This is a genomic window from Burkholderia ubonensis subsp. mesacidophila (genome assembly GCF_002097715.1).
Classification (GTDB): Bacteria; Pseudomonadota; Gammaproteobacteria; order Burkholderiales; family Burkholderiaceae; genus Burkholderia; species Burkholderia mesacidophila.
This window is the reverse complement of the sequence record NZ_CP020738.1, coordinates 1,374,343-2,289,432: the sequence shown is the minus strand read 5'-3', so window position 1 is coordinate 2,289,432 and position 915,090 is coordinate 1,374,343. Positions and strand designations below refer to the sequence as shown.

785 protein-coding genes, 1 tRNA gene and 18 pseudogenes (2 of these 804 cut by a window edge) are annotated in these 915,090 nt (G+C 67.1%); 454 read left to right on the top strand and 350 right to left on the bottom strand.

Going from position 1 to position 915,090, the window contains the following annotated elements; translation table 11 throughout:
• The 9 genes from B7P44_RS27665 to B7P44_RS27625 all read right to left on the bottom strand — a co-directional run.
• Positions 1-105: the 5' portion of a hypothetical protein gene (locus B7P44_RS27665; RefSeq protein WP_084909075.1), read on the bottom strand. Its footprint begins 276 nt before the window's first position; only the first 105 of its 381 coding nucleotides appear in the window; the start codon lies at positions 103-105; its stop codon lies off the left edge, out of view.
• Positions 102-905: a PRTRC system protein A gene (locus B7P44_RS27660; RefSeq protein WP_088511542.1), complete on the bottom strand. Its 804-nt coding sequence runs from the start codon at positions 903-905 to the stop codon at positions 102-104. Before B7P44_RS27660 ends, B7P44_RS27665 begins: the two co-directional genes overlap by 4 nt.
• Positions 906-909: 4 nt before the next feature.
• Positions 910-1,620 (bottom strand): PRTRC system protein B, encoded by a 711-nt coding sequence (locus tag B7P44_RS27655; RefSeq protein WP_084909074.1) that lies wholly within the window; start codon positions 1,618-1,620, stop codon positions 910-912.
• Positions 1,617-2,696, bottom strand: coding sequence for a PRTRC system protein F (locus tag B7P44_RS27650; RefSeq protein ID WP_157721109.1), 1,080 nt, complete (start codon positions 2,694-2,696; stop codon positions 1,617-1,619). The genes B7P44_RS27655 and B7P44_RS27650 overlap by 4 nt, the downstream gene beginning before the upstream one ends.
• A gap of 178 nt (positions 2,697-2,874) precedes the next feature.
• A complete protein-coding gene (locus B7P44_RS27645; protein ID WP_084909072.1) occupies positions 2,875-3,357 on the bottom strand; it encodes a PRTRC system protein C in 483 nt (160 codons plus the stop codon).
• Between the two features lie 18 nt (positions 3,358-3,375).
• Positions 3,376-3,930 carry a PRTRC system protein E gene (locus B7P44_RS27640; protein WP_084909071.1) on the bottom strand — a complete coding sequence of 185 codons (555 nt, stop codon included), beginning with the start codon at positions 3,928-3,930 and terminating at the stop codon, positions 3,376-3,378.
• Positions 3,931-4,245: 315 nt separating this feature from the next.
• Positions 4,246-4,452, bottom strand: a complete 207-nt coding sequence (locus B7P44_RS27630) for a hypothetical protein (RefSeq protein WP_084909070.1) — start codon at positions 4,450-4,452, stop codon at positions 4,246-4,248.
• Positions 4,453-4,605: 153 nt separating this feature from the next.
• On the bottom strand, positions 4,606-4,746 hold the full coding sequence (locus B7P44_RS36765) for a hypothetical protein (RefSeq protein WP_157721108.1): 141 nt from the start codon (positions 4,744-4,746) through the stop codon (positions 4,606-4,608).
• A gap of 386 nt (positions 4,747-5,132) precedes the next feature.
• Positions 5,133-5,597 carry a helix-turn-helix domain-containing protein gene (locus B7P44_RS27625; RefSeq protein ID WP_060063693.1) on the bottom strand — a complete coding sequence of 155 codons (465 nt, stop codon included), beginning with the start codon at positions 5,595-5,597 and terminating at the stop codon, positions 5,133-5,135.
• Positions 5,598-6,133: 536 nt separating this feature from the next.
• Between B7P44_RS27625 and B7P44_RS27615 the strand changes: the two genes are divergently transcribed.
• The 32 genes from B7P44_RS27615 to B7P44_RS27465 all read left to right on the top strand — a co-directional run bounded on the left by B7P44_RS27615 (position 6,134) and on the right by B7P44_RS27465 (position 32,924).
• On the top strand, positions 6,134-6,685 hold the full coding sequence (locus tag B7P44_RS27615) for a phage regulatory CII family protein (protein ID WP_084910058.1): 552 nt from the start codon (positions 6,134-6,136) through the stop codon (positions 6,683-6,685).
• Between the two features lie 26 nt (positions 6,686-6,711).
• Positions 6,712-8,082, top strand: coding sequence for a replicative DNA helicase (gene dnaB / locus B7P44_RS27610; protein ID WP_060025250.1), 1,371 nt, complete (start codon positions 6,712-6,714; stop codon positions 8,080-8,082).
• A 38-nt stretch (positions 8,083-8,120) separates the two neighbouring features.
• Complete coding sequence (locus B7P44_RS27605; RefSeq protein WP_084909068.1) at positions 8,121-9,131, top strand: phage replication protein O; 1,011 nt, start codon at positions 8,121-8,123, stop codon at positions 9,129-9,131.
• 12 nt (positions 9,132-9,143) lie between these two features.
• Positions 9,144-9,551 (top strand): hypothetical protein, encoded by a 408-nt coding sequence (locus B7P44_RS27600; RefSeq protein ID WP_084909067.1) that lies wholly within the window; start codon positions 9,144-9,146, stop codon positions 9,549-9,551.
• Positions 9,552-9,714: 163 nt separating this feature from the next.
• Positions 9,715-9,906 (top strand): hypothetical protein, encoded by a 192-nt coding sequence (locus tag B7P44_RS27595; RefSeq protein ID WP_157721107.1) that lies wholly within the window; start codon positions 9,715-9,717, stop codon positions 9,904-9,906.
• Positions 9,907-10,272 carry an HNH endonuclease gene (locus tag B7P44_RS27590; protein WP_084909065.1) on the top strand — a complete coding sequence of 122 codons (366 nt, stop codon included), beginning with the start codon at positions 9,907-9,909 and terminating at the stop codon, positions 10,270-10,272.
• Between the two features lie 250 nt (positions 10,273-10,522).
• Entirely contained in the window at positions 10,523-11,026 is a 504-nt protein-coding gene (locus tag B7P44_RS37630; protein ID WP_231716726.1) for a P27 family phage terminase small subunit, read from the top strand.
• 44 nt (positions 11,027-11,070) lie between these two features.
• Positions 11,071-12,714 (top strand): terminase large subunit, encoded by a 1,644-nt coding sequence (locus B7P44_RS27580; protein ID WP_060363949.1) that lies wholly within the window; start codon positions 11,071-11,073, stop codon positions 12,712-12,714.
• Positions 12,711-13,985, top strand: coding sequence for a phage portal protein (locus B7P44_RS27575; RefSeq protein ID WP_084909064.1), 1,275 nt, complete (start codon positions 12,711-12,713; stop codon positions 13,983-13,985). Before B7P44_RS27580 ends, B7P44_RS27575 begins: the two co-directional genes overlap by 4 nt.
• Positions 13,954-14,730: a head maturation protease, ClpP-related gene (locus B7P44_RS27570; protein WP_084909063.1), complete on the top strand. Its 777-nt coding sequence runs from the start codon at positions 13,954-13,956 to the stop codon at positions 14,728-14,730. The genes B7P44_RS27575 and B7P44_RS27570 overlap by 32 nt, the downstream gene beginning before the upstream one ends.
• A gap of 66 nt (positions 14,731-14,796) precedes the next feature.
• The gene (locus tag B7P44_RS27565; RefSeq protein WP_084909062.1) at positions 14,797-16,077 is read left to right on the top strand and encodes a phage major capsid protein; all 1,281 of its coding nucleotides are present in this window, start codon (positions 14,797-14,799) and stop codon (positions 16,075-16,077) included.
• Between the two features lie 59 nt (positions 16,078-16,136).
• On the top strand, positions 16,137-16,505 hold the full coding sequence (locus tag B7P44_RS27560) for a hypothetical protein (protein ID WP_133117930.1): 369 nt from the start codon (positions 16,137-16,139) through the stop codon (positions 16,503-16,505).
• 12 nt (positions 16,506-16,517) lie between these two features.
• Positions 16,518-17,057 carry a head-tail connector protein gene (locus B7P44_RS27555; RefSeq protein WP_084909060.1) on the top strand — a complete coding sequence of 180 codons (540 nt, stop codon included), beginning with the start codon at positions 16,518-16,520 and terminating at the stop codon, positions 17,055-17,057.
• Between the two features lie 2 nt (positions 17,058-17,059).
• On the top strand, positions 17,060-17,413 hold the full coding sequence (locus B7P44_RS27550) for a phage head closure protein (RefSeq protein ID WP_084909059.1): 354 nt from the start codon (positions 17,060-17,062) through the stop codon (positions 17,411-17,413).
• A complete protein-coding gene (locus B7P44_RS27545) occupies positions 17,406-17,756 on the top strand; it encodes a DUF3168 domain-containing protein (RefSeq protein WP_231716725.1) in 351 nt (116 codons plus the stop codon). The genes B7P44_RS27550 and B7P44_RS27545 overlap by 8 nt, the downstream gene beginning before the upstream one ends.
• A 5-nt stretch (positions 17,757-17,761) precedes the next feature.
• On the top strand, positions 17,762-18,202 hold the full coding sequence (locus B7P44_RS27540; protein ID WP_084909058.1) for a phage tail tube protein: 441 nt from the start codon (positions 17,762-17,764) through the stop codon (positions 18,200-18,202).
• 77 nt (positions 18,203-18,279) lie between these two features.
• Complete coding sequence (locus B7P44_RS27535; RefSeq protein ID WP_063894703.1) at positions 18,280-18,669, top strand: hypothetical protein; 390 nt, start codon at positions 18,280-18,282, stop codon at positions 18,667-18,669.
• Positions 18,666-18,980: a phage tail assembly protein T gene (locus B7P44_RS27530; RefSeq protein WP_084909057.1), complete on the top strand. Its 315-nt coding sequence runs from the start codon at positions 18,666-18,668 to the stop codon at positions 18,978-18,980. The genes B7P44_RS27535 and B7P44_RS27530 overlap by 4 nt, the downstream gene beginning before the upstream one ends.
• Positions 18,952-19,389 (top strand): HK97-gp10 family putative phage morphogenesis protein, encoded by a 438-nt coding sequence (locus B7P44_RS27525; RefSeq protein WP_231716724.1) that lies wholly within the window; start codon positions 18,952-18,954, stop codon positions 19,387-19,389. The genes B7P44_RS27530 and B7P44_RS27525 overlap by 29 nt, the downstream gene beginning before the upstream one ends.
• A gap of 23 nt (positions 19,390-19,412) precedes the next feature.
• Positions 19,413-22,937, top strand: coding sequence for a phage tail tape measure protein (locus B7P44_RS27520; RefSeq protein WP_084909056.1), 3,525 nt, complete (start codon positions 19,413-19,415; stop codon positions 22,935-22,937).
• Entirely contained in the window at positions 22,937-23,275 is a 339-nt protein-coding gene (locus tag B7P44_RS27515; RefSeq protein WP_084909055.1) for a phage tail protein, read from the top strand. The genes B7P44_RS27520 and B7P44_RS27515 overlap by 1 nt, the downstream gene beginning before the upstream one ends.
• A 9-nt stretch (positions 23,276-23,284) precedes the next feature.
• Positions 23,285-24,424, top strand: coding sequence for a hypothetical protein (locus tag B7P44_RS36760; RefSeq protein ID WP_133117931.1), 1,140 nt, complete (start codon positions 23,285-23,287; stop codon positions 24,422-24,424).
• Complete coding sequence (locus B7P44_RS27510) at positions 24,421-25,104, top strand: phage minor tail protein L (protein WP_084909054.1); 684 nt, start codon at positions 24,421-24,423, stop codon at positions 25,102-25,104. The genes B7P44_RS36760 and B7P44_RS27510 overlap by 4 nt, the downstream gene beginning before the upstream one ends.
• 48 nt (positions 25,105-25,152) lie before the next feature.
• Positions 25,153-25,899 carry a C40 family peptidase gene (locus tag B7P44_RS27505; protein WP_084909053.1) on the top strand — a complete coding sequence of 249 codons (747 nt, stop codon included), beginning with the start codon at positions 25,153-25,155 and terminating at the stop codon, positions 25,897-25,899.
• A gap of 2 nt (positions 25,900-25,901) precedes the next feature.
• Entirely contained in the window at positions 25,902-26,483 is a 582-nt protein-coding gene (locus tag B7P44_RS27500; protein ID WP_084910056.1) for a tail assembly protein, read from the top strand.
• On the top strand, positions 26,480-29,791 hold the full coding sequence (locus B7P44_RS27495) for a TipJ family phage tail tip protein (protein ID WP_084909052.1): 3,312 nt from the start codon (positions 26,480-26,482) through the stop codon (positions 29,789-29,791). Before B7P44_RS27500 ends, B7P44_RS27495 begins: the two co-directional genes overlap by 4 nt.
• Complete coding sequence (locus tag B7P44_RS27490) at positions 29,788-30,096, top strand: hypothetical protein (RefSeq protein WP_084909051.1); 309 nt, start codon at positions 29,788-29,790, stop codon at positions 30,094-30,096. The genes B7P44_RS27495 and B7P44_RS27490 overlap by 4 nt, the downstream gene beginning before the upstream one ends.
• Positions 30,096-30,815, top strand: a complete 720-nt coding sequence (locus B7P44_RS27485; RefSeq protein ID WP_084909050.1) for a hypothetical protein — start codon at positions 30,096-30,098, stop codon at positions 30,813-30,815. Before B7P44_RS27490 ends, B7P44_RS27485 begins: the two co-directional genes overlap by 1 nt.
• A 54-nt stretch (positions 30,816-30,869) precedes the next feature.
• Positions 30,870-31,154 (top strand): phage holin family protein, encoded by a 285-nt coding sequence (locus B7P44_RS27480; RefSeq protein ID WP_059616700.1) that lies wholly within the window; start codon positions 30,870-30,872, stop codon positions 31,152-31,154.
• A gap of 2 nt (positions 31,155-31,156) precedes the next feature.
• Positions 31,157-31,576, top strand: a complete 420-nt coding sequence (locus B7P44_RS27475; protein ID WP_084909049.1) for a lysozyme family protein — start codon at positions 31,157-31,159, stop codon at positions 31,574-31,576.
• On the top strand, positions 31,573-32,064 hold the full coding sequence (locus B7P44_RS27470) for a DUF2514 family protein (protein WP_084909048.1): 492 nt from the start codon (positions 31,573-31,575) through the stop codon (positions 32,062-32,064). Before B7P44_RS27475 ends, B7P44_RS27470 begins: the two co-directional genes overlap by 4 nt.
• A 56-nt stretch (positions 32,065-32,120) precedes the next feature.
• Positions 32,121-32,924, top strand: a complete 804-nt coding sequence (locus B7P44_RS27465) for a hypothetical protein (RefSeq protein WP_084909047.1) — start codon at positions 32,121-32,123, stop codon at positions 32,922-32,924.
• Positions 32,925-32,961: 37 nt separating this feature from the next.
• Here B7P44_RS27465 and B7P44_RS27460 read toward each other — a convergent pair whose 3' ends face one another.
• Positions 32,962-33,429 (bottom strand): hypothetical protein, encoded by a 468-nt coding sequence (locus B7P44_RS27460; protein ID WP_321970412.1) that lies wholly within the window; start codon positions 33,427-33,429, stop codon positions 32,962-32,964.
• 77 nt (positions 33,430-33,506) lie between these two features.
• On the opposite strand from B7P44_RS27460, the gene B7P44_RS27455 reads away from it, so the two are divergent.
• The gene (locus B7P44_RS27455) at positions 33,507-34,178 is read left to right on the top strand and encodes an SOS response-associated peptidase family protein (protein ID WP_084909045.1); all 672 of its coding nucleotides are present in this window, start codon (positions 33,507-33,509) and stop codon (positions 34,176-34,178) included.
• A 213-nt stretch (positions 34,179-34,391) separates the two neighbouring features.
• On the opposite strand, the gene B7P44_RS36755 is transcribed toward B7P44_RS27455, so the two are convergent.
• Both B7P44_RS36755 and B7P44_RS27450 read right to left on the bottom strand, forming a co-directional pair.
• Positions 34,392-34,988: a hypothetical protein gene (locus B7P44_RS36755; protein WP_133117932.1), complete on the bottom strand. Its 597-nt coding sequence runs from the start codon at positions 34,986-34,988 to the stop codon at positions 34,392-34,394.
• Positions 34,989-35,221: 233 nt separating this feature from the next.
• The gene (locus B7P44_RS27450; RefSeq protein WP_133117933.1) at positions 35,222-35,647 is read right to left on the bottom strand and encodes a hypothetical protein; all 426 of its coding nucleotides are present in this window, start codon (positions 35,645-35,647) and stop codon (positions 35,222-35,224) included.
• Between the two features lie 390 nt (positions 35,648-36,037).
• On the opposite strand from B7P44_RS27450, the gene B7P44_RS27445 reads away from it, so the two are divergent.
• Positions 36,038-36,622, top strand: a complete 585-nt coding sequence (locus B7P44_RS27445; protein WP_407924044.1) for a GNAT family N-acetyltransferase — start codon at positions 36,038-36,040, stop codon at positions 36,620-36,622.
• A 25-nt stretch (positions 36,623-36,647) separates the two neighbouring features.
• Here the strand turns inward: B7P44_RS27445 and B7P44_RS27440 are convergent, their stop codons facing one another.
• A complete protein-coding gene (locus B7P44_RS27440) occupies positions 36,648-37,037 on the bottom strand; it encodes a VOC family protein (RefSeq protein ID WP_084909042.1) in 390 nt (129 codons plus the stop codon).
• 106 nt (positions 37,038-37,143) lie between these two features.
• Positions 37,144-39,180, bottom strand: a complete 2,037-nt coding sequence (shc, locus tag B7P44_RS27435; protein WP_088511541.1) for a squalene--hopene cyclase — start codon at positions 39,178-39,180, stop codon at positions 37,144-37,146.
• A 64-nt stretch (positions 39,181-39,244) separates the two neighbouring features.
• Between shc and B7P44_RS27430 the strand changes: the two genes are divergently transcribed.
• Both B7P44_RS27430 and B7P44_RS27425 read left to right on the top strand, forming a co-directional pair.
• On the top strand, positions 39,245-39,940 hold the full coding sequence (locus B7P44_RS27430; RefSeq protein ID WP_084909041.1) for a TetR/AcrR family transcriptional regulator: 696 nt from the start codon (positions 39,245-39,247) through the stop codon (positions 39,938-39,940).
• 144 nt (positions 39,941-40,084) lie between these two features.
• A complete protein-coding gene (locus B7P44_RS27425) occupies positions 40,085-40,315 on the top strand; it encodes a hypothetical protein (RefSeq protein WP_231716723.1) in 231 nt (76 codons plus the stop codon).
• A 145-nt stretch (positions 40,316-40,460) separates the two neighbouring features.
• On the opposite strand, the gene B7P44_RS27420 is transcribed toward B7P44_RS27425, so the two are convergent.
• The 3 genes from B7P44_RS27420 to B7P44_RS27410 form a co-directional block, all read right to left on the bottom strand.
• On the bottom strand, positions 40,461-41,258 hold the full coding sequence (locus B7P44_RS27420) for a hypothetical protein (protein ID WP_084909039.1): 798 nt from the start codon (positions 41,256-41,258) through the stop codon (positions 40,461-40,463).
• Between the two features lie 47 nt (positions 41,259-41,305).
• Positions 41,306-41,914 carry an acyl-homoserine-lactone synthase gene (locus B7P44_RS27415; protein ID WP_084909038.1) on the bottom strand — a complete coding sequence of 203 codons (609 nt, stop codon included), beginning with the start codon at positions 41,912-41,914 and terminating at the stop codon, positions 41,306-41,308.
• A gap of 209 nt (positions 41,915-42,123) precedes the next feature.
• Positions 42,124-42,567, bottom strand: coding sequence for a DUF4902 domain-containing protein (locus B7P44_RS27410; RefSeq protein WP_084909037.1), 444 nt, complete (start codon positions 42,565-42,567; stop codon positions 42,124-42,126).
• A 71-nt stretch (positions 42,568-42,638) separates the two neighbouring features.
• Here B7P44_RS27410 and B7P44_RS27405 point away from each other — a divergent pair, with 71 nt between their 5' ends.
• The gene (locus tag B7P44_RS27405; protein WP_084909036.1) at positions 42,639-43,358 is read left to right on the top strand and encodes an autoinducer binding domain-containing protein; all 720 of its coding nucleotides are present in this window, start codon (positions 42,639-42,641) and stop codon (positions 43,356-43,358) included.
• Positions 43,359-43,445: 87 nt separating this feature from the next.
• Here the strand turns inward: B7P44_RS27405 and B7P44_RS27400 are convergent, their stop codons facing one another.
• The 6 genes and pseudogenes from B7P44_RS27400 to B7P44_RS27370 all read right to left on the bottom strand — a co-directional run.
• On the bottom strand, positions 43,446-44,153 hold the full coding sequence (locus B7P44_RS27400) for an MgtC/SapB family protein (protein ID WP_084909035.1): 708 nt from the start codon (positions 44,151-44,153) through the stop codon (positions 43,446-43,448).
• A gap of 345 nt (positions 44,154-44,498) precedes the next feature.
• Entirely contained in the window at positions 44,499-46,046 is a 1,548-nt protein-coding gene (locus tag B7P44_RS27390) for a TolC family protein (protein ID WP_084909034.1), read from the bottom strand.
• The gene (locus B7P44_RS27385; protein ID WP_084909033.1) at positions 46,033-48,105 is read right to left on the bottom strand and encodes an FUSC family protein; all 2,073 of its coding nucleotides are present in this window, start codon (positions 48,103-48,105) and stop codon (positions 46,033-46,035) included. The genes B7P44_RS27390 and B7P44_RS27385 overlap by 14 nt, the downstream gene beginning before the upstream one ends.
• Positions 48,086-49,135: a multidrug transporter subunit MdtN gene (gene mdtN, locus B7P44_RS27380; protein WP_084909032.1), complete on the bottom strand. Its 1,050-nt coding sequence runs from the start codon at positions 49,133-49,135 to the stop codon at positions 48,086-48,088. The genes B7P44_RS27385 and mdtN overlap by 20 nt, the downstream gene beginning before the upstream one ends.
• Positions 49,132-49,422 carry a hypothetical protein gene (locus B7P44_RS27375; RefSeq protein WP_084909031.1) on the bottom strand — a complete coding sequence of 97 codons (291 nt, stop codon included), beginning with the start codon at positions 49,420-49,422 and terminating at the stop codon, positions 49,132-49,134. Before B7P44_RS27375 ends, mdtN begins: the two co-directional genes overlap by 4 nt.
• A 316-nt stretch (positions 49,423-49,738) precedes the next feature.
• Positions 49,739-50,107 (bottom strand): annotated as a pseudogene (locus B7P44_RS27370) (LysR family transcriptional regulator); the annotation flags it as partial.
• 213 nt (positions 50,108-50,320) lie between these two features.
• Between B7P44_RS27370 and B7P44_RS27360 the strand changes: the two are divergent.
• On the top strand, positions 50,321-51,469 hold the full coding sequence (locus tag B7P44_RS27360; protein ID WP_084910054.1) for a metallophosphoesterase: 1,149 nt from the start codon (positions 50,321-50,323) through the stop codon (positions 51,467-51,469).
• Between the two features lie 65 nt (positions 51,470-51,534).
• Here B7P44_RS27360 and B7P44_RS27355 read toward each other — a convergent pair whose 3' ends face one another.
• Entirely contained in the window at positions 51,535-52,119 is a 585-nt protein-coding gene (locus B7P44_RS27355; RefSeq protein WP_084909028.1) for a malonic semialdehyde reductase, read from the bottom strand.
• Positions 52,120-52,406: 287 nt separating this feature from the next.
• Here B7P44_RS27355 and B7P44_RS27350 point away from each other — a divergent pair, with 287 nt between their 5' ends.
• The 8 genes from B7P44_RS27350 to B7P44_RS27315 all read left to right on the top strand — a co-directional run bounded on the left by B7P44_RS27350 (position 52,407) and on the right by B7P44_RS27315 (position 74,732).
• Entirely contained in the window at positions 52,407-53,015 is a 609-nt protein-coding gene (locus tag B7P44_RS27350; RefSeq protein WP_084910053.1) for an alpha-ketoglutarate-dependent dioxygenase AlkB family protein, read from the top strand.
• A gap of 210 nt (positions 53,016-53,225) precedes the next feature.
• Positions 53,226-53,432, top strand: a complete 207-nt coding sequence (locus B7P44_RS27345; protein WP_084910052.1) for a hypothetical protein — start codon at positions 53,226-53,228, stop codon at positions 53,430-53,432.
• 257 nt (positions 53,433-53,689) lie between these two features.
• Positions 53,690-54,124, top strand: coding sequence for a type II secretion system minor pseudopilin GspI (gene gspI / locus B7P44_RS27340; RefSeq protein ID WP_193834317.1), 435 nt, complete (start codon positions 53,690-53,692; stop codon positions 54,122-54,124).
• A complete protein-coding gene (locus tag B7P44_RS27335; protein ID WP_084909026.1) occupies positions 54,108-54,770 on the top strand; it encodes a PulJ/GspJ family protein in 663 nt (220 codons plus the stop codon). The genes gspI and B7P44_RS27335 overlap by 17 nt, the downstream gene beginning before the upstream one ends.
• Positions 54,771-54,972: 202 nt before the next feature.
• On the top strand, positions 54,973-57,195 hold the full coding sequence (locus B7P44_RS27330; protein WP_084909025.1) for a tetratricopeptide repeat protein: 2,223 nt from the start codon (positions 54,973-54,975) through the stop codon (positions 57,193-57,195).
• A 34-nt stretch (positions 57,196-57,229) separates the two neighbouring features.
• Positions 57,230-59,482 (top strand): tetratricopeptide repeat protein, encoded by a 2,253-nt coding sequence (locus B7P44_RS27325; protein WP_084909024.1) that lies wholly within the window; start codon positions 57,230-57,232, stop codon positions 59,480-59,482.
• Complete coding sequence (locus B7P44_RS27320) at positions 59,479-61,767, top strand: tetratricopeptide repeat protein (protein WP_231716722.1); 2,289 nt, start codon at positions 59,479-59,481, stop codon at positions 61,765-61,767. Before B7P44_RS27325 ends, B7P44_RS27320 begins: the two co-directional genes overlap by 4 nt.
• Before the next feature lie 308 nt (positions 61,768-62,075).
• Positions 62,076-74,732, top strand: a complete 12,657-nt coding sequence (locus B7P44_RS27315) for a filamentous hemagglutinin family protein (RefSeq protein WP_231716721.1) — start codon at positions 62,076-62,078, stop codon at positions 74,730-74,732.
• Positions 74,733-75,190: 458 nt separating this feature from the next.
• Here the strand turns inward: B7P44_RS27315 and B7P44_RS27310 are convergent, their stop codons facing one another.
• Positions 75,191-76,495, bottom strand: a complete 1,305-nt coding sequence (locus B7P44_RS27310) for a substrate-binding domain-containing protein (protein ID WP_084909021.1) — start codon at positions 76,493-76,495, stop codon at positions 75,191-75,193.
• A 730-nt stretch (positions 76,496-77,225) separates the two neighbouring features.
• Here B7P44_RS27310 and gspF point away from each other — a divergent pair.
• Positions 77,226-78,443: a type II secretion system inner membrane protein GspF gene (gene gspF, locus B7P44_RS27300; RefSeq protein ID WP_084909019.1), complete on the top strand. Its 1,218-nt coding sequence runs from the start codon at positions 77,226-77,228 to the stop codon at positions 78,441-78,443.
• An 8-nt stretch (positions 78,444-78,451) separates the two neighbouring features.
• Here the strand turns inward: gspF and B7P44_RS27295 are convergent, their stop codons facing one another.
• Positions 78,452-78,901, bottom strand: coding sequence for a general secretion pathway protein GspC (locus B7P44_RS27295; protein WP_084909018.1), 450 nt, complete (start codon positions 78,899-78,901; stop codon positions 78,452-78,454).
• Between the two features lie 87 nt (positions 78,902-78,988).
• Between B7P44_RS27295 and gspG the strand changes: the two genes are divergently transcribed.
• The 6 genes from gspG (at position 78,989) to B7P44_RS27265 (ending at position 83,060) form a co-directional block, all read left to right on the top strand.
• Positions 78,989-79,468 carry a type II secretion system major pseudopilin GspG gene (gene gspG, locus B7P44_RS27290; protein WP_084910051.1) on the top strand — a complete coding sequence of 160 codons (480 nt, stop codon included), beginning with the start codon at positions 78,989-78,991 and terminating at the stop codon, positions 79,466-79,468.
• Positions 79,443-79,946: a GspH/FimT family pseudopilin gene (locus tag B7P44_RS27285; RefSeq protein WP_084909017.1), complete on the top strand. Its 504-nt coding sequence runs from the start codon at positions 79,443-79,445 to the stop codon at positions 79,944-79,946. Before gspG ends, B7P44_RS27285 begins: the two co-directional genes overlap by 26 nt.
• Positions 79,947-80,285: 339 nt before the next feature.
• On the top strand, positions 80,286-81,026 hold the full coding sequence (locus B7P44_RS27280) for a secretin and TonB N-terminal domain-containing protein (protein WP_084909016.1): 741 nt from the start codon (positions 80,286-80,288) through the stop codon (positions 81,024-81,026).
• Between the two features lie 6 nt (positions 81,027-81,032).
• Complete coding sequence (locus B7P44_RS27275) at positions 81,033-81,581, top strand: RNA polymerase sigma factor (protein ID WP_042588213.1); 549 nt, start codon at positions 81,033-81,035, stop codon at positions 81,579-81,581.
• Positions 81,582-81,592: 11 nt separating this feature from the next.
• Entirely contained in the window at positions 81,593-82,585 is a 993-nt protein-coding gene (locus tag B7P44_RS27270) for a FecR family protein (RefSeq protein ID WP_084909015.1), read from the top strand.
• Positions 82,586-82,808: 223 nt separating this feature from the next.
• A complete protein-coding gene (locus B7P44_RS27265) occupies positions 82,809-83,060 on the top strand; it encodes a FecR/PupR family sigma factor regulator (protein WP_084909014.1) in 252 nt (83 codons plus the stop codon).
• Between the two features lie 17 nt (positions 83,061-83,077).
• Here the strand turns inward: B7P44_RS27265 and B7P44_RS27260 are convergent, their stop codons facing one another.
• Positions 83,078-83,344 carry a hypothetical protein gene (locus tag B7P44_RS27260; protein ID WP_231716720.1) on the bottom strand — a complete coding sequence of 89 codons (267 nt, stop codon included), beginning with the start codon at positions 83,342-83,344 and terminating at the stop codon, positions 83,078-83,080.
• 379 nt (positions 83,345-83,723) lie between these two features.
• Entirely contained in the window at positions 83,724-84,551 is an 828-nt protein-coding gene (locus B7P44_RS27255) for a hypothetical protein (protein WP_084909012.1), read from the bottom strand.
• Positions 84,552-84,715: 164 nt separating this feature from the next.
• Between B7P44_RS27255 and B7P44_RS27250 the strand changes: the two genes are divergently transcribed.
• A complete protein-coding gene (locus tag B7P44_RS27250; protein WP_088511539.1) occupies positions 84,716-86,416 on the top strand; it encodes a type II toxin-antitoxin system Phd/YefM family antitoxin in 1,701 nt (566 codons plus the stop codon).
• Here the strand turns inward: B7P44_RS27250 and gspK are convergent.
• A complete protein-coding gene (gspK, locus tag B7P44_RS27245) occupies positions 86,406-87,398 on the bottom strand; it encodes a type II secretion system minor pseudopilin GspK (RefSeq protein ID WP_084909010.1) in 993 nt (330 codons plus the stop codon). The genes B7P44_RS27250 and gspK overlap by 11 nt on opposite strands.
• A 43-nt stretch (positions 87,399-87,441) precedes the next feature.
• Complete coding sequence (locus B7P44_RS27240; protein ID WP_084909009.1) at positions 87,442-88,008, bottom strand: hypothetical protein; 567 nt, start codon at positions 88,006-88,008, stop codon at positions 87,442-87,444.
• Between the two features lie 523 nt (positions 88,009-88,531).
• Between B7P44_RS27240 and B7P44_RS27235 the strand changes: the two genes are divergently transcribed.
• The 22 genes from B7P44_RS27235 to B7P44_RS27130 all read left to right on the top strand — a co-directional run bounded on the left by B7P44_RS27235 (position 88,532) and on the right by B7P44_RS27130 (position 110,127).
• Positions 88,532-89,680 (top strand): TIGR03032 family protein, encoded by a 1,149-nt coding sequence (locus B7P44_RS27235; protein ID WP_084909008.1) that lies wholly within the window; start codon positions 88,532-88,534, stop codon positions 89,678-89,680.
• A 7-nt stretch (positions 89,681-89,687) separates the two neighbouring features.
• Entirely contained in the window at positions 89,688-90,326 is a 639-nt protein-coding gene (cysC, locus tag B7P44_RS27230) for an adenylyl-sulfate kinase (RefSeq protein ID WP_084909007.1), read from the top strand.
• Positions 90,327-90,477: 151 nt separating this feature from the next.
• Positions 90,478-92,136: a ShlB/FhaC/HecB family hemolysin secretion/activation protein gene (locus B7P44_RS27225; RefSeq protein WP_084909006.1), complete on the top strand. Its 1,659-nt coding sequence runs from the start codon at positions 90,478-90,480 to the stop codon at positions 92,134-92,136.
• Between the two features lie 72 nt (positions 92,137-92,208).
• Positions 92,209-94,002, top strand: a complete 1,794-nt coding sequence (locus B7P44_RS27220) for a DUF2341 domain-containing protein (RefSeq protein ID WP_231716719.1) — start codon at positions 92,209-92,211, stop codon at positions 94,000-94,002.
• Positions 94,003-94,022: 20 nt separating this feature from the next.
• Entirely contained in the window at positions 94,023-94,433 is a 411-nt protein-coding gene (locus B7P44_RS27215) for an ExbD/TolR family protein (protein WP_084909005.1), read from the top strand.
• Positions 94,434-94,436: 3 nt separating this feature from the next.
• Positions 94,437-95,135, top strand: a complete 699-nt coding sequence (locus B7P44_RS27210; protein ID WP_084909004.1) for a TonB family protein — start codon at positions 94,437-94,439, stop codon at positions 95,133-95,135.
• A 91-nt stretch (positions 95,136-95,226) separates the two neighbouring features.
• On the top strand, positions 95,227-97,032 hold the full coding sequence (locus tag B7P44_RS27205) for a putative porin (protein WP_084909003.1): 1,806 nt from the start codon (positions 95,227-95,229) through the stop codon (positions 97,030-97,032).
• A gap of 12 nt (positions 97,033-97,044) precedes the next feature.
• Positions 97,045-97,737 carry a hypothetical protein gene (locus B7P44_RS27200; protein WP_084909002.1) on the top strand — a complete coding sequence of 231 codons (693 nt, stop codon included), beginning with the start codon at positions 97,045-97,047 and terminating at the stop codon, positions 97,735-97,737.
• Between the two features lie 61 nt (positions 97,738-97,798).
• The gene (locus B7P44_RS27195; RefSeq protein WP_084909001.1) at positions 97,799-98,392 is read left to right on the top strand and encodes a YbjN domain-containing protein; all 594 of its coding nucleotides are present in this window, start codon (positions 97,799-97,801) and stop codon (positions 98,390-98,392) included.
• On the top strand, positions 98,389-98,838 hold the full coding sequence (locus B7P44_RS27190) for a hypothetical protein (RefSeq protein WP_084909000.1): 450 nt from the start codon (positions 98,389-98,391) through the stop codon (positions 98,836-98,838). The genes B7P44_RS27195 and B7P44_RS27190 overlap by 4 nt, the downstream gene beginning before the upstream one ends.
• Positions 98,835-99,713 carry a peptidylprolyl isomerase gene (locus B7P44_RS27185; RefSeq protein WP_407924023.1) on the top strand — a complete coding sequence of 293 codons (879 nt, stop codon included), beginning with the start codon at positions 98,835-98,837 and terminating at the stop codon, positions 99,711-99,713. Before B7P44_RS27190 ends, B7P44_RS27185 begins: the two co-directional genes overlap by 4 nt.
• Positions 99,714-99,721: 8 nt before the next feature.
• Complete coding sequence (locus B7P44_RS27180) at positions 99,722-100,537, top strand: hypothetical protein (RefSeq protein WP_084908999.1); 816 nt, start codon at positions 99,722-99,724, stop codon at positions 100,535-100,537.
• Between the two features lie 41 nt (positions 100,538-100,578).
• On the top strand, positions 100,579-100,950 hold the full coding sequence (locus tag B7P44_RS27175; protein WP_231716717.1) for a hypothetical protein: 372 nt from the start codon (positions 100,579-100,581) through the stop codon (positions 100,948-100,950).
• 86 nt (positions 100,951-101,036) lie between these two features.
• Positions 101,037-102,422 (top strand): Do family serine endopeptidase, encoded by a 1,386-nt coding sequence (locus B7P44_RS27170; protein ID WP_084910048.1) that lies wholly within the window; start codon positions 101,037-101,039, stop codon positions 102,420-102,422.
• A gap of 263 nt (positions 102,423-102,685) precedes the next feature.
• Complete coding sequence (locus B7P44_RS27165; RefSeq protein WP_084908997.1) at positions 102,686-103,162, top strand: hypothetical protein; 477 nt, start codon at positions 102,686-102,688, stop codon at positions 103,160-103,162.
• Between the two features lie 101 nt (positions 103,163-103,263).
• On the top strand, positions 103,264-103,986 hold the full coding sequence (locus B7P44_RS27160; RefSeq protein ID WP_084908996.1) for a S1 family peptidase: 723 nt from the start codon (positions 103,264-103,266) through the stop codon (positions 103,984-103,986).
• A 49-nt stretch (positions 103,987-104,035) separates the two neighbouring features.
• Positions 104,036-104,272, top strand: a complete 237-nt coding sequence (locus tag B7P44_RS27155) for a hypothetical protein (RefSeq protein ID WP_084908995.1) — start codon at positions 104,036-104,038, stop codon at positions 104,270-104,272.
• Between the two features lie 680 nt (positions 104,273-104,952).
• A complete protein-coding gene (locus tag B7P44_RS27150) occupies positions 104,953-105,978 on the top strand; it encodes an L-tyrosine/L-tryptophan isonitrile synthase family protein (RefSeq protein WP_231716716.1) in 1,026 nt (341 codons plus the stop codon).
• Positions 105,975-106,817 (top strand): TauD/TfdA dioxygenase family protein, encoded by an 843-nt coding sequence (locus tag B7P44_RS27145; RefSeq protein WP_088511536.1) that lies wholly within the window; start codon positions 105,975-105,977, stop codon positions 106,815-106,817. Before B7P44_RS27150 ends, B7P44_RS27145 begins: the two co-directional genes overlap by 4 nt.
• Entirely contained in the window at positions 106,814-108,256 is a 1,443-nt protein-coding gene (locus B7P44_RS27140) for an FAD-binding protein (RefSeq protein WP_084908993.1), read from the top strand. The genes B7P44_RS27145 and B7P44_RS27140 overlap by 4 nt, the downstream gene beginning before the upstream one ends.
• A gap of 175 nt (positions 108,257-108,431) precedes the next feature.
• Positions 108,432-108,911, top strand: a complete 480-nt coding sequence (tecA, locus tag B7P44_RS27135) for a type 6 secretion system effector deamidase TecA (RefSeq protein WP_084908992.1) — start codon at positions 108,432-108,434, stop codon at positions 108,909-108,911.
• A gap of 262 nt (positions 108,912-109,173) precedes the next feature.
• Positions 109,174-110,127: an IclR family transcriptional regulator gene (locus tag B7P44_RS27130; protein ID WP_088511535.1), complete on the top strand. Its 954-nt coding sequence runs from the start codon at positions 109,174-109,176 to the stop codon at positions 110,125-110,127.
• Positions 110,128-110,151: 24 nt separating this feature from the next.
• Here the strand turns inward: B7P44_RS27130 and B7P44_RS27125 are convergent, their stop codons facing one another.
• A complete protein-coding gene (locus B7P44_RS27125) occupies positions 110,152-110,454 on the bottom strand; it encodes a DUF1330 domain-containing protein (protein ID WP_084908991.1) in 303 nt (100 codons plus the stop codon).
• A gap of 212 nt (positions 110,455-110,666) precedes the next feature.
• On the opposite strand from B7P44_RS27125, the gene pssA reads away from it, so the two are divergent.
• The gene (gene pssA / locus B7P44_RS27120) at positions 110,667-111,293 is read left to right on the top strand and encodes a CDP-diacylglycerol--serine O-phosphatidyltransferase (RefSeq protein ID WP_084908990.1); all 627 of its coding nucleotides are present in this window, start codon (positions 110,667-110,669) and stop codon (positions 111,291-111,293) included.
• A gap of 51 nt (positions 111,294-111,344) precedes the next feature.
• On the opposite strand, the gene B7P44_RS27115 is transcribed toward pssA, so the two are convergent.
• Positions 111,345-112,424, bottom strand: coding sequence for a porin (locus tag B7P44_RS27115; RefSeq protein ID WP_084908989.1), 1,080 nt, complete (start codon positions 112,422-112,424; stop codon positions 111,345-111,347).
• A gap of 435 nt (positions 112,425-112,859) precedes the next feature.
• Between B7P44_RS27115 and B7P44_RS27110 the strand changes: the two genes are divergently transcribed.
• The 15 genes from B7P44_RS27110 to B7P44_RS27040 all read left to right on the top strand — a co-directional run bounded on the left by B7P44_RS27110 (position 112,860) and on the right by B7P44_RS27040 (position 126,979).
• Positions 112,860-113,177, top strand: coding sequence for a non-heme iron oxygenase ferredoxin subunit (locus B7P44_RS27110; RefSeq protein ID WP_060256840.1), 318 nt, complete (start codon positions 112,860-112,862; stop codon positions 113,175-113,177).
• Position 113,178: 1 nt separating this feature from the next.
• The gene (locus B7P44_RS27105; protein ID WP_084908988.1) at positions 113,179-113,490 is read left to right on the top strand and encodes a recombinase-like helix-turn-helix domain-containing protein; all 312 of its coding nucleotides are present in this window, start codon (positions 113,179-113,181) and stop codon (positions 113,488-113,490) included.
• A gap of 43 nt (positions 113,491-113,533) precedes the next feature.
• Positions 113,534-114,604 carry an aromatic ring-hydroxylating dioxygenase subunit alpha gene (locus B7P44_RS27100; protein ID WP_084908987.1) on the top strand — a complete coding sequence of 357 codons (1,071 nt, stop codon included), beginning with the start codon at positions 113,534-113,536 and terminating at the stop codon, positions 114,602-114,604.
• A complete protein-coding gene (locus tag B7P44_RS27095) occupies positions 114,597-115,367 on the top strand; it encodes an SDR family oxidoreductase (RefSeq protein ID WP_084908986.1) in 771 nt (256 codons plus the stop codon). Before B7P44_RS27100 ends, B7P44_RS27095 begins: the two co-directional genes overlap by 8 nt.
• Positions 115,368-115,393: 26 nt before the next feature.
• Positions 115,394-115,921, top strand: a complete 528-nt coding sequence (locus tag B7P44_RS27090) for a cupin domain-containing protein (protein ID WP_084910045.1) — start codon at positions 115,394-115,396, stop codon at positions 115,919-115,921.
• Positions 115,922-115,939: 18 nt separating this feature from the next.
• Complete coding sequence (locus B7P44_RS27085; protein WP_084908985.1) at positions 115,940-116,866, top strand: alpha/beta fold hydrolase; 927 nt, start codon at positions 115,940-115,942, stop codon at positions 116,864-116,866.
• A complete protein-coding gene (locus tag B7P44_RS27080; RefSeq protein WP_084908984.1) occupies positions 116,863-117,714 on the top strand; it encodes an IclR family transcriptional regulator in 852 nt (283 codons plus the stop codon). The genes B7P44_RS27085 and B7P44_RS27080 overlap by 4 nt, the downstream gene beginning before the upstream one ends.
• On the top strand, positions 117,714-118,511 hold the full coding sequence (locus B7P44_RS27075) for an SDR family oxidoreductase (RefSeq protein ID WP_084908983.1): 798 nt from the start codon (positions 117,714-117,716) through the stop codon (positions 118,509-118,511). Before B7P44_RS27080 ends, B7P44_RS27075 begins: the two co-directional genes overlap by 1 nt.
• Entirely contained in the window at positions 118,504-120,171 is a 1,668-nt protein-coding gene (locus B7P44_RS27070) for a thiamine pyrophosphate-binding protein (protein ID WP_084908982.1), read from the top strand. The genes B7P44_RS27075 and B7P44_RS27070 overlap by 8 nt, the downstream gene beginning before the upstream one ends.
• Entirely contained in the window at positions 120,164-120,991 is an 828-nt protein-coding gene (locus B7P44_RS27065) for an aspartate dehydrogenase (RefSeq protein ID WP_084908981.1), read from the top strand. Before B7P44_RS27070 ends, B7P44_RS27065 begins: the two co-directional genes overlap by 8 nt.
• 126 nt (positions 120,992-121,117) lie before the next feature.
• Positions 121,118-122,608, top strand: a complete 1,491-nt coding sequence (locus B7P44_RS27060) for an aldehyde dehydrogenase (protein ID WP_084908980.1) — start codon at positions 121,118-121,120, stop codon at positions 122,606-122,608.
• 18 nt (positions 122,609-122,626) lie between these two features.
• Positions 122,627-123,589: a VOC family protein gene (locus B7P44_RS27055; protein ID WP_084908979.1), complete on the top strand. Its 963-nt coding sequence runs from the start codon at positions 122,627-122,629 to the stop codon at positions 123,587-123,589.
• The gene (locus B7P44_RS27050; RefSeq protein WP_084908978.1) at positions 123,586-124,827 is read left to right on the top strand and encodes an NAD(P)/FAD-dependent oxidoreductase; all 1,242 of its coding nucleotides are present in this window, start codon (positions 123,586-123,588) and stop codon (positions 124,825-124,827) included. The genes B7P44_RS27055 and B7P44_RS27050 overlap by 4 nt, the downstream gene beginning before the upstream one ends.
• A gap of 30 nt (positions 124,828-124,857) precedes the next feature.
• Complete coding sequence (locus B7P44_RS27045) at positions 124,858-126,264, top strand: MFS transporter (protein WP_084908977.1); 1,407 nt, start codon at positions 124,858-124,860, stop codon at positions 126,262-126,264.
• 70 nt (positions 126,265-126,334) lie between these two features.
• On the top strand, positions 126,335-126,979 hold the full coding sequence (locus B7P44_RS27040; RefSeq protein ID WP_084908976.1) for an HD domain-containing protein: 645 nt from the start codon (positions 126,335-126,337) through the stop codon (positions 126,977-126,979).
• 27 nt (positions 126,980-127,006) lie between these two features.
• On the opposite strand, the gene B7P44_RS27035 is transcribed toward B7P44_RS27040, so the two are convergent.
• The gene (locus B7P44_RS27035; RefSeq protein WP_407924022.1) at positions 127,007-127,342 is read right to left on the bottom strand and encodes a VOC family protein; all 336 of its coding nucleotides are present in this window, start codon (positions 127,340-127,342) and stop codon (positions 127,007-127,009) included.
• Positions 127,343-127,501: 159 nt separating this feature from the next.
• On the opposite strand from B7P44_RS27035, the gene B7P44_RS27030 reads away from it, so the two are divergent.
• The gene (locus tag B7P44_RS27030; protein WP_084908974.1) at positions 127,502-127,924 is read left to right on the top strand and encodes a hypothetical protein; all 423 of its coding nucleotides are present in this window, start codon (positions 127,502-127,504) and stop codon (positions 127,922-127,924) included.
• A 176-nt stretch (positions 127,925-128,100) separates the two neighbouring features.
• Here B7P44_RS27030 and B7P44_RS27025 read toward each other — a convergent pair whose 3' ends face one another.
• A complete protein-coding gene (locus B7P44_RS27025; RefSeq protein WP_133117926.1) occupies positions 128,101-128,703 on the bottom strand; it encodes a hypothetical protein in 603 nt (200 codons plus the stop codon).
• Positions 128,704-129,019: 316 nt separating this feature from the next.
• Between B7P44_RS27025 and B7P44_RS27020 the strand changes: the two genes are divergently transcribed.
• From B7P44_RS27020 to B7P44_RS27015, 3 genes are all read left to right on the top strand, one after another.
• Complete coding sequence (locus tag B7P44_RS27020; protein WP_084910044.1) at positions 129,020-130,219, top strand: leucine-rich repeat domain-containing protein; 1,200 nt, start codon at positions 129,020-129,022, stop codon at positions 130,217-130,219.
• A 445-nt stretch (positions 130,220-130,664) separates the two neighbouring features.
• Entirely contained in the window at positions 130,665-131,018 is a 354-nt protein-coding gene (locus B7P44_RS36750; protein ID WP_133117925.1) for a hypothetical protein, read from the top strand.
• Positions 130,999-133,350 (top strand): cytochrome P450/oxidoreductase, encoded by a 2,352-nt coding sequence (locus tag B7P44_RS27015; protein ID WP_084910043.1) that lies wholly within the window; start codon positions 130,999-131,001, stop codon positions 133,348-133,350. Before B7P44_RS36750 ends, B7P44_RS27015 begins: the two co-directional genes overlap by 20 nt.
• Positions 133,351-133,458: 108 nt before the next feature.
• Here B7P44_RS27015 and B7P44_RS36745 read toward each other — a convergent pair whose 3' ends face one another.
• Positions 133,459-134,364, bottom strand: coding sequence for a CgnE/CgnB domain-containing protein (locus tag B7P44_RS36745; protein ID WP_133117924.1), 906 nt, complete (start codon positions 134,362-134,364; stop codon positions 133,459-133,461).
• Between the two features lie 393 nt (positions 134,365-134,757).
• On the opposite strand from B7P44_RS36745, the gene B7P44_RS36740 reads away from it, so the two are divergent.
• Positions 134,758-134,976, top strand: coding sequence for a hypothetical protein (locus B7P44_RS36740; protein ID WP_133117923.1), 219 nt, complete (start codon positions 134,758-134,760; stop codon positions 134,974-134,976).
• 219 nt (positions 134,977-135,195) lie between these two features.
• Positions 135,196-135,903: a LuxR C-terminal-related transcriptional regulator gene (locus tag B7P44_RS27005; RefSeq protein ID WP_084908971.1), complete on the top strand. Its 708-nt coding sequence runs from the start codon at positions 135,196-135,198 to the stop codon at positions 135,901-135,903.
• A gap of 156 nt (positions 135,904-136,059) precedes the next feature.
• Here the strand turns inward: B7P44_RS27005 and B7P44_RS27000 are convergent.
• From B7P44_RS27000 to B7P44_RS26985, 4 genes are all read right to left on the bottom strand, one after another.
• Positions 136,060-136,144: transfer RNA gene (locus B7P44_RS27000), tRNA-Leu, on the bottom strand.
• Positions 136,145-136,243: 99 nt separating this feature from the next.
• Positions 136,244-136,531, bottom strand: coding sequence for a hypothetical protein (locus tag B7P44_RS26995; RefSeq protein ID WP_084908970.1), 288 nt, complete (start codon positions 136,529-136,531; stop codon positions 136,244-136,246).
• Positions 136,532-136,579: 48 nt separating this feature from the next.
• Positions 136,580-136,918, bottom strand: a complete 339-nt coding sequence (locus tag B7P44_RS26990; RefSeq protein ID WP_084908969.1) for a 4a-hydroxytetrahydrobiopterin dehydratase — start codon at positions 136,916-136,918, stop codon at positions 136,580-136,582.
• A 7-nt stretch (positions 136,919-136,925) separates the two neighbouring features.
• Positions 136,926-137,090 (bottom strand): FmdB family zinc ribbon protein, encoded by a 165-nt coding sequence (locus B7P44_RS26985; protein ID WP_084908968.1) that lies wholly within the window; start codon positions 137,088-137,090, stop codon positions 136,926-136,928.
• 119 nt (positions 137,091-137,209) lie between these two features.
• Between B7P44_RS26985 and B7P44_RS26980 the strand changes: the two genes are divergently transcribed.
• Positions 137,210-137,512 (top strand): acylphosphatase, encoded by a 303-nt coding sequence (locus B7P44_RS26980; RefSeq protein WP_084908967.1) that lies wholly within the window; start codon positions 137,210-137,212, stop codon positions 137,510-137,512.
• A gap of 280 nt (positions 137,513-137,792) precedes the next feature.
• Here B7P44_RS26980 and B7P44_RS26975 read toward each other — a convergent pair whose 3' ends face one another.
• Complete coding sequence (locus B7P44_RS26975) at positions 137,793-138,227, bottom strand: universal stress protein (RefSeq protein WP_084908966.1); 435 nt, start codon at positions 138,225-138,227, stop codon at positions 137,793-137,795.
• Positions 138,228-138,567: 340 nt separating this feature from the next.
• On the opposite strand from B7P44_RS26975, the gene B7P44_RS26970 reads away from it, so the two are divergent.
• The 3 genes from B7P44_RS26970 (at position 138,568) to B7P44_RS26960 (ending at position 141,977) form a co-directional block, all read left to right on the top strand.
• Positions 138,568-140,052 (top strand): amidase, encoded by a 1,485-nt coding sequence (locus tag B7P44_RS26970; RefSeq protein WP_084908965.1) that lies wholly within the window; start codon positions 138,568-138,570, stop codon positions 140,050-140,052.
• A 247-nt stretch (positions 140,053-140,299) separates the two neighbouring features.
• Complete coding sequence (locus tag B7P44_RS26965; protein WP_084908964.1) at positions 140,300-140,989, top strand: hypothetical protein; 690 nt, start codon at positions 140,300-140,302, stop codon at positions 140,987-140,989.
• Between the two features lie 106 nt (positions 140,990-141,095).
• Positions 141,096-141,977 carry an arylamine N-acetyltransferase family protein gene (locus B7P44_RS26960; protein ID WP_084908963.1) on the top strand — a complete coding sequence of 294 codons (882 nt, stop codon included), beginning with the start codon at positions 141,096-141,098 and terminating at the stop codon, positions 141,975-141,977.
• Positions 141,978-142,015: 38 nt separating this feature from the next.
• Here B7P44_RS26960 and B7P44_RS26955 read toward each other — a convergent pair whose 3' ends face one another.
• The 5 genes from B7P44_RS26955 to B7P44_RS26935 all read right to left on the bottom strand — a co-directional run bounded on the left by B7P44_RS26955 (position 142,016) and on the right by B7P44_RS26935 (position 150,416).
• Positions 142,016-143,275 carry a multidrug effflux MFS transporter gene (locus B7P44_RS26955; RefSeq protein WP_084908962.1) on the bottom strand — a complete coding sequence of 420 codons (1,260 nt, stop codon included), beginning with the start codon at positions 143,273-143,275 and terminating at the stop codon, positions 142,016-142,018.
• A 240-nt stretch (positions 143,276-143,515) separates the two neighbouring features.
• On the bottom strand, positions 143,516-148,357 hold the full coding sequence (locus B7P44_RS26950; RefSeq protein ID WP_084908961.1) for an NAD-glutamate dehydrogenase: 4,842 nt from the start codon (positions 148,355-148,357) through the stop codon (positions 143,516-143,518).
• Positions 148,358-148,538: 181 nt separating this feature from the next.
• Complete coding sequence (locus tag B7P44_RS26945) at positions 148,539-148,727, bottom strand: 4-oxalocrotonate tautomerase (RefSeq protein WP_084908960.1); 189 nt, start codon at positions 148,725-148,727, stop codon at positions 148,539-148,541.
• Between the two features lie 44 nt (positions 148,728-148,771).
• Positions 148,772-149,548 carry a class II aldolase/adducin family protein gene (locus tag B7P44_RS26940; protein ID WP_084908959.1) on the bottom strand — a complete coding sequence of 259 codons (777 nt, stop codon included), beginning with the start codon at positions 149,546-149,548 and terminating at the stop codon, positions 148,772-148,774.
• Entirely contained in the window at positions 149,523-150,416 is an 894-nt protein-coding gene (locus B7P44_RS26935; protein WP_084908958.1) for an urea transporter, read from the bottom strand. The genes B7P44_RS26940 and B7P44_RS26935 overlap by 26 nt, the downstream gene beginning before the upstream one ends.
• Before the next feature lie 140 nt (positions 150,417-150,556).
• Here B7P44_RS26935 and B7P44_RS26930 point away from each other — a divergent pair, with 140 nt between their 5' ends.
• A complete protein-coding gene (locus B7P44_RS26930; RefSeq protein ID WP_084908957.1) occupies positions 150,557-151,111 on the top strand; it encodes a putative glycolipid-binding domain-containing protein in 555 nt (184 codons plus the stop codon).
• Here the strand turns inward: B7P44_RS26930 and B7P44_RS26925 are convergent.
• The 5 genes and pseudogenes from B7P44_RS26925 to B7P44_RS26905 form a co-directional block, all read right to left on the bottom strand.
• Positions 151,072-151,970: pseudogene (locus tag B7P44_RS26925) on the bottom strand (alpha/beta fold hydrolase). The gene B7P44_RS26930 and the pseudogene B7P44_RS26925 sit on opposite strands and share 40 nt — an antisense overlap.
• Positions 151,971-151,974: 4 nt before the next feature.
• Entirely contained in the window at positions 151,975-152,880 is a 906-nt protein-coding gene (locus tag B7P44_RS26920; RefSeq protein ID WP_084908956.1) for a metal-dependent hydrolase, read from the bottom strand.
• On the bottom strand, positions 152,877-153,806 hold the full coding sequence (locus tag B7P44_RS26915; protein WP_084908955.1) for an SDR family NAD(P)-dependent oxidoreductase: 930 nt from the start codon (positions 153,804-153,806) through the stop codon (positions 152,877-152,879). Before B7P44_RS26915 ends, B7P44_RS26920 begins: the two co-directional genes overlap by 4 nt.
• A 23-nt stretch (positions 153,807-153,829) precedes the next feature.
• A complete protein-coding gene (locus B7P44_RS26910; protein ID WP_084908954.1) occupies positions 153,830-155,401 on the bottom strand; it encodes a flavin-containing monooxygenase in 1,572 nt (523 codons plus the stop codon).
• 247 nt (positions 155,402-155,648) lie between these two features.
• Positions 155,649-156,320, bottom strand: coding sequence for a lysoplasmalogenase (locus B7P44_RS26905; RefSeq protein ID WP_084908953.1), 672 nt, complete (start codon positions 156,318-156,320; stop codon positions 155,649-155,651).
• A 474-nt stretch (positions 156,321-156,794) separates the two neighbouring features.
• Between B7P44_RS26905 and B7P44_RS26900 the strand changes: the two genes are divergently transcribed.
• On the top strand, positions 156,795-157,664 hold the full coding sequence (locus tag B7P44_RS26900; RefSeq protein WP_084908952.1) for an ion transporter: 870 nt from the start codon (positions 156,795-156,797) through the stop codon (positions 157,662-157,664).
• On the opposite strand, the gene B7P44_RS26895 is transcribed toward B7P44_RS26900, so the two are convergent.
• The 4 genes from B7P44_RS26895 to B7P44_RS26880 all read right to left on the bottom strand — a co-directional run bounded on the left by B7P44_RS26895 (position 157,665) and on the right by B7P44_RS26880 (position 161,550).
• Positions 157,665-158,645, bottom strand: a complete 981-nt coding sequence (locus tag B7P44_RS26895; protein ID WP_084908951.1) for a sulfonate ABC transporter substrate-binding protein — start codon at positions 158,643-158,645, stop codon at positions 157,665-157,667.
• Positions 158,646-158,771: 126 nt separating this feature from the next.
• Positions 158,772-159,605: a MerR family transcriptional regulator gene (locus tag B7P44_RS26890; RefSeq protein WP_084908950.1), complete on the bottom strand. Its 834-nt coding sequence runs from the start codon at positions 159,603-159,605 to the stop codon at positions 158,772-158,774.
• Between the two features lie 9 nt (positions 159,606-159,614).
• On the bottom strand, positions 159,615-160,184 hold the full coding sequence (locus tag B7P44_RS26885) for a GNAT family N-acetyltransferase (protein WP_084908949.1): 570 nt from the start codon (positions 160,182-160,184) through the stop codon (positions 159,615-159,617).
• 97 nt (positions 160,185-160,281) lie between these two features.
• Complete coding sequence (locus tag B7P44_RS26880; protein ID WP_231716715.1) at positions 160,282-161,550, bottom strand: AraC family transcriptional regulator; 1,269 nt, start codon at positions 161,548-161,550, stop codon at positions 160,282-160,284.
• A gap of 152 nt (positions 161,551-161,702) precedes the next feature.
• On the opposite strand from B7P44_RS26880, the gene B7P44_RS26875 reads away from it, so the two are divergent.
• Together B7P44_RS26875 and B7P44_RS26870 are read left to right on the top strand one after the other, a co-directional pair.
• A complete protein-coding gene (locus tag B7P44_RS26875; RefSeq protein ID WP_084908947.1) occupies positions 161,703-163,067 on the top strand; it encodes an MFS transporter in 1,365 nt (454 codons plus the stop codon).
• Between the two features lie 88 nt (positions 163,068-163,155).
• A complete protein-coding gene (locus B7P44_RS26870; RefSeq protein ID WP_231716714.1) occupies positions 163,156-164,283 on the top strand; it encodes a porin in 1,128 nt (375 codons plus the stop codon).
• A 12-nt stretch (positions 164,284-164,295) separates the two neighbouring features.
• Here B7P44_RS26870 and B7P44_RS26865 read toward each other — a convergent pair whose 3' ends face one another.
• Complete coding sequence (locus B7P44_RS26865) at positions 164,296-165,201, bottom strand: LysR family transcriptional regulator (protein ID WP_084908945.1); 906 nt, start codon at positions 165,199-165,201, stop codon at positions 164,296-164,298.
• A gap of 125 nt (positions 165,202-165,326) precedes the next feature.
• On the opposite strand from B7P44_RS26865, the gene B7P44_RS26860 reads away from it, so the two are divergent.
• Positions 165,327-166,325, top strand: a complete 999-nt coding sequence (locus tag B7P44_RS26860; RefSeq protein WP_084908944.1) for a quinone oxidoreductase family protein — start codon at positions 165,327-165,329, stop codon at positions 166,323-166,325.
• Between the two features lie 44 nt (positions 166,326-166,369).
• Here B7P44_RS26860 and B7P44_RS26855 read toward each other — a convergent pair whose 3' ends face one another.
• Positions 166,370-167,884 (bottom strand): MDR family MFS transporter, encoded by a 1,515-nt coding sequence (locus B7P44_RS26855; protein WP_084908943.1) that lies wholly within the window; start codon positions 167,882-167,884, stop codon positions 166,370-166,372.
• Between the two features lie 239 nt (positions 167,885-168,123).
• Here B7P44_RS26855 and B7P44_RS26850 point away from each other — a divergent pair, with 239 nt between their 5' ends.
• The gene (locus tag B7P44_RS26850) at positions 168,124-169,683 is read left to right on the top strand and encodes a methyl-accepting chemotaxis protein (RefSeq protein ID WP_084908942.1); all 1,560 of its coding nucleotides are present in this window, start codon (positions 168,124-168,126) and stop codon (positions 169,681-169,683) included.
• Between the two features lie 200 nt (positions 169,684-169,883).
• Here the strand turns inward: B7P44_RS26850 and B7P44_RS26845 are convergent, their stop codons facing one another.
• Entirely contained in the window at positions 169,884-171,551 is a 1,668-nt protein-coding gene (locus B7P44_RS26845) for an ATP-binding domain-containing protein (protein WP_084908941.1), read from the bottom strand.
• Between the two features lie 128 nt (positions 171,552-171,679).
• Positions 171,680-172,534, bottom strand: a complete 855-nt coding sequence (locus tag B7P44_RS26840; RefSeq protein ID WP_010096915.1) for a helix-turn-helix domain-containing protein — start codon at positions 172,532-172,534, stop codon at positions 171,680-171,682.
• A gap of 700 nt (positions 172,535-173,234) precedes the next feature.
• On the opposite strand from B7P44_RS26840, the gene B7P44_RS26835 reads away from it, so the two are divergent.
• From B7P44_RS26835 to B7P44_RS26820, 4 genes are all read left to right on the top strand, one after another.
• Positions 173,235-173,480 carry a hypothetical protein gene (locus B7P44_RS26835; protein ID WP_084908940.1) on the top strand — a complete coding sequence of 82 codons (246 nt, stop codon included), beginning with the start codon at positions 173,235-173,237 and terminating at the stop codon, positions 173,478-173,480.
• A gap of 177 nt (positions 173,481-173,657) precedes the next feature.
• The gene (locus B7P44_RS26830; protein ID WP_133117922.1) at positions 173,658-174,437 is read left to right on the top strand and encodes a hypothetical protein; all 780 of its coding nucleotides are present in this window, start codon (positions 173,658-173,660) and stop codon (positions 174,435-174,437) included.
• 150 nt (positions 174,438-174,587) lie between these two features.
• Entirely contained in the window at positions 174,588-175,916 is a 1,329-nt protein-coding gene (locus B7P44_RS26825) for an NAD(P)/FAD-dependent oxidoreductase (RefSeq protein WP_084908938.1), read from the top strand.
• Positions 175,917-175,995: 79 nt separating this feature from the next.
• A complete protein-coding gene (locus B7P44_RS26820) occupies positions 175,996-177,090 on the top strand; it encodes a potassium channel family protein (RefSeq protein ID WP_084908937.1) in 1,095 nt (364 codons plus the stop codon).
• Between the two features lie 125 nt (positions 177,091-177,215).
• Here the strand turns inward: B7P44_RS26820 and B7P44_RS26815 are convergent, their stop codons facing one another.
• Positions 177,216-177,584, bottom strand: coding sequence for a hypothetical protein (locus B7P44_RS26815; protein WP_084908936.1), 369 nt, complete (start codon positions 177,582-177,584; stop codon positions 177,216-177,218).
• Between the two features lie 144 nt (positions 177,585-177,728).
• Between B7P44_RS26815 and B7P44_RS26810 the strand changes: the two genes are divergently transcribed.
• Positions 177,729-177,932, top strand: coding sequence for a cold-shock protein (locus B7P44_RS26810; RefSeq protein ID WP_059610410.1), 204 nt, complete (start codon positions 177,729-177,731; stop codon positions 177,930-177,932).
• A gap of 107 nt (positions 177,933-178,039) precedes the next feature.
• On the opposite strand, the gene rpoD is transcribed toward B7P44_RS26810, so the two are convergent.
• Positions 178,040-180,028 (bottom strand): RNA polymerase sigma factor RpoD, encoded by a 1,989-nt coding sequence (gene rpoD / locus B7P44_RS26805; protein ID WP_084908935.1) that lies wholly within the window; start codon positions 180,026-180,028, stop codon positions 178,040-178,042.
• Positions 180,029-180,465: 437 nt separating this feature from the next.
• Complete coding sequence (locus B7P44_RS26800; protein WP_084908934.1) at positions 180,466-181,944, bottom strand: aminotransferase class V-fold PLP-dependent enzyme; 1,479 nt, start codon at positions 181,942-181,944, stop codon at positions 180,466-180,468.
• Here B7P44_RS26800 and B7P44_RS26795 point away from each other — a divergent pair.
• The 4 genes from B7P44_RS26795 (at position 181,928) to B7P44_RS26780 (ending at position 185,730) form a co-directional block, all read left to right on the top strand.
• Positions 181,928-182,830: a TetR/AcrR family transcriptional regulator gene (locus B7P44_RS26795; protein WP_231716713.1), complete on the top strand. Its 903-nt coding sequence runs from the start codon at positions 181,928-181,930 to the stop codon at positions 182,828-182,830. The two genes, B7P44_RS26800 and B7P44_RS26795, sit on opposite strands and share 17 nt — an antisense overlap.
• 88 nt (positions 182,831-182,918) lie before the next feature.
• A complete protein-coding gene (locus B7P44_RS26790; RefSeq protein ID WP_084908932.1) occupies positions 182,919-183,155 on the top strand; it encodes a hypothetical protein in 237 nt (78 codons plus the stop codon).
• A gap of 415 nt (positions 183,156-183,570) precedes the next feature.
• Positions 183,571-185,181 (top strand): 3-keto-5-aminohexanoate cleavage protein, encoded by a 1,611-nt coding sequence (locus B7P44_RS26785; protein ID WP_084908931.1) that lies wholly within the window; start codon positions 183,571-183,573, stop codon positions 185,179-185,181.
• A 15-nt stretch (positions 185,182-185,196) separates the two neighbouring features.
• Positions 185,197-185,730 (top strand): gamma carbonic anhydrase family protein, encoded by a 534-nt coding sequence (locus B7P44_RS26780; RefSeq protein ID WP_084908930.1) that lies wholly within the window; start codon positions 185,197-185,199, stop codon positions 185,728-185,730.
• 117 nt (positions 185,731-185,847) lie between these two features.
• Here the strand turns inward: B7P44_RS26780 and B7P44_RS26775 are convergent, their stop codons facing one another.
• Both B7P44_RS26775 and B7P44_RS26770 read right to left on the bottom strand, forming a co-directional pair.
• Entirely contained in the window at positions 185,848-186,720 is an 873-nt protein-coding gene (locus tag B7P44_RS26775; RefSeq protein WP_084908929.1) for an alpha/beta hydrolase, read from the bottom strand.
• A 64-nt stretch (positions 186,721-186,784) separates the two neighbouring features.
• The gene (locus B7P44_RS26770) at positions 186,785-187,882 is read right to left on the bottom strand and encodes an OpgC domain-containing protein (protein WP_084910042.1); all 1,098 of its coding nucleotides are present in this window, start codon (positions 187,880-187,882) and stop codon (positions 186,785-186,787) included.
• 383 nt (positions 187,883-188,265) lie between these two features.
• Here B7P44_RS26770 and B7P44_RS26765 point away from each other — a divergent pair, with 383 nt between their 5' ends.
• Positions 188,266-189,438 carry a porin gene (locus tag B7P44_RS26765; RefSeq protein ID WP_084908928.1) on the top strand — a complete coding sequence of 391 codons (1,173 nt, stop codon included), beginning with the start codon at positions 188,266-188,268 and terminating at the stop codon, positions 189,436-189,438.
• Between the two features lie 68 nt (positions 189,439-189,506).
• On the opposite strand, the gene B7P44_RS26760 is transcribed toward B7P44_RS26765, so the two are convergent.
• Positions 189,507-190,418, bottom strand: a complete 912-nt coding sequence (locus B7P44_RS26760; protein ID WP_084908927.1) for a LysR family transcriptional regulator — start codon at positions 190,416-190,418, stop codon at positions 189,507-189,509.
• Between the two features lie 141 nt (positions 190,419-190,559).
• On the opposite strand from B7P44_RS26760, the gene B7P44_RS26755 reads away from it, so the two are divergent.
• A complete protein-coding gene (locus B7P44_RS26755) occupies positions 190,560-191,576 on the top strand; it encodes an aldo/keto reductase (protein WP_084908926.1) in 1,017 nt (338 codons plus the stop codon).
• A 132-nt stretch (positions 191,577-191,708) separates the two neighbouring features.
• Positions 191,709-192,449 carry a sulfite exporter TauE/SafE family protein gene (locus tag B7P44_RS26750; protein WP_084908925.1) on the top strand — a complete coding sequence of 247 codons (741 nt, stop codon included), beginning with the start codon at positions 191,709-191,711 and terminating at the stop codon, positions 192,447-192,449.
• A 106-nt stretch (positions 192,450-192,555) separates the two neighbouring features.
• On the opposite strand, the gene B7P44_RS26745 is transcribed toward B7P44_RS26750, so the two are convergent.
• From B7P44_RS26745 to B7P44_RS26735, 3 genes are all read right to left on the bottom strand, one after another.
• Complete coding sequence (locus B7P44_RS26745) at positions 192,556-192,897, bottom strand: DHCW motif cupin fold protein (protein ID WP_084908924.1); 342 nt, start codon at positions 192,895-192,897, stop codon at positions 192,556-192,558.
• Between the two features lie 200 nt (positions 192,898-193,097).
• The gene (locus tag B7P44_RS26740; protein WP_084908923.1) at positions 193,098-194,288 is read right to left on the bottom strand and encodes a M20 aminoacylase family protein; all 1,191 of its coding nucleotides are present in this window, start codon (positions 194,286-194,288) and stop codon (positions 193,098-193,100) included.
• A gap of 25 nt (positions 194,289-194,313) precedes the next feature.
• Positions 194,314-194,724, bottom strand: a complete 411-nt coding sequence (locus B7P44_RS26735) for a hypothetical protein (RefSeq protein WP_231716711.1) — start codon at positions 194,722-194,724, stop codon at positions 194,314-194,316.
• A 95-nt stretch (positions 194,725-194,819) separates the two neighbouring features.
• Between B7P44_RS26735 and B7P44_RS26730 the strand changes: the two genes are divergently transcribed.
• A complete protein-coding gene (locus B7P44_RS26730; RefSeq protein WP_167389794.1) occupies positions 194,820-195,782 on the top strand; it encodes an IS110 family transposase in 963 nt (320 codons plus the stop codon).
• Here B7P44_RS26730 and B7P44_RS26725 read toward each other — a convergent pair.
• Positions 195,770-196,801: a YfcC family protein gene (locus tag B7P44_RS26725; RefSeq protein WP_231716710.1), complete on the bottom strand. Its 1,032-nt coding sequence runs from the start codon at positions 196,799-196,801 to the stop codon at positions 195,770-195,772. The two genes, B7P44_RS26730 and B7P44_RS26725, sit on opposite strands and share 13 nt — an antisense overlap.
• 284 nt (positions 196,802-197,085) lie before the next feature.
• On the opposite strand from B7P44_RS26725, the gene B7P44_RS26720 reads away from it, so the two are divergent.
• Entirely contained in the window at positions 197,086-198,000 is a 915-nt protein-coding gene (locus tag B7P44_RS26720) for a LysR family transcriptional regulator (RefSeq protein WP_084908920.1), read from the top strand.
• A gap of 337 nt (positions 198,001-198,337) precedes the next feature.
• Entirely contained in the window at positions 198,338-199,486 is a 1,149-nt protein-coding gene (locus B7P44_RS26715; RefSeq protein ID WP_084908919.1) for an aminoacyl--tRNA ligase-related protein, read from the top strand.
• A 90-nt stretch (positions 199,487-199,576) separates the two neighbouring features.
• Here the strand turns inward: B7P44_RS26715 and B7P44_RS26710 are convergent, their stop codons facing one another.
• Positions 199,577-200,473, bottom strand: a complete 897-nt coding sequence (locus tag B7P44_RS26710; protein WP_084908918.1) for a LysR substrate-binding domain-containing protein — start codon at positions 200,471-200,473, stop codon at positions 199,577-199,579.
• A 454-nt stretch (positions 200,474-200,927) separates the two neighbouring features.
• Between B7P44_RS26710 and B7P44_RS26705 the strand changes: the two genes are divergently transcribed.
• The 3 genes from B7P44_RS26705 to B7P44_RS26695 all read left to right on the top strand — a co-directional run bounded on the left by B7P44_RS26705 (position 200,928) and on the right by B7P44_RS26695 (position 203,811).
• Positions 200,928-201,761, top strand: coding sequence for a peptidoglycan DD-metalloendopeptidase family protein (locus B7P44_RS26705; RefSeq protein WP_084908917.1), 834 nt, complete (start codon positions 200,928-200,930; stop codon positions 201,759-201,761).
• A gap of 148 nt (positions 201,762-201,909) precedes the next feature.
• Positions 201,910-202,806, top strand: coding sequence for a class A beta-lactamase (gene bla, locus B7P44_RS26700; protein ID WP_084908916.1), 897 nt, complete (start codon positions 201,910-201,912; stop codon positions 202,804-202,806).
• A gap of 132 nt (positions 202,807-202,938) precedes the next feature.
• On the top strand, positions 202,939-203,811 hold the full coding sequence (locus B7P44_RS26695; protein ID WP_084908915.1) for a LysR substrate-binding domain-containing protein: 873 nt from the start codon (positions 202,939-202,941) through the stop codon (positions 203,809-203,811).
• A gap of 34 nt (positions 203,812-203,845) precedes the next feature.
• Here B7P44_RS26695 and B7P44_RS26690 read toward each other — a convergent pair whose 3' ends face one another.
• The 6 genes from B7P44_RS26690 to B7P44_RS26665 all read right to left on the bottom strand — a co-directional run bounded on the left by B7P44_RS26690 (position 203,846) and on the right by B7P44_RS26665 (position 208,599).
• The gene (locus B7P44_RS26690; protein WP_084908914.1) at positions 203,846-204,181 is read right to left on the bottom strand and encodes a hypothetical protein; all 336 of its coding nucleotides are present in this window, start codon (positions 204,179-204,181) and stop codon (positions 203,846-203,848) included.
• Between the two features lie 322 nt (positions 204,182-204,503).
• Positions 204,504-204,758: a GlsB/YeaQ/YmgE family stress response membrane protein gene (locus B7P44_RS26685; protein WP_084908913.1), complete on the bottom strand. Its 255-nt coding sequence runs from the start codon at positions 204,756-204,758 to the stop codon at positions 204,504-204,506.
• A gap of 128 nt (positions 204,759-204,886) precedes the next feature.
• A complete protein-coding gene (locus B7P44_RS26680) occupies positions 204,887-205,663 on the bottom strand; it encodes an ABC transporter ATP-binding protein (protein ID WP_084908912.1) in 777 nt (258 codons plus the stop codon).
• A complete protein-coding gene (locus B7P44_RS26675; protein ID WP_193834313.1) occupies positions 205,660-206,544 on the bottom strand; it encodes an ABC transporter ATP-binding protein in 885 nt (294 codons plus the stop codon). Before B7P44_RS26675 ends, B7P44_RS26680 begins: the two co-directional genes overlap by 4 nt.
• Entirely contained in the window at positions 206,534-207,448 is a 915-nt protein-coding gene (nikC, locus tag B7P44_RS26670) for a nickel transporter permease (RefSeq protein ID WP_084908910.1), read from the bottom strand. Before nikC ends, B7P44_RS26675 begins: the two co-directional genes overlap by 11 nt.
• Before the next feature lie 80 nt (positions 207,449-207,528).
• Positions 207,529-208,599: an ABC transporter permease gene (locus B7P44_RS26665; protein WP_084908909.1), complete on the bottom strand. Its 1,071-nt coding sequence runs from the start codon at positions 208,597-208,599 to the stop codon at positions 207,529-207,531.
• 75 nt (positions 208,600-208,674) lie between these two features.
• Between B7P44_RS26665 and B7P44_RS36735 the strand changes: the two genes are divergently transcribed.
• The 11 genes and pseudogenes from B7P44_RS36735 (at position 208,675) to tssJ (B7P44_RS26625) (ending at position 223,341) form a co-directional block, all read left to right on the top strand.
• Positions 208,675-208,980 (top strand): hypothetical protein, encoded by a 306-nt coding sequence (locus tag B7P44_RS36735; protein ID WP_133117921.1) that lies wholly within the window; start codon positions 208,675-208,677, stop codon positions 208,978-208,980.
• Between the two features lie 3 nt (positions 208,981-208,983).
• Positions 208,984-211,356 carry a type VI secretion system Vgr family protein gene (locus tag B7P44_RS26660; RefSeq protein ID WP_084908908.1) on the top strand — a complete coding sequence of 791 codons (2,373 nt, stop codon included), beginning with the start codon at positions 208,984-208,986 and terminating at the stop codon, positions 211,354-211,356.
• 4 nt (positions 211,357-211,360) lie between these two features.
• The gene (locus B7P44_RS26655) at positions 211,361-213,727 is read left to right on the top strand and encodes a M23 family metallopeptidase (RefSeq protein ID WP_084908907.1); all 2,367 of its coding nucleotides are present in this window, start codon (positions 211,361-211,363) and stop codon (positions 213,725-213,727) included.
• Positions 213,728-213,764: 37 nt separating this feature from the next.
• Positions 213,765-214,319, top strand: a complete 555-nt coding sequence (locus B7P44_RS36730) for an XAC2610-related protein (protein WP_133117920.1) — start codon at positions 213,765-213,767, stop codon at positions 214,317-214,319.
• A gap of 312 nt (positions 214,320-214,631) precedes the next feature.
• Positions 214,632-215,411 carry a hypothetical protein gene (locus B7P44_RS36725; RefSeq protein WP_133117919.1) on the top strand — a complete coding sequence of 260 codons (780 nt, stop codon included), beginning with the start codon at positions 214,632-214,634 and terminating at the stop codon, positions 215,409-215,411.
• Positions 215,412-215,479: 68 nt separating this feature from the next.
• Positions 215,480-215,826 (top strand): annotated as a pseudogene (locus B7P44_RS26650) (IS5/IS1182 family transposase); the annotation flags it as partial.
• 47 nt (positions 215,827-215,873) lie between these two features.
• Positions 215,874-216,134: a PAAR domain-containing protein gene (locus B7P44_RS26645; RefSeq protein WP_059615136.1), complete on the top strand. Its 261-nt coding sequence runs from the start codon at positions 215,874-215,876 to the stop codon at positions 216,132-216,134.
• Positions 216,134-217,411 (top strand): KPHS_23130 family T6SS system protein, encoded by a 1,278-nt coding sequence (locus B7P44_RS26640; RefSeq protein WP_084908906.1) that lies wholly within the window; start codon positions 216,134-216,136, stop codon positions 217,409-217,411. Before B7P44_RS26645 ends, B7P44_RS26640 begins: the two co-directional genes overlap by 1 nt.
• Positions 217,392-220,967, top strand: a complete 3,576-nt coding sequence (locus tag B7P44_RS26635; protein WP_084908905.1) for an ImcF-related family protein — start codon at positions 217,392-217,394, stop codon at positions 220,965-220,967. Before B7P44_RS26640 ends, B7P44_RS26635 begins: the two co-directional genes overlap by 20 nt.
• Positions 220,964-222,826: a type VI secretion system baseplate subunit TssF gene (gene tssF / locus B7P44_RS26630; protein ID WP_084908904.1), complete on the top strand. Its 1,863-nt coding sequence runs from the start codon at positions 220,964-220,966 to the stop codon at positions 222,824-222,826. Before B7P44_RS26635 ends, tssF (B7P44_RS26630) begins: the two co-directional genes overlap by 4 nt.
• Positions 222,826-223,341, top strand: coding sequence for a type VI secretion system lipoprotein TssJ (gene tssJ / locus B7P44_RS26625; protein WP_084908903.1), 516 nt, complete (start codon positions 222,826-222,828; stop codon positions 223,339-223,341). The genes tssF (B7P44_RS26630) and tssJ (B7P44_RS26625) overlap by 1 nt, the downstream gene beginning before the upstream one ends.
• A gap of 87 nt (positions 223,342-223,428) precedes the next feature.
• Here tssJ (B7P44_RS26625) and B7P44_RS26620 read toward each other — a convergent pair whose 3' ends face one another.
• On the bottom strand, positions 223,429-225,039 hold the full coding sequence (locus B7P44_RS26620) for an ABC transporter substrate-binding protein (RefSeq protein WP_084908902.1): 1,611 nt from the start codon (positions 225,037-225,039) through the stop codon (positions 223,429-223,431).
• Positions 225,040-225,522: 483 nt separating this feature from the next.
• On the opposite strand from B7P44_RS26620, the gene B7P44_RS26615 reads away from it, so the two are divergent.
• Together B7P44_RS26615 and B7P44_RS26610 are read left to right on the top strand one after the other, a co-directional pair.
• Positions 225,523-226,779: an oxalate decarboxylase family bicupin gene (locus B7P44_RS26615; RefSeq protein ID WP_084908901.1), complete on the top strand. Its 1,257-nt coding sequence runs from the start codon at positions 225,523-225,525 to the stop codon at positions 226,777-226,779.
• A gap of 75 nt (positions 226,780-226,854) precedes the next feature.
• Positions 226,855-228,162, top strand: coding sequence for an Nramp family divalent metal transporter (locus B7P44_RS26610; protein ID WP_084908900.1), 1,308 nt, complete (start codon positions 226,855-226,857; stop codon positions 228,160-228,162).
• A 34-nt stretch (positions 228,163-228,196) separates the two neighbouring features.
• On the opposite strand, the gene B7P44_RS26605 is transcribed toward B7P44_RS26610, so the two are convergent.
• The 5 genes from B7P44_RS26605 to B7P44_RS26585 all read right to left on the bottom strand — a co-directional run bounded on the left by B7P44_RS26605 (position 228,197) and on the right by B7P44_RS26585 (position 234,152).
• Positions 228,197-229,786: an ABC transporter substrate-binding protein gene (locus tag B7P44_RS26605; protein ID WP_084908899.1), complete on the bottom strand. Its 1,590-nt coding sequence runs from the start codon at positions 229,784-229,786 to the stop codon at positions 228,197-228,199.
• Positions 229,787-229,895: 109 nt separating this feature from the next.
• Positions 229,896-230,234: a putative periplasmic lipoprotein gene (locus B7P44_RS26600; RefSeq protein WP_084908898.1), complete on the bottom strand. Its 339-nt coding sequence runs from the start codon at positions 230,232-230,234 to the stop codon at positions 229,896-229,898.
• 188 nt (positions 230,235-230,422) lie between these two features.
• Positions 230,423-230,752: a hypothetical protein gene (locus tag B7P44_RS26595; protein ID WP_084908897.1), complete on the bottom strand. Its 330-nt coding sequence runs from the start codon at positions 230,750-230,752 to the stop codon at positions 230,423-230,425.
• A gap of 135 nt (positions 230,753-230,887) precedes the next feature.
• On the bottom strand, positions 230,888-231,805 hold the full coding sequence (locus tag B7P44_RS26590; RefSeq protein WP_084908896.1) for a bestrophin family protein: 918 nt from the start codon (positions 231,803-231,805) through the stop codon (positions 230,888-230,890).
• Positions 231,806-231,818: 13 nt separating this feature from the next.
• Complete coding sequence (locus B7P44_RS26585) at positions 231,819-234,152, bottom strand: FdhF/YdeP family oxidoreductase (RefSeq protein WP_084908895.1); 2,334 nt, start codon at positions 234,150-234,152, stop codon at positions 231,819-231,821.
• A gap of 158 nt (positions 234,153-234,310) precedes the next feature.
• On the opposite strand from B7P44_RS26585, the gene B7P44_RS26580 reads away from it, so the two are divergent.
• Together B7P44_RS26580 and B7P44_RS26575 are read left to right on the top strand one after the other, a co-directional pair.
• Positions 234,311-235,732, top strand: coding sequence for an aminotransferase-like domain-containing protein (locus B7P44_RS26580; protein ID WP_084908894.1), 1,422 nt, complete (start codon positions 234,311-234,313; stop codon positions 235,730-235,732).
• Between the two features lie 59 nt (positions 235,733-235,791).
• The gene (locus tag B7P44_RS26575; protein ID WP_133117917.1) at positions 235,792-236,280 is read left to right on the top strand and encodes a hypothetical protein; all 489 of its coding nucleotides are present in this window, start codon (positions 235,792-235,794) and stop codon (positions 236,278-236,280) included.
• A gap of 42 nt (positions 236,281-236,322) precedes the next feature.
• On the opposite strand, the gene B7P44_RS26570 is transcribed toward B7P44_RS26575, so the two are convergent.
• The gene (locus tag B7P44_RS26570) at positions 236,323-237,582 is read right to left on the bottom strand and encodes a mechanosensitive ion channel family protein (protein ID WP_084908892.1); all 1,260 of its coding nucleotides are present in this window, start codon (positions 237,580-237,582) and stop codon (positions 236,323-236,325) included.
• Positions 237,583-237,791: 209 nt separating this feature from the next.
• Between B7P44_RS26570 and B7P44_RS26565 the strand changes: the two genes are divergently transcribed.
• Entirely contained in the window at positions 237,792-239,510 is a 1,719-nt protein-coding gene (locus B7P44_RS26565) for a SulP family inorganic anion transporter (RefSeq protein WP_084908891.1), read from the top strand.
• A gap of 15 nt (positions 239,511-239,525) precedes the next feature.
• Here B7P44_RS26565 and B7P44_RS26560 read toward each other — a convergent pair whose 3' ends face one another.
• Positions 239,526-239,849, bottom strand: coding sequence for a DNA-binding protein (locus B7P44_RS26560; protein WP_084908890.1), 324 nt, complete (start codon positions 239,847-239,849; stop codon positions 239,526-239,528).
• Between the two features lie 642 nt (positions 239,850-240,491).
• Here B7P44_RS26560 and B7P44_RS26550 point away from each other — a divergent pair.
• Positions 240,492-241,862 carry an MFS transporter gene (locus B7P44_RS26550; protein ID WP_084908888.1) on the top strand — a complete coding sequence of 457 codons (1,371 nt, stop codon included), beginning with the start codon at positions 240,492-240,494 and terminating at the stop codon, positions 241,860-241,862.
• 60 nt (positions 241,863-241,922) lie between these two features.
• Here B7P44_RS26550 and B7P44_RS26545 read toward each other — a convergent pair whose 3' ends face one another.
• Positions 241,923-242,669, bottom strand: a complete 747-nt coding sequence (locus B7P44_RS26545; RefSeq protein ID WP_084908887.1) for a carbonic anhydrase family protein — start codon at positions 242,667-242,669, stop codon at positions 241,923-241,925.
• Positions 242,670-242,841: 172 nt separating this feature from the next.
• On the opposite strand from B7P44_RS26545, the gene B7P44_RS26540 reads away from it, so the two are divergent.
• The gene (locus tag B7P44_RS26540) at positions 242,842-243,147 is read left to right on the top strand and encodes a hypothetical protein (protein ID WP_059483886.1); all 306 of its coding nucleotides are present in this window, start codon (positions 242,842-242,844) and stop codon (positions 243,145-243,147) included.
• 44 nt (positions 243,148-243,191) lie between these two features.
• Here the strand turns inward: B7P44_RS26540 and B7P44_RS26535 are convergent, their stop codons facing one another.
• The 5 genes and pseudogenes from B7P44_RS26535 to B7P44_RS26515 form a co-directional block, all read right to left on the bottom strand.
• Positions 243,192-244,652, bottom strand: coding sequence for a DHA2 family efflux MFS transporter permease subunit (locus B7P44_RS26535; protein WP_084910041.1), 1,461 nt, complete (start codon positions 244,650-244,652; stop codon positions 243,192-243,194).
• A 13-nt stretch (positions 244,653-244,665) separates the two neighbouring features.
• On the bottom strand, positions 244,666-245,229 hold the full coding sequence (locus B7P44_RS26530) for a cysteine hydrolase family protein (RefSeq protein ID WP_084908886.1): 564 nt from the start codon (positions 245,227-245,229) through the stop codon (positions 244,666-244,668).
• A gap of 75 nt (positions 245,230-245,304) precedes the next feature.
• Positions 245,305-245,760, bottom strand: a complete 456-nt coding sequence (locus B7P44_RS26525; RefSeq protein WP_088511532.1) for a MarR family winged helix-turn-helix transcriptional regulator — start codon at positions 245,758-245,760, stop codon at positions 245,305-245,307.
• A 75-nt stretch (positions 245,761-245,835) separates the two neighbouring features.
• Positions 245,836-246,072 (bottom strand): annotated as a pseudogene (locus B7P44_RS26520) (DUF7661 family protein).
• Positions 246,073-246,102: 30 nt separating this feature from the next.
• Positions 246,103-247,167, bottom strand: coding sequence for a serine hydrolase (locus B7P44_RS26515; protein WP_084908885.1), 1,065 nt, complete (start codon positions 247,165-247,167; stop codon positions 246,103-246,105).
• Positions 247,168-247,327: 160 nt separating this feature from the next.
• On the opposite strand from B7P44_RS26515, the gene B7P44_RS26510 reads away from it, so the two are divergent.
• A complete protein-coding gene (locus B7P44_RS26510) occupies positions 247,328-248,365 on the top strand; it encodes a YxiH-YxzG fusion protein (RefSeq protein ID WP_084908884.1) in 1,038 nt (345 codons plus the stop codon).
• A 4-nt stretch (positions 248,366-248,369) separates the two neighbouring features.
• Here the strand turns inward: B7P44_RS26510 and B7P44_RS26505 are convergent, their stop codons facing one another.
• Positions 248,370-249,245, bottom strand: coding sequence for a LysR family transcriptional regulator (locus B7P44_RS26505; RefSeq protein ID WP_084908883.1), 876 nt, complete (start codon positions 249,243-249,245; stop codon positions 248,370-248,372).
• A 93-nt stretch (positions 249,246-249,338) separates the two neighbouring features.
• Here B7P44_RS26505 and B7P44_RS26500 point away from each other — a divergent pair, with 93 nt between their 5' ends.
• The gene (locus B7P44_RS26500) at positions 249,339-249,593 is read left to right on the top strand and encodes a hypothetical protein (protein WP_231716709.1); all 255 of its coding nucleotides are present in this window, start codon (positions 249,339-249,341) and stop codon (positions 249,591-249,593) included.
• A gap of 166 nt (positions 249,594-249,759) precedes the next feature.
• Positions 249,760-250,035 (top strand): helix-turn-helix domain-containing protein, encoded by a 276-nt coding sequence (locus B7P44_RS26495; protein ID WP_084908881.1) that lies wholly within the window; start codon positions 249,760-249,762, stop codon positions 250,033-250,035.
• Between the two features lie 54 nt (positions 250,036-250,089).
• Here B7P44_RS26495 and B7P44_RS26490 read toward each other — a convergent pair whose 3' ends face one another.
• The 4 genes from B7P44_RS26490 to B7P44_RS26475 form a co-directional block, all read right to left on the bottom strand.
• Complete coding sequence (locus tag B7P44_RS26490) at positions 250,090-250,833, bottom strand: transporter (RefSeq protein WP_084910039.1); 744 nt, start codon at positions 250,831-250,833, stop codon at positions 250,090-250,092.
• A gap of 76 nt (positions 250,834-250,909) precedes the next feature.
• On the bottom strand, positions 250,910-253,675 hold the full coding sequence (mgtA, locus tag B7P44_RS26485) for a magnesium-translocating P-type ATPase (protein WP_084908880.1): 2,766 nt from the start codon (positions 253,673-253,675) through the stop codon (positions 250,910-250,912).
• Positions 253,676-254,283: 608 nt separating this feature from the next.
• Positions 254,284-254,700 carry a cupin domain-containing protein gene (locus B7P44_RS26480; RefSeq protein ID WP_084910038.1) on the bottom strand — a complete coding sequence of 139 codons (417 nt, stop codon included), beginning with the start codon at positions 254,698-254,700 and terminating at the stop codon, positions 254,284-254,286.
• A 159-nt stretch (positions 254,701-254,859) separates the two neighbouring features.
• The gene (locus B7P44_RS26475; protein WP_084908879.1) at positions 254,860-256,494 is read right to left on the bottom strand and encodes a S8 family peptidase; all 1,635 of its coding nucleotides are present in this window, start codon (positions 256,492-256,494) and stop codon (positions 254,860-254,862) included.
• A 479-nt stretch (positions 256,495-256,973) separates the two neighbouring features.
• On the opposite strand from B7P44_RS26475, the gene B7P44_RS26470 reads away from it, so the two are divergent.
• A complete protein-coding gene (locus B7P44_RS26470) occupies positions 256,974-257,870 on the top strand; it encodes a glutamate/aspartate ABC transporter substrate-binding protein (RefSeq protein ID WP_084908878.1) in 897 nt (298 codons plus the stop codon).
• An 89-nt stretch (positions 257,871-257,959) separates the two neighbouring features.
• Here B7P44_RS26470 and B7P44_RS26465 read toward each other — a convergent pair whose 3' ends face one another.
• On the bottom strand, positions 257,960-258,508 hold the full coding sequence (locus B7P44_RS26465; protein ID WP_231716708.1) for a DUF2625 family protein: 549 nt from the start codon (positions 258,506-258,508) through the stop codon (positions 257,960-257,962).
• 190 nt (positions 258,509-258,698) lie between these two features.
• Here B7P44_RS26465 and B7P44_RS26460 point away from each other — a divergent pair, with 190 nt between their 5' ends.
• Both B7P44_RS26460 and B7P44_RS26455 read left to right on the top strand, forming a co-directional pair.
• Positions 258,699-260,561: a methyl-accepting chemotaxis protein gene (locus B7P44_RS26460; protein WP_084908876.1), complete on the top strand. Its 1,863-nt coding sequence runs from the start codon at positions 258,699-258,701 to the stop codon at positions 260,559-260,561.
• Between the two features lie 174 nt (positions 260,562-260,735).
• Positions 260,736-261,317: a hemerythrin domain-containing protein gene (locus B7P44_RS26455; RefSeq protein WP_084910037.1), complete on the top strand. Its 582-nt coding sequence runs from the start codon at positions 260,736-260,738 to the stop codon at positions 261,315-261,317.
• A gap of 29 nt (positions 261,318-261,346) precedes the next feature.
• Here B7P44_RS26455 and pbpC read toward each other — a convergent pair whose 3' ends face one another.
• Together pbpC and B7P44_RS26445 are read right to left on the bottom strand one after the other, a co-directional pair.
• Positions 261,347-263,587, bottom strand: a complete 2,241-nt coding sequence (gene pbpC / locus B7P44_RS26450; protein ID WP_084908875.1) for a penicillin-binding protein 1C — start codon at positions 263,585-263,587, stop codon at positions 261,347-261,349.
• A 7-nt stretch (positions 263,588-263,594) separates the two neighbouring features.
• A complete protein-coding gene (locus B7P44_RS26445; protein ID WP_084908874.1) occupies positions 263,595-269,666 on the bottom strand; it encodes an alpha-2-macroglobulin family protein in 6,072 nt (2,023 codons plus the stop codon).
• A gap of 301 nt (positions 269,667-269,967) precedes the next feature.
• Between B7P44_RS26445 and B7P44_RS26440 the strand changes: the two genes are divergently transcribed.
• From B7P44_RS26440 to B7P44_RS26420, 5 genes are all read left to right on the top strand, one after another.
• Complete coding sequence (locus B7P44_RS26440) at positions 269,968-270,471, top strand: sugar dehydrogenase complex small subunit (RefSeq protein WP_084908873.1); 504 nt, start codon at positions 269,968-269,970, stop codon at positions 270,469-270,471.
• Positions 270,471-272,084 (top strand): GMC family oxidoreductase, encoded by a 1,614-nt coding sequence (locus B7P44_RS26435; protein WP_084908872.1) that lies wholly within the window; start codon positions 270,471-270,473, stop codon positions 272,082-272,084. The genes B7P44_RS26440 and B7P44_RS26435 overlap by 1 nt, the downstream gene beginning before the upstream one ends.
• Before the next feature lie 2 nt (positions 272,085-272,086).
• Positions 272,087-273,364: a cytochrome c gene (locus B7P44_RS26430; RefSeq protein WP_084908871.1), complete on the top strand. Its 1,278-nt coding sequence runs from the start codon at positions 272,087-272,089 to the stop codon at positions 273,362-273,364.
• Positions 273,365-273,536: 172 nt separating this feature from the next.
• Positions 273,537-273,956, top strand: a complete 420-nt coding sequence (locus B7P44_RS26425; protein WP_084910036.1) for a DoxX family protein — start codon at positions 273,537-273,539, stop codon at positions 273,954-273,956.
• A gap of 83 nt (positions 273,957-274,039) precedes the next feature.
• Positions 274,040-275,116, top strand: a complete 1,077-nt coding sequence (locus tag B7P44_RS26420) for a porin (protein ID WP_088511531.1) — start codon at positions 274,040-274,042, stop codon at positions 275,114-275,116.
• A 74-nt stretch (positions 275,117-275,190) separates the two neighbouring features.
• Here B7P44_RS26420 and B7P44_RS26415 read toward each other — a convergent pair whose 3' ends face one another.
• Both B7P44_RS26415 and B7P44_RS26410 read right to left on the bottom strand, forming a co-directional pair.
• Positions 275,191-276,504, bottom strand: a complete 1,314-nt coding sequence (locus tag B7P44_RS26415; RefSeq protein WP_084908869.1) for an MFS transporter — start codon at positions 276,502-276,504, stop codon at positions 275,191-275,193.
• A gap of 41 nt (positions 276,505-276,545) precedes the next feature.
• Positions 276,546-277,727, bottom strand: coding sequence for a M20 aminoacylase family protein (locus B7P44_RS26410; protein ID WP_084908868.1), 1,182 nt, complete (start codon positions 277,725-277,727; stop codon positions 276,546-276,548).
• A gap of 177 nt (positions 277,728-277,904) precedes the next feature.
• On the opposite strand from B7P44_RS26410, the gene B7P44_RS26405 reads away from it, so the two are divergent.
• Together B7P44_RS26405 and ppnP are read left to right on the top strand one after the other, a co-directional pair.
• Positions 277,905-278,807 (top strand): LysR substrate-binding domain-containing protein, encoded by a 903-nt coding sequence (locus B7P44_RS26405; RefSeq protein ID WP_084908867.1) that lies wholly within the window; start codon positions 277,905-277,907, stop codon positions 278,805-278,807.
• A 184-nt stretch (positions 278,808-278,991) separates the two neighbouring features.
• Positions 278,992-279,312, top strand: coding sequence for a pyrimidine/purine nucleoside phosphorylase (gene ppnP, locus B7P44_RS26400; protein ID WP_059752168.1), 321 nt, complete (start codon positions 278,992-278,994; stop codon positions 279,310-279,312).
• A 101-nt stretch (positions 279,313-279,413) separates the two neighbouring features.
• On the opposite strand, the gene B7P44_RS26395 is transcribed toward ppnP, so the two are convergent.
• From B7P44_RS26395 to B7P44_RS26380, 4 genes and pseudogenes are all read right to left on the bottom strand, one after another.
• Positions 279,414-279,758 (bottom strand): hypothetical protein, encoded by a 345-nt coding sequence (locus B7P44_RS26395; protein ID WP_084908866.1) that lies wholly within the window; start codon positions 279,756-279,758, stop codon positions 279,414-279,416.
• Positions 279,759-280,136: 378 nt separating this feature from the next.
• Positions 280,137-281,859, bottom strand: a pseudogene (locus B7P44_RS26390) (chloride channel protein).
• A gap of 17 nt (positions 281,860-281,876) precedes the next feature.
• On the bottom strand, positions 281,877-282,290 hold the full coding sequence (locus B7P44_RS26385; RefSeq protein WP_084908865.1) for a MarR family winged helix-turn-helix transcriptional regulator: 414 nt from the start codon (positions 282,288-282,290) through the stop codon (positions 281,877-281,879).
• A 109-nt stretch (positions 282,291-282,399) separates the two neighbouring features.
• Positions 282,400-283,605: an HPP family protein gene (locus B7P44_RS26380; protein ID WP_084908864.1), complete on the bottom strand. Its 1,206-nt coding sequence runs from the start codon at positions 283,603-283,605 to the stop codon at positions 282,400-282,402.
• Positions 283,606-283,959: 354 nt separating this feature from the next.
• Here B7P44_RS26380 and B7P44_RS26375 point away from each other — a divergent pair, with 354 nt between their 5' ends.
• The gene (locus tag B7P44_RS26375; RefSeq protein ID WP_084908863.1) at positions 283,960-284,928 is read left to right on the top strand and encodes a LysR family transcriptional regulator; all 969 of its coding nucleotides are present in this window, start codon (positions 283,960-283,962) and stop codon (positions 284,926-284,928) included.
• Here the strand turns inward: B7P44_RS26375 and B7P44_RS26370 are convergent.
• On the bottom strand, positions 284,915-286,276 hold the full coding sequence (locus B7P44_RS26370) for an MFS transporter (RefSeq protein ID WP_084908862.1): 1,362 nt from the start codon (positions 286,274-286,276) through the stop codon (positions 284,915-284,917). The two genes, B7P44_RS26375 and B7P44_RS26370, sit on opposite strands and share 14 nt — an antisense overlap.
• Positions 286,277-286,349: 73 nt before the next feature.
• Positions 286,350-287,288 (bottom strand): 2-hydroxyacid dehydrogenase, encoded by a 939-nt coding sequence (locus B7P44_RS26365; protein WP_084910035.1) that lies wholly within the window; start codon positions 287,286-287,288, stop codon positions 286,350-286,352.
• Positions 287,289-287,390: 102 nt separating this feature from the next.
• On the opposite strand from B7P44_RS26365, the gene B7P44_RS26360 reads away from it, so the two are divergent.
• From B7P44_RS26360 to B7P44_RS26350, 3 genes are all read left to right on the top strand, one after another.
• Positions 287,391-288,299, top strand: coding sequence for a LysR family transcriptional regulator (locus tag B7P44_RS26360; protein ID WP_084908861.1), 909 nt, complete (start codon positions 287,391-287,393; stop codon positions 288,297-288,299).
• Positions 288,300-288,365: 66 nt separating this feature from the next.
• On the top strand, positions 288,366-288,734 hold the full coding sequence (locus tag B7P44_RS26355) for a hypothetical protein (protein ID WP_084908860.1): 369 nt from the start codon (positions 288,366-288,368) through the stop codon (positions 288,732-288,734).
• 85 nt (positions 288,735-288,819) lie between these two features.
• The gene (locus tag B7P44_RS26350; protein WP_231716846.1) at positions 288,820-289,590 is read left to right on the top strand and encodes a hypothetical protein; all 771 of its coding nucleotides are present in this window, start codon (positions 288,820-288,822) and stop codon (positions 289,588-289,590) included.
• A 19-nt stretch (positions 289,591-289,609) separates the two neighbouring features.
• Here the strand turns inward: B7P44_RS26350 and B7P44_RS26345 are convergent, their stop codons facing one another.
• On the bottom strand, positions 289,610-289,951 hold the full coding sequence (locus tag B7P44_RS26345; RefSeq protein ID WP_231716707.1) for a hypothetical protein: 342 nt from the start codon (positions 289,949-289,951) through the stop codon (positions 289,610-289,612).
• Positions 289,952-290,127: 176 nt separating this feature from the next.
• Complete coding sequence (locus tag B7P44_RS26340) at positions 290,128-291,216, bottom strand: calcium:cation antiporter (RefSeq protein WP_084908858.1); 1,089 nt, start codon at positions 291,214-291,216, stop codon at positions 290,128-290,130.
• Between the two features lie 544 nt (positions 291,217-291,760).
• Between B7P44_RS26340 and B7P44_RS26335 the strand changes: the two genes are divergently transcribed.
• The 4 genes from B7P44_RS26335 to B7P44_RS26320 all read left to right on the top strand — a co-directional run bounded on the left by B7P44_RS26335 (position 291,761) and on the right by B7P44_RS26320 (position 296,348).
• Positions 291,761-293,317, top strand: a complete 1,557-nt coding sequence (locus tag B7P44_RS26335) for a 3-hydroxyacyl-CoA dehydrogenase (RefSeq protein ID WP_084908857.1) — start codon at positions 291,761-291,763, stop codon at positions 293,315-293,317.
• Between the two features lie 56 nt (positions 293,318-293,373).
• A complete protein-coding gene (gene paaK, locus B7P44_RS26330) occupies positions 293,374-294,696 on the top strand; it encodes a phenylacetate--CoA ligase PaaK (RefSeq protein WP_084908856.1) in 1,323 nt (440 codons plus the stop codon).
• A 50-nt stretch (positions 294,697-294,746) separates the two neighbouring features.
• On the top strand, positions 294,747-295,547 hold the full coding sequence (locus B7P44_RS26325; RefSeq protein WP_084908855.1) for an enoyl-CoA hydratase-related protein: 801 nt from the start codon (positions 294,747-294,749) through the stop codon (positions 295,545-295,547).
• Positions 295,548-295,676: 129 nt separating this feature from the next.
• On the top strand, positions 295,677-296,348 hold the full coding sequence (locus B7P44_RS26320) for a MarC family protein (RefSeq protein ID WP_084908854.1): 672 nt from the start codon (positions 295,677-295,679) through the stop codon (positions 296,346-296,348).
• 13 nt (positions 296,349-296,361) lie between these two features.
• On the opposite strand, the gene B7P44_RS26315 is transcribed toward B7P44_RS26320, so the two are convergent.
• The 3 genes from B7P44_RS26315 to B7P44_RS26305 all read right to left on the bottom strand — a co-directional run bounded on the left by B7P44_RS26315 (position 296,362) and on the right by B7P44_RS26305 (position 299,521).
• Positions 296,362-297,228, bottom strand: coding sequence for a CPBP family intramembrane glutamic endopeptidase (locus B7P44_RS26315; RefSeq protein ID WP_084908853.1), 867 nt, complete (start codon positions 297,226-297,228; stop codon positions 296,362-296,364).
• A gap of 120 nt (positions 297,229-297,348) precedes the next feature.
• A complete protein-coding gene (locus B7P44_RS26310) occupies positions 297,349-298,005 on the bottom strand; it encodes a VC0807 family protein (RefSeq protein WP_084908852.1) in 657 nt (218 codons plus the stop codon).
• 319 nt (positions 298,006-298,324) lie between these two features.
• Complete coding sequence (locus B7P44_RS26305; RefSeq protein ID WP_084908851.1) at positions 298,325-299,521, bottom strand: GNAT family N-acetyltransferase; 1,197 nt, start codon at positions 299,519-299,521, stop codon at positions 298,325-298,327.
• A 117-nt stretch (positions 299,522-299,638) separates the two neighbouring features.
• On the opposite strand from B7P44_RS26305, the gene pdxR (B7P44_RS26300) reads away from it, so the two are divergent.
• Together pdxR (B7P44_RS26300) and B7P44_RS26295 are read left to right on the top strand one after the other, a co-directional pair.
• The gene (gene pdxR / locus B7P44_RS26300; RefSeq protein ID WP_084908850.1) at positions 299,639-301,111 is read left to right on the top strand and encodes a MocR-like pyridoxine biosynthesis transcription factor PdxR; all 1,473 of its coding nucleotides are present in this window, start codon (positions 299,639-299,641) and stop codon (positions 301,109-301,111) included.
• 243 nt (positions 301,112-301,354) lie between these two features.
• Positions 301,355-302,854 (top strand): trypsin-like peptidase domain-containing protein, encoded by a 1,500-nt coding sequence (locus B7P44_RS26295; protein ID WP_084908849.1) that lies wholly within the window; start codon positions 301,355-301,357, stop codon positions 302,852-302,854.
• A 38-nt stretch (positions 302,855-302,892) separates the two neighbouring features.
• On the opposite strand, the gene B7P44_RS26290 is transcribed toward B7P44_RS26295, so the two are convergent.
• The 5 genes from B7P44_RS26290 to B7P44_RS36720 form a co-directional block, all read right to left on the bottom strand.
• Entirely contained in the window at positions 302,893-304,248 is a 1,356-nt protein-coding gene (locus B7P44_RS26290; protein WP_084908848.1) for a leucine-rich repeat-containing protein kinase family protein, read from the bottom strand.
• Between the two features lie 152 nt (positions 304,249-304,400).
• Positions 304,401-306,986 carry a bifunctional aconitate hydratase 2/2-methylisocitrate dehydratase gene (gene acnB, locus B7P44_RS26285; protein WP_084908847.1) on the bottom strand — a complete coding sequence of 862 codons (2,586 nt, stop codon included), beginning with the start codon at positions 306,984-306,986 and terminating at the stop codon, positions 304,401-304,403.
• 396 nt (positions 306,987-307,382) lie between these two features.
• The gene (locus B7P44_RS26280) at positions 307,383-308,789 is read right to left on the bottom strand and encodes a 3-deoxy-D-arabino-heptulosonate 7-phosphate synthase (RefSeq protein ID WP_084908846.1); all 1,407 of its coding nucleotides are present in this window, start codon (positions 308,787-308,789) and stop codon (positions 307,383-307,385) included.
• Between the two features lie 198 nt (positions 308,790-308,987).
• Positions 308,988-310,157 (bottom strand): GGDEF domain-containing protein, encoded by a 1,170-nt coding sequence (locus tag B7P44_RS26275; protein WP_231716706.1) that lies wholly within the window; start codon positions 310,155-310,157, stop codon positions 308,988-308,990.
• Between the two features lie 83 nt (positions 310,158-310,240).
• Positions 310,241-310,537 (bottom strand): hypothetical protein, encoded by a 297-nt coding sequence (locus B7P44_RS36720; protein WP_133117916.1) that lies wholly within the window; start codon positions 310,535-310,537, stop codon positions 310,241-310,243.
• A 38-nt stretch (positions 310,538-310,575) separates the two neighbouring features.
• Between B7P44_RS36720 and B7P44_RS26270 the strand changes: the two genes are divergently transcribed.
• Positions 310,576-311,463: a DMT family transporter gene (locus B7P44_RS26270; protein ID WP_084910034.1), complete on the top strand. Its 888-nt coding sequence runs from the start codon at positions 310,576-310,578 to the stop codon at positions 311,461-311,463.
• On the opposite strand, the gene B7P44_RS26265 is transcribed toward B7P44_RS26270, so the two are convergent.
• Entirely contained in the window at positions 311,452-312,363 is a 912-nt protein-coding gene (locus tag B7P44_RS26265; protein ID WP_084910033.1) for a LysR substrate-binding domain-containing protein, read from the bottom strand. The two genes, B7P44_RS26270 and B7P44_RS26265, sit on opposite strands and share 12 nt — an antisense overlap.
• A 176-nt stretch (positions 312,364-312,539) precedes the next feature.
• The gene (gene ilvD, locus B7P44_RS26260) at positions 312,540-314,399 is read right to left on the bottom strand and encodes a dihydroxy-acid dehydratase (protein ID WP_084908844.1); all 1,860 of its coding nucleotides are present in this window, start codon (positions 314,397-314,399) and stop codon (positions 312,540-312,542) included.
• A 684-nt stretch (positions 314,400-315,083) separates the two neighbouring features.
• Here ilvD and B7P44_RS26255 point away from each other — a divergent pair.
• From B7P44_RS26255 to B7P44_RS26210, 10 genes are all read left to right on the top strand, one after another.
• Complete coding sequence (locus B7P44_RS26255) at positions 315,084-315,302, top strand: hypothetical protein (RefSeq protein ID WP_084908843.1); 219 nt, start codon at positions 315,084-315,086, stop codon at positions 315,300-315,302.
• A 122-nt stretch (positions 315,303-315,424) separates the two neighbouring features.
• Positions 315,425-316,393, top strand: a complete 969-nt coding sequence (locus B7P44_RS26250) for a heme-binding protein (protein WP_133117915.1) — start codon at positions 315,425-315,427, stop codon at positions 316,391-316,393.
• 179 nt (positions 316,394-316,572) lie between these two features.
• A complete protein-coding gene (locus B7P44_RS26245; protein WP_084908841.1) occupies positions 316,573-317,553 on the top strand; it encodes a hypothetical protein in 981 nt (326 codons plus the stop codon).
• 49 nt (positions 317,554-317,602) lie between these two features.
• A complete protein-coding gene (locus B7P44_RS26240; protein ID WP_084908840.1) occupies positions 317,603-319,537 on the top strand; it encodes a thiamine pyrophosphate-binding protein in 1,935 nt (644 codons plus the stop codon).
• A gap of 98 nt (positions 319,538-319,635) precedes the next feature.
• The gene (locus B7P44_RS26235) at positions 319,636-321,243 is read left to right on the top strand and encodes a flavin monoamine oxidase family protein (protein WP_084908839.1); all 1,608 of its coding nucleotides are present in this window, start codon (positions 319,636-319,638) and stop codon (positions 321,241-321,243) included.
• A gap of 103 nt (positions 321,244-321,346) precedes the next feature.
• A complete protein-coding gene (locus tag B7P44_RS26230) occupies positions 321,347-321,610 on the top strand; it encodes an AraC family transcriptional regulator ligand-binding domain-containing protein (RefSeq protein ID WP_231716845.1) in 264 nt (87 codons plus the stop codon).
• Between the two features lie 272 nt (positions 321,611-321,882).
• Positions 321,883-322,113 (top strand): hypothetical protein, encoded by a 231-nt coding sequence (locus B7P44_RS26225; RefSeq protein WP_084908837.1) that lies wholly within the window; start codon positions 321,883-321,885, stop codon positions 322,111-322,113.
• Positions 322,114-322,115: 2 nt separating this feature from the next.
• A complete protein-coding gene (locus tag B7P44_RS26220) occupies positions 322,116-322,886 on the top strand; it encodes a hypothetical protein (RefSeq protein ID WP_084908836.1) in 771 nt (256 codons plus the stop codon).
• A gap of 19 nt (positions 322,887-322,905) precedes the next feature.
• The gene (locus tag B7P44_RS26215) at positions 322,906-323,526 is read left to right on the top strand and encodes a 2OG-Fe(II) oxygenase (RefSeq protein ID WP_133117914.1); all 621 of its coding nucleotides are present in this window, start codon (positions 322,906-322,908) and stop codon (positions 323,524-323,526) included.
• An 83-nt stretch (positions 323,527-323,609) separates the two neighbouring features.
• Positions 323,610-325,202: an amidohydrolase family protein gene (locus B7P44_RS26210; protein ID WP_084908834.1), complete on the top strand. Its 1,593-nt coding sequence runs from the start codon at positions 323,610-323,612 to the stop codon at positions 325,200-325,202.
• A gap of 18 nt (positions 325,203-325,220) precedes the next feature.
• Here B7P44_RS26210 and B7P44_RS26205 read toward each other — a convergent pair whose 3' ends face one another.
• Complete coding sequence (locus B7P44_RS26205; protein ID WP_084908833.1) at positions 325,221-326,666, bottom strand: DEAD/DEAH box helicase; 1,446 nt, start codon at positions 326,664-326,666, stop codon at positions 325,221-325,223.
• Positions 326,667-326,888: 222 nt separating this feature from the next.
• Here B7P44_RS26205 and B7P44_RS26200 point away from each other — a divergent pair, with 222 nt between their 5' ends.
• From B7P44_RS26200 to B7P44_RS26190, 3 genes are all read left to right on the top strand, one after another.
• Positions 326,889-327,158 (top strand): MoaD/ThiS family protein, encoded by a 270-nt coding sequence (locus B7P44_RS26200; RefSeq protein WP_084908832.1) that lies wholly within the window; start codon positions 326,889-326,891, stop codon positions 327,156-327,158.
• 39 nt (positions 327,159-327,197) lie between these two features.
• Positions 327,198-328,367, top strand: a complete 1,170-nt coding sequence (locus tag B7P44_RS26195; protein WP_084908831.1) for a WD40/YVTN/BNR-like repeat-containing protein — start codon at positions 327,198-327,200, stop codon at positions 328,365-328,367.
• Between the two features lie 266 nt (positions 328,368-328,633).
• The gene (locus B7P44_RS26190; RefSeq protein ID WP_084908830.1) at positions 328,634-329,833 is read left to right on the top strand and encodes a multidrug effflux MFS transporter; all 1,200 of its coding nucleotides are present in this window, start codon (positions 328,634-328,636) and stop codon (positions 329,831-329,833) included.
• A gap of 78 nt (positions 329,834-329,911) precedes the next feature.
• Here the strand turns inward: B7P44_RS26190 and B7P44_RS26185 are convergent, their stop codons facing one another.
• The 7 genes from B7P44_RS26185 to cobA all read right to left on the bottom strand — a co-directional run bounded on the left by B7P44_RS26185 (position 329,912) and on the right by cobA (position 335,829).
• Complete coding sequence (locus B7P44_RS26185; protein WP_084908829.1) at positions 329,912-330,610, bottom strand: fumarylacetoacetate hydrolase family protein; 699 nt, start codon at positions 330,608-330,610, stop codon at positions 329,912-329,914.
• A 124-nt stretch (positions 330,611-330,734) separates the two neighbouring features.
• Positions 330,735-331,655 (bottom strand): helix-turn-helix transcriptional regulator, encoded by a 921-nt coding sequence (locus B7P44_RS26180; protein ID WP_084908828.1) that lies wholly within the window; start codon positions 331,653-331,655, stop codon positions 330,735-330,737.
• Positions 331,656-331,743: 88 nt separating this feature from the next.
• On the bottom strand, positions 331,744-332,523 hold the full coding sequence (locus B7P44_RS26175; protein ID WP_084908827.1) for a YkgJ family cysteine cluster protein: 780 nt from the start codon (positions 332,521-332,523) through the stop codon (positions 331,744-331,746).
• A gap of 31 nt (positions 332,524-332,554) precedes the next feature.
• Positions 332,555-333,154: a uracil-DNA glycosylase family protein gene (locus B7P44_RS26170; RefSeq protein ID WP_084908826.1), complete on the bottom strand. Its 600-nt coding sequence runs from the start codon at positions 333,152-333,154 to the stop codon at positions 332,555-332,557.
• A gap of 135 nt (positions 333,155-333,289) precedes the next feature.
• Positions 333,290-334,336 (bottom strand): CmpA/NrtA family ABC transporter substrate-binding protein, encoded by a 1,047-nt coding sequence (locus B7P44_RS26165; RefSeq protein WP_084910032.1) that lies wholly within the window; start codon positions 334,334-334,336, stop codon positions 333,290-333,292.
• A gap of 11 nt (positions 334,337-334,347) precedes the next feature.
• The gene (locus B7P44_RS26160; protein ID WP_084908825.1) at positions 334,348-334,944 is read right to left on the bottom strand and encodes an ANTAR domain-containing response regulator; all 597 of its coding nucleotides are present in this window, start codon (positions 334,942-334,944) and stop codon (positions 334,348-334,350) included.
• Positions 334,945-335,061: 117 nt separating this feature from the next.
• Entirely contained in the window at positions 335,062-335,829 is a 768-nt protein-coding gene (gene cobA / locus B7P44_RS26155; protein WP_084910031.1) for a uroporphyrinogen-III C-methyltransferase, read from the bottom strand.
• Positions 335,830-336,517: 688 nt separating this feature from the next.
• Here cobA and B7P44_RS26150 point away from each other — a divergent pair.
• The 4 genes from B7P44_RS26150 to B7P44_RS26135 are packed head-to-tail and all read left to right on the top strand — an operon-like array spanning position 336,518 to position 345,023.
• Positions 336,518-337,843, top strand: coding sequence for an MFS transporter (locus B7P44_RS26150; RefSeq protein ID WP_084908824.1), 1,326 nt, complete (start codon positions 336,518-336,520; stop codon positions 337,841-337,843).
• A 24-nt stretch (positions 337,844-337,867) separates the two neighbouring features.
• Positions 337,868-340,420 (top strand): nitrite reductase large subunit NirB, encoded by a 2,553-nt coding sequence (gene nirB / locus B7P44_RS26145; RefSeq protein WP_084908823.1) that lies wholly within the window; start codon positions 337,868-337,870, stop codon positions 340,418-340,420.
• Positions 340,421-340,462: 42 nt separating this feature from the next.
• Positions 340,463-340,810 (top strand): nitrite reductase small subunit NirD, encoded by a 348-nt coding sequence (nirD, locus tag B7P44_RS26140; protein WP_059483922.1) that lies wholly within the window; start codon positions 340,463-340,465, stop codon positions 340,808-340,810.
• Between the two features lie 16 nt (positions 340,811-340,826).
• Positions 340,827-345,023, top strand: coding sequence for a bifunctional nitrate reductase/sulfite reductase flavoprotein subunit alpha (locus tag B7P44_RS26135; protein WP_084908822.1), 4,197 nt, complete (start codon positions 340,827-340,829; stop codon positions 345,021-345,023).
• Between the two features lie 25 nt (positions 345,024-345,048).
• On the opposite strand, the gene B7P44_RS26130 is transcribed toward B7P44_RS26135, so the two are convergent.
• The 6 genes and pseudogenes from B7P44_RS26130 to B7P44_RS26105 form a co-directional block, all read right to left on the bottom strand.
• On the bottom strand, positions 345,049-345,390 hold the full coding sequence (locus tag B7P44_RS26130) for a cytochrome C oxidase subunit IV family protein (protein WP_084908821.1): 342 nt from the start codon (positions 345,388-345,390) through the stop codon (positions 345,049-345,051).
• 10 nt (positions 345,391-345,400) lie between these two features.
• Positions 345,401-346,110 (bottom strand): annotated as a pseudogene (locus B7P44_RS26125) (heme-copper oxidase subunit III family protein).
• A complete protein-coding gene (locus B7P44_RS26120; protein ID WP_084908820.1) occupies positions 346,107-346,718 on the bottom strand; it encodes a cytochrome c oxidase subunit 3 in 612 nt (203 codons plus the stop codon). The pseudogene B7P44_RS26125 and the gene B7P44_RS26120 overlap by 4 nt, the downstream one beginning before the upstream one ends.
• On the bottom strand, positions 346,715-348,469 hold the full coding sequence (gene ctaD, locus B7P44_RS26115) for a cytochrome c oxidase subunit I (protein WP_084908819.1): 1,755 nt from the start codon (positions 348,467-348,469) through the stop codon (positions 346,715-346,717). Before ctaD ends, B7P44_RS26120 begins: the two co-directional genes overlap by 4 nt.
• A gap of 13 nt (positions 348,470-348,482) precedes the next feature.
• Positions 348,483-349,628 (bottom strand): c-type cytochrome, encoded by a 1,146-nt coding sequence (locus B7P44_RS26110; RefSeq protein ID WP_084908818.1) that lies wholly within the window; start codon positions 349,626-349,628, stop codon positions 348,483-348,485.
• A gap of 308 nt (positions 349,629-349,936) precedes the next feature.
• Positions 349,937-350,449, bottom strand: coding sequence for a hypothetical protein (locus tag B7P44_RS26105; RefSeq protein ID WP_084908817.1), 513 nt, complete (start codon positions 350,447-350,449; stop codon positions 349,937-349,939).
• A 521-nt stretch (positions 350,450-350,970) separates the two neighbouring features.
• Here B7P44_RS26105 and mprF point away from each other — a divergent pair.
• Positions 350,971-353,565: a bifunctional lysylphosphatidylglycerol flippase/synthetase MprF gene (gene mprF, locus B7P44_RS26100; protein ID WP_084908816.1), complete on the top strand. Its 2,595-nt coding sequence runs from the start codon at positions 350,971-350,973 to the stop codon at positions 353,563-353,565.
• Positions 353,562-354,839 (top strand): virulence factor family protein, encoded by a 1,278-nt coding sequence (locus B7P44_RS26095; protein WP_084908815.1) that lies wholly within the window; start codon positions 353,562-353,564, stop codon positions 354,837-354,839. Before mprF ends, B7P44_RS26095 begins: the two co-directional genes overlap by 4 nt.
• A 52-nt stretch (positions 354,840-354,891) precedes the next feature.
• On the opposite strand, the gene B7P44_RS26090 is transcribed toward B7P44_RS26095, so the two are convergent.
• The 4 genes from B7P44_RS26090 to B7P44_RS26075 all read right to left on the bottom strand — a co-directional run bounded on the left by B7P44_RS26090 (position 354,892) and on the right by B7P44_RS26075 (position 360,670).
• Entirely contained in the window at positions 354,892-356,085 is a 1,194-nt protein-coding gene (locus B7P44_RS26090; protein WP_231716705.1) for a hypothetical protein, read from the bottom strand.
• A gap of 779 nt (positions 356,086-356,864) precedes the next feature.
• On the bottom strand, positions 356,865-357,278 hold the full coding sequence (locus B7P44_RS26085) for a DUF934 domain-containing protein (protein WP_231716704.1): 414 nt from the start codon (positions 357,276-357,278) through the stop codon (positions 356,865-356,867).
• A gap of 14 nt (positions 357,279-357,292) precedes the next feature.
• A complete protein-coding gene (locus B7P44_RS26080; RefSeq protein ID WP_084908812.1) occupies positions 357,293-359,077 on the bottom strand; it encodes a nitrite/sulfite reductase in 1,785 nt (594 codons plus the stop codon).
• A 171-nt stretch (positions 359,078-359,248) separates the two neighbouring features.
• Entirely contained in the window at positions 359,249-360,670 is a 1,422-nt protein-coding gene (locus B7P44_RS26075) for an aminotransferase-like domain-containing protein (RefSeq protein WP_084908811.1), read from the bottom strand.
• Between the two features lie 109 nt (positions 360,671-360,779).
• Here B7P44_RS26075 and B7P44_RS26070 point away from each other — a divergent pair.
• The 3 genes and pseudogenes from B7P44_RS26070 to B7P44_RS26060 form a co-directional block, all read left to right on the top strand.
• A pseudogene (locus B7P44_RS26070) lies at positions 360,780-360,945 on the top strand (FCD domain-containing protein); the annotation flags it as partial.
• Between the two features lie 373 nt (positions 360,946-361,318).
• Complete coding sequence (locus B7P44_RS26065; RefSeq protein WP_084908810.1) at positions 361,319-362,443, top strand: ABC transporter substrate-binding protein; 1,125 nt, start codon at positions 361,319-361,321, stop codon at positions 362,441-362,443.
• Positions 362,440-364,206: a sensor domain-containing diguanylate cyclase gene (locus tag B7P44_RS26060; protein WP_084908809.1), complete on the top strand. Its 1,767-nt coding sequence runs from the start codon at positions 362,440-362,442 to the stop codon at positions 364,204-364,206. Before B7P44_RS26065 ends, B7P44_RS26060 begins: the two co-directional genes overlap by 4 nt.
• A gap of 81 nt (positions 364,207-364,287) precedes the next feature.
• Here the strand turns inward: B7P44_RS26060 and B7P44_RS26055 are convergent, their stop codons facing one another.
• From B7P44_RS26055 to B7P44_RS26040, 5 genes are all read right to left on the bottom strand, one after another.
• Entirely contained in the window at positions 364,288-364,587 is a 300-nt protein-coding gene (locus B7P44_RS26055) for a DUF4148 domain-containing protein (RefSeq protein WP_084908808.1), read from the bottom strand.
• A 217-nt stretch (positions 364,588-364,804) separates the two neighbouring features.
• On the bottom strand, positions 364,805-365,065 hold the full coding sequence (locus B7P44_RS26050) for a hypothetical protein (RefSeq protein ID WP_010094057.1): 261 nt from the start codon (positions 365,063-365,065) through the stop codon (positions 364,805-364,807).
• Positions 365,066-365,177: 112 nt separating this feature from the next.
• Positions 365,178-365,936, bottom strand: coding sequence for a hypothetical protein (locus B7P44_RS26045; protein ID WP_084908807.1), 759 nt, complete (start codon positions 365,934-365,936; stop codon positions 365,178-365,180).
• Positions 365,937-366,124: 188 nt separating this feature from the next.
• Entirely contained in the window at positions 366,125-366,415 is a 291-nt protein-coding gene (locus tag B7P44_RS36715) for a hypothetical protein (protein WP_133117913.1), read from the bottom strand.
• A 289-nt stretch (positions 366,416-366,704) separates the two neighbouring features.
• Positions 366,705-368,393: a purple acid phosphatase family protein gene (locus B7P44_RS26040; RefSeq protein WP_084908806.1), complete on the bottom strand. Its 1,689-nt coding sequence runs from the start codon at positions 368,391-368,393 to the stop codon at positions 366,705-366,707.
• Positions 368,394-368,848: 455 nt separating this feature from the next.
• Here B7P44_RS26040 and B7P44_RS26035 point away from each other — a divergent pair, with 455 nt between their 5' ends.
• The 16 genes from B7P44_RS26035 (at position 368,849) to B7P44_RS25965 (ending at position 381,093) form a co-directional block, all read left to right on the top strand.
• Positions 368,849-369,607 (top strand): RNA polymerase sigma factor, encoded by a 759-nt coding sequence (locus B7P44_RS26035; RefSeq protein ID WP_407924020.1) that lies wholly within the window; start codon positions 368,849-368,851, stop codon positions 369,605-369,607.
• A complete protein-coding gene (locus tag B7P44_RS26030; protein WP_084908805.1) occupies positions 369,604-370,020 on the top strand; it encodes a hypothetical protein in 417 nt (138 codons plus the stop codon). The genes B7P44_RS26035 and B7P44_RS26030 overlap by 4 nt, the downstream gene beginning before the upstream one ends.
• A complete protein-coding gene (locus B7P44_RS26025) occupies positions 370,017-370,520 on the top strand; it encodes a periplasmic heavy metal sensor (RefSeq protein WP_084908804.1) in 504 nt (167 codons plus the stop codon). The genes B7P44_RS26030 and B7P44_RS26025 overlap by 4 nt, the downstream gene beginning before the upstream one ends.
• A complete protein-coding gene (locus B7P44_RS26020) occupies positions 370,520-370,888 on the top strand; it encodes a hypothetical protein (protein WP_133117911.1) in 369 nt (122 codons plus the stop codon). Before B7P44_RS26025 ends, B7P44_RS26020 begins: the two co-directional genes overlap by 1 nt.
• 400 nt (positions 370,889-371,288) lie before the next feature.
• Positions 371,289-371,678, top strand: coding sequence for a hypothetical protein (locus B7P44_RS26015; RefSeq protein WP_084908802.1), 390 nt, complete (start codon positions 371,289-371,291; stop codon positions 371,676-371,678).
• A gap of 167 nt (positions 371,679-371,845) precedes the next feature.
• Complete coding sequence (locus tag B7P44_RS26010) at positions 371,846-372,400, top strand: 2OG-Fe(II) oxygenase (protein ID WP_157721106.1); 555 nt, start codon at positions 371,846-371,848, stop codon at positions 372,398-372,400.
• A gap of 221 nt (positions 372,401-372,621) precedes the next feature.
• Positions 372,622-374,016, top strand: a complete 1,395-nt coding sequence (locus tag B7P44_RS26005; protein ID WP_084908800.1) for a DUF1800 domain-containing protein — start codon at positions 372,622-372,624, stop codon at positions 374,014-374,016.
• A gap of 2 nt (positions 374,017-374,018) precedes the next feature.
• Positions 374,019-375,176, top strand: a complete 1,158-nt coding sequence (locus B7P44_RS26000; RefSeq protein ID WP_084908799.1) for a DUF1501 domain-containing protein — start codon at positions 374,019-374,021, stop codon at positions 375,174-375,176.
• A gap of 79 nt (positions 375,177-375,255) precedes the next feature.
• The gene (locus B7P44_RS25995; protein WP_084908798.1) at positions 375,256-375,474 is read left to right on the top strand and encodes a YXWGXW repeat-containing protein; all 219 of its coding nucleotides are present in this window, start codon (positions 375,256-375,258) and stop codon (positions 375,472-375,474) included.
• A 104-nt stretch (positions 375,475-375,578) separates the two neighbouring features.
• Positions 375,579-375,746 carry a hypothetical protein gene (locus B7P44_RS37400; protein WP_157721105.1) on the top strand — a complete coding sequence of 56 codons (168 nt, stop codon included), beginning with the start codon at positions 375,579-375,581 and terminating at the stop codon, positions 375,744-375,746.
• A 162-nt stretch (positions 375,747-375,908) separates the two neighbouring features.
• The gene (locus B7P44_RS25990) at positions 375,909-376,625 is read left to right on the top strand and encodes a c-type cytochrome (protein ID WP_088511527.1); all 717 of its coding nucleotides are present in this window, start codon (positions 375,909-375,911) and stop codon (positions 376,623-376,625) included.
• Positions 376,626-376,692: 67 nt separating this feature from the next.
• The gene (locus tag B7P44_RS25985; protein ID WP_084910028.1) at positions 376,693-377,913 is read left to right on the top strand and encodes a cytochrome c; all 1,221 of its coding nucleotides are present in this window, start codon (positions 376,693-376,695) and stop codon (positions 377,911-377,913) included.
• 10 nt (positions 377,914-377,923) lie between these two features.
• Positions 377,924-378,103, top strand: a complete 180-nt coding sequence (locus tag B7P44_RS25980) for a hypothetical protein (RefSeq protein WP_231716844.1) — start codon at positions 377,924-377,926, stop codon at positions 378,101-378,103.
• Positions 378,104-378,114: 11 nt separating this feature from the next.
• Positions 378,115-378,684, top strand: a complete 570-nt coding sequence (locus tag B7P44_RS25975; RefSeq protein WP_084908795.1) for a cupredoxin domain-containing protein — start codon at positions 378,115-378,117, stop codon at positions 378,682-378,684.
• Positions 378,674-380,299 (top strand): b(o/a)3-type cytochrome-c oxidase subunit 1, encoded by a 1,626-nt coding sequence (locus B7P44_RS25970; protein WP_084908794.1) that lies wholly within the window; start codon positions 378,674-378,676, stop codon positions 380,297-380,299. Before B7P44_RS25975 ends, B7P44_RS25970 begins: the two co-directional genes overlap by 11 nt.
• Complete coding sequence (locus B7P44_RS25965) at positions 380,296-381,093, top strand: c-type cytochrome (protein WP_084908793.1); 798 nt, start codon at positions 380,296-380,298, stop codon at positions 381,091-381,093. Before B7P44_RS25970 ends, B7P44_RS25965 begins: the two co-directional genes overlap by 4 nt.
• 9 nt (positions 381,094-381,102) lie before the next feature.
• Here B7P44_RS25965 and B7P44_RS25960 read toward each other — a convergent pair whose 3' ends face one another.
• Both B7P44_RS25960 and mdtD read right to left on the bottom strand, forming a co-directional pair.
• The gene (locus tag B7P44_RS25960; RefSeq protein WP_088511525.1) at positions 381,103-382,296 is read right to left on the bottom strand and encodes a tyrosine-type recombinase/integrase; all 1,194 of its coding nucleotides are present in this window, start codon (positions 382,294-382,296) and stop codon (positions 381,103-381,105) included.
• Positions 382,297-382,307: 11 nt separating this feature from the next.
• Positions 382,308-383,711 carry a multidrug transporter subunit MdtD gene (mdtD, locus tag B7P44_RS25955; protein ID WP_084908792.1) on the bottom strand — a complete coding sequence of 468 codons (1,404 nt, stop codon included), beginning with the start codon at positions 383,709-383,711 and terminating at the stop codon, positions 382,308-382,310.
• A 429-nt stretch (positions 383,712-384,140) separates the two neighbouring features.
• Here mdtD and B7P44_RS25950 point away from each other — a divergent pair, with 429 nt between their 5' ends.
• The 18 genes from B7P44_RS25950 to B7P44_RS25865 all read left to right on the top strand — a co-directional run bounded on the left by B7P44_RS25950 (position 384,141) and on the right by B7P44_RS25865 (position 405,062).
• Positions 384,141-384,719, top strand: a complete 579-nt coding sequence (locus tag B7P44_RS25950) for a class I SAM-dependent methyltransferase (RefSeq protein WP_084908791.1) — start codon at positions 384,141-384,143, stop codon at positions 384,717-384,719.
• Positions 384,720-384,882: 163 nt separating this feature from the next.
• Positions 384,883-386,310: an alkaline phosphatase gene (locus tag B7P44_RS25945; protein ID WP_084908790.1), complete on the top strand. Its 1,428-nt coding sequence runs from the start codon at positions 384,883-384,885 to the stop codon at positions 386,308-386,310.
• 32 nt (positions 386,311-386,342) lie between these two features.
• On the top strand, positions 386,343-387,749 hold the full coding sequence (locus tag B7P44_RS25940; RefSeq protein WP_084908789.1) for an alkaline phosphatase: 1,407 nt from the start codon (positions 386,343-386,345) through the stop codon (positions 387,747-387,749).
• A gap of 33 nt (positions 387,750-387,782) precedes the next feature.
• Positions 387,783-388,532, top strand: a complete 750-nt coding sequence (locus tag B7P44_RS25935) for a hypothetical protein (protein ID WP_084908788.1) — start codon at positions 387,783-387,785, stop codon at positions 388,530-388,532.
• 96 nt (positions 388,533-388,628) lie between these two features.
• Complete coding sequence (locus tag B7P44_RS25930; RefSeq protein WP_084908787.1) at positions 388,629-388,973, top strand: DUF3088 domain-containing protein; 345 nt, start codon at positions 388,629-388,631, stop codon at positions 388,971-388,973.
• A gap of 196 nt (positions 388,974-389,169) precedes the next feature.
• Positions 389,170-389,703 (top strand): RNA polymerase sigma factor, encoded by a 534-nt coding sequence (locus B7P44_RS25925; protein ID WP_231716703.1) that lies wholly within the window; start codon positions 389,170-389,172, stop codon positions 389,701-389,703.
• A 13-nt stretch (positions 389,704-389,716) separates the two neighbouring features.
• Positions 389,717-390,553 (top strand): FecR family protein, encoded by an 837-nt coding sequence (locus B7P44_RS36005; protein ID WP_157915381.1) that lies wholly within the window; start codon positions 389,717-389,719, stop codon positions 390,551-390,553.
• Between the two features lie 111 nt (positions 390,554-390,664).
• On the top strand, positions 390,665-393,130 hold the full coding sequence (locus B7P44_RS25915; RefSeq protein ID WP_084908786.1) for a TonB-dependent receptor: 2,466 nt from the start codon (positions 390,665-390,667) through the stop codon (positions 393,128-393,130).
• 95 nt (positions 393,131-393,225) lie between these two features.
• The gene (gene sbnA, locus B7P44_RS25910) at positions 393,226-394,239 is read left to right on the top strand and encodes a 2,3-diaminopropionate biosynthesis protein SbnA (RefSeq protein WP_084908785.1); all 1,014 of its coding nucleotides are present in this window, start codon (positions 393,226-393,228) and stop codon (positions 394,237-394,239) included.
• A gap of 1 nt (position 394,240) precedes the next feature.
• Entirely contained in the window at positions 394,241-395,260 is a 1,020-nt protein-coding gene (sbnB, locus tag B7P44_RS25905; protein WP_084908784.1) for a 2,3-diaminopropionate biosynthesis protein SbnB, read from the top strand.
• Complete coding sequence (locus B7P44_RS25900) at positions 395,257-397,116, top strand: IucA/IucC family protein (protein WP_084908783.1); 1,860 nt, start codon at positions 395,257-395,259, stop codon at positions 397,114-397,116. The genes sbnB and B7P44_RS25900 overlap by 4 nt, the downstream gene beginning before the upstream one ends.
• A complete protein-coding gene (locus B7P44_RS25895) occupies positions 397,113-398,315 on the top strand; it encodes an MFS transporter (RefSeq protein WP_084908782.1) in 1,203 nt (400 codons plus the stop codon). The genes B7P44_RS25900 and B7P44_RS25895 overlap by 4 nt, the downstream gene beginning before the upstream one ends.
• A gap of 5 nt (positions 398,316-398,320) precedes the next feature.
• Positions 398,321-400,159 carry an IucA/IucC family protein gene (locus B7P44_RS25890; protein ID WP_084908781.1) on the top strand — a complete coding sequence of 613 codons (1,839 nt, stop codon included), beginning with the start codon at positions 398,321-398,323 and terminating at the stop codon, positions 400,157-400,159.
• Complete coding sequence (locus B7P44_RS25885; RefSeq protein WP_084908780.1) at positions 400,156-401,925, top strand: IucA/IucC family protein; 1,770 nt, start codon at positions 400,156-400,158, stop codon at positions 401,923-401,925. The genes B7P44_RS25890 and B7P44_RS25885 overlap by 4 nt, the downstream gene beginning before the upstream one ends.
• Entirely contained in the window at positions 401,922-402,719 is a 798-nt protein-coding gene (locus B7P44_RS25880) for an HpcH/HpaI aldolase family protein (RefSeq protein ID WP_084908779.1), read from the top strand. The genes B7P44_RS25885 and B7P44_RS25880 overlap by 4 nt, the downstream gene beginning before the upstream one ends.
• Positions 402,716-403,954, top strand: coding sequence for a type III PLP-dependent enzyme (locus B7P44_RS25875; RefSeq protein WP_084908778.1), 1,239 nt, complete (start codon positions 402,716-402,718; stop codon positions 403,952-403,954). Before B7P44_RS25880 ends, B7P44_RS25875 begins: the two co-directional genes overlap by 4 nt.
• Positions 403,951-404,367 (top strand): ParB N-terminal domain-containing protein, encoded by a 417-nt coding sequence (locus B7P44_RS25870; RefSeq protein ID WP_084908777.1) that lies wholly within the window; start codon positions 403,951-403,953, stop codon positions 404,365-404,367. The genes B7P44_RS25875 and B7P44_RS25870 overlap by 4 nt, the downstream gene beginning before the upstream one ends.
• 242 nt (positions 404,368-404,609) lie before the next feature.
• Positions 404,610-405,062, top strand: a complete 453-nt coding sequence (locus B7P44_RS25865; protein WP_167389826.1) for a hypothetical protein — start codon at positions 404,610-404,612, stop codon at positions 405,060-405,062.
• 34 nt (positions 405,063-405,096) lie between these two features.
• Here B7P44_RS25865 and B7P44_RS25860 read toward each other — a convergent pair whose 3' ends face one another.
• The gene (locus tag B7P44_RS25860; RefSeq protein ID WP_084908775.1) at positions 405,097-405,516 is read right to left on the bottom strand and encodes a DUF1810 domain-containing protein; all 420 of its coding nucleotides are present in this window, start codon (positions 405,514-405,516) and stop codon (positions 405,097-405,099) included.
• Between the two features lie 218 nt (positions 405,517-405,734).
• Here B7P44_RS25860 and B7P44_RS25855 point away from each other — a divergent pair, with 218 nt between their 5' ends.
• The gene (locus tag B7P44_RS25855; protein ID WP_084908774.1) at positions 405,735-408,488 is read left to right on the top strand and encodes a UPF0182 family membrane protein; all 2,754 of its coding nucleotides are present in this window, start codon (positions 405,735-405,737) and stop codon (positions 408,486-408,488) included.
• Positions 408,489-408,629: 141 nt separating this feature from the next.
• On the opposite strand, the gene B7P44_RS25850 is transcribed toward B7P44_RS25855, so the two are convergent.
• A complete protein-coding gene (locus B7P44_RS25850; protein WP_167389825.1) occupies positions 408,630-409,085 on the bottom strand; it encodes a CHRD domain-containing protein in 456 nt (151 codons plus the stop codon).
• A 348-nt stretch (positions 409,086-409,433) separates the two neighbouring features.
• A complete protein-coding gene (locus B7P44_RS25845; RefSeq protein ID WP_084908772.1) occupies positions 409,434-410,324 on the bottom strand; it encodes a LysR family transcriptional regulator in 891 nt (296 codons plus the stop codon).
• A 102-nt stretch (positions 410,325-410,426) separates the two neighbouring features.
• Between B7P44_RS25845 and B7P44_RS25840 the strand changes: the two genes are divergently transcribed.
• The 7 genes from B7P44_RS25840 to B7P44_RS25810 all read left to right on the top strand — a co-directional run bounded on the left by B7P44_RS25840 (position 410,427) and on the right by B7P44_RS25810 (position 418,669).
• Entirely contained in the window at positions 410,427-411,980 is a 1,554-nt protein-coding gene (locus tag B7P44_RS25840) for an AMP-binding protein (RefSeq protein ID WP_084908771.1), read from the top strand.
• Between the two features lie 11 nt (positions 411,981-411,991).
• Positions 411,992-413,173, top strand: a complete 1,182-nt coding sequence (locus B7P44_RS25835; protein ID WP_084908770.1) for an acyl-CoA dehydrogenase family protein — start codon at positions 411,992-411,994, stop codon at positions 413,171-413,173.
• Positions 413,174-413,176: 3 nt separating this feature from the next.
• Entirely contained in the window at positions 413,177-414,319 is a 1,143-nt protein-coding gene (locus B7P44_RS25830) for a CaiB/BaiF CoA transferase family protein (protein WP_084908769.1), read from the top strand.
• Positions 414,320-414,369: 50 nt separating this feature from the next.
• Positions 414,370-415,671 carry an MFS transporter gene (locus B7P44_RS25825; RefSeq protein WP_084910025.1) on the top strand — a complete coding sequence of 434 codons (1,302 nt, stop codon included), beginning with the start codon at positions 414,370-414,372 and terminating at the stop codon, positions 415,669-415,671.
• 110 nt (positions 415,672-415,781) lie between these two features.
• A complete protein-coding gene (locus B7P44_RS25820) occupies positions 415,782-416,849 on the top strand; it encodes a porin (RefSeq protein WP_084908768.1) in 1,068 nt (355 codons plus the stop codon).
• 45 nt (positions 416,850-416,894) lie between these two features.
• Positions 416,895-417,272 carry a BON domain-containing protein gene (locus tag B7P44_RS25815; protein ID WP_084908767.1) on the top strand — a complete coding sequence of 126 codons (378 nt, stop codon included), beginning with the start codon at positions 416,895-416,897 and terminating at the stop codon, positions 417,270-417,272.
• 53 nt (positions 417,273-417,325) lie between these two features.
• On the top strand, positions 417,326-418,669 hold the full coding sequence (locus tag B7P44_RS25810; RefSeq protein ID WP_084908766.1) for a serine hydrolase domain-containing protein: 1,344 nt from the start codon (positions 417,326-417,328) through the stop codon (positions 418,667-418,669).
• 92 nt (positions 418,670-418,761) lie between these two features.
• On the opposite strand, the gene B7P44_RS25805 is transcribed toward B7P44_RS25810, so the two are convergent.
• The gene (locus B7P44_RS25805; protein WP_084910024.1) at positions 418,762-419,640 is read right to left on the bottom strand and encodes a response regulator transcription factor; all 879 of its coding nucleotides are present in this window, start codon (positions 419,638-419,640) and stop codon (positions 418,762-418,764) included.
• 130 nt (positions 419,641-419,770) lie between these two features.
• On the opposite strand from B7P44_RS25805, the gene B7P44_RS25800 reads away from it, so the two are divergent.
• From B7P44_RS25800 to B7P44_RS25790, 3 genes are all read left to right on the top strand, one after another.
• Positions 419,771-420,619: a carbon-nitrogen hydrolase family protein gene (locus B7P44_RS25800; RefSeq protein ID WP_084908765.1), complete on the top strand. Its 849-nt coding sequence runs from the start codon at positions 419,771-419,773 to the stop codon at positions 420,617-420,619.
• An 84-nt stretch (positions 420,620-420,703) separates the two neighbouring features.
• Positions 420,704-422,038 (top strand): APC family permease, encoded by a 1,335-nt coding sequence (locus tag B7P44_RS25795; protein WP_084908764.1) that lies wholly within the window; start codon positions 420,704-420,706, stop codon positions 422,036-422,038.
• A 79-nt stretch (positions 422,039-422,117) separates the two neighbouring features.
• Positions 422,118-422,786: a nitroreductase gene (locus B7P44_RS25790; RefSeq protein ID WP_084908763.1), complete on the top strand. Its 669-nt coding sequence runs from the start codon at positions 422,118-422,120 to the stop codon at positions 422,784-422,786.
• A 217-nt stretch (positions 422,787-423,003) separates the two neighbouring features.
• Here the strand turns inward: B7P44_RS25790 and B7P44_RS25785 are convergent, their stop codons facing one another.
• On the bottom strand, positions 423,004-424,503 hold the full coding sequence (locus tag B7P44_RS25785) for a GGDEF domain-containing protein (protein ID WP_084908762.1): 1,500 nt from the start codon (positions 424,501-424,503) through the stop codon (positions 423,004-423,006).
• A gap of 308 nt (positions 424,504-424,811) precedes the next feature.
• Between B7P44_RS25785 and B7P44_RS25780 the strand changes: the two genes are divergently transcribed.
• Entirely contained in the window at positions 424,812-425,840 is a 1,029-nt protein-coding gene (locus B7P44_RS25780) for a DNA-binding protein (protein WP_084908761.1), read from the top strand.
• Positions 425,841-425,903: 63 nt separating this feature from the next.
• On the opposite strand, the gene B7P44_RS25775 is transcribed toward B7P44_RS25780, so the two are convergent.
• Positions 425,904-427,466, bottom strand: a complete 1,563-nt coding sequence (locus tag B7P44_RS25775) for a hypothetical protein (RefSeq protein ID WP_084908760.1) — start codon at positions 427,464-427,466, stop codon at positions 425,904-425,906.
• Between the two features lie 287 nt (positions 427,467-427,753).
• Between B7P44_RS25775 and B7P44_RS25770 the strand changes: the two genes are divergently transcribed.
• From B7P44_RS25770 to B7P44_RS25730, 10 genes are all read left to right on the top strand, one after another.
• The gene (locus B7P44_RS25770) at positions 427,754-428,374 is read left to right on the top strand and encodes a TetR/AcrR family transcriptional regulator (protein ID WP_084908759.1); all 621 of its coding nucleotides are present in this window, start codon (positions 427,754-427,756) and stop codon (positions 428,372-428,374) included.
• 171 nt (positions 428,375-428,545) lie between these two features.
• Entirely contained in the window at positions 428,546-429,589 is a 1,044-nt protein-coding gene (locus B7P44_RS25765; RefSeq protein WP_084908758.1) for an NADPH-dependent curcumin/dihydrocurcumin reductase, read from the top strand.
• A gap of 79 nt (positions 429,590-429,668) precedes the next feature.
• Entirely contained in the window at positions 429,669-429,971 is a 303-nt protein-coding gene (locus B7P44_RS25760) for a putative quinol monooxygenase (RefSeq protein ID WP_084908757.1), read from the top strand.
• A gap of 53 nt (positions 429,972-430,024) precedes the next feature.
• The gene (locus tag B7P44_RS25755; protein WP_084908756.1) at positions 430,025-430,480 is read left to right on the top strand and encodes a (2Fe-2S)-binding protein; all 456 of its coding nucleotides are present in this window, start codon (positions 430,025-430,027) and stop codon (positions 430,478-430,480) included.
• Between the two features lies 1 nt (position 430,481).
• Complete coding sequence (locus B7P44_RS25750) at positions 430,482-432,701, top strand: xanthine dehydrogenase family protein molybdopterin-binding subunit (protein WP_084908755.1); 2,220 nt, start codon at positions 430,482-430,484, stop codon at positions 432,699-432,701.
• A 14-nt stretch (positions 432,702-432,715) separates the two neighbouring features.
• Complete coding sequence (locus B7P44_RS25745; RefSeq protein WP_084908754.1) at positions 432,716-434,035, top strand: c-type cytochrome; 1,320 nt, start codon at positions 432,716-432,718, stop codon at positions 434,033-434,035.
• Positions 434,036-434,120: 85 nt separating this feature from the next.
• Positions 434,121-435,566, top strand: coding sequence for an NAD-dependent succinate-semialdehyde dehydrogenase (locus B7P44_RS25740; protein WP_084908753.1), 1,446 nt, complete (start codon positions 434,121-434,123; stop codon positions 435,564-435,566).
• Positions 435,567-435,647: 81 nt separating this feature from the next.
• Positions 435,648-436,016, top strand: coding sequence for a phosphotransferase-like protein (locus tag B7P44_RS37780; protein WP_205128716.1), 369 nt, complete (start codon positions 435,648-435,650; stop codon positions 436,014-436,016).
• A complete protein-coding gene (locus B7P44_RS37775) occupies positions 436,000-436,215 on the top strand; it encodes a phosphotransferase-like protein (protein ID WP_205128715.1) in 216 nt (71 codons plus the stop codon). Before B7P44_RS37780 ends, B7P44_RS37775 begins: the two co-directional genes overlap by 17 nt.
• A 35-nt stretch (positions 436,216-436,250) precedes the next feature.
• On the top strand, positions 436,251-436,844 hold the full coding sequence (locus B7P44_RS25730) for a DUF5625 family protein (protein WP_084908752.1): 594 nt from the start codon (positions 436,251-436,253) through the stop codon (positions 436,842-436,844).
• Positions 436,845-437,062: 218 nt separating this feature from the next.
• Here B7P44_RS25730 and B7P44_RS25725 read toward each other — a convergent pair whose 3' ends face one another.
• The 3 genes from B7P44_RS25725 to B7P44_RS25715 form a co-directional block, all read right to left on the bottom strand.
• On the bottom strand, positions 437,063-437,446 hold the full coding sequence (locus tag B7P44_RS25725; RefSeq protein ID WP_084908751.1) for a hypothetical protein: 384 nt from the start codon (positions 437,444-437,446) through the stop codon (positions 437,063-437,065).
• Between the two features lie 118 nt (positions 437,447-437,564).
• On the bottom strand, positions 437,565-438,380 hold the full coding sequence (locus B7P44_RS25720; RefSeq protein ID WP_133117910.1) for a hypothetical protein: 816 nt from the start codon (positions 438,378-438,380) through the stop codon (positions 437,565-437,567).
• Between the two features lie 94 nt (positions 438,381-438,474).
• Entirely contained in the window at positions 438,475-439,869 is a 1,395-nt protein-coding gene (locus B7P44_RS25715; RefSeq protein ID WP_157721104.1) for an OmpA family protein, read from the bottom strand.
• Between the two features lie 391 nt (positions 439,870-440,260).
• Here B7P44_RS25715 and B7P44_RS36705 point away from each other — a divergent pair, with 391 nt between their 5' ends.
• Positions 440,261-440,560 (top strand): hypothetical protein, encoded by a 300-nt coding sequence (locus B7P44_RS36705; protein ID WP_157721103.1) that lies wholly within the window; start codon positions 440,261-440,263, stop codon positions 440,558-440,560.
• Positions 440,541-441,092 (top strand): DUF4430 domain-containing protein, encoded by a 552-nt coding sequence (locus B7P44_RS25710; RefSeq protein ID WP_133117908.1) that lies wholly within the window; start codon positions 440,541-440,543, stop codon positions 441,090-441,092. The genes B7P44_RS36705 and B7P44_RS25710 overlap by 20 nt, the downstream gene beginning before the upstream one ends.
• 44 nt (positions 441,093-441,136) lie before the next feature.
• Here B7P44_RS25710 and tagH read toward each other — a convergent pair whose 3' ends face one another.
• Both tagH and B7P44_RS25700 read right to left on the bottom strand, forming a co-directional pair.
• Positions 441,137-442,537: a type VI secretion system-associated FHA domain protein TagH gene (tagH, locus tag B7P44_RS25705; protein WP_084908747.1), complete on the bottom strand. Its 1,401-nt coding sequence runs from the start codon at positions 442,535-442,537 to the stop codon at positions 441,137-441,139.
• Between the two features lie 48 nt (positions 442,538-442,585).
• Positions 442,586-442,999 carry a TssQ family T6SS-associated lipoprotein gene (locus tag B7P44_RS25700; protein ID WP_084908746.1) on the bottom strand — a complete coding sequence of 138 codons (414 nt, stop codon included), beginning with the start codon at positions 442,997-442,999 and terminating at the stop codon, positions 442,586-442,588.
• A gap of 620 nt (positions 443,000-443,619) precedes the next feature.
• On the opposite strand from B7P44_RS25700, the gene tssJ (B7P44_RS25695) reads away from it, so the two are divergent.
• From tssJ (B7P44_RS25695) to B7P44_RS37990, 18 genes and pseudogenes are all read left to right on the top strand, one after another.
• On the top strand, positions 443,620-444,138 hold the full coding sequence (gene tssJ / locus B7P44_RS25695) for a type VI secretion system lipoprotein TssJ (protein WP_084908745.1): 519 nt from the start codon (positions 443,620-443,622) through the stop codon (positions 444,136-444,138).
• Positions 444,135-445,505, top strand: coding sequence for a type VI secretion system baseplate subunit TssK (gene tssK / locus B7P44_RS25690; protein WP_084908744.1), 1,371 nt, complete (start codon positions 444,135-444,137; stop codon positions 445,503-445,505). The genes tssJ (B7P44_RS25695) and tssK overlap by 4 nt, the downstream gene beginning before the upstream one ends.
• Before the next feature lie 16 nt (positions 445,506-445,521).
• On the top strand, positions 445,522-446,847 hold the full coding sequence (locus B7P44_RS25685; protein ID WP_084908743.1) for a DotU family type VI secretion system protein: 1,326 nt from the start codon (positions 445,522-445,524) through the stop codon (positions 446,845-446,847).
• A 2-nt stretch (positions 446,848-446,849) separates the two neighbouring features.
• Positions 446,850-450,479 (top strand): type VI secretion system membrane subunit TssM, encoded by a 3,630-nt coding sequence (tssM, locus tag B7P44_RS25680; RefSeq protein WP_084908742.1) that lies wholly within the window; start codon positions 446,850-446,852, stop codon positions 450,477-450,479.
• On the top strand, positions 450,461-451,168 hold the full coding sequence (gene tagF / locus B7P44_RS25675) for a type VI secretion system-associated protein TagF (protein WP_088511523.1): 708 nt from the start codon (positions 450,461-450,463) through the stop codon (positions 451,166-451,168). Before tssM ends, tagF begins: the two co-directional genes overlap by 19 nt.
• Positions 451,169-451,186: 18 nt before the next feature.
• Positions 451,187-453,238 carry a serine/threonine protein kinase gene (locus B7P44_RS25670; RefSeq protein WP_084908740.1) on the top strand — a complete coding sequence of 684 codons (2,052 nt, stop codon included), beginning with the start codon at positions 451,187-451,189 and terminating at the stop codon, positions 453,236-453,238.
• A complete protein-coding gene (gene tssA / locus B7P44_RS25665) occupies positions 453,225-454,340 on the top strand; it encodes a type VI secretion system protein TssA (protein ID WP_407924019.1) in 1,116 nt (371 codons plus the stop codon). The genes B7P44_RS25670 and tssA overlap by 14 nt, the downstream gene beginning before the upstream one ends.
• Before the next feature lie 55 nt (positions 454,341-454,395).
• Positions 454,396-454,986 carry a type VI secretion system contractile sheath small subunit gene (gene tssB / locus B7P44_RS25660; RefSeq protein ID WP_084908738.1) on the top strand — a complete coding sequence of 197 codons (591 nt, stop codon included), beginning with the start codon at positions 454,396-454,398 and terminating at the stop codon, positions 454,984-454,986.
• A complete protein-coding gene (gene tssC / locus B7P44_RS25655; protein WP_059730240.1) occupies positions 454,979-456,487 on the top strand; it encodes a type VI secretion system contractile sheath large subunit in 1,509 nt (502 codons plus the stop codon). Before tssB ends, tssC begins: the two co-directional genes overlap by 8 nt.
• Before the next feature lie 34 nt (positions 456,488-456,521).
• Positions 456,522-457,013, top strand: coding sequence for an Hcp family type VI secretion system effector (locus B7P44_RS25650; RefSeq protein ID WP_059847442.1), 492 nt, complete (start codon positions 456,522-456,524; stop codon positions 457,011-457,013).
• Positions 457,014-457,030: 17 nt separating this feature from the next.
• On the top strand, positions 457,031-457,579 hold the full coding sequence (gene tssE / locus B7P44_RS25645) for a type VI secretion system baseplate subunit TssE (protein ID WP_084908737.1): 549 nt from the start codon (positions 457,031-457,033) through the stop codon (positions 457,577-457,579).
• Positions 457,580-457,583: 4 nt separating this feature from the next.
• Positions 457,584-459,458, top strand: coding sequence for a type VI secretion system baseplate subunit TssF (tssF, locus tag B7P44_RS25640; RefSeq protein WP_084908736.1), 1,875 nt, complete (start codon positions 457,584-457,586; stop codon positions 459,456-459,458).
• Positions 459,455-460,540 carry a type VI secretion system baseplate subunit TssG gene (tssG, locus tag B7P44_RS25635; RefSeq protein WP_084910023.1) on the top strand — a complete coding sequence of 362 codons (1,086 nt, stop codon included), beginning with the start codon at positions 459,455-459,457 and terminating at the stop codon, positions 460,538-460,540. The genes tssF (B7P44_RS25640) and tssG overlap by 4 nt, the downstream gene beginning before the upstream one ends.
• A gap of 12 nt (positions 460,541-460,552) precedes the next feature.
• Positions 460,553-463,219 carry a type VI secretion system ATPase TssH gene (gene tssH, locus B7P44_RS25630; RefSeq protein ID WP_084908735.1) on the top strand — a complete coding sequence of 889 codons (2,667 nt, stop codon included), beginning with the start codon at positions 460,553-460,555 and terminating at the stop codon, positions 463,217-463,219.
• Entirely contained in the window at positions 463,216-465,420 is a 2,205-nt protein-coding gene (tssI, locus tag B7P44_RS25625) for a type VI secretion system Vgr family protein (protein WP_084908734.1), read from the top strand. Before tssH ends, tssI begins: the two co-directional genes overlap by 4 nt.
• Before the next feature lie 14 nt (positions 465,421-465,434).
• Entirely contained in the window at positions 465,435-466,700 is a 1,266-nt protein-coding gene (locus tag B7P44_RS25620; protein ID WP_084908733.1) for a hypothetical protein, read from the top strand.
• Positions 466,701-466,709: 9 nt separating this feature from the next.
• Entirely contained in the window at positions 466,710-471,572 is a 4,863-nt protein-coding gene (locus B7P44_RS25615; protein WP_084908732.1) for an RHS repeat-associated core domain-containing protein, read from the top strand.
• 36 nt (positions 471,573-471,608) lie between these two features.
• Positions 471,609-471,933, top strand: a pseudogene (locus tag B7P44_RS37990) (hypothetical protein); the annotation flags it as partial.
• Positions 471,934-471,966: 33 nt separating this feature from the next.
• Here B7P44_RS37990 and B7P44_RS25605 read toward each other — a convergent pair.
• Complete coding sequence (locus tag B7P44_RS25605; protein ID WP_084910022.1) at positions 471,967-473,160, bottom strand: MFS transporter; 1,194 nt, start codon at positions 473,158-473,160, stop codon at positions 471,967-471,969.
• A gap of 266 nt (positions 473,161-473,426) precedes the next feature.
• On the opposite strand from B7P44_RS25605, the gene B7P44_RS25600 reads away from it, so the two are divergent.
• The 10 genes and pseudogenes from B7P44_RS25600 to B7P44_RS25560 all read left to right on the top strand — a co-directional run bounded on the left by B7P44_RS25600 (position 473,427) and on the right by B7P44_RS25560 (position 482,942).
• Positions 473,427-473,870 (top strand): GNAT family N-acetyltransferase, encoded by a 444-nt coding sequence (locus B7P44_RS25600; protein ID WP_084908731.1) that lies wholly within the window; start codon positions 473,427-473,429, stop codon positions 473,868-473,870.
• Positions 473,871-474,067: 197 nt separating this feature from the next.
• Complete coding sequence (locus B7P44_RS25595; RefSeq protein WP_205128714.1) at positions 474,068-475,081, top strand: glycosyl hydrolase family 18 protein; 1,014 nt, start codon at positions 474,068-474,070, stop codon at positions 475,079-475,081.
• 685 nt (positions 475,082-475,766) lie between these two features.
• Complete coding sequence (locus B7P44_RS25590; protein WP_084908730.1) at positions 475,767-476,780, top strand: IS110 family RNA-guided transposase; 1,014 nt, start codon at positions 475,767-475,769, stop codon at positions 476,778-476,780.
• A gap of 320 nt (positions 476,781-477,100) precedes the next feature.
• Positions 477,101-478,043 (top strand): annotated as a pseudogene (locus B7P44_RS25585) (ISNCY family transposase); the annotation flags it as partial.
• 15 nt (positions 478,044-478,058) lie between these two features.
• Positions 478,059-478,301: a hypothetical protein gene (locus B7P44_RS36700; RefSeq protein WP_133117907.1), complete on the top strand. Its 243-nt coding sequence runs from the start codon at positions 478,059-478,061 to the stop codon at positions 478,299-478,301.
• A gap of 165 nt (positions 478,302-478,466) precedes the next feature.
• Positions 478,467-479,471, top strand: coding sequence for a LysR family transcriptional regulator (locus B7P44_RS25580; RefSeq protein WP_084908729.1), 1,005 nt, complete (start codon positions 478,467-478,469; stop codon positions 479,469-479,471).
• A 142-nt stretch (positions 479,472-479,613) separates the two neighbouring features.
• Entirely contained in the window at positions 479,614-480,411 is a 798-nt protein-coding gene (locus B7P44_RS25575) for an alpha/beta hydrolase (RefSeq protein ID WP_084908728.1), read from the top strand.
• A gap of 189 nt (positions 480,412-480,600) precedes the next feature.
• Positions 480,601-481,005 (top strand): nuclear transport factor 2 family protein, encoded by a 405-nt coding sequence (locus B7P44_RS25570; protein ID WP_084908727.1) that lies wholly within the window; start codon positions 480,601-480,603, stop codon positions 481,003-481,005.
• 38 nt (positions 481,006-481,043) lie between these two features.
• Complete coding sequence (locus B7P44_RS25565) at positions 481,044-481,766, top strand: hypothetical protein (protein ID WP_193834311.1); 723 nt, start codon at positions 481,044-481,046, stop codon at positions 481,764-481,766.
• Between the two features lie 18 nt (positions 481,767-481,784).
• On the top strand, positions 481,785-482,942 hold the full coding sequence (locus B7P44_RS25560) for an alkene reductase (protein WP_205128713.1): 1,158 nt from the start codon (positions 481,785-481,787) through the stop codon (positions 482,940-482,942).
• 57 nt (positions 482,943-482,999) lie between these two features.
• On the opposite strand, the gene B7P44_RS25555 is transcribed toward B7P44_RS25560, so the two are convergent.
• Entirely contained in the window at positions 483,000-485,123 is a 2,124-nt protein-coding gene (locus B7P44_RS25555; RefSeq protein ID WP_157721102.1) for a S53 family peptidase, read from the bottom strand.
• Positions 485,124-485,777: 654 nt separating this feature from the next.
• On the opposite strand from B7P44_RS25555, the gene B7P44_RS25550 reads away from it, so the two are divergent.
• Genes B7P44_RS25550 through B7P44_RS25540 form a run of 3 tightly spaced genes read left to right on the top strand, consistent with a single transcriptional unit; the run spans position 485,778 to position 489,870 of the window.
• The gene (locus B7P44_RS25550; protein WP_231716700.1) at positions 485,778-487,091 is read left to right on the top strand and encodes a hypothetical protein; all 1,314 of its coding nucleotides are present in this window, start codon (positions 485,778-485,780) and stop codon (positions 487,089-487,091) included.
• Positions 487,085-487,867 (top strand): DUF1266 domain-containing protein, encoded by a 783-nt coding sequence (locus tag B7P44_RS25545; protein WP_084908724.1) that lies wholly within the window; start codon positions 487,085-487,087, stop codon positions 487,865-487,867. The genes B7P44_RS25550 and B7P44_RS25545 overlap by 7 nt, the downstream gene beginning before the upstream one ends.
• A gap of 14 nt (positions 487,868-487,881) precedes the next feature.
• On the top strand, positions 487,882-489,870 hold the full coding sequence (locus B7P44_RS25540; RefSeq protein ID WP_231716699.1) for a DUF4034 domain-containing protein: 1,989 nt from the start codon (positions 487,882-487,884) through the stop codon (positions 489,868-489,870).
• A 62-nt stretch (positions 489,871-489,932) separates the two neighbouring features.
• Here B7P44_RS25540 and B7P44_RS25535 read toward each other — a convergent pair whose 3' ends face one another.
• Both B7P44_RS25535 and B7P44_RS25530 read right to left on the bottom strand, forming a co-directional pair.
• A complete protein-coding gene (locus B7P44_RS25535) occupies positions 489,933-490,988 on the bottom strand; it encodes a bifunctional transcriptional activator/DNA repair enzyme AdaA (RefSeq protein WP_084908722.1) in 1,056 nt (351 codons plus the stop codon).
• The gene (locus B7P44_RS25530; RefSeq protein WP_084908721.1) at positions 490,975-491,748 is read right to left on the bottom strand and encodes an isocitrate lyase/PEP mutase family protein; all 774 of its coding nucleotides are present in this window, start codon (positions 491,746-491,748) and stop codon (positions 490,975-490,977) included. The genes B7P44_RS25535 and B7P44_RS25530 overlap by 14 nt, the downstream gene beginning before the upstream one ends.
• A gap of 214 nt (positions 491,749-491,962) precedes the next feature.
• Here B7P44_RS25530 and B7P44_RS25525 point away from each other — a divergent pair, with 214 nt between their 5' ends.
• Complete coding sequence (locus B7P44_RS25525) at positions 491,963-492,727, top strand: 2-keto-4-pentenoate hydratase (RefSeq protein ID WP_084908720.1); 765 nt, start codon at positions 491,963-491,965, stop codon at positions 492,725-492,727.
• Positions 492,728-492,744: 17 nt separating this feature from the next.
• Here B7P44_RS25525 and B7P44_RS25520 read toward each other — a convergent pair whose 3' ends face one another.
• Positions 492,745-493,470, bottom strand: a complete 726-nt coding sequence (locus B7P44_RS25520; RefSeq protein ID WP_084908719.1) for a glutathione S-transferase — start codon at positions 493,468-493,470, stop codon at positions 492,745-492,747.
• 564 nt (positions 493,471-494,034) lie between these two features.
• On the opposite strand from B7P44_RS25520, the gene B7P44_RS25515 reads away from it, so the two are divergent.
• Complete coding sequence (locus B7P44_RS25515; protein WP_167389824.1) at positions 494,035-494,472, top strand: carboxypeptidase-like regulatory domain-containing protein; 438 nt, start codon at positions 494,035-494,037, stop codon at positions 494,470-494,472.
• 44 nt (positions 494,473-494,516) lie between these two features.
• Here the strand turns inward: B7P44_RS25515 and B7P44_RS25510 are convergent, their stop codons facing one another.
• On the bottom strand, positions 494,517-495,131 hold the full coding sequence (locus B7P44_RS25510; protein WP_084908717.1) for a hypothetical protein: 615 nt from the start codon (positions 495,129-495,131) through the stop codon (positions 494,517-494,519).
• Between the two features lie 188 nt (positions 495,132-495,319).
• Here B7P44_RS25510 and B7P44_RS25505 point away from each other — a divergent pair, with 188 nt between their 5' ends.
• The 4 genes from B7P44_RS25505 to pal all read left to right on the top strand — a co-directional run bounded on the left by B7P44_RS25505 (position 495,320) and on the right by pal (position 498,018).
• A complete protein-coding gene (locus B7P44_RS25505; protein WP_088511582.1) occupies positions 495,320-495,859 on the top strand; it encodes a DUF4142 domain-containing protein in 540 nt (179 codons plus the stop codon).
• Complete coding sequence (locus B7P44_RS25500; protein WP_231716698.1) at positions 495,843-496,205, top strand: cupredoxin domain-containing protein; 363 nt, start codon at positions 495,843-495,845, stop codon at positions 496,203-496,205. The genes B7P44_RS25505 and B7P44_RS25500 overlap by 17 nt, the downstream gene beginning before the upstream one ends.
• Positions 496,206-496,227: 22 nt before the next feature.
• A complete protein-coding gene (locus B7P44_RS25495; RefSeq protein ID WP_084908714.1) occupies positions 496,228-496,938 on the top strand; it encodes an RNA polymerase sigma factor in 711 nt (236 codons plus the stop codon).
• Positions 496,939-497,520: 582 nt separating this feature from the next.
• The gene (gene pal, locus B7P44_RS25490; RefSeq protein ID WP_084908713.1) at positions 497,521-498,018 is read left to right on the top strand and encodes a peptidoglycan-associated lipoprotein Pal; all 498 of its coding nucleotides are present in this window, start codon (positions 497,521-497,523) and stop codon (positions 498,016-498,018) included.
• A gap of 93 nt (positions 498,019-498,111) precedes the next feature.
• Here the strand turns inward: pal and B7P44_RS25485 are convergent, their stop codons facing one another.
• From B7P44_RS25485 to B7P44_RS25475, 3 genes are read right to left on the bottom strand one after another with little or no spacing between them, the layout of a single operon-like run.
• Positions 498,112-499,362, bottom strand: coding sequence for a cytochrome c (locus B7P44_RS25485; protein WP_084908712.1), 1,251 nt, complete (start codon positions 499,360-499,362; stop codon positions 498,112-498,114).
• Positions 499,359-500,075: a (2Fe-2S)-binding protein gene (locus B7P44_RS25480; protein WP_084908711.1), complete on the bottom strand. Its 717-nt coding sequence runs from the start codon at positions 500,073-500,075 to the stop codon at positions 499,359-499,361. The genes B7P44_RS25485 and B7P44_RS25480 overlap by 4 nt, the downstream gene beginning before the upstream one ends.
• On the bottom strand, positions 500,072-502,951 hold the full coding sequence (locus B7P44_RS25475) for a xanthine dehydrogenase family protein molybdopterin-binding subunit (RefSeq protein ID WP_084908710.1): 2,880 nt from the start codon (positions 502,949-502,951) through the stop codon (positions 500,072-500,074). The genes B7P44_RS25480 and B7P44_RS25475 overlap by 4 nt, the downstream gene beginning before the upstream one ends.
• A gap of 265 nt (positions 502,952-503,216) precedes the next feature.
• Here B7P44_RS25475 and B7P44_RS25470 point away from each other — a divergent pair, with 265 nt between their 5' ends.
• From B7P44_RS25470 to B7P44_RS25415, 12 genes are all read left to right on the top strand, one after another.
• Positions 503,217-504,764, top strand: coding sequence for a sensor domain-containing diguanylate cyclase (locus tag B7P44_RS25470; RefSeq protein ID WP_084908709.1), 1,548 nt, complete (start codon positions 503,217-503,219; stop codon positions 504,762-504,764).
• A gap of 211 nt (positions 504,765-504,975) precedes the next feature.
• Positions 504,976-505,248 carry a hypothetical protein gene (locus B7P44_RS25465; protein ID WP_084908708.1) on the top strand — a complete coding sequence of 91 codons (273 nt, stop codon included), beginning with the start codon at positions 504,976-504,978 and terminating at the stop codon, positions 505,246-505,248.
• A gap of 330 nt (positions 505,249-505,578) precedes the next feature.
• Entirely contained in the window at positions 505,579-506,613 is a 1,035-nt protein-coding gene (locus tag B7P44_RS25460) for a succinylglutamate desuccinylase/aspartoacylase family protein (RefSeq protein ID WP_084910018.1), read from the top strand.
• A gap of 108 nt (positions 506,614-506,721) precedes the next feature.
• Positions 506,722-507,018 (top strand): type II toxin-antitoxin system MqsR family toxin, encoded by a 297-nt coding sequence (locus B7P44_RS25455; RefSeq protein WP_084908707.1) that lies wholly within the window; start codon positions 506,722-506,724, stop codon positions 507,016-507,018.
• 2 nt (positions 507,019-507,020) lie between these two features.
• The gene (locus tag B7P44_RS25450) at positions 507,021-507,422 is read left to right on the top strand and encodes a type II toxin-antitoxin system MqsA family antitoxin (RefSeq protein WP_084908706.1); all 402 of its coding nucleotides are present in this window, start codon (positions 507,021-507,023) and stop codon (positions 507,420-507,422) included.
• Positions 507,423-507,736: 314 nt separating this feature from the next.
• Positions 507,737-508,291: a GNAT family N-acetyltransferase gene (locus B7P44_RS25445; protein WP_084908705.1), complete on the top strand. Its 555-nt coding sequence runs from the start codon at positions 507,737-507,739 to the stop codon at positions 508,289-508,291.
• A gap of 48 nt (positions 508,292-508,339) precedes the next feature.
• Entirely contained in the window at positions 508,340-509,281 is a 942-nt protein-coding gene (locus B7P44_RS25440) for an ABC transporter substrate-binding protein (protein WP_084908704.1), read from the top strand.
• A 48-nt stretch (positions 509,282-509,329) separates the two neighbouring features.
• Positions 509,330-510,388 (top strand): LLM class flavin-dependent oxidoreductase, encoded by a 1,059-nt coding sequence (locus B7P44_RS25435; RefSeq protein ID WP_084908703.1) that lies wholly within the window; start codon positions 509,330-509,332, stop codon positions 510,386-510,388.
• A 7-nt stretch (positions 510,389-510,395) separates the two neighbouring features.
• Positions 510,396-511,745 carry an LLM class flavin-dependent oxidoreductase gene (locus B7P44_RS25430; RefSeq protein WP_084908702.1) on the top strand — a complete coding sequence of 450 codons (1,350 nt, stop codon included), beginning with the start codon at positions 510,396-510,398 and terminating at the stop codon, positions 511,743-511,745.
• A gap of 83 nt (positions 511,746-511,828) precedes the next feature.
• Positions 511,829-513,610, top strand: a complete 1,782-nt coding sequence (locus tag B7P44_RS37770; RefSeq protein ID WP_084908701.1) for an amino acid ABC transporter permease/ATP-binding protein — start codon at positions 511,829-511,831, stop codon at positions 513,608-513,610.
• A 46-nt stretch (positions 513,611-513,656) separates the two neighbouring features.
• Positions 513,657-514,589: an ABC transporter substrate-binding protein gene (locus tag B7P44_RS25420; RefSeq protein ID WP_084908700.1), complete on the top strand. Its 933-nt coding sequence runs from the start codon at positions 513,657-513,659 to the stop codon at positions 514,587-514,589.
• A gap of 99 nt (positions 514,590-514,688) precedes the next feature.
• The gene (locus B7P44_RS25415) at positions 514,689-515,153 is read left to right on the top strand and encodes a GNAT family N-acetyltransferase (protein WP_084908699.1); all 465 of its coding nucleotides are present in this window, start codon (positions 514,689-514,691) and stop codon (positions 515,151-515,153) included.
• 22 nt (positions 515,154-515,175) lie between these two features.
• On the opposite strand, the gene B7P44_RS25410 is transcribed toward B7P44_RS25415, so the two are convergent.
• Entirely contained in the window at positions 515,176-516,270 is a 1,095-nt protein-coding gene (locus B7P44_RS25410; protein ID WP_084908698.1) for an LLM class flavin-dependent oxidoreductase, read from the bottom strand.
• A 53-nt stretch (positions 516,271-516,323) separates the two neighbouring features.
• A complete protein-coding gene (locus tag B7P44_RS25405) occupies positions 516,324-517,289 on the bottom strand; it encodes an ABC transporter substrate-binding protein (RefSeq protein WP_088511522.1) in 966 nt (321 codons plus the stop codon).
• Positions 517,290-517,525: 236 nt separating this feature from the next.
• On the opposite strand from B7P44_RS25405, the gene B7P44_RS25400 reads away from it, so the two are divergent.
• From B7P44_RS25400 to B7P44_RS25370, 7 genes are all read left to right on the top strand, one after another.
• A complete protein-coding gene (locus B7P44_RS25400) occupies positions 517,526-518,443 on the top strand; it encodes an alpha/beta hydrolase family protein (protein ID WP_084908696.1) in 918 nt (305 codons plus the stop codon).
• Positions 518,440-518,871, top strand: coding sequence for a MarR family winged helix-turn-helix transcriptional regulator (locus B7P44_RS25395; protein ID WP_042587885.1), 432 nt, complete (start codon positions 518,440-518,442; stop codon positions 518,869-518,871). Before B7P44_RS25400 ends, B7P44_RS25395 begins: the two co-directional genes overlap by 4 nt.
• Before the next feature lie 476 nt (positions 518,872-519,347).
• Positions 519,348-520,793 (top strand): sialidase family protein, encoded by a 1,446-nt coding sequence (locus B7P44_RS25390; RefSeq protein ID WP_084908695.1) that lies wholly within the window; start codon positions 519,348-519,350, stop codon positions 520,791-520,793.
• A gap of 304 nt (positions 520,794-521,097) precedes the next feature.
• The gene (locus B7P44_RS25385; RefSeq protein WP_084908694.1) at positions 521,098-522,606 is read left to right on the top strand and encodes an efflux transporter outer membrane subunit; all 1,509 of its coding nucleotides are present in this window, start codon (positions 521,098-521,100) and stop codon (positions 522,604-522,606) included.
• Positions 522,603-523,676 carry an HlyD family secretion protein gene (locus B7P44_RS25380; RefSeq protein ID WP_084908693.1) on the top strand — a complete coding sequence of 358 codons (1,074 nt, stop codon included), beginning with the start codon at positions 522,603-522,605 and terminating at the stop codon, positions 523,674-523,676. Before B7P44_RS25385 ends, B7P44_RS25380 begins: the two co-directional genes overlap by 4 nt.
• 23 nt (positions 523,677-523,699) lie before the next feature.
• Positions 523,700-526,474, top strand: coding sequence for a ribosome-associated ATPase/putative transporter RbbA (gene rbbA, locus B7P44_RS25375; protein WP_088511581.1), 2,775 nt, complete (start codon positions 523,700-523,702; stop codon positions 526,472-526,474).
• A 2-nt stretch (positions 526,475-526,476) separates the two neighbouring features.
• Positions 526,477-527,601 carry an ABC transporter permease gene (locus B7P44_RS25370; RefSeq protein ID WP_084908691.1) on the top strand — a complete coding sequence of 375 codons (1,125 nt, stop codon included), beginning with the start codon at positions 526,477-526,479 and terminating at the stop codon, positions 527,599-527,601.
• A gap of 48 nt (positions 527,602-527,649) precedes the next feature.
• Here the strand turns inward: B7P44_RS25370 and adhP are convergent, their stop codons facing one another.
• On the bottom strand, positions 527,650-528,678 hold the full coding sequence (gene adhP / locus B7P44_RS25365) for an alcohol dehydrogenase AdhP (RefSeq protein WP_084908690.1): 1,029 nt from the start codon (positions 528,676-528,678) through the stop codon (positions 527,650-527,652).
• Positions 528,679-528,852: 174 nt separating this feature from the next.
• Between adhP and B7P44_RS25360 the strand changes: the two genes are divergently transcribed.
• From B7P44_RS25360 to B7P44_RS25350, 3 genes are read left to right on the top strand one after another with little or no spacing between them, the layout of a single operon-like run.
• The gene (locus B7P44_RS25360) at positions 528,853-529,197 is read left to right on the top strand and encodes an ArsR/SmtB family transcription factor (protein WP_084908689.1); all 345 of its coding nucleotides are present in this window, start codon (positions 528,853-528,855) and stop codon (positions 529,195-529,197) included.
• Positions 529,194-529,673 carry an SRPBCC family protein gene (locus B7P44_RS25355; protein ID WP_084908688.1) on the top strand — a complete coding sequence of 160 codons (480 nt, stop codon included), beginning with the start codon at positions 529,194-529,196 and terminating at the stop codon, positions 529,671-529,673. Before B7P44_RS25360 ends, B7P44_RS25355 begins: the two co-directional genes overlap by 4 nt.
• A complete protein-coding gene (locus tag B7P44_RS25350) occupies positions 529,670-530,329 on the top strand; it encodes a glutathione S-transferase family protein (RefSeq protein WP_084908687.1) in 660 nt (219 codons plus the stop codon). The genes B7P44_RS25355 and B7P44_RS25350 overlap by 4 nt, the downstream gene beginning before the upstream one ends.
• A 60-nt stretch (positions 530,330-530,389) precedes the next feature.
• Here the strand turns inward: B7P44_RS25350 and B7P44_RS25345 are convergent, their stop codons facing one another.
• Complete coding sequence (locus B7P44_RS25345; protein ID WP_084908686.1) at positions 530,390-530,845, bottom strand: type VI secretion system amidase immunity protein Tai4; 456 nt, start codon at positions 530,843-530,845, stop codon at positions 530,390-530,392.
• Complete coding sequence (locus B7P44_RS25340) at positions 530,845-531,345, bottom strand: type VI secretion system amidase effector protein Tae4 (RefSeq protein ID WP_084908685.1); 501 nt, start codon at positions 531,343-531,345, stop codon at positions 530,845-530,847. The genes B7P44_RS25345 and B7P44_RS25340 overlap by 1 nt, the downstream gene beginning before the upstream one ends.
• 464 nt (positions 531,346-531,809) lie before the next feature.
• Here B7P44_RS25340 and B7P44_RS25335 point away from each other — a divergent pair, with 464 nt between their 5' ends.
• The 5 genes from B7P44_RS25335 (at position 531,810) to otsA (ending at position 539,572) form a co-directional block, all read left to right on the top strand.
• Positions 531,810-533,831 carry a TonB-dependent receptor gene (locus tag B7P44_RS25335; protein WP_084908684.1) on the top strand — a complete coding sequence of 674 codons (2,022 nt, stop codon included), beginning with the start codon at positions 531,810-531,812 and terminating at the stop codon, positions 533,829-533,831.
• Between the two features lie 389 nt (positions 533,832-534,220).
• The gene (locus B7P44_RS25330) at positions 534,221-535,837 is read left to right on the top strand and encodes a methyl-accepting chemotaxis protein (RefSeq protein ID WP_088511521.1); all 1,617 of its coding nucleotides are present in this window, start codon (positions 534,221-534,223) and stop codon (positions 535,835-535,837) included.
• 12 nt (positions 535,838-535,849) lie between these two features.
• Entirely contained in the window at positions 535,850-535,990 is a 141-nt protein-coding gene (locus B7P44_RS36695) for a hypothetical protein (protein ID WP_157721101.1), read from the top strand.
• Between the two features lie 178 nt (positions 535,991-536,168).
• A complete protein-coding gene (locus tag B7P44_RS25325) occupies positions 536,169-537,953 on the top strand; it encodes an adenosylcobalamin-dependent ribonucleoside-diphosphate reductase (protein WP_084908682.1) in 1,785 nt (594 codons plus the stop codon).
• 212 nt (positions 537,954-538,165) lie between these two features.
• Entirely contained in the window at positions 538,166-539,572 is a 1,407-nt protein-coding gene (otsA, locus tag B7P44_RS25320; protein ID WP_084908681.1) for an alpha,alpha-trehalose-phosphate synthase (UDP-forming), read from the top strand.
• 31 nt (positions 539,573-539,603) lie between these two features.
• On the opposite strand, the gene B7P44_RS25315 is transcribed toward otsA, so the two are convergent.
• From B7P44_RS25315 to B7P44_RS25305, 3 genes are all read right to left on the bottom strand, one after another.
• On the bottom strand, positions 539,604-540,071 hold the full coding sequence (locus tag B7P44_RS25315) for an OsmC family protein (RefSeq protein WP_084908680.1): 468 nt from the start codon (positions 540,069-540,071) through the stop codon (positions 539,604-539,606).
• Positions 540,072-540,178: 107 nt separating this feature from the next.
• Complete coding sequence (ftsH, locus tag B7P44_RS25310) at positions 540,179-542,146, bottom strand: ATP-dependent zinc metalloprotease FtsH (RefSeq protein WP_084908679.1); 1,968 nt, start codon at positions 542,144-542,146, stop codon at positions 540,179-540,181.
• A gap of 40 nt (positions 542,147-542,186) precedes the next feature.
• Complete coding sequence (locus B7P44_RS25305) at positions 542,187-542,696, bottom strand: BCAM0308 family protein (RefSeq protein WP_084908678.1); 510 nt, start codon at positions 542,694-542,696, stop codon at positions 542,187-542,189.
• A 374-nt stretch (positions 542,697-543,070) separates the two neighbouring features.
• On the opposite strand from B7P44_RS25305, the gene B7P44_RS25300 reads away from it, so the two are divergent.
• A complete protein-coding gene (locus tag B7P44_RS25300) occupies positions 543,071-544,741 on the top strand; it encodes an acid phosphatase (protein ID WP_084908677.1) in 1,671 nt (556 codons plus the stop codon).
• An 89-nt stretch (positions 544,742-544,830) separates the two neighbouring features.
• Here the strand turns inward: B7P44_RS25300 and B7P44_RS25295 are convergent, their stop codons facing one another.
• Positions 544,831-546,696: a phosphoenolpyruvate carboxykinase (GTP) gene (locus B7P44_RS25295; RefSeq protein WP_084908676.1), complete on the bottom strand. Its 1,866-nt coding sequence runs from the start codon at positions 546,694-546,696 to the stop codon at positions 544,831-544,833.
• Between the two features lie 882 nt (positions 546,697-547,578).
• Between B7P44_RS25295 and B7P44_RS25285 the strand changes: the two genes are divergently transcribed.
• Positions 547,579-547,824 (top strand): hypothetical protein, encoded by a 246-nt coding sequence (locus B7P44_RS25285; RefSeq protein ID WP_084908675.1) that lies wholly within the window; start codon positions 547,579-547,581, stop codon positions 547,822-547,824.
• A 209-nt stretch (positions 547,825-548,033) separates the two neighbouring features.
• On the opposite strand, the gene B7P44_RS25280 is transcribed toward B7P44_RS25285, so the two are convergent.
• The 5 genes and pseudogenes from B7P44_RS25280 to B7P44_RS25260 form a co-directional block, all read right to left on the bottom strand.
• Positions 548,034-548,288 (bottom strand): hypothetical protein, encoded by a 255-nt coding sequence (locus tag B7P44_RS25280; RefSeq protein WP_084908674.1) that lies wholly within the window; start codon positions 548,286-548,288, stop codon positions 548,034-548,036.
• Positions 548,285-549,532, bottom strand: a complete 1,248-nt coding sequence (locus tag B7P44_RS25275) for an alkaline phosphatase family protein (protein WP_084908673.1) — start codon at positions 549,530-549,532, stop codon at positions 548,285-548,287. Before B7P44_RS25275 ends, B7P44_RS25280 begins: the two co-directional genes overlap by 4 nt.
• Positions 549,533-549,781: 249 nt before the next feature.
• Positions 549,782-550,048, bottom strand: a complete 267-nt coding sequence (infA, locus tag B7P44_RS25270; protein WP_010089473.1) for a translation initiation factor IF-1 — start codon at positions 550,046-550,048, stop codon at positions 549,782-549,784.
• A 527-nt stretch (positions 550,049-550,575) separates the two neighbouring features.
• Positions 550,576-550,779: a cold-shock protein gene (locus B7P44_RS25265; RefSeq protein ID WP_010089472.1), complete on the bottom strand. Its 204-nt coding sequence runs from the start codon at positions 550,777-550,779 to the stop codon at positions 550,576-550,578.
• Positions 550,780-551,027: 248 nt separating this feature from the next.
• Positions 551,028-551,379, bottom strand: a pseudogene (locus tag B7P44_RS25260) (PIN domain-containing protein).
• Here B7P44_RS25260 and B7P44_RS37250 point away from each other — a divergent pair.
• Together B7P44_RS37250 and B7P44_RS37245 are read left to right on the top strand one after the other, a co-directional pair.
• Positions 551,359-551,556, top strand: a complete 198-nt coding sequence (locus tag B7P44_RS37250; protein WP_162296931.1) for a hypothetical protein — start codon at positions 551,359-551,361, stop codon at positions 551,554-551,556. The pseudogene B7P44_RS25260 and the gene B7P44_RS37250 overlap by 21 nt on opposite strands.
• 46 nt (positions 551,557-551,602) lie before the next feature.
• Positions 551,603-551,761, top strand: coding sequence for a hypothetical protein (locus B7P44_RS37245; RefSeq protein WP_167389823.1), 159 nt, complete (start codon positions 551,603-551,605; stop codon positions 551,759-551,761).
• A 280-nt stretch (positions 551,762-552,041) separates the two neighbouring features.
• Here B7P44_RS37245 and B7P44_RS25255 read toward each other — a convergent pair whose 3' ends face one another.
• A complete protein-coding gene (locus B7P44_RS25255) occupies positions 552,042-552,278 on the bottom strand; it encodes a FitA-like ribbon-helix-helix domain-containing protein (protein ID WP_084908672.1) in 237 nt (78 codons plus the stop codon).
• Positions 552,279-552,490: 212 nt separating this feature from the next.
• Complete coding sequence (locus B7P44_RS25250; protein ID WP_084908671.1) at positions 552,491-553,618, bottom strand: 4-hydroxyphenylpyruvate dioxygenase family protein; 1,128 nt, start codon at positions 553,616-553,618, stop codon at positions 552,491-552,493.
• Positions 553,619-553,980: 362 nt separating this feature from the next.
• Here B7P44_RS25250 and shiA point away from each other — a divergent pair, with 362 nt between their 5' ends.
• From shiA to B7P44_RS25235, 3 genes are all read left to right on the top strand, one after another.
• Complete coding sequence (gene shiA / locus B7P44_RS25245) at positions 553,981-555,288, top strand: shikimate transporter (RefSeq protein ID WP_084908670.1); 1,308 nt, start codon at positions 553,981-553,983, stop codon at positions 555,286-555,288.
• Positions 555,289-555,458: 170 nt separating this feature from the next.
• Positions 555,459-556,760, top strand: coding sequence for a UDP-N-acetylglucosamine 1-carboxyvinyltransferase (locus tag B7P44_RS25240; RefSeq protein WP_084908669.1), 1,302 nt, complete (start codon positions 555,459-555,461; stop codon positions 556,758-556,760).
• Positions 556,761-556,785: 25 nt separating this feature from the next.
• Complete coding sequence (locus tag B7P44_RS25235; protein ID WP_084908668.1) at positions 556,786-557,556, top strand: IclR family transcriptional regulator domain-containing protein; 771 nt, start codon at positions 556,786-556,788, stop codon at positions 557,554-557,556.
• A gap of 20 nt (positions 557,557-557,576) precedes the next feature.
• On the opposite strand, the gene B7P44_RS25230 is transcribed toward B7P44_RS25235, so the two are convergent.
• Positions 557,577-559,877 (bottom strand): ATP-dependent DNA helicase, encoded by a 2,301-nt coding sequence (locus tag B7P44_RS25230; protein ID WP_084908667.1) that lies wholly within the window; start codon positions 559,875-559,877, stop codon positions 557,577-557,579.
• Positions 559,874-561,595: a VRR-NUC domain-containing protein gene (locus tag B7P44_RS25225; RefSeq protein ID WP_084908666.1), complete on the bottom strand. Its 1,722-nt coding sequence runs from the start codon at positions 561,593-561,595 to the stop codon at positions 559,874-559,876. The genes B7P44_RS25230 and B7P44_RS25225 overlap by 4 nt, the downstream gene beginning before the upstream one ends.
• Before the next feature lie 208 nt (positions 561,596-561,803).
• On the opposite strand from B7P44_RS25225, the gene B7P44_RS25220 reads away from it, so the two are divergent.
• A complete protein-coding gene (locus B7P44_RS25220; protein WP_084908665.1) occupies positions 561,804-562,136 on the top strand; it encodes a DUF3175 domain-containing protein in 333 nt (110 codons plus the stop codon).
• 255 nt (positions 562,137-562,391) lie between these two features.
• On the top strand, positions 562,392-563,354 hold the full coding sequence (locus B7P44_RS25210; RefSeq protein WP_167389794.1) for an IS110 family transposase: 963 nt from the start codon (positions 562,392-562,394) through the stop codon (positions 563,352-563,354).
• Between the two features lie 16 nt (positions 563,355-563,370).
• Here B7P44_RS25210 and B7P44_RS25205 read toward each other — a convergent pair whose 3' ends face one another.
• On the bottom strand, positions 563,371-564,249 hold the full coding sequence (locus B7P44_RS25205; RefSeq protein ID WP_084908663.1) for a MipA/OmpV family protein: 879 nt from the start codon (positions 564,247-564,249) through the stop codon (positions 563,371-563,373).
• Between the two features lie 302 nt (positions 564,250-564,551).
• On the opposite strand from B7P44_RS25205, the gene B7P44_RS25200 reads away from it, so the two are divergent.
• Positions 564,552-564,803 carry a hypothetical protein gene (locus B7P44_RS25200; protein WP_084908662.1) on the top strand — a complete coding sequence of 84 codons (252 nt, stop codon included), beginning with the start codon at positions 564,552-564,554 and terminating at the stop codon, positions 564,801-564,803.
• Positions 564,804-564,844: 41 nt separating this feature from the next.
• On the opposite strand, the gene B7P44_RS25195 is transcribed toward B7P44_RS25200, so the two are convergent.
• Positions 564,845-566,644 carry a methyl-accepting chemotaxis protein gene (locus B7P44_RS25195; protein WP_084908661.1) on the bottom strand — a complete coding sequence of 600 codons (1,800 nt, stop codon included), beginning with the start codon at positions 566,642-566,644 and terminating at the stop codon, positions 564,845-564,847.
• Positions 566,645-567,018: 374 nt separating this feature from the next.
• A complete protein-coding gene (locus tag B7P44_RS25190) occupies positions 567,019-567,273 on the bottom strand; it encodes a DUF3562 domain-containing protein (protein WP_084908660.1) in 255 nt (84 codons plus the stop codon).
• 591 nt (positions 567,274-567,864) lie between these two features.
• On the opposite strand from B7P44_RS25190, the gene B7P44_RS37610 reads away from it, so the two are divergent.
• The gene (locus B7P44_RS37610) at positions 567,865-568,275 is read left to right on the top strand and encodes a hypothetical protein (protein WP_231716696.1); all 411 of its coding nucleotides are present in this window, start codon (positions 567,865-567,867) and stop codon (positions 568,273-568,275) included.
• A gap of 281 nt (positions 568,276-568,556) precedes the next feature.
• On the opposite strand, the gene B7P44_RS25180 is transcribed toward B7P44_RS37610, so the two are convergent.
• The 3 genes from B7P44_RS25180 to B7P44_RS25170 form a co-directional block, all read right to left on the bottom strand.
• Positions 568,557-569,207 carry a BON domain-containing protein gene (locus B7P44_RS25180; RefSeq protein ID WP_084908659.1) on the bottom strand — a complete coding sequence of 217 codons (651 nt, stop codon included), beginning with the start codon at positions 569,205-569,207 and terminating at the stop codon, positions 568,557-568,559.
• A 29-nt stretch (positions 569,208-569,236) separates the two neighbouring features.
• On the bottom strand, positions 569,237-570,172 hold the full coding sequence (locus tag B7P44_RS25175) for a universal stress protein (protein ID WP_084908658.1): 936 nt from the start codon (positions 570,170-570,172) through the stop codon (positions 569,237-569,239).
• A gap of 222 nt (positions 570,173-570,394) precedes the next feature.
• Positions 570,395-571,777, bottom strand: a complete 1,383-nt coding sequence (locus B7P44_RS25170; RefSeq protein ID WP_084910017.1) for an amino acid permease — start codon at positions 571,775-571,777, stop codon at positions 570,395-570,397.
• 586 nt (positions 571,778-572,363) lie between these two features.
• Here B7P44_RS25170 and B7P44_RS25165 point away from each other — a divergent pair.
• Together B7P44_RS25165 and B7P44_RS25160 are read left to right on the top strand one after the other, a co-directional pair.
• The gene (locus tag B7P44_RS25165; protein ID WP_133117906.1) at positions 572,364-572,951 is read left to right on the top strand and encodes a YMGG-like glycine zipper-containing protein; all 588 of its coding nucleotides are present in this window, start codon (positions 572,364-572,366) and stop codon (positions 572,949-572,951) included.
• On the top strand, positions 572,952-573,452 hold the full coding sequence (locus B7P44_RS25160) for a DUF5384 family protein (RefSeq protein WP_084908656.1): 501 nt from the start codon (positions 572,952-572,954) through the stop codon (positions 573,450-573,452).
• Between the two features lie 230 nt (positions 573,453-573,682).
• Here the strand turns inward: B7P44_RS25160 and B7P44_RS25155 are convergent, their stop codons facing one another.
• The 3 genes from B7P44_RS25155 to B7P44_RS25145 form a co-directional block, all read right to left on the bottom strand.
• Positions 573,683-574,714 carry a VTT domain-containing protein gene (locus B7P44_RS25155; RefSeq protein ID WP_084908655.1) on the bottom strand — a complete coding sequence of 344 codons (1,032 nt, stop codon included), beginning with the start codon at positions 574,712-574,714 and terminating at the stop codon, positions 573,683-573,685.
• A 161-nt stretch (positions 574,715-574,875) separates the two neighbouring features.
• A complete protein-coding gene (locus B7P44_RS25150) occupies positions 574,876-575,955 on the bottom strand; it encodes a zinc ribbon domain-containing protein (RefSeq protein ID WP_084908654.1) in 1,080 nt (359 codons plus the stop codon).
• 273 nt (positions 575,956-576,228) lie between these two features.
• Positions 576,229-576,699, bottom strand: a complete 471-nt coding sequence (locus tag B7P44_RS25145; protein WP_084908653.1) for a universal stress protein — start codon at positions 576,697-576,699, stop codon at positions 576,229-576,231.
• Between the two features lie 315 nt (positions 576,700-577,014).
• On the opposite strand from B7P44_RS25145, the gene B7P44_RS25140 reads away from it, so the two are divergent.
• Positions 577,015-579,108 (top strand): PAS domain-containing sensor histidine kinase, encoded by a 2,094-nt coding sequence (locus tag B7P44_RS25140; protein ID WP_084908652.1) that lies wholly within the window; start codon positions 577,015-577,017, stop codon positions 579,106-579,108.
• On the top strand, positions 579,105-579,752 hold the full coding sequence (locus B7P44_RS25135) for a response regulator (RefSeq protein ID WP_010089481.1): 648 nt from the start codon (positions 579,105-579,107) through the stop codon (positions 579,750-579,752). The genes B7P44_RS25140 and B7P44_RS25135 overlap by 4 nt, the downstream gene beginning before the upstream one ends.
• 58 nt (positions 579,753-579,810) lie before the next feature.
• On the opposite strand, the gene B7P44_RS25130 is transcribed toward B7P44_RS25135, so the two are convergent.
• The gene (locus B7P44_RS25130) at positions 579,811-580,212 is read right to left on the bottom strand and encodes a lysozyme inhibitor LprI family protein (protein WP_084908651.1); all 402 of its coding nucleotides are present in this window, start codon (positions 580,210-580,212) and stop codon (positions 579,811-579,813) included.
• 391 nt (positions 580,213-580,603) lie between these two features.
• On the opposite strand from B7P44_RS25130, the gene B7P44_RS25125 reads away from it, so the two are divergent.
• From B7P44_RS25125 to B7P44_RS25115, 3 genes are read left to right on the top strand one after another with little or no spacing between them, the layout of a single operon-like run.
• A complete protein-coding gene (locus B7P44_RS25125) occupies positions 580,604-581,206 on the top strand; it encodes a DUF1326 domain-containing protein (protein ID WP_084908650.1) in 603 nt (200 codons plus the stop codon).
• Between the two features lie 54 nt (positions 581,207-581,260).
• The gene (locus B7P44_RS25120) at positions 581,261-582,049 is read left to right on the top strand and encodes a DUF2182 domain-containing protein (protein WP_084908649.1); all 789 of its coding nucleotides are present in this window, start codon (positions 581,261-581,263) and stop codon (positions 582,047-582,049) included.
• Positions 582,050-582,056: 7 nt separating this feature from the next.
• On the top strand, positions 582,057-582,980 hold the full coding sequence (locus B7P44_RS25115) for a DMT family transporter (RefSeq protein WP_084908648.1): 924 nt from the start codon (positions 582,057-582,059) through the stop codon (positions 582,978-582,980).
• A 123-nt stretch (positions 582,981-583,103) separates the two neighbouring features.
• Here B7P44_RS25115 and B7P44_RS25110 read toward each other — a convergent pair whose 3' ends face one another.
• The 6 genes from B7P44_RS25110 to B7P44_RS25085 all read right to left on the bottom strand — a co-directional run bounded on the left by B7P44_RS25110 (position 583,104) and on the right by B7P44_RS25085 (position 590,455).
• Complete coding sequence (locus tag B7P44_RS25110; RefSeq protein WP_084908647.1) at positions 583,104-583,433, bottom strand: DUF4148 domain-containing protein; 330 nt, start codon at positions 583,431-583,433, stop codon at positions 583,104-583,106.
• A 223-nt stretch (positions 583,434-583,656) separates the two neighbouring features.
• Positions 583,657-584,562, bottom strand: coding sequence for a PilZ domain-containing protein (locus B7P44_RS25105; protein WP_084908646.1), 906 nt, complete (start codon positions 584,560-584,562; stop codon positions 583,657-583,659).
• A gap of 94 nt (positions 584,563-584,656) precedes the next feature.
• The gene (locus tag B7P44_RS25100) at positions 584,657-587,176 is read right to left on the bottom strand and encodes a penicillin-binding protein 1A (RefSeq protein WP_084910016.1); all 2,520 of its coding nucleotides are present in this window, start codon (positions 587,174-587,176) and stop codon (positions 584,657-584,659) included.
• Between the two features lie 207 nt (positions 587,177-587,383).
• Complete coding sequence (gene lhpH / locus B7P44_RS25095; RefSeq protein ID WP_084908645.1) at positions 587,384-588,391, bottom strand: trans-3-hydroxy-L-proline dehydratase; 1,008 nt, start codon at positions 588,389-588,391, stop codon at positions 587,384-587,386.
• 82 nt (positions 588,392-588,473) lie between these two features.
• A complete protein-coding gene (locus B7P44_RS25090; RefSeq protein ID WP_084908644.1) occupies positions 588,474-589,595 on the bottom strand; it encodes a branched-chain amino acid ABC transporter substrate-binding protein in 1,122 nt (373 codons plus the stop codon).
• Between the two features lie 122 nt (positions 589,596-589,717).
• A complete protein-coding gene (locus tag B7P44_RS25085; protein WP_084908643.1) occupies positions 589,718-590,455 on the bottom strand; it encodes a FadR/GntR family transcriptional regulator in 738 nt (245 codons plus the stop codon).
• A gap of 242 nt (positions 590,456-590,697) precedes the next feature.
• On the opposite strand from B7P44_RS25085, the gene lhpI reads away from it, so the two are divergent.
• From lhpI to B7P44_RS25070, 3 genes are all read left to right on the top strand, one after another.
• Positions 590,698-591,633: a bifunctional Delta(1)-pyrroline-2-carboxylate/Delta(1)-piperideine-2-carboxylate reductase gene (gene lhpI / locus B7P44_RS25080; protein ID WP_084908642.1), complete on the top strand. Its 936-nt coding sequence runs from the start codon at positions 590,698-590,700 to the stop codon at positions 591,631-591,633.
• 154 nt (positions 591,634-591,787) lie between these two features.
• A complete protein-coding gene (locus tag B7P44_RS25075) occupies positions 591,788-592,195 on the top strand; it encodes a response regulator transcription factor (protein WP_084908641.1) in 408 nt (135 codons plus the stop codon).
• A gap of 17 nt (positions 592,196-592,212) precedes the next feature.
• A complete protein-coding gene (locus tag B7P44_RS25070; protein ID WP_084910015.1) occupies positions 592,213-592,992 on the top strand; it encodes a helix-turn-helix domain-containing protein in 780 nt (259 codons plus the stop codon).
• Positions 592,993-593,101: 109 nt separating this feature from the next.
• Here B7P44_RS25070 and B7P44_RS25065 read toward each other — a convergent pair whose 3' ends face one another.
• From B7P44_RS25065 to B7P44_RS25055, 3 genes are all read right to left on the bottom strand, one after another.
• Positions 593,102-593,455, bottom strand: a complete 354-nt coding sequence (locus B7P44_RS25065; RefSeq protein WP_084908640.1) for a metal ABC transporter ATPase — start codon at positions 593,453-593,455, stop codon at positions 593,102-593,104.
• A 188-nt stretch (positions 593,456-593,643) separates the two neighbouring features.
• Complete coding sequence (locus tag B7P44_RS25060; RefSeq protein ID WP_010100423.1) at positions 593,644-593,883, bottom strand: hypothetical protein; 240 nt, start codon at positions 593,881-593,883, stop codon at positions 593,644-593,646.
• Between the two features lie 27 nt (positions 593,884-593,910).
• Positions 593,911-594,186, bottom strand: coding sequence for a DUF1488 family protein (locus B7P44_RS25055; protein ID WP_084910014.1), 276 nt, complete (start codon positions 594,184-594,186; stop codon positions 593,911-593,913).
• 243 nt (positions 594,187-594,429) lie between these two features.
• Between B7P44_RS25055 and B7P44_RS25050 the strand changes: the two genes are divergently transcribed.
• Positions 594,430-594,882 carry a hypothetical protein gene (locus tag B7P44_RS25050; RefSeq protein ID WP_084908639.1) on the top strand — a complete coding sequence of 151 codons (453 nt, stop codon included), beginning with the start codon at positions 594,430-594,432 and terminating at the stop codon, positions 594,880-594,882.
• A gap of 23 nt (positions 594,883-594,905) precedes the next feature.
• Here the strand turns inward: B7P44_RS25050 and B7P44_RS25045 are convergent, their stop codons facing one another.
• The gene (locus B7P44_RS25045) at positions 594,906-595,304 is read right to left on the bottom strand and encodes a DUF488 domain-containing protein (protein ID WP_084908638.1); all 399 of its coding nucleotides are present in this window, start codon (positions 595,302-595,304) and stop codon (positions 594,906-594,908) included.
• Positions 595,305-595,555: 251 nt separating this feature from the next.
• On the opposite strand from B7P44_RS25045, the pseudogene B7P44_RS37605 reads away from it, so the two are divergent.
• Together B7P44_RS37605 and B7P44_RS25035 are read left to right on the top strand one after the other, a co-directional pair.
• Positions 595,556-595,784: pseudogene (locus B7P44_RS37605) on the top strand (IS30 family transposase); the annotation flags it as partial.
• 126 nt (positions 595,785-595,910) lie between these two features.
• Entirely contained in the window at positions 595,911-597,773 is a 1,863-nt protein-coding gene (locus B7P44_RS25035) for an ATP-binding protein (protein ID WP_084908637.1), read from the top strand.
• A gap of 254 nt (positions 597,774-598,027) precedes the next feature.
• Here B7P44_RS25035 and B7P44_RS25030 read toward each other — a convergent pair whose 3' ends face one another.
• Positions 598,028-599,230, bottom strand: a complete 1,203-nt coding sequence (locus tag B7P44_RS25030; protein ID WP_084908636.1) for an amino acid aminotransferase — start codon at positions 599,228-599,230, stop codon at positions 598,028-598,030.
• A gap of 65 nt (positions 599,231-599,295) precedes the next feature.
• The gene (locus B7P44_RS25025; protein WP_084908635.1) at positions 599,296-600,681 is read right to left on the bottom strand and encodes an amino acid permease; all 1,386 of its coding nucleotides are present in this window, start codon (positions 600,679-600,681) and stop codon (positions 599,296-599,298) included.
• A gap of 314 nt (positions 600,682-600,995) precedes the next feature.
• Here B7P44_RS25025 and B7P44_RS25015 point away from each other — a divergent pair, with 314 nt between their 5' ends.
• The 4 genes from B7P44_RS25015 (at position 600,996) to B7P44_RS25000 (ending at position 605,952) form a co-directional block, all read left to right on the top strand.
• On the top strand, positions 600,996-601,469 hold the full coding sequence (locus B7P44_RS25015) for an Lrp/AsnC family transcriptional regulator (protein WP_010096283.1): 474 nt from the start codon (positions 600,996-600,998) through the stop codon (positions 601,467-601,469).
• Positions 601,470-601,853: 384 nt separating this feature from the next.
• A complete protein-coding gene (locus B7P44_RS25010) occupies positions 601,854-602,528 on the top strand; it encodes a lytic polysaccharide monooxygenase (protein WP_084908633.1) in 675 nt (224 codons plus the stop codon).
• A gap of 231 nt (positions 602,529-602,759) precedes the next feature.
• A complete protein-coding gene (locus B7P44_RS25005; RefSeq protein ID WP_084910013.1) occupies positions 602,760-604,439 on the top strand; it encodes a phospholipase C in 1,680 nt (559 codons plus the stop codon).
• 94 nt (positions 604,440-604,533) lie between these two features.
• Positions 604,534-605,952 (top strand): cytochrome-c peroxidase, encoded by a 1,419-nt coding sequence (locus B7P44_RS25000; RefSeq protein WP_084910012.1) that lies wholly within the window; start codon positions 604,534-604,536, stop codon positions 605,950-605,952.
• A gap of 87 nt (positions 605,953-606,039) precedes the next feature.
• On the opposite strand, the gene B7P44_RS24995 is transcribed toward B7P44_RS25000, so the two are convergent.
• The 5 genes from B7P44_RS24995 to B7P44_RS24975 form a co-directional block, all read right to left on the bottom strand.
• Positions 606,040-607,224: a glycosyltransferase gene (locus B7P44_RS24995; RefSeq protein ID WP_088511580.1), complete on the bottom strand. Its 1,185-nt coding sequence runs from the start codon at positions 607,222-607,224 to the stop codon at positions 606,040-606,042.
• Positions 607,225-607,404: 180 nt separating this feature from the next.
• The gene (locus tag B7P44_RS24990; RefSeq protein ID WP_084908631.1) at positions 607,405-608,727 is read right to left on the bottom strand and encodes a TIGR00366 family protein; all 1,323 of its coding nucleotides are present in this window, start codon (positions 608,725-608,727) and stop codon (positions 607,405-607,407) included.
• Positions 608,728-608,883: 156 nt separating this feature from the next.
• Complete coding sequence (locus B7P44_RS24985) at positions 608,884-610,248, bottom strand: chloride channel protein (protein WP_084908630.1); 1,365 nt, start codon at positions 610,246-610,248, stop codon at positions 608,884-608,886.
• 162 nt (positions 610,249-610,410) lie between these two features.
• Positions 610,411-611,652, bottom strand: a complete 1,242-nt coding sequence (codA, locus tag B7P44_RS24980; protein ID WP_084908629.1) for a cytosine deaminase — start codon at positions 611,650-611,652, stop codon at positions 610,411-610,413.
• Between the two features lie 91 nt (positions 611,653-611,743).
• Entirely contained in the window at positions 611,744-612,205 is a 462-nt protein-coding gene (locus B7P44_RS24975) for a VOC family protein (protein WP_084908628.1), read from the bottom strand.
• Positions 612,206-612,518: 313 nt separating this feature from the next.
• Between B7P44_RS24975 and B7P44_RS24970 the strand changes: the two genes are divergently transcribed.
• Together B7P44_RS24970 and B7P44_RS24965 are read left to right on the top strand one after the other, a co-directional pair.
• On the top strand, positions 612,519-613,661 hold the full coding sequence (locus tag B7P44_RS24970; RefSeq protein ID WP_084908627.1) for a porin: 1,143 nt from the start codon (positions 612,519-612,521) through the stop codon (positions 613,659-613,661).
• A gap of 572 nt (positions 613,662-614,233) precedes the next feature.
• Complete coding sequence (locus B7P44_RS24965) at positions 614,234-615,103, top strand: chitinase (RefSeq protein WP_231716694.1); 870 nt, start codon at positions 614,234-614,236, stop codon at positions 615,101-615,103.
• A 13-nt stretch (positions 615,104-615,116) separates the two neighbouring features.
• Here B7P44_RS24965 and B7P44_RS24960 read toward each other — a convergent pair whose 3' ends face one another.
• Positions 615,117-615,317 carry a hypothetical protein gene (locus tag B7P44_RS24960; protein WP_084908626.1) on the bottom strand — a complete coding sequence of 67 codons (201 nt, stop codon included), beginning with the start codon at positions 615,315-615,317 and terminating at the stop codon, positions 615,117-615,119.
• A 130-nt stretch (positions 615,318-615,447) separates the two neighbouring features.
• On the opposite strand from B7P44_RS24960, the gene B7P44_RS24955 reads away from it, so the two are divergent.
• The gene (locus tag B7P44_RS24955; RefSeq protein WP_084908625.1) at positions 615,448-615,753 is read left to right on the top strand and encodes a DUF4148 domain-containing protein; all 306 of its coding nucleotides are present in this window, start codon (positions 615,448-615,450) and stop codon (positions 615,751-615,753) included.
• Between the two features lie 116 nt (positions 615,754-615,869).
• Here the strand turns inward: B7P44_RS24955 and B7P44_RS24950 are convergent, their stop codons facing one another.
• Positions 615,870-616,817: a LysR family transcriptional regulator gene (locus tag B7P44_RS24950; RefSeq protein ID WP_084908624.1), complete on the bottom strand. Its 948-nt coding sequence runs from the start codon at positions 616,815-616,817 to the stop codon at positions 615,870-615,872.
• Between the two features lie 201 nt (positions 616,818-617,018).
• Between B7P44_RS24950 and B7P44_RS24945 the strand changes: the two genes are divergently transcribed.
• Together B7P44_RS24945 and B7P44_RS24940 are read left to right on the top strand one after the other, a co-directional pair.
• Positions 617,019-619,202: an FUSC family protein gene (locus B7P44_RS24945; protein WP_084908623.1), complete on the top strand. Its 2,184-nt coding sequence runs from the start codon at positions 617,019-617,021 to the stop codon at positions 619,200-619,202.
• 130 nt (positions 619,203-619,332) lie between these two features.
• Positions 619,333-619,545, top strand: a complete 213-nt coding sequence (locus B7P44_RS24940) for a hypothetical protein (protein WP_084908622.1) — start codon at positions 619,333-619,335, stop codon at positions 619,543-619,545.
• 139 nt (positions 619,546-619,684) lie between these two features.
• On the opposite strand, the gene B7P44_RS24935 is transcribed toward B7P44_RS24940, so the two are convergent.
• Positions 619,685-620,794, bottom strand: coding sequence for a DmpA family aminopeptidase (locus B7P44_RS24935; protein WP_084908621.1), 1,110 nt, complete (start codon positions 620,792-620,794; stop codon positions 619,685-619,687).
• Positions 620,795-620,829: 35 nt separating this feature from the next.
• Positions 620,830-622,236, bottom strand: a complete 1,407-nt coding sequence (locus tag B7P44_RS24930; RefSeq protein WP_084908620.1) for an APC family permease — start codon at positions 622,234-622,236, stop codon at positions 620,830-620,832.
• 124 nt (positions 622,237-622,360) lie between these two features.
• Here B7P44_RS24930 and B7P44_RS24925 point away from each other — a divergent pair, with 124 nt between their 5' ends.
• Complete coding sequence (locus tag B7P44_RS24925) at positions 622,361-623,161, top strand: helix-turn-helix transcriptional regulator (protein ID WP_084908619.1); 801 nt, start codon at positions 622,361-622,363, stop codon at positions 623,159-623,161.
• A 42-nt stretch (positions 623,162-623,203) separates the two neighbouring features.
• On the opposite strand, the gene B7P44_RS24920 is transcribed toward B7P44_RS24925, so the two are convergent.
• On the bottom strand, positions 623,204-624,631 hold the full coding sequence (locus tag B7P44_RS24920) for a cytochrome P450 (RefSeq protein ID WP_084910010.1): 1,428 nt from the start codon (positions 624,629-624,631) through the stop codon (positions 623,204-623,206).
• 87 nt (positions 624,632-624,718) lie between these two features.
• Between B7P44_RS24920 and B7P44_RS24915 the strand changes: the two genes are divergently transcribed.
• Positions 624,719-625,657, top strand: a complete 939-nt coding sequence (locus B7P44_RS24915; RefSeq protein ID WP_084908618.1) for a helix-turn-helix domain-containing protein — start codon at positions 624,719-624,721, stop codon at positions 625,655-625,657.
• A 30-nt stretch (positions 625,658-625,687) separates the two neighbouring features.
• Here the strand turns inward: B7P44_RS24915 and B7P44_RS24910 are convergent, their stop codons facing one another.
• Together B7P44_RS24910 and B7P44_RS24905 are read right to left on the bottom strand one after the other, a co-directional pair.
• On the bottom strand, positions 625,688-627,019 hold the full coding sequence (locus B7P44_RS24910) for a carotenoid oxygenase family protein (RefSeq protein ID WP_084908617.1): 1,332 nt from the start codon (positions 627,017-627,019) through the stop codon (positions 625,688-625,690).
• A gap of 4 nt (positions 627,020-627,023) precedes the next feature.
• A complete protein-coding gene (locus tag B7P44_RS24905; RefSeq protein WP_084908616.1) occupies positions 627,024-627,653 on the bottom strand; it encodes a DUF2239 family protein in 630 nt (209 codons plus the stop codon).
• A 198-nt stretch (positions 627,654-627,851) separates the two neighbouring features.
• On the opposite strand from B7P44_RS24905, the gene B7P44_RS24900 reads away from it, so the two are divergent.
• The 3 genes from B7P44_RS24900 to B7P44_RS24890 all read left to right on the top strand — a co-directional run bounded on the left by B7P44_RS24900 (position 627,852) and on the right by B7P44_RS24890 (position 630,821).
• A complete protein-coding gene (locus B7P44_RS24900; RefSeq protein WP_084908615.1) occupies positions 627,852-628,751 on the top strand; it encodes a LysR family transcriptional regulator in 900 nt (299 codons plus the stop codon).
• Between the two features lie 149 nt (positions 628,752-628,900).
• The gene (locus tag B7P44_RS24895) at positions 628,901-629,833 is read left to right on the top strand and encodes an AEC family transporter (protein ID WP_084908614.1); all 933 of its coding nucleotides are present in this window, start codon (positions 628,901-628,903) and stop codon (positions 629,831-629,833) included.
• A gap of 55 nt (positions 629,834-629,888) precedes the next feature.
• Positions 629,889-630,821 carry a DMT family transporter gene (locus B7P44_RS24890; RefSeq protein ID WP_084908613.1) on the top strand — a complete coding sequence of 311 codons (933 nt, stop codon included), beginning with the start codon at positions 629,889-629,891 and terminating at the stop codon, positions 630,819-630,821.
• 22 nt (positions 630,822-630,843) lie between these two features.
• Here the strand turns inward: B7P44_RS24890 and B7P44_RS24885 are convergent, their stop codons facing one another.
• On the bottom strand, positions 630,844-631,215 hold the full coding sequence (locus tag B7P44_RS24885) for a DUF4180 domain-containing protein (protein ID WP_084908612.1): 372 nt from the start codon (positions 631,213-631,215) through the stop codon (positions 630,844-630,846).
• Positions 631,216-631,283: 68 nt separating this feature from the next.
• Positions 631,284-631,697, bottom strand: coding sequence for a helix-turn-helix domain-containing protein (locus B7P44_RS24880; protein ID WP_080431663.1), 414 nt, complete (start codon positions 631,695-631,697; stop codon positions 631,284-631,286).
• 257 nt (positions 631,698-631,954) lie between these two features.
• Here B7P44_RS24880 and B7P44_RS24875 point away from each other — a divergent pair, with 257 nt between their 5' ends.
• Entirely contained in the window at positions 631,955-632,329 is a 375-nt protein-coding gene (locus B7P44_RS24875) for a COG4315 family predicted lipoprotein (RefSeq protein ID WP_084908611.1), read from the top strand.
• 88 nt (positions 632,330-632,417) lie between these two features.
• On the opposite strand, the gene B7P44_RS24870 is transcribed toward B7P44_RS24875, so the two are convergent.
• From B7P44_RS24870 to B7P44_RS24815, 11 genes are all read right to left on the bottom strand, one after another.
• Positions 632,418-633,614 carry a HEAT repeat domain-containing protein gene (locus tag B7P44_RS24870; RefSeq protein ID WP_084908610.1) on the bottom strand — a complete coding sequence of 399 codons (1,197 nt, stop codon included), beginning with the start codon at positions 633,612-633,614 and terminating at the stop codon, positions 632,418-632,420.
• A 3-nt stretch (positions 633,615-633,617) separates the two neighbouring features.
• Positions 633,618-634,331: a hypothetical protein gene (locus tag B7P44_RS24865; RefSeq protein WP_084908609.1), complete on the bottom strand. Its 714-nt coding sequence runs from the start codon at positions 634,329-634,331 to the stop codon at positions 633,618-633,620.
• Positions 634,332-634,371: 40 nt separating this feature from the next.
• Entirely contained in the window at positions 634,372-635,367 is a 996-nt protein-coding gene (locus tag B7P44_RS24860; protein ID WP_084908608.1) for a type VI immunity family protein, read from the bottom strand.
• 55 nt (positions 635,368-635,422) lie between these two features.
• Positions 635,423-636,064, bottom strand: coding sequence for a hypothetical protein (locus B7P44_RS24855; RefSeq protein ID WP_133117904.1), 642 nt, complete (start codon positions 636,062-636,064; stop codon positions 635,423-635,425).
• A 9-nt stretch (positions 636,065-636,073) separates the two neighbouring features.
• On the bottom strand, positions 636,074-636,604 hold the full coding sequence (locus B7P44_RS24850) for a DUF4150 domain-containing protein (RefSeq protein ID WP_157721100.1): 531 nt from the start codon (positions 636,602-636,604) through the stop codon (positions 636,074-636,076).
• A complete protein-coding gene (locus B7P44_RS36690; protein ID WP_133117902.1) occupies positions 636,564-637,667 on the bottom strand; it encodes a hypothetical protein in 1,104 nt (367 codons plus the stop codon). Before B7P44_RS36690 ends, B7P44_RS24850 begins: the two co-directional genes overlap by 41 nt.
• Positions 637,645-638,670: a DUF2169 family type VI secretion system accessory protein gene (locus B7P44_RS24840; RefSeq protein ID WP_084908604.1), complete on the bottom strand. Its 1,026-nt coding sequence runs from the start codon at positions 638,668-638,670 to the stop codon at positions 637,645-637,647. The genes B7P44_RS36690 and B7P44_RS24840 overlap by 23 nt, the downstream gene beginning before the upstream one ends.
• 9 nt (positions 638,671-638,679) lie before the next feature.
• On the bottom strand, positions 638,680-639,138 hold the full coding sequence (locus B7P44_RS24835) for a DUF6484 domain-containing protein (protein ID WP_133117901.1): 459 nt from the start codon (positions 639,136-639,138) through the stop codon (positions 638,680-638,682).
• Between the two features lie 87 nt (positions 639,139-639,225).
• Positions 639,226-641,337, bottom strand: coding sequence for a type VI secretion system Vgr family protein (locus tag B7P44_RS24830; RefSeq protein WP_084908602.1), 2,112 nt, complete (start codon positions 641,335-641,337; stop codon positions 639,226-639,228).
• 616 nt (positions 641,338-641,953) lie between these two features.
• On the bottom strand, positions 641,954-643,471 hold the full coding sequence (locus tag B7P44_RS24820; protein ID WP_084908601.1) for a CoA-acylating methylmalonate-semialdehyde dehydrogenase: 1,518 nt from the start codon (positions 643,469-643,471) through the stop codon (positions 641,954-641,956).
• Positions 643,472-643,525: 54 nt separating this feature from the next.
• Positions 643,526-644,884 (bottom strand): omega-aminotransferase AptA, encoded by a 1,359-nt coding sequence (locus tag B7P44_RS24815; protein ID WP_084908600.1) that lies wholly within the window; start codon positions 644,882-644,884, stop codon positions 643,526-643,528.
• A 104-nt stretch (positions 644,885-644,988) separates the two neighbouring features.
• Here B7P44_RS24815 and B7P44_RS24810 point away from each other — a divergent pair, with 104 nt between their 5' ends.
• Entirely contained in the window at positions 644,989-645,942 is a 954-nt protein-coding gene (locus B7P44_RS24810) for a LysR family transcriptional regulator (protein ID WP_231716829.1), read from the top strand.
• A 45-nt stretch (positions 645,943-645,987) separates the two neighbouring features.
• On the opposite strand, the gene B7P44_RS24805 is transcribed toward B7P44_RS24810, so the two are convergent.
• The 8 genes and pseudogenes from B7P44_RS24805 to B7P44_RS24775 form a co-directional block, all read right to left on the bottom strand.
• Positions 645,988-646,251 (bottom strand): PAAR domain-containing protein, encoded by a 264-nt coding sequence (locus B7P44_RS24805; RefSeq protein ID WP_084908598.1) that lies wholly within the window; start codon positions 646,249-646,251, stop codon positions 645,988-645,990.
• Positions 646,252-646,528: 277 nt separating this feature from the next.
• Complete coding sequence (locus B7P44_RS24800) at positions 646,529-647,092, bottom strand: hypothetical protein (protein WP_096645096.1); 564 nt, start codon at positions 647,090-647,092, stop codon at positions 646,529-646,531.
• Between the two features lie 236 nt (positions 647,093-647,328).
• Entirely contained in the window at positions 647,329-647,736 is a 408-nt protein-coding gene (locus tag B7P44_RS36685; protein WP_133117900.1) for a DUF6258 family protein, read from the bottom strand.
• Positions 647,737-648,109: 373 nt separating this feature from the next.
• A pseudogene (locus B7P44_RS37985) lies at positions 648,110-648,254 on the bottom strand (RHS repeat-associated core domain-containing protein); the annotation flags it as partial.
• A gap of 295 nt (positions 648,255-648,549) precedes the next feature.
• Complete coding sequence (locus tag B7P44_RS36680; RefSeq protein ID WP_133117899.1) at positions 648,550-648,948, bottom strand: hypothetical protein; 399 nt, start codon at positions 648,946-648,948, stop codon at positions 648,550-648,552.
• Positions 648,945-653,786 (bottom strand): RHS repeat-associated core domain-containing protein, encoded by a 4,842-nt coding sequence (locus B7P44_RS24785; protein ID WP_084908595.1) that lies wholly within the window; start codon positions 653,784-653,786, stop codon positions 648,945-648,947. Before B7P44_RS24785 ends, B7P44_RS36680 begins: the two co-directional genes overlap by 4 nt.
• A 165-nt stretch (positions 653,787-653,951) precedes the next feature.
• Positions 653,952-655,220 carry an IS256 family transposase gene (locus B7P44_RS24780; RefSeq protein WP_084908594.1) on the bottom strand — a complete coding sequence of 423 codons (1,269 nt, stop codon included), beginning with the start codon at positions 655,218-655,220 and terminating at the stop codon, positions 653,952-653,954.
• Between the two features lie 39 nt (positions 655,221-655,259).
• Complete coding sequence (locus B7P44_RS24775; RefSeq protein ID WP_084908593.1) at positions 655,260-658,007, bottom strand: type VI secretion system Vgr family protein; 2,748 nt, start codon at positions 658,005-658,007, stop codon at positions 655,260-655,262.
• Positions 658,008-658,228: 221 nt separating this feature from the next.
• Between B7P44_RS24775 and B7P44_RS24770 the strand changes: the two genes are divergently transcribed.
• Positions 658,229-658,720: a 2,4'-dihydroxyacetophenone dioxygenase family protein gene (locus tag B7P44_RS24770; RefSeq protein WP_084908592.1), complete on the top strand. Its 492-nt coding sequence runs from the start codon at positions 658,229-658,231 to the stop codon at positions 658,718-658,720.
• A 41-nt stretch (positions 658,721-658,761) separates the two neighbouring features.
• On the opposite strand, the gene B7P44_RS24765 is transcribed toward B7P44_RS24770, so the two are convergent.
• From B7P44_RS24765 to B7P44_RS37980, 4 genes and pseudogenes are all read right to left on the bottom strand, one after another.
• Positions 658,762-660,480, bottom strand: coding sequence for a CocE/NonD family hydrolase (locus tag B7P44_RS24765; RefSeq protein WP_084908591.1), 1,719 nt, complete (start codon positions 660,478-660,480; stop codon positions 658,762-658,764).
• 362 nt (positions 660,481-660,842) lie between these two features.
• Positions 660,843-660,992, bottom strand: coding sequence for a hypothetical protein (locus B7P44_RS36675; RefSeq protein WP_157721099.1), 150 nt, complete (start codon positions 660,990-660,992; stop codon positions 660,843-660,845).
• Positions 660,993-661,378: 386 nt separating this feature from the next.
• Positions 661,379-661,867 carry an MFS transporter gene (locus B7P44_RS37595; RefSeq protein ID WP_167389807.1) on the bottom strand — a complete coding sequence of 163 codons (489 nt, stop codon included), beginning with the start codon at positions 661,865-661,867 and terminating at the stop codon, positions 661,379-661,381.
• 64 nt (positions 661,868-661,931) lie between these two features.
• Positions 661,932-662,369 (bottom strand): annotated as a pseudogene (locus B7P44_RS37980) (HpcH/HpaI aldolase/citrate lyase family protein); the annotation flags it as partial.
• 349 nt (positions 662,370-662,718) lie between these two features.
• Between B7P44_RS37980 and B7P44_RS36670 the strand changes: the two are divergent.
• The 5 genes and pseudogenes from B7P44_RS36670 to B7P44_RS24740 all read left to right on the top strand — a co-directional run bounded on the left by B7P44_RS36670 (position 662,719) and on the right by B7P44_RS24740 (position 665,201).
• Positions 662,719-662,922, top strand: a complete 204-nt coding sequence (locus B7P44_RS36670; RefSeq protein ID WP_133117898.1) for a hypothetical protein — start codon at positions 662,719-662,721, stop codon at positions 662,920-662,922.
• Positions 662,923-662,942: 20 nt separating this feature from the next.
• Positions 662,943-663,305, top strand: a pseudogene (locus B7P44_RS24755) (2,4'-dihydroxyacetophenone dioxygenase family protein); the annotation flags it as partial.
• Between the two features lie 150 nt (positions 663,306-663,455).
• A complete protein-coding gene (locus B7P44_RS24750; RefSeq protein WP_084908589.1) occupies positions 663,456-664,100 on the top strand; it encodes a DUF1326 domain-containing protein in 645 nt (214 codons plus the stop codon).
• Complete coding sequence (locus B7P44_RS24745) at positions 664,097-664,888, top strand: DUF2182 domain-containing protein (protein ID WP_084908588.1); 792 nt, start codon at positions 664,097-664,099, stop codon at positions 664,886-664,888. Before B7P44_RS24750 ends, B7P44_RS24745 begins: the two co-directional genes overlap by 4 nt.
• Before the next feature lie 38 nt (positions 664,889-664,926).
• Positions 664,927-665,201 (top strand): annotated as a pseudogene (locus B7P44_RS24740) (VOC family protein).
• Positions 665,202-665,353: 152 nt separating this feature from the next.
• On the opposite strand, the gene B7P44_RS24735 reads toward B7P44_RS24740, so the two are convergent.
• From B7P44_RS24735 to B7P44_RS36650, 7 genes are all read right to left on the bottom strand, one after another.
• A complete protein-coding gene (locus B7P44_RS24735) occupies positions 665,354-667,114 on the bottom strand; it encodes a ShlB/FhaC/HecB family hemolysin secretion/activation protein (protein ID WP_084908587.1) in 1,761 nt (586 codons plus the stop codon).
• A 401-nt stretch (positions 667,115-667,515) separates the two neighbouring features.
• Positions 667,516-667,974, bottom strand: coding sequence for a hypothetical protein (locus B7P44_RS36665; protein ID WP_133117897.1), 459 nt, complete (start codon positions 667,972-667,974; stop codon positions 667,516-667,518).
• Positions 667,971-678,692, bottom strand: coding sequence for a hemagglutinin repeat-containing protein (locus B7P44_RS24730; RefSeq protein WP_231716827.1), 10,722 nt, complete (start codon positions 678,690-678,692; stop codon positions 667,971-667,973). The genes B7P44_RS36665 and B7P44_RS24730 overlap by 4 nt, the downstream gene beginning before the upstream one ends.
• 163 nt (positions 678,693-678,855) lie before the next feature.
• On the bottom strand, positions 678,856-679,014 hold the full coding sequence (locus tag B7P44_RS36660; RefSeq protein ID WP_157721098.1) for a hypothetical protein: 159 nt from the start codon (positions 679,012-679,014) through the stop codon (positions 678,856-678,858).
• A gap of 135 nt (positions 679,015-679,149) precedes the next feature.
• Positions 679,150-679,389: a hypothetical protein gene (locus B7P44_RS36655; RefSeq protein ID WP_133117896.1), complete on the bottom strand. Its 240-nt coding sequence runs from the start codon at positions 679,387-679,389 to the stop codon at positions 679,150-679,152.
• Between the two features lie 379 nt (positions 679,390-679,768).
• Entirely contained in the window at positions 679,769-680,983 is a 1,215-nt protein-coding gene (locus tag B7P44_RS24720) for an acyltransferase family protein (protein WP_157721097.1), read from the bottom strand.
• A 63-nt stretch (positions 680,984-681,046) separates the two neighbouring features.
• Positions 681,047-681,616 carry a hypothetical protein gene (locus B7P44_RS36650; RefSeq protein ID WP_133117895.1) on the bottom strand — a complete coding sequence of 190 codons (570 nt, stop codon included), beginning with the start codon at positions 681,614-681,616 and terminating at the stop codon, positions 681,047-681,049.
• Positions 681,617-681,877: 261 nt separating this feature from the next.
• On the opposite strand from B7P44_RS36650, the gene B7P44_RS24710 reads away from it, so the two are divergent.
• Genes B7P44_RS24710 through B7P44_RS24700 form a run of 3 tightly spaced genes read left to right on the top strand, consistent with a single transcriptional unit; the run spans position 681,878 to position 686,855 of the window.
• A complete protein-coding gene (locus B7P44_RS24710; RefSeq protein WP_084910009.1) occupies positions 681,878-683,173 on the top strand; it encodes an MFS transporter in 1,296 nt (431 codons plus the stop codon).
• Positions 683,174-683,192: 19 nt separating this feature from the next.
• The gene (locus tag B7P44_RS24705; protein ID WP_084908584.1) at positions 683,193-685,607 is read left to right on the top strand and encodes a glycoside hydrolase family 31 protein; all 2,415 of its coding nucleotides are present in this window, start codon (positions 683,193-683,195) and stop codon (positions 685,605-685,607) included.
• Positions 685,608-685,667: 60 nt separating this feature from the next.
• On the top strand, positions 685,668-686,855 hold the full coding sequence (locus B7P44_RS24700; RefSeq protein WP_084908583.1) for a porin: 1,188 nt from the start codon (positions 685,668-685,670) through the stop codon (positions 686,853-686,855).
• Between the two features lie 85 nt (positions 686,856-686,940).
• Here the strand turns inward: B7P44_RS24700 and B7P44_RS24695 are convergent, their stop codons facing one another.
• Together B7P44_RS24695 and B7P44_RS24690 are read right to left on the bottom strand one after the other, a co-directional pair.
• Entirely contained in the window at positions 686,941-688,287 is a 1,347-nt protein-coding gene (locus B7P44_RS24695; protein ID WP_084908582.1) for an MFS transporter, read from the bottom strand.
• A gap of 158 nt (positions 688,288-688,445) precedes the next feature.
• Positions 688,446-689,405 carry an MBL fold metallo-hydrolase gene (locus tag B7P44_RS24690; protein WP_084908581.1) on the bottom strand — a complete coding sequence of 320 codons (960 nt, stop codon included), beginning with the start codon at positions 689,403-689,405 and terminating at the stop codon, positions 688,446-688,448.
• A 175-nt stretch (positions 689,406-689,580) separates the two neighbouring features.
• On the opposite strand from B7P44_RS24690, the gene B7P44_RS24685 reads away from it, so the two are divergent.
• Positions 689,581-691,221, top strand: a complete 1,641-nt coding sequence (locus B7P44_RS24685) for an IclR family transcriptional regulator (RefSeq protein ID WP_084908580.1) — start codon at positions 689,581-689,583, stop codon at positions 691,219-691,221.
• A 543-nt stretch (positions 691,222-691,764) separates the two neighbouring features.
• Here the strand turns inward: B7P44_RS24685 and B7P44_RS24680 are convergent.
• On the bottom strand, positions 691,765-692,247 hold the full coding sequence (locus B7P44_RS24680) for an Lrp/AsnC family transcriptional regulator (protein ID WP_084908579.1): 483 nt from the start codon (positions 692,245-692,247) through the stop codon (positions 691,765-691,767).
• A 286-nt stretch (positions 692,248-692,533) separates the two neighbouring features.
• Between B7P44_RS24680 and B7P44_RS24675 the strand changes: the two genes are divergently transcribed.
• From B7P44_RS24675 to B7P44_RS24665, 3 genes are all read left to right on the top strand, one after another.
• Positions 692,534-693,172, top strand: a complete 639-nt coding sequence (locus tag B7P44_RS24675) for a LysE family translocator (RefSeq protein WP_084908578.1) — start codon at positions 692,534-692,536, stop codon at positions 693,170-693,172.
• Positions 693,173-693,326: 154 nt separating this feature from the next.
• Positions 693,327-695,306 (top strand): methyl-accepting chemotaxis protein, encoded by a 1,980-nt coding sequence (locus B7P44_RS24670; protein ID WP_084908577.1) that lies wholly within the window; start codon positions 693,327-693,329, stop codon positions 695,304-695,306.
• Positions 695,307-695,346: 40 nt separating this feature from the next.
• Complete coding sequence (locus B7P44_RS24665) at positions 695,347-695,778, top strand: YqaA family protein (protein ID WP_084908576.1); 432 nt, start codon at positions 695,347-695,349, stop codon at positions 695,776-695,778.
• 19 nt (positions 695,779-695,797) lie between these two features.
• On the opposite strand, the gene B7P44_RS24660 is transcribed toward B7P44_RS24665, so the two are convergent.
• Entirely contained in the window at positions 695,798-697,453 is a 1,656-nt protein-coding gene (locus tag B7P44_RS24660; protein ID WP_084908575.1) for an acyl-CoA synthetase, read from the bottom strand.
• Positions 697,454-697,617: 164 nt separating this feature from the next.
• Here B7P44_RS24660 and B7P44_RS24655 point away from each other — a divergent pair, with 164 nt between their 5' ends.
• The 7 genes from B7P44_RS24655 (at position 697,618) to B7P44_RS24625 (ending at position 707,366) form a co-directional block, all read left to right on the top strand.
• Positions 697,618-698,364, top strand: coding sequence for a Crp/Fnr family transcriptional regulator (locus tag B7P44_RS24655; protein ID WP_084908574.1), 747 nt, complete (start codon positions 697,618-697,620; stop codon positions 698,362-698,364).
• Between the two features lie 168 nt (positions 698,365-698,532).
• The gene (locus B7P44_RS24650) at positions 698,533-701,766 is read left to right on the top strand and encodes an efflux RND transporter permease subunit (protein ID WP_084908573.1); all 3,234 of its coding nucleotides are present in this window, start codon (positions 698,533-698,535) and stop codon (positions 701,764-701,766) included.
• A gap of 37 nt (positions 701,767-701,803) precedes the next feature.
• Positions 701,804-703,036: an efflux RND transporter periplasmic adaptor subunit gene (locus B7P44_RS24645; RefSeq protein WP_084908572.1), complete on the top strand. Its 1,233-nt coding sequence runs from the start codon at positions 701,804-701,806 to the stop codon at positions 703,034-703,036.
• Positions 703,033-704,499: an efflux transporter outer membrane subunit gene (locus B7P44_RS24640; protein WP_084908571.1), complete on the top strand. Its 1,467-nt coding sequence runs from the start codon at positions 703,033-703,035 to the stop codon at positions 704,497-704,499. Before B7P44_RS24645 ends, B7P44_RS24640 begins: the two co-directional genes overlap by 4 nt.
• Positions 704,500-704,518: 19 nt before the next feature.
• The gene (locus tag B7P44_RS24635; protein ID WP_084908570.1) at positions 704,519-705,223 is read left to right on the top strand and encodes a heavy metal response regulator transcription factor; all 705 of its coding nucleotides are present in this window, start codon (positions 704,519-704,521) and stop codon (positions 705,221-705,223) included.
• A complete protein-coding gene (locus B7P44_RS24630; protein WP_084908569.1) occupies positions 705,220-706,671 on the top strand; it encodes a heavy metal sensor histidine kinase in 1,452 nt (483 codons plus the stop codon). The genes B7P44_RS24635 and B7P44_RS24630 overlap by 4 nt, the downstream gene beginning before the upstream one ends.
• Positions 706,672-706,778: 107 nt before the next feature.
• Positions 706,779-707,366 (top strand): LysE family translocator, encoded by a 588-nt coding sequence (locus B7P44_RS24625; protein WP_084908568.1) that lies wholly within the window; start codon positions 706,779-706,781, stop codon positions 707,364-707,366.
• Here the strand turns inward: B7P44_RS24625 and B7P44_RS24620 are convergent.
• Positions 707,363-708,223 carry an AraC family transcriptional regulator gene (locus tag B7P44_RS24620; protein WP_084908567.1) on the bottom strand — a complete coding sequence of 287 codons (861 nt, stop codon included), beginning with the start codon at positions 708,221-708,223 and terminating at the stop codon, positions 707,363-707,365. The two genes, B7P44_RS24625 and B7P44_RS24620, sit on opposite strands and share 4 nt — an antisense overlap.
• A gap of 440 nt (positions 708,224-708,663) precedes the next feature.
• On the opposite strand from B7P44_RS24620, the gene B7P44_RS24615 reads away from it, so the two are divergent.
• Complete coding sequence (locus tag B7P44_RS24615; protein ID WP_084908566.1) at positions 708,664-709,458, top strand: SDR family NAD(P)-dependent oxidoreductase; 795 nt, start codon at positions 708,664-708,666, stop codon at positions 709,456-709,458.
• A gap of 15 nt (positions 709,459-709,473) precedes the next feature.
• Here B7P44_RS24615 and B7P44_RS24610 read toward each other — a convergent pair whose 3' ends face one another.
• The 5 genes from B7P44_RS24610 to B7P44_RS24590 all read right to left on the bottom strand — a co-directional run bounded on the left by B7P44_RS24610 (position 709,474) and on the right by B7P44_RS24590 (position 714,588).
• Positions 709,474-709,848 (bottom strand): hypothetical protein, encoded by a 375-nt coding sequence (locus tag B7P44_RS24610; protein ID WP_084908565.1) that lies wholly within the window; start codon positions 709,846-709,848, stop codon positions 709,474-709,476.
• A gap of 190 nt (positions 709,849-710,038) precedes the next feature.
• Positions 710,039-711,109 carry an AI-2E family transporter gene (locus B7P44_RS24605; protein WP_084908564.1) on the bottom strand — a complete coding sequence of 357 codons (1,071 nt, stop codon included), beginning with the start codon at positions 711,107-711,109 and terminating at the stop codon, positions 710,039-710,041.
• Positions 711,110-711,246: 137 nt separating this feature from the next.
• Entirely contained in the window at positions 711,247-712,356 is a 1,110-nt protein-coding gene (locus B7P44_RS24600; protein ID WP_084908563.1) for an NADH:flavin oxidoreductase/NADH oxidase, read from the bottom strand.
• A 147-nt stretch (positions 712,357-712,503) separates the two neighbouring features.
• Positions 712,504-713,190 carry a type 1 glutamine amidotransferase domain-containing protein gene (locus B7P44_RS24595; RefSeq protein ID WP_084908562.1) on the bottom strand — a complete coding sequence of 229 codons (687 nt, stop codon included), beginning with the start codon at positions 713,188-713,190 and terminating at the stop codon, positions 712,504-712,506.
• 369 nt (positions 713,191-713,559) lie between these two features.
• Positions 713,560-714,588, bottom strand: a complete 1,029-nt coding sequence (locus B7P44_RS24590) for a LacI family DNA-binding transcriptional regulator (RefSeq protein ID WP_084908561.1) — start codon at positions 714,586-714,588, stop codon at positions 713,560-713,562.
• 174 nt (positions 714,589-714,762) lie between these two features.
• Here B7P44_RS24590 and B7P44_RS24585 point away from each other — a divergent pair, with 174 nt between their 5' ends.
• On the top strand, positions 714,763-716,340 hold the full coding sequence (locus B7P44_RS24585; protein WP_084908560.1) for a glycoside hydrolase family 68 protein: 1,578 nt from the start codon (positions 714,763-714,765) through the stop codon (positions 716,338-716,340).
• Positions 716,341-716,479: 139 nt separating this feature from the next.
• Entirely contained in the window at positions 716,480-718,141 is a 1,662-nt protein-coding gene (locus B7P44_RS24580) for a glycoside hydrolase family 32 protein (RefSeq protein ID WP_084908559.1), read from the top strand.
• Positions 718,142-718,207: 66 nt separating this feature from the next.
• Here the strand turns inward: B7P44_RS24580 and B7P44_RS24575 are convergent, their stop codons facing one another.
• Both B7P44_RS24575 and B7P44_RS24570 read right to left on the bottom strand, forming a co-directional pair.
• Positions 718,208-718,957: an SDR family oxidoreductase gene (locus B7P44_RS24575; protein ID WP_084908558.1), complete on the bottom strand. Its 750-nt coding sequence runs from the start codon at positions 718,955-718,957 to the stop codon at positions 718,208-718,210.
• A 148-nt stretch (positions 718,958-719,105) separates the two neighbouring features.
• Positions 719,106-720,023, bottom strand: coding sequence for a LysR family transcriptional regulator (locus B7P44_RS24570; RefSeq protein ID WP_084908557.1), 918 nt, complete (start codon positions 720,021-720,023; stop codon positions 719,106-719,108).
• A 218-nt stretch (positions 720,024-720,241) separates the two neighbouring features.
• Between B7P44_RS24570 and pdxR (B7P44_RS24565) the strand changes: the two genes are divergently transcribed.
• The 3 genes from pdxR (B7P44_RS24565) to B7P44_RS24555 all read left to right on the top strand — a co-directional run bounded on the left by pdxR (B7P44_RS24565) (position 720,242) and on the right by B7P44_RS24555 (position 722,692).
• Positions 720,242-721,702: a MocR-like pyridoxine biosynthesis transcription factor PdxR gene (pdxR, locus tag B7P44_RS24565; RefSeq protein ID WP_084908556.1), complete on the top strand. Its 1,461-nt coding sequence runs from the start codon at positions 720,242-720,244 to the stop codon at positions 721,700-721,702.
• Positions 721,703-721,818: 116 nt separating this feature from the next.
• Positions 721,819-722,256, top strand: coding sequence for a carboxymuconolactone decarboxylase family protein (locus tag B7P44_RS24560; RefSeq protein WP_084908555.1), 438 nt, complete (start codon positions 721,819-721,821; stop codon positions 722,254-722,256).
• 10 nt (positions 722,257-722,266) lie between these two features.
• Positions 722,267-722,692 carry a cupin domain-containing protein gene (locus tag B7P44_RS24555; protein ID WP_084908554.1) on the top strand — a complete coding sequence of 142 codons (426 nt, stop codon included), beginning with the start codon at positions 722,267-722,269 and terminating at the stop codon, positions 722,690-722,692.
• Here B7P44_RS24555 and B7P44_RS36645 read toward each other — a convergent pair.
• From B7P44_RS36645 to B7P44_RS24530, 7 genes and pseudogenes are all read right to left on the bottom strand, one after another.
• The gene (locus tag B7P44_RS36645; RefSeq protein WP_157721096.1) at positions 722,686-722,856 is read right to left on the bottom strand and encodes a hypothetical protein; all 171 of its coding nucleotides are present in this window, start codon (positions 722,854-722,856) and stop codon (positions 722,686-722,688) included. The two genes, B7P44_RS24555 and B7P44_RS36645, sit on opposite strands and share 7 nt — an antisense overlap.
• A gap of 250 nt (positions 722,857-723,106) precedes the next feature.
• Positions 723,107-723,463, bottom strand: a pseudogene (locus B7P44_RS24550) (ShlB/FhaC/HecB family hemolysin secretion/activation protein); the annotation flags it as partial.
• A 94-nt stretch (positions 723,464-723,557) separates the two neighbouring features.
• Positions 723,558-723,746: a hypothetical protein gene (locus tag B7P44_RS24545; RefSeq protein ID WP_084908553.1), complete on the bottom strand. Its 189-nt coding sequence runs from the start codon at positions 723,744-723,746 to the stop codon at positions 723,558-723,560.
• A 27-nt stretch (positions 723,747-723,773) separates the two neighbouring features.
• Entirely contained in the window at positions 723,774-724,196 is a 423-nt protein-coding gene (locus tag B7P44_RS36640) for a hypothetical protein (protein ID WP_133117894.1), read from the bottom strand.
• A gap of 7 nt (positions 724,197-724,203) precedes the next feature.
• Positions 724,204-724,986: a hypothetical protein gene (locus tag B7P44_RS37590; protein WP_193834309.1), complete on the bottom strand. Its 783-nt coding sequence runs from the start codon at positions 724,984-724,986 to the stop codon at positions 724,204-724,206.
• Between the two features lie 160 nt (positions 724,987-725,146).
• Positions 725,147-725,494 (bottom strand): colicin immunity protein, encoded by a 348-nt coding sequence (locus B7P44_RS24535; RefSeq protein WP_084908552.1) that lies wholly within the window; start codon positions 725,492-725,494, stop codon positions 725,147-725,149.
• Position 725,495: 1 nt separating this feature from the next.
• Positions 725,496-734,027 (bottom strand): hemagglutinin repeat-containing protein, encoded by an 8,532-nt coding sequence (locus B7P44_RS24530; RefSeq protein WP_084908551.1) that lies wholly within the window; start codon positions 734,025-734,027, stop codon positions 725,496-725,498.
• A gap of 477 nt (positions 734,028-734,504) precedes the next feature.
• On the opposite strand from B7P44_RS24530, the gene B7P44_RS24525 reads away from it, so the two are divergent.
• The 6 genes from B7P44_RS24525 to B7P44_RS24500 all read left to right on the top strand — a co-directional run bounded on the left by B7P44_RS24525 (position 734,505) and on the right by B7P44_RS24500 (position 740,137).
• Positions 734,505-734,723 (top strand): hypothetical protein, encoded by a 219-nt coding sequence (locus B7P44_RS24525; RefSeq protein WP_084908550.1) that lies wholly within the window; start codon positions 734,505-734,507, stop codon positions 734,721-734,723.
• A gap of 184 nt (positions 734,724-734,907) precedes the next feature.
• Positions 734,908-735,582, top strand: coding sequence for a TetR/AcrR family transcriptional regulator (locus B7P44_RS24520; protein WP_084908549.1), 675 nt, complete (start codon positions 734,908-734,910; stop codon positions 735,580-735,582).
• Complete coding sequence (locus B7P44_RS24515; RefSeq protein WP_084908548.1) at positions 735,579-736,544, top strand: HlyD family secretion protein; 966 nt, start codon at positions 735,579-735,581, stop codon at positions 736,542-736,544. The genes B7P44_RS24520 and B7P44_RS24515 overlap by 4 nt, the downstream gene beginning before the upstream one ends.
• Positions 736,541-737,488 carry an ABC transporter ATP-binding protein gene (locus tag B7P44_RS24510; RefSeq protein WP_084908547.1) on the top strand — a complete coding sequence of 316 codons (948 nt, stop codon included), beginning with the start codon at positions 736,541-736,543 and terminating at the stop codon, positions 737,486-737,488. Before B7P44_RS24515 ends, B7P44_RS24510 begins: the two co-directional genes overlap by 4 nt.
• Positions 737,485-738,639 (top strand): ABC transporter permease, encoded by a 1,155-nt coding sequence (locus B7P44_RS24505; RefSeq protein WP_084908546.1) that lies wholly within the window; start codon positions 737,485-737,487, stop codon positions 738,637-738,639. The genes B7P44_RS24510 and B7P44_RS24505 overlap by 4 nt, the downstream gene beginning before the upstream one ends.
• A gap of 10 nt (positions 738,640-738,649) precedes the next feature.
• Positions 738,650-740,137, top strand: coding sequence for an efflux transporter outer membrane subunit (locus tag B7P44_RS24500; protein ID WP_084908545.1), 1,488 nt, complete (start codon positions 738,650-738,652; stop codon positions 740,135-740,137).
• A 150-nt stretch (positions 740,138-740,287) separates the two neighbouring features.
• Here B7P44_RS24500 and B7P44_RS24495 read toward each other — a convergent pair whose 3' ends face one another.
• The 3 genes from B7P44_RS24495 to B7P44_RS24485 form a co-directional block, all read right to left on the bottom strand.
• On the bottom strand, positions 740,288-740,887 hold the full coding sequence (locus B7P44_RS24495; protein WP_084908544.1) for a hypothetical protein: 600 nt from the start codon (positions 740,885-740,887) through the stop codon (positions 740,288-740,290).
• A 208-nt stretch (positions 740,888-741,095) separates the two neighbouring features.
• Positions 741,096-742,313 carry a porin gene (locus B7P44_RS24490; protein ID WP_084908543.1) on the bottom strand — a complete coding sequence of 406 codons (1,218 nt, stop codon included), beginning with the start codon at positions 742,311-742,313 and terminating at the stop codon, positions 741,096-741,098.
• A gap of 472 nt (positions 742,314-742,785) precedes the next feature.
• On the bottom strand, positions 742,786-743,850 hold the full coding sequence (locus B7P44_RS24485) for a phytoene/squalene synthase family protein (protein WP_084908542.1): 1,065 nt from the start codon (positions 743,848-743,850) through the stop codon (positions 742,786-742,788).
• 331 nt (positions 743,851-744,181) lie between these two features.
• Between B7P44_RS24485 and B7P44_RS24480 the strand changes: the two genes are divergently transcribed.
• Entirely contained in the window at positions 744,182-745,324 is a 1,143-nt protein-coding gene (locus B7P44_RS24480; protein ID WP_084908541.1) for a glycerophosphodiester phosphodiesterase, read from the top strand.
• Between the two features lie 37 nt (positions 745,325-745,361).
• Here B7P44_RS24480 and B7P44_RS24475 read toward each other — a convergent pair whose 3' ends face one another.
• On the bottom strand, positions 745,362-746,984 hold the full coding sequence (locus tag B7P44_RS24475) for a rhodanese-related sulfurtransferase (RefSeq protein ID WP_084908540.1): 1,623 nt from the start codon (positions 746,982-746,984) through the stop codon (positions 745,362-745,364).
• Between the two features lie 54 nt (positions 746,985-747,038).
• The gene (locus B7P44_RS24470; protein ID WP_084910008.1) at positions 747,039-747,605 is read right to left on the bottom strand and encodes a cysteine dioxygenase family protein; all 567 of its coding nucleotides are present in this window, start codon (positions 747,603-747,605) and stop codon (positions 747,039-747,041) included.
• A 62-nt stretch (positions 747,606-747,667) separates the two neighbouring features.
• On the opposite strand from B7P44_RS24470, the gene B7P44_RS24465 reads away from it, so the two are divergent.
• Entirely contained in the window at positions 747,668-748,585 is a 918-nt protein-coding gene (locus tag B7P44_RS24465; protein ID WP_084908539.1) for a LysR family transcriptional regulator, read from the top strand.
• Between the two features lie 40 nt (positions 748,586-748,625).
• Here the strand turns inward: B7P44_RS24465 and B7P44_RS24460 are convergent, their stop codons facing one another.
• Complete coding sequence (locus B7P44_RS24460; RefSeq protein WP_084910007.1) at positions 748,626-749,921, bottom strand: acyl-CoA dehydrogenase family protein; 1,296 nt, start codon at positions 749,919-749,921, stop codon at positions 748,626-748,628.
• Positions 749,922-750,114: 193 nt separating this feature from the next.
• On the opposite strand from B7P44_RS24460, the gene B7P44_RS24455 reads away from it, so the two are divergent.
• The 9 genes from B7P44_RS24455 (at position 750,115) to B7P44_RS24415 (ending at position 758,800) form a co-directional block, all read left to right on the top strand.
• Positions 750,115-751,200, top strand: coding sequence for an LLM class flavin-dependent oxidoreductase (locus B7P44_RS24455; protein ID WP_084908538.1), 1,086 nt, complete (start codon positions 750,115-750,117; stop codon positions 751,198-751,200).
• A gap of 18 nt (positions 751,201-751,218) precedes the next feature.
• The gene (locus tag B7P44_RS24450) at positions 751,219-752,058 is read left to right on the top strand and encodes a class II aldolase/adducin family protein (RefSeq protein ID WP_084908537.1); all 840 of its coding nucleotides are present in this window, start codon (positions 751,219-751,221) and stop codon (positions 752,056-752,058) included.
• Between the two features lie 37 nt (positions 752,059-752,095).
• Entirely contained in the window at positions 752,096-753,136 is a 1,041-nt protein-coding gene (locus B7P44_RS24445) for an ABC transporter substrate-binding protein (protein WP_084908536.1), read from the top strand.
• Positions 753,137-753,140: 4 nt separating this feature from the next.
• Positions 753,141-754,223: an ABC transporter permease gene (locus B7P44_RS24440; RefSeq protein ID WP_084908535.1), complete on the top strand. Its 1,083-nt coding sequence runs from the start codon at positions 753,141-753,143 to the stop codon at positions 754,221-754,223.
• Complete coding sequence (locus B7P44_RS24435; RefSeq protein ID WP_084908534.1) at positions 754,217-755,026, top strand: ABC transporter ATP-binding protein; 810 nt, start codon at positions 754,217-754,219, stop codon at positions 755,024-755,026. The genes B7P44_RS24440 and B7P44_RS24435 overlap by 7 nt, the downstream gene beginning before the upstream one ends.
• Before the next feature lie 35 nt (positions 755,027-755,061).
• On the top strand, positions 755,062-756,243 hold the full coding sequence (locus tag B7P44_RS24430) for a c-type cytochrome (RefSeq protein ID WP_084908533.1): 1,182 nt from the start codon (positions 755,062-755,064) through the stop codon (positions 756,241-756,243).
• A gap of 34 nt (positions 756,244-756,277) precedes the next feature.
• Positions 756,278-757,234, top strand: coding sequence for an ABC transporter substrate-binding protein (locus B7P44_RS24425; protein WP_084908532.1), 957 nt, complete (start codon positions 756,278-756,280; stop codon positions 757,232-757,234).
• A gap of 79 nt (positions 757,235-757,313) precedes the next feature.
• Positions 757,314-758,180 (top strand): MOSC domain-containing protein, encoded by an 867-nt coding sequence (locus B7P44_RS24420; protein ID WP_084908531.1) that lies wholly within the window; start codon positions 757,314-757,316, stop codon positions 758,178-758,180.
• Positions 758,181-758,242: 62 nt separating this feature from the next.
• Positions 758,243-758,800, top strand: coding sequence for a sugar O-acetyltransferase (locus B7P44_RS24415; RefSeq protein WP_084908530.1), 558 nt, complete (start codon positions 758,243-758,245; stop codon positions 758,798-758,800).
• A 48-nt stretch (positions 758,801-758,848) separates the two neighbouring features.
• Here B7P44_RS24415 and B7P44_RS24410 read toward each other — a convergent pair whose 3' ends face one another.
• From B7P44_RS24410 to B7P44_RS24400, 3 genes are all read right to left on the bottom strand, one after another.
• The gene (locus B7P44_RS24410; RefSeq protein ID WP_084908529.1) at positions 758,849-760,252 is read right to left on the bottom strand and encodes a sensor histidine kinase; all 1,404 of its coding nucleotides are present in this window, start codon (positions 760,250-760,252) and stop codon (positions 758,849-758,851) included.
• The gene (locus tag B7P44_RS24405; RefSeq protein WP_084908528.1) at positions 760,249-760,920 is read right to left on the bottom strand and encodes a response regulator; all 672 of its coding nucleotides are present in this window, start codon (positions 760,918-760,920) and stop codon (positions 760,249-760,251) included. Before B7P44_RS24405 ends, B7P44_RS24410 begins: the two co-directional genes overlap by 4 nt.
• 86 nt (positions 760,921-761,006) lie before the next feature.
• Positions 761,007-762,215: a multidrug effflux MFS transporter gene (locus B7P44_RS24400; RefSeq protein WP_084908527.1), complete on the bottom strand. Its 1,209-nt coding sequence runs from the start codon at positions 762,213-762,215 to the stop codon at positions 761,007-761,009.
• A 104-nt stretch (positions 762,216-762,319) separates the two neighbouring features.
• Between B7P44_RS24400 and pdxR (B7P44_RS24395) the strand changes: the two genes are divergently transcribed.
• The 5 genes from pdxR (B7P44_RS24395) (at position 762,320) to B7P44_RS24375 (ending at position 769,126) form a co-directional block, all read left to right on the top strand.
• A complete protein-coding gene (gene pdxR / locus B7P44_RS24395) occupies positions 762,320-763,819 on the top strand; it encodes a MocR-like pyridoxine biosynthesis transcription factor PdxR (protein ID WP_084908526.1) in 1,500 nt (499 codons plus the stop codon).
• Positions 763,820-763,922: 103 nt separating this feature from the next.
• Positions 763,923-765,011, top strand: a complete 1,089-nt coding sequence (locus B7P44_RS24390; RefSeq protein WP_084910006.1) for an ABC transporter substrate-binding protein — start codon at positions 763,923-763,925, stop codon at positions 765,009-765,011.
• A 95-nt stretch (positions 765,012-765,106) separates the two neighbouring features.
• Entirely contained in the window at positions 765,107-766,873 is a 1,767-nt protein-coding gene (locus B7P44_RS24385; RefSeq protein WP_084910005.1) for an ABC transporter permease, read from the top strand.
• Entirely contained in the window at positions 766,866-767,933 is a 1,068-nt protein-coding gene (locus B7P44_RS24380; protein ID WP_084908525.1) for an ABC transporter ATP-binding protein, read from the top strand. Before B7P44_RS24385 ends, B7P44_RS24380 begins: the two co-directional genes overlap by 8 nt.
• Positions 767,934-768,034: 101 nt before the next feature.
• Positions 768,035-769,126: a porin gene (locus tag B7P44_RS24375; RefSeq protein ID WP_084908524.1), complete on the top strand. Its 1,092-nt coding sequence runs from the start codon at positions 768,035-768,037 to the stop codon at positions 769,124-769,126.
• A 16-nt stretch (positions 769,127-769,142) separates the two neighbouring features.
• Here B7P44_RS24375 and B7P44_RS24370 read toward each other — a convergent pair whose 3' ends face one another.
• From B7P44_RS24370 to B7P44_RS24360, 3 genes are all read right to left on the bottom strand, one after another.
• Positions 769,143-770,105, bottom strand: coding sequence for an IS110 family RNA-guided transposase (locus B7P44_RS24370; protein WP_084901415.1), 963 nt, complete (start codon positions 770,103-770,105; stop codon positions 769,143-769,145).
• A gap of 249 nt (positions 770,106-770,354) precedes the next feature.
• Positions 770,355-771,320, bottom strand: coding sequence for a quinone oxidoreductase family protein (locus B7P44_RS24365; RefSeq protein ID WP_084908523.1), 966 nt, complete (start codon positions 771,318-771,320; stop codon positions 770,355-770,357).
• Positions 771,321-771,346: 26 nt separating this feature from the next.
• Positions 771,347-771,598, bottom strand: a complete 252-nt coding sequence (locus B7P44_RS24360) for a hypothetical protein (protein ID WP_042587756.1) — start codon at positions 771,596-771,598, stop codon at positions 771,347-771,349.
• Positions 771,599-771,695: 97 nt separating this feature from the next.
• Between B7P44_RS24360 and B7P44_RS24355 the strand changes: the two genes are divergently transcribed.
• Positions 771,696-772,502: an AraC family transcriptional regulator gene (locus tag B7P44_RS24355; protein ID WP_084908522.1), complete on the top strand. Its 807-nt coding sequence runs from the start codon at positions 771,696-771,698 to the stop codon at positions 772,500-772,502.
• A 60-nt stretch (positions 772,503-772,562) separates the two neighbouring features.
• Here the strand turns inward: B7P44_RS24355 and hpaI are convergent, their stop codons facing one another.
• From hpaI to B7P44_RS24320, 7 genes are read right to left on the bottom strand one after another with little or no spacing between them, the layout of a single operon-like run.
• Positions 772,563-773,369, bottom strand: a complete 807-nt coding sequence (hpaI, locus tag B7P44_RS24350; RefSeq protein WP_084908521.1) for a 4-hydroxy-2-oxoheptanedioate aldolase — start codon at positions 773,367-773,369, stop codon at positions 772,563-772,565.
• A gap of 6 nt (positions 773,370-773,375) precedes the next feature.
• Positions 773,376-774,179: a 2-oxo-hept-4-ene-1,7-dioate hydratase gene (gene hpaH / locus B7P44_RS24345; protein WP_084908520.1), complete on the bottom strand. Its 804-nt coding sequence runs from the start codon at positions 774,177-774,179 to the stop codon at positions 773,376-773,378.
• A gap of 19 nt (positions 774,180-774,198) precedes the next feature.
• Positions 774,199-774,591, bottom strand: a complete 393-nt coding sequence (locus B7P44_RS24340; RefSeq protein ID WP_084908519.1) for a 5-carboxymethyl-2-hydroxymuconate Delta-isomerase — start codon at positions 774,589-774,591, stop codon at positions 774,199-774,201.
• 46 nt (positions 774,592-774,637) lie between these two features.
• Positions 774,638-775,486 (bottom strand): 3,4-dihydroxyphenylacetate 2,3-dioxygenase, encoded by an 849-nt coding sequence (hpaD, locus tag B7P44_RS24335; RefSeq protein ID WP_084908518.1) that lies wholly within the window; start codon positions 775,484-775,486, stop codon positions 774,638-774,640.
• A 35-nt stretch (positions 775,487-775,521) separates the two neighbouring features.
• The gene (hpaE, locus tag B7P44_RS24330) at positions 775,522-776,985 is read right to left on the bottom strand and encodes a 5-carboxymethyl-2-hydroxymuconate semialdehyde dehydrogenase (RefSeq protein WP_084908517.1); all 1,464 of its coding nucleotides are present in this window, start codon (positions 776,983-776,985) and stop codon (positions 775,522-775,524) included.
• Between the two features lie 22 nt (positions 776,986-777,007).
• Complete coding sequence (locus B7P44_RS24325; protein WP_084908516.1) at positions 777,008-777,772, bottom strand: fumarylacetoacetate hydrolase family protein; 765 nt, start codon at positions 777,770-777,772, stop codon at positions 777,008-777,010.
• Positions 777,769-778,458, bottom strand: coding sequence for a fumarylacetoacetate hydrolase family protein (locus B7P44_RS24320; protein ID WP_084908515.1), 690 nt, complete (start codon positions 778,456-778,458; stop codon positions 777,769-777,771). Before B7P44_RS24320 ends, B7P44_RS24325 begins: the two co-directional genes overlap by 4 nt.
• Before the next feature lie 153 nt (positions 778,459-778,611).
• Here B7P44_RS24320 and hpaR point away from each other — a divergent pair, with 153 nt between their 5' ends.
• Positions 778,612-779,055, top strand: coding sequence for a homoprotocatechuate degradation operon regulator HpaR (gene hpaR, locus B7P44_RS24315; RefSeq protein ID WP_084908514.1), 444 nt, complete (start codon positions 778,612-778,614; stop codon positions 779,053-779,055).
• Between the two features lie 13 nt (positions 779,056-779,068).
• On the opposite strand, the gene B7P44_RS24310 is transcribed toward hpaR, so the two are convergent.
• The gene (locus tag B7P44_RS24310; protein ID WP_084908513.1) at positions 779,069-780,268 is read right to left on the bottom strand and encodes an SDR family oxidoreductase; all 1,200 of its coding nucleotides are present in this window, start codon (positions 780,266-780,268) and stop codon (positions 779,069-779,071) included.
• Positions 780,269-780,944: 676 nt separating this feature from the next.
• Between B7P44_RS24310 and B7P44_RS24305 the strand changes: the two genes are divergently transcribed.
• The 4 genes and pseudogenes from B7P44_RS24305 to B7P44_RS24290 all read left to right on the top strand — a co-directional run bounded on the left by B7P44_RS24305 (position 780,945) and on the right by B7P44_RS24290 (position 785,349).
• Complete coding sequence (locus B7P44_RS24305) at positions 780,945-781,292, top strand: DUF3564 family protein (protein WP_084908512.1); 348 nt, start codon at positions 780,945-780,947, stop codon at positions 781,290-781,292.
• Between the two features lie 332 nt (positions 781,293-781,624).
• Positions 781,625-783,421 carry a peptidoglycan D,D-transpeptidase FtsI family protein gene (locus B7P44_RS24300; protein WP_084908511.1) on the top strand — a complete coding sequence of 599 codons (1,797 nt, stop codon included), beginning with the start codon at positions 781,625-781,627 and terminating at the stop codon, positions 783,419-783,421.
• A 147-nt stretch (positions 783,422-783,568) separates the two neighbouring features.
• Positions 783,569-784,564 (top strand): annotated as a pseudogene (locus B7P44_RS24295) (arabinose ABC transporter substrate-binding protein).
• A 20-nt stretch (positions 784,565-784,584) separates the two neighbouring features.
• A complete protein-coding gene (locus tag B7P44_RS24290) occupies positions 784,585-785,349 on the top strand; it encodes an SDR family oxidoreductase (protein WP_084908510.1) in 765 nt (254 codons plus the stop codon).
• A gap of 18 nt (positions 785,350-785,367) precedes the next feature.
• Here the strand turns inward: B7P44_RS24290 and B7P44_RS24285 are convergent, their stop codons facing one another.
• The 4 genes from B7P44_RS24285 to B7P44_RS24270 form a co-directional block, all read right to left on the bottom strand.
• A complete protein-coding gene (locus B7P44_RS24285) occupies positions 785,368-787,089 on the bottom strand; it encodes a cation:proton antiporter domain-containing protein (RefSeq protein ID WP_084908509.1) in 1,722 nt (573 codons plus the stop codon).
• A gap of 246 nt (positions 787,090-787,335) precedes the next feature.
• The gene (locus tag B7P44_RS24280; protein WP_084908508.1) at positions 787,336-788,742 is read right to left on the bottom strand and encodes a cytochrome c; all 1,407 of its coding nucleotides are present in this window, start codon (positions 788,740-788,742) and stop codon (positions 787,336-787,338) included.
• Entirely contained in the window at positions 788,739-790,517 is a 1,779-nt protein-coding gene (locus tag B7P44_RS24275; RefSeq protein ID WP_084908507.1) for a GMC family oxidoreductase, read from the bottom strand. Before B7P44_RS24275 ends, B7P44_RS24280 begins: the two co-directional genes overlap by 4 nt.
• Entirely contained in the window at positions 790,517-791,257 is a 741-nt protein-coding gene (locus B7P44_RS24270; protein ID WP_084908506.1) for a gluconate 2-dehydrogenase subunit 3 family protein, read from the bottom strand. The genes B7P44_RS24275 and B7P44_RS24270 overlap by 1 nt, the downstream gene beginning before the upstream one ends.
• A 540-nt stretch (positions 791,258-791,797) precedes the next feature.
• Between B7P44_RS24270 and B7P44_RS24265 the strand changes: the two genes are divergently transcribed.
• Entirely contained in the window at positions 791,798-792,370 is a 573-nt protein-coding gene (locus tag B7P44_RS24265) for an RNA 2'-phosphotransferase (RefSeq protein WP_084908505.1), read from the top strand.
• An 81-nt stretch (positions 792,371-792,451) separates the two neighbouring features.
• Here the strand turns inward: B7P44_RS24265 and B7P44_RS24260 are convergent, their stop codons facing one another.
• Positions 792,452-792,868: a DUF3995 domain-containing protein gene (locus tag B7P44_RS24260; protein ID WP_084908504.1), complete on the bottom strand. Its 417-nt coding sequence runs from the start codon at positions 792,866-792,868 to the stop codon at positions 792,452-792,454.
• A 353-nt stretch (positions 792,869-793,221) separates the two neighbouring features.
• Between B7P44_RS24260 and B7P44_RS24255 the strand changes: the two genes are divergently transcribed.
• The gene (locus B7P44_RS24255; RefSeq protein WP_084908503.1) at positions 793,222-793,656 is read left to right on the top strand and encodes a hypothetical protein; all 435 of its coding nucleotides are present in this window, start codon (positions 793,222-793,224) and stop codon (positions 793,654-793,656) included.
• A gap of 140 nt (positions 793,657-793,796) precedes the next feature.
• Complete coding sequence (gene ald, locus B7P44_RS24250) at positions 793,797-794,912, top strand: alanine dehydrogenase (protein ID WP_084908502.1); 1,116 nt, start codon at positions 793,797-793,799, stop codon at positions 794,910-794,912.
• A gap of 43 nt (positions 794,913-794,955) precedes the next feature.
• Here ald and B7P44_RS24245 read toward each other — a convergent pair whose 3' ends face one another.
• The 6 genes from B7P44_RS24245 to B7P44_RS24225 form a co-directional block, all read right to left on the bottom strand.
• The gene (locus B7P44_RS24245; protein ID WP_084908501.1) at positions 794,956-796,290 is read right to left on the bottom strand and encodes a nicotinate phosphoribosyltransferase; all 1,335 of its coding nucleotides are present in this window, start codon (positions 796,288-796,290) and stop codon (positions 794,956-794,958) included.
• Positions 796,283-798,070 carry a DNA polymerase/3'-5' exonuclease PolX gene (polX, locus tag B7P44_RS24240; protein WP_084910004.1) on the bottom strand — a complete coding sequence of 596 codons (1,788 nt, stop codon included), beginning with the start codon at positions 798,068-798,070 and terminating at the stop codon, positions 796,283-796,285. Before polX ends, B7P44_RS24245 begins: the two co-directional genes overlap by 8 nt.
• Before the next feature lie 330 nt (positions 798,071-798,400).
• A complete protein-coding gene (locus B7P44_RS36635) occupies positions 798,401-798,646 on the bottom strand; it encodes a hypothetical protein (protein WP_133117892.1) in 246 nt (81 codons plus the stop codon).
• A 25-nt stretch (positions 798,647-798,671) separates the two neighbouring features.
• Positions 798,672-799,064 (bottom strand): TraR/DksA family transcriptional regulator, encoded by a 393-nt coding sequence (locus B7P44_RS24235; RefSeq protein WP_084908500.1) that lies wholly within the window; start codon positions 799,062-799,064, stop codon positions 798,672-798,674.
• Positions 799,065-799,244: 180 nt separating this feature from the next.
• Complete coding sequence (locus B7P44_RS24230) at positions 799,245-799,577, bottom strand: hypothetical protein (protein ID WP_084908499.1); 333 nt, start codon at positions 799,575-799,577, stop codon at positions 799,245-799,247.
• 224 nt (positions 799,578-799,801) lie between these two features.
• Positions 799,802-800,065, bottom strand: a complete 264-nt coding sequence (locus tag B7P44_RS24225; protein WP_084908498.1) for a hypothetical protein — start codon at positions 800,063-800,065, stop codon at positions 799,802-799,804.
• 283 nt (positions 800,066-800,348) lie between these two features.
• Here B7P44_RS24225 and B7P44_RS37230 point away from each other — a divergent pair, with 283 nt between their 5' ends.
• The 3 genes from B7P44_RS37230 to B7P44_RS24215 all read left to right on the top strand — a co-directional run bounded on the left by B7P44_RS37230 (position 800,349) and on the right by B7P44_RS24215 (position 804,485).
• Positions 800,349-800,522 carry a hypothetical protein gene (locus B7P44_RS37230; protein ID WP_167389822.1) on the top strand — a complete coding sequence of 58 codons (174 nt, stop codon included), beginning with the start codon at positions 800,349-800,351 and terminating at the stop codon, positions 800,520-800,522.
• A gap of 679 nt (positions 800,523-801,201) precedes the next feature.
• Positions 801,202-803,403 (top strand): glycoside hydrolase family 3 C-terminal domain-containing protein, encoded by a 2,202-nt coding sequence (locus B7P44_RS24220; RefSeq protein WP_084908497.1) that lies wholly within the window; start codon positions 801,202-801,204, stop codon positions 803,401-803,403.
• Positions 803,404-803,504: 101 nt separating this feature from the next.
• On the top strand, positions 803,505-804,485 hold the full coding sequence (locus B7P44_RS24215; protein ID WP_084908496.1) for an aldo/keto reductase: 981 nt from the start codon (positions 803,505-803,507) through the stop codon (positions 804,483-804,485).
• A gap of 456 nt (positions 804,486-804,941) precedes the next feature.
• Here B7P44_RS24215 and B7P44_RS24210 read toward each other — a convergent pair whose 3' ends face one another.
• A complete protein-coding gene (locus B7P44_RS24210) occupies positions 804,942-805,643 on the bottom strand; it encodes a pyridoxamine 5'-phosphate oxidase family protein (protein WP_084908495.1) in 702 nt (233 codons plus the stop codon).
• A 361-nt stretch (positions 805,644-806,004) separates the two neighbouring features.
• Here B7P44_RS24210 and B7P44_RS24205 point away from each other — a divergent pair, with 361 nt between their 5' ends.
• From B7P44_RS24205 to B7P44_RS24190, 3 genes are all read left to right on the top strand, one after another.
• Entirely contained in the window at positions 806,005-806,592 is a 588-nt protein-coding gene (locus B7P44_RS24205) for an IMPACT family protein (protein WP_084908494.1), read from the top strand.
• A 307-nt stretch (positions 806,593-806,899) separates the two neighbouring features.
• The gene (locus B7P44_RS24200; protein ID WP_084908493.1) at positions 806,900-807,190 is read left to right on the top strand and encodes an H-NS histone family protein; all 291 of its coding nucleotides are present in this window, start codon (positions 806,900-806,902) and stop codon (positions 807,188-807,190) included.
• A 245-nt stretch (positions 807,191-807,435) separates the two neighbouring features.
• Positions 807,436-808,641, top strand: coding sequence for an IS110-like element ISBma3 family transposase (locus tag B7P44_RS24190; RefSeq protein WP_133118027.1), 1,206 nt, complete (start codon positions 807,436-807,438; stop codon positions 808,639-808,641).
• Between the two features lie 51 nt (positions 808,642-808,692).
• Here B7P44_RS24190 and ppk2 read toward each other — a convergent pair whose 3' ends face one another.
• The 7 genes from ppk2 to B7P44_RS35995 form a co-directional block, all read right to left on the bottom strand.
• A complete protein-coding gene (gene ppk2 / locus B7P44_RS24185; protein WP_084908492.1) occupies positions 808,693-809,622 on the bottom strand; it encodes a polyphosphate kinase 2 in 930 nt (309 codons plus the stop codon).
• 101 nt (positions 809,623-809,723) lie between these two features.
• On the bottom strand, positions 809,724-811,118 hold the full coding sequence (locus B7P44_RS24180; protein WP_084908491.1) for an OmpW/AlkL family protein: 1,395 nt from the start codon (positions 811,116-811,118) through the stop codon (positions 809,724-809,726).
• 4 nt (positions 811,119-811,122) lie between these two features.
• Positions 811,123-812,418 carry an HlyD family secretion protein gene (locus B7P44_RS24175; RefSeq protein ID WP_084908490.1) on the bottom strand — a complete coding sequence of 432 codons (1,296 nt, stop codon included), beginning with the start codon at positions 812,416-812,418 and terminating at the stop codon, positions 811,123-811,125.
• Between the two features lie 21 nt (positions 812,419-812,439).
• Positions 812,440-813,444, bottom strand: coding sequence for a lysophospholipid acyltransferase family protein (locus B7P44_RS24170; RefSeq protein ID WP_084908489.1), 1,005 nt, complete (start codon positions 813,442-813,444; stop codon positions 812,440-812,442).
• On the bottom strand, positions 813,441-815,561 hold the full coding sequence (locus tag B7P44_RS24165; RefSeq protein WP_084908488.1) for a peptidase domain-containing ABC transporter: 2,121 nt from the start codon (positions 815,559-815,561) through the stop codon (positions 813,441-813,443). The genes B7P44_RS24170 and B7P44_RS24165 overlap by 4 nt, the downstream gene beginning before the upstream one ends.
• Positions 815,562-815,694: 133 nt before the next feature.
• Complete coding sequence (locus tag B7P44_RS24160; protein ID WP_059929977.1) at positions 815,695-815,880, bottom strand: hypothetical protein; 186 nt, start codon at positions 815,878-815,880, stop codon at positions 815,695-815,697.
• A 225-nt stretch (positions 815,881-816,105) separates the two neighbouring features.
• The gene (locus tag B7P44_RS35995) at positions 816,106-816,282 is read right to left on the bottom strand and encodes a hypothetical protein (RefSeq protein WP_155122498.1); all 177 of its coding nucleotides are present in this window, start codon (positions 816,280-816,282) and stop codon (positions 816,106-816,108) included.
• 278 nt (positions 816,283-816,560) lie between these two features.
• On the opposite strand from B7P44_RS35995, the gene B7P44_RS24155 reads away from it, so the two are divergent.
• Entirely contained in the window at positions 816,561-817,982 is a 1,422-nt protein-coding gene (locus B7P44_RS24155) for a TolC family protein (RefSeq protein ID WP_084908487.1), read from the top strand.
• 128 nt (positions 817,983-818,110) lie between these two features.
• On the opposite strand, the gene B7P44_RS24150 is transcribed toward B7P44_RS24155, so the two are convergent.
• Positions 818,111-819,229, bottom strand: a complete 1,119-nt coding sequence (locus tag B7P44_RS24150) for a polysaccharide deacetylase family protein (protein WP_205128725.1) — start codon at positions 819,227-819,229, stop codon at positions 818,111-818,113.
• 66 nt (positions 819,230-819,295) lie between these two features.
• The gene (locus tag B7P44_RS24145) at positions 819,296-820,453 is read right to left on the bottom strand and encodes a tetratricopeptide repeat protein (RefSeq protein ID WP_231716826.1); all 1,158 of its coding nucleotides are present in this window, start codon (positions 820,451-820,453) and stop codon (positions 819,296-819,298) included.
• A 603-nt stretch (positions 820,454-821,056) separates the two neighbouring features.
• Here B7P44_RS24145 and B7P44_RS37765 point away from each other — a divergent pair.
• Positions 821,057-821,185: a hypothetical protein gene (locus tag B7P44_RS37765; RefSeq protein WP_265341363.1), complete on the top strand. Its 129-nt coding sequence runs from the start codon at positions 821,057-821,059 to the stop codon at positions 821,183-821,185.
• Positions 821,186-821,196: 11 nt separating this feature from the next.
• On the opposite strand, the gene B7P44_RS24140 is transcribed toward B7P44_RS37765, so the two are convergent.
• Positions 821,197-821,667 carry a winged helix-turn-helix transcriptional regulator gene (locus B7P44_RS24140; RefSeq protein ID WP_084910002.1) on the bottom strand — a complete coding sequence of 157 codons (471 nt, stop codon included), beginning with the start codon at positions 821,665-821,667 and terminating at the stop codon, positions 821,197-821,199.
• A 249-nt stretch (positions 821,668-821,916) separates the two neighbouring features.
• On the opposite strand from B7P44_RS24140, the gene B7P44_RS24135 reads away from it, so the two are divergent.
• Entirely contained in the window at positions 821,917-822,837 is a 921-nt protein-coding gene (locus B7P44_RS24135; RefSeq protein WP_084908485.1) for an alpha/beta fold hydrolase, read from the top strand.
• A 48-nt stretch (positions 822,838-822,885) separates the two neighbouring features.
• Positions 822,886-824,082 carry an MFS transporter gene (locus B7P44_RS24130; RefSeq protein ID WP_084908484.1) on the top strand — a complete coding sequence of 399 codons (1,197 nt, stop codon included), beginning with the start codon at positions 822,886-822,888 and terminating at the stop codon, positions 824,080-824,082.
• Positions 824,083-824,217: 135 nt separating this feature from the next.
• On the opposite strand, the gene ggt is transcribed toward B7P44_RS24130, so the two are convergent.
• Positions 824,218-825,939: a gamma-glutamyltransferase gene (ggt, locus tag B7P44_RS24125; RefSeq protein WP_084908483.1), complete on the bottom strand. Its 1,722-nt coding sequence runs from the start codon at positions 825,937-825,939 to the stop codon at positions 824,218-824,220.
• 267 nt (positions 825,940-826,206) lie between these two features.
• On the opposite strand from ggt, the gene B7P44_RS24120 reads away from it, so the two are divergent.
• The 3 genes and pseudogenes from B7P44_RS24120 to B7P44_RS24110 all read left to right on the top strand — a co-directional run bounded on the left by B7P44_RS24120 (position 826,207) and on the right by B7P44_RS24110 (position 832,637).
• Positions 826,207-826,731: a metal-dependent hydrolase gene (locus tag B7P44_RS24120; protein ID WP_084908482.1), complete on the top strand. Its 525-nt coding sequence runs from the start codon at positions 826,207-826,209 to the stop codon at positions 826,729-826,731.
• 126 nt (positions 826,732-826,857) lie between these two features.
• Positions 826,858-831,234 carry a DEAD/DEAH box helicase gene (locus B7P44_RS24115; protein WP_084908481.1) on the top strand — a complete coding sequence of 1,459 codons (4,377 nt, stop codon included), beginning with the start codon at positions 826,858-826,860 and terminating at the stop codon, positions 831,232-831,234.
• A gap of 174 nt (positions 831,235-831,408) precedes the next feature.
• Positions 831,409-832,637, top strand: a pseudogene (locus B7P44_RS24110) (APC family permease).
• Between the two features lies 1 nt (position 832,638).
• Here B7P44_RS24110 and B7P44_RS24105 read toward each other — a convergent pair.
• The 5 genes from B7P44_RS24105 to B7P44_RS24085 all read right to left on the bottom strand — a co-directional run bounded on the left by B7P44_RS24105 (position 832,639) and on the right by B7P44_RS24085 (position 835,670).
• Positions 832,639-832,935, bottom strand: coding sequence for an XRE family transcriptional regulator (locus B7P44_RS24105; RefSeq protein ID WP_084910001.1), 297 nt, complete (start codon positions 832,933-832,935; stop codon positions 832,639-832,641).
• Between the two features lie 76 nt (positions 832,936-833,011).
• The gene (locus B7P44_RS24100; protein WP_084910000.1) at positions 833,012-833,371 is read right to left on the bottom strand and encodes a type II toxin-antitoxin system RelE/ParE family toxin; all 360 of its coding nucleotides are present in this window, start codon (positions 833,369-833,371) and stop codon (positions 833,012-833,014) included.
• Positions 833,372-833,493: 122 nt separating this feature from the next.
• The gene (gene pcaQ / locus B7P44_RS24095) at positions 833,494-834,477 is read right to left on the bottom strand and encodes a pca operon transcription factor PcaQ (RefSeq protein ID WP_084908480.1); all 984 of its coding nucleotides are present in this window, start codon (positions 834,475-834,477) and stop codon (positions 833,494-833,496) included.
• A 9-nt stretch (positions 834,478-834,486) separates the two neighbouring features.
• Positions 834,487-834,933, bottom strand: coding sequence for a 6-phosphofructokinase (locus tag B7P44_RS37760; RefSeq protein ID WP_269148833.1), 447 nt, complete (start codon positions 834,931-834,933; stop codon positions 834,487-834,489).
• Positions 834,933-835,670 (bottom strand): helix-turn-helix domain-containing protein, encoded by a 738-nt coding sequence (locus B7P44_RS24085; protein ID WP_084908479.1) that lies wholly within the window; start codon positions 835,668-835,670, stop codon positions 834,933-834,935. Before B7P44_RS24085 ends, B7P44_RS37760 begins: the two co-directional genes overlap by 1 nt.
• A 121-nt stretch (positions 835,671-835,791) precedes the next feature.
• Here B7P44_RS24085 and B7P44_RS24080 point away from each other — a divergent pair, with 121 nt between their 5' ends.
• The 3 genes from B7P44_RS24080 (at position 835,792) to pcaG (ending at position 838,115) form a co-directional block, all read left to right on the top strand.
• The gene (locus tag B7P44_RS24080; protein WP_084908478.1) at positions 835,792-836,469 is read left to right on the top strand and encodes a YebB family permuted papain-like enzyme; all 678 of its coding nucleotides are present in this window, start codon (positions 835,792-835,794) and stop codon (positions 836,467-836,469) included.
• A 332-nt stretch (positions 836,470-836,801) separates the two neighbouring features.
• A complete protein-coding gene (gene pcaH / locus B7P44_RS24075) occupies positions 836,802-837,509 on the top strand; it encodes a protocatechuate 3,4-dioxygenase subunit beta (RefSeq protein ID WP_084908477.1) in 708 nt (235 codons plus the stop codon).
• A gap of 3 nt (positions 837,510-837,512) precedes the next feature.
• On the top strand, positions 837,513-838,115 hold the full coding sequence (gene pcaG / locus B7P44_RS24070; RefSeq protein WP_084908476.1) for a protocatechuate 3,4-dioxygenase subunit alpha: 603 nt from the start codon (positions 837,513-837,515) through the stop codon (positions 838,113-838,115).
• A gap of 420 nt (positions 838,116-838,535) precedes the next feature.
• Here pcaG and B7P44_RS24065 read toward each other — a convergent pair whose 3' ends face one another.
• The 8 genes from B7P44_RS24065 to B7P44_RS24030 all read right to left on the bottom strand — a co-directional run bounded on the left by B7P44_RS24065 (position 838,536) and on the right by B7P44_RS24030 (position 847,939).
• Positions 838,536-839,363 (bottom strand): M55 family metallopeptidase, encoded by an 828-nt coding sequence (locus B7P44_RS24065; RefSeq protein WP_084908475.1) that lies wholly within the window; start codon positions 839,361-839,363, stop codon positions 838,536-838,538.
• On the bottom strand, positions 839,360-840,421 hold the full coding sequence (locus B7P44_RS24060) for a DmpA family aminopeptidase (RefSeq protein ID WP_084908474.1): 1,062 nt from the start codon (positions 840,419-840,421) through the stop codon (positions 839,360-839,362). Before B7P44_RS24060 ends, B7P44_RS24065 begins: the two co-directional genes overlap by 4 nt.
• Positions 840,421-841,314 carry a glutathione ABC transporter permease GsiD gene (gsiD, locus tag B7P44_RS24055; protein ID WP_084908473.1) on the bottom strand — a complete coding sequence of 298 codons (894 nt, stop codon included), beginning with the start codon at positions 841,312-841,314 and terminating at the stop codon, positions 840,421-840,423. The genes B7P44_RS24060 and gsiD overlap by 1 nt, the downstream gene beginning before the upstream one ends.
• Before the next feature lie 7 nt (positions 841,315-841,321).
• A complete protein-coding gene (gene gsiC / locus B7P44_RS24050) occupies positions 841,322-842,242 on the bottom strand; it encodes a glutathione ABC transporter permease GsiC (protein WP_084909999.1) in 921 nt (306 codons plus the stop codon).
• An 89-nt stretch (positions 842,243-842,331) separates the two neighbouring features.
• Positions 842,332-843,894, bottom strand: a complete 1,563-nt coding sequence (gene gsiB, locus B7P44_RS24045; protein WP_084908472.1) for a glutathione ABC transporter substrate-binding protein GsiB — start codon at positions 843,892-843,894, stop codon at positions 842,332-842,334.
• 126 nt (positions 843,895-844,020) lie between these two features.
• Positions 844,021-845,970: a dipeptide ABC transporter ATP-binding protein gene (locus B7P44_RS24040; RefSeq protein WP_084908471.1), complete on the bottom strand. Its 1,950-nt coding sequence runs from the start codon at positions 845,968-845,970 to the stop codon at positions 844,021-844,023.
• Between the two features lie 50 nt (positions 845,971-846,020).
• Positions 846,021-846,998, bottom strand: coding sequence for an isoaspartyl peptidase/L-asparaginase family protein (locus B7P44_RS24035; protein ID WP_084908470.1), 978 nt, complete (start codon positions 846,996-846,998; stop codon positions 846,021-846,023).
• Positions 846,995-847,939 carry a MurR/RpiR family transcriptional regulator gene (locus tag B7P44_RS24030; RefSeq protein WP_084908469.1) on the bottom strand — a complete coding sequence of 315 codons (945 nt, stop codon included), beginning with the start codon at positions 847,937-847,939 and terminating at the stop codon, positions 846,995-846,997. The genes B7P44_RS24035 and B7P44_RS24030 overlap by 4 nt, the downstream gene beginning before the upstream one ends.
• 461 nt (positions 847,940-848,400) lie before the next feature.
• On the opposite strand from B7P44_RS24030, the gene B7P44_RS24025 reads away from it, so the two are divergent.
• A complete protein-coding gene (locus B7P44_RS24025) occupies positions 848,401-848,715 on the top strand; it encodes a hypothetical protein (protein ID WP_084908468.1) in 315 nt (104 codons plus the stop codon).
• On the opposite strand, the gene B7P44_RS24020 is transcribed toward B7P44_RS24025, so the two are convergent.
• Entirely contained in the window at positions 848,712-849,524 is an 813-nt protein-coding gene (locus tag B7P44_RS24020) for an alpha/beta fold hydrolase (protein ID WP_084908467.1), read from the bottom strand. The genes B7P44_RS24025 and B7P44_RS24020 overlap by 4 nt on opposite strands.
• Before the next feature lie 105 nt (positions 849,525-849,629).
• Positions 849,630-850,481, bottom strand: coding sequence for a class I SAM-dependent methyltransferase (locus tag B7P44_RS24015; protein WP_084908466.1), 852 nt, complete (start codon positions 850,479-850,481; stop codon positions 849,630-849,632).
• 365 nt (positions 850,482-850,846) lie between these two features.
• Between B7P44_RS24015 and B7P44_RS24010 the strand changes: the two genes are divergently transcribed.
• The 4 genes from B7P44_RS24010 to B7P44_RS23995 all read left to right on the top strand — a co-directional run bounded on the left by B7P44_RS24010 (position 850,847) and on the right by B7P44_RS23995 (position 855,270).
• Complete coding sequence (locus tag B7P44_RS24010) at positions 850,847-851,635, top strand: hypothetical protein (protein ID WP_231716825.1); 789 nt, start codon at positions 850,847-850,849, stop codon at positions 851,633-851,635.
• 372 nt (positions 851,636-852,007) lie between these two features.
• Complete coding sequence (locus B7P44_RS24005) at positions 852,008-853,480, top strand: metallophosphoesterase family protein (protein ID WP_084908464.1); 1,473 nt, start codon at positions 852,008-852,010, stop codon at positions 853,478-853,480.
• A gap of 98 nt (positions 853,481-853,578) precedes the next feature.
• The gene (locus tag B7P44_RS24000) at positions 853,579-854,898 is read left to right on the top strand and encodes a cytochrome-c peroxidase (RefSeq protein WP_084908463.1); all 1,320 of its coding nucleotides are present in this window, start codon (positions 853,579-853,581) and stop codon (positions 854,896-854,898) included.
• 96 nt (positions 854,899-854,994) lie between these two features.
• A complete protein-coding gene (locus B7P44_RS23995) occupies positions 854,995-855,270 on the top strand; it encodes a CppA family protein (protein ID WP_084908462.1) in 276 nt (91 codons plus the stop codon).
• A 39-nt stretch (positions 855,271-855,309) separates the two neighbouring features.
• Here B7P44_RS23995 and B7P44_RS23990 read toward each other — a convergent pair whose 3' ends face one another.
• Positions 855,310-856,791, bottom strand: a complete 1,482-nt coding sequence (locus B7P44_RS23990) for an aminotransferase-like domain-containing protein (protein WP_193834307.1) — start codon at positions 856,789-856,791, stop codon at positions 855,310-855,312.
• 202 nt (positions 856,792-856,993) lie between these two features.
• Between B7P44_RS23990 and B7P44_RS23985 the strand changes: the two genes are divergently transcribed.
• Entirely contained in the window at positions 856,994-857,326 is a 333-nt protein-coding gene (locus B7P44_RS23985) for a hypothetical protein (protein ID WP_084908460.1), read from the top strand.
• Between the two features lie 52 nt (positions 857,327-857,378).
• Here B7P44_RS23985 and B7P44_RS23980 read toward each other — a convergent pair whose 3' ends face one another.
• From B7P44_RS23980 to B7P44_RS23950, 7 genes are all read right to left on the bottom strand, one after another.
• Positions 857,379-857,801, bottom strand: a complete 423-nt coding sequence (locus B7P44_RS23980) for a DUF6691 family protein (RefSeq protein WP_084908459.1) — start codon at positions 857,799-857,801, stop codon at positions 857,379-857,381.
• A 1-nt stretch (position 857,802) separates the two neighbouring features.
• Positions 857,803-858,237: a YeeE/YedE family protein gene (locus tag B7P44_RS23975; RefSeq protein ID WP_084908458.1), complete on the bottom strand. Its 435-nt coding sequence runs from the start codon at positions 858,235-858,237 to the stop codon at positions 857,803-857,805.
• Positions 858,227-858,577 carry an ArsR/SmtB family transcription factor gene (locus B7P44_RS23970; protein ID WP_084908457.1) on the bottom strand — a complete coding sequence of 117 codons (351 nt, stop codon included), beginning with the start codon at positions 858,575-858,577 and terminating at the stop codon, positions 858,227-858,229. Before B7P44_RS23970 ends, B7P44_RS23975 begins: the two co-directional genes overlap by 11 nt.
• Positions 858,578-858,722: 145 nt before the next feature.
• Entirely contained in the window at positions 858,723-859,982 is a 1,260-nt protein-coding gene (locus B7P44_RS23965; RefSeq protein WP_084908456.1) for an NAD(P)/FAD-dependent oxidoreductase, read from the bottom strand.
• A complete protein-coding gene (locus B7P44_RS23960) occupies positions 859,979-860,212 on the bottom strand; it encodes a (2Fe-2S)-binding protein (RefSeq protein WP_084908455.1) in 234 nt (77 codons plus the stop codon). Before B7P44_RS23960 ends, B7P44_RS23965 begins: the two co-directional genes overlap by 4 nt.
• On the bottom strand, positions 860,209-861,336 hold the full coding sequence (locus B7P44_RS23955; protein WP_084908454.1) for an NAD(P)/FAD-dependent oxidoreductase: 1,128 nt from the start codon (positions 861,334-861,336) through the stop codon (positions 860,209-860,211). The genes B7P44_RS23960 and B7P44_RS23955 overlap by 4 nt, the downstream gene beginning before the upstream one ends.
• Complete coding sequence (locus B7P44_RS23950; protein ID WP_167389840.1) at positions 861,333-862,265, bottom strand: 4-hydroxyproline epimerase; 933 nt, start codon at positions 862,263-862,265, stop codon at positions 861,333-861,335. The genes B7P44_RS23955 and B7P44_RS23950 overlap by 4 nt, the downstream gene beginning before the upstream one ends.
• Before the next feature lie 250 nt (positions 862,266-862,515).
• On the opposite strand from B7P44_RS23950, the gene B7P44_RS23940 reads away from it, so the two are divergent.
• The 5 genes from B7P44_RS23940 to B7P44_RS23920 all read left to right on the top strand — a co-directional run bounded on the left by B7P44_RS23940 (position 862,516) and on the right by B7P44_RS23920 (position 868,757).
• Positions 862,516-863,436 carry a dihydrodipicolinate synthase family protein gene (locus B7P44_RS23940; protein WP_069259696.1) on the top strand — a complete coding sequence of 307 codons (921 nt, stop codon included), beginning with the start codon at positions 862,516-862,518 and terminating at the stop codon, positions 863,434-863,436.
• 187 nt (positions 863,437-863,623) lie between these two features.
• Positions 863,624-865,249 carry an APC family permease gene (locus B7P44_RS23935; protein WP_084908452.1) on the top strand — a complete coding sequence of 542 codons (1,626 nt, stop codon included), beginning with the start codon at positions 863,624-863,626 and terminating at the stop codon, positions 865,247-865,249.
• A 65-nt stretch (positions 865,250-865,314) separates the two neighbouring features.
• Positions 865,315-866,910, top strand: coding sequence for an aldehyde dehydrogenase (NADP(+)) (locus B7P44_RS23930; RefSeq protein WP_084908451.1), 1,596 nt, complete (start codon positions 865,315-865,317; stop codon positions 866,908-866,910).
• Positions 866,903-867,922, top strand: coding sequence for an Ldh family oxidoreductase (locus B7P44_RS23925; protein WP_084908450.1), 1,020 nt, complete (start codon positions 866,903-866,905; stop codon positions 867,920-867,922). Before B7P44_RS23930 ends, B7P44_RS23925 begins: the two co-directional genes overlap by 8 nt.
• Before the next feature lie 301 nt (positions 867,923-868,223).
• Complete coding sequence (locus B7P44_RS23920) at positions 868,224-868,757, top strand: cytochrome b (RefSeq protein WP_084908449.1); 534 nt, start codon at positions 868,224-868,226, stop codon at positions 868,755-868,757.
• Positions 868,758-868,889: 132 nt separating this feature from the next.
• On the opposite strand, the gene B7P44_RS23915 is transcribed toward B7P44_RS23920, so the two are convergent.
• The 4 genes from B7P44_RS23915 to B7P44_RS23900 all read right to left on the bottom strand — a co-directional run bounded on the left by B7P44_RS23915 (position 868,890) and on the right by B7P44_RS23900 (position 871,690).
• Positions 868,890-869,705, bottom strand: coding sequence for an SH3 domain-containing protein (locus tag B7P44_RS23915; protein ID WP_084908448.1), 816 nt, complete (start codon positions 869,703-869,705; stop codon positions 868,890-868,892).
• Positions 869,706-869,771: 66 nt separating this feature from the next.
• Entirely contained in the window at positions 869,772-870,203 is a 432-nt protein-coding gene (locus tag B7P44_RS23910; protein ID WP_084908447.1) for a hypothetical protein, read from the bottom strand.
• Between the two features lie 153 nt (positions 870,204-870,356).
• Positions 870,357-871,493, bottom strand: a complete 1,137-nt coding sequence (locus tag B7P44_RS23905) for a CapA family protein (protein WP_084908446.1) — start codon at positions 871,491-871,493, stop codon at positions 870,357-870,359.
• Positions 871,490-871,690, bottom strand: a complete 201-nt coding sequence (locus B7P44_RS23900) for a DUF2905 domain-containing protein (RefSeq protein ID WP_084908445.1) — start codon at positions 871,688-871,690, stop codon at positions 871,490-871,492. Before B7P44_RS23900 ends, B7P44_RS23905 begins: the two co-directional genes overlap by 4 nt.
• Before the next feature lie 209 nt (positions 871,691-871,899).
• Here B7P44_RS23900 and B7P44_RS23895 point away from each other — a divergent pair, with 209 nt between their 5' ends.
• Both B7P44_RS23895 and B7P44_RS23890 read left to right on the top strand, forming a co-directional pair.
• On the top strand, positions 871,900-872,781 hold the full coding sequence (locus B7P44_RS23895) for a helix-hairpin-helix domain-containing protein (RefSeq protein ID WP_084908444.1): 882 nt from the start codon (positions 871,900-871,902) through the stop codon (positions 872,779-872,781).
• Between the two features lie 900 nt (positions 872,782-873,681).
• A complete protein-coding gene (locus B7P44_RS23890; RefSeq protein WP_084908443.1) occupies positions 873,682-875,652 on the top strand; it encodes an ATP-dependent nuclease in 1,971 nt (656 codons plus the stop codon).
• A gap of 236 nt (positions 875,653-875,888) precedes the next feature.
• On the opposite strand, the gene B7P44_RS23885 is transcribed toward B7P44_RS23890, so the two are convergent.
• Positions 875,889-876,503 (bottom strand): HAD family hydrolase, encoded by a 615-nt coding sequence (locus tag B7P44_RS23885; RefSeq protein ID WP_084908442.1) that lies wholly within the window; start codon positions 876,501-876,503, stop codon positions 875,889-875,891.
• Positions 876,504-876,523: 20 nt separating this feature from the next.
• Positions 876,524-876,958 carry a helix-turn-helix domain-containing protein gene (locus B7P44_RS23880; RefSeq protein ID WP_084908441.1) on the bottom strand — a complete coding sequence of 145 codons (435 nt, stop codon included), beginning with the start codon at positions 876,956-876,958 and terminating at the stop codon, positions 876,524-876,526.
• 143 nt (positions 876,959-877,101) lie between these two features.
• Here B7P44_RS23880 and B7P44_RS23875 point away from each other — a divergent pair, with 143 nt between their 5' ends.
• The gene (locus B7P44_RS23875; RefSeq protein ID WP_084908440.1) at positions 877,102-877,602 is read left to right on the top strand and encodes a DUF2938 domain-containing protein; all 501 of its coding nucleotides are present in this window, start codon (positions 877,102-877,104) and stop codon (positions 877,600-877,602) included.
• Between the two features lie 66 nt (positions 877,603-877,668).
• Here B7P44_RS23875 and B7P44_RS23870 read toward each other — a convergent pair whose 3' ends face one another.
• Positions 877,669-879,183, bottom strand: a complete 1,515-nt coding sequence (locus tag B7P44_RS23870; protein ID WP_084908439.1) for a succinyl-CoA:acetate CoA-transferase ScpC — start codon at positions 879,181-879,183, stop codon at positions 877,669-877,671.
• A 533-nt stretch (positions 879,184-879,716) separates the two neighbouring features.
• On the opposite strand from B7P44_RS23870, the gene B7P44_RS23865 reads away from it, so the two are divergent.
• Genes B7P44_RS23865 through B7P44_RS23830 form a run of 8 tightly spaced genes read left to right on the top strand, consistent with a single transcriptional unit; the run spans position 879,717 to position 887,808 of the window.
• Positions 879,717-880,397 carry a CDP-alcohol phosphatidyltransferase family protein gene (locus tag B7P44_RS23865; RefSeq protein WP_084908438.1) on the top strand — a complete coding sequence of 227 codons (681 nt, stop codon included), beginning with the start codon at positions 879,717-879,719 and terminating at the stop codon, positions 880,395-880,397.
• Entirely contained in the window at positions 880,394-881,203 is an 810-nt protein-coding gene (locus B7P44_RS23860) for a HalD/BesD family halogenase (RefSeq protein ID WP_084908437.1), read from the top strand. The genes B7P44_RS23865 and B7P44_RS23860 overlap by 4 nt, the downstream gene beginning before the upstream one ends.
• Positions 881,200-882,201: an HpnL family protein gene (locus tag B7P44_RS23855; RefSeq protein ID WP_084908436.1), complete on the top strand. Its 1,002-nt coding sequence runs from the start codon at positions 881,200-881,202 to the stop codon at positions 882,199-882,201. Before B7P44_RS23860 ends, B7P44_RS23855 begins: the two co-directional genes overlap by 4 nt.
• A 42-nt stretch (positions 882,202-882,243) precedes the next feature.
• The gene (locus B7P44_RS23850) at positions 882,244-883,011 is read left to right on the top strand and encodes a phosphocholine cytidylyltransferase family protein (protein WP_084908435.1); all 768 of its coding nucleotides are present in this window, start codon (positions 882,244-882,246) and stop codon (positions 883,009-883,011) included.
• On the top strand, positions 883,008-884,696 hold the full coding sequence (gene aepX / locus B7P44_RS23845; RefSeq protein WP_084908434.1) for a phosphoenolpyruvate mutase: 1,689 nt from the start codon (positions 883,008-883,010) through the stop codon (positions 884,694-884,696). Before B7P44_RS23850 ends, aepX begins: the two co-directional genes overlap by 4 nt.
• Positions 884,693-885,874 (top strand): phosphonopyruvate decarboxylase, encoded by a 1,182-nt coding sequence (gene aepY, locus B7P44_RS23840; protein WP_084908433.1) that lies wholly within the window; start codon positions 884,693-884,695, stop codon positions 885,872-885,874. Before aepX ends, aepY begins: the two co-directional genes overlap by 4 nt.
• Positions 885,874-886,938 carry a 2-aminoethylphosphonate aminotransferase gene (locus tag B7P44_RS23835; protein WP_084908432.1) on the top strand — a complete coding sequence of 355 codons (1,065 nt, stop codon included), beginning with the start codon at positions 885,874-885,876 and terminating at the stop codon, positions 886,936-886,938. The genes aepY and B7P44_RS23835 overlap by 1 nt, the downstream gene beginning before the upstream one ends.
• Positions 886,939-886,995: 57 nt before the next feature.
• Positions 886,996-887,808: a PA3715 family protein gene (locus B7P44_RS23830; RefSeq protein WP_084908431.1), complete on the top strand. Its 813-nt coding sequence runs from the start codon at positions 886,996-886,998 to the stop codon at positions 887,806-887,808.
• Between the two features lie 37 nt (positions 887,809-887,845).
• Here the strand turns inward: B7P44_RS23830 and B7P44_RS23825 are convergent, their stop codons facing one another.
• Positions 887,846-888,997, bottom strand: coding sequence for an acyltransferase family protein (locus B7P44_RS23825; protein ID WP_084908430.1), 1,152 nt, complete (start codon positions 888,995-888,997; stop codon positions 887,846-887,848).
• A gap of 263 nt (positions 888,998-889,260) precedes the next feature.
• Here B7P44_RS23825 and pip point away from each other — a divergent pair, with 263 nt between their 5' ends.
• Positions 889,261-890,193 carry a prolyl aminopeptidase gene (pip, locus tag B7P44_RS23820; protein ID WP_084908429.1) on the top strand — a complete coding sequence of 311 codons (933 nt, stop codon included), beginning with the start codon at positions 889,261-889,263 and terminating at the stop codon, positions 890,191-890,193.
• Positions 890,194-890,582: 389 nt separating this feature from the next.
• Here the strand turns inward: pip and B7P44_RS23815 are convergent, their stop codons facing one another.
• From B7P44_RS23815 to B7P44_RS23770, 11 genes are all read right to left on the bottom strand, one after another.
• Positions 890,583-891,500: a DUF1120 domain-containing protein gene (locus B7P44_RS23815; RefSeq protein ID WP_084908428.1), complete on the bottom strand. Its 918-nt coding sequence runs from the start codon at positions 891,498-891,500 to the stop codon at positions 890,583-890,585.
• 147 nt (positions 891,501-891,647) lie between these two features.
• Positions 891,648-892,502 (bottom strand): fimbria/pilus chaperone family protein, encoded by an 855-nt coding sequence (locus B7P44_RS23810; RefSeq protein WP_084908427.1) that lies wholly within the window; start codon positions 892,500-892,502, stop codon positions 891,648-891,650.
• A gap of 47 nt (positions 892,503-892,549) precedes the next feature.
• The gene (locus tag B7P44_RS23805) at positions 892,550-893,020 is read right to left on the bottom strand and encodes a DUF1120 domain-containing protein (protein WP_231716824.1); all 471 of its coding nucleotides are present in this window, start codon (positions 893,018-893,020) and stop codon (positions 892,550-892,552) included.
• A gap of 91 nt (positions 893,021-893,111) precedes the next feature.
• Positions 893,112-895,685: a fimbria/pilus outer membrane usher protein gene (locus B7P44_RS23800; RefSeq protein WP_084908425.1), complete on the bottom strand. Its 2,574-nt coding sequence runs from the start codon at positions 895,683-895,685 to the stop codon at positions 893,112-893,114.
• Positions 895,686-896,016: 331 nt separating this feature from the next.
• The gene (locus B7P44_RS36625) at positions 896,017-896,289 is read right to left on the bottom strand and encodes a hypothetical protein (protein WP_133117890.1); all 273 of its coding nucleotides are present in this window, start codon (positions 896,287-896,289) and stop codon (positions 896,017-896,019) included.
• Between the two features lie 164 nt (positions 896,290-896,453).
• Positions 896,454-897,464 carry a transglutaminase family protein gene (locus tag B7P44_RS23795; protein ID WP_084909998.1) on the bottom strand — a complete coding sequence of 337 codons (1,011 nt, stop codon included), beginning with the start codon at positions 897,462-897,464 and terminating at the stop codon, positions 896,454-896,456.
• Positions 897,461-900,079 carry a circularly permuted type 2 ATP-grasp protein gene (locus B7P44_RS23790; RefSeq protein ID WP_084908424.1) on the bottom strand — a complete coding sequence of 873 codons (2,619 nt, stop codon included), beginning with the start codon at positions 900,077-900,079 and terminating at the stop codon, positions 897,461-897,463. The genes B7P44_RS23795 and B7P44_RS23790 overlap by 4 nt, the downstream gene beginning before the upstream one ends.
• Before the next feature lie 243 nt (positions 900,080-900,322).
• Complete coding sequence (locus B7P44_RS23785; RefSeq protein ID WP_084908423.1) at positions 900,323-903,748, bottom strand: transglutaminase family protein; 3,426 nt, start codon at positions 903,746-903,748, stop codon at positions 900,323-900,325.
• Between the two features lie 96 nt (positions 903,749-903,844).
• Positions 903,845-904,816, bottom strand: a complete 972-nt coding sequence (locus B7P44_RS23780) for a transglutaminase family protein (RefSeq protein ID WP_084908422.1) — start codon at positions 904,814-904,816, stop codon at positions 903,845-903,847.
• A gap of 8 nt (positions 904,817-904,824) precedes the next feature.
• Positions 904,825-905,766, bottom strand: coding sequence for an alpha-E domain-containing protein (locus tag B7P44_RS23775; RefSeq protein WP_084908421.1), 942 nt, complete (start codon positions 905,764-905,766; stop codon positions 904,825-904,827).
• A gap of 70 nt (positions 905,767-905,836) precedes the next feature.
• Positions 905,837-907,252: a circularly permuted type 2 ATP-grasp protein gene (locus B7P44_RS23770; RefSeq protein WP_084909997.1), complete on the bottom strand. Its 1,416-nt coding sequence runs from the start codon at positions 907,250-907,252 to the stop codon at positions 905,837-905,839.
• Positions 907,253-907,856: 604 nt separating this feature from the next.
• On the opposite strand from B7P44_RS23770, the gene B7P44_RS23760 reads away from it, so the two are divergent.
• The 6 genes from B7P44_RS23760 to pgaB all read left to right on the top strand — a co-directional run.
• The gene (locus tag B7P44_RS23760; RefSeq protein WP_084908420.1) at positions 907,857-908,867 is read left to right on the top strand and encodes a LysR substrate-binding domain-containing protein; all 1,011 of its coding nucleotides are present in this window, start codon (positions 907,857-907,859) and stop codon (positions 908,865-908,867) included.
• Between the two features lie 17 nt (positions 908,868-908,884).
• On the top strand, positions 908,885-909,148 hold the full coding sequence (locus B7P44_RS23755) for a hypothetical protein (RefSeq protein WP_084908419.1): 264 nt from the start codon (positions 908,885-908,887) through the stop codon (positions 909,146-909,148).
• Positions 909,149-909,985: 837 nt separating this feature from the next.
• On the top strand, positions 909,986-910,405 hold the full coding sequence (locus tag B7P44_RS23750; protein WP_084908418.1) for a hypothetical protein: 420 nt from the start codon (positions 909,986-909,988) through the stop codon (positions 910,403-910,405).
• 39 nt (positions 910,406-910,444) lie between these two features.
• Positions 910,445-911,197, top strand: coding sequence for a hypothetical protein (locus B7P44_RS37580; RefSeq protein WP_231716823.1), 753 nt, complete (start codon positions 910,445-910,447; stop codon positions 911,195-911,197).
• A 173-nt stretch (positions 911,198-911,370) separates the two neighbouring features.
• Positions 911,371-913,368: a poly-beta-1,6 N-acetyl-D-glucosamine export porin PgaA gene (gene pgaA, locus B7P44_RS23740; protein ID WP_193834306.1), complete on the top strand. Its 1,998-nt coding sequence runs from the start codon at positions 911,371-911,373 to the stop codon at positions 913,366-913,368.
• 17 nt (positions 913,369-913,385) lie between these two features.
• On the top strand, positions 913,386-915,090 hold the 5' portion of the coding sequence (pgaB, locus tag B7P44_RS23735; protein ID WP_084908416.1) for a poly-beta-1,6-N-acetyl-D-glucosamine N-deacetylase PgaB. Its footprint extends 383 nt past the window's final position; only the first 1,705 of its 2,088 coding nucleotides appear in the window; it begins with the start codon at positions 913,386-913,388; the stop codon falls past the right edge of the window.

Here is a 915,090-nt window from a genome sequence, read left to right as displayed (position 1 = left end):
TGTGTGCGGTCTGACGTGGATCGCGGTGAGGTCGCGTACCGTGTGGCGCTTCGATTCCCATCCGGCGGCACGGGCAGCAAGTTCGAGCATGTCGAGTTGGTTCACGCGGCCTTCTCCGTGGACGGGAAAAACGCCTGCACCGGAACGCGCAGCGTGATCATCTTGCCGAGCGCGCACAGGCGGAACGCAACGCTCGGATTGGCCGTGCCAACGCCGCCGATCACGCCAGCGATCTTCACTTCGCCCGCGTCGTCTGCATCGTCGGTCGAGCTGAAGCCTGCCGGGCCGGCGCCGTGGCTGTGCAGATCGAATGCGAGGCTTTCGTCGTCTGCGAGGACCGGGCGATTGATGGTGATCTCGGTCGGCGTGGAGCTGGTCACTTCGACCTCGCGGTACACCAGTTCCTTGCTCGTTTCGTTCCAGACAATCCATGCGGCATGCTCGTTCGGCGCCGCCTCGGCGGCGTCAGTTGCGAACCGGCGGAGGTGCGGTTCGGCGGCGCTAATGCGCCCGAACGCGAATTCGATTTTCGCGTCGACCGAACCATACGGCGGATGCGGGCAGGCACCTTCGATCGGCGCGACCGGTTGAATCAGGTGCAGCCACGGGCGGCGAATCTCGACGAACAGGCCTTCGGCTGCGAGCAGGAATCGGTGGCCGACGTCGAGCAGCGGCGCAAATTCGGCGTGGCGCGGAACAGTGGCGACCGGGGCGCTGTCGAACAGCGCTTCGTCCAGGCCGATGTTCGCGTCGGTGCCGTCGGCGGCGATCGGGCGCGACCGGCCGGCTTGCACTTCGGCCGCGACTGCTTCACTGAAAATCTTGAGTGCGTCGCCGAGCGTGCGCAGCGTGTCGGTCGTTGCTGCTTCGAACGTTGCCTTGATTTCTTCGATTTTGGTGGACATGTGGTTAGCTCCGTTGCGTGAGGCGTTGAATTGCGGACTCGACGGTCAGGTCGACCGCGACCAGTCTTTCGGTGGGAAATTCGGCGCCGTCGAGCAACTGGCGCCAGAGCGTGGAAATGCTGCCGCCCTGAATCAGCTTTGCGGCATTCGGGTGCGTGAAGCGGCTGCGAAAGAATTCCTCTTCGTAGTGCTCGACGTCGGCCGCGTTTGGCTGCTTCGCGATTTCGACGTTGCCAGTGCACACGGAACCGGAGGAATAGACGTTGTAGTACGGCGCCTGAAACAGGGCTGTCCCGCGTTGCGGCCGCGCATTCTCTGCGAGCGCGAATACGTGTCGGCGGTCGCCTTGTGCGATGAACAGCAATGCGGGTTGAAGTGCCGGGCCCGCGCGAGTGCCGAGCGGCGTGTCGGATTTGAACCAGACGTGCCGCACGCCTGCCGGCATCCACCACGCGACAACGCCGGAACCGGCGAAGATCACGCGCTCGTGCACGAAGCCTTGTTGACCGACGTGTTTCGCCGCTGCGGCAGCGAAGGTCGCGAGTTGTCGCTCAGTGACCGGCTCGCCGGCGAGTAGCGTGGGCACGCCGTCGACGACGCGAGCGGCGTGCCGCGTCACATAGACGTGCGTATCTGATTTGTTTCGGTACAGCAGCAGCGCCGAATCCAGTTCGAGGTGTGTGCTGCCTTCGCAGTAGATGTCGACGGTCGTCATACGCGTACCTGTACGGTGACATTTTCGGAGGTGCGAAGCGCGAGCAGGTCGAGCAGGGTTTCGACCGCGCGCGCAAGCTGCGCTGTGTTGCGCATCCGCGCGAACCAGTTGCCGATCTCGCTGCCAGTGAGCGACAACTGGACCGCGCACGAGACATCGAGCGGATCGGCCTGGAGTTCGTTTTCGAGGAAATCGTCGAGGATGCGATCGGTGCCGTCCTGCTGATTCCAGAGGAGGTACAGCGAATAATCGACGGGGCCGCGGCCGGCGTCGCGGCAGTCGACTCGGGCAAATGGCCCCCCGTTGACGATGAGGCGGTGAATTTCGTCGCAGGCGTCGGCGACGGCCGCGGCGGTATCGTCAATTAGAGACGCGTATCCCACGTCGGCAGTGCTCAGCACTTGCTCGGGCTTTACGATCCACTCAGGCGCACCGCGGAAAAACTCGGAACGGCGCGGAACCGAATACTCCGCGAAGAATTTATCCGCGGTCGTTGTTTCGGGATTCACGCCGTAAGTGATCATCAACTCTTCGAGCGCGGCGATTTCGTTCTCGTGACATTGCCAGTACTGGTACTCGGCGATGTAGATCGTCTCGCGCGGCGTACACACGCTCGGCAGGTAGTGGTGGCATGCCTCGTACAGCACGGCGAGCACGGTTTGGCCGAGGCCGGCCATCACGCTTTCGAGATGGTTAATGCCGGCGCTCAGATACCGGCATGGCGCCGATCCTGCTCCTTGGTTGGAGTGAATTGAGAACCATGCGCATTGAGTGCTGCCAGAGGCGTAAGGCGTTGGCGAATAGCGCTCTTCGCTGACGCGCAAATTCCACTCGAAAATTGTGAGCCCGTCGGTGCGGTCCAGCCACTCGCGGGTAATCGCGTGGCGCGCGAGTTCAGTTTCTTCGCGGTGATTGTCAGCATTCGCGGCATCGTCGTCCGTAAGCAACTTGCCACGCATCAGCGCGAGCGCGAGTTCGTGCGCGAAATTGCTGTCGCTGCCGTGATTGGTCCCGGTGACGTACCGCGTCGGCACGCCGGCGGCAATGACCGGGATGGTGAGTGCGGCCGCGATCATGGCAGTAGCGGCATGATGGGCGAGGGCAGGCGCAGGCGCGGAGACGTGTGGTCGGCGTGCTGAGTCACAAGCTCTACGTGGCGGGCGAGTCGGCTGTTGACGTGCTTCGCGCGCGCACGCGGAGTCGCCTCGCCCGCGAACGTGTTTTCGCGCAGGTGCTTTCGAAGTTCGCGCAGCGTCATTTCGGTTGCGGGCAGTAGCGCGCATGCAGCGCATTGATGAACGCGACTTCTTCGTCGAGCAGCGGGCACACGTGCGCAGTGCTGAACCGGTCGAGCTCGGCAAGGTACGCTTGGACGGGGCGCGGAACGATGCAGTCGACAGCACGTATCTCGTCGAGCTTCTTGCGCGCGTCGTCGGAGTTGACATGGTTCACGATCTCGATGCCCGCGATGTAGGTTCGTCCGTCTGCGCTGGTGGACAGTTTGAGTGTGTAGCCGCCGTGCGGCAGGGCGCGATTGCCCTTCGTGCCGACGGCGCGACGGAACGTGTAGACGTTGCGATTGCCTTTGACGACCGGTCCCTCGATCTCCGCGTTCGTGAGCTCGGGATAGGTCTGCGAATAGAAGTCGCGGACCTGGTGGAGCGTGAACGTCGGGGCCGGATCGGCGAGCTTGGCGCCGTTGTACGAGAATTCGCGAGCGAGCGTTTCGATTTTCATTATGTTGTCTCCCGTCGATCAGTACATGTCGACGCCAGCGTCGGCCGCGGCCGGCGGCGTAGCGCTTGCGGGTTCGGCGGCTGCAGGTGCTTCTGCGGCGGGCGTCTCGCTCTCGGCGCCCGGTTGAGCGCCATCGTCGATGCGCAACTGGCGCGGGTCGGCGGCGTTCGTGTTAGCGTTCGCGCCGTCGTCAGCGGGCGGGGTGTTGGCGTCGCCGGCAGTTGCGGACTTCAGCGGTCGCCCGCGTCCGCGTTTCGGTGCCGGGAGTGCCGATTGGTTGCTGCTCGGTGCGGGAAGCGCGGGCGCGGAATCGGCTTGATTCGCAGCGGCGCACGCGCGCGCTTGGTCGAGCAGCGACGTCGCGCCGGGTTCGTACACCTCGACCGCAGCGGCAAACTCCGCATCGAGTTCAGCTGGCGTCGCGACGAGCGACAGCGGCCAGCGCTGCTTTTCGCCTTTGCCGTTCGGCATAGGCGTCACGTTGACGCGCAGGTTTTCAGCGCCTTCCGCAGTGATCAGAATATTGATGCTCGTTGTCTGAGCGAGCGCGTGCAGTGACGTGAACAGGGACATGCGATTACCTCTCAGGTGAAGTCAGGCCGCGAGGCCGTCGTAATTGCGATCGGCGAAATCGGTATCGCCGGGATAGCGGTTCGAGCCGTCGGCTCGGTGCCAGCAAAAAAGGGAGCCGCGCCGGTGTGGAAACCAGTAGCCGGCGCAGTCGCAGCGCATGCGCGTCGTGTTCCGGCGATTCATCCAGCGGTCGACGCGGTAGTTCCTGCGGTTGCAGGTGCGGCATGCCGGCAGGCGCGTGTATCGGTCGGGATGTCGGCGCAGGCATCGACGCGCAGCGCAGTGCGTGCATCGGACGTGGCAGCGAGGCATCGATCAATCCTCCGCATCGCCGGCCTGCAGGCGCTTGATGTCTGCGCGAGTTGCTGCGCGTCTTTGTTCGCGAATTTCGCGGGCTCGCGCCGATGATTCGAGCGACTTGCGCACGCTCTCGCGTTGGATCGCGCTGTCGAAATCGCCGCGCATACGCAGCAATTGCCACTCGACGCGGAGCAGATGGGTTGGCATGTGTGCTTTCTGCATGGCCTGCTCACGCGTCGTAGCTCGCTGCGTCCGAGGCGTCGGGAGCTTCATCGATGTACGTCCACGCGACGCAACCGATGCCGACGGCGAGCCAGAGCAACACGATTTTCCAGAGGGGCATGGGCTTGGGTGCGCGGCTATCCATAGCGCGCCTCAGATTCCGAATGCCGGGGCGATCGCACTGGCGATCAGGTAGAGCGCCGCGAGCGCGACGAGCGGGTGCCAGTCGCGCGCCTGCAGTGAACGCGACTTAAGCCGCATGAATTCGCTGCGCCGGAACAGGATGGTAAGCATCGAAACCTCGCCTCGTAGATGCGCAGCGATAGCGCTGCGGTGAGGCGAATTTAAGCACACTTAATTTCGAACGACAACGAAAATTTAGCGTGCTTAAGTTGACGCGAAATCTAGACTACGGGCATACTGTATATCCATACAGTATCGAAAGCGTTTTGTAGAAAAAGACTGAGGGTGCGCGTCGATGAATTTGGACGAACAGATGGGAGAGGGCCGTATCAATCCAGGGGATCTGGCCGTGATTAGCCGATGTGCCAACAAGGCGCACATCGGGCTTGTGGTGCGGGTAATGGGAGTGCACGGGACGCCCGAATACGATTGGGACGTCGAGTTGCTAGGGATGCCCGTGAAGGGCTACGCGGCCAGGCATGACCGCGTGGGGGTGTTCAGGTGCGCGGCGGTTTTCGATTGGAATCTGAGTCGTCTGGCGGAGTCGGCGCATTCAAGTCAAGCAGATCGCCGCGAGCTCGCTCATGCATAGCGAGCACGGCCTTTAGCGGAGCGTGTACGGCAGTGACGGCCAGTTCCGTCATGCCAAGCGCGATCGCCTTCTTGAGGTCGGCATAAAACGCCTGCGCTTCTAGCGGCAGGTCGTCTTGGGCATCCTTCATCGGCCCGCGCTTCTCCCAAAGCCAGTCGGAGCGAACGCGGAGAAACCGCGCAACGCGAAATACCGGCGCGGCCTTCAAGTTCTCAACGTTCACTTTGCCGCTCGTCCACTGCGAGACGGCTGACGGAGAAACTCCCGCCTTAGCGGCGATTTCCTTGTCGTCAATCGACGCCCCCAGTTCCGCCTCGCGAAGCGTCTTGGCGTACCGGAGTCGTCCTACGAAGGTGTCTAGGTCGTTCATTTCAGCAGGCTAAACCTTGACGAGTAAGAGCACTTCACTTTTGAAATTAAGTGTGCTTAAATTCCGTCCATGGAAAACGACCTGCGCATCGCGTACGCGAGCGAAATCATCGATCGATTGGGCGGGACCGGGGCTGTCGCTGATCTCTTCGAGATCGATGACGCGGCCGTGTCTCAGTGGCGGCGGAACGGTATCCCGAAGCCAAGGATGCAGTTCATTTCTGTTGCACGGCCGGACGTGCTCGTTGGCCTAGGGCCGTGCGATCGCTCGGATCGGAGTGGCGTAGCCGGGAACGTGTCACGCAATCGTGCACGCATTCAGTCGGAGTCGCGTCGCAGGTCCGTCGCATAAATGCCGCAAACGAGCGTGAGGTCTTCGCCTCGTTCACGGCGCGCTGGATCGCGTCGCGCATGTGTCGTTTGAGTTGTGGCTTCGGGGTCGCTGTTGCGTGCTGAATTCTGAATTTCTGCATTTTCATGATGGTGCTCCGTTTGGCGATGGGGCAATTCTCTCGAAAACGCTGGCACGTTAACAGGATGAAATTCGGTGAAATTCAAGGGGAAATTGTGACTCACCAAAACAGCCAAACGGCTTGGATCGACGTGCTCTACGCGTCGGTCCTGAAGACACCGGGAAAGGTAGAGGATGCCGCCCGCTATTTGACGGATCGGCGCGGCATCCGAATTACCGGCGAATCACTCCGTCTCAGGTTGCGCGAAGCTTGCGACACTCGACTTTCCGGGGAAATGTTCGAGCTTCTGGTCGAGTGGATGCTCGACAAAAACCAGCCACATGCGCTCGACGCGGTGCATGCGTTTAATGCGCGATTCGGCCTCATTTCGGCGGAGACGCCGACTGCAACGGGGACCGACACCGTGCGTGCACTGCTCGACTCGGCGCTCACGGTGAGCGCGAAGGCGGGCAGCCTTGCTGAAGATGTTCGGCGTGCGTCGGACGATGGCGTGATCGATCGACGCGAAGCCGAGGCAATCGAGCGATCCGGCCGAGCTGCACAACAGCAGATCGAGCAAACGATCGCCATTGCAAAGAATGCGGCGAACAGTTCGCGTCGCCGTCGCGGTTCGTAATCAGTAAATTCCCGGAGGTTTTCCAAATGGGCGCACACGACCCATTGGATGCGCACGCCCGTACGTCGGCGCCCGAAGCCGAACAAAGCATCCTCGGCGCGCTGTTGCTCGATAACGGAGCGCTTGAGGAAATAGCGGGCATCGTCTCCGAGGTGGATTTCACTATCGCCGAGCATGCGCTTGTGTTCAAAGCAATTCGCGAGCTCATTCAGCGTGGCGCGATCGCGGACGTTGTGACGGTGTTTGAGCGGCTGCATTCCATTGATGCAAGGGTCGATCAGCCGCTCGCATTCTTGAATGACCTGGTGCACGCAACGCCTAGCGCAGCTGGTGTCCGGCATTACGCGGAGATTGTTCGCAACCGCTCGATTTCGAGGCGGATGCTGCGCGTGTCTGAACGCCTGCGCGATGCCGTTTTGAAGCCCGGTGGCAAATCGCCCGTTGAACTGTTGGATCTTGTGCAGGGCGAGCTGCTAAAGATCGCGGATACGAGTAGTTCGGCCGATGACGAATTTCGCCCGATCTCGGCTGCGCTGACGTCCGTGATTCAGCAAATCGACGAGCGTTATCACGCAGGCGGCGCTGCGCAAATCGGCGGAACCGCAACAGGATTTGTCGACCTCGATCGCCATACCGACGGGATGCACGGTGGTGAGCTAATCATCGTTGCCGGTCGCCCCTCAATGGGGAAAACCTCGTACGCGATGAACATCGCCGAGCACGTAGCAGTCGAATTGCGAATGCCTGTTGCGGTGCTGTCGTTGGAAATGCCGGACGAACAGCTGGCGACACGGATGCTAGCCGGCACGTCTCGCATTAATCAGCACAAGCTGCGAACGGCGAGTCTCCGCGACGACGACTGGTCGAGATTGACGCACGGAACGCAGGTCTTGGTTGACGCGCCAGTTTATGTGCTCGATAGCTCATCGATCACCCCATTGCAGTTCAAGGCAAAGCTCCGTCGCCTGCAGAGGCAAATTGGCAGCAAGCTCGGCTTGATCATCGTCGATTATCTGCAGTTGATGTCCGGGGACGGCGCATCGGGCGAAAACCGGACCACCGAGGTATCGCAGATATCGCGTGAGTTGAAAAAGACGGCTAAGGAATTCGACGCGCCTGTAATTGCGCTGTCGCAGCTAAATCGCGGGCTCGAGCAGCGACCGAACAAGCGACCGATGATGTCCGATCTTCGCGAGTCGGGTGCGATCGAGCAGGACGCTGACGTTATTCAGTTCATTTACCGAGACGAGGTGTACAACCCGGACAGCGCGGACCGGGGAACCGCAGAGCTAATTATCGCGAAGCAACGGAATGGGCCACTTGCTACGGTGAGATTGGCATTCCGAAATGAATTAGCAAGATTCGAGAATTTTGCAGAACCTACAGGGGAATATTGATGGCGGGAGTGCCAACATCGTTTACTTGGCGACGCGCGATGACTGCGAGCGACCTGCCGAGCACGACAAAGCTCGTATTGTTCGTCATTGCAGAGTACGCCAGTTCGATTGACGACACGTGCTGGCCGTCGATCGATCAGATTGCAGATCGCGCGACGCTTTCGACGCGGGCCGTCACGAAGCACCTCGATGTGGCAGAGGCCGAGGGCTGGATTAGGCGGTGGAAGTCGCGGAAAAGTGGGCGGAAGTGGGCGCACGGCCACTACCGTCTTACGGTGCCGGGGGATGTTGCCCGGCGTGCACGCGATGATCTTAGCCTCGACATTGCGGGCGTACAGGCGGACGAATCGGAACGACGTTCTGGTAACTCCGGGCAGTTTGATGAACTACGTTCCGAAGATGCTCAAAAAGTAGGCAATTCGGGACCACGTTCCGGTAACTCGGGTGAGTTGCTGGAACGTGGTTCACTAGATGCTCACGGATTAGGCAATTCGGCGGGGGAATCGGGGAGTTACAGGAACCACGTTCCAACTAACAACCCAATGAATAGAAATTACGAAGCGTTATCTCTCTCTCAAACGACGTCGGTATACCTGGGGGGCGAGGGTACGGGCAGAGAGGAAGATCGTCAAGAGGCAGTGGCAAAGCTTGCGGCATGGATGGCGCGTCGGCTTCACGACAGCGATCCGGGTGCGGCCGCGCCGAACCTCGTTGAATGGGCTGCCGTTGTCGACGAAATGCTGACTGACGGATTCGAAGAGTCTCAGATCGTAAAGCTGTGGACGTGGGCATTGCAGGACGGCTTTTGGCGCACGGTGATTCTCGATCCGGCTCGGCTGAAAAAGCACTGGGAGCAGCTGCGCACGAAGCGAAATCATGCGTTGGCGCGTCAACACGATCCGACGAAACAGCGGGCGCAGGACGATCGACGCTGTGCGCACGTTGGCGAAAACGGTGAGCGGTGTAGCAACGCGGCGACATCCATTCTCGGAGCGGGCTCGGCGCGCCGCGGCTACTGCCGGCTGCACGTCGGCCTTTACGAAAATTGATGCGGGGGATACATGTCGATTGAGAAGCGATTGGAAAATTGGGCCCGCGCGCAGCGGAACGGTGGCGGTGGCGACAGTGGCGGCGATTCGCTTGTCGCGAATATCTACTTTCCGTCAGTGGGCGGTCGTGCGATCGACTCGACCATCGATCTTGAGGATGCGAACAGGGTAGAGGTCGCGGTGCGCAAGGTGATGCCGCTCGACCGAAAGCTACTGCAGATGCATTACGTGTGGAGCAAGCCGCCTTTCGTGATCTGCCGGCGTCTTGGCCTTAAGGTGCGGCCGACGTCGATCTTCGATTTCGCGCTCACGCATGCCAAGCGCGCCGTTGATGAGAAGCTGAAAGTGCCGGCGCCTCGGTATGTGTCGATGCAGGCGGTGATCGACAAGTTGACGGAAGGTGTTGCGGAATCGAAATAGCTGTTCTACACTTCGTTCCACAATTTGATCCGGTGAGTTTTACCGAGTGCGTGCGGCCTTTGCCGGACCGTCGCTCGCCCGGAAGAATCACGAAGCCTCGACTGCGAAAGCGTCGGGGCTTTTTGCATTGGGCTCGCCGATGCGCGATGTCCGAGGGGGGACCATGAAACGACTCTACGCGCGCCTGGTGTTGTGGCTGGTACAGCCCGCGCTCGAACTTCGAAGCAACGAACGGGCACCGACCGTGGCGCAACTCGACGCGCTGTCGGCGCGAATCGACAACGAGCGCGCTGCGCGTCAAATCGCCGATGCGGCCTTGTCGGCGAAATTCGCAGCACAATCTCGCGAGTTATGAATGCCGAAGAAAGCGCCAACATCATGCCGGCACTTCGGATGTGGTCGACTGCTCGACGAGCCGGGTTACTGCGAAGAGCATGCGCGCGAGTCGATCGGATGGCAGTCCGATCGTGAGCGCGGCAATCGTCATCAACGTGGATACGGCGCGCGGTGGGACAAGCTGCGAAAGACGATTCTCAAGCGTGACAACGGGATGTGCCAGCCGTGCAAGCGTGCCGGTCGGTTGCGTGCAGCGAGCATGGTCGACCACAAGGTGAACAAGGCGAGCGGCGGGACCGACGACGAGTCGAATCTCGAGGCGATCTGTCGCGCGTGCCATCAGTTGAAGACCGGCCGCGAGTCGCACGGCGGTCCCAAGGGCTAGGCCCGGCGCTCGCGAGACATCTTCGCGCATCTTCGGCGATTTCACGATTTTTCTGCCCGCCTTCCCGGTGCACCGCCATGGTGCGGGCGGGGGGTGTTTTTCTTGGGCCGAAACCAGCCGGGACCGCCCGTTCAGGGCCAGATTTTCGGCGAGCACTTTTCAGAGAGGGGGGGGTTAAAGAATCTCACCCATAGAGAGGCTAAAACGAGTCGTGACTCGTTTCGAGTCTCGATTACAACGGGAGCGCCTCATGGGGCCGATTGATTCGAATGTGACGCCCGGCGCGGGCGTCGAACCTTCTACCGCCTCGAATCGTGTCGGAAAGCGAATCGAGTCGCCGTCACCGCCGCCCGGCGTGCACTTCGAGTCGTCGCATCGCAAGGTGTGGGACTACTTGTGCATGGCACTGCGCGACGAAGGCGTGCCGCACAAGACTGCGGGCGTCGTGCTCGCGATCGTGTGCATTGACTTCGTGCGCTGGGTGAAAGCCGAGCTGCAGCTGCGCGATTTCGAAAAACTCAACAATGGCTCGTTCATGGTGACGACGCCGAACGGCCATGTTCAGCCGCACCAGTTGTACTACGCGGCGAAGGCGCTGAAGGACGGATTGCTGAAATGTCTGCCGGAAGCCTGCCTGACGTTACCGTCGATGCTGATCGCGAAATCCAAGATGGAGCCGGACGATCCGCAGGACGATTTGTTCGATCAAATTCTGGAGCACGCGCAGTCACATCCGAGCGTCTCGCACGCCTGACGCCGGCTGCGCTTGAACGGTGGGACGTTGAATACGGCCTGCCGATGCTGCGCGGCGAGATCGTCGCGGGCGAATTCGAATTTCTCGCGGTGCTTCGGCATTACGAGGATTTGATCGACGCGCCATCGCGCGGCTATGTTTTCAGTCCGTCGCATGCATGGCACTGCATCGACTGGATCGAGACGCAGTTTCAACACATCAAGGGGAAATTGGCGCGGACTCCGCTCAAGCTCGACGCATGGCAGTTGTTCTCGACTGCCGTTCGAATGGGGTGGCGTCGCCGTAGTTCAGGGTTGCGCCGCTTTCGCACGAGCTACGAAGAGGTTGCGCGGAAGAACGGCAAGTCGACGTGGAAGGCGGGCGAAGCCGACTACTTGTTCCTGATGGATCGGGAGATCGGGGCCGAGGTTTACACGATCGCGACGACGCGCGAGCAGGCAATGAGCGTGTTCAAGCCAGCGCTCGAAAATTACAAGCGGCGGGCGAAGCGCTCGCCGCGGTTTTCGCGGTCGGTCAAGATTTACGACGGCACAAACCAGGAGCGCATCGCGGCCGGCGGAGGTGTATTCAAGCCGCTGCCGGCGAACGCCGAATCGCTTGACGGGCTGAATCCGAGCGCGATCGTGGTTGACGAGCTGCACGCGCATCGCACGCGTGAAGTGTGGGATGTGATGGAGTCTGCGCTCGGTGCCCGGGAGCAGCCGTTGATCGGCGCGATTACGACGGCCGGTTACATCCTCGACGGTATCTGTACGGAGATCCGCAGCTATCTCGTGCAGATTTTGCGCGGAGACATCGTCGACGATACGTTTTTCGGCGTGATTTTCACGCTCGACGACGGCGACGATCCGTTCGATCCGGCTGTCTGGCGCAAGGCAAACCCAAGCCTGGGGAGCGCCAAGACGCACGAATATATGGTGGCTCAGGCGACCAAGGCTGCGACGCTACCGAGCGCGAAGGCGAACTATCTCACCAAAGACCTGAATATCTGGGTTAACGGTGCGATGAGCTGGTTCGATATTCGTATCTGGGATCTCGGTGGTGTGCCGTTCGATCCGCGCGAGCTGCGTGGTCGGACGTGCTTCGGCGGCCTCGACCTCTCGAGCACGCGCGACCTGACATCGTTCGCGCTCGTGTTTCCGCCCGACGATCTCGATAGCGGCGAATGGTTTGTGCTCGTGTGGATCTTCTGCCCGCAGGCGAAGGTCGACGAACAGTCGCATAGCGACGCGGCGCCATACGCGAAGTGGAAAGACGCGGGCTGGTTGACGGTAACGGAAGGCAACGTGCTCGACTATGCCGCCGTGCGCAAGACGATCAAGGCTGCATGCAGTGTATTCGACGTGCAGGAGGTTGCGTTTGACGTATGGAACGCGACGCATCTGGCAAACGAGCTGATGGAAGACGACGTGCCGATGGTTCAGGTGCCGCAGAACTTCAGCGGGTTGACGCCCGGATCAAAGCTGCTCGAGCGACTTGTATACAGCAACCGCTTTCGTCATAACGCGAACCCGGTCTATCGGTGGTGCGCAAGCAATGTGTCGCTGCTTCTCGACACGAACGAAAACATTCGGCCGAACAAGAAAACGTCTGAGGGCCGCATCGATCCGATCGTTGCGACCTGTATGGCAATGACGCGCGCGCTTGTTCACCAGCCGGACCCGACGCCGGAAATTATTGTGATATGAGCATCCCGAATAACGCAGGGTCGTCGATCCTAAATGAATGGCGTGCGAAGCGTCAGGCTGAACGCGAGGTGCAGGCGTCGACGGGGAAGTCGATCCCGATCTCGGAAATGGTCGCTGGAACGGAGGGGTACGGGTGGCTAGCGGGCGGATTGCCGCGAGGCCGGTCGGTGAGCGAGCGCAGTGCGATGGCAATCGGTGCCGTGTACGCGTGCGTGAGCTTGATCGGCGGGGCGCTCGGCCAGCTTGTGTTGCAGACCTATACCGTCAACGGTGATCTGTCGACGCCGGTGCGTGGCGACATGTGGCACATGTTGAACGAAGAGATGCATCCGCGGTGGTCGGCGGCGCTCGCGTGGGAATTTTCAGCACAGGCGTTGCTGCTTCGCGGAAATCTGTACATGCGTCTGCATCGACCGTCGATTTTCTCTGCTCAGATTGAGTCGATTGAGCCTCTTCACCCGCTCAACGTCTCGCCGATGCTTCACGACGATCGCCTGATTTATCAAATCGTCAACGTCGACGGCACGACGGAGACGGTGGACCAGGACGACATGATTCACGTGCCCGGCCCGGGGTTCGACGGCCTGCGCGGCATGTCGCAGATCCAGCACGTATTGCGACAGCCGGTCAGCACGGCGCTCGCGTCGAACGAAGTTGCCGAGAACATCCTGACGGACGGCCTGCGGCCTGACATCGTGTTGTCGACGGATGCGAAGGTCGACCGCGATCAGGTCGATTTGATTCGCGAGCAATGGCGCGAGCGATACAGCGGCCTCGACAATTCCAATGCGCCGGTTGTAATCGGTGGTGGATTGAAGGTGTCGCAGATCAGTATGACCGCGGCGGACGCGCAATTGCTGGAGCGCGAAAAACTGTCGGTCGAAGAGGTTGCCCGCATCTTCGGTGTGCCGCCGTACATGGTCGGCCAGCTGGAAAAGCAAACCAGTTTCGGTAACGGGCTGGAGCAACTCGGCACCGGATTCGTTCGGTACACGCTCGGCCGTCACATGACGAAGATCGAGCAGGAATTCAATCGGAAAACGGCGGTTCGCGGGAAATCGAAGGTTGCCTACGACGCGACGCCGTTGTTGCGGGGCGATACGAAATCGCGATACGACGCGTATCGATCGGCGCTCGGCCGGGCCGGCGAACCGGGTTGGATGTCGAAAAACGAAGTGCGGAGGGCGGAAAACCTCCCTCCGGTCGCGGACGGCGACACTCTTTTCAACGGGGCAAAGAATGCAGAACCAGCTACTCAAGCTGCTGAATGACAACCGTGCGGCGCCTCGTAAGTTTGAGGTCCGCAACGATGCGAATGGTGACGCGACAGTCTATCTGTACGACGTGATCGCTGCGGATGACTGGTGGGGAGGAATCTCTGCTGCGTCGTTTGTCCAGCAGCTTGCTGCGATCAGTGCGCCGACCATCCACTTGCGCATCAACTCGCCGGGCGGCGACGTTTTCGAGGCGCGCGCGATGGCGCAGGCGATCCGCGAGCATGCATCGGACATCATCGCGCATGTCGACGGCTACGCGGCGAGCGCTGCAACTTTTCTCGCGATCGCGTGCGAGAAAGTGATTATGGCCGAAGGGTCGATGTTCATGATCCATCGTGGCTCGTGCCTGGCGTGGGGAACTGGTGACGATCTGCGCGCGACGGCTGAATTGCTCGACAAGGTCGACGCGTCGCTCGTCGCATCGTATGCGAAGAAAACGGGGCAATCCGATGAGGACATTATTGCGTGGATGGAGGCAGAAACTTGGTTCTCTGCTGATGAGGCCGTCGAGTTCGGTTTCGCTGATGAGCTTGCCGGCGCGGATGGGCCGGAGAATTCGAGCCGCTGGAATCTATCGGCATACGCGAATCACCCGAAGGCTCGAACCGAGCCCGCGCCGAAGCCTCAACCGCCGAATCCGGCGCCGAATCCGAAACCGGAACCGCCGGCTCCGCAGCAGCGTGAAGTAGTGGATGTCTCCGCGCTGCGCAGGCGTCTCGAACTGAGTTCGTACCTCTGACACTTCCCGCGTCTCAATCCAGGCCGCCTTTACAGGGCGGCTTTTTTATTTCCTACAGGAAACGATATGGCCGTCAATCTCAAGGAACTGCGGGAGCGTCGCGACGCGACCGCGAAAAATCTCAGCGCGCTGATGGACAACCACCAGGGCGACAAGTGGGGTGCTGATCAGCAAAAAGCGTACGACGAAGGCATGGCCGAGATCGAACGCATCACAGCCGAGGTGAAACGGCATGAAGCGCTGATCGCCCAGGTTGCAGCGAACGCGCTCAATGGCGACACGACCGACTACGCCGGCCAACATGTGAAGAATGGTGGCCAAAGCGAAGAATCGCGTGCCATGCGCGCGTACCTGACGGGCGGCATCTCGGCAATGGCGCCGGAAGACATCCAGCGCATGCGCACTCGTCTGAACCCGGACATTCAAAATGCGATGCGCGTGGCGCCGCAAAATGCGATGTCGACGACGACGCCTGCGGAGGGCGGTTATACCGTGGCGACCGAGTATTACTCGCAGCTGACGCAAGCGCTCAAGCAGTTCGGGGGGATTCTGACCGTCGCGTCGCAATTTACCAGCAGCACCGGGGCGTCGATGAACTTCCCGGCAGCCGATGCGACCACCGAAGAGGGCGAAATCGTCGGCCAGAACGCACCGGTCTCGGCTGGCGATACGCAGTTCCAGAACCTCTCGATGGACGTGTTCAAGTACTCGTCGAAGAAGATCGCGGTGCCGTTCGAGCTGCTCCAAGACAGCATGTTCGACATCGAGGGTTACATCAACGGCCTGCTGGCATTGCGTATCGGCCGGATCACGTCGCGCCACTACACGGTCGGCACGGGTGTGAACCAGCCGACCGGTGCCGTAACCGCGTCCAAGGTCGGCAAGGTCGGCGCCGCTGGTACGAACGCAACGGTCGGCTACGACGATTTCGTCGATCTCGAGCATAGCGTCGATCCGGCCTATCGCGCCGGGCAGGCCGTCGGCTGGATGATGCACGACGATTCCCTGAAAGTGGTGCGGAAGATCAAGGACGCACAGGGGCGCCCGATCTTCGTGCCCGGCTACGAGCAAGGCAACCCGGGCGGCGCACCCGACCGTGTGCTCAATCGTCCGGTGACGATCTCGCAGGAAATGCCGACGATGGCGGCCGGCGCGAAATCGATCCTGTTCGGCGACCTGTCGAAATATCTGATTCGCCGCGTGATGGACCTGACGCTGTTCCGCATGGCCGATTCGAATTTCATCCTGAACGGTCAAATCGGCTTCGTCGCGTTCAACCGCCAGGGCGGCAACCTGATCGACGTCGGCGGGGCAGTGAAGGCATACCAGAACGGCGCTGCAGCGTAATTGCCGGTCGGCGGGGCGGCATGCTGCCCCTCATTTCTAAATAAACGGAGTGTCGAGTTATGGATCCGAATGGATTGCTTGGAGATGTGCCGCCCCGCGCGGCAAGCAAGAAACCGGCGCAGGCAACGTCGCCAGCACGGGATGCAGGGGTGCCGGCTGTAGTGGCATCGCCGCCGGTGGTGGATGCGCAGGTGACCATCGAGTCTCCCGTGCTCGATCTCGCGCCCGCGGACGCATTGCCGAACGATTCGCAGCAAGACGTCGATGTCGAGGCGGTAGTTCCGGTGCGCGTCCTGGTGAAGTGTGTCTATGGCATGCCGAATGACGTCGTCGATCTGCCCGAAGTCGAGGCGCAGATCGCGACGCGGGCCGGCCAGGTGTGCGACCAACCCGCGTCCGTGGTCTTTGCGCGCGCACTCCGTCGCTGATCGGGGGTAGGAATGGCCGCGAATGTGGTTGTCCCGCCGGATGCCGAGGCGATCTCGCTGGCGGATGCTTGCGAACATCTGAGGGCCGATATGGGGCCGGAGGATTCGCTGATCCAGCGTGCGATCCGTTCCGCGCGTCGACGTGCCGAGCACGAGCTTGGGCGGCCGCTGTTGCCGCAGACATGCGAAAAGCGATTCGAGAAATTCGATCGCCGCATGTATTTGTGGTGCGACGTCACCGGGGTTGAATCGGTTAAATACGTCGACGACGGCGGCGTCGAGCAGCTGCTCGAACCGATGTCGTATTTCGTCGCCGGCTCGAGCTTTCTGAAACTCGTCGCGCAAGCGCCGGCAGCCCGCGAGGTGGTCGTACGGTTCAAGTGCGGGGCTTTCACCGCAGATTCGGTGCCGGAGAGCGTGGTCGAGTGGATGTTGCTGCAGGTTGGCGCGATCTACGATAACCGGTCTGCTGTCGATAGCGTCCAGACATATGAAATTCCGGGACGCTTTGTCGACGGGCTGCTCGACGGTGTGCGGATTTATTCGATCTAGCTATGCGAACCGGAAAACTCAACAGACGTGTCCGTATCGATCGCCTCGATCCTGATGCGCAGGACGAGTACGGCCAGGCTGTGCCCGCGTGGAAATCGCTCGGCACAGTCTGGGCGTCGATCGCGCAAAAGTCCGGATTGGCAACGATCAGCGGAAGTGCGGAGGTTGGCGAAACGAAGGTGTCGATCCGAGTTCGCTACCGCACCGACCTACACGAAGGCATGCGCGTGACGTTGGTTGCACACGTCAACGGCCAGCCGGTAGACGTCGCGCAATTCAAGGTCGATGCGGTGCTGGTCGATCACGCCAAGCGGAAGCACACCGATTTGGTGTGTCTGGGGGTTGATCGTGGCTAGTGCAGAAACATTCACGACAGCGGCACTGGCCGAACTCTCGCCGATCAAGGTATATCCGGACGTGGCTCCTGCCGGGGCGATCGCGCCGTATGTCGTCTATCAGGCGGTCGGCGGGAAAGCGATTTCTACGCTCGAAAACGAGTCGGACGACCTACAAAACTGCCGCATGCAGATTGCCGTGTGGAGTCCGATCAAGGGCGAATCGGTGACGGTAATGCAGGCGGTGCGCAGGGCGATGATGGCTGCCGGTGGAATTCCGATTGGCGCGCCTGTCTCCGAGTACGAGGCCGGGACGAAGATGTACGGCCGTCGTCTCGATTTTTCAATTTGGTATAGGGAGTAAGCCATATGGCAAGCATTGCGTTTAACGCGCAGAAGTCCAGGATTTCTGTTGATTCGCAGGCGGTTCCGACTGGCGATGCGCCGGTATGGACTCAGATTAAAGGCGTGAAATCGATTGGCGGATTTGATGGGGCCGCCAACGTGATCGATATCTCCGACCTCGATTCGACCGCGAAAGAGAAGATGCAGGGTCTGCAGGACAATGGCGATTGCCAACTCGAGGTCAACCGAAACTTCAAGGACCCGGGCCAGGTCGCCGTCAAAAAGATGCAGGGTACGCAGGAGACTCGCACTTTCAAAATCGAGTTCAACGACGGCAACAAAACGATTCACACGTTCAAGGCCTTCGTCGCCAGCTTCGGCCAGTCGCTGGGCGTGGATGCGGCAGCGACAGCGACCATCAAGCTGACGATCAGCGGTGACGTGATCGAAACGGTCGGCCCGTAACACCTGATCGCCAAATATAGACAATCTGAGGCGCGATTCGAATTGCGTGCCGCCAATAGATTTAAGAGGACTACAAAATGCTTACCCGTGAAATGATCCTTGCCGCGCGCGACCTCGACTCGGAAGTGGTCCCTGTTCCTGAGTGGGGCGGTAAGGTTCGCGTGGGCGTCATGGGCGGATCGGCACGCGAAAAGTTGATGGATGCACTTTCCGAGCCGCGCAAGGTGTCTGAATTCCACGCGCTCATGCTGGCCGGCACGCTCGTTGACGAGAGTGGCGCGCCGATCTTCAGCGAATCCGATCTCGTGGCGATCGCGCGCAAAAACCCGGAAGTGTTGGGCCGACTGGTTGACGTTGCGATGCGAATCAACAAGATCGGTGCTGGTGCAGTGGAGGCCGAAGAAAAAAACTCCGAAGCCGCCACGAACGCCTCTTCTGGTTCCGGCTCGCCCGCGAGCTCGGAATGAGCGTGCGGCGCTGCCAGCAAGAGGTGAGCAGCGCTGAATTCACAGAGTGGATGGCCTATTCGCAGATCGAGCGGTTCGGCCCGCAGATGGACGATTTGCGGATGGGCAACGTGGCGGCGGCGATTTACAACGTCAACCGTGACACAGAGACGCGTCCGGATGCATTCGGTCCAGCGGATATTTTCGGATGGATGGAACAGCCGAGAGAAGAGCCGCGAGTGATCGAAGACACCGACGAATACGTGTTGGAAATCGGTGCGCTATTTGGTTCGAGGTTGAAACGTGTCCCTCAAGATCGAATATCAGAATAAAGATGGCTTTCGCCAATTGCTAAACGGCATGGGTAGGGCGTTTGGCGAATCAACTTTGCGTAAAGCGGCGGCTGCCGGTGCGACAGTCGTGAAAGAAGAGGCGAAGTTTCACGCCCCTCGCGGCCCCCTGCCTCACCATCAAGGGCCGCAGAAATTCCCGATTGGTTTCGGCGCCGACAACATCATCGTAGCTTTCAACGAGGAAAAGTCTGTTGGCGGGAAGATGGCGACTTACATGGTGACGTTTGCGAAGGACGCGTATTACTTGCGCTTCTACGAATACGGTACCAGCCAGATGGCAGCGCGCCCGTTTTTTCGCCCTGCAATTGAGGCGACGCACGGACTGGTGAATACGCGAATCGATAACGTAATCGAGGAAGAATTGCGCAAGGCCGGCGTGATTACGTAGTGCGGCAGCACGAGGAATAGAGGATGGCGAACGGAACGCAATACAACATCACAGTCAACGCTGATGGCGTTTCGACTGCCCTCGAGCGGGCGCAGAATAGCTGGGAAAAATTCTCGGTTGCGGTCGATCTTGCGGGGCAAAAAGCGATCGCGTCGCAGAAGGGGCTTGAAGAAGCGACGCGAAACGGGGCTGCCGAAACGGTGCGAGCGCAGCGCTCGGTTAAGTCGTTCATGGAATCGCTCGTCCAGCAGGCCGCAACAGCCGGGATGACGAGCGAGCAGATGCTGCAGCTGCGCGCTGCCCAGCTTGGTGTTGCAGATAGCGCGGCACCGCTGATTGCTCAGGCCAAGGCTGCGCGCGAAGCAATGCAGGCGCAGGCTGCAGCTGCTCAGGCGTCGGCTGCTGCTCAAATGTCGGCGCAACGGGAACTGACGGCGGCGCAAGCAAACTCGCTGGCGCAGCAGACTGCTGCTGCTGATCTGGCGGCGCAGGCTCAGGTCGCGACGGGCGCGCAACGTGATCAGCTGCTGCGGGCATCGGCTGCTGCAGCGGCCGCTCAACAGGCCGCTGATGCTCAAGCTGCGTCGGCTCAGATGCGATTGAATGCGGCGAACGATGCGGCCGCTCTTGACGCGGCGAAAGCAAAAGAGGTTGCAGACGCACGTGCTGCCGAGTTTGCGAAGTCAGCAGCGGCCAAGGCAAACGCGGATCTGCAGCGAGCGCTGGCAACGGGCACCGCGGCTCAGCAGGCTTCCGCTCAACAAGCGGCTGCATCCGCCGCGCAACGCGCTCAGGCGGCGATCGCTGCGGCGGCCGCATCGTCATCGGCTGCGCAACAGGCTGCGTCTCAGGCAGCGGCGTCCAGGCAGATCGCAGATCAACAGGCGGTAGCTGATGCAGCGGCACGCGCGCGTCAGCAAGCGCTTGGCGGCGCTGGTGGCGGGGCGAATCCCAACGGCGGGATTAGCGATGCGCAACGTGCAGCTGCTATGCGGATGATGCCGGCGCAATTCACCGATATCGTTGTGCAGTTGCAGGGTGGCGCGAACCCCTTGACGGTGATGCTGCAACAGGGCGGGCAGATCAAGGATATGTTTGGCGGGATTAAGGAAGCCGCCAAAGGCATGGGCTCGTATTTGGTCGGGCTATTCAATCCTGTCACGATCGGCGTCGCCGCGGTAATCGGCGGTCTGGTTGCGGTCGGCGCTGCGATGTATGTAGCGCACGACGAAACAAAAAAGCTCAACTCAGCGCTCGCGCTGTCTGGCGGCTATGCGGGCGTTACGGCAGGCCAGATCAACGTGACGGCGCAGTCGCTGTCCTCGCTGAAAGGCGGCGAAGGCGCAGCAATTGACGTGCTCACGGCGCTCGTAAAAACCGGCCAGGTTGGCGGTGCGGCTATGGAGTCGGCGGGCCGTGCAGTCATGGACTTTGCTCGCGTCTCGGGTGAGTCCGCCGACAAAGTCACATCGCTGATGCAGCCGATGTTCGAAGACCCGACCAAGGGTGCGGCAAAGCTCAACGAGACGATGCATTTCTTGACGATCGCGCAATACGATCAGATCAAGGCGATGCAGGATCACGGCGACAAGGCGGGCGCGCTGAAAGTCGCGATGGATGCGATGGACGCGAGCATCACGTCGCAGACGACGCAGCTCGGCTATCTGGGGCAGGCGTGGAAGTGGGTCAAAGAGCAGGCCAACGGTTTTTGGCGTGCGATGGTCGATTGGGGCAAGACGGATACCGTCGAAGAGGTTGGCAAGAAGCTCCAGAAAGACATCGATGATCTGCAGAAGAAGATCAACACCGAGTGGGCGGGGCAAAGCAAGAGCGGGTACAAGTGGCCCGGCCAGAAAGCTCAGGAAGAGCGCTTGGCTGCGATGAAAGCGGACCTGGCCAAGCATCAGGAAGAGGCGGGGAAGGCGCAGAGAGCAGCGCAACAGAAAGCTGAGCGCGACCAGGCGGCACTCGACCACATTGCCGCGACGAACGAATCGTTCCGGGTTGCCGATAACGCTGCGAAGCGCAAGAAGAAAATCGATGACGCGAATGCTACGTTCAAGACCCGTAGCGCAGCACTCGATAAGACCTCGCCCGATTACGCATCGAATCTGAAGGCCGCACAGGAGCTTCGCGATGCGACGATCGCAGCCGCCGAGCACGATTTTAAGGACCCGAAGACACCGAAACCAAAGCACGAGAAAGCCGTAACGAATGACGCCTCGCAGCGGATGATCATCGACGCTGAAAAGGCAACTGCGGCGCTCGAGCTGCAACTCAAAACGCAGGAGAAGCTTGGGGAGTGGGCGAAGAAGCGTGCTGAATTCGAGCAGCAGATTGCAGGCATCCAAGCGAAGTCGGAGGGCAAGCGGACAGCCGATGAAAAGGCGCTTTTGCTCAACAAAGCTGCGGTCATGGCGAGTCTCGACGCTGCCGTTGCCAAAGAGCGCGAGGTGCAGTCGCAGGAAAAGCTCAACAAAGTGAAAGAGCGGTCGGCGCAGCTTGATGCGGATATCGCCAGCTACCAGCAAAGCAACCGCGAGCAGTACGACCGCCAGCTTGGTGCGCTCGGCATGGGCAAGGAACAGCAGCAACGCGTCGAGGCGCAGAAGGCGATTTACAAGCAATACCAGCGCGAAACCGAGAGGCTGAACAAAGAGACGGCCCCCGAGTTGATCGGCGGAACTGAGCACCAGGCGGCGCTGGCGAAAATTCAGGCTGGGCTGCAACAGTCGCTTGCTGACTATGACGCTTACTACGCGGCGTTGAAAGAGAAGCAGGGCGATTGGGTGCTCGGGCTGAAACAGGGATGGGCAGACTACGTTGATCAGCAACAAAACGTGTTCCAGCAAACGGCGAGCATCGTCAACAACGCGACGAACGGAATGTCTGACGCGTTCGCTAAATTCTGCGAGACCGGGAAGCTAGATTTCAAGTCTCTGGCTACATCGATCATTGCGGACATCGCGCGTATGCAGGCGCGTGCAGCTGTGTCGGGGCTGTTCAACTTCGCGATCGGTGCGGTTTCGTCATTCTTTGGTGGTGCAGCGGGCGGGACGAGTGCGCTGACCGGGATTGGTGGTGACACGATCGCGGGAAGCGTCGCAGGTTCAACTTCTGGAATTGCTGGCGGAAATGTGTTCGGCTTTCACGCAGACGGCGGCGCAATTCGTGGCCCGGGCACGGGAACATCCGACTCGATCCCGGCGATGCTGTCGAACGGCGAATACGTCATCAAGGAATCCGCCGTGCAGCAGATTGGCGTCCCGGCGCTCGATGCGATCAATAGCGGGCGCGCAGTGCATTCAGCGGCGCATTTCGCTACTGGCGGCGCAGTAGGCTCTGCCTCTGCATCTACCTTCAATCAGCAGGGCGGCAGTATGTCGCTGAATATTCCGGTGACGATCGAGGGCGGTTCGGGCGACGCATCGCAGGCCATGGCGAGTGCTGAATTCGTGAAGCGGCTCACGCAGATGGTGCAGGGGTTGATCGCGGCCGAGAGTCGTCAAGGCGGATCGCTCTGGAAACTCAGAAACAGGATCGGGTGATGACCGACACATTTATCTGGTCGCCGACCGTTCAGGGCTTCGGTGGCGACACGACGCTACGTGTACGTAAAGCCCCGTTTGGCGATGGGTACACGCAGCGTGCGGCCGACGGACTGAACAATCGGCAATCGACATACAACCTGCGGTTCGTGGGGAGGGCGGACAAGATTGCCGCGATCTCCGCGTTCCTCGACGCGCATGCCGGGGCGACTTCGTTCTATTGGACGCCGCCGCTCCGGCCGCAGGGGCTGTTTGTATGTGAGAAGTACACCGAGCCGGCGAAGGATGGCGACGTGTACACGATGACGGCGCAGTTTGAAGAGACGTTTGCACCGTGAGGGAAGGTTATGGGTTGGCTCCAGAAAATTTTGCTTGGCACGGCCCCGAAGGGGGCTGATGGAGATAGCAGCCGCGTTGCACATATCAAGGCAAATGCCAACGTAGATGTGCTGAATGCGCAGGCTGCACTCACGTCGGCACCGCTCATTGCGGCATCTCAAGTGCTGACCGACGACCACATCGGGAAGCGAGTGAATTTGAGTTTCCTGACAGACGGCGGCTTCATCAAGCTGAAGCGCGCATCAACTTGCCTGCCTGATTCGGTTGTATTGCTCGTGAACGTTGGGGTGAAGCGCGTCGCGCTAGCCGTTGACGATAACTCCGGTGATGCGCTGGCGCTGACCGGGTTGAGCGCCGGTGAGTCAGCGCTCGTAGACACGGACGGTGTTCACACGTGGCGAGTGCTGTTGCGTGGGCGTGCTGCCGGCGATAACGAATCGGTAGTCGGAAATTTGAACGTCGGGGGATCTGCCAATTTCGCTCAGCGACCTTCAGTCAATGGAGCGACCGTCTGGGATTCCGGAAATTTGGCCGATCCACTGGTGGCGCACGACAACCTTAAATCACTTGAAAACAAGGCGATTGCGCGCGGGAATCTTGGCGTAAGCCATGTTCTTCTTGGAAAGATTGTTTGCGACGGGAAGACAACCCCGGAATTCGTTTATTTGTTTTCGGATGAATTTAAGAATTACGAGGTCGAGTGGGAGGATGTGGTGCATCCAAACAATGTCGTGAGCGGTTCGGATCAATTGTGGATGCAAGTGCACGTAGGGGGATCGTTCAATGGGTACGACGCGTCACCAAATTATCAATTTGCATGGTCGTTTATGAACTCACTCGCGCAAATGGCAATACCGCCTAGTAGTGCCTCCGGGGGAGTGGCATTTCAAATATATAACGGCCAAGCGGGAGGGTATCCGTTTGGATCGTCCGGGCGTATCAGAATATACAATCCGATGGGATTGGTCGCATATCGCCGTGTCACTTGGGAGGCGGTTGGAAACAACGGCTCCGGCATGGCGATGTACTGGGGCGGTGGCGCCTATGTCGGCGGGGTTGGGATGCCTGTTGATGGAGTCAGATTAGTCCTGGGGAACGGGGCGGCTCCTGGCAAAGGGGTATTCCGCCTGTACGGAATACGAGCATGAGCATCAACAGCGATATTCAGTCCCTCGAGCCGGGTCGGATCTTCGAAGGGTTTGAGGTGAATTGCTTGGAAATCGGCGGTGATGTTCTGCGCTTCCACGGGCATCTGCAGTCTGCCACGATCGTTTGGCAAGGCGAGAAGTACCGCGCATGGCCCATCGCTGCTGCAGGATTCGAACGCACGTCGGATGCTCGGCAGCCGTCGCCAACACTCACGGTCGGTGACATCAACGGAACGATTTCTGCGCTCTGTGTGGCGCTTGGGGACCTGGTCGGCGCAAAGGTGTTCCGGCGTCGGACGTTGGCACAGTATCTTGACGCCGCGAATTTCCCCGGGGGAAATCCGTCTGCGGATCCAAACGAGCAGTTTCCGGTCGAGCAGTGGCGTATTGAGCAGAAAAGCGACGAGCAGCCGGGGCAGCAGGTCGAATTCACCCTTTCGTCACCGCTCGATTTCGGCGGCCAGCAGCTCCCGAAACGACAGATCGTATCGACGTGCCAGTCGGAATACCGCGGCCCAAATTGCGGGTACGCCGGCTCCGCCTACTTCGACAAGAACGACAATCCGGTAAGCGACCCGGCGCTCGACCGATGCAGCCAGAAGATCAGCGGATGCGAGTGCCGATTCGGCGTGAACAATCCGTTGCCGTACGGCGGTTTCCTGTGCGACACGCTGTCGTAACACCCGATTTCACTCACTTCATGGACCCGCCAATCGGCGGGTTTTTTTATGGACGAACGAATCAAGCAAGCGGTTGCAGATCATGCGCTCGCCGAGTATCCGCGCGAGTGCTGCGGGCTGATCGTGCGGTCGGCGACGGGCGACGCATACCTGCGTTGCCGGAATGTCGCGTCGGCGCCGAAGGAGCATTTCGCGCTCGCGCCGGAAGACTATGCCGAGGCGGAAGAGGCCGGGGAGATCATCGCGCTCGTGCATTCGCATCCCGGCGCATCGGCACAGCCGAGCATGGACGACCGCGTGAAGTGCGAGCGCGTCGGCATACCCGCGTGGATCATCGTGTCGCTCGGTGTGCAGGGCGATGGATCGATCGGCATTGACGACTGGTGCGAGTTTGGTCCGAGCGGCTATGTCGCCCCCCTGTTCGGTCGGGAGTACGTGCATGGCGTGCTGGATTGCTACGCGCTGGTACGCGACTGGTATCTGGCCGAGCGCGGAATCGTATTGCCGGATTTCGAGCGCACAGATGGCTGGTGGGACGACGGTCACTCGAACCTCTATATCGCGCACTGTCAGGACGCCGGGTTTCTCGACGTGGGGCCGAGCGTGAACCTCGAAGTCGGCGACGTGCTGCTCATGCAGGTTCGAAGCAAGAACGGCGTGCCGAATCATTCGGGCGTGTATCTGGGCGACGGGATGTTCCTGCATCACATGTACGGGCGGCTGTCGTGTCGAGCGGTTTGGGGATCGATGTGGCGGGACTGCTGTACGACGGTGCTGCGTTACGTGGGGAGGTAGTGGTGAGCGAGAAGCTGCGAACGATCAAGCTGTATGGCGTTCTGGGGGCGAGATTCGGACGGATTCATCGGCTCGCCGTGTCATCGGCGGGAGAGGCCGTGCGCGCTCTTTCCGTGCTGATCCCGGGGTTTGGGGCGTTCCTGACGCGCGCTCGCGACGACGGCCTGACATTCGCTGTATTCAATGGGCGGCGCAATCTCGCTGAAGACGAGCTGAATGGTCCGGTAGGTGACGACGAGATCCGAATCGCGCCGATGATCATCGGGAGCAAGAGCGGCGGGCTGTTCCAGACCATTTTCGGAGCAGCGCTGATGGCGGTCGGCGCCATTGCCTCGTTCTATGGGCAACCGTGGGGCGCGCAACTGATGGGATTGGGCGCGTCGATGGCGCTGGGCGGCATCGTACAGATGCTCAGTCCGCAGCAGGTCGGGCTCGCTGGCGCGGCCAATAACGGCACGTCGTATTACTTCAACGGCCCCGTGAACAGTGCGGCACAAGGCGAACCGGTGCCGCTGGTGTATGGCGAGATGATCGTCGGTTCGAAAGTCGTCAGTTCGGGAATTTTCGCGGAAGATCAGGTATGAGAAGGCTGTACGCAGAAACCGGCCCGATGCGACTGAGCGGTTCCAAGGGCGGCGGTGGAGGTGGCGGTGGGAGCGAATCCCCGGACAGCCTTCATTCCGTTGCTCGTGCGAAGGTGCTGGACGTCATTTCTGAGGGGCACATCGTCGGACTGGTCAACGGCATGCAGTCGGTGTATCTCGACGGCACGCCGATCCAAAACGCGGACGGCTCGATCAACTTCCAGAATTACAGCGTCGACGTTCGCACCGGCACGCAGGACCAGGACCATTTGCCCGGGTTTCCGGCGGTCGAGCGCGAAGCTGCAGTTGGTGTGCCGCTGACGTCGGATGCGCCGTGGGTCCGGCAGATCCAGAACACGCAGCTCACTGCAGTCCGAATCCGTTTCGGCGTGCCCGCGCTTCAGCGTTCGGATACGTCGACCGGGAATATCACTGGCTACCGCATTGAATATGCGATTGACCTGTCGGTCGATGGTGGATCGTACGCGCAGGTGCTGACCGGTGCATTCGACGGCAAGACGACGTCGCTCTATGAGCGTGCGCACCGGATCGAACTGCCGCGGGCGAAGACCGGATGGCTTGTCCGGGTGCGGCGAATCACGCCGAACAGGCATAGTTCGACGGTCGCCGACACGGTCAACATCGAGGCGATTACCGAAGTCATCGATCGCAAGCTGCGCTATCCGATGACGGCGCTCGTCGGGATGACTTTCGATGCGCGATCATTTTCGCAGGTGCCGACTCGATCGTATCGCGTAAGGGGGCTGATTATCCGCGTGCCGTCGAACTATGACCCGGAGACGCGCTCGTATTCGGGGACGTGGGATGGCACGTTCAAGATGGCGTGGTCGAACAATCCTGCGTGGGTGTTTTATGACCTGCTACTGAATGATCGCTACGGGCTCGGCAAGCAGGTCGACGCATCGATGGTCGACAAGTGGGGGCTGTACGAGATCGCGCGATATTGCGATGTCATGGTGCCCGATGGGAAGGGAGGAAGCGAACCGCGCTTTACCTGCAACTGCGTGATACAGACAGCGGCCGATGCATTCAAGGTCCTGCAGGACTTGGCCGGCGTGTTTCGCGGTATCGCGTACTGGGGCCCGGGCGTCGTCGTGGCCTCGGCGGACATGCCGTCCGATCCGGTCTACCTGTACACCGCGGCCAACGTGATCGGTGGCGCTTTCAAATACGTCGGCAGCGAGCGGAAAACGCGTTATACGGTGGCGCTCGTCAGCTACAACGATCCGGCGAACCAGTACAAGCAGGCAGTCGAGTATGTGCCGGACGAGGACGGAATCGCGCGATATGGCGTGGTCAAAACGCAGGTAACGGCGTTCGGTTGCACGTCGCAAGCCCAGGCGCACCGGCTCGGGCGCTGGCTTTTGCTGACGTCTCGGTACGAAACCGGCACTGTGTCATTCCAGGTCGGCCTCGACGGAACGCTTTGTGCTCCGGGGCAGGTCATCGCGATCGCCGATCCGCGGAAAGCCGGCCGCAGAATTGGCGGCCGCATCCGATCGGCGACCGGCGAAAAGATCGTGCTCGACAAGGCCCCGACGGTAGCGCCGGGCGACCGATTCACCGCGATCCTTCCGTCCGGAGTGGCGCAGGCGCGAGATGTGAAGTCCGTGGATGGCGACACGCTCACGCTGGTTTCGCGCTTCGATGCCGATCCCGTGCCGGGCGCGGTGTGGATGATCGAGTCCAGCGAACTGGTGGCGCAGCTCTATCGTGTCGTCAGTGTTCAGGAAAGCGACGATGACGGACAGATCGCCTACACGATCAACGCCACACAGCACGAGCCGGGGAAATACGCGGCGATCGACGATGGTGCGCAAATTCAGCAACGCCCGATTACGATCGTTCCGCCGTCCGTGCAGCCGCCGCCCGCGAATGTGCGCTTGTCGACGTACTCCGTTGTCGATCAGGGCATTTCGAAAACGATCATGGTGATCGCATGGGATGCCGCCGACAAGTCGGTCAGCTACCTTCCGGAATGGCGGAAGGACAACGGCGAATGGGTGAGCGTTGCCGCGACGGGCGGCCTGCAGGTCGAGGTTCCGGGGATCTATCAGGGAGCGTACTTGGCCCGCGTCCGGGCACAAAACGCGCTCAACATTACGTCGATTCCTGCCTACGGCGTCGACACAATCCTGACAGGAAAGACGAGTCCGCCGCCGGCGGTCACATCGCTCAAGGCTACCGGTGTGGTGTACGGGATAGACCTGAAATGGACGTTTCCGGGTGACGGCTCCGCTGGCGACACGCAGCGCACTGAGACCTGGTACAGCCGCACGCCGAGTCGTGACGACGCAATCAAGATGTCGGACTTCGCGTATCCGCAGGCATCGACGTCGTATCAGGGACTCGCTGTCGGGCAGGTGTTCTATTTCTGGGCACGGCTCGTCGACACGTCGGGCAATATCGGCCCGTGGTATCCATCAAAGGGACCGGGAATTCAAGGGCAACCGAGCACCGATGAGAGCGCTTACGAAGAGTATTTTCGTGGGCAAATCACCAAGGGCGCGCTTGGGCAAGACCTGCTTGAACCGATCGAGTCGATTACGCCGCCGATGGCCGGTGACGCGGATATCTATGCCGGCGACGAAACGATGCATGCAGGAGTGTGGTCGTTGCAGTCGGCGATCGCCGAAGGCGATATGGCGGTGGCAAAGAAAGTCGATACCGTTGCGGCCAAATTGCAATCCGCGTCGGGCACGTTGACTGCGGCGGTGCAGCGGGAGACACATGCGCGCGTGGACGCCGACAGTGCGATGGCGCAGGAGATCACAACCGTACAGGCCAAGGCCGACGAGAACGCGGCAGCTGTACAGACGGTCGCGCAGTCGTACGCGAATTTGAATGGGCGTGTTGCGGCGTCCTACCAGATCAAGACGCAAATTACGTCTGATGGCCGGACGTATGTAGCCGGAATCGGTATCGGCGTCGACAACAGCAGTGGGGTTGTCGAATCTCAGGTGCTGGTGTCGGCGAGCCGATTTGCAGTCATCGATCCGAACAACGGCGGAGTACTCGGCGTGCCTTTCGTGGTCCAGGGCGGACAGGTGTTCTTGCGCCAGGCGCTCATCGGCGCAGGCTGGATCACGAACGCGATGATCGGCAGCTACATCCAGTCGGACAACTACATCCCCGGGAGACAGGGTTGGCGGATCGACAAGAGCGGTTGGTTCGAGATCAACTCGACGGACGGACGTGGCAATCGAACGGTTGTCGATAGTAACGGCGGGCGTACGTATGACGCGAACGGGCAGATTCGAGTGCGATGGGGGGTATGGGAAGGATGATGGCCGGACTGCAGATTTTCGACGGCGCGGGCCGTCTCATCCTTGACGCGAAATCGCGTGCAGGACGCGTGGTTGGCATCGTCCATACCGGCGGAGCGGATGGGAGTGTTACCGCAAATATGTCCGGCGGTGAGCCGTTCTGGGCCTTTATGCCGGAGCGGATTTTTTACCGCGTGTCGGGTGCCGAGCCTTCCCCGATTGTCGCGATAAATGCCGGTGGAGTCAGCTGGTCCTACAGCCCAAACTATGCCGGGTCGAATGCCTATACCCGCGTGCCGGGCTGGATCGTTTTTGGAGTGTACTAGTGACGGCAGGTTTTCAGGCATTCACCGATACTGGCATTTACCAGATTGACGGATCGACGCCGAACTATCAGTTGGTGCAGGCGATGTCGGCGGATTCGGCTGACCGGGGTTTGCATCTTGCATATAACGATGCCCATATCGCGTTCGGAATAACTCTCCCGAGTGTGACGTTCACGTTCGCGGCCCAGGCAGGGCCAATGTACGGAGTGCACGCGTCGGGTGGCGTAGGGATCACGCATTGGAGCACCGATCGCAACGGCAATGTCTATTCGCTCACGTTCGTCACCGAGCGGCCGTGCACCGTGCGTCTCTTCCTCTTCGATCAGGTGCCGCCGGCGAGCGGGAATTTTGGGCTGCAGGTGTTTAACGAGAGCGGGGCACTCATTGCTGATTCATCGAGGCCGTTTCTGCGCGTGCTCGATGTCATCTATGAAAAGTACATCGGCGATGCCGGATGGACAGTTGAGGGTGCGCCGAATCCACCGTGGCACGCGAAATCGTACGGCGTGCCGGTTCTCATTTCTGCCATTTACTCGGTACATAAGGCGTGGAGCTACAACGATCCACCGAAAGTTGAGCTCACATCGATTCGAGTTGATGGAGGGAACGTATCTTGGGGGACGACGCTTTACGGCGGGGGAAGGGCGCCGAACTACGTCGGATTCAGGGAGCAATACCACTCCCGCTTCATGGTGCTGGATGGAACGGGAATTGTGTAGTGAGCCACCTTCGGGTGGCTTTTTTTTTACGGGGTAAGGAATCTGGGAGCAGTAATGCAAGAACACGAAAAAACGATTCTGGAGCTGGTCATCATGGGTGGACTGATTGGCATCGCCAAGGTCCTGGTCGGCAGCGAGCAACTGACGTTTCGACTCGTTGCCGGTCGGGCAATGTTGGGTTCGGCAACTTCAATGGTCGCCGGCATTGCGCTCCTGCAGATCCCGGATCTGCCGCCGATGGCGCTGCTCGGCATCGGAAGTGCGCTTGGCATCGTCGGATCGCAGTACGTCGAGGTGCTGTTGCGTCGGAACGCGAAGAGACTGTTCGGGGAGAAGTGATTATGGGCAACTACGACGCAGCGATCCTAAAGGTTGAACTGACTCGCGACGAGGACCGGCGCAATCGGATCTATACCGACACGGTCGGCAAGGTGTCGGGCGGCATCGGCCGCAACCTGACGGACAAGGGCTTTCGCGACAACGAGATCGATCTGATGTACCAGAACGACATCGCGGAAACCGAGGCGTGGCTCGATCGCAGCCTGCCATGGTGGCGTTCCCTCGACCCCGTGCGCCAGCGCGTGATGATGAACATGGCGTTCAACATGCAGGCGAAGCTGCTCGGGTTTCGCAATTTCCTTGCGGCCGCGCAACGTCGCGATTGGAACACGGCGGCCGCTGAAATGCTAGACAGCCTGTGGGCTCGGCAGGTGGGCGCGCGCGCGACGCGCCTTGCCGCGATGATGCGGAGCGGTACATGACCTGGATCGATCCGCGTATCTGGCTCGCCGTCATCGTTGCGGCCGTCGCCGGCCTGGCTGGCGGTTACTTCAAGGGGCACGCCGACGGCGTGCTTGTCACAACGGTCGACGCTCAAAAAGACCAGATCAAGGCCGTGAGTGACGCGCGCGCCGAAGAACAACGCCGCACCGCGGCGCAACAGGAGAACGCTGAACATGCTGCGAAAGACCGCGATCAGGCGCGCGCTGATGCTGCTGCTGCTGCTTCTGCTGCTGACGGCCTGCGCAAGCAAGTCGCCGCGCTTGTCGCAGGCGCCCGCCATCCAGCTGCTACGACCGGAGGCGCGCCAGCCAGCGACGCCCTCGATCTGCTCGCCGACGTGCTCGGCCGCATTGACGCGCGAGCGGGCGAGCTGGCAAGAATCGCTGACGAGCGCGGCATCGCCGGCCAGCAATGTCAAAGAGACTACGAGGCGCTGACGGCAGAAGCTACCGCGACAAGAAATTAATTTGTAAAATTCGCGACCACGAAGTGAAAGATATCAACTAGCGCCTGAGACAGAAAATGAAAAAAATCCTTGCAGCACTGACATTCCCGCTTTGTATCTCTCTTTCCGCATGCGGTGGCGACGACGGGGCCGCGCCGGCAGCGCCCAGTAAGTTCGCCGTGAAGCTGACGTTTTCCGGAGTGCCGCTTGTGACGCAGCAGAAGACGTCACGTATGGCGCAGATGGACGGCGCGTCTCAAGCGCCGTCTGACGGGCAGGCGACGGTGGATGCCCTTCAGAAGAAATTCACGGCTGCCGGCACCGGGATTACCGTTTATCCGGGTGTGGTCGACGGTACGTCGCTGCATCAGATCGTCATGTCGGTCAATAACGGCATTGGTCCGACGGAGGACGAGATGCGGAAAGCACAGGTCCCGGCCGTCATGTCGGAGTGGGTCGTCGTCAATTTCCAGCTCGACGATATGCGAACCGGGCGTAACGACCCTGCTCAGGTCGCGGCGCTGGAACAGTTCAGGAAGGATTTGCTTGTCTTTCAGAATCGGCTGTACCTTGAAGGGAAAAGCCTTCGTAAAGTCATCCCGATTCGGACGTGCGAGCTTCCCCCCGGAGAAACGGCGGCCGACGGCTTGATCGATACCCTGAACAGCGTCCCCGGAAACGGCTACCTGATGGGCTTGTGGGACGCCCCTAGCAAGGAGCATATGGGTGTTGACTGCCGCACTCCTGACCAGGCCACTCTCGATGCCCATTTGGACGCCGTTGTCACTCCGATCGTCGCAAGCTACAAGGCGGTCAATGAGTACGTGAATGACTGCCGCGCCCATCCGGAAAATCATCCGGAAGGGTGCAAGGGCATCTAGCCGAGGAGGGAAGTACGTTCCCGGCCAGCCGTTACGATTAGATCATCCCTGCGCGCCTCTTCTCGGCGCGTAGGAGATGACGCAAGCGCTGAAATTCTCCCTGACCGCCGCTGAGCGCCCCCTTGTCGTCGACGTTTTTGTCGACGTAGTCGAACCATGCCTGGAGGTGCTCGAGCGATTTCCGAAGGGCGAGGATTTCGAGGATCAGCCATCGCACCTGAAGGTCCGTGTAGTCGCGCCACAGCGCGCGCAGCTCTGCATCTGTCGGAGCGTCAAACTCCGGCATCACAGGCTTGAGCTTGATGCGTCGATCCCGGAGAGGTACGCGGTTCCGGTCGACTCGTGTGCTTTCGATCGGCCTGGTCGTCGGCATGTCGAAGGCGCCTAATACATCATCGAGCCACCATTCGAGTTCGCGTTCCGTAAGCTCGATAGGCGTGCGCGTCCACTCCGCGCTACCAGCGGGTTTGTACTCCCAGATGTAAGCCCACTGAGGTTTGATCACGGTTGAAACACTGTATAAAAACACAGTATATTTCGCGATAAGCTATCCCCGTCAAGTCTCAAAAATGGGGGCGGGATATGTGCACGAACTACCGGGCGCCGCATGAGGACTTCGAGCTCCGCGAGCTACGGATTGAGCCGTTCAGCGACCTATACCGCCGGTTCCCGTGGAAACCCGAAATCTACCAGGACTATCTAGCGCCGATCGTCGCAAACGTCGACGGGAGGTTGATGCCATTGGCGGCCGGGTTCGGTTTCTGGCCGCGCGCTCTGCAGAACGCCAGCATCGAGAAAGCGAAGGAAGAGGGCCGGAAGCTGCCGATCATGCGAACCACGATGAACGTGCGCGACGACAACCTCGGGAAGTCGCCGCTGTACGGCCCGTCATGGCGCGCCGGCCGACGTTGCCTGATCGTCGCGGAGTGGATCTACGAACCCTGTTATGAGACCGGGAAAAATGTATGGCACCGCATCGGCCTGGCCGACTGGCGGCCTATGTGCGTCGCCGGAATTTGGCGTACGCTGAAGAATCCGGACGGGACCGACCATCACACGATGGCGATGATTACCGTGAACGGAGAGGGGCATCCGATCTTTTCCCAGATGCACAAGCCGAGCGACGAAAAGCGGGCGGTCGTGATCCTGCGCCCTGATGACTGGGAGGAGTGGCTGACGACGTCGAACGTTGAAGCCGCCCGTGCGATGCTGCAGCTGTACCCGGCCGACGAGATGGCGGCCGGCCCCAAGTGAATCGGCGCTACGCCAAAATTACGCCAAATTCGACAGGATGCCTTGCTGGGTAAGGCTTGGTGCGGTGGTCTCTGGTCCCCCCGACAGGAATGGGCCATGAGCGGCCACTTGCGCTTTAAAGTCGGATGACCGTTTTCGGACTCGAAGCGGCCATCTCGATAGCGCGGTCAGGAACTATCGAATTGCCGCGCGGCACTTCGGCTACGTGCAACGTCACGCGTCCCATCCGTCTTTCTCAAGACCGTCCAGAACGGATTCATAAAACGCCAACCCCAATTCTGCGTAGGTTTGGACTGATGCCAGCGTGATATCTTGGCCCGCATGTGTGCGCGGCACATCATAGGTCTGGTCGCGATTTTTAACCGCCTTCAGACGAAGTTCGGCCCTTACGGTCCTTCTCTGATAGCCCGGTGGTGGAGGCACTTCCATCGTGACACCGTTTATCGTGATTTTCGGGTTGCGCACACGCATTCTGGCGTCGCTAGTCGCGACGTTCTCGAAACCGCCTGGCATGACGCCAGTCGTTTCTTCATGTCGATGTTCGTCCGCATGACGAGCCTGGGAAAGGTATCGAACTAACTCATCGGACTTTAAAGCGGTCTTTACGCGCTTCACGTGTGGCGAATTGAAGAACTTGGGATCACCTTTCAAGGCGGATTCAGTCTTGTTCCAGAAACGAGTGAGGCGACCAATAAACTCCTTCCAGTGTGTCTCTTCTTCGTCGGGGCTGGACGCCGCCTTCAGTCCATCAAGCGCCTTCCTCGCAAGTGCAATTTCTTTGCGTGCCGCAATCAGTTTTATACCCGCCATGCCTTTCTCTCCGATTTATTCAGCAATGTTCAAGAATACAAGCACTGAATGCCGGATGGAACAATGTGTTCCTCGCCGGCAAGTTCGCATTCGCGATCGGGCGTTGATCCGACGTCCGTCATCGATTATGAGCCGGTCGTTGATCGTGTGATATGAACGTCTGAGTGGGGGCGATCGCTGCCTTCACACTGCACATGTCAAAAAATCGCCTCGGATCATCGCTCGGTTTCGGTTTAGAATTTCCGAGCCGACAGTTTTATCTTCTCGCATGCCCCAGTCGCGATGATGGAAATGCCACCTTCTTTGGACCTGTAATAGTTGAAGTCACCGGTATTCCTGTCGATCACAAGCTGAGTGAGCCACGTGGACTGATCTGCGGAGGTCGTCTTATTCGTGATATCCCATTTTCCTTTGTCGCTGTCGTCTACGAGGTCCACAATCGGTCCGACCTTGAGTGTCGAAACGGCGATGCTTAAGTCTGCGCCAGTCCCGCTGATCATCGTTGCCCCGTTCTCCGTGTCGATCTGTAGGACAATCCTGCCGCTATGCTTCTCCTCGTTGCCGGACGAAAAGCTGACAGTCTCGGTGAATTTGCATGCGAGCTTGATGGTTTCCGCAATGGCGGCGTCGGACAGCGCGCAAGCGGCAAGGCTGATCATGATGACTCTTAGCATGGATATCCCCGGCTTTGATTTTTACCGTAGTATAAAGCGGGCATAGCAAACGGCTCTTGTGCCCCGGGACCGGTCGCGGTGCGGTGCAACGAGCGTCTTAGAAGGGGCGGCGACCGCTATTCACGAAAATTATGAGCGTAGGTTGTGGCGTAGGTTTATGGTTCTCGGCTTGTGGAGTAAGGTGAAGTCACTACTTCGAGGAAAACGAGTGACGCGTATCGGCGTGTCGCCGAGGCCTCCATCTCGATGCGGGGTTTCCGATCGTCACGGTACTCAATCGAAGCCGGTTCGTCCGGCTTTTTTCAGGCGTCATGCCGACGGTGACGCGTGGCGAGATGGTCGCGTGCGCAACGTTTCGCGGTGGCGGTGCGGTCGATGAAGCAATCAGGGCAACGAATGAGCGCTTCATTGGAAATTGCAACGGAACGCCTGACGCTGCGCCGGTGGCGGCCGGATGATGCCGACGCATTTGCGGCGATGCACGCCGATGCCGAGGTGACGGCGTGGCTCGCGCGCGGCCCCATGACGGTGGCAGACGCGCGCGCCGACATCGACCGGTTCGACGTGCATTTCGACGCGCACGGTTTTGGCCTGTTGGCGGTCGAGCGCAAGGTCGACCGCGTTTTGATCGGCCTCTGCGGCCTGCATCAGGAGAACCGCGACGGCCATCCGTTGGCGCCTTGCGTGGAGATCGCATGGCGGCAAGCGCGTGCCGCGTGGGGGCGCGGGTACATGAGCGAAGCGGCGTCGGCCGCACTGGCCGACGGGTTTCAGCGGATCGGGCTTACCGATATCTTCGCGTGGACGGCGGATGCCAATCATCGGTCGCAACGGCTGATGCAGCGTATCGGCATGCAGCGGCAACCCATGCTGGATTTCGATCATCCGGCGCTTGCGGACGGGCATCCGTTGCGCCGGCACGTCGTGTACGTCGCGCGGCCGCACGCGACTTCCCGCTGATCGCCCCGCGTATCGATGCGTTGACTTATCGAGGCCACGCGGCGTTTTGCAGGACGATCCGGTATCCGTCGAGATCTTCGAACGTCTGGCCGGACACGTCCCAATACGGATTGAACGCCGTCACGCGGACGAACCCGTGCGCCGTCGCGCAGGCGCATGCGGCCTTCCAGGTTTCGCTGTCCGGCAGATAGAAGGCGATCAGGTCCTCGGGTGTCGGGGCCGGCGCGACAGGGTGCGTTCGGCAGTGCGTGAACTCGAAGTGGTAGTCCATGCCTTCGCGCCCGAGCATCACGCCGTCGAAGCCGTCGTGGTCCTGAAACCGGGCGAGTACCGCGAGGCCGAACGCATCGCAATACATGCGCTCGGTTGTGGCGAGATCGCTGACGGGGCGGGCGATGCGCAGATGGGCTTGCATGGGCGGGGATAACGCGGTTGACGATGCTATCCATGATAGGCGGCCGGTCGGCGCACAGCACACGCGGCATTCGCGCGATGCCGCGTGCGTTGACCGGGCCGCGCGGTTACGCGATAGCCGTATCGGCGCTCGATGCAGCGGTATCGGGGCTGGGCACGGACGGCGCGGCCTGCGCACCGGCGAGGCGTCGATAGCGCGCGAGCGCCCACAACGGGAAGTACGCGGTGTAGCCGTGATACTTGAGGTAGAAGATGCGCGGAAATCCCGGCGCGTTGTGCGAGCGATGCCACCAGAAACCGTCGTCCTGCTGGACCGACAGCAGGTAGGCAACGCCGCGGCGCACGGAATCGGATTGCCAGTCGCCGAACGCCATCTGCGCGAGCAGCGCCCACGCGGTGCAGTTCGACGTGCTCTCGCCGTAGTTGGTCGCGCGGAGCTGCGGGTCCGCGTAGCTGTCGTTCGTTTCGCCCCAGCCGCCGTCCGCATGCTGGTGCGCGCGCAACCAGTCGAGCGCGCGCGCGATGTAGGGCTGCGACTTGTCCTCGCCGGAGAGTGCGAGGCCGGCCAGCACGCTCCACGTGCCGTACAGGTAGTTCGTGCCCCAGCGGCCCCACCAGCTTCCATCGGGCTGCTGCGTGCGCTTGACGTACTCGATGGTGCGCGCGACGGCCGCACGGTCTGCCGGGCGGTTCGTGACGCCGAAGCACAGCAGCACGCGGCCGGACACATCCTCGGTCGGCGGATCGAGCAGCGCGCCGTGATCGGCGAACGGAATCGCGTTGAGATACAGGCGATCGCAATCGGCATCGAAGGCGCCGAATCCGCCATTGCGCGATTGCAGCCCGCGCATCCAGTCGAGCGCGCGCGCGACGCGTTCCGCGTAAGGATTCTTGCCCGATGCCCGCGCTTGCGCGCGGCCCCGGCGGTCGAGCATCGCGGCGACGACCGCGCTGTCGTCGATATCGGGGTAGTACGGGTTCGCGTACTGAAACGCCCATCCGCCCGGTTGCGTGCCGGGACGCACGTTTTCGCGCCAGTCGCCTTCCAGGTCGTTCACCTGGCGCGTCGCCAGCCAGTCGTATGCGCGCGCAATGCGCTCGTCCAGCTCGCGATCGGCGGTCTGCGAGTCCGGCGCCGCGGACGTCGTGCCGCGGGCCTGTTCGAGCGCCATCGTGCTCCACGCGGTGTCCCACACCGGGGAGAGGCAGGGCTGGCAATACATGCTGCCGTCCGCCCGCGTGACCAGCAGCTTCTCGAGCGCGTCTTCGCAGTCGCGCCGCAGCGGGTGGTCTTCCGGGTAGCCCAGCACTTCCATCATCTGGTAGCTGTACACGATCGGCGGAAAGATGCCGCCGAGCCCGTCTTCGCCGTTCATGCGCTCCGCGCACCACGCTTCGGCGTGCCGGATCGCGCGTTGCCGCAGGCGGCGCGGCAGCAGCGGCTCGAGATGCCGGACCGTGCGATCCAGCGCGAGGAAGAGCCGGCGCATGCCCTTGGCGGGCGGGAAGTAGTGGCGCTCCTCGTCGGGCGGCGTGACGAACAGTTCGGCGATCGACACGTTGCGCGGATTGCGCGCGCGCGCCCGTAGCGAACACAGCACGAGCAGCGGCACCATCGTCGTGCGCGCCCAGTAGGCGACCTTGTACATCGAGATCGGCACCCACTTCGGGAACAGCACGAACTCGACGGGCATGAACGGCGCCGCGCGCCACGGCACCTGGCCGAACGTCGCGAGCAGGATGCGCGTGAACACGTTCGAGCGGGCCGCGCCGCCGAGCTTCAGGATGGCTTCCCGCGCGCGGACCATGTGCGGCGCGTGCTCGGAATCGCCCGCTGCCTTCAATGCGAAATACGCTTTCACGCTGCACGAGATGTCCGGAGCGCCGTCGACGTACAGGTCCCATGCGCCATGCGTTTCGAGCCGCTGGATCGCGCGCAGGTAGTGCGCCATCTGCGCCTGGCGGGCGTCGTCGATCTTGTCCATGAAATGCATCATCAGGATGTATTCCGCGGTGATCGTCGCGTCGGATTCGAGTTCGAAACACCAGCTGCCGTCCGGCTGCTGGAGGCCTGAGAGGGCGTCGCGTCCGCGGAGGATGGCGGCGTCGAGCGCGGACGGGGAGAAGGACGGGTTCGGTTTCATGGCGCGGATAATACCATCCAGATGGAATGTTTTCCGGAGAGAGAGGCGATGATAAGATCCGCGTATGAAAAAACGCCCCGACACAGCCCCGAGCGACGCGTCCATGCAGGCCGGAGCGGCGAAGGCCGCCAGCGCGCACGCGGCAGAACGCGCGTCGACGCACGCCGCCTCGGCCGCTTCCGGCGTGCGGCGCAAGAAGGCGCCGGAGCAGGTGCGCGCGCAGCTCCTCGCCGCCGCGTCCGACCTTGCCACCCGGCATGGGGTGCAGGCGCTGACGCTGGACGCGGTGGCCGAGCGCGCCGGCGTGACGAAGGGGGCGCTGCAATATCACTTCGCCAACAAGCAAGGATTGCTCGACGCGCTCTTCGAGCAAACGGTCGCGCGGTTTTCCGGGCAGGTGGCGGAACGGATCGCCGCGGATCCGGAGCCGGCCGGCGCGGCCTCGCGCGCCTATATGCACACGATGCTCGACCAGAAGAACCCGGCGGCCAGCACGGATGTACTGCGCGTGCTGGTTGCGTCGATGGTGAGTGAGCCGGAGGCGCGCGAACGCTGGTCGGTGCCGATCAGCGAATTGAGCCGTCCCGATCCGGTGCCGCTTGAGCAGGCTGCGACGCTGATGATTTGCCGGCTCGCGGCCGACGGCCTGTGGCTCTGGGATCTGCTCGGCTGCCAGGACATGCCGGCCGAACTGCGGACGGAAATCGTCCGTCAGCTGGAGCGCATGACCGTCGACGCAGGTTCGGCGCCGACACGATGACGGGTGTTTCGCTCGTGCGCGCGCCGATGAGGCGTCTGCCGCACCTTCCGACGAACCCGGTTGCCAACAAACAACGTGAACGATCGTAATCCGGATCTTCGTCGGCCCGTCGCAGGGCCATACCGCCAGTCTCGATGGGCGGCCGTGCTGGAAAGCCTGTTCGGTTTCGTCGCGAAGGGCACGATGGCGCTGGCCGCGTTGATCGTGGTGGTTCTTGCGATCTTTGGCGGCGATGGGCTCGAACTCGTCGGTCTGTTGCCGACGACGAAAAAGGGATGGTTGCGCTTGCTGCTCGCGCTGGCGGCAGTGATTGCGATCGTCTTTGCCGCGCTTTACTTCCTGGAGCCGGGCAGGGCGCATGTCGCCGGCAAGTAGTGCATCCGGCGCGCAGGCAATAAAAAAGCCCGCTGCTTGAGCGGGCCGAAACCATGTTTGGAGACATGGAGGAGACAGACGCAAATTTAAGGGAAAACCCTAGATTCGGCAACAGGCAATTGACCGAATGTTGTATTCCAGCAACTCAAGGGGCTCGGTGCGCACGCATGTCCAAGCCGCGCGCCCGATTGCTGCCGAACCGTTCGTGGGCGATCGGCAGCGCGAACTTGTCGCGCATTTCCGTCTCGATCCACGCGCAGGCCTCGCGCGCGCAGTCGTTCAGTTCGTGCCGGGTCGCGTGCCCGTCGATGTCGTAGACGAAGCGCACGTCGACCTCGTCGTCGGCGAGCTGCCGCTCGAGCTGATTGAGCTGCAGTTGCGGCGTGTGCCGTTGCGCAAGCGCGCGAAGCTCGTCGAAGTGATACTCGAGCCAGTCCACGAAGAACAGCGCGTCGGTGCGGCACGACAGGCGGAACGCTGCGCTGCGCGACAGGCGCGCGGTGCCGTCGGCGCCGGCGAGCGGCGCGGGCGCCGGGTCGCGCGGATCGTCTTCCGGGCCGGCGGCCGCATCGGCGACGGGCGCGAGCGGGTGCCGGATGTGCCGGTAAGGCTCGCGGTCGCGCAGCGTGTGCCACAGCAATTCGTCGCCGGCGGCGCACGACGGCTGCATCGTCAGGTCATGGTGGCCGTCGCCGGTCGCGGCGACCTCGCGAATCACAAGGCGCAGCGAGCAGAGCGGTTCGTCCCGGGCCAGCAGCGTGGCCGCGCGCGGCAGTCCGCAGACGAGCGGCGCGGGGCCTCCGGTGCGGAACACGAGCCCGTGGCGGTCGAGCCGCACGAGCGGCAGCGGCTCGGGAAACGACGGGTATGCGACGGCGATGCGCGCGCCGTCGGCGCGCGTCAGCTCCGGCATCATCGAGCGAAAGACCGTTGAATGGTCCACGTTGATTCTCCTTCGAATTCGATAGCGCCCGGGCGCAATGGATGCGCTCAGGCGGCGATGGCTTGCCGGGCGCCGCTTCCCGGGACGATTCCAAGCGCTGCAAACGTTTGCGGGTCGATATCGATCCAGCAGGCGACCACCATCCGACCGTCGATCATCTTCGGCGGGCCGGCCCGGTGCGCGTGCACGCCGATGCGGCGGAACAGGCGCTCCATGCTGGCGAACGTCACGCCGATCAGCTGCCGCGCGCCGAGCTGCGCCGCGCACTCGACGACCGCGGCCAGCATCGGTCGCACCGCCCACGCGGCGGCTTCCGCCGAGCCGGCCTCGCCCGTCGCGGCAAAGCGCGACAGCTCCCACACCACGGCCGACTGCGGCGGCGCCAGGCCTTCCGCAAGCAGATCTGCGAACAAGGTATCCAGCAGGTAGGGGCGGGTCGTCGGCAGCAGGCGCGCGCAGCCGCACATTTCTCCGCTGCCGTTCCGCGCGAACACGTAGACGGTATCGTCGCGGTCGAACTGGTCGCGCTCGCAACATTCGTTCGCCGACGGGAGCGCCCATCCGAGCTGTTCGACGAATACACGGCGCCGGTAGCGACCGATATCCGCTGCCAGTTCGTGTGGCAACCGCCCTTCCTCGTGAACGAAGGTCCGCATGGTGTCCTCGGGTCTTTGCTTGAAGTGCGTGCATTACAGCGCGCGTCCCGAGGGGGCGGTAACTGGTAACTCTTACAGGGTGACGGACGGAAAGAACCAGCCGCGACGTGGTATCGGTTTCTTGAACGACGGGATTGAAAACCGGCGCGGATTTGCTTATAAAGAGCGGCTAGGCGGTCAATCGTCGGACGAATGCGTGCGTCGGGTTGTCACTGGAGCGTCGGCCGGGCATGATGCGCGTCGTGATGCGCGAAGACGGCGGACGCGACGGCGGCGGACCAGTCGAGGTGGGCGAGGCGGGCCACGAGCGCGGCGGCGGTGCGGAACATGCCGAGGTCGGCGCCGGTGCCGTCGACGGCCATGACGTTGCTGCGGACGTCGCCGCCGGCGATCACGAACGCGCCCGACGCGCGCTCGAGATACCAGTCCCAGCCGAGCGTCACGTAGGCGGCGCCGGCGCGGGCGGGGCGTTGCCACTCGGTGTAGCCGGCGAGGCGGGCATCGATCGCACCGTTTTGCAGCTCTGCGAGCAGCGCCGGATCCAGGCCGCTCGCGACATGATCGAGCGCAAGTTCGGCCACTGCGCTTTCGGAAAGACGCACGTAACCGTCCGGGGACGGACCATGGATGGGTTGCAGCAAAGGTGAAGTCATGCGCGGAATGTATCAGCCCCACCTGATGCTGAAACCTGATAAGTATGACAGCGTGACCTGTCGGAGAACGAATGGAACTGCGTTGGCAGGATGCCTACCATCAATTCAGCGCCGCTGAAGATGAGCAGCAACTCTTCCAGCGGATCGCCGCGTATTCGAAGCGCCTGGGCTTCGAGTACTGCTGTTACGGGATTCGGGTGCCGCTGCCGGTGTCGAAGCCGGCCGTCGCGATCTTCGATACCTATCCGGACGGCTGGATGGCGCACTACCAGGAGCAGAACTACATCGACATCGATTCGACGGTTCGCGAAGGCGCGCTCAGCACCAACCTGATCGTCTGGCCGGACGCCGACAAGGCCGGGGCGTCGCCGCTGTGGGCGGATGCGCGCGCATCCGGCCTCGCGGTCGGCGTCGCGCAGTCGAGCTGGGCGGCGCGCGGCGCGTTCGGCCTGTTGAGCATCGCGCGCCATGCCGACCGGCTCACGCCCGCCGAGATCAACATGCTGACGCTGCAGACCAACTGGCTCGCGAACCTGTCGCATTCGCTGATGAGCGGCTTCATGGTGCCGAAGCTGGCGCCGGAGGCCAACGTCGCGCTGACCGCGCGTGAGCGCGAAGTGCTGTGCTGGACGGCCGAAGGCAAGACCGCGTGCGAGATCGGCCAGATCCTCAACATCTCCGAGCGGACGGTCAACTTCCACGTCAACAACATTCTCGAGAAGCTCGGCGCGACCAACAAGGTGCAGGCGGTCGTCAAGGCCATCTCGGCCGGGCTCATCGATACGCCCTGACGGGCGGCGCGGCGCTGCCCGGGGCGCCCGCCGGTCTGGCGCTCACGGGTGCAGTGGGCGGAGGGCGGCCGGCGCAGCGCGGCCGCGTCACTCCATCAGCGGTTCCGCTTCCTTCGCGGTCCAGCTCACGCTGGAAATGCTCTTCTCCATGCTCATCCGGCTCGCGATCTGCTCGAGCTTCTGCTGATCCTTCGGATGCAGCTTCAGCGTCGCGGTGACCTTCAGCCGGTCCGGCTGGTCGGGCACGTCCTCGCTCGTCAGGCTCTGGAACGACAGCGGCTTCGCATACATCGAATTCGACAGCAGCGTGCGGATGTGCACCTCGTCCGTCGCGAGGCAGATCACGGTGATCTGGTATTCGCGCACCAGGTCGGCGTTCGACACGGGCGTCGCGTTGATCGCCTGGCTGACGCCGCGCAGCACCGTGTTGGTGAGCAGCACGACGCCCGTGCCGGCCAGCGCGGGCACGTAATGGCCGGAGCCCGACAGCACGCCGACGGCGGCCGAGCACCACAGCGTCGCGGCCGTGTTGATGCCCTGGATCGAGCCCTTGTCGCGCATGATCACGCCGCCGCCCAGGAAGCCGACGCCCGACACGACGTATGCGGCGATCTGCGTGACGCCCGCGACGCCGTTGCCGGTCAGCACGCCGAGCGTCACGAACAGGCAGGCGCCGCTCGCGACCAGCGTGATCGTGCGCAGGCCCGCGGTGCGCTGGCGCATCTGGCGTTCGAGGCCGATCGCGACGCCACAGGCGAACGCGGTGAAAAGACGAAGTGCGAAATCGAAAGTCATGGGTTGTCCTGCCGTACGGGCGCGCATGCAGCCGGACATTGCGTCGACACCCTGCCGGGCGGCGGCGCAATGGCGGGGCCATCGAGCGGTACTGTACCGCGCGAATGCGTCATCAAGTGTGAAACGGGGCGGCGTGCGGACTCGCGGGAACGCGAGCCGGGGCAGGAGAACTGCGGGGGCAGGCGTTCAGGCGGCGAGAAGCGCACGCAACGGAGTGCTGCAACTGTCCACGATGGTTCCTGAAGGAAGAACGGGCGGCATTCTAGTGGGCGGCGCTCGGGCGCGTCAACCGGTTCGGCGGCGTTCGGGAGGCGGCGCAGCGCCAGCCGCCGCCTCCCGCGCCGGTCATTGCGCGGACCCGATCGTCCCCGTGGCGAGCGCGAGCGTGGCGGCGGCCGACAACGCGCCGCAGTAGCTGTCGACGTCCGCATTCTTCGCCGCGAGCAGCTGGCTCTGCGCGAGCGTCGCGTCGGTCACCGAGCCGACGCCGTTGCGGTACGCGGTCAGCGCGGCGTCGTAGGTCGTCTGCGCGGCGGCGACGAGCGCCGTCGCGGCCTCGTGCGACGCAAGGCTCGTCTGCAGCGCGTTCTGCGCGGCGACGACCTGCCGGACCGCTTCCTCCTTCGTGCGCGTCAGCCGCGCCGACGCGCTCTCGGCGTCGTTGCGCGCCTGCATCAGCACCGCCGAGCGCAGGCCGCCGTCGTACAGCGGGATCGTCACGCCGACGAACACGCCGCCGCCGTAGCGGCTACCGTTCAGGTTGACGGTCGGCGCCTGCTGGCCGATCGCCGGCAGCGCGGTGATCGCCGTGCCGCCGCTGCTGTACGAGGTCGATGCGGACATGAATACCTTCGGCATGAACTCGGCCTGCGCCGCCTTCACCTTCGCGCGGTCGGCGTTTTCGAGCGCATACGCGCTCTGCAGGTCGGGGCGGCGCGCGATCGCGTCCGCGACGATCGAGTCGACCGACGTGCGCAGCGCCGGCGGCAGCGGCCGCGGCGGCAGAGCCGCGATCGTCGGCTTCGACAGCGGCGAAATGCCGAGCGCGGAGACGAGGCCCAGGTAGCCGTCGCTCTCGGCGCCGCTCGCCTCGACGAGCGCGAGATTGGCCTGCGCACGGTTCTGCGTCGCCTGCGCGACTTCGACGACGGTGCCGACGCCCTGCTTGAGCCGCGCGCGGGCGGCCGCGACGATCGTCTCGGCGTTGGCGAGGCTCTGCCGCGCGCTGCGCGCGCGCGATCGCGAGGCTTCGTACCGGTAGTACGCGACGGTCACGTCGTGGATCACCTGCTGGTGGACGGCCGTGAACGCGACGTTCGACACGATCGACGCCTGTTCCGCCGCTTCGACGCGCGCGGCCCGGCCGCCGAAGTCGAACAGCAGCCATTGCAGCGACAGCGCCGAGATCGTGCCGTGCACGGTCGTGTCGCTCGAGCCGCTGCCGAGCGGCGTCGAGGTCGAGCCGTGGCTGCTCTGGTAGGCGCCCATCGCGGTCGCGGACAGCTGCGGCAGGTACGCGGTCTTCGCGATGCCGACCGCGAGCGCGGCGTTGCGCGCGTCGTTCCATGCGATGCGGGTCAACGGGTTCGTCGATTCGGCGAGGTCGATCAGTTCGGGCAGCGTGTACGCGTGCGCCGCGTCGAGCGCAGCGGGCGGCGGCACGGCCGCGAGCGCGGGCGTGGCGGGCAGCGTGTAGTCGTGCGGCGCGCGCGGCGCGTGTGCAGGCGCCGCGCCCGGCACGATCTCGCCCGCTGCCGACGTTGGCGGCTGCCACGGGCGGTCGGACGCCTCCGGCGCCAGATCGAGCGACGACGTCGCGCAGCCGGCCAGCGCGACGGCGGTCGCGAGGGCGGCTGCGGCGATCGAGGCGGCCGGCGGTTCAGGTAGGCGCATGGGGGTGAAGCTCCTTCGATGTGGCTTGACGGGCGGCAGCGGCGATGCGGGCGAGCCGCGCGTCGATCAGGTTCAGCAGTGCGTCGCGTGCGGGGTCGGCGCGGTCGCCGGCCGGTTGCGATGTCGGTGGCGCGTCGTCCGCCGTGCGGGCGGCGGCGGGGTGTGACGCGGCGGTCGCATCAGGTTCGGCGTCCGTTCCGCTTTCTGCGTCGCGCAGCTCGGCCACGCGCGCAAGCCGCGCGCCGATCGCCGCATCGCCCGGTGCGCGTTCGGCGAGCAGGAACAGCGGGCCTTCGAGCGCGCCCAGTTCCGCGAGCGCGCGCCGCCGCGTGGCGATCCACGCGGGCGCGGGCCGCACCCACGACGGTTCGTAATGGATCAGGCCGAGATCCTGCGCGATCGCGCCGTGGCGCGCGAACGCTTCGGCCGCCTGGGCGCGCCGTTCGGCCGGCTGAGCGACCTGCGCGAGCCGCCGCCACTGGTCGACCAGCGCGGCGAGCGCCGCGTCGACCTGCTTGCCGATGCTGACCGGCCAGACGCGCGTGAACACGAGATACACGACGACGTTGCCGAGCAGGATGCCGATCGTGCGATCGCGCGCGAGCGTCAGGTCGAAGCCGGGGCCCGCGCCCTGGATCACGCACAGGAAGAACGCGAAGGCGATCTGGAAACCCGCATACGCGATCCGCGGCGAGCCGAACGCGACCCATGCGGCCAGCCCCGCGCCGACGAACACGAGCGCCATCAGATGGCCGATCGACGACAGCGACGGCACCACGAACACCAGCGCCGCGGTGCCGACCAGCGCGCCGACGATGCAGCCGGCGATCCGCAGCGTGAGCTTCTCGACCGTCTCGGCGGTCGAGCCGAGCGACACCATGTAGCAGGTGATGAAGCACGTATGGATGCCCGACCAGTCGAGCTGCGAGTACAGCAGGTAGCAGAACATCGCCGCGACCGTCGTCTTCAGCGCGTAGCGGATGTGATCGGGGTTGGTGCGCGCGTCCGGCAGGAAGAAGCCGCCGCGCGGGGCGGGTGGCGCGGCGGGCGCGTTCGCGTCGACGGGCGGCGCGTCGGCCGTCGCGCCGGGTTCCGCGAAGCGGGTGAGCGCCGCGTGCAGGTCCGTCGCGACCACGCGCGCGAGCGGCGGCAGCGCATCGGCCGGCGGCAGCGCGAGCGTCACGTCGACCGGATAGCCGCCTTGCTCGAGCATGCCGGCCATCTCGTTGAGCGTCGCCGCGACCGGCGCGGCGAACGCGTCGGGCAGCCGCGCGCCGGGCTCGCGGTCCGCCAGCGCGACCGCGACCAGGATCGCGGTGCTCGACGCGATGGCCTGCCGCAGCGCGGCGACGTCGGCGCCGGACGACGTGCCTTCGAGCTTCGACAGCTTGAGCCAGGTCAGGAGCTGATGGTCGCCTTCGCGCAGGCTCGCGTCGAACGCGGCGCGCGCGCCGTCGTCGTCGCCGCGCAGCCGTTGCGCGGCGAGCCGCAGCCGCTTCGCGAGCTGCGCGAGCGCGAGCCGGCGCGGCGACGGCGCGATCAGCAGGTTGACGACGATCGCGATGCCGACCGGGATCGCGACCATCAGCCACGTGTAGAGCAGCGCGCGCGTCGCGGCTTCGCCGACCGGCACGAGGCCGAGCTCGTCGAGCCCGAAGCCGACGATCATCGCGAGGATCGCGCCGACGGGGCGCAGCTTGCTGGCGGACGTCAGGTAGAGCAGCCCGACCGACAGCACGGCCATGCACGCGACCCGCAGCACCGAATACTCGATGCTGAAGATCGCGACGCCGAGCACGAGCGCGATCACGACCGTGATGATCAGCATCATCGCCGTGGCGAGCACGACGCTCGTCACGCGGTCGGCGCGGTTCAGGAAGAACACCACGTAAGCGGAGATCGCGGCTTCCGGCGTGCCGTACGCGCTCGTCACGAGCACGGTCAAGGTGCAGATCAGCGCGACCCGCACGGCCATCGACGCACGGCCCGGAAACGGCGCGAGCAGACGCAGGACTTCGCGCAGGCCGGGCGACCGGACTTCAGCGGCAGGCTGAGCCATGCCGGACCTCGACGATCGCGCTCGCGCCGACGCGCACGAGCTTGCCGTCGGGTTCGTCGAGCTTCACGCGCACCGGGAAGCGCTGCGCCACGTGCACCCAGTTCACCGAGCGCTGCACGATCGGCAGCGTTCGCGGCAGGTTGACGCGGTCGCTGTCCGCGATCCCCGCGCCGATGCCGACGACCTTGCCCGTCATCGCGCGGCCGCGGTCGATCATCGAATAGACGGTCGCGCAGTCGCCGACTTCGATGTGCTTCAACGCCGTCTCGCGGAAATTGCCGACGGCGAACCATTCGCGTGCATCGATCAGCGTGAAGATCGACTGGTTCGGCGCGAGGGTCTCGCCGACGAGGATCGACAGGCCGGTCACGAGCCCGTCGTGCGGCGCGCGCACGACGGTGTCGTCGAGCGCGTGCTGCGCGCGGGCGAGCGCGGCTTCGCGCGCATGCAGCGTCGCGATCGCGTCGGCGTCGTCGCCGATGGTCTGCGCGGACGAGCGCTGCTGTTCCTGCGCCTGCGCGAGGGATACGGCCGCGTCGTGCTGCCTGACCTTCGCCTGGTCGAATTGCTGCGCGCTGACATAACCCTGGGCGGCGAGCGGCGCGAGCCGGTTCACGTCGCGCGTCGCGAGGCCGTAGTTCTGCGTCGCGCGCTTTACCTGCTCGGCGGCGACCGACGCATTCGAGCGCTCGCCGATCAGGGTCTTGCGACGCGTGTCGAGCGACGCGCGCGCGAGCTCGACGTCGGCCTGCGCCTGCGCGACCGTCAGCCGGTACGGCACCGGATCGATCTCGTACAGCAGGTCGCCTTTCGCGACGCGCTGGTTCTCGTGCACGGCAAGCTTCACGATGCGCCCGCCGACGGGCGACGCGACATGCACGATGTCCGCGTCGATCGACGCGTCGTCGGTCGACGGATAGGCGGTCGTGCGGTGATACGCGTAGGCGAGGGCGGCGATGCCGAGCGCGACGATCGCGAGCGCGATCGCGCGGCCTTTGGTCGAGGGTTGGCTGATGCCGGCGAGTTTCATGCGAAGGGCCCCGTGCCGGAGAGCCAGACGAGTACCGCGATCACGAGCCCGATCGCGGTGCAGACGGCCAGCTGATAAGGCACCGTGGCTGCCCAGCCGGTCGAGACGAACACGCGGTGCGCGACGATTGCGGCGACGACGCCGATCACCGCGCTGACGAGCCAGAGCGGGAAGTAGGCGCCGAACAGCACGTAGGACGGCGCGCCGCGCGCCGCGCAGCCCGCGAGCGGCAGGGCCGGCGTCAGGGCGGCGACGCGCAGGGACGCGCGTGACGTTGTTTTTCTCATGATGGGACGAGCTTGACGGATGAGGTTGGGTGCCGGGCGCGGCGCGGCCGGCGCCGCCGCGACGACGGTTCCGCGATACGGTGCCGATAATAAATCAGCGCGACGCCGACGGCCAGCCGGGACTTGTTCGGCATCCCTGATGGCGGGCGGCGTTGCCCGCGCGACGCAGGCGATTCCGCTGACGCAAGGACGTGTAGGGTTGCTAATGACGGCAAGGTCGCCGAAGGCAAAACGAGTCGACGCCGTTGACGTGCTGCCGCGATCGAATCGGCGCGCGACCGGCGCATTCCCGCGTGAGCGGGCGTGAATCCGCTCGATCCTGCCGGCCGAGCCCGTCCTCGACGAGCAGGTCGACCAGCGTGCGCGCGAACCGCGGCAGCGCGTCGAGGTCCGCGACGCAGATCTGCAGCCGGCGCGCGGTGCCTTCGGGCAGCACGCCGACGTTCGCCTCGATCATCCGGCACGCGGTCTTGAAGCTGCTGACTTGGATGCGCCAGCGCAGCGTGCGCTGCAAGTCCGCGGCCGCGCGCTTGTGGAAATTGCGGCGCAGCAGCTTCACGCCGACCTGTTCCTCGAGATTCTTGATGCGCATGCTGGCGGTGGGCACCGACAGGTGCGCGCGTTCCGCGCCGCGCGTCAGGCTGTTCGCCTCGGCGATGTGCGTGAAGAGATCGAGGTCGACCAGATCGAAGCGGACGACGGAATCGGGGGATGGATGAGGCGCTTATCGCGCGAAGCCGCAAGACGCCGCATGTTCGCGGCGATGGGGCAAGCTGGTTGGGGGCGGGCGACCGGCGCCGCTTGATCGTCGACGTCGGGTTCGGCGGGATGTGTGTACCATCGAGCGTACGGTGCGGGCCTCGCTGGCTTGTCGTGCCGCAACGTCGGTGAGCGCTCCATGCGAAGTTTCTTTGTCCGGTTCATTGCGATCGGCTTGCTGTTTCATCTGTACGTCGGGATGCGGATCATTCCCGACGCGTTCGCGTCGACCACCGTGCGCGTCGTCGCGGCGCTCGCGCTCGCGAGCTTCTGCGTGCTGATTCCGGTCGGGATGTTCGCGCGTCGTTTCGACGAAGGCTGGGCGGCGACGCTGTTCGGCTGGACCGGCGCGATCGCGATGGGGTTCTTTTCGTCGCTGCTCGCGCTGACGTTCCTGCGCGACCTGATGCTGCTCGGCGTGGCCGCGTGGCGTGCGCTCGGACACGCCGGCGCGTGGAGCGGGGCGGCGGCGGACAGCGCGTCGGGCGTGCTGGCCGGCGCACTGCTGATCACGGGTATCGGGTTCGCGAACGCGCGGCGCACCGCGGCGGTCAAGCACGTGTCGGTTCCGGTGGCGGACCTGCCCGCCGCGCTCGACGGCCTGAAGATCGTGCAGCTGTCGGACATCCACGTCGGGCCGACCATCAAGCGCGCGTATGTCGAGCGCATCGTCGGCGCGGTCAATGCGCTCGATGCCGACATCGTCGCGGTCACGGGCGACGTGGTGGACGGGTCCGTCGAGCGGCTGCGCGAACACACGGCGCCGCTAGGGCGCATGAAATCCCGGCACGGCAGTTTCCTGGTGACGGGCAATCACGAGTATTACGCCGGCGCGCATGCGTGGATCGCGGAGTTCCGGCGCATCGGCCTGACGGTGCTGCTGAACGAGCACGTGGTGGTCGAGCACGACGGCGCGCGCGCGGTGGTCGCGGGCGTCACCGACTTTACGGCCGGGGCGTTCGACCCGGCACACCGCAGCGACCCGGCGCGCGCGCTGGCGGGCGCGCCGCGCGACGTCGGGACGCGGATCCTGCTCGCGCATCAGCCGCGGAGCGCGGAACAGGCGAGCCGGGCCGGGTTCTCGCTGCAGATCTCGGGCCATACGCACGGCGGGCAGTTCCTGCCGTGGCCGCCGTTCGTGCGGCTGCAGCAGCCGGTCATCGCCGGGCTGCGCAAATTCGGCGATTTGTGGGTCTATACGAGCCGGGGAACCGGATATTGGGGGCCGCCGAACCGGTTCGGCGTGCCGTCCGAGATCACGCTGATCCGGCTGACGCGGGGCGCGTAGGCGGCGCCCCGCGCCGACATGACGTGCTTGCCGCGGCGCGCGCGTTCACGCGCGCCGCGCGAGCGTCACGCGATGCGGGCGATGTCGTCGAAGTCGAAGCGCGGGCTGCGCGGGAACAGCCCGGCCGGATCGCCGTAGCCGAGGTTGACGAGGAAATTGCTCTTCACCGTGGTGCCGGCAAAGAACGCGGCGTCGACCGCCGCGTTGTCGAAGCCGGACATCGGACCGGCGTCGAGGCCGAGCGCGCGGGCGGCCATGATCAGGTAGGCGCCCTGCAGCGACGAGTTGCGGAACGCGGTGGCCTGGATCAGCGCGTCGTTGCCCGCGAACCAGCTGCGTGCGTCCGCGTGCGGGAACAGGCGCGGCAACTGCTCGTAGAACGCCATGTCCATGCCGACGATCACCGTGACGGGCGCGGCCAGCGTCTTCGCGAGATTGCCTTCGGACAGCGCCGGCTTCAGGCGGGCCTTCGCTTCCGGCGACTTGACGAACACGAAGCGCGCCGGGCTCGAGTTCGCCGACGTCGGGCCGAATTTCGCCACGTCGACCAGCCGATGGAGCAGTGCGTCGTCGACCGGCTTGTCCTGCCAGGTGTTGTGCGAGCGCGCGGTGAGGAACAGCTGGTCGAGCGCGGAGTCGGAAAGCGTCATGATGAAGAGGTCCGGAAAAGGGCCGACGAATCGCGTCGGCCGGGTTGAACGGGAGCGTGGCGCCGCCGGGGCGGCGCGACATGGCGCGATGATAGCGTGACGCGCCGGCGCGCGCCCGGCAGCCGATCGGCCCGGCAGGGCCGCGCAGCGGCTGCGCGTCGGACGCGCACCGGACGCGCACCGGACGACCCGACGTCGCGAATGAGCGAGCATGGCAGCGGCGTGCGCGGTTCGCTAACATGCAATCATGCGTCGCCCGTCGATGTTTTCCGCCTGCCTTGCCCGACATGTCCACGTTCGATCTCTTCGATGACACCCCCGCGCCCGACGTGGACTGGTACCCGGACTGGCTCGCGCCGGCCGACGCCGATCGCGCGCTGGCCGCGCTGATCGGCGAGGTCGCGTGGCGCCAGGATGCGATCCGCACGCCGCGCGGGCGCATCCCGCTGCCGCGCCTCACCGCGTGGCAGGGCGAGCCGGACGCGGTCTACGTGTATTCGGGCATCCGCAACGTGCCCGCGCCGTGGACGCCGGCCGTGCTCGACCTGAAGCGCGCGGTCGAGGCGACGTGCGGCGCGCGCTTCAACAGCGTGCTGCTGAACCGCTACCGCAACGGGCAGGACAGCATGGGCTGGCACGCGGACAAGGAGCCCGAGCTCGGCGACGCGCCGGTGATCGCGTCGGTGAGCCTCGGCGCGATGCGCGTGTTCGACCTGCGGCACCGCGCGACGGGCGTCACGCACGCGTATCGGCTGACGCACGGCAGCCTGCTCGTGATGCGCGGGCGGACCCAGGCCGAGTGGCAGCATCGCGTGCCGAAGGCGCCGTCGGTGCAGGGCGAGCGCGTCAACCTGACGTTCCGGCGGGTCGTCGCGGGACCGGCGGACGCGGCCTGACGCAAGCGCGGCGCGCGAATGGCGATGGTCAATGTGCTCCAGCTATCGATTTTATTTTCGAATAGCCCAGTGAAACCGCTGATGGTGCGACGCAACATTCCCCGTGTAGACTGACTTATGGGCCGGCGCGTACCGATTGCTGCCGGAATGATTGCATCGCATCCCCGAGGGCCGGCCAGCGCCGGACGACGGGCGGCGGGAGAACTTCGCGTGACCGGACTGATAGCATCCCTCGAACCCTTGCTGCACGTCTTCGAACAGGACGGCGAATGGCAATGGGCGCTGACGGTGAAGCGGACGGCGGGCGTCGGCGTGAAGGTGGTCGCGTTCAGCCGGGAAGGTTTCCTTCGCGAGGCCGACGCGCATGCCGCCGGCGAACGCGCGCGTGCGTCGCTCGACGGCGCGGTGCTCGCCTGACGTTTCCCGTCCCTTTTCCGTCCGTATCCCATCCGTTTCCCGCACGCTGCCGCGCGGGCCGACCGTTGCGCGTTGCCGTGACGGCCGGGTCTTCTGTCTTTCTCCATCTTCGGTGTTCCCACCCCGTCCAAAATGGTCCGTATCTTTCGACACGCGACTGCCACAGGTTTTGCTTAACGTAGGCCCGCATCCGGCTGGACGCGCGCTGCGCGCGGCGCGAGCCGGCCGGCATGACGGACAACCGACGGACGTGGGTCATGTGCGACGACAAAACAGGCTATGACGATCGCCCGGTCCGCGGCGGGGCGTCGGCGGCGCGGGGGCCGCAAACGGGTTTCACGCTGATCGAGGTGCTGATCGCGCTCGCGATCGTCGCGGTCGCGCTGGGCGCGGTGATGCGCGCGATCGGCGCGCTCGCGTCGGACACCGACACGGCACGCATGCGGCTGCTCGCGCTGTGGAGCGCCGACAACGCGCTCGGCGCGATCCGCATCGCCGCGAGCTGGCCGCCGGTCGGCGCCAGCACGTTCGCGTGCCCGCAAGGGCCGTACCGGTTCGTGTGCCGCCAGTCCGTGACGGCGCTGCCCAGCCCGCTCGTGCGTCAGGTGACGGTGAGCGTCCATCCGTCGGCGTCGAGCCGGACGGTGCTCGCCGAAGTCGTCACCGTGGTGCAGGATGAAGCGCGGCACTGACCCGCGCGCCACGCGGCGCGCACGCGGCTTCACGCTGATCGAGATGCTGGTCGCGATCGCGCTGCTTGCGGTGATCGCACTGCTGTCGTGGCGCGGTCTCGACGCGACGATCCGCGGCCGCGACGATATCGCGTCGAATCTGGCGCAAACGCGTCTGCTCGGCCGCTATTTTTCGCAACTGCAATTCGACCTGCTGAATCTCGTGACGGCCGACGAGGTGTTCGGGCCGCCGCTGCGGCTCCGTTCGAACGAACTGGTGCTCGTCCGGCACGTGGGCGTCGGCGGCGGGCCGACGCACGTCCAGGTGGTCCGCTACCAGCTGAAGGGGCGCGAGCTGGCGCGCAGCGCGTCGCAGCCGCTCGCGTCGCTCGCCGAGCTCGAGGACGCGCTGCATCACATGGACGGTTTCGCGAAGGTGGTCGTCAGTCGCGACGCGCGCGCGATGCAGCTGGCGGTGTGGATTGCGCCGGGCGGCTGGACCGCCAGCCAGGCTGTCGTCGAGCAGGCCTACGCGCAGTTTCTCGCGCAGCACGGCATCAGCAACGTCACGTCGCTCGGGATGCCGCTGCCGCGCGGCATTCGCTTCGCGGTCGCGCTCGGCACGCCGTCCGTCGAATACGAACGGACGATTCCGATCGGGCAGTAAGCACGGCCGTGCACCGCACGCGTGCGGTGCGCGCATCGGCCACGGGGCGGCACGTCCGGCCTGCCCGTCAAAATGGTCCGTAACATTCGTCATACGCGTGTTACCGCTCGTCCGCTAGTCTCGCTTCGACAGCGATTGCCGCGACCCGCCGCTATGGACGGCCGATCGGCAACGGATTCCGCAAGACGGCAAGGGGGCCAACGTGGCGGGCGAGTACTCACATGGTGCACACGCACGCGCATCCGCGCGCGATGCGTCCGGGCCGCGCGCGCCGGCGGCGATCCTGTCGCGCGCGCAGAACTGGCACAGCGCGGGGCGGTTCGACGACGCCGCGCGCGAATATCTCGCGGTGCTCGCGAACGAGCCGGACAATCCGCAGGCGCTGCACCTGTACGGCGTGCTGCAATACCAGCGCGGCGCGGTCGCCGAGGCGGAAGCGCTGCTGCGGCAGTCGATCGCGATCGACGCGGGCGTGCGTGCGCGGTCGGATCTCGGTGCGATCCTGGGCGACAGCGGGCGCGTCGACGAAGCGCTCGCGCAGTTCGACGCGGCGCTGCGCGTCGATCCGCGCGACGTGCAGACGCTGGTGCGGCAGGGCAACACGCTGATCGGGCTGCGCCGCTACGCGCCCGCGCTCGCCGCGTTCGACCGGGCGCTCGCCGTGTCGCCGCTCGTGCTCGACGCGCTGTGCAATCGCGGCAGCGCGCTGCGCGCGCTCGGGCGCCATCAGGAAGCGCTCGACACCTACGACCGCGCGCTGATGGTCGAGCCGCGCTCGTTCGAATCATGGTTCAACCGCGCGCTCGTGCTGCGCGCGCTGCAGCGCCCGGCCGACGCGCTGCATTGCTTCGACCGCGCGATCGAGATCCGGCCCGGCATCGCGGTGATGCTGTCGATGCGCGGCCAGGCGCTCGTCGATCTCGGCCGCCTGAACGAAGCGCTGGCCGCCTTCAACGAAGCGATCGCGGCCGACCCTTCGCTGGTCGAGGCGCTCTACAACAGCGCGGTCGCGCTCGAACGGCTGGGCCGTGCCGACGAGGCGCGCGCGCGCTGCGAACGCGTGCTCGCGCTCGAACCGCGGCATGCGCGCGCGCTCGCGTGCCGCGGCAACGCGCTGCTGCAGCTGAAGCGCCACGACGCCGCGCTCGACAGCTATGCGCTCGCGCTCGACATCGACCCGGGCGCGCACGAGGTCCGCTGCAATCAGGGCACCGCATTGCGTTTCCTGAAACGCTTCGACGAAGCGCTGCAAAGCTACGACGCCGCGCTCGCGAACGACGAGCGCTTCGGCGAGGCCTGGACCCATCGCAGCAGCGTGTTGCAGGACCTGCACCGCTACGACGACGCACAGCGCGCGCTCGACCGCGCGTTCGAACTGCGTCCGGACCATGCGGCGAACTGGCTCAATCGCGGCAATCTCCACTACGCGACCGGGCGCGCGGACGACGCGCTGGCGGCCTACGATCGCGCGATCGCGCTGGACGCGGACTACGTGGACGCGCATTTCGCGCGGGCGTCGCTGTGCCTCGCCGAAGGCGATTTTGCGCGCGGCTGGGCGGAATACGAATGGCGGTTGCGCGATCCTGCGCTGGCGCGCCACGACCGTCCGTTCGTGCAGCCGTCGTGGCGCGGCGACGCGCCGCTCGACGGCCGGACGATCCTGATCCATGCGGAACAGGGCTTCGGCGACACGCTGCAGTTCTGCCGGTACGTGCCGCATCTTGCCGCGCAAGGCGCGCGTGTCGTGTTCGAAGTACAGCCGCCGCTGCGCACGCTGATCGCGTCGCTGCAAGGGCCGGCGCAGGTGATCGCGCGCGGCGAATCGCTGCCGCCGTTCGACTGCCACTGCCCGCTGCCGAGCCTGCCGTTCGCACTGCGCGCGACGCTGCCCGACATGCCGCGCCAGACCCCTTATCTCCATGCGGACCCGCAACGCGTCCGGCAGTGGGCGGAGTGGCTCGGCGAAGCGCGCCGTCCGCGCATCGGGCTCGCGTGGGCCGGCAATCCGGAACACCGCAACGACCACAACCGCTCGATCGACTTCGCGCTGCTCGCGCCGCTGTTCGCGCTCGACGTCGAATGGGTCAGCCTGCAGAAGGCCGTGAACGAGCGCGACGACGCATTGCTGGCGAACGCGCCGGTGCGGCGCTTCGACGACGAGCTCGGCGATTTCGCGGATACGGCGGCGCTGGTCCGCTCGCTCGACCTCGTGATTTCCGTCGATACGGCGGTCGCGCACCTGGCCGGCGCGCTCGGCCATCCGGTGTGGGTGCTGCTGCCCGATCCGCCCGAATGGCGCTGGCTGCGCGACCGGGACGACAGCCGCTGGTATCCGAACGCGCGCCTGTTCCGCCAGGCTGTTGCGGGCCGCTGGGCGAGCGTGATCGACGCGGTGTGCGCCGCGCTCGATCGGATCACACGTTAGAAGACAACACGATGCGACAACCGGGGGCCATTCAATGACATCGAACGGGGCAGGGACGCCGCTCGCGACAGCAACGATTCCGGAGCCGCCGCCCGCGATCCGTCAGCCCGACGCCGCGCAGCTCGACCGGCTGCTGGCGCGGGCGCGCAAGGCGCATCAGGAGGGCGCGCTGCACCATGCCGAAAAGGCCTACGCGGAGCTGCTGGCGCTTGCGCCCGAGCATCCGGAAGGGCTGCATCTGCTCGGCGCGGTGCGCTTCCAGCAAGGGCGGCTGGCCGAGGCCGACACGCTGATGCGGAAGTCGATCGAGCGGCAGCCGGCGCCGCTCGCGCTCGCGAACCACGCGGCGGTGCTCGCCGGGCTCGGGCGCGAGCAGGACGCGCTGGCGCGCCTCGACGACGCGCTCGCGATCAACCCCGCGCACCAGCGTGCGCTGTTCCAGCGCGCGGGCCTGCTCGCGCAGCTTGCGCGTCACGACGACGCGCGCGCGGCCTACGACCGCCTGCTCGAATGCGCGCCGCAGTTCGCCGACGGCTTCGTGAAGCGCAGCGAGACGCTGCTGGCGCTCGGCCGCTGCGACGCGGCGCTGGCCGATTGCGATCGCGCGCTCGCGCTCGCCGGGCGATCGTTCGACGCGTGCCGCGCGCGCGGCCTCGCGCTGCGCGGGCTCGGGCGCTTCCGCGACGCGGCGGACAGCTACGGTCACGCGCTGGCGCTCGTGCCGGGCAGCGCCGAGGTGTTGTTCCTGCGCGGCGTCGCGCACCTGGATCTCGGCGAGCCGGCGCTCGCGCTCGCCGATTTCAACGCGGCGATCGCCGCGAGCCCGGGTTTCGTCGACGCGATCTTCAACAGCTCGATCGCGCTCGAACAGCTCGGGCGGCACGACGAGGCGCTCGTGCGCTGCGACCGCGTGCTCGCGATCGAGCCGCGGCACGCGCGCTCGCTCGCCAATCGCGGCAACGCGGCGAGCCACCTGGAGCGCTACCGCGATGCGGCCGACAGCTATGCGCATGCGCTCGACGTCGAGCCGGACAATCCCGGCGTGCTGTGCAACTACGCGAGCGCGCTGATGCGCATCGAGCGCCACGACGACGCGCACGACGCGTGCGACCGCGCGCTGGCGGCCGAGCCGGACTACTCGCCCGCGTGGTTCACGCGGGGACGCGTGCGGCTCGAGACGCACCGCTACGACGACGCGCTCGACGACTTCACGCGCGTGATCGCGGCGACGCCGCGCGACAAGTTCGCGCAGTTCCATCGCGGCAATGCGCTGCGCGCGCTGCGGCGCCACGACGACGCGCAGCAGGCCTATGCGGACGCGATCGGCATCGATCCCGACTACGTGCTCGCGCACTGCATGCGCGCGTTCCTGTGCCTGTCGATCGGCGATTTCGAAGCCGGCTGGGCCGAATACGAATGGCGCTGGCGCGACAGCCAGCTCGACGCGAGCCGACGCGCGTTCGCGCAGCCGCGCTGGACGCACGGGATGCCGCTCGACGGGCGGACGATCCTGCTGTATCCGGAGCAGGGGCTCGGCGACACGCTGCAGTTCTGCCGCTACGTGCCGCTCGTGAAGGCGCTCGGCGCGCGCGTGGTGCTCGAATCGCCGGTCGAGCTGACGGCGCTCTTCGCGACGCTCGACGGCGTCGACGCGCTGGTCGCGCGCGGCGCGCCGCTGCCGCCGTTCGACCTGCATTGCCCGCTGCTGAGCCTGCCGCTCGAATTCCGCACCGATCTTGCGTCGATTCCGTCCGGCGCGCCGTACCTACACGCGGACCCGGCGCGCGTCGCCCGCTGGCGCGAGCGGCTCGGTGAATCCGCGCGGCCGCGCATCGGCCTCGTCTGGTCCGGCAACCCGCTGCACCTGAACGACCGCAACCGCTCGATGACGCTGACCGACCTGCTGCCGCTGTTCGACGACCGCTACGAATGGGTGAGCCTGCAGAAGGTGATCCGCGACGAGGACCGCCTGCTGCTTGAAGGCGGGCCGGTCCGCTTCGTCGGCGACGAACTCGGGGATTTCGCGGATACGGCCGCGCTGACCGCGCTGATGGACTGCGTGATCAGCGTCGATACGTCGGTCGCGCACCTCGCCGGCGCGCTCGGGCGGCCGCTTGCGGTGATGCTGCCGCATACGCCCGATTTCCGCTGGCTGCTCGATCGCGACGACAGCCCGTGGTATCCGACCGCGCGGCTGTTCCGGCAGCCGGAAGGCGGCCAGTGGACGCCCGTCGTCGAACGCATCCGGGACGCGCTGCCGGCGCTGCTCGAAGGCGTCGCGCGATGAGCGCGCGTCAGGGAAGTCGCGCGATGAACGCGCAGGCCGCGCGGCCGGGAACGACGCCGGAATTCGCGCCGGGCGCGGGCCTCGGCGTGGTGCGGGCGGCGCTCGACGATGCGCTGCGCAACGCGCGCGCGCGGTTCGAACAGCGCGACTTCGCGGGCGCCGCGCGGCTGTACGAGGGCGTGCTGGCGATCGCGCCCGAACACGTCGAAGCGCTGCACCTGCTCGGCTTCGCGTACCTGCGCGTCGGCGACCCGGCGCGCGCGGAGCCGCTGATCGCGCGTTCGATGCGGGCCGGCCTGAGCCAGCCGTGGAATCTCGCGAACCACGCGGCGGCGCTCACGGGCGTCGGCCGCCATCGCGACGCGCTCGCGTCATGCGAGCGCGCGCTTGCACAGGACCCGGACCATGCGGAGGCACACGCGGTGCGCGGCGACGCGCTGCTGGCGCTCGGGGAAGGCGACGCCGCGCTCGCCGCCTACGATCGCGCGCTCGGCCGCGAGCCGGGGCATGCGCTCGCGTGGCGCAAGCGCGGCGAGACGCTGCGGGTGCTGGGCCGGCCCGCCGATGCGCTGATCAGCGTCGAACGCGCGTTGCGGATCGATCCGAACGATCCGGCCGCGCACGCCGAACGCGGCCATGCGCTGCGCGCGCTGGGGCGTCGCGACGAGGCGCTGCATTGTTATCAGCTCGCGATGGTCGTGCGCGGCAAGACGCCGGACCTCGCGCATGCATGCGGCGTCGTGCTGACCGAGCTCGGGCGTCCGGCCGACGCGCTGGCGTGCCTCGACGAAGGGCTGGCGCGCACGCCGGACGACGTGCAATTGCTGTTCGCGAGCTGCGTCGCGCTCGACCTGCTGCATGCGCGCGACGAACTGCTGAAGCGCTGCGACCGGCTGATCGCGCTGAATCGCGGCAACGCCGCCGCGTGGGGCGGCCGCGGCAATGCGCTGCTCGGGCTCGAGCGGCACGCGGACGCCGTGCATGCGTATGGCGAAGCGCTGTCGCGCGTGCCCGACGACGTCGATGCGCTGCGCAACCGCGCGGCCGCGCTGCGCGCGCTCGGCGCATTCGACGACGCGCTCGTCCACTACGACCGGGCGCTCGCGACGACCGGGCCGCAGGCTGAACTCCTTTATCACCGCGCGCTGACGCTGCAGCAGCTCGGCCGCTACGACGATGCGCTCGCTAGCCACACGGCGGCGGCCGCCGCACCCGCGGACGCCGCGCAGGCGCTGTTCACGCGTGCGGTCGCGCGCCAGCAGCTCGGCGAGCACGACGCGGCGCTCGACGACTTCGTGCGCGCATGCGAACGCGATCCGCATCACGGCGCGGCGCGCCGCTCCGAGGCGTTCTGCCGCCTGCTGATGGGCGACTTCGACACCGGCTGGCGGCAGCACGAAGCGCGCTGGCAGGCCGCCGACGTGATGCTGCACCGGCGTCACGCGGACCGGCCGCTGTGGAACGGCGACGCATCGGTCGCGGGCCGGACCGTGCTGCTGCACGCGGAGCAGGGCTACGGCGACACGCTGCAGTTCTGCCGCTACGCGAGCCTCGTCCACGACCGGGGCGCGACCGTGCTGGTCGAAGCGCCGGCCGCGCTCGGCGAGCTGCTCGGCACGTTGCGCGGCGTGAGCCGCGTCGTCACCGAAGGTCAGCCGACGCCGGCGTTCGACCTGCACTGTCCGCTGCTGAGCCTGCCTTATGCATTCCGCACCACGCTCGACACGGTGCCGGCCGACGTGCCGTACCTGCGCGCCGATGCGCGGCGGCGCGCCGCGTGGGCCGGCCGGCTCGATGCGCTCGCGCCGCCGCGCCGCTTGCGGGTCGGGCTCGCGTGGTCCGGCAACCCGCGCCATGCGAACGACGAGAACCGCTCGCTGCCGTTTGCCGAGCTCGCGCCGCTGCTGGCGCTCGACGCGACGTTCGTGAGCCTGCAGCCGCAGGTGCGCACGCGCGATGCGGCTGCGTTCGCGGCAAGCGGCGTCGTGTCGTTCGACGACGCGCTGACGGATTTCGCGGAGACGGCCGCGCTCGTCGACACGCTCGATCTCGTGATCAGCGTCGACACGTCGGTCGCGCACCTGGCCGGCGCGCTCGGGCGGCCGGTGTGGGTGCTGCTGCCGCGCGTGCCGGACTGGCGCTGGCTGCTCGAGCGTGACGACAGCCCGTGGTATCCGTCCGCGACGCTGTTCCGGCAGGCGCGGCCCGGCGACTGGCCCGCAGTCGTCGCGCGCGTCGGCGCGGCGCTCGCCGCGCTCGCGCGGTCGCACCGCGCGCCGGCGTAATCCGGCGTAATCCGGCGCATATGACAAAAGCTACGGACCTTTTCAGCGCGGCCGGAATGGTCCGTAGCACCCGCCATGCCGCTGCCACGCGGGCTTCGTATGGTCTCCGGTTTCCAGTGGCCTGTTCAGGGCGCATCGACACGCGCGGCTACGGATCGGCGCCGGCCTCGGCGCGATCGCGGCAACGCGCAATTTTCCAGGGTTCGGGGTGAAGAATGGCAGCACGCGCACTACGACAACATGACCCGATTCGTTCGCGGTCCGTCCTGAGATCGGACCTGCGTCCGCTATGCCGGGCGGTCGCCCTGATGCTGGCGGCGGGCGTCACCGCGCATGCGCAAGCGGCGGGCATCGTGAACCTCGGGCAAGCGACCGCGCGCGCGGCCGGCGGCGGCGCGGGCGGCGCCGGCAGTTTGCCGGGCGTGCCGAATCTCGGCGTGTCGCCGCAGCAGGCGCTGCAGGCGAGCCAGCCGTCGATCCGCAACCTCGGCTATGCGGCGCATGCGATCGCCGCGCAGATCGCCGCGCAGCAGAATGCGGCCGCGGCCGCCGCCAGGCTGCCGTCGAGCGTGCCGAACGGGCTCGCGCCGGGCGGCCTGCAGGTCGCGGCGGGCGCGACCAGCGACCCGAACAACCCTGTGCTGTGGTTCAACGCGAACGCGCCGCAGCAGAGCGTCGACGCGAACGGGCACGTGAACGTCGACGTCAGGCAGACCGGGCAGAACGCCGTGCTGACGTGGGAGACGATGAACGTCGGCCGGCAGACGACGCTCAATTTCGACCAGTCGGCCGGCACGCAGACGAACGGCGCGAACAACTGGGCGGTGCTGAACCGCGTCAACGACCCGAGCGGGCGGCCGAGCCAGATTCTGGGGAGCATCACCGCGCAGGGGGCGGTGTACGTGATCAACCGCAACGGCGTGCTGTTCGGGGCGGGGTCGCAGGTCAACGTGCATTCGCTGGTGGCGTCGTCGCTCGACCTGCTGAACATGAACAACACCAACCAGACCGTGATCAACAAGGTTCCGGTTGTGACGGGCAATCTCGCGCAGGATGCCGCCGGGATCGTCGCGAGCAACAGGCAGTTCCTGAGCCTGCCGGCCGGGACGACGGGCGGGCTCGCGTTTCCGGAGTCGGGCAGCTCGACCGGGGTGAACGGCAGCAACGGAATCCCGAACGAGGTGCTCGGCCTCGGCAACCAGGTCAACCTCACGTCGGCCAGCCAGTATCAGCCGTGGGGCGACGTCAGCATCGAACAGGGCGCGTCGATTACCACGCATGCGAACGGCAACGTCAGCGACGGCGGCTTCGTGATGATCGCCGCGCCGAACGTGACGAACGCGGGGCGCATCACGGCGACGGACGGCCAGGTCGTGCTGGCGGCCGGCGTCGGCGTGAGCCTGCGGCCGAACGGGTTCGGCAAGGCCAATCCGCAGGTGCTGCTGCCGGAATTGAGCGGACAGATCGCGCTGCTCGGGCCGAACGGCCAGGCGACCGACATCACGCCGGCCGGCACGCTGACCAATACCGGGATCGTCGAGGCGGCGCGCGGCAACGTGAACCTGCTCGGCAGCCGGGTGGCGCAGAACGGGGTGGTCGGCGTGACGACGAGCGTCAATGCGCCCGGCACGATCACGATCTCCACGGTCGACGAATACCAGTCCAACAATCCGGCCGGCGCCGCGTATCTCGGGCAGGCGCTCGTGACGACGAGCCAGCAAAGCACCGGCAGCGACACGCATCGCGCCGGCCTGCTGAGCTTCGGCCCCGATTCGGTGACGACGGTGATGCCGGACGGCAACGGCCAGACGACGCCGTCGACGCCCGGCGCGACGTTCACGCCGGGCAGCATCGGCATGACGGCCGGATCGGTCTGGTTCCAGGGCGGCTCGCTGATCGAAGCGCCCGGCTCGACCGTTTCCGTCGCCGCGCTGACGCCGTCCACGTCGAATGCCCGGACGCCCGCGGGCCAGACCGCCGTGCCCGGCCGCATCTACGTGGACAACGGCGCGACGATCGACGTTTCCGGTCTCGCGAATGTCGCGGCGCCGATCTCGCAGACGCTCGTGACGGTCGACCGGATCGGCCAGAACGAACTCGCCGATTCGCCGCTGCTGCGCAACGGCTTCCTGTTCGGGCTCAAGAACGTCGTCGTCGACAGCACGCTGACCGGCACGCGCAGCGACGGCGTGCAGTGGGTCGGCAGTCCGATCCTCAACCTGTCGGGCTACGTGAACCTGATCCCGCGCACGGTCAACCAGTTGCTGACCAACGGCGGCTCGATCACGCTGTCCGGCAACGAGGTGATGACCGCGGCGGGCTCGTCGATGAACCTGAACGGCGGCTACGTGCATTACGACGGCGGGGTGGTCGATACGACGCGCCTCGTCGATGCGAACGGCGCGATCGTGCCGATCGGGAAGGCCAGCCCGTACGAGCGCTACGTCGGCGTCGCGGGCCAGTTCATCGAATCCCACCCGCGCTGGGGCGTGACGAAGTCGTGGTTCAATCCGCTGCTGACGGGCGGAATCTATCAGCCGGACTATCTCGTCGGCGGCAACGCGGGCACGCTCGACGTCTATGCGACGCAGGCGCTGGTGCTCGACGGCGACATCAGCGCGCAGGCGTTCGGCGGCGCGAAGCAGATGCAGGGCAACAGCCTGCCGACCGGCGGGACGTTCAACCTCGGCGCCGATCCGAAGCTCGGCGGCACGGCACTGGCGGGCCTGACGTCGAACAACCACGAAACCGGGAACGGCACGACCGGCCTGGTCGTGCTGCAGGACAACGCGCCCAGGCTCGACGAAGTCGCGCCGGGCTTCTCGATCGATACCCCGCTCGATGCGAAGACGCTGCAGGCGCTGCCCGCCACCGACCCGCGCAACGTGCTGTCGACCACGGTGGTGCCGGTCGCGACGTTGAACAACGGCGGCTTCGCGAACCTGAACGTGACCGAGGACAAGGTTGGCGGCATGGGGATCGTGGTTCCGCAAGGCACGCAACTGGCCTTGCAGCCGGGCGGCTCCATTTCGCTCAGCAGCGTGCGTCCCGGCGCCGACGTCAACGTGGCAGGCAAGCTGATCGTGCCGTCGGGTTCGATCTCGATCGCGAGCGGCGGCAATGTCGTCGTGGGGCCGCAGGCGGTGATCGGCGCGGCCGGACAGTGGGTCAACAACGACGTGCAGGCCGCGCCCGGCACGACGCCTGGCAACAGCCAGTTCATCAACGGCGGCAGCATCTCGCTGTCGGCGGTGCAGGGGGCGCTGATCGGCGACGGCGGCCAGATCGCCGACGCGACGGGTTCGGTGCTGTTGCAGCCCGGCAGCGTGCTGGACGTGTCGAGCGGCGGCGAGATGCTGGCGAACGGCCAGATGCTGATGCAGAACGGGGTGCCGGTCGGACGCGGCGGCAATGTCTCGCTGCAGACGTATGCCGCATCCCAGACGAAGCAGTTCGGCCACCGCGCCGATGGCGGCACGTCCTTGCCCACCGCGCAGCCGACGGCCGGCACGCTCGCGCTGGGCGGCACGATCCTCAGCGAAGGGTTTTCGGGCGGCGGCACGCTGACGCTCCAGGCGCTCGGGTTCCGGATCGGCGGCGATGCGGCCGCCGCGTCGCCGTGGGACGTCTATCTCCCCGAGCGCTTCTTCGCACGGCAGGGATTCGGCAAGTACGTGCTGAACGCGTATTACGACACGACGGTCGCGCCGGGCGCATCGGTCGGCGTCACGCAACTGAACCGCATCCCGGACGCGGTGGCGCTTCGGCAGGCCGGCACGGGCGCGAACCTGTCGGCGGGCGGCCTGACGACGATCGGCCAGCTCGATGCCTTTCACCGGCAGGCGACGAATCTGGTCCTGACGGGCGGTAATTTCACGTCCTGGCTGGACGGATCGTCCGGCACGTTGCCGTCGTATCCGGGCGTGACCGGCGCGGTCACGTTGTCGGAAGGCGCGTCGATTCACGCGGACGCCGGCGCGAGCATCGGCCTCGGTTCGCCGGCGCAAGTCACGGTGCTCGGCTCGATCGTCGCGCCGGGCGGGTCGATCACGCTGAGCGCGGACGGGAACGGCACCTTTGCGCAGGCGGGGCAGTTCAACACCCGTTTCACGAGCGCGAGCCAGTCGGTCTGGCTCGGCGCGGCCGCGGCGCTCGACGTATCGGGCACGGCATTGGCCAATCCGCTCGCCGCACCGGTCAGGATCGGCGGAACGGCCGTCGTGCCGAATACCGGCAAGGTGTTGCCCGGCGGCGCGGTGACGCTGTCGAGCGATACCGGCTACGTGGTCGCGCAGGCGGGATCGAGGATCGACGTATCGGGCACGTCGGCGAATTTCGATCAGTTGCAGGCGAACGGCATGGTTGCATCGCAACCGGTGTGGAGCGACGCGGGCTCGATCACGCTGTCGGCGGCGAACGGCCTGTTCGCGGATGCGACGCTCGCGGCGCATGCGGGCGCCGCGCAGGCGCGGGGCGGCACGCTGACGATACTGCCGCACCAGAACGACGGCGCGACCGGTACGGCGCTCGTCGTGCGGCAAGGCGGAACCTTCGCGCCCGCCGGGCTGGCGCCGGGACAGGGCTTCGCGGCGGCGATCGATCCGACGACCGGTCTGCCGATCGGCCAGCCGAGCGGCGTCATTCAGTTCGCCGTCGACCGGTTGGGCGGGTCCGGGATCGCGAACCTCGTGCTGGGCAGCGGCGTGCCGTCCGGTCTCAACGGCGTGCAGGCGCCGCCGATCCTGTTTGCCGGCAATGTCGCGATGGCGCTCCCGGAATCGGTGACGCTGAACACGGGGCGTATCGCGGCCATCGACACGGGGCAGTTGTCGACGTTGCTGTCGACGCCTGCGCGCCGGCCGGACGGGACGATCACATCGGCCGTCGATGCGTTGCTGGCGCAGCCGCCGCAAGCGCCGCTCGGCACGACGGTCGCGATCGGCGCGCCGTACGTCGCGTTGTCGGGGCCGGGCATCACGTCGCAGTCGCCGTTGTTCACGCCGGTCGCGACGCTGTCCGATGCGACGCTGAACGTGAATGCGTCGTTCATCGACCTGAAGAACCAGCTCCAGCTGAACAATTTCGGTCACGCGAACTTCGCGAGCGGCGGCGATATCCGCCTGAGCTCGACCACCGCCGACCAGTCCAACTCGAAGCTGGCGCCGGGCGTCCTCTACACGCCCGGCGACGTGACGTTCAAGGCGGCCGACCTGTATCCGGCGACCGGCAGCAAGTTCGTCATCGACGCGGTCGGCCCGACCGATCCGGCGACCGGCAAGCCGGCGCCGACGACGGTCACGTTCGCGTCGAACGGCGCGTCGGGCACGCCGCTGTCCGCGGGCGGCACGCTGCTGGTGGACGCGACGAACATCGTGCAGGGCGGCACGGTGCGTGCGCCGTCGGGCACGCTCGTGTTCGGTGTCGGCGATCCGGCGAACGCCGCAACGCTCGCGCAGTTCGCGGGCCTGCCGCTCGTCGCGACGGATTCGGTCAGGCTGGCGAACGGCAGCGTGACATCGGTCTCGAACGGCGATGCGATCATCCCTTACGGCGCGACGATCGACGGCGTCGAATGGCAGTTCAATCCGGTCCTCGGCGCGACGACGACCGACCTGAGCGCGCCGCCCGCGAAGTATGTGGGCGTGAACGGCGGCAACGTCGCGCTCGACAAGGGCGCGACGATCGACCTGTCGGGCGGCGGCGACCTGCGGGCGGCCGAATGGGTGCCGGGCACGGGCGGCACGCGGGACGTGCTGTCGCAGTACAACGTGAGCTATGCGGGCGGGAAGGGCGCGGCCGCGGCGCCGGTCAACGCCGGGGCCGGCAACGTCTATGCGATCCTGCCGGGCGCGCAGTCGCCCGTCGCCGCGTATGACCCGACGTTCGCGCAAACGCTGCAGCCGTCGACCGGTCAGGACGGCCAGGCGACGACCACGACGGCGACGCTCGGCATCGGTCAGGCCGGCGTGACCGATCCGGTCGGCAAGGCCGTTTACCTGTCGGGCGTGCCGGGGCTGGCGGCCGGTTACTACACGCTGCTGCCGGGCAAGTACGCGACGGTGCCGGGCGCGTTCCGCGTCACGGTTTCAGGCACGACCGGCAACGTCGCGCCTGGCGCGAGCAAGGTGCTGCCGGACGGCACGGTCGTGACGGCCGGCTACTTCGCCAACGCGCTGACGGGCGGCCGCAGCGCGACGCCGACGCTGTTCAGCGTGCAGTCCGGCCAGGTCTGGCAGCAGTACTCGCAATACATGCTGACAGGCGCGAACGCGTACTTCACGAAGCTTGCCGCAACCAAGGGCAACGTGACCCCGCAGTTGCCGGTGGATGGCGGTCAGCTGGTGCTCGCGGCGACGAAGGCGCTCGCGCTCGGCGCAACGTTGAATGCGGCCGCCGGCGCCGGCGGCGCGCCGGCCGAGGTCGACATCGCATCGCAGGACATCCAGATCACCGGCAACGGCAGCGCATCGCTGCCCGGCTATCTGCAGATCGGCAGCGATGCGCTCGGTTCGCTGAACGCGGGCAGCCTGCTGATCGGCGGCACGCGCGCGGCGACGACGCGCGGCGTCACGATCACGCCGATCGCGAACAGCGTGGTCGTGTCGAACGACGGGAGCACGGCGCTCAAGGGGCCGGAAATCCTGCTCGTGACGAAGACCGATGGCGGCGGCACGGATCCGAATGCGGCGAACGGCCTGCGCGTCGACGCCGGCGCATCGATCGCGGCAACCGGCGATTACCCGGCGGCGAAGGATCAGCCGATCGCGATTGCGGGCGACGGCGCGCTGCTGCGCGTGTCGAACGGCGCGATGGCGCCGCTCGCGCGCACCGGCGGCACGGGCACCGGTTTGCTGACGGTCGGCGCGGGCGCGACGCTCACGGGCGGACAAGCGCTGATGCTCGATTCGTCCGGCAACCTGAAGGTTGATCCGAGCGCGGCGCTGTCGGCCAGGTCGATCACGGCGGACGGCTCGGCCATCACGTTCACGAACGCGAGCGGCGCCGCCGCTTCGGCCCTGCCGGGTTTCGTGATCGATCCGGCGGGGCTTGCGCAGCTTGCCAACGCGCAGCAGGTGACGCTGCGCAGTTACGGCGCGATGGGTTTCGTCGGCGACGTGAACGCGACGTTCGGCAACAGCGTGGACCTGAGCGCGGGCACGTTCACGAGCGACGGCGGCCAGGTGACGTTGAATGCGCAGCAGATCGCGTTCACGAACGAGATGGCGGCGACCGGCAGCGCGGCCACGCCGGGCAGCGGCATGCTGACGGTCAACGCGAAGGAGATCGACTTCGGCGCGGGCAGCAAGAACGTGAGCGGATTCGGGGCCGCGATCATGAACGCGACCGGCGGCATCGTCGGGCAGGGCACGGGCACGTTCGACTTCGGCGCACTGCCGGTGACGCTCGATGCGCCGGTCTATCTTGCCGACACGCGTTCGGCATCGACCGCGAAGACGACCGGCGCGCTGACGCTGAACGGCGCGACGGGCACACCCTTGACGCGCAGCGCGGTCGGCGGCGCGTGGACGTTCGTCGGCGGGACCGTGGCCGACAATGGCGCGACGATCCGCGCGCCGGCGGGCAACGTGACGCTCGAAGCGACGAGCGGCGACCTGACGATCGGCGGCGGATCGACGGTCAGTTCGGCGGGCGTGTCCAAGCAGTTCTTCGACGTGACGCGCTACGCGCCGGCCGGCTCGATCACGCTGACGGCCGACGCAGGGACGGTGAACGTCCAGGCCGGCTCGACGCTCGATTTTTCCGGGGCCCATGGCGGCGGCGCGGCCGGCAGCGTCACGCTGTCGGCGCCGCGGCAGGTCGTGAACCTGAACGGCACGCTCAAGGGCCGCGCGGCGAGCGGCTACGCGGGCGGCTCGTTCTCGCTCGACACGGGCGGCGCGGCCGATCTCGACGCGCTGTCGACGACCCTCGCGTCGAGCGGCGTGAACCAGTCGATCGCGATCCATACGAAGACGGGCAACCTGACGCTGTCGCCGGGCAACACGCTGACCGCGCATGCGGTGCAGCTCACGGCCGACGGCGGCGCGGGCCGTGCGCCCGATGCGGCGCACGGCAACGTGAACGTGCTCGGCACGATCGACGCGTCGGGCAAGGCGGGCGGCCAGATCGACCTGTACGGCCGCAACGGCGTGGATATCGAGGGTTCACTGCTGGCGCGCGGCTCCGATCCGAAGCAGCGCGGCGGCAAGGTCAATATCGGCACGAGCGCGCTGTTCGATCCGACGATCGTCGATGCGAACGGCAACTCGATCGCGAACAACGCGACGTACGGTTACGAGCATTTCCTGCGCGCGAACGCCGGCGCGATCACGCTGGGCGCGAACGCGCTGATCGACGTATCGGGCGGAACGGCGGGCGGACTGTCGGGCGGCACCGTGAACTTCCGCGCGCCGCTGCTGATGGACAACGGCGTGCAGGTCAGCCTGCCGGATGCGTTCAACGACGGCAAGGGCATTGCCGGGTCGCGCGCGACCACGCTCGAGGCCTACGGGGTGTGGAGCACGACGGACGCGACGACGGGTGCGAAGCATTTCGACGGCGTCGTCGATCCGGCGGGCTGGTACGACCGCAGCGGTCACTTGCTGGCCGGCACGTTTACCGCGCAGGGGGCGTCCGGTACGCCCGCGAAATTTTCCTTCACGCCTGACGGCACGGGCGGCGGCACGCTGACGAACCAGGCGACGGGCGCGACGGCGGCCGTGACGCAGGCACAACTGCAGGGCGGCAATTCGGCGATCGGCTTCGGCGGGCTGAACAACATGGTCTTCGCGCCGGCAAGCGGCGGTGCGAATACGGATCACCAGACGTTCTACGGGTATCAGAACGGCGATGCGTCGACCGCCGCGCCGGGCACGCTGATGGGGTTCGTGCGGCACGGGCTGGACGCGCTGGCGGATCCGTTCGCCGGAAAGAACATCGCGAATGCGCATGTGGCGCCGGGCATCGAGCTGGACAACCCGAGCCACGCGATCAACGGCGGCGACATCCAGGTGCTGACCAACTGGAACCTCGGCGCCGGCACGTCGCCGACGGACCTCGCGTTCCGCTTCCAGGGGCAGGCGCCGATCGTGACGCTGCGCGCCGAGAACAACGTGTCGGTGAAGGCGAGCCTGACCGACGGCTTCTTCCAGATCGCGAACCCGCTCGGCGGAGGCGGGACGCTGCCGGTGCCGCCGCTCTCGACGCTCGACGCGGCTCAGGCAATCTTCAAGCTGCCGTCCGGCTACAACGCGAACTACCAATACGGTATCTGGTACTACGCGACCAAGAATCTCGCGTTTGCCCCGGGGACGCCGGTCGGCGGGACGCCGGACGAGGTTGCGGAGTATTACGCGCTGTACATGGCGTACGCGAATTATCTCGATGAAACGGCGACCAGCATTTCGTCGATGCTGGGCATGAACTCGGCCTACAACAACATCGGCATCGTCAAGACCCTTCGGCTCGGCGGCAGCGTGTGGCCTGGACAACCGGCTGCGCCGCGCGCGCCCTCCGCGGCGGAGCAGGCCGTCAATCCGGGCGCCTATCTGATTTACCTCAGCCAATACAGCACGTACTTGCTTGCGGCGGCGCAATTCTTCGCGCAGCATCCGACGCAACGGCCGCTCGTGGACATCGTCACGCCGCCAACTGTCCAGCCGGTCGCGGTGATCACGACGCCGACGATCAGCCTGCCGGCCGTGACGGACAACACGCCGTCGCCGGTGGCGACGGCGGCGAATCCCATCCCGCTCCAGGCTGCGTCGCTCGCCGGGGGGGCGAGCAGCTCCTTCAGGGTGGTGGCCGGCTCGGACCTGGGCAGCACGAACCCGCTGGCCGTTCAGGCGTTGACGCCGGGCACCGCGTCGAACGTGCGGAGCGTGACCTTCGACGGCCATTCCGCGTACGTGGACGCCAACGGCCAGACGCTGCTTGCGCCGACGGCGATCCGCACCGGCACCGGGTCGATCGACGTGGCGGCGGGGAACGGCATCGCGTTGTTCGACGTGGACGCCGCGCGCGCGAACCGCACGGACGTGCTCGTTCCGGGCGTGATCTATACGGGCGGCGCGCCCGCGGCGGCCGCGCCCGCAGGCGGCAACAGCCTGGCGATCGTGCATGCGGGAAACGGCTATCAGGACATACTGGTCACTCCGACCGTCAGTCCGGATTCCGCCGGCGACATCACGATCCACGCCCAGGGCGACATCACCGGCGCCGAATACCTGGCCGACGTGAGCGGGGCGGTGACCGGGCAGCGCGGCGCCAACATCAGCCCGTTCTGGTGGCAGTGGATGCAGATCGGCAATCCGACCGGGACGGTGGGTGCGACCCATCCCGTTACACAGACCATCCAGACGTCGATCAACTTCGGCGCGTTCGATCAGGGCGTGCTGAGCGCGGGCGGGAACGTCTCCGTGTCGGCGGGCGGGAATATCGCCGATCTGTCGGTGTCGTTGCCGACGACGTGGTGGCTGACCGGCGCCAATACGGATAGTCCGACCGTCAACACGGTCGGCGGCGGCAACCTGACGGTGCGCGCCGGCGGCGACATCCTGAGCGGCGGCTACTTCGTCGCGAAGGGAACGGGGACGATCACGGCGGGGGGGAAGATCGGGTCGGACGTCGCGGTGCCTTCGCAGTTCGTCGGCCAGCCGCCCGTGACGGTGGATACGCTGCTGGCGACGCAGGACGGCGTGCTCGACGTGAATGCCCGGCAAGGCGTCAGCATCGCGCGCGTGTTCGATCCGTCGTACACGCAGGGCAGATCGCTGTTGAATGCGTACCAGCAGCGCGCGGACATGCAGGGCTATTCGACGGCGTCCGCCGTCAATATCGCGTCGACGACAGGCGACGTGGCGATCGGCACGCTCTCCGCCGTCGACCTGATCGGTGGCGGCGCGACCTACACGCCGACGCCCGGCTTGAACGACCTGTCGTTCGTCCTGCCCGCGTCGGTGAGCCTGAGCGCGTTCACCGGCGGCATCACGGTGGCGGCCAGCGGTGCACTCTACCCGTCGCCGTCGGGCAATCTGAGCCTGATCGCCGACCAGTCGATCAATCTGTCGGGCATGAATTCCAGGGATGTCGCGCCGGTATTCGGCATGCTCGACGTCGACCCGTCCGCGATGCCCGCGCCGGCCAGACCGTACGTGAACGTCGCGTCGCCGACCCTTGCGTCGGCGGCGGCGCACCATGCCGTCGCGCTGCACCGCGACGACGCCGTGCCGGCGAGAATCTACAGCCTGAACGGCGACATCGTCGACGGCGTGCTGCAGACGTCGGGCAGCAGCGCGGGGTTCTACGACAACCTGATCCCCGTGGCGATCGACAAGCCTGCGTTGATTCAGGCAGGGCGAGACATCGTGAACCTGTCGTTCCTGGGGCAAAACCTGCGCAAGTCCGACGTGACGCGTATCGTGGCGGGGCGCGATATCTACGACACGCCGCTGCTGTATAACGCCAACGGCATCGTGCCGGTGCTGAAGCTCGGCGGCCCCGGGACGTTCGACGTCGAGGCGGGCCGGAACATCGGCCCGCTGACCAGCCAGCTGGAAGTGTCCTCGGTCTTCTTGAACCCGGTCGGCATGGCGACCGGCATCAACGCGATCGGCAACGCGAACAACCCGTACCTGCCCCATGAAAGCGCGAACGTCAACGTGCTGTTCGGTATCGGGCCGGGTATCGATACCGCGTCGTTCGTCTCCACGTACATCGATCCGGCGAGCGCCGTGCCGGGCGTCCCCGGCAGCGCGTCCGCGCTCGTCACGTTCATGCAGCAGTACGAGGCGGGCCGCTCGGTCGATACCGGGCTGGTCAACGACCAGCCGGCCGTCAAGCCGCTGAGCGTCGAGCAAGCGTGGTCGAAATTCAAGGCGCTGCCGCAGTACGTCCAGCAGCTCTTTGCGGAACAGGTGCTGTTCAACGTGCTGACCCGGGTCGGGGAGGACTACAACAATCCGGCGAGCCCGTATTACCAGAAGTATGCGCGCGGCTACGAGGCGCTCAACACGATGTTCCCCGCCTCGTTCGGCTACACGGCGAACCATCTCGGCGGCGGCGGCAACGGCGCGAACAAGGCGGTCGGCACGGGCGACCTGGATATCCGCAGCACGACCATCCAGACGCAGCAGGGCGGCAACGTGTCGATTCTCGGGCCGGGCGGGCAGGCGCTCGTCGGCAGTACGTCCGCGCCGCCGCAGATCGTTGCCGGCGACGGCACGGTGATCGCGGGACCGGGAACGATGGGCATCCTAACGCTCGAGAAGGGCGACATCGATATCTTCGCGGATCGCAGCGTGCTGCTCGCGCAGAGCCGGATCTTCACCGAGCAGGGCGGCGACATGACGATCTGGAGCTCGAACGGCGACATCAACGCGGGCAAGGGCGCGAAGTCGTCGGCCGATACGCCGGCGCCGCAATACGCGTGCGACGCGAACCACTACTGCACGGTCGACGCGCGCGGGCAGGTCACGGGCGCCGGCATCGCGACGTTGCAGAGCGTGCCGGGCGTGCCGCTCGGCACCATCAACCTGGTCGCGCCGCGCGGCACGGTCGATGCGGGCGACGCCGGCATTCGCGCCGGCAACCTGAATGTCGCGGCGCTGCACGTGGTGAACGCGGACAACATCCAGGCGACCGGCGCGGTGTCCGGCATTCCGCTCGTGCAGGCGGTGAATACGGGCGCGTTGACGGCGGCGGGCGCGGCGGCGTCGGCAGCGAGCCAGGTCGCGCAGGACATCGCGAAGAACAACGCGTCCGGCGCGCCGGCGCGGCGCTGGACGATTTCGGTGCAGGTCGAGGGCTTCGGCGATGCGGACGGCGACGGCTCGAGGAAGCACAAGCGCGAGCAGGTCGGCTACGACCCGTCGAGCGCGGTGTCGATTCTCGGATTCGGGCAGGCGGGGCCGGCGCAGCGGGCGGCGTTGACGGCGGAGGAGCGGGGGAAGCTGGGCAAGATCTGATTCGACGGGGCGGGCCGCCAGGGTGACCGGCGGTCCGTTTGTTCAACGACCGGTGATCGTGCCCGTGCAGACGCCCGGATTGCCGGTGTCGAGGTTGAAGCCGCTTGCGTTGCTCAGGACGTCATGGACGGCCGCCGTGACGGCGGGGGCTGCATGGCATTGACTCAGGATGATCTCGCTCGTGCCGGTACGTGCCGGTAATCGGATACCCGGAACCGGGCCGGCCGATGTCGGGCACCCAACGGGTCGGCAGGACGACGTGTCTCGATCCGCCGGCGCTCGTGTCCGGGTTTCGCCGCGTGGAGGTGTTGCGATCGCTGTTGTCGCGCTTCGTCAGGGGCGCGTCCGATCGAACCCAATCGAACGTGCAACACGAATTGACCGCGAAAACAAAAACTGCGCCCCCGTTGACCCGGGGGCGCAGTCGCGCTTGCTGCGGACGGGCAGTCCGCCGCCGCTTAACGGCCGGTGACCGAGCCCGTGCAGGCGCTCGCGTTGCCGATGTCGAGGTTGTAGCCGCTCGTGTTGCTCAGGAAGTCAGCCGAAATGGCCGTCTGGAAGTTCGACGACACGGTGTCGAAGCCGTTGCCGTGAACGATCGACGCGAAGCTGGCGTTCGTGTAGTGAGCGTTCAGGAAATCATGCACCGCGGTCTTGACGGCGGGATCGCTGTAGCACTGGCTCAGGATGATCTGGCTGGTGCCGGAAACCGGATAGCCTGCCGCCGGGGTGGCGGCGTTCGGCACCCAGTTGACCTGATTGGCCGCACGTGCCGGGGTGCTGGGGGCCGACGTCGTGCCCACGGCCGTCGTCGCGTTTGCGTACGTCGGCGCATAGGTGGCGCCGTTCTTGGCGTTCACGAGGCTTGCCAGCGGCAGTTGCACCGCGCCGGCCGCCGTCACGACCGTGCTCGACGGTGCGAGGAACGTGTTCGTGTAGTCCGGGCTCAGGTACGCAACGGCGGCGGTGCCGGCCGACGACAGATTCACCAGTTGGGTACGCACGCCGCCGCTACCCGATGCCGGGACGAAGTTCGCCGGCACGACGCCGCCCGGGAACGAAGCCGTGAACGTCAGCGAATCGACGAACGCGACGTTTGCCTGCGTGTTGAGCGTCGTACAGACGGCTGCGAGGTGGCGGGTCAGCAGTTCGGTCGTGCCGCTGCCATCCGAACGGTAGATCACCTTGATCGGCGCGTTCAGCGCGTAGGCCGAGCTGGTTTCCGGGTTGGTGACCTGGTTCCAGTTCGTCAGCTTGCCCGAGAAGATGCCGCACAGGTCGTCATCATTCAGCGCGATGCTGTGCGCCTGACCCGGCGTCGTTTGCGGCGTCGTCGTGCTGGTCACGGCCGGGCCGTTGACGACCGGCACCGTGATCGGCGTGACGATGTACGGGATCTGGATCAGCGGGCCGCTGGTCGCGCCGAGGCCAGCCTTGTACGCCGTGAGTTGCGCGGTCGACAGCGCCGCGTCGCTGTTCGCGAAGTGGACCGTGCCCGTGACGCCCGCGCCGAAGAACGTCGGCTGGTTGTTCAGGAACGCGTTCATGCCGGCGCCCGAGCCGACCGAGTAATACGTGAACGAGCCTTGGGACGTGCCGAACAGGCCGATTTCGGAGGCGCTGTTGCCGATCGAGCCGATGGTCGGCGCGACGAGCGACGAGCCGCCGCCTTGCACGTTCGGAGCGGCCATCGCGGCCGTTGCGCCCATGCTCGAAACGAGAAGTGCCAGGACCTGACAGATCTTGCGCTTGCTGGATTTCATGAAAATTCCCTTGAACGAAGATAAACGACGGGGAGCCTGCTGCCGCGGCCTGAATGCGATATCGGCCGCGGAGTAACTGTAGGATGAAATTCGAAATGCGCGTGTGAACTTTTCATAAAGAATGGTCCGTAACATTTTCGATGAATGGCCGATTGCCTTGCTCCGTCTGATAAACGATCGAATCAGCGAAAATCAGACCGAATCGCAATTCCCGGATATTGGGTGCGGCGGAGCGCAGCGGCCGTCGCCGCGAATCGCGCTAGCGCGGCCCCGAGTCATTTTCATGGCAGATGTTACGGACCTTTCCGTCGCTCGGCGCGTGCGCGAGCTGTTCATTGCGTTTCGCGTTTGAATGGACGAGAAGAGCGCGGATTCTAAATGGAGATTTCCTTAATTCATTTAAGGAATGGAGAAGGGGTGCGTCGGAAGGCAATGAAAATCATCAATGACGATAAGAAAAGAATCGAGCCGCATAATCGCTGCCGCCCAAAAAGGTAGCCCAACATCCGTCACAAATTTGCGCCGGTTCACTCCTTAGTCTTTGCCCGCGAATCCGCCGGGCATGACCGCCGTCGGCGGACCCGACAACCGTACGCAGCCTGCAGTGAGCATTCGGGCGTTCCGATCGTCGACGAGTCGATCCGCACGCTGCGCGACGACGCCGAGCGCTGGCTCGCGGCGGGCGCGACGTCGCTCGAGGAAGTGATGCGCGTGACAGGAGATCACCGATATGTCTGCATTCCGCTATGAAGCGATCGATCGCGCCGGCAAGACGCTGAGGGGCGTGCTGGAAGCCGACAGCGCGCGCGCGGGGCGCGGCCAGCTGCGCACGCAGGGGCTCACGCCGCTCGTCGTCGAACTGGCCGCGTCGCGGCTGCACGGCGAGCGCAACCAGCGTCTGTCGATCGGCCGCAAGCTGTCGCAGCGCGAGCAGGCGATCATCACGCGCCAGCTCGCGAGCCTGCTGGTCGCCGGGCTGCCGCTCGACGAATCGCTGTCGGTGCTGAGCGAGCAGGCCGAGCGCGAATACGTGCGCGAGCTGATGGCGTCGATCCGCGCCGAGGTCGTCGGCGGCCATTCGTTTGCCAATGCGCTCACGCAGCATCCGCGCGATTTCCCGGAAATCTACCGGGCGCTCGTCGCGGCGGGCGAGCACACGGGCAAGCTCGGCATCGTGCTGTCGCGCCTCGCCGACTACATCGAGCAGAGCAACGCGCTGAAGCAGAAGATCCTGCTTGCGTTCACGTATCCGGGGATCGTCACGCTGATCGCGTTCGGCATCGTCACGTTCCTGCTGAGCTACGTGGTGCCACAGGTCGCGAACGTGTTCACGAGCACCAAGCAGCAGTTGCCGATGCTGACGGTCGTGATGATGGCGCTGTCGGATTTCGTGCGGCACTGGTGGTGGGCATCGCTCGCCGCGTTCGCGGCGGTGGTCTTTGCGATCCGCAAGGTGCTGTCGCAGACGGGCCCGCGGCTTGCATTCGACCGCCGGCTGCTGACCGCGCCGCTCGCCGGCAAGCTGGTGCGCGGTTACAACACGGTGCGCTTCGCGAGCACGCTCGGCATTCTCACGGCGGCCGGCGTGCCGATCCTGCGCGCGCTGCAGGCGGCCGGCGAAACGCTGTCGAACCGCGCGATGCGCGCGAACATCGACGACGCGATCGTGCGCGTGCGCGAAGGCTCCGCGCTGTCGCGCGCGCTGAACAACGTGAAGACGTTTCCGCCGGTGCTGGTGCACCTGATCCGTTCGGGCGAAGCGACGGGCGACGTGACGACGATGCTCGATCGCGCGGCCGAAGGCGAGGCGCGCGAGCTCGAACGCCGCACGATGTTCCTGACGAGCCTGCTCGAACCGCTCTTGATTCTCGCGATGGGCGGCGTGGTGCTCGTGATCGTGCTGGCGGTGATGATGCCGATCATCGAGTTGAACAACATGGTGCAGTGATGAACCGGTCAGCGCACGAACGCATTCGGGTTCTGCGCGGCGGGCAGCGCGATCTCGCGTTGCAGGCCGGCCGTCTCGACGACGATCGAGCGGGCGCGGACCTCGGCGAGCTTCACAGCGTCGCCGAGCGCGCCGCCGAGCCGCACGACGCGCGCGGCATCGCCGCCGACGCTGACGATCGCGGCCGCGTGGCGCGCATCGAACGACAGGATGCCGAACAACTGGATCGCGTGCTGCGCGCCGTCGCCGGGCTTCGCGCCGAACAGTTGCGCGCCCGCGGACACGTCGAACGGCGCCGGCGGCGCGACTCGGGCCGGCGCGGGCGCGGCGGGTGCGTTCATCAGGCGCGCGGACCACAGCGACACCGCGACGAAGGCCGCTGCGGCGGCGAGCGTGGCAAGCGCGGGCGCGAGGTTGGCGCGGTTCGCGAGCGGGCGGAGCAGGGCAATGGAGGTCATGGCGATCGGCCTGTAGGTCAACCGGGATGCCGGCGGTCCGGCATCGGGCGAAGTAACCCCATTCTTTGACGCGAGAGTGAAGACATGATGACGCGAGACAACGAGACCGAACCCGTGCACGGCGCGACGAGCCGAAGCCGTCACGGATGCGGTGCGCAGCGCGGCTTCACGCTGATCGAGATCATGGTGGTGGTCGCGATCCTCGGCATCCTCGCCGCGCTGATCGTGCCGAAGATCATGAGCCGTCCGGACGAGGCGCGCCGCATCGCGGCGAAGCAGGACATCGGCACGATCATGCAGTCGCTGAACCTGTACCGTCTCGACAACGGCCGCTACCCGTCGCAGGAGCAGGGCCTGCACGCGCTGATCCAGAAGCCGACCGCCGAGCCCGCGCCGAACAACTGGAAGGACGGCGGCTATCTCGAGCGGCTGCCCAGCGATCCGTGGGGCAATGCGTACCAATACCTGAATCCCGGCGCGCACGGCGCGATCGACGTGTTCAGCTACGGCGCGGACGGCAAGGCGGGCGGAGACGGAAACGATGCGGACATCGGCTCGTGGCAATAGGCGTGTGGGCGCCGCGCGGCGCTCGGCGGGCTTCACGCTGCTCGAGATGCTCGTCGTGCTCGTGATCGTCGGGCTGCTGGTCGCGGTCGTGACGCTCGCGCCGTCGCGCAACCGGCGCACGGATCTGGCCGAGGAGGCGCAGCGGCTCGCGAGCCTGCTCGAATCGGCCGGCGACGAGGCGCAGGTGCGGTCGATGGCGATCGCGTGGCAGCCGGTGGGCGGCGGCTACCGGTTCGTGCAGCGCACGGAGAGCGGCGCGTGGTCGCCGATGACCGACGACCTGTTCCGCGCGCGCCGCTGGGGCGCCGCAGTGACCGGCGTGTCGGTCCGTTATACGGGCGGCGGCGAAGCGATCCAGCGCATCGTGCTCGGCGACGAAAGCATCGACGTGCCGGTGACGATCACGCTGTCGTCCGGTTCGACGCGGCTCCTCGTCGTCGGCACGGGGATCGGCAACTTCGTCGTGCAACAGCCATGAGCGGCAGCGCGACGCTTCTCATGCGGCCCGCGCGAGGCGGACCCTGTCCAGCCTGATCGTGCTGCTGCCGTCGGTCGGCACGTTCGACGGCGCTTGTGCTGTCGGCGCGCGACACGCTGCTGGTCGACGTGCCGGTGCCGCTCGCGACCGGTGTGAAGCTGCGGCGCAGCCTGCGCGCGCCCGGCATACGAAAGGCTCGCTGTTTTGCCGCCTGCCGACACAATTCACCTGACTGTCACATGCTCCGCTCACAATCTGTCCTTCGCTTGCCGCGAAGCCGCTCACGGGGGTGCGGGGGATTCGCCGGCGGCGTGCAACTCCACTTCCGTCCAGGAATTCATGATTCGTTCACGGGCGCCGGCCGGCGTCCTGGCGATCGTCGCGTGGTTCACCCTTGCCGCGTTGTTCATGCGTGTCGTGCAGGCGCAGGAGACCGGAACCGCCGCACGTCAGCCGGGTACCACGGCGCACTTCGATCTGCCCGCGCAGCCGCTCGCGAAGGCCTTGCAGGATTTCGCGCGGATCACCGAGCTGATCGTGCTGGCGCCCGCGCCGCTGCTCGACGGGCGCACGAGCGCATCGGTCAAGGGCGAATTCCTGCCGCGCGACGCACTGGAGAGGGTGCTCGCGGGAACGGGGTTGCGCGCGGAATTCGCGCGACCGGACGAGGCGATCATCGTCGCGCGGCCGGCCGCCGACACGGCGCCGGCCGCGGTCGAGACGCCGGCGGACGCGGCGCTGCCGATCGACGGCGTCGGCGTATCGGACGAGCTGCGCACGTTCGCGGGGCTGTTGCAGACGCATCTGATCGATGCGCTGTGCGCGCAGCCGGCGGCGGTTCCGGGAAGCTATCGACTCGTCGCGCAAGTGCGCATAGATAACAAGGGGGCGGTGGTGGCGGTCAACATGGTGGCATCGAGTGGTTTTGCCTCGCGCGACGCGGCGGTCCTGCGCGCGCTGCGCACGCTGAAGCTCGACGCGGCGCCGCCGGCGGCGCTGCCGCAGCCGGTGACGATCCTGCTGCGGCCGGTCGGCAACGGCGTGCATTTCCGCTGTCCGCAGACAGCCGAACGGAACTAGGCGGTCATGTCCGACACCACCCGCGCCGGGCTCAGGAAGCTGCTGGCGTCGCGCTACGCGTACCTGGTCAGGCGTCTCGAACGCGTGACGGGATCGAAGGACGGCGCCGCCGACGCGCTGCACGAGACCTGGCTGCGCCTCGAGAACGCGAACGTGTCCACGCAGGTGACCAACGCCGACGCCTATATTCTCGGGATGGCGAACAATGTCGCGATCGACCAGCATCGCCGCGAGCGGCGACACCTGCACGACGACGACGTCGAGACGCTGCTCGAGCTGCCCGACGAGGTGGCCGATCCCGAGCGTATCGTCGCCGCGCGGCGCAAGGTCGATGCGCTGAAGGACGTGCTGCGCGGGCTGCCGCCGCGGCGCCGGGCGATCCTGCTGGCCGCCCGCGTCGACGGGCTGCTGAACCGCGAGATCGCCGAGCGCTTCGGCATTTCGCTGCGGCTCGTCGAAAGCGAGCTGAGCGCGGCGATGAAGTACTGCCTGCAGCGCATGCAGGAAGAGGGTGAGTCGTACACGGGTTCGCGCGGCGGGCCACGTAAATTTTGAGCATCCGGACGATGACGAAAGCCCAGGCCGATTCCGCACACGACGCGCTCGACGAAGCGAGCGCGTGGCTGCTGCGTCTGCGCTCCGGCGGCGCGACCCGGGACGACGTCGACGCGTTCGAGCGCTGGTGCGCCGATCGCCCGCAGGCCGCGCAGCTGCTGCGCGACACGTGGGGCACGCTGCGCACCGCGTCGGCGGAACTCGCGCAGGAGGAGCGCACGGCCGCCGCGTGGGCAAACGTTGCAAAGCGTGAAAGAGCGATGCGCACGGGCCGGCGCGCGTTCGTCGGCTTCGCGGTCGCGGCGGGCGCGTCGTGGCTCGCGCTGCGGCCGCCGATGGCGCTGTGGCCGTCGCTGGCTGAGCTCGCGGCCGACTTCCGCACGGGCACCGGCGAGCAGCGCCAGGTCGCGCTGGCGGAGGACGTGACGGTCGAGCTGAATACCCAGACGCGAGTCGATGTGCTGCCCGCGAGCGTCGCCGCGCGCGGCGTCGAGGTGGTGGCCGGCGAAGCGGAAATCGACGCGACGCCGGGCGCAGGCCGCGCGGCGGCGATGCAGCCGGTCGTCGTGGTCGCGGGCGGCGGCCGCATGCAGGCGACGGTCGCGAAATTCAACGTGCGCCGCACCGGCGCGCAAGTGTGCGTGACCTGCCTGTCGGGCACGGTCGCGCTCCAGCATCCGCGCGGTGCGCGCACGCTGCGCGCCGACGACCAGGTGACCTACGACGACCGCGGCGTGCAGCCGGTGTCGCGCGCCGATCCGGGCGCCGTCAGCGCATGGCGGCGCGGGATGCTCGTGTTCAACGGCGTGCCGCTCGCGGAGGTCGTCGACGAGATCAACCGGTATCGGCCCGGCAAGGTCATCCTGCGCAGCGCCGCGCTCGGCGCGAATCGCATGCAGGCGCAATTCCCGATCACGCGGCTCGACGACGTGATCGATATGGTCGGCCGCCTGTACGGCGCGCACATCACCCGGCTGCCCGGCAACCTCGTGCTGCTGAGCTGAGCGCCGACGCGCGGCGGTTCCATCATCGCGTCCCGTGTCCTGCGGGTTACGCGTCTTCGATACGACCTCATCCATGAGGGCCGGCAAACGCCGGACGGCCGTTCGCGGCTGCCCGGTGGAGCGTCGTCGGACCCGAGGCGTGTGTGGCAAAGCGCCCCGTGCAGCGCATCGCTGCGTTGCGCGGGAAGAACGCGTTCATTTGGCTTCGGGCGGTGGCGTGACCATGACCATATCGCAACGGGATGACTATTCCGGCGACGCGCAGGCGCTCGCCGACGAGATTCGCGAGGGCGCCATTCGCTGGCTGCTCTGGCTGCGCGCCGGCGATGCGAGCGCGCGCGAGCTCGACGCTTTCCGGCGCTGGCGAATGCGCAGCGCCGAGCATGCGCGCACCGCCCACGAACTGATCTGGCTATGGGCGGTGCTCGGCATGCTCGGGCAAACGGAACCGGGCGGGTCGACGCAGATGCATTGATGCATCCGCTGGCACGATCAGAGATCCGAGGGCAGCAGCGTGACGCGCTCGCCGTCGAGCGGCATCGGACACAGCGCGACCGCGCGCAGGATTCGCTGCCGGTTCAGCTCGAATGCGAGCAGCAACTGCCGATGGCTTGCGTCCGCCGCGCCGAGATGCAGGCGCAGCGTGTCGGGCGTCAGCGCGTAGGCGGCATAGCCCCATCCGAATCCGTACGCCGAAAACCAGATTTCCGATTCAGTCGACGCCATCGGTGCAGTGAGGTAAATGCTGGGCAAGGGCATGTCGCAGGTCCGTTGAAGTGTGGCGATTGTGACGGCGGCGTGACGCGACAACACTACCGTAACGTCGCCGCTTTGGCGATGGATTCGATGCATGCGGATGCAGGCACGGGTGCGCCCGCGTGCATGACGCATGCATTCGTTGCAGCGGGTGATGCGGATGCATCGCCATCCGTGTCGCAAGAAAGTCTGCGGGTTACGCGATCCCGCTACGACCTAGTAAACGAGAGCGAGGGGCCGTGAAGAGGGCAGTGAAGCGGGCAGTGAAGCGGGACCGGGGGCCGGACTAAACCGGCCCCCGGATGGCCGCCACCGAGAGAGAGCAGGTATAGAGCAATTGCAGGGCAAGAGAAGTCAGGGGCCGAGCTGTGCGCCGGCGGCATCAGCGCGCGGCCGGATCGTCCTGCGCACCGGCGCGTGCGCTCGTCCAGGCGGCATCGAGCGGGTCGTCGGTGTCGCGCAGGGGCTCGCGCAGAAACGGAAAGCGTTCGACGAGCGGTGCGGATTCTTGCAGGGCCACGATATGGTTGACCATCCATTGCAGCAGCTCGCCGCCGTGCCGGACCTGGCCCGGCCGCCAGTGCGGCATCGCGGCGAACAGCTCGGCGAATCCGCTCCAGCGGGACGGCCGGTCGTTGTCGCCGGGCCGCAGGTAAGTATTCATCGACACGTCGCGGGTGTCGGACAGCACGCCGACGAACAGCCCGAGCGAGGTCGGCACGCCGACCTGCCGCCAGCCTTCCGCGAGCGCGAGCGAGCGGATCACGCGCGCGCACACGAACGCGATGCGCGTTTCGTGTTCGATCTCGGCCAGCGACATCACGCCATTGCGCTGCATGCAGCGTGCCACCGCGTGCGGCCGGATCGCGTTCGACGCGAAGCTGCGCAGCACGAGATCGGGCACCGTGAGCTGCAGCTGGAATTCGCGCAGGCCGCGCTCGGCGCTCATCGTCGAGAAATTGACGAACAGGCCTTCGAGCTGGCCGAGCGCGCCCACGTAGGGCTCGAGCCCGAGCCGCGCGAGCTTCGGCGCGATCTGCCGTTCGAGGAGCCGCATCAGGTTGCGGCGGGTGCGCACGCCGGTGAAGCCGTCGATGCCGCGCGTGACGACGTCGCTAATCTCCCAGCGGCGTTCTTCGGCGAACAGGCGGGGCGAGCGGCTCAGGTCGAACCGGGCGCGGCCGTGCGCCACGCGGGGGTCTACGTACATGCCGGGGTCTCGTGCATCGATTGCGGGCGGAGCGCCGCGACGCGACGTCGTCGCGCGCATCCGGTCGCTCACGATGCTGCTGCGTCGCAAGCGGCGCGTCAAGTGCGGCGGGCCCGAGCGTGTCGCGCCCGCGTCCAACCCAACCCAGACGAGGTGATCAGGTGATGCGCACGGTCGTGGAACGCTTTGTCGAACAGAGTCCGATGACGATCCTGACGCGGCTCGTCCTGCAATGCGCGCTGCATGACGACTGGATCGACGGCGCGGCCGGTACGGAGGACGAGCCGGACGGCGAGGCGATCCGCGAAGCGCTGTTTGCGCTGGCGGTCGACGCGATCGTGACGATCGCTGCGCGGCAATCGGGTTCGGTCCGGTCACCGAACGCGTTCGACGGCGGCGCGGCAACCGGGTTCGGCCCGGCCGTCGCGGCGCTGCACGACTGCATGAGCCGGCTGCGCGCGGGCTGGGGCCGCGCGCTCGTGAAGGACAGCGTCGACCTGCTGCTGCCCGCGACGGCGCCGCGCCCGCGCGAATGGGCTCGCGAATGGTCCCGATCCACCGGCGGCATGCGGCTGCGCGTGCTGGACGGCGGCATGCCGTTCGCAGGCGCGGGATGCGGGCACGACGCCGCCGGCTGCGGTTGCGGCTGCGGCAATCCCGGCCGCGAGGCCGCCGCGCATGCGCGGGTGTTGCCTGTCTACGACCCGGATCTCGGCATGATCGTCGATCTGCTGCAGCACGAGCGCGGCCGGATGCACGAGCGCGCATTCGCCGGCGCGCTGCTGGAAGCGGTGCAGCCGGGCGAGCTGTGGCTCATCGACGGCCGCTTCGAGACGGACGCGATCCTGTCCGGCTGGCCGCGCCGCGGCGGTGCGTTCATCGTGCGCGAACATGGCCGCGCGGCCACGTGCCGCGCACTCGGCGACTGGCGCGACGCGGGGACGCACGACGGCGGCGTGGTGCGCGAGCAGGCGGTCGGCCTGGCCGGCGAGCGCGATGCGTCGGCCGCGCTGCGCCGCATCGAATGGCGCAGCGCCACGGACGCCGTGGCGACGCTGCTGACCGACTTGCCGGCGGCGCAGTTCGATGCGCGGCAGATCGTGCAGCTCGCGTGCCGGCCGTGGCGCGACGCGCTGCCGCTCGGGCCGGTGTTCGACGGCGCGCTGTTCGGCGAGGTGCCGGCGCGCGCGTCGCTGCTCGCGCACGGCATCGTCGCGATGGCGTACAACGCGTTCGGTGCGATGACGGGCGTCGTCGGCGCGGCGCTCGATCTCGACGCGCGCGACGTCGAGCGCCTGCCGTCGCACATCGCCGACGGCGTCGCGGCGACCTACGCGGGGATGATGATCGCGCTGCCGCCCGACTGGTGGCGGCGCTACGACCAGCTGCCGGCGACGACGCTCGGCCAGATCGTGCGGCTGCTCGCCGCGCACGTCGATCCGCGCAGCGAGCGCCGGAAGCGTCGCGACAACCGGCTGTCCGCGAAATCGCAGGCGCTGCTGCGCGCGGCGACGCTGGAGCGCCTGCTGCACGACGACGGCGACGATGCCGCGACGAACGTGTTCAGCCTGCGCACGATCGCGATGGCAACGCGCGATTTCAGCAGCAACCCGTCGAAGGCGCTCCGGCATGCGAGCGAAGCGCTCGTGATGGTCACGAAATACAACCGGCCGATCGCGCTGCTGGTGTCGATCGACGACTGGAACCGGCTGCTCGGCGAGGTGCGCGAAACGAGCATGACGCGGCTGTCGTTCGACTATGCGGGCGCGACGCAGAACCTGCGCCCGGCCGCGCTCGGCGATACGTCGCTGAACCAGGAAGCGCGCGCGGCCGGCGTGCCTGTCGTGGCCGCGCTCAGCTCGTGAGGCGGCGCACCCAGATCACCGACGTCCAGCTGAAGTTGCCGCTGCCGTAGCGGGCGATCAGCGTGTCGATGCGCACATTGATCCGCGCGGACTGCACGCGGCAATGCACGATGAAATAGCCGCTGTTCACGCCGACGGCCGAGCCGTCCGGCAGCGTCGCGCTGCCCTGGACCGGCGCGAGATACTCGGCGATCTCGCCCGTGCCGACGAAATACGCGGTGTGGCGCCGCTCGACGAGGCGGCGCGCCTGGCTGCGCGACAGCGTCGGGATTGCGGCGACGAGCACCGGCTCGTCCGCGGTATTGACGTTGACGGTGGTCAGGTCGGGCAGGATCGTCACGAACGGCGCGAGCGCGCCGATCGCGCGGGCGTCGTAGCCCGGAATGCGCGAGAGGTCGTCGACCGACACGAGCTGCAGCGGCCAGCCGCCGGGACCGTTCGCGTCGCGCAGCGAGCGCAGCATGAAGTCGGCCGTCTGCTGCGCGAGCGCCGGATCGAGCGACAGCTCGCCGAGCAGCCGGCGATACGCGAGCAGGCCCTCGCCGTGGGTCTGCCACGGCTTGCCGGGCGCGACCCGCGACACGAGATTCATCAGGTTGAAGCGCGCCTGCGCGTCCTCGATGTGGCCGGAGATCCGTGCGCGCGCGAGCTCGGCGTTGACCGTCGCGGCGCCCGGCGGCAGCAGGTCCGCGAGCGGCACGTCGCCGACCGGCTGCGACCACGTCTGGCCGGCGAAGGTCACGTTCGACGTCGCGCTCTGCGCGCGCAGCGTCGCCCGCGCCCATTCGACGGCCGCGCGTTCGACCCACATCGTCTGCGTGGCGAGCCGCTGGTTCTCGACGTCGCGCGTCGCGACCTGCTGGCGCCACAGCACGCTCGCCGCGAGCGTGGCCGCCAGCGCGACGACGAGCAGCACCGTCACGATCGCGATGCCCCGTTCGCGCCGCGCGGCTGCCGTCCGTACCCGTTCGTATCGATGCATACGCGTATCCCTACCTTGCCTGCGGAGCCGGTGCGGCCGGCCGTCAATCCTCGAACGCCAGCCATGCGTGCGCGATGCTCGCATGCGCGGATGACGCCATGCCGAACGCCGCGGCCAAGCCGGCGACCCACAGCGCGAGCGGCGCGCGCCGCGTGCCGTCGGCCGACGCCGCCAGCGGGCCGACCAGCCCGGCAATCGCGTGCGACTGCCACAGCAGCAGCACGAACAGCGCGCCGCCGACCGCCGTCGCGACGCCGAACGCGTGAAGCGCGACCGCCGCTCGGCGCACGAACGGCGCGCGGTGATGGCGCTGGTTCGTCGCGACGATCGCGACCCCGTTCGCAACCGGCACGATCGCCATCGCCGCGGCCCAGAAGAACGGCTGGTCGCTGGACGGATTGATCAGCAGCAGCGCGCCGATGGTCCAGAACGGCGGCGCGAGCAGCGTGAGCGCCACCCACGACAGCAGTTGCCACGCGAGCCACGGCGCGCGCCAGCGCAGCGGGCGTGGCGCGAAGCGCGCGGCGAACGGGCGCCCGCCGCCGGGAAGCGCGGCGGCGCCGGGCAGGCGTGCCGTGAGCCACCGCACGAGCATCGTAGCGAGCCACATGGGCGTTCCCCATCGTTGACGTTTTTCTCAATAGCTAGGACGTAATGGCCGGCCGCAAGCCGCAGGATTTCGTCGCATGGGGGACCCGGATAAGCGGGACGCGCGCACAAGCTCGTGCGAATCTTCAGCGGAATGTCACAAAAACTTCCCGGTGAGACACGACGATTGTCGAGCCGCGCGCGAACGCGGCAGCCGACGCGTTGCCAGCGCCGGGCAAAACGACAAGCACACGAAACGGGGGCCACGCACATTCATGCGCAACGTGCCGCGCGAAGCCGGCGCGAACCTCGTTGCGCGCGCATCGTCGGCCGCTTTCGTTGCGTCGCGCGGCCGAATTGCCATCGAACACGCATTGCGCATGTCGTTCGCCGGCGCGGCTGCAACGACGGGTCGGCGGGCAGCGTGCAAAAAGACTGCGGCAATGCGCGTCTCGTTCCGTCTAGGTAGGTGTGAGCGGCGACCGGGTACATCCGGTCGCGGTCACGTGCATTTTTTCATCGGGCGGCGCACAGCCGACAGGATCATGAACGTGGAACAGTTCGACGAGAGCCGATTGACCAGCGACACGGCGTCGCCCGACGCGGACGCCGTGTCGCCGGTCATCAACCTGCGCGATACGGGGCGGTTCCTGCAGGTGCTCGCCGCGCTCAAGTGCTCGCTCGCGGTGAGCCGCCGTCCGTCCGGCGTCGCGCTGATCGGCGTCGACGGCGACGGCGTCCCGACGCTGTCCGCGTGCCGGTTGCCGCGCTCGATGGGGATGGCGGTGGCCGGCAACCGGCTCGCGGTCGCGACGATTCACGAGCTGATGGTGTTCGCCAACGTGTCGACGCTCGCGCCGCACTATCCGGCCCGTCCCGCGCATTACGACGCGGTGTTCGTGCCGCGCATCTCGTATTACACCGGCGATCTCGACCTGCACGACATGGCGTTCGACAAGCAGGTCGTGCTCGCGGTCAACACGCGCTATTCGTCCATCTGCGTGATTGACGGTTACTTCAATTTCACGTCGATCTGGCGGCCGCCGTTCGTGACCGCGATGGCGCCCGACGACCGCTGCCACCTGAACGGGATGGCGTTCAGCGACGGCAAGGTCCGCTATGCGACCGCGCTCGGGCAGACCGACACGCCGTTTGGCTGGCGCGCCGGGATGGCCGACGGCGGCATCGTGATGGAAGTGCCGTCGGGGCGCATCGTCGCGTCCGGCCTGTCGATGCCGCATTCGCCGCGCGTGATCGGCGGCCGCCTGCACGTGCTCGAGGGCGGCCGCGGCCGGGTGCTGCAGATCGATCCGCAAACGGGCGCGAAGCGCGTGCTCGCGACGCTGCCCGGCTTCACGCACGGTCTCGCCGAATACGGCGGCGTGCTGTTCGTCGGGCTGTCGAAGCTGCGCGAGAAGCGCGGGCCGCAGGGCCTGCCGATCGAACGCGAGGCGGACGCGCTCGTCGCGGGCGTCGCGGCGCTCGATGCGGGCAGCGGCGAGGTGCTGGGAATCCTGCAGTTCTTCAACGGCGTCGACGAGATCTTCGACGTGCAGGTGGTGCCGAACGTGCTGCGCGGCGAGATCCTGAGCCCGCACCAGTGGAGCGAGACGCCGTCGATCGTGACGATGCAGGGCGGCTTCTGGCAGACGCGTCCGCGCGAGCAGGACGAGCCCGCGAATCGTGACAGGTGAGGCGCCGATGAACGTCGATCGCTGCGGGTTTTCCGCGCCCGTTTCGTCATTACCGGTAGACGCGTGCGATCGCAGCGACGCGAGGGGCGCGGGCGGCGTGCTGTGGCTCACGGGGCTGTCGGGCGCGGGCAAGACCACGCTGGCGGATGCGCTGGCCGACATGCTGCAGCGCCGGGGCCTGCGGGCCACGGTGCTCGACGGCGACCGGCTGCGCGCGGGGCTGAATCGCGATCTCGGATACGCCGAGCACGATCGCTTCGAGAACGTGCGGCGGATCGCGGAAGTGGCATCGCTGTTCGCGGATGCGGGCGTCATCGCGATCGTCGCGGCGATCTCGCCGCGCACGGCGATGCGCGAGGACGCGCGGCGCATCGTCGGCGCGGGCTTTCGCGAAGTGCACGTCGCCGCATCGCTCGACGTGTGCGAGGCGCGCGATCCGAAAGGGCTGTACCGGAAGGCGCGCCGCAGCGAGCTGCGCGAATTCACGGGTGTGTCGTCGCCTTATGAGGCGCCGTGTGCCGCGGACCTCGTGCTGGAGACCGGCAGCCGGTCGCTTGCGCACTGCCTGAACGCGCTGCTGGGCTTTGCGTTGCAGCAGTTCGGCCGCAGTGCCGACCCGCAGCCGGTCGCGCGCAAGACCGGCTGACGACGGCGGAAACGAACAGGGCGGGAGCCTGAGAAATTTGATAAGGATGACTGACATCGAGTCATCAATCTGAAACAACGCTTTGATAGCGGGACGTGCCGGATGTCCCCGTCAGCGCGAGGATGATCCGCAACAGAAAGGGGAATGGCGCATGCCGCCAAGAGCAGACCGTAAATCACGCGAACCGCGGCGGCTGCGACGCCGGTGCCTGGCCGGCGTCGCGCTGGTCGGGGGGCTGAGCCTCGCGCCCGGCGTCCGCGCGCAGGAGGCGGGCGCGGCGGCGCCGGCGGCGAAGCCGGCGAGCGGCGTGCCGCAGACGTTCGACGTGAACGCATTCATCGTGCGCGGCAATACGACGTTGCCGAGCATCGAGATCGAGAAGGCGGTGTATCCGTTCGAAGGGCCCGGCCGCACGCTGGCCGACGTGAACGCGGCGCGCGATGCGCTGCAGAAGGCGTATCAGGACCACGGCTACCAGTCCGTCGTGGTCGAGCTGCCGCAGCAGCAGGTGAAGGACGGCGTGATCCTGCTGCAGGTGGTCGAGGCGAAGGTCGGGCGGCTTCGTGTCGACGGCGCGAAATACTACTCGCCGCAGAACATCCGCGACGCGGTGCCGGCGCTCGCGGAAGGCGTCGTGCCGGATTTCAACCAGGCGCAGCTGCAGCTCACCGACCTGAACCGCTCGGCGGACCGCCAGGTGATTCCGGTGCTGAAGCCCGGCACGCTGCCGCAGACGGTCGACGTCGACCTGAAGGTCGACGACCACAGCCCGCTGCACGGCTCGCTCGACCTGAACAACGACCACAGCCCCGGCACGTCGTCGCTGCGCACGACGGCGACCCTCAGCTATTCGAACCTGTGGCAGCTCGGCCACGTGATTTCCGGCACGTACGTGCTCGCGCCGCAGCATCCGAACGACGCGCGCGTCTATGCGTTCTCGTATCTCGCGCCGATCAGGGATTCGCGCTGGAGCTTCCTCGCGACCGTCGTTCACTCGGACAGCAACGTCGCGTCGGTCGGCGGCACCAACGTGCTCGGCAAGGGCACGACCTACGGGTTCACGGCGATCTATGCGCTGCCGGCGTCCGACACCTATGCGCAGTCGGTGAGCATCGAGATCGACCGCAAGCATTACGACGAAAAGGTGAGCCTCGCCGGACAGGCGTCGACGGTGCCGCTGACCTACGTGCCGGTGACGTTCTCGTACAACGGCCAGCTCAGCCTGAAGGCGTCGCAGACGTCGTTCTCCGCCGCGCTCGTGACCAACATCCGCGGCATCGGCAGCGACTGGGGCGCGTGGGACAGCAAGCGCTACAAGGCGACGCCGGACTTCGTCTACGGCAAGTTCGACGTGAACCATACGCAGCGCTTCAAGAACGACATGCAGGCCAACGCGCACGTCAGCGCGCAGATCTCGAACTCGCCGCTCGTGTCGAGCGAGCAGTTCGCCGCCGGCGGGATGAACAGCGTGCGCGGCTACCTGCAGGCCGAGGACACGGCCGACAACGGCGTGATCGGTTCGCTCGAGCTGCGCACCCCGTCGCTCGCGAAGTTCCTCGGCGGCGCGATCGGCAGCGTCATCAACGAATGGCGCTTCCATGCGTTCGTCGACGCCGCGCATCTGTGGCTGCTGAGCCCGCTGCCCGAGCAGACGTCGAGCTTCAACCTGCTCAGCGTCGGCGTCGGCACGCGGCTGCAGCTGGCCAAGTACGCGAGCGCCGACTTCGAGGCGGGCTGGCCGCTCAAGGCGGGCGTCTATACGAAGCAATACAGCCCCCGGTTCGATTTCTACGTGCGACTGGGGTTCTGACGGTTTTTTTGATCGTGCCGCGCATCCGTGGAGCGGGGCGGCGCATTCGGGGAGTGGATCGTGAAGCGAGTGATGGGGTTACTGTTGGCGGCGATGCTGGGCGTGCTGCCCGGCATCGCGCATGCGTGGTGGCAGAACGACTGGTCGTACCGCAAGGCGATCACGATCGATGCCAGCGGCAAGGGCGCGAACCTGACGGAATCGGCGGGCCGCGTGCCGCTGCTGATCCGCCTGCATTCGGGCAATTTCCAGTTCGACGGGCCGGCCGACAACGGCGCGGACATCCGCTTCGTCGCCGCCGACGACAAGACGCCGCTCAACCATCACATCGAGCAGTACGACGCGATGCTCGGCGTCGCGCTGGTCTGGGTCGACATTCCGAAGCTGCCGGCGGGCGCGGCGGAGTCGATCTGGATGTACTACGGCAACAAGAAGGCGCCGGACGGCGGCAAGCCGGCCGAGACGTTCGACGCCGACTACACGCTCGTCTATCACTTCAACGGCGCGGCGGGCGCGCCGCCGAAGGACGCGACCGCGTATGCGAACAACGCGCAGAACGCGCCGTTCCGCAGCGTCGAGGACGGCATCGTCGGCAAGGGCGCGCAGTTCGACGGCAACGCGGCGCTGACCCTGCCGGCCAGCCCGTCGCTGAACGTCGCCGCGGGCGGCGGCTTCACGTTCAGCGCGTGGGTCAAGCCGTCGGCGCTCGCGCCGAACGCGCTGCTCTACAGCCGCCGCGACGGCGCGAACGCACTGCTGATCGGCCTCGACAACGGCGTGCCGTTCGCGCAGGTCGACGGCGCCTCCAGCAGTTCGGCGCCGGTGCGCACGCCGGCCGCCGCGCCGGTCGCCGCGAACCAGTGGACGCATCTGGCGGTGACGGCCGACGGCCGCAACCTGACCGTCTACGCGAACGGCAAGCAGGTCGCGCAGGTCGCCGCGGCGCTGCCGGCCCTGACGGGCGCGGCGGCGGTCGGCGCGGACGTCGCGGGTGCGCCGGCCGGCTTCGCGGGCTACTCGGGCGCGCTCGACGAGCTGCGCCTGTCGAAGGTCGCGCGCCCGGCCGCCGCGCTCGTGGTCGACGCGCTGTCGCAGGGCTCCGAATCGAAGCTCGTCGCGTACGGCAACGACGAGAAGCAGTCGGGCTTCGGCTTCGGCTACTTCGGCGTGATCGTGCAGTCGGTGACGGTCGACGCGTGGGTGGTGATCACGATCCTGATGGCGATGGCAGTCGTGTCGTGGGCGGTGATGTGGACGAAGGCGCGCTACGTCGGCATGGTCGACAAGGCCAACCACTACTTCGTGCAGCGCTTTCGCGAAGTCGCGGGCAAGCACCTGGTCGGCCTCGCGCACGTCGACGAACGCAGCGACGACGGCCGCCGCCTGAACCAGTCGTCGCTGTACCGCCTGTACCGGGCCGGCGTGCATGAAATCCACAGCCGCGTCGACGACAACGGCCGCACGGTGATCACGACCGAATCGATCGAGGCGATCCGCGCGTCGATGGACGCGACGCTCGTGCGCGAGAACCAGCGGCTGTCGAAGTCGATGGTGCTGCTGACGATCGCGATCTCGGGCGGCCCGTTCCTCGGCCTGCTCGGCACGGTGGTCGGCGTGATGATCACCTTCGCGGCGATCGCGGCCGCAGGCGACGTGAACGTCAACGCGATCGCGCCGGGTATCGCGGCCGCGCTGCTCGCGACGGTCACGGGCCTGTTCGTCGCGATTCCGGCGCTGTTCGGCTACAACTACCTGCTGATCCGCAACAAGAACGTGACCGCGAACATGCAGGTGTTCGTCGACGAATTCGTCACGCGCCTGGCCGAAGCGCATCGCTCGCCGGATCACGCGGTGCTGGCCGACTGAACGGACGCGGGGAGACCACCATGCAGGTTCAGGACGACGACAAGCCGTACGACGACATCAACATCACGCCGATGCTCGACCTCGCGTACGTGCTGCTGATCATCTTCATCATCATGACGACCGCGTCGGTGCAGGGCATCAAGGTGGACCTGCCGAAGGCGAGCTCGTCCGCCAGCCTCGCGAAGCCGAAGACGAAGGCGATCACGGTCGCGGATTCGGGGCAGATCTTCCTCGATGCGTACCCGGTGACGATGGACGAGCTCGAGAACCGGCTGCGCACCGAGAAGGCGACCCACCCGGAGTTCCCGATCGTGCTGAAGGGCGACGCGGCCGTGCAGTACCAGCGCGTGATGGACGTGCTCGACCTGCTGCGGCGCCTCGACCTGTCGCAGGTCGGTCTCGTGACCGGCAAGGCGAAACAGGGCGGCTAGGCGATGGAAATGACCTACAACGGCGGCGAGCCGCCCAAGGGGCCGGGCCGCTTCGTCAAGCCGGCCGTCATCGTGCTGGCGCTCGCGGGGCTCGTCGCGCTGGTCTGGCATTTCGCGAGCGACACCGCGGGCGTGAAGCGCGCGAGCGCGCCGCAGGTGACGACCGTGATTCCGCTGCCGCCGCCGCCTCCGCCGCCGAAGCAGAAGCCGCCGCCCGAAAAGGTGAAGGAGGAGGTGAAGACGCCGGTCGACAAGCCGACCGTCGCGCCAAAGCCTGCGGAAGCGCCGAAGCCGTCGGACAACCAGCCGAAGCAGATGACGATGAACGCGCCGGCGCAGGCCGGCACGGACAGCTTCAACATCGGCGCGGGCGACGGCTCGGGGATGGTCGGCAGCGGCGGCGGTGGCCGCTTCGGCAACGCGGGCTACGGGCAGTACATGAGCTATGTGCTGCAGCGCGCGATCGAGCAGGACAAGGGTGTGCAGGAGGTGGGCGGCGCGCGCTTCGCGGGCGTCCTGAACCTGTGGCTGGAGCCGTCCGGACGCATCGTGAAGGTGACGATCGCGCAGTCGACCGGCGACGCGAGGATCGACGCGGCCGTGGTCGCGGCGGTCGAGGCGCTCGGCAAGGTGGACGAGCCGCCGCCGCCCGCGGCCACCTATCCGGTGCACGTCAGGCTGCAGGGGCGCAAGCCCGCATGAAGCGGCGCCCGGCGCGCCGGTGAGCGTCATGGGGCAGGCCCGTCGCACGGGCTCTGCCGGAAGAGGAACGGCAATTGTTCGGGGTACTTTGATGATTCGGAAGATGAATGGACGGGGGAGCGAGCACCGGCGCGGCGTGATGCCCGCGCGCCTGACGCGCGTCGGCGCGGCGGTGCTCGCGTTCGGCGTGAGCTGCGCACATGCGCAGTCGCTCGACGCGCAGGCCGCGGCGGGCGGCGCGGCGCCGACGGAGAGCGTGGTGATCAACCTGATCAACCTGCTCGTCAAGCGCGGCGTGCTCACGCAGCAGAACGCAACCCAGCTGATCGGCGAGGCGCGCGCGGAAGCCGCGCAGGCGAGGGCCGCGCGGACCGCCGGCGGCGGGCGGGCGGCGGTCGCTAACGTACCGATGCCGCCGACGCAGCCGGGCGACGTCGCGGTGCCTTACGTGCCGCAGGTGGTGCGCGAGCAGATCCGCGACCAGGTCAAGCAGGAAGTGATCGCGCAGGCGAAGGCCGAGAACTGGGCGCAGCCGAACACGTTCCCGGACTGGGTGTCGCGCATCAAGCTCGACGGCGACATGCGCGTGCGCGACGAATACCACTTCTACGGCAGCGGCAACGCGAACAACGTGACGAACTTCGCCGCGATCAACCAGGGCGGCGGCTTCGACATCAACCCGAACACCAACACGACGCAGCTGCCGACGCAGAACACGACGCAAAACCGCAACAACCTGCTGCGCTACCGCGCGCGGCTCGGCGTGACGGCGACGCTGTCCGACGAGCTGACGGCAGGTCTCCAGCTCGCGAGCGGCAACGACAACGGGCCCGTGTCGACGACGGCCACCGCAGGCGGCGGCTTCGGGAAGAAGAACATCTGGCTGAGCAAGGCGTTCTTCGCGTACCGGCCGACGTCGTGGCTGAACCTGACGGCCGGCCGCTTCGACAATCCGTTCTTCAAGTCGGACCTGGTGTTCTCCGACGACCTGATGATGGACGGCATCGCCGCGAACCTGCGCCATGCGCTGCCGTGGAACCCGGACGTCACGCTGTTCGGCACGCTCGGCGTGTTCCCGATCCAGTACACGAGCGAGAACTTCCCGTCGAACAGCACCGAGAAAGCGGGCAGCGACACGAAGTGGATGATCGGCGCGCAGTTCGGCGCCGACTGGAAGATCAACGCGCAGAACCGGCTGAAGGGCGCGGTCGCGTACTACGACTTCCAGAACATGCGCGGCACGCTGTCGTCGCCGTGCGCGCTGTATCTCGGCGCGACGAGCTGCAGCACCGACAACGAGGCGCCGGCCTTCATGCAGGGCGGCAACACGCTGCTCGCGCTGCGCAACATCGTGCAGAACCCGAACCTCGCGCCGGGCATGACGCCGCAGCCGCAGCTGTTCGGTCTTGCGTACAACTACCGGCTGCTCGACCTGAAGGCGCAGTGGGATACCGTGGTCGCCGACCGCTTCAAGCTGCGGCTCGACGGCGAATACGTGCGCAACCTCGCGTACAACGAGAACAAGGCGTTCAGCGCGGCGTCGCTGCCGGTCAACAACTACGAGTCGACGTCGGTGAACGCGACGCGTGCCGACTACCGCAGCGGCCCGAACGGCTTCCTCGCGAAGGCGACGATCGGCGAGCCGGAGCCGCGCGCGAAGGGACAGTGGAATTTCTCGATCGCGTACAAGTACCTGCAGCCGGACGCCGTGCTCGACGCGTTCAACGATTCGGATTTCCACCTGGGTGGCACCAACGCGCGCGGCTACGTGATCGGCGCGGCCTACGCGGTGGCGCGCGATGCGTGGGTGTCGGCGCGCTACCTGAGCGCGAAGGAAGTGTACGGCCCGCCGGTGTCGATCGACGTGCTGCAGCTCGAGCTCAACGCCCGTTTCTGACCGGAGCCGCGGATGAAAACCACGCAACACGCGATCGTCGCGGCCGGCCTCGCCGGTGCGCTGCTGCTGGCCGCCGGCGGCGCCGGCGCGCAGAGCATCGAGGACAAGCTGCGCAGCCAATTGCGTTCGACCGCGCAGGAGTTGCGCCAGCTGCAGAACGGCCAGGCGCAGCTGCAGGCGGACAAGACGGCCGCCGAGCAGCAGCGCGACGACGCGCTCGCGCAGCTGAAGGCGGCGCAGGCGCAACTCGCGGCGGCCAAGGGGCAGTCGGGCGGCGAGGCGGCCGCGAAGCGCGCGCTCGCGCAGGAGCGGGCCGCGCGCGAGCAGGATGCGCAGGCGCTCGCGAAATACAAGGCGTCCTACGAGGACCTGCTGAGCGTGTCGCGTTCGCGCGATGCGCAGCATACGCAGCAGCAGGGCGAAATCCGCGCGCGTGACACGCAACTGAAAACCTGCGAGGCCCACAATGCGGAGCTGTATCGCGTGGGCCGCGAGATCCTCGATGCGTACGAGCATGTCGGCATCGGCACGCTGTTCGCATCGCGGCAACCGTTCGCGGCAGCGGCGCGCGTGAAGTACGACGACCTCGCGCAGCGTTACGGCGATGCGTTGTATGCGGGCAAGTACGACCCGGCCGCACGTGCGGCGAACCCGGCAAGCGCGAGCGCTGCCGCGGCTGCGTCGGCGCCCGCCGGCGCTCGGTGACGGAACGGGCCTTCCGTCGCGCGAGCGACCCGATCGATTCGTTGAAACAAGGAAGAGAGCCATGCTGGACAGCAAGATGGAAGCGTCGGGCGACCGCCCGGCACAGGATGCGCTGATCGATGCGATCGGCGTCGAGCAGCTCGCGGACGTGTTCCGCGACGCGGGCTATCGCGTGACCGCGACCGAGCAGAACGGCGCGGTGCAGCTGATGAGCGCGAGCCAGGGCGTCGGCTTCGCGGTGCGCTTCGGCAACCCCGCGCCGCCGCAGGGCGAGGACGCGGGTTCGTCGGTTGCACGCTACGTCGACTACACGCTCGGCTGCGTGCTGCAGGTGCAGGGCGACCTGCCCGCGCAGATGGTGGCCGACTGGAACCGCACCAAGCGCTTCGCGCGGCTCGCGAGCCACGGGCCGTTCCTCGCGCTGGAGATGGATGTGATCGTGGCGGGCGGGGTGTCCGGGCGCCACCTGCGTTCGACGATCGAGTTGTGGGACCGCATGGTCCAGGAATTCCTGCTGCACCTGCGTAACCGGCCGGCGTTCGCCGAGCAGGAAGCCGCCGCGCGTGCGGGCGGCGACGCGCCGGCGCAGCGCACGGGTAGCGACGCCCGGACCGACGACGCGGGGCAGGGTCGGGCGGAAGCCGCCGCGCGATGACCGGTGCCGGCCGGATCGGCGCGGCGCTGCGTGCGCTGCTGACACGCGGCCGGCCGGCGCAGCATGGCCCGGTGGCGGTCGGCGACGCGCCGCCCGCGTGGGTCGATTATGCGCAGCGCGTCGCGCAGCGGCTTGAAGCCGCGCTCGACGGCACCGAGGCGGCGGCATCCCGCTTTCGCGGGCATCTCGAACGTGAAGCGGCGCGCGGCGAGGGCGACGACGCGCCCCCGGTGGTGCGGCTGAAGGCATGGCTCGATCGGCGCGGCGGCATCGAGCGGATCGAGAGCGCACTGGCGTTCGCGCCGGACGTCGCCGCGGACCTGCGCTCGGCGCTGGTCGGCCGGCGGGTCGGCGCGCCGCCGCCGCGCGGGATGACGCAGCCGGTGGTCGTGCGGGTGCGCGTTGCGGTTCAGGACAGCAGTCAGACAGGACAGGAACGATCGTGAAGAACTTTGCAACGATGATGGGCGGTTTGCTGCTGAGCGTGCCGCTGATGGCAGCCGCGCAGGACGACGTGATCGCGAGCGCGGCCCAGGCGTCGGTCACGCAGTCGGACATTGCCGCGCTGCTCAAGGCGGCGGGCGACGAAGGGCGCACGCGGCTCGCGGCCGATCCCGCCGCGATGGACCAGGTGGTGCGCGCGACGCTCGCGCAGAAGGCCGTGCTCGCCGAGGCGAAGGCGAAGGGCTGGGACAAGCAGGCCGACGTGCAGTCGGCGATCGAGCAGGCGCGGCGCGACATCATCGCGCGCAGCTATCTCGCGTCGGTGAATGCGCCGCCGGCGGACTATCCGTCCGACGCCGAAATCCAGGCGGCATACGACAAGAACCGCGCGGCGTTCACCGTGCCGCGCGCGCTGCGCGTCGAGCAGATCTACCTCGCCGTCGCGCCCGACGCGGCCGCGGCGACCGTCGACAAGGCGCGCAAGCAGGCGGCGGACCTCGCGAACCGCGCGCGCGGCGGCGATTTCGCCGCGCTGGCGAAAGCGAACTCGCAGGAGGCCGCGAGCGCCGCGAACGGCGGCGACATGGGCTTCGTGCCCGAGACGATGCTGCTGCCCGCGGTGCGCCAGGCGGCCGACGCGCTGAAGCCGGGCCAGGTGTCCGCGCCGATCCGCACGGCCACCGGCTTTCACGTCGTGAAGCTGGTCGACACGCGGCCGGCGGCGGCGCGTCCGCTCGCGGACGTGAAGGAGCGCTTGCGCACGATGCTGCGCGCGCAACGCACGCAGCAGAACGCGCTGGCGTATCTCGCGAAGCTCGGCGGCGACGCGCCGATCAATGAAGACGCGCTGAAGAAGGCGCTCGCGGCCGCCCGATAGGCACGTCCATGACCGTCACCCGTTCCGCACCGAAACCCGATGTGGCCGACCCGCGCGCGCCCGGGCCGCCGAGCCCGGCGCCCGCGCGCGCCGTCGCCGCCAACGCGTGGCCCGGCGCGCCGGGCGCGCTGCCGTCGCACTGCCCGCTCTGTTTCGGCACGCTCGAGCCGATGCCGGGCATGCCGGGCCGCGCGCGCCACCGGAGCGCGCGGTGCTCGGCCCAATGCGTGCTGACGACCCGCCAGTACCAGCCGGACGAGATGGCGGTGCGCGGCGGCCGCGACGCGCGGGTGGCGGCGCGTCACCGCGAGCGCTTCGTCGCGAACTGGGAGCGGCATTACGCGCTGGTGCGGCGCATGTGGCCGGCGTTCACGATCGCGCGCTTCACGGCGGTGCTGGCCTGCGCGGACGTGCACGACCTGTGGTCGTATCCGTCGCTGCGCGACGACGACCTGGCGTCGGTGCTGCTCGTGCTGGCCGGCTTCATGCGGACGCCGGGGGCGCACGAGCCGGCGACTGGCGACCCGGCGCCGGCCGGCGTTTCGGCCCGCTGGGTGCGGTTCTGGTTCGACGCGAGCGTGCGGGATGCAGGGGACCTGTGGACGGCGGGCGCCGATGCGCCGCGGTTCTTCCGCGTCGACTACCGGGAACCGCAGGCGACGCCGTTTCCGACCGGCGCACAGGTGCTGGGCTGGCAGCAGATCGGCGGCGTGCGCGACGCATGGGCGCAGCAGCAGGGCGCACCCGTGCCGGCCGTCGAGGCGGCCGAGCGGGCGGCGTTTGCGCGTTTCGTCGCCCGCTCGAAGCGGCGCGACGCAATCTGACGACGGCCGCGACGAGGCCGCGAGCACCGAAGGAGGCAGGCATGGCCGGATGGCGGAAGTGGAGCATGGCATGGGGATGTGCGTTGCTGGCGGGCGCCGTGCATGCGCAGGCCGGTCGCCCGGCGGCGGCAGCAGGCAGCCAGCCGGGTTCGGCGGCGAAGCCCGTTTGTGTCGATGTCGAAGTGAACGGCGAGCGCGCACTGTCGTACGACTGCCTGAGCGCACAGCTCAAGCCGAAGGCGACGCCGCAGGCAGGCGCGTCGCAGACGGCCGCGGAGGGGCTCGCGACGGCGCCGTCGAACCGGCTCGGCACGTTCAACCTGTCGACGGAGCGCAACCGCTTCGGCACGAACTGGGGCAAGTCGGTGACGCCGCAGCGCCCGGCGCAGCCGGTCGCGGTGCCGCCGAAATGAGCTCGCGCGCGTCGTTCGCGCGTGAAACGACGAGGACGGGGATCGTGGAATCGGGTATCTGCAATCGGACGGTCGCGACGCTCGCGATGCTGGGCGCAATCGCGCTGACCGGTGCGGCCGCCGCAGCCGCCGCAGTCGAACGGCCGGTGCAGGCGGAGCTTGCCGCGACGCCGGCGGCTCTGCCTCAGCCGGCAGCGCCGAACTTCGCCGCGCTCGTCAAGCGCTATGGCGCGGCGGTCGTCAACATCAGCGTCACGCGCGAGGTGACGCAGCTGGTCATCCAGCTCCCGCCGGGCATCGGGCCGGACCATCCGCTCGCGCCGTTTCTCGCGCGCCGCGTGATCGGCAACCGCGAGGAGGTGAGCCTCGGCTCCGGGTTCATCGTCGGCGCGGACGGCGTGATCCTGACGAACCGGCACGTGGTCGGCGACGCGGCCGTGGTCGACGTGAAGCTGACCGACAAGCGGCAGTTCCGGGGGCGGGTGATCGGCAGCGATCCGCTGTCCGACGTCGCGGTGATCCGGATCGACGCGCGCAACCTGCCGACGGTCGTCACCGGCGATCCGGCGCGCACCGGGGTCGGCGACTGGGTGATGGCGATCGGTTCGCCGTACGGCTTCGCGAACACGGTCACGCAGGGCATCGTCAGCGCGAAGTCGCGCTCGCTGCCCGGCGAGCGTTACGTCCCGTTCATCCAGACCGACGTGCCGATCAATCCCGGCAATTCGGGCGGGCCGCTGTTCAGCCTCGATGGCCGCGTGATCGCGATCAACTCGATGATCTATTCGAAGACCGGCGGCTACCAGGGGCTCTCGTTCGCGATTCCGATCGACCTCGCGCTCGACGTGAAGGACCAGCTGCTGCGTACCGGCAAGGTCACGCGCGGACGGCTGGGCGTCGCGCTGCAGGAAGTCAGCGACGCGCTCGCGCGTTCGTTCGGCCTGCCGAATCCCGATGGCGCGCTGATCACGAATGTCGAGCCGGGCGGGCCCGGCGCGCAGGCCGGGCTGCAGGCCGGCGACGTGGTGATCGCGATCGACGGCAAGCCGGTCGCGGATTCGGCGGACCTGCTCGGCACCGTCGCGGGCATGCGGCCGGGGCATCGCGCGGAGCTGCTGGTGTGGCGCGCGGGGCAGGCGAATCACCTGCAGGCGGTGGTGGGGGCGTTCGACAGCGGCGTCGCGTCGAACGGCGACGCGCAGGCGCTGGCGCGATTCGGGCTCGCGTTGCGTCCGGCGAGCGAGCCCGAGCGGCGGCAGCTCGGCGTGAGCCAGGGGCTCGTGATCGAGCAGGCGGGCGGCCAGGCCGCCCGCGCGGGGCTGCGGGCCGGCGACGTCGTGCTGTCGGTCAACGGCGCGCCGCTCGCGAACGCCGGCGCGCTGATCGGCGAACTCGAGCGTGCGCGCGGCGCCATCGCGCTGCTGGTGCAGCGCGGCGGCGCGCGGCTGTACGTGCCGGTCGATCCGGGTTGACGGCGGGAACGGGACGGTGGGCGCGCGGCGCACTAACGGACAGGTAAGCGGACAGGCAAGCGGACAGGCAAGCGGACAGGCAAGCGGACAGGCAAGCGGACAGGCAAGCGGACAGGCAAGCGGACAGGCAAGCGGACAGGCAAGCGGACAGGTAAGCGGACAGGTAAGCGGACAGGTAAGCGGACAGGTAAGCGGACAGGTAAGCGGACAGGTAAGCGGACAGGTAAGCGGACAGGTAAGCGGACAGGCAAACAGGAATCCTCATGAAGCGAAACCAGGGGTATCGCGCGCGCGGCTGGGGCGCGGCGCTCGCCGTCGCATGGGCGCTCGTCGCGAGCGTGCCGGCGTACGCACAGACCGCCGACGTGCCGCAGCCGTGGATCAGCTATGCGCAGCTCGTCGGGCGGCAGTTCCAGGCGTGGCTCGAAGCCGACGGCGACGCGGCCGACCGGCTGCACCGGTATCTGGAGGACCGCGTGCTGCACGCGAGCGCCGATGCGCCGCCGCCCGCGATCGTCGTGCGCGCGTGGATCGGCGCGAGCGGCGCGGTCACGCGCGTCGAATTCGCGACGCTCGGCGACGCGAACGCCGATGCCGCGTTGCGGCAACTGCTGAGCGCCGGCCCGCTGGCCGAGCCGCCGCCGTCCGACATGCGCCAGCCGCTGCGCGTGCGCCTGCGGTTGACGCCGAATCCCGACGCGCCGGTCGCGGCTTCCGGGGCAACGGCGACTGCGCCGTGACGGGCGGCGCGCGTCGGCCGCGGGGGCTGTCGGCCCGCCACGGCGGCGCGAGGCCGGACTCGTGCGCGACGGCGGTGGTTCGGACGCGCAGGCGTCGCCGTATGTGCGTCGCGATGTCGGTCGCGCTGCTCGGCGGCGCGGGCGGCGCGTTCGCGCAGCAGCGGGACGCGGCGGCCGGTGCGCGGCCCGGTGTGCTGCTGGTCGAGGCGAACGCGACGGGCGTGTTCGTGAACGACGCCGGCGACGTGCTGACCGCGCGGCACGTCGTCGCCGCGTGCCGGAGCCTGTTCGTGATCAAGGATGCGCAGGTCGCGCGGGCCGACGTGAAGGCGATGAGCGCGGACCGGGATCTCGCGGTCGTTCGCAGCCGGATCCGGCCGCTGCTCGCCGCCAGCTTCGCGCGCACGCGATGGCATGACGCCCGGCCCGTCTTCGCCGCGGGCTACGAGGCGCTGCGGCGGATGCCCGATCCCGCGAGCGCGATCACCAACGGCCTCACGCGGCCGGACGCGCGAGCGGGCGGCCTGACGCTGATGCTGACCGCGGCCAACGGCGCGAGCGGCTCGGCCGTCCTCGACGCGGCCGGCCTCGTGATCGGGATCGTCACGGACCGCGCGGCGGTGGCGGGCGGCGATGCGCGCGCGGTGGCGACGCGCTCGGACGCGGCGCGCTTCGTGATCGCGGTGCCGGTGGACGCCGTGAAGGCGTTCCTGGCGGCCAGCGGCGTGCCGTACAGCGAGACCGACGCGCCGCAGCTCGAACCGATGCAGTCCCACGCGGCGCGCGCCGCGACGCTCGAAGCGGGGATCCTGTGCGGCGAGTGACCGGCATCGGCCGGCGGCGGGCGCGGCTGCGGCCGCGTGGCGTGGCGCGATGACGATCGTGCTGATCCTCGTCGTGCTGGCGATCGCCGCGTTGTTCGGATTCGCCGCGCATGTGGACGCGCTGACCGGCCGGATCGGCCCGCAGCCTGCGCGGGCGCAGCTCGAGCGCTTGCGCCGGGAGGGCGCGGCGTTGCGTGCGGCGCTGCGGCAGGGAAGTGAGCGGGGCGATGCGACGCGCCGGCGTCCAGACAATGTCAGCGCCTGGAGGTCAGCTCAAAAAGGTTGATTGGTACGCCTGAAGATGGTCCGGCAGTCGAGCGAACGGCCAAGCTTCAGAAATGCTTTGTGAATGTCAGCTTCTCCTCGGGCGACTGTTGGAAGCTTGCGTGCTCGGCAATCAGCACGGTCTGGTCGCATACCTGCCGCGACCATTAACCAACAGTATCGTCGCCGAAATCTAATAAAAATACTCGGCATGATCGATAACCGGATTCAATTCCATGGGCGAGAAGGTCGGCGTGGTGAATGAGCATGACGGCACGTTTTTGCTCACAATCAATCTGATAATTTAAAACAATTGGATCAAAATCCGTGTGACATGATTTCGCATTGTGTTTCGGATGTAAGTTTTGTTTCCGATCGTGTCGGATCGAGATGGATCTGAGTTTCAATATATAAACCGATTTCGCCAATTGTTTCGTGTGGTGACGCTGAATGACCCGCCGGCGGGGCGATTTCCAATGAATCAGGCTTCGGGAGATACGTAAGAACGGATCGTTCGACTAACGATGCTTGTCGCCGCGGCAGCGGCGAGATAGTCTCGACTGAAACATTATTTAATGTTAAAAGTATCGGCGGCATTTCCTGATATATCGACGAGTTAAATGCAGTGCGCAGTGCGGATCCGCGCATGTCTGTCCGCATCCCTTTAATCACGATCAACCCGATCCAATCTCGAGATCATTGATGCACACTGCCTTTTCTTACGCGCCCCCCGAGAACCGCTGTCCGTCCGATCAACCTGCCCACGCACAAGCGATGGAGATCCTGGGGCTTGTGATGAAGCATCGCCGTGTCGCGGCCCGGAGCCCTTGCGAGGGCCCACTGTGCACGACATGTCTTGGTCCGCATCTCGACCGAGTCATCAAGGCGATCGAGCGCGACGAGCCCGTCGTTTTCGTCCTGCCATCGTTTCCCGCCAAATCGCCAAACCCGGGCAAGGTGCTCGGCCCGACGCCGGACATGGCCGAGCGGCAGTCGCTCGCGTTTCTCAACGATCTCTGCAAGCGCATCGGCGCCGTGTACGCCCCAGGGGCGCGCATCATTCTGTGCTCGGACGGCCGCGTCTTCAGCGACGCGGTCGGGATGAACGAAAGCGACGTCACTGCCTACCAACAGGGGATCTCGGCGTTGATCGAAGAGCTCGGCGCGAGCGCGCTCAGCACCTTCAACCTGGATGACGTCTTTCCCGGCAGCGGCTTCGAAGAGATGCGCACGCGCCTCATGGCAAGCCATGGCCAGCCCCTCGCAGAGCTGCAGGCTGCCGTCCGGGCCGGCGGCGAGGCCCAGCGCATGTATTGCGGCATCACGCGATTTCTCGTCGAGGACGCCACCCGACCCGATATGGAGATCAGCAAGACGGCGCTGCAGAAGGAATGCCGCGAGCGCGCGTACCAGGTCGTGCTGCGCAGCAAGGCATGGGACGGGCTCCTCGCGACCATCTTTCCCGATGCGGTCCGCCTGTCGATCCACCCGCAGGGCTGCGGCAGCAGGAAGATCGGCATCCACATGATGGAGACGGCGGACGGATGGCTCACGCCCTGGCACGGCGTCGCGGCACTGGTGAACGGCAGCTTCAGGTTGCTCAAGCGACGTGAGGCCGAAGCGGCGGGCGCCGAGCTCGTCTTTCAAAACGGACGTCCGAGCCATTACGTGCTCGATGGTTCGGCGTTGTCTTATCGAGAACTCGGCGCTGCCGACATGGAGGAATGAGGGTGAACTACGAGACCACAAACGTTACGCCGTTCGGATTGATGGTGCGGCCGGCGTCCGGCAAGGCGGACGTGCGCGAACTGCCGGCCGAACGCATGCGCGAGCTGGTGCGGCAACACCACTTGCTGGTGCTTCGAGGTTTCGATACGTTCGATGGCACCGAGGACTTCGTCGAATATTGCGGTGGCTGGGGCGAGATCAGCGAGTGGCCGTTCGGCAAGGTCCTCGAGCTGGTCGAACACGAAAAACCCGCTGACCACATCTTCGACAACAACTACGTGCCCCTTCACTGGGATGGCATGTACCGGAAACAGGTGCCGGAGTTTCAGATATTCCATTGCGTCAGTGCTCCGCAGGCCGAGCAGGGCGGACGCACCACGTTCTCGAACACGAAGGCAGTGCTGGAGCGGGCTGCGCCCCAGGCCCGCGCGCTCTGGGACAAGGTGACTGGCGTCTATCATCGCAAGATGGAGTTCTACGACAGCAAGACGATTGCGCCGATCGTCACGACTCACCCGGTGAGCGGTTTTCCGGTCGTCCGCTACAACGAGCCATCCGTCGAAGGCGACGAGAGCTTCGTCAATCGTCCGACCCTGACGTTCACGGGCATTGACGAAGCCGACATCAACGACTTTCATCGCAGTTTGCGCGCAGCGCTGTACGCGCCCGAGAACTTCTATGCGCACGCATGGCAGACCGGCGACGTCGTGATTTCGGATAACTACACGCTGCTCCATGGTCGGGAAGGGTTCACGAGCGGCGCGCCGCGACACTTGCGCCGTGTGCACGTGCTTGGCAACCCGCCGCTCGACAACCCCCACCTGGTGGCATACGCATGAGCACGCCGGAAACAGACGTCGTCATCGTCGGCGCGGGTCCGGTGGGGCTTCTCTGCGCGTACCTGGGACGGTTGTGCAATCTGCGGACGGTGGTCGTCGATAAATCGGCGGCGCCGCTTCAGGCAGGGCGGGCCGACGCGCTCAATGCGCGCACCTTGCAACTGCTCGAGATCATCGATCTGTTCGACGATCTCTATCCCAAGGGGAAGCCATGCAACACCAGCTCGGTGTGGGCCGGCGGCAAGTTCGTTTCGCGTCAGTCGACGTGGTGGGAAGCGCTGGAAGGCTGCTTTCACAAGCACTTCCTGATGCTCGGGCAGTCGTTCGTCGAGCAGTTGCTGGACGGGAAGCTCAGGGATGTCGATGCCGCGGTACGACGCAACACGTCCGTCACGGATATCGAGGTCGCCGATGATGGCTGCACGACGACGCTGTCGACCGGCGAGACCATCAAGTCCAGGTTCGTGATTGGCGCGGACGGCTCACGTTCGTTCGTGCGTGACCGCTTCAAGGTTCCGTTCGAGGTGACGCGTCCGCAATTGATCTGGGCGGTCCTGGATGGCGTCATCGAGACCGACTTCGAGAAGGTGCCGGAAATCATCGTCTTTCAGGCCGAGACCTCCGACGTGGCATGGATTCCACGCGAGGGGAACCTCGACCGCTTTTATGTTCGCATGGATACCAAGGAATTCACGGTCGAACAGGCGGTCGCCAAGATCAACCGCGCGATGCAGCCGCACGCGCTGCGCTTCAAGGAGCTCGTCTGGTTCTCGCAGTTCTCGGTGAAGGAATCGGTGGCCGAGCACTATGCAATTGCCGACCGGATCTTCCTGGCGGGTGATGCCTGCCACATTCACTCGGTGAATGGCGGTCAAGGCTTGAACACCGGCCTCGCGGATGCCTTCAACATCATGTGGAAGATCGGCATGGTGCTGGGCTTTGGCGCACCGACGGCGCTGCTGCACACCTACGAGCAAGAGCGCAAGCCGGTGGCGATGGGCGTGGTCGAGACGTCCAGCGAGCTCGTGCGTTCCACCAAGTACTCCAAGGACGGCACGCACGCGGATGACTACGTCAAAATCGTCGAGAAAAGAGCCGGCTACATAACGGGAATGGGCATTCGCTACGGCGAGCACGCGCTTCACGGCAAGCGCTTGCTCGACTTCATGGTCCGCAACACCGGGGAGCAGGCCGATACGCGCATCTATTCGCTGCTGGACTACCGATTTTTCACGCTTCTCGTCTTCGGCGACTGCAAGGCAGCCCTGGATCTGCCGGCATGCGTCAAAGTGATTCGGATTCCGGAAGAGAATGGCCCGTATGCGAATCAAATGATCCTGGTTCGCCCCGATTCGTATATCGCCGCGTCTTCTTCTCTGTCCGACGTCTCCCCGATCACGTCTTATCTCGAATCATCGTTGAGCCAACCCGTGGCGTAGAACCAGCGACCGGGGTAAGCGTACCTTCCGCGCAATGTCTGGCCGTTCGCTCGTCTGCTGGAACATCTTTAGGCGTACCGAGCGGCCTTTTCGAACCGATCTCTTATCGTAATAAGATATGACGTTAATGCGTTGACGGGATGATGACGCGCCTCTTCCTCAAAAGGATCCGACCATGCAACTCACTCAATTGGGCGCGCATGTCGCCCAGTCCGGCTTCGCCGAGAAGCAGAAACACGCGCAGGCACTGATGTGCGGCATGGCCAACATCTCCGAGTATGTTTCCAGGGGCATCTGCTACGATGCCGCCGCCTTTGTCAGGTATCTGCTCCAAAGTCATTCGCTGATCACGCCCGGCATGCTGCTCGACACGAGCGCTCAGAGTTGGCGGCCGCGGTTCAATTTCGAGGCCGGCAGTCAATGGAACGGGCGGGCAGGCATTCCGGCGGGAACCGCAGTCGGCTTCTCCCGGGGCGGCAGTGCCTTTCATGCGGCGATCGCCGTCGGCGGCACCCGGATCCGGGCCGTGAACGGGGGGCGTCTGGGGAACGGGTGGTTGTATCCGGTAGACCTCACGCGGGTGCTTGCCGCCGGGGATGACGGAACCTTCGTGTATGACAGGACGAACATTCGCGTATACCTGTCGCGCCTGTAAACGACCGGGTGAACCTGCGTCGAATCGACGAAGGGCCGCGACCGCGCCCACCCATCGTCCGGCGATATCCGCATGGCGTCGTGCCGTCTATCGCTGATATCCTCTCGATCGTGTCTGACTATTCAATGGATCGTGGATGCGCATGCCGCGCCCCGGCGATGCCCGCGGGTGCAAACCCGGGCGCGCGCTGAGGTAGCATGGCTGAATCTCCACGCTGATCCATGACCTGTTTCGTGATCGATTTCCTTCCGTCCATGTCCACATGGCCAAGACAACGATGAGTGGCGCGACCAAACCTCCTGCCGCGAAGGCGCGGCCGGCGGGCCGGGCCGCGGCCGAGCACGACGCGCCGGAACCCGTCGCGGCCGGCGACGACGAGTCGGCCGGCGGCGCGTCGTCCTATCTGGTGCCGGGCCTCGAGCGCGGCCTGCGGATCCTGGCCGAGTTTTCCGCGCGCGAGCCGGTGCTCGGCGCGCCCGAGCTGTCGAAGCGCATCGGCATTCCGCGCACGACGACGTTCCGCCTGCTGCAGACGCTCGAAGCGCTCGGCTTTCTCGAGCGCGTGAACGGCGACCGCCATTTCCGGCTCGGCGTCGGCGTGCTGCGGCTCGGCTTCGAATACCTGAACTCGCTCGAGCTGACCGATCTCGGCGCGCCGGTGCTCGAACGGCTGCGCGATACGACCAGCCTGTCGACGCATCTGCTGATCCGCGACCAGCGCGATGTCGTGTTCGTCGCGAAGGCGCAGAGCCATGCGTCGATGTTCGGCTCGGTGAAGGTGCACGTCGGCACGCGGCTGCCCGCGCACGCGACCGTGCACGGCCACGTGCTGATGGGCGACCTCACGCGCGACGCGCTGCGCCAGCTGTATCCGGAAAAGCGTCTCGAGCAGTTCACCGAGCGCACGCCGGGCACGGTCGACGAGCTGTACGAGCGCGTGCGCTACTACGCGCGGCTCGGCTACGCGGTCAGCGAGGCCGCGTTCGAAGCCGGCATCTCGGCCGTGACCGCGCCGGTGCGCGACCATTCGGGCTCGATCGTCGCGGCGATCACCGCGACGGTGCCGCGCTCGGAGATCGGCGAGGCCAGCGAGAAGGAGCGCCTCGTCGAAGCCGTGTGCGGCGCGGCGGTCGACCTGTCGCAACGCCTGAACTATCGTCCGCTCGAAAGCGATCCGACGTTCGCGCACGCGCGCCACAAGGTCGCGATGTTCTGACGCGCGGCCGGGCCGCCGCCGCGTTCAGGCGTCCGGCGCGGGCAGGCCGTGCACGAGGAGCGCGAGCGTGTCGGCGCCGGCATGGCGATCCGTGGAAATTTCCTGATACTCCGGCGATTCGACGAACCGGCGCGACGACGCCTCGTCGGGGAACGACATCAGCACCACCTTGTGCCGGTCCCATTCCCCCTCGAGCGCCACCGGCGCTTCGTCGGCGGCCAGCAGGCGGCCGCCGAACCTGCGGAATACGTCCATGAAGCGCGCCTGATACCGGTCGTACGCGTCGCGTTGCGTGAAGCGAAGCTGCGCCAGCAAGTAAACGGCCACGGTCGTCTCCTGTCGTCGGGATGCGGTGATGCTACGCGTTGTCCGCGCGTCGCGCTCGGCCGCGCCGTGTGATGGCCGGATCGCGTCGCCGCCGGACCCGGGGCCGGACGATGGAGTGGCACAATACCGCGCCGGCAAGCGCAATCCGAACGAAGAGGCGAAGGCACCGCCGCCGGCCTCGCGCGTGTCCTCGACCCGACTGACAGACAGACATGAACAAGACAAAACCCGTCCGGCGGTTTTCGATGATCCGGGAATTCCACCTGGCCGACTGGTTCACGCTCGGCAACGCCGTCTGCGGCACCAGCGCCATTTTCTCGATCATCTCGTACATCGCCACCGGCGATGTGCTGCACGTCTACTACGCAGCCGGCCTGATCGTCGCGGCGCTGATATTCGACATCCTCGACGGCAGGATCGCGCGCTGGCGCCAGAAGTCGTCGGTGCTCGGGCGCGAGCTCGACTCGCTCGCCGACGTCATTTCGTTCGGCGTCGCGCCGGCCGTCATCGGCTACGGGTGCGGGATGCGGGGCATGGTCGACCGGTTCCTGCTCGTCTACTTCGTCGCGTGCGGCGTGTCGCGGCTGGCGCGCTACAACGTGACGGCGGAAGCGCTGTCGCAGGAGGCCGGCAAGGTGACGTACTTCGAGGGCACGCCGATTCCGACCTCGATCGTCATCGTGCTGATGCTGGCCGTCGCCACCTATTGCGGCGGGATCGGCCCGAGCATGTGGCTCGGCGAGGTCGCGCCGGGCGGCTGGGTCTTTCATCCGTTGACGCTGGTGTTCGGCCTGTCGGGTTCGCTGATGATCAGCCGGATCCGCATTCCGAAGCTTTGACGGCCCGCAGCCGCTGCGTCGCGCGCGACCGTACGCGGCACAGCCACCGCGTCAGAACGAGTGGTGGATCCCCGCCAGCACGACGACCTGGTTCGCCGTGCTCGACACGCCGGCCGTGAAGAACGCCGCCTTCGCGCCGCCCGACGCGTGCTCGACGAGCACGTTCGCATAGAGCTGCGTGCGCTTCGACAGCGCATAGATGTCGCCTAGCTCGAGCTGGGTCCAGCGCCGGCCCGCCAGCGTCGACGTCGCCGCGCCGCCCGCGATCGTGTTGAACGGGCTGGTGCGGTAGTTCACGCCGGCGTCGTAGCTCTGGAACGTGTCCGAATGGCCGTTCGACTGCATCTTCGCGCGCGTGTAGAGCCCGTGCACGAGGAAGTCGCCGAACTGGTACGACGCGCCCGCGCCGATGTTCTCGACCTTGCTCGCGAGATAGCCGTTCGCGGTGTTCTGCCCCTGGAAGTTCGCGATCCCGGTCTGGCCGATCAGGATCGAACGGTCGTGCTCGCTCGAATAGACGGCCGACGCCTTGAATGGCCCGTTCGCATAGTTCAGCGCGACGCCGACCGACTTGCCGGTCGAGAAGTTCGTCGTGTTGCCGAGCGCCATCACCGCCGCGGCGCTGAAGCCCGCGAAACTCGGCGAGCGGTACTTGATCGCGTTGTTGTACGGCACGTTGCCGGTCGCGGCGAGGCCGTCGATGTTGCCCGGATGGAACGCGTACCAGCTCGCCGCGAGGTACGCGGTGCTGAGCGGATCGAGATAGTCGAACGACAGCGGCGTCTGGCGGCCGAGGGTCAGCGTGCCGTAGCGCGTGGAATCGAGGCCGACCCACGCGGCGCGGTTCCAGATCGTGTTCGCGGTCGCGAACTGGCCGTTGTTCGTATAGAAGCCGTTTTCGAGCTGGAAGATCGCCGACAGGCCGCCGCCCAGGTCTTCCTTGCCCTTCAGGCCCCAGCGGTCGGGCTGCGTATTGCCCTGGATCATCGCCCACTTCGCGTGGCCGCCGACGTTGTTCACATAGGCGACGCCCGCATCCGTGCTGCCGTACAGCGTCACGCTGCTCTGCGCCCATGCGCCGGACGCGACGCCGAACCCGACGACCGCCGCCGCTACCGCTTGCTTGACCATTTGATCTCCTTCCTGACGCTCTCGCTCGAATGAATACGGGGCGGGCGCGCGCACCGGCCGACCTGCCTGCTGCGCACATCCACCACAAGATGGACACTTTCATGTTCCATATAAGGAACAATGTGCCTCTGGTGGAATGAAGTATAGGGCGGCGGGAAATGCGGAAAAAAATAAATTTATCGGGTCTGAGCAGCGGCCGGAGATGGCTGTCATCGCCCGGCCGCATCCTGACATGGCCCGCAAATACGCGAAACATAAGCGGATTTTCGAAATTTCAAGCGCGTCGCGGCAATCGCCGACCTGTTGGTCGGTGTTTTCCCTAGGACGCACAGCTTTTTGTTTTTCTCCCGGAAAGTCGCTCCTATAATCACCATCCATAAACTGCTGTTCCGGGTATGGAACAAGCCAAGCGTCGATCAGAAGGAAGGGTGAGAGATGTCTGAACAATGGATTTGCGCCGGGCACGCCGGCGCGCTGTCGGAAGACACGCCGATCGAGTTCAAGCGGACCGACGGCGTCGAGATCGGGATCTACCGCGTCGGCGACGAGGTGTACGCGCTCGAAAACGTGTGCCCGCACGCGTATGCGCTGCTGACGCAGGGCTTTGTGGACGAAGGCACCGTCGAATGCCCGCTGCACGAAGCCGTGTTCGACATCAGGACGGGCCAGTGCCTGAAGGGGCCGGGCGGCCGCGCGCTGAAGCAGTACGCGGTGCGGCTTGCCGGCGAGGAAATCCAGATCAAGGTGGAATGAAATGAAAGAAGCGACCGTGAACTTCAATCCCTTCCTGAAGCCGTGGGTGGCGCCGCAGCCGAACAACGTCGCGGGCAAGGGGCAGATCGAGATCCCGGGCCAGGTCGAGAACCGCGTCTGGCAGACCCGCAAGGCCGAGCCCACGCAATACGAGAACGATCTCGGCGACGCGCTCGAACGCGTGTTCGAAGCCGGCGCGACCGAGCTGGACGACGTCGTCGCGGGCCTGAACCGTCTCGGCTTCCGCGCGCCGGACGGCGCGCCGTGGACACCCGAGCGCTTCTGCGCCGAGATGGCCTCGCTCGCGGAATAACCGTACGCCCCGCCAAGACGACAACCGAATCCGGAGCACACTGATGACGTCCCCCGCACAACACGCCTCCCAATCCGACCCGGTCCGCGACTATCTCGACCGCGGCATCAAGAACTACTGGTATCCCGTCGCGCCGAGCTGGCAGGTGTCGAACGCGCCCGTCGGCCTCACGCGCCTGTCCGAGCAGATCGTGCTGTGGCGCGACCACGACGGCCAGGTCCACGCGCTCGAGGATCGCTGCCCGCACCGCGGCGCGCGCCTGTCGCTCGGCTGGAATCTCGGCGGCAACCTCGCGTGCTGGTATCACGGCGTCGAGGTCGACGGCTCGGGCACGGTCAATCGCGTGCCGGCCGTGTCGAACTGTCCGCTCGAAGGCACGAAGTGCGTGAAGTCGTATCCGGTCCGGGAGCAGGCCGGCGCGATCTTCCTGTGGTTCGGCGACGACGCGCACGCGCAAGCCGCGCCGCTGAACCTGCCGGAAGAACTGGTCGCCGGCGAGTTCGCGCATTTTCTCTGCGTGTCGAACTGGACGTGCAATTACCAGTACGCGATCGACAACGTGATGGACCCGATGCACGGCGCGTACCTGCACGCGACGTCGCACTCGATGGCCGAAGGCGACAAGCAGGCCGACATGCGCGTGCGCAAGACGGAAACGGGCCTGATGTTCGAGAAGGTCGGCCAGCGCGACGTGAACTTCGACTGGGTCGAGCTCGGCGAGACCGGCTGCCTGTGGATGCGTCTCGCGATTCCGTACAAGCAGAAGTTCGGCCCGGGCGGCAACTTCGGGATCATCGGCTTCGCGACGCCGGTCGACGACGACCACTGCCAGGTCTATTTCTGGCGCACCCGCAAGGTCAGCGGCTGGCAGCGCGACGTGTGGCGCTTCATGTACCGCAACCGCCTCGAAGGCCTGCACTGGGACGTGCTCGAGCAGGATCGTTACGTGCTCGAGAGCCTCGCGCCGAACGCACGCGATCACGAATACCTGTACCAGCACGACGTCGGCATCACGCGCGTGCGCCGGATGCTGCGCCAGCGCGCGCAGGAGCATCTGTCCGCGCTCGACGCGCATCGCGCGGCGCACGCCGCGTCGGAGTCCGCTCATGGCTGACCACGCTCCGGTCGTGTCGCTCGCCGGCCGGCGCGTGCTCGTCACCGGCGGTGCGCGCGGTCTCGGCGCGGCGTTCGTGAAGGCGCTCGTCGCCGCCGGCGCGCAGGTCGCGTTCGGCGACGTGCTGGCCGACGAGGGTCGCGCGCTCGCCGCACAGCTCGCGGCGCAGGGCCACGCCGCGCATTTCTTCGCGCTCGACCTGGCCGATCCGGCCAGCGTTCATGCGTTCGTCGCGCAGGGCGCGGCGGCGCTCGGCGGCATCGACGGCCTGATCAACAACGCGGCGATCACGAACTCGGGCGGCAAGCTGTCGACGGAACTCGACGCCGCGACCTGGGACGCGGTGATGAACGTGAACGTGCGCGGCCTGTGGCTCGCGAGCAATGCGGCGCTGCCGTACCTCGCGCAGTCGGGGCGCGGCGCGATCGTGAATCTCGCGTCGGACACCGCGCTGTGGGGCGCGCCGAAGCTGCTCGCGTATGTCGCCAGCAAGGGCGCGGTGATCGCGATGACGCACGCGCAGGCCCGCGAATTCGGCGGGCACGGCGTGACGGTCAACGCGATCGCGCCGGGCCTCACCGAAGTCGAGGCGACGGCCTACGTGCCGGCCGAGCGCCACGCGTATTACCAGCAGGGCCGCGCGCTGACGCGCGCGCAGGTGCCCGACGACGTGACGGGCCCGGTGCTGTTCCTGCTGTCCGACGCCGCGCGCTTCGTGACGGGTCAACTGCTGCCGGTCAACGGCGGCTTCGTAATGAACTGATGGTTTCCACTCTTTAGGAGATGACGATGGCGGACGCCGATATCGAACGCAAGTCGTGGGATCAACCGGAAAGCGCGAGCTTTGCCGACTGGATGGAAGGGCGCGTCGCGCGCTACGCGACGCGGCGCTACGACTGGGACGCGCTGAAGTTCCAGGCCGACTACGACCCGACGTATCGCCGTGCGCAGATGCGTTACGTCGGCACGGGCGGCACGGGCGTCGCGAAGGACGTCAACACGGTGCCGGCCGGCAACTTCACGTTCTCGACGATGGTGATCCCGGCCGGCAACATCGGCCCGAGCCACATCCACATCGACGTCGAGGAAATCTTCTTCGTGCTGCGCGGCAAGATGAAGGTGATCTGCGAGCGCGACGGCGAGACCTGGGAAGCGATCCTCGGCGAGCGCGACCTGATTTCGGTGCCGCCGGGCGTGTACCGCACGGAGATCAACATCGGCGAGGAAGACGCGCTGATGTGCGTGATGCTCGGTTCGCCGAAGCCGATCACGCCGACGTATCCGCCGGATTCGCCGCTCGCGAAGATCAAGCGTTGAGCGCGGACAGGTGAAGCGATGAGTGTCATCGACAAACGTGCGCGCGAGCGCATCGCGAGCTTCGCGGCGCTGCTCGAGCGGTTTCCCGAGCAGCGCTGCGCGGCCGGCGCGGCCGGCACGATCGGCTATCGCGCGGCCGGCGCGCAGCATGCGGATCGCACCTTGGCCGGTCGCACCTTGGCCGGCCGCGCGCACCCCGTCGTGCTGCTGCACGGCATCGGCTCGGGCGCCGCGTCGTGGGTGCGTCAGCTCGATGCGCTCGGCGCCTCGCGGCGCGTGTTCGCCTGGGACGCACCCGGCTACGGTGCGTCGACGCCGGTGCGCGGCGCATCGCCGGCCGCCGCCGACTACGCGGCGTCGCTCGGCGCGTGGCTCGATGCGCTCGGCGTCGACCGCTGCGTGCTGGTCGGCCATTCGCTCGGCGCGATCGTCGCGGGCGGCTTCGCCCGCGTGATGCCGGAGCGCGTCGCCGGGCTGCTGCTGATCTCGCCCGCGGGCGGCTACGGCAGCGCGCCGGCCGAGACGCGCGCGTCGCGCCGCGACGCGCGGCTCGCGATGCTCGACGAACTCGGCCCCGCCGGGCTCGCCGCGCAGCGCAGCGGCAACATGCTGTCCGGCAACGCGTGCGAGGACGCGCGCGCCTGGGTGCGCTGGAACATGGCGCGCATCGTGCCGGCCGGCTACGCGCAGGCGACGCATCTGCTCGCGAACGCCGATCTCGCATCCGACCTCGCGGGCTTTCGCGGCCGCGCGGCGGTGGCCGTCGGCGCGAACGACGCGATCACGCCGCCCGCCGCGTGCGAGCGGATCGCCGCGGCCGCACACGTCGGGCTGCAGGTGATTCCGCAGGTCGGGCATGCGGGTTACGTGGAAGCGCCGGCCGTCTATTCCGCGCTGATCGACGGGTTCTGCCGTCAGTGCGACGCGCAGCGGGGGATGGCATGAGCGAACCGCTGTTGAACGAAACCGAAGGCGCGAAGGGCGAAGCGAACTACGTGGTGCCGGGCCTCGAGCGGGGCTTGAGGATTCTCGCGGAGTTCTCGCCGCGCGAGCCGGTGCTCGGCGCGCCGGAGCTGTCGAAGCGGCTCGGCATTCCGCGCACGACGGTGTTCCGCCTGCTGCAGACGCTCGAATCGCTCGGCTTCCTCGAGCGCGCGGACAAGGACCGCAACTACAAGCTCGGCATCGCGGTGCTGCGGCTCGGCTTCGAATACCTGAGCTCGCTCGAGCTGACCGATCTCGGCCTGCCGGTGATCGAAAGCCTGCGCGACGCAACCGGCTTCACGACGCACATCGTGATCCGCGACGGCCGCGACGTGGTGTTCGTCGCGAAGGCGCAGAGCCAGGCGCCGGTGTTCAGCTCGATCCGGGTGAACGTCGGCACGCGGCTGCCCGCGCACGCGACCACGCACGGCCACGTGCTGATGGGCGACCTGTCGCTGGGCGAGCTGCGCGCGCTGTATCCGGAAGGCGCGCTGCAGCGGATGACGCAGGCGACGCCGGACACGGTCGACGCGCTGTACAGCGTGATCCGCGAGGACGCGTTGCGCGGCTACGGCGTCAGCAACTCGTCGTTCGAGCGCGGCATCTCGGTGGTCACCGCGCCGGTGCGCAACGACACGCAGAAGATCGTCGCGTGCATCACGGTGACGGTGCCGCGCCCGGAGATCGACGCGGTGCTGATCGCGGACGGCCTGGTCGACAAGGTGCAGCGCGCGGCGGCCGAACTGTCGCGGCGGCTCAACTACCGCTCGGACGACGAGCATACGTTTCTGAAGGCTTTGGGGTTGTGATGATCCAGATCGATTTGACCGGACAGGTTGCGGTGGTGACGGGCGGCTCGTCCGGCATCGGGCTCGCGACGGCCGAACGGTTCCTGCAGGCGGGCGCGTCGGTCGCGATTTGCGGTCGTGACGCCGAGCGTCTTGCGCGCGCCGAGGCCATGCTCGGCGAAAAATACCCGGGCGCGCAGCTGCTCGCCGCGCGCTGCAACGTGCTCGACGAAGGCGATGTCGCCGGCTTCGCGCAGGCCGTGTCAGCGCGCTTCGGCCGCGCCGACATGCTGATCAACAACGCGGGCCAGGGCCGCGTGTCGACCTTCGCCGATACGACCGACGACGCGTGGCGCGACGAGCTCGAGCTGAAGTACTTCAGCATCATCCGCCCGACCCGCGCATTCCTGCCGATGCTGCGCGACGCGGCCGCGCCGAGCATCACCTGCGTGAACTCGCTGCTCGCGCTGCAGCCGGAGCCGCACATGGTCGCGACGTCGTCGGCGCGCGCGGGCGTGCTGAGCCTCGTGAAGTCGCTCGCGAACGAGCTGGCGCCGCAGCGCATTCGCGTCAACTCGATCCTGATCGGCATCGTCGAGTCGGGTCAGTGGCGCCGCCGCTACGAAGCGCAGGCGCAGTCCGGCGAAAGCTGGGAAGCGTGGACAGGCGCGCTCGCCCGCAACAAGCACATTCCGCTGAACCGCTTCGGCCGGCCTGACGAGGCCGCCTGGGCGCTGTTTTATCTCGCAACGCATCTGTCGTCCTACACGACGGGCAGCCATATCGACGTTTCTGGAGGCTTTGCACGCCATGTCTAACAAAATCACGGTTGGCGAGCTGATCGCCGCCTTTCTCGAGCAGTGCGGCGTGAAGACCGCGTTCGGGGTCATCTCGATCCACAACATGCCGATCCTCGACGCGATCAATTCGCGCGGCAACATCCGCTACGTCGGCGCGCGCGGCGAAGCGGGCGCGGTCAATATGGCCGACGGCCTCGCCCGCGTGTCGGGCGGCCTCGGCGTCGCGTTCACGAGCACCGGCACGGCGGCCGGCAACGCGGCCGGCGCGATGGTCGAGGCGCTGACCGCCGGCACCGCGCTCTTGCACGTCACCGGCCAGATCGAGACGCCGTACCTGGATCAGGATCTCGCGTACATCCACGAAGCGCCGGACCAGCTGACGATGCTGGGCGCGATCTCGAAGGCCGCGTTCCGCGTGCGCACGGTCGAGACCGTGCTGCCGACGATCCGCGAAGCGGTGCGCATCGCGCAGACCGCGCCGACGGGCCCGGTGTCCGTCGAGATTCCGATCGACATCCAGGCCGCCGAGATCGACTGGCCCGAAGACCTCGCGCCCGCCCATGTCGCGGTGCGCGAGCACGACAGCGCGCGTGTCGTGAAGCTCGCCGACGCGCTCGCGAACAAGCGCCGCCCGTTGCTGTGGCTCGGCGGCGGCGCGCGCCACGCACGCGCGGAAGTCGAACGCCTCGTGAAGCTCGGCTTCGGCGTCGTGACGAGCGTGCAGGGCCGCGGCGTGCTGCCTGAAGACCATCCGGCGACGCTCGGCGCGTTCAACGTGCATGCGGCGGTCGAAGCGTTCTACAAGACCTGCGACGCGCTCGTCGTCGTCGGCTCGCGCCTGCGCGGCAACGAGACGCTGAAGTACAAGCTCGCGCTGCCGCAGCCGCTGTTCCGCGTCGATGCCGAAGCGCTCGCGGACAACCGCGGCTATCGCAACGACCTGTTCATCCACGGCGATTCGAAGCGCGTGCTCGCCGAGCTGGCCGACCGTCTCGAAGGGCGTCTCGCCGTCGATCCGCAATTCGCGGCGGATCTGGCGGCGGCGCGCGAGCAGGCGGTCGCCGACGTCGCGAAGGGCCTCGGGCCTTACAAGCAGCTCGTCGACACGCTGCAGGCCGCGGTCGGCCGCGACTACAACTGGGTGCGCGACGTGACGATCTCGAACAGCACGTGGGGCAACCGCCTGCTGAAGATCTTCGAGCCGCGCGCGGGCGTGCATGCGCTCGGCGGCGGCATCGGCCAGGGGATGCAGATGGGGATCGGCGCGGCGCTCGCGGGCGCGGCGGCGAAGACGGTCTGCCTCGTCGGCGACGGCGGGCTGATGGTCAACGTCGGCGAACTCGTGACCGCCGTGCAGGAAAACGCGAACGTGATGATCGTGCTGATGAACGACCAGTGCTACGGCGTGATCCGCAACATCCAGGACGCGCACTACGGCGGCCGCCGCTGCTTCGTCGAACTGCAACAGCCGGATTTCGCGCAGTTTTGCGCGAGCTTCGGCCTCACGCACTACCGGATCACGTCGCTCGACCAGGCCGAAGGCATCGTGCGCGAAGGGCTGGCCAAAGAGGGCCCGGTGCTCGTCGAGGTCGACATGCTGTCGGTCGGCTCGTTCGCGTCGGCGTTCGCGGGCCCGCCCGTGAAGAAGGAAGCGCCCGAGGAGCGTCAATATGCATAACGCGCACGCGCACGGGCATGCGCCCGTCGATGTCGCGATGATCGGCTTCGGCGCGATCGGCGCGGCCGTTTATCACGCGGTCGAGCACGACGCGTCGCTGCGCGTCGCGCACGTGATCGTGCCCGAGCATCAGCGCGACGCGGTGCAGAGCGCGCTCGGCGGCGCGGTCGAGGTCGTGTCGTCGGTCGGCGCGCTCGCGCACCGTCCCGAGTTCGCGCTCGAATGCGCGGGCCACAGCGCGCTCGTCGATCACGTCGTGCCGCTGCTGAAGGCCGGCACCGATTGCGCGGTCGCGTCGATCGGCGCGCTGTCGGATCTCGCGCTGCTCGACGCGCTGTCGCAGGCCGCCGACGAAGGCAACGCGACGCTGACGCTGCTGTCCGGCGCGATCGGCGGCATCGACGCGCTGGCCGCCGCGAAGCAGGGCGGCCTCGACGAGGTGCTGTACGTCGGCCGCAAGCCGCCGCTCGGCTGGCTCGGCACGCCCGCCGAGGCACTGTGCGACCTGCGCGCGATGACCGACGAGCAGGTGATCTTCGAAGGCACCGCGCGCGACGCCGCGCGGCTGTACCCGAAGAACGCGAACGTCGCGGCGACCGTCGCGCTCGCGGGGCTCGGCCTCGACCAGACGCACGTGCGCCTGATCGCCGATCCGGCCGTGACGCGCAACGTGCACCGGATCATCGCGCGCGGCGCGTTCGGCGAGATGTCGCTCGAAATGAGCGGCAAGCCGCTGCCCGACAACCCGAAGACTTCCGCGCTGACGGCGTTCAGCGCGATCCGCGCGCTGCGCAACCGCGCGGCCCGCTGCGTGATCTGAACCGGCTGAGGACGCAACCGATATGAAACGACCCCCACGCTCACTGCGTTCGCTTGGGGGGGCGCAGCCCCCCCATCCCCCGAAAGCCAATCCATCTACGCGTGGCGCGGCCCGGCGGAGGCTGACATGACTGCATTCGATTCTTCCCTCGTGCCGAACGGCGAGATCCTCGTCGGCGGCGAATGGCGCAACGGCCGCGGCGCCAAGACGCCGAACTTCTATCCGGCCGACCAGTCGCTGAACACCGACATCCACATGGCCGACGCGGCCGATGCGAACGAAGCGGTCGAGGCTGCCGACGCCGCATGGCGCAAGGCCGACTGGGCCGGCCTCAAGCCGCATCAGCGCGCGTCGGTGCTGTACCGCATTTCCGACCTGATCAACGCGAATCACGAAGGGCTCGCGCAGCTGCAGCGCCGCGACAACGGCAAGCCGATCAACGAGACGCGCGCGCTCGTGACGAGCGCGGCGAACACGTTCCGCTACTTCGCCGCGTGCGCGGAGACGATGGAAGAGGAGCTGACGCCGTCGCGCGGCGAGTTCCTGACGATGAGCGTGCATGAGCCGCTCGGCGTCGTCGCGGCGATCACGCCGTGGAATTCGCCGATCGCGTCCGACGCGCAGAAGCTCGGCCCGGCGCTGGCCGCCGGCAACGCGGTCGTGCTGAAGCCGGCCGAGGTGACGCCGCTCGCGTCGCTCGCACTCGCGCGCCTCGTCGAGCAGGCCGGCGTGCCGCGCGGCGTCGTATCGGTGATCCCGGGCAAGGGCTCGGTGGTCGGCGACGCGCTGGTGCGCCATCCTCGCGTGAAGAAGGTGTCGTTCACCGGCGGCACCGAAGTCGGCCGCGGGATCGCGCGCCTTGCGGCGGACAAGCTGATGCCGCTGTCGCTCGAGCTCGGCGGCAAGTCGCCGACGATCGTGTTCGACGACGCCGATCTCGATCACGCGGTCAACGGCGTGCTGTACGGGATCTTCAGCTCGTCGGGCGAATCGTGCATCGCCGGTTCGCGGCTGTTCGTGCAGCGCGGCATCTACGACGCGTTCGTGTCGCGGCTCGTCGAAGGCGCGCGCAAGCTGCGCGTCGGCGATCCGTCGAGCGAGCGCACGCAGATGGGCCCGCTGATCACCGGCCAGCATCGCGAGTCGATCGAGCGCTACGTCGCGCTCGGCCGTGACGAGGGCGGCCGCGTGCTGTGCGGCGGCGAGCGTCCGGCCGGCGACGGCCGCGAGCAGGGCTTCTTCTACCTGCCGACGATCCTCGACGGCCTGACCAATCGCGCGCGCATCTGCCAGGAAGAAATTTTCGGCCCGGTGCTCGTCGTGCTGCCGTTCGACGACGAGGCATCGCTGATCGCTGAAGCGAACGACAGCGTGTTCGGCCTCGCGGCCGGCATCTGGACCCGCGACTACAAGCGCGCATGGCGGATCGGCCGCGCGCTCGAGACGGGCACCGTGTGGATCAACACGTACAAGCAGTTCTCGATCTCGACGCCGTTCGCCGGCTGGAAGGACAGCGGGATGGGCCGCGAGAAAGGGCGCCTCGGCATCCGCGAGTACATGCTGCAGAAGAGCATGTACTGGGGCTTGAACGACGCGCCGCTGCCGTGGGCGAACTGAGCGAAGGGGAATGACGCAATGAGCATTTTGGGCATCGAGCAGATCACGTACGGCGTCGACGACCTGGCGACCTGCCGGCGCTTCTTCGCCGACTGGGGGCTCAAGGAAGTCGCGCACGACGACACGCGCGCGCGCTTCGAGACGATGAACGGCTGCACCGTGCTGGTCGTCAAGGCCGACGATCCGGCGCTGCCGCCCGCATTCGAGGCGGGTCCGACGCTGCGCGAAGTGACGTGGGGCGTCGCGACGGCCGCGGAACTCGACGCGTTGCGCGGCAAGCTGGCGGGCCAGCCCGGCTACTACGCGCACGACGACGCGGTCGGCTGCATCGATCCGAACGGGATGGCGATCCGCATCGAAGTCACGCGCAAGCGCTCGCTCGACGTGAAGGGCTCGCTGTCGAACGTATGGGGCGAGACGCTGCGCGTCGACACGCCGAGCACGATCTACGAACGCGCGGAGCCGGTCGAGGTCGGCCACGTCGTGTTCTTCACGAACGCGCTCGACGCGCAAGAGAAGTTCTATCACGCGTTGCTCGGCTTCGAGACGTCGGACCGCTATCCGGGCCGCGGCGCGTTCATGCGCTGCGCGCCGCACGGCGGCCATCACGACCTGTTCCTGCTCGCGCTGCCTACGGGCAAGCGCGGCCTGAACCACGTCGCGTTCACGGTGCGCGACATCCACGAGGTGTTCGGCGGCGGGATGCACATCGACCGCTGCGGCTGGGCGACCCAGCTCGGGCCGGGCCGGCATCCGGTGTCGTCCGCGTACTTCTGGTACTTCCAGAACCCGGCCGGCGGCCTGATCGAATACTACGCGGACGAAGACGTGCTGACGCCCGACTGGCAGCCGCGCGAGTTCGAGCCGGGCCCGACCGTGTTCGCCGAATGGGCGGTCGACGGCGGCCTCGACGGCAACACGCGCCGCCAGAAAAATGCGAAGGCGCCGGAAGGCAAGTTCATGACGGAGCGCAAATCATGACTGACGCAACGAACGAAGCCGGCGCGGTGCGAACCGTCGTCGTGATCGGCGGCGGGCAGGCCGCCGGCTGGGTGCTGAAGACGCTGCGGGCGGAAGGCTTCACGGGCCGGCTCGTGATGATCGCCGACGAGCCGCACCTGCCGTACGAGCGCCCGCCGCTGTCGAAGGCGGTGCTCGCCGGCGACGCGCACATCGAGACCGTGCGCGTCGTGCATCCCGATGAATTCGCGTCGCTGAACATCGAGGCGTGGCAGCCGGAACGCGCGGCGTCGATCGACCGCGCACGCCGTGTCGTGCGCACCGAAAGCGGCCGCGAGGTCGAATACGACCGCCTCGTGATCGCGACCGGCGGCACGTCGCGCCGCTTGCCGGCATCGCTGGTCAGAACCGCAAACCTGCATTACCTGCGCACGCTCGACGACGCGGCCGCGCTTGGCGAGAAGCTGCGCGCGAGCCGGCGCGTGCTCGTGATCGGCGGCGGCTGGATCGGACTCGAAGTGGCCGCGACCGCGCGGAAGCTCGGCGTGGAAGCAGTCGTGGTCGAAGGCGCGCCGCGCCTGTGCGGGCGTTCGGTGCCGCAGCTCGTGTCCGACTTCCTGCTCGACCTGCATCGCTCGAACGGCGTCGACGTGCGGCTCGGCGCGTCGCTCGCGTCGCTCGACGCGCAGCCCGACGACGCGTCGAAGGTCCGCGCGACCCTCGCGGACGGCACGACGATCGACGCCGATTTCGCGGTCGCGGGCATCGGCCTCGCGCTGAATGCGTCGCTCGCGACCGACGCCGGGCTCGCGGTCGACGACGGCATCGTCGTCGACGAATTCGGGATGACGAGCGACGCGGCCGTGTTCGCGTGCGGCGACGTTGCGAACCACCACAACGCTTGGCTCAAGCGCCGCGTGCGGCTCGAATCGTGGGCGAACGCGCAGAACCAGGCGATCGCGGCCGCGAGGGCGGTGCTCGGCGTGCGCGCGCCATACGCGGAGATTCCGTGGTTCTGGTCCGATCAGTACGACGTGAACCTGCAGATCCTCGGCGATCTGCCGGCCGATGCGCAGCTCGTCGTGCGCGGCGAGCTCGCCGCGCGGCGCGCAACGCTGTTTTTCGTGGGCGACGGGCATGTGAGAGGTGTCATCGCCGTCAACAACGCGCGCGAGCTGAAGCTCGCGCGCAAGTGGATGAACCAGGGCCGGGCAGTGGACACGGAAGCCCTGGCAGACACGAGCAAGGCACTGGCCTGACCGGGCGACGAGACAAAGGAGACACCCCGCATGAGCACTTTCGACAACGTCGTGGCCGGCCGGGCCGCGATGGACGCAGCCGCCGCCACGCCGGGCGCGATCATCGCGCGGCTGGAGCGGCTTCCCGTCAATGCGATGCAGATCCGCGCGCGCGTGCTGATCGGCGCCGCGACGTTCTTCGACGGCTTCGACGTGATCACGATCGCCGCGACGCTGCCGCTGCTGATTCACAAGTGGGGGCTGTCGCCGAACCAGATCGGCCTGCTGATCGCGTCCGGCGCGATCGGCCAGCTGATCGGCGCGTTCCTGTTTCCCGCGCTCGCGGAGAAGCACGGGCGCGTGAAGGCGATCGCGTGGAGCTCGGCCGTGATCGGTGTGACGAGCATCGCGTGCGGATTCGCGCCGACGTTCGAGGTGTTCGTGCTGCTGCGCATCCTGCAGGGTCTCGGCCTCGGCGGCGAGCTGCCGGTCGCGGCGACCTACATCAACGAGATCACGCGCGCGCACGGCCGCGGCCGTTTCGTGCTGCTGTACGAGATCGTGTTCCCGATCGGCCTGCTCGTGTCGATGGCGCTCGGCGCGTGGCTCGTGCCGCGCTTCGGCTGGGAGATCATGTATTTCGTCGGCGGCATGCCGCTCGTGCTCGCGCTCGGGCTCACGCGTCTCGTGCCGGAATCGCCGCGCTGGCTCGCGTCGCGCGGGCGGCTGCCGGAAGCGGGGCAGGCGCTCGGCGTGTTCGAGGCGTCGGTGAAGGGGCCGCTGCCGCCCCCGCCCGTTATGCAGGCCGCCGCATTCGACGAGATGGTCCGCCAGCATCCGAAGCGCCGCATGATCGACCTGTTCAGCGCCGCGTACCGGAAGCGCACGCTCGCGGTCGCGACGCTGTGGGCGACCTGCGGCTTCATCCAGTACGGGTTGTCGACGTGGCTGCCGACGATCTACAAGAACTTCTATCACGCGCCGCTGCAGCTCGCGCTGAATCTCGCGGTGATCGGCTCGGTGATGGGCGTGCTCGGATCGCTTGCGTCCGCGCTGCTCGTCGACCGGCTCGGCCGCAAGCCGGTGATCGTCTGGTCGTTCGTGCTGTGCGCGCTGTCGCTTGCGCTGGCGGGCGTCTATCACGCGGCGTCGGTGTATGTCGTCGCGACGTTCTGCTCGCTGTCGCTCGGGTTGATGGCGTCGGGGTTCATTACCGCGTATGTGTATACGCCGGAGCAGTACCCGACGAGCATCCGCGCATCGGGATGCGGCCTCGGCAGCGCGTGGCTGAAGATCGCGTCGTTCGTCGCGCCGATGGTGGTGCCGCATGCCATCATCGGCGGGGACCTGAGTCCGGCGTTCTACCTGCTGGGCGTGGTGCCGCTGATCGCGGCGGTCACCGTGCATTTCGTCGGGATCGAGACGAAGGGGAAGGTGCTGGAGGCGCTGGAGGCGTAGGCACGGTGCGGCGAGCGGGGTGCCGGGTGCCGGGTGATAATCGGCATCCTGCTCTCCAACAACGGCACCCGTGACTACGATTGTGTTTGCACCATTTCAGGAATTGGCCGAAACCTTGCTGGCCCACTGGAACGACGCCGATGGCGACGGCTCCCACGACACTTCGCATGTGCAACGCGTCTGGAAGAATGCGGCGGCGATCCATGCCGAGGAGGGCGGAGATGCCGAAGTGCTGTTTGCGGCGACACTGCTGCACGACTGCGTGGCGGTAGAGAAAAATTCTCCGCTTCGAGCGCAGGCATCGCGGCTATCGGCGGAAAGGGCCACGCAAGTGTTGAAGTCCCTGGGTTGGGCGGACGCGAAGGTTCGGGCTGTGGCGCATGCCGTCGAGGCGCATAGTTTTTCGGCCGGCCTCGTGCCGATGACATTGGAAGCAAAGACGCTACAGGATGCCGACCGGCTCGATGCGATCGGAATGCTGGGGGGTGCACGCTGCTTTTATGTCGCCGGCCGGATGGGCAGCGCGTTGTATGACCCCGTCGATCCGCACGCACGGGAACGGGAACTCGATGACACCCGATTCGCAATCGATCACTTCCGGACGAAACTGCTGAAGCTGGCCTCCGGTTTTCAAACCGTCACCGGCGCCCGTTTGGCCAAGCTTCGCCACGATCGATTGCGGCGATTTCTCGACGAATTCGCCGACGAAATTTGATTCGATTGATCGTGCTCGATGGAAGGGTCAGGCCTCGGGTGCGTGGCAAACCACTTCGATGTTGTGCCCGTCCGGACCAATGAGGAAAGCGGCGTAGTAGTTCGCGTGGTAGTGCGGGCGCAGGCCCGGCGCACCATTGTCTTTGCCGCCCGCCTCCAGCGCCGCGCGATAGAAAGCGTCGACTTGCCGGCGATTCTCGGCCGTGAACGCCAGGTGAAGATGCGCGGGCTTCTCGTCGGTCTGGTACAGGCACAATGAAGCGTTCAATTTAACGCCATTGCCGGCCGGGTCGTTGAAAACTAACTGGAGTTGACCTGTGAGCGGAACATACTCGCGGGTGTATTTGACGTTCGCCGCGGTCAAATGGCGCTCCACGTCAGGTGCATTTGCGGCACAAAAACGCAATGTGCTCGACTGTATCAACTACCTGCTAGCGACACCATGTCCCGGCGACATGTACAACGCGCGCATGCCATAATTCGCCCGTTCCTGAGCTACCGGACGCATCGTGTCATACGCGAAATGATTTTGATCAGATCACTTGCCGCCGCCTGCCTGTTGCTGGCTGGATGTATTGCTACAGCGCACGCCGAGACGTACCCGCCAGAAGTATCGAGAAACCTCGACAAACTTCAGTCCAAATGTGCCCGCAAGTCCAACGATCCCAAGGCGCCAGCCTGCATCGAATACAAGGCCACGTTGGCCCGCACCATTCCACCTGCCGTCCAGGCACTGATGCAGCAGGAAGAAGTGGTCGATGACAAATGCCGGAACGGCCCGGCACCGAAAATATTGGCTAACGGGCAATATGCTCCGGGAAGCGCCTGCGCACAACGCGAACAGTTGATGAAAATCATTCACCAGCACGACTGGTGCTGGGGGCATACGGACATGGATAGCTACCATCCGGGTTGGGTGATCTGTCATCCCGGTGAATGGCAGTAAGGCCGCCCCACGGATTGCTGGTCCAGTGCGAGAGGCCCGATGCGGCCGGTCGCGGCCCGACGTGGAAGGCTGTGGCGCCCCCCTTGAGTCATTCACGGTGCAGCATAGCGGACGTTCAGACGTCGATGTTGCCCTGGCCTGACTGTTGGGTTACCCAGGCGAAGGCGCATCGCGCCTTAACTCTTCCTGCCCTCCATCTCCCACACGACTTCGCGCCATTCCGGGACGCTGTGCAATTCGCCCACTATTGCGGCGACTTCCGATTCGAACTTTGCGCGATGTAATAGTGGACCTATGGCATACCGCTTTGCTTCATCAGAAACGCGTTCGAACTCGCGATGGAAATCCGCGATTGTGTCTTCCCGTCCAATGCCTTTCGCTGCCAAGCGAACCAATATTTCGAGCGCGTTACCTTGCGTCCAGTCGTATTCGCCCCAGGCAATTTCACGAAGAACGCCGAGCGCAGATTCTCGGAACTGGAACAGGATCTCGAAGACGGCGAATTGCCAAGCGGCCAACCACGCACCATGACCTCGCGCGCTAGACTCGAACGCTTCCGGTATCGGAGACGTGGGCGCGTGGAGTCGGGATACAAGCATGTCAATCGCGGCCGGAGTCACTTGCCCGGCGACCTCGGCCGCCCGCATGCCAAACGCTACCCGGTCGTCAACCGGTATTGCGACCGACCGAATTGCAGCATTCAGAACATCAGTCTCGGCGTTGAGGGTCGCATGATCGATTCCGCGTCGAGCGGACAGCATATTGAGTATTTTTCGCATACAAACGTCGCTCAACAGAACGAGGGACCGGAACTCCATTAGGGAACGCAATTTCGAGGGTTGGCACAAGTTGTCAACGACTTCGACATCCAGTGTAACTGTCTCTTGTTGGCCGAACCCGGAAGCTCGAAGCCGGGTGCCGGTTGTGCGCTGACGACTCGACCGCCGACTTCCGTGGTCGCCCCACGCCGGACGTCGACTTGGCGCCACCTCTACGTCGACCTGGCAGTGCGGTGCTCCCTGTAGATGCCTTCATCGCAGGACGGCCTCGCTGTTCGTGTATAAAGGAGGCAACCTTGGACATGCGGAGGCCGGTGTGGCCGAAACCCCACCCTCGAACACAAAGCCGGCTGCGGAAGGCTTGCGCAAATCGGGTTGGCGTCGTGCCAGGCCATGGGCCATCGGCGGCGGCATCGGCCTTCTGCTCGCAAGCTTGCTGGCGATCTTGAGCCCTTTGCGGGAAAAATCGGATGAACGGGCGCTGACCGACCTGGGATTTTCCAGGGGCACCTGCAATGACAGCAATGGTTCAGGTATCACACCCGATTCAGGATGCCTGGCTTTGCGGGCAAAGCCGGAATTGACGGCGGTGCAGGTCGCGGCCGCGATGCCACGTCTAAGAAAGCTCGGCTTGAGGCTCGAGCTGAGTCTGGCAGACACCGAGGTCGATAGCATCGACTCGCTGAATGGACTGGATCGCCTGGAATCTCTCGATCTCACGGGCACCCCGGTCTGGAACATCGAGGCGCTGAAGGGAATGCGTTCCCTTAAAAATCTTGTACTCCACCGCACCAAAGTCGAGAACATCGATGCGCTAAAAGGATTGACCGGCCTGCAATCGCTCAATCTCTGGGAGACCCGGGTCTCCAATCTCGATGCGTTGAAGGACCTGACTGACCTGCGGCAACTCGACATTCGCGGCACGCAGGTTCGGGATCTCGACGCGCTCGGGAAATTGCCTCACCTGGAAACACTCAAACTGGGCGGTGCCAGGAATGTCCGCGACATCGAGCCACTCAGCCGGCTCACCACCCTGAAGACGCTCGACCTTAACGAGACCCAAGTCGAGAGCATCGATGCGTTGAAGAAGTTGCACGATCTGCAAGCACTCTATCTGGCAAACACGCCCGTCCGGAACATCGATTTGCTAAGGGAAATGCCCACGCTGGCCACGCTCGTGCTCGACGGCTCCAAAGTCGAGAACGTCGCTGCGACGCGGGGATTGGTCCAGCTGGAAACACTCGTTCTTGCGCGCACGCAAGTCACGAACATCGATGCGCTGAAGGGCCTGACGGGCCTCCAGATGCTCAATCTCTTTCGCACCAGGGTTCGGAATATCGACGCGCTAAAGGGGCTGACCGGTCTGCAAGAGCTCTATCTCGCAAACACGCCGGTCCAGAACGTCGAAGTACTGAAAGGCCTGACCGGACTGCGAGAGCTTGTTCTCTATGGCACCATGGCCAGCAACGTCGATGAGCTCAAAGCGGCCTTGCCAAACACTCGAGTCGTCTGGTGAATGGCTCAATAAACGATAACTGTCCCCCCAAGTGCAGCTCGAGCACTCAAGTTGCCAGTTGCCTTCTCGGCGAACCGACAAGCGCGTCAGCCGATGGCGCGACGAGCGCAACCACCGGGCGAACGCTGCATAGGGAGCAAATCAGACGTTCGAGCGTCGGGTCGCGTACTCGTGCCAGCGACCGAAACTGGCCTGTATGCGTCCCACGCAGTTGGCGGTAGTCGCCCCGTTGAGGTCATCCAGTACGGCGTGGCGAAGGACGGCAGCGTCGCCTGACGATCGTCCTTCGGGATTGCCCGCTCTCTAGCTTGCACCGGTCATCGAGGTCAATCCAATCCAGTGTCTGCTCGTGGCGAACGCCGACGTCTGCCTCGCGTTCTCCGGCAAACCTCGATGAACCGCTTGTTCAGGGGGCGTGATTCCCAGGCAGCGTAAGGCTGGTTGTTTGCTTTCCACGAACTGCATCTTCTCCGAGGGGCGAGCTTTGCTGTTTTCGCGGGCAGTTTTTGCTTCACAGCGCCGAGTGCATTGTCGAACCAGGCCAAGCCAGTTCGAGCTGTTCGACAAGATGTCATGGATCGCCGAAAATGAACGCCCGTCGCTCGTAGCTGAAGCGCCCGAACACCCGTTCCGTGAAATGAAATCACCCGCGATCGTTCTGCCGCTCGACCGCGAAATTGTCGAGCGACTGGCGGTGATTGCAGAGAACCGAAGCTTTTCACAGACACTGCGGCATCGCGCACGCGCCCTGCAGCGCCGAGCCGGCAACGGAGACGAACATGTCCGCAGGCAGCCCTGATTCCGGTGTCCCGAAGTGTCCGTTTCACGACGCGGCGCCGGCCGTGGCGGTCGCGCCCGGCGGCTGCCCGGTGAGCGCGCGTGCCGCCGCATTCGACCCGTTCGGTGACGGCTACCAGCAGGACCCGCCCGAATACGTGCGCTGGGCCCGCGAGCAGGAGCCGGTGTTCTACAGCCCGTTGCTCGGCTATTGGGTGGTGACGCGCTACGCCGACATCAAGGCGATCTTTCGCGATAACCTCACGTTCAGCCCGTCGATCGCGCTCGAGAAAATCACGCCGACCGGCCCCGAAGCGAACGCGGTGCTGGCGTCGTATGGCTACGCGATGAGCCGCACGCTCGTGAACGAAGACGAGCCCGCGCACATGCCGCGTCGCCGCGCGTTGATGGACCCGTTCACGCCCGACGCGCTCAAGCACCACGAGCCGATGGTGCGCCAGCTCGCGCGCGAGTACGTGGACCGTTTCATCGACGACGGCCGCGCCGACCTCGTCGACCAGATGCTGTGGGAAGTCCCGCTGACGGTGGCGCTGCATTTTCTCGGCGTGCCGGAAGAGGACATGGACACGCTGCGCGAGTATTCGATCGCGCATACGGTGAATACCTGGGGCCGCCCGCGGCCGGACGAGCAGGTCGCGGTCGCGCATGCGGTAGGCAAGTTCTGGCAGTACGCGGGCAAGGTGCTCGACAAGATGCGTGAGGACCCGTCCGGCCCGGGCTGGATGCAATACGGGATCCGCAAGCAGCAGGAACTGCCCGACGTCGTCACGGATTCCTATCTGCATTCGATGATGATGGCCGGCATCGTCGCCGCGCACGAGACGACCGCCAACGCCACCGCCAACGCGATGAAGCTGCTGCTGCAGCACCGCCAGGCATGGCACGACCTCTGCGAAGACCCGGGCCTCATTCCGAATGCGGTCGAGGAGTGCCTGCGGCACAACGGGTCGGTTGCCGCGTGGCGCCGGCTCGCGACGAAGGACGTCACGATCGGCGGCGTCGACATCCCGGCGGGCTCGAAGCTGCTCATCGTGACGTCGTCGGCCAATCACGACGAGCGCCAGTTCGCGGATGCCGATCTCTTCGACATTCGCCGCGAGAACGCCGGCGACCAGCTCACGTTCGGTTACGGCGCGCATCAGTGCATGGGCAAGTACCTGGCGCGCATGGAGATGCAGGTCTTCCTCGACGAGTTCACGCGCCGGCTGCCCCACATGCGGCTGGCCGAGCAGCGCTTCACGTACGTGCCGAACACGTCGTTTCGCGGGCCGAAGCATCTCCTCGTCGAATGGGATCCGGCGCAGAATCCCGAGCGCCGCGATTCGTCGGTGCGCAAGCCGCGCGTGGCGGTGCGGATCGGCGAGCTGTCGTCGCATGCGGTGAGCCGCGCGGTAACGGTCGAGCGCGTGTCGGCGTGCGCGGAGCGGATCGTGCGGCTCAGGCTCGTCGCCGCCGACGGCAAGCCGTTGCCGCGCTGGGCGCCGGGGGCGCACATCGACGTACTCTGCGGCGACGCGGGGCTGTCGCGCCAGTATTCGCTTTGCGGCGATCCCGCCGATCGCAGTGCGTACGAGATCGCGGTGCTGCGAGAGCCGAAGAGTCGCGGCGGATCGGCGTGGATTCATGCGAGCGTCAACGCAGGCGATGTGCTGAAGATTCGCGGCCCGCGCAATCACTTCCGCTTTGCTGGCGAGGTGCGCAGGGCGATCTTCGTCGCGGGCGGCATCGGCATCACGCCGATCAGCGCGATGGCGCGTGACGCAAAGGCCCGCGGCGTCGACTACGCGATTCACTATAGCGGGCAGCGTCGCGCGTCGATGGCGATGCTCGACGAACTGGCCGCGCTGCATGGCGAGCGTCTTCATGTGCACGTCTCGGAAGAGGGCTCGCGGAACGATTTCACGTTGCTATTCGCGCAACCCGACGTGCAGACGCGCATTTATGCGTGCGGCCCGGCGCGGATGCTCGACGCGCTGGAGGCAAGCTGCGCGCACTGGCCGGAAGACGCGCTGCGCGCCGAGCATTTCGTGGCGACGAGGTCAGCCGTCGATCCGTCGAAGGAACTGCCGTTCGAGATCGAGCTGAAGGACTTCGGGCTGGTGATTCCGGTCGCTGCCGACCAGACGGTGCTCGCGGCGCTGCAGCATGCGAACATCGACGTGCAGAGCGATTGCAGGGAAGGCCTGTGCGGCTCGTGCGAGGTGCGGGTGCTGGCGGGCAAAGTGGATCATCGCGACAGGGTGCTCACGCGCGTGGAGCGCGAAACACACGACCGCATGATGACCTGCTGTTCGCGCGCGTGCGGCGGCGAACGGCTGGTGCTCGAACTGTAGGCGTGCAGGTCGGCGCACGACCTCCGGCGCACGGCTATCGGAAGTTCAACCGTGCGCGGCGCTGTCCGTGTTGACGCGGGCATCGGCGCTCGCGGTGCCGGTCGCAAGCTATCGAAGCTTCGCGTGCGTTGAAATAAAGTCGATGTGCGGCATTTCTGCGCCCATGCCAATTCCGATATGGGCGCCACGGACCCCTTCATTCAGCAGCGAGTTGATCCCCCAGTCGACGGGGCGATCATAGTCGGCGCACCCTAACGCGAACTCTGTTGCCGCCAGGCCCCGTTCCAGGCCGCAGAACATTTCCCTGAATTCACGCGTCACGTCTGACCCGCCAATTACGATGGTCTGTGCAGTGTTGTCGGAAAAATCGATCCTGTTCTCTCCATGCGAGCATGCCAACATCATTTCATTGAAAAAATCATAATATTTGCGCTTTAAAGTGGCGTTGTTGCATAGATAGATGAGGCCGTCAAATGAGAATGTGCCATCGACGGCAAAGCTCGGTCGGTCCTTGTTGAGGTTGACGATGGAGGCTTCGAAGAATTCTGCGATGGAGTATAACCAGCCAGCCAGCATGACTGCGGAGTCATTGGCTATCTCTACTTCCTCGCTGAATTGACAGCTTATCTGCCCGCTGTTTGATTCGAGTTGAGCGCGTCGATTTGAGAGCAATCGCGTATATGTGTCGGCGCGGGTTTGAATTGTAGCATCGTGATTGCTTGAAAGAAGCTGGCGTAGGGAATAGTCCAGCGAGGACGGTGAGCTATCAAACTTGGCGACTGCAAGATGCGCCAAAATGGCCGGTGAGGCGTTCCAAAGGTGTCGCAGTTTTGCATGATACTCATACGTTGAAATTATCATGAATGCGATATCCCCTTCTTTGGAGAAATCGTATTCGTCAAAATGAATTGTCGTGAGCGAATGCCGGTGCGCCACTTCGGCAGCCTCTGGCGTATCCACTACGATAGCGATGTCTCGTGCAGCTAGCCTTTTTAAATAGGACGCGGCATTCATGATTTAATATATGTGATTGGTGCGGGCCGGGAATGATGCGTTCCGGCCCGCATCACTGAGTTGGCGATTACCAGTAGGCGTTTTCGCGTGCTTGTCGAGTTTTGACGTCAACTTGACGAGCCTTCACAGCGGGAGCGACGGGAGCGGCGGGGGTAACGGGAATTTGTTTCTCGTTCATTGGATACCTCCTCGATTGGTAAGGCCAGCCAAACCAAATGACAGCGACCAAAATAGCACTTGGCTTCGGTCGGCAACGCCAGCGCTGTCTGCTTCTGCGCAAGCTTAGTTCAGGATAGTGAATTGCAAAGAAAATGCAAACTGTCTTTGCTGATTTTTAGGCCGGTCTGCAGGGTATTGTCAGGCTGACATGAAGGTCGATAAATATAATGGGGTATGAATAAAGAATCCCGCTGCGTTCGGAGATTACCGATTTCCGCCGGATATTATCAGCCGTACCTGGTGGCTGTATTGCCGGTTCCCGAAGCGGCAGCGAACGACGAGCCGCGCCTGAAGATCGAGCATCAGCAGTACAAGATATTGAACAATCAGGCGAAGAATTCCAATCGCGACCTGGGAAGAGGCGTCGTGCGCATGTATGGCCGCGTAAGATGATCGATTACCCCTTCCGCTGGCCTCGCTCGCCCGCTTGCCGATCAGGTTGACGACGCCATCACCTGTAATCACGTGTAATGGAAAAACCGCCTTTCCACTCCTACAGTGATTTTCACTCATCGGCCTGCAGCACGTTCCGATTCGACGAGGGTTTACGGGAACAGGTTCGGTCGACATTGAGCGCAGCCGTATTGGGGTTCGTCGAATCTGGAGATTGCCATGGTCATGGCGGCAGCGAAGAAGATCACCGTCAATTTCGTCCACGCAAACGCGCGAGAGATTCAAGCGGTTTTCGAAAGCTCACCCATTCATTCCCGGTTCAAGTTTTCTTTCTATGCATTCAGAACGGGCATACCGATAACCGCTCCCACATTCGCGGTGTACTCGACGCTTCCATCGCATTTGGTCCAGCTATATTGCGAGGGCGATTTGGTGCATACCGGCAACCTCTCCGACATCGATTCGGTGGATCGACCTGTAATCTGGTCGGAAAAGGCGTTCGTCGACGATCCCCTCTTGTGGAGAGAGTTGCAAATTGCAGGCGCCTCGATCGGGCTTACGGTGATTAACAGGCTGATGAACGGTGTTTTCTCGGTCTTTTCGCTGGCGCGCGACGAGATTCCGATTTCCGCGGGGGAGCTTGCGGCAATCACGACGGAGTTGCGGCGTATCGAGCTGTCGCTGCGTTCGATTTTTGCACGCACGCTCGCATCCGATCCCGATTTTTTCCCAAGAATCGAGCTAAGCAAGAAGGAAAAAGCAGTGCTCAAGCATACCGCCGATGGTCGGACAGCCAAGGAAATAGCAAGGCAGCTGTACTTGAGCACGTCGACGGTGAACTTTCATTTAAGAAATCTCATAAGAAAGCTCGGGGCGAAGAACAAGACGGAGGCGGCGCTCAAGGCTGCTTTATTGGGGGTGATCTGACATGGCGGGGCAGTATGAGGCGATGCTCGTGAAAGTACCCCGATGTAGCTCGGGCTCTCGACGAACTTGGCCGGACTCCTCAGGAGCGAAATTTCCTTCGGCGCATTGATTTATTGATGTCTTCGCGGCCGCGGAGGAATTCGGAGGAACATGTTCTGGTGCTCAGGGCGGGACTCGAACCCGCACGCCTCTCGGCGCTACCCCCTCAAGATAGTGCGTCTACCAATTCCGCCACCTGAGCAAGAGGGGACGGATTGTAACGGGTAAATGATCTTTTGTGAATACTTTGTGTCGGGGAGCTGACTGAGCGCTAACGGCGGTTGTTTCGCGGAGAGGGAAACTAGTCCGGTTCCTCGAGCGGCCGCACCGGCGGGCAATCGATCGGCAGCCACGGCTGCCACGCGGGATACCACGCACGTTGCCAGAACTGCATGAGATCGGCCCACAGCGCAAACGGCTGAGCGATCGGGAACAGGCCCGTCTGCAACAGCCATTGCGCTGCGGCGTCGAACGACGGCGTCGCGGTGATGCGGATGGTCATTGCCTCCGCGTTCCGTTCCGGGAGCTCGTGCCGCGTGATCTCGATGTCGACCGTCGGCAGGTGAGCAGTCAGTTTCGTTTGACCCATGTCCAACCTCGCGTTGATGCGGCGGCCGGCAACCGGGCATCCGCCGTCTTACGACCCGGCAAGCTGGTTCGTCTTCGCCGCCATGATGAAGTCGTTTTCATGCAGGCCGTTGATCTTCTTGGTCTGCCATGAAACGGTGGCCCAGCCCCAGCCGAAACAGATGTCGGGATGGTGGCCTTCCTCGTCCGCGATGCGTGCGACGTCGGCAACGAACGCGTATGCCTGCGTGAAATTCCTGAAGCCGAACCTGCGCTCGATCCGCTGGCCGCCGTCGGCGAGCGTCCATCCCTGCGTCCGGGCGAGCCACGCCGCGGCCTGTGCTTCCGTCAGCGGCGGAACGCCGCCGCGACACGGCGCGCAGTGTCTCGACGGCAGATCGTCATCCATAGCAGGATCAGCTCTTTCTCGATGTCTTCGGAACGAAGGTCGTAGGCACGTGTTGAACCTGTTCGCTTCCGCAATCGGGGCAGCGCGGATGAGCCGTTTGATGTTCGGCGAGATGCTCGACACTCTCGAACGTTTTGCCGCACTTTTCGCAACGATACTGGTAGGTCGGCATGGCAATCCTCCGGTAGCGATACTGCGTGCAGCTATTAGTATGGTTCGTGTAGACGCGAACTCGATATTGCAATGAACCCGCATGACGGCGATTGCGGGGCACGACCGGGAGGACCACGCATGGAATCCGACGACATTGGGCTCGAAACCCGGCTGGTGCGTGTGCACGGACGGGTGCAGGGGATCGGCTACCGCGAAGCGTGCGTGCGGCACGCAACGGTGATGGGCGTGACCGGCTGGGTGAGGAATCGCATGGACGGCTCGGTGGAGGCGATGCTGCAGGGCTCGCCGAAGCAGCTCGACGAGATGTGTGCGTGGCTGAGCGAGGGGATGCCTGCCGCACTCGTCGACGGAATCGACATCACCGAGGTGCGGCCGCCGGTTGCGCGCCTGGAGGGCTTCGACCGGTTGCCCACGCTATGACGATCTCGCTTCGATTGCGTGAACGTGTGAAGTATGGTGCGCAACGGCGCTGATACTCGGCCGCTCCATCACCGGCACTTGAATCCGGTTGCTTGTCGCCGCGGATGCCCGACGGCGTGAGCTCGAACCGTCAAGCGCACAGCGTTCTGGGGAGAGGCGAGCAACGGACAGGGACGGACGATCACGATGAAGCTGTCGGCGCCCAGCATCTACGCGATGACGGCCGACACGGTGCCGGCGATTGCCGGCTGCTGGCCGTCGATCCCGACGAATCCTACGCCTACTGAACCGCCGTTACCGGAATAGTCGAAATCCGCACGAGCCGGTCGAGCACACTGCGGCGGAACAGCGACATCACGCTATGAAATGGATCGCGACGCGGCGCGACGACGACGATTTCATCGCAGCCGTGCTCGGCGGCCACGGCGGCGATCGTGTCGGCGACGGGGCCGACCTTCATCACGACCCGGTACGCGACGTCGGCATCCTTCAGGATCCGCTCGGCCTTCGCCAGCTCGCCTTCCGAGAAATGCTGTTCGATCTCGCGGAGCCGCGACAGCGGATGGTAGGCCTCGAGCCGGGTCGACTCCAGCGGCGGCTGGACGTTGAGCAACACGATTTCCGACGCGCACCGTTCCCGGTAGAGGAAGGTCGCATGGCGCACCGCCTGCAGCGAGCGGGGCGAGTGGCCGACCGGAACCAGCAGCTTGAGCATGAGTGATGTCCGACGATTGAGATGCTTGCAGCGTAGCTCGCGGCCGGCCGGAACGATCTAAAGAGATCGGGCGGTGACGTAAAAATGTTGTTAACACGTCCGGTGCCAGACGACCATGTTCTGCTAATTAGAAATATAAGAAATTTAAGTTTATGCGCATAAACGTTTTCATCGGCCCCGGCGCCCGGGCCGCGGCGATTCAGTCGGAACCGCAATGAATCCGCACGGAAAATATCGGAAGTCGCCGGTGCGGCGTCGCGTAGAGTAGAGCGTCGGCGGCGGCGCGACGCATCCGGCCGTGCCGCCCGCCATTCGTGTCCGTTTTTCCAGGAGACCTCGCATGCCGCACGGCGCCTCGCCGCTTCTCGCTCCCGCCTCCATTCCCGTCGATCCGATCGTGCGCCTGTCCGCGAGCGAGCTCGCGTCGGCGATCCGCCGCAAGGACGTGTCGTGCGTCGAGACGATGAACGCGTACCTCGACCACATCGGGCGCGTAAACGGCGCGGTCAACGCGATCGTCGCGCTGCGCGACCGGGACGCGCTCGTCGCCGAGGCCGCGCAGAAGGATGCGGCGCTCGCGCGCGGCGAGCATCACGGCTGGCTGCACGGCATTCCGCAGGCGCCGAAGGATCTCGCGATGACGAAGGGCATCGCGACGACGTTCGGTTCGCCGATCTTCCGCCATCACGTGCCGCAGGCCGATTCCGTCGGCGTCGCGCGGATGCGCGCGGCCGGCGCGATCTTCATCGGCAAGACCAACACGCCGGAATTCGGTCTCGGCTCGCATACGTTCAACGACATCTACGGCGCGACGCGCAATCCGTATGACCTGACGAAAAGCGCCGGCGGCAGCAGCGGCGGCACGGCGGCCGCGCTCGCATCGCGAATGCTGCCGGTCGCGGACGGCAGCGATTTCGGCGGCTCGCTGCGCAATCCGGCGGCGTTCTGCAACATCTACGGCTTCCGGCCGTCGCAGGGCCGCGTGCCGCGCTGGCCGGGCGTCGACGTGTTCGTGCAGCAGCTCGGGATCGAGGGTCCGATGGGGCGCACCGTCGGCGACGTCGCGAACCTGCTCGCGATCCAGGCCGGCTACGACCCGCACGATCCGCTGTCGCTCGCGGAGGATCCGGCCGTGTTCGCGCAGCCGCTCGACGCGGACCTGCAAGGCAAGCGCGTCGCGTGGGTCGGCGACTGGAACGGCTATCTGGCGACCGAGCCCGGCGTGCTCGCGCAGTGCGAGACGGGGCTCGCGACGCTGCGCGAGATCGGCTGCGACATCGATGCCGCGCTGCCGGCGTTCGCGCCGGAACGGCTCTGGCGGATCTGGCTCGCGCACCGGCACTTCCTGTCCGGCGGCGGGCTGCTTGCGCACTACCGCGATCCGGCGCGGCGCGCGCTGCTGAAGCCGGAGGCGATCTACGAGGTCGAGGGATTGCTCGCGCTGCCGGGGCAGGCGATCTTCGACGCGAGCGTCGAGCGCACCGCGTGGCACCAGACGCTGCTCGGCTTTTTCGAGCGCTACGACTTCATCGCCGCGCCGACCGCGCAGGTGTTCCCGTTCGACGTGGACGCGCGCTGGCCGCAGCAGATCGCGGGCCGCGCGATGGACACCTATCACCGCTGGATGGAGACGGTCATGCCGTGGACGCTCGCGGGCTGCCCGGTGATCAGCGTGCCGGTCGGTTTCAACGCGGCCGGGCTGCCGATGGGGATGCAGCTGATCGGCCGGCCGCGCGCGGACCTGGCGGTGCTGCAGCTCGCGCGCGGCTACGAGCAGGCGGCCGACTGGGTCGGGCAGCGGCAGCCGGGCTGGATGGCCGCGTAAGCGGCAATCGTGCGCACGGGTGGGCCACTCCGCCTGCCGGATATTGCTGCGCAACAGGAATGAATGGCGAGGCGGCCTTGATATCGCGCAGCGGATGCGTGCGAATGCGCACGCCCGTTACGGATCGCGGCGGATTTTCAAGCGGCCGGTGCTCGCGATTTCGTATCGATGTGTATCAATCGTTGCGGCGTCGCGTTGCCGGCTTCGAAAATATCCGCCTCATCATTCCGGCACGGGAGAACAGGACATGAACACGATTCGCGCGACGGGCAAGCGTCTGGCGTGGGCGGGCGCCGTTTGCGGCGCGCTGCTGAGCGGCGCCGCGCACGCGCAGCTCGACCTTCAATCGCTGGGCGCATCGCTGCTCGGCGGCGGGCAGCAGCAGGCGACGCCGGCGCAGGGCGGGATCGGGCAACTGCTGCAGGCGTATGTCGGCGCGAATCAGCAGGTGCTGGCGGGACAGTCGTCGCTCGCGTCGGCGATGGGACTCACCGGCGCGGCGGGCCAGGCGCAGCAGGCGGCGAGCCTGCTGGGCAGCGGCGGCACCATGCTGACGCCGGCCGCGCTGTCGCAGATGGGCGGCGCGCAGCAATCGGTGTCGCAGGCGCTGGGCCAGGCGTTCGCGTCGGGCGGCGCCGCACGCGGCCCGGTCGACAAGCAGGCGTTCAGCAACGGCCTCGCGTCGCTCGGCCAGGGCCTCACGCAGTATTCGCAGCTGCAGTCGGGGCTCGGCAGCCTCAGCTCGACGAACCCGGCCGAGCTGCTGCAGGCGGGCCTGAATCCGCAGAACGCGCAGGCCGCGTCGTATATCGCGCAAAGCGCGCCCGGCCAGTTGCAGTCGCTCGCGACGACGCTGAGCCAGGCCGTCCAGTTCGCGACGAGCCAGGGCATCTCGGTGCCGTCGGTCGCGACCTCGGCGCTGAAGCTGCTGCCGTAACGCAGCCGTCCGCCCGGGTGCAGGGTCGTCGCTTACGATGACCTTGCACGGCATGGGGATTTCGGCCGGTGCTATCGTGTGGCCTCCTTGCTCACGGTGCCGGCTCATGACTGACTCGTTCGACCTCTCACGCTATTTCGCCCGCATCGGCTACGACGGCCCCGTCACGCCGACCCTCGACGTGCTGCGCCGCCTCCACCTGCTGCATCCGCAGGCGATCCCGTTCGAAAACCTCAACCCGCTGACCGGCGCGCGCGTCGCGCTCGACTTGCCCGCAATCGTCGACAAACTGGTCGAGCGGCGGCGCGGCGGCTACTGCTTCGAACTGAACAAGCTGTTCTACACCGCGCTCACGCAAATCGGCTTTCGCGTCACGCCGCTGATCGCGCGCGTGCGCTGGATGCGCGCGCCGGAAGACGTCACCGCGCAGACGCACATGCTGCTGCGCGTCGATCTCGACGATGCCGCCTGGTTCGCGGACATCGGTTTCGGCACGGCGACGCTGACCGCCCCGGTGCGTCATCTGCCGGGCGAGCGCCAACTGACGCCGCACGGCGCGTTCCGCGTCGTCGACGCGCCGGTCGCGGGCGAGCTCGACATGCAGTGCGAGACGCCGGACGGCTGGCAGACGACCTACCGGTTCTCGCTGAAGCGGGCCGAATGGATCGATTACGAGGCCGCGAGCTGGTTCACGTCGACGTATCCCGATTCGCTGTTCGTCAACGACCTGATCGCGTGCCGTGTGCAGCCCGAGGGGCGCGCGTCGATGCTCAACGCCGTGTTCACGCAGCGCGATACGAGCGGGGCGGTGAAAACGACGGTCACCTTCGACGACGCGGCCGCGTGGAGCGCGTGCCTGCGCGATACGATCGGGATCGACACGGCGGGCTTCGATCTCGACGCGCTGTTCGCACACGCGGCGGCGCGCAGCGCGGCGTCGTCGGGCGCCCGCGGTCCGGTGACGAACGGGCGGGTTGTCGAGCGCTGATGGCGACGGGGGCGGTTGCATCGCAACCGTCCCCAAGCCTACGCGACCTCGCCGCCGCGCACGACCGCCGCGGGCTGCATCTGCGCGAGATGGCGCAGCAGCTTCCTGACCATCGCGACGACCGTGAGCGCGAGGATCACGAAGAACACCGCGAGCGGCGTCAGCACCTGCACCGACACGAAGCCGGCCAGCCCCATCATTGCCGACGACACCAGCAGCAGCGCGCAGCCGAGGATCGCGCTCGTCAGGCCCGCGATGTGCGGGAACAGCGAATTGCCCTTCGCCATCAGCGTCGGATACATCGCGCCGGCGCAGAACCCCATCGCGAGCACGGGCGTCGCGAGCGTCCACACGCGCAGGCCGACCGTCAGCGCCAGCACGAGCATCGCGATCGCGGCGCCGGCCATCGCGCGCGCGCCGATCTGCAGCCGCCGCTCGGCGCTCGGCAGGCGCGGGCCGTGCACGCGGTTCGACAGCCCGCCGAGGAAGTACATCATCCCGATGCCGAGCGCGAGATAGCCGAAGAAGGTCGGCGGCTTGTGCAGCGTGGTCTGCACCATGAACGGCCCGACGATGTTGAACACGAGCAGGATGCTGTAGCACAGCCCCTGCGCGAGGAAGCAGCTGTGGAACACCGGGCTCGACAGCACCTTGCCGGCGTTCGTCATCAGCGTGCGCGGCGCGAGGGGCACAGGGCGCGGCAGCGTCTCGCGATAGCGCCACAGCAGCGCCCACATGACGAACGAGTATGCGAGCAGGAACACCAGGCAGGCCTGCCAGCCGAACCACGTCTGCAGGTGCGCGCCGATCACCGGCGCGACGATCGGCGCGAGTCCCCATGCGATCGACATGTAGGTGAACGCATGCATCAGCGCCTGCCCCGTGAACGAATCGGTAATGATCGCCTTCGCGAGCAGGTTGGTGGTCGCGATGCCGAAGCCCTGCAGGCAGCGGGCGAGGATGAACGTTTCCAGGTTCGGCGCGCCGAGCGACAGCAGGCAGCCGATCGTGTAGACGACGAGCCCGAACGCGAGCACGCGCTTGCGCCCGTAGGCGTCGGCGATCGGCCCGAACACGAGCTGGCTGAACGCGTAGGCGGCCAGGTAGGCGGACACGCTCGACTGGATCGCCTGCGGCGACGTCGCGAAATAGCGGGCCATCGCGGGCAGCGCGGGCACGTAGATGTCGATCGCGAGCTGTCCGGCGGACGCGAACAGGCAGATCACCAGCAGCAGGAAACGCGGTGAGTTCGTCGGGCGCGCGGGCGCGGCGGCGCGGTCGGGGCTTGTGTGGGTCATGACAGCGGGGAAGGATCGGATTCCGGCGGCGCGCCGTCACGCGGTTTGGATGTCGAGCGCTGGTGCGTCGGCGGCACTAATGCCCCGTATTGTGCCTGCTGTCGCCCGGATCGACAGGATTCCCATGGCGTGGGCAAGGTTGAGCGGCGCCGGACGCGGGGCGGGGTTGCGTTGGTCCGGTTCAACGACGCGTATTCGAGCCGGACCGCGCGGCAGAGCGCCCGCTTTTGCCCGCAACGTTTACGCCCGTTCGAGCACCGCCATCTCCCGCACGATCACGAGCAGCACGGCGAGGCTCGCGCCGCCGGTCGCGCGCAGGTCGGCGAGCAGGTGCGCATAGCGTTCGAGCGCGGCCTCGCGCCGGCCGCGCCATGCGTCGACGATCGCCTCCGGCGTCGCCGCTTCGGTGGCTTCGCCGAGCGCGCTGATGGTCAGCGCGCGCTTGAGGCGCGCGATGTCCGCGAGCGCCGCCGCGCGCGCCATCATGTCCCAGTGCGTCGGCGTCGGCAGGGCCGCCGCGCGTTCGCTGATCCAGCCGTAGTTGAGCTGCGTGCCGAGCGCGAAGTAGACGCCCGCGACGAGTTCCAGGCTGCGGTTGCAGGTCGCGGCCACCTCGGCGATGTCGAGCAGCGCGGCCGAGATGTCGCCGCTCGCGACCCGCACCGCGAGCGCACCGTCGACGCCCGCGTCGACCAGCACGCGCTGCCGCTCGGACAGCGCGTCGAGATCGGCGGCCGGCAGCAGCGCCGGCAGTTGCGGCGCGAGCCGCTCGGCGGCGTCGCGGCAGCGCGCGAGCAGTTCGCCGACGCCGCCGTCGCCGATCGCGCCCGCCTGCAGGTGCCGCAGGAACCACAGCGCCGCGCGTTCGAGCAGCCGCGCGACGTCGACGAACATGCGCGCCTGCACGTCGTCGGCGACGCGGTTGTCGAGCGCGTCGATGTCGCGCCAGACCGCGTCGAGATCGAACACGTCGCGCGCCATGATGCACGCGCGCACGATGTCGCCCGGTTTCGCATCGGTTTCCTCCATCAGCCGGTGCACGAACGCGCAGCCGACCCGGTTGACGAGCGCGTTCGTCAGGTGGGTTGCAAGAATCTCGCGGCGCAGCGGATGGCGGCGCATCGGCTCGCTGAAGCGCTGCTGCAGCGGCTTCGGGAAATAGTCGACCAGCATCCCGGCGACGAGCGGGTCTTCCGGCACGTCGGAGTCGAGCAGCGCGTCGTACAGCCACATCTTGCTGTACGCGAGCAGCACCGCGCGCTCCGGCGACGTGAGGCCGAGCTTCGCGGCCTGGCGCTCGGCGATCTCGTCGTCGGTCGGCAGGAACTCGATCACGCGATTCAGCCGCCCGGCGCGTTCGAGCCAGCGCATCAGCCGCGCCTCGGCGTCGAGCAGCTCGATGGTGTAGCGGCCCGCGATCGACAGCGCCTGGGTCTGGTAATAGTTGTCGCGCAGCACGAGCAGCCCGACTTCGTCGGTCATTTCGGCGAGCAGCGCGTTGCGCTGCTTTTCGGTCATTTCGCCGTCCGCGACCACCAGCCCGAGCAGGATCTTGATGTTGACTTCGTGATCCGAACAGTCGACGCCGGCCGAGTTGTCGATCGCGTCGGTGTTGACGCGCCCGCCGCGCTGCGCGAACTCGATGCGCCCGAACTGCGTGAAGCCGAGGTTGCCGCCTTCTCCGACCACCTTGCAGCGCAGGTCGGAGCCGTTCACGCGCACCGCGTCGTTCGCACGGTCGCCGACCTGCGCATTGGTCTCGCGGGCCGCCTTCACGTAGGTGCCGATCCCGCCGTTGTACAGCAGGTCGACCGGCGCCTGCAGGATCGCGCGGATCAATTCGTTCGGCGCGAGCGCGGCCGCGTCGATGCCGAGCGCGGCCTGCACGGCGGCCGACAGCGGGATCGTCTTCGCGGTGCGCGGATAGACGCCGCCGCCGGCGGAGATCGCAGCCGAATCGTAGTCGGCCCAGCTCGACCGTTCGAGCGCGAACAGCCGCGCGCGCTCCGCGAAGCTCGCGGCCGGATCGGGGTTTGGGTCGAGGAACACGTGCCGGTGGTCGAACGCGGCGACGAGCCGGATGTGCGGCGACAGCAGCATGCCGTTGCCGAACACGTCGCCCGACATGTCGCCGACGCCGACCACCGTGAAGTCGGCCGCCTGCGTGTCGACGCCCATCTCGCGGAAATGCCGCTTGACCGATTCCCACGCGCCGCGCGCGGTGATCGCCATTTTCTTGTGGTCGTAGCCGACCGAGCCGCCCGACGCGAACGCATCGTCGAGCCAGAAGCCGTATTCGTGCGAGATCGCGTTCGCGTAGTCGGAGAAGGTGGCCGTGCCCTTGTCGGCCGCGACGACCAGATACGGATCATCGGGATCGTGCCGCACGATGTCCGGCGGCGGCACGATCGCATTGCCGGCGAGGTTGTCGGTCAGGTCGAGCAGGCCGCGCAGGAACGTCTGGTAGCACGCGACGCCTTCACGCATCCACGCTTCGCGGTCGCTCGGCGGCGGCGGGTTTTTCACGACGAAGCCGCCTTTCGAGCCGACCGGCACGATCACGACGTTCTTCACCATCTGCGCCTTCATCAGGCCGAGCACTTCGGTGCGGAAATCCTCGCGGCGGTCGGACCAGCGCAGGCCGCCGCGCGCGACGCGCCCGCCGCGCAGGTGCACGCCCTCGACGCGCGGCGAATACACCCAGATCTCGAACATCGGCTTCGGCTCGGGCAGGCCGGGCACCTTCGCCGGATCGAACTTGAACGACAGGTACGGCTTGGGCTCGCTGTCCACGTCGTGCCGGTAGTAGTTGGTGCGCTCGGTCGCGTTGATCACGCCGAGGAACTGGCGCAGGATCCGGTCCTCGTCGAGATTCGGCACCTGGTCGAGCGCGGTCTCGATCGCCTTCAGCAGCTGCTCGGCCTGCGCGTCGCGCGTGCTGCCGGTGCGCGGATCGAAGCGCACGACAAACAGCTCGACGAGCTGGCGCGCGATCGCCGGATTGCCGGTCAGCGCGCGCTCGATGTACGCGTCGCTGAACGTCGAGCCGACCTGCCGCAGGTACTTCGCATACGCGCGCAGGATCGTGACTTCGCGCGCGCTCAGGTGCGCGCGCAGCACGAGCCGGTTGAAATCGTCGTTCTCGATCCGGCCGCTCCAGATCCGGTCGAATGCTTCCTCGAACAGCCCCTTCACGCGCTCGATGTCGAACTCGGTGTCGTCCACCAGCTCGAGGCCGAAATCGTGCACCCACGCGGGCGTGCCATCCTGCGCCTGAATCCGGTACGGCCGTTCCTCGTCGACGCGCACGCCGAGGTGTTCGAGCATCGGCAGGCTGCGCGACAGCGCGATCGGGTCGCCGGAGCGGTAGACCTTGAAGCGGAACGCGCGCGCTTCGGCCTCGATCGGCCGGTACAGGTTCATCGCGAGGCGCTCGGTGCCGTTCACGCGCTCGATCAGCTCGATGTCGCGCACCGCGGTGCGCGCCGGATAGTCGTCGCGGTAGCCGGCCGGGAACGAATCGCCATAGCGTTGCAGCAGGCGGTTGCCTTGCTCCTCGCCGAACGCGTCGAGCAGCGCGTCCGACAGGTCGTCCTGCCAGCGGCGCGAGACCTGGATGAGGCGCGTTTCGAGCTCGCGTGTATCGACGTCGGGCATCGTGCCCGGTTCCGCGTGCACGACGAAGTGGATCCGCGCGATCGCGGATTCCGACAGCAGCGGCGTGAATTCGACGTTGACGCCTTTGAACGCGTCGACGAGCAGCCGCGCGATGCGCCGGCGCAGGTCGGTGTTGTACTTGTCGCGCGGCACGTAGACGAGGCACGACACGAAGCGGTCGAAGCGGTCGCGCCGCACGAACAGGCGCGTGCGCTGGTGCTCCTGCAGCCGCAGCACGCCGAGTGCGATGTCGTAGAGCTGGTCTTCGTCGGCCTGGAACAGCTCGTCGCGCGGATAGGTTTCGAGCACGGTCACGAGCGACTTGCCAAGATGCCCCTTCGGCAGGAAGCCCGCGCGCCGCACGATGTTCGCGCACTTGCGGCGCACGATCGGAATTTCCGAGCAGGAAACGAAGTAGGCGGTCGACGTGTAGAGCCCGATGAAACGCCGCTCGCCGTTGACCTTGCCGTCGGGGCCGACCAGCTTCACGCCGACGTAGTCGAGATAGCCGGGGCGGTGCACGGTCGCGCGCGAGTTTGCCTTGGTCAGGAAGATCGGCCACGCTCCGTGGATGATTTCCGCGGCGGCGGGCGGCAGCGGCGTCTCGTCGGGCGTGCCGGGCGCGCGCAGCGCTTCGCGCAGGATGCCGACGCCCGTGCCTTCGATGCCGCGCAATGCGAAGCCGGTGCCGTGCGACACGAGCGCGTAGTCGCGCTGCCCGAGGAAAGTGAAATGGTCGGCCACCATCCATTCGAGGAACGCGCGCGCCTCGATGTCTTCGGCGCTCGTCTCGCGCGCCTTCAGCTCCTTGATCGTGTTGCGCGCGATGTCGACGATCTTCGGCCAGTCCTCGACCGACGCGCGCACGTCGCCGAGCACGCGCGCGATGTCGTTGCGCAGCGTGTTGAGCATCGCCGCGTCGCCGCACCGGTCGACTTCGAAATGAATGAACGACGCGAGCTGCGAGTGGCCGTCGTCGGTCGCGAGGCCGCCCACGTCGACGCGCTCGATGTTGCCGTTCTTGCTGCGCCAGATGCGGAACACGGGGTGCATCGCCGAGTGCAGCGCGAGGCCGAGGCGGTTGACGGCCATCGACACGGAATCGACGAGGAACGGCATGTCGTCGTTGACGATCTCGATCACAGTGTGGTCGGAGTGCCAGCCGTGCTGTTCGAGGATCGGGTTGTATACGCGCAGCCGCTCGCTGCCGGGCACGAATTTCTGCGCGGTCTGCCAGTGCGCCATCGCGGCGCCGTACAGGTCGGCGATGCCGCGGCTTTGCAGGTCGTCGGCGTCGACGAAGTCGTAGTAATGGCGGAGGAAGGGTTCGACGATCCGGAATGTCGCCTCGGGCAGGCGCTCGCGCGCGAATTCGACGACATCGGAGAGCAGGTGTGCGACGACTTCTTCGTTCTTCGCTTCCATGGCGCGTTCTCCTCTCGGGTGGCCATCGACTGCTTCGTCAGTGGGCCATTATGCGCCGAATGCGTGACAGCGCCATGTGCGGGTGCACATCATCGGGAAGACACGGACGGCGGCGCCGGAGAAACGGTAAGACGTGCTTACGTCAGCGGAAAGGCGACGCCGCGCGGCCGTCGCGGCGCGTTCAGCCTTCGTCGCTCCACAGCTTCCCGCCGGTCGACCAGTTCTCCTTCTTCACGTCGGTGAGGATGATGTCGACCGAGCCCGGCTCGCAGCCGAGCGTCTCGCAGGTGACGCGCGTGATCGCTTCGACGAACTTGCGCTTCTGCTCGACGGTGCGGCCTTCGAACAGCTGGATGTTGAATGTCGGCATGGGTGTCTCCTGTCAGGTCGGAAGGTCGGAAAGATCGGAACAATTCAATCGCGATACGACGGATCGATGCGGTCGAGGCGCCGCAGCAGCGCGGGCCATTCCAGTTCGCCTTCGATCGCGCCGCCGTCGCGCAGCTGTTCGGCGGTGCGCGCGGCGACGGCCGGCTCGGGCAGCACGAGCGGCCCGCCGCCCGCCTGCGCGCGCACCTGGATGTCGCACGCCTTGATCAGCGTCTCCATCAGCACGTAGGCTTCGGCGACCGTGCGGCCGACCGTCAGCGTGCCGTGGTTGCGCAGCAGCATCGCGGATTTCGCGCCGAGGCTCGCGGTCAGCCGTGCGCCCTCGGCCGGCGAGAACGCCAGCGTCTCGTAGTCGTGGTACGCGAGATCGCCGTAAAAGCGCAACGCATGCTGCGATGCGGGCAGCAGCCCGTCGCGCTGGATCGACACCGCGATGCCGGCCGTATTGTGCAGGTGCATCACGCACACCGCGTCGTGCCGCGCCGCATGCACGGCCGCGTGCAGTGCGAAGCCGGTCACGTTGACCGGGTGCTCGCCGTCGCCGATCCGGTTGCCGGCGAGGTCGATCTTCACGAGGTTCGACGCGCATACCTCGTCGAACGTCAGCCCGAACGGGTTGATCAGGAAGCGGCCGGGCTCGCCCGGCACGGTCGCGGACAGGTGCGTGTAGATCAGGTCGTCCCAGCCGTTCAGCGCGACGAGCCGATAGGCGGCGGCGAGATCGACGCGCAGCCGGCGTTCGGCGTCCGAGATCGGGCCGCCCGGCGTGACGGCGTCAGGACAGTGAGCGAATGACGACATCGGCGTCTCCCAGGGTGAAGCGGCGCATGACCGCGGTCGTGAGCCATGACGCCAGCACGAACGGCGCGGTGAGGACGGTGACGCCCGCGCGCGTCGCGAGCGCCTGCAGCAGCGCGGCGAGCACCGCGGCCGCCAACGCGGCGCGCGCGCCGCGCGGCAGCAGCGCAAGCGCGGCGAGCGCGCCATTGAAGCCTAGCAGACCGTCCGCGAACGTCGCGGCGTCGGCGCCGAGCGCAATCAGCAGCGCGGACGATACCGCCGCGCCGCCGAGCGCGAACGCGGCCGCGCGGCGCGACGCGACGGCCAGCCCGGCGACGATCAGCACGCCGGCCCATGCGCCTTGCGCGAAGGTGGTCTGCGCGACGCCGGTGAGCAGCGCCGATGCGAACGCGGGGAGCGATAACGGCACGCCGGCGGCGCTCGCGCCCACATGTTGCGTCGCGACAAGCGGCAGCCACAGCGCGGTCACAGCGAGGCACGGGCTCGAATACGGGCACTGGCGCCATTTCTCGAGCGGCCGGTGCAACGCGCGCTGCACGAGCGCCGCGCCGGTTGCGGCGAGCGGCGCGAGCGCGACGGCCGCGAGCGGCTGCTGCGCGAACGTGACGGCGGCCAACGCGGCGAGCGCGCCGTTGAAGCCGTATAGCCCCGGTTCGACGTCGCGGCGCGCGGCGCCCGTCAGCACGGCGGCCATGTTGGCCGCCGCCGCGCCGAGCAGCGCCGCGCATGCGAGCCGCGTATCGGTGAGCGCCAGTGCGGCGAGCAGCAGTGCGCCGGTCAACGCGTTCGCCTGCAGCACGATCTGCCCGAGGCTGCGCAGCAGGATGCGCAGGTCGATCGACGGCGTGGCGGGCTGGACGGATGGCATGACGACGGCGGTGCAGGGTGAGCCGCGAGGATAGGGCAGATCGGCATGCACCGGAATAGTGAATCCTGGATACCCGGAATTTGTGCGAGGATGCAGCGCATCCGGATTCGGAACGGCATCAGAACAGGCAAGGAGACGACATGCGTGAAGTGCGTTGGACGTCGCTGGAAGGCGACGGGATCGAACATCTGGCGTTCGACCGCAGCGACGGCGGGATCATCGTGGAAAGCGCGGTGGTCGGCCAGCGGTACGGCAAGTCCTACGGGCTCGCGTACCGGGTGGTCTGCGACGCGCAATGGCGCGCGACCTACGCGGTGCTCAAGGTGATGGGCGGCGGCACGCTCGAGCTGCACGGCGACGGCCGAGGCCACTGGCGCGACGGCTCCGGGCGGGCGCTGCCCGAGCTGGACGGCTGCATCGACATCGACATCGCGGCGACGCCGTACACGAACTCGCTGCCGATCGGCCGCCTCGGGCTCGCGCGCGGCGAGCGGCAGCCGATCGACGTCGTCTACGTGTCGACGCCCGACCTGAAGGCGACCCGGGTCCAGCAGGCGTACGCGTGCATCGAGCCGGGCCGGCGCTATCGCTACGAAGGCATCTTCCGGGATTTCACCGCCGAGATGGACATCGACGACGACGGCCTCGTGATCGACTACGAGACGCTGTTCAGGCGCCTGCCTGCAGGCCGCTGAGCGGCGACGCCGCCTTTTTCTCGTGCGCGGCGGCGAAGCGGTCGATCCGCGCCGCGATCAGGTCGGGGTCGCGCAACACGATCCAGTGCGCGCCGGCGATCTCCTCGCGCACGTGCTCGCCGAGCCAGCGGTCGAGGCCGGCCGACATCTCCGGCGTCACGTAGCGGTCGCGCACCGGCACGAGGATCTGCACCGGCGCCTGCGCGTGACGCTCGCGCGGCCGCCGGGCCCGCGCGAGGAAGTTCGCGCGATACATCTGCATGCCGTTCAGTGCGTTCTTCAGCTGCGCAGGGTCGCGCTCGGGGCGGACGCGCTCGGTGAGCTGCAGCCAGCGCGGCCACAGCGCGGCACCGCCGAGCCGCCAAACCAGCGACGGCACGAGCGGCAGGTGGAAGAACGCGATGTACCACGACTTCAGGCTCTGCCTGAGCCGCATCTTCGCGCGGAACACATGGTCGAGGCATGGCCCGGAGATCGACGTGTACGACGCGATGCGCCCGCGCAACGCCGGATCGGTCACCGCTTCCCAGCACTGGATCGACCCCCAGTCGTGACCGACGAGGTGGAACGGGCGGCCGCCGCAGGTCGCGTCGGCGACCGCCTTCAGGTCGTCGGCGAGCCGCGCGAGCGTGTAATCGGCACGGCGGCGCGGCGCATCGGACGCGCCCGCGCCGCGCACGTCGTACGCGATCACGCGGTAGCGCTTCGCGAGCCGCGCGCGGATCGGCTCCCACACCCTCGCCGAATCCGGGTAGCCGTGCACGAGGATCACGGGCGGCGCGCGGCGCGAGCCGCTCGCGTAGACGGCGAGCTTCACGTCGCCGGACTGGACGGTCAGCATCTCGCTTGCGCGCGCCATCGCATCACGCCTGCGGCGCCGGATGCAGCGGCACGCGGCGCGGCGCGGCCTGCGCGGCGTAGCGCGCGTTGGTCGCGTCGATGTTCGCGAGCAGCGTGTCGAGCCCCTGCAGGTACTGGTGGTTGTCGTGGTCCCACGGATGGAAGCCTGGCCGGAAGTAGTCGAGCCATTCTCGCGCGATGCTCGGGAACACGCCATTGCGCGGGCTGTACAGGTACTTCACGAGCCGCCACATGCCGCCGAACTTCCCGTGACGGCGCCGATGCGCGAGCATCAGGCGCACGTGGAAGTCGAACACGATCGTCCAGAACATGATGGTCGTCGTCAGCATCGTGCCGGTGCGCAGCAGGTAGCTGCCGAGGCCCGGCTTCATCACGGCGTTCCACACGTCGTACGAAACCGCCTTGTGCTCGGTCTCTTCCATCGCGTGCCACATCCACATCTGCTGGTAGCCCTCGACGGAGCCGTCGATCCGGTGCTCATGGCCCGACAGCAGCTGGTTCGCGAGAATCGCTGTGTAGTGCTCGAGCGCGATCGTGATCGCGAGCTGCATCGAATGCGGCAGCACCTTCTTGAACCAGCCGAGGATCGCCCACAGCCGCTTGTCGAGCTTGTGCGCGGGCAGCCCCGACGCCTGCAGCAGGTCGTTGTACTCGATGTGTTCGCGCGTGTGCATCGCCTCCTGGCCGATGAAGCCCATCACCTGCTTCTTCAGCTGCGGGTCGTCGATCCGGTCGCGGTAATTGCGCACCGAATCCATGAAGAACCGCTCGCCGGCCGGGAACAGCAGCGACAGCGCGTTCATGAAGTGGGTGACGGGCACGCCCTGGACATGCCAGTCGCGCGCGCGCTCCGGGGGCAGCGCGAAACGGATGTCGCGTCGCACGGGCATCATCTGCGGTGTCGTCATGACTGTTCTCCTCCCTGATTGCCAGCGTTGTTGTACGTTGCGTGGGCCGGCGCGGGCGTCGCGCGGGCCGCGAGGCGGCACGCTTTCGCGGCTTCACGCCGGCTCGCCAGGACGACGAGCGCCTGGTATGCGCACGGCAGGATGCGCGCCATCCAGTCGGCGCCGCGCGCATCGCGGCCGATCAGCACGCGGCGCTTGTTCCTGCGCACGCCGGCGAGGATGGTGCGCGCCGCGTCTTCGGCGGTCGTGATGAAGAACTTCTCGAACTCGTCCTTGCCATGCTGCTCGCTTTGAACCATGAAGCCGACCATGTTCTTCGCGACGCGGCTCGACTGCGCGATGTTGGTGCGGATGCCGCCCGGATGCACGCAGGTGGCCGATACGCCGCAGTTCATCATGTCGAGTTCCTGGCGCAGCGATTCGGTGAAGCCGCGCACTGCGAACTTGGTCGCGTTGTAGGCGCTCATGCCCGGCTGCGCGAAGATCCCGAAGATGCTCGACGTGTTGATCACGTGGCCGTCGCCGGACGCCTTCAGGTGCGGCAGGAACGCCTTCGTGCCGTGCACGACGCCCCAGAAGTTGATGTTCACGATCCATTCGAGATCGCTGTATTCCATCCCGTCGATCGTGCTCGACAGCGCGACGCCCGCGTTGTTGAAGATCAGGTTGACCTTGCCGTGCTCGTGCGCGGTGTCGTCGGCCCACGCGAACATCGCGGCGCGGTCGCCGACGTCCAGCACGCGCGTCGTCACGCGCACGTTCGGCGCGACCGTGCGGGCGATCCGTTCGGTTTCGGCGAGGCCGACCGCGTTCTTGTCGGCGAGCGCGACGTGGCAGCCGGCCTGCGCGAGCTGCACCGCGAGCGCGCGGCCCATGCCCGAGCCCGCGCCGGTGATCGCGGCGACCTTGTTGGCGAAATCTCTCATGTCGGTTGGCTCCTGTTCGGGTCTCAGGCCGCTTCGGCGGAAGCGGCGGGAGCGGCGATCGGCCGCGCGGCCGTGTCGGGTTGCGGGACGCCGTACGCGTGGTAGTCGGCCATCGAGAAGCGCGCGGTCGCCTGCCGGAAGCGCCACGTGAAGCCCGGCCACAGCGTCGTGTTCTTGCCGGTGCGCGGGTCGAGATACCAGCTCTTGCAGCCGCCCGTCGACCAGATCGCCTTCTTCAGCCGGCCCTGCAGGTCGTGATTGAACTTCGCCTCGACGAGCGGGCGCACCTCGATCGCGTCCGCGCGCTCGCGGCGCATCGCCTGCAGCGCGCCGAGGATGTACTCGATCTGCGACTCGATCATGAACACCATCGAGTTGTGGCCGAGGCCGGTGTTCGGGCCGACGATCATGAAGAAGTTCGGATAGCCGGGCAGCGTCGTGCCGAGATACGCATGCGCGCCGTCGCGCCACGCATCGACGATGTCGAGGCCGCCGCGACCGACGATCGCGCCGCGCGGAAACGGATCGGCGACCTGGAAGCCGGTGCCGTAGATCAGGCAGTCGACTTCATGGCGCTTGCCGTCGGTCGTGACGACCGCGTTGTCCTCGATCCGCTCGATACCGGTCGTGATCACGTCGACGTTCTTGCGCGACAGCGCCGGGTAGTAGTCGTTCGAGATCAGCACGCGCTTGCAGCCGAGCGTGTAGTCCGGCGTCACGGCGCGGCGCAGGTCCGGATCGGGAATCTGCTTCCTGATATGGCGCAGCGCGAGCTTCTGCACGTTCTTCATCAGCGACGGATGGATCGCGAAGCCGAGCACGCGCGATTCGAGCATCCAGTAGATGCCGCTCCGGACGGCCTTCTGCGTGAACGGCAGCGTGCGGAACAGCCACTGTTCGAGCTTCGTCACGTTGCGGTCCGGCTTCGGCATGATCCACGGCGGCGTGCGCTGGAACAGCGCGAGCTCCTTCACGCGCGGCGCGATCTGCGGCACGAACTGGATCGCGCTCGCGCCGGTGCCGATCACCGCGACGCGCTTGCCGTCGAGCGAATAGTCGTGGTCCCACTGCTGCGAGTGGAACGCGCGGCCCTTGAAGGTCTCGACGCCCGGGATCGCCGGCAGCGCCGCGCGCGACAGGCCGCCCATGCCCGACACCAGCACGCGCGCCGACAGCCGCTTGCCGTTCGCGAACGCGAGGCGCCAGCGTTGCGCGGTCTCGTCGTACTCGGCGCGCTGCAGCGCGTGGTTCAGGCGCAGGTGCGCGCCGATTCCGAAGCGCTGCACGCAGTCTTCGAGATAGGCGCGGATCTCCGGCTGCGGCGCGAACATGCGCGTCCAGCGCGGGTTCGGCGCGAACGAGAACGAGTAGACGTGCGATTGCACGTCGCATGCACACCCGGGGTAATGGTTGTCGCGCCACGTGCCGCCGACCGACGCCGCCTTCTCGAGGACGACGAAATCGGTCACGCCCGTCTGCCGCAGGCGAATGGCCATCCCGAGACCGGCAAAGCCGGTGCCGATGATGGCGATGTCGACGGTTTCGTCGGGGCCGTCGTGACCAGGGGGGGCGTAAGGCAACGTGCGAGCATTCATCCGGGTGTCTCCGTTATGGCTCATTTTTGAATGTTACATTGGTTGATGTAACGATAGAGGGTGAACCTGGAAACCGCAAGGGGCTAGACGGTGGGCTCTAATGGCCGGAAGCCTTGCGGGAAAAGGCGGAGACGGGTTTGAACGCGGTGCTGGGCAGGTCGGCCGGCGGTCCGGCGAAGCCCGTGGAACGCGGGTTGGCGGGGGATGGCGCAGACCGCCGGTGCGCGGCGGTCTGTTTGAAATCGAATCAGGGCCGGAACGATCGGCCGGCCGTCTCATGGAAAACCCCGGCGACGATCGTGACCTGCGCGAGCGCGTACAGCGCCCAGATCAGGTAGTCGATGCCGGTGAAGCCGCCGAGGAAGCGGCCGACGCCGATCAGCGTGTCGGAGCCGACGAAGATCAGGCTGCCGAGCGCGACGAGCGGGCCGCGGGTGCGTGCGGCGAGCGCGAAGCTCGCCATCGCGCACAGCACGAGCATGTAGACGGCGACCGGCGCGGCCAGCTCGCCGAGATGCGGGAAGAACGCGGCGTAGAACGCCGGCGCCGCAATCCATAGCCCCGCCAGCGCGGCGACGCGCCAGCCGCGCGGTCGCGCGCGCCACGGGACGAAGATCGCGCAGTAACCCAGATGCGTGAGCAGGAACGCGCCGAGCCCGCCGACGAACGACGGCGGCCAGCCGGGCAGCGCGAGCAGCACGTCGCCGAGCACGGCGGTCGCGAGCGCCGCGCACAGCCATGCGCGTTCGCGCGGCGCGCCGCAGGTCACGCCCGCCGCGAGCAGCAGCACGCCCATCGCGGCTTTCGCGGCGGCCTGTCCGGGATAGGGCGCGGCGGCAAGCGAGAGGCCGTAGGCGAGGGCGGCGGCGACGGCGAGCGGCCAGAGGCGGCGGTAGGCGGCGGGAAGCGTGGCGGTCATGGCGGGCGTCTCCGGGAGGCTTGTTGTCGTTGTGGGCGGCGCGCCCGTGCGGGCGCGGCTGCCGGCCATTATCCGGAAGAAGGCGCGTGCAAAAAACCGGCGATTCCTTCTAGGCGGCACGGGCCGCGATTCGGCTTGCCGTCACCGGGGTGGAACGTGCGTTCCCTCCGGGGCGGATGAGTGGCGGCGGCAAGCCGTGGCGGGCGCAACGGGCTCGGCCGCCGGTCGGCATGCTATATTGCACGCGTTTTTTTGCTCGTCCCGGCCTTCGTTTCGCGCGTCAAGACAACGGGCAACACACCGATTCCGACGAGAGCGTCAGCCTCGGGCAGAAGCGCACATTGGCCGGCCGACAACACGACCGCTCGGCAACGTTCCTTGCTTCATGGCTCGCCGGGCCGACCTGCGTCTCGAACCCGACTCCCCTCGTTTCCAGCCGGCTCGGTCAAATCAACCAACAGAGCCGATATCCCCATGGCCACTCAGGAAAAACCGATCCCGCTCTCCAACTGGCGCCGCAAGCTGTATATCGTCGTCTGCGAGGCGGATACGCGCGCCGGCCGCATATTCGACCTGGCGCTGACCATCACCATCCTGGTTTCGGTCGCCTGCGTGATGCTGGAGAGCGTCGTTTCCATTCAGCAGCGCTACGGCACGCTGCTGACCGCGCTGGACTGGCTGTTCACCATTCTGTTCACGATCGAGTACGGGGTGCGGCTGCTCTGCGCGCGCCACCCGCTGCGCTACGTGAAGAGCTTTTTCGGCGTGATCGACTTGCTGTCCATCCTGCCGCTGTACCTGGGGCTGTTCATTCCCGAAAGCCGGGTTCTGGCCGACATCCGCATCCTGCGCCTGCTCAGGGTGTTTCGCATCCTCAACCTCAGCCGCCATCTCGGTGAAGCAGCCCAGTTGCAAAAGGCGCTGCTGGCCAGCCGGCGCAAGATCACCGTGTTCCTGGTCACGGTCCTTCTGCTGGTGGTCGTGCTGGGCACGCTGATGTTCGTGATCGAGGGCCCGGAGCACGGCTTTACGAGTATTCCGACCAGCATCTATTGGGCGATCGTGACGCTGACGACCGTCGGGTTCGGCGACATCACGCCGCAAACGCCGCTCGGGCGAGCGCTGGCCAGCTTCGTCATGATCACCGGCTACGGCATCATTGCGGTGCCCACCGGCATCGTCAGCGCGGAAATCGCCCGCAGCACGCCGCCGGGGCCTGCCGGCAATCGCTCCGCGCCCCGACAGTGTCCGCATTGCTTCACCGGGGACCACGACCGGGACGCGCGTTTTTGCAAGCATTGCGGGGGCGAAATGCCCGGCTCGGCAAACGACGCGGCCGGTTGACTACTTCGTCGCGAGCGCAGTCGCCACGCGCTTGTCGGTCCATGCGTTGTCGGCGACGCTCAGCTTCTGCGGAATCAGCTTCGCGTCGTAAAACGCATCCGCGACGCCCTGCTGGGTCGCGACGATCTGCTCGTCGATCGGCACCGCGCCGAACGGCACGCGCTTGATCCACGCTTCGACCAGCGGCTCGGGCAGGCCGACCTTCGGCGCGAGCAGCGCGGCGGTCTCGGCCGGATGCCGGTTGACCCACAGGCCGGTCGCGCGCGCCTGCTGCAGGGTCACGGCGACGATCTCCGGATGGCGCTGCGTGAAATCCCGCGTCGCCTCGTAGAAATTGTTGGTCGGCGCGAGGCCCGTGTAGTCGGACAGCGTGCGGACCTTCAGCGTGTCCTGCGCGGCCGCATAGTAAGGATCCCAGATCGCCCACGCATCGACGTTGCCGCTTTCGAACGCGGCACGCGCGTCGGCGGGCGGCAGGTAGACCGGGCGAATCTCGTCGTAGCGCACGCCGGCTTTCTGCAGCGCCTTCAGCAGCAGGTAGTTCGCGCTGGAGCCTTTCTGCAGCGCGACCTTCTTGCCGCGCAGGTCGGCCACCGATCGGATCGGCGAATCGGGCTTCACGACCACCGCCTCGTTGTGCGGCGCCGGCGGCTCCGCGCCGACGTACACGAAGCGCACGCCGGCCGCCTGCGCGAACACCGGCGGCGGCGCGCCGGTATAGCCGAAGTCGATGCTGTTCGCGTTCAGCGCTTCGAGCAGCTGCGGGCCCGCCGGGAATTCGAACCACTGGACGCGGTAGCCGAGCGGCTTGAGCCGCGTCTCGAGCGCGCCTTGCGCCTTGACGACCGACAGCAGGCCGGCCTTCTGGTAGCCGATGCGCACGACCTTGTCGGCGCCGCCTTGTGCGAACGCCGGCGCCGCGCAAACCGCGACGAGCGTCGCGGCGGCGGTGCGGGTGATCCAGCGGGTGAAACGAATCATCGAACGGGCTCCATGCGAAACGTCTTCGGGCGAGCGGCGGGCGTGCCGCTCGGTTGGAAGAATCGTCGCATGGGCGATATCGGCGACCAACGAAGCATTGCCGATATCAATATGACGCCGGCGCGCCTATGCTTTGTCGCCGTCGTGGCCCGGCGCGCCGGTCTGGCGCGCGGCTTCGTCGCTGAGCTTCTTGTCGAGGATGGTCGCGACGCGGCCGCCGAGATACGCGCTCGCCGCGGCCTCGAGCGCGCGGTTCGTCTCGCCTTCGACGAACACGGCCGCGAGCGGGCGCAGGCGCCAGATCGCGTCGACCAGCGCGGGCACGTCGGTCGGCGGCGGCAGCGTGCCTTCGTCGTAACGATCGAGCCGCTTCACGACGAGGTCCACGAGCAGCCGCGCGATCGCGTCGAAGTGCGGGCGTGCGAGGCTGATCACGTCGAGCAGCTCGCGCGGCGGGATGCCTTCCTTCGTCATCGCGGCCGCCGCCTCGAGCAGCGCGGGGCTCTTCGCGACGAACGACAGGCCATGCCGCTCGAGCAGGCCGAGCTCGGTCACGCGCGCGAGCTGCGCAGGCGTTTGCGGGCCGAACATCTGCGTGAGCGCGGCAAGCGAGTAGGTCTTCGGCCGCTCGTGCGACCAGCGGCCGCCGATCGCATTCTCGAGACCGAGGATCGAGCGGAGGTCGTGGCCTTCGTCGATCGCCATGATCAGGTCCTGGATGTTCGACAGCGTGTAGCCGCGCGCGAGCAGGTGGTTGATCAGCTTCAGCCGGGCGACGTGCGTGTCGTCGTAGATGCCGACGCGCCCGCGCTTCTCGGGCGGCGCGAGCAGGCCGCGATCCTGGTACGCGCGGACGTTGCGCACGGTCGTGTCGGACACGCGCGCGAGCTCGTCGACGGTGTACTCGTTGCGGGTGTCCGCAGCGGCCTCGTCGGGTGTGGAATGAGTCTGTTTGGGCATGCGGGCATTCTAGCGCGACGCGGCGGGCGAAGGCGCGGGCGACGGGGGGAGTGAGCACGCACCCGCGCCGAGCGGGCGCTGCAGCAGCGCGGTGTCGATCCAGCGGCCGTGCTTGAAGCCGACCGCTTTCAATAGGCCGATCGGCTCGAAGCCGAACGCACGATGCAGCGACGTCGAGCCGCCCGTGCCGCCGTCGGCGATCACCGCGATCATCTGCCGCCACGGGCCGGCCTCGCAGCGCGCGATCAGGGCCGCCAGCAGCGCACGGCCGGTGCCGCGCCCGCGCTGCGCGTCGTCGATATAGATCGAGTCCTCGACCGTGTGGCGGTACGCGCTGCGCGTCCGGTACGGCGTCGCGTACGCGTAGCCGGCGACGCGACCGTCGCATTCCGCGACGAGATACGGCAGCCCGTCGCGCAGCACGGCGGCGCGGCGCGCGCGCAGTTCGGCGACGTCGGGCGGCGTTTCCTCGAACGACGCGACGCTGTGGCGGACGTGATGCGCGTAGATCGCGTGGATGGCATCGAGGTCGGCATCGGTCGAATCGCGGACGATGCAGGCGGCTGGCGTGGCGGACATGGTGGCGGGGCGACAGGGGGCGATGCGGGGAAATCGCTACTATGCGGGCGATTGCCGGGCCCGTAAAGCGGCGGCCGCGCGTCCGGCGTCGCGGCGTTCAGCCCGGCGGCCGCTTCTTCTGCGTGTCGCGCGGCAACTCGTTGAAGCGGGCGAAGTAGTAGCCGGAAAACCGGCCGAGGTGCCCGAAGCCGAACGTCAGCGCCGTATCGGTGATGCTGGCCATCGGGTCGGTCAGCAACTGCGCGCGGGCGGCGTCCAGCCGGATGTTGCGCAGCAGCTCCATCGGGGTCGCGCCGTGGTAGCGGCGACACAGCACGTTCAGCGTCCGAAAGCTGACGCCGGCGGCCCTGGCGAGATCTTCGAGCGAGATCGGCGCGCAGAGCCGTGCGTCGATGAATTCGAGCAGCGCGTCCATCTGCCTGATGCCGCCCTGCGATCCGGATTCCGCCGGCGTGCCGCGCGATTCCGGCGTCGGGCCGGCACGCGCGGTAGCGGGCGGCGGCGGGCGATGCACGAGCAGGAACAGCGCGAGGCTTCGTTCGAAGTGGTCGCGCCACTCGGCCCGTATGCCGCCGTCGTCGGCAACGGCGAGGACATTGAGCAGCGACTGCGCAATCAGATCCCATTGCGACGCAAGCGCCGTCGGCAGCAGGAATCCTGGCGCGAGGGCGGGCGCCTCGTCGTCGGGCGGGCGGCCGGAAACCACGCGCATCAGCGAATCGGGCACCTTGACGATCAGTTGCCGGGTGCCGGGCCGCCAGCGCAGGCGCACGTGCGTCCTGGGCGCCAGCACGGCGGTGCGTCCTTCGGACACGCGCATCACGTGCCCGTCGCACTCTATCTCGGCGCCGCCCGCGAGCGACGTGTGGACGAGCGAAAAGCCGTCGAACGGGCGCGGGATGACCTCGACTTCGGCGCCGTACTGCAGCGCGTAGACGGTCAGGTGATTCAACTGCCCCTTGAAAAGCGCCGCGTCGGGCACGCCGCGCTTCCAGCGCAGCGCATGCTCGGCCAGCTCCAAGGAGACCTGCTCGTGCGCATCCATGCGCAATCCGGATCGGAACAGGCAATTCCGGTACAGCGCGGACAGCACTTCCGCATTGGGGGTGAGGGGCATGGCGTCTCCTGTGTGGCGTTTCCGTGCCGCGCATCCGGCTGGCCGCGGCTGCGCGTCGTGCCACATCGGCTTCTCTAGCGTGGGAGATATCCCGAATGGATGATATTGATCTTCATCGGGATTGTCTAAAGTATTGCAAGAAACGGATAGTCCCGTTCGTGCCGAGGAAAAATCCGGATAACGCGCGGCGTGCGAAAAAAGCGGATCAAATTCGCGAGCCGCCTGCAAATTCCGGATAGTGGAAATCATTGTGGCTTCCTACACTGCGCCGGCATCCGGACGGAAACCGTTTGGCGATTGTGTTTCGTACAACTACGAAATCAATGCGCCGAACGATGGCGGATGCCGCGCGACGGTTGCCGCCGGCCCTGAACCCCATCTGTAGAGAGGAAGGAATTTACATGCGTCAAATCAACCTGCAGGCGCTCTCGGACGACGCGCGGCTGGGCACGCTGCACGGCGTCGTGCTTTTCTGGTGCGCGCTGATCATCGTGTTCGACGGCTACGACCTGGCGGTGGCCGGCATCGCGCTGCCGGCGATCATGAACGAGATGGGCGTCAATCCCGCACAGGCCGGCTTCATGGTCAGCTCGGCGCTGTTCGGCATGATGTTCGGCAACATCGTGTTCGGGACCGTCGCCGAGCGGATCGGGCGCCGCTGGGCCATCGCGGCCTGCCTGACGCTGTTCAGCGTGTTTACCGCGGCGGCCGGGCTGGCGCCGACGCCCGCGCTGTTCGGCGCCGCCCGCTTCCTGGCGGGCATCGGCATCGGCGGCGTGATGCCGAACGTGATCGCCCACATGACCGAGTACGCGCCGCGGCGCGTGCGCAACACGCTGGTGACGCTCATGTTCAGCGGCTATTCGGCCGGCGGCATGCTGGCGGCCGTGATGGGCAAGGGGATGATCGAGGCGTACGGATGGCAGTCCGTGTTCGTCGCCGCGGGCGCGCCGGTGCTGCTCGTCCCGCTGCTCGTGAAATGGATGCCGGAATCGCTGCCGTTCCTGATCCGGCGCGGCAGGACGGACGAGCTCGCGCGCATCGCACGCCGGCTCGATCCGGCGTACCGGCCTCAAGCGGGCGACTGCTATGTCGTCCCGCGCGAGGGCAACGCGGGCAACGCGCCGGTGCGCCGGTTGTTCGACGACGGTCGCGGACTCAGCACGGTCATGTTCTGGATCGCGTGCTTCATGTGCCTGTTCATGGTGTATGCGCTCAGCTCGTGGCTGACCAGGCTGATGGCGAGCGCGGGCTACAGCCTCGGCTCCGCGCTGACGTTCGTGCTGGTGCTGAACGCCGGCGCGATGGTCGGTGCAATCGGCGGCGGCTGGCTGGCCGATCGATTCCCGATCAAGACAGTGCTCGTGTCGATGTATCTGCTCGCCGCGGTGTCGATCACGCTGCTCGGCTACGAGGTGCCCACCGCGCTGCTGTTCGTGCTGGTCGGCCTGGCCGGCGCGTCGACCATCGGCACGCAGATCGTCAACTGCGCGTATGCGGGGCAGTTCTATCCGATGGAGATCCGTGCGACGGGCATCGGCTGGACGCTGGGCGTCGGCCGCAGCGGCGCGATCCTGGCGCCGATCGTCATCGGCGCGCTGGTGGGCATCGATCTGCCGCTGGAACAGAACTTCATGGCGATCGGGCTGCCTGCGCTGGCGGCGGCCGTCGCGGTCGGACTGATCGATCATCGGCGCTCGGCTTCGCACCACGGCCGCCCGGTGTCCGGCGGCGAGCGGCAGGTGGCGCATGCGCAACAGTCCTGAGCGGCAGATCGGCGGGGCGCCGGCGCGAGGCCGGCGGCCGATCGCGCGCGGCAACGCTGCGTCGTTTGTCTCATGGAAAAACTCAGTCATGCATATCGATTCAGGGGCGTTGAAGGCGATGGTGAAGGGGAATGCGCTTGCAATGGCGCTGATGGCGGCAGCCGGCATCGCGCATGCACAAGGCAGTGTGACGCTGTACGGCATCGTCGATACCGGCGTTTCGTACTACAACCATGCGGCGAAGGGCGGATCGGCGGTGGGCATGCCGCATCTGACCGGCGAATTGCCGTCGCGGTGGGGCGTGAGAGGTGCCGAAGACGTCGGCGGCGGCTACCGGGTGTTCTTCGTGCTGGAAAACGGCTTCCAGCCCGGCACGGGCGGGTTCAATTACGGCGGGCGGCTGTTCGGCCGGCAGGCGAACGTGGGCCTGAGCAGCGATCACGGAACGCTCACGCTCGGCAGGCAAATGAACATGACGGCCTATGCGCTCGCCAACGCCGACGTCATCGGGCCGTCGATTCATTCGCCGAGCAACTTCGACGCGTATCTGCCGAATGCACGCAGCGACAACGCGATCGGCTACCTGGGCAAGTTCCGGGGATTCACGATCGGCGGCACCTACAGCTTCGGCCGCGACGCCGCCGGGCCGGCGGGGCCGTCGGCCACCGGCTGCGCGGGGCAGGTGCCGGGCAATCCGCTCGCGTGCCGGCAATATACGGTGCTGGTCGCATACGACGCGGCGCGCTTCGGTGTTGCGGCGTCCTACGACGTGAAGCGCGGCGGGGCGGGCGCAGCGGCGCCGCTCGACAGCAGCGCGTATACGAGTACGCACAGCGTCGTCGACGGATACGCGGTGATGGGGCGCGCAAAGTTCGGCGCGGGATGGATACGGAACAACGTTGCGGCGGCCACCCATTTGCAGACCGACATCTTCTTCGCCGGCGTCACCTATACGCTGACGCCCACGGTGTCGCTCGACGCGCAAGGCACGCGCTATCTGCAACGCGGGCCGGCGTGCCACGCGGACGCGAACGCGAACGCGACCCTGCTGGTCGGGCGCGCGAACCATCTCCTGTCGAAGCGGACGCGCGTCTATACGTCGGTCGGCTACATGCTGAACAGCGCGACGGCCGCCAAGGCGGTCGCCGCCGGCGGAACCGCCGGCATGGGGCGGAACCAGATGGGGATCATGGCCGGTCTGCAGCAGCGGTTCTGACGGGCCGCGGCGTCAGAGCTGCCCGTCCGCCGCGCGCACCGCATCCGCGATCGCGTCCGCAACGCGCTGCACGCGCGGTGACCGGCGCACGTCGGGGTGCACGACGAGCCAGATCTCGCGTTCGATGTCGCAGCGCGGCGCGGAGGTCAGCTCGACGAGCGCCGCGGGCGCGAGCCTGCCGGGGGCAGGCGCCGCCGTCACGGAATCGATCGCCGGATCATCGACCAGAAACCGCGGCAGCAGCGCGACGCCCGCGCCGGCCAGGCACGCGCGATGCAGCGCCGCGAGGTCGTTTGCGATGAACGCGAAGCGGCGCCCGGCCGCGAAGCGTTCGAGCCATTGCTGCTGCGGCGTCTGCGCGAGCGCGTCGTCGTAGCCGAGGAACGGCCACGTGTCGGGCGGGGCGGCCGCCCATTCGGACGACGCGCACAGCGCGAAGCGCATCGTGCCGAGCCGGCGCGCGGCGAGCCCCGGTTCGCTCGGCCGCGACAGGCGCACCGCCAGATCGGCTTCGCGCGCATACAGGTTGGCCGCGTGCATCTCGCCCATCAGGTCGATCCGCAGCGCCGGCCACGCGCGCTGCGCGCGAGCGAGACGCGGCGCAAGGAAGTGGCTGGCGAACACCGGCGACGCCGACACGCGCACGACGCCGTCGAGCGCTGCTGCCCCCTGCGCGGCGCGCGCGAACGCATGGGCGTCGGCTTCGAGGCGCGCCGCATGCTCGGCGAGGTGCAGGCCCTCGTCGGTCGGCGGCCAGCCGCGCGGCAGCCGGTCGAACAGGCGGATGCCGAGCGCGGTTTCCAGCGCGTCGATGCGCCGCGCGACCGTCGAATGCTGGACCTGCAGCGACCGCGCGGCCGCCGACAGGCTGCCGCCGCGCATCACCGCGAGGAAATAGCGGATGTCGTCCCAGCTCATCGGCGGCGCAGAGGTCGTCGCATCATCTGTCGAATTTTGCACAGTAGTTGGTCGTCAATCGTGAATTCCGCTCGATTATGCACGATGGGATCATCGCATCACTTCATTCGATTGCGAGGAACGTCATGACCCAAGCTGCCACTGCCATCCGGATCGGGATCGATCGTTACGGCGACGCCGGCGTGCTGCGCCGCGTGGATGCGCCCGTCGCGCTGCCCGGCGCCGGCGAGGTGCGGATTCGCCAGACCGCCGTCGGCGTGAATTTCGTCGACATCTATTTCCGGACCGGCGCACACGCGCTGCCCGCGTTGCCGGACGCGCTCGGCGTCGAGGCGGCCGGCGTGATCGACGCGGTCGGTCCCGGCGTGACGGATCTCGTGCCGGGCCAGCGCGTCGCGTACGCGGGACTGCCGACCGGCAGCTACGCGACCCTTCGCACGCTGTCGGCCGAGCGCGTGCTGCCCGTGCCCGACACGCTGAGCGACGAGGCGGCTGCTGCCGGGCTGCTGAAAGGGATCACGGTCTACATGCTGATGCATCGGGTCCGGCAGGTCCGCGCGGGCGACACGGTGCTCGTGCATGCGGCGGCCGGCGGCGTCGGGCTGCTCGCCACGCAGTGGGCGCGCGCGCTTGGCGCGCGGGTGATCGGCACGGTCGGGTCGGCCGCGAAGGCGGCGCTCGCGCGGGCGCACGGCGCGGAAGCGGTCGTCGACTATCGCGACGACGATTTCGTCGCGGCCGCGCGCGCGTTCGGCGGCGGCGCGGGCGTCGATTATGCGATCGACGGGATCGGCGGCGACGTGCTGACGCGCACGCTCGGCGCGGTCAGGCCGTTCGGAATGGTCGCGAGCATCGGGCAGGTGGCCGCGATCGGCGCACGGCAGACCTTCGACCTCGACGAACTGGGGCCGGCGCGTTCGATCGCACTTGCGCGGCCGAGCGTGCTCGGCTTCATCGCGCGGGACGTGGCCGGCTATCGGGAAGCCGCGCGCGTGACGCTCGAGCGGCTGGCGGGCGGGATGCACGTCGAGATCGGCGCGCGGCTGCCGCTCGAACAGGCGGCCGATGCGCACCGGATGCTGGAAGCGCGGGCGACGACGGGGGCGGTAGTGCTGGTGCCGTGACGGGGCGCGGGGCAGGCCGCCTGCCCGCTTACCCGCTTACCCGCTTACGCGCGCTTGCGCAGCGGCGCATCCTCGACGAACCACGCGAGCACGAACGCGATCGCGATCACCGCCGACGCCGCGAGATACACGACGTGCAGCGACCCCGCGAACGCATGCAGGTATGCGTCGCGCACCGCGTCCGGCAACCGGTGCACGGCGGCGGGGCCGAGCGATGCCGGCAGCTCGGCGCCGGCCGGCAGCGTATTCGCGAGCCGCGTCTGCAGCCCGTTCGAGAACAGCGCGCCGAACGCCGCGACGCCGAGCGAGCCGCCGATCGAGCGGAACAGCGTGACGCCCGACGTCGCGACGCCCATGTGGCGGAAATCGATCGTGTTCTGCACCGCGAGCACGAGCACCGGCATCACCATCCCGAGCCCGATGCCGAGCAGCGCCATGTAGCCGTACATCGTGTGCAGCGGCGTGTCGAGCGACAGCGTGGACAGCAGCGCCATCGCGACGCCGCCGACCAGCGTCCCCGCGATCGGAAACGCGCGATAGCGGCCGAACCGCGAGATCAGGCGACCGCTCGCCACCGACATCGCGAGCATCCCGCCCATCATCGGCAGCAACTGCATCCCGGCCTGCGACGGTGTCGAGCCCTTCACGACCTGCAGGTACAGCGGAATGAACGTGACCGAGCCGAACAGCGCGACGCCGACGACGAAGCCGATCAGGCTGCACAGCACGAAGGTGCGATGGCGGAACAGCGCGAGCGGCATGATCGGCTCAGCGGCGAGCCGCTCCTCATAGACGAACCCGCCGATCGCGACGACGCCGAGCACGAGCGTCATCCACAGCTGCGGCGATGACCACGGCAGCAGCGAGCCGCCTTCGCTCGTGAACAGGATGATGCAGGTGAGGGCGGTCGCGAGGAACGCGGCGCCCAGGTAGTCGATCCGGTGCTTCACGTGCGCGGCGTGCGGCTTGAACGCGACGCCGATCACTGCGAGCGCGACGAAGCCGAGCGGCAGGTTGATGTAGAAGATCCAGCGCCACGACAGGTGCTCGACGAGGAAGCCGCCGAGCAGCGGCCCGATGATCGTCGCGAGGCCGTACACGCCGCCGAACATCCCCTGGTAGCGGCCGCGCTCGTCGGGCGGGATCAGGTCGCCGATCGCGGCCATCGTGACGACCATCAGGCCGCCGCCGCCGAGCCCCTGCAGCGCGCGCAGCAGGATCAGCTGTGTCATGTCCTGCGCGACGCCGCAGAGCACCGAGCCGGCGAGGAACAGCACGATCGCCGCCTGCAGCACGATCTTGCGGCCGTACAGGTCGCCGAGCTTGCCGTACAGTGGCAGCACGACGGTGGACGACAGCAGGTACGCGGTCACGACCCACGACAGCTGGTCGAGCCCGCCGAGCTCGCCGACGATCGTCGGCAGCGCGGTGGACACGATGGTCTGGTCGAGCGCGGACAGCAGCATCACAAGCAGCAACGCGGCGATGATCAGCCCCACGGGCGTGTCGCTGCGAGCTGCGTCGGCGGTCGGCGTGCGCGGAACGGTTTCGGTTTGCATGGGGGATATCTGCCATGGCAGTGAATTGCCCGAAAATATAGGGGCTAAAGGTTGCCTAGTCAATTTCTGCTTATCCCTGAATTGTTTCAGGCGTAACAAGAAGGCGATGCCCGACGCCGAATTTGACGTAAATCACGGAATGAAAGGGGGCCGGACTCAAGTTTTCTGCAGGCAATCCGTAATACAAAATGCCGCGCACCGATCGCCGCGAGACTTTTTTTTACCGCCCACGTTCCGTCATGAACCTGAACGCCCTGTTTTCCCGATTCTCGATCCGGACCCGGATCTTCTCCACGCTTGGCCTGGTTGCCGGCCTGCTCGTCATTTCCGGGCTGATCGGCCTTGCCGGCATGCAAAGCTCGAACCGCGCGCTCGACGAGGCGTATAACGGCCAGCTGGCCTCGAAGACCGCGCTTTCCGCGTCGACCCTGAACCTGACGATCGTGCGCACGACGCTCGATCGCGCGATGCTGCATCCCGAGGCGCCCGAAGTGCCGGATCTGCTGACGAAGGCGGACAACTACCTCGCGAAGGCGGACGCCGCGTGGCGTACCTACGCGGCGATGCCGCACGACGGCGACGAGAGCGCGCTTGCCAGCCGCACGGACGCCGCGCGCCAGGCGCTGATCGGGCAGGCGCTCAAGCCGATGGCCGACGCGATCCGGACCGGCCGCCGCGACGAGGCCGACCGGCTGCTGATGACGGTTGCGCCGCCGCTGTCGGTCGCGCTCACGCAGGCGACCGATGCGCTCGACAACTTCCAGGCGGCACAGGGCAAGGAGGTGTTCGACACCGCGCAGACGTATTACGCATGGCTGCGCGCCGGCGCGGTCGCCGGCATCGCGTTCGGCATCGCCGCGTGCCTCGGCTGCGCGATCGGCCTGCATTTCGCGATCTCGCAGCCGCTTGCCCGGTTGCTGACGCACTTCCGCCGCCTGTCGGACGGCGACCTGACCTCGGAAGTGCGCTGGGCGTCGCGCGACGAGATGGCCGAACTGGTCAAGGGCGTGCAGGGCATGCAGTCCAGCCTCGCCGACACCGTGCGCCAGGTCACGCGGGGTTCCGAGGCGATCGTCACCGCGACGCACCAGATCGCCGCCGGCAACACCGACCTGTCGCAGCGCACCGAGGAGCAGGCCGCCGCACTCGAGGAGACGGCCGCGAGCATGGAGCAGCTGACGGCGACGGTGAAGCAGAACGCCGATAACGCGGCCGAAGCGCAGGCGTGCGCGGACAGCGCGTCCCAGATCGCGTCGAAGGGGGCGACGGTCGTCAGCGAGGTGATCGGCACGATGAACGAGATCGACCAGAGCTCGCAGAAGGTCGCCGACATCATCGGCACGATCGAAGGGATCGCGTTCCAGACCAACATCCTCGCGCTGAATGCCGCCGTGGAAGCGGCGCGCGCGGGCGAGCAGGGCCGCGGCTTCGCGGTGGTCGCGGGCGAGGTGCGCACGCTCGCGCAGCGCTCGGCCACCGCGGCGAAGGAGATCCGCACGCTGATCGGCGAATCGGTCGAGCGCGTCGCGAACGGCTCGCGGCTCGTCGGCGTGGCCGGCACGACGATGCAGGACATCCAGCAGGCGATCGCGCGCGTGACCAGCATCATGACCGAGATCGCGGCGGCGTCGAACGAACAGCGCGACGGGATCGAGCAGGTGAACCTCGCGGTGTCGCAGATGGATCAGGTGTCGCAGCAGAACGCGGCGCTCGTCGAAGAGGCGGCTGCCGCGGCCGCGTCGCTTGAAGAGCAGGCCGATGGCCTGCGCCGCGCGGTCGGCGCGTTCCGCGTCGCGTAAGCGGGTTCGACTGACGCTGCCTGACCGGCCGTGCCTGACCGGCCGTGCATGGCCGGTCAGGCGAATCCAGCCGGCCGGACTGAACCGGACCAAGCGGTCGACCTTACTGGTTCAACCAAGCCCAACCGGCCGGTTTCCCCCACACGCGCCCGATCCCGATCGGCGCCCATCCACCAGCCAGCCCTGTCCGGGCAACCGCCTTACGCCCCCGTGAGCTGCGCAGCCGCGCGCGCCGATGCGACGAGCAGCAGCTTCATCGTCGCGCGGGTCGCGCCGACGAACAGCTTGCGGGCCGCGCGCGCGTCGAGCGTGTCGAAGTCGATCTCGGTGAGGATCACGCACGGCGCCGATTGCCCCTTGAAGCGATAGATCGAATCGAGCAGCACGTCGCCGTCGTGGTATTCGGGGTTGCCGAACAGGTCGTACTTGCCGGTAAAGCGCTTGACCTGGTGGGGCCCAAGCTGGTCGAGCGCTGCGAGCGCCGAGCCTTCGCGCCCGCGGTACGACAGCACCGCGATGTCCTGCTTGCGGAATCCGAGCGACAGCGCCTGCGTGATCGCGCGCTTGGTCGCGTCGATGCACGCGTCGGCCAGCGCGGCGGGCGACGCGTTCGCATCACCGTAGGCGGACACGACGAGATCGGAGCCGTCGAACGGGCTGCCCGAGCGCAGCTCGGCGGCAAGCGGCTCGACGCGGCCGACGACGTCGCGCACGAAATCGAGCAGGTCGCGCGGGCTGCGGTAGTTGGTGAGCGCCTTGAGCGACACCCAGCCCGGCAGCGCCACCGGCTCGCGCATATAGAGGTTCTGCAACGGATCCTCCAGCCACCACCACGCGCCGTCCGGCGCGAGCAGCCGCTCCAGCGCGGTCGCCCATGACGGATGGAAATCCTGCCCCTCGTCGACGATCAGGACGTCGACGCGCCAGCGCTCGGGCACTGGCGTTTCCGCGAAGCGCGCTTCGAGCCGCCCGAACGCGTCGGGCGCGTCGAAATCCGGCGTGTAGCCGCCGTCGCGCGCTACCCAGTCGCACAGCTGGTGGTAGTTCGCGATCTTCGCGCCGGGCGGCGCGATGCGCGCGATGTAGTCGGCGAGCGGCCGGTTGAAGCAGACGTAGAGCACGCGCCGGCCCGCGGCGATCGCGTCGCGCATCGCCTGCACCGCGAGCTGCGTCTTGCCCGAGCCCGCGGTGCCGATGACGCGCAGCCGGAACGGCGTGAACTCGAGCTTGCGGGCCCATTCGGCGAGGCCGCCGGACAGCCGCGTGACGAGCGTGCCGGCCTGCCCGACGAGCGCGCTCGTATCGGGCGTGAGCGCCAGCTCGTCCGCGAGGAAGTGATGGATCTTCGGCGCGTTCGCGACGCGCGGCTCGTCGGCGGGCAGGATCTGCTGGATGACCTGCGCGAGCTGCGCCTTGCGCGTCGCGTCGACGATTCGGTCGGACGGGACGCCCGCGATCGCGGCCTGGCGGATCGTGTAGTCGGGACAGTAGAGCAAAGCCTCCACGCCGTAGACGCCCGCGCCGAGCGCGGCGGTCAGGCGGCGGTGCAGCGTCTCCTGCGTGCGCGCGAGCTGGATCGGCACGTTGCGCTCGGTCTGCAGGTAGACCTTGACGAGCCCCTTCGGCGTCTCGCGCAGGAAGCCCGCCTTCTGCTCGATCAGCAGGACGCGCCCGGCCGGGCTGACGACGACGAACGCCGCTTCGCCGAACACCGAGAAACCCTGTTCGGCGCGGGTCCAGTGCACGCCGTGGTACACGGTGTAGCTGTCCGGCAGCGCGTGTTCGAGTGCGGCGAGCGTCTCGCGCTCGCGTTCCGCCGCGCCGGTCGCGGCGAGGCTTTTCCAGTCGTCGGGGATGAGGCGGGCCATGAGGTCGGACGCGGTGGTTGCCGGCGTGGGCGTGAACGGGTGCGGCTATTGTACTGAGGAACCCGTTCGCCGCCGCGGCGCGGCGTGTGCGCTGGCCATCCGGCCGATGATGGGAGCGGGCGGGGCGCTCAGCTCCGCGCGAGCCGTTTCGCGAGATCCGCGCTGAGGATCGCCATGCGTGCGGGTTTTTCGTAGCAGACCACGTCGAATGCGCGGATCACTTCGCTGATGTCCGCCTCGCTCGCGCGGCCGGTGAGCAGGTCGCCCGTCAGCACGAAGATCGGCGCGCCGGGGTTGTCGGACGTGCGCACCGCCTTGATCCCGGTCGCGGCCGTGCAGTCGTCGAACAGCCATTCGGTGACGACCGCGTCGAACGCCTGGCCCTGCAGCGCGTCGACGAATGCCGTGAGGCCGTCGAACGTGGCCGTCGCGAAGCCTTGCCGTTCGAGATAGCGGCACAGTTCGGTCGCGCTGACGCGATCGGGGTCGATCACGGCGACGAGCAGTTTGTCGCTCTCCGCGCGGCGCGGATAGATTTCGATCTTGTGCACGTCGTACGCGTTCTGGTAGAGCACGCCGCTATGGCGCAGCACGCGCCAGTGGCCGTTCTGCTCGTACGCGACGAACTCGGGCCGCGCGCCGGCTTCGAGCGGCGCGCCGATCCAGGCGGTGCACGGAATCTCGGCCACGCCCGCGTACAGCACGGCTTCCTGCGAATACGCGCCGACCATGCCGGGGTCGAGCGTCTGCGCGCCGAACAGCTGCGCGGCGGGCTCGCCGTACGCTTCGGCGACTTTCTTGATCTGCGCGAGCGTCCACGGGCTGCTGCCGCGCAGTTTGCGGTGGCCCTGGGAAAAGCTGAGGTCGAGGATGCGGCACAGCTCGGTGGTCTGCTGCCGCTTGCCGATGCCGTTGCGGGTCATCAGCTCGCGCACGCGCTCTGCGACCGCGAGGGAATCCGTGGTTATTGCTTCAGTGGTCATGCTACGGGAGCGGGATCGGTTCAGGACGACGCCTTGCGGCGGAACTCGTCGGACAATCTCGGAGACGTCCAGTGGCGAGCCGACCGGCCACGCGCGGAAAAGATAACTTTACCGCAAAATGGCATCGGTTCCCTGTAGTGAAACACGCGATTGTGTGAAAGGTGTTTCGCAACGTTACACTGAGTGTGCGTCCAGCTCTTGTTGGGCGGGGCTGTTCGAATTTATTCACAACGTCAAGCGCCGATTCTGATTTGTATCGGCTTGATTCCTATCGGATTTGCACATAATCGGACCGTCATCTCGCTCGACGGACTGTGGCGTAACGTCACATCTGCACTTCCGCAGCCATCGCGCGCGCCAGTCATTCGGTCTGGGCCAGAAACGAGGGCCAGCAACGTTTTGCAGCGAGTCATTCAAGCTCGCCTGCGAGAGCGTCTGTCGAATCGACCGGATGCGCATGGCATGGAATCCCTCTGGTTCAATGAAAGGAGCGGGGAGTGCTTGCGACCCGCCCGCATCGATTCGTTGCTTGATCCGCTGCGACCGCCTAGTCTCAACCGCAAGGAGACCAACGTCGAGCCCGACGCTTTCGCGCTCGGCGTCTGCGATGCAGCAGGCGCCGGAGGGGGCTCATCGGCATGTCGGATGTGCGAACCACGCGCCATGCGCGGGTTGCTTGTCATTCAATGCGGAGGTTGAGATGTCGGAGCATGCATTTGTCGACGAAAACGGCTATCGGTGTTTCTGTGAGGCTTATGAGGAGCCTCCGGGCGTGTGGCGTGCACTGGTGCGATTCGAACGAAAGAGCGACCACGCCGCGATGCAGACGCACATCCCTGGCATGACGCACAAAATCGACGAGACATTCGCGACTCATCATGAAGCCATGGGCGCTGCGAAAGCCTATGCGAGGCACAAGGCATCGCAAGACGAAACGGGCCTGTAGGGCCGAGGTGCGGCGTGGCGCTCGAAGATGGCCCGCGCGCGTCTTTCGCGTTGATGCACGAAACTTCGCTTTCGATGCCGAGAGACGATGATGCTTGGCGCAGGATGAATGCCGGGCAGAGAGTTCGCTTTCTGTGCCGCCATCGATTCCGAAACCAGTCGCGAGGAAGCCACGAACATGTTTAAGGTCAATACCAGCAGCCATGCGGCCTCGTCGAGCGCATCGCATTCCCCGGAAGAAACGCCGGCCGTCGGCGGGCATGGCGAATCTTCGTCGACTTCGAACGTTCCGGCAGCGCTCGCGGCGCTCGCCGACAGGCCTCGCCCTCGCGTTCGGGCCGAACATAATCTGTCTAGCGGGGAGTCCGATAGCGAGAACCCGGACGTCTTGTACCGGTCATTGCGTCGCGACGAGCGGCACGTACGCACAACCGGGCTGCTTCCGCCCAAAGACCACGATCCGTCGATTTCGGCGCTTGCGCATGTTCAGGCCGGTAGCCGGGCAGAGGTGAAGAGTGCTTGGGTTTCCGCAACCCGCAGCAAGAAAGTGGCGGCAGCCTGGGCCGCAAGAAGCGAAGGGGGGCAGGTCGCGAAATTCACGAAGCCGGCGGACAAGGAAACCTACGATCTCACGACGCCCCACGACCAGGCCCTGATCTTTCCCAACGGCGGCTCGGGGCTGAATGCGGCCAAGGGGTCGCAGGAAGTTCTGATCAAGGGCGGCGTGCCTGCCGAGAACATTACTGCGCTATGGGATGCGCGTCGCGTCACGGTCGGCGAATATAAAGCGGCGTCGCCCAGCAACACGCCGAACTTCGTCGACAAGATTCGATCAAGGTCCAAGGCCGGCGAAACGCCGACGCCTGTTGTTCTGACCGACGCAATGAAGACAAAGGCCGCGCGAGGCGTTAGCCCGGACGAGGAGGAGGCGTCTTCCGCGAAGCGCGCAAGAGAATGAGCGTCCTTGATCGTCGTGAGTCGCGCGCGATCCTGCTCCGATACGGATTGATCGATGGCAAGCGATCGATATCATTGGCCCTGCACGAGTCGGCGTTACCGGACGCCGCCGCACGGCCCGAGCACGACAAGACTAGACGATCAGGAAACAATGACGACAACCTACCCGCTACACGCCAACCTGACCCGTGCCGACGCGGCATTTCCGGCCGATGCCGACGTGGTGATCGCGGGCGCCGGCATCATGGGTTGCGCAGCCGCGTACTACCTGGGCTTGCGTGGCCTGAAGGCCGTCGTGCTCGACAAGTCCCGGCTCGCCGGGCAGCAATCCGCGCGCGCATGGGGCTTCGTGCGCCAGCAGGGGCGCGAAGCCCCCGAAGTGCCGCTGATGATGGCCGGCATGCGGATCTGGGAAGGACTGGAGGCCACGCTCGGTTTCGATCTCGAATGGCGGCAGGGCGGCTGTCTCTATATTGCGGACAATGAAACGGACTGGGCGTCGTTCCAGGCGTGGCTGAGCGTCGCGCGCGACCACGGGCTCGACACGCGCACGCTGACGCGCGCACAGATCGACGAGCGGGTCAGCGGTCTCGCCGCGCCCGCGCTCGGCGGCCTTTACACCGCGAGCGACGGCCAGGCCGAGCCGCGGCGCGTGGCCGCCGCGTTCGCCGCGCGGGCGACCGAGGCCGGCGCGCGTTTCTTCGAAGGCTGCGGCGTGACGGCCATCGAGACGGCGGGCGGCGTGGTCGTCGGCGTCGCGACCGAGCGCGGCACGATCCGCGCGTCGCGCGTGATCTGCGCGGCCGGCGCGACGAGCTTCCGGCTGCTCGACGGCGTTGGCATCCGGTTGCCGCAGCAGGCGGTGCGCGGCACCTGCATGCGCACCAACGTGCTGCCGCCCGTTTCCGCGTCGACGCTCTGGGGCCACGGCCTCGGCATCCGCCAGCGCAGCAACGGCGCGATCAATCTCGCCGACGACATGCAGGCGGACGTCGACCTGACGCTCGGCCACCTGCGCGGGCTGAGCCTGTTCTGGCCGGAGTTCTGGTCGCAGCGCGAGAAATTCCGGCTCCACCTGAACGGCGCCGCGTGGCGCGACCTGGCCGCGCGGATCAACGGCGGGCCCGGGCCGATCGAGCCGCGCGATCCGCAGCCGCAGCCGAATCCCGCGCACGCGCCGCGCGCGCTCGCGAAGCTGAAGGCGATCTTTCCGGCGCTGAAGGACGCGCAGGTCGTCGAGGCGTGGGCCGGCCTGATCGACGTGCTGCCCGACGGCATCCCGGTGATCGACGCGCCGGGCACGCCGGCGGGGCTCGCGATTGCGACCGGCTTCTGCGGCCACGGGTTCGCGATGGGGCCGATCGTCGGCCGCCTGCTCGCCGAATGGGTCGACACCGGCGCGCCGTCGCTCGATCTGTCCGCGTTCCGCGCGCGGCGTTTCGTCGACGGGACGATGGTGCGTCCGCGCAGCGTGCTTTGACACCGGCGCGCAGTCGACGCGCGCCCATCGCACGCGTCCCATCGTAGAATCGACCCCCATCGTTCAGGAGATCGCCCCGTTGGCTTCGCCCACCGCCCAGCGCCGGTCGTTGCGCTCCCGCCTGCGCCGCGCCCGCAATCCGTGGCAGGCGCCGCGCGCCCGCACGCTGTTCACGCGCCCCGCGACGTCGCCGGTGCGCACGCTGCTGTTCCGGGCGTGCCTCGTCATGTTTCTGTGCGTGCTCGCGTTCCTCGTGCTGTATCTCGATCGCGACGGCCTGCGCGACTCGACGAAGAGCACGCCGATGAACATCGCCGACCTTGTCTATTTCACGATGGTCACGGTCGCGACGGTCGGCTACGGCGACATCGTGCCCGTCACCGCGCGGGCGCGCCTGATCGATGCGTTCTTCATCGTGCCGATCCGCATCGGCATCTGGTTCATCTTCCTGGGCACGGCCTATCAGTTCGTGATCCAGCGCGTTGTCGAGGAATTCCGCATGAAACGCCTGCAAAAGCAACTGACCGATCACATCGTCGTGTGCGGCTACGGCCTGTCCGGCTCGATCGCCGTGCGCGAACTGCTCGAAAGCGGCGTCGACCCGGCGACGGTGATCGTGATCGACTCGCAGCAGCAGGCGCTCGAGGCCGCGACCTCGCTCGGCGTGACCGGGCTGCTCGGCGATCCCGCGCACGAGGACCTGCTGCAGCAGGCGCAGGTGCGCGCCGCGAAGGCGGTGATCATCTCGGTGACCGACGATCCGACCGCGATCCTGCTGACGCTGTCGGTGCGCAGCATCGCGCCCGACACGAAGATCGTCGTGCGCATCCAGGAGAACCTGTACCAGCGGCAGCTGCGGCAGGCGGGGGCGGACGTGATCGTGTCGTCGACGAAGATCGGCGCGCTGCTGCTCGCGGATGCGGTGCACAGCCGCTACATCGTGCCGTTCGTCAACGACATGCTGTCGACCCGCGGCCGCGCGACGTTGGTCGAGCGGCCGGCGATGAAGCACGAGATCGGCTGCATGACGAACGTCGTGCCGGGTGCGATCGTCGTCGGGCTCGACCGCGGCGGCAAGATCCATTCGTTCTATGAAGACCCGCCGTGCCGGATCCAGGTCGGCGATACGCTCGTCGTGATCCAGTCGGCGCGGATTCCCGATCCGGATGTTTGAGGGTTTTGTCTTTTATAAAACGCAAATAATTCAACGGGTTGGTGTCGTGCGTATTCGATGAGTCATCATTCCGTGTCTGTTGTGCAGGCATTGGAAGTGCCGGATGCAGCGTTGCCGGTTGCGGGCTATCGGCGCGATTCCCGCACGGCAAGTGCCTCGATGAGCGGCTCCAGCAGGCTTCCAGCGGCGTCTACCGCTGCCTGCTCGTCCTGCGCGACGTTGGTCGCAACCAGATCATGATGCGCCGCAAGCGTGGGCTCGGGCACCACGGTGTCGGCAAAGGCGATCCTGAGATCGCAGTGAATGCTTTCGTCGAAATAGGCGTAAAGCGCCTGCAGCGCGGCATTGTGCGATGCTGCCGCGATTAGATGCTCCACGAGTTCGGCTTCCTTGGGGATGCAATCGCCGACCTTCCGCAGACGTTGGGCAACGTGCGCGCGAATCGCGTCGACCGTCGTTTCGACGGGCGAAGAACGGGGAACTGTCCCGTGCACCCGCCATGTCCGTTGGTGGAACAAAGTCGTCGGTCGATAAACCTGGATTGTCGACGCCGGCTCACCTGTGATAAAAGGTAGCCGCACGCTTGGCGCAAGCCGGCGGCGTTATCTACAACAAGCATTCCGTGGAATATTCAGAACATGGCAACCGGTACCGTCAAGTGGTTTAACGATACGAAGGGTTTTGGGTTCATTACGCCGGACGACGGCGGCGATGACCTGTTCGCGCACTTCTCCGAGGTTCAGGGAAGCGGCTTCAAATCCCTTCAAGAGGGCCAGAAGGTCAGCTTTGACGTCAAGCAGGGCCCCAAGGGAAAGCAGGCAGCGAACATCAAGCCGCTGTAAGTTTTCCGCGCCGCGACCGCGGCGTGTCAGCGCAGCGATCAGGCCGAAGCTTGATCGCTGCGCGTCCGGAGCCTCGCGTCGAAAGGGCGGCGCAATGCCGCCTTCGTTCAGCGCTCGAGGAAGGGCCTCAGCTTGTCCGCGCGACTGGGGTGCATCAGCTTGCGCATCGCCTTGCTCTCGATCTGGCGGATCCGCTCGCGGGTCACGTCGAACTGCTTGCCGACCTCTTCGAGCGTGTGATCGGAGGTCGTGTCGAGCCCGAACCGCATCCGCAGGACCTTGGCCTCGCGCGGCGACAGCCCGTCGAGCGCCTCATCGATCGCAGCGCGCATGTTTGCGTGAATCGCGGCCTCGGCCGGTGAGCTCGCCGAGACATCCTCGATCATGTCGCCGAGCGTCGCATCGGCATCGTCACCCACCGGGGTCTCGAGCGAGACCGGTTGCTTGGCGATCTTGAGGATGCTGCGCACCTTCTCCTCGGACATCTCCATGCGCTTCGCGAGGACGGCGGGATGCGCTTCCTGCCCGGTCTGCTGCAGGATTTCGCGCGAAATCCGGTTCAGCTTGTTGATCGTCTCGATCATGTGGACCGGCACGCGAATGGTCCGCGCCTGATCGGCCAGCGCACGCGTGACAGCCTGCCGGACCCACCAGGTGGCGTACGTCGAGAATTTCCAGCCGCGCCGGTATTCGAACTTGTCCACCGCCTTCATCAGGCCGATATTGCCTTCCTGGATCAGGTCCAGGAACTGCATTCCGCGGTTCACGTACTTCTTCGCGATCGAGATGACAAGGCGAAGGTTCGCCTCGATCATCTGCCGCTTGGCCTGCCGCATTTTCGACTCCGCGGCGCTCATCTGGCGGTTGATCTGCTTGAGCTGCTGGAGCGGCAGCGCAACCCGGGACTCGATGTCGATGAGTTTCTGCTGTCCGGCCTGGATGGCCGGCAGGTGCCGCTCGAGCGCCGCGCCAAACTGTTTCGAAGTCGCCGCCATGCGGCTGGTCCATTCGAGGTCGGTCTCGCAGCCCGGGAACGACTCGACGAACGTCTCGCGTGCCATGCCGCAACGGTCGACGGCGATCTCCAGGATGCTGCGCTCGATCGTGCGAACCTCGGTAACCTGGTCGTGCACGCTGGCGCACAGGCGATCGATCGTTTTGGCGGTGAAGCGGATCGGCGCGAGTTCACGCTGGATCTCCGAGCGCACTTGCACGGCGGCTGCGGAACGCGTCTTGTCGGTAGCGGGCACATCCGGCAGCTGTTCGAACAGCGCACGCACGCGCGCGAAAATCGCAAGGCTGTCTTTCGTGAGTTCTTCGAGGCGGGCCGTGTCCGCTTTCTCCGAATCCCCGGCATCCGTTTCATCGTCGTCGCCGTCCGGGTCGTCCTCGGAGGCCTCCGCTTCCACTTCGACTTCGTCGGCTTCAAGCGTCGTGCCGCTTTCATCCGTGTCGTCGCTGATGCCATCGACCAGTTCGTCGATGCGCAGTTCACCGGCAGCGATGCGGTCCGCATCGGCGAGAATCGTGGCCACGACCGTCGGGCACGCGGCGATTGCCTGAATCATGTCCTGCAGGCCGTCTTCGATGCGCTTTGCGATCTCGATTTCGCCGGCGCGGGTCAGCAGTTCGCTGGCGCCCATTTCACGCATGTACATCCGGACCGGATCGGTCGTGCGGCCGAATTCGGAATCGACGGTCGACAGGGCTGCTTCCGCTTCCTCGTCCGCCTGATCGTCGGACGTAACGGTCGCCGTGGCGTCGTTCAGCAGAAGTGTCTCCGCGTCCGGCGCCTGCTCGTATACGGCCACGCCCATATCGCTGAACGTGCTGACGATCGTTTCCATCGCAGCGGTCTGCGTGAAATTGTCGGGCAGGTGATCGTTGATGTCGGCGTGGGTGAGGTAGCCGCGCTCACGGCCAAGCGCGATCAGCGCGCGCATCTGGCGTTGGCGCTCCTCGTCCTGGCGCGCTGTCGACGCGTTGTCCAGCGGTGTTGCGACGCCCTGGGTCTTGCCCTTGGGCGTGCGGCGGCCGGTCTTCGACGTGACCGTGATCACTTGGGATGCTGAATCGTCGCGAACTGGATTTGCCAATACATTCTCCTCCGCAGGTGGGCCGACGATCGTTGCGGACTCGACAGGCTGGTCAGCTCGTCGGGGTGCGAACGAAATCGTGGGATGGCGCGCGGACAGTCGAGGCTGGTGTGCCTCTCGCGGATTCTGGTGCGCGCAAAATGGGGAACCCTAAATTGTACTGGATGATGTTGTGCGACGCAACAAGTTATCGGAAGATGGTCGTGGCGCGCCCGCTTGCGGAGAAGCGCAAATGGGTTCCCTTGCGCGCTGGTCGGGGCAGCCCCCTGAATCTCAGGACACGGAGCACCTCCTGAAACAGGCGGTGCTTCCGTGGCTGGCATCAAGCTCGGGCATCAAGTGGAAAGCGTCGAGATTCCGATGGCCGAACCGGAGCGTTGCCGTCGGCGGTTCGGACTAAAACCGGGGGCAGATCCGTTCCATTGCGAACCGGTGAGTCAGGCAGTACGCCGAGTCGCCAACCGATTCCACAGCATTCCGGCGCGATTGCCGCTTCGGCAATAGGCGAGAACAGGCTTCGGCAATGCGTCGACCATTGCGCCAAAGGCATCGACTTCCGCGTCGCCGATGTGATCGGACTTGACGGGCAGGTATCGCGCGTCGAGCCCCAATTCGCGGGCCGCGGCGGCAATCTCGTCAAAGGCCGGCTGATCGGCGCTTTCCCCGTCGGGCCGGTTGCAGATCACGGAGCGGAAGCCCGCGTCGCGAATGGCTTTCAGGTCATCCGGCATGATCTGGCGCGACGCTGCAAACCCGTTTGATGCGGTCGACCGGCATTGCTCGATGGCTTGCCGGAAACAGGCTATGGCGAAGTCGATGTCCTGTTCCGTCGTGAAGCGTCCGACGCTGATACGGACGGTGCGGCCGGCCGAATCCGCATCCAGGCCGATTGCCGTCAGGACGTGGGACGGCGTGCCGGCGGCCGAGTTGCATGCGGAGGTGGACGACACGGCGAGCGCGTCGCCCAGCATGAACGGGAAGAAACCGGGCGCATTCACGGTCAGGCTCAACGTATGCGGGATGCGTCGCGCCGCGGACGCGTTCTGCTCGACGTCGCCGAGCGCGAGCACCGAGTCCCGCAAGCGCATGCTGAGCGCGGAAATCCGTGCGCTGTCGGCCTCGAGTTCATCGGCTGCCAGTTCGCACGCGGTCCCCATGCCGACGATCTGATGGGTGGCGAGCGTACCCGAGCGCAAGCCCCGCTCGTGTCCGCCACCGTGCATCTGAGGTGCAATGCTGTCCGCAATGTCTCGACGGACGAAGAGTGCGCCGATCCCTTTGGGGCCATAAACCTTGTGCGCGGACATCGACATCAGGTCGATGCCGAGCGCGCGGACATCGATCGGGGTCTTGCCGAGGGCCTGCGCCGCATCGACGTGGAGCAGGGCGCCGGCGGCGTGCACGACGCGGGCGATCTCGCCGATGTTCGTGAGCGTGCCGATCTCGTTGTTCACGAGCATGAGCGACACCAGGCCGGTCTCGGGGCCAATCGCCGCGGCCACGGCGTCGGCCGTGATTTCGCCGTCGCGCGTCGGCGTGAGGTAGGAGACCGACAAGCCGTGCTTCGCAAGGCTGGCCATCGTGTCGAGAATGGCCTTGTGTTCGATGCGGCTCGTGATCAGGTGGCGTTTTCCGGTTGCGGCATCCGCATACCCTTTGAGCGCCAGGTTGTTTGATTCCGTGGCGCCCGACGTCCAGACGATTTCGTCCGCATCCGCGCCAATGAGCGCGGCAACCTGTTCGCGCGCCCGTTCCACCTTTGCACGTGCGAGCCGGCCCGCCCGATGCGAACTCGACGCCGGGTTGCCGAATACGCCGTCGGCGCCGAGACACGCGGCCATCGATTCGATCACCCGCGGATCGACAGGCGTCGTCGCCGCGTAGTCGAGGTAATGCAATATGTTGTTCTCGCTCATTTCCGTTACTTGCCACGCTGTAATGCAGGAAATGATACGGGGCGCAACCCGGAAAAAGGATCCAAATTTGGTTGAGAATTGCGCCATTGATGGAATATTTTTCTATCGTGAGGCGTTGTTCCAGGTCCCGTCCGTGGTTGCGCCGGTGACACCGGCAGGCTCGGCCAACCGCAATGCGGGAAGCCGGGGGGGGCAGGGTCGCGGGGCGCCGCTGCCATGCCACCGGCAAGGTCGATTTGACGCGCTTCGACGCAACGCTACAAGGCGCGACGAATTACTCCGTCTATTTATTGAGGAAATGGCTCGTACACGGAATGAGAAGCTCCACGAACAGCGTCGGGAGCAAATCCTGCTTGCTGCCGCGCAGGTCTTCAAGGCAAAGGGGTTCCATGGGGCACGGACGGAGGACATCTGTGCGCAGGCGGGCATGAGCGCGGGCGCCGTGTTCAGGTATTTCTCCGACAAGCGCGAGACGATCAACGCGATCATCGACATCGAGCGCTACATGCAGGACTTCAATCGTCTTCTCAGCAAGGAAGGGCTGAACCGGCTGGCGGATATGACGGCGGATCAACTGGTCGAGATCGGGCAGACCGGCTATGGCCTCGGGGTCGACAGCTGGCTTGAACTGGCACGCGACTCGGAAAGAAGGCCCGATCTCCTTGCGCTTGACCGCAAGATGCGCACGGATTTCGCGGACGTGCTGGCACGCGGTCAGGCCGAAGGCTGGGTCAGGCAGTCGCTGGACCCGCAAGGCGCGGTGAACATCGTTTTTTCCTTGTTCAATGGCCTGTGGCTCGACCAGAGCCTGGGAACATCAATCGACATCGATCGCACGGCCGCCGCGCTCGGCGATTTCTTCCGGACCTACGTTCTGGCTTCATGACACCGAACGGCACACCTTTTTTGAGGAAAACTGCTGTTGAGCGCGTGTGCGACACCGGAGGCGACGAAGTCCTTCATACCAGGGGCTGGTGAAAAGCGGCGACCACGGTACGGCCATCCCGCCCAAGGGCGCGCAATTCGGCCGTTACGGCCGGGTGGTTATCAAGCCGGTGCAGATCACGCCCTTCGCGGAACAGGAGGTATCGCCCGAGGCGGCGCTCGAAGTTCGCAACGCGCTGCAAGTTCGTCTCGAATCCGAGCCGGACACCCGCAAGAACACGTGTGCGGGTCAATGGCGTACGTCTTCGGCAATGCATCGTTCATGAGCCTTCTGCAGGGCACGACTGCCAACCACTAGCAGGGGCGTGGGCTGGCGCTGCTCTCGGGGTTGCGGACGCAATCAGCGCAATGATCGCGGCAAAGCATGTACTGCCAATCAATTTCGAATGGAGACCGGTAGCGGCTGACAAGAAGCGCATGAACATTCCGGGCGCATGTTTTTTCGTGCCACGATCGCGGCTCACTCACGTGTGTCTGCAAATTGCCGGAGTTTTCAGTTGATTTAAACAATTTCGGCGCTTCGAGAATAATCAATCAGACCATTTCGGCGACGTCCGATTATTTCTTTCATTTTCCAATCAATTTCACTTCAACGGCCTTGTATTTTCGGGTGGCTTCTATAAGCTGATCGTAAGCAACGTTGCTTCATGTATTTCTTCTCAACCAACCGGAAGATTACCCATGACACGTATGTACATCACTGCCGCACCCACTGGGGCCGTGCCGAAGTGGCTCGATCCGCTCGAGCCGACTTTCATTCCGTCCTGCCTCATTCACCAGCTATTCGATACCGCACAAGCCGAGAAAATCGCCGGCCGATTGAAATCCGACGGCTGGGAAGCTGTTTCGGCCGGCGGATGGTTAATCGAATCGGGACATGGTCTTTCTGTTTCAGATGATTTTTTAGCACAACTATCCAACAAGCCTGCCGCTCGCCAGGCATTGGAGGAAATCGGATGGACGCATCGCGATGGGGCCTGGCATGCGCCGCCCGTGTTGGCGTCCGGCAGCGCCTCAATCCCGCGTGAATGGCTGATGGGCCTGTCGTCGGTCGAGCTCGTCAGGCGGATCGTGCTGCAATTGACGACCTATGGATGGGTGGCCAACGAGCGCGGCGACCTGGTCTGGGATCACGCGAAGCTGCACAGCTATTTCCCGCCCGCGCTGATCGATTCGATTCGCGACGACTGTCCGGCGCTGTTGGCCAAGCTGGAAAAATCCGGCTGGAAAGCGTGCGGCGACGGTTACTGGCAAGCGGGCAAGGGGCGCTCACCGGTATTGCCGATCACGCCGGATGCGATCGTGGACGAAACCGTCCGCTCGATCAAGGAAGGGGCGGCGGTCGTGCATTTGCATACGCGTGAACTCGGCGACCGTGCGCAACTCGACATCCCCGGATTGGGCGCCGTCACGGTCGGCGCGCAGCGCAACCAGATCGTCGTCGATCATTACGACGCGATCGTGCCGGCCGTGAGGCGCGCCGATACGACGGCGATCCTGAACCTGTCGACGAGCGTGCGGGGCGACCGTCACGGCGCGCGCAGCACGCTGCGGCGCGCCCATCTGAAATCCTACGGCGACGCAGCGGTGCCCGAAGTCGCGTCGCTGAGCCCGGCCGCCGTGATTTTCCAGGGCGGCGGCGGCTACGACAACGCGCCGGATTTCCTGGCCGAGCAGTTCGCGCATTTCCAGCGCGTCGGCACGCGCCCGGAGGTCGAGGTATTCAATCACACGATCATCGACAACGCGACGACCCTGTACCGGGCGTTCCTTGAAGCGACCGGCCGGCCCGTGCTGTTCATGCTGGTGGCGGCCGTCGACCAGTATCGTCGCGACCCGGTCAGCGGGGAAGTCGAGGACGATTCGTTGATTGCGCCGGCCGTCAGGCAGGAAATCAACCGCTGCGTGGCGACCGGCGACGCACAGGACCGGCAGCGTGCGATCGACCTCGCGGTCGAACAGCTGAGGCCGGTTGTCGCACGGCTGCGCGACGGCTTTCCGTCGTCGCTCGTCTCGTTGCTGCTGCCGGGACCGCTGCAAGCGCTATTGGCGGATCTCGCGCACGCGTTGCAGCTGGACGGGGTTCGGATCGGCCTGGAGGATGGCCTGAACGTGCAGGACAGCCGAGTTCCAGGTGGCGTCCGCAAGGCGCGCGGCACATGGGAACAGGTGCGCATGCTGCGCGAAGACCTGCTCGCCAGGGGCGTCACGGTGCAAACCGCCGCCGAGGTGCGGGACATGCTCGGCCTGCCGGCCGGCAAGTCGCGCCAACCGCATCTGAAGCGCGCATGACGGAGCGAACGTTCGATGACCCTCTATCGATTGGGCGATCGCGTGCCCACCGTTCATCCGAGTGCGTTCGTGGCGGACACGGCGACGATTGTCGGCGACGTCCGGTTGGGCGCGGATTCGAGCGTCTGGTTCGGTGCGATATTGCGTGGCGATACCGAGCCGATCGTCGTCGGGGCCGGGACCAACATCCAGGACGGGGCCGTGCTGCACACCGATGCAGGGTGCCCTTTGACGATTGCTGCGCATGTGACGGTCGGCCACCAGGCCGTATTGCATGGCTGCACGATCGACGAGGGCTCGCTGATCGGCATCCAGGCGGTGGTGCTCGACGGCGCGGTGATCGGTCGTCAGTGCCTGGTCGGCGCCGGCGCCGTCGTCACGGCGGGCAAGGTCTTTCCCGAGCGTTCGCTGATTCTCGGCGCACCCGCCAAGGCCGTGCGCACCCTGACGGACGAGGACGTGGCCAGGCTGCGGACCAATATCGGCTTCTACGCCGAGGTGCGCAGACCGACGTACAAGGCGGCGTTGCACCGAATGGATCAGGGGTGACCTGATTCGGGAAGCCATCCCGTCAGGCAACGGAAGCACTGGCCGGCCCGTCGTCGGGCCGGCCGGCGCGACCCGACCAGGCGCGCAAGGTCGCGCTGTCGCAGCTTGCCGCCGTCGTTACTTGACGCACTCGAGCGTGTACTTGAGCGCCGGCGCGATCAGGCCGCGCCACACGTCCCACGTGTGGCCGCCGTCGACGATGCGCAGCTCGGCCGGGTTCTGCGCGCGGCGCAGCTGCGTATACAGCACGCTCGATTCGGCCTGGATCGTCAGGTCGTCGTCGCCGGCGGCGATGAACATCGGCACGCGCCAGTTCCGCGCGTAATAGGTGCGCAGCAGCGCCGGGTAATTCAGTTCGTGCCAGACGCGCGAGTCGAACTGTTTATCGCCGAACACGCCCACATAGCGGGCCGCCGAGTTCAGCGGCGGCTCGTTCGCATAGATCGCCGGGCTCAGCAGCATCGCGCCGCAGAACAGGCCCGGCTCGAGCAGCGTGAAGCGCAGCGCGCCGAAGCCCCCCATCGACACGCCACCGATCGCGCGGCCCGCGCGCTGGTTCGACACCGCGAAATGCGTCTCGACCTCCGGCAGCAGATCGTTGAGGAACGCGCTCTGCATCCGCTCCTTGCGATCGACGTACCAGTCGGTGCCGCCTTGCGGCATCACGATCACGACCGGCGGGATGTCGTGCCGCTCGATCAGCGTGTCCGCGGTGACCTGCAGCCGGCCCTGCGTGATCCAGTCGTTCGCATTGCCCGCGTTGCCGTGCAGCAGGTACAGCACCGGGTAGCGTGCGCCCTCCGGGTTGTAGCGGGGCGGCAGGTAGACCGTGTACGACCAGTCGCGCTGCAGCGACGCCGAACGGAACGTGCGCATCACGACGATGCTGTCGTCGTTGATCGGGGCCGCCTGGACGGTGGGGGTGGCTTCGGCGGAATCGGCGAGGCCGATGGTCAGCGCGGCGGCAAGCAGGAGGAAAAATCGGCGCATGTCGAGCGGGTTGAGGAGTATCGCCGCCTATCGTAGCAGCGGCGGATGACGGCCGTGCGGACGTTTAGCGCCGCGCGCGGAACGGCAGCCGCGACATCAGCGGCGCGTAGAGCTTGGCGACGAGATACAGCAGGCCCATCGCGACGACGTCGGCGGTCAGCCCGAGCGGCACGTCGAGGTAGCCCTCGGTCGCCTCGTACAGCAGCGAATCGACCGCGAGCGAAATGGCGGTGCCGGCGACGAAGCACAGCAGGCCCTGGCGGCCGATCGTGCCGATCCACGGCATCGCGTGCGCGACCTTCTTCATCCAGCCGAGGTGCACGAGCTTGGCCGCGAGCCACGCGATCGCGAGGAAGTTCACGAGCCGCAGCGCGCCGAGGTTCTGCTTGATCGACGGATCGGTCGGGAACGGCTCGATGCGCAGCCGGTAATAGGCGCCCGCGGCGACGATCGCGAGCGACGCGGCCGTCAGCAGCCAGCCCTGCGGTTTCGGCGCGAGGGTCTGGTAGACCGGCTGGCAGCGCGAGATCACGCCGAGCACGAACAGGAACTGCCACGCGAACGGATTGAAGTCCCACGGCGTGCCTTCGACGGTCGGCAGGTAGCCGGCGGCGTGCGGCGCCGCGAACCACAGCGACGCGCTGAACGCGAGCAGCAGCCACGGCTGGGTGCGCGCGAGCGGCAGCGCGAGCGGGGCGAGCAGCGCGAAGAACGCATACATCGGCAGCACCGACGCCAGGTACGGCTGGCGCCGGAACAGCAGGATGTCGCGCAGCGCGGCGAGCGGCTTCTGGATCAGGCCGTCGAGATCGTTGGTCGGCATGTTCGGGCCGTCGATCGCCAGCGCGTTCAGCGCGGCGGTGATCAGCAGCATCAGGCCGGCCGTGACGAGGAACGCGCGATAGATCTCGAACGCGCGCCGGATGAAACGCTGGCGCGCGGCGGCCTCGTCGTGACGCTCGGCGAGCGAGTTGTACGCGATCGCGGTCGCGAAGCCGCCGAGGAACACGAAGACCTCGGCGGCATCGCACAGCGCGTACGCGTGCAGCGTGACGCGCGACAGGATGCTGCCGCCGATGTGGTCGATGACGATGACGAGCAGGACGAGTCCGCGGAAGAAATCGAGTTCGGCGTAGCGGCCGGGCTTGGCGGCGGCGCTCATCGGCCCGGCTCCCGGCGCCCGCCGCGTGCGCGGCAGGCACACGCCGCGCATGAATCGGGGTCAAGCATGAATTCGTGAGGAAATGTGACAAACAGATGCGCATTGTGCCATCGATGCGACTTTTTTCGGGTTTACGCGAATGGCATGGTCGCCGCCCGCGGCCCGCAAGGCTTGCCCGGCCATCGGCACAATGGGGCCAGTTGGGCAGGCGCAACGCTTGCCGACGCGGAGCCGCCCCCCGGTGGACGATTGGTTTCCGACGTGACACCATTTTGAATATTGCGCGGCGTGCCACCCCGCGCCGCCCGCCGAGCGGGCCATACAAGACTCGCGCCGGGCGTGCCTCACGGGCGCGCCCGGCCATCCGGTTCTGGAGATTCGCCATGAAGAAGCCCGTCATTTCCACCGCCGCGCTCGCCGCTTTCGCCACCTTCACCGCCTTCACCGCGCCGGCGCTCGCGCAGAACAGCGTGACGCTGTACGGCCTGATCGACGAGGGCTTCAACTACACGAACAACGTCGGCGTGAACGGCGTCGGCAAGACCAACTACCAGCTCGCGAGCGGCTACGCGCAGGGCAGCCGCTGGGGGCTGCGCGGCTCGGAGGACCTGGGCGGCGGGCTGAAGGCGGTGTTCGTGCTGGAAAACGGCTTCGACGTGAACAACGGCCGGCTCGGCCAGGGCAGCCGCATGTTCGGCCGCCAGGCGTACGTCGGCCTCGCCGAGTCGCGCTTCGGCACGCTGACGTTCGGCCGCCAGTACGACGCGCTCGTCGACTATCTCGCGCCGCTGACCGCGAACGGCAACTGGGGCGGCACGCTGTTCTCGCATCCGTTCGACAACGACAACACCGACAACTCGTTCCGCGTCAACAACACGGTGAAATACGCGAGCCCGGACTGGAACGGCCTGCAGGTCGGCGGCACCTACAGCTTCAGCAACAGCACCGGCTTCTCGACCAACCGCCAGTACAGCATCGGCGCGCAGTATTCGCTGGCCGGCCTGCAGATCGCCGCGGCCTACCTGCAGGCGAACAGCCCGGGCAACGGCAATGCGGGCGCGATCACGGCCGACGACGCGAACTTCGTCGCCGACCGCCTGCGCATCTTCGGCGGCGGCATCAACTACACCTTCGGCCCGGCGACCGTCGGCTTCGTCTACACGAATACCGACGTGAAGAACCCGGTGTCGACCGTCTATCTGCCCGCGGCGACGTTCTCGGGCCTTGGCCTGACCGCGACGAAGTTCCAGAACTTCGAGATCAACGGCAAGTACCAGCTCACGCCCGATTTCTTCGTCGGCGCGCAGTACGTGTACACGGACGGCAAGTTCGACGCCGCGACCGGCTCGATCAAGCCGAAGTACCACACCGTGGGCCTAATGGCCGACTACAGCCTGTCGAAGCGCACCGACGTGTATCTGCAGGGCGCATGGCAGAAGGTCGCCGGCGATCGGACCAATACGGCCGCCGATGGCGGCTACGTGGTCGGCACCGACGGTCCGTCGTCGTCGTCGAACCAGTTCGCGGTGCGCGCGGCGATCCGCCACAAGTTCTGATGGGCGCGGCCGGCGGCGCGCTTGCGCAACCGGCCTGAATCGGCCTGAACCCGCCGCTGCGGCGCCGCTTAGTCGGCCGGCAGAGGCCGGCTGAGCGTGTCCGCGAGCCAGTCGACGAAGATCCGCACGCGCGGCGCGAGGTGCCGGCCGTGCGGAAACACCACCGATACCGGCAGCGGCGCCGCATTCCATTCCGACAGCACTTCGACGAGCGAACCGTTCGCGATCGGCGCGTCGAGGCCGTCGCGCGGCGCCTGGATGAGCCCGAGCCCCGCCACGCAGCAGGCCAGGTACGCCTGCGAGCTGTTGACCGACACGACGCTGCGCATTTTCACCGCGTGCATCTCGCCGGTATCCATGTCCGCATATTCCCAGTCCAGCTCGCGGCCCGTGCGGCTCGAGAAATAGCCGACCGCGACGTGCTCCGGCAGGTCGTCGGGCGAGCGGGGCGTGCCGTGGCGCGCGAGATAGGCCGGCGACGCGCAGTTGACCTGCGCCAGCTCGCCGATGCGCCGCGCGACGAGCGACGTGTCGGAGAGCGCGCCGACCCGCACCGCGCAGTCGATCCCGTCGGCGATCAGGTCGACGAAGCGGTCGGTGGTGCTCATCACGATGCGCAGGTCCGGGTACCGCGCATGAAACGACGGAATCGCCGGAATCACCTTGTTCAGCGCGAAGCGCTCGGGCAAGTCGACGCGGATCACGCCGCGCGGCGACGCGCCGGCGTCCTCGAACAGTGTTTCGACGTCGTCGAGGTCGGCGAGCAGCCGCGCGCAGCGTTCGTAGTAGGTCGCGCCCTCGGCGGTCAGCGCGACGCGCCGCGTCGTGCGCTGCAGCAGGCGGATCTTCAGATGTTTCTCGAGGTACTGGACGGCATTGCTGACCGTCGGGCGCGGCAACTGCAGTTGCTCGGCCGCTTTGGTGAAGCTGCCGAGATGGGCGACGCGCGCAAAGATGCGCATAGCGTGCAGATGGTCCATGCGGGGCGGGAGATCTGGCGGATGAGGACAGGCTCCATTGTTAATCAGCGTCGAATAGATTGGTGGATTCTTTCGCGTTTATCGAACGCCGCGATCCCGCCAGAATCCGCTCCATCCACTCACCACTGCAAGGAACGGGACATGGAACTGCGTCAACTGGGCCGTACGGGCCCGCGGGTGTCGGCGATCGGGCTGGGCTGCATGGGCATGTCGGACATGTACGGGCCGGCCGATCGCGCGGAGAGCATCGCGACGCTGCACGCGGCGCTCGACCACGGCGTCACGCTGCTCGACACCGGCGATTTCTACGGAATGGGCGACAACGAGATGCTGATCCGCGATGCGTTGCGCGGCAATGCGCGCGAGCAGGTCGTGATCAGCGTGAAGTTCGGCGCGCTGCGCGATCCGGCGGGCGCGTTCGTCGGCTACGACGCGCGGCCGGCCGCGATCCGGAATTTCGTCGCGTATTCGCTGAAGCGGCTCGGCACCGACTACATCGACATCTACCGGCCGGCGCGCGTCGATCCGGCGGTGCCGATCGAGGAGACGGTCGGTGCGATCGCCGATCTCGTCAAGGAAGGGTATGTGCGGCATATCGGGCTGTCGGAAGTCGGCGCCGACACGGTGCGCCGCGCGGCGGCCGTCGCGCCGATCGCGGACCTGCAGATCGAATATTCGCTGCTGTCGCGGGACATCGAGGCGCAGATCCTGCCCGCCTGCCGCGAACTCGGGATCGGCGTGACCGCGTACGGGGTGCTGTCGCGCGGGCTGCTGAGCGGGCGCTGGTCGGCGACGCGGGAAGTGGGGCGCGATTTCCGCGCGGCGAGCCCGCGGTTCCAGGGCGAAAACTTGACGCGCAACCTCGCGCTCGTCGAGGCGCTGCGGGCGGTCGCGGACGAGAAGGGCAGCAATCCGGCGCAGGTCGCGATCGCGTGGGCGCTCACGCGCGGCGGCGACATCGTGCCGCTGATCGGCGCGCGCAAGCGCACGCAGCTGCAGGACGCGCTGTCGGCGCTTGACATGCAACTAACGGCCGATGACCTCGCGCGCATCGAGGCGGCGGTGCCCGCCGGGGCGGTTGCCGGCGACCGTTATCCGGCGGCGCAAATGGCGCACCTCGACAGCGAGCAGGGGCGGGGGGCTACTCATAAAGGTTGAGCGGGCGGCTGCGGCCGAACGACCCAACGGCCCGCCGCGCGCGCCCGAGGCAGCCTCAGGCAAAACCAGATGGCGCGCGGCGGGCTGCCGGTTCACCATCGCGCGGTACCCATCCGGACGGAACGCGCGCGCATGCAAGCCGAAACGACGACGATCATCGTGCTGGTCTTCCTGCTCGCGGGCGCGGTCAAGGGCATGATCGGCCTCGGCCTGCCGACGATCGCGATGGGGCTGCTCACGCTCGCGATGCCGCCGTCAGCGGCGGCGAGCCTGCTGCTCGTGCCGTCGTTCATCACCAATGTGTGGCAACTGGGGCTCGGCCCGTCGTTCGGGCCGCTGCTGCGCCGGTTGTGGCCGCTGATCGCGGGGCTCGCGATCGGCACGCTGACAGGCGGGCTGCCGGCGCTCGCGGCCGGCAGCGCGTGGACGCATGCGGCGCTCGGCGTCGTGCTCGTCGCGTACGGCTGCTGGGGGCTCGCGGCCGCGCGGCTGCCTGCGCCGGGACGCCACGAGGCGTGGCTGTCGGCCGTGGTCGGCTACCTGACCGGCGTCGTGACGGCCGCGACCGGGGTGTTCGTCGTGCCGGCGGTGCCGTATCTGCAGGCGCTGCGGCTGTCGAAGGACGACCTGATCCAGGCGCTCGGGCTGTCGTTTACCGCGTCGACGATCGCGCTCGGCCTGCAGTTGCGGGTCACCGGCGCGCTGCAGGCCGTCGATCTCGGCATGTCGGCGCTGGCGCTCGTGCCGGCGCTCGCGGGGATGGCCGGCGGGCAGGTGGCGCGGCGGGTGATGAGCGAGCAGGCGTTCCGGCGGTGCTTTTTTGTCGGGTTGATGGCACTCGGCGGGTATATGGCGGCGTCGGGGCTGCGTTAAGCCGCCGGCAGGCCGGAATTTGGGCAGCCGACCCGGTGGCGGCGACTGCAGGTCTTCCGTTCGCGGGGCGTACCGTTCGACCGGCAATCATGCGGATTGCGTCGGCTCAGTCGACGATGAACAGCTTGGCGCCCGTCCGGGTGCAGGACCGGTGCGGCTCGGCGTCATCGCCGACCTGGTAGCTCATCCCGGCCGTCAGCACGAAGGTTCGTCCGTCTTCGAGGGTCGTTTCCAGCTCGCCTTCCATGCAGAACAGAACGTGTCCTTTCCGGCACCAGTGATCCGCGAGGTATCCCGGCGTGTATTCGACCATCCGCACGCGAATCGGGGCCGGCTTTTCACCGAAGAACTGCGTGCGCCAGTAAGCCGTTCCGGTTTCGCCGCGATGCTCTGTCGGTTCGACGTCCGCCCAGTTGATCGTGCTGAATGGAAAAGCGTCCATTTTCATGCTGTCGCTCCGGTTCGAATCGTGATGGGGTTTGACGGGCTGCCACGCCGTGCGGCGGTGGGTTCAGTGCGGAAAGAGCAACATTCGCGGCGTCTTGCGTCCGGCTCGACACCGCTCGTCAATGTATCACTCCACCCGGTGCGCCGCTTCCCACCTCCCGCATGCGGAAAGCGCCGGACCACCGCGGGCCCGCCGGCCGCTCACCGGACCGGCAGGTAGCGTTCCACCAGCCTGGCCCAGAACGCGGAGCCGACGACCAGGTTCTCGTCGTTGAAGTCGTAGGTCGCGCTGTGCAGGGTCTTCCCGCCATCGGTCGGCCCATTGCCGATCCGCAGGAATGCGCCGGGGCGTTGCTGCAGCATGTAGGCGAAGTCCTCGCTGCCCATCAGCGGAGCCATCTGCTCCGTCACGCGGTCTGCGCCGACCAGTTCCTTCGCGACCTGTATCGCAAGCTCCGTTTCGGCATCGGTATTCGTCACCATCGGGTAGCCCTCGATGTATTCGACGACTGCGGTAAGGCCGTAACTGTCGGCCTGCGCATGCACGAGCGTCGTGATTCTCTCTTTCAGCATCCGACGCACTGCCTTGTCGAACGATCGAACGCTGATGCTCAACTCGACCTCGCCCGGAATCACATTCGGGGCCGTTCCGCCGGCGATTTTCCCGACGGTCAGGACTGCCGGCTGGGCCGGATCGACATTGCGGGACACGATGGTCTGCAACGCCATCACGATGCTGCTTGCCGCGACGATCGGATCGCTGGCGAGATGCGGGCGGGCGGCATGTCCTCCGTTGCCGACGACTCTCACCAGCACGCGGTCGCCCGCGGCCATGAAGTTGCCCTTGCGGAACATGAACGTACCCGCCGGCGCGCCCGGATGGTTGTGCATCGCGAATACCGCGTCGCACGGAAACCGCGTGAAGAGCCCTTGCTCCACCATGCGCTTGGCGCCGCTGTCGTAGCCGCGCTCCTCGGCCGGCTGGAAGATCAGGTGCACGGTGCCGTCGAACCGTCGGCGTTGCGCCAGGTGCCGGGCCGCGCCGAGCAGCATCGCGGTATGCCCGTCGTGGCCGCACGCATGCATCCGTCCCGGACTGAGGCTCTTGTGGCCGAACGTGTTCAGTTCGTCGATCGGCAATCCGTCCATGTCGGCGCGGATCCCGATGCTGCGCTCGCTCGCACCGAGCCGAAGCGTCCCGACCACGCCGGTGCCGGCGATTCCCGTCTCGACCGCAAAGCCGTATTCCGTCAGGCGGTCGGCGACGAGCTCGGCGGTCCGCACTTCCTCGAACGCGAGTTCCGGGCAGCAGTGCAGCGTATAGCGGAGCTTGCGCAGGTCGTCGGCGAGCGGCTCGAGGTCGGGGATGGCGCTGAGGTCGGGTAATAGCATGTTCGATCCAGGAAGAAGCGGCTGATCAGAAGGGGCCCCAATGGAGGGCGACGCCGGCCGCGATGGCGGCGATGCAGATGCCGAGCCACGCAACCAGCAGCGGCATGACGAAACGCAGCCACTTGACGTAGGGAATGCCGGAGGTCGCGAGGACCGCCATCAGGACGCCGGAAGTCGGGTTGAAGCAGTTGATGAAGCCTTCGCCGAGCAGCACCGCCTGTACCGTGACCTGCCGGGTCAGGTGCAGCGTGTCGCCAAGCGGCGCGAAGATCGGGATCAGCACGGCCGATTCGCCCGAACCGGACGAGATGCCGACGTGCATCAGCGCGGCGCTTGTATGTTTAAGCCTGACCAGTACGGTAAAGTCTGAGCGCAGCCAGACATGACCGTGCAGTTTGATCCGCGCTTGGGCGTGAGAGCCCGTTTCTGAGTACAAAACGCACGGTTGCCGTGCTGGTCTTCCTGAAACCCGAACGGTTACCCGCCCCGATTTGATCGAGAGCGCATGCACAAGCAAGGGATCTGAAGATCATGTCTGTTTCCTCAGTGGTGGTCGGCATCGACGTGGCCAAAGAACACGTCGATATTGAAGTCTTGGGCGCTGAACTGGCTTCTCAGCGATGGGCTAACGATGCCGAGGCGCACTCGGCACTGGCAGCGGCTTTGCAACCGCTGAACATTAGCCTGATCGTCATGGAGGCCACTGGCGGCTACGAAGCAGCGCTTGCCTGCGCGCTGCAAGCGGTTGGTCTGCCGGTTGCCGTGGTTAATCCGCGTCAGGCGCGCGACTTTGCTAAATCGATGGGACGTCTGGCCAAGACTGACACGATCGATGCCCATATGCTGGCCGAGTTCGCATCGGTACTGGTTCGCCGCCAGGATCTGGCCAGCTTCATTCGACCGCTGGCGGACGCCCAGCAACAAGCCCTGGCCGCCATGGTCACGCGTCGTCGTCAGTTGCTCGGCATGCTGCTCTCGGAGCGACAGCGTCTGCAACTGGCGATTCCAGTCGTTCGCCCGAGCATCGAGACCATGATCGACGCCATTCGCAAGCAACTCGATGATGTCGATGCCCAAATGGTCGCTCACGTTCGCGAGCACTACAGTGCGCTCGACGTGTTGCTTCGCTCCGCAAGCGGTATCGGTCCGGTAGCCAGCGCCACATTGATCGCGGAATTGCCTGAGCTCGGTCGGCTTAATCGGCGCCAGATTGCAGCCTTGGTCGGTGTCGCCCCGATGGCTTGGGACTCTGGAACCGTCCGCGGACGCAGGCGAATCCAAGGCGGACGCTTTGATATCCGCCGCGTTCTGTACATGGCTGCGCTCACCGCTTCGCGACGCAACCCCGCCATTACCGCCTTCTACCAACGGCTCATTGCTTCCGGCAAACCGCCCAAGGTTGCACTGGTTGCCTGCATGCGCAAGCTCTTGACCGTGCTCAACGCCATGGTCAGAACCAGCACTCCTTGGGACAGTTCGCTTCATTCCGCTTGACTCGCTAGACGGTTACTCAGAAACATGCAGATCGCGGCAATGGTGGAATCGAGCGGGGCAAGCATGCCGGTGAGCAGGTTGACGATCGGGTCCAGGATCTTCCCGTCGCTGAGCACGATCGAGATGGCTCGCGCGATTCCCACGACGAGCGCCCCCTTGACGAGGCCGCCGCAGCCGTGAAGGAAGGTGTCCGCCATCCGGCCCGGCCGGATTCCGCTCACGATCGCGCTGGCAATCGCCATGATCATGAACATCGCGATCATCTCCGTCTCGCCCCAGTGGCGCGTGGACGAACCGTAGACGAAGACCGACAGGCAGGTGAGCACGATGCCGACGACCGCGACCTGGCGGGCGTCGAGTCGGCGCGGCGCGGTTCCGGCATGCGTCGGCAGCGATGCGGTTTCCGCCGGGGCATGCATGCGATGCGCGCGGATTCTGGCAATGAGAAAAATGATCGTGGCCGCCAGGAAGGCGACGTAGATGCCGATCCGGAACGTCATGCCGGAAAACGCCGGCAGCCCGGCCAGGCGTTGCGACAGTCCGGTCGTCACCGGGTTGAGGATGCCCGTGTTGAAGCCCGCATAGGTGCCCAGGTAGATCAGGCCGGCCCCGATTTCCTTCGACAGCCCCATCGACTCCGCCAGCAGCAAGCCGAGCGGGACGAACGCGACGACCGAGTTCGTTACCACGCCCAGCGTGCCGAGCAGCGAAAAGACGGTGCAAACGACGATGACGGTGACGCGCGCTTGCGCGCCTTCGCCCGGTGCGACCATCGCGAGCGCGCCGCGGACGGCGCCCGTCGCTTCCAGCACGGCCAGCGCGCCGCCGGTGAACAGAATGAGAAAGATGATCGGCGCGGACGCGATCATCCCGTTGGCGAGCGCGGCGAACATCTCGCCGGGCATCACGCCGCGCTGGGCGACCGGCTTCAGGCTGCCCGGAACGACAAAGCCGATGCCGTTGCTGACCGTGCGGGAAAACTCGCCGGACGGCACGAGCCAGGTCGCGATCGCGGCCACGACCAGCATCGCGAACAGCAGCACATAGGGATTGATCGGCTCCTTGCCGCCGATCGCGCGGGCTGGCCGGAGCGGTTGCTCCTCGCCTTCAACTGGCCGGCTGGCGTCGTTCATGTTGCTCCTCCAACGGTACTTTCGAGTTTTCAATCACTCTGTTATGCGTCCGGTTCGGGAACGTCTGCATGCCCTGACCGGCTCCGGGCGGAGTATCCGCGAAAACCTGCGTGGAAAGTTGCTCGATCGGCTGCGAAAATGTTGCGTTTGATGCAACACCGGAGTCGTCATTGAATACCTTCGAGCGGAGCCTTTCGGAGCGCACGCTGCAATACCTGGTCGCGATCGCGACGTACGGCGGGATGCGCCAGGCCGCACTTGGCCTCGACGTGAACGTCTCGACGATCAGCCGACAGGTCGCGCTTGCCGAGCGCGAGCTCCGGCTGTCCCTGGTGACGCGTCGCGGCCGAAAAATGGAGCTGACCGAAGCGGGTCAGATGGCGGTCGACTATTTTCGTGACTGCGAGCGCAATGCGCGCCGATTCCGCACACAGCTCGACGAATATCGCGGCCTGAAGCGCGGGCAGGTCACGATCGCCGCAGGAGAGGGGACCGTCGCGAGCCTGGTCTCGGTTGCGCTGAAACCTTTCCTGGACAAATATCCCGGCATCACCGTGGAACTGCGCACCGGCTCGCTTCCGCAACTCCTGTCGATGATCCGGGAGGATCAGGTCGATATCTGCGTGTCCATCGGCGCGTCGACCGATCCGACGCTGAACGCGCGCCTGTTCCAGAGCGAGCCGTTGTGCGCGATCTTCTCGGTCGACCATCCGATGGCGTCGTGCAAGTCGGTGAAGATGGAAGCGCTCGCCGACGAGCGCGTGGTCTTCATGCCGCCGGAGTTCGGGCTGCAGGTCCATGTCGACGCGATCCTGGCCGATATCGGGCGGACATACGTGCCCGCATTCCGCTGCGACCGGTTTTCGACGGCCCTGGCGATCGCCGCACAGAACCTGGCCGTCGCATTCATGACGCGCGGGGCGGCCCAGGAGCGGATCGCCGCGGGGCAGGTTACGGCGGTGCCGATCGACCACCCGGTCGCACGTACGTTCGATCGCTACGTGGTCACCCGTGCGGGGAGGCGGCTCGGTCCGGCCGCGAACTACCTGCTGCGGGAGATCGTCCGGCTGATGTCGACGGCGTAACGATGTCCGACGCGCCCGTTCAGCAGGTGTTGTGGCCGCGTCGTGTTTCGGGCAGAGTGGTCGTCAATCGTCGACGCAAATGCGACGCCATCCTGTCCCCCCAGCTTCTGAACGGCAACCAGACGAGCCGCCACCCATCATGGATTTTTCGAGCCATCTCGTGCAACGACCTCCGATGCCCGCCGCGGCGGCCGGAGTCTGCTCGAGTGCTCGAATCGCGCGCCAGGAAGGCTGAACGCCTGCGCGCTGCACGAGATTCGATGTTCCGGACGCCCGTTGCGGGCGTTTTTTCATTTCAGGCCTGTTTTTTCGCTGAATTCGACATCCGGAGCACATCATGAAATTCTCGCAGCAATTTTTCTCGAACAGCTTCTTCGAGCAGGACAACGCGAAGCTCGAATTGACCGACCTTGCCCGCAAGGCCTGCTTCTTTCACCAGGACGCGGCGGGCCTTTACTCGTGGATGTCGCTGGGCCTGCGGGCGCAGCGATGCGTCGAGCGCGTCGTGCGCGACGAGATGGACCGCGCCGGATTCTGCGAAGTCCAGATGAGCCTGCTGCAGGATGCCGACCTGTGGCGGCAAAGCGGGCGGCTCGACATCTACGGCGACGAACTGATGCGGCTGACCAACCGGTCCGGGCGGCTGTTCTGCCTCGGCGCGACGTGCGAGGAACTGGCCGCGAACATGGTCAGGACGCACTACAACAGGACGGACCTGAGCCTGGGGCTCTATCAGTTCGGCAACAAGTATCGCGACGAGCTCAGGACCCGCGGCGGACTCGTTCGGGCCAGGGAATTCATCATGAAGGACGCGTATGCGTTCCACGCGACCGACGACGGCGCGCGCGCCGCCTATGAGGCCGTGCGCGACGCGTACCGGCGCATCTTCGAGCGGCTGGGCCTCGACGCGATCGCCAAATCGGGCGACAACGGCGAAATCGGCGGCCGGAGCTCGGAGGAGTTCCACGTCGTCAGCGAGCTGGGCGAGGACGAGGCCGACGGCCGGCGGTCGCTCGAGTGCGCGCACATCTTCGAGCTCGGCGACCGCTACTCGAAGGCGCTCGGGCTCGTCAACGCGAAAGGCGAATTCGTCAGGATGGGCTGTTTCGGCGTCGGGATCTCGCGCCTGGTGATGCTCCTGCTCGACCGTCAGCGTGACGGGCGGGGCTTCTGGGGCAGCGATGCGTTCCACACCTTCGACGTCGTGCTGACGGTCATCGACTGGGAGCGGCAGGCTTGCCAGGACGCGGCGCAGCGGCTGCAGCGCGACCTGCAGGCGGCCGGGATCAGCGTGCTGGTGGACGATCGCGTCGTGCAGGCCGGGAAAAAGCTCGCGGACGCCGAGCTGATCGCATGCCGGCAGCGCGTGGTGGTCAGCGGGAAGGCGATCGCATCCGGGCGCTTCGAATGGATGGATCGGCGCACGCTGGCGCGCGAAAGCGTGTCCGCGGCGGACCTTGCCGCGCGTTGCGCGCGACGGCGCTGACTGCGGGCGATGCATGCGCCATTCGCGTTCGGCTGCCGGCGTCCGCTTCGGGCGAATCGTTCGAGGCGGGCGCCGGGATCGCGCGCGGTATTACGCGCAGGCGGACTCGCCCGCCAGAAACCCGACGAACTCCCGCGTGTACTTCGGCAACGCATCGAACGAGCGCGCACACAGCGTGAGCTTCCTATGGCTCCACGCATCGGACAGCTCGACCATCCGCACGTCCATCGTCTGCATCGCCCGCGACGCCGCGTGCCGCGACACGATGCCGATGCCGACGCCGCTCTCGATCACGCGGCAGATCGCATCGAAGCTCTTCAACTGCACGCGATAGCGGATCCGCTTGCCGAGCGTCCGGGCCTGGTCGGCGAGATGCACTTGCAGCGCGCTGCCGTCGGTGAGGCCGATGAAGTCCGCATCGACGATCTCGTCGAACGCGACCTGGTCGCGCGCGGCGAGCGGGTGGCCGGCCGGCACAACGGCGATCAGCCAGTCCTCGCGAAACGGCTTCTGCTCGAGCCCGCCGAGGCCGACCGAATCGGCGACGATGCCGACGTCCGCCGTCTTGTTGCGGATCGCGTGCACGATCTCCTGGCTCGACCGCTCCTCGACGCTGATCGACAGCTTCGGATGATGCGGCAGATACTCGGCCAGCGCGTCCGGCAGATACTCGCTGAGCGACGCGGTGTTGCACAGCAGCCGGATGTGGCCGCGCAGCCCCTGGCCGTATTGCTGCAACTCGCCGCGCATGTGGTCGATCTGCTGCAGCACGGTGCGCGCATGATGCTCGAGCGCGCGTCCGGCGTCGGTGACCTGCGTGCCCGACTTGGTCCGGTGCAGGAGCGGCACGCCGAGCTCGTCCTCCATGCCGCGGATGCGTTCGCTCGCGGCCTGCAGCGTGATGTGCGTGCGTTCCGCGCCGCCCGTGATGCTGCCCGCCTCGCAGATGTGCAGGAAGAGCCGCAGGTCGGTCAGGTCGAAGCGCATGATGGGGACGGATATCGTTGGAATGGCCGATAAGGTAGCAGGATCCGCGAGCGCGGGCTCAGGCATTGCCTGAGGCCTGCTTCGCCGGTTCCGCATTTTCGGGGCCCGAACATTGCCGGATCATGCCTGCACACCAACCCGAGGAGACCCGTCATGCATGTCGATCCGTCGTGGGGCGTCGCGTTCAAGATAGCGCTGCACCTGTTCTTTCTGTGCGTCGGCGTCGCGTTCGCCTGTTCCGACCTGATCGACTGGCTGAGGTGACGCCGGAATTTTTTGCGCAAAACCTGTCGCCAGGCGTCAAGTTTTTCCCGATTTGACCGTATTACCGGTATCGAGTCTGCGCCGACGTGCGTTCCGTGATCGTTTGTCATCATTGTTTGCAACCGGTTACACGTCGGCCGTGCCGTTTTTGAGATGCTTGAAAGATTGTCAAATCGGAGTCGTGTCGACCATGAAACAGCGCGAGATCAACCTCAGGGCGGCATGGCTGTCGGGCCTGGGCGCCGTCTTCGTCATGGCCGGCTGCGCCAGCACGCCGTCGGTCCCGCCGAGCGATACGCTCGCGGACGCGTCGCCGCAGAATGCGGCCCCGGCGGAGTCGGCGCCGCCGCCAGCCCCGATCCTGGTCGCGCATCGCTATGTCGTCAAACGCGGCGACACGCTGTCGCGCATCGCGTCGGCGAACGGCTGCAGCGTGGCCGACCTGCGCACCTGGAACCGGCTCGGCGCGCACAGCCGGCTGCGGGCCGGGCAGGCGCTGCGCATCGTGAAGCAGGAAACGCCGCAGGCGCCGGCCGCGGCGGCGCCGCAGCCGGCTGCGCCCGGCGCCGCGAGTGGGGTGGCGTCGAGCCCGCCGGCCGCGCTGTCGGCGAATGATCGTCAGGTCGTCAAGGAAACGAAACGGCATGCGAGCGGCGTCGCGCTGTCGTGGCCCGCGCACGGCAGCGTCGTCGAATCGTTCCGGCCCGGCCAGAACCGCGGCATCCAGATCGCCGGCCAGGCCGGCGACCCGGTGCGCGCGGCGGCCGCCGGCCGCGTGATGTATGCGGGCGTCGGCCTGAACGGCTACGGCAGCCTGATCATCGTCCAGCACAACGCGGACTTCCTGACCGCATACGCGCACAACCGCAAGCTGCTCGTGAAGACGGGCGACGTCGTGCGGCAGGGCGACGAGATCGCAGAGATGGGCGATCTCGACAATTCGCGCGTCGCGCTGCTGTTCGAGGTGCGGCGCGACGGCAAGCCGGTCAACCCGATGCCGTACCTGCCGTCGACGCAAGGCTGAGCGCGGCGCGCGGCTGCCGCTGGAATACGCGCGCGGTCGCTGCTACGCTTGTCTGCAGCGCACGAGCACAAGCGCGCCCGTGCCGTTCGCGCAAGCGTGAACGCTCGCCCCGATAAGCAGCCACCGATAAGCAGTCGACCCGCCATCCATGGATCACTCACCGTCACGCCGCTCGCTGCTGCTTGCCGCCGTCGCCGCGCCGTTCGTCGCCGCGTGCGCGCCGGCCCCCGTCGCCGATCATGAGCGCCTGCGCGCCGCGCAGTCGCAGCTCGACGCACTCGAACAAGCGTCGAACGGCCGGCTCGGCGTTGCCGCGCTGGACACCGCGAGCGGCGCGCGGATCGCGCACCGGTCGCGCGAACGCTTCCCGCTTTGCGGCACGTTCGCGGTCGTCGCGGCGGCTGCGCTGCTCGTGCGCGGCGCGCTCGACGCATCGCTGCTGCCGCGCCGCATCCTGTATCGGCGTTACGAACTCGTGCCCGGCTCGCCCGTCACGGAGCGGTATGCGGATACCGGCATGACGATCGGGCAGCTGTGCGAAGCGATGCTGCATTCCGGCGACAAGTCCGCGGCGAACCTGTTGATGAGCGTGCTCGGCGGCCCGCAGACGGTCACCGAGTTCGCGCACGCCAGCGGCGACACGCTGTTCCGCCTCGACCGCTGGGAGCCCGAGCTGAACACGGCGCGGCCCGGCGACGAGCGCGACACGTCGACGCCGCTGGCGATGGCCGAAACGATGCGCCGGCTGCTGCTCGGCGATGCGCTCGGCGAACCGGAGCGCGCGCAACTGACGAGGTGGCTGACCGGCAGTGCGAACGGCGTCAAGGGTATTCGCGCAGGCGTGCCGTCCGACTGGCGCGTCGCCGGCAAGGCCGGGACGGGCGGCTACGGGACGACGAGCGATGTCGCCGTGCTCTGGCCGCCGTCGCATGCGCCGCTCGTCATCGCGGTGTCGTTCACGCAGCCGGCCGCCGATGCGGCGCCGCGCGCGGATGTCGTCGCCGAGGCGGCGCGCATCGCGGCCGCCGCGCTTGTCGCCGCCTGATTTCACTGCTGCTCGATTCACTGCAATTCGACAGCCGGGGAGCCGCCTCGCGCGAAACCGGCGTTTCGCTTATCGTGTCCGTCTGCGCGCGCCGAAGGCGGCGCGCATTCCGTCCGTTCACTTCGCCTCGCCATGCGCCGACTTCCGCCCTTGCACGCGCTGCAGATCTTCTCGACCGTCGCCCGTCACCGCAGCTTCACGCGCGCGGCCGAGCAGCTGTGCATCACGCAGGGCGCGGTGAGCCGGCAGATCCAGACGCTCGAGGCGCATTACGGTTTTCCGCTGTTCAAGCGGCATGCGAAGGGCTTGACGCTGACGGCGGAAGGCGAGCAACTGCTGCCGGTCGTCAACGAGAGCTTCGCGCGGATCGAGGACATCTCGATGAAGCTCACGCGGCAGCGCACCGATCTCGCGCTGAAGGTGCCGACCTGCGTGATGCGCTGGATGCTGCCGCGCATCATGCGGTTCCAGGGCGAGCACCCGGACCTGCACGTGCAGATCACGACCGCGTGGCAGCATGACGTCGATTTCGCGACCGAGCCGTTCGATGCGGCGATCGTCTACGGCACGTCGCCGGGCGCGGACGTCTGCGCGCTGCCGTTGTTCGACGAACGGCTCACGCCCGTCTGCGCGCCCGAACTGCGGCACACGGCGCCGCTCGCCGAGATCGGCGATCTCGCGCGCCATACGCTGCTGCACCCGACGCGCGACCATCGCGACTGGCGCGCGTGGCTCGACCACGCCGGCGTGCGCACGGTCGACGCCGATCGCGGGCCGAGCTTCGACACGCTCGATCTCGCGACGAACGCGGCGATGGAAGGCTTCGGCGTCGCGATCGGCGACGTGACGCTCGTCGACGACGACGTCAGCGCCCGCCGGCTCGAACGGCCGTTCGACATCGTGCTCGAAACCGGCGCGCGGTATTTCTTCGTCTACCCCGAGAGCGCCGGCAGCCAGCAGAAGATCCGCGCGTTCAGCGCGTGGATCGAACAGCATCGCGACTGACCGGCGAGCGCATTCGCGCCGCCGGCAACACGCGTTACTGGTAGGTCACGACGGCAATCATCGGTGCCTGTTCATGGCCCGGCCGGTTCGGTAAAACGATTGCGCGCGAGGCCTGAGTAAAGGTCGTGGTCTTGACGGCCTGCATGGTCGCCGTGTCGACGAACGCGATTTCGCCGGTCGCGGGGCGCGGGCAGTCGGGGCGCACGCGCGCGGGCGCGGCGCCGGCTGCGTCGAATGCGAACGAGCAGGGCGGCTCGACGATCATGCCGCTGAAGTGGATGATGCCGGAAATCCCCTCGGCAAAGGCCGGGGACGACGCCAGAAGCGGGGCAGCCAACAGCAATGAGGCGGCAATCAAGCGGGGCTTCATGACAGGCTCCAGGGTAGAAGCGCGTCGCAGCGAGGCCGCTCGAGTGGCAGTCCGTCAACGCTGCGAAGCTAAGTGCGTAAACGGCAAGTTCATCGAACCTCTTGAGTGGAAAATCGCAAATAACGGGAAAAATCAAATAACCGCGAATCCGTAAGATTGAATATATGCGGGAACTGAGTTAGCGCAAGTCAGGGTAATACCGGGCGCATTACGATCGTCGGTTGCGCGAAGTTCTTGCATCGCGCTTCGCACGGCCGCACCCCGAATGCAAAACGGCCGCTCGAAACGAGCGGCCGTTTGCCGATGCGACAGGATTCGGCGTTCAGCCGCCGCGCTTGCGGACGGCGCCGACGATCACCAGCAGCACGATCGCGCCGATGATCGACGCGATCCAGCCGGCGCCTTGCCCGGGCGCATACCAGCCGGCGAGGTGGCCGACGTAGCCGGCAATCAGCGAGCCGACGATGCCGACGACGGTGGTCATCACGACGCCCATCCTGTCGTCGCCCGGCTTGAGCGCGCGGGCGAGCAGGCCGATGATGAACCCGACCACCAGCGTTTCGATGAATTGCAGCATGCGCACCTCCAGATCTTTGCATTGACGAATGCGGAATGGACCCGCGCGACGCGCAGGGGTTCCGCACGGCCGGCATGCCGGAGGGGCCGCGTGCGTCGCGCATCGCACGCGGACATGTCACACAGGTGTCACGCCGCGGGCGCGTCGAGCGCCGGATCGATCCGGCGATAGCCCTCGGTCGCGTGCAGCAGCGTGCGCGTGTAGTCGCGCGTAACCTGCCCGGCGCGCACATTCTCGACCGACAACTGCTCGACGATTTCACCGTGCTGCATCACCGCGACGCGCTGGCACAGGAAGCCAACCACCGCGAGGTTGTGGCTGACGAGGATCATCGTGAGGCGCCGCTCGCGATGCAGGCGGCGCAGCAGGTTCAGGATCTCGGCCTGCACCGACACGTCGAGCGCGGACGTCGGCTCGTCGAGCAGCAGCACGCGCGGCTCGACGATCAGCGCGCGGGCGATCGCGACGCGCTGTCGCTGGCCGCCCGACAGCTGATGCGGGTAGCGGAAGCGGAACGCGGGCCCGAGCCCGACTTCGGCGAGCGCGCGCGCGATCCGCGCATCGGCGTCGCTGATCCCATGGATCGACAGCGGCTCGCGCAGCGTCTGGTCGACCGTGAAGCGCGGATGCAGCGACGCGTACGGATCCTGGAACACCATCTGCACCTGGCGGCGGAACGCGCGGTCGAGCTTGCCGCCGACCGGCCGGCCGTCGATCGACAGGCTGCCGGACGCGATCGGCACGAGGCCCGTCAGCGCACGCAGCAGCGTCGACTTGCCGGAGCCGGATTCGCCGACGAGCCCGAACACCTCACCTTCGCGCACCGCGAAGCTCGCGTCGCGCACGGCGTCGACGTGACCCGTGCGGGTCGGGAAGCGGATCGATGCGTGGTCGATGTCGATCATCGGGCAGTCTCAATGAGCCAGGCCGGGTCGCGCCGCAGCACCGGCAGTTCGTCGGGCGGGTTCGCGAGCGGCGGGGTCGCCGCGAGCAGGCCGCGCGTGTACGGATGCGTCGCGTGGCGCAGGTCGCGCGCCGCGCAAGTTTCGACGACGCGCCCCGCGTACATCACCGCGACGCGGTCGCAGAACGACATCACGAGCGGCAGGTCGTGGCTGATGAACATCAGGCCGGTGCCGTGCCGCGCGATCATCGCGTCGAGCACCGCGAGCACCTGCATCGACACCGCGACGTCGAGCGCCGAGGTCGGCTCGTCGGCGATCAGGAGGCGCGGGCCGGTCGACACCATCATCGCGATCATCACGCGCTGTCCCATGCCGCCCGACAGCTCGTGCGGATAGGCGCCGGCCACGCGCGCCGGGTCGCGGATCTGCACGGCCGCGAGCGCGTCGACGATCCGCTCGCGCAGCGCGTTGCCGCGCAGCCCCGGCTCGCGCAGCCGGAACGCCTCGCCCATCTGCTTCGCGACCGTCATCACCGGGTTCAGCGAATACTTCGGATCCTGAAGGATCATGCCCATCTGGCTGCCGCACAGCCGCCGGCGTTCGCGCGGCGTCATCGCGAGCAGGTCGTGGCCCGCGAAGCGCAGCGTGCGCGCCGACCAGCGCGCGGCCTCGGGCAGCAGGCCGAGCAGCGCGCGGCCCGTCAGCGACTTGCCGGAACCCGATTCGCCGACGATGCCGAGCCGTTCGCCCGGCGCGAGCGTCAGCGACAGGTCGCGCACGGCGTCGGTGACGGCGCCGTCGTGGCCGCGAAAGCCGATCCGCAGCCCGTCGATTTCGCACAGCGGCGTGGGGTCGAGGTTCGTCGTCATGTCACGCTCCATGTCGCGGATCGAAGACGTCGCGCAGCCCGTCGCCGAGCAGGTTGAACGCGAGGCTGACGAGCAGGATCGCCGTGCCGGGCAGCGTCGCGACCCACCATGCGTCGAGCAGCACGTTGCGCCCCGATGCGACCATGAAGCCCCATTCGGGGCTCGGCGGCTGCGCGCCGAGGCCGAGGAAGCCGAGGCCGGCAACGGTCAGGATGATGCCCGCCATGTCGAGCGTCGCGCGCACGATCACCGACGACATGCACAGCGGCACGATGTAGCGCAGCAGGATGCGCGGGCCGGACGCGCCCTGCAGCCGCGCGGCATGGATGTAGTCGGCCTGCGCGATGCGGATCGTCTCGGCGCGCGCGAGCCGCGCATACGCGGGCCATGCGGTGATCGAGATCGCGACGACCGCGTTGATCACGCCGGGCCCGAGCGCGGCCGCGAACGCGAGCGCGAGCACGATCTTCGGGAACGCGAGCGCGACGTCGGTGATGCGCATCAGCACGCTGTCGACGAACCCGCCGCAGTAGCCGGCCGTGGTGCCGATCGCGAGGCCGATCGGCACCACGATCGTGACGACCAGCAGCGCGATGCCGAGCGTCAGGCGCGACCCGCCGATCAGCCGCGAAAGGATGTCGCGGCCGAGCTGGTCGGTGCCGAGCCAGTGCGACGGCGAGCCAGGCGGCAGCAGCCGGTCGGCGAGCACCTGGCGCAGCGGGTCGTGCGGCGCGATCAGCGGGGCGACGATTGCGACGCCGAGCAGCGCGACGAGGATCGCGAGCCCGAACAGGTTGAGCGGATTCGCGGCGAAGCGGCGCCAGCGGCGGTATGCGAGGCCGAGCGCGGCCTGCGAGCGCGAGGCCGGCGCGTCGGAGAGCAGCCACGCCCGCAGCGTGACGCGTGCGGCGTTCATCGGCGGCCTCCGGTCGGCGCATGCGCGAGCAGCGCGAGAACAACGATCGGTGAAACGGTCATGGGGTAACGGTCCTCAACTCAACGCGCGCGCGGATCGAACACGCGGTACAGCGCATCGGTCAGCAGGTTGACGGTGATGAACATCGCGCCGATCACGAGCGTCGCGCCGAGCACGGCGTTCATGTCGGCGTTGAGCAGCGCGCCGGTCAGGTACGAGCCGAGCCCCGGCCATGCGAACACGATCTCGGTCAGCACCGAGCCTTCGAGCAGGTTGCTGTAGGTGAGCGCGATCACGGTCAGGAGCGGCACCGCGATGTTGCCGAACGCATGGCGCCAGATCACGCGGGCTTCCGAGAGCCCCTTCGCGCGCGCGGTGACGATGTATTCCTGGCTGAGCTGGTCGAGCATGAACGAGCGCGTCATCCGGCTCAGGTAGGCCACCGAGTAGTAGCCGAGGATCGCCGCCGGCAGCGCGATGTGCGACAGCGCGTTGCGGAACACGTCCCATTCGCCGGCCAGCGCCGAATCGATCAGCAGGCTGCCGGTGCGCGTGTCGACCATCCCGTCGAACACCGGGTCGAGCCGGCCGGGCCCCGCGACCCAGTGCAGCCGCGCATAGAACAGCAGCAGCCCCATCAGGCCGAGCCAGAACACGGGCACCGAGCTGCCGATCAGCCCGACGAAGCGCGCGACGTGATCGATCGGCCGGTTGTGCTTCACCGCGGCCGCGACGCCGAGCGGCACGCCGAGCGCGATGCCGATCAGCGTCGCGAGCGTCGCGAGCTCGAGCGTGGCCGGAAACACGCGCTTGATGTCGTCGAGCACGGGGTTCGCCGTCAGCAGCGACATGCCGAGATTGCCGTGCAGCACGTCGCGCGCGTAGATCAGGAATTGCGTCATGAGCGGCTTGTCGAGCCCGAGCGCGATGCGTTCGGCCGCATACGCCTCGGCCGACGCGCGATCGCCGAGGATCGCGAGCACCGGGTCGATCGGCACCTTGCGGCCGATCACGAAGGTCAGCGCGAGCAGCCCCGCGAACGTGACCGCGAGCGTGAGCGCCCAGCGCAGCCCGCGCAGCGCCCAGCGCACGCCGGGGCGCCGCGCGGGGAGCGTGCGCAGGGCTTCGAGGGAGGAGACGGGAGTCGACATGGGGTGAATCTTATCGCTTCTTCATGAAGCGGCGCCACACGGCATCCACATATTTGAAGCGTGCTGGTGCCCGCGATGCAACCTGCATTCGAACCGGATCAGCCGATGCCGCCCGAAGCGGAAAACGAAATTGGCACGAAAAAAGATCATCTTGATCGCGTCGGCACGATGACCGAATGTGCTGAAGTCGGCGTATCTATTCGAACATCGATGTTGCGCGCCCCGGGAAATCAAATGTTCACTTTATTTAACGATGTTGATAAGGAATACAGATGCTTTTCGTCGGGAATTGATTTTTTCACATTGCTGCTTCTGAGCTACTGCGCTAAAAGTTGCTGGTACAACGGTATCGCATCGTTTCGTTCAACAGGATGGGGATGACGAATGAATGCAGTGACGAAAACCCTCGTGGATGCACTGCGCCATCCGAGCGCACACCTTAGCCAGCATATTGGAATATGGATCGGCACGCTCGACCTCGGGCTCGACGTGCTCGACTTCAGGGTGCGCGCGGGGTTCTGCAAGGACTACAAGGTTGAGGTCACGGTCACCTCGCCGCATCTCGACATCGACGGCAAGTGGTGCGTCGGGCGGCGTGCGGGCCTGCAGATTGACGAGCGGGTAGCCGTCCCCTCCGTGAACTACATCGATCCCGTCGACCATGCCGCGGCCACCTTCAATGGCATCGTCACGCGCTGGAAGCGTATCCGTACCAGCCGCGACGAGGCGGCTTACCAGTTGCGCATCGAGCCCAGGTTTGCCGCTCTGCTCAAGCGCGTGCACGGCTCGCGGGTATTTCGCGACAAGAGCCTGCAGGAGATCATCACCGAACTGGTTGTCGATCGGCAGAACTTCGACGCGTTCGATATCGAATTCAACCTGGAAGGGGCGCAGGAGAAGCTTGAGCAGGTGGTCATGTACGAGGAGTCCGTCTGGAACTTCATCGCGCGTCATTGCCGCCGCAAAGGCATTTTCTGGTTCTACAAACAGGGGCGCGGCAAGCAGGGCCAGCTCGACACTGTCGTATTTGCGGACAATCCGCGCGCCTATGTGCGTTCGATCGAAGTGCCGCTGATGCCGGATTCCGGCCTCACGGGCAACTGGCACGAGGCGGCGCTTTCACTGAATGGCGAACGTACGCTGGTGCCGGCCACGATCGAGGTATGGGAACGCAACTATCGTACGCCGGAAGATCCGCTGCGAGCGACGGCGACCGTCTCCGGCGAAGACGGCGACCGCTCGGTGTTCGGCCGGATCAACCGTAGCGCGGAATTCCACCTGACGCAGCAAGCAGGCGAGGCGTTGGCGCAGATGCGGCGCGACGAGCAGATCGCCCGTCAGGTCACCTTGTCCGGCACCAGCAACGTGAAGGGCCTCATGCCGGGTGTGGTGGTGAAACTCGGCAACACGAAGATGCCCGGCGCCGAGTACGGGTTCGTGATCACATCCATGGAGATGAAGGGCAGCCGTACCAAGCCGGCGCACAACAGCTTCAAGGCGATGCCCGGACATCTCGCTTACCGGCCGAAATTCGACTACGAAAGGCATTGGCGTTTTCTGGAAGGACCCGTCGCCGGCGTTGTGACGACGTTTGACAGCGCGCCCTATGCGTGTCTCGACGAGCACGGGCGCTATCCCGTCCTCCCCAAGTTTCTGCAGGGATCGGACAGCGCCGACAAGCAATTGCTGAATCTGCGCCTTGTGCGTCCGTCATCGTCGTATCAGGGCGGCTTCCATTCACCGTTGCTGCCGCAGACGGAAGTGCTGCTGCAGGGGGAACACAACGACGTCGATCGCTTGCATATATCGGGCGCGCTGCACGACTATTCGCACCCGGACCTGGTGCATGGCGCGCAGGCGATGTTCAGCTACGCGATCTGGCGCTCGCCGCTGCGCGGCGCGGAGATCGTGTTCAACGACCTGCGAGAGAAGGAAAGCGCGCGCATCGGAACGGTCTACGGCCAGTCGGCGGTGAATCTCGGCTATCTGCTCGACAGCAAGAAATTGAAGCGTGGAGAGGGGATCGACATCACAACTCGCGCGTGGGGCACGATGCGCGCGGAGAAGGGGCTGTATTTTTCCGCGGACTCGGTGGGGGGCGTTGACACGCCACACCTCGACATGCCAGCCGCCATCCAGCTACTGAAGGCAGCACTGCAGCGCGTGACAGAGCTGGCCGATGCCACGCGGCAGGCGAAGGCAGAACCGGCCGACCGGGCCACGCAGGCGGCGCTGCTGGACGGAATGAACCAGCTTCGCGACGCGGGGCTGCTCGCGAGCGCTCCCGGCGGCATGGCGTTCGTGACGCCTAAATCGGCCCAGCACTCGGCGGGCGAGAACGTGATCGTCACGGCGGGCAAGCACATGGACGTCAGCATCACCAAGCGGCTGCGGATGATGGCGGGCGAATTGATCTCGCTGTGTGCGCACAAGCTAGGCATCAATCTGACCGCCGCGAAGGGGAAATTGACGGCTGCGGCGCTGACGGACGGGATGGACCTGTTCGCGCAGAAACAGTTGCGTGTCGCGAGCGAGAGTGCGGATGTCCAACTGGCGGCGAAGTCGAAAATCACGCTCAACAGCGGCGGGGCGTCGCTGGTCATCGAAAACGGCAACATGACGTTCCACTGTCCCGGCGCATTCGTTATCAAGGCGGCGTCGTTCACCTTCGAAGGGCCGGACAACGTCGCCGTGCCGTTGCCGGTCCTGCCGAAAAGCGGTCTGAAAATTTCCGACCAGTACTCGTCGTCTCATTGAAGCCATGATCATCAGCCCTCCCTTTTTGCCTGTATCCGGCCTGACGTCCAACGATGCGTCGAGGCCGGATCCCATGATGGACGCGGTCGATAGGTTAGAGATCGGCCATCACGGGGTCTACCCGGTCGCCTTCGACCGGCGTTTTCACGGTGGCATTCATTTGGCGCCGAACGAGCAGAACGAACCCGTGCGCGCGATTGCCGACGGTGATGTGGTGGCCTATCGGGTCTGCAAGAACGCACTGTCCGATGGCAGGATCGATTCGGCGACCGGGCAGCCGGAACTGAACTCGAATGCCGGCTTCGTGCTGCTCAGGCACACGACCGACACGGGTGACGGGCGCACGATCACGTATTACTCGCTCTACATGCACCTGCTGGACATGACCGAGCAGGAAGATATCGCGCCCCAACCGAACGATCCAGCTGCGACCGGATCGGCGAACGCCTTGCCCAAATGGCTGCTCGATACGGCAGAGGGCAAGGATGGCGTGGTTCAGCCGGGCGGCACGAAGAAGGTGTATCGCAAGGACATGCTTGGTTATGTCGGCCGACATCAGGGCGTCCGGCATCTGCACTTTGAAATTTTCATGGCAGACGATGATTTCACGGCCTGGTTCGAGCAGGACGGCCACAAGGTTCAGCTAGGTGAAAAGAACCCCGTTCAGCCTACGTCGGGCGACTATTGGGGGCATACGTATTTTGTCGTTCCCGGCCCGAAGGATTTCGTGCCTCAGCCGGCGGGTATGAGTGACGTCTGGTTTCCTCGAGTGCAGGGCGGTTCAATTGGTGAAAACGACACGCTCTACGTCGAAGCCTGGTTCAACAAGGGGCGGCGCTATACGCAGGCGTGGATCGATCGCGGCAACAGTGGCAGCGTTACCTTGCTCACGCCTGACCCGGTCGCTGACCCGTACGACAACGACACGAAGCAATACGAGTACGACCTGTATCAGCGTTCAATGGCGCTCTATTCCGATTGCCCGAGCGATGGCTACGAGATGCTTCGGTTTGGACGCATTCTCGCGGACAATCCAACGCTCTCAGGTGCGGATTGTGATACTTGGGTCGCGGTGCCAGTCGACGAGAACGGAAATCAGGGGTATGTCAACATCGCGTCAGACGCGATCATCAAGCTGTCTGACGCGGATTTTCCGTTCTTCAAGGATTGGCAAAAGGTCGATGAGGACAATACGCCATTCAATCACGATGGACTCTGCGGGTACGATGAGCTCTGCCGTCTGACTGGCGTCGCGGACCCGCAAGCCACGTCAGGCATGATCTCGCCGCTCGAATACGACAAGAACAACGACGATAGTGCCAACCTGCAACTCGCAGGCTACGTGCGGAACGCAGAGGGCGCGCGCGAAAAGCTTAGGGGATTGGTGTGCAAGGCGCGCAGCGAGTGGGACCCGTCCGATAACGATGAGCGGTATCAGGGATTGAACGACCCGGATGGCTTCTTCGGCAAACAGAAAGATACTAACCCGGACGGGTACGCCAAGTTCATTGAATTCTTGAGCAAGTTCCAGTTTTTGGATAAGACGCCGCTTGCTGGACAGAAGATCTGGTTTTTTCACCCGCTAGAATTTATTCGGCAATTCAGGAAGTGTGGTTGGTTAAGTGTGACTGAACTTGCACAGTGTCTTCCGCGAAAAATTGTTGATCAAACAAAAAATGGGGCGCGCCAAACTATATATCCGACTTCTACCCTTAGTTGGAATGTTGCGTGTGGTCGGGCTGAGCGCTTTGCTCGTGAGATAAATATCGCGTTGCGCAAATATATAATCTCTATTAATGGATTGCGAATGGCCTATTTTATGGGAAATGCAATTCAGGAAACTATCTATCTAAGTCGTGCCTCTGAGCTTGGTGGGTCGCTGGCGACTTATGCTCCATGGTATGGGCGTGGAGTAATTCAGCTGACATTTGAAGAAAACTACAAGAGATATGGCGATTTCCGTAAGTGGAGTGGTCCGGCATCTATATACCGTGACTCGCTTGAGTCGGATTTATCTCGAGCTTGTGATTCGGCAGGCTTTTATTGGGTTAGTTGTGCTAGGCCGGTTGGCAGTGCTCATAATATAAATATTGAATCAGATCGTTGGCCGGTTTTCACGGTGGCCACATTGACAAATGTGTGTTCTGATTATAACTATCGCACGAAGTCGTGCCGAGTGTCGCTTACTAATATGGAGTTTCGTGTGTGTTCGCAATTTGAAAAATCCGCGCGTGCGGTGAATACTGGCAATCCGAATAGTACTGGCACTTTGAATGGATTGATACCTAGAACAAACGTCTTTCTTGCTTCGGTGGCTAAATTGTCAGATATTTTGGTTGACTATGAGGATGCGTATTCACAGAGGGGTTGAGGCTGGATTGGTAGTTTCTACTTATCGTGGGTGATCTATGAAGATCAGTTGGTGTGTCGTGGCGGCATTTCTCTTTGTTTCGAGCTTTTCGGCCTTTTCTGATAGCTCGCCTAGTGTTGTAGTGTCTGATGGTCGCGTATACGTTACTACTCCAACGGGGAAAATGCAGGTAATAATTGCTGGTGACCTTGCTTCGCAAGGTGATGCAAAGTTTGTTGATCTTACGTTCAATGGATATGTTGATTTATTGATTCTTCGAGATAGAGGGGCTAGTCAAGAATTTTACGATGTATACCTCTATTCGCGGGCTAAGGATGCGTATATTTATAACAAGCGTCTTAGCAATATACCGTGTTTAAGTGTTGATGATAGGAGAAAAGAACTGATTGGGCGATGTTTTCATGAGGATGCATGTGAAAACTGGGAAGAGCACTATTCTGTCTCTCCAAAGGGATATGTTTCGCTTGTTGAGCGCAGGGGAGTCTACTGTGATTCAATAAGCGGTCAAGGATATTATTATATCGATAATTTTAAAGATGGGAGGAAAATTTCTTCAAAAGTATCTCCCATTGAGGGTCGGTTTGGAAATTGACGTATGCAATCTCCAATTCGCAAGAGTGAGATGGGATGAGGGGTTTTGCTTTGTAATCTTGATGAACATGCTTGTAGTGATATCGTTTGCTAATGTGGTGTTTGTCCAAGATCGCCGGCTTATTGTGGGTAATGTTGTCGGTGATGTGTCTGGTGTGGATGGGTCAACATGGATGAAAGTTGATGTGAGGGGGGCTGTCAATTTTTTATGAAAATCAGCATTTGGGGGGCGTGTGAAATATAACGATCCGGGTTTTGTGTTTTGTCACTATGTTATCCAAAAAGATCGCTCATTCGAAATCGGGGGTGATCTATGACAATCAAGGTAATCGTCAGGGCATTCATTTTGATGGTGTTTCATGTTTCAGTTCTGACAGGGTGGTCGAGCGTGCTGGCGGGCGAAACGTCTCCTATGCTTACCGATCCTGCTATTAATGAAGCATACAAAGACTGCGGATTTTTCGTGTTCGACAATAAAAATGACGGGGTGCTCTCTTCTAATGTGGATCATTTTCGCAATGTGCCGGAAACCTATTGGAGTCAGGGTGTGCGCGACATATGCATCGCAGTGTTTCGGTCTCAGGCGTTATTTCCTAAGTCGCTAACCGACGCACATCTGGATGGAGAGCATGTAAACATCACGATTGCGCGCCGCAGGTATCTTGCTGCTAGTCATTTTTGTGACGGAAAACCGGATTATGATGAATGTCTGGAAAAAGCCGTATTTAGATTTCATGGATTTTACGAGGCAAATCAAGGTCGTTGGAAAAGAAGGGTTTATAATCCGGGTGTTGCTGGAGGTAATCTGGAGAAGTCCATGTCGGAAACAATTAACGGGACGATTCAAAACAAAGATGGGATTACAGTTATCAGCGAATGGAGGCGTCCATATTATTTCTCAAATCAAACGACCAGTGATTTGATAGTCCTTTGTGTAATAAGGCGCACGCCGTTTGGGTACATCATCGCCGGAGGAGATGCTGGAATTGCTATCCCGGTTAATAGTGATAGGAAGTCTCAAATAAAGGCCATGGATTTTGTGAATCGAGTAATTGCTGTTGTTCAAAGTGTTCGCATGAAAAGTGGTGACTGATGTCTAATAAAAATTGCTGAATTCTCGAGCGGCCGACCTTTTTATTTGGTCACCTTCTGCGGAGGCGGGCGGCGATCCTGAGCGATGTGAGTCCGGAAATTGCGGTCGTCGATCGAGGCTACGAGGGGCCGTCAATGGTGTGACGATCTACCACCCGGGCTTACGACGCTGGATCACGCGTGGGCTACGGGCGATGATCAAACGGCGTAGCGTGATTGAACCGGCGAGCGGCCATATGAATGCCGATGCAAGCTCGACAGCAATTTTCTCAAGGGTGCACTGGGTGACGCGATTCATGCCGTGATGTGCGCGCGGGTCATAACCTGCGGAAGATCCTCGGGAAGCTGCGGCTTTTTACGCCCTGATTCTTGCGATCTTTCGCGAACGCGAAATGGCTTCGCCAGCGATGGCATGACGTCGCCGCTGAGATAAACGAATTGTTCAGATCCGACTAGATAACATATGAAATCTCCCATCCGCAAAGGCGACAAACTCGAAAACGGTGGCGAAGTCACCAGCGGCTCCCCGTGGACCGTATTCATGAGCAGACCGCTTGCCCGCAAGGGCGACGACGCAATTTGCGACCAGCACGGACCGACCACCATCGACGAAGGCTACGAGCGTTTTCCCGATCGCGACGGCAAATTCGTTGCCATGCATCACCACCGCTGCGCCTGCGGGTGCCGGCTGATTTCGTCACTGCAGAACGTCAATATTGCCTGATGCCGGTCGACCTTTCTCCCGCCGGGCGCCCCAGCGCGTATCCGCGTCGAATGCGTTTCTGGCCATGGGCATGTGCGTGGCTCGTCTGCAACATATTCGGCCCGGTGATCGTGTTGCTTGCATGGCCGAAAGGCGAGCCAGCAAGCGGTCTCAAGTTCTGGAACTGGATTGTCGGCGCGCCGAACGGGCTGTTCCTGGTGCTGCTCGGCTTTAGTCGCGCTGGCTACGAAGTGCTGTGGTATCGCGCGTACTGGCGCAACCACCATCGTGATCACTGGCTCGCGGAGAAAATCAGATTCGCACAGCGCCCGCTGCACGTACTCGGCGCAGGCTATTGCTTGCCGTTGGCGGGTAAATCCTTGTCCGAAGTTCTGGAAGCGAAAAAGCCGATCCTGAAGAAGCAGGCCCCTCGGCACGGCTCAGGCAAGGTTTTATGCAATCGCTTTGCGGACGACGATCCGTTACTGGTTGCCGCATTCGCGACGAATGAAGAGGACGACCAGACAGATGATCCACCTGTATCGGTAAAGATCGCACCCGCCGTTCAAATGATTCGTTTGGCGCTCGAACCGTTGATCGAGAGTATCCGCGCGCTGACCCGATACGACGCGACCTATTGGCCCCAAGTGCGCGTACTGGTCGAACCGAAAGTGGCGGACCAGCATCTCGCTCAGGTTCGTGATGCGATGCGTCTGGCAGGGCTTCCCCCGCTGGCGGTTCAGCCGGCGTCAGCTAGCGACGGATTGCTTGTGGCCGATGCATGGCTTGATGCACATGAACGCCGTCCGCTTCTCGTTATTGCGGCCGCGTGGTACGACGATGGCATCGACGAAGGCTTCGCCGAGGGATGTGCCGCCGTATTGCTCGATGCCGGTTATTTCAAGCTTCCGTCGGAAGTCAGCCGGAAAGCGAAGCTGTGCCGGCCCATCGCCGGCGATGCCGTTGAACCCGAATACGGTTTCGCCGATGCCGCAATCTGCGGCAAGACTGATGCGGCGGTGGTGAAGAGGGCGTGGATCACCCGTCCGATTGAAAAGTGCGACGAGGCTTTGCGTGCCGCCGGATTCCTGGCTGCCGCAAAAGATGCTGCGCAGTGCCGGCTGGATCGTATTGTCGGCAACGCCTGCGCGGGCAATAGCTTGATGGCGATTGCCGCTGCCATCGAAGCTCGTGCCGATGACGGACCGCAACTTGTCGTCGATGGCCTGCAGTCGGCCATTCTCCATGTCATATCCGAGAATCAAACGGTTTCCGCGCATGTCGATATCCAAAAATAACCTGCAGCACATCGAGCGCCACGTTGCCGCCGACAAGGCGACGCCGAGCCGCGTGGCGATCTGGGGCTTGCCTTTCGCCGCGTTGGTGCTTTCCGTCGTAGCGCTCTGGCTGGTCTGGTTTTATGGCGATCATCTCGGCATTGCAGATCGTACGCATCGTATGCAGATAATGATCGGCATTCCGGTGTTACTCGTCGCTGTCGTGATCGCTCATCTGTATTCGATCTCGACGGGCGCCTATGCAAACGCTGCCCGATTGTTTCGTCTTGAAACGGGCGAGACGAGGACAACATCCACGGCGGCCAAGCCACCCAAGCGCGACGCCCGGCTGCAACGTCTTTACGAGGAACTACGCGTCGCGCACGGCTGGTTCTGGCGCCGCCGCCTGCGCTGGCTGCTGGTGAACGGCACGGATGAGCGCGTCGATCAGGTCGCGCCCGGTCTCAAGCAGGCGGGCGTCATGCACGTGGACGAAACGGTGCTGGTACATGCGTCGCCGGACGGGATCGAGTCAGCGAAGTGGCTCGGTCAGATTCGACAGTTGCGCCGCCGCTGCCCGGTCGACGGCTTGGTGCAGGTGGCCTGCGCAAACGATTTCGATCCCGATCTGCCTCGTAGGCTTTCGGCGATTGCCATCGCTTTGGGCTGGGCCGCTCCGATCACCTTTCTACATCCGGTCGAGGCTAAAAGCGGCAATTTACCCGAACGTTTCGATCCGGTTGGGACATTCGTGCCGAGCAGTTCGCGCAAGGAGATGAAAGCCGCCGGAACCTTCCTGCTGAACAGATTGCGTGACCTCGAATACACGACTGCAGACGCTGGCGTACGCAGGGGCGGCCAGCCGCACTGGTGCACGTGGCTGCTGGAGATCTCGGAATACATCGGTGACCAACGCGAGCGGATGATCGAAGGCTGGCAAGCACTCGCCGCATCGAAGTGGCTGCGCGCGCCGCTGACGGGGATCATGTTCGTACCGATCTTTCCGGGGGCATCCACCACTCCGGTGCCGATCCCTGAAGTCGATGAGGCACAAGATCCGTCCGCCCCGGCGATATCGGTGGAAGTGGTCACACGCGAACAGCCGATTGCACTGCTGCCGGTCTGGCGGGAGATTGCCGCCGGCGTGCCCCGTTATCGGGGCCGACGCACGAAGCTCTACTGGCCGAACGTGTTGGCCGCGTGCGCGTTGTTCGGGGCGATCGCATGGACGGTGATGCTGGTGATGTCCGGCATCGGCAACCGTGTACTGGTTCGCGAAGCGCAAACGGCGGCCGACGTGGCGCTGGCCGTTCCGCCCGGCACGCCGCAGGCGTTGCGCGCGCAACTCGCGCTGCAGAAGCAGATCAGCCTGCTCGAATACCGCCAGCAGAATGGGGTGCCGTGGTACCTGCGCGCGGGCCTGTCGCGCAACGATGAACTGCTCGACGCGCTGTGGTCGCCATATCGGACGATCGCCGCGCGCAACCTGCAGCAACCGGTTGCGCAGGCGCTGGAAGGCCAGCTTGCCCAGCTCTCGCAGGTTCGCGACGACGAACAGCAGAGCCGCGATGCGCAGATGCGCGCCTATAACCGCCTCAAGGCCTATCTGATGCTGGCCGATCCGTCGCGCGCAGATGCGCCTTTCCTCAAGACTCAACTGCTCGACGTATGGCCAGCGCCCGCCGGCATGCTCGCGGGAGAGTGGCTCGATACGTCGCAGCAGTTGGCGGAGTTTTGGGCCACACACCTCAAGGCACACCCGGCTTGGCGGATCAACGCATCGATGCCGCTTGTCACGCAGATGCGCTCGACGCTCGTCAACCAGATCGGGCTGGCAGGCAGCGATGACGTGCTATATCAGGGCATCCTCGATGCGGCGCGCGGCAAGTACGCGGATGCGTCGCTGGCGACGCTGCTCGCCGGTGCGGATGCACATGGTTTTTTCACGACCGCGCAGTGGGTGCCGGGCATCTATACCCGTGCTGCGTGGGACGGCATGATCGCGGCGGCGATCGACAAGGCGTCGAGCGAACGTCGCGTGAGCGGTGATTGGGTGCTGACCGGTGCACAGTCGGCGCAGACTATCCGCAACGCGCTTTCGGTGGGCACCATCAAGACGGCGGCGGCAATCGATGAGAAGCGCGTGGCCGAGGAGTTGAAGCAACGCCTGACGGCGCGCTACTTCGCCGAGTACGCGGCCGCGTGGCAGCACATGCTCAACAGCATCCAGTGGCAACCGGCGGCGAATCTGAATGGCGCGATCGAGCAGTTGTCCCGACTCGCGGATGCGCAGACCTCGCCGCTGATCGCGCTGATGAAATCAGTGCAATATCAGGCGCAGGCGGGCCGGCCATCGCAGGCGCTGACCGACACGCTGGTGCGCAAGGCGCAAAGCCTGATAGGCAGCGGCGAGCAGTCGGACACACCGGCCGTCAATCCTCTCGACAAGCCATTCGGCCCGCTGCTTGCGCTGATGGGGGACGTCGGCGCCGCACCAGCCGGCGGCAACGGCAAGGGCAACACGCCCGCCAATATCGCGCTGAACGGCGTCAGCTTGTCGCGCTATCTGACGGCCGTGACGACGATGCGCCTGAAGCTGCAGCAGATCGCGGGCAGCGCCGACGCGCAGACGATGGCCCGCGCGCTCGCGCAGGCGGTATTCCAGGGCAAGCTGTCGGACCTCTCGCAGGCCCGCGACGATGCGGCGCTCACGGCTGCAAGCCTCGGCGCCGCATGGTCGGGCTTCGGCAGTGCTGCATTCGCTCAGCCGCTCGAGGGAGCGTGGCAGACCATCCTGCAGCCGGCCGCAGCAAGCCTGAACGGGGCGTGGCGCGCAAGCGTCGCCGTGCCGTTCAACGCGGCCATGAACGGCCGGTATCCGTTCTTCGATACAAACGCCGATGCGTCGTTTGCCGAACTCGGGCGCTACGTGCGGCCCGACACCGGCCTGATCGCACGCTTCGTCTCGACGCAACTGGCTGGCGTGCTGACGATGGAGGGGGATCACTGGGCGCCGAACGAATTGGCGCCGCGGGCGCTGCAGTTCGATCCGAAATTCCTCGCCGGCCTGCGCCAGTTGTCGACCGTGGGCGCCCAGTTGTATCTGCAGGGTGACGCGGGCGAACGCTTCGAGATGATGGCGCTGCCGACGCCAAACGTGACGCGCTCGGAACTGTCGGTGGACGGCAAGCAGATCGTCTACTTCAACCAGCAGGAAAGCTGGACGCCGCTCGCATGGCCCGGCAACGGCCTGAACGGGCATGCGGGACTGACGTGGCAGACGGTCGATGCGGGATTGCGGCAGGCATTCGATTCGACGGGCGACTGGGCATTCCTGCGCCTGTTGGGCAAGGCCGACGTGAAAGCGCTAGACAGCACTCGCTATCAGCTCACGTGGAACGCGCCAAATGACGAACCGCTGCGTTACGTGCTGCGAGCGCAGGTCGGCGCCGGACCGCTGGATCTGCTGAAGCTGCGGGGCTTCCGGATGCCGGAGCGAATCTTCGTCGTCGGCAAGGCCGGCATCCAACCGGCATTCCTGTCCCCGCCACCATTGCCGCCGGAGATGCAACCATGAATGCCCCGTGGAAACGATCCTCGCATGAGAACGAGAATCCGTTCCTCAAGTATTTCGATGCGGAAATGCGCTATCTGCGTGCGGCGGCTGATGAATTTGCCGGAGCCCATCCCGAAGTCGCGCGCCGCCTCGGCATGCGCTACGGTGAAGTGGATGAGCGCGTTCGCGCGACCTTCGAAGGGTTCGCGCTGCTCGCGGGACGCCTGCGCATGAAGCTCGACGATAGCATGTCCGAAATCACCGAGCCGCTGATCGACAACCTGTACGAACATGCGGCACGACCGATTCCATCGCTGTCGATCATCGAATGCACACCCGTCGGCAGTGCGGCCTCAACAGGCGCACGGGTCCCCGCTGGGGCCGTGGTGCGCTCGGCACCCGTCGGCCCCGATCAGGTGCGGTGCCTCTACCGGACGACGCAAGCGGTTCAATTGCTGCCGCTTGCGGTGGAGGATGCGGTTGCTGCGGTACGTGCCGACGGCCGCACGGTCATCCGTCTTGCATTCAGGCTCGGGCTGGCCGAGCAGCGGGAGCGCGTGGACCTGTCGCGTATCCGACTGTACCTGCACGGCGACCGGCCAGTCGCCGCCGCACTGTACGCGGCGTTGACGCATCAAGTCGCATCGATCGGCCTGCGCCTGCCGTCGGTGCGTAATGGCGAGCTGCAACCGCTCGATGACGTGCGCTTTGAAGCGGCAGGCTTCGGACCGTCGACGCGGCTGTGGCCGGTCGCCGATCCCGAGCGTGACCGCGGTCTGGACCGTGAGCAGACGCTGTTGGAGTATTTTGTGTTTCCACAGAAATTCCACTTCGTCGACCTGTGCGGCTTCGATGCGGCCGTGCTGCCGGCAGGTGAATCACGGATGACCTTCGAGATCGAACTGGACGGGCGGGTGCCCGGGGATCATCCGGTCCGCCGCGAGAGCTTCCGCCTGTTCTGCACGCCCGTCATCAATCTGTTCGAGGTGGACGCGCTGCCGCTGCAGCCCGCGGACTGGCATGACCGGGAGCACCGCATCTGCGTGCCGCCCGACGTAGCCGGTCATGTCGAGCCGTATGACGTGCTTGCGGTGACCGCCTCCGATCCGGAAGACAGCGCGCGGCATGCGTACCGCGCGTTCACGACCTTCCGGCATCGCGGCTGGATTTTGTGCTACGAGAAGCCCGAACGATATTTCCATAACGCGACCCGCTTCGGCGCAACGGGGCGGGAACTCTGGGTAACGCTCTCGGGCCAGTTGTGGAACCGGCGCGGCCGGGATGAAGCGGACGTGGAGGCACGGCCGGTCGAGCTGGATCGGTATCTGACGGTGCACGCGCTCGCGAATAACGGACACCTGCCGCGCATGGCGCTGACCGAGGCGACGATTACCGAAGCGGTATCGGGTTTTACCGGCATCGCATCGGTGCGCAATCTGACGGCACCGACCTTGCCGCTCTATCCGCCGCGCCACCATCCCGAGTACGACGTGCGTGTACTTGGGCACTTTACGGCAGGCGGGGCAAACGAGTTGGTCACGATCCGAGAGGGCGGCGCACCGGCCCTGCGCGCGGTGCTGATGCTCTACGAGTGGTCGGACGACGACGGGATCATGCGGCGCATCGACGCGATCGAGGATGTGCGGCTTACCGAACATCAGGAACTGGAGCGAGTACATATACATCGCGAAATCCGCATGCATGTCCGGCTCGATGCGAAGGCATTCGACGGGCCTGGCGACGCAGCGCTTTTCGGCGAGGTATTGAGCCGGTTCGTGGGCCACTACGCGAGCTTCCACCATTCGATGCGGCTGGTGCTGGCCATGGGCGGCAGGGAAGTCCTCTATCCACGCATGGAACACGAGGGGGCGCCCTTCTGATGGCAGCATGGATCATGCGATGCACGGCGGCGGCTGGTCTCGCACTGGCCGTTTCTGCGTGCGGGACGTGGCAGTCGGTGAAAGACACGACGGTGGACGCGACGTGGGCGGTATTCGTCGCGAAAGTGAAGCAGATGAACCTGATGCTCGAAAGCCGTGCGATGCTCAACCAGAACGGTCAGGGACAGTCGTTGCCGGTCGTGATAAGGATTTACCAGTTGAAGGATGCAAAAGCCTTTGCGGAGGCGAGCTACGCGCAGTTGCTCAACGACGACCGCGCGCTGCTGAAGTCCGATCTGCTAGGTAGCATGGAAGCGACGCTCGCGCCGGGCGCGACGGTCAAGCTGTCGGCGCCGATGCCGGATGACGCGCAATCCGTCGGGATGGTTGGGTTTTTTCGGGATCAGAGCGGTGCCGAGTGGCAGTTGGTCGTCCCGAAGGCGCAATGGAAGAAGACCGATCCGGTGAGGCTCGTCGTGAATGGAAATCGGCTTGAACTGGATGGGGGCCGCTGAGCCGTATGGACCGGTAACACGAAGACGCATCTTGAGTGGGAATGCGCGCAGGGCCGGTGTTCGCGGCGACGCACATTCTCCCAATGCTCATTGCTTCTTCAGGTTGCGGTACGACACGAGATCGTTGATCGGCCCGACCTCGAGCCCGCTGACGCCGGGCCGCGTCGCGACCTGCGCGACCTTCTCGAACAGGATCACGAACGGCGCGCGCGCGAGCAGGTCCTTCTGCATCGCCTGGTAGCGCTGCGCGCGTTTCGCGGCGGACGGCTCGGCCAGCGCGGCGTCGGTGTCCTTCGTGAGCTGCGGGATGTCCCAGCCGTTGCGCCAGGCCAGCATTTTATAGCTCGACCTGTCGGAATTGTCCGGATTCCACGCGAAACCCTGCGCATTGCTGTGCGGATCGATGTAGTCGGCCGACCATTCGCCGATGTAGATGTCGTGCTGGCGCGCGCGGTATTTCGCGAGCGTCTGCTTGTTGTCGCCCGGAATCAGCTGCACCTTGACGCCCGCTTGCGCGAAATTCGCCTGGATGGCCTGCGCGATCTCGGTGTACGGGTAGTCGTTGCGCACGTCCATCGTGACCGAGAAACCACTCGGCACGCCGGCCTTCGCGAGCAGCGCCTTCGCCTTCGCGACGTCCAGGCGGTACGGGTTCGCGTCGAGCGTGCCGATGAAGCCGTCCGGCATGAAGGTCTGGTGCACCTTGTAGGTCGTCTTCACGACATGGCCCTGGATGCCCGCGTAGTCGACCAGCCATTTCAGCGCTTCCTGCACGTCGGGCTTCGCGAGCGTGGGGTTCTTCGTGTTCAGGCCGAGATACAGCAGCGTCGCCTGCGGCGACGGCGCGACCTTCGCGCGGCCGGATTTCGCGACCGCCGCGAGGTCGTCGGGGCTCAGGTCGCGCGCCGCGTCGACGTCGCCGTTTTCGAGCAGCAGGCGCTGGCTGGCCGCTTCGGACACGTGGCGCAGCACGATGCGCTTCATCGCGAGCGGCAGCCGGTAGCCGTCGAAGCGCTGCAGCACGAGGCTGTCGCCGGCCGTCCACTTGACGAGCTTGTATGCGCCGGAACCGGCTTCGTTGGTCTTCAGCCAGCCGTTGCCGAAATCGTTGCCCTGCTGGTGCGACAGCAGCAGCGTGCGGTCGACCACCGACGCGGGCCACGCGCCGAGCACGTTCAGCACGAAGGTCGGCGCGTATTTGCGGTCGGTCGTGACCGACACGGTCAGGTCGTCGAGCTTCGTCACGTTGGCGACCACGTTCGCCTTCGTGAGGCCGATGCCGGCGAGCACCGCGGCCGCGCCCTTGTCGAGCAGCACCGTGCGCTGGATCGACCACGCGACGTCGTCGGCCGTCAGCGGGTTGCCCGAATGGAACTTGAGGCCGGGGCGCAGCCGGAACGTGAAGGTCAGCCCGTCCGGGCTCACGGTCCACGATTGCGCGACGTCGCCGTTGAATTTCGACGGGTCGCGCAGGTCGACGCGCACCAGGCGGTCGTAGGTGTTCGCGACGTATTCCTCCGGCACCAGCTCGTAGACCTCGCCCGGATCGAGCGTCGTGAATTCGTCCAGCAGCGTGGCCATCACGAACATGTCCTTCGGCGTTTCCGCGCGTGCGGCGGACAGCGGTGCGGCGGCGAGAACGGACGCGGCGGCCAGGGCCGCCAGGGTGGCGGCGGGCCGGAAGGTCGGCAGTTTCATGCGGGCTCCATCGGTCGGTGAACGGGAAGGGGGGGCGTGCATCACATCAGGCGCCACGGGCCGCGGGTCGGCGTTGTCGACTGCGGCAGCGCGCGAGCACCGGGCCATTCGGAGGGGTTTTGACAAGGTGGTGGGCGTGGCATGACCTCTCATCCATCTGACAAAAACAAAATAATTCGCGCCAGATTAAAAAAGCTATGGCGTGAGCGGCGTCGATAGCTACTGATCCGGGCCGCGATGTTCATCGCAGCTGTCCGGCAATCCATCGGCTTTCGTGATCCGCATTCACCGTGCCTGATCAAAATTATTACAAACTTAAAGGGAATCAGATTAAGTCATGAATCCATCTTAATTATTCATTTAATGTTTTGTCGGATTTGTTTTTAAATTTCGTCGCGGGTTGTTCAAATCATTCGTTAATCTGAAAACGAATGGTCGCCCCGTGCCAGGCATTCGATTAACTGAAGAACTGAAGAGGAAATCATGACGAATCTGTCCCGACGCAAGATGCTCGCGAATACGGCCGGCGCGGTAGCCGCGGCCGGCCTTGCCGTGACCGCGAAGGCGGCCTCGTTCGGCAATCCGGACCGCCCGCCGGAAGGCGCGGTCAATGCGCGCAATCGCCAGAGCCTGACCGATCCGGGGCCGCAGAATCCGGCATTGGCGAATCAGTTTCCGTCGTTTCAGGATCCGCCCGCGACCGATATCAACGGCATGCCGTTATTCTGGGCGTCGTTCAATAATGCGCACAAGCGCATTCAGAACGGCGGCTGGGCGCGCGAAGTCACGCAGGACGATTTCGCGATTTCGGAAACCATTTCAGGCGTCAATATGCGGCTGACGCGCGGCGGCATTCGCGAGATGCACTGGCATCAGCAGGCCGAATGGGCATTCATGCTCGACGGCCGCTGCCGGATCACCGTGCTCGACGAACAGGGGCGGCCGTCGGTGCAGGACGTGAAGACGGGCGACCTGTGGTATTTCCCGCCCGGCCTGCCGCATTCGCTGCAGGGGCTGGGCAGCGACGGCGCGGAATTCCTGCTCGCGTTCGATAACGGCCGCGCGTCCGAATTCAACACGCTGCTGCTGACCGACTGGATCGCGCATACGCCGCCCGACGTGCTCGCGCGCAACTTCGGCGTGCCGGCCGACGCGTTCCGGAACATCCCGCTCGACAACCTGTGGATCTTCCAGGGCGACGAGCCGGGCCCGCTCGCGCAGGCGCAGCGCGCGGCCGCGTCGTCGCGCGGCGCGCCGCCGCATCCGTTCATCTTCTCGCTCGGCGACATGAAGCCCGTCGTGAAGACGCGCGGCGGCGAAGTGCGGATCGCGGACAGCACCAACTTCAACGTATCGAAGACCGTCTCGGCGGCGCTCGTCACCGTGCATCCGGGCGGGATGCGCGAGCTGCACTGGCACCCGAACGCGGACGAGTGGCAGTACTACATCCAGGGCGACGCGCGCATGACCGTGTTCGACACCGGCCCGAAGGCGCAGACCGCCGATTTCCGCGCGGGCGACGTCGGCTACGTGAAGAAGAGCCTCGGGCATTACGTGCAGAACACCGGCAACACCGATCTCGTGTTCCTGGAGATCTTCAAGTCCGAGCGCTATGCGGAGGTGTCGCTGTCCGACTGGCTCGCGCATACGCCGCCGCAGCTCGTCGAGGCGCACCTGAATCTCGCGCCCGACGTGCTCGCGCAGATTCCGCGCAACCGCCCGGACGTCGTGCCCGTGTGAGCCGGCGCGGCCGGCAAGCGGCGCGCCGGCCGCCTCCGTCGTCCGCTGTATCCTTCTTTCGAACGGAACCCGAACATGCGTCCCATTTCGAGCAAACCCGCCGGCAGCCTCGCGCTGCCGGGCCCGTCCACCGAGCGGACCGAGCACGCGGCGCGCGCCGCCCTGGAAGGGCGCCGCACCGGCGCCGCCGCGCTGCTGCCGTTCGTCGGTCCCGCCGTGATCGCGTCGATCGGCTACATGGACCCCGGCAACTTCGCGATCAACATCCAGGCGGGCGCCGCGTACGGCTACCGGCTGCTGTGGGTCGTGTTCGCCGCGAACGCGATCGCGATGCTGTTCCAGGCGATATCGGCGAAGCTCGGCGTCGTGACCGGGCGCAACCTCGCGGAACTGTGCCGCGACCATTTCCCGGCGCCGGTCGTGTGGGGGATGTGGATCGCGTCGGAAATCGCCGCGATGGCGACCGATCTCGCCGAATTCCTCGGCGGCGCGCTCGCGTTCGGGCTGCTGTGCCATCTGTCGCTGCTCGCGGGGATGGTCGCGACCGGGTTCGCGACCGGCGCGATCCTCGCGCTGGAGAAGCGCGGCTTCCGGCCGCTGGAAGTCGCGATCGCGACGCTCGTCGGCGTGATCGGCGCCTGCTATCTGGGCGAACTGCTGATCGCGCCGCAGGACTGGCAGGCGGCGGCCTTCCATCTCGTCGTGCCGCAGCTTCCGGATCACGCGGCGCTGACGATCGCGGTCGGCATCATCGGCGCGACGATCATGCCGCACACGCTGTACCTGCATTCCGGGCTGACGCAGGGCCGCACCGCGCCGCGCAACGACGCCGAGCGCCGCCGGCTCGTGCGCTTCTCGAACCGCGAGGTGGTGGTCGCGCTGGGCCTGGCCGGCGTCGTGAATCTCGCGATGGTGATGATGGCGGCGTCGGCGTTCCACCGGAGCGCGCCGGGCATGACCGACATCGGCGACGCGTATCACACGCTGATTCCGGTGCTCGGGCCGGCGGCGGGCGCACTGTTCCTCGTCGCGCTGCTGACGTCGGGCGTGTCGAGCTCGGTCGTCGGGACGATGGCGGGGCAGGTCGTGATGCAGGGCTTCATCCGGCGCCGGATGCCGGTGTGGGCGCGGCGCGCGGTGACGGTCGCGCCGGCGCTTGTCGTCGTCGCGCTGGGGTGCGACGTCACGCATGCGATGGTGCTGAGCCAGGTCGTGCTGAGCTTCGTGCTGCCGATGCCGATGATCGCGCTGCTGATGCTGTCGGCGCGCGGCGACGTGATGGGCGCGCATGCGATGCGTGCGCCGCTGCTGATTGCGGCGGGCGCGGCGACGGTCGTGATCGTCGCGCTGAATGCGTATCTGGTGTGGGCGGCGCTCAATTGAGCGCGCCGCGCGCCGGCGTCGCCGGCGAGGGGGCTTACTTCTTCAGCGTCCGGTACGACACGAAATCGTTGATCGGCCCGATTTCCGGGCCGGTGACGCCCGGGCGCGTCGCGACCTGCACGACCTTCTCGAACATGATGATGAACGGCGAGCGCGCGAGCACCGCCTTCTGCAGCGCGTCGTAGCGCTGCGCGCGCTTCGCGGGCGACGGCTCGGCGAGCGCGGCCTCGGTGTCCTTCGTCAGCTGCGGGATGTCCCAGCTGTTGCGCCACGCGAGCAGCTTGGTCGGCGACTGGTCCGAATTGTCCGGATTCCATGCAAAGCCGCGCGCGTTGCTGTTCGGGTCCATGTAGTCCGGCGACCATTCGCCGATGAAGATGTCGTGCTGGCGTGCGCGATACTTGCCGATCGCCTGCTTCGCGTCGCCGGGGATCAGCTTCACCTGGATGCCGGCCTGCGCGAAGTTCGCCTGCAGCGCCTGCGTGATCTCCAGGAACGGGTAGTCGTTCGGCATGTCCATCGTCACCGTGAAGCCGTTCGGCAGCCCGGCCTTCGCGAGCAGCGCCTTCGCCTTCGCGACGTCCTGCTTGTACGGGCGCGCGTTCGACGCGCCGAGGAAGCCTTCCGGCAGGAACGTCTGGTGAACCTTGTAGCTCGCGCTGACGATGTTGCGCTGGATGCCGTCGTAGTCGACGAGCCACTTCATCGCTTCCTGCACCTCGGGCTTCGCGAGGTTCGGGTTCTTCGTGTTCAGGCTCAGGTACATCAGCGCGGACACCGGCCACGCGGCGACCTTGATCTTGCCGGCCTTCGACAGCGCGGCGAGGCTGTCGGGGCTCAGGTTGCGCGCCGCGTCGGCGTCGCCGTTCTCAAGCAGCAGGCGCTGCGCGGATGCCTCGGGCACATGGCGCAGCACGACGCGCTGCATCGGATACGGCGTGCGGTACGCGTCGAAGCGCTGCAGCACGATGCTCTCGTTCGGCGTCCACTTGACGAGCTTGTACGGGCCGGAGCCGGCGTCGTTGGTGCGCAGCCAGCCGCTGCCGAGATCGTTGCCCTGCTGGTGCGACAGCAGCAGTTTCCTGTCGAACACCGACGCCGGGCACGCGCTCAGCACGTTGAGCACGAAGCTCGGCGCGTACTTGTGGTCGGTTTCGAGCACGACGGTCTGCGGATCGATCGCGCGGACCTTCTGCGCGACGTTCGCCTTCGTGAGGCCGAGGTCGGCGAGCACGCCGGCCGGGCCCTTGTCGAGCAGCACGGTGCGCTGCAGCGACCAGGCGACGTCGTCGGCGGTGAGCGGATTGCCGGAATGGAACGTGAGGCCGGGGCGCAGCTTGAACGTGAAGGTGACGCCGTCCGCGCCGACGCTCCACGATTGCGCGATCTGCCCGTCGAAGCGCGTCGGGTCCTTCAGGTCGACGCGCACGAGCCGTTCGTAGGTGTTCGCGGCATACTCGGACGGCACGAGCTCGTAGATCACGCTCGGGTCGAGCGTCGTGAACTCGGCGAGTTGCGTCGCGACGACGAAGATGCCGGGCGGCGTCGCCGCGTGGGCCGGTGTGAGCGTGGCGAGCGCGGTGAGCGTGGCACTGACGAACAGCCTGGACAGCAGATGCTTCATGCGGGCTCCATCGGAAAGAGATTGTGGTGCGATTCTCTCATTGACGGACGCCCGGGTAAAAATAATCGGCGCCGGCGCGGATCGGGCGATCGCGCGCGGGCGCGCCGGATCAGATCGCGCAGCGCGCGATCGCGAAGCGCATTGCTTCCTCGGGCGGCTCGCTCGCGGTGCCGCGCACGACCTTGATGACCGAACCGGAGCCGGACGGCGTGAGCGTGACGAAGTACGAACGCGAGCCGACCGTGATGTCGGTCACGCCGCCGTGGTGCGAGCGCTGCACGTCCGACAGCCGGCTGTCGAGGCAGTTGGCGATCGCGTCGGCGGGGCGCTGCGACGACACGTAGATCATCGCCTGCGCGCCGGACTCGGCGGCGGACTCGGAGGTCGGTGCGGAACCGCAGGCGGCGAGCACGGCGGTGGCGGGGAGGAGCAGCAGGAATCGTTTCATGGTGGTCGTCGTGTCTCTCGTGTCGAGGCTGGAACGCGGGGCAGGCGAAACGCGAAGCTTCGCAACGGTTGACGGCGAAGTATACCCGCAGGGTGCGACACGCATTGCGCGCTGAAACGATTCGATACAACAAGCGCCCGCGGCCGCAACGCGGCAGCGGGCGTCCGAAAGTCACCGAGGCGGAGCGCTTATTGGCCGATCTTGTTGCTGACCGCGTTTTCCTGCTGGTTCAGCACGCGCTGTTCCGGCTTGGTGAGATGACCGCCGTTCTGCGCCGCCATGTCCCGCTCTTCCTGGCGGATCTTGCGGTCGTCGCGATGCAGGCGCGCGGCTTGCGTGCGCGACAGCTCGCCTTCCTTCACTTCGTGGTGGATGCGGCGGTTCTGGTTCGCGAGGCGCTGGTTCACCTCTTCGCGGCGCGGGTGCGTCTTCTGCCACGGCGTGTCGGCGAACGCGGTGCCGGTCAGGACCGACATCAGGGTGGCGGCGATCGCGAGGTGGCGGGTGAGGGCTCGCATGGTGTTTTCTCCTGTCGTTGTCGGGCGCAGGAATATCCGGCGCTTGACCCAAGAACGGGGCGTGCGCCACGCGTGTTGACGGCCGGTTTGTATCGTTTGTGAGCGTTTATTACGCGCGCCGCGGCGCGCGTCGGGTCAGGGGAGCCGATAGTGCTTGCCGGGCGTCACTTCGTTCGGCAGCGGTTCGCCGTTCAGTTCCAGCAGCGTGCGCTCGATCTGCCGCGTGATCGCATCGAGCGCGAGATGGTTCGGGCCGGTGCCGAACGGCTCGGCAATCGCATGGGCGATCGCGTCGAGCGCGATCAGCGTGTACGCGACGAACACCGTGACGAACGGCGTGGCCGCGCCGATCGAATCGACGAGCCCGAACGGCAGCAGGATGCAATACGCGTAGATGGTCCGGTGCAGCAGCACGTCGTACGAGAACGGGATCGGCGTCGACGCGATGCGCTCGCAGCCGCTCACCATCGCGACCAGCTCGTCGAGCCGCGCGTCGAGCATCCACAGGCGCGTATCCGCGAGGCGGCCGGCGTCGGCGCGTGCGGCAAGCGTCGTGCGCAACCGATGCAGGATCGCGATCGGGCGGAACTTGAGCGGCTCGACTTGCGCGTAGGTCGCGTCGTCGAGCCGCGGCCGCAGGTCGGCCGCGGGGTCGGTGCCGCGCAGCTGATGCTTGAGCGCGTACACGAACGCGATCAGCGCGCGCACGAACACGCGGCGTTCGTCGTCGGTGTCGAACACGCGGTAGGCCAGCGCCTGCGATTCCAGCGTGCGCGCGGCGGTCAGCACGCCGCCCCACAGATGCCGGGCCTCGCGATAGCGGTCGTAGCTCGCGTTGTTGCGGAACGCCGCGAAGATCGCCAGCGTGAGGCCGATCAGCGTGAACGGCGTCGGGTTCAGCGGCACCTTCTCGCCCATCACGCGCCCGCCGGTCCACAGCGCGACGATGCTGATCGCCAGCGTCAGCGCGAGCTGCGGCAGGATCGTCTGCAGCACCGAGCCGTTCCAGACGAACAGCATCCGCAGCCAGTGCTCGCGGGGGCGGACGATCATCGCGGGTTCTCCTTCAGGCGGCCTGCGCGGCCTGCGCGGCCTGCGCGGCGGCGCGGTGCAGCAGCACCGGCACCGATTTCGACGTCGGCGTGTTGCAGACGTCACCGACGCTGTCGAGCGGCACGAGCGGGTTCGTTTCCGGATAATACGCGCCGATGCAGCCGCGCGGAATATCGTAGGCGACGAGCAGGAAGCCGTCGGCGCGCCGCTCGATGCCGTCGTGCCACACCGTCTCCATGTCGACCCATTCGCCCGCCTTCAGGCCGAGCATCGCCAGATCGTCCGGGTTGACGAACACGACGCGGCGCTGGCCGAACACGCCGCGATAGCGGTCGTCGAGCCCGTAGACGGTCGTGTTGTACTGGTCGTGGGAGCGCGTCGTCATCAGCGTCATCAGGCGCTCGCCGTGCAGCGCGCGGGCGCGCTGGATCGGCGTGTCGGTCGGCAGCGCGTGCGCGATGAAGTTCGCCTTGGCGGTCGGCGTCAGCCACTCGCGGTCGCGCGACGCGACGCGCAGGTGGAAGCCGCCCGGTTTTGCGATGCGCGCGTTGTAGTCGTAGAAGTCGTCGAGGGTCGCCTCGATGGCGTCGCGCACTTTCGCGTAGTCGTCCTTGTAGCCGAGCCAGTCGACCTTGCCGCTGCCGAACAGCGCGTGGCCGATGTGCGCGACGATCGCCGGCTCGGACATCAGGTGCGGCGACGCCGGCTTGTTCATCCCGTACGACACGTGCACCATGCTCATCGAATCCTCGACCGTCACGCCTTGCGGCACGTTGTCCTGCAGGTCGATCTCGGTGCGGCCGAGCGTCGGCAGGATCAGCGCGTCGCGGCCGTGGACCAGGTGGCTGCGGTTCAGCTTGGTCGTGATGTGCACGGTCAGGTCGCAGCGGCGCAGCCCTTCCCAGGTGCGCGGCGTGTCGGGCGTCGCCATCGCGAAGTTGCCGCCGAGGCCGATGAACACCTTCAGGTGGCCTTCGAGCATCGCCTCGATCGTCTCGACGACGTCGTAGCCGTGCCGGCGCGGCGGCTCGAAATCGAACACCTGGCCGAGCCGGTCGAGGAACGCCTGCGACGGTTTTTCCTCGATGCCGACGGTGCGGTTGCCCTGCACGTTCGAATGGCCGCGCACCGGGCACAGGCCCGCGCCGGGGCGGCCGATGTTGCCGCGCATCAGCATCAGGTTGGTCAGCATCTGCACGGTCGCGACCGAATGCTTGTGCTGCGTGAGGCCCATCCCCCACGTCGCGATCACGCGTTCGCTGCGCGCATAGAGCTGCGCGAGGCCGTCGATCTGCTCGTACGGCACGCCGCTCTCGGCAGTGAGCGCCGACCAGCTTTCGTCGCGCAGGTCGGCGGCGAACGCGTCGAAGCCGGCCGTGTGCTCGGCGATGAACGCGGTGTCGAGCACGCGCGCGGTGCCGTTGCGCCGCGCGTCGTCGTCGAGTTCGAGCACGCGCTTCGCGATGCCCTTGATCAGCGCGAAATCGCCGCCGATCGTCGGCTGGATGAACGTCGACGCGATGTTGGTGCCCGACATCGTCAGCATCTCGATCGGGCTTTGCGGATCGGCGAAGCGCTCGAGGCCGCGCTCCTTCAACGGGTTGATCGACACGATCGTCGCGCCGCGCTTCGCGCATTCGCGCAGTTCGCCCATCATCCGCGGGTGGTTGGTCGCCGGGTTCTGCCCGAAGATCAGCAGCGTGTCGGCCAGCTCGAAGTCGTCGAGCGTGACCGTGCCCTTGCCGATGCCGACCGACGGCGGCAGCCCCCGGCTCGTCGCCTCGTGGCACATGTTCGAGCAGTCGGGGAAGTTGTTCGTGCCGTACAGGCGCACCAGCAGCTGATACAGGAACGCCGCCTCGTTGCTCGCGCGGCCGGACGTGTAGAACGCGGCCTGGTTCGGGTCGGGCAGTTCGCGCAGATGGCGGGCGATCAGCTCGAACGCGTCGTCCCACGCGATCGGTACGTAGCGGTCGGTGCGCGCGTCGTAGATCATCGGCTCGGTGAGCCGCCCGTGCTGTTCGAGCTCGTAGTCGGTCTGCTCGAGCAGCGCGGTGACCGTGTGCGCGGCGAAGAATTCCGGCGTCACGCGCTTGCCGGTCGCCTCGGCCGCGACGGCCTTCACGCCGTTCTCGCAGAACTCGAAGGTCGACGCGTGCTTGCGGTCCGGCCATGCACAGCCGGGGCAGTCGAAGCCGTCCGGCTGGTTCTGGCGGAACAGCGTGCGGTAGTTGGCGCCGGAGACCTTTTCCTTGATCAGGTTGATCGTGACGGCCTTCAGCGCCCCCCAGCCGGCGGCGGGATGGGTGTACGGCTCGATGCGTGGGTTGGCGGGCTTCTTTTTCATGATGCGAGTGTCGGGGGGGAAGCGATGGACGCAGGTTACGCGCGGCCCGTCGCCCGCTGCGTGTACACCTTTTCATTCCGAAAAAGAGTACAGTTGCGGCAATCTGACGCAATGCGGTACAGAACTGTACGTGTGAAGGCAATTTGAAAGAAACCTGCGTGAAGCGCTACGACAAACTGGCCGACGATCTCGAGGCGCAGATCGACAACGGCGTCTACCGGCCGGGCGAGCGGATTCCGTCGGTGCGCCAGGCGAGCCGCCAGCACCGGCTCAGCATCACGACCGTGCTGCGCGCGTACCTGGTGCTCGAAAGCCGCGGGCTGATCGAGAGCCGGCCGCAGTCCGGCTATTTCGTGAAGGCGCGCATGGCGCAGGCCGCCGTCGCGGAGCTGCATGCGTCCACGCCCACGGCCGCGCCGTCGTCGGTGGACGTGAGCCGGCTCGTGCTGTCGACGCTGCGCTCGATCTCGCGCGACGACGCCGTGCCGCTCGGTTCGCCGTATCCGGACGCGGCGCAGTTTCCGGTGCAGCGGCTCGCGCGGCACGCGCAGACGATCGCGCGCCGGCGCACGCGTTGGGGCGTGATCGACGACCTGCCGCCCGGCAACCAGGAGCTGATCCGGCAGATCGCGCGGCGCTATCTGGAGAGCGGGATCGCGGTGGAGCGCGACGAGATCATCGTGACGATCGGTGCGACGGAAGCGATCAACCTGTGCCTGCAGGCGGTCGCGAAGCCGGGCGATACGATCGCGGTCGAGTCGCCGACGTTCTACGCGATGCTGCACGCGATCGAGCGGATGGGCATGCGCGCGATCGAGGTGGCGACGCATCCGGGCGACGGGATCGACCTCGATGCGCTCGCGCGGATTCTCGAACGCGAGCCGATCGCCGCATGCATGGTGATGCCGAATTTCCAGAATCCGCTCGGGTTCCAGATGCCGGATGCGCGCAAGCGCGCGCTCGTCGAGCTGCTCGCGAAGCACCGGGTGCCGGCGATCGAGAACGACGTCTATCAGGAGTTGTATTACGGCGACGCACGGCCGAGCGCGCTGAAGTCGTTCGACCGCGACGGGCTCGTGCTGCACTGCGCGTCGTTCTCGAAGAGCCTGTCGCCCGGCTACCGGATCGGCTGGGCGATGCCGGGCCGGTATCGCGATCAGGTCGAGAAGCTGAAATTCCTGAATACGCTCGCGACGCCGGCCACCGAGCAACTGGCGATCGCCGAATACCTGAAGCACGACGGGTACGACTTCCACCTGAGGCGCATCCGCAAGCAGTACGCGCAGCAGGCGAACCTGATGAGCGCGATGGTGCGGCGTTTCTTTCCGGAAGGCACGCGGCTGTCGCAGCCGCAGGGCGGCTACGTGCTGTGGGTCGAGCTGCCGCCCCAGGTCGACGCGATGCGCCTGTACCAGCTGGCGCTCGCGCAGCGGATCACCATCGGGCCCGGGCACATGTTCTCGACCAGCGGCGATTACCGGCACTTCATCCGCCTGAACTACAGCTATCCGTGGTCGGCGCAGATCGAGCACGCGTTGAAGGTGCTCGGGCGGCTGGCGACCGAATGCGCGGGGCGGTGAGCGGAGGGTGCTTGCCGGTCTATCCGGCGGATCGCTTGTTTTGACGGGGAATGCAATTGATGGCACTGCTTCGAAGACGGTGGAAAACGGCGATGCTCGTCGCATGCGTGTTGGCGATCGTGATCGTCGCCGCACGCACGCGGATTCATTTCGGGTATTTCGACGACGACAAGGCCGCGGCGGTTCTGGCCGAGAGCCGGTTCGTCGAGCAATACAACGCGCAGCACTTCGGCGAGATATTCGACGGCGCGACCGATGGGTTCAAGACCGGGGTATCCCGCGAGCAACTCGTCGCCATGCTGAAGTACGGCTTCGATCTTTACGGTCCGCTCATGGGTGACGAGGGCGCTGCGACGACCTGTTTTCCCGAGCAGGTGCGCATGGTCAGATGGTTCAAATCATCGAAGGGAAGCGACCTGACCGTGAAACTGATCTGGCATGTGCCGGACGGCAAGCATGCCAGACTCGCCTGGCTGAACCTGGAAACCGGGCATGCGGCATTCGATCCCGAAATCGTCAAGGCGCACGCGTGCGGATCACGCCCCTGAGGGCGGCCGGCACGTTCGCGCGGATCGAGCCCTCGACGCGTGCTATCCGATGTGCGCCGCCTCGGATGCGGTGCGCGCCGAATCGCCGGGCCCTCGCGAATCGATCATCTGCCGCATGTCGAACCCCGACGGATGCTGGTACACGCGCAGCCCGAACTCCGGCAGCAGCGCGATCAGATGATCGAACAGGTCGGACTGGATCGACTCGTAATCGACCCACGTCGTCGTGTCGGTGAAGCAGTACAGCTCGAGCGGAATGCCTTCGGCGGTCAGCGGCAACTGCCGCGCCATGCAGGTCATGTCGCGGCGGATGCGCGGATGCCGTGCGAGATAGCTCGCCACATATGCACGGAACGTGCCGAGGTTCGTCAGCTGGCGGCGGTTCGCCGGGCATGCGCCGTCCGTGCCGAGCGCGCCGTTCCATTGCGCGAGCGTGTCGACCTTTTCCCCGAGATAGTCCTTCAGCAGCGTCAGGCGTTCGAGCCGCGCGATTTCGCCGGCGTCGAGGAAGCGCACGCTCGTCGCATCGATGGACAGCGCGCGCTTGATGCGGCGCCCGCCGGCCTCGGTCATCCCGCGCCAGTTCTGGTAGCTCTCGTTGATCAGCTTCCAGGTCGGCACCGTGATGATCGTGTGATCGAAGTTCGCGACCTTGACGGTGTTGAGCGTGATGTCGATGACCGTGCCGTCCGCGCCGGCGGACGGCATCGTGATCCAGTCGCCGATCCGCAGCATGTCGTTCGACGACAATTGCACGCCCGCGACGAGGCCGAGCAGCGTGTCCTTGAAGATCAGCATCAGGACTGCCGACATCGCGCCGATTCCCGACAGCAGCAGGCCGATCTGCTTGCCGGTCGCTTCGCCGATCACGACGAGCGCGGCGGTGATGAACATCACGAGCTTGACGAGCTGCATCGCGCCCTTCAGCGACAGGCGCGGCTGGTCGCGCCGGCTCGACCGGTACGTGTGCTCGAGCGCGGACAGCGTCGCGCTGATCGTCATCGTGACGAGGAACGCGATCAGCGCGAACAGCACCTTGTCGACGATCTGCGCGACCGTCGCCGGCACGCCGGGCACCATGCCGAGGCCGAACTTGATCACGAGGAACGGGACGATGCGGGCGAGCCATTTGAACGCGCCGAACTCGAACAGCGCATCGTCGACGCGGGTGGCGGAAAGCCGGGCGAGCCGCGCGACCACGCGGAACAGCAGGAAGTGGACGGCGGCCGCGATCGCGCACGATCCGGCCAGCAGGACGAGGGAGCCGACGAGCGGCGCAAACCAGAGGTCATTCACGGTCATGGGGTGGTGAGGGTTCCTTTCGAAGCGTTGAAGCGTTGATCCGGCGCCGCGTCGCGGCGTGCGCCCGAATTGTAGGGCACCTGAAAGGGACAGCATTATTGCGGCGGGGTTCCTGAGCGGGGCGCGCCGTTGGTTGCGCGCGCACTTGCCAGCCGCCGCCCGCCCGGGGCACGATGCGCAAAAGACTCGACACCGACACGATTTCAAGCATGAGCGATTCAAACGGCAGTTCGTCGTCAGGCGTAAGCCTGCTCAAAGGCATTCTCCCGATCAAGCGCGGCGCGGCGATCCGCGACGTGTTCGGCGGCATCTCGCTCGCATTCATGGATATCCCGCAAGTGCTCGGCTATGCGCGCATCGCGGGGATGCCTGCGGTGACGGGCCTGTACACCGTGTTCCTGCCGCTCGTCGCGTTCGCGATCTTCGGCGCGTCGCGTCACCTGGTGGTCGCCGCCGATTCCGCGACCGCGACCATTTTCGCGAGCCGCGTGTCGGCGATGGCGCCGCTCGGCAGCGCCGAATACGTGACGCTGGCGGGCATGGTCGCACTGCTGACCGCGGCGATGCTGCTGCTCGCGCGCATCTTCAGGCTCGGCTTTCTCGCCGATTTCCTGTCGCGCACCGTGCTGGTCGGCTTCCTGGCCGGCGTCGGCGTGCAGTTGTCGATCGCGATGCTCGGCGACGTGCTCGGCATGGCCGTGCCGGTGCCGTCATCGCGCAGCGTCGCCCAGCTCGAGTACGTCGTCACGCATCTCGCGCGCACGCATCTGCCGACGCTCGCGCTCGCGGCGCTGGTGGTCGGCGCGATACTCGGCTGCAAACGGTTCCTGCCGCGCGTGCCGATGCCGATGATCGCGGTGGCGGGCAGCATCGCGGCGAGCCGGGCGTTCGATTTCTCCGCGCACGGCGTGGCGGTGCTCGGGCCGGTCGCGGGCGGCTTGCCGGCGCTGCGCCTGCCGGCCGTCACGTGGCAGCAGCTGCTCGATCTCGTGCCGGTGGCGGCATCGTGCTTCGTGATGATCATCGCGCAAAGCGCGGCGGCGGCGCGCGTGTTCGCGCAGCAGTATCGCGAGACGGTCGACACCGACGCCGACATCCTCGGGCTCGCCGCGGCGAATGCGGCCGCCGCGTTCAGCGGGACGTTCGTGGTGAACGGCAGCCCGACGCAGACGGCGATGGCCGACGGCGCGGGCACGCGCAGCCAGGTCGGGCAGCTCGCGTTCGCCGCGGTGGTGGTCGTGGTGCTGCTGTTCCTGAGCCCGCTGCTGCAATACCTGCCGCATGGCGTGCTGGCGGGCATCGTCTTCACGATCGCGCTCGGGCTGATCAACGTGCCGAGCCTGCGCGCGATCCGCCGCGAGAGCCCGGGCGAATTCACGCTCGCGCTGGTGACGGCCGCGGCGGTCGTGATGCTCGGCGTCGAGCAGGGCATCCTGTTGGCCGTCGCGCTGTCGCTGATGCGGCATGTGCGGCACAGCTACCGGCCGCATACGATGGTGCTGGAGCCGGTGGCCGGCAACGGGCGGTGGCTGCCCGTGCCGGCCCGGCCGGGCGCGATGACGGCGCCGGGGCTGATCGTCTACCGCTTCGGCTCGGACCTGTTCTACGCGAACGATCACCTGTTCGCCGCGGAAGTCGCCGCGCTCGTCGATGCGGCGCCGGTCGCGCCGCGCTGGTTCATCATCGACGCGGGGGCGATCACCGACGTCGATTATTCGGCGGCGCGCACCGTGAGCGACCTGGTCCGGAGCCTGCGCGCGCGCGGGATCGGCGTGATCTTCGGCCGGGTGAACCGCTACCTGCGCGCGGACATGGAGCGGCACGGGATCGTGGAGATCGTCGGCGCGTCGTGCATCTTCGCGACGCTGCACGAGGCGCTCGCGGCCGCGGGCGTGCAGCCGGACGCGCACGAGCCGGGGAGCCTGTAGCCGCGCGGCGCCGGCTTACTCCGGATATTCGTCGACGATCCTGACGTTCGCGAGCCGGAAGATCGTGCGCAGCGTCTGCGGGTGGATGTCCCGGCGCGCCGCGAGCGACGACAGGATGAAGTCCAGCACCTTCGCATACCTGAGCAGCACGAGGCTGTTCTCGAGATTGGCCTGGCCGTCGCGCATGCGCTCGGCGATCTGCAGCATCTGGGTGGACAGCGCGAGCGCCATGTCGAGCTCCATCCACTGTTTTTCGGTCCAGGCGGGCTTCGGTTGCTCGATCAACCGGTTCAGGAACGCCTGGAATTGCGCGTCTGACTGGTTCGGCAGCGCATCCATGATTGACCCCGTTCAGCGGTTCGGCGGGCGTGTCCGCAGACAGGCCCGGCAGTTTTCACTTATCCGCGCCGATCGGCGGCGCGGCGCTCGTTCTCGTGTCGGACGGGATGCAGATTCCGTACCAGTGCCGCCGGACGCGTGTGCGACGCGTCGCGGCCGGGCGTCGGCACCGGCCGCCGAAGCTTGCCGGCTGGTGGATCGGGCGGCGACGCGGCGCGCATCCCGGCACGGGTCGGCTTCGTGCCGCCGCGGGCGGCATGCCGGGCCAACGGCGAAATCGTTCACGGATGTAACGTAACGGCGGGAACATCGCGCGCGGTTCCTGGTGAGCCGAGGTTGCGCACGCCTGCTTGCCGGACCATTCGCCGCCCCCAGCCTCTTCTGTCATCCGGCCCGGACCGAACACGGGCGGCGCGTTCCGGTTGCGTGCGCGTCGGATGCCGGGCGTCCACGCCTGTCGCAGCAGTGCGGGAAAGGCGGGGAAACGGTTGCGCGGAGCCGCGACTGGACGAGCAAATGGTTTCAGTCCTGAACGCTTTTCTGGCGCCACGCCGGCGACCGCGGCGCCGTGGCGTCCATCCGGAACGCCGTGCAGCAAAAATTGTCTATACATCTATTGCCCTTGTTCCAAGGGGATGCAAAATGGCTGCCATGCAATCCGGGGCAACGCCCCTCTCCGACGAGGAGGCCCGGCGCCAATTGCGCCGCGCGGTCATCGCGAGCACGGTCGGCACCACGATCGAATGGTATGACTTCTTCCTCTACAGCACGGTGACCGGCCTGGTCTTCGCGAAGCTGTACTTCCCCCAATCGCACCCGCTCGTCGGCACGCTGCAGGCGTTCCTGATCTACGCGGTCGGCTTCGTCGCCCGCCCGGTCGGCGCGGCGATCTTCGGCCACTACGGCGACCGCATCGGGCGCAAGGCCACACTGATCGTCACGCTGCTGCTGATGGGGCTTGCCACCTTCGCCGTGGCGTTCGTGCCGACCTATGCGGTGATCGGCATCTGGGGCGCCATCGCGCTCACGGTGCTGCGCTTCATTCAAGGCGTGGGCGTCGGCGGCGAGTGGGGCGGCTCGGTGCTGATGTCGATGGAATGGGCGCGCACCAACGCGCATCGCGGCTTCGTCGCCGCGTGGCCGCAGTTCGGCGTGCCGGCCGGGCTGTTCCTCGCGAATCTCGCCGTGCTGGCGATGAGCTGGATTTCCGGCAGCGCGTTCATCACGTGGGGCTGGCGCGTGCCGTTCCTCCTCAGCATCGTGCTGGTCGCGATCGGTCTCTACATCCGCCTGAACATTCTCGAGACGCCGATCTTCGCGCGGCTCCTGTCCGAGAACCGGATCGAGAAGGCGCCGATGCTCGAGGTGCTGCGTCGCCAGCCGAAGGACATCCTGCTGTCGGCGTTCGCCCGCATGGCCGAGCAGGCGCCGTTCTACATCTTCACGGCCTTCGTGTTCACCTATGGCGTGTCGACGCTCGGCGCGTCGCGCAACCTGCTGCTGATCGCGGTGCTCGCGGCTTCCGTGCTGGAGTTCTTCACGATCCCGCTGTTCGGGCACGTGTCCGACCTGATCGGCCGGCGGAAAATGTACGTGATCGGGGCCGCCGTCGCCGGCGCGTTCGGCTTCCTCTACTTCGCGATGGTCGATACGAAGCACCCCGTGCTGATCTTTGCGGCCATCGTGCTGTCGCTGGTGCCGCATTCGATGATGTACGGTCCGCAGGCCGCGCTGATCGCCGAATCGTTCACCGGGCGGCTGCGCTACAGCGGCGCGTCGATGGGCTACCAGCTCGCGTCGGTCATCGCCGGCGGGCCGGCGCCGCTGATCGCGACCGCGCTGTTCGCCTACTACCACTCGGGCTATGCGATCGCGGCGTACGTGCTGGTGTGCGCGGTGATCAGCGTGATCGCGGCGTCGCGGCTCGGGGATTACACGAACAAGGACATCTCGCGGGAATACGACGACGTGCGCGGCATCGGCGACCACGGGCGTGCGCCGCCGGTGACGTGACATTGCCCGCCGCCGGTCCCGGGCGGCCGCTCGGTGTGAGCGACACTCGCCTCGGTGCGCTCAGCCGAGGAATTCCAGTGCGCCTGTTCCCAGGTTGTACATCGCGCCGACGATCCTGATCGTGCCGGCGGATTCCAGCTCCGCGAGCACCGCACTGTGCCGGCGAATGCCGTCGATGGTCAGTTCGACATTCTTGCGCGCCACTGCGTCCACGAATGCATAGTTCGTCGCGGAACGCTCGCCGTCGTAGCGGGTGGCCTGGACGGCGGGCTTGATCCTGGCCAGCAGCCCGGTGAGGTTGCCCAGCTCGGCATTGGCGATCGCGCCTTTGATGGCGCCGCACGCGGTGTGTCCCATCACGACGACGACCTTCGCGCCGGACAGCTTGCAGGCGAACTCCATGCTGCCGAGGATGTCGCTGTTTTCGACGTTGCCGGCGACGCGGCAGTTGAAGATGTCGCCGATGCCGAGATCCATGATCACTTCCGCCGGCGCGCGCGAGTCGATGCAACTGAGCAGCACGGCCGCGGGGTACTGTCCGCTTGCGCTCGCCTTCTGTTCCCGCAGGTAATTGCGGGCCTTGCGCTCGCCCCGCTGGAAGCGAGCGTTTCCCTGCTTCATGACCTCGATGATCTGGTCCGGCGTCATGCGCTCGCGCTGCGCCTTCGTCAACGCATCGGCGCGTGCCGGCAGCGTCGCGAACGGGCCGGCGGCAAGCCCGCTCAACGACGCGAGGCCGGCGAGCCGGAGAAAGCGCCTTCGGCTCGCGCCGCCGTACTGCTTCGGATAGTCGAAGGTGTCGCACATCGCGTTGTTCCTCTTCTGCGGCGACCGGCATGCGTCGCGAACGATTGCTCCAATATAGGCCGCAGTTGCCGGGGCGCAAGTGAGGCAAACGCGAGCCGGGCGCGCTGGCGCGACGCAAGAAAGCTTCTATGCTTTGAAGACCCCATGCGGGGTTTCAATCACGGAGGTGACCATGCGCATGCTTCTCAACATACGAATTCCCCACGAGCCGTTCAATGGTCTGGTGCGAAACGGCAGCGTCGGCGAAGTGATTGCGCGAATCCTCGAGGAGACCAAACCGGAGGCTGCTTACTTCACCGAGCAGGACGGCACGCGCGGCGCCGTCCTGATCGTCGATCTCGACGACCCGTCACGGATTCCGGCGCTCGCGGAGCCGTGGTTCCTGATGTTCAACGCGGATTGCGAGTTTCGCGTGGTGATGCTCCCGGCCGACCTCGACCGGGCGGGACTCGCGAGCCTCGGATCGAAGTGGAAGTAGCGCAGGGTGCGGGTCGCGTCGGCCCGCACGATGGCTTACGCCGTTCAGCGCGATTCGGCCGGCGCGTGTCCTGCGGCTTGCCGGCCGGCAGCGTCGGACCATAGCGGCAAGCGGAGCGACATCACGAAGGTCGACGCGTGCAGCACGCACAACAGCGCGAACGCCGCTGCATACGCATAGGCAGACGCGCCGGCGTCGCCGGCAGGCGCGGACTGCAGCCGCCACGCGAGAAACAGCGAGCACAGCGTCGTGAACACCGGGCCGCCGAGACGCTGGACGATGTTGAGCGACGTCGTCGCCATCGGCAGGTCGCGCCGGTCGATCGACGCGTATGCCGCGGTAAGCGATGGTGTGCCGACCGCGCTCTGTCCCATGCCGCGCAGGAACAGCGCGGGCATCAGCACGGCCAGGTCGAGCCCGCGACCGGCGAGCCACACGAACGGCAGCGTGGCGAGCAGCGCCAGCAGCGCACCGCCGGCGGACACGCGGCGCACGCCGAACCGGCTCGTCAACGCGCCCATCGACGGATACGTGACCAGCATGCCGAGGCCGAGCGGCGCGAGCAGCCAGCCCATCTCGCCCGGCGATCGTCCGCATGCGTCGATCAGAAACACCGGAATCAGCATCTGGCCGGCGAACAGCGCGCCGTTCGACAGGAACTGCGTGCCGGCGGCGGCGCCGAACACCTTGCCGCGAAACAGCCGCAGGTCGATCAGCGCATGCGCGCCCTTGCGCCGCTGCACCCGGAGAAACGCCGCGAGCAATGCGACCGACGCGGCGATCGCCGCGACGCCGACGCTCAGCCCGATCCGCTCGGCGCCGTACAGGAACAGCACGAGCGCCGGCGACAGCAGTGCGAGACCGAGCCAGTCCAGCGCGCGCCGCTGCGTGTCGTCGCGATCGTTCGGCAGGAAACGCGCGGCGAGCGCGAGCGCCAGCGCACCGACCGGCAGGTTCACGAAAAAGAGCCAGCGCCACGACGCATGCTGCAGGATCGCGCCGGCGATGACCGGCCCGAGGATCGGCGCAATCAGCACCGGCACGGCGGCATAGCCGACGACGCGCGCCATCTGCTTGCCTGCGACGCGCGCGATCATCATCTGCGCCATCGGCGCGAGCAATCCGCCGCTCACGCCCTGCAGCACCCGAAACGCGATGAGCGACGGCGCCGACCACGCGAATGCGCACAGTGCCGACGACAGCGTGAATGCGGAAAAGCACCACAGATAAAGCGCCTTCGCGCCGATGCGGTCGACCAGCCAGCCGTTCAGCGGCAGGACGAGCGTGAGGGCGAGCAGATAGCCGCTCGTCACCCACTGGATCACGGACAGCGGCGCATGCAGGTCCGTCGCGAGGCTGGACAGCGACACGTTGACGATCGTCGCGTCGAGCTGCGCCAGGAGCGAGCCCAGCACCGCGACCGCGCTGACCTTCCAGACCGACGGATCGAGCCGGCCGGCGGCGCGCGCGTGGCGTGGAGCGGATCGCGCGACGCCGTCGTTCATGCCTGTGCCGCGCTCACGCATCGAGCGCGTCGAGCAGTGCGATGACTTCCTGCGTGGACGCCGTCTCGCCGAGCCGCGGAAAGATACGCGCGATGCTGTTCGCGTGCGCTTGCGCATTCAGGTCCGTCATCGCATCGATGGCGAGCGTCACGTTGTAGCCGAGCTCGAACGCCTGGCGCGCGGTGGATTCGACGCCGATGCTCGTCGCGATGCCGACCACCACGACCTGCGTCACGCCGGCCGCCTTCAGGTGCGCGTCGAGACCGGTGCCGGTAAACGCGCCCCAGGTTTTCTTCGTCACCACGTGGTCGCCTGCTTGCCGGTTCAGTTCGGGCACGAACTCGGCCCAGTCGGCCGGGAACGGCTCGGTGCGGGGCGGCAGTTCCGTCCTGCCCGGCGCACCGCCGGTGACATTGACGAGCACGACCGGCAGGCCGCGGCTGCGGAACGCGTCGAGCAGTGCGCGCGAGCGGGCGACCACGTCGCCGGGCGGATGGGCGGTGGGGAGGCCGACGATCCCTTTCTGCAGGTCGATGACGACGAGGGCCGTGTTCGAGTCGAGACGGGTTGTGCTCATGATGGAGGTTCCGTGAGGGGGACGGTGGTGGGGGGCGGAACGCGCGCGGCTGTGCTGGCGCGCGCATCGCCGGAATCAGGTGTCGCCGATGCGCCTGATCAGCGGAATCGCGGCGGCGAGCGTGCGGATTTCTTCGGGGTCGAGCTTGTCGATCGCGGCGCCGAGCCACTGGTGCTTGGCCGCGTTGCGCTTGCGCCGCGCTTCGCGGCCGGCGGCGGTCAGCACGAACAGGATCTGGCGGCCGTCGGTCGGATGCGGCTCGCGCATGACGAGGCCGTCTTCCTCCAGGCTCGCGAGAATCGCCTTCATCGACTGCGGCTTCATCGCCTCGGCGCGCGCGAGATCGGCGGTCGTCATCGGCCCGTTTCGTTCGAGGCGCGCGAGCGCGCTCGTCTGGGACATGCCGAGCCCTTCGGATTCGATTTCGGAGCGGAGCCGGCGGATGAGCTGGCCGACCGCGAGGGTCAGGTCGGCGGCGACCGCTTCGGCGGCTTTGGCGGAGGGGCGCGGTGGGTTCATGCGGCGGATCATAGGGTATGAAAGTTTAACTTGCAAGTTAAACTGTCAAATTGACTCGGGCGGAATGCAGGAAAGCGCAGTGCGACGCTAATCGCGCTTCAGCGACGCGATGGGCTTGACCGAATCGTTGCGCGGCGTGGCGTTCTCGTGCAGCAGGTCGCCGAGGTACTGCGCGAGTTCGTCGGCGGCGACGTCGGCCGGGAGCGGCAGGTTGGCGGGGCGGCGCTTGCCGTCGGCGCCGAGGTCGAACACGCGTCAGCGATCCTGCTCGCGCACCACCGCAAGCAGGCGTCCGAATGCGTTGAAGCGATATTCGTCCTTGATGTCATGCTCCCGAAGGTCCATGTCTCGTGATCACATCAACGAGCAGGCCAGCCAGCGACGGATCCTGAGCGCGTCGCTCGTCACGCCGTCACGCGTCGGCGAACCCAGCAGCACGATGGTCTGCGGCCGGCCGCGCACGAGCGCGCGCATCACGACGCCGTGGCCCGCTTCGTTGATGAAGCCGGTTTTCTGCAGCTGGATCGGCCATTGGCCGTATCGCACCAGCGGATCGGAGTTCACGTAGAGCAGCTTGCCGTCGCCGGGATGGACGGTGCGCGACTTCGCGGTCGAGAAGCGCCGGATCAGCGGGTCGCGCGCCGCGGCGTCGACGAGCAGCGCGAGTTCCTCGGCCGTCGACACGTTGTGCGGCGACAGGCCCGTCGCTTCCCGAAAGCGGGTGTGGCGCATGCCGAGCCGCCGCGCCTCCCGGTTCATCGCGGCCACGAATGCGGGACGCCCGCCCGGATAGTCGCGGCTCAACGCGGCTGCCGCGCGGTTCTCCGACGACATCAGCGCGATGCGGACCATGTCGCGGCGCGACAGCGTCGAGCCGACCGACAGCCGCGAATGCGTGAACTTGATCGTGTCGCGATCGTGCGCGGTGACGCGCAGCATGCCGTCCAGCGGGCGGTCCGCGTCACGGGCGACGACCGCCGTCATCAGCTTCGAGATCGATGCGATCGGCCGCACGGTGCGCGCGTTGCGGGCCAGCAGCGGCGTGCCGGTGCGGACGTCGAGCACGTAGGCGGCGCGTGAATGCAGCGCGTCGACCGCGCGCGGGGTGAAGCCGCAGCTCGCCAGCAGGCGGGGTTTCGTCGCGGGGCGAGGGCGGGTCGAGGCGGTGCGTTTCGCGCGACGGTGTTGGGGGGCCGGCGCGGCGTGGCGCTTGACCGCGTGATGTCGCGCGCGGGGGCGGCGGTGCTTGACGGCCTTGCGGTGGGCAGTCGCTTTCTTGACGGCCGTCGCATGCCCGTGTGCGGGACGGTGCGATGCGCGCTGCGCGAAGGCGTTCGCGGCAAAAGCGAGCATCAGGATCGACAGGGTGATGAGCAGGTAATTCCGGGCGCGGGGGGCGCGTACGACGAAGCCGGTCAATCGGAAGTCTCCTTTGCACGCGCGACGATGCGGCGTGCAATGCGCTGGCGGTCAGGGGATGCGGGAAATTATAAGGTCGATCGCGCCGCGCAGCGGCGCGAGTGCGTGACAAACGGCGCTCGGATCGGCAAGATGCCGAAGCTTCTTGCCAGGAGATCTCATGTCCCGCCGTCCCCATGTCTGGCGTGCATCGCCGCTCGCATCGATCGACAGTCTGTCCGCGACAGGCGAACTCGCAGCCTTCAACGTGGGGCCGGACGATGCCGTCTACATGGCGTTTGCACTGGAGCCGCTCGATTACCGGATCCAGTCGACCGGCGCCTCGTTCGTGAAAACCAGGCCTTCGGCGTTGCAGCGATATCGCGTGTTCGCATGGAAAGACGGGAACGTGCTGCTGGATCTCGTCATCGACAACGAGCCGTTCAACATTCACGAAGTTCAGCCTGTCGGTGATGATCTGCTGTTCGTTTGCGCCCGGTCCGTCTACCGCGGGCCGGACGATTTCGACCTGAACGGCCGCCTCTATCGCCGCGACGGCACGCCATGCGGCGAGATCCTGCTTGGCGACGGCATCCAAACCGTGCAGGTCACAGGTGCTGGCGAAATCTGGACGTCCTATTTCGACGAAGGCGTCTTCGGCAACTACGGCTGGTCGCCGCCTGTGGGCGAAGCGGGGCTGATCGCCTGGAACAGGCGGGGCGACCAGCTCTACACATTTGCGCCCCCCGACGGGCTCGGCGCGATCTGCGATTGCTACGCGCTCAACGTGTCGAGCGACCGGGACGTGTGGCTCTGCTACTACGATGAATTCGCGCTCGTCCATCTGCGCGACCGGCAGGCGGTCGCGTCATGGGGCATGCCGGCCCGCGGTTGCCACGCGTTCGCCGTGATGGCCGATCCGACGCAACAAGGCGGATACGTCGCGCTGTTGGGCGGCTCGTACGAAGACCGCAATGCGTTGCATCTCGTGCGGCTCGGCCGCAGCGGCGACGCCCGGCTGATTCGTACGTATCGCCTGCAGGGCGATGGTCCCGAGCCTGTCGAGATCGTTCGGATGGTCGGCCGGGGGCGCGCGTTGCATGTCGTCGGTACGGATCGTAACGTCTATCGGATCGATATCGCCGATATCGCGACCGTCGGCCATGGTGCGGACGGCGCGCAGCCGACGTGTGATATCCGCGCGGCGGCGGCTGGTTGACGCGTCAGCCGCCTTTCATCGCCGCCCGCATGAACGACACGAAGCGCGACGTCACGGGGTCGTCGCACGTCGACGGCCACGCGAGCCCGACGCGCCATTTCGCGTGCTTGCCGGGCAGCGGCAGCACCGTCGCGTCCCGCAGCAGATGCTGCGCGCGCGAAGGAATGAACGCGACCCCCACGCCCGCCGCAACCGACGTGAGCACCGACTGCACGTCTTCGGCCTGCTGCGTCACGTTCGGCACGAAGCCGCGTTCGCGGCACCACCGGTCGATCTGCGCGGCAAGCCCGGCGCCGCGTGCACGCTGCAACGCGATGAAGCCGATTTCATTGAGCACGTCGAGATCGGCCGGCACGCGCGTATGGCGAAGCTGCGGCGGCAGGGCCAGCGCAAGCGCTTCGTCGACCACCTTGAACGACGACAGGCCGTCCCCGGGCGGCAGGCGCATGAAGCCCGCATCCAGCTTGCCGGCCAGTATGCGGCGCGCCTGCTCGGCGGACGACAGGTCGCTCAGCGTGACGGCGACGTCCGGATGCTGACGGCGAAACTCGGCGATCAGCCGCGGTACGATCGTCAGCACCGACAGGCAGATGCCGATGCGCAAGTGGCCACGCCGGCCGCTGCTCGCTTCCCGTGCGCGCGACAGGATCTCGTCCGCGTCGCGCACGAGTGCCTGCGCATCGGACAGGAAGCGCTCGCCGAACGGCGTGAGTTCCGCGCCGTGCCGCCCCCGTTCGAACAGCTTGCCGCCGAGGCTCGCTTCCAGCGCGCCGATCTGCTTGCTGAGCGCCGGCTGGCTCATGTGCAGCGCGTCCGCCGCGCGGCTGAAGTGACGCAGCTCGGTCACCGTCAGGAACGTCCTGAGGAGTTTCAGTTCCATTCTGGAAAAGAATCGTTTCGGTCAAAACATTCATTTTACTGATCGATCGGCAGCGCGTTCAATACGGGCATGTCCTTCCCGAAATCCTCCGTCATGTCTCTTCGCCCCACGTTGCAGAACCCGATCGGCGCGGCCGGCGTCGGCGCGGCCGGTGAACCCGCCAACGTGGACGCCTGCGCGGCCGGTGACGAACGCGACGCGGCGCCGGTTCGCGGTCCCGATCCGCGCGGCGCACGCGGCCGCCGCGTCCGCTTCGGCGACGCGATACCCGACGCGCCCGCTCGCGCAGCGACAGGCGCGATCGCGATCAGCTTCGCCGTTGTATCACGCAAGCATTGGCCCCGCTGAGCGCCGATGCGTCGTTTCCGGCCGCATCCTGTCGTGACGGAAGCGGTATAGTGTGCCGGCCATCGGAATGCGTTTGCTCCGCGGAAAACGCATTGTGATGATCGGCAGGAGGCGGAACTGTGCTCCTGACGCAAGCCTCATTCACGATCTCTGCCGCACGGACACGATGACCACCGCATCACACGAAGACGACCTCGATCCCGCCCTTGTCGCGGCCCTCGCGACGCTGCACGAAGCCGCCAACGATCCGGCCGGCAAGCAATGGTCGCTGCCGAAGCTCGCGAAGCGCGCGCAGTTGCCGATGAGCACGCTGCGCCGCGTGCTGACGCAGCTCGACGGCGGCGGCCTGACCACGACCACCTTGCGCGAGGACGGCACGGGCAGCGCGGCGCTGACTGATGAAGGGCGCGCGCTGTGCGCGCAGCTCTTCGATGCGACGTAAAAAAGGCGGGCCGCCAAAGCAGCCCGCCTTCGGTTGTCGCGAATCTGCGGCGCCTTACCACCGCGCCGTGATCCCGCCCATGACCGAATGGTCGTAAGTCTGATCGTTCAGGCCGCGGCGATACCCGACGTCGAGATCGAGCCAGCGCTTCGGCGAATAGATCGCGCCCGCGATCACGAACGCCGGATTCGCGCCGGCGCGGGGCTCGGCATTGCGTGACATCCCGACGTCCACGACCAGCTGCAGCTTGTCCGTCGCACGGTAGAGCGCCGCGCCGGAAACCTGCCAGATCGACGTGAGCTCGTCGTGCCGGTTCGGCTGGTACGTGATCCCCGCATTCGCCAGGAACGACACCTTCGCGACGTCGGCCTGCGCAAGCAGCGTCGCGCCGGCGCCGACGCGTCCGGTCCCGAGCCCGCGCCGGTCGTTGCCGGTCGGCATCGTCACCCTGGGCTTGAGTGCGAGACTGAACGGCCCGTGCTCGACGAACCGCCATTTCATCCCGATCTCGACATCGCCGAATCCCGCCCCGTTCTCGTCCGACCGGGTCTGCACGTGCGTATAGGGCGCGTTGACGTACAGGTCGACGCGATCGCCGAAGCCGCGCGTCAATGTCGCGTTCCACAGCCCGTGCCGGCCGGTCTCTTCCTGTTTCGACGTTTCCTCGGCATTCAGTTCCAGCTGCCAGTTCGCGTCGCCCTGCGTGCCCGTATCGTCGCTGACGAGCGGATGGGTCGCGTACGCGCCCGACGGCGCGAAGAGGGTGCCCGCGACGGCGAGCGGAAGCATTCTTTTCATGACATTCCCCGAAAGGCGTTGCGCGCGGCGGCCCCGCGCATCGTGCACGGGGCCGCCGCTCTTCATGCGCGATGAATCAGAACCACTGCTTGTAGCGGCGCACGTAGATCGTCTTGACCATCTGCGCGAGCAGGATGTAGCCGACCATCGTCGCCGCGAGCCACAGCCAGTAGCTGCCGGGCAGGTGCATGAAGCCGAGCGAGTCCGCGAACGGCGAGAACGGCAGCCAGCAGCCGATCGCGATCGCGGTGACCGTCGACAGCAGCACCGGCAGCGCGGCCGTGCTTTGCAGGAACGGGATCTTCTGCGTGCGCAGCAGGTGCACGACGAGCGTCTGCGACACGAGGCTCTCGATGAACCAGCCGGAATTCATCACGACCTGGCCGCCCGAGCCGCCATGCAGGTGATACAGCGCGCCCGCGCCGAACACGGTCCACATCAGCAGGTACGTGGTGATGTCGAACACCGACGACGTCGGCCCGACCCACATCATGAAGCGGCGGATGTTGCCGGCTTCCCACTTGCGCGGCTTCTTCAGGAACTCGGGGTCCATCTTGTCCCACGGCAGCAGCATCTGCGACGTGTCGTAGATCAGGTTCAGCACCAGCAGCTGGGTCGCGAGCATCGGCTCCCACGGCAGGAACGCGCTGGCGACGAGCACCGAGAACACGTTGCCGAAGTTCGAGCTGGCCGTCATGTTCAGGTACTTGAGAATGTTGCCGAACGTTTCGCGGCCCTTGATCACGCCTTCCTCGAGCACCATCAGGCTCTTCTCGAGCAGGATGATGTCGGCGGTTTCCTTCGCGATGTCCGCGCCGCTGTCGACGGAAATGCCGACGTCGGCGTCGCGCAGCGCGGGCGCGTCGTTGATGCCGTCACCGAGGAAGCCGACGGTGTGGCCGTTCGCCTGCAGCGCCGTGACGATGCGCGCCTTCTGCAGCGGCGTGAGCTTCGCGAACACGGTCGTGCGTTCGACGACCTGCGCGAGCGTCGCGTCGTCGAGCGCGTCGACTTCGGGGCCGAGCACCGGCTTGCCGGGTTCGAGGCCGACCTGGCGGCACACCTTGATCGTGACGGTCGGGTTGTCGCCGGTCAGCACCTTCACGGCGACGCCGTTCTCGCGCAGCGCGGCGAGCGCGGGCGCGGCCGATTCCTTCGGCGGATCGAGGAAGGTCAGGAAGCCGCGCACGACGAGGTCGCGCTCGTCGGCGGTGCGGTATTGCTCGCGCTCGTCGCCGCGCGGGATCGCGCGGGTGGCCAGCACCAGCACGCGGAAGCCGTCCTCGTTGTACGCATTCGCCTGTTCGAGCAGCCGCTTGCGGGCGACGAAGTCGAGCGGCCGCACGCCGTCCTCATCCTGCACGTGGGTCGATACCGCCAGCATTTCCTCGACGGCGCCCTTGCAGATCAGCGTGTGCGTGCCGCGCGTGTCCTCGACGACAACCGACAGGCGGCGGCGCACGAAGTCGAACGGCAGTTCGTCGATCTTCTTGTAGCCCTGCGGCTTCACGCGCTCGCCGATTTCGTTCGCGCGCGTGACGATCGCGATGTCGATCAGGTTCTTCTGGCCGCTCTGGTGGAAGCTGTTCAGCCAGCCGAGCCGCAGGATTTCCTCGTTCTTGTGGCCGGACAGGTCGAGATGGTGTTCGAGGATGATCTTGTCCTGCGTGAGCGTGCCGGTCTTGTCGGTGCAGAGCACGTCCATCGCGCCGAAGTTCTGCACGGAGTTCAGCCGCTTGACGACGACCTTGCGGCGCGCCATCGCGACCGCGCCGCGCGCGAGGTTCGCGCTGACGATCATCGGCAGCATTTCGGGCGTCAGGCCGACGGCCACCGCGAGCGCGAAGGTGAGGGCGCTCAGCCAGTCGCCCTTGGTCAACCCGTTGATCAGGAAGACGATCGGCACCATCACGAACATGAACTTGATCAGCAGCCAGCTCACGCTCGCGACGCCGCGGTCGAAGCTGGTCTCGATGCGCTTGTGGCTGACGACGTTGCGCGCGAGCGACCCGAAGTAGGTGTCTTCGCCGGTCGCGACGACGACGGCCGTCGCGGTGCCGCTCACGACGTTGGTGCCCATGAAGCAGACGTTCTCGAGATCGAGCAGCGACATCGATGCGTCGTTCGCCGCGCTGGCCGCGCGCGTGTTCGCGGACTTGCCGGCGACCGCGCCGAGCGTGTCGTATTTCTCGACCGGCAGCGCTTCGCCGGTCAGCACGGCCTGGCTGATGAACAGGTCGCGGGATGCGAGGAGGCGCACGTCGGCGGGGATCATGTCGCCGGCCGACAGATGCACGATGTCGCCGACCACCACCTCGCGCATCGGCACTTCGCGCCGCGCCGGCTCGGCGGTGTCGGTCACCGCGCGCTGCACGGTCGCGGTCGTGCGCACCATCGCCTTCAGCTTCTCGGCGGCGCGCAGCGAGCGGAATTCCTGCACGAAGCGCAGCAGCGCGCTGATCGTCACCATCGTCAGCAGGATCGTCATGCCGACGTAGTCGCGATCGTCGGGCGCCGCGAAGTAGACGTCGGTGCAGAAGCTGATCGCGGCGAGCACCAGCAGCACGTAGACGAAGGGGTTGTGGAACGACAGCAGCAGCTGGCGGGTCCAGTGCGGCGGCTTGTCGTGCGCGATTTCGTTCGGGCCGTCGAGTTGCAGGCGGTCGGCGGCCTGCTCGTAGGTGAGGCCGCGGGTGCTGGTGCGCAGCGACTTCAGCGTGTCGTCGAGCGGGCGGGCCGCTTCCTGCGCGGCGCGCATGATGTGCGGTTCGGCCTGCCGGCCGGTGCCGCCGGTGTTGATGAAACCGCGTTGTTTCTTGTGCGATGGGTTGCGTTGCGTCATGTGTTGCTCCTTGCGCGCGAGGCGGCGCGCGGGGAGCGCACGTCATCGACGAACGAGCGCTCCCCGCCGCGTCGCGTCAGGCGCGATCGGCTGTTGATCGGTGAAGGGGGGGCCGCTCGCCGGCGCGCGATGCGCGATCGGACGTGCCGTGCGGATGGCCGCACCGGCGAGCGGTAATCGACTACTGTCGTCGGAAGTCATCTGCACTCCTGTCGGTTGGCGGTCAGCGGCACGGGCGATCGATGGCGGTGCGTGCGTGACGGCACGCACGCCGGACGGCGCGCGAACGGAATGCGCACGCAGCAGTGCTGCGCGCGGGACGAGCGTGCGCGACCACGCGAGCGGTCGCGTATCGTTCAAAAAAATTCGGCGGGAATCTGGCCGGTCAGGCCGGAAGGACGCCGCATCCTGCTTCCCGGGATGCGGCAGAAGACGAGGCTCTGCGCAATTTCCTCAGGCGGCAGTCATGTTGGTCAAGCACCAACTACAACTCGCATCGGTGTTCACAGAACACTCCATGTGTTTAGACGGGGGCGATGGTAAAGGGCGGCAGTGCGAAGCGTCAACCCTTTCGTAAGACTTTTTTCGCTGTCCGCGTCGGCCTCGTGTCATGCATCGTCGGCCGGATCGTAAGGCTGCACCGTTTCGTGCTCGCCGGGCGCGTTGCGCGCGATGAGTGCCCGCACGGCGGTCGTGTCGCTCACGTTGAACGCCTGGTGCGGGACCCCGGGCGGAATGAACAGGAACTCGCCGGCCCCGGTGACGATCGTCTGGCGCAGACCCGGACCATAGTGCGTTTCGACGCGTCCTTCGAGCACGTAGACGGCGGTCTCGAAGCCGACGTGGATATGCGGCGTCGCATGTCCGCCGGGCGGGATCACGACGATGTGCATCGACAGCCCGGTCGCGCCCGCGGTTTGCGCGGAAATGCCGACGAAATAGGGCAGGCCCTGAGCCGTGTCGATCTTCCGGTCGGGGCGGACCGCGACGAGCGGCGTGTCCGCATGATGGCTGGCTGGGGACATGGGCGCTCCTTCGAATGGCCCGAATGCTTCGCCGGCGCTGAAATCGCGACGCACGGCGGCTCAGATCGATTCTAGGTCACGCTGCGCGCGCCGGAAACAAAACGGGCCTTCGGCATGCCGCCGAAGGCCCGTTCACGGCCGCGTCGCCGGCGAAGCGCGTTACTGCGCCGCCGCCGCTACCGCTGCGCCCGCATCGAGGATGCCCGAACCGGCGGGCATCGCCGAGCACGACGTGCCGGCCGCAAGTTTCGTCGCGCGCGCGCCGCCTTGCAGCTTCTGCTGGATCTGGGCCGGCGTGAGGTTGCCGTTCACGGCGAGCATCAGCGCCGCGACGCCCGCCACCTGCGGCGCCGCGAGGCTCGTGCCGTCCGCGAGGCCGTAGACGTCTGCGCCGGGCGTGGTCGTGCCGCTGTTCGACGTCGACAGGATGTTGACGCCGGGCGCGCTCAACGCAACGTCGCTGCCGAAGTTGCTGAAGGACGCCCGCCGGCCGGTCGCGTCGTTCGCACCGACGGCGATCACGCCGCGGCAGTTCGCGGGCTGGTCGAACGCCGTCGAGAGACCGTCGTTGCCGGCCGCGACGACGACCGTTACGCCCAGTGCGGTCACGTCGTCGATTGCCTGCTGGAACGTCTGGCTGCACGCGCCGGTGCCGCCGAGGCTCAGGTTGATGACCTTCGCCGGGTTCGCGTTCGTCGGCGCGCCGCTGACCGGGATGCCGGCGGCCCAGCGCATCGCGTCGGCGATGTCGCTCGTCGCGCCGCCGCACTTGCCGAGCACGCGCACGGGCAGGATCTTGCCGAGCCACGACACGCCGGCGATGCCGATGTTGTTGTCCGCGGCGGCGCCGATCACGCCCGCGACGCGGGTGCCGTGCCAGCTGCTGTCGCTCGGGCTGCTCGCGCAGTGATAGAACGGGCCGCTTGCGTTGTCGAGCTCCTGCTGCGTGACCCAGTCGCCCGGATCGGTCGCGTCCGGGCCGCGCCCCTTGCCGTTGTTGCTCGTGTTGACGTTGGTGATGAAGCTATAGCCTTGCGCCACGAGGTTGGGCGCGAGATCCGGGTGCGGACGATAGCCGGTGTCGAGCACGGCGGTCACGACGGTCGGCGAGCCCTTGGCGCGGGTCCAGGCGGCGGGCAGGTTGATGCCGGCCGTCGGATCGGTGGCATACCACTGCTGGCTGAAGAGCGGATCGGTCGGAATATCGCGCACACCCATCCGGCTGTCCGGCTCAGCATAGTCGACGTCGGCATCGGCGGCGAAGATCTGCGCGAGCGCCGCCGCATCGGCGGCGGTGACGGACTGGCCGAGCGACAGCACGGCCGCGCCGCTTGCCATCGCGTGCTCGACCTGCACGTTCAGTTGCGAGCGGCCGGTCGTGCTCGCGAACGCGCGCGCGCTGCCGGTCGGCGCGACCCATTGGTTCATCGCCCGCTGGATCACGGCGTCGAACCGCGATGCGGTGTTGGAGGCTGCCATCGCGTGCGTGGCGGTCGACGTTTTCAGCTTGATGATCAGGTGGTCGACCGGCGGCGCGTTCGCTGCGATGGCCTGCTGCACCATCTGCGTGGACGCCTGCTGCGCGGCACATGCGGCGCTGTTGGGCGATGAAGGCGCGGGCGCCGGGGCGGGTGCAGGCGCGGGCGCCGGCGCGGCCGTGGACGGCGTCGCGCTGTCGCCGCCGCCGCCGCCGCAACCGGCGAGCGGCAACAGGGCCGCCGCGGACAGCACGCCGGCGAGGGCGCGGGATTGCGTGAATCGGGCCACGGCGGGAGTGAAACGTTTGGCTCTCATGTTGGTTGTTCCTGTTAGGTAGCCGTTGTGCCGACAGTGGCGGTCGGTCGGCGGTGGCCCGGTCGCCGCCCGCGTTCGCGGCGGCGCCCGGCGGACAGCCGGCCTTTCTCGGTGTTCTCGGGCGGCCGGTGCGAGGGTTGCTGCGGCGCGCCACGCATTGGGTAACGGCCAGCGTGGGCGCTTCTTGAGCGGTTTCAAAAGAAAACATGGCGGCCGCGCAAACGATAGCGTTGTTGCGCGCCCGCACGAACGGGCGTTTGGAACGGGTGATCGTGCGGGGGGCCGGCGGCGGCGTCAGGCCGCGCGTAGCGGGGGCGGCACCCGACATGCCGCCGTGGCGATGCTGCGTCGCAGCATGCCGGGTGGGGGATCGGGCGGCAGCCTGCGCGATGACCGGCCACCTTACGCTTTCCCTGATGCGGGGAGATTTTGTCGAGCGTACGATCGCAGTTCGACCAACGATTCGTCAGGAGACATGCATGGACCGTCGTTACCGCTGGTTGGCTTTTGCGATGTCGTGCGCGCTGGCGGGCGCCGCGCACGCGCAGGCGCTCACGGGCACGCTGAAGAAGATCAAGGACACGGGCGTCGTGTCGCTCGGCATCCGCGAATCGTCGGTGCCGTTCTCGTATTCGGACAACCAGCAGAAGAACATCGGCTATTCGCGGGACATCGCGTCGCGCATCATCGAGCAGCTGAAGACGGAGCTGAACCTGCCCGGCCTCGCGGTGAAGGAGATTCCGATCACGTCGCAGAACCGGATTCCGCTATTGCAGAACGGCACGATCGATTTCGAATGCGGGTCGACGACGAACACGCTCGAACGGCAGAAGCAGGCGGCGTTCTCCAACAGCATCTTTCTCTACGGCATCCGCTTCAGCACGCGCAAGGATTCGGGCGTGAAGGACTTTTCGGACCTAGCGGGCAAGACGGTCGCGACGACGGCCGGCACGTCGGACGAGCGCCTGCTGCGCAAGCTGAACGAAGAGAAGAACATGAACATGACGATCATCAGCGCGAAGGACCACGCGGAAGCGTTCATGAACGTGACGACCGGGCGTGCGGTCGCGTTCGTGATGGACGAGCCGCTGCTCTACGGCGAGCTCGCGAAGGACCGGAATCCGGGCGCGTATACGGTTACGGGCACGCCGCTCGTCCACGAGAACTACGCATGCATGATGCGCAGGGACGATCCGGCGTTCAAGCGCGTCGTCGACGGCGTGATCGCGAAGATGCAGACCTCCGGCGACGCCGAGAAGCTCTACAACCGCTGGTTCACGCAGCCGATTCCGCCGAAGGGCATGAACCTGAACTATCCGCTGTCGGCCGAAATGCGGCAGCTGTTCAGGAATCCGACGGATCAGGCTCAGTATTGAATTGAGCGGGGCGGGCTGGGTCGTTGTGTGCGCAACCTAAGGTGCGCGCCGATGTTTGCCCGCCTGGCAGATTTTCCGTTAGCGCCCGATCACGGCTGTCTTGAGCGCGCGGATTTTAAATCGATCGAGAGCGCGTACAGCTCGGAAACACGGACCGCTTTGCGGCTGCCATGTTGAACCGATCCTTCTTTCGTCCAGAGGAATGGATAGAAACTGAAACATTCGTCCGGCCCCAGGCTCCGCACATCGGATTGCCAGCCGGGCCAACGCATGCTCGAATAGAAATCACTCAGCCTGTCGGTGACGCACCATCGCAGAAAGTCGCCGTATCCGATCTCGAGCGATTCCCACGTCAGGTTGTCAGGCGCCAGGTAGTACATCGAGCCGACGTCCTTTCCAAGCGCGCCTCCGTTCAGCGCGAAGAATCCGCCGACCACATCATCCGCGACCAATAGAAATCCGGAAGATCGCCCTTCGTTCCAGTCGACGATGTTCCTGGTGGGCCTGGGATGTCCCGAGCCAAGCAGGCGCAGGTAGCCGCTGTCCACGAGCATGCCGCCGGTCGAGTAAGCGCCGGCTCCCGTTCGTTCACCAGTTCGTTTAGCGGCCGCACGTCCATCTCCTTCCGCGTTGTTCAAAGTCCGCATCGGGCCGGACTATAACGGTTCGATAAGCACCGACCGGCACGTTCGCCGCCGGAGTCTGCACCGGCAAACCGCAGAATCTTCAATCCCTGATGCCGACTATTTGCGTTCAGCCATAACGTTCTGCGCGCGTGTGCCGATAACCCGTGCTGGCTACAACCGAGCAAATGTCGAGGAATCCCCCATGCACTTCTGGCGCAAGCTTTCCATTCAGCGCAAGCTGGTTCTCAGCATGACCAGCTGTCTGCTGGTCTTCGTGGCGATCTCGAGCGTGCTGAGCGTCCGCCTGATCGGCAGCGCGGTGCGCGAGCGTGTCGTGCACGACGAACTGCCGACGGCGTTGAACAGCATCCGCGCCGACGTGCAGCGCCAGCTCGCCGGACCGGTCGCGGCGTCGCGGCTGCTGGCCGGCGATGCGTTTCTGCTGCAATGGGAGGCCGACGGCGAACCCGAGGCCGGCACGCGCAACTGGGTGCGTCTCGCGGAGAACGTGAAGACGGCGCAGAAGGCGGCGTCCGTGCAGTGGGTGTCGACGACGAGCGGCAACTACTTCACCGAGGCCGGGCTGCAGCGCAAGCTCGGCGACAAGGATCGATGGCTGACCGCGTTCCTCGCGTCCGGCAAGCCGTTCGAGGTCAACATGGACCGCGACGTGACGCTCGGCGGCTACATGATGTTCATCAATGCGCGCGTGGAGCGCGACGGCAATCCGGTCGGCGCGGCCGGCATGAGCCTGTCGGTGGACGCGCTGGCCAGGAACATCGCGGCCTACCGGATCGGCGAGACCGGGTTTGCGTACCTCGTGCGCCCGGACGGCGCGATCATGATGCATCGCGACACGGCGCTGATCGACGGCAAGCACTTCATGAAGGACGAACCCGGGCTGCCCGGCGACGCGTCGGCGGTGCTGCTGGCCGGCAAGCCCTACGCATACGTCAGCTATGCGGGACCGGACGGCGCGCGTTTCATCGCCACGTCGTTCATTCCGGAGGTGAACGCGTATGTCGTGGTCCAGGTTCCGGAGGCGGAACTGCTCGGGCCCGTGACCCGTGCGATCCGGAACGCGACGCTGGTGGCGACCGTCGCCGGGTTGGGCGTCGCGCTGGCGGTCATCCTGCTGGTCGGCCGGGCGATCGCCGCACCGTTGCGGCGCGCCGCGACGCTGCTCGCCGAAATCGCCAGCGGGCAGGGCGATCTCACCCGCCGCATGACGGTCGAGAGCGAGGACGAGATCGGGCAGCTGTCGGACGCGTTCAACCGTTTCGTGTCGTCGCTCTCGACGCTCGTCCATCGCGTGCGGGCGGCGTCCGCGTCGATCGCGACAGGCTCCTCGCAGATTGCGTCGGGCAACGCGGATCTCAGCGCGCGCACCGAAGGGCAGTCGAGCAACCTGGAGCGGACCGCGTCGTCGATGGAGGAGATCACCGCCGTCGTGAAGAACAACACGGAAACCGCCCGTACCGCGGCGCGGCTGGTCAACGGCGCGTCCGAAACCGCCGTGCGCGGCGGCCAGGTGGTCGGGGAAGTGGTGAGCACGATGGAGCAGATCAGCAACGCGTCGAACCGGATCTCCGAAATCATCGGGTTGATCGACAGCATCTCGTTCCAGACCAACATCCTCGCGCTCAATGCGGCGGTGGAAGCGGCGCGCGCCGGCGAACAGGGCCGCGGGTTCGCGGTGGTGGCCTCGGAAGTGCGCAGCCTCGCGCAGCGCAGCGCGCAGGCCGCGAAGGAGATCAAGGTGCTGATCGAGCACAGCGCCGGGACGGTGAGCGTCGGCTCGCGGCTCGTCGGCGAGGCCGGCGAGGTGATCCGCGACGTCGTTTCGCAGGTGCAGGGCGTCAGCGCGATGATGAACGAGATCGCCGAGGCGAGCCTCGAGCAAAGCGCCGGCATCGACCAGATCGGGGACGCGGTGCAGTCGCTCGACCAGATGACGCAGCAGAACGCGGCGCTGGTCGAACAGAGCGCGGCGGCGGCGGAGAGCCTCAACCAGCAGGCCGCGGAGCTGTCGCGGCTGATGGCGGCGTTCAAGGTCGACGGCTGACTCGACGCCTGACGCCGGGCGTTGATCGAGGTCAAGCCCGCCGGCCGGGTTGGCGCGACCATTTCAATTGACTGGTCCGAACGCCCCGGCCGCGGCGCCTCCCGCGCGGCGGAGGCGGCGCCGGACGAACACCGGGACGTTGCCGTGCCGAACGCACGGCGGGAGGTGAGTGAAATGCGAGCCCCACAGCCAAGGAGCGCGGTACAGGTCATTCTCAGGGAGCATCGGCAGCTGTCGACCGTCATCTCGGGTATGCAGCACTTCGTCGAGCGGCTCGCCGGCGGCGCGACGATGCCGGGGCTGATGGTGTTCCGGGCCATGCTGTACTACATCCGCGAGTACCCGGAGCAGATCCATCATCCCAACGAGGATCGGTATCTGTTTGCGCGCCTGCGCCGCCGCACGCAAGCGCTGGACGAAGTCATCGACGCTCTCGAGGCGCAGCACGCGCAAGGCGAAGCGCTGCTGCGGAACATCGAGCATGAGCTGACGCGTTGCGAACAGGTCGGCGAATCCGCCTATCCGCAATTGCGCGCGGCGGTCGACGAATATGCCGCGTTCTACCTGAAGCACATGCACGTCGAGGAAGAGGTCATCCTGCCTGCCGCACGGCAATGGCTGACCGTGGAAGACTGGATCGAGCTCGACGACGCATTCGGCGCGAACCGGGATCCGTTCGAAGGCGAAAAGTTCGACGAGGATTTCGAGCGTCTGTATGCGCTGATCGTGCAGGTGATCCCGGAAGCGCAGGCGTAAGCGGGAGCGGGCGCCCGCTCGTGCCGCCCTTACGGCCGGCGCGCCCCCGGCTTCGCGAACGCGCCCCGCACTTCGAACCCGATCGTATCGGCGACATTCCCGCGCGCATCGACCAGTTCGAGCCGGTGCCGCCCCGGCCACGGCATCCACGCGACGCGGTCCGCGTGCCCGATCACCTTGTCGTCGAGCCGCCACGAAAACTTCGCCGCGCGGCCCGCGGTGCGCTCGAACCAGACCCGCTGGTTCTTCGGCGGAATGTCCGGATCGATCGCGAAGATCGTCCCGTCGGTCGGCGCGCCGATCGTCAGCGGCGCGCGCGGCCCGTCCTTGCCGGCCGTGACGGGCGCGGCGAGCCGGATCGTATCGACCGCGGTGCCGGCGAGAAACCATTCGCCGCGCGCCGGCTCGAGATCGCGCTCGAACGTGATGCGGCGCTGCTCGACGCCGGCGGGAGCACGCGGCGCGCGGCTCGCGAGATCGCGATGCAGGTAGCCGACGACCGCCGACCAGACCGGGGCCGAGCCGGTCACGCCCGAGATGTCCCACATCGGCGAGCCGTCCGCGTTGCCGACCCAGACGCCGACCGTGTAGCGCGACGTATACCCGACGGCCCAGTTGTCGCGCATGTCCTTGCTGGTGCCGGTCTTGACCGCCGAGAAGAAACGCGTCGCGAGCGGGTTGTCGAAGCCGAACGTGCGCACGCGCGCGTTGTTGTCGGCGAGGATGTCGGTGACGACGAAGCTCGCCGCCTCGCTGAACACGCGCGTGCCGTCGGGCGCGCGCGCCGGTGCCGATGCGGACGAAGCCGGCGCCGGCAGGTCGATGGCCTTGCGCGCGACGCCGCCGTTCGCGAGCGCGCGATACGCGTTGGTCAGCGACAGCAGCGTGACGTCCGCGCTGCCGAGCGCGAGGCTGAAGCCGTAGTAGTCGCCTTCCTGCGTGAGCGGCAGCCCGAGCGCGGTCAGCGTGCGCGCGAAGCGGTGCGGCGTCACGAGCACGAGCGTGCGCACGGCCGGCACGTTGAGCGATCCGCCGAGCGCGCTGCGCACGCTCACCCAGCCCTTGAATTCCTTGTCGTAGTTCTGCGGAATGTACAGGCCGCCACCCGTGGCGAGGTTGATCGGCGCGTCGTCGAGCAACGATGCGGCGGTCAGCCGCTTCTCGTCGATCGCCTGCGCATACAGGAACGGCTTGAGCGTCGAGCCGGCCTGGCGCGGCGCGAGCACGGCGTCGACGTCGCGCGCGCCCGACAGCGCGCCGGACGAGCCGACCCACGCGCGGATCTCGCCGCTCGCGTTGTCGATCACGACCACCGCGCCGTCCTGCACGTTGCGTCGATGGGCGGGGGCATTGAGCTCGGTCAGCGCGCGGGTCAGCGTGTCGCGTGCGAAGCGCTGCAGCGGCGCGTCGAGCGTCGAGCGGACCTGCGCGCCCGCGCCCGGCTTCACCTCGGCCGCGATGCGCCGCGCGAAATGCGGCGCGAGCGCCGCGCCGTCGTCGCGTGCGGCGCTTGGCGGGCGCGCGGTCACGAGCTGCACGTAGCCGTCGAGCGATGCGCACTGCTGCGCGGCTTGCATGTCGCGCAGGATGCGGCACGCGCGCTCGGCGACTTTCGCGGCGTTCGCGTTGGGCGCGCGCACGAGCGCGGCGGCGACCGCGGACTCGCGCACGTCGAGCCCGGACGGCGCCTTGCCGAACAGCACCCGCGACATCGCGTCGAGCCCGATCGTCTCGCCGCGGAACGGCACGAGGTTCAGGTAGGCCTCGAGGATCTGGTCCTTGCGCCAGCCGCGTTCGAGCAGCAGCGCGTTCATCGCCTGCGTGGCCTTCTGCGGCAGCGAGCGCTGGCCCGAGCGGCGCGGCGAATCGCTGAGCAGGCCGGCGAGCTGCATCGTCACGGTCGACGCGCCCCGCGTGCGCTCGTTCCACAGGTTGCCCCATGCGGCGCCCGCGATGCCGCGCCAGTCGACGCCGCTATGTTCGTAGAAGCGCCGGTCCTCGGACACGACGATCGCCTCGCGGAACGCGGGCGACACGTCGCCGAGCGCGACCCAGTCGCCGCGCCGTTCGGCGAGATCGACGCGGGTGCGCTGCAGCGGGGTGCCGTCGCGGGCGAGCAGCACCCAGTCGGAGCTGCGCCAGCGGTGGCGCACGTCGTCGTAGGACGGCAGCGCGTGCGCGACGAGCGGGGCCGCGAGCAGCACGGCGACGAAGAGGCGGCCGGCAGTACCGGCGATATGCGCCGGCCGGGGTGAAGCGAATCCCTTCATCGCGCGTTCACGGCTTGCCGGCGTCGGCCGGCTTGACGGTCACCGGCGGATTCGGCCACAGCCCGTACACCGACGGCGCGTACAGCGCCTCGACGCGCGTCGGCGGCAGCCCGAACGTGCCGACGTTGTTCAGCCGCACCGTGTATTCGACCGACAGCTTGCCCTTCGGCACATAGTCGTAATACGCGCGATAGCCGTCGAAGTCGCGTTCGATGAAGGCGGGCCAGGCGCCGTCGGCGGTCTTCTCGCCCTGCGTCGCCGCCTCGGAGTCGCGGCCGAGGCCGGAGCCGAGGATCGTCGCGCCGGACGGAATCGGATCGTTGACGACCACCCACGTCATGTCGCTCTGCGCGTCGATGTCGAGGTGCACCCGCACCACGTCGCCGCGGGTCAGCACGCCCTTGACCGCGGGCGACACCGGCGTGACCGTCTTCGTGATCCGGTAGCCTGCCGCGAACGGCGCGCGCAGCGGCACCGCGGCGAGGCTTTCGATCGCCGCCCACGGGCGGCCGGTGCCGTTCTGCGCGACGCTGAGCGTGCCCGGCTGGGCGGCGCGCGGCCACGGCAGCATCACGCTGCGCGCGGCGGCTGCGCGGGTGGCCGGGGTCGCCGACGCCGGGACGGCCGAGGCGGCCGGCGCTGCCGATGCAGCCGATGCAGCCGATGCAGCCGGCGACGACGACCACGCGATCGAGCGCTCGTCGCCGCCGAGCGTCACCTTCGTCGTGCCGCTGACGGGCGTGCTCTCGTAGACGCGCGAGAAACGCTCGACCGCGAGCAGGCCGAGCGCGTTCGACGTCGTCGTCTGCCACGCGCCCTGGCGCTGCAGCGCGAGCAGGCCGGACGTCACGCGCGGCATCTCGTCCTTCCACGCCGGGTCGCCCGCGAATTCCAGCGCGAGCCGCGCGGCGTTGGTCTCGTTGCTCGTCATCAGCCACCACAGGTCGTCGTCGCGCGCGGTCGAGAACACGAGTTGCGTGCCCTGGTAGGTGAGCCGCGCGCGCAGGATCTGCTCGACCTGCGCGCGTTTCTCGTCGCGCTGCGGGATGTCCTTCACGCGCGTCAGGATCGCGTGATAGTCGATCACGGCCGACGTCGGCCACTGGTTCGGCGCGATCTCGAGCGAGCCGAGCATCCGGCCCTGCGCCGCGCCGTAGCGCGACAGCGCCTCGATCGCGGCGAGCTTGCGCAGGTCGCGGTCCTGGCGGGGCGCCCACGTGTCGCGCTGGATGCGGCCTTCGACGAAGCGCCCGAGACCGGCTTCGAGCTGCGCGCGCACGTCTTCGGGCAGCGCGAAGCGCGGGTCGAGGCGGCTCGCTTCATCCGACAGCACGAGCAGGTACGACGTCAGCGTCGGGCTGCCGTAGTGCGAATCGTCGGAGCGCGGCGGGAAATAGCTCGCGAGCCCGTCGCTGTCCAGATAGACCGGCATGCGCGCGGTCAGCGCCTGCCATTGCGCGGGATCGCGCAGCCCGATCGCGCGCGACGCCTGCTGTTCGAGGCAGCTGTACGGGTAGTGCTGGAACCAGCGCCGCACGCCCGGCAGGCCGTCGGCCAGCTTCGATTGCAGCGACACGGCGATGCCGCCGCGCGGCGCGCCTTGCGCGTTCGGGGCCGCGCCGGCCGGCGGCGCGACGGGCAGCGCGAGCGTGCCGTCGACCTGCGCGAGCGTCGCCTGCTGCACGGTGACCGGCAGCGCGGGCACGACCTTCTGCACGACCGCGAGCGCGTCGGCCGCGCGTGCGCCGCCTTGCTCGGCCGCCTCGATGCGCCAGTTCAGCGCGCCGCTCGCATCGAGCGCCTGCTCGGGCACGGTGATCGTCCACGCGACTTCGCCGGCGCCGTTCGGCGCGAGGGAAACGGTTTGCGGCGCGATGTCGAGGCCGGTCACGCGCGGCGTGACGACGACCCGCATCGTGCGCTCGGTCGTATTGCGCAGCGTGACCTGCGCGCGGAATGCGTCGCCTTCGCGCACCAGCGGCGGCAGGCCGGAGATCAGCTGCAGGTCCTGCGTGCTGCGGATCGACGTGCTGCCGGTGCCGAAGCGGTCGGGGCCGACCGCCGCGATCGCGACGATCCGGAAGCGGGTCAGCGCATCGTTGAGCGGCACCTCGACGGTTGCGCTGCCGTTCGCGTCGAGCGTCACGCGTGGATTCCACAGCAGCAGCGTGTCGAACAGCTCGCGGGTCGGCGCGCTGCCGCCGCCGCCGCCGGCCGGCACGGCCTTGCGGCCGAAGTGGCGGCGGCCGACGATCTCCATCTGCGCGGTGGCGGTCTCGACGCCGTATGCGCGTCGCCGCAGCATCGCGTCGAGCAGGTCCCAGCTGTTGTTGGGCATCAGTTCGAGCAGCGCCTCGTCGACGGCCGCGATCGCGACCTGCGTGCCGGCCGGCGCGGGCCGGCCGCCCGGCAGCGTGACCTTCACGTGCGCCTGCGCCTTGCCGCGCACGGTGTAGCGGGTCGCGTCGGTCGTGACCGTCACGCCGAGCCGGTGCGCGCCCGTGCCGACCTTGATCTCGCCGAGGCCGTAGCGGAACGCGGGCTTCGACAGGTCGACGAACGCGGTCGGCGCTTCATAGTGACGGCCTTCGCGCCAGAACGCGCGCGCCCATTCGAGCGGCGCCTTCCAGCCCCACGTGAAGAACGAGTACCACGGCACCTCGCGAATCCGGCCGCGCAGCGCGAGCACCGACACGTAGACGTTCGGCCCCCACGTGTCGCCGACCTTCAGGTCGACCGTCGGGTTCTTGCCGCTCAGCTCGACGATGTGCGTCTCCATCACGCCGCCGCGCTCGACCGCGACGAGCGCGGTCGCGTAGCGGAACGGCATCCGCACCTGGAAGCGGGCGGTTTCGCCCGGTTCGTACGAAGTCTTCTCCGGAATCACGTCGATCCGATCGGTGTTGTCGCCGCCGAACCAGAGCTCGTCCTCGCGCGTGACCCACACCGACGTCGACGCGTTGGACGTGCGTCCGTCACCGTCCTTCGCGACCGCGATCAGCTGCACGTTGCCGGCCTGTTCGAGCGTCGCGTCGCACGACATGCGGCCCTTGTCGTCGGTCTTGCCCGAGCACAGCACGCCGAGGTCGCGCGTGTCGCTCTGGTTGTCGTACGCGTAGAAGCCGCCGACCATGCGCTTGCGCGACGTCGTCGTGATGCGCGCGACGCCCTTGATCTCGATCGGCACCGACGCGCGCGGCTTGCCCTGCAGGTCGACGGCGAGCGCCTGCACGGGCACCCGCTGGCCGACCGATACCCAGCGGCCCGCCTTGATGCCCGCGACCACCGCGGCCGGCCACAGCATCGCGTCGCCGCGGATCGTCTGGACCTCGCCGTTCGGATCGGCGAAGGTCGCTTCGAGCGCGACGCGCTTCGGCGCGTCGACGGCAGGCAGCCCCTTGAGCGTGACCGAGCCCGCGCCGTTGTGGTCGAGCGTCAGAGGCAGCTTGTCGGCGATCAGCCTGGTCGCGTCGGGATCGTTGCTTGCGCTGCCCGATGCGTTGTCGCCGTCCTGCTCGTCGTCGGCGGCCGTCGCGTCGCTGGTCTCCGGGCGGTACGACGAGAAGCTGAACTCGGAATAGGTATCGGCGAACGGCGGGGACGCCCATTTCATCAGCGCCGACACCTGCACCGGCAGGTTCGACGCGCCGCCGCCCGACACGTAGTCGATCTGCACCGCGAGCGGCGCTTCCTTCGCGGCGATGAGCGGGCTCTTCTGCGCGTCGCGCGCGCCGATCGTGCCCTTGAGGACGGGCAGGCGGAACGCCTCGACCCGGAAGCTGCCGCTGTAGTAGCTGGCGGTCGGCGCATCCTCGGGGCCGCCTTCGAGCTCGACGCTGTATTCGCCGAGCTTCGCGGCCGGCGGCAGCGTGAAGCGGGTGTCGGCGCTATGGTCGGCGGCCCAGCTCAGCGGCAGCTTGTACGTCTGCCCGCTGCCGAGATGGCGGATCGTCACGCGGGTCGGGTATTGCGACGGGAACGCGAGGCTCTGCAGCGTTTCCCGGCGCAGGAAGTGCTTCATCGACACGGTTTCGCCCGCGCGCAGCAGCGTGCGGTCGAACACGGTGTGCGCGCGCATGGTCGGCTCGCTGCCCATGTCGGTCGGCACGTTGAAGCGCCACGCCTCGATGCCCCGGTTCCAGTTCGAGCTGACGAACGCCATGTCGGGGCCGGTCTTCGGATCGTCGACGCGGGCCGACACGAAGTAGTCGTCGAAGCGCTCGGCCGTCTGGCATTCGTGCTTCGGCTCGAACGGCGTGTCGATCTTCAGCAGGCCCTGCGCGTCGGTCTTGCCGGCGGCGATCTCGTCGCCGTTGCAGTCGGACACGCGCACCTGCGCGTTCGGCACCGGCTTGCCCTTGTCGAGCGTGGTGACCCAGACCAGGCTGTTCTCGCGGCCCTGCTTCAGGTGCACGCCGAGATTGGTGACGAGCACCGCGGTGCGCACGTACATGCTCGACGGCTTCGCGAGCAGCGAGCGGCCGAGCGCCGGCGACGCGAGCTCGAGCACGTAGAAGCCGGGCTTGTCGATCGGCACGCCGACGGTCTCGAACGGTCGCAGCGTCTTCGGATCGGCCTTCGGCAGCGTCAGCGTCTGCGTGCCGGACTCGCCCTTGAGCAGCGACAGCGAACGCACGTCGATGCGGCGGTCCTTCGGCGCGGGCGGGCGTTCGCCTGCCGCGAGCGGCACGTAGACGGGATGCTGCCCGCCGCGCCGGAGCAGGCCGGGGACTTGCTCGTCGATCCCCTCGACGGTCATCGACCAGTTGTCGAACCGCTCGACGCGCCGCATCCACTGGCGGATCGACGTGTCGTTCTCGACTTTCAGGTTCGAGAATTGCGCGCCGCCGGCGTTCAGGCCCGCGATGTGCAGGTCGGCCTCGACGTTGCGCAGCGTGACCGGCACGAGCGCCGGCATGCCGGGCTCGGCGAAGCGCTCGACGATGCCGAAGGTGCCCGACGAGAATTTCGCGAGCGGCGGCATCGGCGCGGTGCGCGTCGCGAGCGGGAACAGGTCGGCGTTGCTCAGCGTGCGCCCGGTGACGTCGCGCAGGTCCGACGGCAGCTCGATCGTCAGCGCGGCGTGCTCGGGCAGCGGCGGGTTGAACGTGACGGTCGTTACCTCCTCGCTCTTGTCGTCCGCCGCGAAGTTCGGCGCCTGCGTGCCGTCCGGGCTGCGCAGCCGGATCGCTTCGGCGCTCTTGCGCGCGATCGGTGCATTGAACGAGAGCGTCAGCGGCCGCAGCGGCGTGCACGGCGCCTTCGCGTTTTCGCGTTCGCAAGAGAAGCTCGCGGCGAACGGCGCGCGCACGGTGAAATCGAAACGCCGCTCGGTGTCGTTCGCGATGCCGCTCGGGCTGGCAACGCCCTTGCCGTATACCAGCTGCATCTTCGCGCTCGACGGCAGCGCCTGCGCGCACGACAGCGTCAGCACCCGCGCGGCGTCCTGCTTCAGGTCGAAGTGATCGAGCAGCGCCTTGCGCGTGTCCGCGTCGGCGTTCGCGACGGGGATGCGGTTGCCGATGCCGGTCGCCTCGCACCAGATGTTCGCGAGCGCCGAGCGCTCTTCGGCGGGGCCGTTCAGCTTGATCACGAACACCTGCCGTTCCTCGATCTCGCGCGAGCCGGGCCGCACCGACACCGGGAACGGGCCGCCCGTCTGGAACGTGAAGCGGCGCGGGCCGCTGGCCGCGTTGCCCGCGACCGAGCGCAGCCCGTCGTTGAGCGCGACCGCGCAGCGCACGCCGGGCGGCAGGTCGTTCTCGAAGTCGTAGACCCAGGTCTTGTCGTCGAGCCAGCGGCCCTGGCCGCGCCCGGCGACCGAATCGTTGCAGGTCATGCGCGCGGGATTCGGCGCGGACGCCGAACCGAACGCGACCATCGGTTCGTCGAACTTGACGACGGCCTGCCGCACCTCGGCGACGGTGCCTTGCGGCGACACGCTCACTGTGCGCGCGGCGTCGGCCTGCAGCGACAGCACCGCGGCGGCCCCGAGCGCCGCGACGGCGCCGGTGCGCCAGAGCCATCGCGTGATGGTTTGAAAGGTTTTGTTGTGCTTGGTGTCGTCGCGCTGCTTCATCGCTCGATTGCCCTCGGGGGAAGCGTTCTGTTTGATTGGACGCGATTCTAACCGACCGGCATGACCGCCCATCCGTCCGACGGATGTCGCCGGCGCGCGACACGAGGCGGGGCATCGCGGACTTGTCGTGTCGGCGACACAAAAATCCGGCGAAATTTCGATTGTGTCGGATTGCGGAACATTTCATGGACTATAAAAAGATTGTCCGATCCGATTTGTGCGCGTACATTTCAGGCCCGCGCCAAAGTTTGAGAAATATCAAGAGTGGTTTTCCCGAATCTGGCGTCAGAGAGAAGGAAGCATGCACAACGACAACACTCCCCATCCGCGTCGCGCAGGTGACGCCGCCGCCGGCCTCACGCGGCGCCAATGGCTGCAGGGCGCGCTCGCGCTGACTGCCGCGGGCCTCACCGGCTCGCTCGCGCTGAAGGCGCTGGCCGACAACCCGGCCGCCGCGCCGCTCGATACGTTCATGACGCTGTCCGAATCGCTGACCGGCAAGCAAGGCCTGAACCGCGTGATCGGCGAGCGCCTGCTGCAGGCGCTGCAGAAGGGTTCGTTCAAGACGGCCGACAGCCTGTCGCAACTCGCCGGCGCGCTGTCCGCGGGCACGCTGAGCCCCGACCAGGAGAAGCTCGCGCTCGCGATTCTTGAAGCGTGGTATCTCGGCATCGTCGACAACGTCGTCATTACTTACGAAGAAGCACTAATGTTCGGCGTTGTGTCGGATACGCTCGTAATCCGCTCGTATTGCCCCAACAAACCCGGCTTCTGGGCCGACAAACCGATCGAGAGGCAAGCCTGATGGCCGATACACAACAAGCCGACGTCGTCGTCGTCGGGTCGGGCGTCGCGGGCGCGATCGTCGCGCATCAGCTCGCGATGGCGGGCAAGTCGGTGATCCTGCTGGAAGCCGGCCCGCGCATGCCGCGCTGGGAAATCGTCGAGCGCTTCCGCAACCAGGCGGACAAGATGGACTTCATGGCGCCGTACCCGTCGAGCCCGTGGGCGCCGCATCCGGAGTACGGCCCGCCGAACGACTACCTGATCCTGAAGGGCGAGCACAAGTTCAACTCGCAGTACATCCGCGCGGTGGGTGGCACGACGTGGCACTGGGCCGCGTCCGCATGGCGCTTCATCCCGAACGACTTCAAGCTGAAGACCGTGTACGGCGTCGGCCGCGACTGGCCGATCCAGTACGACGATCTCGAGCACTACTACCAGCGCGCCGAGGAAGAGCTCGGCGTGTGGGGCCCGGGCCCCGAGGAAGACCTGTACTCGCCGCGCAAGGAGCCGTATCCGATGCCGCCGCTGCCGCTGTCGTACAACGAGAAGACGATCAAGACGGCGCTCAACAACCACGATCCGAAGTACCACGTGGTGACCGAGCCGGTTGCGCGCAACAGCCGCCCGTACGACGGCCGGCCGACCTGTTGCGGCAACAACAACTGCATGCCGATCTGCCCGATCGGCGCGATGTACAACGGCATCGTGCACGTCGAGAAGGCGGAGCAGGCCGGCGCGAAGCTGATCGAGAACGCGGTCGTCTACAAGCTGGAAACCGGCGCGAACAAGCGCATCGTCGCGGCGATCTACAAGGACAAGACGGGCGCCGACCACCGCGTCGAAGGCAAGTTCTTCGTGATCGCGGCGAACGGCATCGAGACGCCGAAGATCCTGCTGATGTCCGCGAACCGCGATTTCCCGAAAGGCGTCGCGAACAGCTCCGACATGGTCGGCCGCAACCTGATGGACCACCCGGGCACGGGCGTGTCGTTCTACGCGAGCGAGAAGCTGTGGCCGGGCCGCGGCCCGCAGGAAATGACGTCGCTGATCGGCTTCCGCGACGGCCCGTTCCGCGCGACCGAGGCGGGGAAGAAGATCCACCTGTCGAACATCTCGCGGGTCGACCAGGAAACGCAGAAGATCTTCAAGGCCGGCAAGCTGCTGAAGCACGACGAACTCGATGCGCAGATCCGCGACCGTTCCGCGCGCTACGTGCAGTTCGACTGCTTCCACGAAATCCTGCCGCAGCCGGAGAACCGCATCGTGCCGAGCAAGACGGCGACCGACGCGATCGGCATCCCGCGCCCGGAGATCACCTATGCGATCGACGACTACGTGAAGCGCGGCGCGGTGCATACGCGCGAGGTCTACGCGACCGCCGCGCAGGTGCTGGGCGGCACGGACGTCGTGTTCAACGACGAGTTCGCGCCGAACAACCACATCACCGGCGCGACGATCATGGGCGCGGATGCGCGCGATTCGGTCGTCGACAAGGACTGCCGCACGTTCGACCATCCGAACCTGTTCATTTCGAGCAGTGCAACGATGCCGACCGTCGGCACGGTGAACGTGACGCTGACGATCGCTGCGCTCGCGCTGCGGATGTCCGACCAGCTGAAGAAGGAAGTCTGACCGTGCTGAAACATACTCTCTCCTTCCTCCTGGCCGGCTGCCTCGCGTTGCCCGGCCTGACCCGCGCGGCCGACGCCGCCGACGCGGCGCTCGCCAAGCGCGGCGAATACCTGTCAGTCGCGGGCGACTGCATGGCCTGCCACACCGCGAAGGGCGGCAAGCCGTTCGCGGGCGGGCTCGGAATGCCGGTGCCGCTGCTCGGCAAGATCTACACGAGCAACATCACGCCCGATCCGGACACCGGCATCGGCAACTGGACGCTCGAGGACTTCGAGCGCGCGGTGCGCCACGGCGAGTCGAAGCATGTCGGCAATCTGTATCCGGCGATGCCGTACGTGTCGTACGCGAAGGTCAGCGACGACGACGTGAAGGCGCTGTACGCGTACTTCATGCACGGCGTCGAGCCGGTCAAGCAGGCGCCGCCGAAGAACGAGATCCCCGCGCTGCTCGGCATGCGCTGGCCGCTGAAGATCTGGAACTGGCTGTTCCTGAAGGACGGCGCGTACCAGCCGAAGCCGTCGCAGAGCGTCGAATGGAACCGCGGCGCGTATCTCGTGCAGGGCCTTGCGCACTGCAGCACGTGCCACACGCCGCGCGGCATCGCGATGCAGGAGAAGTCGCTCGACGAGACGGGCGGCAGCTTCCTGTCGGGCTCGGTGCTCGCGGGCTGGGACGGCTACAACATCACGTCGGACCCGAACGCGGGGATCGGCGGCTGGACGCAGCCGCAACTCGTCCAGTACCTGCGCACCGGCAGCGTGCCGGGCGTCGCGCAGGCGGCCGGCCCGATGGCCGAGGCGGTCGAGCACAGCTTCTCGAAGATGACCGACGCGGACATCGGCGCGATCGCGACATACATCCGCACCGTGCCGGCGGTCGCCGACAGCAGCGTCAAGCAGCCGCGCTCCACGTGGGGCAAGCCCGCCGAGGACGGCCTGCGCCTGCGCGGCGTCGCGCTCGCGTCGTCGGGCATCGATCCGGCGCGCCTGTACCTCGGCAACTGCGCGAGCTGCCACCAGATGCAGGGCAAGGGCACGCCGGACGGCTACTATCCGTCGCTGTTCCATAACTCGACGGTGGGCGCGCCGAATCCGTCCAACCTCGTGCAGGTGATCCTGAACGGCGTGCAGCGCAAGGCCGGCAGCGAGGACGTCGGGATGCCCGCGTTCCGCCACGAGCTGTCGGATGCGCAGATCGCCGCGCTCGCCAACTACCTGACCGGGCAGTTCGGCAATCCGGCGGCGAAGGTGACCGAGCAGGACGTCGCGAAACTGCGCTGAGCGGCGCGCGACGACAGCGCTCGGACTTTCTCGAGAGGAGGGCGCGCAGCACATCGGGCGGCGCCCCGATGCGAGGTGGTTGAGCGGGACGGGCGACGCGCGTCGCCGTCCGTCCTGGTTCATTGACACGCCGATGCGCGGCCGCCGCGCATCGCATTCGTTGATCGACATCATGACACCGAGACAATCCTTTCTCGCGTCCCAGCGCGATGTGCTGCTGTTGCTTGCCCGCATCCTGATCGTTATCCTGTTCATCCTGTTCGGCTGGCCGAAGCTGATGCATTTCTCCGGCACGATCGCGTACATGGGCAGCATAGGCGCCCCGGCGCCGATCATCTCGGCGGCGATCGCCGTCGTGATGGAGCTGGTCGTCGCCATCGCGCTGCTGGTCGGCTTCCTGACGCGTCCGCTCGCGCTGCTGCTGGGGCTCTACACGATCGGCGCCGCGTTCATCGGGCACCGCTACTGGACGATGACGGGCGGCGAACAGATGAACAACATGATTCATTTCTACAAGAACATCGCAATCACCGGCGGCCTGCTCGCGCTTTGCGCGGCCGGCCCCGGACGCTTTTCGATCGATCGCGGCTGACCGGGCGCGCGCATGGGGCGCGCGTCGTAGGGTCGAGACTTCGAGGGGGCAATACCTTGCAATTCAAACAAATCGCATTGCTGATGGCGGCGGCCGTGCCCGCGGCCGCAAGCGCGCAGACGAGCGTCACGCTGTATGGCCGGGTCGACGGCGGCGTCGAGTACCTGAACCACATCGCGACGCCGAACGGCAGCAAGTCGCGCTTCAGCGCCGAGGGCGGCGACTGGGGCACCAGCATGTTCGGCCTGAAGGGCGTCGAGGATCTCGGCGGCGGGCTGTCGACGGTCTTCAACCTGGAGACGGCGTTCCAGGTGATGAACGGCACGACGGGCGGCGGGCGGATGTGGTCGCGGCGCGCGTATGTCGGCCTGAAGAGCAATACTTGGGGCCAGCTGCAGGCCGGCCGCAACCTGTTCATCGACAGCGACGGCGTGTGGGAATTCGACCCGTTCGTGCAGCAGGCGTTTTCGTCGGCGTCGCTCGTGCGCGGCCGCAACTGGCAGCAGACCAGCAACAACATCGAATATCACAGCCCGGTGATCGGCGGTTTCGACGTGCAGGCGCAGTATGCGTTCGGCAACCAGTCGCGCGGCTTCAACTACGGCGCGCCCGGCGACTTCGGCCGCTCGGACGGGATCATGATCTCGTACCACTCGCCGTTGCTCGACGTGCGCGGGATGTATGACGAGCTGCGTGACAGCAACGGCAAGTTCAGCAACATCTTCTCGAGCTCGCGCGAATACTTCGTCGGCGCGAACGTGAAGGTGTCGCAGTTCAAGATCCAGGGCGCGTATACGCATTACCAGGCGCCGGACAGCCCGGCCGGCGTCCCCGATCGCGCCGATCACTACTGGCTCGGCGCGACCTGGATCGCGAATCCGCAATGGGCGGTGACGGGCGGCGGCTATTACGTGAAGGTCGGCGACGGCAACGCGGATGCGTCGCACGATCCGTCGGGCCACGCGATGATGTACGTGCTCGGCACGACGTACAACCTGTCGAAGCGCACGTTCCTGTACGGCACCGTCGCGTACGTGCGCAACGGCGGCAATTCGAACTTCTCGCTGCTGGCGACGCCGCGCGACGCGACGCCGAGTACGAGCCCGTTGGCGGGCGAGTCGCAGACGGGCGCGTATGTCGGGATGATGCATACGTTCTGACCGCGCGGGACGCAAGCGATACGCAAAAGGGCTTCGGCAGTGGATGCCGAAGCCCTTTTTTCATGTGCGGCGCATCAGTCGAGCGCCTTCCCCGCCTTCTCGTCCATGCACCGCAGCGCCAGCAGCGTCAGCACCCCACAGCCGATCGCATACCATGCGGGTGCATGCGGATTGCCGGTCGCCGCAATGAGCCACGTCACGAAGAACTGCGCGAATCCGCCGAAGATCGCGACGCCGACGCTGTACACGAGCGCGCCGCCGGTCGCCCGCACCGCGCGCGGGAACAGTTCGCCGAGCATCGCGCCGGTCGCGCCGATGTTGATCGAATGCACGACGGACAGCGCGGCGATGATCGACAGCAGCGACGTGGCGCCCGGCCAGCGGTTCAGCGCGACGAACGCCGGATAGATCGCGAGCATCAGCGCGATGCGCGTCCACCAGACGATCCGGTTGCGCCCGTAGACGTCCGACAGGTAGCCGCCGAGCGGCGTGACGACCATAAGGATCGCGCCCGCGACGCAGCCGGCCGTCATCGACAGCCAGCTCGGCAGATGCAGCACCTGCACGCCGTAGATCGCCATGTAGAACACGATGATGTAGTGGATCGACGTGCCGCCGATCGTCACGCCGAGACCGGCGAACACGGCCTTGCCGTGATGGCGCAGCACGTCCGCGAGCGGCAGCGACGCGACGTGCTCCCGCTGCGCGGGCGCCGCGGCCGGCGCTTCCTCGACGGTGCGGCGCAGCCAGTAGCCGAGCGGCACGAACAGCGTGCCGATCACGAACGGCACGCGCCAGCCCCAGCTTTCGAGCTGCGCGGCGGAGAGCATCGACGTGAGCGCGACGCCGGTCAGCGCGCCCGCGAGCGCGGCAAGCCCCTGGCTCGAGAACTGGAACGACGCGTAGAACCCGCGGCGGTGCTGCGGCGCCTGTTCGAGCAGGAGCGTCGTCGACGCGCCGACCTCGCCGCCCGACGCGAAACCCTGCAGCAGGCGCGCGGCCACGAGCAGCAAGGGCGCTGCGATGCCGACCTGCGCGTAGGTCGGCGCGACCGCGATCGTCGCGGTGCCGAGCGCCATCAGCAGCAGCGTCGCGATCATCGCCTTCTTGCGGCCGACGCGATCCGCGTACATGCCGATCACGAGGCCGCCGAGCGGACGCGTGACGAAGCCGACGCCGAAGCTGGCCACGGCGAGCATCAGCTGGCCGAACGACGAATGCACCGGAAAGAACAGCTTGCCGATCAGGATCGCGAAGAAGCTGTAGACGGTGAAATCGTAGAACTCGAGCGCGTTGCCGACCGCGGCGGCGGCGATCAGGCGGCGCTTTTTCGCGGCGGCGCGCGCGTCGGCCGGCGCGCCGGCGAGAGCAAGAGCGGACGTTTCCATGCAAATCCCCGATGAGCGCGAGCGCGCGTGATGAAGGACCGTCAGGCCGCGAGCCAGGCTTCGGCCAGGCGGACCCAGTAGCTCGCGCCGATCGCGAGGATGTCGTCGTTGAAGTCGTAGCCGGGGTTGTGCACCATGCAGCCGCCCTTGCTGCCGGTGCCGTTGCCGATGAACGCGTAGCAGCCGGGGCGCGCTTCGAGCATGTACGCGAAATCCTCGCTGCCCATCAGCGGCGCCGTGTCGGCGTCGACGCGTTCCGCGCCGAGCATGCGGCGCGCGACGTCGGTCGCGAACGCGGTCGGTTCCGGATGATTGACGAGCACCGGGTAGCCGTAGTGGTAGTCGACCTCGGCCGTCACGCCGAAACTTTCGGCCTGGCCCTTCGCGAGCGCGTCGATGCGGCGCGCGAGCAGCGCGCGCACGTCTGCGTCCAGCGCGCGCACCGACAGTTTCATCACGACCGTCTCGGGAATGATGTTGAACGTCTCGCCGGCCTGCACGCTGCCGACCGTGATCACGGCCGCCTGCTGCGCGTCGACCTCGCGCGCGACGATCGTCTGCAGCGCGACCATGATGCTGCCTGCCGCCGACATCGGGTCGCGCGCGAAGTGCGGCATCGCGCCGTGGCCGCCGACGCCGCGCAGCGTGATCGTCACGCGGTCGGCGGACGCCATCGCCGCGCCCGCGCGGAACGCCATGTCGCCGGCCGGACGGCCCGGCATGTTGTGGATCGCGAAGATCGCATCGCACGGGAAGCGGTCGAACAGGCCGTCGTCCATCATCGCCTGCGCGCCGCCGAAGTTTTCCTCGGCCGGCTGGAAGATCAGGTTCAGCGTGCCGGAAAACTGGCGCGTCGCCGCGAGATGGCGCGCCGCGCACAGCAGCATCGCGGTGTGGCCGTCATGGCCGCACGCATGCATCTTGTTCGCGTGGCGGCTCGCGTACGGCAGGCCGGTGGCTTCGGCGAGCGGCAGCGCGTCCATGTCGGCGCGCAGGCCGATCGTGCGCGTGCCTTGCCCTTCGCGCAGCACGCCGACGACGCCCGTCTTGCCGAGGCCGCGGTGGACCTCGTAGCCCCAGCCGCCCAGCAGTTCGGCGACGAGATCGCTCGTCAGCGTTTCCTCGAACGCCAGTTCGGGATGGGCGTGGATGCGGCGGCGCACGTCGATCAGGTCGGGCGCAATTGCGGCGATGCCGGGGATGACGGGGTTCGCAGGCTGCATGGTGTCTCCGGTGGGGTGGGGGCTTTTGACGCGCATATGACGTCGAAGCATATGAATTTCTTTCGCCTACCAGAAGCTGATAAATTGCTTTGGTGCTCACCGCCGGTTGCCGCTAGGGAACACCCTGAGATCGAATGCCGGGCCCGGTGTCCGGGTTTCCACGGATCACGCATCGCCATGAAATATCATCAGTTGAAAGCGTTCGTCACCGTCGCGGACGAGGGCAGCATCCGCGCGGCCGCGCGCCGTCTCAACGTGTCGCCGGCCGCGCTGACCAAGGCGGTCAAGGAACTGGAGCTCGCGCTCGGCGTATCGCTCGTCGTGCGCACCGCGCGCGGCGTGCAGCTGACCGGCTTCGGCCAGCAGCTCCAGGTGCGCGCGCGGCTGATCGTCGCCGAGATGCAGCGGGCGCGCGACGACATCGAGCAGGCGCAGGGCGCGACCACGGGTTCGGTGGCGGCGGCCATCACGCCGGCCGCCGCGGTGACGATCCTGCCCGATGCATTCTGCGCGTTCCGGCGGCGTTTTCCGGTTGCGCGCGTGAGTTTCATCGAAGGCTTCCCGGGCGTCGCGCTGCCGCGGCTGCACGACGGCTCGCTCGATTTCGCGGTGGCGGTGGTCGTGCCCGAGCTGCTGGCGGCGGAGTTCGATCACGCGGAGCTGTATGCGAGCCGCTCGCTGATCGTCGCGCGCAACGGGCATCCGCTCGCGTCGGCGACGTCGCTCGCCGAGCTCGTCGACGCCGACTGGCTGATGAACCCGTCGCCGGAAAGCTCGACGCAGGCGCTGTTCAACTGCTTCGTCGCGCACGGTTTGCCGGTGCCGTCGCGCATCGTCGAGTGCCCGAGCTTCGGGCTCGCACATAGCCTGATGATGGGTTCCGACCTGCTTGCGGCGATGCCGGAGCAACTGCTCGACGTGGACTGGGCGCGCGACCGGCTCGTAGTGCTGCCGATCCGCGACCGGCTGCCGGCGGTGTCGGTGCAGGTGGTGACGCGCCGCGACAGTCCGCTCACGCCGGCGGCATCGATGCTGCTCGATTGCCTGCGCGATTCGGCGCGCAGGCAAGGGTTGCGGTGAACGGGCCGTTCATGAGTCAACGCAGATTGCCAAGCAATCCTCAGAATTCGGATCGCATGATGAACGGCGGCCCGGCGCAATTTCCGTGCGCGGCCGGCGAGCCGGTATCATAGCGGCCGGCCGGCGGCACCGGCCGATTTCCAATCCATCGCCAACTTTCAGATCCAGCAACCAGAGGCGTCACATGACCAGTGCAACCCAATTCGACAACGTGTCGGTCGTCAAGCGTGCCAATGTCTACTTCGACGGCAAGTGCGTATCGCATACCGTGCTGTTTCCGGACGGCACGCGCAAGACGCTCGGCGTGATCCTGCCGTGCGCGCTCAACTTCGGCACGGACGCGCCCGAATTGATGGAAGTGCAGGCCGGCAAGTGCCGCGTGAAGCTCGACGGCAGCGACGCATGGCAGACCTACGGCGCGGGCGAGTCGTTCTCGGTGCCGGGCAAGAGCCGTTTCGACATCGACGTGCTCGAAACGCTCGACTACGTCTGCAGCTATCTGTGACGACGTCGGCGCGCACGGCGCGCCGGACGTTCAATGAACGAGCCCCGCGCGATGCGGGGCTCGTTGTTTGGCGGACCGCGCGAGGTTGTCCGCCGGACGCATTACAGGCAGGTGTTGATGTCGCCTGCGGCATCGGCGCCCGCGCCGCTGCCGGCGCGGAAGCCGACCCAGGTCTTCGCGCCTGCGGCCTGGGCCGGGCGCACCAGCGCGGCCGCGCCGTTCGGCGGTTGCTGGCCCGGCGCGTAGACGTCGGTCGCGAGGCCATTCGCGAGCACGTTCTGCGAGACGACCTGTTGCTGGGATTTGTCTGCCCAGGTTTTCGCGATGCAGGCCGAGACTTCCTGAGCCGGTTTCTGGCTTTGCCCCACGTTTTGCACGGCGGACGACGGATCGGCCGCGTGAGCGGAAATTGCGACGGTCAGTGCGATGAGCGGTAGGTATTTCACGTTATCTCCCTTGGGTCGTGATTGATTGAGTGGGATGCGCAGCAGAACTGCACAAGTGAGATTGCGCAGTGCGGACCGGGTTCAAGCAATTCCGCAACAAGATGTTAAGGCGCTTGCCAAACCGCGGATCCGGTGCTGTGACGCATGCGACGCCGTGCGTCGCGTGGTCGTCCCGCTGCCCGAGCGTGTGATGGGTGAAAGGTCGCCGCGTGCGGCATTCGTGCGAATGCCGCGCGTCGACTCGTTATCGTGGGATGGATGAAGACAGGCCCCGTCGCATGGGGCTCATGATGACAAACTTTCGCAGATCGAACTGTCAAGCAACTTCAAATGCGCGGTCGCACATGGGTGCGCCGCGCCGCGCGGGAATCGTGCGCGTCAACCCGCCTTGCGCGCGTTGGCCGGCACGATCGGGCGGAAGCGCTCGCGCTTGTGTTCCTCGTCGAAGTGCTGGAGCGCCGGCTTGATCAGGTCGCTGCGCGACACGAGGCCGGTCATGCGCAGCGACTGCGCGTCGTCGACGACCGGCAGCCGCTCGAGGCCGTGCACCGCGAGACGCGTCGCGACGAGGCGGCACGTTTCATGCGCGAGCGCGACCACGGGCGCGCGATCGGCCAGCACGTCCGCGATCGACGACGCCGAGCAGGCGGCCGTCCTTCACGACCGGGTACGCGCGGTGCGTCTGCTGCGCGCCGAAGTACTTTGCGTCGACCTCCGCGAGCGTCGTCGCAGCATCGATCGCGACGATCGCATCGGCGCGCGTCATCACCTCGGCGACGTCGTGCCGCTCGAGCGGATCGACGCCGTATTCGCGATAGATGTGATAGCCGCGGCGCGCGATCTTCTCGGTCATGATCGAACGCTTCATCACGACGGTCGCGAAGCCGTGCGCGACGAGCGTCGCCGCGAGCAGCGGCAGCAGCGCGTTGGTGTCGTGCGTGAGGCCGAACGCGAACACGATCGCCGTGAGCGGCGCGCCGAGCGTCGCGCCCAGCGTCGCGGCCATGCAGACGAGCGGCCACAGCGCCGGGTCGCCGCCCGGCAGCACCGGCGAGAGCACGGTGCCGAGCCCCGCGCCGAGCATCAGCAGCGGCGCGAGCACGCCGCCCGACGTGCCGGAGCCGAGCGCGATCACCCACATCACCGCCTTGACGACCAGCAGCGCGAGCGCGATCTGCAGCGCGATGTGCTGATGCAGCAGGTCGCCGATCACGTCGTAGCCGACGCCGAGCGCGCGCGGCTGCAGCCAGCCGCCGACGCCGATCACGATCGCGCCGAGCGCGGGCCACCACATCCAGTGCACGGGCAGTTTCGCGAACGCATCCTCGACGCGGTAGAGCGCGGCAGACAGCCCGCACGCGAGCATCCCGGACAGCAGGCCCGCGACCACGCACGACAGCAGCGCGACCGGCGACGGCGCGGCGGTCGTCAGCGGAAACAGCGGCTCGACGCCGAAGAACACCGCGCGCGCGAAGCCGGCGACGGCGCACGCGAGCGCGACCGGCAGGAAACTGCGCGGGCGCCATTCGAACAGCAGCAGCTCGACCGCGAGCAGCACCGCGGCGACCGGCGTGCCGAACACGGCGGTCATGCCGGCCGCCGCGCCGGCGACGAGCAGCGTCTTGCGCTCCGCGGCGGTGACCTTCACGCACTGCGCGATCAGCGAGCCGAGCGCGCCGCCCGTCATGATGATCGGCCCCTCGGCACCGAACGGGCCGCCGCTGCCGATCACGACGCCGGACGACAGCGGCTTCAGGATCGCGACCTTCGGCGACATGCGGCTCTTGCCGAACAGGATCGCCTCGATCGCCTCGGGGATGCCGTGGCCGCGGATCTTCTCCGAACCGAAGCGCGCCATCATCCCGACGATCAGCCCGCCGATCACCGGCACCGCGATCACCCACGCGCCGAGCGTGTTGCCCGCCGGCGAATGGTCGGCGAACGAGAACCGCTGGAAGAAGAACAGGTTCGTGAACAGGTGGATCAGGCTCAACAGGACGAACGCCGCGAGCGTGCTGAGCACGCCGATCACGGCGGCAAGCAGCGCTATCCTGGGCAGGCGGTCGTTGGTCGCGAAATCGCGTTTGTGTGGGGCGTTCATCGTGTCGGACGTCGGAGTCAGTAATCGAGTTGGGGAACCTGGAATGCACCCTTGAGCGATTTCAGCTCGGTGCGGTGCATGGCCGCGAGGCGCGCGAGCAGGGTGTCGCCGGCGGCTTCGAGATGGACCTCGACCTGACGGCGGTCGGTCTCGCTCGGCTTGCGCTTCACGAGCCCGAGCGCCTCGCAGCGCGACACGAGCGCGACGACGCCGTGATGCTGCGCCTGCAGACGTTCCGCGAGCTCGCCGATGGTCGCCCATTCGCGCTGCGGATAGCCCTTGATGTGCAGCAGCAACAGGTATTGCAGCGGCGTCACGCCTTCGCTTTGCGCGGCGCGTTCGGAGAAGCGCTCGAAGCGGCGCATCTGGTAGCGGAATTCGGAAAGCTGCTCGAAGTCGGACTTGTGCAGTGCGCGTCGGGTGTCGGTCATCGTCGTAGAGAAGGAAAAACGGTAGCGCGAATATATATCAAAACATGATATAAAAGCACGAATTACACCAGCGGCGCCAGCGCGGAACGTGCCGCGCGGCGGCGTCAGGTCATGCGGCTTCGAGCATCTGCGTCTGCTGGTACAGGCCCGTGACGAGGTCGGTCTGCGTGATGATGCCGACGAGCCGGCGCGATGCGTCGACGACCGGAATGTGGTGGTGGCCCGAGTGCGTGAACAGCGGCACGAGCGCCGTGAGCGGCAGCGTTTGCGGCACCGACGCGACGTCGCGGCTCATCACCGTGTCGACGCTCGCGGGCTGGCCGCCGATCGATTCCGGCAGGCGCGCGGACAGGCGCTGCCACAGCGCCGTCGGGCGACGCATATAGCGCGTCAGGTCGGCGCGGGTGACGATGCCGACCAGCCGGCGGTCCGCATCGACGACGGGCAGCGCCTTCACGCGATGGCGGTCGAGCAGCGTGAGCGCGGCCGTCACCGACGTCGACGGCGCGATGCTGATCGCGCGTTTCGTCATCAGGTCGGCGCAGGTGAGCTGGCCGAACGTGCGCGCGTAGGCCTGCAGCTCGGTTTCGCGCAGCAGCGCTTCGAGATCGTCCGGATCGACGTCGAGCCATTCGCTGCGGCGCTTGAGCACCGCGTCGAGATCCTCGCGCGTAAAGCCGCCGTGGCCCCCGTGGCCCCCGTGGCCGCCGCTTGCGCGCGCCGGCGCGCCGGCCGCCTGCGGCTTCGCGTCGGGCCGCACGCCGCCGTGCGGATAGCGGTGGCCCGTCAGCGCGTGGTAGACGAGCGCCGCCGACAGCAGGATCGCCGATTGCAGCGCGATCGGCTCGAGCACGAAGCCGAAGCCGAGCTTGTGGATCGCCGGCCCGCCGAGCACGGCCGTCAGCGCGACCGCGCCCGACGGCGGGTGCACGCAGCGCAGCGCGAACATGCCGCCGATCGCGCATGCGACCGCCACCGCGGCGGCCGTGATCGGATCGGCGATCCACTGCGCGCACGCGACGCCGACCGTCGCCGCGACCAGGTTGCCGCCGATGATCGACCACGGCTGCGCCAGCGGGCTCGCGGGCACCGCGAACAGCAGCACCGCCGACGCGCCCATCGGCGCGACCAGCAGCGGCACGAGCCCCGGCACGCCGGGCACCACCTGCATCGTGAAGCCGACCGTCGCGATGCCGACCAGCGCGCCAGCGCACGAGCGCAGGCGCTCGCGCCAGCCGAGGGTCATCGGAAGAGGGGTGAAGCTGTGCAGCCATTGCCGCAACGTGCGGCGGGACGTGGAGGAGCCGGACGACATGGAACGTATGAAGAAAGAAGCGGGCGATGCGCGCGTGTCGGGGTGCGGCATTATATCGCGTTGTGATATAAGTTGGCGCGCTGCATCACGGTGTCGTGGGCGCGCGACCGGCGAGACTTTCGGAAAGCTTTCGTTGGATGAAAACTTCGGGCGCAGCAGCGCACATTTGTCTGCAGCGGCGTACAATTCCGCCCACCGATTTCCCCGAACGTCCTGACCACGCACGCGATGCCCGCTCTCCCGCCTCTTCTCCGGCATGGTGAACGCGTCGTCGTGGTTCCCGGCCGTGTTCCGTTACCCACCTGACGCGAGCGCAGCCGACGCCTTCCCACCTACTTTCCCCAAGCCAATTCAATGGACATGCTCGAAAACATGCGCCTGTTCGTGCGCGTTGTCGAAGCCGGCAGTTTCACCGCGGTCGCGAAGGAGATCGACGCGACCACTGCGCAGGTGTCGCGCGCCGTCTCGAACCTCGAGGCGCACGTGCAGACGCGCCTCCTGCATCGCACGACGCGTCACCTCGGCCTCACCGAGAGCGGCCAGCGCTATTTCGAGCGGGCGAAATCGATCCTCGCGGAAATCGACTATGCGAACGCGGAGGCGCGCAACGCGCTGCTGCGGCCGACCGGCAAGATGCGGATCCACGCGATGACGGGGCTCGGGCAGAGCCACGTCGTGTCGTCGATCGTCCGCTACCAGGAGGACAACCCGGACGTGTCGGTCGAGCTGACGCTCGCGCAGCGGATGCCGAACCTGGTCGAGGAGGGCTACGACGTGTCGATCGTCACCGCGTCGCAGCTGCCGGATTCGGGCTATGTCGCGCAAACCTGCGGCACGAGCTGCAGCGTGCTCGTCGCGTCGCGCGAATACCTCGCGCGGCACGGCACGCCGCAGACGCCGGAAGACCTGCCGAAGCACACTTGCCTGCGGCTCGACACGCCGGCGTCGCCGGCCAGCGAATGGCGGCTCGAGCACAAGGACGGCGACGAGCAGGTGTTCGAACTGCCGCCCGCGCCGTTCCAGGTCAACGTGCCGGACGCGCTGTGCGTCGCCGTGCGTGCCGGGCGCGGGATCGCGTGCGTCGCGTTGTATACGGTGCTCGACGATATCCGCGAAGGGCGGCTGATCCGCGTGCTGCCGGAATACCGGTTGCAGACGCTGAGCGTCTACGCGGTGTACGCGACGCGCCGCTATCTCGACGCGAAGATCCGCACCTTCCTCGAACACCTGCGCACGACGCTTACGCCCGCGCTGGAAGACGATTTGCGCGAGCTGGACCGGCTGACCGTCGAGCACGCGACGGACGGCCTCAAGCGCGCGTGACGCGAATCCGCTCGAAGCGCCCGGCCAGCGCCGTGTACGCGGCGATGCCGACCAGCCCGTGCGCGGCGACGAACCACAGCGCGCCGGAGAACGAGCCGGTGCGCGCGACGAAATAGCCGATCACGAGCGGCGTGACGATCCCGGCAATGTTGCCGAGGCCGTTGAACACGCCGCCGCTCAGCCCGACCATACCCTCCGGCGCGGTATCGGCGAGCACCGCCCAGCCGACCGCGGCGAGCCCCTTGCCGAAGAACGCGAGCGTCATCAGCGCGATCACGACCGCGTTCGACGACGCGCCGTTCGCGAACACGAGCAGCGTCGCCATCGCCATCCCGGCGACGAACGGCGTCTTGCGCGCGCGAGACGGATGCATGCCGCGCCGGATCAGCCAGTCGGACAGCACGCCGCCGAGCACGCCGCCGGAAAATCCGCAGATCGCCGGCAGCGCGGCGACCCAGCCGGCTTCCATGATCGTCATCCCGCGCCCCTTGATCAGGTAGATCGGAAACCACGTGATGAAGAAGTAGGTGAGCGCGGTGATGCAGTACTGGCCGACGTAGATCGCCCACAGGTTGCGATGCCGGAACAGTTGCGCGACGTCGCGCAGCGACAGGCGCGGGCGCTGGCGGATACGGTTCGCCTCGAGGTCGACGAGCGCGCCGTGCTCGCGCAGGTAGTCGAGCTCCCGCGCGCCGACGCGCGGATGGCTGTGCGGCTCGCGATAGCACGCGAACCACAGCGCGCCCAGCGCGATGCCGAGCATCCCCATCCACAGGAACACGTGCTCCCAGCCGAGCGCATGCGTGAGCCACGCCATGCACGGCGTGAAGATCACGACGGCCATGTACTGCGCGGAATTGAACAGCGCCGACGCGGTGCCGCGCTCGCCGGTCGGGAACCAGCACGCGACGATTCGCGAGTTGGCCGGGAACGCCGGCGATTCGACGAGGCCGAGCATGAAGCGCATCGCGAACAGCGCGAGCGTCGCGGCCGCGCCGGACACGCCGAGCCAGCAGACCGTGCCCTGCAGCATCGTGAAGACCGACCAGAGCAGCAGGCTCAGGCCGTACACGCGCCGCGCGCCGAAGCGGTCGAGCAGCCAGCCGCCGGGAATCTGGCCGATCGCGTACGCCCACGCGAACGCCGAGAACACGACGCCGAGCTGCACCGGGGTGAGGCCGAGGTCGCGCGCGACGCCGGTGCCGGCGATCGACATCGTCGCGCGGTCCGCGTAGTTGACGACCGTGACGGCGAAGATCAGCGCGAGGATCGCGTAGCGCGCGCGGCCGATCGCGTGCGATGCGGCGGGGGACGCGGCGAGGGCCGCGTCGGGGGATCGATTGGGCATGCGTGTCTCCGTGCCCTCGTCGCGCGAGGGCGTGTTGTCGTGTCGGGGCGGCCCTGCGCGGCCGCGCAGGCGGTCAGGTCGTCACGCTGGTCGGCGGACGCTGCCCGGCGAAGCACGCGGCGAGATTGGCGAGCACGATGCGGCCCATCTCGCGGCGGGTTTCGTGCGTCGCGCTCGCACGGTGCGGCTGCACCACGACGCGCTCCAGTTCCAGCAATTCGGCCGGCACGTGCGGCTCGTTCGCGAACACGTCGAGCCCCGCGCCGGCGATCGTGCCGCTCGCGAGCGCGCGCACCAGCGCCGCTTCGTCGACCAGCTTGCCGCGTGCGACGTTGATCAGGAATCCTTGCGGGCCGAGCGCGGCGAGCACGTCGGCGGTGACGAGCACGGTGCCGTGGTCCGCCGACGCGGCGACCACGAGCACGTCGCTGTCGCGCGCGAGCGTGACCGGATCGGCGACGTAGCGGCAGCCGCAGCCCGGATGCTCGCGCGGGCCGCAATAGCTGACCGGCATCCGGAACGCCCGCGCGCGCTCGGCGATCGCGCGCCCGACGCGGCCGAGCCCGACGATGCCGAGCCGCTTGCCCGTCACCTGCGTCGCGAGCGGCTGCGCAACCGTGCCCCAGCGGCGCGCGCGCACGATCCGGTCGCCCGCGCCGAGATCGCGCAGCGTCATCAGGATCAGGCCCATCGCCATGTCGGCGACGTCGTCGGTCAGCACGTCCGGCGTCGTCGTCACGTGGATGCCGCGCGAGCGCGCGCATTCGAGGTCGACCGCGTCGGTGCCGATGCCGTTGATCGCGACGATTTCCAGTGCCGGGAGCCGATCCATCCACGCGCGCGACAGGCCGTTCGCGCCGCCTGTGACGACGCCGCGGATGCGCGGCGCGACGCGATCGATCAGCGCGTCGCGGTCCGCCGCTTCGTACAGCCGGTGCACCGCATAGCGGGCGGTCAGCTCGGCGTCGATGTCGGCGGGAAGCGGTTGGGTGAGGAGGAGGTCGATGGTCATGACGGGCTCGGTCAGGCGGTGGGGCAGCAAGTGCAACCGAGTATAGAAATCGCATCGATGTTGGTCTAACATCAAAAGCCTATCGATCAATCCAGATTTTGAATGATTGAATTGCACCAGCTCCGCTGCTTCGTCGCGGTCGCCGAGGAGCTGCATTTCGGTCGCGCGGCGAAACGGCTGTTCATGACGCAGCCGCCGCTCAGCCGGCAGATCCAGCTGCTCGAGCACGCGCTCGGCATCTCGCTGCTCGAGCGCAACAGCCGGCAGGTGAGCCTGACCGCCGCCGGCGAGCGCTTCCTGCGCGACGCGCAGCACATCCTCGAGTTTTCCGCGCGGGCGGAGCAGGCCGCGCAGCGCGTCGCGCGCGGCGAGGCGGGGCGCATCACGCTCGGGTTCACCGCGGTCAGCGCGTACCGGATGATCCCGATGCTGCTCGCGCACGCCGCGCATGCGCTGCCGGACGTCGACGTCGAATTGCGCGAGATGGTGTCGACGGTGCAGATCGACGCGCTCGTGTCGCGGATGCTCGACGCGGGGTTCGTGCGGCAGCGCGCGGCCCGCCAGCCGCTCGAATACCGGCTGGCGCTGCGCGAGCCGCTGCTCGTCGCGGTCGCGGAAGGCTCGGCGCTCGCCGCGCGGGAATGGATCGGCCCCGACGATCTCGACCGGCAGCCGTTCATCGCGTATTCGCCGAACGAGGGCAAGTACTTCTACGACGTGATCTCGGGCATGTTCGCGAACGCCGGGCGGCTGCCGAACTACCTGCACTACGTCGGGCAGACGCACACGATACTCGGCCTCGTGCGCGCGGGGCTCGGCGCGGCGCTGGTGCCGGCGTCGGCGCGCGCGCTGCACGTCGGCGGCGTCGTGTTCCGGCCGCTCGCGAACGTCGACGTGGCGGCCGAGCTGTATCTCGCGTGGCGCACGGACAACGACAACCCCGCGCTGCCGCGCTTCAACGCGATGGTCGATACGTTTCTCGCAGAGAGTGCGGAAGGCGGGACGGTGTGACGCGGCGGGGTTGCGTGGCACACTTCGGTTCGGAGCATTTCGAACCACCGAAGACGGAACCAGACGATGCTGATCGACGCCATCCGGAATTTCTGCGCCCGCTTGAAGCGGGAGATCGCGGCGGCCGCGACGCCGCCGCAAAGCGACGCGCCGCCGGCGGCACCGAAACCGCGACCAGCCGGCAAGAAGAAGCTGACCCGGCATCAGAAAGCGAAGGCCGATCTCGCACGGCGCCAGATGGCGAAGGGCGTCGTCGTGCCGCCACGGCGCGACCACGCGCGCGAGGGTTTCGACTTGATGCGCGCGCAGATCGACATGAAGCATGCGCGCCGGGAAAACCATGATCTGGACTGGGTCGGCGATATCGTCGACGCCGTCGTCGACAAACCGGCGAGCGGTGCGTCGTCCGCTATCCGTTCCAACCGGCCGGACTGACGCGAAGCGACGGACCGTCATGCAGGCGTGAGGCCGGCGCGTGTCGCCGCCGACATAAGAACAACGAGGGCGCAGATTGATCTGGGTGCTTTACCTGATTCCCGCCGCGATCGCGGCGTCGATGGTGGTGTCGCGCTACGGCACGCTGGCCGGCGGCGCGACGGCGGTCGGGGTGCTGATCGCACAGACCGTCATCCTGTCGAGGTTGGCGAAACGCGACGCGCACGGCTGGCTGGCGGCGTCGGGCGCCGACGTGTGCGACGGCCGCGCCGGCGATCCGGGCGGGCTCGTCTACGTGCATGACGCCGGCGGCCGCCTGCTACGCGTGATCCGCCGCGACGACGCAGGCGCGCTGGTGCGCACCTTCGACGCACAGGGCAGGCCGGGCGCGCTTTATCTGGCGTCGTCCGGGCAGCCTCCGACCCTGCCGCACCGGTTGCCGTTGATCGACGGCGCCCATGACGCGATCGATCGCGAACGGCGCACGCTGGTGCTCGACGGCCCGAACTGGAAGATTCCGCCGGTCGATTCCGAGTTTTACGCGTGGCGTTTCCTGCTGTTGCCGGGCGACGAGTCGGCCGGCGGCATCATTGCGTTCCGGGGGGACGAGATGCAGCTGCTCGCGGCCGGCAAGAGCGGCCGGAACGGCGCGATTCGCCTGACCGCGGCGCAGAAGCGCAGGATCTGGGAAGCCGCGCGCGACCGGCCGGGGCGTGTGATCTGGAACTACGCGCCGGGACAGGATCTCGTCGTGGTCGCGGCGATGCCGGACGCGGTGTGGCGGCAGTGTGCGGGGACGTCCGACCGGACGCCGGACGCATGCGGGAACGCGGGCGCCGCCGCACGCAACCCATGACGTGTGCGGGACGCGGCCTTCAGCGTCCTCGCCTGACCGGACAGGCGGCTTTCAGTTGAACGGCCTGATCGCGCGCGCCGCGCAACGGCAGGCGAAGGTGATCGCCTTCGACGTCGATCCGAAGCTCCCGGTCGTCGTCGAACAGGCGATAGAACCGCGCGCGGTCCGTGATTTCCGCGACGGCGTACATGTCGAGATCGGACAGCGCAAGCGCGCCGCGGCTTGAAACGCGTGCGCTGTTCGACGCAAACGTGACGCGCACGCGCTGGCCGTCATGTCGATCGGCGCCGCTCACCAGCACCGAGGCCCGAAGCCGCCCGGCTTTGCAGATCACGTAGAGCGCGTTGCCGTCGGTGTCCATGTCGCCGTAATACAGCAACGGATTGTCGAAATGCTAGGCTCCGATGTCATCGTCCGGCGCGCTGGCCGGCTGCGCGTGCCCCACGGGCAGGTGCAGCGCCAGCAGGATGCCGATCAGCCGGACGGGAAGTTTTTGCATCCTGCTTGTCCTGATGAGCACGGGCATCATCCGATGCGTCAGTGCGTGACCGACAGGAACAGATAGGCGGCGAACAGCGACAGGTGCACGACGCCGTGCAGCACGGTCGTGCGCCCGGCGCTGAGCGTCAGCGTGCTGACGAGCAGCGTCAGCGACAGCAGCACGGTTTCCATCGCACCGATGCCGAGCGTGAGCGGCTGGCCGATCCAGATGAACACCGCGGCGACCGTCGGAATCGTGAGCCCGATGCTCGCGAGCGCCGAGCCGAGCGCGAGGTTCATGCTGGTCTGCAGGCGATTCGCGCGCGCCGCGCTGGTGGCCGCGAGCCCTTCGGGCAGCAGCACGAGCGCGGCGATCACGATGCCGACCGCGGCTTCCGGCAGGCCGAGCTGCAGCACCGCGTGCTCGACGGCCGGCGACAGCAGCTTCGCGAGCAGCACCACCGCGACGAGGCTGACGAACAGGAACAGCAGGCTGACCAGCGCGGTGCGGCTGCTCGGCGGCGCCGCGTGGACGGATTCGTTCGCGCTGTCGTGGTCGGCGAGGAAGTAGTCGCGGTGGCGCACGGTCTGCACGAACACGAACACGCCGTACAGCACCAGCGACGACACGCCCGCGAACGCGAGCTGCGACCGCGAAAACAGCGGGCCCGGCGCGGCGCTCAGGTAGTTCGGCATCACGAGCGACAGCACCGACAGCGACGCGAGCACCGCGAGCGCCTTGCTCGCGCCGCGCCCCTGGAAGTCCTGCTCGCCGTGCTTCCATGCGCCGACGAGCAGGCACAGGCCGACGATGCCGTTGCAGATGATCATCACCGCGGCGAACACGGTATCGCGCGCGAGGCCGGATTTCTCGGGGCCGGCACCGAGCATCACCGACACGATCAGCGCGACTTCGATGACGGTCACGGCGACGGCGAGCACGAGCGTGCCGAACGGTTCGCCGACGCGGTGCGCGACGACCTCGGCATGGTGGACGGCGGCAAATACCGAGCCGGCAAGCGCCGCCGCGAACAGTGCGATGACGAGACCTTCGGCCGGCACGACGCGCGACAGCGCGAGCACCAGCCAGGCGGCAAGCGGGGCCCAGATGGTCCAGCGCGGGAGCGGGTTGGACGATTTCGGCATGGAGGGTTTTCCTTATTCGAGTGGCGGCGCGCAACGCGCCGTCACGGGTTGGACGAAGCCCGGCCGGACAACCGCCGAACGAGAGCGATGGAACTGAAGGACGGCGGCGCGGAAAAGCGCCGCCCGGGTTCGCCGCTGCAAGGCGGCAGGTAGCGCGGGCGGGCCGAGCCCGTCGCGCCGAACCGGTTCGATGCGACTGGCCGCTGGAAGCAGGGCTGGATCGCCGCCCGGCAACGCCGGCGGCTCGGTTCCGGCCCCGAATGGGCGGCCGGCGATGCGCGGCAATGGCGGCGTGGCACGCGGTTTCTCCCTGAAATCCTGCGGGTTGCGGGATTTTATCAGGCGGATGCGGGCTGCTCTCCGAAAATCGAACCCTTACGTTGACCTTTCGATTTGAAAAAAGTGCCGAGAATTTTTCATTTTTTGTCTTTGCCGATTCGGTAATGGTCTTTTACGTGACGAATCCGGGCTCGCCCTGACATAAATCTACCGACCGGTCGGTTTATAATCGCCAACATTCTCATTTCCTGACGGATCGCAAGCGATGGCTGTTTCCTCTGCACAATCGGTGAACTCGGGCGCGCTGGCGCCGGCGGCGGTCGTCGGCGTGATCGGCGCGGGCGCGATGGGCGCGGGCATCGCGCAGGTCGCGGCGGCGGCCGGCCATCCGGTGCTGATGTACGACCTGAACGAAGCGGCCTGCGACAAGGCGCTCGCCGGGATTCGCGCTCAGTTCGCGCGTCTCGCGGAGAAGGGCCGGCTCGATCCGGCCCAGGCGGAAGCCGCGGCGAACCGTGTGAGCGCGGTGCGCGCGCTGGCCGACTTCGCGCCCGCCGCGCTGGTCGTCGAGGCGGCGGCCGAGCGGCTCGACGTGAAGCGCGAGATCTTCGCGACGCTCGAGCGTCATGTCGACGACGCGTGCCTGCTCGCGACCAACACGTCGTCGATCTCGATCACGGCGATCGCGGCCGGCCTGCGCGCGCCGCAGCGGGTCGCCGGCCTGCATTTCTTCAACCCCGCGCCGCTGATGGCGCTCGTCGAGGTGGTCAGCGGGCTCGCGACCGCGCCCGAGGTCGCGCAGGTGCTGTACGACACCGCCGCCGCGTGGGGCAAGCGGCCGGTGCTGACGAAGTCGACGCCCGGCTTCATCGTCAACCGCGTCGCGCGGCCGTACTACGCGGAGGCGCTGCGCGTGCTGAACGAGCAGGGCGGCGCGCCCGCGTCGATCGACGCGGTGATGCGCGAAGCGGGCGGGTTCCGGATGGGGCCGTTCGAGCTGATGGACCTGATCGGCCACGACGTGAACTTCGCGGTGACCGAATCGGTGTTCCGCGCTTACTTCAACGATCCGCGCTTCACGCCGTCGCTGATCCAGCAGGAATTGGTCAACGCAGGCTTCCTCGGCCGCAAGTCGGGCCGCGGGTTCTATTCGTATGCGGACGGCGCGACGCCGCCGGCGCCGGACGTCGAGCCGCCGCGCGACGCGCCCGCGGCCGTCACGCTGTTCGCGCAGGACGGCCCGGCCGATGCGCTGCGCGCGCGCATCGCCGAGCGCGTGGCCGGCGCGCGGCACGCGCACGCCCATCCCGACGACCTGCTCGCGACGGCCGGCCGCGCATCGGTCGCGCTGACCGACGGCCGCACCGCGACCGAACGCGCCGCGCAGACGGGCGTGGCCGACCTCGTGCTCGTCGACCTCGCGCGCGACTACGCACAGGCCGGGCTTGTCGCGCTGACCCGCGCGCTCCAGTGCAGCGACGCAGCCTATGCGGACGCGGTCGGCCTGTTCCAGCAGGCGGGCTTTCGCGTCGTCGGCCTAGCCGACGTGCCGGGCATGATCGTGATGCGCACCGTCGCGATGCTCGCGAACGAAGCGGCCGACACGGTGAACCAGGGCGTGTGCTCGCCCGCCGATCTCGATCTCGCGATGGAAAAGGGCGTCAACTATCCGTGCGGCCCGCTTGCGTGGGCCGACGCGATCGGCATCGCACGCGTGCATCGCGTGCTGTCGCATCTGGCCGCGAGCTACGGCGAGGACCGCTATCGCGTGTCGCCGCGCATCGCCGCGCTGCGCGCGGCCGGCCGTGCGTTCCGGTCCTGACCGCCGCTTTCCCCCCGATCACGATAACGACATCACTCCACTGGAGGAGCACCCCGATGACTGCCCCGACGCACCCGATGGCCGCGCTCGACCCGATCGAGACCGCGAGCCGCGACGAACTCCAGGCGCTGCAGCTGCAGCGGCTCAAGTGGTCGCTGCGCCACGCGTACGACAACGTCCCGCACTACCGCCGCTCGTTCGACGCGGCGGGCGTGCATCCGGACGACCTGACGACGCTCGCCGATCTCGCGAAATTCCCGTTCACGACGAAAACCGATTTCCGCGACAACTACCCGTGCGGGCTGTTCGCGGTGCCGCGTCAGCAGGTGGTGCGGGTGCACGCATCGAGCGGCACGACCGGCAAGCCGACCGTGGTCGGCTACACGGCGCGCGACATCGACACCTGGGCGAACGTGATCGCGCGCTCGATCCGCGCGGCGGGCGGCCGCCCCGGCGACACGCTGCACAACGCGTTCGGCTACGGGCTGTTCACGGGCGGCCTCGGCATCCATTACGGTGCGGAGCGGCTCGGCTGCATGGTCGTGCCGATGTCGGGCGGGCAGACCGAGAAGCAGGTGCAGCTGATCCGCGATTTCGAGCCGAGGATCATCCTCGTCACGCCGTCGTACATGCTGAACCTGATCGACGAGATGGTGCGGCAGGGCATGGACCCGGCCGCGTCGTCGCTGAAGATCGGCATCTTCGGCGCGGAGCCGTGGACGCAGGCGCTGCGCGAGGAAGTGCAGACGCGCGCGGGCATCGACGCGCTCGACATCTACGGGCTGTCCGAAGTGATGGGCCCGGGCGTCGCGTGCGAATGCATCGAGACCAAGGACGGCCCGGTGGTCTGGGAAGACCATTTCTATCCCGAGATCATCGACCCGGTGACGGGCGAGGTGCTGCCGGACGGCAGCGAGGGCGAGCTCGTGTTCACGTCGCTCACGAAGGAAGCGATGCCGGTGATCCGCTACCGCACCCGCGACCTGACCGCGCTTTTGCCGCCGACCGCGCGCACGATGCGCCGCCTCGCGAAGATCACCGGCCGTTCGGACGACATGATGATCATCCGCGGCGTGAACGTGTTCCCGAGCCAGATCGAGGAGCTGGTCGTCGCGCAACCGAAGCTGTCCGGCCAGTACCAGCTGACGATCTCGCGAGACGGCCACATGGACCGGCTCGATCTCGCGGTCGAGCTGCGCTCGGAAGCGGGCGCCAGCGTGCCGGAAGGCGAGCGCGCCGCGATCGCGCGCGAACTGCAGCACCGGATCAAGACGATGGTCGGCGTGTCCGCGGGCGTCACGGTGCTGCCGGCGGGCGGCATTCCGACGACCGCGACCGGCAAGGCCAAGCGCGTGATCGACCGGCGGCATGCCGCCTGACCCCATTGCCTGACTGACTAACCGAGCGACTAACCGAGGAAACCTGATCGATGGATGGATTGAAGACCCTGGCCGTCAGCGTCGATGCGCGCGGCATCGCGACCGTCGCGCTCACGCGCGGCGACGTGCTCAACGCGTTCGACGAGACGATGATCGCCGAGCTGACCGACACCTTCACCACGCTCGGCGCGCGCGACGACGTGCGCGCGATCGTGCTGCGCTCGGACGGCCGCGCGTTCTGCGCGGGCGCCGACCTGCAGTGGATGCAGCGCGCAAGCGCGAACGACGCGGCGGCGAACCTGCGCGACGCGGAGCGCTTCGCGGCGATGATGCGCGCGATCCGGCAGTGCCCGAAACCGACCGTCGCGCGCGTGCAGGGGCACGCGTTCGGCGGCGGTGTCGGCCTGTGCGCCGCGTGCGACATCGTGATCGCGAGCGACCAGGCGCGCTTCGCGGTCAGCGAGGCGCGCTTCGGCATCCTGCCGGCCGTGATCGGCCCGTATCTCGTCGAGGCGGTCGGCCAGCGCCAGGCGCGCCGGCTCGCGCTGACCGCGACGCAGTTGAGCGCAGGCGAGGCGGTCGAAATCGGGCTGATCCACCAGGTCGTGCCGCTCGATGCGCTCGACGACGCACTGGCCAGGACCCTCGCGGAGCTGAGCCGCAACGGCCCGCATGCGCTGATGGAGATCAAGCGCTTCTTCGACGCGATCGGCGAATATCCGCCGTCCGACGAACGCGCGGCTTTCACCGCGCAGACGATCTCGCGCGTGCGCGCGACGGACGAAGCGAAGGAAGGCTTCGCGGCGTTCTTCGCGAAGCGGGCGCCGGCGTGGGAGGCGGGCGGCGCGTAAGTGCAGGAACGGACACCCGGCGCGGCGGCTTGCCGACGCTCATCCGCCGCGCCGCAAACGGAGACGGTTGCTCTACAATGCGTGACCCCCGGCGCGCCGCCGAATCCGACCTGACCGATTCCCCGTCCGATGATCGTCAACCGCCTTATCTCCGAGATCCTGTTCGGCTTCACCGGCCTGATGGGCATCATCAACCCGATCGGCATCGCCTTCCTGTTTCTCGAACGTACCGAGTCGCTGACCGAGCAGGAGCGCGACATGCTCGCGAAGAAGGTCGCGTTCAATTCGTTCGTCGTGCTGCTCGTCGCGTTCTTCGCCGGCACGCCGGTGCTGCATTTCTTCGGGATCTCGATGGAAGCGCTGCGCATCGGCGGCGGCTTCGCGGTGGCGGTGGCGGGGTGGCGGATGCTGAACGAGCCCGACGTGCCGGGCGGCGGCGATACGCCGGTCAAGCCGATCGACGTGTCCACCGTGATGAAGCGCGCGTTCTTCCCGCTCACCGTGCCGCTGACCACCGGCCCCGGCTCGATCGCCACCGCGATCGCGCTCAACGCGAACCGGACGCACAAGCTGTCGGAGTTCGCGCTGTCGAGCCTCGTGTCGATCGCGGTGTCCGCGCTCGTCGCGCTGGTGATCTGGCAGACCTACAGCCGCTCCGCGTTCCTCGCGCGCTACCTCGGCACCGAAGGCACCAAGGTCGCGATGCGCGTGTCGGCGTTCCTGCTGCTTTGCATCGGCGTGCAGATCATGCTGACCGGCTTTTCCGAGTTCCTGCAGCCGATCGCCGACCAGGTCAAGTAAGCGCGCGCGGCGCTTAATGCGCGGCGGCCAGCATCGGATACGTGAACAGCCCGAAGTGGACGACGTTCAGCCCCGCGTGCGCGAGCGCGGCGGCGAACAGGCCGCCCCGGCGGTACGCGATGCCGTAGCCGACGCCGGCCACCGTGCCGAGCACGATCCATTGCCAGCCGGCCGCCGCATGGGCCGCGCCGAACAGTGCGGCGCCCGCGGCCAGCGCAACCCACGGTCCCCACGAGAACGCGCCGAGCGCGCGGGTCAGGCCGCCTTGCAGGTAGCCGCGGAACAGCGCTTCTTCGGCGAGCGTCACGAGCAGCACGTTGTTCGCGAGCCAGAGCCAGCCGGCCGTCGGCCATTTGGGCGCCCAGCCGACCATGCCGAGCGCGGTCGCGCCGGCGAGGCACGCCGCGGACGTCGCGAGCGCGACGACGACGCCCACCCGCAGCGCGCGCGCCGGCGACACGGCCGGATGCACCCACGGCAGCACCCACAGCAGCCACAGGCCGGCGAGCGGCTTGTCGAGATTCAGGTACATCGTGAACGGCACCGCGTCCGGCGTGAACCGGGTCGGCGCGATCACGCGCGGATTATGGAAGCCGGGCAGCAGGTGCAGGCTCAGCGCGATCGCGAGTGCGAGGAAGACGGCATGCGCGGCGAAGCGCAGCGCGGCCGGACGTGCGGGCGCGACGCCCCATGCGGCCAGCGCGAGCAATGCCAGCGGCGCCAGTGCGAGCGGCGCGAGCTGGCCGAGCGCGAGCGCGCCGGCGTAGCCGGCGACGCCGAGCATCAGGCTGGGGATGCGCAGCGGGCGGCACCAGGCGAGCGCCGCGGCGGCGAAGATGGCGATCCAGGTTGCGGTGAACGGGACAGTCGATATGGACATGAGTGGCGGCATTCCTCCGATGAAATGCCGCGCATCATACAGGACTGCGTATTGGGCCCGCAGAAGCGCGCCCGGAGAGGCGCGTCTACACAAGGGCACCCGTAACGGGTGCGCCGGCCGTCAACGGCCGGCGGGTTCGGTGATGCCTTCGCGGGTCGGGATGTCGACGCTGTTGCGCGTGCGCATGCGCCGCCGGTACCAGAACGTCCACATCAGCAGGCCGCCGAAGATCGAATAGCCGGCGATCGGCGACACGACCAGCACGCGCTCGACCGGCCAGTTCACGACCATCCAGCAGCGCAGCAGCATCTCGAAGCTGAGCCCGGCGCCCCACGCGAAGGTCATCAGGCGCAGCGTCTGCCGCAGCAGCGGCTGCTCGTCCCAGACCGCCTCGAAGCGCGCGGCGCCGCCCGCCATCTGGCGGGCCACGGTGGCGCGCGTGAGATAGAAGATCAGCGGTCGCTCGCGCACGAGCGACAGCAGGAAGATGATGCCGATCGCCCCCGACGCGAACGATTCGCGCATCAGCAGCGCGCGCGGGCTGCCGCCGAGCGCCATCGCGACGATCGACAGCGCGATGCCGAACAGCACGACGGCGCTTACCGCGTCGACGCGGCGCGCGCGCGCGAATTCGACGACCGACCAGACGACGGGCGGGATGGCCGACGCATAAAGCGCGCCGGTTTCGCCGAAACGGGGATGGGTAAAGTGGTAAGCGACCCACGGCAACAACAGGTTGACGACGAGTTCGAGGGCCAGGCCGGCGCGCGCTTTCACGGTGGGATTCCAGATGATGGGTTCGGATGCCCGAACCGGATGGAATCCAGTATATCGAGATTCACCCGCCGCCTGCAGGTCGGGCGGAACCGGATAGGGCGGTTCCTCCCTGCGCGCGCCGCGTCGCGATCGTCAGCCGGCGGCAGGCTGCACGATGATCTTCACGTTGCGGTCCTTGTTGTTGACCAGTTCCTCGAGAAGCCCGACCGCGCCCGCCTCGGCCTGCCGCGACCAGCGCGGGATGGGCGTACCCGGGGCGAACCCGGGGCGAACCCGGCCGCCCGGGCGTGACCTTCGCCGGGCGGCCGCCGCGCACGCGTTACCCCAAGTCCTTCCGGTACTGAATGAAGCCCGCGTTGTTCGCGAGCCGGTCGTACAGCGCGCGCGCCGTCGTATTGGTCTCGCGCGTGAGCCAGTACACGCGGCTCGCACCGGCTTCGCGCGCCCGTGCGTACACGGCCTCGATCAGCGCGCCGCCCGCGCCGCGCCCACGCGCGTCGGCGGCCGTGTACAGGTCCTGCAGATAGCAGTACGGCCCCTCGGTCCAGCACGAGCGATGGAACAGCGCGTGCACGATGCCGACCAGCACGCCCGCGTCGTCGAACGCGCCGAGCACGAACATCGGTTCGGCGGGATCCATCAGGCGCGCCCAGGTCGTCGCGAACACGGCGTCGCTCAGCGCGGTGCCGTAGAACTGCTGGTATGCGCGCCACAGCGGCCGCCATGCGGCTTCGTCGGCGGCCGCGAGCGGCCGGATCGCGATGCGCGTCGCGCCGTCCGCGCGGCTGGCGGCGTCGCGCGCGTTCGCCTGCGCGTGACGGATCGCGGCGAGCGACGCGCGCTGGTTTCCTTGTTCGTCGAAGTTGGCGGGCGACAGCCACGCGTCGAACGCCGCCGCGAGCGCGGGCCATTCGCCGTCGACGATCGAGTACCACGCGGTGTCACGGTTGCGGCCCTTGTAGACGAGCGCCTGCCGGAACGTGCCTTCGTAGCGGAAGCCGAGCCGTTCGGCCGCCTTGCGGGACGGCGCGTTCAGGCTGTCGCATTTCCATTCGTAGCGCCGGTAGCCGAGCGTGTCGAACACGTGCCGCATCAGCAGGTACTGCGCCTCGGTCGAAATCGGCGTCCGCTGCAGGGCCGGCGAGAACGTGACCGAGCCGACCTCGATCACGCCGTTGGCCGGGTCGATGCGCATCAGCGCGAGCGTGCCGACCGCGCGGCCGCTCGCGACGTCGATCACCGCGAAATGCATCGGGTCGGTGCTCTCGGCGGCGGTGCGCGCATATGCGCGATAGCTCGCTTCGTCTGTGTATGGCCCGTGCGCCAGGTAGGTCCAGTTGCGGCCGTCGGGGGCCGATGCGTACGCGGCGTACAGATCCGCCGCGTGACGGTCGGCGTCGAGCGGCTCGATGCGGCAATGACGCCCGTGGAGCGTGACGGGCTGCGGGCGGGGGCGGGCGGACCAGTCGGGGAGCGGCTGCCCGACGGACTGTTGGTAGGCGTTGGTCGTAGACAAGGTCGATCTCGCTTCGTGGATACGGCCGGCGACTTACCGGCCTGAAGACGATCGTAGTGCTGGCGAGGTACCATGAAAAGCGCCAGCGTCTCGCAAATTTATGGTGCCACGTATTTCATGACCCTCGCCTCGCCTTCCGACGACGTTCTTCCGCAGCTCGATGCGCCGCTGTCGCGCGCGCCGGGCGCCCCTTCGCTGCAGCGGCAACTGCTGCGCCGCCTGCGCGACGCGATCCTCGGCGGCGCGATGCCGGCCGGCGCGCGGCTGCCCGGCACGCGCGCGCTGGCCGACACGCTCGGCATCTCGCGCAACACCGTGACGGCCGTCTACGAGCAGCTCGTCGCCGAAGGCTTCCTGCAATCGGATCGCCGCGGCACGCGCGTCGTCGGGCTGGCGCGCCGGACCGAGCCGCGTCGGCGCACGGCGCCGCCGGCCGTCGCGCAGCGGCTCGGCCGCATCCGTCCGAGCCGCGTCGGTGACGGCGGCGAATTCGACGGCTTCCGTCCGGGCGTGCCCGCGCTGTCGCAATTTCCGGTCGATGCGTGGCGGCACGCGATGGACCGCGCGCTGCGCCGCACGGGGCGCGAGCTGCTCGGCTACGGCGATCCGCTCGGCGAGCCCATGCTGCGCGAATCGATCGCGCGGCATCTGGCGGTGACGCGGGGCGTGCGCTGCGATCCCGAGCAGATCGTGATGACCGAAGGCGCGCAAGGCGCGATCGCGCTGTGCGTGCAGCTGCTGACCAACCCCGGCGACACCGTGTGGGTCGAGGAGCCCGGCTACCGCGGCGCGCGCACCGCGATGCAGGCGGGCGACCTCGACGTGGTGCCGATGCCGGTCGACGCGGAAGGCTTGTGCGCGGATGCCGATGACTGGCGCGACCGGACGCCGCGCCTCGTCTACACGACGCCGTCGAACCAGTTTCCGACCGGCGCGGTGCTGTCGATCTCGCGCCGGCTCGCGCTGCTCGACGCCGCGCGCCGGCATCGCGCGTGGCTCATCGAGGACGACTACGACAGCGAATTCCGCCACACCGGCGAGCCGATCGGCGCGATGCAGGGGCTCGCGCCGGATTCGCCCGTCCTGTATGTCGGCTCGTTCAGCAAGACGATGTTTCCGGCGCTGCGCATCGGCTTCCTGGTGCTGCCGGAAGCGCTGCTGCCCGCGGTGCGGGCCGTGCTGCCGGAGCTGCTGCGCGGCGGCGCGCGCCACGTGCAGCTCGCGCTGGCCGACTTCATCGAGAGCGGCGAATACGGCCGGCACCTCGGTCGCATGCGCCGGTTGTACCGCGATCGCCGCCTCGCGCTGCTGGCCGCGCTCGACAGCGCGCTGGGCGTCCCGCATCGCGTCGAGGGCGGGCCATGCGGCCTGCACCTGACGCTGCGCCTGCCGACGCGCTACCCGGATCGCGCGCTCGTCGACGCCGCGCGTGCGCACGGCATCGTGCCGTATCCGCTGTCGGGCTTCTCGATGCGCGCGGAGACCGCGCACAACGGGCTCGTGCTCGGCTTCGGCAACACGTCGGCGGATGCATTCGAGCCGCTGCTGCGCACGGTGTCCGTGCTGGCGAAACGAATCGGCGGTCGCTGATCCGGCCGTCGCCAGCGGGATGGGCGGACCGTCGGAGTTATGCGGATTGACGAAGCCGCCGGTTTGACCGGAACGAATGCTGCCGCTGTTTCGCGGCCGATGCGTGGCCTGTTCGAGCCGTCGTCGATTCGTATGCTCTGGCGTGCGGCGTGGACTATAAATGGAGTCGTGTACTGGTGCTTGCCGGCCGCCTGCGCGTTTCGCGCATCGCGCGGCGCGGCGACTGCCCGGGGGAGGTGCACCGTGGTCCGCCTGACGCTTGTCCGCGCCGTGCTTCGCGCCGCGCTGCTCGGGAGCGTGTTTGCCGGCTGCCTGGGTCTGCAGCCGGCGGCCGACGCGGCGAGCCCCGCGTCGGCCGCGGCGAAGGAACGGCGCGTGGCGCCGCCCGCCGCGTCGCCCGTCGATCTTCCCGCGATCGTCGAACGCTACGGCCCGGCCGTCGTGTACATCAGCACGGCCTCGGCGGAGCCGCAAGGGCCGGCGCCTGCCGCGCCGGGTGTCGCGGCGCTCGATCCCGACGATCCGCTCTCCGCGTTCTTCCGGCGCGACGTGCCGCAGCCGCCGACGACGCCGGAGACCGCGCCGCGCATGCTGTCCGGCAGCGGCTCGGGGTTCATCGTCAGTGCCGACGGCATGATCCTCACGTCCGCGCACGTCGTCGACCAGGCGACCGACGTGACGGTGCGGCTGACCGACCACCGCGAGTTCAAGGCGAGGGTCCTGACCGTCGACGCGCAGAGCGACGTCGCGGTGCTGCGAATCGACGCGACGAAGCTGCCGGTGGTCCGGCTCGGCGATTCGTCGAAGGTGCGCGTCGGCGAGACGGTGATCACGGTCGGCTCACCGGACGGCGCGGGGAACACGGTCACCGCCGGCATCATCAGCGCGACCGCGCGCATGCTGCCGGACGGCGGCGCGTTCCCGTTCTTCCAGACCGACATCGCGGTCAATCCCGACAACTCGGGCGGGCCGGTGTTCAATCGCGCCGGTGAGGTGATCGGGATCGCGGTGCAGGTCTATACGGGCGGCGACCGCTATTCGAGCCTGACCTTCGCGATTCCGATCGGCCTGGCGGCCAGGGTGCGCGCGCAACTGCAGACGCAGATGCAGGCGCAACGCAACCCGTCGGGCAATGCGCTCGGCGTCGACGTGCAGGACGTCGGCGCGGGGCTGGCGGCCGCGTTCGGCCTGCCGCGGCCGGCAGGCGCGCTCGTCAACGCGGTCGAGCCCGGGTCGCCGGCCGCCGCGGTCGGCGTGAAGCCCGGCGACGTGATCGTGCAGCTCGGCGACCGGCCGATCGGCCACTCGGCCGAACTGAGCGACTATGCGGCCGCGCTGCCGCCCGGCGCGAAGACGCCGCTCCGGCTGATCCGCAACCGCAAGCCGATCACGCTGACGGTGACGGCCGGCGGGGGCGGCTCGGTGGTGGGCGGGGGCGCCGACATGGGCGGCGCTGCACGACCGGCCGAAGGCGGCGGCGATCGTCTCGGCCTGACGATGCACCCGCTGTCCGAGGAGGAACGCCGGGCGACGGGGCTCGCGGTCGGGATGATGGTGGACGACGCGCGCGGCCCGGCCGCCGCTGCCGGCATCCAGCCGGGCGACGTCGTGCTGGAGCTCAACGACACGCTGCTCGAAACGCCGGACGACGTCGCTGCGCTCGAAGCGAAGGGCGGGAAGGTGATCGCGGTGCTGATCCAGCGCAACAACACGCGCAAGTTCGTATCGGTGCGAACGCGGTAGGGGGCTGCGGTGGATGCGTCGTCGCGAGCCGGACCGTTTCAGGATGGCCGTTGCGCGGTCGACGGCGGGTTTGCCCACGCCTGCAAGCCTGACGCGATCGTAGCGAACGAAGGCCGGCTCTCGACGTTTTCACTCAAGCAGGCTGCCGTGAGCGCTTCGAGTTCGCGACCGGCGGGCAGCTTGCCGGCGTCGCAGCGCTCGATCAGTTCCTCGAGCAGGCAACCGAAAGCGCGGACTTCGAGCCGCTGCAGCGCGGCGCCGAGTGCCGCGTCGTCGGCATCGTAAAAGGACGCCGCGCCGAAATCGCCCAGTAGCGCCTGCCCCGCGCCGCGATGCAGGATGTTGTGCGCGTACAGGTCGCCATGCAGGATGCCTCGCTCGTGCAGATGTCGGGCCGCCGAAGCGATGCCGTGCGCGATACGCAATGCCGACGCGGGATCGAATCGCGCGTCGTCCGCATAGACGTCGCGTGTGCAGGACGCGAGGCTTGGCGGCGCGGCGAGATTCACGAATGCGGGATCGATCAGTTCCATGATGAGACCGTGGGCCTTCGCCGGATGGCCGTTCACCCTGCCGATTACCGGGATCAGGTTCGGATGCTGCCCGGCTTGGATGCAGGCCGCCATCTCGCAGTCCGGCAGACCGTCGCTCGTCACCGCGCCCTTGAACAGCTTGACGGCGACGTGCTGCGATGGGTCGGTTGCAGCGGGGCGGCGTCGCGCCCGATGGATGACGCCCGATGCGCCTTCGCCGAGCTTTTGCTCCAGCGCCAGTGTTTCCCACGGAACCTCGGGGAGGCTCGAATCGGCTGCCGCCGTCGCTTCCAGTGCCGCGCCGAGCGGGTTGCCGGCATAGGCGAGCCAGGCCAGCCGCGGCAAACGCAGCAGCCAGGCGGGCAACGCGCTCAACTGATTCGCGGACAGGCGCACGAGCTCGAGCCGCGAGCACGCGGACAGGGATTCGGGCAGCGTGCGCAGGCGGTTGCCTGCGAGCATCAGTTTCTGCAGATGGGAACAGTGGCCGATTTCCGCCGGCAGCGCATCGACTTCGTTGTCGGTCAGGATCAGCCAGCGAAGCAGGGGCGGAAGCGATTTGCCGGAGACCGTGCGGATGCGGTTCGCCTTGAAGCCGATCATGCTCAGCTGCGGGCACGCGCCGAGCACTTCGGGCAGTTCGGTGAAACGGTTGTCGGACGCGAAGAGGATGCGCAGTTTGCCCAGGCGCGGCAGGTCGTCCGGCAGCGTCGACAGCGCGTTGCCGGTCAGGTCGAGCGTTTCCAGCGTGTCGGCCAGATCGAAGATTTCGCGGGGGAATTCGGTCAGGCCGCAGGCGAGCTTGAGGTGGCGGGCGCCGGAGAGCTGGCCGGCGCGCAGTTGGTCGAGAGTGGTGGTCACGCGGTTCGAGGTGCAATTCGGTTGGCGGGAATTGTACGGGGAACGGCGTCGGGTCCGGCGTCACCCAAAAAAATGGCGCCGCAGGCATTCAGCCTGCGGCGCCATTGCGTGGCGCTACGACGAGCACAGCCCGCCGTAGCCCGACAGCACGCTTACATCTGCACGGTGTCGGCCACTTCCTTGAAGTCTTCGATCTGGTCGAAGTTCATGTACTTGTAGATCTTGTCGCCGTTGGCGTTGAGCACGCCCATGTCGGCCATGTACTCGTCCTTGGTCGGGATCTTGCCCAGGCGCGAGCAGATCGCCGCCAGTTCCGCCGAGCCGAGGTACACGTTCGTGTTCTTGCCGAGGCGGTTCGGGAAGTTGCGGGTCGACGTCGACATGACGGTCGCGCCTTCGCGCACCTGCGCCTGGTTACCCATGCACAGCGAGCAGCCCGGCATTTCGGTGCGGGCGCCGGCCGTGCCGAACACGCCGTAGTGGCCTTCCTCGGTCAGCTGCTTCTGATCCATCTTGGTCGGCGGGGCGACCCACAGCTTGACCGGGATGTCGCGCTTGCCTTCCAGCAGCTTCGACGCGGCACGGAAGTGGCCGATGTTGGTCATGCACGAACCGATGAACACTTCGTCGATCTTGGCGCCGGCCACGTCGGACAGCGTCTTCACGTCGTCCGGATCGTTCGGGCAGGCCACGATCGGCTCGTGGATGTCGGCCAGGTCGATCTCGATGACGGCTGCGTACTCGGCGTCGGCATCCGGCGACAGCAGTTGCGGGTCGGCCAGCCACTGCTCCATCGCCGCGATGCGGCGCTGCAGGCTGCGCGGGTCCTGGTAGCCCTGGGCGATCATCCACTTCAGCAGCGTGACGTTGCTGTTGAGGTATTCGATGATCGGTTCCTTGTTCAGGTGGACCGTGCAACCGGCGGCCGAGCGCTCGGCGGACGCATCCGACAGCTCGAACGCTTGCTCGACCTTCAGGTCGGGCAGGCCTTCGATTTCGAGAATGCGGCCGGAGAAGATGTTCTTCTTGCCTTGCTTGGCCACCGTCAGCATGCCTTGCTTGATCGCGTACAGCGGAATCGCGTTGACCAGGTCACGCAGGGTCACGCCCGGCTGCATCTTGCCCTTGAAGCGGACCAGCACCGATTCCGGCATGTCCAGCGGCATCGTGCCGGTGGCGGCTGCAAAGGCGACCAGGCCCGAACCGGCCGGGAAGCTGATGCCGATCGGGAAGCGCGTGTGCGAGTCGCCGCCGGTGCCCACAGTGTCGGGCAGCAGCATGCGGTTCAGCCACGAGTGGATCACGCCGTCGCCCGGGCGCAGCGCGATGCCGCCACGGGTGCTGATGAAGTTCGGCAGGGTCTGGTGCGTCTTCACGTCCACCGGCTTCGGATAAGCGGCGGTGTGGCAGAACGACTGCATCACGAGGTCGGCCGAGAAGCCCAGGCACGCCAGGTCCTTCAGTTCGTCGCGGGTCATCGGGCCCGTGGTGTCCTGCGAGCCGACCGAGGTCATCTTCGGTTCGCAGTACGTGCCCGGGCGGATGCCCTGGCCGTCCGGCAAACCGCACGCGCGGCCGACCATCTTCTGGGCCAGCGAGAAACCCTTGCCGCTGTCGGCCGGCTGATGCGGCAGGCGGAACAGCGTCGACGGCGCGAGGCCCAGCGCTTCACGCGCCTTCGCGGTCAGCCCGCGGCCGATGATCAGCGGAATGCGGCCGCCGGCGCGCACTTCGTCGAACAGCACGTCGGACTTGACCTGGAACTCGGCGATCACTTCGCCGTTCTTCAGGGCCTTGCCGTCGTACGGGCGCAGTTCGACCACGTCGCCCATTTCCATCTGCGACACGTCGAGTTCGATCGGCAGGGCGCCTGCGTCTTCCATCGTGTTGTAGAAGATCGGGGCGATCTTGCCGCCCAGGCACACGCCGCCGAAGCGCTTGTTCGGGACGAACGGGATGTCTTCACCCGTGAACCACAGCACCGAGTTGGTGGCCGACTTGCGCGAGGAGCCGGTGCCGACCACGTCGCCCACGTACGCGACCAGGTGGCCCTTTTCCTTCAGCGACTCGATGAACTTGACCGGGCCGCGCTTGCCGTCCTCTTCCGGGGTGATGCCGGGACGCGCGTTCTTCAGCATCGCCAGCGCGTGCATCGGGATGTCCGGGCGGGTGGTGGCGTCCGGCGCCGGCGACAGGTCGTCGGTGTTGGTTTCTCCCGTCACCTTGAAGACGGTGATGGTCAGGCTTTGCGGCACTTCCGGACGGCTGGTGAACCATTCGGCGTCGGCCCAGCTTTGCAGCACGGCCTTGGCGTGCGCGTTGCCCTTGTCGGCCAGTTCCTTGACGTCGTGGAACTGGTCGAACATCAGCAGGGTTTTCTTCAGCGCGTCGGCGGCCACGGCGCCCACTTCGGCGTCGGACAGCAGCTCGATCAGCGGCTGGATGTTGTAGCCGCCCAGCATCGTGCCGAGCAGTTCGGTGGCGCGAGCGCGCGAGATCAGCGGACAGGCGGTCTCGCCCTTGGCCACGGCGGCCAGGAAGCCGGCCTTCACGCGGGCGGCCTCGTCCACGCCGGCAGGCACGCGGTGGGTGATCAGGTCGAGCAGGGTCTGCTCTTCGCCGGCGGGCGGATTCGCCAGCAGCTCGACCAGTTCGGCGGTCTGCTGAGCCGTCAGCGGCAGGGGGGGAATACCGAGCGCGGCGCGGGCGGCCACGTGAGCACGAAAGTTTTCAAGCATAGGGGACCTGCTGATATGGCGTTTCAGGGGAAGGCTTTTCAGGCGCTCCGAGGCTGTTCCTGTTTCGGGCACTGCTTTGATCGCGATTCTAATCGCAATATGCCGAAGCGTCAAATATCTTATATCTTATATAAGAGTTGCGGAAATAAAATGCGTGCGAGATCCGGCGGTTGACGTGAGAGCCTTGTCGCACAAGGTGTTCCGGGCAATGCCGACGACAGTCGGCAGGCGCGGGGACGGTCTGCGGCACGCTATTCGACCGGGATTTTTGGGTCGGCCTGTGACGTGACGCAGATTATTTCGGGTCTGGATTCCGCTATGTAAAAAAGGGGCGTGAGCCGTTCGGGGGCGCCCTTTTGGCGCGCAGGCGTTGATTGCCGGCGCGATACGCGTGCGTCACGCGTCGATTGCAGCGCCGCCGCCGGTCGCACCGTCGATGGCGGCCAGGAGGTCGTCGGTCCGAACCATCAACTCGCGGACTTGCCGCAGCGTAGGGTATTGATGCAGCACGGCGCGCCATTGCGGTTGTTCCAGAAGCGCATGCCATATCGCGCCGAGGCCGTGCGGGTCCGCATCCGCGCGTTGCACCCCCGCACTCGCATAGTCGAGGCTGGCCTGCGCCGAGAGCAACTGCATCCGGCTCGCGGCGCCCAATAGACGGGGCGTCGCGTCCGCAGGCGCATCGCAGCAGTAGAGCACTTGTCGTTGCAAGGTCGCGTCGTCGGTCGCCAGCGCGCAGAGCGACGCGCCGTGCAGGCGCACCGCGCCTTGGCGCGTCTCGAACGAATAAATCGTGTTCCTGTCGCCTTGGGCGAGCAGGCTCACGCCGCGCAGCAACCTCGGCAAATCGGTGGTTGCGGCCTCCGTGGAGGCCTTCGCTTCCACGAGGAAGCGAACATGCCAGGCGGGCGCGGGCTCGTCGCCTCGCGCGCGTTCGAGCAGGACCGCGTCCCACTCGGTTTTCGCGCGGTCGTGCCGGCCGGGTATCGATGCCGGCACGCGCATGGAGGTGACCACGCGGTACATGCGCTGCTCATCCGCGGCATTGAGCCGCCCGGCCAGTGCTTCGAGCGCCTGCGCGGCCGATGCTTCGACAGCCGCGCCCCGTTGGTGCGAAACGGCGCCCTGCGCCGCGGCGAGCGAGCTGCCCGAGTGCGGGCCATTGCGTCCCCAGAGCGCCTGGTACTGGCATACGCGCTCATCCGATGCCAGTGCGTCGAGATTGCGCAAGCGTTCGAGCGCGGGGCTGCCTGTCAATTTGGCGATGTCGCACTCGAAAGCGGCGTCGGTCGCCATCTCCGGCAGGACAAGGAGGCGCTGCAACGTGGCGTGAAGCTTGTCCCACGAGGCGGACGACGCAGCCTCATGCAACTGGGCGAGCGCGTCGCGCCGCCACGCTTGCGCGTGACGTTCGCGTTTGGCCGGATGGGCGATCGCGTTGACGGCCGAGCGCAGCGTCCGGCGGTCCTGCTCGGCGCGCGCGGACAACGATGCGTATTCGCGCACGCTCGCCGCGTTGTGCCGAAGCACCACGGCCTGAAACGCGGGATCGCCGGATTGAGGGTCCATCGCATCGCGGATCATGTGTGAGAGTGCGTCGATGAAGCGGCATCGCAGTTCCTCTCCGGGAGACTGGCCGCCGACCAGCGCCTCGCGGGCTTCCTCGATCACGATCGCAAGGGTGGTGGAAGGACTCGCGGCGTCGGACAGGGAAGACGCGCGGACGAGCGGCGGCAGCCGGTAACGGCGATCGACGGTGCGGAGTACTTCGTCGAGCAAGGCAGGCAACGGTGTCGGCGACATGGAGCGTATCGGAGTGAAGGCGTTTCGTGCACTCAAGCCGCGTGAGACAGCGACGAGTGCCTTGTGATCGGTGCGAGGCGCAACGTTATCACGCAGGTCCAGACGTGGAGGATCGCAGCGCTGCTTCGGCGATTCGATTGCCGTCGATCTTGATGGAGAGACTGAAAGTCCGCCATTGACTGCGTGACGCCCGAGCGCTTACGGAATCGAAGCCCGTTCGACACGATCTTGTGACGGCACCGGGTTTGCGCTGCGCATCGCCTCGTGAATGCACACCCTGTTGCGTCCCGAACGCTTTGCCTCGTAAAGCGCGGTGTCCGCTCTTCTGCTCAGGTGGTCCAGGGTCTCGCCCGATCGCCAAGCGGCCAGGCCGCCGCTGATGCTGTAAATGCAGGGGCCGGCAACGGTGGCCACGGGCTGGGCGATGGCGGCGTTGCGCAGCCGCTCTGCGAACCGCCGTGCGTCGTCCAGCCCGGTTGCCGGCAGGAGCACGGCAAATTCCTCGCCGCCGATGCGCCCGAGCACGTCGCCGCGCCTCAGCTGCATTTGCGTCACGCGGACAAATTCACGCAGCACCGTGTCGCCGCCGACATGGCCGAGCGTATCGTTGATGGATTTGAAATGGTCGAGGTCGACGATCAGGAGCGAGATCGGCAAACCCTGCCTGCCCGCTTTGACCAGCAGTGCGCGTGCGACGGCTTCAAAGCCCTTGCGCGAGAGCGCCCCGGTGAGGAAATCGCGATTCGCCGCCTCGCGCGCATCGGCGAGAAGGACGTCGTGCACCATCATCATCGCGGACATCGATAGCGTCGGCATGATTGCCGCGCCGGCGACCAGCAATATCACGCTGCCGGTGGTGGCGAACATCAGCGGGCTCGACACGCCGTTCAACGTCATGAAATAGATCCCTCGTGCGACCTGGCATAGGGCAAAGAGGAAGGCAATTACCGCCGTAACCCAATAGGGATAGGCGGACCGTCCGGATGGGCGGTGGCGGAGAACCAGAAGCGCGACCGCGACGCAAACGGCGGAACTGAACAGCGCTGTGACGAGCACGCGAATGGGAATGCTGTCGACGACGTAACGCCAGTAGACAAGCGCAATGCCAAGCGGCACAAGCGAGACGGTCAGCGCAGGCCAGCGGGCGGGGCGCCCTAAAAAACGCGCGCAGCCGGCGTAGTACGTGACGGCCGACAATGCCATCAGCAGGTTTGCGATAACGACGGACAGGGTGTCCGGAATCCGGCCTCGCATCAGGATAAGCGGCAAGGCGATGACCATCCCGACATTGGCGGCAAACCATTCGAGGACGCCGGGAATCCCCGATCGAAGCAAGGAGCCGAGCAGCACCAGCAGTACCGTGCTCATGAGTGCGGACGTGGCGATGGCAACTGCGGGATCTAGCATAGGAGTGAGATTGCCCGGAAGAAGTCGACGGGCCGGAGTCGAATTCAACTGTTGTGGTGGACCCTCCGCCCGCTGTTGCCGCACGGCGTGTCAGGCAGGTCGTTGGCCGATTCGCCATCATCCGGCAGCGCAGCCGCGATTGTCGACGATCCGAACACCAATGTCGAATGACCGAAGCCGTGCCGAACCCGGCCAGTTGCCGCCCCGATGATTCCCGACCGGCCCGCCCGGTCCACGCGCCGCTTCATTTTTTTAAACCGAGGTCTCACAAAACCTCGTTTGCGTCGCTGCAACCCCATGCCGTTCAATGCATCGATCAGTCGTGTCGACGCCTTTTCCATTCCGACAGACTGCCTATTCCATGTATCGGAGCGCGTTGATGAACACATTGCAACTTCTCGTCCTTGCCGCGATCTGGGGAGCGTCCTTCCTGTTCATGCGCATGGGCGCGCCGCAATTCGGCGTTGTTCCGCTGATCGCGCTCAGGGTGGGAATTGCAACCGTACTGTTGCTACCCGTATTGCGTAGCCCGGACGCAAGGAAGGAATTCAAGTCGCATGTCGTGCCGCTGTTTGTCGTCGGCATCGTCAATTCGGCCATTCCGTTCTGCCTGCTCACTTATGCGGCGCTTTACCTGTCGGCCGGTACGGACTCCATCCTGAATGCGACAACACCGCTATGGACCGCGATCGTCGCGTATTGCTGGCTGCGCGTTCCGCTGACGAGACTACAGGCCGTTGGGCTGGGGCTCGGCTTTCTCGGCGTGATCGTGCTGGCGGGCGTGGAAATCGGCGCAGGCACGGGCGGGGTATTCGGCGCGGTCGCTGCCGCGATGCTGGCAACCCTGTCGTATGGGTTCGCCGGCAATTATTCGAAGCGGAAACTGGCGGGCGTCAGGCCATTCGTGTCTGCCTTCGGGAGCCAGCTGTTCGCCACGCTCGCACTCGCGCCTTTCGCGCTGGCACGCTGGCCGAGTTCGCCGATTCAGCCGTCCGCATGGTTGGCCGTCGGGTTGCTGGGCGCCGTGTGTACGGGCTTGGCGTACATTTTGTACTTTGGCTTGATACGAAACGCGGGGGCGCAGTACGCCGCGTCGGTGACGTTCCTGATCCCGATCTTCGGTGTTGTCTGGGGCGCGATCTTCCTGCGCGAAACGATTGCCGTCCAGGCCGTAGCCGGGTGCGTGATCATTCTCTTCGGTACGGCGCTGGCGACGGGAAAGATCAAGGGGCCGATGACGACCGCCGCGCGCGGATCACGACAGTAGCTCGATCTGCCCGGCGCTTGCGCGTATTTCTCCGGTCAGCCAGTCACGGAAGGCTGCAATCTTCCATTCGCCCTGCCGCGCTTCGCTGCAGACGATGTAATAGGCGAACTCGGTTGGCCACGATCGCTCCAGCACGCGAACCAGTCGTCCTGCCGCAATCTCGTCCTTGGCATAGATGTCCCTGACAAGCGCAATGCCTTGCGCCGAGACGGCGGCCTTGATCAGCAAGGTATCCTCGCTGAAGCTGGCGCCTCTTTGTGCGCGCGCGTCGTCGACGCCATGCGCACGAAGCCACAGTGTCCAGTCGGAGCGATCGGCGTCTTGCAGCAACGGATAGGACAAGCAGTCCGCAGGCTGCTCGATGCGTTTTGCCGGATCGAGCAGGTGCGGACTGCATACGGGCCATAGCTCCGGGGTCCAGATTCGGAACGACGCATGGCCCGGATAGTTGCCTAGCCCGTGCCGGACGGCGACGTCGACATAATCCCTGCGCAGATCGACCAGCTGGGCACGCGTCTCGATGGTGGTTTCGATCTCCGGGTATTCGGCCGCGAAAGCGCCGAGGCGCGGCACCAGCCACGTGTTCGCGAATGATGCGGTGGTCGTCACCGCGAGGCGAACGATTTGCCGATTCGCGACGTGAATGTTCGACCACGCTGCCTCGATCTCCTTGAAGCCACCGACCAGTTGATCGAACAGCGCACGACCGGTGCTCGTCAATTCGATCGCCCTGACACTTCTCTCGAACAGGCGCACGGTCAGCCTGTCCTCCAGGTTCCTGACGTGCTGACTGACGGCTCCCGGGGAAATGCAAAGCAGGTCGGCCGCTTGCTTCATGCTGCCGCATCGCGCCACCTCGACAAACGTGTGCAATGCCGCCAGGGGGAGTGACTTGGCCATCTGTTTGCCCAACGTGTTGAACCGCGGAGGATTGCTCGGAAGCCGGACCTGCATGACCCGGCGAGTCGTCGAATTATCGCCGAAGCGCAATGCATATCCCGCCGCCGCACAAACAAAAAGCCGCTCCGGAGAGCGGCTTGACGAAGAGACGGGCGGGCCCCAAGCCCGCCGCAACCTCAATCGTCCAGCAGCGACAGATCGCGCACCGCGCCCTTGTCGGCCGACATCACCAGCTTCGCGTACGCCTTGAGCGCGGCGGACACCTTGCGCGGACGCGGCTTGACCGGCTTCCAGCCCTTGGCGTTTTGTTCCTCGCGGCGGCGCGCCAGTTCCTCGTCGGACAGCAGCACGTCGATCGTGCGGTTCGGAATGTCAATGCGGATCCGGTCGCCGTCGCGCACGAGGCCGATCGCGCCGCCGGCCGCCGCTTCGGGCGAGCAGTGGCCGATCGACAGGCCCGACGTGCCGCCCGAGAAGCGGCCGTCCGTCAGCAGCGCGCAGGCCTTGCCGAGGCCCTTGGACTTGATGTAGCTCGTCGGGTAGAGCATCTCCTGCATGCCGGGGCCGCCCTTCGGGCCTTCGTAGCGCACGATCACCACGTCGCCGGCCTTGACCTTGTCGTTGAGGATGTTCTCGACCGCCTCGTCCTGCGACTCGGTGACGTGGGCCGTGCCCTCGAACACGAGAATGCTCTCGTCGACGCCGGCGGTCTTCACCACGCAGCCGTCGAGCGCGATGTTGCCCGTCAGCACCGCCAGGCCGCCTTCCTTCGAGAACGCGTGCTCGTACGAGCGGATGCAGCCTTCGGCGCGGTCGAGGTCCAGGCTCGGCCAGCGCGTATCCTGGCTGAACGCGACCTGCGTCGGAATGCCGGCCGGGCCGGCCAGGTAGAAGGTCTTGACGGCTTCGTCCTGCGTGCGGGTGATGTCCCACTGGTCCAGCGCGTCCTTGAGCGATGCGGCATGCACCGTGGGCACGTCGGTGTGCAGCTTGCCGGCGCGCTCGAGCTCGCCGAGGATCGCCATGATGCCGCCCGCGCGGTGCACGTCCTCGATGTGGTACTTGTTGGTGTTGGGCGCGACCTTGCACAGCTGCGGCACGATGCGCGACAGGCGGTCGATGTCGGTCATCGTGAATTCGATGCCCGCTTCGCGCGCGATCGCCAGCAGGTGCAGGATCGTGTTGGTCGAACCGCCCATCGCGATGTCCAGCGTCATCGCGTTCTCGAATGCCTTGAAGCCCACCGAGCGCGGCAGGATGCGTTCGTTTTCCTGTTCGTAGTATTCGCGGGTCAGCTCGACGATGCGGCGGCCGGCGCGCTTGAAGAGCTGCTCGCGGTCCGCGTGCGTGGCCACGACCGTGCCGTTGCCCGGCAGCGACAGGCCGAGCGCCTCGGTCAGGCAGTTCATCGAGTTGGCCGTAAACATGCCCGAGCACGAGCCGCAGGTGGGGCACGCGGAGCGTTCGACCTCGGCCACGTCGGCGTCGGAATAGGCCTGATCGGCCGCGATCACCATCGCGTCGACCAGGTCGAGCTTCTTGAGCTCGACCGTCTTGGTGACGGGATTGGCGAGGCGCGTCTTGCCGGCTTCCATCGGGCCGCCGGACACGAAGATCACCGGGATGTTGAGGCGCATCGCGGCCATCAGCATGCCGGGGGTGATCTTGTCGCAGTTGGAGATGCACACCATCGCGTCGGCGCAGTGCGCGTTGACCATGTATTCGACCGAGTCCGCGATGATGTCGCGGCTGGGCAGCGAATACAGCATGCCGTCGTGGCCCATCGCGATGCCGTCGTCGACTGCGATGGTGTTGAATTCCTTGGCGACGCCGCCCGCGGCCTCGATCTCGCGCGCGACGAGCTGGCCGAGGTCCTTCAGGTGCACGTGGCCGGGCACGAACTGGGTAAACGAATTGACCACCGCGATGATCGGCTTCGAGAAGTCATCGTCTTTCATGCCGGTGGCGCGCCACAGGGAGCGTGCTCCCGCCATGTTGCGGCCGGCGGTGGAGGTTTTGGAACGGTATGCGGGCATTGTGGTTGCTGGTGAAATTTCGATCGCAGAAAGGAAGCGGGCCTTGCGGGTAAGGGCCACTCGCGCCCGTGCGAACAACCTCTTGAGCTGCGCTGTGGGCAAACCGGGGGATTATCCCATAGCCGGTGGCGTGAGGGCGGGGAAGGCGTCGCCGGGCCCTGACGCACGGTTCGATGGTCCGGATCAGGGAGCGCGACGGGTGTTCGAAATCAGTTTCGTGTCTGGGGATGGCGGGCGCGAACCGGCCCGACGCGGCCATCGGGTCGCACGTATCGCGTCGTTCTTGCTCAAGAGCCGATTTCTTCAATTCGTTGCATCGACGGGGTGAATCCGCAGCCGACAACGGTCAATCGTTTCAGCGGCCGGCGCATATTTGCACATATTCGATTCGTAAATAAACATCTATTTAAAAATCCTCGCGGGAAATTTTCGGAAGTCGGCGCGCGACGACGCCATGGACTCGCTTGCGGTGTTCGAACTGTATGAAAAATCAGGGTGACGCCGGATGATCCGTAGTCTAATTTGATAAAAAATGCCGAATCGGCATAAATGCTTTGGGTCGATGCGAGTGATTGAAAATCGAAAAATATAAATTCGACCGATTTGCAAAAAACAATGATTTTGTTGGCAGCGGAACGAATTGTTCCGCTTCTCGCGCCAATCCGGACGGTTCACGGGGGACACATGTCGAACACAGTTGATTCCGGCAAGCCATTCGGCAACCTGTTCAGCCGTCTCGGCGGCAAGGCGGCGCGGGTGCACGACATCGACAGCGCAAGGTTCGGCATCGAGCAGATCGTGCGGCAAGGCGAGGGCAGCGTTCCCGAGACGCAGCCGATGATTCCCGACAGCCCGCGGGGAGCCTGCAACCATTACGGCCAGCCCCGAAGAACGTACGGCTGAACGACACGCATAACGACTGTGGCCGGTGCGGCGCCGTCGTGGGCGTCAAGCGGGGGGGCGAAAAGAGAAGGTCATTCAAATAGTTAGGTTAACGAAGCTAGTGAAAAATCGAGGAGACTGACATGGCAGAGTTCATATTGACTTCGGTATCCGGAACGATTCTGGAGCAGCGTGGCGTCGACCATTTGGGACCCTTGCGGGATCTGGTCGGGACTTGGAAAGGAACCGGGTTCAACCAGATCTGGCGGCCGCACCGGATCAAGGGGGGCGGATCGGGATACGGGGGGCGGCCGGGCAGCAATCAGGACCGGTTCCTGGAGTTGAACGAAACGCTCGAGACGATCGAATTCAAGGAGATTCCCGGCGAGATTCCGAATCGCGGCCTGCTGCAGGCCGATATCAACCTGTATGGCCTGACCTATATGCAGGAAGTGTCGGATGCGTACGCCACCGCCCCCGGGCAGCCTCCCGGCGCCCATCCGGGCATCCATCTCGAGCCCGGAATCTGGCTCCACGTTCCGCTGACCACGGATCCGGCGAACGCCCAGACGGTCGCCCGCCTCGCGACCATTCCGCACGGCACGTCGATCCTGATGCAGGGCCGCGTGTTTCCGCCGTTCAATGCGCCGCCGTCGTTCGCACACGAAAGCATCGTGCCGTTTCCGATCGGCAATCCGGGCCACACGTTCCCGCCGGGCGATTTTCCGGAAATGAACCTGTCCATTCCGTCCGCGTTCCGCACGCCGCCCCAGGACATTCCGAACGTCACGCAGGCGTGGGTCGACAACCCGAACGTCGTCCTGCAAAACGGGCTCGCAGGCAAGCACGTCATCTCCACGACGACGCTGCACATCGAGACGAAGTCGGCGCAGATCACGGGGGGCGGCACGTCCAATATCTCGTTTCTGCAGGGCGCCGCGGGCGGGCCGAATGCCGACGCGGCGCGCGTCGACGCGACCTTCTGGATCGAAACGGTCCAGTTGCCCGACGGCGCGAGAAAGCGCCAGCTTCAGTACACGCAGCGGGTGATCCTCGACTTCAACGGGCTGAGCTGGCCGCATGTCTCGGTGGCCACGCTCGAGAAGATCTGACTATCGAAGGCGGCAGCCGGGGCCGCGTGCAGACGACCGCATGCGGCGCCCGGCCCGACTCACCATGAACATGCACTGGCCCTTGCCCCATGGGATCTGGGTCGTCGTACGCGACGCGATTTGTCACGTGTGGACGATGATGGGTGAACTGTCGATGACGAAAGAGCGGAGGTGATGCAATGGCGCTGGACCCAGCAAACGGCTTTCCCCGAACCCCACCGGCCTATGCGGAGCATGCCGGGGACGCGAACCGGCAGGCGGCGCAGTTCGCGCTCGACCTCGATGCGGCGATGCGCGTGAACTATGCGGCCAATATCGAACGGATCGGCGAGAACATCTATCCGCTGCTGTACGCCGAAGCGACGTTCGACGGCGGACGCTACACGCTTCAGGTCGACGATCACACGACCTACGCATGGCAGGACATCGACCTGGTCTACGAACAGGCGAAGGCGATCGCGCATGTTCCGCTCGGGATTTTTTCGATCCTGTCCGGCTACGGGATGTATTCGCGGGACCGGCAGTGGCAGCCGGCGCTGCAGGCGTATCTGGAGCAGGTGAGGCCGGTGTTGCAGCATCTCGGCCAGCTTTCGCTGGTCGGCTTTGCGAAGAGTGCGTCCCACGCGATTCTGACCGAGTCGATCAGGTTCATGGAGTCCACCCTCAGTAGCGGCGCGTTCACGCTCGACGGATTTTCGGCCTATGCACGGCCGCTGGCGGATGCGATCCAGCTCAACATGAGCACGGCGGCGGCGTCCCAGGTCGCCACGATGAGCAAGGTGCTCGACGACTGGAAGGCCGCGCTGGGCGAGGCCAGGTGGGATCAGCTGTATGTCGTGGTGTCGGCGCTCTGGACGCTGTCGAGAGAGAACGCGCACGAGCTGATCATCAAGGCGACCATGAAGCCGGAGCGACGGGAAACGAACGTGATCGTGTCGGAGGCTGTCCCGACGCTCGCGGCTGCCCGGAACCTGCTGGGCCGGATCGTCGGCGACCGCGTGATGGCGGAGCAGGTGTTCGATCCGAATGGCAAGCGCGAGCAGAAGGAAGACATCTATTCGCTGTCCACGCGGCGCGACCTGCTGTCCCAGGCAGTGGAGTCGATCTTGCGCAAGAACCGTCCGTCCGAATTCGCGGCCGGCTGTCCGCACGTGGGCTGAAGCGCATTCGCCGCCCGCGCGGAGCGGGAATTTCTTTCGAGGAGCAACCATGACCACCGGAACCCAAGCCGTCCAGCCGCGCTGGGCGCGCGATTACGTATTCGACGCGATGCGCGACATCGGCATCCATTACATCTTCGGCGTGCCGGGCACCAACGAGATTCCGATCATCGACGGGACGTCCTACCCGGAGAACCAGGTCGAGTACATCGAGTGCCTGCACGAGAACATCGCGATCGGCGCCGCGATGGGCTCGGCGCGGATGACCAACAAGCCGGGTGTCGCGGTGGTGCACGTGACGCCGGGCATCGCGCACGCGGTCGGCAACCTGTTCAACGCCGCGCGCTCGCAGGTGCCGCTCGTGATCCTGTGCTGCCAGCAGCAGAACGAGCTGGTGACCCAGGAGCCGCTGCTCGCGTCCAATCTGGTCGAGATCGCGCGGCAATACACGAAGTGGGCGCACGAGGTGCGCACGGCCGAAGAGCTGCCGCTCGTGCTGCAGCGTGCGTTCAAGGAGGCGATGTCGCCGCCCAACGGGCCGGTGTTCGTGTCGATTCCATGGGAATTCACGATGCGCCGCATCGGCGACGCGGACCGCCTGCCCGGCATCACACGGATCTCGCCGCACTTCACCGCCGATGCCGACGCGATACGCGAAGCAGCGATGCTGCTCGCCCAGGCCCGCAATCCGATCATCGTCGGCGGCGACGCGGTCGGCTACGCCGGCGCATGGCACGAGCTGCAGCAACTGGCGGAGCTGATCGGCGCGCCGGTGCTGCTGCAATCGTTCAGCAGCCTCGCCAATTTTCCGAACGACGACTATCACTGGCAGGGCGAGTTGCCGGGCGCCCAGCAGGGCGTCCAGAAGACCTTTGCCGGGCACGACGTCGCGTTTCTGGTCGGCTTCAGCAACCAGGCGCAGGTTGCCGTCTTCAAGTATTCGGACGGTCCGCTGATTCCGCCGGGCGTCAGGCAGGTCTACCTGAGCAACAACACGTGGGATATCGGCAAGAACTTCTATGGCGAGTCGGCCCTGTTCGGCGACATCAAGACGACGTTGCCGCTCGTCAGCGACATCGTGCGCCAGCATCGTCCCGCCGGCGCCGACGCGCGCAACGACCGGCTGCGCGTGCTCGACGCCAGCCGGCGCGTCGCGTGGGACCAGTACCTTGCGACGGCGATGACGAAGGACGAGATCTGGTCGGTGGTCGTCGCCGACGCGCTGCGTCGCGAAATCCAGGCGCGCGGCCTCGGCAGGAAGTTCGTCTACGTGCACGAGGCCGTGTCCGATTCCGCGCCGTTCCAGTACCTGCTGCCGCTCGGCACCGAGAGCGCGGCGCCGATCAGCTACTACTGCGTCGGCGGCGGCTCGCTCGGCTGGTCGATGCCGGCCTCGCTCGGCATCAAGCTCGAGCGGGACGGCTGGCAGAGCGTCGAGACTAGCCTCGTCGTCAACGCGGTCGGCGACGGCTCGTCGCTGTTCTATCCGCAGACCTGGTGGACCGCCGGTCATCACGACCTCGGGGTGCTCTACATCGTCACCAACAACCACGAGTACCACACGCTGCAGCTCGGGCTGCAGCAGGTAATCAACGCGTACGGTTCGTCGCCCGACTACGGCTGGACGCCGAAGACGGATGATCCCGATTACCTGCGCATTCACCGGCCCGCGCCCGACTTCGTGTCGATCGCGAAGGCGCTGGGCGGCGCCGAGGGCGAAATCGTGGCGCTTCCGCAGAACGTGCGCGCCGCCGTGAAGCGCGGCATCGACCATGTGCTGCTGAAGCGCCAGCCGTACGTCCTCGACGTGCGCACCGCCGGCGACCCGCCGCCGACGCCGCCCACTGCCGCAGCGGCCCGCGCGAAGGCGATGCAGCGCTACATCGAGCAGCCGCCGCTCGACGTGTTCCACGAGGAGGCGTTGAGCGCGCTCGGCGCGAACGGCGAGGGGACGCCGACGCCGAACCTGCGCGTGATCTTCTGACCGAGGCGGCCGCCGACGGCGGCCGGGTTTGCATCGAAGCAAGCGCATTGCGCGCGGAGAACCATCCACCCGTATCAGACAACAGGAGGAAGGAGATCATGGCTGACGAACTGATCGACATCGCGATCGTGGGCGCAGGGGTATCGGGCGTATATAGCGCGTGGCGCCTTCAGCAGGCCGACTCGCGACGCAAGATCGTCGTATTCGAAGGCAGCGATCGCATCGGCGGCCGGCTGCTCTCGGTCAAGCCGCCGGGTATCGACGACATGGTGGCGGAGCTCGGGGGGATGCGCATCCTGCCGGAGAGGCAGCCGCTGATCAAGAACCTGATCGACACGCTCAACCCGATCCTGCCGCAGAGCCAGCATATCGACCTCTACAAATTTCCGGTCGACGAGCCGGTCAACCTTGCGTATCTGCGCGGCGTCCATCTGCGGCTGTCGGATTTCACGCAGGAGCCGGCGAAGGTGCCGTACCGGCTGTCGTTCCGCGACCGTGGGGAGACGGCAGGCGCCATCATCATCAACGCGCTCGAGCAGATCGTGCCCGGCGTCACCGCAAAGGGGCTGACCGAGGACCAGCGCCGGCAGATGGCGCAGCAGGCCAGCTTCGGCGGCGTGCCGCTCTACAGGCAGGGCTTCTGGAACGTGCTGTTGCGCGTCATCGACGGCGAGGCGTACCAGCTCGGCGTCGACGCCGGCGGCTACAACACGACCCTGACCAACTGGAACGCGGCGGACGCGATTCCGTGGTTCCTGTCCGACTTCGGCACTGGCGCGTCGTACATGGGCTTCACGAAGGGCTTCCAGGAAGTGCCGAAGTCGGTGGCGGGGCTCTTCATGCAGGCAGGTGGGGACGTGCGGTTCGGCGCGACGGTCGCCGGTCTCGAATGGGTCGACGGCGCGTTCGAATTCCACGCGCAGGGCAAGCGGATCCGCGCCCGCCAGGTGATTCTGGCGATGCCGCGGCGGTCGATCGACCTGCTCGCGCAAAGCAGCGCGATGCTCGAGGAAATCGGCGGATTGACGTCGAGCGTCACGCCGCGGCCGCTGTTCAAGCTCTTCACGACGTACGCGAACCCGTGGTGGCGGGTGTCGGGCTATACGCGGAAGTCGGAGGCCGGCGAGCCGGAGTACGTGCCGGTGGAGCTGGGCAGGTCGGTGACGGACCTGCCGGTGCGGCAGGTGTACTACTGGCCGAAGTCGGATGGGACGGCTGCGACCGGCGGGCCGTCGATGCTGCTTGCGAGCTACGACGACGGCACCAACGTCGGGTTCTGGGACGGCTTGCGGCCTCGGCGCCATCAGGCGCGGCAAGCCGGCCGCGAAGTGGCGGAGCTGGCGGATCCGTTCATCGGCGCGGACGCCGACCAGGCCGACGAGCTGCCGTGGTTCCGGTATCAGGCGCCGCGGCGGATGGTGGCCGAGGCGGCCCGGCAACTCGCGACGGTTCACGGGCTGTCGCATACGCCGGAAGTCAGGAACGCGGCGTTCCGGGATTGGGGCGACGATCCGTACGGCGGCGGATGGAACAGCTGGAATATCGGCGTGAAGAGCTGGGAGGTGAAGCACAAGATCGTGCAGCCGATCGACGGCAAGCCGCTGTTCATCTGCGGGGAAGCGTATTCGGATGCGCAGGGGTGGGTGGAGGGCGCGTTGCAGACTGCCGATTTCGTGCTGGCGAAGTTTGGGATCGGGGCGTTGTGAGCGGGGTGGGTGAGTTTTGACGGCGGCGGGGGCGGGCGGGGCGCCACGCCCCCGCCCGCTGCAGGTCGAGCCGTGCGTTGATCCGCTGGAAGCCAGCGCCGAGGTGACGGGGGGCAGCGATTTCGGTCTGCGCCTGTCGTCGCGTCAGAGCATCGACGTGCTGGGGCCGTTAAGCATCGTGCTGCGCAACGCACCTACTATCCGGGGTGCCCTGAACGATCTGATTCGTTGCCTGTTCGTGCATAGCCGGGCATCGCCATGCGGCTGTTTGCGGGAGACAAATACGACCTGCGTGCCGTATCGATGCCGCACGAACCCGTCGTCAGCCGCGCGGTGTACGAGCGTTTCTTCGGGGCGAGGCTGCTGAATCTGAACCTCCACCCTCGTGCGTTGCCATGCGCCAGGCAGGCCCTTGCTGCGCAGCTTAAGCGGCCGCTCAGCATGCGCGAGCTTTCCGCAGAAAATAATCTATCGATCTTCCTTGAATGTAAGTTATAGCCTGCTATTTTTAATGAAGCTCGGGCGAGCATCGAAGCCAGAAATGCATCACGGGGAGACACGCTTGTGTCAGCTTCGCTGTGACGTTTCTCGTGTGAAAGCGAACCACTTCCAACGTTGACGAACAGAAGGAGAAATACGATGGAAACTCACGACGGCTCCAGCAATGATGAAGGAAAGAAAGTCGAGTTCGAGCTTTCGCCGGACGATTTGAAAGCCATAGCGTCTGGCAAGTCAGTGCAAATTTCAAGCGCCAAGTTCTTTGGAAAAACCACCTTTACGATAGAGAACGCGCCCATTCCAAAAAGCATCACCGACGCAGTGACGATTCGCCTGGAGATCGATGGGAAAAAGAGCCCGGGCGGCCAGTAAACATGACCACCGTTGCGTCTTTCGTTTGCGGATTTGTCGGCGAGCATCTCGCGCGTTCGGATGGATCAGCGCGAGATGTTTACTCGAATGTGCTTGCACAGGCCCTTGCGGGCAACGATCCCCCGTATGCCAAGGGGTGGTTCGGCAACGACTTCAGGCGACGCTCGCGAGACCAGGAATGGCTGATCTCGCTTCTGCTCTCGAATGTCGATATGGAAGGATACAGTGCTGGCCGGCTGTGGGAATACGGCGCCCGCATCGGACAGGTTGCGATGGCGCGGGGAATACAAAAGCATGCCTGTGACGAGGCGAAGCATTCACGAATGTTCGCGCGAATCGCTTTCAGCACGTTTCCCCGTATTGAAACCGAGCAGCTTCGCGACAGGCTGCGGGGTTGCGCACCGGCATTGAACCTGACGACGCCCGCTGCGAACGGAGTGGGCGAATCGCATGATTTCGAGGAACTGCTGAATTCCCTGATACTGATAAATTTATTTGAGATCAGAGCCCTTTTCCTCGAGAAGCTTCTAACGCCGGTCCTTTTTGCCCATGCCCCTGAGGCAAGCCGAGGATATCTGGAGCGAGCGATGGCGATCATCGTGTGGGACGAAGTCGGTCATATACGCTACACCGCTGATTTTCTTGCTGATCTCGCCAATCAGGGATATGAAGAGCAAATCATCGTGTCGATGCGAGAATTCCAGTCCGTGCTCAACAGGTTGACGGAAAAGGAAATGGACGAAGACTCAAGGACGAATTCTTCATTTCTCTGAGCGGTTCGGGGACGACAAAATGTTCAAGCGTTGCTTTGCAAGAGCGAGTCATGTGCTTGCCGAAACGGAACTTTCCAGGCTCAAAGAGGGCATCCTGAACAGCGAGTATCTTGGGCCGAGTCCGCTGGGCAAGGAGTTCGTCAACAGCAAAGGCTTCTCGATCGTATTCCGTCGGGAGTGGATCGACATGGTCGAGCATCGCTTTCCGTACCTGCGACCTTTCCTTGACTGTGCACTGTTCGAGGCCTGCAATGCCTTCTATATCAACCCCCTGATTCTGGAAGGCTCATCACGAGTCGATCCACACATCGATTGCCGGCTGATCGGAAACGGGAATGTCAGACTGATACCGAACCTCGTCAGCATCTTATATGTCGACGTTCCGCGCGATGCAGTCGGAGGAAGCCTGGTTTTGAACGTCGGCAGCGAAAGCGAAATCGTCGTGCAACCCGAACGTAACGAAATCATTCATTTCCTTGGAAATCTCGTCCATACCGTCACTGAGCTTCGGACCTCCTGTATGAGAATGAGTGTGGTCTGCGAGCAATACAACCTGGCTGACGACAGCCTGGCGGATTTTCCCGCATTCTCCGTGCTCACTGACTGCCGGACCACGCCTCGCGTGGCGGTTGCGACATAGTGCGCTCGCGGTTTGATTGACCGGGGTGGCCGTGCAACTGACCGCTCGACAATGGTGGACGCACGCATGACATGAGGTGAAACATGGCTTGGTTTCGCGTTGAGACAAGTCAAGACCGGTTCCGCCGCGCATTGGCGATTACGCCGGCGCGGCTGGTTCTTCGAGGGCGGGTTGTCACGATGGACGATGCGGCGACCGTCATTCCGGATGGCGTTGTCGCGATCGAGGACGACAAGATCGTGCACACCGGTCCGGCAGACCAGCCACTCGCGGCAACATTCGAGAGTGCACCGATCGTTGAGACGGGAGGGACCATTTATCCCGGCTTGTTCGAGTTGCACAACCACCCCGCCTACAACGCCATTCCCCTTTGGTCCGTCTCGACCCGATTCCCTGATCGACAGGTCTGGCGCAGCGCCGCCGATTACAAGCGACATGTTTCCTCTCCCGCGGCACTGCTGACGCACGACCCAACGTCGGAGAACGCAAAGGCCGTGGTTCGATTCGTCGAATGCCGCGCGTTGCTTGGCGGCGTCACGACGACACAGGGACTTTCGCTGGGCACGATGGCCAGTGCGACGGTGGAGTCGTATCGGGGGCTCGTGCGAAACATCGAGCTTCCCGACGATCCGGCCTGGCCTTCAGCCGTGGATCAGATCAACGACTTCGGGTCGCAAGCCGAAGCCGAGCAGAAATACGGACGGATGCTGACCGATCCAAGCCATGCGTTTTTGATGCACGTATCGGAGGGAACCGATGAGAATGCCCGCAGCGTCTTCGACTACCTCGAGCGTCCCGATGGAAGCTGGCTGATTGGGAAGAACTTCATCGGCATCCATTGCACCGCGCTCGACAAAGCGCGGATTCAGGTTATGCGCGCCAGCGGCGGCCTCGTGTGGTCCCCATTGAGCAATTTCCTGCTGTATGGAGCGACGACGGACATTGCAACCTTCAAGGAAGCGGGCGTGCCGTTCGCGCTGGGCTCGGATTGGGCGCCGAGTGGCACCAAGAATCTGCTTGGGGAGTTGAAGGTTGCCAAGGCAGTGAGCAAGCAAGAGGGAACGATTTTCAGCGATTTGGAACTGGTCCGTTCAGTGACGTCGAGGTCCGCCAGCATGGTCGGGTGGGGAAGCGCGCTGGGGAGCATCGCTGCCGGAAAGGTTGCCGACCTGCTGATCGTCGATACGCTGGACAAGGATCCGTATGCGAATCTGATCAACGCGACGGAAAAGGATATCGTGGCCGTCCTTATTGGCGGCCGCCCACGCGCCGGCCGCGCGTCGATACTCGATCCGCAGACTGCCGGTGTCGAGCAAGTCCATGTCGCCGGTCAGGATCTGGTTCTCGATTTAACTGTCAGCCCGACTCATCCGCTCGCAAGCATGAGTTTCGCGGAGGCCACGAAGACGCTGAGCTATTCGCTGGAGCACCTGCCCGATCTCGCGTCTCGATTCTCCGGCGACCGGGCCTTGTTCGCAGAGAGTCAGTCGTTGTTTGTGCGGCTTGAAATGGACGAGGAATATGCTCGCGAATTGGTGACAGGGGTACGACCCATTGGTCCTGGTGATGTCGACCCCATGGAGCTCGATCCGATCACGTCGATAGACGACTCGACGTTCAGACAACGCATTCTGGCCAACCCCAATCTGCCCGAATGGCTGAGAGCAGCGTTGTGAGGGCCATGACCTCAAGTATCAGGGTTGGCGTTTGCCGCGGCCACCAGCGGGTTTGCCCGCCGGCTTACGTGAACCCGCAGCTGGCTTGCCGGCGGGTTTGCTGCGTGGCTTTTGCACGCTGAATGGGCTACCGCTGGACAAGCTTGTTCCTTTACCCGCGGCCACATCGCGCTGCGCCGCAGGCTTGCGCTTGTTTTCGCCATTTTGCGGGCGGGGCTTTTTGTCGAGCACCTGCTTGGCGCCCGTCGCAGCCGGCGGCACTTTGGGCTTCTTGGGTTTTTTGGGTTTCTTGATGATCTGGCCCGTCGCGCTGGTTTGCGGCACGCGGTGTTCGGCTTCAAAACCCGGCTCTTCTTCACGGGGCAGCGTTTGCCGGATCAGCGCTTCAATCGCGGCCAGTTGCGGTGCTTCATCGGCACACACGAGGGACACCGCCACACCACTGGCGCCTGCGCGGCCGGTACGGCCAATACGGTGCACATAGTCTTGCGCCACGATCGGCAGATCAACGTTGATCACCAGCGGCAGGTCGTCGATATCCAGCCCGCGCGCAGCCACATCGGTGGCGACCAGCATATTGACTTCGCCCGTCTTGAAGCGCTCCAGCGCACGCAGGCGCGCGGGTTGCGGTTTGTCGCCGTGGATGGTGTCGACCGCATAGCCCGCGTCATCCAGCATGGCCGCCAGGTAATCCACGCCAATGCGGGTTTTGACGAACACCAGCGCGTGCTCCCAGTTGTTCTCGGCGACAAGGTGCATGAAGAGGTCAGGCTTGTTCCTCTTATCCACCGGCACCACCCACTGCTTGATCTTGCTGGCCGTGGCATTGGGCGGGCTGACGCTGATATTGACCGGGCCGCGCAGAATGCCCGCCGCCATGGCGCGGATATCATCGGAAAACGTGGCAGAGAACAGCAGGGTCTGGCGCTGAGCGGGCAAGGCAGCAAAGACGGCGTCGAGTTCGCGAGCAAAGCCCAGATCCAGCATGCGGTCGGCTTCATCCAGCACCAGCGTTCGTACTTGATCAAACTGCACTGCGTTCTGGCGATTGAGATCCAGCAAACGGCCCGGCGTGGCAACGAGCACATCCACGCCTTTGCGCAACTTCATCATCTGCGGGTTGATGCTCACGCCGCCGTAGGCGGCCAGAAATCGCAAATCGAGGCCTTTACCGTAAGCGATAAAGCTTTGCAGCACTTGTTCAGCCAGTTCACGCGTGGGCACCAGCACCAGAACCCGCGCGCGGTTGCTGGACACCGCCGGGCCGTGTTGCACCAGCCGTTGCAACAGCGGCAGCGCAAAACCCGCCGTCTTGCCAGTGCCGGTTTGTGCGGCAGCCATGACGTCCTTGCCACCGAGCACGGCAGGAATCGCCTTGGCCTGCACCGGCGTAGGCGCCTGGTAATTGAGGTCCTGCACATTGCGCAGCAAGGGATCGATCAGGCCGAGCGAGGCAAAAGACATTGGCGAATTCCGGGCTAAAACCGCAATTCTAGCGGTTACCGCCTGATTGCACCGCGCAGATCAATGGTCAAGGTCGCCTTTCCGACTCCGGCTGCACCCGACGCGCAACCGACCGACTGATGATGGTTTGCGATACGCCAAAGCATGCGCGGCGTATCACCTAAACTACAGAACCAACGGACCCGGCCGTTCCTTCACGGCCATCCCGTCGGCTCTCCCGTCATGGCGCACATCTTCTTCGCTGCCTCGATCCAGCGACACATCGCAACGCCCGAGCGCGAGATCGACGCGCGCACGCTCGGCGCAGCGCTCGAAGCCGTCTTCGCCGCGCAGCCGCGATTGCGCGGCTACATCCTCGACGACCAGGGCTCGCTGCGAGCGCATCTTGCCGTGTTTGTCGACGGCCAGCGGATTCGCGACCGACAACATTTGTCCGATGCACTCGGCGAAGAAAGCCGGGTGTACGTCGTACAGGCTTTGTCAGGCGGATAAAGGGAGCCATCGTTACCCGAAGACGAAGAGGCACACGGAATGAACGATCGATTGCTAGTCGCGACCCGCAAGGGTCTGTTCGTTCTACAGGCCGACGGCAACGGCGGCTGGACGCTCGGCGACCCGCATTTCGTCGGCGAGCCGGTCAGCATGGTGCTGCCTGATCCGCGCGACGGATCGCTGTACGCGGCGCTCAATCTCGGCCACTTCGGCGTGAAGCTGCATCGCCGGCGTGCGGGCGCGGCGGATTGGGAGGAGTGCGCAGTCCCCGTGTACCCGCCGCAGCCTCCCGACGAAGCGCGTACCGATGGCAATGCGAACGCGAGCACGAACGCAAATGCGGATGCGGACAACGCAACCGGCAACGCCGCCCCCGTTCCGCCATCGCCTCCCTGGACGCTCCAGCAAATCTGGTCGCTCGAAACCGGCGGCCCGGACGAACCCGGCGTCCTGTGGGCTGGCACGATCCCCGGCGGGCTGTTCCGTTCCGACGACGGCGGCGACACGTGGACGCTCAACCGCGCGCTCTGGGATCGCCCCGAGCGCCGCGAATGGTTCGGCGGCGGCTACGACGCACCGGGCATCCATTCCGTGATGGTCGATCCGCGCAACAGCCGGCACGTGTCGATCGGCGTGTCGTGCGGCGGCGTCTGGCAGACCGACGACGGCGGCGCGACCTGGCGCGTGAGCGCCGACGGCATGGAGGCCGACTACATGCCGCCGGAACGGCGCGGCGATGCGAACGTGCAGGACCCGCACCGCGTCGTGCAATGCGTGGCCAACCCGGACGTGCTGTGGACGCAGCATCACTGCGCGATCTTCCGCTCGACCGACGGCGCGGCGCACTGGCAGCGGATCGAGGCGCAGCCGTCGAGCTTCGGCTTCGCGGTCGCCGTGCACCCGCGCGAGCCGGACACCGCCTGGTTCGTGCCCGCCGTGAAAGACGCGTGCCGGATTCCGGTGAACGGCCAGTTCGTCGTCACGCGCACGCGCGACAGCGGACGCACGTTCGAGCGTTTCTCGCACGGATTGCCGCCGGCGCCGGCCTATGACCTCGTGTATCGGCATGGGCTCGCGGTGGACGACTCCGGCACGTGCCTGGCGATGGGATCGACCACCGGCGCGCTATGGACATCCGATGACGGCGGCGAAAGCTGGCGGTTGATTTCCGCGCATTTGCCGCCGGTTTATTGCGTGCGGTTCGGATGAGGGCGGGTGAACGCGTTGACGGCTGAATTGGCGCTTCATCGCCGCCGCAGGTTGACGCGACGCCACCCGGCCATGTTGACGCTGTCGCCGTCACCCACCTAACATCAGACAAAACGATCACGAGCATTCAAACATGAGAGCGACCCTTGTCATCGTAGTAGGCAGTCGGCGCATGGTCCGGTAGCGGCACCAGGCCGGTACCCCGTGCGCCCCCGACTCAGTCGGGGGTTTTTTTTTGCCCGAAGCCACCTTGCTTTCGATCGACGATGCCGACGACTCCCGAATCCTCGCCACCCAAGCTCGTCACGCTGATCCTGCTGTGCGCGGTATCGGTGCTGCCCGTGAGCCTGTTCCTGCCATCGCTGCCGAACATCGCGCGCACGTTCGCTACCGACTACGCGCTCGTCAGCCTGTCGCTCGCGGGATACGCGGCCGTCGCCGCAACGCTCGAACTGGTCATGGGGCCGCTGTCGGACCGCTTTGGACGGCGGCCGATCGTGCTGGCCGGCCTTGCGGTCTTCGTCGTCGGGTCGGTCGGCTGCGCGCTGGCCACCGACGTCCGGATTTTCCTGGCTTGCCGGGTGCTTCAGGCGGGCATTACGTCGGGCTATCCGATCTCGATGGCCGTGATCCGGGACACGGCGGGCAAGGAGCGGGCGGCGAGCCGGATCGGCTATGCCGCGATGGCGGCGGCGATCGCCCCGATGCTCGGTCCCATGGTGGGCGGCGCGCTGGACGAAGCGTGCGGCTGGCGCGCGAGCTTCTGGTTTCTCGCGGTAGCCGGCGCCGCGCTGTTCGCGTGGTGCTGGCGCGACCTCCGCGAGACCAACTTGAATCCGTCGGACACGTTGAGGCGGCAAGTCCGTGCGTATCCGGCGCTGCTTCGCGCACGGCGCTTCTGGGCCTATGCGTCGTGCATGGCGTTCTCGACGGGCACCTTCTATGCGTTCCTGGCCGGTGCGCCGCTGGCCGCGAAAGCGGTATTCGGCATCCCGCCGGCGACGATCGGCTTCTACATGGGGAGCGTCACGGCCGGATTCATGTTCGGCAGTTTTCTGTCCGGCCGGTACGCGGGGCGCTGCTCGAGCGCGACGATCATCGTCACGGGGCGCATCATCGCGTGTGCCGGCCCGCTGATCGGTCTCGCACTGTACTTCTGCGGCGTCCGGCACGTCTTCGCGTTGTTCGGGCCGTGCCTGCTGGTCGGCGTGGGCAACGGTCTGACGAATCCGTGCGCCCATGCCGGCGTGCTGTCGGTGCGGCCCGACCTCGCGGGAAGTGCTTCCGGCCTCGCCGGCGCGATGACCATCGCGGGCGGCGCCGCGCTGTCGTCGGTGACGGGCGCAGTGCTGACCGACGGCAATGCGGATTATGCGTCGCTCGGCATGATGCTGGCGTCGTCCACGCTCGCGCTGCTGGCGGCGGCGTACGCGCGCTCACTGGATGCGCGCGATGGCCTGCGATGATTGATGCCGATTCGCACGCCCGCTCGGGTCGGCTGGTTTCGGTCCGGATCCAAGCGGGCGCATCGGCGAACGTTGCGCTTACGCCTTCGTCCCCACCACGAACTCGAACTGCGCCACCCCATCGACCCCGCCGGTCACGCGGTCGCCCGGCTGCAGCGCGCCGACGCCCGCCGGCGTGCCGGTGAGGATCAGGTCACCCGCCTTCAGCTCGACCGAGCGCGACACCGCCGCGATGATGTCCTGCACCGGCCAGATCATGTCGGCGAGGTCGCCTTGCTGCCGGGTTTCGCCGTTGACCGCCAGCCAGATGCGGCCCGCCGCCGGATGACCGGTCGCGGTGGCCGGCCGCAGCGCGGTCACCGGGCCCGCCGCGTCGAAGGCCTTCGCCCAGTCCCACGGCCGGCTGAGCTTCTTCGCTTCGGCCTGCAGGTCGCGGCGCGTCAGGTCGACGCCGACGCCGTAGCCCCACACGTGCGACAGCGCGTCGGCCGGGTCGATCGCGCGTCCGCCTCGGCCGATCGCGACCACGAGCTCGATTTCGTGGTGCAGGTCGCTCGTCAGCGGCGGATACGGGACGGCGCCGGCCGCCGGCACGATCGCATCGGCCGGCTTCATGAAGAAGAACGGCGGCTCGCGGGTCGGATCGGCGCCCATCTCGCGCGCGTGCTCGGCGTAGTTGCGGCCGACGCAGAACACGCGGCGCAGCGCAAAGCGCGCGGACGACTGGTCGACTGCGACGGAAGGACGCTCGGGAGCGTCGATGACGTATTCGGACATCGGGTGGCCTCGTTCGGGTTGAAGATGCAGCCGGCGCGCGCATTGCGCGGCGGCCGGTATGCATGAACGATACTCGACGCGCGTTGCGCCGGATGCTACGCAACTGCGTATTTCCGGGACAAAACTACGCGTCGCCGTCCGGCAGTGCGGCGTTCGCATCGCGATACGCCTTCGGCGACACGCCGACCCGCGCGCGGAACCGCCGCGCGAAATACCCCTCGTCGCGGAAGCCGACCGCGCGCGCGATCTCGGCGATGCGCCGGCTGGTGTGCGCGAGCAGCGACTGCGCGAGCGCGATGCGGCGCTCGGTCACGAGATCGGTGAACGTGCTGCCGGTCTCCTTGCGGACCAGGTGCGCGAGATAGTTCGGCGACAGGAACGCGGCCTCGGCGGTGGCGGCGAGGGTCAGGTCTTCGCGGGTCAGGTTCGCGCGCACGTGGCGCAGCACGCGCGCGAGCGCGTCGCGCCGGCCCGCGCGGTGCGCGCCGCGCTGCGCGAGCTTGTCGAGCGCGCCGGCGTACTGCGTGCAGACGAGCCCGATCAGCTGCAGCAGATAGCCGCGCAAGAGCGTCGTCGAGCCGAACGTGCGGACGCGGTCGGCGTCGATCATGCACAGCGCGAGACGGCGCGCCTCCTCGAACGTGTCGCCGGTCAGGATGAAATCCAGATGCTCCTGGAAGCGGAACGGCGTCAGCTCGGGAAAGCGGTGCGCGGGCACGTCCTCGAGGTCGAGCGGATCGACGTCGAGATCGGCGCGCAGGAACGCCTGGCTGAAGTTGATCACGATGAAGTGCGCGCCTCCCGGATGCGGAATCAGGTGCTCGCGGTACGGCAGCACGAACGCGAGCGCGCCGCGCGGAAACGGCCGCGTGACGCCGCCGATGCGCTGCTCGGTGTCGCCGCCGAGGTTGAACTGGACCTGGAAGTACGCGTGCCGGTGCGGCTCGGTGATCGCCTGGCGCGACGCCTGGTCGCGGATGTAGAAATCGAGCCGGTCGCTGCGTTCGGGCATCCCGTACAGGCGCGGCGGGGCGAAGGAGGACATGACGGATTCAGCAATTCGTGACGCGGATGGAGCCGCGATGGTACAGCGAACGCGGCGCGGCCGGAACGGGCCGCGCCGGCGTGGTACGTCACGCGGCGGCCGCGTCCGGGAAGAACCCGAGGTAGCGGAACGGCCGCGCGTCGGCCGCGCTCGCCGTCAGCCCGGCCGCGGCGCCCGTCGACGCAAGGGCGTCCACGGTCGCCGCGCGATTGGACAGCAGCGTCCATTGCGCGTCCGCGTCACTCACGGATGGCACGGTGCGCACGCCGTTCAGCGCGGCGAGCAGCGCGTCCGGCGGCGGCGCATGGATCACGAAACCCTCGTTCGCGACCGCCGCCGTGGCGACACCGAGCGCCATGCACACCTGCGCGCGCAGCGGCGCCTCGGCCACGTTCGCCGCGCGCGAGCGCTCGACGTTGCGGCGCGTGTCGTCGTCGACGATCACGCCGCCGCGCAGCAGCGGCGTCGTGCGCCACGCGTCGGGCGGACAGCCTTTGCCTTCCGGCGACAGCGCGACGAACGGATTGATTTCGGCGGGATAGATCCGGCACACGAGCGGCCGTTCGTCGTAGATCCCGCAGCGCATGTCGGCCTGCAGGTTCGGGCACGGTCCCGCGTAGGACGCGGTGAGCACGGTCGTCACGCGCACCGGCAGCGCGCCGCTGAGCGCGGGCGTCGAGCGGGCCCGCTTGTATGCGGCGAAAGCGTTGTCCGGTTCGGGTTCGACGGGCCACGGGATCGCGTCGCACAGCAGCTCCACGCGGCCGCCGCGTTGCAGCCACGTGATCGCTTCGTCGATCGTCAGCATGAGGCGCAGGTCATGGCAGCACTTGCCGCAAGCCGTGCACGCGAAATCGATGTCGTTCACTCAGGGTTCCTGGTTGGATTCGGGGTTTGGATCACGGCTGGACGAGGGAGGCGACCCGGCGGCGCAGTTCCGGCACGACGTCGTCGTCAAACCACGGATGGTGCTTGAACCATCCGGTGTTGCGCGGCGACGGATGCGGCAGCGGCAGCACCGCCGGGCCGTAGTCGCGCCACGCGCGCACGGTGTCCGTCAGCGTCGCCTTGCGCGTGTCGCGCAGGAAATGCCGCTGCGCGTACTGGCCGACCAGCAGCGTCAGGCGGATCGCCGGCAGCTCCGCGAGCAGGCGGTCGAGCCACAGTGGCGCGCATTCGGGGCGCGGCGGGTTGTCGCCGCTCGCGCCGCGGCCCGGATAGCAGAAGCCCATCGGCACGATCGCGAAGCGCGACGCGTCGTAGAACGTGTCGGCGTCGACGCCGAGCCAGTCGCGCAAGCGCTTGCCGCTCGCGTCGTCCCACGGGATGCCGCTCGCGTGCACGCGCGCGCCGGGCGCCTGCCCGACGATCAGGATGCGGGCGTCGCGGTGCGCGCGCAGCACGGGGCGCGGGCCGAGCGGCAGCTCGGCTTCGCACGCGCGGCACGCTCGGATTTCGGCAAGCAGCGCGTCGAGCGGCGCATGCGTTCGTTTCGGCATCGGGGACAGGCAGGTTGCGGGCGGCGCGTCGCTTCGGGCAGGCGCGCCGGGAGCCGGGGACGGGCGCATCGACCCAATGTTCGTCGGATCATCCGTCCGGGAACCGGCCCGGGAATGCGTTCCCGAACCCGCGAATCATCCGGCGTGCGTCGCGCCCGTTTCGGCGACGGCAGCATCATACATCGCGGTTTGCGCGATCGCAGCAACGAGCGCCCGGTCGTCCTGCGCGCCGTCGAACATGCCCCAGCGCCGGTACTGCGACAGGAACCACAGGCCGTCGTCGGCGCACGGCCGGTTCACCGTGCCGTTCGCATGAAACGCGACCGGCAGCGGCGGCGCGGCGAACGGCCCCGCGCCGTAGTCGCCGAGCAGGCGCGGCGCGATCAGCGCGGCCGGCACGCCGATCGCGTCCGGCGACGCGAGCCAGTCCGCGGCTTCGCGGCGGTGCGCGGGGCTGTCGAGCCATGCGCACGCGTCGACGAGCGTGCGGATCAGCGCGCGCGCGGCGTTCGGATACAGCTCGGCGAAGTCGCGCCGGCACGCGAGCGCCTTCTCCGGATGATCGGGCCAGACCTCGCTCGTCGCGGCGACGGTGCGGCCCGCGCGGCACGCTTCGGCGACCGCATGCCACGGCTCGCCCGCGCAAAAGCCGTCGAGCTCGCCTTGCGCGAGCGCGGCGACCATCTCGGGCGGCGGAATCACGACGCTGCGGATCTCGCGCAGCGGATCGACGCCGTGCGACGCGAGCCAGTGATAGAGCCACATCGCGTGCGTGCCGGTCGGGAAGGTCTGCGCGAACACCGGCGGGCGGCCGAGCGTCGCGAGCGCGTCGCGCAGGTTGCCGCGCGCGCGGTACGCGTCGGCGAGCGGCCCGGAGAACGTGATCGCCTGGCCGTTGCGGTTCAGCACCATCAGCACGGCCATGTCGGCCTGCGGGCTGCCGATGCCGAGCTGCATCCCGCAGACGAGACCGTACAGCGCATGCGCGGCGTCGAGCTCGCCGGACAGCAGCTTGTCGCGCACCGCGGCCCACGACGGCTGGCGGCTCAGTTCGAGCGTGAGGCCGTGGCGCGCGCCGAGGCCGAGGCGCTGCGCGACGATCAGCGGGGCGGCGTCGCTCAGTGCGACGAAGCCGAGACGGAGATGCGCGCGTTCCGGCGCGGCGGCGGTCGAAGGGGGCATGGCGGTGACGGTCATGGTTGAGGGTCGGCCGCGAGCACCTGGCGCGCGGCGTCGACGATGCGGATGCCCTGGTCCATCGCGCACTTGCGCAGCGTCGCGTACGCGTCGTGCTCGGACAGGTGGCGGCGGTCCATCAGCAGGCGTTTCGCGCGATCGATCAGCTTGCGGTCGGCGAGTTCGCGCTCGACGTCGGCGAGCCGCCGGCGCAGCGCGTCGTCGTGCGAGAAGCGGGCGAGCGCGACCTCGAGGATCGGCGCGAGCCGCTCGGCGGACAGCCCTTCGACGAGATACGCGCTGACCCCCGCGCCGACCGCCGCGCGGATCAGCGTCTGGTTGGCGTCAGGGCTGAACATCAGCACCGGGCGGGGCGCGGTCGCGTTCATTACGGCGAGCTGCTCGAGCGTGTCGCGCGACGGCGATTCGGTGTCGATGATCACGACGTCGGGCCGCTGCGCCTCGACGGCGGCCGGCAGTCGCGCCGGCGTCGCCACTTCGTTCAGCATCTCGTAGCCGAGGCGCGCGAGCGCATCGCGCAGGTCGCCGATCGGTTTCTGCGTATCGGTGACGAGCAGCACGCGCAGCCTGGCGTGGGTAGCGGACGCACTCATGATGCAAGCCGATGAAACTGGAGAGCGGCGTCCCGGCGGGACTTCCGCCGGCCGCCGCGCGGGCGGCCGACGCTTTCAATATAGATCGGCGGCATGCGCCGCAGTGCGCGCCGCATCCTACGCCGCGCGCCGGGCGGCAGCGTCGGTATCGGCATCGGCCGCGCCGGCGCACGCCGCGGCTTCGCCGATCGCCGCGCCGACCAGGATCACCGCCGGGCTGCCGAGCCCGGCCTGCGCGACGCCCTGGGCCAGCGCGCCGAGCGTGCCGGTCCAGCGGCGCTCGGCGGGCGTGCCCGCCCATTGCACGGCCGCGGCCGGCGTCGACGCGGGCAGCGCGGCGAGCAGGCCGGCCGCGATCCGCTCGATGCGGGTCATGCCCATGTAGATCGCGAGCGTCGTGCCGGTTGCCGCGAGGCGCGGCCAGTCGGGCTCGCCGTGGTCCTGCAGGTGCGCGGTGACGAACGTGACGCCCTGGCAGTGGTCGCGGTGCGTGAGCGACACGCCGAGGCTCGCGGCCGCCGCGAAGCCGGATGAGATGCCGTTGACGATCTCGACGGGAATCGCCGCGTCGCGCAGCGTCTTCAGTTCCTCGCCGGCGCGGCCGAACAGCAGCGCCTCGCCGCCCTTGACGCGCACGACGTGCGCGCCGCGCAGCGCGTAGCGGCGCATCAGCCGCTCGATGAACGCCTGCGGCGTCGAGCGGCAGCCGCCGCGCTTGCCGACGCGCACGACGCGCGCCTGGGGCGCGAGCGTGACGATCTCCGGGTTGACCAGATCGTCGAGCAGCAGCACGTCGGCGGCGGCGAGCGCCTTCACGGCCTTCAGCGTCAGCAGGTCGAGATCGCCGGGGCCGGCGCCGAGCAGGGTGACCTTGCCAGTCGTCATGATGCGTTCCATTGCCACGCGTGCGTGGCGGTCGATTGCGTAGCGGGTTCCGCTACGGTCCCGGTGCGGCGGCCCGCAGGCGCGCCGTCGAAGCGACAACGGCGTCCGCCCATGCCGCCCATGTGTCGGGCACGGAGGGACGCCGTTGTCCGGATGCGTTCCCGTCCGTGACGGCGGGCGCGCGCGTTGCGAGTACCGCACACCGGCGCCATTGCCGATGTCTGCCAACTGTTCAGCAATATCCGGGCCAGCCTTTGAACGCGGCGCGTTCCGCATCGCGCCCCGCCGCGCATGTCCGCCGCATGCGCATGCCGGCCGAGTGCGTGCGTGCCGGTGCGATGCCGCAAGCCTGTGCGCCATTCACCACGAGCGTGCACCGTGATGCCGCACGGCGACAGTGCTGCATCGCACCACAACTGTGCCTCGCTGCATCACGACGCGTCGCTGATCTGGCGCAAAGAGCGGCCCGGAACCGCTTGAACACGCCGCCAGCCGTCATACGATGGGATTCAGCCCGAGTTGGCACGGGGCTTGCGTTATGTCGATCGAGCCAATCAACGGCGATTGGCCCGCAGCACCGATTACCGACATGCCCGGCAACGGGCTCCCTGGGCAACGGCGTCCTACGCATCGGGTCTCGACACGAGACCGGATTCGCAGGACGCCGTTTTTGTTTGGTGAATGAGATATGTCCGACAAAGCTACCCGCATCGATCTCTTCAGTTTCGGCAGCGCGCCGATGCGTGCGTTCCATCTGACGTGGATGGCGTTTTTCGTCTGCTTCTTCGCGTGGTTCGCGTGCGCGCCGCTGATGCCGCTGATCGCGCGCGAATTCCACCTGAGCGCCACGCAGGTCGCGAACATCAACATCGCCGCGGTGGCCGCGACGATCGTCGTGCGGCTGGTCGTCGGCCCGTTGTGCGACCGCTTCGGCCCGCGCCGCGTCTATGCGGGGCTGCTCGCGATCGGCGCGATTCCGGTGATCGCGGTCGCGTTCAGCCACGACTACCTGACGCTCCTGATCTGCCGGCTCGGCATCGGCGCGGTCGGCGCGAGCTTCGTGATCACGCAGTACCACACGTCGGTGATGTTCGCGCCGAACGTCGTCGGCACCGCGAACGCGACGTCGGCCGGCTGGGGCAACGCCGGCGCGGGCGCGGCGCAGGCGTGCCTGCCGCTGCTCGTCGCGGCCGCGATGCTGCTCGGCTTCGGCGACGCGTCCGCGTGGCGCGTCGCGCTCGTCGTGCCGGGCATCGCGATGCTCGTGATGGCGTGGGTGTACGGGCGCTTCACGCAGGACTGCCCGCAAGGCGACTTCATCGCGCTGCGTAAACAGGGCGTGACGATCGACAGCGGCAAGAAGGGCAGCTGGGCCAGCTTCTTCGCGGCGTGCGCGAACTATCGCGTATGGATGCTGTTCGTCACGTACGGCGCGTGCTTCGGCGTCGAGGTGTTCATCCACAACATCGCCGCGCTTTATTACGTCGACCATTTCAACCTGTCGCTGAAGGACGCGGGGCTCGCCGCCGGCCTGTTCGGCCTGCTCGCGCTGTTCGCCCGCGCGCTCGGCGGCTGGCTGTCGGACAAGGTCGCCGCGCGCCGCAGCCTCGACGTGCGCGCGACGCTGCTGTGCGCGCTGATGATCGGCGAAGGGCTCGGCCTGATCTGGTTCTCGCATGCGAACAGCATCGGAATCGCGCTGGCCGCGATGCTGACCTTCGGCCTCTTCACGCACATGGCGTGCGGCGCGACCTACGCGCTCGTGCCGTTCATCGACCGCAAGGCGCTCGGCGGCGTCGCGGGCATCGTCGGCGCGGGCGGCAACGTGGGCGCGGTCGCGGCGGGCTTCCTGCTGAAGGGCATCGGCGACGTGCAGCACACGCTGAGCCTGCTCGGGCTCGTCGTCACCGCGTCGGCGCTGTGCGCGATGGCGGTGCGCTTCAGCGAAGAACACAAGGCCCGCGAGGCGGCGCTGCGCGAACGCGCGCTCGCCGCGAGCGGCGTCGCAAACTGAGTGAACGTTCCGAGGATAACCATCATGAAACTCATCGTCATCGGTCACGGCATGGTCGGTCACAAGCTGCTCGAGTGCATCGCGGCGCAAGTCGCCGGCGCGCCGCAGGTGACCGTGCTCGGCGAGGAGCCGCGCCCCGCGTACGATCGCGTGCACCTGTCCGAATTCTTCTCGGGCAAGTCGGCGGACGACCTGTCGCTCGTCGCGCCGGGCTTCTTCGAGCAGCACCCGCAGTTCGACCTGCGCCTGAACGCGCAGGTCGCGTCGATCGACCGCGACGCGCATACGGTCACGCTGGCGTCGGGCGAGACGCTCGCGTACGACAAGCTCGTGCTCGCGACCGGCTCGCGGCCGTTCGTGCCGCAGGTGCCGGGCCGCGAGCGCGCGGACTGCTTCGTGTACCGCACGATCGAGGACCTCGAGGCGATGCAGGCGTGCGGCGCGCACGCGAAGCGCGGCGTCGTGGTCGGCGGCGGGCTGCTGGGCCTCGAATGCGCGAAGGCGCTGCGCGACCTGGGGCTCGACACGCACGTCGTCGAATTCGCGCCGCGCCTGATGGCCGTGCAGGTCGACGACGGCGGCGGCCGGATGCTGCGCGCGAAGATCGAGGCGCTCGGCGTGACGGTGCATACCGGCAAGAACACGCTCGAGATCGTCGACGGCGAGGAAGGCACGCACCGGATGAAGTTCGCAGACGGCTCGCACCTCGACACCGACATGATCGTGTTCTCGGCCGGCATTCGCGCGCGCGACGAGCTGGCGCGCGCGTGCGGGCTCGACCTCGGCCCGCGCGGCGGCGTCGCGATCGACGACGCCTGCCGCACGAGCGACCCGGACATCTATGCGATCGGCGAATGCGCGGCGTGGAACGGCATGGTGTACGGCCTCGTCGCGCCGGGCTACGACATGGCGCGGGTAGTCGCGAAGCAGCTGGCGGGCGAAGCCGCGGCGTTCGCGGGCGCGGACATGAGCACGAAGCTGAAGCTGATGGGCGTCGACGTCGCGAGCATCGGCGACGCGCACGGCGCGACGGCCGGCAGCCGCACCTACCAGTACGCCGACGAGCGCAAGCAGGTGTACAAGAAGCTCGTCGTATCCGACTGCGGCAAGTTCCTGCAAGGCGCGGTGATGGTTGGCGACGCGGCCGAATACGGCACGCTGCTGCAGATGATGCTGAACCGCATCGAGCTGCCCGAGTCGCCGGAATTCCTGATCCTGCCGTCGTCGGACGGCGCGGCCAAGCCGGCGCTCGGCGTCGACGCGCTGCCGGCGCTCGCGCAGATCTGCTCGTGCAACAACGTGTCGAAGTCGCAGATCTGCGCGGCGGTCGGCGACGGCGCGACGAGCATCGCCGCGATGAAGTCGTGCACCGGAGCGGGCACGTCGTGCGGCGGCTGCGTGCCGCTCGTCACGCAGATCATGAAGGCCGAGATGAAGAAGAACGGCCTCGCGGTCAACAACCACATCTGCGAGCACTTCCCGTATTCGCGCCAGGAGCTGTTCCACCTGATCCGTGTCGAGCGCATCCAGACCTTCGGCGAACTGCTCGCGAAGCATGGCCACGGCCTCGGCTGCGACGTCTGCAAGCCGGCGGTCGCGGGCATCCTCGCGTCGTGCTTCAACGAGTTCGTGCTGAAGAAGGAGCACGCGGCCCTGCAGGATTCGAACGACTACTACCTCGCGAACATCCAGCGCGACGGCACGTACTCGGTCGTGCCGCGCATGCCGGGCGGCGAGGTGACGCCGGAAGGGCTGATCGCGGTCGGCCAGGTCGCGAAGAAATACGGCCTCTACACGAAGATCACGGGCGGCCAGCGGGTCGACCTGTTCGGCGCGCGCGTCGAGCAGCTGCCGCTGATCTGGGAGGAGCTGATCGCCGCGGGCTTCGAGTCGGGGCATGCGTACGGCAAGTCGCTGCGCACCGTGAAGTCGTGCGTCGGCTCGACGTGGTGCCGCTACGGCGTCGACGATTCGGTCGGCCTCGCGATCGACCTCGAGAACCGCTACAAGGGCCTGCGCGCGCCGCACAAGCTGAAGTTCGGCGTGTCGGGCTGCACCCGCGAATGCGCGGAAGCGCAGGGCAAGGACGTCGGCATCATCGCCACCGAGAAGGGCTGGAACCTGTACGTGTGCGGCAACGGCGGCATGAAGCCGCGCCACGCGGAACTGCTCGCGGCGGACCTCGACCGCGCCACGCTGATCCGCTACGTCGACCGCTTCCTGATGTTCTACATCCGCACCGCGGACCGGCTGCAGCGCACGAGCGTATGGCGCGACAACCTCGAAGGCGGGCTCGACTACCTGATCGACGTCGTCGTGCACGACAAGCTCGGGCTCGCGGCCGAACTCGAGGCCGACATGCAGCACGTGGTCGACACCTACGAGTGCGAGTGGAAGAAGGCCGTCACCGATCCGGACACGCGCAAGCGCTTCCGCCACTTCGTGAACAGCGACGCGCCGGACGCGAACATCGCATTCGTCGAGACGCGCGGCCAGATCCGCCCCGCGACGCCCGACGAGCGCGTGCGCGGCAAGCCGGTCGAGATCCCGGTGGTGGTCGAGACCGAAACCGTTTGAGCGGTAGTTAACGTCACCTTCATCGTCAGCAAGGAGAACGTCATGAGCAACGATCGTATTCCCGTGTCCTGGACCCCCGTGTGCGCGCTCGACGAGATCGTGCCGAACACCGGCGTGTGCGCGCTCGTCAACGGCGAGCAGGTTGCCGTGTTCCACGTCGCGCATGCGGACGGCGGCGTGTTCGCGATCGGCAACGTCGATCCGGCGTCGCACGCGGCGGTGATGTCGCGCGGGCTGATCGGCAATCTCGGCGAGCGGATCGTCGTCGCGTCGCCGCTGTACAAGCATCACTTCGACCTGCGCACCGGCGAATGCCTCGAAGTGCCGGAACAGTCGGTGAGCACCTATGCGTCGCGCGTCGAGGACGGCTTCGTGTGGGTCGCGGGCTGACGGACCCGGAGCGAACATGACCGCCACGAACGTGAAGAGCGTGTGCCCGTACTGCGGCGTCGGCTGCGGGATGGTGCTGCACGTCGAGGACGGCGAGGTCGTCAAGGTGTCCGGCGACCCCGACCATCCGACCAACTTCGGGCGGCTCTGCACGAAGGGTTCGTCGGCGCACGTCGCGCTGCGCCAGTCCGGGCGGCTCGAACGCGCGTTCGTGCGCAGTTCGCGCGAGGACGACCTCGTGCCGCTGCCGGTGGCCGACGCGATCGGCGAAACCGGGCGCCGCCTGCGCGCGGTGCTCGATGCGCACGGCCCGGACGCGCTGTCGTTCTACGTGTCCGGCCAGATGTCGATCGAGGCGCAATACCTGATCAACAAGCTCGCGAAGGGCTTCGTCGGCACCAACCAGATCGAGTCGAACTCGCGCCTCTGCATGGCGAGCGCGAGCAGCGGCTACAAGCTGTCGCTCGGCGCGGACGGCCCGCCCGGGTCGTACGAGGATTTCGATCGCGCGGACCTGTTCTTCGTGATCGGCGCGAACATGGCGGACTGCCACCCGATCCTGTTCCTGCGGATGATGGACCGCGTGAAGGCCGGCGCGAAGCTGATCGTCGTCGATCCGCGCCGCACCGGCACCGCGGACAAGGCGGACCTGTACCTGCCGATCCGCGCGGGCACCGATCTCGCGCTGATGAACGGCCTGCTGCACCTGCTGCACGCGAACGGCAGGACCGACGCCGCGTTCATCGCCGAGTTCACCGAAGGATGGGACGCGATGCCGGCGTTCCTCGCCGACTACACGCCGGAGAAGGTCGCGGAGATCACGGGGCTGGCCGAGGCCGACATCCGGCTTGCCGCGCAGTGGATCGGCGACGCGCCGGAGTGGATGAGCTGCTGGACGATGGGGCTCAACCAGAGCACCCACGGCGTGTGGAACACCAATGCGATCTGCAACCTGCACCTCGCAACCGGCAAGCTGTGCCGGCCCGGCAGCGGGCCGTTCTCGCTGACCGGCCAGCCGAACGCGATGGGCGGGCGCGAGATGGGCTACATGGGGCCGGGGCTGCCGGGCCAGCGCTCGGTGCTGTCGGACGCGGACCGGCAGTTCGTCGAGGACCTGTGGCAGGTGCCGCGCGGCACGCTGCGCACGCAAACCGGCCACGGCACCGTCGACCTGTTCGAACGGATGGCGGCCGGTGACGTCAAGGCGTGCTGGATCATCTGCACGAACCCGGTCGCGACGGTCCCGAACCGGCAGAACGCGATCGCCGGCCTGCAGGCGGCCGAGCTCGTGATCGCGCAGGACGCGTTCCTCGACACCGAAACCAACCGCTACGCGGATATCCTGCTGCCGGGCGCGCTGTGGGCCGAGGGCGAAGGGGTGATGGTCAACTCCGAGCGCAACCTGACGCTGATGCGGCAGGCGATCGAGCCGCCCGGCGAAGCGCTGCCGGATTGGCAGATCGTCGCCGGGGTCGCGCGCGCGATGGGGTTCGGCGACGCGTTCGCTTACGCGTCGGCCGCCGACGTGTTCGACGAGATCGTCCGCTTCTCGAATCCGGCGACCGGCTACGACCTGCGCGGCGCGAGCCACGCGGCGCTCGCCGCTGCGCCGCTGCAGTGGCCGTGCGCGCCGGGCGCCCCGGCCCTGGTACGCGACCGCAATCCGGTTCGCTACCTGAACGACGGCGTGAGCCAGACGCTGCGCACCGCGGCGGACGGCCGCGCGCCGCGCCTCGCATTCCCGACGCCGTCGGGCAAGGCGCAATTCCTCGCGCGGCCGCACGTCGCGCCGGCCGAGCTGCCCGACCGCGAATTCCCGATCGTGCTGAACACCGGGCGGCTGCAGCACCAGTGGCACACGATGACGAAGACGGGCAAGGTCGCGATGCTCAACAAGCTGAACCCGCGCCCGTTCGTCGAAATCCATCCGGACGATGCATGCGCGCTCGGCATCGCCGCGAAAGACAGCGTCGAGATCCGCTCGCGGCGCGGGCGCGCGGTGCTGCCGGCGGTCGTGACCGACCGCGTGCAGCCCGGCAACTGCTTCGCGCCGATGCACTGGAACGACGTGTACGGCGACGACCTGTGCATCAACGCGGTCACGAGCGACGCGATCGACCCGGTTTCGCAGCAACCCGAACTGAAATATTGCGCGGTCGCGCTGAGCCGGGTCGCCGCGGCGAGCGCCGGTCACGCGGACGACGACACCCCGCAGCGCGGCACGGCCGACGCGCCCGCCCGGCCGGAGCCGGTCGCCGCGCACGGCGCCCCTGCGTTCGAGGAACTCGACATGGCTGACATCGATACTTTCGCCGCCGCGCTCGGCATTGCCGACACGGCGCCGCCGGCGCTTTCCGACGCGGAGCGCCAGTACGTCGCGGGCTTCGTCAGCGGCATGCGCAGCGACGCGGGCCGCCGCGCGGGCGGCGTGCCCGTGCTGCCGGCGAGCGCGCCGCTCGCCGCGCCGACGCGCCGGTGGCTCGACGGGATGCTCGCCGGGCTGTTCAGCCGCGCGCTGCCCGCGCAGGGCGCGGCCGCGCCGCCGGCGAGCGAGCACGCCGACGCGGCCGCGCCGGGCGGCGTGCGGATCGTGCGCACGCGGCCGAAGGTCGTGCTGCTGTGGGCGTCGCAGACCGGCAACATCGAATCGCTGACCGAGGAATACGCGACGCAGCTGATGAACGCGGGCTTCGAGATCCGCACGACCTGCATGTCCGACTACCCGCTCGCGTCGCTCGCGAAGGCGCAATACGTGCTGCTGATGACGAGCACCTTCGGCGACGGCGATCCGCCCGACAACGGCAGCGAGTTCTGGGACGCGCTGCGCTCCGAAGGCGCGGCGCGCCTCGACGGCGTGCACTTCGCGGTGCTCGCGTTCGGCGACCGCAACTACGACCAGTTCTGCGGCCACGGCCGCCAGCTCGACGCGCGGTTTGCCGAGCTGGGCGCGAAGCGGCTGTCGCCGCGCGTCGATTGCGACGTCGAGTTCCAGGCCGACGCCGACCGCTGGCTCGAGCGCGTCGTCGCGCGCATCAAGGAGGAGGACGCGGCGCTGCACGCGGTGCCGGCGGAGGGGATGATCCCGTCGGGCGCGCTGCCGACCAAGGCGCATCCGGCGCCGTCGCGGCTCGTCGCGAACCTGCGCCTGAACCACGCGGGCGCGGCGAAGGACACGCGCTACGTGTCGCTGTCGACCGAGGGCGCGAACCTCGAATACGAAGCCGGCGACGCGCTCGGCGTGTGGCCGACCAACTGCCCGGCGCTGGTCGACGAGCTGCTCGACCTCACCGCGCTGAAGGCCGACACGCTCGTGACGGTCGGCGGCGTCGGCGAAGTGCGGCTCGGCGACGCGCTCGCGCGTCACCTCGACATCACGCGCCCGCATCCGGATACGCTCGCGTTCATCGCGTCGCGCAGCGCGAACGGCGCGCTCGGCGCGCTGCTCGCCGACGAGCGCAAGGCCGACCTGAAGCACTGGCTGTGGGGGCAGCAGCTCGCCGACGTGCTGCACGAATACCCGGTCGAGCTGTCGGGCGCGGAGCTCGTCGGCATGCTCAAGCGCATGCAGCCGCGCCTGTACTCGATCGCGTCGAGCCCGAAGGCACATCGCGACGAGATCCACCTGACGGTGTCCGCGGTGCGCTTCCACAACGGCCGGCGCGCGCGCAAGGGCGTTGCGTCGACGTTCCTCGCGGATCGCGCGGAAGACGGCCGCGTGCCGGTGTTCGTGCAGAAGTCCGCGCATTTCCGGCCGCCGGCGAGCGGCGACGCGCCGATCGTGATGGTCGGCCCGGGCACCGGCATCGCGCCGTTCCGCGGCTTCCTGCACGAGCGCCAGGCGCGCGGCGCGCGCGGCCGCAACTGGCTGTTCTTCGGCGAGCAGCACGCGCAGACCGATTTCTATTACCGCGACGAGCTGACCGCGATGCGCGACGACGGCTTCCTGACGCGGCTCGATCTCGCGTTCTCGCGCGACCAGGCGGAGAAGGTCTACGTGCAGGACCGGATGCGCGAGCACGGCGCCGAGCTGTTCGCGTGGCTGGAGGAGGGCGCGCATTTCTACGTGTGCGGCGACGCCGCGCGGATGGCGAAGGACGTCGACTCAGCGCTGAAGGCGGTGGTCGCCGCGCACGGCGGGATGTCGGACGACAAGGCGGGCGAGTACGTCGCGCGGCTGGCGAAGGAGCGGCGGTACGTGCGGGACGTGTACTGATGCGCGTTCCGCTCGCCGAAGCGGCTCAGTGGAAGAACAGTTCCCGCATGCCGAAGGTGTGATGCGCTTCGGCGGCCATCAGCACCAGCAGCACCAGCAGGCACAGGGGCGGTATCAGGATGGCGTACACCAGCGCCAGCCGCTCCCACATCATGTGCATGAAGATCGACACGATCAGCCCGGCCTTGGCGAGCATGAGCACGACGATCAGCGCCCAGCGCATCAGGCCCTGCACGCGGAAGTAATCCACCAGGTACGACATCGTGCTCAGTACGAACAGCAGGCCCCAGATCTTCAGGTAGATGCCGATCGGATGCTGCTGGCCGTGCGCGGCGTCGGGTCGATGGGCGGGATCGGTGTGGTCCATGGCCTGTGCCTCACCACAAATAGAACAGCGCGAAGATGAACACCCACACCAGGTCGACGAAGTGCCAATACAGGCCGGCAATCTCGACGATCTGGAAGTTGCCGTGCTCGGTGAACCCCGGCTGCAGGATCTTGCGTGCGATCAGCAGCAGGTAGATCACGCCGCAGGTCACGTGAAAGCCGTGGAACCCGGTGATCATGAAGAAGCACGCGCCGAACTGCGCCGCGCCCAGCGGGTTGCCCCAGGGGCGGATGCCTTCATGGACGATCAGCTTGGTCCATTCGAAGGCCTGCATCGACACGAAGCTCGCGCCCAGCAGCGCGGTCGCCAGCAACAGCGCGGCGGCGCGCCTTGCGTTGCGCCGGTAGCCGAAGTTGACGGCCATCGCCATGGTGCCGCTGCTGGTGATCAGGATGAACGTCATGATGGCGATCAGCAGCAACGGCACATCCACGCCGCCCACCGTGAGCCCGAACACCTTGGACGTGTCGGGCCACGGCGCCGTGGTCGACATGCGCACCGACATGTAGCCGATCAGGAAGCTGCTGAAGACGAAGGTGTCCGACAGCAGGAAGATCCACATCATCGCCTTGCCCCACGGCACCTTGAAGGCTTCGCGGTCGGCCGACCAGTCCGTGACGATGCCGCGCCAGCCGTCGGGCCCGGCGTCGGCGGGCGGGGGGGGGGCGAGGATTCGGTGGGGAGCGTGGGCGTGGTCATGGCGCGGCTCCATACAGCGGCCCGCAGATGGCGGCGACGATCCCGGGGGTGAGCCACCACATCGCCGCCAGCAGCACGAGCCAGACCGCCAGCAGGAAATGCCAGTAGAGGGCGCACAGCGCGATGGCGCGCTGGGCCCGGAACGGGTCCGCGCGCCGGAGCTGCGCGATCGTCACGGCCCAGCCCGCCAGCCCGCCCAGCACATGCAGCCCGTGCAGGCCGGTGAGCAGGTAGAGGAAGCTATTGGACGGATTGACGGCGACGGTCAGCCCGGCCGCCGACAGCATGCGCCAGGCGGTCAGTTGCCCGATCACGAACACGGCCGCCAGCACGCCGCCGCACACCAGCCACGCCGCGCGATGCAAGGTCAGTCGCCGGGCGCGCTGCATGGCAACGCTGGCCAGCGCCAGCGCGCCGGTGTTCCACCACAGCAACGCCGGATGCGGGATCGGCTGCCAGTCGGGCTCGCGCATGCGCATGGCATAGGCGAGCAGCAGCAGCGAAAACAAGGTCGTCGCCACCGCCATGAAGACGATCAGGCCGATGCGGCTCGCATTCGGCAGCACCGGCGGCGTGTCAGGACCGAAGGGGCGGGGCAGGGTGGTCATTCGCGTGCCTCGCCGGGTTGGAGCGTCGGGTGGGCAGGTTCAGGCGCCGTCGCAGGCGGCTGGTTTTGCGGGATGAAGTCTTCGTCGTGCCCCGGCGGGCTGTATTCGTACGCCCAGCGGTACACGACAGGCGGCGCGGCGCCCCAGTTGCCGTGCACCGGCGGCGTTTGCGGCGTCTGCCATTCCAGCGTGGTGGCCCGCCACGGGTTGCCGTCGGCGTGCTTGCCGCGCGCGAGGCTCCACGCCAGGTTGTACAGGAACAGCAGCTGCGCCACCGCGACGATCAGCGCAATGACGGTGATGAACGTGTTGAGCGTCTGCGCCGAGTGTGGAATGAAGCTGTAGCCCTCATACGCGTAATACCGCCGCGGCATGCCCAGGATGCCGAGATAGTGCATCGGGAAGTAGATCGCATAAGTGCCGACGAAGGTGACCCAGAAGTGCGTGCGCCCGAGCCTGTCGTCGAGCATGCGGCCCGTCACCTTCGGATACCAGTGGTAGATGCCGCCGAACACCACCAGGATCGGCGACACGGCCATCACCATATGGAAGTGCGCGACCACGAAGTACGTATTCGACAGCGGAATGTCCACGCTCACGTTGCCGAGGTAGAGCCCGGTCAGCCCGCCCAGGACGAAGGTGCTGATGAAGCCGATCGCAAACAGCATCGGCACGGTCAGGTGGATGTCGCCGCGCCACAGCGTCAGCACCCAGTTGTAGACCTTGAGGGCGGTCGGGACGGCGATGACGAGCGTGGTGGTGGCAAAGAAGAAGCCGAAATACGGATTCATGCCGGCGACGAACATGTGGTGCGCCCAGACCACGAAGCTCAGCACGCCGATGATGACGATGGCCCACACCATCATCCTGTAGCCGAAGATGCTCTTGCGCGCGTGCGTGCTGATGAGGTCCGACGCGATGCCGAAGGCCGGCAGCGCGACGATGTAGACCTCCGGATGCCCGAAGAACCAGAACAGGTGCTGGAACAGCAGCGGGCTGCCGCCGGCATGCTTGAGCGTCTGCCCCATCGACACCACGGCCGGGATGAAGAAGCTGGTGCCGAGGGTCCGGTCGAGCAGCATCATCACCGCCGACACGAACAGCGCCGGAAACGCCAGCAGCGCCATGATGGTCGCGATGAAGATGCCCCACACCGTGAGCGGCATGCGCATGAGCGTCATGCCGCGCGTGCGCGCCTGCAGCGTGGTGGTGACGTAATTCAGGCCGCCCATCGTTGCCGCGACGATGAAGATCGCCAGCGACACGAGCATCAGCACGATGCCCCATTCCACGCCCGGCGTGCCCGGCAGGATGGCCTGGGGTGGATACAGCGTCCAGCCCGCGCCGGTCGGCCCGCCCGGCACGAAGAAGCTCGCCGTCAGCACCAGCACGGCCAGCAGGTAGACCCAGTAGCTCAGCATGTTGAGAAACGGGAACACCATGTCGCGCGCGCCCAGCATCAGCGGGATCAGGTAGTTGCCGAAGCCGCCCAGGAACAGCGCCGTCAGCAGGTAGATCACCATGATCATCCCGTGCATGGTGACGAACTGGTAGTAGTGGTTGGCGTCGATGAAACTGAACTTGCCCGGGAAGCCGAGCTGCAACCGCATCAGGTCCGACAACACGAGGCCGACCAGGCCGATGGCGATGGCCGTCAGCGAATACTGCACGGCGATGACCTTGTGGTCCTGGCTCCACACGTAGCGGGTCCAGAAGCTTTGCGGGGCGTGGTCGGTGTGCGCGTAGGTCATTGCGTCTGCTCCGCTAGGGCTGGGGGTTGGCTGCGCTGCTGGCCGCCGGGCCGCCTTGCGATTCGATGTAGGCCACCAGCGCGCTCAGCTCCTGCTCGCTCAGGTCGAAGTGCGGCATGATCGGCGCGAAGCCCTTCACGACGCGGGCCGTCGGGTTGCGGATGAAGGCGCGCAGATAGGCTTCGTCCACCTTCGCGGTGCTGCCGTCGGCCATCGTTTCGATCTTGCCGTACAGGCCCTTCCACGTGGGGCCCACGCGCGGACTGCCGTCCACGGTATGGCAGGCGATGCAGCCCTTGGCCGCCGCGAGCGTCTTGCCCTGGTCGGCAAGCGCCTGGGCGCTGCCGCCTGCGGCGGCCTGCACTTTGGCCTGCTGCCGCTGCTCGAACGTGCTCTGCTGCGCCAGCCAGCGCGAGAACGATGCTTCGTCTTCCACCACCACCACGCCGCGCATGCTGGAGTGCCCGATGCCGCAAAGCTGCGCGCACAGGATGTCGTAGCGCCCCGCCTTGGTCGGCGTGAACCAGAAGGTGGTCACCATGCCGGGCACCATGTTCATGCGCGCCCGGAACGGCGGGACGTAGAAGTCGTGCAGCACGTCGCGCGACCGTGTCAGGACCTGGATCGGCCGGTTGAGCGGCAGGTGCACCTCGGGCGTCTCGATCAGGTAGTTGTCGCGGCCGTTCGGGTCGCCGGGGTTCAGGCCGAACGGGTTGTCGTTGCTGATGTAGCGCACGTCCGTCGTGCCCAGCTTGCCGCCGGGGCCGGCGAAGCGGAAGCGCCATTGCCATTGCTGCCCGAGCACTTCCATCTGCAGCACGTTGCGCGGCGGCCGGATGTAGTCCGCGTAGACGAACAGACCCGGCGCCAGCAGCGCTGCCACGCCCACGGCGGTCAGGCCGATCAGCCACCATTCCAGCCGCCTGTTGTGCGGCTCGTAGGCCGCGCGATGCCCGCTGCGGTGGCGGTAGCGCACCAGTGCGATCACGATGAACAGGTTGATCGCGATGAAGAGCGCGCCGGTAATGACGATCGTGATCGTCAGCATGTCGTCCATGCGCACCCAGTTCGACGCGATCGGCGTGATCCACCAGGGACTGGCAAAGTGAAACCCCACCGCCAATACGATGATCAGGATCAGGGCAATCGCAAGCGCCATAGGCCGCCTCGTTGCGAGTCACTCGCCGGAGCCGCCGACAAGACGCGCCCGGCGGCGTCGTGCCGCCTGGCCGTACTTTCGGTACCGTCTGCGCCGGCACGTCTGCCGGGACCGCTTTGCTGAACGTTGTCAGCGGCTATAGAGAAAAGGTAGTCCTCGCCTCGGCAGCGTGCAAGGCAGCGCACGGGGGAAGTGCGCCCCATATACCGATCGCGCGAATGGAGGCGTCACTTGCTGCAATGCAAAACGGCCGCCGTCGGCATCGGTTGCCGAGGCGGCCGTTTCCCGAGCGTGCCGGTCGTTCAGCGTCACTGCATCGCGTCCTGCCTGCGCCGTGCCAGCATGCCGTAGGCGAGGGCGGTGACCACGCCGAACAGCAGGTTTGCCAACAAGGGGCCGGAACCTCGCTCCGAGACGAACCATGGGAACACGGCCGTCATCACATAGAAGTTCCACACATACGCGACGATCCCGAAGGCCAGCCCGATGACCGCCTCCATGCCCACGCTCGAATCGAAGCGGAACGGCGCAATGATCGCGCCGAGCATCAGCCCCATGATGGCGCCGAGCACGTAGTGCAGGACCAGCGCCGTCCCCACGATGCCGAAGCTGAAGACCGACATCTGTTCGAGCGCACTGCGGCCCATCACCATCGCCGCGATCTTGTGGGTCGGCTGCCACGGGCTTTCATCGAGCACCATGGTCGACCAGAAGAATTCGAGCACGATCACCAGGGCGCCGCCCGCAAGACCGGCCACGGCCGCGGCGAGCCAGTCGGGCGTGCGCCGTTCCCAATGGTGCGATTGAATGTGCAGTTCCATACGACCTCCTTGCCGGCAGTTCAACTTCAGCACTCGGGTACCGAAAGCGCCACTCGCTTGGCTTGGGCGCCGCTTGCGTCAAAAATGCGCACCTTGTCCGATTCAGAATGGCAGATATGGGTGCCAACGCAAGGTGCAAAAACCCTGCGCGTTCGAACTGGATGCGTAGTGCGCGAAGCCGGGCTTCCATCAGGCGATTCCGCCGCCCGGCCCGAAATATCTCCCCTCACTTGCATCGCGGCCCATTCAACCGACAAAAAAACCTTCCCGGTTCCCGGTATGATGCGCATCTCGCACATGCGGGGCTGCGTGATTTTGATATCCCGTTCATCCGATCGGCCTGTCCGGCGCGGCTCTGCACAACGCGAAAGAATTTGTAATATTGATTCTGTATACTTGTAATTTCTGATCCAGGCGCCGCCGATTGGCACATCGGCGGGCCGCCCAAGCAGAACAACCAGATTCTCCGCCGCCCGGTCCACCCGGCGCCGCGGCACGCTATGCACCACCGCCAATAAGTTATGTCTTCCCGCCACCCTGGTTCACCCAGCCGTGCCGCGGCATGGTTCGGCCGCGTCTCGGCACTGCTGCGCAACGAGCGCATGCTGTCGCCGCTGCTTGCGCTCGGCATCGGGCTGCTGTTGATCGTGGTCTTCCAGCACCTGTCGGCGTCCGTCGATTACCGGTCGGTGATCCGCCAGCTGCGCCACATGTCGGCCGCCGAATGGGGCGCGTCGCTCGGCGCGACCGCCCTCAGCTATCTCGGGCTGGTCGCCCGCGACGCGGTCGGCCTGCGCTACGTCGCGGCCAAGGTGCCGCGCGCGGCGCTGTGGATCGGCGCGATCGCCGGCTCGGCGCTCGGCAACGCGACCGGCTTCGGCGCGCTGACGGGCGGCGCGGTGCGCGCGCGCGTCTATGGCGTGTCCGGCGTCACGCCCGCGCAGATCGGCCGCATGACGGTGTTTACGAGCGGCACGCTCGCGCTCGCGCTGGTGCTGATGACCGCGGTCGGCATGGTCTGGGTGCCGCAGACGCTGGCCGCCATGCTGCACGTCGCGCCCGGCGCGCTCACCTGGGGCGGCGCCGCGCTGCTCGCGGTGATGGCGGCGCTGGTCGCCGCGTGCGGGCGCGTCGCGCGTCCGGTCGAGACCCGTTTCAAGTGGCTCGCGTTCGACATCCCGGCGCGGCGCGATCTCGTCGCGCAGGTCGTCTACGCGGTGCTCGACGTGGTCGCGGCCGGCCTGACGCTGTGGGTGCTGCTGCCCGCCGCGCCGGTCGGCTTCTCGAGCTTCATCACCATCTACGCGGCCGCGCTGCTGCTCGGCATGATCGGCCATACGCCGGGCGGGATCGGCGTGTTCGAGGCGGCGATGGTCTTCACGCTCGGCCGCGACGTGCCCGCGCACGAGATGGTTGCCGCGCTGATCGCGTATCGCGCGATCTACTTCGGCGTGCCGTTCGTGCTGTCGGCCGGCCTGCTCGCCGGCTTCGAGGGCCGCGCGCTGCGCCGGCGCCTCGTGACGCGGCAGGCCGCGCGCGTGTCGCAGCTCGCGCCGCTGTTCCTCAGCCTCGTGACGTTCGCCACCGGCACGATGCTCGTGATCTCGAGCGCGACGCCGGCCTTCTGGTACCGGATCGCGATCCTGCGCGGCATCGTGCCGCTGTGGGTGCTCGAAGGCTCGCAGGTGATCTGCAGCGTGCTCGGCGTCGCGCTGCTGTTCGTCGCGCGCGGGCTGCTGCGCCGGCTCGACGCGGCCTGGTGGATGACCTTCGCGCTGACGCTCGCGAGCCTCGCGCTGTCGTTCGCGAAGGGGCTCGCGTTCGTCGAGGCCGGCGTGCTCGGCGCGCTGCTGGTGCTGCTGCTCGTCAGCCGCCGCCGCTTCAACCGCCATTCGTCGCTGTTCGCGGAGCGCTTCACGATCGGCTGGTTCGTGTCGGTCGCGATGGTGCTGGCGCTCGCGGTGTGGGTGCTGTGCTTCGCGTTCCGCGACGTGCCGTACACGCGCGAGCTGTGGTCGCACTTCTCGTTCGACGCGCGCGCGCCGCGGGCGCTGCGCGCGACGCTCGCGGCCGGCGTGTTCGTCGCGATGTTCGCGCTGTGGCAGATGCTGCGGCCGGCGGCGGGCCGTTTCGTGAAGCCGGCGCCGCAGGACCTGCTCGACGCCGAGCGGATCATCCGCGCGCAGGAATGCAGCGATGCCGGCCTCGCGCTGATGGGCGACAAGAGCTTCCTGTTCTCGGAGTCGCGCGAGGCGTTCCTGATGTACGCGAAGCACGGCCGCACCTGGGCCGCGCTGCACGACCCGGTCGGCCCGCGCAGCGAATGGCCGGCGCTGATCGGCAAGTTCATCGCGCTCGCGCACAAGCACGGCGGCCGCGCGGCGTTCTACCAGGTGCGCGCGAACGCGCTGCCGCTGTATCTCGACGCGGGGCTCACGCTGATGAAGCTCGGCGAGGAGGCGCACGTCGCGCTCGACGAATTCGACCTGAAGGGCTCGCACCGCTCGCACCTGCGCTATGCGCTGCGCCGCGGCGACAAGGATGCGCTGAGCGTCGAAGTGATCGCGCCGAACGACGTGCCGGCCGCGCTGCCGGCGCTGCGCGGGATTTCCGACGGTTGGCTCGACAGCCGCGACGCGCGCGAGAAGAGCTTCTCGGTCGCGGCGTTCCACGACGGCTATCTCGCGACGCAGTCGGTGATGCTGGTGCGCCAGGCCGACAGGCCGATCGCGTTCGTCACGTTCATGACGACCGACCTCAACACCGAGGCGACGGTCGGCGTGATGCGCCATCTGCCGGAAGCGTCGCCGTACGCGATGGAGTACCTGTTCACGCAGCTCGCGCTGCACCTGAAGGAAGCGGGCTTCCGCAAGCTGAGCCTCGGCATCGCGCCGTTCTCGGGGATGGGCGCGGCGAAGATGCCGTCGCCGTGGCACCGGGTCGGGCTGATGGTGTGGCGCTTCGGCGGCCGTTTCTACAATTTCCGCGGCTTGCGCGCGTTCAAGAGCAAGTTCGAGCCGCATTGGGAGCCGCGTTATCTCGCGGCTTCGGGCTCGGTCGGCGTGTTCGTCACGCTGGCGGATCTGTCTTTGCTGGCTGGAGGTCGGCGTTCATGATGTTGAAGAATCGAATCGCGCGGGCGGTGGTCGCCTGCGCGGGAATGATGCTGGCCGGCGGCGCGTTCGCCACGCAGCCGGCTGCGGTGAAGGTGCAGACCGTGTCCGGCGGTCGCTACGGCCCGGTTACGGTGACGAAGCCGAACGGCCCGATGCGCGGCTTTGTCGTGATGTTCTCGCAAGGCAGCGGCTGGAGCGCGGCCGACCAGCAGGCCGCCGACGCGCTCGCGAAAGCCGGCGCGATGACGGTCGGCGTGGATGCCGAGCGGTATGCGGCGAACCTCGCCGCGACGCAGGAGACCTGCCACCATCTCGACGGCGACGCCGAGGCCGTCAGCCACCAGCTTGAACGGCTCGCGCAGTCGTCGCGCTATTACGCGCCGATCGTCGCGGGTGTCGGGCAGGGCGGCGCGATCGCGAAGCAGATCCTGTCGATGGCGCCGGAGAACACGATCGCCGGCATGGTGTCGGTCGAGCCGGCGGCGAAGCTCGATCCGCGCTTCAAGCCGTGCCCGCCCGATCCGACGATCGTGCGCCGCGCGATGCCGGGCTTCGTCGAAACCGCGGCGGCGGGCGATACCGCGAAGCTCGTCGCGCTCGTGAAGCCGCATCTGCGCGACGGGACGGCCGACGAGCTCGACGTGTCGGACCTGCCGCTGATCGAGCTGCCGGCCAAGGGCGGCAGCAACCTGCTCGCGATCGTGATTTCCGGCGACGGCGGCTGGCGCGATCTCGACAAGACGATCGCCGAGGCGCTGCAGCGCGACGGCGTGTCGGTCGTCGGCATCGACGCGCTGCGCTATTTCTGGAGCGAGCAGTCGCCCGCGCAGACGAGCCGCGATCTCGCGCGCGTGATGCGCACCTACATGGCGCGCTGGAACGCGACGAACGTCGCGCTGGTCGGCTACTCGTTCGGCGCGGACGTGATGCCGTTCGCGTACAACCGGCTGCCGGCCGCGCTGCGCGACAAGGTGTCGGTGATGTCGCTGCTCGGCTTCGCGCCGAGCGCGGACTTCCAGATCCGCGTGACGGGCTGGCTCGGCATGCCGGCGAGCGACAAGGCGCTGAAGGTCGCGCCGGAGATCGCGAAGGTGCCGCCGGGCATCGTGCAGTGCTTCTACGGCGAGCAGGAGAAGGAGACGATGTGCCCGGTGCTCGCGAACTCCGGCATCCAGGTGATCAAGACGCAGGGCGAACATCACTTCGGCCGCGACTATGTCGCGCTCGAAAAGCAGATTCTCTCGGCGTTCAAGAAGCAGGTGGCGGGCAACTAGCCCCTCGCGATGCCGGCGGGACGTGTGCGCGTCCCGCCGGACGTCGGGCATGCTATAGCGCCGGGTCGAGCGGCGTGATCCGGGCCAGCATCAACGTGTACTCTTCCGCCGCAATCTGGCGGAATTTCATTTTCACGACGGCTTCCGCCTGATCTTGCGGTAACGCAGGATCGGCTTTCGCATTGGCGAACAGGAGGGCGGCGGCTGCCGACACGACCTTATCGGGGTCATCGAGCCACGGTGCTTCGGCGGGCACGGCCGGCGCTACGGTCGATTCATCGGCCTGCGATTTGCCGTTGAGTGCCTGCACGAGCAGATAGATCGGCACGACGTCCGCCAGGCCGATCGGCAGCAAGTTCGACGCTTTGGGACCGAAATGCCGGCGCACGATCGCTTGCGAGCCTAGCCGCAGCGTGAAGCGAAATGGAAATCCGGTGCGGATCGACAGCGTGACGGGATCGGCCGCGGCCATCTGCTCGATCGACGTGATGCCTTCCGCATGCAGCGACGCGGTCACGAACTTCGTGACGCCGTTCAGGTTGAGCAGTTCGTCCGGCGCAGCCTGCTTCGCTTCGAATTCGGTCAGGTTGAGCGCCCCGATCCGGCGAATCGTCTTGATGATTTCGTCGACCGGCAGGATCGCCAGCGTGAACGCGATCACGACATGCGGTGTGCTGCCGGACGACGGCGCATACGCCGCGACGAGCGCGAGCGGTATCGCAAGGAAGAGGCGGAGCGAATACCAGTGCACGTCGGACACGTTGAGTGCACGACGCCGGATGCCCAGCACCGCATCGCTGACGACGTACATCAGTGCGCCGGCAACCACCGAGACGATCAGCGGGCAACCGAGTCCGAAAATGCATGTCGCCGTGTCCGACAAAGCGCAATCGCTCTTGGTACAGAGCCACGTCGCGATCGCCGTGATCGCATAGGTCACCACGAGCAGGATGACGAACGGCGGCACGAACGCCCGCAGACCGTATTGCTCGTGATAGATGTTCGCGAACAGGCGATCGCCCAGCGTCGGCCAATGTTCGGAGAACGCATTCAAACGCTGTGCGTCGCCGTTCAACACCGGGCCGCCATGATGTTCGGCGAACTGGATCGTCTGCAGCAGCCATTTCGACCAGAAGCGCTTCAGGTAGTTGTCGAGCGCGTTGTTCTTGAGGCTGTTCTGGAACTCGTCATAACGCGCATACCAGCCGAGGCACAGGAAGACGATGAGCGGTGCGCCCACGAGCACGGTGGCAATTCCGCTGACCAGGATGACCGCCCAAGGCCACTGGATCGCGCAAAACCCTTTCCAAAAACCGCTCTCGTGAATCGGTCGGTTGGTCGCAAGCGTGGCGATCGCGACACCGGCCACGTTGACGACAATCAGATAACCGCTCAGCAAATACGCGCGGCAACGCGCTGTCCAGTGACTCATCCTCACCGGGTTCTGCGGCGGCGGCCGGACCGCAAACGGCTTCGGGCTGTCCATATGCATGCTCGCGAGCGATCACGCCCGTTTCAGCGCGCGACCGGGCGAGCGGAAGGCGGGCAACAGTCACGCACCGCCGGCGATCGGCGGGACGCGTTGCTTTGCTTCGATGGAGCGAATCGGGAAAGAGACAGCGGGATCAGCCCGGCGGAGCGAGCAGATGCTTCGACGCGCGCACCGGCGGAATGCAGGAGTCGCATGCCGGCACGCGCGATCCGTCTCGGAGCGGAGCGCATGCGGCGGTGTTCGATACGCCGCGTGACGATGACTTGTCCGTGGCGAGTCCCCTGGTTGGAATGAATTCGTAAGGCGTGGTTGTCTTGACGGGCATGCGTGCGACAGGCGCGTCGTTATGCGAATCGACCGGGATTCGCCGCGCGTTCGTTCCGTAGAGTCAACCTAGGTCATGCGCCACGAATGTCAAGCTATGAGAGGATTGAATGCAGGATTGCGCCGATATTGCCGGGCAATGACATGGCTGGCCTGAGGAATGCTTGAGTGGCGCCTGAATCCTCGGTTCAGGCGTCTACAGGTGTCGTCTAGCTTTCCGACATGTCGTTCCGTCGCGAATTGGGTGCTGCCGATCGCGCATCCTGCTGATAGAAGCCGGAAAAACGCTCGAGCTGGCGCCGCGCATCTTCCGGATCGGCATCCGCGCCGAGCACCGCGCTCGAGAAGCCGGTGCGCTCCATCAGCAGCAACTGGTCGATCAGCACGTCGCCGGTCGCGCGCAGGTCGCCCGCAAACCCGAAGCGCTTGCGCAGCAGGTACGCCTGGCTGTATGCGCGGCCGTCGGTGAACGCCGGGAACTGCAGGTCGATGCGCGTCGCTTGCGCGATCTGCGCGGCATGCGGTTCGAGCTCGTCGTCGTTCGCGATCGCAAGCGTCGCGTCGCGCGTGTCGTCATCGTGTTCGGCCGGCGTCAGCAGCCGGATGCGCTGTGGTTCGTTCATTTGCCGTGCGTTCATCATGCGTTCGCGACGAGATGCCGCGCCTGGTTGGCGGCGGCCTTGAAGGGTTCGGAGCCGATGCGGCGCACCGTGTCGATGAACGGCTCGCTGCGGCCGCCGACGTCGCGCCGCGCGTCGAGATAGGTGGCGACGAGCGCGTCGACGACGTCGACGATCTCGTCCGCCGAGAACGACGGGCCGATCACCTTGCCCGGCTGCGCGGGGCCGCTGGCGGCCGAGCCGTCGGAGCCGCCGAGCGTCACCTGGTACCACTCGGCGCCGTCCTTGTCGACGCCGAGGATGCCGATGTGGCCGCTGTGGTGATGGCCGCACGAGTTGATGCAGCCGCTGATGTGCAGGTCGATGTCGCCGACGTCGTGCAGCAGGTCGAGATCCTGGAAGCGCTCGGTGATCGCATCGGCGATCGGGATCGAGCGCGCGTTCGCGAGCGCGCAGAAGTCGCCGCCCGGGCACGCGATCATGTCGGTCAGCAGGCCGATGTTGGCGCTGGCGAGGCCGGCCGCGCGCGCGTCTTCCCACAGCAGGAACAGGTCGTCGACATGCACCCACGGCAGCACCGCGTTCTGCGCATGCGTGACGCGCGCCTCGCCGGCCGAGTAGCGCTCGGCGAGATCGGCGAGCGCGTCGAGCTGGTCCGGCGACGCGTCGCCGGGCGCCTGCAGGCGCCGCTTGAACGACAGCGTGACGATCCGCAGCGCCGGGTCCCGGTGCGCGGCGACGTTGCGCGCGAGCCAGCGCGAGAAGGTCGGATGCCGGTTCGCGAGCGCGGCGACGCGCGCGTTCGCGTCGTGCGGGTCGACGCTGCGCGGCTTGCGCTGCGGCGGCACGAAGCACGCGGCGATGCGGTCGAACTCGGCCTGCGCAATCGTATGCGGGCCGCCGTCGTGCTCGACGATCTGGCGGAACTCCGCTTCGACGTCGTCGATGTAGCGCTGCCCCTCGGTCTTCACGAGGATCTTGATGCGCGCCTTGTACTTGTTGTCGCGGCGGCCGTAGCGGTTGTACACGCGCACGATCGCCTCGATGTAGTTCATCACGTGCCGCCACGGCAGGAACGCGCGCAACAGCGTCGCGGTCATCGGCGTGCGGCCCATCCCGCCGCCGACGCTCACGCGAAAGCCCAGCTCTCCCGCGTCGTCGCGCACGAGCTTCAGGCCGACGTCGTGCCAGTCGGTCGCCGCGCGATCCTCGGCCGCGCCGGTGATCGCGATCTTGAACTTGCGCGGCAGGAACGCGAACTCGGGATGCAGCGTCGTCCATTGGCGCATCACTTCGGCGAACGGGCGCGGATCGGCGATCTCGTCGGGAGCGACGCCCGCGCGCTCGTCGCACGAGATGTTGCGGATGCAGTTGCCGCTCGTCTGGATGCCGTGCATGTCGACGGTCGCGAGCAGGTCCATCACGTCGGCCGCTTTCGACAGCGGTATCCAGTTGAACTGCACGTTGGTGCGCGTCGTGAAGTGCGCGTTGCGGGTCGGCAGGCGCGTCGTGCCGAGCAGGGCCTGCGCGTCGCACGCGGCACGGTAGGTCGCCGCGTCGGGCACGTCGTAGTCGCGGGCGATCCGGGCGAGCACGCGCAGCTGGGCGCTCGACAGTTCGCCGTACGGGACGGCGGCGCGCAGCATCGGCGCGTGGCGCTGCACGTACCAGCCGTTCTGCAGGCGCAGCGGCCGGAACGCGTCTTCGCTCAGCGCGCCGCGCTGCCAGCGTTCGAGCTGGTCGCGAAACTGGGCGGCGCGGCTCCTGACGAGCGCGCGGTCGAATACCGTATATCGATACATGGAGTCGGATGCGTGGGAAGCGGCGGCGCACGGGGCGCGCACCGCTTGTTGGGGAGGTTGCCGGGCGTTGCGCAACTGAAGGACAGGGTAGGGAAGGCGGGGCGGGCGAACAAGCAGCAGATGCGCGCGCAATCGGCGCAGCAGATGGCGCGGGCGGTATGCCCGACCGGCTCAGCCCGCCTTGCGCACCGCCGGCTCCGCCACCAGTTCGCCGAGCACGCGGATCGCGCGCTCGATCTCGCGGCTCCACGGATGGCCGAAATTCACGCGCACGCAGCGCTCGAAGCCGTGCGCCGCCGAAAACAGCGGCCCCGGCGCGAAGCTGATTCCGCGCGCGATCGCCTGCCGATGCAGTTCCATCGCGTCGATCGCCTGCGGAAATTCGAGCCACAGAAAATACCCGCCGTCGGGCCGCACCCATTCGACGCCCGCGGGCAGCCAGCGCCGCAGCGCGTCGTCCATCCGGTCGAGCTGCCCGTGCAGCGCGCCGCGCAGCTTGCGCAGATGGCGGTCGTAGCCGCCGTGCTCGAGATAGTTCGCGATGCCGGCCTGCGCGGGGATGCTCGCCGACAGCGTCGTCATCAGCTTGAGCCGCTGCACCTTCTCCGCATAACGGCCCGCGGCCGCCCAGCCGATCCGGTAGCCGGGCGCGAGCGTCTTCGAGAACGAGCTGCAGTGCATCACGAGGCCGTGCTGGTCGAACGCGCGCGCGGGCAGCGGATAGTCGGGGCCGAAATGCAGCTCGCCGTACACGTCGTCCTCGATCAGCGGCACGTCGCGCGCCGCGAGCAGCTCGACGAGCGCGCGCTTCTTCTCCGCCGTCAGCGTGACGCCGGTCGGATTCTGGAAATTCGTCATGAACCAGCATGCACGCACGTTGTGCCGGTCGAGCGCGTTCGCCAGCGCATCGAGGTCGAGCCCGGTGCGCGGATCGACCGGAATCTCGACCGCCCGCAGGTCGAGACGCTCGATCGCCTGTAGCGCCGCGTAGAAGCCCGGCGCCTCGACGGCCACCACGTCGCCGGGCCGCGTGACGGCCATCAGGCACAGGTTCAGCGCTTCGAGCGCGCCGTTCGTGACGACGATCTCGTCGACCGGCTGCGACACGCCCATCGCGAGATAGCGCAGCGCGATCTGCCGGCGCAGCTGCTCGTTGCCGGGCGGCAGGTCGACCACCGTGCTCCACGGGCTGACGAGCCGCGTCGCCTGCGCGATCGACTTCGCGAGGCGCGGCAGCGGAAACAGCTGCGGCGCCGGAAACGCGGAGCCGAGCGGCACGATGCCGGGCTGCGTCGCGGCGTCGAGCACCGAGAACACGAGATCGCTGATGTCGACCTTGCGCGTCGCGGCGGCGCGGCTCGCGCGCCGCTTCGCGCTCGGGCGAGCGCCCGGCGCGACGTAATAGCCGGAGCGTTCGCGCGCGCGAATCAGCCCCCATTGCTCGAGCAGGTAATACGCGCGAAACACCGTCGACTGGCTGACGCCGTGCTGCGCGATGATCTGGCGCAGCGACGGCAGGCGCGTGCCGACCGCGAGGTTGCCGTTGCGGATCTCGTCGGCGATCGTGTGGGCGAGGGTTTCGTAGCGTTTCATCGAAGGAGGCAGGAGCCGGGCGCGGCAAGCGGGCACATTGTCCAATGGCCGTCGGCAAAAGGAAAGCTTGGGCCGCTCCCCCGATGCCCGCTCGGGCCGCGCATGAGCGGCGGCGGATCGCCAGTTTCACCTGCGCATCGTGGCATCCACCGGTAATGCGGTGCTGCTGCACATGGTCACCGCGATGAGGGACAAGCTCGATGAGCACTTCCATTCGTCGGCATTGCGCGCACCTGTCGCGAGTGAACGCGGAGTTCACGCAGGCGTGGCGTTGAAGTCGGCTGGCGTGCCGGACGGTTGCCTGACGAAAAGAGGCAATTCGCACGCGTTGCCGATCGATATGTAGATAGCAAGGATGCGATCCGTATGAAGGATGCGCGTTCGATCGCATCGCGCGAGCCATCACGCAATCAAAATGAGGCGGTCACATTTTCCCGCGGACAATTGTCCCGACCGCTCCTGATTCGTTTGTGCGCACAACGAATCAGGATATCGAATTAAATACGTATCGCGAATCATTCCATTTTCCCGGAAGTAAACCGTAAAAAAGAATCCGCGTGCGGCGAGTGCTAATTGCATGGGGATTCTTTTTATGGTCTCGTAGCAAGCTCAAGCGATCGCATCGACTAGAGAAAAAAGGACAGTCGAATGCAACCAGGCGGTGCGGACTCGGTCCGATTGTTCAGGGGAATCGGCGCAGGTTGGCGCGGGGTCAACGTAGCGTTGCGCACGATTCTCGTCATAGCGGCGTTGGGCGTGGCGTGCCCGGCGGGCATTGCCGCGCCGGAATCCGCAAACGAAAACGTTTTGCGCGTGCTCGCGTGGCCGGGTTACGCGGACAACGACGTCGTCAGCGCTTTCGAAACGCGCTTCCATGTTCGCGTCGAAGTGACGCTCGTCGATTCCGACGAAGCGTTATGGTCGCGGATGCATAGCGCTTCGCCGCCGCCTTATGACGTGCTCGCGGCGAACACCGCCGAGATCCAGCGCTATGCGCGCGACAACCTGCTCGCGCCGCTCGATCTGTCGCGGATACCGAACCGGCGGCTGCAGCTGCCGAACTTCCAGCAGGTCGGGAAGATCGGCGGGCTCACGCGCGGCGCCGTGACATACGGGATTCCGTTCACGTATTCGTCGATGGGGCTGATCTACGACCGCAAGCAGATTCCGGTCGCGCCGCATTCGATGCTCGAGCTGTGGAATCCGCGCTATCGGGGCAAGGTGCTCGACTTCAACAGCGCGCAGCACAATTTCTCGTTCACCGCGCTGGCGCTCGGCTATGCCGATCCGTTCCACCTGTCGGCGGCGCAGACGCGCATCGTCACACGCAAGCTGATCGACCTGCGCCGCAACCTGCTCACCTACTACACGCTGCCCGAGGAGGCGACCGCGCTGTTCGTGCTGCATCGCGCGGCGCTGATGTTCGGCAACTACGGCACGCAGCAGGTCGAACTGCTGCGCCGCGCCGGCGCGGACGTCGGCTATGTGATTCCGGACGAAGGCGCGCTCGCTTGGCTCGACTGCTGGGCGATGACGCGTGGCGTCGAGCATCCGGAGCTGGCGCTCGCGTGGATCAACTACATGCTCGAGCCCGAGATCGGCACGCTGCTCACGCAACGCCAGGGGCTCGCGAACACGCTCACGCCGCCGCCGGAACTCGACGCGGGCCGGCAGCATCTGGTGTGGATCCAGCCCGTCGAGGACATCGCGCGCCGCGAGGCCCTGTGGGGCCGCATCGTGTCGGGCGATCGGCCGGAGCGTTTCGGCAAATGATGAAGCTCGGTCTCACGTCGAAGCTGTCGGTGCTGCTTGCGTGCATCGGCGTCGTCGCGTCCGGCGCGACCGGCTATTACACGTACCGCGCGAATCGCGGGATGCTTGTGCAGGAGGCGCAGCACAGCCTGCTGATGTCGACGCAGCTGCTGGGGCAGCGTTTCACCGCCGCGCTCGGCGACGTCGCCGACGACGCGCTGGTGCTCGCGACGATGCCGTCGTCGCCGGCCGTCGCAAGCGGCAATGACGCAGGCGCCGTACGACGCCTGCGGCTCGAGCAGGTGTACTACAGCTTCATGACGCATCATCCGGAATACATGCAGATCCGCCTGATCGCGCGCGCGCAATTCGGGATCGAGCGGATTCGCGTGGATCGCGATGCGCGCGGCGTCGTCGTGCTGCCGGGGAGCGAATTGCAGGAGAAAGGACAGTTCTCCTACGTATTCGATACGCTCGCGACCGCGCCGGGGCACGTCTACCTGTCGCCGATCGCGATCAACCACGAGACCGGCTCGCACGCGGCCGAAGGGCAGCCGATCCTGCGCGTCGGCACGCCGGTCGTCGATGCGGCTGGCGAGACGGTCGGCGCGCTCGTGATCGACGTCGAACTGACGCGCGTGTTTTCGCGGCTCGAGCGCGACCTGCCGGAAAACTATCTCGTGTATCTCGCGAACGAGTGGGGGGATTTTCTCGTCCATCCCGATCCATCGCAGATGTTCGGCTTCGATCGCGGGCGGCGCGTGCTGATGCAGGACAGCTTCCCGGTCACGCGGCCGCTGTTCGACGAGGCGCGCACGAACGTGACGATCAACGGCCTCGCGGATCCCGAGCAGGCAATCGGGCAGATGCTCGCGTTCGCGCGCACGCCGTTCAGCCGCGGCGAAGGCAACCGCTTCGTCGTGCTCGGGCTGGCCCGGCCGCTGTCGGACGTGCTGGCGCCGGCCGGCATGCTCGGCGAGCGGATCGTCCGGATGGTGCTGATCTCGAGCGTGCTCGCGGTGATCCTGGCGATCCTGTTCGCGCGCGCGATCACGCGGCCGCTGCAGGTGCTCGCGCGCGCGGCGATGCACGTGTTCGACGATCCCGCCGCCGAACGGCTGCCGGTCGGGCGCTCGGACGAGATCGGCATTCTCGCGCGCTGTTTCGACTGCATGCGCGTCGAGATCCACACGCAGGTGACGATGCTGCGCGCGAAGCAGCAGGAGCTCACCCATCTCGCCGGGCACGACATGCTCACGGGCCTGCCGAACCGGATGCTGTTCATGGAGCGGCTCGACGGCGCGATCCGCCACGCGGCGCTGACCAACGAAGGGCTCGCGGTGATGTTCGTCGATCTCGACCGCTTCAAGCAGATCAACGACCAGCTCGGGCATTCGGCCGGCGACCGCACGCTCGTCGCGGTCGCGAAGCGCCTGAACCTGGTGCTGCGCAGCGGCGACATGGCCGCGCGGCTCGGCGGCGACGAGTTCATCGTGCTGATCGCCGGGGTGCGCACGCCGGAGCTGATCGGCGACATCGCGTCGCGCATCCAGATCGTGATGGCCGAGGAACTGGAGTTCGGCGAGCGGCGCATGGCGGTGGGTGCGAGCATCGGCGTCAGCGAGTATCCGCTCGACGGCGCGTCGGCCGAGGAGCTGCTGGTCAAGGCGGATGCCGCGATGTACGCGGCGAAGGCGTCGGCGCAGTGCGCGTGCGTGCGTTACCAGGAGCTGGTTTCCGGCGCCGGCGCGAGCACGGACGGCGCGCGGCATGCGTCACCGTAGGCGTTCGCCAATGCGACAAGCCCGTCGTCGGACGGGCTTGTCGCGGGAGCGGGGCTGCACGCCGGGCGCGCAGCGGCGGACTTAGTGGCCGAAGTAGACCGAGTCGCGCGGGTTGCGTGCGTTGATCGCCGGGGCGCCGCCCTGGACGACCGGTGCGGCCTGCGCGCCATAGCCGGTGCTGTCGGCGCCCTGCACGCGGGCTTGCGCGGCCAGGATGTCGTCCGGGTAGTGCGGGCTTGCCACGCTCGGCTTGTAGCCGGCCTGCTCGAGCTGGACCAGTTCGCTGCGCACTTGCGCGCGGGTCACGGTGCTTTGCGCGAATGCGCCGAACGAGGCGGACAGGGCGGTGGCGGCAACGACTGCGGTGATGAGCGATTTCATGATGACCTCCGATGTTTGTTTGGCTTTCCGCGTTCGACACCATGTCGTAAGCGGTTGAATACATCGTAGGCGTCGGAGGATTCAGGGTAAACGTGGATTTGGGCGAAAGATAGTTACACGTAAGTCAATAATTTCGAGAAAAATACCGTCTGTCCCTAATGATTGTGGCGCGTTTTGTCATGGATCGGGGGAGGGCCGAGCCAGGGGGGCGGGCGGGTCAGACGCTGTCGGCGTCGTCGATTTCCTTGCGCTCGCGGCGTTCCTCGTTGCCGCGGCGTGCCCGCAGGCGCTGGCGCGACAGCACGGCGATCACCTGCTGGGTGGGGGCGCCGGAAGGGAGTTCGTTGCGGATGCGGTCGGCCACCATCGGCAGGCCCGCGCGCTGCCGGCGCAGCGCCTTCGCGATCGCCCGGCGGCATTCGTCTCCGTGGCAATCCCATTCGTCGCGGATTCTCTGGCAATAACGGCATGTGTCCATGACGGACAGTCTAACGCGACTTGCGTTGCGTCGATCCTTTGGAAAACAAGGGGTTAAGAATCCGCGACGGAGCGGGAGCACGACGTCTTGGGCGCGGCGTGTCCCGCCGCGCTCATGCCCCCAGCTCGGGCTGGCGCGTGTCCGGCGGCGCGGCGAGGGTGTCGGCGGCCGCTTGCGGCGTTTTCGCGTCTTCGCGCTGCTCGAGGAAATACATCGCCAGCGCGGTGATCGTCAGCAACGCGAACGCGGCGGGGCCCGTCATCGCGGCATGGCTGATCTGCAACAGGTAGCCCGCTGCGGCGAGCAGGATGCCGAGCACCACGGCGGCCCGGTTGCGCCGGCGCAACCAGCGTTCGAGCCCGACGAACGCCGTCGCGAAAAACGCCGCCCACGACCCGGTCAGACTGATGTACGACCCGACACCGCCCGTCCAGCGGTCCACCCAGAACTTGTCGAGCAGCGTCGCGATGGCCGTGTGCTGGTCCGGCGTCATCTGCGCGGCGATCTGCAGCAAGCGGCCGAGCCCGATGCCGCCGACCGCGTCCAGCACCGTATAGGCAACCAGGAAAACGAAGGTCGACAGGCGCGCCAGCCACGCGACCGGGCCCGGATCGTCGCCGACGAGCAGCCAGAGCCCGATGCAGACGAGCACGACGCACGGCGTCTGGATCATGTGCAGCGCAAACCACCAGGCGGGGCCGAAATACGCAAGCGCCTCGTGGTTGTGATCGTATTCGGGCTTCGACAGGTAATCGAACATGCCGGGGTCATGGGTGAACCCGGCAGGATGAAACAGTTCGATCGTCGCCAGCACGAGCGGCGCGACGAAGAGACACAGCCACCACAGCACGGCCCGGGTTGTCCGGTTCATGTTCGGCTCCTGAATGGCGCATGAATCGCATCGACGACAAACCGCGCGCGGCGCGCGGGCCAGCACGTGTGCGATATCGGTCAAGGAATGAAAATGATTAAACGAACGGTATGTTCCATTCGCTCTCAGTCAGCATAGGACGCGCTCTGGCGAATGTTAAGAAGCAATCTCGCGTCGATATTGGAATGCTATATAACCTTGAAATTCACCGCTTTATTTTCCGGTGCGATTGGAATGTTTGTTATAAGCGATGCGTGAACGCTCCAGTCTTCCCCGATGGTGAGGGATGGATAAGTCGCTTTCCATTCTCCGTCGGCATCGATCGTCACTGTCCATTCGGCATTCGTCACGATTTTTCCCGCTTTCATGAGGCAAGCCTGAACCTTGTAATCGACAGGGCCCGAGCCCCGGATGCGCAGGGCGCCTGGAGGAAGGATCTCGTTTTCTGCGGGATGTGCGATTCCAAAGGGCTTGGACATTTTCGGCTCCTGTTTGGTCGTCCATGAAGTGCTGGCCTGTCCCAGCTATTCGATGCCAATGCAGTATTGTTGCCAAGGAGATTTTTGGCAAGCAAGCTGCCTGATTTGTCAGGTGTGCCGTTTTATTTATACGGAGGATTTTTAACAGAGGGGGAGGTTATTTTGTCTCCCGGCATGGATTATTTATCGATGCCTGCATGATCGGGTGGCGCATTCCATGTTCGGAAATCGTGACGTCGCCTGCCGGCGGGTTGCGCGCGTGATGCCGCGCAACCCGCATGCCGCCGGCTTACCGCTCGCGGCGCATCTTGCTCATCACGATCGTCTCGAACAGCTCGTACTGCGAAGTCGGCTGCTGGTCCGCGCCCGGCGCGTGGTAGTAGCGCATCGTGATCGTCGTGTCGCCGCCCGGCGCGCCCGGATCATGGTCGAACACCGCGATCCCGTAGCCGGTGCCGGTATCGCGGCGCGCGGACCAGACCGCGTCCTCGAGCGCGTCGGCCGGCTTGCGCACGAACGTGTTCGGCGCTGTGCCCGGCACCGGCCGGTTCGGCTTCGTGAACACCTTCGCCTGCGCGAAGCCCGTCGCGGGGTTCTCGCCGTACACGTCGAGCGGCGCGCTCGTGCCGCCGCCGCCGAGGATCAGGTGGATCGTCCCGTGGCTCGTGTCGAACGTCGCGCGCGCCGGATCGGCCGGCACGGCCGGACGCGGCTGCAGCGTGTCGACCACTTCGCCCGTCGCGGCGTCGACGCCCGCGCGGTGGTTGCAGCCGCGCACCGGGTAGCTGCGCTCGTAGTCGTGATCGTGGCCGCACAGCACGAGATCGACGCCGTAGCGGTCGAACAGCGGCAGCCACGCCTCGCGGATGCCCTTGTCCGAGCCGTTGCCGGTCTTCGACGAGCTCAGCGCGTCCTGGTGCATCTGCACGACGATCCAGTCGATGTCGTCGTCCTTCGATGCGTGGTGCAGCGTGTGTTCGAGCCAGCGGGTCTGCTCGCCGCGGCTGTAGCCGCGGATGTAGAACGACGTGCCCGGCTCGATCGGCGGATGGCCGGTGCTCGCCGCCGGCACGAGCGGGTTCGGGCCGCCGACGAACGCGGCCGCGTCCTGGTAGACGACGTCGTCCGCGTCGAGCGAGATGAACAGCACCGAGCTCACGCGGAAGCTGTACCAGCGGCCCGGAAAGTGCGTGCCGTTCTCGGGCAGCTGGTAGCGCGCGAGATACGATTCGAAGCCCTGCGGGCCGTTGTTGAACTCGACTTCGTGGTTGCCGGGGCATGGCATCCACGGCCGATTCGCGGCCGACGTTTGGTTGTTGTTGCCGAAGTCGCGCCACACCTCGGGCTGGTGCGCCGGGTTCAGGTTCGCGTAGCACAGGTCGCCGTTCAGCAGGTGGAACAGCGGCTGGAATTGCTCGACCGCCTGCACCGCGAAGCGGCTTTGCGGCGACGACAGCACCCATGCGCCGTTCGGCGTCGCGAGATCGCCGTAGCTCGTGAAGCGGAACGGCGCGCGGCCGCGCGGCGCCGTCGTGAAGCTCGCGGTGAACGGCTGCGCGGCGTTGCCGTCGTTGTCGGCCGTGAGCACGTACTGGTAGCGGGTGCCCGGCTTGAGGCCGTGCACGCGCGCGTGATACGTGAACACCGTCTCGCCGTTGAGGCCGTCCGTGTACAGGCGCTGCACGCCGTGCACGACGCGCGAATGCTCGCCTTCGGCGCTGATCCGCGCACGCGGATTGACCGCCGGCGCAAGCGATGCCCACGAGATCACGACTTCCGACGCCGGGTCATTGCCCCACGTCAGGTGGATCTGCTCGGGCGTGCCGTCCGGGCTCGACGCGGCGGCCTTGCCGGCTGCCGCGAGGCCGCCTGCCGCGGTCGCGAGGCCGGATACGCCGGCAAGTTTCAGGAAGCCGCGGCGCGAGACGGCGGCGACCGGTTCGTTTGGTTGATCGGGGGCGTTGTCCGGGTTCGACATGGTCGGGATTCTCGGTGAAGGGAGCACGAGGACGCAAAGCGGCACGGTCCGGCGCAACACGGGCCGGCGGACGCGTGGGCCGGAAGCGAGCGGGATCCCGGCGACACGCATTGTTGACGGGGAGTTTTGCGGGGTTGTGACAGTGGGGGCGGGGGTGTTCGGCTGGGGACGCATCCCCGTACGTCGGCATCGCAAATTATTTGTCGGCTCGGCGACGGATTTTCCCGGCTCCACCGTTTAACGCGGCAACGGCCATTTCCGGCCGGTGTGAATCTCGTATCGGAGCTTCCCGATGAAACTCGCCATTCCGCTGCGGCTGGTTGCAAGCTGCAATGCCGCGCCGGCGTGTCCGGCCTGTTACCCGCCTACGCCGGTCGTCGTATAGTGATCGCGCCGGCGGACGGCCGTGCGGGAAAGCACGAGCGGGCCGCCGGCGCACGTTCGACATGGTCGACATGCCGCCCGAACTGGATGCTGGAGAAAGCGATGCGCAGGATGCCACGGCGATGCGCGCCGGGTCGGCGGCGCGGCGCCGCCTCGAAGTTGCGACAGGCACGCAAGGAGAGCACGACGATGAGCATCAGCCGGACGGCGGGCCTGCCCGCCGGACCGTCGCGGCACCGGCGGTGCGCGACGCAGCGGAGCGCCGTGCGTTGAGCGAGCGGGATCCGGACGCGGAGCTCGTGACGCGGGTCGGCGCGCGCGATCCGTCGGCCGTGCGCGCGCTCGTCGCGCGCAAGCTGCCGCGGCTGCTTGCGCTCGCGACGCGGATGCTCGGCGACCGCACGGAAGCCGAGGACGTTGCGCAGGAAACCTTCGTGCGGATCTGGAAACAGGCGCCGCGCTGGCGCGAGGGCGAGGCGCGATTCGATACGTGGGTGCACCGCGTGGTGCTGAACCTGTGCTACGACCGGCTGCGCGGCCGGCGCGAGGAGCCGGCCGACGAATTGCCGGACCTCCCCGATCCGCAGCCGGAACCGGCGGTGCAGGCCGAGCACCGGGTGCGCGACGAACGCGTGCGGCAGGCGCTCGCCGCGCTGCCGGCCCGGCAGCGGGAGGCGCTCGTGCTCCATTACTATCAGGAGATGTCGAACATGGAAGCGGCCAACCTGATGGGCATCACCGTCGACGCGCTGGAAAGCCTGCTCGCGCGCGCGAGGCGCAACCTGCGCGCGCAGCTGGCCGGCGACCACCCAAGCGAGGACAAGCGATGACACCTGAACGATTTCGCGACATCGTCGCCGCGTACGGCGCCCACGCGCGACGCTGGCCGCACGACGAGCGCGCGGACGCCGAAGCGTGGATGCGCGCGCATCCCGCCGAGGCCGCCGCGGCGCTCGGCGAAGCCGCCGAACTCGACGCGTGGCTCGCGCTCGACGCGGTCGAGCCGCCCGCGCCGGCGCTCGTCGAGCGCATCGCGGCGACGGCGCCCGCGCCAAGGCGCACGCGGCGGCGCGGACAGGTCTGGTGGTCCGGCGCGGCGTTCGCGGGCGTCGGGCTGGCAGGCGCGCTCGCGGGCGCGGCCGCCGTGTCGATGCTGATGCTCGGCAGCCCGCCGCCGTCGCACGAACCCGGCTACCTGACGACGAGCTTCGGCGGATCGAGCGCCGACTGGAGCGACCAATGAGCGAACGTTCATGGAAGCGCGCGTTCGTCGGCTCGGCCGTGCTGAACGTGTTCATGCTCGGCGGGATCGTCGGCGGCGCATATCAGTGGATGACGACGCACCGGGACGCGCACGCGGCCGGCGCGCCGGCGCAGCACACCGCGCTGCGCTTCGCGGCGGACGAGCTGTCGTGGATGCGCCAGCGCGAGTTCGCCGCCACGCTGAAGCAGGCGCGCCAGGACGGTCGCGATCTCGCGCAGCAAGGGCGCGACGGCAGGTTGATGGTGCTGGACCTGCTCGCCGCGCCACAGCTCGATCGCCCGGCGATCGACGCGGCGCTGGCGCGTACGCGGGCGTCCGACAGTGCGTTGCGCGCGCAGGTCGAGACCAGCGTCGTCGATTTTGCGGTGACGCTGGCGCCGGATGAGCGCGCGAAGTTTGTCGACGGGTTGAAGCGCAGCGGCAATTGGCGGCTGCCGGTGAAGCAGCAGAAGAAACCGGACGAGGCGGCGAGCCGGTGATGGGTATCGATATCGCAGCAGGTCGCGTTTTTCATCATATTCACGAAACTGCCGGGAGCTCAGTGAAACACATAGCAGGAACATTCCATATAGCATTGGACGTCGCCGATCCGAAGGTGCGCGGCGTGCGTTCCGGGTACGCCCCTCATCACCAATTCCCGTTCGTCGGCTACCTTTTCAGTGGATTTCATGCATACGGTGACAATGAAATGCACTACCCGGGTGAAACCCTGAACGTCGAAATCGCTTTTGCGAGCTGGATGCACTTTTCAGAAAACGTAAAGGTCGGCCAGCGCATCGATGTCCTCGAACACCACCGGCTTGTGGGCCATGTCATCGTCACCGAGATATACGGCCACGGGAACTGAGGCCGCTATTCCGCATGTGAAACGTCCGCTCCGAGGCGGTCTCTGCTGAAGGTGTCGGGCCGAGGTCGGACGGTTCGGGTCATTGACACCCACTGGCTCGCTGACATTCAAGCGTTAGTTTCCCTCTGGCGGCTGACCATCGGCTGTCGATGGTTGTTCTCGCCGGCACTGTCAGCAATGCACCCGATTGCTGACCAATGACGGAACGCTCAGGCCATGTTCAGTGATGTCCTGGACCATTTCCAGTCGACGGGCAAACGCAAGTCGGGCATTCTTATGAATATTCATCCGGCTGCATTCCTGGAATGCTTGGGATTTGGCGACTTCCAGTCGCCCAGACTTTGTCCGGATGAACCACTAATACAACCTGTTGAAGCTTCGCAACGAGTGGAGATCACCCATGGCCTTGCAGCTTATCGCGCCTTACGAAAAATATTTGCTGAACGTGGGCGTCATTAACCACGCCTCTGTCATCGGGCATTTGCGTCAGGTGTTGAACGTATTTGCCGCAAAACCGGAATACAGCAAGTTCTATATCGGCATCACCGGTGATGTGAAGAGCCGGCTGGCCTCTCACCAGGCCCACAAGCCCTCGTTCAGTTTGATGTGCCCGATTTACGAGGAGGCGGGCAACCTTGTCGAGAACGCCTTCGATCGTTTGGAGCGTGAGGCCATCAGGAATTTCCGTGGCGGCATCACGCACCCTGAAACCGGCAAACTGCTGCTGCAATGCAGCAACGGTCCCGGCGGTGCGCGACCGAAGAACACGCTCTATATCCTGGTCGGCTGATTCTCGAGGACGCCGGATGCAATGAAGCCGGTGACGACTGTGTCGTTATCGGCGCGACTGACGTGCACATGCTTCTGGTAACCCGGCACGAGAAGCAGGCCGAAATATCATCCGTAACCCCTGTCGAAGTAGGGCGACGCCCTTCCAATAATAAATTCCGAGTTCCAATGTTCATCCAGCACGTGCCTGAAGCAATTCCAACTCCCCTATGCACCGAGTTACGTGAGTTCGCGCGCCAGCGGACTTTCGAGGCGGCATCGGTCAACTTCTATGGCGAAATGCAGCGCCGCGAGTCGGTGCGGAACAACGACCGGCTCGAGTGGGACAATCCTGAACTCGCGACGCAGCTTGAGGCCTGTCTTGTCAAAGCAATGGGAAATGGCTTTCCTCGCCAGCTGGACGGGATGCGCTATGTGGCGACGGGCGGCCACTTCCGCTTTTACCGCTATCGGGAGGGGCAGTATTTCAAGCCGCATCGGGACGGCTCGTACCAGGACGGGCAGAACGAAAGCCTCGTCACCGCGCTCTTCTATCTCAATGACGCCGATGGCGGGGAGACGGTGCTGATGCCCTATGGCCCACGTGAGCAGTGGGCCTATCGGCCGATTGCACCGCGCGCGGGGGATGCGCTTCTTTTCGAACATCGCATGTGGCACGAGGGTAGGTCGGTCAATTCGGGCGAGAAGTATGTGCTGCGCACGGACCTTTTTTACACCGAGTGATTAACGTCAAGCGGCGGATGTTCGCTTCGCTTTGAACAGCCAACGACCACTTTCGGGCGTCAGCACGGTCAGTCGGCAGTTGGCCGGCGTCCAACGGGCGGCTTCGGGTCTCAGCCGACCCGCCCGAAAACCAGCGAAGACCCCAAAAAATCTGCCAGTCCGCCGACGGATATCTCGCCACCCCGCGTTAAACGTGGGTACGCACCGCGAGAGCCCCGTCCATGGACCACCCAACCGACGCCACCCCGGCCGCCATTGCGCTGAACCGCTTCGGTCTCGGCGCGCGCGCCGACGATCCGCCGCCTGCCGACCCGAAAGCGTCGCTGCTTGCGCAGTTTTCCCGCTATGAAGCGTTGCCGGCCGCATGGTCCGCCGAACCCGACGCCGTCGCGCTCGCCACTCGCTTCGCCAGCGCACGCAATGCGATAACCACCACCGACCCGGCCACAAAACGCGCGACCGAACAGTCGATCCGCCGCGACGGCCACGACGTCTATCGCAGCGCAGTCTCGGCCCGCCTGACCAGCGCGCTGACCACGCCCGCGCCGTTCATCGAACGCCTCGTGCACTTCTGGGCGAACCACTTCGCGGTCTCAATCGACAAAGGCCCCGTATCCGCCTACGCCGGCGCATTCGAACGCGACGCGATCCGCCCGCACGTGCTCGGCCGTTTCGAGGACATGCTGGTCGCGGTCGAGCAGCACCCTGCGATGCAGCTGTTTCTCGACCAGGCCCGCTCGGTCGGCCCCGACAGCCCGGCAGCACTACGCGCCGAATCACGCAACCCCACCAACCGGCGCGGCCTCAATGAAAACCTCGCACGCGAGATCATGGAGTTGCACACGCTCGGCGTGCGCACCGGCTATACACAGAACGACGTCACCGAATTTGCGCGTGCGCTGACCGGCTGGAGCATTGCCGGCGGTCGCGGCCCGCAGCCCGGCGACGCCGCACCCGGCGCATTCGTATTCCGCCCGAAGCTGCACGAGCCCGGCACGCGCACCGTCATGGGCCGCACCTACGACCAACCGGGCGAAGCCCAATCGCGCGCGATCCTGCACGATCTTGCGCGTGCACCCGCAACCGGCCGCCACATCGCGTTCCAGCTCGCCCGCCACTTCGTCGCCGACAACCCACCGCCCGCGCTCACCGAACGTCTCGCCCGTGCATTCGACTCAAGCGGCGGCGACCTGGCGACTGTCTACCGCGCGCTCATCGACGCCCCCGACGCATGGTCGCCAATCAACCGCAAGTTCAAGACGCCGTGGGAGTGGGCCGTATCGTCGCTGCGCGGGCTCGGCTGGCGCGACGCAGGCGACCTGAAAGCCGCGTCACTCATGACACAGCTCGGCCAGCCGATCTGGCGCCCCGGATCACCGGCCGGCTACGACGACGTGGCGGCAAGCTGGGCCGCACCCGACGCATTGGTCCGTCGCGTCGAAATCGCCCAGCGCCTCGCCGCGCGCACCGGCGACGGCCTCGACCCCCGCACGCTCGGCAACACGCTGCTCGCCGGCTCGATGAGCGCCCCGACCGCAACCGCGCTGTCGCGCGCCGAAAGCGTAACGACCGCGCTCGCGCTGCTGATCGTGTCGCCCGACTTCCAACGGAGATGAACATGGCCTTGTCCCGCCGCCGCTTCCTCAGCGTCGCCGCCGCCGGCGCCGGTGCGATCCTCGTCGCGCCGCAGATCGTCTTCGCGAACGTCGCGACCGACCGGCGTTTCGTGTTCGTGATCCAGCGCGGCGCGGCCGACGGTCTCAACATCGTCGTGCCGTATGCGGAGCCCGCGTACACAGGCTTGCGCGGCGCGCTCGCGATCGACGCGTCGGCCGCGACGCGGCTCGACGGCACGTTCGCGCTCCATCCGTCGCTCACGCAGACCGCACAGATGTACCGCGACGGGCAGGCGCTGTTCGTCCACGCGATCGCGTCGCCGTATCGCGACCGCTCGCACTTCGACGGCCAGAACGTGCTCGAGACGGGCGGCCGCGCGCCGTACCAGGTGAAGGACGGCTGGCTCAACCGGCTCGCGGGGATGCTGCCGGCCACCGGCGAACGCGCGCTCGCGCTCGCGCCGACCGTGCCGCTCGCATTGCGCGGTGCGGTGCAGGCGGCGTCCTACGCGCCGTCGGGGCTGCCCGCCGCGCCTGACGATCTGCTGACGCGCGTGTCGTCGCTGTATGACGCGGACCCGCAGCTCGGCCCGCTGTGGCAGGCGGCGATGGCCGCGCGCGGTCTCGCGGGCGACGCCGGCGCGCGGCAGGACCCCGCGAGCGTCGGCCGGCTCGCCGCGACGTTCCTCGCGCGCGACGACGGCCCGCGGATCGCGATGATCGAAACCGGCGGCTGGGATACGCACAGCGCGCAGAATGCGCGGCTCGCCAACCAGCTGAAGGCGCTCGACACGCTGCTCGCGGCGTTGCGCGACGGCCTCGGGCCGGCGTGGCGGCAGACCACCGTGCTGGTCGCGACGGAGTTCGGCCGCACGGCCGCGGCGAACGGCACGGGCGGCACCGACCACGGCCAGGCGTCGGTCGCGATGCTCGCGGGCGGCGCGGTGGCGGGCGGGCGCGTGCTCGCCGACTGGCCGGGGCTGCGTCCGGGCGATCTGTACGAAGGCCGCGACCTGAAGCCGACCGCGTCGCTCGATGCGCTGATCGCGGGCGCCGCGGCGGAAAGCCTGCGGCTCGACCCTGCGCACACTGCGTCGGTGCTGTTCGCGCAACGCGACGCGCCGCGGCCGTTCACGGGCCTGCTGCGCGAACCCGCGTGACGCGGCGCATGCCGGCGCGCTCGCGGCCGCCTTCGAAGCCGATCTGTCGATGATTCAACAACACAACGGAGAATCCACCATGAAGACCCGCTCCGTTCCGCTTGTCGTGCTCGCAATCACATGCGCGACACTGTTGTCCGCGTGCGTCGTCGAGCCGGCGCGGCCGCCGCAGCCCGCGCCCGTCGTCGAGGTCATGCCGCCGCCGCCCGCGCCCGGCTACCACTGGGCGAAAGGCCATTACCGGTGGGCCGGCAACCACTGGGCATGGGTGCCGGGGCATTGGGCCGCCGTGTATTGAGCGGCGTCGTCGGCCGCTGCATGCCGCGCGTCTCGTGGGCGGTGCAGCAGGTTTCCTGCGCGGCCGAACCGCCGACGAACACCCGGACACAAACAGGCGTTCCAATGGCGATGATCGCGGCTCGGAAGGCGTGGCTGAACGAGCGCAATCGCTGCACGTCGGCACAGTGCCTGATCGACAGCGACGGGAAACGCATCACCGCGCTGTGCAGCCAGCTCGACGCACCGTCCGCCACCCCCGGTCAACACTGGACGCCCGGACCGCTTCCTTGAAAAGGCCCCGATTAGGCTCTAGTGTTATACACACTGCGCACCCGCTTCTGTCCCCGCTGAACGACGGCGACGACGGGTGTCACGATCATGCCGCGTGCCGCGCGCATGATCGTCCAGCGTGACGTTGTTGCTTCCACGACAAGCCGAACGAGGACGCCGGTGATGGTTCGCATGGCCTTGCTCATCGCCGTATCGATCGTGCCTTGCCTGCGATGGAGCGTGCCGGCGTGGGCGGCCGGGCCGGCCACCGCGCCGGCGCCGGACACGATGGAGGCGCGCGTGATGGGCTGCGCCGCCTGCCACGGCGCGCACGGCGAGGGCACCGACAACGACTATTTCCCGCGGCTCGCCGGCAAGCCCGCCGGCTACCTGTACCGGCAACTACGCGCGTTTCGCGACGGCGGGCGCAAGTATCCGCCGATGAACTACCTGCTCGCGTACCTGCCCGACGCGTACCTGCGCCAGATCGCCGACTATTTCTCCGATCAGCATCCGCCGTTCCCGCCGCCCGCGGCGCCCAGCGTCGATGCGCAGGCGCTCGCGCTCGGCAAGGCGCTCGTCACCACCGGCGACCATGCGCGCGGCGTGCCTGCCTGCGCGAGTTGCCACGGCCGCGAGCTGACCGGCATGGCGCCCGCGATCCCCGGGCTGGTCGGGCTGCACGCGGCGTACATCAGCGCGCAGCTCGGCGCGTGGCGCTACGGCACACGGCGCGCGGCCGCGCCCGATTGCATGCGCGACATCGCCACACGGCTCTCCGACCGCGACATCACGGCCGTCGCCGCGTGGCTCGCCGCGCAACCGGCGCCTGCGGACGCGAGGCCGGCCGCCGAAAACCGCTCGAAGTTGCCGCTCGCCTGCGGCAGCGTGGCCAACTAGCCGGAGACGCGCCTTGATCCGCCCGCGATTCCTCGCCACGTTCGCGATCCTGCTGGCCGGCGTCACGATGACGGCTGGGGGCCCGCAAGCCGCGGATTCGACGTTGCCGACCGACCACGCGCAACTGCTCGCGCGCGGCGAGTACCTGGCCCGCGCCGGCGACTGCGTCGCGTGCCACACGGTGCCGTCCGGCAAGCTGTTCGGCGGCGGCCGGCCGATGGAAACGCCGTTCGGCACGCTGTATTCGTCGAACATCTCGTCGGACAAGGAGACGGGCATCGGCGGCTGGAGCGCGGACGACTTCTATCGCGTGATGCACGAAGGCAAGTCGCGCGACGGCTCGTATCTGTATCCGGCCATGCCGTTCGGGTCGTACACGAAGGTGACGCGCGCCGATTCCGACGCGATCTTCGCGTACCTGCTGTCGACGCCGCCGATCCGCCAGCCGAACCGGCCGCACGAGCTGGCCTTTCCGTTCAACCAGCGTCGATTGCTGCTCGGCTGGCGCACGCTGTTCTTCCGCGAGGGCGACTTCAAGCCCGATCCCGCGCAGTCCGCCGAATGGAATCGCGGCGCCTACCTGGTCGAAGGGCTCGGCCATTGCACGATGTGCCACACCGAGATCAACGCGCTCGGCGGCAACACGCGCTCGAAGGAGTATCAGGGCGGCCTGATCCCGCTGCAGGACTGGTATGCGCCGTCGCTGACGTCGAACCGCGAGGCCGGGCTCGGCGAATGGAGCATCGGCGAGATCGTCGACCTGCTGAATGCGGGCGTGTCGAATCGGGGCGCGGTGTACGGCCCGATGGCGGAAGTCGTCTACGACAGCTTCCAGTACCTGAACGAGGACGACGTGCGCGCGGTCGCGGTCTACCTGAAATCGCTGCCGGGCCGCTCGGGCGAGGCCGACACCGGGCGGCCGCAGCCGCTCGTGACCGAGGAGACGAACCGTCTCGCGCCGCTCGGCAGGAAGATCTACGAAGCGCAATGCGCGCTGTGCCACGCGAAGGAAGGGCAGGGCATGCCGCCGCATTTCCCGCCGCTCGCGAACAACCAGTCGATCCAGATGACGTCCGCGGTCAATCCGATCCGCATGGTGCTGAACGGCGGCTATGCGCCCGGCACGCGCAAGAACCCGATGCCGTACGGCATGCCGCCGTTCGCGCAGTTGCTGTCGGACGAGGAGGTCGCGGCGGTCGTCACCTACATCCGCACCGCATGGGGCAACCACGGCAAGCCGGTGAGCGCGAAGGAAGTCAACGCGCTGCGCTCCGCGCCGATCTTCTGAGGACACGATGATGCCTTCCCCCGCGTCGCATGACGGCGCCCCCGATCAGGAAAGCGAACGCGTCGACGAGATCGTGCGGCGCGGCCCGCGCGGCGCGCTCGCGCTGGCCGGCACCGCGACGGCGATCGTCGTCGCGCTCTGGTTCGCGTTCTATTTCCTGGTGTTCCTGCCGCGCGGCGTCATCCAGTAGCCAGGCCCGACATGGCGAACTCATCCGTTCAGAACCCGCCGGACTCCGCCAACGTCGCCGCGCGCGTCGAGCGGCGCTGGGCGGCCGTGATGCTGGGCATCGTCGTGGTGTTCGTGTGCGTGGTCATCTTCACCGGCCTGCATTGGGCGATGATGCCGCCGTCGCGCGTCGAGACGATCCGGCCGGAGTCGCTGCACGTAGCCGGCGAATTCGTCGAAAGCAATCTCGGCAGCGCGCTGGAGCCGAACGGCTCGGTGACGGTGCGCATCGTCGCGCAGCAGTATTCGTTCACGCCGCAGTGCGTGCTGGTGCCGGCCGACACGCCGATCACGTTCCGCGCGACGAGCGCGGACGTCGTGCACGGGTTCCTCGTGACGGACACCAACATCAACTCGATGGTGGAGCCCGGCTACATCGCGACGTTCCGCACGCGCTTTCCCGAACCCGCCGATCACCTGATGCCGTGCCACGAGTATTGCGGCACCGGCCACCAGGGCATGTGGGCGCACGTGAAGGTCATCGACAAGGCCGCGTTCCAGCAGCTGGCCGCCCAATCGCGGAGACTGAGCTGTGTTAAATAGCAAACGCCTCGTGCTCGCGCATTTCTGGCTCGCGTTCGTCACGTTCGGCGTCGCGCTGCCGCTCGGTGCGTGGCAGATGATCGTGCGCAGTCCTCTGCATGCGTGGCTGCGCGATCCCGAGCTCTACTACCGGTCGGTGACCGAGCACGGCACGGTGATGGGCTACGTGTTCCCGACGCTGATCGCGATGGGGTTCGGCTACGCGGTGACCGAGCTGGCGCTCAAGCGGCCGCTCGTCGGCGTGCGCTGGGCGTGGGGCGGGCTCGCGCTGGTCGCGCTCGGCGCGGTGTCGGCGAGCGTGCCGGTCGCGATGGGGCGCGCGTCGGTCCTGTATACGTTCTATCCGCCGATGATCGGCAACGTGTTCTATTACATCGGCGTCGTGCTGGTCGTGGTCGGCTCGTGGGTGTGGGTCGCGCTGATGTCGATCAATCTCGCCGCGTGGAAGCGCGACCATCGCGGCGAGACGGTGCCGCTCGCGATGTTCGCGAGCGTCGCGGGCGCGTACCTGTGGGGCTGGACGGCGGTGGGTGCGGCGCTCGAGGTGATCTTCCAGATCCTGCCGGTGGCGCTGGGCCTCAGGACGACCATCGACGCGGGGCTCGCGCGCATCTTCTTCTCGTGGACGCTGCACGCGATCGTCTATTTCTGGCTGATGCCCGCGTATATCGCGTACTACACGATCATTCCGCGCGCGATCGGCGGGCGGCTGTACAGCGACGCGATGGCGCGCATCTCGTTCATCCTGTTCCTCGTCGTGTCGATGCCGATCGGCCTGCATCATTTGTTCGTCGATCCGCAGGTCGGCGCGGGCTTCAAGTTCCTGCAGTCGGTGTTCACGTCGCTGGTGGCGGTGCCGACGCTGCTCACGGTGTTCACGATCAGCGCGTCGGTCGAGATCGCCGCGCGGCTGCGCGGCGGCAAGGGCGCGTTCGGCTGGCTCAAGGCGCTGCCGTGGGACAACCCGCAAATGCTCGCGCTGGCGTTCTCGTTCGTGATGCTCGGCTTCGGCGGCGCGGGCGGCCTCATCAACATGAGCTACCAGCTCGACGCGACGATCCACAACACGCAGTGGATCACCGGGCATTTCCACCTGATCTTCGCGGGGGCGATCGTCACGATGTACTTCGCGATCGCCTACGACCTGTGGCCGCACCTGACCGGGCGCGCGCTGACCAACTGGCGGCTGATGCGCTGGCAGCTGTGGCTGTGGTTCATCGGCATGATCGTCACGACGTTCCCGTGGCATTGGGTCGGCATCCTCGGCATGCCGCGCCGGATGGCCTATTACGACTACGCCGATCCGGCGATCGCGGCGCAGGCGGTGTGGGTCGCCATGTCGGCGATCGGCGGGCTGATCCTTGTCGCGTCGGCGATCCTGTTCTTCATCGTGCTGATCCAGGGGCATCGCGCGCCGCGCAGCGAACCCGACGCATACCGCTTCAGCACGCCGGTGCACGAGACGTCGAGCATGCCCGTCGCGCTGAACGGCTTCGCGCTGTGGCTCACGCTGATGATCGGCCTCACGATCGTCAACTACGGCTATCCGATCGTGCAGCTGATGGCGCGCGACGATACGTCGGTTCCCGCCATCGCGGTCGGAGCGCGGCGATGAGCGACGAACGCCTGTTCTCGTTGCGCAACCCGTGGTTCCGCGTCAGCGTCGGCGCAGTGATCGGCGTCGCGCTCGTGTCCGCGGTGATCGGGTTCGTGTGGCTGCCGTCGGCGCAGCCCGATGCGCAGTTCCGGGGCGTCTGGAACGCGATCTGCAGCGCCGCCGGCGTGCCGCGCAAATGGCTCGCGGGCAGCGACAGCACGGTGACGCCGGCCTATCCGGTCAGCCGCGTCGAAGTGACGCCGCAATTGCTGGCGGACGCGACACCGCTGTCGATCGGCCGCGGCGCGACGCTGTCGTTGCGTTGCACGATGTGCCACGGCGAGAAAGGGATGAGCCAGGCGAACACGCCGAATCTGGCCGGGCAATACGCGATCGTCGTGTACAAGCAGATGCTGGATTTCGTGAGCGGCGCGCGGCAGAACGCGGTGATGTCGCCGATGGTGCGCGGGCTCACGGACCAGGACGTGCGGGACCTCGCCGCGTACTACGCATCGCTGCCGCGCCCGGCGTCGACGCGCGCCGGCGATGCGGTCGCGCCGGACATCGTCGTGCGCGGTGCGCCGCTGCGCAACATTCCGGCCTGCGCCGCGTGCCACGGCGGCATCGATCACCAGACGGGCAGCCCGTGGCTCGACGGCTTGCCGGCTGCCTATACGAAAGCGCAGTTGCTGGACTTCGCGAGCGGCGCGCGCCGCAACGACACGTCCGAACAGATGCGCAACATTGCGCGCAACATGACGCCGGACGAAATCGCGGCGGCGGCGAACTGGTATGCGGGCGTGACGCGCTAGGCGTGCGGCTCACCACCCGATCCGGTGCTTCTCCTCGGTCTCCCGGTGCCGCACGTCGTCGTCCGTGTGCAGGTACTGGCTCGTCGTGGTCAGCGATACGTGGCCGAGATTGTCGCGCACGATGCGCAGGTCGATCTGGCCGTCGGCCATGTGCGAGCCCGCGCTGTGCCGCAGCCAGTGCGCGGACGCCTGTTCGAGCACGCGCGCCTGCTGTTCGCCCGCGTCGCCTTGCGCACGCAGCCGGTCGGCCGCGTGCCGGAACACGCTCTTCACGATCGTATGCAGCGCCGCGCGCGTGAGCGGCTTGCGCGCGTGGCCGACCGGCAGCACGAGCGGCGTGTCCTCGTCGGGGCCCGGCAACGCGGGCAGCTGATGCGCGCGCCGGTAGCGCGCGAGCTCGGCCATCATCTCGTCGGTGGCCGGCACGAGCCGCTGCTTGCCGCCCTTGCCGGTCACGTCGAGCCACCAGCGCTCGCGTCCTTCGGCGTCGCGCCGGCAGAAGAACCCGCCCATCGTGTTGTCGGCGGCTTCGGTGATCCGCAGCCCGCCGAGATACAGGAGCGTAAAGAGCCAGCGCGCGCGGTCGTAGTGAAAGCGCGCGCGCGCGTCGTCGCGCGGCATTGCGTCGATCGCGTCCTTGACCGACTGCCACAGCGCCGGGCCGAGATGGCGCGTGATGCGCGGCGCGGGCTTGCGCATGCGCTGCCGCGACAGCGACAACGGATTGCCGGCGAGGTAGCCGGCCTGCACGAGCCACGCGAACATCACGTTCAGGATCACCATCGCCTGCCGCTGGCTGGCCGGCGACAGCGGCCCGTAGAACGGCCGCCAGCGCGGGTCGCCGCGCGGATGCTTGCGTCCGCCGCTCGCGCACCAGACGTCGGCCGGCGCGGGCGCGAGCAGGAACTGCCGGTAGACGAGCAGATCCTCGTGCGTGAGCGACGACAGCGGCTTGCCGCACGCGATCACGGCCCACAGCAGCAGGCGCTCGGCTTCCTTCCGGTAGTTCTGGAACGTGGTCGGCGTATCGACGAAGCGCGCGAGCCAGGCGCGCACCGCGTCGAGGTCATTGGTCGCGGCGATCTGCGCGTGACCCGCGCGCGAGCGGTTGGCGCCGTCGCGTCCGTCGAGCGCGGCCGGCACGGTCAGCGCGTCGATCGGCAGCGGGCGCAGCGCGGAATCGGTGGGGACGGGCGTGGTCATGGGCGTCCGGTCTATTTCCCCGTCGTGCCGCCGGGCAGCGGGCTCGCGGGTCCGCGCTGCGGCGCGGGCAGGCCGATCCGCCGGAACACGAACGCGGACAGCAGCGTGATCGCGCCGACGCACACGAAGGCCAGCATGAACCCGCTCGCAGCCGAGCCCGAGTGCGCGGCGAACAGGTTCACGAGCCCGCCGCCGATCGACACGCCGAGCCCCATCGCGAGCATCTGCATCATCGTGAACAGGCTGTTGCCGCTGGCGGCGTCCGCATGCGACAGATCCTTGAGCGTCACGCTGTTCATCGCCGCGAACTGCATCGAATTGGCCGCGCCGAACACGACGAGCAGCGCGCCTTCCAGCAGCGGCGACGACTGGCCGGACACGAGCGCGAAAGCGGCGATGGTCACGCCGATGATCACCGTGTTGACGACGAGGAACGCCGGGTAGCCGTAGCGCTTCACGAGCGGCGTGATCCGGTTCTTCGCGAGCACGCCCGCGATCGCGGCCGGCAGCATCATCAGGCCCGAGCGCATCGGCGTGTAGCCAAGCTGCACCTGCATCAGCAGCGGCAGCATGAACGGCACCGCGCTCGAGCCGATCCGGCACAGCAGGTTGCCGAGCAGCCCCGCGCCGAAGTTCGGCTCGCGGAACAGCGCGAGCCTGAACAAGGGCCGCGCGCGCCGGCGCGCATACGGAAGGTAGGCGAGCGCGGCGGCGATGCCGAGCGCGGCACAGCCCGTCGACCACGCGGCGCGGTGCGCTTGCGCCGGCGGATCGACCGCGAGCGACAGCAGGATCATCGCGGCCGACAGCAGCGCGCAGCCGATGAAATCGAACGGCGGCGGCTGCGTCGCGTGATCGTGCCGCAGGAAGCGTTGCACGGCGACGAAGCCGACCGCGCCGACGGGCACGTTGATCAGGAAGATCCAGTGCCACGACACGGCTTCCGACAGCCAGCCGCCCAGCGTCGGCCCGAAGATCGGGCCGAGCTGCCCGCCGATCGACACGAACGCGAGCGCCGACACGTACTGTTCGCCGGGCACGCCGCGCAGGACCGACAGCCTGCCGATCGGCAGCAGCATCGAGCCGCCGACGCCCTGCAGCGCCCGCGCGACGACGAGCTGGTCGAGGCTGCGGGCGGCCGCGCAGCACACCGAGCCGAGCACGAACAGCACGATCGCGGCCGACAGCACGCGGCGCGTGCCGAAGCGGTCGGCGAGCCAGCCGGACGCGGGCGTGAGCATCGCCATCGTCAGCGTATAGACGACCACCACCGGCTGCATCGCGAGCGGCGACGCGCGCAGGCTTTGCGCGATGGACGGCAGGGCGGTGTTGACGATCGTCGTGTCGAGCGTCTGCATGAAGAATGCGGACGCGACGATCCAGAGCAGGGCGGGATGTGATGTGTTGCGGGTCATGACGGGGATTCATTGACGCGCGGCTGCGCGATCTGAAAGCGTTTTGTCGGCTTTCGGCGGCGCAGCCGGAAGAGCGTGCCACGAGCGATGTTAGCGGGTTGCAGGGTGGTCGTGAAGACGTATGAAGGTTGGCGCGCGCGATCCGCCGGGCGGCAAGCGGCCATTTCTCCGGACATACCCGGGCAAGTCGACGCACGGTCGCAAGCTATCATTCGAGACGGAGCTTGTTGCCAATCCATTGCCGCCCGACGTCTTCACCTGGGCTTAAGTTTTCGTTGCCTAGAATGCGCTTGATCGCCGCTCCTCCTGAGGCGCGACCTGTTCATCACAGAGGATTCGCATGAAAGAGACATTCATTGCGCTCGCGGCATGTGCCCGATACACGGGCCCCGCATCGAAGGTGAACGTCGAGCAGAACGAGGGCATCCGATGATCTGGCCGAACGCCTGGCGCGTCTCCGCGCTATTCGTGCGCGAGTGGGTCGATCGTCCCGCTGCGGTGGGGGCGCTGTGCCCCAGTTCGCCGCGTCTCGCTTGCGAGATCGCCTCCGCGGTGCCGGCCGGCGACGGGCTCGTGATCGAGCTCGGCGGAGGAACCGGCGCGGTGACGCGCGCGTTGCTGGAGCGCGGCGTTGCCACCGAGCGACTCGTGGTGGTCGAGCGCTCGCACGTGTTCGCGCGACACCTGCACGCGCGGTTTCCGGGCGTGACGATCGCGCACGGCGACGCGGCGGAACTCGACCGGCTGCTGCCGCCCGATGCCCGGGTCGACGCGATCGTGTCGTGCCTGCCGCTGCGATCGCTGCCGCGGCAGGTGGTGTCGACCATCGTCGGGCAATGCCATCGCGCGCTGTCCGGCGACGGCGTCATGATTCAGTTCACTTACGACTTGCGCTCGCCGGCTTACCGCCCGTCTCGATACCCGGGTTTCGTCGTCACCCGGAGTCCTATCGTCTGGAGAAACATCCCACCTGCGCGTATCGACGTGATGCGCAAGCAGGACCGCTAGACCCGCACGGGAGCACAACCCGGCGCAGGCGCTTTGCCCCGGCTTGGGGCAAGCATCTTTCAACAATCCTTCTTTTCCTTCCAGATTCCATTCACGTTCGCGTCACACTGGCTCCCTACAATGCTTTCATTCAGAAAGCATTCACGTAGGGGAAGCCGAAGACATGAAGCGAACGAGACTGGCGGCGCTGCTGTGTGCAAGCGCCTTCGTGCTGGCGGGTTGCGGCAGCGACGACGGGCCGGCGAGCGCCGTGCCCGGGCCGACGGCCGCGCGCAACGTGATCTTTTTCCTCGGCGACGGCATGGGCCTCACGACGCTGACGGCCGCCCGGATCTACGCGGTCGGCGAGGACGGCGAACTGACGCTCGATACGTTGCCCGAAACCGCGTTCGTGAAGACCTACTCGAACGATGCGCAGGTGACCGACAGCGCGCCGTCGATGTCCGCGTACATGACGGGCGTGAAGACCAACAACGAAGTGATCTCGATGACGCCCGATACGAAGGCGCTCGAACCGACCGCGAATCTCACCGGCAACTGCGGCGCGAACAACGGCAAGCCGGCGCCGACGCTGCTCGAGATCGCGAAGGCCAAGGGGCTGGCGACGGGCGTCGTGACGACGACGCGCGTCACCCACGCGACGCCTGCGGCGACCTACGCGCACGTCTGCCATCGTGACGCGGAAAACGACATCGCCGCGCAGCTCGTGCCGGGAGGCGCAGGCTACAACGCCGCGCTCGGCGACGGGGTCGACGTCGTGCTCGGCGGCGGTTCGCAATTCTTCGCGCCGAAGGACGGCGGCGGCAAGCGCAGCGACGGCCGCAACCTGCTCAACGAACTGAAGGCAAAGGGCTACGCGGTCGCGCAGAATCGCGAGGACCTGCTGGCCGCCGACGCGACGAAGGGCGGCAAGCTCGTCGGCCTGTTCGCGTCGAGTCACATGAGCTACGACCTCGATCGTAACGCGACGAAGGAGCCGAGCCTCGCCGACATGACGACGCGCGCGCTCGACGTGCTGCAGAAGAACGCGAACGGCTATTTCCTGATGGTCGAAGGCGGCCGCATCGACCACGCGCTGCACGACACCAACGCGAAGCGCGCGCTGCAGGACACGGTCGCGTTCGACAACGCGATCAAGGCGGCGCTCGACAAGGTGCGCAAGACCGACCCGGATCTGCGCAATACGCTGATCGTCGTGACGGCCGACCACGACCACACGCTGGTGCTGAACGGCTATGCGGCGCGCACCGGCAAGACCGAAACCGGCAAGCCGGGCGTGCTCGGCGTGTTGCGCAGCTACCAGACGGGCTCGATCGCGAAGGACGCCGACGGCGCGCCTTACACGATCATCGGGTTCGGCAATGGCGAGAACCGCGTGCAGGGCAGCCGCGCGGGCACGAACCTCACCGACGCGGTGACCGGCGCGGACGACTACCGTCAGGAAGCGGTCGTGCGGATGGACAAGGGCAGCGAAACCCATGGCGGGACCGACGTGTTCCTCGGTGCGATCGGCCGGGGCGCCGACAACTTCCATGGCGTGATCGAGAACAACAAGGTCTTCGAGCTGGTGCGCAGCGCGGTGCAGCTGTAAGCGCGGTCTCTACAGGTACAGGGGAAAACAGGATGTCGACAATCAAGCGCATCGCAATGGCGACGCTTGCCGTTGCGGGTTTCGCGGGCGGCTCGCTGGGGCAGGCGGCGCATGCCGCCGGCCAGGCGCAGAACGTGATTTTCTTCCTCGGCGACGGCATGGGGCCGACGACCGTGACGGCGAGCCGAATCTACAAGGTCGGCGAGTCGGGGCAGCTGACGATGGAAAAGCTCGCCCGCACGGCGCGCGTCAAGACCTTCTCGAACGATGCCCAGACGACCGACAGCGCACCGTCGATGGCCGCGTACATGACGGGCGTCAAGATGAACAACGAAGTGCTGTCGATGTCGTCCGACACGCGCGCCGTCGCGCCGGGCAACGATGCGAACGGCAACAAGACGGTCAACAACTGCGCGCCGGGCAACGGCAAGCCGGCCGCCACGCTGCTGGAGCTGGCCAAGGCGCGCGGCAAGGCGGTCGGCGCGATCACGACGACCGAGCTCACGCACGCGACGCCCGCCGCCACCTATTCGCACATTTGCCATCGCGACGCGCAGTACGACATCGCCGCGCAGGCGGCGCCGGGCGGCGCCGGCTACAACGCGGCGCTCGGCGACGGCGTCGACGTGCTGATGGGCGGCGGCCGCAATCACTGGACGCCGTTCGATCTCGCCGCCAACAAGCGCGGCCGGGCGGACGGGCGCAATCTGCTCGACGAAATGAAGGCGAAGGGCTACACGGTCGTGGCGACGAAGGATCAGCTCGCGCAGGCGGGTGGCGGCAAGCTGATCGGCCTCTTCAGTTCGACGAGCCATCTGGAATACGAACTCGATCGCGTCGCGGGCAAGGGCGAAGGCGCGACGCAACCGAGCCTGGCCGAGATGACGTCGAAGGCGATCGACCTGCTGTCGAAGAATTCGAACGGCTATTTCCTGATGGTCGAAGGCGGCCGCATCGACCACGCGCTGCACGGCACCAATGCGAAGCGTGCGCTCGAGGACACGGCTGCATTCGACGACGCGATCCGCGTTGCGCTGTCGAAGGTCGATTTGTCGAACACGCTGATCGTCGTGACGGCCGACCATGACCACACGATGACGATCAACGGCTATTCGAAACGCGGCAATCCGATCCTCGACATCAGCCGCAGCTATCGCGACGGCCAGCCGAGCAAGGACGCGGACGGCAACACGTACACGACGCTCGTCTTCGGCAACGGCGCGAACCGCCCGAACGTGCGCGCGCCGGTGGATTCGGCGACGGCGCTCGACAACGCGTATCTGCAGGAAGTCGGCGTGCGGATGGGCAGCGCCGGCTCCGAGACGCACGGCGGCGGCGACGTGATGCTGTTCGCCGACGGTGCGGGCGCGAAAGCGTTCAAGGGCACGATCGACAACACGAAGGTGTTCGGTCTCGTCAAATCCGCGTTCGGCTTCTGAATGAGGCGGCGTGATGGAAGCCGGGGACGCGTGATGAAACGAAGCATCGGCGTGATCGCATGCTGGCTCGCGGCAGCGCCCGCCTTCGCGGCAGGAGCTCTCGACGCCGTGCTGCTGCACGAAAGCCGGACGGTGACCGCGGACGGCGTGACCCGCATCGTGACGTATCGCGAGAGGATGGTTCGGCGCGACGGGCATGTCTGGGTCGAGCGTGTGCGGCCCGTTGCATCCGAAGGCGGCGGACACGACGAACGCGGCCACGACCACGATCCGGGTCGCGTTCATCCGGATACAAAGCGCGGTGGCGTGCAGCCGGCCGCGACCCATGCCGGGCACAAGCACTTCAACTTCCAGGCTGCGGCGCGGCACGTGACGTACGACGGAAAGGCGGTGCGGATCGAGTATGTCGACGCGGCGGACAGGACCGTCGTGCGGGTGCCGCCGGCGGAGTACGAAACGACGGGCTTCGACGGTTCGTGGGACAACGCGTACTACATCACGCCGCCATCACGGTTGAAACGGCTCGGTGTAACGAGGCCCGGCAGTGCGCCCGGCACCCGCTGGTACGAACAGACGATCGATACGCCCGGCGCGCGCGGCGTGAACCGGATACTTTGGAGCGAGCGGCTGCAGGCGCCGCTCACGGTCGAATATCGGGGTGCCGACGGCCGTGTCGCGCGCAAGCTGACGTTGACGCAGGTTTCGGCCGCCCATGGCGAAGGCCTGCCGTGGCAAACGCTTGAAGCCTACGCGCATAAGGAATACGCGGATTATCTGGATTGACGGAGCGCTGCATAACGATAGCTGAATTGCTTGGTTCGGGATCGCCATCGGCGGTCGTATCGTGCTCGAACGATCCGAACCAGGGAGCATGCAACGATGAGTCGAGATGTGCTGTTTTTGCTGGAGCCGGGCTTCAGCGATCCGAAGCATCCGGGTGAGCGTTTCGTCTGTCCGCACGGGCTGTCGATCGAGGGGCTGCTCGCGAGCGACCCGGCGCGCGCGGCGTCGCTCGACGTGAAGCGCGTCGGCTTCGTGCGGCCGCGCCACGACGTGATCGCCGCGCTCGACGACGCGCATCAGGGCCTGCCGACGCTGGTGCTCGGCCGCGACCAGCCGGCGCCGCCGGACGCGCTGGCGCTCGGCGACGTGCGCTACGTCACCGATCCGCGCCGCATCCTCGAACTGCTCGCGCAACGGCACGGCTTTCCGAAGGTGCATTGAGGCGGGACGCCGCCGATCCTGAGCGGCGCGCATCCGTTCGACAGCGGCGCGCCGCAGCGTTGCAAAACCATGACATCAACGACGCACCCGAGGCGAACGCCTCCGCTACGTAAAGGTTGTTGACAGTTCGGTAAGCGGAGGAAATAATGAGAATTATTATCATTCTGGGCGTGATGCTCGCTCATCCCGTAACAATGTGACAGGCTTGCACCGCGACTCCGCTCATTCCCCGTTGATCGCCGCATTCGTCAAGCATTACGAGGAACTCGTCAACCATGTCCGGCATCGCTTCGGCGATCGTTCGTTCGCCTGTGACGTCGTGCAGGATGTCGGGGTGCAACTGCTTCAGCGGCCGCCCGGCGAAAGCGTCCATACGCCGCTTGCCTTCTTGCGTCACCTGTCGATCCATCGCGCGATCGACCGTTGGCGAGGCGACGAAGTGCATGCGAATCATACGGAGCTGGCCGGCATCGTCGTTCCCGACATGCGCTCGGATGATGTCGACGGGGCGCAGGCACTGAGCTATCAGCAGACCGTGCGGGAACTCGAGCGGATCATCGATGCGTTGCCGGCGCGCTGTCGCGAGGTGTTCATCCTCCACAAGCTGCACGAGCTGTCGCAGGATGAAGTGGCGGCGCAATTGCGGATCTCGCGTAATATGGTCGCCAAGCATATGGCCCGCGCGATGACGGCCCTCTCTCCGATCCTGCAGAGTACTCTGCACACCTAGACGGCAAATGCCGATGTTGCCAGAGCCTTCCCGTAGTCAACCATCGAACTCCCTTCCCGACGGCTCGCTCGACCCCTTCAAGGATGCGTTGCGCGCACGTTACCCGCTCGACGAGATCGTCCGCCGTGCGTCGCGTCGCCGGGCGATCCAGCGCACCGTCGGCGGCACGGTGTCGTGCGCCGTTGCGGCCGCCGCGATCTGGTTCGTCGATCCGGCCTATCGCGTCGACACGCTGGCGACGACGGTCGGCGAGCACCGCGCGTGGTCGCTCTCCGACGGCAGCCGGCTCGCGCTCAATACCGGCTCCGCGGCGCGCGTCGAGTGGCGCGTGCGGTCCCGTCAACTGTTCGTCGAGCGTGGCGAAGTATCGATCGACGTCGCGCATTCCGCGCTTCGGCCGCTCGTCACGCATGCGGGCGACGTGACGATTCGCGATATCGGCACGTCCTTCGCGGTTCGTCGCGATGCGCAGGCGGTGCGGGTCGGCGTCGTGTCCGGCGCGGTGGAGGTGGCTGCGGGGCCGGGCGTTGCGACGACGCTGCGGCCGAATCAGGCGGTCGTCGTCGCGGCGGGCCGGATCGGTGCGCGCCGGCCGTTCGACGCCGCCGACGCGCTCGGCTGGCGCGACGGGCGGCTGGTGTTCGACGGCACGCCGTTGCGTGCCGCCATTGACGAGATTCGCCGCTATCGGGCCGCGCCGGTCGAGCTCGACCCGCGCGCCGCGAACCTGCGGCTGTCCGGCCAGTTCAATACCGACAACGTCGACGCGCTGCTCGACATGCTGCCGGGCGTGCTGCCGCTCAAGGTGACGCGCGCCGCGGACGGCACCGTGACCGTCGCGCGCCGCTGATCCGCGACGCGGCAAAAAAATTTTCATTCCGACGTCAACAAACCCGCCGGGCAATCCGGCAATCCTCGTGAGAGTCATCGATTCAATCCGATTCAAGCGAGGAGTAGCAGCATGGGTGTTGCTGGGCGCCACCTGGGGGTGGGGCGGGTCGTATGCGTGGCGGTTGCGAGCGGCTGTCTGTCGGGGCAGGCATTGGCGCAGGGCGAGGAAGTGTCGTTCGACATTCCCGCCGGGCGTCTCGATCGGGCATTGAATGCGTTCGCGCGCCAGTCGGGCGCGCAGCTGCTGTTTTCGACGGCCGTCGCCGAGCAGCGCACCGGTCGGGCCGTGAAGGGCAGGATGACCGCCGCCGCCGCGCTCGACCAGCTGCTGACGGGTTCCGGCCTGCAGGCCCGGGCGACCGGCAAGAGCACGTTCACCGTCGAAGGCGCGGCGCCCGCCGCGCCGCCGAAAGCCGCGCCGGGCGAGAGCCGCGCCGCGCAGACGGTGGAGCTGGAGGCCATCCAGGTGTCGGGCGATCGCACGCACAGCGATCTCGTGCGGCCGACGCGCCAGATCACCGTCATCGGCCGCGACGAGCTGCGCGACCTCGAGGCCGGCTCGAACAATCTCGCGACCGTGCTCAGCAAGGCGGTGCCCGGCATGGCCGATTCCAGCCGCACGGTGACCGACTACGGCCAGACGTTGCGCGGCCGGAGCATGCTCGTGCTGGTCGACGGCGTGCCGTTGAACACCAACCGCGACTCCGCGCGCAACCTCGCGAACGTCGATCCGAACAACATCGAGAAGCTCGAGGTGCTGCGCGGCAGCAGCGCGCTGTATGGCGCCGGCGCGTCGGGCGGCATCGTGTCGATCACGACGCGGCAGCCCGGCGGGGAGCCGCGCGCCGAGACCACGTTCTCGATGACGTCGCCACTGTCGCATCTCGGCAGCGGCGGCCTCGGCGGCACGGTGCAGCAGTACTTCGCGGGCAGCCGCGGGCCCTTCGAATACGAATTCAGCACCAGCGCGCAGCATGTCGGCAGCGCGTACGACGCGCGCGGCCACCGGATCGCGCCGGAGCCCAGCCAGGGCGACCTGTTCGACTCGAACATCTATAACGTCGAAGGCAAGCTCGGCTTCCGGATCGACGCGAACCAGCGCATCGTGTTGTCGGCGAGCCACTACGACGCGAAACAGGACACGCATTTCGGCAGCGATCCGGCGGTGGCGAAGCTGCCGCCCGGCTCGGCCGTCGCGCGCGCGAAGGACGGGCTCCAGCTCGACGACCAGAATCGCATCCGCAATACGATGCTCAACCTGCAGTACGTCCACAAGGATGTACTCGGCAGCGAGGTGGCGGCGCAGTTCTACTACCGGAACTACTTCACGCGCTTTGCGCCGTTCGATGCGCGCGCCGTCGCGACGCGCGGCAACAATATCGACCAGGTAATGCAGGATTCGCGCGTGTTCGGCAGCCGCCTGACGATTACGACGCCGCTCGACGGCGCCGGCCGCACGAAGCTCCAGTGGGGCGCCGACTTCAACCAGGAACGCAGCGACATGCCGGACGACATTTTCTCGCCGTCGGCCTACGATGCGAGCGGCGGCCTCGTCTACCGCAAGATCGGCTCGCTGACGTACCTGCCGCCGCTCACGACGCGCAGCGTCGGCGGGTTTGCGCAGCTGCAGCACAAGTTCAACGACAAGTGGTCGGCGGAGGCGGGGGTGCGCTACGAGCACGCGAGCGCGAGCTTCGACAGCTTCGTGCCGCTCTCGCAGCTGCGGCTCGCGAACAAGTACACGGTGCCGGGCGGCTCGACGGGATATGGCGCGTGGCTGTTCAATGCCGGCGTCGCATATGCGCCGGTGCGCGGGCAGGAAGTCTACGCGTCGTTCAGCCAGGGATTCCAGTTGCCCGACGTGGGCCTGCAGTTGCGCAATGCGACCGCCGGGTTCGACATCCATTCGTCGAGCCTCGAACCCGTCAAGATCAACAACTACGAGATCGGCTGGCGCGGCAGCCTCGGCAATCATGCGGACGGCACGCTGGCGCTCTTCTACACGACGTCCGAGCTCGGCGACGTGCAGAGCTTCAACAACGGCCTGATCCTGACGCGCACGGCCGAGCGGATCGCCGGCGTCGAGGCCACCGTCGACTACGCGTCGGACGACGACAAGTGGGGCGCTGGCGGCACGATCACCTACCTGCAGGGCCGCGAGCGGCCGCAGAACAGTGCGAACTTCCAGGACATGACGGGCTACCGCATTCCGCCGCTCAAGCTCACCGCCTATCTCGAATACCGGCCGAGCTCGCGCTGGAGCAACCGCTTGCAGGCGACGTTCTACGCGGCGCGCGACTACCGGCTCAACGACAAGGTCAGTTTCGGGCGCATGGACGTCGGCAGCTATACGACGCTGGACCTGATCTCGCGCTACCAGGTCACCAAGAAGGACCGGGTGACGATCGGCGTCGAGAACCTGCTGAACCGCTATTACCTGCCGCAGTACAGCCAGCTCATGCGCAACAGCAACAACACGAGCCGCCTGCCTGCCGCGGGCGCCGTGCTCACCGCCAGCTATACCCACCGCTGGTAAGCGCGTGCGGCGTTCCAAAGGACGCCGTGCGCATCGTAGATGTAATGAGACGCAATCTCATTCAATTTTCGCCAATCCTCGATAGGGAGGGAGTGATGATCGGCAAAAGCATCGTCGACTGCGTAGGCGGCACGCCGCTCGTGCGGCTCGACCGTCTGTACGCAGGGCACCATGCCGAAGTCTTCGCCAAGCTGGAAATGCTGAACCCGGCGGGCAGCATCAAGGACCGTCCGGCCCGCTACATCGTCGAGCGCGGTCTCGCCGACGGCACGATCGCGCCCGGCGCGCACGTGATCGAGAGTTCGTCCGGGAACCTCGCGATCGCGCTGGCGATGGTCTGCCGGCTGAAGGGCTTGCGCTTTACCGCGGTCGTCGACCCGAAGATCTCGCCGACCAACCTGAAGATCCTGCGCTGCTACGGCGCGGGCATCGAGCAGGTCACGCGCAAGGACAGCCAGGGCGGCTATCTCGAGACGCGCATCGCGCGCGTGCAGGAGATGCTCGCCGCGGACGCAGGCGCCGTGTGGATCAATCAGTACGGCAATCCGCGCAACTGGGAAAGCCACTTCCACGGCGAGGGCGACGAGATCGCCCGCGCGCTCGATCGGCCGGCCGACCTGCTCGTGCTCGGCGTCAGTACGTCGGGCACCGTGCTCGGCATCGCGCGCCGCCTGCGGCAGGATTGGCCCGATCTGAGGGTCGTGGCCGTCGACGCGGTCGGTTCCGTGCTGTTCGGCGCGCAGCCGGGCCCGCGCGAATTGCCCGGCATCGGCGCCAGCCGCGTGCCGGAGCTGCTGTGCCGGGACGACATCAATGCGGTCGAGCATGTCGACGATTACGACGCGGCGATGGGATGCCGGCGGCTGCTCGACCGCGAAGGCATCTTCGCCGGCGGATCGTCCGGCGCCGTGGTCGTCGCGATCGAGCGCCTGCTCGCGCGCGCGATGCGTCCGCTGCGCATCGTCACGCTGCTGCCCGATCGCGGGGAGCGCTATCTCGACAGCGTCTACGACGACGACTGGCTCGCCCGGGTGGCGGCCGCGCGCGTCACCGGCGTCCGGCCGGACGCCGCGCCGCTTTCTTCAACTGTTCTCGAAGAGGTTCACTGACATGACCCATTCCACCCATCCCGGCCTGCTCTACCTCGGCCGCCAGGACCTGATCGCCCTCGGCGGCGATCGCTCGCAGCCTTACGTCGACGCGATTGCCGACGGGCTGGCGCTGCACGCGCGGCGCGCGTTCGTGCAGCCGCTGAAGCCGTATCTGCGCTGGCCCGGCGCGGATCACATCGCCGACCGGATCATTGCGATGCCGTGCTACGTGGGCGGCAACGACCCCATCGCCGGGCTGAAATGGATCGGCAGCCGGCAGCACAACCCGTCCCGCTTCGGGCTCGAGCGCGCGAGCGCGGTGATCGTTCTGAACGACGCCGACACGAACTATCCGGTCGCGATCATGGAAGGCGGGCTGATCAGCGGGATGCGGACCGCCGCGATCAGCGCGGTGGCGACGCGGCATCTCGCGCGTGCGGGCTTCGCGGACGTCGCGTGCATCGGCTGCGGCCCGATCGCGAGGATGCAGATGCAGACGCTGCTCGAGCAGTTCCCCGGCATCCGCCGCGTGCACCTGTTCGACCTGTCGGGCGACGCGATGCGCGCGTTCAGCCGCGAACTGACGGCGCGCTTTCCGCACGTCGCGTGCGAGGAAATGGCGAGCGCGGAGCTGGCGGTGCGCGCGGCCGACGTGATCGTGACCTGCACGGTCACCGACACGCCGTATCTCGAGTACGCATGGCTCAAGCGCGGCGCGTTCGTCTGCAACGTATCGATCATGGACGTGCACAAGGAGGTCTACGAGAAGGCGGACAAGGTGATCGTCGACGACTGGGACCAGTCGAATCGCGAGAAGAAGATCATCAACCAGCTGGTGCTCGAAGGGCGTTTCAGCCGCGAGCGCCTGCACGCGGAGCTGGGCGAGATCGTGATCGGCGAGCGTCCGGGGCGCGAGCGCGACGACGAGATCATCCTGCTCAATCCGATGGGCATGGCGCTGGACGACATGGTCTGCGCACGCCACTTCTATCGCCTCGCGACCGAGCAGGGCGTGGGCACGCGGTTGCCGCTGCTATGACGGGCGTCGAGACCCGAACCGGCCGGCCGTCGATGCCGGACGATCCGGTGGCGCGGCACGACGGCGTCGACCGGCTGCTCGCGCAGGATCTGCTCGACGCGCTGTGGCTGGAGGATCTGTACGGCTTTCGCGATCGCACGCGCTGGCTGGACGGCGACGACGGCAGCGACACGCTTTCGCTGGCGCTCGGCGGCGGCGCGACGCTGCAGTGGCGCGGCGTGCGGCTGCACGGCCTGCGAGCGCTGCGGCTCGCGAGGACGGGGGCAGCCGTGTGCATCGCGAGCGCAACGGGGCGGCGGCCGCTGAGCGCCGCGCAGACGCTCGATGCGCTGCAGCGCGCGCACGGGTGGCCCGCGTACAACGCGCGCCTCGCGCAGTTGTTCGCGCTGGCGGAGCGCCAGATCGCCAAGACGTTTGCCGCGCAGGCGCGCTGGCTGGCCGAGCTCGCGGGCGCGCCGCGCAGCCTGATGGCGTGGGAGGCGATCTGCTGCCTGCGCGACCGGCCGTTTCATCCGCTTGCGCGCGCGAAGGTCTGGCCCGGCAGCCCGGGCGATGCGTACGAGGTGGAAGCGGGGCGGATTGCGCTGCACTGGGTCGCGGTTCCGCGCGACGCGCTGTGGTCCGGCGACGCCGGCACGCACGCGCCTGCCGATGCCGATCCCCAGCCGGTCGCCCGCGCGGTGCTGGATGCGGACGCGTGCGCCGAGCTCGCGCGGCGTGCGGGCGAGCGCGGCATCGATCCGGCCGCGCTGTGGCTGCCGGTCCATCCGTGGCAATGGGACCATCTGCAACGGCAGCATCCGCCGCTGGCGGCGCGCTGCGTCGACCTCGGGGCCGGGCCCGGCACGGCGCGGCCGACCGCGTCGCTGCGCACGCTCGGCATCGGCGCGGGCGAACGGGTGCACCTGAAGCTGTCGCTGAGCGTGCAGGCGCTGGGCGCGTCGCGCGTGATGCCGCCGCGCTATCTGCACAACGCGGTGCTGGCAGAGCGTTGCCTGCGCGCGCTTTGCGCACGCGACGCGTGGCTCGGCGCGCACCTCGAACTGTGCGACGAGCGCGCGTGGTGGGCGCTCGGCACGGACGGGACATTGATCGGCGAGCAGGGCGAACTGGCGTGCGTGCTGCGGCGCTACCCCGACGGCGACGGCTGGCTGCTGCCGATGGCCGCCTGCGCGGCCTCGACGACCGACGCGCGCCTGCCCGCATTCGACACGCTGTGCGGCGCGATCGAAGCCGACGCGTTGGCCGAAGCCGCGAGCGAACGCGCATGGCGGATGTTCGAGCGCATCGCGCGCCTGCTGATCGGGCTCGGCTTGCGCTGCTTCGCGCGCGGCGTGATGCCCGAGCTGCACGGCCAGAACGTGCTGCTGCGGGTCGACGCGAACGGGCCGCGGGGCATCGTGCTGCGCGATCACGACACGCTGCGGATCTGCCCGTCCGCGATGGCCGGGGCCGGTATCGAGACGCCCGACTACGCGATCGACCGCGGCACGCCGAACACGCTGATCCTCGACCAGCCGGACGCATTGCTCGCGTATTTCCAGACCCTCGCGATCGAGGTCAACCTGTACGCGATCATCGCGGCGCTCGCGGAGCGTCACGGCGACGACGAGGCAACCGGGTGGCGCATCGTCGAACAGGTGCTGCGCGACACCCTCGAAAGCGTGTTCGGCGCGTCGCCGGCACACGCGCGTATCGAGCATGCGCTGTTCGACGCGCCCCGATGGCCATTCAAGCAGCTGCTCGCGCCGCTGGCCGCGCGCGCGACGCTCGGCACCGGGATGCCGAGCGGGATCGGCGCGATACCCAATCCGCTGCGCGGCGCCCGCCCGCCGCGCACGGAGCCGCGCCCATGACGCGTCGCCCGAATGTCGCGGTCGCGACGCTGGTCGGCTGTCAGGGCGTGATCACGCTCGGGCTGATGGTGCTCGTGCCGATCATGCCGTTCTACCTGCATGACCTGGGCGGCGGTGCCGGCCTCGACGCGGCACGCTGGACGAGCATCGCGCTGGCGGCTCCCGGCGTCGGCGCGCTGCTCTGCGCGCCTTTCGCGGGGCGATGGTGCGAGCGGTTCGGGTATCGGCGCGCGCTGCTGCTCGCGCTCGCGCTGTTCGTCGCGAGCATGACGACGATGGCGGTGTCGCACGACGTCGTGACGTTCGTGGCCGGACGCCTGCTGCAAGGCGCCAGCACGGTCGGCGTGATCATCACGGCGTTCATCGCGCGCGTCAGCGACCCGGCGGCCCAGGGGCGCTCGCTCGGCTGGCAGGAGTCCGCGGTCGCGGCGGGCGCGCTGGCGGGGCCGGTGCTCGGCGGCGTGTTGCAGGATCACTGGTCGGTGCGGCCGCTGTTGCTCGGGGTGGCGATCTGCACGGGCGTCGCGCTGCTCGTGCTGGCACTCGGCCTGCGCGAGCCGGACGGGCGTGCGGCGACCGACGACGCAGGCGACGCGCGAGCACGTCGTGCGTGGCTTGCCGATCCGGTCCTGCTGCGCTGGCTCGTCGCCGGCGCGCTGACGCAGGCCGGCGCCTTCGCGCTCGTCAACGTGTTCGCGCTGTTCGTCGACATGCGGCTTGCCGGCACCGCATCGATCGCGAGCAAGACCGGGGTGCTGCATGCGCTCGGCTGGGCGGCGACGCTCGTGGCCGGGCCGTGGTGGGGCGCGCGAAACGATCGCGGCAACCCGGCGCGCCACTTCGTCGCGGCCGCGCTGGCATGCGCCGCGGTGCTCGCGCTGATGCCGCTCACGTCGCAGCTGTGGCAGATCGGCGCGTTGCGCATCGCGCAGGGCGCCTGCTATGCGGCACTGGCGCAGTCGGCGTTGCTGCTCTGTTGCCGGGCGGCGCCGCCCGCGCTGCGCAGCCGCGCGACCGTCGTATCGAAGAGTGCGATGGTGCTCGGGCAGTTGCTCGGGCCGCTCGCCGTGCTCGTCTTCCTTCCGTTTGCCGGCCCCGCCGCGACCCTTTGGCTGACCGCGGCGATGTTCGTCACGGCGGCTGCGGTCGCGTGCTCCGCGCCGGTCGGCCGTCCTTTTTCCGTTTCCGATTCGAGGTAAGAGCCATGCTGTTTTCCTCTCCACGGCCCGCGTCGCCGGCGCGCAACGCCGCGCTGCAAGCAGCCCAGGCGTCGCACGCGACGTGTCGCGTCGGTGCGCCGCAAGACGCCATTGCCGGCCTGTCCTCGCTCGATCGACGCCTGCTCGAGCAGTACTTCAACACGTACTGTCGCGAGACCGGCCATTTCGACCCGCGCACCCCGCATGACGCGGATGCCGGTCTCGCGCACGACTTGCGCACCGTCGTGCAGGGCTGGCGCGACGCGGGGCTCGACGTCGCGGCGGTCACGTTTCCGGATGACGGGGCCCGCCTGTACGTTGCGCTCGACTACTTCTCGCCGATCGGATTTCACCGGCTGGCGCCGTGCGCGGCCATGCAGCTGCCCGACGGCGGCGCGGCGCCGTTCGATGGCGTCGACGCGCTGACCGAGCGCATCGCACGGTCGCTCGAACGCCGCTTGCCGTCGGGCGATCCCGCATGGCCGGCGCGGTTCGCGATGCTGATGGGCAACAGCGTCGAGCGCGTGCGTTACTACCACGCGCGGCGTGCGGAGCAGGCCGGCTCGGCGTTCGTCCGCGCGGAACAGTCGCTGTGCTTCGGTCATGTGTTCCATGTGACGTCGAAGGCATCGGAGGGGTTTGCCGAGACCGACATGCAGGCATTCGCGCCCGAGCTTGGCGCGTCGTTCAGGCTGCATTACTTCGCGGTCGCGACGAACTGGCTCGACACGCATTCGATCCACGGTGCACAGCCGCCGATCGATCCCGACGCGATGCATGCGGCGGCCGCGTTGCTCGGCGACAGCGAATACCGGCTGCTGCCGTGCCATCCGTGGCAGGCGGATTACCTGTTGCAGCAGGACACGATCCGCGCGCTGCTCGCGCGCCGCGAGCTGATCTCGCTCGGCCCGCTCGGCGAAGTGGCGTGGCCCACGTCGTCGGTTCGGACGGTCTGGCTGCCCGTGCAGCGACGGTTCCTGAAGCTGCCGCTCGACGTCCGGATCACGAATTTCGTGCGCAACAACCCGCCCGAGCAGGTGGCCCGCGCACTGGACGCAAGCCGCTACATCGCCGCACTGCCCGCCGACAGCCGGGCGTCCGATGCGTTCGAGATCCTGCTTGACGGCGCGTGCGCGTCGCTGGCGACGGACGATGGCGCATTGCGCGCCAGCACGGCCGTTCTCTATCGCGACGGCATGCGCGATGGCATCGGCGACGATGCGCAAGTGCTGGCGACCGTGCTCGAGGAGCCGGCCGAAGGCGAGCCGCCGCTCGCGATGCTGCTGCGCGACGCGCTCGGGACGGCTCCCGGCGGCGACCGCGTCGCCGCGTGGTGGACGCGCTATCTGGACGTCACGCTGCTGCCGCTGTTGCGCCTGTTCGCCCGTTACGGCGTGAGCCTCGAGGCGCACCTGCAGAACGCGATGGTCGCGTTTCGCGACGGCTGGCCCGTGCGCGGCTACGTGCGCGACATGGAAGGGGCGAGCATCAGCCGCACGCGTTGCATCGATCCGGCGTGCCTGTCCGCCGACAGCCCCGCGCTCTACCGCGACGAAGACGCATGGAAGCGCTTTCTCTACTACGTGCTCGTCAATCACGTCGGACATGTCATCGCGAGCGCGGCGCGCTCGGGCTACGGCGACGAAGCGCTGCTGTGGCGCGTGACCGCCGAGGCCTGGTCGCGCGACCCCGATCCGGCCGTCGCCGCGCTGCTGGACGACGTGCGCAGCCGGGCGACGCTGCCGGCGAAGGCGAACATGCTGAGCTGTTTCGGCCGGCACGGCGAGGCGCCGGCCTGGGTCGAGATTCCCAATCCGCTGGCAGTCGAGGAGGTGCGCGCATGAAGTTCTCCGCATTCGAGGCGCTGCTCGGCAGCGCCGCCTATCGCGATGCCGGACAACGGGTCGTGCGTCAGCTGCTCGAGGCGCTCCTGTTCGAACGCGCGCTGCCGGACGTCGCGTGGTCGGGCGAGACGTTGTCGATTCCGGCAACCGGCGCGGACGGCGAGCCGGTGTTCTATCGGTGCAGCGCCCGCCGCACCGTGTCGTTCGGCCGGGTCCGCATCGTGTCGCCGGTTCGGAGGACTCATCGCGGCGTCGAGGCCGATGCCGACGACGTCGCCCGGGTCGTCGCGGAGCTGGGGCCGCAATTGGGCGCCGATCCGGTGCGTCTCGCACAATTCGGCGCCGAGCTGGCGGCGACGCATGTGAAGGATGCGCAGACCCGCGTCGCGCAGGCCGGGCGGCTGCTGCGGAGCGCCGGTTACGACGAGATCGAGTCGGCGTTGACCGGTGCGCATCCGTACCATCCGGGGTACAAGTCGCGCATCGGGTTCACGCTCGACGACAACGCGCATTACGCGCCGGAATGCTCGCCCGGCGTGGTTCCGCTGCTCGTCGCGGTGCACCGGGAGCAGTGCCGGTCGAGCGCGAGCCGGGATGTCGCCGCGCGCGATCCGCGCCATCTGCTGTCGCCGGAGGAGCGGGCCGCGTTCGACGTGCAGCTCGCGCAACGCGGCCTGGAACCGGCCGACTATCTGCCGCTTCCGGTGCATCCGTGGCAGTGGAGCGCGATCGCCGAGACCGGCTGCCACCACGCGTTCGCGCGACGCGACCTGGTGCCGGTCGGGCCGCTTGCCGACCGCTATCGCCCCCAGCAGTCGATTCGCACGCTCGCCAACGTGGATCGGCTCGACGCGCCGTCGCTCAAGCTCGCGATGAACCTCGTCAATACGTCGACGTCGCGGGTGCTCGCGCCGCATACCGTCTCCAACGCCGCTCCGATGAGCGACTGGCTCGACGATCTCGTCGCACGCACGGACTGGCCGGAACCGCTCGCGCGCCCCGTGATGCTCAAGGAAGTTGCCGGCGTCGCCTACGTGCCGCCCGCTCCGGTGGCGGGGCAGTATGGCGCGCTCGGGTGCATCTGGCGGGACAGCGTGCATCGGCACTTGCACGCGGACGAGGCGGCGCTGCCGGTGACCGCGATCACGCACGTCGACGCGGACGGCCGGCCGCTCATTGCCGACTGGGTCGCCCGATACGGCGCGCGGGCATGGGTGCGCCGGCTCGTGGAGCGGGCATGGCTGCCGGTACTCCATCTGTTGTGGCGCAACGGCACCGCGCTCGAGTCCCATGCGCAGAACATGGTGCTGCTGCACGCCGACGGATGGCCGACGCGCGTCGCGCTGAAGGACTTCCACGACGGCGTGCGCTACTCGAAGCAATGGCTGTCGGTCGCGCCGCCGGCGCTGAATGCGCCGCCCGCCGAACATGCGCGCGTCAACCCGAATTCGTTCATCGAGACCGACGATGCCGACGAATTGCGCGATTTCACCTGCGATGCGCTGTTCTTCGTCAACCTGGCGGAGATCGCGTGGTTCTTCTCGCGCCACTTCGATCTGGACGAGGCCGAGTTCTGGGCGATCGTCGCGCGCGCGATTCACGACTATCAGGTGCGCTGCCCGGATCTGGCGGAACGCTTCGCGCTGTTCGACTGCTTTGCCGAGACGATGGAGATCGAGCTGCTCGCGAGCCGCCGCTTCCTGCCGGAAATCCGTTTGCGGACGCGCGCCACGGCGAATCCGCTCGCGCAGCCGGAGTACGCATGAACGCGCCCGCCATGCCGTCATGCTCGCTGAAGGTGCGCCTGCGCGACACCGGCGGGCCGCCGCTGGTCGGCCTGTTCTGCTCGACGCCCGCGCCGCTGACCGTCGAATTGATCGCGGCCGCGGGATACGACTTCGTCGTGATTGACCTCGAGCACACGCTGATCGACGGTGCAACGCTGGGCGCGATGCTGCTGGCCGCCCGGGCGAGCGGCGCCGCGCCGCTCGTGCGGGTCGCCGCGCTTCATCAGATCGTGCCGGTGCTGGATGCGGGCGCGCAGGGCGTCGTCATCCCGCGCGTGCGCTCGGCGCACGACGCGCGCGAGGCGGTGCGCTTCGCCCATTACGCGCCGCTCGGGCAGCGCGGCCTGAACGCGACCGGTGCGAGCGGATTCGGCCGCGACGATCTCGCGCTGGCGCTCCAGCGCGCAGCGGCCGACACGCTGGTCGTCGCAATGATCGAAGACCGCGACGGGCTCGATGCGCTCGACGAGATCGCATCGGTCGACGGCGTCGACGTGCTGCTGGGCGGCGCGGCGGACCTGTCGCAGGACTTCGGCGTGCCTTGGCAGACCGGGCATGCCGACGTGCGTGACGCGCTCGCGCGCATCGAGGCGGCCGCGCGCGCGCACGGCAAGACCTTTTGCGCGCTGCCGCGCAATGCGGACGAAATCGCCGCGATGCATCGCGCCGGCGTCCGCCTCGCGATCGGCGGAGACGATCGCGGGATCGCGCGACGCGCGATGGCCGCGCAGCTGCGCGCCTGTTTGCAAGACTTTCACGGAAATCCACGATGAATCGGACATTGATCGAACGCTATCTCGACGGCGCGGCGTCGCCCGTCTGCGCCTATCTCTACGATCTCGCGCATTTGCGCGTGCGCACGGCCGGGCTGGTCGCGCTGCTGCCGTCAGGCTGCGAGCTGTTCTACGCGATCAAGGCGAACAGCGATGCGCAGGTGCTGCGCACGCTCGACGGCGTCGTCGCGGGCTACGAAGTGGCTTCGCTCGGCGAGGTGGTCCGCGCGCGTGACGTCGGGCCGCACGCACGGATCGTATTCGGCGGGCCTGGCAAGACCGACGCCGAACTCGAAGGCGCGCTCGCGAGCAACGTCGAGCTGTTCCATGTCGAGAGCCCGCTGCAGCTGCAACGGCTCGATGCGGTCGCGGCGCGCATGGGCCGGCGCGCGCGGGTGCTGCTGCGCGTGAACCCGAACTCGCTCGCGGCCGACCGCGACGACCGGCGGCCGCGGGGCACGCTGACGATGGGCGGGCAGCCGACGCAGTTCGGCATCGAGGAGGATGCGCTGCCGGACGCGATCGCGCTCGCCCGCACGCTGCCCGCCGTGGAGCTGGCCGGGCTGCACGTGCACGCGCTGTCGAACAACCTGGACGCGGACTCGCATCTTGCGTTGATGCGGCATTACCTGTCGCTCGCGAGCCGGTTGCGCCGCGAGCACGGGCTGGCGCTGGAGACGCTCAACGTCGGCGGCGGGATCGGCGTGAACTATGCCGACCCGTCGCGCGGCTTCGATTGGCCGCGCTTTTGCGCCGGGTTGAGCGGGGTGCTGGCGGACGCCGATGCGGGTTGCCGGATCGTGTTCGAATGCGGGCGCTTCATCGCGGCCGACTGCGGCTACTACGTCACCGAAGTCGTCGACCTCAAGCGCAATCACGGCAAGCACTTCGCCGTGCTGCGGGGCGGCACCCATCATTTCCGCCTGCCCGCGTCGTGGCAGCACGACCATCCGTTCTCGATCGTGCCGAACGACGCGTGGCCCTATGCGTTCGCGCGGCCGTCGCTCGAGCGCGGCGCCGTGACGCTGTGCGGCGAGCTGTGCACGCCGAAGGACGTGCTCGCGCGCGATGTGGCGGTCGAGCGCCTGCGCGTGGGGGACCGGATCGTGTTCCGGCTGGCGGGCGCGTACGGCTGGCACATCTCGCATCATGACTTCCTGAGCCATCCGCATCCCGAACGGGTGTTCGTCGAGCCGGCGCGCGATGCGCAGCCGATTCCGGGGGGGCAAGCATGAAGCTGGCCGCGTTGCCGATCGAATTCGTCTCAACGGCGGCGATCCTGCCGAACGAGGAGCACGACCACGCGCACGCGGCGGAACTGGCCCGCGCGATGCAGTACAGCGGCTTGTGGCGGGTGCCGATCATTCTCGAACGCGACAGCTTCGCGGTGATGGATGGTCATCACCGTCTTGCGGCGGCGCACGCGCTCGGGCTCTCGCGCATTCCGGCGTTGCGGCTCGAGTACCGGCAGGTCGAGGTGGTGGCGTCGCGCGACGGCTTCGTCGTCACGCCGGAGGAGATCGTCGCGCGTGCGCGCGGCGGGCGGCTCTATCCGCAGAAGACGACACGGCATCTATTTCCGTCGCCGATTCCGAACTGCAATATTTCCCTGGTCCTGTGCCGCGGCGACGTGATGTCCGGTTGCTGACCGTCCAGCGTCGCCCGACCGGGCCGGCGCCTGGTCGAGGTTCATCCCGCCGGGGGGAAGGGACACGGTCCTGCCGCGCGGCGCGAGCCTTGGCCGGCATGCGATTCCGGCGTTGGCCAGCCACGGCGGGAAGCCGAATCGGGCACGTCCTGCCCAGGGTAAAGCCGACCCTAAAGCTATGGGGCGTACCTGCCGTTATCACCGGCTATCGCAAACGTTTGAGCGCCCGCCATTCAGTTCACATGAGACCGTTGAAGACCGCCATTCGAACCAAGGGCGATCTGCTGCCCATCCCCGCCGCGGAGCGGGACAGGATCGCGCTCGAATGCTATATGGCGTTGTGCACGCTCCGTTCCGGCCGGGGCGATGGCCATACGCTGACCGTGCTGACGCACGCGCTCGTCGCGACGCACTTCCTGCTGGAGGCGGGGGTGAGCGACGATCGCGAGCGCCGCGCGACGTTCGACGCGGCCCAGGACGCGATCAACCGGTGCGATCCGGCCGCCGCCGTGGCCGGCACCTGTGCGCCGGCGAGCGATGAGGCATCGGGCGCGATCGCCGGGCTGCTGGCGCTCTACGATCGCCAGTTGCGGCTTGCGCCGCGCGCGACGGTGGCGCAGGTCGCCGAACGGGTCGACGCGTATCTGGGCAGGTCGCGCGACGCCGCGGGCGAGACGGAGCAGTGCGCGGCGTAACACGTGTCGCGGCCGACGCCTGACGGCGCGCGGCCTAGATCCGCGCCAGCGTGCCGTGATCGGCTTCGCCGCCGTAGTATTTTTCGAGCGCTTCGACGAACACCGCATTCTCTGAGGTCGCATGCGCGAACAGCGTGACCGACGACCGGAATTTCAGATAGTCCGGATAGCCGAAAATCTCCTGGATCGAGCGGCCGTCGACGTGGTTGACGAGCCGCGTGCATTCGCGCAGCCGTGCGCCGAGCACCGGATGCCGAAGATACGCGTCGGCTTCGTTCAATGACGCGATCGCGTACCGCTGCGCCATGACGCTGTCGCCGAGCCCTTCGATCTGCGGAAAGACGAACCACATCCAGTGACTGCGCTTGCGGCCGCTGCGCAGTTCGTCGCAGACCTGCGCATACACCGGCTCCTGCGCGTCGACAAAGCGTTGAAGGTCATAGGGATCGTCCATGTCTCCCTCCGTCCATCCCGGCGCGGCCCGCCGCGCCGACGTTCATTGTGATCCGGGTCCGGAGGGCATGCAAATGCGCCCCGCGTCCCGCCGGATGGCCGCGCGCCGGCGACAGGCGTAGCATGAAGAATCCGGCCAGCCGCGATCCTGGCGGATGAGCCGCGCACCACGGACCGGTCGCGGCCGGCCACGTGTGACGGGCCGGCAAAGGAGCCTCGATGCGCCCGCAAGCGACTTCCGCGTCACGCGTCAGACGTTATGCGATCGCCGCCGCGATCGTCGTCGCCGGCCTGATCGCCGTCGGGCGCGTCACCGGCGTGCTGGTCGACTGGCTGTGGTTTGCTTCGGTCGGCTACGCGAGCGTGTTCTGGACGATCCTGCTCACCCGGGTGCTGCTGTTCGTCGTGGCGTTCGCCGCATCGGCCGCGACGATCGCCGCGTCGGGCCTGCTCGCGCATCGTTACGCGACGCGCATCGAGATCTGGCAGGTGGAAGAGGCGTTGTCGACGCGCGCGGAGGAGGCCGTCAGGGCGATGGCCGGGCAGATCCTGGCGCGCATTCCGTGGCGTTTCGTGATTGTGGTCGCCGCGGTCGTGCTGGCGCTGGCGATCGCCGGCAACGAGATGTCGAACTGGCCGGTCGCGCTGCGCTTTTTTCATCAGGTGCCGTTCGGCGAACGCGATCCGATCTTCGGCAAGGACATCGGCTTCTACCTGTTCTCGTTGCCGGCGTGGATCGCGGTCAGGAACTGGCTGCTGCAACTGCTCGTCTGTAGCGCGCTCGTCGCGGGCGCCGTCTACTGGCTGCGCGGCGACCTCGCGCTGCGGGCGCCGAAAGGGATTTCGTCAGCCGCCGCGGTTCACGGTTCGGCGCTGCTGGCGCTTCTGTTCCTGCTGAAGGCGTGGTCGTGGTGGCTGGACCGCTTCCTGCTGCTCTACGACAACAACGACGTCGTGGTCGGCGCCGGCTATACCGACGTCCACGTCGTGCTGCCGGTGCTGTGGCTGCTCATCGGCGTGGCGATCGCGGCGGCGGCCGCGTTGGTGGTCAACCTGCGCCGGCCCGGCTATCGGCTGCCGGCCGCCGCCGCGCTGCTGGTGTTCGGCGGCGGGTTCGTGCTCGGGGTCGTCTATCCCGCGCTGTTCGAGCGCTTCTACGTGAAGCCGAGCGAACTGCAGCTCGAGACGCCGTATCTCGCGCACAACATCGCGCTGACGCGGCAGGCCTACGGTCTCACCCGGATCGCGGTCCAGCCGTTCGACGCCGGGCAGGGGCTGAATCCCGCGGCGCTCGAGGCCAATCGCGCGACCATCGACAACATCCGGCTGTGGGACACGCAGCCGCTGATGGATACCTACGCGCAGCTGCAGGAAATCCGCACCTACTACAAGTTCTTCTCCGTCGATATCGACCGCTACGCGCTCGCGTCCGGCTACCGGCAGGTGATGGTGTCGGCGCGCGAACTGGAGCCGGCGATGCTCGCCGGGAACGCGCGGACCTGGGTGAACCTGCACCTGCTGTTCACGCACGGCAACGGCGTCGTGATGTCGCCGGTCACCGAGAAATCCGCGGAAGGCCTGCCTTCGCTGTATCTGCGGGACATTCCGCCCGTCGCCGACGGCGGGCCGGCGATCAGCGAGCCGCGCGTCTATTTCGGCGAAGGCGAGCAGGGCTATGTGATCGTGAAGGGCAGCGTGCCCGAATTCGACTACCCGAAAGGGGATGGCAACGTTTACACGACGTACGGCGGGCGCGACGGCGTCGCGATCGGCGGCCTCGCGCGGCGCAGCCTGTTCGCGTGGCAGTTCGACGATCCCAACATCCTGCTGACCCGCTACGTCACGCAAGACAGCCGGATGCTGTTCCATCGCAACATCCGCGACCGGATCCGAACGATCGCGCCTTTCCTGTCGCTCGACCACGATCCGTATCCGGTCGTGAGCAATGGGCGCGTGTTCTGGATCCAGGATGCCTACACGACCAGCCGCTGGTTCCCGTATGCGCCGCCGGGCGTCGGCGACGGCGACAACTACATCCGCAACGCGGTCAAGGTGGCGGTCGACGCGTACAACGGCACGGTCGACTTCTATGTCAGCGATCCGGGCGACCCGCTCGTGCGGACCTGGCAGCGCATCTTCCCCGGCATGTTCAAGCCGCTTGCGGCGATGCCGCAGGACCTTCGGCAGCATGTCCGCTACCCGGAGGACCTGTTCCTGATCCAGGCGAACCTGTACCGCGCGTACCACATGGATGCGCCGGAAGTCTTCTACAACCGCGAGGATCTGTGGCAGTTCCCGCGCGAGCTGAGCGATATCGACGGCGGCGATGCCGCGGGCACGCGGATGGCGCCGTACTACACGATGATGCGCCTGCCGGGCGACACGGGCGCCGAGTTCGTGCTGATGCTGCCGATGGTGCCGAGCCAGCGCGAGAACATGATCGCGTGGCTGGCGGCGCGTTGCGATCCGCCCGAGTACGGCAAGCTGATCGTCTATACGTTCCCGAAGGACAAGCTCGTCTACGGGCCGTTCCAGATCGAGGCGCGGATCCAGCAGAGCACCGAGATCTCGCAGCAGATCTCGCTGTGGAACCAGATGGGCTCGCGCGTGATTCGTGGCCATCTCGTCGTCGTGCCGATCGAGCACTCGATCCTCTACGTTTCGCCGCTCTATTTGCGTGCGGCGTCCGGGCAACTGCCGGAACTGAAGCGCGTGATCGCCGCGTATGGCGAGCGCGTCGTGATGGAGGACACGTTGAGCGCGGCGCTCGCGGCGCTGTTCAAGGAAACGGCGCCGGCGGCCGCGCCGCCCCCGGGGGCGGCGGATGCGCGCGCCCGCGAAGCCCTCGCGCATTACGAGCGCGCGCTCGAACGGCTGAAGGCGGGCGACTGGGCCGGCTTCGGCGCCGAGCTCGACGCGCTGCGGCCGCTGCTCGAATCGATGGGGAGCGGGCATGCCGGAACGCGCAAGTGAGCGGCGCGCGTCGAATGCGCGATTCCTGTGCCGCGGCCGGCGCAGGCGGGACGGGCGCTGCTGTTCCTCATTGCGGCGGCCGTCACCGTCGGGTTGCTCGCGACGTATCTCCGGGCGGCGGCCGTCAGTTGCCTTTCAGCTTCACTTCGGCGGCACCACCTGACCGCGGATTTCACCGGCCGGGTAATCCTTGGTATGCACGTTGACGTACAGGTTGCCGGCCAGGAACGCCTGGGCGTCGGACGGCGACAGCGTCACCTCGCCGGTGAGCGGGCTCTCGGCCGACATCGCGCCCTTCTTCGACAGCCAGATCAGGGGCGACGCATTCTTGCCGACCGGAGCCGGGCCGTGGAAGTGCGCCATCGTGGCGGCGCTCGACAGGCCGTTGAAGGCGACCGTCCACGTGACGACCCGGGTGTCCGGATCGTAGGTCAGGTCGGCCTTGCCCGTGCCCTGGGTCTGGACGGGCGGGACTTCCTGCGAGCCGGCAAGCGGCACGGAAAACGACATCGGCGCCGCCTGCGCGAGCGTCATCGATCCCGCGCACGCAAGCCCGGCGAGTACCACGGAGGCCCGTCGCGACATTGAAGTAGGCATCTGCAATCTCCGATCCGGTTCCGCCGGGCCGGACGGCGACCCTTCGCCGTCGTTCGACCGGGGCGAGAGAACCGGAAGCAAGAACACGTGGAAAGGGAAATGCAGGCTTTGCCGCAGCGATGGCACGAACGCGAGAAAGGGACAAAGCCCGAAAACCATTCTAGGTCAGCCAGTCCGGTTTGCCTGCGGTGCGATGACAAGTCGTTGCGCGTCCACCCGACCCAGGGTGGTTCACAGGGCGCCATGGAGGCGCCCTGTGCTCACTTCGAAGCCCGAGCCGATCAGGTCTGGGTCGTGTTCATCACGTTGACCGGCGTGAACAGGCCCTGGTCGTATTGTCAGGCGTCGCTATCTTACGTGCTCCTGCAGCAACGCAATCATCCGGTGCGCCAGCGGCGACACGTAGGCGTCCGTGCGGTGAATCGCGCCGATGCGCCTGCGCAATTCAAGCTCTCCGGGCCGCAAGTCGAGCGCGCGCACACCTGCCAGCATGTCGAGCGCCTCGGTGCCGCCGACACACAGCAGTTGCGTGCCGCGCAATAGCTGGATCAGCGCCGTGCTGCCGAAATCCGTTTCGATGCGCAGGCGCGGCCCCGCGAGCTTGCGCGTGCGGAACGCGTCGTCGATCTGCCGGCGCACCGGAATCGTCGTTTCGGGCAGCAGCCATTCCTGTTCGGCAAGATCGGCGAGCGTGAGGCCGCGCTTGCGCTGCAGCGGGTGCGCGTCGTCCGCGAGGACCGACAGCCGGTCGCGGAACAGCTCGACGATCGTGAGCGCGTCGCGCGTCTGTTGCGGTTCCGGCGCGACGACCAGGTCGAGCTCGCCGGCCGCCAGCAGATCGAGCAGATCGCGCGCGAGCCGCCGCCGCAGGCGCAGCCGGGCGGCCGGCCGCTCGCGGATCAGTTGCCGGCACGCGCCGAGCACGAGCCCGTTCGGCACCGTCGGCGAATAACCGATCCGGACCAGCCCCTGTTCGCCGCCGCTGATCGCACGCATCTCTTTCATCGCGTCGTCGTACTCGAGCGCGATGCGGCGCGCGCGGGCGATGAACTGCGCGCCGGCCGGCGTCGGCGCCATTCCGTTCGCGGTGCGGTCGAACAGCGTCACGCCGACTTGCGCCTCCAGCCGCTGCATCGCCTTCGTCAGTGCGGGCTGGCTCAGGCCCAGTGCGTCGGCCGCCTTGCCGATGCTGCCGTGCCGCTCCACGGCCAGCAGGTATTCCAGGTCGCGCGTCTCCATCAGGGAATTCCTCTTGGTTATGCCTTTATAGCCATCACTGCATTGCGGTGATGCCTGCACATCTTACAGACTGGCGGCACTGCTGGACTACGGAGAATCCGATTGAGCTTTGCCTACTTCCTGCGGCGCGCGGCCCGCTACTGGGGCGACCAGCCCGCCGTCCTTCACCGCGACCGCGGCATCACCTACCGCCAGCTCGACGAGCGTTCGTCGCGGCTCGCGAACGCGTTGCGCGGGCTCGGCTTCGCGCCCGGCGCACGGATTGCCGTGCAGGCGCGCAACTGCATCGAGCTCGTCGAGATCGAGTGCGCGCTGTACAAGGCGGGCCTCGTCAAGGCCGCGCTGAACCCGCGCTTCACGGCCGCCGAGGCGGCGGACGTTGTCGGCAACTGCACGCCGGCCGCGTTCATCGGCGGGCGCGGCTACACGCACTACACGCCCGATTCGCCGGGCTTCCGGTCGGTCGAGCGGTTCGTGTCGCTCGACGACGCGGTCGACGGCTATCTCGACTATGAAACGCTGCTCGCGCAGGCGAGCGCCACCACGCCCGATTACGCCCCCGCGCCCGACGATCTCGCGGTGCTGCATTTCTCGTCTGGCTCGACGGGCCGGATCAAGGCCGCGATGCAGAGCTACGGCAACCGGCTCGCGTCGCTGCGCAAGATCGTGCTCGGGATGGATCGCCCCGCGCAGCCCGGCGACCGGCTTGCGCTGATCGGACCGGTCACGCATGCGTCGGGGATGCTGATGCAGCCGTACCTGTTCTGCGGCGCGACGCTCGTACTGTTCGACGCGTTCGATCCCGCGCATTTCCTCGCCGAGGTCGCGCGGCTGCGGATCACGCACGCGTTCATGGTGCCGGCGATGATCAACATGGTGCTGAACGAACCCGATCTCGTGGGCGCGGACCTGCGCAGCCTGAAGGTGCTCGGCTATGGCGCGGCGCCGATGGCGCCGGCGCGCATCGAGGAGGCGTGGTCGCGCATCGGGCCGGTGCTGTCGCAAGGCTATGGTGCGAGCGAATCGACGTCGGGCGTCACGCGCCTCGGCATCGCCGATCACGCGCATGCGCTGCTGCGCGACCGCGCGCGGCTCGCGTCATGCGGCCGGCCGTTCGGCGAGACCGAGGTGCGGGTCGTCGATGCGCAAGGCCGCGAGGTCGAAGGCGACGCGATCGGCGAGATCGTGATTCGCGGCGCGGACGTGTTCCAGGGGTACTGGAATGCGCCCGAGCTGACGCGCGACGTGCTGGTCGACGGCTGGCTGCATACCGGCGATCTCGCGTGCATCGACCGCGAGGGCTTCATCTACCTCGTCGACCGCAAGAACGACATGATCATCTCGGGCGGCTTCAACGTGTACCCGACCGAAGTCGAGGCCACGCTGTACCAGCACGCGGACGTGCTCGAAGCGTGCGTCGTCGGCGTGCCCGACGACAAGTGGGGCGAGACGGTGAAGGCGGTCGTGGTGCTGAAGCCGGGCCGCGACGCACTGGCCGGCGACCTCGTCGCGCACTGCCGCGCACGGCTCGCCGACTACAAGCTGCCGCGCTCCGTCGATTTCGTCGCGGACCTGCCGAAGAACGCGAGCGGCAAGATCGCCCGCAAGCTCGTTCGCGAACAGTACTGGCACGGCGTCGCGCGACGCGTCAACTGAAGGGGATGCCCATGTTCGATCATCTGGATCGCCCGGAATTCGCGACGCTGCGTAGCGACGTGCGCCGCTTCGTCGACGACGAATTGCGGCCGATCGAGCGCGAGCTCGGTCTCGGCTCCGAGGACGCGTGGCCGCGCGATGTGCTGCGCCGCGTGTGGCGGCGCTCGGCCGAGCTCGGCTTCTATACGGCGAGCCTGCCTGTCGCGATCGGCGGCAAGGGCCTGTCGATCGTCGAGCTGTGTGCGCTGAAGGCGGACCTCGCCGCATCGGGCGCGGCGCTCGCGCCGCACGTGCTCGGCGAGCTGGGCGGGCCGCCGCGCGTCGGCAACATGCTGAAGTACGCGACGCCCGCGCAGCTCGATCGCTACTTCAAGCCGGTGATGCGCGGCGACAAGTCGACCTGCTTTGCGCTGACCGAGCCGCATTCGGGCTCGGATGCGATGAGCATTCGCACGACCGCGGTCGAGGACGGCGACATGCTGGTCCTGAACGGTACGAAGCACTACATCAGCGGCGCGCCGTTCGCCGATTTCGCGATCGTGATGTGCGTGACCGACGCGTTGGCGACGCCGCCGCAGATCACCGCGGTGCTGGTCGATCTCGACCTGCCGGGCGTGAGCGTCGAGCACGAATACGTGCCGATGTCGGGCCAGCACATCGACGCGGACATCCGCTTCGACAATGTGCGTGTGCCGCGCGAAAACGTGTTCGGCGGTGTCGGCAACGGCTTCCGGCTCGGGATGTCGCGCATCAACGTGAACCGGCTGCTGCATTGCCCGACGATGCTCGGCCTCGCGATGTCGGCCTACGAAGCGTCGCTCGACTATGCGCGCACGCGCCGGCAGTTCGGCGGGCCGATCGCGCGCTTCCAGGCGATCCAGCACATGCTCGCCGACATGGCCGCCGCGCTGTGGGCGTGCGAAAGCATGATCGCACACACCGCCGCGCTCGCCGACGCGGGCGCGGACCTGCGGATGACGGCCGCCGCGTGCAAGCTTTACGTGTCGGAGCGTTGCTTCGAAGTCGCGGACAAGGCCGTGCAGATCCACGGCAACGTCGGCGTGACGCGCGGTCACCCGGTCGAGCAGACGTTCCGCAAGCTGCGGATGTTCCGGATCCTGACCGGCACGAGCGAGATTCAGCGCAACACGATCGCGAAGGCGATCCTCGAGCCATCGGGCGCGGGAGCGTGACGCATGGCGGCCGCTCCGGAACGTGACGGCGCCGCTGCGCCAGGCGGCGGGAAGCCGTCGTGGTCGTGCCTGAACGGCGTGACGATCATCGACGCCAGCCAGCTCCTGCCCGGCCCACATGCGTGCGCGCTGCTGCGGCAGCTCGGTGCCGACGTCGTCAAGGTCGAACCACCGGGAACCGGCGACGCATTGCGGCACTTCGGCGCCGACGCGTTCGCGCAATTCAACCGCGGCAAGCGTTCGGTCGCGCTCGACCTGAAGACGGCGCCCGGCCGTGAACGCTTCCTCGCGCTCGTCCGTGACGCGGACGCGGTCGTCGAGGGGTTCCGTCCCGGCGTGATGGCGCGGCTCGGGCTCGGCTACGACGCGCTGGCGCGCGTCAACCCGCGCATCGTGCTGTGCTCGATCTCGGGCTACGGGCAGGACGGCCCGTATGCAGCGCGCCCCGGCCACGACCTGAATTTCCTCGCGGAAGCGGGCTACTGGGCGACTCCGGCGCAGATCGACGATGCACTCGCGCGGCCGCGCGTGCGGCTTGCCGATCACGCGGCCGCGCTGCACGCGGCGCTGGCGCTGTCGGTCGCGGTGATGAGCGCACGCGCGGACGGCCGCGGCCAGCATCTCGACGTGTCGATCCACGACGCGATGTTCGCGTGGACCGCGCCGGCGGCGTGGGCGATGCGCGGGCATTGCGACGCGCCGGACGACGTTCGATGGGTCATGCCGGACAACGATCTGTTCGAGACCGCCGACGGCCGTCACGTTGCGCTCGCGACCCTCGAAGACAAGTTCTGGAACACGCTGGCCGATACGCTCGGCGACGCGTTTCCCGCGCTGCGCGATCCGCGCTTTGCCGCGCGCGCGGGCCGGCAGCGGCACAAGCGCGACGTGAGTGCGCTGCTGCGCGCAGTCTTCGCAACACACACGCTAACCGACTGGATGCGCATGCTGCGCGTGCTCGATCTGCCGGTGTCGCCGCTGCACGATGCGGACGAACTGTTCGCCGATCCGCACGTGCGCGCACGCGCCATCGCGCGCGAGATCGCCGGCGACGGCTCGCTCGCGGTGCGCTTCCCGGTGAAGTTCTCGCTCGGCCTGCCGGACGGAGACGATCACGTGCCGGCGCTCGGCGAGCACGGCGGCTGACCGGCCGGCATCGCGGCCGGCGGAGAACAACACAACCGATGGAGACTTGGATGACGACAGACGGCGCGCAATACCGTCCGTGGCGGGCATGGTCGATCGCGACCCTGCTCGCGCTGATGATGCTGGTGAACTTCCTCGACAAGGTCGTGCTCGGGCTCGTGTCGGTGCCGATGATGCGCGACCTGCATCTTGGCCCGACGCAGTTCGGCCTGATCGGCGGCAGCCTCAACTGGCTGTTCGCGATCGCGGCCGTCGCGGGCGGCGTCGCCGCGAACCGCTGGCCCGCGAAATGGCTGCTGCTCGGCATGGCGGCCGCGTGGTCGGTGCTGCAGCTTCCGATGCTCGCCGCCGGTTCGATCTGGGTCGTGATCGCATGCCGCGTGCTGCTCGGCATCGGCGAAGGCCCCGCGTCGCCGGTCGCAGTGCACGCGCTCTACAAGTGGTTTCCGGACGCGCGGCGCAACCTGCCGGTCGCGCTGCTGCACCAGGGCAGCGCGCTCGGCCTGCTGATCGCCGGGCTCGCGATGCCGGTCGTCACGACGCACTGGGGCTGGCGCGCGAACTTCGCGCTCCTCGCGCTGCTCGGTGCAGCGTGGTGCGTCGCGTGGGCCGTGTGCGGGGCGGAAGGCACACACGTGCGCGCAGCACAAACGGCGGGCGGCGAGCGCGTGCGCTACGGCCTGCTGCTGACCGACCTTACCGTGATCGGCAATTTTCTCGGGCACTTCGCCGCGAACTGGATCCTCGCGATGACGCTCACGTGGATGCCGCGCTATCTGCAGCTCGGGCTCGGCTTCGGGCCGCACGAGGCGGGGCGGCTGTTCGCGCTGTTCGTCGCGACGACGTCGCCGCTGAGCCTCGCATTCGCGTGGTGCTCGCAATACCTGCTCTCGCGCGGCGTGCCGTCGCGGCACGGGCGCGGCACGTTCGTCGCGGCGACGCTTGCCGTCGCCGGCCTGATGCTCGCGGCGATGGTGACGCCGGGCCTGCCGCCCGCCGTGAAGCTCGCACTGCTGACGCTCGGCAGCGGGATGACGCTGACGATGTATTCGATCGGGCCGGCGATGCTCGCCGAAGTGACGCCGGATGCGCAGCGCGGCGGCGTGCTTGCGCTCAGCAACGGCTTCGCGTCGCTCGCCGGGCTGGGCGCGCCGGTCGTCACGGGGATGCTGATCGACGCGAGCGGCGCATCGACCGCGCGAGGCTTCGAGCAGGCATGCCTCGTGTGCGGCGTCGTGCTCGTCGTGTGCGGGCTGTTCTGCGCGATCTGCGTCGATCCGCAGCGCTCGCTGCGGCGCATGGCGCGCGAACCGCGTCGTGCGCCCGCGGCGATGCGGATCTCGCGCGGCTAGGCAGGATCGCTCGCGCAAGGCCGGCCGATCCGAAGTGGACGAACAGGAAATCAGTCATACGAAAAGAAGGACGGAGACAGGCGGTTCAACGAAAGAGAAGGAGGAGACGCATGAGGAAGGTGATGGTGGCGGCGCTGCTCGGCGCACTGTCGGGGCTGCCGCAGGCAACGCACGCGCAGTCGAGCGTCACGCTGTTCGGCCGGATTGGCGGCGGCGTGCGCTGGGTGAACGGGTTGACGGGCGGCAGCCAGATCGGTTTCAACAACAACGTGATCGCCGGCAACGAGTTCGGCCTGCACGGCAAGGAAGACCTGGGCGGCGGCATGCAGGCGCTGTTCGTGCTCGACGGCGCGTTCAACAGCGGCACCGGTGCGCTGAAGACCGCCGGCACGCTGTTCTCGCAGGCCGCCTATGCGGGCTTGTCCGGCGGTTTCGGCCGCATCACGCTCGGGCGCCAGTTCAATGCGGCGGAAGACCTCGGCATCGTCCTCGATCCGCTCGGCGGGCGCGGGCAGTCGCTCGCGGTCGAGCCCGGCGTGCTGTTCGACGGCAACTTCTTCACGCTCGATTCGCGCTTCAACAACACGGTCAAGTATCTCGGGCAGGCAGGCGGCCTGCGGTTCGGTGCGAGCTGGTCGCCGGGCGGCGTCGCGGGCAATGTGCGCGCCGGCACGAACTTCTCGGCGGCGGCGATGTATGCATTCCAGAACGTGCTCGGCGGCGCATCGTATGCGAAGACGTACAGCGCCGACGGCACGCAGTCCGCGCAGACGATCCAGGCCGGCGGCACGCTGCAGATCGGCCGAGCGCGCTTCTACGCGAGCTACGCATCGCTCGCGGTCACCGCGCGCAAAGCCGGCGCGCCGACCCGGCGCGACGACATCCCGTCGCTGGGCATGGTCGTGCAGGCGACGCCGTTCCTGCAGATCACCGCTGCGGGTTTCTACGACCGCGCGCGCGATCTCGGCAACGTGACGGGCGCGGGCGGCCACAAGCTGACGACCTATGCGATCGCCGAGTATTTCCTGTCGAAGCGCACCGAGGTCTATGCCGAAGTCGATCGCAACGGCGTGACCGGCGCCTACATGCGCGATCCCGCGACGCTTGCCACGCTGAGCCTGCGGCCCGGCGCGAGCGCGACGACCGGTGTGTCGCTCGGCCTGATGACGCGCTTCTGAGCGGCGACGTTTCTTTCAACTCTCGACCCGGAGTCCATTTCGATCATGCGAATCCGATTCACGCTTTTTTCACTCATGCTGGCCGGTGCGCTGGGTAGCGCTGCCGCATTCGCGCCCGTGCACGCGCAGCCCGGTGACGCCGGCCTGGCGGCGTCCGCTGCGGAGGCGGCATCCGCAAGCCTGACGCCGAAGCAGCGCAAGACGGCCGACCGCAAGCTGATGCGGCGGGTCAGCGCGGCGCTGGCCCGCACCCGCGGACTGAACGCGACCCGCATTCTCGTGCGGGTGCGCGACGGCAGCGTGACGCTCGCCGGCTCGGTCGCCGACACGAGCCAGGCGAGCCTCGCGGCCGTCGTCGCGAAGCGCGTCGACGGCGTCGTGTCGGTGACGAGCCAGTTGCGCATCGACGACCAGCCCTTGTGACACCGACGCGGCCGCACGGTGTGCGGCCGTCGTCTTTACCGGACGACCCACTCATGCAGATTCATCGATTCCTTCGCGATCCGGCCGGCGCAAGCCGGATCGCCGTCCCGCTGATGCTGGCCGGCTGTCTCGCGTCCGGCGCGGCGTTCGCGCAGGCTGCAACCGGCCTCCGCGCCACGGACGTGATGCAGGGCTTTCCGCCGCCCGCCGACAAGGTGGTCGGCAAGGTGAACGTCTTCACGCCGACAAACCTGCGCTGGGCGCTGCGCAACACGCGCCTGCTCGTGCCGACCGACGGCATCCGCCACGCGGCGGCGCCGTTGCCGCTGCCCGAGCGCGCGGTGCCTGATCTCGACGCATTGCCGGTCACGATCGGCGGCGCGACACTGACGCTCGACGACTATCTGCGCCATACCGCGACCGACGGCTTCATCGTCGTGCATCACGGCCGGATCGTATATGAGCGGTATTTCGGCGGCTTCCGGCCCGACCGGCCGCATGCGTGGGCATCGATGACGAAGTCGGTGACGGGGCTGCTCGCCGCGCGGCTTATCGAAGCGGGTGCGCTCGACGCAGGCGCGCCGCTTGCACGTGACGTGCCGGAACTGGCCGCCACGCCGTTCGGCGCGGCGACGCTGCAGCAGAACCTCGACATGGAAGTGCCGATGACCTACGCGCCGGGGCTGCCGCCCGATCTCGGCCTGTTCGGCGCGGTCGGCCTGCTGCCGCGCCGCGCCGACGCGCCGGACAGCATCGTCGCGTTCCTGAAGACAGTGCGGCCGGTGGCGGACGCGGCGCCCGGCACGGTGTGGTTCTACCAGAACGGGTCGCCCGAGGCCGTGGCATGGGCGATGCAGCGCGCCACCGGGCAATCGTGGAGCGCGCTGGTCGAACAGTGGTTGTGGCGCGATTTCGCCGAAGACGATGCGTATGTCGCGGTCGACCGCAACGGGATGGCGATGGCGAGCGGCGGCCTGCATACGACGCTGCGCGATGCGGCGCGCTTTGCCGAACGCATGCGTACAGGGCTCGGCGGTGCGCAGGGCGTGCTCCCGGCGTCGACGATCCGCGCGGCGCTGCGGCCCGCGCAAAACGCGGCGCTGTTCGCGAAGGGCAATGTCGTGCCCGGCAAGGACGGTTACGCGTATCGCGACTACTGGTATCAACTCGACGATGGCGACGGCTCGTTTGCTGCCGCGGGGCGCTTCGGGCAAGCGATCCTCGTCGATCCGAAGGCCGCGCTCACGATCGTGAAATTCTCGTCGTCGCCGGATTTTGCGCCCCGTGCGCGCGATGCGCAAAGCGGGACCGAGCGCACCCGCTCGCCGCTCGAGCGTGGCGATGCGCTGGGTCTCGTGGCGAAGGCGCTGGTTGCGCGGTTGCAGTCGCCGCGGTAACACCCGCGTCGATCGGGCGGGATGCGGGCGTGATCCCGTTCAGGCATGCGGCGCATGCCTAGGCATCGTCCTGAGCGCGAGCGGCTTGGCGCCTATGCGGATTCGTTGTCGCGGGCGCGGCCGCCGCGACGCGCGCGCTTGGCCTCGGCCGCCGCCGCTTCCGTCGTGCCGCACCACTCGTAGAACATCGAAAACAGGCTCGATTGCGAGCCCACGCCGAGCTTCGCGTAGATGTGCTTCTTGTGCGTGCGGACGGTTTCGAACGAGATCGACAGCTTGTCGGCGATCGCTCGCGACGAGTACCCGCTGAGCGACAGCATCGTCACGTCGATTTCGCGCGCGGTCAGTCCGCCGTGTCCTGCGTGTTCGGAAAACATCGTCAGGCGATCGCGCAGATCGGGCGCGTGCGCTTGCGCGGCGGGCAAACCGGACGCTGGCTTGCCGAAATCCTCGAAGCGCAGGCGCTGCTGCATCAGCGCCAGCACCCACGGTGAAAACAGGGTCAGCAGTGACGTTTCGCGCTCGTCGTAACGCTGCTTCTTGCTGATCGAGAAACCCATCACATGATCCGAATCGACGATCAGGTTGAAATGGGCCTCGTCACCGACGATGTTCCGTCGGAAGTAGCGTTGATAGTATTCGGTCGCCTTGAAGTTGTCGGGTGCGACGTCGGCGAGCAGGCAGAGGCCGGACGCGCGGCGCTCGAACGCGTCGAGATAGAACGGGTCGAGCTGATAGAACGCGGCGACGTACTCCTGGAACAGCAGGTCGACCTGGCCGTCGGGCAGCGCCTGCTCGGCGCAGACGAGCGGCGGCCCATGACGTGCGAAGCGCAATGCGACCCACGCATCCACCGCGATGTGGCGCTCCAGCACACGCGTGAGCCTTGCCCAGAAATGTGGCCCGTCCAGCGCATCGATCAAGGTGGCGATCTCGCGGTGAAAAGCGAGATCCTGCCATTCGAGGTTCATGACGTCTCCATTGAGGTAACCCATCTGGGGCGTTACGGACAAAAACATTATGAAGATAATGCGTCGATCAAGTCAGGCGGCCCGCGACGAAGCGGCCAACCATTGCTGCATATTCAAAAGGAGCATCCGCATGCAAGTCGAACTCGCTCAGCTCACCCTCGTCGACTGCGACGTCGAGCACAACACGCGCAAAGTGATCAACGCGATCGAGGCCGCCGACGTGGCCGGCGGCACTCAGCTCGTCGTCTTTCCCGAGACGACGTTGTCAGGCTTTCCGACGCGCGAGAACGTCTTCGACATCTCGCAGCCGATCGACGGTGCGGCATTGACCGCAGTCCGTGCAGCGGCCCGGCGTGCGCGCGTGGCGGTCGTGGTCGGTCTCGCTGAGCGCGACGGTGGCGAATGCTACAACACCTCGGTGCTGATCGACGCAAGCGGCGAGGTCGTTTTGCGTTATCGGAAGGTTCATCTGTGGGCGACGGATGTCGGCGTATTCACGCCGGGCGACCGTTACGAGACGTGCGCATGGAACGGGATGACCGTCGGCCTGCAGATCTGCTACGACATCGAATTCCCCGAAGGGGCGCGTGCGCTCGCGACGCTCGGCGCCGATCTGTTTATCGTCACCGACGGCAACATGGATCCGCTCGGCCCGGTGCACCGGCGAGCGATCGCCGCGCGGGCGATGGAGAACCAGGCGTTCGCGGTCATGGTGAATCGCTGCGGCGACGGTGACGACAACCTGACATTCCCCGGCGAATCGGCGCTCGTGGATCCGTTCGGCGAGGTCGTCGCGTTGGCTGCCGCCGACGAAACCACCATCAAGGCGCGGATCGACCGCTCGCTTCTTGCGGCGAGCCGCAAGGATTATCGGTATCTGGACGATGCGCGGGTGTCGCTCGATCTGCCGCGCGGCCGGGCGGCGGCAGACGGGGCGAACGTGCTGGTCATCCCGCGAAAGGCGGCGAGCGCCACATAACCGCACAGCTCCCTACGACAGGCCGCCGGCACGCATCCGGCGGCCGTTGACGACTTCATACAACGAGACAAGGCAGGAAGCGCGATGCGCAACACGGAGACACATTCACATCTGAAACGGACGCTCGGCTTTTCGTCCGTCTTGCTGTTCGGGCTGGCCTACATGGCACCGCTCATCGTCTACGGCACATATGGCGTGCTTGCGAAGGCCAGCGGCGATACGGCCGCGCTGTCTTATCTGATTGCGCTCGTCGCGATCGTGTTCACCGCAATGAGTTACGGCAAGCTCGCGCGACTTTATCCGATGGCGGGTTCCGCCTATACGTACACACGCAAGGCATTCAATGCGAATCTCGGGTTCCTGATCGGCTGGGCGACGCTGCTCGACTATTTCTTTCTGCCGATGGTGATCTGGCTGATCGGCGCCGCGTATCTGGGGGCGGCGTTTCCGGCGATTCCTGCATGGGTGTGGATCGTGGCATTCGTCGTGACGACGAGCGTGCTCAACATCGTCGGCATCGAAGTGGCGGCGCGTTTCAACATCGTGCTGATGGCGATGCAGTTCGCGATCCTCGTGCTGTTCGTCGCGTTGTGCTGGCACTATGCGTCGTCGGCGGCGGGCCCGGGCGGCATGGCGATGGCGGCGCCGTTCTTCAAGGCCGATGTGCCGGTGTCGTCGATGTTCGCGGGCGCGGCGATCGCGGCGTACTCGTATCTCGGATTCGATGCGGTGTCGACGTTGACCGAGGAGACGGTCGAGCCGGAAAAGAACATCCCGCGGGCGATCGTCGGAATTGCGCTGATCGGCGGGATCATTTTCATCGTCGCCGCGTATTCGATGCAGCTCGCGCATCCGGGCGTTCGATTCCATGACGTGGATTCGGCTGCGTTCGAAGTTGCGAAGAAGGTCGGCGGCGACGTGTTCGTTGGCGTATTTCTCGCGGGGTTGATCATTGCGCAGTTTGCGTCCGGGATTTCGGCGCAGGCGAGCGTCGGGCGGTTGCTGTATGCGATGGGGCGTGACGAGGTGCTGCCGAAGCGGGTGTTCGGGTTCGTTCACCCGCGCTTCAAGACGCCGGTGTTCAATATCGCGATTGCGGGCACGATCGGCTTGCTTGCATTGAAGCTCGACGTGACGACATCGACATCGTTTATCAATTTCGGCGCATTCCTCGCGTTCTCGATGGTGAACCTGTCGGTAGCGAAGATCCATCTGTCCGGCCGTGGCGAGAACAGGCACATGGGACTCCTTGGCGGGCTGGTCTTTCCGATGATCGGTCTGGTTGCGGATATCTGGCTGCTCACGAGTCTCGAGCGGACGGCGATCGTGCTCGGGGTCGCGTGGTTCGCGATCGGGGTCGCCTATTTGGCGTGGATTACGCGATTGTTCAGGCAGCCGCCGCCTGAGGTGGCATTGTAAGGTCCGCATTGAGAAGCTCGGACAGAAATGCGTGTTAGTGTTTCGGAGCGGGATTCCCAATGTGAACGAGAGGTGAGTGATGGATCGGTCAGACAAGTCGGCAAAAGCTCGTGCGGCACTTGACCAACTGTTCTCGGGCGCTCCGCCCGCGGACGCGAATCGCGCGTCACGTTCCGGCAGTCCGTTCGACGCGCCAGACGGCAGCGCCGGTGTCGATCCAGGCGTTCGCGGCAGAGTCGAAGTCGCGCTGTCGACAAGAATCCAGCTGCGCGGCTACCCGAATGCGGACGCGTTCATGAAGCGCATGGCCGAAGCCTGGGGCTTGGAGTGGGGCGCATATGACAGCGTTCAGGCCGTGGCAAGACTGCCTGCCGGATGGCGATTCCGCCAGCTTCCGGGCGTCACGCAGATCGTCGACAGCCACGACATACTGCGCGCGGAGAGCAGCTTGCAGGGTGGCGAGATGTCCTATCTGAAAGTGCATCCTCGATACTATATCGACGCACGCAAGGGGTTTGCCTGGGGACGATCATCGATGGCGGCCGATGATCCGGAGCTGGACGGCCCCGACTGGCAATGCTTCGTGATCGATCGGGAAAAATCCGGCGAAGTGCATGAAATGACGAGTTCGTCGTTGAAAGCCGATCTGGACCGTGCGCGAACGACATTGCTGAAATGGCTTGACGAGAACTACCCCGATCATCGTGATCCCTTTGCGTATTGGACGGATTGCGAACGTGCGTCGTAATCCGATCCCGATTTTCTGGGCAGCGTCCGGCGCGGCGGTCGCGCCGACTGGTCTGCTTTAGGAAATCCGGACCGAAATTGATGTTAGTGTTTCGACGCGAGACTCCCTGGAAGGCGATCCGCGGCATCGATCCGGGCGCCGGCATCAGCCGGTTTTCAGGTGAGATCGTGCGCCGCTGCGCCGTCGCCGCCGCCGGATAACGACGTCGGCTGCGCCGCTAGATCGTGGCGCGACAAACCCGGTTTCTTCCCTGGCGCTTGGCTGCATACAGTGCCGAATCCGCGTGACTCGCCAACGCCTCGATCGAAGCAGGGCATGCGTTGCGAGCGGTCGCACATCCAATGCTCACGGTGAAAGGGGGCACGGCATCGGGAAACCCGGATAGCCGATTGCGTTCGACTTCGACGCGAATGGCTTCCGCAACCTTCGCGGCCCCCATTTCGTCGGTGTCCGGCAAGACGGCGACGAATTCTTCGCCGCCGTATCGCGCAGCGATATCGCTGCGGCGCCGCGTATGTTTCCGGATGCATTCGGCCAGATATCTCAATGCCGTATCGCCTTGCGCATGTCCGTAGCGGTCGTTGTATTGCTTGAAATGATCGGCGTCGATAAACAGCAGGGACAGGCTGCCGCTGCTGCTGCGATGGAGTCTTCCCCATTCGTCCGAGAGCGCCGCGTCGAGTGCGCGGCGATTCCGAAGGCCAGTCAGCGGATCGGTCCGGGTGAGATCCGTCAACAGGGTCTGCTTGCGTAGATTGTCTCGCAATGCGAATGCCAGCAACCAGACCACCGCACAGAACAATGCCCCGATCAGTGAAGCGGAAATGCCGACTTTCCAGGACATGCGCGTGGTGTCATCCAGTACATCCCGCTCGGCTGGCGCCACGACGGCGATGAGCGGCGTACCCGGCACGCGCTGGAACGTATACAGCCGCAAGGTCCCGTCGATGGTCGAGCGGGACGCATAGAATCCGGAATCGCGGCTGACCATGCGCTCGAATGCCTTCGAATTGCGCAGCCGCGTCATCTGGTGCTCGCTGAGAGGGGGATTCCTGGCCAGGATGGTGCCGTCCATGCGCAGGATGGCGCTGATGCCGTTGGGGCCGACGTTCAGCCTGGAAAGGAGTCGGCCGAAGTAGTTCAAGTCGATGGCGACGACCGCTATGCCGTTGAACGAACCATCCGGCCGGTCGATTCGCCTGGACAGGGCGATGGACTCCTGGCCGCCGCGCGAACGCGCCCGATAGGCCTCCGATACGTAAAGACCGACGTCCGCAGACTCGCGATGGACGGTGAAGTAATCGCGATCGCTGAAATCCCAAAGATGCGAGGTGCTGCAACAGCCGTCGATCAGCCGACCGTAGCGGTCCGTTACGCCCATCCCCGTGACAAATTTCGCGGCGGTGCGCTCGAACAGCAAATCGTGCCGCAATAGCGGATCCATGCGCCGAACGGCGGGGTTGCCGAGTTCGGACGCGAGGACAACGAGGGCGCTATTGGACGTTTCGACGGTTCGCTCGATCTCGCTGACCAGGAGGGCGGTGACGTTCCGGGATGTCTCGTGCGCATGCTTCACGACTTCGCTTCTCGCGGCCCAAAGGGTGATCACGCTGACGCTCACGGCTGCCAACGACATCAGCGTGCCCAGCGCGCCGACGACGATATGGTTTCGTCCCGCCCAGTCGGCTATTTTCTCGATTGAAGTGGATGGGGACATGCTCGATTTTGAGTGGGGTGGTCGGTCTAGTTAGTCCAGCGGGGAGAAAGCCGGGTTAACGGCAAGGCAGGCGGAAAATCGAGGCTCGGGCGATGGCGATGCGTGACGTGGATCGGCTGAAGGTCGCGGTGCCGCGCGATGCGACGCGGTAACCAATTTCTGCAAACGGACGTGGACCACAAATTTCTGCTAAGTCGCGACGCATAATTTCAACATTATAGAAATAATGTCAAATATGAAGTGGCGGATAGTTGGATATATGACGGTTTACGTTATATTATTTACGAAATCCCCCGCGAACCCCGACCATGTCCGACCTCACCCCCGACGAAACCCGCGTCGCCGCCGAAATCGAACGCCTCAAGGCCGACTTCCCGAAAACCCGCGAGCTGTACCGCGAGGTGTGCGCACTGCTGTTCTTCCGCTTCGGCATCACGCCGACCGCCAACCGGCTGTATCAGCTGGTGCGCAGGGGCAGCATGAGCACGCCGACGGCGGTGCTCGGCGAGTTCTGGGCCGATCTGCGGGAAAAGAGCCGCGTGCGGATCGAACATCCGGACTTGCCGGCCGACCTGCAGGTGGCGGCGGGCGAGCTGGTGGCGGCGTTGTGGAGCCGATCGACGGCCGCGGCCGCGACGTCGCTCGATGCGCTGCGCGCCGAGGTGGAAGCGGAGCGGGATGTCGCGAAGAACGAAGTCGCCGCGTTGCAGGCCGAACTCGCGCGCACCGAGACGGCGCTTGAGCAGCGCACGGCTGCGCTGCTCGTTGCGCAGGTGCGGATTCAGGAGCTCGAACAGGCGCGTGCGGCCGATGGCGCATCGCAGCGCGCGCTGGCGGCCGAGATCGAGCGCCTGAAGACCGACAACGCGGAAGGCGATCGCGCGCTCGCGCAGGCGCGCGCGGATTTCACCGCGCAGCTCGACCGGCTGCGCGACGACGCGAATCGTGCCGAAGAGCGCTTGCGCGCATCGGAGAAGCGGGCGCTGCAGGAGATCGATCGCGAGCGCGTGACGGCCGCGCGGTTGCAGAAGGAACTCGACGTGCTGACCGCGCGCGCCGAACAGCGCGACGCCCAGTATCGGCACGACCTGGCCGGGTTGCAGGCGCAACTCGGCGACGCGCTGCATCGATGCGGGGTGCTTCAGGGGCAGCTCGACGGCGCGCAGGCGACGAATGCGGTCTACGGGAACGAGCTTGATACGCTGAGGCGGGAGATCGCGGCGCTGGCGATGGCGAGCCGCACGCCGCAGGGGCGTGTTGCCAGGAAAGCGCCTGCCGCCACCCAGGGCGAGCGCAAGCCGCGTGCGAAGAAGCGCGTCGAGGAAGCATCGAGCTGACGGCGCGACGGCCGTTGTCTCGATGCGCGCGCCGGGGCGGCATCCCGCCCGGCGCGCGAACCATCAGCTCAGCACGTAACGTGCCGGCAGCGGCGGCGCGTCCGCCGGAATCGTGACGAGCGACGTGTTGAGCCAGCCTTGCGGCGTGCCGTTCGACTGAGCATACGCGCCGACGTAAGGCATCATCCTCGTCGTCTGATAGACCTGCGGCGTCCAGCCGGCGGGCGCGAGGAAGATCGACGTCGCGCGCTTCTCGCTGTACGCCGACGCGCCGTAGGTCGAAATATTCCAGAGCGTCTGCTGATAGGTGTCGTAGTCGGTGTTGTGGCGCGAACCACCGGCCTGCCAGCCCTCGAGCTGGATGAACGTGTTGTACGTGCCGGCGCCCGCGAGCATGTCGTTGACGGTGCGTCCATACAGGAACGACAGGATCAGGCCGCAGTTGCGCGGCGCGAAATCGCTGCCGACGCTCAGGTAGTAGCGGCCCGTCGTGTTCACGAGCGACGCGTAGTGCGAGTTGCCGATGTCCGTCGACGTCGTCAGCCCGCTCGATCCCATGAAGCTGTCGAACGCCTGCATCGTGACGCCCGCTGGCAGGTCGCGCGTGGCGCTGATCGCGACGAGGTGCGAGCCGGCGGCCAGCAGCGTCAGGAAAGCGGACAGCGTATCGGCGTTCCAGTTGGCCTGCGCGTCGGCGAACGGGAACGCGCGGTAGCCCGTCAGCGCGAAGATCGCCGGATCGGAGCCGGCCTGCCACGCGACCTGCGGCACCCACATCGTCAGCGGGCCGGCGTTCGACGCGCTGGACACGTACTGCTTCAGCGCGTCGACGAGCTGCGCGTCGGCGTCGGGCAGCACGGTGTACGACGCGCCGTTCAGCCAGCGCTGCACCCATTGCGCGACGAAGCCCGCCAGCTGGCCGCCGGTGAAATCGGCGGGCGGCACGTAGCCGAGCGGGCCGGTTCCCTGATAGGCGGCCCGGATCGCCGCGGCCGTGCGCACGTTGTTGCCGAACATGCTGTTCGCGAAGTCCTGGCAGTTGTTGGCCGGCGGCGTCGCGAGCTGGGCGAGGGGGACGACCCACGCGCCGGTCGCGGTCGGCACGCCGCGATACAGGTTGAGGTTCGCGACCGAATCGTGACCGGGAAACGTCGCGGCGTCGGCGCCCGACACGTAGCCGGCAGACGGCGTGACGCTGACGGTGGTCGGCTGCGAGCCGAACGGATGGACGTACGAGATCGCGAACGACGCGTCGCCGCCGGCAAGGTTGAACGAGCCGGTGCAATCGCCCCAGCTGTTCGTCGCGCTGACGGCGCTCGACTGTCCGGTGCCGATCTGCGCTTGCGTGGCCTGCGGCACCGAGCCGCTCTGGCTTGCTGCGTTGCCGAACGCGAGCGTCGACGACGGGATCGCATTGACCACGTTGATCGTGATCGACCGGTCGGCGATGCCGGCGCTTTGCGCGGTGGCCTTGGCGGCGAACGACGATGCGGACGTCGCGCCGCCGTTGTCGCCGCCGCAGGCGGCGAGCGTGCCGACGAGCGGCGACAGCGTGAGCGCGGCGCCGCGCTGGAGGAAGCGCCGGCGGTTCGGCGTGGTCGGACGTGCGGGACTCGAGGCGGTCATCTGCGTTCCTGGTCACGGGTTCGAGGGGGATGCAACGACGGTCCGGCGCGTTGCACACGTGTGCAATACCGGCTGCATCTGTGCGCTTGCCGGCGCTGGCGCCGCGCGTATTTATGCAGAAGATTTGTGAAACGCCCGCGACGAAGCCGGGGCGCTGATGTGACGCCGCGCGCGGCACGGCGGGGAGGGGGCATTGGGAACCGCTCGGGGATCAGGTAAAGTGCGACTCAAAATACCGGCTGAACATTACTAGACGACCGGTCTAATCGTTGCTACCATACGCCATCATGAATGCATCTTCAGGCGCGGAAGTCCGCCATCACATCCTGAATATCGCGAAGCCGATCATGCTCCACAAGGGGTTTTCGGCGGTCGGTCTGAACGAGATTCTCGCCGCGGCGGGCATCCCGAAGGGCTCGTTCTATCATTACTTCGGCTCGAAAGAGGCGTTCGGCGAAGCGCTGCTCGAAGCGTACTTCGAAGGCTATCTCGAGCATCTCGACAACCTGCTGGTCCGGCAACCGGGCACGGGCGCCGCGCGCCTGATGACCTACTGGAACAACTGGCTGCACACGCAATGCAACGACGATCCGGAGGGCAAGTGCCTCGCGGTGAAGCTCGGCGCCGAGGTGGCGGATCTGTCCGAAGCGATGCGCTCGGTTCTGCGGCGTGGCACCGGGCAGATCATCGAGCGGCTTGCTGCCGGCATCGAAACGGGGCTGGCCGACGGTTCGCTGCACGGGATCGACGATCCGTCTCACACCGCCGCGACGCTGTATGAGATGTGGCTCGGCGCGACGCTGCTGGAGAAGATCCACCGCAACCGCAAGCCGCTCGAAACCGCGATGGCCGCGACGCTGCGGATGCTGAATCTGCCGCAGGCGGCCGGCAACGGAGCGTGGCAGTAAGCGAGGCGCGCATCGCGCGCCTTATTTTGTGCCCCGATAATAGACGACTGGTCTACTTTTCATGGATCGGCGATACAGACATGCGGCGCGCGGGCGTCGCCTGCCGTGTCGCCGATTTCCTTTCCAGACCGGATCGTGCAACAGCACGCATCCCCATTGACGGAGGTTGATATGTCGCAAAGCAAGACCGCAAACCGCAGGATCGTCCTGAGTTCGCGCCCGGCGGGCGTCCCGACGGCGGACAACTTCCGCACCGAAACCGGCGCGGTGCCGACGCCCGGGCCGGGCCAGGTCCTGCTGCGCACGATCTGGCTGTCGCTCGACCCGTACATGCGCGGCCGGATGAGCGACGCGCCGTCCTATGCGCCGCCGGTGGCGCTCGGCGACGTGATGGTCGGCGGGACCGTCAGCCAGGTCGTGGCGTCGAACCTGCCGGCGTTCAGCGCGGGCGATCTCGTCGTCGACATGGGCGGCTGGCAGGACTACGCGGTGTCGGACGGCACGGGCCTGTTTCCGCTCGGCCGCGACTTCGCGCACCCGTCGTACGCGCTCGGCGTGCTCGGGATGCCGGGCTTCACCGCCTATCACGGGCTGCTGAAGATCGGCGAGCCGAAGGCCGGCGAAACCGTGGTGGTCGCAGCGGCGAGCGGCGCGGTCGGCGCCGTCGTCGGGCAGATCGCGAAGCTGAAGGGCTGCCGCGTGGTCGGCATCGCCGGCGGCGCGGACAAGTGCGCGTATGTCAGCGGGACGCTCGGCTTCGACGCGTGCGTCGATCACCGCGATGCGGATTTTGCGCGCAAACTGGCGGACGCATGCCCGGGCGGCATCGACGTCTATTTCGAGAACGTCGGCGGCGCGGTGTTCGATGCGGTGCTGCCGCTGCTCAACATCGGCGCGCGCGTGCCGGTTTGCGGGCTGATCGCGCATTACAACGACACCGCGCTGCCGGCGGGCCCGGACCGCATGCCGCTGCTGACGTCGATGCTGCTCAGGAAGCGCGTCCGGATGCAGGGCTTCATCATCCTCGATCATTATGCGGAGGGCTATGCCGCGTTCCTGAAGGACATGGGCGAGTGGGTCGCCGCCGGCAAGGTGAAGGCGCGCGAGGACGTCGTCGACGGCCTGGACGCCGCACCGGACACGCTGATCGGCCTGCTCGCCGGCAAGAACTTCGGCAAGGTCGTCGTGCGCGTCGGCTCCGACGAACTGGCCTGACCTCATGTCTCACGCCGCGCGCCGGTTCAGGCGCGCGGCATCGTCGATCCCGATTCAACGAAGGAAAGAAGGAAGCACCATGCCTGTCTACGTATTCGCCAGCCTGATCCCGAAACCCGAACATGCGCAGACGGTCGAGACCGAGTTGCGCAGCCTCGTCGCCGCGACGCGCACCGAGCCGGGCAACCTGCGCTACGACCTGTTCCGCCAGGCGGACGGTTCGCCGGGTTTCGACCTGTTCGAGATCTATGAGGACGACGTGGCACTGGACGCGCACCGCGCGAGCCCGCACTACAACGCCTATCGCGCGAAGGCCGGCGAATGGCTCGCGCAGCCGCCGGTCGTGAAGGTGCTCACGGCGCTCGACGCCGTGCAGTCGTAAGCCGTCGGCGCGCGCGCCGCGCCGTCTCCACACTACGCCAGCCCGGAGGCTGAATGATCAACCTGAACATCAACGGCGCGGTCCATGCGGTCGACGCGCCCGCCGACATGCCGCTCCTCTGGGTGCTGCGCGATCTCGTCGGCCTGACCGGCACGAAATTCGGCTGCGGCATCGCGCAGTGCGGCGCGTGCACCGTGCATCTCGACGGCGTCGCGGCGCGCGCGTGCGTGCTGCCGGTCGCGGCGGTCGGCGAGCGCAGGATCACGACGATCGAGGCGGTCGGCGCGACGCCGGCCGGGCGCAAGGTGCAGCAGGCGTGGCGCGAGCTCGACGTCGTCCAGTGCGGCTATTGCCAGTCGGGCCAGGTGATGGCCGCCGCCGCGCTGATCGCGTCGAACCCGCACCCGAACGACGCCGACATCGACGCCGCGATGGCCGGCAACATCTGCCGCTGCGGCACCTACAACCGGGTTCGCGCGGCGATCAAGCAGGCCGCGAAGGAGGCCTGACATGTCGCGAGGACTGATCGAAGCCGGCCAGGCAAATGCGGGCTTGTCGCGCCGCACGTTCCTCAAGTTCGGCATGACGCTCGGTGCGGCCGCGGGCGGCGGATTGCTGCTCGGCTTCAGCGTGCCGGCGGCGGGCGGCGATGCGCGGCGCTCGGTGATCGGCGGCAATGCGAACGAGGCGCCGCGCCCCGGCGTGTTCGCGCCGAATGCGTTCGTGCAGATCGACCGCAACGGGCAGGTTACGCTCGTGATGCCGAAGGTCGAGATGGGGCAAGGCGTCTACACGTCGCTGCCGATGCTGATCGCCGATGAGCTCGAGGTGCCGCTGTCGAACGTGACGCTCGACCATGCGCCGCCCAACGAGAAGCTGTTCTTCGACCCGCTGCTCGGCGGCCAGCTCACCGGCGGCTCGACGTCGATCCGCTACGCGTGGGAGCCGATGCGCCAGGCGGGCGCGACCGCGCGCACGCTGCTCGTCAGTGCGGCGGCGAAGCAATGGGGCGTCGATCCGGCGGCCTGCCGCGCGGAAAACGGCGAGGTGCTGCATCCGCCGAGCGGACGGCGCGCGTCGTACGGCCAGCTCGCGGACGCCGCGGCAAAGCTGCCGGTGCCGAAGAGCGTCGCGCTGAAGCAGCCCGCGGATTTCAAGCTGGTCGGCAAGCCGGTCAAGCGTCTCGATTCGCCGGAAAAGGTCGACGGCACCGCGCAGTTCGGGCTCGACGTGAGGCTGCCGGGCATGTTGGTTGCGGTGATCGTCAACAGCCCGGTGTTCGGCGGTACGGTCGCGAGCGTCGACGACACGGCGGCCAAGCAGATCCGCGGCGTGCGCCAGATCGTGCGTGCGGACAACGCGGTCGCGGTGGTCGGCGACCACACGTGGGCGGCCAAGCGCGGCGCGTCGGCGCTCGTCGTGAAGTGGAACGAAGGCGCGGGCGCGAAGGTGTCGACGAAGGACATCGCCGCGGACCACGCGCGGGCGGCGGACAGCGGCAAGGGCGCGGTCGCGCGCAAGGACGGCGACGTCGACAAGGCGTTTTCGAACGCGAAGACGCGCGTCGACGCGGTCTACGAGCAGCCGTTGCTCGCGCACGCGACGATGGAGCCCGTCAACTGCACGGTGCACGTGCGTCCCGACGGCTGCGAGATCTGGGTCGGCACCCAGGTGCCGACGCGCGCGCTCGACGCCGTGCAGCAGATCACCGGCTTCCCGCGCGAGAAGATCGTCGTGAACAACCACCTGCTCGGCGGCGGCTTCGGCCGCCGGCTCGAGATCGACATGGTCGTGCAGGCGGTGAAGATCGCGAAGCAGGTCAACGCGCCCGTGAAGGTCGTGTGGACCCGCGAGGAAGACATCCAGCACGACATGTACCGGCCGTACTACTACGACCGAATCTCGGCCGGCCTCGACGCGAACGGCAAGCCGATCGCATGGCGGCACCGCATCGTCGGCTCGTCGATTCTCGCGCGCTTCGCGCCGCCCGCGGTGAAGAACGGCGTCGATCCGGACGCCGTCGAGGTCGCGGCCGAGCTGCCGTACGACCTGCCGAACCAGCTCGTCGACTACGTGCGGCAGGAGCCGCGCCACGTGCCGACCGCGTTCTGGCGCGGCGTCGGGCCGACGCGCGGCACGTTCGTCGTCGAGAGCTTCATCGACGAGCTCGCCGCGCAGACCAGGACCGACCCGGTGCAGTACCGCCGCGCGCTGCTCGGCAAGTCGCCGCGCGCGCGCAACGTGCTCGACGTCGCGTCGAAGGCCGCGGGATGGGGCACGCCGCTGCCGAAGGGCCAGGGGCGCGGCGTGTCGGTGATGCACGCGTTCGGCAGCTTCTTCTCGATCGTCGTGGACGTCGCGGTGGACGACGGCGACGTGCAGGTCAAGCGTGTCGTGTGCGCGGTCGACTGCGGGATGGCCGTCAATCCGGACACGATCGACGCGCAGGTGCAGGGCGGGATCATCTTCGGAATCACGGGCGCGCTGTACGGTGAGATCACGATCGAGAACGGCCGCGTCGCGCAAAGCAACTTCACCGACTACCGGATGCTGCGGATCAACGAGACGCCGCCGATCGAGGTGCACCTCGTGAAGAGCGGCGAAGCGCCCGGCGGGATCGGCGAGCCGGGCACCGCGGCGCTTGCGGCCGCGCTGGCGAACGCGATCTTCGCCGCGACCGGCAAGCGCGTGCGCAAGCTGCCGGTCGGCAACCAGCTGAAAACCGCCTGACATCGAGGACACGGATGATTCGAATCACACCCCTGGCGCGCGCCGCGAAGGCGCTCGGCGCGGCCGCCGTCACAGTCGCTGTCGTGCTGGCGGCCGCTGCCTCAGTCCCTGCCGCACAGGCCGCGACGCCCGACGCGGCGCTCGTCGCGCGCGGCGCGTACCTGGCGAAGGCGGGCGACTGCGTCGCCTGCCACACCGCGCCGCAAGGCGGCATGCCGTTCGCCGGCGGCTTGAAGATGGACACGCCGATGGGCGCGATCTACACGACCAACATCACGCCCGACCCGGATACGGGCATCGGCCGCTACACGGAAGCCGACTTCGCGCGCGCGCTGCGCGCGGGCGTCGCGAAGGACGGCCACAACCTGTATCCGGCGATGCCGTATCCGTCGTACGCGAAGCTGAAGGACGACGACGTGAAGGCGCTCTATGCGTATTTCATGAATGGCGTCGACCCCGTGAAGCAGCCGAACCGCGCGTCCGACATCCCGTGGCCGCTGAACCTGCGCTGGCCGCTCAAGCTGTGGAACGCGGTGTTCCTCGATACGACCGCCTATGCGGACAAGCCGGGCAAGGACGCGATGTGGAATCGCGGCGCGTATCTCGTGCAGGGCCTCGGGCACTGCGGGTCGTGCCATACGCCGCGCGGCGTCGGGTTCCAGGAGAAGGCGCTCGACGAGGGCGGCGCGGCGTTCCTGTCGGGCGCGCCGATCGACAACTGGTTCGCGTCGAACCTGACGGGCGAGCACAATACGGGGCTCGGCCGCTGGAGCGAGGCGGACGTCGCGCAGTTCCTGAAGACGGGCGCGAACCAGCATGCGACCGCGTTCGGCTCGATGGTGAGCGTGATCAACCACAGCACGCAGGCGCTTACCGGCGAGGACCTGACGGCGATGGCCCGCTACCTGAAGTCGCTGCCGGCGGCGGGCGGGAACGGCGCGCCGCCGTACCGCTACGACCCGAAGGCGAGCCAGGTCGTGCTGGGCCGGCCGGCGAACGATCCGGGCGCGAAGGTGTATAACGCTTACTGCCTGCATTGCCACGGCGTCGACGGGCGCGGCTACGCGCCGCTGCTGTCGCCGCTCGCCGGCAATCCGAACCTGCTGGAGCGGGATGCGACGTCGCTGGTCAACGTGACGCTCAACGGCAGCGAGACGCTGGTGATCGACGGCGTGCCGTCCGCGTATCCGATGCCGGCGTTCTCGAACGTGCTGAGCGACCGGCAGATCGCCGACGTGCTGACGTTCATGCGCGCCGGCTGGAACAACGGCGCGCCGGCCGTGCAGGCGTCGGAGGTGGCGAAGCTCCGCAAGGCGACCCAGGCGGCGCGTTGAGCGCGCGGGTCGGACTTCGGTTAACCGGTGCGCGCTCGTTCGCGAGGCGGCGCACCTTTTTTGACGCAAAAGTAGGGGTGTCTGGATGACTCACGTGACTTATACGGATACGCAACTCCTGATCAACGGCGAATGGACGGATGCCGCGAGCGGCAAGGCGATCGACGTCATCAACCCGGCGACCGGCAAGGTGATCGGCAAGGTGGCCCACGCGGGCATCGCCGATCTCGATCGCGCACTGGCCGCCGCGCAGCGCGGCTTCGAGCAGTGGCGCCGGGTGCCCGCGCACGAGCGCGCGGCGACGATGCGCAAGGCGGCCGCGCTGGTGCGCGATCGCGCGGACACGATCGCGCAGCTGATGACGCAGGAGCAGGGCAAGCCGCTCGTCGAAGCGCGCCTCGAAGTGCTGGCGGCCGCGGACATCATCGAATGGTTCGCCGACGAAGGGCGGCGCGTGTATGGCCGCATCGTGCCGTCGCGCAACGTCGGCGCGCAGCAGACGGTCGTGAAGGAGCCGGTCGGTCCGGTCGCCGCGTTCACGCCGTGGAATTTCCCGGTCAACCAGGTCGTGCGCAAGCTGAGCGCCGCGCTCGCGACCGGCTGCTCGTTCCTCGTGAAGGCGCCGGAGGAGACGCCGGCGTCACCGGCCGCGCTGCTGCGCGCGTTCGTCGACGCGGGCGTGCCGGCCGGCGTGATCGGCCTCGTGTATGGCGATCCGGCCGAGATCTCCGCGTACCTGATACCGCATCCGGTGATCCGCAAGGTGACGTTCACCGGCTCGACGCCGGTCGGCAAGCACCTGGCCGCGCTCGCGGGCCAGCACATGAAGCGCGCGACGATGGAGCTCGGCGGGCATGCGCCGGTGATCGTCGCCGAGGACGCGGACGTCGCGCTCGCGGTGAAGGCCGCCGGCGGCGCGAAATTTCGCAACGCGGGGCAGGTGTGCATCTCGCCGACGCGCTTCCTGGTGCACAACAGCATCCGCGACGAATTCACGCGGGCGCTTGTCAAGCACGCGGAAGGGCTGAAGATCGGCAACGGGCTCGAAGAGGGCACGACGCTCGGCGCGCTTGCGAACACGCGCCGGATCGCCGCGATGACGTCGGTCGTCGAGAACGCGCGCGCGGTCGGCGCGCGCGTCGAGACGGGCGGCGAGCGGATCGGCACGGAAGGCAACTTCTTTGCGCCGACGGTGCTGGCCGACGTGCCGCTCGAGGCGGACGTGTTCAACAACGAACCGTTCGGGCCGGTTGCGGCGATTCGCGGGTTCGACGCGCTCGAGGATGCGATCGCGGAAGCGAACCGCCTGCCGTATGGGCTCGCGGGGTATGCGTTTACGCGGTCGTTCGCGAATGTGCATTTGCTCACGCAGCGGCTTGAGGTCGGGATGCTGTGGATCAACCAGCCGGCGACGCCGTGGCCCGAAATGCCGTTCGGTGGGGTGAAGGATTCGGGCTATGGGTCGGAAGGTGGGCCGGAGGCGCTCGAGCCGTATCTCGTCACGAAGTCGGTGACGGTCATGGCGGTTTGATGGGCGATTGAATGCAGGTAGGCCGCCGCCCCGTGTGTGGTGGGGCGGCGGCGTTTTTTTGCGCGCTATCAGAGGCCGTTCATGACGCGAAATTCAAATAACGAAGCGACGATCGTCCTGCTCAACGGCGTCGGCAGTGTCGGCAAGAGCGCGTTGGCCCGGGAACTGCAGGCCGTGACAACGGATGTGTTTTTGCACGTGCAAATGGACGCGTTCCTGGCGATGTTGCCCGGGCAATATATGGATCACCCTGAAGGATTCATGTTTTCCTCCTCGGTCGAGGGGGAGCGCCGCGTGGTATCGATACAGAGCGGGCCTGTCGGCGCGCGCGTCATGCAAGGCATGCGGCACGCGATCGCCGCTTTGGCATCGCAGGGCAACAATCTCATTGTGGACGAGGTATTGCTGGGTCAGGAAAAGGAAGACTACGTGCTTGCTTTCCGGTTTTAATCTGTTGGTCGTCGGCGTGGTTGCGCCGCTAGAAGTGATCGAGGAGCGTGAACGAAACCGGGGCGATCGCGAAATCGGACTTGCCAGATGGCAGTATCAGCGAGTCCATGCGGACATGAAGTATGACCTCGTGGTGGATACCAGTGTTTGCACGCCGCGAGAGGCGGCGCTGCATATCAAACAGGCATTTTCTCTGTAGAGAGCGTGCCCAGGGCCCGGTGAGCGGATGGCTGCATGACTGCGGAAAAGTACAACAACATGAAGTCGTTCATGGAAAGATTGGCCAGGCGTTTCGTGATTGTTTGCGCTGCGGCATTTGTTGTGTGCGCAACGGCAATCGCGTTCGGTGTGTACCGGGACATGGCGAAACCACTGCGGGTCGTGCCTGCATCACTGGATATCGATGTCGAAAGCGCCAACAGGACATTCAGCATCCAAAGCTTTGTCGCAAATGATGCGGACACCATGAAGCTCGATTTTTTGTTCAAGGATGACGATCGCCGCGTCCGTGGATCGAAGATGGTCGGTTGCGAAACGGGCAGCGGTGTACGCACGAAGGTCGTGCCGTTGAAGGTCAGCCTGTTTGCCCTGGATAAAGGCGGGGCGCCGGTCATCGAGAACAAGTATGAGCCGACATCGTATTGCGAGGGTTGGGGTAAAGAGGCGGATGGCACTTCGACGGTTTCGGTGGTCGTTGATCGTCTTCCGAGGCTAACCCCTGGCGAGCACTACGCGCTCGTAGTGGAAACGATGGAAGCTCATCCCGAGTTCAGGCAAGCGGGCATCGGCGTGAAATTCAGCGTGGGCTGGACAGGACACTCATTTTGAAGCGACGAGGATGAAAACACGTTGCGACCTGTCTGTTTGGGCGTAGCCGGTGATAAGGAAAACCGCGTGACGCGTATCTGCGAGGGAGCCTGTCAGATTTTTAGTGTGCTGAGGTCATGAGACGATAACGGAACCAACGTCCTATGACTGATGCAACAGTGACCAAGAAGAGCAAGAATCCGAAGGCACAGAAGCTGTTTTCCGATGGGCTGATCAAATCACGGAGTGATCGTTGCCTCGTCTATGACGATCATGTAGCGACCGCCATCCGAGCAGGTTACGGCGATCGTGCGGGTATCGTGCTTGTCTTCCGGCACCCGGGCACCAATGACATTCGCACACTTCTTCTTGCGCATGCGCAGGGTCTGAGCCGTGCCAGCGAACACTTTGGCTTGCAGGGCGGCAGCCGTTGGCGGCTCAGGAACGTCGAGGTCGGGGGCCTCCCCGATCTTGTCCGCCTTCAGATAGGCGCTCGTGATGAACATCGTTAGCTGCGTCAGAATCACGCCGGGCACTTCGCTCTTGCCCTGGGCCTGTGCGCCGCAGGAGGCAAACGCGAGTGTGCCGCACGCTGCGGCGAGTATCGATCGATACAAAGTCATGCTGGAATTCCGTTGGGCTAGTGTGACAACGTGAGCTTGAAAGTCGGAACGGGGGGCGCACCTTCCACTGACGATCCAATGGACAGGAACCGAGCCACGCGATAACACCGCAGCGCGCTCAATGCATTGCGGTGATCTTCACGGCTCCACTCTTGCCGTTGTCGCCCGCATCCTTGAGCATCACCAGCCCGGTCGCGGGGCAGAAATGATCGACGACGTGCTGCGTGGCGGCCGGCACGGTCGTCGCGTGGCCGAACATGGTGATCTTGGTAGCTTGCTGCGTTTGGTCGTAGCTGATCGGCACACACACGAGCCGACCGGCAACTGTGTCGAGTTGTTCTGGCTTTCCAATGCGCTTTGCTGTGGTCGTCACGACCGCCTTCGGCACGGAGATGTGATTGACGTTCATGCCCATTGCCGACACCGTGCCCGCGAACGACACCTCGCTGCGTGTGCCAGGCAGAGTTGCGCCCTCGGTCAGGGATTCGCCGACGTAGCTGAGCAGGCCGGCCATTTGCGCCGATACCGAGCCCGCCATCGACGCGTCGTTTGACGATGCGCGTATTGATCCATCAGAAGAGAGCGCCCCAAAGCGGGCGTGACCGTCAACGATGTGGAGCGCCATGTCGTTTTGGCTGCGCGAAGTGCGGCCCGCCACGCTCAGCGTCCCGTTCGCCCGTAACATACCGCTGCAATTGCCGTCGTGGGTCTTTTTGAAATCAAGCATTTCGACCTCAAGGACGATGCCCGCCGGCAACACCGACATCGTGAAGCCACCACCCTTATGCATCCACGGCGCGTCGCACGCGAGCGCCGCATGCGCAGCGCCTGACGTTCCCCAGGCCGAGCCGGCGAGCAGCAGCATCACACAGTGCCGACGCAACGTGTGTCGCATCTGTCCATACCGCTTCGCTGCCGGGATTAAGCTTTCCATTTACACCTCCTCGTCATTGTTGTTCGCCACAACGTTTCAAATGCCGCCCGGCCATGCGCGCCGACGCAACGGCGCGCCCGACGCGCGACAGGGATCATTGCACCGCCACTTCGACGCGGCGGTTTTGCGCCCGTCCGACCGGAGTGGCATTGGCCGCAACCGGACGGCTAGCGCCGAAGCCTTGGGCCACCAGACGATCCGCCGCGATGCCGGCATTGATCAGGTATTCGCGCACGGTGGCGGCACGCTGTTGCGAAAGCGCCTGGTTGTGCACGTCGCCGCCCGTGTTGTCCGTGTGGCCTTCGATCGCGAGCTTCCAGTCCTGATGAGCGTTGACGGCTTTGACCACGCTGTCCAGCGCCGGGCGGCTGTCAGGGCGCAGCGTGGCTGCGTCGAGATCGAAGTTCACGCCGTACAGCGTGACGCGCTTGTTTTGTTCCAGTGCGCCGCTCACCGTATCCGTTGCGAGTCCTGGGCAGGTGTTCTGGTAAGCCGCAACCTTCCGCCCCACACTATGCCTGGTCTTCTGGATCGAAACCTCGCTCGCGCCAAGCGCTGCAGGAAATTCCTGGGCGGCAGCCAAATCTGCTTTGGGGCTGAAGCTCATCACGCCGCGCCATGCTTCGTCGTCGCTGTGACGCAGGTAGCGCAGGTAACCGTTCGGCTCCATGCCTCCTTCGAACGTGCCGGCAATTTTTCGCAACTTGACGTTGCCGCCGTTGAAGTCGCCCGCGCCATAGCAGCCGCGGATCGTACCGCCGTCCTGTTTGATTGCGACGAAATCGCTCATGTCGAAGGCGATGCCGAATTCGTAGACCCCGCTGACGTCGCGCGTTGCCTGCTCACCCGGGACGAATTCGCCCAACGCCATGAACTGCTTGAGGCTGATGGTGCCGGAACCGTCGGATCCGCGCGTCAGCGTCACGCGCAGCCAACGCGCCGTGACCGGCTTCTCGAATGTCGCTCGCGCAGTGACTGTCTTGCTGTCAAGTTGTGCGAGGGCGGGTAGATCGGTGTCGTAGACCGTCTGCCACGGTCCGTTTTCGCTTTGGTCCGATGCCTGCACCTGCGCGTGGCGCGCGGCGCCCATCTCGGCAATGCGGTCGAAGCGCAATGCCTGGATTCTCGCGGGAGCCGCCAGCGCAATGACCGCCTCGTAGCGGTCACCGTTGGCCGTCACGCCTATCGAGTCCGGCACCTCGTCCAGCATGAGCATCCATTTGTCATTGGAGGCATCCTTGTCGACCACGAACGCGCCTTGCGACAACCCGGCCACGTTGATCAATGGCGGAGTCGACGCGTGCTCCGCCACTGCCGGTGCAGCAGTGGACTCAGAAGCGGTGGCGGCCGCAACGGCTGACGCGCCGGTAGCTGCAGACGCGGCTTTGCGCTTGCAGCCGGCGCCGCCCATGACGAGCAGGGCTGCGGCTGTCGCGATCGTCAATACACGAGCGCAGCTTCGGAAATGATCACGGTGCGGGAAGGGCAAGGTCGGCATCCTCGTCGATAGCGTTATTGTTCGGTTCGGCGTAAGTTCGACCGCCGATTGGGCCATCGTCGGGCCGATGATGGCGGGCCAGTATAGTTGAGGCGGTCACGCGCCACAAATTCTCCAGACTAATCAAGATGCGCCATAGCGGAAGTTCGCAGCTTCGTGCTCAGTGTCGGTTGATTCGACGAGTCTGACTTCGAGGGAGCGTTCGCCCCTCGTCGCATGGCCAGACCACCATCGCAGTCATCTCTTCGCCGAGCGGCGCCAACCGGGATGGGGGGCATGCCGGGCGACTTCTCTCGCAACCAGATTCCTTCGGTCGGCACGGGTTATCGGCGCGGGCCCTTCACTTCGGACCCGACGAGCATCAGCAAGACAGAACCGGCGTATGGCTGCTTACCGGCCGGTGTGCGCTGCCGAGTTAAAGAGACGTAGGGCGCCGGGGAAAACGGAGTATCTGAATGACTACGATGACCGATCAAGCAGTGAGTCTCGCGGGTTCGAGCAACATTGCGGGGTGCCGGTCCATCGCCTATTCTCTGATCAATACGAATATCAGGATTTCACGGACGGCAAAGGCGCCTGCAATAGCGGAATGAAAACTGCGCCATACGAAACGGGGATCATGCTGATAGAGCTTGCAACAATCACCGCGCGGCGCGGCCTGATTGAAACAGATCGCCCGTGATTGGCTACGCCTGCGATTTGGCGATCCGCTTGAATCGAGCGATCGACGTGCAATCGATATGGCTTTCCGGCACCCAGGTCAGAACCTGGCACTTTCAACAAACAACGAAAGGGAACAGAGGGGTGCAGTTCAGGCATCAACCACCAATACGGAGATCGTCATGGCCAACTCGGTAGCGAATCAATTCGTCGATTGGGGTTCTGAATTTCACAATCCACCGTGGCAAGCGAACGACAGCATCGCGATTGCCCCCGGCGTGACAACCGTATTCGATCTGCTGACGGCCGACGGCGTGTCGCCCGCCCTCAACCCGCAATGGCAGGGTTCAGGCGCCAGCCTGTTCATTACGGCCTTGAGTGGGGTAGAAGCGAACCAGGGCGGTAACGGCTACTGGTGGGTGTATTTCGTCAACGGCCAGATGCCTGACGTGTCATGTGCCGTCTACACCCTGCAACCCGGCGATAGCGTGGCTTGGGACTACAAGCACTACTCGAGCGGCTTGAAGCAGGCGGTTCATCCGCCGCTGGTTTGACGTTCATCGCGCAGACCCATGCGTCGCGGCCGGCATCCGCCCCTTCAATGCCGGCCGCTCCCCCGATAACTCTCCACCTCCGCGTCATACGCCGCCAAAAACGCCTTCCCGAACACCGACGCGAAATCGTCCTCGATCGCGAACACCGTATCGCGATGCGTCGCCGCATAGCGGTCCCACATCCGCGCCTTGTACAGCACCGGCAGATGCTTCTCGTACCACGGCCGCGGCGTGTCGTCGCGCTCGCGCAGGCGCTGCGGCGAGAAGCGCGTCAGCAGGTCCATCAGCGCGGCGCGCATGCCGGCGACCATGCCGATCTGGTGCGCGTGCAGATCCTGGAACGCATCCTGAACCGCGCTCTGCGGCGTCATGAAGCCGGGCAGCGGCAACCCGAACATCTGCCGCAGCACCGCGCCGCCGTCCGGCAGCAGCTTCAGCGGATTGTTCTCCCGGTCGAGCAGCATCGTCATATGCGCCTTCACCTCGCGCTTCAGGATGCTGCGCGACGACAGCAGCTCGACCGTGCCGTTCGCGAACAGCGCGAGCAGCTGGCCGGCGATATACAACTGCTCCGCCGACCATCGATGCGGGTCGGCGGCGTCGATCCCGGCACCTTCGAAGAACGCGCGCAGCAGCGCGTCCGGCGTCGCGGGTTCCGGCGCGTGCGCGGCGGGCGGCGGGGCGTCCGCATCGGCATCAGCATCGACGTCGGGCGTTTCGGCGGAGGCCGCAGCAGGCTGCACGCGCACATGCTGCGTCCATTCGGGCGCATGGTCGGCCTGCGTAAATGAGCGTTGCGATCCTTCGGACGCGCGGTGCGCATCGTTGTGTTCGGCATCGGCCGGAGAACCGTTGTCGCCCGACGGTTGCGCGAACAGATCGAGCGGATCGATAGACAACTGATGCAGGTCGCGCGGCGGCCCGGACGACGGCGCCGCGGCGGCGCGCGCCGCAGGCTTGCCGTCCTTGCCGGCCGGCGCCCGCGGCGCGGCTTCGTCCGGCGTCTTGCCGCGCGCGAAACGGTCGTGCAGCCGCCCCCACAGGCGATTGCCTGCCCCCTTCGTGTCGTCGCTTGACGCAACCGGATCGCGTGCGCCGCCCGTCATGTCGACCGTGGGTGCAACCGCGTCCTCGCGCTCCGCGCGCAGCACGTAAGGCCCGATCCGGACGATGTCGCCGTCGTTGAGCGGCCGCTCCTGCGCATACGCGATCGGCACGCGGTTCACTTCGATGGTGGACACGCTGCTGAGGTTCTTCAGCAGGCACGCGTCGTCGCCGACCTGCAGCAGCGCCTGCAGCCGCGAGATCTGCCGCGTCTCGTCGCGCAGCACGAGATGATTGTCTCCGTCGCGGCCGATGGTGCCGCCCGGCGGGCGAAACACGACGGCGTCGAAGCGGTCGCTGCCGACCGGCTCGCCGGCGTGTTCGATCACGATCAGTTGCATGTCAGACGTCGCTCGCTGGATGAAGCGCTCGCCGGGAAACCGGTTTGTTCAGGATGCCGACGCATGTCTGCGGCGCGCGGCCTCGAACGCCGGTCCCCAGATCGGATGCCCCTTCTCGGCGGGGGACAGCTCGAAGCGCGGATTGAGATCGAGAATCTTCGAGAACTCGGCCCGGCACGTCGCGACGCGGTTCGTCACGCAGTAGCTGAACGCGAGCAGCTTGTGTGCGGCGACCTGCGTGCCGACGTCAGCGCCGTCGATTTCGCGCGCATGGCCAAGGATCGCAATCGTGCGGCCGTAGTCGCCCGCGGCGTACGCGGCGCGCGCGCTGTCGACCGCGGCGCGCGCGGCCGACTGGGTCGCGGAAGTGCTCGTGGAAGTGCTCGTGGACGTGCTGCTGCAGCCGCTCATGCCCAGCAGCACGAGGCCAAGGCAGACAACCAGCGAGAAACGGCCTTTCATTCTTGTTTGGACGGATTCCAGTGATTGGACGGGTGACGCGCGGTGCTGTTGGATTCTAGTGCCAATCATCGGAACCGGACAGGCTGTTACGTTTCGTTTCATCTTGAAACAATAATCCCGCGAGATCGCCTTATTTGATTCGGAATGCGCCTTGTGAATCCGGAAAATCGAACCTATAGTTCGGTGTGATTTTTGGTTTCGTCAGTTGTTTTGAAGCGCTCATCCATGTGCGTAAAAGCGGGCCGTTTATTCCGGCGGCGTGAACAGCTTGGCACCTCACCCGAGTCGCATGCCGCTGCCGGCTTCCAGGCCGGCGGAGGGTGCGTCGCGTTCGTCTGATGGGTGTCCGCATACGAGATTCGTGCCGCGTCGGCAAGCAACGCATCCGGGAACCGGTCGGGAATCGATTCCAATTGATTTCCATTTTAAGATTCGGGTTTTTCGGAAAACATGGGTGATTCGACCCGGCTTTTAAATGAATAAATTGCCGAATGAAATCGCGATGAAAGGAAAGCTGGATTACATAATTACCGAATGAATCGTTGTCCATGATTCAAGGATCGGGCCGGTTTCCGTCGTCGGGAAACCGGTGGAGACTGATTGCGCTGCGAGGATCGAATATGCGAGGGCGGTCCGGTGGGTTCATCGTCCTGGGGTGCGTGCTGCTGCTCCCGGGATGCGGCGCGTCGGAGCGTGCCGCGGCAGTACCGTATGCGATCACGGTCGACGTCGCGCCCGACGTCAACCCGGACCTCAACCGCAAGCCGTCGCCGATCGTGCTGAAGGTGTTCCAGCTCAAGGCCGCGTCGGCATTCGAGAGCGCGGATTTCTTCTCGCTTCAGGACAAGCCGGAGGGCGTGCTCGGCGCGGACCTGCTCGGCGTCGACCGCATCATCCTGCGGCCGGGCGAGGCGCGCACGCTGCATTACCGCGGCAACGTGGAGGCGGGCGCGCTCGGCGTCGTCGCCGAATACCGCGTGCTCGACAAGAACCGCTGGCGGCTCACGGTGCCACTGCCGCGCGCGAAGCAGCTCAATGCCTACAAGTTCTGGCAGACCTCGCCGGGCGAACTGAAGCTGTCGATCGCGGTGCGCAACGGCGGGATCGGGCTGGGCGGCGATGCACGGGGGCGCCCATGAACGAACCGTCATTGTCAGCGACGCCGGTCGCGGCCCTGCGCCAGCGGGTGGTGTGGACCGAAGGGATGTTCCTGCGGCCGCAGCATTTCCAGCAGCTCGAACGGCATTGGGAACGCTATGTCAGCCTGCGCTGCCTGCCGCTGCTGGGGTTCGGCTGGGGGTTCGACATGCTGGAGATCGATCGTGAGCTGCTCGCGCTCGGCAAGGTCGCGCTGCGCGCGGCGTCGGGCGTGATGCGCGACGGCACGCCGTTCGACCTCGCGCATCCGGACGACCTGCCCGAGCCGTTCGACGTGCCCGCCGACGCGAAGGACCAGCTCGTTGTGCTTGCGCTGCCGCACTGGCGCGGCGGTGCGGAGGAGGTGTCGTTCGGCGGCGAAGGCGACGCGGAGGTCGCGCGCTATGTCGTGCGCGAATACGAGATCGCCGACGCGAACGCGGTCGCGCTCGGCCCGGCGCTGCTGCAAACGGGCCGCCTCAACGTGCGGCTGATGCTCGAAGCGGAACTGACGGGCGACTGGCACGCGCTCGGCGTCGCGCGGATCGTCGAGCGGCGCACCGACGGCCGGCTGCTGGTCGACGACGGCTACATCCCGCCGCGGCTCGTTGCGCAGCACGATCCGGTGCTGCTGCGCCACACGCGCGAGCTGCACGGGCTGCTGACGCAGCGCAGCGAGGCGCTGGCCGCGCGGCTGTCGGAGCCGGGGCGCGGCGGCGTGTCGGAAGTCGCGGATTTCCTGCTGCTGCAGCTCGTCAACCGCTATCTGGCGCTCACCTGGCATGCGCAGCAGGACGTTGCCGCGCACCCGGAGACGCTGTTCTGCGACTGGCTGAAGCTCGCGTGCGACCTGAGCACGTTCACCGCGGCCGGCCGCCGGCCGCAGACGCTCGCGATCTACCGGCACGACGACTTGCGCGCGAGCTTCGGAGAACTGATGGCCGAGCTGCGCCGCTCGCTGTCGACGGTGCTCGAACAGAACGCGATCCAGATCGAGCTGCGCGACGCGGGCAACGGCATGCGGGTCGCGACGCTCGCCGATCCGTCGCTGCGCGACACGGCGGGCTTCGTGCTCGCGGTGCGCGCGGACGTGCCGGCCGACAGCCTGCGCGCGCGCTTTCCGGCGCAGGCGAAGCTCGGGCCCGTCGAGCGCATCCGCGATCTCGTGCAGCTGCAGTTGCCGGGCATCGCGATGCGCCAGCTGCCGGTCGCGCCGCGGCAGATTCCGTATCACGCGGGCCATACCTACTTCGAGATCGACAAGGGCGGCGACCTGTGGAAGCAGCTCGCGCGCTCAGGCGGTCTCGCGCTGCATCTGGCCGGCGAATTCCCGGGACTCTCGATGGAGTTCTGGGCGATACGCGGATAAGGGCGGGAGGCACGCGATGAACTCTTCTACCGATTCGTTCTCCGCCGGCGCAGGCGGCTTCGTGCCGCCGAATCCGGGCGGCATGCACGCGGCGGCCGATGCGGCGGCTGGCCCGGCCGGACCGACCACATCGCAGCCGAGGCCGGGCCGCTGGGCCGCGAGCGGCACGAATCCGCTCGTCGCAGCCGCGAACCCGCTGCTCAACCTCGTGCCGCAGATCCGCTCGACCGTCCATCATCCGAACCCGGCGTGGCTGCGCGAGCATCTCGTGGTCGAGATCCGGCAGTTCGAGGCGCGCGCGCAGGAGGCGGGCGTCGCGTCCGAGGCGATCATCGGCGCGCGCTACTGCCTGTGCACGGCGCTCGACGAAGCCGCCGCGCTGACGCCGTGGGGCGGCAGCGTGTGGTCGTCGCACAGCCTGCTCGTGTCGTTCCACAACGAGACCTGGGGCGGCGAGAAGTTCTTCCACCTGCTCGAGCGGCTGTCGCAGCAGCCGCGCCAGCACCTGGACCTGCTGGAGCTGCTGTATTTCTGTCTCGCGCTCGGCTTCGAGGGCCGCTATCGCGTGCTCGACAACGGCCACGCACAGCTCGACGCGCTGCGCCGCGAGCTCGCGCAGACGATCCGCTCGGTGCGTGGCGAGTTCGATCCGGCGCTGTCGCCGCACTGGCGCGATGTCGTCACGCGCGACGTCACGCGGCGCTTCACGGTGCCGCTGTGGGTGTGCGCGGCGCTCGCGCTGCTGATCGGCTTCGGCGTGTTCGCGGGCCTGCGGATCGCGCTCGCCGGGCATTCGGACCGGCTGTTCGCGTCGATCGATGCGCTGCACGTGCCGAAGCTGCAGCCCGCGCAACCGGCGCCGCGTCCCGCGAGCGCGCCGCGCATCGCGAAGTTCCTCGAACCGGAGATCGCGGCGGGGCTCGTGTCGGTGCGCGACGATGCGGATCGCAGCGTGATCGTGCTGCGCGGCGACGGGCTGTTCCAGTCGGGCTCGACGTCGGTGATCGATCGCTACCTGCCGGTGCTGACGCGGGTCGCCGATGCATTGAACAAGGTGCCCGGCAACGTGCGCGTGAGCGGCTATACCGACGACACGCCGGTGCACACCGCGCGTTTCGCGTCGAACTGGGACCTGTCGCGCGAGCGCGCGGAAAGCGTACGCAGCCTGCTCGCGGCGCGGCTCGACCGTCCGGAGCGGCTGGCGGCGGAAGGGCGCGGCACGCTCGATCCGGTCGCGCCGAACGACACGCCGGCCAATCGCGCGCGCAACCGGCGCGTCGAGATCACGCTGCTGCCCGCGCCGGGCGGCGACGCCGCAGCTGCCGCCAAGGAGACGCGCTGACCATGAGCCAGGCCGTCGCACGCTTCGTTCGCCCGTTGCCGTCGCGGGAAATCTGGACCTTCGCGGGGCTCGTCGTGCTCGCGTGCTTCATCTGGCTCGCGGGTCCGCTGCTCGCGTTCGCGGACGTCCGCCCGCTCGAAAGCGGCTGGGTGCGCGCGCTGACGATCGTCGCGCTGTTCGCCGCGTGGGGCGGGCGCCTCGCGTGGCGCGGCTGGCGCGCCGGCCGGCTGAACGCGCAGCTGCTGAACCAGTTGCGTGACGCCGCGCCGCGATCCGCGGGGCCGGACGACGCGGCGAAGGCGCAGCTCGACGAGTTGCGCAGCCGCTTCGACGAGGCCGCGACGCTGCTGAAGAAAGTCCGCTTCGGCCAGGCCGACGGCGCGCGCAAGGGGCTGTCGCACTGGCTCGAACGGATGTCGCGCCAGTACCTGTACCAGCTGCCGTGGTACGTGTTCATCGGCGCGCCGGGCTCGGGCAAGACGACGGCGCTCGTCAATTCGGGGCTCAGCTTCCCGCTCGCCGAGCAGTTCGGCCGCGCGGCGATCCGCGGCGTCGGCGGCACGCGGCACTGCGACTGGTGGTTCACGAACGACGCGGTGCTGATCGACACCGCCGGCCGCTATACGACGCATGAAGGCAATCGTGCGCTCGACGAGGCGGAGTGGAAGGGCTTCGTCGACCTGCTGAAGAAATACCGCGCGCGCCAGCCGCTCAACGGCGCGATGCTGACGATCAGCGTCGCCGACCTGCTCGGCGCGTCCGAAGCGGAGCGCACGCAGCACGCGATGGTGCTGCGCAAGCGCCTGCTCGAATTGCGCGCGCAGCTCGGCATCCGTTTTCCGGTCTACCTGCTCGTCACGAAGGCCGACCTGCTCGCGGGCTTCGCCGAGTATTTCGGCGGATACGGCCGTGCGGAGTGCGCGCAGGTGTGGGGCTTCACGTTCCCGCTCGCGCAAGCGGAGGCGGCCGGCTTCGACCTGCGCGCGGCGTTCGACCGCGAATACCGGCTGCTGCACCGCCGGCTCAACGATGCGCTGCCCGAGCTGCTCGCGTCGCAGACCGATGCGCGCCAGCGCGAGATGAGCTATCTGCTGCCGCAGCAGATCGCCGACCTGCAGGACCTGCTCGGCCAGTTCGTCGCCGAGGTGTTCTCGGTGTCGAGCTTCGAGCCGATGCCGATGCTGCGCGGCGTCTACCTGACGAGCGGCACGCAGGAAGGCACCGCGTTCGATCGCGTGATGAGCGGCATCAAGCGCTTCCTGAAGATCGAGGGCGTGCCGCCCGTCGCGCAGTCGGGGGCGACGGGGAAGAGCTTCTTCCTGAAATCGCTGCTGCAGGACCATATCTTCCGCGAGGCGGCGCTGGCGGGCAGCAACCTGCGCTGGCACCAGCGGCGGCGCGTGCTGCAGCTCGGCGGCTACGTGGCGCTCGCGTTCCTGTGCGTCGCGATGCTGGTCGCGTGGCTGAAGAGCTACTCGAACAACCGCGCGTATCTCGACCAGATCGCCGCGCGCGTGCCGGCCGTCGACGCGCAGATCGCCGGCGCGACGATCTCGGGCGCCGCCGACGTCGCGCGGCTGCTGCCGGTGCTCGACGCGCTGGGCAGCCTGGCGAACGCGGGCGGCGTCGATCTTGCGCACCCGCCGCTCGCGTATCGCTGGGGGCTGTTCCAGGGCGAGAAGATCGACGAGGCGGTCGACGCGATCTACCGGCGCGCGCTCGACGACGTGCTGCTGCCGATCGCCGCGAGCCGGATGGAAGCGGCGCTGCGCGAGGCGCGGCCGGACGACGTCGAATACGCGTACGCAGCACTGAAGGCGTACCTGATGCTCTACGACAGCGCGCATTACGACCCCGCGTTCGTCCAGGCCGTCGTCGATCTCGAGATGGAGCGCGCGCTGCCCGCCGATTTCACGACCGCCCAGCGCGCTGCGCTGCGCGCGCACCTGGCGGCGCTGTTCGGCAATCGCGTCGCGGTATCGCCGTTCCCGATGAACGAGCGGCTCGTCGCCGACGTGCGCGAGCGGCTGCGGCAGGTGCCGTTCTCGCAGCGGCTGTACCGGCAGCTCGCGCGCACGCTGCGGCCGGCCACCGCGTCGTACGACTTCAGCGTCGCGCGCGCGGTCGGCCCCGACGCGTCGATGGTGTTCCGCCGCCAGAGCGGCAAGCCGCTCGCGGACGGCGTGCCGGGTCTCTATACGCGCAACGGCTATCGCAACGTGTTCGCGCCACGGCTGGCCGCCGCGGTCGATGCGTTTGGACGCGAGGAGGTGTGGGTGCTGAATCTCGGCGCGTCCGAGATCCCGGGCGCGAACGACGCGGCCGCGTGGGCGCGCGACGTCCGGCAGCTATACCTGAACGACTACCTGAAGATCTGGGACGACTATCTCGCCGACCTCCGGCTGCAGCGCACGGCGACGCTCGCGCAGAGCATCCAGGTCGCGCGCACGCTGTCGTCGCCGGATTCGCCGCTGACCCGGCTGATGGTCGCGCTCGCGCGCGACACGGCGCTCGGCGACGCGCCGGGCGGCGCGCGCAATCTCGCGTCGCGCGCGCAGGACAAGGTCGACGAAGCGCGCAGCTCGCTCGCGCAGATCTTCGCGGGCCAGCCGGGTGGCGACGCGGACGCGGGGGCCGCCGCGCCGGCGAGCCCGGAACAGGTCGTCGACAGCCATTTCGCGGGCCTGCGCACGTTCGCGCCGGGCAGCGGCGAGCAGGCCGCGCCGTTCGACGCGGTGCTGAAGGCGATCGACGCGCTGTACACGTACCTGACCGCGACCGACGACGCATTGAGGAGCGGCGCGACGCCGCCGCCGTCCGATGCGCCGGCGCGGCTGCGCGCGCAGGCCGGCCGGTTGCCGACGCCGTTCCGCGAAGTGCTCGACGACCTGTCGAACGTCGCGAACGGCAGCGTCGCGACCATCGAGCAGCGCAGCGTCGCGCAACGCGCGGGCGCGAACGTCGGCGACTTCTGCCGGCAGGCAATCGACGGCCGCTATCCGTTCGCGCGCGGCTCGTCGCGCGACGTCGCGCCGTCGGACTTCGCGCAGCTGTTCGCGCCCGGCGGCCTGATGGACGACTTCTTCCAGAAGAACCTGCAGCCGATCGTCGATACGACGTCGCATCCGTGGCGCTTCGCGAACCGCAACGCGGATGCGGACCCGGCGGCGGCCGCGATGCTCGCGTCGTTCGAGAAGGCCGCGGTGATCCGCGACGTGTATTTCGGAGGCGGCGCGCGCGTTGCGCAGTTGAAGGCGCAGATCCAGCCGCTCGAAATGGACCCGTCGATCGCCGAGATGGTGCTCGACGTCGACGGCCAGATCGTCCGCTACGCGCACGGGCCGCTCGTGCCGAGCGCGGTGCAGTGGCCGGGCCCGCGCGGCAGCAACCAGGTGCGGCTGCAGGCGAGCGGCACGGCGGGCGCGGCGGACGGCATCACGACCGACGGGCCGTGGGCGCTGCACCGGCTGTTCGACCGCGCGGCGCTGTCGGCCGGGCGCGGCTCCGAGCAGATGGTCGCGCGCTTCTCGGTCGACGGCAAACCGATCGTGCTGCTGGTGACCGCGAGCAGCGTCCGCAATCCGTTCAGGCTGGCCCAGATGGAGTCCTTCGCATGCCCTCCGAAGCCATGAGCACGACGCCGGTACGCACGACCGGCGGCGAACCGCCGGCCTGGTACGGGAAGATTCCCGGCGCGGGGGACTTCGTGAACCGCCGGCTGCCCCACACGCTCGCCGGCTGGTGGGAGCGCTGGCTCCAGCAGGGGATGGCCGCGCTGCGCCAGCGCGGCGCGGACGAGATCGCGCGCCATTACACGGTCGCGCCGGTCTGGAATTTCCTGATCCCGGCGGGGGCCGGCGCGGCGTGCGTGCAGCCCGGCTGCGTCGCGCCGAGCTGCGATCGGGTGGGGCGCTACTACCCGGTGCTCGCCACGCTGCCGCTGAGCACGGCCGATTACTGGAGCGGGCTGCCGGACGCCGCCGACGCGTTCTACTGGCAGATCGGCAGCGCGCTGCTCGACGCGATCCGGCATGCGCGCACGCCGGTCGATCTCGAGGAGACGCTGGAACAGGTGCGGCTCGCGCCCGGCGGCGCAGGGCCGGCCGCACGCGACGTCGAACTGGACGAGCGGTCGCCGCAGGCGTTGCCTGGGCAGCCGGTGGCGCCCGCGTGGCCGGGGCTCTCCGGGTATTTCGATCCGCACGGCGCGACGAGCTTCTGGTGGACCAATCGCGCCGACGGATCGCCGCTGCGCACGCTCGCGCATACCGGCGCGCCGGACAGCCGGTTGTTTCTGCGGCTGTTCGGCGGCGACGCGTAGCGGCATCGAGAGGTGGACATGAAGGACTCAATTGCGAGAGACAACGGGCAGGACACGGCGAGCCGCGGCGACGCGGCCGAAGTCACGGTGCGGCCGCTGCCGCTGGGCCATCGGCTCGGCGAGCTGCAGCTCGACGAGGTGCTCGGCATCGGCGGCTTCGGGATCGTCTATCGCGCGTTCGACCGCACGCTGAGGCGCGCGGTCGCAATCAAGGAATACATGCCGTCGATGCTCGCGACGCGCGGCGGCGACTACACGGTGTCGCTGCGCTCGGAGCGCTTCGCGCCGGCGTTCGACGCGGGCCGCGGCGCGTTCCTCAACGAAGCGCGGCTGCTCGCGCAGTTCGATCATCCGGGGCTCGTCAAGGTGCTGCATTTCTGGGAGAGCCACGGCACCGCGTACATGGTGATGCCGTTCTACGAGGGGCGCACGCTCAAGCAGCTGCTCGACGGCGGCATGCAGATGAGCGAGACGCAGCTGCTCGACGTGGTCGCGGCGCTGCTCGGCGCGCTCGACACGCTGCACCGCGCGCAATGCTTCCATCGCGACGTCGCGCTCGACAACGTGCTGATCCGTCCGGACGGCAACGCGATCCTGCTCGACTTCGGCGCGGCGCGCAAACAGATCGGCGACCTCGTCGACGACGGTGCGATGATGATCAAGCCCGGCTATGCGCCGATCGAGCAGTACGCCGACGATCCCGCGTTCAGCCAGGGGCCGTGGACCGACCTGTACGCGCTCGGCGCGGTGATGCACGCGATGATCACCGGCGAGCTGCCGCCGGCCGCGGTCGTGCGCAGCATCAAGGACACGTACCGGCCGCTCGCGACGCGCGAGCTGCCGGCGCGCGAGCGGTACAGCCCGGCATTCCTGGCGGCGGTCGATCATGCGCTGCAGCTGCGGATCGCGGACCGGCCGGAATCCGTGGCCGCGTTCGCGGCCGAGTTGGGGCTGAGCGGGTTCGGTCGGGTGGGGTTTGGCGCGGCCGCTTCGTCCGGCGACGCGCCTGCGTCGGCGCAAGCTTCGTCGGCGGCGGATGCTGAATCGGCGTTGAAGCGTCAGGCGTCCGGCGCCGCCAGTGCCGCTTCGCCTTCGTCAGGCGAGACGCCTGCGACATCGACGCAACTTCGGCCTGCGAGCGATGAAAGCGCTGCATCCGGCCAATCCCGCGCGGCGCCCGCGTCGTCACATCAGCCGGCATCGCCGACACCCGGCGTGCAGCCCGTCGCCGACGCGTCGAACCTGTCGGCGAAGGCAGCCACGGACAAGACGGCTGCCGCTTCGGCCAGCGGCCCACCGAGAACGGACGCCCCGCGCACGGCGTCACGCCTTCCGCGCGCACCATGGCGCGGCGGTCGCCGCACGGGCGTCTACGTCGGCGGCGCGCTCGCCGTGCTGCTCGCGGTCGGCATCGGCGCCGCCTATCTCGCGAAGCCGGCGCGCACGGCCGACGCGTCCGCATCGGGCGCAAGCGTGCCGCAGGCAGCCGCGCCGGCACAAGCGCCGGCGCCCGAACCGGGCCGCGACACCGGGACCGCCGTCGCACAGCACGGCGCCACACCGATCGTCATCCCGCCGTCGAGCCCATCCGCCGGACCGTCCGTGCAGGAGCCGACGCCGACGGTCGCAACGACGGTCGCCAGCGAACCCGCCGCGCCGCCCCCGCCGCAGATCGCAAAGGACACCGCGAACGTCGCGCCCTCCGCGCCCGGCTCGAAGATCGCGCCGGCCGCGAGCCTCGATGCGTCGGAGCGGGTCGTCACCGTGCCGCCGTCGGACGCCGCGGCGCCGCCTGCCGCAACCTCGGCGGAGAGCGTCGCCGCCGTCCCGGACGAGCAGCGTCCGCCCGACCGGCCGGCAACCGTCGCGGTGCGCTTTCACGTGCGGCCGTGGGGCGACATCTACGTGAGCGGCGTGCGGCGCGGCGCGAGCCCGCCGCTGCGCTCGGTGTCGCTGGCGCCCGGCACTTACCAGATCGAGATCCGCAACGGCGAGCTGCCGCCGCTGCGGCGCACCGTGACGATCGACCCCGGCAGCAAGCCGATCAGCATCGACTATGCATTCGAATGACGCCAGCGAAGCGGCGCGTGCCGCCACCGCACCCCCACCCGCCAACGGAGCCCGCATGCAGACGCCGCGCGCCGACCTGATCGACCGCCTGCTCGCCGGCCTCGCGCCCGACGCGCCGTGCGGCGCGAATCTCGAGTACGACGCCGACTTCCTGCAACTGCAGGAACGCGCGACGCCGCGCCCGGAGCAGCAGTACGGCGACACCGTGATCCCGGCCGAAGCGCCGGACTGGAACGCGGTCGAGCGGCTCGCGCTCGCGCTGTCCGAGCGCACGAAGGACTTGCGCGTCGCCGCGCACCTCGCGCGCAGCTGGACCGAGCTGCACGGCGTCGCCGGCTATGCGGACGGGCTGGCCGTCGTCGCCGGGCTGCTCGACCGGTGGTGGGACGACGTGCATCCGCGCGTCGATGCGGACGGCGACCCCGACCCGACGCCGCGGATCAACGCGCTGGCCGACGTGGCGGGCGCGCACGACTGCGCGCGCGCGGCGCGCCGCCAGCCGCTGTTCGACGGCGGCCCGAGCGTGCGCGACGCCGAGCGCGTGCTCGACGGCCGCGACGGCGACGCGGAACGCGCGCCGGGCGGCCGCGAACGGCTGATCGCCGAACTCGCGCATGTGCGCGGCGATGGCGCGCGGCCGCTGGAGGCGGGTCTTGCCGCGCTCGACGCGCTCGGCGCGATCCGCGCGCGCGTGACGGACAAGCTCGGCGACGAATGGGCGCCCGACGAGAGCGACTTCGAGAAAGCGCTGCGGCGGATCGCGCTCGACGTGCTGACGGCGTCCGGGCCACAGCAGGCGAACCCGTCCGGCGAACCGGCCGATGCATCCGAAACCACGGCGCTGCACGCGACGGCAACCGCACCGGCGCCGCCCGACGGCCGCGCGTGGCGCGACGCCGAAGTGACGAGCCGCGACGACGTGCGGATCGGCCTCGACAAGATCTGCCGGTACTTCGAGCTGCACGAGCCGAGCCATCCCGCGCCGCTGCTGTTGCGGCGCGCGCAGCGGCTGCTCGCGCTCGACTTCTACGAAATCATCCGGGACCTCGCTCCGGAAAGCCTGCCGAAGCTGGACCTGCTGAGCGGCCAGCGGAGCGAATGACACGATGCCGCGCGGGCGGCGGCGAACGGCGCAACTTGATGCGAAGGAGCAGACGATGACGGACAGAATCAAAGGGGCGGGCAGCGGACAGAAGTTCATCGCGCGCAACCGGGCGCCGCGCGTGCAGATCGAGTACGACGTCGAGACGTACGGCGCCGAGCGCAAGGTCCAGCTGCCGTTCGTGATGGGCGTGATCGCGGATCTCGCGGGCAAGCGCGCGGAGCCGCTGCCGGACCTGCCGGAGCGCAAGTTTCTCGAGATCGACGTCGACAACTTCGACGAGCGGATGAAGTCGGTCGCGCCGCGCGTCGCGTTCCAGGTGCCGAACACGCTGACGGGCGACGGGATGCTCAACGTCGACATGACGTTCGAGCGCATCGACGATTTCTCGCCGGCCGCGATCGCGCGCAACGTCGACGCGCTGCGCCGGCTGCTGGAGGCGCGCACCGAGCTGTCGAACCTGCTGTCGTACATGGACGGCAAGCACGGCGCCGAGCAGCTGATCGAGCAGGCGATCAATGATCCCGAGCTGCTGAAGTCGCTGTCGCGCCAGCCAAATGTGGCAACGGCGGCGGCAACAGCTGCGTCGAACGATACGCCGGCCTTGCCGGACGGCACGACCCACCCGGAGGTGCGCGATGAATGAATCCGCCCAGACCCGCAGCGACGCGCGCCCGGCCGCTCAGCCGGCCGTCGCGCGCGACGAGTTCGCCGCGCTGCTGCAGAAGGAGTTCAAGCCGAAGACCGCCGAGGCGCGCGAATCGGTCGAGCGGGCCGTGCGCACGCTCGCGCAGCAGGCGCTGGAAAACACGGTCGGGATGACGACCGATGCCTACGGCAGCGTCAAGCGGATCATCGCCGAGATCGACCGCAAGCTGTCCGAGCAGATCAACCTGATCCTGCATCACGGCGAGTTCCAGACGCTCGAAGGCGCGTGGCGCGGGCTGCATTACCTCGTCACGAACACCGAAACCGACGAGCTGCTGAAGATCAAGGCGCTGCCCGCGTCGCGCAACGAGCTCGCGCGCACGCTGAAGCGCTACAAGGGCGTCGCGTGGGACCAGAGCCCGCTGTTCCGCAAGGTCTACGAGGAGGAGTACGGCCAGTTCGGCGGCGAGCCGTTCGGCTGCCTCGTCGGCGATTTCCATTTCAACCACAGCCCGCCCGACGTCGAGATGCTCGGCGAGCTGTCGAAGATCGCGGCGGCCGCGCATGCGCCGTTCATCGCGGGCGCGTCGCCCGAGCTGATGCAGATGGACTCGTGGCAGGAGCTGTCGAACCCGCGCGACCTGACGAAGATCTTCCAGAACACCGAGTACGCGGCGTGGCGCAGCCTGCGCCAGTCCGACGATTCGCGCTACGTCGGGCTCGCGATGCCGCGCTTTCTCGCGCGGCTGCCGTACGGCGCGCGCACCAACCCGGTCGACGAGTTCGACTTCGAGGAGGACACCGGCGCGGCGAGCCACGACCGCTATACGTGGGCGAACTCCGCGTATGCGATGGCCGCCAACATCAACCGCTCGTTCAAGCTGTACGGCTGGTGCTCGTCGATCCGCGGCGTCGAGTCGGGCGGCGCGGTCGAGGGGCTGCCGTGTCACACGTTCCCGACCGACGACGGCGGCGTCGACCAGAAATGCCCGACCGAGATCGCGATCAGCGACCGCCGCGAGGCCGAGCTCGCGAAGAACGGCTTCATGCCGTTCGTGCATCGCAAGAACTCGGATTTCGCGGCGTTCATCGGCGCGCAGTCGCTGTACCAGCCGGCCGAGTACCACGATCCCGACGCGACCGCGAACGCGCGGCTGTCCGGCCGCCTGCCTTACCTGTTTGCGTGCTGCCGGTTCGCGCATTACCTGAAGTGCATCGTGCGCGACAAGATCGGCTCGTTCCGCGAGCGCGAGGACATGGAGCGCTGGCTGAACGACTGGATCATGAACTACGTCGACGGCGATCCGGCGAACTCGTCGCAGGAAACCAAGGCGCGCAAGCCGCTCGCGGCCGCGCAGGTCGTCGTCGACGAGATCGAGGACAACCCCGGCTATTACGCGTCGAAGTTTTTCCTGCGGCCGCATTACCAGCTCGAAGGGCTCACCGTGTCGCTGCGGCTCATCTCGAAGCTGCCGTCCGCGAAGGCGGCGGGCGAGTGAGCGGCGAACGGCATTCAACCAGACGGAGGCAGCAATGGGCGTGGCGATGTTTATGAAGGTGGACGGCGTCACCGGCGAATCGGCGGACGCGCAGCACAAGGGCTGGACCGACATCCAGACGTTCTCGTGGGGCGCGAGCCAGCCGGGCGCGATGGCGAGCGGCAGCGGCGGCAACGCGGGCAAGGCGAGCTTCAACGATCTCGTCGTGGCCGCGTACATGGACAAGGGCGCGCCCGCGATCATCAAGAACTGCGCGAGCGGCAAGCACCTGCCGTCGGTCGAGATCTCCGCGTGCAAGACCGGCGGCACGCAGGTCGAGTTCATGCGCGTGACGCTGCAGGAGGTGCTCGTCACGTCCGCGCAGGTCGCGGGCGTCGACCCCGGCGACGCCGCCGACCGGCTGCTGATGCACTACGGCTTCCAGGCCGCGAAGGTCAAGAAGCAGTACTGGCAGCAGAACGACAACGGCGGTAAGGGCGCCGAGGTGTCGGTCGGCTGGAACATCAAGGAAAACACCGAGATGTAGCGGCCCGGAGGCGAACCATGAACGACGTGCGCCCCGGCGACGACCGGGACGGCGGCATGCGGGACCGGCTGCAGCCCGCGCTGCTCGACCGGCTGACCGACGCCGACCCGCAGCGCCACGCCGAGCCGCCCGGCGCGCAGTGGATCGGCGCGGAGCGGCTGCGCGCGGCGGTGCTGCGCGATCTCGCGTGGCTGCTCAACACGCGCAACGCGGAGGACGGCTTCGTCGACTGGTCGGCGTTCGCGCACGCGCAGGCGTCGGTGCTCAACTACGGGATGCGGCCGCTCGTCGGCAAGCCGATGTCGGGCGTCGAGCGGCTCGCGGTCGAGACGTCGATCCGCGACGCGATTCAGCGCTTCGAGCCGCGCATCGCGCCCGCCAGCGTCGAGGTGCGCAGCGTGCCCGATGCGCCCGGCGGCGCGGCCGGCGAGCGGCGGCACAACGTGCTGCTGTTCGAGATCCGGGGCACGCTGTGGTCGGTGCCGCATCCGGTCGAATTCGTGCTGCGCTCGGATCTCGATCTCGAGACCGGCGCGATGTCGCTGCAATCCGCGGCGGGAGCCTGACCCGATGGATACGCGCCTGCTGGAGTACTACAACCGCGAACTGGCGTACCTGCGCGAGCTGGGCGCCGAGTTCGCGCAGCAGTTCCCGAAGGTCGCCGCGCGGCTGCGGCTGCCCGAGTCGGGGCCGCCCGATCCGTACGTCGAGCGGCTGCTCGAGGGCTTCAGCTTTCTCACCGCGCGCGTGCAGCTCAAGATGGACGCGGAGTTTCCGCGCTTCACGCACGCGCTACTCGATGCGGTGTATCCGGGCTACGTCGCGCCGCTGCCGTCGATGGCGATCGTGCAGTTCGCGCCGGTGATGAACGAGGGCAGCCTCGCGCAGGGCTGGCGGCTGCCGGCGGGCACCGCACTGCGCGCGCGGCCCGCCGGGTCCGAACAATCGACGGCATGCGAGTTCCGCACCGCGCACGACCTGACGCTGTGGCCGCTCGAACTGGCGGACGCGGCGGTGACGGGCGCGCCGGCCTACCTGCCGCGCGGGATCGTTCCGGCCCGGCGCGACGTGCGCGGCGCGCTGCGGATCCGGCTGCGCGCGCGCGGCGGCGCGCGTCTCGCGCAGATGCCGCTCGACCAGCTGATGTTCCATCTCGCCGGCCCGGAACGGGATGCGCTGCACCTGCTCGAGCTGATCGCCGCGCATACGCTCGGCGTCGTCGTTCACGATCCCGGCGAGCCGCCGCGCTGGGCGCACGCGCTCGGCGCGGACGCGGTCGCTCATCAGGGCTTCGACGCCGGCCAGGCGATCCTGCCCGACGACGGCCGCAGCTTCCACGGCTACCGGCTGCTGCGCGAGTATTTCGCGTTTCCCGCGCGGTTCCTGTTCTTCAGCATCGACGGGCTGCGGCCCGCGCTCGCGCGCGCGACCGGCGACGAATGCGAGCTGACGCTGCTGTTCGATCGCCACGACGCGGCGCTCGAGGCCGCCGTCGACGCGCGGCACCTCGCGTTGAACTGCACGCCGGCCGTGAACCTGTTCAAGCGTCGCGGCGATCGCATCCCGGTGACTCAGGGCGTGCGCGAGCATCACGTCGTCGTCGATCGCAGCCGGCCGCTCGACTACGAGGTCTATGCGGTGGAGCGGCTCGCGAGCGAGCCGCGCGACGGCGGGCCGCCGCGCGAATTCCGGCCGTTTCATGCGTCGTTCGCCGGCGACGACGGCAATTTCGGCGCGTATTACACGGTGCGGCGCGAGCCGCGTCTCGTATCCGCGCAGGCGCGCGCGAACGGCCCGCGCACCGGCTACGTCGGCAGCGAGGCCTACGTGTCGCTGGTCGACAGCCAGTGCGCGCCGTACGACGAGTCGATGCGCTACCTGGCCGTCGACACGTTGTGCACGAACCGCGATCTCGTGCTGCTGCAGCCGCCCGGCGACGCGAACACGTTCACGCTGCGCGTGTCGGCGCCCGTCGAGCGCATCGTCGCGATCCGCGGGCCGTCGCGGCCGCGCCCGCCGATCGCCGATGCGCAGACCGCGTGGCGGCTGATCCGCCATCTCGGGCTCGCGCGGCACACGCTGACCGATCTCGACGACGAGGAGGGCGCACACGTGCTGCGCGAACTGCTCGGCCTGCACGCGGACCCGGCCGACGCCGCGATGCGCCGGCAGATCGACGGCGTGCGGCGGGTCGCGTTCGCGCCGGTGTTCCGCCGCCTGCCGGCCGCCGGGCCGCTGATGTTCGGGCGCGGGGTGCAGGTGGACGTGACCGTCGACGACCACGCGTTTTCCGGCGACAGCCCGTTTTTGCTCGGCGCGGTGCTCGAACAGTTCTTCGCGCGCCACGTGTCGATCAACGCGTTCGCCGAATGCGTGCTGACGAGCGCGCAGCGCGGCAGGCTCGCGCACTGGCCGGCGCGCGTCGGCAGGCGGCCCGCGATATGACGCGCGCACCGGACCCGCGCGGCCCGGCGGCCGCCATGCATCCCGCCGCCGATGCGGCGCGCCGCGACGCGTTCTGGGCGCGCCTGCGCGCCGCGCCGCAAGGTTACGACCTGTTCGACGCGCTGCGCTGGCTCGACGCGCTGTCGCCCGCGCATGCGCCGCTCGGCCGCGCCACGCGCCCGCGCGACGAGCCGGTGCGGCTGGGCCAGGCGCCGTCGCTCGCGTTCGCGGCGGCGATGCTGGCCGGCGTGGACGAGGATGGCGCCGTGCCGCGCATCGCGATCCACGGCTTCGGGCTGTTCGGGCCGAACGGGCCGCTGCCGTCGCACCTGACCGAATATGCGCACGAGCGGGCGAGCCAGCACGGCGATCGCGCGTTCGCCGCATTCGCCGACCTGTTCCATCACCGGCTGATCCTGCTGTTCTATCGCGCATGGGCCGACGCGCAGCCGACCGCGAGCCTCGATCGGCCGGCGCGCGCCCGCTTCGACGGCTACGTCGCGAGCCTGATCGGGCGCGCCGCCCCGGCCGATGCGGCTGACCGGCCGGCGGACCCGGCCGATGCGCTCGCGCCGCACGCGCGCTATTTCCATGCGGGCCATCTGGTGCGGCATACGCGCAACCCCGAAGGGCTCGTGCAGATCCTGCGGCGTCATTTCGGCGTCGCGGTGCGCGTCGTCGAGCACGTGCCGCAATGGGTGGCGATCGACCGCGCGCAGCGCTGCGCGCTCCACGCGACGCGTCCGACCCAGCCGCTCGGCGGCGCGGTGCTCGGCCTCGCGGTGCGCGATGCGCAGTCGCGTTTCCGGATCGTGCTCGGCCCGCTGTCGCTCGACGCGTACCGGCGGTTCCTGCCCGGCGGCGCTTACGCGCGGCAGCTCGCGCAGTGGGTGCGCGAATACGCGGGCGTCGAATACGACTGGGACGTCCAGCTCGAACTCGCGCACGACGCGGTGCCGGCGCTCGCGCTCGGCGCGCCGCACGGGATCGGCCGCACCGCGTGGCTCGGGCGGCGGCTCGAGCCGGGGCCGGCGCGCGATCTGGTCGTCCGCTATGCCGCGCGTCATCGTGAACCTGCATAAACGGGAGCCGCCATGTCCGACATCGGCCGCGTCACCCTGTTCGGAAAACTGAATCCGTTCCTCTACGAGACGCTGGAGCAGGCGACCGGCTTCTGCCGGCTGCGCGGCAACCCGTACGTCGAGCTCGCGCACTGGCTGAAGCAGATCCTGCAGCGCCCGGACGGCGACCTGCACCGGATCCTGCGCCGCTTCGAGATCGACGCCGCGGCGCTCGATCGCGGCATCGTCGCCGCGCTCGACCGGCTGCCGCGCGGCGCGGGCTCGGTGTCGGACCTGTCCGCGCATATCGACGACGCCGTCGAGCGCGCGTGGGTCTACGCGACGCTGAAATACGACGCGGCGCGGATACGCGGCGCGACGCTGCTGCTCGCGATCCTGAAGACGCCGCAACTGCGCAGCGTGCTGTACGGCGTCGCGCGTGAATTCGAGCGCGTCGTGCCGGATGTGCTGGCCGATGAGCTCGAAGCGATCGTCGACGGATCGCCCGAGGCGCAGCCGGCCGCACGGGCGGGCCTGGGCGCCGAGCCGTCGGCGGCGTTGCGCGCTGCGCCCGCCGCCGACGGCTCGGCGCTCGCGCGCTTTGCCGTCGATCTCACCGCCCGCGCGCGCGCCGGCGAGATCGACCCCGTCATCGGGCGCGACGCCGAGATCCGCCAGATCGTCGACATCCTGCTGCGGCGCCGGCAGAACAACCCGCTGCTGGTCGGCGAGGCGGGCGTCGGCAAGACCGCCGTCGCGGAAGGGTTCGCGCTGCGGATCGCCGCCGGCGACGTGCCGCCGGCGCTGCGCGACGTCGCGCTGTACCTGCTCGACATCGGGCTGCTGCAGGCCGGCGCCGGCGTGAAGGGCGAGTTCGAGAGCCGCCTGCGCGGCGTGATCGACGAAGCGATGTCCGGCGAGCGGCCGGTGATCCTGTTCATCGACGAAGTGCATACGCTCGTCGGCGCGGGCGGCGCGGCCGGCACCGGCGACGCCGCGAACCTGCTGAAGCCCGCGCTCGCGCGCGGCCTGCTGCGCACGATCGGCGCGACGACGTGGTCCGAATACAAGCAGCATATCGAGAAGGACCCGGCGCTCACGCGGCGCTTCCAGCTCGTGCAGGTGAGCGAGCCGGAGGAGGACGCGGCGCTGACGATGCTGCGCGGGCTGGCCGCGAAGCTCGAAGCGCATCACCGCGTGCTCGTGTTCGACGACGCATTGCAGGCGGCCGTCAACCTGTCCCATCGCTACATTCCGGCCCGCCAGCTCCCCGACAAGGCGATCAGCCTGCTCGACACCGCGTGCGCGCGCGTCGCGGTCAGCCAGCATGCGGTGCCGGCGCCGGTCGAGGACGCGCGCCGGCGCATCGACGGCCTGCGGGTCGAACGCGAGCGGATCGCGCGCGAGTGCGCGCTCGGCGCCGGCGATGCGGCGCGGCTCGACGGCATCGACACGGCGCTCGCCGCCGCGCAGGCCGACCTCGACCGGCTCGAAACGCGCTGGCAGGCGGAGCGCGGCGCGCTCGAGACGATCGTCGGCGCGCGCGCCGCGTTGCTAGGCTGCGCAACTTCGGCCGCGCCGTCGGACGCTTCAGCGCGCGCGGACCTGCAGGCGAAGCTGGCGGGCGCACAGGCGGCGCTCGCCGCGCTGCAGGGCGACGCGCCGCTCGTGCTGCCGGCGGTCGACACGCACGCGGTGGCGGCCGTCGTCGCCGACTGGACCGGCATTCCGCTCGGCCGGATGGTGCGCGACGAGACGCAGGCGGTACTGAACCTCGCCGATACGCTCGGCGAGCGCGTCGTCGGCCAGCGCCACGCGATCGAGCTGGTCGCCGAGCGCATCCAGACCGCCCGCGCGCGGCTCGACGATCCCGCGAAGCCGCACGGCGTGTTCCTGCTGTGCGGCCCGTCCGGCGTCGGCAAGACCGAGACGGCGCTGGCGCTCGCCGACACGCTGTACGGCGGCGAGCACAACGCGATCACGATCAACATGAGCGAATTCCAGGAGGCGCACACGGTGTCGACGCTGAAGGGCGCGCCGCCCGGCTACGTCGGCTACGGGCAGGGTGGCGTGCTGACCGAGGCAGTGCGGCGGCGGCCGTACAGCGTCGTGCTGCTCGACGAGATCGAGAAGGCGCATCGCGACGTGCACGAGCTGTTCTTCCAGGTGTTCGACAAGGGCTGGATGGAGGACGGCGAAGGCCGCGCGATCGACTTCCGGCACACGGTGATCCTGCTCACGTCGAACGTCGGCTCCGAGCGCGTGATGCAGCTGTGCCGCGACCCGCAGCATCTGCCCGATGCACAGACGCTCGCCGATGCGCTGCGCACGCCGCTCCTCGGCGTGTTCCCGGCCGCGCTGCTCGGCCGGCTGACGGTCGTGCCGTACTACCCGCTGACCGACGTGCTGCTTGCGCGCATCGTCGCGCTGCAGCTGCAGCGCATCGAGCGGCGGATCGAAGCGCATCACGGCATCCGGCTGCATTGCGCCGACACGGCCACCGCGCTGATCGTCGAGCGTTGCCGGACGATCGAATCCGGCGGCCGGATGGTCGACGCGATCCTCACGCACACCGTGCTGCCGCGCATCGGCCAGGCGATCCTGCGCGCGACGCTCGACGGCCGCGCGCTCGCGGCGATCGAGGTGGGCGCGGCCGACGGCCAGTTCGTTTACCGGTTCGACGAGGAGCAAGCGCCGTGAATCGTGTCTTCACACTCGACAGCCCGAACGGCGACGACCTGAAATTCCACCGGCTCGACGGCGAGGAAGCGCTCGGCCGCCTGTTCGAATACCGGATCGAGGCGCTCGCCGACAGTCACAGCCTGTCGCTGAAGGAGCTGCTCGGCAAACCCGTGACGGTCCGGATCGAGCAGCAGGATCACTCGACGCGCTACCTGAACGGCATCGTCGCGCGCGCGTCGCTCGCCGGACGGCGCGCGGAGCGCCACTACGGCTACGCGCTGGTCGTGCGCCCGTGGCTGTGGCTCGCGACGCGCCGCTCGGACTGCCGGATCTTCCAGAACAAGACCGTGCCTGAAATCGTGCAGGAGGTGCTTGCGCCGTACGGGTTTCCGATCGACAACCGGCTGACGGAATCGTATGCGCCGCGCGACTACTGCGTGCAGTACAACGAGACCGACGAGGCGTTCGTGTCGCGCCTGATGGAGTTCGAAGGGATCTACTACTACTTCCGGCACGCGGCGCAATCGCACACGCTGACGCTGTGCGACGCGATGTCGTCGCATGCGGCGCTGCCCGGCTACGCGACGATTCCGTTCATCGCGCCAGACCGCACGGCGATCGCCGACGAGGAGCACGTCGACAGCTGGCTGCCCGCGCAGGAAGTGAGCATCGGCAAGCACCAGACCAGCGACTACGACTATACGAAGCCGCGCGCGGACCTGTCCGCGCAGCAGGTGGACCCGCGCGGCCACGACCACGACGGCTTCGCGTCGTTCGAATGGCCGGGCGGCTATCGCGACGACGCGCCCGGCGCGCACTACAGCCGCGTGCGTCTCGAGGAGCGGCAGGCGGAGCACGAGCGCGCGAGCGCGAGCACCGACGTGCGCGGGATCGCGCCGGGCTGGCTGTTCACGCTCGCGCATTGCCCGCGCGCCGATCAGAACCGCGAATACCTGGTCGTGCAGTGCGCGTACCGGTTCCAGGAAAACGCATACGCGACCGGCGGCGGCGCCGACGCGGTCGTGCATGCGTCGCAGGTGCTCGTGCAGCCGTCGAGCCTGCCGTACCGGTCACCGCGCACGACGCCGCGGCCCCGCACCAGCGGCCCGCAGACGGCGACCGTGGTCGGGCCGCCGGGCGAGGAGATCTGGACCGACCAGTACGGCCGCGTGAAGCTGCAGTTCCGCTGGGACCGCTACGGGCAGAGCAACCAGGATTCGTCGTGCTGGGTGCGCGTGTCGAGTCCGTGGGCGGGCGGCGGGTTTGGCGGGGTGCAGATTCCGCGCATCGGCGACGAGGTGGTCGTCGATTTCCTGAACGGCGACCCCGATCAGCCGATCGTGACCGGGCGCGTGTACAACGGCGAGCGGATGCCGCCGTGGGGGCTGCCGGGGAGCGCGACGCAAAGCGGTCTGTTGTCGCGTTCGTCGCCGGGCGGCACGACCGAGCACGCGAACGCGCTGCGCTTCGAGGACCGCAAGGGCGCGGAGCAGTTGTGGCTGCATGCGGAGCGCAACTTCGACGCGGAGACGGAGGCCGATCATTCGCTGTCGGTCGGGAACAACCATACGCATACGGTCGGCAACGACGAGACGATGCAGGTGAAGAACAACCGGCAGCGCAGCGTCGGGCAGGACGAGACGGTGAACATCGGCCAGCACCGGGTCGCGCAGATCGGCGGGAACGAGACGCATGGGGTCGGTGGCAACCGGACGCGCTCGGTCGGCCAGAACGAAACCGTGACGGTCGGCGCGAATCGCGACGCGACCATCGGCGGCAGTCACAAGGAGACGGTCGCGCACGGCAAGACCGAAACCATCGGCGAAGGCAAGACGCTGACGGTCGCGCAGCTCTATCACACGACGTCGCAGGACATGAAGACGACGGTCGCGGCGACGCATACCGAGGAGATCGGCGCGCGCACGTCGTCGATCACGAACGCGCATGTGCTCACCGTCGGCGGTGCGCAGTCGGTCAACGTCGGTGTGAATCACACGATGAACGTGCAGCAGCAGGTGCTCGTCAACGCCGGCGACCAGCTTTCGCTCGTCTGCGGGAAGTCGAGCATCGTGATGCAGCGCGACGGCACGATCGTGATCCAGGGCGTCAAGGTCGAATCGACCGGCTCCGACAGCCACAGCGTGCGCGGCAAGACGGTGACGTCGTCGGCGACGGGCGAGCACACGGTCGAAGGCACGGTGTTGAAGCTGAATCCCTGACGGGGCCTGCGCACATGCAGAACTGGCAACCGACGAATCCCGTGGAGCGCAGGTTCATGGACGCGCACACGGACTGGATGCGTTTCGCAAAGGACAAGGCCGCGCGGCTGATGGTCTGGCAGACCGACGAGACCGATGCTCAGCTCGTGCGGCTGTATTTCCAGGTGCAGGAGGAAACGTCGTGCGCGGTGCGGACGATGCGTGCGGGCTTCGACGGCGAAGCGCGTTATGTGCAAGCGCTGGTCGATGAACTCGTCGCGTTCTACGACAGCCGGCGCGAGGCGTCCAATGCGCAGGGGCTGCGTGCCGACTGGCAGGCGCCGCGCAATGCCGGCGCGAATCCGGTGCTGCATCTGCTCACGGTCGCCGACAGCCTGATGCATCACCATCCGGACATCTTTCCGGCGCTGGTGTTCGTGCTGGAGCCGGCGCGCGTGCGTGACGACGCTGCATGGTCGCGCTGGCTGGACGGATTGCTGTCAGGCGTTGCCGCCTCGCCCAAGCTCGGCGAGCGCGTGCGCTTCGTCGTGCCGCGCACCGACGTCGCGCCGCTGGCGGGGCTGCTGCAACGTCATCCGGAGGCCGTGCGCGTCGTGCATGGCCGCTACGCAATGGCGAGCGTGCCGCGCGAACTGCTGGCGGAATCCGGCGAGCGCGGCGCCAGCGGCGAGTTCCGGCGCCTGTTCGTGATGTTGAGCGAGACGATCGAAGGCGGCCATCCGGCGCGGCTCGAGGAATTGCGCGCGGCGGCGCTGAAGGTGGCGGAGCGCGAGCAGTGGTTCGACCAGTGCGTCGTCGTGCACCTGATCGCCGGCGCCGCGTATCTGAAATGGCGTGACCGCGAGCGGGCGATCGATGCGTATCGGTGCGCTGCCGCGAGCGGCCTGCGCGCGGTCGAGGCAGGACACCCGGCCGGGCACAAGCTCGTCGCGAACGGTTTGTTCGGCGAGGCGAGCGTGCATTTGACGCACAGGGATTTTGCCCATTCGGCGTATTGCTACGAACGTGCGGCGGCATCGACCGCTGCTGCCAAGGATGCGCTGATGACCGTCGAGGCATGGCGCATGAGCGCCGTCTGCTGGGAGCGGGCGGGGGAGCGCGAGCATGCGCTCGAAGCCGGGTTCAATGCGCTCGACGCGGGGCTGATGATCGACGAATCGATGCGCGTGAACAGCAACCTGCGGCTCGTCGTCGAATGGATGGTGTCGCAGGTGGGGGCGTTCGATCGGCGGCGCGGCGAGCTGAGCGAGAAGGTCGCCGCGCTGCGCGGCGGGCGCTGAGGGGGCGCAATGGCACTGCTGGCTGTCAAGCATCTGGATCCCGTCGTCGGGATCGATGTTCATTCGGTGCTGGTCACGCCGGGGACGCCGCCGGTGTTCCTGCCGCATCCGCATGTCGGGTTCATGCTCGACTTGCGCGAGTATGTCGAGGCCGCGAAGGGCGTGGTCGGCAGCATTGCGATGACGATCGTCGAGGAGAAGGTGATCGAGTACATCGAAGATCATCCCGACGAGGTGAAGAAGCTCGAGGACCAGGCCGACGCGGCGATGCGGAAGGTCGACGACATGGCCGGCTGGATGAGCGGCAAGCTGCCGGACATCGAGGACAACCCTGTTGTTGCGGAGGGGGGGAGCCTTGCGAAAGAGGGCAAGAAGCTCGAGAGCCGCATCAGCAATGATCTTGGCTCCAACGTCGGAGCGGGGGGAAGCAGCGGCAGGCCCATTTTCGTGAACGGTTTGCTGCGGGCCACGGCCGGGACGCACGCGTATCACGTTCCAGGGCTGCATTTCCCGCTAGGGGAAGCGTTCGTGCCGCCGCCGGCAGAGGATCCGGAGCCGTCGAACGACGGGGAATCGTTCATGGGCAGCAAGACGGTGCTGGCCAACAACGATCCGATGTCGTACATGGCGTTGCAGGCGCTGAGCTGCTGGTCGATCGGCATGGAGCCGCCTTCGCACAATGGCGCGCATACGGAACGGACCTATCCTTCGATGCCGAGTTCGGTGATGCTGCCGATTCCGGTGGGGCGGCCGGTGTTGGTGGGCGGGGCGCCGGTCATGAACATGGCGGCGGCGGCAGTGGGATTGTTCAAGGCGTTTCGTGGCTCAGGGTGGGCAAAGAACCTGGCAGACAAACTGCATCTGAAACCGGGATTTTTGCGTTGCACGGTGCTGGGAGCCGATCCGGTGGACATGATCACCGGCGAAGTGGTCATGCGACAGCGCGATTTCACACTGTCGGGGCGCTTGCCGCTCGTATGGGTTCGGCATTACGCGAGTCACGACACGTGGCGCGGCGCTGTTGGCGTGGGCTGGCGGACACCGGCTGATATTCGACTCGAACTGATGCGGCACGAAGGCTCGATGGGCGTGGCGGCATATTTCCTGGATCACGCGACGGCTTTCGATGCGATGCCGCATGCAGCGGGGTGGCCGGTGCGAGTGTATGACTGGCAATACGGCTATGCCTTGTATAGGCAGGACGATCAGATGGTCCTCCGTGCGCGCGGCATCGAATATGAGTTTTCATTGCCCGCGCAATGGCAACGCGCGCTGGAGGGGCTCGCGGAAGGCGCCACGGCGAAGTTGCCCGTCATGCGGATGGCTGACCTGAACGGAAACGCGTGGGTATTCGAGCGTGAACCGGATCAAAGCCTGTCGCGCCTGGTCGAGTTGAAGGGCGAGGAGGCGACCGGGCGCATGATCGAGTGTGAGGCGGGCACTGGCGACCAGGCCAGAGGTCATGCGAGTCTGCTCACCGCGCTGACGCTAATCGATGCCGGCGGTTGCACCCATCCGCTTGTCGGTTACGAGCACGACCGGAGCGGGAATCTGGTTGCCGCGCTGGATGCGATGAGCCAGCCGCATCATTTCGCGTACGACGACGGCCACCGTATGGTGCGTCACACGAGCGCCCGGGGGATCTCGTTCTATTACAGTCACCGGCGGCATGACGACGGGGGGTGGCGGGTCGAACACGCCTGGGGCGACAATGGTATTGCCGATTACCGCTTTGTCTACGATGTCGCAAATCGTGAAACCCGGATGACCGATTCGCTGGGCTACATGACCATCCTGCAGGCGAACCAGCGCGGCATGCCGGTGGCAAAGATCGACCCGCTGGGTGGTGTGTGGAGTTACCGCTACGACACGCTGGGGCGCGCAAGCGCAAAAACCGACCCTGCCGGGCGCACGACCTTCTGGGAGTACGACGCGTACGGCAATCTGCTGGCGCAGACGCTGCCGGACGGTCGCTTCGTCCGTGTCGGGTACAACGCGGACCACCGACTCGTGTGCATGAGCGCGCCGGGTGACCGGCAGTGGCGCTATACGTGGGATGAGCGCGGCAATCTGCTTGAACAAACTTCGCCAATAAAGATCACCACGCGCTATGAGTACGACCGGCATGGGCAGCTTGTGGCCCGTACGGGACCCAGCGGCGCCGTGACCCGCTTCGCTTACGATCGCGATGGCAATCTTGATGCTGTTGCCGATGCGCTTGGCCATACCACCCGTTACACATACGATGTGCGGGCTAACATCGTCCAGATCGTCAACGCTCTGGGGCAGGTGAGTCGTTATGAATACGATCGCAACGGCAACCTGACGTGGGCAATCGAGCCGGGGGGAGGGGAAACCTTTTGCAGATATGACGCCGGCGGCAACGTGACGCACTATCGCGATCCGAATGGCCAGGTTACGCAGCTGGAATATTCGGCATTGGGGCACGTGCGCAAACGACTGACGCCGCATGTTGGCGTGATCGAATACCAGTACGACACCGAGGGGAAACTGGTTGGGGTGATCAACGAGCGCGGCGAACTATATCGGCTCAAACGTGATGCGTTGGGACGGATCGTGGAGGAGGTTGATTACTGGGGGCAATCGCGGCGCTACGTGTATGGCCCGAAGGGCGAGTTGCTGCGCAGTATCGATCCGCTGGGGCAGGCGATCGACTACGAATGGGATATGCTTGGCCGCCTCGTGAAAAAGCGTGTGCGGGATCCGCGGCAACCGGCTGGGGACCGTACCGAGATGTTCTCGTACGATCGCCGCGGCAACCTGATCGTCGCCGAGAATCCAGACAGCCGCGTCGAATGGGTTTATGACGCGCTTGGTCGCGTCGTCGAGGAAAGGCAGGGCGACGACTTCGTGATCACCCATGCGTATGACGCCGCTGGCAACCGGATCGAACGCAGGACCAGACTCAACGCGGGCGGTGAGTTCATCGCTCATACGGTTCGCTACAGGTATGACCCGTTTGACGTGGTCAGCTCGGTCCAGATTGACGAAGCAACGCCGATCTCATTCGAGCGCGATGCGCTTGGGCAGATCCGCGTCGAGCATCTTGGCACCGAGCTGCGGCACGAGCTCTCATACACGTCCGAGGGGGCGCTGGCGAAACAAGCGCTGTTTTCGGGAACCAGCCTTCTATTCGCCAGCGAATACGCGTACGACGCCAACGGCGAAATGACCGAAAAGCGTGATTCGCAACTTGGTGTCGAGCACTACCAGTACGATCCGGTGGGCAGGTTGACTGGACACCTGGACCCGACGGGCAAGCTGCATCGCTTCTTGTACGATCCGGCGGGTGACCTGCTGAAGACGCGGATTCGCCGGGGAAACCAGACCGGCGCCTTCGGGCAGGACACGTGGATCCGGGAAGGTGAACATGACGGCTGCTACTATGCGTTCGACTGTATCGGCAACCTCGTGAGCAAACAGGATCCGCAACAGGAGCTGATGCTGCGCTGGGATGGTGACGGCTTGTTGATCGAAACGTTGACAGTGCGTCGCGCACCCGCGGATGCGGTGGACTCGGGCGGCACGCTGAGCATTCGTACGCGCTATGGGTACGACGTGTTCCATCGACGCACAAAGAAGATTACGGAGATTCAGCGCGACGTCGATTCCCGGGCAGGGTCAGCGTCCTCCTGGTCAACATCGCTTCGGACCAGCTGCTACTTCTGGGAAGGGGATGCGATGGTGGGTGAATTTGCGGCGGTCGGCGAAGACATTGTCCAGCTCCCGACAAATGTGCCCTCAAGCGCGCGTACGACACAGTTTCAATTCCCAAGCCGGCCAGTCGATACGCGAGATGCGTTACCTGGATTAACGCATTTACATGGCGAAACGCGGGAGTGGATCTACTATCCTGGGACATTTTTTCCGCTGGCAGGAATGCGGCGCGTATCCGCAACGGATACACCAAGGCCTCCAGCTAGCGACACGCGGAATGCGAGACACGCAACTGGCGATGACGACGTGTGGGAAGACACGGGACCGACGCGCGCCCCTTCAGAAATGTACTACTTTCATTCCGATCCCAACGGTGCGCCAACCCGGATCACCGATCCGCTTGGAGTGGTCGTCTGGGCGGGCAACTACGCGGCCTGGGGCACGGTCGCCCGAAGCTCTGCCTTGGAAGAATTCAACCAACCGCTCCGGTTTCAGGGGCAGTACTTCGATGCGGAAACGGGATTGCACTATAACCGGTACCGGTACTATGACAGTCACGTCGGGATATTTGTATCCCAGGATCCACTTGGCATATGGCCTGCTACGAACATTTACCGGTATGCCAACAACACCATATCTTGGGCCGACCCCATGGGGTTGGATAGCGCTGACGACACTTTCCGAAAAATTATTCAAATAATGGCCCAGGCGGGCAATAAAGCGGTCAGTTGGGGCGCAACCAAAAACGAATCAGAAGCCATCCTTGAGCAGTTTGCGATCGAGGCTAATGATGAAAATCCTCTTTTGCAGGGACGCTATCGCTTTTGCTGGCAACCAGCTTCTATCGGCCGGAATGGTTTCCGGGTGCCGACAACCTATGTGAATGCCGAGGGAAAGGAGAAAGCATATCCAAGGAGCGGGATATTGGACCTTGGCATTGTGGACACTTGGCAGCTAAGCAGTGGTGGTCGTTTTGCAAGGGTCGTAGCCGGGATAGACATAACCGTAAATGAGACGAAGCCTCTGGTCAGTAATTATTACAAGCATTTTTTTGGCGACATACCGATTTTGGATATAAGACCAAACGGTACTGATGATCCAGAGTTGAGGCACAAGATACTGCCGTGCGAAGGTGAGCCGTGCTGGCATCAGGTTGGGACGCAATCATCATGGCGGCACCCCCCCTTGATTTAGTTCTCGTGCCAAGCTAACGCGACGGCATCCGAACTGAAGCGCGCGAAAGCCGATCTGATGAGCGAGCCGTTGATTGCCGAAGGCGTGCAGTTCGGAAAGCCCGCGTTCTCGGTTGCGGGCGACATCGCCAGCGCGGACGGCGCCGGCGTAGGGATGGGAGGCATGGCGGGTCGCCCCATATTCGTGAACGGATTTTTGCGGGCCACGGCGTGGACCCATTCGTTGCACGTTTCTGGCCCATATGTCTCACTGGGCGAGTCGTTCGCTCCCCACCGGTTGCGAAACTGCCGTCGAACGACGCCGAATCTACAGGGGCAGCGGGACAGTGTTGGCCAATAACGATCCGCTATCGTTCATGGCGCGTACGATGCCTCGTCGGATGATAGAAGCGCTCTCAGCACGGGCTGTTCTCTTCGACATTCAACGCCGCCGGTGTCGCAACCCGCAAAAACGGCACGACGAGCAACAGCGTGACCACGGCGAAACCCGCGAGCGCCGCGCGCATCCCGACGGACTCGGCGAGCAGCCCGCCGAGCCCCGCGCCGACCGGCATCGCGCCCCAGCTGAACAGGCGAGCCGCGGCGTTGTAGCGTCCGAACAGCGCCCCGGGAACGAGCGATTGGCTGATGGTGCGCGAGTTGACGGTCCACAGCGTGCCGCCCAGCCCGCCTGCGAATGCACTTGCCGCCACCGCCCATAGATTGTCAGTGACAACCGGCATCGCCATCATCGCGAGCGTGCCGAACAGGTCGATGAACATCGCCGTGCGCCGCCCGAACCAGCGGTTCAGCGCGGTGACGCTGACCGCGCCGACGAAGCCGCCGATGCCGAGCGCACTCAACATGACGCCGTAACCGCGCGCATCGAGGCCCATCACCTTCGTCGCGAACAGCGGCATGACCGCGAGCCATGCGCCCCAGCACGCGCACAGCACCGTGAGCGTGACCGCCATCAGGCGCAGGATCGGCTCGCGCCACAGGCAATGCAGCCCTTCGACGATCTGCGTGCGCACCGGCTCATGCGGCGCATCGGTCGCACGGGCGACGCGAAAATGGCCGATCAGCAGGAACAGCACCAGCGCGCCGATCAGGTACGCACCCGCCACCGTGCCGAGCGCGAACGCCGTGCCGGCGGCGAGCAGCAGGCCGCCCACCAGCGGCCCGCAGAACTCGTTGCAGGCGGTCTCCGCGCCGGCGACCCACGCATTGGCGCGTTCGCGTGCGGCGGGCGCGACAGCGTCGGGAATCAGCGCGGCAGCCGACGTCAGCGCAATCACTTCGGCGATGCCGAGCGCGAGACCGCCGGCGTACAGGACCGGCAGCGTGATGCCGTTCGAGAGCGACAGCAGGATGAGCGTCGCGATGGCGGCGAGCCGCATGCCGTTGGCGCTCCACAGCAGCACGCGGCGATCGGCGCGATCGACCAGCACGCCGACATGCAGCGCGACGAGCAGCCACGGCAGCGTAAGCGTCAGCGATACGCCGGACACGTACATCGGGGATTGCGTGAGGGCGGTCGCCATCAGCGGCAGCGTGACCTTGGTCACGCCGTCCGCGAGATTGGTCAATGCGGTGAACGCGACGAGCACGAAGGTGTTCCGACCGCTTGCTGCATCCAGCGCGCGTGCCGGTCCGGACAATGTGTTCACGCCTGTCTCCAGTAACGATGGTTCTGTCGGACGGTGCTCGGGCAATCTATATAGTTCATCGTCACACCGCACGTTTGATCGGAATGTGATCAGGGCGCGGCGGTGAAAAAGAAAGGCATGATGCGAATTAATCAAATAATATTTTTTATTGTTGATTTAAGAATGCGCCCGCCGGGCGACCAAAACCATTGCGAGGTAATCGATTCATGAGGATCACAGTACGCGACGCCGTGGCCGGGGACATACCGGCCTTGCGCGAGCTGTTCCTGCGGTCGCGCCGCGAGACCTTCTTCTGGCAGCCGGGCGACGCGTTCCGGTTGGCCGACTTCGACGACCAGACGGAAGGCGAGCGGCTGCTGCTCGCCGAGGACGACAGCGGGCGATTCGCCGGCTTCGTGTCGGTCTGGGAGCCGGACCATTTCATCCATCACCTGTACGTGGATCGGGCGCACCACCGGCGCGGCGTCGGCCGGGCCCTGCTGCGCGCGCTGCCGGGCTGGCCTGCGACGCGCTACCGGCTCAAGTGCCTGCGCGCCAACGAGCCGGCCCTTGCGTTCTATCGCGCGTGCCGCTTTACCGAGATTGGCGCCGGCGCAGCGGAAGACGGCGAATACCTGCTGCTGGAGTCGAGCGGCGAGGGCGGGCAATGACCGTCCGTCTCTGCAATCGTTGACGGAACGCTCCGTTGAAACTACAGAGCGATGGGAATCGGCCGATATAGACGGATTGGATCGCAACGAAAACCATGGGCCGCGATGGCCCCGGATCTGAGCGACGCTGAGGAAATCCATTTCAACATCTCGATTGCAGCGCACTGTCCGGTTGCGAACACTTGGGAAACACAACGATGAAACGTATCGTCGCCTGCATTGCGGGCCTCCTGTCTGCCGCGTCGATCAACGCATCGGCCGAACCGATGGTGCTCGCCTATTATTCGGGCTATCCGCACAACTACGATTCGCTGACCCGCCATTACGGCAATTTCAATGCCGTTTCGGTCGATTTCTACAACGTGACGAAAGACGGGGTCGTCACGGGCAATGGCGATCCGGCGTCCACCCAGGCGCTCGCCTTCCTGAAGTCCAAAGGCATTCCCGCATACGGTTGCGTCTCGAATGTCGATACCGACTGGAGTCCATCGATCGCGCACGACGTGGCGACCAGGAGCCTCGATACGGCCGTGCGCAACCTCGTCGCGTTCGCGCAGAAAAATCGATTCGCGGGCATCAACATCGATTTCGAATCGGTCGATCAGGGCGACCGCAGCAACTTCAGCAACTTCGTGCAGGTGCTGGGCCGAGCGCTGCGTGCGAAAGGGCTCAAGCTCATCGTGAGCGTACCGGCATTCTCGACGGTCGACGAGACGCATTCGGCCAACTACGGCTATGACCTGCGCGCGCTGGGCGCCGGTGCGGATTACCTGCAGATCATGACCTACGACGAGCGGATTCCGACCTGGGCGCCTGGCCCCGTCGCAGGCTCCGACTGGATGGAAAACGACCTCGACTACGCCGTCTCGCTGGTATCGGCGGGCAAGATCCTGAACGGCCTGCCGTCGTACGGTTACGATTGGCGTGCCGACTATTCCGGCAAGCAGCTCTTTTGGGCCGATACCGATGCGCTTGTCAAGCAGTATGGGGTGACACCGAGCTACGTCGGCTCGAACAACTCGGTGACGTTTCGCTACACGGCCGACGACGGTAGCGGTACGCACACGGTGTGGACTGAAAATGCGCGCAGCGTGAAGCTCAAGACGAGCCTCGTCAATGCCTACGGGCTGGCCGGGACGTCGATGTATGCGCTGGGGATGGAGGATTCACGCTTCTGGCAAGCCTTGAAGGCAGGCCTTGCCCAGCAATAGTGTCGTGCATGAAAGCGGCAGGGTGGTCATTCTGTGCTAATACGCGTGGATCCATCACGCGTACAAGCAGCCTCCGAAGATCCTGCACAGTCGTCAGCTTCTGGCGGTCACCGCGAAGGGCCTGCCTCATTTCGCCGACGGTGAAGAAGAACCAACTGCTGGCGTTTGATGGCGACGGCATGGATGCGCGAGTGGTCTGGGTCTCGTTGAGCGACTACCGCTTCAAAAGCCGCTCGACCAACAAGCTGCGGTCGAAGAGGCGCGTCGTATCGCTTCGGGTGCGGCACCCGCCGGCTCGGAATCGGCGGCTGATCGCTTGCGCCGAATCTCGCAGCCGTAATCGGGCTAGACCGCGTGTCGGCGATGACGGCGCGCGGTTTGGAACAACTTTCTGCGAACTCGCTTGAAGCAAGCCAGGAACGAAAGTCTGCAAGAAGCGGGAACAGAATCGTGCAAACCCAATGGGGACGCTGTTGGTTGTTTGCCGACCATGATTTAAAGTTGACATAACGTGAATTATCACTAAATCGGATGTCACGGCTTTTTAGTAATGTCCGATTTGGGCTCGTTAGATGGAATGGTCGCCTCCCGCCACATCGGCCGTTCCGGCACCTAACGATGCGTCTGGGTTCGGGTACGGATGTGCGACAGTGCCTTGTCCGTTCTTCCGTTAAGGAGAGTTTCAATGGAGCCCACGACGATTGCCATCGACCTGGCCAAGCGCGTTTTCCAGATCCACTTTGTCGATACGGACGGCGCGATTCATAGCAAGGTGCTCAAGCGCGTCCAGATGCTGCCGTTCTTCGCCAACCGGCCAGCGGCCCGAATCGTCATGGAAGCCTGCGGCAGCGCGCATCACTGGGCCCGGCAACTGACGGCGCTTGGGCACGAAGTCCGACTCATTGCGGCGCAGTTCGTGCGTCCGTTCGTCAAGTCGAACAAGAACGACGTCGCGGACGCGGCCGCGATCTGGGAAGCGTCCCAGCGACCGGGTATGCGCTTCGTGGCGGTCAAATCGGCGGATCAACAGGCGATGTTGGCGCTGCACCGAATGCGCCAGCAACTGGTCCGGATTCGCGTCATGCAGGTCAACCAACTGCGCGGACTGCTCTATGAATTCGGCGTCGTCTTGCCACAAGGTCGACGCCCATCGATCCAAGCCGCCCAAGCGGCGATCGCAACGCTGACCGATCAATTGCCCGCGATGCTGATCGATAGCCTCCGGGATCAACTGTCTCGGCTTCATCTGCTCGACGACCAGGTTCAACGTATCGAGCAGCGCATCATCGAATGGCGACACGGTGACGAAGCATGCCGGCGGATCTCGGAAATCCCGGGCGTGGGCCCATTGACGGCAACTGCAGCCGTGTCGGTTATCGGTCAAGCGAAAACCTTCCGGTCTGGACGGGAGTTTGCGGCTTACCTTGGTCTCGTGCCGAGACAGAACAGTTCGGGCGGCAAGGTCCGGCTTGGCGGCATCAGCAAACGCGGTGACGTCTATCTGCGCACGCTGCTGATTCACGGCGCCCGAGCCGTGATCTCGAGTTCGAAGCATCTGCCGGCGCACATGCGCGATCTGCAGGCACGGCGTCCCACCAACGTGGTGGCGGTTGCGTTGGCCAACAAGATGGCTCGAACGATCTGGGCATTACTCGCTTACGGTCGAACCTACCAGCCCGCGACATCGCTGCCGAGCTGAAGCCCCGTTCAACGAGCGTCAAACTCATTCCACGGTTGCACTGGTGATATTGAGCGATGGCAGGACAGGTTGGACCGCGCAAGGATAAGCCTGAGACATTTCTCGGACTTCGAGTCCGCTAGTTAGATTAGGAACCTTGCGGCGAAATCCATCGGGGCCGGCAGGCATGTCCTGCGATCGAGTCCGGATATAAGTCCGCAACCACCCTTCTCGCCTCGACCAAAATCGCCTTGCAAATGGGAGGCGACCATATAAGAAATGTCCGATTCCTGCCTTGGTTGAAGTGCACGCTTTCGTGAGGCATCGACCAGGGGCGAACCATGAACGGACGTGAGTTGATCACGGCAAGCATGCGCGAACTCGAGCGGGTCAAGGTCATCGAGGCGGTTGTTGAAGGCCGCCTGCGGTGTTTTCAGGCGGCTGAGCGACTGGAGCTCAGTGAACGGCAGATCAGCCGGTTGTGCCGGCGCTATGAGGCCGCGGGTCCAGCCGGACTGGTTTCAGCCAAGCGCGGGCGGCCGAGCAATCGGGAACTGTCCGTCGATCTGCGCGCGCGTGCGATTGCGCTGATTCGGGAGCGCTACGCTGATTTCGGGCCGACGCTAGCCTGCGAGAAGCTCTGGGAATGTCACGGCATCCGACTTGGCAAGGAAACGGTCCGACGCTGGATGTATGACGCGGGCTTGTGGATTCCGCGTCGGCAGCGGCCGCCGAAGGTCTACCAGCCGCGGGCGCGGCGTGCGTGCCTGGGCGAGCTGATCCAGATCGACGGCAGCGAGCATCGGTGGTTCGAGGAGCGGGCGCCGCAATGCACGCTGCTGGTGTACGTCGACGACGCCACGAGCCGGTTGATGATGCTGCACTTTACGGCGACGGAATCGACGTTCAGCTATTTCGAGGCGACGCGCGCGTATCTGGAGCGGTACGGCAAGCCGGTAGCGTTGTACAGCGACAAGTACAGCGTGTTTCGCAGTGTCAAGGTGCATGAGACCGGCCGCAGCGTGACGCACTTCGGCAGGGCGATGTACGAGCTGAACATCGACACGTTTTGCGCAAACAGCAGCCCGGCCAAGGGGCGCGTCGAGCGCGCCCATCTGACGCTGCAGGACCGGTTGGTGAAGGAGTTGCGGCTGCGCGGTATCAGCACGGGTGGCGGACGCCAATGCGTATGCACCCTCCTTCATCGCGGCCTACAACGCGTGTTTCGCGAAGCCGCCGAAGAGCGGCTTCGACGCACACCGGCCGCTGCGGGCCGATGAGAGCCGTGTCTCGGCGTAGTTGTCGTCCAGCGATGCGTCCGTCGGCGATCTCGTCGCTTCGGGCATTCTGCTCGGCGGCATTGCGTTGACGGGTCGCGCGAAACGTCCGCCATTCGAAGACGATCCGCTGACCGTCGCCGCGGAGCTGGAGCGCCTGGTCCGGGCCGGCACCCGGTGTTTTTACATGAGGCACGGCGCTCCCCTCGACGCCGGCGAAGTCCTTCGACATGCGCAGGCACGTACCGACAACTCGACAACATGAACCGCCGGGTAATCACATAGCCGCCGCGGCGTGTGGCGGCATTGACCGCCGCGGTTTAGACTGCGCGCTGGGCATGATCGTCCGGGTTGTGGCCTCCCTTGCGTATCGAGCGCACCGGGGGGGCCGCGTGTGCTTTCAACGCGTCGCTCCGAAGAGGTCCGGGTCATGGATATCGTGCTGGCCATGAGAGTATTCGCCCGCGTCGTGGAAACGAAAAGCTTTACGCGCGCGGCCGATACGATGGACCTGACACGAGGACGCGTGACCGTGATCGTCCAGGGCCTCGAAGCTCACCTGAAAGCCCGTCTGCTGCAGCGCACCACGCGCAGCCTGAACCTTACGGCGGACGGCGCTGCCTACTACGAACGATGCGCGCGCGTCCTCGCGGATCTCGACGACATCGAGAATTCGTTCCTCGGCAAGGAGCGATCGCCGCACGGCAGGTTGCGCGTGGACATGCCCGGCGCGCTCGGGCGCGTCATCGTCATGCCCGCGCTGAGCGACTTTCACGCGCGCTATCCCGACATCGACCTGATGCTCGGTCTGGGAGACAAGCCGCTCGATCTGGTCCAGGAAGGCATCGACTGCGTGGTGCGCATCGGCACCTTGCAGGATTCGTCGCTCGTGGCGAGACGGGTCGGCATCTATCAGGGCGTCACCGTCGCGAGCCCGGGCTATCTCGAGCAATGCGGCACGCCGCAGACGCTGGAAGAACTCGCCGATCACCGGACGGTGAACTACTACTGGGGGCGCACGGGTCGGATCATGCCCCTCACGTTCGACGTCGACGGCAACGCGGTCGAGGTGAAGATGCGCGGCTCCATCGCCGTGAACGATGCGGAAGCCTATCTGAGCGGCGCGCTGAAGGGCCTCGGCATCGTCCAGGGCGCCCGTTTCCTGGCGCTGCCGCACCTCGAATCGGGCGCCCTGGTCGAGATCCTGTCGCAATGGAAACCGCCGCCGCTGCCGATCTCGGCGGTCTATCCGCACAATCGCCACCTGTCCGCCACCGTGCGCGCGTTCGTCGACTGGATCGCCGAGCTCTGCCGCAACGACCCGCGGTTGTCCAGTACGCCGGAGACGGATGCGCGGTGCGGCCCGGCCAGCATCGACGCCCAGGACGGTGACGAACTCGACCTGGACGGCGATGAAGACGAGCCGTTAGCGTAGGCAAGCCCCGCCGGCACAGGCCGCCGCATTGTTCTCGCAGAGAGAACACTGTTGCGGCAAGCGCGAGATTTATCGGTGCGACGGTAACAACCAGAATACGTGCATTGTTCAAGCAATCGAGAACGCTGCCGCGTTGACTGGTATGTCTACCGTTTCCCTTTCAGGTTTGCTGGTCGAAGAAGCGCGCATCAACGGCTATAGCCAGCCGATCGACGTGCGCAGCTTCCGGCCGTCGGCACGGAAGCACCCGCTCTCGATCATCCTCTACTTCCACGGCGGACGGTTTACCGCCGGCACGCTCGACGAGACGAATGCCGTCTGCGAGGCGCTCGCGTTACAGGTGCGTGCGTGGGTGCTTTCCGTGGGCTACTCGCTCGCACCGGCCTTTCCTTTTCCGAATGCGGTGGAAGACGCGCATCGTGCACTGCAGTGGGTGCGATCGGAAGCCGAAGGGATGCATGCGGACCAGCGGCAGATGGCCGTTGCGGGCCACGACGCCGGCGGGAATATCGCCACGGGTCTCGCCGCCATCGCACGCGACCGCGGCGACGCAGGCATCCGAGCGCAGGTGCTGCTCGCGCCGCTGCTCGACCCGAGCATGACGCGCATCGGCCGATACGCGATGCATGCGACACCTGCGATCGACACGTTGACGGCCAGCTATCGCGCCTATCTGCCCACGCTGTCGCAGCGCGTTCACCCCTATGCCGCGCCGCTCGAATCGTGCCGCCTCGCCCATCTGCCGGCCACGTTTATCGCGACGGTCGAGCACGACCCGTTGCATATCGAAGCCGAACAGTACGCCGCGTCGCTGATCGCCGCGGGCGTGCCCACGGAATGCGCGCGCTACGCCGGCACGACGCGCGCCGGCATCGCGACGCATGCGCCCACGCTGATCGCGGTCGGCGGTTTCCTGCAGCGCCACCTCACGGGCAGTTGACCGTCGTGAACACGCGTCGACGCATGCGCAGGATCGTCGCCGTCGGCACTGGTGTTCGTCGGGCAATTCAAGAAGACGTACTGAAGACGTTTTTCCAGTCACCCTGCCGCGTCGTTTCGGACCATCAAGTCCGGGCGAAAGCAAACCGGAATGAACGGAACGACACCTTAAATCATCGGAGTACAAATCATGTCAAAGGCATTTGAGGAAAACAACATCGCGCTCGTTCTCGAGGCGCTCGACACGTTGTTCAACAAAAAGGATTACGAGAAGGCCGCGCAGTTCTGGTCCGACACGTACATCCAGCACAGCCAGCACGTTCCGGCCGGACGAGACGGCCTGTTCGGCCTCGTCGATTCGATGCCCGACCTGCGTTTCGAGTACGACATGGTGGCCGCCAACGGCGACTTCGTGTGGGTGCACAGCCGCTACAGCAACTCTGCCACCCCCACCGCGCTGATCGCGCTGGATATCCTGCGAATCGAGAACGGAAAGTTGGTCGAACACTGGGACGTGCTGCAGAACGAAGCGGCGCGCAGCGAATCCGCCGGCGGCCATCCGATGTTCGGCGACAAGTTCGGCGACGAGCGCTGATGCTCGCGCGCCATGTCGCTCCAGACAGGGAGAACGCAATGAGCACCCTGCTCGAACAGGCCGTCGAGGCCCATGGCGGGATCGACAACTGGGAAAGGCTCCGCGCGGTTTCGGCGGAACTCGATATCGGGGGCGCCGTCTGGCATCTGAAAGGCCAGCCCGACATGTTCCAGAGTATCGAACTGGCGGCCGACCTGCGGCGCCAGTACGTCGCGATCACGTCGAAGGCTGGCGGCTGGCGGGGTACGTTCACGCCGGACGTGGTCGGTATCGGCTCGGTGAACGGCCGGGCTGCCGACGAGCGGAGCACGCCGAGAACGGCGTATCGAGGCCATACCCAGCAAACCCGCTGGGATCGCCTGCATGCGCTGTACTTCACCGGCTACGCGCTCTGGACCTACCTGACCATTCCGTTTCTCTACACCCGCCCGGGTTTCCATACGGAAGAACTACCTGACTGGCACGAGAACGGCGAAACCTGGCGGCGCCTGAAAGTCACGTTCCCGGATGCGATCGCCAGCCACAGTCGCGAGCAGATTTCCTATTTCGGCGCAGACGGGCTGCTGCGCCGCCACGACTACACGGTCGATGTGATGGGTGGAGCACGCGGCGCCAACTATGCGTCCAGCTACCGCAACGTATGCGGCGTCATGGTGCCGATGTCGCGTCGAGTCTTTGCTTACGACGAGGCAACGCAAAAGATCGACGAACCGCTGCTGGTGTCCATCGACTTCCGCAGCATCGATTTCCACACCGAATAGCGCCGGCCGTACCGGCACGTGCGGGACATCCTTCCTATTTCGCAGGAGCTTTTCATGAAAAACCAGAACAGCCAGCCGTTGCTCGAACCGATTCGCATGGGGATTCTCGATTTGCCCAACCGCATCGTCATGGCGCCGCTCACGCGCATGCGGGCGGCGAATCACGAGCATGCGCCGACCGATCTGCACGCCGACTACTATGCGCAGCGCGCGTCCGCCGGGCTGATCATCAGTGAAGGCATTTTCGTGAGCCCCGAGGGCTTCGGATGGGTGGACGTTCCCGGCCTGTGGAGCGACGCCCAGGTGCGCGGCTGGCGCGTGGTGACGGAGGCCGTGCATCGCGCAGGCGGCCGCATCGTCGCGCAGCTCTGGCATACCGGTTCGCTCGGGCATCCGGATTTCCTGGGCGGCGACGCGCCGCCGTCCGCTTCCGCGGTGAACCCGGAACAGCAGAGCGTGACGGCGTCCGGCCGCAAGGACACCGTCGTGCCGCGTCCGATGGACAAGGCCGAAATCCGTCGGACGGTGGCCGATTTCGGCCGGGCAGCACGCAACGCGATCGCGGCCGGCTTCGACGGTGTACAGATCCAGGGCGGTTACCACTACCTGTTCAACCAATTCCTCAACGTTCGTACCAACCTGCGCACGGACGAATATGGCGGCTCGGTCGAAAACCGCGCGCGCTTCCTGTTCGAGGTCGTCGAGGCCGTGACCGAGGCCGCCGGCGCACACCGGACAGGCATCAAGACCGGACCGGCGACGTCCGAAACCGGGGCATTCGTTTCGACGGACGAGACCCTTGCGACATCCGAATACGTGATCGCCCGACTCAACGAATTCGATCTTTCCCATCTGCTGCTGATGGGCGCCATGACGGACCTGTCGGCAACGCCGCTGGCCGCACTGGCCGGCGACGGGATGTTCCGCCATTTCCGCAGCCTCTACTGCGGAAACATGATCGCCAACGTCGATATCGATCGTGCGCGCGGCAATCGACTCATCGAGGCGGGGCTGGTCGACATGGTGGCCTTCGGACGCCCGTTCATCGCCAATCCGGATCTGCCGCAGCGCTTCGCCATCGATGCGCCGCTCGCCGAAGTCGTCTGGCCGACCGTCTATGGCCCGACGGCCGACGGCTATACCGATTACCCGGCCCTTCGGACGCTACCGGCGTGACGGGGCGACGCGCCATTCGTCGAATTGAGGCTCCGCAGCAGTCGAACGATCCGCAGCTCACCAGCTATTCACCAGGTTCGTCACATTGACCGTGCCGATGCCGGTTGCGAAGTTCCAGCCGACGCCTGCGCCAAAGGCTTTCCGGTAGCTGTTGCTCGTCGTCGAGAGCACGCCGCTGACGCCGCCCGCGCGATAGCAGTTGATCGACCCCGTACAGTTCACGTCCATGTCGCCCTGCGTGACGTTATAGAAAATGCAGCTGCCGCCGACATTCCTGCCGTTGCTCGAATTGCAGCTGCCGATGCTGCCGCCAGCCCCATATTCCGTTTTGGCGAGCCGGTAGAAAACCGGATTCGGGTTCCCTTGACTGGCGTTCTTCTTCTCGTTGACGAGCGCCTGAAATCCAGCCCAGATCGGCGACGCAAACGAGGTCCCGCCCGCCCCCGCCCAGCCGCTCGGCTCGCCGGTGCAGGCTGCGCCGCCATCAGCGGCGTCGGAGTCGCAGAACACGTAGTAGTGTCCCCAGGCGCCGTCGGCAGCGAATAGCGAAACATCGGGAAGATCGCGCACCAGGTCGGCCGGATTGCCGACCAGCGACATCTGCCAGGATGGCTTGGCGTAGCCCTTGCACGTGCCGCCGACGATGCCCTGCTGACGCGGGACACCCGTCGCGCAGCCGCTGGGTCCTCCGCTGCCGCTTGCCGTGGTCTGATAAAACAACACGCCGTACAGGCTGTTGCAAAAGCCCCCGCGTCCGTATGTCGTCGTGTAGCCGTTCGCTGCGGCGAGCAGCGTGCTCCCGCAGGAGTCGTTCCATGGAATTTCGTTGACGTACGACAGCGCCGAGCCGTAAGTCGAGCTGTTGGTCGAACTCCAATAGGTCGAATTCGTCCCTGCGTAGGTGTCGCCGAAGTCGGTGCCGCCGACAGCCACGTTGTAGGGTGTCGACGCAAGGCCGTTGACGCCGATGCCGTGCGTCGCGCTCGTCACATTCGGATCGCAGCCGGCTGCGCCCTCGTCGCCGGCCGCCACGAACACGGAAACGCCCTGGCTGGCCGCCTGCTGATACGCGGCGTTGTAGGCAGCGTTGGCGGCCGCGCCATTCTGCGCCTCGCATTCGCTGTAGCTGATGCTGACGATAGCCGGCGCGTTCCCGCTGTTGAGCAGGTTCTGCAGTGCGATCAGCCCGCCGAACGTGGTGCTGGTGTCCTGGCACGACGCAACCACGATGGCTGCGCCCGGAGCGGCCGCACTAGCCCATTCGGCATCGAGCTCGGCTTCCATCTCGTTGCCGGCGACGACACCGGGGTCGGCGCAGTTGCCGGGGTGAACCTGCGACAGCGAGCCGGTTGCATAGCTGGACAAGCCGAAGGTCGAACGGAATGCGGTCCAGTCCGCAACGCTGTACATGTTGGTATTTTCGATGACGCCGATCGTCTGCCCCTTGCCGGTTATGCCGGCCGCGAACAGCGGCTGCAGATTGTAGATGGTCGCGAGATCGGCCGGGACGACTGCGTTGTACGACGCGAACAACGATGTGAACGTATAGGCCCGCCTCGGCTTGAAGTTCGCGTGCGGGCGGAAGTCATGCAGGGACACGACGCCGCGCACGATACCGGCGAGCGCCTGTGGAACGCGCGGATTGCTCATGTTCGCGATGTGGGCCATGCCGTTGATATCGAGCTTATGGATCTCGGTCTGAAACGTGCTGCGAACCTGCTCGGCCGTTCCCGAGAAATCAATCACCATCGCGTTCTTTTGCACGTTGTTGACGGTAAAGCCATGCCGGCGCAGCCAATCCGTGACCGCGAACACATCCTCCTTGGCGGGACCGAACTCGGCCCCGAACTGTTCCGGGGTGAGCCAGTGATGGGAATTGGGGGAATTCGGATCGTAAAGCTGGTCGATGAAGCGATCGAGTGCGGCCTCGGCTTCCGCCGGGCGGTTGAGCAGCAACTGCATGTGCTCCAGAACCAGGTTGTCGTCAACCCGGCCGCGATCGTTGCCGGCGGTTGCCTCCAGACGGGTATTGCCGGGCAATTCCACCGTCTGGCGCTCGTCGATGATCTGGGTGACGAGTCGCGAAGGCGAAACCGTCCTTGCCTCGGGCAAGCCGGGAACGATGACGAGCAGAATGCCGAGAAGCGGTATCAGGATGTCCGATTTCAGTTTCTTGAGCATGATCTTCTCCGGGAAGCCGACTTCCCCTCGTGTGTCTTCGTCGTTGGATGCCCCGGCCACACGGCTCCCGAAAGAGGCAGGGAGTCGCGCGCAGCGCAAAGGAACGGGTTGCGTCACGTCGCGTTCCAGCTCCGTCTGCGCGAGCATGCATCGTTCATGCCATGCCCGGGTAACCGAATGATTTGATTGCGGTTTGACGCTCCCCTGGCGCGCAAGACCGAGAAAAAACGCGGAAGTTGTTTCAGCTTCGAAACAAACCATCGGCGCCGGGAGCAAAACGCGTCGGCTTGCAGAAGTTCGGAATGGCGTCGACGCCGGTTTTGATAAAAATTGTCAAGGCGGTTTTCAGTCGTCGGGCCGCCGTTTAAATTAGAATGCCGGTCGTTACCCCGCTCTTGCGAATCGAATCCGCGCCGGGCAAAGGTTCCGATTTAAATCCACTTGAGGTAAAAGCGTCGTGACTCGACTCCCGGCCGGCCGCCGAAAATCAGCCGTCCGAGTTTCACGAATCGTTTCGCCTGCAACTGGAGCATGACGCGCCGCCCCGAGAGAACGGCGCTGCAATTCAGGGCTATTCAACCAATATGCAGAATGATTTTTTAAAGCCCGACTCCGGCGCGCGACGGAGCTTTTCCCGATGACCGGAGGTCCCGCATGGTGACCGATTCCCGGGTCTCGTCCGCGTCGTATCAGCCGCGCGATGTCGTCAACGCGCCGGACATCAAGGCGGCAATCGCGCGTCGCAGCGCTGAACGCGGGGACCCCGCCGACATCTCGGCGTGGCTGGCCAACCATTTCTTCCGCTGGGTCATCGGCGGCTTCGAGCAGGCGCAGCCGCTGCATTCGCTGGCCGACTACCGCGCGGCGGCCGGCACGGGCCAGCCTGCCCCCGAATGGCTGGTGCGACGATTCATGCCGCGCCCGGCGTCCGGCGATGCACCGGGGGCCGATGCACCGGGGGCCGACGCCGCGGCATCGCAGGCGCCGGCCGTTCCGAAACCGCTCTACTTCATCGATCCCGAACACCTGCTGCTGATCGATCGCGAGCGCGTGCTGGTCGAGTTCCTGCGCTCGCGCGCGGGCACGCGGCTCGCGCAGAAACTGCAGCGCATCACGTGCGCGATGGCCCTCGCGATGTGGGAGCGCGAACACCAGCGGATGCAGGCGCGACGCGACAAAGGCTGGGTGCCCAGCAGCGGCCTCGCGCTGCGCGAAGTGCTGCGCACCGCGAACGGGATGATCTTCGAATTCGTCGGCAGCCACGCGGCGCTGCGCGAGGAGATGGCCTACGAGTCGTATCACATGCAGCATTGCCTCGGCCAGTTTTCGGACCGGCGGCAATTGCGCGGCGGCTATGGCGAGCAGTATGCGGAGGCTGTCCAGGACGGACGGCTGCGCCTGTTCACGCTGCGCGGCGCGGGCAATCAGCCGCACGTGACCATCAGCCTGTCGATGCGTTCCGACGGCCTGCGCATCGACCAGATCAAGGGCAAGCAGAACCGCCATCCGGTGCGCCGCTACACCGACGACGTCCGGCAGTTCCTGCGCGCGCTCGCGCCCAAGGGCGAACGCCACCCGGACTGCGAAGGCATGGGCCTGGTGTTCGAGCCGGAAGCGCCGGGCGCCGCCGTCGGCGCATGGACGTTCGTCACCGACGTGCGCTCCCCGGACTACCTGTTGAGCGTGATGAGCGCCAACTTCCATCTGATCGAGCACTTCGAGCAGCCGCCTGCCGTGCTGCAATGGCTGCTGTTGCGCAACGCACCCCACGCGCTGGGCCGTCTGCGGCAAGTCGATCCCGCGGTGGCGGCCGCCGCGCGGCAGTCGCTGTCGGGCAACGTATTGCCCGTTGCGCAGCCCCCCGCTGCGCCGCCCGTTGCGTTCGCGATCGAAGGCATCCCGATCGATCCGGCGCTCTGCGGCCCGCTCGCGCTCGAGCCGGCCACGCTCGGAGACGAACCATGCTGAAGCTGCTCGCCTGGATCGTCGGGCTGGTGCTGCTGTGGTACGTGCTGCGCACATACCGGATCGCGGCCCGCCTGGTGCGCGAGGTCGACGCTGAGCAGGCCGCCGCGCCGGACCAGGCCGTGCCGGCGCGGGACAGCGCCGCGATGCGCTTCGCCCGCAGCCAGGCCGAGCAGGCGCCGCCGAACCGCCGCCGCTGGGCGCTCGCGCTGGCCGACATCCTGCTGATCCGCAATGGCATGCGCTGCGATTGCGACACCCTCGTCTACCCACTGCCGGACGCGCAGCGCGAGCAGCTTGCCCGCCAGCTGGTGCGCGAACTGGATTTGCCGGCGGACCTGCCCGAGCCGCAGATCGCCCAGCGCGTGCAGAACGTGCTGGCCGGATGGGTCGGTGGCGTAGGCCGCTCGCATGACGGGTTCTACGAGCAACTGGCCGCCGACGGGCGCGTGCGCGACGCGCTCGCCTTCGATTGCGCCCGCACGGCCTTTCTCGTGCGCTGTCTCGCGCTGCTGGGCTGGGCGCCCGAGCCGCAGGCGTGGCTGGTGCTGCTGCTCAACGCCCAGCGCGCGCAGGACAGCTTCGACAGCTGGGAAGACTTCGGCCTCGCCTACGCCCGCGCCCGCCAGGAATGGCTGCGCGGCAGCAGCCAGGACGGCCCGGCCTCCTCGCGCGCCACGCAGGAAGTGCGCGAGCACCTGCGCAACCCGAGCGGCAACTGGGTCACGCTGCCCTGGAAGCGCTATCGCATCTTCGATCCCCAACCCGTTTCATCATGAACGCCGACACCGACATGTCCTCCGTCTCTCACGACCTGATCCCGCCAGCACCGTCGAAATGGTTCCTGTTCGACATCGATGCGTTGCTGCGCGCAGGCGACTATGCCGCGCTCGACGCGAAGCTGGATGCGGCGCTGGCCGCCAGCCTGACCAGTCGCGAGGAGGAGGCACGCTACGCCGACGCCCTGCCCGGCGACCTGCGCGACTGCACCGCGGCCGGCGCGGAAGGGCTTGCCCGCCTGCGCGCCTGGCAGGCCGCCAATCCGCGCTCGGCCCACGCGTGGCTGTGCGAAGCGCATTACTGGCACCACTGGGCCTACGAATACCGGGGCTCCGGCTGGGCGGAGTCGGTCACCGAGGCGAGCTGGGCCTGTGCCCATGCGTGCGCGACGCGCACCGCGTTGGCCGCGCTGCGGGCGTTGCTGCTGTCTCCGACGATGTGGAGCGCGCCCGCGCTGATCTTCCAGAGCGTGGCGTCGTTCGGCGAGCCCGGCTGGCTCACCCGGCTGGTGAAGCAGCGGCAGTGGCCCGTCACCGAGCTACGCGATGACCTGCCGCTGGCCGACGTGGCCGCACGCGACGCGTTGCTGGGCGTGCTGGCGCGCTCGGGCCTGAATCCGGACGAGCCGGTCGCCTGCCCGGCCGAGTTTCCCGACGCACTGCCCGGCCCGGTCCAGGGCAGGAAGATGCGCAGCGACAAGTGGTACTGGATGGACGCCACGCTGCGTCTCCATCCGCAACTGTTCTTCGTGCTGCGCAAGTTCATCTGGTACATGCTGCCGCGCTGGGGCGGCACGCACGAGCAGATCCTCGCGTTCATCGGTTCCGACGCCTGCGCGCACCTGAGCGACGTCGAACAAGACCGGCTGCGCCACGAAATCTGGCGCGACGAGTACCTGAACGACACCGCGGACGAGGACGACGATCCCGACGACGTGCGCCACTGGATGGCCGAGACGCGCGCCCGGGCGGACGCCGCGCTGCATCCGTATCACCGCTGGGAAGCCCTGCACTGGCTTGCGGTCAGCCACTTCATGCGCAGCGAATATGAGCCGGCTTACGCGTGCCTGCTGGAAGCCGAGTGGCACCATCCGATCGACAACAACCGCGCGATGGCGATGGCCGTGAACCTGACGCTGGGACAGGATCCGAATGGCAACTGGCTGACCCGGGCCATCGAGCGCGCGTCCGACGCGCGCCAATGTACGGCGGCCCTGATCCTGCGCGGCTACGGCCACCGCCACGGCACGTTCGGCTTTGCGCTGGACGAGGCGCGCGGCGAGGCCTGGCTGGACGCGGCGCGCGCGCACGAGCCCGGGTCGCTGGCCTGGAACCAGGTGGCGTCCGCGTTGCGCTTCGAGCGTCGACGCTGCGCCGAAGCGTTCGCGATCGCCGAGCTCGGGCTGGCCGCCGGCGGCGATTCCTGTGAATACCTGCTCGCGCTCTTCCACGAAGACGGCATCCATGTGCAGCCCGACCTGTACAGGGCCGCCCACTACTATCGCCTGACGATGGAAAGCGGCGGCAACATGGGGGCGTACATGCTCGCGGATGCCTGCTATCGCCTAGCAAATGCGAGCAAGGACCCCGACGAGCGCAAGCACCTGAGGATCGAGGCCATCGAGGCCGCGCGCAAGGCGGACGAGATGGGGCACACCGACGGCCTGAAGGACATGCTGATTTACATCGGCGTCCTCGAGGACATCCCGTCGCGCCACCGTTACATGGACGAGCTGCGCCGCTATGCGGACGGCGGCCATCCGGCGGCGATGGCCGCGCTGTCGGTGATCCTGTGCGACGGCCGCGACAAGACGTTCTACAACTACCGCGAGAGCGTGCGCTGGATCATGGGCGCCCAGGCGATCGCGCCGGACGACGAATACGTGCGCAACATCACGCGCCTGTATCACGAGGACGGCATGCTGGGCAAACTGCTGTACAAACTGCACCGCAAGCAGATCAAGGCGCACGAGATCCCCGGCAGCGACAACGCGATGGTCTGATCGCGGCGGATGCCGGCCGCGCGGTTGCGCGGGCCGGCGCGGCCATGTTCCCGCACACTGGCCTAGCCACCGGAGGCATGCCGCCGCTCATGCTCCAGCAACCATTGCTTGCGAGCCAGGCCGCCGCCGTAGCCGGTCAGCGCGCCGTTCTTTCCGACCACCCGGTGACAGGGCACGACGATCGCCACGCGGTTGGCGCCGTTGGCGCCGGCCACTGCCCGCACCGTCTGCGGCTTGCCGAGTCGCTCGGCCTGCTCGGAATAGCTCGCGGTGCTGCCATAGGGAATGGCCTGGAGCGCTTGCCACACCGACTGCTGGAACCCGCTGCCGGGCGTATCGAGCGCCAGTTCGAATCGCTGGCGCTTGCCGGCGAAATACTCGCCGATTTCACGCTCGGCCTGGCGGGTGTGCGAGTTTTCCCCGGCGAGGATGCGCGCTTGCAAGCGCCTTTGCAGATCCTCGAACTCGGTCTCCAGCATCCGGCGGTCCACGAATTCCAGCAGGCAGACGCCGCGCTCAGTCGCACAGACGAACATCGGCCCCAACGGCGTGGTAAAGCGGTGAATGAGGATGACCTGGGCGGCCGCCGTCGGCGCGCCGCCGGTCAGCTTCTTGCAGGTATAGCCGAAGCCGCTGAGCGAATCGTAGCCGCTGTCGAGCGCGGCATCGGTTGCGCGGCGACCGGTCTTCAGCTCTTCCAGCGCCGTATTGATGCGCAGCGCGCGCTGAAACGCCTGAAAGCTCATCCCGTAGTGCTGCTGGAACCAGCGCCGGATGCGCTCCGGGCTGACACCGCGTTCCCTGAGGCGCCCATCGCTCAGGCGCTCCTTGGGATGCTGGCGCACCCACGCGATAGCCTCGGCCACGTCGGGCGGCGCGGCATTCGCGTTCTCGGTCGGCTTGCACACCTTGCACGGCCGGTAGCCGGCATCGAGCGCTTCCTTGAAGCCGGTGTAGAACACCACGTTCTCGCGCTTGGGCTTGCGCGCCCGGCAGGTGGCGATGCAGAACACGCCGGTGGTCTTCACCGCGACGTAGAAGATGCCGACATGGTCCGCCGCGCGCTCGACCAGCGCGCGGTAGTAGGCGTCGATTTGTCGGACATCAGTGACCAGCATGGTCGAATAGCACCCGGAAGGATTGTTCGTCGCGCACGGCGGTGAAGAGTTGCTGCAGGGTCTGCTTCACGCGCCCGTGCAGGAAATTGCCCATGCTGATGCGCTTGACGCCCAGCGCGGCGAGGCGCTCGAACGACGGCAGATTCGGCATGCACATCACGTTCAACGGCAAGGACACGCCCGCCACGATGGCGGCGATATCCGCGTCGTCGGTCACACAGGGCACGAACAGGCCGTCGGCGCCGCAGGCGGCATAACGCCGGCCGCGGGCGAGGGTCTCCTCACGAGCATTCGCCACGCCCAGCAGGAAGGTATCGGTGCGCACATTGACGAACAATTCCACGCCGGCTGCCTTCAAGCCGGCGTGGATGTCGCGCAGACGCCGGGCGAAGGCTTCAGCGTCCACCAATGTGCGCTGGCCGTTGCGCACCACGCTGTCCTCCAGATTGACACCGACCACCCCCATGGCAGCCAGCTCGCGCAGGTTGGCGACTACCGTCTCGGCCGTCTCGCCATAGCCAGCTTCCACGTCGACGGTCAGCGGCAGGTCGGTTGCCGCGCGCAAACGCGCGACCAGGGCTTGCAGCTCGGCAAAACTCAGACCCTCGCCGTCGGCATAGCCCAGCATATCGGCGATGGCCGCGCTGGACGTGCCGATGGCGGCATAGCCCGCAGCTTTCGCTGCGCGGGCGCTTGCGACATCCCAGACGTTGGCGAGCAGCAGCGGTTCGGCTTGATGGTGCAGTCGGGCAAAGTGCATGGATAGCTCCTTGATTGAACGTGGCGTCAGTATGTGCGTCCGGCTCATTGCGTCACAACCGAAAACCGGACAAGTATTTTTCGCCGGGATGTCGGCGGGACATTCAAGCATGGCATCGACGGGTCAACATGCCCACCCAAACCCGCTATCATCGATTCCTTCGCCTCCCCGGCCCGCCTCGCGCCGCGAGGCACCGCTGACTCCCGGAAACGACATGACAAACACTCCCGAACGCGTAGAAGGCGCCGCCCGGCATCTGCTTGCGGCCCGTCACGCCGGCGTCGCCGGTCCGCTCCTGCCGGACGCATACCGGCCCGACGACATCGAAACGGCCCTCGCGATCCAGCGCCGCGTCGTCGAACTGTCCGGCGAGGCGGTCGGCGGATGGAAATGCGCGCTGCCGCCGCCGGGGCGCGTCGTCGTCGCGCCGATCTTCGCATCGACGATCCACGCGTCGGGCGGCCCTTTCCACGTCGTTGCCGATGCGCCGACCGTCCGGATCGAACCGGAGATCGCGTTCGTGATCGACCGCGATCTGCCGCCGCGCGAGCAGCCCTACGACGAAGCCGACGTGCGCGGCGCGATCCGCGAGGTTCGTCTCGCGCTCGAAGTGCTCGGCTGCCGCTACGCGGAGCCGTCGCGGGCGACCGTGCCGGAACTGCTCGCGGATGGGCAATTCAACCAGGGCCTGTGTGTCGGGCCGGTCGTGCCTGGCGGCCTGCACGCGACGCTCGACGCGATTGCGCTCGAGTTGCACGGCGGCGTGAACCGGTCGATCGACGGCCGGCACCCGGACGGACATCCGCTCAGGCCGCTGCTGTGGCTCGTCAATTTCCTCGCCGCGCGCGGCGAATCCGTGCGGGCCGGCCAGATCGTGACGACGGGTTCGTATGCCGGTGCGATCGAAACCCCGCTCGGCCGGATGCTGACCGTACGATTCGGCGAGTTCGGGAATCTCGCGGTGGAACTGGTCGCCTGAGCTCATGGTCCGGCGCGCTACGCGTCCAGTTCCGGGTAATGCCGGAAGATCCCCTCTTCGTTGAACGGAATCCGCCGGTCGGACGCCAGGTAACGCGCGACCGGCGGATGCTGCGCAACCCGGTCGTGCAGGTCGATCAACCCGCGATGCTTCGGTGCGATGCGGGCCATCGCGTTCGGAAACGCGTAGCGCAGCCCTTCGATCAGCTGGAACATCGACAGATCCACGTAGCTGAGTTCGCCGCCCGCCATATAGCCGCTCTTGTGCGGGTTATGCGCGAGCACCTTGCCGAAGTAGCCGAGGAATTTCGGCACGCGATGCTTGAGGAAATCCTGCGTCCGCAGCGCGGCTTCCGCCATCTGATCCTCGTAATAGAGGCTGGCGGCGATCGGGTGATGGGTGTCGTGAATCTCGGCGACGAAGTCGGTCACCGTCAGCTGGAGCTGGTGGACCCACAGCCGCCCTGCTTCGTCCTGAGGCGCGAGGCCGTGCCGGCCGCCGAGGAACAGCAGGATGTTGGCGGTCTGCCCGATGATCTGGTCGCCGGCCTTCAGGAACGGCGGCGCGAACGGCAGGCATGCGTCGGAAGCGCTCTCCAGCACGCGCATCATGGCCGGCATGCCCATGCCGCGCCCGGATCGGCGCCCGACGTCCACGTAGTCGGCTTCGGCCGCTTCAAGCGCGAGCCGCACGAATTCGCCGCGACCCTGGATGCCGGGCCAGTAATAAAGCGCGTAGCGCATGTTGCCCTCCGCTCGGTTCGTTGAAAGCCGCAATTGCGTCGTTCGTCAGCTTAATACGTTGCCGGTTAAAAGGTGCGCGCTTAAGCCTGTCTTAATCCTTTCGACCTAGGCTGAAAGTGCCGTACCGTGAAGCGGCCATTCCGGCCGGGCGCGTCGTGCGTGGGCTGACGGCCACGCCATGCGACAGGAGCGAAGCATGGCACGCAACGCGTGACCACGCGTTGCAGTTCGATGTGACCGACTCGCCCCCGCTGCGGCTGGCGCGGCGCAGTCTCACCGCCCCTTTCCCCGCGCCCGCTGCCCCGCGTCCACCGCCACGGTCTGCTTGACGGTACGGCAAACGTCACGGCGCAAGCGTCGAAGGTCGGGCATTCACACCAGACCCGACCCTGAAAACGGCGAGCCGACGGCGTTCCTCTCGCCGCCGACCCGGCGCGCTTTCCCGAACGCCAATCCACAGCCGGTCCCGCCCCTGGCGCATGCCGTGATGCCATCCGGCGCAGCGCGCGCCGTCGCGCCGTTGTCATGTGCGGTTTCGCATGGCGCCAACGGAGGGAGGTCACGATGAAACGCTTATCCACCTTGAAGCTGGGGGTTGCCGCCGTGGCGATCGGCCTGGGTGGCCAGCATGCGCTGGCCGCCGATGTAGCCTCGCTGCCGCCGCCCAATCACGAGGGCCCGGTCGCCTATGTATCGGGCGGCATCGGCAGCGATCAGTCGGCCGCGCTCAAGCAGCAGATGCGCGACTATTCGCTGGTGCTCGAGTTCGCCGGACGAACCGTCAGCGGCAACAACGACTATCTGGCGGACATCCCCGTGAATGTCACCGACGCGCACGGCCATCAGGTCCTGTCGACCGTGACCGAGGGGCCGTTCCTGCTGGCCGCGCTGCCTGCCGGCCGCTATTCGGTGACCGCGACCTACAACGGTCAGACCCAGCGGCGCAGCGTGCAGGTGCAGGCGTCGTCGCACGTTCACGAAGTGTTCGTCTGGAAGATGTGACGGGCGCCGCGATGCCACGCGGCACGGCAATTGCGTCGCAGTGACTATGGCGACGCGCGGCCTGCCGCTGCCGGTCCAGGCTGGGCGTCAGCCGCGGCTTGGTCCGGCGCAGGCGACGCATCGGGATCGACACGGCGTTCGCGATCGTCGTCCCCATCCGGCGGAGCCGCCTTGCCGGCTTTCGACAGCCGTGCGAGCCGCCGGTGCAGCCATCCCGACAGCACGCCCGACGTGATGAACGCGTCGGCGATCGCGATCACGTCGAGGCCGCTGATCTCGTCGTCGAACCAGTGCGTCAGGTAAGCGCGTACAAAGACGTGGCCGATCATCGTCGCCGTGCCGACGAGCATGCCGAGCAGTACGAACCAGCGGCGGCGCATGCGCGGGCCGAGCGCGCCCATGATGCCGCCGGTCACGGCAATCGGCAGGAAATAGCCGAACAGGAACGAGCCGAACAGCACCAGCAGCGCCATGCCGGCGCAAATCTTCAGGGTGTCCCAGAAAGGCAGGCCGAGCGCGGACCAGATGATCAACGCAATCGTCGGCGCGACGAGCGCGGCGACGAGCGGCCCGCCGATCGCGAACGCCGCGACGCCGAACACGGCGCGGTCGAAGGGGGAATACGGTTTGCGCGGCTGGCTTCGAGCGGCAGTCGTCATGGTTCTTGTCGGTGATCGGAATGGCGGCCCGCCGAAGTGTATCAAGCCGGCGCGCAATCGAACCTTCCCCCGCGGCCCTCCGGAAACGGGCACGCGACACGCGACATCCAATCGAATGAGCGGCCCCGAGCCGCGTCCGCGTGACGGCGTGATTCCGTCAGCCAATGTCCGGAGGAATGCAAATGAACATGACCCTCGATGCCGCGCTATGCGGCGCGCTGCTCGCCGTCGCCCTCCCCGTGTCCGCGCAGCAGGCCGGCCCGACCGACCCGCAGATCGCGGCGATCGTCGTCACCGCCAACCAGGTCGACATCGACGCGGGGAAACTGGCGGAATCGAAAACCCGCAACAAGGACGTCAAGGCCTTCGCCGATCGCATGGTGACCGACCACACCGGGGTCAACAAGGCGGCGAGCGACCTCGTGCGCAAGCTGGGCGTGACGCCCGAAGACAACCCGACCAGCATGAATCTCAAGCAAGGCGGCGATACCAATCTGCAGAACCTCGGCAAGCTCGACGGCGCGCGTTTCGACCGCGCGTACATCGATCATGAGGTGACCTATCATGAAGCCGTGCTCGATGCGATCGATCACACGCTGATTCCGTCGGCGAAGAATGCCGAGCTGAAGACGCTGCTCGTGAAGAGCGAGCCGGCGTTCGTCGCGCACCTCGAACATGCGCGGCATCTGCAGTCGACGCTGGGGAAAGGCGGTGGCGGCGCGCAATGACGCGCTGACGGCGCCGTCGCGGTGCGGCATCGGTGCTCGATCGGCGGTGGCGGCAGCGCTGCTGTGCGCGCTATTCGCGGCGCCTGTGGCTAGCGCGGACTCGCATGTGATCGTGGTCGAGCAGATGCGCTTCACGCCGGCCGAGCTGACCGTGCATCGCGGCGACGAAGTGACCTGGGTCAACCACGACCTGTTTCCGCATACGGCGAGCGCGGACGGCCACGGGTTCGATTCCGGCAGCATCGCGCCGCAGGCGTCGTGGCATTACGTGGCGCGCGAGCGCGGCCGGTTCCCCTACTCGTGCACGTTCCATCCGACGATGCACGGCACGTTGATCGTCCGTTAGATTCGCCGACGAGGTGTCGCCCATGACGACGGTTGTCGATTCACATGTGCTTGCGCCTTCCGGCGACGAACCCGACCTGATCCGCCGGATCGTCGCCGGCGATCCGGACGCGTTCGAGCGGGTGATGCGCCGCCACAACCGGCGCCTGTACCGGCTGGCCCGCGCGGTGCTGCGCGACGACGCGGAAGCCGAGGACGCGCTGCAGGTCGCGTACCTGTGCGCGTACCGGTCGATCGCGCGCTTTCGCGGCGACGCGGCGCTCGGCACGTGGCTGTCGCGGCTGGTGCTGAACGAATGCTTCGGCCGCGTGCGGCGCGCGAGACGGCGCGCCGGCGCGCTGCCGATGCGCGACGTCGGCGACGCGTTCGACGAGGCAGACATGATCGATTTCTCGCCCGATTCGCCCGAGCGGTCGGCGGCGTGCGCCGAGTTGCGCAACCTGCTGGAGCGCCGGATCGATGCGTTGCCGCCGGCCTTCCGGATCGTGTTCGTGATGCGCTCGGTGGAGGAAATGACCGTCGAGGAAACCGCGCAATGCCTCGCGTTGCCCGAGGCGACGGTGCGCAGCCGGCATCATCGCGCGCGGCGGATGCTGCGTGCGTCGCTGACGCTCGATCTCGACATGGCCGGCCGCGACGCGTTCGATTTTCGCGGGGCGCAATGCGACCGGGTGGTCGCGCAGGTGCTGGCGCGGCTGGGGGAAGACGATCCCGGCGAGGCGCAGGATGCCTGAGCGTTCGGGCGCGTCCGCGGGTTCCCGTTCAACCGCCGCAATCTCGAAAACGGGAACGCGAGGCGGGCCCGGACATGGAATAAGCCGGCTGCCCCGAACGTTACGTGATCGCGCGGGCGCCTGGACCGGCCGGTTGGCCGGACGACGCGATCGGGCCGCCCGCACGTCGATAGGAGGCTGAGATGAAATCGACAGCGTTTGTTGCAGCCGTGGTTGCGGCGCTGACGCTCCTGCTTTCCGCGGGATGCATGTCCGACAACGGCGCTTCGCAGAACCACGCGGTCGGCCGTTACGGCGGAGCGGGCGGGGGTGGAAGCGGCGGCGGTGGTGGTGGGGGCGGCGGCGGATACTGACCGGTTGCGTTCCACCGTATGGCCCGCGTCGCGCGAGCGCCGCGGCGCCTGACCCTTTCCTTTCAGGGCATGGCCTTCCCGTCGGCCGGCGTTACGCTGGCCGGCCGCGTGCCCCGTCCCCGATCTCTCCGCCGGCCCCGGCCCGAACCTGGCGACGAACAGGTCACGTTATGACGTTTATCTCCTAATCTGATTGCAGCGGTACAAGCAACACCGCAGGAGACGAACGATGGACAAAACGAACCGATACGCGGTGATCGTGGTTCTGGCTCTGCTGGGGGGCTGCCACCACGCTGCGAAGACGCCGGAGAACGCCGGCATGAATCAGGGCGCCGGTGGCCAGGCACTCGGCACGCCGTCGGTCGTGACCGACGAGCTCAACAATCCGAACAGCCCGCTCGCCAAGCGCAGCATCTATTTCGATTTCGACGCCTACGACGTGAAACCGGAATACCGGACGCTGCTGCAGGCGCATGCCGATTACCTGCGCCGCCACCCGGCGCAGCGCGTGCTGATCCAGGGCAATACCGACGAGCGCGGCACGTCCGAATACAACCTCGCGCTCGGCGAACGCCGCTCGCAAGCGGTGATGGGCGTGCTGGTGACGCTGGGCGTGCCGGAGACGCAGCTCGAAGCCGTCAGCTTCGGCAAGGAAAAACCGGTGGCGCTCGGTCACGACGAGGCGTCGTGGTCGCAGAACCGGCGTGCCGACATGGTCTATCGTTGACGCGTGCCTGCCGGCGTGTGTCGGCGGGACGGAGCACCGCGCACGGTTGCCGGAAACCGGCCGCCTCGCGTCGCGGCGCCCCGCCCTGCTCCGTCAGCGCATCGCCTTCACGTCGGCCGGCGTGACGCTGGCCGGCTGCCCGCCCCACGTCGCGCGCAGGTAGTTCGACAGCTGTGCGAGTTCATCATCGCTCAGCGTCCCGGCGAAGCCCGGCATCGGCTGCATGTTTTCGACGCCGGCGAACTTCTGCTCGTCGATGCCGTCGAGCATCGCGACGAGCAGGTTGCGCGGATCGCCCTGCCGCAGCGTCGAGTTGCCGTTCATCGGCACCGCGACGTGCGGCTTGCCCTCGCCGTTCAGTCCGTGACAGCCCGCGCACACCGCGACGTAGACCGAGCGGCCCGCCGCGAGTTGCGCGGCGTCGGCCGACACCGGCTTGACCGGTTGCGGCGCCGGCGCCTTGTCGCCGAGCAGGTACACGGACAGCCCGCGCAGGTCGTCCTTCGTCAGGTGCTGCGTGCTCAGGTGCACGACCGGATACATCTCGCCGAACGCGGAGCCTTGCGGCGCGATGCCGACGCTGAAGAAGGTCTGCAGGTCCGCGCCCGTCCAGCCGCGCGCGGCGAGGCCCGCCGGCGTGATGTCAGGAGCCGCCACGCGGCCGAGCGCGGCGCCCGCGAACGGCTTCGCGCCGTCGAGCTGGCCCGTGAAGCTGCGCGGCGTATGGCATTCCGCGCAGTGGCCGAGCGCGTTCGCGACGTAGCGGCCGCGCCGCCAGTCGGCGGACTGGCCGCTCGACGCGTCCGGCAGGCTGTCCTTCAGGAACAGCAGGTCCCAGACCGCCATCCCGACTCGCAGGTTGTACGGGAACTGCAGCTCGTGCGGCCGGTTTTCCTGCGCGGCCGGCCTGACCGACATCAGGTATGCGTACATCGCGTCGGTGTCGGCGCGCGTGAGCTGCCGGTACGACGTATACGGCATCGACGGATACAGTCGCTTGCCCGGCGCCTTGCCGTCGTGCAGCGCGGCGTAGAAGTCGCCGGCGCTCCAGCTGCCGATGCCCTGGTCCTTGTCCGGCGTGATGTTCGAGCCGTAGAACGTGCCGTACGGCGAATCGAGCTTCGCGCCGCCGGCGAACGGCGCGCCGTCCTTCGCGGTATGGCACGCGGCGCAGTCGGCCGCCTTGACGAGATAGCGGCCGCGCGCGATCTGCTCGGGCGTCGGCGCGGTGCCGGCGGCCGGCGCGTCGTGGCCGCCGCAGGCGGCGAGCGTCAGCGCGCAGGCGGCCGCGAGCGCGGGCACGCGGGCAACGCGCGCGGCCCGTTGGGCGAATGTGCGTGTCATGCGGTGTCCTTCACGAGTCCCGGCGTCGTCATCACGACGTCCTTCACCGCTTCGTAGTAGCGGACATAGCCGGTGCAGCGGCAGATGTGCGCGTCGAGCGCCTCGGTGATCGTGCGTTCGACGTCGGCCTTCGCGACCGGCTGGCGCTTCAGCCGCTCGATCAGCACCGTGGCGGCGTTGACGAAGCCCGGCGTGCAGTAGCCGCACTGGAAGCTGAAATGCTCGAGGAATTTCTGCTGGATCGGCGACAGCTCGACCACTTCGCCCGCATCGTTGCGCTTCGCGTGGCCTTCGATCGTGCGGATCGAGCGGCCGTGGAAGAAATGCGCGCCGGTGATGCAGCTGCGGACTTCCTCGCTCGTGCCGTCGGGCTTGTCGAGGATCACGACGCACGCGTGGCAGATGCCCTGCCCGCAGCCGAGCCGCGAACCGGTCAGGCCCGCATATTCGTGCAGGAACTCGATCATCATCAGCCCTTCAGGCACCTGCATCGGGCCGACGGACTGGCCGTTGATGGTCACCGACAGCGGCTTCGGCTGATAGCGGACGAGCGGGCGCTCGACCGGCGCCGCAGGCGCGGCCGCTTGCGCCGGCACGGCGGCGGATGCCGGGACCGGTGCGCTGGCGGCGCCGGCGGACGCGGCGGCCGGGGGAACGACGCCGGCGGCGCTGGTGGCGCTGGCAGCCGACGCGGCGGTTTGGGCGGTCGTCATGCGAGCACCTCCTGGATCTTTTGCGGGGTCACCGGCAAGTCGGTGAAACGATGGCCGATCGCGTGCGCGATGCCGTTCACGATCGCGCCGACGACCGGGATCATCACCACTTCGGCGACGCCCTTCGGCGGATCGGTTTCGGACAACGGCGGCAGCACTTCGCCCGTCTGCGTCCACACGGCGACGTCGGACGCGCGCGGCAGCTGGTAGCGGTTGAAGTTCCACGTGCCGTTGCCCGGGCCGTCCTCGTACAGCGGCAGGTATTCGTGCAGCGCGTGGCCGATGCCCATCGCGAGGCCGCCCTGCAGCTGGCCCGACACGAGCTGCGGCGAGATCTGGTTGCCGCACTCCATGATCGAATGGTGCGTGAGCAGCTCGACCTTGCCGGTCGACTCGTGCACGGCCAGCTCGACGAGCGTGCCGACCGCGGTGTAGTACGTGACGGCCGCGTTGTTGCGGCTCGTCGGCGGGATGAACACGCGCTTGCGGTCGAGCACGCGGTAGCCGTTCGCGGTCGGCGGCAGCGTGCCGCGCATCGCGGTCGCGCCGGCCGGCGCAGCGGTGCCCGGCACCGGCCCGTTCCCGTCGCCGGTCTTCGGCGCGCCCATGCGCAGCGACAGCCCGTCGATCGGCAAGCGCTCGACGGCGCCGCCGACTTCGAACTCGGCGTCGGTCCACTGCCAGCGGTTGAACACGTGCACGACGGCGCCGGTCGGCAGGCCGAGCGCATGCGCCTGCTTCGCGAGCTGCTCGAACGACAGCGGCTCGAGGCCGTCGGCGGTCAGCTTGCCGTCGACCCAGCGCGCATCCTCGATGCGGACCGTGTACGGCGCGGCCTGGCCGCCGCCGAGGCCGCGGGTCCAGATCGACATCGCCGCGGGCCACAGCCCGTAGCGGAACACCGCGCGCGCGGCTTCGCGCGTGCTGTGCGTGAAGTAGTACGCGGAATTCGTCGCGCTCGACGGCGACGCGTAGCTCGGCGACCAGCGCGGGTTCGCGCTCAGCCGGTCCTGGTCGGCCTGCGACATCAGGTACGGATCGCCGCTCGTCTCGACCGGCAGGTCCGGCCACTCCGTCACCGCGACGCGCACCTCCGTCGCCGGCCGGCCGAGCCATTTCGCGACCGCGACGGCCTGCGACGTCGACATCCCCGTGCCGATCTCGGCGGCCGTGTGATGCAGCGTGACCTGGCCGTTCTCGTCGAACTCGACCTTCGCGAACGACGCTTCCGCGCCGGTGCCGAAGTCCTTCTGCACGCACGAGAAGCCGACGCCGTAGCGCCGGCCCGGATGCGCGGCCTCGAATTCGGCCTTGCGCGCCGCGCGGCGCGTCCACAGCGGATGCTGCCGCGCGCGTTCGAGCACCTCGTCGACGCGCAGCGCGCCGGCGGGAATCGCGCCTTGGGTGTTCTTCATGCCCGAGCGCAGCGCGTTCTTCAGGCGGAACTCGATCGGATCGATCTGCAGCTGCGCGGCGATCTCGTCGATCGCCATCTCGGTCGCGGCCATGCTCTGCAGCGTGCCGTAGCCGCGCGCGGAGCCGGCGTCGATCGCGCGCGACGCGATCGCGACCGCGGCGAGATCGCTCTTCGGGAAGTAGTAGATCGACTGCGCGGCGGTGGCGCCGACCATCGCGACCGACGGCGAGAAGTTGCTGCGGCCGCCGCCGTTCGCCTCGAAGTCGCCCTTGAACGACTGCAGCAGGCCCGTGTTGCGGTCGACGGCGATCCGGTAGCGCATCCTGAACGCATGGCGCTTGAGCGACGTCTGGAACTGCTCGTAGCGGTCGTTCGCGAAGCGCACCGGGCGGCCGTCCGCGTACAGCGCGCACACGAGGCCGTAGAACGGCACGTTGAAGTGGTCCTTCGACCCGTAGCCCACGGTGTAGCACGGATGCACGAACAGTTTCTTCACCGGGAAGCGGCACTTCGCGACCATCGCCGCGGCATTTTCCGCGACTTCGAGCGGCGACTGGGTCGGCACGACGAGGTGCAGCGCCTGCGTCGCGGCGTCGTACCAGCAGTTCGCATTGTCGGGTTCGAGCGCGGCGGTGTCGACCGACTGCGTGTTGTATTCGCGGTCGAACACGAGCCAGTCGGCGGACGGATGATCGAGCTCGTCGGCGATCCGCGCCGCGTGGAACATCCCCTGCTCGTCGAGCTTGCCGTGCTCCTTGCCGTCCGGCCATACCGGCTGGTGCTTGCGCATCATGCTCGGGAAGATCGGCGCGTCCTTCAGGCTCGAATAGGCGTCGTCGTCATAGGCGCTCTTGCCGCCGACGCGCACGTAGCGAAACGTGCCCCACGGGTCGCGTTCGAGCGGGCCCGTGACCGCGCCGTAGCGGATCACGTCGTCGCGGAACTTGAGCAGGTTCTTCGCGAAGCGGAAGCGCGCGAAGTCGTGGTAGATCAGGATCGCGACCGCATGGCCGAGATACGCGGGCGTCTTGCCGGCGGGCAGCAGCATGTCGTCGCCGTAGAACGCCGGGAACGCGACGCCGTCGCGCGCGAGATCGTCGGCGGTGACGATGCGGTCCGGCTTCAGGTCGTCGCCGAGCAGCGACAGGTCGAAGCCCTCGTAGACGCGGTCGGCCTGCGCGACGCGCAGGATCAGCGCGTGCGACTGCTGCTGCGGCCAGTGCGGCATGTCGGCCGCGCGGACGTCACGCGCGAACACTTTCGCGCCGGTGACCTTCGCGATGCCGTCGATGCGGAATTGCGGGATGCCGGTCACGCTGTTCCACTTGACCGGGGTGAGGAGCTTTTCTTCGAAGAGTGCTGCGAATGCGCGGCTGCCGATGGGCGCGACGTAGACTGCGACGCCCGCCAGCACGCTGGCTTTCAGAAAACCTCGCCGTGACAGGCCGTGGTTTTTCATGGGGGGACCTCCTGGTGCGGCTCGCGAAGGCGGGCGGGTGTCGCGGCGTTCGGAGCGGCGCGCATTCTGTCATTTTTTACAGGATGACGGCTATAGCGTTTCTCACATGTATTACTTATTGGAATGCATATAACGGTCGACGCACGGGGGCGCCCGACCGGACCGCCATGTTTCGTGCTATGGTCGTGCGCATCCGGCGAACGGTTTCTCCCGCAACGTTGCCGCGCGGGCGTCGCCAGCCCTCATCGCGTCGAGGTTATCGATCATGGCAGTCAGGGCGTCACTCCTGCACTCCGTTCTCGCTACGCCTCCTTCCGGCAATCACCGCGTCACGGCGGCGTTGCGCCCGTCCCTCCTCTCCACCCTGTTCGAAGACATCCGGCCGATGTTCCTGTCCGGCCTCGCGAGCGGCTTCGTCGCGGCCGTCGCGCTGTTCCGGCTGCAGCAGACGTGGTGTCTCGTCTGGCTGATCGCCGACGTGGGCCTGCTCGCCGCGCGGGTCGCGATCGCGCGCGTCTGCGTCGCGCGCCGGGAACCCGGCGACGACCGCACCGAGTACTGGGCGCGACGCTACGCGCCGGTGTCGCTCGTCGCGTGCTTCCTGCTCGGCCTCGGCACGATGGGCTGCGTGGAGGCCGCGGACGTCGAGCTGGGCACGCTGTCGGTGCTGGTCGCGGGCGGCGTGTTCGGCGGGATCGCGTCGCGCAATTCGGCGCTGCCGCGTCTCGCGATGACGCAGATCACGCTCGGCGTGCTGCCGATCGGCCTCGGCGCGCTGCTGGCGCCGCGCAGCGGCGCATGGCTGCTGCTGCCGCCGATCGCGATCTACCTCGTCGCGATGCGCACGGTCGTGCAGCGGCATTACAAGGTGCTGGTCGCGCTGATCGCCGCGCGCCAGCGCAACGCCGAACTCGTCGCGCGCTTCGACGCCGCGCTCACGCACATGCCGCACGGGCTGTGCATGGTCGACGGCGAGAACCGGGTGATCGTCGCGAACCGGCGCACCGCGCAACTGTTCGGCTCGCCGCGCGAGATCATGCTGGACATGCCGTTTCCGGACGCCGTCGCGGCGCTCGGCGCGGGCGTGGCCGCCGACCCGGACGGCGCCGAGCTGACCGCGCGCTGCGCCGGCTGGCTTGACCGCGAGCCCGCGCCGTTCGAGATCACGCTGGCCGACGGGCGGCAGCTCGAGATGACGCGCCGCCAGGTGCCGGACGGCAACGCGGTGATCATCGTCGAGGACGTTACCGCCCGCCGCCGCGCGGAGATGCATATCCGCCACCTGGCGCGGCACGATGCGCTGACGGGCCTGCCGAACCGGCACGAGCTCCACGCGGAGCTCAAGCGCATGCTCGCGCGGCGCACGCGGCGTCATGGCCTCGCGCCGGCCGTCATGTACCTGGATCTCGACGGCTTCAAGGCGATCAATGACCGCTTCGGCCACCACGCCGGCGACGACGTGCTGACGCAGGTCGCCGCGCGTCTCAGCGAGACGCTGCCGCCGGGCGAGCTGGTGGCGCGGGTCGGCGGCGACGAGTTCGTCGTCGCGATCGACGACACGACGATGCAGGCGTGTTCAGTCCAGGCCGCGCAGATCATCCGGCGGATTTCCGTGCCGTATACGCTGTCGATCGGCGCGACCGTGAGCCTCGGCATCAGCATCGGGATCGCGCTCGACCGCGATTGCGACACGCCCGAAGAGCTGATCCGGCAGGCGGACAGCGCGCTGTACGATGCGAAGTCGTCCGGCAAGGGGATCTACCGGTTCTATTCGAACGGCAGCCGGAGCGTCGCGCCGGCCGCGGCGGGCTGACGGCGCGCACGATTCCTCCTCCCGGTTTCATGCGCGATACGATTCAAGCGCCGCACGCGGCGTCACGTTACATGTTCCGTAACATCGGGCCGAACGGGCCGCGCAGTTCGTGGCAGAAGCCTGCACGATCGGCGCATCGGCGGGGTATTCCAGGCTGGCATTCTTATTGCTGTTCAACGGGTACCAACGAACGTGCCCGGGGAGCGCAATCATGGATACCGTCGAAGTCATCTGCTGCAACGAGCCGATCAACGAAAAGAGCGTGATCGACGGCGCCGCGCTGATCCGCCGCCTGACCACCGTCCGCAGTTCCGACCCGCGCGACACCGAGTGCATGGACAACCCGCCGCTGACGCTGTACGGCGCATATCGCCAGGGCGTCGAGGATTACGCCGCGCGCCGCGCGAATCCGTATCGCGCGGGCAGCCGCTTCTGGGCGCTGTGGGAAGAAGGACGTATCGAGGCTGAAACCGCCGGGCGGTGACGCCAGGCGCGCGCCGGCGCCGCGCCGAAGCAGGCGGCAGCGCGCGATGCGGTGCATTTGCCGCCGTCGGCATGACGCCGGGTGGTTTCATCGATGCAACCGCGGCGATCGTTACGCGAAGCGATTCTTCCCGAGATTTCCTGTAGCCGAACGACGCGCGCGAGCCTTCGACGCGAAGCTGCGCCCGATGCGTGACCGGCGCGCGCCGTCCGGCCGACCGGCGCATTGCGCGCGTTGACCGATCCGCTCCGCGCAGGCCGTCCGTCCGCCGCGCCCCGCCCGTTTCCCGATAAGATGGCGCATGCCACGCCCGACACGCCCCTCCCGAACATGACCGCCACTTACCAGCCCAGCAACCCGATCCGCTGCGAAATCGACCTCGATGCTCCCGGCAAGCACGCGGGCTATCTGCGCCTGCCGCATTCGGTGCACCGCTCCGCCTACGGGTGGCTGCCGATCCCGATCGCATCGATCCGCAACGGCGACGGCCCGGTCGCGCTGGTGATGGCCGGCAACCACGGCGACGAATACGAAGGCCAGATCATCGTGTCGCAGCTGATGCGCGAGATCGAGCCGGAGATGGTCACCGGGCAGCTGATCCTGCTGCCGATGGCGAACTTCCCCGCGGCGGACGCGGGCCTGCGCGTGTCGCCGCTCGACGGCGGCAACCTGAACCGCAGCTTTCCCGGCGATCCGGCCGGCACGCCGACGCAGATGATTGCCCATTACATCGAGCACGCGCTGCTGTCCCGCGCGCAATACCTCATCGACCTGCATTCGGGGGGCAGCTCGCTGCTCTATCACAGCGGCAACATGCTCGCGATCGATCCGCTCGACGCGGACGAGGCCGCGCGGCTCAACGCGCTGCTGGTCGCGTTCGGGCTGCCGAACGCGTTGCTGCACGCGCCGAATCCCGTGCATTCGGCGTCGGCCGCGCGCCGCCAGGGCGCGATCTCGATCGTCACCGAGCTCGGCGGCGCGGGCATGGCCGATCCGGCGCTGATCCGGCTCGGCCGCCACGGGCTGCTGCACTACCTCGGCTTCATCGGCCTGCTGCACGGCGCGCTCGTGCCCGACGCGCCGCCGACCGTCACGCGCTTCATGCGGGTCGACGGCGAGCGTCACCATGTGTATGCGTACGAGCGCGGCCTCTACGAACCGCTCGCCGAACTCGGCGACCGGGTGCACGCCGGACAGCCGGCCGCCTGGGTGCACTTCCCCGACACGCCGCTGCGCGAGCCGGTGCTGCACCGCTTCGCGGGCGACGGCGAAGTGGTCTGCAAGCGCGTGCAGGCCCAGGTGCAGCGCGGCGACTGCCTGTTCCAGCTCGCGGAGCCGGCTGAGCCGCCCGGCATCGGCCAATAGGCCAAAACCGGATCCTTCTTTTCCCCATGCTGTCTGCCATACGTGGCGGACGGCATGCGTGCGCCATTAACCAACTTGACAAATTAACCCTTTTGGTTATGATCGCAGATGGAAAAGAGTACGCCTCACTGCAAGCTGTCCCGAGTCAAAGCGCTCGTCGAGACCGGCAAGGTGCGTCTGACCGCGAGTGCGGTAATCGGCGCTCGGCAACTTGGCTTCACCGAAGTGGAAGCGATCGGCGTCGTGATGTCGCTGACAGCCGTCGATTTCCACAAGAGCATGACGACCTATGCCGACCACACGATCTGGCAAGACGTGTATCAGCGCGACACGTCGCGTGGCCACGTGTATCTGAAACTGACCGTGATCGACGACGTGCTGATCGTGTCTTTCAAGGAGCGTTGAAAATGAAGTGCCCTGCGTGCGGTGCCGCAAAGCTGATCCGCGACACACGAGACATTCCCTATACCTACAAGGGTCGATCGACGGTCGTCCCCGGCATCACGGGCGATTTCTGTCCGGCCTGCGGAGAGTCGGTGCTGGCCATCGCCGAGGCGACCCGTCTCGGCGAAGCGGTAGCGGCGTTCAACAAGCAGGTGAACGCGACCATCGTCGACCCGAAGTTCATTGCGAAGGTGCGCAAGAAGCTGATGCTGGATCAGCGCGAGGCGGCCGAGCTCTTCGGCGGCGGGATCAACGCGTTTTCCCGCTACGAGACCGGCAAGACGAACCCGCCGCTCGCCCTGGTGAAGCTGTTGAAGATCCTGGACCGCCATCCGGATCTGCTTGCCGAAGTACGCGCGGCATAGACGCCCGCCATTCGACATCGCGCATGCGTGGAATCCGATCTTCGACGCATGCGCGCCCCCTTCGCCCGCCTACCCCACTCCCCCTGCAAGCCTTCTGACGTTCCCCGCGAAATCCTTATCGAAATTGCTTCGTTCGCCTTTGCCTGCCGCGCCGCTAACGTGTTCGAAACGGCGGCGGACCGCCACGCGCATCGCAGGATGCGCACCGGCCGCCGTCATGACGACAACCGCGCCGCGATAACGGACGATAGCGGACAGGCCGTGTGCCCGAGCCCCGCAAGGAACGTCCGCGTCGCGCGCCCTTCGCGACACCCATGGCCACGACCGACCGCATCCTCGACACGACGCCGCTCGACGTCCGCGCGCAACCGCTGATCGACGCGCTGATCGAAGAGTATTCCACGCGTTACGACGCGTACCGCCCCGATAGCCGGGCATCCGCGCGCGAGGAACTCGCCCGCTATCCGGCCGAACGGTTCGCGCCGCCCGAAGGCGCGTTCATCCTGCTGCTGCGCGACGGCGAAACGATCGGCGGCGGCGCATTCAAGCGCTACGACGCGAAGACGGCCGAGCTGAAGCGCATCTGGACACGCACGGACCTGCGGCGCCAGGGGCTCGCACGGCACATCGTCGAAGCGCTCGAAGTGCGCGCCGCGCAACAGGGCTATCGCCGCCTCTACCTGACCACGGGCTTCCGCCAGCCCGAAGCCTGGGCGCTGTACGACCGCACCGGCTATGCGCGCCTGTTCGATTCGTCGATCGATCCCGAAGCGTATTTCCACCTGCCGTTCGGCAAGGACCTGATCGACCCGTCGCGCACGTCGACGCTCGTCGACCTGTGGGCGCCCGAACCGGCGCTGCCGCGCTGAGCGCCTCCCATCCGACTCCACCCTCCACGATTGAAACAGGACGCCTTCATGCAACGAGCCGCACCCTTCCCTTCCCGCGCCATCCGCACGCTGGCCGCCGCGCTGCTTGGCCTGACGGCCATCGCCGCAACCGCCGCGACGTTCGACCTGAGCCCCGAGCAGCGCGGCCGCCCGCGCGGCGCCGCGGACCCGGCGGCCGAGCACGCGGTGCCCGCCGGGTTCCGGTTCGCGGAGCCGGACACGCTGACCATCGGCATCGCGCCGAGCCTGCCGCCGATCAGCACCTATGCGACGGACGCGCGCACGGTCGTCGGCTTCGACGCGGACGTCGGTCAGCTCGTCGCGGACAGCCTCGGCCGCAAGGTGAAGATCGTCGCGCTCTCGTGGCCCGACTGGCCGCTCGCGCTCGCGTCGGGCAAGGTCGACGCGGTGATCTCGAACGTCACGGTCACCGAGGAGCGCAAGCAAAAGTTCGACTTCTCGTCGTACCGCAAGGACCAGGTCGGCTTCTACGTGCGCAACGACAGCAAGGTCACGTCGATCCGCGAGCCGAAGGACGTGGCGGGCCTGCGCGTCGTGACCGACGCGGGCACCAACCAGGAAAAGATCCTGCTCGCGTGGGACCGCGAGAACGTCGCGCACGGACTCAAGCCGGTCGCCGTCCAGTACTACGACGACCAGGCGATGCGGCTGGTCGCGGTGCAGTCGGGCCGCGCCGACGTGGTGTTCAGCGTGAACTCGGTGCTCGCGTACCAGAGCGCGCAACAGGGCAAGACGCGGCTCGTCGGCGCGGTCAGCGGCGGCTGGCCGCGCACCGCCGACATCGCGGTCGCGACGCGCAAGGGCAGCGGCCTCGCCGAGCCGGTGACGATCGCGCTGAACGGGCTGATCCGCAACGGCCTGTACCAGCGGATCCTCGAGCGCTGGAGTCTCGGCTCCGAGGCGATCGACCAGGCGCGCACCAATCCGCCGGGCCTGCCGAAGTCCTGATCCGCCGCACGCCATCGTCAACGTCACCCGCAGGATTCGCCGCCCATCATGTCTTACTCACTATCGTTGCTGGACAAGAGCCCGATCGCCGACGGCACGCGCGCAGCCGACGCGCTGCGCTTCACGGTCGCGCTCGCGCAGCGCGCCGAACAGCTCGGCTACCGCCGCTTCTGGGTCGCCGAGCATCACGGCGCGCCCGGGTTCGCGAGCTCCGCGCCGGAGATCGTCGTCGCCCACCTGCTCGCGCATACGTCGCGCATCCGCGTCGGTTCCGGCGGCGTGATGCTGCAGCACTACAGCCCGTTCAAGGTCGCCGAGACCTTCAAGCTGCTCGCGTCGCTCGCGCCCGGCCGCGTCGATCTCGGCGTCGGCAAGGCGCCCGGCGGGCTGCCGCTGACGACCCGCGCGCTGCAGTGGTTCCACGACCGCGCGAAAAAGCCCGCGTTCGCCGCCCAGCTCGCGGAACTCGACGCGTTCCTCGGCTGGGGCGTCGCCGAGGACCACCCGCTCGCGGGCGCGGTCGCGATGCCGGTGCCGCCGCAGCCGCCGCAGCGGATCCTGCTCGGCGGCTCGCCGGACAGCGCCGAGCTCGCCGCGCGCGAAGGCTGGCGCTTCTGCTACGCGGGGCATTTCAACGGCGACGAGGCCAATATCGAGCGTTCGCTCGACGCGTATCGCAGCGCCGGCGGCACGCAGCCGCTCGTCGCGCTGTATGCGGTCGCCGCGGCGACCCGCGACGACGCCGAACGGCTGATCGGGCCGCTGCGGATCTTCAAGCTGCAGTTCGCGAGCGGCCAGAGCTTCAACCTCGCCAGCGCGCAGGCGGCGGCCGAGTTCGCGCGGCAAAGCGGCGCGACCGACTACCGGATCGACGAACTGCGTCCGGCCGTGCTCGCCGACACGCCCGAGCGCGTGCATCGCGCGCTCGACGCGCTGAGCCGGCGGCTCGACGTCGACGAGTTCGTCGTCGATTCGCCGCTGACCGACTACGCGGCGCGCCTCGCGTCGGTCGAATGGCTCGGCGGCGCGATCGCGGCCACGCCTGCGCGCGCGACTGCCGCCGCCGTTGCCGCCGGTTCCCCTCTTCTCCCTGACACCCACCATTGACCCGCCCATGACCCGACGATCCATCACTTTCGGCCTGATGCTGCAAGGCGCCGGCAGCCACATGAATGCGTGGCGGCATCCGAGCAACCCGCCGGACGCGAGCATCAACCTCGACTTCATCACGCGCATCGCACGCAAGGCCGAAGACCACGGCGTCGCGTTCGCGTTCGTGGCGGACGGCCTCTACATCAACGAGAAGTCGATCCCGCACTTCCTGAACCGCTTCGAGCCGCTGACGGTGCTGTCCGCGCTCGCGACCGCGACGAAGAAGATCGGGCTCGCGGGCACGATCTCGACGTCGTACAGCGAGCCGTTCACGGTCGCGCGCCAGCTCGCGTCGCTCGACGCGATCAGCGGCGGCCGCGCCGGCTGGAACGTCGTGACCACGCCGCTCGAAGGCACCGCGAAGAATTTCGGCAAGGCGCATCCCGATCACGCACTGCGCTACGAGATCGCCGACGAGTACCTGAGCGTCGTGCAGGGGCTGTGGGACAGCTGGGACGACGACGCCTTTGTTCGCGACCGCGCGACCGGGCAGTTCTTCGCGCGCGACAAGCTCCACACGCTCGACCACCACGGCCGCTTCTTTCAGGTCGCGGGGCCGCTCAACATCCAGCGCTCGCCGCAGGGGCAGCCGGTGATCTTCCAGGCCGGGTCGTCCGACACGGGAATCGAACTCGCGGGCAAGTACGCGGACGCGGTGTTCACGCATTCGCCGTCGCTCGACGACACGCGCACGTTCACGCAGCGCGTGAAGCAGAGCGCGGTCGAGCACGGCCGCCGCGCCGACGACGTGAAGGTGTTTCCGGGCATCGGGCCGATCGTCGGGCGCACGGCCGCCGAGGCCGAGGAAAAATACCAGGCGATCCGCAACCTGCTGACGATCGACGAGGCGCTCGCATTCCTCGGCCGCTTCTTCGATCACCACGACTTCTCGCAATACCCGCTCGACGCGCCGTTCCCCGAGCTCGGCGAGATCGGCCGCAACAGCTTCCGCTCGACCACCGACCGCATCAAGGCCGATGCGGCGCAGCACGGCTGGACGCTGCGCGAAACCGCGCTCGAGGTCGCGACGCCGCGGCCGAACTTCATCGGCACCGCGGAGCACGTCGCCGACGAGCTGATCCGCTGGATCGACGCGGGCGCCGCCGACGGCTTCATCCTCGGCTTCGCGGTGCAGGCGCAGGGCGTCGACGATTTCCTCGAGCTCGTGGTTCCGGTGCTGGAGGCGCGCGGCCGCTATCGCCGCGATCTGCCGGGCAGCACGCTGCGCGATCACCTCGGGCTGCCGCGCAAGGCGAGCCGCTACGCGGCGGCCGACGCAGCGCGCGCCACCCTGGCCGACGCACCGGCCTGACGACCATTCGGCCGGCCGCCGCCGCGTGCGGCGCGCCGGCCCACAGGCGCAACCGCAGGAACCGTACCGGAAACCGACCCGACATGAGCGACACCACCCACCTCGGCGCGGCCTCGCCGCACCTTTCCCCCCTTTCTCCCGCCGCGCGCGACGCCGGCACGCGCTTGCGGATCGTGCCGGCGCGCCATCGTTCGAGCACGGCCGGCACCGCGCTGGCGCTGGCGCTGATCGCGCTCGTGCTGGTGTCGGTCCTCGGCAATCCGCAATGGGGCTGGCCGGTGTTCGCCGACTGGTTCTTCGCGCCGCCGGTGCTGTCCGGGCTCGCGCGCACGCTGGTGCTGACGGCGCTCGGCGCGGTGTTCGGCCTCGTGCTGGGCGCGTTCGTCGCGCTGGCGCGGCTGTCGCGTTCGCGGCTGCTGTCGGCGAGCGCGTGGGCCTTCGTGTGGCTGTTCCGCTCGATCCCGCTGATCGTGCTGCTGCTGATCCTGAACAATCTCGGCTACCTGTACGAGCACGTGCGGCTCGGCGTGCCGCTCACCGACATCACGTTCGTCGACGTCGCGACGACCGACCTGATCAGCCCGTTCCTCGCGGCCGTGCTCGGCCTGACGCTGAACCACGCGGCCTTTTCCGCCGAGGTGATCCGCGGCGGCATCCTCGCGGTCGACCAGGGGCAGCTCGAGGCCGCGGCGGCGCTCGGCCTGCCGCGCGGCCGTCAGACGGCGCGCATCGTGCTGCCGCAGGCGATGCGCGCGATCCTGCCGACCGCGTTCAACGACCTGATCGGGCTCGCGAAAGGCACGTCGATGGTGTACGTGCTCGCGATGCCCGAGCTGTTCTATACGGTACAGGTGATCTACCGGCGCAACCTCGACGTGATTCCGCTGCTGATGGTCGCGACCGTCTGGTATCTGATCATCCTCACGGTGCTGTCGGCGATCCAGGTGCAGGTCGAGCGGCACTATGCGCGCGGCGCGCTGCGCAACCCGCCGCCGTCCGCCCTCACCTTCGTGCTTGCGCGCGCCGGCACGCTGTGGCGGCGGTTGGCCGTGCGCAACACGGCCGCTGCGGCGCCGTCCGCCCCCGACACGGCTGCGCCGCAACGGGGCGGCGAGATCGCGGTGCACGCGGTGTCGAAGCAGTTCGGCGCGCAGCGCGTGCTCGAGCGCGTTTCGTTCGTCGCGCCGCGCGGCAGCGTGACGGTGATCGTCGGGCCGTCCGGCTCGGGCAAGTCGACGCTGCTGCGCACGATCAACCATCTCGAGCGCGTCGACGACGGCGTCATCGACATCGACGGCGAGCTGATCGGCTACCGGCGCGACGGCGACGTGCTCTACGAACTGAAGGAGCGCGACGTGCTGAAGCGCCGCACCGCGGTCGGCATGGTGTTCCAGAACTTCAACCTGTTCCCGCACCTGACCGTGCTGGAGAACCTGGTCGAGGCGCCGGTCGCCGTCGGCGGCGCGACCCGCGAGGGCGCCGAGCGCACCGCGCGCGCGCTGCTCGCGCGCGTCGGGCTCGCGGACAAGGCCGACGCGTATCCGCGCCAGCTCTCCGGCGGCCAGCAGCAGCGCGTCGCGATTGCCCGCGCGCTCGCGCTGCGGCCGAAGGTGCTGCTGTTCGACGAGCCGACGTCCGCGCTCGATCCGGAGCTCGTCAACGAAGTGCTCGACGTGATCAAGGAGCTTGCGCGTTCCGGCACGACGCTCGTGATCGTCACGCACGAAATCGGCTTCGCGCGCGAAGTCGCGGACAACGTGCTGTTCATGGAAAACGGACGCATCGTCGAGGCCGGGCCGCCCGCGATCGTGCTCGACCAGCCGACGCATCCGCGCACGCGGGAATTCCTGTCGCGGGTGCTGTGACGCCCGTGCGCCCCACCTTGCCTTCCGACCTGCGAGACTCGAGCCGATGATCGACCGACGCCTGTTCCTCACGGCCGCCTTCGCCGCGGCGGCCGGCCTGCCGTTGCGCACGGCGCTCGCCGCCGCCGCGCTCGCGGATCTCGACCCGCGCCAGGCGGGCCGCGTGCGGGCGCCGCGCGATCCGGCCGCGATACGCGCGGCCAGCGGCTACCGCTGGGTGCGAGACGGCGCGTTCACCGTCGCGATTGCGCCGCATGCGCCGCCCGTATCGACCTACGCGACGGACGCCCGCACCGTGGTCGGCGCCGATCCGGACTATGCGCAGCTCGTTGCCGACGCGTTCGGCCGCCCGCTCGTGCTGGTGCCGATCGCGTGGGCCGACTGGCCGCTCGGGCTGAGCTCGGGCAAGTACGACGCGGTGATCTCGAACGTCGGCGTGACCGAGAAGCGCAAGGAAAAATACGATTTCACGACGTACCGGCTCGGGCTGCACGGCTTCTACGTGCGCACCGCGAGCTCGATCACGCGGATCGCCGAGCCGAAGGACATCGCCGGGCTGCGCATCATCACGGGCGCGGGGACGAGCCAGGAGCGGATCCTGCTCGAATGGAGCCGGCGCAACGTCGCGCAGGGGCTCAGGCCGACCGAGCTGCAGTACTTCGACGACGACGCGGCCGCGCGCGTCGCGCTGCTGTCGGGGCGCGCCGATGCGGAACTGAACCCGGACGCGGCGCTCGCCTACGAAGCGGCGCGGGACCGCAAGCTGCGGCGCGTCGGGCTCGTCAATGCGGGCTGGCCCGCCAACGCGGACGTCGCGATCGCGACGCGCAAGGGCAGCGGCCTGGCCGCCGCGTTGACGCTTGCCACCAATACGCTGATCGCCAATGGCCGGTACGGACAGGCGCTTGCACGTTGGGGATTGCAAAACGAGGCTGTCACGCGTGCCGAGACCAACCCGCCGGGGTTGCCGTCGTTCTGAGTGCGGCCGTTCCGATTCCGGAATGTTTTTGGCGTCAGCCGACTCGGCACCCGGTCGAGTTATGCTCACAGGAGCGGACTGACAAAAAAATTTCCGAGCATGAAGCCCACTTCCGATTTCGAGATTCGCCCCATCTCCCCCGACGATCACAACGCCTGGCGCGATCTATGGAGCATGTATTGCGCCTTTTATGACGTCACTTTGGCTCCGGGAGTCACTGATCAAACGTGGCGTCGGGTAGTTGATCCCTCCGTTCCGATACACGGACTGGTCGCGTGTGGGCCTGACGGCGCCGTACTGGGCTTCTGCCACTACGTGTGTCATCCAAACACATGGAGTGACCGGACAGTTTGCTATCTGGAAGACGTATTTGTCGCGCCGCATGGGCGGCGGCTCGGCATCGCGACAGCCTTCATCGAACGATTGAAGGCGATGGGCGTCCAGGAGAATTGGACGCGCATTTACTGGGTAACGAATCAAGAGAATGCCGCAGCCCAGGCTACGTACGATCGTGTCGCAAAGCGAAGCGGCCACATCCGATACGAGATCGCGCTCGGCGGCTGAAGCCGGGGCATGCGACGTGGTCTTACGCCGTGACCGCCGCACTTTGCCGGTCGAGTTCGGCGATATGCGCGTGGATCGCCGGAATCAGGTCCCGGCCATACGCAAGCGCATCTTCGAGCGGATCGAAGCCGCGAATCAGGAACGTCGTCACGCCGAGCCGGTAGTACGCGCCGAGCGCGTGCGCAACCTGCTCGGGCGTGCCGACGAGCGCGGTCGAATTCCAGCGCGCGCCGGTCAGGTTCGCGACGCCCATCCACAGCCGCTCGTCGAGCACGTCGCCCTGCGCGGCCGCGGCCATCAGCCGCTGCGAGCCGGCGTTCTGCGGCGCGTGGCCCGCGATCGGCTGGCCGCTCGCGAGCCGCGTCGCGCGCACGCGTGCGCGGATCGCCTCGGCCCGCTCCCACGCGGCAGCTTCCGTCGCCGCGACGATCGGCCGGAACGACACGCTGATGCGCGGCATGCGCCCATGCGGCGCGGCGGCCGCGCGCACCCGCGCGATCTGCTCCCGCACCGATGCGAGCGGCTCGCCCCATGTCATGTAGACGTCCGCATGCCGACCGGCCACAGCCAGCGCCGCCGGCGACGAACCGCCAAAGTAGATCGGCACGTGCGGCTGCTGGGCGCCCTTCACGAGCGGCGATGCGCCGCGCAGCCGGTAGAACTCGCCGTCGTGATCGACGGGCGCATCCGCGAGCCAGATCCGCTTCAGCACGTCGAGATATTCGCCGGTGCGCCGGTAGCGCGCGTCGTGCGGCAGGAAATCGCCGTCGCGCTGCAGGTCCGCGTCGTCGCCGCCCGACACGATGTTCAGCGCCAGCCGGCCGCCGCTGAACACATCGAGCGTCGCGATCTGCCGCGCGGCGGCCGACGGCGCGATCACGCCCGGCCGGTGCGCGAGCAGGATACGGATCCGCTCGGTCGCGGCGGCCGCGAATGCGCTGACGATGAAGCCGTCGGCCGCGTTGCTGAAATGCCCGACGAGGATCTGGTCGAAGCCCGCGGCCTCGTGCGCCTGCGCGAAGCGCCGCACGTAGTCGGGCTGGACGGCCGCGCCGCCGGGCACGTCGACCTCCGCGCCGGGCGTCGCGGTGATCATGCCGATGATGTCGACTGGCATGTCGGAATGTCCTTCGAAGAGAGGTGAAGCAGGCAGCGCGCGCGCCGCGTCGGTTATCGCGCGGCGGCGGTCTTCTGCGCAGGCACGGCGAACGCGCCCGCATACGAACGGTCGAGCAGCTTCGCGGTGTCGTACGGATTCGGGATCACGCCGGCCTTGTGCAGGAAATCGGCGGTGTTCTGCGCGTCCTTCGCAGCCGCGGCGTCGACCGGGCCGACGCGCTGGTGCGCGTTGTCGAGCCAGCGGTAGGCGACGTCCGGTTCGATCTTCGCGCGTTTCGCCCACAGGTCCGCGTATTCGCGCGGATGGCTGTCGACCCACTGGCGCGCGGCGACCACGCGGTGCAGGAAGTCGGTGATCTCCGCGCGCTTGCCGTCGACGGCCTGCTCGTTCGCGGCGACGAAGCTGAGCGCGGGCATCAGCCCCTGCGCGGTGACCACCGGCCGCGCGCCCTGCCGCAGCGCGAGCGTGCTGACGAACGGCTCCCACAGCGACACCGCGTCGACCGAGCCGTTCGCGAGCGCGTTGGTTGCGTCGATCGGCATCAGGTATGCGTACTTGACCGCGTCGGCGCGAATGCCCGCGTGTTCGAGCGCGCGCAGCACGAGCTGCTGGCTCCACGCGCCGCGCCACACCGCGATCGTCTTGCCCTGCAGGTCGGCGACCGTGCGCACCGGCGAGTTCTTCGGCACGAGGATCGCGACGCCGTCGAGGCTCTGGCGCGACACCGCGACCACCTTGACCGGCGCGCCGCGCGCGGCGAGCGTGAGCAGCGCGGAATCGCCGAGGAAGCCCAGGTCGATCGCATTGCCGTTGAGGCTTTCGGCGACGGGCGCGGCCGCCTGGAAGTGCTTCCACTCGATCGTGTACGGCAGGTCCTTGAGCACGCCGGACGCTTCCATCGACGCCTGGATGTTGAAGTAGTTCTGTTCACCGACGCGCAGCGTGACGGTGTCCTTCGCGATGCCCGGCTGCGCGGCGAGCGCCAGCAAGAGCGCCGTGACGATTCGGCTCAGCAATGTGATCTCCCGGATGGATGGTCGGACGGGGTTGAACCGCAGACGATACGTTTCCTGGAGCCATAAAACAAACGCAATATTCTGCTAAGTAAAGATGCGGATGTTTTATGAAGTCAGTGCGCCGTGTCGCGCGTGGCGCGCCAAATATTCGAATCCTCCCTCGACAGATATTTCGTGCGCGAAATAGTTTGCGGACTATATTTCGCATGCGAAATACCTATCGGACCGAGGGCCTCATGACAACCCGATCGATCGAATTTTCCGCCGCCGACGGCTACCCGCTGCGCGGCACGCTGTGGCGGCCGGACGCCGAGCCGTCCGCGCTGGTGCTGATCCATCCGGCGACCGCCGTGCCGGAGCGGCTGTATGCGGGCTTCGCGCGCTACCTGACCGAGCGCGGCTTCGCGGCGCTGACCTACAACTACCGGGGCATCGACGCGTCGCGTCCGGCTCGCCTGAACCAGCTGCGCGCGCGCATGCGCGACTGGGTCGATCTCGACGTCGAGGCGGCCACCACGTGGGCGCGGCACGCGTTCGCCGGCGTGCCGCTGCTCGCGGTCGGACACAGCGTCGGCGGCCACGCGATCGGCCTGTCGGCCGGGTCGCGCCACCTGCAGGCGGCGGTGATGGTCGCGTCGCACGCGGGCAGCACGCGGCTGATCGCGCGCGCGGCCGAACGGCTGAAGGTGCGGCTGATCCTGCGCGTGCTCGGGCCGCTGACGTCCGCGCTGCTCGGCTACGTGCCGGGCAGGCGGCTCGGGCTCGGCGAGGACCTGCCGGCCGGCGTGTTCCGCGAATGGAGCGGCTGGACGACACTGCCGCGCTACTTCTTCGACGATCCGACGCTCGGCGCGGCCGAGCGGTTCGCGCAGCAACGGCTGCCGATTCTCGCGCTCGGCTTCGACGACGACCCGTGGGCGAACCCGGTGGCCATCGACCTGCTGGTAAGCTACCTGACGCATGCGGCGGTCGAGCGCCGCCAGATCGATCCGCGCGCCGCGGGCAGCGGGCCGGTCGGGCACATGGGCTTCTTCCGCAGCCGGCCCGGCGCGGTGCTGTGGCCGGGCATCGCGGACTGGCTCGCGCAGGCGCTCGACCGGCCGTGCGATGCACACCGCATTCCCTCCTCCACGCCAGCAGGAAACCGAGCTTGAGCGACGAACGACGACTGTTTTTGCTGTTGAACATCGGCCAGCGGCGCGCGCAGCGCTGGGTCGACCGCAAGGCGGAAACCGATACGCACGCGAGCGCCGCGCAGGCCGGCGTGCTGTTCCATCTCGCGAAACACGACGGCGCGCTCGTCGGCGAAGTCGGCGCGGCGCTGCAGCTTGCGCCGTCCGCGATGACGGGCCTCGCCGACCGCATGGCGAAGGCCGGCCTGCTCACGCGCCATCGCGATTCGGACGACGGGCGCGCCACCCGCCTGTTCCTCACCGACGACGGCCACGCCGCACTGAAGAAGGCGCGCGTGCTGCTGCGCGAGCTGAACGCGAAGCTGTGCGACGGGTTTTCGGACGACGAGCTCGACGTCGTCGCGCGCTGGCTGCGCACGCTGCAGGCGCGCTTCCCGGCGGATCGCTGAACGCGACGCAATTTCAATTCGCGCTTCGATTCGACCCTCCGCTCACGATTGCGCGAATTTTTCGCCGGTTTTCCGCAAATTTTTCTCCTCGTCCGCGTGCGATTTCGGCAACGCTTTCCGGCTACGCTCTGTTACAAAAAATCGCCTGCTTTCCGGGGTTGGGTTCGCCTACATTGCATTCGACCTCAACGGCAATCGTCGTATTGAAAGGACAGCGGCGGGACAACGGCGCCGCCCGACGTGGCGCGCCGCCCCCCGGCAGCAAGAAGAATCAGAAGGCGTCTTGACCGATACGCTGGCGGAACCCAGCGAAGGCGGATGGCGATGGCAGAAGCGGCGTACTGTCCGGCACGCGTCGACGCGAGATCCGAAGCGTCGATGCGCTGCGTTGATGACCAGGCGCACACCCCGCGCGACGACGCGCGAGGCCGCAGCCTGTCAGGCCACGGCTTCCGCACGTCAACGAGGAGCAGTCCATGCGACGCATTACCCTGCCTCATCCGCTCGTTACCCGGCTGACCATTGCAGCCGCGCTCGCGTTCACGGCCGCCGCGCATGCGGAGCCCGTGCGCGTGTCCGGCCCGAGCCCGTTCGCCGCCTGCACGATCGGCGGCCCCGGCACCGTGTACGTGAATGCCGAAGTCGAGCCGTGGCTCGCGGTCAATCCGGCCCGCCCAACCAACATGATCGGCGTGTGGCAGCAGGACCGCTGGTCCAACGGCGGCGCGCACGGCCTCGTCGCGGGCTACACGTTCGACGGCGGCGCGACCTGGGCGCAGACGCCGCAGCCGTTCAGCGCCTGCGCGCCGGGCGGGCTGCCCTACGAGCGCGCGTCCGATCCGTGGGTGTCGATCGGGCCGGACGGCACCGCCTACTCGGTGTCGATCTCGTTCAACCAGTCGAACAACAGCAACGCGGTCGCGGCGTCGGTGTCGAGCGACGGCGGCCAGACGTGGAGCAGCCCGGCGCTGTTGTTCGCCGACAGCGAGCCGACCACGCAGTTCTTCAACGACAAGGAATCGGTGACCGCGAACCCGGTGAAGGCCGGCACCGCGTACGCGGTGTGGGACCGCCTCGAGCTGCCGAACGGCAATCCGTACGCGAACCTGCACACGCAGGCATTCCGCGGGCCGACGCTGTTCTCGAAGACGGTCGACGGCGGCAAGACCTGGAAAAAGGCGCGGGTCATCGTCCACGTGCCGTCGCGGCAGCAGACGATCGGCAACCAGATCGTCGTCGATCCGAAAAGCGGCACGCTCTACAACTTCTTCAACCTGATCCAGCCGCCGTTCAGCAAGAACGCCGGCAAGGTCGCGTTCATCAAGTCGACCGACGACGGCGCGACGTGGACGCAGCCGAAAGTGATCGCCGGGTTGCAGACGGTGGGCGTGACCGATCCGATTACCGGCGAGCCGGTGCGCACCGGCGACATCATTCCGGAGCCCGCGATCGACCCGGCATCGGGGCAGCTTTACGTGGTCTGGCAGGACAGCCGCTTCAACGGCGGCCACTACGACGAGATCGCGCTGTCGACGTCGACCGACGGCGGCGCGACCTGGAGCGCGCCGCTGCAGGTCAACACGCCGACGGGCCGCGCGGCGTTCAACCCGTCCGTGCGCATCAACGAAGGCGGTGCGGTGATGGTTACCCACTACGACTTCCGCGACCTGCCGGCCGGCGACACCACGACGCTGCCCACCGGCTTCTGGCGCAAGATCTCGCTCGACGGCGGACGCACGTTCGTCGCCGAGCGGCGCGTCGGCGGACCGTTCGACCTGAAGGTCGCGCCGAATGCGGAAGGCTTCTTCATCGGCGACTATCAGGGCCTCGACGTCGGGCCGTCGTCGTCGTTCCACCCGTTCTTCGTGCAGACCAACTCCAACAATCTCGCGAACCGCACGGACGTGTTCTTCGCGCCGTGACCGTTGCCCGGCCGCCTTCGCGGCGGCCGGGCAAGGTCTTCGGCATCGCCTCGCGCCGACGCTCGTCGGCGCATCCCCAGGCCACAGCCGCCAAGCACCGCGTGCGTGTCAAGCGAGGAACCGCTCGACACGCCCTTCCATCCGCCTCTGACTCAGATCAACGGTTGCCACCGCAATCATCGGATATAACTGGACGCGTTCCGGCGAACGGGCGCGCGCATCGGTCATGCGCGGCCCGGCTTTCGCCGGAAGCCCCAGCCATGGCGACGTCACGCACGGTCGCCAACCGATAACGAGGAAAGCCATGCGCCACGTTGCGCTTCCCGACCCGCCGCCTGCCGGTGCGCGCGCCGTCCGTGCGCGGGCCGCGTGCATTGCGATCGCGCTCTCGTGCAGCGGCCTGCTGTCGGGTTGCCTGTCGCTCGCGCCGCACTATGCACGTCCCGCGCAGCCGGTTCCCGCGGCCTATCCCGACGTCAACGCTGACGAAGCGGCGCGCGCGACGGCCGTCCCCGATTGGCGCACGTACTTCACCGACGCGCGGCTGCGCACGCTGATCGAGCAGGCGCTCGCGAACAACCGCGACCTGCGGGTGGCCGTCGCGCGGGTCGACGAGGCCCGCGCCGTGTATGGCATCCGGCGCGCGGATCAATGGCCGTCGATCAACGCTGGCGCCGCGTATGCGCGCTTTCGCACGCCCGGCGGCCTGCTCGCGCCGTCGCCGTTCATCGGCCGGCTCTACGACGTGCAGCTTGCCGAAACGCAATGGGAGATCGACTTCTGGGGCCGCGTGCGCAATCTGAAGGATGCGGCGCGCGAACGGTATCTGGCGAGCGACGCGGCCCGCCGCGCGGTGTCGCTCAGTTTGATCACGCAGGTGGCCGACGCCTATCTGGCCGTGTGCGCGTACGACGAGCGCCTCGCGCTGACCCGCGCGACGATCGACAGCCGGCGCGAGTCGCTGCGGATTTTCCGTCGGCGCCACGACGAAGGCGCGATTTCGCGGCTCGATCTGACGCAATCGGAAATCCTGCTGCAGCAGGCGGAATCGCTCGGCGCGCAACTGGGCCAGACGCGCGCAACCGCCGCGGACACGCTGATGCTGCTGGTCGGCGCGTCGCCCGACCTGCCCGCCGCGCCGCTCACGCTCGACGACCAAGCCGTGATGCCGGCGCTCGCGCCCGGGCTGCCGTCCGCGCTGCTCGAAAACCGCCCGGACGTGATCGCGGCCGAGCACCAGTTGCGCGCGGCGCACGCGAATATCGGCGCGGCGCGCGCGGCGTTCTTCCCGCGCATCGCGCTGACGAGCGCGATCGGCTCGGGCAGCAGCGAGCTGCACAACCTGTTCTCGTCCGGCACCGGCACGTGGAGCCTGATCCCGAATCTGGCGATGCCGATCTTCGACGCCGGACGCAATCGCGCCAATCTCGCGCTGACGAAGGCGCAGCGCGACGAGGCCGTCGCGCAATACGAGAAAACCGTGCAAGGCGCGTTCCGCGACGTGTCCGACGCGCTCGCGGCGCGCGACTGGCAGGCCGAGCAGTTGCGCGTCGAACGCGCGACGCTCGCGTCGCAGACGGAACGCGCGCGGCTCGCGAAGCTGCGCTACGACAGCGGCGCGGTGCGCTTTCTCGAAGTGCTCGACGCGCAGCGCGACCTGCTGAATGCCGAGCAGCAGCTCGTGCAGACGCGCCGCGCGCTGCTGTCGAGCCGCGTCGCGCTGTACGGCGCGCTCGGCGGCGCCCCGCAGGCCGGCAACGACGCGCCGGCCACTTCCCCTCACGCTTCGACCGATTCGGGTTCCACGCAATGAAGATGCCTAACCGCCACTATCTGATCGAGTTCGGCGCGGCCGCGCTCGCGCTCGGCGCCGCCTGGTACGGCTGGACCCTCTGGCACGACGGCCGGGCCGACGCGGGGCTCGTGAGCGGCAACGGCCGCATCGAGGCGACCGAGATCGACGTCGCGACCAAGCTGCCGGGGCGCGTCAGCGCGATGCTGGTCGACGAAGGCGATTTCGTGAAGGCCGGCCAGCCGCTCGCCAGCATGGACGTGCTCGTGCTGCACGCGCAGCTCGACGAGGCGCGCGCGAAAGAGCAGCAGGCGTTGAACACGGCCGCGAGCGTCGACGCGCAGGTTGCGCAGCGCCGCAGCGACAAGGCGGCGGCCGAAGCGTCCGTCGTGCAGCGCGAAAGCGAGCTGGACGCCGCCCGGCGCCGGCTCGCGCGCTCCGAGACGCTGTCACGCGAAGGCGCGTCGTCGCTGCAGGAGCTCGACGACGATCGCGCCCGCGCGCGCAGCATGGAGGCGACCGTGCGGGCCGCCCGCGCGCAGGTCGATGCGGCCCAGGCCGCGATCGATGCGACGAAGGCGCAGCTCGTCGCCGCCCACTCCGCCGTCGCGGCCGCGCAGGCGACCGTCGCGCGGGTGCAGGCCGACATTTCCGACAGCGAGCTGACCTCGCCGCGCGACGGCCGCGTGCAGTATCGGGTGGCCGAGGCCGGCGAAGTGCTCCCGGCCGGCGGCAAGGTGCTCAACGTCGTCGATCTGGCCGACGTCTACATGACGTTCTTCCTGCCCGAGACCGTCGTCGGCAAGGTGCCGCTCGGCGCCGACGTGCGGATCGTGCTCGACGCCGCGCCGCAGTACGTGATCCCGGCGCGGGTGTCGTTCGTGTCGAGCACCGCGCAGTTCACGCCGAAGACGGTCGAGACGGCCAACGAGCGGCAGAAGCTGATGTTCCGCGTGAAGGCGCGCATCGACCGCGACCTGCTGCAGCGCCATCTCCGGCTCGTGAAGACCGGGCTGCCGGGCGTCGCGTGGCTGAAGGTCGATTCGCGCGCGAGCTGGCCTGACACGCTCGCGGTCAAGGTGCCGCAGTGACGCCCGAGCAGGACGCCACCGGCCTGGTCGAGCGCCCGCCGGCTCCGGCCGGCGGCGTCGACGGCGGCGTGATCCGCCTGTCCGGCGTGACGCTGCGCTACGGCGCGGCGTGCGCGCTCGACGGCGTGACGCTCGACGTACCCGCCGGGCGCATGATCGGGCTGATCGGCCCGGACGGCGTCGGCAAGTCGAGCCTGCTCGCGCTCGCGTCGGGCGCGCGGGCGATCCAGCAGGGCCAGGTGACCGTGCTCGGCGGCGACATGGCGTCGGCCGCGCACCGCGATCGCGTGTGCGGCCGGATCGCGTACATGCCGCAGGGCCTCGGCAAGAACCTGTATGCGACGCTGTCGGTCGAGGAAAACCTGCAGTTCTTCGCGCGGCTGTTCGGCCACGACGCCGCCGAGCGGCGGCGCCGGATCGACAGCCTGACGCGCAGCACCGGCCTCGATCCGTTCCTCGACCGCCCGGCCGGCAAGCTGTCGGGCGGCATGAAACAGAAGCTCGGCCTGTGCTGCGCGCTGATCCACGATCCCGACCTGCTGATCCTCGACGAGCCGACGACCGGCGTCGATCCGCTCGCCCGCGCGCAGTTCTGGGAGCTGATCGGCCGGATCCGCGCGGCGCGCCCGTCGATGAGCGTGGTGGTCGCGACCGCGTACATGGACGAGGCGCAGCGCTTCGACTGGCTGATCGCGATGGACGCCGGCCGCGTGCTGGCCACCGGCACGCCCGCCGACCTGCTCGCGCGCACCGGCTGCGACCGGCTCGAATCGGCGTTTATCGCGCTGCTGCCGGACGAGCGGCGGCGCGGCTACGTGCCGGTGCGGGTGACGCCGCTGCAGGTGGACGACGCCGCCGGCTACGCGATCGAGGCGCACGACCTGACGATGCGCTTCGGCGATTTCGTTGCCGTCGATCACGTGAGCTTCCGGATTCGGCGCGGCGAGATCTTCGGCTTTCTCGGCTCGAACGGCTGCGGCAAGTCGACGACGATGAAGATGCTGACCGGCCTGTTGCCCGCGACCGAGGGCGACGCGAAGCTGTTCGGCCGGCCCGTCGCGGCCGGCGACATCAACACGCGCCGCCGGGTCGGGTACATGTCGCAGGGCTTCTCGCTGTACGGCGAGCTGACCGTGCGTCAGAACCTCGTGCTGCATGCGCGCCTGTTCGGCGTGCCGGAGGCGGACGTGGCCGCGCGCGTGGCCGAGATGACCGCGCGCTTCGGCCTGGCCGACGCGCTCGACGCGCTGCCCGAGCGCCTGCCGCTCGGCATGCGGCAGCGGCTGTCGCTGGCGGTCGCGATGGTGCACAAGCCGGAACTGCTGATACTCGACGAGCCCACCTCCGGCGTCGACCCGGTGGCGCGCGACAGCTTCTGGCAGCTGATGATCGAGCTGGCGCGGCGTGATCGCGTGACGATCTTCATCTCGACGCACTTCATGAACGAAGCCGAGCGCTGCGACCGGATCTCGCTGATGCATGCGGGCCGCGTGCTCGCGAGCGATACGCCCGCCGAGCTGGTGCGGCAACGCGGCGCGCGCACGCTGGAAGAAGCGTTCATCGGCTACCTCGTCGACGCGCAACGCACGGGCGACGCGCCGCAGGTCGCGCCGGACGATGCGTCATGGGATGCCGGCCCACCACCGTCGGCCGACGCCGCCCGGCCCGCGCCGCGCTTCAGTCTCGCGCGCGCCGGCAGCTACATGTGGCGCGAAGTCCTGGAGCTGCGCCGCGACCCGGTGCGGGCGACGCTCGCGCTGCTCGGCTCGCTCGTGCTGATGTGCGTGATCAGCATCGGCATCAGCCTCGACGTCGACAACCTCACGTTTGCGGTGCTCGACCGCGACCAGACGATGCTGAGCCAGGGCTACACGCAGAACATCGCCGGGTCGCGCTACTTCGTGCAGCGCGCGCCGCTCGCGGGCTACGACGACCTCGACCGGCGCATGCGCAGCGGGCAGCTGTCGCTCGCGATCGAGATTCCGCCGGATTTCGCGCGGGACGTCGCGCGCGGCCGGCGCGTGCAGATCGGCATGTGGATCGACGGCGCGATGCCGCTGCGTGCGGAGACGATCCGCGGCTACGTGGCCGGCATGCACGAGAACTGGCTGCGCGACGAGGCGAAACGGCGGCTCGGCGTGTCGCTCGCGCCGGCGGTCGAGATTGCGGTGCGCTATCGCTACAACCCCGACGTGAAGAGCCTGCCCGCGATGATCCCGGCGATCATGCCGATGCTGCTGCTGATGCTGCCGGCGATGCTGACCGCGCTCGCCGTCGTGCGCGAGCGCGAGCTCGGCTCGATCGTCAACCTGTACGTGACGCCCGTCACGCGCACCGAATTCCTGATCGGCAAGCAGGCGCCGTACATCGTGCTCGCGATGCTGAACTTCCTGCTGATGGTGGTGCTCGCCGATCTCGCGTTCGGCGTGCGGATCAAGGGCAGCTTCGCGACGCTGCTCCTCGCCGTGCTGATCTTCAACGTCGTGGCGACCGGCGTCGGCCTGCTCGCGTCCACCTTCACGCGCAGCCAGATCGCCGCGATCTTCATGACGATCATCGGCACGCTGATCCCGGTCGTGCAGTTCTCCGGCCTGCTCACGCCGCTGTCGTCGCTCGAAGGCGTCGGCAAGTGGATCGGCACGCTCTATCCGGCCACCTACATGCTCGCGATCAGCCGCGGCGTGTACAACAAGGCGCTCGGCCTGGCCGACCTGTGGCCGCAGTTCTGGCCGATGCTCGCGACGGTGCCGGTCCTGCTGGCCGCCACCGTCGCGCTGCTCAGAAAGCAGGAGACCTGACCATGCAGCGTCTGCTCACGATCTACCGGCTCGGCGTCAAGGAACTGTGGAGCCTCGCGCGCGACCCGATCATGCTCGTGCTGATCGTCTACACGTTCAGCGCATCGATCTACGCGGCCGCCACCGCGCGGCCCGACACGCTGCACAAGGCGCCCATCGCGATCGTCGACGAGGACGCGTCGCCGCTGTCGGCGCGCATCGCGTCGGCGTTCTTTCCGCCGCAGTTCACGGTGCCCGCGATGGTCGGCGCCGCGGCGGTCGATCGCGGCCTCGACGACGGCGACTACACGTTCGCGCTCGACATCCCGCCGAACTTCCAGCGCGACGTGCTGGCCGGGCGCCCCGCGACGATCCGCCTCGACGTCGACGCGACGCGGATGAGCCAGGCGTTTACCGGCAGCGGCTACGTGCAGCAGATCGTCGCGGGCGAGATCGACGCGTTCGTGCGCCGTTACCGCGGCGGCCCCGACCTGCCGGTCGATCTCGCGGTGCACATGCGCTTCAATCCGAATCTCGACGAGGTCTGGTTCGGCGCGCTGATGGAAGTCATCAACAACGTCACGATGCTGTCGATGATCCTCACGGGCGCGGCGCTGATCCGCGAGCGCGAGCACGGCACGATCGAGCACCTGCTCGTGATGCCCGTCACCCCCGCCGAGATCATGCTCGCGAAAGTCTGGTCGATGGGGCTCGTCGTGACGGTCGCGGCGGTGGCGTCGCTCATCTTCGTCGTGCGCGGCGCGCTGCAGGTGCCGATCGCGGGCTCGCTCGGGCTGTTCGTCGCCGGCATGGCGCTGCACCTGTTCGCGACGACGTCGATGGGGATCTTCCTCGCGACGCTCGTGCGCAGCATGCCGCAGTTCGGGATGCTGCTCGTGCTGGTGCTGCTGCCGCTGCAACTGCTGTCCGGCGGGCTCACGCCGCGCGAGAGCATGCCGCAGGCCGTGCAGGACGTGATGTTCGCCGCGCCGACGACCCATTTCGTCGAGCTCGCGCAGCGCATCCTCTATCGCGGCGCGGGCCTCGACGCGGTGTGGCCGCAGTTCGCGCTCCTGCTCGCGATCGGCGGCGTGTTGTTCCTGCTGTCGCTGAAGCGGTTCCGCCAGACCATCAGCCGGATGGCGTGACGGACCGCCCGCCCGTGGTGTTTGCCCCGGGCGGGCGCGGCGCGGGCGTCAGTGCATGTCGGTCAGCACGATGCGCCCGTCGACCTGCCCCGCGCGCAGCTTCGCGAACACGTCGTTGATGTTGCCGAGCCGGTCGCGGTGGATGTGCGCGCGCACGAGCCCGTCCGCCGCGAACTCGAGCGATTCCTGCAGGTCGCGCCGCGTGCCGACGATCGAGCCGCGCACCGTGATGCCGTTCAGCACGGTCGAGAAGATCGGCAGCGGGAAATCGCCCGGCGGCAGCCCGTTCAACGCGACCGTGCCGCCGCGCCGCACCATCCCGAGCGCCTGCGCGAACGCGCTTCTCGACACCGCGGTGACGAGCACGCCGTGCGCGCCGCCGATTTCCTTCTGGAGCACCGCGGCCGGATCGGCGGTCGACGCATCGACGGTCAGTTCCGCGCCGAGCCGTTTCGCGAGCGCGAGCTTGTCCGGCGCGATGTCGATCGCCGCGACATGCAGCCCCATCGCGCGCGCATACTGCACGGCGACGTGCCCGAGGCCGCCGATCCCGGAGATCGCGATCCATTGGCCGGGGCGCGTATCGGTGACGCGAATCCCCTTGTAGACCGTCACGCCCGCGCACAGGATCGGCGCGATTTCGTCGAACGCGACCTGCGCCGGCAGGTGGCCGACGTAGTCCGGATCGGCGAGCACGTATTCCGCGTAGCTGCCGTTGACCGAATAGCCGGTGTTCTGCTGCCCGTGGCACAGCGTCTCCCAGCCCGACCAGCAGTGTTCGCAATGCCCGCAGGCCGTGTACAGCCACGGCACGCCGACCCGGTCGCCCTCGCGCACGTGCGTGACGCCCGCACCGACCGCCGCGACCACGCCCACCCCTTCATGGCCGGGAATGAACGGCAGCGACGGCTTGACGGGCCAGTCGCCGTCGGCCGCATGCAGGTCGGTATGGCAGACGCCGGACGCCTTGATGTTGACGAGGATCTGGCCGGGGCCCGGCGTCGGCACCGGCACCTCCTCGATGCGCAACGGTTCGCCGAAGGCATGCACTACGGCGGCTTTCATGGTTTGCGTCATGCGTCGCTCCTTCCTGATGGATCAATGAGCGACCCAGTATCCGCATGCGGAATCGGGGACGGTTGACGTGCATCAACGGGACAAGACGCGCGCGGCGCAGGCGCGGCACCCGGTCGCGCAACAATACTTAAGCATTCGCTTGACTTTCGCGCGACCGCGCCATAACTTAAGCGAATGATTGAGTATTCGGAACAACTTGATAGAGCCTTCCACGCGCTCGCGGACGCGACGCGCCGGGGGATGCTCGAGCGCCTGTCGCGCGGGCCGGCGTCGGTGAGCGAACTGGCCGAGCCGTACGACACGTCCCTCGCCGCGATCCACCAGCACGTGCAGGTGCTCGAGGCGAGCGGGCTCGTCGTGACGGAAAAGCGCGGGCGCGTCCGCGAATGCCGGATCTCCGCCGAGGCGGTCCAGCGCGTGGAAAACTGGCTGAGCGAGCGTCGCCTCCTCTGGGAGAGCCGCTTCGATCGCCTTGGCAAACTGCTTGAAAGCGATGAACGCAAAGGAGACGAAAGATGAAGGAAACCCCGTTTTTCCACGGCACCTTCACGTTGAGCCGCGTGTGGGCGGCCCGGCCCGACCGGGTGTTCGCCGCGTGGTCCGATCCGGACCTCAAGGCCCAGTGGTTCGCCGGCCCGACCGAGCGCTGGACGCTGCAGCGCCGCTCGATGGATTTTCGGGTGGGCGGCGCCGAGGTGCTGGAAGGCCGCTTCGACGAAAGCGGCATGGTGACGCTGTTCGAGGCCCGCTATCACGTGATCGAGCCGGCCCGGCGCCTCGTCTACAGCTACGATCTCCATCACTCCGGGCGCTTTCATTCGGTCACGCTGTCGAGCCTGGAGCTCGAACCGCAGGGCAACGGGACGCGCGTCTCCTACACCGAGCAGATCGTGTTCCTGGACGGCAAGGACGGCACCGCCGATCGCCGCCACGGGAGCGGACTCATGTACGACGCAATCGAGACCACCCTTCGGTCCTCGGGAGCCATCCAATGACGGTCGAACTTTACGGGCACCCGTTCGCGTCGTTCGTCTGGAAGCCGCTGATCGCGCTCTACGAGCGCGACGTGCCCTTCACGTTCCGGATGGTCGATCCCGATCATCCGGAGAACCACGCACGCATGGCCGCGCTCTCGCCCACCGGGCAATTTCCGGCGCTGGTCGACGGGGATACGGCGATCACGCAAAGCAATGCCGTGATCGAATATCTCGACCTGTTTCACGGCGACGGCGGGCCGATGGTGCCGGAGGACGCGCGTGAGGCGCTGGACGCGCGGATGATGGCCGACGTGTTCGACGATTACGTCAACGCGCCGATGCAGCGGATCGTCGGCGATGCGTTGCGTGCGGAAGACGAACGGGACCCGCGCGGCGTGGCCGACGCGCATGCGCTGCTCGATCGCAGCTACGGCTGGCTGGACGCGCGTCTGCAGGTGAAGGAATGGGCCGCGTGCGGGCGATTCACGATCGCCGATTGCGCCGCCGCGCCGGCGCTGTTCTATGCGGACTGGGTTCATCCGATTGCCGAGCGCCATGCCGCGCTCGCCGCGTACCGGGCGCGGCTGCTGGCCCGCCCTTCCGTGGCCCGCGTCGTCGACGAGGCGCGGCCCTATCGGCGCTTCTTCCCGTTGGGCGCGCCCGAGCGGGACTAGTCGGGCGATGGCCTTCTACGAACAGCACGCGTCTGTCGAGCGAGGCCGGCGCGCTCATTCTCACTTTCGTGCTGCCGGCGAAGCATTGTCTTGCCGATAAGTGCGCCCCGGGTTAATAACAAGCTGCTTGACCAGGATATCCAGTTCTTTGCTGTGATACAGGTCCAGGCACTTGAGAAAGTCGAATCTGATGCCCTTGATTTCCGATTCGGCCAGAGGGTTGTGATAATCGCGGGCCAAATAGCGATCCACCAATGACTTGACTGCATCCGGACTTTTTTCCATATCGTAGGAGGTCCAATCCCGCAGTGCGCTTACACTGCTGCCGGCATCAACCGGTGCGTCTTTGTCGTTTTTATAGGCATTCGCTATGCACGTGGCAAGAATCATGTCTCTGTAATTCTGCGCGTAAGTTCGAGCCCCCGCCTGCGGCGAAGCAAATGTTTGATCCTTTGCATGCGTCGTGGATGCCGTTAACGCGAGCATGGTCAGCAAGACGAGAAATGAGCGCTTCATCACGGCAGGCTCCAAAAGTTCGCACGGTCGGTGCGGTATCTCGCTTCTGGCTCGTTGAAATAGCAGTGGTCGTAGCAGGCTTTGCCATCGAACAGCGTGGCATGTCCCTGGGCATCGTCCCAGCCGGAAACCTCAAACAAAACGATGCCTTTCTTGCTGGCGAGCGTCCCTCCGCCCGACGGTGGATATTTGACGATTTCGGGTTTGCCCCATCGTTGCTCAAGAAATGCAATAAGGTCTTTAACCCGGAAGAAGTATTGGCGCTTATCTGCCCCTGATACCGTTTTCCCTGGAATAGCTGGAATGGTCAATCCGGCGTGATTCAAGATGTAGCTCATTCGCACCGCACAGGTGTTGCTCCAGCGCTGTTTTGGATCGGGGTTATTGATGTTCTTCTCAACATATCCGCCGATTATTTTGGCAACCTTGGCACCTGGATTTTCGGGATCGTAAATTCGCTGCGAAGCGGCCCATGCAGCAATGAAGCCAGGTCGTGTCATTCGCCATCCTTTATATCGAGTTTCGGGAAAATATGATGCGTTGAGCACAATAATCGACTAATGGCGGGAATTCAAGGGCCATTTTTCAAGATTGGAATATCTCGATTTTAAGGCCGTGCTGGTTGACTGAGCGGACTTGTCGCCAATCAACCTTCCCAAGAAAAAGGAGTCCGCATGTCCCGCCGCTCCTGCGTTGCGGCGTCGCGTGGCATCAAGCGCGGTCAGACGAGCACACCGGGTTGTCGCATCGAAATGATATAACGTATCATCTTGACCGCTTGGTGTGCCGCCCCGAGATCAGCCGGTGCGCCCAGAGCATGCCTCCACGGGGGCATTGTGCGCAGCGAATGCAACAATATATCGTTGCTGTGCCATGTCCCCGTTTGATTCCCCTTCGACAAGATTCATCGACCATGCGCGACCACCCTCGTTACCCCCTTCGCCCGCTCTCCCCGCTTTCCCTGATGCTGCTCGCCACCGTGGCCCACGGCCAGGCCGATACGGCGCCCGGCCAATCCGGCGATCGCCCGCTCGCGCCGATCTTCGTGACCGCGAACCCGCTCGGCGATGCGCAGTTGATCGCGCCGACCGCCCAGTTGTCCGGCGACGCGCTGACGCGCCGCCAGGCCGATTCGCTCGGCGAGACGCTGAACGGCCTGCCCGGCGTGTCGACGACGACCTACGGGCCGATGGTCGGCCGCCCGATCATCCGCGGCATGGACGGCGACAGGATCCGGCTGCTGCAGAACGGCGTCGCCGCCTATGACGCGTCGTCGCTGTCGTACGACCACGCAGTGCCGCAGGACCCGCTGACGATCGAGCGCGTCGAGATCGTGCGCGGCCCGGCCGCGCTGCTGTACGGCGGCAACGCGGTCGGCGGCGTCGTCAACACGATAGACAACCGCATCCCGCGCGACGCGATCGAAGGCGTGACGGGCGCGGTCGATGCGCGCTACGGCGGTGCGAACTCGGTGCGCGCGGGTGCCGCGCAGGTCGAGGGCGGCAACGGCCGCTTCGCGTTCCACGTCGACGCGTTCGATCGCGAGACGAGCAAGCTGCGGATTCCCGGCTACGCACGCAGCGACGCGCAGCGTGCGCTCGACGGCCCGGACCGGCCTCAGCCGTACGGCAGCGTGCCGAACAGCGACGGCCGCGCGCACGGCGGCTCGGTCGGCGCGTCGTACACGTGGGCGGACGGCTTCACGGGCCTCTCGTACAGCGGCTACGAGTCGAACTACGGCTCGGTCGCCGAAGACGACGTGCGCCTGAAGATGCGCCAGGAGCGCCTCGCGCTCGCGTCCGAGGTGCGCAACCTGAGCGGGCCGTTCTCGCAGCTGAAGTTCGATTTCGCGTACACCGATTACCGGCACAAGGAAGTCGACCATGGCGAAACCGCGACGATGTTCCGCAATCGCGGCTACGAGGCGCGCATCGAGGCCCGCCACCGTAAGATCGGCCCGTTCGAGGGCGCGCTGGGCGTGCAGTTCGGCCAGAACCGGTTCTCCGCGCTCGGCGACGAAACGCTCGTGCCGAGCACGCGCACGACGAGCGTCGCGCTGTTCGGGCTCGAGGAATGGAAGGTGTCGGACGCGCTGAAGCTGAGCGTCGGCGGCCGCTACGAGCACGTGAAGCTGCAGCCCGACCCGGCCGGCGCCGAGAAATTCGCCGGCGCGCAGCCGCGCGACTTCAACGCGGGCAGCGTGTCCGCCGGCGCGCTGTTTTCGCTCACGCCGGTGTGGTCGGTCGCGGCGAGCGTCGCGTACACCGAGCGCGCGCCGACGTTCTACGAGCTGTATTCGAACGGCCCGCATGACGCGACCGGCCAGTTCCTGATCGGCAACCCGAACGCGTCAAAGGAAAAGGCGGTGTCGACCGACCTGTCGCTGCGCTACGCAAGCGGGCCGAACCGCGGCAGCGTCGGCGTGTTCTACAACCGTTTCTCGAACTACCTGACCGAGTTCAACACGGGCCGCATCGTCGACAGCGACGGCGATCCGGTCGCGCCGGGCGCGGACGGCGCGCTGTCCGAAGCGGTCTACCGCGGCGTGCGCGCCGAGTTCTACGGCGTCGAGCTCGACGGCAAGTGGCGCGCGTTCGCACGGCGCGGCCACACGGTCGACCTCGAGCTGACCGCCGACTATACGCATGCGCGCAACGTCGACACCGGCCAGCCGCTGCCGCGCATCGCGCCGCTGCGCACGACGCTCGCGGCCGACTACGGCTATGGGCCGTTCGGCGCGCGCGCGCAGGTCACGCACGCGTGGTCGCAGCATCGCGTGCCGGACAACGACCTGCCGACTGCCGGCTACACGTCGCTCGGCGTGATGCTGACCTACAAGTTCCGGGTCGGCGCGACGCGCTGGCTCGCGTATCTGCGCGGCGACAACCTGACGAACCAGGACATCCGCTACGCGAGCTCGGTGGTGCGCGGGTTCGCGCCGGAAGGCGGCCGCAGCGTGATGGCCGGCTTGCGGACGACGTTCTGATGTCACGGCCCGCGGCCGCGTCCGCGGGCGCGTGGCCCTGCCCCTCATGAAACCTCAGACAAATATTGAAGTATTTACTGATGATTTTTAAAAATAAACGAATCAATTGAATCGTCCATAAATTTCCCTGGCGATTATTCGAATATAAAGTGCCTGAATCATGAGTGATTGAGCCCCTTGATAATGACCATGGCTTGCGATGCACATTGATGCGCCGCACGCCTTTTCAGAAGGGCGATTGCGCTGAATAAAAGGCAAAGGTTAGGGTTTAGGAAGGGTAAAGATTTACTCGGGCTTCCCGTTAAAGCCGGCACGAACCGGATTGCCGGTCGAAAAATAAATCAACCGACCTTAATTCGTCCAAGGGGCCCACCGTGAAAATCGCCAGAATGACCATCAAAGCAAAACTGCTTGGCGGCTTCGGCCTGCTCGCCGCGGTCGTCGTGATCGTGTCGGGCATGGCGCTCAAGGCGTTGTCCGACACCAACGACGAGTTTTCCCGGTACATGAACGGCGTCAACGTGCGGGCCGGCTTGTCCGCGCAGGTTCGCACCGCGGTCGACCGGCGCGCGATCGCGGCGCGCAACCTCGTGCTCGTCACGAAACCGGCCGACTTCGATCTCGAGCTTGCCGAGGTGCAGCGCGCGCACCAGGACGTGCAGGAGCGGCTCGGCAAGCTGAAGGACATGATGACCACCGGCAACACGACCGCGCGCGCACGCGAGCTGGTCGCCGAGATCGCGCGCATCGAATCCAGCTACGGGCCGGTCGCGCTCAAGATCGTGAGCCTCGCGCAGAGCGGCAAGAAGGACGAGGCGATCGCGGAGATGAACGACCACTGCCGTCCGCTGCTCGCGCAGCTCGTGAGCGCCACCAATGCGTACGCATCCTTCACGCATGAGCGGGAACGCATGATCGCGCAGGCATTCGCGGACCGCTACGCGTTCGACCGCAACGTGCTCACGGCGATCAGCGTGGTCGCGATCGTGCTCGCGGTCGCCGGCGGGTTGTGGATGACGCGCATGATCACGACGCCGATCGTCACGGCGGTCGGCGTCGCACGCACGGTCGCCGACGGCGATCTCGGCAGCCATATCGACGTGCGCGGCAACGACGAGACGCGCGACCTGCTCGACGCGCTGCATACGATGAACGCTCGGCTGATCGGCATCGTGAGCCGCGTGCGCGATTCGTCGAGCAGCATCGCGACCGCAGTGGGCGAGATCGCGGCGGGCAACCTCGACCTGAGCCAGCGGACCGAGGAGCAAGCCGCGTCGCTGCAGGAAACGGCCGCGACGATGGAGCAGTTCACGTCGACGGTGCGCCACAACGCGGAAAACGCGCAGCAGGCCAGCACGCTCGCCGCGAATGCGTCGGACGTCGCACAGCGCGGCAGCGCCGTGGTCGGGCGCGTGGTCGACGCGATGTCGGAGATCGGCGACAGCTCGTCGAAGATCGCGGACATCACCGGCATCATCGAAGGCATCGCGTTCCAGACCAACATCCTCGCGCTGAACGCGGCCGTCGAAGCCGCGCGCGCAGGCGAACAGGGGCGCGGCTTCGCGGTCGTCGCGAGCGAGGTGCGCAGCCTCGCGCAGCGCTCGTCGAGTGCGGCGAAGGAGATCAAGGCGCTGATCACCGCGTCGGTGCAGACGATTCGCGATGGTTCGACGCTCGCGGGCGAGGCCGGCAGGACGATGCTCGACGTCACGCAGGCAGTGGCGCGCGTGACCGACATCATGGGCGAGATCGCGGCGGCGTCCGCCGAGCAGAGCCGCGGGATCGAGCAGGTCAACGTGACGATTACGCAGATGGATCAGACGACGCAGCAGAACGCGGCGCTCGTCGAGCAGGCTGCGGCGGCGTCGAAGTCGCTCGAGGCGCAGGGGCACGAGCTGAGCGAGACGGTTGCCGCGTTCCGGATGCCGGGCGGCGAGCGGGCGCAGTCGAGCGGCTATCCGCATGCGGCCGGCGCGCGCGGCGCGTGGCGTGCGGTTGCCGCATGACGTGGTGTCGCGATGAATCGAGCGCTCGGCGTGCGTGCATGCCGGGCGCCCCGTAAGGTCACGTCGGACGAACACGTGTCGCAAGGAGGATGTTCGCGCACGCGCGTGCGCACCGGCAACGTGCATGCGTCGACGCACGCGACGTACACGTAAACGCGCATGCGCCGAAGCCTCGCGTTTCGCAAACCCATTGTGCGCGGACTGTCGCGCTCCCCGTCGCCTCTCACAACGCACCGCAAGCATTCGTCCTACCGTGGACGAATTGCGTTTGATCAAAATCAATCTCCGCGCGCTTCATAAAGTGTCCTCATTGCCGGAACGAAAGCCCGCCATGGACGAACAACCGCTATGCGCCGCCGTGCTCGCCGATCGTTATGCGCGCGCGGGCGAGACGACGCGCGCGGCGATTTTCCGGCGGGTCGCGCATGCGCTCGCGCTTGCCGAGCCGATGACGTCGCGCGCGCGCGTCGAGCAGCTGTTCTATCGCAACATGCAGCGCGGCGCGATCGGCGGCGGACGCATCATGGCCAACGCGGGCGCCGGCGCGGAAGGCACGATGGTCAACTGCTTCGTGCATCCGGTCGCGATGCCCGGCGTCGCCTCGCTCGCCGCCGTGCATGCAGCGCTCGCGCACGCACTCGACGAGGCGCGCATCACGCTGCTGATGGGCGGCGGCGTCGGCTACGATTTCTCGCCGTTGCCGCCGGCCGCGGCCTACGAGCGGCGCGGCGCCGACACGCCGGACGTGTGCACGGCGATCGACCGCTTCGACATCGTGTGCCGCGCGCTTCCCTATGCGGGCCCGCGTCGCGGCGCGCAGATGGCGGTCCTGCGCTGCGATCATCCCGACATCGTCGAATTCGTCGAAGCAAAGCACGGCCGGCGGCGCTGGCCGACCTTCAGCCTCGCGGTGGGCGTGACCGACGCCTTCATGGAAGCGGTCGCCGGCAACCTGCCGTGGACGTTGCGGCACCGCGTGCCGCCCTGCTCGCCGGCCTGCACGCAGACCGCGCTGCCGGACGGCAGCTGGACCTACGCGACGGTGCCCGCGCGTGCGCTCTGGCATGTGATCGTCAACGAGGCGCGCGACAGCTCCGAGCCGCGGCTGCTGTTTCTCGACACGATCGACGCGGCCGATTCGCTGCGCGCGCACGAGCGCATCGATGCGACGGACCCGTGCAGCGAGCAGCCGCTTCCCGCGTACGGCAGTTGCGTACTCGGGCCGATCGACCTGTCGCGGTTCGTGCGTCATCCGTTCGGCGTCGACGGCGAGCCGCATTTCGATTTCGCGGCATTTGCCGAAGCCGTGCGAGTGCTGGTGCGCATGCTCGACAACGCGATCGACCTGACCGTGTGGCCGCTCGCCGAGCATGCGCGCGAAGCGCATGAGAAGCGGCGCATCGGCGTCGGCGTGACGGGGCTCGCCGATGCGCTGACGATGCTGCGCCTGCGCTACGACTGCGGCGCCGCGCGCATGGTCGCGCGCGAGATCGCGCTGACGATGCGCCAGCATGCGTTCTCCGCGTCGGCGTCGCTCGCGGCCGAGCGCGGCGTGTTTCCCGCCTACGACGCCGCCGACTATCTCGACGGCCCCGCGCATCGTGCGCCGCTGCCGCTCACCGTGCGCGAGACGATCGCGCGCCACGGGCTGCGCAACAGCCACGTGATGTCGTTCGCGCCGGCGGGCAGCGTGAGCCTCGCGTTCGGCGACAACTGCTCGCACGGCATCGAGCCCGCGATCGAATGGGTCGAGCGCCGCGAGGTGCGCACTGGAGACAACCACCTGCATGCGATTCGTGCGGAGAATCACGCGTACCGGCTGTTTCGTCAGCTGCATGGCGAGCACGCGCCGCTGCCCGATTATTTCGCGAAGGCGGCCGACATCGCACCGGCCGATCACGTGTCGATGCTCTCCGCGCTTCAGCCCTGCGTCGACGCGGCAATCTCGAAAACGGTCAACGTCGACCGTCGCTGCTCGCTCGCGCAAATCGACGCGCTGTTCTTCGTCGCGTGGCGCGAACGCCTGAAAAGCATCAGGATCTTCCGCCCCGATCCGACGTTCCCGTCGGTGTTCCCCGGCGGCGCGTTCGGGCTGATGGATGCCCATCCGTGCTGACGCCGCGCGCCGCATCGGCGCACATGCAGACTTTTAAAACCGATGAATGCCGAGTATCCTAAAAAAGCACCTCCGGTCGGGCGACGGGTCGCGTGCCTTGATACCAGCCCGATCGACGCGGCCCCATCGTGCATATTGAGTGAGCCGATGGCGGCGGCTGTCGCGCGTCGTGGCCGCACAGGCATGTTCCCCATCATTCGTCAGGAGAGCTGGTGAGCCGTCTCGTCGTCGTTTCGAATCGCATCGCAGATCCACGTAAAGCCGCCGCAGGCGGCCTCGCCGTCGCAGTCCGGGACAGCCTGCAGGAAACGGGCGGCGTATGGTTCGGCTGGAGCGGCCGGTTGCGCGGCGAGGACGACCATCCGAGCCGCGGCGACGACGTGCAGATCCAGAACGTCGGCGGCATCCAGCTCGCGACGATCGACCTCGATCCGCAAGACTACGACGCGTACTACCTCGGCTATTCCAACAACGTGCTGTGGCCGGTGTTTCACTACCGGCTCGACCTCGCGCAATTCGACCGACGTTTCGCGGACGGCTATCGCCGCGTCAACCAGCTCTTTGCGCGCAAGCTGTACCCGCTGCTGCGTCCCGACGACGTCGTGTGGGTGCACGACTATCAGCTGATTCCGCTCGCGGCCGAGTTGCGCGCGATCGGCTGCATGAATCCGATCGGCTTCTTCCTGCACATTCCGATGCCGCCGCCGCCGATCATGGCGGCGATCCCGGAGCACGAATGGCTGATGCGCTCGCTGTTCGCGTACGACCTCGTCGGCTTCCAGACGGAAAGCGACCTGCTGCACTTCGAGCACTACGTGGAAGCGGAAGCCGGCGCGGCGCGCCTGCCCGACGGCCGGCTGCGTGCCTTCGGCCGCACGTTGTCGGCGGGCGCGTTTCCGATCGGCATCAACGTCGACGAATTCGCATCGCTCGCGGGCGACCGCGACGGCATCGCGATGTTCGAACGGATGCGCGACGAGTATTCGCGCCGCCAACTGCTCGTCGGCGTCGACCGCCTCGACTACACAAAAGGCCTGCCGCAGCGCGTGCAGGCGTTCCGCCAACTGCTCGAGCAGTACCCGGAGAACCGCAATCGCGCGACGCTGATCCAGATCGCCGCGCCGAGCCGCGAAGACCTCGGCGCCTACGACGACCTGCGGCGCGAGATGGACAGCCTGTGCGGCGCGATCAACGGCGACTACGGCGAGCTCGAATGGATGCCGATGCGCTACATCCATCGCACGGTCGCGCGCCGGCGGCTGCCGGGCCTCTACCGCGCGAGCCGCGTCGCGCTCGTCACGCCGCTGCGCGACGGGATGAATCTCGTCGCGAAGGAATTCCTTGCCGCGCAGGACGAGACCGATCCGGGCGTGCTCGTGCTGTCGCGCTTCGCAGGAGCCGCCGAGCAGATGAAGGAAGCGCTGCTCGTCAATCCGTACGACACGCAAGGCACCGCGCAGGCGATCCAGCGCGCGCTCACGATGTCGATCGACGAGCGCCGGCAGCGCTACGCGGCGCTGATGGCGACCGTGCGCAAGTACGACGTGCACTGGTGGCGCACGCGCTTTCTCGATGCGCTCGCCGATGCATCGGAGGTCGCCGACGCGGCACAGCCGTGATGCGACCGCATGCAGCGCGGCGTGTCCGACGTTACAGTCTCGTCTGCACGTCTTCGAGCACCGCGCCGTTCACGTCGCACACGTCCACCGATACCGGAATGCCGGTGCGCACGCTTTCGGTGACGACGCAATAGGCATCGAACTGCTCGAGCGCGCGCGACGCCTGCGCGAGATCAGCCCACGCCTTGCCGATCGACAGCCGCACCGACATCGCCCCCACCCGCACGCGCCCGGTTTCGTTCTGCAGCATGTCGACGTCGATATGCGCGGCCACCGGCTGCGGATCGATACGTTGTTTCTCGAGCGCGAACAGCAGGCTCGCCGCGAGACAATGCGCGACCGACGCCGCCAGCAGACGCACCGGGTTCGGTCCGCTGCCGAGGCCGAGCGGCGGCGGCTCGTCGGTCAGCATCATGGGCAGGTCCGTGCCGGTAAAGCGGACCTCGAAATGGAAACGTTCGCGTTGTGCGACGTCGACCGACACACGCTCTTCGCTCATGGCGACTCCGTCGAAATCGTGGAGATCAGCGCGCCGCTGCGCCGGATGCCGACGAGCGCCCTGCCGGGCGATCGGCGCATTCCGGCGTCGAACCGGCGCGCCGTCGTTCAATGCTCGGGTTTATGCGGCGCGCCGTACGTCATGAAATCGTGCACGTCGGCGGTTGCGTCGCCGGGGCCGCTCGCCGTGCCCGGTTCCGCTTCGGCGCCGGGCGCCGCGCGCCGCGGCGTGGCGTCGGGCGGTGCGATCAGCGCTTGCAGCGCGTCGTGCTCGAGGACTTCGCATTCGAGCAGGCGCCGCGCGATCCGCTCGAGCGCGTCGCGATGCTCGGCCAGCGTCGCGGCGACCCGCGCGTGCGCGTCGGCGAGCAGTGCGCGCACCTCGTCGTCGATCAGCTGCGCGGTGTGCTCGCTGCAACGCCCTTCGCCGGCGTTCCACGCGCCGGGCAGGCCCGCGCGCTTCGCGCCGTCGTCGAACGTCGCGAGGCCGATGCTCTCGCTCATCCCGTACTGCGTGACCATGTGGCGCACCATCGCGGTCGCGCGTTCGAGATCGTTCTGCGCGCCCGTCGACACGTCGGCGAACACCAGCTCCTCGGCGACCCGCCCGCCGAGCAGCGCGTCGAGCCGGTCGAGCAGCTCGCTCTTGCGCAGCACGTAGCGGTCCTCGGTCGGCACCTGCTGCGTATAGCCGAGCGCCGCGACGCCGCGCGGAATGATCGACACCTTCTTCACCGGATCGCAATGCGTGCGGCATTGCGCGACGAGCGCGTGCCCGGCCTCGTGATACGCGATCGTCACCTTCTCCTGCTCGTTCATCACGCGGCTCTTGCGCTCCGTGCCGGTCATCGCGCGATCGATCGCCTCGTCGAAATCGATCATCTCGATCGCCGGCTTGCCGTGCTCCGCCGCATGCAGCGCGGCCTCGTTGACCACGTTCGCGAGATCCGCGCCGACGAAGCCCGGCGTGCGCGACGCCAGCTCGGCAAGATCGACGCCGGCCGCGAGCTTCACGCGCTTCACGTGCACGCCGAGGATCTGCTTGCGGCCGTTGAGGTCCGGCCGGTCGATCGCGATGTGCCGGTCGAAGCGGCCCGGGCGCAGCAATGCGGGATCGAGAATCTCGGGCCGGTTGGTCGCGGCCATGATGATCACGCCGGAATTGGCCTGGAAGCCGTCCATCTCGACGAGCAACTGGTTCAGCGTCTGTTCGCGCTCGTCGTTGCCGGACATCATGCCGACGCCGCGCACCTTGCCGAGCGCGTCGAGCTCGTCGACGAACACGATGCACGGCGCCTTCTGCTGCGCCTGCTCGAACAGGTCGCGCACGCGCGCCGCGCCGACGCCGACAAACATCTCGACGAACGCGGAGCCGCTGATCGAGAAGAACGGCACTGCCGCCTCGCCCGCGACCGCGCGCGCGAGCAGCGTCTTGCCGGTGCCCGGCGCGCCGACGATCAGCACGCCCTTCGGGATCTTGCCGCCGAGCCGCTGGTAGCGCTCCGGGTTGCGCAGGAACGCGACGAGCTGCTGCAGTTCGGCCTTCGCCTCGTCGATGCCCGCGATGTCGTCGAACGTGATGCCGGTCGCCTGCTGCACGTACACGCGCGCCTGGCTCTTGCCCATCCCGCTGAAGTCCTGCAGCCCGCCCCGCCGTCGCAGCATCATGTTCCAGATGAACACGAAGCCGATCAGCGGCAGCACCCACGACGCGAGCGCCGCGAGCCAGCTCGTGTCCGGCGTGCCGTGATAGCGGATGCCGGCGGCGGTCAGCGTGTCGACCAGATGGTCGTCGGTGACGCGGTTGGTCGAGAAACGCCACGGCGCGCCGGCCTCCTTCACGACGGTCGCCTCGGAGGCCGGCAACATCGCGCCGGCCTCGGGCATCTTCAGCGTGCCCGAGATCGACGCCTGGCCGATCTCGAGATCGTCGACGAGCCGCGCGGCGACGAGCTGATGGAAGTCGCTATACGCGATCGGCGTCGACGTCGGGTGCAGCATCAGGAGCTGCACCGCGAACAGGATGAAGAATCCGATCGCGATCAGCAGGCCGGGATAGTCGAATTTCTTGTCCATGGCATCGAGCCGGCCGCGCGTGCGCGGCGTTTCGCTTCTCCTACGCGTCCGCGCGCATCCACTCGGCCCGCAGCATGCCTTCGCCGTCCGGGTAGTGCAGCGTCAGCTTGCCGTGGTGGGCGCGCAGCATCGCCTTGCCCAGGCGCCGCAGCAGGTGCACGCCGGTCGTGCGGACCGTCAGCGACGCATTGCCGTCGTCGATTTCCATGATCCGTTCGAGCGGATGCTGGCGGGTTTCGTCATCCGCCTGATGATTGAGGAGCGCGAGGATGTCCGCGCGGCGGCGGTCCAGGTACGCGCCGCTCAGGATCAGTTCGCCGGCCGGCGCATTATCCTCGGTGCGCTTGCAGGCCGGGCACTGCTGCGCCTTCGCGTCGACGGGCGCGTCGTGCCAGGTCCAGCGGCCGTCGTCGTAGGATGCGCCGCACGTGGTGCAACGGGTCGCGGTCTTGAGCCGCTTCGGCGCGTGATAGCTGTCGTCGGTATGCGCGGGCGGCCGCTGGTCGCGCCGCATCGCCGACTGTCCGGGAGTGGAGTTCGAGTGGTTCATCGTCGCCTCGTTTCGTCAAAGGAATGGGCGCTTGCGCGTTCGCGCGCCCTTGACCGACTCTGTCGCGTCGCATGCCGCGGTCTCGTCCGCGCAGCCCGCGATTGCATGCGGCTCGTAAATCCAGTCTAGTTCGCGGTCGCGGGTCGCGCGACCGCGGGCGCGGCCGGCGTGTTCCATATGTGAACAGACCCTAGCCTTTCAACTCCGACCCTCGTCGCGTTATAGTCGCGTTCGTGACAGTTCTGTGACAACGCGACGCGCGCCGCGGCGGTTCCGGCGCGCAACCGCGATTGCTGTCCCCTCCGCGGCCGCCCGCACGACGCGACCGCGCATCGAACGACAACATCCATCCGCCCATCCGAGGAGCACACGACGTGAACGACACCCCCGCCCGGCCCGACGACCTTCCTGACGATCCCGACCGCCGCCGCATGCTCGGCGGCATCGCCGCGCTCGGCGCGAGCGTTGCGCTAACCGGTTGCGAAACCTCGCCGCTCGCCGGCACGCCGCCGCGCTCGGCCGCCGATCTCCGGCTCGACGACGCGCTGCGCCACCACGTGCGCAACATCGTCGTGATCTACGCGGAAAACCGCAGTTTCGCGAACCTGTACGGCGATTTCCCCGGCGTGCAGCATCCGCTGAGCGCGGTGCCGCCCGCGCAGGCGCGCCAGCTCGACCGCGACGGCAAGACCCCGCTGCCGGTCCTGCCGAAGATCTGGGGCGGCCTCGTGCCGCAGGCGCAGGAAGTCGACGGCACGCGCTACATGATCGGCGAGCGCGACATCGAGAAGCTGCCGAACGCGCCGTTCCTGATCCGCGATGCGCACGGCAAGCCGCTGCCGAACAGCGTGATCACGCGCGACCTGTGGCACCGCTTCTACCAGAACCAGATGCAGATCAACGCGGGCCGCAACGACCAGTTCGTCGCGTGGGCCGATTCCGGCGGCCTCGTAATGGGGCATTACCGCAATTCGGCCGACACGCTGCGGCTGTGGAATCTCGCGCAGCAGTACACGCTGTGCGACAACTTCTTCATGGCTGCATTCGGCGGCTCGTGGCTCAACCACATGTATCTGATCGGCGCGCAGCCGCCGCTGTATCCGGACGCGCACAAGCATCCGCAAGCGGCGAAGCTGCTGTCGGCGGTCGAAGGCGACGCCCCGACCGGCACGCGCCTGAAGCTGGCCGCCGATTCGCCGGCCTCCGCGCTCGACGGCCCGCCGAAGTTCGCGGGCGACGGCGCGCTGACGCCCGACGGCTACGGCGTGAACACGATGGCGCCGCCGTACCAGCCGAGCTATGTGCCGCCGCCCGCCGAAGGCAACGCCGCGTATGCCGACCCGGACGACCATCGCGTGCTGCCGCCGCAGGGCTACGCGACGATCGGCGACCGCCTGTCGGACAAGGGCATCGACTGGGCGTGGTACAGCGGCGCATGGCAGTACGCGCTCGAGCACCGCGACACCGGCGACGTGCCCGACTTCCAGTATCACCACCAGCCGTTCAACTACTTCGTCAAGTACGCGCCGGGCACCGAAGCGCGCCGCCGCCATCTGCGCGACGCGGGCCTCGGCGACGAGCCGTCGACCAACCGGCTGCTCGCGGACATCGATGCGGGCCGCCTGCCCGCGGTCACGTTCTACAAGCCGCAGGGCAACCTGAACATGCATGCGGGCTACGCGGACATCGCGTCGGGCGACCGGCACATCGCGACCGTGATCGAGCACATCCGGCGTGGCCCGCAGTGGGCGAACACGGTGATCATCATGACGCACGACGAGAACGGCGGCTGGTGGGATCCGGTCGCGCCGCCGCTCGGCGACCGCTGGGGGCCGGGCTCGCGGATTCCGGCGCTGGTGATCGCGCCGTTCGCAAAGAAGGGCTACGTCGACCATACGCTGTACGACACGAACTCGATCCTGCGCTTCATCAGCCGCGTGCACGGGCTCGCGCCGCTCGACGGCGTGGTCGCGCGCAACCAGGCGTTCGCCGCGCGCGGCCAGACGCCGCCGGGGGATCTGACGAACGCGCTCGATCTCGGCTGACGCGCGGGCGCAGTGGCGCGCACGGCAACCCGTTGCCGGCGCGCATAAAAAAATCCCGCGCCGGCACCGGTGGCCGGCGCGGCTGGCTACTACGCGCCGATGCGCTGTTCGATCCGCTTCATCGTATCGAGCAGCGCGGCCGGCAAGCGCAGCTTCAGCGTGTCGAACAACTGCGCGTGCAGCATCAGTTCGTCGCGCCACTCGGCCGTATTCATCGACGTGACCGTATCGAACTGCGCGCGCGTGAAGTTCAGTCCGTCCCAGTGCAGGTCGTCGTAGGCCGGCGACACGCCGAACGCGTGCTCGGCGCCGCCGCCTTGCCCTTCGAGACGATCGAGCATCCACTTCAGCACGCGCATGTTCTCGCCAAAGCCCGGCCACACGAACTTGCCGTCCTCACCCTTGCGGAACCAGTTCACGCAGTAGATCTTCGGCAGCGTCGCGCCGCTCGCGGCGAGCCGCTCGCCCAGCTTCAGCCAGTGGCCGAAATAATCGCTCATGTTGTAGCCGCAGAACGGCAGCATCGCGAACGGATCGCGTCGCACGATACCCTGCTGGCCGGCCGCCGCCGCGGTCGTCTCTGAACCCATCGTCGCGGCCATGTATACGCCTTCGACCCAGTCGCGCGCCTCGGTGACGAGCGGCACCGTCGTCGAGCGGCGGCCGCCGAAGATGAACGCGTCGATCGGCACGCCCGCGGGGTCTTCCCATTCGCCGTCGATCGACGGGCATTGCGCGGCCGGAGCGGTGAAGCGCGAATTCGGATGCGCGGCCTTGCGGCCCGTCTCCTTGCCGATCTCGGGCGTCCACGGGTTGCCCTGCCAGTCGGTCAGCTTCGCGGGCGGCGCGTCGGTCAGCCCTTCCCACCACACGTCGCCGTCCTCGGTCAGCGCGACGTTCGTGAAGATCACGCCTTCCTTCAGAGTCGAGATCGCATTCGGGTTGGTCTTCACGCCGGTGCCGGGCGCGACGCCGAAGAAGCCCGCCTCGGGGTTGATCGCGTAAAGTCGGCCGTCGCGGCCGGGCTTGATCCACGCGATGTCGTCACCGATCGTCGTGACCTTCCAGCCGTCGAAGCCCTTCGGCGGAATCAGCATCGCGAAGTTGGTCTTGCCGCAAGCGGACGGGAACGCCGCCGCGACGTGATACTTCTTGCCGGCCGGCGACGTCACGCCGAGGATCAGCATGTGCTCGGCGAGCCAGCCCTGGTCGCGGCCCATCGTCGACGCGATGCGCAGCGCGAAGCACTTCTTGCCGAGCAGCGCGTTGCCGCCATAGCCGGAGCCGAAGCTCCAGATCTCGCGCGTTTCCGGGAAGTGGACGATGTACTTGACCGGGTTGCACGGCCACGGCACGTCCTTCTGGCCCGCTTCGAGCGGATGGCCGACGCTGTGCACGCACGGCACGAACTCGCCGTCCTCGCCGAGCACGTCGTACACGTCGCGGCCCATGCGCGTCATGATCCGCATGTTCACCGCGACGTACGGGCTGTCTGACAGCTCGACGCCGACATGCGCGATCGGTGAGCCGAGCGGGCCCATCGAGAACGGCACGACATACAGCGTGCGGCCGCGCATCGCGCCGCGGAACAGCCCGTCGAGCGTCGTGCGCATTTCCTCGGGCGCGATCCAGTTGTTGGTCGGTCCGACGTCGTCGTGCGACGGCGTGCAGATGAACGTGCGGTCCTCGACGCGTGCGACGTCCGACGGATCGGACTGCGCCAGAAACGAATTGGGACGCTTCGCGGGATTGAGCCGCGTGAGCGTCCCCTGTTCGACCATCGCGTTGCACAGCGCGTCGTATTCGGCTTGCGAGCCGTCGCACCACACGACGCGCTCGGGTTCGGTGAGTTCAGCGATGCGCGTGACCCATTCGATCAGTCCACGATGCTTGACGAAGGTCGGCGGTGCGATTTTCGCGCCGTGCATCGCTTCGGCCGTGGTGTTTCGCTCCATGAGAATGTCTCCAGATTTATCGGGCAGGGATGGGGGAAGCGGGCTGGGCCCGCGAGATGGGGAGGATGATCGGGCGGCAGGTTGCTGCGAACACGGCGCGCAGGACGAACCGCGCGAGCGGTGCGCGTGTCTGAGCCGTGATGCGGGCGAGCGGGCTGGATGTCTCGTTGGAATATGCGAACGCGAGTTTCGCCATGCATGCAACCTGACGTACAACTACATGATGGCCAGCATACCATCGCCGAACTCGCGTCGGCGTTGCGTTGCAGCAAGGAAGTCGCACGCCGGCGCGCGGGCACGCGCGTTGCGTGAGCGTAATTTTTACTCGCGCGTTCCGGGTGCCGCATGTCTCTGCTCGCAGCACATCCCTGTCCAGCAAGGGTTTCGCGGATACGGTAAAGCCGGCGCGCGCCGAATGCACGCAACGAGCATGCCGGTATCTTGAGCACGTTCGCGTTTTCGCTAATGCGGCAAACCCTGAATTAGGTTGCGCACACAAACATCTGACCAGAGCACGCCACGGCGCAAGAAAGCGCGTGCGGCAATCGGGAGTAATACGTGTCCGCGCGCGCCGCGTGAGCAACGCGCAGAACCATTTCCTTTCTCGCAACGTGCAAGACGTCGACGCGCGATCGTTCATGTTGCCGAGCCCATGCAAATGCGACGCGAATCTGCAGCGAACGACGTTGATCGCGGACCGTGGTTTCGACTGAAGAATTGCTGAAGCGGGACGCTTTTTTTGGCGAGTGCCTGCATGATCACGCAAGGCCCGACGCGTTGAAGATGTTGTCATGCGCGCGACGTCACACCTTCACGTGACGTTAAGTTTCGCGACCTAGACTGAATGAGTTGTTACGCAGTTTCGTCGCGAAAGGAGTTGCCATGAACACGCACGCGATCGCCGCCGTCCTAGCGGCCGTTTCCGTTTCGGCGTTCGCTCAACCGGGCGCTACGTCATTCAGTTCCCCACCCGCCGCGGCGCAGGCTGGGATCGCGCACACGGTGTCTCGCATGCCCGTCACCCTTCCCTCTACTCAAGGTCTCGTGCTCGCGAAGATCGATCAGAACAATACGCCGCCGGACCGTGGCGGCGACCCGTCTGGCCGCCGAGCGGGCGGCAAGTCTTGAGCGTGCCGCTGCGAATCGCAGTTTCTTTTCGTCATACTGATCGATTAGATCGGAGCGACGGCGGTATCGGGTTGCGCGCCGCAAGGTTGCCGTCCCGGTGCCGTCGAACACGCGCCCGGCGAACGAGCCGAGTGTGAGGTAGCGCACGCTCGTCGCCGTGCCGAACCATTGCGCTTGCAGCCGAAATCAGGATCAGCGTGTCGGGCGGTTCAATGCGAACCGTGGTGTCGCGCGCCGCGCCGTCGCCGATGCACGTCGCGCTCTTGGAGCAACTGCGGCATCAGTTCCGCGATGTACTTTTTTGCCTGGCCGCGCGTGACGACCTCGCCGAAACGCTGATGCGCCCGGTCGTGCCCGACCAGCGCCGCATGCGCTTTCTTCAGGATGTGCAGGTAGGCGATCAGGCTCGTGCCGTCGCGCAGCGGCTCGTCGTCGCGCGGGACTTGGGTAGCGTCCTGGGTCATGATCCGATCCTCGGCGGGCAATCCGTGCGGCAGGTCGACGTGATCAGCGACAGCAGGTCGTTCGCGTTGCGGTCGCGGCCGGTCAGCGGCTGGAGGCCGAACAGGCGCTCGACGGTCGCGGGCACCGAACTGTGGTCGTACACGGTGTGGTCGACCTGGCCACGCGCGACCCACGGCGACACGACGATCGCGGGGACGCGCACGCCGTAGACGTCGAACCCGAACCCGTTCGCGTTCAGCGTGGCGGCCGCGCCGTCGTTTGGCGGTGGCGCCGCGCCCGGTTCAACGGAATCGTAGAAGCCGCCATGCTCGTCGTAGAGGATCACGAGCAGGCTGCTTTCCCACAGCGGCGAATTGCGGATCGCGTTGTAGACCCGTGCCGCGAGTTGATCGCCGCCGGCGAGGCCGTCCATCGGATGCTGCGACGTGCCGTTCTCGTACGTACCCTCCACGATATTGCCGTAGCCCGGTTCGATGAACGTGTAGCGGGCCGTGTAGCCGGCCGCGAGGTCCGCTTCGAAATGCGCGAGGTCGTCGACGTCGAAGAAGCTGATGCCCTTGAGCGATGCCACCTGCGGCACGCGTCCGAACGGCGACCCCGACTGGTCCTGGTAGAGCCGGTAGCGGCCGTCGCCCAGCGCGTCGAAGATCGAGCCTTTCGGATACGAAAAACCATCGACGGTTTCCCAGCCGCCCATTTCTTCCTTGGTCGGCGAGTGGTCGAGGCCCGCCGACGACGCGCCGTGCACGAAATACCGGTTCGGCCAGGTCGGGCCGGGCACCGACGCATGCCAGCCGTCGCACAGCACGAACGACGTGGCCAGTTGGTACAGCGACGGAACCTGGGTGCGGGTATCGACGGCCTGCATGATCTTGCCGACGTCGGCCGCTTGCGGTGGCGCACCTTCGCTGTGGGTCGTCGCGTAGTTCGACACGAAGCCGGAATTGTCGATCGGCGGATAAGGCTCGCCTGGCCGGAAGGAGACGCCCGCGCCGCAGAGCTGTTCGACGACGTCGGTGAACTCGTGGCCGGGATCGGTGGGCATCTGCGCGGGCGCGCCGCCGCCGAACGGATAGACGTTGCCCCCAAAGGCGTTGGCACTCGCCGCAGTGGCGGCAACGATGCCGGGTATGCCCGACAACGCAAACAGATGGTCGAACGACCGGTTCTCCAGCATCAATACGAATACATGCTGGATAGGCGACTGGACTGACGTTGATGCGGCCGCTGCGTCTGCACACATGGAGCCTCCTTCCGTCGTTCGAGAGACAGCTGGATTCGCCGGGCTGCGTGGCCGATTGTTGAAAGCGTTGTAAGGCGTGTCGGTCGCGGAGTGCCGACGAGTGTACTGTTCGGCCGGCACTCACGTAAAGATCAGTCGTTTGCCGTCACGGATCAACCGTGACGACATCACGACGCGGGGGGCTTCCCCGCTGCATCAGATGGATTCGAGCGGCGGATTCCGCCCGCCGCTTGCATCCGCTGCGACTGATCAGCGGCGCGGCTGTCCGCTCCGCGGCGGCCGGGCCGGCGAGCGGTCATCCTTGTGCCGGAAATTGATGCGCCCCTTCGTCAGGTCGTAGACCGACAATTCCAGCGTCACGCGGTCACCCGCGAGAATGCGGATATGGTTCTTGCGCATGCGGCCCGATGCATACGCGCCGACCACCACGCCATTTTCCAGCGTGACGCGATATTTGCTGTCCGGCAGCACTTCGTCCACGATTCCGTCCAATTCCAGCAGTTCTTCTTTTGCCAAACCAATTCCTCCAGACAAGATGATTGACCGCAGCTGCAACGGTCCGTCGAGCGCTGCTCCCTCGCAAAGGGCGGGTAATACGGCTCGATGTCGAGCGCATGCGTTCGTGCAGACGAGCGGTTGATCCGGCTCGAGTTCCGAGCCCGACGCGTCGCCGTTTGGTGCGATCGGAAGGCGGTGCCATGAGTGCCGCCAGGATCAAGGCCGCGCCGGCTTCGGCATGGCCTCGGCGTGCTTGAGTTGCTTCGATTGTCTCGATGCGGTGCGATGCGACTGACGCTTCGCCAAGGTGTTTCGTTGCGCGTCGTTCGAGCACGCGATGAATGGAGCGCCTGACGATGGGTGCGTCGCAAATGTCGCGACGTGCCGTCTCTTTCGCCGGCGATACGTGCGCGTCCATGCGTGCTGGACGCTTGAAAGTGAGGCGATTGCCGTCGTGAACCGACCGCATCCGCCATGGCGGCAAGTGCCGCGCGAAGAATCCCTGCGGCACCGGCCGCCCTGCGGGCGACCGGTGCCGATACGACTTACAGCGGCGTGATGTTCGACGCCTGCAGGCCCTTCGGGCCGCGCTTCACTTCGTAGCTGACCTTCTGATTTTCGGCGAGGGTCTTGAAACCCGTGCCACGAATCTCGGAGAAGTGCGCGAACAGGTCATCGCCGCCCTTGTCCGGCGTGATGAAACCAAAGCCCTTGGTTTCGTTGAACCACTTGACGGTACCGGTATCCATAAATACTTCCTTAAAACAAACGAATGGTCGTGCCAGTTGATGGCAACAGACAAAGAATCGAAGAGGGAGAGACCAACGACTGCCGCAAGCAGCGGCCAATGATGAGCAATCGAGCTTCTTGAAGACTTCGGTCACGGACACTACCCGGTACAGGTCGTCGCGTCAAGTTTTTTCGGTGCGATGAGGCGTCGCATGGCGTCGCCGGGCCTGCTGCGACGGGCGCTGCAGAGATGGGCCGGATCACTTCCCTAGTCGAACGGATTCAGCAATCTCACGCCGGTTCTCGCGAAATCGCCGACATTGCGGGTCACGACCGTGAGGTCGTTGATCAGCGCGGTGGCTGCGATCAGCTTGTCCAGTTCTTGCGCTGGATGGGGGCGCGCAGCATCCCCCACATCTGGCTGATCTCGATATCGACCGGCAGGATGTTCGGCGCATAGTCGGACAGAAGCGTCTCCAGCCCTGCTTCGAGCGTCGACGGCTGCCGGACATCGCCGCGATGACGGATCATCTCGACGCCCGCCGCAATTCGGACACCGTCACGACGGACAGGTAAAGGGCGCTCGCGCCGGCTTCGGCTTGCCGAAAGAATGCCCGCATGCCGTTGTTGGTTCGCTTTCCCTTTCTGATTTCGCTGATGACGTTCGTATCAATCAAATAGGCTGGGCGATCAGGATTTTTCCTTTTGTTTTCAATTGGTTGGGCGGAAATTTTGACGAAAAATCACCTGCTGCATTGACTGTTAAAGGAATTTCGATCTTCTGCGGCGAGCAATAGGCGAACTAGACTTTGGATGAGCATCGCTGCTGCCCGGGGAGAAACCATGAAACACGTCATGAAGAGTTTCCTGCTTGCCGTTGCCCTGCTGACCGTGGTCGGCGGTACCGTCGGCACCTATGCGGCCCTCTCTGCACCGTCGGCTCATGCAGAGCCGTGCGGCGGCCGTGGGTATCCGCAGGACGGTGGCAGCAATTCGCCCTGACCCAAGCCCGGTTCCGAGCGAGCGATCGAGCGCGCCAAGGAACTGAACCGCGATGCGGCGATTCACGTCGAGCATGTACGAAACACAGCCCGTGGACAGCGAGACAAATTGCGTAAGCCGTGACCGGTGAAGGAAAACAGGCGCCTACATGTCGACTACGTCACTGCGATCTATGTCGACGCACAGGGTGTTGAACCGATCCGGGTGAAGGTGGATTCTTAATGGGTTCCGAATGAGTTCGGCCCCGTATGAGACAAAGCTCTCTGTCCGATCGAATGATTCAATCAAAAACATGCCTGGCCTCGCCGGAATCCTGCACACGCTCGAAATCCGTGTCTTCGCCAACATCGGGGATGCACTTCAGCACTTCCGCGAAGGTCCTGCGCTTCGGCCGGGCGAGCGCACTCGCGAGAATGGCCCGATGCTCGGCCTCCACACTCCGGCCATGCGCCGCAGCCTGCTCGCGCAGGCTCTGAACGATGCTGTCATCCACGTTACGTACCAGTAGATTCGCCATACATCCCTCGAGTCGGATTTGCTATCAATGAGAGCGCCTCACCGGCAGGATGCAAGCATTGATGTCATCGCAATCCCGAATCGGATTGCCCCAGTTGGCGCCGGCGAGTCGCGGAACGTCGCGTGCAGCGGCCGGATTCCGCGACCACCGGACACGTCTGGTTGCTGTCAGGTAATGTAAAGCGCGGCGCCGGATACGAGGAAGACGGCCATTCAGCCAACGTCGCGCGCTTGCGAAAGCGCCGCAAGGTTCCCCTCCCCGAACCCGTGGTTCCCCTGCCGCTGGACGATCTCGAAGAAGATCTCGCCCGGCCGCCGCTTGACGAACGTCTGGAAGAACAGCTGCGGCACGCCGTCGTCGCCGATTTCGCCGTCGACGAGCACCGCGCGGCGCCGAAGCGCGTCGAGATCGAGACCGTGCCCCGGCAGCCGCGCATCGACCGTGTCGTAGTAGCGTGCGGGCGGCTCGATGAATTCGACGCCGTTCGCGCGCAGTGCGTCGACGCACGACAGGATGTCGTCGGTCGCGAGCGCGACGTGCTGCACGCCCTCGCCCGGATGGTCGGGCAGGTAGGCGTGCATCAGCTCGGTGCGCCGCGTGCCTTCCTCGTAGACCGGAATCCGTAGCGCGCCGCACGGCGACACCATCACGCGCGATTCCTCGGACACGTGCCAGTGCGGGTCAATTTCATGGATTTCACGGAAATGCAGCAGGTCGTGGTAGAAATCCAGCCATTCCTGCATTCGCCCCGCGCCGACCGTCTGCGTGAAGTGGTCGACCTGCTGCAGCCCGGTGCCGACGAAATCAAGATCGGTATGCGCGGTGGCGACGTCGATCGGCCGGAAATCGATGTCGAAGATCGAGATGTCGCCGACGCCGCCGCGCTGGCCGTCGCGCCCGCGCCAGCGGTCGACGAAATAGAGATGCGAATCGCCGATGCCCTGGATCGCCGGAATCTTCAGCTCGCCGACGCCAACCCGCTCGCCTTCGAACGCCCACGCGCCCAGCGTGATCGCCCGCTCGAACGCGCGCCGCGCGCTGGCGACGCGCAGGCCGATCGCGCATACGCCCATGCCGTACTCCTCCGCGTAACGCGCGGCGAACGAATCGGGCTCCGCGTTGATCAGGAAATTCATCCGGCCTTGCCGGTACAGCGTGACGGCCTTGCTGACGTGCCGGGCGATCGCCTTGAACCCGAGCTGCTCGAAGCGTTGCGCGAGCGCGTCCGGCACGGGCGCTGCGAATTCGACGAATTCTAGCCCGGCCATCCCGAGCGGATTGGCGGCCGGGTTCTCGACAGGCGGCGTATCGCTGGACAGGGGGGGATGAGTGCCAGGCATTCCAGTCTCCGGGGACAAGCGAGGTCGATGAGGGTGTAGCGCGGGCCCGCCATCGCGACCCCGCGTGCGCGGCGTCCGGGCCTGCGACTGTTCCGCGCGATGTTATCAATGGTGCCGATTTTAACCAAACCGTTCACGGCGGCACACATCGGCCGAACGGACTGCGCGACGCCCCGCCTAGTGCAAACCCGAAAATCGTGCGATTAACGCACGGACTTGAACGATAATCGCGCACTTTGACCGTTTGGCCAATTGCCGCGCCGCGATGCGCGCCCTATGCTCCGTTCACCCAACGCCTTCAATGCAGCATCGGACGCGGCGCCGCCACGATTCCATGATGCGCCGTGCCAGGAGACACCGCCATGACCCCCGCCTTTGACACCGTCGACACCGCAAGCACCGTCCGGGCGCGCAGCCAGGCCCGCAGGGCCGCGCTCGGCAGCTTCGTCGGCGCCGTCGTCGACTGGTACGACTTCCTGTTGTACGGGATCGTCGCCGCGCTCGTGTTCAATTCCGAGTTTTTCCCGAAGGTCAGCCCGACGATGGGCACCCTCGCGGCGTTCGCGACGTTCGGTGTCGGCTTCCTGTTCCGGCCGCTCGGCGGCGTTGTGTTCGGCCACTACGGCGACCGGCTCGGCCGCAAGCGGATGCTCGTGCTGACCGTGATGATGATGGGCCTGTCGACCGTCGCTATCGGCCTGTTGCCGACCTTCGCGACGATCGGCTGGTGGGCGCCCGTGCTGCTGGTCCTGATGCGCGCGATCCAGGGCTTCGCGGTCGGCGGCGAATGGGGCGGCGCGGCGCTGATGGCCGTCGAAAGCGCGCCGCAGAAAAAGAAGGCGTTCTACAGCAGCGGCGTGCAGGTCGGTTACGGCGTCGGCCTCGTGCTGGCGACGGGCATCGTGTCGATCCTGAGCCACACGCTCGGCGAGGCGGCGTTCAAGTCGTGGGGCTGGCGCCTGCCGTTCGTGTTCAGCATCGTACTGGTGCTGATCGGCCTGTGGGTGCGCAAGAGCATGGACGAGTCGCAGGAGTTCGTCGAGAAGGTCGAGCACGGGAACCGCAAGCTGCGCCTGCCGGTGCTCGAGGCGCTGACGCGCCATCCGAAGGCGTTCCTGCTGATCGTCGCGCTGCGTCTCGCCGAACTGTTCACGATGTATATCGTCACCGCGTTCGCGCTCAGCTATTCGACGACCAATCTCGGCATGTCGCGCGACCTGTTCCTGAACATCGGCCTGCTGGTCGGCGCGGTGAGCTGCGTGACGATCCCGTGCTTCGCGTGGCTGGCCGACCGTTTCGGCCTGCGCCGCGTCTACCTGGTCGGCGCGCTGATCGGCCTCGCGTCCGCGGTGCCGTTCTTCGTCGCGCTCGAGGCGCGTTCGATCGCGTGGATCGTGATCTTCTCGATCCTGCTCGCGAACGCCGCGCACGACATGGTCGTGAGCGTCCAGCAGCCGCTCTTCACCGAGTTGTTCGGCGCCGAATACCGCTATAGCGGCGCGGGCGTCGGCTACCAGTTCGCGAGCGTGGTCGGCGGCGGCTTCACGCCGTTCATCGCCGTTGGCCTCGTCAGCGTGGGCGGCGGCTCGTGGCACCTCGTCGCCGGCTATCTCGCGGTGGGGTGCCTGATCTCGTTGATCGTCGCCGCGCGGATGCGGGTGGCGGGTTGACTCTCCGGCCGGCTGCCTGCACGTGTCGAGCGCGTGTGGGCAGCGCCGCGCAGCGTCAAACACTGTCAAGCCCTGCGCTGATCTCCTGATTTCCCGCTTGCACTTTCCACTGCCATGTCGACCAATGGCATCATATGGGCCTACGTCAGTCACCGATCTACCCCCATATCATGTCGAATCTCATCGTTCACGGCGGCACACCGCTGCGCGGCGACATCCAGCCGTCCGCGAACAAGAACGCCGTCCTGCCGATCCTGTGCGCCACCCTGCTCACCGACCAGCCGCTGCGGCTCGTCGGCGTGCCCGACATCACCGACGTGCGCAAGATCCTCGACATCTTCCGCACGCTCGGCAGCGACGTATCGATCGATTTCGAGACCGGCATCCTCGAGCTCCATCACCGCAACACGACGTTCGATCCGGCCGTCCACCGGCTGCCCGAGGCGATGCGCTCGTCGATCATGCTGATTCCGCCGCTGCTCGCGCGCTTCGGCGTCGCGCGCCTCGAGAACGACGTGAAGGGCTGCACGCTCGGCGTGCGCGAGATCGATCCGCACGTCGAGGTGTTCGAGCGCTTCGGCGCGCAGATCGAACGCACGCCCGACTCGCTGATCGTGCGCTCGGAAGGCCCGCTGAAGGCGAACGACCACTGGCTCGACTACGCGTCGGTGACGACCACCGAGAACTTCGCGTTGTGCGCGACCGCCGCGGCCGGCACGTCGACGCTGATGAACGCCGCATCCGAACCGCACGTGCAGGAGTTTTCGCAGTTCCTCGCGATGCTCGGCGTCGGCATCGAAGGCATCGGCACGTCGCGGCTCTGCGTGACCGGCGGGCGAAAGCTCGGCGGCGGCGAATTCCGCTTCGCCGAGGACTTTCACGAAATCGCGACCTTCCTCGCGCTCGGCGCGATCACGGGCGGCGACATCGCCGTGCGCAACTCGGTGCCCGAGCATTTCCCGCTGATCGACCGCACGTTCGCGAAATTCGGCGTGCACGTCACGCACCACGACGGCTGGTCGCGCGCGGAGCGCGACGGCCCGCTGCGCGTGCGCCGGCCGTTCACGCAGAACATCCTGACCAAGATCGAGGCCGCACCGTGGCCGTACCTGCCGGTCGACCTGCTGCCGATCTTCATCGCGCTCGGCGTGCAAGCCGAAGGCAGCGCGATGTTCTGGAACAAAGTCTACGACGGCGCGCTCGGCTGGTCGGGTGAACTGTCGAAGTTCGGCGCGCACGTGCTGCTGTCCGATCCGCACCGGCTGATTACGTTCGGCGGGCTGAAGCTCGCGCCGGCGCGCGTCGAGAGCCCGTACATCATCCGCGTCGCGATCGCGCTGCTGATGGTTGCCGCGAGCATCGAGGGCCGCTCGGAAATCATGAACGCGCTGCCGATCCGCCGCGCGCATCCGCATTTCGTCGAGAACCTGCGTTCGGTCGGCGCGAACGTCGAGTGGACGAGCAGCGAGTGATGCGAGCCGTGCGGCGCTGCGCGACATGAAAAAGGCCGAACTCGACAAGCGCGACTGGATTGCCGGCCTCGAAAAGGGCCTGATGATCCTCGAAGCGTTCGACAGCCAGCATGCGCGCATGACGCCGACCCAGGCCGCCGCCCGCACCGGTCTCACGCGCACAGCCGCGCGGCGTTACCTGCTGACGCTCGAATCGCTCGGCTACGTCTATACCGACGGCAAGCTGTACGGCCTGACGCCGCGCGTGCTGCGGGTCGGCTGGTCGTACTTCGATTCCGCGCGGCTGCCGCGCACCGTCCAGCCGTATCTGCAGCAACTAAGCGCGACGCTGAACGAATCCGCGTACGTGAGCGTGCTCGACGAGTGGGAGCTGGTGTTCATCGCGCGCAACGGCGTGTCGCGCGTGATGACGACCGGCTTCGTGCTCGGCGCGCGCGTGCCGGCGCCGCTGACCTCGCCGGGCGTCGTGCTGCTCGCGCACCATCCGGATCGCGACGCGGTCCGCGCGTGGCTCGACGGCGCCGAGCTGCCGCCGTTCACGCCGCATACGATCACCAACAACGCGCGCCTGCTCGAACAGATCGACCGCGCGCGCGACGACGGCTTCGCGGTGATCGAGCAGCAGTTGCAGGTCGGCGTGCGCGGGATCGCGGTGCCGCTGAAGAACCGTCACGGCGAAGTCGTCGCCGCGCTGAGCACCAACATGCCGATCGGCGCCGAACCGACCGAAGCGGCCGTGCGGCGCGTGCTGCCGCCGTTGCAGGAAACCGCGCTCGCGATGCTCAACGTGCTCTGAGCCCGCTCCCGCCCGCCCCGCTAACCGATCCGCCACCAGCGCGGCAGCAGATCACGCACCTCGCGCCGCCGATAGCGGTCGTCGATCAGGTGCACGACGCCCTCGTCCTGCTCGGTGCGGATCACCCGCCCGGCCGCCTGCACGACCTTCTGCAGCCCGGGATACAGGTAGATGTAGTCGTAGCCGTTGCCGAAGCGCGCGTCCATCGCGCGGCGCATCTGCTCGTTGACGTCGTTGACCTGCGGCAGGCCGAGCGTCGCGATGAACGCGCCGATCAGCCGTTCGCCCGCCAGATCCACCCCTTCCGAGAACGCCCCGCCCAGCACCGCGAAACCGACGCCGCGCCCGCCCGCGTCGAAACGCGCGAGGAACGCGTCGCGTTCGGCCTCGGCCATGCCGGGCGCCTGCGCCCATACGGGCACGTCCGGATGACGCTCCTGTATCAGCGCGACGACGCGCTGCAGGTAATCGAAACTGCTCAGGAAGCTCAGGTAGTTGCCGGGGCGCGCCGCGTACTGCGCGGCGATCAGGTCGGCGATCGGCGCCAGCGACCGGTCGCGGTCGCGCCAGCGCGTCGACACGTGGCTCGCGACGCGCACGGTCAGCTGTTCGGCGCGGAACGGCCCGTCGACGTCGAGCCAGCCGGTGTCGGCAGGCAGTCCGAGCGTGTCGCGATAAAAATGGAACGGCCGCAGCGTCCCGGAAAACAGCACGGTCGCGCGGGCGGCGGCGAAGCGCGGCGCGAGGAAGCCGGCCGGGATCACGTTGCGCACGCACAGCGTCGATTGCGCACGGCGCCGCCGGCCCGCCGGCGCCACGCCGTCGAGCCCCGGCTGCCGGGGCGTCGGCTCGCCGTGCAGCGTGACGTCGAAGATCGACGCGTCGTCGAACGCGTCCGCCAGCGCGCCGAACTGGATCGCCTCGAAATGAAACCGCAGCAACGCGTCGTCGTTCGCGCGCGGCGCGTCGGTCAGGTGCTCGCCGATCGCCGCGACGAGGTTCTGCACGGCCGATACGAGCGAACCGGGGATGCCGGGATACGCCGCGTAACGCGTCTCCTGCGTGCGATTCAGCGCGCCCCAGGCGCGGCCGAGCCGCTCGAACGCCTTGCGCAGCGCGGTCGGCGCCGCGTCGCGCGCAGCCGCGAACGCGAACGGGTCGAGCGATCCGCTGTACATCTTGCGCGCGCGGTCGAGCAGGTTGTGCGCTTCGTCGACGAGCACGCCGACGCGCCACTGGTTCTGCTGCGCGAGCACGTGCAGCATCGCGCTGCCGTCGTAGTAGTAGTTGTAGTCGCCGACCACCATGTCCGACCAGCGCGTCAGTTCCTGCGCGAGGTAGTACGGGCAGATGTCGTGCGCGAGCGCGGCCGCGCGCACCGTTTCGCGGTCGAGCAGCCCCTTGCCGATCGCCGCGTCGCGCGCGGCGGCGAGCCGGTCGTAGAAGCCGCGCGCGAGCGGGCACGATTCGCCGTGGCACGCTTTGTCCGGGTGCTCGCACGCCTTGTCGCGCGCGACGAGTTCCAGCACGCGCAACGGCAGCGCCGGCGTGCCGGCGCCGAGCGTCGCGGTCGCGTCGAGCGCGAGCGCGCGGCCCGGCGTCTTCGCGGTCAGGAAGAACACGCGGTCGAGCTGATCCTCGCCGCACGCCTTCAGCAGCGGAAATACCGTGCCGAGCGTCTTGCCGATGCCGGTCGGCGCCTGCGCGATCAGGCAGCGTTCATCGCGCGCCGCGCGATAGACGGCGACCGCCAGCTCGCGCTGCCCGCTGCGGAACCGCGCATGCGGAAACTGCAGCGCACGCAGCGCCGCGTCGCGCGCGGCACGGTGCGCGGTTTCGCGTTCGGCCCAGCCGACGAAGCACGTGCACTGTTCGGCGAAGAACGCCGCGAGCACGTCGGCCGCCAGCGTCTCGCTCAGCACGGTCTCGCGCTCGGACACGATATCGAAATAGACGAGCGCGACCGTGATCTCCGCGAGCTCGCGCGCGTCGCACAGCAGGTGCGCATAGACCTTCGCCTGCGCCCAGTGCAGCGCACGATGGTTGGCGGGCATCGCGTCGAGGTTGCCGCGGTAAGTCTTGATTTCCTCGAGGCGGTTCGCCGACGGATCGTAGCCGTCCGCGCGGCCGCGCACGGTCAGCGTCCCCCACGTGCCCGTCAGCGGAATCTCGGTCTCGTAGCGGGCGCCGCGGCGCGACGTCACCGCGCCATGCCCCGCGATGCCTTCGAGCGCGGTCGGCGCGGGTGTGAAGCGCAGGTCGAGATCGCCGCGCCGCGCGGTGAACTCGCACATCGCCCGCACCGCGACGACGTAGGTCATGCGCCGTGCCCCGCAGCCTCGGCGGGCACGACGACCTCACCCGCCCATTCGACGTCGACGACGCGCACCGGCATCCCGTGGCCGATGCAGTAGCCGAGCCAGCGCGTCTGGTTGTCCTGCAGGCGGTCACCGGGCCCCTTCACCTCGATCAGCTCGTAGCACCGTTCGGCCGGCCAGAAACGGACGAGATCGGGCAGCCCGGAGCGGTTGCTGCGGATGTCGGCGAGCAGGCGCGCGAACCAGAGCCGCAGATGCGCGGGCGGCAGGCATGCGAGCGCTTCGTCGAGCAGTTCCGGGCTCAGCACGCCCCAGAACACGAACGGCGACTGCAGGCCCAGCTTCGTCGCGTAATGGCGGCGGATCGTTTCCCGGTACGCGCCGGAATCGAGCTGCGCGAAGCACGCGGCGAACGCGTCCGCGCGGCGCGCAGCGAAATCGGGCGCATGCAGGTCGGCCGGCCCGCGCTGGAACGGGTGGAAGAACGCGCCCGGCACGGCGGCGAATACCGGCTCCCAGCACAGCAGGCCGAACAGCGAATTGATCAGCGTGTTCTCGACGTAATGGACCGGCGCGCCGGGTTGCGCGAGATGGTCGCGCACCGTGTATTCGACGCTGACGAACGCATCGGGGCGCGCCAGCACCAGCGTGTCGCGCGGCACGTCCGGCGCGGCGGGCGCGCGCTCGACCGCGCGGCCGGCACGGCGCTGCAGGCGCGGCAGCATCCGTTCGACGCGCTGGCGCTCCTCGTCGCTCTCGAATGCGGCGCGCGCATCGAGGGCCAGCGCGAGTGCGTCGCCGTCGCATCCGCTGCGCTCGAGCACGCGGATCCGCCGGTGGCGGCTGCCGGGCCACGCGCTGCGTGCATACGCGTCGAGCGCGAGCGGCCATGCGCCGCGGCGTTCGCCGGTCTGCCCCACCGCGAACAGCAGCTTCGCGCGGCGCGTCTCGAGCCACGGCTGGCCGCATGCGACCGTGCCGATTGCGTCGACGAGCGCTTCGAGCGGCGCGTCGTCCGGCCACGCGTCGAGCGCATCGCGGCACACGTGCAGCGCAAGATAGGCGTCGACGTCGTCGCGCCGCTGGAACGCACGTGACGACGGTGCGAGCGGCACGCTTTCGTACTGGAACACGCCGAGATCGGCGAGCACGAATTCACTCCAGTCCTGATGGAGATTGCCGAAGAACATCAGCCGCAGCCGGTCGCACAGCGCGCCGACCGTCACCCGCAGCACGCAGTCGTCGCTCGGCGGACGGCCGCCCCGCGGATGGCCGGCCGAGAACCACGCGTCGAACGGCCGGGCCGAGTCGTGCGCGGGCCGCAGCCGGTCGAGCCATTCGCTCTTGCGCTCGCCCGCATGGGCGCCGAGCGTCGGAAACATCCGCAGCAGTTCCGCCTTGGTGCACAACGCGAAGATTTCGTCGAGCGTCAGCGCCGGCGCCGGATCGACCCAGCCCGCCGTGACGAGCGGCGCGGCTGCCGTGAGCGGACAGCCGATCTCGTCGTAGGCGAGCTTGCTCGCGCGGAAGTCCGGGCCGTTGCGCATCAGCATTCGCACGAGCAGCGCGCGCGACGCCTGCGGCAGCGACGGGAAGGCCTGCAGGAATGCCCGTTCGCAGTCGTCGAACACGTCGTCGTAGCGCTCGCCGAGCCAGGCAAGCGCACGTTCGAAATTGGTCAGGTAGTAAAACGCCGGCGGAGGCGGCGAAGATGGCGTCACGGAGATCGGTCACTGTACGTTTGTACAGGTCGGAATCATAGCAAATGTGAAGTCGACGGCGGGCGATGCGCGGTTGCCACGTCCGCTCGCACGCGCGCACAATCGAGAGCGTCACATCGCGCGACGGTCCTCGTGCTTCGGCCAGCGCGCCCGCGAAGCATGCGGATCGTCCGGCGTACAGCGGCGCATCGCGCCGAAGGAGTCCGCCATGACAACCCGCCGCCCGCCTGGCAGTTCCCGCGAAGACGGCCGTTCCGCGCCGCAAGCCGCGCAGCGCTGGTCGCAACACGCGACCGAACGCAGCGACGCGCTCGATCTCGAACCGGGCACGTTCTCGCACGACGATCCCGACGAAGTCGCGCAGGCGCTGAAACGCGCGGCTGAACGCAGCACGCGCCGCAACGGCACGCCGTACCAGTCCGCGATGTCGATGCTCAACTTCTACATCAACCGGGCCGGCGCGCATCTGCCGCAGGAGCGTCGCGACACGCTCGAACGCGCGAAGCAGAAACTGCGCGAAGCGTTCGGACGTGATTCATGACGCGCGTCCCGCACTTGCGCGCAGAACACCTGCCCCTTCAGCCACGCAGGTCCGGGCTTGTATGTTCAAGCCTGACCGGTACGGTAAAGTCTGGGAGCAACCAGACTGAACCGTGTAGTTTGATTCGCGCTTGGGCCAATGAGCCCGTTTCTGAGTACAGAACGCACGGTTGCCGTGCTGGTCTTCCTGAAACCCGAACGGTTACCCGCCCCGATTTGATCGAGAGCGCATGCACAAGCAAGGGATCTGAAGATCATGTCTGTTTCCTCAGTGGTGGTCGGCATCGACGTGGCCAAAGAACACGTCGATATTGAAGTCTTGGGCGCTGAACTGGCTTCTCAGCGATGGGCTAACGATGCCGAGGCGCACTCGGCACTGGCAGCGGCTTTGCAACCGCTGAACATTAGCCTGATCGTCATGGAGGCCACTGGCGGCTACGAAGCAGCGCTTGCCTGCGCGCTGCAAGCGGTTGGTCTGCCGGTTGCCGTGGTTAATCCGCGTCAGGCGCGCGACTTTGCTAAATCGATGGGACGTCTGGCCAAGACTGACACGATCGATGCCCATATGCTGGCCGAGTTCGCATCGGTACTGGTTCGCCGCCAGGATCTGGCCAGCTTCATTCGACCGCTGGCGGACGCCCAGCAACAAGCCCTGGCCGCCATGGTCACGCGTCGTCGTCAGTTGCTCGGCATGCTGCTCTCGGAGCGACAGCGTCTGCAACTGGCGATTCCAGTCGTTCGCCCGAGCATCGAGACCATGATCGACGCCATTCGCAAGCAACTCGATGATGTCGATGCCCAAATGGTCGCTCACGTTCGCGAGCACTACAGTGCGCTCGACGTGTTGCTTCGCTCCGCAAGCGGTATCGGTCCGGTAGCCAGCGCCACATTGATCGCGGAATTGCCTGAGCTCGGTCGGCTTAATCGGCGCCAGATTGCAGCCTTGGTCGGTGTCGCCCCGATGGCTTGGGACTCTGGAACCGTCCGCGGACGCAGGCGAATCCAAGGCGGACGCTTTGATATCCGCCGCGTTCTGTACATGGCTGCGCTCACCGCTTCGCGACGCAACCCCGCCATTACCGCCTTCTACCAACGGCTCATTGCTTCCGGCAAACCGCCCAAGGTTGCACTGGTTGCCTGCATGCGCAAGCTCTTGACCGTGCTCAACGCCATGGTCAGAACCAGCACTCCTTGGGACAGTTCGCTTCATTCCGCTTGACTCGCTAGACGGTTACTCAGAACTGGTAATTGACCGACAGGTCGAGCACGCCGTTCGTCGTCTGCTGCGTGACGGGGCTGCGCGCCGCGCGCCCGACGAGCTGCTCGATCGCGCCGTCCATCGTCAGGAACCAGTGCTTGTTCACGAACCAGACCATCGTCACGCCCGCGCCGACCGACCGGATTCCCGCCCCCGACGAATAGCGCGGCAGCCCGGAACGCGCCGCGGCCGCATCGCTGACGCCGAACCAGCTGTTCATGTAGCGCGCATCGGCAAACGAGACCGTTGGCCCGGCGAACCAGAAGAAGTGCTCGTTGCCGCCGGGCATCGGCATGTACGCGGACAGGTCGCCGACCCAGCCGTTCGAGCCGCCGACGCTGCGCCGCACGTCCGCGCGCAGCACGAGCGGAAAGTCCTTCGAGATCACGTAATCGGCCGACAGCTTGATGACCGGCGCCGGGTTGATGTTGTCGAAGCCACTCAGGTGGTCGAGGTCGTCCGCGGTGCGACGCCCGAGGTCGTAACCCACCGACAGGCTGACGCGCCAGTTGGGGCCGCGCAGCACGTTCGCACCGAGGCCCTCGCCGGTCGACAGGAAGAACAGGTCGCGATAGCGGATGTCGACGTTCGGCCCGCCCAGCACGTGATAGCGATCGGCGCCCGTGTAGCGCGGCTCCAGCGTCATCCCGGCGCCGACGCTGACTTGCCAGTCCGGCAGATTCGGTTCGTACAGCTTCATCAGCGGCACGCCGGCCGAGAGCTGCCACTCGCCGAGCGGCGACGGCGTCTGCGCGCGTGCGACTTGGGGGCCGGCCGCCATGAGCGCCGCGACCGTCGACACACCGGAAAGGAACCGGCGTGTGCCGGGCGACAGCAACAGGCGAGCGATGACCATAGGCGGTATCTGACGGCTGCATGAAACCGGGGGACGCCGCGCATCGCTTGCCGTACCGGCAGGCCGCATGCGGCACGCATGAAATGCAGTGTACGCTGAATTCGTGACCTGCCGATGCGCTGCGTGCACGTCAGCGCAGGTTTTTCCGTGCGCGTTTCATGCGCCGCCGCCGAGGTCCGCCCGGTAACGTAGACTTTGTGTGGAGGCCTTCGTCACGATCCATGCGGATCGGCGTCGTAGCCGCGACGAAGGCCCGCCATGATGCCTGCGGACATTCTCCATCGACCCAAGGAGGTTCGACCATGATCGTCCATCCCACCGGCAGCCGCACCACCGTACTGACGGCCGCCGGCCTGTCCCGCCTGCTCGCGTCGCAGCGCAAGCCGCCCGCAGACAAGACGGAAGAACGCATCGACGAAGGGCTCGAAGAAACGTTTCCCGCGAGCGACCCGCCCGCGATCGGCGGCGCTTCCCGCATCGATCCGTCGAAGCCGTCCGGCGAGCGCGACAAGCGCACGCCGCACCCGCCTTCGAAACCGCACGATCGGGGCTGACGCCGGCCGCGCGGCCGGCCCGGCCCCCGATGCGCGCCGCGTCACGCGACCTTGAACTGCCCGACCGTCGCCGCGAGCGCGTGCGCCTGCGTCTGAAGCGCCGCGGCCGCGGCCGTCGACTGTTCGACGAGCGCCGCGTTCTGCTGCACCATCTCGTCGAGCTGAGTGACCGCGCGGTTGACTTCCTGGATGCCGCGGGTCTGCTCGTTCGCCGCGTGCGTGATCTCCGAGATGATCGTCGTCACGTTGGCGACGTTCGTGACGATCTCCTGCATCGTCTCGCCGGCCTGGCGCACCTGCCCGGACCCGGCCTCGACGCTCGCGACCGTCGATTCGACCAGCACCTTCACCTCGCGCGCGGCCTGCGCGCTGCGCTGCGCCAGGCTGCGCACCTCTTGCGCGACGACCGCGAAGCCGCGGCCCTGCTCGCCCGCACGCGCGGCCTCGACGGCCGCGTTCAGCGCGAGGATGTTGGTCTGGAACGCGATGCCGTCGATCACGCCGATGATGTCGCCGATCCGGCCCGACGCCTCTTCGATCTTCTCCATCGTCGAGACCACGTCCGACACCACCACGCCGCCGTGCGACGCGATCTTCGACGCCGCCGCCGCGCGCTGGTCGGCCTGGCCCGCCGCCGCGGCCGACTGGCCGACCGTCGCGGTGATTTCCTCCATCGATGCGGCCGTTTCCTCGAGGCTCGCGGCCGCGGCCTCGGTGCGCGACGACAGGTCCTGGTTGCCGGCCGCGATCTCGTTGGCCGCCGTGCGCACGGATTCGCTCGCATCGCGAATCTGCTGCATGACCTCCTGAAGCTTGTCGACGAAGCTGTTGAACGAGCGCGCGATGTCCGTGACCTCGTCGCCGCCGTCCGCCGGCAGGCGCTGCGTCAGGTCGCCCGAGCCCGAACCGATCGCCGCCATCGCCTGGCGGACCAGCGACAGGCGGCGGAACGCCGTCGCCGTGATCGCGCCGACGATCAGCGATGCGATCACGATGTCCGCGACGAGCGTGATCAGCGACGCGGTCAGCAGCGAGCGCATCCCCGCGGTCGCCTCGGACTTGTCGAGCGCGACGAGCGCGAACCAGTCGGTGCCCGGCACCGGCAGCGCGCGGACCAGCTTCGCCGCACCGCCGACGTCCACCTCGACCGGCGCGCTCGCGTTCACGATCGACGCGGGCGCGATCGCGCCGAGTTCCGGCGACACGTCGTTGACCGGCTTGAGCGTCAGCTTCGAGTCCGGATGGGCGACGACGTGACCGTTGCTGTCGATCAGCATCCCGAAGCTGGCCGGCGTCGGGTGGATCGACTTGACGTTCGCGATCACGGCGTTCATCGCGACGTCGGCGGCGATCACGGCCTTGACCCCGCCGTCGCGCAAGATCGGCACCGCGAACGTGACGACCAGGTTGCCGGTGCCGGCGTCGACGTACGGCGGCGTGACGACCGGCTTGCCGGCCTGCGCGGCCTGCTTGTACCACGGGCGGCCGGTCGGATCGTAGTCGGCCGGGATGCCGGTCGGGTCGGAGAACTTGAACGTCTTGTCCGCGTAACCCGCGTAGACGTTGGTGAAGCCGCCCGCCGCGGCCATCTGCTTGAAGACCGGCAACGGATCGGGCGACAGCGTCGCATCCTGCAGCGACGCGATCATCCGGCTTTTCGTCGCGACCCAGTCGCCGATCCCGACCACGTGGCCGCTCGCGACGGACGTGAGGTTGCGGTCGATCGCGTCGTCGTTGTACGACCGGGCGATGAAATAGTTGATCAGCGTGCTGGCAAGCAGTGCGGCCGCGACGATGGCGACGCACGCGGCGATGATGCGGGCGCGAATGGACGAAAACATGGCAACGACTCTATTTGGGAGCGCGAACGCCCGGTGGACGAATTCACCGTGTAAACGGCGGCATTCGCGATTACTTAAGGGTCGCATTCATCAGACAATTCGTTGTTTGATGCCCGACAGCAAGCCCTTGCATGCGGGCGCTGGATCGATCAATTGGGGGAAAACCCGGCGCCCGGCGATTGCGGGCTGCGTGGGGTGCGGATACGCCGCCGGATTCGGGCGAATCCGCGTGGACGTGCTCGCAAGCGCATGCGGGCGTGGACCTGCCCGCCCGCGTGAAAAGGCGCAGTCGTATCGCGCCAGTGCGGCAGGCGCCGCACGCGTGAACGTCGATCAGGGTTCGGCCGCTCGGTCAGCGACCCAGACGACTTCCCTCATAGGCGACGGCTCGCCTGAACATCCGGCTCCGCGGGCTGCCGCGACGACGGCTCGCCCGCCGCCTGCTCGTCGAGCTGCCGCATCCGCTCGCGCAGGTGCCGGACCGCAAACACGTGAATGTAGTCGTGCACGCGTGCGTCCGAGGACAGTGCGCGCACCTCGTCGTCGATCATGGCGCGCAACTGGTCTGGATTGATCGACCGCTGCGCGGCAACTTCCGCTAGCGCTTCCAACAAAGTGTCCCGTGACATCGACGAACTCCTTACTGTCGAGGCAATTAACGATGGATGTATTGGTAGCGTAAAGAATGAGCAGCGATGCCGCGCGCGATGCGCGATCGTGCCCTTGCGCGGCATCAACAACCCTGAGCGACGCGGGCAGCGCCCAGCGGGCGTCGAGCGTCGCGATCCGACGGCGGATCGCCTGCAACCTGGCCGGTGCGAGCTTGCGCCGCACGGATCGTCCGATGAAAGACCACGCTTCCCCGAAAGCGCGGCGCCGACGCGCGATCCTGTCGTGGACAGGCATCGGCGGTCGGCGTAGAGACCAAGTTAGACCGGACGAAAAGGCTCGTCAAGGCGCTTGCGCTGTGAATCGTTCGCTGAAAACCGCGCGATCGCACGCCGGACGCGGTGCACGCAACGCCCGCATTCACCATCCCGCCGCGCGCGTGTCAGGAAATTCCTATGGCGCGGCGGAATTCCTGACGCAGACTTCAGCGCGCCCTGATTGGAAGCGTCCTTTTGCCACACGATACTGATTCCATGGACACATCGTTCATGCAGGGCCATCGCGCAGCCGGCCGTCGAGCCGGCACGCGGGTCAGGCGGAGGAGACCACTCATGGCTTTCGGCAGTTTTCCCAACGGCGACGGACAGCGGCGCGCGACGCGCGCGACCGCGGAACCCGCGCCGGCACCCCGCGAAGATCTCGATGCGCTGCTCGCGCTCGCCCGCCAGGCCGGGCTGCTCGTGACGCTCGACGGGCAGATCGGCCGCGAGAAGTACCAGAGCATCGTCGGGTCGGTAGCCGCGTTGCAGCGGTTCGCGGCGGCGCTGCGCCAGCAGGCGGCCGTCGCCGCGCCCGCGCCGTCGACGGTGCGGCGCGCGTCGCGCCGCGGGCACGTGCGCGTGAACCGCACGCGCCGCTTTTCGCCGTGCCGCGCCTGCCCGCTCGAAACGGCGCGCCATCGCGCGCATGCGCGACACGGCGGGCGCCAGCGGCGCAGCGCCCGTCCGGGCTGCATGCCCTGACATCGCTGACCGCGCACCGGCAGCCGCTGCCTGACGAACCGGCCCGACCGGCCAAGCAAGCAGCACGGCAACATCGACGGCGCATGTCGTGCGCGCGGCCACGCGCACGCCTGGCCGCGTTCGGCCGTCACCGGTTCACGTACGAGGAAAAGCGTCGGCACGGGGCCAGGAAGGCGGGCGGGGTCAACCACCCCTGCCCGTCCTCCAAGGCAACCTGACGGCTGCCTACCCCCGTGCCGGAGCGTTCATGTCCGGGGCCGGCGGCATCTGCGTGCGCGCGCCTACTCGACCACCAGGTTGTCGACCACCGCGCGCACGCCGGGCGCGGACCAGGCGGCGCCGCGCGCGACCTCGCGCTCCGCATACGAGTCGACCTTGCCGTTGAGCGTCACCGTGCCGTCCTCCACGATCACGTCGATACGATTCGCTTCGCGTTCCGCGTGCCGCTGCATCGCCTTGCGGATCGTCGCGCCGATGTCGCCGGCGACCACGTCGCAGCCCACCTCGATCGCATCGGATACGCCGATGATCCCGCGCATCTGCAACACCGCGCGCAACGCGCGCTGCCGCTGGTAGCCCCACTCGACCTTGCCGGTCAGCGTGATCCAGCCCTTCTCGATCTGCACGTGGATCGCATCGTCGCGCAGGCCGGCCGTCCAGTGCAGCACGGCGCGCACCGCCTTCGCGATGTCTTCGTCGGTATGGCGCTCGTCGTGCGGCAGATGCACGGTCATGTCGACGACGACGGCCCTCACGCCCGCCACGCGATGCGCGGCGTGTTCCGCCGCGACCTTCTCCGCGACACTCGACGGATGCCCCGACAGCGTGACGACCCGGTCCTCGACCTCGACGCCGATGCGGGTCGAATCGACCGCCGGATCCCACGCAAGCTCTTCCTCGACGTCCTGCTTCACCTGTCTGTCGGTTTTCATCGCACGCTCCCGAATTGGCCCGTCCGGCGTCAGTCCGAGCCGCGCACGAGCAGCACCGGCACCTGCGCGAGATGGGCGACGCGACGCGCGACGCTGCCGATCAGCAGTGCCGCCAGCCCGCGCCGGCCGTGCGTGCCGACGACCAGCAGCTCCGCATCCCAGCGCACGGCCTCGCGCATCAGCGCGTGCGCGACGTCGTCGCTCGTTGCCTGCGTCTCGATGATGCCGCGCTTGGTCGGATTCGCGCATCCGTCGAACAGCGTCGCCACCCGCGCGAGCGCGCCCTCGCCTTCGGCGCGGTACGCGTCCTCGAGCGCGCGCACCGGCACGATGTCCGTCAGACGAATCGCGCGGTCGACGACATACACCGCGTAGAGCAGCGTCGTCGGCGTCGCGAGCACCATGCCGGCCTGCAGCGCGTGCAGCGACGGCTCGCTGCCGTCGACCGCGAACATCATCCGCTGCGGCGGCCCGTCCATTGGCCGCTCGTAGCTCGCCGGGACGATCAACAGCGCGCAGCGGCTGCGCCGCGTGAGCGTGTCCGACACCGCGCCCTCGACGAGCCGCAGCAGGCCGTGATGCGGGCTCGCACCGACCACGAGCGCGTCGGCCTGCCACGCGACGGTGTCCCCGACGAGCGCGTTGGCGATCGTGCCGCCCGCGACCGACGCATCGACGATGCCCTGCTCGACGTCCGCGCCGCATTCGGCGAACAGCGGCGTGATGTGGTCGAGCACGGCCTGCGCGTCGTGCGCCATTTCCTCGCGCGCGGACGTGAGCAACGCATCGACGCGCGGGATGTCGGGCAGCAGCAGGCGGGGATTGTCGATCACGCTGATGACGCGCAGCTGCATGCCGGGACGCAGCAGCGTGCGCACGTACTGCGCGGCGCGCATCGATTCGGGCGTCGCATCGACGGCCAGCACGAGTCGCGAGAGCGACGGGAGGGATGGGTCAGGCTGCATGGCGAAGGCCTCCGTTCGTGCGCGCCGTCCTTGGCGGGACGGCGCCGGGGCTTCACGCGGCAGTGGCGTGCGGCGGATCAGGCCGCCGGCGCACGATCGCGGGCATCGGCGGGCGGCCGCGCGAAGCGCGGACAAGCGATGCCGACAGCATAGAACGCCCGGCCCGCGCCTGCATGATCGAAATCAAGCGGCAGGCCGGGCGCGGCACGCAGCCGGTGCGGCCTACGATTCCGTCGAGACCGACGTCACCGGGCGCTTCGCGTAGAACAGCAGGTAGGCGAGCCCCAGCAGCACGATCCACACCGGACCGATCACGAGCGCGACGCGCGTATCGGGCGTGAACGCCATCAGCACGACGACGAGCGAGAGGAACGCAAGCGCGACATACGAACCGAGCGGATAGAACGGCACGCGGATCGGCAGGCGCGCGATCTTGTCGGCCGACAGCGTGCGGCGAAAGCGCATCTGCGCGATCAGGATCACGCACCAGGTCCAGATCGCGCCGAACGTCGACACCGACGTGAGCCACGTGAACACGTGCTGCGGCGCGAGATAGTTGAGCAGCACGCCGACCAGCAGCAGCGCGACCGACACGGCCACGCCGTAGACCGGCACGCCGTTGCGGTTCACGCGCCCGAGCACGCGCGGCGCCTGGCCCTGCTGCGCGAGGTTGTAGAGCATCCGCGCGGTGCTGAACAGGCCGCTGTTGCACGACGACAGCGCCGCCGTCAGCACGACGAAGTTGATGATGCCGGCGGCGGCCGGGATGCCGAGCCGCGTGAACGTCATCACGAACGGGCTGCCCTGCGTGCCGATCTGGTTCCACGGGTAGATCGACATGATCACGAACAGTGCGCCGATGTAGAAGATCAGCACGCGCCAGAACACCGAGTTCACGGCCTTCGACAGCGACTTCTCGGGATTGCGCGCCTCGCCGGCGGTCAGGCCGAGCATCTCGACGCCGAGATACGCGAACATCACGATCGGCAGCGCGCCGATCACGCCGGACCAGCCGTTCGGCATGAAGCCGCCGTTCGCCCACAGGTTCGAGATGCCGGTCGGGGTGCCGCCGTTGCCGAGGCCGAGCGTGATCATCAGCGCGCCGCCGATGATCATCAGCACGATCGTGACGATCTTGATCAGCGCGAACCAGAACTCGAACTCGCCGTACAGCTTCACCGCGACGAAGTTGACCGCGCCCATCGCCGAGAGCCCGAGCAGCGCCCAGATCCAGTTCGGCACGTCGGGAAACCATACGTTCATGTAGACGGCGACCCCGGTGACTTCCGCCATGCAGGTGACGATCCACACGAACCAGTAGGTCCAGCCGGTCAGGTAGCCCGCGAGCGGCCCGAGGTAGTCGCGCGCGTAGCGGCTGAACGCGCCGGCGACCGGATTGGTGATCGCCATTTCGCCGAGCGCGCGCATGATCAGGAAAATCACGATGCCGCCCAGCAGGTAGGTCAGCAGAATGGCCGGTCCGGCGCTGCGGATCGCGGTGGCCGAGCCGAGGAACAGGCCGACGCCGATCGTCGCGCCCAGCGCCATCAGGTTGATGTGCCGCTCTTCCAGCCTGCGGTGCAGCTGGTCTTCTTGTTGTTTCAATTGCGTCTCCTGGCGGCCGCGCGCGACCGCCGTCACTGTGTCGATATCAGCGCACGGCTTGCCGGTGCCGATGAAGGCCGCCGAAAACGAAATGATTCCCGTCGCATATTTCCGGATTGGAAATGATGCCGATATTGTGCGAATCCATTCAGAATCGCCGCGCATTATCGTGATATTCCGGAACAATCCGAAAAACGGCTCGGACCGTTTGGGGAACGCGCCGACAGGCCGGACGCGGCGCGCCAGTGCGCGCCGGGCCGGGCATCGCGTTCAACGGGAATTCAATCGGATTCGGCGCGGCATGCCGCGCCTCCTGTGTGCGCCATTACGCGCATGCAATATGCAGGCGGGATTATATGAATGATCAGACGATTCGCGCCAGTCGATTTTGCGTGGCAAGTGCCGACGCCGCTCGCAAACGTTGCCGGTGCTTTTCATGCTGCGGGCAGCGGTGGACGACCGCACACGCCGATGATTTTTTAAATACATTTCGCGCTGCGACAGCCTAAATGAATTTGTAATATTGCCGTAAACTGTTAACCGGATTTCAACGTCCCGCACTGCTCGATGCCCGTCGATTCAGTCCGTGGACGTCTCTTTTCGAAGTCCGGGATCTTCAATTAACCATACGCAAAGGAAATTCATGAGGAAGGTTGCTCTCACCCTCATCGCCACTTCGATCACACTCGCTGGCTGCGCCACGCCTGGCATGGAAAACAAGGCGGACGCGTACAACGTGCTCGATGTGAATCAGCGTCAAGAAGTGCGCACCATCGAAATCCTGACGATCCTGCCGGGCAAAGTGCAGGTGAGCAACGAGCAGAACAAGAAAACCGCGCAACTGGCCGGCACGATGCTCGGCGCGATCGCGGGCGCTGCAATCGGCGGTACGACCGGCCCCGGCGGCTGGAACCGCACGGGCGTAGGTACGGTCGCAGGTGGTGTCGTGGGTGCCGCGGCCGGTTCGATGGTGAACGACAAGGTGCTGGTCGACGGCGTGCAGATCATGTACCGCGATGGCAAGTCGGCATTCGCATCGGCTCAGGTCGGCCGCGTGTGCGAATTCAAGCCGGGTACGGCGCTGATGGTCGGCTCAGGCAAGACGACGCGCATTCAGCCGAACTCGCAATGTCCGGGCGTCGACGCGGCACAACAACCGGCGCAGGTGAAGTAAATGAAGCGCGAAATTTTTACGCTTCTCTTGCTGACGACACTTCCCGCGTTCGCGCAGGAACAAGCGCCCGTCAATCTCGATAACGGCATCGCTCGTATGCAAGCGCTCGAATCGAATGCCGAACACGAGCGCGCCGTGCAACAGCAAAAGGCCGAAGCCGACCAACGCAGGCAGCGGCAGCAGGCAGCTGCGGCCGAGCGCAAGCGCAGCCAGGCGCATGCCGCTGCGCAAGCGCAGGCCAATCGCGACCGGCAAGCTGCGGTCGACCGTCAGCGTGCCATCGAAGATCAGGACCGCAGCTACGAAAACCGCTACAAGGAACTGCAGCTGAAAAAGATGGAAGCGCAAGTTGCGCGCGAAAACGATCGCATCAATGCCGACCTCGCGCGATCGAAAGCGGAGACGGATGCGGTGCAATCTCAGGCGGATGCAAATCGAAACGTCAGCAAAGGCGTGGAGAAGAATTTGAAGGACGCCAATCGCCACTGGTGGGAAAAATAATTCCGTTAAACAAGGCCCATGTCGGCGGGCCTTAACGGGATGGTCGGCGTGACCGACACAACCCGATCAGCATGCTGATCGGGTTGGCATTCATGCTCATCGTGTCGCCTTGGCAGTCGTGGCGTCACATTCCCGGTCATTTCGGTCACGATGGGCGCGATGTGCGCCGCGCTCGGCTCGGCAAGCGGGCCTGTCACGCCGCATGAAATCATGCGGCTACACGCTTTCGGTCACGAGCGGCCTCTTAGCGCAGCGCGAACGGTGTATTCATCGCCTGAGACAGCTTCAGCGTGCCGCACGAAGTAACGGGACGCGTCGAGATCGGCCGGCATCGGCTCGACCGGGTAGCCGTGCTTTTCCCACGCGTCGAGGCCGCCCTTCAGCGCCTTGATGTGACGGGCCATCTGCTTGCGCTGCAGCTGTGCGACGATGCGCTTGGCGGTCGCCTCGTTCGGGCACACGCAATAGACGACGATCGGCCGCTTCAGCGCGTCGGGATCGATCAGCTCCGGCGAATCGAGATCGAGCGGCACCGCGCCGGCGATCCGGAACGGCTCGCGTTCGCGCACCGCGCGCGGCCGCGCATCGAAGATCAGCGGCGGCTCGTCCGACGTCATCATCTCGGCGAGCTGCGGCGGCGAGATGCGCACCTGCGCGAGCCAGCGCCGGAACTGCACACGGCGCACCCAGCGGTACAGCACGAACGTGATGAAGATCGCGAGGAACGCGTCGAGGATCGTCCCGCCGCTCGCGCGCACCCACAGCACGGCCTGGACGATCTGGTCATGAATCGCCGAGCCGCCGACGAGCCAGAACCCCGCCCACAGCACCGCGCCGGCGAAGTCCCACAGCAGGAACACGCCGACGCCGATCGCCGTCGTGCCGAGCAGCGGCGCGGACACGAGGCCGAGCCCCGGCAGGAATTTCGCGAGCACGAGAAGCGGCGCGCCGTGGCGTTCGAACAGGTTGCGCGCGAAGCGCAGCGTCGTGTCGAGCGACAGCGAGAAGCGCACGAGGCCGTTGAGCAGGCGCCGGCCGCGCGTGCGGCCCATGAAGAACCACAGGGAATCGGCGAGCATCGTCGCGCCGACGGCCGCCGCGAACATGGCCGTATAGGACGCCTGCCCCATCGCCGCCATCGTGCCGCCCAGGATCAGCATCGGCACGGCCGGCACGGGCACGCCGAGCTGGGTGATGAGCACGCTCGCGAATACGGCCCACGGGCCGAGCGACGAGGGAATCGCGACGGGAAAGTGCCACACGGCGGCGCTCCTGAATGACATGCGGGCCGGCCCGACGCCGGCGGCCGTCGGGCGGCCGAGCAACGATCGCCGCGGCACTTCCGCAGCGGGGACGGCATGTCCGGCATTCTAAACGGGTTTGATGAACGCCGCGCTGTACGGTGCGCCTCCCGCCGCGCGCGTCACCCGGCCGGGGTGGATGGCTCGGCTGGCGCGCTCGTGCCGGCGAACGTGCCGCACGACGGGCAGAAGCGGCTGAATGCGTTCTTGCGCGTGCGGCACTGCCCGCACGCGTTGAACACGCAGATCCCGCAATGCGGGCAGAAATTCGCGTTCGGATCGGCGGTGTCGAGCGGCCGCTCGCAGCCGGGACAGACCTTCTTCGCGATGCGCGCGTACGCGGTCACGAAATCGATCGCCTCGCGCCGCGACACGTCCGGCTGTTGCTCCTCGCGGCGCTTCTGCTCGAGATAGCGCGACAGCGCACGGATCGCGTACTGCCCGACCGCGATCGTCAGCACGATGCCGACGAGGTAGCGCACATAACCGCCATAGCTCGGCAGGTACGGCACCAGTTCGACGAAGAACCCGTACAGCGCGAAGAAGATGAAGCCCCACACGAACGGCCAGTAGCGGCTGCCGCGCTTCTTCGCGAACAGCCAGCCGGCGACCAGCAGCAGCGGCAGCGTAAACAGTAGTCGGATGCCGAACACGCGCAGTTCCTGCGTGCGCTGCGCCGCTTCGAGCTTGCGGTCGGCCTGCGCTTCGAGTTCGCCGAGCGCGAGCCGGGTCGCGCCCTGCTCGCGCTCGAGCGCCTGCGCGGCCTGCTTCAGCGTGCCGATGCGGGCCTGCGCGTCGCGTTCGCGCTGCGTCGCCGCCTCGAGCGCGCGCGCATGCGCGAGCACGGCCGGATCCTGCTCCGCGCGCTCGGTCGCATGGCGGCTCGCGATCGTTGTGCGGAACGCTTCGCGCGCCTGCTGCGTGTCCTGCTGGGCCGCGGTCAGCAGCATCGACGCCTGTTCGGTCGCGTCGCGATTCGCGGTCAGGTCCGTCGACAGCTTCGCGAGCGTCTGGCGCAGCGGCGCAGCCGCCTGCCGGTCGATGAACGCGTCGCGGTCGAGCGTCACCTCGACGCGCGGCAGGTCGCCGACGATCAGGCCGCCGAGTCCGATCAGGAAGCCGGCGAACATGACGGCGATGATCCACAGCGCGCGCTGGAACCACACCTCGGCCAGCCGCAGTCCCTTGGTTGATATTGTCATGCGTGATGGGCTCCGTGGACGCCGGCCCCGTCGCGCGTCGGCGTGACGCGCGCCCGGCGATGAGCGAAAAATGGGGGGGCTACGGCAAGGATGCTGCCAGATGTGCGCTGCGCGGTGCAACTTTCGCGCGGCTGAACGCGGCGCGTGATCGCAAGGTGAGCGGACGCACCGCAGCAGGTGCGCCGCTCCGGATGTGCGGCGCCGGCACGACGCATTGCGCGGCGCGCCGGCCCGTCGCCGCGTGTCACGCGGCCCGGTTCATGCACGCATGGCTCAGGCAGGCGCCGTCGCCACCTTCTCGTCGTGCCGCACCAGCAACACCGGTCGGTCCGCCGCGCGCAGCAGCGACTCCGCGACGCTGCCGACCAGCAACCGGCGCAGGCCGTGCCGCCCGCTCGTACCCATCACGATCAGGTCCGCGTCGGCCTCGGCCGCCGTGCGCATCAGCACGGCCGCGACATCCTCGCCATACGCGGTCAGCGCGCGCACCGTGCCCGGCACGTGGTGCGCATCGAGCGCGGCCTTCGCGTCGTCGAGCACGAGCGTCGCGGCGTCCAGCGCCGACGGCTCGGGTTCCCGCGTGTCCGCGAAGCCCGCGTCGACGTCGACGAGCTGCGTCTTGTGCTCGACGACTGAAGCACAGGTGATCGCGCCGCCGGACGCAACCGCGATCCTGATCGCCTCATCCAGCGCCAGACGCGCACTTGGGCTGTCGTCGAGCGCCACGAAAATCCGCTTGTACATGGTCCGCACCTCTCACCGGACAGCCTTGCGCATTGCGCAAGGCAGGTTCGAATCCGATCGCCGACGGTTGCGCCGGCCCCTGCACTTAGTCTGGCCCTACGCCCCCGGGCGCCCGTTGACGCGTATCAAATACGGTCGACACCCCGCCCCCCCGATCTTTTGTCTGAATTTCCGCTGCCCCCATTACAAAAAAGTCATAAAACGCGCACAATTTCGTCTCGATAACAGATACCGCCAAGCATCGGACGCCAACCGCGCCCGATTTTTCCTTTGTCGCCCCGGTGCCAGGGCGACCTCGGACAGAGTGGCCCGTAGATGACCGCCAGCGGAACCCCGACGCGCGACGCCCCGGTGCGCACGCGCTTTCAAAACATGTTACGCCAGCCGTTCGCGGCCGGCATCGTCGCGCTCTGCGCCGGCGCAACGCTGTCGCTGGGCGTCGCGCTGCTGGTGCGCGAGCAGTGGCAAGACACCGTCCATGCCCGTTTCGAGCGCCGTGTCGCGCACGTGACGGCGATGCTGCTCCACGAGCTGCAGGACGGCGTCGCCGTGCTCGAAGGCGCGCGCGGCGCGCTCGGCCTCGTGCCGCAGATGACGCCCGTGCAGTGGCGCCAGTATGTCGACGCGCTCGCCATCGACAACAGCCGTTCGCCGATCCGCCAGCTCGGCTATGCGCCGCTGCCGCCCGACGTGCGCGGCGAGCTCGCCGGCGACGCCGCGCCTTCGGCCGCCGGGCCGGTCGCTGTCGCCGCGCTCAGCGCGCCCGCATCGCCGGCGCCGCTCGCGCGCTTCGGCGCAGCCGACGCCGATTCGCTGCGGCGCGCCGTGCAGACCGGCAACGCCGCGCTCGGCATCCGGGCGGCCGACGACGATGCCGCCCGCACCGTCACGCTGTTCCTGCCCGTTGCCGACTCGCAGCACCCGGCCGCGCGGGAAGGCGGCATCGACGGCGTGCTGTTCGCGGCGCTCAGCCCGCGGCGGCTCGTCGAGCGCGCGCTCGACTCGGAGCGCGGGATCGACCTGCGGATCAGCATCGACGGCGACCCGCGGCCGATCTTCAGCGCCGAGACCACCACCGACGAGGCGTCGCTCTCGCCCGACCTGATGCGCCGGACCGAGGTGCTGAACTTCGGCGGCAGCACGCTGACGCTCGCCTACTCGGCGGACGGCCGGCCGAGCGCGACCGGCGCGCAGCGCACGGCGGGCACGGTGCTCGCGGCCGGCCTCATCGCGTCGGTCGTGTTCGCGGCGCTCGTGCATGCGCTGCTGCGCGGCCGGCCGGGGTCGGCAGCGGAGCTCGGCGCCCGCAGCAGCGGCATCCTGAACGAAGCGCGGATGATGGGCATCATCCGCTCGTCGATGGAGGCGATCATCACGATCGACGAGAAGCAGACGGTCGTGATCTTCAACCCGATGGCCGAACAGGTGTTTGGCGTGTCCGCGATGGAGGCGATCGGCGCGCCGCTGTCGCGCTTCATCCCGGAGCGGTTCCGCGCGGCGCACTCGAAGCATGTCGACCAGTTCGGCGTGACGGGCGTGTCCGAGCGGCAGATGGGACGCCAGCGCGTGCTGTTCGGGCTGCGCGGCAACGGCGAGGAATTCCCGATCGAAGCGTCGATCTCGCAGATCCGCGACGCGTCCGGCAAGCTCTACACGGTGATGCTGCGCGACATCACCCAGCGCGTGCGCGCCGAGAACGCGCTGAAGCAGTCGCGCGAGGAGCTGCGCGAGCTGTCGGCGAACCTGCAGAACGTCCGCGAGGAAGAGAAGACGCGCATCGCGCGCGAGCTGCACGACGATCTCGGCCAGCAGCTCACCGCGCTGAAGATGGACCTGTCGGTCGTCGAGCACACGCTGCGCGCGCCCGACGACGGGCGGGCCGGCGAGGACGTGCTCGCCCACCTGCAGGGCATGCGGCGGCTGATCGACGCGACGGTCGCGTCCGTGCGGCGCATCGCGGCCGACCTGCGGCCGGTGATGCTCGACGATCTCGGCCTCGTGCCGGCGATCGAATGGCTCGCGAACGATTTCACGAACCGCTACGGGATCGACGTCGAGCGGCACATCGAGCCCGCCGGCCTCGCCTTCACCAGCACCGGCGCAACCACGCTGTTCCGCATCGTCCAGGAAGCGCTGACCAACGTCGCCCGCCACGCGGACGCGACGCGGGTGACGCTGACGCTCGACGTCGAAAGCGGCTTCTGCGTACTGCGCATCGCCGACAACGGCCGCGGCGCGGCGCCCGGCGGGTCGACGCACGAAGACAAGTCGTTCGGCCTGATCGGCATCCGCGAGCGCGCACACATGCTCGGCGGCACCGTGACGATCGACACCGCGCCCTCGCGAGGCTTCTCGATCACCGTCGCATTGCCGCTGACCACGATTCAACAGGAAACTTCAATCACATGATCACTGTGCTCATCGCCGACGACCATACGCTCGTGCGCGACGGGTTGCGGCACATTCTGCAGAACGCCAGCGGCTTCGAGGTCGCGGGCGAGGCCTGGGACGGCCCGACGACGATCGCGCTGGTGCGCTCGACCCCCGCTCAGGTGCTGGTGCTCGACCTGTCGATGCCCGGGCGCAACGGCGTCGAACTCATCAAGCAGATCAAGGACGAGAAGCCCGCGCTGCGCGTGCTCGTGCTGACGATGCACGCGGAGCAGCAGTACGCGGTGCGCGCGTTCCGCGCGGGCGCGTCCGGCTATCTGACGAAGGAAAGCGCGAGCGCCGAGCTGGTCGGCGCGGTGACGAAGGTCGCGTCGGGCGGCGTCTACGTGAGCCTCGCGATGGCCGAGCAGTTCGCGCAAAGCCTGAACGAGCCGGCGGAAACGCTACCGCACCAGCGGCTGTCGGACCGCGAGTTCGACGTGTTCCGGCGGATCGCCGCCGGGCAGACGCTGACCGAGATCGCGCAGGCGCTATGCGTGAGCGCGAAGACGGTCAGCACGTACAAGACGCGGATTCTCGAAAAGATGCAGATGCCGCATGAGGCCGCGCTGGTGCGCTATGCGATGCGGCACAAGCTGCTCGACGAGACGGACGACGTGTAACGGCGACGTCGGGCGGACGCGCGCCGGCGGCGCGCGTCCCGTCGCCGTCGCTTTGCTGTTACTTCGCCGGCACCGGGCAGGCGAGATCGCCCTCTTCGCACGACAGATAGCCCTGCAGGCTCTCGGTGCGCGCTTTCGTCAGATCGTCGAGGCACATCGACACCACCATCGGATGGGCGCTGCCGCCTTCCGCGCCCGCGCTCGAGAACCCGCATTCGGCGTCGCGGTAAGCGACCCATGCGCGCTGCGCGGAGACGAGCTTCTCCGCCAGCGGCCGGTTGTCCCGCACCCGCGCGGTGACGGCCTCGTAGGCCCGGTTCAACTCCGCATCGGATTTGCGGTACGCGCGATCGGCGCACGCGCTCATCGACGCCTGGTCGGCGGCATTCGCGCAGTTCGACTGCGCATGGGCATTCGCCGCCACCGCCAGCAGCAACAGCAAACCGGTCAAGACACGCATGGACGCTCCTTCTATTCGTTGATGTCGTGGAACACGATGCCGGGCCGGCCGCCCTGCCGCGCCTCGGAGCACGGCGCCGCGCGCCGGGCCGGCGCGTATCGACGCGCGGCGGCCGCCTCGGCGCGGCGACATCGACCGCGATGCTAGCGCACGCCCGCGCGCTTGTCAGCCAGCCGCCGCATGGGCCGTGCTTGCATCTGCCCCTTGCCCGCCTACACTGGAAAATCGAAACCACGTTTCGATCCCGCTAGCGCATCCATCCTGCTCCCCGCAACCGCTGCATTCCTCAGCGCAATCCGCGTTCGCACCGTCGACACGCGCACGACGTCACGTCGGCCGGTCGCCCGTGCGCCGCCCTTTGCGCGGTCGCCATCGCACAATGGAGGAAACAATGAGCTATCACCTGGAAGGCCGTCTGCTCGAGGTCTGCAACTGCCGCGTACTGTGTCCGTGCTGGATCGGCGAGGATCCCGACTTCGGCAGCTGCGACACGATCGTCGCGTGGCACATGGACAAAGGCGCCATCGACGGCGTCGACGTCGCCGGCTGCACGATCGCCGCCGTCTGCCGGGTGCCCGGCAACATCCTGCAGGGCAACTGGACCGCCGCGATCTTCATCAACGACAGTGCGACCGACGCGCAGGAGCAGGCGCTGCTCAAGGTCTATACGGGCCAGGCCGGCGGACCGATCGCCGAGCTGGCGAAGCTGATCGGCACCGTCGTGTCGGTCGAGCGCGCGCCGATCACGTTCGACGTCGCCGGCGCGAAGGGCACGCTGACGATCGGCACCGACTACTATGCGGAGCTCGAGCCGTACCTCGGCCCGAGCGGCGCGCAGACGACGCTGACCGACACCGTGTTCTCGACCGTGCCCGGCGCGCCCGTGTTCGTCGGCAAGGCGCCCGTCTATCGCTCGAAGAATGCGGCGATCGGCATCGACGTCAACCTGACGAATCACAACGCGCTGCAGAGCACGTTCCTGTTCGACGCCTGAACGGCGCCGTGCGCCGCGCGACGAGCCGGTCGCGCGGCGGCGGGGGAACCGGCGATGGCCGCGCGCGCGCATCGACGCGTCTTTCCGCTCGTCCTCGCGAGCCTCGTCGCGCTCGCGTGGGCCGCGTTGTGGGCGTGGACGAGCAGTCCTTACGGGCGCTATCTCGATCACGGCGGCTGGACCGCGTCCGGGCCGGCCGCCGCGCTGTGCCGCGCGCTGCCGGGCGGCACGGTGTGGCTGCCGGCCGCGTTCGACGCCGCGGCGTGGACGCTGATGATTCTCGCGATGATGCTGCCGACGACGCTGTCGCTATTCAACGCCTTTGCGCGCGTCGTCGCGGACCGGCCGGACCGCGCGCGCCTGCTTGCGCTCGTGGGGCTCGGCTACGTCGCCGCGTGGAGCGGATTCGGGCTGCTCGCGCACGCGCTGCAAGCGCTGCTGCTGGCCGGCGTCGCGCACGTGCCGGCGCTTGCGTGGCGCGGCTGGCTGATCGGCGCGGCGGTGTTCGCGCTCGCCGGCGCGTTCCAGTTCAGCGCGCTGAAGACGCGCTGCCTCGAGCGCTGCCGCACGCCGCTCAGCTTCGTGATCAGCCACTGGCGCGGGCGCGCGCCGCAGCGCCACGCGTTCGCGCTGGGCGGGCGGCACGGGCTGTTCTGCGTCGGCTGCTGCTGGGCGCTGATGCTGCTGATGTTCGTCGTCGGCGCCGGCAGCCTCGGCTGGATGCTCGCGCTCGCGGCCGTGATGGCGATCGAGAAGAACGCCGTGTGGGGGCGCCGCGTCACCGCGCCGCTCGGCTTCGCGCTGCTCGGCGGCGCGGTGCTGATCGCCGCCGGGCTTCTGTGAGGCTGCGATGCGCCCGCTCGTCACGTCCGGTTCCGTCCAGCGCCTGCGGCCGGCCGCGCGCACCGTGCTGCTGACGGCCGTCGCGATGCTCGCGTTCGCATCGAATTCCCTGCTGTGCCGTCTCGCGCTGCGCGACGCGCAGATCGACGCGGCCAGCTTCGGCAGCCTGCGCCTCGTGTCGGGCGCGCTGATGCTCGCGATCATTGTCCGCGCCGGCGCCAGCCGGCCGCCGCCGCGCGCGGACTGGCTGGCCGCGGCGATGCTGTTCGCGTACGTCGCGTGCTTCTCGTTCGCGTACCTGAGCGTCAGCGCGGCGACCGGCGCGCTGATCCTGTTCGGCGCGGTCCAGCTGACGATGTTCGCCGCGGGACTGTACGCCGGCGAACGGTTCTCCGCACCCGGCTGGGTCGGGATGGCCGCCGCGGTCGCGGGGCTGCTGTACCTCGTGTCGCCCGGCGTGTCCGCGCCGACACCGGGCGGCGTCGTGCTGATGTCGGCCGCGGGCGTCGCGTGGGGCGTCTATTCGCTGCGCGGACGCGGGCTTGCCGATCCGCTCGCGGCGACCGCCGGCAACTTCCTGCGCGCCGCGCCGATGGCGCTGATCCTGAGCGCGGCGTTCGCCGGGCATTTTCATCCGACGACGCGCGGCGCGCTGCTCGCGGTCGCGTCGGGCGCGTTGACGTCCGGCATCGGCTACGTGATCTGGTACGCGGCGCTGAAACACCTCACCGCGATGCGCGCGGCCGCGGTCCAGTTGTCGGTGCCGCCGATCGCCGCGTGCGGCGCGGTGCTGTTCCTCGCGGAACGGCCGACGTGGCGGCTCGCGATCGCGTCGGCGGCAATCCTCGGCGGCATCGCGCTCGTGCTCGCCAGCCGTGCGCATGGGAAAGCCGCGCCGCAGGCGCAGCGCCCGCCCGACGCGCGGGAGTGAGCGCCGGGCGCTTGCGGGTGCCGGCGCGGGCAAGAATCGGCGCTTTCATGTAAGAAAGCCCGCACCCGGATGAACCGTGTGCGGGCTTTTTATCGTCCGGGCAATCCGGCCAGGCGCGTCGGCTCAGTGGCCGCGGTAGACCGACGACGTGTCGCCGGACACCGGCACGACCACGCGCTGACCAGCTTGCGACGCTGCGGCGGCATTCGCGCCGTAGCCCGCCGTGTCGGCCTGCGCGCCCGAGTTGCGGGCGGCGGCGACCTTCGCCTGCGCGGCCTGGATGTTTTCCGGATAGTTGATCCAGTCGTTCGGGTTGTAGCCGGCCTTCTCGAGCTCGACCAGTTCGGTGCGTACTTGCGCGCGGGTCAGCGGCTGCTGGTTCGATTGGGCGAACGAAACGGCCGGGGCGGCCACGATGACGGCCAGTGCAACTGCCTTGATCAGCGAATTCATGATTTGGAACCTCCGAGATTGTTTTTCAAACGCATCGGACACATGGTTCGGTGCGGATGTGTTGAAGTCTAGGAGTCCCCGCAATCAGGGTAAATACTTAAATCACTAATTCACTGTTGACGCAAAACGGACAATCGCCGCCCATCCGGTCAATTAATCAGACAATTATCCATCCAGCGATAAAGAATGCCTCGCGCATGACGGGCGCGGGGCGCGACGCCATTCAATTCGCGCCGCCCCATTCCGTCGACGCCATCAGCCGGTCGAACAGCAGCGCCTTGAGGCGCACGACATCGGCCGCCTCGATGTCGTCGCCATACGCGACGTGATGCAGCACGAGCTGCGGCGCAGCCGGGTCGGCGTGCGTGTGGCGCACCGTGCCGTCCAGCACCAGCAGCGCGACGCTGCCGCCGACTTCGCAAGGCAGCCGGATCCGCAGCGGCTCGCCTGCCGCGGCGATCCTCCGGCTCGCCGCCACCGACAGCCCGCTCAGGCTGATGTCGCGAACGATCCCGAAGCTGCCCACGCCGTCCTGCCCGCTGTTGCAGCGGGCAGCGAGCCGCGCCGGCACGCGCGGCTCGGCGCGCACCCGCAGGCATTCGATGAAACCGGGCGGCGACAGGGCCATGAACGGCGCCGGGCCGGGCTGCACCATGTCGACGGTCGCCGCGAAGCGGTACGCCGCGGCGCGCCCGATCGCGATCGCCTCGACGCCGTCGCCCGGCCTGAATTCGAGCGCCGTCGCATGCTGAGGCTCGATGAGCAGCGACTGCGACGCCCGCTGGCCGATCAGCCGGCAGCGCAGCATCGTACGCGTCGCGCCGACCCGCCGCCGCAGGCCGATCGGCGCGCCCATCCACAGGCCCATGTGCGCGATCGTCAGCGCGTCGCCTTTCGGCGGTTCCGCCGGACCGGCCGCTGTGCCTTGGCCGGCCGCGCCTGAGCCGGCCGCATCTCTTCTCGCGGGCTGGAAATGGTCGAACAGGAAAGCGGGTTGCGCCGGGTCGTGCAGCGTCGTGCCGGCCGGCAGCAGCGCGGCGCCGCCGAGATCGTAGACGTCGAAGCCGAGCGGCGCGCCGGCCAGGAAATCGTCGTGCTCGAGCGCGACGTAATGGTAGGAAGTGCGCATCGGGAGGGCGCGGACGAGCCGCGCAAGGCTGTCGTGATGGCACGTATTACGGCAGCCTGCGCGAAACCTGAATCCGAGGATTACCCGGGGATGACTACCCGCCGCTCGCCCCGGCGGGCGCTTGCGTGTCGGGCGTGGCCGGCGCGGGGACCGGCGACGGCGCCGCGCCGTTGCCCGCATTGCCGCCGCTCTCGCCGTTCGACGGCGCCTGCGGCGCACTGGCGGCGCTGCCCGACAGCGCCGCCGCCGACGCGGCTACCTCGGACGCCGGCACCCATTCCTCGACGATGCCGCCGGACGCGGCTTCCGGCGCCGACGCCGCCGACGCCTCGCTTGCCTCCGGCTCGGCCGGCCGCGGCGCACGCGACGCCTTCGGTGCGGGCGGCGGCGTCTTCGTGTCGGACTTGAACCAGCCGCCGAACAGGCCCGTCATCCGGTCCTGCAGCGATTCGAGCCAACCTGGCGCGGGCTCGGTGTCGAACTTCGCCTTGCCGTCGATCAGCCGCGCGCGCAGCGCACGCTGGAAAACTTCGCCGACGATCGGCAGCGCGCTGTGCGCGCCTTGTCCCCAGTAATCGCTGCGCAGCGTCACGCGCCCGTCGTCGAAGCCGACCCACGCGCCCGCGACGAGGCCCGGCTGCATCAGGATGAACCAGCCGTCCGTGTTGTCCTGCGTCGTGCCGGTCTTGCCCGCGACGTCGCCGCGAATCCCGAAGCGCGTGCGAATGCTCGCGCCGGTGCCGCGATTGACGACGTCGCGCATCACGTCGACGAGCGTCTTGTCGATCTCGGCATCGAGCGCGCGCTCGGGCGGCGCCGGCGCATACTCGGCGAGCACCTCGCCCTGGCGGGTCTCGATGCGCGTCACCATCTGCGGCTCGACGTACAGCCCGCCGTTCGCGATCGTCGCATACGACGCCACCATCTCCTTGAGCGTCACCGGGCTCGTGCCGAGCGCGAGCGAAGGCACGCGCTCGAGCGCGCTGTCGCGCACGCCCATCGAGTAGGCCAGTCGCGCGACCTTCGCCGGCCCGACCTTCTCCATCACCTGCGCGGTGATCCGGTTGCGCGACAGCGCGATCGCGTCGCGCAGCGTCATCGGCTTGCCGGTAGGCGGCACGTCGTCGTTCGGCCGCCAAATCTCGCCGCCCTTCAGCGGGATCTCGACCGGCTGGTCGACGAACGTGTCGTCCGGCTTCATCCCGCTCGCGAACGCCGCGCCGTAGACGAACGGCTTGAACGTCGAGCCCGGCTGGCGGCGCGCCTGCGCGACGTGGTCGAACGGCTCGGCCGTGAAATCGCGGCTGCCGACCCACGCGCGGATCTGCCCGTTGCGCGGATCGATCGCGAGAAAGCCCGCCTGCACGTCGGTCTTGGTCTTGCAGAGCGCGCGCATGAAGTTGCGGTCGGCTGCGAGCGCCTTCATCGCGGCGGCGTCGTTCTTGCCGGCATCCTGCATCGCCTTGTATTCGGGCGCCTCGCGCATGAACGTGCGGAACACCTCGTTGTCGGTCCCGCAGCCGTCGCGCCCGCTCCACGCGCCGTTCGCGATGCCCTGCAGCGCGTTCGCCTGCTGCTTCAGCGCCTGCGTCGCCATCGCCTGCAGGCGGGCGTCAATCGTCGTGCGCACGATCAGGCCATCCGAGTAGATGTTGTAGTCGTTGCGGTCGGCCCACGCGATCAGCCACTTGCGCAACTGCTGGGCAAAGTGCGGCGCGGGCCCGGGCGGCTCCTTCTGGCGCTCGAAGTCGATCCGCAGCGCTCGGCGCTGCAGCTGCTGGAACGTCGCCGGAGTCAGCTTGCCGTACTTCACCATCTGGCCGAGCACGGTATTGCGCCGCTGCAGCGCGCGTTCGGGGTTCAGCACCGGGTTGTAGTAGCTGTTGCCCTTCAGCATCCCGACGAGCGTCGCGCTGTCGAGCACGTCGAGCTCGTCGGCCGACTTGTCGAAATAGGTGCGCGCGGCCATCTCGACGCCGTACGCGTTGTAGAGGAACGGCACCGTGTTCAGGTAGGTCTCGAGGATCTGGTCCTTGCTGTAGACCGCCTCGATCTTGAATGCGGTGATCGCCTCCTTCAGCTTGCGCGTAAGCGTCGGCGCGCGGCCGATCTCGTCCGGGTACAGGTTGCGCGCGAGCTGCTGCGTGATCGTCGAGCCGCCCTGGCGGCTGCCCGAGAACGTATGCAGCGCCGCCCCCGCGGTGCGCCGCCAGTCGAGCCCGTGGTGTTCGTAGAAGCGGTGATCCTCGGTTGCGATCAGCGCGTCGATCATGTGCGGCGAGATCTGCTTGAGCGCGACCCATTCGCGGTTCGACGGCTTGAATTCGGCGAGCAGCTTGCCGTCGGCGGACAGCACCTGCGCGGGCTGGTCGACGCGCGCCTTGCGGATGTCGCCGATGCTCGGCGTGAACGGAATCAGCGCGAGCACGTACAGCACGAACAGCGCCGGCACGGCGGCGACGGCGAGCAGGACGCCGCGACGCGTCGGATGACGCAGGTGGAACCAGGCGGCGGCGAGGAGGCGCTTGAGCGGCGCAGTGACAACGGCGGCGGCCGCCGCGACGGGTTGGGCGCGCGCGGCCCACTTGGCACAGAAGTCACGCACTGACGACACGTTTCGGCGATTCACGCGGATGTGGGATCTGCTGGAAAGGCAGCATCGTACCAAAACTCGCGCGGCGCTCCGTCAGGCGGGCGGCTGCGCGCGCTGGCCGCCGGGCCGGCGATGCGCGCAAAAAAGGCGCGCGTCCGGCAATCGGAACCGCGCGCCAAGCCTGGTACTGCAACCGGTTCGGCCCGTGCTCGACAGCCGGGCGCGCATTCAGCGCACGAGGAAGCCGTACGCCTGCGGATCGCGTTCGTCGATGATCCAGTTCGCGAAGCCGCACACGTACGCGCTGCCCTCCACCTCGGGGATCACCGCCGGGAGGTCGCCGACAGTCGTCTCGCGCAGCACGCGGCCCCTGAAGATCGTGCCGACGATCGATTCGTTGACAAGCGTGTCGCCCGCCGCGAGCAGTCCGCGCTGGTACAGCTGCGCGACACGGCCGCCGGTGCCGGAGCCGGTCGGCGAACGGTCGACCTCGCGGTCCGCGAACACGCAGCAGTTCGCCTGCGTCGAGCCCGGGTGGCGCGGCGCGCCCGCGATGATCGTCCCGTAGATGTGGTTGATCTCCGGAATCTCGGGATGCACGACCGGATACGCGGCGTTCGCGGCGGCCTTCACTTCCGCGCCGAAGCGGATCAGCCGCTCGACCGCGGCCTCGCGCACCGGCAGGTCGAACGGCGCGCCGTCGACATAGAAATAGAACGCGCCGCCGTACGCGATGTCGCCCGTCACCGCGCCGAACGACGGCGTGTCGACCGTCACGTCGCGCTTCCAGATGAACGACGGCACATTGACGAAGCGCACCGGCCCCGCATGCTCGCCGTCCCACTTGACGAACGCCTCGATGAAACCGCACGGCGCGTCGATGCCGACCCGCGTTTCCGGCACCGTGCGCTGCACCCAGCCGAGCTCGACCGCCGCGGTCGACAGCGCGATCACGCCGTGCCCGCAATGGTCGCTGTAGCCTTCGTTGTGCAGGAAGATTACGCCGAAATCCGCGTGCGGCGACACGGGCTCGGTCAGGTAGCCGCCGTACATGTCGGCGTGGCCGCGCGGCTCGAACATCAGCGCGCGACGGATCTCGTCGGCGTTCTCCTTGAGCCACGCGCGGCGCTGGACGATCGTGTCGCCGGGCAGGCGCGGCAGCCCGCTCGTGACGATGCGGAACGCTTCGCCGCCGGTGTGGACCTCGACGGTGGAAATGGATCGCGAAATTTTCATGAGTGGTTCAGCAGGATCGAATCGGGAACGCGGCGGTGGCCGGCGGGCACGCCGGCCGCGCAAGCCGCTTGTGGCGCGGCGATCATTCGCCGTACGGCACCGGCAAGCCGTTGCGGATCACGTAGACGGTCGTCGGCGCGCCCTTCAGGTCGCCGTTCGCATCGAACGAATAGGTGCCGGCGACACCCTTGTAGTCCGACTTCGCGAGCTGCGCGATGAGCTTCGCCTTGTCGGTCGTCGAGCCGGCCTTGACCATCGCGTCGGCCAGCAGCTTCACGCCGTCGTAGTAGTTGACGCCGTACACCTGCGGGTCGGTGTGGAACGTGTCGTGGTACTTCTTCAGGAACTCGCGCCCGGCGGGCGTCTTCTCGAGCGCAACGCCGCCTTGCGCGCAGTAGACGATCGACGCCGCCTCGCCCGCCACCTTGCCCATGTCGGCCGAGCAGATCCCGTCGCCGCCGAGCAGCTTCGCGCGCAGGCCGCGCTGCTTCATCTGCTTGGCCATCGGCGCGCCCTGCGCCGCGTAGCCGCCGAAGAAAATCACGTCCGGGTTGGTCGACTTGATCTTCGTCAGGATGCCGAGGAAGTCGGTCGCGGACGAGTTCGTGAATTCCTGGTCGACGATCTTGATCCCGTTCGCCTTCGCGACGTTCGAGAACTGCTCGGCGACGCCCTGGCCGTAGGCGGTGCGGTCGTCGATGATCGCGGCGGTCTTCGCGTGGAGCGTCTTCGCGGCGAACGCGCCCATCGTGCCGCCGAGCTGCTCGTCGCTCGCGCCGATCCGGAAGATGTTCTTGAAGCCCTGTTTCGTGAGCGCCGGGTTCGACGCGACCGGCAGCATCGGCACGCCCGCGGTGCTGTACACGCGCGACGCCGGGATCGCGACGCCCGAGTTGTACGGCCCGAGCACCGCGACGACGCCCTTGTCGACCAGATTCTGCGCGACCTGCACGCCGGCTTTCGGATCGGCCTGATCGTCGTCGGACACCAGCTTGAACGTGACGGTCTTGCCGCCGACCTTCAGGCCCTGCTTGTTGAGTTCGTCGACCGCGAGGCGGACGCCGTTTTCGTTGTCCTTGCCGTTCGCGGCCTGCGGGCCGGTGAGCGGCGCCGAATGGCCGAGCATGACGACTTCCTGCGCGTGCGCGGAAGCCAGCGCGCCGGTGGCGGCAGCCACGGCGAGCGCAACGACGAGTTGACGCATGGTGTGTCTCCTGATTGGTTTTAGTCGAACCAATGTAGGACACAACTGGTCATTATTCAAGCAGCTTCAAAAACTGCGCCAGCCTTTTGGTCAAATATCAGACCAGAACGCCGGTACGCCGCTCACTTCGGCGTGATGTCGCGCCGCACGCGCAGGATGTGCTGTTCGACGTAGAACGCGGCCGCGTCGGCGTCGCCGGCGACGATCGCCTCGTAGATCAGCCGGTGCTCGGACACGTAGAGCCGGATCCGGCCCGCGTCGTAGATCCCGTCGTCCTTCAGGCGCTTCCACAGCGGCTGGTCCATCGTCTTCGCGACTTCGTCGGCGATCTTCACGATCAGCGCGTCGCCCGTCATCAGCGCGAGCTGGCGATGGAACAGCCGGTCGCTCTCGTTCCACAGCGCGCGCTGCTGCGGATCGTCGACGTCGGTGATCGTTTCCATCTGCGCGAGATAGCGTTCGGCGACCGGGTCCGGCTTGCGATGCGCGGCCGCGAGGCGCGCGATCGCCGGCTCGAGGATCAGCCGCACATCGAGGGTCGAGGTCGGGCTGAAATCGGCCTCGGCGGCGGCGCGCCGGTCCCCGCGCCGCGCCAGCACGTCGAGCGGGGCCGACACGACGTAGGTGCCCGAATTGCGCTTCGTGAACACGAGTCCTTCGTTCTGCAGCGCGCCGAGCGCCTCGCGCACGGCCGGGCGGCCGACCTGGAACAGCGCCGCGAGCTCGCGCTCCGACGGCAGCCGGGTGTCGGGCGCGTAGTGCCCCGCGCGAATCTCGTCGCGGATCTTTTCGGCGACCTGCTCGTAGATTTGCAGCGGCCGGAAGCCGTTTTCGAGGATTTCGAGACGCGCGGACGACATCGTGGGGCTCCTGCCGGATGTTCGGGGTCGTGGACGGGTTCGCACTATACCGGAGCGGCGCGTCGCCGCGCCTGCTTCTGGACAGATATTAGAACCAAAAGCACCCGGCCGTTTTATTTTCTGGCTTGTCATATCGCGATAAATTGGTATAGATTCGATCCAGACTGCCCGTCTCGCGGTATCCGGCAACCCAGCACCGGGCGCGCTGTCCGCCCGCCGTCCACGTTCAACTGACGCATACGATGACCGCACTCTCCCAGACTCCCGTTTTCGGCGCCGCCGCGACGGCTGCGCTGCTCGACTATCCGGCGCTGCTCGCCGCCCTCCGGCAAACCGTCGTCGAGTACGCGGCCGGCGGGATCGTCAGCCCCGAGCGTCTCGTCGTGCCGCTGCAGGCGGGCGGCGTGATGCTGTCGATGCCGTCGAGCGCGAACGACATCGCGATCCACAAGCTCGTCAACGTCTGCCCCGGCAACGCCGCGCGCGGGCTGCCGACGATTCTCGGACAGGTCATCGCATGTGACGCGACGACAGGCGAAATGCGGTTCGTGCTCGACGGCCCGACGGTCACCGGAAGGCGGACCGCCGCGATCACCGCGCTCGGCATCCAGGCGCTGCACGGCGCCGCGCCGCGCGAAATCCTGCTGATCGGTACCGGCCGGCAGGCGGCCAATCACGCGGAAGCGCTCGCGGCGATCTTCCCGAACGCACGCCTGCTGGTGCGCGGCACCCGCGCCGCGAGCGCCGCCGCGTTCTGCGACGCCCAGCGCGCCCATGCGCCGCAGCTCGCGCCGCTCGACGGCGACGACATTCCGGACACCGTCGACGTCGTCGTCACGCTGACGACGAGCCGCACGCCGGTCTACCGCGAAGCCGCGCGCGAAGGCCGGCTGGTGGTCGGCGTCGGCGCGTTCACCGCCGACGCGGCGGAAATCGACGCCGGCACCGTGCGCAACAGCCGGCTCGTCGTCGACGACCTGGCCGGCGCGCGCCACGAGGCGGGCGACCTGATCCTCGCGCAGGTGGACTGGCGCAACGTCGCGTCGCTCGCCGACGTGCTCGGCGGCGCGTTCGTGCGCGGCGGGCCGCTGCTGTTCAAGAGCGTCGGCTGCGCGGCGTGGGATCTCGCCGCCTGCCGCGCGGCGCGCGACGCGCTCGACGCACGGCGGGCCAGCTGACCCGGGCGGCGCGGCACGGGTTCCGGCCCCACCGCGTTTCGGCCCCATCGCCGTGCCGAATGTAGGAAAAACCCTACAACGCGGCGAAGCGGCCTACGCAATCTTCCAATTCGGCCGATTTCCTTTTTGGCGTCGCAACCGGATACTGGCTTTCATGAATGCCAGCCTGTCATCCGTCGCGCTCCGGGTGTTCCTCGTCGATCACGCCGTCGCGGTACGGCGCAGGATTGCGCTCCTCGTCGGCGCGATCCGGGGTGTCGACGTCGTGGGTGAAGCGGAGGACGGCCAAGGTGCGTGGGTACACATCCGCCGGTGCCAGGCGGATGTCGTGATCGTTGACCTGCGGCTCGCGGACGGCAGCGGCCTCGACCTGATCGGCATGCTGTCGAAGGCTGCGCCAAACGTCGTCACGATCGTGCTGACGAACCATTCGGCGCCGGCGTTCAGGGAGGCATGCGCGACGGCCGGAGCGGACTACTTCTTCGACAAGACCGCCGAATTCGACGCCGCATGCCACGTCATCGAATCCCTGGTGCGCTCGCGTCGCGCGCACCGCACCTGAAAGTGCCGGAGTGCATCATGTCATCAGCATCCGTTAGCGCGGCTGCCGTGCCCGTCGCGCGGCAGCTTGCGACGCCGCTTCACGCGATTGCCCGTGCCGACGCCCCGAAACACCCCGCCGCGCGCTGCTCGGTCTGCGCAATGCGTTCCCTGTGCCTGCCGCCGCACCTGACCGCGGCCGAATACGGCCGGCTCGACTCGATCATCTGCACGACCCGCCATGTCCGCCAGGGCGACGCGCTGTTCCGCACGGACGATCCGTTCCAGAGCATCTACGCGGTGCGCGCGGGGTCGTTCAAGACGGTCATGGTGCATCGCGACGGACGCGAACAGGTGACGGGCTTCCAGATCGCCGGCGAGACCTTCGGCATGGACGGCATCAGCAGCGGCCAGCATTGCTGCGACGCGATCGCGCTCGAGGACAGCGTCGTGTGCATCATCCCGTTCGGCCAGCTCGAGGCGGCCTGCCGCGAAATGAAGCCGATGCAGCATTTCCTGTACCAGATGCTGAGCAGCGAAATCGTCCGCGAATCGAGCCAGATGCTGCTGCTCGGCACGATGTCGGCCGAGCAGCGCGTCGCGCAGTTCCTGCTGAACCTGTCGTCGCGCTTCCAGGCGCGCGGCTATTCGGCCTCCGAGTTCAACCTGCGGATGACGCGCGAGGAAATCGGCTGCTACCTCGGGATGAAGCTCGAGACCGTCAGCCGGATGTTCTCCCGGTTCCATCGCGAATCGCTCGTCGAGACGCACGGCAAGCGCGTGCGCATCCTCGACGCGGAAAGGCTCGCGCGCGTCTGAGCGGCCGGGAAGCCGTGCAGCCGGCGCACCGGCTGCGGCTCGCTGCATGCACCGGTCGGCACGAACCGGCGCGCAATCGTTGCGCCGCCCTTCATGCTGCCCTTCGTGCTCAACGCAGCGCATGCGAACCCTGCCCGGCCGTGCCCGGCGTGCCCGCCCCCTGCCCGACCTGCCATGCCATCAGCGCCCTCTCGGCTGCCGCGAACGCGCGGCGTACCGCTTCGTGCGGATCCTCGCCGGCACAATGCGGAATCGGCCTCAGCTCGTTGTTGCGGGTGATCAGGTCGAGCCGCACGTCGTACGCACGCTGGCCGGAGCCAGACGTGCGCGACTCGATCGCCAGATGGCAGCCGCTGATCAGCGTGCGGAACCGTTCGAGGCGCACCAGTTGCTCGCCGGCTTCCGCTTCCAGCGCGGCCGAACCGGCGAATCCGAAGTAGGCGATCTGCATGCCCACGCCCATGTTGTTTCTCCCGACGGCGCCGCCCTCGTGCCGATCGCCTGATATGCGCCGCCCGCGTGGCCGCGAGACGGCGAAGATTCATCTGTAGTGACTGCGTGGCTTGTTTTCGCCGGCCGCAGTCCGACCGGCATCGTGCGCGACCCCGTCGCGCGTTGCCCGCACGCCCCCGCGTGCGGCTCCCCTTTCTTTTATACGTTGAATGTCTGCGACCGCTTCAGCTCGATCCACGTCATGCCGGCCCGCAGGCCCGCGAGCACGGCTTCGCGCTCGGTCGGATACGACTCGCTGTGCTCGAACGCATGGTGAAACCGGCCGGCGCCGACGCCATGCTCGACCTGCACGCGGCAGCGGAACCCGCCGCCGGCGTCCGGCCGCGTCTCGACCTCGACCGACCAGTCGTCCTCGCGGATATTGCCCGACAGTGTCATGTCCCCTCCTGAGACCTTCACGCCGCGTCAGCCGCCGAAACGGAAATGACCGCTGTGCAGCAGCACCGGCCGCCCGCCGATCTCCTCGAGCATCCGGCGCGCGACGCCCTCGATCTCCGGGCGGTGCGTGTCGAACGCGCGAATCAGATCCCGTTCGAGCAGCGACGCCGCGCCGAAATGATCCTCGAGCGCTTCGGCTGTGATCGCACATTGCACACAGCTGTCATCCACGATCGCCGTGAACGCGACGACCAGGTCCCGTGCACAGTATTCCGGCGGATCCGGCGGGAAATCGATCTGCATCGGCATCGGCTTGTCCGTCACTGCTCCGACGTGTCCATGACGTGAGCATAGAGGCGCGCGCCGCCGCACGCTTGACCCACGTCAAGCGAGTCCCCCGAGGCCCCGCTCAACGCCGCGGCCGCGCCGTGGTCAAAGGCAGTAGAAGCAGACCGGCCCGCTCGGGCGCAATCGCCCGATCCGCGCGAACGCCCCGCGCGCGGCGCGCCGCCGGCGGACGGGGCCGGGACTGCATGGGACCCGACGATGGCATTGATTGCGAATCTCGACGGCGCCCGCGACCTGTACCGGCTGTGCTTCGTGCGCGCGCCGTGGGCCTATTTCACCTGCCTGCCGCTCGACGAGCAGTGCGGCGAAAGCTGGGCTGCGGTTCCTTATCAGGAAGTGGCGAAGCCGCCCTACAGCGATTCGCGCACGCAGGTGCTGAAGGTCGCGTTCGACGCGCCGCTGCTGTTGCCGCCCGAAGCGGGCCGGCACGCCTGCGCGTGCAGCGTCGAGCAGATTAACCGCGGCGCCGCGCCGTGGCTGCGCAGCGAGAATTTCCTCGACGGCCGCACGCTGCGCGTGATGGGCGGCGCGACGCTGCAGACGTTCGTCGAGACGGTCGAGTCGGCGGGCGGCACGGTGTACGGTCCGCTCGGCTGGGCCGAGTTGCCGCCGTGGGCGGCGCGTGATGCGCCTGATGTGGCGGCGGGCTGACTGGCGGCGACAGCCCGCGCCGCTCAGGATGCGTCCGGCTCGATCGCCGCGCCGCGCTCGGCGAGCAGCTCGCGCAGGATGCTGCGGTGACAGCGGTGTTCGTTCTCGCAGTAGCAGCCGATCGAGAACTGCGTGGTCGCCGACAGCGCCGCGAGCAGGTCCAGCACTTTCGGCGCGTCGCCGTGATTCATTTCTGCGCGGAACTTGCGGGCGAAGGCCCGCCAGTCGGCGTCGGTCCCGGCGGCCTGCGCCTGCGCGACGAGCTCGGGGGTCGGCGACAGCGTCGGCAGCCACACGTCGTAATAGTTGCGCGACGCGAACTCGGCCTTCGGCACGCCGCGCGGCGGGCGCCGCACCGTGCCGATCCGCAGGCCCTCGCCGGCCGCGCGCGGCGACCCCAGCTGTACGATCCGGATGCTCATGCGTGCATTGCTCCTTCGGTTCGATGGTTTCGATGCGCACATCGTAACGCCGTGTGCGTGGTGGTGACAGATGTGTGATGCGGGGTCGGGCACTGCACAAAAAACGGTACCTCATGGAATTTCCTGTATGTCGTTTGCTGCCCCATTTCTGCCAGTCCGCACAGTGTCCCTTGAGCGGCAGTTCCCAAGTGCATATTCAACCGGTCGATGCAACACACTACAGGTTGCATGAGCAGCGAGGGTTGTTACAAATGAAGCAACGACGACGGATCCACTACATCGAGAGCCAGAAAGCGCAAATGTGGGAACGCTGGCGGACTGGCGAATCGCTTCAGCAGATCGCCCAGCTGTTTGACCGGAATCATTCGTCGGCACAAGGGATTCTGGTGGCAACAGGCAGAATACAACTGACACCACGACACCGTTCCATATTGACGAAAGGAGATATCGCGCTCAGTGATTGCTGGTCAGTCGATCCGTTAGGTTGGAAGCCGGTTAGGACGGACCCCTTCTCGCGACGCAGAAAAGGAGTATTGTTATGCACTCACAGCGAAGCGGGAGCTGCATCTTAGTTAGTCGTGTTGAAACCCTACAAACGGAAAAGAGATGAGTGCGATTGCGACTGCCGAACGGGCAAGGACTGCCATTGAACTCGGCGAAAGCCACTTCAGAGAGTTCAAAAGCGCGCTAGAGGGGCGTCCCGGCGAAAAGCGGAAACGCCCTGCGAAGGAAATTGCGACAGACATAGCGCAAACGTTAGTGGCCTTCGCTAATGCCGATGGTGGTGAATTGCTCGTCGGCGTGGAGGACAATGGCGACGTTACGGGACTGCTAGGCCTCTCCCCCGGCGAATTGAATATCCTGGAAAATGCGCCGACTGAAAGAGTTTTTAAAAATACCCCACTCCCGTCCGTCAAACGCCAGAAAATCAAGATCGATGAGAAGGAGATCCTGTACTTTTCCGTCCCGAAAAGCACGGAATTCGTTCATATGACGTCTGATGGCCGGTGTTTGCAACGACGCGACCTTGAATCAGCGCCGGTTGCTGCTGAAATGATTCAGTTCGATCGGAAGGAGAAGGCATCTCGCGAGTACGACCGTCAATTCATCGACGGAGTTACAGCCGACGACCTTGACTTGGAGTTGGTTCGGGTTGTCGCTGATCAGGTGCTCAAAGGCATGTCCCCCGAAAAATGCTTGCAGTACCTAGAGCTGGCGGAATATGGAATGTCCCAGCTTAGATATCGGCGGGCAGCATTGCTGCTTTTTGCCAAAAACCCTACAAAATGGCATCCACGGCTTCAAGTTAGAATATTGAAGGTTGACGGGGACGAAGTGAAGACTGGGGAAGCATATAACATCGTCTCTGATCAAACGACACATGGGAACATCCTTACCCTAGTTGATTCCGCCTGGGAGGCGTTGCGGCCGCATTTGGTACAAACGAAAATCGATAAGCACGCTCGTTTCGAGCAAAGAGCAATTTATCCTGAGCTCGCATGCAGAGAAGCGGTTCTCAATTCGATCGCCCATAGAGATTATGCAGACGAGGGGCGCGGGACCGAAATATACATCTTTGACAATAATTTGGAAATCCGCAATCCCGGCCCTCTACTCACCACGATCAGGATGGAGGATATTGTTGGCAAAAAAGGAGTGCATCAGTCTCGCAACACTTACGTCGCACGCGTCTTGCGCGAGTTGGGCTATATGCGCGAACTCGGGGAAGGCATGCGGCGCATTTATGATCTCATGCACAGCAATGAACTGGCCCCTCCAAAACTCGCAAGTGCGCCTGAAGGGTTCAGCATAACCTTGACCAATAAGGCGATGTATTCGCCTAAGGATTTGCTATGGTTGAGTCAATTCGACGCTTTTGATCTTGATCGAAAGCAAAAAGCAATCGTTCTGCTGGGACAGGGAGGCAGGATTTTCTCGGCCGCTAACGTGTGGGATGCCGTCGGAATCGTAGACACGGAGGACTATCGGAAGCTGGTCGACTCACTTATGAAGTTCGGTATTTTGCAAAACGAAGTAGAACGCACCGTTGCGCAAAAACGGGCAAGAAGCAAAAAAATACCCTATCGCGAATACCCTCGATACCGCATCGGTTTACCGCCGACGCAGGTAGACGTAGTGCCTTCAAACTCGACCCAGGGTGATTTAGATTTATCCGATGCCGAGGTCGAACAAGGCGAAGCTCTATCGCGCCGACTCCATGTCGGCAATGTCCCGCCTAATGCAACCAATCAAAAACTCTTCGAAATTTTCTCAGAGTTTGGGGATATAGTCGATCTCCGAGTTCCACGATCCAAATCCATTGCGAAAGGCTTTGCCTTCGTCGAATTTGCAACAGTGGATTCCGCAACAATCGTGCTAAATCGCGGTGAAAATCATTCGATCATGTACGATGATCGAAAGCTCGTTATAAACGTTGCATTGAAAAAAACCGCGAATCTACGCGAATAAGCGTGATTGGTCACCTCGCGTGCACCTGAGATTTCAGCGCGCTCGATCACCGGCTTTCGGCCAGAGCCAATGACTAACGACCGTTCTCAAGCTGCGACGGTCGTTCAAATGGCGCAGTACGCCGACAAGCGTCGCTTCACGCGCCGAACGCCGACGGTCTGCTCCGAGTTCCCCGGTAATCCTCGATGGCCCCGAAAAAAACCGGCTGCCCCGCAAAGGAACAGCCGGTTTCGTGCTTGCGCTTGTGTGCGGGCTCAAACGCCGCTCTTCAACACCTTCCCAATCGCATCAGCAACGATACCGACGTTCGAATCATTCAGCCCCGCGACGCACATCCGCCCCGACCGCAGGATATACACGCCGTGCACTTCACGCAGCGCATCGACCTGCGACTCGGTCAGGCCCGTATACGTAAACATCCCCCGCTGCTTCACATAGCGCGTGAGCGCCTCGCCGCTGACATGTTCGCGCAGGCCGTCGTGGATCGACTGGCGCATCCGCGCGATGCGGCGACACATCGCGGCGAGCTCTTCCTCCCACTGCTTGCGCAGCGCGGGCGTGGTGAGCACCGTCGCCACGATCTTCGCGCCGTGGATCTGCGGATTGCTGTAGTTCGAGCGCACCGCGCCCGCGAGCTGGCCGAGCACGCGATCGGCCGCGGCGGCGTCCTCGCAGACCACGCTCAGGCCGCCGACGCGCTCGCCGTACAGCGAGAAGTTTTTCGAGAACGAGTTCGCAACCAGCGCCGGCAGCCCGCGGCGGGCCAGCTCGCGCACCGCGAACGCGTCCGCGTCGAGGCCCGCGCCGAAGCCCTGGTAAGCCATGTCGACGAACGGCAGCAGCTCGCGCGCCTCGATCACGTCGATCAGCTTCTGCCACTGGCCTTCGTCGAGGTCGACGCCGGTCGGGTTGTGGCAGCACGCGTGCAGCAGCACGATGCTGCGCGCCGGCAGCGCGTCGATCGCCGCGAGCATCGCGTCGAACTTCAGGCCGCCCGTCGCCGCGTCGTAGTACGGGTACGTGTTCACCGTGAAGCCGGCGCGTTCGAAGATGAAGCGGTGGTTTTCCCAGCTCGGATCGCTGAGCCACACCTGCGCATCCGGGAAGTAGCGCTTCAGGAAATCGGCGCCGACCTTCAGCGCGCCGGAGCCGCCGAGCGTCTGCACGGTCGCGATGCGGCCCGCCGCGCGCGCCGGATGATCCGCGCCGAACACGAGCGCCTGCACCGCGTCGCGGTACGGCGCCATGCCGACCATCGGCAGATACGGCTTCGGACCGATCTCGCGCTGCTGCGCGGTCTCGGCCTCGCGTACGGCCTCCATCACCGGAATCCGGCCTTCGGCATCGAAATAGATGCCGATGCTCAGGTTGACCTTCTGGTCGCGCGGGTCCTTCTGGAAGTTCTCGTTGAGCGTCAGGATCGGATCGCCGGGGTACGCGTCGATGTGTTCGAACATGGCTTTATCGGTCTGGTTGGATGAGAAATCTTGTGGCCGGCCAGAGATGGCCGGCCTTGCCTGCGTCATTGCGCGGACGCGCCTTCACGCAGCGCGTAGCCCGCATTCTTCTGACGGAAGCGATACCCGACCGCGAGCACCGCGAGCCACACCGGGATCAGGTACACGGACAGGCGCAGGCCCGGCGTCAGGTACATCACGACGAGAATGCCGGCCATGAACACGAGGCACACGTAATTCGTGAAAGGATAGCCCAGACTGCGGAAGCGCGTCTGCAGCCCCGCTTCGCGCTTGGCCTGGCGGAACTTCAGGTGGATCAGGCTGATCATCGCCCAGTTGATGATCAGCGCCGACACGACGAGCCCCATCAGCAGCTCGAACGCCTTGCCCGGCATGAAGTAGTTGACCACCACGCAGATGCCGGTCGCGAGCGCCGATGCGCCGAGCGCCGCAAGCGGAATGCCGCGCTTGTTCACCGAGCACAGCACCTTCGGCGCATTGCCCTGCTGCGCAAGGCCGAACAGCATCCGGCTGTTGCAGTACACGCCGCTGTTGTAGACCGACAGCGCCGCCGTCAGCACGACGACGTTCAGCACGTTCGCGACCAGGTCGCTGCTGAGCGCGTGGAAGATCAGCACGAACGGGCTGCCGCCGGTGACGACCTTCTCCCACGGATACAGCGACAGCAGCACGCCGAGTGCGCCGATGTAGAAAATCAGGATGCGGTAGATCACCTGGTTGGTCGCACGCGGGATGCTGTGCTGCGGATCGTCCGCTTCGGCCGCGGTGATGCCGACGAGCTCCAGCCCGCCGAACGAGAACATGATCGCCGCCATCGACATCACGAGGCCCGACACGCCGTGCGGGAAGAAGCCGCCGTGCTGCCACAGGTTCGCGACGCTCGCCTCGGGGCCCGCATGGCCGCTCATGAGCAGCCAGCCGCCGAAGCCGATCATGCCGACGATCGCTGCGACCTTGATGATCGAGAACCAGAATTCCGTCTCGCCGTACGACTTGACGCTCGCCAGGTTGATCAGGTTGATGACGACGAAGAACACGAGCGCGGACACCCAGGTCGGCACACCCGGCCACCAGTACTGCACGTAGATCCCGACGGCCGACAGCTCGGCCATGCCGACGAGGATGTACAGCACCCAGTAGTTCCAGCCGGACAGGAAGCCCGCAAAGTGGCCGAAGTACTTGTCGGCGAAGTAGCTGAACGAGCCGGCCACCGGCTCGTCGACGACCATCTCGCCGAGCTGCCGCATGATGAAAAACGCGACGACGCCCGACAGCGCGTAGCCGAGCAGCACGGACGGGCCCGCCATCTTGATCGTCTGCGCGATGCCGAGGAACAGCCCCGTGCCGAGCGCGCCGCCCAGCGCAATGAGCTGGATGTGGCGATTCTTCAGCCCGCGCTTCAGGCCGTCCTTCTCGTGTTCAGAAACCATGTCTTCTCCACTTTGTCCGCTTCCGGCGGAAGCGGTGCGCGTCGGTGTGCCGCGCGCTGTTTTGCTGTGCCGGCGGCCCTTCGTGGGGCCGCCAGGTTGGGGACTGCAATTCTCGCGCGGCGACGCCCAACCGTCGTCGGCAAGCCCACCCAACCGGCCGCCGACTGCCGCCTGCGACCGCGTTGCCGCGATCGCGCACGAAAATCCGGGGTCAGTTTAGCGTCGCGCCGACGAAATCGGGTTGCGTAACCCGTTCATGCAAACCCTACATTATGAGATAAGATTGCATTCGGGAGACACACGAGGAAACAAAAATGCCTGAACCGGTACTCGACCGCATCGATCGGAACTTGCTGGCGATCCTGCAGGAGCATGGCCGCGCATCGAATCTCGAGCTGGCGAAGGCGGTGGGCCTGTCGCCCGCGCAGACGCTGCGCCGCCACCGGCGGCTCGAGGAAATCGGCGCGATCCGCCGCTACGAGACGCGGCTCTGCCCCGACACGCTCGGCTTCGGCGTCACCGCGTTCGTGCACGTGACGATGGAGCGTGGGCACATTCGCGACCTGTCCAAGTTCCAGAAGCTCGTGTCCGAGCTCGCGCAGATCCAGGAGTGCTTCTCCGTGACGGGCGACATCGACTACGTGCTGAAGGTCGTCGCGCACGACCTGAAAGGCCTGTCCACGTTCCTGCTCGAGACGCTGATGCGCATCCCCGGCGTGAGCGGCGTGCATTCGAGCGTCTGCCTCGACGAGATCAAGTGCACGAGCGCGATGCCGGTCGAAGGCTGAACCGGCCGACGCCTTCTCTTCTTCGACCGGAATGCCGCACATCGGGAAGCGAAATGATCGCGTCGTCAATGACCGGTTTTTCAACCGGATTCATGGCTCCTCCCTTTCACGCCGATATGTGCCCAATTCAAAAAGTACTCTTTTAAAAACAAGCACATTCCGCATCACAACTGCGAAAACGGAAACGTCGATGATTTAATCGACGATTAATTCGTTTTCAATTTCCTTTTCCGTTTTTTACGACTATGGTTCGAGTCGGCGAAAGCCGATTGTCATCGCGCGATTCGGCGACATCGCGTTCGAGCCGTTGCGCGCACAACCATTCCGACTTCACCGCAGTGAGGGCCCATGAAACAGACCATCCGAAGATCCGTTTCTTCCGTCATGTTGCGCGCGCTGGCCGGTGCGGCGCTGCTGACCGTGATGGCCGGCGCGCACGCGCACGGCCGCCTGACCGAACCGGCGTCGCGCATCGTGCTGTGCACGCAAGGCCAGAACCCGAATTGCCCGATCGACGCGTGGCATGCGAACGCAATGGAAAACGGCAAGTTCTTTCCGGCCACGCAAGGCGGCCTGTCGGATTCGTTCGCGCCGGCCGACGCGCAGAACGTCGCGCCGCCCGCGGACGGTGAAATCGCCGGCGCCAGCACGAACGGCGCGGTGCCGCTGCTGAACGAACAGTCGCCGGACCGCTGGCAAAAGGTTCCGCTGCGCTCCGGCGCGCTGCAGAACTTCAAATGGGAATTCAGCGCCGTGCACAAGACGCGCCGCTGGAATTACTTCATCACGCGCGCCGACTGGGATCCGTCGCAGAAGCTGACCCGCGCGCAATTCGAGCCCACGCCGTTCTGCACGATCCAGAATCCCGGCCAGCCGTACTGGAGCCCGAGCGCGAACCTCGTTCCGTCGCAGCCGACGATCCATCAGTGCCGGCTGCCGGTGCGCACCGGCTATCACGTGATCCTCGCCGTGTGGGAAGTGGCCGACACGTCGATGGGCTTCTATCAGGTGGTCGATGCGATCTTCACCGACGGCAGCACGACGCGCAGCCCGTTCTGACGCCCTCCTCGGCGGCGCGCCGGCCGAAGCCGGCGCGCACCGCTTCTCCGACTCGCTTCGCCGCACCGTAAGACACCCGATATTCGCGCGTAACGCCGCCGAAAGCGCCCGGCCTCCATATCTTCATACGGACCTGTTTCAATGCGCGTGCTCGTCACCGGCCCGCTGCCGTAGCCGTCATCCGGCATGCCGCGCCGCATTCCCCGACCCGCCCGCATGGAGTTCCCGAAGATGTTCCGCCAAGCCTTGCTCGTCACCGCCTGCGCAGGCGCCGCCCTCGCGCTGTTCGCCTGCGGCGGCAGCGACAATTCGACGCCGGCCACGGCTTCGCTGTCGTCCCAGGATGCGCTTCAGACCGCCACGCCGATCAAGCACGTCGTCGTGATCTACGGCGAAAACGTGTCGTTCGACCACTATTTCGGCACCTATCCGAACGCAACGAACCCGCAGGGCGAGCCGGCGTTCACCGCGGCCGCCAACACGCCGGCCGTCAACGGCCTGACCGGCACGCTGCTGACCGCGAACCCGAACTTCACGAACACCGCGAACGGCGCCGACGCCGCGAACCCGTTCCGCCTCGATCGCACGCAGGCCGCGACCGCCGACCAGAACCACGCGTACACGTCCGAGCAGCAGGCCGAGGACAACGGCCTCGCCGACCTGTTCCCGAAATACACGGGCAAGGGCTCGTCCGGCGGCGCCGGCGCGTTCGGCACGAAGGGCCAGGTGATGGGCTACTTCGACGGCAACACCGTGACCGCGCTGTGGAATTACGCGCAGCGCTTCGCGATGAGCGACAACATGTACACGACCGTGTACGGCCCGTCGACGCCGGGCGCGCTGAACGTGATTTCCGGCCAGACCAACGGCATGCAGATCGTCAAGACGTCGAAGCAGCCGTCGACGCTCGCCGCAACGTCGTACTACATCAACGATAGCCAGGGCGGCTTCACGATGATCAACGACGTCGATCCGGGCTTCGACGTCTGCTCGAGCGCGACCGACCAGGCGATGATGGCCGGCAAGAACATCGGCGACCTGCTGAATGCCGCAAACGTCACATGGGGCGGCTTCATGGGCGGCTTCAACCTGTCGACGGTGAACGGCAACGGCACGACGGGCTGCAGCCGCAGCACGGTCGCGACCGCCGTGAACGCCGCGACGGCCGACTACATCCCGCACCACAACTGGTTCCAGTACTACGCATCGACCGCGAACCCGCAGCACACGCGGCCGAGCTCGGTCGCGGCGATCGGCCAGAGCGTGCAGGCCGACGGCAAGACGGCCGAGCCGGCGAACCACGAGTACGACACCGACGATTTCTTCGCCGCGGTGAAGGCCGGCAACTTCCCGTCGGTCAGCTTCCTGAAGGCGCCGGCCGCGCAGGACGCGCACGCGGGCTACTCCGATCCGCTCGACGAGCAGGCGTTCGTGACGAAGGTCGTCAACTTCCTGCAGCAGCAGCCCGACTGGCAGAACACCGCGGTGATCGTCACCTATGACGACTCGGACGGCTGGTACGACCACGTCTATGCGAGCCCGACGCGCGCATCGTTCGACGCGGTCGACCAGCTGAACGGCAGCGGCAAGTGCGGCACGGGCACGCAGGGCGCCGGCGTCAACGGCCAGCCGGTCAACGGCCGCTGCGGCCCGGGCGTGCGGATTCCGCTCGTCGTGATCTCGCCGTACGCGAAGCAGAACTACGTCGACCACACGATGATCGACCAGGCGTCGGTGGTCCGCTTCATCGAGGACAACTGGCTCGGCGGCCAGCGCATCGGCGGCGGCTCGTTCGACGCGTCGGCGGGCGACCTGCGCGGCCTGTTCGACTTCGCGTCGAAGCCGAACACGACGCCGCTGTATCTCGACCCGACACTCGGCACCGCGCTCGGCTCCGCGCCGGCGATCTGAGCGTCGGCATCATCCGGCCGGCCGGCGCGCGATGCGCCGGCCGTTTCCATTTCAACGCGCTGCATTCGCCGCGCCCGACTTCGCCCTCGACCGCATGACCGCCCGTCCCGCGTTTCCGCCGCCCGGCGCACCCGACGCCGCCCCGCCACGCCGCCCGTCCCGTTTCCTGCGCCGCGCGGCGCTCACGCTCGGCGCGGGCGCGATCGGCTATGCCGCGTTCGCCGTCGCGTTTCCGGCGCATACGCCGGCGGCGATCGCCAACGCCGTCGCGGACTGGACCGGCGCGAACCCGCACCCGATCGTGCTGCAGCGTCCCGCCGCCGCACCGCTCTCCGCGGTCGCGCAGCTCGGGCGCGCGCTGTTCCTCGATCCGGCGCTGTCGGCATCGGGCAAGCAGTCGTGTGCGTCGTGCCACAGCCCCGATCACGCGTACGGCCCGCCGAACGCGCTCGAGGTGCAGCCCGGCGGCATCGCGATGACGCTGCACGGCTACCGGCCGCCGCCGTCGCTGATGTACCTGTACCGGCAGCCGAACTTCAGCATCGGCCCCGACGCGAGCGAGAACGACGACGCGGCGAGCATCGCGCAGCAGGCCGCGTCGGCGGCCGGCGTCGTGAAGGCGCAGAAGGTGGCCGGCACTGCGGCCGCGCCGCAGCTCGTGCCGCAAGGCGGGATGTTCTGGGACGGCCGCGCGGATACGCTGCAGCAGCAGGCGTTCGGCCCGCTGCTGAATCCGGTCGAGATGGCGAACCCGAGCGTCGACGACGTCGCGCGCAAGCTCGCGCAGTCGCCGCACCGCACGCAGTTCATGCAGCTGTTCGGGCCGCGCGTGTTCGACAGCGCGCAGTTGGCGGTGTCCGAAGCGATGTTCGCGATCGCGCGCTACCAGGTCGAGGACCCGTCGTTTCACCCGTATAACAGCAAGTACGACCGCTGGCTCGAAGGCCGCGCGCGCCTCACGCAGGCGGAACTGCGCGGGCTGCGGCTCTTCAACGACCCCGCGAAGGCGAATTGCGCGGGCTGCCACCTGTCGAAGCCGGGCGCAGGCGGCCTGCCGCCGATGTTCACCGATTTCCAGTACGAGGCGCTCGGCGCGCCGCGCAACCGCCTGCTCGCGCAGAACCGCGACCCGGCGTTCCACGACCTCGGGGTGTGCGGGCCGTTCCGCGAGGACCTGAAGGACCAGACGCAGTACTGCGGGATGTTCCTCACGCCGACGCTGCGCAACGCGGCGACCCGCCACGTGTTCTTCCACAACGGCGTGTTCCACTCGCTCGACCAGGTGATGGCGTTCTACAACGAGCGCAACACGGCGCCGGAGAAGTTCTATCCGCGCGGGCCGGACGGCAAGGTCGACGCGTACGACGACCTGCCCGCGCCCTATCGCGCCAACCTCGACGTGACCGATGCGCCGTTCGACCGCAAGCCGGGCGATGCGCCCGCGATGTCGGCGCAGGATATCCAGGATATCGAAGCGTTCCTGCACACGCTGACCGACGAGCCGGCGCGCTGAGCGGCCGCGCGCGTCACGCGCACGGCTGTCGAGGTTCGTTCGTGGGGAGGAGGCGGCGGTGAAACCCGCCGCCTCCGTGGCAAGGTGTCAGCCGGCGCGCTGCGCGCGAATCGCGTCGATGCACGCGCCGAGCCGCCGGTTGCTTTCGTCGATGCCGAAGCTCGCCGCGCGCTCGCGCGCGCGTGCCGCGAGGTCGGTGCGCAGCGCTTCGTCGGTCAGGAGCCGCGCCATCGCGTCGGTCATCGCGTCGACGTCGCCGATCGGCACCAGCATGCCGGCCCGGCCGTCGTCCAGGATGTCGCGCGGCCCGGTCGGGCAGTCGGTCGACACGATCGCCTTGCCCAGCGCGAGCGCCTCGATCAGCACCATCGGCATCCCTTCGTTCTTCGAACTGAGCACGAGGATCGACGCGCCCGCCATCACCGGATGCGGGTTGTGCAGCTGCCCGGTGAAATGCACGCGCGCGCCGATCCCGAGCCCGTCCGCCAGTTGCCGGAGTTCGTCGCGATACGCGCCGTCGCCGACCAGCACGAGATGCTCGGCCACCGCGTGCCGCGCGACCAGTTGCGCGTAGGCGCGCACCAGCGTGCGGTGATCCTTCTGCAGCTCGTCGAGGCGCGCGACCGACACGATGTACGGCGCGCCGCCCGGCGTGACCGGCTGATGGGCCGCCGCCGCGTTCGCGCGAATCGCGTCGATGTCGATCGCATTGGGCAGCACCATCACGCGCGGCTGCTGCTCGCCGAACATCTGACCGGCTTCGGCGGCCATCTGCGGATTCAGCGCGGCGATGCTGTCGTAGCGGTTGTACTGGTTCATCAGCCGGCGCACCCGGCGGCCCTGGCCGCCGAGCCGTGCGATGAAGCTGAAGTGATTGACGCCGATCCATGCGACGCCGAACTGGCCGGCGAGCCGCCGCAGCGACAGGTCGTAGTCGACGATCACGTCGACGTTGCGCGCCAGTTCCTCGACCCGCTTCGCGATGTGCGGGCGCACCGCGAACGCGCCGTGGATATCGCGCGCGATCCGCCCGGCCTTGCCGAGCTGGCGCGCATGGCGCCGGTCCTGGAAATACCGGAGCCAGCGCGGCTGCACGAGGATCTCGACCGGCACGTCGTCGGGAATCAGTGCGCGGAACCGCTGCGCGAGCATCGGCGACGCGTACGTGACCGACAGCGCGATCCGGAAACGCTTGCGGTCGAGAATCCGCAGCCACTGGATCAGCGACGACTCGATGCCGCCGTTGCCGAAATCCGTCACATGGAACAACACGCGCACCCGCGTGTCCCGACCCTCGTCACTACCCCGTTCAACCATGATTCTTCTGGGAAAAACCGCTCAATGTTCAAAATGCCGCACAACTGCGGCGCGGCACTTTATAACACAGGCTCCCTACGCCGCCAATCGGCGCTCCGGAGGCACGCGGCCTGTCGCGCCTCGCCGGGCCGCCGCTCAGAACAGGTACATCCCCGCGACGAACACCGCGCCGGAAAACAGCAGCGTCGTCACGCAGTAGCCCATGATGTCGCGCACGCCGAGCCCCGCGATCGCGAGCGCGGGCAGCGCCCAGAACGGCTGCGCCATGTTGGTCCACGCCTCGCCGTACGCGATCGCCATCGCGGCCTTGCCGAGATCGGCGCCGAGCGCCTGCGCGGCCGGCATCACGAACGGCCCCTGCACGACCCAGTGGCCGCCGCCCGACGGCACCGCGAAATTGATCACCGCCGAGCTCAGGAACGCGAGCAGCGGGAACGTGTGGACGTTCGCGACGTCGACGAACCATTTCGTGATCACGCCCGCGAGCCCCGAATGATCCATCAGCGCCTGGATGCCCGCGTAGAACGGGAACTGGATCATGATCCCCGACGCGCCCCGCGCCGCGCCCGCGACCGCGCGCGCATAGGCCATCGGCGTGCGGTGCAGCAGGATGCCGGCCGCGAGGAACGCGAGGTTCACGGTGTCGATGTCGAGCGCGAAACCCTTCTGCACGAAGCGCAGCACGAGGAACACCGCGCACAGCGCCGCGACGAGCACGGCCAGCAGGCGGCTTTCCTCCAGCCGCTCGGCCAGCGTCGCGTCCGGCCCGAGCTTGCGCTCGACGCTCGGCGGCTCCGCGAGCAGCGCCGGATCGACGCTGACGACGTCCTCCGGCTTCGGCATCATCAGCCGCGCGAGAAACGGCAGCATCACGATCAGGCCGATCGTCACGAACGCGTTGTAGCCGGTGAAGAGCGTCTGCGACACCGGGATCAGGCCGATGGTCTTCTCCATCGGGTTGCCCTTCGTCGCGGCGACGAGCGGAATCGAGCCCGACAGCCCGCCGTGCCAGCTCAGGAAGCCCATGTACGCGGACGCGACGAGCAGCCGGTAGTCGCTGCCGGCCACCCGCCGCGCGACCTCGCGCGCGAGCATCGCGCCGAGCACGAGGCCGAAGCCCCAGTTGATCGCGCAGGCAAGCGCGGCGACGAACGCGACCAGCATCACGCCCTGTCCGGGCGTGCGTGCGGCGCTGGCGAGCGCGACCAGCGCGCGCTTGACGGGCGGCGAGCTCGCGAGCGCGTGCCCGGTCACGAGAATCATCACCATCTGCATCGAGAACGCGAGCAGGTTCCAGAAGCCGGAGCCCCACATCGTCGTCAGTTGTGCCGGGGAATTCGGCGTGAGGCCGAAGGCCAGCGCGAAGGTCGCGATCGTCAGCAGGATCGCGAAAATCAACGGGTCGGGCAGCACGCGGTGGACCACCTGCGTGAAAAAGCGGGAAATGCGCTGAATCAACTTGAGCTCCTCGTTTCCTGATATGAACGGCCGCGCGGGTGTGGTTGTTGGAGAGGCGCGGGCCGCGCGGATTCTTGCACAGAACCGAAGTTCGCGCTTCGAACCGCATCGGGATGCTTGGAAAACGGGAGGTGGCGTCCGGTTTCCCGGGAAGCGTCAGGACTGGCGAACCGCGACCGCCAGTCCCTGCACCGTTTCGCGTTGCGCGGCGGTACGGCATTCGGCCAGCCGCTCGGCACACCTGTACGCGACGAGCGACCCGGCTACCGCGAGCAGCATCGGCACGAGGCTGTCGTGGCCCGCGCGCGTAAACTCGAGCAGCAGCACGACCGCTGTGATCGGCATCTGCATCGACGCCGCGAGAAACGCGGTCGCGCCGACCAGCGCGCATCCGCCGAGCGAGGCGCCCGGCCAGATCGCGCTCCAGAGGCCGCCCAGCACGATGCCGAGCAGCGCGCCGTTCGCGAGGCCCGGCGTCAGCAGGCCGCCTTCTGCGCCCGCGCGCAGGCTGCTCGCGGTGATCAGCACCTTCAACGCGAGCAGCGTCGCGGCCATCGCGACGGTCAGCGCGCCGTCGAAGCTCAGCGACGCGGGCCCCTTGCCGTTGCCGAGCAGTTGCGGAAACCGCATCGCGAGCCAGCCGATCGCCGCGAAGTTGACGAGTGTCAGGAGCGGCAGCCGCCAGTCCTTCGGCGCGGCCGCGCGCGCCCGGCCCGTGAGCCGCACGAAGCCGTACGCGGCGAGCCCGAACACCGGCCCGCACACGACCGACCACGCGACGAGCGACGCGCCCAGCGCGAACGGCGGCACGCTGTACTGGTGCTCGTTGCCGAGGCCGAGCCAGGCGACCGCGGCCGCGATCGCGGACGTCACGACCGCCGGCACGAGCGCGCGCAGCTCGAACGTGCCGAGCAGCACTTCGAGCACGAACACCGCGCCGCCGAGCGGCACGTTGTAGACGGCGGCGAGCCCCGCACCCGCGCCGCACGCGACCATCAGCCGGCAGTCCGCCGGCGTCAGCCCCGCGCGGTGCGCGAGCCGGCCGGCGAGCAGCGCGCCGATCTCGCGCGGCGCGACCTCGCGGCCGAGCGGCGAGCCCAGCGCGACCGTGACGATCTGCAGCAGCGCATGGATCGTCGTGCTGACGGCCGGCATCCGCGGATCGTCGGCGCGCACCGCGCGCCGGATGCTGACGAGCGGTCGGCCGTAGCGGTACAGCGCCCACCAGCCAACGCCCGCGACGATCCCGCACCCGCCCAGCACGGCGAGCCGACGCAGCGGCGCGGCGCCGGTCACGCCCGCCAGGAAGCTCTCATGGCTGATCACCTGCGCGGTGCTGTAGCCGTAGGCGAGATGCTGGATCGCGTGCAGCAGCAGCGCGAGCAGCATGCCGCCGAGGCCCGCGCCGACGCCGGTCAGTACCGCGACCGCGGCGAGCCGGGTGAATCGGTTGAATGGGGGGAACGAAGCGCCGCTCGGCGGCAACGTGGGTGAGGAAACGGGCGGGATGTCGGCGCGCATCGGATCGGCTGGCTGAAGTCGGGGGAACGGCATGCATCGCGCATGCCGTCGTCAGCCCGCATCCTAGGTTGGCCATGTTCATGAGACAAACGTATTTTTCGAATCGACTCATGCATTTTTTGAATACTCGATGCATCGGCACGCTGCGCAGGAGCCCGCCCCTCACCCCGGATAGTCGATCCGCTCCGGCTCGCGCCGCATGATCACGCGCCCTCCCCGGATCGACAGCGCCGCCTTCGCCTGCCGGCGCAGCGTGTCGTAGTCGCTGTCCGCGTCGAGCACGACGAGGTTCGCCGGCCGGCCGACTTCGATCCCGTACCGTTCGCCGAGCTGCATCGTCGCCGCGCTGTGGCCGGTCACGAAGTCGAGGCAGCGCTGCAGATCCTGGTAGCCCATCATGTGGCAGATGTGCAGCCCGGCATCGAGCACGCGCAGGATGTTGCCGTTGCCGAGCGGATACCACGGGTCCTTGATCGAGTCCTGCCCGAAGCACACGTTGATGCCCGCACGGTCGAGCTCCGCGACGCGCGTGAGCCCGCGCCGCTTCGGGAACGTGTCGAAGCGGCCCTGCAGATGAATGCTCTCGGTCGGGCACGAGATGAAGTTGAGCCCCGCGCGCTTGAGCAGCCGGAACAGCTTCGAGCAGTACGCGTTGTCGTACGAACCCATCGCGGTGGTATGGCTCGCCGTGACCCGAGCGCCCATCCCGCGCACGCGCGCCTCCTCGGCGAGCACTTCGAGAAAGCGCGAATGCGGATCATCGGTTTCGTCGCAGTGCACGTCGACGAGGCAGCCGGTGCGTTCGGCCAGGTCCATCAGGAAGCGGATCGAGCTGACGCCCTGTTCGCGCGTGTTCTCGAAATGCGGGATGCCGCCGACGACGTCCGCGCCCATCTCGATCGCCTGCTCCATCAGCGCGCGGCCGCCGTCGAACGACTCGATTCCTTCCTGCGGGAACGCGACGATCTGCAGGTCGATCAGCCCGCGCGCCTCGTCCTTCACTTCGAGCATCGCCTTCAGCGCGGCGAGCGACGGATCGGTCACGTCGACGTGGGTGCGCACGTGCTGGATGCCGTGATCGCGCAACATGCCGATCGCCGTGTGCGCGCGCGCCTTGGTGTCCTCGTGCGTGATCGTCGCCTTGCGCTCGGCCCAGCGCTCGATGCCTTCGAACAGCGTGCCGCTCATGTTCCACGCGGGTTCGCCCGCGGTGAGCACCGCGTCGAGATGGATGTGCGGCTCGACGAGCGGCGGGATCGCGAGCCGCCCGCCCGCGTCGATGTCGGCGCCGCCCGCAGGCACGATCGGCGCCGGCTGGGCGTCGATGCGGGCGATCCGGCCCGCGTCGACGCCGATCGTGAACAGGCCGTCGCGGCCGCGCAGGCGTACGTTGAACAGGTTCATGCGGGGTCCTGGCAGAAAGAAGCGGCCGCGCGGCGCGCGCAACGGACGCGTGAATGGAAAGGAACGACCGGGTGCGCGTCGGCGCCGCCCGTCACGACCAGCCTTCGATCTTCAGCCCGGTCGCGGCGGCGGCTTCCTCCGCCGACACCGCGCGCACCTGCTGCCCGAACGTCCACACATGCTGTTCGGGATCGCGCGCGCGATAGGTGCGGTCGCCCCAGAACTGGTCGGCGGGCTCCTGCAGGATCACCGCGCCGGCCTGCCTCGCGCGTTCGCAATGCGCGTCGATGCCGTCGGCCAGATGCACATGCACGCACTGCGTGTTCCTGCCGCCGACGCCCAGCGGGCTCGTGACGAACTCGGCCCATTCGCCGCCGATCATCACCGTGCCGCCGGCGCACGTCAGCTCGGCATGCGCGAGCTTGCCGTCCGGCGCGCTGACGACGACGCTGCGCGCGAAGCCGAACGCCCGCTCGAGCCAGTCGAGCGCGGCCCACGGGTCGCGATAGAACACGGCGGAACTGACGGAGGGACGGCGGCTGGGCTTGGTCATCTTCAGTCTCCCGATCGAGGGCGTGAGACGCCCATTCTCCGCGCGTGCGCCGCGCCGATCAACCGCCGGCCGGCCGGACGCGGCGTGTTGCAACCGCGCGACAAGCGCGCGGCATCGGCCATCGGCCGTCCCGATGCCATCTCGCGGACACGGCCACCCTGCGGGCGCGCAACGCGATACATGGCAGTTTTGTGAAGCACTCTTGCTCGATCTGCAACGGAGCTGTCGCGCCGGACCGTCGAAATCTCCGCGTTGGCGTCCCTATACTTGCGCCGAACTTTTTGTCCGCAGTCCCACACGCAGGAGCCTTTACGTGAAAAAAACCCTTCTCGCCGGCGCAGCCACCGCCGCCCTGTTCGCCCCGCTCGCGCACGCACAGAGCTCGGTCACGCTGTACGGCCTGATCGATGCCGGCATCGCTTACACCAACAATGCCGGCGGCGCCTCGCTGTGGCGCATGACCAGCGGCACGATCAACGGCAGCCGTTTCGGCCTGCGCGGCACCGAGGATCTCGGCGGCGGCCTGAAGGCGCTGTTCGTGCTCGAGAACGGCTTCAACGTCAACAACGGCTCGCTCGGCCAGGACGGCAAGCTGTTCGGCCGTCACGCATACATCGGCCTCAGCGAAAGCGGCTACGGCACGCTCACGCTCGGCCGCCAGTACGACACGATGGTCGACTTCGTCGCGCCGCTGTCGGCCACCTCCGGCGACTTCGGCGACGCGAGCTTCGCGCACCCGTTCGACAACGACAACCTGAACCACTCGCTGCGCATCAACAACGCGGTCAAGTACACGAGCGACACGTACGCGGGCTTCAAGGTCGGCGCGATGTACGCGTTCTCGAACGCGACGAACTTCGGCGCGAACCGTGCGTACAGCGTCGCGGCGAGCTACACCAACGGCCCGCTGAAGCTCGCGGGCGCATACCTGCAGATGAACGGCACGAAGGGTTCGACGAGCGCGAGCCCCGGCGCGACCGACGCCGCCGAAGCGAAGAGCCTGAACCAAGGCGGCTGGTCGATCGGCTCGGACCGCATGCGTTCGTATGGCGGCGGCATCAACTACGCGTTCGGCCCGGCCACCGTCGGCTTCGTGTACACGCGCTCGCAATACGACAACACGGGCTCGTTCGGCTCGACCGGCCAGATCGCGTTCAACAACTACGACGTGAACGTCCGCTATGCGGTGACGCCGGCGTTCAGCCTCGGCGCGGCGTACGTGTACACGGACGCCAGCGTGTCGAACCCGGACAGCAAGCACGGCAACGACCCGAAGTGGCACCAGGTCGACCTGCAGGCCGTCTACAAGCTGTCGCGCCGCACCGACGTCTATGCGGAAGCGATGTACCAGCATGCGTCCGGCCGCGGCTACCAGGCGTTCATCAACGGGTCGGGCGGCGCGTCGAGCACGCCGAACCAGATCGTCGGCACGATCGGCATGCGCACGCGCTTCTGAGCGCCGTCGCGTATCGGCCGCGCGCACCACTGCGCGTCCGATACGCGCGCCGTCCCGAGTTCCTTGCGCTTCGGTGCGAGGGACTCCCGGAGCCCGCCTGCCATGGCGGGCTTTTTTTCGTCGCAGACTCGAGCGGTCGACGGCGCACCGGCAAGTCAGAGAACATTAACCGCCGGCAATGCAATTATCTCTTCCACATTTACAGCAATTCCAATCCAAATCCAGCAACAAAAACATCCTAGAAATATCAAATAAATCACATTAATAATTAAGTAATTAAATTTGTGATTATATTGGCTCTGCATCGCGATTCATTTTCTGAAATGGCATCAGCGCTCGATTGCGAGTTTTTGCAATTCAAGAACGGGCTGCTCGCCAAGCCGCGATGCGCGGTTGCCAGGTCAGCCGATTTTCGTTTCGCTCGCGCAGAGAAATCTCCTGCAAGGCAAAGCACGCGCGAATAAACAATCGGCATTTACGACTAAACAACCGATTCAAAAATTTCTCTCCCAAATTTCAAGAGGGCTATGCTCATGAAAATCAAGACCATCCTCGCGTGCATCCTGGCGGGATTGCTGGGCAGCGTCGGGCAAGCCGGCGCACAGACGGCCGCGCCCGTTCAAGGCGCCGCGCTCGCCGGTTGCCAGTACACGGCATGGACGCGCGGCGTCAACTATCCGCTCGGCGCAATCGTGCTCTATCAAGCCAATGGCCGGTTCTACAAAGTGGTGAACGTCGGCAGCAACGGCAGCGACGGCACCGATCCGACGATCAGCTCCTGGTATTGGGCCCCGACTACGTGCGACGCCGGGTCGCCGCCGCCTGCGGGCGGCGGCAACTTCGTGGTCAGCCGCGCCACCTTCGACCAGATGTTCCCGACGCGCAATGCGTTCTATACCTATGACGGCCTGATCGCGGCGCTGAAGAAGTATCCGGAGTTCGCGACCGAACCCGATCAGGCCGTGGCGAGGCAGGAAGCGGCAGCGTTCCTCGCCAACGTGTCGCATGAAACCAGCGGCCTGGTCTACATTCGGGAAGTCAATCAGGCCAACTGGGACAAGTACTGCTCGACCGGAAACTGCGGCGGCAAGCTGTACTATGGCCGCGGCCCGATGCAGCTGAGCTGGGACTACAACTACAAGACGGCAGGGATCGCATTGGGTCTGGACCTGCTCGGCAATCCGGACTGGGTCGCGACCAATGCGGCGATTGCGTGGGAAACGGCCCTGTGGTTCTGGATGACGCAATCGGGGGCCGGAAGGATGACGCCGCATCAGGCGATGAGCACCGGCCAGGGCTTCGGCGAAACGATCCGTTCGATCAACGGCGCCCTCGAGTGCAACGGCGGCAACGCGGCCGAGCGCCAGGACCGCATCGACACCTACAAGCGCTTCACCGGATTGCTCGGCACCTCGGTGGGCGGCGGCAATATCGGCTGCTGATCCCGCCAGCCGGTCACGTCCGCCGCATGTTCCGGCGATCCGTTCGTGACTGACCGGTCGCATCGGCAACGTTGCCGATGCAACCGGCCGGCGACGGCGAAACAGGCGCGCGCGAGCGTGCCTGTTTCGCCGCATGCGGCACATGAACCGGCGGCGGCAGCGCCCGCCCCGCGTTCGAATCCCCCTGCACGATGCGTTCCTTCGCGCCTTTCAATGTTGCTCGTTCTGGAAGGCAGCCTGTCTGGAATCGGGGTTTTTACGCACATGAGCGCTGCGTAGACTTCAGTCAACGGTTCGGACCACTCGCTAATTGCCGGACCGCATCGAACATCCTGGAGGAAATCGTGAAATCGCTCGTCGTCACCGCAGCCGCCGCAGCCGTCCTGCTTGCCGCGCCCACCCTGTCGTTCGCCCAGTCGGCGAAGTCGCCCGTCACGCGCGCGCAGGTGCTGCAGGAGCTGTACGACCTTGAATCCGTCGGCTACAACCCGTCGCTCGGCGACGCCGGCAACTATCCGGACGACATCATGGCCGCGCAGGAGCGTCTTGCCGCCAAGCGCCTCGCCGAACGCAAGGCCGGCGCGGCCGCATACGGTCCGGCCGGCACGGCGGGCGCGGAATCGGGCGCGGTCGCGAAGCCGGCGCTGTAAGCATCACGCACGTCGCCCCGCATGCGCCGCAGTGCGCATGCGGGGCGAAATGCCCGAACGATGGAAATCGCCAAAGCGCGCGCCTGACGCGCGCACATGCAGCGCAACGCCGCGGATCACGCGGCCTGCTGTTCCCGCCCGAGCGCCGCCAGCATCTCGACGTCGTGCGTGATCATGTCCGGCACCTGGGCGCGCAGCAGCTCGACCCAGGTCCGCACTTTCGCGTCGACGAACCGGCGCGACGGATACAGCGCATAGACGTTCATCTTCTGCAGGATATGGTCCGGCAGCACGCGCACGAGCGTGCCGTCGCGCAGCGCGTCGATCGACGAATACACCGGCAGCATCCCGATGCCGATGCCGTCGCGGATCGCGAGCGCGAGCGATTCGGCCGTGTTGGTCTGCACCGGCCCCGTCACGTGGATCTGCTCGACGCCGCCCGGCCCTTCTAGCAGCCATTCGTGCGTCGGAAACGCGGGCGTGCACAACGTCAGGCATTGGTGTGCGGCAAGATCCTGCGGACGGGCCGGCGCGCCATGCTGGCGCACGTAGTCCGGCGACGCGCACAGGATGCTGAAGGTCGAGCCGAGCAGATGCGACACGAGTTCCGAATCGGGCAGCGACGACGCTGTCACGACCGCCATGTCGCTGGTGCCGTCGAACAGGTCGGGCATCCGCTGCGACAGCGACAGCTCGATCGACACGTCCGGATACTGCGCGTGATAGCGCGTCAGCGCGGGCATGACGTAGTGATGGCCGACGCTCGCGAAGCTGTGCATGCGCAGCACGCCGGCCGGCCGCTCGTGCGCGCAGCTCGCTTCCTCTTCCGCACGATCGACGTCGGCGAGGATCTGCCGGCAGCGCCGCAGATAGCTTTCGCCGGCGGACGTCAGCGCGAGGCGGCGCGTCGAGCGGTTCATCAGGCGGGTGCGCAGCCGCGCCTCGAGCTCCGACACCGCGCGCGACATCGCGCCCGTCGTCGAATTCAGCGATTGCGCGGCGGCGGTGAAGCTGCCCGTCTCGACGACGCGCGTAAACACCCGCATGTTTTGAAGCGTATCCATTCCTGTGAACCACCTGTGTCGGAGCCGCTATTTTCCTCCACGGAATGCGATGCATTGTTACATCGGCTGCAACTATCGTTTCCCCCGGGTTGCGTTAATGCGCGGGCGCCGCGCTCCTACAATCGGCGCCTCACCAGTCGAACGGGCGCGTTCGGCCGAGCTGCGGCAACGCGCCCGGCGAAGTGCGCGTCCCCTCTTGTCATGAAGCCACAACCTGCGATCGAGCCCCCTTCCGCCGGATTCCAACGAGCGGGACGCTGGCTCGATCCGCTCGGCCAGGCGGCGCGCGACTGGGCCGCGAGCGACGGGCTGATCTGGCTGCACCTCGCCAAGACCGTGTTCGCGGCGCTGCTCGCGATGGGCATCGCGATGCGGCTCGAGATGTCGCAGCCGCGCACCGCGATGACGACCGTGTTCGTGCTGATGCAGCCGCTGTCCGGGATGGTGTTCGCGAAGAGTTTCTACCGGGTGCTCGGCACCGCGGCCGGCCTCGTCGCCGCGCTGGCGCTCGGCGGGCTGTTCGCGCAGCAGCCCGAGCTGTACATGGCCGGCATCACGCTGTGGGTCGGCGGCTGCATCGCGCTCGCGGTGCGCAACCGCCACTTCCGCTGGTACGGCTTCGTGCTCGCCGGCTACACGGCCGCGCTGATCGGGCTGCCGTCGGTGATGACGCCGCAGACGCTGTTCCAGTCCGCGCTGACGCGCGCCGCGGAAGTCGCGCTCGGCATCGTCTGTTCCGGCGTCGTCAGCGCGCTGGTCCTGCCGCTCAGCTCGGCGAACGCGCTGATGCGCTCGCTGAGCGCGCGTCACGCGAAGTTCGTCGCGTTCGCGTCCGGCGCGCTCGCGGGCGACATCGAGCGCGGCGGGTTCGAACGCCAGTTCGCCGATTTCGTCGACGAGATCGTCGGCTTCGAGGCGAACCGCGCGTTCGCGTCGTTCGAGGACCCGCACATCCGCGCGCGCAGCCGCCGGCTCGCGCGGCTGAACAGCGAATTCATGAATGCGTGCACGCGGCTCCATGCGCTGCACCAGCTGGTCAAGCGCCTGCGCGAGAGCCAGGCGGACGCGGTGCCCGCGGCGCTCGCACCGCATCTCGACGCACTCGCGCAGCGGCTCGCCGCGCTCGATGGCGAGCTCAAGCGCGGGCCGGCGCGCGCGACCGGCGCGCTGCTCGAGCTGCGCCGCCTCCACACCGCGCTGCCCAAGGCCGCGCGCGCGTCGCGCCGCGACCTCGAGGATCATGCGGCCGGCGGCCTGCTCGATTTCGATACGGCCGTCGAGCTGATGTATCGCTTCGTCGGCGAATTCCTCGGCTACGCGGACACCTATGCGTCGCTCGACGACGACGACCACGCGTTCGAGCGCTCGGTCACCCACTACGCGGTGAAGACCAACACGTTCTTCGTCGGCTTCACGTTCCTGCGCACGGTGGTCGCGGTCGGCGCGATGAGCTGTTTCTGGATCGCGTCGGAATGGCCGAGCGGCGCGCTCGCGGTGATCGGCGCCTCGATCGCGTGCGCGCTCAGCTCGACGTCGCCGCGCGCGCCGAAGTTCGTCGCGCAGATGGGCGCGGGCGCGGCGCTCGCGACGCTCGTCGGCTACCTGTTCCTGTGCTACGTGTATCCGAACATCGACGGCTTTCCGCTGCTGTGCGCGGCGCTCGCGCCGGTGCTCGGCTTCGGCGCGTTCCTTGCGATGCGACCGGGCCTGTCCGGCTACGGGATCGGCTTCGCGGTGTTCTTCTGCCTGCTCGCGGGCCCCGACAACGTGATCGCGTACACGCCCGAGGTGCTGATCAACAACGGCATCGCGCTCGTCGTCGCGATGCTCGCGTGCTCGATCGTGTTCGCAGTCGTGTTCCCCACGCACATGCCGTGGCTGACGGGCCGCATCGCGCACGACCTGCGCCGCCAGGTGACGCTCGCCTGCGAAGGCGCGAGCGACGGCCTCGCGCAGCGCTTCCAGTCGAGCACGCACGACCTGATGGCGCAGCTGCGCACGCTGCTCGTCAGGCGCACGCGCCAGCATCGCGACGCGCTGCGCTGGATGCTGGCGACGCTCGAGGTCGGCCACGCGGTGATCGACCTGCGCGACGAAGTGCAGGCGTTCTCCGCGGCGAAGCCGCCGCAAACGCTGCGCTGGACCGCATCGATCGACGCGGTGCTCGACACGCTGCCGCCGTTCTTCGACGACCCGACGCCGCCCCGCCACGCGCGCACGCTGAAATCGGTGAACCTCGCGATCCGCGCGGCGCAGCACGCGCTGGTCGCGTGGCATGCGGTGCCCGACGAACGGCGCCGGATGCAGCGCATCGTCGGCTGCCTGCACTTCGTGCGCAGCGCGCTGCTCGACAAGGATGCGCCGTTCAACCGGCATCGCCATTGATCGCGTGCGACACGCCATCCTTGTTCGGAATGCAAATAAGCTCTCCTCGCCGGGTGATTAATCTTTAGGCAGGGCGAGCCTATAGTTTGATCACGCCAGCAGGACTGGCAGTCACCCAGGAGAAATTGAAATGAAGCCGCTGCACCTCGCCCTCGTTGCCCTGTCGCTCACCGCCGCCGTCGCGCACGCTCAGCCGGCGCCGGCCGAACAGGCCCAGCAACAGGCGAACCGCGCCGAAGCCGTGCAAGCTGCCGGCCGCGTCGACCATGCGCAATCGAAGAAGGAAGATCCGAACGCCTGTGTCGGCCCGGTCAGCTTCTGCAACATCTACTTCGGCAGCTGAGCATGACGCCGCGTCGCGACGGCCATGCCCGCAGCGCCCTCGCCGGGTGCGCGGGCGTGCGCCCGAACGCCGGATCGCCGCTCCGCATCACCTGCATCACCTGTTCGCGCCGCCTCGCCTGAGCCGGCGCGCATCGCGTTTACGTCCCCCGCCCCGGCCGCCAGCCGACTTCGCGCAACGCATCCAGCAAGCGCGCCCCGCCCAGCCCTTCGACGCGCGCCCCTCTCGCCTCGACGTCGCCGCCCGCGACGAGCGCATTCACGATCGCCTCCTCGACTGCCTCCGCCGCCGCGACGAACAGCGCGGAAATGTGATCGTTGTTGACCATCCGCACGGCGGTCGTCGGCATGCCCTTGCGTCCGTAGTTCGCGGCCGGCAGCCCGTGATTGCCGGTCGCGAACGCGAGAAAGATATCGCCGCTCGAATCCTCGGTGCCGCCGCCGGCACGCGCGAGCCCGACGCTCGCGCGCTGCGCGAGCCGCGTGCACTGGTGCGGCAGCAACGGCGCGTCGGTCGCGAGCGTGACGACGATCGATCCCATCCCCGCCTCGCCGCGCGCGGCCGGCGCGCGAAACGGCGAATGCACGTGCCGCAGCACCTCGCCGACCGGATAGCCGGCCACGCGCAGCATCTCACGGCAGCCGTAGTTCGCCTGCACCAGCGCGCCGACGGTCCAGCCGCCTGAAGCCGCGTCGAGCACCCGCGACGCGGTGCCGATGCCGCCCTTGAACTCGTGGCAGATCATCCCCGTGCCGCCGCCGACGCCGCCTTCCGCGACTGGTCCCGAGCGCGCGGCCGCGAGCGCCTGCCGCACGTGCGCCGCCGTCACGTGCTGCCCCCAGATGTCGTTGAGCAGGCCGTCGTAGGTTTCCATCACGACCGGCATGCACCAGTACACGCGGTCACGCGCGAAGCCGCGTTCGTTCGCGACGAGCGCGTCGCGCACGACGCCGACGCTGTGCGTGTTGGTGGTCGCGATCGGCGTCGTCAGCATGCCGGCTTCGCGAATCCATTCGAGGCCTGTCGCATCGCCGTTGCCGTTCAGCACGTGCAAGCCCGCAAAGCACGGTTCGTCGTGCACGGCGCCGGCGCGCGGCTCGATGATCGTGACGCCGGTGCGGACCGACGCGTCGCCGGCGTCGGCGTTCAGCGTGCAGTGCCCGACCCGGACGCCGACGACGTCGGTAATCGCGTTGAAGCGGCCCGGCGTGCCGAGTCCGATGCGGATGCCGAGATCCCTCGTGCGCATGTTGCCCTTCCTCCCATGGTTGGTTCGATCGTCGGTCAGAGTGCGCGGAACGCGTCGCTGTGGCGCGCCCACATCGCATACATCGCGAGCGCGGCGACGAACAGCCCCGCGATGATGATCAGGTCGGCCGGCTTCGCCGACGTCGCCAGGGTCGTATAGAGCGTGTACACGGCGCCCGCCACCGCGACGAGCGGCGTCACCGGCCAGAACGGCATCCGGTAATGATGCTCCACGTCGCGGCGCACGAAGCGGCTCGCGAGCGCGGCGAGGCCAACGACGAGATAGACGAGCAGCAGCAGGTCGACCGTGAACGCGGTCAGCTCGTCGAGGCTCGACACGAACACGAGGCCCGCCGACGGCACCGCAAGCGCGAGCGTCGCGAGCCATGGCGACTCGAGGCGCGGATGGATCGCCGAGAACGCGCGATTGCAGCCGCGCGACCAGAGCGCGTGACGGCCGCTGCTGTACAGCAGGCGCCCCATCGTGATCACGATCGCGATGATCGCGTTGAACACCGACAGGAAGATGCCGCCGCTGACGACGCGCGACACGGCCGGATTGCTGAGCGCGCTCACGACGTAGCCGATCGGATCCGCGCTTTTCGACAGTTCGGTCAGCGACGGCGCGCCCAGCACGATCGCGGCCAGCGGCACCAGCTCGACGACGAGGATCACGATCAGCGAATAGAGGACCGCCTTCGCGACGTTGCGGTTGCCCCCGCGCAGGTCTTCCGCGAGGAACACCGCCGAGCCGAAGCCGTTGTAGCAGAAGATCGCGGTGCCGATCGCCGGCACGATCGCAGCCGCCGTGGCGGGCGTCAATACGCCGCCGCTCGCGACGACCGGATGGATCAGCGCGTCGGCGCCGCGATGCGGCGCGCCGAAGCCGAGCCCCGCGATCAGCATCAGCACGCCGATTTCGACGACCAGGAACGCGCCGGTGATCCACGCGTTGGTCTTGATGTTGAGCATGCCGAGCACGTAGCCGAGCAGCACGATCGTCAGCGCGACCGACTGGTTGCCGAAGCGCGTGCCGAGCGCAGTGTTCAGGTATGGTGCGGCGCCGCTCGCGAGCACGGCCGGAATGAACACGCTGACGGACAGCACCGCGATGAAGGTCAGGTAGCCGGGCAGCGTGCCGAACACGCGCTTGGCCATCACGTATTCGCCGCCGGCGCTGCGATGCGCGGCGCTCAGTTCCGCATAGCAGAGCGCGAACGCGAACGCGAGCACGCCGCCGAGCACGAACGACAGCACCGCGCCGCTGCCGGCCTGCTGAATCGCGAACGGTGCGATCACGAAGATCGAGCTCGCGGGCGTCACGCCCGACACGGTGATCATCACCGCGTCGCGCACGCTGAGCGTCTGCGCGAGCGCGCGCGGCGCATCGCTGGTTGCGGGCGCCGCTTGCAGCGTGCCCGTCGTATCCGACATCATCGCCATCTTGCTCTCCTGTGCTGCGTTTTTTTGAACGCCCATACTCGGGGCCACCTGATTGCGTGGCAGTCTAGGAAGCCAATTTCAAGACTGCTATTCCCCCTTCGTGTTACGCCCTTCCGGTGGTGGTATGGATCGTCTCTTTTCGGAAATCGCGATGCACCAGGCGCTCGGTCGCGCGATCGACCATCTCGGCCAGCCGCGCTTCTGGCGTTTCCTGGTGCTGCTGCTCAACGAGATGGCGCCGTTCGACAACGCGCTCGCGACCGCGATCGGCCGTGACGGCGTGCCGGTCGTGCTCGACGAATACGACACCGGCGGGACGGACAAGCCGTCGCCGGTGCCGCTTTACCTCAACGGGTTATATCTGCTCGATCCGTTTCTGCAGGCCGCGCACGACGGGCTCGGCGACGGGTGCTATCGGCTCGAGGAAGTGGCGCCGGACCTGTTCCGGCAGAGCGAGTATTTCCTGAGTTATTTCCGCGATGCGGTCGGGGAGGACGAGATCCAGATTCTGGTGCGCGCGCAGCCGGACCTGCTGCTGTCGTTGTCGCTCGGAGGGGCAAGCCGTTTCGACGTCGAGCCGCTCGGCAAGCTGACGGCCGCGATGCCGTGGGTGCTCGCGACGATCCGCCAGCACTGGAAGCTGGTCGGCGACGCCGCGCGCGCGGCGCCCGACGGCGATCTCGGCGCGCGCGTCGAGCAGGCGCTCGCGCGGTTCGGGGCGGGTCTTCTGACGGAGCGCGAAATGGCGATCGCGCGGATGGTGCTGCGCGGCAACTCGTCGAAGGCGATCGCCGAACGGCTCGCGATCTCGCCGGAAACCGTGAAGGTGCATCGGCGGCATCTGTACGCGAAACTCGGGATTTCGTCGCAGCCGGAACTGTTTTCGCGGTTCATTCAGGCGTTGGGGGAGCGGGACTCGCCGTGACGGACTGTCCTGCGGCGTCGACAAACCCGCGCGCCTGCCCGATCAGTCCGCCCCCGGGTCGATCGCCGCGATCCCAAGCTGCAACGGCCGGTCCGGCCGCAGCGTCACGTTCAGCACGGGCCGCGGCGCGGTCATCCCCGCCGGCACCGACAGTTCGAAACGCTGCAACAGCATCGCGGCGATCACGATCATCTCGGTCGTCGCCAGATGCTGCCCGAGACAGACCCGCGGCCCGGTGCCGAACGGCATGTACGCGCCGCGCGGCACGGCCGGCGCATCCTCGGCGAAGCGCTCCGGCCGGAATGCGTCCGGCTCGGGGAACCATCTCGGGTCGTCATGCATGAGCTGCAGCGGCAGCATGAACAGCGTCCGCGCGGGCAACTGCCACCCGCCCAACGCGATCGGCCGCAACGCGCGACGGCTGATCAGGATCGGCGCCGCCGGATACAGGCGCAGCGTCTCTTCGAGCGTCTGCGCCAGATAGCGCAGCAACGGCCGCTTCTCCGCCGTCGGCGCGCGGCCGCCCAGCACGCGCGCGACTTCCTCCCGCGCCACGGCCTGGGCCGCCGGATTCGACGCCATGCACCAGGCCCACCACGTCAGCGTCGCCGCCGTCGTTTCGTGTCCGGCGAGGAATGCCGTCATGCATTCGTCGCGCACCGCCCGCAACGGCCAGCTGCGCGCGTTCGCCCGGTGCAGGCGCAACAGCCGGGACAGCAGGTCGTCCGGCCACGCGCTGTCCGGCACGTCGAGACGCGCGTGCAGCTGCCGATCGATCAGGTCGTTCAGCACCGCCGAGGCCCGTGCCTTGCGCCGCTTCCACGGCATCCAGTCCGGCGCGCTCCACGGCTGGTAGAACTCGGCGTTGGCCGCTGCGCTCACGGTGCGCACGGCGGCCTCGGCCTCGCGTGTGTCGTCGCCGATCACGTCGGAGAACATCGTGCGCACGATCACGTCCATCGCCAGCGACGTCAGCGCGCTTTCGATCGGCCAGCGTGGATCGTGCGCGGGCCACTGCGCGAGCGCATGACCGGCCGTCCCCGCGATCGTCGGGACGAAGCCCTGGACCGCCTTCGGCATGAAGCTCGGCTGCAACGCCTGCCGCTTGTCGCGCCATGCGTCGCCCTCGGCGATCAGCACGCTGTGTCCGTGGACCTGCCCGAATACGCGCGTGCCGCGCTCCCATCTCACCAGCGCGTCGTGGTGCGTGACCAGCAATTCGCGGACGAGCTGCGGGTCGGTGACCACGACCGCATGCTCGGGCCACATGCGCAGGTGAACGACGTCGCCGTAGGTCTGCCGCCATCCGGCCAGCGTGCCGAGCAGGTCGCGCGACATGGCGCGCAACAGCCCCCAACCGGTCAGGCCGGCGCGCGGCCCCGGCGGCCACACGCCGGGCGGGTGAAGCGCGGGCGCGGGCGACGGCGCTTCCGCGTGGAACGGGCATTGGGTATGGGATCGTGTGTTCATGCGGCGCATTGTCCGCGCGCACCGATTGGCGGTCTTGAACGCAAACGACATCGACACGCGGGTTGCGCCTCCCTATACTGCCCCGTCATGTCCTGCGCCCCGCTACCGACCTTGACGCCGTGCCCCGATCCGTTCGCGCGCGCGCCCCGTGCGTTGAGCGGCGGCCGGCCGCCTCACGGCCGGCTGTATCCCGCGCCGCTTGCGTTGCAAGGCGCGGTCGTTGCGATCATCTGCCGCGACACGCGCGGCTTCGCGCTGAGCGACGCGCAAAACCTGACCCACTTCGCGGCTTCGCCGTTCGTGTGCCTGTCGTGGTATCGCGACTTCGGCGTGGGGCTCGTCGAGCAGACGGCGGACGGCCCGCGCTGGGAGCCGTTCGGCGCCACCGTGATGCTTTCCGGCAGCCAGTCGCGGCCGCTGACGAGCTGGGCGCCGACGACCGGACGCGGCGGCATCGCGTGTTTCACCGCCGATGCCGCGCGCGCGCTGTTCGGCGTCGCGCTGCCCGCGATCCACGACCGCTTTGTCGATGCGCGCGAACTGCTCGGCGACGACTGGCGGCCGCTCTGCGATGCGCTGTCCGGCGCCGACGACGACGCGGCCACGCTGGCCGCGCTGGAGCGCCATCTCGCGCCGCGCTGGCGCGCGCATCGGGGCGAGGGTTCAGGCCTGTCGTCGCTGCGCGACGCAGGCCGGCACTGGGTCGGCCGCCTCGCATGGCAGGCGCGCGAATGGCGGCGCACGCAAAGTCCGCGTCAGGTCGAGCGCCGCATCAAGTCCTACAGCGGGCGATCGCTGCGCGAGTGGCAGGCGCTCGTCAGGACCGAAGGCCTGTTCTTCGCGGCGCGCGAGCGCTACGAGACCGGGCATCCGTTCGACTGGGCGACGCTGGCGCTCGACGAGGGATTCGCCGATCAGGCCCATCTGAGCCGGACGTCCAAGCGCATCACCGGATTCTCGCCGAGCGAGTTCGCGCAACGCTTCGCCGACGACGAGTCGTTCTGGCTGTATCGGCTGTGGGTTTGACGGGCGCGACCCGCACGGCCTGTCCGCGGGTCAGCGCGTGCCGGGCACCCACGCGCCATGAAATCCCGCCGGCACGCGCCTCGGCAGATGGACGGTCGCAACCGGCCCGCGCTCGATGCGGCGCGCGTCGAGAATGACGAGGTCGCTGGTATCGGTCGCGCGACGGTACACCCATGCGAGCACCCAACCGTCGTCCTCGGCGGACGACCCGGCGCGGGACACGAACACCGGCTCGCTGTTCTGGTCGCCCTCGGGCACGTCGTAACGTGCGACCGTTCCTTGCTCGAGGTCGTAGCGGACGATGCCGCGAAGTTCCGCATTGGTCGGCTGTTCGACCGCATAGAAGAACCGGTACGCGCCGCCCGTCCGGTCTTCGTTGATGCGCGGCAATTCAATGCCCGCTTCCCCAATCCGCGTCTCGGCGACCGTTCCTCGATCGAGGTCGATCACGTAGCGCCACAGCACGCCCAGCGGGTTGTCCTCGAACGCGCCGGGATGCTTGCCGACCCGCAGGAACCACGGGTATCGCACCGCATCGAGCACGATCGTCGCATCGTCGCTGTCGTACGCGTTCACGACGTGCTGGATGAAGCACGGCGCGATGTCGAACCAGCGCACCACGCCGCCGTGACGCGGGATCACGCCGAGGCGCGCCCGGCGCTCGTCGTGCCAACGCAGCGGCATCCGGTGTCCTTGCGACAGCATCGAGAAGTCGTAGCCGACGTTGAGGTCGAGCAGGATGCTGTGGGTCGCGGTGATCGCCATGTCGTGCATCATCGACGGCGCCGGCACGTCGATCTCGACGTCGACGGTCTGCCGCCCCTGTGCATCATGGACGCCGTAACGCAGCCACGGCGCCTCCCAGTGCGCGCGAAACGTCATCAGTTCGCCGGTGCGCGGATCGACCTTCGGATGCGCGGTCATGCCGCCCGCCAGCCCCGCATGCCGCGTCGGCACGCCGAACGCGTCGAGATCGCCGCCGATCGCCAGCGGCATGCCGCCTTCGGCCAGCGCCAACAGTTCCCCCGCGTGCCGCAGCACGTTCACGTTCGGATTGGTGTCGGGCAGCGATGCCGCCCGCTCCGGCGCGAACACGTCCGCCCAGCGCCGCGTGCGGGCCCACCGGTTGCGGTAGCCGGTCACGCGGCCGCCGTCGAACGACAGCGCATGCAGCATCGCGGATTCCGGCCACCACGACAGCACGTCGTTGCCGGTGAATCGGCCGCGCAGCGGATTCGGGCCGTTGCGCAGCAGGGTCCCGTCGAGGTCGCACGGGATGCTTCCGGTGATGCGCAGGTCATGAAGATCGACTTCATCCGCGACCGGCGCCACCGCGCCGCCATTCAGATCGAACGTCGTCATGTCGTCAGGGCTCCAGCGGTTGATCGTCGGCCGCGCCCGGCGGAATCTTGCCGAGCGCGAGTGCGAGCGCGTGATCGCGCACGTCGCCGGGCCAGGCCGCGATCAGCTCGCCCATCCGGGCGTGATCGTTCGCGTACAGCGCGCGCGCCGCCTCCTCGAAGCCGGCCAGATCGCCCCCGATCGCCGACATGAAGTGATAGGCCCGATCCTTCGCCACGCGGCTGCGGTCTTCCGTTGCCCGCGCGCGCCGGGCTTCGTCGACGAGCTTGCGCAACACGACCGACGCGCCGCCGGGCTGCGCGCCCAGCCAGTCCCAATGGCGCGGCAGCAGCGTGACCTCGCGCGACACCACGCCGAGCTTCGGGCGGCCCCGGCCGCGCGGCTCGTCCACGCGGGCCTCCGCGTCCGTCGGCGCTGGCGCGTGTTCTCGCGGTGGTTCGAAGCGCGCGCGGATCTCATCGTCCGAGCCGCGCGTATCGATGTCGATCGAACGGCCGGTCGCGTCGTCGAAGATCAGCACCGTGGCGGCGGGACCCGCATCGTTCGCCCGTCTGACCGTGAGCGCGACCGTAGCAAGCGGACCCGTGGCGAGCCGCCGATAGCCTTCAAAAGCCGTGTACGAACCGGAATGCATGCTGCTCCTCCTATCCATCGTGAAGTTGAACGGCTCAATTTATACCCGGGTGTAAATCGGGTGTCAATATTACCCGGGTATAAATTTGAAACCGTGTCAGCGCGTCGGTTGCCCGATTGACGGCGCGCGGGCATGATGAGCGCGAGCCGGCACGCTGCCGCCCCTTTTTTCTGTCCGGCTGCCCACGTCAGCATGTCCATGTCACTACGCGCATTCAGAACGCTGGTGGCGATCGCCCGCTACCGGACCTTCGCCCGGGCCGGCGAAGCCATCGGGCTCACGCAGTCGGCGGTGAGCCTGCAGATCAAGACGCTCGAAAGCGAATTCAACGTCCAGTTGTTCGACCGGTCGCGCAGGCAGCCCACGCTGACCGAGGCGGGCCGCATCCTGGTCGCGCAGGCCGAGCAGATCCTCGCGATGGTCGACCGGATTCCCGACGCGCTCAGCGACGAAAAGAAGCTGGTCGGCCGCCTGCGGATCGGCGCGATCCAGACCACGCTGGCCGGCCCGTTGCCCGACGCGCTGCTCGCGCTGCGTCACGCGCATCCGTCGCTGCGCGTGCACGTGTCCGCCGGGATGTCGGCGGAGCTCGCGCAGCGCGTCGCCGCCGGCGAGCTCGATGCGGCGATCACGACGCGCCCCGTCAAACCCCATCCGGCCGAACTGACCTGGACCCCGCTCTACGAGGATCGCTTCTGGCTGCTCGCCCCGCCGCACTGCACGGAGCGGGACGCGGGCGCGCTGCTCGAAGCGCTGCCGTTCATCCGCTTCGATGCGCAGGCGTGGGCGGGCCGCATGATTGCCGCGGAGCTGCGCCGGCTCGGCGTGCGGGTGCGCGAGGAAATGGTCCTGGACAGCACGGAGACGATCGTCCGCATGGTCGCGAGCGGCCTGGGCGCCGCGATCGTCGCGCTCTCCGACGCGACGCTGGCGCGCCTGCCCGCGGTGACCCGCTTGCCGTTCGGCGAGCCGCAAATGGCGCGCGCCGTCGTGCTGCTCGAGCATCAGTCGCGCCCGGCGGAGCGCTTCGCCCGCGCGCTGGCCGCGGAAGTCACCGCGTCATCCATGAGCATTTCTCATTGGACGGACGATAATTAACAATTATTCCTGTTGCCTGCGCGTGTTAACTTGGCGGCGTCGCCACTCGCTCGAACGCTCGTCGCCATGCCGCACGCCGGACGGATTCCCGTATTGCCCCATCGCCCGGCCGCATCGCCGGCGCGCGTGATGCGTGCGCGAGCGCAGCGATGATCGGGGCCGTCCTGCTCGCGCTGGCGCCGGTCGCACTGCTGGTCGCGCTCGGCCACGGGCTCAAGCGCACCGGCTTCGTGGCCGACGCGTTCTGGCCGTCCGCCGAGCGCCTGTGCTATTACGTGCTGTTGCCCGCGCTGTTCGCACACGGGCTCGCGAACGCCCGACTGCAATCGCTCGCCGTGGCGCCGCTCGCGCTCGCGCTGGTCGGCTCGACGGTGGCCGTCGCGGCGACGCTGTTGCTGATCCGCCCGTTCGTGCGCGTGGACGGCGCCGGCTTCACGTCGGTATTCCAGGGCGCGGTGCGCTTCAACAACTACGTCGGCGCATCGCTGGCCGCGGGCCTGTTCGGCGCCCAGGGCATTGCGCTGGCCGCCGTGTGCGTCGCCGCGATCGTCCCGACCGTCAACCTGATGTGCGTGCTGGTGTTCGCGCGCTACGGATCGACGCGCCTGGGTGTCGCCGCGCTCGTGCGCCAGATCGTGTCGAATCCGCTGGTGGTGGCCTGCGCAATCGGGATCGCGATGCAGGCCAGCGGCGCGACGTTCCCGCCCGCGATCGAACCGGCCGTGCGCGCGCTCGGCGCCGCGTCGATGCCGCTCGGCCTGCTGTGCGTGGGCGCGGCCTTGACGTTCGACGCCGCGCGCGCGTGGATGCAACCGGTCTGCGTTGCGTCGGCGTTCAAGTTCGTCGCGATGCCGCTGCTCACGCTCGTCGCGGGGCGCGCGCTCGGGCTCGGCGACGCGGCCCTCACGGTGGCGCTGCTGTTCCAGGCGCTGCCGACGTCGTCGGCGTCGTACCTGATGGCGCGCCAGCTCGGCGGCGACGCGCCGCTGATGGCCGGCATCACCGCATTCCAGACGCTGTTCGCGACGATCGCGATGCCGGCCGTGCTGACCACGCTCGTCGCGGCGTCGGCGCTTCGATGATGCCGTCGGCGCGATCCGTTGCCCACACGACTTTCCATCCCACCCTGTCGAAAACATGAACGCACCCGCCACACCGGTCGCCGCAGCCAAAGCGCTGTCGCCCAACGGGATCTACGTCAAGCTCACCCTGGTCGCACTGTTCTGGGGCGGCACCTTCATCGCGGGCCGCGTGCTCGCCGCGTCGCTGCCCGCGACGACAGCCGCGACCGGACGATTCGCGATCGCGGCGCTGTTGCTGGCGGGTCTGACGTGGAAAGTCGAAGGACGCCTGCCGAGATTGAACGGCCGGCAGCTTCTGGCGACCTTCGGGCTCGGCGTGACGGGCATCTTCCTCTACAACCTGTGTTTCTTTGCCGCGCTGGCGCGCATGCCGGCGGGACGCACCGCGCTGTTCGTCGCGCTGAATCCGGTCGCGACGGCGCTCCTGCTGTCGGTCGGGTTCCGCGAGCGGCTTACGCCGGCCCGCTGGGCGGGCATCGCGCTGGCGCTGTTCGGTGCGCTGGTCGTGATCAGCCGCGGGCAGCTCATGCTGGTCCTCACCGACCTGCACAGCACGTTCGGCGCCGGGGAACGCTACATGCTGTGCGCGGTTGCCAGCTGGGCTGCGTATACCGTCATCGGCCGCTACGCGCTCGACGGGCTGTCACCGCTCGTGTCGACCACTTATGCGACGCTCTGGGGACTCGCATTGCTGCTCGGCGCGAGCCTGCTGGATACGCACGCGGGCGCGACCGCCCCGCTCACCTGGCAAGCGGTCGGCGCGATGGCGTATCTCGGCGCGGTCGGCACCGTCGTCGCGTTCGTCTGGTACTCGCAGGGCATCCGCGCACTGGGCCCGGCCCGCACCGCGGTGTTCACCAATCTCGTGCCGGTGTTCGGAGTGCTGCTGTCCGTGGTCCTGCTCGGCGAATCGCTGACGCAGTCGATGCTCGTCGGCGGCGTGCTCGTGATCGCCGGCGTCACGCTGACGAATCGCGTCGGCCGCTGATGCGCGGCGCGGGTCGAACGCGTCACGCCCCGGCCGCGAGCTTCTGTTCCAGTGCGGACACATGCGGAACGAACAGCACCGTGCGGCCGCGATTGCTTTCGTGGACGTACGCGCGCAGCGCCTGACTGCGCGCCAGCCAACCGTCGATGTCGCCGACGATTGCAAGGCCGATGCCGTAGTTCGTGAACTTCTGCGCGATGTTGCCTAGCAGGCGGGTTTCGAGCCGAAACAGGTCGTCGTGCATGGCCGCGACCGGTACCGCGACCCAACCCGCTTCGTGCGACCACGCGTCGCCGATCAACGTGATCGCATCCGCTTCGCCCGCGAGCACCGTGTCGCGGTCCGCGCACACCAGCACGCATTGATCGCCGAGCTTGAGCACGTTCGAGGACATCGCCGTTTCTCCCTGTTCCGTTGACAGAATCGGGCCTCGCGCCCGGGTGGTTTCCGACGACCTGCCGCTCATCCGCGAAACGACTGCAGCAAGGTGTCCAGCGTCTGAAGCAGCGCAGCGGTATCGCCGAGCGACGCGATGACGACGACCCGGATCCGGCTTCGCTCCGGATCGAAGATCGTTTCGAGATGCACGGCGCTGTCGCGCGCCGTCGGGGTGTTCAGCACGGCCTGCAAGCTCCTTGCCACGTACTGATGCAGTTCGGCGCGGGCGTCGGGCACGTCGACGACGGTAGTGACGCGAACGGGTTCCGGTTCGACTGCGTCCCCGGTGACGGCGGCAAGGTCCGCGTGCCGGATCCGATAGGCCTTCCCGACGCGGCTCGCGTTCAGCTTCCCGTCCCGGATGAAGCGAAGAATGGTCTTCGGATGAAGACGGAGTTTTTGCGCCGCCTCGTCGACCGTGTAAAAAACGTCCTGCATGCCGGTTGGCCCTCGAGTTTATTCCCTATTACTCCGTATTTTAATATTTATGAAGATCAATTGGGAACATTTATCGGCGTGCAAGCTCACGTCCGTGCGAAAAAGCGCCTATCGTGAATGAAGCGCCCCCGCGGTCCGCCACCCGATCCGCTGCCGATCGCGTCGCCCGCCGCGGGCTTTCCGCATCGCGATCCCGGACCGCGCAGCCGCCACGCGCGAGCGATCGCGACCGCCCACCGGACAACAAGGAGGCAATCATGATCAAGCAAGCCGCGCTTCTCGCCAGTTCCGCCCTGCTCGCCGTTGTATCGGCGCCGGCGTTTGCGCAGGGCGCCATCACAAGCGTCGAAAACGGCGCGCTCGTCGCCGCGAACGGGATGACCCTCTACAACTTCGACAAGGACAAGCCCAATGCCAGCGCGTGCACCGGCCAATGCGAGTCCTTCTGGCCGCCGTACAAGGCGAGCGCGACCGACATGCCCGTCGGCCCATATACGATCGTCAAGCGCGACGACGGCAGCCCGCAATGGGCCTACAAGGGCAAGCCGCTGTATTTCTTCTCGAAGGACATGAAACAGGGCGAGCGCAACGGCGACAACTTCAACAAGATGTGGCACGTCGTCGCGCCGTAGGCACGCACACCGCCGGGCTGCGCCACGCATGACGCTCGCTGCCGCGCACCGGCAGCACCTGACGCGCCCGGCATGCGCGGACCGTCCATCAGCCGGTCAGCCGCCGCGCCGGGCCTCTCTTCAAGGCCCGGATTTGCGCAAACGCAGGCATGTCGATATCGACGCCGTGCCCCAGCACATGCCCGAGCCAGTAGCTGGCAATGACACGCTGCAGCTGGAATCCATCGCGAAGAATCAGCAGCGCACGTTCCGGCGTCAATTGCCCACCATCAAGGACGTGTTCGTGCGCACGCGTACCCTTTCCGGACGGGAAGCCGGGCGGGTCCGTCGCATCCGCCCTTGCGTCCCGTACGGATACGCGTGTGCCGCCTTCGGTACGCTGCCCGGCAACCGCCATATGGCACAACGTCGCGACCGGCGAGAGCGACGCATCAGCCATTTTCTCGCGCAAGTAACCCGACATCGACGGCACGCCCGAGAACGCCGCGAACAGCAGCGCCTCCGACCCTTTCCCGCCCATCTCGAGTCGCTTCACCCATTCCGGCACGACTGCCCGGTGAAGCGCGACCGCCGCGCGGAACAACACTTGATGGTCCTGGATATCCTCCCAGCCCAGGCCCCAGATCCGTTCCGTCGCGGCCGCCGGCGTCAGTCGCAACAAGGCGCCCAGCGCCGCACGTTTGACTTCCGGATCGGCATGGTCGGCCAGGTCATCCATGTCGGCTTTGAAGCGCTCCAGGCCGTATTCGCCGATCGTATTTGCAACGGCAATCAACACGTCGTTCGGAGAATGCGTCGGTATCGATGCGACGAGTGCGTCCGCCTCGTCGGCCGTCTGGATCATCGACAGCCGAAGCACGCAGGCAAGCGCACGATCGGCAGGTTCAACGTCCGGAGCAGCTCCAGAGGCCCGGCAGTACGGAACCCAGCGGCCGACGTTCCTGATCAATCGGCGCGGCGAACCCGACGCGCCGAACCATGAAAAGAACACGACTTGCCGCTCGGCATCGGAACCGGCCAGGGCCATCACGCCCGCTGCAAACAAAAGCTCATCGGATAGCCCGTCTCGTTCGATACGCTCCGTCAAACATCGCCAGGCGATCCCGGGACGAAGCGTCAGCCCTCGCAAATGCCCCAGAATCCGCTTGTCGAGCCGAACGAATTCGGCGAGCACGAGATCCGATACCCGCATCGACCGTTCGCGCATGCGGACGAGGTACTGCAACTCGTCGAGATGCTCTTCACAGAACCCTCGATCAAAGTCGGCATCGGAGAGTGCGCCCATACGCTATTCGACCGTCACATCGACGACCGGATTGCCCGCATCGGTCTGTTCAAGCAAGAAGCGCTTGATCAGTTCGAAACTCGCAAAATCGATGGCGAAGCATTCCTCGAACTCCAGCGCGATCGTGCCCGGATCGTACTGGAACGCGGCCACGAACAAGGTTCCCGCCTTGCCAGGAGCAACGCCCGGCGGCGTAAATCCCCCGCACATCGCCACGTTGCCCCAGATCGAGAACTGCTTGCACAACTGATCCGCGCGCGCCTTCTCGAGCGGCGCCCGATACTGGACATAGATCATGCATCCTCGAATCGGCACGCTCTCATCCAGATCCACCGTGAACGCAAACGGCACGGAAGCCTCGTGGCGCGGGAAATCGACGTTCTCCAACGTCAGCGGCTCGTGGTTGCCGGCCGCCACGAACGAGGCTTCGATCGCCCTCATGCCGAGCAGGTTCTTTGCGATCAGAAGATGGCTGACAGGCAAGCCGGGCGCATCGATGTGCCACGCTGCCGTGTCGCGCGCATCGCTGAACCGAGGGCCCGTCAAAACGACGCGCGGCCTTTCGGGGCGCCGGGAGACAGGGTCGTCGGGCACCACGAATCCGGCGTTGATCAGGTCGGCAAACATCCGAACGGGATCCCGCAGCTCGACAGGAAGATCGTCGAGGTGTTCGAGCTCCGCGATGCCCGGCCCGGTGCCGCGTATGTCGAGTTTCACCGCATCGTTCTCCTGATGACGCCCAGTATTGCGTTCGAGATCACTGAGGCGTGTCGAATGCGCCAAGCCAGTCTGCCGCGGCCTGGTCATCGAGCACATGCGACAGGTGACCACCGTCGATGGATTCCAGCCGGGCCGGACGAAGCAGATGCGCAACCGACTGATAAACGGGCACGAAGTCGCCCTGGGCGCTGTCGCCGATTTTTGGCGTCCCGCCCGCCTCGATAAGCAGACCGTGACTCAGGCCGTGCACGCGGATGCCGTCCAGCTGATGCAGCTGCGCTTCGAGCGAGCTCGGTGCGCTCAATCGCTCGACCTGCTTCTCATTGACAAAAGACAGCCAGTTGACACGCTTCAGAAATGTCCGGCGCGATGGCTTGGCGCTGCCGGGGAGCTGATCGATCTTCAGCAACCCGAAGCGCACGCCGATCATGCGCGCGGCAACATCGAGCCCCGGATAACGCCTGATGGCCGAAGCGACATGCCTCGTCGCTTCGCGAGACGATTCGATGGTCGGGAAGTTGATCGGAAAATTCAGCCCGATTCCGCAGGACCCGGAAATGAACGTGCCTTTGGAAAGGATCTCCAATCCCTTGATCCAGTCGATCAACCTGTTTTCGACCACGAGAGGATGGTCGAGCGGTATCGCACACGCAACCGCCGAATAAGGATAGGCGCCGCGCGCCGGCGGCTCGGCCGTCCTGGATCGCGGCCAGAATTCCACGACCAGTTCCGATGACGTTGCGCCCTCTTCGGCGCCGCTCATCAGGATGAAATACTGCTTGCCGGGCGAGTAAGCGGGGTTTGCGCACCATGTCGGCACCAGCGTTTCCGAGCGACCGGATACACGCTTTCTTCGCCCGCTTCCCAGGTCGTAGTGCGTCAGGCCGTCACCGAGCGCATCGCGCGCCTTCTGATAGAAGTCGAGTATCTCCGGCCCTTCCGCATATTCGAGAAATATCTCCAGCCACAGGCATGGGCTGACGAGGCGAACGCCGTCCGCTTCGTATGACAGGTCGTCTACCGGAATCTTCATGTATCGATGTCCTGTATTCAGGTGATGAGGTCACGCTCGGACGGCGTCGCCGGCATTACGGCACAATCGGCTCTCCCTCCAGGAAGCCTCCGCGCCCCCCCAATAATCTGCCGCCCAGCTCCCCGATGCCCTGGAGACCCCTGCCCGCGGCCGCAAACCCTTCCTGCAGCGCCTGCGCCGTCGTTGGATCCATGCCCTGGAACAGCAGCGGGTCCTGTGCAAACGACGCGCTTGGCGAGACGACCAGTTGCTCGACTTTCGTCTCTTCATTGCACTTGCACGATTGTTCGCTCAATTCGGGCGTGTTGTCGTAGGGATCCTTCCCGCCGTTCTGCTGCTTGTTGATTTGCCCATAATCTTCTTTCTGGGTGCCGCCGCTGTTGCCGATTTTCGTTCCCCACTTGTCGGGCTGACCGTTTTCGCGGTTGAACTTGAGATCGACGACGCTTTTGGTCCCGTTCTGGGTGATCGTCAGATCCGGTCGGCGAACCTGGGTGGCAACCGCGCCCATGAATCGTCGGATCGCCTGCCACCAGCCGTCGTAGTTCGAAATCCACTGACCGTTTTCGAGCCCCCAGGTCTGCTGCGAATCGATATCCATCGACTCGTCGCCGGTCGTTTCCTTGACGGTATCCCAGGCAGCCTGAAAGCACTTCTCCTTGCCCGACATTTTTCCTTGAGGTTCCTTGCTCGCCATCACGCGCTCCTACGCCATCATGTTGCCGCTCATCTTGACCACGAAGTCCTTGCCCTTCTGCTCGTCCGCGCCTTTCTGGTTGCACCAGCAAAAGATCCGGCACAGCAGCCCGCCCGGCGCAAGCAGATTGCCCTGGACCTCGGCAGGACTCCCCGTGTTCGAAGCATTGCCGTTCATCATCATCGGATCGGACAACCGGGCCGCATTGCGGCTTTCGATCCTGACGTCGAAGCTGTAGTTGGTGAATTTTGCCCAGCCTCGATTGACGCCCGATATCACCCCGCCGCCGACGCCCGGCTCGTTGCCGTAGCTCGGCCGGAATTCGGACTCCTTCAACGCAGCGGGAACCCCGTTGGCCTTGACGCTTCGCGATCCGTTGACGAGATCCCTGGAGAACGCGGTATTCACGTACGGCACGACACCCGCACCGGGTGTCTTGCAGAAATCCGGCCCGGCGCTCGTGACGGAGCCATCGCTCTGCTGATGAACGATCGTCAGCTTATTGACGATAACGGTCGGGATCATGACTGCCTCCTGCATCGATTCGTTCGAGCACGACGGACGCCCGCCAGGGGTTGACATCGGATGAAGCAAACACGAGCACCTGACGGAAGTCCTCGACGCCGCCAAGCAAGTCGCTGCAGGCCAGCAGGCAGTTCAGCGCGGCCGACGCCGCACCCGTATCCCCCCATATCTCGGCGGGGTGCCGCACATCCAGCGGACTGCGAAATTGCCGTCCATTGCGCAGGGACGCAAAATCCCACTCGGCGCTGCGCCAGGTTTCGCCGTTCAGGTCGCCGTAGCAGCAGTCGATGGCGTCTCTCCCGGCCAGCGCCTGCGCGATCGCAGAGGTCAGGCCGTGTCCCTGCGAGGCCTGCCCTTCGAACCACAGATCCGGTTCCGCATCGAAACCGACTTCGTGAATCCGGACAAACGGCCGGCCGGCATCGGCTCGGGCATCGGCTCGGTGCACGACGGCAAATGCTGCGCCTTCTCCCGCGGAAAATCCAAATGGCGCGTCCGGCGCTTTCAAACGCCGGGATTGCTCGAGCCAATGGAGATAGTCGAGATCCGCCAGCGAATCGGCGCTACCGACAACGCAAGCGTCATACCGACGTGTACGAATGAGCCGGCCTGCGGCCGCGAGCGCGGCGAGGAAACCGGCATGCCCGGTATCGAAGATGCGACTGGCCGCCTTGTCGATGCCGTCGTGAGCATCGCAGATCTCGCCGGCCATCCGCCGGGCAGCCTGCGACGCCAGTCCCACCCGGTGCGGGGGCAAGGCCAGGAGAACCGGCACGCGCGACCTCGTCGCCGGCACGGCGTCCAGCGTCTCCCGGCTTGCGTCCAGCGCCTCCTTGAGTGCGTGCCGGCCGAGCGCGACGATGCGCTCCTCGATGGACATCGCGTCGTCAAGACACATCAGCCTCGCAACCTTGATGTCCTCTCCGGTTCTCGCACTGGGATGGCGTCGTGAATGGGCCAGGCGCGGACAGCCGGCGAGGACCGCGTTGACCGTCTGCGCGGCGGTCAGCCCGGCGGACGTCACGCCGCCGAACCCGGCAAACGCGACCGTCCCGCTAGATTCCGAAACGTCTTCCATTCTGTGCGTTGACCTTCGTATCGATATGGGTCATTTCGACCGCGCGGGCGTCGCGCCCACAGTTCAGGACGCTGCGCCAGACCAGCACGACCTGGCGTCGGTCGGGTTCGATGATCACGCGATCGAGTTGCTCGGCCTGCCGGATTCGTTGATTCCCCACATACGTCAGGATGTTGAAGAAAACCCGGGGCAGGTTGAATTCGATCCTCGCCTGACTCGCGAGATTGACGAGAACGACGGGCTCTCCGCCGCTCAACGGGGTACGGGTCGTCATGCCCGGCGCGCCGGCATTGAAGAACAGCGGATCGAAATCCCGCGGCACCAGCGGTGCACGCGTACGTATCCAGTGTTCGTCGGCCGTTCCGGCCAAGCGCTTGCGCGATGGCCACGCCGCCGGAATGGCGGCCAGGCCGGCCGGTTCCGGACGATCCTTCCACGAGCGGATCAACGACGACGGATCTTCGACCCGGGGCAGTTTCCGGTTGACGGCATGCGTGCTGCTCGTGCAGTACCCGAGTCCGATCGGATTCGGTTCATAGACGCTGTCGTCCCCGTCGCACGCGCCGCCGAACGCGAATTCGTAGCGAATCGGCAGCGTCGCGAACGGCTCGGGTTCGGAGACCCTCAGTCTCGTCAGGCCTCGCGCCCAGTGCCGGTCGCCGAAGACACGCACCGTCTTCTTGACGGGGCCCACGGCGGCGCCCGCATCGATGTGCGGCACCGGCTGCCCGTCGGGTGCATAAGCCGAGGCATTGATGATCACGGCCGTGCCCGGATGCGCGAATACGATTTCGGCATCCCTTCGCAAGGTCGAAGCCCCGGCCTCGCCGAAATATTCCGGGGCTGTACTGACCGGTTCCTGCGCGTTCGCCAGGTCCAGCGACCCGTCCGGATAAAACGCGTACGTCGCCTTGATGACGACCACCCAGACGTGTTCGCCGCGCTCGTTATAGAGAATCGCGCGTTCCGTCGAGAACGGCGTGACATTCACCAGCTGCAGCATGACGCGCGCCTAGTTGATTTCCACGGTGGCGCCGCGAATGCGCTGGGTGCCGTCGGCATAGCTGGCGATGTATTTTCCCCGGACGACGACCCGGCCATCGCTGCTCATCGACAGGCTCGACGCCCCGCATCGGAACGACAACTCATGCGCCGAATGAAACACGACCGATCCGTTGATGATCTCGGCCGATACGCCGTTCGAAACGCTCGCCTGCCGGATCAGGCCCAGCACGATGGGGCGAGCAGGATCGCCTTGGACAAACAGCAGCGCAACCCGACGTCCGACAGCGGTCGCCTCGATCCGGGCGGCACAGACCGCGTGCAGCGCCCTCCCCACGGGATTGTCCGGATAATCGACGAACACGTTGCCATCCGCGCTCACGGACGCAATCGCGCCAAGCGTGATTTCGTCATTTCCACGCGGCCGGGCATCCGTGGCCGGAGCCTGAAATTTTTCGATCAAACCCATCTCGACCTCTGCGTTAGTCTGTGGACCGCGACCTTCGAGCATCCCGCCGGTGCCCCGCCCGCTGCTCCGTGACATCCGGATCGTGCGTCAGGGATTGATATCGACCTTGTTGCCGTTGATGCGGATCGGCCCCGAGCCGTCGATCGTGATGCTCGCGCCGCTGACGGAAATGTCACCGTTGCTGTCGAGCACGATCGTCGCCTTGCCGACCTTGATTTGCAGACGGTCGCCCGCCCGGATGGTGTAGGTCTTCCCGACGACGGTGCTTTTCGACAGTCCGACCTCCTCGGCGCTCGCCAGCCCGACCGCCGTATTCATCGCGCCGCCGACCGTGACGGCGTAGCCGGCCCCGATCGACAGTGCCTTGGCCAGTCCCACCGTCTCGGTCGACGCGAGCGCGATCAGCAGGTTCTGCAGCCCGTCGATCGTTTCATTGCGGTTCCCGCCGACCGTCAGCGTCTCGTTGCTGCCGACCCGCTCGGTACGATTCGCGCCGATCGTGATCGTCTCGTTGTTGCCGACCGTCTCCGTCCGGTCGTGGCCGACCTGCACGGTCTCGTCGTGATCGATGGTCTTGGCGCGATCGTGGCCGACCGTATGCGACTCGTCGTTCTCGACCTCGAGGCGCTGATCCTTCTCGGCGTGGATCCAGACTTCCTCCTGGCCTTTCTTGTCCTCGAAGCGAATCGCGTTTGCGTTCGCCGCGCTCGCCTCCTTGCTCGACCGCGTGAGGATGCCGCTCTGCGTCGCATTGGCCGGCAACGCCCACGGCGGCATGTTCTGCGCGTTGTAGACGCGCGACGTGATCAAGGGCCGATCCGGATTGCCGTCGAGGAACGAGACCACCACTTCGTCGCCGATCCGCGGAATCTGAATCGCGCCGAAGCCGCCGCCTGCCCAGGGCTGCCCCACCCGCACCCAGCACGAGCTGGCCGCGTTCTTCTGGCCGAGGCGATCCCAATGGAACTGCACCTTCACACGACCAAGGCTGTCGGTATAGATCTCCTCGCCCTTCGGGCCCACCACGATGGCCGTCTGCGGCCCGGCGATGACCGGACGCGGAATCGACAGCGTCGGCCGGTACGGAATCTTCTTGCGGATGCACTGGAAGCTCGCCGAATATGACGCCGAGCCGTCATTCGACTGGTAGTTGTTCACGCCGTGGTGCCGAACGGCCGTGATCAGGAACTCCTGGTCTTCCTGGCTGCCGCTGCCCCGGTCGTAGTGGTCGTTCAGCTTGAAGCAGCGGTTCGGCGCCATGGTGCGGCTGTTGGTCGAACCCGAAAACCCCTTGCCGCTGGCCGCCAGCGCCTCCAGGCGGAAACGTGCGAGCTCCTCGCCGCGGTCCGTCGAATCGAAGCCGTGCAGCCCGAGGTAGTCGTACACCTCATAGTGGTCGACCTGGCCCTGTTCGATCGGCGTATTGCCCGACACATAGCGCCGGGCATTGGGCACCTTGTAGTCGAACGTCTTCACGCTGACCGTATCGGACGACAGCTGGCGCTGCGCGACCCACTGGGTTATCACGCCCTCGTCGTCGAAGACTTCGCCGGTCGCGTAACGCAGCGCAACCTGCCCGTCGATCGGCTTCGCATGGGTCGACATGTCCGTCACGATCAGCTTGTGGCCGTCTTCCTTGTGCTCGAAGCAGAAGTACAGCCCCTCCTGTTCCATCAGGCGCAACACGAAATTGAGATCCGTCTCGCGGTACTGGGTGCAATAGCTGTAGGGCTTGATCGCGCGGGACACGCGGAACTCGTACGACGCAAGCTTCGCGTACTGGGAAAAGACCTTGCCGAGAATGTCCTGGACGTTCTGTTCCTGGAAAATGCGGGAATCCACGCGTCGCGACAGCATCCAGAGCCAGGGGCGCACGGACGCCGTGTAGCTCGCGAGCCCGCCGTCCGTGCCCACGTGCGCGAAATGCGTCACGTAGCCGTGGAAGTACCGGACTTCGCTGCTGCCGAGCGCGTTCGTCAGTTGCAGCGACGCGGTCACCGGCTGCCCGATCATCTGCTTCAGCTCGATGTTCGGATTGCGTGATGCCAGGCCGAGCTGCATGTCGAACAGCATCGACAGGCCTTCGCTGCACTGGAAGTCGCTGAGAACGAGTTCGGACGTCCCGGACAAGGGCGTCTTTACAGTCAACAGGCGACTGTTTTGCAGGTTCATGAACCCTGCAACGTCGGACAGCTGCATGTGGTTCCCCTCGGAATGCCTTCGTCATTGTTAATGGCATTCAAGCGACGAAATCATAATCCATGAATGACGCCGCCGGGGAAACAGGATAAACATTTTGAAATTTTAAATTTCAAACAAGTTATATGTCCCCAAATAGATATCGAAACCCGCACTTGATTACTTTAACCTTTCGAGACTTCGAAAGTCTTTGACCTTGCCGGTTCCACATCGCCGGGAATTCGCCATTCCGGCGTCTCCGGCTGCCGGAGCGGGTCCGGATTATCTTGATGCGCGGCCGGTGGGTCAGATGCCCATGCAGGGTTATTTTTACAATTACCTGTCCGGCATTATCCGTTCGATGTCATGCCGAAGTCCGCCGCATTATGGGAGCCGTATTGCCGCCGGTCCGACGCCGAATTTCACCTGTCGAAATTCGCCGACCGCGTGCTCGGTCGCAACGCAGGCATGATTGACTTCGACGGCACGGCGGCTTCCCGCCTGAAGCGGTCGTTCAGGCTGCCGATTCCGGCACGCCCCGTTCCAGCAGCCTCCCGATCGTTCAGGGCCCGTTCACACTGATGACAGGCTTGCGCCGCCCGCCGAACCGGCGGGCGTCACGCGCGTGCGATGCGCGTCAGCGATTCGACGGGAAGCTGAACACCGTCCCTTCGCGCACGCCGGCCGACGGCCAGCGCTGCGTGATCGTCTTGCGCTTCGTGTAGAACCGCACCGCGTCCGGACCATACGCGTGCAGGTCGCCGAACAGCGAGCGCTTCCAGCCGCCGAACGAGTGATACGCGACCGGCACCGGCAGCGGCACGTTGATGCCGACCATGCCGATCTGGATGTTGTCGCTGAAGAAGCGCGCCGCTTCGCCGTCGCGCGTGAACAGGCACGTGCCGTTGCCGTATTCGTGCGCGTCGATCAGCGCCATCGCCTCGTCGAGCGACTTCACGCGCACGACGCCCAGCACCGGCCCGAAGATCTCGTGCTGGTAGATCGGCATGCCCGGCTTCACGTCGTCGAACAGGCACGGGCCGAGGTAGTAGCCGCCGTCGTGGCCGTCGACCTTCACGCCGCGGCCGTCGACCACCAGCTTCGCGCCGGCTGCGATGCCGGCCTCGACGAAGCCCGTCACCTTCTCGAAGTGCTGCTGCGTGACGAGCGGGCCCATGTCGATGCCGGCGCCGGTGCCCGGGCCGACCTTCATCTTCGCGATCTCGGCCGTCAGGCCCGCGACCACCTTGTCGCCTGTTTCGTCGCCGATCGCGACGACCAGCGGAATCGCCATGCAGCGCTCGCCGCACGAGCCGTACGCGGCGCCCATCAGCGCGTTGACCGCGTTGCCGATGTCGGCGTCCGGCATCACGACCGCGAAGTTCTTCGCGCCGCCGAGCGCCTGCACGCGCTTGCCGTGCGCGCAGCCGGTCGTGTAGATGTATTCGGCGATCGGCGTCGAGCCGACGAAGCTCACCGCCTTCACGCGCGCGTCGGTCAGGATCGTGTCGACCGCTTCCTTGTCGCCGTTCACGACGTTCAGCACGCCCGGCGGCAGGCCGGCTTCGAGCGCCAGCTCGGCCATCCGCAGCGTCGACGACGGCGTGCGCTCCGACGGCTTCAGCACGAACGTGTTGCCGCACGCAACCGCCATCGGCCACATCCACAGCGGCACCATGATCGGGAAGTTGAACGGCGTGATCCCCGCCACGACGCCGAGCGCCTGAAACTCGCTCCACGAGTCGATCGCCGGGCCGACGTTCTTGCTGTGCTCGCCCTTCAGCAGCTCGGGTGCGTAGCTCGCGTATTCGACGTTCTCGATGCCGCGCTGCAGTTCGCCCATCGCATCGGCGAGCACCTTGCCGTGCTCGGCCGTGATCAGCGCGCACAGCTCGTCCGCGTGTTCCTCGAGCAGCGTCTTGAAGCGGCTCATCACGCGCGCACGCTTCAGCGGCGGCGTGTTGCGCCAGGCCGGATAAGCCGCCTGCGCGGACGCGATCGCGGCCTCGACGGTCAGCTTGTCGGCGAGCACGACGCTCTTGTTCGACTCGCCGGTGGCCGGATCGAACACCGGCTGGACGCGGCTGCCGCCGTCGACGCGCTTGCCGTCGATCAGGTGGCCGAGGATGGAGGTGACGTTGCTATCGTGTTTCATCGTTGAGACTCGTTCGTGAATTCGGTCATTCGTAAAGCCGGCTGCCGGCGTGGCTCAGGCCACTTCGTTCAGGGCGTCCGACAGCGCGTTGATCAGGTTGTCGATCTCGCGCTTCTCGGCGATGAACGGCGGCGCAAGCTGGATCGTGTCGCCGCCGTAGCGCACGTAGAAGCCTTTCGCCCAGCAGCGCATCGCAATCTCGTACGGCCGGCGCGCCGGTTCGCCGGGCAGCGCCGCGATCGTCAGGCCCGCGGCGAGGCCGTAGTTGCGGATGTCCGCGATATGGCGCTGGCCCTTCAGCCCGTGCACCGCCGCCTCGAAATGCGGCGCGAGCTCGCGCACGCGGGCGACCGCGTCTTCCTTCACGAGCAGGTCGAGCGCCGCGACGCCCGCCGCGCACGCGACCGGGTGCGCCGAGTACGTGTAGCCGTGCGGGAACTCGAGCATGTACTCGGGGCCGCCCGCGGCCATGAACGTGTCGTAGATGTCCTTCTTCGCGATCACCGCGCCGAGCGGCTGCGCGCCGTTCGTCACCTGCTTCGCGATGTTCATGATGTCCGGCGTCACGCCGAACGCTTCCGCGCCCGTCATCGCGCCGGCGCGGCCGAAGCCCGTGATGACTTCGTCGAAGATCAGCAGGATGTCGTGCGCGGTGCAGATGTCGCGCAGGCGCTGCAGGTAGCCCTTCGGCGGGACGACCACGCCCGCCGAGCCCGAGAACGGCTCGACGATCACCGCCGCGATGTTCGACGCGTCGTGCAGCGCGATCAGGTCGAGCAGGCGGTCGGCGAGGTCCGCGCCGTGCTCAGGCATCCCGCGCGAGAACTTGTTTTCCGGCAGTTGCGTGTGCGGCAGGAAGTCGGCGTCGAGGCCCTGGCCGAACAGCTTGCGGTTCGGCCCGATGCCGCCGACCGAGATGCCGCCGAAGTTCACGCCGTGGTAGCCCTTCTCGCGACCGATCAGGCGCGTCTTCGTGCCCTTGCCCTTCGCGCGCCAGTACGCGCGGGCCAGCTTCAGCGACGTGTCGGCCGCTTCCGAGCCCGAGCCCGTGAAGAACACGTAGTCGAGGCCCGCCGGCGTCAGATCCTTGATCTTGTTCGCAAGCTCGAACGATTTCGGATGGCCGAACTGGAATGCCGGCGCGTAGTCGAGCTGCGCGACCTGGCGGCTCACCGCGTCGGTGATCTCGGTGCGGCCGTGGCCAAGGCCCGTGCACCAGAGGCCCGACAGGCCGTCGAAGATCTTCCTGCCTTCGGCGTCCGTGTAATACGCGCCCTTGCCCGACACGATCATGCGCGGGTCGGACTTGAACTGGCGGTTCGCGGTGAACGGCATCCAGTGCGCGTCGAGCCAAGCTGCGTCGGTGCGCAGCGACGTGTCTTCCTGTTGCGTGGCGGTAATGGCGTCGGTCATGTCGGTCGGCGCGGCGCGCCCCTCCTTCTTGGTAGATGTTGCGCATTGTCGGGACGACAATTAGTCTTTTGAATATCGCAATATCAATGTTCACTTGCGCAACTATGCAAGCAAAGAAACCGAAGAGTCGCGCGCTGCTCGGGCAGCTCAGCGACATGGACCTGCGCCTCTTGCGGGTCTTCAAGGGCGTCGTGCAGTGCGGCGGGATGGCGGCCGCCGAGCTGGAGCTGAACATCGGCATCTCGACGATCAGCCGCCACGTGAAGGATCTGGAAACGCGCCTCGGCCTCGTGCTGTGCCGGCGCGGCCGCGCCGGCTTCACGCTGACGCCGGAGGGGCAGACGGTGTACGAGGAGACACTGCGCCTGCTCGCGTCGATGGAGGCGTTCCGCAGCCGGGTCGACGGGATTCACGACCGGATGGGCGGCGAGTTGCACATCGCGGTGTTCGACAAGACGGCGACCAACCCGAACGCGCGCCTCGGCGACGCGATCCGGCAGTTCGCCGACGAGGCGCCGGACGTCGCGCTGAACCTGCATGTCGCTTCGATCAACGAGGTCGAGCGCGGGATCATCGACGGCAGTTACCAGGTCGGGATCATTCCGGCGCACCGCAGTTCAGGCAGCCTCGTCTATGCGGAGCTGTTCGACGAACGGATGCTGCTGTATTGCGGCCGCCAGCACCCGCTGTTCGACGCGCCGCATGGGAAGCTGACGTGGACCACGATCCGCCATCATGCGTTCGCGGGGCTGGGATTCCATTCGCCGAACATGGAACTGAGCCATCGCGCGAAGCTCACGCGGAGTGCGACCGCGTCGGACCAGGAGTCGATCGCGACGCTGATCCTGTCCGGGCGGTATCTTGGCTTTTTGCCGGATCATTACGCGGAGAGCTTCGAAAACAAGGGATTGATGCAGGCGATCGCGCCGCATCGGTTCTATTACACGTGCCGGTTTGTGAGCCTGCTAAGGCGCTCGCCTCGGCCGTCTAGGGCGGCGTTGTTGTTTCAATCTTGTCTGGAGGCGGCGCATGCGCGGGAGCGGGCTGGTGGTGGGTAAGCGTTTCCGACTGGCAAGCAGATCAGCGCCAAGTGACGCCCGTGCTTATTCAATAGTCGCGTCGGTTCCGACTGCGATCAACTGGCAACCGCATGCGCACCGATGACCGTGCAGGGCGACAGGAACGCCGTTGTCGAGAATCATGTCCGATCCTTCAATGATCGGGTTCACGCCGTGCCCTTCGATCGGACACGACACCAGATCGCCGAGACGGGCAACCTTGCGCCCCATCACGTCCATCGTATCGGAGCCCGTGATGATGGAGCCGCCGTGGGTAGTTGGGTCGCCGATGCATGCAATTGATGTCATTGGTTTGCTCCAGGAAAATTCACATTAGTAGGCTTCATATTTCAGGTCTCGGCGAGTGGCTGTTGCGCTGATCTCGATGCTGCAGAGCACCGAATTTACCGATGTCCGAAAGCAATGGAAATATTCACACTATTGCGAGAGCGACGCTTTCTTACTGAGGGTTTATCGATTTTCAGCCCGCTTCCGCCGACGCTTAAAGCTCCGCGTACAACCTATTCCCACTCTGTATTCGAGCGAGACTTGTCAACGCATGCGCCTGAGGCCACTTCAAAGTCTCTCATTCCTGCTCTACAGCACAATACACGGACGTACGAAGATCAGAACTGCTTTTTGACGTGCTGAGGAATACCCTGAACGTTCCAATTTTCTCGTCCAAGCCTTGGTCGACATAGCCAGGGTTGTACTTGACCGAGCGCACATACGCAATCGAATCTCCTTGCGACGCATCATTGAATCGACTCACAAAAGGCCCCGCGCGCTCGTATCCCGTCAGCGCCCGATCAAGTTTTGCCTTGACGTCTTCAATATTTCCCTTGACGTCAATCGCCAAGCTGGATCCAGCTGGATAAGCGTTTTTCAGCAACACGACCGACTCCACCGGGAAGCCCCATAGCGTCACCCCCGGCTTCACACCAAATATCACCTCTGCACCGTCTGCGATAGCCTTCCCGGCCCCGACCACCTTGCGAAGCTGTTGCAACTTCGAGAGATCCGAGTTGCCATCAGGCTTATAGAATTTATTCGGCATGCTCGCAGTGCACAGTGTCTTGTCAGCCAACCAACTCAGCTCCTCCGATTGCGCAACATTAAATACAAATAGCGCCACCAGACCAGCAATCAATGAAGCCCTTCTTGGTTTCATAAAAATCCCATAAAATAAACAATCAATCAAAAATCAATTCAACCGCATCCTTGCCAACAAAGTACACGCCCGCGCTCGCCATAATAAATGGTCAGCAGGCGATCTTCGGCGTCGCGTTCCAAAGTTTCGCGGTTGCCGTCCGGGTCGATCACTCACGCGAGTTGTCCAGCCTCATACCGTCTATGGCCAACACAGTGAACCGCGCAACGCAAATGTCATTCAGCTACGGCCATTCCGTCTTCGCGTTCAATGAAGACAGATTCGGCCACAATTCTTATTTTAACCTCCTCTGACTGGCCTCGCTCATCAGCTGAGTCAATACCCAATACAAATACCCAGAAACCTTCCCGATTATCTTTTTCCACCGACACCGAATTTATAAGATCATTGGGCAACAATCCTTCCGGCGCCATAGAAAGGTACTTCACATTTTTGAAGACGATAAACCCATTCTCGACATCCTCATCAGTATAGTAATCCCAATTCCCGGATGTCGACCTAATCCTGGAAATGAGATCAATCTGGATCCTAACCACTGAATCCCAAGTATTTATGGAGATCGCCTTGCACGCGCGATCACCAAGATATACAGTTTTAAAAAAATCAAAAGGATTATCCATCATTTCAGTTGAATATGAGCAGCCGCACTATTTGACGGAACAACATTCCCATTAATATCCAAGGATGCCCCTTGCCCTTTCATGTTGGGACCAGTTCCAAGCGCATGAGCATGACCATGCGGACATGGATTATTCGCATGCCCCTTAGGATTCAAGCGGTAACAGTTGGATCCATTCGCGTACAACGTGTGAGTATCAATTCCGTTACTTCTCGCCACAGTGCTACCTCCCACCGGTTCAATTACCGCGTTTCCGTTACCGTCAACAATTACCCAACCGATTGGATCCTTAGTAATTGGATCGACCGGAGTTGTACTGAGCGCGGGGACCGACACATCAGATTGATTCGGCGCCGGTAACGCAGGCACATTGCTACCAGTCAATCCAAGAGGATCGATCCAGCCCACTGGATTGGGCGCATACTGGAATGCGTTCAACCCTCCCGCCAACCCGATCGGGTCCTTCGACACGAAGCGTCCTGATTGCGGATCATAGTACCGACACCGGTTATAGTGCAGCCCCTTCTACTTGCCGCTACGGCCGACGATGCAGTTGTCGAAATCACCTGTGGCAATGCACGTCGCATTCATCGTCGTAGCGGTATCGCGCGGTGGATAACACGTCGCTGAGCCTTGCGTAGTAAGCATCTCGACATCGCACGACGGTTGACCAGGGCAGATCGGGTGGCACACCGGACACACATCGAACTCTTGGTATTCACACCCGGCGAGTACATCCTCCTCTCCTTCAATCACGTCAGATGCACGATTTCTATCTCGCCCAGCTTCGACTGACCACTCATACGTAAAGGGCCGATCACACGATTGTTGCGTGCAGATTTTTATAAAAATCCCAATGAATAATCACCCCCTTAGACTCCGATACAAATATCGTATCGACAAAATCAAGTTCACCGGAAAATCTCAACCACTCTGATAGGCTCGTCTTAAGCACTGGAAAAGCATCATCAACATTGATGACATAAAAAACGTCATTTACCACCACCCCCATGGAATTTGCGATGCCAGTCAATTCAACACCCAGGCGCGCTCTATCAACATCATTCACTTCTTCCTTGTTGACGATACGCTTCCAATTGATAGCCGACGAAGTAACGGGAAGAGATTTCTTGATAAAGTCAAGCGCACCTCTCTCTTCACTCTCGGTGCATGAGTGGGCAGAAATGTAACCGACACATTCTTTGGAGAAAATCATCGATTGAACCTCTTGACTATCTTGGCAACTGTCTTGCCAGATGCATTGAAGCAGATTGTTTTTTCATTTCCTTTCCCATTGAACACATTGATGTGAGCACCATGCCTTTCGTCGTGCTCAACACGAAACCCGCGATATTCATCAGGAGCGCGTCGTCCGTTAAACGGCTGAGAGCCAAATTTTGCTGGGTTTGGAATAGCCCCCTTTGCTGTAATCTTAGTAAAGTCAAGGGCACTATTCATCGCTTGATTGTAGTCATTGTGTACTTCATCGCACTGGCGATCATTCTTATCCTGACATGAAGGACACTTTCTCGCCAACCCTAGCGGATCAATCCAACCCGTCGGGTTTGGAGCGTATTGATAGACGTTGATGCCGCCCGCCAGCCCGATCGGGTCCTTGCTGACGAACCGTCCCGAGTTCGGATCGTAGTACCGGTGCCGGTTATAGTGCAGCCCTGTCTCTTCGTCATGGTACTGCCCCTGGAACCGGATCGGGTTCCTCGCCTCATGGCGTTCCGGCTGCGCCCTCCAAACGGCCTTCTCTCCGCCCCACGCCCGGTACCGGCCGAGCCACACCACCTTTCCCGATTCATCGAGCAGTTCCTGCGGCGTCCCCAGATGATCGTTCTGGTAAAACAGCGTCGCATGCCGCGTCTTCGCCGGCACCTGCACGAACCGGCCATCCGTCCCCGTCGCAATGAACGCCGCTTCCACCAGCGTCTCGTCCAGCCGTGCCAGCGGCACGAACGTGCCGGGTTCATGCAGGTAGAGCGACGCCCCTTGCCACTGATGCCGCTCGCTTAGCGTATGCATTCGCTGCGCCACCGGCAGCGAATACGCATCGTCCGGATCCTCGCGCACGATCTGCACCGGCCGGAAGGTCAACGGCTCATATTCGCCCGGCTGCCGCGGCGGCAAGTGGAAGCGCTCCTCCATCAGCAGCACGTCGCCGTCCCACGTGAACACCGTCCGGTCGATGCTGCCGTCCGGCCGTCCCACCTCCTTCAGCGTGCGCCGCCCGAACGCGTCATATTCGAAGCGCACCTGCAATGCCGGCCGCATCGTGCCCGGGATGAACGCGGTGCCGTCCTGCGTCCGCTCGAGCCGGTCGATCTCGTTCGCCGCCGGCGGTTTCGTGTAGCGATCGGCCCGCTTCAGCCGGTTCGCCGCATCGTATGCGTACAGCCACGTCACGCCGCCCGGCTCGGTTTTGCGGATCAGGTTGCCGTGTGTGTCATGGTCGTAGCGGGTGCGGTTCAATTCCTTCAGCACGTTGCCCACGCACTTCGGCAGCGCCTGCTCCCACGCGTTCAGCTGGCCGGCTTCGTCTGCCATTCGCGTGCGCCGCGCGATCTGCTCGGGCGTCATCCGCTCGCCCGGATGCGCGTCCTGCCATGCCCGATCCTGCGCGATGATGCGCTGGTGCCGCCGGCTCATCTCCTCACGCGTCTCCTCGGTCGGGCGCGGCGTCAGCTTCTCCGGGTCCACCGGATTGCCGGCCGGATCGAATGCAAAGACTTCCTTCAGGTCCGGCGTTACCGCCTTCAGCAGCCGCCCCACCGGGTCGTACGCGTAGTCCGTCGCCCCGCGCATGCGATCCTCGATGCGCGTCAGTTGGCCCGCCGCGTCGTACCGGTACTGTCGCGCGGCGATCCAGTCCGTCGGCAGCGCGTGCGCATCGCGGCGCACGATCATCCGCCGCAGCCGCCCGGCCGGGTCGTATTCGCGCATCTGCTCGAAACTGCGGTGACGGCGAACAGTTTCGCGATGCAGCTTGTCGCGCTCGAAGTTGACCAGCGGCTGGCCGTCCAGCAGCACCCCGTGCACATGGCCCGAGCCATAGCGCAGCCAGTCGATCGTGCGCGTATTCGGTAGCTGCGTGCGGATCCGGTTGCCGAGCGCGTCGTATTCGTGCCGCGTCACCGCCGTGTAGGCGACACCCGTGTCCGGGCCGTGGGTCTGCGCTTCGGCGATCAGGTTGTCGGCGTCGTCGTAGTGCAGCCGGACCGTGCTGTTGGTGCCCTGCGCGGTCGTCAGCCGGCCGCGCGCGTCGTAATAGAAATGCGCGGTGACGCTGCCGCTCGGCCCGTCGATCTCGCGCCGCGTGAGCCGCCCGAGCGGGTCGCGCGTGTAGGCCGTGTCGACGTCGCCTTCCTGCGAGCCGGCCAGCCGGCCTGCCTCGTCCCACCGGTAGCGGGTCGTGCTGCCGTCGAAGTCCGTCTGCTCGATCAACTGCCCCAGCGGGTCGTAGCGGAACCGCGTCTGCTCCTCGTTCTCGTTGATCAGCGTGGTCAGCCGCCACTGCCGGTCGTATGCATACGTCAGCTGCCGTCCCGCTGCATCCTTGCGCCAGGTCGGCTGCCGGCGGGCGTTGAACGCATACTCCGTCAGCTGGCCCGCGCCATCCCGGTAGGTGCGCAGGTTGCCGTCGCCGTCCCACGTGAAGCGCTCCTCGACCCCATCCGGATGCGTGACGCTGACGACCTGTCCCCGCGTGTCGCAGTGGTATATCGTCGCGTGGCCCTCGGCATCGGTGATGCGCGACAGGTGGCCGCGCTCGTCGTAGCCGTAGCGCGTCGTGTGGCCGGAACAGTCGGTCGACTCGACGAGCCGTCCCGCGTTGTCGTGGCGGAAGCGCTTCACGCCGCCCTTTGGGTCGGTCAGCGACAGCAGGCGGCCGTTGCCGCTCCATGTGTAGCGCGTGGTCCGGCCGGCGGCGTCCGTCGCCGAGACCGGCCGGCCAAGCGAGTCGTATTCGGTCTGCGTAATACGGCCATCCGGCGCCGTGACCGTGATCGGCAAGCCGTCCGCGTTGTATTCGGTGCGCGTCGTGTTGCCGAGCGCGTCCGTTTCGGCGGTGAGGCGCCCCTGCGCGTCGTAGTCGAAGCGCTGCGTGTGACCCAATGCGTTTTGGGTGCCGACGAGACGGTGGTGTGCGTCCCATTCGAATCCGTCCGTGGTCCCGTCCGCATATTCGACCAGCACGATCCGGTTGTGATAGTCGTAGCGATGGATCGTCGCGTGGCCGTCCGCATCGGTGACCTTCGTGTACCAGTGCTCGCGGTGGTACTCGAAATGCATCTCGTCCTGAATGTGCTGCCCGTCGTCGCCGAGCCAGGTGCGCACGCACTGCGCGTCGGCCGGCGCGGGCAGGCCGGCGCGCTTGCCCGGCCAGTCCCACGCCAGATTCGCGGCGTTGCCGTTGAGGTCCGTGTAGCGTGTGAGCAGGTGCTGCTGGTACGCGTACGTGCGCCGGAATCCCAGCATGTCGACGTGGCTGGTCAGGTCGCCTGCCGCGTCGTAGGTGTAGCGCGCGAGCGCTTCCCGGGCGAGGCCTGGCACGCCCGTGCGGTAGATCGCCACGACTCGTCCGTCGACGTATTCGAGGCGGATCGCGTTCTCCGCACCGTCGCTGAGCGTGGCGAGTTCGCCGGCTGCGTTGTACGAGAAGGTCAGGCCGAGGCCGTCGCGGCCCTGGCGGGCGACGAGGCGATAGCGCGCATGCGTCACCATGCCATGCCGTTCGTAATCCTCTCGACTGCCGTCGGGATAGGCCAGTTGAATGTGCCGATTATCCGGGCGCGTGACGGCGAATTGCTCGGCCGGCACCTCGACCGATTCGCCGATCTCCACCGGCGGCAGCGGCACCGCGCGGTTGTCGGGATCGAAGAACGTCAGGACACCGTCCCGTTCTTCGAGCGACAGGTGATACGGGCTGCTCCAGCGCGCGCCGAGCGGACTCGCGTCGTACGCCGCGAGGCTCGACCGGTAGCGCCGCGTCCACACGATCGGTGCGATCCCGTCGAGCACGAAGTCCGTCTGCTCGAGGTTCTCGTCACCCATCGCGTAGTTGACCGGCTTCGCGCTCGCGGTGGGCGGGCACCCGCAGCCGTCTTTCGCCGGCAGGTTGCTCGGCTGCGCGCCCTTCTGCGTCGAATCGCGATGCTCGCCGCGCTTCTTGTGCGGCGCCAGCATCGGGCCCGGGGTGGCCTGCGCGACATGCGACGGCACCTTGCGCGCGCGCCGCGCCTTGATCTCCGCGGTGATCTGCGCGGCCATGAACAGCAGGCTGCCGGCCTGCGCCACGTCGCCAAACGCCGCGTCGAGCATCGGCCCGGTGTTGCGGTCGAATTCGTCGAGCCACGCGACGATCGCGTCGCGCTGACCGGACAGCTTGAGCAGCTGATCGATGCCGTGCAGCGCGATGGCCTCGGTCGACGGCACCCAGGACAGGAATCCGCGGTTCTTTTGGATGCGCCCCATCTGCTCCGCAGCCGAGACCGGATTGATCACGAAGCGCCGCACCGTCTGCGACGCGTCGCGCACACCCTTGACGATGTCGCCCTTCCATTGCTTCAGGTGCGCATCCAGATCGGCCATGAACGCGATCACGTCGCCGCCGGCCGTGGCCCAGAACAGCTCGACCAGCGCCGCCGCGCCCGCGCCCTTGGCGAACGCGAGCAGCACCTCCTTGACGATTGCGCGGGCCGGCCGGGTCGCATTGCCCGCCGCGGGCACGACCCCGATCGCGTCGATCGCGAGGATGCTCCAGCTGAGGACTTTCTTCGCGCCGCCCGGCTCGCTGCAGATCCGGTAGATGTCGACGCCGACGTCGTAGAGCGACATCGCATTGCCGACGACCGGAATCATGTACAGGCACTGAATGAAAATCTCGAGGCCGTGGTTCGTGACCGATTCGGCGCGGGCGGCGACCACCTTCGGTGATGTCGCGGGCGCGGGAACCGGACTGACGATCACGCGCCGGGCTTCGGCGTTCTGCTGGAGGGCTTTGGGGATCGGGCGCTGTGGGGGGCGAAGGGTTTCGGTGCCGGCCATGGATTTGTTCTTTGTCTGGATGAATCGGATGCGCGTGCGAAGCCCGGGTCAGTTCGATGCGAGGGTCTTGGTCAGGCTCTGGGCGAGGACGGGCGTAGATGTCGTCGCATGACCAGACATTGAGGACGTGTCAGGAATTTCGTGTGCTGAGGCCGGTTAAAAATCTCAGCTGATGGCGGAGGTGAATCGCTCGCCGAACAGGATGGCGAACTGATTGACTGCTTGCCGCCAAGTGATAGGCGGCATCTTCCAATCCTTTTCGATGTTGCGCAAAGCCAGATACAGCAGTTTGCTGGCGGCTTCGTCGCTGGGGAAGTGGCCGCGATTCTTCACGATCTTGCGCAACTGCATGTGCATGCTCTCGATAGCGTTGGTCGTATATACGATTCGACGTACCTCGGGCGGATAGGCGAAGAAGGGTATTACCTGTTCCCATTGACGCTGCCACATGGCTGCGACGGTGGGGAATTTGCGGCCCCACTCGCTCTGCGCAAAGGCGTCGAGCGCCGCTGCTGCCGCCTCGGCCGTGGCGGCCTGGTAGATCGGCTTGATCGCGGCAGCCAGCGGCTTGCGGTCCTTCCAGCTCGCCAGATTCAGCGAATTGCGGATCAGATGCACGATGCAGGTCTGGATTTGGGCGACCGGATAGACCGCCTCGATCGCTTCGGGGAAGCCGCGCAAACCGTCGACCACCGCGATCAGGATGTCGTGCAAGCCGCGGTTCTTCAGCTCGTTGAAGACCTTCAGCCAGAACTTGGCGCCCTCGGTTTGCTCGATCCACAAACCCAGCACTTCCTTGCGGCCGTCGGCGCGGATGCCCAGCGCCAGATAGACCGCCTTGTTCTTGACCGTGCCTTCGTCACGGATCTTCAGCCGCAGCGCGTCAAAGTACACGATCGGATACATGGCCTCGAGCGGGCGCTGCTGCCACTGCTCGACGTCGGCCAGCACCTCGTCGGTGACCGTCGAAATCAGGTCGGGCGACACCTGCAGCCCGTACAGTTCCAGCAAATGGCCCTGAATCTCGCGCACGCTCATGCCGCGCGCATACATGCTGATGACGTGGTCGTCGAAGCCGGGCAGCCGGCGTTGATACTTGCCGACCAATTGCGGCTCGAACGTCGCCTGCCGGTCGCGCGGAATATCCAGCTTCAGTTCGCCGTTGGGCGTCAGGACCGTCTTGGAGCTGGTGCCGTTGCGGTGGTTGCCGGCCTTGCCTTGCTCGGTCTCGACTTCCAGATGGTGGCTCAACTCGGCCGCGAGCATGCGCTCGGCCAGCTGCTTCTTGAGCTGGCCGGCCAGCCCCGATTCGCCCAGGATCGACTCAGCATCCTTGCCCTGAACCTGGGCAAGCAACTGATCGATCAGCTCATCGGGAAACAGCTTCGGTGCCTTCGGGTTCTTGCTCTTCTTGGTCACTGTTGCATCGGTCATAGGACGTTAGTTCCGTTATCGTCTCATGACCTCGGCACACTAAAAATCTGACAGGCTCGACATTGAGCCAACGGCCCGCTGTTCGAGCACGTTAAGTCCAGCCTGACCGAGTGCCGCGACATCGCCCTTGGCAACACTTGCTGCAACGCTCGACGCCGTCGCCTTGATCACAGTTGCCGACTCCACAACCCGCGCAATCGGCGAGGCCATCGCCGTCCCGACAAGACTGGGAACGGCATCCCCAGCGTTGCCTGCCACCCTGTCCAGTTGCGCCGCGCCACTCGGATCGCTCCACTTGCGCGCCCTGTCCTGCAGATCGTGGTCTTCCTCGAGATACTCGACCGTGCCGCCGCCGCGCGGCACGGTCGCCAGCGTGCCGCGCCCGCTGGCGTCCAGCCGGCCTTCGCGCCACGAGCCGTCCGGGAACGTCACGCGGTATGGCGCGTGCCTCACCGGCTCGCCGTTCGGGTACGCGTGCCAGAGTTGCATGCCGGTCTGTTCCTGCTTCGGCATCAGCGGCAACGCCTGCCGCTGGGTACCGGACGGCTCGATACGCAACGGCCCCTTCAGCCGGATATGGCCCGCGCTGCCGATCTCTACCTGACCGCCCGACAGCTTGATGTACGCGCCCCCGCACATCAGCGTCAGTGATTTGCTCGCGTTCAGCGTCACCGCGTCCGACGTGCTCGCAATCGTCACGCCCTTCAGGGCCGTAAGTTCCAGCGCATCCCCTTGCGCCTGAACGTCCACCTTGCCTGCCCCCGCGTATAGCTTCATGCCTTGCGCATTCGCGTACATTGACACCGCATTGCCGGCCGCGACTGTGTAATTTCCGCCGACTGCAGCATCCGCATTGCCGCCGGTCGTCGTGAACAGATGTCCGCCGGTTGCCAGTTGCATATGCTCGCCACTTGTAATCGCAACCCCGTGTGGCGCGGAGGCGAGCAGCACTGCCGCCTGCAGATCCTTGATCCTTGCTTCCAGCAACGCCTGTTGGGTTTCACATGCGGCAACGGTCGCTTTAGCTGTCGCGACCGCGTCGGCCAAGCTCTTCATTCGCGATCGGGCAGCATCGAGTTGCTCCCGCGCAACCGTCATGTCGAACGCATGCCCCCCCGCGTTCGACTGAGCGTCGGCTGACAGGAACAGCCCCTTGCCTGCGCGCAACACGCCACGCTCGTCGGTGCGGACTTCGAATCCCTCGCCGCGCGTCGCTTTACGGCTGTCGACCAGATGACCGAGATTGACCTGCGTCTTCCCGCCGTAGTCAGTCGACAGCTTGATCCCCTCGCGTCCCTTGAAATCTTCGAAACGAAGCTTGTTGTTCGCCTGCGTGCGTATCACGCTGCGTGAATTGAAGCCATCACGGCTCGTCACAAGGTCGACGGCCTGGCTGTGGTGATGCGCATGGGCGATATATGGCCGATTCGGATTCCCTCCGACGAACGCAACAGCCACCTCCGTATCGGCCAGCAACGGAAAATGAAACCCGGTCTGATTCCCACCCGCGAACGGCTTGGCGAGCCGCAGTGGCACGCATTCGCCGCCTGCCGGCCAGTCGTTGAAGTCGAAATCGAAGCGCGCCGTATACAGGCCAGCGCTTGTCAGATTTGCGTACGGCGAAGCGTCCGGCGTCGTGATTCGCGCCGACAACGTACCGGCGATCGTCGGGTAGCGACGCTCGTCGAGTTTTAGACGGAACGGCCGCCCCGACGGAATTGCCTCGAAAGTGTTGACATAGGACGTATCACGGCCGCCCTCATGCCGGACCGATACGATCACGATCCCGTGTGGCGCGTCGGCCTGCTTCTCGTCGAGCTTTACGACGAGTCCGGGCGCAAAATCCACTACGGAGCTCTTGCCGGAATACACGACCTGCCACGCGACGGCGGCCTCATGGCGCAACTGGGCTTCGCGCTTGGCTTCGTCTCCGTCCAGGTGGTGCGAGCCGTATATGTAGCACTGGCCCCATGTCGTCGGATCGTCGCGCGCGACATTGGCTTCAGCCTTGAACCGATCGTAGGCCTTCTCCGGGTTGTAGTCTGCGACCTTGATCGTCTGCGGGATCGTTTCGCTATGCGATTCGAGCGCCAGAACGGCTTCATGGCCGGTTTCGAGGCCGCTTGCTTCGCGGTATGGAATGGTCACGTTCGGCCGGTACGTATAGGCATCGACGTCGTCGCCGAAATGCAGTTCGTCGCCATGCTGTCCGGCGCGGAAGAAGCAGAACAAGCCCGTCTGCTCCATCAGCAGACGAAGGTAATCCCAATCGGACATCCGGTACTGCATGCGGAACGCGAGACGTGGATAGGCGCGCCGCAGCTTGAACGAAAACTGATGGGAACGGAATTCGTGTCGTCTCAGGATCGATTCGATGATCTCCGGCACGGATTGCTGCTGATAGATACGCGTTGCCTGAGCAAGGCGCAAACGCGCAACGAACGGCTCGACGACGATCCGGTACGACACGAAATCACGCGTCTTGCGTACCTGGCCGAACGCGGTGATGCAGCCGGCGAATTTGCGCGCCGCTTCGTCAGCCCCGCCCGTTCCCGGCGGTTCGATCGTGAAGGTTCCGGGGCGATTGAGATAGTCGGTGCGCGCGAGCGCAATCGGGCTCGTCAGCGTCACTTCGATCCGGTAAGGCTCGCCAAGCCGTTCGTCGAGCGCGAACGACATGATCGACAGATCTTGCGCCCGCGGGGCGCCCGGCACTTCCAGGAAATACGACTGACGACCGGTTATCCACTGCGCCAGCGCGCCTTGTGCACCTCGTTCTCGGGCCATCGTGTTCTCTCAGCGTTATGCTTTTTCTCGGAAGCTGAAGGATCAACCGCTAGCCACGCATACGTCCAGCGAATGGAAATGGTTTGCAACAATGTTCGTGACAGAACGGCCGTCACAACGCGGCGACTCGATCGCAACGTTGGATCACCCAAAGCCAGGAAGTCGGCCCCTCCCTCTGCGATAATGCCCCCTTCCCTGACCTCACCGGCCCCGTTCCCGCCATGACGCCCCCGTCCATTCCGCTCCCGACCGACCTGCCGCCGATCTCGTGCCTGCCCGGCGACGCGCTGCCGTGGCTGCCGATGAGCCCGGACCTGCCGGGCCTCGCGATCAAGTACCTGCACATCAACGCGGCCGAGGACACGCTGACCGCGCTGCTGAAGATGCCCGCCGGCCGCACGCTGCCGCGCCATCGTCACGACGGGCAGGTGTTCGTCTATACCTTGCAGGGCGCGTGGCGCTACGTCGAATACGATTGGGTCGCGCATGCCGGCTCGACGGTGCTCGAGCCGGCCGGCTCGGTCCATACGCCGGAAACGCTTGGCAACGACGGCGAAGACGTGATCACGTTCAACGTGATGCGCGGCGATCTCGTGCTGCTCGACGACGACGGCCGCGAGACCGCGCGGGAGAATTGCCGCGTCGCGCTGTTGCGGCAACGCAAGCATGCGCGCACGGCGCCGGATGCTGCCGCGCCGTTTGTCACCCGCTGAGCGCTACGGCATCCTCGCCGTTCAAGCAACCGTCGCCACCATCAAAGTCGTACTGGCAACGCCAGCGTCGACTGCCTGGTCGGATCGAACTCGAACTTCACACCGAAGCGTTCGCCCGGATTGACCGGCTGCCCATACAGGCTGTCGAAGGTATCCAGCACGATACCGATATGATGGCCGGCCGGCACGTCATAGGCTGTCCCGGAAAACTCGATCGGAAAATCGATCGTCGCCCCCGGTGTGGCCCGGTGCAGCGAGCGCGTGCCATGCGTAATCAGCGTACCCACACCGAGTGCATCGACGTCGTACAGATACGCGACCACCTGGGCACGCGCCTGCGACGGCGTCACGCGCAGGTTCAGCGTCGGAATGCCGCGCAGGCGCATCGGCGACCGGAGCGGCGCGCCTTCATAGCGCACGCCTGCCGCAAGGTTCACCGTCGACAACGCGTTCACCACGGGCGCCCCCACGCTTTCGCCGAAGGTCGAAACCACCGGAATGGGGCCGCTCGTCGCAGTGGTGTCGAAGAGATTCTGGATCAGGTCGGAGCCCGGCGTCCGGTTCGGCGCGCCCAGCAGGTCGCCCGCCGTGCCTTTCGCACATAAGCAGCTCAAATCCCAGCGGATCGGGCCGCGCGGCCCGACGTACAGCGTCTGTGTACTTACGTTGCTGGCCGGCCACGTTTCGAACACATCCCTCGTATCGGTGAACTTGACCTGCATCGAGACCTTTGGCTCGGTATCCACGCCGTTCTGCACGCCCTTCAGCCAGCGGTCGAACCAGCGGTGCGCCTGATCGTACGGATAGTTCGGCACACCGAGCACCGCGCCGCTGACTTCCGCCTGCGCATGAACACCGGGGCTCAACAGCAACTTTTTGGGGCCGGTGAGTGCCGCAAACATCCTCATCGACGAATTCGGCGTGAACATATCGTCCTGAAAATTCTTGCCGATGAACACCGGCGCGCCGCGCCGGTTGATGGCGTCGATATAGGACGAAGGCGAACGAACCTTGGCCCATGCGCGGATCTCGTTGATCTTGGCTTCGGGCGTGTTCGGATCGAGCAGCGCATTGATGTACTGGTCCACGATCGGATCGAGACGCCCCGTCACCTTCCCCGACAGGAACAGGAGGGCCGACCAGGTCGCGTTCGGGGAGTCCCCCTGATACAACTGGTCGACCAGATCGCCCCACCCCGAAAAGGCGACCGCCGTCTTCAGCCGTGGGTCATGAGCCAGCGCCATCAACGACATACCCGCGCCGTAGGAGATGCCACTGACGGCCAGCCGGTCAGCGTCTGCCTGCGTATTGGCGATCACCCAGTCCACCACCGACGAGACGTCCTGCATGTCCTGCGGACTCGCCACGCCAACCTGTCCGCCCGACAGGTAGAAGCCGCGGGCCGTATAGCTCAGGACGATGTAGCCATCTTGCGCGAGGCGTTGCTGCTGGCCGCGATACTCGATGAAATCCGGCGTGGCCCAACTGGCGATCATGACGATACTCGGAAACTTCTGATCCGCGCTGACGATTTTTGGCAGCGCGGCATTCGCGGTCAGCTTCGTACCGTCCGGCATCGTCACGATGAGATTGTTGACCCAGCACGTGCCGTCCTTCGGAGAAACCACCCCCGGAAACGCGGACGTCGTGGTATAGATCGCTGCTTCGGCCGGCGTCGCCGGTCGGCACGCAATCGCGGCATGCGACAAGGACGCCGCCAGCGCCAAACCAAGGCCGGCGAGCAAACGTAGAATATTCATAAATTCCCCTTAGCAATAAAAGTAAAGAACAACACCCCTTCATCCGGGCAGTGACGCCCGCCACTCCAACGCCCATCTAGTTAGCACGCACTACTAATTTCATGTCAACACAACAACTCCATTTAGAGCTCGCCACCTAAATTAAAGTGTCATATAGCACCATCGCCCCCTTCTTCCCGTTTGAATTACTCAATTCACATCCACATTAGATTTGTCATGCCAACTATATTCGGCATGATTGACTCTTAAATCGTCAACAGACTTTTTCATGCCTCACAGCCTTTCAGGCCATGAAGCAAGCCAAAAAAGATCTTCGATGAATCCGCTCAAGCAGCCGAATCAACGCGGCGAGCGAACGGCACTCATCCGTAAAGCATCTGCCAAAGACACTCCAGCGCGAGATTCGCGCTTTCGATCTCGCGAAATGCCCGCGCCGCCACCGACAAGCTCCGCGCCGGATCATACAGCGACACGCATTCGACACCGACCGCCAACACCGGGGTTTCAAGCACCCAGGGGCATGCCGCTCCCTCCCGCCGCCACCGCGCGCCGCACTTCAATCGGCTCGAAACGAGGAATGGCCGACATGCAACATGAATAGAAATACTGAATGAATTATTAAGAAAGCGTGAATTCAAATCTGAACAGGCTTATCTGCAAGCATGCGTTTTTCTTGCGCCACACCGCTGATAGCACCTTCTCTCGCCTGCCGTTCACACTCCGGACAACTTTTTTCGCTTGAAATCCCCCTCCTCCCCTGCACGGACGCTTTCTCCATGACAGACTTCCCTTCCAGCTTGCGAGCACGAAAGCAGACTCAATCGTCACCGCTCCATCAAGCATGAAACTCATCTGCATTTCGAACCGAGTGGCATTTGAATGCCCTGCGATCAAGCACTCAACCGCCACCGGCCGATATGCCGAGACCGATCGCCGGCATCTGCACCATCGAGAACAGGCTGTTGCCGCTGCTGGCATCCCGACCGGGCGGGTCTTTCAGCACAACGCGGTCCATCGCGGCGAACTGCATGGAATTGGCTGCACTGGTTACCGCCAGCAGTGCGCAATCCCCGAGAAGCGGCGTGACAAGCGAGATGGATGCGAGCCGGAAGATTGCCGCGCAGATAATCAGCGTATTGATTTTCAGGAACGGAGCATGATCGAAACGATCGATCAGTGGCCTGATCCAGCATTTTGCCAACACGCCTGCGATCACCACCGGCTGCATGAGCAGCCCGGCATGAAGCGGCAAGTAGCCGAATCCGATCTGCATCGGCAGAGGCAGCGGAAATGGTACAGCGCTCGTGCCAATCGGGCAGACGAGGTTGCCTACGAACCCAATGCTGAAATTGCGTTCGGCGAACAAACCAGGACGAAACGACGACATGACATGCGATTGCGCGCGTGCGACATTGTCCGGCACCGCAGCCTTGGCTTCGAACGCCGTACCACTTCGCGCGATCGACGATGTTGGATGCCCAGCGGTAACGCGTCGCCGGCTCGCACATCGCGCCGTCGAACTTGAACACGGCGGGGACACTCCCCTCCTCGATCAACCGAGCGCAGTCGAGATCGTTTGCGCCGACGCGAAACGCATAGTTGATCGGTTCGATCTGCGCAGGATGATTGACCGCCTTGCCGACCAGTGCAGGCGAGATGTCCGGGGCCAGCTTCTTCTCAAGCAAATCAGGCGTCGCGATACGCTCGAAGACGGCGGCAGTCAGTGCAAAGCCCTGCGCGTCCATGACGCCGCACAACATCGGAGTCACGTAGCCCATCGGCGTGTCGTACAGCGCGAATGTCGGGTGCCGCCGCAACCCCAGGCAGCCGAGCGGGTCGTTCGCGCCGATGCGCAGTGCGAGGATGCGCTCGTCGAGCGTGGCAGGCATGTAAAGCGTGGCGCCCAGCGAAATGGGAGAGCACCTTTTCATCTTTCCACCTCATATCGATCAGCTCACGGTCGGCGTCTCCTTTCAAGCATCTCTAATATGCAGTCCGATTGATTGGATTCAAATCGATGCATGGACGAATTGAATTTCACAAATAATCAACAGATGCGAAGCAATGCGACCTGACCAAATCAAGAAACCCGACCATCTCCATACAATATTCAAGCTTACTTATCTTTTTTATTACAGGATCCCAAAATAGCGGAAATGCTCTGGATCCCTCCTGAAATGCCGAACACAGTCACCCACTTACCCAAACCACTCCGATTCCTCCGCATGCCCCTGGCCCTTGGCGACCATCGCCCTAGCAACCTACCGGGTCATCCACGTGCGCGTCGCGCCAATGCCGAATACGCCAACCGTTCGGAATCGTGATGTCGTGATAGCCGAAATCATCGGACAGTTCGTGCTGTCCAAGCTGACCGAACCCGGCTTGTTTGCGGGGCGCCATCCGACTGCCGAGGTGGTGGCACCGCGCAAGTTCGCGCCCTGAAAACCGACGCAATCTATTTCAGTTTCAAATACCTGCACATCAACGCGGCCGAGGACACGCTGACCGCGCTGCCGAATATGCGCGCCGGCCCGACGCTGCCGCGCCATTGTCACGACGGGCAGATGTTCGTCTATACATTGCACGGCGCGAGGCGCTACGTCGAATACGACTGGGTCGCGCACGCCGGTTCGGTCCATACGCCGAAAACGCTCGGCAACGACGGCGACGACGTGGTCACGCCCAACGTGATGCGCGTCGATCTCGCGCTGCTCGACGACGGCGGCCGCGATACCGCGCTGGGGAATTGCCGCGTCGCGCTGTTGCGGCAGCGCAAGCATGCACGGACAGCGCCGGACGCCGCCGCGCCGTTCGTCACGCGTTGAATTTGGCGCAGCATCGGGATCTTGCCCGCACAACCACCGCCACCGCCGATCGCGCAGTTTCGAACGGCGGCAAGGCCCGCTTTGACTTCCCCCAGCGCGTGCACTAGATTCGAACGACGCGACTCGACTCGGCGCGCAAGGAGCACTGTCATGACGCCCTGGGAAATTCAAGGCACCGAACTGATGAACTGCAATTGCTCATACGGTTGCCCTTGCCAGTTCAGCGCGCCGCCGACCAACGGCTTTTGCGAAGCGATGGGCGCGATTTCGATCGGCAGCGGCCATTACGGCGACGTGCGGCTCGATGGCGTCAACCTCGCGGTGGTGTTCCAGTGGCCGGGCCCCATCCACGAAGGCAAGGGCAAGTGCCAGCCGATCGTCGACGAACGGGCCAGCCCGGCGCAGCGCGACGCCGTTCTGAAAATCATGACGGGGCAGGACACCGAACCGTTCGCCACGATGTTCTCGGTATTCGCGTCGACGCTCGAGCACGCGTTCGATCCGATCTTTGCGAAAATCGACTTCGACGTGGACGTCGACGCCCGACGCGGCCGGATTCATGTCGAAGGCATTTTCGACGTCGTCGGGGAACCGATCCGCAATCCGGTGACGGGCGCCGAACATCGCGCCCGGATCGACCTGCCGCACGGTTTCGAATACGAACTGGCCGAGATCGGCTCCGGCGCCAGCCGTTCGCGCGGAAACATCGCACTGGATCTCAAGGATACCTACGCGCAATTCGCGCGACTGCACATGAACAACACGGGACTGATCCGGCATCGCACCGCCGCATGATCGGCATCGACCCTCTCCTCAGGCACGAGCGCGTCGTCACTGCGCTCGGCATGGCAGCCGTCGTCGCGCTGTCGTGGCTCTACCTGTGGACAGGCGCGGGAATGGGCATGTCGGCGCTCGACATGACGGCCGTCACGCTCTTCCCGCATCGCCTGCCGCACGGCATCGGCAGCATGGATCCGTCGTTGGCGACCGTGATCGTCATGTGGTGGACGATGATCATCGCGATGATGACGCCCGGTGCTGCGCCGCTCATCCTGCTGTACCGGCGCGTCTTGCGACATTACGGCGCGGCCGACGGAGCGTCGTCCGCGCCGTCGCTGGTGCTACTGGCCGGCTACCTGACGGCCTGGCTGGCGTTTTCGATCGGTGCGGCATCGTTGCAGAAAATGCTGCAGCCAACCGGCCTCATTTCGGCAATGAGGCTGTGGTCGAAAAGCGCGCTCCTTTCCGCGATCGTTCTGGCCGCGGCCGGGATTTATCAGCTTTCGCCGTTCAAGCGAGCGTGCCTCACGCAATGCCGCTCGCCGGTGAAGTTCCTCACCATGCATTGGCGGCCCGGCGTCGCCGGCAGTTTCCGGCTCGGACTGCGCCACGGCCTTTACTGCGTCGGCTGCTGCTGGCTGCTGATGGCGCTTCTGTTTGTCGGCGGCGTGATGAATCTCGTCTGGATCGCCGCGTTGTCGCTCATCGTCTTCATGGAGAAGATCCTGCCCGGCGGCGAGCGCATCGGCCGTGCGCTGGGCGTCGTATTGATCGCGTGGGCCGGCGCGACGCTGCTGGCGTGATCGGTGCACTTCCCTTACCTGACCTCGAAGGCCGCCACATGAAACCAAGAATCAGGGTACTGACAATCCGCGTCGGCGATCTGGAAACGGCAATGCGCTTCTACCGCGACGGCCTGGGGCTGGAAACGGAAGGCATCGTTCGAACATGGCGCAGTCGCATTCCTCGATCTCCAGAGCGGCCTGAAGCTGGCGCGCTCGGCTCGTGAAGCCCGCAGGCACGACCTTCTGGGGCGGTTATTCCGGATATTTTCAGGATCCGGACGGCCATCTGTGGGAGATGGTTTTCAATCCGGCCTTCGTTCCCGGGGATTGAGGGTCATCGCGCCGGTTCCGTCGGCCGTGGCGCGCACCTGTATGTGCAGGTGCGAACCAGCGTGCGTCGGATAATCCCCCATTCGCACCCGGCCTCGTCGGGCACCTGCAGGCCCTGCCGTTAGTGTGTCGTCCACTATGCCGACGCCCTGCCTAGAACTGCGCGGTCACCTGAAATCCAACCGTCGCGCGAGCAGTCTGAAATCCGGATGGCTTGTAGACGGGCGTGCCCGCAAAGAGGTCATACGCATACGCACCGAAACACGTGCCGACGCTGCCCTTGACGCCGATCACCGCACCGGCCAGTTGCGTACCAACGAGCGCGATCGGCTGCGGTCCCCATACGCGGCCGTAATCCAGCCCGGCATAAACCGCTTGTCCCGTTTGGCCGATGGGCATCTGCAATTCATTGCGCCCGTAGAAGCCGCGCGCCGCCGCCAGCATCGTTTCGCCGTCGAAGCCGCGTACCGTGTAGCGGCTGCCGATCGTCAGGTCATCGATGTAGGACAACGTGTTTCCGGTGGACTGGCCGTGAAATGTTCCGACATAGCGAAATGGCTGTTTGCCGATCGCGAACGGCACCGACAGGTTCGCGTCGAGCACGGCCATCTTGAAGCGATAAGTCGGGCCACCTCCTGCCGCCATTGTGTCGGCCTGCGCACCGAACCCGCCAATGCCTTGACGATACGCAAGCGAGCCGTCGAACTGCGCACCGTCGAAGTAATGGCGGTCGGTTAGGCCGATTTCGATGATCGTGTTGTTGCGGCGCTGCTGCGTGATTTCCGTATCCTCGATGAAGCTCTGGCCGAAACGGCGCGACAGTCGGAAGTACGCGCCGAACACGTCGTTCTGGCTGCGCGCGAGCACACGGGCCAGTTTGAAATCGACCGTCTTCGAATTGCCGCTCGCGACGAACGTCTGGTTCACGCCGGCAATCTGCTGATAGTAGCTGTTCGTGTACGCGGACAGCGCCGCCGTCCAATAGCCCCACGGAATCGAATAGAGGGCGTTCCAGCCATGCGAGCCGAGGCGCTTGTCGCCGAACTCCAGATCCTGGCTCACGCCGACGTTGAGGACATCGTTCAGGCCGAGCGGATTGTCGATGCCGATTGACAGATTGCCTTGCAGTTTGCCGGTGGCGCGCGTGCCGGAGTTGTCGATCGACGCGACAACGGTCCACGGTTTCGCGCGCTTCACGTCGAGCACCACGTCGCTTTCGCCCGGCAGGTCGCCCGGAACGATTTGCATCGAGACGTCCTGGCTCGATACGCGCTTCATCTGCTCCAGGCCTTGTTCGAGGTCGCGCAGGTTCAGGATCTCGCCGTCGCCAGTGGGAAAGGCTGTCTTCCACGTGCCGCGCAGCTTGTCGTCGGCGAAGCGCACGTGACGAATCACGCCGGGGATCAGGGAAAGTTCGAGCGCGCCGCTCGATAGATCCTGCTCGGGAACGAGCACGCGCGTGGTGACGTAGCCGCGGGCCAATATCGACTGAGACAGTCCCTTGACCAGCACGTCAACGCCTTGCTTGCCGACGCATTGCCCGGCGTAGTGGCTCAGCCATTCGCGGGCAAACGCGAAGCGATCCATCGGCAGTGCGGACGCGCCTTGAGCCTTCGCAGTGTCAGGCAACGAACTCGGCACCTCGAGCGAGAAGCGGTCGATGCGGAAGCACGGCGTTTCAGTGGGAAGCGCCGGATACGCTTCGATGTGCGGCACTTCCGAGCGCACGGAAGGGGCGCGTACGGTCGCGTCGCGCTGTTGCGCGTCGCGTTGCTGCTGCGCTTGCCGATCCTGTTCCGCGTTCGCCCGTGCGGCGGCGGCTTGGTCGGCAGGTGTCGGTGCCTGTTGGGCCTGTACCCCGAGCGATACCAAGGCTGCGATCGGCAGCGCCGCCAGCCGTTTTGTTATTTTCATTTCTTATTAACTTCCCTGATTTTTCCTGCGCGTCGCACACCAATACTCCGGAGCACGTTTCGAAAATCTCTCGGCGTCACCTACCACGATGACTTGTCGATAAACCGAGCAACTGAACGTGCACCGGGACATCCTCATAGAACAATTACCGTAATCTCAGGTCACGCACAACATTTGTGCACCCATACTTCACAACACGCCCCCAATCAATCGAAAAACTCTACCCCAAAATCCCCTCTTCTAGCCCACCGCACATCTCCACTCAACCCCAACCCGCACTTCCGGGAACGCCAACTCCATCATTTTTGAAAAACACCCAACAATAATCCACGTCCAAATATACCCATTCACATCCTCCCATCAAATTCATTCAGTCTTGCGGTGGGTTTCCCGCATTGCTCTCACAATCCCGACAGCTCCATATCCACCATTTTTCCCTTTTCATCAACGGTAAGCGAATTCCAATAAAAATGAGTTACATTGCTCAACTCTATATCGACCACCTCGGCTGGATTGGTTGACTCCCATGATGCTATCGCTTGACTTCCACACACTGGGCATGGCGGTAACGCTTCGATCGAAAAAATCGATCCATTCTCGTCCCTATCGCACGCCAATTTACCGTAGATTTTATGGAGAATCTTGGCGCGATCCAATGAAGCCAGCGCCGACGTCTTTGAATGCAGACAAAGCAAATTGTCAACCTCCTTAAGCGTCTGATCCTCAAATACGTTCAAGTAGACGACTTTCCCATTTTCCGACCACAGCAAAAATTCACCGTAGGCGCCATCACCCAGCGATGGCGCAAAAAAATCATTTCCGCATGTGGAACATTTACACTTCATAAGCTCTAGTTTCATGGTGCCACCGGGGTAACCATAATGGGTTTCAAAATCTTATTAAAATCACCAATAATCGCCAAATTTGTTCCTCCCGCGGCTCGCTCCGAGAAATATCTAATAGTATTATAACCTTGCGCCATCGCATCCGAACCGATCTTCTGTGTCACCCCGCTTATTGGTCCACCGCCATACCCCCACTTGGCCGCAATGCCCGGGTTGGTCAGATCGAGAACTTTTACGGCATCTTGATTTACAGAAAAGCGAATACCCGTACTTGGATCGACTCCATAGTGCGCCATCTCAGCTAACGAAGTTCCTGGCTGTTCTGCAACGTAGAACGCAGAACCAAAGCGAGTTTTTGGATTTAGAAATGCGGGATCGATTCCTTTTTCCAATATTCCCTTAGCTGCCTCCGGCACTCTCGTAGAATGCCAGACATTGTCCGCTACTACCGCATCGGTCGCACCTTGCGCCATGCCTCTGTTCAGAATGGCACCAACTACGCCAGAGACAATCTTGCCGGCCGCCCCGCCCAGCACGATTTCCTCCAACGGATAGGCAGGGCTGGCAGCGCCGTTCCGCGTCGCGGCCCGCTGGATCATATCTCTGGCAAATCCTGCGATTTGCTGATTCGTCGGCCCATTCGGCGCAATGTAGTAATCGGAGCCGATGCCCGCAGATGCTGGCGTCTGGCCAAGTGCCAATCCCGACCTCGTTCCTCCCGGCGTATCAAACAATGTCGAATCGTTGAATTGAGAGCCGGTTGCCTGGAACGTCTTCAGCACGCCATCATCCGCAACAATCGGGCCGCCGACGCCAAAGATCGTCAGCCCCGACATCTGATTGATCGCGTTCTGTGCGATTTCCAGATTCGTGTTGAACGTATCCAGTGCCTGAGTGTTTCCTGATGCCTGCGCTGCGTGCGTCAGCTGAGTCTTGTACTGATCGAGTTGTTGGGATGCTTGCGCATCCACCTTCGCATCGGCCGCCAACGTCAACATGTCCGTCCAGTACGAAGTAAGCGATTGCTGATCGGCCGACGTCTTGCCGATAGCCTCAGCTATCTTTTTCGCAACCTTCGCGATCATGTCGCGTTCTTGCGGGTGGAGCTGCCGGTTGTAGAGATCTGCACTTAACGCTCCGCCCGCACCGCTGATCGCACCCGATGCTCCTCCCAGCGCCCCGCCAACCGCTGCACCAGCAACACCGGCAGCCACGTTCGTCAGCAATGTGCCACCCAGAGTGCCATCAGTGAGTTGTCCGACGGCCGAGCCCGCATAATCTCCCGCGATCGTGCCTCCAACTGCACCGACAACATTGCCGCCGCCCAGCGCCGCCGCACCACCCGCCACGATGGCGTGTGCGGCCTTTCTGGACGTGCTGTCATCATTCCACATCGCATACTGCTGATTGGCCGCATCGAGATCGGCCTTCGCCTTCGCAATCGCTGCCGGGTCTTGGGACTTTTCGGCGTCGTCCAACGCATCCTTCGCCTTCGTGACGGCCCTGGACGCCTTATCCGTCAGATACTTCCCAACCGCCCCCACGATCTGCATCCCGACCTGCCCCGCCGCCTGCTGCACTGCCAGATCGTTCTGCACCTTCCGCGCATCGAACGTGTTTTCGATCGCACCGTTCGCGATCGACATATCACGATTCAGGCCCGCCGTGCTGTCGTGGCCAGTGCCCGCATCGCCGCGAACCGTGATCGTGCCAGGGCTCACGGTCGCGTAGGTCGTCCCGGTCGCCTCGCTGCTCGTGCCCGCCGACGAGAATCCGCTTGGCCCCAAACCATTCGCCGTCACCGGTCCAACACCCGCCGGCCCCGTCTGCACGACCGGCGTATTCAGTTTGATGCCGCCCGGCGAGCTGTTGCCGACACCACCGCTCGCGCCAAAACCCATCGAGTCACCCGAGTAGCTCAGCTTGTTCTCGAGATTCGTATGCCCGAACGTCTCCGTCGACAGGCTGCTCTTGTCTGCGCCGGCCGTGCTGCTTGCGATGGCGCCACCGTCCAGCTGCGTATGCTTGCCGACGGTGACGTGATACCCCCCGTCGCCCGCAAACATCCCGCTTTGCCGGTTCACGGACTGATACGTCGCCGTGATCTTCTGCTGGCTGACGTTGGCGCTGCCGCTCACCGTCTGGCCGTAGCAGATCGGCGGCACGCAAACGCTCATCTGGAATCCGCCGCTCGTCTGCTTGCTTTCGTATGTCGCCGTATCCTGCTGGCTCTGGATGTTCAGGTCGTGACCCACCTCGGCGTTGATCGTCTGGCCCGACGTCTCCGCGCCGCGCAGATTCGTGTCCCGGCCGCTCTTCAACGTCAGCGTATCGCTCGCCGAAACCACCGTGTCGCGGTTCGTCACGCTCTGGCCGTTCGCGTGGCCACGCGCAATGCTCGCGGCAAGCTCCACCGTGATGCCGTTTTGTTGCCCGCCCAGCGCCACACCCACGCCAATACTGCCGCCGCTGCTGCTGTTGCGGCTCGACAGCTGAGTCGTGTCCTTCGCACTTTGCAGATTGACATCGCGCGCCGCCTCGAGCGTTACGTTCTTGCCCGAAATCTGCGTTCCCCGCGCATTGATATCGCCGTCCGTCGCAAGACCGTCCTGATCCTTGGCGCCGCTGCCGGTCGCGATCAGTTTGACGTTCTCGCCAGCCGTCAACTTGCTGCCCGCGTTCGCGAGTGAGCTGCTGTGTGATTCGCTCGAACTGGTGCCGCCGCCGATACTCACGGTCGCCTTCACGAGCGCCTGATTCGTCGGCTTGCCAGATGTAAACGCGTCGGCGACTTGATACGCGCTGTACGTCGCCAGCGCGGCTTGCGCCTTGTCCAGCGCGCCAAGTCGCGCATCGCCGCCACGCGCCGGATTCCGCATGCTCTGGTTCACGGCCGCCACCGCGTTGCCAGCCGCCCCGCCAAGCGCCAGGCTCACGCCGAACTGGCTCGAATGCTGGCTCATGCTGGTTTGCGTCGTATCGGTACCCGGATCGAAGTTCAGGTTCTTGCCGGTCAGCGTCAAATCCTTGCCCGCCATGACGTCCGAGCCGGTAACCGTCAAATCCTGCTTCGCGTCGAGCGTCACGTTGCCGGCGCTCGCGATCTGGCTGCGCATCCTGCTCTGCGTATCGCTCGCGCTGTCCTGGACCGTGTGGCTGTTCGCCACGCCGACGCTGAAGCCCGTCGCCGTGCCGTTGCTGCCGAGATTGCCGATCTGGCGACTGCTCGATTCCTGATGGCTCTTGCTCGATTCCAGGCCCGCGAGCACGTTGATCGCACCTTGCTTCGCGACCACATCGACGCTTTCCGTACCGCTGATGCCCGAGCCGATCACGTTCACATCGCCCGTTTTGCTGCGCACCGTCACGGTATTGCCCGAAACCGTCGTCGGGGCCTGAGTCGTTGCCGTCGTCCAGCCGTTCGCGTCACTGCGGAATGCGTTGTATGGCGACGGGCTGTTGCCGCCATGATTTGCCGTCCCGCCGATCCAGCGCGCCAGATCGCCGACGCTCGGCGTCGACAGCAACGCAAAACTCGAACTCGAACTGCTCGACTCGCTCTTCTGCCGATACTGATCCGTCGACGCCGCAAGCGTGACGTTCCGATTCGCGTCGAGCAACGCGGCGCCGCCCGCACTGATCGCCGAGCCGACCACCGTGATGTCGCCGTCCGTGGCGCGCCCCTGGGCGTCTTTCGCCGCGCCCCCGGTTGCGATCACCGACACATTGCCGCCGCCGCGAACCGTGCTGCCTGCATTCGTCAGGCTCGACGTGTCGAGCGAGCTTTTGCTTTGGCTGCGGCCATACGTCACCGAAATCGACGGCACATCGGCCGCGCTGGCCCCGATCTCGGTCGCGACACTCTGGGCACGCTGAAAGGCGTTACCCGTCGACGCGTTGTCTTTCACATTGCGGACGGTATCGAACAGCGTACCCGTCATCGCGACCGTAAAGCCGCTTGACTTGAACTCCTGCTGGTCGTGCGTCCGTTCGTCGTCCTGACCCGGATCGATCGTCACATTCCGGCCGACGATGTCGATGTTGCCGGTGGCGTTCTTCGTGTCGTCGGCGGCCTTGCCGGCCACGACGTCGCTGCCGCCGATGTGAACGTTTTCCCCGGCCTTGATCGACACGTTGCCTTGCACGCTGCCTACGGTGCTGCGCGCCTGGCTTTGCTGAACGACATGATTGTCCGACTGCGCCTTCTGTTCAGCCGAACCGACCGTGAAGCCGAGGCCGCCCGATCTCATCAAGCCCGATTGCTTCTTGTCGTAATACTTCGACGAATCGCTCCGATCTTCCGCGGCAAGGATATTCACGTGCCGAGCGGCATCCAGCGAAACATCACGCGCTCCGGCGACTGCGCTTCCGGTCACGTTAATGTCCTGGCCGCTCGTCACCGACACGCTGTCGGCGGACACCGAGCTGCCGTGACTGATCACGTCCACCTGATCGATACCGCTCGCCACCTTCGTATTGCTCACGACGACGCTGTGACTGTGCGTTTCATGCGAATTGAATTCGCGCGTCTCGGTCGCCGCACCGATATTCACATCGCCCTTCGCGTTCAGCGTCACCTTGCCCTTGTCGAGCGTCAGCGTACTGCCGCTAAGCGTCAAGTCCTTGCCGGACGACATGGCAAGCGCATCGCCGCTCTTGAGCGTCGTACCGGTCAGCGTCTGGTCCGACGCATGCAAACTGTCTGAATAGCTGCGGCGATGATCGCTGCCCGAGCTGTTGCTGTTCACGGTCGACGTCGAGCTGGCGGTCAGCAACGACACGTTGCCTTTCGCGTCGATTGCCCCGCCGCGTCCCAACTCGATTTGCGCACCGTGCGACGTGAGGTCGCCCGCGACGCTGATTCCCGACACACCCCCGACCTTGACCGAGCTGACGGTGGCGTGGTTGAAGTCCATATCCGACACACCGTTCGCACGCTGCACGACCTTGTGTTCGCCGGTCTGCACTGCACCGAGCGTCCAGTCGCCACCGATCAACGCGCCGAAGTTTCCGCCGACCGACAACTCGCCGGCGTTTTGCTGGAAGTTGCCGCCCGTGATGATTCCCGCATCGCCTGCCACATCGATGCGTGCGGTCGGCCCCAATGTCGTCGCACTACGCGTTGCGCCGTCACCGCTGACCTGCTTCTGCGTATTCGTCGCCGTATCGAGAATCAGATCGTCGCCTGCGCCGATGACGAGGCTGCCCGCCTTGACATTCGCCGACGTCAAGTCGACGTTGTGATCCGCTAACAGCGTCGTCAGCCCACCGCTTTGCATGGCACCGAATGCATTGTCGATCTGCTTGCCCTGAACCGACAGCGCATTGTCCGCTTTCAACGTGCCGTTGTTCGTGAACGACTGCGCGTCCTTGATATCGATGTCCGTCGCGGCAATCAGCGGGCCGTTGCCCATGTTCTGCTGATTGACCTTCGCGAGATACACGACCGGCACCAATACGGACTGGCCGTCGACCACACGCGTTTCCATCAAGATCACGTTGCTGGTGAGCTTCGACACCTGCGCACTCGACAGGCTCGCGCCGATCGGCAAGTCAAGCGACTTCGACAATTCCGCGCCGGCTGCCATCAGCGACTGATACATCGTCTGCAGGTCTGCATATGGCCCCAGCCCCGCCTTGCCGGTCAACGCCGTGACCTGGTTGCGGACGAGTTGCTGCTCGTAGAAGCCATCTCCGAGGCGTTTCGGGATATGGGTCAGGTCGACGCCGATCTGGCTAAAGAAGTAGTCGCTCGACAGGAGGCTCTTCTGGTTCGTAAACGCCGGATTCGTCTCGACGACATAGCCGGGATTCGGCGCGGCGTTCGGTCGGTACAGCCCGCCCTGCGGAATCGTCAGGTTGTTCAGCACGTTCAACGCCGTCGCACTGGCGATGATCGGATCCACCTGGATCGGCGCACCGCCATGCACGACCGCGGCCCCCGACTTCGTGACGCTCGCGTTGCCGCTCAGTCCGCCGAGCGTCAGACCCGGCACGGCTTGACCGGGCAGCAGGCCCAGCGACGGAATCGACGCATTGGCGGCCGTGTTGTTGATGCTCACGCCGGTGCCGGAGATCGTCCCGTTCGAACCCAAGGTCGATTTGTAATCCGGCAGGGCGTACTGCTTGACGTCAGCCGGTGCGCCGCCCGCATTGCCGAACGGCGATGTCCAGTTGTGTTCGGTGTTGTCGTAGTTGTTGTAGTGATAGTGCCCGGAGTAGGTGACCGTCACGCCCGGCGCCTGCTGGCCCGTCGCCGCCCAGCCATCCGCATCGTAACGAGCAGGCAAATTCACATTGCCCACCGCCGCGATATTGCTCCAGTGGTTTTGAAACGTGCCGGATGACGATGCGTCGATCGCACCGCCCGACACGATTTGCGCAGCGGGGCTGACGTCCTTGATCATGTTCGAGATCGCGACGCCCGTGTAGGTCGTGTACTGATAGCCGCTGTTCCACTGACCACTGTGGGGCGGATCCGTAAACATCCCGCCCGGCTGAGCCAGCAGCTTGGCGATGACGGGCGCGGGATCGTAATCGGGATCATCCGGAATGCGCGTGAGCCTGGGCCAGCCGACGTCACGACCGCTGCAGGCCTCCATGTGAAGGGCCACGCAGCCCGACATGCTGATGCCGTACCGTTCCAGAACGGCCGGATCGACGTTATTCGTGTAACCCGTGGTGGTCATCACGCGACGCGTGCTCGTCACCCTGTCGGCGTGCAGTTCCATGGCGCCGCCGGACTGGATCAGCGCAGACACGTTATTGACCAGCGCCGCGTTCGCATAGTTGCCGCTCGCATCCTTCCTGCCCGCCAGCACGACCCTGCCCATGCCGAAGATCGCAGTCGTTGCGATCGAGTCGGTCGTCGTCGTGTCGTCGCGGTTCTCGATGTCGTTGGCAAGAATCTCGAGCGTGCCGTTGCTGTCCGAGCCGCCAATCAGCGCGGTCGGCCCGACGTTCGAGACGGTGCCCGTTGCATTGAGCGACGTGCTGCCGCCCACGATCGCGCCCGTGTTGGTCAGGTTGCCCGATTGCGTACGCAGCAGCCCGCCCGCCGACAGCGCGCCCGAATTGACGATGTTGCCCGCGCTAACGCTCAGGTTGTTGACCGACTGCACGTTGCCGCTGTTGTCGAACGTGCCCGGCAGCGTAAAGGCAAGGTCATGGCCGACGTTGAACTGGTAGCCGGGCGTCACCGCGAAGTCACCCTGCAGATTCACGTTCGCATCGTGAGTAGCGCCGTACGTGCCGCCGCCTTGCAGCGTCGCGGCCGTTACCGTCAGGTCGTGCGTCGAGCTGATTTGCCCGTTCGTGTTCGTGATCGCGCCGGTTGTCGTCACGCCGACGTCGCCGTTCGAATTGGCAATGTTGCCGATCTGCCCGCCGCTGTTGTCCAACGTGTTGCCCTGGACGTGCAGCGCCCCGCCGCTCAGTTGCCCGCCTTGCGTGTTGGAAATCGATGCCGCGCTGACCGTCACGTCGCCGTTACCGGTGATCGCGCCCATGCCGAACACATCGCCGGCATGGCTGTTGACGATCTGGCTACCGCCTTGCACGGTCATCGCGCCCCTGCCGAGGTTCGTAATCGCCCCGTCAGCGTTGTTGATCGACGCGGATTGAACGGCAAGCGTGCTGGTATCGCCCACCGTCGACTGGCCGGCCTGGATGTGACCGCTTTGGTTCGCCAGCGAGCCGCCGCTGGTGAGCGACAGGAACGCATCCGAACGCACCAGCCCCCGTGTGTTGTTGACGTCGCCCGCGATCGTTCCGGTCGTCCCGCCCTGTGCCGAGAGAATACCGCTCGAGTTGTCCCAACTGCTCGCGTCGACAACCGCTTGCCCCTTGGTGACGATGGTGCCCGATGCGTTGTTCAGCGCGCTCGCGCCATTGGCCGGTGCGATCTTCAGCGTACCCGTCCCGGCATGCGTAATCGTCCCGCCGGCATTGTTCAACTGGGCCGGGGCGAGGGTGAGATCCCGGCTGTTCGTCTGGATCGTACCGCCCGCAGAGTTGTCCAGCGTGCCGCTGACATTGACGCTCATTGCCGACGATCCATATTGCGTGATCGTGCCGCCATGGTTCATCAGGTTCGGCGTGGTCAGCACGAGCTGATTGGTTTCGAGCTTGCCCCCGCTGTTATCCAGCGTCGAATCGGCGGTAACTGACAGGTTCGGCGCAACGATCGAACCGCTCTGGTTCGTCATCGAGCCCGTGTGAATCGTCGCATTCGTGATCGCGCCGATCCGGCCGCCGTCGTTCGTCAGCGTGCCGCTGGTCAAGCCGAGATCCGTATCGGAAGACAGCTTGCCGTTCTTGTTGTTCAGCGCGCCGCCGACCGTGGCCGACAAGCCGGTTTGACCGTTGATCGAACCCGATGTGTTGTTCAACGCACCGGTTTGCGCAACGACCCGCCCGTTACCTGCGATCGTGCCGCCGACGTTCGAAACCGAGCCGGCGCCATTGCCAAGCGTCAGCGTGCCAGTACCCGCATGCGTAATCGTGCCGCCGTCGTTCTTGAGCGTGGTCGGGGCGAGCATGAGGTCGGTGCTGTCGGATTGCAGCGTGCCGCCGCTCGAATTGTCGAGCGTGCCCGAGACGTTGACCGTCATCGCGCCGGCCCCGGTTTGCGTGATCGTGCCGCCGTGGTTCACCACATCGGTTGCGCCCAACGAGACCTGATCGGCCTGCACGGTGCCGGCACTGTTGTCCAGCGTCGTGCCGTCGACCTTGGCCGTATGGCCGATGATCGTGCCGCCACGGTTGGTCAGGTGCGCACCCGCATCGACCGTCACGCCCTGGACGCCCTTCAGCGTGCCGCCGCTGTTGTCGACCGACTGACCGGAAACATGAAGATTCGTGTTGGACTTGATCGTCGCGTGGTTGGCTATATTCCCGCCTTGCACGGTCACATCGCCATTGCCGCCGATCACGCCGCCTTGCGCGCCGTCCGCTGCCGTACCGGCTGCATTCGTGAGCTGGCCGGTCGCCGTCAGCGCCAGCCCATCGGTATTGAGCGACGTAATGCGGCCCGCCGTGTTGTCGATCGTGACCCCGTCGACTGTTGCTCGCCCGGCGCTCTGGATCGTGCCTTGATTGTTCGCGATGGCGCCGCCGCGCAGCGCCAGCGTGCTTTTCGATACAAATGAGCCGGACTGGTTGGCGAGTTGCCCGGAGGTGGCCGTCACCGACAGCGGCCCCTGCGACGACACCTTGCCGCCCTGGTTCGATACGCTGCCGGCCGTTACCGTGGTGCTGCCCTGGCTCGACAGTTCGCCATGGTCGTTGACGACCGCGCCCGCCGCATTCGCCGTGAATGCACCTTGAGTGCTGGTCGTCGCATTCGCAAGGTTCACGTCACCGGTCGTGGCAGTCAGCGACAGGTTGCCGTTCGCTGCCGTCGTGCCGCCGGCAAGGTTCACGCCGTGGCCCTTCGCCGTGACGTTGCCGCCTGCAACGTTCTTGCCGGTCGCGCTCAACGTGCCCGTCGTCGTGACTTGCAGGTCGCCAACTTGCGTGACGATACCGTCGCTGTTCACGCCTGCGCCGAGCGTGCCCGTCGAGTTCAGCGAACCCGCCGTTACGCCCACGTCATGCTGTGCCGCGAGTGTCCCGGTATTCACCACGTCGGCGCCCGTGCTCACCGATACCGACTGCTGACCGTAGGTCGTGCCGCTGCTCTCGACACCACCCGCCGCGGATACCGCGACGTTGCCAAGCGAGCTGATCTTGCCCGACTGCACCAGCCGCCCGCCAGTCGTCAGCGTCATGCCCATCGCATCCGCCGCGATCGTGCCGGCGTTCCGTACACCGACACCGCCCTCTGTCCCGACCAGGAAGATGCGATTTGCGTACATCCCGCCGAGCTGGCTCACGTCGATCGCGACGGCGGGCGCCGCACCTTCGCCCTGAATTCGCGTTGTCTGGAGCGTGTCGTGATTGACCTGGTTCGCCCCCGCGACCACGTTAAGGTTGTTTGCGTAAATCGCGGCATTTGTTTGTACGGCTCTGGCAATGAGGTCGACCTGGTCGACATTCGTTGCATTCAGGCCCGCGCCTTGTACCGTAATGAGGCCACGTGTCGTATTGAATCCCGCCAGCGCCCCGTCCGCATTCAAGGTCGGCGTACCGGTCGTCAGGATTGCGCGCGAGGTATTAATAAACCCGCCGCCATCAACGACCAATCCGGACGGATTCGAAATGATCACCTCGGCGCGTTGGCCCGCCACCTCGACGTAGCCTCTCAGTTGCGTCGGGTTGTTGCTGTTGACCTGGTTGACAATGATGCGTGCCGCATCATTCGGGCCAAAATTCGGATTGCCGTTGATATAGCCCGCTTGCTGCGTGTTCGTGATAACTGGCGAGTTGTTCAAGATCACGCCAGGTTTCTGCACGTCGAACTGGGAATACGTATTCAACGAAACACCAGCCCCGCTGGGTTTGTTGATGTTCACTTGCGGCAAGCCACTCTGCGTCTGAACGACAGCCGGCGCATGCGGACCCGCGCCCACCACCTGCGCGCCGGCCCACATCGGCACTACGCCTGCCGTCGCCAGCGCGGCAAACGCCACGCGACGCAGCGCCACCCGCGGCATCACGCTTTGCAAGGCACCCGCCACCTTGCGCACGGCTTCGCCCCTGCCCGCTTTCCCCGACGAGCTGACAGTCTCTTCGACTGCGATTAACATGCCGCGCACGCGACTGAACACGAGGCGATATTGATTTTTATTCATGAGTGCAACGAGTTTTAAACTTGGAATGCGAATCAAATGGGGGTAACGACCAACCCCACGATCAAACCCATCGATTCGAAAATCCCTGGCCGAATTTTTTTATATGATCGAAATTGCGTTTGACGCAAAATCGTGATACTTCTTGTAATTTTTCGTAATGGTATCACACGCCTTGAAAAAGCGGACAATGGCCATCGCCGTCGCGCGATGCAAGGCATCGTGCCGCGCGCATCGCGTTTAAATGCCAATGAGCATCACGCTCATATTGCTCGCCCAGTTGCCGCACTGTGTCGATTACCATGCGGCCATCTTGATCGCTCATATCGCGCCGAGCCGCGTAGCGAGCGATTTGCAATATCCTGGCCGCCGGTTCGCTTGACCCCACACCTCCGACGCAGCTACTCGTTCAACTTCGAGCGGCGGCATACAAGGAGAACGGCCGCGATTCCGCGCGAAATCAAGGCGCCGAACGGATGAACTGAAATGGCCGATACCGCAGGCTCGGCGGAACAACGGCTTTTACGAAGCGATGGGAGCGATCCCTTCGACCGGCGGCGACCGTTCCTGCGACGTGCGGCTTGATGGCTTCACCGTTGTGATGGCGTTTCAGCGGCTGGCGCCGATCCGCGAAGGCAGTGGCAAGGGCACGCGCCGTGCCGCCATCGACGAACGAACCGGCCCGGGACGAACCCATCATTCGCCACGAGCCTTGCCATCATGCGGCCCGATCGGCCGCACCGGCCAATCCGCCCATCGGTACGTGTCGTTCAGCGGATAGCGAATGCGATTCTCGGGTTTCGGCGTCTCGCCGATCACGGTCAGTCGCACTTCCTGACGGGTGTTGTTGAGAAAACTGCGGCAAATACCGGCGCCTGCGGGAAATCCGACGGAGTCCCCCGGTTAGTGTTCGTTGTCCGGCCCCTCAAGCGCGGTCCAGTGCTCGATGAAGCTGGGCCGGACGTTGCATCGCGGTCCGCCCTCCCGAAAGCAAGTAGGGTATGACGACACTCGTGAATGCTGATGCCGATCCTGCGGCATCGCCGGCAACGAAACGAGACAGGCACGACACCACGCCCTTAGCCTGTCGTGCCGTCCCCCAACCGTTCGTTCCCGGCATTGCCTTTCGCCGCCATCCAACGGCCAACGCCAGCGCTCGCTCGCTTACCGACCCGGTGTCCAAGATCGATGAACGGCCGCTCCACTGACGCATGGAGCAGCGCGGCGATCGCTGACAACACCAGCGCGCCGACAATCGTCACGATCCAGAATTCAATCGATCCTCGCATGACGATCGGTCGGATGGCGGCATTGTCGAAGCCGATTGAAAAGACGAAGCCGTGAAGCAGATAGATACCGTAACTGATATGGCCAAGCCGGACGGCTGCGCGACTCGAGAGCAGGCCGAAAATGTCCGCACCGTTGGCGACCTGAAAAAACATGATTCCCAGCAGCAATGCCTGCAGCGTACTGAACGGCTCCGGATGCACCCAACAGGCTGCGCCCAACGCAATCAGCGCGATTGCGGAAGACAAGTTACGCGCCAACGGAATACGGATCTCGGCCTTTGCAAGCGATGCCGTCAACATGCCGATGGCGAACATCGTCAGGTATTTCCAGCTTTCCGCATGGGACAATTGCGCCCCCGCGATCGACAGCAACAGAAATGCGAATGCGGCAATCAAGTGCAGCCGCGGTCTTGCGAAAAGCGACGCCGGCAACAATGCGATGTAGAAGCGCCACTCATATTTCAATGTCCAGACAACGCCGGCGACAATGATCCAGACGTTTTCATAGCCATTGAAGTCATGCTGCACCAGGAAGCCGAGCGCATACCACTGCGCCAGAGCTTTCGCCACGTCCGTGGGCGAGTCCTGCAACTGGAAGCCGCTACGTGCGAAGACGACGATGACGAGACCGGTAATGGCAATCCAGTATATCGGCGCGATCCGGAAGAACCGCCCGATGTAGAGGCGAAGCCAGTCGACTCGCCCATCGCGGGCGAGCAGTTTTCCCCAAAAAAGATACCCGGTGATCATGAAGAACAGCGCGACCGCCACGCTCCCGAGCTGCGAGAACAACCAGTCTTCAGGCAGGCTCCAGCGCCCTGTCGACAGCCATGTCCGCGCAATGACGGCGTGATGGAGCATGACGCTCAATGCGAGGTAACCGCGCATCCCGTCGATGGCGGTAACGCGATGCTTGCCGGCCGACGCCGGCTCATCGATAAAACGCCAGATATTCGACGAGAAGAAAACGGTAACGATTATTAGAGTAATGATGTAGCTGAACATCGAACATCCGGCCCCGACAGAAGCCCGGGATGGTAGCATGCTCGAAGTCTGTTTTAAATCTATTTATTCCGAAAATTGACGTCGCAAGTCAATATAGAGGCGTAATTCCAATGCATCAGACGCATATCGGAATTTGCTGATTCGCGGCGTAATCCCCTGCGCCAAAACCTCGCTCGAGTGGCCGATGACTCCGGCATCGCGCGGTCGAATGCACTGCGTCTGGCTCGCCGTATCGTGCACGCCGTGGCTGCTCGCCACCCCGACGCTGAAGCCCCTCGCCGCGCCGTTGCTGCCGATCCCGCGACTGCTCGATTCCTGATGGCGCTTGCTCGTTTCCAGACCCGCGAGCACGTTGATCGCACCTTGCTTCGCGATCACATCACTTGCAATCGCTGAAGTCGGTCGAGGTTTAATGCCACGTGATCGAGCGTGGCGACGGAAGAACTCGTTGCAAACGCAACCTGGAGGGTCGGGCCAAATGCGATCGCCCGCCGAGCGTCGGCCGCGTCGATCGTCAATGGCGACTCCGCCCTGCACTTTTGGTCTCGAGCCGCCCACACCCTGACGCACCGAGACGTCATGTGGTCGGACCCGCACAATTTCGGGATCGCGCATCAATGTCCGTTCGAACATTCAAATGAACATCCGGCGAACAGTAAAAGTTCGATCGCTGTCGTCTCGGCTCACCATTCGAAACACCCGAAACGGCTGACGCGACAAGGCGCGTCGGACGATCCCGCCGCATCAGCATGGTTTTCCCCAATATCTGGGCAGGCCCCTAGTGGTACGATGACCGACGTGGAATATCGACGAAATGTTCGAATTCGCGCATCGACGAATCGCCACGCCGCCGAGCGGGACCGGCAGCAGTCCCGAACATGGATGGAGACAATCTTGCGGAAAATCATAGGCTTGCGCTGGTGGATCATTGCGCTCGTGTGCCTCGGGACGATCGTCAATTACCTGTCGCGCAACGCGCTCGGCGTGATGGCGCCCGAATTGAAGACCCTGCTGCACATGAATACGCAGCAATACTCGTATGTCGTCGGAGCATTCCAGGTCGGATACACGATCATGCAGCCGGTGTGCGGGCTGATCATCGACCTGATCGGCCTACGCATCGGTTTCGCGGTGTTCGCTTGCCTGTGGTCGCTGACGGGCGTGCTGCACGGCTTCGCGGGCGGCTGGCTGTCGCTCGCGGCGCTGCGCGGCCTGATGGGGCTGACGGAGGCCGTCGCGATTCCTGCCGGCATGAAGGTCGTGGCCGAGTGGTTTCCGAACCGTGAGAAGTCGGTGGCGGTCGGCTACTTCAACGCCGGCACCTCGCTCGGCTCCCTGCTCGCGCCGCCGCTCGTCGTGTTCCTGTCGCTGCGCTACGGCTGGCAAAGCGCATTTGCGGTCACGGGCGCGCTCGGTTTCGTCTGGGCCGCGATCTGGTACGTGTTCTATCGCTCGCCGGCCGATCATGCGCGCATCAGCACGAACGAACGCGACGCGATCATCGGCGGCCAGACGCCGGTGGCGTCCGGCTCGCAGGACAAGCGCCGCGTGCGCGAAGTGCTGGGCACACGCCGTTTCTGGGCGATCGCGCAGGCGCGCTTCTTCGCGGAGCCGGCGTGGCAGACGTTCAGTTTCTGGATTCCGCTGTATCTCGCCACCGAGCGGCACATGGACCTGAAGCAGATCGCGATGTTCGCGTGGCTGCCGTTCCTCGCGGCCGACCTTGGCGGGTTGTTCGGCGGCTATCTGTCGCCGTTCCTGATGAAGCGGTTTCGCATGCCGCTGATCTGGTCGCGCGTCGCGGGCGTCGTGCTCGGCGCGTTCATGATGATCGGCCCGGCCTGTATCGGGCTCGTCGCGTCGCCGTACCAGGCGATCGCCCTCTTCTGCGTCGGCGGCTTCGCGCACCAGATGATTTCGGCGCTCGTGAATACGCTGGCGGCCGACGTCTTCGAGCCCGGCGAAGTCGGCACCGCCGCGGGCTTCGCTGGGATGGCGGCGTGGATCGGCGGGCTGGGTTTCTCGCTGCTGGTCGGCGCGCTGGCCGACAAGCTCGGCTACGGGCCGCTGTTCGGCGCGCTCGGCGCGTTCGACCTGATCGGCGCGACGCTGCTCGTCATCCTGATGCGCGGCGTGACGCGCGACGCCACGCCGCAAAAAATCGACCACGGCGCGCATTCCGCCGCCTGACCTGACCTCGACATTCATCATGGCCACCTTGAAGAATCCACCGCGCTTCGCGTTGTCCGCCCAGCAGGGCCATCACCTCGTTCTGACCGCCGTGGACGGCTGCCGGATCGAGCTGTTCGTCCTCGCCGACGACATCATCCGCGTGCTCGTGCTGCCTGACGGTGCGTTGCGCGGGCCGCGCACGTGGGCGATCGCGCCCGGAATGGACGATGTGCCGCTCGAAGGCCGCGACCGCCACGACATGAGCGGTTTCGACCCGGTGCCGTATACGACGATTGCCGATCGCGAGCACGTGACGATCGAAACCACGTGCGTGCGGCTCACGGTCGCGCTCGACGGCGGCTTCTGCGCGTGGGACATCCTGCACGACGGCGCATGGCAGCGCGTGATGAACGATCGCAAGACGCAGGCGTACAACTTCGGCTGGTGGGACGCGCGCGTGTATCACTACGTCGAGCGCGGGCCGGACGAACTGGTCGTCGGCCTCGGCGAGCGCGCGGGTGCGCTGGATCGCACGAACCAGAGCTTCGAGATGCGCAACATCGACGCGATGGGCTACAGCGCGCGCACGAGCGATCCGCTCTACAAGCACATCCCGTTCTACGTCACGTGGCAGCCGCGGACGCTGACGGGGTTCGGCCTGTTCTACGACACGCTCGCCGACTGCCGCTTCGACATGGGGCGCGAGCTCGACAACTATCACGGGCAATATCGCCACTTCGTCGCCGAGCACGGCGATCTCGACTATTACTTCATCGCGTCGCCCGCCACGCCGCTGCACGCGGTGCGGCGTTTCACATGGCTGACGGGGCGGCCCGCGCTGATGCCGAAATGGGGACTCGGCTATTCCGGCTCGACGATGAGCTACACCGATGCGCCCGACGCGCAGGAGCGGATGGACGAATTCCTCGCGCGCTGCGGCGAGCACGACATCCTGTGCGACTCGTTTCACCTGTCGTCCGGCTACACGTCGATCGGCCCCAAGCGCTACGTGTTCAACTGGAACCGCGACAAGTTCCCGGACGTCGATGGCTTCGTGAAGCGCTACCTCGATCACGGCGTGCGTCTGTGCCCGAACATCAAGCCGTGCCTGCTGCAGGACCATCCGGCATTCGACGAGGCCGCCGAAGCGGGCCTGCTGATCGAAGCGCGCAACGGCGATCCGGCATGGGTGCAGTTCTGGGACGAAGTGGGCGCCTATCTCGACTTCACGAATCCGGCGACGATCGACTGGTGGAAGTCGCGCGTGAAGGACAGCCTGCTGCGTCACGGCATCGCCGCGACATGGAACGACAACAACGAGTTCGAGATCTGGTCGCCCGATGCGATCGCGCACGGCTTCGGGCAGCCGTTCCCGGCGCGCGAGGCGAAGGTGCTGCAGACCTTGCTGATGATGCGCGCGTCGCGCGACGCGCAGCGCGAACATGCGCCGGGCCGGCGTCCGTTCCTCGTGTCGCGCTCGGGCGGCGTCGGCATGCACCGCTACGTGCAGACGTGGTCCGGCGACAACACCACGTCGTGGGAAACGCTGCGCTACAACCTGAAGATGGGCCTCGGCCTCGCGATGTCGGGCGTGTCGAACAGCGGCCACGACATCGGCGGCTTTGCCGGCCCGGCGCCCGAACCGGAACTGCTGGTGCGCTGGGTGGAATTCGGCATCTTCCTGCCGCGCTTCAGCATCCATTCGTGGAACGACGACGGCACCGTCAACGAACCGTGGATGTATCCGGACGTGACGGGCGAGATCGCCGGGCTGATCAAGCTGCGCTATCGCCTGATTCCCTACCTGTATGAACTGCTGTGGCAATCGCACAGCGCGTATGAGCCCGTATTGCGCCCGATGTTCGCCGAGTTTCCGCATGATCCGCGCTGCCTCGCCGACGGCGACGACATGATGCTCGGCGCGTCGCTGCTCGTCGCACCCGTGGTCGAGAAGGGGCGGCACGCGCGCGAGGTCTATCTGCCGGCGGCCACGCGCTGGGTGTCCTACTGGAGCGGCGAAACGTTCGACGGCGGGCAGACGGTCACGTTTCCGGCGCCGTTCGGGCAGCCCGTGATGCTGCTGCGCGAAGGTGCGGTGCTGCCGCTGAACGTCGCGGAGCAGCATTTCGGCCGCCCCGCCGACGAACGTGCGTTCATCATCGTGCCGCATGCGGGAAACGGCGTCGCAACAGGCCGCTGCATCGACGACGACGGCGAAGCGGAAGCCTCGCCCGGCGGCGAGCAAGGGCGATGGAACGTGGCCGTGGCGAGCGATGCGGCCGCGTTGCGCATCTCGGTCGAACGCGCGGGCCCGATGCGCAGGAATCAGACGCACGTGCAGGTGAGTCTGCCGGCGGCCGACCGTCGCGATGTCGTGAGCGCACACGGCGACATCGTCGACGAGCGCGTGGCCGGCGGCTGGCGCCACCTGACCCTTCGCATTCCACTTTGACGACAAAACATCGACCGGCCGCCCCGGCCGGCTGCATGACACTTTGGAGACTTTCCAGCCATGACGCAAACCGGACGCACGCGTGCGCGTGCCGTTGTCCTCTCGTGCCTGCCGCTGGCCGGCGCGCTCCTGTCGACGGGCGCCTTCGCGCAAAGCAGCGTGACGCTTTACGGCGTCGTCGACAATGCCTTCGCTTATTCGAGCAACCAGCGCGGCCATTCGAACTTCTACATGAGTCAGGGCAACCTGCTGGCGAGCAAGTTCGGCCTGCTCGGCGCGGAAGATCTCGGCGGCGGCACGAAGGTCATTTTCCGCCTTGAAAGCGGCTTCAATTCGCTGACCGGCGCGCAAAGCAGCGCCGGCGTCATGTTCAACCGGCAGGCCTATGTCGGCCTGAGCGACGACAGGTACGGCACGGTGACGCTCGGGCGCCAGTACACGCCGTACTTCCAGATGGTGGGCGCGCTCGGCCCGACCGGCGTGCTGACCGGCGCGACGGGCGCGCATCCGGGCGATGTCGACGCGCTCGATACGACGCTTCGATTCAATAATTCGATTACCTATGTATCGCCGACGTTCGGCGGCTTCGCGTTCAGCGGCCAGTACGCGCTCGGCGGCGTGCCGGGCAGCGTGGCAAGCGGCAGCAACTTCAGCGCGGCGCTCCGCTACGACTACCGGCCCTTTTCGGTGGCAGCCGGATACGTGAAGCTGAAAGACATCGCGACGAGCCAGGCGCTCGGCAGCTTCGCGGCCAATTCGCCCGTCAACAACGGCTATGCGACGGCGCGCGGCGTACAGCTAATCGCCGCCGCGGCCCGCTATGAGATGAACAACCTGATGGTCGGCGTGAACTACTCGAACGCGCAGTACGCGCCCGGCTCGCGCTCGCTGTTCACGGACGAGGCCGTATTCAATACGTATGGCGTGATCGCGACGTACCGCTTCACCCCTGCCATCATCGTCGGCGCGGGATACAGCTACACGATGGCGAGCAAGTCGAACGGGATCAGCGATCCGGCGCGCTATCACCAGATTTCGCTCGAGCAAACCTACAGCCTGTCGAAGCGCACGACGTTCTACGCGCTCGAAGCCTATCAACACGCGCGCGGCAAGTCGCTCATCGCGTCGGGCAGCACGGGTACGAGCATTGCCGACGCGGTGGCGGTCGTCGGCGACTCGCAGAATACGACGCCATCGTCCGGACCTTCGCAGTTCGTCGGCATGGTGGGATTGCGCCACTCCTTCTGAATGTCGTCTCGTCCGGCGGGCCGGTCGGCGGGATCATCCTGATCCCGGTCCGCCATCCTTCGATACGCCTGTGGCCGGCCGTCGCTCACAGGCTCCGTCCCGGCTCGCCCTTCACGCCGACCAACAGCGCCACCCCGCTCGCAACCAGCAGCGCGGCCAGCAGATACACGGCGAGATCCATGCTGCCGGTGCGCGTGCGGATCAGGCCGATCACCCACGGGCTGACGATGCCGCTGGTGATGCCGATGCTGCTGATCAGCGCGATCCCGCCCGCCGCGGCCTTGCCGGACAGGTAGCCGGTCGGCACCGCCCAGAAGATCGGCAGCGCGGCGAAGATCAGCGTCGCGGCGATCGACAGGCACGCGAGCATCGCCGCGAAACTGTGCAGATGCAGCGTCAGCGCGGCGAGCGCGACCCCGCCGCCGATCGTGCAGCACGCAAAATGCCCGCGGCGCTCGCCGATGCGATCCGAGCGGCGCGCGATCAGGATCAGGCCGATCGCGCCGATCGCGTTCGGCACGACCGTGTAGAGGCTCACGGCCACCACGTCGGTCACGCCGAAGTCGCGGATCATCAGCGGCATCCAGAAGTTGAGCGTCAGCGACGCGCAGGTCAGCGAGAAATAGATGAACGCGAACAGGTAGACGCGCGGGTTCAGCAGCGCGGCGGCGAAGCTGCGCGAATCGTGCGCGCCGTGTGCCGCGTGTGCACCTTCGCGGCCCTGCCCGTGCGCGCACAGCGCCGCGACACGCGCCTTCTCGTCCGGCGTGAGCCACGCCGCGTCCTGCGGCCGGTCGACGAGATACGTGAGCGCGACGAACGCGAGCACGACCGCGGGTGCGCCCTCGATCGCGAACATCCATTGCCAGCCGTAGAGGCCGAGCACGCCGGCCATGTCGCGCATGATCCAGCCCGACATCAGCCCGCCGAGCACGCCCGCGACCGCGACGCCGGCGAAGAACACCGAGATCGCCGCCGCGCGCCGGTTCGCCGGGAACCACCAGGTCAGGTACAGCACGATGCCGGGAAAGAAGCCGGCCTCGAACACGCCGAGCAGGAAGCGCAGCACGTAGAAGTGCGACGGCTTCGACACGAACATCATCCCCACCGACGCGATGCCCCACAGCAGCATGATCCGCGTGAACGTGCGGCGCGCGCCGAAGCGCGCGAGCAGCAGGTTGCTCGGCACCTCGCAGAATACGTAGCCGACGTAGAACACGGCCGCGCCGAGGCCGTACATCGCATCGCTGAAACCAAGGTCGTGCTTCATCTGCAACTGCGCGAAGCCGATGTTGATGCGGTCGAGGAACGACACGACGTAGCAGAGGAACAGGAACGGGATGATCCGCCACGCGATCTTGCGGAACAGCAGTTGGTCATCGGAAGCCGACGCGGACGCAACCGCCGCTTCCGCGGGAAGGGATTGGGGCATGTCTCTCTCCAAACGCGCTGCGCGAATCGGGCGCGCAACAGTCTCCGAGGGCGTGCATGCGCCCTGCTTTCTTGTGAGATCGAAGAAACGCGGCGGAACCGCTGCGGCTGCCGCGCAAGGCGGGACGTCCGCCCGGACGCCCCGCCGTCATGGGCCGCTCAGTCCTGCAGCGCGGCCCACATTTCCTTGTCGCGCTCGGCGGTCCAGATGCGCGGATGCGTGATGCCGCTCGCCTCGTCGAACGCGCGCGACACGTCGAACGGCAAACAGTGCTCGTAGATGAACACCTGGCCGAACTTCGGATCCATCGCTTCGCGCGTGAGCGCCATCGCGGCCTTGAGATCGAGCTTGCGCTCGACGGCCTTGCGGCCTTGCGCAAGCAGCGTCGACACGAAGTCCTTCGTGTAGTCGAGGCCCTGGTTCACTTCGGCCGGGTTCAGCAGCGCCGGGCCGCGGCCGGGCACGAGCTTCTCGGCGCCGAGCGCGCGCAGCGCCTCGAGCGTCGCCGGCCACTGTTCGAGCTGCGCGTCGCCGCAGTAGCACGCGGCGTCGTACTCGACGAGGTCGCCCGAGAACAGCACCTTCTGCGACGGCAGCCACACGATCGTGTCGCCCTTCGTGTGGCCCGAGCCGACATGCATGATCTTCACTTCGAGCTTGCCGAGGAACAGCGTGATCTCGCGTTCGAACACGAGCGTCGGCCAGGTCAGGCCCGGCACCGTCTCGACGCCCGCGAACAGGCGCGGAAAGCGCTCGATCTCCGACTTCATGTCGGCCTCGCCACGCTCGACGATCATCTCGTAGGTGCCGCGGCTCGCGATCACGTGCTGCGCGCCTTCGGCGAAATACGCCGACGCGCCGAGCACGCGCACCGCGTGGTAGTGCGACAGCACGACGTGCTTGATCGGCTTGTCGGTGACGCTGCGGATCTTCGCGATCAGGTCCTGCGCCATCGCGGGCGTCGCGGTCGTGTCGACGATCAGCACGCTGTCGTCGCCGATGATCACGCCCGAGTTCGGGTCGCCTTCGGCGGTGTACGCGTACGCGTTTTCGGAGAGCCGGGTCCAGGTGATCTTCTTCTCTTCCAGGTCGGCTTGAGAGGCGAATGCTTTGGCCATGTGGGGTTCCGTGGCTGCGAGCCATGTGTTGAGGGGTTGAGCGGATCATCGTCCCGCGCCAAATATTTGTCAATGGCAAATCTGCTTGCTATTGTTTAATACGGGTAAACGTGTGGGCGGGCGCGATAAATGGCGTCGGATACCATGCGGAATGTTTCGATTTGAGGTGAATGCAGTGCAGAACGACGAAGATCGCGCGGACGATGCGCCGCAGAAGGCGCAGCGCGGCATCCAGAGCGTCGAGGTGGGCGGCCGGCTGCTCGACGCGCTCGCGCGGCGGCGCAAGCCGCTCGGGCTGTCCGAGCTGGCGGCGGCCGCCGCGCTGTCGACCGCGCAGGCGCATACTTATCTGGTGAGCCTGACGCGCCTCGCGCTCGTGAAGCGCGACGCGATCACCGGCAATTACGAGCCGGGGCCGCTGTCGCTGCGGCTCGGCCTGATGTCGATCGAGCGGCAGCCGGCCTATCGCGCGGCCTTGCCGCACGCGGCGCGGCTCGCGGAAGGCGTCGGGCTCAGCGTCGCGCTGTCGGTGCCGGGCGCGCTCGGGCCGACGATCGTGCGCATCGAGCACGGCGGCTATCCGCTGCACGTGAACCTGCACGTCGGTTCGGTGATGTCGCTCGACACGACGGCGACCGGCCGCGTGTTCCGCGCGTTCGGCGACCCCGCGCAGCTCGACGCGATGGCGGCCAGCCAGGCCGGCGCGGGCAACACGCTCGCGGGCGCCGACAGCGCGCAGCCGGCGCCGGACGCCGACGCGCGGCGGGCCCGGATCGACGCCATCCGCCAGCGCGGCATCGAGCGCAGCGTCGACCTGCCGAGCCCCGGCGTCAGCGGGATGTGCGTGCCCGTGCTCGACGCGGAGGGCCGCCTGCAGCTCGCGCTGACGGTGATCGGTTCGACGGGATCGATCGACGTCGCGTGGGACGGCCCGATCGCGACGGCGCTGCGCGATGCGGCGCGGCAGGCGACCACGTCGCTCGGCGCGGAGGACGCGCCGCCGCCGCCCGCGGCCGCGCCACGCGTGCCGCCCGCACTCGCCGACGACGCGAAGGCGCAACGCGGCATCAACGCGCTCGACAGCACCGGCAACCTGCTGCTCGCGCTCGTGTCGGCGGGCCGCGCGCTGCCGCTGCGCGACCTCGCGGCGGCGGCGGACATGCCGGCCGCGAAGGCGTTTCCGCATCTGGTGAGCCTGCTGAAGATCGGCCTGCTGAGCCGTGACGCGGCCGGCTGTTTCGACGCCGGGCCGCTCAGCCAGGCGCTCGGCCTGATCGCGATGCAGCGCGTGTCGCCGGCGCGCGACGCGGAAGCCGAGATCGTCGCGCTCGCCGAAGCGACCGACATGAGCGTCGCGGCCGCGACGCTCGGGCCGCTCGGGCCGACCGTGATCCGCTTCGAGGAATCGGCGCGGCCGCAGCACGTGAGCCTGCAGGTCGGCACCGTGATGTCGCTCGTCAATACGGCGATCGGCCGCAGCTTCGCGGCCGGTATGACCGACGACGTGCTGGCCGGCCTGCTCGCCGGCGAACCCGTGCGCCTCGCGGGGCGCGCGGCGCAGGCCGACGAGGCGTTCCGCGCGCATCTCGCGCGGATCCGCGCGGAAGGCGTCGACTTCGCGTTCGATGCGCCGGTGCCCGGCATCGCGACGGTCGCCGCGCCCGTGTTCGATCACACCGGCGCCATCCGGCTCGTGATCGCGATCATCGGCGCATCGCGCGGCTTCCCGCGCGGGCCCGGCAGCGACCTCGCGCAGGCGCTGCTCGCCGCGACACGGCGGCTGTCGTGGCGGTTCGGGTGGATCGGCGGGCAGTGACCGCCGCCGGAACGTCCTTCTCTCGCCGCCGCCCAATCCCCTTCGGTTTTTTTCTGGTTCGAGATCGTGCTTCGTCACGGTCTCGTCGCGTCCGCACGTCAAACTGCCGTCGAAATGCGCGCCGGCCACAGCGCTGGCCGGTTCGCTCGCGCCCGACTCGACACGGGATCATGTTGCGCCGCGGCAACAGAATCCCCAAAGAATTACCATATTACAAAATCGCATTTCACAAGACGGTGGGCCTCATCTATCATTAGGGTTATCCCTAACTCGCCACCTACATGGGGCATCGTCATGCAAACGTCTAACGTCTCCGACCGTTCCAACCAATCCGCTGGCTGGCTCTCGCGTGTTGGCTCGCTGCTTGCAGAAGCATGGGCACTGCACCTCGAGACCTGCGAAGTCATCGCTGAAGCCCACGCGCGACTGCCGCGCTGAACGGAACGAACAGACGCTGGCCGGCGGCCCGATCGCCGGCCTTGTTCCTTTTCCACTCGCCCGCCTTCGCTGCGCAATCGCGCGGCTGCCCATCTCCCCGCGCACTCACACCTGTATCGACGGCACGTCCTTCATGCAGCGCAGCGCGAACATCGACCGGCTGTGACGAATGCTCGAGATCTTGTACAGCTTCTCGCGCAAAAAACGCTCGTATCCGGCCGTGCCGTCCACGGCGACCTTGATCCAGTAATCGTAATCACCCGACACGAGATAGGCCTCGAGCACCTCGGGCAGCGCCGCGAGTTCCGCGCCGAAGCGGGCCAGCGCGTCGTCCTCGTGGCGATCGAGCGTCACTTCGAGGATCACGATGTCCGCGTAGCCGAGCTTGCGCTGATTGACGAGCGCGACATAGCCATCGATGTAGCCGTCGATTTCGAGTTGCCGCGTGCGGTTCCAGCACGCGGTCGTCGACATCCCGATCTGTTCGGCCAGTTCGGCATTCGACAGGCGCGCATTCTTCTGCAGTGCGCCGAGGATCTTGCGGTCCTGATTGTCGAGCGTTTTGGGTGTGCGTTCGCGGGTAGCCATGACAGGAAGAATCTTCTACTTAAAATCCGCATTCTAGCTGAACAGAATTCCGGATTTCGACCCGATTGGCTGGAAAACAGGAAGCCTTTTAACCTGGCCCCCTGATACATTTTCCCTATGCCTGCTGCCCGGCACGCTCCCCGCGACAACCCCTTCGCATCGGGACGCACCACCGCAATCACGAGTTGCGGAGCCGGGCACCCAGGCATTCGAAACCGCCGCCCGCGCACCCTAACCGACCGTGCGCGGCGCGGGGGCCCGCCTCCCTGTTCCTGCACTTCCCGTCATGTCGTTCCGGCTTTACCTCTCGTTCCTTGCCGCTTCCTTCGTTCTCATCTACGCCCCCGGCCCCGTCAACCTGCTCACGATGAACCAGGCGCTGCGCGCCGGCTGGCGGCGCGCGCTGCCGTGCGTGTGGGGCGGCACGCTCGCCGTGCTGCTGCAGCTCGCGCTGACCGCGCTCTGCCTGAATTCGCTGGTGCATATCGACGAGCGCGCGCTGACCGCGCTGCGCTGGGCGGGCGCGGCTTACCTGGTCTGGCTCGGGTGCAAGCAATGGATCAGCCGCGCGCCGGCCACGGCGAGCGCCGCATCGGCCGAGGTCGCCCAGCCGGTTTCCGACACCGGACGTGAGCTGTTCTGGCGCGGCGTCGCGACATCGGGCCTGAATCCGAAGACGCTGCTGTTCTTTCCGTCGTTCTTTCCGCAATTCATCAGCGCGAACGCCGAATGGAGCCTGAACCTTCAGTTCCTGCTGCTCGCGGCGACGTTCGCGCTGCTGTTCGCGGGCGGCGTCGCGTCGATGGCGCTGTTCTCGCACCGGCTCAGCAGCGCGTTGCAGCGGCCGGCGCGGATGCGCGTGATGAACCGCGTGACGGGCAGCCTGCTCGTCGGGATGGGCGCGATCATGGTCGGCTGGAACTGAGCGGCTGCGCACGCAACCTTCCCCGCGAATTCCCTTTCTCTCGATTCGCCCAAGCCCCGCGCTAAAGAATCCGCGCGCGCTGCCGTAATTCCTGTGACGAAATTGCGGTGACGCGTGCGTTCCGCCTCCTCTCCGTCCCCACGCAGGAAGTTCTATGAGATTTACCCTCCTGGGCCGGGTGAGCGTTGGCGCTCGTCTGGCCGCTTTGTCGTGCGCAACCGTCGCACTGCTGTTTGCCGCCTTCGCCTGGACCCTCGCGCACCTGGCCGGCGAACAGATCGCCGACCAGGCGCACGCGCGCATCGCCGAGAAGGAACGCTCGATCGCCGCGATGATCGACCTGTTCGACAAGGCGCTGTCGGAAGAAGCGCATCGCTCGATGACGCTGTTCGCGAGCTTCATGCCGGCCGATTTCGCGCTGGACCCGGCGCGCACGAATGACCTCGGCGGCGGCGCGATGGCGCCGACGCTGTCCGCGGGCGGCAGGCCGCTCGATCTCGACTACACGATTCCCGACCAGTTCCTGCAGAAGAGCGGCGCGATCGCGACGATCTTCGCGCGCGACGGCGACGACTTCGTGCGCATCACCACGTCGCTGAAGAAGCAGGACGGCACCCGCGCGGTCGGCACGCGCCTCGACCGCAACAGCCCCGCCTACGCGCCGCTCGTCGCGGGACGCAGCTACACCGGGCTCGCGAAGCTGTTCGGCAAGCCGTTCATCACCGAGTACAAGCCGGTCGTCGACGCCGGCGGACGCGTGATCGGCGCGCTGTTCGTCGGTCTCGACGTCGCGGACGAAATCCGCCTCGTCGAAGCCGGCATTCGCGAGCTGAAGATCGGCGAACACGGCTATTACTTCGTGATCGACGCGTCGGCCGGCCCGTCGCGCGGCACCTTCGTCGTCCACCCCGACGCGGCCGGCAAACCGGCCGGCGACGACGCCGCGCCCTACGCGCAGATGCTCGCGGCCGGCCGCGGCCAGCTCGCGTACACGTCGACCGATCCGGCCGCGCAGGACCGCGGCCCGTCCGCGAAATTCGCGTCGTTCTCGACGATTCCGCAATGGCAGTGGCTGGTCGGCGGCGTCGCGATCGACGACGAACTGCTCGCCGACATGCGGGCGACCCGCAACCGCTTCATGCTGATCGCCGCGGCGCTCGTGCTCGCGTTCGCGGCGATGTTCGTCGTCGTGGTCCGGCGCGTCGTGAGCCGGCCGCTCGAAGCGGCCGCGCGCGCGTCGGAACGCTTCGCCGCGGGCGACCTGAGCGTGCGCATCCGCGACGACGGCGCCGCGCCGCGCGGCGCGGACGAGATCGGCCGCCTCGTGCAGGCGGTCGACGGCATCGGCGACGGGCTCGCGCGCATCGTCGCGCAGGTGCGCCGCGGCTCCGCCGACATGGCGCGCGGCACCGTCGACATCGCGGCCGGCAGCGGCGACATCGCCGCCCGCATCGCGACGCAGGCGAGCAGCGTCGAGCAGACGGCGGCGAGCATGGAGGAAATCACGGCCGCCGTGCAGCAGAACGCCGAGCATGCGGCGCAGGCGAACACGCTGGTCGCGGGCGCGTCCGACGCGGCGACGGGCGGCGGCGACGCCGTGCAGCGCGTGGTCGCGACGATGGGCGAGATCGAGCGCGCGACGCGCCGGATCGCGGAGATCACCGGCGTGATCGAGGGCATCGCGTTCCAGACCAACATCCTCGCGCTGAACGCGGCCGTCGAGGCGGCGCGCGCGGGCGAGCACGGCAAGGGCTTCGCGGTGGTCGCGTCCGAAGTGCGCGCGCTCGCGCAGCGCAGCGCGGCGGCGGTCAAGGAAATCGAGGCGCTGAGCGCCGAATCGGCCGCGACCGTCGAGCAAGGCTACCGGATCGCCGAAGCCGCGCACGGCACGATGCGCGACATCGTCGCGCGGGTCGACCAGGTGCGCACCATCATCGCCGAGATCAGCTCGGCGTCGCGCGAGCAGTCGGCCGGCATCGAGCAGGTGAACCTCGCCGTCACGCAGATCGGCGAGGCGACCCAGCAGAACGCGACGCTGATCGCGCAGGCCGAGCGTGCGGCCGTGGCGCTGCGCGACCAGGCCGCGGAACTGTCGGAAGCGGTCAGCGTGTTCAAGCTCGACCACGCCGAATAACGCACGCGAGCCGCGCTCGCGCGGCCGGTACAATCGCGCGATGTCCGAATTCCTCACCTACGGCGGCCTGTTCGCCGTATCGCTGGTCGCCGCGACCCTGTTCCCGCTCCAGTCCGAAGCCGTGCTCGCCGGCCTGCTGCTCGCCGGCCGCGAGCCGGCCTGGGCGCTGGTGCTCGTCGCGAGCGTCGGCAACGTCGCCGGCTCGACGATCAACTGGGCGCTCGGCCGCGGGATCGAGCGCTTGCGCGACCGGCGCTGGTTCCCGGTGAAGCCGGCGGCGCTCGCGCGGGCCGAAGGCTGGTACGCGCGCTGGGGCCACTGGTCGCTGCTGCTGAGCTGGGCTCCCGTGATCGGCGACCCGCTGACCGTGATCGCCGGCGTGCTGCGCGAGCCGCTGCCGCGCTTCCTCGCGATCGTCACGCTCGCGAAGGTCGGCCGCTATCTGGCGATCGCGTGGCTCGTGCCGCATTGACGGCCACGCGCGCCGCCGCTTACTTCTTCCCGCCTCCCGCCAGGTCGATCGCCTTGTCCGAGCCGACCGCGGTGCGCAGCTGGAACTTCTGGATCTTGCCGGTCGACGTCTTCGGCAGCTCGCCGAAACGCACGGCCTTCGGCACCTTGAAGCCCGCGAGCAACTGCCGGCAATGCGCGACGATCTCCTCCTCGGTCGCGCTCATCCCTTCGCGCAGCTCGACGAACGCGCACGGCACCTCGCCCCACTTCGGGTCGGGCATCGCGACCACCGCCGCGACCGCGACCGCCGGATGCCGGTACAGCGCGTCCTCGACCTCGATGCTCGAGATGTTCTCGCCGCCCGAGATGATGATGTCCTTCTTCCGGTCCTTGATGCGGATGTAGCCGTCCGGCGACAGCACCGCGAGATCGCCGGTATGGAACCAGCCGCCGTGGAACGCCTCGTCCGTCGCGTGCGGGTTCTTCAGGTAGCCCTTCATGCAGATGTTGCCGCGGAACATGATCTCGCCGAGCGTCTCGCCGTCGGCCGGCACCGGCGCCATCGTGTCCGGATCGAGCACCGTCGCGCCCGCCTCCAGGTGGTAGCGCACGCCCTGCCGCGCATTGAGCCGCGCGCACTCGTCGTCGGGCAGTTCGCTCCAGTGCGACTGCTTCGCGCACACGGTCGCCGGGCCGTAGACCTCGGTCAGCCCGTACACGTGCAGCAGGTCGAAGCCGATCTCCTTCATCTTCGCGATCACGGACGGCGCCGGCGCCGCGCCCGCGACCATCGCGTGCACGGTGTGGTCGATCCCTTCGCGCCATTCGGCCGGCGCGTTCGCGATCGCGCTCTGCACGATCGGCGCGCCGCTGTAGTGCGTCACGCGTTCCCGGCGGATCAGGTCGAACACGGTCTTCGCGTCGAACTTGCGCAGGCACACGTTCACGCCCGCGCGCGCCGCGACCGCCCACGGGAAGCACCATCCGTTGCAGTGGAACAGCGGCAGCGTCCACAGGTAGACCGCGTGCTTCGGCATGTCCCATTCGAGGATGTTGCTGAGCGCCGCCAGGTACGCGCCGCGATGGTGGTAGACGACGCCCTTCGGGTCGCCGGTCGTGCCGGACGTGTAGTTCAGCGCGATCGCGTCCCACTCGTCGGCGGGCGGCGTCCATGCAAAGTCGGCGTCGCCGCCGGCGACGAACGCCTCGTAGTCGGTCGCGCCGGCGAAGCGCGCGGGGTCCGCCGGCATCGCGTCGGCGACGCTGACGATCTTCAACCCCGGGATTTCCAGCGCCGCGCGGTGCGCGAGGTCCGCGTACTCGGTATCGACGATCAGCACCTTCGCTTCGCCGTGGCGCAGCATGAACAGCACCGACGGGATGTCGAGCCGCGTGTTGATCGTGTTCAGCACGGCGCCCGCCATCGGCACGCCGAAGTGCGCCTCGACCATCGCAGGGATGTTCGGCAGCAGCGCCGCGACGGTCTCGCCGCGGCCGACGCCGGCCTGCGCGAGCGCGCTCGCGAGCTGCTTCGCGCGCGCATGGGTTTCGCCCCAGGTGCGCCGCACGTCGCCGTGCACGATCGCGAGGCGGTCGCCGTACACCTCGGCCGAGCGCACGAGGAAATCGATCGGCGTGAGCGGCGCGTAGTTGGCGTCGCGGCGCTCGAGGCCGGCTTCGAACATCTGCGTCATGGTCCTGTCTCCTTTGTCGAGCCGAGGCGCGGGCGCCTCGAATCGTTTTGATGTGGTTCAATCCGGGATAGCCTAACGGGCGATATTGTGGAACGTCTGTCATCGAAACGACAGAGCGCCCCGCGCGCCCCGCGCGTTATCCCTATCCTCGCAAACCCGCAGCCATGCACGACGACGTTCTCGCCCCCCTCGACGCGCCCGCGCCGGACGCGCCGCCCGAACCCGGCCCGCGGTCCGCGTCCGCGCTGTTCGGCCAGTGCGCATGGTTCCGCGCGCTCGCGCCCGAACACCAGGCGCTCGTGCTCGCGCAGTCGCGCGTCGAATGCCGCGAAGCCGGCGACGTGATCGCGCAGCGGCTCGCGCCGTCCGAATACTGGATCGGCGTGCACCGCGGGCTGCTAAAGCTCGCGATCTTCAACGCGTCGGGGCGCGGCTGCACGTTTTCCGGCGTGCCGTCGGGCGGCTGGTTCGGCGAAGGCAGCGTGATCAAGCGCGAGCCGCGCAAGTACGAGGTCGTCGCGATCCAGCGCTCGACCGTGCTGTTCGTGCCGGCCGACACGTTCCACGCGCTGCTCGACAGCAGCCTGCCGTTCACGCGCTTCGTGATCCACCAGCTGAACAACCGGATGGGCGAGTTCATCGCGTCGATCCAGAACAGCCGGCTGCTCGACGTCGACGCGCGCGTCGCGCAGGCGCTCGCGCAACTGTTCAACCCGGACCTGTACCCGGATACCGGGCCGGCGCTGGCGATTTCGCAGGAGGAACTGGGGATGCTGGTCGGCGTGTCGCGGCAGCGGATCAACCAGGCGCTGCAGCAGCTCGAGAAGCGCGGCGTGCTGCGGCTCGCGTACAACCAGATCGAGGTCGTCGACCTGGCGGCGCTCGCGCGGGTCGGGATGGAGCAGATCTGAAGCACGCGGCGGCGCCCGCACGATTCACGTCTGACGAATCCGGCGCGACGCGCGGGCAGGCCAACCTGACAATCCCGCCAGTTTCGCGTCAGTGACCCGTGCCGGGCGCCCGCCTATCATTCGTGTGCCCTTCATCAACGCCCGACCGCCGCCTGCCCCGCTGCCTCCATGTGGATCGTCAACCTCGCGCTCAGGCGCCCGTACACGTTCATCGTGATGGCCATCATGATCGTGCTGGCCACCCCGCTCGCGCTGATGCGCACCCCCGTCGACGTGCTGCCGTCGATCGACATCCCGGTCATCAGCGTGATCTGGAATTACAACGGGCTGTCGGCGAAGGAGATGACGAACCGCATCACCGCGGTGCATGAGCGGGTGCTGACGACGACCGTCAACAACATCCAGCACGTCGAATCGACGACGCTGCCCGGCACGGCCGTCGTCAAGGTGTTCCTGCAGCCGGGCGCGAACGTGCAGACCGCGATCGCGCAGACGGTGTCGTCCGCGCAGGCGATCGTCCGGCAGATGCCGCAGGGCGCGACGCCGCCGCTCGTGATCACCTATTCCGCGTCGAGCATCCCGGTGATCCAGCTCGGGCTGTCGAGCAAGACGCTGAGCGAGCAGTCGCTCGCCGACATCGCGCTGAACTTCCTGCGCCCGCAGCTGATCACGATCCCCGGCGCGCAGGTGCCGTTCCCGTACGGCGGCCGCACGCGCGTCGTCGCGGTCGACATCGATTCGAAGGCGCTGATGTCGAAGGGCCTCACGCCCGCCGACGTCGTCAACGCGGTCAACGCGCAGAACCTCGTGCTGCCGACCGGCACCGCGAAGATGGGCCAGACCGAGTACCGGATCGACACCAACGCGTCGGCCGACACGATCGCCGACATCAGCCACATCCCGCTGCAGACGGTGAACGGCGCGACCACCTATCTCGGCGAGGTCGCGGCCGTGCGCGACGGCTTCTCGCCGCAGACCAACGTCGTGCGCCAGAACGGCCAGCGCGGCGTGCTGGTGTCGATCCTCAAGAGCGGCGACGCATCGACGCTGAAGGTCGTGTCGGACCTGAAGGCGCTGCTGCCGAAGGTCGAGCCGACGCTGCCCGAGGGCCTCACGATCACGCCGCTGTTCGACCAGTCGGTGTTCGTCAACGCCGCCGTGCAGGGCGTGATCCACGAGGCGCTGATCGCCGCCGTGCTGACCGCGATGATGATCCTGCTGTTCCTCGGCAACTGGCGCAGCACGCTGATCATCGCGATCTCGATCCCGCTGTCGATCTTCACATCGCTGATCGCGCTGTCGGCGCTCGGCGAGACCATCAACATCATGACGCTCGGCGGGCTCGCGCTCGCGGTCGGCATCCTGGTGGACGACGCGACCGTGACGATCGAGAACATCGAGCGCCACCTGCATCTCGGCATGCGCCGGGTCGCCCCAAGCGTGCCGAGCGCCCCCCTCGGGGGGCAGCGACCGAAGGGAGCGTGGGGGTCGTCGTTCAGCACCGGCCTGCACGACGCGATTCTCGAAGGCGCGGGCGAGATCGCGGTGCCGGCGTTCGTGTCGACGCTGTGCATCTGCATCGTGTTCGTGCCGATGTTCTTCCTGACGGGCGTCGCGCGCTACCTGTTCGTGCCGCTCGCCGAGGCCGTGGTGTTCGCGATGCTCGCATCGTACGTGCTGTCGCGCACGCTCGTGCCGACGATGGCGATGCTGCTGTTCCGCCCGCAGCAGGCGAGCGTCGGGCCCGATCATTCGACGTCGCGCTTCGCGCGCATCCATCACCGCTTCAATCACGCGTTCGAGCGGCTGCGCGCGTCGTACATCGTGCTGCTCAGCCTGCTGCTCGTGCGCCGCCGCTTCTACGCGATGTGCTTCCTCGGCTTCTGCATGCTGTCGACGGGGCTCGTGTTCGCGCTCGGCCGCGACTTCTTCCCGAACGCCGATTCCGGCAACATCCGGCTGCACATGCGCGCGCCGACCGGCTACCGGATCGAGGAGACCGCGCGCCTCGCGGACGAGGTCGAACGCGTGGTGCGCGAGATCGTGCCGCCGGACGAGCTCGGCGCGATCGTCGACAACCTCGGGCAGCCGATCAGCGGCATCAACCTGTCGTACAGCAACGCGGGCACGATCGGCTCGCTCGACGGCGAGATCCTGATCGCGCTGAAGCCCGGCCACGCGCCGACTCAGCATTACGTCGAGACGCTGCGCGCGCGGCTGCCCGAACGCTTCCCGGGCGCCGAGTTCTTCTTCCAGCCGTCGGACATCATCACGCAGATCCTCAACTTCGGTCAGCCGGCGGCGATCGACGTGCAGGTGCTCGGCAACGACCTCGCGAGTAACATGGCAATCGCGAGCCGCCTGATGAAAAAAGTCAGGCAAATCCCCGGCGCGGTCGACGCGCACGTGCTGCAGCGCAACGACCAGCCGACCCTGGTAGCCGACATGGACCGTACGCGCATGCAGCAGCTCAACCTCTCCGCGCAGAACGTCGCGCAGAACATGCTGATCTCGCTGTCGGGCAGCGCGCAGACGACGCCGTCGTTCTGGGTCAACCCGAAGACCGGCGTGCAGTACCCGCTCGCGATTCAGACCCCGCAATACGACATCGGCTCGGTCGGCGACCTGCTCGGCACGCCCGTGTCGGCCGGACGCACCGGCGAGCCGCTGCAGCTGCTCGGCAACCTCGTGCAGGTGCGCACCGCGAGCGAGCCGGCCGTGATCACGCACTTCAACATCCGCCCGGCGATCGACCTATACGTGAGCGTCGAGGGCCGCGACCTCGGCTCGGTCGCGAACGAGATCGACCGCCTCGTGTCGGACGCGCGCGCGACGCTGCCGCGCGGCACCGCGCTGACGATGCGCGGCCAGATCGAGACGATGCGCACGTCGTATCTCGGCCTCGGCGCCGGCGTCGCGATGGCGATCGTGCTCGTCTACCTGCTGATCGTCGTGAATTTCCAGTCGTGGCTCGACCCGCTGATCATCATCAGCGCGATGCCCGCCGCGCTCGCCGGCATCGCGTGGATGCTGTTCATCACCAGCACGCACCTGAGCGTGCCCGCGCTGACAGGCGCGGTGATGACGGTGGGCGTGGCGACCGCGAACAGCATTCTCGTCGTGTCGTTCGCGCGCCAGCGCCTCGCGGCCGGCGCGCCGCCGCTCACTGCCGCGCTCGAGGCCGGCGCAACCCGCATCCGCCCGGTGCTGATGACCGCGCTCGCGATGATCATCGGCATGGTGCCGATGGCGCTCGGCCTCGGCGAAGGCGCCGAGCAGAACGCGCCGCTCGGCCGCGCGGTGATCGGCGGGCTGCTGTTCGCGACCGTCTCGACGCTGCTGTTCGTCCCGCTCGTGTTCGCCGGCGTGCATGCGCGGCTCGCGCGGCGGCGCGCGCGCTAGGTTCTGTTCCCGCTTCGCATATAGACCGGTTGAATTCATGGAAGAGAAACATCACAGCTCCGTCGGCATCCAGGTGGACGAACACGGGCTCGACCTGCCCGCGCGGGCGGGCGTCCGGCGCCGTGCGCGAATCGTGCTGATCGTGGTCGGCGTGCTGCTGGCGGCAGGCGCGGCGCGCACGATCGTCACCAACGTCGTGAACCGCAACCGGCTCGATGCGCTGACCGTGCAGAACGCGCGCCAGTACGTGAGCGTCGTGCATCCCGTCGACGCCGCGTCGGGCGGCCGGCTGACGCTGCCCGGCACGCTGCGCGGCTTCGTCGAGGCGCCGATCTTCGCACGCGCGAACGGCTACGTGCTGCGCTGGCAGGCCGACATCGGCGCGCACGTGAAGCAGGGGCAGCTGCTCGCCGAGCTCGACACGCCGGAGCTGAACCAGGAGCTCGCGCAGGCGAGCGCGCAGCGCCAGCAGGCGCAGGCCGCGCTCGCGCTCGCGAAGACGTCGTTCGAGCGCGCGCAGCAGTTGCGCCAGCGCGACGCGGTTTCGCAGCAGGAGCTCGACGACCGCCAGGGCGCGTACAACCAGGGCGCCGCGAACCTCGCCGCGGCCGACGCGAATGTCCGCCGCCTCACCGAGCTGAAGGGCTTCCAGCGCATCGTCGCGCCGATCGACGGCATCGTCACGCAGCGCAACGTCGACGTCGGCGACCTCGTCAGCTCGGGCAACGCGGGCCGGTCGCTGTTCACCGTCGTGCAGGCCGATCGGCTGCGCCTGTACGTGCAGGTGCCGCAGGCGTACGCGCAGCAGGTGAAGACCGGCCAGCGCGTGACGGTCGCGCAGGCCGAGCTGCCGGGCCAGACCTTCGACGGCACGATCACGCGCACGTCGGAGGCGATCGACGTCGCCACGCGTTCGCTGCAGATCGAGATCACGTTGCCGAACCCGGACGGACGGCTGCTGCCCGGCGCCTACGTGCAGGCGACGCTGCCGACCACGCCGGTCGGCCGCCTGTCGGTGCCGGCCAACACGCTGCTGTTCCGCGCGGAAGGCCCGACGGTCGCGAGCGTCGACGCGCACGGGCAGATCCGGCTGAAGCCGGTGACCGTCGTGCGCACGATCGGCCAGACGCTCGAGATCGACGGCGGCGTGACGCCCGACGATCGCCTCGTCGTGAACCCGAGCGATTCGCTCGCGAACGGCGATCAGGTCGTCGTCGTGAAGCCGGCGCCGAAGCCCGCGTCCGGCGCCGCGGCGGGAGCGAAGGCGTGACGCGCGCCCGCCTCGCGCTGCGGCCGGCCGCCGTCGCCGTCGCGCTCGCCGCCCTCGCCGGCTGCACGGTCGGCCCCGACTACCGGCGCCCCGACGTCGACACGCCCGCCGCGTGGCGGCTCGACCCGGCCGACGCTTACTGGCATCCGGCCGCGCCCGCGCATGCGCCGCTCGCGCCGGCGTGGTGGACCGCGTTCGGCGATCCGCAGCTCGACGCGCTCGAAGCCGACGCGCTGCGCAACAACCAGAGCCTGAAGGTCGTCGCCGCGCGCTACGACCAGGCGAAGGCGACGCTCGCGTCGGTCGCGTCCGCGCAGTATCCGGCCGTGAACCTGAACGCGAGCGGCCAGCGCTTCAGGATTTCCTCGGACCGGCCGCAAACCAACTACGCGACCAAAAGCGTGTCGACCGTGCAGAACGAGATCCAAGTCGGCGCGAGCGTCAGCTACGAGCTCGACCTGTTCGGCCGCGTGCGGCGCAGCGTCGAATCGGCGCAGGCGAGCACCGCTGCGGCGCGCGACGATTTCGCGAACGCGCGCCTCGTGCTGACCGCCGATCTCGCGTCGAGCTATTTCGCGCTGCGCGAGCTCGACACGGAGATCGACGTCGTCAAGCGTTCGGTCGACCTGCAGCAGAAGGCGCTCGACTACGTGTCCGCGCGTCACGACCTCGGCGCGGTGTCGGGCCTCGACCTGCTGCAGCAGCGTGCGCAGCTCGACGCGACCCGCACGCAGGCGCAGTTGCTGATCCAGCAGCGCGCGCAGGTCGAGACCGCGATCGCGACGCTGGTCGGCACGCCCGCGCCGGCGTTCTCGCTGCCGCCGCGCGTCGTGCCGATCAACGCGCCCGCGCTGCCGACCGGCGTGCCGAGCGACCTGCTGCAGCGCCGCCCCGACGTCGCGTCGGCCGAGCGCGCGATGGCCTCGGCGAACGCGCAGATCGGCGTCGCGCGCGCCGCGTACTTCCCGCGCATCACGCTGTCGCCCGGCATCGGCTGGGATGCGACGCGCTTCTCCGGGCTGTTCACGGTGCCGGCGCTGCTGTGGTCGGTCGGCGCGTCGCTGAGCCAGCCGCTGTTCGAGGGCGGCCGGCTGAAGGCCGGCGTCGATTTCGCGCAGGCCGGCTACGTCGCCGCGCAGGCGAATTACCGGCAGACCGTGCTGACCGCGTTCCAGGAGGTGCAAAATGCGGTCACCGGCCTGTCGGTGCTCGACGAGGCGGCGCGGCAGGCCGCCGCGGCCGTCGGCGACGCGCGCAAGCTCGTGTCGCTCGCGCAGGACCGCTATGCGGGCGGCCTGACGCCGTTCATCGACGTGCTGACCGCCGAGCAGCAACTGCTGACGAGCGAACGGCAGGCGGCGCAGATCCAGGGCCAGCGCGCGGCGCTCGTCGTGTTCCTCGCGAAGGCGCTCGGCGGCGGCTGGGACGGCGGCGCGCCGTCCGCGGTCGCGGACGCCCACTAACCAGACAACGGACACCGACATGAAAGTCCTGATCGTCGAAGACGAACCGAAGGTGGTCGAATACCTGAAAAGCGGGCTCGCCGAGGAAGGCTGGGTCGTCGACACCGCGCTCGACGGCGAGGACGGCGCCTGGAAAGCCGTCGAATTCGACTACGACGTGGTGGTGCTCGACGTGATGCTGCCGAAGCTCGACGGCTTCGGCGTGTTGCGCGCGCTGCGCGCGCAGAAGCAGACGCCGGTGATCATGCTGACCGCGCGCGACCGCGTCGACGACCGCGTGCGCGGCCTGCGCGGCGGCGCCGACGACTACCTGACCAAGCCGTTCTCGTTCCTCGAGCTGATCGAGCGGCTGCGTGCGCTCACGCGCCGCGCGCGCGTGCAGGAATCGACGCTGATCTCGATCGGCGACCTGCGGGTCGACCTGATCGGCCGCCGCGCGACGCGCGACGGCACCCGCCTCGACCTGACCGCGCAGGAGTTCCAGCTGCTCGGCGTGCTCGCGCGCCGCAGCGGCGAGGTGCTGTCGAAGACGACGATCGCCGAGCTCGTGTGGGACGTGAATTTCGACAGCAACGCGAACGTCGTCGAGACCGCGATCAAGCGCCTGCGCGCGAAGCTCGACGGCCCGTTCGCCGACAAGCTGCTGCACACGATCCGCGGGATGGGCTACGTACTCGAGGAACGCGAGGCGCGCGAGGACGGCGACGCAGAGAGGCACGCATGAAACGCTCGATCGCGCTGCGCCTGTCCGCGATGTTCGGCATCGTGTCGTTCGTCGTGTTCACGCTGGTCGGGTGCGGCCTGTTCGTGATGATGGAGCGGCAGCTGTTCGCCGAGCTGCGCGCGACGCTCGACACGCGCACCAAGGTGGTCGAGATGATCGTGTCGCACGCGACCACGCCGGCACGATGGCACGTCACGCAGGAGAAGCTCGCCGATCTCGAGCCGCCGGACGGTTCGACGCACTACCGGGTCGACGGCCCGAATCCGGCGTTCCGGTTCGGGCGCGCGGTGGACGGCACGCCGCACGGCGCGCCATTCGGCGCGTTCCAGCGCTACCGGCTCAACGACAGCAGCTACGACGTGATGACGAAGACGGTCACGGTGGCCGGCAGCGGCGAGCGCCCCGACCTGACGCTGATCGTCGCGACGTCGTGCGAGCGCACGCAGCGGATGCTGCGCCGCTACGGCTGGACGCTGGCCGCGCTGATCGCATTCGCGACCGGCGTCACGCTGCTGCTGGGCCGCACGGTCGCGCGCTTCGGGCTCGCGCCGCTCGAGCGCATGTCGCAGGAAGCGGCGGCCATCGGCTCCGCGAACCGGCACCAGCGGCTGCAGACCGACGCGCTGCCCGCCGAGCTGCGCGACCTCGCCGCGTCGTTCAACGGCGCGCTCGAACGCATCCAGCAGGCGTACGAGCGGCTCGAGGCGTTCAACGCGGACGTCGCGCACGAACTGCGCACGCCGGTCAGCATCCTCATCGGCCAGACCCAGGTCGCGCTGACGAGCCGCGACCGCTCGGTCGACCGGATGCGCCAGACCCTGCAGTCGAACCTCGAGGAATTCGAGCGGCTGCGGGTGATCGTCAACGACATGCTGTTCCTGTCGCGCAGCGATCGCGGCGAACGCGCGACCGACCTGAAGGACGTGTCGCTCGCCGACGAAGTGCGGCGCATGCTCGATTTCCTCGAGATCCCGCTCGACGAGGCGCAACTGCGCGCCGAGCTGCACGGCGACGCGCGCGCGAGCGTCGATCCGTCGCTGTTCCGCCGCGCGATGACGAACCTGCTGATCAACGCGATCCAGCATTCGACGCCGGGCGCGATGCTGCGCGTGACGATCTCGCAGCGCGACGCGGTCGTCGAGGTGTCGGTCGCGAACCCCGGCGAGCCGATCGACGTCGGCCAGCGCGCGCACATGTTCGAGCGTTTCTACCGGCTCGAGGAGGCGCGCGCGAACAGCAAGGAAAACCACGGGCTCGGGCTGTCGATCGTCAAGGCGGTCGCGGAGATGCACGGCGGCAGCGTGTTCGTCGCCTGCGCCGGCGGCATCAATACGTTCGGATTTTCGGTCGCGGCGCCGCCGTGCGCGGCCGACGAACCGCCCGAAGCGGAACCGGCCCGCGCGACCGGCGTACCCGCAACGGCGCACGCGCCGCGCGCGCTGCACTGACGTCCGTTCGGAAATTCGCGCCGCCTGCCGAGGGCAGTTTTCTTCAATACCGGCCCGCCCTGCTCCCTTAGCCTCCATACGACGTTCAATTCGTATGGAGGCATTGGATGAGCATTCTGGTTTCAATGGCGGCGTTCGCGCTCGCGTCGTCGATCACCCCCGGTCCCGTCAACATCGTCGCGCTGAGTTCCGGCGCGCGTTACGGCCTCGGCGCGAGCCTGCGCTACGCGGCGGGCGCGACGCTCGGCTTCGTCGCGCTGTTCCTGCTGATCGGCCTCGGCCTGCACGCGGCGCTCCTGCGCTGGCCGGTGCTGACGACCGCGACGCAATGGTCCGGCATCGCGTTCCTGCTGTACATGGCGCTGCGCCTCGCGCTCGACGACGGCCGGCTGTCGACTGACGCGCAGGTCGCCGGCCCGTCCGCGGCCGCGGGCGCGGCGATGCAATGGCTGAATCCGAAGGCATGGCTCGCGTGCGTCGCCGCGATGGGCGCGTACGCGGCCGACGGCGACCGCGTGCTGATCGGGCAGTTCGCCGCGCTGTATCTGGTGATCTGTTTCGCGTCGATCGCGTGCTGGTCGTATGCGGGGGCGTCGCTGCGGCACCGGCTCGCGAATGCGCGCAGCATGCGCGTGTTCAACCGGCTGATGGCGCTGCTGCTCGCGGGCAGCGCGCTTTATCTGCTCGACGTCTAGCGAGCGATTCGCGAAACGCCGGCCGCGCCGCGATACTGCCCCGGCGTCGCCGCCGCGATGCGCCGAAACGCGCGCTGGAAATGCGCCTGGTCGGCGAACCCCGCGTCGAGCGCGACGTCCGCGATCGGCCGGCCGCGGCGCAGCTCCGCGCGGCCGTACTGTACGCGGCGGTCGATCAGGAACGCGTGCGGCGTCATCCCGTAGCGCGCGTTGAACGCGCGGATCAGGTACGACGGCGACAGCTCGGCCGCCGCGCAGATCGCATCGAGCGTCACCGCGTCGCGGCAATGCGCGGCGATGTAGTCGGCGGCGCGCGCGAGCTTCGCATTGTCGGCCGCGCTCTGTGCGCGCGGCGCGGCCGGATCCAGCGCGTCGTGCAGTTGCGTGAAGAACTCGACGGCAGCGCTTTCCTTGCCGAGCGGCTCGATGCCGGGCGCGACGAGCGTCCGGTAGAAGCGGCCGAACTGCGCGAACAGGTCGCGCCGCACGCTCGACGTCTGCGAAAACCCGTGAAAATCCGTGTTCGGATCGCGGCCGAGCGCATGCTGCAGCCGTGCGAGCCACGGCACGTCGACGTACACCATCCGGTAGGCCCACGCGTCGCGCCCGTACGGATTGCACGCATGCACCTGTTCGGGATCGATGATCACGAGCGCGCCGGACCCGATGCGCTCCTTCGTCGCGCCGTTCACGTAGGTGCTCGTGCCGCCGACCACCGCGCCGAGCGAGAACGTGTCGTGCGTGTGCTTCGCGTAGCAGATCGTGCGCCCGTCGTCGACGGTGCGCGCCTCGATGAACGGCAGCGCGGCGTCGCGCCAGAACGGCGACGGCACGGCGGGTTTGACGGAACGGCTCACGCGGACAAGCTCCCGGATCGGACAGCGAACGCATACGGTACAGGACCGTCCCGCGCGAGGCAATCGCGTCCAGGGTCTGTTCACGCTAATAACGGGCTTGCGAACGTGCGTTGCCGGTCGGAGTGCAAGGAGCGCCGCTTGGCCGAGCCAAACACGCGACGCGCGACGCCGCAATACGGCCGGCAACGCACGTTCTCGTAACTAAAAAAATCTCTCTTGGGACTGGCCGCCAGAAGGGCCGATCGCCGCGTCATGCTACTTGCGAATACGCCCGGTATTCGCTGCGTCGCATTCCTTGCGCTCGGCCCTTCTGACGGCCAGCACAAGCCCGTTATTAGCGTGAACAGACCCTAGCGAATCGCGCGGTTTCGCCTAAGCTTGGAATTCCGGCCGCCGCGGCAGGCCCGGCGGCTTTCGTCCACCCATCGCACTTCACACGTATGCACATCGATCTGAGTGGCAAGACCGCGGTCGTCACCGCTTCCACCGCCGGCATCGGGCTGGCGATCGCCGAAGGGCTCGCGCGCGCCGGCGCACGCCTCGTCGTCAACGGACGCAGCGAAACGTCGGTGCAGTCCGCGCTCGCACACCTGCGCGGCGCCGCACCGGGTGCGACCGTCGAAGGCGTCGCCGCCGACCTGTCCGACGCGGACGGCGCCGCACGCGTAACGCGCGCCGCGCCGCAGGCCGACATCCTCGTCAACAATGCGGGCGTCTACGGCCTGAAGCCGTTCTTCGACATCGACGACGCCGAGTGGTCGCATTACTTCCAGATGAATGTGATGTCCGGCGTGCGGCTCGCGCGCCACTACATGAAGGGAATGCTCGAACGCGACTGGGGGCGGGTCGTGTTCATCTCGTCGGAATCGGGGCTGAACATTCCGGTCGACATGATCCACTACGGCTTCACCAAGACCGCGCAGCTGTCGATCGCGCGCGGGCTCGCGAAGCTCGCGGCCGGCAGCCGGGTCACCGTCAACTCGGTGCTGCCGGGGCCGACGCTGTCGGAAGGCGTGCGCACGCTGCTGAAGGAAACCGCCGACGAGACCGGCCGCAGCGTCGACGAAGTCGCGATCGAATTCGTGCGCACGCATCGCTCGAGCTCGATCATCCAGCGGCCGGCGACGCCGGAGGAAGTCGCGAACCTGGTGGTGTACGTGTGCTCGCCGCAGTCGTCGGCGACGACGGGCGCCGCGCTGCGGGTCGATGGGGGCGTGGTCGATACGATCGCGTGACGGCCGCCGGGCGCGCTACCGCGCGCTGACCTTCTTCGTCTGCAGCAGCCCCTTGCGATCGGCGTCCATGCAGGTCTCGAAGCCATGGCGCGTGACGACGCCCGCCTCGTCGAACACGACGAAATACGGCCGATACTGGTCGCCGTGGTCGAGCCGGTAGTTGTAGCAGACGCCGCTGCCGTTGCGGACCATCCACACGCTGCGCGGGTTGCCGCCCGCGCGAATGACGTCGGCGCGCGTCGCGCCGCGCGCGGACGCGGCCCGCGGCACCGGCAGGCGCGAATACGAAAACGGCAGCAGCGCCTCAAACCACGCGCAGCCGCTGATCATCAGGCAGCCGGCCGCCAGGGAGAGCGTCGCTGCGGGCCGGGACATCGGGATCGATCGCATGCTGGGAAAATCTGTTGCGCCTCGCCGGCGCGGTCGAAAGCCCCATGCTACTCGACCTTCGGGGCCGGATCGAAAAAGTTTTGTGAAGATGCGTGTGCGAGCCTGCTACGGCGCGGCTCGGCGCGCACGCAAATCGTGAAGCAATGTTGCGACGCCATTGCCGACGCCGCCCGACGCGGCACGCCGTTCGTCAGGCGACCCACTCGGCCCACAGCATCGTGAGCACGGTCATCAGCGCGGGGCCGATGAACAGGCCGAGCAGGCCGAACGTCTCGGCGCCGCCGAGAATGCCGAACAGCACGAGCAGGAACGGCAGCCGTGCGGAGCTGCCGATCAGCACCGGCCGCACGAAGTGCTCGGCGACGAACACGACGACGAAGCCGATCGCGGCGACCGCCACCGCCCACGCGGTCGCGCCCTGCACGAACAGCCACAGCGCCGCGCCGCAGAACACGATCGGCGCGCAGAACGGCAGCATCGCGGCGATCGCCGTGACGAGCCCGAGCAGCGCCGCGTGCGGCACGCCCGCGAGCACGTAGGCGACGCCGAGCAGCGCGCCTTCGCCGAGCCCGACCACGACGAGGCCCGTCACCGTGCCGTGCACAGCGGCCGCCATCCGCTCGATCAGCTGCGCGCCGTTGCCGCCGAACGCGCGCTGCACGCCCTGCAGCAGCGCGCCCGACAGCTTGTGGCCCGCGCGCAGGATCACGAACAGCGTGACCAGCATGAAGCCGAATTCGAGCACCGCGTGCGCGAGCTTCGAGCCGAAGTGCCGGCCGAACGCGATGAACGTCTCGCTGTTGACGCCCTTCATCGCGGCCTCCGCATGCAGCGGATGCCCGAGATGGGCCTGCCACCACGCGGCAACCTGCGGCGCGCCGAACGGCAGCCGGGCGACCACGTCCGGCACCGGAATGCCGTTGTCCTGGACCGTGCGCAGCCACTCGCGCAGATCGTGCGCCTGCCCGATCGCCTGGATCAGCGCGATCGCCACCGGCAGCACGACGAGCAGCGACACCGCGGCCGTGATGACGGTTGCGACGACGGTCGGCCGCTCGCGGAACAGCCGATGCGTCTCGAAGCGCTTGAGCAGCGGCCACAACGCGATCGCGATCACGCACGCCCACGCGATCGCCGGGATGAACGCGCGGATCACCCACAGCGCGAGCGCCAGCAGCCCCGCGTACAGGATCACCCGCGCGATCTGTTGCGCGCCCGGACGCGCGGCGGAGTCGGAAGACGGCGGTACGTTTGCGCCCATGAACCCTCTGTCGAAAGAAAAACGGCGGTTCGCGCGAGGCGACATGCGTCGCGCGAACCGCCATTCTATCGGCGTCGGTGCCGGATCAGCCATCGCGCGCGGTGCGTCCCTGCCCGCGCGCGATGGTGCACCCGGGGTCAGGCCGCCTTGGCCGCGATCTTGTAGCGCTCGAGCCAGTGCGCGTACGGCGTGGGCAGCGTCCACGACGCCCGCTCGACGCCGAGCTGCTTCGCCGCGTAGTACGGCCAGTGCGGATCGGCCATGTGCGCGCGGCCGACCATCACGAGATCGAGCTGCTGGTCCGCGACCACGCGTTCGGCGAGCTGCGGCGTGTCGATCCCCCACGCGGACGCGACCGGCAGCCCGGCCTCGCGGCGCACCCGCTCGGCGATCGGCGCGAGGAACGCCGGGCCCCACGGAATCTGTGCGTCGGGCGTCGAGAAGCCGACCGACACGCTCAGCAGGTCGAGCCCTTCCGCCTTCAGGCGCCGCGTGAGCGCGATCGATTCGGCGAGTGTCTCTTCATCGCGGCCGTCGTATTCGATCACGCCGAACCGCGCGGTCAGCGGCAGGTGCTCCGGCCAAACCTTGCGGACGGCCGCGAGCGTCTCGACGAGGAAGCGGCCGCGATTGTCGGCCGAGCCGCCGTACGCGTCGTCGCGCTGGTTCGAATGCACCGAGAAGAAGCTCTGGCCCAGATAGCCGTGCGCGAAATGCAGCTCGAGCCATTCGAAGCCGATGTCGCGCGCGCGCTTGGCCGCCGCGACGAAATCCGCCTGCACGCGCGCGATGTCGTCGTGGGTCATCTCGCGCGGCACCTTCGGCAGGTGCGCGCCGAACGGCACCGCCGACGGCGCGATGGTCGGCCAGCCGTGCGGATCGCCGTCGGCGATGTGATCGTCGCCTTCCCACGGACGGTTCGCACTCGCCTTGCGGCCCGCGTGCGCGAGCTGGATGCCCGGTACCGCGCCGGCCGCCTTGATCGCCGCGACCGACGGCGCGAACGCTGCCGCCTGCGCGTCGTTCCACAGCCCCGTGCAGCCCGGCGTGATGCGGCCTTCCGGCGACACCGCGGTCGCCTCGGCGATCACGAGGCCCGCGCCGCCGCGCGCGATGCCGGCGAGGTGCACGTGATGCCAGTCGTTGACGACGCCGTCTTCGGCGACGTACTGGCACATCGGCGGTACCGCGATCCGGTTGCGCAGCGTGACATCCTTGAGTTTGAACGGTTCGAACAGGGCAGACATCCACGACTCCTTTGATTGGTTCTGCAAAACTACAGCACGGGTACGCCCGCCGCGCGCCGCGCGGCGGAACGATCGGAGAAACCCGCCGGCACGGGCCGGCGGGCGACGGAAACGGGCGGCGCCGCAACGTTCGGCGCCGCGCGCGGGCTACGCCCGCCTGAGCTGCGCGAGCAGCGCGTCGGCCGCCGGCGCCGACGACGCCGGGTTCTGGCCGGTGATCAGCAGCCCGTCGACCACGACGTGCGGCACCCAGTCGGGGCCGCGCTCGTAGCGCGCGCCGTTGGTCTCGAGCATGTCCTGCACGAGGAACGGCACGACCTCGGTCAGCTCGACGGCGGCTTCCTCGCTGTTCGTGAAGCCGGTCACGCGCTTGCCGCGCACCACCGATTCGGCCGTCTTCGGGTCCTTCACGTGGCGCAGCACGCCCGGCGCGTGGCACACGAGCGCGACCGGCTTGCCCGCGCCGAGCGTGCGCTCGATCAGCGACACCGAATGCAGGTCCTCGGCGAGATCCCACAGGGGGCCGTGGCCGCCCGGATAGAACACCGCGTCGTAGTCGTCGGGCGATACGTCGGCCAGCTTGCGCGTGGCGGCCAGCTCGGCCTTCGCGGCCGCGTCGGCTTCGAAGCGGCGGGTCGCGTCGGTCTGCGCGGCCGGATCGCTGCTCTTCGGATCGAGCGGCGGCTGTCCGCCCAGCGGCGACACCAGCGTCAGTTGCGCGCCCGCGTCCTTGAACGCGTAGTACGGCGCCGCCAGCTCCTCGAGCCAGAAGCCGGTCTTCTTCCCGGTATCGCCCAGGGTGTCGTGCGACGTCAGGACAACCAGAATCTTCATGATCGGGCACTCCTTCGAAAGGGGTGAAACAGAGCCGCGCATCGCGCGCGGCGGCGTGCCGGCGGCGCGCCTGCCGGTTAATCCAATATGGCACGTCGATGCGCGGTGCGCGTGATCGAGATGCGGCATATCAACTTTCTATTAGACCAGTCGTCTCGGCAACATCCTCAATGAAGCCCGATGACATCGCTCAAACTCGCGAGTGGCCCATCGCGCCAACCCGGCAGCCGCGCCGGTCAGGCGCCGCTGCATTCGTCAGGCTGGATGATAGCCGCCAATTAGACCAGTCGTCTAGAAAATGAGGATTCGACCTTATGGTCGTCATGGATTTCATCGCGGGCCGGTGCGAGGCCGGCCGCGCACCGAGCGCTACCCGCGCGGCGGCCCGTCCGTGTCCCCTGGTTCGATGACCGGCCTTTCGAGCCGTTGCCCGCGCCCGCCGCCGTCGATCATCCCGAGCATCAGTTCCGCGAGCGACCGTCCGGTCGCGTGCCCGGTAGGCTGTACGATCGCGGTCACGCGGTGCGGATGCGCGACGTCGTCGGGCACCCCGTCGTAGACGATCAGCGACAGGTCTTCGCCCAGCCGCCGTCCGCTGTCGACGATCGCGCGAAACGCGCCGCCGCCCGCGATGTTGTTGTCGACGAACACCGCGGTCGGCGGCTCGGCGAGCGCGAGCAGCGCGCGCGCCGCCTGCAGGCCGCCGTCGCGCGAGAACGGGCACTCGACCCGCAGCGCCGGATCCGCCTCGATGCCGGCCTCGCGCAGCGCGGCGTCGAAGCCCGCGCGCCGCTGCGCCGCGAAATTCAGCGTCAGCGGCGCGCCGATCATCGCGATGCGCCGGTGCCCGAACCCGATCAGCCGCTCGACGGCCGCCTTCGCGCCGGCCGCGTTGTCGAAATCGAACCACGCGTACGGCTCCACGCGATCGGTGCGGCCATACGCGACATACGGAAAGCTGCGCGACTCGAGGAACGCGAGGCGCGGATCGTCGACGAGCGTGCGCGCGACGATCAGCCCGTCGACGAGCTTGCCGTCGACGAGCCGCCGGTAGGTGTCCAGTTCCGCATTCGGGCGCGCGGACACGATGAAGAAATCCAGGTTGCGCTCGGCGAGCCGCTCGGTGATCCCCGCGACGACCTCGCCGAAACGCGGATCGCCGAGATCGCCCGCGCCGAACGGATAGACGATCCCGATCGCGTCCGCCCGCCCGGTCGCGAGGCGGCGCGCGGTCGGGTCCGCCACATAGCCCATGTCGCGCGCGGCCTTCATCACCCGTTCGCGGGTCGCCTCGCTCACGTCGTCATAGCCGTTCAGCGCCCGGCTGACCGTCGTGCGCGACAGCCCGAGCGCATCCGAGAGCGCCTTCAGATTCACCTTCACCGTCGTTCCTCGCATTTCACGTTGCACCCGGCCGACTCCGTTCCGGGCAATTATTTCCGCCTGGTAAGCATTACCGTCAAATAAATATCTTTTGATTTCCAAACCGGTTTGAAATAGCATCCGAACCGGTTTGGACATCGATGCCACCCTCAGCTGTTCCCTTTCACCGTCAATCGAAACAACGCCGAGATGACTTACTTTCCCCTTTTCCGCTCGCTCTCGGGCAAACGTTTGCTGCTCGCTGGCGGCGCACTCGCCGCCTTCGCGGCCGTCGCGCACGCGCAGTCCGGCGGCACGCGCGCGCCCATGCCCACGCCCCACTCGCAGCAGGCCTACGATCCCGACAGCAGCTTCACGATGCGCTGGACCCGCGCCGACATCCGCCAGATCGTCGCGCAGTCGCACACCGCCGGCGCCGACCGGAATTCGCTGCCGCAAGCGCTGACGATGCCGGACATCCCGCAGGATTTCCCGCTGATCAACTCGAACGTCTGGGTCTGGGACACGTGGCCCCTCGCCGACCTGCGCGCGAACCAGCTCAGCTACAAGGGCTGGGAGGTGATCTTCTCGCTCACCGCCGACCCGCATGCCGGCTACACGTTCGACGACCGCCACGTGCACGCGCGGATCGGCTTCTTCTACCGCCGCGCGGGCATTCCCGCGTCGCAGCGGCCGGCGAACGGCGGCTGGACCTGGGGCGGCCACCTGTTCCCGGACGGCGCGAGCGCCAAGGTGTTCGGCACCGCGCCGATGACCAACAACGCCGAATGGTCGGGCTCCGCGCGCCTCACGCACGGCGACAACGTCAGCCTGTACTACACCGCGACGTCGTTCAACCGCTCGGCGCCGGGCGGCGCCGACATCACGCCGCCGCAGGCGATCATCACGCGCGCCGACGGCCACATCCACGCCGACGACAAGCACGTGTGGTTCAGCGGCTTCGACGATCACAAGGCGTTGCTGCAGCCGGACGGCAACTACTACCAGACGGGCCAGCAGAACACCTACTTCTCGTTCCGCGACCCGTTCGTGTTCACCGACCCCGCGCACCCGGGCAAGACCTACATGGTGTTCGAGGGCAACACGGGCGGCCCGCGCGGCGCGCGCACCTGCACCGAAGCCGACCTCGGCTACGCGCCCAACGATCCGTACAGGGAAGACCTCAACGCGGTGATGAATTCGGGCGCAGTGTATCAAAAGGCCAACGTCGGCCTCGCGGTCGCGACGAACCCGCAGCTGACCGAATGGAAGTTCCTGCCGCCGATCCTGTCGGCGAACTGCGTGGACGACCAGACCGAGCGTCCGCAGATCTACCTGAAGGACGGCAAGTACTACCTGTTCACGATCAGCCACCGCAACACGATGGCGGCGGGCGTCGACGGCCCGGACGGCGTGTACGGCTTCGTCGGCAACGGCATCCGCAGCGACTTCCTGCCGCTGAACGGCGGCAGCGGCCTCGTGCTCGGCAACCCGACCGACTTCTCGGCGCCGGCCGGCCAGCCGTACTATCAGGACCCGAACCAGAACCCGCGCGAATTCCAGTCGTATTCGCACTACGTGATGCCGGGCGGGCGCGTCGAGTCGTTCATCGACGCGATCGGCCCGCGCCGCGGCGGCACGCTCGCGCCCACGGTGAAGGTCAACATCAACGGCACGTCGACGGCGGTCGACCGCAAGTACGGCCGCGGCGGTCTCGGCGGCTACGGCGACATCCCGGCGAACCTGCCCGCGCAAGGTCCCGGCCACAACGACGGCAACGCGCAGTAATGCGCAGGCGCGCGCATCGGGCGTGTCCCGTGCGCGCGTCCCGCCGTCACCCTCTGCCTGCCGCGCGCGGCGCCGCCAATCCGCATCCGGCGCGCAGCGCGCGGCGGTCCGCTTTGCCGAACGCAGCCTGGAACCACGCATGAGATTCACGCTACCCCGCTTTCCCTTTCGCACGGCGCTGCTGCTCGCGTGCACGGCCGGCGCGCACGCCGCCGCGCCATACATCGCCCCCTGCGCCGCGCCCGCCGCCGACGGCACGCCGCAATGGCGGCCCGCGATCCACTACACGCCGCGGCGCAACTGGATGAACGATCCCAACGGCCTCGTCTACGAGAACGGCCGCTATCACCTGTTCTATCAGTTCAATCCGGCCGGCAACGACTGGGGCAACATGTCCTGGGGCCACGCCATCAGCACCGACCTCGTCCACTGGCGCGAGCAGCCGGTCGCGATGCACGCGAACGCGACCGAGGAATTCTTCTCCGGCTCGATCGTCGCCGATACCCGCAACACGTCCGGCCTCGGCGCGCCGGGGCAGGCGCCGCTCGTCGCGTTGTATACGAGCGTCTACAAGGCAGGTTCCGGCCACGCGCCCGGCACCCAGGCGCAGTCGCTCGCGTACAGCGTCGATCACGGCGCGACCTGGCTGCCGTACGCGCACAACCCGGTGCTCACGCTCGATCCGGAATCGAAGCAGTTCCGCGACCCGAAGGTGTCGTGGTACGCGCCGGGCGGGTACTGGCTGATGACGACGGTCGTCGCCGATGCGCAGGTCGTGAAGCTGTACCGCTCCGACGACCTGATCCACTGGGCGTTCCTGAGCGACTTCACGCTCCCCGGCGTGCCGCACGACGGCGCGCTGTGGGAAATGCCCGACCTGATTCCATTGCCGCTCGACGGCGATCCGGCGCGAATCAGGTGGGTGATGATCGTCAATGTCAATCCGTGGTCGATCGCGGGCGGCTCGGGGGCGATGTATTTCGTCGGCGACTTCGACGGCCGCACCTTCACGCCCGAGCGCGTCGCGCCCGCCGGCGCCGATCCCGTGCAATTCCGCTGGGTCGATCACGGCGCGGACTTCTACGCGGCCGGCACGTTCTCCGGCGCGCCGGGCGCGCAACCGGTCGGGATCGCGTGGATGAGCAACTGGGACTATGCGGCCAAGGCGCCGACCACGCCGTGGCGCGGCGCGATGACGCTGCCGCGCGCGTTCGCGCTGAAGACGATCGACGGCGAGCCGCGGCTCGTCGTCACGCCGGCTCCCGCATTCGATGCGTGGGCGGACGACCGGCCCTCGACGCATCTCGGCGATGTGAGCGTCGCGTCGGCGACGCGCGAACTGCCGGCCGCGACGCGCGGCACGGTGCAACGGATCACGCTGACGCTCACGACGCAGTCGGCCGCCCGCGCAGGGCTCGTCGTGCGGCGCTCGGCGGATGGCGCGATCGGCACGCGGATCGTCTACGACACGGCGAAGCAGACATTGACGCTCGACCGGTCGCAATCGGGCGAGGCGAATTTTTCCAACGCGTTCAGCCGCCAGCACATCGTGAACCTGCCGCTCGATCATGGCCGCCTGACGCTCGAGATCGTCGTCGATCGCGGCTCGGTCGAAGTGTTCGCCGGCCACGGCCGCACCGCGATCACCGACCTGATCTTCCCGCCCGGCGACGCCGACCGCGTCGCCGTGTTCGCGGAGCATGGCGGCGCGACGTTCGGCGGGCTGACGGTGACGAATCTCGCTCGGCAGGACGATGCCGATCGCACATGCCGGGCAGATCGGGCGTGCTGCGCGCAGTGAGCATCCCGGCCGGCAATCGCGCCGCGGCGGGTACGCGAGCCGGCCAGCGCCGGCCGGCCCGCTCCGTCAAAGCACGCCCATCCCGCCCGATGCGATGATGTCCGCGCCGACGATGAACGCCGATTCCGCCGCGCTCAGGTGCAGCACGGTCGATGCGATCTCCGCCGGCGTGCCGAACCGGCCGATCGGCACGAGCGCCCGGATTTTCCCGGCGGTCGCCTCGAGCGTCGCGGCGTCGAACCCGAGCTTGTCGTATAGCGGCGTCTCGACCGGCCCCGGGCTGACGACATTCACGCGCACGCCGTTCGGCAGCAGTTCCGTCGACAGCGTCTTCGCGAGCGACGCGAGCGCCGCCTTGCTCGCCGCGTAGACCGATGTGCCCGGCATGCCGGCATGCGCGTTGATCGAGCCGTTGAGGACGATCGACGCCCCCCGGTTCAGCAACGGAACGAGCGCCTGGATCTGGAAGTACGCGCCCTTCACGTTGGTGTCGAACACGCGATCCCAGAACGCTTCGTCGGACTCCTGGAACGGCACGAGTTTCGCGATCCCCGCGTTGATGAATACCGCATCGAGCCGTGCGCCCGCCGCGGCGATCGCGTCCGCCAGTTCGCGGGCCGCCGCGACGCTGCTCGCGTCGTTGCGGATCGCGAGCGCATCGCCGCCGAGCGTGCGCCGCGCGGTGTCGAGCGTCTGCGGATCGCGCCCCGTGATGATCACGCGCGCGCCTTCCGCCGCGTAAGCCTGTGCGGCCGCGAGGCCAATCCCGCTGCTACCGCCCGTGACGAGCACCGTTTTGCCGATAAAGCGTTCCATGTTGTTCTCCAGTGAACCGGTTGAATGACCGTGAACGCATGATGCGCGTGAAGCCGCGCGTTGCCGTGCCGCGTGCGCGGCGAACATGTTCGAAAACTTCGAACGTTCGATCGTGCGCCCGGCAGCGTACCGGCCTCCCGGCGCCCGACTATGGCAAGACGTCGATCCCGTCGAGCAGCCGCCGCGCCAGATGCGCTTCGCGCAGCTCGTCGACCCACCATTGCAGCGCCCGCCCTTCCCGGTCGCTACGCCACGCGACATACATCACGTTCGGTTCGCGCGGATCGGCGGTCGGTTTCTCGACCAGCTCGCCGCGCGCGAGCAGCGTACCCGCGCGATGTCGCGGCACCCAGCCGATGCCGAGCCCGTCGCGTTGCGCAAGGATCTTCGCCCGCATCGACGGCACGGCCAGCACCGCCTGCCCGCCAAGCACGCCGTACGCGCGGCCCGCGCCAAGCCGCGACGAATCCGCGACCACGACCGCGCGATGTGCGCCGATCATGTCGCGCGTCAGGGGGCCGGGCGCCGCCGCGAGCGGATGGCGCGGCGCCACCGCGAACACCCAGTCGAGCGCGCCGAGTTCGAACCACTTGAGCCCCGGGATCGCCGGCGGTTCGTTGGTCGCACCGACGATCAGGTCGGCGCGGCCGTCGCGCAGCGCTTCCCACGTGCCGCCCAGCACCTCGTGCGTGAAGCGCAGCGACACGCCCGAACCGAGCGCATCGAACGCGCGGATCACCGGCACGATCGACTCGAACTCGATCAGCTCGTCGCTGGCGATCCACAGCCGGTCCTCCCAGCCGCTTGCGACCTGCCGCACCCGCTGCGCAAGCCGCGCGACATCCAGCATCAGGCGCGACGCCTCGTCGGCGAGCAACTGGCCGGCAGGCGTGAGCTGCAACCGGTAGCGGCGCCGGTCGAACAACAGCGCGTCGAAGCGCGACTCGAGTTGCCGCGCCGCATGCGACACCGTCGACGGCGCCTTGCCGAGGCGCGCCGCCGCGCGCGACAGGCTGCCGGTCGCGCGGATCGCGTCGAGCAATGCAAGTTCTTCTTCCGACAACATGACGACACTCCGGTCTGGGGACGCCGTGCATCGTAAGGCAGCCTCGCGCGGCGGTCCAACCCTGAAACGGCCGTGCGCACCGCTGGCGGCGGCCGACGCACACGCGTCAGCCGGTCGACTGTCCATTCGGTGGCGAATCGCGACGCATGGCCTGTCCGGCGGCATACTCGCGGTATGCCGATTTCGGCGAAATCTTCGAACATGAGGTAGCCACTGCGATGGACATCGCGATCCGAATCGACGGCCGTCACGACCTGACCGGCCAGATCTTCCGGCAACTGCGCGCCGCGATCGTCGACGGGCGTCTCGCGGGCGGCGCGAGGCTGCCGTCCACCCGCGATCTCGCCGTGCAGCTCGGCGTGTCGCGCAAGACGACGCTCGACGCGTTCGAGCAGCTCGTCGCCGAAGGCTACCTGCACACGCGGCGCGGCGACGGCACGTTCGTCGCCGACGGCCTCGCGCGCGTGCCGCACGGGCCGGCCGCGGCCGTGCCGGCGATCGCCGCGGACCGCCGCCCGGCCGACGCGCCGACCGCGCGCGCGGTATGGGACGACGTGCCCGACGCGCTGGCGATGCCCGAGCCGCTGCCCGCGCTCGGCTTCGATTTCCGCGGCGGCGTGACCGACAAGACGCTGTTCCCGTTCGACGCGTGGCGGCGCTGCCTGCACCACGCGCTGCGCCTGCAGGCGCGCGGCCCGGGCCAGTATCACGACCCGGCCGGCGACCAGCAGCTGCGGCTCGCGATCGCGCGCTACGTCGCGTTCAGCCGCGCGGTCGCCTGCAACTGGCAGGACGTGATCGTCACGCAAGGCGCGCAGCAGGCGCTCGACGTGCTCGCGCGCGTCGTCGTGCGGCCCGGCGACGTCGTTGCGGTCGAGGACCCCGGCTACCCGCCGGCGCGCGCCGCGTTCGCGTCGCTCGGCGCAACGGTGGTCGGCGTGCCGGTCGACGCGCACGGGCTCGTCGCCGACCGGCTGCCCGACGACGCGCGCCTCGTCTACGTGACGCCGTCGCACCAGTTCCCGCTCGGCATGCCGATGAGCCTGGAGCGGCGCGTCGCGCTGCTCGAATGGGCGCAGCGGCGGCGGGCCGTCATCATCGAGGACGACTACGACGGCGAGTTCCGCTTCGAGGGACGTCCGATGGAATCGCTGAAGAACCTCGACCGCGCGGGCCTCGTCGCCTACGTCGGCACGTTCTCGAAGACGATCTTTCCCGAGCTGCGGATCGGCTACGCGATTCCGCCGGCCGCGCTGCACCCTGCGCTGTGCAAGGCGAAGCAGATCGTCGACTGGCATACCTGCACGCTGACCCAGACCGCGCTCGCCCGCTTCATGCTCGACGGCGATTTCGCGCGCCACCTGCGCCGCGTGCAGAAGCACTACGACGCGCGGCGCAAGGTGCTGCTCGCGCACCTGCGCAGCGACCTCGCGCCGTGGCTCGACGCGATCGTGCCGGCTGCGGGCATCCACCTCGCCGCGCGCCTCAGGGCCGGCGTCGACGAGGCCGCGCTGATCGCCGCGGCGCGCGCGCACGACATCGGGCTGTACGGCATCACAGCCTTCCACGCCGACGCGCCGCGCCAGGCCGGCCTGCTGTTCGGTTACGGCGGGATCGACGCGACGCGCATCGATACGGCGCTCGCGCAGCTCGCCGCGCTGCTGCGGGCGGGCGTCTGATCGCGATGCACTGGCTACCTCGATTTACTAAAAATTGGTCATTCCAGCAGGCCAGCCCGCTCGTTAATCTGGGTCCTGTCGCGCCGCCATGCGCATCAACCGAACGAGGACCTGTTATGCAACCCCGCCTGAACTTCTACACCGCCAGCCCGAACGCCATCAAGGTGATGCGCAACGCCGAGGAATTCCTCGCCAAAAGCTCGATCGAGAAGCCGCTCGCCGAGCTCGTGCGGCTGCGCGCGTCGCAGATCAACGGCTGCGCGTTCTGCGTGGACATGCACACCACCGACGCGCGCAAGGGCGGCGAAACCGACCGCCGCCTCGCGACCGTCGTCGCGTGGCGCGAGACGCCGTTCTTCACCGACCGGGAGCGCGCGGCGCTGGAATGGACCGAGGCATTGACGCTGGTCGCGGACAACCACGTGCCGGACGCCGTCTGGGAAGCCGTGCAGCCGCATTTCAGCGACGAGGAGCTGTTCGACCTGTCGCTGCTGGTGACGACGATCAATGCGTGGAATCGCTTCGCGATCGCGTTCCGCAAGATGCCCGAGTAAGGAGACGGCCATGACTCGCAGCGTTTTCGCGCGCGCCGCCGCGTGCGCCGCGCTCTTGCTGGGCGCGACGATGCCGGCCGCGCATGCGCACGACGGCGGCGGCAGTGGGGACAACGTCCGCCCCGTCATGAAGCAGGCCGTGCCCGAAGCGCCCGGCAAGCTGGCCGTGGTCGCCACCGTCGACTACGCGCCCGGCCAAGCGTCCGAGCCGCATCGGCATCTCGGCTCGGTGTTCGCGGTCGTGTCGAAGGGTGAGGTGCTGTCGCAGGTCAACGACGGGCCGCTGCGCCGCTACCGCGCGGGCGAAGGCTGGTATGAACCGCCCGGCTCGCGGCATCTCGTGTCGCGCAACGGGAGCGATACCGAGCCGGCGCAGCTCGTCGTGTTCGGGCTGACGGGGGAGAACGCGCCGCTCAAGTCGGCGATGGGTCAGTAGGCGCTCGCGCCGGGCTCGGCGTGCCGGGCGCCGGCGGCTTGATCGGCAACCGGCGCATACCAGTCGTCCGCGCTCGTCTTGCCCGTTGAAATCGAATTGGTCAACCGCTCGATGAGCAAGCGGCATGAAACCGGGGCGATTGAAATACTGGCCGCAACCTGCATAAAGATACGTCGGCAACCATCCAGTGCTTCGGTGCGTACATCCCTTTTTGTCGATCACGGTCCCTTTGCAGCGCGGACACGACGGAACAGGGTCTGCCTCAGGCGACAGCAGCGCATGCACATGTTCACGCAGCGCTCGCTCAATTGCACGGCGGCTATGAAGCAGCGCCTTCTCTTCGACCTCCCTGCTGATCGATGACATCGCATCGTTGGTCCGTGCACGCGCCCAACTCTGCATCCTCGAATTTCCTCAAAACTGCGCCGTAACCTGAAATCCGACCGTCACACGCGCGGTCGGAAATCCAGATGGCTTGTAGACCGGCGTACCAGCAAACAGGTCGTAGCCGTACCCACCGAAACGCGTCGCGACGCTGCCCTTGACGCCGATTACTGCACCGGCCAGTTGGGTGCCGACCAACGCGACCGGCTGTGGGCCCCATACGCGGCCGTAATCCAGTCCTGCATAAATCGCCTGTCCAGTCTGTCCGATCGGCATCTGCAATTCGTTGCGCCAGTAGAAGCCGCGTGCCGCCGCCAGCATCGCTTCGCCGTCGAATCCGCGCACCGTGTAGTGACTTCCGATGGTCATATCATCGATGTAGTACAGCCCTTATACGCACCGAATTCCTGCACATACGCCACCGTCGCCGCCTGCACAAACTGGCCCGCACCTCCCGTCACGTTCCCCTCGGCGGCAACCGTCAGCGCCTGACGATAACTGCCCCAGCACCCAATTTCGCTAGATCATCCGCCTTCGCTTGCGCCTGCGCCCGCTGCTCCGGGCTCAGACTCGGGTCATTCGCCGCCTTCTTCGCCGCATCCGCTTCTGCAGCGCGATTCGCGACAAGCGTCCCCATCTGATTCACGAACTGACCAACAATCTCAAACACCGCCTCAATCTTCTCTTTATCAAAGATCTAAACTTCACAATATATTTCCCGGAGAGCTTTTATGAAATTAAAATTAACCCCTTGATTCAACGAATCCCAGCTATTCAGTTGAAACTTATTTAACATGCACTCCAAATTTTGGGTTGCACTAAAATACAAAACATTCCATATTATTTCAGAATCAATGTTATTTTTTTTATCCCCAAAATTCAACAACTCCCTTAACAAAATTGCCCCAGCATCGCCGGATATCTCCTTTCGATTCGTGCATTCCAGCAGATTTGCCCGAACATTAATACAAAGGAATTCTATAACGGCCTGTCGCCATAATTCTGAATTTGATCCAAATTGACCGCCAAGAACTTGCGATAGCGCTGCATTAGGAGAGAAATCGTCGAGTCCAGATACGATAAGTTGCTTTTGGTAATCAATTTCCGGGAACGCATTCATAGCTACCTCATTTTCCAGGGAATTTAAATTTCGCAATCTCGCCTCTATTGATTGCTTTAACTGCCGAGTTATTGACCTCCACGGTCGCTGTGTCGCCAGCGGTCTTGGATGACGCCTGCCCAGCGGGACGATATGTGACCGCAGTTCCATCTGGCAAAATTGCTACCCAACTTCCTTCCCCGGTAACGTTGTTGACCACTTTCACGGGTGTCTGGCCATTGAATGCATCTTTTGCAAATTGCTCTGCAGTCTCGTTCGGGTTACTGCTTGGTGGCATCGGAATTGGTGTGCCCACTCCCCCAATACCAGCCGGCAGATTTCCATCGCTTCCCTTGATTGACGGTGGAACACTGGAGTTTTTTCCGCCGATCGAATTAATGAGATATTCAACCAGCCCCTTAACCACGTCCACGGTAGGCGCATCAAATATCCGGTCAATCACGTTCGATCCAGCAAGCTCCGACCCCGGCATGCCTACCTTGATCGTCGGATCAAGTTCCGTCGCCGGATCAGCGATCACGCCATTGTCCTTGCTGGCCGTCTCGCCCTTATATCCCGGTAGCTTGAATCCCGCGAGCCAACCGGGAACCGGAGCCATCGGTGCGACCTGATTGTTCTCCACCTCAATCCTGCCAGCACCCGTCGCCGTTGCAACATCCTGCCCCGATACCGCCGCTATGCCCGCCACCAAACTCGTCACCAGATTGTCGCGCGCTTCGCGCTCTGATGCCGACAGATTTGCTGATGGAGCAAGCAGACTCCCGAGCACCGAACTGCTAGCAGCCCCCATCGCACCGGCACCACAGCTCTGGCTACTGGCCGTCGCGCCCGCACACCCCACAATCGCGTGAAGCGCAGCACGCGCTTCTTAATACCGGTCGATCGACTTCGCACTGACTATAAATCGCCGCACGTCTGTCCACGCTGCACAATCAAGTCGGTACTTTCAGTCAACTTCTTCCAGTTATTGGCAACGAGGTGATAATGAAGGTGTCGTGCACAGGCAATTCTGACCGAATGAACTCAATTGCAGCCATGTTGTTTTCGTTTGCAGTCGTCGTGTCTAGCGGTGGTTCTGCGCCATCCCATATGCAATCAACACGTGCTTCGAACCCTGGGTGACGCCATATTCCTCCTTCAACACGAGAAATGAGTAGCCCTCTCTCCGCAGCCCGTTCGCAAACACCAATCGCCGCCTCTGTAGTGAGTTTCATGACGATGCTGCCGCGAAGGGAAAAAAAATCCTCTGCATCTGCATAGCACTTCCAAGGGTCAATACGTTCATTCGCGTCACTCATTTCACCTCCCCTTTGCGTCCTTCCAACTAATTCTTCCATCAGCGATCCAGCCGGGATCCCTCTTGTTGCTTACTTGAACTACCTCGCCAGTTCTGTCATTCACAACAACATAGCCATTGGGTGTTCCATACACCGTCGCAGGATCATTTCTTGCGACGCCGTCTGGTGATTTCGTCGCCGACCGCTTGTCCACACTAGTTCCTGTTGCACCATTCTTGATCGCAGCCTGAATATCGCTTTCAGTCCACCCTCGTTCCCCGAGTTGATCAGCAATTTTTGTGTCGATTACTGGCCTCCCGTCAGCCGTAATCCCGCCGCTCAGTAAATTTTTAATCCACTGCGGCACGGCCGCCGTTATCAACGCCTCAATCACCTTTGGTCCCGGATTCGGCGCAATAAGCGGCCCCGCTTTCGCACTCGGATCCAACTCGGTCGCCGGATCAGCGATCACACCATCGCCCTTGGCTGCCGTCTCGCCCTTGTATCCCGGTAGCTTGAATCCAGCGAGCCAACCGGGAACCGGAGCCATCGGTGCGACCTGATTGTTCTCCACCTCAATCTTGCCAGCACCCGTCGCCGTTGCAACATCCTGCCCCGATACCGCCGCTATGCCCGCCACCAAACTCGTCACCAGATTGTCGCGCGCTTCCCGCTCTGATGCCGACAGATTTGCTGACGGCGCAAGCAAACTCCCGAGCACCGAACTGCTCGCCGCCCCCATCGCACCGGCACCACAGCTCTGGCTACTGGCCGCCGCGCCCGCACACCCCACAATCGCGTGAAGCGCAGCACGCGCTTCCTCGCTGCCGAGGTTGTCGGCGATCTGCTTCACCTGGTTTGCGCCGAGTTCTTGCAGATAGGCCACCGTCGCATTCTGCGCGAGTTGGCCCATGCCCCCCGTTACATTACCGCCCGCAGCCACCGACAAGGCCGTCAGCACCTGACGATACGTGCCGCCCGGCCCCCAATTAGCGTTCAGTTCATCGGCGCGCTGCTGAGCCGCCGCCCTTTGCTCTGGCGTTAGATTCGGGTTGTTCGCGGCTGCCTTCGCTGCATCGGCTTCCGCAGCGCGATTTGCCACGAACGTTCCCGCCTGATTAATGAACTGACTCGTAATGTCGAACCCGGCTTGAATCTTGTCCTTGTCGAAGATCGGTACAAGTGCGCCGCCCGTGTTCGACGTATCACGATTGATATCCGCGACTACTTCGGCTGCTGTTTGGCCGGTCAACTGTTGCTGCTTCGTGCCATCGGTAATCGTGATCGCGCCACCGCTGATACCGCTTCGCGTTGTCGAATTCGCGTCACCGGATGCGCTCAGCGCTACAGGCGGCGCGACCGAGAATCCGCCATCACCCTTCGGCAACGTCGTGCCTTGCACCGGATTGACGTTGTCTGCCGTGCCTTTCTGATTCTTGCCAATATCGCCACCGTAACCACCCGAAATTCCGACCGACGACGCGTCGTACGATGCACGATTTTCGATATCGCTATGCGTGAGCGTCGCGGTCGTCAGGCTGTTCACGCCGTCCTGTACAGCTTTGTCGCTGCTCGCGATCACGCCGCCCTTCAGGTCCGTGTTGCCCTTTACGTTGACCTGAAAACCACCGTCGCCTGCCTTGATACCGGATTGTTCGCCGACCGCCGCGTAATCGCTATTCATCTTCTGCTGGCTGAAATTCGCCGAAACGCTTGACGAACCTCCGTAGCAGATCGGCGGCACACAGGCGCTCACCGAAACGCCCGCGCTCTGCTGCTTCGAATCGTAATGGTCGGTGTTCTGCAGGCTCTCGACATTCAGGTTACCGCCGACATCGGCCACGACCTGCTGACCAGACACAACCGCACCTTTGAGGTTCGTGTCGCCGCCCGATTGAATTGTCAGCGTATCGCCCGCCGTTACGTGCGTGTTCGTCCACGTGGTCGAATCACCGTCGGCATGTCCGCGATTGCCTGCTACGCCTGCATTGATCGAAAAGCCATTTTGCGAACCCACGGTAAATGCAACGCCGACCGACGCGCTGGACCCGCTATTGGTCGAATGCTGACTGCTGGTGTTTTGCGCCGCTTGCAGATTCACGTCGCCATCAGCCGCCAGCAATGTATTGCTTCCAGCCGAAACCGTGCTGCCAATTATGTTGATATTGCTATTCGCACCTGCCCCCGATGCCGCGATCGTTACGTTTCTCCCCGCAGAAAGCGTACTGCCGACTGCCGTTCTGGCCTGCGCTTGCGATTGGTTGTCACTCTTGCTTGCGCCCAACGAAATACTGATGCCGACGCTCGTTGCAGCCTTGACCGGATCGCCGCCCACAGCATCGTAAGCGTTCTTTGCCGCAAGCCCGGTCGTCGCAGCGGCCAAAGCCAGCAGACGCGGATCACCTTTCGCGTGCTGTGCCGCGTTCGCCATCTGTTGACCGGTCTGGACGGCGGCCACAACCGGATTGGTAATTCCGACGGTCAAGCCCGCCTGACGGTATTGCTGCTGCTCGGCTTGACTCGTCGTGTCGTAAGCCGAATCAATCGTAACGGACTTGCCCGCAACATTGAGATCGTTAGCCGCATGCAGAAGGCTACCGGTCGCGTGCACGTCATTACCCGCGCTGATCGACACGTTGCCGTTGAGCGAACCGACTGCGCTACCGTTGTTCGTTACGCTGGCCGATTGCTGTTTGTCCGACATCGAGCGCGAGCCGACCGACACCGACAGCCCGCCATTCGACAGCAAACCAGTTTCTTTCTTGTCGTAGTAAGTGGACGATTGAACGCTATCCTGCGAAGTCGTGATATTCACATCGTGCGCCGCATTCAGCGCAACGTCGTTGGTACCGACGATTGTGCTGCCCGTGACGTTGATGTCTTTCCCGCTGACGATATTTACACCATCGGCCGAGATCGTACTGCCGCTGCTGATCGTCGTAGCCTGGTCGATCCCACTTGCGATCTTCGTTCCGCTCAACACGCCGCTACGGCTATGCGTTTCGCGCGAACTGTAATCGTGCGTTTCCGTCGCCGCACCGACGTTCACGTCACCTGCTGCAAGCAGATTCGCGTTGCCCTTGTCGAGACTGATCGTGCTGCCGGAAAGCGTAATGTCTTTGCCCGACACGATATTTACCGTGTCGCCGCCTTTCAACGTCGTGCCGGTCACACGTTCATTCACGGCATGCAGGGTTGCAGCCGAACTGCGGCCACGACTGCTGCTAGAACTATTGCTGTTGATGGTGGACGTTGCGCTCGCTGTACCAAGCGACACATCGCCCTTCACGGCCACCGTGCCACCCTGACCAAGATCGATCTGCGCGCCCTTCGCCGTCAGGTCGCCGCCGACGCCGATTTGAGACACGCCGCCGACCTTCACCGAACTGCCGATCGTCTGATTGACGTCCACGTCCGACACACCATTTGCGCGATGCACGACCTTGTGCTCGCCAGTCTGCTGCGCACCGAGATCCCAGTTGCCCCCGACCTGCATCCCCAAATTGCCGCCGACGTTCAGGTCTCCCGCGTTTTGCTGGAAATTCCCTCCAGTCACGATCGCCGCATTGCCTGCGACATCGATTTTCGCCTGCGGCCCGAGCATCGTCGTGATGCGCGTTGCGCCCGTGTCGTTGACTTGCTTGACGGTTTTCGTTGCGGTATCGAGAATCAGGTCTTTCCCCGCGTCCAGCTGCAAGCTACCGGCCTTCACGTTCGCGGATGTCAGATCGACGTCGCCCGTCGTCGTCAGCTTCATCAAGCCGCCGCTTTGCAGCGCGCCGAATGCGTTGTCGATCTGCTTGCCGTCCACCGACAGCGTATTCGCCGCCTTCATCGTGCCGCTGTTCGTGAACGTTTGTGCGTTCTTCAGGTCAATGTCATTCGCGGCGATCAGCGGACCATTCCAGTTTTCCTGACTGGCTTTTGCCAGATAGACGACCGGCACCAAGACCGACTGCCCGTCAACGACGCGCGTCTCCATCAAGATCACGTTGCTCGTCAGTTGCGAAACCTGTTCAGGCGACAGGCTCATGCCAAGCGGAAGGTTTAGCGATTTCGACAGCGATGCACCGGCCGCCATCAGCGATTCGTACATCGACTGCGTATCCGTGTACGGTCCCAACACGGCCTTGCCCGTCAACGACGTAATTTCGTTGCGTACCAACTGCTGCTCGTAAAAGCCGTCGCCGAGCCGCTTCGGAATGTGCGTCAGGTCAACGCCGATCTGCTGGAAGAAATAATCGCTCGAAATGAAATTCTTTTGATTCGTGAACGCCGGATTCGTCTCGATGATGTACGGTGCATTCGGTGAAGTGATCGGCTTGAACAACCCGCCTTGCGGAATGGTGAGATTATTCAGGACGTTGAGCGCAGTCGCACTCGCAATCACCGGATTGACCATCGTCGGCGTGGTGCCGTGCACCGCGCCGGAATTAACGGGCAACGACTGACCAGCCACCAATCCAAGCGACGGAATCGACGCGTTGCCTGCCGTGTTGTTGATGCTCACACCTGTACCTGACAACGTGCCATTCGTGACAAGCGTCGATTGATAATCGGGAATCTTGAATTCCTTCACATCGGCCGGACCATTACATCCTTTATCGCAGAATGAATATGTCCAGTCGTGTTCACTGTTGTCGTAGTTGTTGTAGTGATAATTCCCAGAATAAGTGACTGTCAGACTTGGTGCTTGCTGTCCCGATGCTTTCCAGCCGTCCGCATCGTAATTTGCAGGCATTTCAATGCCATTTACAGCGGCAATATTGCTCCAATAGTTTTGAAGCGTGCCAACCGACGATGCTCCGAGTTTACCGCCCGAAACAATTTGGCCAGCAGGACTGATGTCTTTTACAGTATTTGCAGTCGCGACACCTGTATAGGTCGTGCGTTGATAGCTGCTATTCCATTGGCCTTCATGGGGCGGATCAATAAAGACGCCGCCGATCTGTTTCTTCAATTGTTCGATAACAGAAGGATCAGCCTTTGCAAGATCAATCCCCGGAACCTGATATGCGCCGTTACATGCGTCCATGAAATAGGCCACGCAACCGGACATGCTGATGCCAAGCTGCTGCAACCACGCCGGATCGACATTGTTGGTATAGCCGGTCGTCGTCATCACGCGACGCGTGTTCGTCACCTGATCCGAATGCAATTCCATGTCGCCGCCGGACTGGATCAACGCCGACTGGTTACGGATCAGTGCTGCCTTCGTGTAATTCCCGTTCGCATCCTTGCCACCCGCCAGCACGACCTTGCCCAAGCCGTAAATCGCCGTCTGCGCCATCGCGTCCGTCGCAGTCGTATCGTCCCGGTTTTCGATATCCCGTGATAGCAGTTCGAGCGTGCCGTTGCTATCCGATGCGCCAATCAGCGCAGTCGGACCGAGGTTCGACAGCGTGCTGTCGGCAACGAGCGAAGCACTGCCACCGACCATCACGCCGGTATTAGTGAGCGTATTCGAATGCGTTTTCAGCAGATTCCCGGCCGCGATTGCGCCGCTGTTCACGATGTCGCCTGCGTTGATCGACAGGTTGTTGACCGATTGCAGGCCCGAGCTGTTGGCAAACGTACCGGGCAACGTGAAGGCAAGATCATGACCGGCGCTGAACTGATAGGCCGCCGTGCTAGCGAAATCGCCCTGCAAATTCAACGACGCATCATGGGCCGCACTGTACGTGCCGCCACCAAGCAGCGTGTTAGCCGATACCGTCAGATCGCGCGTCGCACCGATTTTCCCGTTCGTGTTCGTAATCGCGCCGGTCGTCCCGATATCGACATTACCATCGGCAACGTTACCGATTTTGCCGCCGCTATTGTCGAGCGTGTCGCTACGCACCTGAACGTTCGCGCCGCTCAGTTGCGCGCCGTTCGTATTGGCGATCGAAGAAGCCTGCGCGGTCACGTCACCGTTACCAGTGATCGTGCCTGCGCTGTTGAGCAGTTGACTACCGCCTTGTACCGATGTCGCGCCGGTACCCAAATCCGCAATCAGCCCGCCCGAATTCTGAATCGTTGCTGCTTGTACACTCAGCGTGCTCGTATCCGGACGAGCATCGGTGCCCGCTGCAATTTTCCCGTTCTGGTTGTCCAGCGTGCCGCCGCTCGTCAACGACATACCCGCTTGCGAGCGAATCAAGCCTTGCGAGTTCGCCAGATTGCCCGCGATGTTCGCGACAATGCCGTGACGCGCCGCGAAAGTCCCTTGCGCGTTGTTCCATGAACCCGCCTGAATCGCGGCCTGCCCATTGGTAACTACGGAGCCACCGACATTGCTGAAAGCACCTGTGCCGTTGCCCGGCTTCACCATCAGCGTGCCTGATCCGCCATGTGTGATCGTGCCGCCGTCGTTCAGCAACGTAGCCGATGCGAGCGTCAAGTCCGTGCTGTTGGTCTGCAGCGTGCCGCCTTGCGAATTATCGAGCGTACCGGAGACATTAACCGCGATCGGACCGGTTCCGGTCTGCGTAATAACGCCGCTGTGATTGACAAGATCGGTACCATTCAACGCAACCTGCGTCGCCTGTACCGTGCCGCCGCTGTTGTCGATCGTGGTGCCGTTCACGGTCGCCGACTGACCAACGATCGTACCGTTCGCGTTCGACAAACGCGCGCCCGCATCGACTGTCACGGACTGTGCTGCCTTCAGCGAGCCGCCCGAGTTGTCAACGGATTGTCCGATCACGTGCAGGCCCGTATTGGCCGTGATTACGCCTTGATTGACGATGGTGCCGCCTTGTACATTGACGCCACCGTTACTGCCGATCACACCGCCTTGCGCACCGGTTGAGGTCGTACCGCTCGCGTTGATCAGTTGCCCGGTCGTTGTGATCGACAGGCCGTCGCTGTTCAATGACGTGACTCGCCCCGCCGAATTGTCCAACGACGTTCCGGAAATAATCATTCCGGCTGCGCTTTGTATCGTCCCTCGGTTATTCGCGAGCGCGCCGCCGTGCACCTGCATCGAACTTTCCGATACAAGCGTACCGCCCTGATTGGCGAATTGGCCGGACGACTGCACAGTCAGCGGACCTTGCGTCGATACCTTGCCGCCTTGGTTCGAAATGCTGCCCGCAGCGAGCGTTGCATGACTGCCGCTTGACAGGCTTCCGTGATCATTGATCAACGCACCCGCCGCATTGGCATTGATCGCACCCTCTGCGCTCGTCGTCGCATTGGAAAGGTTCAGGTCGCCCGCATTCGCCTTCAGCGAGAGATTGCCGTTCGCAGCCGTTTGACTGCCGGAAAGATTGACAGCGCCACCAGAAATCGACGCGTTACCGCCTGCGACGTTCCGACCGGTCGCCGTCAGCTGGCCCGTGCTCGACAAATTCAGGTCGCCGCCCTTTCCGACAGAACCGTCGTTATTGACGCCTGCGCTGAGCGTTCCCGTCGAATTGATACTGCCCGCGTTGATCGTTGTATTTTGCTGCGCCGCAAGCGTGCCACTGTTCGACAACGCGCCGCCCGTCGATACATTGACGTTCTGTTGTGCATACGTCGTGCCGGAATTTTGAATACTGTTCGCGGTTGCGGTGAAATTACCGCTCGCCGTCGTCTTGCCCGTGAGTACGAGTTGGCCATTCGATTGCAGCGTCAGATCGCCTGCCTGGGCGGCGATTGTTCCTGCGTTCGCAACCCCAACACCAAACTCGTTGCTTACGAGAAAGACGCGATTCGCGTACATACCGCCCAATTGCGCCACGTCGATCGCAATCGCAGGTGCCGCACCCTCGCCGGCGATCGGCGTCGCGGCCAGCGTGTCGTGATTGACCTGATTCGCCCCCGCGACGACGTTCAGGTTTTTCGCATATATTGCCGCGTTCGCCTGCACCGCACGGGAAATCAGGTCGACCTGATCGACATTCGCAGCATTGAGGCCCGCCCCTTGCACGGAAATCAGGCCGCGGGTTACGTTGAACCCTCCGAGCGACCCATCGGCGCCATAGTACGGTTGGCCCGTCGTCAACGTGGCGCGGCTTGTATTGATGAATCCCCCGCCATCGACGACGATGCCGGACGGATTCGCCAGGACGACTTCCGCGCGGCTACCCGCGACCTCGACATACCCTCGCAATTGAGACGGGTTCGCGCTGTTGACCTGGTTGACGATGATTCGCGCAGACTGGCCCGGACCAAAGTTCGGGTTGCCGTTGATGTAGCCCGCTTGCTGCGTTTGAACGATCGTGGGCGAGTTGTTCAGAATCGCGCCGTTTTTCTGGACGTCGAACTGGTTGTACGTATTCACGGACACGCCAGCCCCCGAAGGCGCAGCGATATTCACCTGCGGCAGCCCATTTTGCGTCTGGATGAGGTGCGTATTCGTGCCCGGCGTCGGCACGATTTGCGCGATACTCAGCAGCGGCGCGCCGAACAGCAATGCAGCGGCCATCGCGATGGGCTGCCACACGACACGAAATCCTGTCGATCCGAGCGACGCATGCGATCCCCGCGCAATTCCGGCCGCACGCGCAGTATTACTGTTTTCCTGAATGACAATCATCGCGCCACGCGCGCGATTGAAAACCACCCGATAGCGATTCTTGTTCATTATTCATCCGACGCGGGTCGCGCCTCTGCTTCAGATTTCAATTGAATTCAACGTCCGCTCGGTCGGACGCCGTTAATCTAGACCGCGATGAGAATTAGGATGACGATATTTTTGCTCATGCACGTCGCGGTTGCACGCTTCAGACGTACCGCGTGCAATTGATCCCCTCTATCCGTGACGCGATCGTAGCAGACGCGAGGTACTGCGCATTGTCAGAGATGATCAAATCGATGAGCGAAGTCTCGATTTCCCCCGATCAAGCCAAGGAATATATTAAAAAAACACTCCCGAATTAACATTTTCATAATGTCTTCAGAATGTCAATTCGAAACAGGGCGTGACTTTATTGGGATAGGTTCGACGTGGTTTTAGACAAGATGCCAATCGTGAATACTGCACACGATCGCGGTCGTCGATACCGTTCTACTGCCGCTTCGAAGCGACCCGCCTGGGGCAGTTCACGATCGGACTGCGTGCTTGCAGAATCCCGGCCGCATCGTCACCCACGGCATGCCCCGCACCGCGCAAAAAATCCGCGCCGATGGGCTGGACTACTCCTATCTGCTTCTGCATCTGAGTGGAAGCGCCAGCTGGCGGTTCGGCAGACAGTCGATCGACGCCATGCCGTCGCAGCCCGTGCTGCACGGAGCCGCGCCAATGACGTTCAGCGACTGGATCGTCAACGGATGTCGCTGACCCGCCGGAACCGGAACCGCCACGTTTCTGTAGCCGCTCCCTTCATAACCACGCCGCCCTCCGCCGCGCCGTCCCGCCCCCACCCCGCACACCCGCGCCCCGCCTCACGCTCCGCCTGACGACCGTCAACTTCGTCGAAAACCCTTCCTTGAAATTAACTAACCCGTCAATTAGCGTCGTCTGCATGAACCCGAAATCCGCTGCCGCCAAGCCGCGCGGGCGCCGCCCGTCGGTGGACGACTTCGACCTGCGCAACCACATGCTCGACGTCGCGACGAGCCTGTTCGCCGAGCGTGGCATCGCGGCGACGACGGTCGCGCAGATCGCGGCGGCCGCCGGCGTCACGTCGGCGATGGTCCACTACTACTTCACGAACCGCGAGCAGCTGCTCGACGCGATCGTCGAGGAGCGCCTCGCGCAGGTCATCGCGTTCGTCTGGCGGCCGACCGAGCCGCAGGTCGAAAGCGATCCATTCGCGCTCGTCGCGGAGCTCGTCGACCGCTTCTTCGACGTCACCGCGCGGATGCCGTGGCTGCCGTCGCTGTGGCTGCGCGAGATCGTCAACGAAGGCGGCCAGTTGCGCGAGCGGATGGTCAAGCGCATCCCGCTCGAACACATCGGCCGCTTCGCCGAACGCATCCGGCGCGCGCAGCAGACTGGCGTCGTGAACCCCGCGCTCGAACCCGCGCTCCTGTTCCAGTCGATCATCGCGCTCGTGATGCTGCCGCTCGCGACCGCGAAGCTGTGGCAAAGCGCGCGCGGGCTGCCGCCGATCGATCGCGGCGTGCTGCAGCGGCACGTCGGCGCGCTGCTCGGGTTCGGCATGCAGCCGCCGACCGGCTCCGGGAGCCGATCGTGAACGCGCTGCGCGCCACGTCGCTCGTACTGGCCGCCGGCGTCGCGCTGGCCGCCGGCTGCGGGCAGCGCGCCGACGTGCGCGCGACTTACCAGGGCTACGTCGAAGGCGAATTCGTCTATCTGTCGTCGTCGCAATCGGGCACGCTGACACAACTGGCCGTGCAGCGCGGCCAGAGCGTCGCCGCGAACGCGCCCGCGTTCGCGCTCGAAGCGGTCAACGAAACGGCGACGCTGCAGCAGGCGCAGCACCAGCTGTCAGCCGCGCAGGCGCAGCTGGCCGACCTGCGGACCGGCAAGCGCCCGCCGGAAGTGAACGTCACGAAAGCGCAGCTGGCGCAGGCCGTCGCGCAGGCAGGCAAGGCCGCCGACCAGCTCGCGCGCGACGAACGGCAATACCGGGCCGGCGGCATTTCGGCGCAGCAGCTCGACGACTCGCGCACGGCGGCGCGCACGAGCGCCGCCCAGGTGCGCGAGTTGCAGAGCCAGGTCGACGTCGCGCGCCTGCCCGGCCGTTCGCAGCAGATCGCCGCGCAGGCCGCGCAGGTCGACGCGGCGCAAGCGGCCGTAGCCGTTGCGCAATGGAAGCTCGACCAGAAGCGCGTTGCCGCGCCGGCGGCCGGGCGCATCTACGACACGCTGTACCGGCTCGGCGAATGGGTGCAGGCCGGCAGTCCGGTCGTGCAGATGCTGCCGCCGCAGAACGTCAAGGTGCGCTTCTTCGTGCCCGAGAGCGTCGTCGCGTCGCTCGCGCCCGGCCGCGCGGTCGCGATCCACTGCGACGGCTGCGCGGCCGACGTGCCCGCGCGCATCACCTACGTGTCGAGCCAGGCCGAGTACACGCCGCCCGTCATCTACAGCAACGAAAGCCGCACGAAGCTCGTGTTCATGATCGAAGCCCGGCCGGCCGTCGCCGATGCGCCGAAGCTGCACCCGGGCCAGCCGGTCGCCGTGAGGATTCCATGAGCGCGCCGAGCGTCCCGTACGCGATCGACGTCGACCGGCTGAACAAGCATTTCGGCGACAAGCACGTCGTGAAGGACGTGTCGCTGCGCGTCGCGCGCGGCGAGATCTTCGGCTTCCTCGGCCCGAACGGCAGCGGCAAGACGACGTCGATCCGGATGATGTGCGGCCTGCTCACGCCCGACTCGGGCAGCGGCACCTGCCTCGGCTACGACATCGTGCGCGAGAGCGCGCAGATCAAGCGCAGCGTCGGCTACATGACGCAGCGATTTTCGTATTGGGAAGACCTGTCGATCCGCGAGAACCTCGACTTCGTCGCGCGCGTGTACCGGATGCCGGACCGCAAGGCGGCCGTCGAACGCGCGCTCGACACGCTCGGCCTCGCGAGCCGCGCGAACCAGCTGACCGGCGCGCTGTCCGGCGGCTGGAAGCAGCGGCTCGCGCTCGCCGCGTGCATGCTGCACGGCCCCGAGCTGCTGCTGCTCGACGAGCCGACCGCCGGCGTCGATCCAGCCGCGCGCCGCGACTTCTGGGAGGAGCTGCACCGGCTCGCCGCGCAGGGCATCTCGGTGCTCGTCAGCACGCACTACATGGATGAGGCCGAGCGCTGCCACAAGCTCGCGTACATCGCGTACGGCGAGCTGCTCGCGCAAGGCACGTCGGCGGAGATCGTCGCGTCGCAGGGGCTCGCGACCTGGGCGATCGGCGGCGAGCGCCTGACGGAGCTGTCCGCGCGGCTGCGCGCGATGCCGGGCGTCGACCAGACGGTCGTGTTCGGCGCCGCGCTGCACGTGAGCGGCCGCGACCGCCGCGCGCTCGAAGCGACCGTCGAGCAGGTCGCGACCGACGCGTCGCTGCAGGTCCAGCCGATCGACACCGGCCTCGAGGACGTGTTCATCTACCTGATGAGCCGCACGCCCGACCACGCCGACGGAGCCGCGCGATGAGCACACCGTCGCGGTTTCGCTGGTCGTTCTCGATCGCGCGCTGGTGGAGCATCGTGCTGAAGGAATTCCTGCAGCTGCGCCGCGACCGCGTGACGTTCGCGATGATCGTCGGCGTGCCGATCATCCAGCTCACGCTGTTCGGCTTCGCGATCAACACGGACCCGAAGCACCTGCCGACCGCGGTGATCGTCGCCGACGCGAGCCCGTTCTCGCGCAGCTTCATCGCGGCGATGCGCAATTCCGCGTACTTCGACATCGTCGAGACGCTGCCCGACGAAGCAGCCGGCCGGCATGCGCTCGCGCGCGGCGACGTGCAGTTCGTGCTGACGGTGCCGGCCGATTTCTCGCGGCGGCTGCTGCGCGGCGAGCGGCCCGCGCTGCTGGTCGAAGCCGACGCGACCGACCCGGTCGCGACCGCGTCCGCGATCGGCGCGCTGCCGGGCCTCGTGCAGCCGGTCGCCGACAAGGACCTCACCGGCCCGCTCACGCGCCTGAACGGCCGCCCGGCCGCGTTCGACGTCGTGCTGCACCGCCTGTACAACCCGGAAGGGATCACGCAGTACAACGTCGTGCCGGGCCTGATGGGCGTGATCCTGACGATGACGATGGTGATGATGACCGGCCTCGCGATCACGCGCGAGCGCGAGCGCGGCACGATGGAGAACCTGCTCGCGACGCCCGTGCTGCCGCTCGAGGTGATGACCGGCAAGATCGTGCCCTACGTGTTCATCGGGCTGATCCAGGTGTCGATCATCCTCGCGGCCGCCCGCTTCGTGTTCGACGTGCCGTTCGTCGGCGGCGTGTTCGCGATCTACCTGTCCGCGCTGCTGTTCATCGCCGCGAACCTGACCGTCGGCATCACGCTGTCGTCGCTCGCGCAGAACCAGCTGCAGTCGATGCAGCTTGCCGTGTTCTACTTCCTGCCGAACATCCTGCTGTCCGGCTTCATGTTCCCGTTCGCCGGGATGCCGAAGTGGGCGCAGTTCATCGGCAACCTGCTGCCGCTCACCTATTTCAACCGCCTCGTGCGCGGCATCCTGCTCAAGGGCAACGGCTGGGCCGACCTGTGGCCGTCGGTGTGGCCCGTCGCCGTGTTCACCGTGGTCGTGATGGCCATCGCGCTGCGCTTCTACCGGCGCACGCTCGACTAGGGACCCGACGATGCCGCCCGCCCCGCGCCGCGCCCGCCCTGCCGCATGCGGCGTCGCCGCTGCCGCCGTCTTGCTGATCGCCGGATGCGCAGTCGGGCCTGACTTCAGCCCGCCGGCCGCGCCGCCGACACAGCGCTACACGCGCGGCGAGGCACCCGCGACGACGGTTTCCGCAAGCGGCGCGGCGGGTAACGCGCAAACTTTCTCGACGGCCGCGCACGCGCCGCCGCAGTGGTGGACGCAGTTCGGCTCCGCACCGTTGAACCGGCTCGTCGACGACGCGCTGCGGCACAGCCCGACGCTCGACGAAGCACGCGCGCGACTCGACGAGGCGCGCCGAAACTACGTCGCCGAAGCCGGCGCGACGCTGCTGCCGAGCGTCGACGCGAAGCTGTCCGGCACGCGCGAGCAAGTCGACATCGCGGCGTTCGGGCTACCAGGCAGCGTGCCGCCGCCGGGGCCGTTCACGCTGTACAACGCGTCGGTCAGCGTGTCGTACGTGCTCGACGTGTTCGGCGGCAACCGGCGTGCGCTCGAGGCGCTGCGCGCGCAGGTCGACTACCAGTCCTACGAGCTCGATGCGGCGCGGCTGACGCTCGCGGGCAACGTCGTCGCGACGGTGATCCGACGCGCATCGCTCGCGCAGCAGATCGCGCTGACCCGCCGGCTCGTCGACGCGCAGGCGCGCCAGTTGCGCATCGTCGAAGCGCGCCATGCGGCTGGCGGCGTGCCGCTCGCGGACGTGCACGCGCAGCGCACGCTGCTCGCGCAGACGCAGGGGTCGCTGCCGCCGCTCACGGCCCAGTTCGCGCAGGCCGGGCACCGGCTCGCGATCCTGCTCGGCGAGCCGCCGGCGGACGCGGACCTGCCCGACGTATCGCTCGACGCGCTCGCGCTGCCCGCCGCCCTGCCGGTCACGCTGCCGTCGACGCTGGCGCGCGAACGGCCCGACATCCGCGCGGCCGAAGCGCTGCTGCATCAGGCGAGCGCGAACGTCGGCGTCGCGACCGCGAACCTGTACCCGCGCTTCGCGATCTCGGCCGGCGCGGGCTCGGAGCGCATGCGCATCGCGGACCTCGTGAACAGCCTGAACATCTGGAACATCGGGCTGAACCTGACGCAGCCGCTGTTTCACGGCGGCGAGCTGCGCGCGCGCAAGCGTGCGGCCGAAGCGGCCTACGACGCGGCGTTCGCCGTCTACCGGCAGACCGTGCTGCAGGCGCTGCAACAGGTTGCCGACGCGCTGCGCGCCGTCGAGCAGGATGCGGCGGCGCTGCAGTCGCGCGAGGTGGCCGCGCACGAAGCCGACGCCGGCAATGCGATTTCGGCCGACCGCTACGCGGCAGGCGGGCTCAGCGAATTCGGCTGGCTCGACGCGCAACGGCAGGCGCTGCAGACCGCGCTCGACCGCACGCGCGCGCAGGCGGACCGGCTCGCCGACACGGCGGCGCTGTTTCAGGCGTTGGGGGGAAGCCGGATGGAGGACGCCGCGCCATGACGGCGCGCCGGCATGAAAAAGATGGCCCCGTCGAGCCGGGTGACAGGACCATGAAACGGCACCCCGGCGATGCGCGCCCGGTGGCGCCAGTCGCGCGCCGCCGGGCGGACGACGCGGCCTCGCATGCCGCGTCGTCGATGCGTCGCCGGCTCAACCGGTGCGATCGATCGAGATTTCGATGCCGGCGTGGTTGTTGTCGGCGCCGGCATACGACTTTTTCTTCGCGGTGCAGGCGTAGCCGCGCCAGTCGCCCGACGCATAGACACGATCGAGATCCCAATCGGAGTATCCGCCGCCGGCAAACAGCACCTGCGCATTGCATCCGCGTATCAGCTCGCTGTCGTTCGCGCGGTTGAAGTCGCCGATCCAGAGGGTCTTCTGTGTGCTCTGATGTCCGAACTGCCCCTTGTCGACAATGGCGCTGACCGCCGCGTTGAGCGCATCGGTCGCATACTTGACGTTGCCGGACTTCAGGTGAACGAACACCACGCGGATGTCGTCGCCGCGGATCGTGAACGTCGCGAGCGGACGGACCTGCTGCGCCAGTACGTCGAGATCCGTGACCCCGGTAATGACGCGTCCGGCGTCCTCCTTCTGCTGAACGGACATCACCGGATTGCCGCCGCTCCAGTTCAGCGCGAATCCCTGTTTGACGACAGCCGATTCGGCGAGCAGCACCAGGTCGAAATCCCGGTACGGGACCGCGCCCCACTGCCCGCCGCCGCCCTGGTTCATGTAGAAGATCTTCATCGCTTCTCCTCGTGTGTTGGTAAGAAGAAGCGTACGGGCCGCGCGCGATCGGAGAAATGCGCCGGAAGTCGCGACTTCGGCCCGGGAAGGCCGTCGTGTGTCGCCGCTCTTCGGGGAAACCGGCGCGTCCGGCTCAAAAAGAAAAAACCGGCCCGAAGGCCGGTTTGGGTACCGCGTTCCGGATGCGGCGCTCGCGCGCCGCGCGGAATCAGAAGCGGTGGATCAGGCCGACGCCGACGCCGATCTGGTTCTGGCCTGCGCCAGCGGCGACGCCGTCGCCGATCGAGGTCGTTGCCTGGACGATCGCACCCTTGTTGAGCGTGTTGCCGCTCGCGTGCTGGTAAGCCTCAACCGCGTACAGGCCCGTGCGCTTCGACAGGCTGTAGTACTGCGACAGCGTGACCTGGTGGTACTTCGCCGAGCTCGTGATGCCGTTCGACTGGGTCGCTGCCGTGTACGAGTAGCCGGCCGCGAAGTCCCACTGCGCGTTCGCCTTCCAGTGCAGCACGGCGCCGCCCGTGTTGAAGATCGCCGTGTTGTTGAAGCCCGACAGCGTGCCCGGGATGTACTGGACGTTCGAGTACGACACCGAGATGTCCCACGCCGGCGTGAACTGGTAGCCCGCCGTCACGGCGAAACGCTGTTGCGACTGGGCCTTCAGGAAGCCGTTGTTGATCGCCGACTGGGCCGGCTGGTTGCCGTCGCCCGCCGCCGTCAGGCCGTTCTGGGCCGTCGAGTTCGCACCCCAGGTGCCGCCGCCCAGCGCCGAGTTGTTGATACGCTGGTAGCCGACCGCGATGCCTGCCGGACCGTTCAGGTACTGGATCGCCGCGCTCCACGTCGAGCCGCGGTTCACGCTGCCCGGCACGCCGCCGAACGAATACGAGCCGCCAACCGTGAAGCCGTAAATCTTCGGCGAAATGTAGACGAGCGAGTTGTTCGCGCGGTAGCTGGTATCCAGCGAGTCGATATCGCCCGGGTGCGCGCCGTAGTAGCCGGTCAGCCAGGTCGTCGGGCTGTACGGCGACAGCAGCGTGTAGTACGCGGTGTACTGGCGGCCGGCCGTCAGCGTACCGTACGTCGCGTTGGTCAGGCCGACCCACGCCTGGCGGGTGAAGATGCCGTTCGAGAACGTCGACGTGCCGTCGGTGGTCCGCACGCCCGCTTCGAGCTGGAACACCGCCTTCGTGCCGCCACCCAGATCCTCACTGCCCTTCAGGCCGAAGCGGCTGCCCGCCCACACGCCCGTGGACATCAGAAACTTCGAGTGACCGCCCGACGTTGCGCCGGTCGACGGCGCCGCGTTGTTCTGGTAAGCAAGACCGTTGTCGACGATACCGTACAGGGTCACGCTGCTCTGTGCGTGTGCGGTGGTGACGGCCGCAAGGCCAGCTGCCGTCATGGCGACAGCGACGCGCTTTTTCATTGATTCTCCGTCCTCAAAGAATGTTTCTTATCTGGTGTGGTTGTGACACATGTGCGAGTACATGCGGACGCAATTCTGACGGATTACCGAATATTTCCCAACACGCATAGTCGGTCATCGTATGATCGGCGCAACGCGAAGGTTCACCAGACAGTTACGCGTCGCCCGCAACGGCATGACTGGCACCGGTTTCAGGCGTTTCCCGGTGAAAACCCTAGCTTTACATTTTTACGTGTGCGCCGCGCCCGTCTCACGTCGTCAGACGCCCGCGTGACCGGCTCGTCAGACGAATCGGCCGACGCAGGCTTTCATTGCATTCCGCATGGCCGCGCAGGATGGCTGACGAATGTGGCAAACGTATTTCGTCAACCGAAACGTCGCACGGCGGCGTGATCAATGAGGTGGAATGTTGCGGATGTCGAAGCACTGGCGCCCGGCATTGCACCGGGGCTGACCACAGATTCTCTTTCCGTCAAGAGCGGGCCTGTGTCCGGATCAACGCGTCGACCGCGTCGACGAGGCGCGTCACCCGTGCGCGGATCGCGGCATTCGAGCCGACGATCGCGAGCGACGACGCCATGATCCGGTAGACGCGCTTTCTCGTCACCTTGGCCGGCCGCGCCGGATCGAGCCACGCATCATGGGCGGCGAGCAGTTTCAGCGTCTCGAGACCGATCAGGATCGGCCACAGGCACGCCAGCCGCAGCCGCACGAAGCGTCGCGGAATCGCGACCGTGTACAGGCATGCGTCGCGGTACTGCGCGAGCGCGACGCGCAGCAGGTCAAACAGCACGGCCCGCGCGCGCGGCGACGCATCCGGCGCCAGCAGGTCCGGCACGCCGAGCCCATGGGCGTCCAGCACCTCCTGCGGCAGGTAACAGCGGCCGATCCGCAGGTCCTTCGCGCAGTCGCGCAGGATGTTGGTCATCTGCAGCGCCTTGCCGAAGCGGATGCCCTTCTCCCGCATGTCCGGCAGGTCCCAGCGCCGCGCGGCCCGCGTGTGCATGCCGGTCATGTCGGTCCAGAACTCGCCGACGCAGCCGGCGACGAGATACGTGTAGCGATCGAGCAGCTCGCGCGACGGCAGCGCGGCCACCTGCCCCGCCTGCTCGTCCGGAAACGTGCGCAGGTCGAACTCCATCCCCGACGTCAGCGTCGCGACGACCTTGCGGATCGCCGCGCTGTCTGCGTCCGACTGCGTGCGCAGCAGCGCGAGCATCGGCTGCATCGAGCCGAGCAGCACGTGTTCGTGGGAATCCGTCTGCATCCGCGTCACGTCTTCGAGCGCGTGCGACAGCGCGACGCCGTCGTCGAGCCGTTCGATGTTCTCCCGCAGCTGCGTCAGCAGCGCCGCGCGGCGGTCGGGCGCGACGAGCGCGGTGTCCGCGATCGTGTCGGCCGCGCGCGCGAGCAGGTAAGCGAGACCGACCGGGTCGCGCATGCCGTCGGGCAGCACGCGCAGCGTCAGGTAGAAGGAGCGGGAAACGTTCTTCAGGAGGTCGCCGAGCAGATAGGCGGAATCGGTGTGGTTCGTCATGGGTCCGGGAAATTCGGCCGGAGCGCGGGCCGGACGCGCGCGGCGGCCGGCGCCCGCCCCCGTCCGCGAGTCGCCGCATCGCCCGGCCCGGCCGGCGGTCCGCCCGGCCCGGCGATGCAAAAGTCCCGCAAGTTTAGTGCATCCGGCGCAAGACTTGCCCACGGACTGGCTGGCGCGGCGCGAATCTACCAGAAAGCAGCAGGTAATATAGATGTAATGATCCGATGAGACGATCGCGTCCCGTTCGGCATCGTTTACACGCCCGCGCACGTCGCGCGCAGGGCGCCCCGACATCCGTCATTTCCAATTTCCATTCCGAAGGTTCACCGACATGTTTTTCAAGCGCTCGTTCGCCCTCCGCTGCGTCCCCGTCGCCTGCGCCGCCACGTTCGTGCTCGCCGGCTGCGGCGGCGACGAAATCACGCGGGACCCCACGCAGCCGCTCTCCGCCAAGGTGCAGGTGGTCGGCCATCGCGGCGCGAGCGCGCTGCGCCCCGAGCACACGCTCGCGTCGTACCGCAAGGCGATCGAGGACGGCGCCGACGTGATCGAGCCCGACCTCGTCTCGACCCGCGACGGCGTGCTCGTCGCGCGCCACGAGAACGAGATCTCCGGCACGACCAACGTGTCGACGCTGCCGCAGTTCGCGAGCCGCAAGGCGACCAAGACGATCGACGGCGTGCAGCTGACCGGCTGGTTCACCGAGGACTTCACGCTCGCCGAGCTGAAGACGCTGCGCGCACGCGAGCGCATTCCGAAGTTCCGTCCGGCGAACACCGCGTACAACGACCAGTACGAGATTCCGACCTTCGACGAGATCGTCGCGCTCGCGAAGCAGATGTCCGCGCAGGTCGGCCGCACGATCCACCTGTATCCGGAGACCAAGCACCCGACCTACTTCCAGTCGATCGGCCTGCCGCTCGAGGACCGCCTGGTCGACGCGCTCCGGAAGGATCCGTACACCGCGACCACCGCGACCATCTACATCCAGTCGTTCGAGGTCGCTAACCTGAAGGCGATCCGCAACCGGATCCGCTCGAGCCAGCCGAACTGGAAGCTCGTGCAGCTGATGGACGACGCGGCGCAGCGCCCGTACGACTTCGTGAAGGCGAACGACAATCGCACGTATGGCGACCTGTCGACGCGTGACGGGATGCGCGAGGTCGCGACCTATGCGAACGGCGTCGGCCCGTACAAGACGTCGATCATCGCGGTGAACACAGACGGCACGCTGCAGCAGCCTACCCCGTACGTGCGCTACGCGCACGAGGCGGGCCTCGTCGTGCATCCGTACACGTTCCGGCCGGAAAACAACTTCCTGCCGGCGTCGCTGAAGGACGGCGGCGCGGCGAGCGTGCGCAACACCGCCGGCTCGGTGCGCGAGATCCAGGCGTACCTGCGCGCGGGCATCGACGGCTTCTTCACCGACGATCCGGCCGTCGGCCGCACGGCGGTCGATACGTTCCGGCGTTAAGCACGGGGAACAGGCGCGCGCCGCGGTCGGGCGCGCGTCAGATCACCCGAAAGTGGTGCGTGCCGTCGCGCTTCAACTGATCGACGAGCCCGAATTCCCAGTCGAGATACGCCTGCATCGCGGCGGCCGCGTTGTCGGTGCCTTCGTACGGACGCCGGTAGCGATCGATGCGCGGCGACGCGAGCCGCGTGTCGCCGGCTTCGACCGGCAGGCCCGCATCGATCCACGCCGCGGTGCCGCCGGCCAGCACCGCGATCTCCGCCGACGCCGGCAGCAGCGCGCGCGCGTCGGCCGCCGCGAAGCGCGCGAGCAGGCTCGATCCGCACGTGAACACGTAGCGCCGCGCGGCCGGAATCGCCGCGAGCGCGTCGCGCAGCTGCGCGCGCACCGCGAACCACGCGCCCGGGACATGGCGCTTCACATAGTTGGCGCTGGCCGTGACGTCGACGATCGCGATCTCGTCGGGCGCCGCTTCGCGCAGCCAGCCCGCCAGCGTCGCGGGCGACACTTCCGCGACGCCGGGCGCCGCCGGCACGTCGCGCGGCGGCTGGCCGGTCTCGCCGAACGCCTGCGCGCCGGCCTCGACGACCCGCACGTCCCAGCCCATCTGCGCGAGCCACGACGCGGTCATGTCCGCGCGCACGCCGTCGTCGTCCGCGAGCACGATCCGCGCGCCGCGCACCGGCGCGTGATGATCGGTCTCCTGCACGAGCTGGCCGCCCGGCGCGCTCAGGAAGCCCGGCAGGTGACCGGCCTCGTACTCTTCCGGCGTGCGCACGTCGAAGCGGTACAGCGTGCGGCCCGGCTCCGTGAGCGCGGCCACGTCCGCGAGCGCGATGCGCGGCACGCCCGCCCGTTCGGCGACCTTGCGGGCGGCGCCGCGCGCGTCGGCGCGCAGCGTTGAATCGATGTCATCCGGGAAACGCCGCGCGGCACCGTGTTCAAGCGCCTGGCCCGCGAGCGTCCAGCCGATCGTGCCGTTGCACAGCGCCGCGACCGGGTTCGGCAGCCCTGCGTTGATCAGCGACTGCGTACCGATGATGCTGCGCGTGCGGCCCGCGCAATTGACGATCACCTGCGTCGCCGGGTCCGGCGCGAGCGCGCGCACGCGCAGCACGAGTTCCGCGCCCGGCACGCTGGTCGAGGTCGGGATGTTCATCGTCCGGTATTCGTCGAAACGGCGCGCATCGACGATCACGACGTCCGCGCGCGCATCGATCAGCGCCTGCACCTCCTGGGCGGACAGCGACGGCGTATGCCGTTCGGCCTCGCCCCATTTGCCGAACGACTTGCTCGGCACGTTGACGTCGACGAACAGCTCGCCGCCCGCGGCGTGCCAGCCCGCGAGGCCGCCCTCGAGCAGCAGCACGTCGCTGTAGCCGAGCTGCGCGAGCCGCGCGGCCGCGTGCGGCGCGAGATCCTCGCCGGCCGCGTCGCCGTACACGACGATCGGCGTGTCGCGGCGCGGAATCCGCGTCCACGCGTCCAGTTCGAGCTTCGACAGCGGGAAATTGGCCGCCCACAGCGGGTGGCCCTGCGCATACGGGTCTTCCTCGCGCACGTCGATCAGCGCGATCTCGTCGCCGGCGAGCAGGCGGGCGCGCACGTCCTGGTACGACGCGGCGGCGAAGCGTTGGGGGGAATCTGCGGGTTGCGTCACGTTGTCTGATGAAGTCGGTGAAAGAAGTGAATGGAGTCCTGGCCACGCGTTGCGTCACGCATTCGAATAGCCGGAAATGAACGGCTTCACGGTGCCGTCCTCGAGATAGACGGCGCGCTCGACCTTGCCGATGTTCGCGCCGTACACGTGGATGCTGATCGACACGCGGTCGGCAAACGCATTGCTCACGCGATGGATGTCGCCGATGCGCGGCGACACGGCCTCGACCTGCCCCGGCGCGAGCCGGACCGGGTCGCCGGACGGGGCCGGCCGCCCCTGCGCGTCGAGCCGGTACGGCTGCGAGAACTCGCCGCCGCGCAGCATCCCGATCAGCCCCCACACCGTATGGTTGTGGATCGGCGTGGTCTGGCCCGGCCCCCACACGAAACTGACGATCGAGAAGCGCTCGTCCGGATCGAGATACAGCAGGTACTGGCGGTAGCGCTCGGGGTCGGGCTGCGCGAACGCGTCGGGCAGCCAGTCGTCGTGCTCGACGAGCGCGCCCAGCAGCGCGCCGCCCTCGTCCAGGATGCGCGCCTCGTTCGCGCCGGACGCGAGCAGCACGTCCAGTCCATCGACGAACGGGCGCAACGGTGTCTGCTGCAACGCAAGCGTGTTCATCGGCAGCCTCTTCGAATATGATGGATCGTCATGATGCACCTGAATGACCATGCAGAACAAACATGAAAATTAGCGATATCGACGCTTTTGCAGCGGTCGTCCGCTGCCAGACCCTCAGCCAGGCGGCCGCCGAGCTGGGGATGACGCAGCCCGCGATCACCCGGCGCGTACAGAATCTCGAGGAAGCGCTCGGCGTGGTGCTGCTCGACCGCAACACGAAACCGCCGCGGCCGACCGACATCGGCCGGCAGGTGTTCGAGCAATGCCGCGCGATCCTGCGCGAGGTCGATGCGCTGCGCGAGCTGACCGCCGGGCAACGGCCGCCCGCCGGCGCCTTCCGTCTCGGCCTCACGCAGGGCCTCGGCGAGCTGATGCTGCCCGGCCTGCTCGCCACGCTCGGCGCACGCTGGCCCGCGCTCGCGCCGCAGGTCACGACCGCGTGGGGCGGCACGCTCGTCGAGCGCGTCACCCAGCGCGAACTCGACGCGGCGCTCGTGTTCCTCGCGCGCGAGATGGTGCTGCCGCCGCAGGTCGCAGGCGACCGGCTGCTGGCCACGCGGCTCGTCGCGGTCGGCCGCCGCGGCGACTGGCCGCGCCGCAGCTACCGGCTCGCCGACTGCCACGCGCGCGGCTGGGTGCTGAACCCGGACGGCTGCGGCTTCCGCGCGGGGCTGCGGCGCGCGCTCGACGCGCAGGGTTTGCCGCTGCAGGTCACGCTCGATACGTATGGCCGCGATCTTCAACTGCAAAGCGTCGCGAACGGCGTCGGCCTCGGCCTGATGCCGTTGCCGCTCGTCGAGCAGAGCCCGCTGCGCGACGCGCTCGACGTCGTGCCGCTCGCCGACTTCAAGCCGCAGATCGACCTGTGGCTGCTCCGGCGGCACGACGCGGCCCGTCTCGCCGCGCCGCTCGCGGCGGTGGCCGAGCAGGCGCGTGCGGCCTTCGACCTGCCCGCGCACGCGAACGACAAGGCTGCATAGGCACTCGCCCGGCCCGCCGGCGACGCTTGCCATGCGCGGCTTACGCGCCGTCGCGCTGCCGCGCGTGCGCTTCCCGTTCCGCGCCGCCCTCCGCCCCTCGCACCGCATCGAGCACCGCGCGCCCCGCCGCCACCGCGATCGCATCGTCCTGCGGCGTATGCACGCGGCTGCACAGCACGTCGCGATAGTGACGTTCGAGCGGATTGCTGCGACTCAGCCCGTGATTGCCCGACAGTTTCAGCGCCTGCTCGACCACGCGGATCGCGTGCTCGGTGACGGTCCGCTTGACGAGCCCGCTCGTCGTCAGCGCGAGCGGTGCGCCGGCGTCGGCGCACGCGATCGCGTCGTCGAGCAGCACGCGGTTCGCATGCAGCCAGCCCTCGATCTCGCCGATCGCTTCCTGCACGCGCGGCAGTGTCGCGAGCGGCGCGCCGAGCCCGCTCGGCGAGCGCGTCGCGACGAATCCGGTCAGCCAGTCGCGCGCCGCGCGCGCGACCGCGTCGTACAGGCTGCCGAGCAGCGCGACCATCCACGCCTGCTGGTCGGCCTGCGCGTCGAGGTCCACGTGGCTCGCCGCCCATGCGTCGGGCGTGCGCACGTCCACCGCGTGACCGGCCGGCAGCCGCACGTCGTCGAACACGACCTCGTGGCTGCCCGACGCGCGCAGCCCCAGATGATCCCAGCTCTCGATCACGCGGATGCCCGGGTCGCCGCGCACCGGATCGCGCGGCACCAGAAACACGCCGACGCGCGGCTCGGGCTCGTCGGTGCGCGCCCACACGGCGAGCCAGCGCAACGCGGGGATGCCGGTGCTGTACAGCTTGCGGCCGGACAGCCGCCAGCCGTCGCCGTCGCGGCGCGCGACCGTCTCGGGCAGGCCGCCGCGCGTCGGTGAGCCGAGCGCGGGCTCGACCCGCAACGCGTTGATCAGCGCCCCGTCGGCCACCGCGCTGTCGAACACCGCGCGCCGCAGCGGCTCGGGCCAGCGGCTGTCGGCACGGCCGAGCGCGCGATGCTGCAGGTACGTCATCGTCAGCACCAGCGCGGTCGCCGGATCGGCCCGCGCAACCGCCGCGACGATCCGGCTCGCCTGCGCGAGCGTCGCGCCCGCGCCGCCGTAGTCGCGCGGCACGACCTGCGCGATCAGCCCCGCGCGCTGCAGTCGCGCGAAGTTCTCGTGCGGAAAGCGGCCGAGCACGTCGTTGCGCGCGGCGTCGGCCGCGAGTTCGGGCGCGAGCCGGTCGAGCAGCGCGGCGACGCGCGCGTCGGCGGCGGGCAGGTGCTGCAACGGCTGCGGCTGTGACGGCGGCGGGGAAACGGCAAGGCGGGCAGGCATCGAAACGGATTCCATCGGAAAGGAAAAGGCGCAAGCGAAGCGCGAACGCCAAGCGTAGGCGCGTCGCCCGGCCGCTCAAACCATGCAAATCTGATATTCAATTCGGGATTGATTATTTCCGTTGCGCATGATCCCGGCAGTAATCTGCGCTCCAGTCCGGCCCGCTGCCGGAGCCCTTGCACCGGAGACCCAGATGAGCGTCGAATTCATCGGCATGATCCAGAGCCAGAAGCAGTCGGAGATCCACCCGCCGACCGGCAACGCGGTCGATCCCGACTACGTGCGCGACTTCGCCCGCGCACACGAGACGGCCGGCTTCGACCGCATCCTCGTGCCGCACCACTCGACCGGCCCGTCGGCAACGCTGACGATCGCGTACGCGGCCGCCGCGACCGAGCGGATCCATTTCATGCTCGCGCATCGCCCGGGCTTCACCGCGCCGACGCTCGCCGCGCGCCAGATCGCGACGCTCGACCAGTTCAGCCGCGGCCGGCTCGCGGTGCACATCATCTCGGGCGGCTCCGATGCCGAGCAGCAGCGCGACGGCGATTTCCTCGACCACGACGCCCGCTACGCGCGCACCGACGAGTACCTCGGCATCCTGCGCCGGATCTGGACCGACGAGCAGCCGTTCGATCACGCAGGCGCGCATTACCGCTTCCGCCACGGCTATTCCGACGTGCGGCCTTACCAGAAGCCGCACGTGCCGATCTATTTCGGCGGCGCGTCGGGCGCGGCGTTCGCGGTCGCGGGCAAGCACGCGGACGTCTACGCGCTGTGGGGCGAATCGCTCGACCAGGTGCGCGACCTGACGACGCGCGTGCGCGCCGAAGCGGCGAAGCACGGCCGGCAGGTGCGCTTCTCGGTGTCGTTCCGTCCGATCCTCGCGGCGACCGAGGACGACGCGTGGGCGCGCGCGCACCGGATCCTCGACGAAACGCGCCGCCTGCGCGAAGCGGCCGGCCTCGGCGCGGGCGGCCCGCTGCAGAGCGAAGGCGCGCGCCGCCTGCTGGCCACCGCCGAGCGCGGCTCGCGCGTCGACAAGCGGCTGTGGACCGAGATCGCGAAGCTGACCGGCGCGCGCTCGAATTCGACGGCGCTCGTCGGCACGCCCGAGCAGGTCGCCGACGCGCTGCTCGACTACTACGACCTCGGCGTGACGACGTTCCTGATCCGCGGCTTCGATCCGCTCGACGACGCGATCGACTACGGCCGCGAACTGATTCCGCGCATGCGCGCGGCCGTCGCCGCGCGCGATGCCGCGCGCCGCGCCGCCTGACGACGGGAGACGACCGCCATGTCCGCCGTCCCGCCCTCGCCCGAGCGCACCGCATCCGGCCTCGCGCTGGCCGCAACGCCGCGCCAGCATTTCTGGTTCGATCCGCCCGCGCCGCGCGCCAACGTCGCGGCCGAACGCCGCCACCGGCAGGAACGCCTCGCGGCCGCGTTCCGCGTGTTCGCGCGCCACGGCTTCGCGTCGGGCCTCGCCGGCCACATCACCGCGCGCGACCCGGAGCTGCCCGATCACTTCTGGGGGAATCCGCTCGGCGTGCATTTCTCGCAAATCAGGGTGTCCGACCTGCTGCTCGTCAACGCGCGCGGCGAAACCGCGATCGGCGAGCGGCCGCTGAACAAGGCTGCGTTCGCGATCCACGCGGCGATCCACGAAGCGCATCCGCACATCGTCGCCGCCGCGCACACGCATTCGACCTACGGCAAGGCGTGGTCGACGCTCGGCCGCCTGCTCGATCCGCTGACGCAGGACGCGTGCGTGTTCCACGAGGATCACGCGCTGTTCGACGATTTCACCGGGATGGTGGTGGACACGCGCGAAGGCGCGCGGATCGCGCAGGCGCTCGCGAAGCCCGGCGGCGGCACGCACAAGGGCGCGATCCTGAAGAACCACGGCATCCTCACCGCCGGCCCGAGCGTCGAGGCTGCCGCATGGTGGTACATCGCGCTCGACAACGCCGCGCACACGCAGTTGCTCGCCGAAGCGGCGGGCACGCCGCAGCCGATCGATGCCGACACCGCCCGCCATACGCACGGCCAGATCGGCGGCCCCGACGGCGCGCTGCATGCGTTCGACAGCCTGTACGCGCGCATCGTCGCCGACGAACCCGACCTGCTCGACTGAGCGTCACGCAACACCCCGCACGACCGGAGACCTGACGATGACACATCCCGCCGCCCCCGCGCCCGAGACGCATGATGCGCATGACAACAAGCGCCGCCGCCTGCTGCGCGCCGCGGGTGCAGCCGCGCTCGCCGCGCCCGCGCTCACGCTCGGCCGCCGCGTGTGGTCCGCGACGCCGCTGAAGAAGCTGACGTTCGCATGGAACCAGAACGCGTTCTGCCTGACGCCGATCGTCGTTGCGCAGGAGCGCGGCTTCTTCGAGAAGAACGGCCTGAAGGTCGACCTGATCAACTACAGCGGCTCGACCGACCAACTGCTCGAAGCGATCGCGACCGGCAAGGCCGATGCGGCGGTCGGGATGATCCATCGCTGGCTCAAGCCGCTCGAATCGGGCTTCGACGTGAAGATCGTCGGCAGTTCGCACGGCGGCTGCGTGCGGCTGATCGGCGCGAAGGCGGCCGGCGTCACGACGCTGCAGGCGCTGAAGGGCAAGACGGTCGGCGTCAGCGATCTCGCCGCGCCCGGCAAGCATTTCTTCTCGATCCTGCTCGCGAAGAACGGCATCGATCCGGAGCGCGACATCACGTGGCGGCAATATCCGGCCGACCTGCTCGGCGTCGCGGCCGACAAGGGCGAGATCCACGCGATCGCCGACGGCGACCCGAACCTGTATCTGCTCGAAAAGCGCAGCGCCGGCAAGTACGCGGAGCTCGCGACGAACCTGTCCGGCGAATACGCGCGCAAGGTGTGCTGCGTGATCGGCGCGCGCGGCGAGCTCGTGCGCAACGACCGCCCGGCCGCCGCCGCGCTCGCGCGGTCGATCGTGCAGGCCACCGAGTTCACGCACGACAACCCGAACGAGGCCGCGAAGGTGTTCGCGAAGTATTCGCCGAAGATCGATCCGGAAGACCTGCGCAAGCTGTATGCGACGCTCACGTACACGCACCACCCGACCAGCGTCGACCTGCAGCAGGAAATCGCGTTCTACGCAGACGACTTCCGCCGGATCGGCGTGATCAAGAAAGGCACCGACCCGCAGCGCTTCGCGCAGCAGGTCTATGCGAACGTGCTGGGGTGACGCGATGTCGACGCTCGAACATGTTTCCACGGTGTGCGCCACGCCGGCCGCGTCCGGCGCGCCGGTATCCCGCATCGCCTGCACTACGTGCGAAGCCACACTGGCGGCCGGCGCCCGCCGCGCGCGCGTCTGGCCAACCGGCATCGTCGCGGCACTCGTCTGGAGCGCGCTCGGCGCGGTGACGCGGCTGTGGCCGAACCGCATCGTCGGCTTCAGCGACTGGGCGTACACCGACACCTTCGGCATGGCCGCGTGGACGATCGCCGCGCTGCTGCTCGCGCTCGCGACGCTCGGCCCGCGCGCGTCCGCGCTGCGCGCGCTGCTCGCGCGCGTGCAGCCGGCCGGCCCGTGGCTCGTCGCGGCGCCGCTCGTGCTGGCCGCGTGGGAAATCGCCACCGCGAAGACCGGCTGGCTGCCGACGCCGTTCTTCGCGCCGCCGCAGGCGCTGATCGAGGTCTATGTCGACGACTGGCCGCGTCTCTTAGGCAGCGCCGGGAACACGCTGAAGCTGCTCGGCATCGGGTTCGCATACGGCGTCGCGGCCGGGTTCGCGCTCGGCGTGTCGATCGGCTGGTCGCGCCGGGTCGGCTACTGGGTGCATCCGCTGCTGCGCGTGCTCGGGCCGGTGCCGGCCACCGCGCTGCTGCCGCTCACCTTCTACTTCTTTCCGTCGAGCTATTCGGCCGCGACGTTCCTGATCGCGCTGTCGACCGGCTTCCCGGTCGCGGTGCTGACCTGGTCCGGCGTCGCGAGCGTCGACAGGCAGTACTACGACGTCGCCCGCACGCTCGGCGCGAACGCGCGCTTCCTCGTGCTGCGCGTCGCGATTCCCGCCGCGTTGCCGCACGTGTTCGTCGGCATCTTCATGGGCCTGAGCGCGTCGTTCTCGGTGCTCGTCGTCGCCGAGATGATGGGCGTCAAGTCCGGGCTCGGCTGGTACTTGAGCTGGGCGCAGGGCTGGGCGTCGTACGTGAACATGTACGCGGCGCTGCTCGTGATGGCGCTGCTGTTCTCCGGCCTGATCGCGCTGCTGTTCGCGGTGCGCGAGCGCACGCTCGCCTGGCAGAAAGGAACCGTCAAATGGTAAGCGCCGCGCTCGACTCCCCTGTCTCCACGCCGGCCGCCGAGGCGCCGCGCGGCGCGCGCATCGACGTGCGCCGCGTGAGCCACGCGTTCGGCACCGAGGGCGGCGCGCTGCCGGTGCTCGACGACGTCACGCTGTCGGTCGCCGCCGGCGAATTCGTCGCGCTGCTCGGCCCGAGCGGCTGCGGGAAATCGACGCTGCTGCGGCTCGTCGCGGGCCTCGACGCCGCGCGGCACGGCACGATCGCGCAGGACGGCGTGCCGATCGCGCGGCCCGACCCGTCGCGCATCGTCGTGTTCCAGGACCCGACGCTCTATCCGTGGCGCCGCGTGCGCGCGAACGTCGCGCTCGGCCTCGAGGCGCGCGGCGTGCAGCGCACCGCGCAGCATCGCGTCGACGATGCGCTCGCGCGCGTCGGGCTGCAGGACTTCGCGAACGTGTTCCCGCATCAGCTGTCGGGCGGGATGGCGCAGCGCGTCGCGCTCGCCCGCGCGCTCGTCAACGATCCGCGCCTGCTGATCCTCGACGAGCCGCTCGGCAAGCTCGATTCGCTGACGCGGCTGACGATGCAGGCCGAGCTGACCGCACTGTGGCAGCGCGAGCGCTTCTCCGCGCTGCTCGTCACGCACGACGTCGAGGAAGCGCTGTTCCTCGCGCAGCGCGTGATCGTGTTCGGCCCACGGCCCGCGCGGATCGTCGCGGAACTGCGCGTCGACCTGCCGTATCCGCGCCATCGCGGCGACCCGCGCCTCGCCGCGCTGCGGCACGACGCGCTGCGCCATCTCGGTCTCGATGCGAGCTGGTAGATGCGCGGCGTCGCATTGCCCCGGCCGCGCCGCCGATGAGCGCGCCACCGTTCGCCGAATGGTCGCTCGCGTTCCTGCAGGCGCTGTATCGCTTGCAATGGACGCTCGCGCGGCTGCTGCACGTCGCCGGCCTGACCGGCGATGCCGATGGCCAAGCCGCGTGGCCGTGGCCGCAGCGGATCGCGATCGAGACGTTGCGCATCGATGCGGGCCTGACGCGGCAGCTCGCGATCGCGTTCGGACTGACGACGCTCGCGGCAGTGCTCGCATTCATCGCGCTCGCGTCGCGCCGGCATCGCATCGTTGCGCTGGGCGCGGCGCTGCTCGCCGCCTGGTGCGCGCCTTGGCCGCCCGCCGCGCTGTGGCTCGCGCCGGCCGCGCCGACCAGTTTTCAGCGCAATCCGGCGCCGTTCTCGGTGGCGAGCGTGATGCACGGCGCGCGGCTGTACGACCGTCATTGCGCGGCGTGCCACGGCGCCGACGGCCGCGGCGAGGGTCCGCTCGCCGCGTCGCTCGCGCACTGGCCGCCGACGTTCGCCGGCACGCTGCTGGCGCGCCGCCTCGACGGCGAGCTGGTCTGGCGCATGCGACACGGGATGCGCGATGCGCACGGCGCCGAGTCGATGCCCGGCTTCGGCGCGACGCTCGGCCCGCGCGACACGTGGGCCGTGCTCGACTACCTGAAGGCGCTCGCCGCGGGCAGCGGCGCACGGGCGGACGGCGCGTGGCCCGTACCCGTCGCGCTGCCGGCGCTCGACGTGCGCTGCGGCGGGCAGCCCGCGACGCTGCCGCTCGAACGCTGGCGCGAAGGCCAGCGCGTGCGGGTCGTCGCGCTCGCACGCGGCGCGCTGCCGCCGGCCGAGGATGCGCGCTGGCAGACGCTCGTGGTCGCGCTGGAGCCGGCTGCCGTCCCGGCCGTCGCCGGGCGGGCGAATTGCGTCGCCGCGACGCCCGGCGCGTGGCGGGCTTTCGCGACGCTCGCGGGGACGCCGCCCGACGCGCTCGGCGGCACGCAATTCCTCGCCGACCGCCGCGGCTGGCTGCGCGCTCGGGCGAAGCCCGGCAGCGCCGGCTGGTCGGATGCCGACCTGCTGTGCGGCGCGTCCGATCCCGCGCGTTCCGCCGCGCCGGCCGCGGGCCGCGATCCGCTGACCACGTTGCTGTTGCGGCTCGACGCCGATCCGGTGCGCGACGTGCAGGCCGGCTTGCCGCATTGACGACCGCTCCCTTCCTGACCGACCGAGCTTCACGATGAACCCGACCCGACGCCATTTCCTGACCCGCGCCGCCGCCTGCGCGACGCTGGCCGCCGCCCCGCTCACCCTGCGCGCGCAAGCCGGCGCCCGTCCGCTGCTGCGCGCCGGCGACCAGAAAGGCGGATTGCGCGCGCTGCTCGAAGCGGCCGGCGAACTGAACGAACTCGCGTACGACGTCGCGTGGACCGAATTCCCGGCCGCCGCGCCGCTCGCCGAAGCGTTGAACGCGGGCGCGGTGGATTGCGGGCCGATCGGCGACGCGCCGGTGATCTTCGCGCTCGCATCGGGCGCGCGGATCAAGGTGATCGGCGCGAGCCGCTCCGATCCGTACGGCACCGCCGTCCTCGTGCGGCCCGACGCGCCGCTGAAGTCCGCCGCCAACCTGAAAGGCAAGCGCGTCGGCACGACGCGCGGCTCGATCGGCCATTTCGTCACGCTGAAGGCGCTCGACGCGGCGGGGCTCGCGCCGCACGACGTGTCGTTCCGTTTCCTGCCGCCCGCCGACACGATGCTCGCGCTCGCGAGCGGCTCGATCGACGCGTGGGCGACGTGGGAGCCCTACACGGCGCTCGCGGAAACGAGCGGCCGCGCGCGCGTGCTCGTCGACGGACGCGGCCTGTGGTCGGGGCTCAGCTACGTCGCGGCGACCGACGCCGCGATCGCCGCGAAACGCGACGTGCTGCGCGATTTCCTGCAGCGCGTCGTGCGCGCGCAGGCCTGGTCGTACCGGCACGCCGATGCGTTCTCGGCGACGCTCGCGCGCATCATCGGCATCCCGCAGCCGGCCGCGAAGCTGCAGTTCGAGCGACGCCGCACGCGCTGGCAGCCGATCGACGCGGCGGTGATCGCCGAGCAGCAGCGCACGGCCGACTTCTACCTGAAGGCAGGCCTGCTGCGCCAGCCGCTCGACGTGCGTCCGACGTTCGATCGCGGCTTTCCGCTGCCGGCCTGACGACAAAGCGGCACAAATGGTTTCAGCACGTTCTGGCACAATCGCGCTTTGACTTTCCGCGTCAGTCGAAGCCAGCACCATGCCAGCCGTCAGCGAACTTTTCGTCTACCCGATCAAATCCTGCGGCGGCGTCGCGCTGCGCCGCGCGCTGCTGCTCGAGACCGGGCTCGCATACGACCGTCACTGGATGGTGACCGACCCGGCCGGCGAGATGATCACGCAGCGCACGCATCCGCGCCTCGCGCTCGTGCAGCCCGCATTCGACGGCGACGCGCTGGTGCTGAACGCGCCCGGCATGCCCGAGCTGCGCACGCCGCTCGACGGCGAAGCGTCCGCGCAGGCGCCGAAGATGACGGCGACCGTCTGGCGCGACACCGTCGACGCGATCGACACCGGCGCGGCCACCGCCGCCTGGTTCAGCGCATTCCTCGGCATGCCGGCGAAGCTCGCGCGCTTCGCGCCCGATGCGCGGCGCGCGTGCAGCCGCAAATGGACCGGCGAGCTCGATGCCTCCACGCAATTCGCCGACGGCTACCCGCTGCTCGTGATCGGCCAGGCGTCGCTCGACGACCTGAACGCGCGCCTCGTCGCGAAGGGCGCGCCGGCGATTCCGATGGACCGATTCCGTCCGAACCTCGTCGTGTCGGGCATCGACGCATTTGAAGAGGATTACATCGAGCACCTCGACGCCGACGGCGATACGCCGGTGCGGCTGCGCCTCGTCAAGCTGTGCACGCGCTGCCCGGTGCCGACGATCGACCAGCGCACCGGCGCGCCCGATCCCGCCTGGCCGCACGAGCCGACCGACACGATGCAGACTTACCGCGCGAACCCGAATTTCGACGGCGCGCTGACGTTCGGCAACAACGCGATCGTCGTGCGCGGCGCGGGGAGTTTTCTCGAAATCGGGCAGGCGGTCGAGGCGGAAATCGGGTTCGGCGACTGACAGCGCTTCCCTGATCGTCGATACCGAGGGCCGGGTCAAACGCGCACGGAGGAAGATAGCGAATGGCGAATGATGATCGCACCAGGGTCATTGCGAGGAGGACGCCGGAATCGGCCGAGATGCTGGCAAGCATCAAACGAGCGATGACGATCACCGCCAATCTCAACCGCTTGACGTTCAACGATGCGGACGAAGTCCGGACCTTGTTCAGCGATCTCATCGGCAAGCAGGTCGACGACGGCTTCTTATTGATTCCACCGTTCTATACGACCGGCGGGACGGATATCAGCGTCGGTCACAATGTCTTCATCAACCAGAACTGCACTTTTTATGACCTTGGCGGGCTCGACATTGGCGACGATGTGATGATTGGGCCGAACGTGAGCATCATCACGAGCGGCCACCCCATCGAACCTTCCCGGCGACGCGCCTTCGTCGTCGCAAAGCCCATCAGGATCGAAAGAAACGTCTGGATCGGAGCGGGCGCAACGATCATCGGCGGCGTGACGGTAGGCGAAAACTCGGTTGTCGGGGCGGGTTCCGTCGTCACCAGGGACGTTCCTCCGAATACGCTTGTCGGTGGAAATCCGGCGACGATCATTCGTTCGATTGCTGACTAAGGGCGGTTGAAAAAGCGCTCCGCATCCAAGGGGCTGTCGAACGGACTTCTAAGGAAGGCTCACCACCGGCAGCCTCACCGTCACGACCAACCCGCCCCCCGCCGCATCGCCCAGCCCCGCGCTGCCCTGATGAACCCGCGCGATCTCTCTCACGATCGACAGCCCGAGCCCCGTGCCTTCGACGGTCTGCGTCTTGCTGCCGCGATGGAAGCGTTCGAACACCGCGTCGCGTTCGTCCGCGGGAATCCCCGGCCCGTTGTCGATCACGTCGAGCCGCGCGTGCTCGCCGTCGCGCGACACGCGCACCGTAATCACCGCGCGGTCTCCCGCGTAGCGGATCGCGTTGTCGATCAGGTTGCCGACCATCTCGCCGAGCAGATCGGACTGCCCCAGCACGTCGACGTCGGCCTCGTGCTCGAAGCCGAGATCGATGTCGCGCGCGCGGGCCACCGGCGACCAGTCGAGCGTCACGCTGCGCGCGAGCCGGTGCAGCGCGACCGGCTGGTGCGCGACCGCGTGCCCGCTGTCCGAATCGAGCCGCGACAGCGACAGCAACTGCTGGACGATCTTCGCCGCCTGCCGCACCGCACCGTTCACGCGCCGCAGGTGGACGTTCACGCGCGGCTGCTCGGCGGGCCGCAGCGCCAGCTCGACGCCCGCCTGCACGGCCGCGAGCGGCGTCTTCAGCTGATGCGCGGCGTCCGCGAAGAAGCGCCGCCGCGCGACCTGCATCCGCTGCGTGCGGCCGATGTACTGGTTGATCGAGTCGACCAGCGGCGCGAGCTCGCTCGGCATCCCGCCGTTGTCGAGCGGCGTCGGATCGTCCTCGGCGCGCGCGGCGACCGTCGCCGACAGCCGGTTCAGCGGCCGCAGCCCGCGCCCGACGCCGAGCCACACGATGCCGAGCGCGAGCACGACGAGCAGCCCTTCCTGCAGCAGCGAGCCCATCAGGATCTCGCGCGCGAGCGCCTGGCGCGCCTCGATCGTCTCGCCGACCATCACCCACACGATGCGCGACTGCGCGCTCGGCACGTCGTGCACCGGCAGCCGCAGCGCCGCCATCCGCAGCCGCTCGCCGCGATAGACGGCGTCGTAGTAGCGCGTGACGAACAGCGCGCCGTCGCCCGCGTCGCGCCCCTGCGGCAGCGGCAGATCGGGGTAGCCCGTCACCGCGCGGCCGCTGTCCTCGCGGATCAGGTAGAAGATCTTGCCGCCGTCGCTCGATTCGAGCATCTCGAGCGCGAGATACGGCAGGTCGACCTCGATCTCGCCCTGGTTGAGCCGCACGCCTTCGCGGATCGACTTCAGCGACGACGACAGCGTGCGGTCGAACGCGACGTGCGCGGCACTCATCGCGCGCTGGTAGGTGAGCCACGAATCGAGCGCGAGCAGGCCGAGCAACGGCAGCAGCAGCCACAGCGCGACCTGCATGCGCAGGTTCGGCCGCGTCATTCGGCCTTCGCCTCGAGCAGGTAGCCGAGCCCGCGCAGCGTGACGATCGCGACGCCGCTGTTCTCGAGCTTCTTTCTCAGCCGGTACACGTAGATCTCGATCGCGTCCGCATTGACCGACTCGTCGAGCCCGAAGATCTTCTCCGACAGCGTTTCCTTGTTGATCGCGCGGCCGTTGCGCAGGATCAGCACCTCGAGCACCGAGCGCTCGCGCGGCGTAAGCGACAGCGCGTCGCCGGCCAGGCGGAAGCTGCGGTCGACGCTGTCGAACGCGAGCGGCCCGCATTCGACTTTCGAATGCTCGTGCCCGAGGCTGCGCCGGATCAGCGCGCGGGCGCGCGCCTCCAGCTCGGTCAGCTCGAACGGTTTCGCGAGATAGTCGTCGGCGCCGAGATCGAGCCCCTTCACGCGGTCCTCGACCGACCCGTGCGCGGTGAGGATCAGCACCGGCACCGGATTGCGCCGCGTGCGCAGCCGCCGCAGCACTTCGAGCCCGTCGAGCTTCGGCAGCCCCAGGTCGAGGATCACCAGCGCGTAATCCTGCGTGCGCAGCACGTGGTCCGCCGCCTCCCCGTCCGCCATGTGATCGACCGCGAAGCGCGCGGCGGCCAGCGCGTCGGACAGCGACTGCGCCAGGATCGGGTTGTCTTCGACGAGCAGCACACGCATGGGTATTCCTGTCAGGCAAACGTCAGGCCGCTACATTACATGATCCTTTCCGCCGTGACGCCTCTCGGAAACACCGGTATCGCGCGTCAGCCCGCCGCCTTCAACGTGCCGGCGTCGCGCTCGCGAAGACCGACGACCACGCCCAGGAACGCGACGCTCGCGCAGACGGTCATCGCGATCATCGGGCGGGCGGTGCCGTCCGACCACCCGGCCAGCACGCCGCCGCACCCGGCGGCGATCGCCATCTGGATGAAGAAGAACAGCCCGGAAGCCGTGCCGGCGATCGTCGTGTAAGGCTGCATCACCGCGAACTGGCAGGCCGGAATCGCGATCCCGACGGCAACCATCACGAAGAACATCGGTACGACGACGGCCGCGGCGCACGCGGGCGCGACGGCGCCGCCGGCCCACAGCAGGACGGCCCCGGCCAGGTTGACGCAGGCCGCAGCCGCGATCACGGAATCGGCTTTCCACCGGCCGCTGGTCCGCCTGAACACGCTCGATCCGATCAGGTACCCGAGCACGGTCAGGCCGAAGATCGCCGCATAGACCGGGCCGGACACCCCCATTTGCCGCTGGAACAGCGTCGACGATTCGGCGATGAACGGAAAGTAGGTGCAGTAGACGAAACTGATCGCCAGCGCGTAGCGCAGGAAACGGCGCTCGCGAAGCAGCCCGGCGTAGGTCCGCAGCAGCCCCGGGCCCGGCGCCGGCCGCGGGTCGCTTTCGCGGGTCTCGGGCAGATAACGCAGCACCATCGCCGTCGCGGCGAGCCCGCCGGCCGCGAGCCACGCGAACACGCCGCGCCAGCCGAGCCATTCGGCGACCACACTGCCGGCCAGCGGCGCGATCACCGGCGACAGCGCCATGCCCGCCGAGATGCGGCTGAGCATCGTGGCCTGCATCGCGGCCGGAAAGCGCTCACGCACGATCACGCGCCCGATCACCGTGCCGGTGCAGCCGCCCAGCGCCTGGAAGATGCGTGCGCAGACGATCGCCGGGACGCTCGTCGACAACGCGCAGGCGACGCTCGCGGCCACGTAGAGGCTCAGGCCGCCGAGCAGGACGGGACGGCGGCCGTACCGATCGGACAACGGCCCCGACACCAGCATCGACAGCGCGTAGCCGACCATGTACAGGGTGAGCGTGAGCTGCAGCTGGGCGTCGGTGCCGTGCAGCGCGTCGGCCATCGCGGGCAGCGACGGCAGGTAGGCGTCGATCGTCACGCGCGGCAGGCAGACGACGAGCATCAACAGGAACAACCAGCCCCACTGGGGCAACGACCGGGTCTTCATACGGCGAATTCATCTCCAGCAATGTCGGCATGTCACCGGCAGAAATCTAGGGGGAAAGTGATATAAGCTGAAGGACCATTAAATCGAACCCTGACTGGACCACTATGACGCGAGGCAAAGCCGCGATTCCGCTCGATCTGCCGTGCCCGCCCGGGCTGTCGACGGAAAGCCCGCAGTCGAAGCAGGAATGCATTGCCGACGCGCTGCGCGACGCGATCCTCAAACGCCTGCTGCCCGGCGACAGTCCGCTGCCGTCCAGCCGGACCCTCGCCGCGCGCTGGGGCGTGGCGCGAGGCACGGTCGAAGCGGCCTACGACCGGTTGTGCGCCGAGGGCTACATCGCGCGAACGCAAGGGTCCGGGTCGCGGGTGTGCGCGGTGGTGCCGGACAGCTATCTGCGCGCGTCCGCGCAATCGCGTGAGAGCGGCCCCCGCCCCGCCGGCGCGGCCCCGGAGCCGGACGCAGCGACCGACACGGCCGCGCCGGAACATGCGGTGCGCCCGGGCGTGCCGTTCATCGCGCGGCTCGCCGATCCCGACTTGCTGCCGATGCAGCAATGGAAGAAGACGCTCGGGGCGAGCCTGCTGGCCGCCACGGCGAGCGACCTCTGTTCGACGCCGTCGCAAGGCGTCGAGCGCCTGCGCGCCGAAATCGCCGGCTACCTGCGCGAATACCGCGGCATCGCTTGCGGAGCCGACGACATCTTCATCACGACCGGCATCCGGCATTCGATCGATCTCGTTGCGCGCACCGTGCTCGCCCCGCGCAGCACGGTGCTGATGGAAGACCCGGGCTACGCGTCGGCCTGGCAGATCTTCACGATGGCGGGCGCGACCGTGGTCGACGTCCCGGTCGACCGCGAAGGGATCGAGACGGGCATGCTGGACCGGCATCCCGATGCGCGCGCCGCTTACGTGACGCCCGCGCACCAGGCGCCGCTCGGCGTCACGATGTCGGTGTCCCGCCGGCTCGAGCTGCTCGACTGGGCGCAGCGCAATCGCGCGTGGATCATCGAGGACGACTACGACGGCGAGTTCGGTTACCAGGCCGCGCCGCTTCCCGCGCTGAAGTCGCTCGACGCGTGCGATCGCGTGATCTACTGCGGCTCGTTCAACAAGACGCTGTTCTCCGGGCTGCGCATCGGCTTCATGGTCGTGCCGGCGGAACTGCGGCCGGCGCTGTCGGCCGTGTGGCGTGTGACCGGGCGCGCCGTGAGCGTGGCGCCGCAGCTCGCGCTGGCGCGCTTCATCGAAAGCGGCGATTTCGCGAAGCACCTGCGCGCGAGCCGTCATGCGTACCGCCATCGGCGCGACCTCGTGCTCGAACAGCTGGCGAAGCACGGCCACGGGCAGTACATCGTATCGGGCGAGCATGCGGGCTTTCATTTCGTGCTGTGGCTGCCGCCCGGCATGGACGATGCGGCTTACGTCGCGCGGGCCCAGGCGGCCGGCGTGTCGCTGCAGCCGATCCGCGGCTTTTGCCGCAGCGCCGAACGCGCGGCGGGCGTGATCGTCGGCTATTCGGCCTTGACGGCCGTGCACGCGCGGCATGGCGGCCGGCTCCTCGGCAAGCTGCTCGCGCAGCCGACTTCGGGAAATCCATGACACAAACCGCGTCATTGTGAACAGAAATGAAAGCGGGCTGAAAGTGCGCTGCAATTACCATCCGCGTCACTCGAACAACACAGACGCGCAATTGGAGGAAGACATGCCGTTCGCACCGAAGCACCTCGCCGCCATCCTGTCGATCGTCGCCGGCGCCGCCTGGGCGCAGGTTCCGGCCGGATATCCGGGCAGCTACCAGGGCGTCGTCGACGCCGCGAAGAAGGAAGGCAGGCTGATCGTCTATTCGACGACCGACACGGGCCTCGTGCGCCCGCTGATCAAGGACTTCGAAAGCCTGTACGGGATCAAGGTCGAATACAACGACATGAACAGCACCGAGCTGTACAACCGCTACATCAGCGAGAACGCGGCGAACAGCACCAGCGCCGACGTGCTGTGGAGCTCGGCGATGGACCTGCAGGTCAAGCTCGTCAACGACGGCCTGATGGCGTCGTACGAGTCGCCCGAAAGCACCCACGTGCCGCAATGGGCGCAATACCAGAAGCAGGCGTACGGCACGACGTTCGAGCCGCTCGCGATCGTCTACAACAAGCGGCTGATTCCCGACGCTGAAGTGCCGAAGACCCGCGCGGACCTGATCAAGCTGCTCGCCGCGCAGCCCGACAAGTTCAAGGGCAAGGTCACGACCTACGACATCGAGAAGTCCGGCGTCGGCTTCAACTACCTGACGCAGGACGCGCACGTCAACGAGAAGGTCACGTGGGAGCTCGTGAAGGCGATGGGCGCGACCGGCCCGAAGCTGCAGTCGAGCACCGGCGCGATGATGGAGCGGATCTCGTCCGGCGAGAACCTGGTCGGCTACAACATCATCGGCTCGTATGCGTACGCGAAGGCGAAGAAGGACAAGTCGATCGGCTACGTCTTCCCGAAGGACTACACGCAGGTCGTGAGCCGCCTCGCGACGATCTCGAAGAAGGCGAAGAGCCCGAACGCCGCGAAGCTGTGGGTCGACTACCTGCTGTCGCAGCGCGGCCAGACGCTGATCGCGAACCAGGCGAACCTGTATGCGATCCGCGCGGACGTGAACGGCGAGACGTCGGCCGCGAGCCTCACGAAGGAGCTCGGCGATTCGCTGAAGCCGATCCAGATCGGCACCGGCCTGCTCGTCTACCTCGACCAGTCGAAGCGCCTCGCGTTCCTCAAGCAGTGGCAACAGTCGATCAAGCGCTGATCGCCGCATAACGCGTCGCCCGCATCGCGGGCGACGCCGCCTCCCCCTTCCCGACGACTCTCTTGATGCGGCCCGCGGGCCGCAGGGGCGAACTCATGCTTTCAACCAGCACCTCCGGCACTCCGCCGGCCGTATCGCAGACCGGCGGCGGCGCGATTCCCGCGCTGCGCGCCAGCAGCCTGCAGCCGCTCGCCGGCATGCTGCGCTGGATCGTCATCGCGGTGCTGACCGTCGCGGTCGCGCTGCCGCTCGGCTTCATCCTGTTCCAGAGCCTGTTGTCCGCGCCGTTCTTCGACGCGAACCGCACGCTCGGCGTCGACGGCTTCCGCTTCATCTTCAGCGATCCCGACTTCTGGTCGGCCGTGAAGAACTCGTTCATCATCGCCGGCGGGATGCTGTTCATCTCGATCCCGCTCGGCGGCATCCTCGCGTTCCTGATGGTGCGCACCGACCTGCCCGGCCGCCGCTGGCTCGAGCCGCTGCTGCTCACGCCGGTGTTCGTGTCGCCGATGGTGCTCGCGTTCGGCTACGTGGTCGCGGTCGGCCCGGTCGGCTTCTACTCGGTGTGGTTCAAGGAATTGTTCGGCGCCGAGTCCGTGCCCTGGAACGTCTACTCGATCTTCGCGATCACGCTGATCGTCGGCCTCACGCACGTGCCGCACGTGTACCTGTATTCGTCGGCCGCGCTGCGCAACCTCGGCTCCGACGTCGAGGAAGCGGCGCGCGTGACGGGTGCGCGGCCGTTCCGCGTAGCGCTCGACGTGAGCCTGCCGATGACGATGCCCGCGCTGCTGTTCGCCGGCGTGCTGGTGTTCTTCCTCGGCTTCGAGGTGTTCGGGCTGCCGCTCGTGCTCGGCGACCCGGAAGGTCACCTCGTGCTCGCGACCTACCTGTACAAGCTGACCAACAAGCTCGGCGTGCCGTCGTATCACCTGATGGCCGCGGTCGCGGTGTGCATCGTCGCGATCACGTTCCCGCTCGTGCTGCTGCAGCGCCGGCTGCTGAAGACCGCGAACCGCTTCGTCACCGTGAAGGGCAAGGCCGGCCGCACGACCGTGCTGCCGCTCGGCGTGTGGCGCTGGGTCGCGCTCGCGATCGTCGCCGCGTGGCTCGCGCTGACCGTGATCGTGCCGATCTCCGGCATCGTGCTGCGCGCGTTCGTGACCAACTGGGGCGAAGGCGTCGCGCTCGCCGAGGTGCTGACGCTCGCGAACTTCGTCGAGCTGTTCGAGCAGGACAACCTCGTGCGCGCGATCGTCAACACGCTCGGCATCGGCGTGATCGGCGGCGCCGTCGCGATCGGCTTCTACTCGCTCGTCGCGTTCGCCGGCCACCGCCGCCACGACTGGGCGACGAAGCTGCTCGACTACCTCGTGCTGCTGCCGCGCGCGGTGCCGGGCCTGCTCGCCGGTCTCGCGTTCCTGTGGATCTTCCTGTTCGTGCCGGGCCTGCGCGAACTGAAGAACTCGATGTGGAGCATCTGGATCGCGTACACGGTCGTGTGGCTCGCGTACGGGATGCGCCTGATCCAGAGCGCGCTGCTGCAGGTCGGGCCGGAGCTCGAGGAAGCCGGGCGCAGCGTCGGCGCGACGCGCGGCCGCGTGTCGCTCGACGTAACGCTGCCGCTCGTGCGCTTCGGCCTGCTCGCCGCGTGGCTCCTGATCTTCATGATCTTCGAGCGCGAATACTCGACCGCCGTCTACCTGCTGTCGCCCGGCACCGAAGTGATCGGCGCGCTGCTCGTGTCGCTGTGGGCGACCGGCGCCGTCGACCAGGTCGCCGCGCTCTCTGTCATCAACATCGCGATGGTCGGCGCCGGTCTCGGCGTGGCCCTGCGCTTCGGAGTGAAACTTCATGGATAAGCTCATCGTCGACGATCTGCATCTGAGCTACGGCGCGAACCCGATCCTCAAGGGCGTGTCGTTCGAACTGAAGGCCGGCGAGGTCGTGTGCCTGCTGGGCGCGTCGGGCAGCGGCAAGACCACGCTGCTGCGCGCGGTCGCGGGCCTCGAACAGCCGTCGGGCGGGCGCATCCAGCTCGACGACCGGGTGTTCTTCGACGGCGCGCGGCAGGTCGACCTGCCGGTCGAGCAGCGCTCGCTCGGGCTCGTGTTCCAGTCGTACGCGCTGTGGCCGCACCGCACCGTCGCCGACAACGTCGGCTACGGGCTGAAGCTGCGCCGCGTAGCGCCTGCCGAGCAGAAGCGCCGCGTGCAAAGCGCGCTCGACCAGCTCGGCCTCGGGCACCTCGCCGAACGCTATCCGCACCAGCTTTCCGGCGGCCAGCAGCAGCGCGTCGCGATCGCGCGCGCGCTCGTCTACAACCCGCCGGTGATCCTGCTCGACGAGCCGCTGTCGAACCTCGACGCGAAGCTGCGCGAGGAAGCGCGCGCATGGCTGCGCGAGCTGATCGTGTCGCTCGGGCTGTCGGCGCTCTGCGTGACGCACGACCAGACCGAGGCGATGGCGATGTCCGATCGCATCCTGCTGCTGCGCAACGGCCGCATCGAGCAGGAAGGCACACCGGCCGAGCTGTACGGCGCGCCGCGCTCGCTGTACACGGCCGAATTCATGGGCAGCAACAACCGGATCGACGCGCGCGTCGCGGCGGTCGACGGCCAATGCGTGACGCTCGCCGGCGACGGCTGGCAGTTGCGCGCACTGGCCCGCGATACGTTTACGCCCGGCCAGGACGCGCAGGCGGTGATCCGCCTCGAACGCGTGCAGGTCGCCGACGGCCCCGGCGCGAACCGGCTGCAGGCCGACCTCGTCACGTCGATGTATCTCGGCGACCGCTGGGAATACCTGTTCCATTGCGGCGACCTGCGGCTGCGCGCGTTCGGCCACGTGCCGCATTCGGCCGGCAAGCACTGGCTCGAATTCCCGACCAACGACTGCTGGGCGTTCGCGAAGGCCGGCTGACCTGCGCGGCGGCGCACCTCGGCGGATGTGGCCCGGCATCCGCCGAGGCGCCGAGTGCGCCACGATTTCCCTCACCCACAAAAACCAAGGAGACACCGTCAATGAAGTCTTGCGCAGCATATTCCCTTCGCACAGTAGTCCTTACCGGCTCGGCCGCCGCGGCCTGCGTCGCCGTGCCCGCCGCCTACGCGCAGTCGTCGGTCACGATCTACGGGATCATGGATGCCGGCATCGAATACACGAACCACGCAGCGCGCGAAGGCGGCAACGCGTTCAAGCTGAAATCCGGCAACAAGAACACGTCGCGCTGGGGCCTGCGCGGCGTCGAGGACCTCGGCGGCGGGCTGAAGGCCGTGTTCCGCCTGGAAAGCGGGATCGACCTCGCGAACGGCGCATTCGACGACGGCCCGGATTCGATCTTCGCGCGCCGTGCGACCGTCGGCCTGAAAGGCAAATGGGGCGAGCTTACGCTGGGCCGCAACTTCACCGTCACCTACGACTACATGCTGCCGTTCGACCCGATGGGCTACGCGCAGAACTACTCGTGGGCGACCTCGTCGACGGCGACCGGCGGCCGCAAGGACGGCCTGTTCACGCGCTCGTCGAACGCGGTGCGCTACGACGGCGAATACGCGGGCTTCAAGTTCGGCGCGATGTACGGGTTCGGCAACGTGGCCGGCAGCGTGAAGACCAGCTCGAAGTACGACTTCGCGCTCGGCTACGAGAAGGGGCCGTTCGCCGCAGTCGTCACGTTCGACCGGCAGAACGGCGCGGCCGACAGCGTCACGCCGGCCGATCCCGTGAACTACATCCAGGGCATCCACGCGGGCTTGAGCTACGACTTCGGCAACCTGAAGACGATGGCCGGCTACCGCAATTACCGGCGCACGTTCCGCACGACGGCGGCGAACCAGTTGAGCGACATGTATTGGGTCGGCGGCTCGTACCAGTTCACGCCGGCGTTCTCGCTGATCGCGGCCGTGTATCACCAGAACATCAAGGGCGGCACCGATGCCGATCCGACGCTGGTCTCGGTGCGCGCCAATTACGCGCTGTCGAAGCGCACGGTGCTGTACGCGTCCGGCGGCTTCGCGATCGCGCAGCACGGGCAGAAGGTCGGCGTGTCGCGCGATTTCGCGGGATACAGCGATACGCAGGTCGGGGCGACCGTGGGGATTCAGCAGCGGTTCTGAGTAACCGTCTAGCGAGTCAAGCGGAATGAAGCGAACTGTCCCAAGGTGTGCTGGTTTTGACCATGGCGTTGAGCACGGTCAGGAGCTTGCGCATGCAGGCAACCAGCGCGACCTTGGGCGGTTTGCCTGCGGCGATCAGTCGTTGATAAAAAGCGGCAATAGCGGGGTTGCGTCGCGAAGCGGTGAGCGCTGCCATGTACAGGACGCGACGGATATCGAACCGTCCGCCTTGAATGCGCCTGTGCCCCCGGGTAGTTCCCGAGTCCCATGCCATCGGAGCGACGCCAACCAACGCAGCGATCTGGCGGCGATTGAGCCGGCCAAGTTCGGGCAGTTCTGCGATCAAGGTAGCACTGGCCACTGGGCCGATACCGCTTGCCGAGCGCAGCAGTTCGTCGAGTGCGCTGTAGTGCGCGCGGACGTGGGTAACCATCTGGGCGTCGACATCATCAAGCTGCTTGCGGATGGCGTCGATCATGGCTTCTATGCTCGGGCGTACGACCGGAATGGCCAGCTGCAAACGCTGCCGCTCGGACAGCAACATGCCGAGCAACTGACGACGGCGTGTGACCATGGCGGCCAGCGCTTGTTGCTGGGTGTCGGCCAGCGGTCGAATGAAGTTGGCCAGATCCTTGCGACGAACCAGTACCGATGCGAACTCCGCCAGCATGTGAGCATCGATCGTATCGGTCTTGGCCAGACGCCCCATCGATTTGGCAAAGTCGCGCGCCTGACGCGGGTTGATCACGGCGACCGGCAAGCCTGCCGCCTGCAACGCACACGCAAGCGCCGCTTCGTAGCCGCCCGTGGCTTCCATGACGACCAGAGCCACGTTCAGGGGTTGCAGGGCCGCTGCCAGGGCCGAATGTGCCTCGGCATCGTTAGCCCATCGCTGCGCAATGCGTTCGGCGCCCAATACCGCAATATCGACGTGCTCCTTGGCTACGTCGATACCCACCATTACTGAGGAAGCAGACATGATCTTCAGATCCCTTGCTTGTGCATGCGCCCTCGATCAGATCGGGGCGGGTAACCGTTCGGGTTTCGGGAAGACCAGCACGGCAACCGTGCGTTCTGTACTCAGAAACGGGCTCATTGGCCCAAGCGCGAATCAAACTACACGGTTCAGTCTGGTTGCTCCCAGACTTTACCGTACCGGTCAGGCTTGAACATACAAGCATGACGGCGCAGCCGGTCGGCAGCATCGCGTACCGACTGCGCCGCTGCGTCACGCATCCCCATGCATCACGAATACCGGGCGGACGAGACTGCTCGCGTCGTCCCAATACCGGTCGACCTCCGCCAGCGGGATGGCGTTCGCGTCGATGTGCAGGCGCGCCGGCTCGACCGCGTCGAACACCGCACGCACCGCGTCCAGCAGGCGCGGCAGCGCAATGCTCCCGAGGCCGCTGCCCATCAGCGTAATCGCGGTCGCGCGCAGCACCGCGCCGGGCAGCAGCACCTCGGCGCCGCTGATCGAGCCGATCTGCATGAAGCGCAGCGGCCGGCCTTCCGGCGTCGCCTTTGCCGCCGACACCAGCAGCGCCCGCGCGCTCGCGCCCCACAGATAATCAAGCACGACGTCCACGCCCGCGCGGAAGTGCGGCTCCAGCGCGCGCGCCAGATGCGCGTCGTCCTGCTGCAGCGACACCACAGCGTCCGCGCCTGCCGATTGCAACGCTGCCAGCGCCGCCGCGTTGCGTCCGGTGGCGATCACCTTCGCCGCGCCCAGGTGCTTCGCGATCCGCACGGCCAGCCGTCCGGACGCGCCCGTCGCGCCGTTGACCAGCACGGTCTCCCCGGCCGCCATGCGCGCCCGCTCCGTCAGCGCGGCCCATGACGACATTCCCGGGATCGCGATCGCGGCAGCGGTGACATCATCGAGCCCGTCAGGCAGCGGCACGCATTGCGCGTCGGGCACGACCGTGCGCTCGGCCATCGCGCCGAACGGCGCGACCGGGCCGAAGAAATAGACGCGCTGCCCGTCGTCGAGACGCCCCGTGCCGTCGACGCCCGCGACGAACGGAAAGCCGCCCATCGAAGAATAGTGCGAACCGGACGCCTGGGCCTGCGCGAGGCGGCTCAGCGCGGACGCGGTCACGTCGACCAGCCGGTGGCCGGGCAATGCGTGCGGCGCTTCGAACTCGGCATGAACGGGGCGCTCGCCCGCTCCATTGACGATTGCGGCTTTCATCGGTGCGACTTCAGATGACTGCGCCATCACCGTGCATCGACCCACGCCCGCAACGCGGCGTCGCGGATCTCGAACACGTCGAACAGCCCGAGCGCGCGCAGCGCCGGCAGCACGTCGGCGGCGTCGGCCGCCGCGCGGGATCGCTCGGCCTCGTCCGCATGCGGGTCGGTGAGCACTCGCGCATTCGCAAGAAAGGCGCCCACGCTGCCCTTGCGGATCGTCGTACCGTTGAGGTCGAGCTGGTTGAGGTGGTCGGGAAGCATTTCGTCGGCTCGCATCGCGCGGCCCTCCTGAAGTGTTGAACAGGCACCTAGTGTAGGGATGCGAGTTCGGCCGATCTCCGGTATAAATGCCATTCGATACCGAATTTCAGCCATGTCGAACGCTCCGCTTCTTCCCGCCGATCTCGTAACGTCTTCCGATGGCCCGTTCATCGCCGCCGCCGAGCTGACGCAGCGCGACGCGCGCATGACCGCGCCGCATCGCCATGCGCGCGGCCAGCTGGTCGGCGCGCTGACCGGCCTGCTGTCGCTCGGCCTCGACGATCAGGACTGGGTCGTGCCGGCCGTCCATGCGATCTGGATTCCGCCGCATTGCGTGCATTCGCTGCGGTCGTTCGGGCCGTTCTCCGGCTGGAGCGTGTTCGTTGCGGAACCGCGCTGCGGATCGCTGCCGCAGGCGCCGCACGCGATCCGCACCTCCGCGCTGTTACGCGAGGCGGTGCGGCGCGCGGCAAGCTGGCGCGGCGCCGCGCTCGACGCGGCGCAAGCGCGCGTGGCGGAAGTGATCCTCGACGAGATCTCGGCATCGCCGCCGGTCACGCTCGGCCTGCCGCGCCCGCGCGATCCGCGGGTCGGACGGATCACCGACGCGTTGAGCGTCGATCTCGCGGACAAGCGTCGCCTCGAGGAATGGGCGACGTGGGCGGGCATCGCACCGCGCACGCTGAGCCGCCGCTTCGTCGCCGAAACGGGGTTGACGTTCGCGCAGTGGCGCCAGCAGGCGCGGCTGCTGCGCGCGTTGGAGAAGGTGGCCGACGGCGTGCCGGTGACGACGATCGCGCTCGATCTCGGCTACGACAACGTGAGCGCGTTCATCGACATGTTCCGGCGCGCGTTGGGAACGACCCCGGGGCGGTATATGGAAGCTGGACACGACGGACGCCGGGGCGACGCCGCGTAGCGCGTCATTGCGCACTCGCATGCACGCATCGACGGTGGCGACATTCGATTCGCCGCGCCTTCAATACGTGCCGTCGCCCTGCTTCGCGGCGTCGGCCGGTTTCCCCTTGAACTGCGCCGCCAACCGCTCCGCGCTTCTCGCGAGCAACGTCGTATCGACCCCCACCGCGACAAACAACGCACCCGCTTCGAGATACCGCCGCGCCGCCGCTTCATCGGCGCTGAGAATCCCCGGCGCCTTGCCGGCCGCCTTGATCGTGCGGATCGCATGATCGATCGCTGCCTGCACATCCTGATGCCCCGGATTGCCGAGCTGCCCGAGGTCGGCCGCCAGGTCGGCCGGCCCGATGAACACGCCGTCGACGCCGTCCACCCGCGCGATCGCATCAATCGCGTCGAGCCCCGCACGCGTCTCGACCTGCACGAGCACCGCCATCTCGCCGTTCGCGCGCTGCAGGTAGTCGCCGACGCGATTCCAGCGCGACGCCCGCGCCAGCGCGCTGCCGACGCCGCGGATGCCTTCCGGCGGATAGCGGGTCGCGGCCACCGCCGCGCGCGCCTCGGCCGCGCTCTGCACCATCGGCACGAGCAGCGTCTGCGCGCCGAGATCGAGCACCTGCTTGACGATCACCGGGTCGTTCCACGGCACGCGCACGACCGGATGCGACGGATACGGCGCGATCGCCTGCAATTGCGCGAGGATCGTCGGCACCGTGTTCGGCGCATGCTCGCCGTCGATCAGCAGCCAGTCGAAACCGGCGTCCGCGACGACTTCGGCGCTGTACGGACTGGCGAGGCCGAGCCACAGCCCGATCTGCGCGTCGCCGCGCGCGAGCGCGGCCTTGAAGGGATTCGATGGCATCTGCATGTCGCGTCACCCGAAATGGCATTGAATGGTCCCGAGCGGACCGTAGTCGACGCTGAACGTGTCGCCGGCGCGCGCCGCGCACGGCCGCGTAAACGACCCGCCGAGCACGATCTGCCCGGGCTCCAGCGCGACGTCGAAGCGCGCGAGCCGGTTCGCGAGCCACACGACACCGTTGGCCGGATGGTTCAGCACGCCGGCCGCGACGCCGGTTTCCTCGACCACGCCGTTGCGCGACATGATCGCCGCGACCCAGCGCAGGTCGACGTCGGCCGGCCGCACGGGCCGCCCGCCGATCACGACGCCGGCGTTCGCCGCGTTGTCGGCGATCGTGTCGAACACCTTGCGCGGGCGCTGCGTATCGGGGTCGATCGACTGGCTGCGCGCGTCGATGATCTCGAGCGCGGGCACGACGTAGTCGACCGCGTCGTACACGTCGAAGATCGTGCAGTTCGGCCCGCTCAGACGCTTGCGGAGCACGAACGCGAGCTCGACCTCGACGCGCGGTACGATGAAGCGCCCGGTCGGGATCGTGCCGCCGTCCTCGAAGAACATGTCGTCGAGCAGCGCGCCGTAGTCCGGCTCGTCGATCTGCGACGTGTTCTGCATCGCCTTCGACGTGAGGCCGATCTTGTGCCCCTTCAGCACGCGGCCCTCCGCAAGCTTGAGGCTGACCCACGCGCGCTGGATCGCATAGGCGTCGTCGATCGTGATGTCGGGATAGTCGAGCGAGATCTGGCGGATCTGCTTGCGTTCGCGCTCCGCGTCGTCGAGGCGGCGCGCGAGCTGGTCGATGGTCGCGGTATCGAACATGGTCGGCTCCGAGTGGGGTTCAGCCGGCCCGCTGGTAGCGGGCGTGAATGTTGTTGTGCTTGTACGAGCCGCTCTCGCTGAACTCGGTCAGCTCCATCGACAGCGCAAGGTAGCGCTTCGCGTACAGCTCGGCGAAATGCGCGTTGATCGCGTCGAACAGCGCGTCGCACGCGGCCTTTTTCACTTCTTCGCTGCGGCCCGCGCCGATCTTCAGCGTCACGTGGACGAACGCATCGTCCTCGGTGCCGTCCGCGACGCAGTAGTCCTGCAGCTCGATCGCGCGCGAGCGGATGCCGCCGGTCGGGAACACGCCGCCCTGCGCGATCAGCGTCGCGTTGATCGTGCGCAGCAGCGCGGGAATGCGCGCGTCGTCGCGAAGGTTCGCGGTGTACTCGACGACGATGTGTGGCATGACGATTCTCCTGTCGGATGCGTGACGTGGCGTGACGTGGCGACGTTCAGGGCAGCGGAAAGATCGCGTTGATCTGCCCGGTGCCCGAGCTCGCGAAGTAGTCGGTGACGATTTCGACGGGCTTGTCGTAGCGGTCCCAGCCGAGCAGGCCGAGCAGCATCGCGGTGTCGTGCATCCCGCCTTCGCCGTGGCAGTGCGTGTTGTATTCGGGCAGCATCGCGCAGAACGTCTTGAAATCGCCCTGCTTCCACAGCTCGACGACGCGCAGGTCGACCTGCCGGAAAAACTCGCGGCTGATCTGGTGAATCGATTCCTCGGGGCTGCCGTTGTCGTTGAAGCGATGCGACAGCGAACCGCTCGCGAGGAACGCGACGTTCGCGTCGCTCTTTTCGATCGCTTCGAGCAACGCTTCACCGAAGCGGCGGCTCTCGTCGAGCGAATGCCACATGCACCAGCCGGCGATCGACACGACCTTGAAGTGCTGGTCGGCGTTCATGTAGCGCATCGGCACCAGCGTCCCGTATTCGAGCTCGAGGCTGTCGATCTCGTGTGCGCGCGTCGCGATGCCGCGCGCCGACGCCGTTTCCGCGATCAGCCGGCCGAGTTCCGGATTGCCCCGATACGCGTAGGCCATGTCGCGGATGAAGTGCGGCAACTCGTTGCTCGTGTAGACGCCGGAAAACCGCGCGTTGCAGTTCACGTGATAGCCGGCGTTGACGAGCCAGTGGACGTCGGACACGACGATCGTGTCGACGCCGAGCGCACGGCAGCGCTCGCCGATCAGTTGATGGCCGCGGATCGCTTCCGCGCGGCAGCCGTGATGCTTGCCCGCCAGCTCGGACAGGTACATCGACGGCACGTGCGTGATCTTTGCAGCGAGGGACAATTTGCCCATCGTGAGTGTCTCCGTAGCGTTCTTTCACGCGCCGCTTACACGCCCCAGCGCGGAATGTGATGCGAACCCATCGAGATGCAGACGTTCTTGATCTCGGCGAACACGTCGAAGCTGTACTCACCGCCCTCGCGCCCGGTGCCCGACTCCTTCACGCCGCCGAACGGCTGGCGCAGGTCGCGCACGTTCTGGCTGTTGACGAACACCATCCCGGCCTCGATGCCGCGCGCGAGGCGATGCACCTTGCCGACGTCCTGCGTCCAGAGGTACGACGCGAGCCCGTAGCGCGTGTCGTTCGCGAGGCGCAGCCCTTCGTCCTCGTCCTCGAACGGAATCAGGCACGCGACCGGGCCGAAGATTTCCTCCTGCGCGATGCGCATCCGGTTGTCGACGTCGGCGAACACGGTCGGCCGCACGAAGTTGCCGTTGCGCAGGTGCGCAGGCAGGTGCGCCGGCTGGTCGGCGCCGCCCGCGACGAGCCGCGCGCCTTCCTGCTCGCCGATGCGGATGTAGCCCGTCACCTTCTCCCAGTGCGCGCGCGTGATCATCGCGCCGAGCTGCGTCGCCGGGTCGGCCGGATCGCCGACCACCAGATTGTTCGCGCGGCGCGTGAATTCCTGCACGAAGCGGTCGTAGATCGAACGCTGCACGAAAATGCGCGAGCCCGCGGTGCAGCGTTCGCCGTTGATCGAGAAGATCGTAAACAGCGACGCGTCGAGCGCGCGGTCGAAATCGGCGTCGTCGAAAATCAGCACCGGCGACTTGCCGCCGAGCTCCATCGAATATTTCTTCAGGCCCGCGCGCTCCATGATCCGCTTGCCGGTGGCCGTGCCGCCGGTAAACGACACCGCGCGCACGTCCGGATGCCGCACCAGCGCGTCGCCGGCGGTCGCGCCGTAGCCCTGCACGACGTTCAGCACGCCGGGCGGAATGCCGGCTTCGAGCGCGAGCCGGCCGAGCTGGTCGGCGGTCAGCGGCGACAGCTCGGACATCTTCAGCACCGCGGTATTGCCGAGCGCGAGACACGGCGCCGTCTTCCACGTCGCGGTCATGAACGGCACGTTCCACGGCGACACCAGCGCGCACACGCCGACCGGCTGGTACAGCGTGTAGTTCAGCATCTGGTCGTCGACCGGATACGTGCGGCCGTTCATCTGCACGCACACTTCCGCGAAGAAATTGAAGTTCTCCGACGCGCGCGGAATCAGCTGCTTGCTGGTCTGCTCGATCGGCAGGCCCGTATCCTGCGTCTCCAGCGCCGCGAGCATCGGCACGTTCTTCTCGATCAGCTCGCCGAGCTTGCGCATCAGCTTCGCGCGCTCCTTCGCGGGCGTGTTCGCCCATTTCGGGAATGCGGCCTTCGCCGCGCGCACGGCCGCGTCGACTTCCGCTTCGCCGCCCGACGCGACGTCGGTGATCACGTCGCCGGTCGCCGGATTCAGCGTCGTGAACGTCTCGCGGCTTTCGACTTCGCGGCCGTCGATCCAGTGCTTGATGGTCATCTGCTCTCCTTGTGCGGCGGGCTCAGCCGGCGCGGTAGTAGTCGTGTTCGCCGACGATCGTGTTCACGAGCCGGCCGATGCCTTCGATCTCGGTGACGACCTCGTCGCCCGGCTGCGTGTCCGCGAGCCCTTCGGGCGTGCCGGTCAGGATCAGGTCGCCCGGCGAGAGCGTCATGAAGCCGCTGATGTGCTCGATCAGCGCCGGCACGTCGAAGATCATGTCGCGCGTGCTGCCGCGCTGCGTCTCCTGGCCGTTGACCGTCGTGCGCAGCGTCAGGCCGGCAGGGTCGCCGATCTCGTCGCGGCTGACGAGCCACGGCCCGAGCGGCGTGCAGGTGTCACGGTTCTTCACGCGCAGGTTCGGCCGGTAATAGTTCTCGAGGTAATCGCGGATCGCGTAGTCGTTCGCGACCGTGTAGCCGGCGACGTAGTCGAGCGCCTGCGCGCGGCGCACGCCCCGCGCGGGGCGGCCGATCAAGACCGCCAGCTCGCATTCGTAATGCATGTGGGTCGCGTCGGCGGGCCGCACGGTGCGCGAGCGGTGGCCGATGAACGTGTTCGGGCCCTTCAGGAAGATCAGCGGCTCGCTCGGCGCCTTGAACGCAAGCTCCTTCGCGTGGTCCGCGTAGTTCAGGCCGAGCGCAAACGTCGTGCGCGGCGCGACGGGCGGCAGCCAGGCCACCGCGGTCTCCTCGACGACCCGCCCCGTATCGAGGCGGATCAGGCCGTCGCCGGCCGGCTCGGCCGCATGCTGCGCGCCGTTGTAGATCACGCGTGCGGTTCTCATCGGGCCTCCTCCGCGATCAGCGCATGCCGCAACGTGCCGATGCCGTCCGCGGCGATCTCGATCCGGCTGCCCGGCTTCGCGCGCGGCGCGCCGCCCGCCACGCCGAGCAGCAGCACGTCGCCGGCGTCGAACGACATGAACGCCGACACGTCGGCGATCAGTTGCCGCACCGGGCGGATCAACGTCGCCGTCGACGCGGACTGCGCGAGGTTGCCGTCGATCCGCACGGTCAGCCGGACCGCGTCGACGTCGTCGAACGCGCCGGGCGGGACGATCGCCGGGCCGAGCGGGCAGAACCCGTCGCGGCACTTGAAGCGCACGGCGGGACGGTAGTAGTCGGGATGCGGCACCGACACGTCGCTCGCGAGCGTGAAGCCGTGCACGTAGTCGAGCGCGCGGTCGGCCGCCACGCGGGTCGTGCGGCGGGCGAACACGACCGCGACCGACGCGCCGATCTCCAGCGCGTCGACGCCGGCCGGCACGACGACGGTTGCGCCGTCGACCGCGTGGGTGTTGGCGGGCTTGATGTACAGGATCGGCGCCTGCGGCGGCCGCCCGTAAGGCGGCTGATGCACCGCGTCGCCGAGCGCGTCGAGCGCGGCGCGCTCGTTGAGCAGCGCGCCGTAGACGGTGCCGATGGCTACTGGCAGCGGCGGCGCCGCGGCGGTCGTGCAAGACAGCTCCATGCGTCATTCCCCTGCCGCGCGTCGCGGCGCATCGTCAATACTTAACATCTTAAGTAAACAATCGGGCGCTGACAACCTCGATTACCCTGATACACGAAATTCACCGCGACCGCCTGTTAAGATTGGCGCGTCCCCGCCCAGCCCTTCATCTCGATGAACCGTTCGTTCGACCACCGCAATCTGGCCATGCTGCTGCTCGAGGCCCGAGAAACGCTGATGGGGCTGTTCCGCCCCATTCTCAAGGAATTCGCGTTGACCGAACAGCAATGGCGGATCATCCGCGTGCTCGACGGCGAGCCGTCGCACGCGCTCGAAGCGGGACAGATCGCGCGGCGCTGCTGCATCCTGAGTCCGAGCCTGACGGGCGTGCTCGAACGGATGGAGCGCGATGGCCTGATCAAGCGCACGCGCGCGCAGGAAGATCAGCGCAGGCTGCTCGTCAGCCTGACGCCGCAAAGCCGGAAGCTGGTCTCGGAAATCGGCCCGCGCATCGACGAACAGTACCGGCTGCTCGAGGCGCGCTTCGGCCAGGATGCGCTCGACGACATCTACCGTGCGCTCGACCGGCTGATCGAGCTCGGCGACAGCGCGCCGTAAGCCCCGCCCGCGCTCAGGCCTCGCCGCGCATCAGCGCGGTGACCGGGACGCCGCGCGACGTGCGCATGCATTCCTCGACGTAGTCGACGAACGGCAGCGGCTCGAAATCGATTTCGTCGCGCACGCGCCGGTTGTCGAACACCCGATCGACGGCCGCGAATTCCGCGAAGCGCTGCAGCGCCTTGCCCACCACCCGCTCGAGCGCCGGATCGGTACGCCCCAGCACGTCGCGCACGACGAGCGGCAGCTCCGCCGCCGCGCACGCCGCGTAGCGCGGCGCGCCGGCCATCCCGGCCGCCTCGTCCATCGCCCGCACGATCTGCGCGACCATCGGCGCCTCCTCGCCCGCCGACACGTGATAGACGTCGTGCGCGAGCGCCGGCTTGACCGCCAGCAGCATCGTCGCGCGCGCGACATCGTCGACCGACACGATGTCGATGCGCGTCATCGGCCGCGCCGTATAACGCCGCGCCGCATGCACGAGGCGGAACATCCAGAACGTGTTCGGCGCGGGCCGCGTGCCGAGCACCGTGTGCCCGACGACATGCGACGGACGGACCACGACGAGCGGCAGCCCGAGCGCGCGCAGGCGCCGCTCCGTCTCGCCCTTGGCGTGCAGGTAGTCGGCCGCCAGCACGGCGCCCGCGAGCGCTGCGCCCGGGTCCGTGGCGGCGGCGGACGGCGCGTCCTCCTGCACCGTGCCGCCCCGGCCGCCGCGCACGAACGCGGTGCCGACGTACACGAAGCGCTGCAGCTTCGCGGCGTGCACGAACCGGGCGGCGAAGCGCAGCGACTCGTCGGCGTCGGCCTGCAGGTGCGCGCCGTCCGCCGACGATGCGTGTCCCGCGCAGTGGATCACATGCGTCGCCTGCGCGAGACGGGGCGCTTGCGCGCCCTCCCACACGTCGCCGAGCGCGCCGACGATCACGTTCGCGTCGCTCAGGCGCGACGCCCAGTACGGCGCGAGCCCCGCGCGCAGCGCCGCCTCGCGCAGCCGCGCCACCGCGTGGCCGCGATCCTGCGCACGCACGACGCAGACGATGCGCTCGAGCAGCCCGGCATTGACGAGCGCCGTCAGCACGGTGCTGCCGATGAAGCCGGTTGCGCCCGTGAGCACCAGTCGCCCGACGTTCGCCGCGGCGACCGGCGCGCACGCTGGCGATACGAGGCTCGTGCGCCAGTTGAGCGACAGGGCGGTTTTCCAGATCAGCACGGGAATCTCCTTCGAAAAATCGGCCGGACGGCACGCGGCCCGGCGCACTGGCGCCGGGCGTGACGGCCGTCGGTCTGCGGGCCGTCGAGCGTGCCCGGCGTCCCGATCCGGCATCCGCCGCGCGACAGGTCGGCGCGAGCGGCACCCCGGGCGGCGCCGCGAATGAGGGCCGCAACGCCAGTCGGGACCTTGCCAGTGTGGGGCCGGGTTCGGGACAAGTCTGTCCTGAAAGTTTTGCGAAAGTGTGCGGATTTGTATGAGATTGTCTGCGTGTGTGGTTCCGGCGGCCGCGCGCGCCGTCGGCACGCTGTCAAATCGCTGAAATATGGCCCGGCTAGCGTGAATGCCGCGCTTGTCGTTGTCGCGTTGTCGCGCGCGATCCGGGCCGGTGCCAGCCCCTCGGATCAGGCGCGACACATCGACGCGGCAGCGGCCCCCGTGCGCCGCTGCGCGACGCGGGACGACGCGTCGCCGCCCCGGGCACCGCCGCCTGCAGCCGGCGTCACGCGGCAGTCGCGGCTGCGCAGCCATTTTCATCAGACGTCATTTCATGCGGAATGCGGATGTGCGCGACGTTTATTTATTGCGCATTGCGTCTTGCGTTTCACTGCAGTCTATCTAGACTATCCAAGCTAACGTGGTCGACTGAGTCATTTTTTCAAAAGGAGACGATCCAATGCGCCTCACCATTCGGATTAATGGCAGCGAAGCGGCAACTCGACAGTCTTTTGCAGTGCTGTGGGTGGACACCGACGAAGGACTGTGGTCTCGCGAGGCACATCAAGGCATCGATCTTCCGACATGGGGCAAGGTCAAGGACGTCGAGGGCGCCATGGCGCTCTGCGCGGCCGACAGCGGCAAGGCCGTCTGCAAGCTGCAGGGGCTGTCGTTCGACGCGACGCAGCGCGAACAGGGCACCGCCGTGCTCGCCGGCGAACATGCGAAAGGCGCATGGCGGCTGCAGGAAATCGACACTTGCACGATCCAGCCGGAATACAAGGAATTTATTTCCGTTGATCGATAGCCAGGTATTTCTGACGCATATTGTCTGCGGGTTTCGGGTTTATTCCAGTTTTATCGATTTTGTTTTTCCTGTTTTGAAAATATCGACGCCCCTCCGGGGGCGTTTTTAATTGACCCGCATCAAAAAATTAATCGGGGACGGTTCGATTTCAGGACTCGTCCGATTTCGGCAAGCGGGCTGCACGCGCCCCCTCCCGGCTTCAGCCCCGCATCCGCATCCCGAAAATCGGGGTCGGAATGACGCACTTTCCCTCACATGACGATTACTCATTTATTACAATCCAATTATTCAGACTGACAGCCCGCCGCCTGGCGGCTCGACCCGGCCCTCGCATGAGCGTGAAAAAGAAGACCCACCCCGCCGATCCGTATGCATCGGCGACCAAGCACCCGATGCTCGCTTCGCGCCTGCCGATGTGGCGCTCGAAGCTGGTCGTGATCATCGTGTTCGTCGCGTTCGCCGCACTGCTCGCCCGTGCCTTCTGGGTCCAGGTCGCCAACCAGGATTTCTACGTCGGCCAGGGCCAGAAGCGCTACCAGCGGACGATCGAACTCGACGCGATGCGCGGCCGCATCGTCGACCGCAACGGCGCGATGCTCGCCGTCAGCCTGTCGACCTACGAAATCTGGGCGAACCCGAAACAGGTCGCCGAGACCGACTACCCGCAGATCGCGAAGCTGCTCGACATGCCGCTCGCCGAGGTCAAGCGGCGCCTGCGCAACGACCGCACATTCGTGCTGCTCAAGCGCCAGATCGACGCCGACACCGCGAGCCGTCTCGACAAGCTCGCGATCGAGGGCATCACGCAGATCGCCGATTCGAAGCGCTACTACCCCGAAGGCGAATCGGCCGCGCACGTGGTCGGCTTCACGAACGTCGAGGACCAGGGGCAGGAAGGCGTCGAACTCGCGGCGAACAGCCCGCTGTCGGGCACCGCCGGGCAGCGCGAGGTGATCCGCGACCGGCTCGGCCGCATCGTGTCCGACACGCGGCCGCTCGTGCCCGCGCAGCACGGCGCGACGATCGAGCTGACGATCGACCGGCGCATCCAGCAGCTCGCGTTCAGCCAGCTCAAGGCCGCGGTGCTCGAGAACAACGCGCAGGCCGGCAGCGTCGTCGTGCTCGACGCGCAGAACGGCGAGATCCTCGCGCTCGCAAACTATCCGACCTTCGATCCGAACGACCGCGCGCGCCTGACCGGCCAGCAGCTGCGCAACCGCGCGGTGATCGACACGTTCGAGCCGGGCTCGACGATCAAGCCGCTCGTCGTCGCGCTGTCGATCGACGAAGGCAAGGTGCGTCCGAACACGATCGTCAACACGTCGCCCGGCACCTACAAGATCGGCCCGGCCGTGATCCATGACACGTCGAACCACGGCTCGCTGACCGTCGCGCAGGCGCTGCAGAAGTCGAGCAACATCGCGCTCGCGAAGCTCGCGCTGAACCTGCCCGCCGAGACGATCTGGAACAAGTACCAGGAATACGGCGTCGGCCGCGCGCCCGAGCTGACCTTCCCCGGCGTCGCGTCGGGCCGGCTGCGGCCCTACAAGCGCTGGCGGCCGATCGAGCAGGCGACGATGGCGTACGGCTACGGGCTGTCGATGTCGCTGCTGCAGATCGCGCAGGTGTACACGGCGTACGCCGGCGACGGCACGCTGCATCCGGTGTCGCTGCTGAAGAACGGCACCGACAAGCAGACGATCGACGCGCATCGCGGCCATCGCGTGACGACGCCGCAAACCGCGTCGGCGATCCGCTCGATGCTCGAGATGGCGGTCAGCGAAGGCGGCACGGGGCGTCGCGCGCGCGTCGACGGCTACCGGATCGGCGGCAAGACCGGCACGGCGCGCAAGCAGGTCGGCAAGTCGTATGCGCAGGGCAAGTACCGTGCGCTGTTCGCCGGGATGGCGCCGATGAGCAATCCGCGCCTGATCGTCGCGGTGATGATCGACGAGCCGCGCGGCAAAGGGTATTACGGCGGCACCGTCGCCGGGCCGGTGTTCTCGTCGGTCACGAGCGGCTCGCTGCAACTGCTGGGCGTGCCGCCGGATGTGCCGGTCGAGGCGGACAAGCTCGCGCCGCCCAAGACGGCCGTGCAGGCCCAGGCGACGGCGGCCACGCGCTCGTAAGGCGGCCTGCCGCGCCATTCGCCGCCGCCGGCATCCCACTTTCTAGGAACGCCTCGCAACATTTGAGCGTTCCCCTCACGCTCTCCTACAATTTTTTCGCGCCGCAGGCACCCTGCCCGCGCGAACAAGTACAACAAGGAGAGACGTATGCGATTCCGCTGGAAAACGCTCGTGCTGGCCTGTACGAGCCTCGCGCTGGTCGGCGGCGCGCCCGCCCGGGCCGCCGATGCCGCCGACGTGAAGATCGGCTTCCTCGTCAAGCAGCCCGACGATCCGTGGTTCCAGGACGAGTGGCGATTCGCCGAGCAGGCGGCGAAGGACAAGCACTTCACGCTGGTCAGGATTGCCGCGCCGAGCGGCGAGAAGGTGTCGACGGCGCTCGACAGCCTCGCCGCGCAGAAGGCGCAGGGCGTGATCCTGTGCGCGCCCGACGTAAAGCTCGGCCCCGGGATCGCCGCGAAGGCGAAGCGCGCGGGGATGAAGCTGATGTCGGTCGACGACCAGCTCGTCGACGGCCGCGGCGCGCCGCTCGCGGGCGTGCCGCACATGGGCATCTCCGCTTACAAGATAGGCCGGCAGGTCGGCTAGGCGATCGCCGCCGAGACGAAGCGGCGCGGCTGGAACCCCGCCGAGGTCGGCATCATCCGCCTCGCATACGACCAGTTGCCGACCGCGCGCGAACGCACGGCGGGCGCCGTCGACGCGCTGAAGGCCGCGGGTTTCCCGGCCGCAAACGTGATCGACGCGCCCGAGATGACGGCCGACACCGAAGGCGCGTTCAACGCGGCAAACATCGCGCTCACCAAGCATCCGAATTTCAGGCGCTGGGTCGCGTTCGGCTCGAACGACGACACGACGGTCGGCGCGGTGCGCGCGGCCGAGGGGCGCGGGATCGGCGCGGATGCGATGGTCGCGGTCGGCATCAACGGCAGCCAGGTCGCGCTGAACGAGTTCGCGAAACCGAAGCCGACCGGCTTCTACGGATCGATCCTGCTGAACCCGCGGCAGCACGGCTACGACACGGCGGTCAACATGTTCGACTGGATCACGAAAAACCAGGCGCCGCCGCCGCTCGTGCTGACGTCCGGCACGCTGATCACGCGCGACAACGAAAAGCAGGCGCGAGCCGCGCTCGGCCTGTGAACACGACTCAAGGAGCCGACATGGCACGCACCACTCTCGTCACGGGCGCCGCGGGCGGAATCGGCCAGGCGCTGTGCCGGACCTTTCTCGCCGCCGGCGACCGCGTGCTCGCGCTCGATCGCGACCGGGCGGCGCTCGACCGGTTCGTCGATGCGCTCGGCGAGCCGCGCGCGATTCCGGTCGTCGACGACTTGAGCGATCCCGAGCGGCTGCGTACGCTGCTCGAACCGCATCCGGCCGTCGACGTGCTCGTCGCGAACGCGGGCACCGCCGCGTCGGCGACGCTGCGCGAGACCACGCCCGCGTCATGGCGCACCGATCTCGACGCGAACCTGACCGCGACCTACGTGAGCGTCGAGGCCGTATTGCCCGGCATGCGCGCGCGCCGTCGCGGCGCGATCGCGATCATCGGCTCGGTGAACGGCGTCCACGCGCTCGGCCACCCCGCGTACAGCGCCGCGAAGGCAGGGCTGATCAGCTACGCGAAGTCGCTCGCGATCGAGTTCGGCCTCGACGGCGTGCGCGCGAACGTCGTGCTGCCCGGCACGGTGAAGACGCCCGCGTGGGAAGCGCGCGTGCAGCGCAACCCGCAGGTATTCGAGCAACTGAGGAAGTGGTATCCGCTCGACGATTTCGCAACGCCCGACGATGTCGCGCAGGCCGCGCTGTTTCTGTGCTCTCCGGCCGCGCGGGTCATCACGGGCGTGGCGCTGCCGGTCGACGGCGGCCTGCTGGCCGGGAATCGCGTGATGGCGCAGGAGCTGACGCTCGATACGTTCTATTGAGCGGGCCGCCGCGCGCCATCAATGCGCATGCGCGGCCGCGGCCGGCTTCGTCATCCTGCCGAGCACGTGCTCGGTCATCCCGCGGGCGAGTTCCGTCTCGCCCATGAACACCGTGCCGACGCCCTCGCTCGCGAGCAGCGCCGCTTCGTCGCTGCTGTTCGTGCACAGCACGACCTCGAGCGACGGATTGAGCGTGTGCGAAATCTCGACGATCTGCCGCACGTCGAACACGTCCGGCAGCGTGACGATCAGCATCCCTGCTCGCGCGATGTGCGCCTGAACGAGCACGATCGGCTCGATCGCATCGCCCGACACCGCCGCGACGCCGTCGGCGCGCAGCTTCTCGACGATCTCGCGATTCTGCTCGACGACCACATAGGCGATCCCGCGCTCGTCGAGCGCCAGCGCGATCCGCGCGCCGACCTTGCCGTAGCCGACGATCACGACCTGACCGGTCAGGTGCGTCTGCGGCGTGGACATCGGCAGCGCGGCGAGCGGATCGTCGCGCGCCTCGAGCCGCCGCGCGAACGCCGAATGCCGGCGAATCCAGGCGAGCGCCGGATCGATCATCGCGAACAGGAGCGTATTCAGCGCGATCGAGATCAGCGCGACCGCGAGGATCAGGCTTTGCCCTTCCGCCGACAGCAGCCCGAGCGCGCGGCCGAGACCGGCCAGGATGAACGAGAACTCGCCGATCTGCGCGAGCCCCGCGCCGACCGTCAACGCGGTATTGAGCGGATAGCGGAACGCGAGCACCAGTGCGACCGCCGCGAGCGTCTTGCCCACCAGCACGATCGCCGCGACCTCGATCACGTGCAGCGGCTCGTCGAGCAGCACCTGCGGGTCGAACAGCATGCCGACCGAGATAAAGAACAGCACGGAGAACGCATCGCGCAGCGGCAGCGTCTCGTCGGCCGCGCGCCGGCTGAACTCGGACTCGCGCATCATCATCCCGGCGAAGAATGCGCCGAGCGCGAACGACACGTCGAACAGCTTCGCCGCGCCGAACGCGATGCCGACCGCCGCGGCAATCATGCACAGCGTGAACAGCTCGCGCGAGCCCGTGCGGGCGACGAGCCACAGGATGCGCGGAAACACCCGCTTGCCGACCACGAGCATCAGCGCGATGAACGCGGCGACCTTCAGCATCGTCACGCCGAGCGTGCCCCACACGCTGCCGTCGCCCGCGTGCGCGTCGCCGGGCGGCGTGCCGCCGAGCAGCCCCGCGACGGGCGGCAGCAGCACGAGCACGAGCACCATCACGAGATCCTCGACGACCAGCCAGCCGACCGCGATTCGTCCGTTCACGGACTCGACGAGCCCCCGGCCCTCCAGTGCGCGCAACAGCACGACCGTGCTCGCGACCGACAGCGCGAGACCGAACACCAGCGCCGCACCAACGCTCCAGCCCCACAGCAGCGCGAGCCCGCCGCCGAGCGCGGTGGCCACCGAGATCTGCACAACCGCGCCGGGCAGCGCGATCTTGCGCACCGCGAGCAGGTCGCCGAGCGAGAAATGCAGCCCGACCCCGAACATCAGCAGCATCACGCCGACTTCGGCGAGCTGCTGCGCGAGCGACAGGTCGCCGACGAAGCCCGGCGTGCCGGGGCCGATCACGATCCCGGCGAGCAGGTAGCCGACCAGCGGCGGCATTTTCAGCAGCGACGCGAGATAACCGAAGACCATCGCGAGACCAAAACCGGCCGCGAGCAAAGCAATCAGGCAGACGTCATGTGGCATCCCCCCTCCCTTGTATGTGTAACCGTTTAGTAAGGTTCAAGGATAAGGGATGAGGCGGACAAATGGCGCGCGGCGCCGAAAATTTCACGGCGGCGGCGCTGAACGAGGAACGCGCGGGCGGGTTCCCGCGCTATTGACGGCGCCGCGCGACGGCGGCGCCGGATTCGACAGATGCGCTGCCCGCGACGGAGGCGGCTGGCGCGATGCCTGCCGCCGCAGACCGTCGCCGGATGCCCGTCGCCCCGCTCAGCGCGCGGCTTGCGGATAGCGTGCGCCCGGCGGCGGCTCCGGCCGCGTGCCCGGCGTCGCCTTGCGCACCTTCGCGACCTGCGCGGCCGTGACCGGCGAGCCGGTATTGCCCCAGCTCGTGCGCACGAAGTTCGACACGTCCGCGACTTCCTGGTCCGACAGCCGCCAGCCGAACGGCGGCATCGTGAAGGTCGACGGCGCGGTGCGCGTGCCCTTCAACGCGCTGCCCGACAGCACGACGTGAATCACCGAGGTCGGATCGTCGCCCTGCAGGACCGGGTTGCCGCCGAGCGCCGGGAACACGCGCGTATAGCCGCGGCCGTCGCTGCGATGGCAGGCCATGCAGTTGTCGCGATAGACGGCCGCGCCCGGCTTGCTTGCGTCGCCCGAGCGCAGCGCCTGCGCGGCGGTGTCGTCATATGCGTAAGGTGTTTCGCCCTGCACGCGCGGCGGCAGCTTCTTCAGGTAGCGCGCGATCGCCGTGAGGTCGTCGTCGTTCAGGTGCTGCATGCTGTGGCCGACCACGTCCGTCATCCCGCCGAACGCCGCGCTGCGTGCCGTGCGGCCACTCTTCAGGAACTGCACGATTTCCGCTTCCGTCCAGACGCCGAACCCGGTGCGCGGCTCGCCGCGCAGGCTGGTCGGCACCCAGCCGTCGATCGCCGCGCCGCCGGCCAGGAAGTCCGGGCCGTCCGCGTCGGTCAGCGCGCGCTCCTGCATCGTCGGCGCGCGCGGCGTGTGGCACGCGCCGCAGTGACCGAGACCCTGCACGAGGTACGCGCCGCGCGCGAGCACCGGATCGGGGTACGGCGCCGCGTCGAACGGCTTCGGCGTCGGCGCGAACAGCTTGCGCCAGAACGTGAGCGGCCAGCGCATCGACAGCGGCCACACGATGTCGACCGCGCGGTTCTCCTGCTGCACCGGCGCGACGCCGTGCATGAAATACGCATAGAGCGCCTTCACGTCGTCGTCGGTGAGGCGCGCATACGACGGAAACGGCATCGCCGGATACAGCGTGTCGCCGTTCTTGCGCACGCCCGCGCGCAGCGCGCGGTCGAACTCTTCCAGTGTCCAGCCGCCGAGGCCCGTCTTCGGGTCGGGCGTGATGTTGGTCGAATAGATCGCGCCGATCGGCGTGTCGAACTTCAGCCCGCCCGCGAACGGCTTGCCGCCGCTCGCCGTGTGGCACGCGACGCAGTCGCCGGCGCGCGCCAGGTACGCGCCGCGCGCGACGAGCGCATCCGCGGCGTGCGGCGCGGACGCGGCCGCCGCAGGCGCCGCAGGCACGGCCGCCGGTTGCGCGACGGCCGCCCCGCTAGCCAGGCCGAACGCCAGCCAGGCAGCGCCGGTCGCCAGCGCGCGCGCCGTGCGGCGCGCGGCGTTGTCTGTCGTTGTTCTCTTCATACGGTCACCAGCGGAGCGGGGTTTTTCAGGTAGTGCTCGCGGATCGCGCGCGCCGACCAGTAGGCCAGCGCCGCGATGATCCCGGTCGGGTTGTAGCCGATGCCCTGCGGCAGCGCCGACGCGCCCATCACGAACACGTTGTGCACGTCCCAGCTCTGCAGATAGCGATTCAGCACGCTCGTCTTCGGATCGGTGCCCATCACCGCGCCGCCGACGAGGTGGGTCGTCTGGTATTGGCGCGAATCGAAGCGCTTGCCGAACTCGCGCGTCGACACGCCGATCGCCTTCGGCCCCATCGCCTCGGCGATCTTCTTCATCTGGCCGGTCACGTATTGCGCCATCCTGATGTCGTTGTCCTTCCAGTCGAACGTCATGCGCAAGAGCGGCTGGCCGTACGAGTCGCGGTAGGTCGGATCGAGATCGAGATACACGTCGCGGTACGACATGTTCGTGCCGTGCGCGTCCATCGAGACCGTGTGCGCGTAGTTGTCCTTGACCGCCTTCTTCCATGCGGAGCCCCACGCCGGCGTGCCGGGCGGCGTTGCGATGCCGCTGATCGGCTTCACCCCCGCCTGGTTGACCCACAGCGGCGAACCGCCGACGAATCCGAGCGGGCCGTGGTCGAAGTTGTCCGCATTGAAGTCGTCGACCGCAACGCCGTTGCCGCCGGCGCCGATGAACGGGTTCGTGTAGGTGTCCTTGTCGAAGAACGCCTTGATCGTCGACAGGTTCTGGTACGCGAAATTGCGGCCCACGACGCCCTCGCCCGAGATCGGGTCGTACGGCTTGCCGATGCCCGACAGCAGCAGCAGGTGCACGTTGTGATACTGGAACGCGGCGAGGATCACGAGATCGGCCGGCTGATGCACTTCACGGCCAGCCGGGTCGACATAGGTGACGCCTGTCGCGCGCTTCTTCGTGTCGTCGAGATCGACGCGCAGCACGTGGCACTTCGAGCGCAGCTCGAAGTTCGGCACCTGCTTCAGCGCGGGCAGGATGTTCAGGTTCGGCGACGCCTTCGAATACATGTAGCACGCGTAGCCGCTGCAGTAGCCGCAGAAGTTGCACGGGCCCATCTGCACGCCGTACGGGTTCGTGTACGGCCCCGACGTGTTCGCGGACGGCAGCCGGTACGGATGCAGGCCGAGCGATTTCGCCGCGTCGAAGAAGCGTTGCGCCGAATACGTGTTGAGCTGCGCGGGCAGCGGGAAATTGTCGCTGCGGTGCGCGTCGAACACGTTGCCGTCGCCGACCACCTTGCCGTTGACCTTGTACGCCTGCCCCGACGTGCCGAACACCTTCTCGGCGAAATCGAAGTACGGCTCCAGCTCGTCGTAGCTGACGCCCGTGTCCTGGATCGTCATCCCCGCGGGGATGAACTTCTTGCCGTAGCGCTCTTCGTAGTGGCTGCGCAGCCGCAGCTCTTCCGGCGCGATGCGAAAGTGCACGCCGGACCAGTGCAGCCCCGCGCCGCCGACGCCCTCGCCCGGCAGGAACGCCGCGAGCTGACGGTACGGCAGCGCCGTGTCCTGCACGCCGTGGCGGATCGACACGGTGGTCTTCGACAGGTCGAGGAACAGCTTCTTGCGGATGTTGTAGGTCAGCTCGTCGATCGTGTTCGGATACGCGCCGTCCGGATACGTGTCGCGATACTCGCCGCGCTCGAGCGCGACCACTTTCAGGCCCGCTTCGGTCAGCTCCTTCGCGAGAATCGCGCCGGTCCAGCCAAAGCCGACGATGACCGCGTCGACATGCGGTTTCTTCTCTGCGGCCATCAGGTGCGCTCCCCATTGATCGAGACCGGCCCGTATGGATACGGCTTGCCGTTCTGGTTGACGAAATCCATGAAATCCGCGCGTGCGCCGGGGAAGCCGATCATCTTCCACGCGGCCATCCCGCGATTGCCGCCGTGGACCGGATCGCAGAAGTAGCCTTCGCGCGTGTTCTGCAGCAATTGTCCGAAGAACACCGCGGGCGGCACGTCGTCGATCTGAGCGCTGCTCTTTTCGAGCGCGCCGAGCACCGCGTCGCGCGTCGCCGCGTCGATATCCGCGAAGGCCTTGCCGTGCGTCTTCGTGCAGAAGCGGTCGACGGCCGCGATGCCGAGCCGGTACACGTCGCGCGGCACGAGCTTCAGCTGGTAGCCGAGCTCCGGCACGCCCGGCTGGAACGGCCCCTGCATGTACCACAGCGCGCCGTGCGCGTAAGGCGTTTCCATCTGGCGGTCGATGAATTCGGGCACGCCGGCCTCGAGCGCGCCGGGCCCTTCGGCATCGGCGGGAATCAGGCGGTCGACGGCCGCCTGGACGAACGCCCACTCCTTGGCATCGAAGAAAGTCGGCTTGTACGGCGCTTGCGCGGCGTCGGCCGATGCGGCGGGCGCGTTGCCGGACGGGGTCGCGGTGGTCGACGACGGCCGCAGGTCGCAACCGGCGAGCGACGTGATCGGCACGAGCGCGACCGACGAGCGCAGGAAGTGACGGCGCGAATTGGGTTTGTCGGGTGGCGTGGACATGGTCGAATAATGATGTTGGGGACAGCGCTTCGAACACGCGCAAACAGCAGGTGCCCGCGCGCGACGGCCGGGTCGCAACGCGCCCGGCACCCTTTTATTTCGTGTTACGAATTACCTTGATGCCATCGGCGGATTCGCGCAGTGCTTAATGCCCCGCATGCCCCGCCGCCATGCAGCCGCTTTCGCGCCCATTCCATCGGACTCCAAAGCGTTTGAATCTCTTGCCGGCCTTATCGTCAGACAAATACACGCATGCCGAATCGGATTTGCCCGCCGACGGCATGGCCATTTCAACTTACTCGTCGGTTCTATGGACAGCAAGACCCGGTATACGCGCCCCCTGGGCAGCCCGGATCGACGATCCGGCGAATCATAAATGGAACCGGTTCCATTTAAAAGTGTTTTAGCGCAATTTATTGAATCGAAAAATGCAACAATCGCGGCGCTCCGGGTGTGGGGTGCGCAAAGATGCGGGAAATTGCGGTTGACGGCCTGCGCATGACGGCCATCCATCGAAATCTGGTAGGGTTGCGCCTCGATATGAATACCGATACCAAGAAGACTCTCGACGAGACCGGCAAATACCTGAGCTACATCCTCCGTCACGCGCCGCAGGCAATCGGCCTGCAACTCGACCCGGAAGGCTGGGCCGATCTCAATGCGCTCATCGCCGGCGCGTCCCGCGACGGGCGTGCCCTCGATCCGGCGACGATCCATGCCGTCGTCGCCTCCAATGACAAGAAGCGCTTCGCGCTATCCGACGACGGCCGGCGCATCCGTGCGGTGCAAGGTCACTCGACGCCGGCCGTGCAGCGGCAATACCCGGAGCGGCGCCCGCCCGACTTGCTCTATCACGGCACCGCCACGCGCTTTCTCGAATCCATTCGCGAACAGGGGCTGAAGGCCGGCGCGCGCCATCATGTGCACCTGTCCCAGGATGTGACGACGGCTATCGCGGTCGGCAAGCGCTATGGCAAGCCGGTGGTGCTGGCGATCGACGCGCAACGCATGCACGCGCGCGGCTTCAGGTTCTTCGTGGCCGAGAACGGCGTGTGGCTCACCGACGCGGTGCCCGCCGAGTTCCTGTCGCCGCTCGACACACCCGCCGCCTGAACCGCTTGTGCGACCGCGAACTGCGTCGCGCCGGACGAACGCCGCTGCCGCACCGCAGCAGACGGCGCTCGTCCGCAACGGTCAGCGTATCCAGAACATCGATGCGATCGACAGCGACAACGCCGCGCACAGCGGCGAATAGCACAGCGTGTCCATCCGCGCGAACCGTGATCCGCGAATGTGCTTGAAGAAACCCACGTAGCGGAAGTCGCCGATCGCCCGCACCGCGAAGATCAGCGCGAGCGCAACGGTCGCGAACGCGACCGGGCTCGCGTGCGGGCTCGCCCCCAGCCAGCCGGCCCGCGCGGCGATCACCGCTGCGCCGGCGAGCAGCGCCGCCGCCACCGCGAACGTGCCGGCGGTGCTCGGCCGCAGCACCGGCTCGCCGTCGAGTTCGGGAATCGCGGCCCCCTTGCCCAATCGGCCGCCGCATGCCCAGTAGACGTGGATCAGCGCGATCGCGCACAACGTCGGCACGATGAAATACGCAGCGGTCATGGTGAATCCGTCTCCTTGTGTCCGGGTGGTTCGCCGGCCCCCGATCCGGCGCGCGGCCTGCAATCCGCGAAGCGTATGACGATACCGAAATCGTGCGCGCCGTGCATTGCGGCGTCCGGTCGCAATCGGCCCGGCGCAACGGTGTCAGGCAACGAACGGCCGGCGCCGCTTTGCCCGAGCCTTCCGCTGCACGGCAGCAAAAACCGCGCGCGACGTCGCTCCCTCCGCGCCGATGCATTCATGCACGCCCGCCGCTTGACTTCCATCCGCACGCTACTACCCTTTTATTCCAGGACTGCAGTCGAGGCATGAACGCGAAACCGCTCACACCTCCCTGCCGGAGGAACCGTTTCATGAACGAAGCCCTCGAACGCCGCGCGCTGCTGCTGCATCTCGGCAGCGTGATGCGTACGCTCAGTTGCCTGCTCGAAACCGAGCGCGACGACGCCACCATCGGCGCGCTGATCGCGACGCGGCCGATGCTTGCCGACCTGCCGCTGCTCGAACACGTGTTCGATCGCATGACGGTGCGCGAATTCGCGAGCGCCGTGCTGCACGCGTTCTGCCTGTGGCCGCAGCTGCTGCTCGATGCGCAGCTCGATCGCGATGCACTGGCCGCGCCGGTCTGCGCGAAGCTGTTCGCCGGCAATCCGCGCGGCTGGACCCGCTATGCCGAGTCGCTCGCGGCCGACGTGCCGTGGTTCGGCGCGGGCATCCAGCCCACGGAACCGCACCCCGGGCACGCAGCGCCGGCGGAACGGGCGGACCCGATCGCGAAGACCGCGTAACTCGGTCACGACAGGCGGTCACGACTGGCCGCCGCGACAGGACGCGTCGACGCGCACGCACCGCCGTGCGCGCGGACGATCGCGGCCGGCCGCGCGGGCCGCCGCTGAACACCGATAACGAAGGCCCGTGGAGGTGACCCATGCTGATCGGAGTGCCGAAGGAGATCAAGAACCATGAATACCGCGTCGGGCTCACGCCCGCCGGCACCCGCGAACTGACCCGTCACGGGCATCGGGTCCTGGTGCAGCGCAGCGCCGGCACGGCGATCGGGCTGCACGACGAACACTATGCCGCGGCCGGCGCGACGCTGTGCGACGGCGCGGCCGAAGTGTTCGCGCAAGCCGACATGATCATCAAGGTCAAGGAGCCGCAGCCGGCCGAATGCGCGATGCTGCGGCGCGGCCAGATCCTCTATACGTACCTGCATCTCGCCCCCGATCCGGAACAGGCGGCGGCGCTCGTCAAGTCCGGCGCGGTGTGCATCGCGTACGAGACCGTGACGGGCGCAGGCGGCGGCCTGCCGCTGCTCGCGCCGATGAGCGAGGTCGCCGGCCGCATGTCGATCCAGGTCGCGGCGACCCACCTCGAGAGCCCGCGCGGCGGGATGGGCCTGCTGATGGCGGGCGTGCCCGGCGTGGCGGCCGCGCACGTCGTCGTGCTGGGCGCCGGCGTGGTCGGCACGGGTGCGCTGCAGATGGCCGTCGGCATGGGTGCGCGGGTCACGGTGCTCGACAACAACGTCGGGCGCCTGCGGCAGCTCGACCTGGTGTTCGGCAACCGGATCGGGACGGTCTGCTCGAACGCGCAGACGATCGAGGAAGCAGTGTGCGACGCGGACGTCGTGATCGGCGCCGTGCTCGTGCCGGGCGCATCGGCGCCGCGGCTCGTGACGCGCGACATGATCGCGCGGATGCGCGCCGGCGCGGTGGTCGTCGACGTCGCGATCGACCAGGGCGGCTGCTTCGAGACGTCGCACGCGACGACGCATGCGAAGCCGACCTACGTGGTCGACGGCGTCGTCCACTATTGCGTCGCGAACATGCCCGGCGCGGTGGCCCGCACGTCGACATTCGCGCTCAACAACGCGACGATCGGCCATGCGCTCGCGCTCGCCGACAAGGGCTGGAAACGCGCGATGGCCGACGACGCACACCTGCGCGCCGGCCTGAACGTGTGCGACGGACAGATCACCTACGAAGCGGTCGCACGCGCGCTCGGGCTGCCTTATGTGCCCGCGGAGGATGTGCTGGCGTGACACGGTCCGCGCGTGGGCGCCTCACATGCGCGTCGCAGCCCCGTTACGCAGCGCCGTCGTCCATCCGCTTAACGAGCGCCGCCAACCCCGCTGAAATCCCGACGGCGACCGGCTCCGCCGCCGTCAGCGCACGCGTGCGCTCGGGCAGCGTCGCGAGCTGGCTCGCCGCATGCGCGCGGCTCGCGTCGAGCGACGGCGACGCGAGCCGCGCCCCATCGATCATGACCGGCTGCAGCAGCGCGGCGCCCGGCTGCGCGTCGCCGTCCAGCGCCAGGCAGTCGGCGTCGATCCGCCCGTTCGCGCCGAGCCGCCGGAACACCTGCTTGCGGCCCGGCCACGTCGCCTTGCCTTCCGAGCGCTTGCGGCGCGGCCCCCCCGCGTATTCGACGAGCTTGTACGCGCAATCGAGCGACGGCGCGTCGGACGACGTGTTCATCCGCGTGCCGATGCCGAAGCCGTCGATCGGCGCGCCGCGCGCCAGCAAGTCCTGCAGCCCGTATTCGTCGAGATTGCCGCTCGCGAAGATCGTCACGTCCGCGAGCCCGCCGCGGTCCAGAATCTCGCGCACGCGCCGCGCGTGCATCACGAGATCGCCGCTGTCGAGACGCACGCCCTTGATCGCGATCCCTTCCGGCGCCAGCATGCGCGCGGTCGTCACGACCGTCTGCGCGGCCTGCTCCACGTCGTAGGTATCGATCAGCAGCACCGCGTTGTCCGGCTGCGAGCGCGCGAAATGCACGAACGCCTGCGCCTCGTCGCCGTGCGCCTGCACGTACGAATGCGCCATCGTGCCGAACGTCGGAATGCCGTACGCGATCCCGGCCAGCACCGTCGCCGTTCCGGAGAAGCCCGCAAGGTAGCTCGCCCGCGCGGACAGCAGGCCCGCCTCCGCGCCGTGCGCGCGGCGCAGCCCGAAATCGACGAGCAGGCGCCCCGGCGCCGCGAGCACCGAGCGCGCTGCCTTGCTGGCTGCGAGCGTCGCGTAGTGCAGCAGGTTCATCACGCGGCTTTCGACGAGCTGCGCCTCCCGCAGCGGCGCGGTGATCCGCAGCATCGGCTCGTCGGCGAAGCACACGGTGCCTTCGGGCATCGCGTGCACCGTGCCGGTAAACCGCCAGTGCGCGAGCGACGCGAGAAAGTCGGCGCGAAAGCGCCCGGTCCGCGCGAGACCCGCGAGGTCGGCGTCGGTGAAGCGCGCGCGCTCAAGGTAATCGAGCACGGGCGCGAGCCCCGCCGCCATCAGGAAGTTGCGCTGCGGCGGCAGCTCACGCACGAAGAACTCGAAGCTCGCGACGTCGTTCATCCCGGCGTCAAAGTACGCCTGCAACATCGTGAGTTCGTAGAGATCGGTCAGCAGCACGCTGTCGCCGTCAGCCATCAGGCCCCCTTCGCGTGGCGTGGCGCGGCGCCGAGGCGTGGCCCGCGCCCATCGTGCGCGCGAGCAGCGGCCGCAACTGCGCAAGCGTACGCGTGTTCAGCACGTCGGCCCGCGTCAGCCAGCCGCGCCGCGCCTGATCGACGCCCAGGCCGAGATCGTCCAGTTCGTCGGCGCGCTGCGCGTCCGAGCCGATCGACACCAGCACGCCGGCCTGCGCGGCCTCGCGACACCAGATGTCCGCGAGGTCGAGCCGCTGCGGCTGCGCATCGAGTTCGAGGAAGCAGCCGCGCGCACGCGCATGCCCGATCACGCGCGGCACGTCGAGGTCGCACCCGTCGGTCTCGCCGAGCACGCGGCCGGTCGGATGCGCGAGGATCGTGAAATGCGGATGGTCCATCGCCCGCAGCACGCGGTCGGTCTGCGCGGCACGCGGCAGGTCGAGCGCGTCGCGCACCACGCCGACGACGAGATCGAGCCGGCCGAACATGTCGTCCGGCACATCGAGGCTGCCGTCTTCGAGTATCCCGGCCTCGACGCCCTTCAGCAGCACGAAATCGTCGTACGACGCGTTGACGCTGTCGATCTCGTCGATCCGCCGCGCGAGCCGCTCGCTGTCGAACCCGCGCCCGCCGGGCCGCTGCACCGGATCGGTGATCGCCAGATAGGCGAGCCCGCGCGCACGAGCGGCCTCCGCCATCGCCCGCAGGCCGGCCCGGCCGTCCTTGCCATCCGCTTGGCCGGCGTGCGCATGCAGGTCGCCGCGCAACTGCCCGCGCTCGACCAGCGCCGGCAAGCGGCCGACGCGCGACGCGTCGATCTCGCCGCGATCCTCGCGCAGCTCGGGCGGCACCCAGCGCAGTCCGATCGATTCGTAGACCGATGCTTCGGTCTCGCCGGCGATCCGTTCGTCGTCGCGGAACACGCCGTACTCGTTGATCTTCAGGCCGCCTGCCTGCGCGATGCGGCGCAGCGCGATGTTGTGCGCCTTCGACCCCGTGAAGTAGACGAGCGCCGCGCCGAATGCGTCGGCGTCGACGACGCGCAGGTCGACCTGGATGCCGCTGCGCAGCACGACGCTCGAACGCGTCGCGCCGCTCGCGAGCACGCGCTCGACTTCCGCGTAGCCGACGAATGCGTCGGTGACCGCGACGGAATCGCGTGCGGTGACGAGGATGTCGAGGTCGCCGACGGTCTCGCGCCGACGCCGGAAGCTGCCGGCCGGCACCGTGTCGCCGACGCCCGGCACCGCGCGCAGGCGTTCGAGCAGCGGCGTCAGGCACTGTTCGGCAAACGGCAGCAGGAAACGCTGCTGCGCATGATCGAGGCGCGCGTCGATCGCTTCGAGCAGGTGTGCTTCGGATTTCGCGCCGAAGCCCGGCAGTGCGCGCACGCGGCCGGTTTTCGCCGCGGCCTTCAGCTGTTCGAGCGTATCGACGTGCAGCCCTTCATGCAGCGCCTTCACGCGTTTCGCGCCGAGCCCCGGCACGTCGAGCAGCTCGACGATCGCGGCGGGCAGCGCGTGGCGCAGCGTCTGCTGCAGCTCGCAGGTGCCCGTTGCGGCGATCTCGCGCAGCTTCGACGCAAGGTCGGCGCCGATCGACGGAATCCGGCCGAGATCGTCGCCGTGCGCGATCATCGTCGGAATGTCGCGGCCATAGTCGGCGATCGTGCGTGCGGCATTGCGGTATGCGCGCACCCGGAACGGATTGGCGCCCTGGATTTCGAGCATGTCGGCGATCTCGGCGAACACCGCCGCGCACTCGGCATTGTGGATCGACATGATCGGCGTGGCTCCTTCCGCGTGGATCGCGCCGCGCGCCACGCGGCGGCGCCTGCCCGCCCGGCGCGTTGACGACGAACGCCGGGCGACCGATCCCATCCTACGCCGGCAGCGCCATCGGTGCAGGAATCCGGGCGGCAACGCGCGTGCGCCGACGCTGTGTCCGCGGGGACAGCCCCTCGGCACGCCGAGGTCGTGCCGGAACGCGGGCGGCGGCGCCCGCCGGCCGACGGCGCGACGATCGGTCCGCACGGCGCCCGGCACGACACCTTCAGTATGGACCGGGGCGCGCGGTTGCGTTACCGCCGGATCGATTTGCGCGCCGCGCAGTCAGGCCGCGGCCGCATCGCGGCGCGCCTGCATCTCGGCGATCGTCGTCGCGGAAAAGTCGTAGTGGGTGACGAATGACACCGGCCCGGTGCGGTCCAGCGCGATCTGCTCCACGCGGATCGGCACGCGGTTGCCCATCAGCCGGATGTAGAGCGGCAGTTCCCGAATCGTCGACGTGCGCCCTGATGTTGCCGGTGAGATAGCTGAAGTCGTTCGCGTCGCGTCACCCCGGTTGAGCCGACACACGCCGGCGCGTGGACGAGGTGCGGCGTCAGAGCGACGGGCGCGTGCCCGTCGCGTACCGCCGCTCGTGAAGCTTCTGGCAGATGGTGCAGCGCTCCGCGGTCGGCCGCGCAAGCAGGCGTTCGTAGCCGACGGGCGCATCGCAGTCCACGCAATCGCCATAGCTGCCGTCGCGCATCCGCTGCAATGCGCGCGCAACCGCGCGCAGCTCCGCCAGCTTCATGCCGATCAACGCATGATCGACGTCGACGAACAGGTCGGCGTTCGCTTCGTCGCCCTCGTCGGGCGCCGCGCCGGCCAGGTCCGCATACGACTCCGACGCGCGCTGGTGTTCGCTCGCGCGAATCTCCGCACGCAGCGTCTGCTCGCACTCGGTCAACCGTCGATGCAGGGTTTGCCATTCGCGTTCGTCGAGCGCCATCGTCGTTCTCCTTGTTCGGGTTCCGCCTGTGGCGGAAGAACGCGGCCGGCGGCATGACATCCGGGCGCGGCGCGCTGTGCGCAACGCCGGCCGCCTGCCCGCTTCAGCGTCCGATCCCAAACATCGCCGGACGCTTTCGACGCAGCATAAACCCAATGCGCAGGCGCGTGTTGACCGACCTCACGTGTAGCGGGCTTCGTTCGCGAAAAGCGGGGACCGACGCGAAATCGTTTCGCATTGGCGTGCTGCGCTGCGTGCGGCGAGGCGCCGGACTTCGCGACTCGCGCCCTGCACGCCGGTCGACGGATGCCGGGACGTGTCGACGCCGATGCGCGCCAGCAGGCCGCAGCCCTGCAGCGTCAGCGCCGGATGCGGCGCTTCGCCCGGCGTATCGGAAACGAGTTCGACAAACGACTGCGCGACGAGCGCGTCGAAATCGGGACTGAAGCAATCGACATGCTGCGGCGCGTGAGCGACCAGCAGCAGCGTGGAAAATTCGTGCGGGGTCAGCATCTTGACGAGCTCCTCGTGACGAATGGCGCGCCGTGCCTTCTGGCACGAAAGTCACGACGCGAACCGTGCTGCGCAGTTTGACGTGAATGATTTCCGCGGAACAGTGAGTGCTTTCCACAACACCGGATTGGCCGACGATGTGCTTGTCGAGACCGGCCTCGCATCCCGCGTTCGATAAGCGCAATGCGTATCGTGCGCCATGCATGCGGACCGCACCGCGCACGCTAACGTTTGCGCCTTCTGTTCGGACCGTCGCGCCATTGCTTTCGTTCAAGTTCGTCGAGACGCTCGCACAGCGTCTGCGCCAGCGTCGCCGCACGGCCGCCCGCATGCAGCCGCTCGCGGATCGCGTCGAGGCGCGTGCGCCAATACGCGGGGTGCAGCACCGTGGTCGTGCCGGACCGCTCGCGGACGTCGACGCGCGACAGCTCGTCGATCATCGCCGCGACATGCCGCAGCTCGCGTTCGTCCTCATCGTTGCATGCCATCGTCGGCTCCGGTGTCGACGCGCGAGTTTCATCGTCACGCTCGCGCGCCGTTGACCCTGCGAGTGTAGGAACCCCGTTTGACGGAAGTCTGACCGTCTATCGTCAACCCGATGACAGGCGAAGCGCAATCGTCTGACGCACGGCGGCTTGAGGTCGATCAATCCCCTGCATAAAACTGCGCCGTAGAGTGGGACGATTAGGACATATCGCACGCGCGATTCGTGCGGACGAGTGCGCGTGCCTTCTTTGTGCGTGCCCTTTGCTCGACACGCGGGAGGCAGCCATGGTTTTCGGCGTCATCATCTGGGTCGCGCTCGCAGCCCTCTTTCCGACGATGGTCGTGCCGACGATCCAGCACGCCATCCAGCCGTCAAGCGTCACCGTCGCGCCGGATGCGCAGCCGAAGGAGGCTGCTCCCGGCGCACCGCATGCCGACGCATCAGCGTCGCCGGGCTGACGGCCGTGCGCATCGTCCGCGCCGGTTTCCGATTTCATTGTCATGGACTGCCAATGAATCTGGATGCGTCCTGCGTTGCGACGCGCCGCCGGACACTTCAACGCCGGACGGCGTTCATTCGCTGCGGAGCACGATTCCGAGCAGCGCGTGAGCGGACGCCCGCCAGCTGAAGCTGCGCGCATCCTCGATGCCGTGCGCGCAGCCCGGCGTCGTCCATCACGCGCGCGATCGTCGCGGCGATGTCGGCTGCCCCATACGATTCCCGATCGAGAAGGCGCGGTTCGCGCGCGAGTCGCAACGCCAGCCGCATGCCGTTCGCGCCGGTACTTCTTACGTCGCGCGCGACGCCCTACCGGGAACGTTGACTGCTTCTTCGTTGCTGCGCACGGCAGCCACGCAAAAAATCGGACGTATCGGTATAAACACCGATGCTGTAGTCAAACTACATTCATACCATTGGTCGCTGCAGAGGATCGCTACACCCGATCCGGCGACACGCGACCGATCGTGCCTAACCGGCCGTGCCTAACCGGCCGTTCCGATCCCCTGCCCGGCCCGGCATGCCGACACGGAAGCCACCCTGCATCGCCGGCCGGAAGCACCCGGTGCGATTCCACCGGACGCGCGCAGCTCGTGACCTCACCCGAACAACCGGCATCACGATCATGGAGACAGCAACATGGGGGCAACTTTCTGGTCAGCCGCCGCACTGGCGGTGGCTTTCTGCGGCAGCGCCTGTGCCGGCGCGGCCGATTTCGGCAACGCGTCCGACAGCGTCGACTCGTTCACGTCGAGCGCCGCGCACCGGCGCGCGGACGCGCTCGTGCGCAAAATGACGCTCGACGAGAAACTCCGCTTCATTCATTCGCAATACGAGATGTCGAAGGTGCCCGGCGGCGGCGCCGGCTACATCCAGGGCGTGCCGCGCCTCGGCATCCCCGACCTGAACATGGTCGATTCGGCGACGGGCTCGGGCAGCACGTCGCAGGCAAGCACGACGTTCCCGGCGACGCTCGCCGTCGCCGCGAGCTGGGATCGCCGCCTCGCCTACGACTACGGCGCGCAGGTTGCGATCCAATTGCGCGCGCAAGGATTCGGGATGGGCCTCGGCGGTGGCACCAACCTTGCGCGCGAGCCGCGCGGCGGCCGGCTGTTCGAGTATCTCGGCGAGGACCCGCTGCTCGCCGGCGAGCTGCTCGCCGAACGCACGCTCGCCACGCAGCGGCACAAGGTCATCGCGACCATCAAGCATTACGCCGGCAACGAGCAGGAACACGGCCGGATGGGCGGCAACAGTCAGATCGACGAGCGCACGCTGCGCGAGCTCTATCTGCTGCCGTTCGAGATCGCCGCGAAACGCGCGCGGCCCGGCAGCGTGATGTGCAGCTACAACCGGCTGAACGGCGACTATGCGTGCGAGAACGCGCATCTGTTGAACGACGTGCTGAAGAATGAGTGGGGCTTCGAAGGACAAGTGCAGTCCGACTGGGGCGCGACGCACAGCACCGCGAAGGCGGTCAACGCGGGGCTCGACGAAGAGGAAGACGTCGGCCCGAGCGTGTACCTCACGCCGGCGGCGGTCAAGCAGGCGATCGCGAATGGCTCGGTGTCGACGGCACGCCTCGACGACATGGTGCGGCGCAAGCTGTTCGTGATGATCCGCACCGGCGTGATGGACGATCCGCCCAAGGGCGGCGGCGCGATCGACTTCGCGGCCGCCGGCCGGTTCGCGCAGGGGGCCGCCGAGCGGTCGATCGTCCTGCTGAAGAACGACGGCAATCAGTTGCCGCTCGCCGCCGCCGCGCTCGCGCGGATCGCGGTGATCGGCGGCCATGCCGATGCGGCCGTGCTGTCGGGAGGCGGCTCCGGTAACACGCGCAACCCGGTCACGGGTTCGTTCGCGGGCTGCGGCGGCCTCGCGTTCGGCGCGTCGGCCGGCTGCAGCTGGTGGCGCAACCCATGGCTGAAGGTCGACGTGCCGATCGTCGCGGCGATTCGTGCGCTCGCGCCCGCCGCGCAGGTCACGTTCGCGGGCAACAGCGACCAGCAAGCGCCCTTCCGCGCCTACACGCAGCAGGAGATCGACCAGGCGGCCGCGCTCGCGGCCCGCTCCGACGTCGCGATCGTCGTGGTCGCGCAGCCGGCCGGCGAGGACTTCGGCGACCTGCAGAGCCTCGCCCTCGCGAATCCGTCGAACCAGGACGCGCTCGTCGACGCCGTCGCGCGCGCGAATCCGCATACGGTAGTCGTGGTCCAGAGCGGCAATCCGGTGCTGATGCCGTGGAAAGACCGCGTCGCCGCGATCGTCGAGGCGTGGTATCCGGGCGAAGGCGGCGGCAGCGCGATCGCGAACGTGCTGTTCGGCAAGGTCAACCCGTCCGGCAGGCTGCCCGTCACGTTCCCCGCACGCGACCAGGACTCGCCGACCTGGAAAGCGGGCGGCGCGTTCGACAACGATCCTGTTTACGCGGAACGGCTGAACATGGGCTATCGCTGGTACGACGCCAACAACATCAAGCCGATGTTCGAGTTCGGCTATGGCCTGTCGTACACGCACTTCTCGTACTCGGGGCTGTCCGTGTCGCGGCAGCGCGACGGCTCGCTCGGCGTGTCGTTCACCGTGCGCAACGACGGGCCCGTGGCCGGCGCGGACGTGCCGCAGGTCTATCTCGGCGTGCCGTACAAGGACGAGCCGCCGCGCCGCCTGGTCGGCTGGGAGAAGATCGACCTGAACCCGGGCGAAGCGCGGCGCGTGCGCATCACCGTCCCGCCGCGGATGCAGAGCGTGTGGGACGCGTCGCGCAACGGCTGGCGCTACGTGCCGGGCGGGACGGTGTTCGTCGGGACATCGTCGCGCGACATCCGACTGCAAGGGAGCTGAGCGCCCGACGCATTTTCGCGCGCGGTAATACACTTGCGAGGGTTCGCCGCGCGTGGGCGCGCGGCGAACGTCCATCCGGAAAATCGCAAGGAGCATCAGCAATGGAATATGTCAGGCTCGGTTCCACAGGGCTGCAGGTTTCGCGTCTGTGTCTCGGCTGCATGACTTACGGCGTGCCCGAACGCGGCACGCATCCGTGGACGCTCGACGAAGCCGCGAGCCGTCCGTTCATCCGCCAGGCGCTCGACGCCGGCATCAACTTCTTCGACACCGCCAACATGTATTCGGACGGCACGTCCGAAGAGATCGTCGGCCGTGCGCTGCGCGACTTCGCGAAACGCGACGACGTCGTGATCGCGACCAAGGTATTCCACCGCATGCGCCCCGGCCCGAACGGCGCGGGCCTGTCGCGCAAGGCCATCCTCACCGAGATCGACCATAGCCTCAAGCGTCTCGGCACCGATTACGTCGATCTCTACCAGATCCACCGCTGGGACTACCACACGCCGATCGAGGAAACGCTCGAGGCGCTGCACGACGTCGTGAAGGCCGGCAAGGCGCGCTATATCGGCGCGTCGTCGATGCACGCGTGGCAGTTCAGCAAGGCGCTCTACACGTCGAAGCTGAACGGCTGGACGCAGTTCGTCAGCATGCAGGATCACCTGAACCTGCTGTATCGCGAGGAAGAGCGCGAGATGCTGCCGCTGTGCGCGGACCAGGGCATCGCGGTGCTGCCGTGGAGCCCGCTCGCGCGCGGCCGGCTCACACGCGACTGGGATGCGTCGAGCGAGCGGCTGCAGAGCGATGTCTACGGCAAGACGCTTTACGAAGCGTACGCCGACAACGATCGCGCGATCGTCGAAGCCGTCGCGACGATCGCGCGTGCGCGCAACGTGCCGCGCGCGCAGGTGGCGCTCGCGTGGCTGCTCCAGAAGTCCGGCGTGACCGCGCCGATCATCGGGGCATCGAAGGCCCAGCATCTCGACGACGCAGTCGCGGCGCTGTCGCTCGAACTGAGCGCCGAAGAGATCGCCACGCTCGAAACGCCGTACGTGCCGCACGCGGTTGCGGGGCACGAGTAGGCGGCGCACAGCCGGCCGTTCCTGCGTGCGGGCCGCCGCCCGGCGCAGGACGGTCGGCCCCGATCGTTATGCGTTGCGCTTGCCCGATGGAAACCCGCAGATTCACGCTCGTTTTCCGTTGGGCAGCGCCCCCTCGCTCTTTTTTCCGCCCGTATTTTCAGTCTCGTCCGATTGGTCAAGAAGGTTTCAACAGGTATTCTTCAATGGCGCGGTATCTGTGGTGATTCCCTTTGTTTGTTCGGAGTGCGTGGATGAGTAGTCACCACCGCCTGCCGCGCGCCCTCCTTCCCCAATACGGCTTAGGCGCGGGCGCTCGACGATGGTCGGTGGGCGCGGCCAGGTGTTTCATCAAGTGAGTTGCTGTTCGAGAACGCTGCCATATGCGAACGCCGAGCGTCCGCACCTAAGCCCCGCTTCACTTCTCCACGATTTTCTTCCATGCGCCGCTGCGACCAATCAACACCCGGACGCGACGTCATCGACGGAGCATCGCTGTTTCATCTGTTCCGCGAGCGCATGCCACCGTTTCACATACTCGGGCGTCCCCGTAGGCGCGGCGTCGACGATCGGCGCCATCGGTTGCAATGCCAACGGCAGCACGCCCGCCCACACCGGCAACGACAGATCGGCGTCGTCATCCTCCGGTCCGCCCGAGCGGACCTTGCACGCGGCCTCCTCCAGCGCGATGCGCAGCACGGTGGTTGCGGCCAGCTCGCTGGCATCGCCCGGGCGCACCTCATGTGAACGACCCGGCGCAAGCCGTTCCAAGAACGTATCGAGCGCCGCGGCCTTGGCCTCGCCCGCCACTACCTCGAACGCGCCGTAGATCACGGCCGAGCGATAGTTCATCGAATGCTCGAACGCCGCGCGCGCGAGCACCAGCCCGTCCAGATGCGTGATCGTCACGCACACCTGCGCGCCGTCGGTCGCCAGCTTCAGCATGCGGCTGCCGTTCGAGCCGTGGATGTAAAGATGATCGCCATCGCGCCAGCACGCGGTCGGAATGCAGTGCACGCCGTGTTCGTCGGCGAACGCGACATGGCACATATACGCCGCATCGACGATCGCGTGTAGCGTCGCGCGGTCATATCGGCCGAGCTTGGCGATGCGGCGGATGCGGGTGCGCGCGGAAGGCGGCGTTGTTTCGGTGACGGTCACGGCGGGAATCCTCTCAGGTATTCGTGAAAGGCGCCACGATAGGGCAAGCGTGGCTCTGATTGTAGATCCAGGATCGATCGAGTTTTTAGGGCCATGAGCAACTACTCCGCGTGGTTTCCTCCTGCTCGATATCGACTCATACGGCAAGGGTGGATTCGCATCGACCAGGGCAAGATGCCAGGAGCGACTATCAGGCACCGATCCCGGCGTTCGCCTGCGCATGCTGCAATGGAATGCATCGCCGCACGCCGCGGTAAAATTGCTTTTTTTAGACCGATGCACCGCGTGCAGGCGCCCGCTGCCCGCACGCTTCCGTACCCATGCCGCCGAATCCATCCGTTGGTTTCCCGGCATACAGGATATGACCTACTCACTCGCCACCGCCTACACCCGCGAGCTCGAAATCCGCAAGAGCCGCTTCATCGCGCACGCCATCCCCGTCGAAGACCGCGACGCCGCCATGCAGGCGCTGCAGCGCCTGCGCGACGAACACCCGACCGCGACGCACGTCTGCTGGGCGCTGCTCGCCGGCGGCCAGTCAGGCATGTCGGACGACGGCGAGCCGTCCGGCACCGCGGGCAGGCCGATCCTCGAGGTGCTGCGCCACCATGATCTCGACGGCGTGCTGGGCGCGGTCGTGCGCTACTACGGCGGCGTCAAGCTCGGCGCGGGCGGGCTCGTGCGCGCGTACACCGATGCAATCGCGTCGGCGCTGCTCGACGCCGAACGCGTCGAACGCATCCGCCGCACGCAGCTCGCGATCGAAATCGGCTATCCGGACGAAGCGCGCGTGCGCCGCTGGATCGAGCAGGCCGGCTACGAACTGGCCGACAGCGCCTACGGAATGACCGTGCGCCTCGTGATCCGCCTGCCGGTCACCGCCGAGGCCGACGCGCGCACCACCCTGTTCGACCTCACGCAAGGCCGCTCGGGTTTCCCCGAACTCTGAGCACGGGCGCCATCGCCGCGCCTCCCGCTCCACTCGGCATCCGGCCCGTACAGCCCGTCGATCTCCCTCTCCGCACTGCAGCAATTTGCGTCAGACCGGGGCAATCCGGTCGATTTTCCCGAAATTTCGGAAAAGTCCCATAGAAAAATTACTTGCGGATATTTAATCTCATCCCGTTTTCCGGATCGTCGCCGCGCAAACGTTTCGCCGGCAAGCCGGCTGGCGTGCCTTGGCCGGGCACGCCGACGGGCGGGGATCCGCATGAAGCGTCATCAATAATCGAATATCAGCGACGGAATAACGACGCATGCAGACCATTCAGAAACTACAAGCCCAGCTTGCGGAACTCGATGAGCGAATCAGGGCGGCTCGCCGCAACGAGCGCAACGACGCGCTGACGCAGACGCGCCAGCTGGTCACGAGCTATGCGCTGACCGCGCGGGAAATCTTCGGACAAGGCTACAGCGACCGAGCGAAACTGTTCACGGTCGGCGCCAAATACCGCGATCCGGTGACTGGCGCGACCTGGAGCGGACGCGGGCGCGCGCCGTCGTGGATCGTCGGGCGCGACCGGTCAGCGTTCCTGATCCGGGAGTAACGGCCGCCGCGCCGCCCCGTTACTATCTTCACGCCCCGATAATCGGGGTTTTGGCCAGCCAGGCCCGGCATGATTCCCGCCCCCAGTCGCAGTCATGATCCGGGGGGTGTTGTCACCGGGCCTGGTGGGTGGCTGGTGATCGCTGATAGGGGTTTGGCCGGGATATCCCGACGCCGTCCGTAACGTGGATGCCGAGACTTGCCACCGTTGTTGCAGGCCAATCCGTTCACTCTGCATAAACCGCGATGCAAGAAACCCAACAACATGACGTCGTCGATGTCTTCATTGGCGTCGACGTCGGTAAAGGCCAGCATCACGCCGTCGCGCTCGATCGGAACGGCAAGCGTCTGTACAACAAGGCGCTACCCAACGACGAGGTCAAGCTGCGAGCCCTCATCACCGAGCTCAAGACTCACGGTCGACTGCTGTTCGTCGTCGATCAGCCTTCTACCATCGGTGCGCTTCCTGTAGCCGTCGCCCGCGCCGAAGGCGTGCTCGTCGCCTATCTGCCCGGACTGGCCATGCGCCGCATCGCTGATCTGCACGCCGGCGAAGCCAAGACCGATGCCCGCGACGCCGCGATCATTGCCGAAGCCGCTCGCTCGATGCCGCATACGCTGCGCTCGCTTCGATTGGCCGACGAGCAGCTCGCCGAGCTCACCATGCTGTGTGGCTTCGACGATGATCTCGCCGCCCAGGTCACTCAAACCAGCAACCGCATTCGCGGCTTGCTCACCCAGATCCATCCCGCTCTCGAACGTGTTCTCGGACCACGCCTCGACCATCCAGCGGTGCTCGATCTGCTTGAGCGCTACCCGTCGCCCGCCGCGCTTGCCGCCACCAGCGAGAAAACGCTCGCCAATCGCCTCACCAAGCTCGCGCCGCGCATGGGCAAAGGCTTGGCGGCTGAGATCGTCCAGGCACTGAGCGAACAGGCCGTGACCGTACCCGGCACGCAAGCCGCCACCATCGTCATGCCCCGTTTAGCCCAGCAGCTTGCGGCCTTGCGTAAGCAACGCGACGAGATCGCTGCCGAAGTTGAGCGACTGGTGCTTGCTCACCCTCTTTGGCCGGTCCTGACTAGCATGCCGGGAGTCGGCGTCAGGACCGCCGCCAGACTCCTGACCGAAGTCGCTCACAAAGCCTTTGCTTCGGCTGCCCACCTGGCGGCCTACGCTGGCCTTGCCCCGGTCACCCGACGCTCTGGCTCATCCATCCGCGGTGAGCATCCGTCCAGGCGCGGCAACAAGGTGCTCAAGCGCGCCTTGTTCCTATCCGCCTTCGCAGCCTTGCGAGACCCCGTCTCGCGGGCTTACTACGCCCGCAAGATCCAGCAGGGCAAGCGCCACAACCAAGCGCTCATCGCGCTGGCACGGCGACGCTGTGACGTCCTGTTCGCCATGCTGCGCGACGGCACCATTTACCAACCCAAGTCAGCCCCTAACGCTTGACGAAGGACATAGGGGCACCCCCCCAGGCGGCGCACGCGGCCGACGCCGCGCTCAATAGACGTCGGGGACGATCATGTCCTCCGGCACCGGCCGGCGGATGTAGTCCTCGTGATGCTCGCGCTGCGGCAGGTCGATCGGCGAGCGCGGGATATCGTGGTACGGCACCTGGCTCAGCAGATGGTGGATGCAGTTCAGCCGTGCACGCTTCTTGTCGACCGCCTGCACGACCCACCAGGGCGCCTCGGGAATATGCGTGCGCTGGAGCATCTCTTCCTTCGCCGCCGTGTACGCCTCCCAGCGGCGCCGGCTTTCCAGGTCCATCGGGCTCAGCTTCCACTGCTTCAGCGGATCTTCGATGCGGTTCTGGAAGCGCCGCTCCTGTTCGGGGTCGGTGATCGAAAACCAGTACTTCACGATCTGGATGCCGCTGCGCACCAGCATCTTCTCGAATTCCGGCACCGAACGGAAAAACTCCTCGTACTCGTCGTCAGTGCAGAAATTCATCACACGTTCGACGCCGGCCCGGTTGTACCAGCTGCGGTCGAACAGCACGATCTCGCCGCCGGCCGGCAGATGTGCGACGTAGCGCTGGAAATACCATTGCGTGCGCTCGCGGTTGCTGGGCGCGGGCAGCGCCGCCACCCGGCATACGCGCGGATTCAGGCGCTGCGTGATGCGCTTGATCGCACCGCCCTTACCCGCCGCGTCACGCCCCTCGAAGATCACGATGAGCCGGTGCCCGGTGCTCACGACCCAGTCCTGCAGCTTGACCAGCTCGCCCTGCAGCCGGAACAGCTCGCGGAAATACTGCTTGCGCTGCTCGCGCCGCTCCGGCGAAAACAGCAAGTCGTCGTCGTCGAAGCGACGATCGTCGAGTTCCATCTCGAGTTCCTCGTCGTACGCGTCGACGAGATCTTCCTCGAGCCGGCGTTGGCGTGCCTCGATCGATTCCATATCGAGTCGGGTGTCGTTGTCGCTCATGGGGCCTCCTTCCGTGACGCAGCGAAACGACGCCATTATCGCAGGCCGGCATGCCGGAATGATGAAAGCCACATGTCAGCACGCGACGTGGCGCCGCCCGCTCAGAAGCGGAAATTGAGCAGCACGGTCGCCAGCACCGGATTCGCCGAAATGTCGAACGTATTCGACGCGAGCGTCCGGTTCTGCTGGCTGATGTTCAGCGTGATCTTCGTGCGCAGCGGGATGTACGTGACCATCCCCGTGATCCACAAGCGGCGCGTGACCTGATAGCTCGCGCCCAGCATGAACACGGGCTCCCATACGCTCTTCACCTTCGCCGACACGTTGGTGCGGCCCGACAGCAGCAGGTCGCCGCCGGCGTTCCACACCCGCTGGAACCACGCGGGATCGAGCAGCAGCCCCTGCAGACTGCCGATGTCCGCGCCCGCCCCGAGCAGCCCGCCGAGCGACGCGAGCTTGCGCTGGAACACCGGATTCAGGTTGGTGTTCGTGAACCGCGTATAGCTGACGCCGAGGCCCGCGAACGGCCGGAACCGGTCGTCGCGCTCGCCAAGGTAGTACTTGAACACGACGGAGGCGAGCCACGCGCGCGTCGTCGCGAGCGGATTGCTGTCCGGATTGGCGAGATCGATCAGCGGCAGCCGCCCCTTGACGCCCGGAAAGATCCGGTCGAGCGGCAGCCCGATGCTGCCGCGTCCGCGCAACGTCAGCACGGGCGGAATGCCCCCGCCGATTTCGGTCGCCCAGTTTTCGCTGAAGAAATGCGTGAACGTGAACGCAAGCGTGTTCGTGTTGTCGAGCGACAGGCTCGAGCCGCGGTTCTCGAAGCTGTTCAGGCCGAGCGCATCGGTGTGCGTCGTGACGGGGGTCGAGCGGCCGGTCGTCGCGACGAAGTGCCAGCCGAGGCCGACCATGTTGCGGTCGTCGCCGGTCAATTGCTCCAGCAGCGACGGCGCCTGCGCGGCGGGCAGGTCCGGCAGCCGCGAAGGATCGATCGGGTGCAGCTCGTACGGCATCCGGTCCGCGTGCACGACGCCGGCCGGCGGAGCGTCACGTGCATCGTCGCGCGCCGCCGCCGCGCCGCAGGCGCCGGCGTCCGTCACGTCGGGGTCGAAGCCGATGCCGTCCGCGCCTTCGTCCCGCGCCACGCCGCACGCGCGACGGCCCGGCTGCGCGGCGTGCCGGCCGAGCGTGATCGTGCCCGCGCTCAGCGGCGCGGGCGGCGGTCCGCCCTGCGCGGCCGCGCCGCCGCTCATGCGCGCCGGCGCGCCGTCCGTGCGCCACGAAGACGCGTCGAACCCGTCCGCGTCGCCGCCCGGCCAGAACCCGATGCCGTCCGCGCCCGCCTGCCAGCGCGTGTCGCCGCCGTCGGGCGACGGCGCGGCGTGCGCGGCCGCCCCCCCGCACGCGAACAGCGTCGCGCCGAGCCAGCACGACAGCGGACGCGTCCAGCCCTGGCGCCGGCGGCGCCGGATGCACTTGTCGCGGCTCGCCATCGGGTCAGGCCGGCGCGCCGAACATGCGCTGGCGCATCCGGTACAGCGGCTCGAACAGCCATTCGAGCAGGCTGCGCCGTTCGAGCACGACGTCGGCCTTCAGCATCATCCCGGCCTTCAGCGCGAGCGCCTTGCCTTCGAACGACGGCGTGCGGTCGGCGAGCTCGACCCAGGTCTTGAAGTAGGTCTGCGGCGCGGCGGTGTCGCCGGGCAGGTTCAGCTCCTTCGCCGAAAACGCGACCGGCGAGATCGACAGCACCTTGCCGCGATACGTGCCGAACTTCTCGACCGGATAGCTCGCATACGCGACCTTCACTTCCTGCCCCGGCTTGACGAAGCCGGCCTTCGACGACGGGATGTACACCTCGGCGATCAGCCCGTCGGCCTTCGCCGGCAGGATCTCGACGACGCGCGTGCCGCTCGGGTCGATCACGCCGCCCTGCACGACGTCGAGCCGGACGATCTGCCCGTCCGCCGGCGCATACAGCACGTGGTTGACGCTCTCATCGATGTTGTATTCCTTCGAGTTCAGCTCTTCCTGCTTGATCTTCAGCTCCGCGTTCGCGCCGTCGTACTTGCTCTGCATCGTTTCCAGGTCGCCGCGCAGCTTCATCGCGTTCTTCGCGAGCTCCGCGCGCCGCAGCAGCAGATCCTGGTATGCCTGGCTCGCCTGCAGGTACTGCGTGTTGACCTGGTTGTACTGCTCGAGCGTCACCACCTGCTCGTCGAGCAGCTGCTTCACGCGGTCGCGGCGCTCGCCGTATTCGCCGACGATGCGCTTCTGGTCCTGGATCTGCCGGTCGATCAGCGCGCGGCTCTCGCCCTGCGCGGCGATCTGCTGGTTGATCTGCTGCACCGACGACTGGTATTCGAGCCGCGCCGCATCGATCTGCTGCGTGACCTCGACGCGCTGGCGCGCGAGCGCCGCGCGCATCCCCTGCACGTTGTTCGCCTGGCTGACGAAGCTCGTGTCGCGCGTCACCGCGAGCAGCCGCTGCCCCGCCTTCACGTGCTGGTCCTTGCCGACGTACACCTCGCGCACCGCCCAGCCCGGCGGCGCGCCGACGCCGATCAGGCCCGCGCGCGGCGTCAGCATCCCGGACACGCTCTCGGTGTTCGCATAGCTCAGCTCGACGAGCGCGGCCACGAACATCGCGAACATCGCGAGCGACAGGTAGCAGAAGAATCGCATCGATACCGGCACGTCGACGACGCCGTTGATCACGGTGCCGAACGTCGTGCCGCGCGCGAGCTTGCGCGACGGCTTCTGTTCTCGGAGGGCGGAATACCGGGTCGGCATGGAATCGGCTCGTCAGGGGCGTCAGGGATGTCGGCGGGCGGCGGCATCGAGCAGCGGCGACGGCATCAGGTAAGGCGTGAAGTGTTCCCAGAAATGCCATTGCTCGGGCTGGCGCACGAGCGCCTGCTCGAGCCGGTCCACGATCCGCTGGTGCGTCGCGCGCACCGGGGACGCGTCGTCGTGCGCGCCGAGCATCGGCGCGAGCGCGCGCGTTTCCAGCTCGGTGAAATGCACGGTGCAGCGATCGCGGAACGGCACGCCGGTCGCATACGCGACGAGCAGCGGAATGCCGTTCTCGACCGCGAGCCTCACGCCGCCGCCCGCCATCCGCACCCAGCGGCCGCCGAGCCGGCAGCGGTTGGTCTTGCCGAACTTGCCGTGCAGGTCGGAGAACAGCAGGAACACCGGCTGCTCGCGGCGCAGGCTCGTCAGCAGCCGCCGCAACTGCACGCGCTCCTCGATGTCGATCAGCTCGCACTGCCCCGCGCCGTATTCGCCGACGAGCCGCAGCGCGTCGTCGAAGAACGCGCCCGGCGCGTCCTTGTGCAGGACCACGATCAGCTTGCGATCGGCGGGCAGCAGGAAGCGCAGCTTGGTGACGAACAGCATCAGGTTGCCGAAGTGCAGCCCGGCGAGCATCAGCGGGCCGCCGCGCGCGAGTGCCGCGCGCAGTTGCGCGTCGCCTTCGCACGTCATCGCGTCGATCATCGCCTTCATCGATTCGAGGCTGTGCGTGCGCAGCTTGAGCCCCGCGAACTCGGCCTCGAACAGCTCGCGCACGATCGCCGCCGCGACCTGCCGCACGCGCTGCGGATCGTCGTTCAGGTGGCCGCTCAGCATGTGCGCGACCGCGCGCTCGATCGACTCGCGGATCGACGGGAAGCAGCGCAGGCACGCGGCCGAACACCAGCGCATCAGCCGCAGCCCGCGCGCGGGCGACGTGCGCAGCGCGAGCGCGCGCACGGTGCGCCGGACCAGGTACGCATACGAGAACGCGTTGAACAGGAACAGCCGCGCAAGTGTCATGACGTCTCCTGGAGCGCACGCCACGCGGCCGTCGCGTCGGTCAGCACGCCGTCGTGCATCTGGTAGATCCGGTCGACCATCGACAGGATCGACGCGTCGTGCGTGACGAGCACGATCGTGCACGGCAGCGTCAGCACGTTGCGGCAGATCTCGTGCGTCGTCGCCTGGTCGAGGTTCGACGAGAACTCGTCGAGGATCAGGAGCCGCGGCTCGCAATACAGCGCCCGCGCGATCAGCAGCCGCTGCATCTGCCCGGCCGACAGGAACTTCTGCGTATCGCCGAGCGGCGTGTCGTAGCGATGGTCGAGCCGCTCGATCTCGTCGTGGATGCACGCGAGCTTCGCGGCGTCGAACATCGCGCCGATGCGCGGCGCAGGCGCGAAGTTCGTGATGTTGTCGCGGATCGTGCCGCGGAACAGCTGGTCCGACTGCGTGACCGCGGCCAGGTGCTTGCGATATTGCCGCAGGTTCACTTCCGCGAGATCGACGCCGCTCACGTGCAGCGTGCCGGGCTCGGGCCGGACCAGCCCGCAGATCAGGTTCAGCAGCGTCGTCTTGCCGCTGCCGGTGCGCCCGACGATCGCGATCTTGCCGCCGGCCGGCACGTCGAAGTCGATGCCGCGCAGGATCGGCCGGTTGCCGCCCTTCGGCGTGTGCGACAGGCCGCGGATCGACAGCGCGCCGTCGAAGCCGTCGACCGGACTCACCACGGCATCCGGCGCCGGCTCCTCGGTTTCGGTCTGCAGCACGTCCGCGACGCGGTCCATGTGCACCTGCAGGACCTTGCGGCGCACGTAGAGCTGGATCGAATCGATGAACTTGTCCGCGAACAGGTTCTTGTACTGAATGAACGCGTAGATCACGCCGATCGTGCTCTTGCCGTGCATCACGAGCCATGCGCCGTAGGTGACGATCACGAGCTGCTCGACGTGCACGATCCCCTTCGAGATCGCGTCGAACATCAGCTGCAGCCGCTCCTGCTGGCGCATCGCCTGCAACTTCTGCGTGAACGCGTTGACCCACAGGCTGCTGCGCGCCGTCTCGGCCGACAGCAGCTTGATCGAATGCGCGGAGCGGATGTTCTCGATCAGGAGTGCGTCGGCTTCCGCGCCGCGCGTCAGGATCTGCGACATCGCGTCCTGCAGGTGCGGCTGGATCGCGAGCCGGCTCAGCGCGAACAGCGCCATCCCCGCGACGCTGATGCCGGCCAGCACCGGGCTGTAGTACAGCATCAGCACCAGCGTCAGCACGCAGGTGACGATGTTGAGCAGCCCGCCGACGAGGCCGTCGATGAGAAAGCGCCCGACCTCCGACACCGACGACACACGCGAGATCGAATCGCCGGTGTTGTGGAACAGGTAGTAGCCGATCGGCAGCCGCGCGAGATGGCCGACCATGTTCGACGACAGCTGCTGCGACACGATGTTGCGCAGGTAGCTCTTGATGTTGCCGACGAGGTTCGCGTACAGCGTGTCGAACAGGAACACGATCGCGAACACGATCGTCAGCAGCGTGAGGATGTCGACGTCGGTCTTCTTCAGCGCCTCGTCGATCGTCAGCTGCACGTAAGACGGGCCGAGCAGCAGCAGGAGCTGCGCGGCCACGCCGCCCGCGATGCCGATCGCGAGGCTCTTGCGGATGCCGGTCAGCCCTTCGAGATAGTCGCGCAGGCGGATGCGGTCCGCCGGCCCCGCGTGCGTGAAGCCGATGTCCGGATTCAGCTCCAGCGCGTAGCCGGAGATGTGCGTGAGCGCCTGCGCGAGCGGCAGCTTCGTCTCGCCGAGCGCCGGATCGACGATGTGCACGCTGCCGTAGCCGACCTTCGTCAACACGACGTAGTGGTTCATGCCCCAGTGCAGGATGCACGGCGTCTTGAGCGCGTCGAGCTCGGACGCGTCGAACTGCAGCCCGCGCGCGCGCAGGCCGAGATCGTTCGAGATCTCCATCAGGTCGAAGAACGACAGGCCGGAATCGATCCTGACCGGATAGCGGTTGCGCAGCGTGCGCAACGTCGTCTCGCGCCCGTGCCACGACGCGATCATCGCGAGGCAGGCCAGGCCGCACTCCGTCACCTCGTCCTGCAGGATCGGACGGACTTTACGCGGTTTGAAAAGCATGGGTCGGGCAGTCGCAGAACGCGGCGACGCAGCGCCGGAGCCCGTCGAAGCGGGCCCGTGGCGCGTCGCGCGCAAAACGCAGGGGCGCAGCCGGGCGGACCGGCTGCGGCGGCGGAACGGCGTGGCCGCCGGTTCAGTGTTCGGAGCCGAGCGACATCCGGAACTGCTCGACGACGCGGGCCTGGTATTGGGACATCAGCCCTTGCAAGGTGGAACCGATCGACTGGTTGACGAGGTCGACCGTATAGGCGGCCGAATTGGAGTACGACGACGCCCCGCCCCGGATCCGGCGGGCCTGCTCTTCCGTGATGTCTCTCATTTTTGTGGCCTTCATCATGTTTTCGGAATGCCTTCAAACCGTCAGCAGATCGAAATCAACCGTGTGTTTGAATTATTTCAGCCATATCCGCATTCCTTCCTCCTGATAATCGCCGCACGGAAATCATTCATTGCGATTTCCCGTAATTATTTCTGCGGCGACTGCATTTTTTACTCTTTTTCCATTTCACATCGCGCGGGGGGCGCCTCCCCGCGCACGGCAAAATTACTTGCCGGTGTTATTGAACGTCTTCGGGTTCTGCAGGTAATTGCCGAGGCTCGGCAGGAATTGGCCGAGCGCCGTCACCAGCGGCGCAGCGTCCACCGCAAGGCTGCCCAGCGAGCTGATCGGGCCGCCGCCATGCACATTCCTGACCTGTTCCGTCGTCATGACCTTCATCATTCTCTCCTCGTAAAAAATAAAGATGATGCAAAGAACCTGCATTGACTAAAAAACGGCTTTTAATCATCAAGCGACTTTAAATGTAATAATCACTGCGATTACCAGCCGAATTCAGGCTATCATGCGAGCGCCTCCCAATTCAATGGAGGACACACTCTTACGCAGGTGTTTTGCCTCGCATCGGGAGCAGCACAAATTTACGCCGTTTGAATTTTATTTTTGAAACGTTTAAATTCGGCCGCAGTGCGTTGCGGAACGGGGACGGAACGGAGATAGCCATGTTTGAAACGCGGCGCGCGCGCCACACATCGATTTTTCGATATACGGGTAATTCCCTATCAAGAAATCGATTTAGGAGGAACACTCGAATCGCAACGCTATCATTGGCCGCTGTAATCGTGGTAACGGGCACCGCGAACGCGCATGCGTTCTGCCTCGACGCCGCGTTCCAGTACGCGGTCGCGCACGATCCGCGCTACCAGCAGGCGCAGAGCGAATACGACGCGGCGCGGCAGAAATTTCCCGAGGCGCGCGCGCTGATGCTGCCGCAGGCGAGCGCGCAGCTCGAATGGGGGCGCTACGGCACGCACGCGAACCTGTTCGGCATCGACGTCAGCGGCACGAGCAAGGCCGCGTACGGCGCCGCGCAGGTCACGCAGGCGCTGTTCAACCTCCCCTACCTTTACGACATGCGCCGCGCGACCGAATACGAGGATTCGGCGAAGCAGAAGCTCGAAGTCGCGAAGCAGGACCTGATCATGCGCGTCGCGAACGCGTGCTTCGACCTGCTGAGCGCGCGCGAAAAACTGCAGTCGGCCGACGACGAAGTGAGCGCGTTGATGCGGCTCGAAAGCGATACGCGCCGCATGGCGCAACTGGGCATGAAGACGATCGGCGACACCGCGGAGATCGAGGCGCGCCGCAGTCTCGCGCAGTCGGACGAAGCCCTCGCACAGACCGACGTCGATGCACGCAAGGCGCGCTACGAAACCCTGCTCGGCGCGACGATCGATTTCGCGCGCTGGCCGCGTCTCGCGTTGCGCGGCACATCGCCGCGCATTCCGTCGGGCGACTACGCGCCGCAGCACAATCCGGCGTACCGGCAGGCGTATCGCGATGTGGAGGTCGCACGCCTCGCCGCGAAGCGCGTCGGCGCGGAGCACTTGCCCACCGTCGACCTGTTCGCGTCGTATTCGCGCGGGCTCAACCCGAACCTGCGCGGGCTGACCGATCGCTCGGACTTCCACCAGAGCGCGGTCGGCGTGCAGGTGACGATTCCGATCTTCTCCGGCGGCAGCGTGTACTACCGGCAGGTCGAGGCCGAGCATGTGACGACGCAGTATCGCAACCGGCTGCGCGAGGTCGAGGAGCAGTTGAGCACCGATCATCGCGAAGCGCTGTCCGCGCTCGAATCGATCGGCACGCGCATCCGCGCGCTGCAGCAGTCGCTGCAAGCCGCGCGGCTCGCGTACGACGCGTCGCTGAAGGCGCATCAGGTCGGGTACAGCACGACCTACGAAACGCTGAACCTGCGCCGCGACATCTCGGGCATCCGGCAGAAGCTGTTCGACAGCTATCTCGACGCGCTCAAGCTGCAGCTGAAGCTGAAGAGCGTGCTGGGGACGCTCGACGAGCAGTCGCTGGTGGCGGTGGACAGCTTCCTGGAGGGCAACGCGGCGGGACGCACGCGCGAGGAGTGACGATTGTGGCGCACATCCGGCGCCGTGCGCGCCGCATCGCGTGCGTGCGGCTGCATGTCGTGATCGTCGACGCCGGTCCGGGTGTCGGCGTCGACACGCCGCCCCTGGATCAACGGCGTCGCGGCACGTCAACCATCGAGTCCGTACGTATGACAGTCAACCCATTGGAGGTCCGTTCCGTTGGTCTGATCGACCAGCCACGGCACAACGGTCTGCGCCTTCTCGTGGATGTCGTGAAACAGAATGACGCCACGACGCCAGAGGAGCATCAGCGTCAACACTCGCTGCTTGACCTGATCGGCGTCCACCTTGCTGTTCCAGTCTTGCGAATCGATGTTCCACAGCGCCACATGCAAGCCTCGGGCATCGAAGAACGCGCCGCTGTCAGCGCGACGCTGGCCATACGGAGGCCGAAACAGCGGTACATAGCTGGAAGGCAAGCTGTTTTTGACAAGGCCAATGCTGCGCGTAACCGAGTCCTGCCATTGCGGCCATGCGCTGTGCGACTTGTGTTGCCAGCCATGCGAGCCCACGCACATACCTTGGTAGGTGCGAGAGAGTTCGCCGGGTGCGTCTTGCTGCAGCCGCGTCTGCAACGGCTCGCCCAGCACGAAAAAGGTTGCGTTGAGATGTTGCTTGCGCAGCGTATTCAGCAACTTGTCGGTGTTACCGCCAGTGCGGGTGGGACCATCGTCGAAGGTAAGCAGGAAATGCCGATCGGACAATTCGTCGCCGCTCAGTTCGCTGCTCGAATAGGTCGCCACTTCGCTGCTGGTGCGCGGGAACAGTGACGCGAGACGCAGCAATTCGTCCAGATAGGTACGGTGGAACCGCTGAGACGCCGCGAACCACGCTGCGTAGCGATCGTCGGGGGCGCGCGTAAAAGCCGCCGCAGCTTTCCTGAACGCCGTCTCGTCGAGCGGCCCCAGGCAGAACGGTTCGTCCCGAAGACAATGGACGGATGCCCGCGTGTAGTTCGCTGCCAGACGGCGCCAGTAAATCGTGCGCACACGGTCGATCGCGTCCCGGTCGATCTGCTTCAGCTTGAGCCGATCGCGCAGCGTACCGTCGCCGTCATGCTCGCTTTCGCTCAATGCATGCGCAAAGCTGAGCATTTCCGCGCGGGAGGCCCGGTCGAAACCCGCCGAGGAAGCGGCAGGATCCGGCCAGAGGCTGCGGTCGACAGACGCGACCGCGCCTGGGCCGGCGGCCTGAGCCAGACCGGCCATTGCCAGCAGACTGAACACGGCAGCGCATTTGCGCATAGGCGGAACTCTCACGGAACATGCCCCCGCTCGCGGGGGCCGGGTTGATTACGAACGCGCGCTGACGCGCTGGATGGCCTTGTCGTAGACCGGATTGTCTTTTTCGCGCTTGGCCGCCTTGTAGTTTTCCAGTGCGCTGGCAAACTGCCCGGCGGATTCGTACATCCGGCCGATGTTGTAGTAAGAGCTCGCGCGCACCGTAGCAGCGGTGGCGCCGCTGGCGAGTGCAATCGCCTTGCGGTTGGCCCAGATCGCCTCTGCACTGCGCCCTGCCTTTTGATAGGCCAGGCCGAGGTTGCTATAAGCCTGCCCGTAATTCGGATCCTGCTCGATAGCCTGACCGTACAGAACGATCGCCTCGTCCAGTTGACCGTTGCGATAGGCCTTTTCACCGGACTGATTGAATGCGCGTGCGCGTTCGGAATCGATCGGCGCCTGGTTGGCGGCCACGACACGGTTGCGTTCATCGCCAACGTCGGCGAGCGTGTTCAGGACATCTTCGGGGCCCACTCTCACGCCGCGCATCGTATTGATGTCCTGGAACTCGCCCGCTCCAGAGATGCGAAACACGGTCCAAAGATTGCCCGGCTGGTTTCGCGGCACGTAGTAGGTGCGTACCAGCGATTCGCCTACGTAGACGAACACTTTCGCCTGACTCTGCGACAGTGCCATCGTGCCCGGGGCGTCGCGGTCGGTATAGTCGTGCACCGCATACACGTAGGTGTCGCCGTCGCGCTTGCGCTCGAGCGTGACGGTCTCCGGGCCATAGCCATCGGTGTCGTCGACGTCGAGGTTCGCATCGGCGCCACGCTTGCTTCTGAAGTAAACGTGATTGCCCGGATAGGCGATGTGCGAATCGAGGTCTCGCGGCGTAGCGCCCCAAGTCAGTACCACGCGCAGGCCGTCCAGGTTGCGCATCACCGGGCTCAACGCGTAGGTAAGGCCGGTGCACGGGCATTTGGCGACGAGATTCGAATAACCGTCCTTCTTGATGATGATCAGCGACGCTCCGTCGGACAGCACACCGGCATCAATCGACACCTGGCCTTGCGCGTCCGTCGTGGCTGTAACCGACTGCTCGCCGTTTTTCTGGAGAATGACCGACGCACCGGCTATCTTCTGGTCCTTGACGGTTGCGCTAAGTACCTGCACGCGGGAGTCAGCGGCGTGGGCGCCAATCGCGGTCGACAGGGCCAGTGCAGCCATCAAAAATCGAGTACTTCCGAGCATGTGGATCCTTGAGAAAAGTGACGATGGAACGACAATGTGCGTTGTCGAGAACCGCGGGTCTATTCAAGCCTCTATCATTCGGCCTGGCTTATCCTGGTGACCGCAACCAATATCTTCAAGCGGTCAAATGCCTGCCATAAGATTTGCCGACACGCATTCTACACGGGAAACGAATCCATAAATCCGATAAGTCCAAGCAGCACTTACACCGCCGACCAATCAGACAGTCGATTACAAAAAATTGTTAAATCCCGTCAATCGCAATTCGGCCAAGCAACGCCCCAATCGCAATAAGCAACAGCGAAAAGCCCGCCGGCTCGTCTCCTCGCCGCATCACATCCGTCGACGCGACTAAGGAAGAATTCAGCATGACCAGACAATGCAGCACTCAAAAAAGCGTGCTCAATATCAAACTTCGCCTTCTTTCGATGTACTTCGTCGTACCTGGAGAAGTTGCGTATATACGCGGCATCGATCGCTGTGCAGTCGCGAGAAGCTGAATTCTGCCCGTTCCGAATACATTCTCACCACTCAATGCGTCGCACTGCGGTGAGTTGAGCGACGAGAACCGAGACTGCATTGAACGTGACACAAAGCCGGCGCGACATAATGAACATCCGGCAGAAGCGGTTCGGCAGCTATCTCGACACGCTCAAGCTGAAAAGCTTCCTGCAGCGCAATGCGACGGACGGCGCCCACGTGGAGTGACGGGCGCGGCGTCAGTCCCGCTGCGGCGCGTCCGCCGTCGGGGGCGGCACCACGACCGTGTCTTCCGGCCCGAGCACGCGCCCGTCCTGCGCGCGCAACTCCAGCTTCCTGACGGGCAGGCCGGTCTTCCGGTCGACCAGCAGCACGTGAGCCTCGTCCGGCGCGAAGAAGAAATCCTCTCCCCACTGCCGGAGCGCCACGAGCAGCGGAAACAGGCCGCGCCCCTTCTCGGTCAGCACGTATTCCTGGTACGCGCCGCCGTCGGCCGCGGGCACCGCATCCAGGATGCCGTGCGCGACCAGGTTGCGCAGACGGGCGGCCAGGATGTTCTTCGCCAGACCGAGGTTCTTCTGGAATTCGCCGAACCGGCTCAGGCCGTCGAATGCGTCGCGCACGATCAGCAGCGACCACCAGTCGCCGATCGCGTCCAGCGGGCGCGCGACGCCGCATAAAGAGTCCTCGTGAGTGGTTCGCCTGTTCATCGATACGTCCTGCCTGCCGTGCATGCAATCGGTTGCAATATAAAACCCTTCATGCCGGAAATCAATCGCTTTCGAATGACGTGGCGTGACACGTAACCGCCGCAATTTCAGCGCTACATGCAGCGCGACGATCCCGCACGACCTGACAACTCTAACGGTTGCAAATTGAAACCACCTCGCCTACGATGCCAATCGGTTTCAACTTGAAACCACATTGCCCGTCACCCCGACTCTCGAAGGGAGCGCCCGATGATCCGGTTCGACGCCACGTTTGGCGGCACTTTTCCGTTCACCCCGCATTTCGACGACGCATCCGGTTTCCGGATGCACTACGTGGACGAAGGGCCGCGCGACGGCGAGACGGTGCTGTGCCTGCACGGCGAGCCCACCTGGGGCTATCTGTTTCGCCACCTGATCCCGGTGCTGAGCCCCACTCACCGCGTCGTCGTTCCGGATCACATGGGGTTCGGCAAAAGCGAAACGCCGCCCGGCCGCAGCTACTGGCTGCGGGACCACGTCGACAACCTGGAGCGGTTCGTCCTCGCGCTCGACCTCGACCGCGTGACCCTCGTCATGCATGATTTCGGCGGCCCGGTCGGCATGGGGCTCGCCGCCCGCCACCCGCAACGCATCCGCCGCGTTGTGTCGGCCAATGCGCCGACGCCGTTCGGCCAGCCCGACCTCGCCGATCGCGTGACGGCGAACGGCCGCGCTTCGCCGTGGTTCCGCTGGATCGCCGGCGCGGCGGCGGACGGCAGCCTCGCATCCGTGCTCGGGCAGCTCGGCTTCAACATCCTGAGCACGCTGAAGCTCAACGGTTTCGAGAACCACGCGATCATCACCGACGACTGGCTCGCCGCCTACGGCGCGCCGTTCGCGAGCCCGGCCGATTGCGTCGGCGCGATCGGCTGGGCGCAGGGTTTCGCCACCGGCGCGCACCGGTTCGAGATGCCGGACGCGGCGACCGTCCGCGCGATCGGCGACAAGCCCGCGCTCGCGATCTGGGGAGAAGCCGACCGCACGCTCGCGGCCGAGCATTTCCTGCCGCTCTTCACCGCGCTGTTCCCGGCGGCGTCCGTCGAGCGTCTCGCGGGCGTCGGCCACTACTGCCTCGAAGACGCGCCGGAAGCCGTCGCAATCCGGATCGCGCAATTCATCCGCAACACCTGAGCGCGTTTCGCCCGAGCCACCCGTCCCACCTCAACGGAGCCCACCATCATGTCCACCTGCACTGCGCCGGCCCGGCGCGATGCGGTCTCGCCGCTGCACCGCTGGCTGGCGATCGCCGTCCTCGCCGTCGCCACCTTCAGCATCGTCGTCACGGAGTTCGCGCCGATCGGCCTCCTGTCGTCGATCGCCGCCGACCTGCACGAGCGTCCGGCAACCGTCGGCCTCATCGTGTCGGCCTACGCGTGGATCGGCGCGGGCAGCGCGCTGCTGTCGGCCGTGCTGCCGAACCACTTTCCGCGCAAGCCGCTGCTGATCGGCCTGATGTTGCTGCTCGCGGCGTCGAGCGGCATATCCGCCGTCGCGCCCGCGTTCCCGGCGCTGATGCTCGCGCGCATCGCCGGCGCGCTCGCGCATGGCGTGTTCTGGGCGATGGTCGCCGCGCTCGCCACGCAGATCGCGCCGCGCGACCGGCTCGGCCTCGCGACCGCCGTCGTGTTCGGCGGCATCTCGATTGCGAGCGTGCTCGGCGTGCCGATCGTCAATGTGATCGGCCAGCACTGGGACTGGCGGGTGGCGTTCGGTGCGCTGAGCGGGCTGAGCCTGCTGACGGCGCTGCTGATGGCCGCCGCGTTGCCGACGATCCGGGCCGAAGGCACGGTCGGCGGCGCCGCGCTCGCCGGGGTGCTGCGTAATCGCGCGCTGTGGATGGCCTATGCGGTCGCCATCTTCACGGTCGCCGCCCACTTCGGCGCGTTCACGTTCATCGAGCCGTATCTGCGGCAGATGCCGGGCGTGGCGCCTTCCGCCGTCGCGCTGCTGCTGTTTGCGTTCGGCGCCGCGGGCCTGCTGGGCAACGTGCTGACGGGACTGGCCATCGATCGCCATTTCAAGCGGGTGATCGTGGCGGCGCTGCTGTCAATGTGTGCCGCGCTGATCGGGTTGGGCTGGCTCGCTCCGCACGCCGGCGTTGCAGCGGCGGTGGCGTGCCTGCTCGCCTGGGGCGCAGCGATTTCCGCGTTGTTCGTCGGCATCCAGACGTGGGTGCTGCGCGCAGGCGGCGCGGCCGCGATACCGGCATCGGCGCTCTACACGACGGTGTTCAACGGCGCGTCCGGCATCGGCGCGATGCTCGGCGCGTCGATCCTCGCCCGCAGCGGGCTGTCGGCGGTCATGCTCGCGGCGGGTGGCGGCGTCGCGTGCGCCGCGTGCCTCGTGGTCGCGGCCCGCCCGGGAGGAAAGGCGTGAAGCACGACGCGGACGCACCCGGCGCCGGATGCCTGCACGCGTGCGGCGCGGCACACGCGGCAACCGCGCGCACCGCGCCGCGGCATCGACCGGATACGCGTGCGCGTCCGCTGGCGCGAACGCGCACGCGATCGGTCAGTGAATCACCCGCGTCACCCCGCGCCCGCGCGGATCGGCGACCGCCTCCGGCGTCTTGCCGTCGATCTTGATCACCTGGATGTCGCCGCTGAAATCCTGCCCCTTCAACGTATAGCCGCGCGCCTCGATCTGCTTCGCGAGGTCGCCCTCGATCGGGTGGTACGGCTCCCAGAAGATCGTGTTCGGCGGCAGCAGCTGGTGATGGAAGCGCATCGCGCCGACCGCTTCCTTCAACGGCATCTTGAAGTCATAGATGTTGTTGATCACCTGGAAGATCGACGTGAAGATCCGCGAGCCGCCCGGCGTGCCGATCACGAGCGACACCTTGCCGTCCCTGGTCAGGATCGTCGGCGACATCGACGACAGCGGACGCTTCTTCGGCTCGATCGCGTTCGCATCGCTGCCGACCACGCCGAACATGTTCGCCACGCCCGGCTTCGCGGAGAAGTCGTCCATCTCGTCGTTCAGCACGATGCCCGTGCCGTCGGCGATCACGCCCGACCCGAAGTAGCCGTTGATCGTGTACGTGTTCGACACCGCGTTGCCCCACTTGTCGACGACCGAGAAGTGCGTCGTTTCCGCCTTCTCGGGCATCTCCGTGCCGAGGCCCGGCTGCACGCTCTTCGTGTCGGACGGCTCCTTCGGATTCACTTCGGCCGCGCGCTTCGAGATGTAGGCGTCGCTGATCAGCCGTGAGACGGGCACCTTGTAGAAGTCGGGGTCGCCGAGGTATTGCGCGCGATCGGCGAACACGCGCTTCTCGATCTCCGCGATCAGGTGGATGTACTGCGGCGAGTTGAGCGCGACGCCCTCGAAATCCTGCTTGCGGTCCGCCTTCATCTTCAGCAATTGCACGAGCCCGATGCCGCCCGAGCTCGGCGGCGGCGCGGTGATCACGCGGTAGCCGTTCCAGCTCGCCTCGACCGGCTGGCGCCACGTCGCGCGGTATTGCGCGAGGTCCTCGGCCGTGATCAGCCCGTTGCCGTCGCCGGTCTTCATCGACGCGGCGATCAGCTCGGCCGTCTTGCCCTCGTAGAAGCCCTTCGCGCCGCCCTTCGAGATCCGCGTCAGCACGTCGGCGAGATCCGGCTGCTTGAAGTTCACGCCCGCCTTCATCCCGGCGAAGTACTTGTCGAAGTTGGTCTTGCCGCCGAATTCCTTCGACGCGTCGACGCCGCGCTGCGCGAGCTGCTCGTCGACGATGAAGCCGTCGCGCGCATAGTGGATCGCCGGCGCGATCACCTGCTGCCACTTCAGCTTGCCGAAGCGCTTCTGCGCCTCCCACATGCCTGCGACCGTGCCCGGCACGCCGACCGCGCGCGGGCCGTACAGGCTCATGCCCTTGACGACGTTGCCGTCCTTGTCGAGATACATGTCCTTCGTCGCCGCGAGCGGCGCGCGCTCGCGATAGTCGAGGAAGTACGGCTTGCCGTCCTTGTAGATGGTCATGAAGCCGCCGCCGCCGATGTTGCCGGCCTCCGGATACGTGACGGCGAGCGCGAACGCGATCGCGACCGCGGCGTCGATCGCGTTGCCGCCTTCCTTGAAGATCCGCTCCGCGGCATCCGCGCTGTACTTGTCCGCGACCGCGACCGCCGAGCTCGTCAGGACCGCGGGTTGCGGACCCTTCGCATAGGCGGGCGCATTCGGCAGGAAGCCGATGCCGGCCACCGTCGCGAGCGCGACGGCGGATGATTTGAAGCGATTCAGCGTAGTCATTGCATGTCTCCCATGTGGCTCTCCTTCATGCCGGAAAAAGCACCTGATCCGCTTATGGCCGCTGGCGCGCCGGCGGCCATACGCCGGTTTCGTAGTATAGGGGGACAAAAAGGGTCAAACACGGCAGCCACGACGAAATGCCCGGCATCCGCATTGCCCGCTGCATCGCGGCGCGAAATTCGTCGGACAACCGCCCACGACGCGCGCCAATCTGCGAAGATAGCGCCCCTCGTTTTCGCGCCGCTTCGTTTCTCTTCGTCTTTCCGTATGGCATCACACAACGCACATCACGCGACCGGCTTCGCGGCCGGCCTGGTCGCAGCCGTGCTCGTCGCGCAGACCGGCGCGACCGGCCCCTTGCACCTGGGCATCCCCGCCGCCTTCGCGGCCGGCGTCGCCGGCGGCACCGCGCCCGACTGGCTCGAGCTCGCCTGGTGGAGCCGCAAGCGCCGCCTGTGGATCACGCACCGCACCGTCACGCACTGGGGCGTCGGCTGGGCCGCGCTGCTCGCGCTGGCGTGGCATGCGCTCACCCATCATCCGCACCCGCTGTGGGCCGCGCCGCTGTTCGGCTTCGCGTGCGGCGGCCTGATGCACCTGCTCGCCGACTGGCCCAACCCGCTCGGCGTGCCGTGGATCTGGCGGCGGCATTCGCTCAACCTGTGGAACAGCGGGAACTGCGACCTGATCGTCGTGGCCGCCGCGTGGGGCGGCGCGCTGTGGCTCGCGCAGTCGGTATGGACGCGTGCGCCGGCGCTGCAGCACTGGCTCGGCTGGCTGCAACGCGTGTAGCGGCTTCCGGCGCGCACGCGGCGCGTCTGGCACACTGACGGTTCGCGCGCGCCGTGCGGCATCGGCGTGCTTGCCCGCTGCTCGAGCCCTGCTTGAGCCCTGCTTGAGTCCTATTTCGCCGCCTCGATGGACGTCACCGCCACCCGCCCAGCCGCCAGCGTGCTCGACGTGTTCCACCCCGCCGTCGCCGCCTGGTTCCAGCGCACGTTCGCCGCGCCGACCGGCGCGCAGGCGCTCGCGTGGCCGCACATCAAGGCCGGCCGCTCGACGCTCGTCGCGGCGCCGACCGGTTCCGGCAAGACGCTCACCGCGTTCCTCTGCGCGATCGACGATCTCGTGCGCGACGCGCTCGCGCACGACGGCACGCTGCCGGACGCGACGCTCGTCGTCTACGTGTCGCCGCTGAAGGCGCTGTCGAACGACATCCACGTGAACCTCGACGCGCCGCTCGCCGGCATCGCCGAATCGCTCGCGCGGCTCGGCCTGCCGGTGCCGGCGATCCGCACCGCGGTGCGCACCGGCGACACCACGCAGGCCGAGCGCGCCGCGCTGCGCAAGCGCGCGCCGCACATCCTCGTGACGACGCCGGAATCGCTGTACGTGCTGCTGTCGTCGACGTCGGGCCGCCAGATGCTGTCGAGCGTGCGGTCGGTGATCGTCGACGAGATCCATGCGCTCGCCAACAGCAAGCGCGGCAGCCATCTCGCGCTGTCGCTCGAACGGCTCGACGCGCTGGCGCAACGCGCGCTGCCGCGCATCGGCCTGTCGGCGACGCAAAAGCCGATCGACGCGGTCGCGCGCTTCCTGGTCGGCGGCCCCGCCGACGCACCGCGCGACTGCACGGTCGTCGACACGGGCCATACGCGCGAGCGCGATCTCGCGCTGGAGCTGCCGAACGTGCCGCTCGAACCGGTGATGGCGACCGACGTGTGGGAACAGGTGTACGACCGGATCGCCGGGCTCGCCGCCGCTCACCGCACGACGCTCGTGTTCGTCAACACGCGGCGCACCGCCGAGCGCATGGCGCGCCATCTCGCGGACCGGCTCGGCAAGGGCGCGATCGCCGCACATCACGGCAGCCTCGCGAAAGAGCATCGCTTCGACGCCGAACAGCGGCTGAAGCGCGGCGAGCTGAAGCTGCTCGTCGCGACCGCATCGCTGGAACTGGGGATCGACATCGGCGACGTCGATCTCGTCTGCCAGGTCGGCTCGCCGCGCGGCATCGCGCCGTTCCTGCAGCGCGTCGGCCGTTCGGGGCACCACGTCGGCGGCGTGCCGAAGGGGCGCCTCTTTCCGCTGTCGCGCGACGAGCTCGTCGAGTGCGCGGCGCTGCTCGACTGCGTGCGGCGCGGCGAGCTCGACACGCTGCGGATTCCCGAGGCGCCGCTCGACGTGCTCGCGCAGCAGATCGTCGCCGAGGTCGCATGCGCCGAATGGCGCGAAGACGCGCTGTACCGCAGCTTCACGCAGGCCGCGCCCTACGCGCGCCTGTCGCGCGAGCGCTTCGACGACGTAATGACGATGCTGGCCGAAGGGTTCACCAGCCGGCGCGGCGTGCGCGCGGCATACCTGCACCGCGACGTGGTCGGCGGCACGGTGCGCGGGCGGCGCAACGCGATGATGACCGCGACGACGTCCGGCGGCACGATCCCCGACATGGCCGACTACGCGGTGCTTCTCGAGCCGCAGGGCATCCAGGTCGGCACCGTCAACGAGGATTTCGCGATCGAGAGCCTGGCCGGCGACGTGTTCCAGCTCGGCAACCAGTCGTACCGGATCATCCGCGTCGAGACGGGCCGCGTGCGCGTCGAGGATGCGCAGGGCCAGTCGCCGAACATTCCGTTCTGGCTCGGCGAGGCGCCAAGCCGCAGCGACGAGTTGTCAACCGCGGTCGGCCGGCTGCGCGCGCGGCTCGACGCGCTGTTCGCCGAGGGCGACCGGCAGGCGGGCGCCGCCGAAAGCCGTCTCGCGCCCGCGCTGCGCTGGCTCGTCGACGCGTTGCAGCTTTCACCCGACGCCGCGCGGCAGATCGTCGATTACCTGGCGCGCAGCCGCGCGGCGCTCGGCACGCTGCCGACGCAGGACACGCTCGTGATGGAGCGCTTCTTCGACGAATCGGGCGGCACGCAGCTCGTGATCCATTCACCGTTCGGCAGCCGCATCAACCGCGCGTGGGGGCTCGCGCTGCGCAAGCGCTTCTGCCGCACGTTCAATTTCGAGCTGCAGGCCGCCGCGACCGACGACGCGATCATCCTGTCGCTGTCGCTCGCGCACAGCTTCGCGCTCGACGAGGTGTGGCGCTACCTGCGCGCGGCAAGCGCCGAGCACGTGCTGGTGCAGGCGCTGCTCGACGCGCCGCTGTTCGGCGTGCGCTGGCGCTGGAATGCGACGACGGCGCTTGCGCTGCCGCGCTTCACCGGCGGCAAGCGAACCGCGCCGCAACTGCAGCGGATGAAGAGCGAGGACCTGCTGGCGACCGTGTTCCCCGATCAGGTCGCGTGCCTCGAGAACATCGTCGGCGAGCGCGAGATTCCGCATCATCCGCTCGTCGACCAGACGCTCGACGACTGCCTGCACGACGCGATGGACACCGACGGCTGGCTTGCGCTGCTGCGCCGGATCGAAAGCGGCGCGATCGAGCTGGTCGCGCGCGACCTACCCGCGCCGTCGCCGCTCGCGGCCGAGATCCTCAACGCGAAACCGTACGCGTTCCTCGACGACGCGCCGCTCGAGGAGCGCCGCACGCAGGCGGTGCAGGCGCGCCGCTGGAGCGACCCCGAATCCGCGGACGATCTCGGCGCGCTCGACGCCGACGCGATCGCCGCGGTGCGCGACGAAGCGTGGCCGCTCGTGCGCGACGCGGACGAAATGCACGAGGCGCTGCTCACGCTCGCCTGCGTCGCCGACGACGAAGCGCGCGCGCACGACGGCTGGCCCGCGTGGCTCGCGGAACTGGCCGAGCGCCGCCGCGCGGCGAAGCTGGTCACGCCGGGCGGCGCGGCGCTGTGGGTGCCGGTCGAGCGGCTCGTGTGCCTGCGCGCGCTGCATCCGGACGCGCGCTGCACGCCCGCGCTCAAGGTGCCCGCCGCGTGCGCCGCCCCCTGGGACGCGGACGCCGCGCTCGTCGACGTGATCCGCGCACGGCTGACCGGTTTCGGGCCGCTCGCGCTCGACGCGATCGCGCGGCCGCTCGGCCTGCCCGTCGCGGCGGTCACGACCGCCCTCGCCGCGCTCGAGCAGGAAGGCTACGTGATGCGCGGCCGGTTTACGCCGGCTGCGGCCGGCGACGAATGGTGCGAACGCCACCTGCTTGCGCGCATCCACCGCTACACGGTGAAACGCCTGCGTCGCGAAATCGAGCCGGTCGAGCGCGCCGATTTCATGCGGTTCCTGTTTCACTGGCAACACCTGACGCCGGATACGCGCGGCGCCGGCCGCGACGCGCTCGCCGCTGTCGTCGAGCAGCTCGAAGGCTACGAAGCGGCCGCGAGCGCATGGGAAGACGCACTGCTGCCCGCGCGGCTGACCGATTACATGACCGGCGGGATCGACGAGCTGTGCCGTTCCGGCAAGCTGGTGTGGACCCGCATCGGCGCGCCGGCGCGCGCCGCGGGCACGCCCGTGAAGACGACGCCGATCGTGCTGCTGCCGCGCCGCGATCTCGCCGCGTGGCAGGCGCTGCGCGATCCGGCCGCACAACCCGCGCTGTCGGCGCGCGCGGCGCAGGTGCGCGATGCGCTCGCCGCGCATGGCGCGATGTTCTTCGACGAACTGCTCGGCGACCTGCACATGCTGCCCGTCGAACTCGAACAGGCGCTCGGCGAACTCGTGTCGGCGGGCCTCGTGAACGCGGACAGCTTCGCGGGACTGCGCGCGCTGCTGAAGCCGGCGGTCAAGCGCAGCGCCACCTATGCGCCGCGCACCCGGCGTGGCGGCGCGCTGATCGGCGGCATGGACGACGCCGGGCGCTGGGCGCTCGTGCAGCGTCCCGCGCCGCCCGTCGACACGCCGCAGCGTCAGCCGGCGCGCACGCTCGCCGCAGCCGATCCCGACGCGCTCGAACACATCGCGTGGACGCTGCTGCGCCGCTACGGCGTCGTGTTCTGGCGGCTGCTCGAACGCGAAGCCGACTGGCTGCCGGGCTGGCGCGAACTGGCGCGCGTGCTGCAGCGGCTGGAGGCGCGCGGCGAGATTCGCGGCGGCCGCTTCGTCGCCGGGCTGGCGGGCGAACAGTTCGCGCTGCCCGAAGCGATCCCGATCCTGCGCGAGCTACGGCGGCAACCGGCCAGCGGCCAGTTCGTCTGCGTGACGGGCGCCGATCCGCTGAACCTCGCCGGCACGCTGCTGCCCGGCGACAAGGTGCCCGCGCTGGCCGGCAATCGCGTGCTGTTCCGCGACGGCGTGCCGGTCGCGTCGCTCGTCGCCGGCGCATTCCACTACGCGCCCGACCTGTCGCCCGCCGCGCGCGAGGACGCGCGCGTGCGGCTCGCGCGCCGCTCCTGACATCCGCTGACGACTGAACGGCCGCAAGCACGGGGCCGGACGCGCCGCTACCATCGGGCGTTCTGCTGCGCCTGCTTCCCGCGCCGATCCCAACGATTCTGGAGACATCTCCTCAGGCGTTCCCGGGCCGACCCGCGCGTCGCAGCGTCCTCTCCCGCTCATCACGCCGGCTCGCTGACGATTTTCCAGGGCGCCGCGCTGTATATCGGCGCGGTGCTCGGCACCGGCGTCATTGCGCTGCCCGCACTCGCCGCCGACTTCGCCGGGCCCGCCTCGCTGCTCGCCTGGGTGGCGCTCATCGTGCTGTCCGCGCCGCTCGCGGCCACGTTCGCGGCGCTCGGCGCGCGCTTCCCGGATGCCGGCGGCGTGTCGACCTACGCGCGCCGCGCGTTCGGCCCGAAGGCCGCGGCGATCGTCGGCTGGTGCTTCTACTTTGCGGTGCCCGCTGGCGCGCCGGCCGCGGCGATGTTCGGCGCCGCGTACATCGCGGCCGTGACGGGCGGCGGCCATGCGACGGTCGTCGTCACGGCCGCCGTGCTGATCGCGATCGTGTCGGCGGCCAACGCATTCGGCGTCACAGTGTCGGGGCGGATGCAACTCGTGCTGTCCGCGCTGCTCGTGACGCTGCTGCTCGCCGCCGTGCTCGCATCGGCCCCGCACGCGCGCGCGTCGAATCTCCAGCCGTTCGCGCCGCACGGCTGGCTCGCGATCGGGCAAGCGGCCGGGCTGCTGGTCTGGAGCTTCGCCGGCTGGGAAGCGATCGCCCAACTCGCGGCCGAATTCCGCCGCCCCGCGCACGACATGCCGCGTTCGGCCGGCATCGCGGTCGTGGTGGTCGGGCTGCTGTATCTGTCGGTGGCAGTGGCGAGCGTGACGCTGCTCGGCCCCTCCGCGGGTGCATCCGGCGCCCCGCTCGCGGAGCTGATCGCGCGCGGCATCGGCGGTCACGCCCAGGTGCTGGCCGCCGCCGGACGCTGCTGTTGACGCTCGGCACGATGAACGCGTATCTCGCGGGTGCGGCCAAGCTTGGCGCGGCGCTCGGGCGCGACGACACGCTGCCGGCCTGGCTTGCGCAGGGCAGCCAGCTCGGCGGCGTGCCGCGCCGCAGCCTCGGCGTGATCGCCGCGCTCGCGGCGCTTTCGCTGGGTGCAACGACGCTCGCCGGCGTGGGGCCGAAGCCGCTGGTGCTCGTCACGTCCGGCTGCTTCGTGATGGTGTATGGGCTGGGCGCCGCGGCGGCGCTGAAACTGCTGCCGCGCGGCGGCATCGCGCATCGCTGCGCGTGGATCTCGCTGGTTGCAGTCGCCGGGCTGTTCCTGACGACTGGGTGGTATTTCGTCTGGCCGCTGCTGCTGGCGGGCGCGGCATTGCTCTATCTGCGGGCGGCCGGTCGCGGCCGTTGACTCAGGCCGGCACCAGCTCGAAGCTCAAGCGCTTGCCGAGCGCCGCCGCAGCGCTCGCGAGCGTCGTCAGCGTGAGGCTCGTGTCGGTTTCGTCGAGCAGGCGGTTGAGCGCCGCGCGGCTGGTTTTCATCCGCGCGGCCATCGCGGTCTTCGTGATGTGCTGCGCCTTCATTTCCTGCTCGATCTGCCACGCGATCACCCGCTTGATCGCGGTTGCGGTGACTTCCTCGAGGATGCCCTCCTCTTCGAGGAAAGCGTCGAAGTCACTGCCGATGTGGCGGTTGTTCGTGGTCGTCATGTCGTACTCCATTGCTTTGCGTTGCCCGCTGCCCGGTCGTCCTTGATGGCGCCGACCGGCGCCGCGTACGCGGAATTCAGATGCCGTTGCTCACGGCTTTCAGTCGAGACCTTGCGACGTCGAGATCGTCTGGCGGTGTGGTCGGCGACTTCTTGATGAACCCGTGCAACAGGACCATCGTATCGTCGACGACGGTGAAGAAGACTCGCGCGATTCGCGTCGGAAGCGAGACCCGGATCTCCCACAGATCCTTCGACATCTTCCGGACCAACGGCATGCCAAGCGGCCAGCCGAGTTGAACCGTCCTGACCTCCTCTCCGATCACCTTCCGCTCCGCCGGCTCGAGACCCTTGAGCCATTCGCGGACCGGTTCGTTTCCACGGGCCGTGCCGAAGAACCGCACGGCCAGCGTCGCCTGCAATTGCTGTCTCGCCATCGTCTTGCCGCTCATCGTACCAAAATTGATACAATAGGCCAAGCGCGACGAAAGCGAACCTCAGCCGACCGGCCAGTCTCCCGCGCCCGGGTCGGGCAGCGCGTCGGCGCGGCTTTGCCGTATTACTTGCCGCGCGTGCGCCGCGGGCCGCGTTGCGATGCCTCCCCCGGCCGCCCGTCACCGAACCGTGCCCGCGCGATCTCCCGCACCGCGTCGATCAGCGTGCGCGCGACGGGCGACGGCTCGGCATCGGTGCGAAGGATCAGCCCGACCGGCTCGTCGGTGCCGGCCGACGGCAGCGGCAGACGTGCGAGCGCACCGGTCGACAAGTCGTATTCGGCCGCGTACTGCGGCACGAACCAGACCGCGTCGTTCTCGAGCGCGAGCGCGCGCGCGACCGATACGGACAGCACTTCGATGAACGCATCCAGCGGCGGCGCACCGCACGCGCCGAGCAGTTGCTCGGCCGATTGCCGGATCAGCGTGCCGTACGGCGGCAGCACGACCGGGTAGCGCGCCAGCTCGGCGGCCGGCGCCGCGCTCGCCATCAGCGGATGTCCGGCGCGCACGACCGCGACGAGCGGCTCGCTGTACAGTTGCTCGAACGCGAGCCCGACCATCCGCTCCGGCTCCGACAGCCGCCCGATCGCGCACTCGATCGCGCCCGCCTTCAGGCGTTCGAGCAGGTCGGCATTCGCGGCGGTCGCGAGCCGCACGACGACGCGCGGCCAGCGAACGGCAAGCGCCTTCATCAGCGCCGGCGCGAGCGACGCCGCGACGGTCGGCAGCATCCCGATCTCGAGCGTCGCCGCCGCGCCGCCGCCCTCGTGCGCCAGCAGCCCGACGCCTTGGCGCAGCGCGAGCACGCACGCGTTCGCATGCGGCATGAACAGCTGCGCTTCACGCGTCGGGCGCGCGCCTTGCCGGCTGCGCTCGAACAGCCTGACGCCGAGGATCGACTCCAGCTCGGCGATCGTCTTCGAGACGGCCGGCTGCGTGATCGACAGGCTCTCGGCCGCCTTCTGCACGCCGCCCAACTGCGCGACCGCAAGGAAACACTGCAGGTGCCGGAACTTGACGCGGCCGTCGGCGATACGGTTAGTCATAACAGATGGTTATGCGAATGGCGATGAATTGCCATTTTGCATAACTTTTCGGGAACTCCCAAGCCCTGCCCGCGTCGTTCGCGCGGCCGCTTGCCGCTTGCCGGCCGCTTGCCGCTTGCCGCTTGCCGCTTGCCGCTTGCCGTGCCGCTTGCCGCTTGCCGCTTGCCGCTTGCCGCTTGCCGCTTGCCGCTTGCCGCTTGCCGCTTGCCGCTTGCCGCTTGCCGCTTGCCGCTTGCCGCTTGCCGCTTGCCGCTTGCCGCTTGCCGCTTGCCGCTTGCCGCTTGCCGCTTGCCGCTTGCCGCTTGCCGCTTGCCGCTTGCCGCTTGCCGCTTGCCGCTTGCCGCTTGCCGCTTGCCGCTTGCCGCTTGCCGCTTGCCGCTTGCCGCTTGCCGCTTGCCGCTTGCCGCTTGCCGCTTGCCGCTTGCCGCTTGCCGCCTGCCGCCTGCCGCCGCCCATCACGCCGCCCGCCGCAGCGCCTCGAAACCCGCCGGCTCCCAGATCCGCTTCGCGATCAGCAACCCGGTGCCGTGCTTCTGCCCCAGCGGCGCGGACGACGATTCCGCATGCAGCGCGGCCGCCTTGCTGCGCAGCCGGCGCAGCTCCTGTTCGAGCTCTGCGGCGGCCGCCTCGGTCAGCATCCCCTGCGAGAACGTCATCGTCTCGCCGGGGCCGTCGAAGCGGCTGTCGAGGAAATCGCCGAGCGCATGCGCGTGGAAGTAGCGGCGGATCGGGCCGCCCGGCAGCCAGTCGAAGTCGCGCGCGACGCGCACGCGGATCCGGTCGCCCGGCAGCAGCGCGACCACGTTCATCCGGTCGAGCATCAGCAGGTACTTCAGGCATTCGGCCTTCGTCACGCGATAGGCCGCGACGATGTCGTCCACGGTCCAGTAATTGATCGCGCAGACGGCGACGAGCAGCAGCTTCTCGTCCGAGACGAGCAACGCTTCCTGCTGTTCGGTCAGCACGTGCAGCCGCGGCGCGGACGCCGACGCCTCCTGCACGAGCTCGGCGAGCGTGTAGCCGAGCAGCTCGCCGATCTGGACGACGCGCTCGAGCGTGAAGCGCTCGCTCGCGAACAGGCGCTTCACGCTCGTCTCGGACACCACGAGCGAACGGGCGACGTCGCGGTAAGTCATGCCCTGCGCTTTCAGCAGGCGCTTCAGCGTTTCGATGAGTTGCGCGGTTTCGGTCATGATTAGTATCGAAAAATGATGCTCAAAGTGAAATTCAAGGCTACCGGCGCATACTGTTGCACGATTTTCGATACTTATCTGCATAATCCGCTCCGACCTGTCACTGATCGACGGAGATGCGATGACTCCCCGAACCGAAACCGCCGCAACCGACCCGCATCGCGCCGCCCCGCGCGACGCCCGCGAAACCGATCGCGCCTCGCCGCTCGCGACCGTACGCACGCTCGTCGCCAGCGCGCACATCGGGGATCTCGTGTTCATCCGCGTGCCGGTGCGCCCGTTCCGCGAAGTGGCGGACGCGACGGGAACGTGGACCAACCATGTCGGGATCGTCGTCGACACGTCGGCTGCGGAACCCGTGGTCGCGGAGAGCACATTTCCGTGGGCGAAGCTGACGCCGCTCACGCGCTTCGTGCAACGCTCCGAGGGCGGCCGCGTCGCGCTGGCGCGGCTCGCGACGCCGCCCACCGCTGACGAGCAGCGCCGCATGCAGGCCGCCGCCGAAAAACGGATCGGCACGCTGTACGACACCGGTTTCAACCTGCGCTCGCGGCGCCAGTTCTGCTCGCGCTACGTGCGCGAGGTGCTCGGCGACGCGACGGGCGTCGAGGTCGGCGACGTCGAGACGTTCTCGACGCTGCTCGCGCGCCGCCCGGACGCGAAGCTCGGCTTCTGGCGGCTGTGGTATTTCGGGCGCATTCCGTGGGCCCGCGAGACGGTCACGCCCGCGAGCCTGCTGCGCTGCGACCGGCTGACACTCGAATTCGACGGGATCGTGTTCGATCCGCGCCGCGCCTGACGCGCCGGATATTTCCAGCGCGACGGAGACCACGCAGGACCACAACAAGAAAAACGAAAAATAAACAGCGACGGGCTGGCTGGAGGGCCGTGCAACGTTCGTCACCGACGATACGCGAGCCCGATCGCTTTTTCCGCCGGAGCGGCAGCCGCCGTCCGGCGGTTTCTTCATTGGCGAAGCGCACATCATGCCTGCGGCATCCCGAATCCTCGCGTGATCGCATTGCATAACGATCGGTTATGCGTCCCGCGAAAAAACGTCATTTTGCATAACTTTCCGGATTGGCTAAAGTCGTGTCATCCCCTCTGCGAAAACCTATCAGGAGACGCCCGATGGAATCCCCCACGATCCTCACGCCGCGCGACTGGCCGTCGCATCCCGCGTACGTCCACCCCGAATACCGCTCGTCGGTGAAGCGCGGCCCCACCCGGCCGCTGATTCCGCTCAAAGAGAAACTGCGCGACCAGTACGCGCCCGTGTACGGCGCCGAAGACCTCGGCGCGCTCGACCACGACCTGACGAAGAACGCGGTGAAGAACGGCGAGCCGCTCGGCGAGCGCATCGTCGTCACGGGCCGCGTGCTCGACGAAGGCGGCAAGCCGGTCCGCAACACGCTCGTCGAGGTCTGGCAGGCGAACGCCGCCGGCCGCTACGTGCACAAGGTCGACCAGCACGACGCGCCGCTCGACCCGAACTTCCTCGGCGCCGGCCGCTGCCTGACCGACGACGAAGGCCGCTACCGCTTCCTGACGATCAAGCCGGGCGCGTATCCGTGGGGCAACCACCCGAACGCGTGGCGTCCGAATCACATCCACTTCTCGCTGTTCGGCGACTACTTCGGCTCTCGCCTCGTCACGCAGATGTATTTCCCCGGCGATCCGTTGCTCGCGCACGACCCGATCTTCCAGGGCACGCCCGAAGCGGCGCGCGACCGGCTGATCTCGCGTTTCTCGCTGGACATCACCGAAGAAGGCTATGCGCTCGGCTACGAATTCGACATCGTGCTGCGCGGCCGCGACGCCACCCCGATGGAGCGCTGAACCATGACGACGCTGAAACAAACCCCTTCGCAGACGGTCGGCCCGTACTTCGCGTATGGCCTGTGTCCGCAGCAGTACCACTACGACCTGAAGAGCCTGTTCACGCCGACGATCGCCGCGCCGCGCGCGGCGGGCGAGCACGTGCTGCTGGTCGGCCAGGTGTTCGACGGCGACGGCAACGTCGTCGGCGACGCGGTGCTCGAATTCACGCAGGTCGACGGCGCGGGCCGCTATCCGGCGTCGCGCGCCGACGTCGCGCAGACCGGCTTCACGGGCTTCGCGCGGGTCGGCACCGGCACGGACGCGCAGCATCGCTTCGTCGTCGAAACGGTCAAGCCGGGCCGGACCGCCGCCGGCGACAACGACGAAGCGCCGCACGTCAACGTGACGGTGATGATGCGCGGGATCCTCACCCATGCATTCACCCGCGTGTACTTCGACGACGAAGCGGCGGCCAACGCGGCCGATCCGGTGCTGAACGCGGTGCCGGCTGAGCGCCGCGCGACCCTCGTCGCGAAGCGCGAAACGCAGCCGGGCGGCCCGACGATCTATCGCTTCGACATTCGCATGCAGGGTCCGGCGGAAACGGTGTTCTTCGACGTCTGAGCGAAGCGCCGGCGCGGGCCGCCGGCCTCATGCTCGCCCTGCCGCCGCGTGCGGCGATGCATTGCGCATCGCCGCACGCGGCGGTTTCGTCTTGTCGGCGGCAGCGCGGCATCATTCGGCAAACGCCGAATTGCGCGAAAACGGAAAGTCAGACGAAAGGCCGCGCAGCCCCGCCAAACGGGGCTCTGGCGAGAATTGCAAACGTTTGCAGCGATTTCTCTTGCGCGTTATGCGGCATAGCCTATGCTATCGGCATTTGGCGAATACCATTGCATCACCACGGGCAATAATTTCGTCCAGCACGCGCTGCCGCGAAAACGCGGATAGGCGCGGATGTTCAACCGAGTGCCTTTGAGCGCGGCTGCCCGACCATATGGCAGGCGCGCGTTTTTTTTGCCCGCGCACCGGCGAGCCGCACGGTCAGCGCAGCATGAACGACATCGCCGACAAACTGTTCAGCGTGCGCACCGCATGCTCGACCGACGGCGCATCGAAGCGCAGCGTCACCGCATCCATCCGTTCCAGCGCTGGCAACATGCCGAACAGGTCAGCGAGCGCTGCGCTCTGCACGCGCAGCGTGCACGCAGTCGGCGCCGGCCGATGCGCACCGGTGCGCCGGCCTGCCGCCACGGCACCCGCGACGGTCTCGCGCGCCGCGGCCGCGATGCGTGCGCATGCGGCCGCGGGCGTCAGCGTGTCGCCGCTCGACGCGCCGCCCGCCGTCTTGACCGTCTCGAAGCGCGCGGCCGGAAAGAGCGGCCGCGTCTCCTCGGCGAACACGTCGTCGCCGGACGCCAGCGCGACGTGCGCGCCATATTCCTGCGCCAGCGCGCCGTACAGCCCCGCTTCGCCGAGTTCGACGCCGTTCAGCCAGACCTGCGTGAACGCAAAACTGTTGATCGTATGCGCGAGCACCCCGCGCGTCTGCGACTTCGCGTGATAGCCGATCATGAACACGAGGTCGGGCCGCTGCTCGAGCCCCGCCATCATGCCGAGCATCCGCGGCTTGCCGAGCACGACGCGCGAGCGCACATCGAGTTCGTCGGGCAAGAGGTTGCGGAAGCCGCCGTGCGAATCGTTGACCCAGACGGCCTGCGCGCCGCCCGCGAACGCGCCCTCGATCGCCGCGTTCGCCTCGGCGGTCATCCAGCGGCGCGCGCGCTCGTATTCCGGGTTGCCGGGCCGCGTCTGCTCGACGGCAAACACGCCGGCGACGCCTTCGATATCGGTCGAGATCAGGATCTTCATGCGTGGGTGGCGGGTCCTTCGTGGAGCAGGCGGTCGAGCTCGGGAATGGCGTCGCGCAGTGCCTGCCGCACGTGGCCGTCGCGTCCCGCGACCGTCACCGCCTGCAGCAGCGCGTCGACGATCGCGTGTTCGACGCTTTCGGCCGCGGCCTGGAACAGCGGGTCGAGTACGCCGTCGGCAAGCAGCGCCGGCAGCGTCACGAACTGGGCGTCATGGGCCATCGTGTATGCGGTCGAGAACGCGAGCGCGATATCGCCGCTGCCGTGGCCGTAGACCGACCCCGTGCGCGCCAGCCCCGCCGCCGCGCGGCGCGCGAGCCGCGCCAGCTGCCGCGCGTCGAGCGGCGCATCGGTCGCGAGCAGCATGATGATCGAGCCCTGTTCGGGCGGTTCGGCCGGCGCCGTGCGCGCGGTCACGATCCGTCCGACCGGCACGCCGTCGAGCGTCAGCATCGGCAGCCGGCCGAAGTTCGCGAGCACGAGCGCGCCGACCGTATACGAACGCCCGGCGGCCGCCGCGATCCGCGATGCCGAACCGATCCCGCCCTTGAGATCGAAGCACGACATCCCGCGTCCCGCGCCAACCGCGCCGCGCACGACGTCGCGCGTCGCGGCGCGGCACGCGTCGTCGTAGTGCGACGCGTTCACCGCGAACGCGTGCAGGTCGTTCAGGTAACCGTCGTTGCACTCGAACACGAGCGGGTTGACGGTCGGCCAGTCACGGCCGATCCGCGGATTCTCGGCGATCGCCGCGCGGATCTGCGCGTGCGCGACCGCCCCGACGCCGAAGGTATTCGTCAGCGCGATCGGCGTATCGATCACGCCGAGCTCGTCGACCTGCACGAGCCCGACGCTCTTGCCGAAACCGTTGATCACCGCCGCGCCGGCCGGCACCTTGCTGCGATACGCGTCGCCCGCATGCGGCTTCACGACGGTAACGCCGGTCTGCACCGCGCCGGCGTCGAGCGTGCAATGGCCGACCGTCACGCCGGGCACGTCGGCGATCGTGCCGCGCGGCCCCGCGGGCAGCGTCGCGGTCCACATCGTCGGCGCGGCCATCAGCGGCGCTCCAGCTTCGGATCGAGCGCGTCGCGCAGCCCGTCGCCGAGCAGGTTGAACGCGAGCACGGTCAGGAAGATCGCGAGGCTCGGAAAGATCGCGACGTGCGGCGCCGTCACCATGTCGGCGCGCGCCTCGTTCAGCATCGCGCCCCACTCCGGCGTCGGCGGCTGCGCGCCGAGCCCGAGGAACGACAGGCTCGCCGCGGTGATGATCGACGTGCCGATGCGCATCGTGAAGTACACGACGACCGACGACACGGTGCCCGGCAGGATGTGCCGCATGAGGATCGTCCAGTCCGACGCGCCGATGCTGCGCGCGGCCTCGACGTAGGTCAGGTGCTTGAGCACCAGCGTGTTGCCGCGCACGAGCCGCGCGAACGCCGGGATGCTGAAGATCGCGACCGCGCAGATCACGTTGATCATCCCGTTGCCGAGGATCGCGACGACGCCGATCGCGAGCAGGATGCCCGGGAACGCGAACAGCACGTCGGCGATGCGCATCGTGATGCGGTCCCACCAGCCTTCGTAGTAGCCGGCGAGCAGCCCGAAGAACGTGCCGATCACCGCGCCGAGCGCGACCGAGAAGAAGCCGGCCTCGAGCGAGATGCGCGTGCCGGCGACGATCCGGCTGAAGATGTCGCGGCCGAGCGAATCGACGCCGAACCAGTGCGCGGCGGACGGCCCGGCGTTCAGCGCGTCGTAGTCGAAATAGTTTTCCGGGTCGAACGGCACGATGTGCGGGCCGACGAACGCCAGCACGACGAGCAGCAGCACGAAGCCGCCCGCGACGAGCGCGACGGTCTGCTTGCGGAACTTGCGCCAGAATTCGCGCCAGGGCGTGCGGATCGTGGAGGACGCGGCCGGCGCCGCGGGCTGGACAGTCGCGTTCATGCGCGCCTCACTTGAACCGGATGGTCGGGTTGATGACCGCGTACAGCACGTCGACGGTCAGGTTGATCAGGATGAACTCGAGCGAGAACAGCAGCACGATCGCCTGGATCACCGGGTAGTCGCGCATCGTCACCGCATCGACGAGCAGCCGTCCGAGCCCCGGCCAGTTGAACACCGCCTCGACGACGATCGAGCCGCCGAGCAGGAAGCCGAACTGCAGCCCCATCATCGTGACGACGGGGATCATCGCGTTGCGCAGGCAGTGCTTGAGCACCACCATCGGCTCGTGCACACCCTTCGCGCGCGCGGTGCGCACGAAATCCTCGTTCAGCACCTCGACGAACGACGCGCGCGTGAAGCGCGCCATCACCGCCGCGACGGCCGCGCCGAGCGTCAGCGACGGCAGCACGTAGCTCTTCCACGTGCCGTCCGGCACGACCGGCAGCCAGCCGAGCTTCACCGAGAAGATCTCCATCAGCAGCATGCCGAGCGCGAACGCGGGAAACGAGATGCCCGACACCGCGAGCGTCATGCCGACACGGTCCGGCCACTGGTTGCGCCACACGGCCGACGCGATGCCGATCGCCATCCCGAACAGCGTCGCCCAGCCCATGCTGACGAGCGTCAGCAGCAGCGTGGGCATGAAGCGCTCGCCGATCTCGGTGGACACGGCGCGCTTGCTGCGCGTCGACTTGCCGAAGTCGCCGTGCGCGATCTTCACGAAGAAGTTCGCGAACTGCGTCGGCATCGGCTTGTCGAGGCCGAGATCGGCGCGCACCAGCGCGACGGTCGCGTCGTCGGCCTCGGGGCCGGCCGCGAGCCGCGCCGGGTCGCCCGGCAGCAGGTGCACGAACAGGAACACCAGCACCGCGACGATCGCGAGCGTGGGCATGAGGCCGAACAGGCGTTTGACGATGAAATTCAGCATGATGGCACCGAACCAGGGCGGCGCGCCGGCGCGCGTGGATCGCGGGACCGGCGCGCCGTGACGCGCGTGAATGTGCGCATTCAACGCGCTTACTTCAGCGAGATCTCGTCGAAATTGAACGAGCCGTCCGGCATCACGTACATGCCCTGCAGCCGCTTGCTGCGCGCGTAGACGATCTTTTCCTGCACGAGGAAGATCCACGGCGCGTCGGCCCAGATCTGCTTCTGCACGCCCGCGTAGTACTCGGCCTTCTTCGCGCGATCGGTCGTCGACAGCGCCTTCTCCAGACCGTCGTCGACGAGCCCGTTCTGGTAGTACGCGGTGTTGAACAGCTTCGGCGGCTTCGACGCGGACGCGAGCAGCGGCGTCAGCGCCCAGTTCGCCTCGCCGGTCGACGACGACCAGCCGATGTAGAACATCCGCACCGGCGCGCTCGCCGGGTCCTGCGCGCTCTCGACCTTCGAGACGCGCTCGCCCGATTCGAGCGCCTGCACCTGCACCTTCACGCCGACCTGCGCGAGCTGCTGCTGGACGAACTGGATCACCTTCTGCGACGTCGTGTTGTTGTAGCCCGACCAAAGCGTCGACTCGAAGCCGTTCGGATAGCCGGCCTCCTTCAGCAGCGCGCGCGCCTTCGCGGGGTCGTACGGCCACGGGCCGGTCTTCGTCGCATACTCGACGCCCGGCGGCACGACGCCCGGCGTCGGCATCGCGAAGCCCGAGAAGGCGACCTTCGCGAGCGCATCCTTGTTGATCGCGTAGTTGAGCGCGTGGCGCACCTTCGGGTTGTCGAACGGCTTCTGCAGCGTGTTCAGCGAGATGTAGCGCACGACGATCGACGGCCGCTCGACCACGTCGAGCTTCGGGTTGGTCCTCAGGTCGGCGACCTGCTCATACGGAATCCGGAACGCGAGATCCGCCTGGCCGGCCTTCATCAGCGCCGCGCGCGTGTTGTTGTCGATCACGGGCTTCCAGTCGATCATGTCGATCTTCGGATAGCCCTTCTTCCAGTAGCCGGCGTATTTCTTCACCTTCATGTCGTCGGTCTGCTTCCACTCGACGAACTCGAACGGCCCGGTGCCGACCGGATGCAGCCCGATCTCGCGGCCCCACTTCTTCAGCGCCGTCGGCGAGATCATTACCGCGGACGGATGCGCGATCGTGTTGATGAACGCCGAGAACGGCTCGCGCAGCGTGAACCGCACCGTATAGGGATCGACGACCTCGGTCTTCTCGATCACGCGGAACAGGTTGTAGCGCTTCAGCTTGTTCGCCGGATCGGTCACGCGGTCGAACACGACCTTCACCGCGTCCGCGTTGAAGTCGGTGCCGTCCTGGAACTTCACGCCCTGGCGCAGCTTGACCGTGTAGACCTTCGCGTCGGGCGACGCCGTGTAGCTCGTCGCGAGCACGTTGACGAGCTTCATGTCCTTGTCGAAGCCGAACAGTCCCTCGTAGAACGACTTCGCAGCCGCCTGCGACACCGTGTCGTTCGAATCGTACGGGTCCATCGTCGTGAACGTCTCGCCGACCGCGATCACCGCGGTCTGCTGCGCGAACGCGGGCAGCGCGACCGCCAGCGCGAACGCGCTCGCGCCCGTGGCAAGCAGCGCGCGCGGGCGGAACATCGGGAACGAAAGCGATTTGTTCATGTGGCCTGGCTCCTGTGCGTGATTCGGTAACGCGTGGTGGGAATCGCGGAATGACTGCCTCCGCTCGGGAAACAACCGTCTCTGCCTCGCGCGTGCGCAACTGCGGTCCATCGCCGCCCCCGTGCGTCAGTACGCGCCGCCGACGCGATGCGTCGCGACGTAGTGATCGGGGCCGACCGCGACGAGCGGCGCGACCGCCGGCTCGTCGCCGACCGCGCGGATCGGGCTCGGCACCTCGTCCGCCGGCAGCTGGCGCGGCGCGTGCCGGCGCGCCGGATCGGCGACCGGCACCGCGCTCATCAGCTTCTTCGTGTACGGATGCTGCGGCGCCTCGAACACCGCGCGGCGCGGGCCGATCTCGACGATCTGGCCGAGATACATCACCGCGACGCGATGACTGACGCGCTCGACCACCGCCATGTCGTGCGAGATGAACAGGTACGCGACGCCCAGCTCGCGCTGCAGGTCGAGCATCAGGTTGACGATCTGCGCCTGCACCGAGACGTCGAGCGCGGACACCGACTCGTCGGCGATCACGACCTTCGGGTTCAGTGCAAGCGCACGCGCGATCGCGATCCGCTGGCGCTGGCCGCCGGAGAATTCGTGCGGATAGCGGCGCGCGGCTTCCGCCGGCAGCCCGACCTTGTCGAGCAGCCAGTCGACCCGCGCCTGCGCCGCCGCGCCGCTCGCGACGCCGTGCACGAGCAGCGGCTCCATGATCGAGAAGCCGACCGTGAGGCGCGGGTTCAGCGACGCGAACGGGTCCTGGAAGATGAACTGGATATTGCGGCGCAACGCCTGCAGGTCCGGGCCCTTCAGCGTGCTGATGTCGCGGCCGTCGAATTCGATCGAGCCGCTTTGCGACTCGACGAGGCGCAGCAGCGAGCGCCCGGTCGTCGACTTGCCGCAGCCGGATTCGCCGACGAGCGCGAGCGTCTCGCCCGCGCGCAGCTCGAAGCTCACTCGCTCGACCGCATGCACGTATTGCGACACGCGGCCGAACAGGCCGCTCCTGACCGGAAAGCGCGTGACGAGGTCGCGCACGCGCAGGATCGGCGGCGCATGCGGATCGACGCGCGGCTGGGCCGGCACGGGCGCCGGCGCTTGTCCCGCACCTCCCGCCGCTTCGGCGCCGGCCTTGCCCGCCGGCGCCATCGCCATGCCGTTCGCCGGCGCGGCCGCTTCGACCTTCAGCAGTGGGAATTTCTCCGGCGCGTCGGTGCCCTGCATCGACCCGAGGCGCGGCACCGCCGCGAGCAGCGCGCGCGTGTAGCGATGCGCCGGCGCCGTGAAAATCCGTTCCGACTCGCCCTCCTCGACCTTTTCGCCGCGATACATCACGAGCACGCGATCGGCCACTTCGGCGACCACGCCCATGTCGTGCGTGATGAACACCACACCCATGTTCATCTCGTCCTGCAGGCCGCGGATCAGCTGCAGGATCTGCGCCTGGATCGTCACGTCGAGCGCGGTGGTCGGCTCGTCGGCGATCAGCAGCGCGGGCCGGCACGACAGCGCCATCGCAATCATCACGCGCTGCCGCATCCCGCCCGACAACTGGTGCGGATAGCGCGCGAACACGCGGCGTGCCTCCGGAATCCGTACGAGATCGAGCAGCCGCATCGTTTCAGCGCGCGCGTCCGACGCGCTCTTCGACTGGTGCAGCGCGATCGCCTCGCTGATCTGGTCGCCGACCGTGAACACCGGATTGAGCGACGTCATCGGCTCCTGGAAGATCATCGCGATGTCCGCGCCGCGCACGCCGCGCATCGTCGCGGCGCTCGCCTGCGCGAGGTCGAGCAGCGCGCCGTTGCGCCGCCGGAACGCGATCCGGCCGCTCGCGATCGTGCCGCCGCCGTGCTCGACGAGCCGCATCAGCGCGAGCGACGTGACCGACTTGCCCGAGCCGGATTCGCCGACGATCGCGAGCGTCTCGCCGCGATCGACGTGGAAGGACACGCCGCGCACCGCATCGAAGGTGACGCCTTCGCGGCGGAACGTCACCGACAGGTCGTCGACCGCGACGACGCGCTGCTCGGGCAACGCGAGCGCGGGCGGAGTTCGGTTCGGAGTCATGCGTGCGTCTCCTGCATGGGCGTCTCCTTTTTATCTGGGGCGATCCGGAATCAGGCCGCGTCGTCGCGGTAGATCCCGACGACGGGCGCGGCGCCGACGCGCGCGTAGCCGCGGTACATCCCTTCGGTGTTGAACGGCATCGCGACGTTGCCGTGCGCGTCAACCGCGATGATCCCGCCGCGGCCCGCGATGCGCGGCAGCTTGTTCATCACGACGTCGTACGCGGCCTCGGCGACCGACACGCTGCGGTACGCGATCTGCGCGGCAACGTCGTGCGCGGTCGCCAGCCGGATGAACATCTCGCCGGTGCCGGTCGACGACACCGCGCAGGTCGCATCGTCCGCGTAGCAGCCCGCACCGATGATCGGCGAGTCGCCGACCCGCCCCGGCTGCTTGTTGGTGATCCCGCCCGTCGACGTCGCCGCCGCGACATGACCGTGCAAATCGCGCGCGACCGCGCCGACCGTGCCGTGCTTGCGGTCCGGGTCGAGCGGCGCGCCGTCGCCGAACGCGAACGTCGCGGCGTCGTGATCGAGCAGCATGCCGGCGGCGTTGCGCGCCTTGACCCACTGCGCGTGACGCGCTTCGGTGCCGAAGTAGCCGGGCTCGACGAGCTCCAGCCCCTGCGCGGCGGCGAATGCATCGGCGCCCGCACCGGCGAACAGCACGTGCTCGCTCGCCTCCATCACGCGCCGCGCGGCGAGCACCGGATTGCGCACGCGCGTCACGCAGCAGACCGCGCCGGCGGCGAGCGTCGCGCCGTCCATGATCGCGGCGTCGAGTTCGTGCGTGCCGTCGGCCGTGTACACCGCGCCGCGCCCCGCGTTGAACAGCGGGCAGTCCTCGAGCATCCGCACCGCGACGGTGACCGCGTCGAGCGCGCTGCCGCCGTCGGCGAGCACGGCCTGCGCGGCGCGCAGGATCGCGGCCAGCTCGGCGCGGTATTGCAATTCGGTGTCGGTGCTCATCGCGTCACGCAGGATCGTGCCTGCGCCGCCGTGAATCGCGACGATCGCGGGTGAAGTCATGGCTTCCTCGAACCGGTGGATGAAGGGTCCGTCGCCGGCAGCGCCGCCTGCGGCTGCGTGAGCCACGGCAACAGGAATTCGGTCATTTCCGCGGCGGCCTTCGCGGAGCGATGCGTCCGCAGCGCGACGGCGTCGATCAGCGCCTCGATCATCGCGAGCACGGCCGCTTCCGACGTCGCCGCGAAACGGCGCTGCGCCGTCACGAACAGCGTCAGCGACGTGAGCGGCGCGAGCGGTGAATGCGGGCCGTCGGTCAGCGCCAGCACGCGTGCGCCGCGCGCCGACGCGCGGCGCGCCAGCTCGATCGTGTCCTCGACGTAGCGCGGAAACGCGATCGCGATCACGAGGTCGCGCGCATCCGCGGCGTACAGGCGCCGCGCCGCATGCGAAGGACCGCCGAGCAGCGCGAGCGACTGCACGTTGTCGTGGCACACCGACAGCCCGTGCTCCATCAGCCCCGCGAGAAACGCGCTCGATCCCGCGCCGAGGATCAGCACGCGGCGCGCGGCGACGATCGCCTCGACCGCCGCCTCGACGTTGGCCGCGTTCAGTTGCGCGCGCGTGCCCTCGAGGTTCTCGACCGCCTGGTCGAACACCGCGTCGATCCACGCGGCGTCGCGCACGCCGGCTTCCTGTTCCTGCGCGGAGCGCAGCCGTTCGACCGGCGCGAGCGTCGCCTCGAAGCCGCGCACGAGCGCCGCGCGCATCGCCGGATAGCCGTCGAAGCCGAGCGCCTTCGCGAAGCGGTTCGCGGTCGCGATCGACGCGTCGACGGCCTGCGCGAGCTCGTCGATGCGCATCGTCGCCGCGCGGAACGGATTGGCCAGCACGTATTCGCCCATCCGGCGATGAATCGGCGTCAGCGACGGCATCGCCGACGCGATGCGCGCGGCGATCGACGGTTCGGCATCGGACACGGCGGACGAAGGCGGCGTCGGCATGAGGGCGACGGTCAGGAAAATGAAAGTGAAAGTAAACTTACACAATCCACATTAGGAAAAAAATAAATTTCCAGCGACTCAGGGAATCCCCGATGCGGCGCGCGCGAGCGGATGCGCTTCGTCCTCGGCTGCCCGGGCGGGCCAATCCGGCGAATCTCTTAGGATCGCCGATTCATCCCTGCATTGCCCTACGTTGCAGCCCATTCACGGGGTAACATCACACGAGTCCGCCGCATCCGGGCTTGCCGCGCGAATGCGCGCGGTGGGCTGCGTTCCGTCTAGTCGCCCCTCTTCTGGATGCCACCCATGTCAGACTCCCGTCCCTTGCCCCGCACGACGTCCAGGCCGCAGGTCGTCCCGCCGTCGCTCGCGGCCGACAAGCGCACGCATCCGCCGATGCCGCGCGCCGGGACAGGCGACGAAGGCGGAATGACGGCGGGCTTTCTTTTCGCGGGTGTGCGATGAGCGGCGTTTCGCACGATCTCGTCGGCGACACCATCGCGCTCGGCACGTTCGCGCTGCTGTACCTCGCTGGGCTCGGGCTCGCGTTTTGGCGAATCTGGGCAGCAGGACGGCGCGGCAAGGTCTACTGGATCGTCTGCGCGGCGCTGCTGATCGGCGGCGCGGGCGCGATGTTCGCCGGGCAGTCGCCCGAATCGAACCTCGGCGAGATGCCCGGCGGCTTCGCGCTCGGCGTCGAAGCGGTTCTCGGCGGGCTGGCGATGGTCGCGGCCGGATGCGCGTGGTTGATGTTGCGCGCGCGGCGCGAGCGCTAGCCCCGCGTCTGGCCGAGAAACGCCAGCATCGCCGCATTGAACCGGGCCGGGCGCTGCAGCGGCGCGAAATGGCTGACGCCCGGCAGGATCGTCAGCGTCGCGCCCGGAATGGTGCGGGCGAGATAAGCCGCATGCTCGGGCCGGATGAATTCGTCATGCTCGCCGAGCACGATGGCGACGGGTACGTCGATCGCGGCGAGTTCCTTCGCCGAATAATCGGGCTGCGTGCGCATCATCTCGCTGACGGCGGCCACGAACGGCTCGAATCCGTCCGGCGTCGCCGACAGCGCCGCGTAATCGTTCCGGTGCCGGGCGAAACAGCGGTCGATCACCGTACTCGGCTCCATCGCCTTCACGCCGCCCGGATCCATGTTGCATGCGAAGAAGAACACGCTCTCCACGCGCGTGGGGGCCCGGGAAGCCAGCACGAGGGCGATGCACGCGCCGTCGCTCCAGCCGACGATACGGGCCCGGTCGAGGCCGCGGGCATCCATCACCGCGAGCACGTCCGATGCCATCCACTCGTAGGAATAAGGCCGGTCGTCGCGCGTGCTGCGGCCGTGGCCGCGGCTGTCGATCAGGATCGCGCGATAGCCGGCCGCCAGTATGGCCGGCACCTGGTAGCCCCAGTTGCCGGCGTGGCCGAGGCCGCCGTGCAGCAGGATCACCGGCGGGCCGTCCCCGTAGCACGCATGCCAGATACGCGCGCCGTCATGGTCCAGCCAGCCCTCGAAGCCGGCCGCCGGCAGCGGCGCGGCGCCCTGCGCTTCGAACCGGCCGAGGTCGTCATCCTCCATCTCCGCACTCATCGTTCTTTTATCCTTGCGACGAAGCCGAAGACGCGATTGTAATGCGCGTCCCGGCGCGATCGGCTTGACGGACGCGGCCGCGCCCTGCGCCGCCCACGCGTTTGTCTACGCGCCGTGCTTGTGCGCGCCGATCATCCAGCACGCTGCGTCGAAACGCAGTTCGTCGCCGCGCACGTAATGCTCGAACGCCGCACAGGCCGCTTCGACCACGCGCATGCGCGTCGCGTCGTCCGCTTCACGCAGCGCGAGGCCGACGGGGCCCAGCCGCGACACATAGTCGGCCAATGCGTGCATCGGCAGCACGCATTGCACATCGATCGGCCGGATGTCGATGCCGGTCCAGCCGCTCGCGTCGAGAATCGACGCGACCCGCTCCCCGTCGCCGAACGCGAACTGCCCGGGCGCACCGGGGATCCGCGGCGGCAGGCCCGGCAGCAGCGGCGCCGCGGCGCGCTCGGCGGTCGTCATGAAAGGATTCTCCGCCGCGCTGCGCCAGGCGATCGCGCACAACCGCGCGCCGTCGGCGGCCGCGTGCCGCAGGTTTGCGAACGCGCGGACCGGATCGTCGAAAAACATCACGCCCAGGCGCGACACGATCAGGTCGAAGCTCGCGGGCGCAAACACATGCGTCTGCGCATCCGCGCGGACGAACCCGGCGCTGACGCCCGCACGTTCGGCGCGCGCCCGCGCCGCATCGAGCATCGGCGCCGATACGTCGACGCCGGTACAGCGCGCCTGCGCGCCGAGCCGCCGCGCGACCGCGACCGTGACTGCGCCCGTGCCGCAGCCGACATCGAGCACCTGCCGTGCGCCCGTGGCGACGGCCGCTTCGACGAGCAGTTCCTCGAACGGCTCGAACATCCGGTCGAGCGCCGCTTGCATGTCGACCCATGCGCGACCGGACGGGCCGTTCCAGAGTGCGGCCAGTTCACCGTTGGCTGGATGGGTGTGGTTCATGATCGATTTCCTGTGGATGCCCTCGAAAGGCGAATCGACAGTGTGCTGCCTCAAGCCGGCTTGAAGTCGAGCGACGGACTTTCCAAAACAAGACCGGGGCAAAATCCGGCCGGCCCCATGACAACTGCAAATTGATTTTGCGAGCGGCCTAAACCCGGGGCAGTCAGCTGCCGTTAATCTTTCTTGCAAATACCATTCACAAATAACAGGAAGACCGACTGTCTGGCTGGAAACCGCTGCATATCCCGGAATGCCGCAAATATCCATACTCCTGCACTGTAAGTTGCGGCAACCGGCGATAGCGCCACGGATGGGCGTGGGCTGCGGATAGCCGTCGGGCGCGTATTCCAATGACCGAGGGCTATATGACAATTTCGATCTCCAGCTACACCAGCAGCACGGCCCTGTACACGCAAACCCAAACTCAACCTGCTTCAAGTCAAGACAAATCGCCGGTCGGCGCCACGGCTAAAACCAGGTCCGTTACCGTCTCGTGGCTCGCTCAGCAGTTGAGCGATGCGGAATCGCGCGCTCAAACACGCAATAGCACACTCAGCCGAAAAGAACTGGGCGCAAGGGCCGCAACCATCGATGATCAAATTGCCGGCGAAACCTGGGCCGCGAACCGGGCCAAACACGATGCCGAGCGCCCGAAATCGGACGACCCGCAAGCTTTGGCGCTGGCCAGGCAAGCGACGGATTTCACCCATCGCATCGGCGCCAACCCGTTCAAGGGCATGTCCCGCGAGCAGTTGGATGCCATTGCCTATGATGAAAGCGGTTCATTTACCGTCAACGAACGGCAAACGGCCTGGCAGGAAGCCTACGATCAGGAACAGGAATGGCGCGTTCGGGTCATTGCGGAAGGTAATCTCGAGTATCAAAGAACCGGGAAACAGAACGACTTCTTTGCCGAAGTGCTCAAGCACTACAAGGGCTTGCCGGCGATCGAGCAAGCGCAATACCCCGACGACTACGCGTCGAAACTGCAGTACTGGATCTCGCTCGACTTCAACTTCCACACGAACCAGGCTGAAGGCAGCGGAACCTCCTACAAGAGCCTGGTCGAGACGCTGCTCGCGCAAGGCCCGCATGCCCGGAATGGCGCGAAGATTGCTTCGTTGGCAACTCAGGACACACAGGCTGCGCGCTAGCGCTTCGCGGCGGACGCCACGCGGAGGATCGACCGAAACCGCCATCATCGAAAGGCAATGCGCCAATGTGTCGCCTTGAGTCGGCTCGAGGACTAGCGCCGACACTGTCGCGCAATCGGCGCAACGCATCGGGGGCTCGCCGACGCGCGTTCCGCCCGTGCTTCGATCCTTCCGGCCGCCGCCCGCGCCCTCTCGGTGCGGGACGCCATCCACGCCAGCCCCCGCCCGTCGCCCCCGGTCTGGGCAAAAACATCGATCGCCGAATCGCGCAGAATGCGTCGACGGCGAGCCGAATCGCCACGCCCGCCGAATCGTTTTCATATTTCTTACATTCGTGTTGCGTATGTTGACGGCTTTTCAACGGTGACCACCATGCGACGACTCTCCCTGCACGCTGTGCCTGCGCGCCTCGTCTCGCTGGCGGCGATCGCGGCCCTCGCGACGCTGTCGGCGTGCTCGAATCACATCGATACGCCCGCCGACCCGGCGAGCGCCGCGATCAACGTGCAGGCCGCGTGGGTCGAGATCGGCGACGCGAACCAGCCGATCGCGCGCGTCGTCACGAACTTCACGCCGGCGTCCGCCAGCGACCCGCTGTGCCCGCAGCTCGTCGTCGACGGCAAGGTGTCGCGGATGACGCTGCGCGCGGGCGCGGCCACCGCGCCGCAGCGGCCGACCGCGAGCGACCCGGCGGATTCGAAGCCGTCGAGCTTCCCGGTCTCGGTCTGCGAAATGACGCTGCCGGCCGGCGCGCAAAGCGCGAATGTCGCCGGCCGCGCATTGCCGCTGCCGAAAGCGCAGCCGCAGCGCATCGCGATCATCGCCGACACCGGCTGCCGGATGAAGAAAGCCGACAACGCGTGGCAGGCGTGCAAGGATTCGACGGTCTGGCCGTTCGACACGATCGCCGCGAGCGTCGCGAAGCTGTCGCCGGATCTCGTGCTGCACGTCGGCGACTATCACTACCGCGAAAACGCGTGCCCGCCCGACATCGCCGGCTGCAAGGACAGCCCGTGGGGCTACGGCTGGGATACGTGGCAGGCCGACCTGTTCCGCCCGGCCGCGCCGCTCTTCGCGCAGGCCCCGTGGGTCGTCGTGCGCGGCAACCACGAGGAATGCGCGCGCGCCGGCCAGGGCTGGTTCCGCTTCCTCGATCCGCGCCCCTACAGCGATGCGCGTTCGTGCAACGACCCGACCAACGACGGCAACGCGAACTATTCGGAACCGTATGCGGTGTCGCTCGGCAGCGGCACGCAGGTGATCGTGTTCGACACCGCGAAGGTCGGGCGCAACGCGCTGAAGACGACCGACACGCAATTCCAGATCTACCAGAAGCAGTTCCAGACGGTGGCCGCGCTCGCGTCGAAGGCCGGCATGTCGACGACGATCTTCACGAACCATCATCCGATCCTCGCGTTCGCGCCGATCGCGGGCAGCACGCCCGCGCCGGGCAACCTTGCGCTGCAGTCGGTGATGTCGAGCCTCAACGCGCAGGCGTACTACCCGCCCGGCGTCCACGTCGCGCTGCACGGGCACGTGCACGACTTCCAGGCGATCAATTTCGCGTCCGGCCACCCGGCGACGATCGTGTCGGGCAACGGCGGCGACAACCTCGACGTCGCGCTGCCGGACCCGTTCCCGGCCAGCCTGACGCCCGCGCCCGGCGCCGTCATCGACAAGCTGTCGCACAACAACAGCTTCGGCTTCCTGATCATGGAGCGCCGCCCGGCGCCGGCGACGGGCTGGGTATTCCATGCGTACTCGGCCGCCGGCAAGCTGCTCGCGTCGTGCACGCAGGCCGGCACGACGCTCGCCTGCGACAAGACCGGGTTCGTCGCGCCGTGACGACGCGTTCGGCACGCAGCGGCCGCGCGCCGCACGTTCAACGGGAAGCCGGCTCGCCGCGCGCCGGCCGTACAACCCGTACAACCCGTACGACCCGCATGGTCCTGCTCGCGGCCGCGACGCTCGCCGCCGCGGTGCCGCTGGCCGGCCGCACCGCGCCGTCCGACACCGTGCTCCTGCCCGGCGCCCCGCCCGCTCGCGTCGTCGGCACGATCGGCAACGGCACGCCGCAGGTCACGGCCAAGATCGACGCGGCCACCGCGCGCTTCGCGCCCGACCCGACGCTCGTCGCGCTCGGCCGCCGCATCTTCTTCGATCCGCGCCTGTCGGAGCCGCGCGGCATGTCGTGCGCCGGCTGCCACGATCCCGGCCGCGCGTTCGCGCCGACGCTGTCCGCAGCCGCCCTCGCGGGCCCGGGCGTGCCGCAGGGCAGCCGCCCGGGGCGCTTCAGCCAGCGCAATGCGCCGTCGCTGCTCTACGTGCGCTACGTGCCGCGCCGCCACTTCTACCAGGACGACGACGCGCCCGCGCCGTCGCCGTTCGGCGGCCTGTTCAGCGACGGCCGCGCGGACACGCTCGCCGAACAGATCCGCGGGCCGCTGTTCGATCCGAACGAGATGAACAACCGGTCGCCGGCCGCGCTGCTGCGCAAGGTCGACGCAACCGAACTCGCGCCCGCGCTCGCCGCGCGCTTCGGCGACGGCGTGCGGCGCGATCCGGAACGCATGGTGCGCGCGCTCGGCGCAGCGGTGCAAGCGTATCTGCAGAGCGACGAGATGGCGCCGTTCGCGTCCCGCTTCGACGCGTACCTGCGCAGCCGCACGCCGCTCGCCCCGCAGGAGATGCGCGGCCTCGCGCTGTTCAAGAATCCGGACAAGGGCAACTGCATGAGCTGCCACACGCTGTCCGACACGTCGAGCCGGCCGGAGCGCTCGCTGTTCACGGATTTCGGCTACGACGCGATCGCGGTGCCGCGCAACCGCGCGCTGCCGGCCAATCGCGACCCGCGCCACTTCGACAACGGCCTGTGCGACACCGCGCGCCGGCTGCGCTGGCCGGAGCCGGACCAATGGTGCGGCTACCTGCGCACGCCGGGCCTGCGCAACGTCGCGGTGAAGCAGACCTTCATGCACAACGGCGTGTTCACGTCGCTGCGCGACGCGGTGGCGTTCTACAACACCCGCTCGACCGATCCGCGGCACTGGTATCACGGCGCCGCGACGTTCGACGACGTGCCGCCGGCCTACCGCGGCAACATCAACGTCAACTCGACGCCGATGAACCGCCGCCCCGGCACGCCGCCCGCGCTGACCGAAGCGGAAATCGACGACCTCGTCGCATTCCTCGGCACGCTGACCGACGCGCGCTACGCCGCCGACGCCCACGCCAAGGCCGCCGCGCCCGCCCTGGCGCACTGACCCTGTCCGAATGGCCAACGGCCCCGGCCCTGCTTGCAGTCGCCCGAAACACTGGTTATATTTACAGTACTGTATTTATAGACAGTGAGGTGCGCGATGGAACATCTGGTCCGGATCGTCAACGACACCGATCGCCAAGTGCTGGCCTGGCTCCGTACGCAAGTCGGCGATGCGCGCGTGGAGCGCGCGGCGCGGCAGCTCGGGCACACCCGCAAGCCCTATCCGTCGGCCCTGTGCCGATACCTGGGCGTCAGTGCGCCGGCCACGCTGCGCCACATGGCGTGGCCGCGGCCGGTGCGCGATTTCTCGGTCGGCGACCGCTATCTGTCGCTGATCCGCCAGCACCTCGCCGCCCACACCGCCGGCCGCTGAGCCGGGCAGACGATCGAGCCGGCGCGACGGCACAGCTGCTTATGCGGCGGCTGCGGCGCGCACGAGGCGGCCGAGCGTCTCGAAAGCCTCCTCGAGTTGCGCGTCGAACGGTCGCGCGCAGCCGATGCGGATGAATGCATCGAAGCGGTCGGTGTTGGAAAAGATCGCGCCAGGCGCGATGCGCACGCCTTGTTCGAGCGCCGCATTGAACAGCGCTTCCGAATGCACGCCGTCCGGCAACGCGACCCACAGCATCAGGCCGCCCGGCGGCTGGTTCAGCCGCGTGCCGGCCGGAAAGTGGCGTGCGATCGCGTCGATCGTCGCATCGCGCTGCGCGCGCAACTGCTCGCGGAACCGATGCAGATGGCGGTCGAACGCGCCTGAACCGACGAATTCGGCCGCAATGGCCTGCAGCAGCGCGGCGTTGTGGCGACTTTGCGCAAACTTCAGCATCTTCACGCGCGCATGCCAGCGCCCCGCGCTCATCCAGCCGAGCCGCATGCCAGGCGCGAGCACCTTGTTCAGCGACGGGCAGTAGATCACGGTGCCGTCGCGATCCCACGCCTTGACGGGCTTGACGGCCTGCGGCGCTTCGACCAGTTCACGGTACGGCTCGTCCTCGATCACGGCCACGCCGTGCCGCGCGCACAACGCGACGAGCGCGGCCTTGCGGTCGTCGGGCATCACGCTGCCGAGCGGGTTCTGCAGGTTCGGCACGACGACGACCGCCTTGATGTCCGGATAGGCGGACAGCGCCACGTCGAGCGCCTCGATCGACAGCCCGGTCGTCGGGCTGGCGGGGATTTCGAGCGTGCGCAGGCCGAGGCTCTCGAGCAGCTGGATCAGCCCGAAGAACGCCGGCGATTCGATCGCGATCGTGTCGCCCGGCCGGGTGACCGCGCGCAGTGCGAGGTTCACCGCATCGACGCCGCCGCTCGTCGATATGACTTCGTCCGGCGACACCGTCACGCCATACGACAGCGCGCGCTTCGCCATCGTCTGCCGGAACTCCAGCGAACCGCCGACCGGGCCGGCATCGGTGAGCAGCGTCGGTTTGTGCCGCAGCAGCCGGATGGCGAGCGCCTGCAGGCGCGCCGTCGGATACAGCACCGACAACGCCGATGCGCCGCCGAGATTCAGCGCATCGGGCATCGCGTTCGCGCGGTCGATTACTCGCGATACGCGCTCGTGCAGGCCGGCGAACGGCGGATCGACCGTCAGCGGCGGCGCGTCGCTTTCGCGCAGCGTCTCGAGCGCGGCCGACGCGCGACGGCGGACGAAGTAGCCGGAGCGCGGCTTCGCCTCGCACCAGCCGGCATCCTCGAGCCGCCGGAACGTCTGGATCGCGGTCGACAGGCTGACGCCATGCTGCTCCATCACCACGCGCACCGACGGCATCCGGTCGCCGGGCGCCAGCGTACCGGCGGCAATGATGCGCCGGTAGTGCTCGGCGAGCCGCTCGTACAGCGGCTCGCCGGCGATCGGCAGATGTTGGCGGGAGGCGTCGCGGGAAGGATTCATGCGGGCCATCGTGCCCGCGCGGCTGGTCTGCTGCCAGATACAGATCCCGGGAAAACCGACCGATACAGCCGTATGAACTGATGCCTGCACCGCAACAGATTCCCATCCCCTGAATCTGTCGCGCCCGGGCGGGCGTCCCTAACCTGTCGACATGCGATCGCCTCGCACGACGCGACGGCGCGCAACCGGGAACGAAATCGCCATGCGGACTCGACACTACCGGCTGGACGCCGGCCAAAGCCACATCGCGTGGTTCGACAAGGGCAGCCAGGTCATCGTGCTGGACGGCGCGCTCGCCGTCACGCTCCGGCACGGCGGCCTCGACTGGCTGCCGGACGGGCCGCACACCATGCGCCGGGTGCTCGATGCCGGCGACTGCCTGACGATCGAAGCGGCTGGCCATGTGTCGCTCGCACCTGCCGGCGCAGCGGCGGCCAGTACCGCGGTGGTCGCGCCGGAGCCGCGCGCCGGGTGGCGCGGCGTGCTCGACGCGTGGCGGGCGCGCTTGCGGCGCGGGTCGACGACGGCGACGTGACGACCGACCTTCGGCGCCTGTCGATTTGAGAGCCGACCTCGCGACCAGCCCGTCACCGCGCGGCTCGGCGCCGCGCGATCCACTCGAACGCAGCCATCCCCGCCAGCATCGCGACGACAAAACCGATCCCCTTGAGCGATCCGAAGCCGATCGACACGAGCGCGGGCCCCGGACAGAACCCCGCCAGCCCCCAGCCGGCGCCGAACGCCGCGCTGCCCGCCACCAGACGCACGGTCATCGCCCGCGCGGTCGGCAACTGCATCGGCAGACCGAGCCACGACCGCGTGCGGCGCTTCGCCCATGCGAATGCGAGCCCGCCGACGCCCGTCGCACCGGCCATCACGAAGGCGAGCGACGGATCCCAGCCTCCCGCGAGATCGAGAAATCCGAGGACTTTCTGCGGATTGGCCATGCCCGACACGACGAGCCCGCCGCCGAAGACCAGCCCCGCAAGGAATGCGAACCATGCCGCCATGTCAGCCTCCCAACAGGTGCCGCTGCACGAACACGGTCAGGAATCCGACAGCCATGAACGTCGCCGTCGCGACCAGCGAGCGCAGCGACCCGCGCGACAGCCCGCACACGCCGTGGCCGCTCGTGCATCCGCCCGCGTAACGCGTGCCGATCCCGACCAGCAGGCCGGCCGCGATGACGAGGGGCCAGCTCGCGTCGACCTGCGGCGTCGCGCCGATTCCGGCCGCGCGCAACACGACCGGCGCGACGATCAGCCCCGCGACGAACGCCAGCCGCCAGTCGCGCCCGTCCGCACAGGGCGCGAGCAAACCCCCGACGATGCCGCTGATTCCTGCCACGCGCCCGTTGAACGCGACGAACCCTGCGGCCGCCAGCCCGATCAGCACGCCGCCCGCGAGCGACAGCCACGGCGTGAAATGAGACACATCAAGCTGCATCGCGCTTCCCCTTCGGCGCCGGGCCGCAGAATTGCTCGTAGAGCACCGCCATCACCGCGATCGCGGAGGGGCTGTCGAGCGAGTAATGGATGTTCTTGCCTTCGCGGCGTGTGCGGACCAGCGCGTTGTCCCGCAGCACGCCCAGTTGCTGCGACAGCGTCGGCTGACGGATGTCGAGCCGCACTTCGAGATCGCTCACGCAGCGTTCGCCTTGCGACAGCTCGCACAACAGCAACAGCCGGTCGGGATTCGACAGGACCTTCAGCAGCGCGCAGGCCGATTCGGCCGCGGCGCGCATCTGCTCGGGATCGGGAAAGGGGGATGAAGCGTCGGATTTCATCGAAGGCGCCAACAATTTACGATCAAACATTATATTAGTTTATATATCGTTTGTCGCTGAGACGCCCTCCAGTGCGAATCGCACTCGGTGACTGCGCCTTCTTTTCGACTCAAGCCGGCGGTCGTGCAGCGCACGACCGGCCCCGTCAGGCGTCGTCGCCCCCATCCATCACCAGCGTCCCCACCCGCGCCGGCACCAGCGGCGGACGCGGCGCCGGCGGCGTCCAGCCGAACAGCGTCTGCGCGGCCGCGCCGCACACGCGGCCCTGGCAAGCGCCCATCCCGCAGCGCGACTGCAGCTTCGCGGCCGTCCAGCCGGCTTCGTTCACGAGCGCGTCGAAGCGGACGTCCTCGCAGCGGCAGATGAGCGTATCGGGCCGCGCGAGCTTGAGGACCGGCTCCCTGATTGCGAACCGTTCGCGCACCGCATCCGCGAACGCCTGCCAGCGAGCGCGGCGTGTAATCAACTCGGCAAGCCCCGATGTCTGCCCGGTCGCCGCATAACCGGCGATCTCGCCTTCGACCATCGCCAGCTCGCTGCCGCCGACGCCCGTGCACTCGCCTGCCGCGAAATGCCCTTCCCGGCTCGTGCGCTGGTGCGCATCGACCGCCACCGCGCCGTTTTCGATCCGGCAGCCGAGATGGCTCGGCAGCGCCGTGTTCGGCACGAGACCGAATCCGCACGCGAGCCGGTCGCATTCGACGTCGAATTCGCGGCCGCCCTGCCTGATCCGCACACCTTCGAGCCGCTGGTCGCCGAAAGCCTCGACGACCCAGGCATCCGGCCGGTAGACCGGCGTCATCAGCCGCGCCGCCTGCGCGAGCTTCGACGGCCAGCGCCACAACCCGATCCCGAAGCCGATCACGTCCGCCCGCGCGGCCTGTTCGAGCACGTGCAGCACCTGCGCGCCCCGCTCGCGCGCCGTCGCGGCGCTCGCCAGCAGCAGCGGCCCGCTGCCGGCGATCACGGTGCGCTGTCCGCGCACGTCGAGGCCGTGCTTGACCAGCGCCTGCAAGCCGCCCGCGCCGGTGACGCCCGGCAGCGTCCAGCCGGGAAACGGCAGCAGCAGCTCGCGCGCGCCGCAGCACAGGATCAGCGTGCGGTATTCGAGCAGCAGCCCGCGCTCGTCGTCTTCGAGCAGCAGCGTGCCCGGGCTCGCTTCGGCGACGATGCGCGTCGCCGCGAGATGCCGGACGTTCGGTTGCCGCAACACGTCGAGACGCGCGGCCGCAGCCGGCGGTGAAGCGACGCCCGGCCCCTGCCGCCAGATCTGCCCGCCCGCCCGTGGGTTGTCGTCGACGATCGCGACCGATGCGCCGCTTTGCGCCGCCGCCTGCGCGGCGGACAGCCCGGCCGGCCCCGCGCCGACGATCGCGACGTCGACGCTCAGAATCTCGTGTTTCATCGCATTCGCTCCACCTGCATCCCGTCGCTGCACAGCGTCTGGCACGCGAGCCGGCGGCGTCCGTCGATCGTCATCCTGCACTCCTGGCAGATGCCCATCCCGCAAAACGGCGCGCGCGGCGCGCCCGTGCACGACATGCGCGTCGTATCGTCGCCGCTCGACGCGACGGCGGCGGCAACCGTCAGGCCGTCCGCCACCGTCAGCGCACGGCCGTCCAGATGAATGATCATGAGCGTGCTCCTGCAACGCGGGACGTCGACAGGAAGCGCCCCGGCAAATACGGTTCGACGTCGATCGGCGGCCGCTCGCCGAACATCAGCGCGGCTAGCAGCCGCGCGCTGCCCGGCGCGGTCGTGACGCCGAGCCCTTCGTGCCCGACCGCGAGCCACACGCCCGGCTGCGCCGGGTGCTCGCCGAGCAGCGGCAGGCCGTCCGGGCTCGCCGCGCGGAAGCCCGTCCATGAACGAATGCCGTTCAGGTCGGCCAGCGCCGGCAGGTAGCCGACCGCACGGCGCAGCATGCGCGCGAGCACCGGCGGCTCGACGCGCGGATCTTCGGTGTCGAACTGGCGCGACGAGCCGATCAGCAGCTGGCCGGTCGGGCGCGGCTGCACGTTGAACGCGACCGACGTGCCGTCGCTCGCATGCGCGCTCGCCGCATAGCCGAGCTCGACGAGCTGGTGCGACACGCGCCTCGGATAGCGATCGGTGATCAGCAGATGGCCCTTTTTCGGCCGCAGCGGCAGTTCGGGCAGCAGCGTGCGCGCCGCGACGCCGTTCGCGACGACCACGCGTTCCGCGCGCAGCACGTCGCCGTTCGCGAGCGTCACGCTCGGCCCGTCGACCGCGACCACCTTGTCGCGGCGCAACACGATGCCCGGCACGCGCTGGAGCAGCCAGTTCGCCGTCACCGGCGCGTACAGAATGCCGTCGCCGGGAATCCACAGCGCGCCACCGAGCCCGGGCCGCAGCATCGGTTCGAGCGCGGCGAGCACCCCGCTGTCGACCAGCTCGCCGGCCACGCCGTGCGCCGCGAGCGTCGCCTGCTTCGCGCGCGCGAGGTCCATCTCGTTCGAATCGGCCGCGAGCCACAGCGTCCCGCAGTTCCGATACGCGCAGCCTTCCGGCATCTGTCCGCTCAGCCCTCGCCACAACTCGATCGAGAAATGGCTCAGCGCGAGCTCCGCCGCGTTGTCGTCCATCGCGACGAGGTGCCCCATGCCGGCGTCCGTCGCGCCGCCGCTGGCGTCGTCGAGCACCAGCACGCGCAGGCCGCGCTGCGCCAGCTCGTGCGCGCATGCCGCGCCGACGATGCCCGCGCCGATCACGACGACATCGGTCTTCACGTCGCTCACGACACGATGCCCCAGCCGAACGGATCGTCGTCCTCGATCAGCAGCGTCGCTTCCGCGCTCAGGTGCGCGGTGCCGCGGATCGTCGGCACGATGCCGCCGTCGCTTTCGACGTAGCTCGCGTGGAACACGCTGCCGATCACGCTCGCCTGCCGCCACACGACGCCCGGCGCGAGCTTGCCGTCCGCCGCGAGGCACGCGAGCTTCGCGCTCGTGCCGGTGCCGCACGGCGAACGGTCGTACGCGAGGCCCGGGCATAGCACGAAGCTGCGGCTGTCGTGCTCGGGATCGTCGGCGAACAGCTCGATGTGGTCGATCTCGCCGCCGTTCGCGCCGGCGACGCCCGCGCGTTCGAGCCCTTCACGCACGGCCGACGCATACGTGGTCAGCGCCGCGACGTTGTCGCCGGTCACGCGCTGCCCGTGGTCGCTGATCAGGAAGAACCAGTTGCCGCCCCACGCGATGTCGCCCTTCACGGGGCCATGGCCCGGCACGTCGACGACGACGTCCTTCGCATGCCGATACGCGGGCACGTTGCGCACGCTGACCGACAGGTCGTCGTGCAGCGTTGCCTCGACGGTGCCGACCGGCGTTTCGATCCGGTGCACGCCCGGGTTGATGCGCCCCATGTGATGCAGCGTGCGCACGACGCCGATCGTGCCGTGCCCGCACATGCCGAGATAGCCGCTGTTGTTGAAGAAGATCACGCCGGCGGCGGCGTCGGGCGACACCGGCTCGCACAGCAGCGCGCCGACCAGCACGTCGCTGCCGCGCGGCTCGAGGATGCAGGCGGTGCGAAAACGGTCGTGCTCGCGCGCGAGCAGGTCGCGCCGCTCGGCCATCGAGCCGTTGCCGAGCGCAGGAAAACCGGACACGACGAGCCGCGTGGGTTCGCCGCCGGTGTGCGAATCGATGATCTGGATGCGCTTCATCATGCGTCGTCCGAAAGTGGGGAAAGGAGCACAGCTTCCTCCGTCGCGCGTCCGCCCGCTTGTGGATTTTCGATGAGGACGACGACGAAATCGGCACAGTGCGCGGCGCCTTCCCGGCACCGTTCGGCGACTGTGCCGATTTCGTCATGTTGCTCCGGGAAACGACTCAAGCGTGATGGGCGTTTGCACGGCGATACTGGTCACCACACCGACACCTGTCGGCCGACCGATACGAACGTAGGAGATTTCAGTGAGCCGAAACGCCATTCAGTGGACCGGGGTTTTCCCGGCCGTCAGCACCCAGTTCAAGCCGGACTTTTCCCTCGACATCGACGCCACGCACCGCGTGGTGAAGAACCTGGTGAACGACGGCGTGTCGGGCCTCGTGGTCTGCGGCACGGTCGGCGAGAACACGTCGCTGTCGACGTCGGAAAAGCTCCAGGTGATCGAGGCCGCGCGCGACGCGGCCGGCGGCAAGATTCCGGTGATCGCCGGCATCGCCGAGTTCACGACCGAGTTCGCGCGCAACACCGTGCGCGAAGCGCAGCGCGTCGGCGTCGACGGCGTGATGGTGATGCCCGCGCTCGTCTACTCGGCGAAGCCGCACGAGACCGCCGCGCACTTCCGCGCGGTCGCGACGAGCACCGACCTGCCGGTGATGGTCTACAACAACCCGCCGATCTACAAGAACGACGTGACGCCGGACGTGCTGATCGCGCTGCAGGACTGCGAGAACATCGTCTGCTTCAAGGATTCGTCGGGCGACACGCGCCGCTTCATCGACCTGCGCAACGCGGTCGGCGACCGCTTCGTGCTGTTCGCGGGCCTCGACGACGTGGTGGTCGAGAGCATCGCGGTCGGCGCCGAAGGCTGGGTGTCGGGCATGTCGAACGCGTTCCCGAAGGAAGGCGAGACGCTGTTCCGCCTCGCGAAGCAGAAGCGTTTCGACGAAGCGCTCGCGCTGTATCGCTGGTTCATGCCGCTGCTGCACCTCGACGCGCGCCCGGACCTCGTGCAGTGCATCAAGCTGTGCGAAGAGCTGGTCGGCCGCGGCAGCGCGGTCACGCGCCCGCCGCGTCTCGCGCTGCAGGGCGACACGCTCGCGGAAGTGAAGGCGATCGTCGCGAAGGCGCTCGAAACGCGCCCGACGTTGCCCGACGTCGGTCTCTGACCGGCTTGCCCGGCGGCGGCGCAACGGCTTTCCCCGCCGCGCCGCCGCCTCCGGTCAGGCATGGCCCGCACGGGCCCGCCCCGGTCGATCGAACCGGGCGCCGCCGGCCGGCAGGCGCGCGCCGCCGCTCCGTCGGAGCGCGGCGCGATTTCCGCCTGTGCCGACATTCCCATAGGAGACAAAGCCCATGCCAGGCCAAGGCAATGCACAACCGTCCGTGCCGCTTTCCCGTTCCGCGCACCCCGACGCGGGTCACGGCAAGTTCAAGAAACAGCTGTCGCTGACCGACCTCACGTTCATCGGTCTCGGCGCCATTTTTGGGTCGGGGTGGCTGTTCGCCGCGAGTCACGTGTCGACGATCGCGGGCCCGGCCGGCATCTTCTCGTGGCTGCTCGGCGGCTTCGCGGTGCTGCTGCTCGGCATCGTCTACTGCGAGCTCGGCGCCGCGCTGCCGCGCGCGGGCGGCGTGGTCCGCTACCCGGTGTTCTCGCACGGCCCGCTGCTCGGCTACCTGATGGGCTTCATCACGCTGATCGCCTTTTCGAGCCTGATCGCGATCGAAGTCGTCGCCGCGCGCCAGTACGCGGCCGCGTGGTTTCCGGGCCTGACGGTCGAAGGGTCGAGCGACCCGACGACGCTCGGCTGGCTCGTGCAGGCAGCGCTCCTCGGTTTCTTCTTCTACCTGAACTATTCGAGCGTGAAGACGTTCGCGAAGGCGAACAACATCATCAGCCTCTTCAAGTTCATCGTGCCGCTCGCGGTGATCGCGGTGCTGTTCACGTTCTTCAAGCCCGCGAACCTGACGCTCCACGGCTTCGCGCCGTTCGGCATGCCGGGCATCGAGATGGCGGTGTCGGCGGGCGGCATCATCTTCGCGTACCTCGGGCTCACGCCGATCGTGTCGGTCGCGAGCGAGGTGCGCAATCCGCAGCGCACGATCCCGATCGCGCTGATCCTGTCGATCCTGCTGTCGACGCTGATCTACGTGCTGCTGCAGCTCGCATTCATCGGCAGCATTCCGACCGGCATGCTCGCCGCCGGTTGGCACGACGTCAGCAAGGCATTCTCGCTGCCGTACCGCGACATCGCGCTCGCGCTCGGCGTCGGCTGGCTCGCGGTGATGGTCGTCGCCGACGCGATGATCTCGCCGAGCGGCTGCGGCAACATCTACATGAACGCGACGCCGCGCGTCGTCTACGGCTGGGCGAAGACCGGCACCTTCTTCAAGGTGTTCACGCGCATCGACGAGGCGTCCGGCATTCCGCGCGCGGGCCTATGGCTGACCTTCGGCCTCGCGATCTTCTGGACGCTGCCGTTCCCGTCGTGGGAAGCGCTGATCAACATCGTGTCGGCCGCGCTGGTGCTCAGCTACGCGGTCGCGCCCGTGTCGGTCGCGGCACTGCGCCGCACCGCGCCCGACCTGCCGCGGCCGTTCCGCGCGAGCGCGTTCGGCATCACCGGCCCCGCGTCGTTCGTGATCGCCGCGCTGATCGTCTACTGGTCGGGCTGGAGCACCGTGTCCTGGCTGCTCGGCCTGCAGATCGTGATGTTCGTCATCTACCTCGCGTGCCGCCGCTGGGTGCCGACCGCGCACCTGAGCCTCGCCGAGCAGGTGCGTTCGTCCGCGTGGCTGATCGCGTTCTATGCGGCGATGATCGTCGCGTCGTATTTCGGCGGCTTCGGCGGCACGGGCCGGCTCGCGCATCCGTACGACACGCTCGTCGTCGCGGCGATCGCGCTCGTCATCTATTACTGGGGCGCGCATACCGGCGTGCCGTCCGCGAAGCTGCAGCTCGAGGACGACGAAGGCTGATACCCCCTTCCCTTTTTTCATCGGCCGGGCCGTGCGCCCGGCCCGCACTTTTTCCGAGGAGAACCATGCAACTCACAGGTCAGCTTTTGATCGGCTCCGCTGCCGTCAACGGGCAGAACGGCACCCTCCACGCGATCGCCGCCGCAACCGGCGAACGGCTCGAACCCGCGTTCGGCGGCGCGAGCCTGCACGACCTGGAGACGGCCTGCGCGCTCGCCGACGACGCGTTCGACACCTATCGCGAGACGAGCCTCGAAGCGCGCGCCGCGTTTCTCGACGCGATCGGCCGCAACATCATGGCGCTCGGCGACGCGCTGATCGAGCGCTGCGCCGCCGAATCCGGGCTGCCGCGCGCACGCGTCGAAGGCGAGCGCGGCCGCACGGTCGGCCAGCTCGCGCTGTTCGCGTCGGTCGTGCGCGACGGCGCCTTCCTCGACGCGCGCATCGATCCCGCCCGCCCCGATCGCAAGCCGCTGCCGCGCGTCGACCTGCGGCTGCGCAACGTCGCGATCGGGCCGGTTGCCGTGTTCGGCGCGTCGAACTTCCCGCTCGCGTTTTCGGTGGCGGGCGGCGACACGGCGTCGGCGCTCGCGGCCGGCTGCCCGGTGATCGTCAAGGCGCATTCCGCGCATCCGGGCACGTCGGAGCTCGTCGGCCGCGCGATCCAGCAGGCGGTGCGCGAATGCGGCTTGCCGGCCGGCGTGTTCTCGCTGCTGTTCGACGCGTCGCGCGAGATCGGCCAGGCGCTCGTCGCCGATCCGCGCATCAAGGCGGTCGGCTTCACCGGCTCGCGTCGCGGTGGCGTCGCGCTGATGCACATCGCGGCCAAGCGCGACGAGCCGATCCCCGTCTATGCGGAAATGAGCTCGATCAATCCGGTGCTGCTGCTGCCCGACGCGCTCGCCGCGCGGCACGACGCGATCGCGCAGCAGTTCGTCGCGTCGCTGACGCTCGGCGCCGGCCAGTTCTGCACGAACCCGGGTCTCGTGCTCGGCGTCGACGGGCCCGCGCTGCGCGCGTTCGAGGCAGCCGCGGCGGCCGCGGCGCGCGCGGCCGCGGCACAGACGATGCTGACGCCGCACATCCACGCGAGCTACTGCGACGGCATTGCGGCGCTGCGCGCGCACGACGCGGTCGACACGCTCGCCGAAGGCGTCGAAGGCGACCGCTACCAGGCGCGCGCCGCGCTGTTCGCGACGTCGGCGGATGCGTTCATCGCGCGGCCCGAGCTGCGCGACGAAGTGTTCGGCCCCGCGTCGCTGATCGTCCGCTGCCTGGACGCCGACACGCTGCACCGCGTGCTGAAGTCGCTCGATGGCCAGCTCACGATCGCCGCGCATCTCGCCGACGGCGACGCACCGCTGTTCGCGAAGCTGCTGCCGACGCTCGAGCGCAAGGCCGGCCGCATCCTCGTCAACGGCTTCGGCACCGGCGTCGAAGTCGGGCATGCGATGGTGCACGGCGGCCCGTTCCCGGCGACGTCCGACACGCGCACGACGTCGGTCGGCGCGCGCGCGATCGAACGCTTCCTGCGGCCGGTGTCGTATCAGGACGTGCCGGCCGCGCTGCTGCCGGCGGCGCTGCGCGACGGCAATCCGCTGCACGTCGCGCAGCGCATCGACGGCGTCGTGGTGCTGCCGAAGGAGGCGCGCGATGTCTGACGCGAACGAAGTCGTCCTGTCGCTCGACGACGTGCACGCGCTCGCGCTGCGCGTGCTGACCCGCCACGGGATGTCCGACGCGCATGCGCGCGCGATCGCGAACGTGATCACGCAAGGCCAGCGCGACGAGTGCCATTCGCACGGCGTGTACCGGCTGCTCGTCTGCGTGCGCTCGCTGAAGAAGGGCAAGGTCGATCCGCAGGCCGTGCCGACGCTGCGCCGGCTGTCGTCGTCGATCGTCGCCGTCGACGCGCATCGCGGCTTCTCGCTGCTGAGCTTCGAGACGGGCCTGCCGGTGCTGGTTGAAATGGCGAAGCAGCACGGCATCGCGGCGATGGCGATCAACCACTGCTATCACTTCTCCGCGCTGTGGCCCGAGGTCGAGGCAATCGCGGCCGAAGGCCTCGTCGGCATCGCGATGAATCCGAGCCATAGCTGGGTCGCGCCGGAAGGCGGCAACCAGCCCGTGTTCGGCACCAATCCGATCGCGTTCGCGTGGCCGCGGCCGGGCGGCCTGCCGTTCGTGTTCGATTTCGCGACGAGCGCGATCGCGCGCGGCGACATCGAGCTGCACGCGAAGCAAGGCAAGCCGATTCCGCCGCACTGGGCGATCGACGCCGACGGGCAGCCGACCACCGACCCGAAAGCCGCGCTGCAGGGCGCGATGCGCACGTTCGGCGGTCACAAGGGCTCGGCGCTCGCAGCGATGGTCGAGCTGCTCGGCGGCGCGCTGATCGGCGACCTGACGAGCCAGGAGTCGATGGCGTTCGACGAGGGCGTCGGCGCGACGCCGTGTCATGGCGAGCTCGTGATCGCGTTCGATCCGAAGGTGTTCCTCGGCGACGATCTCGACGCGGGGCTCGCGCGCGGCGAACGGATGCTCGAATCGATCGTCGCGCAGGGCGCGCGGCTGCCGTCGCAGCGGCGCTTCGACGCCCGCGCGCGCAGCGCGGCGAACGGCGTGCGAATTCCGCGGCCGCTTTACGAGGAAATCCTCGCGCTGCTCGATTGATGCGCGACACGCATCGTCCGCGGGCGCAATGCGTGCGGACGATGCGGTACTTGCCCATGCATGCGATCGCGGGACGTGACGACGGACGTTCGGCAAACACCGGTCCCGCCTGCCGTTGCGTACATCGCTTCCCCCGGCGTCTGTGCTCTCCCTCTTCCTGCCCGCGTATTTCCCCGCTTCGCATTCGCGCACCTTAAGGCTGTCATAAGGCTCGCGCGACGATGATCCCTTCAGCGGCGGCCCCGCGCCCCTTTCGGCGTGCCGCGCCGGCCGCCCCACCGAATCGCCCGAAGGAGTCGCCATGTCCGATACCCCGTGCCAGACCGTCCGTCACGACCGGCTCACGCGCCTGTTCCACTGGAGCATGGTGCTGCTGGTCGCCGCTCAGTTCGCCATCGGCTGGACCATGCCGGATGTCCACGGCATCACGCCGCCGCTCGGGCTCGTGCTGCTGCACGTGAATCTGGGCGTGTTGCTCCTGCTGGTCGCGGTGCCGCGCCTGCTGTGGTCCGGCGCGCGCAGGGCCATTGCGCCGGTCGAGCAGCCTGCGGCCTTGGCGTTCGTGGCGAACGTCACGCACAAGCTGCTTTACGCGTCGCTGATCGTGGTGCCGGTGCTCGGCTGGCTGAACGCGAACGGCCGCACCTGGCATGTCGGGCTCGGCAACGCGATTCCGTTGCCGGCGATCGCCGCGCCGCATTCGCTCGGCGCGTCGATCGGCGAGCTGCACAGCGCATGGGCAACCGCGCTCGCCATCCTGGTCGGCCTGCATGCGTGCGCGGCGCTTGCACACCGCTTCGTCATGAAGGACGGCGTGCTCGCACGGATGCTCTGATACGCGGATCCACGCGAAGCGATGTCGCGCCCGCCGGCGTCCGCCGTCGACGGCACGCATCGCCCGCTTTCAGCCCGGGGCTTCCGGGCTCTTTTTGCGTCGCACTCCGGTCAGGCGACGGCGCCGATCCGGTCACTCGTGCCGGAAATCTCCGCCGTGTGCGCCGCCCCCACCGCCACCTCCGCCGCCTTGCCGGCCGCCGAAGCTGCCGTGTTCACCGCCGCCGCCACCACCCTGATGACCTTGCTGCGGCATCACGACGGCTGGCGCCGGTGCATGCATGGTGGCCGCCGGGCCCGGCGCGCGCATGTTCCCGCCGCCTTGCGGCACGGGCATCGGCGCAGGCGCCGGCATGGGCGCCGGAGCCGGCGTGCGGATGCCGCCGGTCCAGCCGCCGCGCGTGGCCGACGGCCGCGTGTCACGCCCGCCGTGCTCGGCCGGCCGCCCGCCCACGCCCGGCATCACGACAGCCGGCGGCTCGTTCAGCTGCGGATGACCGCGTCCCGGCCCGACGCCGCCCGGGCCGATGCGCGGCTCGGCGCGATGGTGCATGAAGCGGTCGCGGTCGTGGAAGAACGGCCGGTCGCGATAGAAATTGTCCCAGTACGGCACGATCGCGAACGCCACGATCGGGAAGCCGAGTTCGGCCCCGTAATCGAGCAGCGGCACCTCGCCGCCCTGGTACGAATAGTCGAGCAGCCCCGCGTAGATCCACCCGCGCAAGCCCGGCACGGCGACGTCGCACCACGTGTAATCGCTGATGCAGCCGATCACGGACACCAGCGTGCCCTCCGGAAGCTGGGCGACGAGCGGATAGTCCTGCGCCGGCCCTGCCCGCAGGTTGGCCGGTGCGTTCGTGTACGCCGCGGTCTGCGCGTCGGCCGCGCCCGGCACGCCCAGCAGACCGAAAAGGACGATGCACAGGCATCGGACGATCGTGTTTCTCATAGCGTTCTCCCGCACCGCACGGGCGCGCATCGCGTCACCGGATGTCGCGCCGCCATCGCCCGCGGCTCAGCGCCCATGCCCGCCGCCGAAATGACCGGTGTTCCAGTGGCCGCCACCCCAGTGCCCGCCGCCCCAGTGCCCGCCGCCCATGTGGTGATGATGGAAGTGGCCGCCGCCAAATCGGCCGCTGAATCCGAAGCCGATCGCGAGCGGCGGCCAGCAGCAGTCGTACCAGCCGGGGTAGTAATACGGGTACGGATACGGTGCATAGACCGGCGCCGGGTAGACCGGCACGGTGGCGTCGGGCACGGTCGTGGCCAACACGTCCGGCGGCGTGGTTGCACTGTCCGGCGTGGCGGGCGCCTGCGACACCGTCGCCGGTGCATAGTACGGCGTGTAGTACGGCGCATAGCCGTACGGACTCGAGTAGTAGCAGCCGCCGAGCGTCAGCGCAGCCAGCGCAACGGCAGCGGGCCTGATCGCAGAAATCGGTTTCATGTCACGCTCCGGCAGAATCGGCGCGACGCAATCCCGCGCGCGCCCACGCTTCTAGCTTACGTCTCCCGCACATTTCGGTACGTATGATCAGTTACTGTTTGTTTCATGCGCCGGCGAGCCGGCCCGCGCCGCCGAAGCGCGCTCCGGCCGGCGTCAGTCCCGCAGCGTCAGCATGCCGGTCGCATCCGCGCACACGTGCGTGCCGAACACGGCGCTTTCCCGTTCGAGCGTGTCGGCGAGCCACGCGACACCCTCGTCCGGCGCGCGACGCACGCTCAGTTGCCGGATCTGCATCGGCGCCATGAACAGGTCGCACAGCGCGCCGCTTGCCGTGTCGACCAGCGGGAAGTACATCAGCGCGAGGTCCGGCCGGAACGCGCGGTAGCCGGCGATGCCTTCGTAGTCGTTCAGGAAATCGCCGCAGCCGTAGAGGATCAAGCGGCCGCGATAGCGTTCGATCCCGCGCACGTGATGCGACGAATGGCCGTACACGATGTCGACGCCACCCGTATCGATCAGCCGGTGCGCGAACCCGCGCTCGTCGGCGCTCGCCGCGTATCCCCAGTTGCCACCCCAATGCAGCGACACGACGTTCACGTCGCCGGCCGCGCGGCGGGCTTGAGCGAGGCCGCGCCCGATCGCCTCCGCGCGCTCGGGCGACAGGTCCGGCAGCAGGTTGACGCCCGCGTGCCCGCTGCGCGCGGCCCACGCGTCGGGCACGCCAGCGCTCGGCGACGCGAACGCGCCGATGCGCACCCGCACGCCGCCTGCGCATTCGACGACAGCCGGCGCGGCCGCCTCCGCCGCGTCGCGCCCCGCGCCGACCGGACGGATCCCCGCGCGCACGAGCGTTGCGAGCGTGTCGTCGAGGCCCGCGCGCCCCCAGTCCAGCGTGTGGTTGTTCGCGAGCACGCAGCAGTCGAGACGCGCGCGCAGCAGGCAGCCGACATTGTCCGGATGCATCCGGTACAGCACCGTCTTGCCGGGCCAGCGGTCGTCGCTGGCCGTGACGGCCGTCTCGAGATTGACGATCCGCGCGTCCGGCTGCACGCGATCCAGCACGCCGAGCGCGTCGCCCCACGGATACGCGTCGTCGCGTGCGGACGGCAGCCGGCCGTTCGCCTGCTCGGCGAGCCGCACGTAGTCGCGCGCGGAGCCGCATACCGGCTCGAACAGGCGCGGATCGCCCGGATGCGGCAGGATCTGGTCGATCCCGCGCCCCGTCATCACGTCGCCGCACAGGAACAGGCGCGCGCAGCCTGCGGGCCGCGCGTCGCGCGCCGCGCTCATCGCCGCAGCAGCCAGACCAGCACCGTCAGCGCGACCGACAGCACCGCGCACGTCGCCAGCGGAACGTAGAGGCTGAACCCGTCGCGCACGATGTGGAAGTCGCCCGGCAGGCGGCCGAGCGGAAGCCGCGCGAGCCAGCGCCAGCCAAGGCTCGCGGCGACCAGCAGCAATCCGCAGATCAGAAGCGTTCGTTGCATCGCAGCCCTCCTGCGTTGAATCCTTTCGCATAGCGTAACGCCGCGCGGCCGGACCGGGGGATCACGTCCGCGCGCCGGCTGCGCGCCTGTGCAACGTTTGCCATTGACGCGCATCAACTTTTCGCATTTTGTGTTCCGGACAATCGTGAATGGTCCCGGACACGGCGCGACGCGCCCCCTCCGTTTGCACCCAACGCGCTTGATCGCCCATGCAGACGACCGACAGCCGCAATGACGAGGAAAACCGGAAGATCGCCAGTTGCCTGCGCGAGGCGGCCGAGCGCCTGGCCGACCAGGGGGCGAACGCGTACCGGGCCGGCGCATACCGCGCGGCGGCGGACACGATCGACGGTCTCGGGCAGGATGTCCGGACTCTCTTCAACGCCGGCGGGGTCGATGCGCTCGACGCGCTGCCGCGGATCGGCACGGGCATTGCGCAGGCGATCGCCGAGCTGCTGCTCGCCGGCCGCTGGCGGCAGCTGGAGCGGCTGCGCGGCGACACGGTGTCGGCGTCGCCGTTCGAGGCCGTGCCCGGCATCGGCCGCGAACTCGCGATGCGCATTCACGACGCGCTGCACATCGGCACGCTCGAGGATCTCGAGGCGGCCGCCCGCACCGGCCGGCTCGAAACCGTGGCGGGCGTCGGCCCGCGCCGCGCGGCGGGCATTCGCGCGGCGCTCGACGAGGTGCTGAGCCGCCGGCGGCGGTGGCACGGCTCGACGCGCGACACCAGCCTCGGCGCGGAGCCGCCGGTCGAACTGCTTCTGTATGTCGATCGTATCTATCGCGCAAGGGCTGCCGCCGGTGCGCTGCCGGCCATCGCGCCGAAGCGCGTGGTACCGGACGCCCGGCCGCCGCTTCCCGTGCTGCATCTCACGAAAGGCGGCTGGCATTTCACAGCGCTGTTCATGCATACCGGGCGCGCGCATGAGCCTGGCCGCACCACGGCCGACTGGGTCGCAATGTACTTCTATGACGACGTGCTAAGGGAGCATGAGCGCACGGTGTTCACCGAAGCGCATGGTGTGCTGGCCGGCAAGCGGGTCGTGCGCGGGCGGGAAAGGGAGTGTGAGGTGTATTACGCTGGGTGAGGTGGCGTGATGGTTCCTAAATTAAGGTTCGTCGAGGCTTACCGGGGAATGCGGGGTAGAGCGTCGGCGTTCGGCCACCTATAGACGATCGACCATCGCTCGCGGATGGACATTCGAACATCAACTTCTCCTGTGTACCAGACAATCAGGCCAAGCCTCGATCCGGCTAGTCATTAGCCTGAACGAACGTCCGCGAAACCGTGATTCTGCGTGGTTATAAATGGCCGATACGGCGGGCATCAGCCTGCCTCCAATCCTCTATGTAAGGGTAAATGCGACTCGTAAAACGGGGCTTTCCTCCTACAGTAAGTTTGTAGGCAGCAAGAACTCAGCGAGGATCGGTGAACACCGGCAAACGGTATTGCGGCCAAGGATCCAAATCCACAAAACCAACAACGACACCATCGAATCGCATTTAATTATTCGCATACACCACATAAATCACCCCAGTTCGATATTGAAATTCACCAATTCACATCAAATAATTACCCATCGATTGCAAAATGAGCCACGACAATGAAGCACGCACAGCATGATATTTTCATTTCAGCCATCCACAGCAAGAACAAGCTTCGCGTGACTTTCCATTCACAGAAGAGCGGCACGACAGTAACTCGCGATTCAGCACCAATGGATTTCGGCCCCAGAACAAATGATGCCATTAGGATAGACAGATATCATTTTTGGGACTTTACAAGCCCAAGCGGACCTCACACGGAATCTCTTCGGGCAGATCAAATTCAGTCCATATTCTGCCTAAATGATGTTTTTGATCCCGCCGACTTTGTAACGTGGCGGACCAATTGGAATATTCACAGAGACTGGGGCCGATTATCATAAGTCACAACGACGAACCAATACAATCAATTGCCCAATCTTTGACAAAGGGGCTAGGGAACCATGTTTATCGAGAAGGTGCAAATTAACAACTTTCGATCCATCAGGAACGGGGACGTATCTTTCGGGGAAATTAGCACCTTCCTAGGCCGAAATGGTGTCGGGAAATCGACAGTACTGTACGCACTGGAGTCATTCTATAACGTTGGCGCTCAATACTCCTGCCTCGATTACTACAACCACGAGCAGACCGACACGAGCATCCGGATACGAATCACCTACGGTGGTCTTCGGCCAGACGAGGCTGCCGAATTCGGTAGTTATGTTCATGGCGGCAAGCTGATAGTGACCAAAGTTATCAATCAAGGTGGCGCGCGCTACTTTGGAACACTAGCCCAAATCCCCAGCTTTGCCGAGTTGAGAAGGCTAGGAGCCAAAGAAAAGCGTGCGGGAATGAAAACGCTGATCGAAAGCGGTGCTGTTCCGGGCTTTCCCGATCTTCCGACTAAAGGGGATGACGTAGATCGTGTGATGGAAGAATATGAGGCCGCACATCCCGAGCTCACCGAGCCAATCGAGTGTGAGACCCAGTTTTTTGGACCGCGCAATGTCGGGGGCGGCAAGCTCGACAAGTTCACGAAGTTCGTACTCGTGCCTGCCGTCAGAGACGCAGCTACCGAAATGGAAAAACGCGGCGCGATCATGCAACTGCTCGACCTCATCGTTACGCGCCGTATTAGTAGCCGCCAAGATTTCCAGGAATTCAAGCAAGAATTCGATGCGAAGGCACGTCAGCTCTATGGCAAGGAGAACCTTCCCGAACTGGCCGAGCTGGGTACTTTGGTTACCGACCGGCTCAAGCGCTATGCACCAGGCGCGGAACTGCTGATTGACTTTGCAGAACTAAAGCCGCCAACGATCCCGTTACCGGATGCAGTCGTGACAGTTTCCGAGGACAACTTTAAAGTGCCGGTTCGGTACAACGGGCACGGACTGCAGCGCGCACTGATCCTCGCCCTGCTAGAACAGCTCTCCATGACTCAGCCAGATCCCGTCGCGGCCAACGACACAGGCGCAGCCGCGCCACAGGAACCGCTGCGGCTTCCCGATCTAATACTAGCGATTGAAGAACCCGAGTTATATCTGCATCCCGCCCGCAGCCGATACTTGGCGAAGGTTCTTCGCGACCTAGCTCGACGCGACACTGATGCAGCGCTTCCCGGTATTCAGGTAGTGTGTGTCACGCATTCGCCCTACTTTGTCGCTGTCGAACACTTCGATGAGGTGCGCATGTGCCGCAAAGCAGCGTCGACCGACGCCAATGAACCGCATGTGACAACTTTCACGAGTTTCACGCGGCATCAAGCTGCTCAGCGTCTCGCAGAAGTAACCGGTCGGCCGCCGGAGGATTTTACTGCCGATACGTTCGCCGCACGCGCCGCGCCTGTGCTGAACTCAATCGTGAACGAGGGGCTGTTTGCTGACGTTGCCGTGGTCGTTGAAGGAGATTCGGATGTGGCCGCACTATGGGCGATGCAAACGGCCATGGACCAGAAATGGGATGAACTGGGTATTGTGGTCGTTCCGGTCAGCGGCAAGAACAACATCGACCGAGCAGTCGTCGCCTTTCAAGGGTTCGGCATCCCAACCTACTTCATATTCGATGGCGACAAGCCAAAGAATAAAGGGGCGACTACGAACAGAACTCTTCTGCAACTGGGGGCGGCTGCTGCAACCGATTTCCCTGCCACGGGGATAAATCGAGGTTGCGCCGTTTTTGAGGACAATCTTGAGACGTACCTGCAAGGGGTTGCGGGGGAGCACTATGAATCGCTGCGTGACAAATGTTCCGCTCAATATGGATATGATTACCCAAATAAGGCCCTCAAAAACTCAGAGGTAATGGCAATGTTTCTCCAAGAAGCACGCGCAGTAGGTATCGAGTTTCCGATCCTTCAGAAAATTGTCGAAATGATCTCATCCATAGCCAGAGAGCTTCGAATTGCCCCAACTGGGACAACAAAACCTAAGTAGAAACATGCCCACCTCTCGCGCACAGAATGCGCGCAGCCACTCCGACGCTGATGATGTGAGATAAGGCCACTCTCAACCATGCGAAATCATGGGCCCGAGAACCTCCGCAATTGCGAACCATCTGTCAACCAACGTGCGACGCGAACGGCTGTTATACCTTGGGAGCTACCGTTCAGTTCGGGCGGACTCGAATATCCGCAGAGGGTAAGCGACATCCACGAAAATCAACAAAGAAGCTAAATCAATCCATGCCGCCGCAGTTCGTCCCCGAGCGACACCGCATCGACAAAGCGATAGCCGAGCAGGCCGGCATCGACCGCCCCCGCGACATTCGCATCGGTATCGTCGATGAACAGCGTCGCATCCGGCCGCGCGCCAAGCAACCCAACGCAGCCGAGATACGCGCGCTTAGCCGGCTTGGCCGCGCCGAACGACGCTGACGGGTACACATGCGCACCAAACAGCCGCGCGACTGGCGGATTCAGGTAATCGAGATGATCGGTAACAAGCCGGCAGTTGTTCGTGAGCACCGCGATCAGGCACCGCTCGCCAACCTGCTCCGCCAGCGCGAGCGTATCTGGGTTCGGCGTAATCGACGCACGACGTGCATCGAGCCACGCATCGCGGCTGACGCGGCAATTCAGCAGGTCGCCGAGCTCATCCAGATAAGCATCCGGCGTGATCTCGCCGGCGTCCGCGCGCGCTTCGAGGCCGGACTCCCAGATCGCGTAGCGCACGGCCTCCGGGGGCCGGCCCGTGAGCGCCGACAGGCGCGCAACCCGCGCCGCGCGATCGTAGTGCGTCAGCACGCCCTCCATATCGAACAACACCCACGCGATCGGCACGCTCATCGCGCCTCCTCAGGCTGGATTCACGCGCCGGCCGTACCAGCCTGCTTCACGCGCCGCGTACCGCCCCGGTGCTCCACGATGCGCAGCAGCTTCTGGAAACTCTGGCATTCCAGATGGCTCGGCGCCGGACAGGCCGCCGCGTGCCGCAGCACATCGCGCACCGCGCTGAGCCGGCGGATCGTGCGATCCAGCTCGTCGGCTTTCGCGTCGAGCTTCGCGCGGTCGATGTCGGGCTCGCCGCCCGCGCCGAACATCGCGCCGATCTCGTCGAGCGAGAACCCGGCCTCGCGGCCGAGCGCGATCAGCGCAAGCCGCTGCAGCACGGCCTGATCGTACTGCCGCCGCAACCCGCGCCGCCCGTTCGACGCGATCAACCCCTTTTCCTCGTAATAGCGCAGCGTCGACGCGGGCAAGCCCGCATGACGCGCAACGTCGGCAATATCCAGACGGCCCATGCTTGACCTCAAGTGAACTTGAAGCTGCAAGATAGCTGCTCGCACCCATTGAAACAAGCCGGAATTGCAATGAAACCGATCCGAACCCCGCGTCACGCCGACGCGTCCGCCCCCCGCCTGCCCGCGAACATCGGAGGCGGACGATGAACCAGACAGCCGACATCCTGCTCCGCCTGCTGCTGATCGGCGCGGGCGGCACACTCATGATGGATCTCTGGGCGCTGTTCCGGCGGCGCGCGTTCGGCATTCCGTCGCTCGACTACGCGCTGGTCGGCCGCTGGCTCGGCCACATGGCGGCCGGCCGGTTCCGGCATGCGTCGATCGTCGCCGCGTCGCCGGTGCGGCACGAACGGCCGCTCGGCTGGCTCGCGCACTACGCGATCGGCATCGCGTTCGCCGGGCTGCCGGTCGCGATCGCGGGAACGCAATGGATCAGCGCGCCGACGCTGCTGCCCGCGCTCGCCGCGGGCATCGGGAGCGTGGCCGCGCCCTTCTTCATGATGCAGCCGGCATTCGGCTTCGGCATCGCCGCGGCGCGCACGCCGCAGCCGAGCGTCGCGCGCCGCCGCAGCCTCGTCACGCATCTGTCCTACGGGCTGGGCCTGTACCTCGCCGCACACGGGGTGCTTGCGCTCATGCCGTGACGCGGCACGCGGCCGCGGCCCGCAAAAAACGGCGCGGCGAAGCTCGCCCGCGCCGGTCCGCCGAGGTCAGCCCTTCATCGACCCGGTCCGCACGAACCGCTCGTGCCATGACAGCGCCTCGCCGAGCAGGTGCGGCGTCTGCTTGCCGAAGCTCTCGCGGCACGCGCGCTCGAAGTAGTCCTCGAGCATCGGCCGGAAGTCCGGGTGCGCGCAGGTCGAGATGATCTTGCGCGCGCGCTGCTTCGGCGACAGCCCGCGCAGGTCCGCGAGGCCCTGCTCGGTGACGACCACCGCGACGTCGTGCTCGGTGTGGTCGACGTGGCTCGCCATCGGCACGATCCGCGAGATCGCGCCGCCCTTCGCGGTGCTCGCCGACATGAAGCACGACAGGTAGCCGTTGCGCGCGAAGTCGCCCGAGCCGCCGATGCCGTTCTGGATCTTCGTGCCCATCACGTGCGTCGAATTCACGTTGCCGTAGATGTCGGCCTCGATCATCCCGTTCATCGCGATGCAGCCGAGGCGGCGCACGAGCTCCGGATGGTTGCTGATCTCCTGCGGGCGCAGCAGGATCTTCTCGCGGAACGTCGCGATCTCGTCGGCGAAGCGCTTGACCGCGTCCGGGCTCAGCGACAGCGCGGTGGCCGACGCGAAGCTCAGCGTGCCGTCCGCGAGCAGGTCGAGCATGCCGTCCTGGATCACCTCGGTGTACGCGGTCAGGTTCGAGAACCCGGCCGTGCTCAGTTCCGCCAGCACCGCGTTCGTGATGTTGCCGACGCCCGACTGCAGCGGCAGCAGGTTCTCCGGCAGCCGGCCGCGCTTCACTTCGTGGCGCAGGAAATCGATCAGTTGCCCCGCGATCTGCTTCGACGTCTCGTCCGGCGCGGAGAATGCGTTGCTGCGGTCCGCCGCGTCGGTCTCGACGATCGCGACGATCTTCTCGGCCGGGCAGCGCAGGTACGGCTCGCCGATGCGGTCGTCGCTCTTCGTCAGCGGGATCGGCTTGCGGTGCGGCGGCAACGCGGTGCCGTAATAGATGTCGTGCATCCCGTCGAGGCCGAGCGGCTGGCGCGTGTTGACCTCGAGGATCACGTGCTTCGCGCGGTCGAGCCAGGTCTTGTTGTTGCCGACCGACGCGGACGGAATCAGCAGCCCGTCCTCGCGGATGCCCGCGACCTCGACGATCGCGACGTCGAGATCGCCGTACAGCCCGAACCACGCGTATTGCGCGACGTGGCTCAGGTGGACGTCCTGGTATTCGACTTCGCCGGCGTTGATCTTGTCGCGCAGCGTCGGGTCGGACTGGTACGGCAGGCGCATCGAGATGCCGTTGGTGCGGGCGAGCGCGCCGTCGAGCTCGGGCGCGGTCGATGCGCCCGTCAGCACGTTGATGCGGAATTCCTCGCCGCGCGCGTGCGCCGCCTCGATGTGCGCGGCGAGCGCGGCCGGCACGGCCTTCGGGTAGCCCGAGCCGGTGAAGCCGCTCATGGCGACGGTCATGCCGGGACGGATCAGGGCGGCGGCTTCGTCGGCGGTGCGGACGAGCGAACGCAGGGCGGGAGCGAGGATGCGTGATGAAGACATGGCAGTTTGAACGAACGCGTTTTGGTCTGTCGTTGACGCCGCGGGGGGTGTCTCCTGAGCGGCGTGGAACCCTTGGGGCCGCAGTCGGCGGCCGGCACCACAGGTACGACCGGAGTATCGCAGAGGCCGCATGCGCGAAATGTTCGCCGGATGCAAAAGACCCTTTCGGAAATTGCCGGATATCGAACGGCCGTTCTGTGACAGGCGGCGCGCGCGCCACGGCCGCGCCGGATTGTCGCCCGATGCGCGCGCGGCCGGCTTGATCCGCGTCAAACCGGCGGCGGCATGCACCGCCGCCCCGCTCCCGGTTCGTCGACGGCGCGCCTTGCACATGCGGGCGGCGACGACGACACTTGAACGTAACGCGCCGCGTCGGCGCGAACGGACCGGAACGGCCCCGCATGCACCATATGTGTGCCAGTCGCGCACGCTTCGTGCGCACGGTCCCTTCCGATATGGCCGGTAACACCGGAAAATGTCAGGAGATTGAGCGGAAAAAAGCAACAACTTACAAATCCGTATATATTTCGCCGATGGACCAAAGAAAAACCGCCAAACGTTCCGAGCCACCGCTACCCCGCACGTGGGATGCGCGGCTCGCGCGCGCCCTCGTCCGGCCGCTCGTCGACACCCCCGTTACCCCGAATCACCTCACCACTGTCCGCCTGCTGATCGGCCTTGCCGGCGCCTGGGCCCTTGCCCAAGGCGGCTACGGCTGGAGCAATATCGGCGCGTTCCTGATCGTGCTGTCGAACTTCGTCGACCACACCGACGGCGAACTCGCGCGCATCAGCGGCAAGTCGAGCAAGATCGGGCATTTCTACGACCTCGCGGCGGACGCGCTCGTCACGATCGCACTGTTCGTCAGCATGGGCGTCGGCATCGTCGCCCAAGGCGGCCAGATGGCCGCGTCGCCGGTGCTGCTCGGCGCGGCGGCCGGCGCGGCGGTCGCGCTGATCTTCTATCTGCGGATGCGGATCGAATCGTTCGCCGGCAAGGCCGGCACCAAGCAGGCGTTCGCAGGCGGCTTCGAGACCGAGGACGTTCTCTACCTGCTGCCGCTCGTGACGCTCGTCAATGGCGTCGAACCGTTCCTGCTGGCGGCGTCGATCGGCGCGCCGCTGTTCGCCGCCTGGGTCGTGATCGACTGGTGGCGCATCGTCCGTCGCGGCGCCCTGCCGCAGAACCCAACCGAAATCCAGGCAAGCAAATGACTCCCAGCACACGCGACGACTCCGTGCTGAACCCGGCACGCCCCGCGCCCGTGCGCGCAGCGGCGGCCACGCCAGACCGCACCGTGGCCGACTGCGTCGGCCGGCTCGACGTCGGCCGCCTGCGCGACGACTACACGCGCCAGGGGTCGTTCCTGTATCTCGACACGTTCCTGCCGCCCGACGCGCACGCGAAGCTCGCGGACGCCGCGCGCACGCTCACGGCCGACCTCAACCGCAATTACCTGCCCGGCCACAAGCAAGGCGGCAGCGTGAGCCGCCACACGATCGACGCGAAGGCGCCGTACATTGCCGAGCTGTACCGCTCGAAGGCGCTGATCGGCTTCCTCGAGAAGCTCACAGGCGACACGCTGCTGCTGTCGCCGGACGACGATCCGCACGCATACGCGCTGTATTACTACACGAAGCCGGGCGACCACATCGGCTGGCACTACGACACGTCGTACTACGACGGCCGCCGCTACACGCTGCTGATCGGCGTGATCGACGACTCTTCGTGCCGCCTCGACTACGAGCTGCATACGCGCAACCCGGACGTGCCCGACGAGCCGGGCACGGTGCAGATCGCCGACGGCGGCATCGTGCTGTTCGACGGCGACAAGCTGCGCCATCGCGTCACGCCGCTCGGCCAGAACGAGATGCGCGTGTCGCTCACGTTCGAATACGTCACCGACCCCGGCATGCGGCCGTGGAAGCGCTTCATCTCGAACATGAAGGACGCGATCGCGTACTTCGGGTTCCGCCAAGTGTTCAAGCAGCTGGCGACGCGACGCACGACCGGGTCATGACACGCGCCGGCATGATCCTGCTGTCCCTCGGGACGGCCCTGTTCGTCGCCCTGCTCGCGTGGCAGGGCGTCGGCGCGGTCGCGTCGACGTTCCTTGCGGCCGGCTGGGGGCTCGCGCTCGTCGCGGCGTTCCACGTCGTGCCGCTCGTGATCGATGCGGCGGCGATCGCGGTGATGTTCCGCAAGGGCGAGCCCGGCGCCGAGCTCGGCAACGCGCTGCGCGCGCGCTGGGTCGGCGAATCGGTCAACAGCCTGCTGCCCGCCGGGCAGATCGGCGGCCCCGTGCTGATGGTGCGCTACCTCGCGCAGCGCGGCACGCGGATGGCGGATGCCGCCGCGGCGATCACCGTCAGCACGACGATGCAGGCGCTCGCGCAGATGGCGTTCGCGCTCGTCGGCATCGCCGCGTTCAGCATGGTCGCGACCCACGAATCGGTCGCGCACCTGCGCACGCCGGCGCTGATCGCGACCGGCGTGCTCGGCGGCTGCGCGCTGCTGTTCTATGCCGCGCAGCGGCGCGGGCTGTTCGGCCGCGGCCTGCGCGTCGCATCGAAGCTGCTCGGCCCGCGCGACTGGTCGTCGCTCGCGACCCGCGCGGACGCGATCGACGCGGCGGTCGGCACGCTGTACGGCGAGCGCCGCAAGGTGGCGTCGACCTTCGCGCTGAGTTTCGTCGGCTGGATCGTCGGCACCGCGGAAGTGTGGCTCGCGCTGCATTTCCTCGGGCATCCGGTGAGCTGGCTCGACGCGCTGCTGCTCGAAAGCGTCGGCCAGGCGATCCGCGGCGCCGCCTTCGCGATCCCGGGCTCGCTCGGCGCGCAGGAAGGCGGCTACCTGCTGCTCGCGCCGCTCGTCGGCCTGCCGCCCGACGCGGCGCTCGCGCTGTCGCTCGCGAAGCGCGCGCGCGAACTCGCGCTCGGCCTGCCCGGCCTGCTCTATCTGCATTTCAGTGAAAGAAACTGGCAGCGGCGCCGTGCGCCGCAGCCCCTCGCCGACTGATCGATCCAGGATCGTTCAGTCGATTTTTTGGTTGGAGAACACATGCGAGCCATCATTCTTGCGGCAGGCCTCGGCTTGCGCCTGCAGCAACCTCCCGAAGCGCAATTCCCGAAGTGTCTGCTGCGCTTCGACGACGCCTCGCTGCTCGAGCGCCACTTGCGCGTGCTCGACGCCGCCGGCGTCGACGAGATCGTGCTGGCGCTGGGCTTCCAGTCCGGCAAGGTCGAGGAAGAACTGAAGCGCCTCGGCCGCCGCGCGGAAATCGTGCTGAACGAGCGCTACGATCTCGGCAGCGTGCTGACCGTGCATACGGCCGCCGACGCGATGACGCGCGGCGGCGACGTGCTGCTGATGGACGCCGACGTGCTGTACGACGAAAACATCCTGCACGCGCTCGTGGCCAACCCCGACCAGCCGGTCGACCGCCTGCTGATCGACCGCGATTTCGAAGCGGGCGACGAGCCCGTCAAGCTGTGCCTGAAGAACGGCGTGCCGGTCGAGCTGCGCAAGCAGCTCGCCGTCGACCTCGACTACGACACGATCGGCGAATCGGTCGGCTTCTTCCGCTTCACCGAACACACCGCGCGCCGCCTCGCGGCGATCGTCGCGGGCTACGTCGACAGCGGCCGCGCGAACATGCCGCACGAGGAAGCCGTGCGCGACCTGCTGCTCGAAGGCGGCCATTCGTTCGACGTCGCCGACGTGACGGGCGCGCCGTGGATCGAGATCGACTTCCCGAACGATGTCGCGCGCGCCACGCAGGACATCCTCCCCCTGATTCAACGCACTACCGCCGGAGCTACACGATGAACGCACGCGAACCCAATTTCACCGAATCGCGCAGCGCCCGCCTGCGCCGCATGCTCGTCAGCAGCGACCTCGAATTCCTGATGGAAGCGCACAACGGCCTGTCCGCGCGGATCGTCCGCGAGGCCGGCTTCAAGGGGATCTGGGCGTCCGGCCTCGCGATCTCCGCGCAGTTCGGCGTGCGCGACAACAACGAGGCGAGCTGGACCCAGGTCGTCGACGTGCTCGAGTTCATGGCCGACGCGAGCGACCTGCCGATCCTGCTCGACGGCGACACCGGCTACGGCAACTTCAACAACGTGCGCCGCCTCGTGAGGAAGCTCGAGCAGCGCGGCATCGCGGGCGTGTGCATCGAGGACAAGCAGTTCCCGAAGACCAACAGCTTCATCGACGGCGAGCGCCAGCCGCTCGCCGAGATCGACGAGTTCTGCGGCAAGATCAAGGCCGGCAAGGATTCGCAGAGCGACCCCGACTTCTCGATCGTCGCGCGCGTCGAGGCGCTGATCGCCGGCTGGGGGATGGACGAGGCGCTGCGCCGCGCGAACGCGTATGCGGAAGCCGGCGCGGACGCGATCCTGATCCACAGCAAGCTGTCGCGCCCGGACGAGATCCTGCAGTTCGCGCGCGAATGGAGCGGCAAGGCGCCGCTCGTGATCGTGCCGACCAAGTACTACAGCACGCCGACCGACGTGTTCCGCCAGGCCGGCATCAGCACCGTGATCTGGGCGAACCATCTGATCCGCGCATCGGCGTCCGCGATGCAGGCCGTCGCGCGCGAGATCCACGAGAACGAAACGCTGATCAACGTCGAGGACCGCGTCGCGTCGGTCAACGAGATCTTCCGCCTGCAGGACGCCGACGAATACTCGGCGGCCGAGCGCATTTACCTGTCGTCGTCGTCGCGCGCGTCGAACGCCGCGATCGTGCTCGCCGCGAGCCGCGGCAAGGGGCTGGAAGCCGTCACCGAAGACAAGCCGAAGGTCATGCTGCCGGTCGCCGGCAAGCCGCTCCTGCGCTGGCTCGTCGACGGCTTCAAGAAGCACGGCGTGAACGACATCACCGTGGTCGGCGGCTACCGCGCCGACGCGATCGACACGTCGGGCATCAAGGTCGTCGTCAACGAGCGTCATGCGCAGACGGGCGAGCTCGCGTCGCTCGCGTGCGCGGCCGGGCGCCTGACCGGCGACACCGTGATCTCGTACGGCGACCTGCTGTTCCGCAGCTACATCCTGCGCGACCTCGCGGAGAGCGAGGCCGAGTTCAGCGTCGTCGTCGATTCGTCGCTGACGCAGCCGTCGAACCAGAGCGTGCGCGACTTCGCGCTCTGCTCGGCCGCCGACGACCGCGGCCTGTTCGGCCAGAAGACCTATCTGCAGCGCGTGTCGAGCGATGTCGCCGAAGGCACGCCGCACGGCCGCTGGATCGGCCTGCTGAACGTGCGCGGCGCGGGCGTCGAGCGCCTGAAGGCGATGCTCGCGACCCTGCAGGCGCGCGACGATTTCGACACGCTCGACATCCCCTCGCTCCTCAACGAGCTGATCGCCGCCGGCGAGAAGATCGAGGTGCAGTACGTGCACGGCCACTGGCGCGGCGTCAACGACCTGGAAGACTTCCGCCGCGCGGGCGATTTCGCGCACGGCCAGACGCCGCTGTCCGAGCCGGGCGCGGGCAACGGAGGCGCGCAATGATCGATGCGGCCCAGTTCGTCGAGGCCGCGCGCGAACGCGGCTTCGACTGGTACGCGGGTGTGCCCTGCTCGTACCTGACGCCGTTCATCAACTACGTGCTGCAGGACCCGACGCTGCACTACCTGTCGGCCGCGAACGAAGGCGACGCGGTCGCGCTGATCGCAGGAGCCACGCTCGGCGGCAAGCGCGGGATCGCGATGATGCAGAACTCGGGGCTCGGCAACGCGGTGAGCCCGCTCACGTCGCTCACGTGGACGTTCCGCCTGCCGCAGCTGCTGATCGTCACGTGGCGCGGCCAGCCGGGCGTGCCCGACGAGCCGCAGCACGCGCTGATGGGGCCGATCACGCCCGCGATGCTCGACACGATGGAGATCCCGTGGGAGACCTTCCCGACCGATCCCGACGCGGTCGGCCCGGCGCTCGACCGCGCGATCGCGCACATGGACGCGACCGGCCGCCCGTACGCGCTCGTGATGCAGAAAGGCAGCGTCGCGCCGTATGAGCTGAAGGCGAACCCGGCGGCGACGCCGCGCGCGCACGTCGCCGCCCAGTCGTCGTCGCAGGCGGCATCGGCCGATACGCTGCCGACCCGCCACGACGCGCTGCAGCGCGTGATCGCGCACACGCCGGTCGATTCGACCGTCGTGCTCGCGTCGACCGGCTTCTGCGGCCGCGAGCTGTATGCAATCGACGATCGCCCGAACCAGCTGTACATGGTCGGCTCGATGGGCTGCGTGACGCCGCTCGCGCTCGGCCTCGCGCTCGCGCGGCCCGACCTGAAGGTCGTCGCGGTCGACGGCGACGGCGCCGCGCTGATGCGCATGGGCGCGTTCGCGACGCTCGGCGCCTACGGCCCCGCGAACCTCACGCACGTGCTGCTCGACAACGGCGCGCACGAATCGACGGGCGGCCAGGCCACCGTATCGCAGCACGTGTCGTTCGCCGGCGTCGCCGCCGCGTGCGGCTACGCGTCGGCGTCCGAAGGCGACACGCTCGACGTGCTGGACGCGGCGCTGGACGCGCGCGCGGACGGCGCGCAGTTCGTGCGCATCGCGATCCGCACCGGCGTGCCCGACGGGCTGCCCCGCCCGACCGTCACGCCGGTCGAGGTCAAGACCCGCCTGATGCGGCACATCGGCGCCGCACAGACCGAAGCCCACGCTGAAGGAGCCCATTGATGCTGCTGCTGAACCCCGGCCCGGTAACGCTGACCGAACGCGTGCGCCGCAGCCTGCTGCAACCCGACCTGTGCCATCGCGAAAGCGAGTTCTTCGACCTGCAGGACGAGGCGCGCGCGCGTCTCGTCGCGGCGTACGAGCTCGATCCGGCCGAATGGGCCGCCGTGCTGATGACGGGCTCGGGCACCGCCGCCGTCGAAAGCATGATCGCGGCGCTCGTCCCGCAGGGCGGCAAGCTGCTCGTGATCGAGAACGGCGTGTACGGCGAGCGGATCGCGCAGATCGCGACGCAGTACGGGATCGCGCACGATGTGCTGAAGCACGAATGGATGCAGGCGCCCGACCTCGCGCAGATCGCCGCGCGGCTCGACGCGGGCGGCTTCTCGCACGTCGCCGTGATCCATCACGAAACGACGACCGGCCGCCTGAACGACCTCGGCGCGATCGCCGACGTGTGCCGCGCACGCGGCGTGAAGCTGCTCGTCGACGGCGTCAGCAGCTTCGGCGCGGAGGCGATCGATTTTGCGGGCGGCGACATCGATGCGGTCGCCGCGACCGCGAACAAGTGCCTGCACGGCGTGCCGGGCGCGGCGTTCGTGATCGTGCGCCGCAGCGCGCTCGCGCAAGCCGCGAGCCGCACGTACTACCTCGACCTCGGCCGCCTCGCGAAGCTGCAGGACCAGCGCAACACGCCGTTCACGCCGTCGGTGCACGCGTACTACGCGCTCGTCGAGGCGCTGCGCGAATTCGACGAAGCCGGCGGCTGGCGCGCGCGCCATGCACGCTACAAGGCGCTCGCCGACCAGGCGCAAGCGGGCCTCGCCGCGCGCGGGATGCCGCTCGTGCTGCCCGAGGGCGCGTCGTCGGTCGTGCTGCGCGCGTACCGTCTGCCAAAGGGCGTGACGTACGAACAGCTGCACGACGGGCTGAAGACGCGCGGCTTCGTGATCTACGCGGGGCAAGGCGGGCTGTCGAAGGAACTGTTCCGCATCTCGACGATGGGCGCGATCGAAGCGGCCGACGTCGAGCGGCTGCTGGACGGGTTCACGGCGCTCACGCGCTGACGTCCGCGCACCCTTCGTCGCACTAAGGCCCGCAAGGGCCTTTTTTCAGCCAGGACCATGACGACGCTCGTTCGCTTTGCCCCGTTGCTGGCGCTTGCCGCCGCTCCCCTCGCCCATGCCGCCGACGATCAGCCTTGCAGCGACGGCACGATCGCCGCCATCGCCCGCTGGGCCGGCATCGCCGACTCGCGCATCGCCGCACGCGCAACGAACGGGCTCGTCGTCGCTTCGGCCTGCAAGGTCATGCCGAACGCGCCGGGCACGACGATCGCGGCCGCCGCGTTCGATTCGCTGCCGAAGGGCAAGAACCCGGACGACAGCAACAAGCTGCAGGTCGTCGCGCTTGTCGAGAGCGGCAAGGTGGTTGCGGCCGAGCGCTCGATCATCGAGGAAGATGCAGCCACGGAAGTCGGCCCGGACAGCTATCGCATCGATACCGCGCCGTACCGGCTGTCGCCCGACGTTCGCGCGTTCGGCATCGTCTTCACGAGCAGTGCCCGCGGTGCAAGCTGCCCCGACGCCGACGCCGAACACGAACTGACCCTGTGGATACGCGAAGGCAACCGCATCCGCCCGGTGTTCGGCACCAACCTCTACGGCTGGGTCAGTGTCGAAGGCACGGCGTGCGGACCCGGCATCGGCGACGCGCGCAGTGAATCCGCGCACCTGACGATCGCCGTCGAGAAGACCTCGAGCCACGGCTTCGCGGACCTGTCTCTCACCGCCCGCATCACGAAAACGCAGCGCAAGGACAACGCATACTCGGACACGGGCAAGCGGACCGCGCGCACGATCGTCCGCTACGACGGCACGTCGTACGGGATCGATATGTTCCGGAACTTCTGGTATCCGCGCTCCGCGATGCAATGATGCGGCGACGGGATCGCGCCGCCGTGACTCCGCCCGCCTACTCCGCGACTTTGGGCCCGATCGCATCGGTCCCCGCCGGCATCCTCAGCCCGCCGTCGCGCGCGCGTTGCGCGCCGCGCGCCGAATAGCGGTCTTTCAGCCGCAGGAACGGCTTTTCGATGAGGAAGTAGCTGGCTATGGCCGCCGCGAACGCCTCCAGGATGCCGAGCGGAAAGCCATGCGGGATCGGCAGGTTCGGATTGGCGAACGGTTGCTGCCACAGATACAGGCTGAATGAAATCGTGCCGATAAACACGAGCGGCCTGGTTTGCAACAATCGCGAACACCATAAATCATGTCGAAAATTAAGCACGACGATCAGAATGCCGATCAACGCCGCTTCGATCGTCACGCCGTAAGTGATATTCCAGACTCCCCGCAGTTCCGATTCGATCACCGGCATCGCGAACAGCACGATGCAGACGATCGCGGTGACGATGCGCGACTCGCCGCGCCATGATCCGATCCACGCCTCCAGCCGCTGCCGGTTGAGCGCCACGTAGCAGCCGATCAGGATCGGATCGATGCCCGTATGGAACATCATCCGCAGCTGGCCGCGCAGCGCCGGCGCGGCGAAATAGGTGCCCGCGCGAACGAGCGGCACGATCAGGATCAGCGCCGCCAGCCAGCGCGTGTTATCGCGCCGCACGGCGAACAGCAGCAGCAGCGGCCAGAACCAGTAGAACTGCTCCTCGAGCGCCAGCGACCAGAAATGGCCGAGATACCACGCGCCGTCGGGATGCAGCGCGGTGTCGGCGGTCAGGCCGAGCCCGACCGAATAGTTCCACAGATGCAGCGCGGCAAGCGCCCACTGGTGCGGGCTGACGTCGATCCACCCCGCCACCGCCAGAATCGCGACGACCGCGAGATACGCGTAGCAGGCCGGCCAGATCCGCAGCGCGCGCCGGACATAGAACGGCGCCAGCGCGATGCTTCCCGTGCGCTTCAGTTCGCCCAGCAGCACGTTGGTGATCAGGAATCCGCTGAGAACGAAGAAGATCAGTACGCCGAGCCGGCCGTCGGCCAGCAGCCGCAGCGGCGCGAGCCAGCCCGTATAGCCGCCGGGCGCGACGTGTTCCGCATGTCCGACAACGACCATCGTTACCGCGACGGCGCGCAACCCGGTAAGCTGCTTGACACGATGTGTCATGGACTCGTTTCCATCGGAATGGCGAATGGCCGGTTTATTGATTGGTGTTTCTGAATGGCGTGCCGATACGTCGTCGGCAGTTTCGCTGAAAAATATCGAAATAAAATTGTCTAAAAAAATACCGCCGGAAACAACGCCGCACAACGGCGTAATTCATGCGGCGCAACAGCCGGGCGCGGGCTTGACGGATTGGGCATAATGGCGATTCGCTTCCGGCCTCGCCGCCACGGCATCCGGGCGACCTTCATTCCAGGGGACATTCCGTGTATCCACCCATCGAACCCTACGCCCACGGCTACCTCGACACCGGCGACGGCCACCAGGTCTACTGGGAGCTGTGCGGCAACCCGGAGGGCAAGCCGGCAGTGTTCCTGCACGGCGGCCCCGGCGCCGGCTGCAGTCCCGACCATCGCCGGCTCTTCGATCCCGCGCGCTACAACGTGCTGCTGTTCGACCAGCGCGGCTGCGGCCGGTCGACGCCGTACGCGAGCCTCGACAACAACACGACCTGGGATCTCGTCGCCGACATCGAGCGGCTGCGCGAGATGGTCGGCGCCCGGCAGTGGCTCGTGTTCGGCGGCTCGTGGGGCAGCGCGCTCGCGCTGGCCTACGCGGAAACCCACCCGGAACGCGTGAGCGCGCTGATCGTGCGCGGCATCTTCACGATGCGCCGCGCGGAACTGCTGTGGTACTACCAGGAAGGCGCGTCGTGGCTGTTTCCGGACCTGTGGGAAGAATTCCTCGCGCCGATCCCGGCCGACGAGCGCGGCGACCTGATCGCCGCGTACCATCGCCGCCTGACCGGCGACGACGAAGCCGCGAAGCTCGACGCCGCGCGCGCGTGGAGCACGTGGGAAGGTCGCACGATCCGGCTGCTGCCCGACCCCGCGCTCGCCGAGCACTTCGCGGACGGACACTTCGCGCTCGCGTTCGCGCGCATCGAAAACCACTACTTCGTGAACCACGGTTTCGTCGACGAGGGCCAGCTGCTGCGCGACGCGCATCGCCTGGCCGGCATTCCGGGCGTGATCGTGCAGGGGCGCTATGACGTTGCGACGCCCGCCCGCACCGCGTGGGATCTGTCGAAGGCGTGGCCCGACGCGTCGCTCGAGATCGTGGACGATGCCGGCCATGCGTACAACGAGCCGGGCATCCTGAAGGCGCTGATCGCCGCGACGGACCGGTTCGCGGGGTAGCGCGGCACGCACGCGACGCCGCATGGCCGCGCACGCCAGCGCTTGCGCCGGAGCGCTGGTCGGGCGCCGTGCGACACGGCCGGCGACGCCATCGAGTCCAAAAAGTTCTTCTTCGTCCGACCGGCAAGCCGATTTGTCTGCTCGGCCCTTGCATCGCGACACGGGATTCGCCCATCGACCGGGTCGGACGGCACTCCTTTGCACCGCCCCCATTGGGATGGCGGCGCGATCGCCGAGGGCAACCGCCGCCGCCATGGATACAGCCTCACAGCGACGGCGGCGCACATTACATCACTGCTGCCGATCGCTCGATCGGCAAAGCGGGGATCGCGACACAGGCGTGTCGGGCATCGAGCCGGTTCCCCGTTCGCCAGCGAGCGACTTCAGGCTCAGATGTAGACGAGGTCAAACGTCGCCTGGCCATCCAGAGTCTCGGCCGTGCCGGTACCCAGCGCGCTCGCCGAGTTCAGCATCGCACGCACCTTGATCGGGAACGTGAAGTTCGTCCCGTTGATCGCATGCGCAACGCCGCCGCCGACCAGCGGCACGACGGACAGCGCATTACCGACGTTGAAGGCGTTCACAGCCGAATACTTGAAGTTCTTCGCGATGTACAGACCGGTATCGCCACCGAGCAGGCCGCCGACCGTCCCGGTCGTTCCGCTGCGCGTGATCCACAGACCGTGAGACGCGTTGAGGAGGGGGAGCTTGCCGACGATGGCCTTATATGTCGAATCGGCCATGCCGCCCACGGCCGGCATCCAGTCGCTCAGCGACACACCCGTCGTGACGGCCATGTTCGTCATCGAGCCAATACCGCCGCTCGTCGAACCCGTGACCTTCGCCGCGCCGAGCTGCATCGAATATGCACCGATTTTCGTGCCCTTGGTCGTCTTGCCGAGGCCGAACAGCTGATCGTTCCAGCCCATGATGCCGCCGCCCTCGTTCGCGAGATTGGGCACCAGCCAGCTCATCACCGTGCTCGTCCCGTTCGCCAGCGCGTTCCGGTTGACCTGCGTGCCGTTCCGGTTATCGGTGACCTTGAACGCGATGAACGACGGCGACGTGCAAGAGATTCGCAGCGACGTCCTCTTCTCGCCGACCTTGCTGAAATCCGCGCGAGGCGATACCTGGCCGAAATCGATCGTATCGCCGCCCTCGAACGTCGGCGTACAAGCCGGAGGAACGATCGTTCCGGTCACCTTCAGCACCGCGGACGACTGCGCGAAAGCATGCGGCGCAGCGCTCATCATTGCGATGCCGATCGCCATCGCACCAATAGCGGGGTTCAATTTGATTCGATTCATTACTTCTCTCCTGTGTATACAGACTGCTTAAAAAAGTCCGATATGAAATTTCCAAAATCAGACGCGATAAATTCTATTAGTTAGGCATCCAAATCTATATAGGATAAGTTCCAAATTTCCTACAAATTTTCTACAGTTCGCCGCCGGTCAGCGGGACGGCGAATCGCTCCGTCCTGCGCCGGCGCCCACGACCTGACCATCCACTCCGTTTTCGATCCTCGCCTCGTAGATATCCGCCATATAGCCGTAACTGGTCGCAGGCTGAATGCGAATCGATGTGGCGCCCGGAGAGAGCTTGAGCATCTCCTCGACCTCGGCCTTCGTCTCGGCCGTTGCATCGCCGCCCTTCCCGGCCTGCTTGCGTTGCGCAGCGTTGCGCTTGTCATCCTTCGGCATCATCACGTACGTGGACTGCCCCGGCAGCATGTAGGTATTCGGCAAATACGCCTGCTTCCCGGCCGGAAGGAGCTGGACGGTCGCGCCAAGCCGCACGACGTACGGGCTCGCGTTCACGACTCGCAACTTGCCGTCCACGGCTTCCCATTTCAGCAATTTCCATGGCTCGCGATTGACCGGCAGCCCCTTCGGGTGAATGACCACGGGCAGGTTCTGGCGAATACGAATCGCCACGACGCTCGCATCCGGATCCTTTCGCTCGCCGATGCTGTCGAAGACGACTCGTGCGAGCCGTTCCGTCTTGAGCGGTGTCTTGTTCGTCAGGATGAAACGAACCAGTTGCGTCTGGCCGGGGTCGACCCGCGCGACCGGGGGCGTCACGGTGAACAACTTTTCCTGATCGTCGGGTACGTGTTCGATGATCGTGTAGAGCAGCGCCGACTTGTCGTCCGTGTTCCTGATTTTCATCGCGGCCTCCCCGACCGCCTCGTCGATCAGCACGACGGACGTTTCCGGAACCATGCCTGCCGCGTGCGCGGATGCGGCCGTACCGGCGGTCAGAAAGAGGGGCAGCAGTGCTGACAACAAGCGTGCGAGATGGGACATGAGGTCCTCCAAATTGTTGGAAAAATACGGAATTGAATGGAACGCCGTCACGGCGCGGACACCAGGCTGAAGCGCGGCTCGGACGTGACGGTCACCTCCCCGCTCAGCGCCGTTTCGGTCGCCCGGAATGCATCGATGCGGACAAAGACGTCGAGACGCCTGCCTGATACGGGTAGATTCGTGTCGTACGGAACGAGCGTCTCGCCCTGCCGGAAAACCAGCGGGACCGAAGCGACCGCCGCCGCACTGCCGCTCGGCGCAATGCCGGCCCGCACGTCCCGTCCGTCGAGTGCGACGCGCGTCACCGTGATCGTGTAATCGGCCACGCTGCCAAGGCGGATGCGGCCATCCGGCGACGGAATGCCGTCGAAACGGATTGCCACGACGCCAGCCCGCGGACACTGCACGGCGATCACACGATTCATCGACGCAACGGGACGGCGATCGGTACCGGGCTTCGCACCGATCCGATCGCCGAACACCCGGCCGAAATCGACGTTCGGATCGTTGACGGTCATCGCGCAAGGCTCCGCGCGGGCGACCGTCACGCCCCCCAGGATGAGCGTGGCGGCGAGGGTCAATGCATGAATTCGGTTCATCACGCGCTCCTCAGATGGAATTCGGATCGGCGTCGCAGGTCGCGTCGACCTGGACGAAAGGCGAAGCGAGAACCTGCCCTTCCGGGGCCTGGAACCGCAGGCTGCACTGACCGCTTCCCGGCAAGCGCGCGACGAGCGGCCCGGCGGGTTCCTGGTCGAGATAGACCACGCCGTCGCCCACGGCGGTCGTGACGTAGTTGTCCTTGGAATCGCGAATCGACGAGCCGACAGGCAGCGGATTTCCGTCGCTCATGTGCACGTTGAGCAGCATGCGCTTCGTCCTGCGCACCGCGATGTCGATGAAATTGACGGATCCGCGTCCCGCGTTGAGCTCCGCGTATCCGTTCTTGATGTCCACGTCGCGCGGCAAGGTTTGGGTACGGACAACCGTGCTTACGTCGGCATAGGGGGGAATGCTGCCGATCACGGCCTTGCCGCGCGCATCCGTCCACACGACACCCGCCGGCGTGCTGATGCCCACCCCCGACAGATCGCCTGTCGAGATCACGCCGAACGTATCGCCGATACTGTATGGCGACAGCGTGACGCCTTCCTGCGTCGCGACCATCCCGCCCTGAAGCTGCGCGGACAACGATCCGCTGTTGCGTTGCGCCGAGCCGCTCACCGAAGCCTGCGTGAAGCGCGGCCGCAAGCTCAGCGTGGCGAATGCCCGCTCGCTGCCGCTGTCTTGTCCGCGCTCCGCGCCGACGTTGTAGCTGACGACATCGTTGACTGTCTGGCTCGCGTTGACGCCACCGCGCAGCATGCCGCTGTTCCGGGTCACATAGGTGCTCATGTGTACCGGGCCGAGCGGAAAGCTGAGCGATGCGTAGATCGCCGTGTCCGCGCCGGTGGTGCCGCGGCCGAGCGAGCGATCGATATTGATCGACAGGCTGGCTCGACCGAATTGGCGGTTCCACGATGCAGCGACGTGCTGGCCGGAGAAACCGGCATACGTCGAGAAGCGATTGAACGATGCGGAAAGCGCCCCAAGGCTATCGCTGTTCCAGGTCGCCGAGCCGGACGTCACGTCGCGAACCCGGTAGTTGCGCATGATCTCCCAATACGCCGACTGGCGGACGTTGTCCGGCACGTCATAGAGCGTATCGGACAATGTGCGAAAGCCGATGGTCTGCCGATTGGCCTGGATATTCAGCGATACGTCGCGCGGAAGCTGAGCGGACAACGACAAGCCAACGCTGGCGCCGCGCTCTCCCAACGGCGGCGAATTGCTGATCTGCGCGTTGCTCCCCGCCGACACGCTGTTTCCGAACAGCGGCATCGTATGGTTGACGCCAACGGTCTGGTTGCGAGAAGACACGACTGCTCCCGCGACCACGCTCGAGCGCTCGCCGACATTCCAGCCCTTCGCGATGGAAACGACCACAGGACGCGCCATTTCATTCGGCCCGCGGTACTGATATACGCGCCCGACCGCCAGCGACAGACCGAGCGGCGCGCCGCGGGGCGCGACGAGCGACGAAGGCAATACGGTGAAACTGCGCTTGTTGTTCGCCTGGTCGATCAACGTGACTTCGATCAGCGACGAGCGATCGACCAGCGTAACGTTGCGGAGCATGAACGGCCCCGCAGGCACCAATGTCGTGTAGACGAGGATTCCTGCTTGCCGAACCTCGACGCGCGACTGCTGCGTGGCGACGCCCTGAATCGCGCTGCCGCTCTCGACAGACGCGAGCGCATCGTCGGGCAGGATCTGCACGCCCTCGATCGGCATCCCGCTGACGACCGGGTTTTGGATCGCAATCTGCCCGACCTGTACCAGATAGCCCGTGTCGACATCCGTCTTCTGCGCGAAGACATAGGGCATCTGAAATTCGGATTCGCCCTGCTGCCGCCAGTATGTCTGCGCGCTGCGCACCACCCAGTCGCCCAGATTGAATCCGGCTTCGGTATCCGCAGACAGGTACGTCGTGGTACCGCTGCCGCCCGATCGGCTGCCGCCTGCCACCAGGTTGTAGTTCAGCATCGCGCCCGTACCGCCGGATGACGCGCTATCGCCGGGACGCGGCTGGGTCAGCGCATCGGCAGGCACGACGATTTCGACCTGGTCTCTCGACGAATCGGCCTTGATTTCCGTCTGCGGTTGAAACGATCGATAGTCGTAACAGCTCTCCGCGAACGGACGCGCCGATCGCTCCGACGCAACGACTCGTCTCGCGTCGTCAGGCGTGGCTCTCTCCGGCTCGCCGCTGTGCGATTCCGCGTTTTCGGGGCGAGAATCGGACGAACCCATCTTCGCCGGCCCGGAAAGCGGAGCAGGCTGTCCACTCAAGAATGCGAGGAAGCTCCAGCGACGGGGCGGTGTCAGTTCATCCGGCAAGCGCAGGTGCGCCCGTGCGATCAACGCGTGATCAAAACACACGTTGCCCTGATCGTCGAAGCGGACATCGACTGTCCCGCGCGGCTGACCGTTGACGGAGAGCGAGACGCGATGCACGCCGCCGAGGAAACGCGGTTTTTCAGCGAAGTAATGCGCGAGTGCCGGGTCGAGACCACGCTCCTTCAGTGTCTCGATATCGAATTCGACGCTTATGTCGGATGCCGCCCCTTTCGGCTGAAGCATCGCACCGACGGGCGCCGGCGCTGCCTTGCAGTGAATGCTTGCTGCAAGTGCCGCCCAGCCGACACGAAACAGCAGCGACTCGAAGACGCGCGTTGCCCCAGTCCGGCTGGGGCAAACATCGTATCGTGGGGCGCCTCGCAGGCGGTATCTTCGATTCACAACGCGTCGACTTTAAAAATTCATTAACTATTCACAATATCCGCCTCAATTTTGTCACTCCGCCCATATAAAACAAATAATACAAGTACGAAATATATGTGAAAAATATAAGAACCATCTCAATTAAATCCCACCGCATCACGCACGCCATATATCGACAATGCAATTCGTGTCAATTTTTAATATAGACAAACGCCTCAAATTCGCACCAATAAAGAGATATCAATGAATTCCTCATTTCAGGAATGGCATCGCATATCGCCGAATCGAGCGGCGGCGGCTCGCCCGCAACAATCGGCAGGCGTCGAAACGCAAAACCGGCTTGCCGTACGGCCCACAGCCGCGCCGATCGTTTCACGCGTTTCAGGAAAATGGAGATGCGCCGATGCGCGTGGCGCGCCCGATCGGGCAGCGCGCCCCGGACGCCGTAGCGGTATCCGGCCATGTCGCCGCCGCACGATGCAATTGCGCGCGTCGTCTGAAGGATCAGATCTGAAAGCGGGATGGCTATGCAGACTGGCGACGTTTATCGTCTGTCGCCAACGACGTCCTTGGCGGCGTGCGGCATACACGATGGTCCCAGCACGAATCATCGATGCGTGGGCCCGGTCACGCCTCCAGCGGCTCGACCGTCACCCCGACCTTCAGCTCCTGATCCGCGCCGCCGCCGCGAATCACGCCGCGCAGCGGCGTCACGTCCGCGTAGTCGCGCCCGATCGACAGCATCACGTAGTCGTCGCCCGGTGCGCGATCGTTGGTCGGATCGAGCTGCAGCCAGCCGCCGTCCTCCGGCCACGCCGGGTCGTACACCTCGACCCACGCATGCGACGCGTCCGCGCCGATCAGCCGCGGCTGCCCGGGCGGCGGTTGCGTCAGCAGATAGCCGCTCACGTAGCGCGCCGCGAGCCCCAGCGAGCGCAGCGCGCCGATCATCACGTGCGCGAAATCCTGGCACACCCCCTGGCGCAGCGCGAGCGCATCGAGTGCGGTCGTCGTCACGTCGGTGCTGTTCGGCGCGTACGTGAATTCCGCGTGGATGCGCCGCATCAGGTCCCACGCCGCCTGCACGAGCGGCCGGCCCGGCGTGAAGCTGACCGCCGCATACGCGGCCAGCGCCGGGTCGCACGCGACGTGCGGCGATGCGAACACGAATTCGCTCGCCGTGTCGTATGGCTGCCCCGCACGAAAACGGAACCGCTCGCGCACCGCCTCCCACGCGCTCGCGTGCGCCGGGTCCGGCTGCGCGATCGCGGGCGGCGGCTCGCCGCGCGCGCCGGCCGACCAGACGGGCGGCGTCACCCGCACGACGCTGCGGCTGCGCACGAACAGCGCGTCGTGCGGCTGGTTCAGTGCGAACGACGTGCGCGCGTTGCCGAACGCATCGGTCTCGGCGCCGACGCTTTCCGGCGCGGGTTCGATGTCGAGCGCGAACGACAGCACCTGCTGGCGCGGCGTCGCGAGCGGCGTCAGGCGCGCCTGGTGCTGCGCGGATTCGACCCGCGCCGCATAGCGGTACTCGGTGTCGTGCGTGACACGCAGCAGCCGGCCGGCGACGGGATCGGCAGGCGTAGCCGCGTCCGGTGCGGGCGGCGCCTTCGCCGCGGACTTGGTCGTCGTCACCATAGCGTCCTGCCCGCCTCGCGCACGTGGCTGAAATAGCGTTCGCCGATCCGGTTCGACAGCGCCCACACGGCCTTCGCGGTTGTGTCGAGGCGCTCGAGCAGCCGGTCGTGGCGGCCATCGTCGCCGGTTTCGCACAACTCGTGCAGCGACCAGCCGGGCACGTCCGGGATCGCGTCGGCCAGCTCGGACAGCGCATAGCCCTCGCTGCGCTCGACCTTCGTCAGGCGTCCCCGCATCGCCTGCACGACCCACGCGAGCGAGCGCGGATTGTCGGTGTCGAGCACGACGAGCGACAGCAGCGGCGCGACGTCGAAGCCGCGCTGGAAGCGTGAGCGGAACGTGATCGCGCTGTCGAACAGCTCCAGCACCAGCTCGAAGCCGTCCTGCTTGTGCACCGCGCCTTCGTCGAACGCGAACCGCAACACGCTGCACAGAAAGTCCAGCCGGTCGATCTGCCGGCCGATCGACAGCAGCCGCCAGCCGTCGTCGCGCGTCATGTTGTCGGTCTGCGCGCCGGTGATCGCGCCGAGCAGCAGGCCGAGCCGGTCGAGCAGCTGCAGCGCTTCGTTGCCGAGCTGCTCTTCCGCTTCCGCGTTGCCGGTGCTGTCGGCGAACAACTGGGTCGCGTCGTCGATCAGCCGCCATTGCTCGCTCGACAGCCGCTCGCGGATCGCGGCCGCCGCGCCGCGCATCCCGAACAGGCACGACGCGATGCCCGCCGCGCGGTCCGCGCCGCGCGTCAGCGATACGGCGAGCGCATGCTGGAACGCGCGCGGCGCGTCGACGGCGCTCGGCGCATCGGCCGCGATCAGGCCCGCGTCGCGGCACAGCGTGTCGATCAGCTCCAGATGCGCGGGACTGTCCGCGTCGTCCTCGCCGCGCAGCCGTTCGAGCGCCGCGCGCGCGAGCCGCATCAGGTTGGTCGCGCGCTCGGTGTAGCGCCCGAGCCAGAACAGGTTCTCCGCCGCGCGGCTCGCGATCGCGCGCGGCTGCGCGGCGCTCAGGTCCTCCGCGCTGAGATGGGTCTGCAGCAGCGTCGTCGCATCGACGACGCCTTCCGTCATCACCCACGTATCGACCGTGCTGCCGCCGTGCGGCATCGGCGCGTTGAACAGCGCGTCGCGCGCGCCGACCCGCGACAGCCCGCCGGGCAGCACGCGCCAGCGCGCCGCGCCGTCCGCGAGCGCGAACACCCGCAGCAACAGCGGCTTCGGCACGATCCGCGCGCCGCCGTTGCCGTAGCCGTCGCTCGGCTCGCGGTGGCCCGGCCACGTCGGCGCCTGCGACAGCGGCAGGTCGGCCTGCACCGTGTAGTGCGCGGGATTCGCGAGGATCCGCGCGCGCCATTCGGCGAGCTGCGCGTGCGTGAGCCGCGCGCCGATCACCGGCTCGAAGCCGCCGCCCGCCTGCACGTCCGGCGGGAACGACGGCTTGACGATGCAGCGCGCGAGCTGCGGCAGCGCGTCGTCGCACGCGGCCGGCTCGCCGCACCACCACGAATGCACGGCCGGCAGCGTCAGCGTTTCGCCCAGCAGGCTTTCCGCGAGACGCGGCATGAAGCCGAGCATGCCCGGCGATTCGAGGAAGCCCGAGCCCGGCGCGTTCGCGAGCAGCACGTTGCCCGCGCGCACCGCCTGCAGCAGCCCCGGCACGCCGAGCAGCGAATCGGGCCGCAGCTCCAGCGGATCGAGCCACGCGTCGTCGACGCGCCGCAGGATCCCGTGCACGGGTTCGAGCCCGCGCAGCGTCTTCAGGAACACGCGGTTGTCGCGCGCGGTCAGGTCGCCGCCCTCGACCAGCGTGAGGCCGAGGTAGCGCGCGAGATACGCATGCTCGAAATACGTCGCGCTGTGCGGCCCCGGCGTCAGCAGCACGATCCGCGAGTTCTTCCGTGCCGGGCTCAGCGCCTGCATGCTCTGCAGCAGCGCGCGGTAGCTCGCCGCGAGCCGCTGCACGCGCAGCCCGCGGAAGGTGCGCGGCAGCAGGCGCGACACGATCAGGCGGTTTTCCAGCAGATAGCCGAGCCCGGCCGCGCCCTGCGTGTGATGCGCGATCATCCGCCACTGGCCGTCCGGCCCGCGCGCGAGATCGAACGCGACGACGTGCAGCCACGTGTCGCCCGGCACCCGCGCGCCGCGCATCGCGCGCAGGTAGCCGGGATGCCCGGTGACGAGCGCGGGCGGCAGCAGCCCGCGCTGCAGGATCGTCTGCGGCCCGTACAGGTCGGCCATCATCGTGTTGAGCAGCCGCACGCGCTGCAGCACGCCGCGCTCGATCGCCGCCCAATCCTGCGACGTGACGATCAGCGGCAGCAGGTCGAGCGACCACGGGCCGGTCGCGCCGTCGCCGGCGCGCTGCTCGTGCAGCTGGTAGAACAGCCCGTTCTCGCGCATGCGCCGCTGCAGCGCGTCCGCGCGGCGGTCGAGATCGGCCACGCCGTCGCTGCCGAGGTGCGTGAAGAACGCGCGCCACGCCGGCGCGAGCGCGGGCGCCTGCAGGCCGGCCGCGCTGCCGCGCAGCTCGTCGTAGCGGCCGGCAGCCGCCGGCGCGGCAAGCGCGGCGGCCAGCTCGGCGGCGTCGGGCTGCGACCCGGTATCGAAGAGCGTGTGCATCGGGTCGGCGGCGGCGAGATCGTCGGGGTGAATGGGCGGCACGGTGTCGGTCCGTCTTCGGTCAGGAGGCGCGAGTCAGCAGTCGATCCCGCACGCGCGCCGCCACGGTGCGCGGCGCGCGTGCGCGACCGCGCTCTGCCGGCATCCTAGCATTCCGGCGGGGCCGCCATCGGCCGGCGCGCGCTGTCGTCCCGGCGGCTCCGGCCGCCCGCGCATCGTCATCAGGTCTCCTCCATGCGGCGCTCAAGGCCGCCGCAAATCCAGCGTGAACGGGAACTCGCGGCTCGGCACGGCCGCCGCCACCGCCATCCGGCCCGGCGTATGCCCCATCGCGACGAAACGCGCGAGCCGCCGGCTCTCGGCTTCGTACGCGTTGACCGGGAACGTCGCGTAGTTGCGCCCGCCCGGATGCGCGACGTGATACCGGCAGCCGCCGAGCGAGCGCTGCATCCACGTATCGACGATGTCGAACGTCAGCGGCGCATGCACGCCGATCGTCGGATGCAGCGCGGACGGCGGCGCCCACGCCTTGTAGCGCACGCCCGCGACGTATTCGCCGGCGGTGCCGGTCGGCTGCAGCGGCAGCGCGCGGCCGTTGACGGTCACGACATGGCGGTTGTCGTTCAGGCCGGTGACGCGCACCTCGAGCCGTTCGAGCGACGAATCGACGTAGCGCACCGTGCCGCCGCTCGCGCCCTCCTCGCCCATCACGTGCCACGGCTCCAGCGCACCGCGCAGCGTGAGCTGCATCCCGTTCACCGCGATCTGCCCGAACAGCGGGAAGCGGAACTCGAAGTGCGGCGCGAACCACGCCGGATCGAAATCGAAGCCGGCGTCGCGCAGCTCGGCCAGCACGTCGTCGAAATCCATCCTCAGGAACGTCGGCAGCATGAAGCGGTCGTGCAGCGCGGTGCCCCAGCGCGTGAGCGGCGTCGTGTACGGCGCCGCCCAGAAGCGGGCAACCAGTGCGCGCAGCAGCAGCTGCTGCACGACGCTCATCCGCGCATGCGGCGGCATCTCGAACGCGCGCAGTTCGAGCAGGCCGAGGCGGCCCGTCGGCGAATCGGGCGAATACAGCTTGTCGATGCAGAACTCGCTGCGGTGCGTGTTGCCGGTCACGTCGATCAGCAGGTTGCGCAGCACGCGGTCGACGAGCCACGGCGGCATGTCGTGCCCATGCAGCAGCTGGTTGCGCTGGATTTCCGCGAACGCGATGTCGAGCTCGTAGACCTGGTCGTTGCGCGCTTCGTCGACGCGCGGCGCCTGGCTCGTCGGGCCGATGAAGAGCCCCGAGAACAGGTAAGACAGCGACGGATGGTTGTGCCAGTATGCGATCAGGCTCGCGAGCAGGTCCGGACGCCGCAGGAACGGGCTGTCGGCCGGCGTCGCGCCGCCGAGCACGAAGTGGTTGCCGCCGCCCGTGCCGACGTGGCGGCCGTCGACCATGAACTTCTCGCTGCTGAGCCTCGACTGCCACGCCGCGTCGTACAGGAACTCGGTATGGCCGACCAGCTCGTCGAAACTGTGCGCCGGATGGATGTTGACCTCGATCACGCCCGGGTCCGGCGTCACCTGCAGCAGCTTCAGGCGCGCGTCGCGCGGCGGCGGATAGCCTTCGAGCACGAGCTTCACGCCGAGCGCGCCGGCGGTCAGCTCGAGCGCGTCCAGCAGGTCGAGATAATCGTCGAGTGCGGCGAGCGGCGGCATGAACACGTACAGGATGCCGTTGCGCGCCTCGACGCATAGCGCGGTGCGCGTGATCCACGCGGCCGATTCGAAACGCTCGGGCTGGCGCGTCGCGTCCGGGGCGGCACGGCGCCCGCCGGCCGCGGCGCCGCCCGTCGTGCCACTCTCGCGCCACTGCATCACGGTCTGCGCGGACGCCTCGCGATGCACGCCGGCCAGATAGCGCGGCGCATCGCCCGGCCCGACATGGCGCGCGCGGAACGCGTCGGCATCCGGCAGCGGCTCGCACGGCGCGAACGGGTCGCGCTCGGCCAGGTACGGATAGTCGGCGCGACCGACCCACGGCAGCGAGTCGAGCGGCAGCCGGTAGCCCATCGGCGAATCGCCGGGCACGAGGTACATCCGCTCGTCGCGGAAGAACCACGGGCCGGTCTGCCAGCACGGGCCCTCGAGCCCCGGGGATTCATCCGCGCGCCTGAGCGGCAGCACGTAGCCGATCACGCTGTCGAGCTTCTGCTCGAACACCTTGCGCAGCCGCGCGCGCTCCAGTTCGTCGTCGAGCCGCGCGTCGAACGGGTCGACGTTGACCGGCAGCCGGCGCTCGCGCCACAGGTAATACCAGACATCTTCGTAACCCGGACGGATGAATTCGCCGGTCAGGTTCAGGCGCGCGGCCAGCGCGTCGATGAAGCGCTTCGCGTCGTCGGTCGTATAAGCCGACGGCACGCGCTCGTCCGCGAACAGCGACGGATCGCGCCAGGCCGGCTGCCCGTCCGCGCGCCAGAAGATCGACAGCGCCCAGCGCGGCAGCTGCTCGCCCGGATACCACTTGCCCTGCCCGAAATGCAGGAAGCCGCCGTGGCCGTACTCGGCGCGCAGCCGCTGCACGAGCTCCGTCGCATAGCCGCGCTTGGTCGGCCCGAGCGCGTCGGTGTTCCATTCCGCGCCGTCGCGGTCGTCGATCGACACGAAGGTCGGCTCGCCGCCCTGCGTGAGCCGCACGTCGCCGGCCGTCAGCGCCGCGTCGACCTGCGCGCCGAGCGCGCGCACCGCGCCCCATTGGGCGTCGGTATACGGCTTCGTCACGCGCGGCGATTCGTACACGCGCGTGACTGCCATCTCGTGCTCGAACGCGACTTCGCACTCGTCGATCAGCCCCTCGACCGGCGCGGCGCTGGTCGGCTGCGGCGTGCATGCGAGCGGAATGTGCCCTTCGCCGGCGAGCAGGCCCGACGTCGGGTCGAAGCCGATCCAGCCCGCGCCCGGCAAATACACTTCGCACCACGCGTGCAGGTCGGTGAAGTCGACTGCCGTGCCGCTCGGGCCGTCGAGCGACTTGACGTCCGGCGTGAGCTGGATCAGGTAGCCCGACACGAAGCGCGCCGCGATCCCCAGGTGCCGGCACAGCTGCACGAGCAGCCAGCCGCTGTCGCGGCACGAGCCCGACGCGCGTTCGAGCGTCTGCGCGGGTGTCTGCACGCCCGGCTCCATCCGCACCAGATAGCGGATGTCGCGCGACAGCTTCTGGTTCAGCGCGACCAGGAAGTTCACGGTGCCGGCCGGCGTGCGGTCGACTCCGTCGAGATACGCGCGGAACGCGGACGACGCGCTCGTCGGCGGATCGCACGCGAGATACGGCGCGAGCTCGGTGCGCAGCGCGTCGTCGTACTGGAACGGGTACTGCTCGGCGCTGCTCTCGAGGAAGAAGTCGAACGGGTTGTAGACCGACATCTCGGCGACGAGATCGACCGTGATCTCGAACGCGCGCGTGCGCTCCGGGAACACGAGCCGGGCCAGGTAGTTCGCAAACGGATCCTGCTGCCAGTTGAGGAAGTGCTGCGCGGGCCGGACCGTCATCGAATACGCGACGATCGGCGTGCGGCAATGCGGCGCGGGACGCAGCCGCACGACCTGCGGGCCGAGATTGACGAGCCGGTCGTAGCGGTAACGGGTGGTGTGATGCAGCGCGACGTGAATGGGCATGGCGAAGCGGCTCGGCTCAGGTTGGATCGGGCCGTCGCGCCGCGCCGGATCGGGCGCGGCGAAGCGGCGCGACGGGTTCGTCGGCTGACGCGCGCGTCAGACCAGTTCCGGCGACTGCACGACGCTGATCTCGATGCCGAGCGGCGTCGCGCCGGCCCCGGTCACCGGCTGCGCGTCGTGGGAGTCGAGGCCGATCGCGATGCGCACGTAGCGCTCGTCCGGGCAGCGGTTCATGAACGGATCGAAGCCGACCCAGCCGAGCCCGTCGACATACGCCTCGGCCCACGCGTGGCCGGCGGGCTGCTGCATCGGCGCGGCCGCCTGCTGCTGCGCGCCGAGCGCCGGCCGCGGCATGCCCTGCGACTGCGACGCGTGCGACGTGCCGAGCGCCTGCTGCATCCGTTCGCCGCTTTGCAGCGCGACGGCCTCCTCTTCCTGCGCGCCGCCGCCCAGCTTCGCGTCCGCGATGCGCTGCATCGCGCTGTCGGCCAGCACGTAGCCGGAGATGTAGCGGGCCGGAATCTTCAGCACCCGCGCGGCCGCGATGAACGCGTGCGCGTGATCGCGGCTCGTGCCCGCGCCGCTTTGCAGCGCGGTTTCCGCGTCGACCGGCGTGTCCGGCGCATGCGGCGCGTACGCGATGCGGCCGTGCACTTCGGTCATCAGCCAGTGCAGCGCGTCGAGGCTGCGCTGCTCGATCGGCAGCGCGTCGGCAAGCGCGCGCACCGTGTCGCCCGCTTTCGTGAGCGCGGTCTCGCGCTCGAAGATCCACGGCGGCGCATAGCCTTCGATGTGGCCGAGGATGCCCGCGCGATCCTGAGTCTCGACGACGCCCGCCGCGACGATCACGATCTCCGCCTTCGCGCCGCGGTCGTGCCGCACGAGGTCGGTGCGGTTGCCGAGCCCGTCGGCATAGGTGAGCGTCGGCTCGACGCCGTCGATCGTGACCTGCCACGCACGCACCGTCTGGCCCGGCCCCGATTGCGGACGCAGCCGCAGCCGTTGCAGCACGTGGGTGACCTGATCGTCGAACTGATAACGCGAGATGTGTCGGATGGCGAGTCGCATGGCAAGTCTCAGTCGAAGTTGTACGCCTGGGCGATTTCGAGCCCCAGGCTGTTGTTGCGGCCGATGAAGTCGGTCAGGAATTCGTGCAGGCCGCTCTTGAAGATCCGTTCGACGCTCGTGTCGGACAACATTTGCAGGATCTTCGTGGCGGTGTCGTGACACGGGTGCGTGACGCCGTAGTCCTTCGCGAGCAGGTTGAGGCTCGACACGACGCGGCCGTAGCAATACCGCAGCGAGCGCGGCATCCGGCCGTTGAGGATCAGGTAGTCGGCGATGTTCATCGGCTTGTACTGCACGTCGTAGACCCAGCGGTACGAGCGGTGCGCGGCCACGCAGCGCAGGATCGTTTCCCACTGGTAGTTGTCGAGGATCGTGCCGACGTGCGAGACCGACGGCAGCAGCAGGTGGTACTTCACGTCGAGGATCCGCGCGGTGTTGTCGGCCCGCTCGACGAACGCGCCGATCTGTGCGAAATCGAAGATCTCGTTGCGCAGCATCGTGCTGTAGAAGCTGCCGAGGATCAGCGCGGTCTCGCGCTTCACCTGATCGAGCACCGCCGGCAGCTCGCCCTCCGGCACCGGCTGCGCGAGCACGCGCCGCAGCGACAGCCATGCGCCATTCACGCTCTCCCACGCCTCCCGCGTGAGCGCCGTGCGCACCATCCGCGCGTTCGAGCGCGCGGCCTCGATGCACGACAGCACGCTCGACGGGTTGTCGCGGTCGCGCAGCAGGTAGTCGGTCACGGTGTCGGCCGCGTAGGCGTCGTATTTCTCGCGGTAGCCGTCGTCCGCGCCCGAGCTGACGAGCACCGACGACCATTCGGCCGGCGCGTCGGACGTGCGCGTGAGCGCCATCCGCAGCCCGGCGTCGACGATCCGCGCGGTGTTCTCCGCGCGCTCGATATAGCGGTACATCCAGTAGAGACCGCTCGCTGTGCGTCCAAGAAGCATCTTGTGTCCACTCCGTCTGGTTTCCGTTCGCGCGCGGCCGTTGCCGGCGCGCGCTGTCGCCGTGTTCCGCTCAGTCGGCCAGCACCCAGGTGTCCTTGGTGCCGCCGCCCTGGCTCGAGTTGACGACGAGCGAGCCCTCCTTCAGCGCGACGCGCGTGAGCCCGCCCGGCGTGATGCGGATGCGATCCGACACCAGCACGAACGGCCGCAGGTCGACGTGCCGCGGCGCGAGGCCCGCCTCGGTCAGGATCGGCGTCGTGGACAACGCCAGCGTGGGTTGCGCGATGTAGTTCGCCGGGCGCGCGCGCAGCTTCGCGGCGAACGCTTCGATCTCGGCCTTCGACGCGCACGGACCGACGAGCATCCCGTAGCCGCCCGAGCCGTGCACTTCCTTCACGACCAGTTCGTCGAGATGCTCGAGCACGTACTTCAGGCTGTCCGCCTCGCCGCAGCGCCAGGTCGGCACGTTCTCGAGCAGCGCCTTGCGGCCCGTGTAGAACTCGACGATTTCCGGCATGTACGAATAGATCGCCTTGTCGTCGGCGATGCCGGTGCCCGGCGCGTTCGCGATCGTGATGTTGCCCGCGCGGTACACGTCCATGATCCCCGCGACGCCGAGCGCCGAATCGGGGCGGAACGTCAGCGGGTCGAGGAACGCGTCGTCGACGCGGCGGTACAGCACGTCGATCGGCCGGAAGCCCTCGGTCGTGCGCATCGCGACGCGGTCGTCGATCACCTGCAGGTCGCTGCCCTCGACGAGGTGCACCCCCATCTGGTCGGCGAGGAACGAATGTTCGTAGTACGCGGAATTGTGGATGCCGGGCGTCAGCACGGCGATGGTCGGGTTGTCGGCGTTGCCGCCCGGCGGGCAGACCGCGGCGAGCGACTGGCGCAGCATCTGCGGATAGGTCTCCACCGGCCGCACCTTGACCTGCTGGAACAGCTCGGGGAAGAGCTGCATCATCGTCTCGCGGTTTTCCAGCATGTACGACACGCCGGACGGCGTGCGCGCGTTGTCCTCGAGCACGTAGAACTGGTTCTCGCCGGTGCGCACGATGTCGACGCCGATGATGTGCGTGTAAACGTTGCCGGGCGGCCGGAAGTCGATCATCTCCGGCAGGAACGCTTCGTTGTGCGCGATCAGGTGCTTCGGCACGATCCCCGCGCGCACGATTTCCTGGCGGTGGTAGATGTCGTCGAGGAACGCATTGAGCGCCATCACGCGCTGCTCGATGCCGAGCGACAGCCGATTCCACTCATTGCCGGAAATAATGCGCGGCACGATGTCGAACGGGATCAGCCGCTCGGCGGCCTCCGCGTCGCCGTACACGGCGAACGTGATGCCCGTCTTGCGGAACACGCCCTCCGCGTCGTGGGCTTTCTGGGCGAGGCTCGCGGGGTTCTGCGTGTCGAGCCACTGCTTCAGGCGCGCGTAAGGCGTCCTGACCATGTCGCCGGATTGCAGCATTTCATCGAATGGCTTCATCGATTTGTTCTCCATCGTTTTTCCCGGCATTGCGCATGCCGGACCGGCGTATCGACTGCGGAGCAAGGAGCGTGCCTTGCGATTCCCCCGCGCTTCCCTCATTTCGCCGCGGCGCCGGCACGCTCCGGCGGCATGCCGCACCACGGCGGTGCAGCGCGCGACGCGATGCGCGGCATCGGTGCGCCGCGCGTCATGATCATGGTTCTCCCGCGTGTCATGAATGTGCAATCTGCAGTGCAGCATTCGCGGCCGGCCAGCCCGCGCAACCGCTCCAGCGCGGTGCCCCGCGCGCCGGGTTGCTGCACCGCGTCAGCGAAAGAGGCGGGCCGGCGCGCGCACTGCGCGGCCGGCCCTGGGGGAAGTACCGTCCGCGGCCAGCCGGCGAGTTCAGACGCGAGATGAACCAGCCGGTTAGCCGTTTCCGGCATGACCACGTTATGCGGCCGTATTGATGGCGACAACGCTCATGCATATTTCGACTGATACCGATCGAAAAAAAACATCGGTATGCTCGGCACGAGGCGCGGTACGCTAGAAAGTTCGTGCAGCGAAATGCCGCCCCTCGGCACAAGCACGCGCCCGACTACAAAAGACGACGATCGATATGGAAGCAAAGTGGCTGGAAGATTTCCTGAGCCTTGCGGATACCAAGAGTTTTTCCCGGGCGGCGCGTAACCGGCATCTCACGCAATCGGCCTTCAGCAGGCGGATCGCCTCGCTCGAGACCTGGATGGATGCGAAGCTGGTCGACCGGAGCATCACGCCGGTCGCCCTCACCCCGGCCGGACAGATGTTCCGCGGGCTGGCCGCGGACATCCTGCGCAGCATGTATGCGGCCCGCAATCTGGTCAACGGCTACGACCAGTTCGCGGCGAGCGACCAGGTCGTACGGTTCGCGGTCGCGCATACGCTCGTGTTCACGCTGTTCCCCGAATGGCTGAAGCAGCTCAACGGCGAAGTCGGCCACGTGACCGCGCGCGTCAACGCGGTGAACGTGCCGGAGGGCGTGCAGCAGCTCGTCGAGGGCGAATGCGACCTGCTGCTCGGCTATCACCATCCGCAGTTGCCGATCGTGCTCGATCCGAACCATTTCCCGTTCGTGAACCTCGGGGTCGAACGGATCCTCCCCGTCTCCACGCCCGATGCGCACGGCAAGCCGCTGTTCCAGCTGCCCGGCAGGCCCGGCGAGCCGCTGCCGCTGCTCGCGTATTCGTCGGGCGCGTTCCTCGGCAACGTGGTCGAGATGCTGCTGCTGAACGCGGCCGAGCCGTACGCGCTGCACCGCTGCTTCGAGACGCACATGTCCGAGGCGCTGAAAGGGATGGTGGTGGCGGGACACGGGATCGGCTGGCTGCCGGAAAGCTGCGTCGCGAAAGAGCTGGCCGACGGCAGTCTCGTGTGCGCGGGATCGGCGGACTGGATCACCGAGCTGGAGATCCGGCTGTACCGGTCGGCGCGCAAGCGCGGGCTGGCGGCCGAGCAGCTGTGGACGTACATCATGAACCGGCCGCGCGACGCGGCGCCGGTTACGGCGACCGCCGGCCAGCCGGCGCCGGCGATGCGGTTCGCGAGACGGGCGGCGGGTGGCGGCGGACGGCTCGCCGCCGGCGAGTGATCGCCAGGCGAGACAGGATGTCCCTGGACGTCAGCCCGACGAGCGTCTGCCCCGGGGCGCGACGCGCCATCCCGCGCCATCCCATTTCACCGCTTCATGACGCCGCGGGCGTCTTGGACAAGGTTGCGCCGGGGAATATCGGCCGGCATCATCTCGCACCGGCGTCTTCGTTGCCCTTCCATCAGGATGACGAATTTCCCGCCGCCCCGATCACGCACTGCACCCTGCTCGACTTGCAGCGCATGAGGCATGCGATCCCGCCCAGCGAATTGGTCTGGTGATAGCACGTCCTCCGCGCGTTTCCGGGCGTCGTCCCGGGATCGTCCCGAGATGCCGCGCCCACGAATGGGCAGGATAAGTCGCGGGTCCAGGCCAATATTCAGTCGTAATCCGATGGCAATGAGTAAATGTCCCGTCGTCGTTAACACCGATAAGTGCTTTCGAGTGTTGAATATGACTCAGGCGCGAAATGCCTTTCCCTGAAACACGCCACCCTCGTGGCCGCACCGACTTCTTTCACAAGATCTTCATTGAAATCACAAAAATACGATTTCGATATCAAAAACGAAACACCCAATCACCAAAAATGTTTCCACCGCGAAACACCACCATTTATTCAATCAAACAAACAGAACCAAAAATACAACTCCACCCATCGACATAAAATAATCCCCTGCCGCATGGCGGAAAATATTCAATTGTCAGTCGTTACCGCCGACGCAAATTCAACCACAACCCCAATATCACGCACCACGCCTCGAACATCCCGCGTCATGCAATACCGCATACGGATAGGCGGCAAAATTTTCTTTTATCAGCAGGTTGCATCGGATCGAAGCGCGTCGCAAACCTCTTTAGATATTATGTTCTGCAAGTTGAATCGACCATGCAAGCCCACGAACCGAAAAAATTTCCTTTTCCGGTCATTACCGTCTACACAAACTCACCCACCATCCTCATTTAAATATTATGTTCCCGACCATCGTCATTCCCGCATCATGCACGGCATTTTATTAATCGACCCACGAAATTGAATAGCGTGTTGCGAAATGGCGAATAGCCATTGCGTTTTTCGATCCGGAATGTATGCTTGCTATCAACTGCGAGCGGAGGTTTCGATGTTATCTTCGTTTCGAAAGCATGCTTTTCCTGCTGCAGCCACTGCCGCCTCGATGCTTTTCATGGGCGCAGCGGCAACGGCCCAAACGGCCGCCGGGTCCGATCCGGGCACGCAGCGTTATGTGATCTCATACATCTGCGGTGACGCACGGATTGACGGCACCGCGCCACTTCCACCCGACGGGCGCCCCTACAACCTGGGCGTGTCGTTTGCTTCCGCTCAATCCGGCAATCCGCTCGCCAACGTTCAAGTGCGGCTGAGGCGCCACGGTCGCGTCCTCGCCGAATTCAATGCGGCAGGGCCGCGCTGCCTGTTCAGCGTTCCCGATGCCAGCTACCGGATCGAAGGCACGTACCAGGGCGAAACGAAATACGCGATCGTCGAAACAGGTGTGCTGAATACGCAACTCCGGTGGTAAGCCTTCCACCGGCAACGGCACGGAATCGAGGAGCGATGCATGACCAGTGCGAATCGACAGCATATGCACGCCACCGGCCATCCGAAACCGGGCTGGGGCCCAGGCAAGAATGCGGCGCTCAGCTTCGTGGCGTTTGCCGTGATTTTCGGCATCTTCGCCTATGTCAAGCGAGATGTCGTAGACGAGCCCTCCAGTACGGCACACGAAGCATCCGGCGTGGTCGGCGTATCGGTCAGGATCCCTGACAAGCAAGCCGTTGCATCGACACCCGGTCAGATGGCCGGTTCCGCTGCCGACACGGCGAAAACGACGCCATCGACCGGCATGACGGCGCCGGTGACGATCGAAATCGAGCCGGAGGCCACGCCGCGCGTCGACGCGCAGGCGACGGCAACGCCCCCCGCACCCGCGCCTGCCCCGCCGGTTGCCGCTGCGGCCAACGCGCACGCGGCACATGCGACACCGTCCGGCGGCGCCGTCAATGAAAGGCATGCCGGCATGCATCGCCAGCAGCACCCGCATCCACGCACTCATGACGTGGCCAATGCAAAGACGCGCCCGACGCTCGCGGCACGCGCGCATGCGTTCAACGGCGGCGGCGGACACACGCACACCGCAGGCGTCACGCACCAGGAGCTGGAAGGCGCCCGTGCGCTCGCGAAGGCGCGCACGTGCGCAGTGCTCGAAGAATGGGACTGTGTCCAACAGAACGCGAGCCGGGCGCTCGCCATCGACCCGCAGAACGGTGAATCGCGGGCATTGCTCGGGGAGGCCATCCGAAACCACCCTTGACGTTGTACTCGGGGAACCGGAATCACCAGGAAACTCGACGGCAGATCGAGCGCATTGATCGGCGCACGACCGATCTAACCGTTTCGAAGTGAGGACACCCCGTGGCCAACATCAACAATCGCAGACTCACTGCCATTCCGCGCAACCGGCGAATTCTTCTTCAGGCGCCGCTCATGTTGCTGCTCGTTGCATCCGGTACCTGCATCGCCGCCGAAGGCGAAGCCGATTCAAGCAAACCGCAGAACGTCGCCCAGGCGCAGGGCGCGTCGGGCGCGCAGCCGGCCGACGCGGCAGCCGTGCGCGACGAAGTGTTCGGTCTCGCCACGAGCGGCGGCGCCGTCAAGGCGATCGACGAGGCGAAATCCCGGCCGGACATCTTCTCCGCCTTCGATCTCGCCCAGCTGGAAGAACTCTCGATCCGCCAGCAAGTGCGGGGCGGACGCGACAAGGCGCGCTCGATGACGAGCACCGATCGCTTCGACGGGCTCGACACCGCGCTGCGCGCGGCGGACGAGCTCAACGCGAAAATGCCGATCACGCCCGAGTACTCGCCGGTCCGAACGGCGCTCGCCGGAGATCGCACGGTCGCCTACGCGGCCCGCGGCGACATGCAAAAGGCGGTGGCGTCGTTCGAAACGATCCCGCCCGACGCGGAGGTCTCGATCGATGCGCTGGCGGGCGCAGGCGACGCCTATCTGTACCTCGGCGAGCCGGGCAAGGCCGAGGCCGCCTATCGACGCGCGCTGACGCAGGCGAGCGCGTCGCCGACCGACCGTGCGACGCGCGGCTACCAGTATGGCGCCCGCACGCGCCCGATCGAGCTGCGCGAGGGCCTGTTCTGGTCGTATATCGACCAGGGACGGGCGAAGGATGCGAGCACGGTGCTCGACGAGATGGCCAAGTCGTTGCCGCCGGCCGCGCAGGTTCATCCGTGGGACCCGGCAAACGACGATTACCTGCGCTACTACCGGCTGCGCGCGCAGCTTCTGATCAACACCGGCAGGACCGAAGAAGGGATTGCGGAGCTGGAGAAGATCGAGAAGGAAGTGCCGTTCAACTCCGAAATAAGCGCCGCCCATGCCGACGCAATATCGAGCCAGTCGCACCCGCGCCAGGCGACCGCGATGTATCACGCGACGCTGACCGACCACCCCGACAGCATCGAGAATCTCGCCGGGCTCGGCCGCGCATCGCTCGCGGCGGACGACTACGAAGCCGCGCGCAAGATCGACCAGACCTTCGGCAATACGTTTCCGGACAGCGGTGCGGTCCGCCAGTTCAAGCGCGACTACAACGCGTACCGCAGCCCGGTGCTGACGACGGACGTGAGCTACGAGCACGGCAACAGCGCACTGGCGGACAACAGCTTCACGTCGAATACGTATCTGTATTCGCAACCGTTCGGCGACAACTGGCGCGTGTTTTCCCATACGTTCTTCGGCTATGCGCAAACCGACATCGGCAGGATCAGCCGCACGCGCACGGGGGTCGGCGGCGACTACCGGCACGGGCCGCTCAGCCTGCAGGCCGAAGCCACGCGATCGTTCGGCACCGACGGACGCACCGGCGGCCGCGGTTCCGTCACCTACAACTTCGACGACTACTGGTCGGTATCCGGCGGGCTCGACAGCAACGACAACGCGCTGCCGTGGAAGGCCTATGTCGCGCACATCTGGGGCAAGTCCGCGAACGTCGAGGTGGCGTACCGCCAGAACGATCGCCGCGAGGTCAGGCTGAGCTACGGCGTAAGCCGCTACTCCGACTCGAACTTCCACCAGGAAATCGCGGCGACCGGCACGCAGCGCGTGTACACGTCCGCGAACCAGCTGGTCAACGTTTCGCTGAACGTCGGCACCGACAGCAACACCCGGCAGGCCACCCCCTACTTCAGTCCGGCACGCGACTATGCGGCCGCGGCGACCGTCATGCATCAGTGGCTGGTCTGGAAGAAGGGCGACATGTCGATGCGGCAGCGCATCTCCGCGTCCGGCGGCGCCTACAACGAGCGAGGATTCGGCACCAGCGCGCTGTGGACCGCCCGCCTCGAACATGCGTGGACCTTCAAGCACGACATCACGCTGACCTACGGCGTCGAGGTCAGCAGCCACGCTTACGACGGCCAGCGGGAGCGCTCGGAAACGGGCTTCCTCTCGCTCAACCTGCCGTTCTAGAACCAGGAGCTCACGGAATGCAATCCAGACGGACCTTCATGTGTGGTTGCCTTGGCACGGCTGCTGCTTGTTCGCTGTTTCCGGGCGTGACCCAGGCACGGATGATCGACCTGCTTCCGCCATCCGATCCCGCCGACGGCAAGACCTTCCGCGTGATCTGCATGCACGACGTGCGCGACAACCTGCTGTCGACGTTCGCGACCGCCACGATGGTCGATCCGTACGCGATCGATACCGGCACGCTGACCGCGATTTTTTCCTGGCTGCAGAGCAACAACTACCACACCGTCACCGTCAGGCAGATCGAAGCGTCCCGGCACGGCGGCAAGCCGTTGCCGCCCCGCTCCGTGCTCCTCACGTTCGACGACGGCTTCCGCAGCCACTACACGAAAGTGCTGCCGCTGCTGAAGCGGTTCCGCTATCCGGCGGTGATGGGCATCGTCACGGCGTGGATCGACGCCCCGGCCGACGCGCCGATCCGCATCAGCGACCGGATCCAGGTGCCGCGCGAATTCTTCATGTCGTGGGACGAGGTCAAGCAGGTCGGTTCGTCGGAACTGGTCGAACTCGCCTGTCACACGCACAACCTGCACCACGGCGCGGTGGCCAACCCGCAGGGCAACGAGTTGCCCGCGACGACGTCGCACCTCTACCTGGGAAACGAAAAGCGCTATGAAACCGATGCGGAATTCGAAGCGCGGATACACGACGACCTGCAGACGTGCGTCCGGCAGATTCATGAGCGCACCGGCGTCATCGCGCGCTCGATGGTCTGGCCGTATGGCGCGGAAAACCAGCCGGTGCGCCGAATCTCGACGTCGCTCGGCATGGATATCCAGTTCAGCCTCGATGCCGGGCCGAACACGCCGGACGTGCCGCTCGACCGGTTGCGGCGGATCCTGATGATGTATGACGTCGACATCGGCGGGTTCGAGCGTTCGATGCGCGAGCCGGCGACCAATCGCGGCGAGTCCGGTGTCGTCGAGCGTGTCGTGCAGGTCGACCTCGACCAGGTGTACGACCCCAACCCGGCGCAGCAGGAAAAGAACCTCGGCGTGCTCGTCCAGCGCATCTACGATATGCAGCCGAAGTCGGTCTACCTGCAGGCGTACGCCGATCCGAAGGGCACGGGTGTCGCGGAGTCCGTCTATTTTCCGAACCGGCACCTGCCGATGCGCGCCGACCTGTTCTCGCGCACCGCCTGGCAGCTCAATACCCGCTCCAACGTCCAGGTCTACGCATGGATGCCGGTGCTCGCGTTCCGCCCGCCGCCGGGCAAGCTCCACGACCTCGAAACGGTCACCGCCTACGGCGGCGCGCCGGCGCGCGAGAACGCCACGCGCGGTTTTCGCCTGAGCCCGTTCGATCCGAATGCACGGCTGATGATCGAGCAGATCTACGAGGACCTGAGCAAATATGCGTCGTTCAGCGGCATCCTGTTCAGCGACGACGCGGTGCTCGACGACTACGAGGATGCGGGCCGGCACGCGTTGCAAACGTATGGCCAATGGGGGCTGCCGCGCGACATCGGGCAGATTCGCGCGAAGCCCGACCTGATGGACCGCTGGACCCGGCAGAAGACGCGCTACCTGCTGGACCTGACGCGGCAGCTCGAGCAGATCGTGCTCGCGAACCAGAACGCGGGCGACGTGCTCACCGCGCGCAACATCTTCGCGCAGCCGGTGCTGAACCCCGCGTCCGAAGCCTGGTATGCGCAGAACT

What these genes read in the sequence shown, in the direction of transcription:
- B7P44_RS27660 (WP_088511542.1), bottom strand. Translation starts at nt 905, where the DNA reads ATGTCCACCAAAATCGAAGAAATCAAGGCAACGTTCGAAGCAGCAACG.
- B7P44_RS27655 (WP_084909074.1), bottom strand. Translation starts at nt 1,620, where the DNA reads ATGACGACCGTCGACATCTACTGCGAAGGCAGCACACACCTCGAACTG.
- B7P44_RS27650 (WP_157721109.1), bottom strand. Translation starts at nt 2,696, where the DNA reads ATGATCGCGGCCGCACTCACCATCCCGGTCATTGCCGCCGGCGTGCCG.
- B7P44_RS27645 (WP_084909072.1), bottom strand. Translation starts at nt 3,357, where the DNA reads ATGAAAATCGAAACGCTCGCTCGCGAATTCTCGTACAACGGCGCCAAG.
- B7P44_RS27640 (WP_084909071.1), bottom strand. Translation starts at nt 3,930, where the DNA reads ATGTCCCTGTTCACGTCACTGCACGCGCTCGCTCAGACAACGAGCATC.
- B7P44_RS27630 (WP_084909070.1), bottom strand. Translation starts at nt 4,452, where the DNA reads ATGCAGAAAGCACACATGCCAACCCATCTGCTCCGCGTCGAGTGGCAA.
- B7P44_RS36765 (WP_157721108.1), bottom strand. Translation starts at nt 4,746, where the DNA reads ATGCTTACCATCCTGTTCCGGCGCAGCGAATTCATGCGGCTTAAGTCG.
- B7P44_RS27625 (WP_060063693.1), bottom strand. Translation starts at nt 5,597, where the DNA reads ATGAACGACCTAGACACCTTCGTAGGACGACTCCGGTACGCCAAGACG.
- B7P44_RS27615 (WP_084910058.1), top strand. Translation starts at nt 6,134, where the DNA reads ATGAAATTCGGTGAAATTCAAGGGGAAATTGTGACTCACCAAAACAGC.
- dnaB (WP_060025250.1), top strand. Translation starts at nt 6,712, where the DNA reads ATGGGCGCACACGACCCATTGGATGCGCACGCCCGTACGTCGGCGCCC.
- B7P44_RS27605 (WP_084909068.1), top strand. Translation starts at nt 8,121, where the DNA reads ATGACTGCGAGCGACCTGCCGAGCACGACAAAGCTCGTATTGTTCGTC.
- B7P44_RS27600 (WP_084909067.1), top strand. Translation starts at nt 9,144, where the DNA reads ATGTCGATTGAGAAGCGATTGGAAAATTGGGCCCGCGCGCAGCGGAAC.
- B7P44_RS27595 (WP_157721107.1), top strand. Translation starts at nt 9,715, where the DNA reads ATGAAACGACTCTACGCGCGCCTGGTGTTGTGGCTGGTACAGCCCGCG.
- B7P44_RS27590 (WP_084909065.1), top strand. Translation starts at nt 9,907, where the DNA reads ATGCCGAAGAAAGCGCCAACATCATGCCGGCACTTCGGATGTGGTCGA.
- B7P44_RS37630 (WP_231716726.1), top strand. Translation starts at nt 10,523, where the DNA reads ATGGGGCCGATTGATTCGAATGTGACGCCCGGCGCGGGCGTCGAACCT.
- B7P44_RS27580 (WP_060363949.1), top strand. Translation starts at nt 11,071, where the DNA reads ATGCTGCGCGGCGAGATCGTCGCGGGCGAATTCGAATTTCTCGCGGTG.
- B7P44_RS27575 (WP_084909064.1), top strand. Translation starts at nt 12,711, where the DNA reads ATGAGCATCCCGAATAACGCAGGGTCGTCGATCCTAAATGAATGGCGT.
- B7P44_RS27570 (WP_084909063.1), top strand. Translation starts at nt 13,954, where the DNA reads ATGCAGAACCAGCTACTCAAGCTGCTGAATGACAACCGTGCGGCGCCT.
- B7P44_RS27565 (WP_084909062.1), top strand. Translation starts at nt 14,797, where the DNA reads ATGGCCGTCAATCTCAAGGAACTGCGGGAGCGTCGCGACGCGACCGCG.
- B7P44_RS27560 (WP_133117930.1), top strand. Translation starts at nt 16,137, where the DNA reads ATGGATCCGAATGGATTGCTTGGAGATGTGCCGCCCCGCGCGGCAAGC.
- B7P44_RS27555 (WP_084909060.1), top strand. Translation starts at nt 16,518, where the DNA reads ATGGCCGCGAATGTGGTTGTCCCGCCGGATGCCGAGGCGATCTCGCTG.
- B7P44_RS27550 (WP_084909059.1), top strand. Translation starts at nt 17,060, where the DNA reads ATGCGAACCGGAAAACTCAACAGACGTGTCCGTATCGATCGCCTCGAT.
- B7P44_RS27540 (WP_084909058.1), top strand. Translation starts at nt 17,762, where the DNA reads ATGGCAAGCATTGCGTTTAACGCGCAGAAGTCCAGGATTTCTGTTGAT.
- B7P44_RS27535 (WP_063894703.1), top strand. Translation starts at nt 18,280, where the DNA reads ATGCTTACCCGTGAAATGATCCTTGCCGCGCGCGACCTCGACTCGGAA.
- B7P44_RS27530 (WP_084909057.1), top strand. Translation starts at nt 18,666, where the DNA reads ATGAGCGTGCGGCGCTGCCAGCAAGAGGTGAGCAGCGCTGAATTCACA.
- B7P44_RS27520 (WP_084909056.1), top strand. Translation starts at nt 19,413, where the DNA reads ATGGCGAACGGAACGCAATACAACATCACAGTCAACGCTGATGGCGTT.
- B7P44_RS27515 (WP_084909055.1), top strand. Translation starts at nt 22,937, where the DNA reads ATGACCGACACATTTATCTGGTCGCCGACCGTTCAGGGCTTCGGTGGC.
- B7P44_RS36760 (WP_133117931.1), top strand. Translation starts at nt 23,285, where the DNA reads ATGGGTTGGCTCCAGAAAATTTTGCTTGGCACGGCCCCGAAGGGGGCT.
- B7P44_RS27510 (WP_084909054.1), top strand. Translation starts at nt 24,421, where the DNA reads ATGAGCATCAACAGCGATATTCAGTCCCTCGAGCCGGGTCGGATCTTC.
- B7P44_RS27505 (WP_084909053.1), top strand. Translation starts at nt 25,153, where the DNA reads ATGGACGAACGAATCAAGCAAGCGGTTGCAGATCATGCGCTCGCCGAG.
- B7P44_RS27495 (WP_084909052.1), top strand. Translation starts at nt 26,480, where the DNA reads ATGAGAAGGCTGTACGCAGAAACCGGCCCGATGCGACTGAGCGGTTCC.
- B7P44_RS27490 (WP_084909051.1), top strand. Translation starts at nt 29,788, where the DNA reads ATGATGGCCGGACTGCAGATTTTCGACGGCGCGGGCCGTCTCATCCTT.
- B7P44_RS27480 (WP_059616700.1), top strand. Translation starts at nt 30,870, where the DNA reads ATGCAAGAACACGAAAAAACGATTCTGGAGCTGGTCATCATGGGTGGA.
- B7P44_RS27475 (WP_084909049.1), top strand. Translation starts at nt 31,157, where the DNA reads ATGGGCAACTACGACGCAGCGATCCTAAAGGTTGAACTGACTCGCGAC.
- B7P44_RS27470 (WP_084909048.1), top strand. Translation starts at nt 31,573, where the DNA reads ATGACCTGGATCGATCCGCGTATCTGGCTCGCCGTCATCGTTGCGGCC.
- B7P44_RS27465 (WP_084909047.1), top strand. Translation starts at nt 32,121, where the DNA reads ATGAAAAAAATCCTTGCAGCACTGACATTCCCGCTTTGTATCTCTCTT.
- B7P44_RS27455 (WP_084909045.1), top strand. Translation starts at nt 33,507, where the DNA reads ATGTGCACGAACTACCGGGCGCCGCATGAGGACTTCGAGCTCCGCGAG.
- B7P44_RS36755 (WP_133117932.1), bottom strand. Translation starts at nt 34,988, where the DNA reads ATGGCGGGTATAAAACTGATTGCGGCACGCAAAGAAATTGCACTTGCG.
- B7P44_RS27450 (WP_133117933.1), bottom strand. Translation starts at nt 35,647, where the DNA reads ATGATCAGCCTTGCCGCTTGCGCGCTGTCCGACGCCGCCATTGCGGAA.
- B7P44_RS27445 (WP_407924044.1), top strand. Translation starts at nt 36,038, where the DNA reads ATGAAGCAATCAGGGCAACGAATGAGCGCTTCATTGGAAATTGCAACG.
- B7P44_RS27440 (WP_084909042.1), bottom strand. Translation starts at nt 37,037, where the DNA reads ATGCAAGCCCATCTGCGCATCGCCCGCCCCGTCAGCGATCTCGCCACA.
- shc (WP_088511541.1), bottom strand. Translation starts at nt 39,180, where the DNA reads ATGAAACCGAACCCGTCCTTCTCCCCGTCCGCGCTCGACGCCGCCATC.
- B7P44_RS27430 (WP_084909041.1), top strand. Translation starts at nt 39,245, where the DNA reads ATGAAAAAACGCCCCGACACAGCCCCGAGCGACGCGTCCATGCAGGCC.
- B7P44_RS27415 (WP_084909038.1), bottom strand. Translation starts at nt 41,914, where the DNA reads ATGCGGACCTTCGTTCACGAGGAAGGGCGGTTGCCACACGAACTGGCA.
- B7P44_RS27410 (WP_084909037.1), bottom strand. Translation starts at nt 42,567, where the DNA reads ATGACTTCACCTTTGCTGCAACCCATCCATGGTCCGTCCCCGGACGGT.
- B7P44_RS27405 (WP_084909036.1), top strand. Translation starts at nt 42,639, where the DNA reads ATGGAACTGCGTTGGCAGGATGCCTACCATCAATTCAGCGCCGCTGAA.
- B7P44_RS27400 (WP_084909035.1), bottom strand. Translation starts at nt 44,153, where the DNA reads ATGACTTTCGATTTCGCACTTCGTCTTTTCACCGCGTTCGCCTGTGGC.
- B7P44_RS27390 (WP_084909034.1), bottom strand. Translation starts at nt 46,046, where the DNA reads ATGCGCCTACCTGAACCGCCGGCCGCCTCGATCGCCGCAGCCGCCCTC.
- B7P44_RS27385 (WP_084909033.1), bottom strand. Translation starts at nt 48,105, where the DNA reads ATGGCTCAGCCTGCCGCTGAAGTCCGGTCGCCCGGCCTGCGCGAAGTC.
- mdtN (WP_084909032.1), bottom strand. Translation starts at nt 49,135, where the DNA reads ATGAAACTCGCCGGCATCAGCCAACCCTCGACCAAAGGCCGCGCGATC.
- B7P44_RS27375 (WP_084909031.1), bottom strand. Translation starts at nt 49,422, where the DNA reads ATGAGAAAAACAACGTCACGCGCGTCCCTGCGCGTCGCCGCCCTGACG.
- B7P44_RS27360 (WP_084910054.1), top strand. Translation starts at nt 50,321, where the DNA reads ATGCGAAGTTTCTTTGTCCGGTTCATTGCGATCGGCTTGCTGTTTCAT.
- B7P44_RS27355 (WP_084909028.1), bottom strand. Translation starts at nt 52,119, where the DNA reads ATGACGCTTTCCGACTCCGCGCTCGACCAGCTGTTCCTCACCGCGCGC.
- B7P44_RS27350 (WP_084910053.1), top strand. Translation starts at nt 52,407, where the DNA reads ATGTCCACGTTCGATCTCTTCGATGACACCCCCGCGCCCGACGTGGAC.
- gspI (WP_193834317.1), top strand. Translation starts at nt 53,690, where the DNA reads ATGTGCGACGACAAAACAGGCTATGACGATCGCCCGGTCCGCGGCGGG.
- B7P44_RS27335 (WP_084909026.1), top strand. Translation starts at nt 54,108, where the DNA reads ATGAAGCGCGGCACTGACCCGCGCGCCACGCGGCGCGCACGCGGCTTC.
- B7P44_RS27325 (WP_084909024.1), top strand. Translation starts at nt 57,230, where the DNA reads ATGACATCGAACGGGGCAGGGACGCCGCTCGCGACAGCAACGATTCCG.
- B7P44_RS27320 (WP_231716722.1), top strand. Translation starts at nt 59,479, where the DNA reads ATGAGCGCGCGTCAGGGAAGTCGCGCGATGAACGCGCAGGCCGCGCGG.
- B7P44_RS27315 (WP_231716721.1), top strand. Translation starts at nt 62,076, where the DNA reads ATGCTGGCGGCGGGCGTCACCGCGCATGCGCAAGCGGCGGGCATCGTG.
- B7P44_RS27310 (WP_084909021.1), bottom strand. Translation starts at nt 76,495, where the DNA reads ATGAAATCCAGCAAGCGCAAGATCTGTCAGGTCCTGGCACTTCTCGTT.
- gspF (WP_084909019.1), top strand. Translation starts at nt 77,226, where the DNA reads ATGTCTGCATTCCGCTATGAAGCGATCGATCGCGCCGGCAAGACGCTG.
- B7P44_RS27295 (WP_084909018.1), bottom strand. Translation starts at nt 78,901, where the DNA reads ATGACCTCCATTGCCCTGCTCCGCCCGCTCGCGAACCGCGCCAACCTC.
- gspG (WP_084910051.1), top strand. Translation starts at nt 78,989, where the DNA reads ATGACGCGAGACAACGAGACCGAACCCGTGCACGGCGCGACGAGCCGA.
- B7P44_RS27285 (WP_084909017.1), top strand. Translation starts at nt 79,443, where the DNA reads ATGCGGACATCGGCTCGTGGCAATAGGCGTGTGGGCGCCGCGCGGCGC.
- B7P44_RS27280 (WP_084909016.1), top strand. Translation starts at nt 80,286, where the DNA reads ATGATTCGTTCACGGGCGCCGGCCGGCGTCCTGGCGATCGTCGCGTGG.
- B7P44_RS27275 (WP_042588213.1), top strand. Translation starts at nt 81,033, where the DNA reads ATGTCCGACACCACCCGCGCCGGGCTCAGGAAGCTGCTGGCGTCGCGC.
- B7P44_RS27270 (WP_084909015.1), top strand. Translation starts at nt 81,593, where the DNA reads ATGACGAAAGCCCAGGCCGATTCCGCACACGACGCGCTCGACGAAGCG.
- B7P44_RS27265 (WP_084909014.1), top strand. Translation starts at nt 82,809, where the DNA reads ATGACCATATCGCAACGGGATGACTATTCCGGCGACGCGCAGGCGCTC.
- B7P44_RS27260 (WP_231716720.1), bottom strand. Translation starts at nt 83,344, where the DNA reads ATGCCCTTGCCCAGCATTTACCTCACTGCACCGATGGCGTCGACTGAA.
- B7P44_RS27255 (WP_084909012.1), bottom strand. Translation starts at nt 84,551, where the DNA reads ATGTACGTAGACCCCCGCGTGGCGCACGGCCGCGCCCGGTTCGACCTG.
- B7P44_RS27250 (WP_088511539.1), top strand. Translation starts at nt 84,716, where the DNA reads ATGCGCACGGTCGTGGAACGCTTTGTCGAACAGAGTCCGATGACGATC.
- gspK (WP_084909010.1), bottom strand. Translation starts at nt 87,398, where the DNA reads ATGCATCGATACGAACGGGTACGGACGGCAGCCGCGCGGCGCGAACGG.
- B7P44_RS27240 (WP_084909009.1), bottom strand. Translation starts at nt 88,008, where the DNA reads ATGTGGCTCGCTACGATGCTCGTGCGGTGGCTCACGGCACGCCTGCCC.
- B7P44_RS27235 (WP_084909008.1), top strand. Translation starts at nt 88,532, where the DNA reads ATGAACGTGGAACAGTTCGACGAGAGCCGATTGACCAGCGACACGGCG.
- cysC (WP_084909007.1), top strand. Translation starts at nt 89,688, where the DNA reads ATGAACGTCGATCGCTGCGGGTTTTCCGCGCCCGTTTCGTCATTACCG.
- B7P44_RS27225 (WP_084909006.1), top strand. Translation starts at nt 90,478, where the DNA reads ATGCCGCCAAGAGCAGACCGTAAATCACGCGAACCGCGGCGGCTGCGA.
- B7P44_RS27220 (WP_231716719.1), top strand. Translation starts at nt 92,209, where the DNA reads ATGGGGTTACTGTTGGCGGCGATGCTGGGCGTGCTGCCCGGCATCGCG.
- B7P44_RS27215 (WP_084909005.1), top strand. Translation starts at nt 94,023, where the DNA reads ATGCAGGTTCAGGACGACGACAAGCCGTACGACGACATCAACATCACG.
- B7P44_RS27210 (WP_084909004.1), top strand. Translation starts at nt 94,437, where the DNA reads ATGGAAATGACCTACAACGGCGGCGAGCCGCCCAAGGGGCCGGGCCGC.
- B7P44_RS27205 (WP_084909003.1), top strand. Translation starts at nt 95,227, where the DNA reads ATGATTCGGAAGATGAATGGACGGGGGAGCGAGCACCGGCGCGGCGTG.
- B7P44_RS27200 (WP_084909002.1), top strand. Translation starts at nt 97,045, where the DNA reads ATGAAAACCACGCAACACGCGATCGTCGCGGCCGGCCTCGCCGGTGCG.
- B7P44_RS27195 (WP_084909001.1), top strand. Translation starts at nt 97,799, where the DNA reads ATGCTGGACAGCAAGATGGAAGCGTCGGGCGACCGCCCGGCACAGGAT.
- B7P44_RS27190 (WP_084909000.1), top strand. Translation starts at nt 98,389, where the DNA reads ATGACCGGTGCCGGCCGGATCGGCGCGGCGCTGCGTGCGCTGCTGACA.
- B7P44_RS27180 (WP_084908999.1), top strand. Translation starts at nt 99,722, where the DNA reads ATGACCGTCACCCGTTCCGCACCGAAACCCGATGTGGCCGACCCGCGC.
- B7P44_RS27175 (WP_231716717.1), top strand. Translation starts at nt 100,579, where the DNA reads ATGGCCGGATGGCGGAAGTGGAGCATGGCATGGGGATGTGCGTTGCTG.
- B7P44_RS27170 (WP_084910048.1), top strand. Translation starts at nt 101,037, where the DNA reads ATGCTGGGCGCAATCGCGCTGACCGGTGCGGCCGCCGCAGCCGCCGCA.
- B7P44_RS27165 (WP_084908997.1), top strand. Translation starts at nt 102,686, where the DNA reads ATGAAGCGAAACCAGGGGTATCGCGCGCGCGGCTGGGGCGCGGCGCTC.
- B7P44_RS27160 (WP_084908996.1), top strand. Translation starts at nt 103,264, where the DNA reads ATGTGCGTCGCGATGTCGGTCGCGCTGCTCGGCGGCGCGGGCGGCGCG.
- B7P44_RS27155 (WP_084908995.1), top strand. Translation starts at nt 104,036, where the DNA reads ATGACGATCGTGCTGATCCTCGTCGTGCTGGCGATCGCCGCGTTGTTC.
- B7P44_RS27150 (WP_231716716.1), top strand. Translation starts at nt 104,953, where the DNA reads ATGCACACTGCCTTTTCTTACGCGCCCCCCGAGAACCGCTGTCCGTCC.
- B7P44_RS27145 (WP_088511536.1), top strand. Translation starts at nt 105,975, where the DNA reads ATGAGGGTGAACTACGAGACCACAAACGTTACGCCGTTCGGATTGATG.
- B7P44_RS27140 (WP_084908993.1), top strand. Translation starts at nt 106,814, where the DNA reads ATGAGCACGCCGGAAACAGACGTCGTCATCGTCGGCGCGGGTCCGGTG.
- tecA (WP_084908992.1), top strand. Translation starts at nt 108,432, where the DNA reads ATGCAACTCACTCAATTGGGCGCGCATGTCGCCCAGTCCGGCTTCGCC.
- B7P44_RS27130 (WP_088511535.1), top strand. Translation starts at nt 109,174, where the DNA reads ATGGCCAAGACAACGATGAGTGGCGCGACCAAACCTCCTGCCGCGAAG.
- pssA (WP_084908990.1), top strand. Translation starts at nt 110,667, where the DNA reads ATGAACAAGACAAAACCCGTCCGGCGGTTTTCGATGATCCGGGAATTC.
- B7P44_RS27115 (WP_084908989.1), bottom strand. Translation starts at nt 112,424, where the DNA reads ATGGTCAAGCAAGCGGTAGCGGCGGCGGTCGTCGGGTTCGGCGTCGCG.
- B7P44_RS27110 (WP_060256840.1), top strand. Translation starts at nt 112,860, where the DNA reads ATGTCTGAACAATGGATTTGCGCCGGGCACGCCGGCGCGCTGTCGGAA.
- B7P44_RS27105 (WP_084908988.1), top strand. Translation starts at nt 113,179, where the DNA reads ATGAAAGAAGCGACCGTGAACTTCAATCCCTTCCTGAAGCCGTGGGTG.
- B7P44_RS27100 (WP_084908987.1), top strand. Translation starts at nt 113,534, where the DNA reads ATGACGTCCCCCGCACAACACGCCTCCCAATCCGACCCGGTCCGCGAC.
- B7P44_RS27095 (WP_084908986.1), top strand. Translation starts at nt 114,597, where the DNA reads ATGGCTGACCACGCTCCGGTCGTGTCGCTCGCCGGCCGGCGCGTGCTC.
- B7P44_RS27090 (WP_084910045.1), top strand. Translation starts at nt 115,394, where the DNA reads ATGGCGGACGCCGATATCGAACGCAAGTCGTGGGATCAACCGGAAAGC.
- B7P44_RS27085 (WP_084908985.1), top strand. Translation starts at nt 115,940, where the DNA reads ATGAGTGTCATCGACAAACGTGCGCGCGAGCGCATCGCGAGCTTCGCG.
- B7P44_RS27080 (WP_084908984.1), top strand. Translation starts at nt 116,863, where the DNA reads ATGAGCGAACCGCTGTTGAACGAAACCGAAGGCGCGAAGGGCGAAGCG.
- B7P44_RS27075 (WP_084908983.1), top strand. Translation starts at nt 117,714, where the DNA reads ATGATCCAGATCGATTTGACCGGACAGGTTGCGGTGGTGACGGGCGGC.
- B7P44_RS27070 (WP_084908982.1), top strand. Translation starts at nt 118,504, where the DNA reads ATGTCTAACAAAATCACGGTTGGCGAGCTGATCGCCGCCTTTCTCGAG.
- B7P44_RS27065 (WP_084908981.1), top strand. Translation starts at nt 120,164, where the DNA reads ATGCATAACGCGCACGCGCACGGGCATGCGCCCGTCGATGTCGCGATG.
- B7P44_RS27060 (WP_084908980.1), top strand. Translation starts at nt 121,118, where the DNA reads ATGACTGCATTCGATTCTTCCCTCGTGCCGAACGGCGAGATCCTCGTC.
- B7P44_RS27055 (WP_084908979.1), top strand. Translation starts at nt 122,627, where the DNA reads ATGAGCATTTTGGGCATCGAGCAGATCACGTACGGCGTCGACGACCTG.
- B7P44_RS27050 (WP_084908978.1), top strand. Translation starts at nt 123,586, where the DNA reads ATGACTGACGCAACGAACGAAGCCGGCGCGGTGCGAACCGTCGTCGTG.
- B7P44_RS27045 (WP_084908977.1), top strand. Translation starts at nt 124,858, where the DNA reads ATGAGCACTTTCGACAACGTCGTGGCCGGCCGGGCCGCGATGGACGCA.
- B7P44_RS27030 (WP_084908974.1), top strand. Translation starts at nt 127,502, where the DNA reads ATGATTTTGATCAGATCACTTGCCGCCGCCTGCCTGTTGCTGGCTGGA.
- B7P44_RS27025 (WP_133117926.1), bottom strand. Translation starts at nt 128,703, where the DNA reads ATGCGAAAAATACTCAATATGCTGTCCGCTCGACGCGGAATCGATCAT.
- B7P44_RS27015 (WP_084910043.1), top strand. Translation starts at nt 130,999, where the DNA reads ATGTCCGCAGGCAGCCCTGATTCCGGTGTCCCGAAGTGTCCGTTTCAC.
- B7P44_RS36745 (WP_133117924.1), bottom strand. Translation starts at nt 134,364, where the DNA reads ATGAATGCCGCGTCCTATTTAAAAAGGCTAGCTGCACGAGACATCGCT.
- B7P44_RS36740 (WP_133117923.1), top strand. Translation starts at nt 134,758, where the DNA reads ATGAATAAAGAATCCCGCTGCGTTCGGAGATTACCGATTTCCGCCGGA.
- B7P44_RS27005 (WP_084908971.1), top strand. Translation starts at nt 135,196, where the DNA reads ATGGTCATGGCGGCAGCGAAGAAGATCACCGTCAATTTCGTCCACGCA.
- B7P44_RS26995 (WP_084908970.1), bottom strand. Translation starts at nt 136,531, where the DNA reads ATGGGTCAAACGAAACTGACTGCTCACCTGCCGACGGTCGACATCGAG.
- B7P44_RS26990 (WP_084908969.1), bottom strand. Translation starts at nt 136,918, where the DNA reads ATGGATGACGATCTGCCGTCGAGACACTGCGCGCCGTGTCGCGGCGGC.
- B7P44_RS26985 (WP_084908968.1), bottom strand. Translation starts at nt 137,090, where the DNA reads ATGCCGACCTACCAGTATCGTTGCGAAAAGTGCGGCAAAACGTTCGAG.
- B7P44_RS26980 (WP_084908967.1), top strand. Translation starts at nt 137,210, where the DNA reads ATGGAATCCGACGACATTGGGCTCGAAACCCGGCTGGTGCGTGTGCAC.
- B7P44_RS26975 (WP_084908966.1), bottom strand. Translation starts at nt 138,227, where the DNA reads ATGCTCAAGCTGCTGGTTCCGGTCGGCCACTCGCCCCGCTCGCTGCAG.
- B7P44_RS26970 (WP_084908965.1), top strand. Translation starts at nt 138,568, where the DNA reads ATGCCGCACGGCGCCTCGCCGCTTCTCGCTCCCGCCTCCATTCCCGTC.
- B7P44_RS26965 (WP_084908964.1), top strand. Translation starts at nt 140,300, where the DNA reads ATGAACACGATTCGCGCGACGGGCAAGCGTCTGGCGTGGGCGGGCGCC.
- B7P44_RS26960 (WP_084908963.1), top strand. Translation starts at nt 141,096, where the DNA reads ATGACTGACTCGTTCGACCTCTCACGCTATTTCGCCCGCATCGGCTAC.
- B7P44_RS26955 (WP_084908962.1), bottom strand. Translation starts at nt 143,275, where the DNA reads ATGACCCACACAAGCCCCGACCGCGCCGCCGCGCCCGCGCGCCCGACG.
- B7P44_RS26950 (WP_084908961.1), bottom strand. Translation starts at nt 148,357, where the DNA reads ATGGAAGCGAAGAACGAAGAAGTCGTCGCACACCTGCTCTCCGATGTC.
- B7P44_RS26945 (WP_084908960.1), bottom strand. Translation starts at nt 148,727, where the DNA reads ATGCCGACATTCAACATCCAGCTGTTCGAAGGCCGCACCGTCGAGCAG.
- B7P44_RS26940 (WP_084908959.1), bottom strand. Translation starts at nt 149,548, where the DNA reads ATGTCGTCATTCGCTCACTGTCCTGACGCCGTCACGCCGGGCGGCCCG.
- B7P44_RS26935 (WP_084908958.1), bottom strand. Translation starts at nt 150,416, where the DNA reads ATGCCATCCGTCCAGCCCGCCACGCCGTCGATCGACCTGCGCATCCTG.
- B7P44_RS26930 (WP_084908957.1), top strand. Translation starts at nt 150,557, where the DNA reads ATGCGTGAAGTGCGTTGGACGTCGCTGGAAGGCGACGGGATCGAACAT.
- B7P44_RS26920 (WP_084908956.1), bottom strand. Translation starts at nt 152,880, where the DNA reads ATGACGACACCGCAGATGATGCCCGTGCGACGCGACATCCGTTTCGCG.
- B7P44_RS26915 (WP_084908955.1), bottom strand. Translation starts at nt 153,806, where the DNA reads ATGAGAGATTTCGCCAACAAGGTCGCCGCGATCACCGGCGCGGGCTCG.
- B7P44_RS26910 (WP_084908954.1), bottom strand. Translation starts at nt 155,401, where the DNA reads ATGAATGCTCGCACGTTGCCTTACGCCCCCCCTGGTCACGACGGCCCC.
- B7P44_RS26905 (WP_084908953.1), bottom strand. Translation starts at nt 156,320, where the DNA reads ATGACCGCCACGCTTCCCGCCGCCTACCGCCGCCTCTGGCCGCTCGCC.
- B7P44_RS26900 (WP_084908952.1), top strand. Translation starts at nt 156,795, where the DNA reads ATGGCCACTCAGGAAAAACCGATCCCGCTCTCCAACTGGCGCCGCAAG.
- B7P44_RS26895 (WP_084908951.1), bottom strand. Translation starts at nt 158,645, where the DNA reads ATGATTCGTTTCACCCGCTGGATCACCCGCACCGCCGCCGCGACGCTC.
- B7P44_RS26890 (WP_084908950.1), bottom strand. Translation starts at nt 159,605, where the DNA reads ATGCCCAAACAGACTCATTCCACACCCGACGAGGCCGCTGCGGACACC.
- B7P44_RS26885 (WP_084908949.1), bottom strand. Translation starts at nt 160,184, where the DNA reads ATGTCCGCCACGCCAGCCGCCTGCATCGTCCGCGATTCGACCGATGCC.
- B7P44_RS26880 (WP_231716715.1), bottom strand. Translation starts at nt 161,550, where the DNA reads ATGATTTCCACTATCCGGAATTTGCAGGCGGCTCGCGAATTTGATCCG.
- B7P44_RS26875 (WP_084908947.1), top strand. Translation starts at nt 161,703, where the DNA reads ATGCGTCAAATCAACCTGCAGGCGCTCTCGGACGACGCGCGGCTGGGC.
- B7P44_RS26870 (WP_231716714.1), top strand. Translation starts at nt 163,156, where the DNA reads ATGCATATCGATTCAGGGGCGTTGAAGGCGATGGTGAAGGGGAATGCG.
- B7P44_RS26865 (WP_084908945.1), bottom strand. Translation starts at nt 165,201, where the DNA reads ATGAGCTGGGACGACATCCGCTATTTCCTCGCGGTGATGCGCGGCGGC.
- B7P44_RS26860 (WP_084908944.1), top strand. Translation starts at nt 165,327, where the DNA reads ATGACCCAAGCTGCCACTGCCATCCGGATCGGGATCGATCGTTACGGC.
- B7P44_RS26855 (WP_084908943.1), bottom strand. Translation starts at nt 167,884, where the DNA reads ATGCAAACCGAAACCGTTCCGCGCACGCCGACCGCCGACGCAGCTCGC.
- B7P44_RS26850 (WP_084908942.1), top strand. Translation starts at nt 168,124, where the DNA reads ATGAACCTGAACGCCCTGTTTTCCCGATTCTCGATCCGGACCCGGATC.
- B7P44_RS26845 (WP_084908941.1), bottom strand. Translation starts at nt 171,551, where the DNA reads ATGGCCCGCCTCATCCCCGACGACTGGAAAAGCCTCGCCGCGACCGGC.
- B7P44_RS26840 (WP_010096915.1), bottom strand. Translation starts at nt 172,534, where the DNA reads ATGACCACTGAAGCAATAACCACGGATTCCCTCGCGGTCGCAGAGCGC.
- B7P44_RS26835 (WP_084908940.1), top strand. Translation starts at nt 173,235, where the DNA reads ATGTCGGAGCATGCATTTGTCGACGAAAACGGCTATCGGTGTTTCTGT.
- B7P44_RS26830 (WP_133117922.1), top strand. Translation starts at nt 173,658, where the DNA reads ATGTTTAAGGTCAATACCAGCAGCCATGCGGCCTCGTCGAGCGCATCG.
- B7P44_RS26825 (WP_084908938.1), top strand. Translation starts at nt 174,588, where the DNA reads ATGACGACAACCTACCCGCTACACGCCAACCTGACCCGTGCCGACGCG.
- B7P44_RS26810 (WP_059610410.1), top strand. Translation starts at nt 177,729, where the DNA reads ATGGCAACCGGTACCGTCAAGTGGTTTAACGATACGAAGGGTTTTGGG.
- B7P44_RS26795 (WP_231716713.1), top strand. Translation starts at nt 181,928, where the DNA reads ATGTTGTTCTCGCTCATTTCCGTTACTTGCCACGCTGTAATGCAGGAA.
- B7P44_RS26800 (WP_084908934.1), bottom strand. Translation starts at nt 181,944, where the DNA reads ATGAGCGAGAACAACATATTGCATTACCTCGACTACGCGGCGACGACG.
- B7P44_RS26785 (WP_084908931.1), top strand. Translation starts at nt 183,571, where the DNA reads ATGACACGTATGTACATCACTGCCGCACCCACTGGGGCCGTGCCGAAG.
- B7P44_RS26780 (WP_084908930.1), top strand. Translation starts at nt 185,197, where the DNA reads ATGACCCTCTATCGATTGGGCGATCGCGTGCCCACCGTTCATCCGAGT.
- B7P44_RS26775 (WP_084908929.1), bottom strand. Translation starts at nt 186,720, where the DNA reads ATGCGCCGATTTTTCCTCCTGCTTGCCGCCGCGCTGACCATCGGCCTC.
- B7P44_RS26770 (WP_084910042.1), bottom strand. Translation starts at nt 187,882, where the DNA reads ATGAGCGCCGCCGCCAAGCCCGGCCGCTACGCCGAACTCGATTTCTTC.
- B7P44_RS26765 (WP_084908928.1), top strand. Translation starts at nt 188,266, where the DNA reads ATGAAGAAGCCCGTCATTTCCACCGCCGCGCTCGCCGCTTTCGCCACC.
- B7P44_RS26760 (WP_084908927.1), bottom strand. Translation starts at nt 190,418, where the DNA reads ATGGACCATCTGCACGCTATGCGCATCTTTGCGCGCGTCGCCCATCTC.
- B7P44_RS26755 (WP_084908926.1), top strand. Translation starts at nt 190,560, where the DNA reads ATGGAACTGCGTCAACTGGGCCGTACGGGCCCGCGGGTGTCGGCGATC.
- B7P44_RS26750 (WP_084908925.1), top strand. Translation starts at nt 191,709, where the DNA reads ATGCAAGCCGAAACGACGACGATCATCGTGCTGGTCTTCCTGCTCGCG.
- B7P44_RS26745 (WP_084908924.1), bottom strand. Translation starts at nt 192,897, where the DNA reads ATGAAAATGGACGCTTTTCCATTCAGCACGATCAACTGGGCGGACGTC.
- B7P44_RS26740 (WP_084908923.1), bottom strand. Translation starts at nt 194,288, where the DNA reads ATGCTATTACCCGACCTCAGCGCCATCCCCGACCTCGAGCCGCTCGCC.
- B7P44_RS26730 (WP_167389794.1), top strand. Translation starts at nt 194,820, where the DNA reads ATGTCTGTTTCCTCAGTGGTGGTCGGCATCGACGTGGCCAAAGAACAC.
- B7P44_RS26715 (WP_084908919.1), top strand. Translation starts at nt 198,338, where the DNA reads ATGAAATTCTCGCAGCAATTTTTCTCGAACAGCTTCTTCGAGCAGGAC.
- B7P44_RS26710 (WP_084908918.1), bottom strand. Translation starts at nt 200,473, where the DNA reads ATGCGCTTCGACCTGACCGACCTGCGGCTCTTCCTGCACATCTGCGAG.
- B7P44_RS26705 (WP_084908917.1), top strand. Translation starts at nt 200,928, where the DNA reads ATGAAACAGCGCGAGATCAACCTCAGGGCGGCATGGCTGTCGGGCCTG.
- bla (WP_084908916.1), top strand. Translation starts at nt 201,910, where the DNA reads ATGGATCACTCACCGTCACGCCGCTCGCTGCTGCTTGCCGCCGTCGCC.
- B7P44_RS26695 (WP_084908915.1), top strand. Translation starts at nt 202,939, where the DNA reads ATGCGCCGACTTCCGCCCTTGCACGCGCTGCAGATCTTCTCGACCGTC.
- B7P44_RS26690 (WP_084908914.1), bottom strand. Translation starts at nt 204,181, where the DNA reads ATGAAGCCCCGCTTGATTGCCGCCTCATTGCTGTTGGCTGCCCCGCTT.
- B7P44_RS26685 (WP_084908913.1), bottom strand. Translation starts at nt 204,758, where the DNA reads ATGCTGCAATTCATCGAAACGCTGGTGGTCGGGTTCATCATCGGCCTG.
- B7P44_RS26680 (WP_084908912.1), bottom strand. Translation starts at nt 205,663, where the DNA reads ATGATCGACATCGACCACGCATCGATCCGCTTCCCGACCCGCACGGGT.
- B7P44_RS26675 (WP_193834313.1), bottom strand. Translation starts at nt 206,544, where the DNA reads ATGGAGCGTGACATGACGACGAACCTCGACCCCACGCCGCTGTGCGAA.
- nikC (WP_084908910.1), bottom strand. Translation starts at nt 207,448, where the DNA reads ATGAACGCCGCACGCGTCACGCTGCGGGCGTGGCTGCTCTCCGACGCG.
- B7P44_RS26665 (WP_084908909.1), bottom strand. Translation starts at nt 208,599, where the DNA reads ATGTCGACTCCCGTCTCCTCCCTCGAAGCCCTGCGCACGCTCCCCGCG.
- B7P44_RS36735 (WP_133117921.1), top strand. Translation starts at nt 208,675, where the DNA reads ATGCAACCTGCATTCGAACCGGATCAGCCGATGCCGCCCGAAGCGGAA.
- B7P44_RS26660 (WP_084908908.1), top strand. Translation starts at nt 208,984, where the DNA reads ATGAATGCAGTGACGAAAACCCTCGTGGATGCACTGCGCCATCCGAGC.
- B7P44_RS26655 (WP_084908907.1), top strand. Translation starts at nt 211,361, where the DNA reads ATGATCATCAGCCCTCCCTTTTTGCCTGTATCCGGCCTGACGTCCAAC.
- B7P44_RS36730 (WP_133117920.1), top strand. Translation starts at nt 213,765, where the DNA reads ATGAAGATCAGTTGGTGTGTCGTGGCGGCATTTCTCTTTGTTTCGAGC.
- B7P44_RS36725 (WP_133117919.1), top strand. Translation starts at nt 214,632, where the DNA reads ATGACAATCAAGGTAATCGTCAGGGCATTCATTTTGATGGTGTTTCAT.
- B7P44_RS26645 (WP_059615136.1), top strand. Translation starts at nt 215,874, where the DNA reads ATGAAATCTCCCATCCGCAAAGGCGACAAACTCGAAAACGGTGGCGAA.
- B7P44_RS26640 (WP_084908906.1), top strand. Translation starts at nt 216,134, where the DNA reads ATGCCGGTCGACCTTTCTCCCGCCGGGCGCCCCAGCGCGTATCCGCGT.
- B7P44_RS26635 (WP_084908905.1), top strand. Translation starts at nt 217,392, where the DNA reads ATGTCGATATCCAAAAATAACCTGCAGCACATCGAGCGCCACGTTGCC.
- tssF (WP_084908904.1), top strand. Translation starts at nt 220,964, where the DNA reads ATGAATGCCCCGTGGAAACGATCCTCGCATGAGAACGAGAATCCGTTC.
- tssJ (WP_084908903.1), top strand. Translation starts at nt 222,826, where the DNA reads ATGGCAGCATGGATCATGCGATGCACGGCGGCGGCTGGTCTCGCACTG.
- B7P44_RS26620 (WP_084908902.1), bottom strand. Translation starts at nt 225,039, where the DNA reads ATGAAACTGCCGACCTTCCGGCCCGCCGCCACCCTGGCGGCCCTGGCC.
- B7P44_RS26615 (WP_084908901.1), top strand. Translation starts at nt 225,523, where the DNA reads ATGACGAATCTGTCCCGACGCAAGATGCTCGCGAATACGGCCGGCGCG.
- B7P44_RS26610 (WP_084908900.1), top strand. Translation starts at nt 226,855, where the DNA reads ATGCGTCCCATTTCGAGCAAACCCGCCGGCAGCCTCGCGCTGCCGGGC.
- B7P44_RS26605 (WP_084908899.1), bottom strand. Translation starts at nt 229,786, where the DNA reads ATGAAGCATCTGCTGTCCAGGCTGTTCGTCAGTGCCACGCTCACCGCG.
- B7P44_RS26600 (WP_084908898.1), bottom strand. Translation starts at nt 230,234, where the DNA reads ATGAAACGATTCCTGCTGCTCCTCCCCGCCACCGCCGTGCTCGCCGCC.
- B7P44_RS26595 (WP_084908897.1), bottom strand. Translation starts at nt 230,752, where the DNA reads ATGCGAGCCCTCACCCGCCACCTCGCGATCGCCGCCACCCTGATGTCG.
- B7P44_RS26590 (WP_084908896.1), bottom strand. Translation starts at nt 231,805, where the DNA reads ATGATCGTCCGCCCCCGCGAGCACTGGCTGCGGATGCTGTTCGTCTGG.
- B7P44_RS26585 (WP_084908895.1), bottom strand. Translation starts at nt 234,152, where the DNA reads ATGAAAAAGAAGCCCGCCAACCCACGCATCGAGCCGTACACCCATCCC.
- B7P44_RS26575 (WP_133117917.1), top strand. Translation starts at nt 235,792, where the DNA reads ATGGCACTGCTTCGAAGACGGTGGAAAACGGCGATGCTCGTCGCATGC.
- B7P44_RS26570 (WP_084908892.1), bottom strand. Translation starts at nt 237,582, where the DNA reads ATGACCGTGAATGACCTCTGGTTTGCGCCGCTCGTCGGCTCCCTCGTC.
- B7P44_RS26565 (WP_084908891.1), top strand. Translation starts at nt 237,792, where the DNA reads ATGAGCGATTCAAACGGCAGTTCGTCGTCAGGCGTAAGCCTGCTCAAA.
- B7P44_RS26560 (WP_084908890.1), bottom strand. Translation starts at nt 239,849, where the DNA reads ATGGATGCGCTGCCGAACCAGTCAGACGCGCAATTCCAGGCGTTCCTG.
- B7P44_RS26550 (WP_084908888.1), top strand. Translation starts at nt 240,492, where the DNA reads ATGGCTGCCATGCAATCCGGGGCAACGCCCCTCTCCGACGAGGAGGCC.
- B7P44_RS26545 (WP_084908887.1), bottom strand. Translation starts at nt 242,669, where the DNA reads ATGTGCGACACCTTCGACTATCCGAAGCAGTACGGCGGCGCGAGCCGA.
- B7P44_RS26540 (WP_059483886.1), top strand. Translation starts at nt 242,842, where the DNA reads ATGCGCATGCTTCTCAACATACGAATTCCCCACGAGCCGTTCAATGGT.
- B7P44_RS26535 (WP_084910041.1), bottom strand. Translation starts at nt 244,652, where the DNA reads ATGAACGACGGCGTCGCGCGATCCGCTCCACGCCACGCGCGCGCCGCC.
- B7P44_RS26530 (WP_084908886.1), bottom strand. Translation starts at nt 245,229, where the DNA reads ATGAGCACAACCCGTCTCGACTCGAACACGGCCCTCGTCGTCATCGAC.
- B7P44_RS26525 (WP_088511532.1), bottom strand. Translation starts at nt 245,760, where the DNA reads ATGATCCGCCGCATGAACCCACCGCGCCCCTCCGCCAAAGCCGCCGAA.
- B7P44_RS26510 (WP_084908884.1), top strand. Translation starts at nt 247,328, where the DNA reads ATGTCCCGCCGTCCCCATGTCTGGCGTGCATCGCCGCTCGCATCGATC.
- B7P44_RS26505 (WP_084908883.1), bottom strand. Translation starts at nt 249,245, where the DNA reads ATGGAACTGAAACTCCTCAGGACGTTCCTGACGGTGACCGAGCTGCGT.
- B7P44_RS26500 (WP_231716709.1), top strand. Translation starts at nt 249,339, where the DNA reads ATGTCTCTTCGCCCCACGTTGCAGAACCCGATCGGCGCGGCCGGCGTC.
- B7P44_RS26495 (WP_084908881.1), top strand. Translation starts at nt 249,760, where the DNA reads ATGACCACCGCATCACACGAAGACGACCTCGATCCCGCCCTTGTCGCG.
- B7P44_RS26490 (WP_084910039.1), bottom strand. Translation starts at nt 250,833, where the DNA reads ATGAAAAGAATGCTTCCGCTCGCCGTCGCGGGCACCCTCTTCGCGCCG.
- mgtA (WP_084908880.1), bottom strand. Translation starts at nt 253,675, where the DNA reads ATGACGCAACGCAACCCATCGCACAAGAAACAACGCGGTTTCATCAAC.
- B7P44_RS26480 (WP_084910038.1), bottom strand. Translation starts at nt 254,700, where the DNA reads ATGTCCCCAGCCAGCCATCATGCGGACACGCCGCTCGTCGCGGTCCGC.
- B7P44_RS26475 (WP_084908879.1), bottom strand. Translation starts at nt 256,494, where the DNA reads ATGAGAGCCAAACGTTTCACTCCCGCCGTGGCCCGATTCACGCAATCC.
- B7P44_RS26470 (WP_084908878.1), top strand. Translation starts at nt 256,974, where the DNA reads ATGGACCGTCGTTACCGCTGGTTGGCTTTTGCGATGTCGTGCGCGCTG.
- B7P44_RS26460 (WP_084908876.1), top strand. Translation starts at nt 258,699, where the DNA reads ATGCACTTCTGGCGCAAGCTTTCCATTCAGCGCAAGCTGGTTCTCAGC.
- B7P44_RS26455 (WP_084910037.1), top strand. Translation starts at nt 260,736, where the DNA reads ATGCGAGCCCCACAGCCAAGGAGCGCGGTACAGGTCATTCTCAGGGAG.
- pbpC (WP_084908875.1), bottom strand. Translation starts at nt 263,587, where the DNA reads ATGAAGGGATTCGCTTCACCCCGGCCGGCGCATATCGCCGGTACTGCC.
- B7P44_RS26445 (WP_084908874.1), bottom strand. Translation starts at nt 269,666, where the DNA reads ATGAAGCAGCGCGACGACACCAAGCACAACAAAACCTTTCAAACCATC.
- B7P44_RS26440 (WP_084908873.1), top strand. Translation starts at nt 269,968, where the DNA reads ATGCACAACGACAACACTCCCCATCCGCGTCGCGCAGGTGACGCCGCC.
- B7P44_RS26435 (WP_084908872.1), top strand. Translation starts at nt 270,471, where the DNA reads ATGGCCGATACACAACAAGCCGACGTCGTCGTCGTCGGGTCGGGCGTC.
- B7P44_RS26425 (WP_084910036.1), top strand. Translation starts at nt 273,537, where the DNA reads ATGACACCGAGACAATCCTTTCTCGCGTCCCAGCGCGATGTGCTGCTG.
- B7P44_RS26420 (WP_088511531.1), top strand. Translation starts at nt 274,040, where the DNA reads ATGGCGGCGGCCGTGCCCGCGGCCGCAAGCGCGCAGACGAGCGTCACG.
- B7P44_RS26415 (WP_084908869.1), bottom strand. Translation starts at nt 276,504, where the DNA reads ATGGAAACGTCCGCTCTTGCTCTCGCCGGCGCGCCGGCCGACGCGCGC.
- B7P44_RS26410 (WP_084908868.1), bottom strand. Translation starts at nt 277,727, where the DNA reads ATGCAGCCTGCGAACCCCGTCATCCCCGGCATCGCCGCAATTGCGCCC.
- B7P44_RS26405 (WP_084908867.1), top strand. Translation starts at nt 277,905, where the DNA reads ATGAAATATCATCAGTTGAAAGCGTTCGTCACCGTCGCGGACGAGGGC.
- ppnP (WP_059752168.1), top strand. Translation starts at nt 278,992, where the DNA reads ATGACCAGTGCAACCCAATTCGACAACGTGTCGGTCGTCAAGCGTGCC.
- B7P44_RS26385 (WP_084908865.1), bottom strand. Translation starts at nt 282,290, where the DNA reads ATGACCGACACCCGACGCGCACTGCACAAGTCCGACTTCGAGCAGCTT.
- B7P44_RS26380 (WP_084908864.1), bottom strand. Translation starts at nt 283,605, where the DNA reads ATGTCGTCCGGCTCCTCCACGTCCCGCCGCACGTTGCGGCAATGGCTG.
- B7P44_RS26375 (WP_084908863.1), top strand. Translation starts at nt 283,960, where the DNA reads ATGGACATGCTCGAAAACATGCGCCTGTTCGTGCGCGTTGTCGAAGCC.
- B7P44_RS26370 (WP_084908862.1), bottom strand. Translation starts at nt 286,276, where the DNA reads ATGCCCAATCGATCCCCCGACGCGGCCCTCGCCGCGTCCCCCGCCGCA.
- B7P44_RS26365 (WP_084910035.1), bottom strand. Translation starts at nt 287,288, where the DNA reads ATGACCATCGACCTCCTCCTCACCCAACCGCTTCCCGCCGACATCGAC.
- B7P44_RS26360 (WP_084908861.1), top strand. Translation starts at nt 287,391, where the DNA reads ATGATTGAATTGCACCAGCTCCGCTGCTTCGTCGCGGTCGCCGAGGAG.
- B7P44_RS26355 (WP_084908860.1), top strand. Translation starts at nt 288,366, where the DNA reads ATGCTGATCGACGCCATCCGGAATTTCTGCGCCCGCTTGAAGCGGGAG.
- B7P44_RS26345 (WP_231716707.1), bottom strand. Translation starts at nt 289,951, where the DNA reads ATGGACACCGACGGCAACGCGCTCTACGTGATCTGCAAAGCCGGGCGG.
- B7P44_RS26340 (WP_084908858.1), bottom strand. Translation starts at nt 291,216, where the DNA reads ATGCCGAAATCGTCCAACCCGCTCCCGCGCTGGACCATCTGGGCCCCG.
- B7P44_RS26335 (WP_084908857.1), top strand. Translation starts at nt 291,761, where the DNA reads ATGGCTGTTTCCTCTGCACAATCGGTGAACTCGGGCGCGCTGGCGCCG.
- paaK (WP_084908856.1), top strand. Translation starts at nt 293,374, where the DNA reads ATGACTGCCCCGACGCACCCGATGGCCGCGCTCGACCCGATCGAGACC.
- B7P44_RS26325 (WP_084908855.1), top strand. Translation starts at nt 294,747, where the DNA reads ATGGATGGATTGAAGACCCTGGCCGTCAGCGTCGATGCGCGCGGCATC.
- B7P44_RS26320 (WP_084908854.1), top strand. Translation starts at nt 295,677, where the DNA reads ATGATCGTCAACCGCCTTATCTCCGAGATCCTGTTCGGCTTCACCGGC.
- B7P44_RS26315 (WP_084908853.1), bottom strand. Translation starts at nt 297,228, where the DNA reads ATGTCCATATCGACTGTCCCGTTCACCGCAACCTGGATCGCCATCTTC.
- pdxR (WP_084908850.1), top strand. Translation starts at nt 299,639, where the DNA reads ATGACCCTCGCCTCGCCTTCCGACGACGTTCTTCCGCAGCTCGATGCG.
- acnB (WP_084908847.1), bottom strand. Translation starts at nt 306,986, where the DNA reads ATGCTTGAAAACTTTCGTGCTCACGTGGCCGCCCGCGCCGCGCTCGGT.
- B7P44_RS26280 (WP_084908846.1), bottom strand. Translation starts at nt 308,789, where the DNA reads ATGTCGCCGACACCGTTGCCTGCCTTGCTCGACGAAGTACTCCGCACC.
- B7P44_RS26275 (WP_231716706.1), bottom strand. Translation starts at nt 310,157, where the DNA reads ATGAGCACGGTACTGCTGGTGCTGCTCGGCTCCTTGCTTCGATCGGGG.
- B7P44_RS36720 (WP_133117916.1), bottom strand. Translation starts at nt 310,537, where the DNA reads ATGGAAAAGGCGTCGACACGACTGATCGATGCATTGAACGGCATGGGG.
- B7P44_RS26270 (WP_084910034.1), top strand. Translation starts at nt 310,576, where the DNA reads ATGAACACATTGCAACTTCTCGTCCTTGCCGCGATCTGGGGAGCGTCC.
- B7P44_RS26265 (WP_084910033.1), bottom strand. Translation starts at nt 312,363, where the DNA reads ATGGCCAAGTCACTCCCCCTGGCGGCATTGCACACGTTTGTCGAGGTG.
- ilvD (WP_084908844.1), bottom strand. Translation starts at nt 314,399, where the DNA reads ATGCCCGCATACCGTTCCAAAACCTCCACCGCCGGCCGCAACATGGCG.
- B7P44_RS26255 (WP_084908843.1), top strand. Translation starts at nt 315,084, where the DNA reads ATGTCGAACACAGTTGATTCCGGCAAGCCATTCGGCAACCTGTTCAGC.
- B7P44_RS26250 (WP_133117915.1), top strand. Translation starts at nt 315,425, where the DNA reads ATGGCAGAGTTCATATTGACTTCGGTATCCGGAACGATTCTGGAGCAG.
- B7P44_RS26245 (WP_084908841.1), top strand. Translation starts at nt 316,573, where the DNA reads ATGGCGCTGGACCCAGCAAACGGCTTTCCCCGAACCCCACCGGCCTAT.
- B7P44_RS26240 (WP_084908840.1), top strand. Translation starts at nt 317,603, where the DNA reads ATGACCACCGGAACCCAAGCCGTCCAGCCGCGCTGGGCGCGCGATTAC.
- B7P44_RS26235 (WP_084908839.1), top strand. Translation starts at nt 319,636, where the DNA reads ATGGCTGACGAACTGATCGACATCGCGATCGTGGGCGCAGGGGTATCG.
- B7P44_RS26225 (WP_084908837.1), top strand. Translation starts at nt 321,883, where the DNA reads ATGGAAACTCACGACGGCTCCAGCAATGATGAAGGAAAGAAAGTCGAG.
- B7P44_RS26220 (WP_084908836.1), top strand. Translation starts at nt 322,116, where the DNA reads ATGACCACCGTTGCGTCTTTCGTTTGCGGATTTGTCGGCGAGCATCTC.
- B7P44_RS26215 (WP_133117914.1), top strand. Translation starts at nt 322,906, where the DNA reads ATGTTCAAGCGTTGCTTTGCAAGAGCGAGTCATGTGCTTGCCGAAACG.
- B7P44_RS26210 (WP_084908834.1), top strand. Translation starts at nt 323,610, where the DNA reads ATGGCTTGGTTTCGCGTTGAGACAAGTCAAGACCGGTTCCGCCGCGCA.
- B7P44_RS26205 (WP_084908833.1), bottom strand. Translation starts at nt 326,666, where the DNA reads ATGTCTTTTGCCTCGCTCGGCCTGATCGATCCCTTGCTGCGCAATGTG.
- B7P44_RS26200 (WP_084908832.1), top strand. Translation starts at nt 326,889, where the DNA reads ATGGCGCACATCTTCTTCGCTGCCTCGATCCAGCGACACATCGCAACG.
- B7P44_RS26195 (WP_084908831.1), top strand. Translation starts at nt 327,198, where the DNA reads ATGAACGATCGATTGCTAGTCGCGACCCGCAAGGGTCTGTTCGTTCTA.
- B7P44_RS26190 (WP_084908830.1), top strand. Translation starts at nt 328,634, where the DNA reads ATGCCGACGACTCCCGAATCCTCGCCACCCAAGCTCGTCACGCTGATC.
- B7P44_RS26185 (WP_084908829.1), bottom strand. Translation starts at nt 330,610, where the DNA reads ATGTCCGAATACGTCATCGACGCTCCCGAGCGTCCTTCCGTCGCAGTC.
- B7P44_RS26180 (WP_084908828.1), bottom strand. Translation starts at nt 331,655, where the DNA reads ATGTCCTCCTTCGCCCCGCCGCGCCTGTACGGGATGCCCGAACGCAGC.
- B7P44_RS26170 (WP_084908826.1), bottom strand. Translation starts at nt 333,154, where the DNA reads ATGCCGAAACGAACGCATGCGCCGCTCGACGCGCTGCTTGCCGAAATC.
- B7P44_RS26165 (WP_084910032.1), bottom strand. Translation starts at nt 334,336, where the DNA reads ATGCCCCCTTCGACCGCCGCCGCGCCGGAACGCGCGCATCTCCGTCTC.
- B7P44_RS26160 (WP_084908825.1), bottom strand. Translation starts at nt 334,944, where the DNA reads ATGAGTGCGTCCGCTACCCACGCCAGGCTGCGCGTGCTGCTCGTCACC.
- cobA (WP_084910031.1), bottom strand. Translation starts at nt 335,829, where the DNA reads ATGACGACTGGCAAGGTCACCCTGCTCGGCGCCGGCCCCGGCGATCTC.
- B7P44_RS26150 (WP_084908824.1), top strand. Translation starts at nt 336,518, where the DNA reads ATGTCCGACAAAGCTACCCGCATCGATCTCTTCAGTTTCGGCAGCGCG.
- nirB (WP_084908823.1), top strand. Translation starts at nt 337,868, where the DNA reads ATGAAACTCATCGTCATCGGTCACGGCATGGTCGGTCACAAGCTGCTC.
- nirD (WP_059483922.1), top strand. Translation starts at nt 340,463, where the DNA reads ATGAGCAACGATCGTATTCCCGTGTCCTGGACCCCCGTGTGCGCGCTC.
- B7P44_RS26135 (WP_084908822.1), top strand. Translation starts at nt 340,827, where the DNA reads ATGACCGCCACGAACGTGAAGAGCGTGTGCCCGTACTGCGGCGTCGGC.
- B7P44_RS26130 (WP_084908821.1), bottom strand. Translation starts at nt 345,390, where the DNA reads ATGGACCACACCGATCCCGCCCATCGACCCGACGCCGCGCACGGCCAG.
- B7P44_RS26120 (WP_084908820.1), bottom strand. Translation starts at nt 346,718, where the DNA reads ATGACCACCCTGCCCCGCCCCTTCGGTCCTGACACGCCGCCGGTGCTG.
- ctaD (WP_084908819.1), bottom strand. Translation starts at nt 348,469, where the DNA reads ATGACCTACGCGCACACCGACCACGCCCCGCAAAGCTTCTGGACCCGC.
- B7P44_RS26110 (WP_084908818.1), bottom strand. Translation starts at nt 349,628, where the DNA reads ATGGCGCTTGCGATTGCCCTGATCCTGATCATCGTATTGGCGGTGGGG.
- B7P44_RS26105 (WP_084908817.1), bottom strand. Translation starts at nt 350,449, where the DNA reads ATGGAACTGCACATTCAATCGCACCATTGGGAACGGCGCACGCCCGAC.
- mprF (WP_084908816.1), top strand. Translation starts at nt 350,971, where the DNA reads ATGTCTTCCCGCCACCCTGGTTCACCCAGCCGTGCCGCGGCATGGTTC.
- B7P44_RS26095 (WP_084908815.1), top strand. Translation starts at nt 353,562, where the DNA reads ATGATGTTGAAGAATCGAATCGCGCGGGCGGTGGTCGCCTGCGCGGGA.
- B7P44_RS26085 (WP_231716704.1), bottom strand. Translation starts at nt 357,278, where the DNA reads ATGAACGAACCACAGCGCATCCGGCTGCTGACGCCGGCCGAACACGAT.
- B7P44_RS26080 (WP_084908812.1), bottom strand. Translation starts at nt 359,077, where the DNA reads ATGTATCGATATACGGTATTCGACCGCGCGCTCGTCAGGAGCCGCGCC.
- B7P44_RS26075 (WP_084908811.1), bottom strand. Translation starts at nt 360,670, where the DNA reads ATGAAACGCTACGAAACCCTCGCCCACACGATCGCCGACGAGATCCGC.
- B7P44_RS26065 (WP_084908810.1), top strand. Translation starts at nt 361,319, where the DNA reads ATGCAACCAGGCGGTGCGGACTCGGTCCGATTGTTCAGGGGAATCGGC.
- B7P44_RS26060 (WP_084908809.1), top strand. Translation starts at nt 362,440, where the DNA reads ATGATGAAGCTCGGTCTCACGTCGAAGCTGTCGGTGCTGCTTGCGTGC.
- B7P44_RS26055 (WP_084908808.1), bottom strand. Translation starts at nt 364,587, where the DNA reads ATGAAATCGCTCATCACCGCAGTCGTTGCCGCCACCGCCCTGTCCGCC.
- B7P44_RS26050 (WP_010094057.1), bottom strand. Translation starts at nt 365,065, where the DNA reads ATGGACACATGCCGTTATTGCCAGAGAATCCGCGACGAATGGGATTGC.
- B7P44_RS26045 (WP_084908807.1), bottom strand. Translation starts at nt 365,936, where the DNA reads ATGAACCGGACAACCCGGGCCGTGCTGTGGTGGCTGTGTCTCTTCGTC.
- B7P44_RS36715 (WP_133117913.1), bottom strand. Translation starts at nt 366,415, where the DNA reads ATGTCCAAGCCCTTTGGAATCGCACATCCCGCAGAAAACGAGATCCTT.
- B7P44_RS26040 (WP_084908806.1), bottom strand. Translation starts at nt 368,393, where the DNA reads ATGTCGAACCCGGACAACGCCCCCGATCAACCAAACGAACCGGTCGCC.
- B7P44_RS26035 (WP_407924020.1), top strand. Translation starts at nt 368,849, where the DNA reads ATGCCGCCCGAACTGGATGCTGGAGAAAGCGATGCGCAGGATGCCACG.
- B7P44_RS26030 (WP_084908805.1), top strand. Translation starts at nt 369,604, where the DNA reads ATGACACCTGAACGATTTCGCGACATCGTCGCCGCGTACGGCGCCCAC.
- B7P44_RS26025 (WP_084908804.1), top strand. Translation starts at nt 370,017, where the DNA reads ATGAGCGAACGTTCATGGAAGCGCGCGTTCGTCGGCTCGGCCGTGCTG.
- B7P44_RS26020 (WP_133117911.1), top strand. Translation starts at nt 370,520, where the DNA reads ATGGGTATCGATATCGCAGCAGGTCGCGTTTTTCATCATATTCACGAA.
- B7P44_RS26015 (WP_084908802.1), top strand. Translation starts at nt 371,289, where the DNA reads ATGGCCTTGCAGCTTATCGCGCCTTACGAAAAATATTTGCTGAACGTG.
- B7P44_RS26010 (WP_157721106.1), top strand. Translation starts at nt 371,846, where the DNA reads ATGTTCATCCAGCACGTGCCTGAAGCAATTCCAACTCCCCTATGCACC.
- B7P44_RS26005 (WP_084908800.1), top strand. Translation starts at nt 372,622, where the DNA reads ATGGACCACCCAACCGACGCCACCCCGGCCGCCATTGCGCTGAACCGC.
- B7P44_RS26000 (WP_084908799.1), top strand. Translation starts at nt 374,019, where the DNA reads ATGGCCTTGTCCCGCCGCCGCTTCCTCAGCGTCGCCGCCGCCGGCGCC.
- B7P44_RS25995 (WP_084908798.1), top strand. Translation starts at nt 375,256, where the DNA reads ATGAAGACCCGCTCCGTTCCGCTTGTCGTGCTCGCAATCACATGCGCG.
- B7P44_RS37400 (WP_157721105.1), top strand. Translation starts at nt 375,579, where the DNA reads ATGGCGATGATCGCGGCTCGGAAGGCGTGGCTGAACGAGCGCAATCGC.
- B7P44_RS25990 (WP_088511527.1), top strand. Translation starts at nt 375,909, where the DNA reads ATGGTTCGCATGGCCTTGCTCATCGCCGTATCGATCGTGCCTTGCCTG.
- B7P44_RS25985 (WP_084910028.1), top strand. Translation starts at nt 376,693, where the DNA reads ATGACGGCTGGGGGCCCGCAAGCCGCGGATTCGACGTTGCCGACCGAC.
- B7P44_RS25980 (WP_231716844.1), top strand. Translation starts at nt 377,924, where the DNA reads ATGCCTTCCCCCGCGTCGCATGACGGCGCCCCCGATCAGGAAAGCGAA.
- B7P44_RS25975 (WP_084908795.1), top strand. Translation starts at nt 378,115, where the DNA reads ATGGCGAACTCATCCGTTCAGAACCCGCCGGACTCCGCCAACGTCGCC.
- B7P44_RS25965 (WP_084908793.1), top strand. Translation starts at nt 380,296, where the DNA reads ATGAGCGACGAACGCCTGTTCTCGTTGCGCAACCCGTGGTTCCGCGTC.
- B7P44_RS25960 (WP_088511525.1), bottom strand. Translation starts at nt 382,296, where the DNA reads ATGACCACGCCCGTCCCCACCGATTCCGCGCTGCGCCCGCTGCCGATC.
- mdtD (WP_084908792.1), bottom strand. Translation starts at nt 383,711, where the DNA reads ATGACCCGCAACACATCACATCCCGCCCTGCTCTGGATCGTCGCGTCC.
- B7P44_RS25950 (WP_084908791.1), top strand. Translation starts at nt 384,141, where the DNA reads ATGATCTGGCCGAACGCCTGGCGCGTCTCCGCGCTATTCGTGCGCGAG.
- B7P44_RS25945 (WP_084908790.1), top strand. Translation starts at nt 384,883, where the DNA reads ATGAAGCGAACGAGACTGGCGGCGCTGCTGTGTGCAAGCGCCTTCGTG.
- B7P44_RS25940 (WP_084908789.1), top strand. Translation starts at nt 386,343, where the DNA reads ATGTCGACAATCAAGCGCATCGCAATGGCGACGCTTGCCGTTGCGGGT.
- B7P44_RS25935 (WP_084908788.1), top strand. Translation starts at nt 387,783, where the DNA reads ATGAAACGAAGCATCGGCGTGATCGCATGCTGGCTCGCGGCAGCGCCC.
- B7P44_RS25930 (WP_084908787.1), top strand. Translation starts at nt 388,629, where the DNA reads ATGAGTCGAGATGTGCTGTTTTTGCTGGAGCCGGGCTTCAGCGATCCG.
- B7P44_RS36005 (WP_157915381.1), top strand. Translation starts at nt 389,717, where the DNA reads ATGTTGCCAGAGCCTTCCCGTAGTCAACCATCGAACTCCCTTCCCGAC.
- B7P44_RS25915 (WP_084908786.1), top strand. Translation starts at nt 390,665, where the DNA reads ATGGGTGTTGCTGGGCGCCACCTGGGGGTGGGGCGGGTCGTATGCGTG.
- sbnA (WP_084908785.1), top strand. Translation starts at nt 393,226, where the DNA reads ATGATCGGCAAAAGCATCGTCGACTGCGTAGGCGGCACGCCGCTCGTG.
- sbnB (WP_084908784.1), top strand. Translation starts at nt 394,241, where the DNA reads ATGACCCATTCCACCCATCCCGGCCTGCTCTACCTCGGCCGCCAGGAC.
- B7P44_RS25900 (WP_084908783.1), top strand. Translation starts at nt 395,257, where the DNA reads ATGACGGGCGTCGAGACCCGAACCGGCCGGCCGTCGATGCCGGACGAT.
- B7P44_RS25895 (WP_084908782.1), top strand. Translation starts at nt 397,113, where the DNA reads ATGACGCGTCGCCCGAATGTCGCGGTCGCGACGCTGGTCGGCTGTCAG.
- B7P44_RS25890 (WP_084908781.1), top strand. Translation starts at nt 398,321, where the DNA reads ATGCTGTTTTCCTCTCCACGGCCCGCGTCGCCGGCGCGCAACGCCGCG.
- B7P44_RS25885 (WP_084908780.1), top strand. Translation starts at nt 400,156, where the DNA reads ATGAAGTTCTCCGCATTCGAGGCGCTGCTCGGCAGCGCCGCCTATCGC.
- B7P44_RS25880 (WP_084908779.1), top strand. Translation starts at nt 401,922, where the DNA reads ATGAACGCGCCCGCCATGCCGTCATGCTCGCTGAAGGTGCGCCTGCGC.
- B7P44_RS25875 (WP_084908778.1), top strand. Translation starts at nt 402,716, where the DNA reads ATGAATCGGACATTGATCGAACGCTATCTCGACGGCGCGGCGTCGCCC.
- B7P44_RS25870 (WP_084908777.1), top strand. Translation starts at nt 403,951, where the DNA reads ATGAAGCTGGCCGCGTTGCCGATCGAATTCGTCTCAACGGCGGCGATC.
- B7P44_RS25865 (WP_167389826.1), top strand. Translation starts at nt 404,610, where the DNA reads ATGAGACCGTTGAAGACCGCCATTCGAACCAAGGGCGATCTGCTGCCC.
- B7P44_RS25860 (WP_084908775.1), bottom strand. Translation starts at nt 405,516, where the DNA reads ATGGACGATCCCTATGACCTTCAACGCTTTGTCGACGCGCAGGAGCCG.
- B7P44_RS25855 (WP_084908774.1), top strand. Translation starts at nt 405,735, where the DNA reads ATGCGCCCGCAAGCGACTTCCGCGTCACGCGTCAGACGTTATGCGATC.
- B7P44_RS25850 (WP_167389825.1), bottom strand. Translation starts at nt 409,085, where the DNA reads ATGCCTACTTCAATGTCGCGACGGGCCTCCGTGGTACTCGCCGGGCTT.
- B7P44_RS25845 (WP_084908772.1), bottom strand. Translation starts at nt 410,324, where the DNA reads ATGGAGACGCGCGACCTGGAATACCTGCTGGCCGTGGAGCGGCACGGC.
- B7P44_RS25835 (WP_084908770.1), top strand. Translation starts at nt 411,992, where the DNA reads ATGTTCGATCATCTGGATCGCCCGGAATTCGCGACGCTGCGTAGCGAC.
- B7P44_RS25830 (WP_084908769.1), top strand. Translation starts at nt 413,177, where the DNA reads ATGGCGGCCGCTCCGGAACGTGACGGCGCCGCTGCGCCAGGCGGCGGG.
- B7P44_RS25825 (WP_084910025.1), top strand. Translation starts at nt 414,370, where the DNA reads ATGACGACAGACGGCGCGCAATACCGTCCGTGGCGGGCATGGTCGATC.
- B7P44_RS25820 (WP_084908768.1), top strand. Translation starts at nt 415,782, where the DNA reads ATGAGGAAGGTGATGGTGGCGGCGCTGCTCGGCGCACTGTCGGGGCTG.
- B7P44_RS25815 (WP_084908767.1), top strand. Translation starts at nt 416,895, where the DNA reads ATGCGAATCCGATTCACGCTTTTTTCACTCATGCTGGCCGGTGCGCTG.
- B7P44_RS25810 (WP_084908766.1), top strand. Translation starts at nt 417,326, where the DNA reads ATGCAGATTCATCGATTCCTTCGCGATCCGGCCGGCGCAAGCCGGATC.
- B7P44_RS25805 (WP_084910024.1), bottom strand. Translation starts at nt 419,640, where the DNA reads ATGAACCTCGAATGGCAGGATCTCGCTTTTCACCGCGAGATCGCCACC.
- B7P44_RS25800 (WP_084908765.1), top strand. Translation starts at nt 419,771, where the DNA reads ATGCAAGTCGAACTCGCTCAGCTCACCCTCGTCGACTGCGACGTCGAG.
- B7P44_RS25795 (WP_084908764.1), top strand. Translation starts at nt 420,704, where the DNA reads ATGCGCAACACGGAGACACATTCACATCTGAAACGGACGCTCGGCTTT.
- B7P44_RS25790 (WP_084908763.1), top strand. Translation starts at nt 422,118, where the DNA reads ATGGATCGGTCAGACAAGTCGGCAAAAGCTCGTGCGGCACTTGACCAA.
- B7P44_RS25785 (WP_084908762.1), bottom strand. Translation starts at nt 424,503, where the DNA reads ATGTCCCCATCCACTTCAATCGAGAAAATAGCCGACTGGGCGGGACGA.
- B7P44_RS25780 (WP_084908761.1), top strand. Translation starts at nt 424,812, where the DNA reads ATGTCCGACCTCACCCCCGACGAAACCCGCGTCGCCGCCGAAATCGAA.
- B7P44_RS25775 (WP_084908760.1), bottom strand. Translation starts at nt 427,466, where the DNA reads ATGACCGCCTCGAGTCCCGCACGTCCGACCACGCCGAACCGCCGGCGC.
- B7P44_RS25770 (WP_084908759.1), top strand. Translation starts at nt 427,754, where the DNA reads ATGAATGCATCTTCAGGCGCGGAAGTCCGCCATCACATCCTGAATATC.
- B7P44_RS25765 (WP_084908758.1), top strand. Translation starts at nt 428,546, where the DNA reads ATGTCGCAAAGCAAGACCGCAAACCGCAGGATCGTCCTGAGTTCGCGC.
- B7P44_RS25760 (WP_084908757.1), top strand. Translation starts at nt 429,669, where the DNA reads ATGCCTGTCTACGTATTCGCCAGCCTGATCCCGAAACCCGAACATGCG.
- B7P44_RS25755 (WP_084908756.1), top strand. Translation starts at nt 430,025, where the DNA reads ATGATCAACCTGAACATCAACGGCGCGGTCCATGCGGTCGACGCGCCC.
- B7P44_RS25750 (WP_084908755.1), top strand. Translation starts at nt 430,482, where the DNA reads ATGTCGCGAGGACTGATCGAAGCCGGCCAGGCAAATGCGGGCTTGTCG.
- B7P44_RS25745 (WP_084908754.1), top strand. Translation starts at nt 432,716, where the DNA reads ATGATTCGAATCACACCCCTGGCGCGCGCCGCGAAGGCGCTCGGCGCG.
- B7P44_RS25740 (WP_084908753.1), top strand. Translation starts at nt 434,121, where the DNA reads ATGACTCACGTGACTTATACGGATACGCAACTCCTGATCAACGGCGAA.
- B7P44_RS37780 (WP_205128716.1), top strand. Translation starts at nt 435,648, where the DNA reads ATGACGCGAAATTCAAATAACGAAGCGACGATCGTCCTGCTCAACGGC.
- B7P44_RS25730 (WP_084908752.1), top strand. Translation starts at nt 436,251, where the DNA reads ATGACTGCGGAAAAGTACAACAACATGAAGTCGTTCATGGAAAGATTG.
- B7P44_RS25725 (WP_084908751.1), bottom strand. Translation starts at nt 437,446, where the DNA reads ATGACTTTGTATCGATCGATACTCGCCGCAGCGTGCGGCACACTCGCG.
- B7P44_RS25720 (WP_133117910.1), bottom strand. Translation starts at nt 438,380, where the DNA reads ATGGAAAGCTTAATCCCGGCAGCGAAGCGGTATGGACAGATGCGACAC.
- B7P44_RS36705 (WP_157721103.1), top strand. Translation starts at nt 440,261, where the DNA reads ATGGCTGCTTACCGGCCGGTGTGCGCTGCCGAGTTAAAGAGACGTAGG.
- tagH (WP_084908747.1), bottom strand. Translation starts at nt 442,537, where the DNA reads ATGCAACTGATCGTGATCGAACACGCCGGCGAGCCGGTCGGCAGCGAC.
- B7P44_RS25700 (WP_084908746.1), bottom strand. Translation starts at nt 442,999, where the DNA reads ATGAAAGGCCGTTTCTCGCTGGTTGTCTGCCTTGGCCTCGTGCTGCTG.
- tssJ (WP_084908745.1), top strand. Translation starts at nt 443,620, where the DNA reads ATGCGAGGGCGGTCCGGTGGGTTCATCGTCCTGGGGTGCGTGCTGCTG.
- tssK (WP_084908744.1), top strand. Translation starts at nt 444,135, where the DNA reads ATGAACGAACCGTCATTGTCAGCGACGCCGGTCGCGGCCCTGCGCCAG.
- B7P44_RS25685 (WP_084908743.1), top strand. Translation starts at nt 445,522, where the DNA reads ATGAACTCTTCTACCGATTCGTTCTCCGCCGGCGCAGGCGGCTTCGTG.
- tssM (WP_084908742.1), top strand. Translation starts at nt 446,850, where the DNA reads ATGAGCCAGGCCGTCGCACGCTTCGTTCGCCCGTTGCCGTCGCGGGAA.
- tagF (WP_088511523.1), top strand. Translation starts at nt 450,461, where the DNA reads ATGCCCTCCGAAGCCATGAGCACGACGCCGGTACGCACGACCGGCGGC.
- B7P44_RS25670 (WP_084908740.1), top strand. Translation starts at nt 451,187, where the DNA reads ATGAAGGACTCAATTGCGAGAGACAACGGGCAGGACACGGCGAGCCGC.
- tssA (WP_407924019.1), top strand. Translation starts at nt 453,225, where the DNA reads ATGCATTCGAATGACGCCAGCGAAGCGGCGCGTGCCGCCACCGCACCC.
- tssB (WP_084908738.1), top strand. Translation starts at nt 454,396, where the DNA reads ATGACGGACAGAATCAAAGGGGCGGGCAGCGGACAGAAGTTCATCGCG.
- tssC (WP_059730240.1), top strand. Translation starts at nt 454,979, where the DNA reads ATGAATGAATCCGCCCAGACCCGCAGCGACGCGCGCCCGGCCGCTCAG.
- B7P44_RS25650 (WP_059847442.1), top strand. Translation starts at nt 456,522, where the DNA reads ATGGGCGTGGCGATGTTTATGAAGGTGGACGGCGTCACCGGCGAATCG.
- tssE (WP_084908737.1), top strand. Translation starts at nt 457,031, where the DNA reads ATGAACGACGTGCGCCCCGGCGACGACCGGGACGGCGGCATGCGGGAC.
- tssF (WP_084908736.1), top strand. Translation starts at nt 457,584, where the DNA reads ATGGATACGCGCCTGCTGGAGTACTACAACCGCGAACTGGCGTACCTG.
- tssG (WP_084910023.1), top strand. Translation starts at nt 459,455, where the DNA reads ATGACGCGCGCACCGGACCCGCGCGGCCCGGCGGCCGCCATGCATCCC.
- tssH (WP_084908735.1), top strand. Translation starts at nt 460,553, where the DNA reads ATGTCCGACATCGGCCGCGTCACCCTGTTCGGAAAACTGAATCCGTTC.
- B7P44_RS25620 (WP_084908733.1), top strand. Translation starts at nt 465,435, where the DNA reads ATGCAGAACTGGCAACCGACGAATCCCGTGGAGCGCAGGTTCATGGAC.
- B7P44_RS25615 (WP_084908732.1), top strand. Translation starts at nt 466,710, where the DNA reads ATGGCACTGCTGGCTGTCAAGCATCTGGATCCCGTCGTCGGGATCGAT.
- B7P44_RS25600 (WP_084908731.1), top strand. Translation starts at nt 473,427, where the DNA reads ATGAGGATCACAGTACGCGACGCCGTGGCCGGGGACATACCGGCCTTG.
- B7P44_RS25595 (WP_205128714.1), top strand. Translation starts at nt 474,068, where the DNA reads ATGAAACGTATCGTCGCCTGCATTGCGGGCCTCCTGTCTGCCGCGTCG.
- B7P44_RS25590 (WP_084908730.1), top strand. Translation starts at nt 475,767, where the DNA reads ATGGAGCCCACGACGATTGCCATCGACCTGGCCAAGCGCGTTTTCCAG.
- B7P44_RS25580 (WP_084908729.1), top strand. Translation starts at nt 478,467, where the DNA reads ATGGATATCGTGCTGGCCATGAGAGTATTCGCCCGCGTCGTGGAAACG.
- B7P44_RS25575 (WP_084908728.1), top strand. Translation starts at nt 479,614, where the DNA reads ATGTCTACCGTTTCCCTTTCAGGTTTGCTGGTCGAAGAAGCGCGCATC.
- B7P44_RS25570 (WP_084908727.1), top strand. Translation starts at nt 480,601, where the DNA reads ATGTCAAAGGCATTTGAGGAAAACAACATCGCGCTCGTTCTCGAGGCG.
- B7P44_RS25565 (WP_193834311.1), top strand. Translation starts at nt 481,044, where the DNA reads ATGAGCACCCTGCTCGAACAGGCCGTCGAGGCCCATGGCGGGATCGAC.
- B7P44_RS25555 (WP_157721102.1), bottom strand. Translation starts at nt 485,123, where the DNA reads ATGCTCAAGAAACTGAAATCGGACATCCTGATACCGCTTCTCGGCATT.
- B7P44_RS25550 (WP_231716700.1), top strand. Translation starts at nt 485,778, where the DNA reads ATGGTGACCGATTCCCGGGTCTCGTCCGCGTCGTATCAGCCGCGCGAT.
- B7P44_RS25545 (WP_084908724.1), top strand. Translation starts at nt 487,085, where the DNA reads ATGCTGAAGCTGCTCGCCTGGATCGTCGGGCTGGTGCTGCTGTGGTAC.
- B7P44_RS25540 (WP_231716699.1), top strand. Translation starts at nt 487,882, where the DNA reads ATGTCCTCCGTCTCTCACGACCTGATCCCGCCAGCACCGTCGAAATGG.
- B7P44_RS25535 (WP_084908722.1), bottom strand. Translation starts at nt 490,988, where the DNA reads ATGCTGGTCACTGATGTCCGACAAATCGACGCCTACTACCGCGCGCTG.
- B7P44_RS25530 (WP_084908721.1), bottom strand. Translation starts at nt 491,748, where the DNA reads ATGCACTTTGCCCGACTGCACCATCAAGCCGAACCGCTGCTGCTCGCC.
- B7P44_RS25525 (WP_084908720.1), top strand. Translation starts at nt 491,963, where the DNA reads ATGACAAACACTCCCGAACGCGTAGAAGGCGCCGCCCGGCATCTGCTT.
- B7P44_RS25520 (WP_084908719.1), bottom strand. Translation starts at nt 493,470, where the DNA reads ATGCGCTACGCGCTTTATTACTGGCCCGGCATCCAGGGTCGCGGCGAA.
- B7P44_RS25515 (WP_167389824.1), top strand. Translation starts at nt 494,035, where the DNA reads ATGAAACGCTTATCCACCTTGAAGCTGGGGGTTGCCGCCGTGGCGATC.
- B7P44_RS25510 (WP_084908717.1), bottom strand. Translation starts at nt 495,131, where the DNA reads ATGACGACTGCCGCTCGAAGCCAGCCGCGCAAACCGTATTCCCCCTTC.
- B7P44_RS25505 (WP_088511582.1), top strand. Translation starts at nt 495,320, where the DNA reads ATGACCCTCGATGCCGCGCTATGCGGCGCGCTGCTCGCCGTCGCCCTC.
- B7P44_RS25495 (WP_084908714.1), top strand. Translation starts at nt 496,228, where the DNA reads ATGACGACGGTTGTCGATTCACATGTGCTTGCGCCTTCCGGCGACGAA.
- pal (WP_084908713.1), top strand. Translation starts at nt 497,521, where the DNA reads ATGGACAAAACGAACCGATACGCGGTGATCGTGGTTCTGGCTCTGCTG.
- B7P44_RS25485 (WP_084908712.1), bottom strand. Translation starts at nt 499,362, where the DNA reads ATGACACGCACATTCGCCCAACGGGCCGCGCGCGTTGCCCGCGTGCCC.
- B7P44_RS25480 (WP_084908711.1), bottom strand. Translation starts at nt 500,075, where the DNA reads ATGACGACCGCCCAAACCGCCGCGTCGGCTGCCAGCGCCACCAGCGCC.
- B7P44_RS25475 (WP_084908710.1), bottom strand. Translation starts at nt 502,951, where the DNA reads ATGAAAAACCACGGCCTGTCACGGCGAGGTTTTCTGAAAGCCAGCGTG.
- B7P44_RS25470 (WP_084908709.1), top strand. Translation starts at nt 503,217, where the DNA reads ATGGCAGTCAGGGCGTCACTCCTGCACTCCGTTCTCGCTACGCCTCCT.
- B7P44_RS25465 (WP_084908708.1), top strand. Translation starts at nt 504,976, where the DNA reads ATGGATACCGTCGAAGTCATCTGCTGCAACGAGCCGATCAACGAAAAG.
- B7P44_RS25460 (WP_084910018.1), top strand. Translation starts at nt 505,579, where the DNA reads ATGACCGCCACTTACCAGCCCAGCAACCCGATCCGCTGCGAAATCGAC.
- B7P44_RS25455 (WP_084908707.1), top strand. Translation starts at nt 506,722, where the DNA reads ATGGAAAAGAGTACGCCTCACTGCAAGCTGTCCCGAGTCAAAGCGCTC.
- B7P44_RS25450 (WP_084908706.1), top strand. Translation starts at nt 507,021, where the DNA reads ATGAAGTGCCCTGCGTGCGGTGCCGCAAAGCTGATCCGCGACACACGA.
- B7P44_RS25445 (WP_084908705.1), top strand. Translation starts at nt 507,737, where the DNA reads ATGGCCACGACCGACCGCATCCTCGACACGACGCCGCTCGACGTCCGC.
- B7P44_RS25440 (WP_084908704.1), top strand. Translation starts at nt 508,340, where the DNA reads ATGCAACGAGCCGCACCCTTCCCTTCCCGCGCCATCCGCACGCTGGCC.
- B7P44_RS25435 (WP_084908703.1), top strand. Translation starts at nt 509,330, where the DNA reads ATGTCTTACTCACTATCGTTGCTGGACAAGAGCCCGATCGCCGACGGC.
- B7P44_RS25430 (WP_084908702.1), top strand. Translation starts at nt 510,396, where the DNA reads ATGACCCGACGATCCATCACTTTCGGCCTGATGCTGCAAGGCGCCGGC.
- B7P44_RS37770 (WP_084908701.1), top strand. Translation starts at nt 511,829, where the DNA reads ATGAGCGACACCACCCACCTCGGCGCGGCCTCGCCGCACCTTTCCCCC.
- B7P44_RS25420 (WP_084908700.1), top strand. Translation starts at nt 513,657, where the DNA reads ATGATCGACCGACGCCTGTTCCTCACGGCCGCCTTCGCCGCGGCGGCC.
- B7P44_RS25415 (WP_084908699.1), top strand. Translation starts at nt 514,689, where the DNA reads ATGAAGCCCACTTCCGATTTCGAGATTCGCCCCATCTCCCCCGACGAT.
- B7P44_RS25410 (WP_084908698.1), bottom strand. Translation starts at nt 516,270, where the DNA reads ATGCCAGTCGACATCATCGGCATGATCACCGCGACGCCCGGCGCGGAG.
- B7P44_RS25400 (WP_084908696.1), top strand. Translation starts at nt 517,526, where the DNA reads ATGACAACCCGATCGATCGAATTTTCCGCCGCCGACGGCTACCCGCTG.
- B7P44_RS25390 (WP_084908695.1), top strand. Translation starts at nt 519,348, where the DNA reads ATGCGACGCATTACCCTGCCTCATCCGCTCGTTACCCGGCTGACCATT.
- B7P44_RS25385 (WP_084908694.1), top strand. Translation starts at nt 521,098, where the DNA reads ATGCGCCACGTTGCGCTTCCCGACCCGCCGCCTGCCGGTGCGCGCGCC.
- B7P44_RS25380 (WP_084908693.1), top strand. Translation starts at nt 522,603, where the DNA reads ATGAAGATGCCTAACCGCCACTATCTGATCGAGTTCGGCGCGGCCGCG.
- B7P44_RS25370 (WP_084908691.1), top strand. Translation starts at nt 526,477, where the DNA reads ATGCAGCGTCTGCTCACGATCTACCGGCTCGGCGTCAAGGAACTGTGG.
- adhP (WP_084908690.1), bottom strand. Translation starts at nt 528,678, where the DNA reads ATGACGCAAACCATGAAAGCCGCCGTAGTGCATGCCTTCGGCGAACCG.
- B7P44_RS25360 (WP_084908689.1), top strand. Translation starts at nt 528,853, where the DNA reads ATGATTGAGTATTCGGAACAACTTGATAGAGCCTTCCACGCGCTCGCG.
- B7P44_RS25355 (WP_084908688.1), top strand. Translation starts at nt 529,194, where the DNA reads ATGAAGGAAACCCCGTTTTTCCACGGCACCTTCACGTTGAGCCGCGTG.
- B7P44_RS25350 (WP_084908687.1), top strand. Translation starts at nt 529,670, where the DNA reads ATGACGGTCGAACTTTACGGGCACCCGTTCGCGTCGTTCGTCTGGAAG.
- B7P44_RS25345 (WP_084908686.1), bottom strand. Translation starts at nt 530,845, where the DNA reads ATGAAGCGCTCATTTCTCGTCTTGCTGACCATGCTCGCGTTAACGGCA.
- B7P44_RS25340 (WP_084908685.1), bottom strand. Translation starts at nt 531,345, where the DNA reads ATGACACGACCTGGCTTCATTGCTGCATGGGCCGCTTCGCAGCGAATT.
- B7P44_RS25335 (WP_084908684.1), top strand. Translation starts at nt 531,810, where the DNA reads ATGCTGCTCGCCACCGTGGCCCACGGCCAGGCCGATACGGCGCCCGGC.
- B7P44_RS25330 (WP_088511521.1), top strand. Translation starts at nt 534,221, where the DNA reads ATGACCATCAAAGCAAAACTGCTTGGCGGCTTCGGCCTGCTCGCCGCG.
- B7P44_RS36695 (WP_157721101.1), top strand. Translation starts at nt 535,850, where the DNA reads ATGAATCGAGCGCTCGGCGTGCGTGCATGCCGGGCGCCCCGTAAGGTC.
- B7P44_RS25325 (WP_084908682.1), top strand. Translation starts at nt 536,169, where the DNA reads ATGGACGAACAACCGCTATGCGCCGCCGTGCTCGCCGATCGTTATGCG.
- B7P44_RS25315 (WP_084908680.1), bottom strand. Translation starts at nt 540,071, where the DNA reads ATGAGCGAAGAGCGTGTGTCGGTCGACGTCGCACAACGCGAACGTTTC.
- ftsH (WP_084908679.1), bottom strand. Translation starts at nt 542,146, where the DNA reads ATGGACAAGAAATTCGACTATCCCGGCCTGCTGATCGCGATCGGATTC.
- B7P44_RS25305 (WP_084908678.1), bottom strand. Translation starts at nt 542,696, where the DNA reads ATGAACCACTCGAACTCCACTCCCGGACAGTCGGCGATGCGGCGCGAC.
- B7P44_RS25295 (WP_084908676.1), bottom strand. Translation starts at nt 546,696, where the DNA reads ATGGAGCGAAACACCACGGCCGAAGCGATGCACGGCGCGAAAATCGCA.
- B7P44_RS25285 (WP_084908675.1), top strand. Translation starts at nt 547,579, where the DNA reads ATGAACACGCACGCGATCGCCGCCGTCCTAGCGGCCGTTTCCGTTTCG.
- B7P44_RS25280 (WP_084908674.1), bottom strand. Translation starts at nt 548,288, where the DNA reads ATGACCCAGGACGCTACCCAAGTCCCGCGCGACGACGAGCCGCTGCGC.
- B7P44_RS25275 (WP_084908673.1), bottom strand. Translation starts at nt 549,532, where the DNA reads ATGTGTGCAGACGCAGCGGCCGCATCAACGTCAGTCCAGTCGCCTATC.
- B7P44_RS25265 (WP_010089472.1), bottom strand. Translation starts at nt 550,779, where the DNA reads ATGGATACCGGTACCGTCAAGTGGTTCAACGAAACCAAGGGCTTTGGT.
- B7P44_RS37245 (WP_167389823.1), top strand. Translation starts at nt 551,603, where the DNA reads ATGAAACACGTCATGAAGAGTTTCCTGCTTGCCGTTGCCCTGCTGACC.
- B7P44_RS25255 (WP_084908672.1), bottom strand. Translation starts at nt 552,278, where the DNA reads ATGGCGAATCTACTGGTACGTAACGTGGATGACAGCATCGTTCAGAGC.
- B7P44_RS25250 (WP_084908671.1), bottom strand. Translation starts at nt 553,618, where the DNA reads ATGCCTGGCACTCATCCCCCCCTGTCCAGCGATACGCCGCCTGTCGAG.
- shiA (WP_084908670.1), top strand. Translation starts at nt 553,981, where the DNA reads ATGACCCCCGCCTTTGACACCGTCGACACCGCAAGCACCGTCCGGGCG.
- B7P44_RS25240 (WP_084908669.1), top strand. Translation starts at nt 555,459, where the DNA reads ATGTCGAATCTCATCGTTCACGGCGGCACACCGCTGCGCGGCGACATC.
- B7P44_RS25235 (WP_084908668.1), top strand. Translation starts at nt 556,786, where the DNA reads ATGAAAAAGGCCGAACTCGACAAGCGCGACTGGATTGCCGGCCTCGAA.
- B7P44_RS25230 (WP_084908667.1), bottom strand. Translation starts at nt 559,877, where the DNA reads ATGACCTACGTCGTCGCGGTGCGGGCGATGTGCGAGTTCACCGCGCGG.
- B7P44_RS25220 (WP_084908665.1), top strand. Translation starts at nt 561,804, where the DNA reads ATGACAACCCGCCGCCCGCCTGGCAGTTCCCGCGAAGACGGCCGTTCC.
- B7P44_RS25210 (WP_167389794.1), top strand. Translation starts at nt 562,392, where the DNA reads ATGTCTGTTTCCTCAGTGGTGGTCGGCATCGACGTGGCCAAAGAACAC.
- B7P44_RS25205 (WP_084908663.1), bottom strand. Translation starts at nt 564,249, where the DNA reads ATGGTCATCGCTCGCCTGTTGCTGTCGCCCGGCACACGCCGGTTCCTT.
- B7P44_RS25200 (WP_084908662.1), top strand. Translation starts at nt 564,552, where the DNA reads ATGATCGTCCATCCCACCGGCAGCCGCACCACCGTACTGACGGCCGCC.
- B7P44_RS25195 (WP_084908661.1), bottom strand. Translation starts at nt 566,644, where the DNA reads ATGTTTTCGTCCATTCGCGCCCGCATCATCGCCGCGTGCGTCGCCATC.
- B7P44_RS25190 (WP_084908660.1), bottom strand. Translation starts at nt 567,273, where the DNA reads ATGTCACGGGACACTTTGTTGGAAGCGCTAGCGGAAGTTGCCGCGCAG.
- B7P44_RS37610 (WP_231716696.1), top strand. Translation starts at nt 567,865, where the DNA reads ATGGCTTTCGGCAGTTTTCCCAACGGCGACGGACAGCGGCGCGCGACG.
- B7P44_RS25180 (WP_084908659.1), bottom strand. Translation starts at nt 569,207, where the DNA reads ATGAAAACCGACAGACAGGTGAAGCAGGACGTCGAGGAAGAGCTTGCG.
- B7P44_RS25175 (WP_084908658.1), bottom strand. Translation starts at nt 570,172, where the DNA reads ATGCAGCCTGACCCATCCCTCCCGTCGCTCTCGCGACTCGTGCTGGCC.
- B7P44_RS25160 (WP_084908656.1), top strand. Translation starts at nt 572,952, where the DNA reads ATGAAGCGCGAAATTTTTACGCTTCTCTTGCTGACGACACTTCCCGCG.
- B7P44_RS25150 (WP_084908654.1), bottom strand. Translation starts at nt 575,955, where the DNA reads ATGACAATATCAACCAAGGGACTGCGGCTGGCCGAGGTGTGGTTCCAG.
- B7P44_RS25145 (WP_084908653.1), bottom strand. Translation starts at nt 576,699, where the DNA reads ATGTACAAGCGGATTTTCGTGGCGCTCGACGACAGCCCAAGTGCGCGT.
- B7P44_RS25140 (WP_084908652.1), top strand. Translation starts at nt 577,015, where the DNA reads ATGACCGCCAGCGGAACCCCGACGCGCGACGCCCCGGTGCGCACGCGC.
- B7P44_RS25135 (WP_010089481.1), top strand. Translation starts at nt 579,105, where the DNA reads ATGATCACTGTGCTCATCGCCGACGACCATACGCTCGTGCGCGACGGG.
- B7P44_RS25130 (WP_084908651.1), bottom strand. Translation starts at nt 580,212, where the DNA reads ATGCGTGTCTTGACCGGTTTGCTGTTGCTGCTGGCGGTGGCGGCGAAT.
- B7P44_RS25125 (WP_084908650.1), top strand. Translation starts at nt 580,604, where the DNA reads ATGAGCTATCACCTGGAAGGCCGTCTGCTCGAGGTCTGCAACTGCCGC.
- B7P44_RS25120 (WP_084908649.1), top strand. Translation starts at nt 581,261, where the DNA reads ATGGCCGCGCGCGCGCATCGACGCGTCTTTCCGCTCGTCCTCGCGAGC.
- B7P44_RS25115 (WP_084908648.1), top strand. Translation starts at nt 582,057, where the DNA reads ATGCGCCCGCTCGTCACGTCCGGTTCCGTCCAGCGCCTGCGGCCGGCC.
- B7P44_RS25110 (WP_084908647.1), bottom strand. Translation starts at nt 583,433, where the DNA reads ATGAATTCGCTGATCAAGGCAGTTGCACTGGCCGTCATCGTGGCCGCC.
- B7P44_RS25105 (WP_084908646.1), bottom strand. Translation starts at nt 584,562, where the DNA reads ATGCGCACTTCCTACCATTACGTCGCGCTCGAGCACGACGATTTCCTG.
- lhpH (WP_084908645.1), bottom strand. Translation starts at nt 588,391, where the DNA reads ATGAAAATTTCGCGATCCATTTCCACCGTCGAGGTCCACACCGGCGGC.
- B7P44_RS25090 (WP_084908644.1), bottom strand. Translation starts at nt 589,595, where the DNA reads ATGCGTCAACTCGTCGTTGCGCTCGCCGTGGCTGCCGCCACCGGCGCG.
- B7P44_RS25085 (WP_084908643.1), bottom strand. Translation starts at nt 590,455, where the DNA reads ATGTCGTCCGCGCGTCTCGAAATCCTCGAAAACGGCTTCCGGCCGCTG.
- lhpI (WP_084908642.1), top strand. Translation starts at nt 590,698, where the DNA reads ATGACCGCACTCTCCCAGACTCCCGTTTTCGGCGCCGCCGCGACGGCT.
- B7P44_RS25075 (WP_084908641.1), top strand. Translation starts at nt 591,788, where the DNA reads ATGAATGCCAGCCTGTCATCCGTCGCGCTCCGGGTGTTCCTCGTCGAT.
- B7P44_RS25070 (WP_084910015.1), top strand. Translation starts at nt 592,213, where the DNA reads ATGTCATCAGCATCCGTTAGCGCGGCTGCCGTGCCCGTCGCGCGGCAG.
- B7P44_RS25065 (WP_084908640.1), bottom strand. Translation starts at nt 593,455, where the DNA reads ATGGGCGTGGGCATGCAGATCGCCTACTTCGGATTCGCCGGTTCGGCC.
- B7P44_RS25060 (WP_010100423.1), bottom strand. Translation starts at nt 593,883, where the DNA reads ATGACACTGTCGGGCAATATCCGCGAGGACGACTGGTCGGTCGAGGTC.
- B7P44_RS25055 (WP_084910014.1), bottom strand. Translation starts at nt 594,186, where the DNA reads ATGCAGATCGATTTCCCGCCGGATCCGCCGGAATACTGTGCACGGGAC.
- B7P44_RS25050 (WP_084908639.1), top strand. Translation starts at nt 594,430, where the DNA reads ATGGCATTGATTGCGAATCTCGACGGCGCCCGCGACCTGTACCGGCTG.
- B7P44_RS25045 (WP_084908638.1), bottom strand. Translation starts at nt 595,304, where the DNA reads ATGAGCATCCGGATCGTACAGCTGGGGTCGCCGCGCGCGGCCGGCGAG.
- B7P44_RS25035 (WP_084908637.1), top strand. Translation starts at nt 595,911, where the DNA reads ATGAGTGCGATTGCGACTGCCGAACGGGCAAGGACTGCCATTGAACTC.
- B7P44_RS25030 (WP_084908636.1), bottom strand. Translation starts at nt 599,230, where the DNA reads ATGTTCGAACACATCGACGCGTACCCCGGCGATCCGATCCTGACGCTC.
- B7P44_RS25025 (WP_084908635.1), bottom strand. Translation starts at nt 600,681, where the DNA reads ATGGTTTCTGAACACGAGAAGGACGGCCTGAAGCGCGGGCTGAAGAAT.
- B7P44_RS25015 (WP_010096283.1), top strand. Translation starts at nt 600,996, where the DNA reads ATGCCTGAACCGGTACTCGACCGCATCGATCGGAACTTGCTGGCGATC.
- B7P44_RS25010 (WP_084908633.1), top strand. Translation starts at nt 601,854, where the DNA reads ATGTTGCGCGCGCTGGCCGGTGCGGCGCTGCTGACCGTGATGGCCGGC.
- B7P44_RS25005 (WP_084910013.1), top strand. Translation starts at nt 602,760, where the DNA reads ATGTTCCGCCAAGCCTTGCTCGTCACCGCCTGCGCAGGCGCCGCCCTC.
- B7P44_RS25000 (WP_084910012.1), top strand. Translation starts at nt 604,534, where the DNA reads ATGACCGCCCGTCCCGCGTTTCCGCCGCCCGGCGCACCCGACGCCGCC.
- B7P44_RS24985 (WP_084908630.1), bottom strand. Translation starts at nt 610,248, where the DNA reads ATGCGCGCCGACATCCCGCCCGTTTCCTCACCCACGTTGCCGCCGAGC.
- codA (WP_084908629.1), bottom strand. Translation starts at nt 611,652, where the DNA reads ATGAACCTGTTCAACGTACGCCTGCGCGGCCGCGACGGCCTGTTCACG.
- B7P44_RS24975 (WP_084908628.1), bottom strand. Translation starts at nt 612,205, where the DNA reads ATGACCAAGCCCAGCCGCCGTCCCTCCGTCAGTTCCGCCGTGTTCTAT.
- B7P44_RS24950 (WP_084908624.1), bottom strand. Translation starts at nt 616,817, where the DNA reads ATGGATACGCTTCAAAACATGCGGGTGTTTACGCGCGTCGTCGAGACG.
- B7P44_RS24945 (WP_084908623.1), top strand. Translation starts at nt 617,019, where the DNA reads ATGAAGCCACAACCTGCGATCGAGCCCCCTTCCGCCGGATTCCAACGA.
- B7P44_RS24940 (WP_084908622.1), top strand. Translation starts at nt 619,333, where the DNA reads ATGAAGCCGCTGCACCTCGCCCTCGTTGCCCTGTCGCTCACCGCCGCC.
- B7P44_RS24935 (WP_084908621.1), bottom strand. Translation starts at nt 620,794, where the DNA reads ATGCGCACGAGGGATCTCGGCATCCGCATCGGACTCGGCACGCCGGGC.
- B7P44_RS24930 (WP_084908620.1), bottom strand. Translation starts at nt 622,236, where the DNA reads ATGGCGATGATGTCGGATACGACGGGCACGCTGCAAGCGGCGCCCGCA.
- B7P44_RS24925 (WP_084908619.1), top strand. Translation starts at nt 622,361, where the DNA reads ATGGATCGTCTCTTTTCGGAAATCGCGATGCACCAGGCGCTCGGTCGC.
- B7P44_RS24920 (WP_084910010.1), bottom strand. Translation starts at nt 624,631, where the DNA reads ATGAACACACGATCCCATACCCAATGCCCGTTCCACGCGGAAGCGCCG.
- B7P44_RS24915 (WP_084908618.1), top strand. Translation starts at nt 624,719, where the DNA reads ATGTCCTGCGCCCCGCTACCGACCTTGACGCCGTGCCCCGATCCGTTC.
- B7P44_RS24910 (WP_084908617.1), bottom strand. Translation starts at nt 627,019, where the DNA reads ATGACGACGTTCGATCTGAATGGCGGCGCGGTGGCGCCGGTCGCGGAT.
- B7P44_RS24905 (WP_084908616.1), bottom strand. Translation starts at nt 627,653, where the DNA reads ATGCATTCCGGTTCGTACACGGCTTTTGAAGGCTATCGGCGGCTCGCC.
- B7P44_RS24900 (WP_084908615.1), top strand. Translation starts at nt 627,852, where the DNA reads ATGTCACTACGCGCATTCAGAACGCTGGTGGCGATCGCCCGCTACCGG.
- B7P44_RS24895 (WP_084908614.1), top strand. Translation starts at nt 628,901, where the DNA reads ATGATCGGGGCCGTCCTGCTCGCGCTGGCGCCGGTCGCACTGCTGGTC.
- B7P44_RS24890 (WP_084908613.1), top strand. Translation starts at nt 629,889, where the DNA reads ATGAACGCACCCGCCACACCGGTCGCCGCAGCCAAAGCGCTGTCGCCC.
- B7P44_RS24885 (WP_084908612.1), bottom strand. Translation starts at nt 631,215, where the DNA reads ATGTCCTCGAACGTGCTCAAGCTCGGCGATCAATGCGTGCTGGTGTGC.
- B7P44_RS24880 (WP_080431663.1), bottom strand. Translation starts at nt 631,697, where the DNA reads ATGCAGGACGTTTTTTACACGGTCGACGAGGCGGCGCAAAAACTCCGT.
- B7P44_RS24875 (WP_084908611.1), top strand. Translation starts at nt 631,955, where the DNA reads ATGATCAAGCAAGCCGCGCTTCTCGCCAGTTCCGCCCTGCTCGCCGTT.
- B7P44_RS24870 (WP_084908610.1), bottom strand. Translation starts at nt 633,614, where the DNA reads ATGGGCGCACTCTCCGATGCCGACTTTGATCGAGGGTTCTGTGAAGAG.
- B7P44_RS24860 (WP_084908608.1), bottom strand. Translation starts at nt 635,367, where the DNA reads ATGAAGATTCCGGTAGACGACCTGTCATACGAAGCGGACGGCGTTCGC.
- B7P44_RS24855 (WP_133117904.1), bottom strand. Translation starts at nt 636,064, where the DNA reads ATGGCGAGCAAGGAACCTCAAGGAAAAATGTCGGGCAAGGAGAAGTGC.
- B7P44_RS24850 (WP_157721100.1), bottom strand. Translation starts at nt 636,604, where the DNA reads ATGCAGGAGGCAGTCATGATCCCGACCGTTATCGTCAATAAGCTGACG.
- B7P44_RS36690 (WP_133117902.1), bottom strand. Translation starts at nt 637,667, where the DNA reads ATGGAAGACGTTTCGGAATCTAGCGGGACGGTCGCGTTTGCCGGGTTC.
- B7P44_RS24840 (WP_084908604.1), bottom strand. Translation starts at nt 638,670, where the DNA reads ATGCTGCAGCTGGTGAATGTCACGCCGTTCTCGACGGAACGCGCGATT.
- B7P44_RS24835 (WP_133117901.1), bottom strand. Translation starts at nt 639,138, where the DNA reads ATGGGTTTGATCGAAAAATTTCAGGCTCCGGCCACGGATGCCCGGCCG.
- B7P44_RS24830 (WP_084908602.1), bottom strand. Translation starts at nt 641,337, where the DNA reads ATGCAGCTGTCCGACGTTGCAGGGTTCATGAACCTGCAAAACAGTCGC.
- B7P44_RS24820 (WP_084908601.1), bottom strand. Translation starts at nt 643,471, where the DNA reads ATGAAACACGATAGCAACGTCACCTCCATCCTCGGCCACCTGATCGAC.
- B7P44_RS24815 (WP_084908600.1), bottom strand. Translation starts at nt 644,884, where the DNA reads ATGACCGACGCCATTACCGCCACGCAACAGGAAGACACGTCGCTGCGC.
- B7P44_RS24810 (WP_231716829.1), top strand. Translation starts at nt 644,989, where the DNA reads ATGCAAGCAAAGAAACCGAAGAGTCGCGCGCTGCTCGGGCAGCTCAGC.
- B7P44_RS24805 (WP_084908598.1), bottom strand. Translation starts at nt 646,251, where the DNA reads ATGACATCAATTGCATGCATCGGCGACCCAACTACCCACGGCGGCTCC.
- B7P44_RS36685 (WP_133117900.1), bottom strand. Translation starts at nt 647,736, where the DNA reads ATGATGGATAATCCTTTTGATTTTTTTAAAACTGTATATCTTGGTGAT.
- B7P44_RS36680 (WP_133117899.1), bottom strand. Translation starts at nt 648,948, where the DNA reads ATGATTTTCTCCAAAGAATGTGTCGGTTACATTTCTGCCCACTCATGC.
- B7P44_RS24785 (WP_084908595.1), bottom strand. Translation starts at nt 653,786, where the DNA reads ATGGCCGGCACCGAAACCCTTCGCCCCCCACAGCGCCCGATCCCCAAA.
- B7P44_RS24780 (WP_084908594.1), bottom strand. Translation starts at nt 655,220, where the DNA reads ATGACCGATGCAACAGTGACCAAGAAGAGCAAGAACCCGAAGGCACCG.
- B7P44_RS24775 (WP_084908593.1), bottom strand. Translation starts at nt 658,007, where the DNA reads ATGGCCCGAGAACGAGGTGCACAAGGCGCGCTGGCGCAGTGGATAACC.
- B7P44_RS24770 (WP_084908592.1), top strand. Translation starts at nt 658,229, where the DNA reads ATGACGCCCCCGTCCATTCCGCTCCCGACCGACCTGCCGCCGATCTCG.
- B7P44_RS24765 (WP_084908591.1), bottom strand. Translation starts at nt 660,480, where the DNA reads ATGAATATTCTACGTTTGCTCGCCGGCCTTGGTTTGGCGCTGGCGGCG.
- B7P44_RS37595 (WP_167389807.1), bottom strand. Translation starts at nt 661,867, where the DNA reads ATGTCGTCGTTTCGTCCTGGTTTGTTCGCCGAACGCAATTTCAGCATT.
- B7P44_RS24750 (WP_084908589.1), top strand. Translation starts at nt 663,456, where the DNA reads ATGACGCCCTGGGAAATTCAAGGCACCGAACTGATGAACTGCAATTGC.
- B7P44_RS24745 (WP_084908588.1), top strand. Translation starts at nt 664,097, where the DNA reads ATGATCGGCATCGACCCTCTCCTCAGGCACGAGCGCGTCGTCACTGCG.
- B7P44_RS24735 (WP_084908587.1), bottom strand. Translation starts at nt 667,114, where the DNA reads ATGAAAATAACAAAACGGCTGGCGGCGCTGCCGATCGCAGCCTTGGTA.
- B7P44_RS36665 (WP_133117897.1), bottom strand. Translation starts at nt 667,974, where the DNA reads ATGAAACTAGAGCTTATGAAGTGTAAATGTTCCACATGCGGAAATGAT.
- B7P44_RS24730 (WP_231716827.1), bottom strand. Translation starts at nt 678,692, where the DNA reads ATGAATAAAAATCAATATCGCCTCGTGTTCAGTCGCGTGCGCGGCATG.
- B7P44_RS36660 (WP_157721098.1), bottom strand. Translation starts at nt 679,014, where the DNA reads ATGAGCGATCAAGATGGCCGCATGGTAATCGACACAGTGCGGCAACTG.
- B7P44_RS36655 (WP_133117896.1), bottom strand. Translation starts at nt 679,389, where the DNA reads ATGATGGGTTCGTCCCGGGCCGGTTCGTTCGTCGATGGCGGCACGGCG.
- B7P44_RS24720 (WP_157721097.1), bottom strand. Translation starts at nt 680,983, where the DNA reads ATGTTCAGCTACATCATTACTCTAATAATCGTTACCGTTTTCTTCTCG.
- B7P44_RS36650 (WP_133117895.1), bottom strand. Translation starts at nt 681,616, where the DNA reads ATGTTCGAACGGACATTGATGCGCGATCCCGAAATTGTGCGGGTCCGA.
- B7P44_RS24705 (WP_084908584.1), top strand. Translation starts at nt 683,193, where the DNA reads ATGGCCACCTTGAAGAATCCACCGCGCTTCGCGTTGTCCGCCCAGCAG.
- B7P44_RS24700 (WP_084908583.1), top strand. Translation starts at nt 685,668, where the DNA reads ATGACGCAAACCGGACGCACGCGTGCGCGTGCCGTTGTCCTCTCGTGC.
- B7P44_RS24695 (WP_084908582.1), bottom strand. Translation starts at nt 688,287, where the DNA reads ATGCCCCAATCCCTTCCCGCGGAAGCGGCGGTTGCGTCCGCGTCGGCT.
- B7P44_RS24690 (WP_084908581.1), bottom strand. Translation starts at nt 689,405, where the DNA reads ATGGCCAAAGCATTCGCCTCTCAAGCCGACCTGGAAGAGAAGAAGATC.
- B7P44_RS24680 (WP_084908579.1), bottom strand. Translation starts at nt 692,247, where the DNA reads ATGGCTACCCGCGAACGCACACCCAAAACGCTCGACAATCAGGACCGC.
- B7P44_RS24675 (WP_084908578.1), top strand. Translation starts at nt 692,534, where the DNA reads ATGTCGTTCCGGCTTTACCTCTCGTTCCTTGCCGCTTCCTTCGTTCTC.
- B7P44_RS24670 (WP_084908577.1), top strand. Translation starts at nt 693,327, where the DNA reads ATGAGATTTACCCTCCTGGGCCGGGTGAGCGTTGGCGCTCGTCTGGCC.
- B7P44_RS24665 (WP_084908576.1), top strand. Translation starts at nt 695,347, where the DNA reads ATGTCCGAATTCCTCACCTACGGCGGCCTGTTCGCCGTATCGCTGGTC.
- B7P44_RS24660 (WP_084908575.1), bottom strand. Translation starts at nt 697,453, where the DNA reads ATGACGCAGATGTTCGAAGCCGGCCTCGAGCGCCGCGACGCCAACTAC.
- B7P44_RS24655 (WP_084908574.1), top strand. Translation starts at nt 697,618, where the DNA reads ATGCACGACGACGTTCTCGCCCCCCTCGACGCGCCCGCGCCGGACGCG.
- B7P44_RS24650 (WP_084908573.1), top strand. Translation starts at nt 698,533, where the DNA reads ATGTGGATCGTCAACCTCGCGCTCAGGCGCCCGTACACGTTCATCGTG.
- B7P44_RS24645 (WP_084908572.1), top strand. Translation starts at nt 701,804, where the DNA reads ATGGAAGAGAAACATCACAGCTCCGTCGGCATCCAGGTGGACGAACAC.
- B7P44_RS24635 (WP_084908570.1), top strand. Translation starts at nt 704,519, where the DNA reads ATGAAAGTCCTGATCGTCGAAGACGAACCGAAGGTGGTCGAATACCTG.
- B7P44_RS24630 (WP_084908569.1), top strand. Translation starts at nt 705,220, where the DNA reads ATGAAACGCTCGATCGCGCTGCGCCTGTCCGCGATGTTCGGCATCGTG.
- B7P44_RS24625 (WP_084908568.1), top strand. Translation starts at nt 706,779, where the DNA reads ATGAGCATTCTGGTTTCAATGGCGGCGTTCGCGCTCGCGTCGTCGATC.
- B7P44_RS24615 (WP_084908566.1), top strand. Translation starts at nt 708,664, where the DNA reads ATGCACATCGATCTGAGTGGCAAGACCGCGGTCGTCACCGCTTCCACC.
- B7P44_RS24610 (WP_084908565.1), bottom strand. Translation starts at nt 709,848, where the DNA reads ATGCGATCGATCCCGATGTCCCGGCCCGCAGCGACGCTCTCCCTGGCG.
- B7P44_RS24605 (WP_084908564.1), bottom strand. Translation starts at nt 711,109, where the DNA reads ATGGGCGCAAACGTACCGCCGTCTTCCGACTCCGCCGCGCGTCCGGGC.
- B7P44_RS24600 (WP_084908563.1), bottom strand. Translation starts at nt 712,356, where the DNA reads ATGTCTGCCCTGTTCGAACCGTTCAAACTCAAGGATGTCACGCTGCGC.
- B7P44_RS24595 (WP_084908562.1), bottom strand. Translation starts at nt 713,190, where the DNA reads ATGAAGATTCTGGTTGTCCTGACGTCGCACGACACCCTGGGCGATACC.
- B7P44_RS24590 (WP_084908561.1), bottom strand. Translation starts at nt 714,588, where the DNA reads ATGCGAGGAACGACGGTGAAGGTGAATCTGAAGGCGCTCTCGGATGCG.
- B7P44_RS24585 (WP_084908560.1), top strand. Translation starts at nt 714,763, where the DNA reads ATGACTTACTTTCCCCTTTTCCGCTCGCTCTCGGGCAAACGTTTGCTG.
- B7P44_RS24580 (WP_084908559.1), top strand. Translation starts at nt 716,480, where the DNA reads ATGAGATTCACGCTACCCCGCTTTCCCTTTCGCACGGCGCTGCTGCTC.
- B7P44_RS24575 (WP_084908558.1), bottom strand. Translation starts at nt 718,957, where the DNA reads ATGGAACGCTTTATCGGCAAAACGGTGCTCGTCACGGGCGGTAGCAGC.
- B7P44_RS24570 (WP_084908557.1), bottom strand. Translation starts at nt 720,023, where the DNA reads ATGTTGTCGGAAGAAGAACTTGCATTGCTCGACGCGATCCGCGCGACC.
- pdxR (WP_084908556.1), top strand. Translation starts at nt 720,242, where the DNA reads ATGGACATCGCGATCCGAATCGACGGCCGTCACGACCTGACCGGCCAG.
- B7P44_RS24560 (WP_084908555.1), top strand. Translation starts at nt 721,819, where the DNA reads ATGCAACCCCGCCTGAACTTCTACACCGCCAGCCCGAACGCCATCAAG.
- B7P44_RS24555 (WP_084908554.1), top strand. Translation starts at nt 722,267, where the DNA reads ATGACTCGCAGCGTTTTCGCGCGCGCCGCCGCGTGCGCCGCGCTCTTG.
- B7P44_RS36645 (WP_157721096.1), bottom strand. Translation starts at nt 722,856, where the DNA reads ATGCAGGTTGCGGCCAGTATTTCAATCGCCCCGGTTTCATGCCGCTTG.
- B7P44_RS36640 (WP_133117894.1), bottom strand. Translation starts at nt 724,196, where the DNA reads ATGAATGCGTTCCCGGAAATTGATTACCAAAAGCAACTTATCGTATCT.
- B7P44_RS37590 (WP_193834309.1), bottom strand. Translation starts at nt 724,986, where the DNA reads ATGGGGGCTGCTAGCAGTTCGGTGCTCGGGAGTCTGCTTGCTCCATCA.
- B7P44_RS24535 (WP_084908552.1), bottom strand. Translation starts at nt 725,494, where the DNA reads ATGAGTGACGCGAATGAACGTATTGACCCTTGGAAGTGCTATGCAGAT.
- B7P44_RS24530 (WP_084908551.1), bottom strand. Translation starts at nt 734,027, where the DNA reads ATGAACAAGAATCGCTATCGGGTGGTTTTCAATCGCGCGCGTGGCGCG.
- B7P44_RS24520 (WP_084908549.1), top strand. Translation starts at nt 734,908, where the DNA reads ATGAACCCGAAATCCGCTGCCGCCAAGCCGCGCGGGCGCCGCCCGTCG.
- B7P44_RS24510 (WP_084908547.1), top strand. Translation starts at nt 736,541, where the DNA reads ATGAGCGCGCCGAGCGTCCCGTACGCGATCGACGTCGACCGGCTGAAC.
- B7P44_RS24505 (WP_084908546.1), top strand. Translation starts at nt 737,485, where the DNA reads ATGAGCACACCGTCGCGGTTTCGCTGGTCGTTCTCGATCGCGCGCTGG.
- B7P44_RS24500 (WP_084908545.1), top strand. Translation starts at nt 738,650, where the DNA reads ATGCCGCCCGCCCCGCGCCGCGCCCGCCCTGCCGCATGCGGCGTCGCC.
- B7P44_RS24495 (WP_084908544.1), bottom strand. Translation starts at nt 740,887, where the DNA reads ATGAAGATCTTCTACATGAACCAGGGCGGCGGCGGGCAGTGGGGCGCG.
- B7P44_RS24490 (WP_084908543.1), bottom strand. Translation starts at nt 742,313, where the DNA reads ATGAAAAAGCGCGTCGCTGTCGCCATGACGGCAGCTGGCCTTGCGGCC.
- B7P44_RS24485 (WP_084908542.1), bottom strand. Translation starts at nt 743,850, where the DNA reads ATGACGAACCACACCGATTCCGCCTATCTGCTCGGCGACCTCCTGAAG.
- B7P44_RS24480 (WP_084908541.1), top strand. Translation starts at nt 744,182, where the DNA reads ATGTTTTTCAAGCGCTCGTTCGCCCTCCGCTGCGTCCCCGTCGCCTGC.
- B7P44_RS24470 (WP_084910008.1), bottom strand. Translation starts at nt 747,605, where the DNA reads ATGAACACGCTTGCGTTGCAGCAGACACCGTTGCGCCCGTTCGTCGAT.
- B7P44_RS24465 (WP_084908539.1), top strand. Translation starts at nt 747,668, where the DNA reads ATGAAAATTAGCGATATCGACGCTTTTGCAGCGGTCGTCCGCTGCCAG.
- B7P44_RS24460 (WP_084910007.1), bottom strand. Translation starts at nt 749,921, where the DNA reads ATGCCTGCCCGCCTTGCCGTTTCCCCGCCGCCGTCACAGCCGCAGCCG.
- B7P44_RS24455 (WP_084908538.1), top strand. Translation starts at nt 750,115, where the DNA reads ATGAGCGTCGAATTCATCGGCATGATCCAGAGCCAGAAGCAGTCGGAG.
- B7P44_RS24450 (WP_084908537.1), top strand. Translation starts at nt 751,219, where the DNA reads ATGTCCGCCGTCCCGCCCTCGCCCGAGCGCACCGCATCCGGCCTCGCG.
- B7P44_RS24445 (WP_084908536.1), top strand. Translation starts at nt 752,096, where the DNA reads ATGACACATCCCGCCGCCCCCGCGCCCGAGACGCATGATGCGCATGAC.
- B7P44_RS24440 (WP_084908535.1), top strand. Translation starts at nt 753,141, where the DNA reads ATGTCGACGCTCGAACATGTTTCCACGGTGTGCGCCACGCCGGCCGCG.
- B7P44_RS24435 (WP_084908534.1), top strand. Translation starts at nt 754,217, where the DNA reads ATGGTAAGCGCCGCGCTCGACTCCCCTGTCTCCACGCCGGCCGCCGAG.
- B7P44_RS24430 (WP_084908533.1), top strand. Translation starts at nt 755,062, where the DNA reads ATGAGCGCGCCACCGTTCGCCGAATGGTCGCTCGCGTTCCTGCAGGCG.
- B7P44_RS24425 (WP_084908532.1), top strand. Translation starts at nt 756,278, where the DNA reads ATGAACCCGACCCGACGCCATTTCCTGACCCGCGCCGCCGCCTGCGCG.
- B7P44_RS24420 (WP_084908531.1), top strand. Translation starts at nt 757,314, where the DNA reads ATGCCAGCCGTCAGCGAACTTTTCGTCTACCCGATCAAATCCTGCGGC.
- B7P44_RS24415 (WP_084908530.1), top strand. Translation starts at nt 758,243, where the DNA reads ATGGCGAATGATGATCGCACCAGGGTCATTGCGAGGAGGACGCCGGAA.
- B7P44_RS24410 (WP_084908529.1), bottom strand. Translation starts at nt 760,252, where the DNA reads ATGACGCGGCCGAACCTGCGCATGCAGGTCGCGCTGTGGCTGCTGCTG.
- B7P44_RS24405 (WP_084908528.1), bottom strand. Translation starts at nt 760,920, where the DNA reads ATGCGTGTGCTGCTCGTCGAAGACAACCCGATCCTGGCGCAGTCGCTG.
- B7P44_RS24400 (WP_084908527.1), bottom strand. Translation starts at nt 762,215, where the DNA reads ATGAAGACCCGGTCGTTGCCCCAGTGGGGCTGGTTGTTCCTGTTGATG.
- pdxR (WP_084908526.1), top strand. Translation starts at nt 762,320, where the DNA reads ATGACGCGAGGCAAAGCCGCGATTCCGCTCGATCTGCCGTGCCCGCCC.
- B7P44_RS24390 (WP_084910006.1), top strand. Translation starts at nt 763,923, where the DNA reads ATGCCGTTCGCACCGAAGCACCTCGCCGCCATCCTGTCGATCGTCGCC.
- B7P44_RS24385 (WP_084910005.1), top strand. Translation starts at nt 765,107, where the DNA reads ATGCTTTCAACCAGCACCTCCGGCACTCCGCCGGCCGTATCGCAGACC.
- B7P44_RS24380 (WP_084908525.1), top strand. Translation starts at nt 766,866, where the DNA reads ATGGATAAGCTCATCGTCGACGATCTGCATCTGAGCTACGGCGCGAAC.
- B7P44_RS24375 (WP_084908524.1), top strand. Translation starts at nt 768,035, where the DNA reads ATGAAGTCTTGCGCAGCATATTCCCTTCGCACAGTAGTCCTTACCGGC.
- B7P44_RS24370 (WP_084901415.1), bottom strand. Translation starts at nt 770,105, where the DNA reads ATGTCTGCTTCCTCAGTAATGGTGGGTATCGACGTAGCCAAGGAGCAC.
- B7P44_RS24365 (WP_084908523.1), bottom strand. Translation starts at nt 771,320, where the DNA reads ATGAAAGCCGCAATCGTCAATGGAGCGGGCGAGCGCCCCGTTCATGCC.
- B7P44_RS24360 (WP_042587756.1), bottom strand. Translation starts at nt 771,598, where the DNA reads ATGCGAGCCGACGAAATGCTTCCCGACCACCTCAACCAGCTCGACCTC.
- B7P44_RS24355 (WP_084908522.1), top strand. Translation starts at nt 771,696, where the DNA reads ATGTCGAACGCTCCGCTTCTTCCCGCCGATCTCGTAACGTCTTCCGAT.
- hpaI (WP_084908521.1), bottom strand. Translation starts at nt 773,369, where the DNA reads ATGCAGATGCCATCGAATCCCTTCAAGGCCGCGCTCGCGCGCGGCGAC.
- hpaH (WP_084908520.1), bottom strand. Translation starts at nt 774,179, where the DNA reads ATGTTCGATACCGCGACCATCGACCAGCTCGCGCGCCGCCTCGACGAC.
- B7P44_RS24340 (WP_084908519.1), bottom strand. Translation starts at nt 774,591, where the DNA reads ATGCCACACATCGTCGTCGAGTACACCGCGAACCTTCGCGACGACGCG.
- hpaD (WP_084908518.1), bottom strand. Translation starts at nt 775,486, where the DNA reads ATGGGCAAATTGTCCCTCGCTGCAAAGATCACGCACGTGCCGTCGATG.
- hpaE (WP_084908517.1), bottom strand. Translation starts at nt 776,985, where the DNA reads ATGACCATCAAGCACTGGATCGACGGCCGCGAAGTCGAAAGCCGCGAG.
- B7P44_RS24325 (WP_084908516.1), bottom strand. Translation starts at nt 777,772, where the DNA reads ATGAGAACCGCACGCGTGATCTACAACGGCGCGCAGCATGCGGCCGAG.
- B7P44_RS24320 (WP_084908515.1), bottom strand. Translation starts at nt 778,458, where the DNA reads ATGGAGCTGTCTTGCACGACCGCCGCGGCGCCGCCGCTGCCAGTAGCC.
- hpaR (WP_084908514.1), top strand. Translation starts at nt 778,612, where the DNA reads ATGAACCGTTCGTTCGACCACCGCAATCTGGCCATGCTGCTGCTCGAG.
- B7P44_RS24305 (WP_084908512.1), top strand. Translation starts at nt 780,945, where the DNA reads ATGCGCCTCACCATTCGGATTAATGGCAGCGAAGCGGCAACTCGACAG.
- B7P44_RS24300 (WP_084908511.1), top strand. Translation starts at nt 781,625, where the DNA reads ATGAGCGTGAAAAAGAAGACCCACCCCGCCGATCCGTATGCATCGGCG.
- B7P44_RS24290 (WP_084908510.1), top strand. Translation starts at nt 784,585, where the DNA reads ATGGCACGCACCACTCTCGTCACGGGCGCCGCGGGCGGAATCGGCCAG.
- B7P44_RS24285 (WP_084908509.1), bottom strand. Translation starts at nt 787,089, where the DNA reads ATGCCACATGACGTCTGCCTGATTGCTTTGCTCGCGGCCGGTTTTGGT.
- B7P44_RS24280 (WP_084908508.1), bottom strand. Translation starts at nt 788,742, where the DNA reads ATGAAGAGAACAACGACAGACAACGCCGCGCGCCGCACGGCGCGCGCG.
- B7P44_RS24275 (WP_084908507.1), bottom strand. Translation starts at nt 790,517, where the DNA reads ATGGCCGCAGAGAAGAAACCGCATGTCGACGCGGTCATCGTCGGCTTT.
- B7P44_RS24270 (WP_084908506.1), bottom strand. Translation starts at nt 791,257, where the DNA reads ATGTCCACGCCACCCGACAAACCCAATTCGCGCCGTCACTTCCTGCGC.
- B7P44_RS24265 (WP_084908505.1), top strand. Translation starts at nt 791,798, where the DNA reads ATGAATACCGATACCAAGAAGACTCTCGACGAGACCGGCAAATACCTG.
- B7P44_RS24260 (WP_084908504.1), bottom strand. Translation starts at nt 792,868, where the DNA reads ATGACCGCTGCGTATTTCATCGTGCCGACGTTGTGCGCGATCGCGCTG.
- B7P44_RS24255 (WP_084908503.1), top strand. Translation starts at nt 793,222, where the DNA reads ATGAACGAAGCCCTCGAACGCCGCGCGCTGCTGCTGCATCTCGGCAGC.
- ald (WP_084908502.1), top strand. Translation starts at nt 793,797, where the DNA reads ATGCTGATCGGAGTGCCGAAGGAGATCAAGAACCATGAATACCGCGTC.
- B7P44_RS24245 (WP_084908501.1), bottom strand. Translation starts at nt 796,290, where the DNA reads ATGGCTGACGGCGACAGCGTGCTGCTGACCGATCTCTACGAACTCACG.
- polX (WP_084910004.1), bottom strand. Translation starts at nt 798,070, where the DNA reads ATGTCGATCCACAATGCCGAGTGCGCGGCGGTGTTCGCCGAGATCGCC.
- B7P44_RS24235 (WP_084908500.1), bottom strand. Translation starts at nt 799,064, where the DNA reads ATGGCGCTCGACGAACGCGAATGGCAAACCCTGCATCGACGGTTGACC.
- B7P44_RS24230 (WP_084908499.1), bottom strand. Translation starts at nt 799,577, where the DNA reads ATGCTGACCCCGCACGAATTTTCCACGCTGCTGCTGGTCGCTCACGCG.
- B7P44_RS24225 (WP_084908498.1), bottom strand. Translation starts at nt 800,065, where the DNA reads ATGGCATGCAACGATGAGGACGAACGCGAGCTGCGGCATGTCGCGGCG.
- B7P44_RS37230 (WP_167389822.1), top strand. Translation starts at nt 800,349, where the DNA reads ATGGTTTTCGGCGTCATCATCTGGGTCGCGCTCGCAGCCCTCTTTCCG.
- B7P44_RS24220 (WP_084908497.1), top strand. Translation starts at nt 801,202, where the DNA reads ATGGGGGCAACTTTCTGGTCAGCCGCCGCACTGGCGGTGGCTTTCTGC.
- B7P44_RS24215 (WP_084908496.1), top strand. Translation starts at nt 803,505, where the DNA reads ATGGAATATGTCAGGCTCGGTTCCACAGGGCTGCAGGTTTCGCGTCTG.
- B7P44_RS24205 (WP_084908494.1), top strand. Translation starts at nt 806,005, where the DNA reads ATGACCTACTCACTCGCCACCGCCTACACCCGCGAGCTCGAAATCCGC.
- B7P44_RS24200 (WP_084908493.1), top strand. Translation starts at nt 806,900, where the DNA reads ATGCAGACCATTCAGAAACTACAAGCCCAGCTTGCGGAACTCGATGAG.
- B7P44_RS24190 (WP_133118027.1), top strand. Translation starts at nt 807,436, where the DNA reads ATGCAAGAAACCCAACAACATGACGTCGTCGATGTCTTCATTGGCGTC.
- ppk2 (WP_084908492.1), bottom strand. Translation starts at nt 809,622, where the DNA reads ATGAGCGACAACGACACCCGACTCGATATGGAATCGATCGAGGCACGC.
- B7P44_RS24180 (WP_084908491.1), bottom strand. Translation starts at nt 811,118, where the DNA reads ATGGCGAGCCGCGACAAGTGCATCCGGCGCCGCCGGCGCCAGGGCTGG.
- B7P44_RS24175 (WP_084908490.1), bottom strand. Translation starts at nt 812,418, where the DNA reads ATGCCGACCCGGTATTCCGCCCTCCGAGAACAGAAGCCGTCGCGCAAG.
- B7P44_RS24170 (WP_084908489.1), bottom strand. Translation starts at nt 813,444, where the DNA reads ATGACACTTGCGCGGCTGTTCCTGTTCAACGCGTTCTCGTATGCGTAC.
- B7P44_RS24165 (WP_084908488.1), bottom strand. Translation starts at nt 815,561, where the DNA reads ATGCTTTTCAAACCGCGTAAAGTCCGTCCGATCCTGCAGGACGAGGTG.
- B7P44_RS24160 (WP_059929977.1), bottom strand. Translation starts at nt 815,880, where the DNA reads ATGAGAGACATCACGGAAGAGCAGGCCCGCCGGATCCGGGGCGGGGCG.
- B7P44_RS35995 (WP_155122498.1), bottom strand. Translation starts at nt 816,282, where the DNA reads ATGATGAAGGTCATGACGACGGAACAGGTCAGGAATGTGCATGGCGGC.
- B7P44_RS24155 (WP_084908487.1), top strand. Translation starts at nt 816,561, where the DNA reads ATGTTTGAAACGCGGCGCGCGCGCCACACATCGATTTTTCGATATACG.
- B7P44_RS24145 (WP_231716826.1), bottom strand. Translation starts at nt 820,453, where the DNA reads ATGGCTGCACTGGCCCTGTCGACCGCGATTGGCGCCCACGCCGCTGAC.
- B7P44_RS24140 (WP_084910002.1), bottom strand. Translation starts at nt 821,667, where the DNA reads ATGAACAGGCGAACCACTCACGAGGACTCTTTATGCGGCGTCGCGCGC.
- B7P44_RS24135 (WP_084908485.1), top strand. Translation starts at nt 821,917, where the DNA reads ATGATCCGGTTCGACGCCACGTTTGGCGGCACTTTTCCGTTCACCCCG.
- B7P44_RS24130 (WP_084908484.1), top strand. Translation starts at nt 822,886, where the DNA reads ATGTCCACCTGCACTGCGCCGGCCCGGCGCGATGCGGTCTCGCCGCTG.
- ggt (WP_084908483.1), bottom strand. Translation starts at nt 825,939, where the DNA reads ATGACTACGCTGAATCGCTTCAAATCATCCGCCGTCGCGCTCGCGACG.
- B7P44_RS24120 (WP_084908482.1), top strand. Translation starts at nt 826,207, where the DNA reads ATGGCATCACACAACGCACATCACGCGACCGGCTTCGCGGCCGGCCTG.
- B7P44_RS24115 (WP_084908481.1), top strand. Translation starts at nt 826,858, where the DNA reads ATGGACGTCACCGCCACCCGCCCAGCCGCCAGCGTGCTCGACGTGTTC.
- B7P44_RS24105 (WP_084910001.1), bottom strand. Translation starts at nt 832,935, where the DNA reads ATGACGACCACGAACAACCGCCACATCGGCAGTGACTTCGACGCTTTC.
- B7P44_RS24100 (WP_084910000.1), bottom strand. Translation starts at nt 833,371, where the DNA reads ATGGCGAGACAGCAATTGCAGGCGACGCTGGCCGTGCGGTTCTTCGGC.
- pcaQ (WP_084908480.1), bottom strand. Translation starts at nt 834,477, where the DNA reads ATGACTAACCGTATCGCCGACGGCCGCGTCAAGTTCCGGCACCTGCAG.
- B7P44_RS37760 (WP_269148833.1), bottom strand. Translation starts at nt 834,933, where the DNA reads ATGGGCGGCGGCAGGCGGCAGGCGGCAAGCGGCAAGCGGCAAGCGGCA.
- B7P44_RS24085 (WP_084908479.1), bottom strand. Translation starts at nt 835,670, where the DNA reads ATGACCGAAACCGCGCAACTCATCGAAACGCTGAAGCGCCTGCTGAAA.
- B7P44_RS24080 (WP_084908478.1), top strand. Translation starts at nt 835,792, where the DNA reads ATGACTCCCCGAACCGAAACCGCCGCAACCGACCCGCATCGCGCCGCC.
- pcaH (WP_084908477.1), top strand. Translation starts at nt 836,802, where the DNA reads ATGGAATCCCCCACGATCCTCACGCCGCGCGACTGGCCGTCGCATCCC.
- pcaG (WP_084908476.1), top strand. Translation starts at nt 837,513, where the DNA reads ATGACGACGCTGAAACAAACCCCTTCGCAGACGGTCGGCCCGTACTTC.
- B7P44_RS24065 (WP_084908475.1), bottom strand. Translation starts at nt 839,363, where the DNA reads ATGAAGATCCTGATCTCGACCGATATCGAAGGCGTCGCCGGCGTGTTT.
- B7P44_RS24060 (WP_084908474.1), bottom strand. Translation starts at nt 840,421, where the DNA reads ATGGCCGCGCCGACGATGTGGACCGCGACGCTGCCCGCGGGGCCGCGC.
- gsiD (WP_084908473.1), bottom strand. Translation starts at nt 841,314, where the DNA reads ATGAACGCGACTGTCCAGCCCGCGGCGCCGGCCGCGTCCTCCACGATC.
- gsiC (WP_084909999.1), bottom strand. Translation starts at nt 842,242, where the DNA reads ATGCTGAATTTCATCGTCAAACGCCTGTTCGGCCTCATGCCCACGCTC.
- gsiB (WP_084908472.1), bottom strand. Translation starts at nt 843,894, where the DNA reads ATGAACAAATCGCTTTCGTTCCCGATGTTCCGCCCGCGCGCGCTGCTT.
- B7P44_RS24040 (WP_084908471.1), bottom strand. Translation starts at nt 845,970, where the DNA reads ATGACTCCGAACCGAACTCCGCCCGCGCTCGCGTTGCCCGAGCAGCGC.
- B7P44_RS24035 (WP_084908470.1), bottom strand. Translation starts at nt 846,998, where the DNA reads ATGACTTCACCCGCGATCGTCGCGATTCACGGCGGCGCAGGCACGATC.
- B7P44_RS24030 (WP_084908469.1), bottom strand. Translation starts at nt 847,939, where the DNA reads ATGCCGACGCCGCCTTCGTCCGCCGTGTCCGATGCCGAACCGTCGATC.
- B7P44_RS24025 (WP_084908468.1), top strand. Translation starts at nt 848,401, where the DNA reads ATGAGCGGCGTTTCGCACGATCTCGTCGGCGACACCATCGCGCTCGGC.
- B7P44_RS24020 (WP_084908467.1), bottom strand. Translation starts at nt 849,524, where the DNA reads ATGAGTGCGGAGATGGAGGATGACGACCTCGGCCGGTTCGAAGCGCAG.
- B7P44_RS24015 (WP_084908466.1), bottom strand. Translation starts at nt 850,481, where the DNA reads ATGAACCACACCCATCCAGCCAACGGTGAACTGGCCGCACTCTGGAAC.
- B7P44_RS24010 (WP_231716825.1), top strand. Translation starts at nt 850,847, where the DNA reads ATGACAATTTCGATCTCCAGCTACACCAGCAGCACGGCCCTGTACACG.
- B7P44_RS24005 (WP_084908464.1), top strand. Translation starts at nt 852,008, where the DNA reads ATGCGACGACTCTCCCTGCACGCTGTGCCTGCGCGCCTCGTCTCGCTG.
- B7P44_RS24000 (WP_084908463.1), top strand. Translation starts at nt 853,579, where the DNA reads ATGGTCCTGCTCGCGGCCGCGACGCTCGCCGCCGCGGTGCCGCTGGCC.
- B7P44_RS23995 (WP_084908462.1), top strand. Translation starts at nt 854,995, where the DNA reads ATGGAACATCTGGTCCGGATCGTCAACGACACCGATCGCCAAGTGCTG.
- B7P44_RS23990 (WP_193834307.1), bottom strand. Translation starts at nt 856,791, where the DNA reads ATGAATCCTTCCCGCGACGCCTCCCGCCAACATCTGCCGATCGCCGGC.
- B7P44_RS23985 (WP_084908460.1), top strand. Translation starts at nt 856,994, where the DNA reads ATGCGGACTCGACACTACCGGCTGGACGCCGGCCAAAGCCACATCGCG.
- B7P44_RS23980 (WP_084908459.1), bottom strand. Translation starts at nt 857,801, where the DNA reads ATGGCGGCATGGTTCGCATTCCTTGCGGGGCTGGTCTTCGGCGGCGGG.
- B7P44_RS23975 (WP_084908458.1), bottom strand. Translation starts at nt 858,237, where the DNA reads ATGCAGCTTGATGTGTCTCATTTCACGCCGTGGCTGTCGCTCGCGGGC.
- B7P44_RS23970 (WP_084908457.1), bottom strand. Translation starts at nt 858,577, where the DNA reads ATGAAATCCGACGCTTCATCCCCCTTTCCCGATCCCGAGCAGATGCGC.
- B7P44_RS23965 (WP_084908456.1), bottom strand. Translation starts at nt 859,982, where the DNA reads ATGAAACACGAGATTCTGAGCGTCGACGTCGCGATCGTCGGCGCGGGG.
- B7P44_RS23960 (WP_084908455.1), bottom strand. Translation starts at nt 860,212, where the DNA reads ATGATCATTCATCTGGACGGCCGTGCGCTGACGGTGGCGGACGGCCTG.
- B7P44_RS23950 (WP_167389840.1), bottom strand. Translation starts at nt 862,265, where the DNA reads ATGAAGCGCATCCAGATCATCGATTCGCACACCGGCGGCGAACCCACG.
- B7P44_RS23935 (WP_084908452.1), top strand. Translation starts at nt 863,624, where the DNA reads ATGCCAGGCCAAGGCAATGCACAACCGTCCGTGCCGCTTTCCCGTTCC.
- B7P44_RS23930 (WP_084908451.1), top strand. Translation starts at nt 865,315, where the DNA reads ATGCAACTCACAGGTCAGCTTTTGATCGGCTCCGCTGCCGTCAACGGG.
- B7P44_RS23925 (WP_084908450.1), top strand. Translation starts at nt 866,903, where the DNA reads ATGTCTGACGCGAACGAAGTCGTCCTGTCGCTCGACGACGTGCACGCG.
- B7P44_RS23920 (WP_084908449.1), top strand. Translation starts at nt 868,224, where the DNA reads ATGTCCGATACCCCGTGCCAGACCGTCCGTCACGACCGGCTCACGCGC.
- B7P44_RS23915 (WP_084908448.1), bottom strand. Translation starts at nt 869,705, where the DNA reads ATGAGAAACACGATCGTCCGATGCCTGTGCATCGTCCTTTTCGGTCTG.
- B7P44_RS23910 (WP_084908447.1), bottom strand. Translation starts at nt 870,203, where the DNA reads ATGAAACCGATTTCTGCGATCAGGCCCGCTGCCGTTGCGCTGGCTGCG.
- B7P44_RS23905 (WP_084908446.1), bottom strand. Translation starts at nt 871,493, where the DNA reads ATGAGCGCGGCGCGCGACGCGCGGCCCGCAGGCTGCGCGCGCCTGTTC.
- B7P44_RS23900 (WP_084908445.1), bottom strand. Translation starts at nt 871,690, where the DNA reads ATGCAACGAACGCTTCTGATCTGCGGATTGCTGCTGGTCGCCGCGAGC.
- B7P44_RS23895 (WP_084908444.1), top strand. Translation starts at nt 871,900, where the DNA reads ATGCAGACGACCGACAGCCGCAATGACGAGGAAAACCGGAAGATCGCC.
- B7P44_RS23890 (WP_084908443.1), top strand. Translation starts at nt 873,682, where the DNA reads ATGTTTATCGAGAAGGTGCAAATTAACAACTTTCGATCCATCAGGAAC.
- B7P44_RS23885 (WP_084908442.1), bottom strand. Translation starts at nt 876,503, where the DNA reads ATGAGCGTGCCGATCGCGTGGGTGTTGTTCGATATGGAGGGCGTGCTG.
- B7P44_RS23880 (WP_084908441.1), bottom strand. Translation starts at nt 876,958, where the DNA reads ATGGGCCGTCTGGATATTGCCGACGTTGCGCGTCATGCGGGCTTGCCC.
- B7P44_RS23875 (WP_084908440.1), top strand. Translation starts at nt 877,102, where the DNA reads ATGAACCAGACAGCCGACATCCTGCTCCGCCTGCTGCTGATCGGCGCG.
- B7P44_RS23870 (WP_084908439.1), bottom strand. Translation starts at nt 879,183, where the DNA reads ATGTCTTCATCACGCATCCTCGCTCCCGCCCTGCGTTCGCTCGTCCGC.
- B7P44_RS23865 (WP_084908438.1), top strand. Translation starts at nt 879,717, where the DNA reads ATGGACCAAAGAAAAACCGCCAAACGTTCCGAGCCACCGCTACCCCGC.
- B7P44_RS23860 (WP_084908437.1), top strand. Translation starts at nt 880,394, where the DNA reads ATGACTCCCAGCACACGCGACGACTCCGTGCTGAACCCGGCACGCCCC.
- B7P44_RS23855 (WP_084908436.1), top strand. Translation starts at nt 881,200, where the DNA reads ATGACACGCGCCGGCATGATCCTGCTGTCCCTCGGGACGGCCCTGTTC.
- B7P44_RS23850 (WP_084908435.1), top strand. Translation starts at nt 882,244, where the DNA reads ATGCGAGCCATCATTCTTGCGGCAGGCCTCGGCTTGCGCCTGCAGCAA.
- aepX (WP_084908434.1), top strand. Translation starts at nt 883,008, where the DNA reads ATGAACGCACGCGAACCCAATTTCACCGAATCGCGCAGCGCCCGCCTG.
- aepY (WP_084908433.1), top strand. Translation starts at nt 884,693, where the DNA reads ATGATCGATGCGGCCCAGTTCGTCGAGGCCGCGCGCGAACGCGGCTTC.
- B7P44_RS23835 (WP_084908432.1), top strand. Translation starts at nt 885,874, where the DNA reads ATGCTGCTGCTGAACCCCGGCCCGGTAACGCTGACCGAACGCGTGCGC.
- B7P44_RS23830 (WP_084908431.1), top strand. Translation starts at nt 886,996, where the DNA reads ATGACGACGCTCGTTCGCTTTGCCCCGTTGCTGGCGCTTGCCGCCGCT.
- B7P44_RS23825 (WP_084908430.1), bottom strand. Translation starts at nt 888,997, where the DNA reads ATGACACATCGTGTCAAGCAGCTTACCGGGTTGCGCGCCGTCGCGGTA.
- B7P44_RS23815 (WP_084908428.1), bottom strand. Translation starts at nt 891,500, where the DNA reads ATGAATCGAATCAAATTGAACCCCGCTATTGGTGCGATGGCGATCGGC.
- B7P44_RS23810 (WP_084908427.1), bottom strand. Translation starts at nt 892,502, where the DNA reads ATGTCCCATCTCGCACGCTTGTTGTCAGCACTGCTGCCCCTCTTTCTG.
- B7P44_RS23805 (WP_231716824.1), bottom strand. Translation starts at nt 893,020, where the DNA reads ATGACCGTCAACGATCCGAACGTCGATTTCGGCCGGGTGTTCGGCGAT.
- B7P44_RS23800 (WP_084908425.1), bottom strand. Translation starts at nt 895,685, where the DNA reads ATGCTTCAGCCGAAAGGGGCGGCATCCGACATAAGCGTCGAATTCGAT.
- B7P44_RS36625 (WP_133117890.1), bottom strand. Translation starts at nt 896,289, where the DNA reads ATGGCCGGATACCGCTACGGCGTCCGGGGCGCGCTGCCCGATCGGGCG.
- B7P44_RS23790 (WP_084908424.1), bottom strand. Translation starts at nt 900,079, where the DNA reads ATGCACACGCTCTTCGATACCGGGTCGCAGCCCGACGCCGCCGAGCTG.
- B7P44_RS23785 (WP_084908423.1), bottom strand. Translation starts at nt 903,748, where the DNA reads ATGCCCATTCACGTCGCGCTGCATCACACCACCCGTTACCGCTACGAC.
- B7P44_RS23780 (WP_084908422.1), bottom strand. Translation starts at nt 904,816, where the DNA reads ATGCGACTCGCCATCCGACACATCTCGCGTTATCAGTTCGACGATCAG.
- B7P44_RS23775 (WP_084908421.1), bottom strand. Translation starts at nt 905,766, where the DNA reads ATGCTTCTTGGACGCACAGCGAGCGGTCTCTACTGGATGTACCGCTAT.
- B7P44_RS23770 (WP_084909997.1), bottom strand. Translation starts at nt 907,252, where the DNA reads ATGAAGCCATTCGATGAAATGCTGCAATCCGGCGACATGGTCAGGACG.
- B7P44_RS23760 (WP_084908420.1), top strand. Translation starts at nt 907,857, where the DNA reads ATGGAAGCAAAGTGGCTGGAAGATTTCCTGAGCCTTGCGGATACCAAG.
- B7P44_RS23755 (WP_084908419.1), top strand. Translation starts at nt 908,885, where the DNA reads ATGTCCCTGGACGTCAGCCCGACGAGCGTCTGCCCCGGGGCGCGACGC.
- B7P44_RS23750 (WP_084908418.1), top strand. Translation starts at nt 909,986, where the DNA reads ATGTTATCTTCGTTTCGAAAGCATGCTTTTCCTGCTGCAGCCACTGCC.
- B7P44_RS37580 (WP_231716823.1), top strand. Translation starts at nt 910,445, where the DNA reads ATGACCAGTGCGAATCGACAGCATATGCACGCCACCGGCCATCCGAAA.
- pgaA (WP_193834306.1), top strand. Translation starts at nt 911,371, where the DNA reads ATGTTGCTGCTCGTTGCATCCGGTACCTGCATCGCCGCCGAAGGCGAA.